Source organism: Pseudoalteromonas tunicata, from assembly GCF_002310815.1.
In the GTDB taxonomy this organism is placed as follows: Bacteria; Pseudomonadota; Gammaproteobacteria; order Enterobacterales; family Alteromonadaceae; genus Pseudoalteromonas; species Pseudoalteromonas tunicata.
The window spans coordinates 57,672-980,417 of record NZ_CP011033.1 but is presented as its reverse complement, the minus strand read 5'-3'; the positions used below and the strand labels follow the sequence as shown (position 1 = coordinate 980,417).

672 protein-coding genes, 21 pseudogenes and 1 riboswitch are annotated in these 922,746 nt (G+C 39.6%); of the genes and pseudogenes, 291 read left to right on the top strand and 402 right to left on the bottom strand.

All coding sequences use genetic code 11. From position 1 onward, the window contains the following. Positions 1 to 604: 604 nt before the first annotated feature. Entirely contained in the window at positions 605 to 1,819 is a 1,215-nt protein-coding gene (locus PTUN_RS21690; protein WP_009836542.1) for a hypothetical protein, read from the top strand. Positions 1,820 to 1,878: 59 nt separating this feature from the next. Here the strand turns inward: PTUN_RS21690 and PTUN_RS21685 are convergent, their stop codons facing one another. Then, a complete protein-coding gene (locus tag PTUN_RS21685; RefSeq protein ID WP_009836543.1) occupies positions 1,879 to 2,754 on the bottom strand; it encodes a DNA replication terminus site-binding protein in 876 nt (291 codons plus the stop codon). 189 nt (positions 2,755 to 2,943) lie between these two features. Here PTUN_RS21685 and PTUN_RS21680 point away from each other — a divergent pair, with 189 nt between their 5' ends. From PTUN_RS21680 to PTUN_RS21670, 3 genes are all read left to right on the top strand, one after another. Next, positions 2,944 to 3,927 carry a FecCD family ABC transporter permease gene (locus PTUN_RS21680; RefSeq protein ID WP_119081703.1) on the top strand — a complete coding sequence of 328 codons (984 nt, stop codon included), beginning with the start codon at positions 2,944 to 2,946 and terminating at the stop codon, positions 3,925 to 3,927. After that, on the top strand, positions 3,927 to 4,673 hold the full coding sequence (locus PTUN_RS21675) for an ATP-binding cassette domain-containing protein (RefSeq protein ID WP_009836545.1): 747 nt from the start codon (positions 3,927 to 3,929) through the stop codon (positions 4,671 to 4,673). Before PTUN_RS21680 ends, PTUN_RS21675 begins: the two co-directional genes overlap by 1 nt. A gap of 75 nt (positions 4,674 to 4,748) precedes the next feature. Continuing rightward, positions 4,749 to 6,104, top strand: coding sequence for a class II 3-deoxy-7-phosphoheptulonate synthase (locus PTUN_RS21670; RefSeq protein WP_009836546.1), 1,356 nt, complete (start codon positions 4,749 to 4,751; stop codon positions 6,102 to 6,104). A 31-nt stretch (positions 6,105 to 6,135) separates the two neighbouring features. Here the strand turns inward: PTUN_RS21670 and ppsR are convergent, their stop codons facing one another. Then, positions 6,136 to 6,945 (bottom strand): posphoenolpyruvate synthetase regulatory kinase/phosphorylase PpsR, encoded by an 810-nt coding sequence (gene ppsR, locus PTUN_RS21665; protein WP_009836547.1) that lies wholly within the window; start codon positions 6,943 to 6,945, stop codon positions 6,136 to 6,138. A gap of 273 nt (positions 6,946 to 7,218) precedes the next feature. Between ppsR and ppsA the strand changes: the two genes are divergently transcribed. Continuing rightward, positions 7,219 to 9,618: a phosphoenolpyruvate synthase gene (ppsA, locus tag PTUN_RS21660; RefSeq protein WP_009836548.1), complete on the top strand. Its 2,400-nt coding sequence runs from the start codon at positions 7,219 to 7,221 to the stop codon at positions 9,616 to 9,618. Positions 9,619 to 9,664: 46 nt separating this feature from the next. Here ppsA and PTUN_RS21655 read toward each other — a convergent pair whose 3' ends face one another. Beyond that, complete coding sequence (locus tag PTUN_RS21655) at positions 9,665 to 9,874, bottom strand: PGPGW domain-containing protein (protein WP_009836549.1); 210 nt, start codon at positions 9,872 to 9,874, stop codon at positions 9,665 to 9,667. 143 nt (positions 9,875 to 10,017) lie between these two features. Between PTUN_RS21655 and ydiJ the strand changes: the two genes are divergently transcribed. Continuing rightward, positions 10,018 to 13,062, top strand: coding sequence for a D-2-hydroxyglutarate dehydrogenase YdiJ (ydiJ, locus tag PTUN_RS21650; protein WP_009836550.1), 3,045 nt, complete (start codon positions 10,018 to 10,020; stop codon positions 13,060 to 13,062). Between the two features lie 25 nt (positions 13,063 to 13,087). On the opposite strand, the gene PTUN_RS21645 is transcribed toward ydiJ, so the two are convergent. Both PTUN_RS21645 and PTUN_RS21640 read right to left on the bottom strand, forming a co-directional pair. After that, a complete protein-coding gene (locus PTUN_RS21645) occupies positions 13,088 to 14,281 on the bottom strand; it encodes a cation:proton antiporter (RefSeq protein WP_009836551.1) in 1,194 nt (397 codons plus the stop codon). 1 nt (position 14,282) lies between these two features. Beyond that, complete coding sequence (locus PTUN_RS21640; protein ID WP_009836552.1) at positions 14,283 to 15,494, bottom strand: tyrosine-type recombinase/integrase; 1,212 nt, start codon at positions 15,492 to 15,494, stop codon at positions 14,283 to 14,285. Positions 15,495 to 15,925: 431 nt separating this feature from the next. Here PTUN_RS21640 and PTUN_RS21635 point away from each other — a divergent pair, with 431 nt between their 5' ends. Beyond that, complete coding sequence (locus tag PTUN_RS21635; RefSeq protein ID WP_040643425.1) at positions 15,926 to 17,143, top strand: RsmB/NOP family class I SAM-dependent RNA methyltransferase; 1,218 nt, start codon at positions 15,926 to 15,928, stop codon at positions 17,141 to 17,143. Positions 17,144 to 17,187: 44 nt separating this feature from the next. On the opposite strand, the gene PTUN_RS21630 is transcribed toward PTUN_RS21635, so the two are convergent. Then, positions 17,188 to 17,637: a hypothetical protein gene (locus tag PTUN_RS21630; protein ID WP_009836554.1), complete on the bottom strand. Its 450-nt coding sequence runs from the start codon at positions 17,635 to 17,637 to the stop codon at positions 17,188 to 17,190. A 622-nt stretch (positions 17,638 to 18,259) separates the two neighbouring features. Here PTUN_RS21630 and PTUN_RS21625 point away from each other — a divergent pair. Next, positions 18,260 to 20,134, top strand: coding sequence for a DEAD/DEAH box helicase (locus tag PTUN_RS21625; protein WP_009836555.1), 1,875 nt, complete (start codon positions 18,260 to 18,262; stop codon positions 20,132 to 20,134). A gap of 103 nt (positions 20,135 to 20,237) precedes the next feature. Here the strand turns inward: PTUN_RS21625 and PTUN_RS21620 are convergent, their stop codons facing one another. Then, complete coding sequence (locus PTUN_RS21620) at positions 20,238 to 20,735, bottom strand: YehS family protein (RefSeq protein ID WP_009836556.1); 498 nt, start codon at positions 20,733 to 20,735, stop codon at positions 20,238 to 20,240. A 212-nt stretch (positions 20,736 to 20,947) separates the two neighbouring features. Between PTUN_RS21620 and PTUN_RS21615 the strand changes: the two genes are divergently transcribed. The 5 genes from PTUN_RS21615 (at position 20,948) to PTUN_RS21595 (ending at position 24,257) form a co-directional block, all read left to right on the top strand. Next, positions 20,948 to 22,321, top strand: a complete 1,374-nt coding sequence (locus PTUN_RS21615; protein WP_009836557.1) for a COG3014 family protein — start codon at positions 20,948 to 20,950, stop codon at positions 22,319 to 22,321. 10 nt (positions 22,322 to 22,331) lie between these two features. Beyond that, positions 22,332 to 22,793: a YcfL family putative periplasmic lipoprotein gene (locus PTUN_RS21610; protein ID WP_009836558.1), complete on the top strand. Its 462-nt coding sequence runs from the start codon at positions 22,332 to 22,334 to the stop codon at positions 22,791 to 22,793. Positions 22,794 to 22,814: 21 nt separating this feature from the next. Further along, a complete protein-coding gene (lpoB, locus tag PTUN_RS21605; RefSeq protein ID WP_009836559.1) occupies positions 22,815 to 23,417 on the top strand; it encodes a penicillin-binding protein activator LpoB in 603 nt (200 codons plus the stop codon). Between the two features lie 18 nt (positions 23,418 to 23,435). After that, the gene (locus PTUN_RS21600) at positions 23,436 to 23,909 is read left to right on the top strand and encodes an outer membrane lipoprotein (protein ID WP_009836560.1); all 474 of its coding nucleotides are present in this window, start codon (positions 23,436 to 23,438) and stop codon (positions 23,907 to 23,909) included. A gap of 99 nt (positions 23,910 to 24,008) precedes the next feature. Continuing rightward, positions 24,009 to 24,257 carry an RNA recognition motif domain-containing protein gene (locus PTUN_RS21595; RefSeq protein WP_009836561.1) on the top strand — a complete coding sequence of 83 codons (249 nt, stop codon included), beginning with the start codon at positions 24,009 to 24,011 and terminating at the stop codon, positions 24,255 to 24,257. A gap of 14 nt (positions 24,258 to 24,271) precedes the next feature. Here PTUN_RS21595 and PTUN_RS21590 read toward each other — a convergent pair whose 3' ends face one another. After that, positions 24,272 to 24,940 (bottom strand): Crp/Fnr family transcriptional regulator, encoded by a 669-nt coding sequence (locus tag PTUN_RS21590; RefSeq protein WP_009836562.1) that lies wholly within the window; start codon positions 24,938 to 24,940, stop codon positions 24,272 to 24,274. Positions 24,941 to 25,289: 349 nt separating this feature from the next. On the opposite strand from PTUN_RS21590, the gene PTUN_RS21585 reads away from it, so the two are divergent. Next, positions 25,290 to 25,607, top strand: a complete 318-nt coding sequence (locus tag PTUN_RS21585; RefSeq protein ID WP_009836563.1) for an Mpo1-like protein — start codon at positions 25,290 to 25,292, stop codon at positions 25,605 to 25,607. 1 nt (position 25,608) lies between these two features. Here the strand turns inward: PTUN_RS21585 and PTUN_RS21580 are convergent, their stop codons facing one another. The 11 genes from PTUN_RS21580 to PTUN_RS21530 all read right to left on the bottom strand — a co-directional run bounded on the left by PTUN_RS21580 (position 25,609) and on the right by PTUN_RS21530 (position 38,746). Beyond that, positions 25,609 to 26,112 (bottom strand): Mpo1 family 2-hydroxy fatty acid dioxygenase, encoded by a 504-nt coding sequence (locus PTUN_RS21580; protein WP_009836564.1) that lies wholly within the window; start codon positions 26,110 to 26,112, stop codon positions 25,609 to 25,611. Between the two features lie 74 nt (positions 26,113 to 26,186). After that, complete coding sequence (locus tag PTUN_RS21575; protein WP_009836565.1) at positions 26,187 to 26,879, bottom strand: Crp/Fnr family transcriptional regulator; 693 nt, start codon at positions 26,877 to 26,879, stop codon at positions 26,187 to 26,189. Between the two features lie 133 nt (positions 26,880 to 27,012). Beyond that, positions 27,013 to 28,152: an aspartate-semialdehyde dehydrogenase gene (gene asd / locus PTUN_RS21570; protein ID WP_040643426.1), complete on the bottom strand. Its 1,140-nt coding sequence runs from the start codon at positions 28,150 to 28,152 to the stop codon at positions 27,013 to 27,015. Between the two features lie 798 nt (positions 28,153 to 28,950). After that, entirely contained in the window at positions 28,951 to 31,674 is a 2,724-nt protein-coding gene (locus tag PTUN_RS21565) for a TonB-dependent receptor plug domain-containing protein (RefSeq protein ID WP_009836568.1), read from the bottom strand. A gap of 72 nt (positions 31,675 to 31,746) precedes the next feature. Continuing rightward, entirely contained in the window at positions 31,747 to 33,351 is a 1,605-nt protein-coding gene (locus PTUN_RS21560) for a hypothetical protein (protein WP_009836569.1), read from the bottom strand. Between the two features lie 289 nt (positions 33,352 to 33,640). Further along, positions 33,641 to 34,948 carry a tetratricopeptide repeat protein gene (locus PTUN_RS21555; protein WP_009836570.1) on the bottom strand — a complete coding sequence of 436 codons (1,308 nt, stop codon included), beginning with the start codon at positions 34,946 to 34,948 and terminating at the stop codon, positions 33,641 to 33,643. A gap of 47 nt (positions 34,949 to 34,995) precedes the next feature. Beyond that, entirely contained in the window at positions 34,996 to 35,601 is a 606-nt protein-coding gene (locus PTUN_RS21550) for an energy transducer TonB (protein ID WP_009836571.1), read from the bottom strand. 11 nt (positions 35,602 to 35,612) lie between these two features. Further along, complete coding sequence (locus PTUN_RS21545) at positions 35,613 to 36,023, bottom strand: ExbD/TolR family protein (protein WP_009836572.1); 411 nt, start codon at positions 36,021 to 36,023, stop codon at positions 35,613 to 35,615. A 63-nt stretch (positions 36,024 to 36,086) separates the two neighbouring features. After that, entirely contained in the window at positions 36,087 to 36,614 is a 528-nt protein-coding gene (locus tag PTUN_RS21540; RefSeq protein WP_009836573.1) for a MotA/TolQ/ExbB proton channel family protein, read from the bottom strand. A gap of 2 nt (positions 36,615 to 36,616) precedes the next feature. Beyond that, positions 36,617 to 37,984, bottom strand: coding sequence for a MotA/TolQ/ExbB proton channel family protein (locus PTUN_RS21535; RefSeq protein ID WP_009836574.1), 1,368 nt, complete (start codon positions 37,982 to 37,984; stop codon positions 36,617 to 36,619). A 9-nt stretch (positions 37,985 to 37,993) separates the two neighbouring features. After that, positions 37,994 to 38,746 carry a DUF3450 domain-containing protein gene (locus PTUN_RS21530; protein WP_009836575.1) on the bottom strand — a complete coding sequence of 251 codons (753 nt, stop codon included), beginning with the start codon at positions 38,744 to 38,746 and terminating at the stop codon, positions 37,994 to 37,996. 324 nt (positions 38,747 to 39,070) lie between these two features. On the opposite strand from PTUN_RS21530, the gene PTUN_RS21520 reads away from it, so the two are divergent. Continuing rightward, a complete protein-coding gene (locus PTUN_RS21520) occupies positions 39,071 to 39,313 on the top strand; it encodes a hypothetical protein (RefSeq protein ID WP_040643427.1) in 243 nt (80 codons plus the stop codon). 296 nt (positions 39,314 to 39,609) lie between these two features. Here the strand turns inward: PTUN_RS21520 and PTUN_RS21515 are convergent, their stop codons facing one another. Continuing rightward, a complete protein-coding gene (locus PTUN_RS21515) occupies positions 39,610 to 41,499 on the bottom strand; it encodes a methyl-accepting chemotaxis protein (protein WP_009836578.1) in 1,890 nt (629 codons plus the stop codon). 327 nt (positions 41,500 to 41,826) lie between these two features. Here PTUN_RS21515 and speA point away from each other — a divergent pair, with 327 nt between their 5' ends. From speA to PTUN_RS21495, 4 genes and pseudogenes are all read left to right on the top strand, one after another. Beyond that, positions 41,827 to 43,740: a biosynthetic arginine decarboxylase gene (gene speA, locus PTUN_RS21510; RefSeq protein ID WP_009836579.1), complete on the top strand. Its 1,914-nt coding sequence runs from the start codon at positions 41,827 to 41,829 to the stop codon at positions 43,738 to 43,740. Between the two features lie 22 nt (positions 43,741 to 43,762). After that, positions 43,763 to 44,692, top strand: coding sequence for an agmatinase (speB, locus tag PTUN_RS21505; RefSeq protein ID WP_009836580.1), 930 nt, complete (start codon positions 43,763 to 43,765; stop codon positions 44,690 to 44,692). A 153-nt stretch (positions 44,693 to 44,845) separates the two neighbouring features. After that, positions 44,846 to 45,394, top strand: a complete 549-nt coding sequence (locus PTUN_RS21500) for a DUF924 family protein (RefSeq protein WP_009836581.1) — start codon at positions 44,846 to 44,848, stop codon at positions 45,392 to 45,394. A gap of 44 nt (positions 45,395 to 45,438) precedes the next feature. Continuing rightward, a pseudogene (locus tag PTUN_RS21495) lies at positions 45,439 to 45,780 on the top strand (transposase); the annotation flags it as partial. Here PTUN_RS21495 and PTUN_RS22070 read toward each other — a convergent pair. The 3 genes from PTUN_RS22070 to PTUN_RS21485 form a co-directional block, all read right to left on the bottom strand. Beyond that, complete coding sequence (locus PTUN_RS22070) at positions 45,685 to 45,924, bottom strand: hypothetical protein (RefSeq protein ID WP_162892554.1); 240 nt, start codon at positions 45,922 to 45,924, stop codon at positions 45,685 to 45,687. The pseudogene PTUN_RS21495 and the gene PTUN_RS22070 sit on opposite strands and share 96 nt — an antisense overlap. Positions 45,925 to 46,104: 180 nt before the next feature. Beyond that, a complete protein-coding gene (locus PTUN_RS21490; RefSeq protein ID WP_009836584.1) occupies positions 46,105 to 46,368 on the bottom strand; it encodes a Txe/YoeB family addiction module toxin in 264 nt (87 codons plus the stop codon). Beyond that, entirely contained in the window at positions 46,361 to 46,615 is a 255-nt protein-coding gene (locus PTUN_RS21485; protein WP_009836585.1) for a type II toxin-antitoxin system Phd/YefM family antitoxin, read from the bottom strand. Before PTUN_RS21485 ends, PTUN_RS21490 begins: the two co-directional genes overlap by 8 nt. A 1,046-nt stretch (positions 46,616 to 47,661) precedes the next feature. On the opposite strand from PTUN_RS21485, the gene PTUN_RS22065 reads away from it, so the two are divergent. Continuing rightward, on the top strand, positions 47,662 to 48,003 hold the full coding sequence (locus PTUN_RS22065) for a group II intron maturase-specific domain-containing protein (protein ID WP_009836586.1): 342 nt from the start codon (positions 47,662 to 47,664) through the stop codon (positions 48,001 to 48,003). Positions 48,004 to 48,284: 281 nt separating this feature from the next. On the opposite strand, the gene PTUN_RS21475 is transcribed toward PTUN_RS22065, so the two are convergent. From PTUN_RS21475 to PTUN_RS21465, 3 genes are all read right to left on the bottom strand, one after another. Beyond that, positions 48,285 to 49,484 (bottom strand): metallophosphoesterase, encoded by a 1,200-nt coding sequence (locus tag PTUN_RS21475; RefSeq protein ID WP_040643428.1) that lies wholly within the window; start codon positions 49,482 to 49,484, stop codon positions 48,285 to 48,287. Between the two features lie 744 nt (positions 49,485 to 50,228). Continuing rightward, the gene (locus tag PTUN_RS21470; protein ID WP_009836588.1) at positions 50,229 to 50,834 is read right to left on the bottom strand and encodes a DUF998 domain-containing protein; all 606 of its coding nucleotides are present in this window, start codon (positions 50,832 to 50,834) and stop codon (positions 50,229 to 50,231) included. A 335-nt stretch (positions 50,835 to 51,169) separates the two neighbouring features. Further along, on the bottom strand, positions 51,170 to 51,631 hold the full coding sequence (locus tag PTUN_RS21465) for a hypothetical protein (protein WP_009836589.1): 462 nt from the start codon (positions 51,629 to 51,631) through the stop codon (positions 51,170 to 51,172). Between the two features lie 293 nt (positions 51,632 to 51,924). Here PTUN_RS21465 and PTUN_RS21460 point away from each other — a divergent pair. Continuing rightward, positions 51,925 to 52,590: pseudogene (locus PTUN_RS21460) on the top strand (IS110 family RNA-guided transposase); the annotation flags it as partial. A 34-nt stretch (positions 52,591 to 52,624) separates the two neighbouring features. Here the strand turns inward: PTUN_RS21460 and PTUN_RS21455 are convergent. The 13 genes and pseudogenes from PTUN_RS21455 to PTUN_RS21390 all read right to left on the bottom strand — a co-directional run bounded on the left by PTUN_RS21455 (position 52,625) and on the right by PTUN_RS21390 (position 64,115). Continuing rightward, complete coding sequence (locus PTUN_RS21455; RefSeq protein ID WP_009836591.1) at positions 52,625 to 53,101, bottom strand: GNAT family N-acetyltransferase; 477 nt, start codon at positions 53,099 to 53,101, stop codon at positions 52,625 to 52,627. 265 nt (positions 53,102 to 53,366) lie between these two features. After that, a complete protein-coding gene (locus PTUN_RS21450; protein ID WP_009836592.1) occupies positions 53,367 to 53,945 on the bottom strand; it encodes a DJ-1/PfpI family protein in 579 nt (192 codons plus the stop codon). Positions 53,946 to 54,543: 598 nt separating this feature from the next. Further along, complete coding sequence (locus PTUN_RS22370) at positions 54,544 to 55,380, bottom strand: reverse transcriptase domain-containing protein (RefSeq protein WP_009839314.1); 837 nt, start codon at positions 55,378 to 55,380, stop codon at positions 54,544 to 54,546. Positions 55,381 to 55,847: 467 nt separating this feature from the next. Next, positions 55,848 to 55,997 carry a hypothetical protein gene (locus tag PTUN_RS22055; RefSeq protein WP_009836596.1) on the bottom strand — a complete coding sequence of 50 codons (150 nt, stop codon included), beginning with the start codon at positions 55,995 to 55,997 and terminating at the stop codon, positions 55,848 to 55,850. Between the two features lie 144 nt (positions 55,998 to 56,141). After that, positions 56,142 to 56,762 (bottom strand): rhomboid family intramembrane serine protease, encoded by a 621-nt coding sequence (locus PTUN_RS21440; RefSeq protein ID WP_009836597.1) that lies wholly within the window; start codon positions 56,760 to 56,762, stop codon positions 56,142 to 56,144. Between the two features lie 118 nt (positions 56,763 to 56,880). Further along, on the bottom strand, positions 56,881 to 57,333 hold the full coding sequence (locus PTUN_RS21435) for a hypothetical protein (protein ID WP_009836598.1): 453 nt from the start codon (positions 57,331 to 57,333) through the stop codon (positions 56,881 to 56,883). 91 nt (positions 57,334 to 57,424) lie between these two features. Continuing rightward, complete coding sequence (locus PTUN_RS21430; protein WP_157579369.1) at positions 57,425 to 57,667, bottom strand: hypothetical protein; 243 nt, start codon at positions 57,665 to 57,667, stop codon at positions 57,425 to 57,427. 77 nt (positions 57,668 to 57,744) lie between these two features. Then, the gene (locus tag PTUN_RS21425) at positions 57,745 to 57,924 is read right to left on the bottom strand and encodes a hypothetical protein (protein ID WP_009836600.1); all 180 of its coding nucleotides are present in this window, start codon (positions 57,922 to 57,924) and stop codon (positions 57,745 to 57,747) included. Positions 57,925 to 58,122: 198 nt separating this feature from the next. Continuing rightward, positions 58,123 to 59,675 (bottom strand): annotated as a pseudogene (locus tag PTUN_RS22680) (transposase). A 185-nt stretch (positions 59,676 to 59,860) separates the two neighbouring features. Further along, positions 59,861 to 60,820, bottom strand: a complete 960-nt coding sequence (locus tag PTUN_RS21410) for a DUF4350 domain-containing protein (RefSeq protein ID WP_009836491.1) — start codon at positions 60,818 to 60,820, stop codon at positions 59,861 to 59,863. A 291-nt stretch (positions 60,821 to 61,111) separates the two neighbouring features. Then, a complete protein-coding gene (locus PTUN_RS21405) occupies positions 61,112 to 61,633 on the bottom strand; it encodes an isochorismatase family protein (RefSeq protein ID WP_009836603.1) in 522 nt (173 codons plus the stop codon). A gap of 207 nt (positions 61,634 to 61,840) precedes the next feature. Beyond that, positions 61,841 to 63,408 (bottom strand): annotated as a pseudogene (locus PTUN_RS22495) (transposase). Between the two features lie 212 nt (positions 63,409 to 63,620). Beyond that, entirely contained in the window at positions 63,621 to 64,115 is a 495-nt protein-coding gene (locus PTUN_RS21390) for an arsinothricin resistance N-acetyltransferase ArsN1 family B (protein WP_009836607.1), read from the bottom strand. Positions 64,116 to 64,597: 482 nt separating this feature from the next. On the opposite strand from PTUN_RS21390, the pseudogene PTUN_RS21385 reads away from it, so the two are divergent. Beyond that, positions 64,598 to 65,547, top strand: a pseudogene (locus PTUN_RS21385) (IS110-like element ISPtu2 family transposase). Positions 65,548 to 65,583: 36 nt separating this feature from the next. Here PTUN_RS21385 and PTUN_RS21380 read toward each other — a convergent pair. Further along, entirely contained in the window at positions 65,584 to 66,600 is a 1,017-nt protein-coding gene (locus PTUN_RS21380; RefSeq protein WP_009836610.1) for a hypothetical protein, read from the bottom strand. A 92-nt stretch (positions 66,601 to 66,692) separates the two neighbouring features. Further along, positions 66,693 to 67,313 carry a DUF4145 domain-containing protein gene (locus PTUN_RS21375; protein ID WP_040643430.1) on the bottom strand — a complete coding sequence of 207 codons (621 nt, stop codon included), beginning with the start codon at positions 67,311 to 67,313 and terminating at the stop codon, positions 66,693 to 66,695. 238 nt (positions 67,314 to 67,551) lie between these two features. Between PTUN_RS21375 and PTUN_RS21370 the strand changes: the two are divergent. Beyond that, a pseudogene (locus PTUN_RS21370) lies at positions 67,552 to 68,513 on the top strand (integron integrase). Positions 68,514 to 69,385: 872 nt separating this feature from the next. Here PTUN_RS21370 and PTUN_RS21360 read toward each other — a convergent pair. The 7 genes from PTUN_RS21360 to PTUN_RS21330 all read right to left on the bottom strand — a co-directional run bounded on the left by PTUN_RS21360 (position 69,386) and on the right by PTUN_RS21330 (position 77,751). Then, complete coding sequence (locus PTUN_RS21360; RefSeq protein WP_009836616.1) at positions 69,386 to 70,711, bottom strand: sensor histidine kinase; 1,326 nt, start codon at positions 70,709 to 70,711, stop codon at positions 69,386 to 69,388. Next, a complete protein-coding gene (locus PTUN_RS21355) occupies positions 70,711 to 72,045 on the bottom strand; it encodes a sigma-54-dependent transcriptional regulator (RefSeq protein WP_009836617.1) in 1,335 nt (444 codons plus the stop codon). Before PTUN_RS21355 ends, PTUN_RS21360 begins: the two co-directional genes overlap by 1 nt. An 80-nt stretch (positions 72,046 to 72,125) precedes the next feature. Further along, positions 72,126 to 73,331, bottom strand: a complete 1,206-nt coding sequence (locus tag PTUN_RS21350) for an ABC transporter permease (protein ID WP_009836618.1) — start codon at positions 73,329 to 73,331, stop codon at positions 72,126 to 72,128. Between the two features lie 10 nt (positions 73,332 to 73,341). Next, positions 73,342 to 74,655, bottom strand: a complete 1,314-nt coding sequence (locus PTUN_RS21345; protein ID WP_009836619.1) for an ABC transporter permease — start codon at positions 74,653 to 74,655, stop codon at positions 73,342 to 73,344. Position 74,656: 1 nt separating this feature from the next. Then, entirely contained in the window at positions 74,657 to 75,379 is a 723-nt protein-coding gene (locus tag PTUN_RS21340) for an ABC transporter ATP-binding protein (protein ID WP_009836620.1), read from the bottom strand. Positions 75,380 to 75,430: 51 nt separating this feature from the next. After that, entirely contained in the window at positions 75,431 to 76,687 is a 1,257-nt protein-coding gene (locus tag PTUN_RS21335; RefSeq protein ID WP_009836621.1) for an efflux RND transporter periplasmic adaptor subunit, read from the bottom strand. Positions 76,688 to 76,998: 311 nt separating this feature from the next. Continuing rightward, complete coding sequence (locus tag PTUN_RS21330) at positions 76,999 to 77,751, bottom strand: substrate-binding periplasmic protein (RefSeq protein ID WP_232284961.1); 753 nt, start codon at positions 77,749 to 77,751, stop codon at positions 76,999 to 77,001. A 473-nt stretch (positions 77,752 to 78,224) separates the two neighbouring features. On the opposite strand from PTUN_RS21330, the gene PTUN_RS21325 reads away from it, so the two are divergent. Continuing rightward, entirely contained in the window at positions 78,225 to 78,431 is a 207-nt protein-coding gene (locus PTUN_RS21325; RefSeq protein WP_009836624.1) for a hypothetical protein, read from the top strand. 91 nt (positions 78,432 to 78,522) lie between these two features. Here the strand turns inward: PTUN_RS21325 and PTUN_RS21320 are convergent, their stop codons facing one another. Then, complete coding sequence (locus tag PTUN_RS21320) at positions 78,523 to 83,325, bottom strand: Ig-like domain-containing protein (protein ID WP_009836625.1); 4,803 nt, start codon at positions 83,323 to 83,325, stop codon at positions 78,523 to 78,525. Positions 83,326 to 83,822: 497 nt separating this feature from the next. Continuing rightward, entirely contained in the window at positions 83,823 to 86,468 is a 2,646-nt protein-coding gene (locus PTUN_RS21315) for a DUF2339 domain-containing protein (RefSeq protein ID WP_009836626.1), read from the bottom strand. Between the two features lie 341 nt (positions 86,469 to 86,809). Between PTUN_RS21315 and PTUN_RS21310 the strand changes: the two genes are divergently transcribed. Continuing rightward, positions 86,810 to 88,303, top strand: a complete 1,494-nt coding sequence (locus PTUN_RS21310) for an alanine/glycine:cation symporter family protein (RefSeq protein ID WP_009836627.1) — start codon at positions 86,810 to 86,812, stop codon at positions 88,301 to 88,303. Between the two features lie 328 nt (positions 88,304 to 88,631). Here the strand turns inward: PTUN_RS21310 and PTUN_RS21305 are convergent, their stop codons facing one another. Further along, positions 88,632 to 89,324 carry a pirin family protein gene (locus tag PTUN_RS21305; protein WP_009836628.1) on the bottom strand — a complete coding sequence of 231 codons (693 nt, stop codon included), beginning with the start codon at positions 89,322 to 89,324 and terminating at the stop codon, positions 88,632 to 88,634. Between the two features lie 227 nt (positions 89,325 to 89,551). Here PTUN_RS21305 and PTUN_RS21300 point away from each other — a divergent pair, with 227 nt between their 5' ends. After that, positions 89,552 to 90,157, top strand: coding sequence for an FMN-dependent NADH-azoreductase (locus PTUN_RS21300; RefSeq protein ID WP_009836629.1), 606 nt, complete (start codon positions 89,552 to 89,554; stop codon positions 90,155 to 90,157). 138 nt (positions 90,158 to 90,295) lie between these two features. Here the strand turns inward: PTUN_RS21300 and PTUN_RS21295 are convergent, their stop codons facing one another. From PTUN_RS21295 to PTUN_RS21275, 5 genes are all read right to left on the bottom strand, one after another. Next, positions 90,296 to 90,781, bottom strand: coding sequence for a GNAT family N-acetyltransferase (locus PTUN_RS21295; protein ID WP_009836630.1), 486 nt, complete (start codon positions 90,779 to 90,781; stop codon positions 90,296 to 90,298). A 115-nt stretch (positions 90,782 to 90,896) separates the two neighbouring features. After that, on the bottom strand, positions 90,897 to 91,607 hold the full coding sequence (locus PTUN_RS21290) for a substrate-binding periplasmic protein (RefSeq protein ID WP_157742144.1): 711 nt from the start codon (positions 91,605 to 91,607) through the stop codon (positions 90,897 to 90,899). A gap of 221 nt (positions 91,608 to 91,828) precedes the next feature. Continuing rightward, positions 91,829 to 92,584, bottom strand: a complete 756-nt coding sequence (locus tag PTUN_RS21285) for a basic secretory protein-like protein (protein ID WP_009836632.1) — start codon at positions 92,582 to 92,584, stop codon at positions 91,829 to 91,831. A gap of 3 nt (positions 92,585 to 92,587) precedes the next feature. Beyond that, positions 92,588 to 94,918, bottom strand: a complete 2,331-nt coding sequence (locus PTUN_RS21280) for a GH92 family glycosyl hydrolase (protein WP_050760008.1) — start codon at positions 94,916 to 94,918, stop codon at positions 92,588 to 92,590. A gap of 265 nt (positions 94,919 to 95,183) precedes the next feature. After that, a complete protein-coding gene (locus tag PTUN_RS21275) occupies positions 95,184 to 96,446 on the bottom strand; it encodes a sugar MFS transporter (RefSeq protein WP_040643536.1) in 1,263 nt (420 codons plus the stop codon). Positions 96,447 to 96,579: 133 nt separating this feature from the next. On the opposite strand from PTUN_RS21275, the gene PTUN_RS21270 reads away from it, so the two are divergent. Together PTUN_RS21270 and PTUN_RS21265 are read left to right on the top strand one after the other, a co-directional pair. Further along, positions 96,580 to 97,767, top strand: a complete 1,188-nt coding sequence (locus PTUN_RS21270; RefSeq protein WP_009836635.1) for an AGE family epimerase/isomerase — start codon at positions 96,580 to 96,582, stop codon at positions 97,765 to 97,767. After that, a complete protein-coding gene (locus PTUN_RS21265; protein ID WP_009836636.1) occupies positions 97,764 to 98,702 on the top strand; it encodes a carbohydrate kinase family protein in 939 nt (312 codons plus the stop codon). Before PTUN_RS21270 ends, PTUN_RS21265 begins: the two co-directional genes overlap by 4 nt. A 60-nt stretch (positions 98,703 to 98,762) precedes the next feature. Here PTUN_RS21265 and PTUN_RS21260 read toward each other — a convergent pair whose 3' ends face one another. From PTUN_RS21260 to PTUN_RS21245, 4 genes are all read right to left on the bottom strand, one after another. Next, positions 98,763 to 99,278 carry an RNA methyltransferase gene (locus PTUN_RS21260; protein WP_086009664.1) on the bottom strand — a complete coding sequence of 172 codons (516 nt, stop codon included), beginning with the start codon at positions 99,276 to 99,278 and terminating at the stop codon, positions 98,763 to 98,765. Positions 99,279 to 99,289: 11 nt separating this feature from the next. Further along, complete coding sequence (locus PTUN_RS21255) at positions 99,290 to 99,787, bottom strand: YcgN family cysteine cluster protein (protein ID WP_009836638.1); 498 nt, start codon at positions 99,785 to 99,787, stop codon at positions 99,290 to 99,292. Between the two features lie 82 nt (positions 99,788 to 99,869). After that, positions 99,870 to 100,898 (bottom strand): lytic murein transglycosylase, encoded by a 1,029-nt coding sequence (locus PTUN_RS21250; RefSeq protein WP_040643434.1) that lies wholly within the window; start codon positions 100,896 to 100,898, stop codon positions 99,870 to 99,872. Continuing rightward, the gene (locus tag PTUN_RS21245; protein WP_009836640.1) at positions 100,895 to 101,176 is read right to left on the bottom strand and encodes a YcgL domain-containing protein; all 282 of its coding nucleotides are present in this window, start codon (positions 101,174 to 101,176) and stop codon (positions 100,895 to 100,897) included. The genes PTUN_RS21250 and PTUN_RS21245 overlap by 4 nt, the downstream gene beginning before the upstream one ends. Before the next feature lie 133 nt (positions 101,177 to 101,309). On the opposite strand from PTUN_RS21245, the gene minC reads away from it, so the two are divergent. The 3 genes from minC to minE are packed head-to-tail and all read left to right on the top strand — an operon-like array spanning position 101,310 to position 103,091. After that, complete coding sequence (gene minC, locus PTUN_RS21240) at positions 101,310 to 102,011, top strand: septum site-determining protein MinC (RefSeq protein ID WP_009836641.1); 702 nt, start codon at positions 101,310 to 101,312, stop codon at positions 102,009 to 102,011. A gap of 5 nt (positions 102,012 to 102,016) precedes the next feature. Next, positions 102,017 to 102,826, top strand: a complete 810-nt coding sequence (gene minD, locus PTUN_RS21235) for a septum site-determining protein MinD (protein WP_009836642.1) — start codon at positions 102,017 to 102,019, stop codon at positions 102,824 to 102,826. 1 nt (position 102,827) lies between these two features. Beyond that, positions 102,828 to 103,091, top strand: coding sequence for a cell division topological specificity factor MinE (gene minE, locus PTUN_RS21230; protein ID WP_009836643.1), 264 nt, complete (start codon positions 102,828 to 102,830; stop codon positions 103,089 to 103,091). 40 nt (positions 103,092 to 103,131) lie between these two features. Here the strand turns inward: minE and rnd are convergent, their stop codons facing one another. The 3 genes from rnd to PTUN_RS21215 all read right to left on the bottom strand — a co-directional run bounded on the left by rnd (position 103,132) and on the right by PTUN_RS21215 (position 106,939). Beyond that, positions 103,132 to 104,259 carry a ribonuclease D gene (gene rnd / locus PTUN_RS21225; protein ID WP_009836644.1) on the bottom strand — a complete coding sequence of 376 codons (1,128 nt, stop codon included), beginning with the start codon at positions 104,257 to 104,259 and terminating at the stop codon, positions 103,132 to 103,134. A 43-nt stretch (positions 104,260 to 104,302) separates the two neighbouring features. Next, positions 104,303 to 105,964 carry a long-chain-fatty-acid--CoA ligase FadD gene (gene fadD, locus PTUN_RS21220; RefSeq protein WP_040643435.1) on the bottom strand — a complete coding sequence of 554 codons (1,662 nt, stop codon included), beginning with the start codon at positions 105,962 to 105,964 and terminating at the stop codon, positions 104,303 to 104,305. A gap of 123 nt (positions 105,965 to 106,087) precedes the next feature. Then, positions 106,088 to 106,939 carry an alpha/beta fold hydrolase gene (locus PTUN_RS21215; protein ID WP_009836646.1) on the bottom strand — a complete coding sequence of 284 codons (852 nt, stop codon included), beginning with the start codon at positions 106,937 to 106,939 and terminating at the stop codon, positions 106,088 to 106,090. 112 nt (positions 106,940 to 107,051) lie between these two features. Between PTUN_RS21215 and PTUN_RS21210 the strand changes: the two genes are divergently transcribed. Continuing rightward, positions 107,052 to 108,338: an alkaline phosphatase gene (locus tag PTUN_RS21210; protein WP_009836647.1), complete on the top strand. Its 1,287-nt coding sequence runs from the start codon at positions 107,052 to 107,054 to the stop codon at positions 108,336 to 108,338. Between the two features lie 143 nt (positions 108,339 to 108,481). Here PTUN_RS21210 and PTUN_RS21205 read toward each other — a convergent pair whose 3' ends face one another. From PTUN_RS21205 to PTUN_RS21190, 4 genes are all read right to left on the bottom strand, one after another. After that, complete coding sequence (locus tag PTUN_RS21205) at positions 108,482 to 108,796, bottom strand: hypothetical protein (protein WP_009836648.1); 315 nt, start codon at positions 108,794 to 108,796, stop codon at positions 108,482 to 108,484. Between the two features lie 81 nt (positions 108,797 to 108,877). After that, on the bottom strand, positions 108,878 to 109,561 hold the full coding sequence (gene tsaB, locus PTUN_RS21200; RefSeq protein WP_009836649.1) for a tRNA (adenosine(37)-N6)-threonylcarbamoyltransferase complex dimerization subunit type 1 TsaB: 684 nt from the start codon (positions 109,559 to 109,561) through the stop codon (positions 108,878 to 108,880). Between the two features lies 1 nt (position 109,562). After that, positions 109,563 to 111,476: an ATP-dependent DNA helicase gene (locus PTUN_RS21195; RefSeq protein ID WP_009836650.1), complete on the bottom strand. Its 1,914-nt coding sequence runs from the start codon at positions 111,474 to 111,476 to the stop codon at positions 109,563 to 109,565. A 126-nt stretch (positions 111,477 to 111,602) separates the two neighbouring features. Then, positions 111,603 to 111,815, bottom strand: coding sequence for a hypothetical protein (locus PTUN_RS21190; protein ID WP_009836651.1), 213 nt, complete (start codon positions 111,813 to 111,815; stop codon positions 111,603 to 111,605). A gap of 335 nt (positions 111,816 to 112,150) precedes the next feature. Here PTUN_RS21190 and hisG point away from each other — a divergent pair, with 335 nt between their 5' ends. The 10 genes from hisG to PTUN_RS21140 all read left to right on the top strand — a co-directional run bounded on the left by hisG (position 112,151) and on the right by PTUN_RS21140 (position 120,136). Beyond that, positions 112,151 to 113,050, top strand: coding sequence for an ATP phosphoribosyltransferase (gene hisG / locus PTUN_RS21185; protein ID WP_009836652.1), 900 nt, complete (start codon positions 112,151 to 112,153; stop codon positions 113,048 to 113,050). A 4-nt stretch (positions 113,051 to 113,054) separates the two neighbouring features. Beyond that, on the top strand, positions 113,055 to 114,353 hold the full coding sequence (hisD, locus tag PTUN_RS21180) for a histidinol dehydrogenase (protein WP_009836653.1): 1,299 nt from the start codon (positions 113,055 to 113,057) through the stop codon (positions 114,351 to 114,353). After that, complete coding sequence (hisC, locus tag PTUN_RS21175) at positions 114,346 to 115,410, top strand: histidinol-phosphate transaminase (protein WP_009836654.1); 1,065 nt, start codon at positions 114,346 to 114,348, stop codon at positions 115,408 to 115,410. Before hisD ends, hisC begins: the two co-directional genes overlap by 8 nt. Positions 115,411 to 115,422: 12 nt before the next feature. Next, positions 115,423 to 116,484 (top strand): bifunctional histidinol-phosphatase/imidazoleglycerol-phosphate dehydratase HisB, encoded by a 1,062-nt coding sequence (gene hisB, locus PTUN_RS21170; RefSeq protein ID WP_009836655.1) that lies wholly within the window; start codon positions 115,423 to 115,425, stop codon positions 116,482 to 116,484. After that, complete coding sequence (gene hisH / locus PTUN_RS21165; RefSeq protein WP_009836656.1) at positions 116,481 to 117,071, top strand: imidazole glycerol phosphate synthase subunit HisH; 591 nt, start codon at positions 116,481 to 116,483, stop codon at positions 117,069 to 117,071. Before hisB ends, hisH begins: the two co-directional genes overlap by 4 nt. Before the next feature lie 27 nt (positions 117,072 to 117,098). After that, complete coding sequence (locus PTUN_RS21160; RefSeq protein WP_009836657.1) at positions 117,099 to 117,833, top strand: 1-(5-phosphoribosyl)-5-[(5-phosphoribosylamino)methylideneamino] imidazole-4-carboxamide isomerase; 735 nt, start codon at positions 117,099 to 117,101, stop codon at positions 117,831 to 117,833. After that, positions 117,815 to 118,588 (top strand): imidazole glycerol phosphate synthase subunit HisF, encoded by a 774-nt coding sequence (gene hisF, locus PTUN_RS21155; protein WP_009836658.1) that lies wholly within the window; start codon positions 117,815 to 117,817, stop codon positions 118,586 to 118,588. The genes PTUN_RS21160 and hisF overlap by 19 nt, the downstream gene beginning before the upstream one ends. Then, the gene (gene hisIE / locus PTUN_RS21150; RefSeq protein WP_009836659.1) at positions 118,585 to 119,196 is read left to right on the top strand and encodes a bifunctional phosphoribosyl-AMP cyclohydrolase/phosphoribosyl-ATP diphosphatase HisIE; all 612 of its coding nucleotides are present in this window, start codon (positions 118,585 to 118,587) and stop codon (positions 119,194 to 119,196) included. Before hisF ends, hisIE begins: the two co-directional genes overlap by 4 nt. 114 nt (positions 119,197 to 119,310) lie before the next feature. Continuing rightward, positions 119,311 to 119,820: a hypothetical protein gene (locus PTUN_RS21145; RefSeq protein WP_009836660.1), complete on the top strand. Its 510-nt coding sequence runs from the start codon at positions 119,311 to 119,313 to the stop codon at positions 119,818 to 119,820. Between the two features lie 118 nt (positions 119,821 to 119,938). Further along, entirely contained in the window at positions 119,939 to 120,136 is a 198-nt protein-coding gene (locus PTUN_RS21140; RefSeq protein ID WP_009836661.1) for a DUF1289 domain-containing protein, read from the top strand. Between the two features lie 13 nt (positions 120,137 to 120,149). Here PTUN_RS21140 and PTUN_RS21135 read toward each other — a convergent pair whose 3' ends face one another. After that, a complete protein-coding gene (locus PTUN_RS21135; RefSeq protein WP_009836662.1) occupies positions 120,150 to 121,562 on the bottom strand; it encodes an MFS transporter in 1,413 nt (470 codons plus the stop codon). Between the two features lie 172 nt (positions 121,563 to 121,734). Continuing rightward, the gene (locus PTUN_RS21130) at positions 121,735 to 123,516 is read right to left on the bottom strand and encodes a M61 family metallopeptidase (protein ID WP_009836663.1); all 1,782 of its coding nucleotides are present in this window, start codon (positions 123,514 to 123,516) and stop codon (positions 121,735 to 121,737) included. 198 nt (positions 123,517 to 123,714) lie between these two features. On the opposite strand from PTUN_RS21130, the gene PTUN_RS21125 reads away from it, so the two are divergent. The 8 genes from PTUN_RS21125 to ilvN all read left to right on the top strand — a co-directional run bounded on the left by PTUN_RS21125 (position 123,715) and on the right by ilvN (position 133,443). Next, a complete protein-coding gene (locus tag PTUN_RS21125; RefSeq protein ID WP_009836664.1) occupies positions 123,715 to 125,256 on the top strand; it encodes a GGDEF domain-containing protein in 1,542 nt (513 codons plus the stop codon). 67 nt (positions 125,257 to 125,323) lie between these two features. After that, positions 125,324 to 126,676, top strand: a complete 1,353-nt coding sequence (ppnN, locus tag PTUN_RS21120; protein WP_009836665.1) for a nucleotide 5'-monophosphate nucleosidase PpnN — start codon at positions 125,324 to 125,326, stop codon at positions 126,674 to 126,676. After that, on the top strand, positions 126,676 to 127,452 hold the full coding sequence (gene xni, locus PTUN_RS21115; RefSeq protein ID WP_009836666.1) for a flap endonuclease Xni: 777 nt from the start codon (positions 126,676 to 126,678) through the stop codon (positions 127,450 to 127,452). Before ppnN ends, xni begins: the two co-directional genes overlap by 1 nt. Before the next feature lie 74 nt (positions 127,453 to 127,526). Then, the gene (locus PTUN_RS21110) at positions 127,527 to 127,913 is read left to right on the top strand and encodes a DUF3192 domain-containing protein (protein WP_040643437.1); all 387 of its coding nucleotides are present in this window, start codon (positions 127,527 to 127,529) and stop codon (positions 127,911 to 127,913) included. Further along, positions 127,910 to 129,637 carry a hypothetical protein gene (locus PTUN_RS21105; RefSeq protein WP_009836668.1) on the top strand — a complete coding sequence of 576 codons (1,728 nt, stop codon included), beginning with the start codon at positions 127,910 to 127,912 and terminating at the stop codon, positions 129,635 to 129,637. The genes PTUN_RS21110 and PTUN_RS21105 overlap by 4 nt, the downstream gene beginning before the upstream one ends. Before the next feature lie 146 nt (positions 129,638 to 129,783). Further along, positions 129,784 to 130,791 (top strand): isocitrate dehydrogenase, encoded by a 1,008-nt coding sequence (locus PTUN_RS21100; RefSeq protein ID WP_009836669.1) that lies wholly within the window; start codon positions 129,784 to 129,786, stop codon positions 130,789 to 130,791. A gap of 430 nt (positions 130,792 to 131,221) precedes the next feature. Then, positions 131,222 to 132,946: an acetolactate synthase 3 large subunit gene (locus tag PTUN_RS21095; protein WP_009836670.1), complete on the top strand. Its 1,725-nt coding sequence runs from the start codon at positions 131,222 to 131,224 to the stop codon at positions 132,944 to 132,946. Then, positions 132,946 to 133,443 carry an acetolactate synthase small subunit gene (gene ilvN / locus PTUN_RS21090; RefSeq protein WP_009836671.1) on the top strand — a complete coding sequence of 166 codons (498 nt, stop codon included), beginning with the start codon at positions 132,946 to 132,948 and terminating at the stop codon, positions 133,441 to 133,443. Before PTUN_RS21095 ends, ilvN begins: the two co-directional genes overlap by 1 nt. Positions 133,444 to 133,507: 64 nt before the next feature. Here the strand turns inward: ilvN and PTUN_RS21085 are convergent, their stop codons facing one another. From PTUN_RS21085 to PTUN_RS21060, 6 genes are all read right to left on the bottom strand, one after another. Continuing rightward, positions 133,508 to 133,783: an HU family DNA-binding protein gene (locus PTUN_RS21085; protein WP_009836672.1), complete on the bottom strand. Its 276-nt coding sequence runs from the start codon at positions 133,781 to 133,783 to the stop codon at positions 133,508 to 133,510. A 420-nt stretch (positions 133,784 to 134,203) separates the two neighbouring features. Further along, positions 134,204 to 134,536 (bottom strand): MGMT family protein, encoded by a 333-nt coding sequence (locus PTUN_RS21080; RefSeq protein WP_009836673.1) that lies wholly within the window; start codon positions 134,534 to 134,536, stop codon positions 134,204 to 134,206. Further along, a complete protein-coding gene (locus PTUN_RS21075; protein ID WP_083781227.1) occupies positions 134,511 to 136,580 on the bottom strand; it encodes a GumC family protein in 2,070 nt (689 codons plus the stop codon). The genes PTUN_RS21080 and PTUN_RS21075 overlap by 26 nt, the downstream gene beginning before the upstream one ends. A 3-nt stretch (positions 136,581 to 136,583) precedes the next feature. Beyond that, complete coding sequence (locus PTUN_RS21070; RefSeq protein WP_009836675.1) at positions 136,584 to 137,105, bottom strand: polysaccharide biosynthesis/export family protein; 522 nt, start codon at positions 137,103 to 137,105, stop codon at positions 136,584 to 136,586. Then, positions 137,099 to 138,187, bottom strand: a complete 1,089-nt coding sequence (locus PTUN_RS21065; protein WP_009836676.1) for a hypothetical protein — start codon at positions 138,185 to 138,187, stop codon at positions 137,099 to 137,101. The genes PTUN_RS21070 and PTUN_RS21065 overlap by 7 nt, the downstream gene beginning before the upstream one ends. 288 nt (positions 138,188 to 138,475) lie before the next feature. Then, a complete protein-coding gene (locus PTUN_RS21060; protein ID WP_009836677.1) occupies positions 138,476 to 139,378 on the bottom strand; it encodes a LysR family transcriptional regulator in 903 nt (300 codons plus the stop codon). Between the two features lie 140 nt (positions 139,379 to 139,518). Here PTUN_RS21060 and PTUN_RS21055 point away from each other — a divergent pair, with 140 nt between their 5' ends. The 3 genes from PTUN_RS21055 to PTUN_RS21045 all read left to right on the top strand — a co-directional run bounded on the left by PTUN_RS21055 (position 139,519) and on the right by PTUN_RS21045 (position 146,830). After that, positions 139,519 to 140,604, top strand: coding sequence for an efflux RND transporter periplasmic adaptor subunit (locus PTUN_RS21055; RefSeq protein ID WP_009836678.1), 1,086 nt, complete (start codon positions 139,519 to 139,521; stop codon positions 140,602 to 140,604). 2 nt (positions 140,605 to 140,606) lie between these two features. Continuing rightward, positions 140,607 to 143,651 carry an efflux RND transporter permease subunit gene (locus PTUN_RS21050; protein ID WP_009836679.1) on the top strand — a complete coding sequence of 1,015 codons (3,045 nt, stop codon included), beginning with the start codon at positions 140,607 to 140,609 and terminating at the stop codon, positions 143,649 to 143,651. A gap of 467 nt (positions 143,652 to 144,118) precedes the next feature. Then, positions 144,119 to 146,830 carry a TonB-dependent receptor plug domain-containing protein gene (locus tag PTUN_RS21045; protein WP_009836680.1) on the top strand — a complete coding sequence of 904 codons (2,712 nt, stop codon included), beginning with the start codon at positions 144,119 to 144,121 and terminating at the stop codon, positions 146,828 to 146,830. A gap of 250 nt (positions 146,831 to 147,080) precedes the next feature. Here PTUN_RS21045 and rimO read toward each other — a convergent pair whose 3' ends face one another. Beyond that, entirely contained in the window at positions 147,081 to 148,484 is a 1,404-nt protein-coding gene (gene rimO, locus PTUN_RS21040; protein ID WP_009836681.1) for a 30S ribosomal protein S12 methylthiotransferase RimO, read from the bottom strand. Positions 148,485 to 148,734: 250 nt separating this feature from the next. Between rimO and PTUN_RS21035 the strand changes: the two genes are divergently transcribed. From PTUN_RS21035 to PTUN_RS20975, 13 genes are all read left to right on the top strand, one after another. Then, positions 148,735 to 149,295: an LON peptidase substrate-binding domain-containing protein gene (locus PTUN_RS21035; RefSeq protein WP_009836682.1), complete on the top strand. Its 561-nt coding sequence runs from the start codon at positions 148,735 to 148,737 to the stop codon at positions 149,293 to 149,295. A gap of 69 nt (positions 149,296 to 149,364) precedes the next feature. Continuing rightward, the gene (locus PTUN_RS21030) at positions 149,365 to 149,985 is read left to right on the top strand and encodes a sigma-70 family RNA polymerase sigma factor (RefSeq protein WP_009836683.1); all 621 of its coding nucleotides are present in this window, start codon (positions 149,365 to 149,367) and stop codon (positions 149,983 to 149,985) included. Next, positions 149,985 to 150,653, top strand: coding sequence for a ChrR family anti-sigma-E factor (locus PTUN_RS21025; RefSeq protein ID WP_009836684.1), 669 nt, complete (start codon positions 149,985 to 149,987; stop codon positions 150,651 to 150,653). Before PTUN_RS21030 ends, PTUN_RS21025 begins: the two co-directional genes overlap by 1 nt. Positions 150,654 to 150,678: 25 nt before the next feature. Beyond that, complete coding sequence (locus PTUN_RS21020; RefSeq protein WP_009836685.1) at positions 150,679 to 151,632, top strand: YbgA family protein; 954 nt, start codon at positions 150,679 to 150,681, stop codon at positions 151,630 to 151,632. After that, positions 151,633 to 153,060, top strand: a complete 1,428-nt coding sequence (gene phrB, locus PTUN_RS21015) for a deoxyribodipyrimidine photo-lyase (RefSeq protein WP_009836686.1) — start codon at positions 151,633 to 151,635, stop codon at positions 153,058 to 153,060. Next, entirely contained in the window at positions 153,038 to 153,502 is a 465-nt protein-coding gene (locus PTUN_RS21010; RefSeq protein ID WP_009836687.1) for a nuclear transport factor 2 family protein, read from the top strand. Before phrB ends, PTUN_RS21010 begins: the two co-directional genes overlap by 23 nt. Continuing rightward, positions 153,499 to 154,218: an SDR family NAD(P)-dependent oxidoreductase gene (locus tag PTUN_RS21005; RefSeq protein ID WP_009836688.1), complete on the top strand. Its 720-nt coding sequence runs from the start codon at positions 153,499 to 153,501 to the stop codon at positions 154,216 to 154,218. The genes PTUN_RS21010 and PTUN_RS21005 overlap by 4 nt, the downstream gene beginning before the upstream one ends. 2 nt (positions 154,219 to 154,220) lie before the next feature. Next, a complete protein-coding gene (locus PTUN_RS21000; protein ID WP_009836689.1) occupies positions 154,221 to 155,474 on the top strand; it encodes an NAD(P)/FAD-dependent oxidoreductase in 1,254 nt (417 codons plus the stop codon). Continuing rightward, positions 155,471 to 156,208 (top strand): DUF1365 domain-containing protein, encoded by a 738-nt coding sequence (locus tag PTUN_RS20995; RefSeq protein ID WP_009836690.1) that lies wholly within the window; start codon positions 155,471 to 155,473, stop codon positions 156,206 to 156,208. Before PTUN_RS21000 ends, PTUN_RS20995 begins: the two co-directional genes overlap by 4 nt. A gap of 7 nt (positions 156,209 to 156,215) precedes the next feature. After that, positions 156,216 to 157,478 (top strand): SAM-dependent methyltransferase, encoded by a 1,263-nt coding sequence (locus PTUN_RS20990; protein ID WP_119081700.1) that lies wholly within the window; start codon positions 156,216 to 156,218, stop codon positions 157,476 to 157,478. Then, on the top strand, positions 157,456 to 157,968 hold the full coding sequence (locus PTUN_RS20985) for a DUF2878 domain-containing protein (protein WP_009836692.1): 513 nt from the start codon (positions 157,456 to 157,458) through the stop codon (positions 157,966 to 157,968). The genes PTUN_RS20990 and PTUN_RS20985 overlap by 23 nt, the downstream gene beginning before the upstream one ends. Next, on the top strand, positions 157,965 to 158,459 hold the full coding sequence (locus PTUN_RS20980) for a chalcone isomerase family protein (RefSeq protein ID WP_009836693.1): 495 nt from the start codon (positions 157,965 to 157,967) through the stop codon (positions 158,457 to 158,459). The genes PTUN_RS20985 and PTUN_RS20980 overlap by 4 nt, the downstream gene beginning before the upstream one ends. Then, positions 158,459 to 158,986, top strand: coding sequence for a DUF3833 domain-containing protein (locus tag PTUN_RS20975; RefSeq protein WP_009836694.1), 528 nt, complete (start codon positions 158,459 to 158,461; stop codon positions 158,984 to 158,986). The genes PTUN_RS20980 and PTUN_RS20975 overlap by 1 nt, the downstream gene beginning before the upstream one ends. A gap of 9 nt (positions 158,987 to 158,995) precedes the next feature. Here the strand turns inward: PTUN_RS20975 and PTUN_RS20970 are convergent, their stop codons facing one another. After that, positions 158,996 to 159,238, bottom strand: coding sequence for a DUF2164 domain-containing protein (locus PTUN_RS20970; RefSeq protein WP_009836695.1), 243 nt, complete (start codon positions 159,236 to 159,238; stop codon positions 158,996 to 158,998). A 110-nt stretch (positions 159,239 to 159,348) separates the two neighbouring features. Between PTUN_RS20970 and PTUN_RS20965 the strand changes: the two genes are divergently transcribed. Beyond that, positions 159,349 to 159,903 (top strand): GNAT family N-acetyltransferase, encoded by a 555-nt coding sequence (locus tag PTUN_RS20965; RefSeq protein WP_040643439.1) that lies wholly within the window; start codon positions 159,349 to 159,351, stop codon positions 159,901 to 159,903. 66 nt (positions 159,904 to 159,969) lie between these two features. Here PTUN_RS20965 and rluF read toward each other — a convergent pair whose 3' ends face one another. After that, entirely contained in the window at positions 159,970 to 160,827 is an 858-nt protein-coding gene (gene rluF, locus PTUN_RS20960; protein WP_009836697.1) for a 23S rRNA pseudouridine(2604) synthase RluF, read from the bottom strand. A 244-nt stretch (positions 160,828 to 161,071) separates the two neighbouring features. Here rluF and PTUN_RS20955 point away from each other — a divergent pair, with 244 nt between their 5' ends. Continuing rightward, positions 161,072 to 161,920 carry an HDOD domain-containing protein gene (locus tag PTUN_RS20955; RefSeq protein WP_009836698.1) on the top strand — a complete coding sequence of 283 codons (849 nt, stop codon included), beginning with the start codon at positions 161,072 to 161,074 and terminating at the stop codon, positions 161,918 to 161,920. Between the two features lie 74 nt (positions 161,921 to 161,994). Here the strand turns inward: PTUN_RS20955 and PTUN_RS20950 are convergent, their stop codons facing one another. After that, entirely contained in the window at positions 161,995 to 163,041 is a 1,047-nt protein-coding gene (locus PTUN_RS20950) for an alkene reductase (protein ID WP_009836699.1), read from the bottom strand. A 132-nt stretch (positions 163,042 to 163,173) separates the two neighbouring features. On the opposite strand from PTUN_RS20950, the gene PTUN_RS20945 reads away from it, so the two are divergent. The 3 genes from PTUN_RS20945 (at position 163,174) to PTUN_RS20935 (ending at position 166,006) form a co-directional block, all read left to right on the top strand. Further along, entirely contained in the window at positions 163,174 to 163,758 is a 585-nt protein-coding gene (locus tag PTUN_RS20945; protein WP_040643543.1) for a TetR/AcrR family transcriptional regulator, read from the top strand. 87 nt (positions 163,759 to 163,845) lie between these two features. Beyond that, a complete protein-coding gene (locus PTUN_RS20940; RefSeq protein WP_009836701.1) occupies positions 163,846 to 165,297 on the top strand; it encodes a hypothetical protein in 1,452 nt (483 codons plus the stop codon). Between the two features lie 211 nt (positions 165,298 to 165,508). Then, complete coding sequence (locus PTUN_RS20935; RefSeq protein WP_009836702.1) at positions 165,509 to 166,006, top strand: hypothetical protein; 498 nt, start codon at positions 165,509 to 165,511, stop codon at positions 166,004 to 166,006. A gap of 46 nt (positions 166,007 to 166,052) precedes the next feature. On the opposite strand, the gene PTUN_RS20930 is transcribed toward PTUN_RS20935, so the two are convergent. The 10 genes from PTUN_RS20930 to PTUN_RS20885 all read right to left on the bottom strand — a co-directional run bounded on the left by PTUN_RS20930 (position 166,053) and on the right by PTUN_RS20885 (position 181,316). After that, positions 166,053 to 167,036: a glutathione S-transferase family protein gene (locus PTUN_RS20930; RefSeq protein WP_009836703.1), complete on the bottom strand. Its 984-nt coding sequence runs from the start codon at positions 167,034 to 167,036 to the stop codon at positions 166,053 to 166,055. Between the two features lie 11 nt (positions 167,037 to 167,047). Continuing rightward, complete coding sequence (locus PTUN_RS20925) at positions 167,048 to 167,881, bottom strand: pirin family protein (RefSeq protein WP_009836704.1); 834 nt, start codon at positions 167,879 to 167,881, stop codon at positions 167,048 to 167,050. A gap of 515 nt (positions 167,882 to 168,396) precedes the next feature. Further along, a complete protein-coding gene (locus PTUN_RS20920) occupies positions 168,397 to 169,941 on the bottom strand; it encodes a glycogen synthase (RefSeq protein WP_009836705.1) in 1,545 nt (514 codons plus the stop codon). Positions 169,942 to 169,960: 19 nt separating this feature from the next. Beyond that, entirely contained in the window at positions 169,961 to 171,268 is a 1,308-nt protein-coding gene (glgC, locus tag PTUN_RS20915; RefSeq protein WP_009836706.1) for a glucose-1-phosphate adenylyltransferase, read from the bottom strand. Positions 171,269 to 171,304: 36 nt separating this feature from the next. Continuing rightward, the gene (locus PTUN_RS20910; RefSeq protein ID WP_009836707.1) at positions 171,305 to 173,782 is read right to left on the bottom strand and encodes a glycogen/starch/alpha-glucan phosphorylase; all 2,478 of its coding nucleotides are present in this window, start codon (positions 173,780 to 173,782) and stop codon (positions 171,305 to 171,307) included. After that, a complete protein-coding gene (gene glgX / locus PTUN_RS20905) occupies positions 173,769 to 175,868 on the bottom strand; it encodes a glycogen debranching protein GlgX (RefSeq protein WP_009836708.1) in 2,100 nt (699 codons plus the stop codon). The genes PTUN_RS20910 and glgX overlap by 14 nt, the downstream gene beginning before the upstream one ends. Continuing rightward, entirely contained in the window at positions 175,865 to 178,081 is a 2,217-nt protein-coding gene (glgB, locus tag PTUN_RS20900; RefSeq protein WP_009836709.1) for a 1,4-alpha-glucan branching protein GlgB, read from the bottom strand. Before glgB ends, glgX begins: the two co-directional genes overlap by 4 nt. Positions 178,082 to 178,096: 15 nt before the next feature. After that, a complete protein-coding gene (gene malQ, locus PTUN_RS20895) occupies positions 178,097 to 180,154 on the bottom strand; it encodes a 4-alpha-glucanotransferase (RefSeq protein WP_009836710.1) in 2,058 nt (685 codons plus the stop codon). A gap of 19 nt (positions 180,155 to 180,173) precedes the next feature. Continuing rightward, on the bottom strand, positions 180,174 to 180,473 hold the full coding sequence (locus PTUN_RS20890; protein ID WP_009836711.1) for an isoamylase early set domain-containing protein: 300 nt from the start codon (positions 180,471 to 180,473) through the stop codon (positions 180,174 to 180,176). Between the two features lie 402 nt (positions 180,474 to 180,875). Then, complete coding sequence (locus PTUN_RS20885; RefSeq protein ID WP_438942531.1) at positions 180,876 to 181,316, bottom strand: Lrp/AsnC family transcriptional regulator; 441 nt, start codon at positions 181,314 to 181,316, stop codon at positions 180,876 to 180,878. A gap of 233 nt (positions 181,317 to 181,549) precedes the next feature. Here PTUN_RS20885 and PTUN_RS20880 point away from each other — a divergent pair, with 233 nt between their 5' ends. The 4 genes from PTUN_RS20880 (at position 181,550) to PTUN_RS20865 (ending at position 186,178) form a co-directional block, all read left to right on the top strand. Further along, positions 181,550 to 182,755 (top strand): aspartate aminotransferase family protein, encoded by a 1,206-nt coding sequence (locus tag PTUN_RS20880; protein WP_009836713.1) that lies wholly within the window; start codon positions 181,550 to 181,552, stop codon positions 182,753 to 182,755. A gap of 47 nt (positions 182,756 to 182,802) precedes the next feature. Beyond that, a complete protein-coding gene (astA, locus tag PTUN_RS20875) occupies positions 182,803 to 183,822 on the top strand; it encodes an arginine N-succinyltransferase (RefSeq protein ID WP_009836714.1) in 1,020 nt (339 codons plus the stop codon). A 12-nt stretch (positions 183,823 to 183,834) separates the two neighbouring features. Further along, positions 183,835 to 185,310, top strand: a complete 1,476-nt coding sequence (gene astD / locus PTUN_RS20870; RefSeq protein ID WP_009836715.1) for a succinylglutamate-semialdehyde dehydrogenase — start codon at positions 183,835 to 183,837, stop codon at positions 185,308 to 185,310. Positions 185,311 to 185,374: 64 nt separating this feature from the next. After that, positions 185,375 to 186,178 carry a DUF1338 domain-containing protein gene (locus PTUN_RS20865; protein WP_009836716.1) on the top strand — a complete coding sequence of 268 codons (804 nt, stop codon included), beginning with the start codon at positions 185,375 to 185,377 and terminating at the stop codon, positions 186,176 to 186,178. Between the two features lie 226 nt (positions 186,179 to 186,404). On the opposite strand, the gene PTUN_RS20860 is transcribed toward PTUN_RS20865, so the two are convergent. The 4 genes and pseudogenes from PTUN_RS20860 to PTUN_RS20845 all read right to left on the bottom strand — a co-directional run bounded on the left by PTUN_RS20860 (position 186,405) and on the right by PTUN_RS20845 (position 191,468). Further along, on the bottom strand, positions 186,405 to 186,785 hold the full coding sequence (locus tag PTUN_RS20860; RefSeq protein WP_009836717.1) for a DUF3192 domain-containing protein: 381 nt from the start codon (positions 186,783 to 186,785) through the stop codon (positions 186,405 to 186,407). A 165-nt stretch (positions 186,786 to 186,950) separates the two neighbouring features. Further along, a pseudogene (locus PTUN_RS20855) lies at positions 186,951 to 187,996 on the bottom strand (alkaline phosphatase D family protein). Beyond that, on the bottom strand, positions 187,996 to 189,123 hold the full coding sequence (locus PTUN_RS20850) for an alkaline phosphatase family protein (protein ID WP_009836720.1): 1,128 nt from the start codon (positions 189,121 to 189,123) through the stop codon (positions 187,996 to 187,998). Before PTUN_RS20850 ends, PTUN_RS20855 begins: the two are co-directional and overlap by 1 nt. Positions 189,124 to 189,191: 68 nt before the next feature. Then, positions 189,192 to 191,468 (bottom strand): TonB-dependent receptor domain-containing protein, encoded by a 2,277-nt coding sequence (locus PTUN_RS20845; RefSeq protein ID WP_009836721.1) that lies wholly within the window; start codon positions 191,466 to 191,468, stop codon positions 189,192 to 189,194. Positions 191,469 to 191,694: 226 nt separating this feature from the next. Here PTUN_RS20845 and PTUN_RS20840 point away from each other — a divergent pair, with 226 nt between their 5' ends. Continuing rightward, positions 191,695 to 192,426 carry a TrmH family RNA methyltransferase gene (locus PTUN_RS20840; RefSeq protein ID WP_040643545.1) on the top strand — a complete coding sequence of 244 codons (732 nt, stop codon included), beginning with the start codon at positions 191,695 to 191,697 and terminating at the stop codon, positions 192,424 to 192,426. A gap of 110 nt (positions 192,427 to 192,536) precedes the next feature. Here PTUN_RS20840 and fdxA read toward each other — a convergent pair whose 3' ends face one another. Then, positions 192,537 to 192,860, bottom strand: a complete 324-nt coding sequence (gene fdxA, locus PTUN_RS20835; RefSeq protein WP_040643546.1) for a ferredoxin FdxA — start codon at positions 192,858 to 192,860, stop codon at positions 192,537 to 192,539. Between the two features lie 220 nt (positions 192,861 to 193,080). On the opposite strand from fdxA, the gene PTUN_RS20830 reads away from it, so the two are divergent. Together PTUN_RS20830 and PTUN_RS20825 are read left to right on the top strand one after the other, a co-directional pair. After that, positions 193,081 to 194,682, top strand: coding sequence for an NAD(P)/FAD-dependent oxidoreductase (locus tag PTUN_RS20830; protein ID WP_009836724.1), 1,602 nt, complete (start codon positions 193,081 to 193,083; stop codon positions 194,680 to 194,682). Positions 194,683 to 194,854: 172 nt separating this feature from the next. Beyond that, a complete protein-coding gene (locus PTUN_RS20825; protein WP_009836725.1) occupies positions 194,855 to 196,867 on the top strand; it encodes a methyl-accepting chemotaxis protein in 2,013 nt (670 codons plus the stop codon). Between the two features lie 327 nt (positions 196,868 to 197,194). Here PTUN_RS20825 and PTUN_RS20820 read toward each other — a convergent pair whose 3' ends face one another. Beyond that, positions 197,195 to 197,512 (bottom strand): hypothetical protein, encoded by a 318-nt coding sequence (locus PTUN_RS20820; RefSeq protein ID WP_009836726.1) that lies wholly within the window; start codon positions 197,510 to 197,512, stop codon positions 197,195 to 197,197. A gap of 873 nt (positions 197,513 to 198,385) precedes the next feature. Here PTUN_RS20820 and PTUN_RS20815 point away from each other — a divergent pair. The 3 genes and pseudogenes from PTUN_RS20815 to PTUN_RS20805 form a co-directional block, all read left to right on the top strand. After that, complete coding sequence (locus PTUN_RS20815; RefSeq protein ID WP_009836728.1) at positions 198,386 to 198,694, top strand: hypothetical protein; 309 nt, start codon at positions 198,386 to 198,388, stop codon at positions 198,692 to 198,694. 18 nt (positions 198,695 to 198,712) lie between these two features. After that, complete coding sequence (locus tag PTUN_RS20810) at positions 198,713 to 199,360, top strand: outer membrane beta-barrel protein (protein WP_040643442.1); 648 nt, start codon at positions 198,713 to 198,715, stop codon at positions 199,358 to 199,360. A gap of 14 nt (positions 199,361 to 199,374) precedes the next feature. Continuing rightward, positions 199,375 to 199,653, top strand: a pseudogene (locus PTUN_RS20805) (IS4-like element ISPtu1 family transposase); the annotation flags it as partial. A gap of 172 nt (positions 199,654 to 199,825) precedes the next feature. Here the strand turns inward: PTUN_RS20805 and PTUN_RS20800 are convergent. The 19 genes from PTUN_RS20800 to tssB are packed head-to-tail and all read right to left on the bottom strand — an operon-like array spanning position 199,826 to position 224,162. Next, a complete protein-coding gene (locus PTUN_RS20800; RefSeq protein ID WP_009836730.1) occupies positions 199,826 to 200,194 on the bottom strand; it encodes a hypothetical protein in 369 nt (122 codons plus the stop codon). Next, complete coding sequence (locus PTUN_RS20795) at positions 200,191 to 202,002, bottom strand: HAMP domain-containing protein (RefSeq protein ID WP_009836731.1); 1,812 nt, start codon at positions 202,000 to 202,002, stop codon at positions 200,191 to 200,193. Before PTUN_RS20795 ends, PTUN_RS20800 begins: the two co-directional genes overlap by 4 nt. 24 nt (positions 202,003 to 202,026) lie before the next feature. Next, positions 202,027 to 202,437: a DUF4150 domain-containing protein gene (locus PTUN_RS20790; protein WP_009836732.1), complete on the bottom strand. Its 411-nt coding sequence runs from the start codon at positions 202,435 to 202,437 to the stop codon at positions 202,027 to 202,029. A gap of 3 nt (positions 202,438 to 202,440) precedes the next feature. Beyond that, positions 202,441 to 203,082, bottom strand: a complete 642-nt coding sequence (locus PTUN_RS20785; RefSeq protein WP_009836733.1) for a DUF3540 domain-containing protein — start codon at positions 203,080 to 203,082, stop codon at positions 202,441 to 202,443. Positions 203,083 to 203,100: 18 nt separating this feature from the next. Beyond that, positions 203,101 to 204,162: a pentapeptide repeat-containing protein gene (locus tag PTUN_RS20780; RefSeq protein WP_009836734.1), complete on the bottom strand. Its 1,062-nt coding sequence runs from the start codon at positions 204,160 to 204,162 to the stop codon at positions 203,101 to 203,103. Then, positions 204,155 to 207,055: a DUF2169 domain-containing protein gene (locus PTUN_RS20775; RefSeq protein WP_009836735.1), complete on the bottom strand. Its 2,901-nt coding sequence runs from the start codon at positions 207,053 to 207,055 to the stop codon at positions 204,155 to 204,157. The genes PTUN_RS20780 and PTUN_RS20775 overlap by 8 nt, the downstream gene beginning before the upstream one ends. Before the next feature lie 4 nt (positions 207,056 to 207,059). After that, positions 207,060 to 210,089 (bottom strand): type VI secretion system tip protein TssI/VgrG, encoded by a 3,030-nt coding sequence (gene tssI / locus PTUN_RS20770; RefSeq protein ID WP_009836736.1) that lies wholly within the window; start codon positions 210,087 to 210,089, stop codon positions 207,060 to 207,062. A 19-nt stretch (positions 210,090 to 210,108) separates the two neighbouring features. After that, positions 210,109 to 211,101, bottom strand: coding sequence for a type VI secretion system baseplate subunit TssG (tssG, locus tag PTUN_RS20765; protein ID WP_009836737.1), 993 nt, complete (start codon positions 211,099 to 211,101; stop codon positions 210,109 to 210,111). Further along, the gene (gene tssF / locus PTUN_RS20760) at positions 211,074 to 212,831 is read right to left on the bottom strand and encodes a type VI secretion system baseplate subunit TssF (protein WP_009836738.1); all 1,758 of its coding nucleotides are present in this window, start codon (positions 212,829 to 212,831) and stop codon (positions 211,074 to 211,076) included. The genes tssG and tssF overlap by 28 nt, the downstream gene beginning before the upstream one ends. Further along, a complete protein-coding gene (locus PTUN_RS20755; protein WP_009836739.1) occupies positions 212,828 to 213,217 on the bottom strand; it encodes a GPW/gp25 family protein in 390 nt (129 codons plus the stop codon). The genes tssF and PTUN_RS20755 overlap by 4 nt, the downstream gene beginning before the upstream one ends. After that, positions 213,217 to 213,702, bottom strand: a complete 486-nt coding sequence (gene tssD / locus PTUN_RS20750; RefSeq protein WP_009836740.1) for a type VI secretion system tube protein TssD — start codon at positions 213,700 to 213,702, stop codon at positions 213,217 to 213,219. The genes PTUN_RS20755 and tssD (PTUN_RS20750) overlap by 1 nt, the downstream gene beginning before the upstream one ends. Continuing rightward, a complete protein-coding gene (tssC, locus tag PTUN_RS20745) occupies positions 213,702 to 215,396 on the bottom strand; it encodes a type VI secretion system contractile sheath large subunit (protein ID WP_009836741.1) in 1,695 nt (564 codons plus the stop codon). Before tssC (PTUN_RS20745) ends, tssD (PTUN_RS20750) begins: the two co-directional genes overlap by 1 nt. Beyond that, positions 215,389 to 218,817 (bottom strand): type VI secretion protein IcmF/TssM N-terminal domain-containing protein, encoded by a 3,429-nt coding sequence (locus tag PTUN_RS20740; RefSeq protein WP_009836742.1) that lies wholly within the window; start codon positions 218,815 to 218,817, stop codon positions 215,389 to 215,391. The genes tssC (PTUN_RS20745) and PTUN_RS20740 overlap by 8 nt, the downstream gene beginning before the upstream one ends. Positions 218,818 to 218,832: 15 nt before the next feature. After that, entirely contained in the window at positions 218,833 to 219,492 is a 660-nt protein-coding gene (gene icmH / locus PTUN_RS20735) for a type IVB secretion system protein IcmH/DotU (RefSeq protein WP_009836743.1), read from the bottom strand. A 2-nt stretch (positions 219,493 to 219,494) separates the two neighbouring features. Next, entirely contained in the window at positions 219,495 to 220,865 is a 1,371-nt protein-coding gene (gene tssK / locus PTUN_RS20730; RefSeq protein WP_009836744.1) for a type VI secretion system baseplate subunit TssK, read from the bottom strand. 18 nt (positions 220,866 to 220,883) lie between these two features. Further along, the gene (locus PTUN_RS20725; protein WP_009836745.1) at positions 220,884 to 221,615 is read right to left on the bottom strand and encodes a type VI secretion lipoprotein TssJ; all 732 of its coding nucleotides are present in this window, start codon (positions 221,613 to 221,615) and stop codon (positions 220,884 to 220,886) included. A gap of 12 nt (positions 221,616 to 221,627) precedes the next feature. After that, positions 221,628 to 222,146, bottom strand: coding sequence for a type VI secretion system tube protein TssD (gene tssD, locus PTUN_RS20720; RefSeq protein WP_040643443.1), 519 nt, complete (start codon positions 222,144 to 222,146; stop codon positions 221,628 to 221,630). Positions 222,147 to 222,194: 48 nt separating this feature from the next. After that, the gene (tssC, locus tag PTUN_RS20715; protein WP_009836747.1) at positions 222,195 to 223,652 is read right to left on the bottom strand and encodes a type VI secretion system contractile sheath large subunit; all 1,458 of its coding nucleotides are present in this window, start codon (positions 223,650 to 223,652) and stop codon (positions 222,195 to 222,197) included. 42 nt (positions 223,653 to 223,694) lie between these two features. Further along, complete coding sequence (gene tssB, locus PTUN_RS20710) at positions 223,695 to 224,162, bottom strand: type VI secretion system contractile sheath small subunit (RefSeq protein ID WP_232284962.1); 468 nt, start codon at positions 224,160 to 224,162, stop codon at positions 223,695 to 223,697. A 261-nt stretch (positions 224,163 to 224,423) separates the two neighbouring features. Here tssB and PTUN_RS20705 point away from each other — a divergent pair, with 261 nt between their 5' ends. The 6 genes from PTUN_RS20705 (at position 224,424) to PTUN_RS20680 (ending at position 230,479) form a co-directional block, all read left to right on the top strand. Then, a complete protein-coding gene (locus PTUN_RS20705) occupies positions 224,424 to 225,062 on the top strand; it encodes a response regulator transcription factor (RefSeq protein WP_009836749.1) in 639 nt (212 codons plus the stop codon). A 17-nt stretch (positions 225,063 to 225,079) separates the two neighbouring features. Next, positions 225,080 to 225,343 carry a hypothetical protein gene (locus PTUN_RS20700; protein WP_009836750.1) on the top strand — a complete coding sequence of 88 codons (264 nt, stop codon included), beginning with the start codon at positions 225,080 to 225,082 and terminating at the stop codon, positions 225,341 to 225,343. Positions 225,344 to 225,458: 115 nt separating this feature from the next. After that, positions 225,459 to 226,250: a PDC sensor domain-containing protein gene (locus PTUN_RS20695; protein WP_009836751.1), complete on the top strand. Its 792-nt coding sequence runs from the start codon at positions 225,459 to 225,461 to the stop codon at positions 226,248 to 226,250. A gap of 39 nt (positions 226,251 to 226,289) precedes the next feature. Continuing rightward, the gene (locus PTUN_RS20690; RefSeq protein ID WP_009836752.1) at positions 226,290 to 227,450 is read left to right on the top strand and encodes a type III PLP-dependent enzyme; all 1,161 of its coding nucleotides are present in this window, start codon (positions 226,290 to 226,292) and stop codon (positions 227,448 to 227,450) included. A 12-nt stretch (positions 227,451 to 227,462) separates the two neighbouring features. Next, entirely contained in the window at positions 227,463 to 228,719 is a 1,257-nt protein-coding gene (locus tag PTUN_RS20685) for an MFS transporter (RefSeq protein WP_009836753.1), read from the top strand. 176 nt (positions 228,720 to 228,895) lie between these two features. Then, complete coding sequence (locus PTUN_RS20680) at positions 228,896 to 230,479, top strand: AbgT family transporter (protein WP_040643444.1); 1,584 nt, start codon at positions 228,896 to 228,898, stop codon at positions 230,477 to 230,479. A gap of 53 nt (positions 230,480 to 230,532) precedes the next feature. Here PTUN_RS20680 and PTUN_RS20675 read toward each other — a convergent pair whose 3' ends face one another. The 3 genes from PTUN_RS20675 to dapA form a co-directional block, all read right to left on the bottom strand. Beyond that, complete coding sequence (locus PTUN_RS20675) at positions 230,533 to 232,764, bottom strand: carbohydrate binding family 9 domain-containing protein (protein ID WP_040643445.1); 2,232 nt, start codon at positions 232,762 to 232,764, stop codon at positions 230,533 to 230,535. Between the two features lie 212 nt (positions 232,765 to 232,976). Next, a complete protein-coding gene (locus PTUN_RS20670; RefSeq protein ID WP_009836756.1) occupies positions 232,977 to 234,284 on the bottom strand; it encodes a DEAD/DEAH box helicase in 1,308 nt (435 codons plus the stop codon). Between the two features lie 179 nt (positions 234,285 to 234,463). Beyond that, on the bottom strand, positions 234,464 to 235,381 hold the full coding sequence (gene dapA / locus PTUN_RS20665) for a 4-hydroxy-tetrahydrodipicolinate synthase (protein ID WP_009836757.1): 918 nt from the start codon (positions 235,379 to 235,381) through the stop codon (positions 234,464 to 234,466). A 188-nt stretch (positions 235,382 to 235,569) separates the two neighbouring features. Between dapA and PTUN_RS20660 the strand changes: the two genes are divergently transcribed. Continuing rightward, positions 235,570 to 236,220 carry a DUF6058 family natural product biosynthesis protein gene (locus PTUN_RS20660; protein WP_009836758.1) on the top strand — a complete coding sequence of 217 codons (651 nt, stop codon included), beginning with the start codon at positions 235,570 to 235,572 and terminating at the stop codon, positions 236,218 to 236,220. On the opposite strand, the gene PTUN_RS20655 is transcribed toward PTUN_RS20660, so the two are convergent. Then, positions 236,217 to 236,480 carry a hypothetical protein gene (locus PTUN_RS20655; RefSeq protein WP_009836759.1) on the bottom strand — a complete coding sequence of 88 codons (264 nt, stop codon included), beginning with the start codon at positions 236,478 to 236,480 and terminating at the stop codon, positions 236,217 to 236,219. The genes PTUN_RS20660 and PTUN_RS20655 overlap by 4 nt on opposite strands. Before the next feature lie 243 nt (positions 236,481 to 236,723). Here PTUN_RS20655 and PTUN_RS20650 point away from each other — a divergent pair, with 243 nt between their 5' ends. Together PTUN_RS20650 and ykgO are read left to right on the top strand one after the other, a co-directional pair. Continuing rightward, positions 236,724 to 236,978 (top strand): type B 50S ribosomal protein L31, encoded by a 255-nt coding sequence (locus PTUN_RS20650; protein WP_009836760.1) that lies wholly within the window; start codon positions 236,724 to 236,726, stop codon positions 236,976 to 236,978. Next, complete coding sequence (gene ykgO, locus PTUN_RS20645) at positions 236,975 to 237,100, top strand: type B 50S ribosomal protein L36 (protein ID WP_009836761.1); 126 nt, start codon at positions 236,975 to 236,977, stop codon at positions 237,098 to 237,100. Before PTUN_RS20650 ends, ykgO begins: the two co-directional genes overlap by 4 nt. A 51-nt stretch (positions 237,101 to 237,151) precedes the next feature. On the opposite strand, the gene PTUN_RS20640 is transcribed toward ykgO, so the two are convergent. Both PTUN_RS20640 and PTUN_RS20635 read right to left on the bottom strand, forming a co-directional pair. After that, positions 237,152 to 237,538 carry a cytochrome b562 gene (locus tag PTUN_RS20640; protein ID WP_009836762.1) on the bottom strand — a complete coding sequence of 129 codons (387 nt, stop codon included), beginning with the start codon at positions 237,536 to 237,538 and terminating at the stop codon, positions 237,152 to 237,154. 179 nt (positions 237,539 to 237,717) lie between these two features. Next, on the bottom strand, positions 237,718 to 239,958 hold the full coding sequence (locus PTUN_RS20635; RefSeq protein ID WP_009836763.1) for an acyl-CoA dehydrogenase: 2,241 nt from the start codon (positions 239,956 to 239,958) through the stop codon (positions 237,718 to 237,720). Between the two features lie 314 nt (positions 239,959 to 240,272). On the opposite strand from PTUN_RS20635, the gene PTUN_RS20630 reads away from it, so the two are divergent. Next, positions 240,273 to 240,605 (top strand): YybH family protein, encoded by a 333-nt coding sequence (locus PTUN_RS20630; RefSeq protein ID WP_119081695.1) that lies wholly within the window; start codon positions 240,273 to 240,275, stop codon positions 240,603 to 240,605. Between the two features lie 36 nt (positions 240,606 to 240,641). Here the strand turns inward: PTUN_RS20630 and bfr (PTUN_RS20625) are convergent, their stop codons facing one another. The 9 genes from bfr (PTUN_RS20625) to dnaK all read right to left on the bottom strand — a co-directional run bounded on the left by bfr (PTUN_RS20625) (position 240,642) and on the right by dnaK (position 250,365). Continuing rightward, complete coding sequence (bfr, locus tag PTUN_RS20625) at positions 240,642 to 241,121, bottom strand: bacterioferritin (protein WP_009836765.1); 480 nt, start codon at positions 241,119 to 241,121, stop codon at positions 240,642 to 240,644. Between the two features lies 1 nt (position 241,122). After that, complete coding sequence (gene bfr, locus PTUN_RS20620) at positions 241,123 to 241,593, bottom strand: bacterioferritin (protein ID WP_009836766.1); 471 nt, start codon at positions 241,591 to 241,593, stop codon at positions 241,123 to 241,125. A 198-nt stretch (positions 241,594 to 241,791) separates the two neighbouring features. After that, positions 241,792 to 242,274 carry an MgtC/SapB family protein gene (locus PTUN_RS20615; protein WP_009836767.1) on the bottom strand — a complete coding sequence of 161 codons (483 nt, stop codon included), beginning with the start codon at positions 242,272 to 242,274 and terminating at the stop codon, positions 241,792 to 241,794. 16 nt (positions 242,275 to 242,290) lie between these two features. After that, positions 242,291 to 244,603, bottom strand: a complete 2,313-nt coding sequence (feoB, locus tag PTUN_RS20610) for a Fe(2+) transporter permease subunit FeoB (RefSeq protein ID WP_009836768.1) — start codon at positions 244,601 to 244,603, stop codon at positions 242,291 to 242,293. Then, entirely contained in the window at positions 244,603 to 244,833 is a 231-nt protein-coding gene (locus PTUN_RS20605) for a FeoA family protein (RefSeq protein ID WP_009836769.1), read from the bottom strand. Before PTUN_RS20605 ends, feoB begins: the two co-directional genes overlap by 1 nt. Before the next feature lie 145 nt (positions 244,834 to 244,978). Continuing rightward, the gene (locus tag PTUN_RS20600) at positions 244,979 to 245,203 is read right to left on the bottom strand and encodes a hypothetical protein (RefSeq protein WP_009836771.1); all 225 of its coding nucleotides are present in this window, start codon (positions 245,201 to 245,203) and stop codon (positions 244,979 to 244,981) included. Positions 245,204 to 245,979: 776 nt separating this feature from the next. Further along, positions 245,980 to 246,675, bottom strand: a complete 696-nt coding sequence (locus PTUN_RS20595; RefSeq protein WP_009836773.1) for a diguanylate cyclase domain-containing protein — start codon at positions 246,673 to 246,675, stop codon at positions 245,980 to 245,982. Positions 246,676 to 247,154: 479 nt separating this feature from the next. Continuing rightward, positions 247,155 to 248,285: a molecular chaperone DnaJ gene (dnaJ, locus tag PTUN_RS20590; protein ID WP_009836774.1), complete on the bottom strand. Its 1,131-nt coding sequence runs from the start codon at positions 248,283 to 248,285 to the stop codon at positions 247,155 to 247,157. A gap of 157 nt (positions 248,286 to 248,442) precedes the next feature. Beyond that, complete coding sequence (gene dnaK / locus PTUN_RS20585) at positions 248,443 to 250,365, bottom strand: molecular chaperone DnaK (RefSeq protein WP_009836775.1); 1,923 nt, start codon at positions 250,363 to 250,365, stop codon at positions 248,443 to 248,445. A 253-nt stretch (positions 250,366 to 250,618) separates the two neighbouring features. On the opposite strand from dnaK, the gene PTUN_RS20580 reads away from it, so the two are divergent. Further along, positions 250,619 to 251,413, top strand: a complete 795-nt coding sequence (locus tag PTUN_RS20580) for a thioesterase family protein (protein WP_009836777.1) — start codon at positions 250,619 to 250,621, stop codon at positions 251,411 to 251,413. Positions 251,414 to 251,462: 49 nt separating this feature from the next. Here PTUN_RS20580 and PTUN_RS20575 read toward each other — a convergent pair whose 3' ends face one another. The 15 genes from PTUN_RS20575 to PTUN_RS20505 form a co-directional block, all read right to left on the bottom strand. After that, the gene (locus PTUN_RS20575; protein ID WP_009836778.1) at positions 251,463 to 254,504 is read right to left on the bottom strand and encodes a M6 family metalloprotease domain-containing protein; all 3,042 of its coding nucleotides are present in this window, start codon (positions 254,502 to 254,504) and stop codon (positions 251,463 to 251,465) included. A 97-nt stretch (positions 254,505 to 254,601) separates the two neighbouring features. Continuing rightward, positions 254,602 to 255,345 carry a substrate-binding periplasmic protein gene (locus tag PTUN_RS20570; RefSeq protein ID WP_009836779.1) on the bottom strand — a complete coding sequence of 248 codons (744 nt, stop codon included), beginning with the start codon at positions 255,343 to 255,345 and terminating at the stop codon, positions 254,602 to 254,604. Positions 255,346 to 255,478: 133 nt separating this feature from the next. After that, the gene (locus PTUN_RS20565; protein ID WP_009836780.1) at positions 255,479 to 257,008 is read right to left on the bottom strand and encodes a methyl-accepting chemotaxis protein; all 1,530 of its coding nucleotides are present in this window, start codon (positions 257,006 to 257,008) and stop codon (positions 255,479 to 255,481) included. Positions 257,009 to 257,236: 228 nt separating this feature from the next. Further along, positions 257,237 to 257,698 carry an arginine repressor gene (locus PTUN_RS20560; RefSeq protein ID WP_009836781.1) on the bottom strand — a complete coding sequence of 154 codons (462 nt, stop codon included), beginning with the start codon at positions 257,696 to 257,698 and terminating at the stop codon, positions 257,237 to 257,239. A 2-nt stretch (positions 257,699 to 257,700) separates the two neighbouring features. Continuing rightward, positions 257,701 to 258,810, bottom strand: coding sequence for an arginase family protein (locus PTUN_RS20555; protein WP_009836782.1), 1,110 nt, complete (start codon positions 258,808 to 258,810; stop codon positions 257,701 to 257,703). A 772-nt stretch (positions 258,811 to 259,582) separates the two neighbouring features. Further along, complete coding sequence (locus PTUN_RS20550) at positions 259,583 to 260,284, bottom strand: hypothetical protein (RefSeq protein ID WP_009836783.1); 702 nt, start codon at positions 260,282 to 260,284, stop codon at positions 259,583 to 259,585. Further along, positions 260,281 to 261,087, bottom strand: a complete 807-nt coding sequence (locus PTUN_RS20545) for an FTR1 family protein (protein WP_009836784.1) — start codon at positions 261,085 to 261,087, stop codon at positions 260,281 to 260,283. Before PTUN_RS20545 ends, PTUN_RS20550 begins: the two co-directional genes overlap by 4 nt. Further along, entirely contained in the window at positions 261,087 to 261,422 is a 336-nt protein-coding gene (locus PTUN_RS20540) for a cupredoxin domain-containing protein (RefSeq protein ID WP_370530622.1), read from the bottom strand. The genes PTUN_RS20545 and PTUN_RS20540 overlap by 1 nt, the downstream gene beginning before the upstream one ends. 4 nt (positions 261,423 to 261,426) lie before the next feature. Then, positions 261,427 to 262,764 carry an ATP-binding protein gene (locus tag PTUN_RS20535; protein WP_009836786.1) on the bottom strand — a complete coding sequence of 446 codons (1,338 nt, stop codon included), beginning with the start codon at positions 262,762 to 262,764 and terminating at the stop codon, positions 261,427 to 261,429. Continuing rightward, a complete protein-coding gene (locus tag PTUN_RS20530) occupies positions 262,764 to 263,423 on the bottom strand; it encodes a response regulator (protein WP_009836787.1) in 660 nt (219 codons plus the stop codon). The genes PTUN_RS20535 and PTUN_RS20530 overlap by 1 nt, the downstream gene beginning before the upstream one ends. Then, positions 263,420 to 264,076, bottom strand: a complete 657-nt coding sequence (locus tag PTUN_RS20525; RefSeq protein WP_009836788.1) for a tetratricopeptide repeat protein — start codon at positions 264,074 to 264,076, stop codon at positions 263,420 to 263,422. Before PTUN_RS20525 ends, PTUN_RS20530 begins: the two co-directional genes overlap by 4 nt. Beyond that, positions 264,063 to 264,875: an SDR family oxidoreductase gene (locus tag PTUN_RS20520; RefSeq protein WP_009836789.1), complete on the bottom strand. Its 813-nt coding sequence runs from the start codon at positions 264,873 to 264,875 to the stop codon at positions 264,063 to 264,065. The genes PTUN_RS20525 and PTUN_RS20520 overlap by 14 nt, the downstream gene beginning before the upstream one ends. Continuing rightward, positions 264,875 to 265,576: a TenA family transcriptional regulator gene (locus PTUN_RS20515; RefSeq protein WP_009836790.1), complete on the bottom strand. Its 702-nt coding sequence runs from the start codon at positions 265,574 to 265,576 to the stop codon at positions 264,875 to 264,877. Before PTUN_RS20515 ends, PTUN_RS20520 begins: the two co-directional genes overlap by 1 nt. Continuing rightward, a complete protein-coding gene (locus PTUN_RS20510; protein ID WP_009836791.1) occupies positions 265,573 to 267,066 on the bottom strand; it encodes an AMP-binding protein in 1,494 nt (497 codons plus the stop codon). Before PTUN_RS20510 ends, PTUN_RS20515 begins: the two co-directional genes overlap by 4 nt. Continuing rightward, positions 267,063 to 267,737: a thermostable hemolysin gene (locus PTUN_RS20505; protein WP_009836792.1), complete on the bottom strand. Its 675-nt coding sequence runs from the start codon at positions 267,735 to 267,737 to the stop codon at positions 267,063 to 267,065. The genes PTUN_RS20510 and PTUN_RS20505 overlap by 4 nt, the downstream gene beginning before the upstream one ends. Before the next feature lie 361 nt (positions 267,738 to 268,098). On the opposite strand from PTUN_RS20505, the gene udp reads away from it, so the two are divergent. Then, positions 268,099 to 268,860, top strand: coding sequence for a uridine phosphorylase (udp, locus tag PTUN_RS20500; RefSeq protein ID WP_009836794.1), 762 nt, complete (start codon positions 268,099 to 268,101; stop codon positions 268,858 to 268,860). Positions 268,861 to 268,917: 57 nt separating this feature from the next. Next, positions 268,918 to 269,760, top strand: coding sequence for a GGDEF domain-containing protein (locus PTUN_RS20495; RefSeq protein ID WP_009836795.1), 843 nt, complete (start codon positions 268,918 to 268,920; stop codon positions 269,758 to 269,760). Here PTUN_RS20495 and cdd read toward each other — a convergent pair. The 4 genes and pseudogenes from cdd to ppc form a co-directional block, all read right to left on the bottom strand. Continuing rightward, entirely contained in the window at positions 269,744 to 270,673 is a 930-nt protein-coding gene (gene cdd, locus PTUN_RS20490) for a cytidine deaminase (protein WP_009836796.1), read from the bottom strand. The genes PTUN_RS20495 and cdd overlap by 17 nt on opposite strands. 63 nt (positions 270,674 to 270,736) lie before the next feature. Continuing rightward, complete coding sequence (locus tag PTUN_RS20485) at positions 270,737 to 271,108, bottom strand: hypothetical protein (RefSeq protein WP_009836797.1); 372 nt, start codon at positions 271,106 to 271,108, stop codon at positions 270,737 to 270,739. Between the two features lie 69 nt (positions 271,109 to 271,177). Next, positions 271,178 to 271,261: riboswitch (cyclic di-GMP riboswitch) on the bottom strand. A 278-nt stretch (positions 271,262 to 271,539) separates the two neighbouring features. After that, a pseudogene (locus tag PTUN_RS20480) lies at positions 271,540 to 271,902 on the bottom strand (methionine-R-sulfoxide reductase); the annotation flags it as partial. Between the two features lie 90 nt (positions 271,903 to 271,992). After that, positions 271,993 to 274,614: a phosphoenolpyruvate carboxylase gene (gene ppc, locus PTUN_RS20475; RefSeq protein WP_009836799.1), complete on the bottom strand. Its 2,622-nt coding sequence runs from the start codon at positions 274,612 to 274,614 to the stop codon at positions 271,993 to 271,995. Positions 274,615 to 274,763: 149 nt separating this feature from the next. On the opposite strand from ppc, the gene PTUN_RS20470 reads away from it, so the two are divergent. The 4 genes from PTUN_RS20470 to ybaK all read left to right on the top strand — a co-directional run bounded on the left by PTUN_RS20470 (position 274,764) and on the right by ybaK (position 277,151). Next, positions 274,764 to 275,198, top strand: a complete 435-nt coding sequence (locus PTUN_RS20470) for a thiol-disulfide oxidoreductase DCC family protein (protein ID WP_009836801.1) — start codon at positions 274,764 to 274,766, stop codon at positions 275,196 to 275,198. Next, positions 275,191 to 275,931 carry an SDR family NAD(P)-dependent oxidoreductase gene (locus tag PTUN_RS20465; protein ID WP_009836802.1) on the top strand — a complete coding sequence of 247 codons (741 nt, stop codon included), beginning with the start codon at positions 275,191 to 275,193 and terminating at the stop codon, positions 275,929 to 275,931. The genes PTUN_RS20470 and PTUN_RS20465 overlap by 8 nt, the downstream gene beginning before the upstream one ends. A gap of 16 nt (positions 275,932 to 275,947) precedes the next feature. Then, the gene (locus PTUN_RS20460; protein ID WP_009836803.1) at positions 275,948 to 276,598 is read left to right on the top strand and encodes a flavin reductase family protein; all 651 of its coding nucleotides are present in this window, start codon (positions 275,948 to 275,950) and stop codon (positions 276,596 to 276,598) included. A gap of 85 nt (positions 276,599 to 276,683) precedes the next feature. Then, positions 276,684 to 277,151, top strand: coding sequence for a Cys-tRNA(Pro) deacylase (gene ybaK, locus PTUN_RS20455; RefSeq protein ID WP_009836804.1), 468 nt, complete (start codon positions 276,684 to 276,686; stop codon positions 277,149 to 277,151). A gap of 10 nt (positions 277,152 to 277,161) precedes the next feature. Here ybaK and PTUN_RS20450 read toward each other — a convergent pair whose 3' ends face one another. Next, positions 277,162 to 277,986, bottom strand: a complete 825-nt coding sequence (locus PTUN_RS20450) for a hypothetical protein (protein ID WP_009836805.1) — start codon at positions 277,984 to 277,986, stop codon at positions 277,162 to 277,164. 197 nt (positions 277,987 to 278,183) lie between these two features. On the opposite strand from PTUN_RS20450, the gene PTUN_RS20445 reads away from it, so the two are divergent. Then, positions 278,184 to 279,473 (top strand): alpha/beta fold hydrolase, encoded by a 1,290-nt coding sequence (locus PTUN_RS20445; protein WP_009836806.1) that lies wholly within the window; start codon positions 278,184 to 278,186, stop codon positions 279,471 to 279,473. 33 nt (positions 279,474 to 279,506) lie between these two features. Here PTUN_RS20445 and PTUN_RS20440 read toward each other — a convergent pair whose 3' ends face one another. The 3 genes from PTUN_RS20440 to PTUN_RS20430 are packed head-to-tail and all read right to left on the bottom strand — an operon-like array spanning position 279,507 to position 281,005. Beyond that, the gene (locus tag PTUN_RS20440; protein ID WP_009836807.1) at positions 279,507 to 279,902 is read right to left on the bottom strand and encodes a GFA family protein; all 396 of its coding nucleotides are present in this window, start codon (positions 279,900 to 279,902) and stop codon (positions 279,507 to 279,509) included. Between the two features lie 26 nt (positions 279,903 to 279,928). Further along, positions 279,929 to 280,369, bottom strand: coding sequence for a GNAT family N-acetyltransferase (locus PTUN_RS20435; RefSeq protein ID WP_009836808.1), 441 nt, complete (start codon positions 280,367 to 280,369; stop codon positions 279,929 to 279,931). A gap of 33 nt (positions 280,370 to 280,402) precedes the next feature. Then, positions 280,403 to 281,005 (bottom strand): LysE family translocator, encoded by a 603-nt coding sequence (locus tag PTUN_RS20430; RefSeq protein ID WP_009836809.1) that lies wholly within the window; start codon positions 281,003 to 281,005, stop codon positions 280,403 to 280,405. 102 nt (positions 281,006 to 281,107) lie between these two features. On the opposite strand from PTUN_RS20430, the gene PTUN_RS20425 reads away from it, so the two are divergent. Then, complete coding sequence (locus PTUN_RS20425) at positions 281,108 to 282,490, top strand: aminotransferase-like domain-containing protein (RefSeq protein WP_040643446.1); 1,383 nt, start codon at positions 281,108 to 281,110, stop codon at positions 282,488 to 282,490. 131 nt (positions 282,491 to 282,621) lie between these two features. Here PTUN_RS20425 and PTUN_RS20420 read toward each other — a convergent pair whose 3' ends face one another. Both PTUN_RS20420 and PTUN_RS20415 read right to left on the bottom strand, forming a co-directional pair. Continuing rightward, positions 282,622 to 283,170: a cytochrome b gene (locus PTUN_RS20420; protein WP_009836811.1), complete on the bottom strand. Its 549-nt coding sequence runs from the start codon at positions 283,168 to 283,170 to the stop codon at positions 282,622 to 282,624. Positions 283,171 to 283,310: 140 nt separating this feature from the next. Then, positions 283,311 to 284,321, bottom strand: coding sequence for an AraC family transcriptional regulator (locus PTUN_RS20415; RefSeq protein WP_009836812.1), 1,011 nt, complete (start codon positions 284,319 to 284,321; stop codon positions 283,311 to 283,313). 106 nt (positions 284,322 to 284,427) lie between these two features. On the opposite strand from PTUN_RS20415, the gene PTUN_RS20410 reads away from it, so the two are divergent. Together PTUN_RS20410 and PTUN_RS20405 are read left to right on the top strand one after the other, a co-directional pair. Then, positions 284,428 to 284,835 (top strand): SRPBCC family protein, encoded by a 408-nt coding sequence (locus tag PTUN_RS20410; protein ID WP_050760000.1) that lies wholly within the window; start codon positions 284,428 to 284,430, stop codon positions 284,833 to 284,835. Further along, positions 284,825 to 285,661, top strand: a complete 837-nt coding sequence (locus PTUN_RS20405) for a sterol desaturase family protein (protein WP_009836814.1) — start codon at positions 284,825 to 284,827, stop codon at positions 285,659 to 285,661. The genes PTUN_RS20410 and PTUN_RS20405 overlap by 11 nt, the downstream gene beginning before the upstream one ends. Before the next feature lie 18 nt (positions 285,662 to 285,679). Here the strand turns inward: PTUN_RS20405 and PTUN_RS20400 are convergent, their stop codons facing one another. Then, the gene (locus PTUN_RS20400) at positions 285,680 to 286,138 is read right to left on the bottom strand and encodes a methyltransferase family protein (protein WP_009836815.1); all 459 of its coding nucleotides are present in this window, start codon (positions 286,136 to 286,138) and stop codon (positions 285,680 to 285,682) included. A gap of 80 nt (positions 286,139 to 286,218) precedes the next feature. Here PTUN_RS20400 and PTUN_RS20395 point away from each other — a divergent pair, with 80 nt between their 5' ends. Next, entirely contained in the window at positions 286,219 to 287,061 is an 843-nt protein-coding gene (locus PTUN_RS20395; protein ID WP_040643447.1) for a hypothetical protein, read from the top strand. Here the strand turns inward: PTUN_RS20395 and PTUN_RS20390 are convergent. From PTUN_RS20390 to PTUN_RS20380, 3 genes are all read right to left on the bottom strand, one after another. After that, positions 287,054 to 288,622, bottom strand: coding sequence for a tetratricopeptide repeat-containing sulfotransferase family protein (locus tag PTUN_RS20390; RefSeq protein WP_009836817.1), 1,569 nt, complete (start codon positions 288,620 to 288,622; stop codon positions 287,054 to 287,056). The two genes, PTUN_RS20395 and PTUN_RS20390, sit on opposite strands and share 8 nt — an antisense overlap. A gap of 69 nt (positions 288,623 to 288,691) precedes the next feature. Further along, the gene (locus tag PTUN_RS20385; RefSeq protein WP_009836818.1) at positions 288,692 to 291,094 is read right to left on the bottom strand and encodes a TonB-dependent receptor; all 2,403 of its coding nucleotides are present in this window, start codon (positions 291,092 to 291,094) and stop codon (positions 288,692 to 288,694) included. Between the two features lie 852 nt (positions 291,095 to 291,946). After that, the gene (locus PTUN_RS20380) at positions 291,947 to 292,630 is read right to left on the bottom strand and encodes a TorF family putative porin (protein WP_009836820.1); all 684 of its coding nucleotides are present in this window, start codon (positions 292,628 to 292,630) and stop codon (positions 291,947 to 291,949) included. Positions 292,631 to 292,928: 298 nt separating this feature from the next. Here PTUN_RS20380 and PTUN_RS20375 point away from each other — a divergent pair, with 298 nt between their 5' ends. From PTUN_RS20375 to PTUN_RS20350, 5 genes are all read left to right on the top strand, one after another. Continuing rightward, entirely contained in the window at positions 292,929 to 294,815 is a 1,887-nt protein-coding gene (locus tag PTUN_RS20375) for a putative bifunctional diguanylate cyclase/phosphodiesterase (RefSeq protein ID WP_009836821.1), read from the top strand. Between the two features lie 117 nt (positions 294,816 to 294,932). Further along, positions 294,933 to 295,217, top strand: coding sequence for an ABC transporter substrate-binding protein (locus tag PTUN_RS20370; RefSeq protein WP_040643448.1), 285 nt, complete (start codon positions 294,933 to 294,935; stop codon positions 295,215 to 295,217). Then, entirely contained in the window at positions 295,218 to 295,886 is a 669-nt protein-coding gene (locus tag PTUN_RS20365) for an ABC transporter substrate-binding protein (RefSeq protein WP_083781228.1), read from the top strand. Between the two features lie 235 nt (positions 295,887 to 296,121). After that, positions 296,122 to 298,281, top strand: coding sequence for a putative bifunctional diguanylate cyclase/phosphodiesterase (locus tag PTUN_RS20355; RefSeq protein ID WP_009836825.1), 2,160 nt, complete (start codon positions 296,122 to 296,124; stop codon positions 298,279 to 298,281). Between the two features lie 107 nt (positions 298,282 to 298,388). Then, positions 298,389 to 299,108, top strand: a complete 720-nt coding sequence (locus PTUN_RS20350) for a tetratricopeptide repeat protein (RefSeq protein WP_119081733.1) — start codon at positions 298,389 to 298,391, stop codon at positions 299,106 to 299,108. An 83-nt stretch (positions 299,109 to 299,191) separates the two neighbouring features. On the opposite strand, the gene PTUN_RS20345 is transcribed toward PTUN_RS20350, so the two are convergent. From PTUN_RS20345 to PTUN_RS20330, 4 genes are all read right to left on the bottom strand, one after another. After that, positions 299,192 to 300,604: a coniferyl aldehyde dehydrogenase gene (locus PTUN_RS20345; protein WP_009836827.1), complete on the bottom strand. Its 1,413-nt coding sequence runs from the start codon at positions 300,602 to 300,604 to the stop codon at positions 299,192 to 299,194. A 101-nt stretch (positions 300,605 to 300,705) separates the two neighbouring features. Then, positions 300,706 to 301,404 (bottom strand): substrate-binding periplasmic protein, encoded by a 699-nt coding sequence (locus PTUN_RS20340; protein WP_083781229.1) that lies wholly within the window; start codon positions 301,402 to 301,404, stop codon positions 300,706 to 300,708. Next, positions 301,397 to 304,123 carry an EAL domain-containing protein gene (locus PTUN_RS20335; RefSeq protein ID WP_009836829.1) on the bottom strand — a complete coding sequence of 909 codons (2,727 nt, stop codon included), beginning with the start codon at positions 304,121 to 304,123 and terminating at the stop codon, positions 301,397 to 301,399. The genes PTUN_RS20340 and PTUN_RS20335 overlap by 8 nt, the downstream gene beginning before the upstream one ends. Positions 304,124 to 304,492: 369 nt before the next feature. Continuing rightward, positions 304,493 to 306,103 carry a phosphoethanolamine transferase gene (locus PTUN_RS20330; RefSeq protein ID WP_232284979.1) on the bottom strand — a complete coding sequence of 537 codons (1,611 nt, stop codon included), beginning with the start codon at positions 306,101 to 306,103 and terminating at the stop codon, positions 304,493 to 304,495. A gap of 365 nt (positions 306,104 to 306,468) precedes the next feature. On the opposite strand from PTUN_RS20330, the gene PTUN_RS20325 reads away from it, so the two are divergent. After that, the gene (locus PTUN_RS20325; RefSeq protein WP_009836831.1) at positions 306,469 to 310,131 is read left to right on the top strand and encodes a pilus assembly protein; all 3,663 of its coding nucleotides are present in this window, start codon (positions 306,469 to 306,471) and stop codon (positions 310,129 to 310,131) included. A gap of 9 nt (positions 310,132 to 310,140) precedes the next feature. Then, positions 310,141 to 310,431, top strand: coding sequence for a TapY2 family type IVa secretion system protein (locus PTUN_RS20320; RefSeq protein WP_009836832.1), 291 nt, complete (start codon positions 310,141 to 310,143; stop codon positions 310,429 to 310,431). 126 nt (positions 310,432 to 310,557) lie between these two features. On the opposite strand, the gene PTUN_RS20315 is transcribed toward PTUN_RS20320, so the two are convergent. After that, the gene (locus PTUN_RS20315) at positions 310,558 to 311,469 is read right to left on the bottom strand and encodes a cation diffusion facilitator family transporter (RefSeq protein ID WP_009836833.1); all 912 of its coding nucleotides are present in this window, start codon (positions 311,467 to 311,469) and stop codon (positions 310,558 to 310,560) included. 222 nt (positions 311,470 to 311,691) lie between these two features. Here PTUN_RS20315 and PTUN_RS20310 point away from each other — a divergent pair, with 222 nt between their 5' ends. Both PTUN_RS20310 and PTUN_RS20305 read left to right on the top strand, forming a co-directional pair. After that, positions 311,692 to 312,909 (top strand): M24 family metallopeptidase, encoded by a 1,218-nt coding sequence (locus tag PTUN_RS20310; protein ID WP_009836835.1) that lies wholly within the window; start codon positions 311,692 to 311,694, stop codon positions 312,907 to 312,909. A gap of 185 nt (positions 312,910 to 313,094) precedes the next feature. Continuing rightward, complete coding sequence (locus tag PTUN_RS20305) at positions 313,095 to 314,615, top strand: leucyl aminopeptidase (RefSeq protein ID WP_040643450.1); 1,521 nt, start codon at positions 313,095 to 313,097, stop codon at positions 314,613 to 314,615. An 8-nt stretch (positions 314,616 to 314,623) separates the two neighbouring features. Here the strand turns inward: PTUN_RS20305 and PTUN_RS20300 are convergent, their stop codons facing one another. Further along, entirely contained in the window at positions 314,624 to 315,322 is a 699-nt protein-coding gene (locus PTUN_RS20300; RefSeq protein ID WP_009836837.1) for a type 2 periplasmic-binding domain-containing protein, read from the bottom strand. Between the two features lie 187 nt (positions 315,323 to 315,509). Here PTUN_RS20300 and PTUN_RS20295 point away from each other — a divergent pair, with 187 nt between their 5' ends. From PTUN_RS20295 to PTUN_RS20235, 13 genes are all read left to right on the top strand, one after another. Next, positions 315,510 to 316,196, top strand: coding sequence for a tRNA (adenine(22)-N(1))-methyltransferase (locus PTUN_RS20295; RefSeq protein WP_009836838.1), 687 nt, complete (start codon positions 315,510 to 315,512; stop codon positions 316,194 to 316,196). A 21-nt stretch (positions 316,197 to 316,217) separates the two neighbouring features. Continuing rightward, on the top strand, positions 316,218 to 316,739 hold the full coding sequence (locus PTUN_RS20290) for an NUDIX hydrolase (RefSeq protein ID WP_009836839.1): 522 nt from the start codon (positions 316,218 to 316,220) through the stop codon (positions 316,737 to 316,739). 9 nt (positions 316,740 to 316,748) lie between these two features. Beyond that, positions 316,749 to 317,510, top strand: a complete 762-nt coding sequence (locus PTUN_RS20285; protein WP_009836840.1) for a ribonuclease H family protein — start codon at positions 316,749 to 316,751, stop codon at positions 317,508 to 317,510. Positions 317,511 to 317,676: 166 nt separating this feature from the next. Next, positions 317,677 to 318,273: a hypothetical protein gene (locus PTUN_RS20280; protein ID WP_009836841.1), complete on the top strand. Its 597-nt coding sequence runs from the start codon at positions 317,677 to 317,679 to the stop codon at positions 318,271 to 318,273. 66 nt (positions 318,274 to 318,339) lie between these two features. Next, complete coding sequence (locus PTUN_RS20275; RefSeq protein WP_009836842.1) at positions 318,340 to 318,723, top strand: hypothetical protein; 384 nt, start codon at positions 318,340 to 318,342, stop codon at positions 318,721 to 318,723. Positions 318,724 to 318,737: 14 nt separating this feature from the next. Then, complete coding sequence (locus PTUN_RS20270; protein WP_009836843.1) at positions 318,738 to 319,997, top strand: TMEM143 family protein; 1,260 nt, start codon at positions 318,738 to 318,740, stop codon at positions 319,995 to 319,997. A gap of 46 nt (positions 319,998 to 320,043) precedes the next feature. Then, positions 320,044 to 321,057 carry a LacI family DNA-binding transcriptional regulator gene (locus PTUN_RS20265; RefSeq protein ID WP_009836844.1) on the top strand — a complete coding sequence of 338 codons (1,014 nt, stop codon included), beginning with the start codon at positions 320,044 to 320,046 and terminating at the stop codon, positions 321,055 to 321,057. Positions 321,058 to 321,105: 48 nt separating this feature from the next. Then, entirely contained in the window at positions 321,106 to 322,329 is a 1,224-nt protein-coding gene (locus PTUN_RS20260) for a glycosyltransferase (protein WP_009836845.1), read from the top strand. Positions 322,330 to 322,484: 155 nt separating this feature from the next. Then, on the top strand, positions 322,485 to 323,711 hold the full coding sequence (locus PTUN_RS20255) for a threonine/serine exporter family protein (protein WP_083781230.1): 1,227 nt from the start codon (positions 322,485 to 322,487) through the stop codon (positions 323,709 to 323,711). Between the two features lie 224 nt (positions 323,712 to 323,935). Continuing rightward, positions 323,936 to 325,282: a tetratricopeptide repeat protein gene (locus PTUN_RS20250; protein ID WP_009836847.1), complete on the top strand. Its 1,347-nt coding sequence runs from the start codon at positions 323,936 to 323,938 to the stop codon at positions 325,280 to 325,282. A gap of 11 nt (positions 325,283 to 325,293) precedes the next feature. Next, positions 325,294 to 326,943: a FecR family protein gene (locus PTUN_RS20245; protein WP_009836848.1), complete on the top strand. Its 1,650-nt coding sequence runs from the start codon at positions 325,294 to 325,296 to the stop codon at positions 326,941 to 326,943. A 6-nt stretch (positions 326,944 to 326,949) separates the two neighbouring features. Beyond that, complete coding sequence (locus tag PTUN_RS20240) at positions 326,950 to 331,191, top strand: PKD domain-containing protein (protein WP_040643452.1); 4,242 nt, start codon at positions 326,950 to 326,952, stop codon at positions 331,189 to 331,191. A 70-nt stretch (positions 331,192 to 331,261) separates the two neighbouring features. After that, positions 331,262 to 333,409, top strand: a complete 2,148-nt coding sequence (locus tag PTUN_RS20235) for a CHASE2 domain-containing protein (RefSeq protein WP_009836850.1) — start codon at positions 331,262 to 331,264, stop codon at positions 333,407 to 333,409. 160 nt (positions 333,410 to 333,569) lie between these two features. Here PTUN_RS20235 and PTUN_RS20230 read toward each other — a convergent pair whose 3' ends face one another. Next, positions 333,570 to 334,766, bottom strand: coding sequence for an iron-containing alcohol dehydrogenase (locus PTUN_RS20230; protein WP_009836851.1), 1,197 nt, complete (start codon positions 334,764 to 334,766; stop codon positions 333,570 to 333,572). Positions 334,767 to 334,951: 185 nt separating this feature from the next. Here PTUN_RS20230 and PTUN_RS20225 point away from each other — a divergent pair, with 185 nt between their 5' ends. From PTUN_RS20225 to PTUN_RS20205, 5 genes are all read left to right on the top strand, one after another. Beyond that, positions 334,952 to 335,431: a hypothetical protein gene (locus PTUN_RS20225; protein ID WP_009836852.1), complete on the top strand. Its 480-nt coding sequence runs from the start codon at positions 334,952 to 334,954 to the stop codon at positions 335,429 to 335,431. Positions 335,432 to 335,502: 71 nt separating this feature from the next. Beyond that, entirely contained in the window at positions 335,503 to 336,738 is a 1,236-nt protein-coding gene (locus tag PTUN_RS20220; RefSeq protein WP_009836853.1) for a paraquat-inducible protein A, read from the top strand. Continuing rightward, positions 336,722 to 338,386, top strand: coding sequence for an intermembrane transport protein PqiB (gene pqiB, locus PTUN_RS20215; protein WP_009836854.1), 1,665 nt, complete (start codon positions 336,722 to 336,724; stop codon positions 338,384 to 338,386). Before PTUN_RS20220 ends, pqiB begins: the two co-directional genes overlap by 17 nt. Further along, on the top strand, positions 338,379 to 338,990 hold the full coding sequence (locus tag PTUN_RS20210) for a PqiC family protein (protein ID WP_009836855.1): 612 nt from the start codon (positions 338,379 to 338,381) through the stop codon (positions 338,988 to 338,990). The genes pqiB and PTUN_RS20210 overlap by 8 nt, the downstream gene beginning before the upstream one ends. A gap of 326 nt (positions 338,991 to 339,316) precedes the next feature. Further along, complete coding sequence (locus PTUN_RS20205) at positions 339,317 to 340,918, top strand: cytochrome-c peroxidase (protein WP_083781231.1); 1,602 nt, start codon at positions 339,317 to 339,319, stop codon at positions 340,916 to 340,918. Between the two features lie 76 nt (positions 340,919 to 340,994). On the opposite strand, the gene PTUN_RS20200 is transcribed toward PTUN_RS20205, so the two are convergent. After that, positions 340,995 to 342,203 (bottom strand): aromatic amino acid transport family protein, encoded by a 1,209-nt coding sequence (locus tag PTUN_RS20200; RefSeq protein ID WP_009836857.1) that lies wholly within the window; start codon positions 342,201 to 342,203, stop codon positions 340,995 to 340,997. A gap of 150 nt (positions 342,204 to 342,353) precedes the next feature. Then, positions 342,354 to 343,736, bottom strand: a complete 1,383-nt coding sequence (locus PTUN_RS20195) for an MATE family efflux transporter (RefSeq protein ID WP_009836858.1) — start codon at positions 343,734 to 343,736, stop codon at positions 342,354 to 342,356. Positions 343,737 to 343,964: 228 nt separating this feature from the next. Between PTUN_RS20195 and PTUN_RS20190 the strand changes: the two genes are divergently transcribed. The 4 genes from PTUN_RS20190 to PTUN_RS20175 all read left to right on the top strand — a co-directional run bounded on the left by PTUN_RS20190 (position 343,965) and on the right by PTUN_RS20175 (position 347,609). Further along, positions 343,965 to 344,240, top strand: coding sequence for a hypothetical protein (locus PTUN_RS20190; protein WP_009836859.1), 276 nt, complete (start codon positions 343,965 to 343,967; stop codon positions 344,238 to 344,240). Positions 344,241 to 344,271: 31 nt separating this feature from the next. Beyond that, a complete protein-coding gene (locus PTUN_RS20185) occupies positions 344,272 to 344,955 on the top strand; it encodes a response regulator (RefSeq protein WP_009836860.1) in 684 nt (227 codons plus the stop codon). A 12-nt stretch (positions 344,956 to 344,967) separates the two neighbouring features. Next, entirely contained in the window at positions 344,968 to 347,121 is a 2,154-nt protein-coding gene (locus PTUN_RS20180; protein WP_050760002.1) for an ATP-binding protein, read from the top strand. 155 nt (positions 347,122 to 347,276) lie between these two features. Continuing rightward, positions 347,277 to 347,609: a PBPRA1643 family SWIM/SEC-C metal-binding motif protein gene (locus tag PTUN_RS20175; protein WP_009836863.1), complete on the top strand. Its 333-nt coding sequence runs from the start codon at positions 347,277 to 347,279 to the stop codon at positions 347,607 to 347,609. Positions 347,610 to 347,627: 18 nt separating this feature from the next. Here PTUN_RS20175 and PTUN_RS20170 read toward each other — a convergent pair whose 3' ends face one another. From PTUN_RS20170 to PTUN_RS20150, 5 genes are all read right to left on the bottom strand, one after another. Then, positions 347,628 to 348,833 carry a sensor histidine kinase gene (locus PTUN_RS20170; protein WP_157742143.1) on the bottom strand — a complete coding sequence of 402 codons (1,206 nt, stop codon included), beginning with the start codon at positions 348,831 to 348,833 and terminating at the stop codon, positions 347,628 to 347,630. Between the two features lie 112 nt (positions 348,834 to 348,945). Beyond that, positions 348,946 to 350,337 (bottom strand): sigma-54-dependent transcriptional regulator, encoded by a 1,392-nt coding sequence (locus PTUN_RS20165; protein WP_009836865.1) that lies wholly within the window; start codon positions 350,335 to 350,337, stop codon positions 348,946 to 348,948. 93 nt (positions 350,338 to 350,430) lie between these two features. Next, positions 350,431 to 352,860: an ABC transporter permease gene (locus PTUN_RS20160; RefSeq protein ID WP_009836866.1), complete on the bottom strand. Its 2,430-nt coding sequence runs from the start codon at positions 352,858 to 352,860 to the stop codon at positions 350,431 to 350,433. Continuing rightward, positions 352,860 to 353,582, bottom strand: coding sequence for an ABC transporter ATP-binding protein (locus tag PTUN_RS20155; RefSeq protein WP_009836867.1), 723 nt, complete (start codon positions 353,580 to 353,582; stop codon positions 352,860 to 352,862). The genes PTUN_RS20160 and PTUN_RS20155 overlap by 1 nt, the downstream gene beginning before the upstream one ends. A 12-nt stretch (positions 353,583 to 353,594) precedes the next feature. Further along, the gene (locus tag PTUN_RS20150; RefSeq protein WP_009836868.1) at positions 353,595 to 354,854 is read right to left on the bottom strand and encodes an efflux RND transporter periplasmic adaptor subunit; all 1,260 of its coding nucleotides are present in this window, start codon (positions 354,852 to 354,854) and stop codon (positions 353,595 to 353,597) included. Positions 354,855 to 355,107: 253 nt separating this feature from the next. Here PTUN_RS20150 and PTUN_RS20145 point away from each other — a divergent pair, with 253 nt between their 5' ends. The 3 genes from PTUN_RS20145 (at position 355,108) to PTUN_RS20135 (ending at position 357,584) form a co-directional block, all read left to right on the top strand. Then, positions 355,108 to 356,484: a DNA-3-methyladenine glycosylase 2 family protein gene (locus PTUN_RS20145; RefSeq protein WP_009836869.1), complete on the top strand. Its 1,377-nt coding sequence runs from the start codon at positions 355,108 to 355,110 to the stop codon at positions 356,482 to 356,484. Beyond that, positions 356,484 to 357,023, top strand: a complete 540-nt coding sequence (locus PTUN_RS20140; RefSeq protein WP_009836870.1) for a methylated-DNA--[protein]-cysteine S-methyltransferase — start codon at positions 356,484 to 356,486, stop codon at positions 357,021 to 357,023. The genes PTUN_RS20145 and PTUN_RS20140 overlap by 1 nt, the downstream gene beginning before the upstream one ends. Before the next feature lie 63 nt (positions 357,024 to 357,086). Next, complete coding sequence (locus PTUN_RS20135) at positions 357,087 to 357,584, top strand: peptidylprolyl isomerase (protein ID WP_009836871.1); 498 nt, start codon at positions 357,087 to 357,089, stop codon at positions 357,582 to 357,584. 53 nt (positions 357,585 to 357,637) lie between these two features. Here the strand turns inward: PTUN_RS20135 and PTUN_RS20130 are convergent, their stop codons facing one another. Then, the gene (locus PTUN_RS20130) at positions 357,638 to 358,171 is read right to left on the bottom strand and encodes a GNAT family N-acetyltransferase (protein ID WP_009836872.1); all 534 of its coding nucleotides are present in this window, start codon (positions 358,169 to 358,171) and stop codon (positions 357,638 to 357,640) included. A 411-nt stretch (positions 358,172 to 358,582) separates the two neighbouring features. After that, positions 358,583 to 361,453 (bottom strand): insulinase family protein, encoded by a 2,871-nt coding sequence (locus PTUN_RS20125; RefSeq protein WP_009836873.1) that lies wholly within the window; start codon positions 361,451 to 361,453, stop codon positions 358,583 to 358,585. Positions 361,454 to 361,844: 391 nt separating this feature from the next. Between PTUN_RS20125 and PTUN_RS20120 the strand changes: the two genes are divergently transcribed. Beyond that, positions 361,845 to 362,264 (top strand): MAPEG family protein, encoded by a 420-nt coding sequence (locus PTUN_RS20120; protein ID WP_040643456.1) that lies wholly within the window; start codon positions 361,845 to 361,847, stop codon positions 362,262 to 362,264. A gap of 50 nt (positions 362,265 to 362,314) precedes the next feature. Here PTUN_RS20120 and PTUN_RS20115 read toward each other — a convergent pair whose 3' ends face one another. Further along, positions 362,315 to 363,091, bottom strand: coding sequence for a peptidylprolyl isomerase (locus PTUN_RS20115; protein WP_009836875.1), 777 nt, complete (start codon positions 363,089 to 363,091; stop codon positions 362,315 to 362,317). Positions 363,092 to 363,308: 217 nt separating this feature from the next. Here PTUN_RS20115 and PTUN_RS22040 point away from each other — a divergent pair, with 217 nt between their 5' ends. Continuing rightward, entirely contained in the window at positions 363,309 to 363,482 is a 174-nt protein-coding gene (locus tag PTUN_RS22040; RefSeq protein ID WP_009836876.1) for a hypothetical protein, read from the top strand. A 159-nt stretch (positions 363,483 to 363,641) separates the two neighbouring features. After that, positions 363,642 to 365,306, top strand: a complete 1,665-nt coding sequence (ushA, locus tag PTUN_RS20110) for a bifunctional UDP-sugar hydrolase/5'-nucleotidase UshA (RefSeq protein ID WP_040643457.1) — start codon at positions 363,642 to 363,644, stop codon at positions 365,304 to 365,306. A gap of 338 nt (positions 365,307 to 365,644) precedes the next feature. On the opposite strand, the gene PTUN_RS20105 is transcribed toward ushA, so the two are convergent. Together PTUN_RS20105 and PTUN_RS20100 are read right to left on the bottom strand one after the other, a co-directional pair. After that, entirely contained in the window at positions 365,645 to 366,583 is a 939-nt protein-coding gene (locus PTUN_RS20105; protein WP_009836879.1) for a hypothetical protein, read from the bottom strand. Beyond that, positions 366,573 to 367,418 carry a substrate-binding domain-containing protein gene (locus PTUN_RS20100; protein ID WP_232284963.1) on the bottom strand — a complete coding sequence of 282 codons (846 nt, stop codon included), beginning with the start codon at positions 367,416 to 367,418 and terminating at the stop codon, positions 366,573 to 366,575. Before PTUN_RS20100 ends, PTUN_RS20105 begins: the two co-directional genes overlap by 11 nt. 254 nt (positions 367,419 to 367,672) lie before the next feature. Between PTUN_RS20100 and PTUN_RS20095 the strand changes: the two genes are divergently transcribed. Both PTUN_RS20095 and PTUN_RS20090 read left to right on the top strand, forming a co-directional pair. Then, complete coding sequence (locus PTUN_RS20095; protein WP_009836881.1) at positions 367,673 to 368,545, top strand: S1/P1 nuclease; 873 nt, start codon at positions 367,673 to 367,675, stop codon at positions 368,543 to 368,545. Positions 368,546 to 368,591: 46 nt separating this feature from the next. After that, on the top strand, positions 368,592 to 371,738 hold the full coding sequence (locus PTUN_RS20090; RefSeq protein WP_009836882.1) for a TonB-dependent receptor: 3,147 nt from the start codon (positions 368,592 to 368,594) through the stop codon (positions 371,736 to 371,738). Between the two features lie 69 nt (positions 371,739 to 371,807). Here the strand turns inward: PTUN_RS20090 and PTUN_RS20085 are convergent, their stop codons facing one another. Continuing rightward, positions 371,808 to 372,272 (bottom strand): MarR family winged helix-turn-helix transcriptional regulator, encoded by a 465-nt coding sequence (locus tag PTUN_RS20085; RefSeq protein ID WP_009836883.1) that lies wholly within the window; start codon positions 372,270 to 372,272, stop codon positions 371,808 to 371,810. 213 nt (positions 372,273 to 372,485) lie between these two features. On the opposite strand from PTUN_RS20085, the gene hmgA reads away from it, so the two are divergent. The 3 genes from hmgA to PTUN_RS22350 all read left to right on the top strand — a co-directional run bounded on the left by hmgA (position 372,486) and on the right by PTUN_RS22350 (position 375,649). After that, entirely contained in the window at positions 372,486 to 373,781 is a 1,296-nt protein-coding gene (gene hmgA, locus PTUN_RS20080) for a homogentisate 1,2-dioxygenase (protein ID WP_009836884.1), read from the top strand. Between the two features lie 10 nt (positions 373,782 to 373,791). Then, positions 373,792 to 374,421 (top strand): maleylacetoacetate isomerase, encoded by a 630-nt coding sequence (maiA, locus tag PTUN_RS20075; protein WP_009836885.1) that lies wholly within the window; start codon positions 373,792 to 373,794, stop codon positions 374,419 to 374,421. Positions 374,422 to 375,274: 853 nt separating this feature from the next. Continuing rightward, positions 375,275 to 375,649: a hypothetical protein gene (locus PTUN_RS22350; protein ID WP_232284964.1), complete on the top strand. Its 375-nt coding sequence runs from the start codon at positions 375,275 to 375,277 to the stop codon at positions 375,647 to 375,649. Positions 375,650 to 376,051: 402 nt separating this feature from the next. Here the strand turns inward: PTUN_RS22350 and PTUN_RS20055 are convergent, their stop codons facing one another. From PTUN_RS20055 to PTUN_RS22345, 3 genes are all read right to left on the bottom strand, one after another. Further along, positions 376,052 to 377,635: an RHS repeat-associated core domain-containing protein gene (locus tag PTUN_RS20055; RefSeq protein ID WP_009836889.1), complete on the bottom strand. Its 1,584-nt coding sequence runs from the start codon at positions 377,633 to 377,635 to the stop codon at positions 376,052 to 376,054. A gap of 410 nt (positions 377,636 to 378,045) precedes the next feature. After that, complete coding sequence (locus PTUN_RS20050) at positions 378,046 to 379,065, bottom strand: IS110 family RNA-guided transposase (protein WP_009836890.1); 1,020 nt, start codon at positions 379,063 to 379,065, stop codon at positions 378,046 to 378,048. A gap of 315 nt (positions 379,066 to 379,380) precedes the next feature. After that, entirely contained in the window at positions 379,381 to 379,659 is a 279-nt protein-coding gene (locus PTUN_RS22345; protein WP_009836891.1) for a hypothetical protein, read from the bottom strand. Positions 379,660 to 380,582: 923 nt separating this feature from the next. On the opposite strand from PTUN_RS22345, the gene PTUN_RS20035 reads away from it, so the two are divergent. Continuing rightward, positions 380,583 to 381,440: a hypothetical protein gene (locus PTUN_RS20035; protein ID WP_009836892.1), complete on the top strand. Its 858-nt coding sequence runs from the start codon at positions 380,583 to 380,585 to the stop codon at positions 381,438 to 381,440. Between the two features lie 548 nt (positions 381,441 to 381,988). Here PTUN_RS20035 and PTUN_RS22340 read toward each other — a convergent pair. From PTUN_RS22340 to PTUN_RS19995, 9 genes and pseudogenes are all read right to left on the bottom strand, one after another. After that, a complete protein-coding gene (locus PTUN_RS22340) occupies positions 381,989 to 382,792 on the bottom strand; it encodes a hypothetical protein (protein ID WP_232521797.1) in 804 nt (267 codons plus the stop codon). Between the two features lie 454 nt (positions 382,793 to 383,246). Beyond that, a pseudogene (locus PTUN_RS20025) lies at positions 383,247 to 383,543 on the bottom strand (ISAs1 family transposase); the annotation flags it as partial. A gap of 466 nt (positions 383,544 to 384,009) precedes the next feature. Continuing rightward, complete coding sequence (locus PTUN_RS22615) at positions 384,010 to 384,210, bottom strand: hypothetical protein (RefSeq protein WP_232521795.1); 201 nt, start codon at positions 384,208 to 384,210, stop codon at positions 384,010 to 384,012. 138 nt (positions 384,211 to 384,348) lie between these two features. Continuing rightward, positions 384,349 to 384,642 carry a hypothetical protein gene (locus PTUN_RS20015; protein WP_009836901.1) on the bottom strand — a complete coding sequence of 98 codons (294 nt, stop codon included), beginning with the start codon at positions 384,640 to 384,642 and terminating at the stop codon, positions 384,349 to 384,351. Next, positions 384,635 to 384,835, bottom strand: coding sequence for a hypothetical protein (locus PTUN_RS20010; protein WP_009836902.1), 201 nt, complete (start codon positions 384,833 to 384,835; stop codon positions 384,635 to 384,637). The genes PTUN_RS20015 and PTUN_RS20010 overlap by 8 nt, the downstream gene beginning before the upstream one ends. A gap of 37 nt (positions 384,836 to 384,872) precedes the next feature. Continuing rightward, on the bottom strand, positions 384,873 to 385,754 hold the full coding sequence (locus tag PTUN_RS20005) for an OmpA family protein (RefSeq protein WP_009836903.1): 882 nt from the start codon (positions 385,752 to 385,754) through the stop codon (positions 384,873 to 384,875). Continuing rightward, on the bottom strand, positions 385,741 to 386,157 hold the full coding sequence (locus tag PTUN_RS20000) for a DUF4398 domain-containing protein (protein ID WP_009836904.1): 417 nt from the start codon (positions 386,155 to 386,157) through the stop codon (positions 385,741 to 385,743). The genes PTUN_RS20005 and PTUN_RS20000 overlap by 14 nt, the downstream gene beginning before the upstream one ends. 35 nt (positions 386,158 to 386,192) lie before the next feature. Further along, complete coding sequence (locus tag PTUN_RS21890; RefSeq protein WP_119081679.1) at positions 386,193 to 386,339, bottom strand: lmo0937 family membrane protein; 147 nt, start codon at positions 386,337 to 386,339, stop codon at positions 386,193 to 386,195. 199 nt (positions 386,340 to 386,538) lie between these two features. Further along, positions 386,539 to 387,402, bottom strand: a complete 864-nt coding sequence (locus PTUN_RS19995) for a BON domain-containing protein (protein ID WP_040643461.1) — start codon at positions 387,400 to 387,402, stop codon at positions 386,539 to 386,541. Between the two features lie 631 nt (positions 387,403 to 388,033). Between PTUN_RS19995 and PTUN_RS19990 the strand changes: the two genes are divergently transcribed. Together PTUN_RS19990 and PTUN_RS19985 are read left to right on the top strand one after the other, a co-directional pair. Continuing rightward, positions 388,034 to 390,073: a bifunctional 2',3'-cyclic-nucleotide 2'-phosphodiesterase/3'-nucleotidase gene (locus tag PTUN_RS19990; RefSeq protein WP_009836907.1), complete on the top strand. Its 2,040-nt coding sequence runs from the start codon at positions 388,034 to 388,036 to the stop codon at positions 390,071 to 390,073. 118 nt (positions 390,074 to 390,191) lie between these two features. Next, a complete protein-coding gene (locus tag PTUN_RS19985) occupies positions 390,192 to 392,366 on the top strand; it encodes a DUF6359 domain-containing protein (protein ID WP_009836908.1) in 2,175 nt (724 codons plus the stop codon). 299 nt (positions 392,367 to 392,665) lie between these two features. Here PTUN_RS19985 and PTUN_RS19980 read toward each other — a convergent pair whose 3' ends face one another. From PTUN_RS19980 to PTUN_RS19970, 3 genes are all read right to left on the bottom strand, one after another. Then, positions 392,666 to 393,598, bottom strand: a complete 933-nt coding sequence (locus tag PTUN_RS19980) for a hypothetical protein (protein ID WP_069358428.1) — start codon at positions 393,596 to 393,598, stop codon at positions 392,666 to 392,668. 27 nt (positions 393,599 to 393,625) lie between these two features. Next, positions 393,626 to 394,333 carry a hypothetical protein gene (locus PTUN_RS19975; protein ID WP_009836910.1) on the bottom strand — a complete coding sequence of 236 codons (708 nt, stop codon included), beginning with the start codon at positions 394,331 to 394,333 and terminating at the stop codon, positions 393,626 to 393,628. A gap of 666 nt (positions 394,334 to 394,999) precedes the next feature. After that, positions 395,000 to 396,469 (bottom strand): serine hydrolase domain-containing protein, encoded by a 1,470-nt coding sequence (locus PTUN_RS19970; protein WP_040643462.1) that lies wholly within the window; start codon positions 396,467 to 396,469, stop codon positions 395,000 to 395,002. Between the two features lie 456 nt (positions 396,470 to 396,925). Between PTUN_RS19970 and PTUN_RS19965 the strand changes: the two genes are divergently transcribed. Beyond that, the gene (locus PTUN_RS19965; protein ID WP_009836913.1) at positions 396,926 to 397,912 is read left to right on the top strand and encodes a hypothetical protein; all 987 of its coding nucleotides are present in this window, start codon (positions 396,926 to 396,928) and stop codon (positions 397,910 to 397,912) included. Between the two features lie 114 nt (positions 397,913 to 398,026). On the opposite strand, the gene PTUN_RS19960 is transcribed toward PTUN_RS19965, so the two are convergent. Then, positions 398,027 to 401,350, bottom strand: coding sequence for an NPCBM/NEW2 domain-containing protein (locus PTUN_RS19960; protein ID WP_009836914.1), 3,324 nt, complete (start codon positions 401,348 to 401,350; stop codon positions 398,027 to 398,029). Between the two features lie 246 nt (positions 401,351 to 401,596). After that, the gene (locus PTUN_RS19955) at positions 401,597 to 401,866 is read right to left on the bottom strand and encodes a hypothetical protein (RefSeq protein ID WP_009836915.1); all 270 of its coding nucleotides are present in this window, start codon (positions 401,864 to 401,866) and stop codon (positions 401,597 to 401,599) included. Positions 401,867 to 402,031: 165 nt separating this feature from the next. Here PTUN_RS19955 and PTUN_RS19950 point away from each other — a divergent pair, with 165 nt between their 5' ends. After that, positions 402,032 to 402,280, top strand: a complete 249-nt coding sequence (locus PTUN_RS19950) for a VF530 family protein (RefSeq protein ID WP_009836916.1) — start codon at positions 402,032 to 402,034, stop codon at positions 402,278 to 402,280. Positions 402,281 to 402,319: 39 nt separating this feature from the next. Here PTUN_RS19950 and PTUN_RS19945 read toward each other — a convergent pair whose 3' ends face one another. After that, complete coding sequence (locus PTUN_RS19945) at positions 402,320 to 402,556, bottom strand: TIGR02647 family protein (protein WP_009836917.1); 237 nt, start codon at positions 402,554 to 402,556, stop codon at positions 402,320 to 402,322. Between the two features lie 180 nt (positions 402,557 to 402,736). On the opposite strand from PTUN_RS19945, the gene PTUN_RS19940 reads away from it, so the two are divergent. Further along, positions 402,737 to 403,942: an EAL domain-containing response regulator gene (locus tag PTUN_RS19940; protein WP_009836918.1), complete on the top strand. Its 1,206-nt coding sequence runs from the start codon at positions 402,737 to 402,739 to the stop codon at positions 403,940 to 403,942. Between the two features lie 8 nt (positions 403,943 to 403,950). On the opposite strand, the gene PTUN_RS19935 is transcribed toward PTUN_RS19940, so the two are convergent. Together PTUN_RS19935 and PTUN_RS19930 are read right to left on the bottom strand one after the other, a co-directional pair. Next, the gene (locus tag PTUN_RS19935) at positions 403,951 to 404,691 is read right to left on the bottom strand and encodes a ferredoxin--NADP reductase (RefSeq protein ID WP_040643463.1); all 741 of its coding nucleotides are present in this window, start codon (positions 404,689 to 404,691) and stop codon (positions 403,951 to 403,953) included. Between the two features lie 243 nt (positions 404,692 to 404,934). Further along, positions 404,935 to 407,160: a M4 family metallopeptidase gene (locus PTUN_RS19930; RefSeq protein WP_009836920.1), complete on the bottom strand. Its 2,226-nt coding sequence runs from the start codon at positions 407,158 to 407,160 to the stop codon at positions 404,935 to 404,937. A 380-nt stretch (positions 407,161 to 407,540) separates the two neighbouring features. On the opposite strand from PTUN_RS19930, the gene PTUN_RS19925 reads away from it, so the two are divergent. Next, a complete protein-coding gene (locus PTUN_RS19925) occupies positions 407,541 to 408,164 on the top strand; it encodes a hypothetical protein (RefSeq protein WP_009836921.1) in 624 nt (207 codons plus the stop codon). A gap of 5 nt (positions 408,165 to 408,169) precedes the next feature. On the opposite strand, the gene PTUN_RS19920 is transcribed toward PTUN_RS19925, so the two are convergent. From PTUN_RS19920 to udk, 4 genes are all read right to left on the bottom strand, one after another. Further along, on the bottom strand, positions 408,170 to 408,973 hold the full coding sequence (locus tag PTUN_RS19920) for a substrate-binding periplasmic protein (protein WP_009836922.1): 804 nt from the start codon (positions 408,971 to 408,973) through the stop codon (positions 408,170 to 408,172). A 191-nt stretch (positions 408,974 to 409,164) separates the two neighbouring features. After that, the gene (locus PTUN_RS19915; protein WP_009836923.1) at positions 409,165 to 410,106 is read right to left on the bottom strand and encodes an isopenicillin N synthase family dioxygenase; all 942 of its coding nucleotides are present in this window, start codon (positions 410,104 to 410,106) and stop codon (positions 409,165 to 409,167) included. A 24-nt stretch (positions 410,107 to 410,130) separates the two neighbouring features. Next, positions 410,131 to 411,354, bottom strand: coding sequence for a NupC/NupG family nucleoside CNT transporter (locus tag PTUN_RS19910; protein ID WP_009836924.1), 1,224 nt, complete (start codon positions 411,352 to 411,354; stop codon positions 410,131 to 410,133). Positions 411,355 to 411,370: 16 nt separating this feature from the next. Continuing rightward, the gene (gene udk, locus PTUN_RS19905) at positions 411,371 to 412,000 is read right to left on the bottom strand and encodes a uridine kinase (RefSeq protein ID WP_009836925.1); all 630 of its coding nucleotides are present in this window, start codon (positions 411,998 to 412,000) and stop codon (positions 411,371 to 411,373) included. 319 nt (positions 412,001 to 412,319) lie between these two features. Between udk and PTUN_RS19900 the strand changes: the two genes are divergently transcribed. Both PTUN_RS19900 and deoD read left to right on the top strand, forming a co-directional pair. Next, positions 412,320 to 413,537: a phosphopentomutase gene (locus tag PTUN_RS19900; protein ID WP_009836926.1), complete on the top strand. Its 1,218-nt coding sequence runs from the start codon at positions 412,320 to 412,322 to the stop codon at positions 413,535 to 413,537. A 13-nt stretch (positions 413,538 to 413,550) separates the two neighbouring features. Beyond that, on the top strand, positions 413,551 to 414,252 hold the full coding sequence (gene deoD, locus PTUN_RS19895; RefSeq protein WP_009836927.1) for a purine-nucleoside phosphorylase: 702 nt from the start codon (positions 413,551 to 413,553) through the stop codon (positions 414,250 to 414,252). 69 nt (positions 414,253 to 414,321) lie between these two features. Here deoD and PTUN_RS19890 read toward each other — a convergent pair whose 3' ends face one another. The 3 genes from PTUN_RS19890 to PTUN_RS19880 form a co-directional block, all read right to left on the bottom strand. After that, positions 414,322 to 417,105 carry an ATP-binding protein gene (locus PTUN_RS19890; protein ID WP_009836928.1) on the bottom strand — a complete coding sequence of 928 codons (2,784 nt, stop codon included), beginning with the start codon at positions 417,103 to 417,105 and terminating at the stop codon, positions 414,322 to 414,324. A gap of 126 nt (positions 417,106 to 417,231) precedes the next feature. Further along, positions 417,232 to 417,645: an alternative ribosome rescue aminoacyl-tRNA hydrolase ArfB gene (gene arfB / locus PTUN_RS19885; RefSeq protein WP_009836929.1), complete on the bottom strand. Its 414-nt coding sequence runs from the start codon at positions 417,643 to 417,645 to the stop codon at positions 417,232 to 417,234. 110 nt (positions 417,646 to 417,755) lie between these two features. Further along, on the bottom strand, positions 417,756 to 417,965 hold the full coding sequence (locus PTUN_RS19880) for a cold-shock protein (RefSeq protein ID WP_009836930.1): 210 nt from the start codon (positions 417,963 to 417,965) through the stop codon (positions 417,756 to 417,758). 404 nt (positions 417,966 to 418,369) lie between these two features. On the opposite strand from PTUN_RS19880, the gene PTUN_RS19875 reads away from it, so the two are divergent. The 5 genes from PTUN_RS19875 to hflX all read left to right on the top strand — a co-directional run bounded on the left by PTUN_RS19875 (position 418,370) and on the right by hflX (position 423,471). Then, on the top strand, positions 418,370 to 418,822 hold the full coding sequence (locus PTUN_RS19875) for a YaiI/YqxD family protein (RefSeq protein WP_009836931.1): 453 nt from the start codon (positions 418,370 to 418,372) through the stop codon (positions 418,820 to 418,822). 161 nt (positions 418,823 to 418,983) lie between these two features. Continuing rightward, positions 418,984 to 420,165: a glycerol-3-phosphate dehydrogenase/oxidase gene (locus tag PTUN_RS19870; protein ID WP_040643464.1), complete on the top strand. Its 1,182-nt coding sequence runs from the start codon at positions 418,984 to 418,986 to the stop codon at positions 420,163 to 420,165. A gap of 29 nt (positions 420,166 to 420,194) precedes the next feature. After that, positions 420,195 to 421,283, top strand: a complete 1,089-nt coding sequence (locus PTUN_RS19865; protein ID WP_009836933.1) for an NADH:flavin oxidoreductase/NADH oxidase — start codon at positions 420,195 to 420,197, stop codon at positions 421,281 to 421,283. A gap of 64 nt (positions 421,284 to 421,347) precedes the next feature. Next, positions 421,348 to 421,821 (top strand): FKBP-type peptidyl-prolyl cis-trans isomerase, encoded by a 474-nt coding sequence (locus PTUN_RS19860; protein ID WP_040643578.1) that lies wholly within the window; start codon positions 421,348 to 421,350, stop codon positions 421,819 to 421,821. 288 nt (positions 421,822 to 422,109) lie between these two features. Continuing rightward, a complete protein-coding gene (gene hflX, locus PTUN_RS19855; RefSeq protein WP_009836935.1) occupies positions 422,110 to 423,471 on the top strand; it encodes a GTPase HflX in 1,362 nt (453 codons plus the stop codon). Positions 423,472 to 423,693: 222 nt separating this feature from the next. Here the strand turns inward: hflX and PTUN_RS19850 are convergent, their stop codons facing one another. The 9 genes from PTUN_RS19850 to PTUN_RS19810 all read right to left on the bottom strand — a co-directional run bounded on the left by PTUN_RS19850 (position 423,694) and on the right by PTUN_RS19810 (position 483,036). Then, positions 423,694 to 425,181, bottom strand: a complete 1,488-nt coding sequence (locus PTUN_RS19850) for a hypothetical protein (RefSeq protein ID WP_009836936.1) — start codon at positions 425,179 to 425,181, stop codon at positions 423,694 to 423,696. A gap of 250 nt (positions 425,182 to 425,431) precedes the next feature. Next, on the bottom strand, positions 425,432 to 427,474 hold the full coding sequence (locus PTUN_RS19845) for a PQQ-binding-like beta-propeller repeat protein (protein ID WP_009836937.1): 2,043 nt from the start codon (positions 427,472 to 427,474) through the stop codon (positions 425,432 to 425,434). A gap of 2 nt (positions 427,475 to 427,476) precedes the next feature. After that, positions 427,477 to 433,908 carry a hypothetical protein gene (locus PTUN_RS19840; protein ID WP_009836938.1) on the bottom strand — a complete coding sequence of 2,144 codons (6,432 nt, stop codon included), beginning with the start codon at positions 433,906 to 433,908 and terminating at the stop codon, positions 427,477 to 427,479. 9 nt (positions 433,909 to 433,917) lie between these two features. Next, positions 433,918 to 439,953, bottom strand: coding sequence for a thrombospondin type 3 repeat-containing protein (locus tag PTUN_RS19835; protein WP_232284965.1), 6,036 nt, complete (start codon positions 439,951 to 439,953; stop codon positions 433,918 to 433,920). 40 nt (positions 439,954 to 439,993) lie between these two features. Beyond that, complete coding sequence (locus tag PTUN_RS19830) at positions 439,994 to 440,845, bottom strand: peptidylprolyl isomerase (RefSeq protein ID WP_009836940.1); 852 nt, start codon at positions 440,843 to 440,845, stop codon at positions 439,994 to 439,996. Positions 440,846 to 440,853: 8 nt separating this feature from the next. Continuing rightward, entirely contained in the window at positions 440,854 to 441,678 is an 825-nt protein-coding gene (locus PTUN_RS19825) for a peptidylprolyl isomerase (protein ID WP_009836941.1), read from the bottom strand. A 65-nt stretch (positions 441,679 to 441,743) separates the two neighbouring features. Next, positions 441,744 to 479,684: an Ig-like domain-containing protein gene (locus PTUN_RS19820; protein ID WP_040643465.1), complete on the bottom strand. Its 37,941-nt coding sequence runs from the start codon at positions 479,682 to 479,684 to the stop codon at positions 441,744 to 441,746. Between the two features lie 468 nt (positions 479,685 to 480,152). Beyond that, positions 480,153 to 482,030: a hypothetical protein gene (locus PTUN_RS19815; protein ID WP_009836943.1), complete on the bottom strand. Its 1,878-nt coding sequence runs from the start codon at positions 482,028 to 482,030 to the stop codon at positions 480,153 to 480,155. Positions 482,031 to 482,493: 463 nt separating this feature from the next. After that, on the bottom strand, positions 482,494 to 483,036 hold the full coding sequence (locus PTUN_RS19810) for a GNAT family N-acetyltransferase (protein WP_009836944.1): 543 nt from the start codon (positions 483,034 to 483,036) through the stop codon (positions 482,494 to 482,496). Positions 483,037 to 483,419: 383 nt separating this feature from the next. Here PTUN_RS19810 and PTUN_RS19805 point away from each other — a divergent pair, with 383 nt between their 5' ends. The 13 genes from PTUN_RS19805 to PTUN_RS19745 all read left to right on the top strand — a co-directional run bounded on the left by PTUN_RS19805 (position 483,420) and on the right by PTUN_RS19745 (position 496,145). After that, positions 483,420 to 484,259, top strand: coding sequence for a MipA/OmpV family protein (locus tag PTUN_RS19805; RefSeq protein WP_009836945.1), 840 nt, complete (start codon positions 483,420 to 483,422; stop codon positions 484,257 to 484,259). Continuing rightward, positions 484,249 to 484,683 (top strand): DUF3019 domain-containing protein, encoded by a 435-nt coding sequence (locus PTUN_RS19800; protein ID WP_009836946.1) that lies wholly within the window; start codon positions 484,249 to 484,251, stop codon positions 484,681 to 484,683. The genes PTUN_RS19805 and PTUN_RS19800 overlap by 11 nt, the downstream gene beginning before the upstream one ends. 26 nt (positions 484,684 to 484,709) lie before the next feature. Then, positions 484,710 to 485,408, top strand: coding sequence for a winged helix-turn-helix domain-containing protein (locus tag PTUN_RS19795; RefSeq protein WP_040643584.1), 699 nt, complete (start codon positions 484,710 to 484,712; stop codon positions 485,406 to 485,408). Further along, a complete protein-coding gene (locus PTUN_RS19790; protein ID WP_232284966.1) occupies positions 485,386 to 486,693 on the top strand; it encodes an ATP-binding protein in 1,308 nt (435 codons plus the stop codon). The genes PTUN_RS19795 and PTUN_RS19790 overlap by 23 nt, the downstream gene beginning before the upstream one ends. Positions 486,694 to 486,921: 228 nt before the next feature. Further along, complete coding sequence (locus tag PTUN_RS19785; protein WP_009836949.1) at positions 486,922 to 488,598, top strand: phosphoethanolamine transferase; 1,677 nt, start codon at positions 486,922 to 486,924, stop codon at positions 488,596 to 488,598. 1 nt (position 488,599) lies between these two features. Then, positions 488,600 to 490,297: a ShlB/FhaC/HecB family hemolysin secretion/activation protein gene (locus PTUN_RS19780; RefSeq protein WP_009836950.1), complete on the top strand. Its 1,698-nt coding sequence runs from the start codon at positions 488,600 to 488,602 to the stop codon at positions 490,295 to 490,297. A 24-nt stretch (positions 490,298 to 490,321) separates the two neighbouring features. After that, a complete protein-coding gene (locus tag PTUN_RS19775) occupies positions 490,322 to 490,738 on the top strand; it encodes a diacylglycerol kinase (RefSeq protein WP_009836951.1) in 417 nt (138 codons plus the stop codon). 248 nt (positions 490,739 to 490,986) lie between these two features. Beyond that, the gene (locus PTUN_RS19770; protein WP_009836952.1) at positions 490,987 to 491,211 is read left to right on the top strand and encodes a hypothetical protein; all 225 of its coding nucleotides are present in this window, start codon (positions 490,987 to 490,989) and stop codon (positions 491,209 to 491,211) included. A gap of 237 nt (positions 491,212 to 491,448) precedes the next feature. Beyond that, positions 491,449 to 492,135 (top strand): VC0807 family protein, encoded by a 687-nt coding sequence (locus PTUN_RS19765; protein WP_009836953.1) that lies wholly within the window; start codon positions 491,449 to 491,451, stop codon positions 492,133 to 492,135. 366 nt (positions 492,136 to 492,501) lie between these two features. After that, on the top strand, positions 492,502 to 493,050 hold the full coding sequence (locus tag PTUN_RS19760; RefSeq protein ID WP_009836954.1) for a GbsR/MarR family transcriptional regulator: 549 nt from the start codon (positions 492,502 to 492,504) through the stop codon (positions 493,048 to 493,050). A gap of 49 nt (positions 493,051 to 493,099) precedes the next feature. Next, positions 493,100 to 494,473: a cytochrome ubiquinol oxidase subunit I gene (locus PTUN_RS19755; protein WP_009836955.1), complete on the top strand. Its 1,374-nt coding sequence runs from the start codon at positions 493,100 to 493,102 to the stop codon at positions 494,471 to 494,473. Then, a complete protein-coding gene (gene cydB / locus PTUN_RS19750; protein ID WP_009836956.1) occupies positions 494,466 to 495,464 on the top strand; it encodes a cytochrome d ubiquinol oxidase subunit II in 999 nt (332 codons plus the stop codon). The genes PTUN_RS19755 and cydB overlap by 8 nt, the downstream gene beginning before the upstream one ends. Positions 495,465 to 495,593: 129 nt before the next feature. Continuing rightward, positions 495,594 to 496,145: a DUF6942 family protein gene (locus PTUN_RS19745; RefSeq protein WP_009836957.1), complete on the top strand. Its 552-nt coding sequence runs from the start codon at positions 495,594 to 495,596 to the stop codon at positions 496,143 to 496,145. 2 nt (positions 496,146 to 496,147) lie between these two features. On the opposite strand, the gene PTUN_RS19740 is transcribed toward PTUN_RS19745, so the two are convergent. From PTUN_RS19740 to PTUN_RS19730, 3 genes are read right to left on the bottom strand one after another with little or no spacing between them, the layout of a single operon-like run. After that, positions 496,148 to 498,094 (bottom strand): ATP-binding protein, encoded by a 1,947-nt coding sequence (locus PTUN_RS19740; RefSeq protein ID WP_009836958.1) that lies wholly within the window; start codon positions 498,092 to 498,094, stop codon positions 496,148 to 496,150. Between the two features lie 2 nt (positions 498,095 to 498,096). Continuing rightward, positions 498,097 to 498,702 carry a chemotaxis protein CheC gene (locus PTUN_RS19735; protein WP_009836959.1) on the bottom strand — a complete coding sequence of 202 codons (606 nt, stop codon included), beginning with the start codon at positions 498,700 to 498,702 and terminating at the stop codon, positions 498,097 to 498,099. Then, entirely contained in the window at positions 498,695 to 499,063 is a 369-nt protein-coding gene (locus tag PTUN_RS19730; RefSeq protein ID WP_157579370.1) for a response regulator transcription factor, read from the bottom strand. Before PTUN_RS19730 ends, PTUN_RS19735 begins: the two co-directional genes overlap by 8 nt. A gap of 125 nt (positions 499,064 to 499,188) precedes the next feature. Here PTUN_RS19730 and PTUN_RS19725 point away from each other — a divergent pair, with 125 nt between their 5' ends. Further along, positions 499,189 to 501,366: a bifunctional diguanylate cyclase/phosphodiesterase gene (locus PTUN_RS19725; protein ID WP_009836961.1), complete on the top strand. Its 2,178-nt coding sequence runs from the start codon at positions 499,189 to 499,191 to the stop codon at positions 501,364 to 501,366. Between the two features lie 33 nt (positions 501,367 to 501,399). On the opposite strand, the gene PTUN_RS19720 is transcribed toward PTUN_RS19725, so the two are convergent. The 8 genes from PTUN_RS19720 to PTUN_RS19685 form a co-directional block, all read right to left on the bottom strand. Beyond that, positions 501,400 to 501,879, bottom strand: coding sequence for a hypothetical protein (locus PTUN_RS19720; protein ID WP_009836962.1), 480 nt, complete (start codon positions 501,877 to 501,879; stop codon positions 501,400 to 501,402). 15 nt (positions 501,880 to 501,894) lie between these two features. Continuing rightward, a complete protein-coding gene (locus tag PTUN_RS19715; protein WP_009836963.1) occupies positions 501,895 to 503,706 on the bottom strand; it encodes a S8 family peptidase in 1,812 nt (603 codons plus the stop codon). A 739-nt stretch (positions 503,707 to 504,445) separates the two neighbouring features. After that, on the bottom strand, positions 504,446 to 505,018 hold the full coding sequence (locus PTUN_RS19710) for a MiaE family protein (protein WP_009836964.1): 573 nt from the start codon (positions 505,016 to 505,018) through the stop codon (positions 504,446 to 504,448). Positions 505,019 to 505,101: 83 nt separating this feature from the next. Then, a complete protein-coding gene (locus tag PTUN_RS19705; RefSeq protein ID WP_009836965.1) occupies positions 505,102 to 505,788 on the bottom strand; it encodes a sulfotransferase in 687 nt (228 codons plus the stop codon). 1 nt (position 505,789) lies between these two features. Next, a complete protein-coding gene (locus PTUN_RS19700) occupies positions 505,790 to 509,488 on the bottom strand; it encodes an AAA family ATPase (RefSeq protein WP_009836966.1) in 3,699 nt (1,232 codons plus the stop codon). Beyond that, positions 509,488 to 510,714, bottom strand: a complete 1,227-nt coding sequence (gene sbcD / locus PTUN_RS19695) for an exonuclease subunit SbcD (protein ID WP_009836967.1) — start codon at positions 510,712 to 510,714, stop codon at positions 509,488 to 509,490. The genes PTUN_RS19700 and sbcD overlap by 1 nt, the downstream gene beginning before the upstream one ends. A gap of 254 nt (positions 510,715 to 510,968) precedes the next feature. Then, positions 510,969 to 511,880, bottom strand: coding sequence for a substrate-binding periplasmic protein (locus tag PTUN_RS19690; protein ID WP_009836968.1), 912 nt, complete (start codon positions 511,878 to 511,880; stop codon positions 510,969 to 510,971). Positions 511,881 to 511,958: 78 nt separating this feature from the next. Further along, the gene (locus PTUN_RS19685; RefSeq protein ID WP_040643593.1) at positions 511,959 to 512,966 is read right to left on the bottom strand and encodes a GlxA family transcriptional regulator; all 1,008 of its coding nucleotides are present in this window, start codon (positions 512,964 to 512,966) and stop codon (positions 511,959 to 511,961) included. A gap of 136 nt (positions 512,967 to 513,102) precedes the next feature. On the opposite strand from PTUN_RS19685, the gene PTUN_RS19680 reads away from it, so the two are divergent. The 5 genes from PTUN_RS19680 (at position 513,103) to PTUN_RS19660 (ending at position 518,055) form a co-directional block, all read left to right on the top strand. Next, positions 513,103 to 514,998 carry a beta-ketoacyl synthase gene (locus tag PTUN_RS19680; RefSeq protein WP_009836970.1) on the top strand — a complete coding sequence of 632 codons (1,896 nt, stop codon included), beginning with the start codon at positions 513,103 to 513,105 and terminating at the stop codon, positions 514,996 to 514,998. A 94-nt stretch (positions 514,999 to 515,092) separates the two neighbouring features. Beyond that, the gene (locus PTUN_RS19675) at positions 515,093 to 515,755 is read left to right on the top strand and encodes a type 2 periplasmic-binding domain-containing protein (RefSeq protein WP_096035277.1); all 663 of its coding nucleotides are present in this window, start codon (positions 515,093 to 515,095) and stop codon (positions 515,753 to 515,755) included. 70 nt (positions 515,756 to 515,825) lie between these two features. Beyond that, positions 515,826 to 516,437 carry a lytic transglycosylase domain-containing protein gene (locus tag PTUN_RS19670; protein WP_009836972.1) on the top strand — a complete coding sequence of 204 codons (612 nt, stop codon included), beginning with the start codon at positions 515,826 to 515,828 and terminating at the stop codon, positions 516,435 to 516,437. Between the two features lie 238 nt (positions 516,438 to 516,675). Then, positions 516,676 to 517,419, top strand: a complete 744-nt coding sequence (locus tag PTUN_RS19665; RefSeq protein WP_009836973.1) for an SDR family oxidoreductase — start codon at positions 516,676 to 516,678, stop codon at positions 517,417 to 517,419. 36 nt (positions 517,420 to 517,455) lie between these two features. Beyond that, positions 517,456 to 518,055 carry a LysE family translocator gene (locus PTUN_RS19660; protein ID WP_009836974.1) on the top strand — a complete coding sequence of 200 codons (600 nt, stop codon included), beginning with the start codon at positions 517,456 to 517,458 and terminating at the stop codon, positions 518,053 to 518,055. Between the two features lie 71 nt (positions 518,056 to 518,126). Here the strand turns inward: PTUN_RS19660 and PTUN_RS19655 are convergent, their stop codons facing one another. Further along, on the bottom strand, positions 518,127 to 519,848 hold the full coding sequence (locus PTUN_RS19655) for an amidohydrolase (RefSeq protein WP_009836975.1): 1,722 nt from the start codon (positions 519,846 to 519,848) through the stop codon (positions 518,127 to 518,129). A gap of 126 nt (positions 519,849 to 519,974) precedes the next feature. Between PTUN_RS19655 and PTUN_RS19650 the strand changes: the two genes are divergently transcribed. Further along, complete coding sequence (locus tag PTUN_RS19650; protein ID WP_096035276.1) at positions 519,975 to 520,637, top strand: response regulator transcription factor; 663 nt, start codon at positions 519,975 to 519,977, stop codon at positions 520,635 to 520,637. Next, positions 520,634 to 521,866, top strand: coding sequence for a sensor histidine kinase family protein (locus tag PTUN_RS19645; RefSeq protein ID WP_009836977.1), 1,233 nt, complete (start codon positions 520,634 to 520,636; stop codon positions 521,864 to 521,866). The genes PTUN_RS19650 and PTUN_RS19645 overlap by 4 nt, the downstream gene beginning before the upstream one ends. Before the next feature lie 69 nt (positions 521,867 to 521,935). On the opposite strand, the gene PTUN_RS19640 is transcribed toward PTUN_RS19645, so the two are convergent. Then, on the bottom strand, positions 521,936 to 522,364 hold the full coding sequence (locus PTUN_RS19640; protein ID WP_040643466.1) for an organic hydroperoxide resistance protein: 429 nt from the start codon (positions 522,362 to 522,364) through the stop codon (positions 521,936 to 521,938). A 121-nt stretch (positions 522,365 to 522,485) separates the two neighbouring features. Between PTUN_RS19640 and PTUN_RS19635 the strand changes: the two genes are divergently transcribed. After that, positions 522,486 to 522,923, top strand: coding sequence for a MarR family winged helix-turn-helix transcriptional regulator (locus PTUN_RS19635; RefSeq protein WP_009836979.1), 438 nt, complete (start codon positions 522,486 to 522,488; stop codon positions 522,921 to 522,923). Positions 522,924 to 522,977: 54 nt separating this feature from the next. Here the strand turns inward: PTUN_RS19635 and PTUN_RS19630 are convergent, their stop codons facing one another. Then, a complete protein-coding gene (locus PTUN_RS19630; RefSeq protein ID WP_009836980.1) occupies positions 522,978 to 523,964 on the bottom strand; it encodes a catalase family peroxidase in 987 nt (328 codons plus the stop codon). A gap of 354 nt (positions 523,965 to 524,318) precedes the next feature. Then, entirely contained in the window at positions 524,319 to 525,089 is a 771-nt protein-coding gene (locus tag PTUN_RS19625) for a MipA/OmpV family protein (RefSeq protein WP_009836981.1), read from the bottom strand. A gap of 199 nt (positions 525,090 to 525,288) precedes the next feature. Between PTUN_RS19625 and PTUN_RS19620 the strand changes: the two genes are divergently transcribed. The 3 genes from PTUN_RS19620 (at position 525,289) to PTUN_RS19610 (ending at position 528,094) form a co-directional block, all read left to right on the top strand. After that, positions 525,289 to 526,299 (top strand): phospholipase C/P1 nuclease family protein, encoded by a 1,011-nt coding sequence (locus PTUN_RS19620; protein ID WP_009836982.1) that lies wholly within the window; start codon positions 525,289 to 525,291, stop codon positions 526,297 to 526,299. Then, a complete protein-coding gene (locus PTUN_RS19615) occupies positions 526,300 to 527,463 on the top strand; it encodes a peptidylprolyl isomerase (protein WP_009836983.1) in 1,164 nt (387 codons plus the stop codon). It abuts the gene before it with no gap. Between the two features lie 106 nt (positions 527,464 to 527,569). Then, positions 527,570 to 528,094: a hypothetical protein gene (locus PTUN_RS19610; RefSeq protein ID WP_157579371.1), complete on the top strand. Its 525-nt coding sequence runs from the start codon at positions 527,570 to 527,572 to the stop codon at positions 528,092 to 528,094. Positions 528,095 to 528,189: 95 nt separating this feature from the next. Here PTUN_RS19610 and PTUN_RS19605 read toward each other — a convergent pair whose 3' ends face one another. Further along, a complete protein-coding gene (locus PTUN_RS19605) occupies positions 528,190 to 529,821 on the bottom strand; it encodes a hypothetical protein (RefSeq protein ID WP_009836985.1) in 1,632 nt (543 codons plus the stop codon). Next, positions 529,821 to 530,597 carry a DUF2278 family protein gene (locus tag PTUN_RS19600; RefSeq protein ID WP_009836986.1) on the bottom strand — a complete coding sequence of 259 codons (777 nt, stop codon included), beginning with the start codon at positions 530,595 to 530,597 and terminating at the stop codon, positions 529,821 to 529,823. The genes PTUN_RS19605 and PTUN_RS19600 overlap by 1 nt, the downstream gene beginning before the upstream one ends. Before the next feature lie 506 nt (positions 530,598 to 531,103). Between PTUN_RS19600 and PTUN_RS19595 the strand changes: the two genes are divergently transcribed. After that, positions 531,104 to 533,485 carry a hypothetical protein gene (locus PTUN_RS19595; protein ID WP_009836987.1) on the top strand — a complete coding sequence of 794 codons (2,382 nt, stop codon included), beginning with the start codon at positions 531,104 to 531,106 and terminating at the stop codon, positions 533,483 to 533,485. A gap of 59 nt (positions 533,486 to 533,544) precedes the next feature. Here PTUN_RS19595 and PTUN_RS19590 read toward each other — a convergent pair whose 3' ends face one another. The 4 genes from PTUN_RS19590 to PTUN_RS19575 all read right to left on the bottom strand — a co-directional run bounded on the left by PTUN_RS19590 (position 533,545) and on the right by PTUN_RS19575 (position 538,881). Continuing rightward, positions 533,545 to 534,432: a DUF4097 family beta strand repeat-containing protein gene (locus PTUN_RS19590; RefSeq protein ID WP_009836988.1), complete on the bottom strand. Its 888-nt coding sequence runs from the start codon at positions 534,430 to 534,432 to the stop codon at positions 533,545 to 533,547. Between the two features lie 172 nt (positions 534,433 to 534,604). Continuing rightward, positions 534,605 to 534,883, bottom strand: a complete 279-nt coding sequence (ppiC, locus tag PTUN_RS19585) for a peptidylprolyl isomerase PpiC (protein ID WP_009836989.1) — start codon at positions 534,881 to 534,883, stop codon at positions 534,605 to 534,607. Between the two features lie 136 nt (positions 534,884 to 535,019). Then, positions 535,020 to 537,584 carry a glycoside hydrolase family 3 protein gene (locus PTUN_RS19580; RefSeq protein WP_009836990.1) on the bottom strand — a complete coding sequence of 855 codons (2,565 nt, stop codon included), beginning with the start codon at positions 537,582 to 537,584 and terminating at the stop codon, positions 535,020 to 535,022. 19 nt (positions 537,585 to 537,603) lie between these two features. Then, a complete protein-coding gene (locus tag PTUN_RS19575; protein ID WP_009836991.1) occupies positions 537,604 to 538,881 on the bottom strand; it encodes a sugar MFS transporter in 1,278 nt (425 codons plus the stop codon). A 215-nt stretch (positions 538,882 to 539,096) separates the two neighbouring features. Between PTUN_RS19575 and PTUN_RS19570 the strand changes: the two genes are divergently transcribed. The 8 genes and pseudogenes from PTUN_RS19570 to PTUN_RS19535 all read left to right on the top strand — a co-directional run bounded on the left by PTUN_RS19570 (position 539,097) and on the right by PTUN_RS19535 (position 546,394). Beyond that, positions 539,097 to 540,440, top strand: coding sequence for a GH1 family beta-glucosidase (locus PTUN_RS19570; RefSeq protein ID WP_009836992.1), 1,344 nt, complete (start codon positions 539,097 to 539,099; stop codon positions 540,438 to 540,440). A 58-nt stretch (positions 540,441 to 540,498) separates the two neighbouring features. Further along, positions 540,499 to 541,863, top strand: coding sequence for a glycoside-pentoside-hexuronide (GPH):cation symporter (locus PTUN_RS19565; protein ID WP_050760011.1), 1,365 nt, complete (start codon positions 540,499 to 540,501; stop codon positions 541,861 to 541,863). A 35-nt stretch (positions 541,864 to 541,898) separates the two neighbouring features. Continuing rightward, positions 541,899 to 542,912, top strand: a complete 1,014-nt coding sequence (locus PTUN_RS19560; RefSeq protein ID WP_009836994.1) for a LacI family DNA-binding transcriptional regulator — start codon at positions 541,899 to 541,901, stop codon at positions 542,910 to 542,912. Positions 542,913 to 543,166: 254 nt separating this feature from the next. After that, positions 543,167 to 543,733, top strand: a complete 567-nt coding sequence (locus PTUN_RS19555) for a DUF6151 family protein (protein ID WP_040643597.1) — start codon at positions 543,167 to 543,169, stop codon at positions 543,731 to 543,733. Positions 543,734 to 543,907: 174 nt separating this feature from the next. Continuing rightward, a pseudogene (locus PTUN_RS19550) lies at positions 543,908 to 544,192 on the top strand (transposase); the annotation flags it as partial. Positions 544,193 to 544,539: 347 nt separating this feature from the next. Beyond that, entirely contained in the window at positions 544,540 to 545,166 is a 627-nt protein-coding gene (locus PTUN_RS19545; protein ID WP_040643468.1) for a LysE family translocator, read from the top strand. Positions 545,167 to 545,437: 271 nt separating this feature from the next. Next, positions 545,438 to 546,010 (top strand): DUF413 domain-containing protein, encoded by a 573-nt coding sequence (gene maoP, locus PTUN_RS19540; protein ID WP_009836998.1) that lies wholly within the window; start codon positions 545,438 to 545,440, stop codon positions 546,008 to 546,010. Between the two features lie 198 nt (positions 546,011 to 546,208). Beyond that, positions 546,209 to 546,394, top strand: a complete 186-nt coding sequence (locus PTUN_RS19535; protein ID WP_119081675.1) for a hypothetical protein — start codon at positions 546,209 to 546,211, stop codon at positions 546,392 to 546,394. A 408-nt stretch (positions 546,395 to 546,802) separates the two neighbouring features. On the opposite strand, the gene PTUN_RS19530 is transcribed toward PTUN_RS19535, so the two are convergent. Next, positions 546,803 to 547,165 carry a hypothetical protein gene (locus PTUN_RS19530; protein WP_009837001.1) on the bottom strand — a complete coding sequence of 121 codons (363 nt, stop codon included), beginning with the start codon at positions 547,163 to 547,165 and terminating at the stop codon, positions 546,803 to 546,805. 239 nt (positions 547,166 to 547,404) lie between these two features. On the opposite strand from PTUN_RS19530, the gene PTUN_RS19525 reads away from it, so the two are divergent. Beyond that, complete coding sequence (locus tag PTUN_RS19525; RefSeq protein ID WP_009837002.1) at positions 547,405 to 548,406, top strand: fatty acid desaturase; 1,002 nt, start codon at positions 547,405 to 547,407, stop codon at positions 548,404 to 548,406. A gap of 51 nt (positions 548,407 to 548,457) precedes the next feature. Here the strand turns inward: PTUN_RS19525 and PTUN_RS19520 are convergent, their stop codons facing one another. The 3 genes from PTUN_RS19520 to PTUN_RS19510 all read right to left on the bottom strand — a co-directional run bounded on the left by PTUN_RS19520 (position 548,458) and on the right by PTUN_RS19510 (position 553,512). Beyond that, positions 548,458 to 551,136, bottom strand: a complete 2,679-nt coding sequence (locus PTUN_RS19520; RefSeq protein ID WP_009837003.1) for a M14 family zinc carboxypeptidase — start codon at positions 551,134 to 551,136, stop codon at positions 548,458 to 548,460. Between the two features lie 72 nt (positions 551,137 to 551,208). Further along, positions 551,209 to 552,588, bottom strand: coding sequence for an ATP-grasp domain-containing protein (locus PTUN_RS19515; protein ID WP_009837004.1), 1,380 nt, complete (start codon positions 552,586 to 552,588; stop codon positions 551,209 to 551,211). Then, a complete protein-coding gene (locus PTUN_RS19510) occupies positions 552,589 to 553,512 on the bottom strand; it encodes an ATP-grasp domain-containing protein (RefSeq protein WP_009837005.1) in 924 nt (307 codons plus the stop codon). A gap of 200 nt (positions 553,513 to 553,712) precedes the next feature. On the opposite strand from PTUN_RS19510, the gene PTUN_RS19505 reads away from it, so the two are divergent. Further along, positions 553,713 to 554,861, top strand: a complete 1,149-nt coding sequence (locus PTUN_RS19505; protein ID WP_009837006.1) for a M20 family metallopeptidase — start codon at positions 553,713 to 553,715, stop codon at positions 554,859 to 554,861. Positions 554,862 to 554,895: 34 nt separating this feature from the next. On the opposite strand, the gene PTUN_RS19500 is transcribed toward PTUN_RS19505, so the two are convergent. The 7 genes from PTUN_RS19500 to PTUN_RS19475 all read right to left on the bottom strand — a co-directional run bounded on the left by PTUN_RS19500 (position 554,896) and on the right by PTUN_RS19475 (position 560,328). Beyond that, on the bottom strand, positions 554,896 to 555,120 hold the full coding sequence (locus PTUN_RS19500; RefSeq protein WP_009837007.1) for a hypothetical protein: 225 nt from the start codon (positions 555,118 to 555,120) through the stop codon (positions 554,896 to 554,898). A gap of 170 nt (positions 555,121 to 555,290) precedes the next feature. After that, a complete protein-coding gene (locus PTUN_RS19495) occupies positions 555,291 to 557,057 on the bottom strand; it encodes a flotillin family protein (RefSeq protein ID WP_009837008.1) in 1,767 nt (588 codons plus the stop codon). 11 nt (positions 557,058 to 557,068) lie between these two features. Next, entirely contained in the window at positions 557,069 to 557,713 is a 645-nt protein-coding gene (locus PTUN_RS19490) for an OB-fold-containig protein (protein WP_040643469.1), read from the bottom strand. A 578-nt stretch (positions 557,714 to 558,291) separates the two neighbouring features. Next, the gene (locus PTUN_RS19485) at positions 558,292 to 558,579 is read right to left on the bottom strand and encodes a LytR/AlgR family response regulator transcription factor (protein WP_009837010.1); all 288 of its coding nucleotides are present in this window, start codon (positions 558,577 to 558,579) and stop codon (positions 558,292 to 558,294) included. A 120-nt stretch (positions 558,580 to 558,699) separates the two neighbouring features. Further along, a complete protein-coding gene (locus PTUN_RS21885) occupies positions 558,700 to 558,873 on the bottom strand; it encodes an alpha/beta fold hydrolase (protein ID WP_119081672.1) in 174 nt (57 codons plus the stop codon). 17 nt (positions 558,874 to 558,890) lie between these two features. After that, the gene (locus tag PTUN_RS19480) at positions 558,891 to 559,244 is read right to left on the bottom strand and encodes a hypothetical protein (RefSeq protein ID WP_040643470.1); all 354 of its coding nucleotides are present in this window, start codon (positions 559,242 to 559,244) and stop codon (positions 558,891 to 558,893) included. 331 nt (positions 559,245 to 559,575) lie between these two features. Continuing rightward, on the bottom strand, positions 559,576 to 560,328 hold the full coding sequence (locus PTUN_RS19475; protein WP_009837014.1) for a lipoprotein intramolecular transacylase Lit: 753 nt from the start codon (positions 560,326 to 560,328) through the stop codon (positions 559,576 to 559,578). 274 nt (positions 560,329 to 560,602) lie between these two features. Between PTUN_RS19475 and PTUN_RS19470 the strand changes: the two genes are divergently transcribed. Continuing rightward, the gene (locus PTUN_RS19470) at positions 560,603 to 561,301 is read left to right on the top strand and encodes a substrate-binding periplasmic protein (protein ID WP_040643471.1); all 699 of its coding nucleotides are present in this window, start codon (positions 560,603 to 560,605) and stop codon (positions 561,299 to 561,301) included. A 5-nt stretch (positions 561,302 to 561,306) separates the two neighbouring features. Here PTUN_RS19470 and PTUN_RS19465 read toward each other — a convergent pair whose 3' ends face one another. From PTUN_RS19465 to PTUN_RS19425, 9 genes are all read right to left on the bottom strand, one after another. Further along, on the bottom strand, positions 561,307 to 562,278 hold the full coding sequence (locus PTUN_RS19465; RefSeq protein ID WP_040643472.1) for an efflux RND transporter permease subunit: 972 nt from the start codon (positions 562,276 to 562,278) through the stop codon (positions 561,307 to 561,309). Between the two features lie 152 nt (positions 562,279 to 562,430). Further along, positions 562,431 to 563,411 carry a hypothetical protein gene (locus PTUN_RS19460; RefSeq protein ID WP_009837017.1) on the bottom strand — a complete coding sequence of 327 codons (981 nt, stop codon included), beginning with the start codon at positions 563,409 to 563,411 and terminating at the stop codon, positions 562,431 to 562,433. Positions 563,412 to 563,433: 22 nt separating this feature from the next. Next, the gene (locus PTUN_RS19455) at positions 563,434 to 563,691 is read right to left on the bottom strand and encodes a CBU_0592 family membrane protein (protein ID WP_009837018.1); all 258 of its coding nucleotides are present in this window, start codon (positions 563,689 to 563,691) and stop codon (positions 563,434 to 563,436) included. 373 nt (positions 563,692 to 564,064) lie between these two features. Further along, on the bottom strand, positions 564,065 to 564,316 hold the full coding sequence (locus PTUN_RS22330) for a hypothetical protein (RefSeq protein WP_009837019.1): 252 nt from the start codon (positions 564,314 to 564,316) through the stop codon (positions 564,065 to 564,067). A 42-nt stretch (positions 564,317 to 564,358) separates the two neighbouring features. Beyond that, complete coding sequence (locus PTUN_RS19445) at positions 564,359 to 564,769, bottom strand: DUF1761 domain-containing protein (protein ID WP_232284969.1); 411 nt, start codon at positions 564,767 to 564,769, stop codon at positions 564,359 to 564,361. 123 nt (positions 564,770 to 564,892) lie between these two features. Continuing rightward, on the bottom strand, positions 564,893 to 565,411 hold the full coding sequence (locus PTUN_RS19440) for a response regulator transcription factor (RefSeq protein ID WP_040643602.1): 519 nt from the start codon (positions 565,409 to 565,411) through the stop codon (positions 564,893 to 564,895). An 11-nt stretch (positions 565,412 to 565,422) separates the two neighbouring features. Continuing rightward, a complete protein-coding gene (locus tag PTUN_RS19435; RefSeq protein WP_009837022.1) occupies positions 565,423 to 566,643 on the bottom strand; it encodes an ATP-binding protein in 1,221 nt (406 codons plus the stop codon). 41 nt (positions 566,644 to 566,684) lie between these two features. After that, positions 566,685 to 567,089: a nuclear transport factor 2 family protein gene (locus PTUN_RS19430; protein WP_009837023.1), complete on the bottom strand. Its 405-nt coding sequence runs from the start codon at positions 567,087 to 567,089 to the stop codon at positions 566,685 to 566,687. Next, positions 567,079 to 568,395 carry a metal-dependent hydrolase family protein gene (locus tag PTUN_RS19425; protein ID WP_009837024.1) on the bottom strand — a complete coding sequence of 439 codons (1,317 nt, stop codon included), beginning with the start codon at positions 568,393 to 568,395 and terminating at the stop codon, positions 567,079 to 567,081. Before PTUN_RS19425 ends, PTUN_RS19430 begins: the two co-directional genes overlap by 11 nt. A gap of 279 nt (positions 568,396 to 568,674) precedes the next feature. Between PTUN_RS19425 and PTUN_RS19420 the strand changes: the two genes are divergently transcribed. The 4 genes from PTUN_RS19420 (at position 568,675) to PTUN_RS19405 (ending at position 571,260) form a co-directional block, all read left to right on the top strand. Beyond that, positions 568,675 to 569,748, top strand: a complete 1,074-nt coding sequence (locus PTUN_RS19420; RefSeq protein WP_009837025.1) for a ketoacyl-ACP synthase III — start codon at positions 568,675 to 568,677, stop codon at positions 569,746 to 569,748. 161 nt (positions 569,749 to 569,909) lie between these two features. Next, positions 569,910 to 570,215, top strand: coding sequence for a PilZ domain-containing protein (locus tag PTUN_RS19415; protein ID WP_040643474.1), 306 nt, complete (start codon positions 569,910 to 569,912; stop codon positions 570,213 to 570,215). A gap of 33 nt (positions 570,216 to 570,248) precedes the next feature. Continuing rightward, the gene (locus PTUN_RS19410) at positions 570,249 to 570,917 is read left to right on the top strand and encodes an AAA family ATPase (protein WP_009837028.1); all 669 of its coding nucleotides are present in this window, start codon (positions 570,249 to 570,251) and stop codon (positions 570,915 to 570,917) included. Next, complete coding sequence (locus PTUN_RS19405; protein WP_009837029.1) at positions 570,904 to 571,260, top strand: hypothetical protein; 357 nt, start codon at positions 570,904 to 570,906, stop codon at positions 571,258 to 571,260. The genes PTUN_RS19410 and PTUN_RS19405 overlap by 14 nt, the downstream gene beginning before the upstream one ends. 114 nt (positions 571,261 to 571,374) lie before the next feature. Here PTUN_RS19405 and efp read toward each other — a convergent pair whose 3' ends face one another. Both efp and earP read right to left on the bottom strand, forming a co-directional pair. Further along, positions 571,375 to 571,947 (bottom strand): elongation factor P, encoded by a 573-nt coding sequence (efp, locus tag PTUN_RS19400; RefSeq protein WP_009837030.1) that lies wholly within the window; start codon positions 571,945 to 571,947, stop codon positions 571,375 to 571,377. A 46-nt stretch (positions 571,948 to 571,993) separates the two neighbouring features. Then, positions 571,994 to 573,127 (bottom strand): elongation factor P maturation arginine rhamnosyltransferase EarP, encoded by a 1,134-nt coding sequence (earP, locus tag PTUN_RS19395; RefSeq protein ID WP_009837031.1) that lies wholly within the window; start codon positions 573,125 to 573,127, stop codon positions 571,994 to 571,996. Positions 573,128 to 573,336: 209 nt separating this feature from the next. On the opposite strand from earP, the gene PTUN_RS19390 reads away from it, so the two are divergent. Continuing rightward, positions 573,337 to 573,822 carry a hotdog fold domain-containing protein gene (locus PTUN_RS19390; RefSeq protein ID WP_009837032.1) on the top strand — a complete coding sequence of 162 codons (486 nt, stop codon included), beginning with the start codon at positions 573,337 to 573,339 and terminating at the stop codon, positions 573,820 to 573,822. A gap of 46 nt (positions 573,823 to 573,868) precedes the next feature. Here the strand turns inward: PTUN_RS19390 and efpL are convergent, their stop codons facing one another. The 7 genes from efpL to PTUN_RS19355 form a co-directional block, all read right to left on the bottom strand. Further along, positions 573,869 to 574,444, bottom strand: a complete 576-nt coding sequence (gene efpL / locus PTUN_RS19385) for an elongation factor P-like protein EfpL (protein ID WP_009837033.1) — start codon at positions 574,442 to 574,444, stop codon at positions 573,869 to 573,871. 135 nt (positions 574,445 to 574,579) lie between these two features. Beyond that, entirely contained in the window at positions 574,580 to 574,930 is a 351-nt protein-coding gene (locus tag PTUN_RS19380; protein WP_009837034.1) for a RidA family protein, read from the bottom strand. Between the two features lie 306 nt (positions 574,931 to 575,236). Next, positions 575,237 to 577,264, bottom strand: a complete 2,028-nt coding sequence (locus PTUN_RS19375; RefSeq protein ID WP_009837035.1) for an EAL domain-containing protein — start codon at positions 577,262 to 577,264, stop codon at positions 575,237 to 575,239. 143 nt (positions 577,265 to 577,407) lie between these two features. Then, entirely contained in the window at positions 577,408 to 578,556 is a 1,149-nt protein-coding gene (locus PTUN_RS19370; RefSeq protein WP_157579372.1) for a hypothetical protein, read from the bottom strand. Between the two features lie 47 nt (positions 578,557 to 578,603). Continuing rightward, positions 578,604 to 579,377 carry an outer membrane lipoprotein-sorting protein gene (locus tag PTUN_RS19365; RefSeq protein ID WP_009837037.1) on the bottom strand — a complete coding sequence of 258 codons (774 nt, stop codon included), beginning with the start codon at positions 579,375 to 579,377 and terminating at the stop codon, positions 578,604 to 578,606. Beyond that, complete coding sequence (locus PTUN_RS19360) at positions 579,346 to 581,676, bottom strand: efflux RND transporter permease subunit (RefSeq protein WP_009837038.1); 2,331 nt, start codon at positions 581,674 to 581,676, stop codon at positions 579,346 to 579,348. Before PTUN_RS19360 ends, PTUN_RS19365 begins: the two co-directional genes overlap by 32 nt. 43 nt (positions 581,677 to 581,719) lie before the next feature. Continuing rightward, complete coding sequence (locus PTUN_RS19355; RefSeq protein WP_009837039.1) at positions 581,720 to 582,505, bottom strand: TetR/AcrR family transcriptional regulator; 786 nt, start codon at positions 582,503 to 582,505, stop codon at positions 581,720 to 581,722. 316 nt (positions 582,506 to 582,821) lie between these two features. On the opposite strand from PTUN_RS19355, the gene PTUN_RS19350 reads away from it, so the two are divergent. Then, positions 582,822 to 583,232, top strand: coding sequence for a hypothetical protein (locus tag PTUN_RS19350; RefSeq protein ID WP_009837040.1), 411 nt, complete (start codon positions 582,822 to 582,824; stop codon positions 583,230 to 583,232). On the opposite strand, the gene PTUN_RS19345 is transcribed toward PTUN_RS19350, so the two are convergent. Beyond that, positions 583,229 to 584,116, bottom strand: a complete 888-nt coding sequence (locus tag PTUN_RS19345) for a LysR family transcriptional regulator (RefSeq protein WP_009837041.1) — start codon at positions 584,114 to 584,116, stop codon at positions 583,229 to 583,231. The genes PTUN_RS19350 and PTUN_RS19345 overlap by 4 nt on opposite strands. Positions 584,117 to 584,234: 118 nt before the next feature. On the opposite strand from PTUN_RS19345, the gene PTUN_RS19340 reads away from it, so the two are divergent. The 3 genes from PTUN_RS19340 to PTUN_RS19330 are packed head-to-tail and all read left to right on the top strand — an operon-like array spanning position 584,235 to position 587,393. Beyond that, positions 584,235 to 585,323 carry an FAD-dependent monooxygenase gene (locus PTUN_RS19340; protein WP_009837042.1) on the top strand — a complete coding sequence of 363 codons (1,089 nt, stop codon included), beginning with the start codon at positions 584,235 to 584,237 and terminating at the stop codon, positions 585,321 to 585,323. Between the two features lie 20 nt (positions 585,324 to 585,343). Next, positions 585,344 to 586,540: an aminotransferase class I/II-fold pyridoxal phosphate-dependent enzyme gene (locus PTUN_RS19335; RefSeq protein WP_009837043.1), complete on the top strand. Its 1,197-nt coding sequence runs from the start codon at positions 585,344 to 585,346 to the stop codon at positions 586,538 to 586,540. Next, positions 586,530 to 587,393, top strand: a complete 864-nt coding sequence (locus tag PTUN_RS19330) for a DsbA family protein (protein ID WP_009837044.1) — start codon at positions 586,530 to 586,532, stop codon at positions 587,391 to 587,393. The genes PTUN_RS19335 and PTUN_RS19330 overlap by 11 nt, the downstream gene beginning before the upstream one ends. Positions 587,394 to 587,537: 144 nt before the next feature. Here PTUN_RS19330 and PTUN_RS19325 read toward each other — a convergent pair whose 3' ends face one another. The 14 genes from PTUN_RS19325 to PTUN_RS19260 form a co-directional block, all read right to left on the bottom strand. Next, positions 587,538 to 588,077 carry a manganese efflux pump MntP gene (locus PTUN_RS19325; RefSeq protein WP_009837045.1) on the bottom strand — a complete coding sequence of 180 codons (540 nt, stop codon included), beginning with the start codon at positions 588,075 to 588,077 and terminating at the stop codon, positions 587,538 to 587,540. A 145-nt stretch (positions 588,078 to 588,222) separates the two neighbouring features. Continuing rightward, complete coding sequence (locus PTUN_RS19320; RefSeq protein ID WP_009837046.1) at positions 588,223 to 588,642, bottom strand: hypothetical protein; 420 nt, start codon at positions 588,640 to 588,642, stop codon at positions 588,223 to 588,225. A 48-nt stretch (positions 588,643 to 588,690) separates the two neighbouring features. Beyond that, positions 588,691 to 589,215, bottom strand: a complete 525-nt coding sequence (locus PTUN_RS19315) for a lipocalin family protein (RefSeq protein ID WP_040643475.1) — start codon at positions 589,213 to 589,215, stop codon at positions 588,691 to 588,693. 154 nt (positions 589,216 to 589,369) lie between these two features. Continuing rightward, positions 589,370 to 591,628 (bottom strand): arginine/lysine/ornithine decarboxylase, encoded by a 2,259-nt coding sequence (locus PTUN_RS19310; protein WP_009837048.1) that lies wholly within the window; start codon positions 591,626 to 591,628, stop codon positions 589,370 to 589,372. Positions 591,629 to 591,901: 273 nt separating this feature from the next. Beyond that, positions 591,902 to 592,180 carry a hypothetical protein gene (locus PTUN_RS19305; protein ID WP_009837049.1) on the bottom strand — a complete coding sequence of 93 codons (279 nt, stop codon included), beginning with the start codon at positions 592,178 to 592,180 and terminating at the stop codon, positions 591,902 to 591,904. A 42-nt stretch (positions 592,181 to 592,222) separates the two neighbouring features. Continuing rightward, positions 592,223 to 592,570, bottom strand: coding sequence for a DUF5329 family protein (locus tag PTUN_RS19300; protein ID WP_009837050.1), 348 nt, complete (start codon positions 592,568 to 592,570; stop codon positions 592,223 to 592,225). Between the two features lie 102 nt (positions 592,571 to 592,672). Then, positions 592,673 to 593,326, bottom strand: a complete 654-nt coding sequence (gene lepB, locus PTUN_RS19295) for a signal peptidase I (RefSeq protein ID WP_009837051.1) — start codon at positions 593,324 to 593,326, stop codon at positions 592,673 to 592,675. 234 nt (positions 593,327 to 593,560) lie between these two features. Then, entirely contained in the window at positions 593,561 to 594,118 is a 558-nt protein-coding gene (locus tag PTUN_RS19290; protein ID WP_009837052.1) for a YbhB/YbcL family Raf kinase inhibitor-like protein, read from the bottom strand. Positions 594,119 to 594,189: 71 nt separating this feature from the next. After that, positions 594,190 to 595,017, bottom strand: a complete 828-nt coding sequence (locus tag PTUN_RS19285) for a helix-turn-helix transcriptional regulator (RefSeq protein ID WP_009837053.1) — start codon at positions 595,015 to 595,017, stop codon at positions 594,190 to 594,192. A 118-nt stretch (positions 595,018 to 595,135) separates the two neighbouring features. Further along, the gene (locus tag PTUN_RS19280; protein ID WP_009837054.1) at positions 595,136 to 598,183 is read right to left on the bottom strand and encodes a TonB-dependent receptor; all 3,048 of its coding nucleotides are present in this window, start codon (positions 598,181 to 598,183) and stop codon (positions 595,136 to 595,138) included. A 390-nt stretch (positions 598,184 to 598,573) separates the two neighbouring features. Beyond that, the gene (locus PTUN_RS19275) at positions 598,574 to 600,559 is read right to left on the bottom strand and encodes a pre-peptidase C-terminal domain-containing protein (RefSeq protein ID WP_009837055.1); all 1,986 of its coding nucleotides are present in this window, start codon (positions 600,557 to 600,559) and stop codon (positions 598,574 to 598,576) included. Between the two features lie 32 nt (positions 600,560 to 600,591). Continuing rightward, complete coding sequence (locus PTUN_RS19270; RefSeq protein WP_198138420.1) at positions 600,592 to 601,245, bottom strand: Lcl C-terminal domain-containing protein; 654 nt, start codon at positions 601,243 to 601,245, stop codon at positions 600,592 to 600,594. Positions 601,246 to 601,253: 8 nt separating this feature from the next. Further along, the gene (locus tag PTUN_RS19265; protein ID WP_232284970.1) at positions 601,254 to 602,756 is read right to left on the bottom strand and encodes an ethylbenzene dehydrogenase-related protein; all 1,503 of its coding nucleotides are present in this window, start codon (positions 602,754 to 602,756) and stop codon (positions 601,254 to 601,256) included. Positions 602,757 to 603,193: 437 nt separating this feature from the next. After that, positions 603,194 to 603,613 (bottom strand): nucleotide triphosphate diphosphatase NUDT15, encoded by a 420-nt coding sequence (locus tag PTUN_RS19260; RefSeq protein WP_009837058.1) that lies wholly within the window; start codon positions 603,611 to 603,613, stop codon positions 603,194 to 603,196. Positions 603,614 to 603,885: 272 nt separating this feature from the next. Here PTUN_RS19260 and PTUN_RS19255 point away from each other — a divergent pair, with 272 nt between their 5' ends. From PTUN_RS19255 to PTUN_RS19240, 4 genes are all read left to right on the top strand, one after another. Continuing rightward, on the top strand, positions 603,886 to 606,036 hold the full coding sequence (locus PTUN_RS19255) for a TonB-dependent siderophore receptor (protein ID WP_009837059.1): 2,151 nt from the start codon (positions 603,886 to 603,888) through the stop codon (positions 606,034 to 606,036). A gap of 54 nt (positions 606,037 to 606,090) precedes the next feature. Continuing rightward, the gene (locus PTUN_RS19250; protein WP_009837060.1) at positions 606,091 to 607,245 is read left to right on the top strand and encodes a PepSY-associated TM helix domain-containing protein; all 1,155 of its coding nucleotides are present in this window, start codon (positions 606,091 to 606,093) and stop codon (positions 607,243 to 607,245) included. A gap of 432 nt (positions 607,246 to 607,677) precedes the next feature. After that, positions 607,678 to 608,118 (top strand): type 2 periplasmic-binding domain-containing protein, encoded by a 441-nt coding sequence (locus tag PTUN_RS19245; protein ID WP_009837061.1) that lies wholly within the window; start codon positions 607,678 to 607,680, stop codon positions 608,116 to 608,118. Between the two features lie 10 nt (positions 608,119 to 608,128). Then, positions 608,129 to 609,277: a hypothetical protein gene (locus tag PTUN_RS19240; RefSeq protein ID WP_009837062.1), complete on the top strand. Its 1,149-nt coding sequence runs from the start codon at positions 608,129 to 608,131 to the stop codon at positions 609,275 to 609,277. A gap of 242 nt (positions 609,278 to 609,519) precedes the next feature. Here the strand turns inward: PTUN_RS19240 and PTUN_RS19235 are convergent, their stop codons facing one another. Then, positions 609,520 to 610,056, bottom strand: coding sequence for a hypothetical protein (locus PTUN_RS19235; RefSeq protein WP_009837063.1), 537 nt, complete (start codon positions 610,054 to 610,056; stop codon positions 609,520 to 609,522). 196 nt (positions 610,057 to 610,252) lie between these two features. On the opposite strand from PTUN_RS19235, the gene katG reads away from it, so the two are divergent. After that, entirely contained in the window at positions 610,253 to 612,466 is a 2,214-nt protein-coding gene (katG, locus tag PTUN_RS19230; protein ID WP_009837064.1) for a catalase/peroxidase HPI, read from the top strand. 124 nt (positions 612,467 to 612,590) lie between these two features. On the opposite strand, the gene PTUN_RS19225 is transcribed toward katG, so the two are convergent. Continuing rightward, the gene (locus PTUN_RS19225; RefSeq protein ID WP_009837065.1) at positions 612,591 to 613,190 is read right to left on the bottom strand and encodes a hypothetical protein; all 600 of its coding nucleotides are present in this window, start codon (positions 613,188 to 613,190) and stop codon (positions 612,591 to 612,593) included. Then, positions 613,180 to 613,704: an RNA polymerase sigma factor gene (locus PTUN_RS19220; protein ID WP_232284971.1), complete on the bottom strand. Its 525-nt coding sequence runs from the start codon at positions 613,702 to 613,704 to the stop codon at positions 613,180 to 613,182. The genes PTUN_RS19225 and PTUN_RS19220 overlap by 11 nt, the downstream gene beginning before the upstream one ends. 185 nt (positions 613,705 to 613,889) lie before the next feature. Between PTUN_RS19220 and PTUN_RS19215 the strand changes: the two genes are divergently transcribed. Continuing rightward, positions 613,890 to 615,365: an amidohydrolase family protein gene (locus tag PTUN_RS19215; RefSeq protein ID WP_009837067.1), complete on the top strand. Its 1,476-nt coding sequence runs from the start codon at positions 613,890 to 613,892 to the stop codon at positions 615,363 to 615,365. 57 nt (positions 615,366 to 615,422) lie between these two features. Continuing rightward, on the top strand, positions 615,423 to 615,692 hold the full coding sequence (locus PTUN_RS19210) for a superinfection immunity protein (RefSeq protein WP_009837068.1): 270 nt from the start codon (positions 615,423 to 615,425) through the stop codon (positions 615,690 to 615,692). 85 nt (positions 615,693 to 615,777) lie between these two features. Here PTUN_RS19210 and PTUN_RS19205 read toward each other — a convergent pair. From PTUN_RS19205 to PTUN_RS19190, 4 genes and pseudogenes are all read right to left on the bottom strand, one after another. After that, positions 615,778 to 615,897 (bottom strand): annotated as a pseudogene (locus PTUN_RS19205) (transposase); the annotation flags it as partial. A 231-nt stretch (positions 615,898 to 616,128) separates the two neighbouring features. Further along, positions 616,129 to 616,530, bottom strand: coding sequence for a response regulator (locus PTUN_RS22325; RefSeq protein WP_009837070.1), 402 nt, complete (start codon positions 616,528 to 616,530; stop codon positions 616,129 to 616,131). A 62-nt stretch (positions 616,531 to 616,592) separates the two neighbouring features. Then, the gene (locus PTUN_RS19195; protein WP_009837071.1) at positions 616,593 to 618,545 is read right to left on the bottom strand and encodes a PAS domain-containing sensor histidine kinase; all 1,953 of its coding nucleotides are present in this window, start codon (positions 618,543 to 618,545) and stop codon (positions 616,593 to 616,595) included. Positions 618,546 to 619,104: 559 nt separating this feature from the next. Beyond that, entirely contained in the window at positions 619,105 to 620,298 is a 1,194-nt protein-coding gene (locus tag PTUN_RS19190; protein ID WP_096035274.1) for an IS4-like element ISPtu1 family transposase, read from the bottom strand. A gap of 154 nt (positions 620,299 to 620,452) precedes the next feature. Between PTUN_RS19190 and PTUN_RS19180 the strand changes: the two are divergent. From PTUN_RS19180 to PTUN_RS19170, 3 genes and pseudogenes are all read left to right on the top strand, one after another. Beyond that, positions 620,453 to 621,546, top strand: a pseudogene (locus PTUN_RS19180) (IS3 family transposase); the annotation flags it as partial. Positions 621,547 to 621,657: 111 nt separating this feature from the next. Further along, positions 621,658 to 622,713 carry an AraC family transcriptional regulator gene (locus PTUN_RS19175; protein ID WP_083781241.1) on the top strand — a complete coding sequence of 352 codons (1,056 nt, stop codon included), beginning with the start codon at positions 621,658 to 621,660 and terminating at the stop codon, positions 622,711 to 622,713. An 89-nt stretch (positions 622,714 to 622,802) separates the two neighbouring features. After that, positions 622,803 to 623,960 carry a nuclear transport factor 2 family protein gene (locus PTUN_RS19170; protein ID WP_198138421.1) on the top strand — a complete coding sequence of 386 codons (1,158 nt, stop codon included), beginning with the start codon at positions 622,803 to 622,805 and terminating at the stop codon, positions 623,958 to 623,960. A gap of 487 nt (positions 623,961 to 624,447) precedes the next feature. Here the strand turns inward: PTUN_RS19170 and PTUN_RS22535 are convergent, their stop codons facing one another. Together PTUN_RS22535 and PTUN_RS22530 are read right to left on the bottom strand one after the other, a co-directional pair. Then, positions 624,448 to 624,882 (bottom strand): hypothetical protein, encoded by a 435-nt coding sequence (locus PTUN_RS22535; protein ID WP_332468341.1) that lies wholly within the window; start codon positions 624,880 to 624,882, stop codon positions 624,448 to 624,450. A 119-nt stretch (positions 624,883 to 625,001) separates the two neighbouring features. Then, positions 625,002 to 625,145, bottom strand: a complete 144-nt coding sequence (locus tag PTUN_RS22530) for a hypothetical protein (protein WP_332306583.1) — start codon at positions 625,143 to 625,145, stop codon at positions 625,002 to 625,004. A gap of 474 nt (positions 625,146 to 625,619) precedes the next feature. Between PTUN_RS22530 and PTUN_RS19155 the strand changes: the two genes are divergently transcribed. The 3 genes and pseudogenes from PTUN_RS19155 (at position 625,620) to PTUN_RS19150 (ending at position 628,462) form a co-directional block, all read left to right on the top strand. Further along, positions 625,620 to 626,639, top strand: a complete 1,020-nt coding sequence (locus PTUN_RS19155; RefSeq protein WP_096035273.1) for an IS110 family RNA-guided transposase — start codon at positions 625,620 to 625,622, stop codon at positions 626,637 to 626,639. Between the two features lie 427 nt (positions 626,640 to 627,066). Then, a pseudogene (locus PTUN_RS21880) lies at positions 627,067 to 627,183 on the top strand (IS110 family transposase); the annotation flags it as partial. 355 nt (positions 627,184 to 627,538) lie between these two features. Next, on the top strand, positions 627,539 to 628,462 hold the full coding sequence (locus PTUN_RS19150) for a hypothetical protein (RefSeq protein WP_009837078.1): 924 nt from the start codon (positions 627,539 to 627,541) through the stop codon (positions 628,460 to 628,462). A 302-nt stretch (positions 628,463 to 628,764) separates the two neighbouring features. Here the strand turns inward: PTUN_RS19150 and PTUN_RS22675 are convergent, their stop codons facing one another. Then, positions 628,765 to 628,983, bottom strand: a complete 219-nt coding sequence (locus tag PTUN_RS22675; protein WP_009837079.1) for a DUF7661 family protein — start codon at positions 628,981 to 628,983, stop codon at positions 628,765 to 628,767. A gap of 639 nt (positions 628,984 to 629,622) precedes the next feature. Here PTUN_RS22675 and PTUN_RS19140 point away from each other — a divergent pair. Then, positions 629,623 to 630,572: pseudogene (locus tag PTUN_RS19140) on the top strand (IS110-like element ISPtu2 family transposase). Between the two features lie 39 nt (positions 630,573 to 630,611). Here PTUN_RS19140 and PTUN_RS19135 read toward each other — a convergent pair. From PTUN_RS19135 to PTUN_RS19105, 7 genes and pseudogenes are all read right to left on the bottom strand, one after another. Continuing rightward, positions 630,612 to 631,928 carry a hypothetical protein gene (locus PTUN_RS19135; RefSeq protein WP_009837081.1) on the bottom strand — a complete coding sequence of 439 codons (1,317 nt, stop codon included), beginning with the start codon at positions 631,926 to 631,928 and terminating at the stop codon, positions 630,612 to 630,614. Between the two features lie 341 nt (positions 631,929 to 632,269). Continuing rightward, a pseudogene (locus PTUN_RS22035) lies at positions 632,270 to 632,548 on the bottom strand (transposase); the annotation flags it as partial. A gap of 687 nt (positions 632,549 to 633,235) precedes the next feature. Continuing rightward, positions 633,236 to 637,348, bottom strand: a complete 4,113-nt coding sequence (locus PTUN_RS19125) for a collagenase (protein ID WP_232284972.1) — start codon at positions 637,346 to 637,348, stop codon at positions 633,236 to 633,238. Between the two features lie 397 nt (positions 637,349 to 637,745). After that, positions 637,746 to 638,456, bottom strand: a complete 711-nt coding sequence (locus PTUN_RS19120; RefSeq protein ID WP_009837085.1) for a DUF4397 domain-containing protein — start codon at positions 638,454 to 638,456, stop codon at positions 637,746 to 637,748. Positions 638,457 to 638,789: 333 nt separating this feature from the next. After that, positions 638,790 to 639,239, bottom strand: a complete 450-nt coding sequence (locus PTUN_RS19115; protein WP_050760013.1) for a hypothetical protein — start codon at positions 639,237 to 639,239, stop codon at positions 638,790 to 638,792. A 125-nt stretch (positions 639,240 to 639,364) separates the two neighbouring features. After that, positions 639,365 to 640,381 (bottom strand): helix-turn-helix domain-containing protein, encoded by a 1,017-nt coding sequence (locus tag PTUN_RS19110; RefSeq protein WP_009837087.1) that lies wholly within the window; start codon positions 640,379 to 640,381, stop codon positions 639,365 to 639,367. Then, positions 640,381 to 641,289: a GGDEF domain-containing protein gene (locus tag PTUN_RS19105; RefSeq protein ID WP_009837088.1), complete on the bottom strand. Its 909-nt coding sequence runs from the start codon at positions 641,287 to 641,289 to the stop codon at positions 640,381 to 640,383. The genes PTUN_RS19110 and PTUN_RS19105 overlap by 1 nt, the downstream gene beginning before the upstream one ends. 536 nt (positions 641,290 to 641,825) lie before the next feature. Here PTUN_RS19105 and PTUN_RS19100 point away from each other — a divergent pair. The 3 genes from PTUN_RS19100 to PTUN_RS19090 all read left to right on the top strand — a co-directional run bounded on the left by PTUN_RS19100 (position 641,826) and on the right by PTUN_RS19090 (position 646,584). After that, positions 641,826 to 644,615, top strand: a complete 2,790-nt coding sequence (locus tag PTUN_RS19100; protein WP_040643477.1) for a TonB-dependent receptor — start codon at positions 641,826 to 641,828, stop codon at positions 644,613 to 644,615. A 38-nt stretch (positions 644,616 to 644,653) separates the two neighbouring features. Continuing rightward, positions 644,654 to 645,952, top strand: a complete 1,299-nt coding sequence (locus PTUN_RS19095) for a metallophosphoesterase (protein WP_009837090.1) — start codon at positions 644,654 to 644,656, stop codon at positions 645,950 to 645,952. Between the two features lie 164 nt (positions 645,953 to 646,116). After that, positions 646,117 to 646,584, top strand: coding sequence for a hypothetical protein (locus PTUN_RS19090; protein WP_009837091.1), 468 nt, complete (start codon positions 646,117 to 646,119; stop codon positions 646,582 to 646,584). Positions 646,585 to 646,716: 132 nt separating this feature from the next. Here the strand turns inward: PTUN_RS19090 and PTUN_RS19085 are convergent, their stop codons facing one another. From PTUN_RS19085 to PTUN_RS19045, 9 genes are all read right to left on the bottom strand, one after another. Then, on the bottom strand, positions 646,717 to 647,784 hold the full coding sequence (locus PTUN_RS19085; RefSeq protein ID WP_009837092.1) for a DUF3083 family protein: 1,068 nt from the start codon (positions 647,782 to 647,784) through the stop codon (positions 646,717 to 646,719). A gap of 594 nt (positions 647,785 to 648,378) precedes the next feature. Further along, positions 648,379 to 648,531: a hypothetical protein gene (locus PTUN_RS21870; RefSeq protein WP_269725426.1), complete on the bottom strand. Its 153-nt coding sequence runs from the start codon at positions 648,529 to 648,531 to the stop codon at positions 648,379 to 648,381. Positions 648,532 to 648,611: 80 nt separating this feature from the next. Then, positions 648,612 to 649,034 (bottom strand): thioredoxin TrxC, encoded by a 423-nt coding sequence (gene trxC, locus PTUN_RS19075; protein WP_009837095.1) that lies wholly within the window; start codon positions 649,032 to 649,034, stop codon positions 648,612 to 648,614. Positions 649,035 to 649,088: 54 nt separating this feature from the next. Further along, positions 649,089 to 649,538 (bottom strand): GNAT family N-acetyltransferase, encoded by a 450-nt coding sequence (locus PTUN_RS19070; RefSeq protein ID WP_009837096.1) that lies wholly within the window; start codon positions 649,536 to 649,538, stop codon positions 649,089 to 649,091. 528 nt (positions 649,539 to 650,066) lie between these two features. After that, on the bottom strand, positions 650,067 to 651,251 hold the full coding sequence (locus tag PTUN_RS19065; protein WP_009837098.1) for a DUF547 domain-containing protein: 1,185 nt from the start codon (positions 651,249 to 651,251) through the stop codon (positions 650,067 to 650,069). 396 nt (positions 651,252 to 651,647) lie between these two features. Next, on the bottom strand, positions 651,648 to 653,225 hold the full coding sequence (locus tag PTUN_RS19060; protein WP_009837099.1) for a peptide MFS transporter: 1,578 nt from the start codon (positions 653,223 to 653,225) through the stop codon (positions 651,648 to 651,650). Positions 653,226 to 653,402: 177 nt separating this feature from the next. After that, complete coding sequence (locus PTUN_RS19055) at positions 653,403 to 654,161, bottom strand: hypothetical protein (RefSeq protein ID WP_009837100.1); 759 nt, start codon at positions 654,159 to 654,161, stop codon at positions 653,403 to 653,405. Beyond that, positions 654,154 to 654,741 (bottom strand): sigma-70 family RNA polymerase sigma factor, encoded by a 588-nt coding sequence (locus tag PTUN_RS19050; protein ID WP_009837101.1) that lies wholly within the window; start codon positions 654,739 to 654,741, stop codon positions 654,154 to 654,156. Before PTUN_RS19050 ends, PTUN_RS19055 begins: the two co-directional genes overlap by 8 nt. A gap of 43 nt (positions 654,742 to 654,784) precedes the next feature. Next, positions 654,785 to 656,611, bottom strand: coding sequence for a vWA domain-containing protein (locus tag PTUN_RS19045; RefSeq protein WP_009837102.1), 1,827 nt, complete (start codon positions 656,609 to 656,611; stop codon positions 654,785 to 654,787). A 285-nt stretch (positions 656,612 to 656,896) separates the two neighbouring features. Here PTUN_RS19045 and PTUN_RS19040 point away from each other — a divergent pair, with 285 nt between their 5' ends. From PTUN_RS19040 to PTUN_RS19030, 3 genes are all read left to right on the top strand, one after another. Beyond that, positions 656,897 to 660,604: a response regulator gene (locus tag PTUN_RS19040; protein WP_009837103.1), complete on the top strand. Its 3,708-nt coding sequence runs from the start codon at positions 656,897 to 656,899 to the stop codon at positions 660,602 to 660,604. A gap of 14 nt (positions 660,605 to 660,618) precedes the next feature. Continuing rightward, positions 660,619 to 661,638, top strand: coding sequence for a GGDEF domain-containing response regulator (locus PTUN_RS19035; RefSeq protein ID WP_009837104.1), 1,020 nt, complete (start codon positions 660,619 to 660,621; stop codon positions 661,636 to 661,638). 269 nt (positions 661,639 to 661,907) lie between these two features. Beyond that, on the top strand, positions 661,908 to 662,684 hold the full coding sequence (locus PTUN_RS19030; protein WP_040643479.1) for a thioesterase II family protein: 777 nt from the start codon (positions 661,908 to 661,910) through the stop codon (positions 662,682 to 662,684). Positions 662,685 to 662,861: 177 nt separating this feature from the next. Here PTUN_RS19030 and PTUN_RS19025 read toward each other — a convergent pair whose 3' ends face one another. From PTUN_RS19025 to PTUN_RS18960, 14 genes are all read right to left on the bottom strand, one after another. Further along, complete coding sequence (locus PTUN_RS19025) at positions 662,862 to 663,926, bottom strand: hypothetical protein (RefSeq protein ID WP_009837106.1); 1,065 nt, start codon at positions 663,924 to 663,926, stop codon at positions 662,862 to 662,864. Positions 663,927 to 664,555: 629 nt separating this feature from the next. Next, a complete protein-coding gene (locus tag PTUN_RS19020; RefSeq protein ID WP_040643480.1) occupies positions 664,556 to 665,227 on the bottom strand; it encodes a hypothetical protein in 672 nt (223 codons plus the stop codon). A gap of 570 nt (positions 665,228 to 665,797) precedes the next feature. Continuing rightward, positions 665,798 to 675,838: a non-ribosomal peptide synthetase gene (locus PTUN_RS19015; RefSeq protein WP_096035272.1), complete on the bottom strand. Its 10,041-nt coding sequence runs from the start codon at positions 675,836 to 675,838 to the stop codon at positions 665,798 to 665,800. Next, on the bottom strand, positions 675,838 to 685,875 hold the full coding sequence (locus tag PTUN_RS19010; RefSeq protein WP_096035271.1) for a non-ribosomal peptide synthetase: 10,038 nt from the start codon (positions 685,873 to 685,875) through the stop codon (positions 675,838 to 675,840). The genes PTUN_RS19015 and PTUN_RS19010 overlap by 1 nt, the downstream gene beginning before the upstream one ends. Continuing rightward, on the bottom strand, positions 685,875 to 689,378 hold the full coding sequence (locus PTUN_RS19005) for a non-ribosomal peptide synthetase (RefSeq protein WP_009836313.1): 3,504 nt from the start codon (positions 689,376 to 689,378) through the stop codon (positions 685,875 to 685,877). Before PTUN_RS19005 ends, PTUN_RS19010 begins: the two co-directional genes overlap by 1 nt. Continuing rightward, the gene (locus tag PTUN_RS19000; protein ID WP_096035270.1) at positions 689,378 to 702,421 is read right to left on the bottom strand and encodes a non-ribosomal peptide synthetase; all 13,044 of its coding nucleotides are present in this window, start codon (positions 702,419 to 702,421) and stop codon (positions 689,378 to 689,380) included. Before PTUN_RS19000 ends, PTUN_RS19005 begins: the two co-directional genes overlap by 1 nt. Before the next feature lie 111 nt (positions 702,422 to 702,532). Further along, on the bottom strand, positions 702,533 to 704,200 hold the full coding sequence (locus PTUN_RS18995) for a cyclic peptide export ABC transporter (RefSeq protein WP_009836316.1): 1,668 nt from the start codon (positions 704,198 to 704,200) through the stop codon (positions 702,533 to 702,535). Between the two features lie 168 nt (positions 704,201 to 704,368). Continuing rightward, positions 704,369 to 711,871: a non-ribosomal peptide synthetase gene (locus PTUN_RS18990; protein ID WP_096035269.1), complete on the bottom strand. Its 7,503-nt coding sequence runs from the start codon at positions 711,869 to 711,871 to the stop codon at positions 704,369 to 704,371. After that, the gene (locus PTUN_RS18985; protein ID WP_009836318.1) at positions 711,868 to 718,623 is read right to left on the bottom strand and encodes a non-ribosomal peptide synthetase; all 6,756 of its coding nucleotides are present in this window, start codon (positions 718,621 to 718,623) and stop codon (positions 711,868 to 711,870) included. Before PTUN_RS18985 ends, PTUN_RS18990 begins: the two co-directional genes overlap by 4 nt. A 167-nt stretch (positions 718,624 to 718,790) precedes the next feature. Further along, entirely contained in the window at positions 718,791 to 725,459 is a 6,669-nt protein-coding gene (locus PTUN_RS18980) for a non-ribosomal peptide synthetase (protein ID WP_009836319.1), read from the bottom strand. Between the two features lie 840 nt (positions 725,460 to 726,299). Beyond that, positions 726,300 to 726,515, bottom strand: coding sequence for a hypothetical protein (locus PTUN_RS18975; RefSeq protein WP_119081659.1), 216 nt, complete (start codon positions 726,513 to 726,515; stop codon positions 726,300 to 726,302). A 575-nt stretch (positions 726,516 to 727,090) separates the two neighbouring features. Continuing rightward, positions 727,091 to 728,854, bottom strand: a complete 1,764-nt coding sequence (locus tag PTUN_RS18970) for a pyridoxal-dependent decarboxylase (RefSeq protein ID WP_009836321.1) — start codon at positions 728,852 to 728,854, stop codon at positions 727,091 to 727,093. Positions 728,855 to 729,173: 319 nt separating this feature from the next. Continuing rightward, entirely contained in the window at positions 729,174 to 729,839 is a 666-nt protein-coding gene (locus PTUN_RS18965; RefSeq protein WP_009836322.1) for a YoaK family protein, read from the bottom strand. A 432-nt stretch (positions 729,840 to 730,271) separates the two neighbouring features. After that, positions 730,272 to 732,323 carry a TonB-dependent receptor plug domain-containing protein gene (locus PTUN_RS18960; RefSeq protein WP_009836324.1) on the bottom strand — a complete coding sequence of 684 codons (2,052 nt, stop codon included), beginning with the start codon at positions 732,321 to 732,323 and terminating at the stop codon, positions 730,272 to 730,274. 147 nt (positions 732,324 to 732,470) lie between these two features. Between PTUN_RS18960 and PTUN_RS18955 the strand changes: the two genes are divergently transcribed. Continuing rightward, on the top strand, positions 732,471 to 733,322 hold the full coding sequence (locus PTUN_RS18955) for a LytTR family DNA-binding domain-containing protein (RefSeq protein ID WP_009836325.1): 852 nt from the start codon (positions 732,471 to 732,473) through the stop codon (positions 733,320 to 733,322). Between the two features lie 150 nt (positions 733,323 to 733,472). Here the strand turns inward: PTUN_RS18955 and PTUN_RS18950 are convergent, their stop codons facing one another. The 4 genes from PTUN_RS18950 to trpS form a co-directional block, all read right to left on the bottom strand. Continuing rightward, on the bottom strand, positions 733,473 to 734,012 hold the full coding sequence (locus PTUN_RS18950) for an isochorismatase family protein (RefSeq protein WP_009836326.1): 540 nt from the start codon (positions 734,010 to 734,012) through the stop codon (positions 733,473 to 733,475). Between the two features lie 23 nt (positions 734,013 to 734,035). Continuing rightward, positions 734,036 to 734,170 carry a hypothetical protein gene (locus tag PTUN_RS22490; protein WP_269725351.1) on the bottom strand — a complete coding sequence of 45 codons (135 nt, stop codon included), beginning with the start codon at positions 734,168 to 734,170 and terminating at the stop codon, positions 734,036 to 734,038. 314 nt (positions 734,171 to 734,484) lie between these two features. After that, complete coding sequence (locus PTUN_RS18945; protein ID WP_009836328.1) at positions 734,485 to 734,898, bottom strand: GFA family protein; 414 nt, start codon at positions 734,896 to 734,898, stop codon at positions 734,485 to 734,487. Between the two features lie 139 nt (positions 734,899 to 735,037). Next, the gene (trpS, locus tag PTUN_RS18940; protein ID WP_009836329.1) at positions 735,038 to 736,093 is read right to left on the bottom strand and encodes a tryptophan--tRNA ligase; all 1,056 of its coding nucleotides are present in this window, start codon (positions 736,091 to 736,093) and stop codon (positions 735,038 to 735,040) included. A gap of 323 nt (positions 736,094 to 736,416) precedes the next feature. On the opposite strand from trpS, the gene gshB reads away from it, so the two are divergent. From gshB to PTUN_RS18925, 3 genes are all read left to right on the top strand, one after another. Next, positions 736,417 to 737,451, top strand: a complete 1,035-nt coding sequence (gshB, locus tag PTUN_RS18935; protein WP_009836330.1) for a glutathione synthase — start codon at positions 736,417 to 736,419, stop codon at positions 737,449 to 737,451. Then, positions 737,381 to 739,420 carry a flavohemoglobin expression-modulating QEGLA motif protein gene (locus PTUN_RS18930; RefSeq protein WP_232284958.1) on the top strand — a complete coding sequence of 680 codons (2,040 nt, stop codon included), beginning with the start codon at positions 737,381 to 737,383 and terminating at the stop codon, positions 739,418 to 739,420. The genes gshB and PTUN_RS18930 overlap by 71 nt, the downstream gene beginning before the upstream one ends. Positions 739,421 to 739,587: 167 nt before the next feature. After that, positions 739,588 to 741,936 (top strand): TonB-dependent receptor plug domain-containing protein, encoded by a 2,349-nt coding sequence (locus PTUN_RS18925; RefSeq protein ID WP_009836332.1) that lies wholly within the window; start codon positions 739,588 to 739,590, stop codon positions 741,934 to 741,936. Here PTUN_RS18925 and PTUN_RS18920 read toward each other — a convergent pair. Beyond that, entirely contained in the window at positions 741,933 to 742,886 is a 954-nt protein-coding gene (locus PTUN_RS18920; RefSeq protein WP_009836333.1) for a ribonuclease Z, read from the bottom strand. The two genes, PTUN_RS18925 and PTUN_RS18920, sit on opposite strands and share 4 nt — an antisense overlap. 143 nt (positions 742,887 to 743,029) lie before the next feature. On the opposite strand from PTUN_RS18920, the gene iscX reads away from it, so the two are divergent. From iscX to PTUN_RS18895, 5 genes are all read left to right on the top strand, one after another. Then, entirely contained in the window at positions 743,030 to 743,230 is a 201-nt protein-coding gene (iscX, locus tag PTUN_RS18915) for a Fe-S cluster assembly protein IscX (RefSeq protein ID WP_009836334.1), read from the top strand. A gap of 131 nt (positions 743,231 to 743,361) precedes the next feature. Then, complete coding sequence (locus tag PTUN_RS18910) at positions 743,362 to 744,114, top strand: class I SAM-dependent methyltransferase (RefSeq protein ID WP_009836335.1); 753 nt, start codon at positions 743,362 to 743,364, stop codon at positions 744,112 to 744,114. Positions 744,115 to 744,502: 388 nt separating this feature from the next. Next, positions 744,503 to 744,928, top strand: coding sequence for a hypothetical protein (locus PTUN_RS18905; RefSeq protein WP_009836336.1), 426 nt, complete (start codon positions 744,503 to 744,505; stop codon positions 744,926 to 744,928). A 311-nt stretch (positions 744,929 to 745,239) separates the two neighbouring features. Further along, positions 745,240 to 752,292: an outer membrane protein assembly factor BamB family protein gene (locus tag PTUN_RS18900; protein WP_009836337.1), complete on the top strand. Its 7,053-nt coding sequence runs from the start codon at positions 745,240 to 745,242 to the stop codon at positions 752,290 to 752,292. Then, the gene (locus tag PTUN_RS18895; RefSeq protein WP_009836338.1) at positions 752,246 to 752,683 is read left to right on the top strand and encodes a hypothetical protein; all 438 of its coding nucleotides are present in this window, start codon (positions 752,246 to 752,248) and stop codon (positions 752,681 to 752,683) included. Before PTUN_RS18900 ends, PTUN_RS18895 begins: the two co-directional genes overlap by 47 nt. Before the next feature lie 111 nt (positions 752,684 to 752,794). On the opposite strand, the gene PTUN_RS21865 is transcribed toward PTUN_RS18895, so the two are convergent. From PTUN_RS21865 to PTUN_RS18885, 3 genes are all read right to left on the bottom strand, one after another. After that, positions 752,795 to 752,932 carry a hypothetical protein gene (locus PTUN_RS21865; protein ID WP_009836339.1) on the bottom strand — a complete coding sequence of 46 codons (138 nt, stop codon included), beginning with the start codon at positions 752,930 to 752,932 and terminating at the stop codon, positions 752,795 to 752,797. 45 nt (positions 752,933 to 752,977) lie between these two features. After that, a complete protein-coding gene (phnW, locus tag PTUN_RS18890) occupies positions 752,978 to 754,072 on the bottom strand; it encodes a 2-aminoethylphosphonate--pyruvate transaminase (RefSeq protein ID WP_009836341.1) in 1,095 nt (364 codons plus the stop codon). A gap of 89 nt (positions 754,073 to 754,161) precedes the next feature. Next, positions 754,162 to 754,518 (bottom strand): VOC family protein, encoded by a 357-nt coding sequence (locus tag PTUN_RS18885; protein WP_009836342.1) that lies wholly within the window; start codon positions 754,516 to 754,518, stop codon positions 754,162 to 754,164. Between the two features lie 282 nt (positions 754,519 to 754,800). On the opposite strand from PTUN_RS18885, the gene PTUN_RS18880 reads away from it, so the two are divergent. Next, positions 754,801 to 755,007, top strand: a complete 207-nt coding sequence (locus PTUN_RS18880; RefSeq protein ID WP_009836343.1) for a hypothetical protein — start codon at positions 754,801 to 754,803, stop codon at positions 755,005 to 755,007. 218 nt (positions 755,008 to 755,225) lie between these two features. Then, positions 755,226 to 755,879, top strand: coding sequence for a DUF1826 domain-containing protein (locus PTUN_RS18875; RefSeq protein ID WP_009836344.1), 654 nt, complete (start codon positions 755,226 to 755,228; stop codon positions 755,877 to 755,879). 186 nt (positions 755,880 to 756,065) lie between these two features. On the opposite strand, the gene PTUN_RS18870 is transcribed toward PTUN_RS18875, so the two are convergent. After that, positions 756,066 to 758,123, bottom strand: a complete 2,058-nt coding sequence (locus tag PTUN_RS18870; protein ID WP_009836345.1) for a TonB-dependent receptor — start codon at positions 758,121 to 758,123, stop codon at positions 756,066 to 756,068. Between the two features lie 564 nt (positions 758,124 to 758,687). Here PTUN_RS18870 and PTUN_RS18860 point away from each other — a divergent pair. Continuing rightward, the gene (locus tag PTUN_RS18860; protein ID WP_009836347.1) at positions 758,688 to 758,978 is read left to right on the top strand and encodes a hypothetical protein; all 291 of its coding nucleotides are present in this window, start codon (positions 758,688 to 758,690) and stop codon (positions 758,976 to 758,978) included. After that, positions 758,975 to 760,597, top strand: a complete 1,623-nt coding sequence (locus PTUN_RS18855; RefSeq protein ID WP_009836348.1) for a PepSY-associated TM helix domain-containing protein — start codon at positions 758,975 to 758,977, stop codon at positions 760,595 to 760,597. Before PTUN_RS18860 ends, PTUN_RS18855 begins: the two co-directional genes overlap by 4 nt. Positions 760,598 to 761,128: 531 nt before the next feature. On the opposite strand, the gene PTUN_RS18850 is transcribed toward PTUN_RS18855, so the two are convergent. After that, complete coding sequence (locus PTUN_RS18850; RefSeq protein WP_119081656.1) at positions 761,129 to 763,174, bottom strand: TonB-dependent receptor domain-containing protein; 2,046 nt, start codon at positions 763,172 to 763,174, stop codon at positions 761,129 to 761,131. 159 nt (positions 763,175 to 763,333) lie between these two features. Between PTUN_RS18850 and PTUN_RS18845 the strand changes: the two genes are divergently transcribed. Continuing rightward, complete coding sequence (locus PTUN_RS18845) at positions 763,334 to 764,236, top strand: LysR substrate-binding domain-containing protein (RefSeq protein WP_009836351.1); 903 nt, start codon at positions 763,334 to 763,336, stop codon at positions 764,234 to 764,236. Positions 764,237 to 764,596: 360 nt separating this feature from the next. Beyond that, a complete protein-coding gene (locus PTUN_RS18840; RefSeq protein WP_009836352.1) occupies positions 764,597 to 766,285 on the top strand; it encodes a hypothetical protein in 1,689 nt (562 codons plus the stop codon). 325 nt (positions 766,286 to 766,610) lie between these two features. Here PTUN_RS18840 and PTUN_RS18835 read toward each other — a convergent pair whose 3' ends face one another. The 26 genes and pseudogenes from PTUN_RS18835 to PTUN_RS18710 all read right to left on the bottom strand — a co-directional run bounded on the left by PTUN_RS18835 (position 766,611) and on the right by PTUN_RS18710 (position 792,332). Further along, entirely contained in the window at positions 766,611 to 766,976 is a 366-nt protein-coding gene (locus PTUN_RS18835) for a 2OG-Fe(II) oxygenase family protein (RefSeq protein WP_009836353.1), read from the bottom strand. Positions 766,977 to 767,422: 446 nt separating this feature from the next. Next, entirely contained in the window at positions 767,423 to 768,508 is a 1,086-nt protein-coding gene (locus tag PTUN_RS18830; RefSeq protein WP_009836354.1) for a beta propeller repeat protein, read from the bottom strand. Between the two features lie 436 nt (positions 768,509 to 768,944). After that, positions 768,945 to 769,325: a VOC family protein gene (locus tag PTUN_RS18825; RefSeq protein ID WP_009836356.1), complete on the bottom strand. Its 381-nt coding sequence runs from the start codon at positions 769,323 to 769,325 to the stop codon at positions 768,945 to 768,947. A 974-nt stretch (positions 769,326 to 770,299) separates the two neighbouring features. Further along, complete coding sequence (locus PTUN_RS18820; RefSeq protein WP_009836357.1) at positions 770,300 to 771,622, bottom strand: sensor histidine kinase; 1,323 nt, start codon at positions 771,620 to 771,622, stop codon at positions 770,300 to 770,302. Between the two features lie 11 nt (positions 771,623 to 771,633). After that, positions 771,634 to 773,004 carry a sigma-54-dependent transcriptional regulator gene (locus PTUN_RS18815; protein WP_009836358.1) on the bottom strand — a complete coding sequence of 457 codons (1,371 nt, stop codon included), beginning with the start codon at positions 773,002 to 773,004 and terminating at the stop codon, positions 771,634 to 771,636. 112 nt (positions 773,005 to 773,116) lie between these two features. Next, positions 773,117 to 775,525: an ABC transporter permease gene (locus PTUN_RS18810; protein ID WP_009836359.1), complete on the bottom strand. Its 2,409-nt coding sequence runs from the start codon at positions 775,523 to 775,525 to the stop codon at positions 773,117 to 773,119. Beyond that, positions 775,522 to 776,229 carry an ABC transporter ATP-binding protein gene (locus PTUN_RS18805; protein WP_009836360.1) on the bottom strand — a complete coding sequence of 236 codons (708 nt, stop codon included), beginning with the start codon at positions 776,227 to 776,229 and terminating at the stop codon, positions 775,522 to 775,524. Before PTUN_RS18805 ends, PTUN_RS18810 begins: the two co-directional genes overlap by 4 nt. A 33-nt stretch (positions 776,230 to 776,262) precedes the next feature. Continuing rightward, positions 776,263 to 777,504, bottom strand: a complete 1,242-nt coding sequence (locus PTUN_RS18800; RefSeq protein WP_009836361.1) for an HlyD family secretion protein — start codon at positions 777,502 to 777,504, stop codon at positions 776,263 to 776,265. A 309-nt stretch (positions 777,505 to 777,813) separates the two neighbouring features. After that, complete coding sequence (locus PTUN_RS18795) at positions 777,814 to 778,386, bottom strand: hypothetical protein (protein WP_009836362.1); 573 nt, start codon at positions 778,384 to 778,386, stop codon at positions 777,814 to 777,816. 386 nt (positions 778,387 to 778,772) lie between these two features. Next, entirely contained in the window at positions 778,773 to 779,171 is a 399-nt protein-coding gene (locus PTUN_RS18790) for a DUF3224 domain-containing protein (protein WP_009836363.1), read from the bottom strand. A 682-nt stretch (positions 779,172 to 779,853) separates the two neighbouring features. Further along, the gene (locus tag PTUN_RS18785; RefSeq protein ID WP_009836364.1) at positions 779,854 to 780,267 is read right to left on the bottom strand and encodes an SRPBCC family protein; all 414 of its coding nucleotides are present in this window, start codon (positions 780,265 to 780,267) and stop codon (positions 779,854 to 779,856) included. A gap of 667 nt (positions 780,268 to 780,934) precedes the next feature. Then, positions 780,935 to 781,267 carry a quaternary ammonium compound efflux SMR transporter QacE gene (qacE, locus tag PTUN_RS18775; RefSeq protein WP_009836365.1) on the bottom strand — a complete coding sequence of 111 codons (333 nt, stop codon included), beginning with the start codon at positions 781,265 to 781,267 and terminating at the stop codon, positions 780,935 to 780,937. Positions 781,268 to 781,616: 349 nt separating this feature from the next. Next, on the bottom strand, positions 781,617 to 782,012 hold the full coding sequence (locus PTUN_RS18770) for a hypothetical protein (RefSeq protein ID WP_198138416.1): 396 nt from the start codon (positions 782,010 to 782,012) through the stop codon (positions 781,617 to 781,619). Between the two features lie 418 nt (positions 782,013 to 782,430). Continuing rightward, positions 782,431 to 782,865, bottom strand: a complete 435-nt coding sequence (locus tag PTUN_RS22525) for a hypothetical protein (RefSeq protein ID WP_162892557.1) — start codon at positions 782,863 to 782,865, stop codon at positions 782,431 to 782,433. Between the two features lie 119 nt (positions 782,866 to 782,984). Beyond that, on the bottom strand, positions 782,985 to 783,251 hold the full coding sequence (locus tag PTUN_RS22520) for a hypothetical protein (protein WP_009836369.1): 267 nt from the start codon (positions 783,249 to 783,251) through the stop codon (positions 782,985 to 782,987). A gap of 289 nt (positions 783,252 to 783,540) precedes the next feature. After that, positions 783,541 to 783,687: pseudogene (locus PTUN_RS21860) on the bottom strand (GNAT family N-acetyltransferase); the annotation flags it as partial. A gap of 76 nt (positions 783,688 to 783,763) precedes the next feature. Further along, positions 783,764 to 783,892, bottom strand: a complete 129-nt coding sequence (locus tag PTUN_RS22310) for a DUF695 domain-containing protein (RefSeq protein WP_162892552.1) — start codon at positions 783,890 to 783,892, stop codon at positions 783,764 to 783,766. A 259-nt stretch (positions 783,893 to 784,151) separates the two neighbouring features. Further along, on the bottom strand, positions 784,152 to 785,126 hold the full coding sequence (locus PTUN_RS18750; RefSeq protein WP_009836371.1) for a hypothetical protein: 975 nt from the start codon (positions 785,124 to 785,126) through the stop codon (positions 784,152 to 784,154). Positions 785,127 to 785,239: 113 nt separating this feature from the next. Next, positions 785,240 to 785,584, bottom strand: coding sequence for a hypothetical protein (locus PTUN_RS21850; protein ID WP_040643411.1), 345 nt, complete (start codon positions 785,582 to 785,584; stop codon positions 785,240 to 785,242). A gap of 434 nt (positions 785,585 to 786,018) precedes the next feature. Further along, complete coding sequence (locus PTUN_RS18735; RefSeq protein ID WP_009836373.1) at positions 786,019 to 786,909, bottom strand: hypothetical protein; 891 nt, start codon at positions 786,907 to 786,909, stop codon at positions 786,019 to 786,021. Between the two features lie 170 nt (positions 786,910 to 787,079). Beyond that, positions 787,080 to 788,369 (bottom strand): group II intron reverse transcriptase/maturase, encoded by a 1,290-nt coding sequence (gene ltrA / locus PTUN_RS18730; RefSeq protein ID WP_009836374.1) that lies wholly within the window; start codon positions 788,367 to 788,369, stop codon positions 787,080 to 787,082. A gap of 613 nt (positions 788,370 to 788,982) precedes the next feature. Further along, positions 788,983 to 789,591 carry a hypothetical protein gene (locus tag PTUN_RS18725; RefSeq protein ID WP_009836376.1) on the bottom strand — a complete coding sequence of 203 codons (609 nt, stop codon included), beginning with the start codon at positions 789,589 to 789,591 and terminating at the stop codon, positions 788,983 to 788,985. 210 nt (positions 789,592 to 789,801) lie between these two features. Further along, positions 789,802 to 789,891: pseudogene (locus PTUN_RS22670) on the bottom strand (transposase); the annotation flags it as partial. Then, positions 789,880 to 790,659 (bottom strand): annotated as a pseudogene (locus PTUN_RS22025) (transposase); the annotation flags it as partial. The pseudogenes PTUN_RS22670 and PTUN_RS22025, both read right to left, overlap by 12 nt. A 391-nt stretch (positions 790,660 to 791,050) precedes the next feature. After that, complete coding sequence (locus PTUN_RS18715; protein ID WP_009836378.1) at positions 791,051 to 791,431, bottom strand: transposase; 381 nt, start codon at positions 791,429 to 791,431, stop codon at positions 791,051 to 791,053. 295 nt (positions 791,432 to 791,726) lie between these two features. Further along, positions 791,727 to 792,332 (bottom strand): hypothetical protein, encoded by a 606-nt coding sequence (locus tag PTUN_RS18710; protein ID WP_009836379.1) that lies wholly within the window; start codon positions 792,330 to 792,332, stop codon positions 791,727 to 791,729. 783 nt (positions 792,333 to 793,115) lie between these two features. On the opposite strand from PTUN_RS18710, the gene PTUN_RS18705 reads away from it, so the two are divergent. Further along, a complete protein-coding gene (locus PTUN_RS18705) occupies positions 793,116 to 797,324 on the top strand; it encodes a DEAD/DEAH box helicase (RefSeq protein WP_009836380.1) in 4,209 nt (1,402 codons plus the stop codon). Between the two features lie 249 nt (positions 797,325 to 797,573). Beyond that, a complete protein-coding gene (locus tag PTUN_RS18700; RefSeq protein ID WP_009836381.1) occupies positions 797,574 to 798,068 on the top strand; it encodes a GNAT family N-acetyltransferase in 495 nt (164 codons plus the stop codon). A 25-nt stretch (positions 798,069 to 798,093) separates the two neighbouring features. Here PTUN_RS18700 and PTUN_RS18695 read toward each other — a convergent pair whose 3' ends face one another. Together PTUN_RS18695 and PTUN_RS18690 are read right to left on the bottom strand one after the other, a co-directional pair. Further along, positions 798,094 to 799,248, bottom strand: coding sequence for a methanobactin export MATE transporter MbnM (locus PTUN_RS18695; protein ID WP_009836382.1), 1,155 nt, complete (start codon positions 799,246 to 799,248; stop codon positions 798,094 to 798,096). Then, a complete protein-coding gene (locus PTUN_RS18690; RefSeq protein ID WP_009836383.1) occupies positions 799,245 to 799,997 on the bottom strand; it encodes an MbnP family copper-binding protein in 753 nt (250 codons plus the stop codon). Before PTUN_RS18690 ends, PTUN_RS18695 begins: the two co-directional genes overlap by 4 nt. A 75-nt stretch (positions 799,998 to 800,072) precedes the next feature. Here PTUN_RS18690 and PTUN_RS18685 point away from each other — a divergent pair, with 75 nt between their 5' ends. After that, positions 800,073 to 802,826: a choice-of-anchor B family protein gene (locus tag PTUN_RS18685; RefSeq protein WP_009836384.1), complete on the top strand. Its 2,754-nt coding sequence runs from the start codon at positions 800,073 to 800,075 to the stop codon at positions 802,824 to 802,826. Positions 802,827 to 802,905: 79 nt separating this feature from the next. On the opposite strand, the gene PTUN_RS18680 is transcribed toward PTUN_RS18685, so the two are convergent. From PTUN_RS18680 to PTUN_RS18670, 3 genes are all read right to left on the bottom strand, one after another. Next, positions 802,906 to 803,223 (bottom strand): heavy metal-binding domain-containing protein, encoded by a 318-nt coding sequence (locus PTUN_RS18680; protein WP_009836385.1) that lies wholly within the window; start codon positions 803,221 to 803,223, stop codon positions 802,906 to 802,908. Between the two features lie 34 nt (positions 803,224 to 803,257). Next, complete coding sequence (locus PTUN_RS18675) at positions 803,258 to 804,619, bottom strand: leucyl aminopeptidase family protein (RefSeq protein ID WP_009836386.1); 1,362 nt, start codon at positions 804,617 to 804,619, stop codon at positions 803,258 to 803,260. A 139-nt stretch (positions 804,620 to 804,758) separates the two neighbouring features. After that, complete coding sequence (locus tag PTUN_RS18670; protein ID WP_009836387.1) at positions 804,759 to 805,148, bottom strand: hypothetical protein; 390 nt, start codon at positions 805,146 to 805,148, stop codon at positions 804,759 to 804,761. Between the two features lie 161 nt (positions 805,149 to 805,309). Between PTUN_RS18670 and PTUN_RS18665 the strand changes: the two genes are divergently transcribed. The 3 genes from PTUN_RS18665 (at position 805,310) to PTUN_RS18655 (ending at position 809,945) form a co-directional block, all read left to right on the top strand. Further along, positions 805,310 to 805,465 (top strand): oxidoreductase-like domain-containing protein, encoded by a 156-nt coding sequence (locus PTUN_RS18665; RefSeq protein WP_009836388.1) that lies wholly within the window; start codon positions 805,310 to 805,312, stop codon positions 805,463 to 805,465. Between the two features lie 303 nt (positions 805,466 to 805,768). Next, positions 805,769 to 808,420 carry a TonB-dependent receptor plug domain-containing protein gene (locus tag PTUN_RS18660; protein WP_009836389.1) on the top strand — a complete coding sequence of 884 codons (2,652 nt, stop codon included), beginning with the start codon at positions 805,769 to 805,771 and terminating at the stop codon, positions 808,418 to 808,420. A gap of 88 nt (positions 808,421 to 808,508) precedes the next feature. After that, complete coding sequence (locus PTUN_RS18655; protein ID WP_009836390.1) at positions 808,509 to 809,945, top strand: tetratricopeptide repeat-containing sulfotransferase family protein; 1,437 nt, start codon at positions 808,509 to 808,511, stop codon at positions 809,943 to 809,945. Here PTUN_RS18655 and PTUN_RS18650 read toward each other — a convergent pair. Further along, entirely contained in the window at positions 809,942 to 810,847 is a 906-nt protein-coding gene (locus PTUN_RS18650) for an alpha/beta fold hydrolase (protein WP_009836391.1), read from the bottom strand. The two genes, PTUN_RS18655 and PTUN_RS18650, sit on opposite strands and share 4 nt — an antisense overlap. Before the next feature lie 276 nt (positions 810,848 to 811,123). Between PTUN_RS18650 and rlmF the strand changes: the two genes are divergently transcribed. Then, positions 811,124 to 812,059, top strand: coding sequence for a 23S rRNA (adenine(1618)-N(6))-methyltransferase RlmF (rlmF, locus tag PTUN_RS18645; protein WP_009836392.1), 936 nt, complete (start codon positions 811,124 to 811,126; stop codon positions 812,057 to 812,059). Positions 812,060 to 812,062: 3 nt separating this feature from the next. After that, complete coding sequence (gloA2, locus tag PTUN_RS18640; RefSeq protein WP_009836393.1) at positions 812,063 to 812,446, top strand: SMU1112c/YaeR family gloxylase I-like metalloprotein; 384 nt, start codon at positions 812,063 to 812,065, stop codon at positions 812,444 to 812,446. Between the two features lie 177 nt (positions 812,447 to 812,623). On the opposite strand, the gene PTUN_RS18635 is transcribed toward gloA2, so the two are convergent. From PTUN_RS18635 to PTUN_RS18620, 4 genes are all read right to left on the bottom strand, one after another. Beyond that, positions 812,624 to 813,784, bottom strand: coding sequence for a carboxylesterase family protein (locus PTUN_RS18635; protein ID WP_096035267.1), 1,161 nt, complete (start codon positions 813,782 to 813,784; stop codon positions 812,624 to 812,626). Continuing rightward, positions 813,784 to 814,467: a substrate-binding periplasmic protein gene (locus PTUN_RS18630; RefSeq protein WP_009836395.1), complete on the bottom strand. Its 684-nt coding sequence runs from the start codon at positions 814,465 to 814,467 to the stop codon at positions 813,784 to 813,786. The genes PTUN_RS18635 and PTUN_RS18630 overlap by 1 nt, the downstream gene beginning before the upstream one ends. A 67-nt stretch (positions 814,468 to 814,534) precedes the next feature. Continuing rightward, a complete protein-coding gene (locus PTUN_RS18625; RefSeq protein WP_040643412.1) occupies positions 814,535 to 815,131 on the bottom strand; it encodes a thymidine kinase in 597 nt (198 codons plus the stop codon). Between the two features lie 110 nt (positions 815,132 to 815,241). Next, positions 815,242 to 816,609: a DUF4397 domain-containing protein gene (locus PTUN_RS18620; RefSeq protein ID WP_009836397.1), complete on the bottom strand. Its 1,368-nt coding sequence runs from the start codon at positions 816,607 to 816,609 to the stop codon at positions 815,242 to 815,244. A 277-nt stretch (positions 816,610 to 816,886) separates the two neighbouring features. Here PTUN_RS18620 and PTUN_RS18615 point away from each other — a divergent pair, with 277 nt between their 5' ends. From PTUN_RS18615 to PTUN_RS18580, 8 genes are all read left to right on the top strand, one after another. After that, positions 816,887 to 817,372, top strand: a complete 486-nt coding sequence (locus tag PTUN_RS18615; RefSeq protein WP_009836398.1) for a TlpA disulfide reductase family protein — start codon at positions 816,887 to 816,889, stop codon at positions 817,370 to 817,372. A gap of 11 nt (positions 817,373 to 817,383) precedes the next feature. After that, positions 817,384 to 817,605, top strand: coding sequence for a DUF4266 domain-containing protein (locus PTUN_RS18610; protein ID WP_009836399.1), 222 nt, complete (start codon positions 817,384 to 817,386; stop codon positions 817,603 to 817,605). Further along, complete coding sequence (locus tag PTUN_RS18605) at positions 817,596 to 818,912, top strand: DUF3570 domain-containing protein (protein WP_009836400.1); 1,317 nt, start codon at positions 817,596 to 817,598, stop codon at positions 818,910 to 818,912. The genes PTUN_RS18610 and PTUN_RS18605 overlap by 10 nt, the downstream gene beginning before the upstream one ends. A 12-nt stretch (positions 818,913 to 818,924) precedes the next feature. Further along, positions 818,925 to 819,836: an FAD:protein FMN transferase gene (locus PTUN_RS18600; RefSeq protein WP_009836401.1), complete on the top strand. Its 912-nt coding sequence runs from the start codon at positions 818,925 to 818,927 to the stop codon at positions 819,834 to 819,836. 141 nt (positions 819,837 to 819,977) lie between these two features. Next, positions 819,978 to 820,526, top strand: coding sequence for a two-component sensor histidine kinase (locus PTUN_RS18595; RefSeq protein ID WP_009836402.1), 549 nt, complete (start codon positions 819,978 to 819,980; stop codon positions 820,524 to 820,526). Positions 820,527 to 820,641: 115 nt separating this feature from the next. Continuing rightward, positions 820,642 to 820,956: a hypothetical protein gene (locus PTUN_RS18590; protein WP_009836403.1), complete on the top strand. Its 315-nt coding sequence runs from the start codon at positions 820,642 to 820,644 to the stop codon at positions 820,954 to 820,956. A gap of 52 nt (positions 820,957 to 821,008) precedes the next feature. Further along, positions 821,009 to 821,704, top strand: a complete 696-nt coding sequence (locus PTUN_RS18585; RefSeq protein WP_009836404.1) for a helix-turn-helix transcriptional regulator — start codon at positions 821,009 to 821,011, stop codon at positions 821,702 to 821,704. A 115-nt stretch (positions 821,705 to 821,819) separates the two neighbouring features. Next, complete coding sequence (locus PTUN_RS18580) at positions 821,820 to 822,899, top strand: DUF418 domain-containing protein (protein ID WP_009836405.1); 1,080 nt, start codon at positions 821,820 to 821,822, stop codon at positions 822,897 to 822,899. On the opposite strand, the gene PTUN_RS18575 is transcribed toward PTUN_RS18580, so the two are convergent. Continuing rightward, the gene (locus tag PTUN_RS18575) at positions 822,900 to 823,346 is read right to left on the bottom strand and encodes a GNAT family N-acetyltransferase (protein WP_009836406.1); all 447 of its coding nucleotides are present in this window, start codon (positions 823,344 to 823,346) and stop codon (positions 822,900 to 822,902) included. 128 nt (positions 823,347 to 823,474) lie between these two features. Here PTUN_RS18575 and PTUN_RS18570 point away from each other — a divergent pair, with 128 nt between their 5' ends. From PTUN_RS18570 to PTUN_RS18550, 5 genes are all read left to right on the top strand, one after another. Beyond that, entirely contained in the window at positions 823,475 to 824,794 is a 1,320-nt protein-coding gene (locus PTUN_RS18570; RefSeq protein WP_009836407.1) for a hypothetical protein, read from the top strand. A gap of 531 nt (positions 824,795 to 825,325) precedes the next feature. Continuing rightward, the gene (locus tag PTUN_RS18565) at positions 825,326 to 826,777 is read left to right on the top strand and encodes a chitinase (protein WP_009836408.1); all 1,452 of its coding nucleotides are present in this window, start codon (positions 825,326 to 825,328) and stop codon (positions 826,775 to 826,777) included. Positions 826,778 to 827,474: 697 nt separating this feature from the next. Further along, positions 827,475 to 829,133 carry a trypsin-like serine protease gene (locus PTUN_RS22485; RefSeq protein WP_009836410.1) on the top strand — a complete coding sequence of 553 codons (1,659 nt, stop codon included), beginning with the start codon at positions 827,475 to 827,477 and terminating at the stop codon, positions 829,131 to 829,133. 115 nt (positions 829,134 to 829,248) lie between these two features. Beyond that, complete coding sequence (locus tag PTUN_RS18555) at positions 829,249 to 830,463, top strand: hypothetical protein (protein WP_009836411.1); 1,215 nt, start codon at positions 829,249 to 829,251, stop codon at positions 830,461 to 830,463. 274 nt (positions 830,464 to 830,737) lie between these two features. Then, the gene (locus tag PTUN_RS18550) at positions 830,738 to 832,249 is read left to right on the top strand and encodes a polysaccharide deacetylase family protein (protein ID WP_009836412.1); all 1,512 of its coding nucleotides are present in this window, start codon (positions 830,738 to 830,740) and stop codon (positions 832,247 to 832,249) included. 427 nt (positions 832,250 to 832,676) lie between these two features. Here PTUN_RS18550 and PTUN_RS18545 read toward each other — a convergent pair whose 3' ends face one another. Next, positions 832,677 to 833,123: a hypothetical protein gene (locus tag PTUN_RS18545; protein ID WP_009836413.1), complete on the bottom strand. Its 447-nt coding sequence runs from the start codon at positions 833,121 to 833,123 to the stop codon at positions 832,677 to 832,679. Next, positions 833,095 to 833,601 (bottom strand): hypothetical protein, encoded by a 507-nt coding sequence (locus PTUN_RS18540; RefSeq protein WP_009836414.1) that lies wholly within the window; start codon positions 833,599 to 833,601, stop codon positions 833,095 to 833,097. The genes PTUN_RS18545 and PTUN_RS18540 overlap by 29 nt, the downstream gene beginning before the upstream one ends. 604 nt (positions 833,602 to 834,205) lie before the next feature. Here PTUN_RS18540 and PTUN_RS22020 point away from each other — a divergent pair. Both PTUN_RS22020 and PTUN_RS18535 read left to right on the top strand, forming a co-directional pair. Continuing rightward, positions 834,206 to 834,538 (top strand): hypothetical protein, encoded by a 333-nt coding sequence (locus PTUN_RS22020; RefSeq protein ID WP_009836416.1) that lies wholly within the window; start codon positions 834,206 to 834,208, stop codon positions 834,536 to 834,538. Continuing rightward, the gene (locus PTUN_RS18535; RefSeq protein WP_157742139.1) at positions 834,465 to 834,860 is read left to right on the top strand and encodes a polysaccharide deacetylase family protein; all 396 of its coding nucleotides are present in this window, start codon (positions 834,465 to 834,467) and stop codon (positions 834,858 to 834,860) included. The genes PTUN_RS22020 and PTUN_RS18535 overlap by 74 nt, the downstream gene beginning before the upstream one ends. Before the next feature lie 567 nt (positions 834,861 to 835,427). On the opposite strand, the gene PTUN_RS18525 is transcribed toward PTUN_RS18535, so the two are convergent. Next, positions 835,428 to 836,123 carry a hypothetical protein gene (locus PTUN_RS18525; RefSeq protein WP_096035266.1) on the bottom strand — a complete coding sequence of 232 codons (696 nt, stop codon included), beginning with the start codon at positions 836,121 to 836,123 and terminating at the stop codon, positions 835,428 to 835,430. 556 nt (positions 836,124 to 836,679) lie between these two features. Between PTUN_RS18525 and PTUN_RS18520 the strand changes: the two genes are divergently transcribed. The 3 genes from PTUN_RS18520 (at position 836,680) to PTUN_RS18510 (ending at position 839,831) form a co-directional block, all read left to right on the top strand. Continuing rightward, entirely contained in the window at positions 836,680 to 838,701 is a 2,022-nt protein-coding gene (locus PTUN_RS18520) for a S9 family peptidase (protein ID WP_009836420.1), read from the top strand. 160 nt (positions 838,702 to 838,861) lie between these two features. Next, complete coding sequence (locus PTUN_RS18515) at positions 838,862 to 839,353, top strand: rod shape-determining protein (RefSeq protein WP_232284959.1); 492 nt, start codon at positions 838,862 to 838,864, stop codon at positions 839,351 to 839,353. Positions 839,354 to 839,372: 19 nt separating this feature from the next. Then, complete coding sequence (locus PTUN_RS18510; protein WP_009836422.1) at positions 839,373 to 839,831, top strand: GNAT family N-acetyltransferase; 459 nt, start codon at positions 839,373 to 839,375, stop codon at positions 839,829 to 839,831. Between the two features lie 143 nt (positions 839,832 to 839,974). Here PTUN_RS18510 and PTUN_RS18505 read toward each other — a convergent pair whose 3' ends face one another. From PTUN_RS18505 to PTUN_RS18485, 5 genes are all read right to left on the bottom strand, one after another. Next, positions 839,975 to 841,828: a S8 family peptidase gene (locus tag PTUN_RS18505; protein WP_009836424.1), complete on the bottom strand. Its 1,854-nt coding sequence runs from the start codon at positions 841,826 to 841,828 to the stop codon at positions 839,975 to 839,977. A 586-nt stretch (positions 841,829 to 842,414) separates the two neighbouring features. Further along, positions 842,415 to 844,646, bottom strand: coding sequence for a ribonuclease R (gene rnr, locus PTUN_RS18500; protein ID WP_009836425.1), 2,232 nt, complete (start codon positions 844,644 to 844,646; stop codon positions 842,415 to 842,417). 239 nt (positions 844,647 to 844,885) lie between these two features. After that, the gene (locus PTUN_RS18495; protein ID WP_009836426.1) at positions 844,886 to 845,095 is read right to left on the bottom strand and encodes a cold-shock protein; all 210 of its coding nucleotides are present in this window, start codon (positions 845,093 to 845,095) and stop codon (positions 844,886 to 844,888) included. A gap of 206 nt (positions 845,096 to 845,301) precedes the next feature. After that, positions 845,302 to 845,511 (bottom strand): cold-shock protein, encoded by a 210-nt coding sequence (locus tag PTUN_RS18490; protein ID WP_009836427.1) that lies wholly within the window; start codon positions 845,509 to 845,511, stop codon positions 845,302 to 845,304. A gap of 393 nt (positions 845,512 to 845,904) precedes the next feature. Further along, entirely contained in the window at positions 845,905 to 846,552 is a 648-nt protein-coding gene (locus PTUN_RS18485; RefSeq protein WP_009836428.1) for a DsbA family oxidoreductase, read from the bottom strand. 202 nt (positions 846,553 to 846,754) lie between these two features. Here PTUN_RS18485 and PTUN_RS18480 point away from each other — a divergent pair, with 202 nt between their 5' ends. The 3 genes from PTUN_RS18480 (at position 846,755) to PTUN_RS18470 (ending at position 855,654) form a co-directional block, all read left to right on the top strand. Then, the gene (locus PTUN_RS18480; protein WP_009836429.1) at positions 846,755 to 847,414 is read left to right on the top strand and encodes a hypothetical protein; all 660 of its coding nucleotides are present in this window, start codon (positions 846,755 to 846,757) and stop codon (positions 847,412 to 847,414) included. A gap of 225 nt (positions 847,415 to 847,639) precedes the next feature. After that, a complete protein-coding gene (locus PTUN_RS18475; RefSeq protein WP_009836430.1) occupies positions 847,640 to 849,715 on the top strand; it encodes a GSCFA domain-containing protein in 2,076 nt (691 codons plus the stop codon). A gap of 230 nt (positions 849,716 to 849,945) precedes the next feature. Then, positions 849,946 to 855,654 (top strand): Ig-like domain-containing protein, encoded by a 5,709-nt coding sequence (locus PTUN_RS18470; RefSeq protein WP_096035265.1) that lies wholly within the window; start codon positions 849,946 to 849,948, stop codon positions 855,652 to 855,654. A gap of 109 nt (positions 855,655 to 855,763) precedes the next feature. Here the strand turns inward: PTUN_RS18470 and PTUN_RS18465 are convergent, their stop codons facing one another. Together PTUN_RS18465 and PTUN_RS18460 are read right to left on the bottom strand one after the other, a co-directional pair. Next, on the bottom strand, positions 855,764 to 856,300 hold the full coding sequence (locus tag PTUN_RS18465; protein WP_009836432.1) for a CIA30 family protein: 537 nt from the start codon (positions 856,298 to 856,300) through the stop codon (positions 855,764 to 855,766). A 144-nt stretch (positions 856,301 to 856,444) separates the two neighbouring features. Beyond that, positions 856,445 to 856,936: a MarR family winged helix-turn-helix transcriptional regulator gene (locus PTUN_RS18460; protein ID WP_009836433.1), complete on the bottom strand. Its 492-nt coding sequence runs from the start codon at positions 856,934 to 856,936 to the stop codon at positions 856,445 to 856,447. 541 nt (positions 856,937 to 857,477) lie between these two features. On the opposite strand from PTUN_RS18460, the gene proB reads away from it, so the two are divergent. Both proB and PTUN_RS18445 read left to right on the top strand, forming a co-directional pair. Further along, complete coding sequence (gene proB, locus PTUN_RS18450; RefSeq protein ID WP_009836436.1) at positions 857,478 to 858,581, top strand: glutamate 5-kinase; 1,104 nt, start codon at positions 857,478 to 857,480, stop codon at positions 858,579 to 858,581. Then, positions 858,578 to 859,825, top strand: coding sequence for a glutamate-5-semialdehyde dehydrogenase (locus PTUN_RS18445; RefSeq protein WP_009836437.1), 1,248 nt, complete (start codon positions 858,578 to 858,580; stop codon positions 859,823 to 859,825). The genes proB and PTUN_RS18445 overlap by 4 nt, the downstream gene beginning before the upstream one ends. A 182-nt stretch (positions 859,826 to 860,007) precedes the next feature. On the opposite strand, the gene PTUN_RS18440 is transcribed toward PTUN_RS18445, so the two are convergent. Both PTUN_RS18440 and PTUN_RS18435 read right to left on the bottom strand, forming a co-directional pair. Then, positions 860,008 to 860,229: a hypothetical protein gene (locus PTUN_RS18440; protein ID WP_009836438.1), complete on the bottom strand. Its 222-nt coding sequence runs from the start codon at positions 860,227 to 860,229 to the stop codon at positions 860,008 to 860,010. Positions 860,230 to 860,451: 222 nt separating this feature from the next. Next, on the bottom strand, positions 860,452 to 861,030 hold the full coding sequence (locus PTUN_RS18435) for a YceB family lipoprotein (protein WP_009836439.1): 579 nt from the start codon (positions 861,028 to 861,030) through the stop codon (positions 860,452 to 860,454). Between the two features lie 221 nt (positions 861,031 to 861,251). Here PTUN_RS18435 and PTUN_RS18430 point away from each other — a divergent pair, with 221 nt between their 5' ends. The 5 genes from PTUN_RS18430 to PTUN_RS18410 all read left to right on the top strand — a co-directional run bounded on the left by PTUN_RS18430 (position 861,252) and on the right by PTUN_RS18410 (position 865,848). Then, on the top strand, positions 861,252 to 861,698 hold the full coding sequence (locus PTUN_RS18430; protein ID WP_009836441.1) for an SRPBCC family protein: 447 nt from the start codon (positions 861,252 to 861,254) through the stop codon (positions 861,696 to 861,698). Between the two features lie 249 nt (positions 861,699 to 861,947). After that, positions 861,948 to 863,537 carry a Na/Pi cotransporter family protein gene (locus tag PTUN_RS18425; protein WP_009836442.1) on the top strand — a complete coding sequence of 530 codons (1,590 nt, stop codon included), beginning with the start codon at positions 861,948 to 861,950 and terminating at the stop codon, positions 863,535 to 863,537. 83 nt (positions 863,538 to 863,620) lie between these two features. Next, a complete protein-coding gene (locus tag PTUN_RS18420) occupies positions 863,621 to 864,010 on the top strand; it encodes an MbcA/ParS/Xre antitoxin family protein (protein ID WP_009836443.1) in 390 nt (129 codons plus the stop codon). After that, a complete protein-coding gene (locus tag PTUN_RS18415; protein ID WP_009836444.1) occupies positions 863,994 to 864,677 on the top strand; it encodes an RES family NAD+ phosphorylase in 684 nt (227 codons plus the stop codon). The genes PTUN_RS18420 and PTUN_RS18415 overlap by 17 nt, the downstream gene beginning before the upstream one ends. A gap of 82 nt (positions 864,678 to 864,759) precedes the next feature. Continuing rightward, positions 864,760 to 865,848: an MBL fold metallo-hydrolase gene (locus PTUN_RS18410; RefSeq protein ID WP_009836445.1), complete on the top strand. Its 1,089-nt coding sequence runs from the start codon at positions 864,760 to 864,762 to the stop codon at positions 865,846 to 865,848. A gap of 124 nt (positions 865,849 to 865,972) precedes the next feature. On the opposite strand, the gene PTUN_RS18405 is transcribed toward PTUN_RS18410, so the two are convergent. The 6 genes from PTUN_RS18405 to PTUN_RS18380 form a co-directional block, all read right to left on the bottom strand. Next, positions 865,973 to 868,297, bottom strand: coding sequence for a TonB-dependent receptor domain-containing protein (locus PTUN_RS18405; RefSeq protein WP_040643511.1), 2,325 nt, complete (start codon positions 868,295 to 868,297; stop codon positions 865,973 to 865,975). A 580-nt stretch (positions 868,298 to 868,877) separates the two neighbouring features. After that, positions 868,878 to 869,282 (bottom strand): hypothetical protein, encoded by a 405-nt coding sequence (locus tag PTUN_RS18400; RefSeq protein WP_009836447.1) that lies wholly within the window; start codon positions 869,280 to 869,282, stop codon positions 868,878 to 868,880. Position 869,283: 1 nt separating this feature from the next. Continuing rightward, complete coding sequence (locus PTUN_RS18395) at positions 869,284 to 870,198, bottom strand: zinc dependent phospholipase C family protein (RefSeq protein ID WP_009836448.1); 915 nt, start codon at positions 870,196 to 870,198, stop codon at positions 869,284 to 869,286. A gap of 107 nt (positions 870,199 to 870,305) precedes the next feature. Continuing rightward, entirely contained in the window at positions 870,306 to 870,893 is a 588-nt protein-coding gene (locus tag PTUN_RS18390; RefSeq protein ID WP_009836449.1) for a hypothetical protein, read from the bottom strand. A gap of 332 nt (positions 870,894 to 871,225) precedes the next feature. Next, a complete protein-coding gene (locus PTUN_RS18385; protein WP_009836450.1) occupies positions 871,226 to 871,786 on the bottom strand; it encodes a dihydrofolate reductase family protein in 561 nt (186 codons plus the stop codon). A gap of 589 nt (positions 871,787 to 872,375) precedes the next feature. Continuing rightward, positions 872,376 to 872,840 carry an energy transducer TonB gene (locus PTUN_RS18380; protein WP_040643416.1) on the bottom strand — a complete coding sequence of 155 codons (465 nt, stop codon included), beginning with the start codon at positions 872,838 to 872,840 and terminating at the stop codon, positions 872,376 to 872,378. A 429-nt stretch (positions 872,841 to 873,269) separates the two neighbouring features. On the opposite strand from PTUN_RS18380, the pseudogene PTUN_RS18375 reads away from it, so the two are divergent. From PTUN_RS18375 to PTUN_RS22015, 3 genes and pseudogenes are all read left to right on the top strand, one after another. Then, positions 873,270 to 873,614, top strand: a pseudogene (locus PTUN_RS18375) (transposase); the annotation flags it as partial. A 209-nt stretch (positions 873,615 to 873,823) separates the two neighbouring features. Beyond that, positions 873,824 to 874,729 carry an ankyrin repeat domain-containing protein gene (locus PTUN_RS18370; protein ID WP_009836453.1) on the top strand — a complete coding sequence of 302 codons (906 nt, stop codon included), beginning with the start codon at positions 873,824 to 873,826 and terminating at the stop codon, positions 874,727 to 874,729. A gap of 899 nt (positions 874,730 to 875,628) precedes the next feature. Further along, the gene (locus PTUN_RS22015; protein WP_009836456.1) at positions 875,629 to 875,784 is read left to right on the top strand and encodes a hypothetical protein; all 156 of its coding nucleotides are present in this window, start codon (positions 875,629 to 875,631) and stop codon (positions 875,782 to 875,784) included. A gap of 137 nt (positions 875,785 to 875,921) precedes the next feature. On the opposite strand, the gene PTUN_RS18360 is transcribed toward PTUN_RS22015, so the two are convergent. The 4 genes from PTUN_RS18360 to PTUN_RS18345 form a co-directional block, all read right to left on the bottom strand. Further along, complete coding sequence (locus PTUN_RS18360) at positions 875,922 to 876,530, bottom strand: glutathione S-transferase family protein (RefSeq protein ID WP_009836458.1); 609 nt, start codon at positions 876,528 to 876,530, stop codon at positions 875,922 to 875,924. A gap of 94 nt (positions 876,531 to 876,624) precedes the next feature. Further along, a complete protein-coding gene (locus PTUN_RS18355; protein WP_009836459.1) occupies positions 876,625 to 877,677 on the bottom strand; it encodes an NADP-dependent oxidoreductase in 1,053 nt (350 codons plus the stop codon). A gap of 25 nt (positions 877,678 to 877,702) precedes the next feature. Continuing rightward, complete coding sequence (locus PTUN_RS18350; protein ID WP_009836460.1) at positions 877,703 to 878,860, bottom strand: iron-containing alcohol dehydrogenase; 1,158 nt, start codon at positions 878,858 to 878,860, stop codon at positions 877,703 to 877,705. Positions 878,861 to 878,880: 20 nt separating this feature from the next. Then, positions 878,881 to 879,576, bottom strand: a complete 696-nt coding sequence (locus PTUN_RS18345) for a type 1 glutamine amidotransferase domain-containing protein (RefSeq protein WP_009836461.1) — start codon at positions 879,574 to 879,576, stop codon at positions 878,881 to 878,883. 131 nt (positions 879,577 to 879,707) lie between these two features. Here PTUN_RS18345 and PTUN_RS18340 point away from each other — a divergent pair, with 131 nt between their 5' ends. The 4 genes from PTUN_RS18340 to PTUN_RS18325 all read left to right on the top strand — a co-directional run bounded on the left by PTUN_RS18340 (position 879,708) and on the right by PTUN_RS18325 (position 885,887). Beyond that, on the top strand, positions 879,708 to 880,655 hold the full coding sequence (locus PTUN_RS18340) for a LysR family transcriptional regulator (protein ID WP_009836462.1): 948 nt from the start codon (positions 879,708 to 879,710) through the stop codon (positions 880,653 to 880,655). A 117-nt stretch (positions 880,656 to 880,772) separates the two neighbouring features. Then, positions 880,773 to 881,501 (top strand): hypothetical protein, encoded by a 729-nt coding sequence (locus PTUN_RS18335; RefSeq protein WP_009836463.1) that lies wholly within the window; start codon positions 880,773 to 880,775, stop codon positions 881,499 to 881,501. 54 nt (positions 881,502 to 881,555) lie between these two features. Then, complete coding sequence (locus PTUN_RS18330; RefSeq protein WP_009836464.1) at positions 881,556 to 883,499, top strand: methyl-accepting chemotaxis protein; 1,944 nt, start codon at positions 881,556 to 881,558, stop codon at positions 883,497 to 883,499. A gap of 42 nt (positions 883,500 to 883,541) precedes the next feature. Next, on the top strand, positions 883,542 to 885,887 hold the full coding sequence (locus PTUN_RS18325) for an MASE1 domain-containing protein (RefSeq protein WP_040643417.1): 2,346 nt from the start codon (positions 883,542 to 883,544) through the stop codon (positions 885,885 to 885,887). Positions 885,888 to 886,008: 121 nt separating this feature from the next. Here the strand turns inward: PTUN_RS18325 and PTUN_RS18320 are convergent, their stop codons facing one another. Both PTUN_RS18320 and PTUN_RS18315 read right to left on the bottom strand, forming a co-directional pair. Next, a complete protein-coding gene (locus tag PTUN_RS18320; protein ID WP_009836466.1) occupies positions 886,009 to 886,470 on the bottom strand; it encodes a hypothetical protein in 462 nt (153 codons plus the stop codon). A gap of 228 nt (positions 886,471 to 886,698) precedes the next feature. Then, positions 886,699 to 887,364, bottom strand: coding sequence for a pseudouridine synthase (locus PTUN_RS18315; protein WP_009836467.1), 666 nt, complete (start codon positions 887,362 to 887,364; stop codon positions 886,699 to 886,701). Positions 887,365 to 887,865: 501 nt separating this feature from the next. Between PTUN_RS18315 and PTUN_RS18310 the strand changes: the two genes are divergently transcribed. Further along, positions 887,866 to 890,784 carry a choice-of-anchor Q domain-containing protein gene (locus PTUN_RS18310; protein WP_009836469.1) on the top strand — a complete coding sequence of 973 codons (2,919 nt, stop codon included), beginning with the start codon at positions 887,866 to 887,868 and terminating at the stop codon, positions 890,782 to 890,784. Between the two features lie 505 nt (positions 890,785 to 891,289). Here PTUN_RS18310 and PTUN_RS18305 read toward each other — a convergent pair. Further along, complete coding sequence (locus tag PTUN_RS18305) at positions 891,290 to 892,861, bottom strand: ATP-binding cassette domain-containing protein (RefSeq protein ID WP_040643418.1); 1,572 nt, start codon at positions 892,859 to 892,861, stop codon at positions 891,290 to 891,292. Between the two features lie 494 nt (positions 892,862 to 893,355). Here PTUN_RS18305 and PTUN_RS18300 point away from each other — a divergent pair, with 494 nt between their 5' ends. The 7 genes from PTUN_RS18300 (at position 893,356) to PTUN_RS18270 (ending at position 908,337) form a co-directional block, all read left to right on the top strand. Continuing rightward, complete coding sequence (locus PTUN_RS18300; protein ID WP_009836475.1) at positions 893,356 to 895,701, top strand: ATP-binding protein; 2,346 nt, start codon at positions 893,356 to 893,358, stop codon at positions 895,699 to 895,701. 411 nt (positions 895,702 to 896,112) lie between these two features. Beyond that, entirely contained in the window at positions 896,113 to 898,878 is a 2,766-nt protein-coding gene (locus tag PTUN_RS18295; protein WP_009836476.1) for a family 20 glycosylhydrolase, read from the top strand. Positions 898,879 to 898,945: 67 nt separating this feature from the next. Then, entirely contained in the window at positions 898,946 to 899,482 is a 537-nt protein-coding gene (locus tag PTUN_RS18290; protein ID WP_009836477.1) for an RNA polymerase sigma factor, read from the top strand. 12 nt (positions 899,483 to 899,494) lie between these two features. Beyond that, positions 899,495 to 900,541, top strand: a complete 1,047-nt coding sequence (locus PTUN_RS18285; RefSeq protein ID WP_009836478.1) for a FecR family protein — start codon at positions 899,495 to 899,497, stop codon at positions 900,539 to 900,541. 83 nt (positions 900,542 to 900,624) lie between these two features. Then, positions 900,625 to 903,321: a TonB-dependent receptor domain-containing protein gene (locus PTUN_RS18280; protein ID WP_009836479.1), complete on the top strand. Its 2,697-nt coding sequence runs from the start codon at positions 900,625 to 900,627 to the stop codon at positions 903,319 to 903,321. A 117-nt stretch (positions 903,322 to 903,438) separates the two neighbouring features. Beyond that, entirely contained in the window at positions 903,439 to 905,961 is a 2,523-nt protein-coding gene (locus PTUN_RS18275; RefSeq protein WP_009836480.1) for a TonB-dependent receptor, read from the top strand. 96 nt (positions 905,962 to 906,057) lie between these two features. Next, a complete protein-coding gene (locus tag PTUN_RS18270; protein ID WP_009836481.1) occupies positions 906,058 to 908,337 on the top strand; it encodes a beta-N-acetylhexosaminidase in 2,280 nt (759 codons plus the stop codon). Between the two features lie 139 nt (positions 908,338 to 908,476). Here PTUN_RS18270 and PTUN_RS18265 read toward each other — a convergent pair whose 3' ends face one another. The 11 genes and pseudogenes from PTUN_RS18265 to PTUN_RS18215 all read right to left on the bottom strand — a co-directional run. Then, positions 908,477 to 910,567: an Ig-like domain-containing protein gene (locus tag PTUN_RS18265; RefSeq protein ID WP_009836482.1), complete on the bottom strand. Its 2,091-nt coding sequence runs from the start codon at positions 910,565 to 910,567 to the stop codon at positions 908,477 to 908,479. A gap of 259 nt (positions 910,568 to 910,826) precedes the next feature. Then, positions 910,827 to 912,113 carry a S41 family peptidase gene (locus PTUN_RS18260; protein WP_040643419.1) on the bottom strand — a complete coding sequence of 429 codons (1,287 nt, stop codon included), beginning with the start codon at positions 912,111 to 912,113 and terminating at the stop codon, positions 910,827 to 910,829. Positions 912,114 to 912,845: 732 nt separating this feature from the next. Beyond that, positions 912,846 to 913,340, bottom strand: a complete 495-nt coding sequence (locus PTUN_RS18255; RefSeq protein WP_009836484.1) for a nuclear transport factor 2-like protein — start codon at positions 913,338 to 913,340, stop codon at positions 912,846 to 912,848. A gap of 272 nt (positions 913,341 to 913,612) precedes the next feature. After that, a complete protein-coding gene (locus PTUN_RS18250; RefSeq protein WP_040643420.1) occupies positions 913,613 to 914,083 on the bottom strand; it encodes a hypothetical protein in 471 nt (156 codons plus the stop codon). Beyond that, positions 914,059 to 914,199, bottom strand: coding sequence for a hypothetical protein (locus tag PTUN_RS22010; RefSeq protein ID WP_198138418.1), 141 nt, complete (start codon positions 914,197 to 914,199; stop codon positions 914,059 to 914,061). Before PTUN_RS22010 ends, PTUN_RS18250 begins: the two co-directional genes overlap by 25 nt. 113 nt (positions 914,200 to 914,312) lie before the next feature. After that, complete coding sequence (locus PTUN_RS18245; RefSeq protein WP_040643421.1) at positions 914,313 to 915,197, bottom strand: TolB-like translocation protein; 885 nt, start codon at positions 915,195 to 915,197, stop codon at positions 914,313 to 914,315. 422 nt (positions 915,198 to 915,619) lie between these two features. Beyond that, positions 915,620 to 917,896 (bottom strand): AAA family ATPase, encoded by a 2,277-nt coding sequence (locus tag PTUN_RS18240; RefSeq protein ID WP_009836487.1) that lies wholly within the window; start codon positions 917,894 to 917,896, stop codon positions 915,620 to 915,622. A gap of 131 nt (positions 917,897 to 918,027) precedes the next feature. After that, on the bottom strand, positions 918,028 to 918,240 hold the full coding sequence (locus PTUN_RS18235) for a hypothetical protein (RefSeq protein ID WP_009836488.1): 213 nt from the start codon (positions 918,238 to 918,240) through the stop codon (positions 918,028 to 918,030). 602 nt (positions 918,241 to 918,842) lie between these two features. After that, positions 918,843 to 920,132, bottom strand: coding sequence for a group II intron reverse transcriptase/maturase (gene ltrA / locus PTUN_RS18225; RefSeq protein ID WP_009836374.1), 1,290 nt, complete (start codon positions 920,130 to 920,132; stop codon positions 918,843 to 918,845). A 584-nt stretch (positions 920,133 to 920,716) separates the two neighbouring features. Continuing rightward, entirely contained in the window at positions 920,717 to 921,676 is a 960-nt protein-coding gene (locus tag PTUN_RS18220; RefSeq protein ID WP_009836491.1) for a DUF4350 domain-containing protein, read from the bottom strand. A 363-nt stretch (positions 921,677 to 922,039) separates the two neighbouring features. Further along, positions 922,040 to 922,309: pseudogene (locus PTUN_RS18215) on the bottom strand (transposase); the annotation flags it as partial. Positions 922,310 to 922,746: the final 437 nt, after the last annotated feature.

Sequence of the window (922,746 nt, the reverse complement as noted above, 5' to 3'; positions counted from 1 at the left end):
TAACAGATCACTATTTTACTTGGTTAAGATCTGATTTATTAGTACTTGCAGATCACGATTATATCTACTTGTATTTTTATCAACAGAATAAGCACAGTTAATTAACATAGTTATGTACAGAAAAATACGGTTAGATCATGCCATTACTAACTCAGATGTAACATTAAGATTCGTTATTGCCGTTTTATATGTATTTAAGTTACTAAAGATCTGATCTTAACTTACTTTAGATCAGATCTTTACTAAGCATTTATGTACTTATACACAAATGCAGGTTGCCTGGAGTTAAAAATAGATTTTTGGATCGCTTTTATACTAAGTAAGAAGCGCTTTTTAGAGATTTGTACCGATTAAAACCTTTAAATTACATTTTTTTTGGCAAAAAGAGCGATTTAGTTAGTAAAAAGGTGATCTCAAAACGCTTGGTTAGTTAAAATATGATCTCAAAAGCTGTTTTTTTACTACATAGAAAATATACGTTAGTAAAAAAATGATCTGCTAGAGATATTTGATGACGGATCAATTTTTTACTAACATAAGTAATTAACTTTTTTTGAATTATGTGTTGTTATACAACGTCAGCTAAAACTATACGGAAAAAACAATGTCGAGCAAGGTAAAGATTTCTGTTGAAAACCTACCAGATACACTGAGAGGCCAAATACATGGAGTCGAAAGTGCTAATGATAATGAGAGTTTAGCCCTTTTTACCGATAACAAAGATGTTCGAGTTCCTGTTGAAAACTCAAGTCATGCATTAAGAGCTTATTCAAATACCTTTAATCATTATGATTTATGGGGTCGCTTTGTTCGTTCTGGTCACAAAAAGTTGCCGGTTGAAGAAGCCCCAAAAAGAACAATAGTGACGCGAAGAATTTCTGAAAAAATTGATGGAATTCAATACAACGGAGAAATTAAGATCACACCTGCGGTAGTAAGTTCTCGTGAAGAAGGCGAAGAAAGGGAATATCTTGTTTGGCCTTCAGATAGAGAAGAAAAAGTAGAACGTGCTCTAATCAGACTTGCATCAAAAGGTAAAATTGTGAAAATCAATTTTAAGTCTGGTATTCAATATGCCGTTGTTTTTTCGATGAATGAATTAGCGCAAGAATTAAAAGGTGTTGGTCAATCAATGCCTTTTCCGCAAATAAAAGAGTCACTTGAAGCGTTACAAGGATCAAAACTTTCTTTTAAATACACAGCTATAGATACAAAGAATACCAATGTTGATGACTCATTTTATGAGTCAAATATGAACTTTTTATCTTCATTACATTTTAGTGGAAAAAAAGGGCAGGGTGGAAATGTAAAGTGTGTTGCATGCCTAAATGCATTTGTCCATAACATGATTGATAATTTAGATTATAAAGGTTACTACTTTAATCGTGCTCAAGAACTAAAGCGTGGTTTAAGTCGCTGGATGATGTTAAGGCTTTATCATTTATGGCGTTATGCTGCACCTGGTAAAACGCACCATTTTAGATTGTTATCAATTATGGAAAAATACGGTTCTATTTATGCTAATGATGTCATTACTGAAAATAAATTAAAAGCATTACGACGTGATATGACGACTACAATGAAAGATTTAATTAATAAATCCGTTATTTCAGATTATACGATTGTAAATGTGAAAGATGATAAAACTGGAAATATTGTTGATTACACTTATGAGATGCACCCATCAGAACAATTTTGTGAAGAAATTCTTACTTTGAATAAACAAAATAAAAGATTAGAAATTCAAAGTGGTAAACGAATTGTTGAAGAAGCTTTAACGATTGATGGTGATCAACTCGAAGAAATAGTATCAAAGTAAACTTATAATCCAACAAAATATAGAAAGGGCTTAATTTAACATAATTAAGCCCTTTTTTATTAGCGATTTACAGTCTCCAAGTATAGCCTTTCTACTAAAAAATCTTTTTCAAGTTTTCTAGGGTGCTGTAAAGGTTTGTTGTAATCGGGTAAGGTGCCGAGTTTAAGTTCAGGGTCTGGATTGATTACAATAAAAGGCAATGCGGCACTAACATGATAACGATTAGTCGCACTAAAGCGGATATTTACCTGCGGACTTACAGGAGTCGGTCTTCTAATTCGAAGTAGTTGTTTGTCAGGTAAAGCAGCAACCCTAAGTTGTTCTTGATTAACTAAAGCCCGCCATGCATCTTCGTTTATTTTATTAATACAACCAAAATGTTCTGAATTATTTAATAGTTCAAGCGCTTGTTGTTTGGAGAAAGTTTTTACAGAATGTTTATGCATCCATGTAAAACGGATGGAATAAGGGGAGTTTTTCTCATAGTGAATTTGTCGATAGACAGCTAAAGTAATGACATTAGGTATTGCTTCATGCACAGCATTAAAGCGGGCGTCGTTATTACCTAAACCTAATATTAAATTTTTAAAATCAACTTTGGCTTTATTAATTTGATTAATGCGTTCTATCAATGCATCGGGATTATCAGTATTTACCGCTAAAATCCCAGGATGACGTGTTAGGACACGGCCGCTGATATCGTGATTTTTAAACACATCTAAATAAGCTTTTTGTATAAAAGGTATAGCATTCTCGTCAGAAAATACCATAACCGGAATGTAGTTTCGAGATTCATTTTCATCTTGAGCTAAAACCGGAGGTAATTGAAAATAACTTGCATGGCTAATAGAAAGTTGCTGAATTTCTTCAATCAAATAGTTTGTTAATTCAAGAATAAAATCAAACTGACTACGAATAGATAATTTAATACTCATAAGAACACATCATACAAAAAGAAGCTTAATTATCACACTTAAGCCTTTTGTTTGTAAATTAAATTTTTAAATTTAACTCTGTTCATCAGATTAATTTAATATATTGGTAAGTATGATGTGTTCTTTAATTCTAACTTACCTTTGCTATTTTTATTGATACAATAGTGGATTCTTTAAAGGAGAATTTAATTGGTTAGTAGGAAAGTTATAATCAATATCTTATTTTTAGCTATAGCTTCATTGATATCATTAACTTACGGCGGCATGCAAAGTGAAAGTTTGAATATCTTTAATTTATCTCATATAGATAAAATTGTCGCTTTAGAACTAAGATTACCAAAAATAATTACGGCTATTGTCGTAGGTTTATCTTTGTCTATTGCAGGGCATTTGTACCAAGTGATGCTATCAAACTCATTAGCCGAACCTAGCCTATTAGGCGTGAGTGGCTTTTGTTCTTTGTTTATAGTTTCAGGCGCTGCGATATATTCATATTACGCAATAAGGTATGATGTGTTCTCCATTGTTGGCTTCGGTATTGTGGGTGCATGTATTGCTATTTATATTGTATTTACTTTAGCCAAAAGAATAGGTAGCCATTCAAGTGCATCATTAATATTAACCGGAATTTGCCTGACTACCATCACATCAGCTATCACTAGCTGGTTAATCTATTACACTAATAATGATCAATTAAGAGGATTTAGTTTATGGATGTTAGGAAGTTTTGAGCATGTAACATATCAACAGTTACTTATTATTTCAGCCTTGGTAATTCCTCTAATAGCTTATGTACTTTCAAAAACGAAGCAGCTTAACTTTTTATATCTTGGTGAAAAAAATGCACAACTCTATGGTGTAAATGTCATTGATTTGAGAAGAAAAATGCTTATTACAGCAAGTATATTAACAGCAGCAGCGGTAACATTAGGCGGGATTTTAACTTTTGTAGGATTATTAATTCCACATGCTACACGGTTTTTAGTTGGCCATAATAATAATACACTACTGCCAAACCTGATAATCAACGGCGCTTTGTGTATGGTTTTTGTTGAATGGATATCCCGTACAATGACACCCTTACAATTACCATTGAGTTTAGTAACAACAAGCATAGGCGGGCCTTTGTTCTTATTCGTACTATATCGACACTTTAAAGATCAAGGGTTGTAATGCTTAAAATTACTAATTTAGTGAAAAAAACAAGTGATGATTTTAGTGTTCAAATCCAGCAGTTACACCTTAATTCGGGAATCCATCATCTTATAGGCCCCAATGGTGCTGGAAAATCTACACTATTGGATTTAGTAAGTGGTATTTCAACAACAACTAATCAAGCAATAACCTTGTTAGACATTCCAATTACACCATTTAACTTTCAACAATTGGTTGATATCCGACGATATTTAATGCAAAAACAACATATGCACTTTTCATTAACCGTACTTGAAATGCTCGGTATTGCACATCCGACTTTAAACTTAGATCTAACACTTAATAAAGAAATAATCGAAGGACTCGATTTAGAAAATCTAATGCAGCGCTCGGTCAATCAGCTATCAGGTGGAGAAGTCCAAAGAGCACAATTAGCACGAGTATTCATCAACCTAAGTTCTGATAAAAAGTATATTATTTTACTTGATGAACCATACACAGGATTAGATATAAAACATAGGTTTTGGTTAAACAAATTTCTTACAACAATACAAAGTTTTTGTTGTATTTTAATCAGTCATCATGAGATTAATTTTGCTTTACGTTCAAAACAAGCTTGCATACTTTTAAATAAAGGCCGGCTTCATGCGCTCTATCAACACGCGACAGATATTAGTGCTACTGAATTAATGACTGTTTTTGGTATACCTCAAGAAGCAATAATTATAGAAAATCAGGGCTTTAAACAAATAAATGGTATTTAAGGTGTTTTTTACCTTGAATTTTACCGCAAGACCTGTAAATTCAAGGCCTAGGTTATAGGAATGAGGAAAAATAACGTGGAAAACTGGAACCCCAACAGTTGGAGACAAAAACCAATTGTACAGCAGCCAGAATACCCTGATGCTGCCAAATTAACAGAAATCGAAAAACAGCTAAATAGTGCACCTCCTTTAGTGTTCGCAGAAGAAACGCGTAGTTTATACAAACAACTTGCCGCCGTTTGTGAAGGAAAGTCATTTTTATTGCAAGGTGGTGATTGCGCAGAATCTTTTTCTGATTTTAACGCTGCCAATATACGTGACACTTTTAAAACAATCATGCAAATGGCTGTAGTTTTAACTTATGGCGGTAAATGCCCAGTAGTTAAAATTGCAAGGATGGCTGGGCAATATGCTAAGCCTCGCTCTACAGACTACGAAACTATCGATGGTATTAGCCTACCTTCTTATCGTGGCGATATAGTTAATAACTTTGACTTTACGCCTGAGGCTCGTATTCCAGATCCTCAACGTTTAATGACGGCATATCATCATAGTGCAGCAACTCTAAATCTTTTACGTGCATTTGCTCAAGGTGGCTTGGCTGATTTACATCAGGTTAGTCGCTGGAATATGAGTTTTGTGGCTGCAAATCCACTGAAAGAAAAGTATCAACGTTTAGCAGACCGTATTCAAGATTCTCTTGAGTTTATGGAAGTATGCGGCATTAACTCAACCAATGCACCATGCATTAAAGAAACTGATTTATATACTTCACATGAAGCTCTACTACTTGGTTACGAAGAAGCATTAACACGACGAGACCATTTATCTGGTGATTGGTATGATTGTTCAGCGCACTTTGTTTGGATTGGTGAACGTACGCGTCAACTTGATCATGCGCACATTGAATTCTTTAAAGGAATTCAAAATCCAATTGGCGTAAAAATTGGTCCAGGTATGAAGCCTGATGAACTTATAAAGCTTATCGACGCTTTGAACCCTAACAATATTCCAGGTCGCTTAACTTTAATCACTCGTATGGGTGCCGATGTATTACCTGAAAAATTGCCAGCTCTTGTAAGAAAAGTACAAGAAGAAGGCCGCAAGGTTGTGTGGAGCTCAGATCCAATGCACGGTAATACAGAAAAAGCGAATAATGGTTACAAAACGCGTAGTTTTAACAATATCTTACGTGAAATAAGCCAGTTCTTTGCAGTTCATAAATCCGAAGGATCGTACCCTGGTGGTATTCATCTTGAAATGACAGGACAGCATGTCACAGAATGCACAGGTGGAGCCTATGGCTTGTCGGAGCATGATTTAGCACAGCGTTATCGTACGCAATGTGACCCAAGGTTAAATGCCGATCAGGTACTTGAACTTGGATTCTTAGTCGCAGATTTACTCAAAGACGCAAGAAATAATCGCTAGTTAAGAAGGCACTTTAAAAGTGCCTTTTTTATTAATATTTTCGACGTTCTAAACCTGTCTCAGCAATAATTTTAGCTGATATTTCTTCAACAGAATAATGGGTTGAACTTAAGTAAGGGATTTTGTGATTTTTATACAACATTTCAACTTCTCTAATTTCAATCCTGCACTGACGAAGCGAAGCATACCGAGAATTGGCCATCCGCTCATGTCGTATCGCCGCTAAGCGTTCAGGATCAATCGTTAATCCAAAGAGCTTTTTGCGATAGGGGACTAGAGCTCGTGGTAATTTCAGTTCATCCATATCATCTTCGGTAAAAGGATAATTGGCTGCTTTAATGCCATATTGCAACGCAAGGTATAAACTTGTTGGGGTTTTACCACATCGACTCACACCAATTAAAATGATGTCAGCTTCAGCATAATCTTTTAAGTTTGCCCCATCATCATTTGCTAATGCATAGTTAACTGCGTCAATTCTAAAATCGTAATTTTTTTCGTGAATGCTATGAGTACGGTGAGTTCGAGGAACCGGTGATACATTTAATTCAGCTTGCACTTGACCGCTAATCGTATTTAAAAAATCATAACATTTTGCGTCGGAGGTATTTATGATATCGGACAATTCTGGATTTACGAAGGTAAAAAAAACCAATGGTTTTTCACCAGCACCACGGCAGCACGCATTTATTTGCGCTTTCACTTCAAGTGCTTTTTCGATTGTCTCAACAAAAGGGATGGTAATATGTTTAAAATCAACCGGAAATAAAGAAAGAGTAGCATGGCCAAAAACTTCTGCTGTTATTGCAGTACCATCAGAAATATAAAAAGCAGTACGCACGAGTTCTCCTTAAACATGCAAAAAAGCCGCATGGATATTAAATAACAATGAGTTAAATTTAATACGTGTGTTTACGTATGTATGCAGCACAGTGTAGAATTAGGGTGCGCTTTATGGAAGGTTTATTTAAACTTTACTAAAGTTACATATTGTTGTTCTGTAACTTAGAAGTGCTAAAGCTGTATTAACCCCGTTCAAATCTAGGGATTGATTAAAATAGTTATACAAGAATGTAAATTATTTTAACCCTTTAACTATATAGTGAAATATTAAATGATTTCAAATAGTACTACACTCTCTCAAGAATACATTCTCTGGTATCAAGATTTAGGCATGCATGATGTTCCTCGCGTAGGAGGTAAAAATGCATCTCTAGGTGAAATGATTTCTAACTTAGCAAACGCAGGTGTCCAAGTCCCTGGTGGTTTTGCTACAACATCGGTAGCATTTAATGACTTTTTAGAGCAATCTGGTTTAAATGCCCGGATCTATGATGTATTAGACCAATTAGATGTAGACGATGTTAATAAGCTCGCACAAGTGGGTTCAAATATTCGTCAATGGATCATCGACACACCGTTTCAACCTCAATTAAATCAAGCAATTGAACAAGCTTATAATCAGTTACATGGTGATTCACACGCTGATGTTTCTTTTGCAGTTCGCTCATCGGCAACAGCAGAAGACATGCCAGATGCTTCGTTCGCTGGACAGCAAGAAACCTTCTTAAATGTCCGTGGCTTAGATGCTGTTATGATAGCTATCAAGCATGTATTTGCCTCATTATTTAATGACAGAGCTATTTCGTATCGCGTGCATCAAGGTTATGACCACCGCGGTGTTGCTTTATCTGCGGGTATTCAACGCATGGTTCGTTCTGATAAAGCAGCCTCAGGCGTAATGTTCAGTATTGATACTGAATCTGGTTTTGAGGATGTTGTATTTATCACCTCTAGCTATGGCTTAGGCGAAATGGTGGTGCAGGGTGCTGTTAATCCAGATGAATTTTATGTTCATAAACCAACTTTAGCCAAAAATGTACCTGCAGTTGTTCGTAGAAACATTGGTTCAAAAGCAATTGAAATGATTTACTCAACTGATTTAAGCCATGGCAAACAAGTTGAAATCGTTAATATTGAAGCTGCAAGAAGCAACAAGTTCTCAATAACTGATGCCGAAGTAATGGAACTTGCAAAACAAGCTGTCATTATCGAAAAACATTATGGCCGTCCAATGGATATAGAATGGGCCAAAGATGGTAACGACGGTAAATTATATATCGTACAAGCTAGACCTGAAACGGTTCGCTCTAACGAAGATACTAATGTGATGGAACGTTATCAACTTAACGAAACATCAAATGTAATCGTTGAAGGCCGTGCAATTGGTCACAAAATTGGTTCGGGTGTGGTACGAGTACTTAATTCAATTAGTGAAATGGATAAAGTACAAGTCGGTGATGTTCTTGTTACAGATATGACTGATCCTGATTGGGAACCAATCATGAAACGTGCCGCAGCTATCGTTACAAATCGTGGCGGTCGTACATGTCATGCCGCTATCATTGCTCGTGAACTTGGGATCCCAGCGGTAGTTGGTTGTGGTAATGCAACTGATTTAATCAAAAATGGTCAACTTGTCACAGTTTCTTGCGCAGAAGGTGATACAGGTTTCATTTATGAAGGCCAGCTTAAACACGAAGTGATCACATCTCGTGTTGATGAAATGCCTAAATTACCTATGAAAATAATGATGAATGTCGGAAACCCAGAGCGCGCGTTTGATTTCGCTCGTTTACCGCATGCTGGCGTCGGTTTGGCTCGCTTAGAATTCATTATTAATCGCATGATTGGTGTTCATCCAAAAGCACTTATTAATTTTGATAAACAACCTGATGCTATTAAAGCTGAAATCAATGACATGATTGCAGGTTATGAATCACCAGTTGAATTTTACATCGCTAAATTAGTTGAAGGTATTGCGACTCTTGGTTGCGCCTTTGCACCAGAGCGCGTTATTGTCCGTATGTCTGATTTCAAATCTAACGAATATGCAAATTTAGTCGGTGGTCGTCAATACGAGCCAGAAGAAGAAAACCCTATGATCGGTTTTCGCGGTGCTGCACGTTATATTTCGGATGATTTCCGCGAATGTTTTGCACTTGAATGCGAAGCAATTAAACGTGTACGTAACCAGATGGACATGCAAAATGTTGAAATTATGATCCCATTTGTTCGCACATTGGAAGAAGGTAAACGTGTTATCGAGTTACTCGAAGAACATGGTCTAAAACGTGGCGAAAATGGTTTAAAAGTGATCATGATGTGTGAGTTACCATCAAATGCATTATTGGCAGACGAGTTTTTAGAATATTTCGATGGTTTTTCAATCGGTTCTAACGATTTAACCCAATTAACCTTAGGCTTAGATCGAGATTCAGGTTTAATCGCCCATTTATTTGATGAACGTAATCCAGCCATAAAAAAATTACTTTCAATGGCTATTCAAAGTGCTAAAGCAAAAGGCAAATATGTAGGTATTTGTGGCCAAGGTCCATCTGATCACGCAGATTTTGCGGCATGGTTAGTTGAACAAGGTATTGATTCAGTATCATTAAATCCTGATACTGTTTTAGAAACTTGGTTATACCTAGCTAAACAACTTAAGCACTAATCATTTTTTTAATCAAAGATTGATAAAAAGGGAGCTTTGCTCCCTTTTATTTTTTGAGTGCTTTATCAATTGCATAGCACGATTTTTGCAGTAGGGATTGACAACGTTTTAGATAATAACGCGCTTTTGGATAGTAAAAAGATAACAAAAATAAACCTAACATTATAAAAATTAAAGAAGGTCCAGGCACAATAAAGAAAATAGCCCCAAGCACAAAAAACAAAATCGCAAAAAATGTAAAAAAAGTTTTTTTCATAATTATTCACTCCTTAGTCGCTTAAGTATAACCAGTTATAAATTACAAAGTATTAAATGATGTTACAAAACATCAATGGCTTAATTTTCAAAGTAAAATCACGTGTTATAATGCCAATCAAGCAGTCACTATAATTCGCCGTCATGATAGCAATAATCGATCAACAAAAAACCGTACCTGATTTAATCAATAATTATATCGAATACTTAACCAACAATGGATTTTCTGGTGATTGTGATATTAGCTATAGCACCCGCTTAATCTCATCGACAGATAACAGTATTTACCAAGAACTTCCTCAAGCCGTTATTTTCCCAAAAAATAAAGATGATATTAATTTAGCACTCAAGGTCGCGAGCCAAGATAAATTTTCAAGTTTGACTTTTGGACCTAGAGGCGGAGGGACTGGCACAAATGGCCAATCGTTGACCCCCGGTATCGTAGTTGATTTATCTCGCTACATGCGTGAAATTATAGAAATTAATGTTGAAGAAAAGTGGGTACGTGTAGAGGCTGGTGTAATAAAAGATCAATTAAACGATTACCTAAAACCTTTTGGCTTTTTCTTTGCACCTGACTTATCAACGAGTAACCGAGCAACAATAGGTGGCATGATAAATACGGATGCATCTGGCCAAGGTTCTTTAGTTTACGGTAAAACCAGTGATCATGTTTTAAGTTTAACAACATCATTAATTTCCGGTGTTGAGATTCTTACCTCACAAATAGCTATTGAAACTGCAAAAAAGATAGCAGAAAAACATGACTTAGAAGGGCTGATTTATAAAACTGTACTTAACATTGGCCTTGAGAAAAGAGAATCGATTTTATCTAAATTCCCGCGACTAAACCGGTTTTTAACTGGGTATGACCTCGAACACATCTTTAATGAAGACTTAACTAAATTTGATTTATCAAGAATCATTACTGGTTCTGAAGGTTCATTGGGAATTGTTACTGAAGCAAAATTAAATATTACACCCATTGCTACTTATAAAACGCTGATCAATATAAAGTATGACAGCTTTGATTCCGCCTTAAGAAACTCACCATTTTTAGTAGCAGCAAACGCAACTTCAGTTGAAACTGTTGATAGTAAAGTTTTAAATCTTGCACGTGAAGATATCGTTTGGCATTCAGTATCGGACTTAATAAAAGATGTGCCAAACAAAACCATGCTTGGCCTCAATATGGTTGAGTTTAATGCTGAACAACAAACTGAGATGGATGAAAAAGTTAAATCTTTATGTCTGCAGTTAGATGAAAAGATTAACCAACAACAAGAAGGGATTATAGGTTACCAAGTCCTTACTAATAAAGCTGATATACTTAAAATTTATACCATGCGAAAAAAATCGGTTGGTCTATTGGGCAATACTAAAGGTCAACAAAAACCGCTCGCGTTTGCTGAAGATACAGCCGTACCCCCTGAAAACCTCGCTGATTTTATCGTGGAATTTAGATCGTTGCTCGACAGCCATAATTTACACTATGGTATGTTTGGCCATGTTGATGCTGGTGTTTTACATGTACGACCCGCCTTAGACATGTGTGATCCCATTCAAGAAAAATTATTGCGAACTGTTTCAGATCAAGTTGTAAAACTGACGGCTAAATATGGTGGCCTGATGTGGGGCGAGCATGGTAAGGGTTACCGAAGCGAATACGGCCCAGAATTTTTTGGTGAAGACTTATTTTTACAACTTCGGAAAATAAAAACGGTGTTCGATCCAACGAATCGTTTTAATCCTGGCAAAATTTGTACGCCTCTTGATTCAAAGGATCAACTCGTCAGTGTTAATGGACAGAAAAGGGCATGGTTCGACCGTGAGATTCCAACAGTAGTTAAAACAAGTTTTGAAAATGCGATGAACTGTAATGGCAATGGTTTGTGCTTTAATTATGATGAAGCATCACCTATGTGTCCATCCTACAAAGTAACGGGAGATCGTAGATATTCACCAAAAGGTCGCGCAAGTTTGATGCGAGAATGGTTACGTTTACAAAACGAACAAAACATTGATGTCTTAGCAGTTGAAAATCAACTTATCGCAGGTAAAAAAACGAGCTGGTTGACTCGCCGTGAAAATGATAAAAATAAAGCCAAACAACTCTATGATTTTAATCATGAAGTAAAACAATCTATGGATGAATGTTTAGCTTGTAAAGCATGCACAACTGCATGCCCAATCAAAGTTGATGTTCCCACTTTTCGGTCTCGATTTTTAAATTATTATCACAGTATTTATAACCGCCCATTCAAAGATTACATTGTCAGCAATATAGAAATGACTGCGCCTCTGATGTCAAAAGCAGCATGGCTAATTAATCCATTTTTGAAAAACAGTGCGATACAATCTTTAATTAAAAAGACGGTTGGGTATGTCGATACTCCAATTTTAAGCCAACCTACTTTAGCCCAGCAATTAAATCAAAATCAAAATCACAAATTTGATTTTGATTTTGTTTCAAAATTATCAGAGCAAGAAAAACAAAATACGGTTTTGATTGTTCAAGACCCTTTTACCAGTTTTTATGAAGCAGAATTAGTAACTAGTTTTGTGCAACTAATTGAAAAATTAAACAAACGCGTTTTTGTTTTACCATTTAAACCAAATGGTAAGGCTCAACATGTAAAAGGATTTCTAAATGAATTTCAAAGTACAGCTAAAAATAGTGCTGAGTTTTTAAATCAAATAACTAAATTAGGTATCCCACTTGTTGGACTCGATGCATCACTAGTCATGTGTTACCGCGATGAGTATAAATCAATTTTGAAAAATGAGCGGGGAGATTTTTCAGTATTACTTGCTCATGAATGGTTAGCTGATCAAGAATTTCCTCAACTAAATAATAAAGTTGAACTGCCATTAACTTTATTAAGTCACTGCACTGAAACCACTGCGCTGCCTCAATCAGTTAATGTATGGAAAAATATTTTTCAACAACTTGGTTATCAATTAAAAACGCCGGCAACTGGTTGCTGTGGTATGGCGGGGACTTATGGTCATGAAGTTCAAAATCAAGAAAACTCTAAAAAGTTATATCAAATGAGCTGGAAACCAGAAATAGATGCAGCGCCAATTGAAACAATTTTAGCAACTGGTTTTTCTTGTCGAAGCCAAGTGAAACGTTTTGAAAAACAAAAACCAAAACATCCGATCGAGTTTTTAGCAAACATCTTATAATTTAATAAAAAGGCTTAGTTAAAAGCTAAGCCTTTTTAAACAGATTGATTAATGGCCGTGTTGAAATACCATGTAACAACACACTCAAAAGAATGACACTGAAACTCACTTCAACAATTTCATTTTTGTATGGAATGTCACTTTGGTAGACCATTAAAGTAAATACTATAGATGCCATTCCTCTTGGTCCAAACCACGCTAAAATAATTCGATCTTTAATACTTAGCGCAGTAACATTTAGCACAATAAAAACAGGTAACATGCGAACTAATGTTAAAGCTAACACACTGAAGAAAATGATTTTAAAATTCAAATGAGTGAATAATAAAATACCGGCTAAAAAGCCAAACACACACCAAATTAATGACGACATAAAATCTGATAATTGCTCAGAGTCAGATAATAATTTTTGTTTTACATTGCCTTTATAAAACCAATCAAAAAATAGTCCAGCCACAAATGCGGCAATAAATCCACTACCGCCAAAATATTGAGTCAGTGCATAAATACAAATTGCTAAAGACGTCATTAGGAATGGACTGGTAGTTTTAGCAAATAAGTGTCGTTGTTCACAGTAAGAAATTATTTTTAACGTTATGAACATCGATACGGTTGCAAGGCTGACAGCAATTCCAATTTGATGCAAAAATAAATGCAAGACTAGACCAATATTTTTAGATTCCTGCGGTTGGTTAATCATTAACATAATCAGTAAAAAAATCGGCACACATAAACCATCATTAAGCCCACTTTCAAAATTAATTCCTTCTCGCAATTTCTCAGGAACAAATTTATTCACAATAAAGCCTTTGCATAAAGCCGCATCTGTAGGTGTTACTATTATCGCGATTAATGCAGCATACATAATTGGTAAACTTGGAAAAATAAATTGGGCAATAACCGCAGCGAGTAAAAATGTTAAGGGTAGGGCAACAAGCAATAATAATGTGGGTATGAGCCAATTAGTTCGTAATGTTTTTAAGTTTGAATTTGATGCATCAATAAAAATAACGGATGCCAAAGTCAATTCAACAAAAATTTGAAATATCGGCTGCACGTTACTTAAATCAACAGATGTTTCGAAAACAAAATAATGGATAGCGAGTCCAACAAAAACAAAGAACATCGGCCCGGTGATCTCTGCATGAGCAAACTGCCTAACAGCAACAGAATAAATAAAGGCTGAGCAGGCAACAAAAAATAAAACCTGATATTCCATGTTAAATTTTCCTATTAATGCCTGACTTAGCGCGGTCTTTTACATTTGTTTGAATATAAATTTGGTCCGTTGTAGCAAGTTTTGCATGACCTAAATCCTCTGATAAATGCTTTAAAGGTCGCGTTTGGGCATCATGTGTTGCACCTGTATGTCTGAGCCAATGTGCAGTTGCACAACTAAGTTGCTCCGCATCATCAATAAATCCATCTTTTCTTAAAGAATGCTCTGCAAGATCAAAACTTTGTTTTACTAAGCGCCGAATTTGCCTCACTTCCATACCCCCTTGGCCTCGAATTTTATGAATAATCGGGAAGGGCTCATCAGCAGTTGGTAAACTAGGAAGGCCTCGATATATACGGTAACGTTTAAGATAATGAGTAAAATCATCGGATAAAGTCACATCACGTAACTTATTGCCTTTTCCCATAACACGTAAAAACCAAAAGCCATCATTATCTTGCCAAAAATGAGACATAACAGGTGACCATTGTGGACGTTCAGACAATTCAGATATTCGTAAATATAAACCTTTTAAACATGCCAAGGTAAATAGATTACGCTCAAAATCAGGCTCTGTAGCGCATACGTCTTTTGTCACGCCAAAAACATACTCCCATTGAATATCACTAAGAGTATCTGGTTGATTTATTTGAGATTGAACAATCAAAAAAGGGCTATTTTTTTTAACTACAGGCACATAATTAGCGAACGTTTTTTCTTCTAAAATTGCAAATTTATAAAAAACATTAAGCGCGGTAAACATAGACGAGATTGTTTGCTGACTAATAGCGCTTTTTTTTACCATAAAAGGGCGCCAATTTTTGTTAAATATTCTCTGTCCTTCTTTATCTTTATAACGCCATTGCACAGAATCACTTGACCAAGAGCCTAAAGGTTCCATAACAAATTCAACATAGGCTTCAATGTCATCACGTCTTAGATCAAAAATTGATTTATGCTGAATACACCAAGACCATAAATAGAAACGTTCTATTTCATTTCTAAAACGACTATAAGTTGCTTCAGATTTGCGGCCATAAACATATAGAAATAAGTAAAGAAATTTCAGATCGGTTTTAACTTGTGGAACATCTAAGAATATGGTTTTGATGAATTGATTTAATTCAGGATATTCAGTAGCAAGCGTATCATCTTCTAAATGAGCAATTTGATAACGTAATTGTTTTAAAGTATCAACTAAGGCAACAAGCATAAAGTAAAATCATTTTCTTATTTTTTGTTATTATAAACTTAAGTCCGATACTGTCTAGTATTGGACTTAAATTATTTCACCGTTAATCGCTTAATAAACAAGCAAAATAAGGTGAGTTAATTTTTATTAATCTTAACTCATGTGATGATAAAAGATAAACACATACAATTTAACATAATCTTAATTATTGGCTGTTAGGTTTGTATTTGTACTTAATTAAGCACGCGGTAAAACATAAATTGTAAAGTACTTAGTTGTATTAGGTATTTTTTTAATTAAATTATTAATGCGTATTTTTTTATTGTAAATAGATATAAATAAGATTACTGCTTCAATGTTATTATAAATATTTTAAAAATAATGCATTATTAATTTGCCTAAAAGCGCCAGAACTCCTATCATCTCGGCGATTTTAAAAAATGGTAAAGCCTATGTCACAACTAATTGTTACACCCCGAGTTTATGAAGCAGTGCTCACTATCTTAAATAATGTAGCCCAAGCGCAATGCCCATTAGATAAGGCCTATGCTCAGCATTTTTTTAATTTTGATTATGCCAGTCAAGATCATGCTGTTATCACCCAGATCACAGGTGATATGGTACGCAAATTAAACCTCTATAGTTTCATTACTGGCAATACCATTACGCATATTACTTCAAATCCAGCTGTACTCTTCTATGCTTGGTCAAAGATAGAGCAACAGACTATCCCAAGTTTTATCGAGTTAACACAACAAGAAATTGATAATGTTGAACAACTAATAGATACGGCAAAACATAATCAATCTCTTATGGATGGCTGCCCTGCTTGGCTCAATACATTAGGTGAAAATGAACTTGCCGATTCATGGCCACAAGAACGCAGCGCACTCGCTCTTGCAGCAAAACGTTTTATTAGAGCAAATCTATTAAAAACAAACACAGTTGAATTACAAAAAACGTTAGAAAAAGAACACATTACAACGCGCTTAATAAGCGATTGTGTAACCGCGCTTGAAATCACCTCAAACAGTTCATTATTCAAAAGTTTAGCCTTTAAAAATGGATTATTTGAGCAACAAGATGTGGGGTCGCAGCTTATTATTGAAGCTCTAGATGTAAAACCAGGTATGCGAGTGATTGATGCATGTTCTGGTGCAGGTGGTAAAACCTTAGGCCTGGCAGCTTACATGAAAGGTAAAGGTCGCTTACTTGCTATGGATATCGAAGAACATAAATTAGCAGCTTTAAAGCAACGGGCTAAACGGGCTGGCGCTGACAATATTGAAACCCGTTTAATTACGTCAAGTAAAACAATTAAACGTCTAAAAGAAAGTGCCGATCGTTTATTACTTGATGTACCTTGTAGTGGTCTTGGGGTGTTAAAACGTAATCCCGATGCAAAATGGCACTCTGATATGAGTGAGTCATTACCTACTTTGCGTCATCTTCAGCAAGATATATTAACCCGTTATAGTAAAATGCTAAAGGTAGACGGAATCATGGTTTATGCAACCTGCTCTATTTTGCCTAGCGAGAATGAACTGCAGGTGAGTGCTTTTTTAAAAGCTAATCCAAATTATAAATTAATAAATGAAACAACTATCAGCCCTGCTCAAAGTGGATTCGATGGGTTTTATTTTGCTTCCTTACAACGTATTAGTGCATAAAAAAACCGACGAAAGTCGGTTTTTTCATCTCAAACAAATAGCAATTAGATTGCAACTTTGTCGCTGTTACGCTTAATGAATTGTTCAATCTTAACACCATTACACTGTAATGACTTCAACTGGCGATTTGTTTTTAAACTATTGATCCCTTCGTGTAATGCTTTAACACATAAATTAGATTCAACTTTAGAATCAGCTGCATAAAATGCTACTTTAGCATTATTAACTACAGCAACCGACTTTGCTTTAGCAAATTTTGCAGCAAACTTGTCGATTGGTTGACCATTACAATAGAAATTTGTATCAAAACGGCTGATATAGAGTCCATTTGTATTAGCAAATTTACGCGCTGCAGAAAAACCTTGCTCTGCTGCAGTTAAACAAATTTGGCTATCGATAGAGCTATCTGCTGCATAAAATTTATCTGTATTTGCTTGCGCTAATACATTTGAAGATGCCGCAACTAAACCAACAACTAATAGAGACTTTAACATTTATAACAACCTTTTTTTGAACGGATGAACGAATTTTGCGCAGATTATAACGAGCAATTTTTAATCGTCAATTAAATAAATTAACCAATGATTAAAAAATAATTGCATTAAAAATTCATTTTCAATTTACATACAAAATGAACAATTTGCTTACAAACCAAACATCTCTATCACCTTCGATATTAATCTAGTTTTTACACTTTTATTAATGTTTTACTGTAAGCTTTAATCCTATAAATGAACTACACCGCTTTATTTAATCAATTTGCAATGTGATAGTACTTGCTTTAAAAATTTAAACCTGTATAGTGCGCACCTACTCCGACAGGTGCTTGTTTATTTATTAAACACATTTAAGCCAAGGTCGGTTTTACTCGCTGAATCACTTGGTTCACAGTAAAAATATTAGCCGAGGTTTAAAGAGCCCATGTGCACAAGCTACCTAGTTTGTTGCAATATCAAGACTGAGATTACGCGTTTATAGAAATTATTCTTTATTGAATAAATTCATGGTGAGAAATGCGACTGTTGAAAGGTCAAGGGGATGTCTTTTAAGGTTTTTTGACCTCGTTCAAAAATACTGAAAATCAATTTTGATTTTCACTTTATATAAGAGACATACATGACAGATACTACACAAGTCCGTTTTGACCAATTAAACCTTCTTGCGCCTGTTCTTCAAGCTATAAACGAAATGGGTTATATCACCCCAACTCCAATCCAATCACAAGCTATTCCTTCATTATTAGCAGGTAAAGATGTATTGGGTGAAGCGCAAACTGGTACTGGTAAAACTGCGGCTTTTGGTCTGCCTTTGTTATCACGTTTAGACGCCGATTTAAAACAACCACAAATGCTGGTTGTGTGCCCTACTCGTGAATTAGCAATTCAAGTTGCTGAAGCCCTAACTGATTTTGCAAAACATATCCGTGGTTTATTTGTTGCTACCGTTTACGGTGGCCAATCATACACACCACAACTTCGTGATTTAGCCCGTGGCCCACAAATTGTTGTTGGTACACCAGGTCGAATGATGGATCACATCAAAAAAGGTCGTTTAAAATTAGACAATCTTAAAGCATGTGTTCTTGATGAAGCTGATGAAATGTTAAACATGGGTTTCTTAGAAGACATCGAGTGGATCTTGAATCAAATTCCTGATCAAACTCAAATGGCGTTCTTCTCTGCAACTATGCCAGCACCAATTAAGAAAATTACTAATCAATTCTTAACTGATCCTATACACGTAAAAATTGCGGTACAAAAATCAGATAAGCCAAAAATAACTCAAAAATCATGGACTGTAGGCCGTATAGGCAAAACAGTTGGTTTAGAGCGTATTGCTGAAGTTGTTGATTACGATGCAATGATTGTTTTCGTTCGTACACGTAACGATACGTTAGTACTTGCTGAGCACTTAGTAAGCAAGGGCTTTAAAGCTTCAGCATTAAACGGTGACATGCAACAACAAGATCGCGAGCGTATTGTTGAGCAATTAAAAAATGGTCGCATCAATATTCTAATTGCAACTGACGTTGTAGCCCGTGGATTAGATGTACCACGTATTACACACGTTATTAACTACGATTTACCGCATGATTCTGAGTCTTATGTTCACCGTATTGGTCGTACAGGCCGTGCTGGTCGTGAAGGCGAAGCTATTTTGTTTGCTTCACACCGTGAAGTGCGTAGCTTAAGCCGTTTAGAGCGTATTACTGAAGGTAAGATTGAAGTATTTGATATGCCTACAGCTGAGCAACTAGGTCAAGCACGTATTGAACGTACTCAGGCTGCTTTAGTAAAAGCAATGGAAGTAAACGACTTAGCGAATTTCCAAGCAATCGTTAGTCAAATGGCTGAGCAAAGCAATACGACACCACTTGAGCTTGCTGCTGCATTATTATTTGATCGTCAAATTGCACTTCCTTTCCACCCTAAGGCGGATCCGGTAGAGCGTGAGTTTGCTGCTCGTTCAGATCGCGGTGGTCGTGACCGTAATGATCGTTTTGACCGTAATGATCGTAGCGAGCGAGCTCCACGCGAACGTTCAGAGCGTCCACGTCGTGATAACGGTGAGTTTGATACATATCGCTTTAACGTTGGCCGTACGCATGGTGTGCGTCCAGGTGATATCGTTGGTGCTGTTGCAAATGAAATCAAAATTGATTCAAATGATATCGGTCAAATTCGTTTATTTGATGGTTTCACACATGTTGATTTACCTAAAAACATGCCAAAACCAGCATTTGAAAAATTACAGCAAGTTTTAATACGTAAACATAAGATTTCACCAAGTTTGGTTACTGCTGAACAAGCTGCTGCAGCTGATTCACAGCGTGAAGAACGTGCTCCACGTTCAGATCGTAATGATCGTGCACCACGTGAGTTCCAACCTCGTCGTCGTAACGAGCGTAATAATGACCGTGGCGATAAAAAGCCAGTGCGTAGTTTTAAAGCTAGCGGTGAAGGTCGTAGCCGTCCAAGTTTTGAAGGTTAATCAAAACTAAATATAAAAAAGGTAGCTTAGCTACCTTTTTTATTGCCTAAATTTCGATACAAAAAAACCGGATACTATCCGGTTTTTTTATCTAACGTAATAACTAAGCTTTTTTATCATTCGGACGATATTTTAAACACAAGCCTGTTAAAAAGTTTCGCATAAATTGGTCACCACATGGTTTAAAATTACGGGTACCACGTTTACGAAAGAATGCACCTAATTCAGCTTTAGTAACACGGAAATCCGCTTTTACCATAATATCAAGTAAATCTTCTTCACGAAGCTCTAAAGCAACACGGATTTTTTTCAAAATAATATTATTATTAAGACGAACTCGCTCAGTACTTGGTACTGATGTTGCTGGATCTGTGGCTGTTTCTTCTTTGACACCACGATTTTGAATAATCAATCCATCTAGAAACTTTTCAAGTACCACATCAGTACATTCGATATAACCCTCTTCTTCTTCTTTTTTGAGTAAACAGCTAACAGAAAAAGGTTTAATTTTGTGATCTGCAAGTAAGAAAATTGCTTGCATACTTTCTTCACGAAGATTAAGGGCATAGCGTAAACGACGTAGGACTAAATTATTGATCATAGGGTGCTCCAAATTTGGTGCAACAAAATACCACAAAACAAGCTTAAAACACAGAAATAATCAACAATGTATGCCAATCTAACCATTAGAATTGCTTAAGTAATAAGCGTTATTTTACTACTACGTTTTTTTACAATTTAACTACAATTGCTGACGGTAAAAAAAAGTGAATAGGTTAGAATGAACTTAACTTGTCTTTTTGTATTGTTAAGATGTTTAAACGCCCTTTTATTGTTTTGCTTTCATTAGTGCTTAGTGGCTGTGCCAACTTAAGTCTATCAAACATGTTTAATACCTATAGCGATCAGTATCAACAAACGCGTATTGCTCTCAATTCAAATAATTTAGAAGCAGCACAACTGTCAATTAATTTGAATACGCCCTCAGATACTAACTATCAACTTGATTTAGTTGAAAAAGGTAAAATTGCCCAGTTAGCGCAAAACTATAAACAAAGTCTAGAATATTTTAATTTGGCGATTGAAAAGCAAAAAAGTGAACAATTAAAAGCACAAATTCAAATCAGTAAATCAGGCGAACAAATAGGTGCTTTGCTGAGTAACGATAATGCGCTCGCTTACAATTTGCCACTGCATGAACAAGTCTTAGTGCATACATATCAAGCTATCAATTATTTGTCTGATAAAAATAATGAAGCGGCTATGGTTGAAATAAGACAAGCGCATATTGTACAAAGTCAGTTGCTACAACAGCAAAATCTAGATTTATCAGCACGCGCTTTATCTGATGAACAAAATTTTGGTGTTGACTGGCACAGTGTCAATCAAGCGTATCCGAAAATGGACAATGTGATAGGTTCTAAACTCAACGGCGTTCAAAATGGTTTTATGCTAGTACTGTCTGCTTTAATGTATGAAAGTGCAGGACAAATAGACGATGCATTGATTGATTTAAAAGCGGCATTGGTGCTTTATCCAAATAATCCCTATTTGCGTACTGAAGTGGAGCGTTTAAGTGCAAGGCAAACCGGAGGCAAAGCATCGTACAATTCCAATACCCATGGTCGATTAGTGATCCTCTATGAGCAGGATTTAATTACGCCTAAAGATGAGTTAATGCTGCGTTTACCTATTTATACCTCAAGTGGTGATATGCGTTTTTACAGTGTTGCACTACCAACTTATCAGTATATTACCCCTACTCGCCCGCTGTCAGTTCAGTTTAAAGATAAAATGTTGCAAGGCAGTGAAATAGCAAAATTCAACGCACAAGCCGCAGCCAATTTAAAAGATAATATTTCCCTGCTCATCACAAGGCAATTGGGTAGATTAATCGCTAAAGAACAAGTTAGACGTACCATGGCAAAAGAAGGCGGTGATGTGGGAAATGTAATCGCCGCTTTATATAACTTAGCATCAGAACGCGCTGATACCCGCAGTTGGTTAAGTTTGCCTAACAATGCGCAAATAGTCAGTAGCATTGAACCTATTGGTACAGCTAATTTGGCACTGTTAATTGATGGACATCAGCATCCTGTCAGTATTGAAATCAAACCAAATTCCACCTTGTTACTGTTAGTTAAATCAAACGGCCAAATGGTACAAAACAACATTTATTATTTATAAAGGAGTCACGATGAAACAATTTACCTTAGTGAAATTATCCAGTGTAATCATATTTGCAATTGCGTTAAGTGGCTGTGTCCATAACCCAATTACGACCGGCATTGGTACCAAAACCATTTCTGTAAATCAAAAAATGTTAGATGAGACTAGCTTACAAAACTATATTGAGGTTGATAATAGTCGCCTGGCAGGCCGTTTACACATAAGCCAGATATTAACGCGTAAACAAAATGATTATTTAAATGTAGCAGTGCAAATTAAAAGCGATTATCACAAATCTCAGAAATTACAGTACCGGATCAGCTGGTTCGATCAACAAGGGTTCGAAATAGAGCCAAACAGCCAAAATTGGCAACCCATCGACCTACATGGGGGGCAAAATAAAGAATTACTTGGTCTTGCTCAGAATACGCAAGCCAACAGCTTTAAATTTTATATTCGTGAAGTTGCAACCCAGCTACAACGTTTTTAATTAAACCAATCAGGAAAACTTATGAAAAAATTATTTATCACCTCAGCCATTACCTGTACTTTATTGACTGTTTCGGGTTGTGCAAATCGCGCAGTTGTAAGTTATGGTGACGCACAAGCCGTAGAAACCACCGATATTAATTTTGGCTCCACTGATTTGCAAAAAGTGGCTACAGAAATGACCAACTCTTTATTACTGTCTCCTGTCGTGGGTACTTTGACACAAAATAATCGCCCTGTTGTTTTTGTTGAACGCTTAAAGAATAAAACCAGTGAGCATATTGATACTGAATCAGTGACAGACTCAATTTCGACTCAGCTATTACGCTCGGGCAAGTTCCGATTTATTGATATGACTCGTGTTGAAGCAGTTAAAGATCAACTTACTTTTCAAAATGAAGCTGGCGTGGTTGATCCGAAAAAGGCTCTAGCGTTTGGTAAACAAACAGGCGCTCAGTACATGTTATACGGTAATTTATCAAGCATAGTAAAATCGAATAAAGATACCGCAGATGTGTATTATAAATTCACCATGAAATTACTTGATTTAGAAAGTGGCCTTATTGAATGGGCAGACGAAACTGAAATTCGTAAAACCCGCCAAAAAGCTAAAATTGGTTGGTAACAACTGGAGTGATATCAAATGCCTAAATATTTAGTTTATGTTTCACTTATACTTTTAGCTTTTTTTTCAACATCGAGCAAAGCCCATTATGAGCGCAACAAAGCAGTACCGGTTGAAAAAGTACTGTTTGGCCAAATTACGTCTAAACGTGAAATCACTGAAACTGAAATAGTGACTGATAGACGCAATGGTTGGAACCATTTTGGTGGTGCGTTAATTGGTGGTGCCATTGGTAATCAATTTGGCGATGGCAGTGGTCGGGTAGCTGCAACAATATTAGGGGCATTAATTGGCGCCAATGCATCATCAAATCGCCAACCTCGACAGCACATCTACCAGCAGCAGCTTGTTGAGTTGATGATCCGCACCGAGCACGATGGTGAATTTATGGTTATCCAAGATAATGATCCAAAAATGCAATTCAACGCTAAAGACAAAGTAAGAATGGTGTATTTAGCCAATGGCAACGTCAGAGTCGATCGTGATTACTAAATTTAAAGGCTATCAGTCAATTATTAATATAGTGGACGAGCAATAACTGATATCATGGCATGTCAGTGCCTCTGCACGTCCTTAAATGATAAGATTTAAATGAAACTATTAATTCGTAATTTAGCCAAAACACTTACCGAAGTTGAGCTTCGCAACAAACTTGAACAATTTGGTACCGTGCAATCATGTACCATAGTGCTTGATGCTGTAACTCAACAATCTAAAGGTTTTGCTATTGCTCACATGCCTAAAGTTGGCGAAGCCAAATTAGCAATTAAATCACTAAATGGTGAGAATCTCTGTGGTTCAGTGTTACGCGTGAAAAAATACGAAGAGAAAACCGAATAAGTAAATTGTTCGGTTTAATCTTGCCGTAGTTTTTTTGCTAAATCCTGCGTGATCATTGCCTCTAAAGCATTTTTCATTGCAGGATTTCGTTTTAGTAGTTGCTGTAATTCTGCTTGTGGCCAATATAAAATACGTGTCGGTTGGTTAACTATTACGTCAGCATTGGCAGCTTGATCGAGTGTAAAACTGAGTTCCCCAATAAAATAACCATCACGTAAACTTAATTTTTTACAATTATCGACAATAATATCGACCTCTCCGTTATAAATAAAATACAACGCGGGTACTTTTTTTCCTTGCTTAGTTAATACATCACCCGCTTCAAATGTTTGCCAATGCCCAACATGGATTAACTTATAAAACTCAAACGCACTGAAGCGCGCAAAAACAGTCGCGTATAATTCCTTTTCTTCTTCTGTAAATTGAATCGACTTTTGTCGATACCACAGTAATGTCAACATCACAGCGTTAACTAATACTAAAAGTGACTCTGAGGTAATATCAAGCCAAAGAGGTTCAGTCCCAATAGTTGCATAATAGATAACAAAACAAGAGGATGAAATAATGGTGAGTAGTCTAAGCCAAAAGATAGAATTACAACCAAAAGCAGAGAGTGCTGATACGTAGGCAATAAAATAAATAAGGTAGTTCGGCCAGTTATCTAAAAATAATTCGAGACTCATCTATATCCACCCATTAAGTAGCGTCAATATCGCCACAGCAAGTTTGGTATGCAAGCGCAAGTTATGCCAATTTAATTAAGCTCAATACTGAACAATAAATCTATCACAAGCGGCTAGTTTCAATGCTAAATCGTTGGATTAAGAGGGGAATAGGCTTGTTATTAACGTTTAAATCGGCCTTGTAAGCTTTAAAAATCAATGGCTAGAGTTAATTAACAGCGATATTTATATTTATTTCAGTATGTTAGTAAAACTCTTATTCAATATTGATGTTAATAAACAAGATCATACTATTTTGTTTTAGTTGTACTTATGGCATATATTACTGAAGTTAATATAAGGATAAATTATGAAGCAATCGCCAACACCACAACAGTTTTCATGTTTTAGTGCATTTTACCCTTATTATCTCAACGAACATAAAAATCGTACCTGCCGATGGTTACATTTTATCGGTACTTTCTTAGTGATTATGCTGAGTTTACTCACTGTGTATTGGTCAGAGCCAAAAATATTATTATTTGTACCTGTGGTCGGTTATGGCTTTGCTTGGATTGGGCATTTTATATTTGAAAAAAATCGGCCTGCGACATTTAAAGCTCCCTTTTATAGTCTATTAGCCGACTTTCGTTTATTTGCTGATATGTTAATGGGTAAATATCACTAAGTTAGTTTGTATGGCGTTTAAGTGGGCCCACCTCGGCTTCTATCGTGGCCTTTAAAGCAGCAAAGAAACCAAAATGAAATAACCATTCAACCACTACAAACAAGGGTCCAATAATTAAACCACTTATATCATCAACAAAGGCTGGTTTTTTACCCTCATAATAATGGCCAATAAACTGTAAAACCCAGCCAACTACAAATAAAGGAACGCCTAGCAGCCAAGAGTAATGAGCGGCCAAAATATCAGCAACAACCAACAATGGCAGCAACAAAACAAGCATAATCAGGCCAATTATTCTATTTAAGCTGAGATAAAAAGCAGACAAGAAAAGCACAACAATTAGCGATAAATTGATTGTAACTTCAGCAATCTGCCAACTTGTTTGCGCCATTAGCACTAAAATACTCAGAACAATGAGCGGAATACCAAAAAAGTGGGTCGTTAAATTTCGTGGATCACGATGATAAGCGGCATAACTTGTTAAATATTGTTCAATTTTTTTCATAAGGTTACCTACATTAAATTAGTAAATTGATGTTAGCAGTTTTATTATTGCTATGATGTCAGCTAGCCGACATCTTATTGTTCAATCATCAGCTGTAACTTCAATTTAGTTAAATTAATAATTTCAATCTTTAAGGTACTCAGTTTTAAAATATCATCCGCTACTAATTCGTTTAGTACTTGGTTACATGTTTGTCTTGAAGTTGCTGCTAAAGCAGACAAGTGAGATTGATTAAGCGAAAAAGTTAAGTTTGGCTGTTCACTAAACGTATAATTTTCAGCCAATAAACACAGCTGTTTGATGATCCTTTTTTTTGCACTTAATAACCGTAAATCCTCATAAGCAACAAACATCATGCGTAATTTATGACTCATTAACTTGGCAAAGTAGCGCCAACACGTTGGATTTAAAGCTAAAAAGGAAGTGATTTTTTGTTGTTTTATGAAAAATAATTGTGTCTGTTCAAGTGTCATTGCATCATGAGTGCGAGGTGCAGCATCAATTAGCGATATTTCACCAAACCAACTAATGGAAGTTAACAAAGCAAGCATTGCCTGGTTGCCAAATTGATCAAGCCCTAAGATATTGACAGAGCCAGACAATATTGCATAAAAACCATTTGGCTCATCGTCACGATAAAAAATAGCCTGCTGTTCACCAAAGGCAATCACCTGTCCTTCGTTAACTAAAAAATCTTGTAAATTTATTGGTAACTGACTAAACCAAGCATCACTTTGCAGTAGATGTTTTAATTGTAATTTTGTCACTCACGATCACTTTTAGCGAACAGATATTTTTTAGTTTACGTAAAATTATGTAATAGTCACTGGTTGCTTTGGTTTATTTTAAGCGATAAAAAACCCTGAACAAAATCAGGGTTTAGAAATAAGTAGTAATGAATTAAGCGTATTGTTCAATTATTTTAAGCATACGACGAAGTGGTTCTGCTGCACCCCATAATAATTGATCGCCTACCGTAAATGCACTGATATATTCTGGACCCATATTTAATTTACGAATACGGCCTACAGGAATAGTGAGTGTACCGGTTACTTTTACTGGTGTTAGGTCTTGGGTAGTCAATGCTCGGTCATTTGGAATAACCTTAACCCATTCATTGTGACTAGCCAAAATAGCTTCAATTTCTGCGACCGAAATATCTTTACGTAACTTAATTGTCATTGCTTGTGAATGGCAGCGCATTGCGCCAATACGGACGCATAAACCATCAACTGGAATAGGTGCCGCTTGGGTGCCTAATATTTTATTTGCCTCAACCTGAGCTTTCCATTCTTCCTTAGATTGACCTGAAGGCATTGGCACATCAATCCATGGAATTAAACTACCTGCTAGAGCAACACCAAACTGTGCAGTGGGTAAGTCATCGCTTGCGATTTTTTCGCTAACAATTTTATCAATTTCCAAAATGGCAGCACGTTCGTCATCAACAAGCCCTGCAACAGACTGATGTATGGTGCCCATCTGAGCAATAAGCTCTTTCATATTACGAGCCCCAGCGCCTGATGCAGCTTGATACGTCATAGGGCTGACCCATTCAATTAAATCACGCTCAAATAAACCACCGAGCGCTAATAACATCAGCGATACAGTACAGTTTCCACCAACAAAGGTTTTAACTCCAGATGCTAAACCGTGTTTGATCACATCAAGATTAACCGGGTCGAGCACTATAATGCTGTCATCTTTCATGCGAAGTGCCGATGCAGCATCAATCCAGTAACCATCCCAACCCGATGCACGAAGCGCTGGATACACATCATTGGTATAATCACCACCTTGGCAAGAAATGATGATGTCCATTTTTGCCAATGCTTGGCAGTCATTAGCATCAAGTAATGGCTTGGCAGGGCCAGCTAAATCAGGGCCAAGTTGGCCTGCTTGCGAGGTGGTAAAAAAAGTAGTGTCGATATGAGCAAAATCATTTTCTTGTTGCATACGCTCCAATAATACAGAGCCAACCATACCCCGCCATCCGACTAATCCTACTTTTTTCATTGTTTGTTCCACTGTTTGAGTCATAAGAAATACCTAATTCATTAAAAATTAAAATTCATTGCGTGAGATTTAATTTTTAGACGGATTAATCTAGCACTGTGATTGAGGCAACACCAGTATTACTCATAGAACATAAAATTTTTTCATATTCAATCAATAGGCATATTTTTGGTAGCTAGATTATTGAACGTCATCGAAAACGCAGGTATTTTTAACGACTAACTATCTCCTAATTTAGCCTTTATTAGAATGTAACAACCAATTGTTTGTAACTAAACTGGTCAATGCAAATGCAATAAGCACTTATGATAGTCTGGAACTTTATTGAGGAATATATTGCGTATTTCTTTATACTTTAAAGTGATTCAAGCCATTTAAAAAAAGACGCTTTTATCAACTTCTTATCTTTAAATCAACTTTACAAACAGCGAGGTCATAAGGAAGAACTAACAGGGAGTATTGAAAAAATGTGATGTGGATGAGGATTAATATACTAAATATGATGGTAGCTCATGGGTTTCAAAAGGTACTGGTAGCGAAATCAATGTTATCTGTTATGTGCAAACATTAAGTGCGGTCACTAAAGTAAACAATGAGCTCAGTAAAGAATGGACTCTTACTTCATTGTAAAACTCCCGACATTGCTATCAGTCATAACTCTACTCAGCAATAATCTGCTTTAAAAATTAATACTGATGCTTGATACCAATTTATCATTAAATTATTGGTTTTTAATTGGTGTTAAAAAACATAATAAAAAGCCCTACACTTCGTAGGGCTAGGATAATAAAGGTTAATGATAACAGCCTTTATTAGATAACTTTAAAACCCATAACTAAAGCTAAGACTGACTTCACTAGGTGTTTCTTGAGAACGAATTAGCACATCGTTTTGCTCTACTTCAAAGTTTTGTCCCAACATATTTTTCACTTTAAGTGTTAATGTAGTATTAAACGTTGGGTAATAACTATAAACCATGTCTAACGAGTTTAAAGGTTGTTCGTAAGCATCATCAAAGTTATTAACACCCGCAGCTAAAATACGATCACCAAATACATTATAGATAACAGATGCTTGATGCATGCCATCATGTGAATCGTAATTCAATTGTAAGTTTGCAACATACTTTGAATGCCCCGTCATACGTCGCTTAAGGTTAGTGAGATCGCCGCGTTGTTCTTCAGCAATTTCAACTTCTGAATCACTGATAGTTAAATTACCAGAAGTAAAAAAAGCACCTCCTAATAAATCACTGTGTAACTCAGTTAACCATTCAGCCTCAATACCGTAAACATAAGCTGTATCAGCATTATCAAACTGTAAGGTAAAACGACCATCACTTTCTGTTAATAAAGCTTCGATTGGCTTATCAATATCTTTATAGAAAGCACCCACTGAGTAATTATCGCCATTTTCCATGTAAAATTCGATGCGCGCATCAAAGTTATCTAGGTAACTAGATTCTAAGAATGGATTACCAAGAGTTCGATAACCAGTAAGCGGATCTTGGAATTGTACAGGGCTTAGTTCTCGTAAATCAGGGCGTACAACCGTGTTGCCATAACCAAAACGAACCTGGTACGATTTCTGATTATATGTCATAGATAGCGAAGTAAAATACTCATCTTCCATCACACTCGCTTGTTCTATCGCATCGGCACTTAATTTATCAGCCAGTAAAGCAGGATCAAATGCTGAGCGAGAAAAAGCAAGCGCAACTTGGCGGAAGTCCTCGTAACGCACACCACCACTTAAACGCCAATCTTGAGCAAACGTTACGTCAAAAGAGCCGTAATATGCGTCAATCATTTGCGCTGCTAAGTAATCATCGGCTGTCGGCTCTTGGAACAATAACTCGACATCCGTTGAATCAATCACAGCATCGTTAGCAAAATAACTGCCGATTGAAAGTGCATCGTCTTCACTTTGGGCCAATTCTAAAGATTGAGTTTGGCTAAAGCGATAGTTAAAAAAGTCTGTACGGTAATCACGTGTTTTTTCAACAAAATAACCACCACCAGCAATTTCAACTTCGGCGTTATCAAAGTAAAAAACTTTGTTTACATTAACGCCCCAGTTTTCGACATCATCTTCTAGGTCGACAAATCGATATAAATAGGGGTTACCACCTAAGCTACCATTGTAAAAAGTACGTTGATATTTACCATCTAAGTACTCATCACGAACCGTTACTTTAAGCTCACCTGGGATACTTGTTGTCGCCGTTGAGTCTGTATATTGCCAATCAACGCCAACACCTTCAAGAAAACCCCAATCTAAATTGTGCATTCCACGAAGTTGAAGTATTTCAAGTTCACGTTGCTCAAAAGAGGTTAAGTGACTGCGTTGTAATTGCCCAGCATCAATACTTAACGATTTTGACGGCTCTTGGTAAAGCGCAACAGAGGCCTCATCTTCAGTATCTCGTAACATCATATAGGTTGCTGTTAAATCATGACCGCCAATTTTATAACCTAAATTTAGAGAGCTATTTAACTTTATATTATGTGTTGTTGACACTTCTTTCTCTGTTGCAGAGTAGCAAGTAAAGTCATCTTTTGAACATGCCGACTCAGAAGCGTCTACAGAAGACAGTACTGCACTAAACTTCTCAGCATTAGACCATTCATTTTCATAGGCAACTGACGCTAAGAAACCAAAAGATCCGTCTAAGCCGAATAAGTTATCAAAACGGTCGCCATAGACAACTTTAATACCAGCATCAGGATTCAAACTTTCTTTTTCTAAACCAAAATCTCTTGGTAATGCTTTGGCTAAACTTTTATTTAAGTCTATCGCTGCTGCTTGACCAATATCAACACCCTGACGTTTTGACTCTACATCTCTAATATTTCTATATGAAATATCTGATAAGCCATTGATATAGGTATTGAGTGCTGTCTTAACTGAACCAGATAATGCACGAGTGCCATCATCTTTGCCTAGCCAATCATCACCGCCACCATTATAGGTATAGCCTTCGTCGTTTGTATCTTTATAACTAGCCCCAATTTCTACTTTAAATAAAGTTTCATTTGGAATGCTCTTGGTTCTGATATTAACGTCACCCCCACCAAAAGCTGCTGGCATGTTAGGTGAGTAGGCTTTTTGCACAGCCAAGGATTCGATGATACTTGATGGGAAGATATCAAGTGGAATTACATTTCGTGTAAGATCCGGGCTTGGAACTATCGCGCCATTTAAACGAACGCTTGAGTAACGCTCACCTAATCCGCGTACATAGATAAACTTATCATTTACTAAAGATAGGCCCGTGACACGGCGAAGTGCCGAAGCTGCATCGCTATCACCCGTTCTCGATATTTGCTCTGAACCCATAATATCAGCAACGAAAGCTTGATTTTTACGTTCATCAATTACCGCACTAGCACTGCCTTTAAGACGAGTACCTGTTGCGACAACTTCTTCAATCGCTTCTTCATTTACTATTTCTTGTGCTTGATCAGCGAAAGAATTAAATGAAGAAAAAAGGGAGAGCAGAGATAAAGTTATTAGGTTGGTTTTAAACTGCTTTTGATGTTTCATATTTATGTCCTCTAAACCTAAAATTCCCTTAAAAAAGGCGCCATAGCGCCTTATAATTAGAGCCGGTCTAGATTAATTACTAGCGCGTTGTAAAGATGCGGCTACAAAAGCAGCCCACTCACTTGATTCACCCTCTTTAAGTGCACCAATATAGCCTGGGTTAGTAAAGAAAGAGTTAACTGCACTCATGTCTTTCGCTGTTGTAGCTACAGCAGTACCTTGAGAATCAGTGATAGTTGAAGCTGTTGAAACACCATCAGCAGCAAGTACATTTGAAAAATCAGCAAAGCCAATTATCTGGTTGTTCTCACCACCAGTAAACCAAGTAGTTATATCAAAATTGGCTAACGCACCAGTTAAAGGTGTATTTACATCTTCAAAATTCTTACCACACGCAAATATTGAGCTCATAAATGCGATATCACCATTTTTTGCATTAGCATGAACACCTGCATCACCTGATTTATCTTTTTCATTGTATAAATCAAGACAACCAGCACCATCAACAGATGATGAGTTTACAAACAGGATATTAGCTAATTTTGCTTTACCCCATTCTTTCATTTCCATACCAGCACCCGTACGACGCCCTTCAGCACCTTGGTCGCCAGTCGTTACAACCGTTGCATTTGCAATTATTGGGTTAGACACAGTTGTTACTAAATCTTGTGCATCTGCTGATAATGGATCTACCTTTGCGCCATCTGTTTCAAAGCCGTGGTTACCATACTCATTTGAACGCACAAGAATAAATTGTCCATTACCTTTCCAGCCCTCATCCCAGTCAATACCGTCATCACCTGTATCTGTAACAACTATATGTTTCAGATTAACGCTACCACCAAAAAGCTCAATACCATCATCAAAACCATTATGAACATGTACATAATCAATGGTAGTACCAGAACCAACAGCATTAAGTGTTAAACCATTTAGCTCATCACCTTCAACACCAAAACCGGCATATTTAATAACAACATGCTTCAGGATACCGCTGCTGTCTTGCGGATCATTACCGCCATAATACGAGACAATACCTTCGGCTGCGTGGTTACACATATCTTGTTCAGCAGCTGCTTTTGTACAACGGATAGAATGGCCACGACCATTTATCTGAACGCCACCCCAATCACCAATTTGTGCTGTTGTTGATGCATCACCATCAACTTCTTTGATACTTGTGAAAATAATTGGTTTATCAACTTCACCAATTGCTTCAATATTTGCACCACGTGCAATACGAATAAAACTCTCAGGCTTAGTAAAAGCAATTGTCACGCCAGCTTCAATAGACAATGTAGGACCATTGCCATCAATTGTAGCGCCTGTCGATGTATCTACATCATCACCAATAAATAAGGCACCTTCAAATACATGTGCACCGCCATTGGCCAAAGCAGAGATAACAAAAGAGCTAGTAATTTCTTTAGCATTACTTGCAAATGCTTGGCTATAAACACAGTTAGCGCCTTTAGCTTCACCTGTAAATGTAGCTCCATCTAATGTGTATGTAGCGCAACTAAATTTGTCACCATTATCACCACCTGGGTTAGTCACTGAATTGTCTACACTGTTATCTATTGTTGTTGGTGTAACATTAATATCACCACCACCACAACCAGCGAGCGTAATTGCTGTAGCCACTAGGCTGACTCTAAATAAACCAGATAATTTCATTGTTCACTCCGTTAAAGTATTTAATTATTTTGTTAGCGCATTAAGTAAAAACTCAAGTCACTTTAAAACACGAAAGCCATGCTTTAATGTCACTTGAGCTTTAGAACGAGCACTACAATACGGGAGACGTATGACAAATAAGTTACACTTTCATAAACATAAAATGACAATTCAATTTATTAAAAAACAATGGGTTAAATTATTTTAATAAAAGAGTAAATAAAAAAAACCACCCGAAGGTGGCTTTTGGTTACGATTGTTGTAAGCTGGTTTGATCCATTAAAAAAACTTATAGATAAGCGGTTTTTAATAGTTCAGAATTTTGTTTTTCACGTTTAACGTATTTGATCCACTGCTTAGCCAAGCTTTCTGACTTTTTATATTTTTCAGCTCGTTCAAAAGCCAAAATAGAGGCATCAAAATTAGTTAAATTATATTGCGCCATGCCTAAAGCAATATAGGCATTGGATTCAAAGTCGAGTCCACCTTTATTGAGTGCAGCACGGGCAGCATCAGCGGCTTCATCAAACATTTCAATGTTAATGTAAAGCTCTGCAAGGCGTTGCTCATATTTTCCGTGGCGTTCCATTTTCGCTGCAGCAATAAAATGAGGGATAGCTTTACGGTCTTCTTTTGCTTGTAAATAGGATTCAGCAATAAACGCACGATTGGCGGCTGTATCATCAATCACTTGTTTACTCAACCCTTTATTCATGAGCTCTGCGGCTTTAAACGCTAAACCATTAAGTAAATAAACTTGTGCAAAATTACGAATATCATTTTTTGATGTAATAAAACCACGTTGATAGGCTGTTTCTAATACGGCCAGTTGCTTTTTCTCTTCGCCCACTTCGCCATACATACCGCCTAATTGCACCCAGTAACTTGGTTTATCAAAGTAAGTGATCATTTTCTCAAGTACTTTAACCACTTCAATCGGTTGGTTAAGCGAATAATAAAGCGCACGTTGTAATACTAACCAGTTCTCTTTTGGAATTTGGTTGTCTTTTTCGGCTAGAGCAATCGCAACATTGATGTTTTCAAGTGCACCTTGGTACTGTTTATCCTGATAAAGCGCTTGTGATTTTAAAACATAATAACTGTCTTTTCTTGGCGCAGTATTTAGACCATCCCAACGATCAAGATAGGTAATGACCTGAGCATAATCACCATTTGCCATGGCAAGTTGCGCTAAGCTAAACAAAGTATTTAACTTTAATGACTCTGGGATGGCAGTTTGCTTAACAACATTTTCGAAGGCGCTGATCGCTTGTGGTAAATCATTTTTGTTGTAATAAATGAAACCATAAAAATTATACATCATGGCAATTTCGTAATCGTTCATACTCGAACTGCGCTCTTTGATGGCATCAAGGGCTGCAAGTCCTGCAACTGTATCGCCATCATCTGCAAGTTTTTGAGCGCGCGCAAGTTGACTATATACTTTTTCACGCAATGCTGGCACGCGTTTAGTGGCCACTTCTTCAGCTTGAGCCACTGAGATATTAATGCCAGGCACCATACTAAGCAGGCTTGGTAACGTGACAGCACTGAGAACTGCTGCGCAATAAAATGCCGATAATTTAAATGCTTTCATTTGTTTAATCCTAACTCAATCGTCGTTTATTAAAGTGGTTGATTCAATCAACCACTAATCTCAAAGGTTATTTTGTTTTGTACACCGGCTACTTCAACCGCTTCGCCATTTACAACTCGAGGTTTATATTTGAACTTTAAGACTGCATCTTTTGCAGCTTGATCGAACAAACTCTCTGGCTCCGCTTTTACAACAACAGGCTCTCGCACGGTGCCGCTTTTAGTTACGATGAACTCAACAATCACATATCCTTCAATCCCGCGAGATAAGGCTCTTCGCGGATACACAGGCGCTACTTTTACAATCGGTAAATACTCGCCATCACTGGAATCTAAAGACAAGCCACCAGCAAGAGAGACATCTGCATCGACATTGGCACTAAAATCAAATCCAGCAGAATCACTGTTTGCCTGGGAGCTATCCATTTGTGGTGACTCCATTGGCGGTGGTGGCTCTTTTGGCGCAGGTGGTTTTTCAGGTTTACGTTCTTTTTTCTGTACAGACTCTTCTTTCTTGAGGCGGACAAAATCAAGCACATTCCCTTTGATTGGCTCGCTCATTGCCCCTTCACCCGTTTGAATGAGCGCTTGCATTGTGAAAAACAACGCGAAGGTAATAACAGCAGCAACCAGTAACGCAATTAAATATCGCATCGTACTCTCCGCTAACCTTCTTGTGCCGCGATTGACACATCAAAGACACCTGCCGCTCTTGACGCATCCATCACCTTAATTAAGGTATCGGTAGTCGCTTTTTTATCCGCTTGAATAACAACACTACCTTGTGGATTTTCGGCTTTTAAACGCTCAATATTTGCCTGTACTGCACGGACATCGACCTGGCGTTTATTGATCCAAATTTCACCTTTATCCGAGATTGCCACTAAAATGTTAGCGCGCTCTTTTTTCACTGCCGTAGCAGCTTCTGGGCGGTTTACATCAATACCGGCTTCTTTAACAAAAGAGGCCGTCACAATGAAGAAAATCAACATGATGAATACCACATCAAGCATCGGTGTCATGTTTATTTCTTCTGCTTCTTCTTCTTGAAAAATTTGTGCTAAAGGTGCTCTCATTTCTAACTCCTGTGGGTAAAGCCCCAATTCATTCAACAATCATAATGTGCGACGAGCGCAGTCTTAGTGATCTAATACCATTTGATCTTCTAGTAACTCAGCTTCACGTTTGGTTTTGCGTTGTAAATACGTTGATGCAAATACGCCAGATAACGCGCCAACCATGCCAGCCATTGTTGGGATAGTCGCTTTACTGACTCCCGATGCCATCGAACGCGCACTGCCTGTGCCTGTAATGGCCATAACATCAAACACTTCTATCATCCCAGTTACGGTGCCAAGTAGACCGAGCAGCGGACATACTGCAACCATCACATTAATAAAAGGTAAGTTTTGGCTTAAACGTTGTTTTGCTCTTGATACTAAAGCTTGGCGAATTTGCTCTGCATTCCAGCTATTACGTTCTTTACGATCAAACCATGTTTTTTTAACGAGCTTCTTGTACTGACGATATCCACCAAAGATGTACAATAAGCGCTCTAAGATCAGTAACCACATCGCGAAGATGAGGACACCGATGACCAATAAAACTTGGCCACCTGTGTCGAGGAACTCACGGATGGCATTGATTGCATCAATCAATAGCACCATGATTACGCTCCTTTTTCGCTGCGTTCTGCGATAATACCAGCGCTTTGCTCTTGTAAAATTAATAACAAGTTTTTAGAGCGAGTATTTAAAATGGTGTAAACGAACACGGTTGGAATGGCCACAACTAAACCAAGTACTGTTGTAACAAGTGCTTGCGAGATACCACCTGCCATCAGTTTTGGGTCACCAGTACCAAAGAGCGTGATTGCTTGGAAAGTATTAATCATACCGGTTACCGTACCGAGTAAGCCCAGTAAAGGCGCAACCACTGAAATGATTTTGATAAAGGTCAAGTTACGGGTGATTTTTGGCATTTCACGTAAAATAGCTTCTGATAATTTCAGCTCTAACGTGTCATAAGCAACATTTGGGAATTGATCTTTGACTTTCATCACACGGCCAAGCGGATTGTCATCACGGGCAACATCCGATTTAAGCTGGCGACGCATTTTGCCACCAATGATAAATAGGGCAATAAAACGCTCAATAGAAATCAGTAAGCCCACTAAACCAACCGCTAAAATCACATAACCGACTGTTCCACCTTGGTGTACTTGCTCAGTAGTATCAGGTGCTTGAACTAACAAACCTAAAATTGAACCACCTGTAGGGTCTAGTGCAAAGTTAACAAAACCCGATTTAGTCTCTTGTAGTTCAGCAGCTGTACTTAAAAAACGGTCAACCGGTTGGCGTGATAATTCTGATAATGTATCTGTGTATGAGTTGTACTCTAGGTATTTACCATTTGAAATTAAGTTAAACGCGCCAACACGAACCACTTCTTGTTTTACTTTGTTGCCACCAGCAACAATCACTTCGGTATCAAAACGTTTTACTTTACCTTGCTCAGTCATTTCACGTTGTAATTCGAACCATACTGTTTCAATGTCTTCAATTGATGCAAGTTTAGAGCTTGAACCCATTTTTTGTGCCAACTGATCCATAAACTCACCACGACCTGGCAGCTCAGCAGAGACAATTGAGGTTGCGAATTTATTTTTTGTATCACCAGAGACTTGTTGCAGAACACCAAATAACTCTTTAAGTGACCCCATGCGTTTTGATAGCAAGTCAGTCGCGTTGGCTAATTCGATTTCATTTTTCTCAAATTGGCCTTCTAAATTTTGTGATTGTGCAATCATACCGTCACGTTTGGCTTTCGCCTGTGAAAGCATGGCAGCTTGCTCATTTTGACGTGCGATAAAATCAGCTTCACGCTGCTTATTTTGTGCTGTTTGAACTGTTTGACCGTTAGCAAGTGTTTTCAGTAATGCGTCTAAATCAAGTGCTTGCTCGGCACTAAAAACAGAAACCGAAGTTGTTAACGCGACAGAAGCTAAAGCGGTTGCTAATACTTTTTTAATAAACATTTTAATTCCTTATTCTGCAGCTTGAACTGGAAGAGTTAACATATCAGGGGCAAGTTGTTTGCGAGCAATGCGCAGCGCTTTATTGATTTGGCTAATGTTTGAATCAGGAAGTGGGTCAAACGCTTTTGTTTGGTTATTCCAAATACCCGCTAATTTGCCATCACGTGTTAAATAAATAAGGTCTAAGCGACCAACACGAAGGAAATCTACTTCACGCTCAACACCGTTGACATCAAGCAAACTAGTGTAGGCTTCAATGGTACGGCCGTAATCTACTTCAACTTGGTAAGCTTCAAGTACACGACGGAACTTTTCACTTGATGCGATATCAGCACGATCCATCATGCTTTTTAATGAGGCAACTCTATCACTTCGCTCTTTAGCTAAAAAAGGCACATCTAATTGCACAAACTGCTCAAGGCCGTTGATCATTCGCAGCATAAGAGGGGTAATTTGACGTTCGATAACGGCTACTTGATCCATTGATTGAGCAAGTGAATCAAGTTCAGCTAATTGATTATTGACTTGTTTGTTTAGCTGAGAATTATAAATCTCTAAACCGTCGATTTCTTTATTGAGCGTTTTGTATTGCTGTAATCGGGTTTGCATAGAATCAACCATGCCATCGATTTTTTTTTGTGAGCCAGTTGCAAGTTGATTGATTTTGTCACTCGACTGGATCACTTTGTTTAATTCGTCAGCTTGAACACATACACATGCAGCGATGGCACTAGCGAGAAGGAGTGGCTTTACGCACTTCATAATATCTACCCTATAATTTAGCAACGAGTTTGCAAAAAATAATTTCTGGTGCGGATATTAAAGTGATTTAATTACATTGATGTTGCGGTAAAGCTACAGTTTAATTACAGCTGTCATATTTAAGCCATGAGTTGGTCACTAAAGTGCCACTAAATTGCCAAATTTCATTTAACAGACTCAAAAGAAACAAAAATAAAACAAACTTCACTCCATATTTACAATAAAAACAAAAAGCAGACTGTAATTCTTCATCAAACTGTAAACCAGACGAAAAAATAAAGTCTACACTGAGATTTGTTTTGATCAGTTTAGGTGGAGAAAAAAATGATAAAACCGCTAAAGTGTGGCGCTGTGTTATTTGTTTTAATTTTAACAGCTTGTTCAAAAGCTCAATCTGTTCCTGTAAGTAGTTGCGATAAAGTAGTGAGTCATGCCAAAAGTATCTTAGGGGACAAAGCACCCGCAACGGCTAAAATGCTCGAACAATGTAAAGCTGCCAGTGATGAAGCAAGGGGCTGTGTGATGGCTGCCGATAAACCCATAAAAATGCTAAAGTGTGATATGTAGTATTGGCTTTAATTACAACCAAATAATGGCCTTTTGAACATTCACCTGTGCTCTGGTTAAGAGATTTACCAGCATCTTAAATTAAAAGTAACTATTTAGTTTTTCATTTCTAGCGATGGATTTTTAACGGTAACAAGGCGCGGGTTAAGGTATCAATCGAAGGTCTATTGCAAGCTAATCGCGCGAAGTGAGCATTGAAATAGCTGGATTTGATAGATTAATTAGCCAGTGGTGTAGTTAATGGGCTTTAAATCAAATGCCAACCTAATGTTGGCATTTGATTTAAAAGGTAAAAGCTAAACCTTAAACCTGAGCACCATTTTCTCTAATTGATCAAATTGGTGTTTTAAATTAGTGCATTCTTGCAAAGTACTATTGAGATTACTCTGCCCTTGAGAATTAAGCTCACTAATATAATGAATGTCTTTATCTAAGGATTGAATAACGTGATTTTGTTCAACTGTGGCATTGGCAACTGAATGATTCGCCTCGTCTATTTGTTTAATTAAATCACCGACACCTTGTACTTGTTTACCAGCCTGCTGAGCCATAACCACACTAGACTGAGAATCGGCCTGGCTTTGAGTCATAATTTCTACGGTCTCTTTTGAACCCTGTTGTAACTGTACAATGGTATTTTCAATTTCTTGAGCTGACTGTTGCGTGCGTTGAGCCAACTGTCTTACTTCATCGGCGACCACCGCAAAACCACGACCCGCATCACCGGCACGCGCAGCTTCTATTGCAGCGTTCAGTGCTAATAAGTTTGTTTGCTCACTGACACCTTTAATTACAGCCAAGATTTGACCAATATTTACGGTGTGGGTATTGAGCGAATCAATCGCTTGTTGGGCATTTTGCATTTTAGTAGAGAGTTGCTCGATAGCCTGAATGTTACCATCAAGGGTGGCGTAGCTTTCGATTGCTTCTTGATTAGCATTAGATGCCAATTTAGATGCGTTGTCGGCACTCCCTGCAATTTCAATCGCACTGGACGATAACTCATTAATTGCCGTTGCGACATTGTCAGTCGATTTGGTTTGCTCGCCATACATATTAAGGGTGGACTCAGTAGAGCCGATTAACATCTCAACAGAATGCTCAAGTGCAACCGTCGTATCGCGTACTTGAATAATCGAAGTGTGTATTTTGTCTATAAACAAATTAAAATAACGAGACAACTCACCAAATTCATCATTACTTTCGACCAACAAACGCTGGGTTAAGTCCCCTTCACCTTCTGCAATATCCTTAATTGCTAAAGTAACATTGTTCATTGGGCGCATTAAGTAGCGTAATAAATACTGCAACATCACGACAATAGCGATGACTCCTACCAACATGTAAACAGCCGCCATGTTACGAAATGAATCGACCGATGAATAAGCGATATCTTTATCAATCACGACACCTAAATACCAATTTACATTATTGATACCGTTGATTTTGACAAACGAGATGAGCTTATCTGCATCTTCAACTGCATGCTCTACAAACTGATTATTTAAAGGAATATTTTCACCTAATAAGTCAGCCAACGCTTTATTATTAAATTTAGTATTAGGATGGATAAGAATATTGTTTTGATCATTGACTAAAAAGGCATAGCCGAAACCTAAGAAATCGACATTATTGACAATTTTAGTGATCGTATTGAGTGCAATGTCACCGCCTGCGACGCCAACAAACTGATTGTTTTTAAATGTAGGTACCACGGCAGAAATAATTAAATCGTTAGTTGTTACATCTATATAAGGAGCAGTAAACGCGGTGTTTCTTTGATTAGCAACTAATTGATACCACGGGCGTTGTCTTGCATCAAAATCCGCAGGTAGTTTAATTGAAGGATCATCTAAAATAAATTGGCCTTGCGTGGTACCGACATAACTATTTTTAAAATCCCCCGCTACATTTGCCTGCTTAAGTTGTGACACAGTTAAAGCTAAATCATCAGAGGGCTGATACGCATTAGAAATAGATTCAACTATTTGTAACTTACCATTGAGCCAACTGGCGATATTGTTCGTAACAGACTGGGAAATTTCTTGCAGCACTTTTTCGAGTTGTTGTTCGGTTTGCGCTCGCATCGAAATAAAATTGTTGAGGGTGAATAAACCTAGGATCAACATCAAGACAAGTGATGCGGCAGCAGTGATTTTGGTGGTGAATTTTAAATGTTGAAACATAGGCACCCTAATTATTATAAATTTTTTTGCAAGCTAAGCTTTTATGTTAGACTAACCTAAAACTTAGAAAAGATAAATTCTCCATTAACACTGATTATTGCTCAGTATTAAAGCAGTTTTTATATTAATAACCATCTGATTTTAAATAACTAATATAGCATTACTTTTTTTGCAACTAAGATTAATTACTTTTATCTTAAGTATGAATATATCTTGTTGGACTCGATTTGTACGATTGATTCTAATGCGCAAAAATTTCTCAGCCAATATTGGTTTTATTACTATTGCTACGCTCTTGGGTTTAGCAATACATTGATAAGGATTGAAATGAACAAAACGACTGAAATTGAACAAGTTCGTGCAAGCTACAATGTACGCCATTGGAGTCAAGGTTACTTTGGTATTAATGATGAAGGTGAAGTGTATGTAGCCCCAAAAGCTGACGCACCTGAACAAACAGTATCGTTGTCATCAATTGCAGAACAAATTCAACAGCAAGGTTTGTCTTTACCTGCATTGGTCCGTTTTCCTCAAATTCTACATAATCGTGTTCATAATTTATGTGCTGCGTTTAATGAAGCAATTGCGAATTACAACTACCCAGAAAAATACTTATTGGTTTACCCAATTAAAGTAAATCAGCAACGTGAAGTTGTTGAAGAAATTGTCGCAAGCCAAGCTAACAATGAAGTTAAGCAACTTGGCTTAGAAGCGGGTAGTAAAGCTGAGCTACTTGCTGTTCTTGCTATGGCTCAAAAAGCAAGTTCAGTGATCGTGTGTAATGGCTATAAAGACGTTGAATACATCCGTTTAGCGTTAATTGGCGAAAAATTAGGTCACAAAGTTAATATCGTACTTGAGAAGCTTTCTGAGCTTGATATGGTATTAGCAGAAGCTGAAAAATTAAACGTCTCTCCACGTTTGGGTTTACGTGTGCGTTTGGCCTCACAAGGTAAAGGCAAATGGCAAGCAAGCGGTGGTGAAAAATCAAAGTTTGGTTTATCTGCTTCACAAGTACTTACCGTACTTAAGAAACTAAAAGATTTAGGTAAAAGTGATACCCTTCAATTAGTTCACTTTCACTTAGGCTCACAAATGGCCAACATTCGTGACGTAAGAACAGGTGTAAGCGAAGCTGCACGTTTTTACTGTGAATTACGTCGTTTAGGTGCCGAGCTTGTATGTATGGACGTAGGTGGTGGTTTGGCTATCGATTACGACGGTACACGCAGCCAATCGCACAACTCAATGAACTACAGCCTTGCTGAGTACGCCAATAACATCGTTTATACCATTGGTGATATTTGTAAGCAGTACAATCAGCCAATGCCAACCATCATTTCAGAGTCTGGCCGTGCTCTTACTGCACACCACGCTGTATTAATCTCAAATGTAATTGGTACAGAATCATACAACCCAGAAGAAGTGCCAGCACTTGCTGAAGATGCACCTATTTTATTAAAAAATATGTGGCATTCTTGGGTGCAATTAAATAAACGTATTGATGATCGTGCATTAATTGAAATCTTCCACGACTGTTTAAGCGATTTAGCCGAAGTACATAGCCAATTTGGTATGGGTTTATTAAACCTAGAACAACGTGCATGGGCTGAGCAAATCAGCTTACGTGTGAGCTATGAATTGAGCAAATTAATGGATAGCAAAAACCGCTTCCATCGCCCAATTATTGATGAATTAAATGAAAAGCTAGCAGACAAATTCTTTGTTAACTTCTCATTATTCCAATCGTTACCAGATGCATGGGGTATTGACCAAGTTTTCCCTGTTTTACCATTAACCGGTTTAACAGAAATGCCACAACGTCGTGCGGTTTTACTTGATATTACCTGTGACTCAGATGGTACGGTTGATCAATACGTAGACGGCCAAGGTATTGAAACAACGTTACCAGTACCTGAGTGGTCTGCCGATTCGCCATATTTACTTGGCTTTTTCTTAGTCGGTGCTTACCAAGAAATTCTAGGTGACATGCACAATCTATTTGGTGATACGCACAGCGCGGTTATCAACATGGATGAAAACGGCAAAGTACATATCGATGAAATCAACGAAGGTGATACTGTTGAAGACATGCTACGTTATGTTCACTTAGATCCAGATTCATTCCGTGCAGCATACGCAGAACTGGCGCAAAGCAAGTTACCAGAGCACGAACGCGCTTCAATTTTAGAAGAACTAGATTTAGGCCTAACAGGCTACACTTACTTAGAAGATGTATAAACGCTTAGGAGCGTGATGTTAAATGAGTAACATATTTCAACGTGAAGAAACGTCATTATTCAGTAATCCAATGACGTTTTTACGTCAACCATTACAGCAAAACCCGCTGGCTGTTGACGCTGACATTGTCGTTTTAGGCTTGCCGTTTGATATGGCGACATCAGGCCGTTCAGGTGCGCGTATGGGCCCTGACGCCATTCGTCGTGCATCAGTAAATTTAGCGTGGGAACATAAACGTTTCCCGTGGAATTTTGCCTTAACTGATCATACAAAAATCATTGACGCGGGTGATTTAATTTACCCACCAGGTGATGCCGAAGGTTTTACTGCTATCGTTGAAGAAGCGGCAACTCAGTTGATTAATCAAGGTAAAACCTTACTTAGCTTAGGTGGCGATCACTTTGTAACATTACCGCTATTACGTGCTCATGCTAAAAAGCATGGCAAAATGGCGCTAATTCACTTTGATGCCCATACCGATACATACAGTAATGGTAGTCGTTATGACCACGGCACTATGTTTTTCCATGCGCCTAATGAAGGCATCATAGATAAACATAAGTCGGTGCAAATTGGTATTCGTACTGAATATACACAAGACAATCATGGTTTTAATGTTATTAATGCCATGCAAGCAAATGACTTAACACCAGAGCAAATTGTTGAACAAATCAAAGCAACTATCGGTGATTTACCTGTGTATTTCACGTTCGATATCGATGCAATTGACCCGGCATTTGCTCCAGGTACTGGCACGCCAGTGTGTGGTGGTTTAACAACTGATAAAGTATTAAAAATCATTCGTTTATTAGATGGTATTAATATTGTTGGTATGGATGTTGTTGAAGTAGCTCCTGCGTACGATCATGCTGAATTAACAGCCCTTGCAGGTGCATCAATTGCACTTGAAATGATGTACATGTGGACCAAGCACAACAAAAAAATTGGTTAGTGTTTAATTTAAACATTAATTGAGTTGAATAAAAAGCCGAGTTTTTTCTCGGCTTTTTTGTGGCTGTTGCATACACTAAACATTCTGTATTATCAAAATAACAAACGAGTAATCCTATAAACTCGTTATATTTCATAGCGTTTAGGGTCAAACATGAGCACTTTCCTCTATCAAGAAATCATCGACTTTTGGTTTACAGAGCTTGAACCTGAAAAGTGGTGGCAAAAAGACAGCGCGTTGGATTTAATGATCCAAACACGCTTTGGTGAACTTCATACTCAGGCAACCGCTGGTGAGTTATTCAATTGGCGTGACACTGCGTTAGGAAGCCTTGCTGAAATTATTTTGCTTGATCAATTTTCACGGAATATTTATCGCGATACACCCCAATCATTTGCTTATGACGCTATGGCATTAGCGCTTTCGCAATCTGCAATAGCAAAAAAATTCGACAACGATTTAACCCCTGTACAGCGGGTATTTCTTTATATTCCATTTATGCACAGTGAATCAAAGCTTATTCATACTCATGCCGTAACACTATTTCGGTCTGTTGGTATTCAAAGTAACTTAGATTTTGAGTTTCAACATAAAGCTATTATTGATAAGTTTGGCCGTTACCCACATCGTAATCACATTTTAGGGCGTCAATCGACTGCTGAAGAAATAGCGTTTTTACAGCAACCAAACTCAGGGTTTTGAGTTTGGTTTATCGGCTTGAATTCAGATAAGGCTTATCACCTACCTATGGCGGCGTGCTGCCCGACAAAGACATCATTAACATCACCAAGGATAACGTTACCTTCCGTTATCGCGACGGGCAAACCCAACACTGGAAGCAGCGCACGCTGCCAACACTGAAGTTCTTGATGCTGATGTTGCAACACGTACTGCCCAAGGGATTACAACGGGCCCGCAACTATGGTTTTTTACGCGGTAATGCCAAAGGATTACTGCATCAAATTCAGTGCTTATTACTGCCACTGCTGCAATTACTGCTGGGGATTGAGCCACCGAGCCAATCGACGCGCACTTGCCCGTGTTGCCACCACAGCATGCACTGCATTGGTATCAGCCGACCGAGATAAACCCGCAAGGACGCAATAAGGATAATGACCTTCACCACGCCAAAGGCGACAACAAGAGGAATACGAATAAAGAAACAACACACAGGCAAGTCGTAACAAACTGATAAGGCTGGCGTTAATAACATGATCGCCCCTTGCATCCACCCCGCTCGCCTTGAGAAAGGCTCTCAGGCTCAGCGCGGCCAAGGCACTACAGCGTAATTTACTTAATAAGGCAGGAAATCGAGCTCATCGAGGCTCCGGGCTTGTCCAACACCCGAATATAGGGTGTCGGCTTCGCGACACCTATTTTTATTTGTATGCTGCCTGACGATAAATCCTAAATTAATAGTGATAACGGCAAGAAATAATCGTGATAGCACTATCATCAACCGCATAAACTAACCTATTCGCATCGTCTATTCGTCGCGACCAAAAACCAGATAAGTTTTCTTTTAGTGGCTCAGGTTTACCTATGCCCTCGAAAGGAGAACGCTTAGCATCCGTGATGAGTTTATTTATACGTTTAAGTGTTTTCTTGTCTTGCGTCTGCCAATAAACATAATCATTCCAAGATTCATCAGTCCAAGATAATAAACGACTACTCATCGATTAAATCTCTTTGGCTCACCTTACCCGCTTTAAATTGAGCAATTGAACGATGTAAGTGCTCAGCATTTGCCGGAGAACGAAGTAAATGAACCGTTTCCATTAAGCTATTGTAATAATCCAGTGACATAACAACGGCATCTTCAGAATCACGACGTGTGATCACGGTTGTATCTGCGTCATTAACAACAGCATCCAAAACGCTCTTCAAGCTATTTCTAGCTTCGGTAAAAGATACAATTCTCATAAAACCTCCACATGTACATTTAATGAGACAAGTATATGACTAAAAAACCAACTTGTACAGCTAATGGAACATGCGAACTTGTAAGCAGCTAACGAGACTGTAGAATTTCTATTTTTATAAATTTGGCCATTTTTTATGGCCTCCTGTATCGCTTACTAAGCTATTATCTCGCACTAAGCAATGCATTTGAGACCCCTTAAATCACCTAAAAACTTGACCAAATTAGTAATTCTACAGCCTCAACTCCACGTTAAGCGGCAAAAAATTGTTGGCTAAAATAGTGAACGGAGTGAAACAGCCAACTGTTTTTTGTCCGTTTGAACGCCTTGTGTACGCCCAGCATGGGCATGAACTAATGAGGTGAAAGTCCTCTGTAGGAAGACCACCGTTCAAGTAACATACTGTTATTAAAAGATAACTACTAGTGAATGGCAAGGGCTAAATCGCGAGAGATAGTCTGGAGGAAGCCGCTAGCAAATCTGCGAGCTGATGAACAAAAACATCATATGAGGCGTAGGCTGGAGACGAGCTAGCACAAGATAGCGAAGTCATGTGATCTAACGGCCACCGTAAATGATGCAGTTGTGCAGAGAAAGTCAATGCACCTTATTCGGGGAGATCTGATAAACACGCATCCGCGCTAACGCTTGGAGATTACCAGTTAGGGGCTGGTTGATCAACCCTTGGCGCTTTGGTTACTGCGACCTATAGCGAGCGAAATAGCAGTAAACAAGCATTAGTTTAGACGCGCTTTACCGAGTAATCGATAAAGTGATTTATCAGAAGTCAGCAGACGGCATAGTAGCCAAACGCCCATCGTAATGGAGGGGACACGGTGAAGGCGTGAACATCTTAACCAGAGGAGATACTACAAATGAACTTGAATTCACATAGATCACCGTGTTGTGATAGTGATGAACAGCGTTCTGCTGTGAATAATACCTCGAATGAATATAACCAAACAGAACATGACCTGATGGCAAGGGTACTAAGACATAATCATTTTAGTAAAAACGAAAAGCGAAGGACTCCTAGTCCAACAGGAAATGACCGAATTCATCACTAAGCGATTAAAGCTTAAAGTGAATGAATCGAAAAGCCGAGTCGGTTCGGTATCTGGCTCGAAATTCCTCGGGTTTACCTTCCGTTACGGCCAAGTGCAGATCCACGAACAGGCGCTAAAGAAATTTAAGGCAAACGTCAGAGAACTCACAAACCGTAATTGGGGGATCGCAATGACCTTACAAATTCATAAGCTCACACAGTATTTACGCGGCTGGGGACACTACTACCTCATCGCCAACGCTTATCAGCTAACTGTAGATTTAGATCACTGGATCCGCCGTAGGATAAGGATGTGTTATTGGCGACAGTGGCGCCATTTATAAGGAATAGCACGCACCAAAGTACGCAGTTTAATGAAATTGGGGGTCAGTGATCGACTTGCCATAGCATGTGGTATCACCAGTAAAGGCCCTTGTAGAAGCTCAAAAACAAAAGGAATTAATATTGCGCTAAGCAATGACTACTTGGCTTCACAAGGATTAGTGTCATTGAGAGATAGTTGGATCAATATTCATTACAGGAGATGAACCGCCCATTGCGGACCCGCATGATGGGTGGTGTGGGGGCTGGAGGTTAGAGACCTCCGGCTACCCGATTAGCTGCTTTATAACTTGCCTAAAGGTGATTTTTTTCCTTTGTTATTTACCACCCAAAATGAAGAGTTTTCCATTAACAAAGCTTCACTTGTACCCTCTGAGTGAGGTACATCAACACGTATAACTTTACCACCATAATCGTAGCCAATATTACGTACTAAAGTATGTCCAATCGCTAATCTATTGACTTTAAATTCTGAAAGTACTTTATCTACATGATCAACACCAACTTTATCGCCGAGTTCATATTTACTCATGTCTTTTGCTAAGTTTCGATAGAACAAAAGGCCATCAGAGCCATGAATAATACTGTTATCAATATTTCGCCTAACTGTATCGCCAATGACAAAGTTACGCTCCGCCTCTGCATCTATATCTTCCAACGACAAGTTGTAGGTCAAAGCTCTTGGCGAAACACCACCGTGTACAAATAATGTACTACCCACCTTTAACATAACAGGCTTACTCCGCAGCCATTTCCCTAGCTCGGAATCTTCAGACCACAATTCCCGAGGAGACATTCCTGTAGTTCGAAATGTTCCATAATATTTTTTAGCTGCTGATTTAACTCTACCATCTAATAAATAACGCTCATGATTTCCCAAAATGTAATGAACATAGCCTCCGGCTGACTTAGCTTCTGCTTCCAGCTTGTAAATTAACCATAATAAAGGAACTACGTTTTTTCCTCGGTCGACCATATCACCAATAAGCACTAAATGGCTTGAACCAAAGCTCCACTCTAACGAATCATTTATAACACCGTTTGATTTTAGAAGGTTTATCATTGCATCAAAATTACCTTCCATATCCGAAATTGCTAAATATCTAGCAGGGCTTGGAATGTCTAATTCTGAGCGAGGATAGCTATTTCTGAGATTAACAGTGAAGTTAGTATTGAACTGATTATCTACAGTCACCGAAACGGTATTTTTAATATCAACACGAGAGAGTTTGGCAGATGAGTTGTTATCTCCAGTAATGTAGTTGGCAAATCGTTTGCCATTGTTTCGAAATACGTATGGGCCATCATGAAAAACGGGGATGTTTTGGTATTCAAACATAAGCCATTCATTAGTTTTTGCAGAATAGCCTAAATATCTTCCATCTGAAATTCTAATTCCCGAGCCTGTGTACCAACTCAAAAAGCATAAAGATAATATAGTTAGCAACAATAAATTAAAGAGGTAAATAGATAATTTTTTCAAGAGAGAAACTTCCTTTTATTATTTTATCACGTAGAGAAAACTAGCATATTCGCTGCAGCTAACGAGCCTGTAGATTTACTCGTTTTTAATTTGTTTTTATTAATCAACGAACCATAACTGAGTTCCTATTTTGACTCAATCATTTAGTCGGTTTTGCTTTGAGATTTAAAGGCTATTTCCACCACAAAGTTACAGAGGCACTGCGCTTCACCGAGGATGAGAAGCTTGTTTATAGGGGGAATTATCAACACAGGCAAGATACCAGTCCCTGTTGGCTGTACTATGCCAAATGCTATTTAAGTTAGATTACCCATTCTTGATTTTCAAAAGTGATACCTAGCACACATTAATATAATCAACAAAGCCGTTTCCAGTAAAAATGAGCCCGAAACTAATTGTGCAAAAAGCACCTATGACTTGAATAGTGCCATCTTAGGGTTAACCGATAAATGTCTCGGCTTTGGCTTCCTGCGTCGCTCTACCTCCTAAATCCATTAAGTCGTAGTGCCCTAACATTTCAATGGATTAAAAAACGTTAGGCAGCATTTTTTTTGTTAAAGATTTCGCACTCACAAAGCCACTATATGTGTTTGCATACTTTTATTAACAGCACGACGATTTAACAGCTAACCGACAGACGAAGTAGATGAGTTTGTTGATTGATTTGGCTTTGACCGCTTGCGCGGTCAGAAAGATAAGTAATGCCTATTGACGGGAAATCGGCTCATATGTGTTAGTTTACAACTACGCTAACACTAATGAAAAGGCACTTAACCAAATTAGCTGAATGCCATAAGAAATACGTTGTTGAATACCCGGGTTACTTTGAGATTTTACGGCTTTAACCATAGCAAATAGATAATAAACAGCAGCGATAACAGAAACAACTGAAAAAATACGGAAATATAGAGGGATAGCTTCTGTTGTTGGACTTATGGATACTAATATTGGCGCTACAACTAGCGAAAGTAACATAATAAATCCAGCCCAAGAATGTATCTTACAATTAAAAGTAGGATTCTTAGTAAATGGATCAGCGTCCATAGGAAAATAACCAGCTACCCATGTACCGATGCCATGAGCTATAACCAACCAACCCGCAATATTTACTAAAATTGAAACACTTGATAACTGCGCCAAATACCAACCGAAAAAGCAAAAGAGAAAGCCTAGCGGGTAATTATTAATTAAGGGTGACAATTTTTCTGTCGGGCTGCCTGTTGCACCTAATTCACTACAAAATTGTTTAGAATGGCTGTAACCATTATAAAATCGACTCGCAACATAAACACCAATAAAGATCCAGATTGTTGCAATTAACCCAGAATAGATCGCAATACTTTCAAACACTAGCAAAATCCTTTTTGTATATTAACGAGCCTGTAGATTTACTCGTTTTTAAACTTATTTTTATTAGTCTATAAACGATAACTGAGTTCCTATTATGATTCAATCATTTAGTCGGTATTACTTTAGTATTTAAAATTATGAACTTATGGGGGTTTAGCGGAGTTTATAAGCTTAAAAAGTACATCCTGATTTCGACCTTTTTTATGAAAAACCGATTTATCATCACCGAGGTCACCGATAACAAAGAATACATCACACTCGTAAACAGCTTTGCGAAACGCACAGCAAAATTGCCACGCGTTACGATCCACTCTTAAATTGTTTGTTTGGCATTTTCACCACAACTCTTTGATTAATGATATCTTGCCATCTTTAAAGCCAAATAAAACAAGTAAAGACTCTGTTTGCTGCCAAGTACCATCCTGTTGAATAACACCATTAGAATATTCAATTGCTGTATGATTTTTTCCAAAGATAGTATTTATAATACGCATCTCATTATTAGCACTGTTTTGGTACGCTCCACGCTCAAGGTTCCTTAAAAATGCCTTGCGCCATGATTCTTTAGTAAAGTTAGCCTCATATTCTACATGAATATATTTGACGTCATCATGAGTTAAATCCAACAATGAATCGATATCATTGAGGGTTGAACCTTTACGGTTAATTTTATCTAAAGCTGTAAAATATGAGTTAATCTGGTTTAACTGGCAGGTTGAATCACAACTTGCAGCAAACGTTGTCTTTGAAAGAATTAAGAACGCTAATAATAATCCAATTTTTAAAATAAACTTCATTACAACTCCATTGCTTTAAAAATACCTAACGAGCCTGTAGATTTACTCATTTTAAAGTTATTTTTATTAGTCTATAAACGATAACTGAGTTCCTATTGTGATTCAATCATTTAGTCGGGTTGATATAGATATTTAAAATAGAGATCTAATGTGGGTTTTGCGGCTTTTCTGTAGTATAAAAAGCAACTTTTCACCACACAGAGCACCAAGGTTAAACGCATTATAACCACTATTAATAATCCAATTACTTCATAAAATGAGCAGTAAAAACTAAATTTTAGGTTTTGATTGATCGCGCTAAAACTGACAAGCTAGATGCACAGTTAATCGTCCATTATAGTGAAGCGATTAAACCTCGCCTATCGACACTAAAGCCAGAGATAATGCAGGCTATGAGCAATTTAGTCGCAAGACGAAATCAGCTATTGGTGATGCAAACTATGGAGAAAAACAGGCTTCAAATTCTTCCCAAAGAACTTGCGATGACTATCAAACCTATTCTGACTGTGTTTAAAAATCAGATTGAAAAAATTGAAAATAAAATTCTAACACTCATTGAATCATGCCCTGAATATTCAGCCAAAAACACGATTCTGCAAAGCATGAAAGGCATTGGTAAAATTGCCGCTGCTTCCATCATCAGCAACTTACCTGAGCTTGGCTATATGTCGAATAAAGAAGCCGGTGCATTGGTTGGCGTTGCACCTATGAATCGCGAAAGTGGCCGCTATAAAGGGCTGCGAAAAATTCAGGGTGGTCGACATCAAGTACGCACCGTTTTATACATGGCGATGATGTCAGCCATCCAATCAAACCCTGTTTTTAAATCAACTTATCAGCGATTAGTTGCTGCTGGGAAACCGAAAAAAGTAGCGCTTATTGCGTGTGTCAGGAAGATGATTGTGATCTTAAATTCGATGCTCAGAGACGGGGTAATGTGGGAAGCGCCAAAAGTTTAAAATTAGCTATTGACGCCATAGTTTCTTGTTAGGCCTAGAGTTTTCGCCACATCAATTGCGCATCAGCACCATAACTTTTGCACACTTTTTCTGGCAACGGTTTAAAACCTTGCCTTTGCCAAAACATCTCTGAGTTCTGGACTGAAACCAACCTAATTTCTTTGAAACCCAAACCAGTTGCAATCCCAACCAGATGCTTCATCAGTTTGGAACCAATACCTTGGCAAAATGATGAGCTTGCAATTGCCAAGTCATGAAGAAACAAGATGTCCCCTTCAGTATTTTTAGGTAAGGCGTTAAACAACTTCGGAGGCTGCTCTTTATTCCAAGAGTGCGCTAACAAATAACCCTTTAGTTCTTCACAGTCTCGATAGATAAAGCAGCATTTGGGGGTTCTGCTCCATTTGTCCTTTAACACCTCAAGACTTTCGGGGTCGACAAGCTGATAGACCTCTGATTGTAGTTTTAGTATTTCAGGCCATGCTGCTTCCTTGATTATTTCTATCGACATACTCTGCTCTTAAATACTCTTGGCCTAACGAGGCTGTAGAATTTCTATTTTTATAAATTTAGCCATTTTTTGACCTCCCGTATCGCTTTCTAAGCGACTATCACGTACTAAGCAATGCATTTGAGAACCCTTAAATCACCTAAAAACTTGACAAAATGAGTAATTCTACAACCTCAACGCCCCAATAATGGGCTGATAAAAATTTGCTAAAATGTGAAGCGAAGCGGAACGTAGCCAACTGTTTTAGTTCCGTTTAAAGTGCTTGTTATGTGCATTTTTGCCACTGATATTCCATTTGGTTTGCAGTACTCTCAGCTAAATCTAGGTTAGCAAGCTCTGTTACCAAATGCAGACTCATGTCTATTCCAGCTGAGATTCCACCTGAGGTGATATATTTTCCATCCGAAACCCAACGACGGTCAGTAACAACGTTTAGTGCTGGATAGTCTGCTTTAAGATCCGCAATATCTTCCCAGTGAGTAGTTACCGTTAAACCATTTAACAAATTAGCTTCCGCTAAAATAAAAGCACCAGTGCAAACTGATAGCACCCTTTGAGATTTACTTGCAACCTGTGAAACCCAAGATACTACATTTGAATTTTTCACTTCTTCTGTATGAACGCCACCAACCACAATTAGAATATCAATGTCAGGATGTGAATCAAAAGTAAAATGAGGTTGAACTGGAAACCCTCCTCGTGCTTGGATAATACGACATTCTTCTGCAACCAAGAATATATTCCAGTTATTATCTTCCAATCGCTTTGCAGTACTTAATACTTCAAATGGTCCTGAAAAATCAAGAACCTCTGCATTATCGTATATATATATTCCAATATTCATATTTCGTACACTCCTTGCACAATCGTGGTAGAGCGACCCATTACTGGGCCGACCCCACACAGATCCGGACGTGCGGAATTACCGCATCCGGCTCTTCAGTTATATATTCACGCGTGTAAATCAACACGCTCCTAGTACCAATCTACGTGAATAAATCGCTTACTCACTCTTGGTCGCTCAATTGCATAATACATTAGCATCTTCTTGAAATTACTCCAATTGTAACTGCGTCTGCCACTGCGCCTATTCAGCCATTTGTATAAACTGTGCAACACATAACTGTACAATCTATCAAGGCTGCAGCTGTTGTCTGGCAGGCCAAAGTAATTTCGGTATCCCATCAGTTTGCGTTTCAGTTGCGGCATCCAAGTGTTGAGCTTGTTTGACCGCTTGGCTTTGATGTATTGGTAAAACTCGCTCATGCTGGCGCGGTGCTTTTCCGCCCCTGTTCGCCGCCTGAGTCGAGGTTTTCCCTGTGCATCTTTTGCCCAGTAAAAGGCAAAACCAAGAAACACAAATTGCCGTTTTCGACTCGGGTGAAATCGACTAAATCGTAGCAGTGAGCTTTTCTCCTCTGCCACTTCTAAATTGCTTATGTTTAAATAAAAGTCTTCAGTCGTTTTGGCAGCACCTCGTAAAATCGCTCAGCATCGTTGGCGTACTGGAACGCACACACAAAATCATCGGCGTACCGGATGAGCATCGCGCGGCCACGCATTCGGGGTTTTACTTTCTTTTCAAACCATAAGTCGAGTGCGTAATGCAGGTAGATGTTCGCCAGTACCGGGCTAATGATCCCCCCTTGCGGCGTACCGCTTTTCGGGTATTCAAATACCCCTTCAGGTGATTTTATGCGGGCTTTAAGCCATTGGCTGATTAAACTCAGCATGGCTTTGTCATCAATGCGTTGTTTGAGCATCTTCATCAGCCAGTTGTGATCAAGGTTGTTGAAGAAGCCTTTAATGTCAGCCTCCACAATGTAACCGTATCCTTTAAACTGAAGATTCAACGCTAAACTGTGCACCGCTTGATGGGCGCTTTTATTCGGTCGGTAGCCATAGCTATTGGGCAGAAAATCCGCTTCCCAGATACTTTGCAATATCTGGCTCACGCCTTGTTGCACCAATTTATCATCCACCGTGGGCAAGCCCAGCGGTCTCTGTTTGCCATTTGCTTTGGGAATAAAGACACGTTTGATGTCATTGGCTCGAAAGCGCTTATGCTTCAGGGCATCGCTCAGTCGAGTAATGTTGCCAACAAGTTGCTGCTGATAAGCAGGCATGGTGATGCCATCAATACCAGCGGCTGCTTGTTTATTGAGCTGACCCCAACTTTGATACAGGAAATCTTCCCTTAGTAATCCGTATAAGTTCTGAAACCTGTGTTTGGGGTGGCGCTGTGATTTAAATGTGATCGCGTTTAGTTCGGTTATCATAGTGAGTCCAGCCCTACATTGTCCGGCCTATGTGTCTGCTAAACACGTGATATAACTGCCAGCCCCTTCGCCATGTGATCGGCTTTCCCGTCTCAAACTACTACGAACTGGTCTGACTGCCAAAGGGTCATCGTTGGCCTTGCTTTTGACTTAGCTTCCCTACCGCGTCCTTGCGGAACACCTTTGGCTCTCTCAAGTTCCTGATGCATCTCTTTAAACATGCCACGGCTTAATAACTCCGCTGACTCGCCACAACCTCACTCATTACGGTTGCTTTGCTTGGACTTCAGTGGCGTTACAAACCTCGTCAGTCAGACTGTATTTATCGGAGCGATCTCAGCACTTCAGGGACACGGATCCCCTGTGGCCTACTTAATTCTCTGTGTACGCTTCACCTATCTTGTTCGCTGAAAAAAAAAACAGCTCCGCCATAGGCGCAACACTCGATACGGGTGGTGAGTTAAACCTTACCCGACAGGGACTTGCACCCTGCAAGATGCATCAAGCTTCGCTTGACGCACTAACGAGGCTGTAGAATTTCTATTTTTATAAATTTGGCCATTTTTTTGACCTCCTTTATCGCTTTCTAAGCGACAATCTCGTACTAAGCAATGCATTTGAGACCCCTTAAAGCACCTAAAAACTTGACCAAATGAGTAATTCTACAGCCTCAACGCATTACTAATGGGCTGCCGCAGCGCAGCGTAGGCAGTCCCGTGGAGGCCACGCTGTTTGTGGCCGGAACGAAATTTAGTAACTTGTTAGCTTTGTTCATACTTTGTAACCGCTTCTTTCTTTTCCGATTTATATAAATACCAAACTGCTATAACAGAACCAATAATGAAACTTAATGAATGTCCGGGTTTAGGGTATCCTGCGGTTTTGAGATCTAAATACAGTGCTGGCAAAACAGCAAAGAGGATAGCAGCTAAAAGTATGTATTCCCGCCTAAACTTAACTGTATAAAAAACTAGCGCAAAACCGGCAAAGCCTAATGCGGCTTGCGAAGCACCTGTGCCGGTATTCCAAGGAGGCGATCCAAATTGTGTTGTAAATAGAGTTCCTATAGCTCCCGCAAATAACCAAATGGATAGCGTATATCTGAATCCAATTTTACGTTCCAGAAGAACGCCTAAGAACAATATAGATAAAACGTTATACATCATATGCTTCTGATGGACATGAACAAACTGCGAAGTTATAAATCGCCATATCTCAAACTCTTTGATGCTTTCAACTGTTAGACCGCCATAATCAGCAAGATAAATAATTCGGGATTTACCGAGTATTGAGCCTGATATTTGGTAAGCCACAAAGAAAGAAACGCACACCGTTAAAATACATATAGCAATAGTAAAAAATGGTTTGTAATTAGAATTCATACTTCTTCCTGAAGCTAACGCTCGCCTAACCGGCGAAAAATACTTGGCTAAAATTAGCGACGAAGGAGCTCAAGCCAAGCATTTTGAGTCCTTGGTTTAGGCGCTTGTTATACACAAATTACACTCCGTTGTTAACTTCTCTAGGTGGTGGCGGTGGAGGTATAACCATTTTTGGTTGTTTTGCATCCAACAACTCTCTTAAATTCAACGGTACCCGCTCTCCACACATGACCATACCTTTTTTGTCTTTTGTCGTGGAGTAACTAAGGGTTATGCTTAGAGCATCTAGTTTTTCAGGTTTAACTTGCAAAATAACTGAGTAGTATCCTTTGTACCCAAAAGCTTCTGAGAAATCTAAACTTGCAGCTATAGAGTCTTTAACTCCTAAATAGAATGACGTCAAATAGTACCCTTTAAACATTTCAGGAACAAATACCTGATAACCTATTAGGTTTTCGAAATTATAATCTTGCTCCATTTTAGCGAATGGTTCTATTTCAACTGTTTCATCTTCTCCACAAGCTAACAATGAATTAGCCCATAAAAAGCACAGAGCAAGAATAATTCTCATAACTTTCCTTTGTGTATAACTTCGAAATTTAGCGCGGAAAGCCGCGCAGCGGGTTGACGTCGCAGCCAGCGATTTTTGCTGGCGATAAAATTTACTTGTTAGGCTTTAGCCAACGATACAGCAAAACATTTAAACCAGCCGCTGCTAACAAACCAAACAACGCAACCCACACCAGCAAGCTTGATGCATGATTTCTATCAAAAAAAGTGGATGATGGTTTTTGAGCAGGACCAAATTTTGAAATCAGCACATCCTTCATAAAAGGGCATCGATGAAATTGATAACGATAAGTCGACTCCAACAAGTTAGGCTCTATCGGTTTTCCGAAGAACACTGGAACCGCCTCATTTGTTGACAAATAAACATACTCACCAACTTCACCTTTCCAGACGCCTAACACGCTGTACTTACTTATATTTTCAGCGACTTTTCGATTTCAGGCCCCAGCTCTATAACTATTTCAGCATCCTTGTAGAGACCAGATACATAGCTTGCCTCTGTTCCATTGGAAAAGGCAATCTCACAATAAGTGATAGAGGCAAACACCTTTTGGCTCATAAAAAATGTTGCTAGTAATAAAAGAATCTTCATTGATGCCTAACGAGCCTGTAGATTTACTCGTTTTAAATTTGTTTTTATTAATCAGCAAACCATAACTTAGTTCCTATTCTGATTCAATCGTTTCGTCAGTTTCGAGTGGATATTTTAAACCTATGTTTTAGGTGGTTTTTTTTGCGGTATCTGTGAGGTTTTAGAGGTGTTTTTAAGGGTAAAAAGGGGTTCCCCTGCTTAATGCACTCTGTTTTGCAGCTTTTCTATATTATGAACCAAGCAATACAGTTGCCACTGGGTATTCACTTTCGTTTGACCCCGTAAGGTCAGTTTATTCATGCCTTTATTGACGGTGATATTCCCGAATACAGGCTCAATAGAACCAAGCCTTTTACTGTACTGCCGTCGCCCCTTTGGGCTGTCTATTTTTACTTTCATTTTGTCGATGTAACTGACTTTTTTGCGGGATTCATCATTCTTAAACTGCACTTGCCGTCCTGTTTTTATCGGTGGCTTTCGCATACATTGTTGTTGCAGTGGGCAAATTTTACAGTCTTTTAAGTAACCGCAGAATCGGGTGTATTGTTGATGATGGCTGTTGACATTGATGCCGCTTCGCCACATGTCATTGCCTGCAGGGCAGAGGCAGGTTTGTGTCGTTTCATCATAATGAAAGTCCTCTGAGGTAAATAAGCGAGGCTTGCCATTACGCCTTTTTAGTCGGCGTTTTTCTTGCTCTGTTTCATACGTTTCACTGTCTTTAAACAGCGGGTTTCGTTTTCTAAATTGGTTATCGGCAATGTAAGTATCAAAGCCACTTTGCGCCATAAATTCAAGATTCACTTCACTGTTAAACCCACTGTCTGCGGTGAATTTGATGGCCTGCTCCTTTGACGTTCGGTTTGCGTTGAGTTTATTAAGCTGTTGTTTTAATTGCTCAACGGCTGGCTGTAAGGTTTGTTGCTCTCCCACTGAGCCACACGTTTGTGCTTGCCCTCTTTACCCAAAGAACGTATTTGGTGCTTGTCGTCATTTATTGCTATGCCGTTATAACCTTGGATTGTGCCTTTTGAGGTGGTCATTTTCGCGCTATCAGGGTCGGTAATATTACTTTTAACAGGCTTCCCTTTACTGCCTATTTTTTCCTCATGTGTCGCTAAAAAATCAGTGATTTTCTCTGCGCTTTTATCCAGTTTTTCTTTTTGATTTAAGTCCTGTGTGACCAGCTCTTCACTTAGGCCATCTTGGGCTTGATGGCGTTCAATGATGCGTTTACTTGCGCGTTCTAGTTTTGCTTTTTTACGGCCGAGTTCATCGAACGTACCGCTCCATTCTTTGCTCGCATTTGATTTTAATTTACAGCCATCAATAGCAAACATATTACGGCCAATTAAGCCTTCTTCATCACATATCATCAGCACTTGAGTAAACAGTGGTTCAATCTGTTCGTGCATTTTAGCCACAAAACTCGCTATTGATGTGTAATGCGGCTGAATATCGCCCGACACACTCATGAACAAGATATTGTTCTCACACGCCTTAGCAATCCGGCGGCTACTGATTAAACCATGTGCATAGCCAAGTAAAATTATCTTTAGCATTACTGAAGGCGGATACGCAGCCGCACCTGTTTTATCGTTGTTATACCATGCATCAAACCCCGTTAAATCGAGTTTATTTTCAACAATATAACAAAGGGCATACTCAAAGGTGCCTGGCAGAATTTGCTCTGAAAAATTGATAGGAATGAATTTATTTTGGCAGGATAAGTCAGGCTTATAGTTGGCCATAACACGTTACCATGGGTGAATAATATCTATTAGATCACAGTTACTCGGTGGGTTCAAGGTTAAAAATCGAGCAAAGAAAGAAGTGTAGAATCAGTTCCTAATATAAGTAATTCTACAGCCTCAACGCCGCATTCACCGGCTTGTCCGGTGCAATGCTTTGTTAGTATACTTTTCGACTCGCACTGTTAAATGGCACCTGCAAGCCAACCCATAACATTTAATAGAAACTCTTCATTTTGTTCAGCACCTTTAGACGCTAATCCAAATGTTTTCCCTGTTTTAGTATCTAGTTGAGATGAAAACATCATACCCTCAGCAAATACAGCTATTCGACCTTTACCGACCTCCAGTACAGCACCTTGACTCCAACCTTGCACAGGCACCCTTGCAGTATCAGCATTCACTTGAAAAGGCACATCAGGAACTATAGAAACAGCCCCTTCACCAAGATTTAAAAGTGAAGTAGCCTCAGGCGGAGTTTTGAAAGCTGAGCCGCCAAAGGTTTTAACCTGCTCTATACGATTAGGTTGCATAGTTATTTCTGGCATTTCAGGTGCAGCGGTAGCTGGATAAAAATTTTGCTCTAGCTGCCGGGTTTTAGACGTAATGGGATGTTCAGCGAGCGTCTTGTCCCTAGCGCGAAACATCGCATTACCGACATGACCGTTACTAAATTCAAAGCCAAATTCACGCGCTAAATTTTCAATAACACGGGGAAAAGGTGCATGGTCTGCGATTAATAAAAGCGCTCCACCTTCCAAGACCCACTTTTTAATACTTAAAACTTCTTCATTGTTTAATGCTTCAGTAAAAGGTGGATTCCAGTCTTTTCTATTTCTATCTAACGCATTGGCAATAACCAATAAATCAGCATCATGTAGTGTGGCTAATGAAAAGCGGCTGCTATTCGGCCGAACGGTATAACCATCGCTTTCAAGAACCTGCACAAATGGGCTATATCGTCCACTTGCTGTTAGGAAATTATTGTGTGCTTCATCTACAACTACAACAGGGCTATTGTTTTGAGAAAAAGTTTTGTGGGTATTTTTAGGTATAAAGTTTGGATCAGCTTGTTGAGGGCTATCGGTACAAGCTAACAGCACAGTCAAAAATACCCCAAGAAAACTTAACTTAAAAAATCTCATTTATTATTTCCATATAGTATTACAGCCCGAAACTACAATAAGTATGCTAACGAGGCTGTAGAATAACTCCTACAGCCAAATTCAATTAAAAAACGAGTTCCTGTAACCAATCCTAAGCGCTTTTAAGGCATTAGGTAATGCATTTGGAACCCAGAAAACAGCCTGTTTTTCTTAAAAAAGAGAAATTCTACATCCTCAACGCCTGCCTCATGGGCAAAGTGCAGTTGGCGGCTTTTGTGCGTCTTTTTGCACAAAAAGTGACTACTGTACTTTGTCCTATGCAAGCACTTGTTAGCCCGTGGTCAATGTTTCCGTGGATACTAAAGATATACTGGGATGCTTTGATAACGTAAAGCTATGGTGAGCAATAATTGAAGATGCATCCAAATGAGGTTTGCTATGTGTTGTATGGGCATCATCTACTAAGGTAACTTTATAGCCTCGACTAGCTGCACTAAATGCTGTTCTATCAATACAGAAATCCGTCGAATATCCACAAATAATGACATGTTCAACTTCACTGCCTTCTAAATACTCACCCAGACTAGTACCTTGAAACGAATCTGGAGACTTTTTTCGAATTTTGATACCAGACTCTACAAGTGTCAAACCGGAAAATAGTTGCCAAGAATCACTTCCAGCTTCAAGCATTCCAGGTATTTCATGCTGTATGAAAACCGTTTTAAGTTTGCTTATGTCCGCATAACTTACGAGTTTATTGATATTTCCAACCACGTCTTCAGAGAGGTACGGTGGATTACTTGAACCAAAAATTCCATTCTGTACATCTACAACTAAAAGTGCTGATTTCATACATCCTCCTTGAGGGCTAACGAGCCTGTAGATTTACTCGTTTTTAATTTGTTTTTATTAATCAGCAAACCATAACTTAGTTCCTATTTTGATTCAATCGTTTAGGCTGTTTTGAGGTGAGATTTTAAATCGGGGTTTTAGATGGGTTTTCTTGCGGTTTATGTGGGGGTTTTAAGGCTTTTTAAGTGTAAAAAGGGTTTCCCCTGCTTAATGCATCCTGTTTTGCAGCTTTTCTATATTATGAACCAAGCAATACAGTTGCCACTGGGCATTCACTTTCGTTTGACCACGCAAGGTCAATTTATTCATGCCTTTATTGACGGTGATATTCCGCCTTTTATTTAAAGGAAAGCAGGTTCGATACAGCCGAGTCGTTTGCTATTCCATGAATAAAAAGATGTCGTCGTCCCATTGGGCTGTCTATTTTTACTTTCATTTTGTCGATGTAACTGACTTTTTTGCGGGATTCATCATTCTTAAACTGCACTTGCCGTCCTGTTTTTATCGGTGGCTTTCGCATACATTGTTGTTGCAGTGGGCAGATTTTACAGTCTTTTAAGTAACCGCAGAATCGGGTGTATTGTTGATGATGGCTGTTGACATTGATACCACTTCGCCACATCTCATTGCCTGCGGGGCAGCGGCAGGTTTGGGTTACTTCATCATAGTGGAAGTCATCCGAGGTAAATAACCGCGGCTTACCTTTACTGCGTTTTAATCGGCGCTTTTCTTGCTCTGTTTCGTAGGTTTCGCTCTCTTTAAACAGTGGGTTGCGTTTTCTAAATTGGTTATCGGCTATGTAAGTATCAAAGCCACTTTTCGCCATAAATTCGAGGTTCGCTTCGCTATTAAAGCCACTGTCTGCGGTGAATTTGATGGCGTGTTTGTCTGTTTGTTTTTCAGTTTGGAGTTTATCGAGCTGCTGCTTTAATTGCTTAACAGCGGGTTGCAGTGTTTGTTGCTCGCCCACCGAACCCCACGCTTGTGCTTGCAGGATAATCTGATGTTTATCATCATTAATCGCAATGCCGTTGTAGCCTTGGATGGTGCCTTTTGAGGTGGTCATTTTAGCGCTGTCTGGGTCTGTGATATTACTTTTAACCGGCTTACCTTTACTGCCTGTTTTTTCTTGATGAGTGGCGAGAAATTCAGTGATTTTAGCGGCACTTTTATCGAGTTTTTCTTTTTGCTTTAAGTCCTGAGTTATCAGTTCTTCACTTAGGCCATCTTGCGCTTGATGACGCTCAATAATGCGTTTGCTTGCCCGTTCTAGCTTTGCTTTTTTGCGGCTTAATTCATCGAATGTACCACTCCACTCCTTACTCGCATTCGATTTTAATTTACAGCCATCAATAGCAAACATATTACGGTCAATTAACCCTTCTTCATCACAAATCATCAGCACTTGGGTAAACAGCGGTTCAATTTGCTGGTGCATTTTAGCCACGAAAGCAGCTATCGAGGTGTAATGTGGCTGAACATCGCCCGCTATTTCTTGCAAAAGAGTCTCATGAACAAAATATTGTTTTCATACGCCGACTGCTAATAAAACCATGTGCATAACCGAGTAAAATAATTTTGAGCATCACTGCAGGTGAATACGCCGCAGCACCCGTTTTATCATTGTGATACCACGCATCAAACCCCGACAAATCGAGTTTATTTTCGACAATATAACAAAGGGCATATTCAAATGTGCCAGGCAAAATTTGCTCAGCGAAATTGATTGGAATGAATTTATTTTGGCAGGATAAGTCAGGCTTGTAGTTGGCCATAACAGGTTACCGTGGGTGAATAATATCTATTAGATCACAGACACCCAGTGGGTTCAAGGTTAAAATTTGAGCAATTAAAGAAGTGTAGAATTAGTTCCTAATATAAGTAATTCTACAGCCTCAACGCCTAATTAACAGGCAAAAAATAGTTGGTTAAAATAAGCGACGAAGGAGCAAAAACCAACTGTTTTTTGTCCTTGTTTAATTTCTTGTTAGGCTTTTAATACACCTTGCCAGTAACCAACATCTTTCCATTGCTCAAATTTAAAACCAACCTGTTTAAAATGTGCAACTTTTTCTAAGCCAAATTTCTCATGGAGAGCGACGCTAGCTGGATTAGGCAATGTAATGCCACCAATCACAGAATGGATAGAACGAGATTTTAACTCTGAGAATAAAGCATCATAGAGTTGTGAACCTACGCCGTTACCGATACATTTTGGCGATAAATAAACAGTAACCTCGACTGAAAAACGATAAGCAAAACGCTCTCTCCATTTGGTAGCATAAGCATAACCAATTAAGGCACCCGAAGAATCTTCGGCAATTAACCACGGTAAATCATCTGATTGAACTTTAGATATACGATTAAGAATATCTTCAGCAGATATCATTTCTGTTTCGAATGTAACAACAGTATCTGAAATATAATGATTATATATTTCAGCAATTGAAGTAGCATCCTTACTCACTGCATTACGAATCACAATGCCTCCTGAAAGCCTAACGAGGCTGTAGAATTTCTATTTTTATAAATTTGGCCATTTTTTTGACCTCCTGTATCGCTTTCTAAGCGATAATCTCGTACTAAGCAATGCATTTGAGACCCCTTAAAGCACCTAAAAACTTGACCAAATGAGTAATTCTAAAGCCTCAACGCCCGCTTAACGAGCAAATAACGCTTGGCTATACTTTGGCGCAACGCGACAAGCCAAGCGTTATTTGTCACGTTGAAGCGTTTGTATGGATAATAAACCCATCAAATTATTCTTTTAAACCGAGTTCGGGTAATGTGAGACCCAGGCTTTAGCTGCAACTAAAGCTCTCTTTTGTGGTAGTTCGATTGAGCGATGGATCCTCTGTTGAGAGACCGATAACAAGAATGACCGCCACAAAAGACTCCAAGCATCACACTCGAATAGTCTACTGGGTCTCGAACCCGCATTATGCAAGCAAGAGTTAGCTTATTATGAAAACAAATACTAATCAAAACATTAATGTCGGTGTCGATACCGGCAAATTTCAACTCGATATTTATATTCGCCCTCTTGATATCTATTTCACCGTTAAGAACGATGAAAAAGGGATTGCTGAGGCAATTAAAAAATCAAAATTCACTCTCCAAACCGCATCATTATTGAAGCCACTGGCCGCCTTGAAATGCCCTTTATTATTGCATGTGCAAAGGCCAATTTACCTTTTGTCATTGCCAACCCAATACACATAAAACGCTTTGCTGGTGCCATTGGTCAACGCGCTAAAACCGATATGCTGGATGCACAGTTAATTGCACATTATGGCGAAGCAATTAAACCCACACTCTCCACCCTAAAGCCTGACATTATGCAGACTATGAGTGATTTGGTTGCCAGAAGAAATCAGCTGTTAGTCATGCAAACGATGGAAAAAAACCGCCTGCAAATTTTACCAAAAGAGCTGATTTCAACCATCAAACCTATTTTAACGGCCTTTAAAAATCAGATTGAAAAAATTGAAAATAAAATTCTAACACTCATTGAATCATGCCCTGAATATTCAGCCAAAAACACGATTCTGCAAAGCATGAAAGGCATTGGTAAAATTGCCGCTGCCTCCATCATCAGTAACTTACCTGAGCTTGGCTATATGTCGAATAAAGAAGCCGGTGCATTGGTTGGCGTTGCGCCTATGAATCGCGAAAGTGGCCGCTATAAAGGGCTGCGCAAAATTCAGGGTGGTCGACATCAAGTACGCACCGTTTTATACATGGCGATGATGTCAGCCATCCAATCAAATCCTGTTTTTAAATCAACTTATCAGCGATAGGTTGCTGCTGGGAAACCGAAAAAAGTAGCGCTTATTGCGTGTGTCAGGAAGATGATTGTGATCTTAAATTCGATGCTCAGAGACAGGGTAATGTGGGAAGCGCCAAAAGTTTAAAATTAGCTATTGACGCCATAGTCTCTTGTTAGAGCACTATACTTCGATGCCGAACCCAGTCATAACTTCTTTTGCTTTTGTAAATAGTTCAGAGCCTTTATCTGCATACTTTAAAATACCCGTGGCTTTATTTAACCACTTACCAATAGTACCTTCATCCGGCTCAGCCTCATCCGTCAACTCTTCTTTGGCATTTTCTAAGTGACGTAACGCTTTATCTTTTTCTTGAATATCACCTTGCTTTAGTAAGGCAATAAGCTCTTCTAAACCTTGAACTCTTTCATTTTTTTCAGCGAATGTAGAGCCAATATTAATATTGTTGCCTTCAACTAAATTAGAGTGGTTATCCCCCTGCATTACATTTGCTGAGTTATTTGCGATATATTTTCTTTGATCCATTTCATGTCCTCCATTGTAAATATGTATCGGTTGAGTATGACTTACACTTTGGGTAGGTAATTGTGCAAAGAAAGACTTATAGTAATCATTAATGTTTGACTGCACTTCATATTGACCTTGAAGCATACTAATTCTATTTTTTAGGGCCATTAGCAATCCAGAATGCACCAAATCCCCTGAAACCGATTCAAGATCATCGAGAGGCTCACCTTTTTGAATCTTGGTAATGAATTCGTTTAAATCCTTTTTTACGCTATCTCTGTTACCAACAATTCCAAAATCATTTACAACTATCTTGAATGATATTTTACCATTTAAAGAAGAATCAATTGAAACGTTGACCTTATATCCTTTAAGAGCAGCGTAATCTTCAAAACCTTTTAATAAGTCATGGAAAAGTGATTTTCGTTCTTCTGGCATATCTACAGTTATATAGCCACCTAAGTCAGTATCCGAACCATTCGCATTTTCTATATTTATCGAGTTCTTTCCTGTTTCAATTTCGACCTGTCGCAAATGAAGCTCTTCTTTTCTGAATGCAAAATCTCTATCACGTGACTTTCTCCACTCTCTAAAAAACATAAGCGCTAACATCACACCAACACTAATCCCAATAGTAGGTGTAATAAAGCTAATCAGTTCAATTTCGTTCATGCTGCTCCCTGAGTTATATGCTGGTGCTCTAACGCCTTGCTCACCGGAAAATTGGGAGCGCAGCGAGTAATTTTTCCGAGTGCAGCAACTTGTTATGCATCACGCCTCTCTATAGCTTCTCTAGCTCCCTCAGGCAAGGAGCCGTAGAGCTCTTCTACTTCTCTGGGTCGAGTTATTCGATCCTGAACAATTAGATTTACAAGCCGGAAAAGATGATTTGCTATTTCTGGGGAATCATTTAAATCTATTTCTCCCGGATGTACTGCGTTGTTGCCAACAACACGACAGATATCTAGAGACTTCTGGACCAAAGGAGGAAGGCCCGCTTCAACTAAAGAGGCAATATCATTATTGATATTATTGCCTGGCAGCCCTAAATGAACCATTAGCTTCTGAATGCATAATCGAAGCAAGGCCGCAGCCCCTTTAGGAGATCTTGCCACAATATCTCGCGCTTCTTCATAATCCTGCAGGCAGTTTTCTGGAAGGTCAGGGCTTGGAAGTTCTACTGTTCCTGTTGATGGATAAATCATTCGACCATCTAGCCAGTAAGACAGTTTTTCACAATGTGAGCATGTTGCAACAGTCATGGCATTTTGGCGGTAATTCCCCCACAGGTCATGATAACCATTCCCCCAATGTTGCTTTGCATAAACCCCACACAAAGGGCAATGAAAGTCCTCTTTTCGATGTTCTGGTGGATAATGTTGCATTATTTCTCCCTATGCATAACGCTTATTCGACGGAACTTTCCGTATTTAAAAACGGACTTTTCCGTAGTTGTAAATTTATTTGGCAATACATTAACCAAAAAACTCACTACAGACAACACGTTATAAAATTAATTTTATAACGTTAAGTGAAAATACGTAAACATCCGTCTAACAAGAGCGGCTTGACATTTTTTGAATAACTGTACACTTAAACAGTAGTTATTAGTGGAGTATAAAAATGCCAACGCAATCACCTTTTTTAGACTTCGTAACTGAAGAGATGTACAAACGCCGCTATGCTAAGCGCACGGTGGAAACGTATTTACATTGGATCCGTTTTTATATTTTATTTCATAAAAAGCAGCACCCTAAAGACTTAGCGGAGCAACATGTAGAGCAGTTTTTAACCTACCTTGCAGTCAATCGGCATGTTGCAGTGCAAACACAAGCATTGGCACTAAATGCACTCAGTTTTTTGTATAAAGAGATTTTACAGCGGCCGTTATCACTTAACCTTAATTTTAATCAATCAAGTAAGCCGAGAAAACTGCCTGTTGTATTAACCAAAGACGAAATCAAACGTCTGTTAAGAGAAATTGATCCTGGCTATTTGCTACTGGCGCAATTGTTATATGGTAGCGGTTTGCGGTTAATGGAGGCGGTGCGGTTACGGGTTGCGGCCATTGATTTTGATTACCTATCCATCATGGTAAAGGTGGTAAGCACCGTCGGGTGACCTTAGCGCCTGAGCTGGTGCCGGCATTAAAACGCCAAACTTCCTTGGTCGAGGCTTATTATCAGCAAGATCTGGAAACTGCAGATTATGCTGGGGTTTGGTTACCTTTTGCTTTAGCCCGAAAATATCCCAGTGCGCCAAAAGAGCTTGGCTGGCAGTATTTATTTCCATCCGGCAAACTAAGCATTGATCCTGATTCTACATTGCTGCGTCGCCATCATATTGATGAGTCAGGTTTGCAAAAGGCAGTCAAGAGTGCCTCCCGCAAAGCGGCTATCGGCAAGCATGTTAGCTGCCACACTTTACGCCACTCTTTCGCCACCCACTTGTTACAAGCGGGTATGGATATCCGCACTGTGCAAGAGCAGCTAGGGCATTCCGATGTAAAAACCACGCAAATTTATACTCATGTGCTAAAGCAAGGAGGCAATGCCGTGCAAAGCCCACTATCGCAACTACTGTAAGCTAACCTAAAGCTTGTAACAGACTCGCTAAGTAAGGAGTTTTAGTCATTCATAGTAAGTGAGAAGCGCAAACAACATGATCTTTACGTTGTACACATACTTAAGGACTGTCAATCTTAATGAATTTAAAACAACAACTTAAATAATACGGTTTTTACCAAAATTAGTCTGTTCTGGTCTTTTTTTGCCTTTGATCATAAAAAGTAACACTTAACTTCAACCTCTATTTCACATTTTTAAATGCAATAATTAGCAAGGTTACTGATAAACTTCATAATAGACAATAAGATACAAATCTGATTTTCTTACAACTTATTACAAGCACACTATTTTATACCGATGAAAAAGCGGCCGAGCTTTGCTCGCCTTCGCAAGCAGGCTTGCACCTACAAAAATACCAAAGCTCACGCCGATGCCAATTTGAAAAGCGGTTTTTAATGCTAAACACATCTGTTAATTTAAAACTTATGCTCGAAACCACAGCAAGTTTCATTTTAGCTAAAGATAAAATTAAGAAGTAAATCATTATTTAAATACTAAAAAGACGTATCTGGTGATACGTCTTTTTAGTATTTAAAGCGTGTTTTATTCATTAAACGTAATAAGTTACTACTTTGGCCCTTGTTTAGGCTTTTTATATTGAGGGTGGTTGGCTGTCGTTGGCGTTTGAGCTTCTTCGGGCTTTTTGTCGGTACTTCTTTTATTGTGAGCAGTGTTTTGCATAATAACCTCTGAACGTTTTTCGCCGACAACACCCATGTCATCAGCACACATCGAAGTTTATCTAATTTAAATTACATGCTCTGTACGCTAGTGCACCTAAAAAGCAAACACTTCAAACTTCTATTGTGTTCAATCAATCGTAATGAAACTTAGCGATAACTCATCAAAGGTAACCACACCTTAATGCTAACACCGCCTTCGTTGCGATTAAATATACTAATTTTACCTTGATGGGCCTCAGCAATTTCACGGCACAATGCCAATCCTAAGCCTGTACCACTGCTTTTAGTGGAATAAAATGGCAGTAGCGCATTGTTCATTACGGTTTCGCTCATACCTTTTCCACCATCGTTGACGCTTATTAAATGGCCTTGTTGTGAACCTTCATTGGCCGTTTCAACCTGTAATTGAATGTCACTGGGTGCTGAGCCTGATTCATGGGCATTTTTTAATAAATTTATCAGTAGTTGTTCGAGTTGCGCGCGGTCGGCATAGCCATTTTGCTGTGGCAAAGCACCTTGCAAATCAAACGACCATTGGCTTTGTAAACTGATGAGTAACTCTTGCCAATTAATGCTAACAGGCTGTGGAGTCGGTAATTTGGCAAACTTGCCATACCCTTGAATAAACTCACTGAGGTGACTAATGCGATCGCCAATCGTTTTAAAAACTCGGTCTAAACGCGGTTCATCGAGATTTTTAGCTAGTAATTGCCCGCTGTGGAGCATAGACGAAATGGGGGCCAATGAATTATTGAGTTCATGACTTATCACCCTGATAACTTTTTTCCATACTGCCACTTCTTGGCGGCTAAGCTCACGGGTTAAGTGTTTAAATAAATATAAGTAATGATACTGATTGTTGAGTAAAAAACGCCCTGTTGATAAATGCCAGGTTTGCGCCTCATTCTCGGCTACTTCAAAGCTAAATAGGCCATCGCGGCCTTGCTCTATTGCGGTTGCTAAGCTCGCAGGTGCAGCGGCTAAAATATCACTTAACAGTGAGCCTTCAAGACGCTGTCCTTTTAAGAATAACTCACGTGCTGTGTGGTTTGAATAAACTAAATGTTGACTGTCATCGACAAGTAATAAGGCCTGTGGTGAACTTTGTAATACTTTATCAAGCATCAGTTCGCGCTGGTAAATCCATTGTTTTTCTTTGCGCAGTTTTTGCGCGGTTTCATTGTATAAACTACATAGCACGCCAAGCTCATCGGTTGCACGGTAACCCAGCAAGGTCGAAAACTCGCCATCTTTAAAGTTAAGTAAACCTGATTCTAATGCGCTCAAGCCTTTATCTAGCGGGCGATAGAGCATATGAGTCAGTATCAAAATTATAAACATACTCCCTATCACTGCGAAGACACTTAAAGCAAACGACCAGTCTTGCTGGCAAACCAGTAATATTATGGGCAAGGCTGTAACAAAAACCACAATCGCTTGTAATTTAGACTTGATGGAATGAAAGGCGCGCATTAATACTCAATCTCAAATTTTTGTAAACGGCGGTAAAGCGCTTGGCGACTTAAACCAAAATGACGCGCGACTTTGGCAATGACACCTTGGTATTCGCGCATAGCTTGCTCAAGCTCTGCTTTTTCTGGCTCTTGCACTGATTTTTGTCCAATATCGGTGCTTGTTAAGCGCTGAAGTGCAAAGTCTTCGGCTTCTAGTGTGCCCGATTGTTTAAGCACCGCAGCACGTTTGCAGGCGTTTTCGAGTTCTCGCACATTGCCAGGCCATGAATGGGACAGTAAGGCCTGCTCGGCCATCACACTTAACTCACGCTCAGGTAAAAAGTGCTGTGCCAGTGCTAAAATATCGTCTTTACGCTGTGCTAAAGCGGGCAATTGCAGTTCAATTACATTTAAGCGGTAATATAAATCTTCGCGAAAACGTCCGGCTTTTATATCGTCATTCAGTGCTGCGTTAGTTGCTGAAATGACCCGCACATTAACTTTTTGTGTTTCAACCGAGCCTAAGCGTTCAAACTCCCCGCTTTGTAATACCCGCAGCAATTTCATTTGCCCTGCCAGAGGCAAATTACCAATTTCATCTAAAAATAGGGTGCCACCATCGGCGGCTTCAAAACGACCAATACGACGGCCATTACTGCCAGTATATGCGCCTGCTTCAGCACCAAATAACTCAGCTTCAATCAAATCTTGTGGTAATGCCCCAGCATTAACCTTAATAAAAGGTTTATTTGCTAATGCTGAGTTCACTTGAATAATTTCAGCAATACGTTCTTTACCGCTGCCATTTGGACCTGTGATAAGCACCGAGACATCGGATTTAGCCAATTGCAGTGCCATATCCACAATGCGCTGCATCGCCGTGCTGGCATAAACTAAGCCAGCTAAATTATGTTGTTGATGATTTTGTTCGCGTTCTTGTTGCTGGCGCGTGAGCGTACTGTTTTGATTTTTAGCATCGCCCAACGCAATTAAATTAGCCACACTGACTAAAAGCTTATGATCGTCCCATGGCTTGGCTAAATAATCTGCCGCGCCCGCTTTGACCAGTTCAATCGCGGTTTCAAGTTCTGTCCAAGCAGTAATTAAAATAATAGGCAAATGTGGATTTATGGCGCGAAGTGCATGAAACAAATCAACCCCCTCTTTGCCTGAGGTGGTATCGGCACTGAAATTCATGTCTTGTAATACCAAGCTAATGCGTTGGTAACGAACAATTTGTTCTGCTTCAAACGGGGTTTGGGCACACACCACATGATAATCGTGAATTTCAAGCAGTAGCGCGAGCGACTCTAAAATGGCCGGATTATCATCAACAATTAAAATTTTGCTCATTATTATTTTTATATCCTTGAATACCGACTTTGCTTAAACCCCTGAATTGGTGTAAAAAACAAAGCCGATAATGTATCCAATTACACTGAACGAGTTGCAATACTTGGCGAAATATTCGCGGCGCGTTTTGCCGGGCCATACACCGCAATTAAACTCATCACAAATATACCGAATGCAGTTACAACCACATATTTAAAGTTTAATTGTGGTAACGAGTACAGTGTCATCAATTTATTGCCCAATAAGATAGCGAAAATAGCTCCTATCACCAAGCCCACAGCACTAATTAAACCATTTTCGATAATAAAGTATTTCACAATATCGGACTTTTTCGCCCCAAGCGCACGGCGGGTACCAATTTGTTTGGTTCGCTTACTGATATTAAACAAGGTCAAGCCAAAAATACCAAGCGCAGTAACGACCACTAAGATTGAAATCAGCGCGATTAACATGCGCATCATTAACCTATCTTGTGCAACATATTCGGCTTTTTTATCGTCCATTGTTGTTAAGTCAGTAATCACTCGCTGCGACTCTAAACCCAGCATCAATGATTCAATTTGATGCATTACTTCATCGCGCATGCCAGGCTCAGTCCGCACCAAAAATTTACGAATTGTTTGGCCTAGCGCAAAGGGAAATATCACCACATTATTTGGTCTTGAGTCACTCAACCAAGGCCCAGTCATGTGATCGAGCACCCCAACAACTGTAAACGGGTTATCACCATAATAAATGATTTGACCTAGTGGATCTGAATCTGGAAACATATCTTTAGCAAATTGTTTGCTAACAAGCGCAACGGTTGGCACGGTATCGAACTTATTACTCATTACCACTTCATCGGGTCTAATATTGCGACCACTGATGATTTTAACACCAGCTGCATCGGCAAAGTTTTCATCAGCAATAAAATAGGCCGCTCGGATTGATGGACCTGGCTCTGAGCGTGGTTTTAGTGCAAACCCCGTTGAGTCACCACTACCTGAAATGGGAATTTGATTTATCATCACCGCATTAATCACACCAGGGATTGCACGAACCGCATCTTCATCTAGCTCAAATTGTTTCGATAAATCAATATCTTTACCAAATGAAGTGACGTTAAATTTAAAAATATCTTGTTCTGGGTATCCCGTTGGCTGATTTAAATAAGCGATACGGTCGTGGATCATAAATGCGGCATTACTTACAATCGCTAAGGTTAAAGCGATTTGTACGATTAACAGTACAGCGCCAACACGAGAACGTAATAATGAATTAAAAATAGGTTTTAGTTCTGACATGATGCGTTCCTTATTGGCTTTTTAGATAAATTGCAGGATTAGTTTTGCACACCAACCAAGCAGGATAAAGACCAGCCAAAATACAGGCTGAGATTGCGATCATCGGGGCACTCAATAACATAGTTGGGTCCATTACGGCCAACATCTCATAATCACGGTCTGCTTGACGAATTCCGATTAAGCCTATTTGTGCAATGACAATACCGAGTACACCACCTAGTAATCCAAGTACAGAAACTTCTACCATATGCTGGGCGAATACTTGTGTTTTGCTTGCTCCTAATGCTCGACGCACACCAATTTCTGGTGCTCGTCGCATAAATTTAGCCAATAACAATCCTAATATATTGGCTAAGCATACCGCCAAAAACATAAAACTAAGTCCGACCAAAATTTTATTATCTTCACTCACCACTTCGTTGTACTCAAGCCATTGCTTTACATTTCGTATTATTGATCTGGGTTCATTACGATTAAACCGCCCTACTTTTTGTTGTTCTGCAATATAGTTTTTAAGAAACGTTTTATACATTGCTACACTGGATGCGTCTGGTAATTCAACCCAAAATTGCAACCAAAGAATTTCTGAATCGAGTTTATTTTGATGCGTTTGTATATCCTCGTGTTTCCATCCGTTATTATTCCCCCAACTTTCAAGGTGTTTAATTCGAACTAATGAGAAAGGGATATAAACCTGTTCGGTATCACGAAATGAACCATTATTTAAATCGTAAAATTTACTAGCTAGTTTCCAAGGCGCTAAAATCCCCACTATTTCGTATGTATCATCATCTAAATAAATGGTTTTACCAACATTGTTACCACCACCAAATAATTGTTGATTTAGTTCATCACCAATTACCACGACAGGCGCGCCATCTTGTGCTAATTGTTCTGACCATGCACTCCCATATAAAAATGGCACATTAAACATTTCAAAGAAATCTCGGCCTGTTGCTCGGGTTGGTCGTAATAAAGGTTTAAAATCAGGGTTATTCAAATGCACTGCAAAACCTGTTTTGACCATTGCAGCTTGACGTAAACCTTGCTTAGCAAATTGTAAGTTTTCACTGTCTTTAAAGGTTAATTGCCTAGGCATGGTGTCAGAAGTCCACCAATCTTCGCCTTCATCCATCGTTTCAAGCTGTACCATAAATAACTTATCACTTTTGCTTGGAATGGGATCCATCGACATCATGTGATAAACCGACAAACTTGTCATGGTGACACCTATGCCAATTGCAATGGCTAAAATCATTAAAAAACTCACCAGTGGCGTGCGCTTTAGGCTGCGCCAACTTAAATCTAAATAATGAATAAACATGTTAGGCTCCTACCACTTGGCCGCTATGGGTAATGATTTCGGGCGCACCTTGGTACAAGCTGAAATCAGCTAGTTGCCCATCAACCACTTGAATATTGCGTGGCGCGCGGCGGGCTAAATCGGGGTCGTGTGTCACCATAATAATTGTTGCGCCATCGCGATTAATTTGTTCTAGCAACTCCATCACTTGGCGCGCCATTAAGCTATCGAGATTACCCGTTGGTTCATCAGCCAGTAAAAATCGAGGTTTACCTGCAAGCGCTCGGGCAATGGCCACCCGTTGCTGTTGCCCACCCGATAATTGCTGTGGCAAATGTTTGGCACGTGCAGCTAAACCTACTTGCTCTAAACATTCTTCAATTCTACGTTTACGCTCATTCGATTTAATACCGCGGTAGCGTAATGGTACTTCGATATTTTCGTACAAATTAAGATCTGGGATTAAATTAAATCCTTGGAAGATAAAGCCAATTTTTTGATTTCGCAGCTCTGCTAATGCGTTATCGTTCAATTTGCCAACATCTGTGCCATCAAGTAAATATTGACCGCCCGTATAAGGTTCAAGCATCCCGGCAATATTTAAAAATGTTGTTTTACCTGATCCGGAAGGGCCAGTGACAGCAATAAACTCCCCCTCATTCACGCTTAAGTTAAACTCACGTAATGCATGAGTTTGAACCATATCTGATTGATATACTTTGCTGATATTATTCATTTCTAACATGATGTTAATCCTATTTAAATTCTATTTTTTGGTTATGATTTAGTAAACTGATCAGTGCAATAAAATATTGTCAGCATTGGCAAATTGCTCATAACTGGAGACGATTAACGTATCGCCTTCTTTTACACCCGCACTCAGCTCTACAGCTGCGATGCTGGTTGCGCCAGTGGCTATTTCAATGCGAGTTGCAACATTGTTCTCAACTTTATAAGCGATAAATCCCCCTTGCTGCATAAATGCACCGCGTTTTACCATTAATACGTTCTCTCGATTTTCGAGTAAGATTCGTGCTGAAACACGCTGATTTTGGCGTAAATTTAAATCAATCTGATCGTTAAACCGCACTCGTGTTGTGACTTCTCGACCGCTTACCTCAGGAGAAATAGCTGATAGTTTACCAACAATATGCTCAGCACCAATTTGCAGCTCAACATCCATCCCTAAACCCAATTCATTGGCATAACTTTCAGGGACTTGTAGTTCAGCTTCAAACGCGGTCAAATCAACAAGTGTCATTAAAGCTTGGCTTGGCGCAACGGCAGATTTTTGCTGCACTAAATGATTACCGACAATGCCATTAACAGATGCTTTAATATCTAGATTCATCACTTGACGCGAAAGCTCATCAACTACGAGTTGCTGACGTTCAACTTCACTTTGGGCAGCTTTTAGTTCAAAAGCGAGAGTATCTTTAGCTAGCAGCACTTCTTGCTCTGCATGAGTAAAACTCAACTTTGCACGTGCTAAATTATCATCAGCCGCTTCTAAATCGATTTGGCTGATCAGGCTTTTAGCAATCGATAAATGGGCGCGACGACTTTCGCGATCGGCTGCGGTCAATTCCACTTGTGCTAAATCGAGGGTTTTAGTTAATGCCAACGATTGACGACGGGCATCAAGCTTTTGACGCTCAAGCTCACCACTTAGACGCTGTAAAACAGACTCTTGTTGTTTAAGTTTGTTATTAAGCTCTGGGCTTGACACCTGTGCAATGACTTGCCCAAGCGACACTTTATCACCCGGTTGAACCAATAAATCTACATAACCTTGTTCAGGGCTATACACTTGCGGTGCATTGGCTGCAACAATTCGTCCATTAGCAGCAACATCGCGGGTTAAGTCTCCTCGTAAGACCGTCGCAAGTTGTACTTTACTGGTTTGAATTGACAGCGCATTACTACTATTTTGTTCAATGTTCATCGAAACAGCAAAAACACCGCCAACAATGGCAAGCGCAATCAGGCTATTGCGTAATGTTTGTTTTGGTTTTTTAACCATCACATCTTGTGCACTGGTATTTTTAATCATATTTTGCTGCCTCCAAATACAGCTAACAATTGGCTTTTTTGTTCTATCAAAGCAATCAATAGTGCAATGCTTATAACTATTACTGGAGTTGCAAAAAACAAAGTGGTTAATAACATGTCCATTCCTTGAATGACTTAATTAACCAGGAGTATTCGAGATATGTGCCAACATTCAAAAAGAAGATAACAGATTGAATTTAAATATATTTCAATTTCAAGTAAGGTAAATAAAACTGACCGCGGACATGAAAAAGTGTCCGTTTCGGACACTTTTTCGCGCGTTAAAAGTGAAAAAAAGAGCTGCGTTCTTCTTTAAAACGAGGATTGAGGACAGTCAGGATTAGAAATAAGCTGAGGTTTAATGGTTGAATAACTTTCTTTTAATTGCTCAATTAAGGCTTGAGAAGTATGTATGTTTGCTGCTAAATACATGGTTTTACTTAACTTGGGTTCGGTGTAAACTTTTTGCCAAAGTGTATCCATCTGAAAGATATGCTGCACATTTTCAATAAATAAATCGGCACCAAATATAAGATCGATTCTATCTTTAGGAAGCATTCCTGCCGATTGTTCATGACTTGCGACCACGACTAAATTATTTTCTACATTGAACCCATGATTTATTAAAAAGGCCTCTGATGGCTGGCCTGCAGCAACAGCTGTTACATAAGTTTTTGCATCTTCTAAGCTATTAATCTCAATATCATTACGTGATTTTAAACGATAAAAAGAAACTTCTAAGTGGCAAAGTGGTGCGATCCAGATAAATTTATTTTCTCGTTCATTCGTCCTCGCCATCGAATAAATAAATGTATCTGGTGTTTTTTCAACAGTATGAACAGCTCTAAACCAAGGATAAATTTCAATTTGATGCTCAATATTTGCATGATTAAAAATATTAGTAACGATATCAGTCGCTAAACCTGAGACATCCCCTTGTTTGTTGCTAATTTGAAAAGGTGAGAACTCTTCGGTATAAATTTGTATAGGCGCAGCAAATAACGATGCAGTAAACACACTAAGCATGATAGATAATATGAACCAAGTACGAGCGCAAATAATCATCCTGTTCACCTTTGAAATTTACATCAGCTAAGTTTAGCAGTTGAATAAATGTTGTCGAATGATGCAAAAGAGAACTCGCAGATACAAAAAAAGCCAACCTAATAATTAGGTTGGCTAAATAAAACAATCAACAATGTTTCATAAGGGAAGTGTTCAAATGAACAACTGCAGTATCACATTATGAAACTGAACTAAGCCTTAATTTCTCAGTTTTATTATAGGGTTAGTTTTTTATCAGAAAAACTCAAAATTGCTAGCTGTAATAGATTTATTATCGAGTATTAAGGTTAATTACCTTCAAGCTAATAATTTTTAATGTAATGGTTAACGCTTTTACTGCAAATATAAAAACGAACATTACAGAGATTAGGATAACGGCTTTAATAATCGAGCCTTTGGTTAAACAATTATCGTCTTAACATTTTTTATTATTAATGCCATAGTAAAAAATCGATTACAAAGTGGGTTAGGTCATGGATACAACAGCTCAGTTGCTGTGGGGCATCTTATTTGGAGGGATTGGCTTAGGCTATTTTATTTATGGTAAGAAACAACGCGCGGTCGTCCCATTACTCGCGGGAATTGGCTTATTGATAGTACCATATTTTATTGTGAATATTTTTATACTGGTAATTACAGGAGTTGCTTTAATCATTCTCCCTTACTTTATTAAGATATAAACAAACTCAAGGATAAGTAAAAAATAAAAAAGCCAGTTTAATAACTGGCTTTTAATAGTAGTAGTCTGGCTCTAACAGACTAGATTAACGCTTATTTACAACCATACGATACTTTGGCGGTTGTAACATTAACTACAAAATCATTGTAATCCGCATCACCTCTGTATGTATCTTCCCAGCGTTGATCAGTTCCATTCCATTTGAAATCTGTAGTTAAATCATTTGACTTACCATCACGAGCAAGTACATAGGTGATATTTTTTCCAAGAGGGACATCAAAAGAACCTGAAGCACCACGCTCGTCTAGCAATTTAGTGTATTTACCATCGACTTTAATACCCCAATCGTTATCCCAACCTGCCGACTCACTGATGAAGCGGTAGTTTATACGGGTATATTCAGCTGGCAAACAATCGTCATCAACAATCACAGCTTTTAATTGTGCAGTACCCGTTGCGTTAGATTTAGCGATAATTTTCACATTATAATCTTCAAGCTCTTCATGGGTTGAGTCTTCAATGGTAACCACATTAAATTCAACTGACGTTTGACCTGCTGGAACTGTCATTGTGGTATTGGTGAAACTAAAGTCACTACCTTTAAACGCTGTGCCATTAGTGACTTGCACTTCAATAGTGGCATCATTTGAAATCGCTTGATTAAGTACAATACGATATGTTGCCGTTTGGCCCTCTTCTCGGCTTGCGCCATTGACTGCAATTAATGAAATAGTTGCGTTTACAGGCTTGATAGTTACTTCAACATAGCCTTGAGCACTACCCCCTTTGCCATCACTGACAGTGTAAGTGATTTCATCAGCGCCAGAATAACTAGCTTGCGGTGTATATACTAGTTGGCCATTTTGAAGCGTTACAGTACCGTGCTGGGCAGAAATGTTAGTTACTGTTAATACATCATTATCAGCATCTTCTAATACGTCTGCTAATGTGATGATATTATTTTGACTATTCTCGTTAACTTCGACAGCCTTAGGTTTAGCGACAGGTGCATCATTGACATTTTTAACTGTCATTGTAATCACACCTTGTGCTGTACCACCTTTACCATCACTTACTGTATAGGTAATAGTATCTGAGCCGACAAAACCAGGCTTTGGTGTATAAGTTAACTTACCGTTATCAACTACCGTCACTACCCCGTTATTAGCTGCAGGACTTGATAAAGTTAAAGTATCGTTGTCGTTATCGGCTAGATAAGCAGATACATCAATGACATTATTTAGGCTATCTTCATCAACAATTGCTGTAAATGGTGCAGCTGTTGGCGCATCGTTTTGGTTATCAACTGTAACTGTCACTGTACTTGAAGCACTACCACCCTTACCATCAGAAACACTGTAGCTAATGGTATCAGTGCCAGTAAAATTAGCATTTGGCGTATAAGTAACTGTTCCATCAATATTAATAATGACTGTGCCATTATTAGCCGAGGCACTCGTTACTGATAAAGTATCTTTATCAATATCTTCATCATTCGATAAAACTACAATAATATTGTCTTGGCTATCTTCAGAAACTTTAGCTAAATCTGGTCTAGCAATTGGCGCATCATTAACAGGTATTACATTTACTGAAACATAAGCGGTATCTTCACCACCAAATTCATCTACGACTACATAAGTGATCGTTGCAATACCATTAAAATTTGTATCTGGCTGGAAGTTCAATGTGCCATTGATGTTAATTTGAACAACACCCTCGTTTGATGTTGCACTAGCGACTGTCAACTTGTCATTTTCAGGATCGCTGTCATTACCGAGCACATCAATATTGTTAGCTAAACTATCTTCATTAACTTCAGCTGAATCATCAGTTGCTATTGGCGCGCCGTTATCTGTAATAGTGCCCGACGCCTGAGCGATGTCAGATGCATTAGAAGTAGTCCAAGCTTTTAACGAAAACTCTTCTGTAGACTCACGTTCAGTGTCACGAATTGTGGTGACCTTAACAATGAACTCTGATACTTGAGCGGGTACTTCAACCGTGTTTGGCAACGTTGTTGAAGACCAAGTAACGCCATTATCAAAGCTTACATTGACGATTGAAGCAAAATCATCACCAGCTTTTGCTGAATCATCTGTTAGGCTTAAACTTACTAACGTTGGAGCATTTAGAGCATGGGTTAACGAAACAGCAAAACTCGCTTCATCGCCTTCTTTAACTGAAGTAGCTAAAGCACGAACTTGGTCCATGGTTGGAGTTTGCTCATTATCATTAATGAATACACGTAACGTTTGTGAACCAGATACATTTACCAGGCCAGTCACTTGTACATCAAAATATTCAATATCTTCTAAATCAAGATCGTCAGTAGTGTTAATAAATATACTGTAATCTGTTTTTCCTGCCTCTAACGTGATCGTATAGTTATAAGCTGAAAAATCTTGACCAACTTTAGCTGTGCCATCATAGGGAGCAAAATAAATTGTAGCATCTTCATTTAATGCTTGATTAAGTCGAAGTAATAATTCGACTTGTTGGCCTTCAACTACATTACCAGTTACGCTGCTTAAAGATATCGAAGCGGTTGTCATATCTGTGATAGTTAACTTACGGGTTTTAAAATCACTTTGATCATCTTGACCCCAAGCAGAAAACATTGTGCTTTCACTGGTTTCAAACTCGTCATCAGTCTTTGTAGCAACATCGATTAATACTGTCTGTGTTCCTATTGGCAATAACAAAGCAGCTTGAGATTTTAAATCAACACTTTGCCATGTTGCACCAACATCAAAACTAACAGCAGCAATATTGTTATAATCTTCAGTGCTAATAGCTTCAACATCATTAAATTTTACATTTAGGACGCTATCTATAACTGTGGTCGCTTTTTCAAGTGAAACCGTAATACGAGCGGTTTGACCTTCAGCCGCAGGATTAGGATTAATCGACAACAGAGATACATTTGGTGACGTTGATGGTGTGATATTATCACCATCTAAAATTGTAATATCTTTAAAGAATAAATCTGATTGGTCTGGTGATGCCCAAGCATTAATTGAAAACTCTTCAGGGCCTTCAATAATATCATCTGGTTTACCATACACACGAACTACAAAACCAGCAGAACCTTTAGGTACATCAATTGTTACTACGCCACTTGCATCAACAGCAAATTGCTCAAACTCACGAGAGTTAATGTCTTTTATATCAACTAGAGTACTAAAATCGACACCTTTCTTTGCTTTATCAACATAAGAAATACTGGTTTCTACTAATTCAAATTTGTACTGACCATCACATTTTGCTTCTGAACGGTAGCCAACCTCAAAGTCCATATAACCATCTTCGCTAAATGGGTTTGGTAAGGCGATAGTGTACATGACCTTAGGTAGACAACTTTTTACTGCGTCATTTATAGTAAATGGACGTTCAATAGCAAATAGGCCATCGCTAGAAGCTGAAATTGAAATTGCTGCAGTTTCAGCTCCTTCTGTAACACCGTCTGAATAGACTTTTGCACGCAGTTTATACTCAGAAACACCTTCATAAATGCGAGCTTTAATTAACTCACCAACCAAACCTATACTTTGCCATGAAATACCACGGTTAAAACTGATTTCTAGTTGGCCAGTAAAATCTTCATTTAGAGCACTATAAGCAGGGTTTTCACTGTTAGTGACTAATTGAATGTAATGATCAAATTCTGAGGTTGTCGCTTGTGACAAAACAACGTCAGCCACCATGAAAACGCCTTCAGGTACATTTTCAGAAGTAAGTGTTACTGAGGTTACATCAGGAGAAGAGCTGTCTTGATCAACAATAGTGAAAATACGTGACTTTTTATCTGCTTGACCTTCATTCCATGCTTCTAGCACAAAATTTTCGTTGCCTTCAATATCACCATCTTTGAAAGAATGTATACGCACATCAAAGTGGCTTAACCCTTTGAATGCATCCGTAGTGGCGATGGTTGAAATGTTTTTAACGCTGGTCCAAGTCATGCCATTATCAAATGATAATTCAACAAAACGGTCAAAATCGGCATTTTTTTGAGCCGATGCGTTTTCAATATTTAAATAAGTAACTGTATCGGTTGAAATCGGTTGCTCAAAATGCACTCGAGCATGCAGAACTTGCCCTTCAACCGAATTGTTTTTTATTGCTTCAACAGACGATACGTTATCTTGCAATTGTGTGCATGCTGGTTGTACATAAGTACGCGTTGCAAGGTCATTGATACGATAGTTAATTGAGCTTAATAATGATGGTTTAGCTGTTGCAGGATCTAAGGTATAGAGGTCGGTTTTATTATTACCAGCATTGCTCGATACTAATAATTGACCCAGTGAGTCAATCGTTGAGCCTGTTACACTTAAGTTATGCATGCCCACTTCGCGTACAGTGCCAGCGGCTAAATCAACAGCAAATAACTTTTTATTAGTTACTATGTGTAATGTATCGTTAATAAATACAATATCACCCCACAGTTTGTCTGCATCAGTTGCAAATCCTGTTAGAGTTACTTTGTTGCTTACTGTGCCGTCGTTAGTATTTATATTAAATACGGTATCTTCTGAAGAACCCCAAAGTGTTTGACCATCTGGAGAAAATGCTAAACGATAAGTACCTGTTGTTGCTGCAACATCAACATGTTGCTCTGTTGCCATGTCAACATAGACTAAACGCGGCTTACCATTTACTGGCTTGGTAACATAATAAAGGCGATCCGTTGATTCTTGATACGCCAGTGCATCTGAATATTGCAACACAGATGAATGCAACGCAAATTGACCCGTTGTAGGGGTAATTTTTACGATGCTCGAGCCGGCATTAAGATTAACCCCATACACTTCACTACTACAAACTTCATTGGCTTGAACTTGGCCGCCTAGAGCCAACAAAACGCCACAAGTTAATCTTTTTAATTTCATGCCGAGCTCCGTAAATCGTGCTTAATTTGGTGAGAGTACATTTATTTTCATAAATATGGCTAAATCTTACACTTTATTCGTAGATATTGATAGTACTCTGATATTTTTCGTTAACACATTTTTATAATAACAGTGTTATTTTTCGACACTAATAAAACGGGCACCCTTAACATTCACTCATGCTTTCAAGATTGAAAAAATAAACATAAAATCAACTAAAACAAAAAGTTACTAAACTTTAAAACACTCTAAAGTTAAAGTGTTAAAGCCTAAAAAGTAAATTCCAGCAAGAATGCTTTGCTTAGTTTTATGAAATTATCGTCAATTTTTATGTAATAGGATGTAATAAATATAGCGATGCTTTTCACTAACAAAAAACAACAAAAGACACGCGTTTCAATTAAAGAAACATATAATTTTACGACTTAGTTGCCTCAAATATCTATAAAGGGTTCGAAATCGCAAATTTAATCAAAAAAAAACCATAAATCATACGCTCAGTTAGAAACAGTATAATTACGTTTGCGCAACCATTGAAATAAGCCACTCAATCCAACCAATGATAAACCAAGACCTACAAACGAAGCCGCTCGCAATAATCCGGTCAAATTGGCCATATCAACCAAAAATACTTTACCAATTACAATCGCAAGTAAGGCCAGGCCCACTTTTTGAATCATTAAGTTCGTTTTAAAATGCCCCATAATCACAGTAATACAAGCGATAAAAAGCCAAAAGAGTGAGTAACTGATCATTTCTCCATCAGATGTAGCGTTTGATAAATCGATATATTCACCTTGCCAGCATTGGCGAATAAGTGCATTGACGGATAAAACAGCAAAACATGCAGCTATAAAGTGACACGCTTTTTTTAATCTTGTGTTTATAGGGGTCAATAAATGTGCGATTACCATAAATAATATCGCAGGTGCTCCCCACCATAATAAAAGCCAATTAAATATTGGCATTGAACCAATATTAATCTGCTCAAAAAGCGGATTTTGTTCGAGAAACAACTCAAACTGATATGCAAATGAACCAAATATCAAAATACCCGCCGCGATTTGATACAACTGACATAATTTATTAGCAAATTTGCTACGATAAAGGTAAGCACCTGCAAGTAATAACCAGTTTATACTCAGCACTATGTGTTCATGCAGCGAAAGATGCCCAAAATCAGGCATATTACCAACTAACAAAAGACTGGTTTGGGTGGTTATAAATAAAGCGATACAATGAAGGGCTGCACCTTGTAACCAAGCTTTTAAAGTGCTTGACTGCCAACATTTAGCAGCCATAACAAATAATGCAATAACCAATGGATAAATAACGCTAGTCCAATGCATTCCTATTAGTTCGAATTGTTGATAATCAGCCTGCCAAGGCGCCATGGTTAAACGAATCGTAACCAAAAAAGTAAGCACTTTTAATGGCCAGTGAGGCATGTCAACGTGAGTACGTTTCACCAAGATACTAATCAAAAATACTTGTATTGCTAAAGCAAGCGTAAGTCCTGTTTTATCAAGTAACATAGTCATAGCGAGTGTAATATTGGCATTCACTCCGCACCACCAAATAAAGCGCTGCCAAGTACTTAGGTGCCGTTTTGATGCCCAAACCATCGCAGCAGCACTTAACAACAAAAATGTTGACCACAAGCCATACACTTGCGGTAGCCATTTATCTGCAATTTGTACATAGGTACTTGCCAATAAACAAAAAGGCGATAAAACAGCGATTAAGCTAAAACTTAACCTGGTTGGAAAACGAAACGAAAAATAGCAGCCGTAGCTCAAAATAATTGCACTTGCTGCAAGAGCAATTAAAAAAGTACCGCTAAATGCTAATAAACCATCTTGATCACTGCTTGGCAGTACTTGGCTTACTATTAATATAAGTAATATTAATAAACCAAAAAACAACCAACTATCCCAACCATTAAATCGTTGCGGTGCTAAAAATAACAAACTAGTAATACTGATAGCCAATAGAGAATTACTTACAAAATCACCTGTGCCAAGTAGCGCAATGGAGACACAAAGCAACACGATTACTAATAGAATATTGTCTGGGCGCAATGTCATTAATTGCTTAAATTGCAGGTTGGGGATTGAAACAGAGATGAGTCGCCATGTGAGCCTTGGTACAACAATGAGAAGAATAATGCTAAAGACTGAAAAAATGCCAATAGCCAGATGGAAGTGCTCATCCGTGTGGACAAAAGAGGCAACTAAAAGCCAAAGTAATTGACCAGACCAAATCAAATACCAAAGCCAAACGCGCTTTACTTTGCTTGCTACTAAAGTTGCTGAAATTGTCACCATCGCAATATAACTCAGAACAAACAACAGCATACTTTGACCGCTTGAAACCCAAAGCGGCACACTGTAACTTGCGACAATACCAAGTACAGCAAGGAGTGGACCAAAACGAAGTGCGAACCAGCTGGCACTTACTGCAATAAATGCTAAAAGAACAAAGGCTGTAGTTGCCGATATAAGTTGATAATTGATTAACGAAAATAAAGTCAATGCAAACAAACTAATAAAGCCACCTCCCGCCAACGCTGCAGGGATATAATTAGTAAAACGTTCAAAGACAATTTCTCGACGATGAAGGTACTGTGCAGCACAAATACTGGCAATGCCAAATAAGGCACCTAACATCACTCGCATTGTAGGCGACAATAAACCGGCCTCTAATGCGTAGTTTACAAAAAACACCCCACCAAACGCTAAAGCAAGTCCCCCAATCCAAACCATCCAATTGAATTCAAGTTGGTTTTTAACCTCTTTAAAAAAATCCTTTAGAATACTTGGCGTAGGTTCTAATTGTTTAGTCGTTGCACTTGGATGGTGCGGTGCTGATGTTTTAAGATCCGGTCTTTCAAGGGGCATGTCTGAAAACGTAGCATGAAGATGAGAAGTTGATTCAAGGCTTATCTGAGACTGAGCATCAAGTGCTTGATTATCAGCGAATGAAACGTCTAAATTATCGCCGCCATCTTTAGATAAACGAGACACTTGCTGTTTTAAGAGGTTCATTTGTTCTTTTAAGCCTTGGATCTGGATAAAAGCGGCCAGCCCACATAACGAACCAATAAAAATGATTAAACCAATTAACCCAATGCTAAGTTCCATTTACACCTTACCTTACAATAACTTGTATAAGCTCACTATAAATGGAACACCATTATTGAAGCAATCAATTTAATGCTAATGCCCTTTTACAGACCTACTATTGAGGTCCTCAAGTTGACCCGTTGAACTAATTAAGTAAGAAATATAAGCAAATGATTTTACACCCTAGCGGGAAAGTTAAGTAATTTTAGTAATTCACAGCTATCAACATTAACATCGCTAATTAAGGTCTCCTTAGCTGCAATCTAAAACAACAAAGGTAAAATTTAGGCTATTTAATTGTTTCCTAACTGTTAATATGAATTCCACTTTTCTAAAAAATTCATAATTACGGTGATCGCATGTCAAAATTGGTTTTTGTTGCCTTGTTAATGTTTAGTTCTTTCGCTTTTGCTGATGTACCGAGCAATGGCATTGACAATACACTTGACCACTATCTTGCTCCTATTGCGACTGTGTTTACTCAAATTATTTTTTATGCGATTCCTTTTGCAGGCACTCAGGTACCCTTAATCGTAATTTGGCTAATTATTGCGGCCAGTGTTTTTACCGCTTATTTTGGTTTTTTGAATTTTAAAGGCTTTAACCATGCTGTAAAAGTTATAAAAGGTGATTATTCAAATCCAAATGACCCAGGCGAAGTGTCACATTTTCAGGCTCTGACGACTGCACTTTCGGGTACTGTTGGGCTTGGCAATATCGCTGGCGTCGCAATTGCAGTCTCAATTGGTGGGCCAGGAGCAACTTTTTGGATGATAGTCGCAGGTTTACTCGGCATGTCGACAAAATTTTTAGAGTGCACACTTGGGGTAAAATACCGCCAAATTAGTCCATCAGGTCAAGTACATGGTGGTCCAATGTATTACTTACGTGATGGTTTAGCAGGTCTTGGGTATCACAAAGCAGGTAAGTTTTTAGCGGTTTTTTTTGCAATTTGCTGCGTGATTGCATCCTTATGTGGCAGTAATATGCTGCAATCTAATCAAGCTTTTATGCAGTTTTCGATTGCTTTAGGTTCTGAACCTCACTTTTTTAGTGACAAAGGGTGGCTCTTTGGTTTTATCCTCGCCCTGATTATTGGCTTTGTGATCATTGGCGGTATAAAGAGCATCGCAAAAGTGACTGAGAAAGTAGTGCCATTGATGGCTGGTGTCTATTTGGCAGCTGCTTTATTTGTTTTACTGTGGCACTTTGAGCAGCTCCCTGCTGCTATCTCACTTATTTTTAAAAGCGCCTTTCTGCCCGAAGGTGTCGTCGGCGGCATGGTAGGTGTCATTATTCAAGGATTTAAACGGGCCACTTTTTCTTGTGAAGCGGGCGTTGGCGCTGCATCTATTGCACATGCGACTGCGTCAACAAAAGAGCCTATCCGTGAAGGGTACGTTGCTTTACTTGAGCCTTTTATTGATACTGTGGTGATTTGTACCATCACAGCGTTAGTTATTGTTATTACAGGTGCTTACACCTCGGTAGATGGCATAGATGGTGTCGCCCTCACCTCTCGAGCTTTTGCGAGTGTAATTTGGTGGTTTCCGTATTTACTCAGTCTTGCTGTGCTCTTGTTTGCGATTTCTACCATGATTTCGTGGGCCTATTATGGCTCAATAGCATGGGGCTTTTTAGTGGGAAACAGTCGTTTAAAAGATTTAAGTTATAAATTAATTTTTTGTATTTTTACTGCTATTGGTGCATCAGTGAGTTTAGAGTCGGTAATCGCAATATCAGATTCAATGTTTTTCTCAATGGCAATTGCCAACATCATAGGGTTATATTTACTAGCCCCCCAAGTTAAACAAGATTTAAAGCGCTATCAAATGAAGTACTTAGATAATTAATTTATAACCACGATTTTAAATTCAAGGACGAGAGCAACAAAGTCTGATTATATTTAAAATATTAAATTGTTTTCTTTAGTTAAATGCTTTTAGAAGGAGTTAAAAGTTTTTGTATAAATAATAAAAATGCCTACTAAACCTTTTAACCAAGCAAGCTTAATTTCAAACAATCGCGCACAAAAGTGCTGATATCTTTTTGCTATTGACTTGGAATGGAACGTTGAAAATTCCACTCCAAGTACCCACTGTTGTTAACATTGAATAAGCTACAAAATTAATTCAAACAGCTGTTTATTATACTCATCAAAGTAATCTTAAGTGCTTTGGATCACTCAAGAGGCAAATCAAACCAAAGCGCTTCTAAAGTACCGGTTGCCAAAATATTGATAGATTGATTTGGATTAAATCCAATAGCATCGCCTGCTACAAATTGGTTAGTATCAATATTGAGTGAACCACTAATAATATGCAGATAACCCAAACGGTTAGCTGTATTTAATTCAATCTCTTCTTTATCAACCAATACCAAGCGCGATAAAGTCATATCTTGCTTTATCATTAAACTATTATCCTGCCCAGATGGTGATACTAATAGCGTCAGTGCACCCTTCTGTATAACTTGTTGCTGCTGATAACTAGGTACTTGACCAAGTACATTAGGTTTAATCCAAATTTGTAAAAAACTCACAGGTTCAGTATGTGAAGCATTATATTCAGAATGTTGGATCCCACTTCCTGCACTCATCAATTGAATTTCACCATGAGCAACAATATGCTCATTACCACGACTATCTTTATGCTTAAGTGCCCCTGATGTCACATACGATATAATTTCCATATCTCTATGACCATGCGTATCAAACCCTTGTGCAGGAGCAACAAAATCATCATTAATTACCCGTAAAACAGAAATTCCCATGTGAGACGCATCGTAATAACGCCCAAATGAAAAGCTATGTAAACTTTGTAACCAACCAAAATTTGCTTTACCCCGTTGTTCTGACTTTCGAATATAAAACATATGCTGTTGCTCCAATGAACTGTTAGCCAAAGTATCACACTCTATTTACTGAAATGAAATTAGTAATAAACTGACTATTCATTCGATTATTGAGAATGTTTTACTGCGAGTAGAGTCATTTAAACAATCTTTTTTATAGAATGATTCATGCTATTTTTACTAATTTTAACTAGAAAGAAAAGAATGAATAATTAAAACCAATGACTAATAACAGTTCGGGTTTCAACATGAATTCTATTCTTTTTATACAAACATCATTAAGCGGTGCACAAAGCCAATCAAATTTACTTGCACAAGAATTGATAAGCAAAATAGGACAATCGAGCGACATTGCGGTTACTGTTCGGGATTTAACAACCACCGAATTACCTCATTTAACAGCATCTGAAATGCAAAGTTGGCAAATACCCGTTCAAGAGCGGACAAGCGAGCAAATACAGTTAGCAGAACTTTCTGATAATTTAATTAGCGAATTAGAACAACATCAAACACTCGTTATTGCGTTGCCAATGTATAACTTTGGCGTACCTTCACATTTTAAAGCATGGATCGACCGCATTGCACGTGCAGGGATCACGTTTGAATATACTGAACAAGGCCCAAAAGGCCTAATAAACAACAAAAAAGTGATTGTTGTTGCAAGTCGCGGTGGCGTATATGCTGGTACAGAAAAAGACTCTCAAACTCAGTATTTAAAAGATGTTTTAGCTTTTTTAGGCATGGATGATGTAACGTTTATTTATGCAGAAGGACTGAACATGCCTATTCGTGAACAAGGCCTAGCACAAGCCCGTAGCAGTATTAATAACTTGCTTAGCGCAGATTTGGTGTAAACAACGCCAAAAGTAACGCAAATGAAACCATCTATTTAAATTGTTTTGTATAAGCGTAAAAATCCCTCAAAGATATTTCGTTGAGGGACTACTGCTGTTTAATTTTTAAAGTCTTTAAATGCCATTGCCACACACCAATTAATCGTCTTTGGCAAATTGATGCAATGTGTTACCTGCCATGCGATAACCAATCCATTGCGTTTGGGCTACTGCCCCTATCGAGTGGTAAAAATCACGGGCAGGTGTATTCCAATCTAAACAACTCCATTCAAATCGGCCACAGCCTTGCTCTAGAGCAATTTGTGCTAAGCGCTTAAGTAATAATTTACCTGCCCCTTGACCACGCTGAGTCTCAGTAACATACAAATCTTCTAAATACAGTCCAGGTTTGGCAAGCCAAGTAGAATAGTTAAAAAAGTAAATCGCCATCCCAATTGGTGTGCCATTTGATTCACAGATCAATGCATTTACATGACCTGATGGTGCAAAAATTGTCTCTTTAATTGTTTGTTCATTTGCAAGCACTTCGTGCTCGGCTTTTTCATAAATAGCCAATTCAGTAATAAATTTTAAAATAGTACTTGAGTCATCGACGACTGCAGGGCGGATTGAGAGTAAGCTCATTTAAGGTATTCTTATTTATTATAAAATTCAGTTATTTCAGAATATTATAATAAGCTCGAAATAAATACCACTTTCCCTATTTTGGTCTATTTGAATAACCTCTATATAAGATAAGTTAAAGATTGCTATCGGGCTCTGGCATAGTTTTAATAATTGTTTGTAATTTGCTTAATAAATCAGGTGCAATATTTTTCCCAGCAGCTAAATATAAATTTTGTTTCACATCTGATTTTAAGATTTGAACAAATTGCGGCTCTGAAGGATTAATTTGGTTTAAGATATTCTTGGCATGAAAGTCACTGGCATAGGTCACGTCAACCCGCCCAAGACGCACTAAATCCCACGCTTCTTTATATGTCACAGTCAATACTAGGTTTTTGCTTTCAATAAAACCACTTGCGACCAAACGATTGGCTTCAAAACTGCCACGCACTGCTGAGACAGTAACATCGAGCAGTTTTGCTTTATTCAAAGTAACTAAACTAGCGTTATCTTTGAGCCCGTAATAACAATACCCGATACTGTCTATTTTGTATAACCAATGAAAATTATTGGCTCTTTCAACCGTCTTTACTAAGGTAAAAATTAATACATTTTCATCATGCAGTGCCGTCTCATATGCCCGAGCCCATGGCAAAATTTCAATCGTGGTATTTAATCCTGCACGCTCTAAAATTTGTTTCACTAAAAAATACGAAGTCCCCCCCACCACTTTATTATTTTCGACAACTTGAAATGGAGGTAAATCTTCTGTCACTACTCGTAAAGGCTTGGAATACGCGAGTTGGGTAACGAGTAACAGCGTTAAACAAAACAAACGAATCAAGATCAATGCCTTCATGTAACTAATCGGAATGTATTGAGTATAGTGTTGCTTGTATGCACAACAAGTTATTGGTCATTAAAAACCTAACGAAACGATTCACAACGCAGCTCATCTGGCATCAATAAAATAAGTGAATTGCACTAATCATTTAGAGACATAAAAAAACCGCCCGAAGGCGGTTTAGCTTATCACAGAGAACACTAAGCACTCTTGTAGGATTTTTATAAACTGTTTTGGTATAGCTGCCAACTTTGGCTAAGATCTAACTCGTTTAATAACGCAAATGTTTGCCAAGACCATTTTATTTCATCATGAGGATTAAGGTGCGCATTAATAGTTGAAAGCGTTACCTCGGGTTTATTTTTTATCAGCCAATCTAAATAAAATGCGGTCGTTTTATAACCGCTATCAAAATTACCGCCAGCTTTGCGATGACTGAAATCAACATAACCTGCTTGCATACGCACTACGTCAGCAATACCTTCTATCACCGGACCTATTTCGCCATAGTTGTGATCGTCAAGTTGATAAGCATGTGCAATTTCATGATATAAAATGCCGACTAACTCTTGCTCTAATGCTTGTTTGTCATTATTTTTGGCATACTTATTAAGGTAATCAACACTAACTTTTATGGTGGCGCCATTAAAGTCACCATCTTTAAACGCAACACCATCAAACGAGCTTAAAATAATCTCTAAGCTGGGTAACTTTGGTGCATTAACTTGCTGTTGATAAAGTAACCTCGCGACATTAAAGCAAATTTGCTTAATTAACGGGACATTCAGTGCTTGCCAAATCTCGTGACTGACTTCACCTTCTGTTTTAATTTGCACATTAGGCAAAGTAAAATCAAGCCACGCTATATCTGACTCAAATGACATAGGTTTAACGCTTAATGGCGCTTGCGCATGGCTCACACATGCAAACATAAGCCCGCTGACTAATAATAATTTTAGAGTTAATTTTAAAAGCATGTGTTAGTTACTCAATGAAGGAGGACGGTCTGCGTTTGCTTCGCCCCATTGTTTATTCGGTTTATCACTCATTTCAAATAAAAGTGTTCCACCTGCCATGATCTGCTGATGAGTAATAAAGCTCAGCTTAAGAACCTGACCATTTAACTTTGCAGACTTAATATATTTATTGCTATGACTGAGTTTATTAGCTTCTACTTTAAATACGTTGCCATTAGACAAGTTCAGGGCAATGCTTGGCAATTGTGGGGCACCAAAGGCATAGCTTAAATCTCCAGGAGCTACTGGATAAAACCCCATTGCAGAAAAAATATACCAAGCAGACATCTGGCCAACATCATCATTGCCCGCTAATCCATCAGGTTTGTCTGATGACAAGGTATCCATAATTTGACGAATGCGCTCCTGAGTACGCCAAGGTTTACCAGCGTAGTTGTATAAATAAGCGATATGATGGCTTGGCTCGTTCCCATGAGCATAGTTACCGATTAAACCCGCAATATCTTCATGCTCTTTGATCATTTCATCCGATAAATGAGTATCAAATAAGGCATCTAGACGTTGCTCAAACTTTTTATCGCCGCCAATTAAGTCAATCAAACCTTTCACATCATGCGGTACATAGAAAGTATATTGATTGGAATTACCCTCGGTGAAAGGGCCCATGTATTTGGCTTCTTCAGGGTTAAATTCAGGATCCCAATTGCCTTTGCTGTCACGACCTCGCATGTAACCGACACTGTGGTCAAATACATTTTTGTAAGACATAGCGCGTTGGAAATAGGCTTTGGCATCATTTGGTTTACCCATCGCCTCTAGCAAACGGGCTATGGTAAAATCATCATAGGCATACTCTAACGTTATTGATACCGATTCAGGCAATACATCCATTGGTACATAACCAAATTCTTTATATTCATTGATAGCATCATAAATTGGGCTATTAGATGTAGCCAAAACAGCTTCTAGGGCTAGTTTAGTATCAAAGTTTCGAATCCCTTTGAGGTAGGCGTCTGCGATTACAGACACAGCATGGTAACCTATCATGGTCCACGTTTCATGACCATGAAACGACCAAATTGGCAGCATTTTATCGTAACTTTGTTGGTAGTGATCAAGCATAGATTGAACCATGTCACCAACGCGATCAGGAGCAATATAAGTCAGTAGTGGGTGGAGCGCACGATAGGTATCCCAAAGAGAAAACAAGGTATAATGGATGTGATCTTTTCCTTGATGTATTTCGCCATCAATTCCGCGATATTCACCATTCACGTCTTGATAAATCGATGGCGCTTGTAGTGCATGGTATAAAGAAGTATAGAACTGACGCTTTTGAGCAGTTGTGCCTTGCGCTTCAAATTTACTTAAGTAGCCATCCCATTTTTGCTCAGCTTGTTTGCGAACGTGAGCAAAGTTCCAATCGGGAATTTCTGCTTTTAAATTTTCAAGCGCATTCGATTTACTGACCGCTGATAATGCAACCTTCACTTTAATAGGTTTTGCGGTTGGATTGTTAAAACTGGCCACAAACTTAATCGCTTTACCTGCAGCTTCTTTCACCTGTTTGTTTTCAATAGTGGAATGTTTTTCTTTGCCTAAACATCCCATACAACGGTAACGGTTATCATCAAGATTTATAAACTCATAGCTATCGATTGGTTGTGAAAACTCAATTGCAAAATACATTTGACGGTTATTAGCCCAGCCGTTTGTAGCGCGATAGGCAACAAGCGTATGATCGTTAATTTTACGGATATCACTCCAAATAACTTTATTTTCAAAATTATAAATGGCGGTGGTTAAATCGAGAATAATGTGCGCTTCTTCGCCTTTTCTAAAAGTGTACTGGTGCATACCAGCGCGCTCTGTGGTCGTCAGTTCTGCTTTGATATTACTGTCAAGTAATTCTACCCCGTAATACCCAGGACTTGCCCACTCTTGATCATGAGAAAAGCGCGAGCGGTAACCTGAATCAGGGTCGGCTGCCGTTCCCGGCTCAATTAGCACTTGATCAACCATAGGCATTATCAATAAATCGCCTAAATCAGAGTGACCTGTACCGCTAAAATGGGTATGAGAAAAACCAACAATAGTATGGTCATCATAATGATAACCAGCACATCGCTTGTAGATTTCAGGCTGAGGATCAACACCTCGCATTACAGTATCTGTGTCTGGGCTCAATTGCATCATACCAAACGGCACCACAGCACCTGGGAATGTGTGGCCATCACCACCAGTTCCAATGAAAGGATCAACCCACTGAAGATTGGTGACCTGTTCTTTTTTAGCTAAAAGTTTTTGAGTTGTAGCAAAGAGGTTAAAACTCATTGCTACACCCGAGATTAGGGTAAGTAGTACTATTTTTTTCATTTTCTACCTATTAATTGGATCGTTCCAAGCAATTGAACTATACCTTTTTTATGAATACGTATTCAATAGCTAAGCTACAAATTATCTAAAATAAAACGTTGAGATATATTAATCTTTTAAAACAAGCAGATAAGTAAAAGGAGAATCACCTAAGACTTTTACAATGATAAAAAAAGCGCCCTAAGGCGCTTATAGTAATAATCACTAAAAAATGATTATCGAATTAACTCTTTTCCCATACTTGTTTTAGTTTTGTTACATTAAATGCAAACCATAAAATAAACACGTAACACAGCGCCGGAATTAAGAAACTGATTTGAATATTAGCCGCATCAGCAATTACACCTTGGAGAACCGGTACTATTGCCCCACCGACAATGGCAAGACACAACCAGCCAGAGCCTTTAGAAGTTTGAGCACCTAAGCCTTCTATTGAAAGTGTAAAAATAGTAGGAAACATAATCGAATTGAATAAACCTATAGCAAGAACTGAATACATTGCAATAGAACCGCTACTATTGATCGTGACCAGTAACAAGCTAATTACCATCACAGAGTTAAAAAATAAAACTTTCCATGGTGCGACATGACGCATTACCGCAGCCCCGACAAAACGACCAACCATAGCACCACCCCAATAATAACTGATCAGTTTTGCCGCTTGATGTTCTTCAAGACCCGCGATATGGGTTTCACCAAAGTAATTAACTAAAAAACTACCGATTGAAACTTCGGCGCCGACATAACAAAATATAGCTAATACCCCCATCACTAAGTGGCGAGCATTGATCAGCGGCTTTTCTATCTCTGAACTATTTTCATCACTATGATGCTGATGTAATTCAGGTAATTTTAAAAATGCAAATACAATTGCAATTGTTAGTAACGCACCTGCTATTAACAAATATGGAATCTTAACTGAATCTGCACGCGCGGCTTCATCGACTAGTGCACCTGCGGTCCCAAAAAATAATGCAGCACCAACCATTGGACCAATTGTTGTGCCTAATGAGTTTAGTGCTTGAGCGAGGTTCAATCGACTTGATGCTGTTTCAACAGGGCCAAGTGCAGCAACATACGGATTTGCCGAAACTTGAAGTACAGTAATGCCACTGGCTAAAATAAATAACGCACCTAAAAATAGCCAGTATGCATGCATAAGTGCTGCTGGGTAGAATAAACAACAGCCAACCGCAGCAATGCATAACCCAGCTATCACCCCTTTTCGGTAACCAATTTTACGGACTAACATCCCAGCTGGGAGTGATACGATAAAATAAGCACCAAAAAAGCAAAATTGGATCAACATAGCTTCGGTATAACTAAGATCAAACACATCTTTTAAACGCGGGATCAGTACATCATTGAGTACCGTTATAAAACCCCATAAAAAAAACAAAGTTGTCATAGCTGTTAAGGGTAATAGATAATTTTTATTATTGTGATCAGTCGCTGTATAAGACTGACCTAAATTCACTTCACTCACATTTAACGCTCCATTAACGATTTTATCTGATTGTACACAGCCTGTAGTGAAGATCACAATAAATTTATTGGAGCGTTCCAAAAGCATTTAAACTAAGTTACAGTACTAACAATAAGAAAAAGAGACCTAACAAATGCAAGATTTCAGATCAATTGAATTTTTAAGTAACCACATTGAAGCAACAATGGCCTTTTATCATCCTAGATGTATTGATCCACAAGGCGGTTTTTTTCATTTTTTTAAAGATGATGGCAAAATTTATAATCATCAAACTCGGCACTTAGTATCAAGTACTCGATTTGTTTTTAACTATGCAATGGCATATCTCGAGTTTAAACAATCTAGTTACTTACCTCTTATCCAGCATGGTTTGGATTTTATCAATCAAGTACATAAACAAAACCAAGGCTATGCGTGGTTACTTGAAGATAAAAATAGTCAAGATAGTACCAACCATTGTTATGGCTTAGCATTTATTTTATTGGCTAATGCGATGGCGATTAAAGCGGGATTAAGCCATGCAGATAATGAACTTTGCACAACGTGGGATTTACTTGAAACATACTTTTGGCAACCAGAATTTAACTTATATCGCGATGAAATAAGCGCTGACTTTGCAACAGTGAGTACTTATCGCGGACAAAATGCAAACATGCATATGTGTGAAGCATTATTAATGTGTTTTGAAGCAACAAATAATCTTCGCTATTTAGAGCGAGCTAACACCTTAGCCCATAGCATTACGCAAGTTCAAGCCAGCCAAGCCAATGGATTGATTTGGGAGCATTATGATCAAAACTGGCAGATTGATTGGGAGTATAACCGAGATAACCCAAAACATTTATTTAGACCTTGGGGATTTCAGCCTGGGCATTTGACTGAGTGGACAAAACTCTTGTTGATCCTCAACCGCCATAAACCCCAACCATGGTTAGTTGATCGAGCACAAGAACTCTTTAACAGCGCACTCACTAATGCTTGGGATCATCAATATGGTGGGATTTGCTACGGTTTTGGACCAGATAAAACAATTTGTGATTCAGACAAATATTTTTGGGTGCAAGCTGAGTCTTTTGCCGCAGCAGCATTACTTGCAATAGAAACCGGCAAAGCAGAATACTGGCAATGGTATGATAAAATTTGGCAATACTCGTGGCAACATATGATTGATCATCAACATGGGGCATGGTTTCGTATTTTGAGAAACAATAACCAGCCTTATAGTGATGAAAAAAGTCCAGCAGGTAAAACTGATTATCATACCATGGGTGCATGTTATGAGGTGATAAGGGCATTAAGGTTAAAAGGAGCACAAAAATGAGTGTGATCTGTTTTGGCGAAGTCTTAATTGATTTCTTGTCTGATGGTAAAATACCTGAATCATTTACTAAATATGCAGGTGGCGCGCCTGCCAATGTGGCTGTTGCAATAAGTAAACTTCAAGGTGAAAGTTTTTTTTGTGGTATGGTCGGCAATGACATGTTCGGCCATTTCCTACTTGAGCAGCTTCAATGCTATGGGGTAAATACTCAATGGGTAAAAGTAACTTCAGTTGCTAAAACGGCTTTGGCCTTTGTCTCTTTAGATGAGCAAGGTGAACGCACATTTAGCTTTTATCGTCCTCCTGCGGCTGATTTACTTTTTCGTAATACAGACTTTAGTCCAGAGCTTTTTAAGCAAGCTAAAGTCTTTCACTTGTGCAGCAATAGTTTGACGGAAAAAAGCATCTATCACGCCTCGTTAGCTGGTGTAAAAATGGCGAAAAATGCAGGATTAACCATTAGCTTTGATATAAATTTAAGGCTCAATCTTTGGCCTAGTACCCGCTATACTGCGGAGCGTATTTGGCACATCATTGGTAATGCGGATATCGTTAAATTCGCCCAAGAAGAACTTGAGTTTCTTTGTAATAACAGCAATAAACCTTCAACCCTAGAACAGACTATTGCTCGATGTTTTGAGCAAGGCGTGAAGCTGGTCATTGTTACTAATGGGGCAAAACCAATTTCGGTTTATACCGACAATCAAATGTCAGAAGTCGCAATAAAACCTATGCCTGCTTCAGATACTACCGCAGCAGGTGATTCGTTTATTGCAGGAGTATTATTTGATTTAGTAAAAAGGCAGATAGCCATTGACGGCGCTCAGTTAAATGATTATTTGCCAAGCATTGCCTTTGGCGCACAGTGCGCGGCCATCACGGTGACTCGCTTTGGTTCTTTTACTGCATTACCAACAGCACAAGATCTTAACTAAAAAAACACTAAAATGGGCTAAAGTCTCAGCCCATTTTAATTGTGTCAAAACAACAGAGTATTACTTTATATCTTTTAAGTTTACTTTGTTATTGGCATCGCGACTTTTGCGAATAAGTTCATCACCTTCGATGGTATAAGGCGATTTTGCTAACCGATCATATAAAACAACATTAACGGTCGCTGCAAGGTTCATACAACCTATAGTCGGAATATACACCACATCATCACACCACTTCAGAATGTCTTTGCCTAATGATCCATCTTCAGGGCCAAACACATAAAACGCATTATCTGGATGTTGGTAACGTGTTAGCGCAGTTGCGCCTTCAATCAGTTCAACCGCGATTACTTTGGCGCCCTCAGGTACAGCTTGCTTAAGATCAGCTATGCCAATTAACGGAATATGCTCAGATACGTTTTTAGTATCAGTAGCAAATTTACGCGCACGATCGAAGCGCACTCCCGAATAGAACACCGAATCTACGTCATAACAACCTGCTGCGCGCATAACTGCACCTACATTTGTTGGGCTTTTAGGATTAACCAAGCCGATGCTCGCAGAGATATTTTTCAACATAAAAACCATTAATCTTTATCTAAAGTGGGCCAAGTGGCGATGTAATCTTGAAAGTCATCTAAATCAACTTCGTTATCTTTCACAACCTTATCTTGAACACTAATACCCGCTTGGTGCATCGCAGTTTTGTCGCCATCATGGCGAAGTGGGTGCCAAGATGCTAAGCCTCGGCCTTCGTGCATACGACGATAGCTACAGCTTTGTGGCATAAAGAAGATATCTTTGAGGTTTTCTTTGGTCAGTTTAACGCAGCTAGGGACTAACGTTTGACGATTGGCATAATCTGTACATTGGCACGCATGTGCATCAAGGTATTGGCAAGCAATATTGGTGAAAATAAGCTCCTCACCGTCGCGTAATACGTCTGTAGGTGCAAAATCATCGTCATCATCACTATCAATAAATGAATTTAAACAACATTTACCGCAGCCATCACAAATCGCTTCCCACTCGTTTTGATCCATTTGGTCTAGCGTTTTGTGCTGCCAAAAATTCGCCTCTAACATTTTTAAGTCTCTACATCGCCCCAATAAGGCGGGCATTCTAGCCCAAAGCCTGATGGGGCGCAAAGTTCAAACCTAAAAAAGGTTAGATTTTTGGATAAGCAATTCTGTCAGAGAGATAACCAACTGAGGTAGCAAAATAATATGATCGATTCCAATGCATTAATGCTTTGTAATTATCGTATGCTAAATAAACGCGACCTTTTGCATCATCGGGCATCACTAATGCTGCGGTTAAAGGTACGTCGGGTAAAGGAGATCCATCAGCACGGCGTAAACCAAGTTCATTCCATGCTTTTAAATCTCGCTGCGATGCTTGCCATTGTTCTAACCATTCTTTACGTGACTTAGTGCCACGTTTGATAAAGTAGTCAGAATTAAAGTCTGTTGGTAGTTTTACCTGACGACCCCAAGTTAAATTGTTATTCCAGCCAGCCTGTTTTAAGTAGTTTGCTATCGAAGCAAACGCATCTTTTTGATTTTGCCAAATGTCTTTTTTGCCATCTTTATCGTAATCAACTGCATAAGCAACAAAAGAAGTTGGCATAAATTGAGTTTGCCCCATAGCGCCGGCCCAAGACCCTTTAAAGTGATCAATATCGATATGACCATCTTTTAAAATATCAAGTGCAGCCCAAAGTTGGTTTTTATACATTTCCTCTCGGCGACCGTCAAATGCAAGTGTTACCAGAGAAGAAACGACAGGGAAGCTGCCTTGAATTTTACCAAAGTTACTTTCAAGTCCCCAAAGCGCAACAATAAAACGTGCTTGAACGCCATATTCTTTTGCGATGTCATCAAGGAGTGGTTTATTTTCTTGGTATAAGCGTCTTGCTTTATCAATTTTCCACTGCGGAACACGTTTGGGTAAATAAGTTTCAAGGGTTTCTTTTACTTCAGGTTGATTTTTATCAGCACTGATCACTTTCTCTTTAAATTGAACTGTCGCAAAAGCCTGTTCAATTAAATCATTACTGTAACCTTTTAATGCTGCTTCTTGCTTTAATGCAGCAACATAATGATTAAACTTATCATGTTGTTCTGTTGCGTGAACTGCACTTGTCAAACATAAACCTGCAGCACTAAAAACGACTAACGCAATTTTTTTCATCACAAACTATTTGCTCCGTTTTGATTTCGTAACTGTTCTAATAAGTTCTCATTTGGTGGTGGAATTTGCAAATAAAAACCTTGCTGTGCAAGTTGATTGCGCACTTTTTCAATATCGGCACCACCTAGTACTTTTCTATCGCGCATGTTAATTAACATTACAAACTGAGGTTTGCCAAAAGTTGCCATTAAAGGCTCTGGAATACTTGAAAAATCGTCGCGACGTTCTACATATAGATAAGTGTCGGCTTTTTTACTACTTTTATATACAGCAGCTAACATTGATAGCCTTTTCGTCTTGCTTATGGGTGATTCACACTATAACATGGAAGAATTAAAAAGTGAGAGATTTTGCGGCCAAGCCGAGTGTTTTTGAAAAAATATAATAACAGGTACGCAATCCAATAGAGCAGCTATGTCAGAACAAATATTCGAATTAAAAGGCAATCTATTTACGCTTTCAGTGCTTCATGTTTATCAAAATGATATTCAGATGCTAGCAAAGCAACTTGATGAGAAAATTTCTCAAGCACCTAAATTTTTTTATGGTGCCCCGATCGTTATTAATCTGCAATCGGTTGCTGAACAACAAATTGATTTTATCAAGCTTAAACAAGTCTTAATTGATTTAAAACTCAACCCTGTTGGTGTCTGTAATGGCACTGAAAGTCAAAATACAGCAGCAAAAGAGCAAATGTTATCTGTACTTAATTATTCGCAAGATACTAAACCTGCTGCCAAAGTTCAGACCAATACCACGGTCATTGAAAAAGAAGTGTATCTTCCTCCGCAAGTCATCAATGGCACTGTGCGAGGTGGTCAACAAGTTTATGCAAAAAACCGTGACTTAATTGTACACGGTGCAGTTAGTCACGGAGCTGAAGTTATTGCTGATGGTAACGTGCATATTTATGGCCCTCTGAGAGGCCGAGCAATTGCTGGCGCACAAGGATACAGTGACGCGCAAATATTTTGCCAAAAGTTAGAGGCAGAATTGGTTTCAGTCAATGGAAATTACTGGTTAAGTGAATCACTCCAAGGTGAATTTTGGGGTCAACCAGCCTGTGTGCAATTAAAACAAGAATCATTAGAAATTACCGCATTGGTTAAAGGATAACATTCATGGCAAAAGTTATTGTCGTTACTTCAGGTAAAGGCGGTGTAGGCAAAACTACATCAAGTGCAGCAATTGGCACTGGCCTGGCACTTAAAGGGTATAAAACGGTTATTATCGATTTCGATATCGGACTACGTAATCTCGACTTAATCATGGGTTGTGAGCGCCGTGTTGTTTATGATTTTGTTAATGTAATTAATCATGAAGCCAACTTAAACCAAGCGTTAATTAAAGATAAACGTGTCGATAAACTCTTTTTGTTACCGGCATCACAAACCCGTGATAAAGATGCTTTAACAAAAGAAGGTGTCGAGCGCGTCTTAAACGAATTAAAAGAAACATTCGATTTTATTGTGTGTGATTCACCTGCAGGTATTGAAGCCGGTGCCATGATGGCCTTATATTTTGCAGATGAAGCGATTGTAACAACAAATCCAGAAGTATCATCGGTGCGAGATTCAGACCGTATTCTTGGTATATTACAAAGTAAATCAAAGCGTGCTGAAGAAGGTCGTGAGAACATTAAAGAACATTTATTGTTAACGCGTTACAATCCAGAACGTGTCGAGAAAGGCGAAATGCTATCGGTTGAAGATGTTCAAGACATTCTTGCAATCGACTTGTTAGGTGTTATTCCTGAATCTCAGGCAGTACTTAATGCCTCTAACTCAGGTCAGCCTGTTATTTTAGATACTCAATCGGATGCAGGCCAAGCATACCAAGATGCAATTAATCGTCTGTTGGGCGAAAAAGTTGATTTCCGCTTTCTAAATGTTGAGAAAAAAGGCATCTTTAAACGGATTTTCGGAGGATAATGTGGCATTACTTGACTATTTTCGTTCACCTAAAAAAGCAACTGCATCGGTAGCTAAAGAAAGGTTACAAATCATAGTTGCACATGAACGTTCGCAACGTGGTACACCTGATTATTTACCACAATTAAAGCAAGATATCCTTGATGTGATCCGCAAATATGTTCACATTAGTGCTGATCAAGTACAGGTACAGTTTGAGCAAAATGAAGATGACTTATCAGTTTTAGAATTGAATGTAACACTTCCTGACGATAATCGGCGTTAATTTAAAAAGGGTTGCTACTAGCAACCCTTTTTAATCATCACTAGTCGTGCCACTCTTTTAAAGTTTCACCCAGTAATTCACTTCGCCAGCCAGTCATCAAATCTGGTATCAAAACGTGCGAGCGATTTTGTTCGTTAAGTTTCCAATGCCAACTCAACAATTGATTGATCTGTTTTTTGCTTGCAAACACATCAACTGGTACACCGACCTTTTCTGCTACTTTAGTGATCTTTTGTTTGATTAACTTAGCTGACTTTTTATAGTCAGGATAATCAATTAAACGCGTTACCTTCAAAGGATGTGTTTCAACTGGTGCAGCTAAACCAGCTTCAACACACTGTAAAATTTGCTTACCCGATTTATTGATTTCCATCGGTTCAATGCCCGCAATTGTTCGTAATTGATTCATTGACTGCGGTTGGCGTCTGGCGATTTCAAAAAGAGTTGGCTCTTTTAAAATAAAACCAAGCGCTAAGTTTTTTTCTCTTGCTTTATCGCGTCGCCAAACAGCCAATTGATTCAGTACGGCCAATTGAGCAGGCTGCAGCTGCCAAGAGTTATTGATATCAATATGAAGCATTTCATCAGGTGTTTGATAAGCGCGTTTGGTAACGAGTAAATCACCTTCACCAATAACGATATTCATAAATCCAAGAGCTTCAATTTCAGCGCGAATTTTTTCAAAACAAGGTAGCAGATAAAATACATCCCCTGCCGCATATTCGAGTTGGCTAGCGCTGAGTGGTCGTTGCAACCAATTTGTTCTTGATTCACTTTTATCAATGGTTAAGCCTAAGAAACGCTCAACCATAATGGCAAACCCTAGACAATTGGCACCACCGAGCAAACTTAGAGCAAATTGAGTATCAAAAATTGGACTTGGAATACAGCCATGCTTTAAAAATACTTCAACATCTTCAGAGGGAGAATGTAGTACTTTCAGAATTGCAGCATCAGACATAATCTGCCAAAAACGGCTTAAATCGAGATCGCAACATGGATCGATTAAACCTAAGTGTTGACCATCAAACACTTGGATAAGGGCTATTTCAGGATAAAGTGTACGTCTGCGCATAAACTCAGTATCAATTGCTAATACTGATTGAGTCGAAATGGCTTGTAAAAATTCATCAAGTTGTGATTGTTCTTGGATATATTGATAGTGCAAGTGTGAGCCCCTTTAATAAAAAAGCCGGCTGAGCCGGCTTTTCTTAACTTGCTTCTTTTAAGGCGCGCCTTAAAATTTTACCTACATTAGTCTTAGGAAGTTCCTCTCTAAATTCAACGAATTTAGGGACCTTGTAGTTAGTTAGATTCTTACGACAATGAGCTATTATATCTTTTTCTGTTAAAGAAGGGTCTTTTTTAACAACAAAAATCTTAACTTGTTCACCACTGACCTCATGAGGTACACCAATTGCTGCCACTTCAAGCACGCCTGAATTCATCATGCATACTTCTTCGATTTCATTTGGAAATACATTAAAACCAGAGACAATGATCATATCTTTTTTACGATCGACGATATAAAAGAACCCTTCATCATCGTAGGTCGCAATGTCGCCAGTTGCAAACCAACCATCATGCATACATTCAGCTGTCGCTTCTGGTCGTTTGTAATAACCAAGCATTACTTGTGGGCCTTTAACCCAAAGCTCACCCGCTTCACCTTTTGCAACTTCTTGGCCATCTTCACCCATAATTTTAATATCAGTGCTAGGTGCTGGTAAACCAATTGAGCCATTATAACCAGCTAAATCGTACGGGCTGATAGTAACAAGTGGCGCACATTCGGTTAAACCGTAGCCTTCAACTAAACGTGTTTTAGTTACTTCTTGCCAGCGCTCAGCAACAGGACGCTGCACAGCCATACCACCACCTAAAGATAACTTTAGGTTCGAAAAATCAAGTTCATCAAAACCTGGAGTATTAAGCAATCCGTTAAAAAGCGTATTCACACCTGTGATTGCAGTAAAACGGTTATTACTTAGCTCTTTTACAAAGCCTTTCATATCACGAGGATTTGTGATTAATAAATTTAAACCACCATATTTCATGAAGGTTAAGCAGTTAGCCGTTAACGCAAAAATATGATAAAGCGGTAACGCAGTGACTACAATTTCTTTACCGCGATCAAGTACAGTATCTAAACAGCCTGATACTTGTTCAAGATTAGCAACCATATTGCCATGACTTAACATTGCGCCTTTAGAAACACCCGTTGTACCACCGGTATATTGTAAAAAGGCTAAATCTAAATGAGTAAGCTCTGGTCGTGAATAATGCTTCGCATCAGCATCAGCCATCAAACGTGCATATGGAATTACATTTGGTAATGAAAAAGCAGGTACCATTTTTTTAATATGTTTAACAACAAAATTCACTAGGTGTTTTTTCAGCCCGCCACACATATCACCAATTTCACTTAGGATTATGTGTTTCACACCCGTTTTGCCAAGCACTTCTTCAAGTGTATGGGCAAAATTGGCTAAAATAACAATAGCGGTAGTTTCTGAGTCATTAAGCTGATGTTCAAGCTCACGCGCTGTGTACAGAGGATTGACGTTCACAACCGTACAGCCGGCTCGTAAAATACCTAAAATTGCAATTGGAGTTTGCAATAGATTAGGCATCATAACAGCCACTTTATCACCTTTTTTAAGACCTAAATCATGTTGTAAATACGCAGCAAACTTTTTAGTTGCAACGTCTAGCTCTTGATAGCTCAACGCCCTACCCATGTTAGAAAATGCTGGTAATTGGGCATACTCCGCAAAACTTATTTCAAATAGGTCTAGCAGGGAGTTGTAGTGTCTTGGATCTATTTCTTCAGGCATGCCTTCTGGAAACCTGTTTAGCCAGATTTTATCCACCGTTAGCTCCTCTTATTTTTATTCATTATAGTTACCTTAATTTAACTAAGGCGATTTAACAATTGAGTAATTACTCTAAATGGCCGCATATAATCACACATTTATTCTTAACATACAATTCCCTCAACTTGCCAAAGCGACAATCTGACGCAAAATGGCGGCAAGCCGTTGTGGTTGCTCCATATGACAATGATGGCAACCGTCTAAATCATAGCGGGTAATTGCGTTAAAATCCTTCACATACTCTGCATATTTTTCACTAAAACCAGCACTATTGGAGCTGGCAAGTACTACATGCACATTATGTGGAATACTCTTACAAATTTCATGGGCTTGCTCATCACAAAAACGAAATGCAGATGCAAGTTTCAGTTTTGGGTCAATGGATAGTTTTACGCCATTATTAATAGGAATACAATTTCTCTGCATAATTAATTCACTGTTTTCTTTATTTAAATCAGAAACCTGCATTCTCATCAGAATTAATGATTCTAAATCTTGAAAAATTTTAGCTGGTTTATTATGAAGTCGAGAACGATTTTCGAGCGCTTGGCGTAGCTGTTGTGATGATTTATTTGCCGCGGTGGTCACAAATCCAATACCGTCGATCAACGTTAGGCTTTTCACTTTTTCAGGAAAGCATGCCGTAAATAATGTCGCGACCATTGCCCCCATTGAATGCCCGACCAAATGAATAGGTTCTTTAATTTCGTTTTTGATCATGTTTAGCACATCATCAACATATTCAGTTAAATAATAATGTGCTGACGAATGGCGCCAGTCAGAGAGTCCATGCCCAGGAAAATCAAAAGCATAACATTGATATTCAGTTAAAAAATTAAATAAAGGAATAAAACTATGGCAATTATCTTGCCAGCCATGCAGTGCTAAAATTGTTTGCTGAGTTTTGTCTCCATGCTTAATACCGCGTAAAGTTAAATCATTGCTTTTTACAATTATTGAATCGAACGTCACAGTTTTCTCACTTACAATTGGTTACTGTTATCTAACGGTTACGCACATAAATTTGTTTTTATTATACAATGATGCACGTAAAATAAAGCTTCCCAGACAATAAGAACATACTATGAAAAAAATATTTACCCTAACCGCATTAGGTTTACTTTCATCATCCGTTTATGCCAGTGCGCCAAAAAATATTATTTACATGATTGGTGACGGTATGGGCCCAGCCTATACCACTGCTTATCGCTATTACTCCGATGACCTAACAACAAAAGACGTCGAGACAACCGTATTCGATTCTATTTTGACCGGTATGGCACGTACTTTTCCTGATGATCATACTTATGTTACCGATAGCGCTGCAGGTGCGACAGCCCTAAGTACAGGCCATAAAAGTTACAATGGTGCTATTGCTGTCGATACGGCAAAAAAACCGCTTGAAACCATGCTAGAAATCGCAAAAAAACGCGGCATGTTGACAGCTCTTGTTGCAACATCTCAAATTAACCATGCCACACCTGCAAGCTTTGCTGCACACAATGTTCATCGTAAAAACTACAACGAAATCGCAAATGACTACATAGATAACAAAATTAATGGTCGCCTACCTGTTGATTTACTGTTAGGCGGTGGTACTGACTATTTCAAACGTAACGATCGTGATTTAGTGGCTGAATTCATCCAGTCAGGTTATCAGTACAGTGATGATTTATCTTCAATTAATTCCATTACCTCAATCCCAGCTCTTGGGTTATTTGCTAAAATAGGAATGGATTTTGCGATTGATTCAACACCCGATCGCCTTACTCAAATGACAAATAAAGCGTTATCACTGCTTGAAAAACAAAATAAAGATGGTTTTTTTGTCATGATTGAAGGCAGTCAAATCGATTGGTGTGGACACGCCAATGACATTCGATGTGCAATGGGTGAAATGGATGATTTCGCTCATTCAATTCAAGCAGCAAAAAACTATGTTGATAAACATCCTGATACCTTACTAGTTATCACGGCAGATCACTCTACAGGTGGACTTACACTTGGTGCAAATGGCGAGTATAAATGGGATACTGAGGTCATCAAAGGGGTCAAAGTAACCGCTGAACGTCTCGCAAAAAAAATATTAAAACACCAAGATATTAACGCAACGTGGCAAAAATACGTTTCATGGCCGATTGATAAAACGCAACTGCAAGCTCTTTCTCAAGCAAAAGAACAAGGTAAAGATGCATTATTTGATGCTGTTAAAGCAATTATTAATTCTAAAAGCTATACCGGCTGGACAACAGGTGGTCACACAGCTATTGATGTTCAAGTATTTGCTTATGGGCAAGGTTCTGAAGCGTTTAGAGGTCATTTAAACAATACTGATATTGCTGCAAAAATGATTGAATATATTAAGCAGTAAATAATAAAACTGAATTTTGGTTCATAAGGGAAGCGAGGCTTCCCTTTTTTAAGCGAGTAAACGTGCAGTTTAAATAATAATTCGGCTGAAATTGTTATATTCACCTACAACAATGCCTAATTAGCTTTAATAGATTCGCTTAGTTAAACAAAAATATCTACACCAACAAGCTGCTGTACTTCTTCTCGTCGTTGCATATTAGCAAAACTTTTATAAGCCGAAATTGCTAAACTCGCTTTATGATCGGGCTTGTCGTAAATCGTCGAAGAAACTGAGCTAGCAAATGGGTTATCGCGGGCAAGACCCGCTAATGCATTAACATCATTTCGAATATAAGAAGCTGACGGTGATTTTGCTTCTAAAGTGTGTTCAGGCTGTTTTTTAACAAAAGCAGATTTGCCCGACGTTACACTGTAAAGTCGTCCACCATCCGTTGTTGATAAAAGTGTTACAGCCATCGTCGATTCATAAACCAATGTAGATTACCGAAGTATAAATGAGCCAATCAATTTGTAAATATAAGCCAAACTTAATATAACTTATTCACGTCCTGGTAGTTTTTGCCAAGTGACAGTATCGCGAACATAAACTGGTTGAGCATTAGCTGCATCGGTTGCTTCACCAGCATTAAACTTTGCCTCTGCTAAGGGCAACATGTACAAGCTATTAGGTAAGATGATTGTCGAGTCAACAGAGATGTTGTCTCTTGCTACTGAGTCGGGATAAGTTTGCCACCCCGTGCCGACTGCAACAGCTGAGCATAAGGGTAATGACACTTTTTCAGGGTGTATCACCATTTCCTCTCCCACTAATTGAGCAAGGCCATCCGCATTTTTTTGATAATGAGCAAAATAAATTTCACTCATTCTGGCATCAATGGCAACAAAAACATCATCACAGTGATGTTTTGCTATCGCTTCTTGCGCCATGATTTGAAGAGTTGACACACCCACCACAGGTAAATTCGCTGCATAAGCAAGACCTTGGGCAATCGACACACCAATTCTGACCCCTGTAAAACTACCGGGTCCTTGGCCAAAGGCTATCAAATCAAGGGCTGCTAGTTCACAATTTCCTTGAGCAAGAACCTGCTCAATGGTTGGTAATATTTTTTGACTGTGCTCTTGCGGACAAACTTCAAAATGGTTTGAAATTGTTTCATGCTTTAATGCTATAGATAATGCTTCAGTTGATGCATCAAAGGCTAAAATTATTTGGCTCATATTATTCTATCAAAGTTAAAAAATCGGCTGCTCTGTCTAAGTCTCGAGTACGTTGCATCGCAGGTAAACTGGCTAAAAATAACCCACCATATTGGCGAGTGACTAGGCGGTTATCACAAATAACGAGTACGCCTTTATCATTCTGATCGCGAATTAATCGCCCAACACCTTGCTTTAAAGTTATAACGGCTTGTGGTAGTTGGATTAACGCAAAAGGATCACCCCCTTGCATTTTACAATCTTGCATTTTAGCTTGTAATAACGGGTCATCAGGTGCCACAAAAGGCAGTTTATCAATAATTACGCAGCTTAAGCTACTGCCACGTACATCAACCCCTTCCCAAAATGATGCAGTACCAAGCAAAATTGCATTACCGTGACGAATGTATTTCTCAAGTAAAATACGTTTTGAGGTTTGGCCTTGGACAAAAACAGGGTATTGAACGAGTTTACTGAGTCCTTCAGCTACTAAATTCATCATTCGATAACTGGTAAATAAAATAAAACAGCGACCTTTTGCGGCTGCAATCATCTTAAGTGCTATTTTGACTAGGCTATGTGCCATATCAGGCGAATTCACCTCAGGTAAATAGCGTGGTAAACAAAGTAACGCTTGATTATGGTAATCAAAAGGGCTCTCGACAATAAAGCTCTTTGAAGGCTTTAGCCCTAACGCTAAATTAAAATGCGTTAAATCATCCTTGACCGATAAAGTAGCAGAGGTAAACACCCAGGCAGCATCAGACTTTTCAATCAATGCAGCGAACTTGTCCGAAATATTTAACGGAGTGATATTAAAGGTAACATTACGTTTTGTGGTTTCATACCAATAACTAAAACCATGAGCTTTGGTATCAAACATTAAATCGAGTAGCTTTCGCAATTCCACACACCGGTCAAACAAATGGGCAATGTTATCACTACGCGCTAACGCTAACTTTGTGACTTGATACAAAAATGTGATGTCATTAATAATACGTTCAACAGCCCGCTTCACATTTTCATTTTTATGGGTTTCACGCCAATCCCCTCGGCTACTTTCAAGTGGGAACTGTAATCGAAAATCACCCACACTACTTTGAAGTTTATCAAGTGACTTACCCAGTTGGATCATATCAAACAGCTCAGTTCGATAAACCAATCTTAAGTCATTAATTAAATCAAACAGCGATTTTGTACTGACCGATTGACCAAAATATTGGCTGGCAATTTCAGATAACTGATGAGCTTCATCAAAAATATATGCACTAGCAGTGGGAATAAGTTCACCAAAACCACCCTCTTTTACCGCCATATCGGCAAAAAACAAATGGTGGTTTACCACCACTAACTCTGCATCAATCGCTTTTAATCGCGCTTTTTTAATATAACAATTGTCAAATTCAGGGCATTCTTTGCCCAAGCAGTTTTCCGCAGTAGAGGTAACATAAGGTAACACTTTTGCATCTTCTTCAATGCCTATGCAATCTGCCATATCGCCAGTTTTTGTCTGCGTTGCAAATTTAGCGACCATTGCCAACTCATGCATCACATCAATATCATCTGTCGGTACATGACTGACATGTTGGTTTAAACGGTACGGACATAAATAATTGGCTCGCCCTTTTAAAAGGGCGGTTTTTTTTCCAATTGTGAGAACTTTTAAGAGCTTAGGTAAATCGCGATGGTAAAGTTGTTCTTGCAGTGCTTTTGAACCTGTAGAAATAATCACTTTTTTGTCACTCAGCAAAGCAGGTGCCAAATAAGCAAATGTTTTACCTGTACCCGTACCTGCTTCAACCACCAACTGTTGCTGCTTTTTTATTGTTTCTTCAACAGCTAAAGCCATATCGATTTGAGCTTGGCGAGGCTGATAGCCATCGATTTGTAATGCAAGCGGTCCTGTTGCACTAAAAATATCTGAAATTAATGGCATAGGTAGATTTGACTTCACTTCTTTGGAGCAGCAATTTGAACCGATATGGTACGTGACCAAGCAGAAGCTGACTAGTTAAATTATTGAAAAAATGATTACATTAAGCTCGCAAATAAATGAGGTATATTACACCCAAATGTCTAAATGAGAGTCTGACTCGTCTTCATCCTCTGTGGGTTTCTCTGATTTTTCACCACTGAGCTTTTGTTCTTCCAACCTTTTTAACTCTTTGTTTATCTTTCTTATTTTTGCATCTTTCACACCTGCCACATATATCGAACGTCGCTCTGATGGGGTAATGTGTGCTATACGGGGCAGAAAGGGTAAAATCGCGTCCATTTCAAATCCTTTTATTGTTTGTTGCCATAACTATATTATCGTCAGTTATAAGATATTCTAAAGTTTTCATCTCTTTTATATTGCACGATTTAAAAATCCATGTTTTTCTATAGGGGTATTCAACACTCTAGCAACATTAAATAAACAAGAGCATTAAACAATGATTTTTAACCTGAACACTATTCATCATCACCATCATTCATCGGAATAGCCTTTCAGGTCTTTCGCTGAGGGGTTATTCCTTAAAAGGAGCCTCTAGCGAATTTAAATAGTTTTCATTTTCGCCCCGAGGTCTCCCCTCGGGGTTTTTAGTTTTACTAATTAGGAAAAAGAAAATGACAGATTCAACACGCTTACGCATCGCAATACAAAAATCAGGCCGTTTATCTACAGACTGCCAAGACTTACTGAAACAACTAGGCATTAAACTTGAACTTCGTGAACAACGTTTAATCGCACACTCAACCAACATGCCAATTGATGTATTACGTGTTCGTGACGATGATATCCCAGGTCTTGTTATGGATGGCGTATGCGATTTAGGTATTGTAGGTGAAAACGTATTAGTTGAGGCATCAGCCGACCGCGCACGCCAATCATTGCCAAGTGAAGTTACAAAATTAGCCCAACTTGATTTTGGTTATTGCCGTCTTGCCCTTGCTTGGCCACAAGAGTTAGGCCCAAAAGACAAGCAATGGTTTCAAGGTAAGCGCATTGCAACAACCTACCCTGAAATTTTAAGCCAATATTTAAAGCGTGAAAATATTTCTGCAAGTGTCGTAATGTTAACTGGTTCAGTCGAAGTGGCACCTCGCGCAGGTCTTGCGGATGCAATTTGTGACTTAGTATCTACTGGTGCAACCTTAGAAGCGAACGGTTTAATTCAAGGTGAAACAATTTTAGAGTCTAACGCCTGTTTAATTCAAAACCCCGCCTTAAAAGATGATGCAAAACTGTCTCTGATAAACAAGTTATTACCGCGTTTACGTGGTGTGAAACAAGCCAAAGAAAGTAAATACATCATGCTACACGCGCCAAAATCTCGTTTAAATGAAATATGCGCATTATTACCAGGCACAGGTCAACCGACGGTTCTTGCATTAGCTGCATCTGATGAATTAGTCGCACTGCACATGGTGAGCTCAGAAACATTATTTTGGGAAACAATGGAATCACTCAAAGCACTCGGTGCAAGCTCGATTCTTGTTATGCCAATTGAAAAAATGATGGAGTAATTCAATGATCCTGTGGAATGAGGCTACCGCAATTGAGAAACAAAAGGCGTTATTGCGCCCTGCGGTAAAACAAAGTCAATCGGTTCAAACAGCAACTGCCGCTATTTTAGAGCAAGTAAAAGAGCAAGGCGATAAAGCGTTACTGAATTTAGCTCAGCAGTTTGATAAGCGCAGCAATGCCCGTTTATTAGTGCCACACGCTGAAATTGCGCAAGCATCAAGTTTATTAACAACTGAGCTTAAAACAGCGATTGATATTGCCTATAACAACATCAAGCAATTTCATCAGGCGCAGCAACCCAAAGCGTTAAAAATTGAAACTACGCCAGGTGTAGTGTGTGAGTTGAAATATCAAGCCATTGCTGCAGTAGGTATTTATGTGCCAGGCGGAAGCGCCCCGCTACCTTCTTCGGTTTTAATGCAAGGGGTGCTGGCACAACTTGCAGGGGCACAAACAATTGTATTGGCAACGCCAGTAAAAGGCAGTGAAACAATTAATCCAGCTATTTTATATGCTGCACAACTTTGTGGCATAACAACGATTGTTGAAGCGGGTGGCGCTGGGGCTATTGCTGCAATGGCCTTTGGTACAGAGTCGGTTCCTAAAGTATTTAAAATCTTTGGCCCTGGAAATAGTTTTGTCACTATGGCTAAACAGTTAGTGGCGCAGCAAGTCCCAGGTCTTGCGATTGATATGCCAGCAGGTCCTTCGGAAGTGTTAGTTATTGCCGATGAACGTGCAAATCCTGAGTTTATTGCGGCAGATTTACTCTCTCAAGCAGAGCACGGTGAAGATTCGCAAGTGGTATTAGTTACAAACAGTGCCAATATCATTGAAGCCGCTCAGGTTGCATTATCTAAACAGTTAAATAACCTTAGCCGAAAAGACATTGCTGGTGCAGCGCTTGAAAACTCGTCGTTCATTTTAGTTGATTCAATTGAGCAAGCGTTTGAGGTTTCGGCCCAATACGGTCCAGAGCACTTGATTTTACAACTTGGTGATGCCACGCCCTACCTTGATTTAGTTAAAAATGCAGGCTCAGTATTTGTTGGCGACTTTACTCCAGAATCGGCAGGTGATTATGCTTCTGGCACCAATCATGTATTACCGACCTATGGTTATAGCCAAGTGTATTCAAGTTTAAACCTACTTGATTTCTATCGTACTTATACCATACAAACTATTTCAAAAAGTGGCTTAACTGAACTTGCCAAAGCCATTTTACCTTTAGCTGCTGCTGAAGGACTTGATGCCCATGGCAAAGCCGTATCGATCCGATTAGAGAGTATCGTAAATGATTAATTTTATTGAACAGTTGTTACCAAAAAACATTGCGAACTTAACAGCATATAGTTCGGCAAAAAGTGAAAAAATCACTGGTTCTACATGGCTAAATGCTAACGAAAGCCCTTTTTCACAACAAATTAGTATTACACTTGATGATTTGAATCGTTACCCAGAGCCTCAACCTGAGGCTGTGATCAACGCCTATGCGCAATATTCTAACCTTAATAATAATCAGGTTTTAATGACGCGTGGCGCTGATGAAGGTATTGAACTATTAATTCGTACTTTTTGTATTCCACAACAAGACAGCATTGCGTTGTTTTTGCCAACGTATGGCATGTATAAAGTAACTGCAGAAAGTCACAATGTGGCTCTTAACGCGCTAACACAAGCTGAATTACAAACAGGCTCCATTGCATCATTGATTAAAGAAATTGGCACTAGCAAGTTAGTTTTTATTTGCAATCCAAATAATCCAACAGGGGCAATGGTGTCTGTTGATAGGATCCGAGAAATCAGCGTACAAGTTGGCAGTAAAACATTGATTGTGGTTGACGAGGCTTACATTGAATTTTGCCCTGAGCAGTCGGCTTTATCTTTACTTGAGCAATGTAATAATATCGTTATTTTGCGTACGCTTTCTAAAGCATTTGGTCTGGCGGGTTTACGCACTGGGTTTATGTTGTCGCGCCCAGAAATACTGGCACCGGTTCGAAAAGTCATTGCACCTTATCCAGTTTCAACTGTAGTTGCACGGATTGCTGAAAATGCACTCACCCCAAGCTCAATCACCACAATGCAGCAGCAAGTAACCGACCTAAACCAATTTAAGCAACAATTAATCAAAGAATGTAAGCAATCAAGTGCCATAAAATCGGTATTAACTGGTGAAGGTAATTTTGTCACCGTTGAACTCAATAGTGTCAGTGTGCTCGACATCGCAAAAGAAATGGGATTAATAATGCGCCCGTTTACCCTTTTTGGTTCAAATGCTTGGCTTAGAATCAGCATTGGTAATCAACAAGAACTTAAACAAGTATCCATTTGGCTTGATGCCATCAATCAACAATAAGAGTAAGCAGTAATGAGTTTTCCCTATTTATTTATTGACCGTGATGGCACCCTGATTTATGAGCCAATCGAAGACAAACAAGTCGACAGTGTTGCCAAAGTAAAATTAGAACCGGGCGTTATCCCTGCTCTATTACAATTACAAGCTGCGGGATATCGCTTAGTGATTGTTTCTAATCAAGATGGTTTAGGCACTGATTCATTCCCTGAAGCAAATTACCATGTGGCACAAAACCACATGATGGATATTTTCACCAGCCAAGGGGTTAAATTTGAAGACGTATTAATTTGCCCACACTTTAGCGAAGATAACTGCGCCTGCCGCAAGCCTAAAACAGGGCTTATGACTGGTTATTTGCGTTCAGGCAAGGTCGATTTATCACGCTCTTTTGTGATTGGCGATCGCCAAACTGATATCGGCTTGGCCGAAAACATTGGTTGCGAAGGCATTTTATACCAAGGCGATTGGCAAAGTATTACAACGCGTTTATTAACGCCTAACCGCTGCGCCCTAATTGAACGTAATACCAAAGAAACTCAAATTGCACTCAGGCTTAATCTAGATAGCCCAGCAAAAGGCAGTATTGAAACAGGGCTTGGATTCTTTGATCACATGCTAGATCAAATTCGCACTCACGCCAATATTGAGCTCGATATCAAAGCCTCGGGTGATTTATACATCGATGAACACCACCTCGTTGAAGACATTGGCATTGCGCTCGGTCAAGCAATCAAAACCGCTCTTGGCACAAAATCACAAATCGCACGTTATGGGTTTGCCTTGCCAATGGACGAATGCAAAGCTGAAGCCCAGATTGACTTGTCGGGTCGTGCATCGTTGGTATTAAACGCCAACTTCAGCCGAGAAAAAGTAGGCGATATGGATGTCCAAATGGTCGAACACTTTTTTAAAAGCCTGACCGATAACTCAGCATTAAGCTTAATTTTGTCAATTAGTGATGGCAATTGTCACCACCAAGTTGAAGGATTGTTTAAAGCGTTTTCACGCGCACTTAGAATGGCCATAGCTAAAGACGCCACTCAAGTATTGGCCAGCTCAAAGGGAATGTTATGATTGCTATCATCAATACCGGTTGTGCCAATATAAATTCTGTACGATTTGCCTTTGAGCGATTAAATTGCCCAACACAAGTGATTAGCCAACCAGAGCAACTGGCTCATTTTGACCGCGCGGTACTGCCTGGTGTTGGCCATGCAAGTGTTGCGATGAAACGCTTAATTGATGGTGGCTGGCAATCCGCCATTACTGAGTATCAAAAGCCATTGATGGGCATTTGTTTAGGAATGCAATTGCTGTGCGAATCGACTGAAGAAGGTCATATCGATACCTTAGGCTTGATCCCTGGCAAAGTATCGTTACTTGAGACCGGGCAACTGACATCACCCCACATGGGCTGGAATAATTTGCACGTTGAGTCAGCTCATGCTCTTACTCAGGGCTTATTAGCATCTGACCAAGTGTACTTTGTACACAGTTTTGCCCATAGCGTTAATAGTGCAACCTTAGTAAGTGGTGAATATGGCGAGCGATTTTCTGCCATTGTGGCCAAAGATAATTTTGCAGGTATGCAATTTCATCCTGAACGTTCAGCCAAAGTTGGCGCTCGATTATTAACAAACTTTATTGAATGGCGCATTTAGGCGACCAAAAACAGAGAGACTTAAACTGTGATCATTCCAGCATTAGATGTTTTACAAAACCGTATTGTTCGTCTATACCAAGGCAAGTACGATACTGCGCAATTTTACCCATATGAGTTAGGTGCTCGCTTAGCCGAGTACGCAGGAAGCGGCGCGTCTAAATTACATTTAGTAGACTTAGAGGGCGCTCGAGATCCGAGCAAAAAACAATGGCAACACATTCAAAAAGCATTAGAAGGGCTCAAAGTACCCTTTCAAATCGGCGGCGGCATTCGAAGCGAGTCAGACATCAGCACTTGGCTAGCAGCAGGCGCGAAGCAAGTAGTGATTGGTTCGATGGCTGTGGAGAAGAGCGAGACAGTGAAAGCTTGGATAAGCCAATTTGGCCCAGAGAAATTTGTCATCGCTTTGGACGTGAACAAGACTGAAAACGGCTGGCTTCCGGCAACCCATGGTTGGCTTAACAATGCAGAACTTGGATTATTTGAGTTAGTTGCTTTTTACAAATCGCTCGGCGTCAATGAGTTCTTATGCACGGACATCAGTAAAGATGGCACCATGACTGGCCCATCTTTTCCTTTGTATCAAGACTTACTAACTCAATTCCCTGATATCCAAGTCCAAGCCTCTGGTGGCGTAAGCTCCCTTGATGATATTGCTAAATTAAAAACGCTTGGTGTCAGCGGCATTATTTTGGGTAAGTCACTATTAGATGGCGCCTTTAGTGTTGAGGAGGCCATTACATGTTGTCCAAACGCATAATTCCTTGTTTAGACGTTAAAAATGGCCAAGTTGTTAAAGGTGTGAAATTCAAAGAACACGAAATAATTGGTGATATTTTACCCCTTGCCCAAGCTTACAGCGACGCAGGTGCTGATGAACTGGTGTTTTACGAGATCAGTGCCAGTGTTGAAAAAAGACTGCTTGATTTAACTTGGGTCGAAACGATTGCACGCCACATTGATATTCCGTTTTGTGTTGCCGGTGGCATTAAATCAGTAAGCGATGCCGGTCGAGTACTCGAACAAGGCGCAGATAAAATCAGCATTAACAGCCCCGCTATCGCAAATCCACAGTTAATCAAACAGTTACATGATGAGTTTGGTAAACAATGTGTGGTTGTCGGTATCGACAGTTTTTATGACCAAGAAACAAATCAATATTTAGTTTACCAGCTGACAGGTGATCCCAATGCCTCTTCGCGCACCCGTTACACCACCCTAGATTGGGTTAAGCATGTACAAGATTTAGGTGCAGGTGAAATTGTTTTAAACTGCATGAACCAAGATGGTGTGCGTAATGGTTACGATATCGAACAACTCAATTTAATTCGTGAACACTGCCATGTACCGCTCATAGCATCTGGCGGAGCCGGTACAATGCAAGACTTTGTTGATGTTTTTCATCAAGCAAATGTGGATGGTGCACTGGCTGCAAGTGTGTTTCATAAAAACATCATTGATATTCCACAACTTAAACAATTTTTAGCCAAAAATCAGGTGGCAACTCGACTATGAAGTTAGATTTAAGCAATTATCAAAACCTAGACTTTGCAAAAAGTGAACTGATCCCTGCGATTGTTCAAGATATCGCAACTGGCACAATATTAATGCAAGGCTTTATGAATAAGGCTGCGCTGGAGCAAACTTTAACCACCGAAAAAGTGACTTTTTATAGTCGTTCAAAAGAGCGTCTTTGGACAAAAGGTGAAAGCTCTAAAAATTACTTGCATGTAATTGATATTCATACTGATTGTGATCATGACTCCATTTTGATTTTAGCAACGCCTGACGGCCCTACCTGCCATTTGGGCACTCAAAGTTGCTTTCCTGGCGCAACACCGGATTGGGCATTTTTAGGTCAGCTTAATCGCGTAATTGAATCACGTAAAACAGCGTCACCAGAAAGCAGTTACACTGCTTCATTGTTTGCTAAAGACATCAGTCGCAGTGCACAAAAAGTTGGGGAAGAAGGCGTGGAAGTTGCACTTGCAGCTGTTAAACAAGACCGTGAAGAACTGATTAATGAATCTGCGGATTTATTATTTCATCTGCTGGTTTTATTACAAAAAGCAGATGTACCAGTAACAGAAGTAATTGCTAATTTAGAAAAACGCCACAAATAAGGACTCCAAACAGAGTTAAGTCGGTTTAGACTGATTTAACTCTAATTGCCTTAAATCATAGCTTTTGACTGCTTGGTTAGTTATCATTTTGCAAAATTGATTTGGACTGTGACTATGAAACTTCCCCTAGCCTTTTTCTCAACTGTCTGTGTACTTAGCGGCTGCACCACGGCCAACCCAGTCATACAACAACAAATTGACGACCTTACTGCATGTCAAAAAGTAGAGGGGTTATTACAAAGTTATCCAAGTCAATTTAACGCACTTAAAATGGCCAAGGTAAGTAATAAGTTCATGGACGTATGGCAAGCTAAGTACCATTTAGTTGGCGATGCATGTCAGATAAGCCAAGTTACCACAGGCAGTAATTATCAATGCCAAAAAGTCTATTCTCAAGCTACTGAAGCTGTATCTAGTTATCAACAGGCCGTTAGTATTATTGCTTCATGCCTCGATATGAAGCAATGGCATAAAACAGAGTCACTGATTAATGGGGTTCATCGTGCAACCTTTAGTGCGCCGCTGCAACCTGAAATTACGGTGTTATCTGCAAGTACCTTGGCCAAAGTGTCTCAAAGCTGGCAAACAAGTGTCACTGTTGGCACTGCACAACCATCAAAATAACTTTTATCATATTATTTATATCCGTTGATGACTTTCAGATGCGCTGTGCTAAGTCATTTATAACCTTGATAATGTTATTAACTGAACCATGCGCCAAAAACGAAGTAAGTAGTAAAAAATGAAAAAATTAAAACCGAGCCAATTAAAAACTGCCTGTATTGGCCAATGCCATCGTTTAAGTGGCTATTGTACGGGCTGCGGTCGCACTGAAGATGAAATTTATGATTGGATTTTATTAACCCAGCGCGAGCGTGATGTTATTTTAGCCACCCCTCGCGCTGATGCTCATCTTAGCAAAAAAGATACCGCAAAATAATTAGGCTTTCTTTTTAGCCATCGTTACTTTTATCTTCACGTTTTTTTATAATCGTTAACCAATCGAAGCTGACACCTGAAATAGCATTAAATCGGGCGACTCTAAACATAACATTAAGCAATTTAGGACGAGGACGAATATTCGGTTCTACTGAACGCGGGATAAACCATAACGTGACCATTGCCCGCAGAATACTCGACACCACAAAAACTAACAGCAAGGGATGAGCTTGCCAGCTGCTAATCGCAAAATAACTCACGACTTCTGGCGCATGTGAGGCAATTTGTCCACCAACCATTGCACCAACAAATACCATTGCTGCACCTAACGCTGCTTGCAATGCTGCATAGGTAGCAAAGTCAGAGCGAAACGGGCGAATATCATATAGATAGTTTGCGGTACTGAGCGTAAAGCCACTCCACGCAAAACCCGAAAATGCTTGGATTAATAAGATGTAATAAAAATCAGCAGAAACAAGCCACATCATTGGTAATGTCGGAATGAGGCTACTGGTAATGATCATCACTAAACGATTTCCAAACTGGTCACTATAACGACCCCAAAACTTCAACGTTAAAAACTGAGTAAGGATTGACGCCACGCTGGTCATCACAAATTCAAAATAGCTTAATTTAAGATCTTCGAGCATATACACAGCAAAAAATGGCGCCGAGATTGCTACCATCGCTTGCATTAAGCCTACAAATAAACTGTAGTGACGAAAAGTTTGATCTTTCCAAGCAGATTTAAAATTTGCAAACGTATTAAAAAATACTGCTGTTTCAGCCTCAATCTTTTGCACTGGATCGTGCATTTTCAATAGTAAAAAAGCCGATATGAAACGCCCCATGGCAGCGATAGAAAATAGCAATGTAAATCCAAGCCAAGTCATCGCCAATGAATCTGTTAAAGATAAAATACCACCACCGATAAAAAACATGCTTAAAGAAGAAATCATGGTTAAACGTGTACGGGAAGCGAAAAAAGCACCTCGTCGCCGTTTTGGCACTATTGTTCCCATCCAAGCACGCCAATGTGGTTGGATAAGATTTAAACAGCCATGATAACACACGGCAAATGCGATAAAATAATAGACAGCATGATCAGGAGTTAAGGTCGCAAGTGCGGCTATTGCAGCCACAATACATGCCTGTACTAAAGCGCAAGTAACAATAAATGTACGACGCTTAAAATGACTTGCCAACCAAACAGACAATAACTGAGCTGCTGCACCAAATAGCTGTGGCAAACCCGTTACCAACCCCATTTGGGCCATCGAAGCTCCCAAAGAAATAGCATACGCATTAAAGAAGTTATCGCTGGTCGCTGTCATAGTAGAAGAAGCGACCGCTTCTTTTTGAGAGCTTTTCAGAGTATTGCGCAACCAAGCGCGTCTTTTTGGTTTACTCACCGTATTTAATTGCATCGCGATTACTAATTTACCCGTAAAAAGAACTAATGATCAATAACCTACAGAATATAGCTAGTATGACCTAGCAAAAGTCAGAACACTAGCCAGCATTATCAATTTGTGTTTAATAAATAAAAAAGCACCTCATTTTGAAGTGCCTTTATTGATTTATAATAAATAAGTTGAATTATTTAGTTTCTAAATCTAAACCAATCCATGCTTTATATAATAATTTTTGTTGTTCTGTTGGCTCACTAACAACTTGAATTACTTTATCTTTATCAGACTTTTGGGCTAAGACTAAATCAGTTTTGAGTAAGGTATCACGTCTAAAAAAATCTACCGCTATTTTTTCACCAATTTTAAATTGTTCAAAGTAACCTTTTAAATCAGCCGGTACTTTGTGGCCATTAACAGCAACGATTACATCACCTGATGTTAAACCCGCTTGCCAAGCTGCACCATTTCGTTTTACCGCTGTAAGAGTTGGAAGTTCACTACCACTGCGTGCAGAAAATTCAGCATCAGCAACAAATTTACTCTCTTTAGGATAAACCAATTCAAGACCTATAACGCCAAGCAGACGATCAAAGTCTAAATTGGCTGGCGAATCAACGTTTTGTGCCCACCAAGTTGCATAATCAATACCTGTTAACTGTTGTAAAATGTTTTTAACATCTTGTTCTGTAAATCCTTTGGGTAAGGCAAAATCTTGGTATAGCGCATTATGTACATCACGGTAGCTTTTTTTACCTTGAGTTTTCTCAAGCATATCGATATCAAGTGCCAATGAAATCAATGACCCTTCAGAATAGATATTGGTACTAAAGTTGCGACCATGATCGCCCCCTTGGTTAATCCATTTATCAAAACTAGTATCGGCTGCAGACTGCACTTCTCTTCCAGGTGTTTCAAGATGACGATTAATCGATTTGGCTAAGCCCTTGTAAAGCTCCTTGGTTGTTTTAATACCGCTACGTAATAATAAATGATCTTCTAAATAACTGGTTGAACCTTCAGAAATCCATAACATGCGGCTGTAATTTGGATTGATATAATCATAAGGAACTAAGCCTTGAGGTCGATATGCTTTAACATTCCAAGTATGAATAAACTCATGAGCTGCTGTTGAGATAAACTCCAGATAATCGTCACGTTTGTGAAAACTTTCACGGTATCGTTGGATAATAGTTGAATTTAAATGCTCAGTTGCACCACGTGCACCCGAAGTTGCGTGTACCATAAAAACATAACGCTCAAATGGATAACCTTGCCAGATCGCATCGCCCGTTTTAACTAACTTTTTTAAATCAGTGAGCATTAAATCAACATCATAGTTACCGTGGCCCCAGATAACTAATTCATATTGTCGGCCATCCACTTCAAACTCAAACCACTGATTAATACCGGTTTCGATTGGAGAATCAATAAGAACATCGACATTAGGCGCTACAAATGAATGTTTATTTTTACCCGATTTTAAACCAGAGACACTTCGCCACTTTTTAGGCACTTCCAATTGCACCGTGACGGGCTCATCCCTAAAGCTCTCGCTGTACATAAAAAAACCTGAAGCATCAATATAGGCATGGCTATCGTCAATATGACGCGAACGATTACCAAGCTCATTAGCATAAACTTGATAGTTGACGGTAATACTCGCAGGCTCAGGTAATTCAACCCGCCACGTGCTTTTTTCAATTTTATGCCACTTCAGTGCTTGACCACTGGCATCTTTAGCTTCAAAAAAACGTACACCATTGGCTAAATTAAGTTCTTCGTATCGACCAGTTCGCCAAGAAGGTAACTTTACATCTAGATAAGATTGTGCCGTTTTAGGAAATTGCACAGCAACATTAGAAAGGTGGTGTTCTGGCTGATTAATTTCGAGCTTATAATTAACATCAGCGAAGACTGTTCCTGACGATAAAAGCAGTAAAAAAGAGGCTAATGGTGATAGTTTGTTCACTCGTTGTTCCTTATCAATTATTATTTTTGCAGAGTAACAAGCTCAAACGCTATTTTCTAGCCTTTGCGATAAGTAACTGAATCGATTTATATACACCTTTTGAAAAGGAAATTTAACTTAAAGCATGGAGTTATTGAACGATTTGCATATAATCAACTAAGTCTTCAAAGTTAAGTTGTAGAAGGAAAAAGAACATCTGTGTCGAATAATAAGGAAATAGAGTCTCTAGAAAAGAAACTCGCATCAACTATTCAAAGTCGTAATGTCATTGAACAAGCTCGTCATGCCCAAATCGCGACTTTAGTGCAGTTTGTTTCTAAACTTTCTTTAACGTGTAAAGGAATCGATATCGAGCTCGATAATCGTTTAGCTAATTTTCGTTCTTCGATTAGTAAAGGAATCGATTTTGAACGGTTAAAGCCATTGATTGACGACATCAGTATTCTCCTACAACAACAAGAAAGTCGCCAAGATGCTAACATTCGTGAATTACATCAAACCGTTAACGATGCAGGTAAACGGTTACAGCAATCTAAAGGTGTACCTGATGATTTGCGCCGCAGTTTGCGAAACTTATTAACTAATGAACTCAATGATATTAAAGCTACTCAAGATTTTGTCCCGGTATTATCAAATTTGGTCGAGATCTACCATCAAGTTCTCAATAATAAACATGGCGATTTAAGCTCTGAGCCAGAACAGTTATCACCTGATTTAGCAAATGAATTACTTAATCTAACCAGTGAACTTGCATTTGAAGGCGAAAGCGCCAAGAAAATAGACTACATAAAACAACGTATCTCAACGAATCATCAGCTTAATGTCTTGTTAGATAGTTGTATTAATATCATCCGTCTGATTGTTGCAACTATTTCTCAAGAAAGACAAACCGCACAAAGTTTCTTATTTGCCATTAACGAAACACTTTCTTTATTGCACCAAACACTACTTGATTCAGTTAATCGCTCTAAAGATGTTGGCCATCGAATGGCACAATTGAATCAGCAAATTGAAGATAAAATCTACCAACTAAATGATCAAAGCCAACAAGCTAATTCTATTACTGAATTGAAACTTATTGTTGGCAAAAAACTCGAAGCCCTAACTTTAGATATAAAATACAAAGAAGAACTCGAAATCCAAGAACGAGAATGCATTACTGAGTCATTAAAAGTAATGCAAACAAGAATTGACTCCCTTGAAAAAGAGACCTCAATTTATCGCGAACGTCTTGCCGAACAAAAATTTAAAAGCTTACAAGACAGCCTAACCAAATTGCCTAATAGAGCAGCATTTGATGAGCGTTTTCAACTCGAGTTCAATAGTTTTAAACGTAATAATAAAAACTTATGTCTTGTTGTAATTGATGTTGACCATTTTAAGAGAATAAATGACAGTTTTGGTCATAGTGCGGGAGACAAAACGCTGCAAGTGATTGCCAGTGCCCTGAAGAAAACCGTACGAAATACCGATTTTATAGCACGATTTGGTGGTGAAGAATTTATCATCATCATGCCTGATACTGATTTAAAACAGATCATTCAACCACTTGAAAAAATTAGGAAAGCAATAAAAGCTATTCCATTTAAATTTAAAGATACCAGTGTGCAAATCACAATATCAATTGGTGCAACCCAATTTATGTCTGTTGATACGACACAAGAAGTCTTTGATCGTGCCGATGATGCACTATACGAAGCCAAAAGAACCGGACGAGATCGCTTAGTTATCAAAAAATAAATATTGCCTTCTATCTTAAAAAAACTATATTTAATAAATAGTTATTGAGCGATAGAAGGAAATATCAATGCTAGTACAGCTTAATCCGATTGGCAGTTTAGATTTACTCTCTCAGGTAGAAGTGGATTCCCTAAAACAGTCTTCCACCTCAGAATTATACCGATTGTTCCGCAATTGTTCCCTTGCCGTTTTAAATGTTGGCAGTCATACCGATTCCAGTGATGAAATTTATAATAAGTACCATGACTTTGAAATTAACTTATTGAGCCGTGAACGTGGGATCAAAATTGAGTTGCTCAATCCTCCGCAAACCGCCTTTGTTGATGGTCAGATTATTCGCGGGATCCACGAACATTTATTTTCAGTGATCCGTGATATTTTATTCATTAATAGTAAATATGATTCGCCCCACCCAACCATTACTGATTCAGCACACACTACTCATGTAGTATTTGACATGCTACGAAATGCCAATGCACTACCAGTTAATACCGATCCAAATATGATTGTATGCTGGGGGGGTCATTCGATTAACGAAATTGAATATTGTTATACCAAAGAAGTCGGTTATCAATTAGGTCTTCGAGGGCTTAATATTTGTACTGGTTGTGGACCAGGTGCCATGAAAGGTCCGATGAAAGGCGCTACCATTGGCCACGCAAAACAACGGATTAAGAACAACCGTTATTTAGGCTTAACTGAACCAAGCATCATTGCGGCAGAGCCACCAAACCCAATCGTTAATGAACTGGTTATTTTCCCTGATATTGAAAAACGCTTAGAAGCCTTTATTCGTGTTGCTCATGGCATCATTATTTTTCCTGGCGGCGCAGGCACAGCCGAAGAGTTACTTTATCTTCTGGGTATTTTGCTTCACCCTGATAATGCAAAACAACACTTACCCGTTATCCTTACTGGTCCTGTAGAAAGTCGCGCTTATTTTGATGAAATTTGTCAATTTGTTGAGAAAACACTCGGTAAACAAGCGCTTGATAAATTCGAAGTGATTGTTGGTGATCCACAAACAGTTGCAATGCGCCTAAAAGATAATATGCAACAAGTTCGAGACTATCGAAAATCACAAGGGGATGCCTATCACTTTAACTGGACGTTGAAAATAGATGATGACTTCCAGAATCCTTTTGCGCCTACCCACCAAAATATGGCAAATTTAGATTTACATTTAAATCAACCCGCTCAGCAATTGGCGGCTAATTTAAGGCGAGCTTTTTCAGGGATCGTTGCTGGGAATGTAAAAGATGAAGGGATCCGCGAAATAAAACAACATGGCCCGTTTTCGTTATCAGGAGACTTAAGCTTAATGCAAGATATGGATTTATTACTGCAAGCGTTTGTTAAACAAGGTAGAATGAAATTACCTGGGACAAAGTATGTGCCTTGCTACAAAATAAAGACCTAATGAATAAACACCTTTTGATCATAGATGCGTTGAACCTTATTCGACGCATCTATGCTGTCGATAGTAATCAGTCAAATCAAGAAGAGCTCGCAATCAAAAATGCGATTAATCGTGTCGAACGTGCTGTGAGTAAACTTTTGAAACAAACAATACCCAGTCATGCAATTGCAGTCTTTGATGGTGAAAATAGTTGGCGCTATCAGTTTTATCCCGATTACAAATTAAATCGAAAACCGATGCCCGAAGTATTACAAACCAATCTAACTCACTTCGCTAAACAGCTCACAAACCTAGGAGTAATTAGCTATTTCCCGCAAGAAGATGAAGCGGATGATGTCATTGCAACCCTTGCAGACAAAGCGGCAAAACAACACATCAACTCAACAATTGTCTCAACCGATAAAGGTTTTTTACCACTGTTGAACCAGCATATTCAAGTTTATGATTATTTCACAGCGCAATACGTTAGTGATAAAACAATTTTCGACAAATTTTCAGTAAATAAAAATCAACTGACCGAATTTTGGGCGCTTGCTGGTGATCCGACAAACGATATTCCTGGTGTTAAAGGGATTGGAAAAAAAACAGCACAAACATTATTAGCGCAATATCCTTCAGTCACACATGCGTTAGCGAGTACTGAGCTAAATGAAAAAATTCGTCTCAAAATAGAAAGTGAACTCAACCAATATGTTATCTCAAAAACACTCGCAACTTTGCGAGTTGACCTACCGCTTGGCTTTTCACTGAAAGATTTACGCTTAAAAAGAGCTTAAACATATTAATGCGAATAGGGTATGATAAATAAAATAAAAATTCACATTGGCCAATGTCTGTAAAGGTTAAATTAATGACGAAAAAAATTATTCGTTATATTTTGTTAGGGATCGGTCTCTACGCGGTGTTGGCCTCGTTAGTCATTATTTTTTATCAAGATGATCCAACAACGATGAATTGGCAAGACAGAGAAGCTTTTAACAATCGCTTTATTGATAAATTAAAACCTGCTCAAAAACTTTCTAGTGAGAGTGTACTTGAGCAATTGGGCTCGCCTGATTTAACGTTCGCCAAAAATAGTAATAATCATGTCTATCAGCTTTTCTTTTATCGTACGCAGCATGTCAAATCCGACGGTATCACCACACAAGATGAATGTACCGGTATCCTTTTTAAAGACGGGATCTTGATTGCTTGGGGACTAGGCGCATTATCTGCATACCATAGCGAAGCAATATGAGTGATTTTTCAGCCAAGCAGCTGCAAGAGTTGGTTAATGCAACGCATACGTTACAACGGCTCTATTATCATAAAGAAAAATGGCCAAAACTATTCCCACTTATCAGTCTGCTCGCTGAACAATATGACAATGCTTATCTTGATCATCCCAGAGCAATGCAAGCTCAACTCATGTTTTACATTTCAAAACAGGGCTTTACAACCAACCTTGTCATAAACCAAACGATATTATGTTGCATTATCAGCCATGCACTCTGTATCCCGATAACAATGAGGCAAGGGTTAATTGCATGCTGCTTAATTCATTTGATTTGTGCACAAAAAGAATCTAATCAGTTAGCCAATAACGAACCTTTAACAGCACAAGGTAAAAAGCTTTGGGCACAACGTAATTTATTGGCTGCTAAACTTATGCAAACAGGTCGAGTTAAAGCACCTATTATTTATCAGGTACTCAAATATTTACCTGATGCTCATCGACATTTAGCTGGTCATACGGCTCAATATGCCCTCGACCAACCAACTTGTATCGTGGCATTATCAGAAGCGTTATCTCGTAAAATCACGCTATCTAAATCAGCTCAAGCGATGAGTTTACATGAGGCGATTAAATGCATTTATGTCAGTACTAAAAATAGCTATCTCTGTAGCCTACTTAAAAAATTAACAGAGGTTTTACCCACGATTTTACCGGCAAGTTGTTATCAGCAAAATCAACAGCTTTACTTGTTCATTGACCATATTCATGAAGATAGATATCTTAGTTTTATGCTCAGTGAACAAAAATTAACTGCCAAAGGTCATTGGAATGAAACCAATACCCTGCCATCACAAACCAAGTTTATTCAAAAAGCCTGTCTTGATGATAATTTAATTTATAGTTTATGGTTTAAACCATTAAATAAACGTTTAGAACATCAAAAACCAATCACCATTGACGTTATGCAAGAACAACCATTGGACGATTTATTAGCTGTTCTAGCACGTTTCAAACATATTTCGCTTGAACAACTTATTTTGTCTTGTGAACCCCACAGCAAAATGTCGCAATTGCTTTGCCACTATGCAACAGTCCGTGCAGGACAAACAATCAGCGAATTAAAACATGCCATTTTATTGCTTGGACCAGCTAGAGTTCCAGAAATAATAAAAAAAGTAGCCTTACAACAACAACTACACTCGCTTAACTACCCAAATCAAGTGTATCTTGAAGCACGTTTATTCATTGCTAGTGAATTACTTGAGCACTTAACGAAAGACCATCATCACAATTTTGCTGAGCAAGCAAGCTGCGCATTGCTCAAATATGTGCTTGCTGTGCTCCAATCGAGTCCTGACTTACTGATCAGTCCATGCCCTCAGTACTTGTCTTTAAAAGGCATAACTCAATTAAGTGCAAACTCGTTTTTATTATTGCCCACTACAACAGAGTTTAAACTAACCAAAGACAATTATCTTTCCCCTAGTTGGTACAAAGCCTTAGTCGAATTACCGCAAATAGAACAATTAGGCAATAACACCTTGTCAATTGAACTGTCATGTTTGATTATCACTTTTGCAACTCTCAATCGTATTTATGCCAATGACATCAATCCTTGCTCATTAAGTAACAGCATTCTAGAGCGAGCTTTTCGAGTATTAAATCTTTCAGACTGTCGCCCGAGTACCGCTTTTCATATTTATCTGTGTGATAAATATAATCTGCATCCGTTTAATTTACTCTAAGACGCTTCATTTATAAGCAATTAGTGGTATTTATGCAGTTAAATCTGGAAAGATCACAGCGAAGTTGCTATAAAGCACGATTGAATATTAATTCTTTCATTACGTATATCAATTCTGATAGAACACTATTGTTAAAGGAAGCTTAAATGGCCAAGCAAATTATCACAGTAATTAAAGGTGACGGGATCGGTCCTAGCATCATAGATTCAGCTTTAGAAATTTTGAATGCGGCAGGCTGTGATTTTGAATATGAGTTTGTTGATGCTGGTCTAACTGCGTTAGAAAATACAGGCGAATTATTACCACAAGCAACAATTGATGCAATTGCTAAAAATAAAATCACCCTTAAAGGGCCACTTACTACACCGGTAGGTGAAGGTTTTACATCAATTAATGTTACCTTGCGTAAAAAGTTTAATTTATATGCAAATGTACGCCCGGTTGTATCTTTTGAAGGTACTAAAGCACGCTATGAAGATATCGATATCATCACCGTTCGTGAAAATACCCAAGGTATGTATTCAGGATTAGGACAAGTTGTTTCTGAAGATGGCTCAGAAGCAGAAGCAATGTCTAAAATCACACGTGAAGGCGCGCAAAAAATAGCCGTATTTGCTTATGAATTAGCTCGTCGTGAAAATCGTAAAAAAGTGACCATAGTTCATAAGGCGAATATTTTAAAATCAACATCTGGCTTATTCTTAAAAGTTGCTCGTGAAGTAGCAGCCCTTTACCCAGATATTGAAACAGCAGAAATGATAGTTGACGCCGCGTGTATGAAATTAGTAATGACGCCTGAAGAGTTTGATGTAATTGTTACAACAAACTTATTTGGTGATATCTTATCTGATTTATGTGCAGGATTGGTGGGCGGTTTAGGAATGGCTCCAGGTGCAAATATTGGCGAAGATGCTGCCATTTTTGAAGCTGTGCACGGCAGTGCTCCAGACATAGCGGGTAAAAATTTAGCAAATCCAACATCGGTTATTCTAGCATCAATTCAAATGCTAGAACATTTAGGTATGGGTGATACTGCTGAGCGTATTCGTAATGCTGTTGCTGATGTGATCAAAACAGGTGACCGTACCACACGCGACTTAGGTGGAAATCATGGTACAACTGATTTCACACAAGCAGTAATCGAACGTCTATAAGGTATAGATAAGTTTGTAAGCCCACTTTATGTGGGCTTTTTTTATCCGTTAAAATAAACAACAAAAAACTTCGTGCTCTCAAGTAGGTTTGATTTCACAGACTTTCGCTAATAAGTAACCCTTCTTTCACTTAATCAATCTCAAATATAAATAGTTAATGCAAAAAATCAGTTTTAACATCAAATAAAAGAACATTTAATCCAAAAGCAATCTCTTTATTGACTTGACATTAATCGCTAAAACTTATAAAAATGAACTTGTTAATAATTAATTAAAATTTTTATATGAATTTAAACCGTGTTGTTTTAGTTGTGCTCGTGGTACTGGTCACTGTTGTGATACCAGCGGGTTAACTTGAGCAACAAACAGCACTCAAAAAAACCCCGCACTTAAGACGGGGTTTTTTTTTGACTTAGAATAAGGAATGAGGATGGAACAAGAAATAATGTCAGGAGCCGCACTTGTTGTGCGAGCGCTGAAGGAGCTTGAGGTAAAATATGTTTTTGGTTACCCCGGTGGCTCAGTATTGGATATTTATGATGCATTGTACGTACAAAACGATGTTGAACATATTCTAGTAAGACATGAACAAGCTGCGACCCACATGGCCGATGGTTTTTCACGTGCAACTGGGCAGGTGGGTGTCGTATTAGCAACGTCAGGACCCGGTGCGACCAACTGCGTAACAGGGATTGCTACTGCTTATATGGACTCAATTCCAATGGTGGTACTGGCAGGTCAAGTTCCGAGTAATTTAATCGGTGATGACGCCTTTCAAGAAACTGATATCGTCGGGTGTTCAAGACCGATAGTGAAACATAGTTTCAACTGTCGCAGCGCCGTTGAAATTCCTGAGATTTTAGCTAAAGCTTTTTACATTGCTAAAACGGGTCGTCCCGGTCCTGTCGTAGTCGAACTGCCAAAAGATATTCTAAACCCTGCGCTTGAGTTTCCATTTATCATGCCTAAAGACATTTCTTTGCGTTCATACAACCCGAGTAAAAAAGGTCATTCGAAACAAATTCGCAAAGCTGTGCAGGCAATTTTAAATGCTAAACGTCTCGTTGTTTATTCTGGCGGCGGTATTATTTTATCTGATACATCAGAGCAACTGACTCAGCTTGTAGAGTCACTGAACGCCCCTATCACTAATACCTTAATGGGATTAGGAGGTATTTCTGGTACTCATCCGAACTTTATCGGGATGTTGGGGATGCATGGTAATTTGGAAGCAAATAAAGCCATGGCCAACGCCGATGTAATCTTAGCACTCGGTGCACGCTTTGATGACCGTGTAACCAATAACGTGAAAAAGTTTTGTCCAAACGCAACGATTGTTCATGTTGATGTAGACCCAACATCTATCTCAAAAACTATTTCAGCCCACATTCCAGTAGTCGGTGATTTAGCAACGGTATTTGAGCAACTTCAAATTGAAATTGATAAAAGTGAGCTGCAAATTGACCGTGCAGCACAAGAGGATTGGTGGCGTACCATTAATAATTGGCGTGAGCAAAAATGTCTAAGCTACACCAAAGTCGAAGGTAAAATTAAACCACAAACAGTGATTGAAACGCTATACAAAGTAACTCAAGGCAAAGCCTATATAAGCTCCGATGTTGGTCAACATCAGATGTTTGCAGCGCAATACTACCCTTTTGATAAACCTCGCCAATGGATCAATAGTGGCGGCTTAGGGACTATGGGTTTTGGTCTACCGGCGGCAATGGGAGTAAAACTTGCTTTTCCTGATAAAGAATCTGTCTGTGTTACAGGCGATGGTTCGATTCAAATGAATATTCAAGAGCTCTCAACCTGTATGCAATATGGATTAGCCGTTAAGATTATTTCCCTTAACAATCGATCACTAGGTATGGTTCGACAATGGCAAGACATGATTTATTCGGGTCGCCATTCATCATCGTACATGGATTCTTTACCTGACTTTGTCAAACTAGCAGAAAGCTATGGTCATGTTGGGATCAGAGTTGATTATCCTGAACAATTAGAAGATGCCCTAGCAACAGCGATGGCGATTACTGACAGATTAGTCTTTGTTGATGTCTGTATTGATGAATCAGAGCATGTGTATCCGATGCAAATTCGTTTAGGAGCAATTGATGAGATGTGGCTTAAAAAAGGAGTAAAAGCATAATGAAACGAATTTTAGCTATCTTACTTGAAAACGAACCTGGGGCTTTATCGCGCATTGTCGGGCTCTTTTCTCAACGTGCGTACAATATCGATAGCCTGACTGTTGGTACCACGGATGACAGCTCATTATCACGAATTACAATAACCACCCAAGGTGATGATCGCATTATTGAACAAATCACTAAACAAGTTAATAAACTAGTTGATGTACTTAAGGTTATCGATTTAACCGATACCAACCATATTGAGCGCGAACTGGTATTAATAAAAGTACGCGCAGCTGATGAGCAAGCTCGAGCTGCTGTAACGCGTGTTAGTGATGTGTTTGGTGGTTCAATCATTGATATGGGCAAAACCACCTACTCGCTTCAACTTGTTGGCAGCACAGATAAACTAGCTTCGTTTATTGATACACTACGTAATGAAACAGAAATTGTTGAAGTGGTGCGCTCTGGCGCGGTTGGATTTATTAGAGGTGATAAAGCGCTAAGAGTTTAACAACCTTTAAAAATAAATAAGGGACCAGCTGGTCCCTTATTTAAATCATCTGCTTAAGCGCGTATTAAACGTTTACGCTGTCTTTTAAGCCTTTACCCGCTTTGAAAGAAGGGATATTTGCAGCTGAAATTTGAATTTCTTCACCAGTCTGTGGGTTACGGCCAGTACGTGCTGCACGAGCTTTAACTGAAAAAGTACCAAAACCAACTAACGCAACTGAATTACCCTCTTTTAGTGAGTTTGATACTGCACCAGTGAATGCATCAAGTGCACGGCTTGCTGCCGCTTTTGAAATCTCTGCATCTGTGGCAATTTTTTCAACTAATTGAGCTTTGTTCATTTCTAGATTCCTATTCTTTATTATTGTGCCTTCGCAGACCTTATAGTTATGCATTTTTATTGGCTTGGCAACTGCTATTTTCATTTTTTTAGCCAAATTACTTTCTTTTTTTAATGAAATGTAAATTTTTTTTTCTTACAGCGTAAATGTAACTATTTAAGGGGCAAACTTTGCTGAACAAGCTGATATCTATAACGAAAGCTTAATCTCTATTAGAAGTTAACAAGTGAGTTTATTTTGCTCGAAACCATGGTTCACGTCTGAGCAAGGCAAAACAATTAACAATAATATAACAAAGGTACAGGCTGAGTATTGGAGATAATAACAAAATAAATAAGGTTAATTGATCCATCATAGCGACGCCAAAATTAAAAAAGTTTAATACTTAGTCGCAGCTAAAACGCAAAAGGTTGTAATTATTTACACATTCCATTGATATTTTTTTAATGAAACTCGCCCATTACTCACCAAAACATGTTCTTTCTCTAATAATTCTTTCTGACGGAAGAAACGAGCACTATCGAGGGGGAAACTAATCTTTCCTTGGCTATTAATAATTCTATGCCAAGGCAATAATGTATCTTTAGGTAAGTTTTTTAGGCAAGAACCAACAAAACGAGCGTAATTAGGTAACCCTGCCATTGTTGCAATTTGTCCGTAGCTTGCTACACAGCCATAAGGTATGGCACTAACAACCGTCCAAATCTGTTGTTTTTTAAATTCAATATCACGTGCGTTTTTTTGTAGAACCATAATAGTAGTTTTGATTATCGTATTTAATTCGATTTAATATTACACCACTGATAGTTGTTTCTGCATGACTAAGTAGCTCAATATCATGATTAAATTTCGCCAAAGATGTTTTCTGTACATCGACAACTAAGGTTAAACCACTAACATGTTTGCTCACCATTAATGCATCACTCACGGATAAAATAGGCGGACACTCAAGAATGATCCGATCGTATTTTTTCTGTAATACATTGAGCATGCTTTCAAAGCGTTGCATTGATAGAAACAAAAGCGGATTCATTGGTCTAAGACCCGAGGGTAAGACATCTGCATTGATTTGCTCATCATGGAATATACATTCTTCAAAAGTATGCGTTTGAGCCAAAAAATTAGTAAGACCAGGCCGGTGCCGAGATTCGCCAAGCGCAACCGCAATTGATGGATCTCGTAAATCAGCATCAATAATAATCACTCGTTCAAGCTCTGAAAACGATTTGGCCATCTGTAAACAGGTACTCGACTTCCCCTCGTTTGGAGTTAATGACGTCACAGCGATAATTTTTTGATCACCAAGTTCCTTATCGAGCATTACTTTGGTGCGAATTGAACGGATTGATTCTTGGTATATTTCAAACTGCTTACCACTACCGAGTAAAATAGGTTGGCTCTTGTCTTTATTTTTATTACGAATACGAGGGAGTTCTCCCAATACTTTATAACCATAATGATGTGCTATTTGGCGATAGCGTCGATGAGCATCAGCAAAAAAATGCAATAAGATAACCAGCACAATTGATAAGATAAAACCCATGACACAGGACACAGCAGCAATTAATGCTTTTTTGGGTCTTATTGGGCTAATTGGTGTAATTGCAGGGTCAACAACGATGATATCCGATGAATCTGTGATGTCTTTGAGCAACTCGGTTTCTTTTTGTTTAGCACTTAACGACTCGAGTAGTTTAATGTTTGCATCAACTGAGCGTTGTATTTTTTTAAACTCTTGCTCCTGAATTATCGCACTTTCAAGTAAATCATTGGCGTTTTGTTGTTTTAATTCCAATTCACTGATCTGAAGCTCAACTTCTTGTTTGTTTTTTGTCATGGCAACAATAAAGGCTTCCACTTCTTTTTCTAATTGTTGCTCAGTATCAGCTATTTTTAATGCCATGGACTTAAACGTTGGATGCTTATCTAAATAACGCAGTTTAATTTGAGATAGCTGGGCTTGCTGCGACGCTTTTTGTTGCACAAGTTCTCTAATAATCGGCGCATTGGTGATTTCGTTTATGACAAGTAATGCGTTTAAATCGTTATTAGCCAAAGAGACTTTTTGAGAGAAACGTTTAAGTAAGTCAAACTGGAGGTTTAACTCCCTTAACTCTCGATATAACAAACTAATTTCTTGTTTTGCAATTGTCACATTACTGGCGATATCGACTACATTTTGGCTTTGCCTAAACGCCATCAGTTTTGCTTCTTCAACCTCTAATGAGTCTTTAACACCCTGTATTTTTGAGTTAATCCAATCATCGCTTTTGTTACTATGTGGCTGCATTAAGTCGGTTTGATATTGCATAAATGCTTGTGCTATCTGATTGGCAACTACAGCCGAGAACTTCGCATCTTGGCTTTCAAAGCTAATTTCTAATAAATTGGTTTTAGAAACAATATTAATTGATAAATGAGTCAGTAAGTCATCTCCCGACCATGTAAAGTCCGATGCGTATTGATTAAGTGTGGCAGGAATACTGAGTGAATCTACGATTGTCTGGGCGAATTGGCTCGACTTTAACAATTTAATCGTTGTATCTAAGTCATCATTAGCAGATCCCATGCCTGGCACTAACGATTGCAACGGATTGTTCGCTTTACTACCTTTAACCATAACCGTTGTTGTTGCTTTATAGATGTTGGGCATTCGGTCAACAATACTAAGACCAATCGCAAAAACAATGCCCGTAACAACAAGAATAAACCATTTCTTAATCCAAAAAAGAGATAATAAATCAGCAAGATCTATTTCATCTTCTGCAGGTTTAAACGCACCGTTCATCTGGGTCATAAATTAAAAGAAACTCTTTTCAATTTTAATGACATCGCCAGGTAAAATAACGGTATCTGATTTAGCTAAAAAAAGAGATTTATTTTGACCACGCTGTATTTGCCATTGCGTGCGTGATGCTCGGTCTTTTAGGCCTCCAGATAATGCAATAACTTGCTCTAGTGTGATGTCGGGCTGATAAGTATAGCTGCCAGGGCTTCGAACTTCGCCATAAATGAAAAAAGGTCGATAACTCGAAACGCGAATTGAAACACTCGGCGCGACCAAATACCCATCTTTTAATAAAAGTTCTAAATGCGCTTTGGCTTGCTGTTGGGTAAAACCTGATAAATCAATACTACCAAGTAATGGAAAATCAACTTTACCCTGCTGACTAATTTGCCCAGAAAAAGCTAAATCAGGTTCTTGATAAACAGATATTTGAATACTATCCCCTGCACCTAGCTGATACGCTTGATTAAACTCAGATGCATTTATGCTAAAACTAAAAGTTAGGATCAGCACTAAGCTTAAGTACTTTACCATAGGTATTCTACCGCCATATTAATCAAATTCTGAGCACTTTCATCCTCAATTAAAGTGTCTTTTGCTGTGGTATGCCCAAACGAAAAGGCTGTTGTTAATCTATCAATAACCGACCAACGCCATAATAAAAAACCAGCCCAGCTATCATGAGTCCGATTTAATTCATCTAACGCCAATGAATTATATTCAAGAGAAAAGCTAAGTTGATGATCTGCAGACATTGTTATCTGATAAAGTACCGCAGCTTGAGTACGCAATTGGGTTAATGCATTTAATGTAGTGGATACCTCAGAGCGCTGCGAGGTAAGTAACCGCAATTGATGATCTGCGTTGATTTGCCAACTGTCTGATACCTGCCAGTATTGACCTCGACGTTTGCTGTCACCTGAGCGCTCGAAAATCCCTGTAATCACACTAAGTTGATGTTCCGATGCAAATTGCGTTTTAAATCCAAGTCCAAATTCTATTAGCTCACTTTGTTGCGTGCCGCTTTGCTCAGACTGCAGATTGAGATGAGATAACCAATAACTATCTTCTGTGAACCGATGGCCATATAAAGCATCAAGTTGAAGCGTATCGATTTGGTTTAAGGATTGATTTTTAAGACGCTGCTCTTTAGCGGCCAAATTTAAATTAAAATGTAGATACTGTAACTCGGGTGCTCGACCAAGCAAAAGTGCTAATTCAACACTTTTACTTAATTGTTCAATTGACTGATTTTGTAAAAACTCAGCCCCACTATCGCCACCTAATTTGTTTGAGCGCTCATAACTAAACGCAGCGTTTAATTCGACTTGATCTTGAACAAAAAAATGGACTTCAGGGCGAAGAAAAACCTCTGATGCATCAAATTCAGCATTAATATCAGCAGCGCGATACTTGATGGTAGTTGGAAAATACACTCCAAAACCATCGTACAACGCTAACCAGCGGATATCTCCAAGCACCCGTACAAAACGTTCATGCAAAGAGTCAGTGGTGGAGTTGAACAAGTTGTCATTATGCTCTAATGCTACAGATGTTCTAAATTCACTGATTTCCTTATCCCAAACGACATTGGCTTGGCAAAAACGTGTAGACATTACAAGCAAAAAACTAAGGGCAAATAAATACTTCAAAAATTACTCGCGAAAATAGCTCGGTGCTAAAAATGTATCTTGTAATAAAAGTGTAACAACACTTCGTTTAAGGTTCACATTATGCGTTTAAACACAATGACAAAACAAGGCAAACTTACCTTATTCCTTCAAATAATCAAGGCCATATATAAACGTTTGTAAATGGAAATATTGCCAACTTCTCAAAGTAGATAATAAACAACAAGTTAACAATCAATACTATTTCATTATCTACTAAAGTCTTATGTGTGATTAAGAATCAAACGACTGAGCTTGATTTAAATTTTGTAATAAAGCCCATATTTTATTTGCTACAGGGCCATGCTCCCGCTGTTTTTTACGAAAAACTCTTATCTCGACTTTAATTGTTTCAACATAATCGTTTAAATTAATTTCAAATACACGGCCTGAGTCAATCAGGTGTTGGCAAGAGTTGCGACTCATCATCGCCCAGCCCGCACCTGAAATCACTAGGCGCGAGAGCATCGCTAAATCGTCGGTCTTAATTAATTGCGAGCCTTGGACAATGTTGAGTTGTTCGCTATCAAACTCGAAGTTACTCTCTTTAAGCGTAATACAACTGTATTTTTTTAAATCAGCTGAATAATTGACCTTATCTGGCTGAAATAATGCTTCTGAAGCCACTAAAACCAGGGCCAATTCACCGATAGGAAAACTTTCATACTGTCCTGTCGCTTGGAAAATATGAAACCAAGGCCCAATACCAAGCTCAACAGATTGTTCTTTCACTTGATTGATGGCATTAAATCGACTACCACTATTGATCAAAAATTCAGTAGAAGGGTAATGATTAAACAAGGTACTCAGGCAAGCATCAACCTCGGTATTGACACACCCCTCATCGTAACAAATACGGTATTTAGCCTCATATCCCTTAGCAAGACTTTTACCTAATACCTGAAGTTGATTTGCTTCTGTCAGCAGTGTGCGAGCTTGGCGAAAAAAAATAGCGCCGTGAGGCGTTAAACTTAAACGATAGTGCTGTCGGTCTAGCAATAAAAACCCCAGTTCAGCTTCTAGTTTTTGCATTGCCATACTTAAGGCCGGCTGGGTTTTGTGTAGCTGCTCTGCCGCTTTTTTTAAGCTGCCACATTCAACTACTGCTGCCAGAATTCTAATTTGCTCAAGAGTCATCAATTTTACTTATATAGTTATTAAGTTTATATAAATTTTATTTTAAACCAGAACCTCGTATTCTTAACATAAATTTATGTTCTTCTGTTTATTATCTATAGTTCAGTAAGAATTTCTCTATAAGTCGCAAGGAATTAACAATGCATCTGGCAAAAATCGCATTAGCACTTTTTCTCACAACAGCCTTAATAGGGTGTAACAAAAAAACCGATGACACCCCTGCTCCAATCATTCGTCCAGTTAAGCTTTATCAGGTTGATGATCAAACCCAGACAAATCTGAGAAGTTTTCCTGCCGAAGTAGAAGCAAACCAAGGCTCTTATCTTGGTTTTAGAGTAAATGGCGAATTAAAAAGCTTTGCGGTATTAGCAGGTCAACATGTTGAAAAAGGTCAATTGTTAGCTCAACTCGATCCAACCGATTTTAAATTGCAAGTTGAAGACAAAAAAGCACGCTTTGAACTTGCGCAGTCTCAACTTGAAAGAACACAGTCTTTATTAGGTAAAGGGATCACCACAGAATCTGAATTTGACCAAGCCAAAGCAAACAAGCAAGTGGCTGAATCAGCATATAAAAAAGCACTCACAGATCTTGATTACACTGAATTAAGAGCACCATTTAGCGGCACGGTATCAAAAGTATTTGTCAAAAACTTTGAAAATATCCAAGCTAAACAAAATATATTACGTCTTGAAACTCGTGATTTAATGGATGTAACCATTCAAGTGCCTGAAAAAGTGGTTGCTCGGGTTAATAAAAATATCAATTATCAACCGAAAGTAGTTTTTGATGGTTTTTCTGAACAAGCATACTCACTGACAGTAAAAGAATGGGATACCCAAGCCGATCCTAATACCTTGACATACCGCGTGGTATTTAGTTTACCCGTACCAAACGATTTTAATTTGCTAGCCGGCATGACTGGTAATGTGCTTATTGATCTCACCCAAATTACCAAAACCAGTCCAGATCAATTTATGGTGCCAGTTGAAGCTGTTTTTTCACAATTAGCTGAAGATAAACAAACCAATCAGCACTTTGTATGGCGTTATAATGAGCAAGACCATACGGTTAGCAAAGTCGCCGTCACAATTGGTGAATTACATCAAGTGGGTATTGAAGTATTGTCGGGTTTAAAAGCAGGTGATTTCATTGTAAGCGCGGGTGTTCACTCGTTAAGTGATAACCTTGTTGTTCGCCCTTGGCAACGTGAAAAAGGGCTATAAACATGAGTTTGGCACAATTATCAATTGAGAAAAAAGTCATCTCTTGGATGGTGACCTTACTTTTGCTGATCGGGGGCACGTTTTCTTATTTAGGCCTCGGTCAGTTAGAAGACCCTGAATTTACCTTAAAAAAAGCCATGGTGATCACTTCCTACCCAGGGGCTTCACCTGAACAAGTTGAAGAAGAAGTCACCTATCCCATTGAAAACGTAATACAACAATTACCATATGTTGATTATGTCAGTTCGATTTCATCGCCAGGTATGTCACAAATTTCGATCGAAATGAAAAGTACCTATCGTAAAGAAGAACTTAGACAAATGTGGGATGAGCTTCGACGTAAAATCAATGACTTAGCTCCAAAGCTACCCAGTGGCGTCATGCCATCTAAAATAATGGATGATTTTGGTGATGTGTACGGAGTGATGTTTGCTGTTACTGGCGATGGCTACTCATACGATGAACTTAAAGATTATGTTGATTACTTACGCCGTGAACTCGTACTGGTTGATGGCATTGGTAAAGTAGTCGTTGCGGGTGAACAACAGCCCCAAGTCATGGTTGAAATTTCAACTCACAAACTGGCTAGTTTAGGCATTTCTGCTCAACAAATTTTTCAACTACTGCAAAATCAAAACACAGTATCAAATGCTGGCAAAATTAAAGTTGGCAGCGAGTCAATTCGCTTGCACCCTACAGGTGAATTTAAAGATGTAAAAGAATTAGAAAACTTACTTATCTCAAGTCCTGGTGCCTCTGAGCTGATTTACCTCGGTGATGTTGCGACAGTGACGCGTGGTTATGCCGAAGTGCCACAAAATATTATCCATTTTGCAGGTCAACAAGCGCTGTTACTTGGCGTCTCGTTTAGTTCTGGGGTAAATGTAGTCGATATCGGTAAAAAACTCACCAGCCATTTGGCTGAACTTGATTATCAGCGCCCTCATGGAATTACTGTTCAATCAGTTTATAACCAACCGCAGGAAGTCGAAAAGTCAGTTGATGACTTTATCATTTCATTATTAGAAGCGGTTGCTATCGTTATTTTAGTACTTTTAGTTTTCATGGGGTTTAAAAGCGGTGTATTGATTGGTTTAATTTTACTGATCACTGTGCTAGGTACGTTTATTTTTATGAAGCTTTTTGCCATCGATCTACAGCGTATTTCGCTCGGCGCACTGATTATTGCCTTAGGGATGTTGGTAGATAACGCGATTGTGATCACTGAAGGCATTTTAATTGGCTTACAAAAAGGCCGAACCAAGGTTCAAGCTGCCGTTGATATCGTTGAACAAACCAAATGGCCTTTATTGGGCGCGACGGTTATCGCCATTACTGCTTTTGCACCAATTGGATTAAGTGCCGATGCAACAGGTGAATTTGCTGGCAGTTTATTTTCAGTACTTTTGATTTCATTATTACTCAGCTGGGTTACTGCGATTACCCTTACCCCATTTTTTGCTGACCTAATGTTTAAACAAAGCACCACAACCGATCAATCAGATGATCCTTACAAGGGAATTATTTTTACAGTGTATCGCAGCGCATTAAGCTGGTGTTTAACTTATCGCAAAACCACGATGGGCTTGATGATGCTAGCATTAATCTTGTCTATTGTGGGTTTTGGTCAAGTAAAACAATCGTTTTTTCCTGCATCCAATACTCCGATGTTTTATCTCGATTATTGGCGCTATCAAGGAACGGATATTCGTCAAACTCAAGACGATATCAAAAAAATAGAGCAGTATTTACTCACTAAAGAGTCGGTGCTTGATATTACCAGTACCATAGGACAAGGTGCACCACGCTTTATGCTCACCTATGCGCCAGAAAAAGCGTACCCAGCTTATGCGCAAATGATTATTCGTGTCACAGATCGCGACGCACTCGACCCTATCATTGCCGATTTAAGGCAATACAGTGCTGAACATTTACTTGATGCCCAAGTTAAACTAAAACGCATGGAGATTGGCCCTTCAACCGATGCAAAAATTGAAGCGCGTTTTTCAGGCCCTGATCCACTGGTGCTGCGAGATTTAGCAAACCAAGCTAAAACTATACTAAAAGATGATCCTAAGGCATTTAATATCAAAGATGATTGGCGCGAACGCACTAAACTCATTCGTCCAAAATTTAATGAGCAAAAGGCACGCCGTTTAGGGATCAGCAAAGCCGACCTCGATAGTTTGTTATTAACAAGTTTATCTGGCAAACAAGTGGGTGTTTATCGTGAAGGTACACAAACCTTGCCTATTATTGCACGCTCACCCGCTAATGAGCGCTTGCAAGTAGATAGTTTAAATGACCTACAAATCTATAGCCCTGCGCTTCGCGTTTATATTCCGATAAACCAAGTTGTTGATGGTTTTGATACAGAATTTGAAGATAGTTTGCTAATGCGTCGAGACCGGAAACGTACCATTACCGTAATGGCCGATCACGATATCTTAGGTGATGAAACGGCTGCAAAACTATTCGCCCGTGTCAAAGCACCAATCGAATCAATTGAACTCCCTCATGGTTATGAACTCCATTGGGGTGGTGAATTTGAATCTTCATCTAAAGCTAAAAAAGCAATTTTCGGTTCACTGCCAATTGGCTATTTAGCGATGTTTGCTATAACCGTATTACTCTTTAACTCTGTTAAGCAACCCTTAGTTATTTGGGCCACCGTACCTTTAGCTATTATTGGTGTCAGTGCTGGATTGTATTTTACCGGCAGTCCGTTTAGCTTTATGGCACTGCTAGGTTTATTAAGCTTATCTGGTATGTTGATTAAAAATGGCATTGTATTAGTGGATCAAATCAATTTGGAATTGTCCGAAGGCAAAGAGCCTTACTTTGCTGTTTTCGATTCGGCGGTTTCTCGTGTCAGACCGGTTGCTATGGCCGCAATTACGACTATTTTAGGTATGATCCCACTGTTATTTGATGTGTTTTTTAAATCTATGGCGGTTACCATCATGTTTGGTTTAGGTTTTGCGACTATTTTAACCTTAATCGTGGTGCCCGTGCTGTACGCAATGATTTTTAAAATTAAGCGTTAATATGTAATGAGCCTTAATATTAATTAAGGCTCATTTTCCTTGTTCGTATTCAAAGACTCCTCCCGCTAAATAATTTTATATCTCCCCTGTGCTAAAAATCGATTAACCAACATATTGAATTAAAGATGAAAATCTAAGTTGCTCATCTCAAGTCAACAATTTTAAAGCTAACAAGACAGATTAGCCCGTCAAGAGTGAGTCTATTCGCATTAAGCCAACGATGATAGCGTTGAAAATAGTGCCCTGAGATAGATTTACTTTTCAGCATTAAGGTCATTTAACTCATTGTTTTATCGTTTATAGCGTCAGTTTTGTTTCTAATTAAATACACCGTTCATCACATTTATTTCTAAGTTTATAAAAAAATTTTGCAATTAACGTCTTCCTAACATATTATCTCGAACCATTGATATATTGTATACAATATATCAATGTGGGTTTTGGGGGTTTCATCAATGAGGTTAACAATGAATAATATTAATAAAAATAAAACAATCACGTTCAATCGTACAATGCTAACGAGCTGTATTTTGGCATGTTTGGCAAATCAAACTGTTTATGCGGCAGAAAATACAGAGCAAGTAGAACGCATAGAAGTAACAGGTTCTCGTATTAAACGAGTTGATTTAGAAGGTGCAGTGCCCGTTACTATTTTGAAAGCCGAAGATCTTGCCAATGCCGGTTTTGCAACGGTAGGTGATGCATTACGTAACTCTAATCTAAATGCATTTGGATCGTGGGGCGGTGGTGCAAATAATAGCTGGAGTTCACAATCAACAGTCCAGTTAAAGGGAGCATCGGCACAACATACCTTAACCTTACTTGACGGTAAGCGAATGGCAAAATCACCCGTATTAGATGGCGGCGCCAGTAACTTAAATACAATCCCAATGGCGGCGGTCGAGCGTATTGAAATCTTAACTGATGGTGCTTCCGCAATTTATGGTACTGATGCGATTGCCGGTGTTATCAACGTTATTTTGAAAAAAGATTTTCAAGGTATTCAATTTGATGGACGCGCCGATCGTCCATCAGCGAAAGGTGGTGATTCAAGCAATTTTTCCTTCACAGGAGGACTGAGCTCAGATAAAGGCAGCTTAGTCTTTACCATAGAGCATTATGAAGAAGACCCAATAATGCAAGCTGATAGGCCGTATACGCGCCCTTCAGTGATCCCAGGTGGTGACGCAGGAGATGCAAATGATTGGGCAAACGTTTCATGGACTGGACGTGCTTTAACGCAAGGTAATGCAGGCGGATGGGCATGGCAACACCCTTTTGAAGGCGATGCATCGTGCGCTGATATTTATGGCGCTGACTTCAAAGGGCCATTAACCGACCGTAACTACGATGGTGATACATTATGTGGTTATGATTATACCAATGCAGCAGCGAGCTCTTCTCGTTCGCGCCGTGATAATACGCTCATTCATTACACCTATAATGTGACCGATGACATTCGCTTAACTGCACGTGCTTATTGGGCCAAAAACGAAACTCTCGATGTTTCCGCCCCTGTACCTGCCAGTATTTCAATTCCGAATGGTCTGCCCGCTTACACCACTACACAAGGAATTCGTTTAAAAGAACTGTATCCCGATCCGGATGCAGGGATGAAATTTCGCTTTGATAATGCCGGTAACCGTGTTGCAGAAATGCATGATAATGTCTTTGACTATATGTTAGCGCTTGATGGATCTACTTCTGCATTTGATTGGGATGCCTCAATTTCTTATAACAAATATACTAACTTTGTGTGGGGAACTGGATATTTACTTGATGGCGCACAAAATGATTTAGTTGGCCACTGGGATGAGCAAGCAAATAAGTTTGTTGGTTGGGATCCGCGCGATCCAAATTCACCGTTACCAGGCGGTATTGCAGCTAACTATGATAAACGTATGGTCGCCGATTACCTTGAAGCCGCAGGCGGTCTAAGTTTTGATTTATACCAGTTTGATGCAGGCACTGCAGCCATGTATGTTGGTGCATCTTACCGAGAAGAGTCGCTAGATTCTAAAGTCGATGCACTCGCTGAAGCGGGATTAATCGTTGGCGGTAATGGTGGCTCAGGTGGCGCAGGCGAGCGTGATGTTGTTTCAACCTATGCTGAACTAGTACTACCAATTATTGATAAATTAGAAATCAACTTAGCGGGTCGCTATGATAAGTATTCGGATTTTGGCAGTACCTTTAATCCACAAATTTCAATACGCTATAACCCACTTGATAACGTTCTATTACGGAGCTCTTGGGGAACAGGTTTTCGAGCTCCGACACTGTCAGATTTAAATAAAGCGCAAACAGAAGGGTTTAGTAAACTGACTAACTACATTGCCTGTCATGAAGCTGGTACAGATATCGATTCGTGCGGATTAAAACAAGAAGCGGCGACTCGCACCGGTGGTAATAAAACCCTTGATGCCGAAGAGTCAGATACTTATAACATTGGCATGTCGTGGGATATTAATGACAATTTTAGTATCACAATGGATTATTGGGCACTTGAAACTGAAGGATTAATTGATTCGATTGATTCATCAGAAATATTACAAACCCAAGCAAAACTTAATCAAGCAGCTGATCTGGCCGGTACTGCAAGACAAGATATTTCAACTATTTATCCAGGTGCAGAAATCTCGTTATTACCTAATGGGCGTCTCAATTATGTGGTTGCTCCGGTACTTAATATTGGTAAAAGCGAACGCCAAGGTTTAGATGTTTCCTTTACTGGTAACTTTGAGACTGAGTTTGGCGATTTCTCTGCCAAAGTGAATGTTTCTAAATACTTAAAATATAAATATTCTTATGTTGAAGATGGTGAAACAAATATTTCAGAAGATATTGCTGGGCGTAAAAATACGCCTGATGTGCGCATAAACTTCAGCCTAGACTACACCTTGGGTGAACACAGTGTGCACTACTTTGCAAACTACATTGGGGCGCAAGAAACCTGGGATTATACTGATGAAACAAATACAAAATTGTTTGAAATCGACGCGTATACCTCACATAACCTCAATTACAACCTAAATCTGCCTTGGCAGAATAGTGTATCTCTAGGTGTCACAAACTTGACCGATGAAGAGCCTAAATTTGATAAATTTAACGCTTTTTCAACAAGTTTATATAGTATCCGAGGTCGTACATTTTATATGTCTTTTCAGCAACGTTTTTAAGTTAACACTCAGGTTTACTGTCTTATTTAGTCTAGTATCGTTTTATAACCATAAGCACGTTGTAACGATATAAGTAAGGTAGTAAACCTGACTCTAACGTGCACGAGCTAAAGTGGGTTGCTGGATATGCAGCCTACTTTGTCGCTTGCATTTTTAGGCGCTGAGATATTCCCTGTTAGCCGACGAAAGTCGGCTTTTTTACATAAAAAAACGCCTCAAGATGAAGCGTTTTTTCCAGACTCAGGGCAAACTAGCGTTGAACAGAACCCCATAAATCATATTCATCAGAATGTTCAACCAGCACTTTAACAACATCACCTGGTTTTAGATCAGTTTCACCGTTTAAGTAGATCACACCATCAATTTCAGGGGCATCTGCAAACGTACGGCCAATGGCACCTTCTTCGTCCACTTCATCAACTAATACTTCCATGACTTGACCAATACGCAGTGCTAAACGGTTTTTACTGATCGCTTGTTGTTTTAACATGAAACGCTCAAAACGGTCTTGCATTATTTCTTCAGGCACAGGCTCTGCTAATTCATTCGCTTTAGCGCCTTCAATAGGTGAGTATTTAAAACAGCCTACGCGGTCTAATTGCGCTTCTTCTAACCAATCGAGTAATATTTGGAAGTCTTCTTCTGTTTCACCAGGGAAACCAACAATAAAGGTAGAGCGAATGACCAGCTCTGGGCATAATTGACGCCATTTTTTAATACGATCTAAAGTACGTTCGGCTTGACCTGGGCGCTTCATCATTTTTAAGATGCGAGGGCTTGCATGCTGAAAAGGAATATCTAAATAAGGGAGTAACTTACCTTCAGCCATTAGTGGAATGATGTCATCAACATGTGGGTACGGATACACATAATGCAGACGCACCCAAATACCTAGTTTATTTAGTGCCTGGCACAAGTTAAGCATATCTGTTTTAACTGGCATTCCATTCCAAAAACCAGTTTTACTCTTAACATCAACGCCATATGCACTTGTATCTTGGCTGATCACTAAAAGTTCTTTTACGCCAGCTTGTTTTAAACGCTCAGCTTCTTGTAAAACATCACCTATTGGACGCGAGACTAAATCACCACGCATTGATGGAATGATACAAAAAGTACATCTGTGATTACAGCCTTCAGATATTTTTAAATAAGCATAATGTTTTGGAGTCAGTTTTACACCTTGGTCGGGAATAAGGCTCATGAATGGGTTTAGCACAGGTTTTGGTGCGAACTCATGAACATGCTCCATCACGTTTTCATAGGCATGTGGACCGGTGATGCCAAGCACATTTGGATGCACTTCGCGAATTTCATCTTCGCGCGCACCTAAACAGCCAGTCACAATAACCTTGCCATTTTCTTTTAGTGCTTCGCCAATGGTATCTAAAGACTCTTGTACTGCACTGTCGATAAAGCCACAGGTATTAACAATCACCACATCTGAATCATGGTAGCTGCTGACGACTTCGTAACCTTCTGTTCGAAGTTGCGTTAAAATTCGTTCAGAATCAACGAGATTTTTAGGACAACCTAAGCTTACAAAACCGACCTTAGAACCAGTACCTTTTGCTGTTGGCGCTTGGCTGGCTAGCGTTTTAGCTGGGGTATCTAATGTGGTGGTTTGTTTTGGATTGAAGGTTTCTACTGTCATGGTTTACCTGTAAAGAGTGACGCGCAAATGCTGGTGGCGGATTATAGCCTAATCATCCTATAAAGTAAGTATGGACACCATTTTGCTGTCGATATTTATTAATTCTGTTGCTGATAACACTCAATAAGCTTTTCAAATAACAATTATTCTTATTAAATGGATTTGTTTTTGCCAATAAAAACAGTTCGACTGAACTATTTAATCTCAATTGGCGTATTAGTTAGCACGATTCATCTTAAATGGTTTTGTTATGCAACTGGGCGTTTTCCCTTTACCTATTGTTCTATTTCCGGGCGGTATAACACGCCTACGAATTTTTGAACCTCGCTACATCAGATTAGTGAAAGAAAGCATAGCAGGGACAGGATTTGCACTTAGTTGTTATGATAAAGATCATCCATTTAACAGTTCAACAATTGCAGCTTGGGTTGAAATTGTTGATTTTTCGACCTTGGATGATGGTTTTTTGTCGATTGATATTCAAGCAAAATCATTAGTCAATCTTACTGAGTTCTCGATTGAGTCTGATCAATTGCGCAAAGCCAAAGCGACAATTATCCCTCATTGGCCAGAGCAGCAAAACAGCCAACAATCACAACTACTCGCCAAAGAACTAAAGCTAATATTTGATGTAAATCCACACTTTGCTGCTATGTACAAACAAACAGATTTTGATAACCCAAATTGGTGCTGCGGTCGGTTTGTTGAATTATTGCCTATTGATATTTCGGATAAAAAACAATTTCTTAGTGAACAAAGTTTTGGCGTTTGTCTTAACTTCCTCCATACTCTGATTTGTGGCGAAAAATAATTTTTATTAAGTGATCGTTATTTTTGTTCGCGACGTACAAATGGGCATGTTTATAAAAGTGTAATAACTATGCAAATTCAACAATCGCATGTACCTCAGGGTTCAGCCTCTTTGACTAGAAAACCAAAAATGAGTCCAGAAGAGTCACAACAATTAAAAAATTGGCTAACGGATATCGCGGTAGACCGTGACCGTCAAGCGTTTGCTCAGATATTTAAATGGTTTGCACCGAAAATTATTCGCTTTGGTATCAAACAGCTTGGTAGTGAAGCAGCAGCAAATGAGTTATTACAAGATACAATGAGTAATGTGTGGCGCAAATCTCACTTATTTGATTTTGACAAAGGCGCCGCAACAACTTGGATTTATACCATAATGCGTAATGTCTCTTTTGACATGTTACGTAAAATTCGTTCACAAAGAGAGGATTATCTCAGCGACGATATGTGGCCAATTGTCGAAGCTCAAAACGTTCAAGAAGTTGAATTTGCAGATCATTTAATGCAAAGCCACATTGCACAATACATCGAATTATTGCCTCAAGCACAGCAACAAGTTATCAGAGGTGTTTATTTTCAAGAATTATCCCAAGAACAACTCGCAGAGCAACTCAACATTCCACTTGGAACCGTTAAATCTCGCCTACGCCTTGCACTTAACAAGCTCAAAGAACAACTAGGAGAGCTATAATGATTAAATTCCATCCTAAATTAGAACTCCTACAAAGTTACGTGTTAGGTGAGTTGCCAGCTTCGTTGACTGCGGCAATATCGATGCATGCAGATTTTTGTCAAGAGTGCGCAAAACAAATTACACAGCTTACTTGTGAATCAGCAGACACATTTGATAGCCCATTAGCCGACTTTAGCACTAAAGCCATTGACATAAACGACGCTGAGCTCTCAGCGATGATGCACGCTATTTGCGATAATGATGATATTTATGAAGCACCTGTTATTCAGTCTCCAGAAATTGAATTAAAAGGTAACGTTTATTCTGTCCCACGCGCACTTCGTAGCCTCAATATGAGTGGTTGGTACAAAATGGGCAAACTAAGTCGCGCAAGAATTGATTTTAACGAAGGTGCGCTACACAGTAGTTTGCTTCACATAGACCAAGGTGGTTCAGTGCCAATGCACACACACAAAGGATTTGAACTAACATTACTACTTGATGGCAGTTTTAGTGATGATATGGGCCATTATGAAAAAGGCGATTTTATATTGCTAGATGGTAAACATACCCATAATCCAATGACTGAAACTGGTTGTCTGTGCTTTACCGTAGCTGATGATGCGCTACATTTTACTCAGGGTTTATCTAAATTATTAAATCCATTAGGCAGTTTCATTTATTAGCACAAATTGTTAAAAGGATGTCGCAATGAAAGTTCCTCAGTCTGACATTATTATCGGGATCAGCGCTTGTGTTGAAGGTCAACAAGTGCGTTTTGACCGCGGACACAAAAAGTCAGATTTTTGTGTCAATGAACTTGGTAAACACGTTAAATACCGCGGTTTTTGCCCTGAAGTGGCTATTGGTATGCCCATTCCTCGCCCAACAGTGCGTCAAATCAAAAAAGGAGACCTGATTATTGTTAGTCGCCCTGATGGTGAAGGTGACGTAACCGAGCAGCTTACCGCCTACGGTAAAAAAATCGCCGCTTCAGTGAGCGACTTAAGTGGCTTTATTTTTTGTCAAAAAAGCCCAAGTTGCGGAATGGAGCGGGTTAAAGTGTATTATGAACATGGTCAAAGCAGTGAACCAACGGGTATCGGTTTATTCGCCAAAGAAATTATGGCTGCAAACCCCCTGCTTCCTTGCGAAGAAAATGGCCGTCTAAATGATGCAGGACTACGTGAAAACTTTGTAATTCGTGTATTTACTTATCGCCATTGGCAAGATTTAGTCGCTTCAGGCCTGACAAAACATAAGCTCATTTCGTTCCACAGTGAGCATAAATATTTATTGATGAGTCATCATTTGCCAAGCTATAAAGCGCTGGGGCAATTGTTGGCCCGTGCTGATTTATCCATAGACGAAATGGCTGAGCAGTACATTAGTGGATTAATGGGTGGACTCAAGCATCTGGCTAATCGTAAGTCTCATTCAAATACGTTGCAGCACTTACAAGGTTATTTTAAAAAGAATATTGATAAAGCACAAAAACAAGAGCTTGCTGAGCATATCGAAGGCTTCCGCCAAGGATTAGTACCTTTACTTGTTCCCTTGACTCTAATCAATCATTACTTAAAACAGTACCCTAAAGCCTATCTTGCAGCGCAAGTTTACTTATCCCCGTATCCAACTGATTTAAAATTAAGGTATGGTTATTAAATGAATTTAATGTGGTTACGCCGCGATTTAAGGATTGATGATAATCCGGCATTAATCGCTGCTTTACAATCAGGGCCGACTCAGGCCCTTTTTATTGCAACACCCGAGCAATGGCAACAGCATGACATGGCCCCCATTCAAGTTGATTTTATCGAACGTCATCTTAATCTGCTCGCTGAGCAACTTGCTAAATATGGAATTCCTTTAACAGTCCTTACTGTACCCAATTACGCATCTTGCACTATTGCTTTAAAAGAGTTTTGCCATACCCAACAAATCTCACAGATTTTTGCTAATCAAGAGGTCGAACTCAACGAATGCATCCGCGATCGACAAATTTTAGCGGCTGGCCTGAATTTAACCTTATATGAAGCAGATGTGATTGTGCCAAAAGGCACAGTGAAAACCGGTAAAGGAGATATGTTTCACGTATTTACTCCATTTCGTAATGCATGGGTCAAACAACTTCAACAGCACAGTATAAAAACGTCCTCACATCCGAGCGAAGTATTAACCCATTATCAAAGCATTCGTGCTGAAAAAATAGTATTAGAAGCCACAAAAAAGTCCTCAGAAAAATGGCCTTTAGTCTCTGATATTAAAAAGCACGTTATGCCTGAATTTTTGCAAACTAAGCATGCAGATTATAAACAATACCGAGATTTCCCAGCTTTAAAAGGCACATCTGGCGTTTCACCCTACTTAGCCATTGGTGCTCTTAGCAGCAAAATGTTGGCATCCCAAGTTTTACAACATGTGCCCTTTATTTTAGATAATGCCAAAGCAGATATTTTTTGTTGGTTAAATGAACTCGCTTGGCGTGATTTTTATAAACATTTGCTCTTTGCCTACCCAAACTTAATTAAAGGGATCACCTTTTCAGAAAAATACAGCAATCTTAACTGGCCTAATTCAAACGAGTATTTTATTGCCTGGTGCGAAGGCAGAACGGGTTACCCGTTAGTTGATGCTGCTATGCGTCAGTTACGCCAAACCGGCTGGATGCATAATCGTTTACGTATGGTGGTTGCGAGTTTTTTAACTAAGCACTTGCTAGTTGATTGGCGTTTAGGTGAGCAATTTTTTATGCAACACCTCATTGATGGTGACTTTTCGGCTAATAATGGCGGTTGGCAATGGGCTGCTGGAACAGGCTGTGATGCCCAACCCTACTTTCGTATTTTCAATCCCATAACACAAAGTGAAAAGTTTGATCCTGACGGTTCATTCATCCGTAAGTATTTGCCAGAGCTAAGTAATGTGCCAGTTAAGTATATTCACCTTCCCCACAGTTATCTTGCTGCAACGGGTCAAAGTGAGTGCTACTGGCCAGCTATTGTCGAACACTCACAAGCAAGACAAATAGCGCTCGCTTTTTATAAACAGCAGCTTGGAGCGCCAGAAAATGACAGCAATGCCCGAAATTAAAATGCCTCACCCTGTTGACGCTGAATTAGTACACAAATTCATTGATGTATATCAGTCTCTAAATAAAAGTAATTTGTTTTTGCTAGCAGATATTTACCATAACAACATCACTTTTACCGATCCGGTCCATCAAGTGAAAGGGTTAAATGCGTTAAATGACTATTTTGTCCATTTATATGCCAATGTCAGTGAAATAAGTTTTAAGATCGACAATTTTTTTATTGCCGAACAAGAAGCTGCGCTTTACTGGCAGATGCATTATTGCCATAACAAACTTAACCGAGGCCAGCCTATTAGTGTTACAGGGCACAGTCATTTGCGTTTTCGCGATGGTAAAGTGATTTACCATCATGATTATTTCGATATTGGTGCCATGCTATACGAACAGATCCCATTTTTTGGTGGATTAGTACGGCTTATCAAACAGCGAGCTGGACAATGAAAACGGTTCTAATTACCGGGGCTTCATCAGGCATTGGCAAAGCCTTGGTTCAATACTATGCAAATGATAATTATCAGGTCTTTGCCTTTGGCCGTGATACAGCAAGGTTAGAGCAGTTAAAACAACTCAATACCAATATCACTGCTGTCTCATGCGATTTAACTGATTTAAGTCAGCTCCAACAGGTTTCGACAACATTGCCTATGTTTGATTTAATCATCCTTAACGCAGGTAATTGTGAATATATCGACGACCCAGTCAATTTTGATGCTGCTTTATTTCAACGAGTGATGGCGGCTAATGTGCAATCAGTTGCCAATTGCTTAAGCGTATGGCTAAAGAAAATAAAACCTTATGGCCGTGTTGCTATTAATAGCTCAAGTGCCCAATTTTTGCCGTTACCACGTGCAGAGGCCTATGGCGCATCAAAAGCGGCGCTAACTTACCTAGCTCGCACGTTGCGTATTGATTTGCAGCCACATAATATTTTTGTCTCGGTGATCCATCCAGGCTTTGTTGCCACTCCCCTGACAGCAAAAAACACCTTTGCCATGCCCTCTATTTTAACCACTGAGCAGGCAGCATTGGCCATTGTTAAAGGTCTTAATAAAGGCAAAGACGAAATTAATTTTCCACCAGTATTTATCGCAATTATGAAGTTTTTAGCTTTTTTACCCCGCCCTCTTTGGCGTAAATTAGCTTTAAGGATGTTATAACAATGAAAAAAATCGCCATTATTGGTTCGGGTATTTCAGGTTTAACTGCAGCGCATTTACTGCATACAAAGCATGATATTACGCTATTTGAATCGAATGATTATATCGGCGGACATACCGCAACAAAAGACATTGAGTATGGCGCTAAAACCTATGCCATAGATACTGGCTTTATCGTTTGTAATGATAAAACTTATCCTAACTTTTTAAAGCTGATGGATAAAATTGGGATCAAACGCCGCCCAACCGAAATGAGTTTCAGCGTTAAAAACATTCGTAATGGATTAGAATATAACGGTAACAATCTCAATAGCTTATTTGCACAGCGCCGCAACCTTTTGAAACCATCGTTTTGGCGTTTAATTAATGAAATCTTACGTTTTAATAAACAATGTAAAGAGCTATATAGCAAAAACCAAATAAATCCGGCACTGACATTAGGTGACTTTTTAGTGGCTGAAAAGTTTAGTCAGGCATTTTGTGAAAACTACATTTTACCTATGGGCGCTGCAATTTGGTCAACCAGCTTAACTGAAATGCGGGCCTTTCAATTACGGTTTTTTGTCCAGTTTTTTTATAATCATGGCTTGTTAAACATCAGTGACAGGCCCCAGTGGTATGTGATTGAGGGCGGCTCGAGAGAATACATTGCACCTCTGATTGCAGGTTTTAAAGATAAGATCAGGCTCAATAGCAAGATTTTAAAGGTTTCGCGCACTGATAACGCTGTGCAGTTGCATTTCGATGACGATTTAATCGAACAGTTTGATGAGGTGATCTTTGCCTGCCATTCAGACCAAGCCCTTGCCTTGCTTGGTGATGCCACCGAAGACGAAAAAACGATACTTGGCGCAATCAGCTATAGCGCCAATGATGTGGTATTGCATACCGACAAAACCTTATTGCCTAAACGTCCTCTTGCTTGGGCAAGTTGGAATTATCAATTAGACGATAATTTAGATAGACCTGCCTGCGTAACGTATAACATGAATATTTTGCAAGGTATTACAGCTCCAACCACTTTTTGTGTCACGTTAAACCAAACAGATTTAATTGATCCAACCAAAATTTTGGCGAAATTTGTCTACCATCATCCGGTATTTAATCAAAAAAGCTTAGCCGCTCAACAACAACGTTTAAATATTTGTGGTCAACAACATACTCATTTTGTTGGTGCCTATTGGCACAATGGTTTTCATGAAGATGGCGTGAAAAGTGCGCTGTGTGTTACAGAACGATTTGGTGTCTCTTTATGATAGTAAACAGTGGTATTTATCAAGGCCACATTCGTCATAGACGTTTTAGCCCTGTTAGCCATGTATTTAACTATCAACTGAGCACCTTTGGCATCGATTTAGATGAAGTTGATGAACTTTGTTCTAAACATCGTCTTTTTGGCCGCCAGTGGTACAAACTTATTCGCTTTTGTGAAAAAGATTATTTAAAAAATGAACCCGGCACGCTTAAACAACGTATTGCTTCAACAGTAAAACGTTTAGGTGGTACCTGGGATGGTGGTCGAGTCATGTTTGTTGGACAGTGCCGTTCATTGGGTATTTATTTTAGCCCAATTAATCTATTTTATTGTTTTAACAAAGATGATTCGTGTGTATGGATGCTAGCTGAAGTCAGCAATACTCCTTGGAATGAACGTCATTACTATTTAATTAATATAAACAGCGATGCAATGACAGCTAAAGATTTTCATGTTTCCCCTTTTATGGAAATGAATATGAAATACAAATGGCGCGTATCGCAACCACAGCAACGCCTATTGGTGCACATTGAAAATCACCCAATGCACACCCAAGGCGTCAAAGTATTTGATGCCACTATGGCAATGAAAAAACAGCCTTTTAGTAGTCTTGCCTACTTAAAGATGTGGCTAAGCCTGCCTTTCATGACCTTAAAAGTGATGAGTGGAATTTATTGGCAAGCACTGCTGCTGTTTATTAAACGTGTACCTTTTGTACCGTATGAACATCGTTGAGGTAACAATGGAACAAACACAATCACTGCAACTTAGCCAATCAATCAGTTGGTTTAATACAAAATGTCGTAATTTGGTTTTTAGTCTATTAGATCAAATTGACAACGCCTGTATTGAAATTCATGAAGGAGCACATTTTAAGACCTTTGGTAATCCAAATGCGGATCTTAAAGCTCAAATGCATATTCATGATTTAAGTTGCTATATCGATTTTGTTAAAGGCGGCAGTATTGCGGCGGCAGAAGCGTTTCTTGATAAAAAATGGACCACCCCAGATCTGACACACGTTATTCAGGTATTTGCTCGCAGCCAAAAACAACTTGATGCAATTGAGCAACAAGCAAGTTGGCTTTCAAAAATAAAACACAAGCTATTATCAATCCGTAATGCTAATACTGAGCAAGGCTCAAAAAAGAATATTCTTGCTCATTATGATTTAGGCAACGAACTCTACACTCGTTTTCTAGACTCTAGCATGATGTATTCTGCTGCAATTTATTATTCCCCTGAAGATACTTTAGCTCAGGCTCAGCAACAAAAACTAGCCTTAATCTGCGACAAGTTAGCGTTAAAACCTACTGACCATCTGATAGAAATTGGTACAGGCTGGGGGGCTTTAGCTATTTTTGCGGCCAGCCATTATGGCTGTAAAGTGACCACCACCACAATATCTGATGCCCAATATGAATGGGCTGCTGCCGAGGTTAAACGCTTAGGACTCAATGATAAAATCACCTTGTTGAAACAAGACTATCGTTTACTTAGCGGCCAATATGACAAGCTCGTATCCATTGAAATGATAGAGGCTGTTGGCCATGAATTTATGGCGGGCTTTTTTAATAAATGTAACAGTTTACTTAAAGATGACGGCACTATGCTTATCCAAGCAATTACAATTGCTGATCAGCGTTACCACCACTATCGGAAAAATGTCGATTTTATTCAAAAATATATTTTCCCAGGTGGTTGTCTGCCTTCAATAGCTGTCATGAGTGAGCACATTGCCCAACAAACAAATATGATGATTGACAATATTGAAGATATTGGCCTTCATTATGCGCGCACTTTGCATGATTGGCGGATGCAATTTGATAAAAATTGGCAACAAATTAGCCAGTTTGGTTATGACGAGCAGTTTAAACGCCTGTGGCATTATTACCTCAGCTATTGTGAGGGTGCATTTATAGAACGAGTGATCAGCACTCATCATATTGTGGCCCGTAAACCAAGCTATAAAAGTAGTCGTGATGAGTCGATTCTCAATTATTAATTTGGTTTTTTTCCAAGCCGCGTGGTTTCTTGCGGCTTGGTACACCGATGCCGCAGCTGCTTTTTTACTGTTATTACTCTGTTGTCATTTTGTTTTAAGCCCTACAAAACGAATTGATTTAAAAGTACTCTATGGAGCTGTTTTAGGTATTACGACCGATCAAGTTCTGATTTCAACTTCAGTTTTTGGTACTGACTCAAGCTTAATTCCGATATGGCTGATACTGCTTTGGGGATGTTTTGCGGTTTCACTCAATCATTCATTGGCTTGGCTGCAACAATTGTCGCTCACAAAAGTCGCTATTATTGGTGCATTTGCAGGCCCAAGTAGCTATTTTGCAGCACTTAAGCTTGAAGCTTTAACTACTACACTCAACCAAGGCCATTTTTTAATCTTACTTGCTTTGGTTTGGGCAGCTTTATTACCTGCTTTAGTCTCGATAAGTAAGCATTCAACTATGAATGAACAACATGTAAAGGTAACGCCATGATCATTCGTATAAGTTTTTTTTTCTCACTGTTCATATCTTTTAATGTTTATAGCAAGCCAATTGATGATTTAGAGAAAATTGGTGAAGGCGTCATGTCGGTTATGTTTTGGGATGTATATCGAGCACAACTTTATAGCAGTAAAAAGCCTTATGAATTGAGCATTCGGCCACAAGCATTAAACATCGTCTATTTTAGAGACATCGATAAAAAAGATTTAATTGATGCCACCGAAGATCAATGGAAAAAGATAGGTTTCTCTCATCAAAATATTGATAAGTGGTTGGTTAAGCTCGAAACAATCTGGCCCAATGTCACCAACAATAGTCAGCTTACTTTGCGAGTGGAAGCAGATAAAAGCTACTTTTATCACAATAATGAACTGATTGGCGAGCTAAATGATGCGGACTTTGGCCCGGCGTTTATTGCAATATGGTTATCAGAAAAAACAACCCGACCAGCACTTAGGCTGCAATTATTAGGATTAAAATAATGCGATTTTTATTAGTTATCTTCAGTTTATTAGTATTAACAGCGTGTTCAAATCCCACCATTAATGACTATCAAAATACCGAGCCAAAATTAGAGTTAGACCAATTTTTTAACGGTAAATTAAAAGCTTATGGTTTAGTTCTTGATCGTCAAGGTCTGGTAACGCGTCGTTTTGAAGTCGACTTAATAGGGTCATGGCACAACAATCAAGGCGAACTTAATGAATGGTTTTATTTCGATGATGGTGAAAAAAGCACGCGTAACTGGAAATTAACTAAATTAGCGGATGGCAACTACACTGGCACGGCAGGTGATGTGGTGGGTATAGCAAAAGGTAAAACAGCTGGTTCTGCACTTTATTGGAAGTACCAACTGCTAATCAAATACCAAGGTGATGATTACGAAATTACCTTAGACGATTGGATGTATCTTGTCGATGATAAGAGATTATTTAACAAAACCGAGCTGTCAAAATTTGGTTTTAAAGTCGGTGAAGTTATCTTGTATATCGAAAAAATTTCATCATAGTCTAAGCCTTTAAATTTCTTTTTCTATCTCATAAAGGGCTTCAGTTATATGCTCTAAGCGGCTTTCAATCAACGCTTTTGCATCATGAAGCCCCTGATTATAATAATGAGCTCCTAACTGCGCACTGATAAAGTCGAGTAAAAAATCGGCATCAAATTGAGCTAATTCAATATCTAATTCATTAATAAAGTAGTTTTGTAGTTTGTCGATTAACTGGTTTTTTTTGCTCGCACTGAATTCTATCTGGCTCACTGTTACCTCTATTTAGTTTTTATTACCTCAACATGAAAATTCACCATACCATAAAATGTATTGCTGTTTTATTATAACGGCTCAATTTATTGCCTGAAAAAGGATACCTTGTGACCACTCTCGCCCTTGCTAAAGTAACTGATATTGATGAAATTTTAGCACTCCATGCTCGATATCAAGTTGATACCATTTCTATTGAAGACAAAAAAGATGGATTTATCACCACCGCATTCAATCGTGAGCAATTAACGCATCTAATTGAACAAGAACAAGGCCTATTTATTGCAAAAAAAGATGAGTGTATTGTTGCCTATGTTATGGCGGCTTCATGGCACTTTTGGTCCGCATGGCCAATGTTTGCATTTATGATTAAAAGTCTACATGAGCTGAGTTATCAAGGGATCAGTTTAACCATTGATAATTCATATCAATATGGCCCGGTGTGTGTCGATAAATCAGTGCGTGGTCAAGGGGTATTTGAACAACTGTTTGAATTTTCCCTAGCTCAAATGGCTGGACGCTTTGATGTATTAGTTACATTTATAAATAAAGTTAATCCACGCTCTTTTGCCGCCCATACAAAGAAAGTGAAGTTGGACGTTTTGCAAGAGTTTGAATATAACAATAATCAGTATTATGAGCTGGTGTGTTTAACTAAACGTTAAACGATAAAAATGAATTGATAAAACAGTCGCTCGGAGTGTAATGCTAATAACACTCCGAGCTACCACTTACTTTTTACGATTAAGAGAAAGAGTGCCTTTTTTAATTACCCTAACGGCTTGCGTTTTCATCGTCTGCTCGGGTTCGTCAAACTGCTTTTTCACAGGTTTTTTGAAGTTTTTATTTTTATTAGGATCAACTGACAGCTCCTCGGTTTTACCAGACCCTTCAATCGAACGATTAATAATGGCCATTTCTTTATCGGTTAAATTTCGCCATTGGCCGCTGCGTAATCCGGTTAAATCGATATTCATGATGCGCACGCGTTTTAGAGTAACCACTTCGTACCCTAAAAATTCACACATACGACGAATTTGACGGTTGAGTCCTTGAGTTAAAACAATATTGAAACCATGAGAGGATACTTGTGTGACCTTACATTGTTTAGTTACAGTGCCAAGAATAGGTACCCCTGCGCCCATCTTTTTTATAAACTGGGGCGATATCGCTTTATCTACAGTCACTAAATACTCTTTTTCGTGATTATTACCTGCACGAAGGATTTTATTAACAATATCGCCTTCATTGGTTAAAAAGATTAGGCCTTCAGAGGGGCGATCGAGACGACCAATTGGGAAAATGCGCTCAGGATGGTTGATGGCGCTAATAATATTGCTACGAATATTCAGTTCAGTGGTACATGTCACCCCAACCGGTTTATTGTAGGCAATAAAAACGGCTTTCGGTTTGGCTTTAAGCGGTTTACCGTCAATTTCAACCACATCACTATCGGTCACCTTGGTGCCCACTTCAGGAATTTTGCCGTTGAGTGTCACCCGACCATCAGCAATGTATTTATCAGCTTCACGACGTGAACAAAATCCGGTATCACTGATATATTTATTTAGACGGGTTGACTCACTCATAATACACTCTCAAAGGCTTCAAATTAAAAACGGCTTATTGTAAACGAGGGTACTGTAAAAGGCTTTCTTTATGGTTATTTTTTTCGATAATGAAGCAACTTTTGCACCATAGAGCAATTAATAGGCTAATATCAATACGTTATTCTGATGGAAGTTATAGCCTGACTCTATCTTGATAAATAATGCATATGATTAATACTCGTGTCAGTTACTTTGGCACCAGTTTAAATAGTAAGGTGTTTTCATGATTGATATAGATGATAAAGTGCTTGCCGATGTGCGCAAAGGCTTTAATTTACCACCTAGACCTGAATTACTACAAAGGCTACAACAAGAATTAACCCAAGAGTCACCTGAACTTAATACTATTGCTCAGATAGTTGCTGATGATGTTGCCATTGCCGCTGCGGTCATCAAAGTCATTAATTCCCCTTTTTACGGCTTAGCTCGCACCATTACTGACGTTAAACAAGCCGTTATGTTTCTAGGCCTTGACAGTATTACTCACTTGGTAACCGGTTTTTTACTAAAACAAGCATTTAAACAACAAGAGTGTTGTATTTCGCTAGAGCGTTTTTGGGATACTGCGACCGATATCGCAACTGTCGCAACACTGATAGGTAAAAAAGTAAAATCGAAAGTGCCGGTCGAAAATTTACACTTAATAGGGTTATTTCATGATGCCGGAATTCCCGCTATGGCAATGAAATACCCAAATTATATCAAAGTACTCAGTGCAGCTAATCGCAATTACCACCAGTCATTGGTTGATTTTGAGATGGAGGCATACGGTACGAACCATGCCATTATTGGCTATTTTATTGCGAGCTCTTGGAACTTACCAAAAGATATCTGCCAAATTATTTTGCGCCATCATGAGCAAGATTATTTAGATGGTAATTTTAACGATATAAATCAACTCACCTTTGCAACGTTAAAAATGGCTGAAAACATTGTGCATATACAAAAACGATTTGTCGCGTCACCTGATTGGCCTTTCGTAAAAGAAGCTGTTTTACGAACACTTGAAATTGATGAAAATGATTATTTAGATATTAAAGATGATGCTGAGGAATACTTTATCTCTGTTTAGCCTATTAATGAATTGTGGTACTAACATGCCATATTGAGGTGCACTAAGAAAGTACACCTTAACTAAGGTCAAATTTAAATTAATGACGCCAGCATGTCTTCTGAATATTCTACCAAAGGTAGAGTATTGCGTACTCGCTCAACATAATCAGGATTGGCGATAAATGGGCGACCAATCGCAATTAGATCAAATTGATTGTTAGCTATCGCTTGACTTGCGGTCTGTGCGCTATAACCACCCACTCCTACTAACGTTCCTTGGTAATGACTACGTAAATACTGAGAAATTGAACCATCCAAGTAATCAAATGTCATGGCATCATCAAAAATACCACCATGTAAATATGCAAGCTTACGCTTTTGTAGCTCAGGCAATAAATAGTCAAATATTGCGCGATCGCGCGGATCTGCTGCCATATTAAAATATGCGCCCGGTGATACACGTAATGCAGTACGATTTGCACCAATAACACTCATTACGGCATCAACGACTTCAAGGGCAAAACGACTCATATTCTCTGGTGTTTGACCGTAATTGTCTGTGCGTACATTACTTGCGTGATGTAAAAACTGATCGATTAAATAGCCATTTGCTCCGTGGATCTCGACACCATCAAACCCTGCTTCTATCGCATTTTCAGCCGCTTTAGCATAATCAGACACAAGTTGATTAATTTCATCTTGGCTTACAGCTTTGGGAATTTGATAAGTTAATTCACGCATTCTAGGCACTGAGCCTTCGACACCTAATGCAGATGGCGCTAAAACGTCACCTTCACCAAAGAAATGTGGATGGGCAACACGGCCAACATGCCACAACTGAGCAAAAATTTTACCACCACCTTGATGTACTGCGTCGGTCACTTTACGCCAACCTTGTACTTGCTCTGCACTAAATAGCCCTGGAGTATTTGGGTAACCTTGGCCATCTGGGCGAATAATCGTTGCTTCAGAAATAATTAAACCTGCAGCTGCACGACGAGCATAATATTGCACCATAGCATCAGTTGGCACTAAATTTTCATCAGCCATACAGCGTGTAAGTGGCGCCATTAAAATACGATTGTTAAGTTCAATATCATCATTGAGTTTTACTGAGGTAAATAAATTTTGCGTTGTCATAGTCATAATCGGACCTTTATCTTGAATAGACGTTCAAGATAAACTTTCTTGAACGTCTATTCAAGTATTATTTTTGAATGCTAATTCAAGATAAGGTAAGATGTTCACTATTGCCATGTTGAGAGCTAAATGATGAGAAACGCCGAATTTGATAAAGAAACAGTACTGCGCAGTGCTATGGCCTGTTTTATCGAACACGGTTATGTCAAAACCAGTATGCAAAAACTGACGTTAAGTACTGGGTTACATCCAGGCTCTATCTACTGTGCATTTGGCAATAAACGCGGTCTTTTATTGGCTGCCATTGGGCAATATCATTTAGATCGTACCGCTCAATTTTTGGCGTTTTTTGCCAATGATGCAGCTGTAATGGTTAATCTTCGCCAATACCTCAATACAATAGTTACTGAATGTTTAAGTTGTGATGGTACTAAAGCCTGCTTACTGACTCGCACCTTAAGCGAAATTTTAGGCCATGATCCAGAGGTCTGTGGTGTATTAGCAAATCACTTAATGGCGTATCAACAAGCTTTGACTAATCAGTTTGCTTTGGCACAAAAACGTAATGAGATTTCCACTAAACGTACACCCGAACAACTGGCCCGTTTTTTTGTAATGGGAATATATGGTTTGCGCACCTATTCACAAAGTCATCCAGATGCTGTAACGTTAAATCAATTGGCTGATGATTTACTGCTTAGTGTTTCAAACCAATAATATCGTTTAAAAACAAATACACTCTCGAAATACTCATTGTTTTAAACTAGGCTTTAAACGTAACTTAACCCTTAAAAGGATTTTAAAATGAACAATAAGATTTTTAGTGACTCTGCATTTATCAAAACACTAAAAGTCTTTTTAACTACGGTTCATCACAGTGGTCCGATACAAGATTCAATTTACCACGAAGCTATCCATTATTTTCAAAATGAACCATTGCAAACTGAACAGCTTCATAATTTGCAGCAAGATCGAAATACTGCATTACATGAGCTTGAAAACAATGACAAAGATTCTCTCAATACCAAGCTTAAAAACAAGTTAGCTCAAGCAGATCAACTGCTAAAGAAATTTAAATTACAGATCCGCGAAGAGCGACTCGCGCGTTTACAAAAAATCAAAATGTTAGCAAACGAAATAATTGATTTTTGTTATGGTGACAATTTAGAAGAAACAAATATTCGCTTTGCTAAAGTTTTAGGTTGCCAGTTATTGTTAGTACCTACATCTGCGAAGGCTGCGGTAAGATATAATCACTGTAATAAGCACCTTTATAGAGCAGTATTGAGTTTAAAATTATTTGATCAATTACTAGCCGAAGGACTGATTAAAAATAAATTTGTCTCTGAAAGTTATGCACTTAGCTTAAATAATGGTAGTGATGAAATAAAACAACGTATTCATATTCCTTTGGTGATTGTCTCGCTATTACTCGATATAGGTAATTTCCATCCCGATGCCCAAGCAATTTTAACTGGACCCGAAGGTAAATTAGATGAATTAAGAGCGCTGGATAACGATGAACGGATTGCGCTATTAAAAATAAATTATCAACAAACCATTAATTACATAACCGAAGGACTCGGCCTTGACCAGTACATAGGTAATTCAAAAGCCGAAAAAGCCGAATTTGATCAGTTAGAAATTCAGAAAATAAGTTTTATAAAAGACTTATTACTCAAGTCGGTTAATCCGCAGCAGGGCATTGGCAACGTAATTAAAGTGCCCCAAATTTATACCTCGATTGTCATGTCGAGCAAATTAAACTTTGCTTATAATACTGTGCCAAAAGCGTTCCTTATTTTAGATAAAGGGGTTGAACGTAACAGTCATAGCCAAATTGCAGTTGATACCTTATTAAAAATTACCGGACTCTATCCGCAGGGCTTTGGCATTACCTATATTCCAAAAGATGACAATGGAGATGATTTACCTCGTTATGAGTACGCGATTGTTAATCGCCTCTATCCTGATGACCCTCATGCCCCACTTTGCCGTATTGTGACGAAAAACCTTACGTTTGTTAGCAATGGCGATGATGTAACGCTCAATACCAGTCAAAATCTTTATTACCCCGCAAATCGCAAAAAACTTGAGCAAATCTCGCCCGAACGTTTAAAAGAGATTTTAAGTAAACTTTGGTCTAATTTCGAACAGCGCCAACAAGAAACCTCCTTAATTCCATCTTGCTGGCAACCCCAAGAGTATTTTAGTTACGCGAAACATCAAAATCTGTGGAATAAAACGGTGATATAAACGATAAAATGCAGTTTTTACTTTTTTCACTCACTCAGTTTAAACTGCGAACGGGTAAATTCTCTTTCAATTAACCACACAAAAACAATAAGTAACATTAAAAACCAAGCTCTATTGTAGCCTCGACATACTAAGGGTTAGTCTTTTTTAGAAAAGTATCCTAAGTTTATTGTTAACGCTGTTTAGTTAACATCATTTGAAAGGACTCAATATGTTTGATATTCGCGCAACCATAGGTGTCATGATTGGTTTTATAGGTTTATTGTACATTTGTGCAGTAACATTTTTGTCTCCAGACCCAGTTTATCTGATAAAATTCTATATCCTTGTGCCATTTCTGATTATTACAGCATCACTTAGTTTTATCACCTTTGGACTAGAGACAAGCCTAAAAGTGCTAAAACACGCTTTGCTGGTAATTTTTTCTAATCAAGCCTCATTAAATTCAAGCTTTAACCCTTACTTGCAAGCCCTATCACGCTTTGGCTATATCTCCGCTATTTTATGGATTGCCTATGGGGCAATTTCGGTTTTATCTTCGCATTCGACCGCATTTAAGGAGCTAATAGCGTCTGCCTGCGCAGCATTACTTTATGCGTTTATATTAAGTGAGTTTTTTATACGCTTGGCGCTGACAAAAAATACGTATTTACTCAATGTGATGAAACAAAACACATCCATTAAACCCAAGCCAAATAAGTTAAAATAAAAAACGAAGCATTAAATTGATGCTTCGTTTTTAGATAAAATTATAATTAACCAATTAACTCATCTCTATGATGCGCTTTAAAATAATCAATTTCGGGACCTTTTGGCACAACTTGTGTCGGATTAATGTGCGCATGGCTGAAATAATAGTGGCGCTTTATATGATAAAAGTCGACGGTCTCGGCCACGCCATCGATCTGAAAAAGCTCACGTGTATAAGCAGATAAATGTGGGTAGCTTTCAATGGTTCGCAAATTACATTTAAAGTGACCAACATAAACAGCATCAAAACGAATTAAAGTAGTGAAGAGCCGCCAATCAGCCTCCGTTATAACATTCCCACATAAATAACGTTGTGAACTTAACCTCTCTTCAACTTTATCGAGTGCATTAAATAGGGCATCAAATGCTTGCTCGTAAGCCTGTTGAGTCGTTGCAAAACCACAGCGGTATACGCCATTATTAATGTTGTGATAAATGAACTCATTAATTGTATCTATCTCACTGGTAAGATTATCAGGATAAAAATTAAGCTTATTTCCTGTTAAGTGATCAAAGGCACTATTAAACATCCGGATAATTTCTGAAGATTCATTAGAAACGATGCAATTTTTTACTTTATCCCATAATACCGGTACGGTAACTCGCCCACTGTGGGCGGGGTTATTCTTACAATACAATTGAAACAAATTGTCGAACTGAAATAAAGCATCGCCACTGCTGTGGTTATCCGTAGCAAAACTCCAGCCCTTTTCTAACATATCAGGACTGACAACCGACACGCTAATTAAATCAGTTAACCCTTTAAGCTGCCTAAAAATCAGGGTGCGGTGCGCCCAAGGACAGGCTAGCGAAACATATAAGTGATAACGGCCGGCTTGCGCTTCAAAGCCTGCATTGCCACTAGGCCCTGCGCTACCATCATGCGTGACCCAGTGACGTAATTTCGCCTCTTCACGTTTAAATTCACCTTGATGAGATGCAGTATCGTACCATTTATCATGCCATTGACCGTTTATTAATAAGCCCATTTGGTTGCTCCTTAATTTATTTTACCAAAAAAACCATTTTGATAGTCACGAACAGCTTGTTTTAACTCATCTTGTGTATTCATCACAAATGGGCCTAAGTGAGCAACAGGCTCATTAATTTTACGACCGCATAACAGTAAAATACCCGCGCCTTGTTGATCAGCCAGCAGTGATACGTCTTGCTTAGCATCAATCAATAATAAATATCCTGCGCTATAACCGGCTAAACTCCCTGTGTGAATATAAATCGCCACAGTATCAAACTCACCAAGACTAAGCTCAGCACTACCATTAGGAGCAAAAGTGAAATCAGCCAGTGCAGCACCAGTACTTAAATCATTTAACGGCGATTCGATTGCCTGATCAGCGAAATGCCAACTTCCGGCTAAAGCTTTTAACTGAGCGCCAGTTTCGTTTTCAACCGAGGGTAAAGGCGCAAGCGTACTGTCACCATAACGCGAATCGCGCATCTTATCTTTTGCAGCCATATTGAGCCAAATTTGAAAACCGTGCATACCAAGTTTTGCATCAGCCAATGGCATTTCACTATGTAATACACCGCTGCCGGTGCTCATCCATTGTACATCGCCGGCACGAATGGCTTTTTTATTACCCATTTGATCTTGATGCTCAAAGCCACCTTTTATAATGTAGGTGAACGTTTCAATTCCACGATGTGGATGAGGCGGAAAGCCCCCCATAAAATCTTGACTGTCATCTGATTTTAATTCGTCAATCATGAGGTATGGGTCGAGTAATCGGCCATCAAAAGCCGCGATGCGATTAATTTTAACACCATCACCATCTTGGCTAGGCTGACTTTTAATCACTTTTAAAATCTTCATCTTATGTTTCCTCTATCGCTGATTGAACAAAAATAGCAAACAAACTGAAAGATTAAAATTAGCTAAATACTGACTATTCGTTCGTTTTTGTCGAATGTTAATAGACTAAATCACGATAGAATAAAAACTTAAAATACTATTGATTAAGCTGAACAAAGTTAGCGCTGAAACCAAAATTATTAACACATAGCTCAACCAAAATGAGTACAACAAAATTATTTAAGCTCAGGTAAGGTTTAGATATTTTCGAGGGTAACAAGACGGATAAGTGCGGCAATAGCGGTTCTATTTAATGTTACTAAAGCTGTTAGGCTTTAAAATAGCTGCCTGAAAGAGCTTTTTGTCTAGTCTTAGGTTTATTTAACTGCTCTCTTTTTTCGTCCGTTCAAATTGAAAACATTTAGATTTTTAAATAAAATTTGCGAAGATTAGATTATAAAGAAGAAAAAACAAGAAGAAGCATCACATCAGGCTAAATTATTTAAATAGCCATAAAAAAGGCGCTTTCGCGCCATTTAATTTTGATAAAGCGCTTGAATATATTGCTCTGCACTTTGATGCCAACCAAAGCGAGCTTGTTTCGCATTCGTTATCAATTGCTGCCAATGTGTCTGATCATGCTGATAACACTCAATTGCTTGAGATACTTTTTCTAACAAGCCATCAATCTGGCTATTGAGATTATCACCAAAAAAAACAAAGCCAGTTTCATTATCAATAATAGTATCTTTTAGTCCACCTACACCGTGCACTAAACAAGGTTGTCCAGCTCTTAATGCTAACATTTGGCTGATCCCACAAGGCTCAAACGAACTTGGCATTAAAAACAAATCACCCAAACCATATAGCTCATCACTTAAGTCTTGCCCATAACCGTTTAAAAATAAAAAATTATTATGCTTTGCCATCAGCTGCATAAATTCAAATTCTATTTGACTATCACCACTGCCTAAAATAACTAAGCGACCATCCGCTTGGGCTAACAAACTAAGGATTGTGCTAAGTACTGGCACATGATCTCTTGTTTGGCGCAATAACAATACTTTTTGATCAGTCAGTCGGCCAATTGAAGTAAAAATTGGGCCGGTAACCGATGTATTTGCCAGCCATTCATTTATTCGTTCATTAGCGAGATATTGAACCGTTTTAAGCTCTACAGACTTTGCCATCCAATTAAATACATTGTATTTGGCACGACGTAAAAAAGCGTCAAAGTCAGCGTGTACTTCATCGTGTTCTGGGTATTCACAGCCATTAATTATCCCGACCAACTTGCCATGGACTTTGGCATTGATAAGGTCTTGCTCAAGCCCTTCCCCACCAAAGAAACCGCGTTCAGGTTGACTTGGTAACAATACTTCATCGGCATAAGTTTTTGATACAACATGTACTTTATCTGCCAAGTTAATTGCAGCGCGCATTGGATTAAAACAATGTGGGTAGCGCGGATCACAAATCACTTGGCCATCATAGCTCAATGCAGGAAACCAGGCTTCTAAACTTGAGCTATCATAACGAAAAGGTCGGATCCCTTGCAGGGCAATATTATGCACCGTAAAGACTTGTTTAATAGCAGTAAGTGGCTGATAACGTTCGCTGTATTTAGCAAGTACTACAAATACTGCGCTGTGCCAATCATGAAGATGTACGACATCAATGGGGGCAAATAAATCAAGCGTGATCGCTTCGGCAATCGCGGCACAAAAAAATGCATATTTAGTCGCATCACGGGCAAACGGTCGATTATCAATGTCATTAAGATAAACCGAGCCTGTGATAAAGCTAGGATGGCTGATGACATATTGCTGTACGTTATGGTGCTCATCACCCAGTTTTTTTAATATCACTTCTTCCATTTGACCTGCAAAAGCGACATAAAAATGTGCTTCAGTACAATGGCCAAATTGCTCTGCATAGTTGGCGTAATCTGGAATAATCACTGAAACATGGTGATTAAAATTGGCTAACGCACGAGGAGCGTCGCGCACAACGTCCGCCACTCCTCCCACTTTAGCACCTTTAATAGCGTCATTTTCAGACGCTATCATCAAAATGTGCATTGTTACATCACCCTTTTAGTTATACGACTTCAGATTCTTCTAAAGCTTGCTCACGCTTTGCTTGTTTTGCAACGTAGGCAATGAGCATATCACGAGTAACCAGAACAATGCCTTTATTAGAGACACGAAATCCATTCGCTTGGTCTTGTTCGCGGTCAAAACCAATTACTGTATTTTCAGGCACTTCACAACTTCTATCGATAATGGCACGGCGAATTTTACAATGTCGACCAATCACCACGCCCGGTAACAATACCGCTTCTTCGATTAAACAATAAGAATGGATATGTACTTTTGAAAAAAGTAGAGATTTACGCACTGTAGAACCAGATATAATACACCCGCCTGATACCGTAGAATCAACAGCCATACCACGGCGATCATCATCATCAAAGATAAATTTAGCAGGTGGGAGTTGCTCTTGATATGTCCAAATTGGCCAACGCGCATCATATAAATCAAGCTGAGGCTCTGGCGTAACCAATTCCATATTCGCTTCCCAGAAAGAATCAAGTGTGCCTACATCACGCCAATAAGGTTGGCTGTCGTGACTTGGATCACTAAATGGAAAGGCAAATACATTATGTTCTTCAATAATCGCAGGAATAATATCGTGGCCAAAATCACGACCGGAACCAGCACGCTCAGAATCTTTTTTCAGCTGTTCAAACAAAAATTCGGTATTAAAAACATAATTACCCATTGAAGCCAAACACTGGCCAGCTTTACCTGGAATTTCAGACGGATCAGCTGGTTTTTCATCAAAACGCATCACACGCTTGTCGTTATCAACTGTCATAACTCCAAAGGTGCCCGCCGCTTCTTCGCAAGGAACCTCAATGCAGCACACTGTCATGTCTGCACCGGTTTCAACGTGCTTGGCCAATAACGCGCCATAGTCCATACGATAAACGTGGTCACCCGACAAAATCATTACGTATTTTGGTAACTCGTGACGAATAATATCCATATTTTGAAATACCGCATCGGCGGTGCCACAGTACCACTCATCACCGTAACGTTGTGATGCAGGTAAAATCTCTACCGATTCACCTAATTCTTTTTTAAAGTGGCCCCATGCACGGTTCACATGGCGAATTAAAGAATGCGATTTATATTGGGTCGCAATACCCACTCGGCGAATTCCCGAATTGATACAATTTGAGAGAGGAAAATCAATGATGCGGAATTTCCCACCAAAATAAACCGCCGGCTTGGCACGCCAATCGGTTAATTCATGTAATCGTGAACCACGGCCACCAGCTAAAATTAACGCATATGTCTCGCGCGTTAAATTACTTATATAACGATTGGCATAACTAGGCATATAAACTTCTCCATAAGTGGTGTTGCTGTGTCATAACTATTGATCTAATTGCCAGATGTCCTGGCTGTATTGTTTGATTGTACGATCGCTTGAGAAACCACCACTTGCAGCGGTATTTAAAATACTCAAACGTGTCCAATATTCTTTATCTTGATAAGCGAGTTCTACTTGTTGCTGCGCTTTGATGTAACTATCAAAGTCATACGCAACCAGCCATTGATCATTGCTGTCGCGGATTGAATCGATAATGGGTTGGAACAAGCCAGGCTCAAACAAATTAAAATGACCACTTTCGAGTAAGCTCATTACTTCATTAAGCGCCTGATTTTCAGCAATAATTTTGTTTGGATTATAATTAGCGCGGATCTGGGTCAACTCTTCACTTTTTGCCCCAAATAAGAAGAAATTATCAGCACCAACTGCATCACGTATTTCGATATTTGCACCATCTAAAGTACCAATAGTAATGGCACCATTCATCATAAACTTCATATTACCTGTGCCTGAAGCTTCTTTACCAGCAGTTGATATTTGCTCAGATAAATCCGTTGCAGGACAAATTGTTTCCATGGCGGTCACATTATAATTGGGTAGAAATGCAACGCGTAAATAAGGTTTAGCGAGCGGATCACTGTTAATCGCATCGGCAACATTATTAAATAATTTAATAATGAGTTTTGCCATAAAATAACCCGGTGCCGCTTTACCACCCAAGAGCACACAACGAGGCGTCAAGTTAGCAGTATCACCTTTGCGGATACGCTCATATAAATAGATAACATGTAAAATATTCAGTAACTGACGTTTATATTCATGGATACGTTTCACTTGCACATCAAACATCATGCTTGCATCAAACTCGACACCACATTGCACCCTTACTAAATCAATAAGTTCTTGTTTATTGTGCTCTTTCACTTCTCGCCATTGCTGACCAAAAGTCGGGTTATCGTAATAACGACGAATTTTTTCGATTTGGCCAAAATCAGCCACCCAATCAGTGCCTATTTTTTCGCTAATTAAATCAGCAAGCAGTGGATTACAATGAGATAACCAACGTCTTGGTGTAACGCCATTGGTTTTATTGTTAAATTTTTCCGGCCAAAGCTGATAAAAATCATTAAATAACCCTTGCGTTAATAACTCAGTATGAAGCGCTGCAACCCCATTAACCGAAAAGCTGCCTACTATGGCTAAATACGCCATACGAATTTGAGGATGACTGCCCTCTTCAATTAATGACATTGCACATTGTTTGTCGGTATCGCCTGGCCAACGACAGGCCACCTCCATTAAGAAACGCGCATTAATCTCATAAATTATTTCAAGTAAACGTGGTAATAAGCGCGCAAACAAGGTCACTGACCATTTTTCGAGTGCTTCAGGTAATAAAGTGTGATTGGTATACGCCATGGTTGAGGTGGTAATGGCCCATGCGCTATCCCACTCTAAATCATAATCATCAATTAATAAGCGCATCAGCTCAGCCACAGCAATACTAGGATGAGTATCATTGAGTTGAAAAACATTAAATTTTGCAAAATTAGTGAAGTCTTTATCATAACGACTCACCCAGCTTGCCAAAATATCTTGTAAACTAGCTGATGATAAAAAGTACTGCTGCCTTAAGCGTAACTCTTTACCATTTTCACTCGAATCATTTGGATAAAGCACCATGGTGATTTGTTCAGCTAAATTTTTACGCGCCACAGCTTCGGTATAACTGCCCGCATTAAATTCTGATAAATTAAATTCATCTGTCGCTTCAGATTTCCATAACCTGAGGGTATTAACTACATCGTTACGATAGCCCGGCACGGGCACATCATATGCAACCGCCAAAACATCTTGTGTACCCACCCATTGATGATGCTTACGGCCTTGTTTATCTTGATAAATCTCAACATGACCAAAAAATTTAACCCGGCGGCTATGATCCGGTGCTGTGATTTCCCAAGGATGGCCTTCACGTAGCCAATTATCTGGGTGTTCAACCTGATTACCTTGCTCTATTGATTGATTAAACATGCCATATTCATAACGAATACCATAGCCAGTTACCGGTAAGCCTAACGTGGCACAGCTATCTAAAAAACAAGCTGCAAGTCGGCCAAGACCACCGTTTCCAAGGCCAGCATCGTGCTCAGCTTCGGCAACACTTTCAAATGTAGAACAATAATCAGCTAATGCTTTTCGTACATTATCTTCAAGATCAAGATTAAGCACCGCATTGCCAAGTGCTCGTCCCATTAAAAACTCAAGCGATAAATAAGCGACTTGTCGGGTTGGATTTGCTTTTTGCATTTGTCGCGTCGAACGACAAAGAGCAACCAGTCTATCGCGTATGGTTAATGCTAAAGCATGGTAAAGATATAAGCGCGATTCACCAACGACGTCGCGGCCTAAGGTGTAGTAAAAGTGTCTATCTAAATCTTCTTGCAGACTTATTTCATCAATAAGCGGCGCATCATGCGCTGTTTTCAATTTACAAACGTCATTCTTAGAGTGTGCCATGAGGTGTTTCCTGTATAACGGCAGACAAAATCCAACAGCTCTTAGCTGCAACCGCGATGATATCTGATGATGAATAATGGGTATGGCTTTCATTTACGGCAAGTGTGGTTAAACACAACTGCCATTGCTTGATATTTTGCCGAGTAGGCAAGGTAAAAAACTGTGTTTTATCACTGGCATTAAATAAAACCAGCAAGACTTCTTGTGATTTAATATGGGCACGCGGCTCAATAAAATAACCCAGTTGTTGGTTTTGATGATTGGTCCAATCTTCCGCGGTCATTGCAATGCCGCTAGTACTGAGCCAAGTTAAATGAAAATCAACATCATTGTGATGTAAATAGTTCAGTTTTTTATAAACAAAAAACCTATCTCTAAGCTCAATTAACTTACGAATAAATGGTGACAACTCATTACAAACAGTTGACTCTTTAAAGTTAAGCCAGTTTATTTCGTTGTCTTGACAGTAAGCATTATTATTACCTTGCTGCGTGTGTCCAAGCTCACTGCCTGCCGCAAACATTGGCACACCCTGCGAGAGAATAAGCGTTAATAAAAAGTTTTTTTGTTGGCGTAATCGTAAGGCATTAATTTGCACATCTTCACTTGGCCCCTCAACACCATAATTTGCCGATAGGTTTTCGCTGTGACCATCTTGATTATTTTCACCATTTTGTAAATTGTGCTTATCTTGATACATCACTAAATCAGCAAGGGTGAAACCATCATGTGCGGTAATAAAATTAATGCTGGCAAGCGGCCCACGGCCGTTATGCTCAAATAAATCATTTGAGCCATGTAAACGCTGAGCAAATTCAGGTAATAATCCTAGATCACCACGCCAAAATCGGCGCATGGTATCGCGATATTTATCGTTCCACTCTCGCCATGCAATTGGAAAACCACCTAACTGATAACCACCTGGGCCTATGTCCCACGGCTCTGCAATTAATTTTACTTGGCTTAAAATAGGATCTTGATTAATCGACTGAAAAAATGCGTGGCGAGATTTAAAGCCTGAATATTGACGCCCTAATATGGGTGCCAAATCAAACCTAAAACCATCAACACCCATTACTTCAACCCAGTAACGCAAACTATCGAGTATGAGTTGCAATACCCTTGGGTGATTAATATTTATGGTATTTCCACAACCGGTATCATTAATGTAATGACGTGGATTGGCGGTATCGAGTCGATAGTAGGTTAAATTGTCTAATCCACGCCAACTTAGCGTTGGGCCTAAATGATTTCCCTCCGCGGTATGGTTATAAACCACATCTAAAATCACCTCAATGCCCGCTTGGTGAAAACGCGATACCATGGTTTGAAATTCAGCAATATTATCGTTAACCAAATAATCAGAATGAGGTGCAAAAAATGATAAGGTATTGTATCCCCAATAATTTTTAAGCCCTTTATCTGTTAAAAAACGTTCACTGATAAAATGATGGCAAGGCAGTAATTCTATGGTTGTTACGCCAAGGCTTTTTAAATGTGTAATAAACGCAGGCTCTGACAAACCTAAAAAAGTACCTTGTTTTTGCGGTGTAATGCCTGGATGTCTCGCCGTGGCTCCCTTAACATGGCATTCATAAATAACGGTTTTTGACCATGGAATGTGTGGTTTTTGTCCGGTGTATTTAGCAAGCGATACAACTTTAGATTTTGGCGTATCACTGGCGCTGTCTGAATTATTAATAAAATTAGCATTAAGAAGCGGTTCGCTGAGCTCAACACTGTGTAAATTTGACCAACGAAATTCACCATGAAGTGCTTTACTATAGGGATCTATCAATAGCTTATTGGCATTAAACCGCTGACCAAGCTCTGGCATATACGGGCCATGGGCGCGAAACCCATAAAGCATGCCCGCTTTGGCACCTTTTATAAAACCATGCCACACATGCTCTTCGCCTTTTAGCATTGCAAGACGCGCAATCTCGCTGTGGCCGCTGGCATCAAATAAACATAATTCTATTTTTGTAGCATGCGCTGAAAAAACGGCGAAATTAACCCCTTCATTTTGCAATGTCGCCCCAAGTGGATAAGGTTTCCCTGCTAAAAATTCTAAGGTTACACTCATGCGCCATCCTTAACTAAATAGATACTGGCCAAAGGAGGCAACGCGATTTCAATGCTAAACGCCTGCCCTTGCCAAGGTTCATCCTCACTTTTATAACGCGTCGTTTTTGCAAAGCCTGAACCACCAAATTCGGTGGCGTCGGTATCGAGTATTACACGATAAAGCCCTTGATGCGGCACTCCCACACGAAATGTTTGATAACTATTTGGTGTCATATTGCTAAGAATTAAAACTACATCAGTTGCTAATTTGCCAAATCGCATAAAGCTAAAAATACTTTGTTCGCTATTGTGTCCATCAATCCAAGTAAAACCTGATGGATGATTGTCTTTTTCGTACAAGGCAGGTGTCGAACAATACACATTATTAAGCTTTGTAATCAGCGCTTGCATGCCTTGATGTGGGGCATGCTCAAGTAAATGCCAGTCAAGAGAGTGATTGTGATCCCACTCACGATATTGGGCAAATTCGCCGCCCATAAAAAGTAATTTTTTACCCGGATGAGCCCACATAAAACCAAAAAACGCACGTAAATTAGCAAATTTTTGCCAGTCATCGCCGGGCATTTTATTAATTAACGAGCCTTTACCATGCACTACTTCATCATGGCTAAGGGGTAAAATATAATTTTCGCTAAAGGCATAAACTAATGAAAAGGTCATTTCATTGTGATGATGTTGACGATAAAGAGGGTCACGTTGCATATAATGCAGCGAATCATTCATCCATCCCATATTCCATTTATAACCAAAACCCAGGCCACCATGTTCGGTAAATTGGGTCACACCTGGCCACGCGGTTGATTCCTCCGCGACCATCATGATCCCCGGATGACGTTGATAACAACGCTGATTAACTTGACGCAGAAGCTCAATGGCACCTAAATTTTCGCGGCCACCATGCTGATTAGCGACCCATTCACCTTCTTTGCGGCTATAATCGAGATAAAGCATTGACGCAACTGCATCGACTCTTAATCCGTCTATCGCAAATTGATCAAACCAATACATCGCGTTGGCAAGTAAAAAAGTTTGCACCTCAGCACGGTCATAATTATAGATATGAGTATGCCAATCTGGATGGTACCCTTGGCGTTTATCCGCATGTTCAAATAAGTGGCTACCATCAAATTTGGCAAGACCATGCGCATCACTTGGAAAATGACCCGGCACCCAATCGATAAGTAAACCAATATTAGCCGCATGACATGCATCGACTAAATGTTGAAAATCTGCGAGGGTTCCAAAACGGCTACTTGGTGCAAATAAGCCAACAGGTTGGTAGCCCCAAGAGCCATCAAATGGAAATTCACTGATCGGCATCAGTTGAATATGAGTAAAACCCAGCCCTTTTACATAAGGCACAAGTTGATCTGCCAACTCTTGATAACTTAAATAACGGTTTTGCTCATCGGGAACACGTTTCCACGAGCCAGCATGGACTTCATAAATACTGATTGGCGCATCAATAGCATTACGCTGTATTTTTTTTGCCGTTTCACGTTTCAATGCTTCGTTAGTTTTTTGGGTATCAAAGATATTTTTTGCAGCAATAATCGATGCGGTTGCAGGTGGGTGTTGCATGGCAAATGCAAACGGATCTGCCTTTTCAAGGCGCTCGCCTTGCGCTGTTAATAACGAAAACTTGTAATGCGTGCCTTCCGTAAGGTGAGGAATAAAAATCTCCCACACCCCTGAGGCTGGATGTTTGCGCATAAAATGGCGGTTATTTTGCCAATGATTAAAATCGCCAATTACGCTAACACTTTGAGCGTTAGGCGCCCACACTGTAAAACGTACGCCATCGATGCCCTCAACTGAGCGCCAATGAGCACCTAAATGTCGATATGCTTGCTCAAGCGACCCTTCATTAAATAAATACATCGCTTGTTCGTCTATGGTAGAACCAAAACGATATACGTCTTCTTCAATCACACTTTGTAAAGGATAATCGATATGCAGTTTGTAGTCAGTTTGAAACTGTTTAGCCGAAAGGGTTAAAATAAACAAAGCACTTTTTTCAACTTGCTCAAACAAAATACTCTGTTTACCCACATAAGAAACTGCGGTAGCACCGGGTAAAAATACTTTTAATTGGTAGGTGTTTTTAGTTACTTGATGTGGGCCTAAAAATGCAAAGGGATCTTGAAATATACCCTGCTCTAACGCATTTATTTCTTGTGTATATTTTAATTTTTCAACAACTTGATCCATTAATTTGTTCCTCACTTATGCTTTTTCCCGAACTAAACGCAACGTGGCTAAAAAAGGATGTCGCCTGAGTAATTCAAAGACATCATGGTTCAAACGCCGACACCAATTGGGGTATTCTTTATCTGTACCAGGTATATTCACTGGTATCTCGTTATCATCTAAATCGTCAAGTTGAATCGTTATCATAGCCACGTGTGAGCCGGCTAGCGTTAAAAGTAACTGTTGATAGACAATCATAAAATCGCTTTCAATACTTAAATGACCACACTCACTGTGCTGCTGTAACCAACTGAGCATTTTGTGCTTATCATGGTGACGTTCGATTTGGGCTTGCTCTAAAATATGTGGTTGCTCAAATAGATTAAGTTGATTACGTAACAACAAGTCGGAACCATGCCACCATGCCTTAAATGTCGGAACATCATGATTTGCGACCATTAATAGTGCATGTGGTTTTAACTCTGAAAGCGCTCTAAATTGCCCAGCAGTATCTTTTTCAAAATAAAACAAAATATTTGAATAAATTTGCGCATCACGTAACGAGAGCGAAATTTCAGGTGGTACTATGCCTAAATCCTCACCAATCACTGCACATTGATTAAGCTGACTTTCAAGATTTAATAATGCTAATAACTCTTTAAATGGATAGTAAACATAGCAACCATGCTGCTTCAAAGGTCCTTCTAATAAGCACCACCATAAACGTAATAAGCTCATAACATGATCAATACGTAACGCACCGCAATGTTTCATATTAAAACGAATTAAATCGATAAAGTGCGCATAACCGGATGCTTTTAATGCATGCGGATTGAGTGGTGGTAAACCCCAGTTTTGGCCATGAGATGCCCAAGGATCTGGCGGCGCGCCAATGCTAGCTTTGGTAATAAAAATAGCTTCATTAGCCTCAAACTCATTGCCATCTCCAGCGCAGCCGACGGCAAGATCGCACACTAAGCCAATTTTCATACCACTGTGCTTAGCCAATTGCTGGCACTGCTCAAACTGAAGTGTAGCCAGCCACTGCAGGTAATATGAAAAGTGATTGTCTTGATAGATTGGATCACAAGTAACGTGCATCTGCTGCCAATTAACAAAGTCAGTCACACGAGGTGACGTTGTACAATAGGTTAAAAATTGTTTCGCTCTATCTGATGTTTTGGCTTGTAGATGCTGCTGATAAAACTGGCGATACATAAGCTTAAATAGCGTCAATTTCAGTGAAAAAATAACTTTATAATCAATATAAGTTTGCGATTTTTCTGTGCCAAGTTTTGTTTGAAATTCGTCACTGTTAAATAAAGATTGGGCTTCGGTACTGTATTTAAAATCATCACAACCAAGTACATCGATGTACAAAGGATTTAAACACAGACGATCGTTTGGGCTATAGGGACTGGCGCGTTCAGGCTCATTATCAAATAAGGCATGCAAAGGGTTAAGTAAAATATAATCTGCCCCTTGAAGCGCTGCCTCCTTAATTAGAATTTGCAAGTCAGCAAAATCACCAATTCCCAAATTAGTTTGACTGCGGACACTGTAGAGCTGTAGCGATAAGCCCCAATATTTTTGATCTGCTTGATGATAACCAGTTTTTGGGTAAACAACTAATGGTCGTGTAACCTGCTGATCTGCGACTTTAATACTTAAGCAATAGTATCCAAGCGCCAAAACAGACGTTGGAATAGTATGCTCAGTTAAACGCTCACCTTGATAAAAATAATCACCAACAAGATTACTTTCATCCATACGACATTGCCCTTGTGCAATCAGGGTTTGCCCTGCAAGGTCATAAACAGCCCACTCTAACGTATGCTGCCAGTATGCTGCGCTCAGTTTTACCTCAAACGACTGCAACCAGCTGGCACTAAATACCGTCTCGGGTAATAAATTAAACCAAGGTGCAACATCTAACTGATAGTTTTGTTCTAAAATATGAGCAGGATTAAGCTCAGTCATTGTACTTAAAATTGCGGCTCTGATTGACTCAGAAAAAACAACTTTTTCGCCGGTATATCCGGTGTATTCTAGGCCAATCCCATGTAAATAAAATGCTTGTTCAAGCTCTGTCATAGGTTATCTCGACTCGCAATTAACATTGCATGGTCGAGACAACGCTATTATCTGTACCAAATGAATTACAAATATAGGCATCAGCTTGGTGATCATTTTCCCATTTAGAATCGTCGATTAAATAACGAAAATGGAATTGCTGTTCAATGGGTAAGCGTACTTTAGTGCGGTAAACATTGTCTTTTTTTACATATTTCATCGGCATAGGTTGCCAATCAGTAAATTCTGCAACGAGTGCGACGTTATCCGCTTCGCTGACACTGATCTCAAATGTCACTTCAGCCTCAGCTTTAGTTTTAAAAAAACGTTTTGTTAACATTGTTGAGCTCCTCATTAAACTAGTTCAGCTGGTTTCCTTGCTTCATAACCCTTTTTTTAGACCGTATTACTGCTGGGAGAGATCAGAAAACCCACTCTTCATAATTGTCTGATATCTAACCATAGTTATATTTACGGATCATGACAGTGCATTTTTTTTACAATTGCACCAACATAATGCAACACACGGTTAAAAGGGCTAAAAATCAATACCTAATTGGCTATTGAGCAATTTTTGCACCAAGAATGTAATTTAGATAAAAAATATTAATGTATAAATAGCATTATTGCTCTTTGCAAACCGAATAAATTAACAAAATTAATACCTTACAGTATTAGAGCCTGAGCAATTACTCTACTACTGTAATGGCTTAAAAATGACTTTTTCAATTCTCCAAGCCCATCAACGGTTAAACTTGGTTTCTAAAATCACCGAAGAGTTAGTTCGTTCAACACCATCTAAATTACCAATGTCATCGAGTATTTTACTCAACTGTTCGAGCGATTGAGCTTGCACCACAGCAATTAAATCATGCTCACCACTGATAGCATATAACGCACTAATTTGACTCATTTGTTTTAGCTCAACATTGGTTTTCGTGGTTAATTTTTGTTTCACTTTAATCGAAACATGCGCTGAGACTTGCTCATTTAAAAACTCATTTCCATATTGCAGGACATAGCCTTTAATCACCCCAGTTTGTTCTAAACGGGATATACGATTTTGCACCGTTGAGCGCGATAAATTCAGTGCGCGGGCTAAATCAGAAATACTTGCTCGGGCATTTGTTCTTAGCAAACTCAGTAACTTTTGATCTTGTTCAGTTATCATATTGGCAATCAATTTGGTTATTTTGATAAATATTACTATCAATTAGTTTAAATTGGCACTGCACTTTTACAGTAATAGTGATGATAATGAATAAATAACAATAATATAGTCAAGAGAGGCATTCTTTTGGTAACAAATCATCTGTCTTTGTGCCCTCTTTTATCAGTTAAATCTTTAGCCCTGTCTATTTTTTTACCTAGATAAACCGACTTCTTTTAACTCATAAATTAAATAAGGCCAGTATCATGCAAGTAACTAGAGCGCTTTTCGACGAAGTAATGGTGCCAAATTATGCACCTTCAAGTGTCATCCCAGTCAAAGGACAAGGTTCTCGTGTTTGGGATCAAAATGGTAAAGAATTTATCGATTTTGCTGGCGGTATTGCCGTTAACTGTTTAGGTCATTGCCACCCTGTGTTAGTTAAAGCATTACAAGATCAAAGTGAAAAGTTATGGCATTTATCAAATGTTATGACTAACGAGCCCGCTTTACGTTTAGCAAAAAAATTAACTGATGCAACATTTGCTGAAAAAGTGTATTTCGCAAATTCTGGTGCAGAATCAAATGAAGCGGCACTAAAATTAGCACGTCGTTATGCGCTTGAAGTCTTCGGTGCAGAGAAAACACACATTATTGCCTTTAATAAAGGTTTCCATGGTCGTACTTTCTTTACGGTAACAGTTGGTGGTCAAGCTGCTTACTCTGATGGTTTTGGTCCAAAACCGGCAGATATCCAACACTGTAATTATAACGATCTTGCGGCATTCGAAGCCTTAATTTCTGATAAAACATGTGCTGTTATGATGGAACCACTTCAAGGTGAAGGTGGGATCATCTCTCCTACAGCTGAATTTGTTCAAGCTGTTCGTGCATTATGTGATAAGCACAACGCATTACTTATTTTTGATGAAGTGCAAACAGGTGTAGGTCGTACAGGTCATTTATATGCCTACCAAGGTTTAGGGGTGACACCAGACATTTTAACAACAGCCAAAGCGCTTGGTGGTGGCTTTCCAATTGGTGCCATGCTAACCACGACTGCGATTGCAGCCCATTTAAAAGTAGGTACTCACGGTTCGACTTATGGCGGTAACCCATTAGCGTGTGCTGTTGCAGAAGCTGCATTTGATGTAGTTAATACGCCAGATGTACTTAATGGTGTAAAAGAGCGTGAGCAGCTATTTCGTGAAGGCCTAACAGCAATAAACGAAAAATATAACGTATTTAGTGAAGTGCGTGGTGAAGGCTTGTTATTAGGTGCCGTTTTAAACGCTGACTTTGCAGGACGTTCACGTGACTTTTTACTCGCATCTGCTGATCATGGCTTAATGAGCTTAGTGGCAGGAACTGATGTAGTGCGTTTTGCACCCTCACTTATTATTCCAAAAGAAGACATTGTTGAAGGCTTAGCGCGTTTTGAAAAAGCAGTTTCACAAGTCGTAAATGGCTAAATAAAATGGGTGGCTTAGTGCCACCCATTTGTAAGTGAGTCACTATTATGCAAGTTATTCGTCCCATCAAAAGCAGCGATTTTGCTGCACTAAAACAAATAGCAATTGATTCTGGTCATGGGTTTACTTCTTTGCCCGTCAATGATGAGCTATTAATTAGCAAAATAACCCGCTCAGAACATAGTTTTGCGCAAGCGGTGCAAACGCACGGCGATCAAGGTTATTTATTTGTTTTAGAAGATACCCATAGCGGCAAAATAATTGGTACTACAGCAATTGAAGCAACTGTAGGTATGAACGTGCCGCTTTATCATTACCATCGCGGTAAAATGGTTCACCACTCGCCAACTCTTGATGTTTACAACACAGTAGAAACACTGACTATGTGTAACGACTACACAGGTTCGAGCGAGATTTGTACTTTGTTTTTAAATGAAGCCTACCGTAAAGGCAGTGCGGGTCGGTTATTATCTCGGGTGCGTTTTTTGTTTATGGCAGAGCATCCTGAGCGTTTTGCCGATACCGTTATTGCAGAAATGCGTGGTGTGTCTGATGAAGAAGGTCATTCACCTTTTTGGCAATGGTTACAAGATCACTTTTTTACCATTGATTTTCCAACTGCCGACCATCTAATAGGCATAGGCAACAAAGTATTTATTTCTGAATTGATGCCAAAACATCCAATTTATGCCAATTTACTGGGTGAAGAAGCACAAGCTGTAATCGGACAAGTCCACGAAAAAACAAAACCCGCTTTAAAATTACTTGAAAAAGAAGGGTTTGAACACCGTGGTTATGTTGATTTGTTTGATGCAGGCCCAACCGTTGAAGCAAAACTAAAATCAATTAAAACGGTACAACAAAGCCTGTCTTGGCCATGTAAAATCACAGAAGTTCAAGGCAATCAACAGGTTGCTGTTTGCAACCAAGAAATTGAAGGCTTTCGTGCTTTAGTGAGCGACCAAATACACATCGATGAGCTTCAGAATCTCCTCTTAATCAGCCCTGCGGTTGCTGATGCGCTGCACGTTACCGATGGTGACTGCGTTCGTTTTATTCAATTTTAATCGGGATCACCCATGAGCTTAAATGTACAATTTATTAATGATCAATGGCTTGAAGGTCAGGGTCCAGTTTTTCAATCTATCAATCCGGCCAATGGCGAAGTCATATGGCAAGGCGCTGGTGCAAACGCTGAACAAGTGAATCACGCAATTGTTGCTGCCAGAGCCGCTTTTTATCAGTGGAGCGACAAAAGTGTTGAAGAGCGTATTGTTGTTTTACAAAAATTTGCCGAGCTACTAAAAACCAATACCGAAGCGCTTGCAACTGTCATCGCCAAAGAAACGGGTAAACCCATTTGGGAAACGCGCACCGAAGTGGGTGCGATGATTGGTAAAATTGCCATTTCAATTAAAGCAAATCAAGAACGTACTGGCACAGTTGAAAACCCAATGCCGGGTGCAAAAGCCTTTATTCGCCATAAACCACATGGGGTTGTTGCAGTCTTTGGTCCTTATAATTTCCCAGGCCATTTACCTAATGGGCATATTGTGCCTGCGTTACTTGCTGGTAATACCGTGGTATTTAAGCCATCAGAAATGACCCCGATGGTTGCTGAATTTACCGTACAATTATGGCAACAAGCGGGTTTACCTGCCGGTGTGCTTAATTTAGTGCAAGGCGAACTTGAAACTGGTAAAGCCCTTGCTGGTAATTCACAAATCGATGGTTTATTTTTCACCGGTAGCTCTGGCACTGGCCATTTATTACATCGCCAATTTGCAGGTAATCCAGGTAAAATTTTAGCCCTTGAAATGGGTGGTAATAATCCTTTAATTATAAAAGATGTAGCAAACATTGATGCTGCTGTGCACGATATTATTCAGTCGGCCTTTATTACTTCAGGCCAACGTTGTACCTGTTCACGTCGTCTATTTATTGCAAACACTGACAATGGCGATGCCATTTTAGCCAAGCTGATTTCGGCCACCCAACAGTTAGTCATTGGTGATGCATTTGCACAGCCGCAGCCGTTTATGGGTGCGATGATTTCAGAAAAAGCAGCGCTTGGAATGATTAAAGCACAACAAGATATCCAAGCCATTGGAGGTAAATCGCTACTTGAAATGCGTCATTTACAAGCCGGGACTGGCTTTGTCACACCAGGGATCATTGATGTTACGCATGCCAGCGCTTTACCTGATGAAGAGCATTTTGGCCCATTGTTAAAAGTGTATCGTTATGATGATTTTGACAGTGCAATCAATGAAGCTAATAACACTTCTTTTGGTCTTTCTGCAGGTATTTTAGCGGACGCGCAAGCAGATTATGATCACTTTTTTAAACGTATTCGAGCCGGTATTGTTAACTGGAACCGACCTATCACTGGTGCATCAAGTGCAGCACCTTTTGGTGGTATTGGGGCAAGCGGCAATCACAGAGCGAGTGCGTTTTATGCAGCCGATTACTGTGCTTATCCTGTGGCTTCGGTCGAGGCAAGTGCGGTTACGTTGCCAGAAATCCTTGCGCCGGGTTTAACAATTAGCGAGTAGCCTAGCTACTTATTTTATTTATTGTTAGCAGCCTATTAGGCTGCTTCTTATAAGGTTCAATACCATGCATAACGATGTAAACGCTTTATTTGCTAACTTATGGGATAACTATTTATCAGTGACACCATCTGCGGTTGAAGTTCACAAATTATTAGGCACAACACAACAAGACGATATTATTAACGATCACATAGCACTGCGTACGTTTAATATCGAAAAAGTAAGCCTTGAAAAATTAGCGGCTCACTTTTTAGCTGTCGGTTATAAAGAATGTGGCGAATACCACTTCGAAGCCAAAAAACTATACGCCAAACATTTTGAACATTCAGATCCGAAACAACCTAAAGTATTTATTTCTGAATTACTGATTGATCAGTGTTCTGAGCAATTACAAAAAATTGTCACCGACTTAGTTGATCAAATTGACCCAGATGCAGTGACTGCCGATAACTTTTTATACTCGGGCACACATTGGTCTGTCGATAGCCAAACCTATAAAGCATTATTAGCTGAGAGCGAATATGCTGCATGGATGGCTGCATGGGGTTATCGTGCGAACCACTTTACTGTAAATATCAACGAATTAAAAAACTTCGAGACCATTGAAAGTGTAAATGACGCACTCAAAAAAGCGGGTTTTGCCCTCAATACCTCAGGCGGCGAAATTAAAGGCTCAGCTGAAGTATTACTTGAGCAGTCCTCAACCCTAGCGGATGATTACACTGTGCAGTTTAGTGATGGCGAGATGACAGTACCAAGCTGCTTTTATGAGTTTGCACTGCGTTATCCGATGGCCAATGGTGAGCTATATACTGGTTTTGTCGCAGCATCTGCCGACAAAATCTTTGAAAGCACCAATGCTCGTTAATTGAAGCACTAATTAACCTCAAAAAGCGCCACATTTGGCGCTTTTTTTATGCGTATTTTTTAGTATCTACCCAATGGCTTTCAAGGTGCACGTAGGCTGGCCTTTGGTAAGAGTCAGGAATGGCTCTCAAAATCCTCCTAGAGCATAGATGCACTATGTAATTGAGGTGAAGGCGCGTGGCCAACACCCGAGCATCTTGAAAGACGACAGGTATAAATCCAGCAATCTAGAGCAATGGATTATAAGCCGCATCGCCCCAACCCACTAGCTGACCATTTTTAAATACCAGCGGTGTACATTCATCTTTAGTCATTTTACCATCAGAGTGAATGCTGTGAGTCGCGTAAAATAAAACTTGGTAATTTTCAGCGTTCTTAGTCACAAACTCCGAAAAGTTAGGGGTACCTAGGGTATTTAACACGGTTTGGTAAGTTTGAGAAAGTTGTAGGTTAGCAATTTTATTACGATTGTTTTCATGCTGTTTTTCCCACGAGCTTGTATTTGATGACGCCCAATGACTATCAACCTCACCATCGGATACCGCAACAACACAACCCGTTAACAAAGGCACTGCGCAGGCCGCAACAACTAATAGACGTAGATTCATTATTATTTTTCCTTTTGCACTTAATATAAGTTTCAGCCAATAAAGCAAATTCAAGGCCAATATTATTTTTTGTTTTATATCATACAGTTAATTAAATAAAAATGAAAATGGCATTTTTTCAAAGGTTAAATAAACGAAATTTTCGTTTATTTAACCTAAAAGTAGCTATTTTTTATAAGGGCTAATCGATGATAGCGTTAACGATTGTTTAATTATTTGCGAGCCATCTTGACGTTTTAATAAAAACTCAATGGTTGGATCAGCTTGCTGCCAATCTATCTCAAGTTGTCCGTAGTTTAATTCGGAAGTTGGCGCACCTACTCGATGTTGATTTGGGCTGATTGCTTTCCATTCTTGGGTAATACCTGAGCTTGTCATTTCATAAAGGGGATAATCTAAGTTTTTGCTAAAACGACTGAGTTCGCCCCAATGCGTATCACCACTGATGATCATCACGCCATTCACCTGATAGTGTTTAATCAGCTTCAATAAACGGTCGCGATCATTGGGGTAATTAGCCCATGACTCCCAGCCGGTAAATTCAGGTAATAACTGTAGACTTGACGCAATGATTTTCAACTTAGCCGGTTTTTGCAATTCAAGTTCTAGCATTGCCACTGATTTTCACCTAACATCGATGCCTTTGGATCAGTTGTTGGGCTATAAGGACCCATTTTATTTGGTTCACGCTTATTTTTATAATCTTGCGCGCTAACCTGTGCCAATGGACTGCGATTAAAACGTAAATCAGGCAAAATAATATGGACTTTATTGGCTTCGTCACCATAAAAATAACTGGTATAGATCCCATCTTTTTGGGTATAACGGGCTGAATCCTTTGGCTCTTGCCAAAAATCGAGCATCAGCTTACGGCTTTGCTCTTTCATCGGGTATTGGGCGCCGGCATCATTTTGACCAAAATCATGGTCATCCCACACAGCAATAAGCGGGGTACTTTGCTTGAGGGTTTTAAAGTCTGGATTATTGGCTAATTGTTGATATTTTGCGGCCATTAAGTTCATATCTTCGGTATCACCATAAATATTATCCCCTAAGAAAATGAACACATCGCCCTGCTCTTTGGCCACTTGGCCCAAGATTGGCATTGGTTTATCTTGATGTGCACACGAGCCAAATAGAATTTTTTGACTGGCGGCATGACCGTTTAAACTCAGTAAACTGGCAGCAATAATGGCTATTACTTTTTTCATTATTTGTCCTGCATTAGCATTTCGTTAATCACGCTACCCATATTCGGGTTAAACTGAGCGGGATCCTCACCTAATAACGTCAGCACGGTTGCTGCGATTTGTTTTTGTTTTAACTCGACTTTTGTTGTTTTTTCGCCTGCACTCACACCATCAAGACCAAGCGCCACCAGCCAAATATGCTCCGAACCTTCAATACCATTTTCAAAATTCTTTAAATCTTTCATGTAACCTTGTACCGCTGTTTTTGATGCATGATGCTGCCAATCACTCGCATGACTGCCTCGGCCATGATCGGTGGTCACAATCAAAACGGTATTATCTTTATAATGGGGATGATTCTGTAAGGTCTGCCAAAGATCGGCAATAAAAGCATCAGAACGTTTAGCAGCATCAAGATATTGATCGTAGTGGCCATCGTGCGCAAAATCATCCGTTTCACCTAATGAAATCACCATCGTTTTTGGCTGTTTATCGAGTAAATACGCTTTAGCAAAACGATAAGTAAAACTATCCAGTCGTACATTATGCCAAGGGCTTGGAATTTCAGTTTGCAATTGATTCAACAAGGTTATTTCTGGCGTTGTCACTTGTGTTTCAGGCATAAAACCTGCATTGACATAAACACCACTTCGCTCACTATTAATAATATATGGAAATACATCCCAGCCACCAAAGAGAGCGACTTTGTGCTGATATTTTGCTTTTGCATTCAACCATTCAAGATAGGTTTGATTTGGATTTTGGATTTTTTTGTTACTGTTGATACTGTCATCAACGATACCGGTAAAAATTTCACTGTATCCTGGATATGAAAAATGCCAATTGTTTGCAATTGACATATAAGAACCATAATCTCGATTACCTAGCATCACGCCTTGTTTAGCAACGTATTGCCAAAAAAAAGGCATTAACTTTTCTCGCCTGACTGTTAAGTTTTCATCCCAATATTGCGCAGTTGTTTTATCAATATCTTGCACAAAATCTTTGTTGTTCATTAACGTTGCATCCGCGCCCTTAAATACCTCTTGCCAGCGGACGCCATCGAGCGTGATGACAATCACATTTTTTTCTGCATGTACTTTGCTTATCGCTAGTAATGCGCTGATCCAAATTAGGTGTTTTAACATACTAAAGTCCTAAAACCTGCCAAACTTAATTGGCAGGTTGATATGTGATAAATGAAAGATTGCAGAAATTAAAAGTGTGCAGTAAAGGTTAATGTTGCAGTACGTGGGCCACCAATAAAGAAAGTATCACCGGTGCCAGTACCTGTTGATAAATAACGCTTATCAAGTATGTTATTTACTACAAAGGCAATATCAATTTCGTTAAAGACACCATCATTTAGTGCTTTGTTGTAACCAATATTCAGATCAACAAGGGTATAAGCATCCGCTTCACTGCGCTCGCCAGTATATTTAGCAGATAGACCAAAACGGACATCACCCTTGCTGTAATCACTTGATACCACAAACATATTATCAACAGAGTCGATCACTTTATCGCCTGATTCGAAGCCTGGCGCATTACCTACATAGGTTGAATCATTATTGGTGTAAGACGAGTAAACACTTAAGTTATCGTTATATTGGTAACGTGCACTTAGCTCAAACCCTTTTGAGTCAATCCCACCGACATTGATGTAACGACCTTTGGTGCCTGCAGTGTAATCAATACCACCGATATCACTGCCAGGCGCAATTAATGTAATATGGTTATCAAATTCAATGCTGTAAATTGTTGCTGATATTTGCCAGATGTCATTATTAAAACGCAGCCCTAAATCAATATTTTGCGCTGTTTCTGCTTCAATATTAGTAAATGCAGAGGCTTCTCTTTCTAAGACTTCATTCTTAATCGCTGCAAAGTTTTCGCTAAAGCCTGCAAAAATCTCGATTTCTTGATTAAGCTGATAAAGACCACCTAAACTCCACAGTAAATCAGAATCACTGTTTACTTTTCCAGCCAGAGTATTCGTAAATTTATCTTCTTTTTCTAAATCAACAAGATACTTTTGAGCCCCGATGTTTAAAGTCACAGCATCGAAGTTAATGCTATCTTGTGCATATAACTTTAATGTTTCTGTATTAAATACATTGCTATATTGTGTCCAATAAGGAGTGTGATCGAAATGATAATATACACGCGCATCAATCACTTTATGCCAATCAAGCGATTCAGTGCGCTCATCATCTTCATACCAAAAACCAACTTTAATATCATGATTATCAAGCGTTACTTGGTAATCTGCTAATAAACCAACACGCTCTTTTTTATAATGGGTATGACGATATGACATAACAGGCACCGCGTCATCGGCATAACAATCTGGATGTAATAAAGAACCTGAACTCGATGGCCAGCTGTATTCTGAACTGCAGCCTTCATTTGGTACTAAAGGCGTACCAGCTGGATCGGTAAAGCCATATTTAGTAAAAGTGCCACCTTTTGAGGTTGGGTTGCCATTGTCATCAACAGCGCTCACTAAATAAGGCGGGATCCAATCACCACGGCCTTTATTTTTATGAAAGTACGGTGTGATATTAAGGCTGCTGCCATTTGCAAGAGCGAACTCAAACTTTAAGTAACCTAAGGTGTTTTCACGTAATGTAGACCAACCTTCAGCAAACATTTGGTCAAAGTGAGGAATACCAGTCCAATTCCAAGTCAGTTGATCCCAATCTGGCGTTTGTTTAAATTGCGCAATTGAAACTGAGTTATAGTTATCTTCTGCCACATCATCGTAAGATAAACGACCTGTCAGAGTGAATGTAGAAAAATCAGAAACAAACTTTGCTTCAGCATGCTGTTTATCGCTACCGCCGTTGCTACCATCACCAATCCAGCGATTTGTTTCCGTTTGTGAATAACTAAAATAAGCTCGGGTATTACCCATAATTTCGCCCGTTTCTTGACGAACAAAATAACGCGTTGCATTGTGGTCGCCATGAGTATAGGCAAGCGTGGTAGCTGCTTGATCGGATGGATCTTTACTGACAAAATTAAATGTACCGCCTAATGCTTCAAGAGAAGCTGACGCTAAATCAGATGTGCCTTGGCCCACTTCGACCGTTGCCATGTTTTCACTTTCAAGATAGCGGTTTGCTTTTGCGCCGCCACCATAATTTGAACCACCATTTGGAATACTATCAACCGTCATACCTAATTGTTGCTGGTAACCATCAATTGCAAAACCACGCATTGTGATTGAGGTAGACCAATCATCACCGCCAAACGCATCCCCTTCGTTAATACTGATCCCTGGTAAATTATCGATCACCGATAATATGCTATTAATCGAGTTTTGCTGTGCTTTCATAGCAGGGTCGATAACATGATTAGCATAGGTGATTTTTTTAGCCACAACCGAGACTTCTTCAATTTCTTGAGTTTGCTCTGCCAAAGCAGCAGAAGAGCTCAATATCATTGATACAACAAGCGCAAGACGTTTTGGGATTGGCGAACGAGCCATTTGAAATTTCCTTTTGAAAGTTAGAGTTTTAAGTATTTGTTTTTATGGGCGCAAAGAGTATGAGGAGCCAATGACTTTTAGATGACGCTTATTTTACAATTAGATTAATGACTCTATTTTTTCACAAACTTACTAATCACCCAGGTAAAGCAAACAATCACGCTTGGCTATTATGCTGCTTAGTTTTTATTGCTATAATGCGGGCGCATTTATTTGGAAACCAACCATGATCTCAAAAAACCAACTCAAACTAATCCGTGCCCTAAACCAAAAAAAATACCGTAAACAACATCAACTCTTTTTAGTGCAAGGTGAAAAGAACGTGGTTGAATTACTCGGAAGCGACTTTGAGGTTGACCAGATTTTTGCGACCCATTCGTTTATTGCCGAACATAGCGACGCACTTAGAAATCAGCATGTAATTGAAACCGATGAAGAACAACTTGAAAAAGCAAGCACACTCATTAGCAACAATGCCGCATTAGCCATAGTAAAAATGAAGCAAAAAGCAGTCCCTGAACCAAAAGGGATGATGCTTGCGTTAGATGGGGTCTCTGATCCGGGTAATTTAGGCACTATTATCCGTGTGGCCGACTGGTATGGCATCACACATATCATTGCCAGTGACGATTGCGCCGACCCTTATAATCCAAAAACCATTAGTGCCACTATGGGATCATTTAGCAGAGTACATGTCAGCCAAGTTGACTTACCTAGCTACTTAAACAATGCCGCACTTCCTATTTATGGTGCGTATCTGGGAGGCGAAAATGTGCATCAGGTTAGCTTTGCTAAAGAAGGCATTATTTTAATGGGCAGCGAATCACATGGCATTCGCCCATTGGCAGGTCAACATGTTACCCAAAAAATCACCATTCCCGCCTTCGGTCAGGCGGAATCGCTCAATGTCGCCATGGCAACAGGTATTATTTTAGATAACGTACGCCGAGGCCAGTAGCATAATTTACAAAGCGAACCATAAAAAAAGCGCCCAGGCGCTTTTTTTATTTCTGTATTCTGTATTAAGGGTGAATAGCATTTCATTTTGCTTAGATTTATGTACCATATTTACGTTTCAATATACTTGAGTTTATCTTTTACCCCATTCCAGCTATCCGCATCGGCTGGTGGTGTTTTTACTTGGGTAATGTTAGGCCAAATTTCAGCCAATTCAGCATTAAGTTCAAGATATTGGTGTTGCTCAGCAGGTAAGGCATCTTCTTGAAAAATTGCCTCTGCCGGACACTCGGGTTCACATAAACCACAGTCAATACAAATTATCGGGCTAATCGCTAAAAAGTTCGGACCTTCAAAAAACGCGTCTACAGGACACACTGCAACACAATCGGTGTACTTACACTTAATACAATTGTCGCCCACTACAAATGCCATGTTTTCTTTGCCTTTACTGAAATTCGAACAGCGGCCGATCATACTGATCCAAGCCAAAAATACAATATTAAGACACGATTAAAATCACGTATAGGTATCAAATAACAATAACCGACTATAAAAGTGAGTTTGCAGTGTGACACCATCTCTGACATCACGTAAAATAGCCCTATTGTGAGCTAAATACGTCATTTGGCTAAGACACCTAAAAAGAGACATTATGTTACGTTTAACTGAAATAAAGCTGCCCTTAGATCATGATGAGGCGGCTTTAACCCAAGCGATTTTATCAAAGCTGGCCATTTCCTCATCACAACTTATCGATTTTACCGTGTTTAAACGTGGCTATGATGCCCGCAAAAAAACCAATATTTTACTCATTTATACCCTAGATATTAACGTCACGGGAGAAGCGCAACTATTACAGCAATTTGCCAAAGACCCACATGTCAAACCAGCGCCTGATACCAGCTACAAATTTGTCGCAACAGCGCCTAAAAACTTAACCGAGCGCCCGGTAGTGATTGGATTTGGCCCATGCGGATTATTTGCCGGTTTATTACTTGCTCAAATGGGATTTAACCCGATTATTTTAGAGCGCGGTAAAGCGGTACGTGAGCGTACCAAAGACACCTTTGGTTTTTGGCGTAAAGGCACCTTAGATACTGAATCCAATGTACAATTTGGTGAAGGCGGCGCTGGTACATTTTCTGATGGTAAGCTTTATAGTCAAGTTAAAGACCCGAATCATTATGGCCGTAAGGTTATTAATGAGTTTGTTGCCGCAGGTGCACCTGAGGAAATTTTATACGTCAGTAAACCGCACATCGGGACATTTAAACTGGTTAATATGATTGAAAAAATGCGGGCTGAAATTATTGCCTTAGGCGGGGAAATCCGTTTTAGCACCCGCGTTGATGACATCGTCATTACCGATGGTCAAATCACCGCACTACAATTATCAAACGGCGAAACCTTACACAGTAAACATGTGGTATTAGCGGTTGGACACAGTGCCCGCGATACCTTTGAAATGCTCTATAACCGTGATGTTTATATTGAAGCTAAACCTTTTTCAGTTGGATTTCGCATTGAGCATAAACAATCAATGATTGATGAGTGCCGTTTTGGTGATAATGCGGGGAATCCAATTCTAGGCGCAGCTGATTATAAACTAGTACATCATTGTGATAATGGTCGTACTGTATATAGTTTTTGTATGTGTCCAGGTGGTACTGTCGTTGCAGCAACCTCAGAGCTTGGCCAAGTTGTTACTAACGGCATGAGCCAGTACTCACGTAATGAACGTAATGCAAACAGTGCTATTGTGGTAGGTATTTCACCCGAGGAAGACTATCCAGGTCACCCTCTTGCCGGTATTGAATTACAACGTAAGCTTGAAAAACAAGCGTTTGCTCTCGGTGGCAGTGATTACAATGCCCCTGCACAGCTAATTGGTGATTTCTTAAAGGGTCAATCATCTGCGCAATTAGGTGATGTGCAGCCATCTTATACCCCTGGCATTACCTTAACTGATTTATCGAATGTGTTACCTGCCTATGCAATTGCGGCCATCCGTGAAGCTATTCCCGCTTTTAATAAACAAATTAAAGGCTTTTCAACAAACGATGGCTTATTAACGGGTGTTGAAACGCGTACTTCATCACCCATTTGTATCAAACGTGATAAAGAGTATCAAAGTATTAATGTTAAAGGTTTATTCCCTGCAGGTGAAGGTGCGGGCTATGCTGGCGGTATTTTATCGGCTGGTATTGATGGCATTAAAGTGGCCGAAGCTGTCGCCCTATCGATGACTAAATAATACTTACCGCTTTTAGTAAAAAGAGTCACTTTTATAGTGGCTCTTTTTATTTCTATTTTAATAAAAACCAAGCATTTACCATAAAAGGTTTTACAGTTTTAAAATTGTAAATACACAATTTATAGCCATACTCTTTGAAGTGCCACCTGAAACACATTCAGAGAATTCATTTATGAACTTGAAACTTTCACAATCCCTCTATCTTGGATTTAGTTCCATTGTTTTAATTACCTTGGTATTCACTTTTCTTATTTGGCTAATTGTTAATGAATCAGAAAAAATAGCACATGAGGTAGCAATCGATGACATGCCAGGCGTATTAGCCTATCTCAGTGTCTCTGACAATGTAAATAAAATACATACTAATGCGCTCAAATATCTTAATGGTGATCAAAGTGAAATTAACGACTTTAAACAAAACACTCAAGGCTTTAAAACCACATTTTCTGAACTGGTACCACTAGAGTCAGCCAAGCAATCCGATCGCGATAAAATGGCTAAAATAGAGCAACTGACTCTCGACTATATTCAAGCCCTTAACGCTAACGTTTTCGGAAAATATTCACCAAAACAAGAACAAGATGCAGTTAAAAAAATCTATGCATTAACTAAAAATGTAGGAAACCCGCTAGAAAGCCTACTTAATAAGCTCAAAGAAGAAGAGTTTAGTGACGCCTTCAAAAGTACCAATTTAGAAGAGTCTTTAAACGATGACTTACCCGGAGTCAGGTATTATCTAGAACTCGTAGATGAAGCCGGAGATATGATAGCATCACTTAACGCCTATATATCAGGCGATCCCGAAGCAAAAGATGCATTTAAAAGTGATTCAGCATCGTTTCAAGAGTACCTAAATTTAATTAAACCACTTGAACAAAATCCGGCAGAACTACAATCTATGGTAGAAATAGAGCAGTATTATTCTGAAATAAAAAATACAGCCGACTATGTTTTTAATAGCTATAACCCCAAAGATAAATTAGATGCAATTGCTCTGGTGGAACGCCTTGAAATCGAGTTAGTCTTACCTATTCAAAAGATATTACAAGACTCAACCCATGAAGAAGAACTTGATGCAAACTCTGCATTAAAAACACTCAATACCAATCTCGATAACGTTATTCTTTGGTTGCTGATAAATGCCGTGGTTGTATTACTGGTCGGCAGTGCTATTGCTTGGAAAATCTCCAATATGATTAAAACGCGTTTAGATGTTATTTCGCTAAAAGCTAAATCAATTGCAGATGGTGACTTAAGATCAGATTTAATTCATGACTTACGTGAAGATGAATTAGGCCGCCTATCGAACTCAGTAAATGAAATGCAGCGCTCATTAAAAGAGTTAATAAAGCAAATATCTAATGTTGCTAGCGAAGTTGCCGCCAGCACCATTAAAGTAGAGCAAGCGAGCGCCAATGTCGTACAAGGCAGTCAAGAACAAGCCGACAAAGCACATTTGATAGCCGCTGCGGTTGAACAAATGAGTATTACAGTAAAAGAAGTTGCCTCACAAAGTGCAGAAGCAGCTAAAACGTCACAACAAGCAGGTGAAGAGGCGCAAGAAGGTGGCCGTATTATGCAAGAGACGGTCAATGGCATCAATCGCATTGCTTCTGTTGTTAATGAAACCGCTGCCACAGTAGATAGTCTTGGCCGTCGCGGTGAAGAAATTGGTGATGTTATCAAAGTAATTAATGATATTGCAGAACAAACCAATCTATTAGCGCTTAATGCTGCGATTGAAGCAGCCCGAGCCGGTGATCTTGGCCGAGGATTCGCGGTGGTGGCAGATGAAGTGAGAGGACTTGCAGAGCGCACATCAAAAGCGACCAAAGAAGTTGGTAGTTTAATTAGCTCTATTCAAAATGAAACGCGTCAGGCAGTTTCTCGCATGGGTGATGGCACTGAGTTGGTTTCGGCTGGTGTAAAACTCGCTAACAGTGCAGGCGCCGCATTAGATAAAATAGTACAACGCACTGTTGATGCTAATACCATGATCCATGCCATAGCTACCGCGAGTGATGAACAATCGCATGCCACACAAGAAATATCTCGTGATATTACTGCCATTAGCGATATTGCTAATGATTCAGTCACACAAACTAAAATTGGTTCAGACTCAGCGAAAGAGCTCGACGCCAAAGTAACCGAACTTGAACAACTCGTATCGCGTTTTAAACTCTAATTACTTTAAGTCGCAGCAGTCTTATAAACAAATAGCACACATAAAAAGTACGCAGTGGAATTAAACTGAGTGACAGGAAACGGCTCGCCATTGCATTTGGTAACAAAAGTAACAAAAGTAGGCCCTTGAAAACGAAGATCCTTTAAAAGATCCAAAACAAAAGGAATTAGCATTGCTCTTGGCAGTGAACATTTTGCGCAACTAAGTATAGTGCCACTAAAAGATGTTCGGATACATATTCATCACGGGAGATGACCACCCATTAAACTTGCTAGCGCATAATGGGTGTATGGGGCCAGAAGCCAACGGCTACCCGATTATATTTTTTTAACGAATTAACTCACATTTCCCTTCTACACCATGTTTATCTAGTCTCGATTGACACGCTTCAAGAGCCACTTTTTTTGCTTTGTGTGTCGAGTTGTATCCTTCACCATAACCATAAAACTCCCAACCATCGGATGTTTGACCTAGAGCAAAAGCTTTGTTTGATTTTCGAGATTCAAACTCCTCTAGTGCTTGATCAGTAGTATACTGGTAAGTTTTTTGATTACATAAATTAGAATCAGGCTCTCGTTCACAGAAAGTGGGGGTAGACTGGCATCCAGCCAGAAAAATTATTGATATCAATCCTAGGTATTTCATCGATAGTCCTTTAAAAATACAATACTCCGAGGCGCCAGCTTCGCTGGTGTGCTGCTGACTTGACTTGTGTACGCCCTACATGGGCATTCACTTATGAAGTGAAAGTCCTTTGTAGAAAAATCACCGTTTAAATAACACATTGTTATTTAACGATAACTACTCGCAAATTGCAAGGGTTAAATCGCAAGAGATAGTCTGGAGAAAGCCGCTAGCATTCTTCATAAAAGTAATTGCGAACTGATGAACAAAAACATCGTATGTAGTACTCAAGTAAAATTGGCCACAGTTTTAGAGCCATTCCAATATTAGTGCATCCTGTCTGTCGTTTTTAGATAAGAGAAACAAACCGATTTTCACCACCGAGCGCCCCGAGACGCTGCACGACACCGAGGTTAAAATCCATTGCAACATCCAACTTTTAGGTCGTGATTTATCGCGGCAAAGCACTGATACCTGCAAATAAAGCAGCACAAACTCTTGCTAAGGTTCAAAGTAAAAAAATAAAAATCATAATTTTAATGATTTAAAAATGATGTTTATAAATTTATTTAAGTGGAAGGCAAAAAGAAAGACTTGACCCTGGCGAACCCTCATCAGGACCCCATCATATCTTGTATTAATGAACTGTACCAACCAGCGTAAGATATCAACAGCCTGTTACCCTAGAATGTAAAAAGTAGGTGTGATTTGCTAGACGTTTACATTTATTCTTTTATAGATGTCTAGTATTCTTATGCAGTATGCTCCATTATTGGGTACTACATTATTCAATTAGTTAAACTAAATAGAAAATTACAAATTAGAGTGCGCGTTTCTACTTATGTACTGCAAAGCGGCTTTATGTGATTTATGAGAAGTAATGAAAGGAAATTCATGAAATATTTATCTCTTTTACTAGGCGGATTATTTGCTACAACAAGTGGTTTCTCGTCAGCAGCAAACCTAACTATATATTCAAGCGATGATAGCAGTGTTGTTGATAAGCCTGTTGTGTTGGTTGAGGGTTATGATCCTAAAAATCAATTTTCTGCTAGTGATTATTATCACAATTTACCCCTTGAATTTAGAAAGTGGTTATTAAACACAGGACGTGATGTGATTGTTATGACGTACGCTGATCAATTTGGCTATCCTGACTTTACTACCGCAATGTGGAAGTCACCTGAATTTGACCCAAACTAATTTAGTTAAGGAATTATAATGAAATTAATAAAGTTCTTGAGTTGCACGACCTTTATCTTTGGTAGTTCTTTTGTTATGGCAAATAACTCTGCATCTGAGTTTACCCCTTATTTTTCTATTGAAACGGGTTTAGTATGGAGTTCCCTTAATAAGTTTGAGTTAGATAGCTTTAATGTTGAATCTGAGGACTTGCCGCTAAAATTAGCTGCTTCTTACCAATTTACTCCTCAATGGAGTGCTAAAGTTGGGACTACACAAAGTATTATTGAAAGTAGTGGTGTCGAACTGCGAATCGATGAAAATGCCGATTTAATTACCACAGAAGCTCTTTATGAAACAACCTTGTTTTCAATTGAAGGCGGCTACACCATTTTATTTAACGAATCTTGGCAGTTAGATTTTGATGCTGGTGTTATTATAGGGAAGGAAAAAAATGAAATTAGCATTTGTCCTACAGCCAATTACAGCTTTAGGATAGGCCCTAGTTGTAATTCAAGTAACGCAACTTCTACATCGTCTAATAAATCAACTGAAACGTCATTTATATTTGGAACTTCAGTTATGTATAATTTCTCTGATAATTGGGGGATTAAATTAGGATATAACTTCAGTGGTTATAGAGAAGGCTTAACTAAAAGAGAATTTTTAGTCCAATATAGGTTTTAATCTTATGTGTAGATATGAGCTCACGTCATTGTCGTAGCTATTAAAAGGCAGCTTAAGTGTCGCATTATTGATTACATTAATTGCTAATTTTATCTTTTGTCTAGCAGTTTTAACGGTAACAAATATTGATTGTACATCGACGATATCAAGTGAATATGATAAAAAATCGGAACGTACTGCCTGAATTTATTTTGAGTACTAAATATTTCGAAAAATTTGGTTATAAAATAAAACTGAAAATTTTTTCAGAAGCACTCAAGCAATTAAATAAGGATTGCAGTGAGTGCTTGTAGCTTGGATAAAAAATGTGGGGATCCCTCAGGACTTGACCCTTTAGTTTATTCCTGTTGATTTAGCAATCCCTTTTGAGCTTGCACCTACAACCAATCTCAAAACTCACGCCGATGCCAACAATTTCCCCGTTATCACCCCCTGAAAATAACGAATTGATGAGTAATTGGCATGCTAAATTGCGCTCAACTCGGGATTAATTAAAAATTCAATTTTCAGTTCTGAGTTAATTTTAAGAATATTAGCGATTAACATACGTAGCTGATATTTTTGATCATTCGTTTTTATCAGTAACGAAGCTATTTTGTTTTTACTCATTTGTTTAATGACAAGATAAATAAATAATTCAGTATTTAAATCAAAAAACTCTAACTGTGCCAACTGAATTTCTAATACTGATACCGATTCACGCTGCAAATAATCAAGTAATGATTTAACAAATTTTTGTCCTTTCGCATTCGCGAGTCGACATTCAGTATCAAATACTAGTCGGTTATTATTTTTATCAAAAAAAACACCGAGATCATTGATTTGAAGGCTCATACGTTAATCCGTTTAATTTGAATAAAACTGATGTCACTTGGGAAATCATTAAACCAAATCTCACTTCTAAATTTCTCTAATAACTCTTGTGAGCTGTGCTGCTGTAACCCAGATGCAGCAATTAAGTCTGAACAGGTTGCAAAGTCTTGCTTATGATTGCTTAATTTTAACAATGCTTGTCTAAATCCTGAAGAATAGACCAACAGCACATCGTCTAACTGAGGTGTGCAGTCTATCGCTTTTAAATCTAAGTGATGATTTAACCCTAAAACAAAATTATCTTGAGTAATGCTAATTTCAGTACAACGTTTTTTATTAAATAAAATAGGGTCTTGGCATTGGCCAACAATTTTTAAATTGTGGTTATCAAATTCAATCGCCAGCATTTTAACTAAAAAATCACAGTTTAAGATTTTTGATTGTTGTAACACCATATGATTCGAAGCGGCCAATTTATCTTGAGTATCGCCAATCTGATATTGTAGTAAACTTTGCAGTTGTAACGTTAACGAGGCTGTTTCTAAACCACCACCTGATACTTGACCAAAATAAAGCGCAGGCTGCAGCTGACCTTGGGGTAAAATTTGCCAAAAATCGCCAGCTATATTTCTTGAAGGTAAATAATTTAAACTGAGCTCAAATTCTCCAATTTTTACCCGACTATTAATGTAAGGCATATATTTTTTTCTAAGTTCGAGTAAATTATCAACCTCAGCCCCTAGGTATTCATTCTCCTCACTTAAACGTTTATTTAATTCAATTACTTTTTCGTTTGCTTTAGTTAATTGCGCTGTGCGCTCATCCACTATGGCTTCTAAATTACTAGTAAATTGGCCTAACTTCTCACTCACTTGATTAAAGGTATTTGCCAAAACACCAAATTCATCGTGACTCTTAATCCTAACTCTATAAGCAAAGTCTTGTCTTGAAAGCTGCTCGGCACCGGATCTTAATTTACTTAAAGGTAGGGATATCCAACCCGCAATAACTAAAGCAATAGTGAGGGCAACAATTAAAGAAACCCCAAATACACTCCAACTAATTTGTTTTTGTTTTTCAATACGATTTTGAAAAGATGCCACATCATAATCAATGCCAAGCACTGCAATCACTTCACCATTCTCAGCTTTGATTGGCACTAAAGCTGTCATCACAGTACCAAATTCGTCGGTATACCAATTATCCGCAATGCCCATTACTCCTTGAGTAAACGGAGCAGTAAAAAAGGCTGGCGGGCGATACATATTACCAATTGGGTTTCCTTCGGTCGAAAAATCATCTTTTTGATAATTAGAATCAGCCAAAAACATCAGTGCATCTTTTGCTTGAGTATTTGGCACTCGAACCAATAAATATGCCCAGGCAGCGCGCGATGCATTCGTGGCTAAAATATTTGTTTGCGGTAATAAACCCAGGGCATTGACTCGATTTCGGCTGCCCTCTTGAATGCGCCGTAACAGCTGAACTAGATATTGAAAATCAAGGGTTCCCTCTAACGCTTTTGATTGCTCTTGAGAAAGTAATAATTCGGTTGATCCTTCTTCAAGTTGTGAAAAAGATCTCACTTTTAATGCAAAGTCATCACTTAAAGTACTATTAAGCTTATTGCGTAACTGCATAATTTGCTCACGTTCTTCTTCTTTAAATACAAAGCTTGCCGTGCGTGTTACATCACCAATTGCCTGTTTTAAATCATTATTAAGCGTCGCGACCGAGTATTGATAAAAGTAAATAAGAATACTGCCAACTAATGCAGTCATTAACACTATCATTAAGACACCGAGCTTTACTGCAAAAGAAATTCTCATGTTAAGTCCCTAGTAAATGATTCATTAAGCCATGATTAATAATTTAATTTGGCTTGGCGCTAAACTCATACCAAACGCACCTGGGCTCACCCCATTTTGCCCTGAAGGGCTCAACATTTTTGTCGCTGGTAATCCACCTATCAGGGTTTTTACGCTCCCAAATAAATTGCGCTGCGGCCCCATGACCATGCCAGAAAGCGGATTCATAAATAACCCTGCATTATCACCATTACTCATAGGCGTAATAGTCATTAAATTATGATTTGGCATACACATAGTTAAGACCTTAAATTGGCTTGGAATTGCCATCATAGGGATTGCAATATTTGGATAAGGAATAGGTGTTGGAATTGGGCCGACCGGGCTTGGAATTGGTGTTAAGCACACATCAGGAAACGCAAAATCCATTCCACCCATTTGAGTTTTAGCAAACATCAGTTACCCCATATGTATTCGTTGCGCATCGACTTTTACATCTTGCTTAGCAGTGATCACGGTATTATTACTGCGGGCATTCCATGTTTGCCTGACAGATTGCACTAAGTTGCCTATTTGCGCAGTCTCAATGGTTTCAACCCAGCGCATAACTTGATCTGCTCGTTGATAAACGCGGTTAATAAATGAGTGGCATTGCTCGGCATGAATTTGTGCCTGCTCGGTAGTTAATTTACTTTGCTGGCTATGAACATTGAGATCGGTGGTAGTGACGATGTGCTGCGTACTGACTTGCTGTAACTCAGAACAAAGCTGACTAAGCTTGCCTTGAGTGTGTAAATCGAGCCCTTTGGCCGCATGAATGGAAAGCGCACCTGCGGTTGATAAATTAATATCACCGGTCAGATTAATTGATGTTGTAGGCTGAGCTTGTTGTAAAATTGCAATGATGTACGACACGTCACCTGTTTTACACAGCATCACAACATCGCCGACTTGGGGCTCTATCAGGCAACTTGCAGCTTTTTGGCTTTGATGTAACCCATTGCTCGCGTGCACAATACAATATTCGACATGCTTAAATTTAATCACTCCAGTGCATAATTCAGTATTACTTTGCGGTAGTGGAATAATATTTTGCTGCATGATGTCATCCTAATAATGTTATTGGCTAAAGGCTTCTGCTTTGGCTTTTTTGGGATCAGTTGCTAAAGCAATACTGCGATCGGCATTGTCCCAGCATGTCTGCTCTTCAATAATTTGGTGTAAATTACAGCGAAATAATGTTGCGCCATTAAAATTAGCTGATGTGACATTTGCATGTGACAAATCGGCATAAGTTAAGTCTGCATTTACAAAATTACACTGACTTAAATCCGCTTTTGTAAACTGAGCTTGTTGCAACTGTGCATTATTTAATTGGCTGCCACAAAGCGAGGCTTCATTAAATAAAGCTTGGCCAAGCTGAGTATTTTTAAAGTCACAGTTTTTCAAATTTGCTTTGATAAACATTGCATTGTTTAAATTAGCCTTTGTAAAGATAGCAGACTCTAGCTCGGCTTCCATAAAACCACATTGGTGTAAATCACACTGACTAAAATCACAACGCTGCAATTTACTTTCTCTAAATTGGCAAATTTTAAACTGCACAACTTGGAATTTATAATCGGTAAAGACAGCATTTTGAAAAAATACGAGTTCGAGTAATGCCCTATCTAATTGCACATCGGCAAAATCAACATTTATAAAGTTAGTGCGAAAATGTACTGTGTCGCAGAGGTTAGCCCCCTTCAAGGAGCTATCAAGCAGACTGGTTTCTTTAAACTGTGCACCACTTAAATTGGTTTGATTTAATTGGCTATTAACACAATTTATTTGGGTAAAATGAGTATGGCTGAAATTGGCATGTGACAAATCGCATTCGATAAAATTAACGTTTCGCAAATCAAGATGGGGTAACTGAGTTTCAATAAACTTGCAGCGCATAAAATTAGCTTCGTTCAAATGTGCCCCGGCAAAGTTTACCAGGCTTAAATCACAATCAACAAAGGTTGCTTGTACCAGATTAGTCCGTTGTAAATTAGCCCCACGAAACACAGTTTTACTAAACGCACCGCCAGATAAATCAATATCAGATAAATCCTGTTGATTTAAATTTTCATCATTTAAAACCGGAGCACTTGAAGTGAGCCCTTTGATGTGGTCTTGTAGTTGCTGTTTATTCAAAAATAGGCCTCCAATCTTGCAATAGCGTGTTGTCTAAGTTTGCACCCGAGAAATCTGTTTTCCCGATAGTCGCATTTAAAAAACTGACACTATATAAGTTCGCCCCTTTAAACTGACCACTGCGTAAATCTGCATTCATCAAATTAGCTTCAAATAAATCGGCTTTTAAAAAGAGTGCATTTCTTAACTTAGCTTCAATGAATTGAGTGTGTTGTGCTATCGAATGACTAAAATCAGCATTGTTGAGTAAAGAGCTGCCAAAATCAGACCCTGATATATCCGCTTGATTAAAACTCGCTTGGCTTAAATCACAATCGCGTAAGTTACTAGCATGAATCATTGCTTGGTCAAAACAAGTATGTTGCATCTGGCATCCACCGACAAAACGCGCATTCTCTAATTTAGATTGCTTAAAACTCACATGCGGTAATTGGGCCATCACAAAATTGGTGCCCTTGAATGTGCACGCAACAAATGCACTGTGGGTCAAATTTGGTTTTATAAAATTACATTCGCTTAAATCACATTGATTAAACTGTGTATAGGTCAGCTGTAGTTCAATAAAATTGAGTTTTGGTAATTGACAGCGAGTGAAGGAGCACTGGGTTAACTCAGTTTCAAGCCACGCATCTTGGCGCTCACCAAACAAACAATCGCTAAAAGTACACTCAATAAAGGTCGATTTAGCAAACGTTACCTCATTAAAATCAAGCCCTTTAAAATGACATTGCTTAAACTTCCCAGCACCAAAGTTCACCGTATTAACAATGCATGCTTCAAATACTGTGTGTGATACCGTGGCATGGGCAAAATTAACAAACCTTAAATCTGTATTTTTGAAGATAAGATAACTGAGCTGAGTAAATTCAAAATAAGCCGTAGCAAGCGAGCAACCTGAAAAATCGAGATTTTTTAAAGTACAAAATGCAAAGTCTAGCGTGGAAAAATTCAGCTGCTGAGTTAACTCTTTTTTGAGCGTTTCACTGATCTGCTCTTCACGACCAGCATGAGGCGAGCGCGCATGTTCGATAAAATGTGCGCCTTTTAAATAACTATCTTTGATAAACTCAAAAGCGGTATCGAGTTTTTTGTCATTTTCAGCTGAAGACACTTTATTTTGCAGCAGTATTAATTGCTTTTGTTGTTCATCATTTAATGGAATAAGACTAGCAACTTCGACTGCCATCGATTCATTCAAAAAGTTATCGGCTTGTTTTAATGATGTTCTGATTTGCTTTAAAGCTTCATTAGAAGGTCTAGGCAAAATAAGTGGTAAGGTTAATTGTTCAAGCATGAATGCTAACTTTTCAATCGATGCATTAACGCCTTGCACATAAGCAGATTCTTTTTTTAAGCGTGTAATTTGTGTTTTAATTTCATCTATGGTTTGTTGTTTTTTACTTTGCGCCATCTCTTTCATGGCCTCTTGCATCTGTTGCATCGCCTCAAGATTGAGTGTTGATAAATCGATATTCTGCGCAGTTAATTTGCCATCTTTTGCGCCGGGCAAGATTTTATCGGCCAATTCATTGAGTTGTTTTGCTTCATCTGACACCGGCAAACTTGTCATCTTTTGCTTTGTTGCAGCCAATAACTTATCTGCGTCATCATTTTTACCGAGCAATTTCAGTTCAGCTATTTGTTGCTCAATTGCTTGGTCTACTTGTTGTTGTGCACTCTCTTTTTGCCCACCAGCAAAAGATGACATGTTATCCACCATGGCGTTTTGATTGGGGATGCTTTGCTGCAATGCCAAAAAGCCACAATTGATATGATTGGGCAATAATGAACGTGAATCGAGTAAATATTTATAACTTTGCGCTGGATCGCAGCGTTTACAATACTCCGCGAAATAAAAGGCTAATGGTTTTTGCTCTTCACCTAAGCCTTGATGAGCCAGCAATAAACCTTCAAGATCTTGGGCTTGAGGATGATGTATTTGTGCTGTTGCACGGTGGATCACCACACCTAAATTGCAGTTAGGGAAAAATAAAACAGTATCTAAGTTAAATGTTAATTCTTCAAACTGCTCGACATTGGGTGTTTGATATTGATCAATGAGTGCTATTTTTTCAATGCTAGATAACTGTTTTCGTACAATAAAGCCTCTTGGTTTGATACTTGGTAAAACACCTTGAATGACTTCTTTATCTAAATGCATACCTCGAATAGAGAACCCCTCATCACCGATTAAATATCGTTCGAATCGTTGATCTTGCGCCGCGACATTAAAATAAGACCAATCAATATCAGCTGCAAGTCCAGGCATATGATTTTGTAGATATTCATCATCATACGTACCAACAAGTGCTTGTTGCATGGGCCATGATTGATTTAAAGGTAAAAATGAAACGGGTGAGTAATCGATTGATTTGGTGGTCACGGGATAGCTAGCATTTTCGATATTAGCCAACCAGTGCAGTGCTAAGCCATTTTTCTCTATTTCACCACAGCCAAACCCAGATGTATTGTAATGACCAGATCCTGCGCCAAAGGTATTCTGATAATTAAGCGCCATGGAGGTAAAACGGGTTGGTTCAGAAGGGTAGCTAAGCGGTCCTACTCCTTTCCAATATCGGTCTCCATATACCACTAAGTGTTTTCTTAATCCTGCAAATTCAATAATTACATCAAGTTGCGGTACTGGTTTTTTATTTACCGAGATAGCTGCTCCAAATGCTAAAAATTCAGCCTGATCTTTGGGCATCGCTTCATCGAGTAAAGTTTCTTTGCCTATTGATTCGCCAATTGTTTGCCAAAGATCTTGTTCAAGCACGGCGTCACCTGAATCTAAACGAAAGCCCCATAACGATGAAAACACAAAAAAATGTTTATGATTGTATTGAAACGTTTTAGTCAGTAATGATGCTTGTAACGACTTGATTATTTTCATGCTTTTAACTAATTAAGGTTATTAATGAGTTAGCTAAACGCACTTGGCTGTTTGTTAATTGAGCATTTGTTGAAGCGAGCTGAAGTTGATTTGAAATTATTTCTAATGTTTTAGTTTTTAGCTCCAATGCTTGTTTAGTCTCAAGCTCAAGGGCCCGTGTTTCCATAATCGTTTTTAAAGGCCCAATCCAAGCCTTTATTTCTAACCCATCATCGCCTGTTTTTATTTCGGTTTCTAATGGGCAACCTGAAAGCTCGATGGTATTGGACATAATTGCGCCAGAAATTGTGATTTCATTTTTCATGCCTAACGCTTCCATCTCAACTTTGTTGCTCATGCCCCCTATATGCGTAGCTATCTCCGTGGCTCCAACATCGATTTCCATTTTCATTTCAATCGTAGGTAATCCATCCCCTTTAAAACTAAAAGTAGAACCTGGTGCAGGCTCTCGTACAATTTCATAAGAAACAGGTGCACCATAAGCATAGACATTCGTTGTGGTCACTTTACCGACACCTGACACATCAGAAATAGTCTCTTCTTTAAAATCCCCATCAGGGGTTTGCTCTATTTCGGTGCATACACCATTTTTTTTATGCTCAGAACCTACCAGCTTACCCTCTTTAGTGTAAGTCGCTTCGTATTTTTCTCCGCCATAACTGTGTTCTTCTTCATCACAGGCATAACTCACCGCAAGACTATTACCATGGCTATATTCATAAGCATTGCCAATGCTTTTCTCGACTCCGGTATTGCCACCATCAAGCTTGACGTAGACACCGTTAATTGCACCTACCGCCACTAAATGTGGATTTTCATCACTCACTTGCGGTATGGCTAAATCAAATGGCCAGTCTTTTTTGTTTAACGGATTAACAGGACTACCGTCATCATTGGTATCCACATGGCTTTCTGCATAGCCATTGCCAAACTCATAATCACAAGTATCGCCCCAAGTATAATTGTTGCCATTTTGATATGAGAAAGTATCTGACCATACTTTTTCTATTTGATGATTACCGGGATCAAACCGAATTGCGCCATCAATTTTTTTCTGATAATCACGAGAGTATTGGCCATCTTCTTCAACAAAAACTTCGCCATCATCCCCTAATATTTTAAATACCTCATCAGGATGAACGCCTCCATCATCCGCTTCTCGCCAATGGGACTCTTCATAGCCATTACCAAAACCATACACATCACCGCCACCATAAACGTGCTCATTACCATCGGTGAATAAATATTTAGGCCCACAACGACGTTCAACTAAATAACTCCCTTCAATTTCCATATCAGTTGTCATTGTTTCAACCACCATACCGGCATGATCGAGTACTTTAAATTCTTGAATGTCTGAATAATCAGTAGCTGTACTTTGGTCAGATTCAGAGAAAGTATGAGTCGGATTTTCACTTAAAACTTGAATTGTGAGGCGCTGACCCCCTTGAATATCTTTGCGTTCAATACCTTCGGTAATGAGCACATACCCTGACCCATCATGATTGGGCGCCCCTAAGTGCATGTAAGTATTATTGGTTGGACATTCAAACTTAATACGGTTGCGACCTTCTTTATCTTCAATCTCAATTTTATTACCGGCAGCGGTGCGGATCATAGAATTTGTTGCGTTTTGAGAGTTCACTAATGAGCTTTGCTCACCTAAGTCGGTAATTGTCCCAGCAATCACAGGCTTATCTGGATCACCGCCAATAAAGCTCAGTAAGACCCGAGTCCCTTTACGCAGAGGGAAATGCATACCTTCTTTTGTTCCTCCATAGGGTTGCATCATTCGGATCCAATGGGATGCCTTGCCGCCATCTCGGTTACGTCGATCGAAAGGAAGTTTAATTTTATATCGACCAAATTCGTCTAATTCGGCATATTCTCCGTCGGTTTCAGAATCAATAATGCCATTTAATGTCCCATTGATTTCGGGTTTTTTAGTGGTTCGTTGTGGTGCATATTCATGTATCGATGAATAAGCAATTAAACTGTTTTCATACGCAGCAGTACTTAAGTTTGTTTCGTTGTTGCCTTCATCTACGCTGACATTGACACCTGAGTGAGAAATACTTTCTAAAATATAAGTATGCTGGTTATAGCTTGCTTTTGGATGATCTTGTAACTTAAAACTAACGCCTGGGGCCATCAAGGCCAATTCTGAAGCAGCAATAAATTGTTCTTGGCGACACAAATAGCTATTGGCATGCACCTGACATAAAGCCTCCCCCTCTTCGGGAGTTAAAATATTTAAGCCATAAAGATTAATTTCGCCCATCCCCATCGAATCTACCTCAATTTCCCCACGCACATCTAAAGAAGGTAAAGACTCGTTAAAATCACGCAAGACTATTTTTTGTGGCAGGCTTTGTTGTTTACAAATAAAACTCGAAATAAATCCAACATCGTCAGACACTTTCACTGAACTCAGAGGTTGAAATAACAACGGGGTTGTTTGGGCTGGCTGAATACTAGCAATATTATCGGTAAACACTAAAACATCATTCTCTTTAGTGCTATCAAAATAGTAATAAATACCTTCTCGTTCGATTAAGCGTTGCAAAAAGTTAAAATGCGACTCGCTATATTGCAAACGAAAAGGCCATTTTCTATATTCTTTATTAAAATCAAATCTATATTGAGTTGAAGACAGGCCTATTTCATCCAAAATGCAACTGAGCGTTTCTGAAATTGTTTGATCTAAATACACTTCGTTCGATTCAAACTTTGTTAATGCCCACGCGTGCGGGACAAGGCGCGCTTTATACAAAACAGCATTCGAATAATAATAGGTATCTTCAAATAAATTAATAATGCCTTTAACAGTACGAATTGCTTTTTGATTCAAAAAAATGGTGAGTTTTGCCGATTTATTAAGGAGTTGCTTTGATTCTAAGTTTAAATCAAGGCACTTTAGTTCAACGTCAAAGTAAAATAAGCAAGACAAGGCTTCATTGCCATTAAATCGCTGTAATGTGAATAAATTTTCATCAAAACCATCAACTTCAAAACTAAACGAATACGTACTCATGGTTCATGACCTTAATTAATTATAATAATCGCATTTGGCTCTGCACGGTGTGGTGTTGTCTATCTGGATGCAACCAAGTATTTAAGCCCAACTTTGCAGGTTGGGCATTATCGAGCGATAAGGTGAGTAAATCGCCATGCTCTATCTCTAACTTGATATCAATTAGCAACGGCTGCACCACAAAATAGCGGATCAGTTGCTTTAAACTCAGCCAATTTTGAGGAGTATTAATCCAAAAGTTAAATTCTTGCTCTGATATTGGATTTATCGCGATCAGTATTTTTGATTGGCTATCTTTAATTTTATGACCCAGTAAAGTTGAAACCCCTAAACAATCTCCTTGTTGTGCTAGAGTAAAGCGCTGAGACTTTGGCATCACTAAATCACGTGTTTCGTATTGGCTCACCTCAACAGATGAATGGGTAAATAAGCGGGAGACTAATTGTTTGAGGCCACTTGCCGTGCCTTTTTGATGGCGAAACAAATTAATGTTCCGTAATAAAAAACTTGGATCTGGAAAGTCATTAAGCCAAACTTTGTCACGAAATCCAATTAAGCTGAACATAAAATCATAGATTTGGTTTTTACCATTGGGATTAATATGAGGCAGATTGCGCGTTTGCGCCTCAAATAACAGCTGGTAAAGCCGTTGGTGAATTAAATCTAAGAATAACCGTGCGGCGTCACTTTCTTTGGCATGCGCTTGCATGATTTCTTCAGTGAAGAATTTAGGCAAAGGTGAACTTTGTCCATAAAGCCCCATTAAATTCACTTCAAGAAAATACAATTCGTTTTTTTCATCAACAAAAACTTTCTCAATTGAAACAACTTCAGAGCGCATTAAAGACAAGGTAAGTGCGGGTCTTATTCTGATCACTTTCAAAGGCTCGGCTTTTTTAGCGAGCACTAATTGGCATAACAGTTTATAAGCCTGAATAAATGAATATTGAGTTGCGTTTGTGATTAAGTCTTGCTCAAGTTCAGCTAGTTTTTGCCCACGAGTATCGGCCATTCAAGTGACTCTCCTGTTCTTAAATCAATCGTTTTTAGCTGACTAAAACTATTGATGGGTGTTGATAATGCCAATAACTTATTAATAATAGAGCAAAATAAGAACATATCACCCACATTGGTAAAATTATCGCCATTTATACTGAGCTTAAATTCTTTCCCCCGTGACAGTGCGCCATTATTAAAATGATCCTTTTCAATTACCACTAGCTTTTCGAGCGCTTCAATGCGAAACAAATTAGTTTTTTGTTTTGCAGATAGCTTAGTTTGATTTGGAATATGATGTTTGAGAATTTGTTTTAGCTGTTCTACATCCTTTATCGACGTAATACTGAGTGCTTGATCAGAAATAACGTGCCAAGCGGATTCCGATGCGATTTGTGGATATTGATATTCAGTGCACAGAGTAATATTTTCGAAGGTCATTAGTTCAGAACTAGTACTGGTTGGTTTATTGATATCACCCAAGGCTAAATGCTGAGCGATTGCGCCATGGCAACAAATCACTTTAGCTCGAAGCACTTCATGACTCACCAGCGGTTTGTGCGCAGGAAACTCAAGAGCTAACCAATTACTTACTTCACCGTCAATGGTTCCATGCTTACGAAAAAAATAAAAACTAGATTTACGCTTAATTAGGCTGTTTGGTTTGAGTATATTTTCAAACTTACGATTAATCTCTCGACCTTGCAAAATACTTTCAACACTTTTGATATCGATAATACTTAACGCTTGCGCATTGGCTGTAGGATCAGACTTTGCAACCAAAGCAATATGATGATCTTTATTAGTAATTGCGGTCGGCTCGCAGAAGTGCTCAAACTGATTTACGATAGGCATTGCAAAAAGGTGCAGATGCGAGAGCAACAACTCAGGTAAAGGCCAATTTGGCTGAGTAAAACGACAAGTCAAACTAAAATTCTCACCCATGCGACTTTGCCATGCTGATACATCTATTTCTATAAATAAAAACTTATCAGGTTGAATAAAATACTCTTGTAAGACGCGATGTGACTGAGCAACACTGTCAAAATCAAACAGTGCAAACTCTTCCTCAAAGCCAATGAGCTTAATCGCTTTAGTATTTAAGGCAATGGTTGAGTTTTTATCTTTTAATTCTAGATTGACCAACTGTTTGGCAAACATGAACAACCATAAACTCGCATCAGACAAGGGTTGATTGATAAATAATCTTATTTTATCAAATGAAAAGTTGGCTAAATCATTCCTTGATGAATCAAATTCTAGTTTTAATTCGATTAAACGTGATGTAATACCACTGACTTGTTGCTCATTATAATTTTGACTGATCTGATTTAAAGTGATGGGTAATACCTCAGTATCCCAACTTCCTTTAAAACGACATGGATGACTCCCTCCTTTATGTGTCACTGCTTTAGAGTCAAAATAAGCATCCGCTTTAACGGTGATCGGTTTTAATAAACCAACCTTTGGTTTGAATGAAAGAATTGCGGATGCGGGGATCGGCTGCATTAACGCTGGAGCTAAAACTTGAGATAACGATTGCAGGGCTTGCGAGAAAGGCTCTTCTAATTCTTGCTTAAATTTTGCAGTTAAATAAGCAACCCCCTGCATAATCATTTCAACATCAGGATCATTACTTTCTTTAACCAAATGCTCAGTTAACGCTGGATGCTGCTCATTAAAAACACGGGCTGAATCTTTTAATAATTTGAGTTCATCTTGATATAACTTATCTAAGGAGGTCATACTAAATTTACCTCAATTGTATTATCCATTTTTAATTCTATCGCACACTTAAAGCTAGTTTGGTCGTAACAAAGACACGAAAATATGACCGCTAATAAAATGTTAGGATTGCTTGTTTTATTTATCATTTGATTAAGCTCAACAATACGCGGTTCACCATGTAATATTTGTTTTTTAAGATAATTAATCAGTTCATCAGGTGATTCGACCCCTGTACTTAGGTCCACTATTGGCATACCTAACGAAGGAGATATTGCAACGCTGCCAATGCGAGTATTGAGCAATTGATTGAGATATTTTACGATGGAATCAGCAATACTTTGGCGCCTGCCACTGTCTTGTTGCTCATCATTGAGTAAGGCTAAGCGCTCAGTTAAACGTAACATTATCGCTCACCTCGCCAATTTGTTTGATAGGCGATATCACCAAATGGCCCCCAGCTCCACGTAATCTCACTGTAAGCAATGATAATAGATTCCATTAATCTGAGTTGTTCTGAACGTTTATCGCCAATCTCTGGCATCATTTGGTTAATTGAAAGTAATTGTGCATCTTTAAGCTCAATTTTAAAGTAACGCTCTTCTTTGCCGTTGACATTAAAACGAAACCATTCAAGTTCAATATTTAGTACTTCCTTTTCGACCATAGCTTGAAATAATTTGGGCGTACTTCGGTCTATTTCCTTTGTTATCGAGATGGGTGCATGGATAATTTCGCCATTACTGATGTGGCTATGAGCTTGCCATGAAGCACTAACTTGATGATTAAACGAATATAAGTTAATTAAATTTTCACGGTTTTTACGTAAAGAAGATCCCGCTATTGTGCCTTGCTTTGATGCATTGACTTGCATATATCCAGCAGATTCCATTACGCCTCTCCTTCAGCCAAAGTGAGGCTTGCATCAAAAGTCATTGCATTACCTAAAAATTTAAAATGTGGCGTCAAAGCAACACTAATGTCATACCACCCTTGTAAGGATGCCTCGGTGACAATAATTTTCCCATCACGAAGTGGTCGTTGAGCTCGAATAGCTTTACTTGGAAATTCAACATCAGAAACGAATTGCCTTAACCACACATTGAGGTAATCGGTTAATTCTTGCATTGTTTCTATTGAGCCAATTTTTTCTCGAAATAAAATTTTTATGCAGTGCAAAGTACGCAATACAATAAAACGATATTGTAATTGTGCCGCTGCCATTTGACTGGTGTTATAAGCTTTCAAATGTTGGTTGATATAACCCCATTGCACAGAATTTGCCGATTGAAACAATAGTTGTTTGGCATGCACTCGACTGCAAACCGGATTAAAACCCAAGCGAATTAATTCAGCTTCGCAGATTTCTGAAAGCGTCACTTCAACAGGTAATGCATCATTAAACGCATGTAATTGCTCAATATTAAGTTGCCCTCCCTCTTGGCCAAAAATCAAATTACAAAAACCATTTTCCATAAAGCTTTTGATTAAATTATGGGTAAATCCATAGGCGGCATTCAGCCATAAACAATTTTCAGAGCTACGTCCAATCTGCTCATGATACCAACTGAGCGAGCTGTTTTCTGGGTTATAAGCTGACCGAATTAATAATCGAGGTAAGGTAAGTGCGACATAATTAGCCTGCTCTTGCTCACAAAAATTACGCCATTTGATATAGCGCGAAGAAGCAAAAACATCTATTAAACTGCCAAGCTCAACCAGTCTGCTAAAATCACTGGTAGTGAACATCTGCGGGCTAACACCACTGATTAAGGGCACATGTAAATGAGCACACAGTTGCGCCATGCGACCAAGAAATTGTAGATCTGGTAATTGATTCGAAAATGCGTAATCGAGCAAAATACTGCCATAAGGAATACCACCATAAAGCCCTAAATGGTTTGAATACAAATGGTGATATAAATCGCTATCAAGTACATCCGAGGTATGACAGACATCCTCTTTAAAATACGATGGCACATAATCCAAACATTCAACAATACAGCGGCTTTCTTGTGTGACATCTTGGCATAACCACCAAAGACCTCGCCATGATGATTCAATTTGCTGCCATTGTGGATGATGTAAAATCGCATCAAGCACATCAGAGATCACAGATTCTAATTCACAAACGGCCCATTCAAGATCCGCACGTTTAACAGGTAAACACTCAAAAATAGCTAAATTAAGACCATGAAATGAAAATTGCTCTTGGTCAAACGTAAAGGTAGCACGCTGTAAACATGCCCGAAGTTGAACAATAATATCGGCAATAATGTTTAGATTAGGTTCATATTCTAAAATGGCTTCTGGATGAAACGATGCAAGTGAGTTTATTGGGTAATTAATTGTAAAATATTGCTTCTCGACATTAAAAATGTCGCATAAACGATCATTTTCAAGTTCTAAGCGTAAACTAATGTCATAACTTTTCATCACATCAGAAAAGTTCTCACGATTAATTTCTTTCGCTTTGTAGGGTAAATGTTCATCATCAATACCTGTCAGTTGAGCAATAACTAATACCTTAAATGGTAAGTTTTCAGCATGCTCAGGGATGAACGAAACCGTTGCAAAATCATTCATAACGCGACCAACACATCGCCAGATTTTTAGGCGGTGAAGGAGGCAGTTGATTTAAAGCTGATAACAACTTAGCACCACCTTCAATTTCAAATGTAACGTCTAAATATCTAATTTTAAATTGATCTAACACATAGAAATGTTCAGCAAATTCTTCTGTTTCAAAGCGTTTTTTACCCGCTTTAAAATCATTAAGAAAATGCTTCAACCCATCTTGCCCTGGATAAGATTTAACAATTGTTTTATTACCAATTTGAAAACTTAACGAGACAGGGCCACAACTTTGCTCCCAAGTAAAATGCTGACTAGTAATATAATTATTATTTTCAATTTTTTGTTCACCAGATGCACATTGCAAAGCCAATTGCGTTTTACTGACATATAATAAGGCGCTGTTATTTAAACTGGTTGGCTTAGAAGTTATATCTAAACTAAACGATTCAAATTTTTGTCTTTTACTGAAATCTTTAACCGTGCTTAGGTAACTTAGATAGTCAGGTAAAAAAGGAAGACCTAACTCATTGACTCGCTTATTAGTATAAATTCCCGCCTTTTTAGTATAGATAAATGGCTGAATATAGGAGTCAATAAATCCCCATAAAATCCCTCCTTCACCATAAGCAAAACTTTCAACTTTAGCACTTGGCACACCTTGAAGTTCAAACAAGAATTTCTCTTGCCAAAAATCATCAAGTTTACACGCGGCTTCTTTGACCATAAATTGTTCTAACAACGACACAGGCCCAGTGTAAATCTGCCAAAATGGCACAGTAGATATGCCTGACTTACCAACCAAACCTTGCAGTTTTTGAATACTGCCTTGCGCTGCAGCAAGCGACGTACCTGCAGCAGCTGGATTATCTGGGTTAGAAAAATAACCAACCGCATTTTTATACGATTCTGATTTTTGCTCTACTTTAAAGACTAAATCAGCGAGTGTACTTTTATAGTTATCAAGCTCTGCGGCAGCTTGTTGAAGGTTAAGCTCTCGCTCTGTAGGTCCTGGGCCTGAACCTGATGCTTTGTCTAATTTCTTCTGCGTTTTGAGTCCACTTTTTGCTGATCCTGCGATAGCTTTACCCACTGCCCCAGTACTGCCAATAAGCTTAAGTGCCAACTTAGTTAATACCGCATTCTTTTTCTTATTACTGTTCACCTTATCTTCGCCAAGCGCGAGCATATCTTGATAATACAAGGCAAACTCTAGCCATTGAGGCACATTTTCGCTGTCTTTGAAGGGGGCTAATTGAAAATCTAACTCGTTTAATAATTTAAAATAGATATTTCGACCTGTTGTTAAATTATTAATAACATTTAGCCACTGATCTCGTGTCGCTAATGTTTTTTCGCCTAAGTTAAAGGAAGTTAAAAATGCTCCCCAACTCGCGAGGTAATTAATTTGATATTGCTCGATAAATTTCGGCTGATAGACTGCTAAAAACTGATTATCTTCGCCCAAGGCTAATCGCAGGTCGCTAAAAAAACTATCGATCACTGCTTTTCCAGCTACGGTATAGACCCTAGGAACCTTAATATCATCAGCATCCAATACGGTGCCTTGCCAGTAACTAGCTAACGTGATGTCTTTGATGCTTTGATTCTGATTAACCCAGTTTGTTAGCCATTCCAAGTTGTCGTTATTACTCGATAATAAACTAATAATACTATTTTGAAATTGTGTTTTTTCTTTTGATAATAATGTATTGAGTTTTTCTCTTCCTGATTGCTGAAGTAAATCGATTCGTTGTAAGTAAACTGTATTGATTTCTTCAATTAATTGGGCTGGCATAGTGCGAATAAAACTTGCATCATACGGTTGTGGCATTAGCGCTAAATCATTTATACCCGTACCGTTAATCGCTGAGTTAATTAGATTAATCCGACGAGACAATACAGTAATATAATCGACCTTTCGATTAATACTCATTTCATCAAATTTGTTAATATCACTTAGAAATACTTCATCAAGCGGGTTTAGTATATTTTTTTGAATTTTATCAATTGTTTTAGCGCGTAATACATTTAACTTTAATGGGTCGTTTCCTTGCGCAAACCAATGCGCCACATTCAATGTTTGTAAGTCGTTAATAAGTTCATGTCGAGCACTAATGCTCTCAAGTAAGCCAGATTGGTTATTTAAATTAAACTCTTTACTTTGATACTTATCCATTAATTGATCTAACGAAGCCATGCTCTGCCCATAAATCAAATAAATCATCCCAAACAACGAAGAGCATCCTGCTAGATAAAGTAGTTTTCGTTTTCTTTTTTCTTTATCACTTAAAGTGACCACATTTGTTTTAACAGCATATGGCCAAGATAAGCTTGGTTGCTCTAGTAATCCTTCAACAAAACAGAAGTTAGACTCTTGCTCCATCACTAAAAATAAGCCACTACAATTAGGCGCATTTTGAAAAGAATTATTTGAAAATAAACGTGTTAAACATTTAGTGAGTGCATCTTCAATTTCACTCGCTTTAAAGGGAAGTTCCGCTGCGGTTTGTTCATAACCATATTTGACCAGATAAGAAAGCGATCCTTGGCTAAATACAGCACCGAGTTCAGAAAATGTTTGCTGTACTAGTTGCTCTGCGCTTGAAGTACCACTATTGATGACTCCAAATGCTTTTTGCTTTAAAATTGGATCTAAATTTGATAGCCAAGTATCAATGCCATTTAGTTTATCCATCCCAATCAGAACAATATTTATATTTACTTCGACACCACAGAAGGTGCGAATATCTTCATAATGACGTCTTAACTGATCAGCAAGTTTTTGTTGCTCTAAAGCCGTTTCGATAGTGTTAACATTAACTGAAAAAACAATCGAATCAACAGGCATCACCTTGTCACTCGCAGCTAAGCCATTTAATAATTGATACCATTCAAGTTGTGCGGCACCATTATTTTCAGATAATAAATATTCATCAACATCAAGTAAAACAAACTCATTAAACACTAACCAATTAATAAATGGATGCTCATTAAAAACGGGTTCTGTTACTTTTGGTCGATTTACGCTTTTACTATATAACCACTGACCGTCAGTATTATTAACCTTAAAATGCATGACCCATTTCGTTGGTGCTGAATTGCTTTTACTGCCAATTCTATTAATGGCTTTAATGACCTTGCTAATATGTTTATCAATATCTCTTTTTATGAAAAACTGAAGGAGTGATATTTTTTTTGTACCTGTAGAGTCTTTATCATGATTTATTAACTTTTCGACCCGGTTTTTTGCATTGATCCTTTTAACAATAAAAATTAAAAATTTTATAAAGTACCATGTAAATAAAATACCTAAGAAAATCATAACACCAAGCTGAAGTTCCTGTTCAAGTAAAATACAGACTCCTAAGCATAAACCCAATACCACAAGCCAGATAAAAAACACCAGTAGAAACTTAAAGAAACTTTTCATATTTTTTCCTATGACTTAAATACTACTGATGAATGTGTACAAAACACTCAAAAAATCATTTCTAAAATAAAAGAAACTCGCCACTAAAAATACAATTGGCCCCCAAGTAAAGAGCTTTCTTTTGTAATATTCATGCATTTGTTGATCTACGAGTGTTACTTGATTACTTGGTATTTTTGGATTAAATAATTTGATTTCTTGATAGTTGTTAAGCAATTTATAATTAGCTTGGATAATATCGTTAAGCTGACTTTTTTGACCAATATCAAAATAACACCCCGTAAATCCGAATGTTAAGCAGTAAAAATACACTTCTCGTATATCTTGATCTTTTGTATTTAATTCTTTTAGGTTGTCTAATTTTTCAAAAAACTCGACACCCGCAGAGTTAGTTTCAAAGAATTGTTTTTGCAGCGGATTTTTCAACCAGTTGTCTTTATATTTCCATTCAGAAATTAATACCGCCTCATCAATCAAAGCGCAAATAGCAAACAAGGCAGTTTCAAATTGTTCACTCGAATAGCCATTATTGAGTAAGGTTTCTTTATACTTAATCAGTTGAGGCATTAACTGCTGCTGCAATTGTTCTTGATCTAATTCTGACGATTCGGTGAGCAGTCCAGTAATACTTTTGAGATAAGACAATACTGGGATAAACGCATTGATTAACTTCATGTTTACCCCCTTACCGCAATGATTTCAACCTGTAAGTCTTCTGGAGCATCGGGCCAAATAAGTCCTAATCTGCCCGATTCGAGTGCTTTATGCCATTCAAAAGAAGTGGTATCAAAACTGAAGTAATAACTGTTTGGTGAACTCGCTACCCCTAGTGGTTTTCTTGATAAATAGCTTAATTTGATGCCTGGTAATGCGCGTTTGATGTAGACATCCACTTGTCCATCCGCCCCAAGCTTTGCAAACTGTAAAATGTCACTCACTCTTAGCTCAAGATTTTCTTTAGAGCGTAATCTAAAATAATAGCGATTATTTTTTGCTAAAAAGTCTGCAGTTAATGTTGCGACAAATTTGGCTTCATTTTGGGCTATAAAATGAATCAGCATTTCTGGCTCAATAGTCAATTCATTGAGTAATAATCGGGTTAATGAAAATGCTCGATGAAAACATTCCGTTTGGTTTTCGTGATTAAAAGGAAGTAAAGATTCTGATACTTGGGTGCTGTAACCTAACACAGAAATGGTTCTTGAGAATAAGCTGAGCTGGCCTATGAGCTGGCGTAAACACAGATATAATTGTTCTGTTTTTAAATGCAAACACTCCTCAAAGTGTGCCAATTGCGGAATGGCATTAGCAAGCACATTTAAAGCCATAATTGTTGATAAACTTGCACTGGAAATATCACTACTTTGCTGGCCTTTGAGCGAACTAAAACTTTCAAGCTGCTCATATCTTGCCATTAAACTTTGTTTAAGTGATTGAATATTTGTTTGTAAGACTAATGAAGAAGCAATGGTGATAATTGAAGGAATAAAATCACTGCTTAAAGTAAATTTACCAGCTTGTGAGAATAATTTAGCAATTTGAATACAAATTGATTCTTTGTGGTGTTCAAGCTCTTTTTCTGTAATTAATCTACATTTTATATTAACCGTATTGAGCTGAGTTTGCTCTTCAAAATCATACATATCGACAACAGTAGCGGGCTCGTTATGAATATAACGAACTTGCTCATTTACATTATTAGAAACATTATTTTCATCGATTAATACCGGTGCAACAGCGAGATAAATATCAATTGTGCTGTCTTTGTCTGTACTCATATTTGCAATTGAAAGTGGCGCAATAGAACAATTCCCAGGAAAAACTAATAATGTTTTATCGGGTAAAATGGCTTCAAATGTCTCGATTTGAAATAAACCCGCTTCTAACGCACTGCTGTTAATTGATAATGAAGCTATGCCCTGCTCAACACCTGTTGTTATTTTTGTAAACGCATAGCTTTGGGCTAGGGTTTGAAGTGATAAATGTTGAAAGTGTTGAGGTTTTAGAAACAACCCTTGATTCCAAAAAATTGACTTTAATGGATCCATATTTATTCACTCCTAGTGTCAGAAAGCCTGAGCATCGAATTTAGAAATGGCAGTATCACCAAACTGGCCTTGAATTTTAATTGTGGCAGGACGAATAATGTCTGGAATTTGCTCAGCTTCATCACTAAATAAACCAAAGGTTAAGGTATCAAACCAAGACTTGTCTGCTTGAGGTGCTTTAATCGTAATAATGGGTATGGATAATATCTTGACTGAATTAGTCGGTTTTAATTCTGCAAAACCACTTACTACAGCAATAAACTTAGCATCCTGCTGCCGGGCTAAATTAAGGGTTAAGGTTTGATTTGGTGCAAGAGTGACGATTTCTTCAGACACAGCATTTGGGATCATCTCTATTGATTCAGACAAAATAGTACGAACCCCAGCTGGCGTTTTTATTAATGTATTCAACCCTGTTATATCAGTTAGTTGAATCACCTTAATGTGTAAAATATGTGGTAAATTATTGAAACTATTAAGTTCACCACTGGCTTGCAGGTGAACACTCAGGGCATTGTCTTCAAATTGCCATTGTGCTAATGCGTTATTAGGGCCATTAATATCCCAATTACGCCAAGCAGAAGCATTATCAAGCCAATGATCTAGTTGCTTTGGGTTGGTATAACTTGCGTTATTTTCTGAGGTTTTGTTATCAGAATCATCACTAAAAAAGTTAAATGAACTGCAAGCCGTTAGAAAAAAAATAGCAAATGTTAGCAAACTGAGCCGAAACAAACTTAATAGTCTCATAAGTACTCTTATTTATTCGCCTTCACCAGACCAATCATCAATCGCTGTCGTACCACATACCACATGATCAGCTTGAATTTGGCCATACGTAAATACCACATTCTCAAACGGCATTAACCCATCGTTTTCAGGAATTAATATGTTAGGAGAAATTGTATTTATGCTGACAATCTTTGCGCGTTGCAATGTAATGTTGTAGTACTCAACCGGCTCGCCCGCACTGGTTTCATCTGGTGTGCGAAAGAAGCGTAAAATCACTTCCAGCTCAGAAGGTGAAGTGACGGAATTGAGTAATAATGGTGAACTCTTGTCAATAAACTTGGTTACTTCAAGATACTCATGCTTTCGAGTACCAGTTACTTGACCTGTCAAAGAGTTGGTCGGCACACTCACCTTATGGTTATACGCTAAGACTAATGTTTCTTCCTCATGATCAGATTTGAAAAATGAACCAATACTTTCTTTTGAACAGGATTCTTCAGTTAAGCAACCCTCTGGGTCATTTATTGTCATGTATATTTCTGTAGGCATATCTAAATCCTTCTACTTTTATGCTTTAAATTAAGCACTTAAATTCTATTAACCACGCTCTAACATACTTGTAAGTGATAAAGTAAAATTAGCGCCCATAAACTTAAAGTGAGGTGTTACTTCTAATGCAACTTCATACCAACCAGCCTCTGTATCAACTTCATTTACTCGAAGCATCGCCTTACGCAGAGGCCTTTGACTACGAGTTGCTGCTGAAGGACTATCTTGATCAGCTACGTATTGTCTAATCCATTTATTAAGTTCCATTTCTAAATCACCACGACTTTTCCAGCTTCCTAGGTTTTCACGTTGCAATACTTTGATGTAATGTGCGAGGCGATTAACAATGAATAAGTACGGTAATTGTGTACCTAGTTTATAATTAAGCTCAGCTTGACGACCTTCATCATCATTGGTAAATTTACGCGGCATTTGAACTGAGTTTGATGAAAAGAATACCGCACTGTCTGAATCTTTACGCAGAGTCAGCGGAATAAACCCTAATTCAGACAATTCATATTCTTTACGATCTGACAATTGCACTTCTGTTGGACCAACGACTTTAGTGGTACCACTGTCATCAACTAAGTTAATCGACAGATCTTTTACTTCACCACCAGATTGTGGGCCTATAATATTTGGGCACCAGCGGTATCTAGCAAAACTATCGGTTAACTTTGTGGCATAAGCAAAAGAAGCATTTCCCCATAAGTACTGTGATTGATTCGTAATGCCTTCAATATAATTAAAACTACGAACGGGTATGTTTTCACCATACGTTGGACGAAGCATAAAGCGAGGCAGTGCTAAACCAACATTTCGCGCATCGTCTGAGTCTCTAAATTGTCGCCATTTAATATATTGCGGACCTTCGAACATCGCTTCGATTTGTTTTAAATCTGGAATTTCAGCAAATTCGTTTAAGGAGAAAAATTCTGGTGAAGCTGCGGCTATAAAGGGTGCATGGTTCATTGCTGCAAGGCTAGACATGTGGCTAAGAAGCTCTACGTCTTGATTACTGTGAGATAAGCTATAGTCCCCAATAATGACGCCGTAGGGATTACCACCAAATTGGCCAAACGCATCTGTATAAACTTTACGATATAAACCACTTTCAGTTATTTCAGGTGAATCTTGAAAGTCATTAAGTAATTCTTCTTTATCGACAGATAAAATTTCAACTTTGATGTTTTCACCAAATTCAGTTCTATCAACTAAAAACTTTAAACTTCGCCATGGTGCTTCTAAAGATTGGAAAGTTGGATGATGGAGTACCTCATCCATTTGTAAACTTAACTTGCGGTCTAATTCTTCAATTAATTGTTCAACATAGCGCTTATCGACTCTTAATTCACTTGCATCTGCCTCTTGCTCAAATATGCGAGTAAATAAAGAATGCATGCCAACTGAGGCAATCGAATAACTCAAATCATCTTCGGGGATCTTACTAAGGGCTAGTAGGCCATCAATAAGAGATTCATTCACTGTTGTAGTTGCTGTAGCCATAACTTTTTCCTAAACTAAGCCTTGGGCAAAACCCATTCGACCCTATTGCAGTAATCCAATTTCTTTTTTCAACTCATTTCGTGATGCTTCATCAGAGAGTAATCGCTGAATTTGACGACGCATTTGTGGCGAGTTTCCCAAAGGCCCTTTTAATGATTTTAATGCTTCTCGTAACTGCAGAATTTTTTTCAATTCATCAATCTGCTCAATGATTTGATCTGGTTCAAAATCAGACAGTTTTGAAATATCAAGCGATATATCAATTGTCTCTTCAGAATCACCCATCATTTTGTTTGGAACACTAAAATTTAATTTCAAATCAAGGTCATCCATAACTTCATCAAAATTACTTTTATTAACATTGATTAGTTTTCTGGCTTCGGTATTGAGTGCATCCTTGGTTTGTGTGAAGTCCCCTAATACCAATACTTTAAAAGGCAGTTCAATTCCCTCTTTTGCAGCACCGGTAGCAGGTCGATATGAAATGTTAATTCTTTCTTTTGGGGCCACTGAACCGACCCCTTTTGAGCGTGATGCCATAAAAACCTCCACAATTTGCTTGGTTAATAAAACCTTTAAAAAACAATAGACATAACAAAATGGAAACTATCAGTTAATACGGCAATAGCTTCTCTCTATAGTTGACCTACTTAGAAATATAAACTAACTATATGTAACAATATTTTTAACTATTTAAGTTAGCCTAAGCATAGAGTGTGTTTTTATATTTACCTTCCCTAATTTTAGGGGGAACGAGTTAGTGGAAATAAGATGAAAGAGATACTAATTATAGATGATGACGAAGTTCATATATCTAAAATAAGGGATGCATTAAAATTTGCTTATAGGGATGTAAAAATAACCAACAAAAAAGGTACTAAAAATATTTTTAATACTATATTACCTACAGACTTTAACATGATTATCGTTTCATATAAAAATGACATAAAATTGGCAAATTTAATTATTAATGAAGCAATTAATCTGGATAAAAATCTTAAAGTCATCATTTATTCTTATTTTGATGATCAAAACAGTATTTTAAATTTATTACACTTACCTGCTGCTGCAATTGTCCTCAAACAAGATAGTTATAACTGTCTGGTTCGCGCTTTTAAAGGACTCGATATTGAGACGCCACAACTGTCAAACAAGGTAATAAAAACCCTGATCCAACTGCATCATCAGGCTTTTGCTATGCACTTTGAACCGATAAAATCACTCACAAAAAGAGAAAATGATGTTTTAATTGAATTAGTTAAAGGCTCATCAAACAAGGAGATAGCGCGAGATTTAAATATTTCAAGCTTCACAGTAGCGGATCATATCAAATCAATGTTTAGCAAACTAAATGTGTCTTCTCGTGGTGCAGTAATAGCGTATGGTTTAAACCAAAGGCAAATGCACTGAATTTACAAGGTATAAAAATGAACACTTCAGCTAGCGATTTTGAAACTGAGACTACGGTTGGTAAAAGCGCTTTTATTGATAAAAATGGCCAAGTAAACATTAATGCTATACCCAGGCCTAATGGTGTTGGCTGGAAATTAATTCAGGTAATTAATCTAGCACCCAAAGAGAATATTCTGCAATTTTTTTGGCAAAAAGAGAAAGTAGATGAACCTAAAAATGGTGAAAAAAAACATTTAAAATTAACTATAAATTCAACCACATTAAAACATCAGCAATAGTTTATTTATTTAGCAAGCTTGCTATTAATTAGCTGTTACCTATATTTAAATCCAACTGCAAACTTCTTTATCTCATTATAATCATTGTTATAAATAATAAGGTTTTAAACACTTTATGGGTACAGAAAACTTTCAAGGTAAAAACTATAAAATATACCCACTATACGAAGCTATATTCATTGGTATTTCGGTATTTTTGGCTATTTTCATTACTACTTACTTTATTTATCAACATGCTATAAATGCCCAAAAAGGGGAAATAAAAGAAGGGTTAATTCGAACGGCGCAAGTGGTTGCCGTTTTTATTGATGGGGATGAACATAAAAAATTTATTAGTTCTGAACAAGAAAAAAGCGACAGCTATTTACATTCAATTCAACCATTTGAAGCGGTATTAAACGCAGATAAATCAATCAAATATCTCTATACAACCATATTAAAGGACGACAAGGTTTACTTCATCTTAGATCCCACGCCTTCTGGTGATGCTGATGGTGACGGTGTTGATGATAAAGCACACATTATGGATGAATACACCGAAGCAAGTTCTGAAATTAAGCAGGCACTCAGAAATCAAGAGATTGTTGTTTCTGAGCAACCTTACTCTGATAGATGGGGATCGTTTGTCAGTGGTTATATCCCTTTTTATGACAAATCCGGAAATTTTTCTGGGGTGCTTGGAATTGATATTGAAGCAAAAAACTATTTTGAACGACTAGCTCCTATCAAGCGAGCCACAACAAGAACCATGGTTGCAGGCTTTTTTATTGCTTTTTTGATTGCTTCGTTAGTATGGTTTACCCGCAACTTTGGATTAGTTGTCAACCAAAAACGATTAGATGCCTATGAACGGATCATTGCCAAACAGTCAGCACAGATAAAAGAATCCCATCTTGATGGGGATTAAACATAATCGTTCAAATTTTAGCTCTTTTAGGAATCAATCATGCAGCTGACTGAAAAACTCAATTCATTTTTGAATAAACCAATTTCAACCCCTTTTTTGGTTGTTGATTTAGATGTTTTAGCCCATCAGTACAGACGTTTGGTGACAGCTATGCCTAATGTTGTCTGTCACTATTCAGTAAAATCAAATAGTGCCCGTGCTGTGTTGGAAAAACTATTCGCCTTGGGCAGTTGTTTTGAAGCTGCGAGTATTAATGAAATCCATGCTTGCTTTGCCGCTGGGGCCAAAGCAAATCAAATTCACTTTGGCAATACCATCAAAAAAATCTCTGATATTGAAACTGCTTATCAGCTTGGAGTGCAAAGTTATGCATTTGACTGTTATGAAGAGCTGGTAAAATTAGCACAATATGCCCCAGGGTGTCGGGTCGTATGTCGCCTAAAAAATGATGGCAAAGGTGCCCATTGGGGTTTATGTCATAAATTTGGTTGTAGTCTCACCGAAGCGGTTGATTTTTTATCGCGATCTGTTTTGTTAGGTTTAGAACCTTATGGTTTATCTTTTCATGTTGGCTCACAACAACAATCTCCTGATGCATGGCATAGAGCTTTAGTAGATGCGAGATGGGTCGCTGATGAACTTGTAAAACAAGATATAAAAATTGGCCTTATCAATTTAGGTGGTGGTTATCCTGCATCTGGTTATCTAAATGATTCAGATAATGAAGTTGATTACTCAATGGAGTTTTTTGGTAAATGTATTAGTGAAAGTTTAACGGCTATCTTTGGTTCTTGGTCTGGGGATTTGAAATTTATTTGTGAACCTGGTCGGTATTTACTTGCTGAAGCTGGTGTTGTGAAAACCACCGTAATATTGGCATGTGAACGAATGTTATCTGACCAAATTCATCGCTGGTTATATTTAGACGTAGGGAAGTTTAATGGGCTATATGAAGCATCTGATATCAAATATCCAGTTTTACATCACGCAGATCAGCGTTCAGATAAAACATCAACCATTTTAACCGGGCCTACTTGTGATAGTAGTGACATGCTAAGTTATAAAAATCACCTTCATCACTTACCATTTACTATTGCAGTGGGTGATCCACTCATGTTTTGCTGTGCAGGAGCTTACAGTAATAGTTATTCATGCAAAGGATTTAACGGCTTCGAACCACTAGCTGAATATTATATTTAGAGATCCATTCGTATGACATCCAATGAAATTAGTGTTAACAAATCAACTAATATGCCGCAGTCTTTTGGCTTAAGCTTATTTTCCAATGTGCTCAGTTCGTTTATTGCTAGCTGTTCGATGGGGATGCTCGCTATTTTAGTTCCAGTGCAATTAGCAGACCTTGCTTTTAATGATTCAACAATTGGTAACGCACTGGCATTTGAAACTATTGCCTCTTTACTTATATGTTTGTTACTGCCAAATATTTTACGTAAGTTAGGTTTAACTATTGGTATTTTACTTTCTGCTGTATTGCGTGTACCAACTGTATTCGTTTTTCCCTATTTCAGTGGATTAGATGTACTGATCCCGGCGATTTTTATTCATGGTGCGGGTTGTTATGCGCTGCTCATTTTGCTCCAAACTTGGGTCAATTCAATCCCATTTGCAAAAAATAAAGGCCTAATGATTGCAATTTACAGTACTTCTATTTCTGTAGGTTTTGCAATCGGTCCTATTTTAGTCAATTTTCTCAAAGCACGGCCTGAATTTGCAGCGAGTATGAGTGATTCGGTACTTGCAACGACCACAGCAATAATAGGACATGCTCCAGTGGTCAGCAACGCGCCTGAATTTGTCTTTGCGGCATTTTTGAGTGCCCTGGCTCTTTTGCCCACCATCTTATTATTTCAAGTCATTCCAAAAGTCGGTTTTACTGGTACAGCTAAAATCTGGCAAACCATAGTCAATTGTAAAGGAGCTATGTTCTCGATTGCGATGGCTGGTGTATCTCAATTTGGCGCAGGTGCATTTTTAGCAATTTATGGCATGAAAAATGGGTTAACTCTTCACGATGCTAGCTTATTACTGACCTCATTTATGATTGGATCTCTTATCTTAGAAGTACCTATTGCATGGTTATCTGACTATTTTGACCGACGCTATTTTATCGTTTGGTGCTCTTTTGCCAGTATGGTGTGTGCTGTTTACTTGCCAATTGCGATTTATACCCCGGTGCAAGCATGGATATTAGCCTTTATTTGGGGAGGTGTCATCGCTGGAATTTATTCGGTTTCACTTGCACTCGTAGGTGAGCGTTACCCCGATGATGATGAATCGGTTGCCGCCAATGCAGGTTATTCTCTGATGGAAAGTATAGGTGGTACACTCGGGATTATTGCTATTGGGTTTTCAATGGAAAAGTTAGGTACTGATGGAATGCCCTATGTCATTATGTTTGCCAGTATTTTATATTTTTCATTTGCGCTGACACGTTATCGCATTGAATAAATAACTCAATTGTTACGACTTAACAGCAAAGCATGTTCAGAATCAAAGCGATGAAACTAAAATTTACTTAAAACTTGATTTTTCATCGCTTTGCTTTGTTATCTTATCGAAATAAATATGACCGACTAAGTTGCTAAATGTTAGTTTTCGACAATTTTGTGTTAATCGGTCATTCTATGTCACAGTCGCAATCGTTCAATAACAACAAGTCCAATTGGTTTAATCGTTTTTTATCAACTATTGAATTTATGGGCAACTTACTGCCCCATCCCATCACCTTATTTGCTTTGTTCAGTTTAGCAATCATTCTGTTTAGCGGCATTGCTTCTTGGTTTGGTTTAACGGCGATAGATCCTAGACCAATTGGTACAGCCGGCCGTGAAGCCGATGGCATCATCGAAGTGGTTAGTTTACTCAGTGCTGAAGGTTTACAAAAAATAGTGACTGGTCTTGTCACTAATTTTACTAATTTTGCACCGCTAGGGACCGTACTTGTCGCTTTATTAGGGGTAAGTGTTGCTGAGCACTCAGGGCTTTTGTCTGCTGCGATGCGTGGTATGGTTATGGGGGCTTCAAAACGCTTAGTCACTTTTATGGTTGTATTTGCTGCTATTTTGTCAAATACCGCCTCAGAGCTTGGTTACGTGGTATTAATTCCTCTTGCAGCTATGATATTTCATAGTTTAGGTCGTCATCCTCTTGCAGGTTTAGCGGCAGCATTTGCGGGCGTTTCAGGTGGTTATTCTGCTAATTTATTATTAGGAACAATCGACCCTTTACTGGCTGGGATCACAACTCCTGCTGCACAAATGATTGATCCAAGTTACGTTGTTGGTCCTGAAGCTAATTGGTACTTTATGATTATTTCAACATTTGTCATTGCCATTTTAGGTACGTTAGTAACGGACAAAATTGTAGAGCCTCGTCTTGGTGTTTATAACCCTAAAGATGCGTCGGTGGATTTAGATGATAACCAAATAACACACTTAACAGATATTGAGCGTAAAGGTTTAAAGTATGCAGGTTTTGCCTTATTCATAATGCTTGGACTCTTAGCGTTAACCATAGTGCCAGAAAATGGCATTTTGCGTCATCCAGTTGAGGGGACAGTTGCTAATTCTCCCTTTTTACAGGGCATTGTAGTGTTTATTTTTGTTACGTTTGCGATCCCTGGATTTGTTTACGGTAAAATTGTTGGCACTATGCAAAATGACGTAGATGTTATAAATGCTATGAGCAAAAGTATGAGTGCGATGGGCGTTTATATTGTATTAGTGTTTTTTGCCGCTCAATTTGTAGCTTTTTTTAAATGGACAAATTTAGGTACCATTCTCGCGGTTAATGGCGCAGCACTTTTACAAACGTTGCAACTAACAGGCCCCGAAGTATTTGTTTTATTTATTTTAATGTGCGCAGTTGTTAACTTGAGTCTTGGCTCATCTTCTGCGCAATGGGCGATCACAGCCCCGATTTTTGTACCCATGCTAATGCTCATTGGCTATTCGCCTGAAATCATTCAAGCGGCTTACCGTATTGGTGATTCTGTTACTAACTTAATCACCCCTATGATGAGTTATTTCGGTCTCATATTAGCTGTAGCTACTAAGTACAAGAAAGATATGGGGATAGGCACGTTAATTGCGACCATGCTGCCGTACAGTATTGTCTTTTTTATTGGTTGGGTGAGCCTTTTCTACATTTGGGTATTTGTATTTAATTTACCTGTAGGGCCAAATTCCCCCATTTATTATCAACCTTAGTTCACCACTTAGTAAAAAGGGCTCTTTGAGCCCTTTTTACTTTTCATATGTCTTTATAGTTGCCATGCGTAACTAAACTTAGTAAAGAAGGTGCGTTGATTTCTTTGCAACGATTTCAAATCATCATCTTGATAACCCGTATCAGAGTACCCTAAATAAAATAAGGTTTGCGCATTAAGCTTATAAGAATAAACCAATTGGGTCCCGTAATCTTTATTCACTTCACTGATCTCACGCTGATAAAGCTGTTGATCCTTATCAATATTTTCATACTGTAAAATCAGCTTAAGCATGCTTTGCATGTTAAATTTATAATACAAACGCAAGTCTGTGACATTAGCAGTGAACAAACGCTCACCATCAAGCTCTAAATAGTTGAATTTGTGGCTTAGTACTATTTGAAGATGATTATTCACATCCCATGTAAGGTCTGGTTCAAAAGTAAACGAATCACCTAATCTGGCATGATGATAGTCAATTTCACTGCCATATTCAGTAAACAAAGTTAACTTTATATTTTGGCTCGGATAAAAACCAGCTTGGATATAAGCTGAATTTTGTTTAAAAAAATCATCAAAATAAAATTCGTCAGTATGAGTTAAACCCAACCTAGCATAAGAACGCATTTGCCCTTTAACTAAAAAAATCAACTCGAACTCTTCTTCTAATAGATCACCATTTTGCGCAAAGGTCTTATCCCATTCGGTTTCATATTCCCACGAGGTTAATATGTCTTGATTATCACCGTACCACGTTTGGCCACCACCCAAGGTTATATTTTTATAATCAACTTCTGGTTCATAGCCCAAATCAGCTCTAAAATCCGTGGCAACATTCTCTAAACTGCCATAAAGATGATAATCACGATTTTCACGGCTAAGTTCGAGTTTATAAGCTGCACCTTGCTGGTGTTTATCTAACGAAAAATACTGTTGTAACTCATTAGAGTTTTCGGTATCGCTATAAGACACTTGGTATTGCAACGAATCTGAAGGATTAAACCAATAACCACCACCGATGGATAAAACGGTATTGTGATAACTTTGAGTTTCGCGGTGCGTAGACATTATTGCGAGATTATTTTGCTCACCAATATCGAGTTGATAACTAAGCGCTGCTACTTTCGACTTTTCATCTAAATTAGCCAAAGAAGAGCCTTGATTACTTGGAATAATCAAATTGGTATTTTCATCATCAGTTAACAATATGCCATAACTGTGATTGTCTGACTTACCAGTCAATTTCACTCCATAATCAGGCGCCGCAATATTTCGGGTATAGAGTAAATTAAAATGGTTAGTCTTGAAAAAAGATGCTCCATCCAAAAAGAAGGGCCTTTTTTCATCATAATATAAAGAATCGTTGCTATTAATATCGAGTTGTATTGTATCTGCTTCAACCGTAGAAAAATCAGGATTGATGGTTGCATTTATCACTGCATCTTGTGTAAACCCCCAACGCAGGTCAACGCCTAATTCCTTATCAACCTCTCCTGCTTGCCAAGCGCTTGGTAAAATTGGTTTCTCATCATGACGTAAAGCTGTTAAAGAAGGGACAATTTGAATGTTTTTTGTCTCTGGAATATTGGATAAACCAACTAGCTTATCAAATTGGCATAGACTACAAGCAACATCAAGATCAAAACCAACATTAGCCATTTGATACAAAACTTCGCGCGGATAATTTCGCCATACCGCAATACTCCATGTTTGCTGCGCTCCACCTTTTGGAAAACGTAGTGCGCTAAAAGGAATGCGCATTTCAACCACATAACCTTCAGTGGTAATTTTTGCAGCGCTGTCCCAAATCGCGTTCCATGACGCATCCTCAGCCCAGCCGTTAACATCGCTCATAGCCATGTCACCTTGAGCACCAAAAGGATTAACGTAAAACTCATAGCCTGTTCGCTCATCATTAAACGTATCTATCATTAAGGCAACGTTATCATCGGCCCATAAATCATCACGATCACGCAATGCAGCACGAATCTTTGTTGGATCCGGATCATGAGCGATAAATGCAACATACAAACTCTCGCCATCTTCAAATATATACGCATCGGTCTTAACTGGCGGAGTCAAATCACCAACCGGTTCATTACGGTAGATTAACGGAATATGAGTTGCCTGTTGCCAAGCTGCTTCAGTTAATTCACCATCTATTTCAATAGCTGCACTTTGGTGCACTAAATTGAACTGTTGCTTAGTCATTTGGGCTGAAGATAGTGGGATAAAACAAAAGTAGAGACTTGCTAACGCGGCAATATATTTCTTAGAGTCGAACATGAATATCCATATAAATTAATAATATAAACCCGTTGATTTTAAAGATAATTATACGAAAAAGATAGTTGACTACCTAACAAAAATGCCTTCAATTCACTTTATGATTCTTTGTTAAGTGAATTTTGGCAATAAAAAAAGCCACCTAAGTGACTTTTTAAATCTAACGACTGTTGCCTTGTCCTGAAATGTGTTTACACAATTAGGACTTAACTTTATTTTTTTAAAGTAGGCTTTGTGTTTTTTATCGCATTACGTACATTTGCAATTTTTGAGCGATTTTTGATGCGCGCTTCACCTTGCTCTTGACCACCGACACTATTAACTCGTGCTTTACGGCGACGATGGCTAGGTGTGCTGTGAATTGTTTTAATTAAATTATCACGGCTACTGACTTCAAAGCCTGGATAATAAATTCGACGAATTGATGTACCAATCAAGGCTTCAATGTTTGCAAGGGTATGCTCTTCTTCACGACTAACAAATGATACCGCCTGACCAATATTACCAGCTCGACCTGTACGTCCAATACGATGAACATAATCTTCCGCTAGAAAAGGTAAATCAACGTTAATAACGCGTTCTAAACCAACGATATCAAGGCCACGAGCTGCAACTTCGGTTGCCACTAATACACGAACTTTACCTTCTTTAAACTCACGTAAAGCTCGACGGCGTGCACCTTGAGTTTTGTCACCATGACACACAGCAGCAGAAATACCAAACTGGTTGAGCTCCTCAACCACACTGCTCGCTGTTTCTTTCATGTTTACAAATACGAGTACCTGATGCCAATTTTTACGGCCAATCAACTCTGACAATAATTCATTTTTTCTGCGCTCTTCAACTGGATAAACAACGTGTTGCACTGTTTCTGCTGTTGAATTGTCTTTTGTAGCTTGGACGATTTTAGGCTGCTTTAAAACGGAAGCCGAAAACTGTTTCATTGAGCTTGGGTAAGTTGCCGAAAATAATAAAGTTTGTCTTTCATCATTCACTGCGGCCATTAACATTTTGATATCGTTAATAAACCCCATATCTAACATGCGGTCAGCTTCATCAAGCACTAGAAAACTAACATTAGATAAAGACACGTTACACATTTGGATATGTTCAAGTAAACGACCCGGCGTTGCAACGATAATGTCTGCCCCCGCTTTAAGCTTAATCGCTTGGCCTTTATGACTTACACCACCAAATATTGCAGCCACGCTAATATCTAAATACTTACCATATCTTTCAAAGCTGTTTGCTATTTGCTCTGCAAGTTCACGTGTAGGTGCAAGTACAAGCGCTTTGGCATTTGAAGCAACTCTTGGCGTTGGAGTATCAATGAGTTTTTGTAAAATAGGTAAGGCAAACGCAGCCGTTTTACCGGTCCCTGTTTGCGCATTAGCTAGCACGTCATGGCCTCTGCGAACATGAGGGATAGCTAAACGTTGAACCGGACTTAGTTCGGTATAACCGCATTCATCAATCGCTCGTAATATTTCAGGGGCAAAACTAAAAGACTTAAAATTCATTGTGTATTCCTAACGCTATTTCCAGCCAAAAAGCCGAAATTTTGGCCGCAAATTATACTTGATTTGATCAGCACTGTCGCCAGTTATTCACATTCTTATGATGAATAAATAGATTATGATTAAAAAGACATGGTATGGCTAAATCAAGGAGGAAAATCCCCCCTTGATAAGATTTTAGTTTAAGCAGTTAGAATAAAGGCGTCATCAGAAAGATGATTTGCTTTACCACCAACTAATTCGTTTACATCAAACTCACTCATTAATGACAGGCCAATTTCACGCTGTGAATGAGTTAATGGGACATAAGGAAGACGAAAAACCGGTTTTACCGCACCTGTCATCATTAATGCGGTGTTGATAGCGATTGGATTTGGCTCGCAAAAAAGCCAATTCATGAGTGGCTGAGTGTGCGTATTTAAGGCTGGATTAGATTTATCCATTAGTTGGCGCATAATGTTTGGAACCAGATTTGATGTAACTGAAATGACACCATGTGAGCCAAATAAATGCCTAGCATCATGGGCCTCATCATCATTTCCCGACCAACAGGCTATACCCTGACGCTCATAATCAGCAATACGTTCGTTACCCGCACACTCTTTAATGCCGATAAAATTAGGGTGTGACGCAAAGGGAATGAGTATTTCAGGCGTTAAGTCTTGTCCAGTACGACCCGGCACATTATAAATAAACGCAGGCCCCAGCGCTAAGACTCGACTCAAATGCTCTTTCACACCAGCAATGGATGAGCGACCATAATAAGGATTGATTTGCAGTGCAGCATCCATTCCTGTGGCAAAACCATATTGGGTAGCTTTTATCGCTTCACGGGTATTATTACTTCCTGTATTACCAACGATGATGAGTTTATCTGAAAATTTGGCAACACTATGAGCAATTAACATTAAATGCTCTTCCCAATTCATGAGCTGACCTTCGCCCGTTGTGCCACCAACAACGATGCCATCTACGTCTGCATCAATTTGAGCAAGCACAAGTTGATCGTAAGCATTTAAGTCAATTTCACCATTGGCTTGATAAGGTGTTTTGATTGCAGTGATAAGAGAAGCGTTTTTTAGTTGTTCAATTGAGCGCATAGTCTGTGAATTATCCTGTTAAAAACTTTGGTCTTTGTATCATATTTAAGAAAATTTGCCGAGCAGAGAAAGTCTAATAGCCCTTAAAATCTGAAAAATATATTTTTTGATTAGATGATTGTTTTTGTAAAAAACATTTGCCACAATAAACACTGTATATAAAAACAGTGTTTATTATCGAGCCCACTATGACGTTATTTGAATATCTATCAAATCATTATTATGACCAAACACAACTATTACAAAGTTGCCAAGTAGATGAAGAAACGCTACTACAATGGCAAGAAAAAGGATTATTCCCAAAACCAGCATATCGACTTAATAGTGAAATTGAATGCAGCTCGTATTATGGTTTGCATAAGTGTACTGAATATTGGGATTATTTTGCTCGCGGCTACGATAAATGGGCTAAATTGTTACTCAGTCAAACCGAGATTTCAGCGTCCAAAGCGTATGAAATTTTTTACCACAAATATTGCAATCATTTAAGTTTACTGGCGCAGCAAGGCTTGTATAGTCAAGATGAATGTTTTAATGATGATTTACACGAACATGTACAGAACCAATGGCAGCATTTTCTGAATGGCAAATTTGGCTTAATAACTCAAAATGGCTTAATAGAAGAAATTGTAGAGGTTGAACTGGCCATAAATATTATCAGCACCGTCACTGAACTAAATACAAAAAAAGAGCTTGATGACGAAGAACGTCAAACAGTGCGCCTAGCCATCAAAAAACTAAGTAAATCATTAAGCCACTTCGCTCCCCATGAGCGAAAACAAAGTTACCGGACGCGATTTATCGACAATACAATTAAACTATATAATTTAAAAGCCTAATGGCTGTTTTCAAAACGTCCACGACTAATTTCAAATGCTTGGAGAATTTTTCTTTCTAATTCAGTAAGGTTATCAATCCAAGCATCTACTTTTTCATCATCATCGTTTTCACTCATTGATTGGTAATGAGCTAATAAATTAATTAATGTTTCTGCTGAAATGTTTGCATTATCAATTTGAGTGAATATATCAAGTTTTTTGTCATGAGCTTTTATTGCAGTTAAACAATTTAAATTTAATTCGGCTATTTGTTTATCCATTTTTTATACTCCTAATCGTTCTTACACTCTTTGTTATACCAGTGTTTATTGATTTAGCCAGTCAATTTTAATCGCTCAAATACTGTTTGCTGATTATGTAAACACTTTTCAATCATTATCGCCATTCAACAGCGTATTAGACACACTAAATGCACTTTTAAAATAATTAAATACAAATAAGATTGATTCCACTCTAAAACAAATATAAAGTTATGATATACTATCACATAATGGAGTTTCATCATGAAACCAAATATCCACCCTTCTTACCAACAAGTGGTTTTTCACGATACCGCAGCAGATAAATTTTTTATCATCGGCTCAACATTATCAACCTCTAGAACTATTGAATTAAAAGGCATCACTTATCCTTACGTGCCTATTGATGTATCGAGTGAATCTCACCCATTCTATACAGGCAAACAAAAAGTAAATAAATCTGATGGCCGTGTAGCAAAGTTCAATCAACGATTTGGTGTATTAGGAAGTAAAAAATGAAGGTGCTGAGTTCACTAAAATCAGCTAAAACAAGGCACAAAGACTGTAAAATCGTGAAAAGAAAAGGCAGACTTTACGTTATTTGTAAGAGTAATCCGAAATTTAAAGCTGTACAAAAATAATATAAAACCCAGTATGCGATAATACTGGGTTTGCTTATCATTTAAAACGTATTAACCAAATATCAATTGCCAAAGACTTGGCTCATGATACTTATGATATTCTTTACGAAGTCCATCAACTGATTTCAATATTGATTGCGCTTCAAGTAGTTGACCATTCTTTGCAAGTACTTCGGCTTTATTTATTAGCACAAGTACTTTATCAATCCCTTCAATTGATACGACACTTTTTTCTGGCGGGAATCCAAGCTCTTTGCTTTTGAGTACCAACGATTTAAATTCATTTAAATGGTTGATTAATGAGTCAACATTTTGGGCTTGCATGGTATTTTTATAACTGAGTGCCATATTTTTCATGGTCACCTCTAAGTCATTTTGAGCTAAAACAGTATGAGAAAAGAAAAAAAGTGTAAAGCTAAAAGCAATCAGAATCTTCATAGTAAACCTTAAACAAAAATGTATAAGGATTATAAAGCATTCACTGATGAGCACAAAATGTAAAGCCCCTTTACAGAAATAAAAAACGCCCCACGTTGCTAGACATGGGGCGTATAAATATAAAATGTTATGCAAACTGAATTGACAACCATAACATTTAGCATTGTTGAACGTTTAACTTAAGAGTTAGCTACTTTTAACTCACTTTGAGCTGCTACTAACTCTAAATCATAATCGTACTCATCGACACGAATTGCTCTTTCGCGTTTTAGGTTGTAATCAATTAATTGCTTGTACTCATCAGCAGTGACAACTTTAGCATTAAGCGCATTCTCTAGAGTTTCAGCAAATCTTACACCTGCTTTAATTTGTTTACTTCTAAGAGCTTGCTTCACTTTTTTCAGTAAATCTAAACATGCTAGTTTGGCGAGATATGCTTGCTCATTAATATAGTGACCATCACCTGGTACTGAGCGAACTAAATGTGTTAGCTTTTTCTTGAACGATGTATTTAATTGCGCCTGCTCTGCTAATTCGCGAATTAAGTTATCAGAAATTTTCGGCATTTTAGCGCTGTAGGTTACAGTGATTAAGCGCATGAATTTCCGTGTTGCACCCGATGGGAAGTTATCCAAGAACGCTAATAACGCATTTTCAGCATTCATTAATGCCCAACGTGTTGCATAATGAAAGTATGGAGCCGCTTGATTACGCTCATCTACAGTCACTTTTTGCTCATAGAAACGGATACATGCCATTGCTGCATATAAATAGCTCATCACATCACCTAAACGAGCAGATAACAACTCAGCTTGTTTTAGTTTACCACCTAGCACTAATAACGAAAAATCGGCATAAACGGCTAGTTTAGATGCTAACTTTTGTACTGATTTCTCATATTGTTTTACTTCTGCAAGTTCTGAAGAAGCACTTGCAGTGAAAGGTAATAAACCTAAACGGAATGAGCGTAAACTGTTTGCTACACTGTAACCAACCGTTTTTCTGAATATTTTGTTAAATTCTTTATCCGCATTTTTGTCATCGCTATGAATTGCTTCAACCATAGACTGCAGGTATGGATGACAACGCATTACACCTTGACCAAAAATCATTAAATTACGCGTTAAGATATTGGCCCCCTCAACCGTAATAGCAATTGGTTGAGCAACATAACCTTTTGCTAACGTATTTTGTGGGCCGCACTGAATTGCTTTACCTGCTTGAATATCCATTGCTGAATTTAACGTATCACGGCCAATTTCAGTCATATGATACTTAGCAATAGCAGTTACAACTGATGGTTTTAAACCTAATCCTAGGCCCTCAGTTGTTAATACGCGCATCGCTTCTTGCAAAAATGTTTTACCTGCAATATCGGCAAGCTTTTCTTGAATACCTTCAAACTGACCAATTGATAAACCAAACTGCTCACGAACTGCGGCATACTCACTCGCAGATTTCAAAGCAACTTGACTTGTAGAACAACCTAGAGCAGGTAAAGAAATACCACGGCCTGCACCTAAGCAGCTAACAAGCATCTGCCAGCCACGACCAATATTTTTTTGTCCACCGATAATGAAATCCATTGGAATAAACACTTTTTCACCACGGGTTGTACCATTATAAAAACGGATCCCCATAGGGTCATGGCGATTACCAAGTTCTACGCCTGGATGTTCACGTGGAATAAGTGCACAAGTAATACCTAAATCTTCTTTCGCACCCAATAACCCTTCAGGATCACGTACTTTAAATGCAAGACCTAACACTGTCGCTATTGGTGCTAATGTAATATAACGTTTGTCCCAAGTAATACTTAAACCAAGTACTTCTTTGCCTTGATATAAACCTTTAGTCACAATGCCTTGATCTGGAATTCCGCCAGCATCAGAGCCAGCTTCAGGGCTTGTTAGTGCAAAACAAGGAATATCTGTACCATTTGACAAGCGTGGTAACCAAAAAGAACGTTGCTCTTCTGTACCATAATGCATCAATAATTCACCTGGTCCTAATGAGTTAGGCACCATTACAGTTACTGCAACACCTGAACTTTTTGTAGCAATTGTTGCTACGATAGTTGAATTAGCATATGGACTAAACTCGCGACCACCGTATGCTTTAGGAATGATTAAAGAGAAGAAACGCTCTTTTTTAAGAAAATCTAAGATGTAATCTGGTAAATGCTTACCATTTTGAATCTCTGTATCATCAATAAGTTCAAGTAACTCCATTACTGGGCCGTCAAGAAAGGCTTGTTCTTCAGCCGTTAATTGACCGTTTGGCACAGCACGTAATGCAGAAAAATCTGGTTTGCCTCGATAAATCGAGCCCTCTAACCATACATCGCCTGCGTCAAGCGCCTCTTGTTCGGTAATAGAAATACTAGGTAATACTTTTTTTAATGTTGTTCGTAAGCTCATTTTAACTCATCCGACCAGATTCAATTACCTTCTATTACGTCATAAAAATCGATTTAGATCAATTACTCTAATCTCATTTTTTCACATTTTATTTAAATTTCTTTTTTTCATTTATTAAAATCAATTAATATCAATAAGATATGTAATCAATAAAATTAGCCTGCTATAGTGTTTTTTACTTAATACTTACAATTAAATAGAGAGATCTCATACTAAACCGCTTTAAAATAGCCTTATCCTTACTTTGTTTAGTGCTATACCTTACTCCTTTTACTAGTAAGGCGCAGAACGATAAAGACCAAATAATCTCAATTATGAAAGCCCAAGAAAATGCTTGGAATGAGGGAAATCTTACAGCGTACATGGCCGGCTACTGGCATTCAGAACAACTTAGATTTGTTGGCAAAAACGGTATTAAGTTTGGTTGGCAAGCGACATTGGATAATTATAAAAAAAGTTATTCAACTAAAGAGAAGATGGGCACACTTAAGTTTAATAATATCGATATAGAAGTCACAGAAAGTACTGCTTTTGTACTTGGAAAGTGGCAAATTACACTCAAAGAAGACGTTGTAAGTGGCTATAACAGCTTATTTTGGAAAAAAATAGACAACAAATGGCGTATAGTCATTGATCATTCAAGTTAAAAATTTTGATGGGTCATTAAAGCCCATCAAACATGTTTACTTAGTTGCAGACATTTGTGACTGAATGTAATTAGCGATTCCGATACGTTCAATCAGGCCTAAGTGTTGTTCTAGCCAATAGATATGGTCAGTTTCAGTATCATTTAGCAACTCTTGTAACAAATTACGCGTCACGTAATCTTGTTGTTGCTCACAAAAAGTAATGATACTTCGTAAACTTTCAGCCACCTTATATTCGGCTTGTAAATCATTTTTTAGCATTTGTTCAACAGTATCACCAACGTTAATAGCAACTCTTGAAGCTGTGTCAGCTGTCCCTTCCAAAAACAGGATTCTGTCTATTAATTTTTGTGCATGTTCAAGCTCTTCTTCATATTCATGACTTAGCTGTTGATGGAGTTTATTAATGCCCCAGTCTTGATAAAGCTTACTGTGCGCTAAATACTGATCCATAGAACTTAGCTCTAGAGTAAGTTGCTGATTGAGGCGATTTATAATTGCTTGTGAACCTTTCATCTTAATCCTCCAACATCGATTGCAAGTAATTTTGAATACCAATATTTTTAATTAATGATTGCTGAGTTTCTATCCAATCAACATGCTCTTCTTCATAATCTAAAATGGCATTGAATAGTTCTCGGCTAACATAATCTTGCTCTTGCTCTGCTGTTGCGATAGCTTGGCGTAACAGTTTTATTTGTTCAGCTTGAAATGTAAGATCGCATTGCAGCATTTCTGCTGTCTCTTCACCAATTAATAATTTACCTAATTGCTGTAAATTAGGTAAACCTTCAAGAAACAAAATTCGTTCAATGAGTTCATCGGCTTGTTTCATATCTTTTATTGATTTTTTATATGACTTTTCATTTAACTCCTCTAATCCCCAATTTTTATACATGCGAGCATGCAAAAAATATTGATTAATTGAAGTTAGCTCAGCTGTAAGCACCTGATTTAAAACTGCAAGCATGGTGACAGAACCTTTCATATTCACTCCCTAAAAACGAATCAATTTCGTGCATAACAAACTACCACAAATATAGTTTTTTTATTTGATTCCATTAGATTTTTTTGAAGTAAAAACGAAAAAGCGTTTTAAAAAAAAGATAAGCAACTAAAGATAAGAATAACAATTATTGTTATTTTAAAGCAAAATGAGCCTGCAAAATCAGGCTCACTGTTAAAGTTAACGGCGATTTTTCCAAGTATTAAATTTACTGTGGACACCACGCGTAAGAGAAGCAAAATAAGCCTCCATCACATCAACGCCATATAATATGCCAACCACTAAAACAGAAAGTTTAATCGCAGCAAATTCACCTGCAACGCATATAGCGACACCAATACCCGCAAGTACCCAGATTGTTGCTGCAGATGTTACACCAACAACAATTCCATCTTTGGCGAGCATTACCCCGGCACCTAAAAAACCAACTCCGGTAATCACTTGACCGATAATACGAGATGTATCAGTCACATCATTTATCATCGAATTAGAAGCCGCAACAAACAAATAAGTACCAAGCACTATAAGCGCTGATGTACGAATACCTACCGGCTTACCACGAAGTTGACGCTCTAAACCAACAATAAAACCACATAAAATAGCGGTAAAAATATCAGACCATTGAAATGGATCAATAGCAAAAAAAAGACGTAATTCTTCCATCTATTTGAGTTAACCTTTAAATAATATTAACAACGGGGATTAAAAGGCTATTTTTTTGAGCGTAATAACCATATATTTTCATTGTTAAAATAGCAGCAAATGTAATAACTGCACATCCAGCTAACCAAAAAGATGCAAAAACAGGCTGACTCGCAAAAGTACCTATCTGATATGTTACGGACGCAGTGATATATGCAAGACCCGTAGACCAACCAGCAACAAACAGCATCCACTTTAATCCAGCTTCCCGATAAACTGCACCCATCACTGCAACACAAGGGGTATAAAGCAAAATAAACAGTAAGTAACTAAATGCTGCTATTTTACTCGAAAATAAACTAGCCATTGCATCATACGTAGAGATGTTGACCGCTTGATCTGATGCAGCCTGTGTTTTATCCGTGATCATGGTTTGCGACAAACCTAATGGATCAAGTAAGTTTTCCATTACATTAGACAAATTGGTACCAATTGATGAGACTGCATTCATTAATTGCTGCACGATTGTCTCTTTGACTTCATCTGTTTTAGCTTGGTTTAAACTGCTGTAAAGGCTGTCGAGGGTGCCAACTACCGCTTCTTTGGCAAAAACACCAGTAAAAACCCCAACTGTAGCAGGCCAATTATCTTGCTCTATACCAATTGGATGAAAGACCGGAGTCACGGCCTTACTAATCACACTTAACATCGATTTATCAGTATTATCATTACCAAAACTGCCATCTGTCCCTAACGAACTCAGCACTTTTAGTACAACAAAAACAATAATGATTGTTTTACCGGCACGCATACAAAAGCCACTTAATCGCTCCCATGCCTTAAATACAACACCACGTAATGTTGGTAAATGATAGGCAGGTAACTCCATGATAAAAGGTGTTAAATTGGGTGAGAATAACGTTTTCTTAAGCACTAGGCCCGTTAAGATAGCCATGACAATGCCAATTAAATAAAGTGCAAATACAATGTTTTGACCATTGCTCTCAAAAAATGCAGCAACAAATAACGCATAAACAGATAAACGCGCACCACAAGACATAAATGGTGCCATGGCTATCGTTAATAGCCTATCTTTGTGTGTTTCGAGGGTGCGACTTGCCATTACAGCGGGAACATTACAGCCAAAACCAACAATTAAGGGAACAAATGACTTACCAGGTAACCCGATTGTTCGCATTAATCTATCCATAATAAAGGCCGCTCTGGCCATGTAACCAGAATCTTCAATGAATGCTAAACAAAGATATAAAAAACCAATCACAGGAATAAAAGTCGCAACTAATTGGATCCCTCCACCTAAGCCATCTGCAAGCAGGGTTATCAACCAAGCAGGGGTATTAATTGAAGCTAAAATTTGGCCAAAACCATCAACCAATAATGCGCCTGTCGCAATATCAAAAAAATCAATAAAGGCACCACCAACATTGACCGCGACCGTAAACATTAAATACATAATTGCTAAAAAAATTGGAATACCAAAAATGCGATTTAATACAACTTTATCAATCATTTCACTTAATGTTTCTGATGCGTGTAAACTGCTTTTTTGACAGAACTTAGCAAGTTTCTCAGCTAACTGATAACGCGCATCGGCAAGATTTACAGCCATATTAAAACTGTTATCTTTGTTAAACTCGGACGCTATTGCATCATAATAATCGTTGTTTGAAGCAGCTCTAAAATCTTTATCGCCTATTACGCGCTCTAAAACACCAATTTGTTCAGCACGAGAATAAGTTGAAAAACGAGGTTCGAACTTACTTATTTCACCAAGGGCTTGTTCAACTTGACTAGAATAGGTAGGTAAGCAACTAGAAATGTGTTTTTTGGTCAATTGGGTGCTTATAGCATGCTTAAGCTCAAGAAGACCGGTTTTATCTGATGCAATAATTGCGATCACTGGACAACCGAGTTGCTCACTGAGTGCTGCAGGTTCAATTTCAATGCCATTACGTTTAGCTACATCCATCATATTCAATACAACCAACATAGGTTGTTGCATTTCAAGCAATTGAGCAGTTAAAAATAAGTTACGTTCTAAATTCGAAGCATCGAGAATATTAATAACAAGGTCGGCTTGTTTTGAAACGATATAATCGCGAGCTATTTTTTCATCAAGGGAGGTTTTATCATCATAAACATCGATTGAATAAGTACCAGGGAGGTCAATTAAAGATAAAGTTTCTTCGTGACAAACAAACTGCCCCTCTTTTTTTTCAACCGTTACACCAGGCCAGTTGCCTACTTTTTGTTTTGAACCAGTTAACGCATTAAATAAAGTAGTTTTACCACAATTTGGATTACCAATAACTGCAATCGTTTTAGACATTACACTAACTCCACAAAAATAGAGTCAGCTTCAGCTTTACGTAAACTTAATGAAGAACCACGCACTTTTAACACCATAGGATCACCTAATGGTGCAAAACGAATTACTTCAACTAACGAACCTGGGATTAAGCCCATCGCTAATAATTTTTTTTGAAGTTCGTTATTATTATTATCAAAACTGACTATTCGAGCAGCAGCACCTAGAGAAATTTGATTTAAGCGTGTCATAAGGGTATCAATATAGCTGTTATTGCGCTTAATTTTACTCCTAGCAACGCATCATGCAAGTGATAGTTATTTACATTCTAATTTAAATCTAAATAACCATCACTTTTGCTTAAAAATCGTTCTAACATTGCATATCCTAAATGAATTAGCATTGACTCACTTGTAAAACTTGAAGTTGCTGTTGGAGGGTTTGTATTTTTATTTGTAATTGATTTAAGCGATTTTGGTTCGGCTTTTGCTGCGCTTTCACCAAAATGTATAAAGTCCGTTTTGCTATTTTAAAGTCTGTGGCAACATCCGAAATCAACTTTTTATTAATCAAGACTTCATTAATAGCAGCTTGATATTCTAAAGGGGTTAACATAGCCATTACTTGCACTCCTTTTCATTCGTTTTGATATCGTATTCTGTATCAATAGGCCATTGACTAATCTCAACGTTAAATATCGTGTAAAAATAGTCCCATACACCATTAATTTGTAAATAAAATAATTTCATCGTTAAGTCTCCTTGGTAAAGATGTTATCTATCAAACTCTATGCCAAAACAATAAAATTATAACCCATTGAATTTTAACAATTAAAAACAATCGCATTTTAGTGTTTGAATAATATTCACTAAAGTAGTGCATATTTGTTTCATTATGGGACAAAGACACTGGCTTTTATTCGTGCCGAGTAAAATGATGCAGATAAATTTTATATCTTGGCTAAAAATACAATTGTAGGGGCTACTGGTTTTTGAATCATAATTGTCATTAGGGTGTTGCCAGCAAATTAATAGTAACAAATCTCTGTTCTGGTGTTTTGGATAAAGGATTTTGAAGAGTGAGAAAAACGGTTGATTTGCCAATACTGAGTTTCTTACACGTTAAGCAATTTCATTTAACGATGTAACTAGCTGCCCTAAATAGACTGATTAACTCGATTTCAGGCTATTTTATATTTCAAGTTAGATGCTATTTGCTCTGACATCATTTTTACCAATACGATTTATTCTGAAAAGATGAATCCAACTCGCATATATGCCACATCAGATCCATCCAATAACAATTTAAATTCAGCGACTTTTTAACCTAGCCGAACTATATCGCTAGTTTAATTAGTTTATATTGCTAAATATGAGCTTGGTAAACTAAGAGTAAAGTTATAACTGTAATAATTTTTCATCTAGGGCTTCGAAGATTGTTTGAAGCTCGACAAAATGCAGTAATACGATAGCAACACATTCTATTTTTACGGCTTGAAGGGAATTAAATCGACTCGATAATTCAATGTTTTTGATTTGTTCAATCAAAAACGCATTACTCTGTGCTGTCCCTTCAGGACAAAAGATCATGTACTGACTGGTATTACGATTTATTAAAAGTTGATCTGTGCCAAGTTTAAGTGAGATTTGATACAAGAGTTCAATTGTAACTTGCTCAGATACATCTAATCCTAATGTATTTTTAATATTTTCAAGGCCATTTATGTCAACCAATAAAAATGAACATGGATAGCTTTGCCCTTGTTTTAATTGTAATAATAAACGCTCTAAAGCTCGTTGGTTAGGTAATTGCGTAAATGGGTCAAGCATCGATAACTCTTCGCAAAATAACGATAATATTTTTACATCTTGCCAACGTCGATAGGCAAAAAGGCCAAATATTGCGGTCATCAGGATAAGCGCAGTAAAAATTTCATCCACTTCATACGTTTCATGAGCACGAGAAAAGTTATGGATAACTTCAAGTACATCTAAACGTGAGCACAGTAAGAAAATAACTAAAAATGAACCAGTTAAAACAATAAAATCTGTTTTACTTCTTTTTTTAACTTTAGTTTTAAGTAAATCTATCAATTAGACCTCTATGACAGCGCTGGCAAAATAGCATCCTATCAGATTTAAATATAGAATGAGAATACTTATTATTTCAAACACCTAAAACGCTGTTTAATATCAAGTTTGTTAAAATAATCACTAAAACAATATTTAATCTGACTTTAGAAAAGAGATTGACCAACATCTTAATTTACACTTATGTCTTGCTACTCCCAAGCTTCAGATTTTCACCAATCTCCAGACGGATAAATACATCACTAGCGAGTCAATCAAATGCAATAACGTTAAAAATAGTAACTTGAAATAAATTCTTAATCTAAAGTTCAGATTCATTTATTTATCCAGATCAGCGCAAGTTTGTTAATGAAAATACAAAATAAACTTTCAAACTCAAGCTAAGTAATATTTTATTTATTTGTTAGCACTAAGCAGACTGATACTATTTTATAGTCATAAAAAAAGCGCCTTCAAGGCGCTTTTTTAGTGAAAAATAGTAGTTACTTAGTTAAGTCATCAAAAAACTTTTTCACACCATCAAAAAAACCTTGTTCTTTAGGTCTATTTTTACTGGTATTGCTTCCCATGCTTTCTTCGAGTTCACGTAATAATTCTTTTTGACGTTCATTCAAATTCACAGGCGTTTCAATCACAACTTTACAAATTAAGTCACCAATTGCACCACTTCGTACAGATTTAACACCTTTTGCACGTAAGCGGAACATTTTATCAGTTTGGCACTCTGACGGGATTTTTAACTTGGCACGACCATCAAGTGTCGGCACTTCAACATCCCCACCTAATGCTGCTGTGGTAAAACTAATTGGCACTTCACAGTACAAGTTATTACCATCACGCACAAAAATAGCGTGTTCACGAACAGAAACCTGAACATATAAATCACCTGCTGGTGCACCATTGAGTCCGGCTTCACCCTCGCCTGATAAACGAATGCGATCACCCGTATCAACGCCAGCTGGAATTTTCACAGACAAGGTTTTAGTTTTCTCAACTCGGCCTTGACCATGACACTTATTACATGGGTCTGAAATGATTTGGCCACGACCACTACAGGTTGGACATGTTTGCTGAACAGCAAAAAATCCTTGGCGCATTTGCACCTGACCCGAGCCATGACATGTACCACACGTAGTTGGTTTAGAGCCTGCTTTTGCACCACTACCATCACATGGATCACATGAAACCCAAGTCGGTACTTTTATTTCAACACTTTTGCCACGAACCGCTTCTTCTAAGCTTAAATCCATGTTGTAACGTAAATCGGCACCACGTTGCTGACGAGATTGACGACGACCACCGCCACCGAAAATATCACCGAATACATCACCAAAAATATCGCCGAAATCACCTTGGCCACCACCAAAACCACCATGTCCGCCACCTTGTTCAAATGCAGCGTGACCATATTGGTCATAGGTTTTGCGTTTTTGGCTATCGGTTAAAATCTCATACGCTTCTTTTACTTCTTTGAATTTAGCTTCAAGATCTTTATCACCTGCGGTGCGATCAGGATGGTATTTCATCGCTAAACGTTTATAGGCTTTTTTGATGTCACGTTCGCTGGCATCGCGCTCAACACCAAGTACTTCGTAATAATCGCGTTTTGACATAGTTTACAACTCTACCCTAGTTCGTCCCGAAGGCATTTGGCTTATTCTAGCCTCATTACCCAAGCTTAGATGTGGGTAAAACAGCCTTTTGTTCATATTTTAAATAGACTAAGGGCGCATTAGACTTTACAGCCTACGCGCCCTGAATAAAAAACGATTATTTATCGTCTTTTACTTCTTCAAACTCAGCATCTACAACATCATCATCTTGTTTGGCTGAAGATTTTTGTTGTTGCTCAGCACCGCCAGCTTGCTGACCTTGTGCTTTAGCTTGAGCAATTTCCATCAGCTTTTGCGATTTTTCCATTAAAGCTTGAGTTTTTGCTTCAATTTCTTCTTTGTTATCGCTCTTAATTGCTGTTTCAAGCTCAACAACTGCTGCTTCAATTACTTCTTTATCTGCTGCAGGTAAGTCATCACCAGCTTCTTCAACTTGTTTACGTGTACCGTGAACAAGTGCATCAGCTTGGTTACGAATGCCCACTAACTCAGCAAACTTTTTATCAGCTTCAGCATTGGCTTCTGCATCACGGATCATCGCTTCAACTTCATCATCTGATAAACCTGAGTTTGCTTGAATGGTAATTTTTTGCTCTTTACCCGTATCTTTATCTTTTGCAGATACATGTAAGATACCATCAGCATCAACATCAAATGTTACTTCAATTTGTGGAGCACCACGTTGCGCAGGACGAATACCTTCAAGGTTGAACTGACCTAGTGATTTGTTATCGCTAGAACGTTTACGTTCACCTTGTAGTACATGGATCGTTACCGCTGATTGATTATCTTCCGCAGTAGAGAAAGTTTGTGACTTTTTCGTTGGGATAGTAGTATTTTTCTCAATCAGAGCAGTCATTACTTGACCCATAGTCTCAATACCAAGTGATAATGGACATACGTCTAGTAATAATACGTCTTTAACCTCACCCGCAAGTACACCACCTTGAACAGCTGCACCCATAGCTACCGCTTCATCAGGGTTAACGTCTTTGCGTGGTTCTTTACCAAAGAAGTCAGCAACTGCTTTTTGCACCATAGGCATACGTGTTTGACCACCCACAAGGATAATGTCATTCACTTCACTTACTGAAAGATCTGCATCTGCAAGTGCTTTTTTAAGTGGCTCAAGTGATTTTAATACTAAATCTTCAACTAAAGACTCAAGCTTAGCGCGTGATAATTTCACGTTCATATGCTTAGGACCTGTTGCATCAGCAGTTACATACGGAAGATTTACTTCTGTAGATTGAGCTGATGACAATTCAATTTTAGCTTTTTCAGCAGCTTCTTTAACACGTTGCATTGCAAGTGGATCATTTTTAAGGTCAATGCCTTGATCTTTCTTGAATTCAGTTACTAAGTAATTGATAACACGGTTATCGAAATCTTCACCACCTAAGTGTGTATCACCGTTTGTAGCAAGTACTTCAAACGTTTGCTCGCCTTCAACATCATCAATTTCAATGATTGAAATATCGAACGTACCACCACCTAAGTCATAAACAGCAACAACATTATCACCTTGCTTACGCTCAATACCATAAGCAAGTGCAGCCGCTGTAGGCTCATTGATAATACGTTTAACTTCAAGACCCGCGATACGACCTGCATCTTTTGTTGCTTGACGTTGTGAATCGTTGAAATAAGCAGGCACTGTGATTACTGCTTCAGTAACCGGCTCACCTAAATAATCTTCTGCTGTTTTCTTCATTTTTTTCAAAACTTCAGCAGAAATTTGTGGCGCGGCACGTTTTTCACCACGCGCTTCTACCCATGCATCACCATTGTCTGCTTTAACAATTTTGAATGGCATGATAGCGATATCACGTTGTACTTCTTCGTCTTCAAAACGACGGCCAATTAAACGTTTAATCGCAAATAATGTATTTTGTGGGTTTGTAACCGCTTGGCGTTTTGCCGGTTGACCTACTAACGTTTCACCATCAGCTGTATATGCGATGATTGATGGAGTTGTACGGTCGCCTTCCGAATTCTCGATTACGCGTGGCTTACCACCTTCTAAAACTGATACACACGAATTCGTCGTACCTAAATCGATTCCAATAATTTTACCCATGAATCTTCTCCTACATCAAAAAACTTTGTTAATTCGGTTGTTGACTAGTTAATAGGGGTGCGTGGGGTTGAATTCAATAGCAGATACTAAATTTTTTTTAAAAAAAGTGCTTTTTTTGCAATTTAATACATTTAAAGTTAAAAAAGGCCCATAAACGATGTTTTATTAAGCTTAATTAGCCCCCTTAAACTGGTCTGACCTTTTTATTTTGTGCTATAACAACACATCTTTTTAGCGTCATAGTGAGAACAACATGCTTTTTGACCAACTTTTATCCCAAGTCGATACTGCCAACGAAAAAACAGCGCTGCAATTTCCTAGTAACTGGTGCCAAGGTCGTACTGCTTTTGGTGGGCTTTCGGCAGCTTTATTATTGCAAGCAGCGAAAAAAAAATTAACCGATAACTTTCGTCTACTCTCTATGAGTACCAATTTTGTTGGCCCTTTGCTGGCTGAACAGGATTTTACAATCGAAATTGAGGTTTTACGCCTAGGAAAAAATTCATGCCAAATCCTAGCTAAAGCGATTCAAAATGAACAAGTGTGTGTTATTGCTCAACTTTGTTTTGCAAAAAATCGAGCCTCGAATTTAGCAGTCAACAATAGCGACATTATATCGCTTGGTAAACCAAATAAAGATCATGTTATTGGTCATCAAACAGGGATCACTCCTGAGTTTTTTCAACACATTGATCTAAACCCGCAGCAAGGTGCAATGCCATTTTCTGGGGCAACAAGTCACAATCTTGGTGGTTGGATGAAATTTAAACATGCTCCCGCTCATTTGTCGCCAAGCCATATCTTAGCACTGACAGATTCATGGCCACCTACCATGCTGCAGATGTTCAAGATGCCCGCTCCAGCCAGTTCTATGTCTTGGTATATTGAATTTTTGGTCGAACCTAAGCTTAATAATGATGCTTGGATTGGTTTTGAAGCCATAACGCATCATAGTTCTGATGGTTATGCGATTGAGGATGCTAAAATTTGGTCTGAAGATGGCCAGTTACTTGCGCTCTCAAGGCAAACCGTCGCTATTTTTGCTTAATGAAAAAAAGGCCCATCTCATTGATGGGCCTTTTATTAATCTTTTATTTTCAGTTTTGCTTTCTGACCAAGTTAAAGCCTAATAAAACTAGCAACATAAGCCATAATGAGCCACCTGATGAACCTTTTTCATTCGTCGGTGGAACAACAACAGGGGGGGCAACATCATCATTACTAATAGTAATTTCTAACTGCTGGTTCTCACCCATTAAATAATCGCTAAACAGCTCTAATTTAAACTTACGATCACTATCCACCACCGTATTATCTTTAATTGATACAGTAATAATTTTAGTCTCTTCACCGGCACTAAATTTTACCACTTGGCTCAGACTTTCAAAATCGGTACCGGCAACAGCGGTGCCATTTAAAGATTCAATTAAAAAAAGCAGTTCATCATCGCTACCATTAAGCCTTTGCACCACAATATCAAAAGTGCCACTGTTTTCAGCTACAGTAAGGTTGCTTTTCTCGAATCTCACCACACCACGGTTTTCATTATCAACCAGCGTCACTTTCACTCGGTTTTGACTAGAAGTATTTTCACCAGACATAACAATATTAAAGTGTCTATCGCCATCTGCCTGCTGATTATCATTAATCGTAATTGCCACCACTTGTTCAAGAGAACCAGCCGCAAATGTAACACTTGATTGAGTTAATGGTTGGAAATCGACCCCCTCTGTAGCACTGATTGACTCAAGTGCTAGTAATACTTCACTGTTGGTACCATCATCAAAGTTTCTTTTTAAGATTACACTCAGCGTAGCGTCTTGTTCATTATGAGCAATCTCAGGTGAGTCAAAACGGACTTTGGCATTAAGTGTATTTGCATCACCGGTAAAATAATCAAGGTAATTGCTCATTACAACTTGTTGTAAACTAGCTGGTATTTCACTAAAACGAGCCGATGATGCAATAATTTTACCCGCACCAATACTGCTTGCAACAGCCACATCCCAACCTAATCCATCAACTTGCCAGATTGACTGTGCATCACTGGCCGTGCTTGCTAAACCAACATATAAAATATAATCATTGGTATATTCAGGTTCGTATTCTAAGCCAAAAACAACACTATTTTCAGCTCCCACTAATTTAGCAGCATCTTGTGACCATTGGCCAGTTCTGCTTATTTTAACATTATTGGTGAATTGTTCAAATCCGCTGCCATTTGCCCGATAAAAATCAAAGTTCTCATAAAACAAATGGCCACCTGCGTTAATATAATCATTAATACGCTGAGCTTGCTCCTCGCTTAATGCATCATTTACTGCAGTATTATCAACAAATACCACCGGCACTTGGCTCGGATTAATAACAGGGAAGTCTTTAACAGAAAAAACCGTTTTGCCATTCTTCACTAAATTTTCAGCCATTAAACTTGCTGAATTACCTTGATTGAGGCTGACAACTAAATGTACTTCAGATGCAGGCAGATTGATCACTTGCATTGCAGTCGCATTTTTAAGGTTATTTTGCGTTAATACCGAAGCGGAAATTTTCAGCTCGCCAAATTCAAGCTGATTACTTTTAATCAATAATTCGTATGGAGCAGAGCTGTCCTCTACCATTAATTGGTCATTAATATAAAACGAAACGGAAGTAATAACTGAGTTTGAAGCTATTTGAGCAGTTAATGTTTGTTCGCTATTTAACACTGAAAAAGGTTCTATTCCAGTTAAGTTAATACTCGGAATATCAGCGATACCGGCTGAAAAACTGACATTTTTACCGGATTTAGTAATTTGTTTAATCTCAACACCAGAGCCTGCTAAGTAACCTTGGCTATTTGGTATTGACGTGGTCGTAAACTCTTTGCCTGGCTGGTAATAATCACCACTATCTGCACCGAAGTTCTTTTCTATTTGCTCCAAACCATCGGCTTCCATTAAACGAATAAGCTTGGTATCAGTAAAACTATTGTCTTTAACAAAACCAAAATCATTAATATCAGCATCCACATGCCAAATAAGCACACCTGATGTTGGCAGAGGTTTATCATTTAAGAGCTGGTCGCGGTTTTGCACTACAAAATATTCTGAAAAAGGCTTATCTATAGTGAGCTCTGGCATAATAATTAATGCATCTTCAGAGCTGCTACTTGGTTGTAAGGTGACCTGTTTTTGCCCTGCGCCTACAACCTGAGGTGTAATCCAACCTAATACAAACTTTGAAAATGCACCATGGTCGCCCCATGTGCCATCCATCATGTCCATACCACCAGTGCCGCCATCAGGCCCAATATCAGGATCGTAATCATAAAAATCAGGTAGGCCTAACCCATGACCTGTTTCATGAATTAAGGTCAATGGATCAAAATCATCTGTTGCATTGTTTGAACTTAACCATTGCCAAGAAAATGCACTTAATTGTTTATTTGACAGTAAAAAATCTGGATCGTACATCGAACTTTGCCAGCCCCACCAAAGTGTTGCCCATTCACCAATCTCTCCGGTCCATACAACCGAAAAATAATCGATATAACCATCATTATCGTTATCATACTGACTAAAATCATGACCTTGATCAGCGTAATAACGCAAAGCTTCTTTAATCATTTCATCCGCATCAGGTCTTTCACTATAACTTGAGCGAGGTTTACTGATGCGATACCAACCAATTACATCACCAGTAATATTGAGCTTATTGTAAGAAGAGCGCTGATAAAACTTGGTTAAGCTTTCATTTGGGTAACGCTCTGCTAAGCCTTCGCCATAAATATGGTTCGTTATTACTTCTTTTGTTTGGTGGTCGGGTGCTGGAGCGTCTGAAAAGTCTAATAAAAGAGTAAAGGTTTTAACTGTGCCCTCTGCTGGTAAACCGCGATGCCAAGGCAAGCGAGTGGTGCTTTGTGCTGAATCAGTGGTCACACCATTCATTTGATTTTTCAGTCTTTGATTACTTTCAATCAGTAAATGAGGCGAAATTTTGAAGTTACCAAACTTTTGCGCATCAGTAATTCGCTGCTCAAGCTGGCCATTTAAACGATATTTTTCAATTTGTTGCTTGGTAGGTGGCTGCATTGCATTAGCAAAAAAACTCAAACTTGCAAATAAACATAAGCCATATTGAATAGCGCGCATTTTCATCCAGATAACTCCTAAAATAGTTATTCAATCATTGCTAATAAAGCTTTGCGATGCAACAAATTTGCAGTTTTACTATTAACTTATATAAATGAACTAGTTACAAATTTGTTGGACTATCAAGCATTGCGCTGTATTCTAATGACTGTTTAAATTGAAGCAAAAAAACATTAAATTTATCTCTGAGTATTTTATCTCTAAACGCCATTGGCCTCGGTGCTTGACCAAAAATAGTGAAAATTGATACTTCGTCTACTCGATGTGTTTTTTTATATTCTTCTAAATAAAAGTTAAACACTCTTTTTTCGATCACAATAACATCAACCCAGCCTTTCATCAGATGGTCAATCTGGGCCATTTGATTAACTACTTCATCGTAGCTCTTCATTTTATTAATTGATAAAGAGAAATCTTTACCCAAAAAACTAGCCGCATTTTGAAAGGCAAAGACACTTAAACCATTAAAGTTAGCAGAAGAACGTAGGTCTAGATTCTTATTTTTTAGTGCTACAGCTACATTTTCGTAATAAAGCACAGGTTCGCTATAATAAATACCTTCAATATTATCTGGCGCGTTAATTGTCATATCCACTTCGCCATTGAGCAATGAGGCAACCATTCGTTTATTCGACATAAATTCAACTTTAAAAGCGCCTAACTGTCCTAAATCAAAAGCACCGCGAATAATTGATAATTGAATGCCTCTTTCATTTGATTCAATTACATAGGGGGGAATATATGCTGTGGTAGCAAGTATAAGTGGCTTTTCAAGCCGTTCAGATGAAGGTTGTTCCGCATATGAACTCAAAGCAAAAACAATAAAAAATCCCAGAATAAAAGGCATAACCTGACTGTCTCATCCGTTGCAATCAGGTTTAAGTACCTGATAATTAATATCGATAAAGTATAGCTTGAGTAAACAGATATACTCCATCGATTCATAAAATCATCAGGATTGATTTAATAAAACAGTGTCATTATGCCTCAAATGAGCGTCTAATTCGTTCAAACTCACGTGCTTGTGATTCAATTTTACTATTTTCAGCTAACAATAATTCTGCTTGTACTAAATTATTTTGTGATAAATCACTAATATTTAAGATATTTTGGCTTATTTCACCTGCAACCATACTTTGTTCTTCTGATGCGGTTGAAATTTGAATCGCTAAATCAGAAATATCGCTGATCGCATCGTACACTGAGTCAATAACTATCTGAGTCTGCTTAGTATCTTCGACACAACTTTCTGCAGATTGCTTTCCTTCAGCCATTACCTTAGACCAAGCAATTAACGTATTTTGGATTTCGGTGATCGAGCTATGTATTTGCTCCGTTGCACTTCGTGTCCGACTCGAAAGAGCGCGTACTTCGTCTGCTACCACTGAAAAACCTCGACCATGATCGCCTGCTCGTGCTGCTTCTATTGCAGCATTAAGAGCAAGTAAATTTGTTTGGTCTGCAATTCCTTGGATTTCTTGCATTATTCCACCAATTTTCTCAGCTTCCTCAGAAAGTTGCTGAGCTGAATTTGCAGACTTTGCAACTTCAACAGCGAGTGCCGATACTTGGCTCATGGTTTTTGTCATCGAGAGCTTTGCGGTATTACAAGACGCTTGTGCAGATTTAGACTTTTCGGCTGTAGTTACCGTATTGCTGGCGACTTCTGTAATTGTGGCGACCATTTCTTCAACCGCACTTGATACTTGATGCAACTGATCCGATTCATCTTGTACCCCTGCAATAGTCGAATTTGCCGCATTGTTTAATAACTCTGTTGCGCTGCGCAATTTAGCGGCATTATCTTCTAATCGACCCAAAATGGTATTTACTTTCGCTTCATTAATTTTGATGTGAAAATCAGCAAAGCTATGGGCGCTGTCACCGCTAAAAATAAATCGAGATACACTGTCATAGCGATGCGCTAATTGATTAAAATAATGCGGGGTTTTAAAAACCTCTTGTTGATAAATGAGATAAAAAATTACAGGTAAGCACAGCATAAGCCAGGGGAGGTGAAAGGCGCTATACACAACTAATGCACTGAGTAATACACACAAGGTATGTTTTTGCATTAAGGTTAATTTAGGTAAACCACTTTTATCTGCCTGCAGATTTGCATACATCTGGGTTGCTGCACGCTTAAAATCTGGCTTTAGTACCGTTCTAACAGATTGAAAACCTGTCAATTTGTTGTTTTCATACATAGGGGTCACAAACGCATCAACCCAGTAGTAACGGCCATCTTTACAACGATTTTTTACCGCACCTCGCCAAGGTTTTTCAGCTTTTAAACAATCCCATAAATCTTTAAAAGCGGCTTTAGGCATATCGGGATGGCGGACAATATTATGATTTTTTCCAATTAATTCATCCGCGGTATAACCTGCTACGCGACAAAAGCCTTCATTGGCATAGGTGATCACACCCCGAGGATCCGTGATTGAAATTAATTGTTCATTGGCATTAAAAACAACTTCTTCATTGATGGTTGTTTGATTACGACGCATAGTAAGCCCTGAAATATGAGAAAAAAGCTAAGCCCCTAAAATAAACTTGTCGTGAAAAACCGTTAATTACGATTATTTGACACGATAATCACTAAAAATGGGCACAACTTGTTGTTAAACAGACGAGTATTCAAGTATGGAAGAGTATTGTGAAAAAAACAATAAGACAAAGGAATGAACCAACCTTCTAACAGATTGATTTATATTTTAAATATCTCTCAGTGTATTTTAGAGGTTAACAGCAAAAATCTGCCTAATTTTTTTAACTAACAAGTCAATACCGTCTATTTTATTTGGCAAAATCATTACGCTGTCATCACCTGCAATCGCGGCTAAAATGTGGAGTTTTTTACTTTGTTTTTCGAGCACTCTAGAGATAATATCTGCAGCACCAGGCAGAGTTTGCACCACAACTAATGCTTCATTGTGGTGCACTTCAATGACAAGCTCCCCCACTTCGGTATCAAGTGTTGGCATCATTAATTCTCGCTGTAAGACATAAACAGCCTGCCCTTGTGCATTTTTAATACTCACGGCGCCTAATTGATTTAGGATCCGTGATATTTGCGGTTGGCTTACATTATCAAAGCCACGTTCAGCCAAATAATAGGAAAGCTCATAATGGCTTCTAACTTGCTCATTTTTGAGTAATTCTTTAATTGTTTGTATTAACGGACTTTGCTTTTTCATAGTTATTTATTCATTGCATCGATTAAAAAGGCTGAAATTTTTGCGCCTTCACGTAGCGTATTATCTGAACTGACTTTTCCTTGTAATGAACTGTCTGTAAATGGTGCAATTTCCATCATATCAGCACCTGTAATTGGAAACTCCTTAGCCAGTTCAGCTAAAATCAGTAATGCTTCGTCTGGTGTCATACCATCGTATTCAGGTGTACCAGTCGCAGAAGCAAAAGAGGCATCGAGTGCATCAATATCAAAACTCACATAAAGCTCATCGACCTTGTCAGCTTTTAGTTGTGTAATCACTTGTGCAACAATTGCGGCAGCACCGCGCTCACGAATTTCATTTGCCCAGTGCTGTTTAATGCCAAATGTCGATTCCCAATGCGCTTTTGGCTTTCCGCTTGAACGAATACCAAATTGAATTAAATACTGTGGTGCAGGTAAATACTCAAGTATGTGAGTGCACCAAGAACCAAAACACAAATCTATTCCCAAGCGTTCTACCAGTAAATCGGTATGCGCATCAAAATGAATAATAGCAGTACGAATGCCGCGCTCACGTTTTGCTTTTAAATATGCTTTAGTTAACGGGTAGCTAATAGAGTGATCGCCACCAATACCAAATATCCCTTTTTCTGGGAATTGATCATAAAAATCATCGCAGATATCTTCGGTGATAGAAAGTGGACTCACTGGATATGCAGCGTCAGTACTCTGATAAAGCGCTTTTTGACAATTTTCAATCGTGGCATCATTTAGATACTTATCGTGCAATAAATGAGGAATGACTCGAATATCGCCCAAATCAAAACTCACCGAATTAGGCTGTTGCTCCATTAGGGTACTGCGCAAAAATAGCGGCCCCCAGTTTGCACCACGTAAAATACCCCCGCCACAATCGGAGCTAATGCCGAGCATCACGGCTTTGTGAGTGCTTTGTGGTAATGTGTCTAAAGAATCAAGCCATAGCGCTTGAATATTGTCAGTTTGGCCAAATAAAGTTTGATGCAAAGCAGCTTTTCGCTCTTGTGCTGTATTGACAGTAAAGACACCATTACCTGGTGGACATAAACATTGTGAAAACTTTGTTTTAACTTCTTGCCAATTACGCTTCATACTTTTCTCCAAATATGCGCATCATTTAAAAATAACGAAACAATTTAATCTGCTCTTCACGACTAATTATGCAAACATAAAACAAATTAATTTTATGCCATGAAAGTTACAAACGGGCTAAACAAGCTTTGTTTATTAATACTTTTAAATAATGCGTTTTAAATTTAAAAATAACTAATTTAATTTAAATCAATTAGTTAATAAAAAGTTTAGACTGAAATTTATCGATTTTATCTTCGACTAAAAACGTCTCTTTTTCGCTAGACCAAGCAATATCGCTTATCACCAGTGAAGTCAAATATGACTTGAACCAATTTTTATTAAAAAGTGGTTTTCTATTCGTAATGCTTGCATAAACTTCTAACTATCCGTTTATTAAAGCAAAAAATATTTATGTTGCAGCTAAAATAACAGTATCGAACACCTATCAATAAACCATGACTCAAATCTGACAAATGACAAAATCCTAGCAATAAGTACACACAAGTTATGTGAAGAGGAAAAAAAAAGACTTGTTTAAACTACATCTAAATAACCTCAATACAGGATAATAAATCTATCTCAGGAACGAGATAAATCACTTAAATATTCCTTTAATTCAATGCGTTGGAAAATATTTTATTAATAATGAGGTTAAATATAAAAAAACACCGTAAGTTCGGTGTTTTTTTATTAAGACGATACGCTTATAACTTATGCAAAACGCAGAGCTACTGTTTTGAACAACCTTAAAATACTGAACAATAAATCTCTTATTCAGAACTTAAACTTATTAAAACTCGTATTCCAATGCAATTCTAAAACTGTGATCTTTACCTTGATGGCCAAGCTCACTGATAAACCCAGCTTCCCACTTTAATTGCTTTAATCCGCTAAAACGTTGTAATCCCATAAAACCAGGCCCAATGCCGATAAAATCCTCCCCCATATAGAGTTCAATTGAGGGTTGAAATTGCGGTAACCAACGATAACGGTATTGCGCTCTAAATTCGGTTTCTATTTCTTCTTGAATGGTTTCACCCCATTCATAAATCAAGAATAAATTCATCGTCAGACTGGTTTGATAAATCTCTTTTTCAAACAATAAACCTGAGGACAACTCCCAGTTATCAACTTGGTGTTGTTTTTCTAATTCAAATAAAGCCCCCCAATCTGCCCAATACTGCCCTTGTTCAACCAATTGCCAACGAACCTCCAATTCATAAGCATGAAGACCATAATCATCACCATGATCCCTTTGGCCGATTAAATAGCCTTCAATTGCAACATTATCGGTTACCGCATAACCATAACCGAGGCGCTGAAATAAAAAATTTGCCTCATCGTTTTGTCTTGATAACAAACGCCATTCGACTTCTTGCTCGTTAGGCATTACATAAGGGTGATAAACTTTATCAACCACCATTCCGTCTGCTAAAGCGATTGAGCTTATATTTAATAGCAAAAGCGAGTAGCACCACCTCAGCACTTTCATTGCAACACCTCTGGACGGGGATCCATTGTTTTTCGCCATAACATCATTACCGGAGTTAAACTAAAGAGTAAATAACACACCACTTCCATTTGCGAAGGGCGCGCTTCATAACCTATCAATGCTTTGAATAGTCGGCCAACCTCTGAATCTTCTTCAATAAATTGGCTCCAATCCCACATAATTTCGGTCGCATTAAAAATATCGATTTGAACAAGTAAATTCATCGCTGGCAGTGCTTGGCCGCTTAAATGCAAACACAGCATAATTAAAATGATTGGTGTCGATTTTCGAGTAACATGGCGTAATAAAAAATAAAATAAAATACTAAAGCTGATGCAAACACCTAAGCCCAAAACGGCACCAATCACCAGCGACTGTAATGCATCTACCTGTGACCAATAACCCACCATATAAATAAAGAAATTACTGCCATTAAGTGCTATCGCAAAAATCCATGACAGGTTTAATAAAACCAAAGCATACAAAGCACCATTACCATGTATCGGCCGAACACTCAGTGCAGCTATACCACAGCTGTAAATTAGCAAACGCAGCACTATCGCACTAAGCTCCAAGCCTGTGTTATCAAATAACTCGCTCAAATCCACACTAAAATAAACATAAACGCCTCCAGCAATAATGCCAAGCAAGGCACTCATGTATACAAACCAAAGGTAAGTGTAAGTAAAACGTTGGGCTAATTGCGTTGTCAAATACCGTTCTGCATAAACCAAATTTATCACTAACAATATAAAAATTGGTAACGCGTCACTCAAGGCGATAATCACAGTATTAAGTAGCATCAAGGTTGCTCCAGTTCAACAGCAACTACAGTACCTTGCGCTGTATTTGGCGCATACTCGCCAAAAAAGTGGTATTCACCCGGTTGCAGCGGGCCGATAAAAATAACCACTTTACGTTTGGCAAAAATAACTTTTTCGCGGTTCAAATCAAAACTATCAAATTCTTCTGGCGTATCATCTTGGTTATGAATAATAAGTTTTACTTTTTTAAATGCAGGAACCTCAATGCGACTTGGATAAAACAAATGGTCTTTTAGGGTTATCTCTACACTATTTTCAGCAAATACAAAGGAGCACATCAATAGTGCTGCCGCCCAAGATAAATATCTGCACAAAAACCTAAACAAACGTTTTTTCCTTAAATTGTATGTCCTGTGTAAATCGTAACGAAATTGCCAAACCACCCCATTCACTTTGGGCTAATGCTATTTTGGCCTGATATAAATCAGCAATATGTTTTACAATGCTGAGCCCTAAGCCACAGCCTATCACTTGTGATTGATGTTGATCACCACCAACACGATAAAATCTATCAAAAATTCGGTCTCGCTCACTGGGTGCGATCCCAGGACCTGAATCTGATACGGTCAACACAATATCATGGGCATCATACTGTAATGTAACACTTATTTTGCCTTGATCAGGAGTATATTTAATCGCATTCCCAATCAGGTTCTGTAATAACGTTTTAAAGGTAAAGGCATCCGCTCGCATTTTGAGGTCTTCACCACTAAAGCTAATTTCATGATCTTTTTCAAGTATCTGCGGATAAAGATCACTCACTACCTCTTGCACTAGCGGTGTCAAAGCAAGCACTGTAAAACTGCGTTTGAATTGATCAGGGTGAGTCCGATTTAATAATAATATTTGCTCAACAATATGAGACATTCGCTCAATACCTGCATCAAGTGCAGCTAAATTATCAGATGAGGGGCCTGTTTGAGCCATCAAATTATGCAATGAAACTTTTAAAATACTGAGCGGTGTGCGCAGTTCATGCGCCGCATCGGACGCAAAATGTTTTTCCCGTAAATACGCGCCCTCTACTCGCTCTAATAAGTGATTTAATGTGTTAACTACTGGGATCAGCTCAATACTTTGGCGGGGTACTTCTATCGCGCACAAGTCATCTGCTTGTTTTGCGTTTAATGTTTCGGTTAATTGCTTTAACGGCTTTAAGCTTTGTTTAACAGTAAAACTTATCAGTAACGCTAAAAAAGGCATGCTAACAATAAGAGGTGTCACGGCTGCTAATGTCATGCTTTCAGCTAATTCAAAACGGTATTTTTGCGGCTGAGCGACTAAAATCCAGCCAAACTCGCTTGGATAACTGTAAGTTCGCCAGCGTTGCCCCGCAAAATTGGCATAATCAAAACCAGCAATAAATTTTGCAATCGGTGTGGTGGCCTGATAAGGGGATAAATTAAGTTTAAGTTGTTCTTGTTGCCACACTTGAATCGCATAATTTGTAAATATACTTGGGTCAATAGCGTTTTGCTCAGCAGCGAGGCTCTTTGAACCTAGTTGAACCATGACAGTTGCAATAGACTCAAGCTCTTGATCAAACAAGGCATCAGCCTGCTTCATACTTGATTTATAACCTTCTATCGCAGCACCAAAACACACTAGTACAATGCTTGATAGAATGATCATCAACAAGTAATTACGAATTGACATTATGCTTTGCCAACAATGTATCCGATACCTCTTACCGTTTTAATAAATCCTTCAGGCAGTTTTTTTCGCAAATGGTGGATATGAACTTCGACCGCGTTACTACTGACCTCTTCACCCCATTGATACAACTTAGTTTCAAGTTGCTCTCGCGATTGTATTCGACCTGGATGCTCCATTAACGCCTTTAGTACCATGTATTCTTTACGGGGCAATTCAAGTCCAGTACCCGCTGAAACAACCGTGTTCGCAGCTAAATTAAGTGCAACATCACCCACTTCTAACGTAGAGCTTGCAAATTTGCCGATGCGCCGCGTCATTACCCGCAAACGAGCGAGCAATTCCGTCACTTCAAAGGGTTTAGCTAAATAATCATCGGCTCCTAAATCAAGCCCTTTTATTTTATCATCGGTGCCATCACGTGCAGTTAATACCAGCACAGGCAGTGTTGCATATTTTTTTCTAACTTGTTTGAGTAATGCCAAACCATCCATATCAGGCAAGCCTAAATCTAAGATGATCAAATCAGCTTCTGCCATATCAATAGCAAACAAGGCTGATTTAGCTGTAGCACAGTGATCAGCACTGTACCCTTCATGGCGCAAAGTGTGTAATAAGCCTTGCGCAAGTAATTGATCATCTTCGACTATCAGTACTCTCATTTTTTCTTCTTAAGTTTTTTCTCTACTTTATCTAACAATTGAGCAATTTCATGTTGACGATATTGGTCCGCTAACGGACGATCAACCCGAGGAGCTGCATTATGAGCAATTTCAAGATATTTTTTAGCATCTGAGTATTGTTTATCATCATAAAGGTATTGTCCATAAAAGTAATTAGGATCAATGCCTTTTGGATTTATCGTCAGTGCTTTTTTGAGTAGATCCTCGGCTTTTTTATCATCACCGAAACCAAGAGGCCAACCAGGGACCTTACTGTATAACGTACCTAAACTAGTGTAAGCAGAGCCATCAAGCGCATTTGGATTAATACTAAGTGCAGTTTCGAGTGCTGATTTTGCCTCTTTTGCTAAACCGAGTGCACTAATACCACCCTTTGCTCCCGCAAAACTTGATTTAATAATGCCAAGCCAAATATACCCTTCAGCTTTATCGGCATAAGTCTTTTGATATTGTTCGATGTCGCTTATCAGCCCCTCAAACGCTTGCTCTTGTGCTTTATCTGCTAATTGATAATTCACTTTTGCCCATTGATGCTGTAATGCTAACAACTCATCCTCCATCGCTGCGTGTGAATTTGATGCAAACAAAACAAGCAGACAACCGGCTAATGTTAATTTTTTATAGAATTTCATGTTGGGCACCTTTATTTGTTTGTTTCATTACTTGTTTCATAATGACTAGTTTTTTTGAAATAGCGTTATCAACTAAGCTTGGAAAAATACCATTAAGCTTGGCAAAAAATCGCTCAGGAAAACCAATAACAGTGCGTGCAATTCTGCTATTGAGTTGTTTTACTAGTTGTTTTGCCACTAGCTCAGGGCTATCCATGTGATTGCCAAGAGCAGTATTCATAGCCCGTTCCAGCACACCATTAATTTGGGTATCGGTTGCCCTTGGCGCAAGATAAAGCACATCAATCGGTTTATCACTGAGTTCTCTTTTAAGCGCTTCAGTAAACCCACGTAGACCAAACTTACTCGCGCAATAACTCGCATAATATGGAAAACCAATACTGCCAAACGCACTGCCAACATTAACAATTGTTGCACTGTCTTTTTGTGATAATTGTGCCAAAAACGCTTGAGTTAATAACATCGGTACCAATAGATTCATTTCAAGAGTTTTTGAGATATCAACCGCACTTTGATGATCAAAACTGGCCATTTGATTCACGCCGGCATTGTTAATAAGTACCGAAGCACCACCTAACTTTTGCGCTTTATGTACCAAAGCATCTCGCCCTTCTATCGTTGCTAAATCGGCCGTAATATAGCTATGTTGATTACCCAAACTTTTAGAAAGTTGTGCCAGTTTTAGTTCATTGCGGCCCACCAATAACAAACGATAACCTTGATCATGAAGTGCTGCAGCCATTGCTTGGCCAATGCCACCGCTTGCGCCAGTCAATACACATAAAGGTGATTTTGACATCATAATGACACCTCACAATCAGCATTGACCTGTTTAGTTGCAGTTAAACCGTGAAGCGGGTCTAAGCTTCGAAACATATCACCATATAAATGATAAAAGGCATTTGCACTTTTAATGATCAGTTGTTGCTCAGATGGGTCTGTAATTTTATCCATTAAACTAATAAAGAACTTAACGTGATCTTGATCTAATGCACCATGGGAACGTAAATAGCTAAATGCTTTATTTGGAAGCTGAAGACGGTTTTGCACCTGCGCAGCGGCGTTATCGGCTAATGCGATACTGGTGCCTTCAAGCACATGCACCATGCCAAAAAAGCACAGCGGATTAATTCTGCTCACACAATCATACGCATACGATACCATTAATTCGGTCGCAAATAATGGCGTTGACTTACGTGCTTGTTCTTTATCATAACCACAAGCTGCAATATCGTTTAATACCCATTCTTGATGGCCAAGTTCTTCTTCAATATATTCTGCAACTTCATTTCGCAGCCATTCTTTGGATTCTGGTAATCGACTTCCAACAGCCATTAATAAAGGTGTTGTATGCTTAACATGATGATAAGCCTGCTGTAAAAAGGCGACATAATCATCAATGCTAAATTGACCTGCAAAACAACGTTGAATAATCGGTGCTTGTAGAAGATATTGCTGCGACTGCTGTGTTTTTTGTACTAGTGTTTGATAAAAACTCATAATGACTCCAAAGCAGAACCAACAGGTTCAGCACATTGTGATTTAGATGCATAAAGGGCGTTAACTTGGGCCGCAAAATGCGTAGCAATTTCTGTTCTTTTTGGTCGGTTGTTTGCGGTATAAAGATTATCGATTTGACTCATTGGTGCATTGAGTACTTCATACGCCCGTACTTTTGCGTAATCGGGTAATTGTGCATTAACTTTATTGATGGCAGCACTCAGATTGGCCTCATCCATTGGTTTAATTGGTACAAGCAAAGCAATACAGAATGGTCTTTCTTCACCTAATACAACCGCTTGGTAAAAAAGGCCGGTCGCTTGCAATAAGCTTTCAGGCCATTCGGGGGCGATATTGCGACCAAAGCTTGAAATAATCAGATTTTTTTTACGACCATTGATAATTAAAAAGTCGTCGTTAATAACAGCTAAATCTCCCGTTTTGAACTCTCGCGCAAACCAAGAATCGGGATCGTTTTGGTATCCCAAGTGGCAATTGCCACAGACAACTAATTCACCATCAACTTCATATACTTGACAATGAGGCAGCACTTTACCTGCACTGGCATGATTACAATCCAAAGGCGTATTTAGGCTCACCACCGAGCCACACTCCGAAAGTCCATAGCCTTGATAAACAGGTAAACCTAATCTGTGGGCTTCTTCTAATAAATCACACGCGACTTTTGCACCACCAACAGCGATAAATTTCAACGATGTCGGTGTAGTCCAACCTGCCTTGATTGCATTGACCAATAACAGCAACAGTTCAGGTACTAAAATTAAAGAGTTCGGTTCAGCACGGCTAATATTCATCAAGAGTTTATTTGGCTCAACCAGCTTAGTACCGTTAAAACCTAATGCTTCAAGGGATACAAGCGTCACAGTGCCACCAGCCAATAAGGGCGCATACACCCCTGCGATATTTTCTAACAAAACCGAAAGGGGTAATAAACAAAGGTGTTTTGGCGCTTTTAAAGCGATAGCATCAACTAATGAGTGAGCCACTACTGTCTGATTTTCAACAGATAAGCACACCCCTTTTGGTAAACCGGTAGAGCCAGAAGTAAAGGTGACTTTTTGGGTACCATTAGGTCGCATGCCAAAGTCTGATTGCATTAATTGTGCGATAAATAAAGTGCGGCCAAAGCCAACAAACACCTCACTACCGACAGCCGAAATATCATTATTAATCTGCTCACTGATAAAACAATCGACCGCTGAGCTCTCAATTAAATGTTTAATTTGGCTTTCAGTAAAAAATAAAGGCACTGAGATAATTGTGATATTCGCTTGTTGCGCAGCTAAATCAAACAAAATCCATTCAATGCAATTATCGATATGTAGTGCCAGAGTTTGCACGTTTAAATGAGTTAATAAGCGGCTCCTTACATGTACGGCTTCTATCAGTTGTTCGTAACTTAATTGACATTCACCATCGTCTAACGCAATGCGAGTTTCAAATTGGCTTATCGAATCTATCAAGCTCATAATTGAGTCACCTCTGGCAATAACTGAGCAATTTCATCGGTATATTTTTGCATCATTTTGTAATGGAATGGATTGACCTCAATTAACTGCACTACTTTTTGCAAATCTAATACACACACTTGTGGTTTATGTTGATAATAACTGCCCCATAATGCTGCTTTTTCACCTAAAGCATCTGATGTCGCATCACCAAGAACCAAAAATGGTACTGTGTATTTAGTCAATATTGCTCGTACTTTTTCAGTGCCGCTAAAACATAAATAACGAAATTTTGCTTGATATAAGGCGACCGCCACAACCATAAACAGTGGGACTGTGGCATGGTGACTTAACGAAAATAAGTTGCCAAGCTCAGCAATATGCGAACGGCTCACGACTTCGTCATTGCCAAGCGCAAGTTCTATAGGCTGCGTTAAATATTGTTCAATAAAAAGCGCTTTACTTGCCTTACCAAGCCCTAATGCCGCGCCTTTATTATTGCCAGCATCAAAATGCAGTAATAAAGGTAAAAATGATTCAAGCGTGGCACCATAGGCATCAAAAAAACCACCCTCTATAAACTTCTCGATTGCAGTGCGTGGCATTTGATCACCAAACGCAGATACGAGCCGAGTCGCCAAAGGGCTTGAAACAGCAAAAGATAATGAAGATTGAGCAATGAGTGAGTTCATAATAAGTACCTCTTTTTCTATAACAAAAGAGTATTCAGAACAGCTTAAGTGAAACTTAAGCAAATAAAAATTTGTTTGATAAAAGCAAAAATTAAATTTAATACATTGAAAAATATGTATTTATTTATTAAAAATAAATTTTTAATTTTTTAAGGCGGACAAAGGTCCTGTACTCAATACGAGCTTGCTTTTAAAAGTAAGGGTCTAATAGGAACGTTGTTTATCATTTTTATTTAACGAGCCTAAAATATAATCAAACACACTGTTTTTGTTTTTACAGCAGGCCTTATAGGCTGCTTTGTCTTTTAAAAAATAGTGTTACACAATCAATCAACCCCATGACAACCATTAAGGGCTTAGAATGAAAACGGTTTTTCACTTAGGTTTAACCCAACACGATATTGAAGGCGCAACCCTTGCCATTATTCCTGGTTGCCCAGATCGCGCAGGACGCATCGCAGCACAACTTGAGCATTCGCGCTGCTTAGTGAAAACTCGCGAGTTTCACGCCTATATTGGTGTATTGGCATCAAAACCTATTATTGTCTGCTCAACAGGCATTGGTGGGCCATCAACTTCGATAGCAGTTGAAGAACTAGCGCAACTTGGGATCCGTACTTTTTTGCGTATTGGTACAACGGGTGCAATTCAGCCTCATATCAATGAGGGTGATATCTTAATCAGCCAAGCATCAGTCAGACTCGATGGCGCAAGCCAGCATTTTGCGCCGCTATCTTTTCCTGCGGTATCTGACTTTTTTACCACTCAAGCAATGGTAAAAGCGTGTGAGTCACTCAATATTGCTTATCACATAGGGATCACCGCTTCATCTGATACCTTTTATCCTGGTCAAGAGCGTTACGACACTTTTTCAGGTTATGTGCCAAAGAACTTCCAAGGAAGCTGCGAAGAGTGGCAAAAATTGGGCGTAATGAATTATGAAATGGAATCGGCAACATTATTTACTATGTGCGCAGCTCTTGGATTAAAAGCGGCATGTGTCGCAGGTGTATTGGTCAATCGTACTCGCCAAGAAATTCCAAATGTTGATCATCATGAAATTGAAGTAAAAAGTGTCGCGGTTGTTATTGAGGCAGCTAAGATACTTTTAAACAATCAATAATTAACACTTAAATTGCCGCTATACTCATTACACTTTCAAAAAGTTTAAGTTGAGCTAATGAGTAAGTGGCATTTACATACCTTAGTATGGCTAAGTTTATTAATCGCAATATTTCTATCAGTGCAACAAAAGGTGAACTGGGCCCAATACGAAGAAATCATTTGGTTTGGCATTTACCTATCATTTTTTATCGAAATTTGTGCCTGCGTTAAAAAACCATTCTTTATATTTTCATTTTCAGTCTTTAGCTTTGGCTTAATCCTTGATATTTTAGACTCATTTTTATTAGATATGAGTCCTTTATTTAATTTACTTGATACCCCCATTAAACATGTCGGTTTAATATTACTGTGCTATTGCCTGCTTAAGATTGCTAAAAGTAGGTTAAATAAAATTAAACAATTACATAGCGAAATTAACCAACGAATTAAACTTGAAAAAGAGCTGCGCTTTTTAGCCTACCATGATGAGTTAACCGGTTTATTTAACCGAAGAGCTTTTTTTGAGCACTACGAACTTAAGCAATTTAACCAAGCTTTTTTATATTACTTTGATTTAAATAACTTTAAGCATGCTAATGATAAATATGGCCACAATATCGGTGATGAAATATTAGTGTTATTTTCCAGCTCCCTTAATACACTTTACCCGAATGACTCAGCCTATCGCCTTGGTGGCGATGAATTTGTTTTAATTACAGATATTGCGATTGAAGATATGTCGGTTTTTAAAACCTTGCTTGATAAACCACTATTAAAATATATGGTTTCGGTGAGTGTCGGATGCCATCAAATTCAAGAAGATGATGACCCCGATCACGCATTACATTTAGCCGATCAACACATGTATTTAGATAAAGAAGAACATAGAAATAGCTTTATTGTTAAGCTACTTGATTAACGTCATTCTTTTGGGCTGTTTCTAATGCCACAAAGTAAAGTGGTACGTTAAAATCAAAGCTATCAAGTACAGCTTTTGCAACACCCGTTTGATTTTCAGCCCCTTTCATTTGGGCAAGATATACAGCTTTAATGGTCTCACTATCAAAACTCTGACCCGATAAAATCAATTGGCTTATTGCACTTTGTAAAGGCGATAAACTTGGACTATAAGCTGCATTTTCAGCATAGCGGCCATAGTATTTACTCCCGTCTTGGCAAACAATCATGCAACTGGCGTAATTTTTAGTATAAGGCACATAACTTTGCTCAGCATGGCTGACCAATTGCGGTACTTTAAATTCGGTGTCAACCACACAAAGGCGTGCAACTCGACTGTTTAAAAAAGATTCGTGATTACCTAAATCAGTTGGGCCAAACGAGCGCGGTAAAAACTCAGTAAAAGCAATTAGTTCGCCACCTAATAAAATGGTGATGTCACTCGATTGATTTAACTCATTAATAAACTGACGGCAGTAACCACATGGCGCATCGGTAATGGCCAATACGCTAATTGTTTTTTCACCGTTAAGCCACGCCGTATTAAGGGCAGCTTGCTCGGCATGAACAACCAAACTTAATGCCTGATGGTTAAACTCCAAATTTGCACCAAAATACAATGCCCCAAAACCATTGATCTGCTCGCCAACTGCAATAGCACCGACATAAAATTCAGATATGGGAGGTTTCGCAAATGTTGCAGCTATCGGAAGTAACGCTTCAAGTAATTGAAGAAAAGTACATTGGTATTGCTGCATTAAACGTTCAACATCAACTCGCGGTAAAACACCGCGCTGCTGCGTGATAGTTGAGATCAGTTCATCTTGTTGTTCTAAGATTGCCACCGTCAAAGACTGTGAATTGAGTTGGCTCATAAGTTGTTGTCATTTTTTTTATGGCCGCACAGTGTATGTAATTTTTTGACGAAATTAAACCTCTTATGCGGCTTTTTCTAACCAAATTTTTGCTTGTTCAAAACATTCAAAGTTTTCGGCGTTTAACGCGAATCGTTTCGCATTTTGAATCAATAAATCGTGCAAATAACCATCAAATCCAACCACACGGGCTAACTTAAAATCTTTTAATACATGTTTTATCGCTAAAATAACATCAATGACTTCAACTGCGGCATAACGATGACGCAATTCAGTCACATCTACTAGCAACTTTCGACAATGACGTTCGTTAGCATAATTAATAATTAAATGATAATTGTTGATTACATCTGTGGAAGTGGCGCTGCCAGTTAGTTTTACTAACACTAAATCAAGTGATGAGTCGTAACTAATGCTGGTAATAATCTCGGACATCTTTGCTCAACCTTTTTAACTACAAAATCTGGGAATTGGCAAATACAAAGAAATTTCAAATACGTATGCTTTGGTAGTTCAGCCATCATAGGTTTCCCCTTAGATCTGTAACTTTGCGTGACTACTTTTTCAAGTGGCTTGCCTTTGACTTGCGCGGTTATAATACCGACAAAAGAATTAGAGTCAATACTCTAAACAGTAAAAAAGAGTGAGTTAATAAATCAATAACAAACCACTGCGTTAAAAATTACAGTATTGTCACACCGGGTGAGCTGTATATGCATATAAAGCTTATTTTAACTAAAATAGAATTCTTTAGAGCATAAGTTACACATTTATAACCCTTAACTTGAATGCTATAAACGTGTAACAGTTAAGATAATAAATTATCCGATCGGTCTTTACTCTGAAAGTATATCGGGGCTTTGTATATCAGCGCTAATAAAGGTCATCGAAACTGAATTAACACAATGGCGAATATTTTTTTCAGTCAAAAGTTCGCCCTCAAATACATGGCCTAAATGACCTTGGCAGTTAGCACACACAATTTCAACTCTGCGGCCATCGGCATCAGGCACTCGTGCGACTGCCCCTTCGATTTCATCATCAAAACTTGGCCAACCACAATGGGATGAAAACTTATGTTCTGAACGATAAAGCGGTGCATTACAGCGTTTACAGCAATAATGTCCTTGTACAAAAAAATCATTGTATTGTCCGCTAAAAGGGCGCTCAGTCCCTTTTTCTTCAATAACATATCTCTCGAATTCATCTAGCGTATTAAATTTACTCATTAAGCCCCCAAATAATTACTCGAAAGTGGCAAACATAATTAATCCAAATACTGAAAAACGACTTTATAGCTGCCACTAAAATAAAAATACTTAACCGGTATTGCGCATCCCCGCTGCAATGCCTGCCATAGTGATCATTAATGCTTGATTCACTTCGCAGCCTTCAGCTAACGATTCACGCCTTGCGCGGCGCAATAACTCTACTTGCAATACATTTAATGGGTCAGTATACGGATTTCGCAGCTCAATGGATTGCTGCACCCAAGGTTGAGCAGCTAATAAAACGCCATTTTGGCAATATCCACGCACCAGCTCTACCGCTGCGGTTAATTCGCTGCGCAATGTTTCACCCAATGGTTGCAATTCTTTAGGCACTAAGTGATGGTCGTAATGCTCACTCAACCAAGTATCGGCTTTACAAAATACCATTTCGAGCATTTCAATTCGAGTACGGAAAAATGGCCATTGTTTGTTCATTTGCGCGAGTACATCTGGGCCAAATTGTTTTTCAGCAGCCACTAAGCCCGCGGCCGCGCCTAACCACGCAGGCAACATTAAGCGGTTTTGACTCCAAGCAAAAATCCACGGAATAGCGCGTAAACTTTCAACTCCACCATTGGCTTTGCGTTTGGCAGGGCGCGAGCCAAGTGGTAATTGAGCAAGCTCTTGCTCTGGCGTTGCAGCTCTAAAATAAGGCACAAAATCTTGGTGTTCACGCACTATCGCCCGATAATGCTCGCACGATACGGCGCTTATAACGGCCATGACTTCTTGCCATTTTGCTTGTGGCTCTGGCGGCGGCAGCAGGTTATTTTCAAGCACAGCGCCGGCATATAAGCTTAAGCTTTGCTGCGCAACTTGCGGCAAACCAAATGTAAAGCGGATCATTTCGCCTTGCTCTGTAACACGTAAGCCTGATTTTAAAGAACCCGGTGGTTGCGAGCGAAGCGCTTGCGCTGCAGGTGCACCACCACGACCCACTGTACCGCCACGGCCATGAAATAAAATAAGTTCAATGTCTTGCTGCTCACTAAACTGAACCAGTTTATCCATCGCTTCATACTGTGCCCAACCGGCAGCCATCATACCTGCATCTTTAGCTGAATCAGAATAACCAATCATCACATACTGTTGGTTTTTAACATGATTTTTATACCAAGGTTCATTAAAGAGTGTTTCGATGACCGCAGGTCCCGCATTTAAGTCATCTAACGTTTCAAACAAGGGCGCCACAGGTAAAACATAAGGGCAGCCTGCTTCTTTTAACAATAAATGGACAGCGAGTACATCTGATGCTTTTCGGGCCATCGAAATAATATAAATACCAAAGCGTTCTTGTGATGTCTCAGCAATCACTTTACACGTATCAATTACCTCTTGAACATCGCTGCTAGGTTGCCAATTGCGCGGAATAAGAGGTCGCTTCGATTGCAGTTCGGTTAATAAAAACGTTTGTTTTTGTTGCTCAGACCAAGCGTTGTAATCGCCAATTGCCAAATAGTCTGTTAGCTCAGCAAAGACTTGACTGTGTCTGTCTGAGTCTTGACGAATATCAAGCTTAGTTAAATACAAGCCAAAACAATGTATTCGACGCAATACATCCAGCAGTAGTCCATCAGCAATGACCCCCATTTTTGAATGGTGCAACGAACGATAACATGCTTCAAGCGGTTGTTTTAATTGGTCAATACTTGTAATAATATCTTTTGCATCGCTGCTATGACCTTTAATTTTTGCGGTTAAGTGATGCTCTGTTTCTCTTAGTTGGTCGCGTAGCTGACTAATCACAAAACGATAAGGTTCATGGGCATGCCCCGTCAATTCACCAAGTTCACTATCGCATTGATTCATCGAAAGTTCAGCGCTCAATTTGTCTATATCGCGTAAATATAAGTTAATCGCCATCCAACGACCCAAATCAAGCACTTCTTTGGTGACTTTAGCCGTTACAAATGGGTTTCCATCTCGGTCACCGCCCATCCAAGAAGTAAATACAATCGGGTTGTAATCAAGTGGTAATGAAAACTTAAATTTATGATCGACTAAGTCTGTAAATTCTCTTAAAAAGTCTGGCACAGCTTGCCACAGGCTATTTTCAATCACAGCAAATCCCCACTTGGCTTCATCTACTGGAGTTGGGCGTTGCTGGCGAATTTCATTGGTATGCCACGCTTGGCAAATGAGTTGCTCAATGCGATTTAATAAAATAGCTTGTTCACTTGGCAACAAACTATCAAGCTCAAGAGCAACCAAGCAATCGTTTAATTCTCGATGTTTATTTACCAAAGTACGGCGCGTAATCTCAGTTGGGTGCGCTGTTAGTACTAAATCTACTTTTAAATTAACTATGGCTTGCTGTACTGCATCAGCACTGACATTGCTGGCTGCTATAGTATTGAGTGAATCAAGTAATGGATGGTTATTGGCTTCATTTTGCCGTGAAATAGTATGAAATTGTTCGGCTACATTAGCGAGATTTAAAAATTGATTAAAGGCACGGGCAACTGGAAGTAACTCAGCATCGGTTAGTTGATGTAGCAAATCAATCAATTCATGGCGACTTTGGCCATCACCACTGCGAGAGGCTTTAGACAATGCTCGAATTTGCTCCACTTTAGCTAAAATAGCGTCACCCTGTGCAGCTTTGATTGTTTGACCTAATAATTGTCCTAATAAATTTACATTTGATTTTAACGCGCTGTAATTACTCATGGAAATTCCTAAACTTGCCAATGATAAACTGCAACCAAACTACCTAGCTATGGACCAATCTACAAGGGGGATGAAAAAATATCACGTTAAAGTGAATTTTTTTGTCTACTGCGTCGTATAGTGAAGCATGCTTCTTCTGTTGATTTTTTATGACTCAATTAACCGTATTTTATGATGGTACTTGCCCACTGTGTGTTGCTGAAATGGATCGCCTGCGTGAGCTTAATGGGCAAAATAAATTACACTTTGCCGACATCTACATGCCTGATTTTGAAAAACAGTACCCTTCAATTGATGTTGTAGCCGCAAATTTAATTTTGCATGCGCAATGGCAAGATGGCTCAATGATTTATGGCTTAGATGTTACTGTTGCTGCATGGCAACAAGTTAACAAGCATAAGTGGCTAAAAATACTTCGGTTTCCTGTGATAAAGCCACTTGCTGATTGGGTTTATTTGTTTTTTGCCAAAAACAGGTATTCAATTTCAAAATTAATACTCGGGCAATCTCGCTGTACTTCTAATAGCTGTGAATTACCAAAAAATAACGTGGCAGCAAACAATAAGAGGCCCTCAGATGACTGAGCAAAGTAGAAATAACCTTGCTGTATTAATCATTGGTGCAAGCAGTGCTATTGGACAAGCCATGATTGAGAAATATCAATCAAACCTACAGATAAGCACTATCATCAGCATTAGCCAGTGCGCAATCAATTACGCAAACACAGACAAGATAAGCCATTTTGTCAGCGATTATTCGGAGCGGTCAGTGTGTGACATAATTGATGAACTCAATGACTGGCAAGGAAAAATTTCTGAAGTCATTATTTGTAATGGTCAATTACACTCTAATAACATTCAACCAGAAAAACGCTTGGAAGATATTGATTTTGCCGCAATGGCAGCACTGTTCGAAATTAATACGTTGGTCCCACTTCGCTGGATTAAGCATTTACTCACCCTATGCCAAGGTACAGCTCCTTGCAAAATTGTGTGTTTAAGTGCGCGAGTTGGTAGCATAGGCGATAACCAACTCGGTGGCTGGTATAGTTATAGGGCATCAAAAGCCGCCTTGAATATGGCACTTAAAACGGCAGCGGTTGAATACCAGCGCCGCGCTAAAAATATAAAGTTAATCGCCTTTCATCCAGGTACGACCGACACGCCACTGTCAAAGCCGTTTCAAAAAAACGTTAAACCTGAACAATTATTTACTCCACTCCAAGTCGCAGATTATCTTTGCACCATTTTGCAAAATTGTGAACTTGATGGCCAACTTGATTACCTAGATTGGGCGGGAAAACCCATTGCTTGGTAACGTATTTGAGAAAAATATGGAATTTTCACAACACGACTTACAACAACTCGATAAATCATTTCGCGCTCAACTCGTTAATAGCTTGTCGGGTTTTAAAAGTGCGAATTTATTAGGTAGCCAAAATAAGCTAGGGCAAACCAATTTAGCGATTATCAGTTCGGTATTTCATTTAGGTGCCGACCCCGCTTTGGTGGGTTTCATCATGCGGCCCCATTCAGTACCACGTCACAGCCTTGAAAATATTTTGGCTACCGGTTTTTACACCTTAAATCAGGTCAATAATGCTATTTGGCAGGCTGCCCACCAAACATCAGCCCGCTATGAAAGCGATGAGTCTGAATTTGATATGGTGGGTTTAACACCACAATACCTCAATGGTTTTGAAGCGCCCTTTGTTGAGCAGTGCCACATTAAATATGGGGTAGAGCTGCAAAGCACTCAAACTTTAGTTAATCAGACTGAACTTGTGATTGGTGAAATTAAACATATCTATTTACCCAACAATGCACTGATGGCTGATGGCTTTATCGATTTAGCCAGTGTCGGCACTGTTACGGTATCTGGGCTTGATTGTTATTCAACCACAACCCCTCTTTCACGCCTAAGTTATGCAAAGCCACATCAAGCAGTAAAACCGCTTGATGTTTCAGGCGATATTATAAAGTAATAACACGGCACCAATAATTAGGCCTTGACCTTCAAGATTAAAACACGTTTATTATCGTTAATTCTGAACAATAAGGCCTAAGTTTGTGACTCCTGCGGTACTGTTTGCGAAAAAAAACAACATTGAATTCACTCTTCATCAATATGAGCATGACCCACATCATCAATCATTTGGACTTGAAGCGGCTGAAAAACTAAACCTCGCTGCTTGCGAAGTCTTTAAAACCTTAGTGATTGAGCTCGATAATCACCAATTAGCTGTGGCTATTTTACCCGTAACCCATCAACTAAATTTAAAATTAGTAGCAAAAGCCCTTGGTATGAAAAAAGCCCAGATGGCCGAACCACAAAAAGTTGAACGAACAACCGGTTATGTGCTTGGTGGAGTTAGCCCTTTGGGACAAAAAAAACGCCTTTCAACTGTAATTGATAGCTCAGCACAGCAACTTGAAAGTCTGTACATCAGTGGCGGGCGCCGAGGATTAGAAATTCAACTCGCACCAAATGACCTGCAGCAGGTATTAAACGCTCAATTTGCTCCGCTATGCCAGTAAATCGCTATTTTTAGCGCAGCTCACTTAAAAACTGTTGATAAATTTCGCCAAAGGTTGCTTCTAAGGTTGAATCAATAAATTGAAGGTGAGTAAGATAAAATTGTTTATTTTCATAACTTTGGCTCAAAATTAAATTGATTTTTTCAATCAATTTAAGAGCCTCAGGACTCTTTTTGCACGCAATGTGCCCAGTAACAAAAGCATGGGCACCATCAACAGCAAAACTTTTTAATTGATGTTGTTCATTTAGCTTAATTTTATAATCGTTAAGCACTGTTTGGTATTCAAGCCAAAGATCGATCCGATTGGCGAATAACATTTTAGCCATGCGCTCCTCACTTTCTAAACCCTCTTTAACATATTTATTCTGTGGTGCAAGTTTACTGATCTCAAGATCAATTTGAGCACCATATGAACGCTCTTTATCAATGCCGATTATAAGGCGATTATTGGTGACGAATTCTGCCAGTGATATAGGTGATTGTGGGCTTTGGCTAAATAGCGAGCTTGCTCGGGGACTTAAATAAGCTTTTAACCCTAAAAAAAGTGTTTGTGGTTTTGAAAAGTAAAATTCAGTTTCACGCCAAGGATTACTCACTAAATTACGAATACAGACATTTTGCTCGAGATTGGCTAATTTTAAACTGCGCTCGACCCCGGCAAAACGCTGTACCAGATCGTAGTCCGGCAAAGCTGATGCAACAAGTGCAAACATACTTTGCTCCACCGACTTAGGGTCGTTTTCAGCAGCAGATGAATACACCACAAACTCTGTATTAGCTTGCAATGAAATGCTAGCTATTAATAAAACGACTGACAGAATCCCCTGTACCATTGTTGACCTTTGTTAAATAGTTAGAATCATCAAAGATTATAGTAGCGACTCTGATACAGAGTGCGAGCCTCTTTCGATAAAAACTTATTTTAATCAGTTAAATGGAAATTTTTACTTAACAATCTTGCATACAATATCAGGGAAATGCTTTACGATCTGTGCAATACAGCCTTAAATTATCAACCTGTAGGTACGTTATGACACTCCACTATTCATTAGCTGGCATTGATGTGATCAAACATCACTTTTCGCTAGCGCTTAATTACAATGAACCAAAGGCAGAGCAGATCACTGTGTTTGCCCGCGAATTAGTTGCAAAAGAACACCGTAATGCCAATTTACCTTTTTTAGTTTATTTTCAAGGCGGTCCCGGATTTGCAGCGCAACGTCCTATCGACAATAGTGGCTGGATTAAACGTGCGTTAACACAATTTAGGGTGTTATTACTCGACCAACGTGGCACCGGACTTTCGACCCCAGTTAATTATTTGAGCTTGGCACATTTAACCCCACGCGAACAAGCCGATTATTTAAGTCATTTTCGGGCAGACAATATCATCAATGATGCGATTGCGATTAAAAAAAAGTTGAGCCCTCTGCAACCGTGGAGTATTTTGGGCCAATCGTTTGGTGGTTTTTGTGTATTCCATTATTTGTGCCGAGCCCCAGAAGATTTAGCACAAGCGTTTATCACCGGCGGGATCCCACCTATAAATTCAAGCCCTTTAGAAGTGTATCAGCACACCTTTGCCCGTGTTAAAAGCAAAAATGAGGCTTTTTTCAAACGTTTTGCTGATGCGCAAACTCTGATCAGCGAATTAACCGCTTATATCAGTGAAAATCCAGTTATTTTAGCCAGCGGTGAACAATTAAGTATTGAGATGTTACAAAGTTTAGGTATTCATTTGGGCATGGAAAATGGCCCCGAAGAAGTGTATTACCTACTAGAGCAAGCCCTGATCAACACGGCGTCAGGGAAACAGATAAATCCTTTATTTTTAACTCAATTTAGCCACATGCTGGATTACAATACCAATCCGTTATTTGCTATTTTGCATGAAGCGATTTACTGCCAGCAGCTTTCTTCAAACTGGGCAGCAGAACAAATTAGAAGCAATTTAGATGAATTTCAATACCAGCCAGATAAACCTTTTTTATTTACTGGTGAAATGATTTTCCCTTGGTTTTTTGAGCAATTTAATAACCTAATGCCTCTTAAAGATTGTGCTGGTTTATTAGCAACTAAAACCGACTGGCCTATGTTATATGATTTATCAGTACTCAATAACAATAAAGTGCCTGTTGCAGCTGCGATTTACAGCGAAGATATGTATGTTGATATGAATTTGAGTTTAAACACTGCAAAACAAGTGGCAAATTTACAATATTGGCTAACATCACAATATGAACATAATGGGATCCGAATTGATGGTGAAGTCATTTTAGATAAGCTGATTGCACTTAATGCTGGTACTTGCTTACGCTAAAATGTGACACTTACTAACAAAAAAGCCTTACATTTAAGGCTTTTTTGTTTTGTGCGATAAGGTATGTGCGTGCTGCTCCCAATTTTGCCCATCAAAGGGCACGACTTGCATAGTGCTGACTGGATACTCATCTAAACAACGTACATTAACATCGATCCCGTCAGGATTAGAGCGGGGAATATAAAACGGTTTGATCCCACATGTTTTACAAAAATAATGTTGAGCAACGCCGGTATTAAAGGTGTAGGTGCTCAGCAGCTCTTTATCTGTTTGCAGTTCAAACTGTGCGTTGGGCACAATTAAATGCAAAAAACCACTTTTAGTGCAGATTGAACAATTGCAATCTTCAATTTGCGCATCAACAGCAGCTGACACCACAAAACGAATAGCACCGCAATGACAACCACCTTTAAACTGATTTAATAACATCTGTTTATCTCAAAAATGAATAAAGGTTAACTATAAATAGTTGTGCGATGCAGAGCCATTAAATTTTGTGGTTGCTCGGCTTGTGTAAAACCAAACTGCTGATAAAGCCCATGTGCATCAGAGGTACATAACATAAACCGTCTTAATCCTTGTAGATTCTTATGCCGAAGTATATTTGCTATCAACTGCTTACTGATCCCCAACCCGCGATAACCCTCCAGCACAAATACATCAGCTAAATAAGCAAAAGTACTGAAATCAGAAATCACACGCGCAAACGCAATTTGTTGCTGCCCAATAAATGCACCAAAACACAATGAATGCTTTAGTGATTGCTCAACCAAAGAATCGCTTATTCCCAAAGCCCAATAAGAGCGGGTTAAATAGCCATGAATAACAGCTAACTGCATATCATTAGGGTTATCGCTGTACCAAATGGTATCGGTTTGATTTACTTCACAATTCATAATACCTCCTTCTTAAATTTAGACTCAAAATGCTTAAACAAAAATCAAGCCAATGGTTATGAATGTACAAGCCGCCAAAAAACAATTGAATCTATGTTTGGCAACCGGTGTAGCCAGTAAGCGACTTACTGCCACGCCAAAGAGTGTCCAGCCAATATTTGTTAGCAACCCCACCACACTAAACACTGCACACGCTTGTAAAACGGAGTACCAATACAAATGATTGGGTAAACTGAACGCACTGATACAGGAAAGCACCATTAAAATCGATTTAGGATTTATAAATTGCACAGCCATACCATGAACAAAACCGAGTGGGTTTACAGGTAACTTAGCATCTAATTGGGAGGTGGTTTTAATTAATTTAATTGCTAACCAAAATAAATAAACAGCTCCAATACATTTAAGTACCTGCAAGCTATGAGGAAACAATTCAACCAAACCAGCCACCCCCATACTCATTAAGGCAAACAGTAATACAATGCCCATTCGGATCCCGGCAATAAACCCCAAAGCACTTTTTAACCCATACTCAGAACCGAGTAAGGTCAGCATCACATTATTGGGTCCAGGGGTTGCTGTGGCTGAAATACTAAAGAGCATCAGCGGCAATAATAAAGCGATAAGTTCGTTCATAAGCACCAAATTGTACGCATACAATTTAAAATAAAAGATACAATTACACTAAAATTGATGCTATATAAGCGAGTAAATTACCGCAACAGTTTTATTGTACTCATGACAATTTTGGATTTGGACTTTTTAACAGCGAAGGGCGCAAAATATTTACAAGTGGCCAACGCGATTAGCAATGCAATTACCCACGGTCAACTTAAGAGTGAGGCAAAGTTGCCGCCACAACGGATATTAGCGTATAAGCTCAAGGTTACTGTTGGGACAATTACCAGAGCCTACAAAGAGCTAGAACGACGCGGTTGTGTGATCACAAAAGTAGGCAGTGGCACATTTGTAAAACCGATGACACCTCACCCTGCTCTCTTAAGCACAGTTAACCATGCTCAATTTGATTTGCGCAGTGCCAATGCCCCTAACATTAATCAACTCACTTTGTTGCAACAAGGCTTAATCGATATTGCGAATGATCCAACAACATTGCTGCAGTGTTTAAACTATCAACCCGAAATTGCATTTTCATCACAGCGTCAGCGGCTTGCCTGTTGGCTTGAGCTACAAAAAATCCACTGCCAAGAGCAACAGGTACTATTCACTTATGGTGGCCAACATGCGGTTACCTTAACGCTGCAAACCCTTTGTCGTGCGGGCGATACGGTATTGTGTGAAGGATTAACCTTTGCAGGTTTCAGTGCCACTTGCCAAATACTTCAGCTTAAAGTAATTGGTTTAGCAATGGATCATGAAGGGGTCACCATCGATGCACTCACCAGTGCAATTAAACAAAGCCATCCCAGAGTGCTTTACCTCACACCTCAAGTGCAAAACCCAACCTGCAGCCAGCTAACTTTCGAACGACGCCTGCAAATAGTAGCTTTGTGCCAACGTCACAACATTACGATTATTGAAGACGATGTGCAGTTTTTGCCTGCAAAATTAAAACAACCTCCCTTTTATCAACTTGCGCCAGAACTGACGGTGTATATTAGTAGCTTTTCAAAGTCCTTTAGTGGTGGATTACGCATTGGTTTTTTAGTGACCACACCAGAGCTGAGAGAGAAAATGCGCCTCACCTTAAAAGCCAATTGCTGGACACTGCCCCCGCTTCAAATCGAGTTATTTTGTCGATGGCTTGAGCAAGGCAAAATTGATGAATTAGCTAACTCCATTGAGCAAGAAATGACGGTTCGCCATCAGATAGCCAAAGAGATTCTGGCCGATTACCAAATAACGACACAAATAGGGGGGTATAATCTGTGGCTGACTTTACCCACACATTGGCGAGCGGTTGATTTTGAACGCTTTGCTGAAAAAAATCATGTGCTAGTGCGCGCCGCTGAATCCTTTGCCATAGGCCGTTTTAATGCACCTCAAGCAATTCGTATTAGTTTATGTGCCGCGCAAAATCATGATGTCTTACGCCAATCACTCAATGCATTAAAAGCCTGCTTGAGCAGTTCTATAAGTCATCAAGATGTTGTTATTTAAGTTAAAACTATTATGAGATAGCCGAACAATTCAAAGTTTAAGCTATTTAACCTCAGTACTTGAAATAGATTTATTAACCCATATTGAGGTTATTTGTCGCTTGGTATTATCCAAGCGACGGGTACTCTTTGCTAGTCGCGTTGAGGCAGCATGCGAGCTAAGGTATTGTCTTTAAAGAAGTAATGGTGCGCTAATGCCGCAAATGCATGTAAAGCAATTAAACCATAGCCAATTTGGCCGAAAGTCTGATGAATGTCTTCAATATCATGTGCAAGCGCTTTATCTGGGGCAATAAGAGCTGGCAATTCCAAACCAAAAAATGGAATAACCTTACCTTCGCCACTTAAAATCAGCCAACCGCCAATTGGCATCAAAATCATTAATAGATATAACAATCCATGGACGACTTTACTTAACAACATTTGATAACGTGGTAACTCTGGTGCAATAGCAGGTGTGGTTTGAGTGACCTTGAGCGCGAGTCGTAACCACATTAAAAAGAAGACCGACAATCCCAGCATAAAATGCCAGTGTTTAAATGCATTTCGCAGCTCCGTCCCTCGCTCAAATAACTCTCGTAACTCGATTGAGGCATATACCGCAACCATAAGTAATGCCATGAGCCAATGTAAGCCAATTGATAAGGCACCAAAGCGTGTGGAATTATTTTTATATTGCATATCTAACCTTAATTATCGTGTTCAAACTTTATCCGTTACTCAGCTTAACGCGTTAAATCAACATTATCCTAGCGCCAAATCAAAGAAATCGTATTTAATGGTATCTAAGTACTAAAATAGCCGTTTCTTAACATATAACGTCAGTAACTTATTTGTGATTGCGCTTGTAGCTGCTTTTTGTAAATTGAAGGTTTACAGCCATACCAACGTAAAAAAGCACGATTAAATGAACTTTGCTCATTAAAACCAAGTTCGGCTGCCACAGCGCCCAATTTATATTTTTGCATTAATTGCTCACAACGCCGCTTGCGCTCTTGATCAAGTAATAGCGCATAACTGGTATTTTCTTGCTGAAGGCGTCTTTGTAAAGTGCGAGGCGTAAAATTTAAAGCGGCTGCAATTCGCTCTTGATTAAGGCCTAATAAATCGGTTTTACTCATCAAAATACTGAGTAATCGCTGAGCAACGGTTTGTTTACTATGAAGTTGATTTAGCTGTTCAAGGGATAATTGCTTGAGCACCTGATGCATCATCGGATTATCACTTGCAAAATGTAAATCAAGATACGCCAATGGAAAGTCTATTTGATTAAATTCACAATTGGTTTTTACAGGACACTTAAACCAAGCGGCAAGCTGCGCGCAATCGGGTTCACTCAGAGTATGTACCAGCTGTAATTGCAATGGTGTTAATGATGGATTTATCAGTTTGCGCACCACAGCAACCCAAGCAGTCATATTGCGAAGTACCGTTTGTTTACAGAGCTGATTATAAGGCGTCCAGCGAATACTCGCTTTGTGATGATCCTGTAAATACTGCGCTTTACCAATATCTGCAACCAAGCTGTCGTATTGTAATAAAGCAGTAATGGCATTTTGCAAAGTATCACTTGATTCAACAAGATAACCAAGTACTCCATAATCTGCAGTGCGGATTTCTTGGCCTAAATAAAAACCAAATAAGCTTTGTCCTGTAAGTGATTCGCCAAGCTGCAGTAATGCTTGATAATGTGCTACCGAGACACGACTGCCTTTGGCTAATGTATCAAACTCGCTAAAATTGATAGCAGCCAAACATTCGTGTTTATCTACATTATTCAGAGCGAGATAACTGAGCACACTACTAAAATAAAGATCAGAGGTCGTCGTCATACATTGTCGCCTAAAGACAAAATTTTGTCGTTTCCCCCCAAGTCTGCCAGTTATCAATCCAGTATGCTAGTCAATAATCAGCGAAAATAGGATGCAGTGGGTTCGAATGATTAACATTTTTATAACTATGCCATTTGCTTGCCAAGCAATAGTTGTCATCGATACATTAAAAGATCACGCACAGTTGGGCCGTTTTTTTAATGCCAAATTTAAGTGCCTTACATCACCGAATCAAGAAATACGCAGGCAAGTGACCTTAAGAGGCCATACTTTTATTGAAAAAATCGATTTTTCTGACGCACATACTATTGAATATCACATTGAAGGCCAAGGCCCGGTTAAAAATCACCAAGCGCGTATTTGGGCAACGCCTTTGACAACAGGCTGCCAGCTTCATTATTCAATCCAATGTCAGGCATTAAATTGGCAACCAAGTTGGTTAGTTAAGCTCATTATAAAACACGATATCAGCCGTGCTTTAGCTAAATTAAGAGCGTACTGCGATGGCCGTTGAACTAATTTTATTGGCGCTAAGCCCCATTTTTTTACTGTTTATTGGACTGGAAATCTTAAAATATAAGCACTTTTACGATTTAAAAGATTCTGTTGCCAATATTGTACTTGCCCTGACGCATCAAGCCACTGATGCACTGGCATTGTTGTTATTAATGCCTGTTTTTTATTGGCTCCATCAATATGCGTTTTTTGAAATTAGCTTCTCGTTTATCAACTTAGTTATTGCCTTTGTGATCCAGGATTTTTTATATTATTGGTTTCATCGCGCTTCCCATCACATTCAGTGGTTTTGGGCTGCGCATGTCGTTCATCACAGTTCAAAAAAAATGAATTTCACTACCGCATTTAGGCAAAGTTTTTTTTATCCGTTAGTGGGTATGTGGTTATTTTGGCTACCGATGATCTTAATTGGCTATGACCCAAAATTAGTGTTTGCTGTTGTTGCTATAAACCTTGGGTTTCAGTTTTTTGTTCATACACAAGTTGTCAATAAATTAGGTTGGCTGGAACTCATTTTTAATACTCCTTCTCATCACCGTGTTCATCACGCGGTTAATCAAGGTTATATCGATAAAAATTTTGCAGGAGTATTAATCATTTGGGATAAGTTATTTGGTACTTATGCCCAAGAACAAGCCAATGTCACCATTCGCTATGGCATTATAGGCGCATGCGACAGCACCAACCCTTGGGCCATCTGCATGCAACAATGGCGGCTCATTGGGCAACAACTGCAGCAAGAAAAGGGTGTGCATAATAAATTGAAGGTTTTTATCCGTTATCCACGCCATGAAATCAAAGAAACGAGCACTGACGCATCATAATTTTGACCATGAATTGCTTTAAATCCATGGTCTAACACGTTGCATATAATCGCTATACACTTGGCCAAAATGATTCAGTAACATTCGTTGTTCTGGAATAATTTGAAAACGATGGATATAAACCACAAAAATCACGGTACCAATTAAGGTATAAAGGTTGGTTAAGAAACAGCTTTGCGCCAACAATATGAGCGCAAAACCTAAATACATGGGGTTACGGGTAAAACGATAAATGCCAAACGTAACCAGCTCTGTGGTTTGACTGGGATCGTTAGGCTGCATTGTAGTTTGAGCTTGCTTAAACTGCCATGCACCAACAAGGGGTAACCCAAGGCCGCAAAGCAATAAACCTGGCCACATAAAATAAAGCACAGTGGTAAAATGGGTAGCTGGAAAATAATAGGCAAGAACACCATTGATAAACGCACAGCATAATAATACTAGCAAAGGGTAAATTTTTAACTCAAGTACAGCCATTTATCTTCCTTTAATCGCAGGCACAGCGCCGTTTTTAGACCTACACTTTAAATGCCTTTGACTGTAAGATGAAGTGTTTTATGCATTACTTTTTCCTGCTCACTATTTTAATTGTCATGGAGACATTTTCTACCCACGCAAGAAGCGCTGACCTTGACCCGATTGAGATCAAAATTGTGTCTGATGTGCTTCGTATCGAGCCACATGTTAAGCCTGAGATGAATTTTTCTACCTTGTTATTTTTAAATCAACAAATGCATCCACAATTTAACATTAGTTTTATCCCTGCGAGCCGTTTACGTGAGTGGCGTGAATTAGAAACACAGCCGGATGTCTGTTTATACAACAAAGTGAAAAACCCAGCACGCGAGCCCTTTGCATATTTTAGCCAATTACCTATGACTGCTTTTCCTCCGCAGCGCCTTGTAACATCACCATCGTTTAATTTGCCTTTAACGGTCAATTTAGAACAAGCGATTAATGATTATGGTTTACTTATTGGTGTAATTGAGGGGCGCTCTTATGGTAAGCACATTGATGATTTTTTAATGACGCATAAAGAGCAATTTTTATGGCTTGCAGGTAAGGACTCTGCTTCGCGTTTACGCGAAATGCTTCGTAAACACAAGGTGGATGCTGTGATTGAATATTCTGCGACATTTATCGATGAAAATAGTAAAGATAAAACCAACTTTAGCTTTCATCAGCTGTATGAAGCGCAAGAAAGTGTGCTTGGTTTTATTGCTTGCGCCAAATCGCCCATCGGTAAAAAAGCCATCACAGCATACAACCGCTTACTTACACAGCCCCAAAATCAACAATATATTATTGATGCACATAAAAATGCGTCTTTTGGTAATGAGGCGCAGTTTATCGCTGCGGCACTAACTGGGCTTTATCGGGCAAAACCGGCTATTAAATAAGAGAGTGCTCATTAAAAAATGCTTCAAGCTCATCGGTATAGGGCTTAAATTTTTTCCAACGCCCAATCGATTTATCGTTAATGGGTTCTCGTACTTGCATTTTACTCGCTGTAGAAACTGGCGCCTGATTTAAGTGAAAATTTAAACAGGAGTCTTGCCAAGGTAAATTACAGTACGCCAGCAAATCCCGTGTTACTTTCTCAGGTTCGGCCACCAGCGATTCATAACGCACTATTTTTACCGCATCACTGTGCACCGTTTGCCAATGGCATATTAGCTGATGAAACTGCTGGTAAAACCGTGCAGTGGTCATTAAATCAAGGGAATAAGCATAATACGGGTTATTAATGGTAAACAATTGGCGAAAATTACCAATACAGGTATCGAGTGGATCACGTAATAAACAAATAATTTTAGCGTTTGGTAGTGCTTTACGAATTAAATCAACGTAATAGAAGTTAAAGGGTAGTTTATCAATAAAATGAGCGCTGTCGCCTGTTACAACACGCGTTGCAGCTAAATACCTCTCGCCCATTTGTTTAAAATCGGCCAAATAAGCCTGACTTATCGTATCACAATCAAGTACCGAGCTACTTGGAGTATTGGCAAGTTGTTTCACAATTAAACCAAAATCTTGGCGCTCTCCAGCTGAAGTAACCTCTGAGTGACTCGATAAAATCCGTTCAACTAAGGTGGTGCCTGAGCGAGGCATGCCCAAAATAAAAATAGGCTCATGGCTTTCACATCCAATGTGAGATGTTTGCTGGTTCAAGCCACTCAGTTGTTTAATGTGCGCAAACAAAGCATTTGCGCTTTTTTCATCAAAAGGTTGCTGTTGCCATTTCGCTTGTTTTGCATCGTACAAGGCTTTAAAAGCTGCGTGATAATGACCAATATCTTGGTATTCTTTTGCCAGCGCATGACCTAAATGTAATTGTGCATCAGGATGAATCGCCGCTATAAAAGCACTTGTTAAACGCTCAATATGATTATTTTTTGCTGTGACTTTAATTAAATCAGCGAGGGCAAAATGGGTTTGATGATGCTTAGGGTTAAGGCTCAGCGCTTGCTCAAATACGAGTTCAGCCAGACTAAAATCACCCATAAATTTTGCACACACCCCAAGGTTATAATAAAACTGTGCATTGCTTGATTGCAGCGTCACTGCTTTTTTAAAAAAAGGCATCGCTGCTTGATAAAGTCCTATTTGTGTCAACGTCACCCCAAGAGTATCGGCAATGATCCCCGTCGGCACGTTATCGATAGTAATTGATAGCGCTATTTTTTTAGCCTCGATAGTTTGACCATTCAAAGCATAACATTTTGCTAAATGTGCTAAATATTCAATCGTTTGATTAAAGCCGAGTGCTTTTTCAATCAAGCTAATGGCTTTTTTTATTTGCCCAACCTGCACATTCACCATCGCTAATAAAAAATAGCCATCCGCGTGCTTTGGGTCGAGGGTAACTAAATTAACCAGTAAAGTGTGAGCTTGGCGAATATCACCCGCTTGTAACGCTTTTAGTGCATGTTGATGAAGTATTGCAGCAGAGTGTGGCATATAACATCTTATTTAATTTATAAAAAAGCCCAAACTCAGTTTGGGCTTTTAGCTTAACGCATGATGGGATTAAAGTTCAAATTGATAATTAAACTTAATACCCACAGTTAAAGGTCGGTTGATATAATGACCATAGTTACGTTGGATTTCAGCACCATTTGCAGTGGTTATATCAGCCACATCACGGCGCACAGATGTATAAGTATATTTATCAAACAAATTATTAACGTAAACCGTTGCCGACCAAACATCAGCAGTTACTTTCGCTGAAATATTGCTCAAGCCATATCCTGGTAACGTTTCTCCGTTGGCATGCAAACCCAATTTAGAAATTGAATCACTTTGCGCAGTAAACCCATAGTTGATATCAAGGGTTTTATCTTCATATAAATCGGTTTGATAATTCACCCCTAATGAAAACTGGTTTTCTGGCGAACCCGGCAATCTGTCACCATCCACACCGCCATCGGTGCCGTCAGTATTAAACAAATATGGCGCATCAGATGTTAATTGAACTTTAGTGTAAGCGTAGGTCGCATACGCAGTGATTGAGTCAGTAAGCATCGCACGTGATGAAATTTCTATGCCTTTGGCATTGGCTGTACCGGCATTTGATGTATAGGGTAACTGCCCTACCACGGTCGCGCCAGCAATTTGCGCATCATCCCAATCCACGTTAAACAAGGCCGCATTAAAGTGAACTCGATTTTTTAACCATGTACTTTTAAAACCAACTTCATAATTTGTGGTGGTATCGGCGGTATAAAGCATTTCAGCGGGTTGACCACAGCCAATTTGTTTATCTGGTAGTGGGTCTGGACATGGCGCTAAACCATTTGACCCCCCAATTCGAAAACCTTCACTGACAGTCAAATACGCCATTACCGTATCACTTAATTGATAATTAGCGTTAAATTTGAATAAATTTCCGTTATCTGAGGCACTTATCTCTTTAAAGTTGAGTGAAATGTCATTGACCCCCGCTCCTGAAAAAAGCGTATTGGCCAGAGGGAAATCAACAGCAGACTCTGAATTTACTTCGTATTCATACAAACGGGCACCGACTGTAACGGTAAGCTCTTCAGTGAAAGCATACGAGACTTCCCCGAAAATGGCTTGTTCTGTCACATCGCTGCGATCTACCGAGTAATATTCTAGATTATCAGGGCGAGCTTGCTCACCATCAAAGTTTTCAACAGCAAACTCACCAAACCCAGGGGTAAACTCTTTACTGGTTGAATCACTTTCAAAGCTGTTATAAAAACCACCCACAATCCAACTGAGTGGCGAATCACCTTGTGACACTAAACGGATTTCTTGCGTAAACGTCTCTTCTTCTTGCTCTTCACGGGTAAAAGCAGAAAATGAAGGAAATTCTTCGTAGCCATAATCAAGACGAATTAATAAGTCTGTTTGATCTCGTTGCCCAACCGCCTCGAAACTTGAAAAACCAGTGGCCGAAACAAGTTCAGCAAACCCTAAATCGGCTTTTAGTTCAAGGCTTAATAGCGAATCTTCTTTATCGCGCGGTTCATCATAGCGATAAGCCGATTCATATTTTCCAATCACTGAATTAAGGCCATTGCTTGGGTTAAGTGCATTGTGGTGCACAATTGACCGCCCTTCAGTGTCTTGTTTTTGATAAAAATAATTTAAAGTCGCATCGAGCCAATCTGTTGCTTTCCAACGCACAGATACCCGTCCTGTAGTTGTCGTTTCACCATTAGCGTCTGCCATTTTTTTGAAGTTATTAGCAAGGGCACTGCTGTCTGTCCAATCGATGTCTGGTTGCGATATGCCAGGCTCACGGACCACGTAATTGTAATCAACAAAGCCTGGGTCTTCATAAAAATTAAGGCTGGCGCGAATAGCAAGTTTTTCTTCAATTAGCGGTAAATTTACAATAAAACCTGTTTCACCACCTAAATTATTACTTTCTTTACCTTGGAATAAATCGCCATATACTTCTGCTGTCGTTAGGTCTAAATCCGGTGATTTAAGCATGTAGCGGATAGCACCGCCTAAGGTACCTGCGCCATATAACGTACCTTGTGGGCCAATAAGTACCTCAACTCGCTCTACATCAACCAAACGCATATCGATTGAAACCGGAATTTCACCAATATAAGTGGCTACTGTGCCGCCATCAGAACCTGGACCGGAAGAATTAGTATTTAAACCTCGCACGATAATTGGTGATCCTGAGCGCCCACCTTGGTCTGTAATTGTTAAACCAGGTACCCAACGAGCAATATCCGCAAGCTCACTGATATTTTGATCTTTCATCAAATCGGCATCTAAAGCTGTAATATTGAGCGGCGCTTCTTGTACTGAGCCACTTCTGCGCGTTGCGGTAATTTCAATGACTTCTAACGATTTCTCTTTATTAGCTCCAACCTCATCAGCCAATACTGATAAAGGTGAAGTAAGTGCAGCTGCAATCGCTAAAGTTAGCAAGCTAGGTTTGAACATAGTTTAAGCATCCCCGATGATACAATTGTTGTGTTTATGTAAACACAGAAAAACATGAATAAAAATGAATAACAAGCCAATGAAATTGGGACAAGAATCAGCATTCATTATAATTGAAATTATATTCATCTTTACAGCGAAATTATGGGGTACATAATGAATAGGTTTGCAATAAACAATTTATAACTCGTTATGAAATACAATTGAGCAGATTTAACATATGTAAACAATTCGTATTCGCGAGATTATACTAAGGTTTTATTTCGAGCTGATTTAAAGGAGAAATAATGCAAAAAATAACTAAGATTCTTCTGCTCATTTTGCTAGGCATACAATTACTCTAATTGCTCTTCCTCGGCGCCTCTTTATTCTCAGTATTAGATCGTCGATTTATTAGTAAGGGTTCAAATATTCTTTTCATTAAGCGCTTTAATATTCATTTCGAACATCGCGCGTCACTAAAACATAACAAATACAAAACCAACTGATCGAAAATCATCAAGGCTAGTTTAACCAACCGCAATAATTAATATGGAAAAGTGCAGACCTTAAAACCAAGATTTAGTCCATAAATTACCATAGATTTAATGGCTTATAGTTTTAAATTGTTTTGGATAGTTTATATGTTAACCTGCCTAATAAAACTTTGTTTGGTTGAGTCTCAACGTGAGGGTGCTCATTGGCCATTATTTTTAGGTGAAGGTTTTCATTGACTAGCTTTTGCAGCCAAATAATTGCCCAGCAGCAATCATTTTGCGCTCGTCTATACAATATCCATCAAAGAATAATTGGTTTTACACGAGAAAAACCAGAAATGGACAGCGCTTGCTCCCCATCTCTGGCAAGTTAAGGTTAAAAAGCAAAAGTGCGTGCGACCATTAATTGAACACTAGTATCGTCGTAGGCATCTAGATTGGTTTGATGTATCCCTAAGGTAAAATCAAATCCTGAATAAGCGTAATTGGCTGAAACTTGGTAATGGAGGTAATTATCTTTTCCTGCTTGCCACTCGTATTTTTTATCATCAAGGCTTTTTGAGTAATCGATACCCGCTTGTATATTTAATTCATCACTAATAGGAAAGTTATAATTAAACATCGCAATAAAATGCCCAGCATCAGAGCCAACAAAATCTGGACTATACCAAAAATTAACTTCTGCATTGCCTAACGCAAATTTTGAATAAAGTTCGGTATAATTAATATCAGAACTGTCATCACCACCATGATAAGTGTAATGAGCAAAACCTAAATCAACAGACATTTCGCTATTAAGTTCAAATGCATAACCACCATAAAAATCAACTTCTATGTCAGTATCATCACCAAAATCAACATTTGAAGCCCAAGTTCCTAAATACCAGCCCTCATCATTGGCCCAATCTAAGGAGACTTGTAATGCAGGATCTTTATCTGTCTGCGTAATACCATTAAATAAGTAATTATTTGTAAGAGCAACGGTGCTCGATACATCTGCAAAACTAAACTGAGAAAAGCTGAGCAAACCGATTGTAGCTATTTTTGTTACATGATTCATGTGATACGCCCCGAGAATTTGATTTCTCGCCCAGTATAGTTGTAAATTAGAACAAACACATATTTACAAATAAATTAACAATCAATTATATAGAGATAAAAAAAAGCGACTTAATTATAAAACAGCTAGATGGTTTGACTTATTATGTGCTTTTATAATAAACCCTAGATAATCGTCTAAAATATTGTTTAGTAAATTAAATGTATAAAAAGGGCTATGGGACGTGAAGACAAAATACAACATCTTAAAATCATGTCTTGTCCTACTCTGTAGCCTCATTATTGCCTATATCGTTTTTATGCTCTCTTTTGCACAAGGCATTGGTGTATTACATAAAGATATGTTTCCAGCCTATATTCAAACCCTAAATGAAAATGAAACACAACTCCAAAAGCACCCTCTACTCTCGGCATTTTTTTGGAATTCAGATATCGTTTCCCACGCAGATGAATTGTATTTGGTGATAAATAAAACTAACGATGTGCTTAAAGTGATCGAATTTAAAACGATGTTTAGCAAGGTCATGTTTTTTACTAATATTCCTTTACTATTGATTATTTTGAGCGCGTTTTGTCTACCTTTATATCTCTCGCTAAGACGAAAGGTAAAACAAGTAAAAACCATCACTCACCTCAATCAGCAAACTGAGGTTTTATTAGCTGTATTTAAAATTTCAACTTCGTCACACCATCAAAATAGCAGTAGTTTAAACCAACTAAGCCATTCCTTAACTTTGCTTAACGAACGAGTATTAAATTATCAACAAGAAACTCAAACTCATATTTGCCAAGATAAACTTACCGGCTTAGCTGACCGTCATGCATATCTTGCTCATCTTCAAGAGCAACTCAATGATGCAGAAAAAAATCAAGCCAAAAAAGCACTGTTGTTTATAGACCTTGATGGCTTTAAACAAGTAAATGATTCTTTTGGCCATAGTTTTGGTGATGAAGTACTTATTCAAGTATCAGAACGCCTAAGATCGGTGATCCGAAATCATAATTTAAGCCACCAGCATCCAACCACCATGATAGAACTCAATTTAGCTCGTTTGGGTGGTGATGAATTTTCAATTTTTATTGAAAGTGACACCCTTGCTGAACACGCTGTTGAAGTTGCACAAAGTGTCTTATTCGAAGTCGAACGTGACTTTGTATTAGGCAATAAAATTATTAAAATTGGTGCCAGTATTGGCATCGCCATTTTTCCCGACAGTGCCTCATCAGCCTATGCTTTATTGCAAATGGCTGATGTCGCTATGTACCGAGCCAAAACCGATGGCCGGGGCATATTTAGAGTGTACTCCCCAGAAATGGGCAGTAATATGCGCAGATACCATTACCTACTAGAAGAATTACGTTTGGCGCTAGCAAGCCAAAATTTCACTCTATCTTTTCAACCTATTGTTCATGTTGAAGATTGCAGTATTGACTATTTTGAAGCCTTAGTGCGTTGGTCACATCCAATTGAAGGAAATATCAGTCCCGCCGAATTTATCCCTATTGCAGAAGAGTCTAACTTAATTTTAGAGCTAGGCGATTGGATATTGCATGAAGCTTGTCGACAAATGTCAGCATGGTATAACGCAGGAATGCGTAAAGTAAGGATCTCTGTCAACGTATCTGCTGTACAGTTAAAACATCGCCCTATTTTTAACTGGGTGATGGCAACTATTGATAAAGTAGGTTTACCTGCCCATGCTCTGATGCTTGAAATTACCGAATCTTGTTTTATTGAAGCATCAGATGTGGTGATCCAAGAGCTCGAAAAACTACGTCAAGCCGGTGTACTCATCGCAATTGATGATTTTGGCACCGGGTTTAGCTCTTTAAGTACTTTAGCTGAATTGCCCATTGATATTATCAAAATTGATAAGCTTTTTATTGACCAAGCCAACGACAATCCTAAGTACAATAAAATTCTAAATTCTATTAGTGAGCTTGGTAAAGAGCTTGATTTAAAAGTAGTTGCGGAAGGAATTGAGCATGCCAACCAATTTGAATTAGTTAAAAAGTTAGGCATTCAATGTGTGCAAGGCTATTTAGTCAGTCGCCCTGAAACCTCTCGAAATGTCGGCAATAAAGTATTGTCCGGTAATCTTAACCATATTGCAGCAACAGGTACTGGTGTATGGCTGCCCGAAACACATAAACCTTTTGATTTACCTTCTAAACGGCCCCTTTAAAAACCAAATAAAACATCTCCATTAACTTATTAAAAGTGTTTTTTTCATTGTGTTATTGTTTTTCCTATCACAATGAACAGTCTGGACTATGCTTTATTAGAAAAGCGAGGATACACTTTGCGGCACAGCATTTTAATCTTATTAATAATTATTTTAGCCTCCTGTGAACAACCTAACTTAACTAAAATCACTATTGGCACCAACTTATGGCCAGGCTATGAACCCTTATATGTTGCTAACGAGAAAGGTGCTTTTAAAGACTTAAATGTCAGCTTTATTGAATATCGCTCAACAAGTCAGGTTCTTAATGGCATAAGACAAGGCACACTTGACTTAGCAGCTGTAACTCTCGATGAAGCTGTGAGACTTAAAAGCCAACACGTTGATATTGAAATAATATGAATTTTCGATTTCTCTAATGGGGCCGATGCGTTAGTTTCTGCATCAAATATTACAGATATCAGTCAACTAAAAGGCAAACGAATTGGAGTGGAACAAGGCGCGTTAGGCGCTTACTTTTATGGACGCTTTTTAGAGGAAAATCAATTCAAACAAGAAGATTTTATCACTCTATCACTTGAGGTAAATAATCACTCACAATATTTACTCAACGGCATGGTTGAAGCAGTCATTACATTTGAACCAGAAAAATCAATGATTTTAAATACCGGAGGCCATGTTTTGTTTGATAGTAAACAACTCCCATTTGAAATTATTGCTGTTCTTATTATCAACAAGAAAAGCAATTTATATCAAGATAAACAACGTATTGCGGCTTTTTTAAGACGTTATAATGAAGAATTTAATCTTATTCAACTCAACCTAGCCGGATACCTTCCTTTATTAAATGCGCGCTTAAAACTCTCAGAAGTAGATTTGCGAACAAGTTTCGACGAACTAATCCTGCCTTCGGTTAAACAACAGCTCGCTTTTTTTAATAATAAAACTCAACTAGATGAATCGATTAAGAAATACGAAAGTATATTATTAAAACTCGGTGTCATTTCATCGCCATGTGAGTGTGATGATTTATTTAATAACCTGTATTTGAATGCCATAAATGAAAATTAAAATAAGCGTAATTCCAATCGCAGTCGTATTTATAACGTCTATGTTTGCATTGTTGCTATTTATTATCGTACACAATACGGTTACAAAACCTTTGATTATTGATAACGCTAAACGCTTCTACCAACATATACTTACAGAGCAACGAAATCTGTTACTGTCAGCGATACAACATCAGGATTGGGCATTAATTAGAAACTGGGTCACCATCGAATCTGAATAAGAGCATACTGAGAATGTGCTTTTTGTTTCATCTGACTACAAAATAATTGCCTCAACTAAGTTAAGATATGAAGGTAAAACCTTAGGTGAGTACAACTTAGAATTACTTGATCGCCTTCAATTACAGACCCAAAAACCTTATACAATTGAGTTTTATCAACAAAAAAATGATGCGCTACTGGATATCTTTGTTCCGATTGATGAGTTTGAATTGCACAGCCAAAATCAATATTGGTTGATTTTAACTATCAATATCAAAGATGAACTTTTTTTAGCCTCAAACATATTTTGGCGAAATATTTTACTTTACCTATTAAGCATGACCTTCACTGCATTATGCTTGTTTTATTTAATCAAAATTAAATTAACTCATCGCTTAAGTTATTTAGAACAAGCCTTACAATGCTATCTTGATGGTGACCATAAAATGCGTTTACCTGAGTATCAGCATCATGAATTTAACCGTTTAGAAACCTTAATCAACGATACCTTCAATTTAATCGAAAATGAGATAGAGCATACACAAACTGAGCAAAAATACTCTCACCTGATTATAGAAAGCTCCAATGACGGTATTATCAGTATCAATCAACAAGGTCAGATAATTAATACAAATCAACGGGCTGCAACCATCTTTGGTTATAAAAAAATTGAAGAGCTCGTTGGTAGTAATATCATGATCCTTATCCCAGCGCATTTTCAAAAAATGCATAATGAAAGTCTTTATCATGCAAATAATAAAAAAGCACACCAAGGTATATTAAATAAAATTAGAGAAGTCGAGGGACGTAAAAAAGATGGCTCATGCGTCCCTATTGAACTGACAATTACCGAATCGAGTAACAACGATGAAAAGTTTTATGTCGCATTTATTAAAGATGTTACCGAAGCAGTTGCTTATAAAAATTCGATAGAAAAACTGGCATTTATCGACCAACTCACAGGCTTATTGAACGTTAATGGTTTGAAACGAAAAATAGCTTCGGTTTCATTACCTTGTACTATGAATCTCATTGATTTTGATAGTCTCAAACTATTAAACGATAGTTTTGGCGTGCAGTTTGGCGATAAAATTATTCAATCATTTGCCAAAAACCTTGCAACTTTAAGCTGCGAAAATTTATTAATCATTAGAATAAAAGCAGGCCGTTTCATTTTGCTCACCCAATCAGATAAACTCAGCACCCAAATAGAGCTCAATTCATTACTCAATAAAGAAGTGCTGATTGATAAAATAGCGGTGCGAATTTCATTTTGCTGTTGTCAGTCAGAACTTAATCATAGTGATGAAATTAACGAAAAAATTCAGCAAAGTGAAGTTGCACTACGAGATGCAAAACAACATGGCAGAGGCAGTTTTATCGATGTTAATTTAGCATGGGTTGAGATGGTAAAACAGCGTGCTCAGCTTTGCCAACAACTTGAACATGCAATTGAACAACATGAGTTATTTTTTTATTTTCAGCCAAAATATAATGCCTTAACCCATCAACCCGCATCTGCCGAAGCGTTGATCCGCTGGAAACTAAATAATGAGTTTATCCCCCCAAGCACTTTTATTCCTTTAGCCGAACAAAGCCATTTAATGCCTGAAATTGACCGGTTTGTAATAGAAAAATCCTGCGAAACGATACGTTTTTGGCTCAATCAAGGTCTAACTGTATTACCTATTTCAATTAATTTATCTTCACGTTATTTATTTGATGATAAGACAATCTCATACATTTTTGAAAAAGTCGGCGAATATGACGTACCAGCTCATTTATTAGAAATTGAAGTAACAGAATATGGCTTAATTGAAGATTTTGAAAGCACAGCACTTAATATGCGTAAACTGCAAAAAGCAGGAATTAAAGTTGCCATTGATGATTATGGTACTGGGCATTCAAATTTACAGACCATCTTAATATTACCCATTGAGCATCTTAAAATAGATCAAAGTTTTATTCGCTTGGGAATGACAGACAAAAAAGGTCAGTTAGTGTTAGAAAACATTCTACAATTAGCAAAATCGTTAGAAGTTGAAATAACAGCTGAAGGGGTAGAAACAGCCGAGCAACTGGCTTTTTTAGCCAAGGCAGGCTGCCATTATATTCAAGGTTATTATTTTTCAAAGCCCCTTAGTCAACTTGATTTTGAACAATTACTAGCGCAACTGCCTCAAGTTGGCGTTTAAAAAATTCAATAAATTACATTTACTGACAAATAAACCGATTCATCACTGGCTATGCACTATTGAGCAAGCTAAAATTAATTCATACCCTACTAATGGTTGATATAAATATGAGAATCAAATATTTAAGTACTTTTTTTATAAGCGCAATGTTGTTCAGTACCACTACTTTTGCAGACTTACAAAAAGGTATTGATGCGGCCAATATTGGTGATTTTGAAACAGCAAAAGCTGAATTTGAATATCTAGCACAAAATAATTACGCGCCAGGCATTTATTACTTGGCAGATCTTTACGCCAATGGCCATGGTGTCGCTCGCGATTATAATCAAGCAGTGCTTTTATACGAACAAGCCGTGAAACTTGGTTATGAAGATGCCATGTTTGCACTCGCTGTATTGTACCAAGATGGAAAAGGTGTCAAAGTTGATAGTTCAAAAGCTGCTGAATTATTCACGCAAGCGGCAAAAAAAGGTGTTGTAGCGGCCCAGTTTAATTTAGGTGTGCTTTATACCAATGGTATTGGTGTTGCAAAAGATTATGAATTAGCCATTGATTGGTACACCAAAGCGGCGGCGCAAAACTATACTCTGGCACAATTTAATCTGGCTCTGATGCACTTTGAAGGTTTAGGGACCCCAAAGAGTATTTCCAAATCATACATTTGGAATACAATCGCAGAGTTTAATGGTAACAAAGACGCAAGCCAAAGTCGTAAACTTGACGAACGTAAACTATCGCCAAGTGAAATTAAACTAGCTAAAGAAAAAGCAGAAGAAATTTACCAACAAATTGTGGCCGGTAAATACGTTGATGGCCGCAGGATCTAATTGATTAAGTGACAAAAACGCTTGCCCATTTTTGTCACTTGCCACTCACGACTAATAGGGTGTTTACTCACAGATAAACACCTTTACTTTACAAATAACTGTTTAATCACTTTCATCATCATGTTTTTGGCGTTCATAATTAACCAGGTTCTTGGATTAAAAGCATAACTTTTAAAAATTGTGCGACTTTTACTAAACGTTAGAAAACCCTCTTTACCATGGTACTGACCCATTCCAGATGCACCAACACCACCAAACGGAGCATCATCAACCGCTACATGCATTACAGTGTCATTAATAATCACGGCTCCACTTCGCGTTTGGGTGCGGATTTGATGCTGGAGTTGCTTATCAAACGACATAATATAAAGTGCAAGTGGATGTGGTTTACTGTTGATATAGCTGATTGCTTCTTCAATTGTGTTATAAAATACAATTGGCAGTAAAGGACCAAAAATTTCATCATTCAACAATGCGCTATTCGTGTCAATATTATAAATAATATGTGGTGCTAAGCGGTGTAACTCATCATCAAATGCAGGCTCCGCAATGGAGCTAATAATGGCTTCTGTCTGTTCGGCTTGACTTAATAAGTTCTTAAGCCTTTGATATTGAGCATGATTAATAATAGAACTGTAATCAGAGTCTGCTAAACCTTGTTTATACATGCGCTTAAACGCTGCACGAAACTGTGCAATAAACGCTAACTCTTTACCTTTAGGAAGTAATACATAATCTGGTGCCACACAAATTTGCCCTGCATTTAAACACTTACCAAAAATAAGGCGCTCCACAGCGACCTTAATTGGCATATCAGGCGTAATAACTACCGGTGATTTACCGCCAAGTTCAAGCGTCACTGGCGTTAAGTTTTTCGCCGCAGCTGCCATGACCATACGCCCAACAGCTGTTGAACCGGTAAAAAATAAATGATCAAAAGGCAGGCTTGAAAATTGTTCACTGATTTCACGTTCGCCTTCAACAACTTCAATTAAATCAGCTATAAATGGTGAGCAAATTTTTCGGATCACTTGATTCGTATGCGGGGTAAATTCACTCAGCTTCAACATCACTCTATTTCCGGCCGCAATAGCTGTAATCAAAGGCGCAAACGCTAAATTAATCGGGAAATTCCAAGGAACGATAATCCCTACAACCCCCAGAGGAAAAGCTTCGACTACCACTTTTGAGGGCAATAATAACAACCCCGTATGCCTACGCTCGGGTTTCATCCATTTTGATAGGTGTTTAAGGGTATAATTGAGATGTTGTATGGAAGGTAAAAGATCAGCCATAAAAGAGTCAAAATCACTGCGCTGACCATAATCAGTACTTAATGCTTGGAGTAACTCATTTTGATGTGCTAAAAGTGCAGCTTTGAGTTGTTTAAGTTGCTCAACCCGCGCTGCAGTTGATGAAGGTGCCATCGTGATAGTTGCATTCTTTAACTGCTCAAATTGCACCATCAAATCATCAGATATTTTATTATTATTCATCGACTTCATCATCTGTTAGTTTCTAATAAATTAACTTGAACGGCATGATAACTCAACCGACTTTTGTTTCTTTAGAGTAATTAAACTAAAAGTGAAATTATTTACTTCAAAAACAAATCATCTAATTTACCTTGTTGTTTTAACCGTAAGATAGCTTCATTCACTTGGTTACAGACAGCGCCTAATTGCGAGTCTTGTTGAAACATAAAAAAGACATCAAGTTCATTAATTGGCTGTGCCAGATTATAATGTACCTCATTATCTAGCTGTAACATTTTGATTGCGTTGATACTTGAGCTTAAATCGCCAACAAATGCATCAATTCTTCGCGCTTGTAACTTTTTTAAATTCACTTCGTCGTTACTTACCCATTCAATCGTTAAATCTGGATTATGAGTAATATTTTTACCGTAAGAAAAACCACGAACCGCGCCAACTCGCTTACCTTTTAATTGTTTAATATCCGTGATCATGGGTTCAGATAAACGATTAAATACTACAATTTTTTTCTCCATAAATGCAGCCGTGCGACAAGATGGAAAACTACGTTGCGCTTCGAGTTCAGGAAAATAAGCCGATAACTGCCCTTGCTGAAACATCAACTGCACACGTTTAGTTGGATAAAGCTTAACCTCAAACTCAAGATGTGTGATCTGTTCAATGTCTTTGAGTAACTCAATTAAGCGCCCAGTTGAAGTACTCTCAATTAAACCTGGAATCAAATAACTGCCAATGACTATCGGTTTACTAACAGCCGAACAGGTCACGCATAACAATAAAAACAAACAGATTCTAGTCACTTACACTCCTAGTAATTTCCTCTAATAACGTCGCTACACGTTTAGGTTTAGAAAAGTAATAACCTTGATAATAGGTAGCGCCCAATTCTGAGATAAAATCAAGTTGGGCTTGTGTTTCTATGCCTTCAATTACGGTTTCCAAATCAAGGCCTTCGGCGAGCTTTAAAATGGTGTCAATTAAGCGTCTAGCCGATGGATCTGTTTCAATATTTGCGATAAAACTGCGGTCTATTTTCAACATATCGACCGGGAATTTAGATAAATAACTCAAAGAGCTGTAACCAGTACCAAAATCATCGATAGCAATTTTGACTCCCATGTCTCGTAATAAAAATATTTCGTGATTGTTGGTAAGTTGCTCAATCATTAACACACTTTCAGTTAACTCTAAAATAACCCAACTGGGAGGGACATTGCTTTGTTTTATTAACTCAGACAAAGGCATAACTTGAGTTGAACTAAATTCTTTAATCGAGCGATTAATGGCTACTTGAGCCACTTGATGCGTTGCGGTATTAATTTTTTCTATTGCAATTAAGGCCTTTTGCGCTACCAAAAAACCAATTTGATCAATTAAGCCAAAATATTCCGCAGCCGCAATAAATTCTATGGGGGCCACCTGTCCCAAGGTTTTAGAATTCCAACGAGCGAGTGACTCATATTTGGTCACTTTATTGCTTGCAACACAGACAATTGGCTGCAACTGCACATAGAATTCATCTTGCTCTAAGCCGTATAACATCGCTTCTTTAACCAATTGACGACGTTTTGCCGCTTGTTGCATAGTATCGGTATAAAAGTGGGATTTTTGCCGACCTAATTCTTTGGCTTGATACATAGCTTGCTCAGATTTTAACAGCAAAGTACCGGCTTCTATGCCATCAAATGGATATAACGCAATACCTAAACTACTTGAGGTATGCAAACGCTCATTACCAATCATAAAAGGTACTTTGAGTACCGCTTGAAGTTTATCTGCAACTAATTCTGCGCTGTATTCTGGGGTAATTGCATTAGCAATAATGACAAACTCATCGCCCCCTACTCGTGCCAAAATATCACTAGAACGAATGACACTTTTAAAACGATCTGCAACTTGCTTTATTAACTCATCGCCTACCAAATGACCTTTACTATCATTGATCAATTTGAACATATCTAAATCGATATATAAAACGGCCATTTCTTGATTGGCACGTTTGGCTAATTTGACTGAATTAGTCAAGCGTTCAAACACTAAAGTACGGTTAGGTAAACCGGTTAAATGATCAAAGTTAGCCTGGAAACGCATTAATTCTTGAGTGCGCTTTTTTTCGCTGATATCTGAAAAAATAGAGTAATAATAAAGAACTTTATTATTCTCATCACAAATGGTGGCTATTTTTAACCATTCAGGAAACACTTCGCCATTTTTACGCCGATTCCACATTTCACCGTGCCAGTGTCCTTGTTCTTGAATGGACGCCCACATTTTTTCATAAAACTCAGCATTTTGGCGACCAGAGTTTAAAATACTGGGAGTACTTCCGTGTAAGTCAGACAATTCGTATCCCGTAATATCAGTAAAAGCGCGGTTTATTTTAACAATTTTTTGCTGACCATCAGTGATCAGTACCGCTTCATTCATATTCTCAAAGACCCGTAAAACCAGCTCAAGCTGCTGATTATTACGTTTACGTAGCGTAATATCCTGAATTGTCCCAATAAAGAAATACCCATCTTCGTGATGGCTTACTTGTGCGACATGATGCAGCCAAATTTCTTCGCCAGTTGCTAACCTCACTCGGTGCTCAAGATTAAACGATTGATGTTGCTGAAAAAGCGTGTCAAATGCCACAGATATTTGCTCAGCATCTTCATCAATAATGAGATCCATAAAGGCTTGATGACTAGCAGTTGCTTTGGCAGACATTGAGAGAATTTTATGCCACTCTTTTGACCAAAATACCGTGTTATCAGTAGGATCTAATCGCCACCAACCTAGCTGAGCCAATTGCTCTGCGTTTTTAAGCTGTGCAATGTTGTTGTATAACTTAGTTTGCTGCTGCTCAATGGTTAATAAATCGCGCCTAAAACGTTGCTGCATGGTATTGAGTGTTTGAACTAATCGGTCAATCTCATCGTTGCAACTTCGATTTCTATCTAAGCTCAAGGTGTCGTTTGGAGCGCTAAAATTTTGACGTTCGGCAAAGTCAGTGATTTTAACTACATGACGTGTTATCAGCTGATTAACTAACCAGTAAATCACTAAGCCAATTAATACTGTTTGAGCGAGTTGCATCAATAAAATCAAAATAGCTTTGCTCACTAAATCACTATAAATACTCCCCATATTTGCGATAACCGTTAACGTCGCGACTTGCTCGTCATCGTGAAATAATTCAAATTGCTTTTTTTCTTGATAGGTAAGACTCAATTCTCCCGCGTACCAGGTAGTCCCTAAGTTTGATTGCAAACGTGCATACTGAATATCAGGTAAATGAATGATCCCATTCAATTGATGATTGATAAGTTGGTCATCAAAATCCCACACACTGTTACCAAGTGCAGGCAAATAGCTTTTTTGAACAATATCAAACCGTGCATTAAGTTGCTTAATGTTTTGTTTATAGTCATGGCATATCAACAAAAAAGAGCTTATTAAAGCAAATACGCCACTGAATAATAATATTGCATACAGTAGCTTTCGACCGAGCGGACTACTTGGAAAAATATTCAAAATGACTCCAAAATCATGTAATAGGATTAACTAGCAGGAACATCAGTGAGAAAACTAAATTTGTGAATGTTTATATCTAGCGGGCTTGCCTTGGCCAAACCATCTATAAACATGGAGACAAGCTTTTGTAATCTAGCTTATTTAAACTACCAAAATATTGATCTTAATCAGGCAATTAGCAATTAATTTATCTATTTGGATAAATAGTTAGTGACTTACAGATTGTTATCGAAAGTTAGCTAGCTAACTTTTATGGGCGTAATGTGAACTGAGCATTGCGAGTTTTAAAAAGTGATAGGTTGTGGCGTTTTAAATACAAAAAAGGAGCTATTACAAATAGCCCCTAATTAAAAATCCGAGTACTAAATATTAACTTGGCTTGATACATATATTAAACATATCTAGCTGTTGGTTATAAGCCTTTGTATTAACACCCATAATGCCCAGCATACTATGAAAAAGATTATCATGACTAAATTCAACGGTATCAGCCAAATTATTTTGACAAACTGGGTCAATATCACTTTGCTTAAACCAAGTAAGCAATGGGACATGTGTTTGCTGAGAAGGCGCTAAACTATAAGGGAATCCATGTAAATATGCTCCCATTTCACCTAATGACTCACCATGATCTGATACATAAAGCAGGCCTGTTGATATCTCTTCGGGTAACTTATTCAGTTCAGCAATACTTTGAGCTAAAACAAAGTCGGTATAAGCGATAGTATTATCATAAGTATTAATTAATTGCTCTTTAGTACAGTTTTGAATATCACTGCGAGGGCAATCAGGGGTAAATAACTGATGTGCCTTTGGATAACGGCGATAATAAGTCGGCCCATGAGAGCCCATCATATGCATAACAATCAGCACGTTATCACTTTTAACTTTATTTATTTTATTTCGCAGCTCGCCAATTAATGCTTCATCAAAGCAATACTCTCCATCACACATATCATTATGTTGAGTATGATCAATTTTTTCATGCTGAACGCGCTCGCATACACCTTTACAGCCCGAGTTATTGTCAATCCAAATCACTTCTACCCCAGCTTGTTGAATAATATCAAGAACGTTTTGCTCATTTTCCGCCGTTTTATTATCAAAATCTTCACGATTTAAGACCGAAAACATACATGGAACAGAGACCGCAGTTGCAGTACCACAAGACGAAACATGCTGATAGGCCGTCATATTGAGTGGCTCTGTATAGCGATTTGTCGAACGTTCATAGCCATTACTCGAAAAGCTTTCGGCTCGCGCTGTTTCACCCACAACAAGCACAAACACTTGCTTTTTCGTTTTATCGATAAGTGTTGGTTTAGCATCGAGCACCTCAAATGCAGGTGGAGTCTGTAAATAAGTCCTTGCGACGTATTTAATACTGCTATCTAAAAACTGACTAGGAACAAGGAATTTTTTTAATTCTTTGTTATTACGACCAACAGAAGCAAAATTTGAATAAAAAGAAACTGCAATCACAACAATGCCAATAAAAGCGATTAACAATAACATCGCCCTATTTTTAAGCTCCACAACAAAACCTTTGTGTTGCAGCTGGACACGATAAACTAAAAACGCGGGTAATAAGCCTGACAGTAAAAAACTTAAAACCGCGCTTTGATTTAAATACGTATGCGCTTCACTGGTATCAGTTTCAAATATGTTTTGCATCATGCCGTAATCAAAGACCACACCATAATTTTGACCTGCGTAGAAAACCATTGAAGATAATAGTATCAGCACTATTGATAAGGGTTTAAAGAACCATTTATTTGAAATTAATGTAAAAAAGATCAACAGTAGTAAAAAAACAAACACTGGAATTGTAATCAAAAAAAGAACGTTGTAGTCAGGTAATGCAGTCACCGCACCCATAATACGTTTCAAAAAAGGAAAATTAAAAACAAACGTAAAATACACGCTAATAAGGATGATTAGCGATTTAAAAGTAGATTGAAATCGAGGGAATACAAGCATTAACATAACTCTAGTCTATTTTTATGATTTTATTTTAACTAGCGAGTCTTAAGACAAACTTAAGTTACTGATCTTGTTTTAATCAAATGCAGTGCTTTCTAAAGTATTAAAAGTATTTTTAATACTTAGAGTTAAAATCTAATCAGCAAAATAAACGCTATCAAACATGCCCAAGCTAAATATTTTTAGTGTTAGATGCCACCTACCCGCCAGTGACACAGCTGATTTCGATCTAAAATAATCCTTTTTAATCAAGATAATAGCTAACTTTCAATCGAGCCACCTAATTATTGCTTAAATCACAATATTTCCTACACTTAAGAAGGTCGTGTGGATTGTATATAGAGTCATTTGCAGGGGTATCTATGAAACGGATTAAATATTTTATATTCGCAACCACGGTATTGGTTTCATTTTTTACCGCAAGCGAAGATATTGAACTTTACGTAGGTGACAAAAAGGTTCAATTTGATACAAAACCGCAAGTACTGATAATTTTTGATAACTCAGCGAGTATGAATCAAAAAATAACCACGGTTGAAGGGTACAAATCAGATATTATCTATCCGGTGGTTTCTTCTTTTGATAACTCTCTTAACGAAGACTTTGTATATTTTACAATTGGAAGTGGGGTTGATGATGAACTTCCTCGTACTGACAAAAATAGTGATACAAAACGCTTCAACTCTCCTGTCAATGGTTGTGATGCAGCCAGAAAGTCACTTGAAACTTACGGTTTTTATACTGGTTTTATTAGAGAGCATCAATTTAAAGGCAGCACAGGTTCATGGGTTGAATTACAAGAAAACTCAGGGGCAAGTACCATAGCAGCCCTTGACTGCTTAGATGACGTGATTGCAAAAGATGGTAAAAATAGCCAAATGTCTCTCAAAATAGGCGGTAAAACCTATACTTCTCCCGACTCAATTTTGCAAGGCGTACCAAAAAATGGGGCGACTAAAAGCAAGAATGATTTTTACTCAGGATCTGCAACCCTAACCGAGGCGCAACTCGATTCAGCAGCCAATGTGTTTAGTGGTGGTCAGGTTGTGACACTTTATCATCCAAATTACCTGCGTTGGTATCATGCTGAAAATAAAAAAACAGTAGAATTGGCTCGTCTTGAGGTAGCACAAGAAGCAATTACCACCGTTTTAAATGCAACCCCTATTGTCGATTTTGGCTTAATGATCTTCAATTTAGATTTTCCTTATGAAGGCGATCGGGATGGCGGTAGGATCATTGCGAATTTTGGCCAAGTCAATACCGATATAATCTCAAAAGTTGCATCCATTGAAGCAGAAACTAATACCCCATTGTGTGAAACCTTAACTGAGGCTTTTAGATTTTTTTCAGGCCGTTCTGTTAAATATGCCTTTGAAGATACCAATTGTTATCAAAGGGAGTGTGGTAGCTTTTCTTATACTGGCAATACCCCCCCTTATGATGCGTCAACCATGTCCGGCTCAAGCTATGTTTCCCCATTTAAGGAAGGATGCGGCAGTAATGCATACATTATTTTAATCACTGATGGGGTACCTACGGTTGATAGTGACGCAAATAGTTACATAGCCACGTTAATCGCTACAAAAACAGATCCTAATAATCAGACTACCAGTTCATCTCCCTTTTATTTTAAAGTTGGCAATAAAACTAACAGTAGTTATTTACCTAACTTAGCTCACTGGATGAATAATAATGATGTAAATACCAATGTCAGCGGCAATCAAAATGTCAGCTTGTACACGATTGGATTTGGTGAAGGAGCAGAAGATGCCGAAGAACTCTTACTTGAGGCTGCAACTAAAGGAGGAGGTAAATATTTTGGCGCCAGCTCTTCGATTGAATTATCACAGGCTTTTAGTAAAGCATTGAGTAAAATACTTGAAGTTAATACCACATTTACCTCCCCTTCTGTTGCAAGCAATAATTTTGACCGTACCCGTAGTCTGGATTCTGTCTACTATGCGATGTTTTTACCTCAAGAGGGAGCTCGTTGGTTAGGCAATCTAAAAAAATTAAAAGTATCCGGTACATCTGTGGTCGATCAAGATGGAAAAAATGCCATCAATAACGATGGCAACATCAAAGAAAATGTCCGCAGCTTTTGGTTACCGAGTGACCAAGCTGATGATGGCAATCTAGTAACAGCCGGTGGCACTAACTTAATTTTGACACAGACCTTTAATAGAAAAGTGTATACCGATGTCGGTGCTGGTTCACCCATGCCTTTGTTTAACAAAGCAAATGCTGTCAGCTATGCAGGCAGTGAAGCCGCTTTAGCTACCTACATGAAAACCACAGAAGGCCAATTAGATAATCTATTTAAATGGGCGATTGGTTATGATGTAGATGATGATAATGGCAATCAAAACACCAATGAAAAACGTAATGATATTATGGCAGATCCTCTGCACTCAAAACCTTTAGCCATTAATTATGGTGATGGTACGGTACGCATTTTAGTGGGTACCAATGGTGGCTTTGTCCATATGTTCCAAGATAGTGGAAATACTGTGACCGAAGATTGGGCGTTCATACCCTACGAGCTTTACAGCCAACTAAGTACATTACGTGACAATACCGCAGCAACAAAAATTTATGGCATGGATGGCTCCCCCGTCATTTATTTTGATGACAAAAACGATAATGGTATTGTTGAAAGTGGTGATAAAGTTTGGGCGTTTATTGGAATGAGACGCGGAGGTTCAAGCTATTACGCGATTGATATATCGAACCCAGATTCCCCAAGCTTACTTTGGACCAGCCCTTTAACGCCCTCAGATACAGGCTTAAGTGAATTAGGTCAAACATGGTCGCGTCCGAAAGTGAGTTTTATCGATGTCAAAGGCTACAGTAGTTCGCCACTACTCATTTTTGGTGCTGGTTACGATACTAATAAGGACAATGATTCAATAACCAGTGATAGCAGCGGCCGGGGGATTTTTGTTGTTGATGCGCAAACGAAAACACTCGTTTGGAGCACGACCCCAACTGCAACAGGTGGCACCAATACCTATTTCCCAGGATCACATAGTATCCCAAGTGATGTGGCAATTTTGGATTCGGATTATGACGGCTATATCGATAGAATGTACTCTGTTGATTCTGGCGGTGACGTATGGCGTATCGATTTACCAAGCGATGATCCTCAAGATACCGAAGAACCTTGGACTGTGATTAAACTTGCCACATTAAGCAGTAGTACAGCCCCAAATGATCGCCGTTTTTTCTATCAGCCAGAAGTCGCAAGAACATTTTTTAGCAAAGTAACTAAAAATACTGTGACAGAAAATGGTGATACAACCATATCATTTACACGTAAATCTCAGCCTTATGAGGCAATACTTATTGGTAGCGGAAACCGCTCTCACCCTACATACAATACCACTAATGACGCTTTATTTATGATTAGAGATGAAAATACCATCACTAAGTCATTTATAAAAAGTGAGGATATTCCGAAGGTTGTTACCATAGATAAATTAATGGATATTACTAATGATCCCTTTGCATCAGCCCTTTCCAACCCTGATGGGTTTAGAACATTAGAAACTGAATTATCCTCTTTTAACGGATGGAAATACCTCTTAGGGACTGGTGAAAAATCATTATCAAAATCAACTGTTGTCGGAGGTATTGCTTATTACACTAGCTTTTTACCATCTGAAAAAAATGATTTAGCTCAATGTATTTTAGATGGTGGTGGTGGCTCCTTATATGCATTCCATCTTCATTATGGGACCAAGGTATATCAGAATTTAACTATCGATGTAGGAAATCGAGTGCCCGATACCCCTCAATTATTTTTTGGTGAGAATAAGGATGGCGAAAGTCAATTCTTGCTCATAGGTGTCGGTGCAGGTGAAGATGCAAGTGGCGTAGTACAAGCTAAATCAATCTTATCAAATTTAGTGCCTACTGATATTGATGGCGATGGTAAAATTGACTTAATAAAACCTGGAGCCGGTTTTTTTGGTCTTAAAACTCACCGTACTTATATCTATCGCCAAGAAAATACACAGTAGGAGATTCACATGAAAAAGTTACTTATTTTTTGTTTACTGTGCTCTTATCATCTTGATGCAAAAGTTGCTCTATTTAATTATAAATGTCATGTGCTCTTGGACGGTAAAACAGAAGCAATTGTTGATGTACGAACAAAAATAGATAGCAGTATTGCTGCAGAAAAAGCTGCGCTTAAAACTAAAGCATCATTTCCTCAGCAATCTAAAAAAAATATTATTGAAGTATATCAATGTGTTCAAATAGATAGTGAATTTGGTAGTTTTAGCGCAAATAAACTCGATGAAAAGACACTTAGGTAAGGCATCACTAACTCTAATAATCCGCTGGATTGACTAGAAACAACTCAGAACCTAGTCAATCCAAGACAATATGGCTTAAAAAAATCACTGTTAGGGTAAAATTTATTGTGCAAAATCCATATCAAGTTAATTAAGCTTCGGTGTAGACTTTTGATGATGACAAATTCCCGCTTCAACTTGTAATACGCATTGATTGATATTGAATTGTTTTTTGAGTATTTTTTCAACTTCAAAGCGACATACTTCATCATGTTTTTCTAAAGTACAGCTGTGTTTTAGCACTATATGTGCACCAACAACCCAATTTTCATCATCAGCTTTAATGGTTAAATTATGAATGTTTTCAATATGTTCAATACTCAGCAAAGCTTTCTCTATTGATTTTAACGAAGGTAAACGAGGCTTATAGAAAAATAAACCACGTACACATTGGTAGAGCAACCGAATCCCAGTAAATAATACAAACACAGTTATCAACATACTTGAGATAAGATCAACCACCACCCAGCCGGTGAAATGGATTACCATACTCGCGACAAAGGTAGAAACCGTAGAGAGTAAATCAAAAAAGGTATGTAAAAAAACCGCATAAACGTTGATGCTATCTTTACGACCTTTATAAAGCACAAACGCTGCGGCTGCATGAAACAAGAAGCCAATCGCAGCAACACTACTCATTAAGAATGTATTGATGGCTAGCTCTTCACCATGATGATGCTCAAAAAAACGCTCGCCACCTTTAAATAAAATATAAGAGCTAATAATTAAATATAACAAGCCATTAATTAGTCCACCGCCAAGCTCAGCTTTACGATAACCATCATTATAGGTAGTCGCAAGTTTGATAGCCAAAGTCGACGCGAGGATCGCAATAAATAGTGAACTGTTATGAATAAATAAATGTCCTGCATCAGCCAATACAGCTAACGAGTTTGCAAAATACGCTGCAAACACTTGAATTATCATGAAGGTACAGGTGATTGAAAGTGCGATGAGTAAACGGCGACGTGACGATTTATGGGTGGTGATATCTGTCATTAGTTAAATTGAGCACCTATGCCTAACAAATTAAAAACGTAATTAAATTGCAAAGTGGTCATCACCGACAAATTAATTATGTTATACAGTCTCAATTGTATAATTTAGTCATCACAAAAGCACTGTTAATTTCTGTTTTTCTTGCCTGCAGATGCTTGCTCGCTTCTTTTTTAATCCCTTGCATGATACATTTGGGATATTGCATACAATTTGGAGTAAGTTATGACGATTGGTGTCGGTGGCTCAACACCCGAGATAGAACTAGCAAAATTATCAGATATGACAAAAGATATCGTTCCTATTTCTGAGCTTGAATATCAAACTAGGATCCATAAAGCCCAACGCTTAATGAAAAAGCAAAATATTGCTGCGATTTATTTAGATGCGGGTACAAATCTGTATTATTTCACTGGCTTAAAATGGTACAAAAGTGAACGTATGGTTGGCGCAATTTTGCCAGTAACGGGCGACCTTATTTTTATTGCCCCTCAATTCGAAGAAGGCTCTCTGCGCGACCATATGCTAATCCAAGGTAAATTTTATGGCTGGCACGAGCATGAAAGTCCTTATCAATTATTTGCGAATATTCTTAATGAGTTGGCAATTACTGGTGGTCAAATAGCCATTGATGAATCAGCCGCATTTTTTATTTTTGATGGGCTAAGAACGGCTGCTCCTCACTATCAATATGTTAATGCCAGCGCTATTACCGCAACCTGTCGTCAACATAAATCAGCCAATGAAATTGCCTTGTTACAACAAGCCAAAGACATGACTTTAAAAGTGCATCAGGCAGCTGCCGCAATATTAAAACCGGGTATATCAACCGTTGAAGTGAGTCAATTTATTCAACAAGCTCATAAGAAAGTTGGTGCAAAAGGAGGCTCGTCATTCTGTATTGTTCTTTTTGGTGTTGCAACCTCATTTCCACATGGTGTTAAAGAACCACAAATATTAAAAGAAAATGATTGGGTATTAATCGATACAGGTTGTTTAGTTGAAGGTTATAACTCCGACATCACACGCACATATGCATTTGGTGAAGCGACACACGAACAGCGCATCGCATGGCAAGTTGAAAAAGACGCCCAAGTTGCGGCATTTAACGCTGCGCAATTAGGTATTGCATGCGGTAAAGTCGATGATGCAGCCAGAGCGATACTAATACAAAACGAGTTTGGTCCTGACTATAACTTACCCGGTTTACCGCATCGTACTGGGCATGGCTGTGGTTTAGATATTCATGAATGGCCGTATTTAGTGAGAAATAATCCAACTAAGCTTGAAGTTGGGATGGTATTTAGTAATGAACCTATGTTAGTGATTCCAACAAAATTTGGCGTACGGTTAGAGGATCATTTTTATATGTCCGAAAATGGCCCCGTTTGGTTTACAGAGCCTTCATCGAGCCTTGACGATCCCTTTGGATTACAACAATAAAACAGTTATTCAGCCAACCTTTTAAACATGCGGCTAGTATAAAGTGAGTTTTTAAATTTAGATTAAAAGTTAAATAAACCTACTTTATCAGCCGCATTATTTTGTCTTTTCATCTGATCCTATTTACTTTTTTTTATTAATTAACGTACTAATGCATGTACTTAGTATTTAAAACTGTATCGTTTATGACATTTAAACCAACTTTATTTTCTTTGGCATTCGCGGCTACCGCATTTAGCTCTCAAGCAGAATACATTAACTTTGTTGATAACTTTGCCAAGTCTGCAGACACATTAGTCGTTTTCTCATCAGCAAATCGCACTAACAACGATTTCTCTCATTATGACAAATTAACTTCAGGTCAATTGAGCAAAGCGTTAGAAATCAATAGTTTTAAAAGTGAATTTGGCGAAAAAGTTGAAATCATTGCACCTAATCAGCTGAACTATAAACGAGTATTAGTGATAGGAATTGGTGATGAGTCAAACCTCAACAGTGCTAAATTGACCCGTTTAGGCGGTAATTTATCAGCCCATCTAGAGCATAAATCAATTTCAAATATTGATATTGCTTTAGAAGATCTAACCCAAAAAACCACCCTATTACATCCAAGTGCTGATATTGCTCATGGGATTAACTTACGCGCGTATCGATTTGAACGTTACCACAGTGAAAAGCGTGTAGAGAAAAGCTATCAATTTGATGTACCCGTCCCGAAAGACGTTTTAACTCATTACAATACGCTGGCCAATATTGAAAAAGCGGTTTTCTTGGCACGCGACTTAACCAATGAAACAGCCACCGAAATGACGCCAGCAGCGTTTGCAAAAGCAGCGTTAGAGTTAAAAAAATACGGTGTAGAAATTAAAGTGTTAACTCCAAAAGAGATTAAGAAACTTAATATGGGGGCGCTTGAAGCTGTAGGTCGAGGAAGTAAAGAAGGCTCTCGTTTAATTGTGGCGCATTATAAAGGCAGTAATGAGCAACCGATTGCGTTAATTGGCAAAGGGATCACTTTTGACTCAGGTGGCTATAGTTTAAAAACCGGCGAATCAATTGCCCGTATGAAATCAGATATGGCAGGAGCAGCAACCGTGCTTGCAACGGTCAAAGCACTTGCTCTCAATAAAAGTAAACATAACGTTGTAGCTGTCATGGGCATGGCAGCGAATATGGTTTCTGAAGATGCACTTGCCCCTGGTGATGTGGTTACAACTGCACAAGGATTGACCGTAGAAGTGGTCAATACCGATGCTGAAGGTCGTTTAGTTTTAAGTGATGCAATGTGGTATGCAAGAGAATATTTCAAACCGAAAATCATGGTTGATGTTGCAACATTAACAGGCTCGAAAGTTCGTGCTTTAGGGGATGAATATGCTGCTATTTTCTCTGATGATGAAACGTTAGTCTCTGAGTTAACTCTTGCTGGTCAACAGGTTAATGAGCAACTTTGGCGTTTACCGCTGGGCTACAAAGATGCATTAAAAACAGATATTGCAGATCTAAAAAATATTGGTTCTTATGGCCCTGGGGCGACCACCGCAGCAAGTTTTTTACAGCATTTTGCTGGCGACGTTCGCTGGGCTCATTTAGACATTGCGGGTAACGCACTTGGCAGTAAAGCCAAAAACGAAAATCCAGTTGGCGCAACCGGCTACGGTGTCAGACTACTCTCTCAGTGGATTATGTCGCAACCAACACATTAATTATATGGTTACTCAGAGCGCTTAAATGCTTGTTTAAGCGCCTCTATTGTGTCGTTGGCCATGTCTTTATGACAGGCAAAATATAACTCTTGTCCAATGCTATCAATTTGAAAAATCGGCTTTAATTTAGATAACGTTTTATTATGTTTTAAACTGTAGTTAAATTGTTCATCATTGAGCACAAGTAGCTCTAATAACTCTCTTCGAGTTTCTAACAAATCATAAATTTTTTCAAAATGATCGATCACAATTAAATTTTTATCTTCAGTAAAACCCTTGGATTTTAAATAATGATGACTGAAATTATCTCGCAGCACGGCTATTTTATATTGTTTGGCATCTTCAACACTGCCAATACTGATATGACTAGTTTTTAAACTATAAAAAGAGACATTGGCATGATGAAGCTTGGCAATCCACTGAAATTTATCTTCTCGAGGCGCAATTCTTGCCAGAGAAAAAATACAGGTTTGTGGGTCGCGTAAGGCCGCGCTGTAAGCGACTGACCACGGATAAACTAGCAAAGAGTACTCTATATTGCCTTGCGTTAATGCTTTAATCACACGCTCAGTTGATATACCAATAAGCTGATTATCATCGTTATAATATTGATAATTAGGTAAGACCTCCGTGACTATGTTTAATTTAGCCCAACAGAGGCTCGGAAAAACCACGAGCATAAAAAGCGTAAATAATTTTTTAATCATTAATAAGTGGTTTTTAAACTGGATAAAATTAGCATAGTCGAAAAATAGTCATTTCAACTTACACAGTGACAAAATGAGTAAAATTAACAATAAATACCGAGTAAACTTTCGCTCTAATCACAATTAGGATTGTATTTTTGCTTTTCATGCTTAAAATGTCCGCCTCTTTTTAAATCGGCATGCGCCTTTGAAACTAAGTAAAAGACTTGAGCTTATTAATCAAAATATCAGTGATAATTACGATCATATTTGGGATTGTTGCTGTGATCATGGCTTACTCGGAGCTAAATTACTCACTCGTAACGTCTCAGCTCATATTCACTTTGTTGATCTTGTTCCAACAATACTTGATAAGCTCACACAACAGCTAATCCAGTTTTTCCCTCCGACCGATGGCAAAACTCAGTGGTCAGTTCATTGTCTAGATGCCGCGTTGTTACCTCTTAGCCAATTTCAAGCAAAAAAGCATTTAGTCATTATTGCTGGAGTCGGTGGAGAATTGACTGCAAAGCTCATACAACAAATTACAACAGCAAACCCAACACATGATATTGAGTTCTTACTTTGTCCTGTACATCATACATATCAATTGCGTACCCAACTTATTAAGCTTGGGCTAAATCTGATTCATGAGCAAATAGTCACAGAAAACAAACGTTTTTATGAACTTATTCATGTTAGTCACCGTGCTTTAGCCCCCTTATCTCACACAGGTGCAAGTATGTGGCACGCGACTAAAAACGAGCATCTCTCATATTTAAAAAAATTGATTCTTCATTATCAAAAAACAGCATCGACCCACTCACAAAACACTGAGCTTCTAGCCTATCGGGCACTATTATCAAGTTTGCTTGAATATGAGAATAAAAATTAAAACAACAAAACAGAGCGTTAAATGCGACTATTAAAACAAACCCAACACCCTGATATTATAAATAATACTGCAGAGACACTGTTGCGTAATGCCGCAAGAGCCATTGTTTTACGCGGAAATGATATTTTATTGATGTACACCCATCGTTATGATGATTACTCTTTACCTGGCGGGGGTGTTAATCAGGGCGAAAGCATTATTGATGCCTTAAAAAGAGAATTACACGAAGAAACAGGTGCACAACAAATAGAAGTTATGAGTGAATTTGGCGCTTATTTTGAGTTGCGTCCTTGGAACAAAGCGCCATTTGAGTTAGTTCAAATGAATTCGTATTGTTTCGTTTGCAACATAGCGGATGAGTTACATACACCACAATTTGAGCAACATGAAATAAACAACGGCATGCGCCCCGTTTGGATTAATATTCACTGCGCAATCAAACATAACTTACACACCTTAGCGACCAGCGAAAAAAAAGGCATTTCAATTGAAAGAGAAACGTTTTTATTACAAACCATCGTCGCGGAATTAATAAAAAAATAGGGGATCGTTATGGCGAAGAAATTTTATGTTGTTTGGCAAGGTGTAAAACCAGGTATTTATACTTCTTGGGCTCAAGCAAAAGCACAAATAGACGGTCAAAAAGCTGCACAATACATGGGATTTGATAGTGAAGCAGCAGCTAAAAAAGCCTTTGCAGCTCCTTATACTTTGGCCCTTAAACAACGAAATCAAAAAGCGACAGTAAAACCTGCCCAAGTTAACCAAGTAACAAGTAGTACTCCAAAAAGTCAGCACCCGATTGCAATTTATTGTGATGGCGCATGCTCACCCAATCCGGGTAAAGCAGGCACAGGCATTGCAATTTATCAGCAGCAACAATTGAGTGATTTATGGTATGGCCTTTATGATGAGCATGGCACAAATAATAGTGCTGAGTTATTAGGACTATTAATGGCCTTTCGTATTGCCAAAACATTTGTTGACCGTAACCTCACGGTTGAAGTGTTATCTGATTCGCGATATTCAATAGACTGCATTACAAAATGGGCTGAAGGTTGGCAAAAGAAAGGCTGGACTAGAGGCAAAGGAGAAGAAATTAAAAATTTAGCGTTAATCAAAGAATGTTTTAATAGTTATAAAAGTTTAAAACACGCTATCGCTATTTCCTATGTCAAAGGCCATGCAAATATTGAGGGTAATGAATTGGCTGACCGAATGGCAGTACTTGCTCGTAATAGCAAACAAATAGAACTTGTGCCCTACAAAGATAGTCTTGATATTCAGACCATTTTAGCAATGCACTCGGGTTAAACAAGCATATTAGCTATTATCCTAAGCGCCTCTTTTTATTTAAGAAATAAGAGGCGTAGATCAATTAAATAAAAAAATCAACTCAATATAGCATAAATAATAGACTATTCGTCCCGTTTCTTTATAATTGATTTAAATCAAATAATAATAATAAAGTTTTTTCAAAATGGAATTTACAGCAGAAGAACTCAGTTTTTTTAAAAATGTTTTTCGTCAAGATGATCATCATGCTGAACTTGATAATCATAAGCTTACTGTTCAAACACATGTACCTTCTAATTTGTCTGCCATCCTCGAAAATGCCAAGCTCACCTTATTAGCTGAAATTGGCCACTACCAATTATGGTTTCCTTTGTCGCTTGAAATCGATGATTTTGGTGAATTCAAAACCAAACTCGGCACTCCTGAAGTAGTTGATGTCAATGGACTAGAGCGAAGCTGGCGGATTGAAGCCCCAGAAAACGTTACACTGTATGATGAAAGTAGCCAACAAAAGTATGAGGTATTATCTCTTTCAAGCACAGGCCTGACCTTAAGGCCCAAAAATGATAATGTTTTTGAGCACCATTTATCTGATCAATCATTACAGATTAACCTGCCAGATTTAGGGTCGATAAAACTAAGCCTTGAACCAGTTCGCACACAAAACAATATAATCAGTGCGCGTTTTCAACAATTTGATGATGGCAGAGATAAACTGAGAAAATTTTTATTTAACTTACACCGTACCAAATACTCGCATTTATATGGCAACTTAAAGTAAACCACCCCAAATCTGGCCTTTATTAATGCCATGAGTTAAACTCATGCGCCAAAAATAGAGGCTGTTATGATAGATCAATTACGCAATCACCTTGAGTTACTCAACGAAAATTTTGTTGAGAAAAATGCTGTATTTAAAATAAAGGTGATCCCTTTTTTTTGCGCAGTCACCATCAAAAAAGATCATAAGCAAGAAGGTAAACTTAATTTTTATTCAAACCAATTGATCGAAATTTTAATGATCATTTTGTTTATTTTATTTGGATTGGGTATTTATGATGTACAAGCAGGGATCACTCATGGCCCAGTGCACATCGCCATTGCGGTTTTTATCAGTTTAAACTTAATTATCAAGCAGATAGCGATTGAGTCACTTAAAAATAGACTTTTTTATTGCCGTTTAAAAGACAATCGCAGCGATGAAATGACTCATACTGAAGATAATAAATAATTGTTAGTAAAACGATGATGATGCAAAACAATAACGGTGAAAATAAGCGTGAGAACTTTATACCGCTTAGCAAACAAGATGTTATTAAACAATGCCACGCTTTAATCACGCAAGAGCAGCAAGTATCGTTCAGTGATTTTTGCTCATTACTCGACCATTATGTGCATCAACAGCATCATCAATTACTCAATCGTTTAAAAAACAACTACGCCTATTTTGACCCCAACAGAGATACTTTACAGGTAGATAGCCTGAATAAAACTCAGTATGAGGCGGCGCACGCTGAGTTTCATAACAGCTTTTTAGAGGTATTAAAAAAAGCTAATTTTGAACAAATTACCGAACATGACTTACAGCAAGCATTAGCCGAAGAAAGTTTGTTTAAAGTCAGACTTGAAGTTGATTTTAGTGATTTTGCTCAGGTTATTTTTTATCGTAGAGGTGAGCAAACTCGCACTGAACAACTACAAAAATGGTTTGGCCTAAAGAAATATTCAATCACTTTTACAAACTATGAGCGCATTGCTATTTATATTCAATTCAAAGATGCTCAATACTTTAAGACGATTAATAAGCAACCCGTGAATTTTATTCCAGGTTCAACCATTATTAAATTATTTCAAAATGTGCCAAAAGCTGATTTAGAAATGCTATTTCCTAATTCAGAAGTAAGAATGCGACAAATTGACAAGTTCATTATCGCAAGCTCTGCGGTGGTTGGCGGCACAGCAGTCCTTATCACAAAACTCGGCGCCTCATTAATTTTATTGTTTACTCTTTTTTCATACTGGTTTGGTCTGAGTCAACAAGAAGTGGTGATCAACCAACAACAACTTATTGCCTTAGGTTTAGGAATGGCGATTTTTGGCAGCTTTATTTTTAAAGAATGGACTAAATTCAAAAATCGCAAAATAAAATTTATGAAAACTCTTGCTGACAATTTGTACTTTAAAAATTTAGATAACAATGCAGGTGTATTTCATCATTTACTTGATAATGCAGAAGATGAAGAATTTAAAGAAACGTTATTAGGTTACGTCTTTTTACTCAATCATCCACAAGGGTTAACAGCGACAGAACTCGATTCTCACATTGAAAACTGGTTAAGTAGCCAATACTCTCTCCATATTGATTTTGAAATAGAAGATTCTTTAACTAAGCTACTGAATTATAAATTAATTAATAAAGTTAATTCACTCTATTATGCAGTTGAGTTAAATCAAGCAAAAAAAATACTTGATGAGCGTTGGGATAAGTTATTTGAATTCAACTAAGTATATCCGTTACTATCGCTTTTTAAGTCACCAATTCCGCTGAAGCATGACTGAAGTTAATAATAAACAGAAAATCACTATTTTTGATGTAGCCCGAGAAGCGGGAGTATCTAAATCAACTGTCTCACTTGTACTGACAGATAGTGATAAAACATCTGAAAAAACCAAGCAAAAAGTACTCGAAACCATCTCTCGTTTAGGTTATGTCTACAATCGTGACGCAGCCTCATTACGCAGTAAACGCTCAAAAATGGTTGCTGTACTTATCAACGATTTAACTAACCCATATTCAGCCCAGCTAGCCGTAGGCTTAGAGCGACACTTATATCAGCTTGGTATGTTACCTATGCTAATTAACAGTGATGAAAATTATGCCAGACAGCAAAATATTGTGAGTACTTTACGAGAATATAATGTTGCAGCGATTATTATGTGCCCAGCACCCGGCACTGAAATAAGCTGGATTGATGGTTTAATTCAATCAGGCCTACCGGTGATCAATATTATGCGAGAAGTCCCTTTTTGTAATGCGCCAACGGTATTACCAGATAATCAAAAAGGCACCCACATAGCAACCAAACATCTGTTAAATCAAGGTTTCACAAAACTTGCATTTTTAGGTGGCACGGATGATATTTCTGATTTTCACGAACGTTTAAGAGGATTCCAACTCGCTCTTGCAAGTCAAAATATTGATATTGCATCGTGCCCAATTGTACAAGCCAAAACCAACCGCCAAGGTGGTCGCGAGGCCATGCTGCAACTACTTAAAGAAACACCCAACATACAAGGTGTTATTTGTTTCAGTGATGTCATTGCTTATGGTGCAATTGAAAGTTTAAAGTCAATGAACTTAGTAGCAGGTAAAGACATTAAAATAATTGGCTTTGATGATTTGGCTGATTCAAGTTTGATGAGCCCCGCGCTCACCACTGTGCGAATCGATGCTGATGACATAGGTAAACGGACTTGCCAAGTACTCAGTGAACTTTTAAATGGCACTCAACCACCGGTTCGCACCCTAGTTGATGTCAGTTTTAAAATTAGAGCTTCCGCTTAATCTAAGTGCAAGCTAACTGTCTATCACTTTATTTACATTAAGAAATTCATGAAACAAGTTCTTGTTATTGGTTATGTATGGCCTGAGCCAAATTCATCTGCTGCTGGCTATCACATGATGTCTTTGCTGCGTCTTTTTAAAACGCAAGGTTGGCAAGTCGAATTTGCAACCCCTGCACAACCAACCGAACACATGGTGGATTTAGCAGACTTTGGTATTACAAGCCAAAGTATTACGCTCAATTGTGATAGTTTTAACGACTATATTTCGCAATTAAAACCTGACTTAGTGATGTTTGACCGCTTTATGATGGAAGAGCAATTTGGCTGGCGCGTAGATAAATATTGTCCCACAGCCATGAAGCTACTTGATACTGAGGATTTGCAGTCTTTACGTGATGCACGTTTGCAAGCGCACAAACAAAACCGCCCATGCACCACTGCTGATTTACAATCTGATTTAGCCAAACGTGAAATTGCAGCTATTTTACGATGTGATTTATCTTTAATTATCTCAAGTTATGAAATCGCCCTCTTAACTGATAGCTTTATGATCAGCCCACATTTGCTTCACCATTTACCTTTTATGGTTGAAAACACACAGTTAAAGTCTGAGCTTAAACCATTTGCTGAGCGCCAGCATTTTATGACTATCGGCAATTTTCGCCATGCCCCAAACTGGGATGCGGTACTTTATTTACAACAGATTTGGCCCTTGATCCGAAAACAGCTTCCTGATGCACAGCTACATATCTATGGCTCTTACCCACCACCTAAAGCCACTGCCTTACACAATCCTAAAACAGGATTTTTAATTAAAGGCTGGGCTGATGATGCGTTCACAGTAATAGAAAATGCCAAGGTTTGTTTAGCACCCCTTCGCTTTGGAGCGGGTATTAAAGGTAAGTTACTTGATGCAATGATCACTGGCACTCCGAGCGTTACAACGTCAATTGGCGCCGAAGGTATGCATGAACAAGCCCCTTGGCCTGGTAACGTTGCCGATGAACTTGCTGAGTTTGTGCAAAGTGCCGTTTCGCTTTATGTGGACGAAGCACAGTGGTTAACCGCCCAACAAAATAGTCAAAAATTATTAAAGCAGTGTTATCAGGCTGATAAATTAGCACCGATTTTAATCGATAAAATTAATTCTGTTAGCAAAAATTTATTGCAACATCGCCAAAGCAATTTTTTAGGAGAAATGTTAAAGCATCATACTTTAGCAAGTACAAAATACATGTCACAGTGGATTGCTGAAAAGAACAAAAAATAAATTCCAATGATGGTAGAAATAAATAGACACACGTCGATTTCACTCTACAATCCGCAGGCGAAATCATGAGACAACACAATCGTCAATAATTGCCTAATTGCTTAAAATTACATATAAATTGAGCAGTATTAAAAATAAATTTGCTGGAATAAACGTTGAAAACAGCCACATTTACTGAAAAAAGAAAATTCATCGTCAAGCTTGGGAAAATGCTACATAAATATGGTACCCCAGCCTATCGCCTTGAAGCACATTTAATGGATGTTACGAGCTTTTTAGGCTTAAAAGCATCATTTATCATCATTCCTACGGCCCTCACTTTTGTGATCTGGACCGAAGGCCATGAGGATGAATATACCCATGCTGCACGCGTAAACCCAGGTGACCTTGATTTAGGCTCGTTAGCACGGACCGACGAATTGGTCGATCAACTATCAAAAGGCTTGCTGACGTTAAAAGAAGCCGATGGATTATTGGACGAAATCTATAACATGCCAAATCCTCATGGCCGCTTAGCTATAGGCGCAGCTTTTGGCATGTCATCAGGTGCATTTGCAATGTTGATGGGCACTAGCTGGAATGATGTCGCTTGGTCTGCGTTGCTTGGACTGTTAGTTTATGTCTTTGTGGTTTGGTCAGAGCGTTCCCGACGTGTTTCACACATGTTAGAACCCCTAGTCGCAATAGTCTCTGCATTTACTGCTTGCAGTATTGCCTATTATTTTGATCCAAGTATTAATATCCGCTTAGTAGTCTTGTCATCAATCATTGTATTTATTCCAGGGCTTGCTTTGACCTTAGGGCTAGCTGAATTAGCCGCAAGGCATTTAGTTTCAGGCACAGCTCGGGTTATGGATGCACTTATGCTACTGTTTAAACTCTATTTTGGTGCTTTTTTAGGAGTTGCGTTTGGAGTAACTGCGTTTGGCGAAATTGACTTTATTCAACCTGAGCCTATCCCTAAATGGACAGCCTGGTTAGCAATTGCAATTTTATGTTCAAGTCTAATCATCATATTTAGAACAAAAGCAAAACACATTATCTGGTCATTAGCAGCTGGTTTTATCGCTTATGGCGCGAGTTTATGGGGTGCGTTGTACTTTGATTATGCATTAGGCGTATTTGTTGGTGCCTTTGCCGTAGGCGTTTACAGTAATTTATTTACCCGTTTGGCAAATGCGCCTGCGGTTATTGTTGCGATGCAAGGGCTCATAGTTTTGGTACCCGGTAGTAAAATTTATATTGGATTAAACTCAATCATTTCAGGTCAAAACTTTGTAGCTGCCGATCACATTGGTCAGCAAACATTTTTGATATTAATGTCCCTAGTGGCTGGTTTAATCTTTGCAAACGTTGCTCTGCCGCCAAAGAAAATTCTCTAGCTTATTATTGAGCTTTATTGCCCGTTTCGACTCAATCGTTACGGGCTGTTATTTAACATTTACTTCACTACCACCTTGTACCCATTTATGAATCTAAACGTTCGTTTTAATTCATAAAATGCCTAACGAACTTTTCTGCAAAATATCTCATTTTCAAAATTTTGGACTAGCATTTAATCAATAAACTCAGTTTGATAATAAGTTTACTTTTTAAAGGCAAAAGCATGACCAATAATAACATTGCAGTGTGGTTTTCTCCTTGTCGGTATTTTATTTTTAGCTTAGCTTTTTTATTTATATCTCCTATAGTTGCAAGCCCAACCACTCCTAATTACATTCAAATTCTGAATAATGCCGATCCTTTTCTAAAAGACAAAAACTTTCAGGGTTTATTCGATTATTTAATTAGTTACGAATTCGATTTTGCAGGACAAGCTGAGTATGACTATGTACTTGGACTTGCAGCGTTAGAGTCGAATCAACCCAATCTAGCGGTGCAAATTTTACAACGAGCAGTGGACGTCGATGCTCTTTTTTCTGGGGCTAGAATGGCCTTAGCACGCGCTTATTTTTCTACCGGAGATTTAGAGCGGGCAAAATTTCATTTCACTTTATTGCTTGAGCAAAATCCGCCCGCTAAGGCACAGCCTGTTATCAAACAATATTTAGCGAACATAGAACAGTTATCAAAAAACTATAGTGCCAGTTTGCACACTTATCTTGAATTAGGCATGGGCTTTGATAGTAATGCAAATGCATCTACCGACTTAGATTTATTTTATGGCTTTCAATTAGATCCAAAAAATATAGAAACTCAATCTGTTTTTAGTACTTTATTAGGTGCATTAAAATATAACTATCCCATTGATGCTTATCAAAAACTAACCGCTAATATGATGCTTGGTAACAGAACCAATGCAAGCGCACATTATGTCGACATGAATATGCTAAGCATGGATTTAAAATATAGTTATGTATTCTCGTCTTTTAGTGCCTATGGATTAGTTCGTGAATATCACAATCAAATCGAAGATAAATTCAATCAAAATGCGCTAGAAACTCACATGGGATTAGACTTTAACCAAAGTGATAATTCCTTTTTTAATATTGATTTAAGTGCTGCCAAACAACGTTTTAATAATCAGCTGAGTATTCAAGATGCTACAAGTTACTCCGCTTGGCTGACATCAACATCTCGGTTGGAAAATAATTGGTTAATCGGAGCGTCTTTTGGCGTCGCTAAAGATGATGCAAGCGAAGCATTAAGCCCTTATTCGAACAATAAAATAAGTGCGAGACTCTTTTCATTTACACCAGTCACAGACAATCTCACATTTAATATGCAGCTTGGGGCATATAAAACAGATTACAGTAAAGAGCAGCTATTTTTTGGTGAACAACGTAAAGATAAACGCTATAACCTAATGACAAGCTTAAGTTACAACAACTTCTTAGCAAAAAGTTGGCAATTAACGGGTCGGCTTATCCTGACAAAACACCAATCTAACATCTCTATTTATCAATTTGACCGCGGTGAAATTGGCATTTATTTACGTAAAACATTTGATTAAAGGAACCTAACATGAATATTAACTTTTTCAAATGGTCTGTATTTGCATTACTTACTAGCGCAAGTCAACTATGCCTTGCAGAAGCTGGTAAGGTTATTTTCGCCATTGGTGATGTGGTTGTGCAAAATCAACAACGCGTAGCAGTAAAAAAAGGCGACAGTATCGAAGTCGGTGATACAGTGATCACCGGCGATAAATCGCGGGCGCAGTTGATTATGTCTGATGGCGCGCGAATTTCTATTCGTGCAAATTCAGAGTTATTAATTGAACAATATGCATATAACGCCAACGAAGCAAACCAAGTATCAGCCACCCAATCAAAAAGCAGTATGAGTTTATTAAAGGGCGGCTTTAGAACCATCACGGGTGCCGTTGCTTCAGGTCAAGATAAGTCTGGTTACGAAGTCAAAACTGCGGTAGCCACAATAGGGATCCGTGGTACCGATTACACAATTTTATTATGTAATGACGATTGTATTAGTTTAGGCGTTGACTCAAATGAGAACATCAAAAATGGTCTTTATGCAGGTGTGAGTAAAGGGGCTATCGTGCTTAAAAATAGTGCTGGTGAGCTTTTTCTAAACCCTGCAGAGTCAGGATTTGTTAAAAATATCAGCTCATTTCCAGTTAAACTGTTAGGTCCACCAAGTTCATTATTTGGGGAAACAACCGCGACTAAAAAATCACAGGAACAGGAACAGGAAAGCGCAGACACGTCAGACGTTGCAGCTGTTGAGGAAATTGTCGCAAGTTCTCTTGAGACACAAATTGAACAAATTACATCACAACCAATACAAACAGAGCTCAAAACCGACATTACAATCACTCAAAATGATGCTGAGGTAGCGATTACACAACCAGAAATTACCACACCTAAGGTGATACAAGGCAATGATGGTACAGATATTCCGATCACAGATGGACAACCCCCTAGTATTCCACCTTCAAGCCAAACGGCTTTTAGCTTAGCAAGTATGAATAATACATTTGGTATTACTCAACAAATTGAAGATACGACTAAAAACATACTTGACTCTGATAATAATCTAGTCGGCTTTAGCGCACTCAACAATGGTCGTTTTCAACAACTTGCTATTGGTACCGCCAGTCAAAAAAATCTAGGTTTTGATCAACGTTCAGGTTTCCGTTGGGGACGCTGGAGTAATGGCATCGCACTTATTGATAACACTGCATTTGATTTAAATCAGCAAAGTCTCCATTGGCTTAACAACACAGATTTTGATCCGAGCATCGCGTTACCTAAATCTGGTTTAGTTAGCTACAGCCTTATAGGAAATACCGACCCTACCAATAATCACGGTGCCCGAGGTATTTTAGGAAATGCCACGTTTACGGCAGACTTCACCAATCAACAAGTTCAAAGTCAATTATTAATTGGGATCAGTGGATTAGTCTGGCGAGCATCTGGAACAGGGTCTATCGCTAATGGATTTAATTCGTTTTCGGGGCTCTATAACAGTGTCAATATTGATGCTAAAGATGGCGGTACAGGACAATTTTCAGGCTTTTTTAGTAGTAAGCAAAATGAGCTGCAACTACCGAATGCGGCTGGCTTAGTCTATAGTTTATCTAATTTAACTGGTGACGATATTGTATCAGGCGCTGTCGTTTTTTCACATCCTAAATATCAAAACAGGTAACTGCAAATGCACACTCATATTGCGTTTAGAATCCTATTTTTTTGCGGCGTGTTACAGCTAATCGGGTGTGGTGATGGAACCGAAAAATCCGAAAGCATTCCTCAACCATCTAAAAGTAATACTTACACCCTTTCTGGTGGAGTCGCAAAAGGAGCGCTGATTAATGCAACTATCAAAATTTTTTTACTAGACGAAGGTGGAAATATTAGTGATCCCACACCGGTATTAATAACTCAAACTGATGAGCTTGGACAATTTGTTAGCCAAATCCCTGTCAGTGATAAACCAAGATTAATTCAATCATTTGGGGGTAGTTACATTGATGAAGCAGACCAAGAACCAGACGTAGCCCTTAAACGTCGCATTAACTTCGAGTCAGAGCAAGGTTTAAGTTCTATTATTTTTCCAAATCAAACCTCGGTAGCATTAACAATTGCCTCGACCGCCATAATAAAAAAAACCAAAGCCGAAAGTACAAGCAATAACTTCTTCTCAACTCTTGCTTTAAACCAACAAAATGCTGTTAGAGCATTTGGTTTTGACGTGATTAACGTTGTTCCAGCTGATACCTTATCCCCAGCCGCAACGGCATCAACGAGCCAGTTACAATACGCTTTGGTCTTAGGAGGCTTAGCAAACTTGGTTAACCGTATTGCTTTAGAACTTGGTTTTGCCGAACCCAACTTCGACACGATTTTAGCAATCATTGACGATTTATCTGATGGGATTATTGATGGTCAATATCAAGGGGTTCCATTAAGTTACACTAATAAATATGGTGTTCAACAGACGCTTCCTCAAGATATTGATTTTAACGAGCAAATTAGTCGTTTTAAAAACAATAATACAGATAATTTTTCGACAACTCCTACTTTCGAAGTAAATGAAGAGGTTTTAAAAGAACCGCAAATTACAAATATTGCACCAGAAATCTCTGTTAGTAGCTCAGTGAGCCTAACAGGACAGCAAAGTTTAAATATCACAGCAAGCATAACTGACCCTGATGGCTCAATTACAGACTTCTCTTGGCAGCAAACTGCTGGACCAACCTTAGCATTAACCGGCACAAACTCACTGACTTTGGGTATCACTGCACCTGACGTAGTGCTTGATAGCCAAGCAACGTTAACTTTGAGTGCAACCGATAACCTAGGCGCGGTATCAGTCAAACAAATTACGGTAGAAATTATCGCGCGAAATCGTGCCCCCGAAATAGCTCTAACAACGAGCATAAAAGCCAATGAACAAGAGCTAGTGAGTATAGATGCGACAATCACAGATTCTGATGGCACAATAACCGATATTACCTGGACTCAAACAAGTGGGCCAAGCGTTAACCTCAATGGTTCTTCGACCTCCTCCATTCGCTTTACAGCACCGATTGTTTTAATTCAAACAGATATAGTGCTGAAAGTTCAAGCCACCGATGATGAAGGCGAAAGCACCACTGCCACTACGACTATTACAATAGTGCCTATCAATAGCCCACCAGCGGTCTTTGCTGGCAACTCTCAAGTTATTTTCTCAGAAAAATCAGCAACCTTAATTGGTCAAGCCAGTGATGAAGATGGAACCATTGTAAGCATAAATTGGCAACAAATTAGCGGCCCAAGCGCGCTAATTAGCAATGCTACGAGCCTAGAAACTTTAATAACAGCACCAAAAGTAACTTTAATCAGTGACCTACTTTTCTCACTAACTGCTACAGATAATGAAGGAGCATCAAGTACAGCTCAAGTATCAGTTATCGTTAAGCCACTTATTCCACCTGTTGTTTTTGCTGGCGAAGATCAAATCGTTGAATCTAATACCTCAGTATCGTTAACAGGTCTTGCCACTGATAGCGATGGCATTATCGCAAGCTATCAATGGGTTCAATTAAGCGGACCCACAGTAAACCTGTCAAATACTTCCACTGCAAATACCACATTTTTGGCACCAACCGTTACAACAAAACAACTATTAGTTTTCTCCCTGACTGCTACCGATGATTCTGGTGCCAGTGGTTCAGATTCAATTCAAATTACTGTCGAGCCACCAAACCAAATACCTACAATTAATGCTGGTACAGATCAAACCATTCATTCTGCTCTCATGGTTACCTTAAGTGGCACAGCCTCAGATACTGATGGCAGCATTGCTAGCTATGCTTGGTCTCAAACCGCAGGCCCTGCTGTCACACTCAGCACGCCCAATGCCGCTGTAACAAACTTCACCGCACCAACGGTTTCAAGCGATACAATCTTAACATTCACCCTCACCGTGACAGATGATGATGGCGCAACGGCCTCCGACAGCGTGCAAGTTACCGTTCAACCACCAAACATTGCACCTGTCATAACTTTAAATAGCTCTCAAAGTGTTGAGAGAAATCAATCAATTTCTATTACAGCTTCTGCAAGCGACTCAGATGGCACGATTAAAAGTTATGCATGGCAGCAAACGAGCGGCCAGACAGTTTCAGTTTCAGGTAAGACAACATCAACTATTAGTTTTATAGCTCCCAATATCAGTACCGATACAACGCTTACGTTTAGTTTAACGGTCACCGATGACGATAATGCCAGCTCGAGTGCTAATACATCTGTGCTCGTATTTGTGCCAAATACTCCACCTACAGTGAATGCAGGTGCAGATCAAACCTTACATACTGGGCGTACTGTGACACTTTCAGGAAGCGCAAGTGATGATGGGTCTATTGCAAGCTATTTATGGACTTTAGTTTCAGGCAATTTGTCCGTGACTTTAGCAAATCCAAACAGTGCCATAACCACTTTTTACGCAGCTGGTGTGGAAGTTGATGAAACCCTAATATTTAGATTAACTGTCACTGATAATTCAGGATTAACCGGCTCTGATACGGTCTCGATTACTATTCAACCACCTAATAATAACCCTTCAGTTAATGCAGGAGCGGATACCACGGCAATTAGCAATCAAACAATAACATTAAACGGCACAGCTTCTGACTCTGATGGTACTATCGCAAGTTATACTTGGACAAAAATTGTTAATGGCAGTCCCGAAGCTCTAAGCAATGCCAACAACGCAAACCTGACAATAACAACTCCTGATCCAAGTAATGGTGAGACTCTGACCTATAAGTTAACCGTTACTGATGATGATGGGGCTACAGCCGAAGATTCTATTGATGTTGTTGTCTACAGCCCAAGGTTCAATTGGAGTTTTGCAACTGCTGCCGCTATCAATTCATCACCTGCAATTGATAGTAGTGGTAATGTTATTTTTGGTAGTGATGATAATAAATTGTATGCTCTGGACAGTAGTGGTAATAAGTTATGGGAGTTTGCTACTGCGAACAAAATAACCGCTTCACCTTTAATTGATGATACTGACAATATTTATATTGGCTCTCAAGATAAAAAGTTTTATAAAATCGATAACACTGGCACACAGTTATGGCAACAAACAACTGCAAACCCAATACTGGTAGAGGCCGCCCTTTTAGCATCTGACAACTTATTATTTGTGTCTGATTCAACTATCAATGTCGTTGATAGCTCAGGATCTGCGGTTTGGAATTTTACACATCCAAGTACAAATAGCTACAGTGCTGCAATTTCGAGTTCTTCTGATAATGTATTAATCATTTCTTCTGATAAGTATTTATATGAGTTTTCTTATTCAAATGGAAGCTCAGGCCCACAGGATTCAGAGTTAACTCCAGCAATAACGAATAGCTCGCCAATCGCTGATAACACATACGTATATTTTGGCGCCAGTGACTCTAACGTTCATACCTATGGATATAATGAGGGGTTTTACTCATATTGGCAGTCTCCGTTTACAACAACGGCAGCTGTGTACAGCCCAGCAATATTAAGTACAAACTCAGATGTCTATATAGGTTCTACTGATAATATCTTCTATGCCATTGATTCTAGTGGTAGTGAACTTTGGCGCTTTACTACAAATGGGGCTATTTATGGTTCAGCGCTTTTACTAAATGATGGCTCTACGAATAACCTGGTGATTTTTGGTTCTTCTGATGGTTATCTTTATGCTTTAAATGCAGCCGATGGGGTGCTTGTTTGGAAATTTAAGTCTGGTGGCGCTATAAAATCTTCACCTAATTTTAAAGGAAATAATATTTATGTTACCTCTACCGATGGGAAAATCTATTGCATTACAATATCAGGTTATACATTAGCAACCTCTTCTTGGCCGATGTTCCGCCGCGACCCAAAACATCAAGCTAAACTTAGTTCACAAGCTTTGGGAGGCTAATATACTGCTGCAATTTGATAATATAAAAAAATACCTCATCCGATTACTTATCTCCGGTGGGGTATTTTTTATGCTTGCAGTGCATACAAGCGGACATGTTAATTGGTCAATCATCAGCAAGGTCGAAAACTATCTTTATGATTTACGTTTATTAATGACCATGGAGCAAAGTATCGATGACAAAATAATCATTATTGACATTGATGAGAAAAGTCTTGCTAATGAGGGGCAATGGCCTTGGCCTCGTGATAAGTTAGCCCAATTAATAAATCGCTTATTTGACGACTATCAGATCCGAAGCATAGGATTTGATGCTGTATTTGCCGAAGCACAAGCAAACAATTCGCTTAATACTCTGAGTTATCTATTTAAAAAAGGTCTTTTTGATGAAACACAATATCAAAATTTACGTTTAGAGCTTGATCATGACCAACGTTTTAGCGAAGCCTTGATTGCACGAGATGCTGTGCTTGGGATTGTATTTAAACACAGTATTTACGACCAACAAACCAATGGAGAGTTACCAGCTCCCCTCGCCTCCCTTGAGATACTCAACGAAGTTAAAAACGATTTGTACTACGGTACGGGATACGCAGCCAATTTAGCCATTTTGCAACAAGCCTCTGGTTTTGGTGGTTTTTTTGATTATATTCGCGATGATGAAACCCTCAGAAAAGTCCCACTGATTCAATATTACAACAACCAAATATACCCATCACTCGCTTTTGAACTTGCTCGTATTAGCCTTAATCAACCCGCTATCGAATTTCAGCTTTCAGGTAATCAACAAAGTACTTTACGTTCACTTGAATTTATAAAGCTAGGGGATTATAAAATTCCGGTAGATCAAACGGGTTCTGTTTATGTTCCATTTCGAGGTAAACAAGGTAGCTTTACTTATATTTCAGCCACCGACGTGCTAAACCAAGCATTACCAATAGACGCTCTTAGCGGCAAAATTGCTTTGTTAGGTACCAGTGCATCAGGGTTACTTGATTTACGAGCAACCCCTGTTGGCAAAAGTTATATCGGAGTTGAAGTGCATGCCAACATTGTATCTGCAATTTTAGAGCAAAGATTTAAACATGCCCCAGGATATCGTTTAGGAATAGAGCTTTTTAGTTTATTTATTTTAGCTATGCTAATGAGTTTTATTTTTCCTTTTTTACAATCAATTGGTGCCGCTGTCTTTATCATTAGCCTGACCAGTGTTTATTGTGCGCTTAACCTGTATTTTTGGCATTGGCAGAATATGATTTTCACCTTAGCCACACCGTTATTTTTTATCTTCATCAGTGGTTTTTTGCACCTCAATTACAACTTTTTTGTCGAACAAAAGAAAAAGCGCCGTTTATCAAAAGTATTTAGTCAATATATACCCCATGAGCTCGTTACCGACTTCGACTCTAACCAAGCAGAAATGTCGCTGGCGGGAGAAAATAGGATCATGAGTGTACTTTTTACTGACGTACGAAATTTTACCAATATGTCAGAAAAAATGACGCCCACAGAACTAACTGTACTAATGAATGAGTTTTTAACTCCCATCACTCATTGCATTCACCAACAGCAAGGCACTATCGATAAATACATGGGAGATGCGGTAATGGCTTTTTGGGGGGCGCCCATTAATGATGAGCAGCATGCGAGTCATGCTATTAGCGCGGCGTTAAATATTATTATTCAAATGGATAAACTAACTCGCGCCTTTAAAGCCAAAAATTGGCCCGAAATAAAGGTAGGCATTGGTATTGCAAGTGGTGAAATGAGTGTTGGCAACATGGGCAGCGAGTTTCGTATCGCCTACACCGTAATGGGTGACACCGTAAATTTAGGATCCCGCCTTGAAGGGATCACTAAAATGTATGGGGTCGATATTATTGTGAGCGAAAATACCAAAATATTAGCTTCAGAATTTATCTACCGCACCGTCGATAAAGTAAAAGTAAAAGGAAAAGACTTACCTGTAACCATTTTTGAACCTTTAGGATTATTTGAGCAGCTCAATGAAACAACTTTAGCTAATCTTGCTGCTTATGAAGCGGCGCTGCAATTGTATTGGCAAAGTGAGTTTGCTGCAGCACTTGAACAATTTGAAACTCTAAATAGTACATCGCCATGTTTATTATTTACTATTTATATAGAACGTTGCACTCTTTACAGAATAACCCCACCAGCACTCCCCTGGGATGGCTCTTTCACACATACCAGCAAATAACCTTGAAAGTTAATAGCCTTGGATTAACGTGCAATAGACTCACTATTGATGTGACAATTAATCTTCTTCGCTTTAAAAGTATCTGGTTTGAGAAGTACAACCTTGATATGCATTTTTAACTAATAATGTTGATAAACCTCTGATCCAAAGTTTGAGTTAATTAAACCGACAGTTGCCTTAATAACTGCTCACACTCTTTGTTATTCATAAATCTTGGTACCGGATAATCAGGATGCGCTTCTTGTAAAATTGCATGGGCAAGCGCTGTAAAATCACTCGATTTTAATTGAGCATACTCAATGGGGATATCCATTGATTGATTTAATTGTTCAATAAATGAAATAAGCGCTTTAGCTTTTGTTTTTTGACACGCTGCGCCCAATTCCAATTGGCAATAGTCATATAAGGTCGCCATTTTACTTTCAATGCTTTCACCATACCAAGTCAGCACATGAGGCAATGCAATAGCATTTGCCAAACCATGAGCAATGCCATATTTAGCACCAAGATTATGTGCAATAGCATGTACATAACCGACAGATGTTCGGGTAAAGGCTTCACCTGCATAAAATGAGGCCAATTGCAGCTGTTCGCGATAATCTAAATTAGTCGGCTCTGCCAGACATTTTGGCAAATAAGTCAAAATCAACTTGGCACTCAGCAATGCTTTTTGATCGCTAAACGCGAGACCGTTGATACCAATAAATGCTTCAATTGCATGAGTGAGTGCATCCATTGCGGTTGTTGCGGTTAAAGAAGATGGCAAATTAACGGTTAATGGTGGATACAATAACGCCGCTTTAGGCATTAAAACTAAGTCTGTCACAGCGTACTTTTGATGACTCGTTGTGTCCGATACCACAGCGGCAACTGTAGTTTCAGATCCTGTTCCAGCAGTAGTAGGAATAGCATAAAGCGGTGGCAATTTTTTTAAGATTTTGAATAAGCCTTTAAGCTGCTTGAGTGTTTTATTTGGTTTGACTGCTCGCGCTCCAATTAACTTGGCGCAATCAATCACCGACCCCCCACCAATAGCCATAATGGCATCACACTGATGACTTTGATAAAAAACTAAACCTTGCTCAACATTGTGAATTGTTGGATTAGGACTGACATCGGCAAACACTACATATTCAAGTGCCATGTTATCAAGTGCGTCAGTTATTTGATTAATTACAAGAAGCTGTTTTAAAACCTGATCAGTGACGATCAGTATTTTTTTATGTTTAGCGTGAGATAACGCAAACATAAAGTCCTTAAATCCTTGTTCACCGACATATAAGTCTGGTTTAGGAAAAGGATACAGAGCAACAAACATTTTTAAAATAAACTGATAAATCCGATAAAAAAACGTCATAAATGAGCAGCTCTTGTTATTTGAACGAGATAATTAGACCTAACATACTGGTATTTATAGATTAAAGAAAGAATTAATGAATGGACAAAATAAAAACAATTTCGACCAGATTGTCATACAATTGCAACATGCATAATTGACAATAATAACCTTGAACTCATTCACTCATTAAACAAGGTATTACCGTGACGCACGTTGTTAGTTTGTCGAAACAAACATTGGCTAGTTTAGCTCCCTATCAAGGTAAAACATTCGATTGTCAAACTGACGATCCCTTTTTGTTGACCTTAGATTATCAACGTAAGTCCTTTAATGTTACTCACAATAACAGTTTTACCTTTCCCTTTGCACTAAGTGAAGAGATGCAATTGGGTGACTTGGTCACTATTAGCGCAGGTGCGGTGAATCATCGCGCTTCTGAATACAGTGGTGAAAAGAAAATTACCATTGCAGATTTAGCCTTAGGATATGTTGATATCGAATTAAAGGGCCTAGGCCCTTCTGATGAATACGTAGTGCAACAAATTTGTCGTCGCCAAAATAAAATTGTGCAATTAAAAAATATGACCGTATTACTCTCAGCTCCCCATGTAACTCAATCACACGCTAAAGCTGAATCACCTTCGTTACGCTTATGGCAAAAGATCAGTAAATTATTGAGATAATACTAGGTACTTAATTGATAAAATTGAAAAACTAACGCAAAATTATCGTTTTAACCTAGCGATAAATTTTAATGCCAGAGTTAGTTGCATGCCCACATTGTGATTTTCTGGTTGATTTGCCAGCTTTAGCGGCAAATCAACGAGCACTGTGCCCTAATTGTGGTCATCAACTTTCACGTGGTAACTTTCATACCCAAGCCACTGTCATTTCAATGGCACTGAGTGCATTAATCATGTTACTCAGCTCGCTTTTTTACCCTTTTATTTCCTTTAGTAATCAAGGGATGACACAAACAATAACCCTGCTAGATGCCGCTAAAATTTTATTTAATTACCAAACGCCTATTCTTGGTGCATTACTGGATTTATGTATTATTTTGCTGCCCTTTTTATTACTTGTATCGCATATCTTAATGCAACTGGGCATCTTATCGGCATTACCTCAGCGCGCCGCTCGCACCTTATTAAAATTTACTATTTCTCTCACGCCATGGGTGATGTCAGAAATATTTTTAATTGGTGTATTGATCAGTATGGTTAAAATTATGGCGATGGCTGATATTGCGTTTGGTTTGAGCTTTTGGTCATTTTGCTTGTTTGTTTTACTCTACATAGGCTGTCTGTATCGGATTAACGTTGCTAATTTATGGCAACAAATTAGTGATGAGCAGATAACTGACTCTCAATATCACACGACCAGAGCCATTGAGCATGAATTAAAAGCCTGCCATATGTGTAATTGTTTAAGCCAAGATGACTTTTGCCCGCGTTGCCACAGCCCATTACATTTACGAAATCCACAATCAACCCAACGGGTATGGGCATTTTTAGTCACCGCAATCATTTTATATATTCCAGCAAATTTATATCCAATTATGCACACTGTTGTTTTATCACAAGATGAGCCCTCGACAATAGTAGGAGGAATTTTGATCCTCTGGAAAATGGGATCCTACCCTATCGCACTTATTATTTTTTTCGCAAGTGTGGTTGTGCCCATTGCTAAAATTGCAGTGCTCGCCACGTTATGTATCAATGTCAGCTCAACGCGAAACTTCGATCAACAACAAGCGACACAACTATATAAAATAACTGAATTTATTGGTAAGTGGTCTATGCTTGATGTCTTTGTTGTTATTATACTTGTGGCCTTAGTACAACTTGGAAACATTATGTCTGTATTACCAGGAAAAGGTGCGCTCTTTTTTGCTGCGATGGTGGTCACTTCAATGCTCGCAGCCCATGCCTTTGATCCACGTTTGATCTGGGATAAAAAACCTAAGGAAAGTAATGTCTTCACCCGCTGAAATAAAACAAAAAAATAAACTTTCTCTGATTTGGTTTTTACCAATTATGTCTTTGCTAGTTGCTTGCTGGATGCTGTACAAATATCAGATGGAACAAGGTGAAGTGATTTATATCAAAATGCCCTCTGCTGAAGGAATTATTAATGGTAAAACCGAGATTAAAGTACGCAGTGTCAAAATTGGAATTATCAGCCATACACGCCTCTCGGACGATCAAAAAAGCGTCATTGCTCGAGCTGAAATCGACAACCATTATGTGCATCTATTAACGCAAGATGCAAAATTATGGGTGGTAAAACCACGGATTGACGAAACAGGGATCACCGGTATGACTACCTTGTTATCTGGTGTGTATATTGAGTTTTTACCAGGTACGGATAAAGATACCATTCACCAATTTCAGTTATTAACCGATCCACCACTTATTCCTAATGATATCGAAGGGGGCCGAGTAAAATTATTAAGCCGTGATGCCGAAGTAATTGATGTTGGCACAGGGGTATTTTATAAAGGTTTTAAAGTCGGGCAAGTTGAAACCGCGACTTTTGATTGGCAAGAGCAAACTATGCGTTATGGCTTATTTATTCAAGCGCCTTATCAAAATCTTATTACCTTAAACAGCGTCTTTTGGGTTCATTCAGGCATTGAAGTTGACCTCAATGCAGATGGCATTAGTATCAAAACCGGCTCGCTTAGCAAAATACTCAAAGGCGGCATTTCGTTTACGGTGCCAGAGCGGGAAAAACCTGGCGAAATTGCCCAAGATGGCCATATTTTTTCATTAAGTGATGATTACAAAACCGCACTTGAGCAACGCTATTACGAACATGATTATTACGTCATTGAGTTTGAACAATCAATTCGCGGATTACGAGTCGGTGCGCCTGTCGAGTATCGGGGCACTCGAGTCGGTACCGTGGTCGAAGCACCCGCTATTTTAGTGGTCGACGGAAAACCGGCCCATTTTATGTCTGACAATACTGCAGTGCCGGTGATGATAAAAATAGAATACCGCCGTTTATACCATGAAGCGAAAGTCGCCAAAGAATTTTGGCAAAGTAATAGTCAAAAATGGATTGATAACGGCCTAAGAGCGTCACTTAAACCTGGAAATTTACTCACAGGTGCTGTCTACGTTGATTTAGACTTTTACCCAGACGCAGAACAAAAGCAACCAAAAATGCTCGCCAATTATCGGGTCTTTCCAAGTATCTCAAGCGGGTTTTCGGTGCTCACCAATCAACTGTCAGAAGTCATGGCTAAAATAAACAAACTTGATGTCGAAAAAACCTTGGTACAATTAAATAGCACAGTCGCCGAGTATGAAAAACTCGCCGCCGATTTACGTGTATTTGTAAATCAAAGCAAAACCCAGCAAATTCCAGCCGAGTTGTCGCAAAGTTTAGATAAAATTACCTCATCAATGAGTCAGTTTGACCGAACAATGAAACAATTTGCTAAAACCATGGCCGATTACCAACAGGGTTCGCCGGTTTACCACGATATGAACCGCGCGGTAGAAGAAATGAAAAAACTGGCAGAACAACTTCAACCGCTTGGAAAATCACTAAACGAGCAGCCTAATATGCTGATTTTTGATAAAAAAACAATTGAAGATTTACAACCTCGGAGCAAACAAAATGATTAAAAAGCTATGGTTGTTTTGTTTTGTGATGCTAACCGCAGGCTGCACGTCTGCGCCCGCTAGCATTAATTATTATCATTTTTCAACCTCCAACTCGAACCACAGTATCACTCTAAGTGCCCAAACAATCCCGTTGGTTTTAGCTGATCCTGTACTTTACGGAGCAATTAGTAACCGTGGTATCGCGATGAAAAGCACAGCAACTCAAATGCGAAATGCCAGCCACCATCTTTGGGATCAACCGATTGAGACCATGTTGCTCAATAATGCGGAGCAACAACTCACCCTAGCACTGCCTTCAATGTTTATCAGCAAAAAGCGTGCGGCACTGCCTTTTTCCAATCAATCGCATTATTACGAATTACAGTGGGAAATTAATGAATTTAATGGTGGACTCAACAATAATGCAGAAATTAGTGGCCTGTGGCGTATTGTTAAATATCAAAAAGGCTTAGCTCAATCGGTTGAGTTAAGTCGCTATTTTAGTGTTTCAGTTGATTTAAGCCAAGATGGATACTCAGGTTTAGTAATGGCACTTGAGGCCGCTTGGCAGCAAGTTAATCAACAAAGTGCCTCAACACTGCTTGAAGTGTTTGCGCCACATTAATGCAGTTTAGAATGTGTTAATTAACCCGAAAGCTGAATAATAAATCTATCTCAAGCAGTTATTTTTATCGCGAACAGTGTTGAAAATATCTGATTAGAGATGAAAAACTTAGACATTAACCTTTAATTCAATGCATTGGTAAATCTCTTATCCATAACTGAGGTTAGTTACGTCGCAACGCTAACATCAATCGCATCGCTGTAAAACCTCAATTTGCATCCTTCTCTTTGCTCAAAACCACGTTTTATTCACTGTAACTGCACATTTTCTGCACATTAGCTGTGTACTGTTAAGTTGTTACTTTTTCTGCTCACAAGGGTTGTATCATGAGAACGAGAATAAAAATAAGCATTGCATCATTGGCATTGAGCTGTCTGTTCATTGCTGAGCAAGGCATGGCGGTTGAACCTGCAAGAAGGATCCCACCCCCTCCTCCCCCAAGGTTTGATAATCTTGATCAACAATTACAAAATTTAATTGTGCAACGAAACTTAACTGTACCCAATCTTGCTGCGCTTAATATACCCAGTATTTCAGACCCAATAGCCCAACTAGGTAAAAAGCTTTTTTTTACTAAAAATCTCGGTGGCAACCAAACGGCTGCGTGTGCCAGCTGTCACCATCCTCTGCTTGCGGGAGCTGATACTCTTTCACTGCCAGTAGGCGTTAATGCAATTGATGAAACAAATCAAGCTGCACATGATTTATTAGGTAGTGGTCGTTTTAGTAATACAGCAGACAATACGCCGCTAGTGCCTCGCAATTCACCGACTATTTTTAATATCGCATTGTACGTGCGCGGTTTATTTTGGGACAGTCGAGTCGAACGTGACCGCAACGGGGCTATTTTAACGCCAGATTCCATGATTGATCAGCAAGGAAGACGCCGAGCCGATAGTAATTTCACCCCCAATGATTCATTAGCCACTGCACAAGCGGGCTTTCCTGTCACGTCAGTAGAAGAAATGCGCGCTGAATTTATTCCAGGGATTGATAATAACGCCTTACGTGAGGCGCTTAATTCTCGTTTCAATAACAGCATGGCGCAGTTTATTAACCAATGGCCCGCCCAGTTTTCGACTGTTTTTAATGATGAAACCATCACTTTTAAGCATATTGCCCGTGCGATTGGGGAATATGAACGCTCAATGGTCTTTATCAATAATCCTTGGTTTAATTATTTAAAAGGGGATTTACAGGCACTTAATAATGATCAAAAAGCGGGGGCTTTACTGTTTTTCACCCCACCACAAAACGGCGGTGCCGGTTGTGCTGCTTGTCACAATGGCCCAAGTTTTAGTGATGAGCGCCACCATTTGGTTGCTTTTCCACAAATAGGCGTAGGAAAAGACAATGCCAGCAATACCGCCACAAACACGGATTTTGGCCGTGAAAATGTGACCAATAATAATGCCGATCGCTACCATTTTCGCACGCCATCTTTACTCAATATTGCTCATACTGCACCATATGGTCATTCAGGGGCTTACCAAACACTTGAGCAAGTTGTGCGTCATTACAGTAATCCTCGAGGTGCAATTAACCAATTATTTGGCAGCAATGTAGCCGCTGACATTAATGAAAATTCCGCTTATTGTCAGCTTGAGCAAATTCAAGGATTAATGCTTAAAAACAGCCAAAGTTGCGCCAGTATTTTTAACGATGCCCATCAAAACTCAATTTTAGTTGCAAGCCATTTAGAGCAAGCACAACGTAATGAAGTGCCAGCACGCGCAGTACTTGCGCCACAACGAGGGCTTAATCCAACCCAAAGTGCACAGTTAGTCGCATTTTTACACGCGTTAAGTGACCCATGTTTGACAGATAAAAGTTGCTTAGCACCGTGGTTATTAAGCCCAGAAGAGCAAGATAACTTCCCTGATCAGTTCCTACTTAAGGCCGTTGATCAAGATGGAAACACGCTTTAGTGAGCAACTTATAATAAAAAAGGCGCTTCACCGCCTTTTTGTTCATTAAAGCAAAATCTAATATCTAAGCGGGTTGTTAGCCCACAGCAGGAATAACGCCAAACATTTGTAACCCCTGGGCACTGATAATTAATACACCTAGTAGTGCAACAAATACCAAAGCAAACTGACCACCTGCCACTTGATAGCCTGCAGGTAAACTATCTTGCTTACGTCGTTGCTGCCACACCATCGCTACAGGTAAAAATATCGCCAATACCACTAATGCGATGGCCGCATAGCCCAGCGCCATAATAAACCCCTGCGGATAAAAAAGTGCAAAACCAAGGGGAGGCGTAAAGGTTACAATCGCGGTAATTAAACGGTCTTGTTTAGTATTGGACTTTTTTAAGGTATCGCTGAAAAAATCAAACAAACCTAAACTCACGCCTAAAAAAGAGGTGGCGAGCGCTAAATCTGCAAAAATGGTCACTGCTTTACTAATTGCAGGATTATTTAACAAGGTGGCAATCGATGCGATAAAACCAGGTAACCCTTCACTTTGCAGTAAACTTTGCTGGCTCATCATGCCTTGGCTTATCACTTGCCAAAACAAATAAATAACCAACGGCAGCGATGCACCAACAATCATTACTTTACGCAGTACCTTAATGTCTTTACCGACGTATTTAACAATAGAAGGGATAGAGCCATGAAAACCAAAAGAGGTAAATACCACTGGAATAGCCGATAAAATAAGGCCTTGCTGTAATGGCATTTCAAGTAAATGCTGCATTTGTACATAAGGGGTCAACATATAAAACATCGCGCCCAGTACTAGTATTTTTGTGATAAATAAAACACGGTTCACTTTATCAACCGTGCCAGTACCTAAGGTGATAATAAAACCAAATAATAACGCAAAAATAATTGCGCCCACTTGCGGGGCTAATTGCCAATCAAACCAATTATTAAGGTTGGTTTGTAACTGCGAACCACCACCGGTAATGTAGGCTGCACACAACGCATAGAATAAAAAAATCATCGAGAAATTGGCGATGACTTGCCCTCTTCGGCCTAATAATCCTTTGGCTAATGTATTGAGTGTTGCGTCGACATCCGCATGTTGGTGAACTTCAAGCATGAGTAAAGCGGTATAAGTCATTAATAACCAAGTTGCCAAAATCACTACTATTGAGGTTGAAAAGCCTAACCCGGCTGATGCAATGGGCAGTGCCAACATACCAGCACCGATAGTAGTACCGGCAATAATTAACATACTGCCAAAGGTTTTATTTTTACTCACACAACACGCCTTATGATGGTAGAAACGACAAAGTCAGTTAACGTAAACGTAAAGCAGATAAAAGGGAAGTAAAACGCGGCAAACACCACGTTTTTACTGTAATAATTGATTTACACAATCAGTGTGTATCAAAGGAAAACATGGTTTACTTTACTGGCTCACTTCAAGCTTCACCGCCACGGGGTCATCAACATAGCCGCGAGGTAAACGCAGTTTAAACTCTCGTTTGAGCAACAAGAAACTGACCACAGCTTGAATACACACACTGATTGCTGACAAATACCACACTTGCGTGAGGGTAAAGTCAGGCTGATGGCTTAACCAGACGGCTACCACAGTAAAAATCAGAACCCGTGTCGCTGTGCTATACAGGCCTGGTAGGGTATTTCCCAAAGACTGAAAAAGTCCTGAGCAGGTAAACACCACACCAGATGGAATAAAATTAATACAAATTATTTGTAAAAAGGTAGCTGCAATTAACACAACTTCAGGGTCGCCAGAAAAACCACCGACCAGCACTGAGGGAATTAAAAAACTCACCAGCGTTAATACCGCCATTAAACTACACGTCAATAACGCCGACCAAAAGAAGGTTTCACGTACCCGATCAAACCGCTTTGCGCCAAAGTTTTGCCCCGCCACAGCAGGTGCTGCAAAGGCAATCGCCATCGCTGGCAAAAACAAGGACTGCATAATACGAGAGCCGAGACCAAAACCTGCTTGAGCATCAGGGCCAAAATGTTGAATTAACCAATAGATCAGTGCCATATAGGCAAACATTAAAAAGAATTCCCCTCCTGCTGGTAATCCAATACCAAGCAAACGCTTTATAATCTGAGTATCAAAGCGCCATAAATTTGGCTTAAGCGAAATATATTTTTCAGCTTTAACAAAATAAACGCAGAGTAATAATACCGCAGCAAATACCGAAATCGAACTTGCTAACCCGGCTCCTGCAACCCCCATTGCAACAGAAGTACCCCAACCAGCAATTAAAATTGGCGATAAAATAATATTAACAATAATCGACAAGGTTTGTACCAGCATGGTGGGTTTGACAATTCCTGTGCCACGCAAACCAGCACTCACCGCTACCAATGGAAATTGCAACGCCATACCAGGCAAAAACCAATATAAATAATCGCGCCCTGCAGCTATGGTTGCCGCATCTGATGAAATGCTGGCTAAATAGCTTGGCGCACCAAAATAGCCAATAACCACTACAACTAGCGCCATTAGGCAAGCAAGCAACATACTTTGGTTAAACACGGCGTTTGCATCCGCTTCATCTTTGCGCCCAACAGCATGAGAAATCAGTGCCGTGGTACCGACATTAAGAATTTGGGTTAATGCAAAAATTAAAAACATCGCATTGCCCGCAAGGCTGAGGCCAGCTAAAGCGGTATCACCAAGTTGACCCACAAAATACAAATCAACTAAAAAATACAAAGTTTGGATCAGCATTCCAATCATCATAGGCACAGCCATATTAATGAGTAATTTAGGAATAGATCCTTGAGTTAAGTCTTTCATTTATATTGTCTTAAAGCACATCCAGGGAAACCGATAATAACAAGATAATTTTGTTTGCCCATAGCTCAAATTGCTATTTTAAAAACTGCAATCATATTGCTGCAAAAAACAGACTTACCCTTGCATCTTAGCCCCACGCAATTAATAACTCATTTTTTAATCCTGATCCATATTTGATGCACAATTATGGCATCTAATTACGCTATTGTTTTTTAGGAGAAAACCGCGATGGGATCAGTAGGATTAGCAATTAATCAAAAAATCATTTCCACTTTAGATGCTTTAGGATTCCCAATCCTTTGTAATGAGCTTTATAAAAACAATGAGTTGGAGCAATTGGAAAGCTTATTCAACTTATTAGAAATGATGTTATTTGATCAAAGCCTTGATAACTCAATTAAACATAAAATCGAAATTGCACTGGCGACATCAAATAATGGTATTTTGATCCGCCAGCAGCTTAAATCGAGAAAAAATGATTCCATCTGTTCTATAAATAGCTAAAATACCGCGTTCAAATTTTAGGAAAATCACTGTGCAGAAAATTTTAATTGTTGAAGATGATCTCAGCATAGCGCAAGGAATTGAGCTTTTTTTCCGAGCTAATCAGTTTGATACGTTGCACATTGACGACGGAGATTTGGTGGTAAATGCAGTAAAACACTATCAACCAGATTTGATTTTACTTGATTTAATGTTACCAAATAAAGATGGTATGGCTTGTTGTCAGGCAATTCGCTTATTTTCCGATGTGCCAATTGTGATGCTCACCGCCATTGTTGAACAGCAAAAAAAATTGCAAGGATTACAACTCGGCATTGATGATTATATCTGCAAACCCTTTGATGCCATGGAAGTGGTATTACGTGCTAAAGCGATATTAAAGCGCAGTATTGGCCAAGTACAATATAACACCTTAGCCCTTAATGCAGATGCGCTAGAAATAAAAACCCCTCTTGGGGTAGTATCACTGTCCCATTCGGAATTTAGCTTATTTGAGTTACTTTTTATTAATCACGAGCGCATTTTTTCACGGGACAAAATTATCGAACTAGCCTACCCCGAGCTGCATGATATCAACGATCGCACAATCGACAGTCATATCAAAAACATCCGTAAAAAGTTCAAGGTAACTCTCAACGCAGTTGCACCTATTGAATCCGTTTATGGTGCAGGTTATCGCATCAATATAGCTCTTTTTGGCAGTATTCCTAATTAAAAGGTGTTTCTTTTGCTTTATTTTCGTCGTTATATCGCTTTTTTTTTATTACTGTGTTGTTTGACTCAAGCCAAAGCGCAAACCTATGACCTAACCAATTTTAATTTCGCCGCTTCAGATGCCTTAGCACAGCTGACTAAAATTCAAAACAATACCACCGGCGAACAACAAGCTGATGCCACCATCAGTATAGCCACCTTACATTGGCATCGAGGACGCTATGATCAAGCGCTTGCTATTTTAGCGCCTCTAAAACAAAGCCAATGGCCAAAAATAACGATTATGGCCTGGTTTGAAGAAAGCTTGATAGCACAAAATAGAAACCACTATGCCGAAGCTGAACGTATTATGCTTGAGCATGTACACCCACTTGTAAACCTTAACTTGACTCTATTTACTACTAATGAACAAGCAAATTTCTACCGTATGACGGGTATCTATCAACGCAACCTTAGTAAATACGATTTAGCAAAACAAAACTATCAAATTTCGCTTGAACTTTATAGCCAGAGTAATCGTCCCTCGGGTATGGCACGGATTTATAATGCACTCGGTGTACTTGCGGAAACGGAGCTCGATTATGATCAAGCCCTCATGTATCAACTCAATGCCATGCATGCGCTATCAAACAGTAAGGATTTAATGACCATTTCGGCTAATTTTTACAATCTTGGTAATTTATACATGAAAACCAATGATTTAACTCAAGCTGAACATTTTTACCAAAAAGCTTTAAAAATAGATTTAGCCCGTAAAAACAGTAAAGATTGCGCGTTTGATTACAGCCAACTTGCCAAATTGGCCCATAAAAAAGGGCAACTCAAGGTGGCCGTCGAATATAATGAAAAAGCCATTGAGCTATTTTTAAAAGCCGATGCTCCTGCTGCAACCACACAAACCTACTTGCAACTAGCCGATATTTATAAAGATTTAGCAAATCCTACTGCGCGATTTGCTAATTTAAACCATGCCCAAAATTCAGCAATGCTTACCAATGATACCTTTGCACAGGGTCGGGTACATAGCCATTTTTTTGATTATTATCTTGAAAATAAAGCTCTTAACCAAGCACTTAGCCATGCAGAGCAGTATTTAGCCATTACACAATCATTAAATAACATTTCCTTAGTGCGCCCTGCTCACGAAAAGCTCGCGGATGTACTGGCGCTAAAACAAGACTTTTCAGCTGCTTATTCCCATCTAAAACTTGCTTACCAACAATACCAAGAGGATGTTTCAAGCGAACGTATTAAAGAACAAGAAAAAAGCAAAAAGGACGTTAATTTATTACAAGAACAGCTCAAAGTCAGTCAGTTACAGCAAAATGAAAAAGCACAGCAGCAAATTATTGCCACCGAACAAGCCACTAAAAAATGGTTAGTTACGCTGTTTTTTTTAAGCTTGCTGTTATTTAGCGTCATTATTTTCAATATTTGGCAACGTCGTAAAATGGCATTACTACGTAATGAGCTGAGTGAACAACTTCTAAAACAAAAAGATCAACTGCTAGCTGATATTTCCCATGAGCTGCGAACGCCGCTTACCTCGATGAAATTACAAGTGAATGCTTTGCAACATAACTTGATTAGTGACGTGCAATCGAGCTATTCGCAAATGAATCAAAAGGTGATAGATATTAACCGTTTAATTTCAGATATTTATGAATTAGCGCAATCCGATAGCGGCCATTTGGTTTTAAACCAGCAAAGCCATGTTGCTGCTGCTTTATTTGAAAGCTGGCAACATGAGTTTGCCAATTACGTCAAAGATCATGACTTTAATTGGCAATGTGAAATCAATTTACAACAGCAAACGGTGTTATGGGATTGCGACCGTATCAAACAAGTACTGACCAACCTCATAGCCAACAGCTGCCTATATACCGATAAACCCGGCACCATTACATTGTCGGTTTACGCAAAAAACCACTTTATTATTATTTCAATCAACGACACGGCACCTGGTGTACCAAGCGACCAATTTGAACAAATATTTGAACGCTTATACCGCGTAGAAAAATCTCGCTCGCGTCAATTAGGCGGTTCCGGCTTAGGATTAGCAATTTGCAAAAATTTAATCCACGCACATCAAGGGCAAATTCGCGCGACGGCAAGTCCATTAGGCGGTTTAAAAATATCGATTAAACTCCCTGTATGTAATAAATAGCCTGTGCGCTAGATAATAAATCCTAACAAATGATTGAATCTTGCAGTGACATTGCAAAAAAAGTGATTGTTTTTAGCCAAAAAGTGCTTTAGCTGTTAGCATGCGTGCTCATTTTTAAGCGCAGCGAATGTCCTGTGCCCTAATTAGGATCAGCAATGTCTAAATGTTTCTACCGTGGTCGCCCTATTGTGATGGGTAAACACAACCTCGGCACGTATCAACCAAAACCGAATGTGAAATTAGGCAGTCAAAACAATCCTTTGATTTTGCAAGTGCAAACTCAAGCCCGCCAACATGAAATTGAAGCCATGCTCGAGCAGCACCAATTGTTTGCTGACATCAGTATTAACGCTGAAGAGGCCGAAGATATTAAAGCCCTTGATGTTGCGTTAAACAAACCTGCCCCACAAGTCTTTGCTAAAACCCCTGAGCGTAACGATCCTTGCTCATGCGGGAGTGGTAAAAAATACAAAAAGTGTTGCGCTTAGCCAAGTACGGCCGCATTATTATTGGCTTGGTAAGGTAATGGTTGCCACTGCCCCGCCACTTGGGCCGTTGTCTATGCTTAAGCGACCAAAGTGATTGGTAATAATTTGTCGGCTTAGCATCAGGCCAATGCCTGAACCGTGTGGTTTGGTGCTGTAAAATGGCACAAATAAATTATCTGGATTATCAATACCCAGGCCGTGATCATAAATGCTGATCTGTAGATTTTTATCATGTAACTGACAGATAATCTCAATACCTAAGTCTTGCCGATTAGCACTTTGATTTGCTTCAACTGCATTTTTTATGAGGTTAATTAATACTTGCTGGCACTGGTTTGAATCGATAAAACCGGTTAAATCATCAGCACAACTTAGCGTTATCTTTTGTTGATTGAATAACTGACAAATTCCCTGTAAGTACAAAGCCATAAGCAGTGGTTTTTTATCAGGCGGAGGCAGTTTAGCCATTTCAGAATAACTACGAGTAAAACTGGCAAGGTATTCACTGCGCTCTTTGATGACAGCCAAGCCCTCTTTCATCATTAACGCTGGTTTTCCTTGTTCAAGCTGGCGTATTAAACTGCGGCTAATCGTACCAATTGGTGTCAGTGAATTATTAAGTTCATGGCTAATTACTCTTACCAATTTTTGCCAAGCTTGATTTTGTTGTTCAAGTAAAATCGACCCCAGCTCTTTAAACAAAAATAAATCATGTTGTTGCCCAGCTTGTATAAACCGTTCGCGAAATACCAATACCGGTTGCGGCTGATTATCAAGCTGTAAGGTATTGTTTTGACCATAGGGTAACGCATGCAATTGCGCTATTAATGCTCGGTTCAACGCTACTGAATCGAGATCTAACTTTAATAAGCTCACAGCTGCTTGATTTTGGAAAATAACCGAACCATTTTTATTCAACGCAATCAGAGCTGCATCCATTTGCGCCATAATTTGTTCGCTTAATTGTTGGCTTTCAATCGCATGGCGGTGGTGCTGCTGCAAAGTATCCGCTAACTGATTAATTAAGCTAAGCAATTCATTGTAATGAATCTGTTTACTATCGTGGCCACGTAAACTGTAATCTTGCTGTAATAAGGCAGCAATTAAGTTGCTAATGCTATCAAAACGACGGTTTTGCTCACGCAAAAAACGATACATCAACAATGCTTGAATGCTGATGCAGCTAAAGAAAATAAAGCCAATTAAGTACCAGGATAATTTCATTATTATCAGTAACCCAATGCAGGCAAGCCACAGGGCACTAAAACTAATCAGTAACCAAGTAAAGGTACTAAAAGGTTGCTTTATGACGCTGCTAATTAAATACAATGGGTTTTTAAAGTTCAAATTTATCGACCCTGCGATACCAGCCACTGCGGCTAAGGCCCAAGGATTTTGCAGCTTGACCAACATTACCTTTAAAATAAGCCAGTCGAGTGCTAAGGGTGCTTTTTTCAATCTCATCTAATGTCATCAACTTATCGGCTGCTTGATTAGCTAAGGTTGATTCAGTTATCTGAGAAGGTGATGTTGCCTCTTGCAGTTGTAGTTGATCAGCGCTAATGTTGTGATGTTGGCAAGTGAAAATGAGTCTTTCCATACAATGGCGTAACTCGCGAATATTGCCAGGCCAAGAATAGTGCAACAATTGGTGTTTTGCCTCAATCGAAAGCGTCAGCAGTGGTTTTTGATACTTGGCACAAAACTGCGCTAAAAAACCTTCAGCCAGCGCGATAATATCTTCTTGGCGCTCACGCAGTGCTGGAATGTGAATGGCTACTGTATTTAGGCGGTAGAATAAATCTTGGCGAAAATGCCCCTCTTGAATAGCGTGCTGCAAATTGGCATTTGTTGCAGAAATAATACGCACATCGGCAAATTGCGTTTTACTTGAACCTACTTTTTCAAATTGCTGCGCTTCGAGTACTCGTAATAGTTTTGCTTGTTGGCTCAAAGGTATATTGGCAATTTCATCTAAAAATAAACTCCCGCCTTGCGCCATTTCAAACCGACCAATGCGTTGCTCTTTCGCATCAGTAAACGCACCTTTTACATGGCCAAACATTTCACTTTCAAACAGGCTCTCACTGATAGCGCCCATGTTAACACTGACTAATGAAGCCGCAGATCTTGCCGATTGCTGATGGATCAACTCAGCCAACATGCTTTTACCTGTGCCATTTTCGCCAGTGAGTAAAATATTCATATCACTTTGCGCCAATTGGTTTAGTTCAGCCAAACACTGCTGCATGGCTTTAGACTGACTCGAGAAATCAGTATTATTAGCACTGAGCTGATGTTTTAGAATTTTATTTTCTTGAGTTACTTTTTGCAACTGTAACTGGGTTCTTGAAAGCTGAATTTGTGTCGCCACCGCATTAAGCAGTCTGTCATCGTCCCACGGCTTTTGTAAAAAATCGTTAGCACCAGTTGTTAATGCTTGAACGGCTAAATCAACCGTTGCCCAACCTGTCATCATAATAATCGGGATTAACGGGTCAATCGTACGAATAGCGTGAATAAGAGCTAAACCTTCTTTACCTGATGTGGTATCGCGTTGAAAATTCATATCAAGCAATACACAATCAAGCTGTTGTTTTTTCAACTGATCTAATAACGCTTCAGGCGTCGTGACTGATGTCAGCTGATACTGCTCAGCCTCTAATAAAAACTTCAAACTAATAATGATATTTAGGTCATCATCAGCCACTAATACTTTAAATGTCACACCCGCTCCTTAGCAAAAAACGTTAGGGTAATGTCATACCCTAACGTTGGCTCATAGTAACTATTTTTTAAACTAATCAACAGACATCAAAAGTTAATCGACTCTGAGTGATTGAGCAGGCTCTTGCATCACTGCTTTTTTACACGGCAAATAAACCGCCAAGGCGATAACACTGAGCAACGTAATGCTAGTCACTAAACCCGCCATAATAAACATGCTGCCATCAATCAAATCATTACTGATAGTATTTATAACCCAGGATAACGCGATATAAATCACCAAAGCACTGCCCATGCCCCAAAAAACGGGCTTGGCATTTTTGCTCATAAACAAGCGAATAATCGCCGTATCTTTTGCCCCAATGGCGCGTCTTAAACCTATCTCATGGCAGCCTAAACTGACTTGATTAGCTGTCATGCCATAAATACCAATTAAAGCAAGAACCAAGGCAAAGCTTCCAACCGCTAAAATCACTTCACTTATTTTGGTGAGCGACCGCAGGGCTACATTACTGTTCTCATTATAATCAAACACTTCTGGTAGAGGTAATTGTGGATCAATCTGATAAAGCAAATCATAAAACGCATCAATAGCGGCTGTTAGTTCGGCTTTATTGACAAACAAAGTATCAAACACTGTCTCTAATTGCTCATTAGATAATTGCCAAAATGATAAATACACTTCGTGAAATTGATCGGCTGGAGCAAATAATCCTTGGCTATTTTGCCCCTTATTAGTCACGACCCCAATAATTTGATAACGCTTAGCAAACTCATCCCCCACTTCAATAAATTGGCCGAGCGCAGCGTCTTCATCAATAAAATATTGCTTGGCAAATGATTGGCTTACCACTGCAACTTGCTGACTACTCTGATCATCATTTAAAGCAATATCTCGCCCTTTAATAATCGGATAGCCTAAATTATCCATCTGACCAGAAATAAAACTGACGTCGACTTGTTCCTCTTTTGCATCAACTTGAATCTTCACATTACCAAGGCGTTGTCGTAACTGAAATAATAACCATGAAGGGTCTGCTTGAGTTTTTTGCACTGTAGCAGCTAATACTGAACGAATTTTATCGTGATCATTGTGATAAAACTCAGCCAAACTAAATTGTGAGCGATATAAATTATCAAGCGCCAATTCATTTACAATTTCTTTAGTATTAGTAATGATATGCGTTGTCAGGCCGCCCACTAACATCAGCGTGGTGATCAAACCAATTTGCATCATCACCAAAATACGACCATTGCGGGCTGCTTTTTTGCCAAGTGCACCGCGAGTACCATCGCGCAGTACATCATTTAAATCTAATCGAGTGGCTTTTAACGCTGGCAAAATACAGGCAAAAACTAAGGTAAATACCAGAAAAAACAAGCCTGCGCACAGGGTTTGAGCATCCATTTGCCATTGCCACCAAAAGGGCAGTTTATCGCCAAATGCGCTGTGCATCATGGTATTGACAAAATCAATCAAAAAGCCAGCAAGTAAGGTAGCAAGTACACTGCCGATTAAAATGATGAGAGTGCCCTCACACACTAGTTGGCGAAAAATACGCCATTGTCTGGCACCTAAAGCGGCGCGAATAGCGGTTTCTTTACGTCGCTCCATAGCACGGGCTAACAATAAGTTGCCGGTATTAATACAGGCCATACTGAGGATCATCAGTGCCACTAGGTTCATAAAATGCATCAGCCAAGCCATACCATCAGTATTTTGCTCTGGTAGGGAGATTAGCGCTGCAGTTATTTCACTAAACTGCTCGCGGTCAATTTCTGACAAGCGACGACTAAAACGCTCGTTTAAAAATGCAGCAACAAATGTTTCGTATTGCACCCCAGTTACAGTTGGCTTTAAACGCAGATACAAGTCGGTTCGTAACGTCTCTTTTTGTACCTGTTGCGATAATGATTTATCTGCGAGCCACACTTGCGCCCAAGAAGGAAAGCGAAAACCCAGTGGTGCAACGCCAATTACTTCATGAGGCATTTTATTAAGCGTGATGGTTTGGCCAATCACAGCGGGATCACCACCAAATACGGTTTGCCACGTTTTATAAGAGAGCACCACCACATCACTGGCGCCTTTTTCTAAATCTTGAGCATGGATATATCGGCCAAGTACTGGAGCACTGCGAGCAAAATCAAAGAATTGGCTACCAACGGCAAAGCCATTTAAACTTTGCGATCCTTTGGCTGTTGGGCTGCTGTACCATGCGTCCATTGAACGAGAAGTAGCAAATTCTTGCACTAATTGGCTAAACTCTGTTTCTGCTATCAGGTTTTGAAAATCAGCCATCCATAGCCCTGCCCCCGGCTGACCACCCTTTATTTTTAACGTAGTAACTGTCTCGCCATCAGGAATATTAATTGCTTTTGCTGTAATAGTATTCACATAATTAAACGCTAATAAACTAATGCTTAAGCTACCAACCAAAATAAAACTCACCAACAAAGTAAATTTGGGCGACTTTGCCAGTAACCGCAGTGCATAACGAATATCAAGTAATAAGCCCATCATCACACCTCTAGCGCCGCAGCAGCAAACGATTTACTTTGCACAGTCCGATCACTGACAATCGTGCCATCAAATAATTCTATTTGCCGACTGGCCGACTCAGCAGAGCGCGGGTCGTGAGTCACCATACAAATAGTTTTACCTTGCTGATTGAGCTTTTTAAATAAATCCAAGACCAGTTGGGCATTTTTTGAATCTAAATTTCCGGTTGGTTCATCGGCTAAAATTAAGTCTGGTGCATTAATTAACGCCCGAGCAATCGCAACACGCTGTTGTTGTCCGCCAGACAATTGAGATGGGAAGTGATTCATCCGGTGCTGCATATCGACATCTTCAAGCGCCTGCTTGGCTTGGAGCATAGCGGTTTTTTTCTCAAAGTTCGGTTGGTAAGTGAGTGGTAGTAATACATTTTCAAGCACAGTTAAGTCACTGATTAAATTAAATGATTGAAAAACAAATCCTAAATGCTGCGCCCGAATATCAGCGCGCTGATCGCGCCCTAAATTAGCCACATTATTACCACTGAGCCAGTATTCACCCTCTGTTGGCACATCTAATAGGCCCAATATTGATAATAAGGTCGACTTACCACAACCAGATGGCCCTGTAATGGCTAAATATTCGCCTTTTGCCACCGTTAAATTAATACCTTGTAGGGCATGTGTTTGAATTTCATCGGAAATAAATGCTTTAGCAATATTGTTTAATTGAATGACGTGTTTCATATCCTGTTATCCTTATTGATGGATCAAAATTTGTTGGTGTGCCGTAAATGGCGCAATATCTGAAATAATGAGTTTTTGCCCAGCACTTAAACCGCTTTTAATTTCGATGTGATTGACCGACATGCGACCAAACTCAACCTCAGTCGCACTGGCTAAATGGCCGTTGGGTTCAACTAAAAATTGCATGCTGGTTTTATTAGCGCGTGCATCTCGCGGGGTGCGAATAAACAAGCTATTTGCCACACTAACTATGCTTATCACCCCCTCCACAGATAAATCAGGGCGAGCTTCACTTGGTAAGGCTTCATCAGGTAAAACATCGATAGTGACTTGGCCATTAATCACCCGAGGATCAATACGACTTACACTCCCTTTAAATTGCGATTGGCGGGTATCAAGGGTTACGTGTTGGCCTAATTCAATTAAACCGGCTTGTAATTCATCAACTTGTATCTCGGCTAATAAACGTGTGCTATCGGCAATTTTGGCAATTTCATCACTTTGCATTAATGCTTGACCAAGCGCCAGTGGCATAGCTTGCACTATGCCTGCAACCGGCGCTTTAACCACTAGGTTATTAATATTCTGCTGATGGCGGATCACATCAGCCTGCAGCGCATCAATATTTGCGTGTTGCGCTGCTGCTTGGGCGTCAATTTTTTCTTGATGTTTAATTAAGCGTTTTTGCTGAATTAGCCAGTTGTTTTTACTGCGTTTTACTGCAAATTCAGTGCGTTGATAATCAATTTTGGATACCGTGCTATTACCCGTACTGATAAGCTTTGTTTGTGCATCAAGCTCAAGTTGATTGGCTTGGTAATCAAGTTCTGCTGCAACAATACTGGCCTCAACATCGAGTAACTGGGCGCCTAACTGAGCCAAATCAGCTTTATTTTGCGCATTGGTTTTCGCTAATAAACTTTGAGCTTGTATTAAGGCTTCGTTTAATTGCGGATTAGTTAATACCGCAATAATATCCCCCTCTTGCACTATGTTTCCGGCTTTACGTAAAATTTGGCTCACTTTGCCTTGCACAGGGGTCGAAACAAAATAAATCTGATCGGTCTTCAATTTCCCCAAACCGCGCACATTAATTGCAAACGTTCCTTGCTCAACCGTTGCGATACGAATTTTATCTTGTGCCACCCAACTACTAGCATCTGATAAATAGTGTTTTGCACCATAAGCACTGGCCACCACAACACAACCAATAAAGACAACTGCAATTTTTTTAAAATTAATTGATGATTTTTTTGCTAATTGAATATCCATACTAAACCATTCATTTACTCTCATAAGTTGAATAGAGCAAACATCAAGCCAATTATAACTAATTGTTTTTTAAAGTTATAAATAAATACAGCCTGCCTAAGTACCGAATGTGACACATCCAGATTGCTACGAGTGTATCGAAATCGGCATATCCGTTATAAAACGCAGCGCAAAGCTTCACTGCCGTTTCTGGCTAGTGTTTCGCAGTAGCTGGTTTATAGTGGGGCTAGAACCTAGATGATTAATTCGAGCTATGATAGTTAAACACTTAGATCCCGATACTTGCCAAAAAGCGCGTTTTGCCCGCGATCCACGTTTTGATGGGCAATTTTTTATCGCTGTGACTACCACAAAAATTTATTGCCGCCCTATTTGCCCAGTTGCACCGCCAAAAGAGCACAATGTCCGTTATTATCAAAGTGCAGTGCAAGCCGCACAAGCCGGTTTTCGGCCTTGTTTGCGCTGCAGACCCGATAGTGCGCCAGGCTCAAGTGCGTGGCGAGGTGTTAATACCACACTCAATCGCGCCATTAAGTTAATCCAACAAGGCGCTTTACAACAAGGGTCAATGGTACAATTGGCAGAGCGCTTAGGTATTAGCGATCGTTATTTACGGCTGTTGTTTGAGCAGCATTTTGGCCTTTCGCCTAAAAAATATGCGTTATATCATCAATGTTTATTCGCCAAACAATTGCTGCATCAAACACACTTAAGTATCACTCATATCGCATTAGCCAGTGGCTTTAATAGCATTCGGCGCTTTAATGATTGTTTTATTAATGAACTTAAATTAACACCGAGCCAAATGAGAACTAAACAATCAAATAATAGTAATGGACTGCAGCTTCATTTATCGTATCGCCCGCCTTTTGATGTTGATAAAATGCTCAGCTTCTATCGCGCCCGCTTAATTGAAGGCCTTGAATGGGCTGATGAGCAAAGTTACGGTCGCACCTTTGAATGGCTTGGTGCGAAAGGTCATTTTACCCTTTTGCATTTACCACAAAAGCACCAGTTTGCTCTCAATATCGAAATTGATGATCTGACATACTTAAGTGCAGTGGTTGATAATATACGCCGTTTATTTGATCTTGATGCAGATTTAACCGCTATTGAAACCGATTTAGTTTCAGCCCTTAATGGCGTCGTTGCGATTCAATCGGGCATTCGATTACCCGGAATTTGGACCATGTTTGAAGCGGGTATTCGTGCCGTATTGGGCCAACAAATATCAGTGACAGCCGCAAAAAAATTAGTGCAACAATTAGTACACGAACTCGGCGACCCCTTAGGTGATAAACGCTTGTTTCCAAGCCCTGCCGCAATTGCGAGCAGTGAACTCACCTTTTTAAAAATACCGGGCTCTCGTAAACAAACACTACGCAACTTAGCAGATCATTATTTAACTCATCTAAACCCCGATCAGGGTGAGCACTGGCTAGCGCTAAAAGGAATTGGCCCTTGGACCACAGATTATGCCAAAATGCGTGGCTTAAGCGACCCTGATATTTTTTTAGGGGGCGATTTAGGTGTTAAAAAAGCGCTCATTCAATCAGGTAGCAACATCACCCCACAAGCAGCCTCACCTTGGCAAAGCTATTTAACGTTTCAACTTTGGAGTCGCTTATAATGACAACCACTCTCGCGCGTGATTACTTCGAGAGCCCCCTTGGCTTAATGGAAATTGCTGCCAATCAGCAGGGGCTGCAACATGTTATTTTTTGTGGGCCAGAACGCCAAACACTTAACGCCAACCACTTCACCCAAAACTGTAAAAACCAATTAAGTGAATATTTTTCGCTAAAGCGTACCGTGTTTGATTTACCGCTTGCACCGATTGGCACTGTGTTTCAACGCACTGTATGGCAACAACTAAGCCAAATTGGCTTTGGTGAAAGTTGCAGTTATGGTGAGCTGGCACACAAACTCAACAACCCCAAAGCGGTTCGCGCCGTCGGGGGGGCCAATGGTCGAAATCCCCTTACCATAATTGTACCGTGCCATCGTGTGATTGGGGCAAATGGAAAATTAACCGGATATGCAGGAGGCATTGAACGAAAATTGTGGTTACTACAACACGAAGGGCTCTTAATCCATGCCGCGCAAAATAAACAACAACTTGAAGCGACCATACGGCAACGTCAAACAAAAACCCAGTTTTTAAAATAAAACTGGTTGTCTGATCAAGTCACGGTATACTTGGCGCCATTCAATCTTGAACAGAGTAACCAGATGATTATTTTTACTACAAACTTAGGTGATATCGAATTCAAACTTGATTTTGAAACCACGCCAGTTACTGCCAAAAACTTTTTACAATATTGCCAAGATGGCTTTTATGAAGGTACTATTTTCCATCGTGTGATCAAAGGGTTTATGATCCAAGGTGGTGGCTTTACCGCCAAAATGAAAGAAAAACCAACCCAAGCTCCTATTGTGAATGAAGCAAATAAAGGCTTAAAAAATAAACTCGGCACAATTGCCATGGCGCGTACCGACGCTCCGCACTCAGCAACGGCACAATTTTTTATTAATGTAGCTGATAACGACTTTTTAGATCACAGCAAAACCACCAATGCAGGTTGGGGTTACTGTGTTTTTGGTGAAGTTATTGCGGGCATGGACATCATCAAACAAATTGAAAAAGTAAGAACCGCACGAGTTGCAGGCCATGAAGATGTGCCATTTGAGCCAATTATCGTCGAAAAAGTAACGATAAAAAGCGAATAAGCTTAAGTAATAAAATAAAACTACCGCTCAGTTAAATGGTAGTTTTATTGATACTATTTGTTTAATAACGTATGTGAACATTCTTCAAAATAACAACTTGCACCATGATAACCCGGTAAATAAACCTGTTTTTTAAATTCAAGCCCGAGCTTTACTAATACCCGTTGTGAAGCTGTATTATCAGTTGCAGTAATCGCGACGATTTTTTTAATTCCTAACTGATTTTTTGCATACTTCATAACCGCAAGTCCGGCTTCAGTGGCATAGCCATTACCTGCAGCCTCATCTAAAAATGCATAACCAATATCAGGGCTAGTCAGCGCATCGCGTTTAACCAGACCACATACGCCAATAGGCTGCTGATTTGATTTAAGCTCCACCACCCACAAACCAAAGCCAAGTTTTTCATACTGATTTAGATAACTACTATGAATATGCTCTCGTGCAGAGAATAAATCTCGTACACCTTTGTCGCCAATGTTATTAATAAACGAGCTTTGATTAACTAAGCGAAGCACAAACGCATCATCATCAAGGCGCATCAAACGCATGTTTAAGCGAGCTGTGCTAATTACAATGGCCGACATAAAATACCTAAACAAAATCATTGTGATGGCAGATCAGCATACTAAAAATCAAATGTATAATTCAAGAAAAAATACCGAATCGCTCTAATCCAAATACATAGAGGTAAATTACGCTCACACAATGGCAGCTAGTTATTAAACCTCAATTTTGGATAAGAGATTCACTAATCAATTGAATTAAAATATATATTTAAATTATTTATCTCTAGCCAGAGAGTTGTAAGGCTGAAAGGCGGATTGGGGCTCAATAGCTGATCTCTTGCACGCTAATCCAACACCGTTAGCGTTGAAAATAGCTGCCTAAGATAGATTATCTTCAAGTATTGAGCTTATTTAACATAACTGAAATTTAAATAAAATACAGGCAGCTAAATTGGCTGCCTGTATCGAGATTAAAACAATGCTAACCGATTATTGGTATTGCATTTTACTTTTGGCATCCGCCAAATCTTTGATGTTAATTTCACCAGCTATTGCTGCAAAGTCAGTGTCTTTAAACTTAGTACCACGCAATTGAATATTAATACGGGCAGCGTTTGTATTCCCCATAGTTTGGGCATAAAACGTCTTGATATCAGCAAGCGTTACTTTTTCAACTTCTGCTATCAGTTTTGCACGGCTATCAAAGGCAAAATTTTCGCGATACCAATCACCTAACAATGGCGATAATTCATCACTTAGGTTTTTTGGTTGCTCTTTTAAGCCGACCAAGGTCGAATTTTTTAACTGTTGGAATGTCTCTTCCGTGACTTTGTTAAGCTCGCTGACGTATTCTTTTTTGAATGCATCAAAACGTGCTTGCATTTCTTTTGGCCCTTTTACTGGTGTTTGAATAAACAAACCTAAGCTCGCAAACTCATCAACTGGACGAGCAAAACCACCTACCGCATACGCTAGCTGCTCTTCGGTACGCAATTTATCAAATGCCACGGTACGGAAATGGTTTTGTAAAATACTGGCGCGGGCTTTTTGTTTATAACCTGGCTCTGGGTGTACAACCACATCAACAATCGCGACATCGGCAACATCAATGTCTTTTTTCATCACGTAGACTTCACCCGCTTTTGGTAACCATGTTTTATCACGACTATAAGCGGTCGTTTTATGATCGCTTGGCATAATTGCTTTTAGCTGCGCCGCGATATGATTGATATCGTTTTGATCATAATTACCAAAAACAAAACTACGGATTTGATTTTGTTGCAGCGTTTGAGCCATAAATGCGTTCAAATCAGCAGCAGTTAACGATTTTGCCGCATTTAACAGTGCATCATTTGAATAACTACCGTTAGAAATAACCTTGCTAAATTCACCAAAGGCTTGATAGTAAGGGAATTGTTTACCTTCATTTGCTATATCACGGCTAAAACGGTCGATCGCTTGAGCAAATCCTTGCTCATCCACAGCAACTTGAAGCGTTTTTAGACCTTGCTCTAATAACAAGGCTTGTTTATCGGTAAAACCATTTAAGGTGAAGGTTAAGCCATTAGCAGCAGCGACACCTAAATTCATGCCTGCAATACTTGCCTCAGTACTTAACGCACTTTGTTGTAAGTTATATAAATCGGCCCATACCGAATATAATACTTGAGCTTTAGCATCTCGTTCTGCTAACTCACTGTTAATATAAACTTTTAACAGGCCTTTAGGTTGGTGGCCAAAGTTTGTACTCGCGACTTGCCAAATTTTAATTCCCGCTTCATCAAGCACTAATTTCGGCTCAGTGGCCGTATCAGCATTTGTTTTAATCGCAAAATTTTCTGGTAATAAGCGATTAACCGCAGGTAAAGTTAATGCAACTTGGGTGGGCTGTTGCCAAGCCGCAATTTCTTGCGCTGTAAAGTCTGCTAAACGATATTCGCCATCATAGAAATGTAATTTACTATCAGTTTGCTCTTGTTGGCTGATATACCACACTTTTAAAGCAGCAGGAGTCAGTTGCTCAAGTACGGCATTAACCGAATTTTTATCGAATTTTGCATAATAAAAACCAGCATTAATAACATTATTAAGTGGATATTTTTGCATGCTGTCGGCTAGGTTTGATACATAACCAAACTCATCACCCTTTTCTAAGAATTGGAATTGATTATTTAATGAGGTACGAATTTCATTAAAATATTTATCGTTCACACCTTCTTTTTTAATTAAATCAATATACTGCATAATGATGGCTACAATTTCATCACGATGTTGCATACCTAAATCGGTAAGCTCAGCGTCAATCGATAAACTACCATAATTGCCATACATATCAGGCGAAGCGCTTGACGTGAGTTGAGATACCCAGCCTTTATCACGTAAAATTTGTGCTGGCGTGCCTGGCATTTCAGAGCTTAATAAGTATGAAATAAAGCTATTAGGTTTAACGGCATAATCGGTGATGTTATTTTTAATGGTAAAATCAAGCTTGAGTTGTTTTACATCTTCATTTGGTTTGTAATAAACCTTTTTACCAGCAACTTTAGTTAAATCGAGTGATTGTGTTACTTCAGGCTTTGCAATATTTTTATTTTTAATACTTGAAAAATGTTTAGTTGCTAAAACTTCCATTTCGCTAAGGGGCAAGTTTGAGATCATCGCTACTTTCATAATGTTTGATGAATAGTATTTATTATAAAAATCAACCGTTTCTTTATGTAAGTTACTATTTTCTTTATCACCTAAGGTTTCTAAGTTACCAATCAAAAAACGGTTTGCTGGGTGTTCACCCATTAAATTGCGGCTCAGTTTGAACTGACCAAAAAAGTCCATTTCACGACGCATTGACCATTCGGCATTAACGGCATTTTTTTCTTTATCAGTATATTCAGGGTACAGTTTTGGTGCTTTAAAGAAATCGGCAAAACGGTCTAATGCATTATCGTAAGCATCATTATTAACTTTAAACATATAGTTAGTGATGTCTAGCCAAGTATAAGCATTATGTGCGCCGCCGTTTTTGGTCATAAACTCAGAGTATTCTTTAGTGTCTGGATAACGCTCCGTACCTAAAAAAAGCATATGTTCTAAATAATGCGCCATGCCTTGTTGAGTCATTGGATCGTGTAATAAACCCACACCTACACTGAGTGCGGCTGCTGATTTTTCAACCGAAGGGTCTGAAACAAGTACTACTTCAATTTCGTTATTGAGTTTTAGCGTTTTATAAGCACGTTTATCGTTTGGGCTTACCACTAATGAGTCAGGTACCAGCGATGCCGATGAGGTTGATGAAGGTGTCGCTGTACAACCCGCTAAAACTGCTAATGCGATGGCGCTAAACGCCAATACTTTTTTCATGTCAGTGTCCAAATAGATTTATTATTGAATGGATGTTAACAAATCATAAAAAAGCTTTGCTTGTTTGCCTATCGATAATTACATCGCTTTGTAACAGATTGTGAAAAACGCTTAAACATCAAGCTAATTAGCCCAAGAACAGGATGATAAACCTATCTCATGCAGCTCTTTTAAACGTTAACAGCGTTTTATGAACGTGTAATAGCTCGTTATTGACCCATTCGCCTTGTTACCCTTAAAAATCTTTGGCGAGAGGTGAATAACGTAGGTTTTTACTTCTAACACAATTTATAAATAAATATCTTATCCAAAACTCAGGCTATTTAACTAGAAAAGCATTAACATAACACTTACTTTGTTCAATCAACCAATAAAAATAAGAGAGAAAATGATGGGGAAATGGTTATTTCTTACGGTATTTATTCAAGTATTACTGACATTCTCAGTGATGTACATTATGGGAAAGCGCCGTTTTGCAGCAGCTAAAAATAAACAAATTGAGATGGCCGCCTTTAAAACCATGGCATTAGACAACGCACCTGAACATGTGATTGCAGCGGGCCGTAATTTTTTAACTCAATTTGAGTTGCCTGTGCTTTTTTATGTTGCGGTATTAATGTCTTTACAATTGAATTTAACGGGTTGGTTTTCAGTTGCTTGCGCAGGGCTATTTGTACTAAGCAGAGTTATCCATAGCGTCATACATTTAGGCAGTAATGATGTATTTAAACGTTATAAAAGCTTTGTTTTAGGAGCGGCGATTTTATTAATCTGGTGGCTTGGAATGCTTGTTCAACTATTTGTTTTATAATATGCATTAACAGATATAACAGAGCGCATAGCGCTCTGTTTTCATTCATTTTATTTTAATCGGCGCATACCCACAAAGCCAATTAAGCCTAATAATAGTGCAGATAAACTCCCTGAGCTTGAATCTGATTTATCCGCAGGAGCCGCTTTAATTAAGGTGTTTTCAACGGGAACAATACCCGCATTGGTGGCACTTGCCGGATCAGTATCTAAAATATTCACGTTCATTATTTTTACAAAGTTTTCGCCAGCAATAACCGTATTTGCAGTACATTGGGCTGCGGTATAGTTAATCAGTGGCGCTTCTTTACAAATTGTTAAATTCATTATGCCTTCGACGACCGCCATATCCCCTTCAACCACTTGACCGAATACCGTATAACCACCATTTTGCACATCTAGATTCAGAGGGTTTGAAGCATTATTATTATTTGTTAAGTTAATAAACCATTGATTAGTAGCACTATTCGGATTATTTTCTAATTTTGCCATCGCTATAGTGCCTTTAACATTAGAATGCTTTGGCTCGTTGATCACTGCAGCATCGGTTGCAACTGGCGATAACCGCAGTTTTCCATCATAAATAAAGCCGCCACCTTGTAATACAAATCCTTTTACTGCACGGTGAAAAACCGTTTCGTCAAAAGCGTCTTTATTTACATAACTTAAAAAGTTCGCCACAGTTGCTGGGGTTGTTTGGTCAAATAAATTTATTTTGATATTACCCTGATTCGTTTGTAGCTCAACAATTGTTGCGTTGGCAGCGCTTGATAGAAGTCCTGCCGCTAAAAAAGACATCGCTAATAAATGTTTATTGCGGTTATGCATGGTTAATTTCCTTGTTGTTTTTATTTCTATGGACGCAGCATAACGACTTGAAATTCATGTGACTAGCAAGATTACACTAAGTAACAATCTTTTTTGTACACCTTCCTCCTTTGTAAAGTCACTTTTACATCACAACTTAACATTAAAAAATATACACCTTTAATTCCAAGTTAATATTCATTACTATTTTTTAACAATAATAAAAATAGAGTCTTTCATGCATTATTTAACTACACCAATCGCAATCTGTGATTTTGGCTTACATAAAGGCCAACCTTACCGCAAGCTTCCTGTCTCATTTTTAAATTGGATGGTAATGAACAAACACCAGCATGCCTCACTGGCGCAGCAAGAACTTGATCGCAGACGACAAGCCGCGTTGACAAGATAAATCGCAGGTTAAGTAAATTTACTTTCTTTGAGTAAAGCTAATTTTGTGGTTTGTCATCTGTTTTACCTACATTGTGCAGTATGATCCTGTAACGACTTGTTTTGATTGATAAGCAAACCTTGCTGCATTAATCAATATTTACATCCAAAGGTTTTACACATGCATCTTTCACGCTTAGCTTTAATAACCCTGTTTGGAATAAGCACCCTCGGCGGCTGCTCTTTAATCTCGAGCAATAGTCACACTTCATCCTCTGAAGTGCAGCATTTCACTTTACTTCATACTAACGACAATCATGGTCGCTTTTGGCAAAATGAAAAAGGTGAATATGGCATGGCGGCCCGCAAAACCTTAATCGATCGCTTAAGAGCGCAAGCTGAGGCTAAAAATAGTACGGTTTTATTATTATCAGGTGGTGATATTAATACTGGCGTACCAGAGTCTGATATGCAATTTGCAGAACCTGATTTTAAGGGAATGTCATTACTTGGTTATGATGCCATGGCGCTTGGTAACCATGAATTTGATAACCCATTAAATATATTAGAAAAACAACAAAGTTGGGCTAACTTTCCATTTTTATCGGCCAATATTCTTGATGCAAAAACCGGTAAAACAGTCTTTCAGCCTTATAAAATATTTAATAAAAAAGGATTGAAAATAGCGGTTGTTGGCTTAACAACCACAGATACTGCAAAAATTGGTAATCCCGAATACATAGGTCATCTCAAATTTGCTGAACCTGTTGATGTCACTAATAACCTTATCACTGAACTAGAAGCCACAGAGCAGCCCGATATCACTATCGCTGTTACACACATGGGGCATTATGTTGATGCTAATTTTGGTATTAATGCACCGGGTGATGTGACCTTGGCCCGCAGTTTAAAACCAGGCTTACTCGATATTATTGTTGGTGGACACTCACAAGAGCCTGTATGTATGAATGCAGTAAATGTTGCAGATACAGACTTTTTGCCCGGTGATGCATGTAAACCCGACCAACAAAATGGTACTTGGATTGTACAAGCCCATGAATGGGGAAAATATGTTGGTAAAGCTGAATTTGAATATCAAAACCAGCAGCTACGTTTAGTCAGCTATGAGCTTATCCCTGTCAATATGCAGCGAGTTGAAATTGATACCTCAGGTAAAAAGACCAGTCAATTAGCCCAAGCTAAAATAACACCCGATCCATCAATGCTTGCTTTTTTACAGCCTTTTCAAGCTAAAGGTGATGCCAAATTATCAGTTTCAATCGCAACGTTAAACGGTCGTTTAGAAGGTGATCGTCAATTTGCTCGTTTTGAACAAACTAACCTTGGTCGTTTAATTGCTTCTGCCCAAATGGAACGCGTTCAAGGTGACTTTGGTATTATCAGTGGCGGCGGAATTCGCAGCTCAATTGAAGGTGGCGAAGTAAGCTATAAAGATATTCTGTCTGTGCACCCATTTAAAAATCGTATTAGCTACGTTGATATGAAAGGCGAAGAACTTGTTGGTTACCTATCTACGGTTGCCAGCTTCCCGCCTGATTCTGGCGCATATTGCCAATTTTATGGTGTAGAATTAACGTTAGAAAACGGCCTAGCACAGAATATAAAAATTCAAGGTAAACCAATAGATAAAGAAAAAACCTATCGCTTTAGTATCAACAGCTACAATGCTGCTGGCGGTGATGGCTATCCGACACTGAAAAATCACCCTGGTTTTGTGGCAACGGATGCAACCGATGCTGAAGTGTTAAAAGAATTTTTCTTAAAACATAACAATATCAATGCAGCGGATTTTAATCCAAATTCAGAAATCACTATTATCAAATAACATTAATATTGATCTTTAATTCAAGATGCGAGTTAATCTCTAAAATAGGATTAAAGTTAAATATAAAAACAGGCGCTGAGTAGTTTTTACTGCCAAGCGCCTTTTTCATCGCCATAAATATGGGTTAATCCAGCAACTGACCTCAGTTCTAGAGCAAAGATTTACCAATACAGTGAGTTAAAAGTAAATAGCTAAGCTTTTCATCTCTAACCTACGATAAGCTTATTATCCGGTATTGAGGTTAGCGAGTAAAAAGTAAACCCTGTAGCTTGCGCAGTTCAATGCACTACTTTGTTTACTTAAATAACTAAAAAAAGCGTTAAATGACAAAAAATAGCTTACTTACCAATCACTTCGAAATGAATTTTATCTATTTTATTTAAACCGTAATGATGCAACTTCGAGCGAGAACCCTCACCATGTGCCTTTGGTGGATAGTAAATCTCTTTCTCTTCAGGATGCTCAGCAAATACTTCGTCAAGTGCTGCACGAATTTCGCTTAATGTTTTTTCAAGACTATTGGTAAAGTTTGGCCGTTTACGTACGATGTGCCCTAAATCAATAAGGCGGTAAAAATACTTATTGGCTAATTCAACCAATTCTTCAGGCACGTCTTTATTTTGATTAAGCGTAATATCTTTATTATTTTGACAAAACTCCATCAGGGCAATGTAAAAACATAACGGCTTATTAGCAAGTGGCACTTCATGTTGCGTTACACTATTAATCACCATTTTATTCTGCAAATTAATTAATATTTTAAGTGGCTCTTGCTCAATTAATACTTCAGGCTCTGCGGGTTCTGGATTACGCCATGACTTGATGTGGTCTTTACTTAAATAAACACCCACAATGCTCAGCAGCAAAGGCCAAACAGACAATAACGCAATAAAGGGTAAAGGTTGCTCGATTAACTTAATCTCAACTTGATTATCGGGAGTAAGTAGTTGGTAACGTTTACTGTCAGCACGACTTACATTAGACTTTTTAGCTGAAATCGCCTGTAAAGACACAACTTGCACCGGTAACTCTTGGAGCAATAGCTGCTGATTGATCTTGTCTAAATAGGCTGTCACCGCAAAGGGATTACCCACAATATGGAGTTTATCATTAGGTAATGATAACCGTGGCAAATCTAACGCAATACGAGTTTGAACACTTGCAACCGATTGCTCAACCAGCGTTTGATGCTGAAAATAAGTGGTTAACGAAAAACACAGCTGTAGTGGCAATAAAAACAATAATAAAGCACAGGCTATTTTTAGTTTATTGCTCATCTTTAAGCTCCATGATTAAGCCATTCTCACCACAGTGTTGATATTTTTCAGCTTGATGGAAATAAGTCGACATTTGTTCTTGCGCTAAACTCACTAAACTTGCTTGTACAGCACAGTACAGATCTGTATTTTCTAAATTCATTTTTAAATACCACTTACTGCCGCTTATATTGTCACTTATTGGCGTAATATAATTATGCGAAAACCGCTTCACATCATCCTCTTTCCAGTAGGAAGAAATAATATCTACTTCACCTTTCGCTAACAGATCACGTAAGTCAGCGTGAGAATTAGCATACCGAATATTTAAACTATCGGTATTTAAATCAAGCTTTTTCAGCTGAGCCTTTGGCAGAATATGACCTGAGCGACTTGTGGGATACTCTATTAATCCCAAGGTTTTATCTAAAAAATACGCTTTATCTAAGCGGGGTTTTTCTTTTAGTGAGATAAAAAAGGCTGTGTAGCTTGGGTAGCCCAACACCGCTTGGTAGTTATAAGTAGATTCTGCCATAAAGGCTTCAACAATGTTCTCTTTTGCCAAGATTAAATCGGCAAATCCTTTGCCTAAAAACTCAATTGAATCACTGAGTTTATAACCCCAAAAAACTTCAACACCGCCAAACTGCCGGCCAACCACCTCGTCGTTGCACAACTTCAGCGATACTTGCTTAGCAAGCTCTTCAGAGGGCACATAAACAACTAACTGATCCAATCGAGATTGACTTGCAAAACCACACTGCACCGAGACATCAACAATTAATGGAAGATCTGTCGTTTCGGGGTGTTTTTGTAATTTAGCGATAAAATAAATTACAATAAGACTTAGAAACAAAAATGTAACAATTGTAATTTTTGAGGTTAAAACGTTATAAAGGCGCACTCGCTTTACCAACTTCTGACTAACTTAAGCTTATTTGAACAATTATTCTTACTTATATCAATAGGTAATTTTACTAGTAACAAATAAATCATTGTTTTTTAAGATATATTAACAAGTAATTATGAATATCATTGAGTCCTTTCTATTTGGTTTCAAATAAGGACAATTTAACACATCGGATAACTTCAAATATTGAACAAATCAGCATGAATATCAGCGCAAAAATAAAATCGATTGTCATAATTTCGACATTTTTAACCTTCAGTATTATAAATAAATCTCATGCATGGGCTCAAAACGGTCATCGTGTTGTAGGTCAGATAGCAGAAAACCATTTAACCGACAAAACTAAAATGGCAATTGCACATTTGCTCGAAGGTGACAAATTGCCAGAAGTGACAACTTGGGCTGATGAAATGCGTTCAGATCCAAGTAAGTTTTGGAAAAAAGAATCAGTGATTTGGCATTATATTAATATCAATGAAGCCGAAGACTTTAAACCAAATCGTTACCGTATAACGGCGACAAAAGGTGAAGTGACTGATGCATATTCTGCAATTTTAAAAAGTATTGCGGTATTACAAAGCGAGCAGACATCATTAGATAAAAAACGTTTCTACTTTCGTTTTTTAACGCACGTAGTCGGTGACATTCACCAGCCAATGCATGTTGGTCGTAAAGATGACCGAGGTGGTAACGATGTTAAAGTGAAGTATTTTAATAAAGATACCAACTTACACTCACTTTGGGACAAAGATTTATTAGAAGGTGAAAACCTTTCTTTTAGTGAATACGCTTATTTTATTGATACAACCAATAAAGAGTTGATCAGTCAATATTTAGCCAGTGAGCCAAAAGATTGGGTACTTGAATCATTTCATATCGCTAAAAAGTTATACGAAGTAGACGATGGTAACTTTTCATACAGTTATGTATATGAACAGAAAAACACGATGAATACCCGCTTATTACAAGGCGGAATTAGATTAGCAGGCTTGTTAAATGCAATATTTGACCCGTCTGCAATACCTTTGGTGCAAGCATTAAAGCTAAGCCAAACCAATGAAGTTAATAATTAATATAAAGCTAACTTTTAAAACTATAGTTACACGGGAAACTAACTAGATGAAAACTCAACTACGCAAAAAGGCGCTAACACTAGCTGTTGCCGCTTGTTTAGGTGTCAGTGGTGCAGCAATGGCGAACGAAACGTCTTCAGCTGTTAAAGGTCAGATTATGGGACCAAACGGCAATCCTGCCGCTGGTACTAAAATCACTATTATTCACGTACCATCAGGTTCAACTAAAATTGTTGAAGTCAATGACGCTGGTTACTTCAGTGTAAAAGGTTTACGTGTTGGTGGTCCATACCAAGTAATCGTTGATTCAGATACTTTCGAAGACACTTTAGTTGAAAATATTTACCTAAGCCTTGGTAATGATTACCCAGTTAATGTTGCTTTAAATGCTAAGACAAATATGGAGCAAATCGTAGTTACTGGTAGTGCAATCAGTACTATGTCTGGTGGTACAGGCCCTGCTTCAACATTTACATTATCAGATCTTGAATCTGCACCAGCAATCAACCGTGATTTAAAAGATATTGTACGTGCTGACCCTCGTGTTTATGTTGATGATAGCCGAGGTGCTATTCAATGTGGTGGTGGCAATCCTCGTTACAACAGCTTGACCCTTGATGGCGTACGTATGAACGATAACTTCGGTTTAAGTTCAAATGGTTACCCAACAATTCGTGCTCCATTCTCGTTTGATGCAATCGAACAAGTTGCTGTTGAACTTGCACCATTTGATGTTCAATACGGTGGTTTTACCTCGTGTAATATTAACGCTGTAACAAAGTCTGGTACAAATGAAGTACATGGTGGATTCTTCTATGACTTCACGAGTGACTCGTTAAAAGGCGACGAAATCAAAGACGAAGATGTTGATAACGGTAATTACACTGAAAAACGATATGGCTTCAATGTAGGTCTTCCTTTAATCCAAGATACTTTATTCTTATTCACTTCTTATGAAAAATTAGATGGTATTAAACAGCTTCAGTATGATGGTTTAAGCACCGGTAGTGTGTCTCAAGCTGACTTAGATCGTATTATTAATATCACTCGCGATACTTATGGCTACGATGCAGGCTCTATGCCTGGAAGCATGCCTGTTGGTGATGAAAAAATACTAGTAAAACTAGATTGGAATATCAACTCAGACCATCGCGCAAGCTTGGTATACAACTGGAATGATGGTTATAACTTGTCTCAGTCAGATACTGGTAGTGATTACGTCTCTCTAGACAGTCACTTCTTCGAGCAAGGCGCTGAATTTACCTCAATTGTCGGTTCGTTATATTCAGACTGGAACTCAAACTTCTCAACTGAAATCCGTATTGGTAAATCAAAACTTGATGCACGTGTTGAATCTCTTGATGCTGCAAGTGGTTTTGGTGAGTTCAGAATCGATACTACTGATGGTGGACGTGTTTATATTGGTCCTGATGACTCACGTCAATCAAACGATTTAAACTATGACACAACTACATTTAAAGTAGCTGGTACTTATTACTTAGATCAACACACCCTAACAGCAGGTTATGAGTTTGAAGAGCTAGACGTATTCAACTTATTTATGCAACATTCACAAGGTGAGTTTGTATTTGATTCTGTTGATGATTATGCAGCTGGTTTAGCTGGTGATGTTTATTATAATAATGCCGCTGGCACTAATAACCCTGATGACGTTGCAGCCTCATTCGCTTATGCACAGCACACTTTTTATATCCAAGATGAATACAGCTTCGATAATATCGATGCAACCTTGTCATTTGGTTTACGCTATGACAAATACACCAGCGATGACAAACCAAACTACAACAAACAGTTTGAAGATCGTTATAACTTCAGCAATCAAAAGAACATGGATGGTATTGACTTATTACAACCACGCGTTGGTTTTAACTGGTCTGCATCAGAAGACTTAGAAGTACGTGCGGGTGTTGGTCTCTATTCTGGTGGTAACCCAAATGTTTGGGTATCAAATGCTTACTCGAATGACGGTATTACACAAATTGGTCGTTATGCTGGGAACATCAACTTGTTTGATATACCAATGACTAATGGTGGTAAACCAGGTTATGAAATTCCACAGTTCATGTACGACGACATCCAGAATACACCTATCGGTCAAGGTGATGGTACTGTTAACGCAATTGCACCAGACTTCGAAATTCCATCAGAGTGGAAATATGCTGTAGGTGCAACATATGTACTTGAAGACGATTACACCGTATCTGTTGATTTACTTCATACACAAAAACGTAACTCAGCAATTCTAACGGATATCGCACTACGTGATTCTGGTAAAAATGCGTTTGATGGTCGCCCAATTTATGAATCAATTGAAGGCCGTAGTGGTGAATTATTACTTGATAACGTATCAGGTGATGATGGCGAATCAACTATCCTTTCAGCTGCATTGAGCAAAGAATATGATAGCGGTATTAATTTTACTGTGTCTTATGCTTTTACCGACTCAAAAGATGTAAATCCTATGACTAGCTCAACGGCTAGCTCTAACTACGGTAACTTAGCAACCACAAATCCTGGTAACCCTGGTGTTGCTACTTCTGATTATGAAGTGCCACATCGCTTTACCCTTCAACTAGGCTATAAAGTCGAGTTAATTGAAGGTTATACCACTCGCATTAACCTATTTGGTCAAGCCAGCCAAGGTCAGCCATACAGCTTCACGTTTGATGGCGCTGATAGCCAGTTTGGTGATGCCAATTCAAATCGCTCTCGTCAATTAGTGTACATTCCATTAGTAGACGATCCGAATGTTGTTTACACGCCATACTCAAAAGACCCAGTTACCGGTAAAGAAACTGGTTTTGATAAAGCGCTATTTGATCAATTCATTGAATCTGAAGGCTTAACACGTGGCGCTATTGCAGGTCGTAATAGTAACAACGCTGATTGGTTCACTAAAGTTGATTTACGTGTATCGCAACAAATCCCAGGTTTTATGGATGGTCATAAAGGCGAAGTATTCTTTGTTATTAATAACTTAACAAACTTACTTAACAGTGATTGGGGCACAATGGAAAAAGGTGGCTTTGTTGGTAACCGTATGGTGAAGGCAAAAGTTAATGCTGAAGGTAAATACGAATATAATACGTTTAATGCCAGAAATGCTAACTTATCTGTCCAACGCGATGCCTCTTTATGGGAAATGCGCCTTGGTGTGAACTACCGTTTCTAATTTAAATACGCAATTTAAATACCAAAGACCTAAGCTTGCTTAGGTCTTTTTTTATTGCTGTAACTCTGTTTAAATCCCGTCTTTTAAACGTAATAGCTGTTGCTCTAATTTATCGATACTACTCATTAAATCGCGATATTCAGGCGCCGATAACACGGCTAACAATTGAGCCTCCCAAGCAAGTGCTTTAGGTACCAACTCCTGATAAAGCGCGTTTCCCTGCCTACTTAGTGTTAGTAAGCTGGCACGTTTATCATTTTCGTCGGTAATTTTTTCGACATAATTTTTTTGTTGTAATAACTTTATAGTGCGTGACACCGTCGACTTATCCATCACGGCACACTCACCTAGTTCTTTTGCATTGCTTGATTTTTTTTCGGCTAAATTCACCAAAATACGCCATTCAGGAATACTCAATTGATATTCGTCTTGATAGACCTTGGCAAAGGTTTCACTGACATGAGCAGTGAGTTGACTCAAACGATAAGGCAAAAAATGCTGCAAGTGCAGTGATTGAATGGCATTAAGAGTCATAATTACTCAGTAAGATAATTGATTTATAAGGCAAGATAACACTGCTCAACAATAAATTAAATACTCTCATTAAAGAGTAATATTTTTGACTCACTGATTTTTAATGGCCAAATTTGCGCCTAAAACTAATTGTATTTGTTATCTTCACCTTGAATATAGTCTCACGTGAGAGTATATTTATTTCATCCTCACTTAAAACAGAAGAATAAAACGATGACCGAACTCAATTACATGACCGGATTTGGTAACGAATTCGAAACCGAAGCCTTACCGGGCGCACTGCCCATTGGCCAGTTCAGCCCACAAAAAGTAAAATACGATTTATATGCTGAACAGTTCAACGTTACCGCATTTACTGCACCGCGCGCTGAAAATCGTCGTAATTGGTTTTACCGCATTCGCCCTTCTGTTATTCAAGGTGATTACCAAGCAATGGATAATGGCTTAATTCGCACTGCGCCCATTACCGAAGCCATTGCGCCACCAACCATGTTTCGCTGGAGCCCGGTTGAAATTCCAGCCAAGCCAACTGACTTTATTGATGGCTTAAAAACCATGGCCGCCAATGGCAGCGCAGAGGGCCAAGCAGGTATTGGTATTCATGTCTATGTTGCCAACCAATCAATGCAAGGGCGTTATTTTTACAATGCCGATGGCGAATTACTGTTTGTTCCTCAGCAAGGGGCTTTAGTGCTTCACACTGAGTGTGGCAAGCTGGCAATTAAACCAGGTGAAATTGCTGTGATCCCACGCGGGATCAAGTTCAACGTCGAGCTGCTTGATGAGAGCGCCCGTGGCTATATTTGTGAAAACTATGGTCATCCGTATATTTTGGCTGAGCGTGGTCCCGTAGGTGCTAACGGTTATGCAAACGACCGTGATTTCCAATACCCTGTGGCTGCATTTGAGGACCTTGAAGGTAACTTTGAGCTAGTTGCTAAATTTAACGGCAACTTATTCCGTTGCGATATTGGTCATTCGCCTCTTGATGTAGTCGCATGGACGGGCAACAGCGCACCGTATAAATATGATCTGAGCCGTTTTTGTACCATGAATACGGTAAGCTTTGATCACCCCGATCCGTCTATTTTCACCGTGCTCACCTCACCATCAGGCACTCCCGGTGTGGCAAACATTGATTTTGTGGTTTTCCCACCACGTTGGATGGTAGCCGAGCATACCTTCAGACCACCGTATTACCATAGAAACATCATGAGTGAATTCATGGGCTTAATTGAAGGTGTCTATGATGCAAAAGAGCATGGTTTTGTACCAGGTGGCATGAGTTTACACAATTGTATGTCTCCACATGGCCCAGAAGCTGAAGTATTTGAAAAAGCATCAAATGCTGAGCTTAAACCACAACGCTACGAAAACACCATGGCCTTTATGTTTGAATCACGTTATGTTATTTCGCCAACTAAGTTCGCATTAGAAGGCGATCACTTACAAAAAGATTACACTAAGTGCTGGCAAAAAATTGAAAAAAAATTCACCGGTAAAGCATAAGGATTAATACATGAAACTTTACAGCTATTTTCGCTCATCTGCCGCCTATCGTGTGCGTATTGCGTTAAATTTAAAAAATATTGAACACGAGTTAATACCGGTTAATTTATTAAAATCAGAGCAACAAGGTGACGATTACGTGGGTAAAAACCCACAAGGATTATTGCCAGCCCTTGAAACCGAACAAGGTGTACTGGCACAATCTTTGGCTATTTTAGAATGGCTAGAAGAAACACAGCCTAATACTCCGGTACTACTTCCTGCCGATCCGTGGCAAAAAGCACAAGTGCGTAACCTGTGTTATGCCATTGCATGTGATATCCACCCGATAGACAACCTACGAATACTAAAGTATTTAAGCAGTGAACTTGGCGCAGACGACGACACTAAAAATACCTGGTATCGTCATTGGATTGAAGTGGGCTTTGCAAAAATTGAAACCATGCTTGGCAATGGGCCATTTTGTTTTGGCGATGCGCCAACGCTTGCGGATTTATGCTTAGTACCCCAAGTATTCAATGCCCATCGCTTTAAGGTCGATATGAGTCAATTTCCAAAAATTGAAGCGATTTATCAGCATTGTAATACCATACAAGCTTTTATTGACGCCGCACCAGAAAACCAAATCGACGCAGCTTAAAGTTAAAGGTTTAAAACCCAACTAAAAACGCCTCATATGAGGCGTTTTGCGTATCTAAAGGGACAAAAGGGAATCGGAGACCACTCTTGCTGAATTGTCAGTTAACCTGAAATGACCAACAAACCTGAAATTAATAATGCCGACCAACATAAAGTGAAACATGCAGATATAACCATTGATTGAGTGAACACCGATTTCCCAAAGGTGCACCGAATGAGATCAATAACACTTAAAACACCAATGATTGGGAATGTTATTAAAGTGAGCAATAACCTAGGCTGCGAATCTAAAAAATATAATTGCCAAAACGCAGACGTGTTACTTATTTTATTTGATGTATAACATACATAGGCAGGTGCACTAAATACAATTAAGATCAGTGCCGAAATTAAAAATAAAGTTGCCAATTACTTGTATCCTCCATAAAAGCTAACAGCTTCACATATCCCAAAATTGGATGCTTAAACAGACCATGTTGATTTTTTAACCCGTCCCAATCATGCCAACGAACTTTAATCGTGTAAACAGTTACTTAGCAGGCTATTTTAAAAGCTAAGCAGACATAGCCCACTACTTTAAAAAACGGGATATTTTGGATAAATAGTACAAAATCAATACGACCGTATTTATGGATATTCAGGTTCAGCAGGTAATAACAGCAAGCAACTCTCATTATGATTTGAAGGGTAGCGGCAAACGGGCCATTATCGACTTGGATGATTTTGAACTCTTACGCAACGGATTTAGCCCTGAGCAAATTAAAACATTAAACAGCTTATCGCCTCTTTTAGCCCATTAGCTTTGGCACCAAGCAGATTTTCATCGTTCAACCACTACTAAGTTGGAGCAAATAATGCCGACAAGCAAAATTGATTTTCACAATGCCGAATGCTCGGCCTGCTGCAAAAAGCATGTCGATATTAGAACTGAGATAATTGCACCATCACCAGATAGACCAAACGCTATTCGCAAGAAAATTATCTTTCGATGCGAAGATCACCTCGATTCCGATATCGATGAGATTGAAAAACTTGCGTTAGTCAAAAACCGTTTTCAAAATCTAGACGAAAATGACCTTGTTGATGGTGATGATTTTTTGAACATGATTTTGAAGAAACTAAAGCTTAGACAAACCACCCCAACATGCAAATTGGAGTGGGTGTCCATCATTTCTGTCTTTATCATTAATTCCTTCTTTCTATATCGACTTTTGTTGGCTTCGAACTAAAAACCTTGTCTAAAGACTTATTGTGGTAATGCACTGTAATATACACAGAGCTATCTTTTTTAAGTTTAAGCATCATTGATAGCTTATCTTTTGAAAGTGAAACCCCTGTAATTTTGCTAGGCCTTAATTCAAAACGATCTCCAAAAGATACATCGAATCGCTTTGGACTATAATGCACTGGCATGTTATCTCCGGATAGTGTTTTCGCCTCAATACATAAATTACCTACGAATGAGCAGTCCCAGAAAATCAGTTTACTTTCTATCAAAACATTGTCCAAAGAGCTGTTTGACAATAGGACCTTAATATCGCTATTCGTTTCAAATAATAACACTTCTAGCTCACTGGCTTTACACGTAAACAAAAACTGTACAATTAGAAATAATAAAATTTGTATTTTAGTTAACATGATATTCCAAACTCCCCACGAGTCGCAGATGAAATAGACATACAGTGGGCACTTCGTCTCCCTCTAATATCCAAAAGCTCACTTCCCGATAACCCAAATCGGTTAGAGTTTTGTAATTCTGCATCATAGGCACGAACTTCCATATTACTTAATGTTTCGCCTTGAAACTCATCCCCAGTGACGCTACCCATTCTTATATGCTGCATTTCATGATAAATCGTCGAAGCTAAAAATCCGACACTTCTAAATGCTCCATCCCCTATTAATATTCCATTATTTATTTGCCCATCAGAATCTAACGTAGGGTCATATGTCGGATAATTGAATTTTCCTTTGTGCCCCAAGTCTATACCAAAGTGGGTTACAGTTAAATTGATAGCTTGTTGCTTACTAGCTGAGTCCCCCCTATCAATTAAAATCTCTATATATTTATGAGTGGCTTTTCGATGATTGTTTGTCTCATTATTAAACATCTGTGTAAACGCACCAGTTACAGCTCCGTTTGCAAATTTGCCACCCGAAACTACTGAAGCAGTTCCTCCTATAGCACCAGCAGCAATAGCCCTGTGTACCTTATATAAATTGAGCGCTGCAGTATCCCCTCGAGCAACAGCTGAGTTAGCACTATTTTCACCACCAATATTGTTTATCGAAGGCTTAAACGCCGCATTTATACCTGCACTGAAGAAACCGTGTCCAAATTTACCTCCTTGTAATTCCGTCGAAATACCACCAATCATTGCATTTGCGGCAACGTTTTGAATACTTCCAGCGTCTCCCCAATACTCGCTACCACCGACACCTTGAAGAGCTTGCGCACTCAGATAACTTATTGCACCTGCTTTTAATGCCCCTGTAAGATTTCCTGTTACAGCATATGTACTAGCTGCTGTATAAACTGCTGAACACCAACCTTGGCACCCCGGAATAAAATTCAATCCGACTGTTATAATTGAGTTTAATATTGGAACTTTTGCAATTGCTCTAAGCACAGTCCCGGTTGTTGTTTGCCATAGTTTTTTTAAGAAATACCCACTTGGATCTGTATAACTCAACGGATTATTCAATACATACGAATATCGGTTATAGCTCTGACTATTACCCGGAGCCTGAATAAACGGATCAGCTTGTAGGAATCGACCCAAGGTTGGATCGTAGATCCGACCGTTCATATGGATAATATCCAAGGCGCTGAGCATTTTATGCCCCGTATAACCTCTATCTGTGGGCTGACTGTAGGTAAATACATCAAACTTAGCAGCCAGATACACTGAAGTACGTTTGCCAAACGGATCATACATAGCTTGTGATACCACCTCGGCTTGATCTTGCTGATTAGTGGTCGTGGTCGCAATCACTGAGCCTTGATGATCTTTATGCAGGTAGAATGTATCGGTGGTGTTATCACTGCGCTGCGTAACAATAATATCGCCGATATAGTATTTATGCTCTATCACGGTTTTATCATCCGTGATGTGTTCATTTTTTTCGTAATTACCTAAATACGTCGTTTTATCAATCGTGACTTTACCGGCCACTTCACTGCAATCTTCTTTGTAGAGAAAGAAAAAAGACATATATGGACACGACCGACTTTGCAAGCATGAGCTGTTTTTATCTTGTAAAAAATACAAAATAAATAGTGTGTTCTTTTTGTTTGTTAACATATGTTCATATGGTTTTCTGATAAATAGATATTAAAAATATCAGCACTGACATATATACAGGCTCTGTTCTTTCCTCTGATTCTGAGGAGAAGAGTGGCGGGAGTTGACTCCCGCCGGCCTCTGATGAATTCCGTACTTGAAATACCTAAACACCCACACGGATTTTAAACCCTTGTCTCACCCAGGTTATTTTCAAGCGGGAAAACCGTTTACTCATCAACATGTGTTAGCTAACAGTGGTGTGAACAACCCGTTGCTATTTAGGTAATGGCTTAATTAGTAACCATTTACAAATAACGTTATGGTGTGAAATCTTCATGTTAGGCCTTTATATGTTGAGGTTGGTACATCACATCTTTTTGCAACAAGTGCCAAACAATTCGCGCAAGTTTATGAGCAATTGCAACCACCGCTTTATTAAAACCACGTCGATGTGCGACCGATTCACCCCACACCTTGAGCGCATCGTTTTCATTTTTATAGCGATTAAGGACGGCTCTGGCGCCATGAATGAGTTGCTTGCGTAAATAACGATGGCCTCGCTTTGATATTTTGCCCATATAACTATGTGAACCTGATGCATATTGGCGCGGTGTTATTCCCAACCAAACAGCAAAATCTTTTGCGCTTTTAAATGCTTGCCCTTTATCAATGCAGGCAATTAACGCGGAAGCGATGATGTAACCAACTCCTGGCACACTAAGCAGTATTTCTGCTTGTGGAAACTGGGTTAAGTTTTGTTTTAATTTGGCTTCGATTACTTTTAACTTGGCTTTAAGCCCTAAAAACTCTTCATGCAACATGGCAACAAGAGATTTTATATTTTCGCTCACGTGTGAGCTTGCCGCGACGATATGGGCCATGACAGAAAAGCAGCGCTCTCCTTGGCTAAAAATAATCCCAAAGTCACTCAATAAACCATGTGCTTGGTTTGTTAAGGCCGTTTTGTTTTTGATTAACCGTTCACGAATACGATGTAATGCCATGACTTCTTGTTGCGCTTCACTTTTTATCGGCACAAATCGAATGTTAGGTCGTTGACTTGCTTCAACAATGGCTAGAGCATCATTGCGGTCATTTTTATTCCCTCGAACAAAGGGCGTAACATGTTGAGCGGGGATTAGGCAGACAGTATGCCCTAATTGGGTTAATTCTCGACCCCAATAATGGGATGAATAACAGGCTTCCATCACCACTTGCGTGGGCGGTTGCTCTGCCATAAAAGCATAAAAATCACGCCTAGCTAATCGTTGATTAAAAACAGGTTTTAGATGTTGATTCACTCCACACGCTTGGAAAACAGATTTTGCTAAATCAATGCCAATAGTTCTACACTTCATGATGGATGCTCCTAGAATAACTGAGTTTCACTTCCAGTTTGGCGCATAGACGCCGTTTTGGGAGTGTCCATCTCATCAGCCATAAATATCTCATTGATTTTAAATAACTTGCATCAAATAGCAACTTGAAAATCGCCATCAAATGTACTGATGTGCTAAATGGCTTCAGTGTGGAAGTAATTGATTTAGGGAATTTTCACCATCAAAACTGATGATGCGCATAAATTGGCTTGAGCTATAAGAATTGTCCGATTTTCAGGCATTACAAAATTAAGCGGATGCCTAGTTTGCTTGTATGAAGGTTAAAACTGCGAGTTAACCGACCCCGCGATACCAACTTTGTTGATGTTGATGGACGCATTGTCTAAGCGTATTTTGCTGGCCTGTGAAATTGCTATATTGCCGCCTGAAGTTTTGTAAAGTTTCAAGCCAGACTGCAGTTTCAATCCCTAGCTCAACTAATATCTTGGGTTGGGTTTTGCTGATAGCACCACGCTTTTTTGGGTCAATGTGACCCCCGCTCCAATCGGCGAGTTCTAGCTGTGAGTAGAAAAGAACCCAGTAACTTAAAGGGAATGGTTTGGTTGTTTGCATTACTGCCAAACGCCATAAGTTGCTTGGGTTGCTGAGTAACTTGTTCGGTTTTTTCTAACGTGGACTGTTTTTATAATACTCAATACGTTTTTGAATCGATGTAAAGTCGCTGTCATGCAGGTTTGTAGCCAATTTGGCTCTAATGGGGTTTAAATCGACGTACATCATGCAACTGAGTACAGCTTGCTCGTCTAATAGCGCTTGCGATTACTCTTAATTTAAAAGGGATCGCCCTCCCAAAAATTCATCAGGAATGAATTTTAATGCCCCTAGGCAGCCCGAAGGGTGAGCGCCTTGGATGGCAGCGAATAAAATCGGCCTGTGCAGTTATCTTCTTTATTCGCTTTTCTGGCAATAAACTCGTTTACTTATTTTAAAACGAAAGTCGCATGTACCAACTGATGTCGTAAAGTCGATTACGCCACACTTCGACCGTTTTATCAACGTTGTACATATATGTCTTATATGTCTTTCAATTAATTAGAAAACCACATGAACAGATGTTAACAAACAAAAAGAATAAACGATTTTTTTTGTATTTTTTACAAGATAAAAACCGCTCAAACTTGCAAAGTGGGCCGTGTCCATATTTGTCTAGTATTCTGTTCCACTGATGTTGCAACACCATGACATTTTATTACAGCCAGGCTTGAACCGACGGCTTTATCTTCAGCACTTTTTCAAAATGGTCCAGTTTCAGAAGTAGCTGCTTAGTTTGCACAATGCCTGAATGGCCGTAGGTATATCGAAAGTTATATTAGTTATGCGTCACTTCTAATCCCCGTCTACTAAATGTTAAATTTTTATTATGAAAAACCAATGATCGTTTACATAAAAAGTCAGGTAGGTTACATTTGTACCCATAAATAGTTCAGATATGAATATTCTCAGGATAAACACTTGTATTAAACTTTAAGGAAAAAATGATGCTATTTAAAAAACTACCTATTGCGATTTGCTTCGGATTAACGTTAAGCTTTAGTTCTGGAAGTGCATTTGCTGGCGAAGAAAATGATGCAGCTTCGTTTGGTGAGCAGATATTAGACAAAGCAAAGGACAAATTTATCAGTTTTGCGGGAGGGCAATTATCCTCTCTTCTTATTGATGCTATTTTTGGCTCTTCAGCCCCAAGTTATGTCAATCTCAGCCAGGAAAGTTTACAAGCAATTCAGGACAGAGTTCGCATTGAACTGGTGGATACCGCCGAATTTGAATACTTTGCAGAGCTAGAGTCTATCCAATTGAGTATGCAGTATTTCAACGATACCGCAGCAAATGGAACCCCTGATATTGCAGTCCTGGGGAGTTTATTAACTGACTCAGACGGCCTCATTACTCATCATGCGCTGAATAGCCAATTTAACGATAAATATTATTACATGGCCGACACGCTTGCTTTGGCGGCATCGTTAAACCTGTCTATCTATGTTGAACGACACCTGCAGGGATTTATCACTCAAAACGCCGTGCGCGCCAGAGCTAACCTACTTGCTAATCGTCTTGAGTCACTATTAACGGCAAAGAAACAAGCTGATTTACCGCTGAGAGAAAATTGCGACATGATTACCTCTCCTTATGACCAATATTATGAAGAAGCGTGCCAATTAGTCGACCCGCACGGCAACATACAAGCCGCGGTTACTCTTGGGCACACCAACAACCCTTGGATTGCCCAAGATATGGAAGAGTGGGAAATTGACAAGGAACTAGCCGAAAGGCGATACTATGCTGATAAATTTTCGGAGATAGAAGGCGTAATTACAAAACTAAGAAATTTCTAGTAAGCGTCTGACTATCAGCATTATTTCATAGCTGCTATAAGTTAAATATAGAGCTATCCGCAAAACCCCTGCCTTGCACAGGGGTTTCTTTGTTTGCAAAAAATATCCGACATTCATAAATATCTTGTTGATTTTAAATAGTTTGTATTAAAAAAACACAAAATCGATATCAAAGGGAGTAATGGATTTAAATAAAGGCTGCTTGAGAGAAATTTATATTGCGGCTTTTTACATCAAAACCACTGGTGAGCATAAATTGGCATGAAATATCGGATTTTTGGGCATGATAAAACTAGGCTGTGCCTTGTTTACCCGCAAAAACAGGTAAATGTGATAGTTAACCGACCCCGCGATACCAACTTTGTTGATGTTGATGGGCGCATTGTCTAAGCGTATTTTGTTGGCCTGCGAAATTGCTATATTGCCGCCTGAAGTTTTGTAAAGTTTCAAGCCAGACCGCAGTTTCAATCCCTAGCTCAACTAATATCTTGGGTTGGGTTTTGCTGATAGCACCACGCTTTTTTGGGTCAATGTGACGCCCGCTCCAATCAGCGAGTTCTAGCTGTGAGTAGAAAAGAACCCAGTAACTTAAAGGGAATGGTTTGGTTGTTTGCATTACTGCCAAACGCCATAAGTTGCTTGGGTTGCTGAGTAACTTGTTCGGTGTTTTCTAACGTAGACTGTTTTTTATAATACCCAATACGTTTTTGAATCGACGTAAAGTCGCTATCTACGGTCATTTCTGCCGATGTGCCATCATTGAACATAACCCTTATTTGACTTGATAAGTTTAAGGAGGTACCAATAAATGGTAATGATATAGATAAGTTGGCTTGCAATTGCTGCATTTGCGCATCAATAATATCAAATTGTTGTTTGATATGAGAATCATTCATAATCCTATCACTCATTTGACCAGAAAACTGTTTATGAAAACTGGCAATTTGAAAAGCACTTTGAAACTCATCATCTGCTGGTAATTGTATATGGGATATGCTTTCGTCTATGCTAATCATCGCATTACGCATGGCAATAATGGCATTACTGACTGCTTTAGATAGCGCTGAACTTTTATGGTGCGTAGAAATCAATTCAACATAAAAGTCATCTACTTGACTAATATCGCCAGAGGATTGCTGAACAGCACGGTACTCTTCGATAATAAAATCAGTACCTTGCTGGTCTATTACCCAAATTTTTTGACCATTCATAAATGCTGAACTTAAGGCATTAACTTCCTTACCTTGGGCACTACAGTAATCACAATAAATTGCAGTTGTTGGTTGAGAAGCTTGTGTGTAAGTTGATATAAATATATTTGAAATGATAGTGAGTAGAATGAAATACTTCATAAAGGTTCCTTTTAAAAAACGCAACACTATTTAATCCATTTAAATAGCTTAAAATAAGTGTATTGCATAAAGTAAAGTAAAGTGAAGTAAATAATGAACAAAAAACTCGCCGAAGCGAGTTTTTTGTAGCGAAATTAAGATGGAGCACAGATAACATATTGCTGTCTTGTACCAATTTCATTAAAGATTAAATCACGTTTATCCAATCTCTAGAATAGAAATATCTGACATATATGGACACGACCCACTTTGCAAGCATGAGCGGTTTTTATCTTGTAAAAAATACAAAATAAATCGTTTATTCTTTTTGTTCGTTAACATCTGTTCATGTGGCTTTCTGAAAAAGCCAATATATGCCACTCATAGATATCTCGTTGATTTAAAATAATTTGTATTAATAAACAATACAATATCTATTTCAAAGACAGGGCGCGAGCACACTTTATTAACGATGTTAACCGAACAACAATTCCTCTCTAAAAGCATCGTCATAACAAGCTCTTACGCACTTACTTCTTATTGAACTATTACTTTTCGTATGCTGTTTTACCATGTTTCTAACCACTCGACGAAATAACGCCATATGTTGTGCACTTAACGGATCGTAAATTTGAGATGCATCATCTTTAAACACGACATCCAATATCCAGTGTTGTTGGTTTTATATCAACCAATGGTGCCTAATCGCTTTACTAATTAGCGCGTTATCTGTGACTGATGTCAGGTAATAATGAGTGTCTATACTCGTTCTAAAACAAAATATAAGACAGACAAAAATATATCTTTGATTTTAAATAACTTGCATCAAATAGCAACTTGAAAATCGCCATCAAATGTACTGATGTGCTAAATGGCTTCAGTGTGGAAGTAATTGATTTAGGGAATTTTCACCATCAAAACTGATGATGCGCATAAATTGGCTTGAGCTATAAGAATTGTCCGATTTTCAGGCATTACAAAATTAGGCGGATACCTAGTTTGCTTGTATGAAGGTTAAAACTGCGAGTTAACCGACCCCGCGATACCAACTTTGTTGATGTTGATGGGCGCATTGTCTAAGCGTATTTTGTTGGCCTGCGAAATTGCTATATTGCCGCCTGAAGTTTTGTAAAGTTTCAAGCCAGACCGCAGTTTCAATCCCTAGCTCAACTAATATCTTGGGTTGGGTTTTGCTGATAGCACCACGCTTTTTTGGGTCAATGTGACGCCCGCTCCAATCAGCGAGTTCTAGCTGTCAGTAGAAAAGAACCCAGTAACTTAAAGGGAATGGTTTGGTTGTTTGCATTACTGCCAAACGCCCTAAGTTGCTTGGGTTGCTGAGTAACTTGTTCGGTGTTTTCTAACGTAGACTGTTTTTTATAATACCCAATACGTTTTTGAATCGATGTAAAGTCGCTGTTATGCAGGTTTGTAGCCATTTTGGCTCTGATGGGGGTTTAAATCAACGTACATCATGCTACTGAGTACTGCTTGCTCGTCTAATAGCGCTTGCGATTACTCTTAATTTAAAAGGGATCGCCCTCCCAAAAATTCATCTGGAATGAATTTTAATGCCCCTAGGCAGCCCGAAGGGTGAGCGCCATGGATGGCAGCGAATAAAATCGGCCTGTGCAGTTATCTTCTTTATTCGCTTCTCTAGCTATAAATTCATTTAGATTGCGCATGTACCAACTGATGTCGTAAAGTCGATTTCGCCACACTTCCACTGTTTTATCGACGCTATACATGTATGCTTTATCAAGCTGCTCACCTTTTCTGTAGCGGTCAACCAAAACTGTGCGGTTATACAACTGATACCAGCGCTCAATCACCTCCTCTTTTGACCAATTTAATGCCCAACTTCTATCCACTCTCAGCACCAAGTGGTAATATTTCAGGCTCCTGCCTTACATCTGTCGACCAGCTTCGCTGTTGTAAAATGCTCCCGGCATTTTGCTGATTCGACATCACTGCATACGCGGCAATATCGATGTCAAATACTTCATTCGTTGGGTATAAATAGAAGCTTAAACCGCTCAACAGGCCACTCGCGTCGGTGCTCAAAGTTTTAACGAATCATTTAAAGATCAATTAAGCCGCTTTAAGTCACAGGCTCGCTAATAATCACTTCTACCCGCCTATTTTGTTCCCTGTGGTCGGCGGTCGTATTATCAATTACGGGAAGTGATATCCCTTTTCCTGAGGTTTGTATGCGCCCACGCGCAACGCCTTGGCCAATGAGGTAGTCCTTTATAGAATCAGCTCGGCGCTGAGATAATAATAAATTGAATTTTTTACTGCCGATATTATCGGTATGTCCTTCAATTGTGATATTACGGTCGATGTTGGTATTTAAAAATGTCGCAAGTTTTGCCAGATGTGAAATCGCGGCAGGCTTAATATCAGACTTGTTAAAATCAAATAATACATCACCAAGGGTGATCACCGACCCGCGTGCGGAATTACGCGCATCGAGTTGGTCAAGTTGATGTTGTATATCCTTAACTTTCTGTTTGGCACCTGCGGTTTCTTGTTTTGCATAATATAGATTTTGCTGCGCTTGAGCGGCTTCGTCTTTCGCTTGAGTTGCTGATAATTTAGCTAATTCAGACTCTTTGATACGCGCCTCTAATTGCATATTGTCACGCTCAGCGATAAATTCACTGCGCTGTTGTTCTAAATACCGTCGTTGTGACTCTGCTTGTGCAATATCAACTTTACGTTCAGCAATGAATACTAAGTGATCGGCAAGTTCAGGATCCTTGCTTGGTTGTTCTGCATTAAATACCGCGGTACGTGCATCTCTGACAGCCATCGGAGCCATGTTGGCAAGATTTTGGTTACCTTCCAGTGAATTGAGTCGCGCTCGAACGGGATCTGCCCGGTGTATTTTGGCGGCATAGTTGTACACGAAATGATTAACAGGCCGCTTGAGGCAATCAATAACGGTTTTATGTGAGTATATATTTTCATAAGTTAGCATCTCGATTACGTTGCATTTCTTGTTTCAATTGTTCAATGCTCTGCTTTATTTCAGTATTAATTTGCTCAGCTTTGATAAGTTCAGCATGAGCAAATGCCAGTTGAGCCGTGACTTGTGATTGCTGCGCTAAACGGTTAGCGTTTATCAAATCTTTTTTGGTAAGCGCCACTTTGGCAAGGCCAAGAATCTCTCTCGCCTGCATAAGCTCTGCGGCTGCATATTGGCTCACTCTTGCTCGTTCTGCATTGTCAATTGCTTGCTCCGCAGCTAATAAAGATTCGGTAGAAACTCTCTGGTTGCTTGCGCATCCTACAGTGAGCAGTAACCCGCAGCCTATAGTGGCGATAAGTCGAATTGACTTAACTCGGCCATCATTGATGGCCTTATTTATTGATAATTTCATAGAAAATTCCTTGTTAGATACCATGACAAAATAAGTTAAAGCCGCTTCCCTCTAATAACTCGCACTAGAATTACAACGATGGCGATGACCATTAGGATATGAATAAATCCACCCATTGAATAAGACGTAATTAAGCCTAAGAGCCACAAAATAATGAGTACAATGGCAATTGTCTCAAGCATGATAATCTCCAGATTAGACATGAGTAATGTAAACTATATTGGGTGCAAAGTAGGTGCTTGTATGTGCGCTTGCGAGCATTGGCAGAAAAATAAATTTGTGCTAATTATTTGGTAAAAAAGCCGCATCCTAGTATTAACGGGTAGCGGCTTTGCGTAGTTGCTATTGTTGGAAACATTAAAGCTGGGTGCGTTCACTTAGCTACAAAAGCAATAGTTTGCTCGATGTGACACTTTTTACACCACGAATATTTTTTGCCAACTCAATGGCCAAAGCTCGCTCTGAACCACTTTTGACTTTGCCTTCAAGTAAAACAACGCCATCAAGTGTACTGACAGATATATCGTCACTATCAACATTAGACGAATACATGTAGGTTGATTTAACCTTAGTAGTTATCCAGCTGTCAGCTAACAAGGTGCCTTCTTTTTCTTCATTTTCATCTTCTTTTTCTTCATCTTCTTTATATTTATTTGTCTCTTTATCCATTGGCGCATCGGCAATCATCAGCCGGCTATCTACAGATAAAACACCCTGGGTATTTTTAGCCATAGCTGTCATGGAATTGATACTTGCTTGGTTTGATACATCGCCACTAAGAGTTACTTTTCCCTGATAGGTATCCACATTTATCGTTACAACATCAGAGAATTTACTCCATAGCAATTTAGATTTTATCGCCGTAGTAATACCAGCATCGTCAACAATCGCAGCATAACTTCGCTCTTGAGAAGGTTTTGCATTCTTATAATTTTTGTCTACTTCAATTTGGTTATCAACAGAATTCACGCCCTTAACACCAGCTGCAATGGCTTTAGCTAATTCCTTATTTACATCTTCTGTTACCGTGCCTTTGAGTGTTACTTTGCCATCTTTAACAAAGACCGAAATATCACTTCCTCTAAGAAAAGGGCTAATTTGATACGTAGTCCAAATTTGCATTTCCTGTCTCACACTGTTCATGTTTGCAACTGGGGTTAACTCAGCAGCGCTGAGTTGTGTTGTTGGAAAATATAATGCACCAATAATACTCACCATTATTAATTTTCTTGATTTAATACTCATAAGTTCCTTCCTCAGAGAAGATCACAGCAAAACGATTCATTAGCGAAGTGCTAATGACAAAAGTCGTGCCTAGTAAACGACGAAATTGCCGCTACGTTATTACGTATTTTAATAAACGCATTTGTTAATATCGGTACGTTGGCACACTTAAACTTTAAATAAAGAGCAGTACCTCACATGAAAGTTTCGCAACCCACTGCTATAAAATTTGCAGTCAATAAGCTCGTTAGCCGCTGATGTTTTAATACTGAGAATGCCAATATCTAAGCTATAAAAATTGGGCTAGCTAAAAACGCAATCACAGCTTTGGTAATTGATAAAAAGGAGTGTAAACACTGGCTAAAACTGAATTGGCATTAGAGCTAAATCAAGATTAAGAAAACCAACTAACTAATTTTATTGGCCTTTTTAGTACGATTGGTTTTTAAAATATCTTTGTCTGTCTAGCGCGTTAATGAACCAAAATAAATCTACGATGAAGTCTGAATATAGATTGTGCGTAATTAAACAAATAACAAGTACCTAAAAAGTCATAATTCTGGCATCAATTTGCCATCAATAATTAGCCTAATTGTCTTTTTTGACCTCTATAGTAGTCGCTCTATTTTAAATAAAACAAAGAGCAAGGATTATGAAAATAAAGTTATTACCTTTGGCAATATTGTGTGGCTCAAGCGCATTATTTGCTGGCTGTTCAGATTCAGACAAAAAACCAGCTAAACAAGTTGAGGTGCCAAAAGAGCAAGGCGTGACTGAAGGAACAAAAATAGCCGTTCGTTTGTTAGAAACAACTGACTTACACGCTAACTTGTTGAACTTCAATTACTTTGCTGACAAACAAGATGATAAAGTGGGTTTAGTAAAAACGGCCGCATTAATTCGTCAAGCACGTGATGAAGCTGCTAACTCACTATTGGTTGATAACGGTGACTTAATTCAAGGTAGTCCGCTTGGTGATTATATGGCTAAGGTAAAAAACTTAGCTGATGGTGAAGTGCACCCTGTTTATGCGGCAATGAATACGCTTAATTATGATGTTGCTAACATTGGTAACCATGAGTTTAACTTTGGTTTAGAGTTTTTAAATGAAGCAATTGATGATGCTAACTTTCCATATATTTCGGCTAATGTATTCAAATATGATGGTGATGCTGATGCCAGCAATGATGAGCCTTTGTTTGCTCCTTATGTGATCCAAGAAAAAGAATTTAAAGATACAAACGGTAAAGTGCATACCATTAAAGTTGGTTTTATAGGGTTTGTGCCACCACAAATTATGCAGTGGGATAAAGCAAATCTTGAAGGTAAAGCTATTGCCAAAGATATTGTTGAGATGGCCAATCTATACGTCCCAAAAATGAAAAAAGAAGGGGCTGACTTAATCGTCGCTATTCCGCATTCTGGTTTAGAAGTTAGTGCTAAAAAACCAATGGCTGAAAATGCCAGCTACTACTTGTCTGAGGTTGAGGGTATTGATGCCATCATGTTTGGACATTCACATGCAAATTTCCCAAGTGCAAGCTTTGAAGGATTCACTGAGCACGGTGTAAATGTAGAAAAAGGCACCATTAATGGCGTAGCAGCTGTTATGCCTGGTTTTTGGGGTAACCATTTAGGTGTGATTGACTTAACGCTTGAATATAAAGCCGGCAGCTGGCAGGTCAGCGATAGCCAATCATCATTACAGCCAATTTACACAACAGATGAAAATCGCGTGACAACCGCTACAGTAGAAAACGATGCACAGGTTGAATCTGCTGTGATACAAGCCCACCAAGAAACACGTGACTGGGTCAATGCACCATTTGCTAAAATCACCAGCCCAGTAAACAGCTATTTTGCCTTAGTTAATGATGACCCATCAATTCAAATAGTCACTGATGCACAAACGTGGTACACGCAAAAAATTGTTAAGGGTACTGAACTTGATGGATTACCCATTCTTTCGGCAGGTGCCCCATTTAGAGCCGGCCGCGGTGGTGCAGATGACTACACATCTATTGCTATCGGTGATATTGCGTATCGTAATGTAGCTGATCTATATATTTACCCTAATGTATTGAAAGTATTGAAACTTAACGGTTCACAAGTTAAAGAGTGGCTTGAAATGTCTGCCGGTCAATTTATGCAAATTGATACCAACAATACTGACGTTCAAATGCTGATTAATCCCGATTTCCCTTCTTACAATTTTGACGTACTTGATGGTGTGACATATCAAGTAGATGTGACTCAACCTGCAAGATACAACGCCAAAGGAGAGAAAGTCTCTGATGGCCAACGTATCGTGGCACTAAAGTATCAAGGACAAGCTGTCAGTGCTGAACAGCAATTTTTGGTAGCAACGAATAATTATCGGGCGTCTGGTGGCGGTAACTTCCCAGCAATTACTGCAGATAAGATTGTCGTTGATTCGCCAGATGAAAACCGTCAGGTCGTAGCTGATTACATTACATACCAAAGTAGCAAAAACAACGGCCAAGGCTTAAATCCTGCAGCTGATATGAACTGGTCATTTGCACCCGTTGCTAATGTACAAATTCACTTTACCAGTGCAAATACAGATGATGCAAAAGCCTACAGTGAGCAGTTTAGCCACATTTTACCTACCTCTAAAATAAATGAAGCTGGCTTTGCAATATATCAGCTTGATTTAACTCAACCGCAGTAACTTGTGCTTATGAGCATATAAAAGCAGCCCCATTTTGGGGCTGTTTAATATTAACCCTAGCTGTAGTCTTTGCCACGCAAAGTGATAGGGATTTCAACACAATGAAGGGAACTAAAAAATGAAATTTATCTATAGAAATAGCGCGATCGCCTTGCTTTTAGGTGCAAGCATTGCCAGTGGTTCAGCGTTTGCCGCTGAGCCATATAGTTGGGATAATGTTGCACCAGTAAAACAACCCGCTGTTAGTAATAATAATGGTAAAACAGTTTACTTTGATGTATCGCACGGTGGTGTGGAAGGCAATGCAGATTGGGTAATTGATGGTGCATTTTCTGATTTTGCCGATGCCTTGGTGCAACAAGGTTATACGGTAAAAGAATATCGTGGCGTTGACTTAAATAACGATGGTCGTATCCGCTTTTTTGATGATCGCATTAACGGCACAACTCAAAATGAAGCAATCATTACCTATAACGCGATTAAAGAAGCCGATGTATTAGTATTAGCTGAAACAAATCGCCCATTTACGCTAAGCGAGCAAGCAGCGCTTGAGCAGTTTGTTGCTAGCGGTAAAGGTATCTTCTTTATAGCTGATCATTATGATGCTGACCGTAATTTAAACACCTGGGATGCAACTGAAGTGTTTAACGGCTACAACCGTTCAGACTTAAGCAAATACAATATTGGTGGAGCCTACGGTGACTGGCGTAATCCTAAAAATGCCAATGAAGGTTGGCTTGTTGAAAACTTTGGGATTCGATTTCGTTTTAACGCTGTTGATTACAAACAAGGCGTAAGTGGTGTTGTTGCCAGCAATAAAACCGAAGGCATCACACAAGGTGTAAAGCCAATTTTAATGGCTGCCGGCGCGACCTTAGCAGTAGTTGATCCTACAAAAGCAAAAGGCTTAGTCTATTTTGCAAGCTCAGATAATCCGGTAAAATGGAATCACGCAAAAGATCAAGGTTTGTACTTTGGTGGTGCGGCTGAAGGCCCTTATGCGGCGATTGCAAAATCCGGTGCTGGTAAGGCTGCATTTATCGGTGACTCATCGCCGATTGAAGATGCTACACCTAAATATCGTCGTCAAGATAACGGTAACACTAAAAAAACTTACCCTGGTTGGACTGACTCAGGCAATGCAGCGGTGCTTGCGGTCAATATTATTAACTGGCTAGCAACTCCTGAAAGCTATCAGTATTTTGACGGCACGAATGGCCGCATTAGCGGTGTCGCAACACCGACACCTATGGCTGTTCAAGAATTTACTGATCCTAACAATGGTCAACCTTGGGGAAGCCCAGCGAGTGGCTATAATTCATGGAATACCGACACCTATAAAAATAACTCGTTTAATGCTCCATTTGGCGATGGACAAACTAACCCAGATCCGGACCCTACACCTGGCAATACTGTTTCTGTAACGCAAGCTTTAGCCGCGTCTCAAGGCACTCCATTGGTTGTAATTGGTAAAGTAACTGCTGCGGTAAATGGCATTTATGGGCTTGATTTAACTGATTTAAATAATCCTGCAAGCCACATATATGTGAAGCTAGAAAGCGCACAACGCAATAACTTTAACCCGCAATTAAATCCAAGTATTTTAAATCAAAACATCATTGTAACGGGTAAACGTAACAGCTACTTGGGTGCGCCGGGTATTCGTTATGTGAGTGATATTCAAATAGCGCCAACGGCACTGTCTGTAACGCAAGCTTTAGCCACTGCACAAGGTGAAACGATTGAATTAACTGGACGCGTTAAATCTGCGCTCAATGATATTTATGCCTTAGTACTTGAAGATATTAACGATGCAAGTTTTACCATTAATGTAAAACTAGAGCTGTCGCAACGTAATGAATTTAGCCCCGCGCTAAACCCATCAATTTTAGATGCGCAGTTAATAATTAAAGGTGTTCGTGACAACTACATGAGTGCGCCGGGCGTGCGTCAAGTCAATTCTATTGAAGTGGTAAGCAGTGATACAACACAGCCAAATCCAAGTGGTGACTTGTCTGTTAGTGATGTTCTAGCACTGAATAATGGCCAACCGGTCGTGGTAGCAGGTATTATTACATCAGCTATCAATGGTCAGTATGCGTTAGCGCTTGGCGACGACAATAATGGTTCTGCTACGCTTTATATTAAGCTTGGATCATCACAACGTGATGCATTTAGCCCACAGTTAAACCCAAATTTATTAGGTAAACGATTGCGTGTTGAAGGCATTAAAAATAATTATATGAGCCATGCAGGTTTACTTAATGTCACTAAGTTAACCTTGCTTGATTAATTCGAATGGTTAAATGAACTAAGGGCCAACAGGCCCTTTTTTACGTTATATAGTGGTTAAATCATCGTGCTATAGAACCATAAGCTGGCCTTCATTTAGATTTTAATTTCCAAGGTAATCAATTCGCCCTATAACTTCACCATGAGTTTCTCCAATACGGTTGATATTTTAGTCAATACAACTGCTTCGAAAAACTTGGGCTACTTTCATAATAAATATCGATCGGGTCTAGATTTTTGCTTTAAAGCAAAAGGCAAAAAGAAAGTCACAACCCCAATATGTTCGAATCCACTATGTTTCTATTGTGATTGCTCTATCGGTCGACAAATAAGCCCATTTTGTGTCGTCGTAGGCACAATAACTGGAACGTCACTGTTTGGCAAATACAAAGACTGTAATGAAATAATGGTATTTTCCAAGTCTTGTTGACTTGATGTACCAAACCAAATCAGTTGCTCACCTTTTCCCTGAATAAGTGCGTTTGTGCGCTGAGGTTGTTCACCCGATATTGGCATTTGCAGTAAATACTGCTTCCCTTCTTGCACTGTTCCAAGCGCCAAAAGGTTGATATTTGGCTGTGCAATGGGATTAACCACAAAAATGATCAACTGTTGTTGTGACATCTGAATAACAACGGATTGAGTTTGTTTATTAATGACTGTCAGTTGGTACCAGCCACTATTCATCACCGAGTGGTAAATTAGCTCTTTAGGCATCTGGTAATTAGCACCATCTGCAGCTAGTTCTTTACTATTTAACCCTTGTAAATTTGTTGGCATACTGGTGCTGACCAACCAACATTCAAGTTTGCCACCATTGCCTTGAGTGATAGCGATAGAAATGGTTGAAGTATCATTACCAGATACGAGAATCAAAGAAGCATTCCCTTCATTTGCCGTTGTACCGGGAACGATAAGTGTCGCTGGGGATTGTTGATTGCTCCAAGTTGCCTTCAGTTCAATATTTCTGTCGTGTTGAGATACGTTGTAAACGACTAAGCAATACATTTGCCCATAAACCAGTGATGTACAAATCGCTGTTTGCCCTTCTTCCAATTGAATTAACCTACCATCATCCCAATTGATGTAGGAACCAGAAACTGGAGTGGCATGAGCCGATGAGGGCGACACTAGATGTAATACGCCCAGACAAGCGATCCCTACTGATGAACGTAAGAAACGCCTTCTGGGCAATGACGAGACCAGCGGTACTAACTGGCTTGTTATCGCCATTTTTAGGTCACCGTAACTCTTAACTATTTAGAGATACTGAGCCGCGATGGTTGAATCAGAAGAGTTTTGCTGACTATCCGCGTTCATCCACACTTTTTGTTGGCCATTACCTTGATCTTGATAAGTTATGACTTGTGGTACACCTTGTGGCTTAATCACCTCATAGTTAGCACCTAACGCCACTGTACCTGTTGGAATAATTACGTTCGCAGGATCACCGACAGGGTTGTTAATAAATACTTTTGCTTTATTTTCAGTGAACTGAACTGAAATAAACTGAGTCTGAGGACTTCTAACGCTCAGTTGATACCAACGACTTTCAGGTACAGCATAATACCTATCGCGCGTACCATATGAGTGAGTTTCACCATTAAAGGGTAATTGCATGTTTTCAATACCCGATGTGTTTGTCGGCATCCCTACACTGCCGATCCACGCATCAACTTTACCAGAAGACTGTTGATTAGAAATAGAGATAGATACGGTCTGAGTATCAGTGCCAGATACCAAAGCTAATGCTGCAATACCTTTATTTCCGGTAGTTCCAGGCACTGTCACTGTTTTAGGTGGAAAGCCGTTGCCAATGTTAACATTCACCGGAATATCTTGATCCTCTCCCGATGCATTATACAAAAAAATAGCATATAACTGCCCTGCTTTGAGTGCTTCACAAGTTGCAGTATCACCTTTTGTTAGTGCAATGCTACGTCCATCGTTCCAAATTGTAGTACTCATTGTAATTCCTTAAAATAAGTGAAAAATTAATTTGAACACCTTTTTGAACCTTTTCGGATCGATAAAAGGTACAAAAACTCTAGTTTAGTTTTCTATATCTGCAAGCACTTTCAATGCAAAAAGTATGAACTGTTTGTTATATAAGAAAATTTAAGTGTTATTTATAAAGTGCGTCATCATTAATCAATTTTACATATGTCTGTAAACACTGATAGGAACTGTTCGGATTCTATAACACTTAGCAATATCCAATTGATTTTTCATGGTAATATGGGAGTAATTAGGTTTTTTGGATAAACGATTGCGTGTTGAAGGCATTAAAAATAATTATATGAGCCATGCAGGTTTACTTAATGTCACTAAGTTAACCTTGCTTGATTAATTCGAATGGTTAAATGAACTAAGGGCCCAAAGGCCCTTTTTACGTTATATAGTGGTTAAATCATCACAGTTTAGGGCCATCAGATGACCTTCATCTAGCTTTTAAATTCCAAGGTAATCAATTCCCCCTATAACTTCACCATGAGTTTCTCCAATACGGTTGATATTTTAGTCAATACAACTGCTTCGGAAAACTTGGGCTACTTTCTGAATAAAGATCAGGTCTAGATTTTTGCTTTTTAAAGCAAAAGGAGAAAAACAACCCCTGATTCTCTCGGCCTTTATCTATAATAAAGTTTTTAATTTCTTCAGCTGATTAACTGCATTTTGATTATTTGGCAACAGTTCAAGTACTTTTTGATAGTTTTTGATGGCTTCACCTATTTTGCCTAGTGATGCGTAGGTTTCACCTAAACTATCATAGGCATTAGCGTTTTCTGGGAATAAATAAACATTTAATTTGAAAATTTCCAAGGCTTTGTCGAGTTTCCCATTAGTGACATATTGATAGCCCAAAAGGTTAATTTCTTGCACCTCAAATTGGGCGTTTGATCTCATTTTTTCAGCAAGAGCAATTGCTTGCTCAAAGCCATGTGTTTTCATTCCTTGGAAAAGCTTGAATAAGTCTTTTGATAATCCCCAACCGTTTTCAGCCCTCATTTCTGGAAAGTAAAAGCCAGCAATTTCATCAATAAAAAAAATCGGTAAACTACCCAATTTATTGGTTAATACAATGATGGCTAAGTTATCTTCAGGATAAATCACCGTAGAATTGGAATCCCCGCCACTGGCACTAACCGCTGGATGTTGTTCTCGTAAAATGGTTTGCCAACCAAGTGCATAGCCGTTTTCTAATTCACTAAACCCCGCGGTTTTACCATTATTTAAACGAGTAGGAGTCCAAAGCTCTTTTAGGTATTTCTTATCAAGCAGTTTTTCCTGCTCAAGAGCAATGGCGTATTGTGCAAGCTCTGTCGCAGTTGCACTCATCCCTGCCGCCGTTCTAAAAAAGGGGTCGAAGTTGATTTGCAGTGTATCTAGTATGCCTTTGCCGTTTGAGTAATACGGACGGGCTTGATGCGGAACGACCGCTTGAGTATGAGCAAATCCCGCAGCTAGGGTAATTGGCATGTTTACTTTCTTAAGCTGATTTTGCTGAATAAAGTCAACAAATGGCTGTCCAGATAATTTGTCGATAATTTTGCCCAGTAAAATATAACCCGTTTGGTTATATTCAAAACGAGTATTAGTTTCATAACGCATCGGAAGAGTTTGCACTTCTTGCCATGCTGGCTCTGGTTGACCGTTGGCAATTAAATCGACGCCATGGCCATTAAGTATTTTTGGAAGGCCTGAGGTGTGGCTGAGTAATTGTCGAATTGTTAACGACTGCCACGCTTTTGGCAAGTTGTCTAAATGCTTTGATATTTTATCTGAAGGACTTAATTTTCCTTGTGCTGCGAGTTGCATTATTGCGACACCGGTAAAGGCTTTGGTCATTGAAAATATCGGAAATGGCGTATATGGTTTTACACTGACGCCATCTTGTATATTTGAGAGGCCATAAGCACCGGTTTTTACAATTTTATTATCTTTAACAATCGCCAATTGTAAGCCAGGGATGTTCTTTTTATCCATCAAATCGAGGAGATAATCATCTATTTCATCGGCAAATACAGATGACATAGATGTTAACAATCCCATTGAGGCCAGCAAAATAAGGAGAGTAATTATCGAGGTTATCTTTTTATACATAGGTGTTTTAATCCTTGTTTCGCATACCACAAGCTATAATTGAATGCGCTTTTTTTATAATTTTTATTGCTAAAGAAAAGCGCATCTTATCAATATATTTAACCAATGCAATAGGTTAGTGTTGTGGAGATGGGCCGTGTGAATTGAAGAGCAACCTGTTGGTCTTGTTTATTTTTTCGTTTTAACTTTAAAAGGATGCTCCAGCATTGTTTATGGATAAACAATCGATCAACTGTAGATTAAATTTACCGAGTCCCCAGCATGTTATTTAGCCTCTCAATAACTACAGTATATCTTCCTTTGGTGCTGATGATTAATCTAACTAAATGAAAGCGACTACAGTGCTGAGTATCGTTTCTCCCTTAGTAAGCACTCGTTTTTACCTTTAATAAAAACACTTTTGCTATTTAAACTACCCTGTTATTATAGAAATACCATTATATAACAGGATGTTGTATGTTTTTATCGCTTAAACATTATCCCGAAATAGCGCGCCATGCTAATAGTGAGCGAATGCTGAATATCACGCGCAAACATCTACAAAAACCCAGTGGTTTTTGGTTAATTGATATCAGTGTATTTTTGCTGCTGGTTTACACATGCTTTTTCATTGAATTAAGCCAAAGTTTGCCTTTTTTAACTCAGTTAGCGGCACTGGTTATGAGCTTTATAGTGATAAATCAATGTATCAGGCTGTGGTCAATCAATACATGGCAGCGGCAGCAATTTTTAGCCTTGTTACCTACACTTACCAAACACGCTAATCAATCAGACATCGCTTTTCAACAAGTGAACTTCAATCAGCTTTGGCGTGATAGTAACGTGACTAAACGCTATCGCGTGCGTTTTGATCTGCCTATCACCCAGCCTTTATTTGAGTTTGGCTATATTGCTTTAATTGCTAGCGATGAAAAAGCGATTATTCGCTGGTTTGATAAAAACGAAAGTGGCGTGCCAACAGAACGAGAAATTATGATTCAAATTCTCAATGAAGCGGTCATTCCTGCCCATTTTAATACCGGTTTAGCTGTAACGTTAACGTTAAACGAGAAGCCTATCACGGCGAATATTACTGAAGTACTTAATGGTCCAAGCAAAAATACGCCATCTTGTTTACTTGAGCCGACCTCAATATTTGATGATCAAGCAATAAAGATCCCCTATGGCCAACTCATGCATATTGTCCGCTTTGCTAATGCACCAGGAGTGCTGCCCCTGCTTGGTAAAATTAAAGCAACACAGCACAAAGACACTTATCAAGCTGAGCTTATTCACTGTTTTGAACCGCAACTTGTTGCACTGAAAATCGCGATTACGCCAGAACAACGGCAATTGTTATGTGGTGACCAACTGCAACTAACTTTTGGTGATACCGTGTTAACAGAGCTTGAAATAGTATCGATTTGTGCGCCTTTTATTAAACCCAGGTATTCAGAGTACTAAACACTGCGCATCTTTAATAACCGTTATGGTGCAAAACGATTAGTTCGCTGTTTTAGCTAAAAAAGCCCTTGCTCAGTGTTGAACAAGGGCTTTTTATATATTCAATCAGCTGATTTACTGCCCGACTTTATCACCTTTAAAACCAATTACCTGCGCATTAGCCCAGTTGGCACATGTTACCTGCTCTTTAGGCTCTTGGCTGTAGGTTCGAAGGCTTAGCAGTTTCACGCCGCGAATATCAAGTTCAGGTTTGACCACTGCTGGCGGGGTAATTTCACCACTATCAAATAGCAGTGTGTTATCTGCATAGACTTGAAAGTTCACTTTAGCACCAGCTTCGCAGCTATCATCAATCCCAACATCGGCTCTAAAGGTTTGCCAGTGGCCTGACAGGGTATAATCAATTTGGCTTGCACCATCGACCCCAAGCCCTTTGTTAAAAACCAGGCCATTCATTTTCATTGAATTGGTTTTACTTGGATGCCAAGCCGTGTCTTTTTGCACGCCTTTTTTACTCTCGGTTGTTGCGGTATCCCATGAAGCTGCAGATAAATACACCCGTTGTTTTTCACGTTTTGGTAGCGGTTGTTCAAGCAGTTTAAATTCACCAATCGCAATCGGGGTGACTTGCATCGGAATAAAGGCGTTAAATGCCTCACCACTTGGTTTGTTATCTTTATTGGCCGTGACAAAGGTGCCTTGGTCGTGGGTGCTGACGATTCTAAAACGTAATAAGCTGCCCGGTTTGGCATCAAAGGTAACTTTTTGGCTTTCTTGTACACGGGCTAAACTACCCGTTGCAATAGGCTCGCCCCATTTGCCGTTGACATCACTTAAATACACTTCAAAGTCTTTCACTTGTGAGTATTTCCAATGTTTGTCATTTCGCGGCGCAATTTCAAAACCTTCAATCATACGGCGCTCGCCCAAGGCCAAAACAAACTCATGAGGCCCTGTTTTTAAGCTTTGATCGCGAATGGTTCTAAACCAAGTATCAGGGTTATTATCAAAGGCATTTTCCATTGGGTGACCCGGCTCTTCTAATGGGCGATTTAAAATCAGTAAGCTATCGGCCGAAATCGCGTTGCCGTAATCTGGCATCGCTGGATAAGCCGGTGTTGCAGCAAGTGTTAACCCATCGTTCACTCGAAGTGTCACGTTATACTGCTGATTAACGGCCACTTTTTTTGTCTTAACATGCACCACTCCAAATTGGGTCTGTGCATCGTAAAACCAGACATTTTGACCTTGTTCAAAGGCCGTTTGCGTGGAAACCTGTGTTAGGGGCTTGCCGTCTAATTCAACGTTGTCTGGCAAGACACGGGTATGCAGTTGTAACTGATAGACCCGCTCAGTTTCCATGCCTTGGTATTGCCCTTGAACAGCGCCAATGTTGACCGTGATATCACCCGCTTTATTTTGAGGTGCAGCCACCTTAATCAGCTGTTTACTAAACGCCCCTTGTTGATACTGGCGGGTATTACCATCATCTTCATAAATTTCGAACGATGACTGACCAAATGGGTAGATGTCGAGTGTTAAGGTATCTTTTGCTACTTGACCATCATATAAAGCTTCTGGATACATAGGCAAAATGGCCCCCGCTTTGACTAAAATTGGCAGTTTATCCAGCGTGACTGGGTAATCCATTTCTAGCCCTTCTTTAGGGGCGTCAGTAACCGTGCCATCCCAATAGTCAATCCACTGCCCTTGCGGTAAGTAAACATCTTCACGCCAGCCATTGCTACCGGCTTGCGAACGAAAAACTGGCGCAACCAATAAGTTTTCACCCAAAAAAAACTGATTTTTATATTGTTCGCTAAACGCATGAGGATCATTAGGATGGTCCCACATCAAACCGCGCACAATCGGGGCTGCGCTTTGTTCTGCCTGATGGGCTAAGGTGTACATATACGGGGTTAAGCGCATTTTAAGCTTAAGGTATTTGCGGTTTATCGAGCGATACGGTTCGTCAAACCACCACGGATGTTTACGCGCCGCTTTTGACCAACCCGACATCCCCATTAATACCGGCGTAAAGGCTTTCCATTGTAAATCACGCATATAGGTTTCTGGGCTGCCGCCAAAAATACCATCAACATCGCCCGTTGCATAAACCTGCCCCGATAATCCCGAACCAATTAAGGTCGAGACATGCCAGCGGATGTAATCCCAGCTACCCGATTGATCGCCCGTCCAGGTTACCGCATAACGTTGAATACCTGCCCAGCCCATCACAGTCCACAAAAATGGCCGTGAATCAGAATTATCTAAAATCCCCTGCGCCGCACTTTGATTGGCATCGAGTGCAAATTGATAGCCTTCACCTGTCCATGCAACATCGAGTTTTTGCGCACGGCTACCCGCTTCGCCGACTTCCCACGCAATTTTATCAACTCCATCTTCTGTCCAAAGGCCGGTGCGAAAACCAAGCGCTTTCAAGCCTGCGACCACTTCAGGTAAGTTAGTGTAACCACAGCCATAGCCATCATTAGGTAAAATCCAACCACCTGGCATATCGTATTCACGGTATTTTTTTGCTACCGACTCAATTACGTCAGGTGTGGTGCCTGTTGGGCCATCGCTCCAACCATCGGGCACTGTGCCTGGCTTTTTCACATTATCGCCATCGTTATAACAATCGGCGTCACCGTATTCAAACGCCCAACGCGGAATAAGCGGTGCTTTACCTGAGACATCAGTGTATGCATCCAGTACATCAGCAATAGTGTCACCTACAAAATAATAGGCATCAAAACGATTTTCTTGATGCTCTGCAGTTAGGTATTCATCAGAGCGAAAATCATATTGGCCATTGCTCCACGTATTGCGCAGTACCCCATAACCTTCACTGCTCATATAAAATGGCGCAGGACTGGGTCTGTCGCCTTCTTCCCAACCACCTGAGTAGGAAATATCAAGGATGTCACCTTTAAACTGAATCGAACCATTTTGCTGGCCGCCCCCCATAAAGTACTCATTCTTATGGGTGGTCAGTGTTTGGTAACTTGATTTTTCGGTTAACTCGATTGGTTTGACTTCTTGCCAAATGGCCGTTTTATTATCGGGACGATATAACTCAAAACGTAATGGCTGATGATAGACTCTCAATGCCATTTTAGACGTGGAAAGTAAGGTATAATCAGAAAAATCTGATTGTTTAACAGCTAGTTGACCAAAGTCACTTTGTACTACAATAGAAGCGGCTTTATTGTTTACAGGAAGTAACTTTTCTTGTCCTGCCCAAATTCTAACAATGTCATCACGCAAAAAATCGATTTGAACTCGCTCTTTATCTTTGGTTTGAAGATCAAATTGATTTTTTTGTTGGGTAATTGCATGGATTTGACCCAAAGGTTTTGCTTGAACGCAAACACTATACACAGCGGGTAAAAGCGCCAGCATCAGGGTGCTTTTTCGCAATAAAAAATGATTCATAGATGACCTAACCAGCTCAGAGTAATTATTAATTTTTATTCGTTTCAGATCCTATAGCAATATTGGACTATAAAAAATAAGACGTTAGCTTTAATTGGAACGAACTAATAGTGCACAGACTCAGGGTCAGAGTCAAAAGAATGAGGCCAAACACTCACAGATCAGACCATTGTGTGTTCAGCCCAAGTAATGAAGATTTTTAAATGATGATTAGCTAAAACAAAACAGATTCGTTTTTAGCTACTGCTAATTTTTGGCAACTAATAGCTGCGCTTTTTCACTTTCATTAATGTCTGCTGGTTTTGCTAAAGTGGTAAAAGTTGGGGCCTTAAATTCATAACGTTTGAGGTCATCAGCAATCGATGAATGTAATTGAGCTAAACTCACTTGCAAGTCAGATCTGAACTCAGTGACAAATATTGGTTCAACAGGAGCTAAAACAGTAGAAGAGTCCGTTTGCGCAGCATGAACTAAATTAAAACTCAGTACTGATAGGCTTAAAAATGCAATTTTCATTTGTTTACTCAACCCGAAGTTTAAAATCAGCCTTAGAGTAAGCGTGAACTGTGACAACAAAAGTACATTTAAATTGCAACAGCATGAAAGTGCTATTAGCTGTTCATTCATTTATTAACCGAGCGATGGTACAATTAAACTTTAGTTACTGAAGAACACATATTCATGAGTCAAACACAAGCAAACAACCCATTACACGGCATTACCCTAGAAAAAATTGTTTCTACGTTAGAGCAACAAATTGGCTGGGCAGAAATGGCAAAAGAAGTGAACATTAATTGTTTTCGCAATGATCCAAGCGTTAAATCAAGCTTAAAATTTTTACGCAAAACACCTTGGGCGCGGACCGCTGTTGAACAGCTTTATTTAGATCGCTGCCAATCAACATTTGTTTGGCCAACGCTTAAAAAATAAATGCTCAACAAGCTGAGCATTTATTTTAGCTAATTACTGCTATTTTTCACTGAGCGCTAATTTTAATACTTGCGCATGTTCAGCCAAATCTAACCCTAAATCAGTTAAATAACCACCATCGGCTTTATCAATAATGCCTTTTGCAAAAAGGCGTTGTGCTGCTTCAATTACGCAAGGCTCTGCATCAGCATGCACCTTAATTCCTTGCATCATGCTATTGTCTGGAAAAGTTAAAATTAAATTTAATTCATCAACCATTTTTTTATTAAATAACATATTACTAGCGCCTAATCCATTCTTATTGTTGCTTATAAGGTAGACCTTTTGAATCCAAAATAAAAGTTAAAAATTGCTCTCAAGTACTTAAAAAATTAATTTAACTTCAAATTCTGTTAGCAAAAAAGTTTTGCAATACTAGAATTCTATAAAGTGGACTTAATTTTGTAAGGTTTCAATATGGAAATTATAAAAAAACCAATCGTACTTATCGATGACTCTCCTGCATTACTCCTTATTTTACATGCACAATTAAGCCAGCTTGGTTTTAAATATATTGATACCTTCACCAATGCCGAAGCGGCGCTAAAAAAAATCCAATCTAATATTCATTTTTATGCAGCTGTTTTTACTGATCTTAATATGCCAAAAATGGATGGTATGGAGTTCATTCGCCACCTTGGGAAAAGTCAGTTTAATGGTGGTGTTATTATTGTTTCAGAAATGGACCCAAAAGTTATTTCTTTAGCGTCAGAATTGGCAAAAGAAAATAATTGCCATTTAATTGGTAATATTCCAAAACCTATTGAGCAACATAAGTTAAAAATGCTGTTGGTGAAATTAAACGATTTTGTGACAAAAAAAGAAAATATTATTAATCAAATGACTGAATCTGATTTGATTAATGCTATAAAAAATGGCCGCTTACTTCCTTACTACCAACCAAAAATTAGCAACTTAGATAATAAAGTTTATAGTGTCGAGGTATTAGCACGGATCAGCTCAGATAACACTAATCAAGTAATTCAGCCTAGTATGTTTATCCCTACTGCCGAAAAATACAATCTAACCGATGCATTTTCGTTTCAACTGTTTAATAAAGCGATGGCCGATTTCAAAAGTTTAAGTAACAGTTTTGGGCCCGATCTAAAAATGGCAATTAATATTTCGCCAAATCAATTAACGGACTTTTTAATTCCCGAAAAAATTGATGCACTGAGGGAGCAACATGCAATAGAGGCAAAAAATATCATTCTTGAAATAACTGAAGAATATGCCCTTAAATCTAATGCACAACTTGAAACCCTCAATCGTTTAAGAATGCGTGGTTATTCAATCTCTTTAGATGATTTTGGCACTGGCTTTACCAATTTAACCCAGCTTAGAACCTTACCCTTTACCGAAATAAAAATAGACCGAAGTCTTATTCGAGACATTCATATCGATAATTTTTCGCAAGTTGTGGTCAATTCCCTAGCTCAAATAGCGATAGAGCAACATTTCACATTGGTTGCTGAAGGCATTGAAAACTTTAATGAATTGGAATATTTACAAAGACATTTTAAACTTGAAGTACTCTTACAAGGCTATTTAATTTGCCGACCAAAGCCGTGCAAAGAACTCATCACATGGCATCAAAACTGGGTCAGCCATGTTTTATCTTAACCAAACGCTTACCAATATTGTTCCACCGTTATTTGCCCAGGCTCACTTCGCCTATTTCGCCTAAAACCTTGGTTTAGCAGGATTTGGCAACTTTCTTTGACCATGGCAGGGTTGCCACAAATCATAAATTGACTATTATTGGGTGTTGCTTGAACCGCAAAGTACTGTTCTAGCGATTTCTGCTCTAGAGCAGTTGTTATACGGCCATTTAAGCCATCTAAGTTTTTTTCTTGGCTGAGTAAACTTACATACTTTAATTGGCTATGACGCTCCATAAGCTGGTTAATCAAATCTCGATAACTTAAATCTTCTTTTTTACGTACGCCATGCACTAAATGAATTGTTTTAAACTTGTCCCATACCTCTTCATTTTGCAAAATCGATAAAAATGGACCAATTGCAGTACCAGTAGCAAGTAACCACAGCTGCTCTGCTGCTGGTACTTCATCAAGAGTAAAAAAACCACTGGCTTGACTGGCAATTTGTAACTGATCTCCCGCTTTAAGTTGACCTAATGGTGGGCTTAATAACCCATCTTCGACATTAATAAGATAAAACTCTAAATCTGCATGACTTGGAGGATTCACAAAGGAATAAGCACGCGCAATCCGATTCCCTTCATTTACTAATGCCAATTTAGTAAATTGCCCCGCTTTAAAAGGCTCAATCTGAGCTTGCACAATTAAACTAAATAGCCGTTTATTCCACCAAACAATTTCTTTTACTGTTGCCGTTTTCCAATTCGCCATGATCCACTCCATTTTAATTACTTAAAATTAATCATAGACGAACCTAGCTAAGCTGAATACCGATAATAAAACTCTATGGCTAGAGATGCATAACTTAGATATTTAACTTATAGCTAATATGTTGGTAAATCGCTTATCCAGAATTGGGTTTAACTAAATACTTTGTTTAATTACCTATTTCATTGATAAAAAAAAGGATGGCTTTGGCCATCCTTGATTATTGTAACAACTTAAAAGGGTCTCTTATGGATTTGCTTTTAATGTTAGCGTTACACCTGACGCTGTTGCGTAGCCACTTAAATCAATATACCAAGTACCTGCTTTTGGTGCTGAAAAGCTACATGATTCTGTATTACCGTTTTTAAATGGACGACAATCATACTGACTAGTAGTTGATTGCGCACCAAAACGTACATACATGTCTGCATCACCTGTACCACCAGATATAGCTATGGTCATATTGGCGTAACCTGCAGGTAAATCATAGGTGTAACGTGTCCAAGCACCTTGAGCAACGCTAACATTATTAACCGTTTCGCTAATAGGTTGTACTGAGCCAGTGCCACCAGAAGTATAACTTCCTGTTAATGTTACACCAGAAAACGCTGCATAAGCTTTTAAACGAACATAGTAAGTTCCACCAGTTGAGGTTAATGTACAACTTTCAGCATTACCATTTTCATATGGACGACAATCGAAGCTGCCATCATTAGCTGCTGAGCCAAATTTTACATATAAATCTGAATCACCGGTTCCGCCAGACGTTGCAACTTTAATGTTGGTTGCGCCAGCAGGAACTTCAAAAGTAAATAAAAGCTCTGCATTCGTTGCGGCTGATAAGCCAGTTTTTGGCGTACCGTTCACTAATACTGTTGTACCGGTTGGTGGCGGAGTTGTACCACCTGTTGGACAACTTCCGACACCAACAGCGCACCATGCCGTTTCAACCGCGGTTTTTTCTGCTGTGCCATATAAGTCTTGCGCTGCTTGCGCTGTGCCAGTTCTTGCTGCAGCAAAGTCGGTAGATTGTGTAAAATACGTTGTTAAAGCACGATAAAAAATCTTTTCAGCTTTTGCTAATCCAATTGCAGGTACTGTTGCTGTGGTTTTATTACGAGGGTGTTTTCCACCATCAACTAACAATGTATAAGCTAAATTTGCAATGCCTGAATTACCATGAACACCACCACGATCATTTTGATCTGTTGGATTATTTGTAAACGGAATACGCTCAGGATAATAATCTGTTGAATAACCATCTTGCGTTGGATTATTCATATAACGTAAGCCATCGCCCGGCGTACCTGGTGTATAAGAGCCTTGGCCTAACTTCCAAATTGGTTGTGAAGAACCTCGTTTATAGGCATCAGCTGAGACACCTAAAATATCAGACCAGGCTTCATTTAATGCACCTGACGCATTTTGGTAAATTAAGCCTGCTGTATATTCAGTCACACCATGAGTCAGCTCGTGACCAATAATGTCGAATGATAATGTGAAATCAGTGAATTGGCTGCCGTCTCCTTCACCGTAAAACATTTGGTTATTGTACCAAACTGCATTATTCCAGTTACTCCCAACATGAACGTTTGAGTTCATCACCAAGTCACTATTGTTAATTCCGTTACGGTTATGCTTATTCTTATAATAATCATATACAACCGAAGCCCCAGTATGCGCACGCTGCGCCGCAGCATCAGCACACGATTGCGACGTTGAACATAATAGCTGACGTTGTGAGCTATCATTGTAAGGACGATTATTATGGGTATAAGTATTGTATTGCTTAGCAGAATGCACTTTAGCATGGCGTGCAATCTCACTTAACGTACTAAAATCAAAGAAAACACTATCGTGCTCAAAACCGTTTATCCCTTGATATTTAACATCAATTTTCCAAGCAAGTTTTGTTTCTTTGCTCAGTGGTAAGTAGACATAAACGAGCTCAGCACTTGATGTTACTTCCCCCATTTCAGCTACTAATTGATTAATGCGTGCAGTACTTTGCACCTGACTCATGCTTTGCAATGATAATACTGACTGCTCCGCTGCGACAGCAAGTGTGCCACTTAATGCAAAAAGTTGTGAACCAGCGTTAGCAACTGACGCCGTTGACGAAGCTGTAGGTACTGTTGCGTGTGCAATCAAACTTGTACCATAGACTTTTAAGCCGTTAATTGTTTGATTTAAATGAGTATGAAGTTTTCCTAACTCATCAACCCACTGTCTTTTAATTGAAAAGTCTTCATTACCATTTGCAGCATAACTTGCTTCAGATGCAATGACTTGTTTTACTGCTGTAATTGTTTTACCTGCATTAACCAATCCGAGCTCACCTGCTAAAAATGTCACTTCACCTTTTTCATTGATTGTTTTGTCAGTGATTGTGATGTCTTGGGCAAATGCAGCGTAACTTTGACCCATAAGCATCAAAGAAAGTAATGTTGTTATTTTATTTATTTTTACCATGAGATATTCCTGTTATGTAATTACCCTTTAAAGGGAACGTAACTGTAACACCAACAGGGAATATGAAACAAATATTTAACAAACATGTCATTAACAATTTTACCTCTTCCAGATAAATAAAAATCACAAGTATAATCATAAGGTTAAAGAGTAAAAATCTGTTTTGTAGTAATAATCAAGAAAAATAAAAGTAAGATTTTATTCGAATATCGTTATATCGAATCGAAATATTCAATAATCGGTTCAAGTCTTTAAAAATCATAAACGTGATCTTTTTTATAAAAAATACCTAAAAATGAAATAAATCCTGATCGATATCAAAACTTTCCCCAAGCCAATACCCTAAAGTCTTCGCACAATTTCAAAAACGTGTGGTTAAAATGGAACTTCAAACTCAAGAACACTCTTTAGAAGCTGATTTATTGGAAAGCAATCAACAAATGCAATTTAATATTGAGCAAGCATTTGAACGCCTACTTGATGACAAAAACAACCAAATCAATGCATTAAATAATCAAATAGCTCAGCTTAACAAGCGCAATAAAATGCAGCTGGCGCATATTGAGATCGTTGAAAAACAGTGGCAACTTAGTAATCAACAGCTCGAAAGTGTATTGGCAAGTCAATCTGAACAATTATCAGCAAATCAAGTTCCAAAACATAATGAGCAAGAATTTAACGAACTAAGTGCACAAGTCGAAGAGCTACAAATGAGTCAAAAAGTACTCAATCACCATTGCAGAGATTTAAATGAACGTAATCAACAATTGAATCATGCACTCAAATTAAGTGATGAAAAATTACAAAAAATAAATACGCTATTCAATAAACAAACCGCTGAATTCCTTCATATGCAAAACGATTTTAATGTTAATAAACAAGAAAATACGTTACTTAAATCTGAATTAAGGCGCTATCAGGAGGAGCTTAAACTTCTGATGGGAACGTATTATGATGGCGTGATTAATAAAAAGAAAAAAATCAGTACTAATTTACCAAGTTAATCGCATTACTGAGGGGCTATCAGTGGTTGAGTGTCATAGCCAAGAGTTATTAAATGTTTTTGATACACAGCTTCATAACCACCACTACTGATAAATTGATCAATTGCATCATTGACTTGGACACATAAAGATGGACGACTAAACCCCATAGACGTATATCCGGCAGGAAATATATAATGAAAATCGAACTCGTTTACGCTAGTTGCTTTTTTACTTAGCTGCTTCAAGCTATACAAAAAAATGTATTTATCCCCAATACTTACATCCACTAATCCTTGTGACAACAATAAAGCTTGTTGCTCTGGTCGAGAAACTTCTTGATAACGTTGATTATGGCTCACAATATTGCGGTATTCATCACCAAGCAAGGTTGTTGCATTTTGATAACTGACCACAGAATAATTAGCCAGTTGTGATACTTGTTTCATCGATATTACTTTATCTTTTTTACTCACAGCAACATCGGTAAAACGAAAAAAAGGTTTGGTTAAGCAGGTACTTGCTGTTGGACTTCTAAAAATATTTGCAGCCCCATCGAGCTGTTTTTCTGCAAGCGCCTGTTCTAACCGACCATTTGACAGCATATAGCGATAGCTTAGCTGGTACTGCGGCAAATAGCTGAACACACCATCAATTAAATCTTTAAATAAAGATGCTTTATCAGGTTCAGAAAAAAGTGGTTCAAAATTACCAAGGCCAATAATCAGTTCTGTTTTTTCAGTTGAAGCTGCTAAGACATTGCCGATTGAAAAATACGTGATTAAAAAGCAAAAAATAACTCTAAACATCTGAATAAATGAAGTTTTCATTCACTAATTATAACCAAATTAAATACCTGCTTAACTATGCCTATACTGCCTCTAACAAACAAGGACTAACTACCCAATTACGACTAAAGTTACGCAGGATCAAAAAAAGGGCCTTGCGGCCCTTTGCTCTAGTATCGTTCAAATTTTGTGTCGGTCTTAACCCCTTAAGACTTAGACATTCCCTTTCGGGATCACTTAATTAAACCAATCTCAATTAAGCGTTCAGTCAAATAATCATTTGACGAAATCGACTCCGGATAACGATTAGGGTTATCTTCGGTCACACACGTTGCCAAAGTTTCAATCATAAACTCTGGATTCGGGTGTAAGAAAAACGGAACTGAGAATCGGCTGTGTTTGGCGCCATCACCCGGTGGATTAACCACACGATGGGTTGTTGACGGTAGCACATTATTCGTCAACCTTTGCAGCATATCCCCGATATTAACAACAATCGTGCCTGGAATTGTTGTCACAGGAATATACTCACCATCACGAGTGAGGACTTCCAAACCAGCCTCCTCAGAACCGACAAGCAGTGTTATAAAATTAATATCTTCATGTGCACCCGCTCGAACAGCCGGTGTTTCTCCCTGTAAAATAGGAGGATAATGAAGCGGACGCAAAATTGAATTACCATGGTCAATTTTATCGTCAAAATAGTGTTCATCTTGCCCCAAAAATAACGCCAGTGCAGACAAAACTTGGCGACCAAGATCATCAAGCGCCTGATAAAGCGGATAAACATCAGCTTTAAATTGCGGTACTTCAGTAGGCCAAACATTTGGGAATAAACCTTCAACCAACTGTTCTGGTGCAAGTTCACGCCCTACATGCCAGAACTCTTTTAAGTCTGGATGTGGATTATCTTTGGCTTTCTCAACACCCATACCGGTGTAACCACGGGCACCGCCGATATTAGCAGCACTATATTGCTGCTTCACATCGGTTGGTAGAGCAAAAAAAGTACGAATTGCATCATACGCCTTTGCAACCAATTCGGTATCAATACCGTGACCAACAATGCCACAGAAACCAAACTCACGGTATCCTTTGCCTAGTTCTGCAACAAAGTTCGCTTTATCTGAGTTAAAACGCGAAATATCTAATGTTGGAATTGTTCTAATTGTCATTAAATGTCCTTAACATAGCTGACCTTATCCTAGCGATAGGAAAAAGCCGGCGATGGCGGCACTCATCAGATTGGCCATAGAACCTGCCATGACCGCTCTGAGCCCTAGGCGGGCGATATCCTTGCGACGACTAGGTGCCATGCCACCTAATCCGCCTAGTAGTATTGCAATCGACGATAAGTTAGCAAAACCACACAGCGCAAACGTAATAATTGCTTGTGTATGCGCGCTTAACGTATCGCGATAATTAATGAAGTCTAAATAAGCAACAAACTCATTGACCACTAATTTTTGTCCAATGAAACTACCAGCAATCACTGCTTCATTCCACGGTACACCTAATAACCATGCTACTGGTGCAAATACATAACCTAAAATTTCTTGCAATGTCAGGGTTGGGTGATCAAACCAACCACCAATGCCACCTAATAAACCGTTCAGTAATGCGATTAAAGCAACAAAGGCTAATAACATAGCACCAACATTGAGCGCTAACTGCATACCATTTGCCGCACCCGATGCCGCAGCATCAATTACATTAACAGGTTTGTCTTCAGTATTATCAATGTCTGCCAAGGTATCTTTTGGTGTTTCAGTTTCTGGCACCATCATTTTGGCCATCAAGAAACCACCCGGTGCTGCCATAAAGCTGGCTGCAATTAAATACTTTAGTTCAACCCCAATAATCACATAACCGGCCATCACCGAGCCTGCAACTGTCGCCAAACCACCAACCATTACCGCAAAAAGCTCTGATTTTGTCATCGTGGCAATAAATGGTTTTACAATTAAAGGCGCTTCAGTTTGGCCAACAAAAATATTCGCAGTTGCCGACAATGACTCTGTGCGTGATGTTTTAAGGAGCTTTTGTAGCGCACCACCCAAAATCTTAATGATCCAATCCATGATACCGATATGATAAAGCACGGCGACTAACGCAGAGAAAAACACAATCACAGGCAATACTTGAATCGCAAAAATAAACCCTAAGGTGTCTTGCTGCGCTAATGAACCAAATAAAAATGAAATACCATTATTGGCATAACCAATCACGGAAGAAACGGCTGAGGAAACCGAAACTAGCGTATTTTTTCCAGCTTCAGAAAATAATACAAATCCGCCAATTATAAATTGCATTAAAAATGCAATCCCTACGGTTCTTAGGCTAATCGCCTTGCGGTTTGTCGACGCTAAAAAGGCCACCAAAAGCAGTGATGCCATGCCGACTAAACTCATGATCGTTGTCATCAATTTGTTCCCATTATTATTGTTGTAATAGCTGTTTTATTTTGCTTTTAATGATATCGATCGCGACACGATTTTTACCACCACGGGTGACCACAAGGTCAGAGTTATGTTTTGACGGCTCAATAAATTGATAAAACATTGGTCTTACCGTCGATGTATATTGTTCAATCACAGATTGCAAAGAACGACCACGCTCTTCCATATCCCGTTTCATTCTGCGCATTAGACAAATATCAAGTGGTGTATCAATAAACACTTTAATATTAAATTCATCACATAATTTTTTATCACACAGTAATAAAATACCTTCAACAATTAAAATTTTTGCTGGCAGTACTTTTCTGGTTTTATCACTGCGCGTATGTTGTGCATAATCATAAATTGGTACATCAACCGACTCGCCTTGACGTAATTGATTCAAATGTGACAGCATCAGTTCATGCTCAAACGCATCAGGATGATCGTAATTTGTTTGCGTACGATGAGCAAAAGGCAAATGAGATTGGTCGCGGTAATATGCATCTTCTTCAATGATAGCAATTGCACCTGGTTCGAGCTCATTGACCAATTCACTATATATTGTCTGGCTAAACAAAGACTTACCTGAAGCTGAAGCACCAGCAATGGCTATAATAGTTCGGGTCACAAGTATTCACACCTAAAGAATTAAACTCAAAGAGCCTAACAATACCAAAAAAGAAAAAAAGAATCTCAATTGACGCTTTCAAAGCCGCAAATTTATCGTTTTTGCCAAAGAGCAAACAGGACAATTGTCCTGTACGACAAAATCAACAAAATCATAAAGTGTAATGACTGATGAGACTTTCAGACGGTTTCAGCAATTTTTTTAAAAAGTATGCCCAACTTGATATTGCTTGCAATCGATAAGCAACATAGTTTAGCTATACTAGAAGCAATTTTTGAGGTCTAGGTTAATCTAAAATTAACCTATTGTGAGGAATCCAATGGCAAGAGCAATTATTTTAATGGCCGATAGTTTAGGCATAGGTGCGACACCTGACGCCCATACTTTTGGTGATACCGGAGCCAATACGTTGGCCCATCTGCTTGCAGCCTATCATGGTGAAACAGGTCAAAAATTAGCATTACCTAATTTATCCAAACTAGGTTTAATCGAAGCTTGCCAACAAGCAAGTGGTACAATCTGCCAAATAGCACAAAGCTTTGCTCCTATTGCCGCTTATGGCTATGCCAAAGAATTATCAACCGGTAAAGATACTCCCTCAGGACACTGGGAAATGGCGGGCGTACCTGTTTTATTTGACTGGGGATATTTCCCTCAGACAGTGCCTTGTTTTGATGATGAATTTATTAATGAATTAGTTAAACGAACTGGTATTGCTGGCATACTCGGTAATTGCCATGCATCAGGCACTACAATTTTAGAGCAACTTGGCGAGGAACACATTCAAACCGGAAAACCGATTTGTTATACCTCGACTGACTCAGTATTTCAAATTGCAGCCCATGAAGCTCACTTCGGCTTAGAAAAACTCTATCAAATATGTGAAGTTGCCCGTGAATTACTCGATGATATGAATATCGGTCGCGTCATTGCTCGCCCATTTTTAGGCGAAACGGCCGCGGAATTTGCCCGCACAGGTAATCGTCGTGATTACGCCGTGCTTCCCCCCGCGCCAACTGTGCTTGATAAATTAGCCCAAGCAGATGGTCAAGTGATAAGCATAGGGAAAATTTCAGATATCTATGCCCATCAAGGGATCACGCAAAAATTTAAAGCATCAGGGCTAAATAACTTACTCGACAAAACAGCCGAAGTCATGAGTACTGCACCTGAAAAAAGCATCATTTTTACCAACTTAGTTGATTTTGATGAAAAGTTTGGCCACCGTCGTAATGCGGTAGGTTATGCCCAAGCTCTAGCCGAGTTCGACGCATATTTACCAAAACTGATAGCATTATTACGCCCTGATGATGTAATGATAATCACAGCTGATCATGGCTGCGATCCGACATGGCCAGGCACAGATCATACTCGTGAATATGTTCCGGTCCTTGCTTATCAACCGAATATGACTCCTATCAATTTAGGAGAACGAAATAGTTTTGCAGACATAGGTCAAACACTTGCAAAGTGGTTTGATTTACCTGCAATGGAATACGGCGAAAGTTTCGCTCAATCACTTAATAAAGCTAATTAACAGGATAGTTTTTATGAGCACTCCTCACATCAACGCAACTTTAGGCGATTTTGCCGAAACAGTTCTAATGCCAGGCGATCCTCTTCGCGCTCAATATATTGCAGAGAACTTTTTAGACGATGCGCGTCAAGTCACTGGCGTGCGCAATATGTTCGGCTTTACAGGAACTTACAAAGGTAAACCTGTCAGCATTATGGCATCTGGTATGGGGATCCCATCAATGTCTATTTATGCTCGCGAACTAATTTGTAGCTACAACGTAAAAAATCTTATCCGTATTGGCACTTGTGGCGGTATTGGATCAGAAATAAAAATTCGTGACGTTATTTTCGCTCAAGGCGCAAGCACAGACTCAAATGTTAATCGTGCCCGTGTTCGTGGTTATGATTTTGCAGCGATTGCGGATTTTGGTTTACTCGAAAATGGCGTTAACGCAGCTCGTAACTTAGGCGTCAATGTAAAAGTGGGTAATGTATTCACCACAGATACATTCTACCAAGCAGACCCGACTTTTTATGCTGACTTAGATAAATTAGGCGTATTGGCAGTTGATATGGAAACAGCCGGTTTATACGGCGTAGCGGCTGAGTACGGCGTTAAAGCTATGGCACTATTTACAGTGAGTGATCATGTGATCACGGGTGAAGCAACACCAGCTGAAGAGCGTCAAAACACATTCAATGAAATGGTTAAAATTGCCCTAGAATCAATTTGATAATTTATTATTGTACCTTCTAACAGTTGTAACCAAAGCCGCAGGACGCGGCTTTTTTATTGCGCTGATTTAATCTTGCACGCTCCACTTTGTGAGTACTTTCATTAAATACTGTTCATCAATCGGCTTACTAATAAAATCATTCATACCAGCGCCATAACATGCTGCTTTATCTTCCATAAACGCATTGGCGGTTAATGCGATAATAATTGGCTTACCATAAACATCTGGCTCTAATCGTATCGTTTGAGTTGCAGTATAACCATCCATAATCGGCATCTGACAGTCCATTAGGATTATTTTAAATTGATGCTGAACTTGCATATCAAGTGCAACCTGACCATTTTCGGCAACTGATACATCAAATCCAAAAGCACGTAACATAGTTTGCGCAACAAGCTGATTAATCGGGTTATCTTCAACCAGTAATATTGAATGACCTGTAAAATCAAGCGACTTATTTAAAGGTTCATCATGCTCTTTTAATTCTTCGGGGGCTTTCATAGGCAATGAAACAGTAAAGCAACTTCCCTTTCCTTCTTCGCTTTGTAACTCAATATTGCCTTCCAATAAAGTCACCAAACGTGAACAAATTGCAAGCCCTAACCCTGTGCCACCATATTTTCGCGTTGTAGATACATCCGCTTGACTAAACTCATTAAAAAGAAGGGCTTGTTTCTCTTTTGCGATACCAATTCCAGTATCAGCAACGCTAAATCTTAGGTACTCTTCATCATAACTAACCAAGACTTTAATGTGGCCACAAGGTGTGAACTTTCCTGCATTGGTGAGTAAATTAACAATGATTTGACGTAACCTTAGCGCATCACAGAGTAACTGATCAGGCAGATTTTCTATGCCTTCGAGACGGAATTCGACATTTGGTTTAATTGAGGACATCAAAAAAATATCACACGATTCTTTAAATACAGCTTTTAAATCAACAGGAGCTTGTTCAATCGTCAGTTGCCCCGCTTCAATTTTAGAAAAATCTAAAATATCATTTAAAATTTGCATTAAGGTTTGCGCACTACTTTGAATTAGTTGCAGTTTATCTACTACATCAGGGTTAAGTGAGGGCTGTTTTAATACAATACTTAACATCCCCATCATCCCATTCATAGGAGTACGGATTTCATGACTCATATTGGCCAAAAAGATAGATTTAGCTTTGTTTGCCTGCTCTGCAATGTGTACACTTTGTGTTAGCTCAAATGTTTTTCGCTCTACCTCTATCGCAAGTTCATGGTTGAACTCACTGAGCTTATTATTTAACTCTTCATTTTTTTGGTTCGATGCAGCTAATGCTTGAAAGTTAACATTTAAACTGTTTGCTAACTCAATAAATTGCTGATGTAAGGTATCAACTTCAAACCAGCTTCTTTCAATTAACGTTGACTGCTTAGCATTATTTTCAGGTTTAAAATCCTGCATTTTTTGAGTCAATAACTCAATGGGTGCCACTAACCAACGACTTAAGCGTGCGATAAAAATAAAAACTAATAATGTCACCAACATTAATATCGACATTGCTTTTAACCATGATTTGGCAGCAAGCACATCAATATGGGATCTATCGAGCAATAACACTACATGCCATTGATAATGTGAAGATTTTTTTATGCCACTAAAATATGAGTTTTGCGCTTTATCGATAAATGCGGGAGTAGTTTCAGTATTAATAAATGCAGTAATTTGTTGTGGTGTTAACTTTTCAAGTACCTGATAGGTCAAATTTTTTGAGCTAAAAACAACTTTTTGAGCACCATCTAAAATTAATAACTCAACATTGTGATCAAATAATTGTGGTCTAAACGCTGAAAAAGCTTCTAAATTAAGAGAACCTTCAATAATTCCTTTAAATTCAGTGTCTTTAAAAATACCATGAGCAACGGCCACTATCGGATCATTGCCAAACCCTCGTCCTTCAAATGTCGGTGAAATATAAGTTTCTGTATTTTGTTTGCTTTGTAAAAAATAATCTCGATCAGCGACTGATACGTGCCCATCTCGGAGTTTATCTAATAAATCGGTAGGAGTAGCGGCAACCACATTACCTTTTTCATCTGTCGCTAACGTTGTAATAAAAGCAGGATAACGTTCGGAAATTATGTTTAAGGCACTGTCTAGTTTGAGCCCTACACTAACAGCATCAGCTTGTGCCGCAATAATTTTTCCATGCTCGTTTAAATACTGATCAACGGCAATTGCGATATCATTTGCTTTTTCATTGAGTTGAGCATGAACATAATTTTCAACATTTTGATGATTATAATTAATTAAAATTAAAGTAATAATGAGCGATGCAAGCCCAACTAATAAACTCACGCTATAACGCAATAATTTTATTAACGGCAATTGAGTTTCACCGCTTGAAAAATACTGCTTTGAATAAAAACCAATAATATCAACAACAGCCAGGCAAACCAGCGCATTGAGTAAATACTTGACCAGTGCAGTCATTAATGCCAACTGAGGTAACTGCATGATAAAAAAGCCAATTACAGCTAAAATGGGTAAACCAATCAAACACCAATAAACAATTCCCCAGCCAAGTAAGGGATGTTTTCGTTGTAGACAGAAATGTGCCAACCAGAAAATTTCAAGTAAAAATGCAATACTAGGCCAAGCGTGGCCCCATTTTATCCATAAAAAACTTGCAGCAATCGCACTTGTTAGCAATGCATAACGACGACCATAAAAAATAAGTGCATACAGCGCAAACGCTTGACCAAAAAGGAATTCCGTCATCGACAAGAAATAGAGCGGAACCAAATTAATTCCACCACCTAACAGGCCTAATAAAATGGCTTTTAAAAAGAAGGGACTACGAATAAAGATGTTTAATTGCACAAGGGCGATACTCTTATTTTCTTAGCTGCTAATAATGTAAAATTCAGCACAAATTTACAAAAAGTTTATAATTTTTATGAACTAAGAGTAACAGAGTTATTAATTTTTGCCTCCATTTAGCTTTATTTAAAAGCGCACTGCGCCGCGCATAGATTTAGTTTGACTTTTTTGTGTTTTTTTATCCATCCGCTTTTTTTGAGAACTGCGTGTTGGGCGTGTTTCCCTGCGCGCTTTTTCAACTTTTGTTGCAAGTTTTATTAATTCAGCCAATCGTTCCAGTGCATCTTGTTTATTTTGAGCTTGATCACGATATTGCTGAGCTTTAATGATCACTACGCCCTCTTTTGTGATCCGGCTATCTGAATACGCTAATAATCGTTCTTTATAAAATGCAGGTAAACTTGAATTGGTAATATCGAATCGCAAGTGAATCGCACTAGACACTTTATTAACATTTTGGCCACCCGCGCCCTGTGCTCTGATGGCACTAAATTCAAGTTCCCACTCAGCGATAGTGACATTATTGGAAATAACTAACATAAAAACCTTAATTTAAAACAAACAAAAAAGGCCATACTTTTCAGTATCGCCTTTTTTAGTTCAAGCGCTAAGCCTGAAGGTCTAAACCAATTGGTTTAGTCGAGTACTAATTAAAGTACTACGATTTCCTCAGCTTGAGGACCTTTTTGACCTTGAGTTACTTTGAACTGTACTTTTTGGCCTTCAACAAGTGTTTTGAAACCAGTACCAGTGATAGCACGGAAATGTGCGAAAACGTCTGGACCGTTTTCTTGCTCGATGAAACCAAAGCCTTTAGACTCGTTGAACCATTTAACTGTACCAGTAGTAGTTGTAGACATAATTCTATCCTATTAAATCAAAAATAATAAAGTCTCAAAATTGAGACAATTCGGCTGGAAGTGCTGCCATTACTTTTTTAAAAACAGGACATCGGTACTGTAAATAAAACATCAAAATGGTGTGCATAAATACTAGACTTACTTTCAGACAAGATCATTATATATAAGTTTTAACAACAGTCAAAGGGTATCCTCAATTAAATCAAGCCTGTTTACTATCTTTTTTTTAGTTGCTTTACCACTGATTAATTTACGTTTTTTTATTCAAAGGTAAAAAGACTTTTGAGTAATTACTCAAATCAACCAGCATTCCACACTTTTTGAAGGCCTGAGTCTTTACAAAAACCCTGATGCATCCGATCATGTTGTTCTCTATCTAAAATGATTAAATGTGAAGTGAAAAGATGAATATTTGGGTTGATGCCGATGCCTGTCCAATCGTAATTAAAGATATTTTATACCGCGCCGCTGAGCGGACCAAAATAGTCGCTCTATTTGTTGCCAATCAACCTTTAAAAGTCCCCCCTTCTCTTTATATTAAAACATTACAGGTCAGTGCAGGATTTGATGTCGCAGACAATGAAATCGTACGGCGCTGTAATCCAAATGATTTAGTCATTACTAGCGACATTCCTTTAGCGGACGAAATCATAACAAAAGGGGGACAAGCACTGAGTCATCGTGGAGAATTGTTTACGAAAGAAAATATAAAATCTCGCCTAAATGTGCGCGACTTTATGGATACCTTACGCGCCAGTGGCATTCACACGGGAGGCCCAGCCGCACTCAGTCAGGCCGATAGACAAAACTTCGCAAACCATCTAGATAAAATCTTACATCAGGCTCAAATGAAATAATGATACGGCGATTATTTCGCCAACTACTAATTTAAAAACGAATATCCATTAGCCATACCGTATCTAGGTTTGCAGCATAACGAAATAAAATTATTTTAAGCTGCTGAGTTAACTGTTTATTTTTATGCTATGTTAGTCTGATGATTATCAATGGGGTTGCTATGAAAAATTTAGCAGTGGATGTTGTAATTATTGGTGGTGGCATCACTGGCGTTGGCATTGCACAATTTGCAAGCGCTCAAGGATATCGGGTACAACTACTCGAACAAGGTGTAATAGGCCAACAAACTTCCGCCAATTCAAGTAAGCTGATCCACGGTGGTTTGCGTTATCTTGAAACCGCGCAGTTTCATTTAGTCCACAAGGCACTGCATGAACGCAGAGCCTTACTGACGCTCGCACCAACCTTAGTCAAACCAATTCCTTTTTATATTCCTATTTATCAAACAAGTCAGCGACCAAGTTGGCAAATTCGCATTGGTTTATCACTTTATGCACTTTTAAGTGGATTTGACTCTTTAGGTCGTTTTAAAACATTAACCAATGAACAAGTTAAGACCCTCAAAGGCCTTAAACACGATGGGTTAAAAACCGTATTTCAATATTGGGATGCACAAACTGACGATGCATTACTCACGCAAGCGGTTGCTCGCAGCGCCTCACAATTAGGCGCAGCCATCACTTCACGCGCATCATGCAATAAAATTGAGAAGAATTATCAAGGTTACCTTGTACATTACCTAAAAGATAATCAAGCCAATACCACACAAGCCAAAATGGTGATAAATGCAGCTGGCCCTTGGGTCAATCAGGTGTTGGCAAAAGTATCTCCTGCAGCGCAAAGTGAAGCAATTGAATGGGTGCAAGGCAGCCATTTAGTACTTGATATCCCGGCACAAGATGGCATTGTTTATCTTGAGTCATGCTTCGATAATCGAGTTGTTTTTGTTATTCCTTGGTATGGTAAAACCTTACTAGGCACCACAGAACTTGAAATCACATCACTTGAACAAAAGCCCATTCCCAGCCAACAAGAACAAGATTATTTACTCGGTATTTATCACCACTACTTTCCTGCTCATGGCAATCTAGAGCAACTTACAGCAAAAATTAGTGCGACATTTTGTGGCGTTCGCGTCTTACCAAAACAAACAGGCAATGCGTTTGCAAAACCACGTGATACCTTATTTCACAGCCCGGATGGTCACCCTAACCTGCTTAATGTCTATGGTGGAAAACTAACAACTTTTAGAAGTACTGCCAAAAGTTCGCTCGATTGGTTAATGGAGCAACTAGGGCCACGCCAGCCTATTGCAGATGTAGACGACCTCCCATTACAATAAACTCTCTTTTATTGATCACAGGTTACATCATGAGTTTATTGTTTTCTTCACTTAAATTAGGTGCTTGTCAGCTAAGTAACCGGATAATTATTGCACCTATGTGCCAATACAGTGCCCATAATGGTCAAGCAACACACTGGCATACTGCTCACTGGAGTCAGCTATTACATTCTGGCGCTGGAGCACTGATTTTAGAAGCAACCGCGGTGTCCCCACAAGGGCGCATTAGCCATCTAGATTTAGGTCTTTGGGATGATGATTGCCAGCAGGCTTTAGCCCAATCGCTGAGCATTGCCCGAGCTCACAGCGACATGCCCATCCTTATTCAACTCGCTCATGCTGGTCGCAAAGCATCGGCCTATACACCTTGGCAAAAACAAGGGGCAAGAGCTGCCGATGACTTACACGGCTGGCAAGTTGAATCATGTTCAGCACAGGCGTATAACGAAGATTTTCAAACACCTACAGAATTAACGCAACAGCAAATAACTCTGCTAATCGACCAATTTGTTATGGCTGCCAAACGTTCCCAAGCTCTTGGATTAAACGGCATTGAACTTCATGCTGCCCATGGCTATTTAATCCATCAATTTTTATCGCCACTGTCAAATAGCCGAACCGATCAATACGGTGGTAATTTTACCAATCGTTGCCGTTTTTTAATTGAAATATTCACAGCAATACGAGCGGCTGTGGGTGAAAAATTCACTTTAGGAGTGCGGGTTTCAGCCACGGATTGGGTTGATGGTGGCTGGGATTTAGTCCAAACAGAGCAACTAGCGGTAAACTTAGCTCAACTGGGCTGTGATTTTATCCATGTCTCAACAGGCGGCTTAAGTCCTGCGCAGCACATTCCAGCAGCACCGGGATTTCAAGTGCCTTTTGCACAAGCCATTAAAGCCAAAGTAGCTATTCCTGTGATTGCAGTAGGCCTTATTACCGAGCCGCAACAAGCTGAAGATATCATCAATGCACAGCAAGCTGATGCCATCGGTCTTGCACGAGCCATTATTTACCAACCGCATTGGCCTTGGCATGCCGCAAAACAGCTTGGTGCTAAAATTGCTATCCCAAACCAATATTTACGTTGTGTACCAAATGAAATTAAGCAGCAATAGCTACATGACGTTTTTGATCAATTCCCTTAAACTAGAGCCAAATTAATTTATGCCTAAATCTAATATGACTAATATCATTTTATTTATCCTCATCGCTGTGACATGTGTTTTCCTCTATCGAAACGCACAAGCAACCAAAGCTCAAGCTGCAAACAACATTGCTGCCGAGCAAACCTTTTTAGCCGCCAACCGCCAAGTTGAAAACGTGATGGAAACACCGTCTGGTTTACAGTATTTATTATTAAGCGAAGGCAATGGCACAACTCATCCTGCAGCGACTAGCACAGTTAATGTGCATTATCATGGTACCCTCATCGATGGCACAACATTTGATAGTTCAGTTAAGCGCGGTGAGCCGATTAGCTTTGGGCTTAATCAAGTGATCCCCGGTTGGACTGAAGGCCTACAACTGATGAAAGAAGGCGATAAAATGCGCTTTTTCATCCCGCACAAATTAGCCTACGGTAATCGCAGCGTTGGCAAAATCCCACCGGCTTCATTACTGATTTTTGATGTCGAATTATTAGCAATAAACTAAACGTATAATTAACGGGATAAACGCCAAAATGGTTTTATCCCGTATTTCAACTCCCTCTTTATAACTTCTTATTTTTAACTTCTGAAACTAAAATATTTTTATTTATTTTCAAATATATAGCTTTCTGATCCACATCTGTAAATCAACGCTTAAAAGCGCTCAATTTCTAGCAACCACATTTTTAAAAGTCAATGCAAAAAGATGATATAAAATCAGTTAATTTCATAGGCAAGTACCAATAAAAAGCTTAGGATCACGCCATCATTTGCACCTATGAGGTTTGCTATTATGCCCTTTAGTCAAAACGCTTTGCAGCATCGCGCGCTGCTTATTTCTATTCGCACTCCTCAACAAAAAGAGCATGAAGCCGAAGAATCGCTAGCCGAACTGGCACGTCTAGTTACAACCCTTGGTTTTGATGTGGTTGGCAGCCAAACACAGCGACAAGCATCGACCAAACGCATCACAGTATTAGGCAGCGGTAAACTATCTGAGCTGGCAAAATTAACCGCGAGCCAAGCCGCAGAGTTCGATGAAGAAGAACCAACAAGCGATACATTTAGCACTGATGTCGATGATGAAACTCTCGAGGAACTCGCACACAGCGCACTGCCAGTAAAAACGGCCGATGTGGTTGTATTTGACTGTGATTTAAGCCCTTCGCAGCTACGTAATGTTGAAACTCAGCTTGGCGTTGAAGTATTTGATCGCACCGGTATTATCATTGAGATTTTTAGCCGTCATGCACGCACCCGCACAGCACGCTTACAAGTTGAAATCGCACGTTTAAAATACCTCACACCGCGCCTACGCGAGTCACATATTGGCACAAAAGAGCGCCAAATGGGCAAAGGCGCAGGTGAAAGTGCGCTTGAACTCGACCGTCGTCGTGTGCGCGACCAACTTGCCGAGCTGCGCCGGGAACTCATCAGCGTGCAAGGTCAAATGCAAGGACGCCGTGAAAAACGTTCCGAGCATTTTTGTGTGGCACTCGTTGGTTATACCAATGCGGGGAAATCATCCATGATGCGCGCCTTAACAGGCAGTGAAGTACTGGTAGAAAACAAATTATTTGCCACACTTGATACCACAGTACGCGCATTACAACCCGAAACACAACCACGTATTTTAATTTCAGATACCGTTGGCTTTATTAAAAAGCTGCCACATGATTTAGTCGCATCGTTTCATTCGACCCTTGAAGAAGCACACGATGCCTCATTATTGCTGTATGTGGTTGATGCCTCCGACCCGAGCTTTCGCTCACAGTTGGCGGTTGTTAATGAGGTTATGCAGGAAGTGGGCGTCGATGAGACACCTAAAATACTTATTCTTAATAAATCCGATAACTTAACTTTGCAACAACAAGGCGAGTTACTTGAGCAATATCCTGATAGCATCATGATGTCGACTCATAACCCTTTACATATCAGTGCATTGCATCAAAAAATCGTCACTATCTCCGAAAAAGACATGCAGGATGAGCAAATTTTAGTACCATACACAGCCAATGGCATCGTCGGAGAAATTCGCAGTAATATGAAAGTATTAGCCGAAGAATACGGCGCAGATGGTATTGCAATTACGGTACGCGCCAGCACCATTGCCCTTGAGCGGTTACATAAATTAATGCAACAAAAAACAAAATAAAAACCAACGAGTTTAATACCCAACTTACTTAATACTACATCTGAAAAAGGCAACTTATGTTGCCTTTATACTGAGGTGTATGTATTTACACAGATTCTGGTATTAAATATTACTATAAAGTCAATAATTCTATTAATAGACTGGTCAAAAGCCAAACCGAAAAAACAGCTTTGGTGTTTTTAAAAACGGCTCTGTTTACCGCTAGCTCATGCACACACTTTTTTAATCCAGATAAAGGTAATCGTCTTGCGCATCAAGTAAAAAAGCCGACGTACTGCGTTTTAATGGCGAATAATCAACATTAAAAAATGCAAACGCAGATTCTCGTAAATACCTAGAATAAGTACCTGGACATGGCGGAATGGTTAATCCTGCTTTAGCCGTATAGGTATAACCAAAATAGCGTAATAGCTGGTAGCCTGTTTCGCTCTTCACCTCATCTATCATGAACTGACGGTGGGCACAGTACCTTCTCGATAAATCTGGCAGATAGTGATCTGTTGAGCGCTCTAAAATAATTAACCGTGGTATAGCTTCAGCTGTCAACTTGGGTAAGTCCACTATACTGATTATGTCGAGGTTAAACGTGACATTAGGTGTACCCATATACTCTGGAGTCAAGGTGACTCGAGTTAAATCACCTTTAATTCCAGTCGTTTTCACATCGTTCGGAAATTCGTTAATAAATTCAGGTGTCAATATATGCGTCAGCTCAATGCGGCGCTTTTTATGTGTGTCATTTACTGTACCAAAATTATTTTTATTGAAAAGCTCAATGAGCTTTTCATGTAATCCCTCAGAGTCTTCATTAATTCTGATGACGAGTGGTGTGAAAGGTCCTTCATACCAGCTATCCCAGACTTCTGGATCAGTGTGGAAATCGCATGGGTAGATCTTTTTCTCCCACTCTTGCTCCGTATTAAGCGCGGCTTGTTGCCATTGCTCAATCAAGTAGGGTTTGATTAACCCTTTTTCTTCTACAAAGCGTTTGAAGTTAGCGACAAACTCTATTTTTTGCTGAGCTGCTGGGTTAGAAAGGTGCTCTGGAATGTAATGCTGGATCAGGGTGCAAAATTCAAAAAACCAAGCTGGGGTGAGATTCTCATTCCCTTCTTGCCAACTTAAATACTCAAGGCCCGAAAACCAATGAGGCATAAAATAAGTAAAGCCCGTGTGGTTTTGATTCCAAGGCTCTTTTAGCCACTTCGTCGCTTCTCGAATATAATACATAAAAAAAACATTGGGGTGTCCTTTATCTATAGGACTAGGGAAACGACGATAACTCAGACCATCAATCTCAATTTCTTCATCACTATATTCCTGTAAATGATCAACACTCACTTGATATAACGATTTGAGCAGGGCCGGTGAGAATTTCGTAATTGTTGTGAGTTTTCCAGTCAGTAAAATACTGAACACATCATTTCGGAATTCTCTTTTTCCTTCATCCCAAGGCACTTCCTTTAATACCTGAAAATACAAGTCAACACTGGGCTCAGGCAGTAAGAAAAACTTTGAGCAAAAGCCAATGTCGTATTGACTGTGCAAGTTCCATTCACCTTTAGTGATGTATTTACGCAGTGTGGCAGCACTCGCTTTATTATGGTGACCAAATCTAGTGTTCACCTTGTCAAATAAAGCCTCACGCTCAGCCAACCATCGTGCATCCTTGGGCTTAAATTGTTGCTTATGAAATGAAAATTTTGTCATACTATTACCTTGTGTATCGTGATTATTCCCTGTTGAGCGGACGATATTCTGCCATCAGTTTTGGAAGGAAACGTATCACTCTTGTTTACTATTTCATTGATTTTTCAATACTATACTGGATACACCTTGCACGCAATCAGGAACGAAAAGTAACAATTGGTCAGCTTCCTCGCCGTGATAAAAAAGCCCCACTACTGTGAGGTTCTAAAAATTAACTGGCGGGGCTGACTTTTGTCTCCTCATTCAGTCACTAAAAAATCCAATACGGTGTTTTTTGCTCGCTGTCCCACTGTTGTTGTATTTCTTGGGCGTGTGTATCGATGCGTGAGCGGGTGGCGGCATCTTGTTTTTCCAAGCAACTCTCTACGTCTGCTTGGATATTCCAAAATTCGGTGCCCTGTTGATTATACACTTGCGCGAGGGCGAGTAAGTCGATGTGCCATTCTTGGTAAGGGGTGGCAAATAAGGACTCTATCATCGCATTGGTATTGCCACATTGTGCGGCCTCTTTTAAGGCTTTACGGCGTTGTTCGCCCTCTTCTTTCGCTAAGTAATATAAGGCTTGTAAAAAGTACGCGCTGCCAATGAGCTTAGTTGAATACGCCCCCGTAATCACCTGATTGGAGACTGCCAAGGCCTCAGCTAAATAATCGGTATCATCCGTTGAAAACTCGCCGTTTTCATAATCGGTGAGGTAATCCATTAATGCGTCTTCAACCGGTATTTTAGGCGCCTGAGGGAGGTCATTTTTAGGCTGTGGTTGTAATGAGGTTAAGGTGCCGAGCTCTTGTTCACTCACTGATTGGGCGTACAAAGTCGCCAAATACACTTTGCCTTGTGCATTTTTAGCATGGCCGTATAAACAGGTGTGAAAACCTTGATTCCATGTCGCAAAGCGCTGCGCCATAATCGCGAGGCGTTCGTTGATGAGACTGGGATCAGCTTGACAGCCCACCACTTGCAAACGAATGGTGCCGTTAAAGCGTTTATCGGGATAGCGCTCAAATTGACGAATATACATGTCGGGAGCGCTTTTTGAGCGGCCATGTTGCAACGCTAAATCGCGGGTGATGATTTCACCAAACCGTAAGGCATCGTCTAAACGTGGGGTGTACAAGGTGATCACTAAGTCACAATTGTTTGCCTCGCCATTAACCGGTGCAAACGCCACTTCGGTGCGTGGTTTGGTTTCAAACTCAATCGGCGCCAAGAGATTGCTTGGGTCTAATTCAAACAAGTAGCTACGATCAACATACTTGGTAAAGTCCGAGAGGTAAAAATAATGCTTGCCTGAATTGTTATCAGTGAAAATATGCCGCCACGGCACACAATGCTCAGGCAACTGTAAGATGGTGAGCTGTTGATAGCTGTGTTTATCATAGACATACCAACGGCCCAATTCACTGTAACAAAAATAAATATAAGACTTATCAACAAAGACAGAACACAGAAAACGTGGGTGGTTTTTAGGTTCAGGGAGGCCTGATGCAATAAACTGCAAGAGCTCACCAGTGTCTGGGTCTAAAATACGTACTCCATCGTGAGCCCCGTAATATAAGCGCCCCTGATCTAGCTGATAGTTATCGAGGTAAGTCTCACATTCGAACTGCCACTTTAATTGCCCGGTGTCAGTATCAAGGGCAATCAAAGCCCCGCCGCGATATTGTTCAAATACATCCCTATCGGTACGTTCAAAGGTTTCTTCACGGGCACCAATAAAGTTGATTAATGTCTGATTATGAAACAAAGCATCTTTGGCGGTGCCATAGTCTGATTTATACTCCAACTCATAAGACCAGAGGGTGTCTAAGTTACTGTCTGTTTTGAGTATGTTACGTCGTTGCCTGTCTAAGCCATATATAGAATTGCTGGTTACTTTGTAAATTATAGAAAATAACAAAGGTTTCACTGCTAGCTTCCCCTCTTTGAGGGTTACCGACACGTCTTTTTGACCATTATATTCTGATAATCTTACATACAATAATGTGTTACATGGCGATGTTTTTGTTAAAGCTGGTTGGCTATTAAATGGCTCAGGCACAGCGTTATATACCTCACCATTTTTAGTCATTAATTCACCCTGCTTGGTATTTTTATCTATCACATATAACAGAGGCTCACTCGCAAGGTTGAGAAAATTATGATAATTTTTATCGGTACTGTAGCCTAAATAATCTATCTGACCTTGATTTAAACACGTCATCAGCCCTTCATTAAAAAACAGGTAAACGTTTTCTGGTTCAAAACCCTGATGAGATAACCAATCAAGCTCCGGGGTGTAATAAATTCGCATAATTAATCGCTCTTTATAATCTGTTCAAATTTGGTAATACTGATAAATGGCATATCAGACTTTTGTAATTCTTTTAACTGCTCTACCAACCCATCTTTAAATGCCAATCGTTTATCAGGATCCTTGATTGGCCCAACTTTATCTAGATTTTGCTTTTGCATAATCGTAGTCAATACATTGTCATCAATTAAGCTAATAATATGTTCTAGTATTTCATCTTGCTGTTTTATTAATACCGCATCTGTTGGGGCTTTAGTCAGCGTACGGGAGTCCGGTAATACATCTGGAGTAAATACCCATTGGTACCCCTTATATTTATTGGCCGCTAAATTAGCTAAGTCTTCGGCTAATTGCCCCGCAACTTCTGCTGCAAAGTCTTCGCCTCCTTCCTGCCCGGCTTTAGTAGGTTTGTTTTTCATACCATTGCCTAAATTTTTTGCCCAAGTATCAGCAAAGTAATTTTTAAATTCAACTTTAATCAGCTGCCCGTTAATCCTAACTACCAAGTCGGTAAAGCGAGTCGTACTCGCTGCCCTATCAAGGATTTCAATGTTTTCAATCTCAACATCACTGCGTTTGAGCATATCCGCAATAAAAAAGGCATGGGCTATGGGACCTTTGGCAATGCCTAATTTATTTCCAGCCCCTCCATTATTTTGAAATTTATTGAGGATACCTCTTAAGCCTTGCAGACTTTGCGGATTAAGCTTATCTAGTGGCAGTTCAGCAAATGCTTTTACATACTCATCCCCAGAAAAGAGATTTTTACCATAGCCTAAAGTGTAAGGAGCATGTAACGCAAACCGTTTAACCGTATCGTCGCCACCTATTTTTTTAACGTTAATAAACGCATTTAAAATTAAGAAATCTTGTACTTTTCCTTTGGTTAAGCTCGATATAAAGTTCGGGTCTTTACTCAGTCGTAAAAATTGCTCTAGTGCACCAATAAAGGTATCTGCAATGACTTCGGAAGTCGCTTCTGGGTTTATTCTTTTCACTTGCGCAATGAGAGTTGTTAATTCTTTAAGAAATTTTCTCTGTAAGTCTGATGAGATATCTGCATAAGCAGAAGACATTAAATATTTAAACGGGTTAAAGGGTTTGTTTATTTCAGCTCTTAGTAACTCTGACTCTAATCGTTCGAAATAATCCCCAATCCACTCTATAATCGCATCTTGCCCGTCATCAGTACTAATTGCATTGATCATCACATCAAAGATTTCTGGGTTATCATCTTTAATTAAAACAATAGCTGCGGTCATTTCGATAAAAGGAAGTAAAGCTTGAAAAGCCTCACCTTTTTGCTCTAATGATTTATCTGACTGAACAATACGAGCTATTCGTTTAGCTAGTGCCCTTCCTGCACCTTTACCTGCTTTATTAGAGCGTTTAATTACTTTAACAATAATTTTTACAGATGATAACGCCGCACTAATTACAACCCCTGCTGTTTGCCCTGCCCCAGGAATTAGCTGAGCAGCAGATGCTAGAAGTCCTAAAGCAGCTAGATTAGCTTCAAGTTCATCATAATCATCAGGACTAATATGATAGTTCCAGGTCTGCTTTATTAAATCCCGTACATCACCGACAGCCAACATACTGGTGATAAAGTCACAACCTATACCAACAGCGGAGTCGTTGCCTCCCGTAGCTGCACCATCTAAACAGTTGGTAATTACGATAGATGCATCTTTTAATCCTCTCAAAGTAGAATAAGTGGTCTCCAGTAATCCTACTTGGACAAGAGCAGCTGAAGCATCAAAAATCCCTTCTGCTTTTTGATAAGTAATCTTTGCTTGTTTTATTTTTTCTTTGAAAAAACAATCTAATACTAATGTGGTGAATTGTTCAACAAATTTAATCTGTGCATCAGTATCATTAGGGTCGACTACAGGTAAGTCGAAACATTGACTAAAGGTTTGATCCGCATACGCTTTTGAGACTATCAAATTTGCAAGTAATGTGCGTTGTGCACTTGATTGATATAGCCGTTTGTAAGCGGTGACTGGTTGATGAGCTGTGACTTTAATCGCTGCTTTACCGGTATTGTCAGCAATTAGATCAGCATTAAAAGTGCCATCATCAAATGTAAGCGTTGCTTCACTCAACCAATCAAAGAGCTTTATTTCTGTTAATTGAAAGCTAGTTAATTGATTAGAGCTTGATGTAAACCTTAGTGCATAACTCTTGGTATTCTTTGCTTGTATTGAGGATGCTAGCTTAAGCTCTACTATAGATCCGGATACACCTAGTTTAACTTTATCACCAATGATATGCATCGCAACATTATGCCATTGGCCTTGTTGAAGAACCTGTGAGTGTATGAGCGATTCAGTACCATCAACTGTATCGATATAAAGAGCTAAAGTCTGGTCTGTATTAAGTTTAAGTCTTAAGCCAAAGTTATCCCAATCAACGATTTCAACTTCTTCAGATAAAGAGCTGGTATCGTTCAAGTTAATTGAAAAATTAATACCTGCTGATGTTAATCCAGTAAGTTTATCATGCTCAGGTATATCAATATAAGTTTGTTTATATTGAGTTTTATTAAACTGAAAAGCGTTGATGGTATTTTTTTTATTCGATTGTACTAAAGAAATATTTTTGGTTATAGCATCAATACCATTTGAATAATCTGTTAATATATTGTGCTGTAAGATGCCAAAATCGCTGCTGTAATCAATCAGCGGATAAAGAGGGGGTTCAAAAATACTACCGATTTCTAAAGACACATTATCATTTGGTATTGTATTCACATGTAAACGAGTGCTACTTCCAAATGTCCTCGTTTTACCATCTGTCAAATCGATCGTCGTTTCACCACCTAATGTCAAAATACTTGATTCAAGGTAATCCTCTTTTGGGATAACCTTAAATGATTGTGTTGCAATTTTATCTGTCCCTGCAATTTTTGCAGAGAACTGGGCTATTCCGGGGAAATTACCACTATAAAATAAAGGATTGTGGATACCTGTACTAGTTAGAGAAGCTGCGTATTTATCTAACTTTCCTCTATGTACAGCCAAATCAATATTGAGCCCTTCAAGGTTACCGTATGTACTTTTTGCTTTTACACTAAAATTTAACTCAGTTTTAATTTCGACTTCTGTAGGTACATTGACTTCTATATTGATATCATGAACATATTGCTTGAATGGATAGGAAATTCCTTCAGCAACTATAACATCAAACTCATTATCACCTGATTCTCTTATTCCTTTTAATTTTACAGTAGTCACGCCATTGATAGTTGGACTCACTGACTCAACATTCAAGCTGAAGGATGAAACTCGGATGTTTGTTCCGTCTTTAACTAGATTGCCGAACTTATCTTTAACAATAAACTGCCATTGAGCTTCCCCTAAACCAGCGATAGCCGTTTCACCACTACTCGTTTTTTTTTCTACACTAAATGGCGATCCAGCTATTGTCTCAACTGACAAACTATAAAAGCGGTTATTTTCCTCACCAGAATAAGCATATAATGTGGTTTTATCTCCAGCTTTAGTTGATAGGTCTGCTTTTGCGACATGAAGCCCATTGTTCCCCATCGTTTCTTTTGTAAGTAATGATCCTTGGCCTTCTATCCCCCAATTCAACTTCTCTGGTTTTTCTGAAGCCGGAGTTATTTTAGCTGAAACTGCATGATATGAATTTGCTGCTACATCAGCAGTAATAGTGATTGTATTAGCATTATTATCAAGCTTAGTATTTCTTTGTGGTGTTAAGGACACGGTTCTAAAAGCATAATCCCATAACACATTGGTGGGGTCGGTATTGTTATAAAGACTTAAAGTAACAAAATCCTCCACATCAAGACTGGCGATATGATCTAGACGATCGAAGATAATTTGTCCATCTTCGCCAATGGTGGCTTTGATTTCGTCGGCACCAAGTGCAAAAACCAATTCTTGACCTTGCCCTAAAAACTCCAAGGCTTCATGTTGTGATGCGATTAAATCATACATAAGTTTAACCATGCTATCACTTGAACCAATCAATGGACGCTTTTTGCCTTGTAAGTGAATAACATCTCCACTATTTGTATGGCGAGATAGCTTTTTAAGGTTCAATTGGTAGGTACTAAATTGATACTCAGGGCGATAAAGATAATGATAAATCGGTTTAGGGGCATCTAAGTTGTTTGCTAAGCCATCTTTTTTTGCTTTTTTGTATAATAAGGTCGATAGCGTGGTCTGAATTTCATCAAACACAGGAACTTTAAATGGAACATAATTTTTTGGTCTGTGTGCTAATGGCCCGCTGCTTGCTGCACCAATGTCGGCAAATGACGGGTTTTCACTAATAGGCGCACCACTGACATTAACGTAAAAGTGTTCATTGGTATTTCCATCACCAGGGAGCTTAATTTGGACTATATTTCTGCCTGGTATGATGGCAAAGTTTGCCATCATACCACCCGCTGTCACCAGAGTATTTGCGCCGCCGACTTTAGCTAAACGACCAGTATAACCATAGTCTTCGAGCCCTTTAGGTAAAGGTGTACCATCATGGTCAAGCCACTCGGTAGTCAGGACTATCATTTCATCTTTACTAGAAGCAGAGCCTTCATAGCTGATGATGTTTTTATTATCACCTGGTTTACTTGACATTTCATCAGCTGTATAAAAACGCTCTGCGGTAATCGATAAATTTGGCGGGCCCATATTTATACGAGACATTAAATCTTTAACAGTATTCCACTTTCCAATATCAGAATAGCTTTTTAAAGAAGTACCTATATACCCAGTTTTCCTATTAATTAATACTATCCGAATTAGTTCATTGGGCCGTAAATGGTTTGCATCACGGCGATGTAAATCGGGGTTCATATGAGAGCGAGATTGATAACTGGCAAAACCTGACTCAAATCTTTCATCGAAACTCCCAAAGGCAGCTGCTGCTGGACCACGCATAAGGATACCGTACATAAAGGTATCATCTTCAGTTCCGTAATGACTCACACCATCACGTAAGTCGACTCCTTTTCGTTGAGTAATGAGCATACCTGTTGATTCGCGGAAAATAAAAATATCAGTGTCTTGTAAATCATCGCTGGAAATTTCTCCCAATAACCCCTGGTGAGATAAATCAGGATTGATATCAATCACTCGCATCACATCAGGTTGAATTAAGTCCGCCTTAGCATCATTACAATCAGTCAAAGGCAAACCTGAATACTTGGAAGAAAAATACACACCATAATAACTAGCAGCACTTTTATCGAGAGTGCATGAGAATTGACCTGTACTATCTAGATTACCGAACAAGGTCCGTTCGGGAATTAAATCACCATCAAAATCATACAACGGCTGAGCTATTGGTTCTAAATCTGGGGCTTGGTAAACATATTGAGTTTGGGCACCAATAGAAACACTTTTGCCTAAGCTAGTTAATTTAGCGCCACCAGTTGCGACTGTGGAATCTACATAAAAAGTATAAGGTAAGTCCTTTACTGATATGTTGCTCAAAATTCCAATTATTGCTATCTTGACCATTAACCCAACAAGGTCAGTAGGCTGCATTGCGTCATAGCCAATACACGCATCATAACCTGGCTTCCACTGGTATTCATATGGACTCCAATTTCTTGGGTTATATGCAGCATAATAATACTTCATCCAAACGTTGGTATTATATTCAAAAAAGAACATTGGACATGGGATCAGACCATATTGCGACACCCAACGACCATCCTCTCCTGTAGATGTAAGCCCACCATAAGGTGCGAGGACTTCTACAAATGCATTTTTAAATGGTGCATATGTTTCAACATCCCGCAGGTCTTTAAAGGTAGGCGGCAATGCTTGCTCACCTTCATCTCCTTCAAAGAAGGCAGATTTAAAGCTAATGGTGTTGTCAGATGCATAAACCAATGCACCGTACTTATCAATTAACAGTGATTTGGCAGTGGTTTGACGTCCAATACTATTTAAATCAAACCGCGCTAACATTAAAACATGGGGCTGAAAATCAGAGATGAGTGTTTTAGTGTCACGAATAACTACAGTTTTGTAATAATTGGACACCTCTACTTTTTTAACAGATTTGTTTAAGCCATTGAGTAAAGTGGCACTGTTATAATTGTCAACACTCATGATCTGCAAACTACCACCATATTGCTGTTGGTTGTCCTCTAAAATATCATAGGTTGCATTGACATAATCAGCTGAAATTACGGTACCGCCTGGAAGGTCAGTCGCAAGTTTGTGCAACCCCCCTACAACTTTTCCCTTGTCATCGTATTCGACATAAATAGGTGAATCATTTTCTAATACAAGCCCGCGAGCTAAGACCCAACCATGACGAAAACGGTGAACATCAAGCCAGCCATATCCGTACGATTGATTAATCTCTGCAAAAAAACCGATAAATAAAACTGAGAGCCATATTAATGGCTTAATCCATTGCGCTGCTGTGTTATTATTTTTCATTTTAGTCCTTTAATTTAGCAGAGCTTGCAGCTGTTTTAAGCTGAGTTCACCTAGTGCATATTGCTGTAAAAGAGGCTGTTTTTCAGGGTGCAATCGGCCAAAACCAATATAATCAAGTATTTCTAAATGCACTGGACCTTGTGACTGCAAGATGTAGTTATTGAGCTTTGCCACTCCAACTACAATAAGCTTGTTAGTGCGGTGCTTACGAGCGAGTAACGGTACATATTCACCATTGGGCGGTAAATAGTTATAGTTGCCCATAAAACTAGCCGGTGTTATAGACAGTGACACATCGCCTGATACTGTAATACCTTGCGGCTGGCCCGCCATTAAATAAAATACTGGAATATCGACACCAAAACTCAAGCCACTACTGGTCAGGTTTTGAGTGGTAAACTGCATCATTAAACTGCTGCGGCCTTTGTGATTGATTTGAGCTTGGCTTAAATCAAAAATTATATCGCCAGCAGCCTGTTCGCTTTTTGGTAAAAAACTAGCGATTGGTGCAAAAGGAACATTTTTGGCAATAAAGGGGAGTTGCGTTACGCTTAAATTGTGCTCAGAACCTTGAGTTAACTCTACCTGCTTAATGAAATTCCCAAAATCTGCTTGCGCCTTAAGACCATTAAATTCAATGGTATACGTACCCGTTTCTAAATTTTTTAACTCCGGTGTGCCATAACCGAAGCTGTATATGCCATTGTCATCAGTTGTAGTAATAATACCCAATTCTTTAATTTCTACAGAGACGTTTGCGACATTAACAAACAATTGATCTTTTATATTTCCTTGGATAAGTGTTGGTAATGGCTCAACTTTAAACGCAAAACGTGCCATCTGTTGATCTTTAACCTTAATATTGACCTGAACAGACGCGCCATAACCAAACTCGCGATCAGGATAAAACGCATAACTGTGGTCTCCAGGTAAACTCGATAATGCCCCTGTTATGAGTTCATTATCTCGATTCACATCTTGTAATTTATAACCTGGTTGATCCAAATACGTATCTGTTATATCGCTGGTATCAATATAAGTCTTACCATGTAAGGTTTCATAAACTTCAACTGAAATATCTGACTGTGCTACAGCCTTATTAAAATAAAAAGCTATAAAACCATTGGCTTCGGCTTGCTTATCGTCGGTCTGTGGCGCTGTTGCGATAATTTGCAAAGGAATGCTCTCTTTGGTTTTAACCGTAAATTGCACACTACTTTGACCACTTAACGTGCCATCTTTATCATACACCTGCACTATGAGGGTATGTGCAGAATCACTTACAGCAACAGGCAATGACGTATTTATATAACCAGCTACAATAGGTACGTCAACACTAGTTTGATTATCTATACTGACTTTAGCGATATTGTTTGTATCACTATTTTCGATTGATGCTACAAGTTGTAAACTCAAAGATTGATCATCAATTACAAATTCTTGCTGCTCTCGTGGTGCAATAATATTGATTTTAGCAGTGGACTTATTAACAACTGTGGTACTAAATTCTGTACTATTTCCCGCAAAGTCTCTTGCAACTAAATCTATTTTAAGCGATTCATTTTTTGGCAAACTGACATCAGTTTTAAATTCGTACTGATTACTTTGGCTACCTGGGGTTAAATTAATCACGGCATCATTGATAGTCAACGTCACGGCTTGCTGATCGCTAATCAAACCACTTATAGTCACTGGGTTATTGACTAACTCTACCACCGAATCTTTAGGCCAATTTTGAGTTAATTGCAGCTGCGGCGCTTGTGTATCAAATAAATAGTTCACTTCTTGCTCTGTATCGCCGGCATTATTGCTTGCTATAAATATCCAAGTTTGTTCTGCTTGTTCAGCAGCATAACTAAAACGATAGCGCTGTAATGACTCTTGATATACCGACACATTTTTTCCATTAACCTTTAATATTGGGGGCACTTCAGATGCTATGATCCCAGTAATAAAAAAACTTGATTGATTAAGCCAAGAGCCTGGAGTGGGTGAACTAAATTGGAGCGAAGGAGGGTTCATAGTTGCCAATGGCAAATATATCAGCTTGATTGTTTCAATACTTGTCCCTTGGACAGATTTAACCATAGCTTCAACGTTATTATCACCTTCTGTAAGTTGGAGCGTTGCAAAATTTAAACGATAGTGGCCCTCTTTAACAAAACTAAGTTGACCATTTTGATTGCCATTAAGCCAAGAAGTTAATCCATCTATAGGTAATTGAGTAAATATATCGGCCACTAAATTGACTGTTGAGGAACTTAATATTTGCTGATCAGTATGACTAATCAGTTTAATAATCGGCTTTTGTGATGCGCTTTGTATAACCTTAACTTGGACTTGTGCTTGTTGCTCAAGTCTATCAACTGCTACTAAGGTAAATAAGTTGAGTCCCTCTTTTAGAGGTACATGTGCCTGATAATCCCCCTGTGCACTTGTCATTAAATTAAATGAACTTGATGGGAACCTATCAGAGAATGCATACATTTGCTTCAAAGAAGCCTCGCTTTTTACCGTTCCGTGCAAACTTATAGTATCTGTCGCCGCAGTCAGCTCTAATGCATCAGGGGTGATAATAGGCTTGGTTGAATTATGATTAAATACTAACGTCAAATCTTGTTGCCATTTTGGATTATTGTCGACCGCAAGTTGCCATTCTTTACCTTGGGTTAAATCGAGACTTATCGAGAATGGGCGTGCATTTTGAACAGTTAATTTTGTGGAAAAAACTCCACTTGTTAATATCAGCTGATTACTCGCATCACCATTATTTAACTGCCCTTCGATGGTTATTTCTGAAGTCGCCTTACTAATAAACCAGCTGATCTGATTACCTTGGCGCTGGTGTGCATTAAAAAAATCAATGCTGAGCGCTTTTTTTAATAAAACTTGTTCAGATTCAAACCATTCACCCATTGCTTGATAAGGCATTTTATCAAATGGATTGATGATAGTTTTAACTGCACGAACCCGGTATTGATAATCGATATCATATTGAAGATTACTATCTCTAAACTGTGCTGTGGTCAGAGTATTTAGTAATTGCCACGAATTATTTTGTTTACGAGCTACTTGATAATTCACACCAGACTGCTCATTCCAAGATAAATCAATAGTATTACCATCATGTGTTAATACTAAATTGCTCAATGCAGCAGGTGCTGTCAGGTTTAAAACATAAATTGTGGCACTTTGCCCTAACGTATTATCATTACTGACTGATTTGAGCATATAACGATAGGCTCTATCGGCAATCAAACTAGAGTCTTGATGACTAAATTGCGTAGCGGGCAATTGGGCTATTGCAGCAAATTCACCGCTGTAGTCAGCTCGATACAGTATAAAGCCCGTCACGTTATCAGAATCTGAGGCAAACCAATTAAGCATGACACCCTGAGAGTTAATTTCACTAACTAAACGAACATCCACGGCTTTGAGCCAACGAGTAGGATCGTTAGGAAAAGCGTCATCATTATTATCAAAACCATCGCCATCACGGTCTAAATCACTATTATCACCAATGCCATCACCATCTAGATCTGCCCATTCATTTTTATTATCAGGAAAAATATCTTGCGAGTTATCGATACCATCGCCATCACGATCGATGTCTTGATTATTACCAATGCCATCACCATCTAAATCAGCCCACTCTAATGGATCATTTGGAAAAGCATCAAGTTCATTGTTGAAACTATCACCATCACGATCAATATCTGAGTTATCGCCAATGCCATCGGCGTCTATATCTGAGGTTTCTGAGCTATCTAATGGAAATGCATCATTTTCGTTGATAACTCCATCACCATCTATATCGGGATCACTATTGTTACCAATACCATCTTTATCTGTATCGGCCCATTCAGAGGGATCATCTGGAAATACATCTTGTGAATTTGGAATACCATCACCATCTCGGTCTTCAAGTTCAGGGTTATCACTCCATTTACTCGGATCATCAGGGTATTGATCAAACTCGTTTAATACCCCATCACCATCCCTATCTAAATCGCTATTATCTCCAATACCATCTCCGTCTAAATCAGATGTTTCATTGGCATTATCAGGAAAAGCATCATCGTTATTAGCAACACCATCACCATCTCGATCAGTATCACTATTATCTCCGATACCATCGCCATCGAGATCACTCCACTCAGAGTTATCCAGAGGAAACGCATCTAGTTCATTGGGAATACCATCATTGTCTCTATCAGGATCAGCATTATCGCCGACACTGTCACCATCAGTATCTAAAGTTTCTGTGGCATCATAAGGAAAGTCATCCTGTTCATTGATAACACCATCACCATCAATGTCAGGATCGGAATTATCACCAATGCCATCGTTATCTAAATCTGATTGCTCATTGGGATCATCAGGCAAAGCATCATCATCATTCTCAACACCGTCGCCATCACGATCGTTATCACTATTATCACCACGTCCATCACCATCACTGTCTTTACTTTCGGTTGGATCTTCTGGAAAAGCATCGTCAGCATCACGAACACCATCTCCATCTAGATCGGTATCCGGCTCAACTATCGGGGCTAAAAAACCGAAATATTCAAGTAAGCGCGCTAAAAAGTTAGGCAAAGCAATTTTAATTGTAGGTACCAGACCATCAACTCCTACACGATATAAAATAACTATTTTGTATCGCCCTTTTTTTACAAAATATGACTTTTGTATTTTTGGAGCCTTTACAATTGACTCTGGCACTTGATTAAGAGGTTTTAGTGCTATTTCAGATGTTAAGCTTGAAAAGATTGTTTTACCGGCTAATTGCACATCAATATCTTTATAATCTTCAAAATAAAAAGTCACTATGCCATCTTCTGTTACATCTAATTCAGCCTGATAGAAAATACTATACGGTTTAGCCCATTGTGGATTAGCTTGCATTGAATCGAGACGCCCAGCTCTATTGGGCATATGATTGAGTGCCTGTTCAATTGTATTAGGTGTTGATGTTGTAAAGTATCGGAAATTGACACCTGGCTCTGTGTGTTCATCCGGTTCAGAAGGTTCCAAGACTTCTACAACCACTCGTTCACTTTCGATAAATTGGTCACTAAGGGGCTCGAACACAACCATATCAGACTGAATTTTGGCCCAAGAAAGTGATAAATAAGGGATTGAAGTTAAATCGTGTTGATTGACCACTTGACTCAAAGTGACTTGATGACGCCCAGCAGATAACCAGATGGATTGTGTTACAGAGCCTGACAATGAATGAGGACCGATAACTATTTCATTGTCGATCTGTAGTTGCGTAGTAAAATTACTGTTCAATAGAAAGCTAACGAGTGTCGCTTGCTCTAAATCCATCATGCCAGAGAATGTTAAGCCATAATCAACATTTCTATTGCGAACATTAGCCGTAACTTTCTCTACATTTGCAGTTTCAGTTATTTCATAACTATGTAAAGTATCTAAAGTGAGGTTTGTTGCTTCTACATATTGGTATGCAAAGCCGCTGTGAGGGTCATTTAACTGAGGCGCATTACTTAAAGAAACGGCGATCATGGATTGAGGCAAAAATAATTGTTGTTGGGCTAAATCAATAACTGTATTTGAAGCCTGATTTGTCAATAAAATCCGTGGTTGAATTTGTTCATCAGGACGAACTAAATACACTTCAAAAAGATGATAACCCTTTGCTAAGTGGATCTGCTGATTTTGTTCTACCAACCGCTGATTAACTATCAGCTGATACGATGCAGCTAAACCTGTTTCAAGCAAAAAGCTGCTATTTGTATCTATATAAAAATACCCACTAAAATAAAACCCTTGTGTCTGTTTTGTTTGAGTAAGTTGATAAGAAAGATAAGGCATTACACCCTTAAATATTGGTGTTTGACTCATTAGATCTTGAGGTTGAAGTTCTTGTTCTTCAACAAAAGAATAGGCTTTGTATGCGAGCGAAACGTGAGGATCTTCAAGTTCAATACCTTGCTGATACACCACTGCATCAACCGGAGGTTCTATTGTATCGGTTTGATTATCGGACTTAGAACAGCCTACTATTAAACCACTCAATATTAGTAAATGACATAGGTGTTTTAGATTTTTAATTGGGCTAGTCCATAGCATAATGGGTTATTTTGGCTTGTTTTTTCAACAGAGCCGCATCCTCTTGAATGGCTTTTTTAAGTTGTAATGGAGCGAGTGACTTCTTAATTTTAGTGCGGACCTGACTGAAGGGTAAAGCATTATTAACTTGTTCAGATACAACTTTGAGTTTAATTAACGACCCTTTCAGACTAAAACTGTCAGATGCTTCATTCACTGCAAGCTTAGCAATAATATTTTGATAAAATGGATCAAGTCCCTTTTCAGCTTGATGACCAGTAAAAAACTGTACAGTTTGACCATCAAAGACTGTGTTTATACTCAAGCTTTGCCAATCTGCAGTATCAGAAAACTGCTCAAGTACTGTTTGTGCCGCATCAGGTGATTGCCCTTTGCTGATATTTAAACGAACTAAATGATATTTTCGTGTAGTTTTTTGGCCAAAATCTGCCAAGTTTTTTTCATAATAACTCAGTGCCATTTCATCTGAGACAGGTTCAGGACTAATATTCTTTTGGATATAACGCTTACTTAATAACTCATCACGATGAATACGCATAGCGAGTTCAAGTTCATAAATTTCATCCGTTGACATTAAAGCCAGCTGTGATTGTGCCATTAGCTTTTTAATAATGATGCTTTCAAGAACTTTCTTTTGTCCCAACTCGCCCAACTGTAACGAGGCATAACTACCGAATGTTTGCTCCATAACAACATCAAGCTCAGAAGTTGTTATGATCTCATTATTTACTTTAACAAGTTGTTCTTTTAGTTCAGTGGAGGAATTTATTTGTGAAGGCTTATCAGACAGATCACACCCACTCAATAGCCCCAGAGCTATGAAGATTAAATAGCGCATGAATTAGCCTATAGAGTAATTGAAACTGTCGATTGTAATCGTGCAAGCTCAGCATCTTTAGCTGCTTTTCGTAACGAACGCTTGATATTACCTTGTACTGATTCGAATGAACGTTTAACAGTTTTAGGCTCTTGCTCGAGCAAAATAACATGATAACCAAAGTCTGTAAGAATTGGTTCAGAGACTTGACCAGCCTTCAACTGATTGAAAACTGTATCTGAAAAAGTTGCACCTATAGCTCCAGCTTTAATCCAACCTAATTGACCACCTTTTTTTGCTGAAACTCGGTCTTCGGATAAACTTTGCGCGACAACTGAAAAATCAGATCCCGTATTAATTTTACTATACGCTTCAACCGCTTTGCTGTATTTGGCTTGACGAGTTGTTTCATCATCAGCAGGATTAACTCGTAATAAAATATGGGACACTTTTGCCTGTTGTGACTGATATTGCTCTTGATTTTGTGCATAATAATTACGCATGTCAGTTTCAGTTACGACTTGTTCTAAATATTGGTTGAAATAGCGATTAAGCAGTAAATCCTTTTTAATTTCAAATAATTCAAATGCTAATTTTTCATCGCTATATTCTGTTTGTGATTCAATCGCTTGTACTAGTGCTAAATTATTCAAGTATTGCTTTTTAGCAGATTCAACTAAAGCAGTATTTTTAGCATCTAAACGTTTAAACTCAAAATAGTTGGCAAGCTCTTGTGCTGTAACAACCTTCTCCCCCACTTTAGCAACTTCATTAGATGGTTCAGAGCAGCCAAGAGTTAGTACACTACCAATTAAAACGGTTACTAAACTGATTTTTTTTATTATTATTTTCATTCCATGACCTTAACTACTTAGATGTAACTAAATATTAACTTTGACATTATCCACTAAAAAGGGGACTAATGCCAAATAATATTTGCGCCAGAATTATTAAGCTTTTCAATCAACTTACTATTTGCTGCTCCAAGTTTGATAATGACATCGCGGGTGATCTCTGTGTCATTTATATCACTCACTTCAACGCGGTTATTACCAAAATCAACATGAGCACTATTAAGAATTTTCAATCCTTTTAAGCGATGGATGCCTTGTAAAGTAGCGCCAGTATAACTAGATAGATCTTGATTTGTTTCAACGACTAAACTGTTCTTATCGTTGCTAATTATTTTTACGATTTCATCGGCATCGTTATTAATATCTAAATCGACCTCACGCCCAATTAAACTCCGCTTTTCATCCTCACTTGAGTCGACCCAATGAATAGTGTCATTGGACGAACAATCTGTATCAATACGCCACAGGTTTTGGCCTAAATTTGTAACACAGTCAATTTGATGAGTCCCCGCTCCACGGATTGGAGTCGATTTACCATTAAAAATAGATGAATTAGAATGGGTATTATCAATAACCAATACTCCGTTTTCACCAATGTCATTTGCGATAAATTGCGTACCTGCTGGTGCTAGTTTTTGAGTAACATCAGAGTCAACAGTACGTAATACGCCTTCAAAACTAGAAGTATCGCTACTATATATTGATATACGACCACCACTTCCAGCTATATAACTACGATATGTGTGATCACTGAATGCTTCCAGTGAACCATGTCCCAGTAATTTAGCTGTATTTAAATGTATTGAGCCTCCAGAGCCCCCAATATAGTTTCCATAATTGTTAATACCATTTGCTTTAATAGCACCATTAAGGGTCATTTCAAGCGCAGTGATCTGCACAAAACCACCACTTTCTTGTGAAGCGCCACCATCAGTGCCTGCTAGATTAGCTAATTTAAAATATCCGTAATGACAGTCACTATTTGAATTAGCATTACCAGCATAACAACCTGTATCACTAGTACCTGAGCGACTGACTCCAGATACATTTATTTCAGCATTCTGCATTACAAAAAGGGTAGCGACATTTAAATTAATGCCCTTGCTCTGATTTCTATTTGAGGTCAACTTCGTTTGCTCAGAAATTAACATATGACCACTAACCTTGGTAGTTCCCGCCACCATTAAACTAAGAACTGTACCGCTCTGTGACAACTCAAAATCTTTATCAATATACCAATCATTCGCTATTTTCAACCAACTCTGATCATTACCAGTTGATACCCTTACACTGCCTTTCACTTCAAAAGAATCTAATGACCATTTAATATTTGCACCACTATTAACGATAAAGTCATTCGATATAATGAGCTTACCAATATTTAATATTTGTTCTGATGAATTCACATTATAGTTGCCATTTACTGTGACGCTCTTAGGTTTAGTTTCGAAACCATAAAAACCATCACTCGACACATTACCTTCTATCACTATGTCTACATCAGTAAAACCACCTAAAATCTTAGCTCCCGACTTGAGTATTAAGTCTCCCTTGATCAGGATACTTTTATCAACATTCAATGTTAGCTGCGCGTTACTTTCTAAATCCAAATCACCATTAATAATAAGATGTTCACCCTCCAAAGACTGCCTTTCATTGGTTTCAAGCCTCAAACTTGGTATTTCAAGGACAGACTTTAACTGGTTAACATTATACTGTGATAGCCAAGATAAAATTTCAGGTGATTGTAAGCCCATTTTCATAGTCGTATTTACTCCAATTGCTGAGTTAACTAAATCCATGATTGCGAGTTTATCCTCACCTATATCAAAGCGTGTATTGTTGCCTAAGTTCAGAGTTTCAAAAGCGTGAACTCCGACAAGAGTTTTGCCAACATAATGATTTAATGAAGTCGAGGACTCAACAACAAAAGTATTTGCGGTATGAGAGATTATTTCCAAATAACTATGGTCTGTATCGTCTTTATCTAAATCGACATATTCACCACTGATACTAAAACCTAAATAGTCTTGTTTTAGTGACCAATTAGCATTATTAACTGTCACTTGCCACTGATTGCTGGCTTTGCTCTCTATTTGAGTAATAATATGTTGACCCACAATAGGCAACGAGACCATAGGATAAAATATTGGGTCTTCACTGCTACCATTATCAATGGTTAAATGGCCCAGCTCCTCATTGCTTTTTTGTAAAAATATGGTCCCATTAACCCAACTATTAAATTGTGAATTCGACTCTTCAACATTAAAAATGACTTGATCTGCACCTACTATTTGACCCGAGCCAGTTAATTGGCCAACAGTTGTAACAATGTTGCCATGAAGCCGACCATTTAGCGTCATTGATTGGGCATTTATTTCATACTGTTTGATTGATTTTAAAGGGCATTCGACCCCTACACATTGTGTTAAGTCGATTTTTTCGAGCCCATGCTTATAACTTATTAAACCTTTAAAATCAGCCGAGCTATCATTTTGAATAAATTGAATGCTTCCATCAGTACCCACAGTTATTTCCCCTGCAACAGTAAGTTCACTAATAGCTCGGTTTGAACCACTGATATCGGTTATATTAAATGAATCATTATCTTGTATTAATAAATTCCCTTTAATAAAGACTCCTTCTTCAACAGCAAAATTAAGATAACCTCCATTACGACTTGAATCGAATTTCAAATCGCCAGCAATCTCAACTCGTTTCGCACCTTTAATTCGAATCCCATCATGGCTATTTACATCACGACCAAATTCAACTCCATCACTACACATAATCTGTGTATATGTGCCTTTCGTTTCAGTCACATCATCACCAAAACGGCAAGTATTATCACTATTTATGTCTATGTACTGATTAAACGTTGTTTTACCTTGTATTTCAAATTCATCAACATTACTAAACCTTGTAAAATCACCCGTCTGATAATCACCTTGCACAAAGAATTTCCCTATATTTTCCGTTTGAAAGTGATTATCAACCTTAAAATCACCAAATATTTGGATTGAAGAAACTTTCTCTACATTGTTATAAAAAAACAGATACCCTTCACTAATAAAATTGCCATTAACTATAAAATTTTGTTGTCCTTGCAGCCTAAAGTCTGCCGAGTAAGCGAGTACGTCTCCGTTTACCGTAATATTGCCATTTCCACTTATCCAAAAGTTGCCAGTTGATTCCGTCATTACATCACCCAAAACTAAGTTTGCTTCAAATGTAATATTTGAGTCAGTTTGAATTTCGGTCTGCTCTGCAATTAAAGATGCCTTATTAACAAAAATACCCTTGGGTGCATTAAACTTTATATGAGTAGAACTATCAATAAATTGCCAACCCTCATTAAAATGAATTGCTTCTTCTGCATGCCAATGGCTACCATAACCCAACTCCATAGCTACATTGACGTTTATATTCTTACCAAAGAATTTATTATCACTGACGTTCTCAATTGGCTGGTTAATGACTAAGGTATCACCCGCAAAAAGAGAAAGCTGATATCCATCACTCATTTTTGTATCGAATATTAAGTTTTCACTTGCCGCAAAATGGTTATACACCCCGTCTGGTATTCCATCTTTTAGCGTTAAATTTTTTGCATAAATATTTATTTTATATGATTGTCCAATTTGGTTAAAAGATTCGATTGTGAGATCTTGATTAACAAAAAGGCTAATACGGTTAAGTTCATATTCAGTAAAAAAATCTTTGATGGCTTGCTCAGTAATTTGCTCCGTTACAAGCTCCGCTTCAAACATATTTAAAGATTGAGCTTCAATAATCTCTTTTTGGAAATTTGCAGATGTATTTTCTAACGATAGGAGTTCAAAAGTATGAAGGCCTGAAAGGCTAGATATACTTTGTATGTCATCGGATAGATTTAATGGCGTAACGATCACACTATTTGAGCTGTTACGCACCACTTTGGCATCGATAATACTGCTATCGAAACTGAATAAACGCACTTTTCGTCCACTTAGCTCTTTTGCTAACTCTGCGGTATTTAATTGCCAAGGATCGCCCTCAACAGTGATCAAGTATTGATGCTCACCCAATGATTCAACCTCTGTTACCTTCTGCTTCGCTATCGCTGAGTAATTAACAAATCCAGATAGATTGTTTAATTGTTCAAGCTGTCTTGGCTGAGCAAGATCGTCGTTGTCTAGCTCAACCTTACTATTAACGACTTGATTTAGGCTCTGATCTTGTCTATTCGATAATTGGGGACGATCTTTAGCTTGCTCTATAGGTCTGCCAACTAATACAAATTCTTGTAGCGTTTTTTTATCGCGTACATACAACGAATGCAAATTCCTATCTTCAGAATATAAATATCTATCGTAGTCAATACTTAAAAGTAAATGAAGCTTTTCAATCGAGCTTAACGGCTCTCCCGTCCCTATTTTTGGAGTAAAAACATTCTCCGATTGTGGTCCCTGTGGTGGCTCACTCAAATCAAGATTTACTTCTAGACTGTCATACCAAAACGCAATTCGGCCATTAGAATACGTTGGAGTTTCTTGAGTTTCCGCTTGCTTAAGATTTACTTCTAGATGTTGCTGTGCTCTTGGACATTCGCCATCACACTCAGAATTAATCTTGTCATAAGATAAATCGGAGTAAACTAGCTGCCTTGTTTGTTCACTTGTCACTAATTGGCCTGTATTAACAAATACACTACCACCAGCGCCAGGGAAGAAGTTACCTTCAAACTCTTCATTTAGACCATATGGTTCAGGGTAATCTGGTGATGAAACATATTCATTCCCTATTACGAGCCAAGGCTGAATGAGATCGACCTCTATTCGATTTGCATTGATAGTAATCAAACCGCCTCCTGCACTGGTTTGACCGCCAGAACCCGCAAATTGAGGTTGCTGATAAAAACCATATGTACACTCTGGTGTTGCTGCAACTGCGTGTGCACCAAGACAATGGTCTTGAATAAAGTTAACCCCATATCCAACAGGATAACCAGCACCTTCAACGACTAAAGACTGAGTGCTGGTTAGTTTTTGCCCTATCACTAAATTAATTGGGTGAAGTTCAAAAGTCTCTAGGTTAGCTGGTTCGGCTATTAGCAACCCGTGCTGACTCATATTACCAGTGACTTTAATTTCACCTGTAATTGCTAACTTAACAAATCCATAGCTAATAGTTAGATCTCTTCGAACTAACAGATTAGCAGCAGCAATACGACTTTGACCAGAGACAAAAACATTTTGACTGATATCTATGTTATTTTTCAAGTTAACTAACTCACCGTTAGCTAATATTAATTCACCCTCAACAATTAAACCTTCTGGGCTATCGAGGATTAATGATGATGGTAGAATAGGCTCTGCATCATCTGTTAAATAAACTAAACCACCTTTAACATAAGTTGGCCATTCGCCATAACTTAGTTCTGCGCGATAAATGCCAGCTGTTGCAAATTCACATTCAATTTCATACTCATACTCTGAGTTGTTAGATTCTAATCCACTATTAAGTCTATTAATGCTTTGTGGTCTCTCTGATTCGGATTCAGGATGGTAATAATCTGTGCATATCCATTCCCAATCGCCATTTTCATGCTGTTTATACAACTGGAATGATAAAGAACCATTCATGTATGTAAGTGCTAACCGTGGATTTAGATCGCTCCCTTTTACATCAATAAGGAATTCGTCCCATTGCTCAAACTCTTGTTCGACATACGGTGTTAGGTAACCTTCCCTTAGTTCAGTGCTCTCTCCAATATTTAAGTTGCCTTTAACCGTTAACTGCTCAGTAGCAAGGTTAAGTTCAGCACCTGCATTAAGCTTCATATTCTCATTGACGGTTAGAGGTCCATTGACTGTGACAGACACATCCCCAATTACAGTAATTGAATCAGCAAAGTATGGTTGATCTAATATCACGGTTTCATTTTGCCATATGACATGGCCTAAATTCGCGACTTCACTAACCTTAAGCTTGGATGTATCACTATGGGCACCAAAATGTACGGTTAAAACAGCTTCTCCATTACCAAGTGGAGTGAAACCTTGATACGACGCAATAGCGACTGCTTCATCACTAGATGAAAAAATTAAATCAAAGAAGCCAGCATCGCTAACATCCACAAGATAACTGCGGCCATTGACCATGATAGAAGCCATAATAGTAAGGCGAATATCATCTGTTTGGCTGTTTAAGTTATAACTAACCTCTTTTGGTGTCACTTGTACACTGGTAACAAATTCAGGTTTAATAGCGCGATCATTAGCGTCTGTTGGGTTAGAGCCTGAGGCAATTTCAATCGCATCTTCAATTCCATCATTATCTGAATCAGCACTTAATAAATCTGACCCCCATTGGTATTCAACACCATCAGTTACACCATCATCATCAGAGTCTGGGTTGCGTATATCTGAACCTAACAATAACTCTGTTAAGTTATCCAGGCCGTCGTTATCGTAATCCTCCTGACCATCCGATAAACCATTATCATCACTATCTACTTTTAATGGGTGATAGCCTAACAGATGCTCAAGTTCATTGTTTAAACCATCCCCATCGAAATCACCACTTAAAGTTAACAGTGTAAATGTACGGCGATTGGCTACTGTCAATTCAGTACTTGAGGCTGTGTATAACTCACTTTGAAGAGATGGTATCTCTAAAGCTATAAACTCGAGTGAAACAACAACTTGTTGCCCTTCTTGCTCAGATGTGACGAGCGGAGCATTGAATGTGCTATTTTCTAAATTATATTCATATACATTATTATCTAGCCTTACTTGAGCTACTAAATAAGGATGAATTGATACTCCTTCTCCTGCTATATATTCAACACTGGTTAGACCTTCTGATAAAATATAACCCATGCTTTGCTCTGGAAGTGCAATATCAGCGCTATGTTGCAGTAAGGTCTGAGGTAACAGATTATCTTCGTTATCCTTACCATAGAGTCCAGAATTTAGAGTAGTAATTTGATATTGCTTAGCCAATATTAGAGCATCATTTGGAGTAAACTTAACCTGAGTATCAGAGCTAAGTTCAAATTCTCCCATGACTGGCTGCCCATCTAATGTAATTGTCAACCAATCATTATTGATCCCCATTGCAATCGCTTCATTAAAGTCGATGAGCATAGGAGTAATATCATTATCTGTAACTTGCTCAAAATAGACTTCTGTTATTGCTGGTAAACGTTTTTCAAACGTTAGAAACAGCTCAGATGAGGTATCTATTAGCCATGATTTTTCCAAAGAACTAATTGAAACTATGACTTCTTCAACCTTATTAGTGCTCACTGTCACATTCGCTTGACCTAAAACAAGTCCTATTTGTTCAAAGGCTGATGCGTTATTCAATATACCACTACCTGATGTCACTAAATTCAGATAACTATTTGCCGGTACAAGTTCGTCATTTTCAATTAAATGAGTGACTCCATTTCCATAAGCGTCGGTAAGGCGAACATCAAATTGGACTTGCTCATCAACTTCTAGTATTTCGACTCGACCTTGGGGGTGATTTATAATGTCTGTGATAGCAAACGCAAGTTTCTGAGGTGTATTTGCACCAACCATCACCGGAATGGATGTCGTAACTTGATAGACACCGTCCACTTGATTTTGGTATTTAAGGGTAAAAGCTTCTGCTGGTTGCGCCAAGTACTCCATATAATATTGCCCAGCTTTTTCTGAGGCCTCTACCATAATTTCGGCTACACCATTTCGTAATATTACACGAGCTAACTCTCCTTGATAGAGACCATTGGCATCTAATCGTGAGCTAATTCTGATATTGTCTGAAAATGCGAAATGGAAATCACTATCACTGAAAGCTAAAGACACCGTTTGTTCTACAACTTGTGTAGTTATATTTCCAGCACTATCAACTAGTGTCAATGTTACAGCGAATGCTTCATTAGCCTTTGTCGGCGCAATATGATTTACCTGTATTGTCTGCGGCTCACCAGGTAGAACTTCAAAATTAAAATATAAAGGAGTTATTGCAGGATAATCAACTAACTTAGCTGACACAGTATAATTCTCCGCCAACAATTGCTCGGTACTCATAGTAAAGTGAGCGATTCCATCGACGTCTGTTACCTGAATAATAGAACTAAGCACATCACTTCGACCCTGTTGCATCAGTGTCAATTCAACTCTTTGTAAAGCGACATTGCGATTTGCAATATCTTTAACCCTCAAAGCAAACTCTGCAGCAATACCAGTATTAATCATTGATAAATTAGCATTATCAAAGTCATTACTTAACACTATTGCATTTGGCTGTTGGGTTAAAGCAATGGCTAATTTATCACTCACATTACTCTGGCCTAATCTATCGGTCAATTTAAGCGCTAAATATAAGGTATCTTGCTCAATAGACTGGCTTGGTATTTTAATACTTGTTCGCTCAAAACTATAACAACTACGCCAATTGTTTGGATGACAAATTGCCTTTGTTTGCGCTAACTTATCATTATGATAAACCAATAGATCAACTGATAACCCATCCAAACCCGCATCATCTACAACATTTAAATTATTAACAGATATGTTAATTTGACGACCATAAATCGCACTAATTGGTGCTTCTAATAAAGATAAAGAGGATTCTGGAGCTCTATCTGGCGTGACAGAAATTGATACTGAATATTCAGTAACTTGCTGCTGATCATCGTAAACACGAACAATAATGGGTTGGTTAATTTGCCCAGTTAAACGCTTCATGCGGTAATCAAAAATCGTAAACGTATGCTCTGCAGAACGGTTATTAACTGGCTGGATTTTTGTAAAATCTGGCCACTGTACTTCAATAGCACTCAATTGAATATCATCTTGTGCTTTAACCGTAATACTAAAGTGAGACTGCTCTAATATAGTATTGGGTTTAATTACTTGACTAATAACAGGTGCCGAATCTTCAACAACTTTAACTAATAATGAAGCCTCTGACTTATTATTAGCATGATCGGTCACTTCTAATGTGTATTGATAATTATCTCCAGTACTAAAGGCGTTCTGATCTATACGAACTATTTGACTCTCGAAACCAGCCCAGATCACTTTGCTATCACGTTTTAATAAAGCCAATGCAACATCACTACCTAAATCACTGATGTTTATCTCAACTTGGTATGGGTGAGTGGTTGTTACCCGTTCATTATGTTGCAAAGGTGATAGTAAATTTAGGCCTAAGATGGGTTTTTGATTATCAAGTAAACGTTCTATTGACGAAGGTGTTGATTCAGTAACATTACCAAAAGTATCAATTGCGCGAGCTTTTATAAACTGACCACTTTGTGCCAAATCAAAATTATTGCGAACAATAAACTCCGGACCATAATGCTTCCGAATTAGCTTATAAGGGCCATCAATCTGATCTGCGAGGAAAAACTCAACTTGTTTAATATCTTCAGATGAATCTGTAACATTTGCTTGAATCTTTAGTGCTTGTGGCACATAACTCGGATTTTTAAAGTCTAAAGAAACTTTAAATGGATTAGCTGGCAATGTTTTACTTTGTAATAACATACCGCGACTTTGACCAATAATACGCTGTCCAAAATGATCAATAGTCTCAGCTGTGATACTAAAAGGCTGACCATTTTTAAGCCCACTTGGAAGCGGTACTTGGGCTTCAAATGGAGGACGTTGCGAGCGGGCGACAACGATATCATTAATACGATACGTAACACTATCCACCCATTGAGTATTGGCTAAACTTAAATCAATAGATTGACCATGTTCAAACCGTGTTTGGCTAAATGGTCTCGCTAAATCTGCAATTGAGGTTTTATTTACACTATGGCCCCATAAAAGTTCGACCCCTTGTGTACCGAGTGCTAAAGCGACTTGATTCTGCCATACATCCAGAGCAACAAGTTCTGCCATCGAAGTATAAATTAAGTTAATCTGACTTTGTTGTAACAATAAAGACGTCGTAAACAATTGATTATTTTTTATAAACCAAATTAAGCCGTGCTGTATTTTCACATCATCAATAGCACCTGTAATTTTAAGTGCTAATGCTTGAGTATTGACATTAAACTGATGTAATCCCTCATGAGAGCTTAATAGAAGGATGTCACCCGCCGATTTGATGTCAGTATAATAGGTATCTCCACTTAACACTGGTTTGATAATAATGCTGAATTCATCAATCGGCGCTTCACCATGTTGAACAAAATACAACTTACCTTCAAGCGTGGCAACATAGAGTCCATTGTGGGCGTTGTGCATTGCAGTGATTGTTTCACCAGCAGCAATCTGAAGACGATATACAAACGCTCCTTCGCGGGTGATAATTGTAACGCGGTCAACTGAAGCAATATATAAATACTGTTCAGAGACTGTAATCGCTGTGACATCACTAAATTTACCTAATTTTTTACTGTGCGAAAGCCGCCCAGTCTTAATTTGATATAAATGTCCGTTGGTTTTATCTATACTAAAAAGCTCATCTTCAAAACGTATAAGCTCGCGAAAATCACCCGCATACTCACCAGGAAATGCTTCGCGCTCAAGCTTATGAGGTAATCCTATATCACGAGTTAGAGCATAACCCTGATTAGCTGAAATCAAAGCCCCATTAACCAAAGCAACATCTTGGCTGCTTCCTTTAAATGACGAAGAACGATAAATTGAACTATATTCTGTCAATAAGGGATGGTTAATAGCCCAACGCGCCCCCGTTGCTGATAGTAATGTATTTTTATCTATCGTGAAATTTTCAATCGGTGCATTTAAGTTAAACCGAGCAATAATATAAGGCTCACTTTGATCAAAACTTATTACTATTAATTGATTGGTTTGTGCATTGATAGCCCAAAGCTCATCACCAAACACTGATAACTGTGTTAACGACATACCCAAGAAAACCGACTCTGACACGCCGGAGTTGTTTGCAACATAGATTGTTCCGTCAGCACTGGTTGTAACAATACGTTGCCCGACCAACGCAATATCAAGCAATTCGCCTTTAGCTGAATGATTTTGTACGATACTCATAGATGCTAAATCGACTTGTGAAAGACTATCTTGATTTATTAACCACAATGACTTCCCATCAAATACCATATCAATTACTACAGTATTTGATGAAATTTGCTCTTCTGAAATTACTAGACTATTCGCTTTAATATCAAAGCTTTTTAACTGGTCATGTTCTGTGATAGCCATCAATTTTTCGCCGATAACCATTGTTTTAACAATATTATCCTGAGTTAAATAATACCCAAGTACATCAAAATCGTTTTCAGATTCAACAAACGCAAGACCGGTATCTTTCAATGATAAAATCCACCGATCGTGTAACGGCTCAGCACTTAATACTTCGCCATCGAATCGGTTTAGTAAATCCCCTCCCTGATACAAACTATTGCCTGATAATAGATAATTTTCTATTGGGTGTTTTAATAAATGATTAAAACTGGTACTTGCATTAATTGAAGTGACTGAATAAGGAGCATCTACGAGGACCGTTTTAGTCAATTGCGCTTGATTACCTAAACCATCCTCAAGATAGGCATTCACTAAAAGTTTATCTGTGGTCGGCACTATTAATGTCAATGGTGCAATACCACTTGCAATTAATGCCCCGGAGCTATTTTTAACATCGATATTTGCAGTCAACTGCCCCGATGTGGCCAGTACAACTTGACTACCCACATAGGCTTTATCGGCAATCCCTATGATAGAAGCAGCTATTTTCTGGCGTAACGGAACCACCTTAATCCCTGATGTACGCTCTACGAAGTTATAACTATCGCCAAAGTAAGAACGAACTCGGATAATGTATGTATCGAGTCGATCTACTTTTGGCAATTTAAAGGATTGATCTACTTCAACAGTGTTACTGAGTAAATTGAGTAATTCATTACCATTAAAATCAAGAAGAGTAATACGTGAGTACTTAAACCGGTCAAGCTGATAACCACTAGCTAACATACGAACATGAACAAGTTCACCCTCAGTATATTGACTATTATTTTGTGGCGATGAGAGAACAAAACTTCCCTCTGGTTGCTTATTAGTTTGAGATTGAATTAAGCGATTAAATAAGCTTGTCTCGCCTTGTTTAACAACCAGTTGAGTATTTTTTGGCGATACAGTTAACCACCCTGCATACCCTGTAGGGGTAATTATATGGTCAGTAACTGGACTAATTTCAATTTGTTCTGCTACTTGAGCATTCGCATTTAACTGTAAATTAACTGCTGCTTGTTCAGCAATAACGGAGTTTAAATTTACGCTCATGCTATTACTAAGAGGTTCATCTTTTAAGGATAAATTGAATATTACTGAAGTACTCTCATCAGCACCTGTCAAAATGATTGATTCAGATTGAGACAACTCTGCCGCAGTAATAAATAAACTATCCTTATTAAGCCAATACCCTGTCAATTGTTCATCATTCTGGTTTGTAATTTGTAACTCAGAACCTGTAATTTCAGCTGATATATTGCTTAAAATAACTCCTGTATTAACCATTGTTAATTCAATAACAGCCAAATCTAAATTAGTCTTAACGGTAGCAAACTTAATCAACTCATTATGATTAAACTGATAAACATACTCACCATGAATTGCTAAAGAACTAGGCCAATCTAGCACCCCCATGGCATTTCCTTGCCGTAACGCTAACCAAAACCGTTTTAATTGCGGATCTTGAAGTTGCACCCACACATAATGTTTGTCGATCACTGTCTCTGTTATTGTTGCATCAAGCTGTATATTAGCTGTCACTTCTACCAGTTCATTTTGTAAAGTAACTTCATAATAACTAAATGAGGATGATTGAAAGATGTAAATACCATTGGCATCGACTGCTAAACCTTCCCCGTTTGCCATGGCATAACTTGATACTCTCTCAAGCGCCAAAGTTTCCCGATTCAACTTAAATGAAACAAGTGAATCGCTGGTTAATAACCATAAAAGATCGCGGTAAATTGACACATCCTTAATCTCAGAATCAGTTTGATAACCAATTACCGGAACACCGAGCCCCTGCAATAAGGTAACTGATATTGCTTTTCCTTGATGTGTGACAACATAATCGTCACCCAATGCTAAAATCTCACCATAAACCGGAATTGGATCTGAAATGCTCTGGTGATCTAATAATAATTGACTCACTTGGACTTGATTATTGTTTTCGATAATCAAATGGATACGATTAGCTATCTTTTCCATAGTAATCAGTCGGCCTTGTAACTGCTGATAAATAAGCTCATCAGCATTAAATATACTAAAGCCTCCCGTTTGGTTTCCTATCGCTCGGACAATATTCTCTTTAATCGATACAACATCGATTAAATAACCAGATTCGGAAGCGTAATTCGCAATTACTTCTTTATCACTTATACGATATGGTACTTTAACAAGTTGTTCTGTCTGTAACTTCTCATTACCAGACAAGTCTTGTAATTTAGCAAAAATCGTTATTAGACCAGGTTTGGTGTTGGTTTCAACAATCGTGTCTTGTGGTGCTAACGGGATCTCATTTTCAAGCCCTATCTCATTGATCAGCAACGTTGAATTCTGACTAAAATCAGTCATTAACTCTGGAATATGACTACTTATACGTAATCCAGTGCCTGCTAGTAATTGCTTACTTGGCCAGATAGTTAAAGCAATATCTTCATTAATTTCGTTATCTTCAATTACATTAATGAAACTACGTGCAATATAATCATCACTCGTTAACTCAAGTAAGACGACTACATTTTCATCAACATGTGGCAATTCAATACTGTATTTAAATCGACTACTCTGATCTGAACTACGGATAATATCAACAGGCTGAGGGTTACTAACATCACTTGGATCTGCTCCGATATACATAGCTAAAGAAGCCTTATCAATATGACGCATTAATACCTCTAATTCGATTTGCTGACCTTCTCGAAATTGTTCGCCATTAGAAGGAGATAAAATCGCTAATTCAGGCTCGCCTTGTGAAGGATCAAAACTGGTAATCGTAATTTTTTGTGAATAACCGATATTACCATTTGGATCATTTGCTCTTGCTTGTAAGGTGACTGTTTGAGCAGCATCAGGAGTAAACCTATAGGTATTAGGTATCACAACTTCTTGATAAGGTGCGCCATCAATTGACACTTCAACATGCTCTATTCCATATTTATCAAATGATTGGATTACGACCTCTGCCTGCTCGCCTAAAGGTAATTTATCACCATCTTTAGGTGTCACAATCTCCACTGTCGGAGCTGTAGCATCTTTATAAAGCGCATAAGAACGCGTAACTTCTTTCACTCCCTGATAGCCATAATAAATCCGTGCAACGACAGTAATATCATTTGATGGGGCAATAGCTTTTAAGCTTGGATTTTGATAATTGAGAGTAACCCACCCCTCTTTTGCTGTCTGATCATATTGGCTTCGATACCATTTATTATTCACATTCAAATCAACTGAAGTGACTAAATCAAAATCACCCATGATTGATAAACTAATTATGGCAGCACTTATTTCTTCAACTTTATCAGGTGTCGTTACTAAGTCTGATACATCAATTGTCGGCTCAACAATAGCAGCGTGCACCGTTTTGAAACTACGGTTGCTCTGCGAGTCACTTACTGTAACTTTCAGTGCTAATTGATTGAACTTTTGATCGATAGGCACCTGAACAAACGAGACTAGCCCCTCTTTCTTGAGCGCTAAATAATCGGAAAAGTTAACACCATCATAGCTAATCTGTACTTCATAGTTGAGCTGAGTAGATAAATTATCTATCGCAGTTATATCAAATCGGTATTGACGTCCTCGAGTCAGATTCATAGCCAGATTAACTTCCTGGCTATCAATGTGGCGAACTACTGATATCTCTTGTGGAGCAAGAGAATCATGTGTTTCTAAAGTCTGAGAGTAAACCCCAGGTTCTGAACCTGTTCCCACTGCAAGGTTATTATCTGTATCTCGGATATTGGTTAATTCAATGAAATAGCGGCTATTATCTTGTAACTGATTAGATGGTTTTAACTTAAGTTCTAGTTCTCTACCAATAATATTAAGGTCAAATTGGTTCGTTACATCAACAGATTTTAGAGTTCTATAATCATGGTTTTCACGTATAACTTTTACTTTCGGAACTGCCAGTTCATCATCTAATATTAAAGTTAAAGCGTTTGCATAACTTAATTGCGTCTGTGAAATGAGTTTTGGAGCCGTATCATCTATGGCTTCAAGTTGGATCGGCGCTGTATAACTCTCTTTGGTACTCGGTTTAACAATAACCAATTCATAAAGCACATCAGGATAAACAGAAGGCGAAATGAATGAGAATCCTTGCCCTAGTTGTAAATAATCGACTCTCGTCGATAAAGATGGGGCTTCGGCTAAACTAGGGGCAACTAAGTATACCTGCAGATCACCGGATAAGCCTTTACCTTGAACCTGTACTTTATTACCACCGCTATCAGATAACTTAGAGTTTCCTCTAATGTTATCTGTCGTTAAATGTGTCACTGAAATTGCATCTGAGACATTAATTGCAGCTAATAAAGTATCTGTATGCTGATTATGCCCAATTGTAACACTTAAAGGGCCCGCATTAGCAAAAATGGTCGAAAAATAAACTTCGGTTCCATGTTCATTAACTGTAAATTGAGAAGGATCTAACGATAAATCACCGATTTGAATAGATGTGATTGCATCTAAGTATTCACCAAACATAGTGAAATCTGTCGGTCTTGTTGTAATCGTGGTATTTGGGTAAATAAAATCTAATTTTGCCGGCTGAATATCAAAAATAGGATGAGTTACAAAGTAATATGGCAAATCAAAGTTAACATAACCACCATCTATACTCTGCTCAGGAAAAGCATGAAGTCTAGCTATGAGTTTATCTCCGAAGACAAAACCAGGACTATACGGCGTAAATGTAAGGCGATTATCGAATACTTCACTGTACCCAGCTACTGAGTTACCACCTTGCTTTAATGATAATGATGCCTTTTGCCATGCTGCTTCATCCATTACTAAATCAAAGTAAATGCTTTGTTGGCTAGCTGTAATAACAGAAGTAGGCGAGCCAGTAATATTAAGTAGGGGTACCGCGGTACAACTTAACGTATTTAGCTGATTCAAAGCACAGAGATTTTCTTCGGAAAACATTAATTGTGTTACTTTGTTATCAAAAATGACCTTAGAAAGAGTATTTAGTACCAGCTCTTGCCCAACTAAATCCACATCGGATAAAACAACTTTATCACCATTAAACCAAGTACTTAACTCACCATTTAATTGCACTAAGTTATCTGAACCAACACTCGTGGTTTGCGCAATTTCTAATAAGTTATTTTGATAGATGTCGGCCATATCAACTAAGCTAAGCTGACTCGATGACTTGATATACAAACGATTATTATTTGCCTCCAAATCTGTAAACCCTGTGCGATCTAATTGCAAAGGTTCGCCAACAATTTGAAGTGTCTTTTGAGAATAAAGAGTTAGCGTTTGGCCATTAGTAAGAACGACTAACCGATCTGCATAAGCAATCGCATCTTGTACGTCAACACCTAATTTAATAGCATTTTGACCGCGCACAGAGGCTAACAAATATCCAGTATCAGATTCAATAATAATAGTTTTTTCAGCTAAAGTAATCGAGCGAATATCAAGAGTAGTTTCTAAATTTATACGGTTGACTTCAGTAAATATATTATGATTATTAGCTTGGTATGTAACTAAACTATTATCTTGATTAAGAATAATAATATATTGCTGTTTGATAGCAACGGCTTTAACTGCTTGTATAAGTTCGACCTCAGAGATAGGCGTTAACTTCGCATCCTTGAGCGCAGCAATTTGCAAACGTTTGTTTCGATTACTAACAGTCACTAAATGATGGTTATCCAAAGCGAAATGATCAATATTACTCAAAACATCTTTCGCTATCAGCACAATTGATAACTCGGTATTACGAGTTTGAGCGTCAATATTATCCGAATTTGTAATATCAATCGTGAGTTGTCCTAAGGTGTTTTGAGGTAAATCAAATGTCACCAAAGTACGATTAATGAAGGTTACATTTTGAGCTGGTTGGTCGTTTATTAATATTATTGACTCTTGACTAAGCCCTTGCCCTTCAATCGCAAGTCTTACGGCTGTATTAAAACCAAATTCTACCGTCTGTGTATCCACAGATTGCGTGCTGGCATTAAAAGCACCTATTTTCTCGATTGTCGGATCCGTAATATAAGTGAATGCGCCATCTTGATAGCTTCGTTGATTTCCTTGCTGAGCTGTCAAACCAACCAAACGATTTTGTAATGGCATTTGATTTAAACCAGGGGCAATCACCACCACTTTGTTTTGGCTGTAAAATTGAGTCTTATCAGGTGAAATTAGTGTATCACCTAATAAGAATTCAGTATCTACATTGAAATTATCACCAAATATCACTATCTCTTGACCACCTTGCCATGTTCCAAATCGAGGTGAAATACTTTCAATTTTGGGCTGTTCATACTCAGAGGTTACAAACAAGAAGCGATAATCTGCTCCTAATGCAATTTGACCAATATCAATTAAACTACCATCAATTGTAACTTCATAGCGCTTATTAATAATGAAATTTTGATCCGGTACAAAGCTTACTAATGAGCCTAGATTTGTTGTATCCAAATGCCATATACCTGACACTGGTACTCTATCCAAAGTAATTCTAAATAATTGCTGCGCAAAATCATTAAAGGCTTGATGATCAATAATATGATTGAACTGGAGCCTAATTACCTCGTCAGGACCCAGTATTTGTCCAGTCTCTGGATAATGTGACAGAAGTGCAAAGTCTTGTTTAGCGAAACTATATACTCCTCCGCCAATCCGAGAAAAGGTTGAGTTTAGAGGCACTGGGCTCTCTATTGCTTGACCGGAATGATCCCTTAAGTAAGCTGCAGAAGCAAACAACACATCACCAGAGTATGCGATATCTGTCACAGAGCCCATCACTGCGTAGTAATTATCCAACTCGATGTTTGTATTAAATTGACCGGCAAACCATGGGGCAATATTAAATTGCTGAACATCTCCATGACCTGCCGCAACACTTAACAACGAACCTTTGAGTAAGAGTTTATCTGCTGAAATATCACCATTGCGGATAAGGTAAGCTAAATTCAAATTGACAATACTTTCACCTGATTGCTGGTCAACTAATTCAACTGTGGCATTTTTACCGGTTGCCACCAATACAAACTCATCAAGCACCACTATATCTGAAATTGGCAAGCGTCGATTACTCTTATCAACCAAACTAATTTCTCTAACTACTTGGTACATCCCTGAAGATAATTCAATCTCGACTAGTTTCCGACTAGAAGACACAACTACCCATAAACGATCATGCTGAATTTTTAGCCCTGAAGCGACTCCTTTAAGTTGACTACTAGAAACGAAGTTAAGTTCTTCAAGTAATTGCTGTTCATTAATAGTGTAGATAGAAATACCAGCTTGAGTCGCAATGTAGATCAGCTTATCACTCGTTACGATTGCCGTTGCTTTGCCTCGTAATTGAGTTTTATTAATAAACTGTGGTGTAGCTGGCTGTATTCTATTGAATAAATAAACTTCATCAGCACCCACACCTAATAAGAACTGCTTTATAACTGCTAAGGCTTTAAACCCATCAGGTTTTATGGTTGTGCTAAAATGATATGGTTGTTCATCGTTGCCAACACGTTTATTTATAGTCGATAGCATCACTGGATCAGAACTATCAATTAAGGTTAATTGGGCTTGATTAGAAATTAATTTTGTCTGCTTTTTTCCATCCAAGTCATAAGGCTGATATTCCCCACCGGTTAAGGCTAAAACAATGTTGTCGTTAACATGAATTGCTTTTATAGGATTGTTTTGATCTTGATCTACATCTAATTTAGCTGTTTCTTTGGCTGCATAAAAATAAGATACAGGAGAAACACTTTCACTGCCTTTCATATTAGCGTTTGTTGCTCTAACCGCAGCAAAACCAAAATCATTACTTGGTACTCGAACTTGTGCTTCGTTAGCTGAAATAACCTTAGTCTGATTTACTGGTTTACCGGCAATATCAAACTGTGTATTAGCATTAAAACCAAAGCCTCTTAGAGTAATAAAGTTCCCTCCTTCCGGTGGACCCGAAGCAGGATAAATATCCTGAAGCAATAACTTCGGTAGCACAATAGCACCACCAAGTAAGCTAGCTTGTCGATCAACAACTGCTACTGTTATTGTAAGTGGTATCAATTGACCAGTTAGGTATAGCTTTGGTACTTTTATATCAATAGCTGTGTTTGTCACACTAATAAGCGAATCATTATCTAGTAGTTGATTACCAAACCAAACCGCTAATAAATCCTTATCTTGTCCAAAACCATTACCAGTTAATCGAGCAAACTCTGTCCCATCAGCATAGAAATAATGACTACCTAGCTCGCCTGATACAGAAACTCGTTGAACAGCATCTATCGAAACTGCCATCTGATTATGGTAAATAAAATTATAATCAGCCTGAGTAGCTAAGATTTCGCCATTGATATTTTGCAAATTTGCTAAGATACTTAAAGTTAAATCAGTATTATTAGCTAAACCTAAATCAGCGATAGGGATATTAATCACCCCACCAGAAATAGTATTAATGGCTTGAAATTCGGCTAAGTCGATTTGATTACCATCAGCATAAAGTTGGATCACCTTCATTAAATGATCTGTTTGGGTATTAATTAGGTTGTTAAGCTTTATGGTGATAATGTCACCCGGTCCAGCATATTTCCCACTAGTTGATAAAACTTCAGACACACTGAGCCCAATAGGTAAAATTTGCTCTAAACCTTGTTCGGTTGATTGATATTGACTACCTGAGTTTTCAAGTAAAACGGTATCTGAAGTTAACGACTCTTTATGAACAACTTGATATTCACCATCAGCTTGTTTTTCTAGCATAATTAAATTGTTATCTACCGACATCATAATACTGTCAGATGTGACAAACATACTGACTGTTCCACCGAGATAATCCATTAATGCTAGTTTATTTATAGTGTAACTTAACGAGTCACCCAATTTATCAAATTGGACCAAATACAAACCGTCTTGCTTTTGCAATAAAACAATTAAATTATTACCTTGCCAAGAAAGCTGCAGAGGCTTACCAAGTAAATCGCCTTGGCTAAGTGGGATAGTGTTAAAACCTAATGGAGGGGCAAAATCTTGGTTTTTTAAATTAACAAAACGTATATATCCATCATTTAAGTCACTGGCTGCAGCAATCGCCAACACACTTGTTTGATGTTTAAGAGCAACATCGTTAGCACTGTAACCACCTAAAGCTAACTCCTTTAAAATCAATGGCTGAGTTTGATCACGGACATCAACAATCACCACACCTTGCTTAGCAGCTGCCGCAATCAATAAATTATCCTTTTGAACTAATCCCCTAACTTTGTCATGCAAAGGGAGCTGACTAACTCGTCTGGGAGTTAAAGGCAAGCGCATATCATATATCTCAAGACCAAATGGCATTAAATAAGGATTGCCTGCTGTTGGCTCCGCACCTTGTGCGATACCAACAAACAATGCGTCGTCTGCTGTTAACATGGCGCCAATAGTCATTGGTGGGTAATTCGGTAAATCAATAGAAGTACCACGAGCAAGTTGATAATTAAATTGTCCTAATAAGATTTCTTCACCATCACTCAGAAGAACAACTTGATATTGGTCTGGTGCTACAACTTTAGGGATCCTAAAACGTAGCTTTTGACTCGTTATGACGTCTTCTTCTAAATTAAGGATATAATTACCTTGGTCAACTTTCTCTGTGAATAGCTCTCTACCTAAACTATCACGTAATAAAATTTTGTCCCCGGGTAAGAATACTTCACTATTTGATTGAACAGTTAACAAATAGCGTCCTTCAACAGGCCCAGACGCTAAGCTAAAATCAAAACTGGTTTCACTATTTATCTCATCTCCTAATACCAATGCGCCAAACAAAGTATCGGAGAATCCACCGTCAACAACCCTAACGGCATATTGACCTGGTTTAGCATCATAGAAACTCAACCCAGATAGGTCGACGATTAAGTGACCATTTTCATAACTTGACTCTAATTGATATTGGCCAATTGAAACTTGAGATTCATTAGTAAACCCTTGCCCAAATATCGAGATCTCCTGTAACTCGCCTAACCTTAATATTGAATCCGATGTTGACTCAATGTTAATTCTTTCTTGAGGTAACAGAGTAAATGTTTGGGCAAAAGGTGCAAATAATTCACCACCTCTAATATCATTAGCCTGAGTGATTTTGATTCTGTAGCGTGTATTAGCCAAAATATTTGCTATCACATTGAATTGCTTGCTCGCTCCAGCCTCTTCATTGACTGCATGTAATGTGGCATCGATTCGCTCTTGGCTATTGAGTACTTCGATCTCTAAAGAGATAGATTTTGTCGCTACAGCTTCATTAAACTCAACCTGAAGAATCTCTCCACTAGCTAAAAAACCATTTTTATCAATATTGGTTAGAGAAACTAGCGGACCCGGTAACGAATAAGCATGAACTCCAGCTTTACCTTGAGCACTGATAATGCTGCTATTAATCAATGCAGTATCATAAATCGTTGCGTCTGTTCCAGCAGACAATAAACGAGGCGCTTCAATATTTTCAATATCGTAAATCAATACCCCGCCATCTTGCTGAGCAACAAACAACGTTGAGCCATGAATTGTCAATTTGAAAGCAGCACCCACTGAACTTTGTATGTGCTCGTCTATCTTAATATGATGCAGTACTTGAGTAAGTTGTTTATCAACAACGATCACCCCTTCATTACCCAACGCAACTAACAGAACCTGTTGATATGGGACAATATCGAGTACATTCCCAGATACGCTCAATTGCTTAATACGATGTGGAGAATTCAAGTTTATTGCTTGTAATACAGAGCGATCTAAGTGTGTCGATGCAGGACTTAATGTTTGTGTATCATAAAGAGGACAATCTTCACCGGGTTGCCAGATTTTAGAACCTATTTCACCGCCAATATATATCCAACCATCTTGCTCTAGATACAAGCGGTAATCGGCTTCAATTAAATGGGTTTGTGACATGAACACAGGGTCACTAGGGTCTAAATAATTGATACTTCCAAGTATTCTTTGATCAGTTTCCCCACCAACAAACTCACATTCTAAAGGTGGTTTTACGCCATCAGGCAATCTATTTGTTATAGTGCTAGTAAAAATACTAAAATCTTGAGCTGCAACTGCTACAGCAAGTGTACCTACACCTTTATTTTCTAATGACTCTTTATGCAATACTGGAATATTAGCAATATCATCAAGACTACTTAAAATAATGCCCATTGACCCTGCCGCGGATGCTGTTTGCTCGTTTGAATGCGGGGATTGTTTGAGTGGTAAGCGATAAGGTGTAACAGAATGATTATCTAAAGTAAAACTCTGTTTCTTAGGTTGATGATAACGAATAAACGCAGCCTCTTTTGGCGATAACTCAATCGGAAGACCTAATATTTCAGCATTGAATCGCTTACTTTCTATTGCTTTGTAAGTAATATATTCGTCAATCTCATATAATCCAAAAGAATCCTGAGGTAATACAGTACTCCCGCCTGCAATCATCAATTGATTAGGGGAATTTGCATCTACAGAGATATTCAATAATGGAGCTGGTAAAGAAATACCGGATACACTTGCTTTTGGTGTCAACGAATTAAAATAACCCGTTGCTGAAATAACCATGTTTTGTTCTAGTAATGATAGCAAACTATAGCTTTGGACACCCTGAGCTGAAATTTCACTCTCTTGGGTTAAACCGTAACCTAACCAAACATTGGTCGATTTTCCAACTTTGTTGTTACGATCGAATAATGTAAGACTGTGGCGACCTGACAAATTATGTGGTGCTAAGAATTTAAGTTCCTTGCTCGATAAAACAAGTACTTGTGATGCAAACGTGTTACCAACTTTGATACGAGTTCCATCACTGATACTCGAACCAGGTTCAAATCCTTGTCCGTAAAGAGTAATCCACTCCCCACCTTTAACATCCGTCCAACGTGGCACAAGATTAACAGCGGTTAGTACTTGATCAACTGCAATTGCTCCTTTTAAGTGAGCACTTGTACTGAAGCCTTGTTGTTTAACTTCAAGGCTTAAATCGTAAAGACCAGCTTCTGTAAACTGAGGAGTTGTGAAAGCTAAAATTGAAACATTTTCGTTAGTCTGGTCTTCTTCGATACTCACAGCTGGGACTTGAACTCCCCCAATAGTAAGAAACAATTCAGTATTATCGGTAATCTTGCCCAAAACAGTTAGTTTATGATGTTTCCTTTCACCAATAATTACGCGGCGAGGTGCCAAGTCTAACAACTGATATTGTTCAATTAATCCCAATAAATAAGTGAATGAATACTGTTCGCCACTTTTTTTGACTGCCAGAGTAATTGTATTTCCATTGTTAGTTGGTTTTACACTTCGCATTCCGGAGGCAATTTTAACATTTAGCGTATCATTAAAATCAAGTTGAGACAGGTCAGGTAAAATCAAAATATCATTATTTACGATTGAGATATCACTACTAATTCGACCTCCAAACTGGTCCTCCACACGAATCAAATCTAAGTTTGGCGCATAGTGGTCAATAGCTTTATTAAACCGGATCTGTACTTTTTTGCTATTAAGTGTATTTAAATAATTCGGTGAAGGATTAACACCTATAACTCTTAAATCGTTATCTATATATCGGTTAATAACATATTGTGGCTTAGTGGTTAAAAGTGAATTTGCGACTGTAATCATAGAATAAGGCGTATCAACAAGGTTGTGAACTGCAAAACGACTTGTAATAAACCCTGTATCTTGGGTAACTTTATTTGGATCCGTGATATCTAAAACAACTACACCTAGCTCACCTAAAGCTAAAAAAAGCTGATGGCCTTTAACTGCTATATCAAAAACATTACCAAAGTCAGTTAACCTTGTTATCACCCTTGGTTTTGTTGGATCGGTAAGATCAACGATTGCAGCACCTAATGCCCCCATAGCCAAATAAACATAATTACCTTGCGTAGCTACTTTAGCTGCAGGTAAATTAACTTGGCTTATGGTTGATAAGCCACTAAATGCATTATTTTGAACAACATATGTATGCCCTCGGCCAATATCATTAGTCTTTAATGTATTTTTGGTAAAATCAAATTCACCGGAAGTTACAACAAAATAACTATTGCCGTTGGTATGATTTAGACTAGCAACATCAAGAACATCATACGGAGTTGAAACCACATCATTAATATAGAGTTTAGTATGTAAATAACTGTCAGCTAGGGCAAAGCCATATTGCCCTGCAGCTAAAGCGACTTGATTATTATTCGCTAAAATTCCTTTTACAAAGTTACTCTCTATCGGCATTGATTTTACTAACTGAGCCTGTGAAATATTTTGACCATTGATAGCATAAACAAATACGTTCGCTGAATTATCTAACAGTTCACCATTTGAGGTCATTTTGGCTGCACTGACAAAAAGACGATCATTATTACGTTCAAAAAAGCCAGTTACGCCAAAAGCATAGTAACCTTCGGGTAATTTATATTGGGCTACCAAACTCTTCTCATTTTTCTCTGCAAGGCTTAAATCCTGAATTAAAACCCCCTTAATACCCGCAGCTAAAAATAAATAGTTTCCAGAAGGATCGACTTGACTGTCATAAATAAAACCTTGCCCTTGTACCTCAAATTGACTAGGTGTGCGGTATTCAAAGTGATTTACTAAATCAGCATAACGTCCATCTTGATAACTCATAGTGATAGTTGCATGGCCTAAACGACCTGCTGGAGAAACGAACTCTAGAGTATTAGAGTCAATAATTTTGATATGACTATTGGGAACTAAATTATCACCTATTTGTAAAAATAAATTTTCTGTTCCGACCTCAAATCCTGAACCAGTTAGGCGCAATGTATCACCACCATTGGCTGAGCCTACTTGTGGCATAATCGACTTTAGATTGAGCTCGCTGACAAAGTTAATAGCCGCCAACTGTGATACTGTCTGTTGTTCTGCTTTGACTGAAAGACTCGCCAACCCAGAAACACCACCTAATATTTCCAGTTGGTAAGTATTAGCCTGTTGATCAATGACTTTAGCTAGGCGATCAGCGACTTTGAATGTAGGGCTAGTAATAGCCCTATCCAACTTAACCCATGTTGTCCCACCTGTTGTGCTGATTGATCTTGGCTCAATACTCTCAATATTAAATGGCAAGGTTGGTTTTTCAAACGTAGTAAATTGGATTTGATAAGAAGGTAAACCAATTGCTCTATAACTGGCAGGATCACCTAGTAATCTCAACTCATATTGCTGATTAGGAAGCAATATAGTATGTGGTCGGATGATTAATTGAGTATCATTTTTCATATACTCAAAGTTAAAACTAGTAGGCTCACCTTGTTCTGAACCATCTGATTTTACAAGTTTAACGTACCGTTTGGTGAACTCATCCGCAGAGAGCCCATTAAATAATACTGAACGATTAAAAGTGACTTTTAGAAAATCATCAATATTTATGGATTGTTTTACTTTAGGGTAAGTTGCCACTACATCCAAGGTTTTTGTATCAACAATACTCAATTTACTCACTGCATCTGTTGTATTTTGTGCCACAACAAATGCAACCCCATGCTGACTGACTTCAATATCGGTTAATTGGCAAGTAAAATTACATAAATTAATCGCATCAACAAAGCGTACACCATGTGCCTTTTCTGTATTTAAAATACCTAACGTGGCTACATTATCTTTGTCTGCTTTTTCTCTTGGAGGATTATATAATTGATAACCTAAGGTTTCGGTTACTTTTTGTTTTAATAATTCTTGATAAGGCATTTGAATATTAAAGCCATTATTAACATAACGACTTTGCTTTTGCGCTGAGCCTTGACTTATTGCCCAACGAGTCAGCTGACTTTCATTATCGGCGACGTAAGTCGCAAGTGGAGAAACGGATAACTGTTCATCTAAAGAGTAATTAGCTATGACGGGTAAATCAGGCTTTGTTAAGTCTATTTGCTCAGTGACAGTACCACTATTGTTAACTTGATAATTAATCAATAATGAATCTTCTAACAAATCAACTTTATTAATTAGTTTATTTGAAGGCACTACTTTACTGATCACTGGGTTTAGAGGCTCTGCAATATCAATTAATACCAATTGATTTGAATTGACAAGAATAAGTAAATTATCTTTCACTAAACTGGTTAGTACTTGCCCCATATTTGGTAAACGAATACTGTTTTTGATTGTTCTATCTTGCTGAGCACTATCTTGATCGATATCAACTTCATCAAATACCAGTAAATAATTATCATCTTCATATGGATAATCTACATAAGGAAAGCTTGCTCCTTTAGCACTTACATACAGCTGGCCATTGTAGCGAATTAAATCAGTTGCAACTAAAGATTGCGGTAAATCATAGTAGCCTAAGCCATGCATAGGAGTTGCATCTTCTAGACGTGAGACATCAAACTTTACCACTGATAACCAGCTTGGAGCATAATAAGTATCGATATATTCTTTATCATCGATACGCTCAGGTGAGTTAACGCCTGAAGCATTAATCCCTCGGCCAAGTACATATACAATGCTTTGCTGATCATCAATGTTTATATCAGTAATCTTACCTGGTGGTAACCTTAAGGGATCAATTAAACGCGATCCACTTTGAGGATTATTGTATTTAGTAATTTCTTCCATGCTCAATGGATCACTCGTCATTATCTGACGGTTTTGAGCAAGTTCACCATAAAAAATTGCTTGAGGCAACGAGCTTACTCGGCCCTGTTTGTCTGTTAAAATAATATCAACAAAGCCTCTAAAATCCTCACCAAAGCTTGGGATAAGCACATTTAATTTTTGTGCACTATATAATCGAACAACATCGCCATCTACCTCAAAACGATGAGTTTCCCCAAAGCCATCATGACGCTTAAATTCAAGCTGAATATGAGGATTAAAGCCATGACCAATTAAATCAACTCGGTTCGATACCCCCAACTGACTAGATTTTACTATCGCAGGATTTGCATAAGATAATTTGAGTAAATCAACGTAAGTAAATGCACCTGGGTATGTTTGCTTAATAAATTTATCATTAATTAATGTAAGACCTGCAGGGCCTGCATAATTTGGCTGAGTAGTAATTTTAAACGAAGCTTGCTTTGTTCCCTCATCAATCATCCTAAATTCAGAAATTTGATGAGATTGACCAGCTAATTCGACAGTGGTTTTATCAGTGATACCCGAAGCTATAATGGTGACTTGTGTATTTCCCCTAATTGAACCAAATTGTGGTGACAGAGTTACTAATTGAGGAAGTTCTCCTTGGACGGTTAAACCAGTTGTAAAGGTAAACACATAATCATTTGTCATAGCGTACCCGGATACTGCAGGTAACGATTCTTTAATTTTAACAAAATAAGTCGTATTTTGTGCAAGAGATGAACCTTGTAACAACGAAAGCTCCACACCACTATAATCAGTGGCATCGTCTAATTGAATAAAACTTAAAACAAATTGATCTGTGACGTTTTCACCAATATCAGGATGACCTCGGGTTATCTCAATATATTGGGCTAAATCAGTCTGAGGTAATATTGCATTTGAGAACTTAATCTGACCGAGTAGGTTTTGTGTTCTAACAAAAGATTGTTGATTTTCTGGATAGTGAGACAATACAGCTAAAGTTGGAAAACTAACTTCTGCCAAACCTCGCTTACCCGCTGCTATGACGATTTTTCCATCAACTAAGTTAATGTCATTAGCCATAAAGTCATCCGTTTTAGTCGGTCTATGACTTAATATGGGTTGCGTAATATCAGGCAGATTATTTAAAAGCTTTGAAATATCAACTATTTCTACCACACCTTCAATAGGTGTATTTTCCTGATCAACTGAGAATGTACTAACATATGCTTTATCTCCAAATACTTTGACATTAAACGCACCTGCTGTTTGTAAATTAATTTGCTCTGCTGATATTAAATGAGAAGCCAATATTTGCGGATTTCGTGGGTCATTCACTGAGATTAAATGTAAAGCGCCAGAGCCATTCCAGCTACCAGAATCAGCTACATAAACGGTCGAACCTTTAATATCTAGACCAACAGCAACACCTGCTGTATCTAACTTAGCAATAATCGGTAAGTCAGGTTTACTTAGATCTGCGATTACTAAACCTTGGACTCCCGCTGCAATAATTGCATACTGTTGATAAACAACAACATCACTGACAAATCCTTCTGGCTTTATATAACCTACATGATAGGGATTTTCGATATCAACAATATTGATTACTTGCACTCCACCAAAACCATTTGCAACCAGCGCTAAGCTGCCACTTTGAGTTACTCTGTAAGTTTCTTTAAATGGCAACGAAATTGATCCACTTAACAAATAAGGGACACCGAATTGACTATCTTGATTGGCTTTTGTAAACAGGAGTAACTCTCCATCTTCTGATGAATAGTCAGTTGGTAAATTCTGTGGGTTTCTCTGATCTTTTAATGCATAAACAAAATCTGTTTCATACTTACAGCCAAGGCATTCAATACCAGTTTTAGTTGCTAATATTAGTCCATCAGCAGCATATAAATCAGAAATCACACCATCAAATAATTCAATATTTTCATTAATCAATGGAGAATATATTGCGCGTTCACCATTAACAGTAGGTGTTTGATAATCAATATAGTCAGTTAAAAATAGACCTGTTTTAGGATAGTATTCTTCATTTTTATCATTTACTGATAAGAGATTATAACTTTGATATAATGATTGGACAGTTTGCAACGAATGTGTAGACCATGCAGATACTGAACTTTGTTTAACATGCTGAGTTTCATAGCGCGCAAGTGCATTATAAAAAATAGTTTTACCCAAAGATATATCATCTTCATTAGCAGCCAGATAACTTCGACTCTGGATAGGGTAAGCAACTTGGTGTGTACTTTGCTCTGTTACCGTATGATTTGGACTCTCTATATTTGTAATTAAACGAACGCGTTCTTGTGTAAATTGTTGATCAGTTAAAATATTGCCATCACTAAATTCTGTCCAATAGACATACTGATTATGAGAAGGTTCACTAACCCTATAACCCATATTACCTAACGTTAAATCATCACGAATTAATTCTCGCGTAATTCGAGCTAACTCCAGCCAATTTCCAACCTCATCTCGATACTCTCGTATCCAAGTTTGTAACACTTTACGCTGACTCGCGCTCCCTAAATCTTTAAACTCCACTCGAGAGATCAGGGGCTTTTCACCCGACAGTATTTGCCCATCAATTGGGAAAATCGATAATAATTGAGGTTCAACAGTATCTGTGAGAATTCCAACCTGTATTGGCTGCGATAGTCCTTGTTGATTTAATTTATCATAGGCGATCGCTTGAATAACCAGACCTTCTGCATCTAAAGGCGGAAAAATAGTCCCTTTAAAGATGTTAGAGTTTTCCTCTGAAGTACGAATAATGGCCGATGGTTTGTCATTGACCAATATAACTACTCGATCGATACCTTCAATACCTAAATCATCTTTTGCGCGAACAAACACTTCTATTGCTTCGCCAGATATCGCAAAGCTCTGTTGCTGACTAGGCTGAATAATTTCTGCTGTTGGAGCCTTATCTGCGACCACTATAAAACTATAAGCTTGTGACATTGAAGAAGAAATACCATGCGTATCTGTTGCCGTTGCACGGAAATAAATAATATCTCCAACTGAGAGATCTTCACTGCTCTGTTCAAAATGAAATGGCGCCAGTTCATCATGACCTACGAGGCTAAAATCTGAGTCTTCTGAACTATTTATTGAACGATAAAGTGTTAATGAATCAATTCCGGTTTCCAAATCTTGGGCTAACACATTCACAATATAGTTGCGCCCAACAGTTAACTCAGTTTTGTTTGGAAAAGCTAAGCCATTAATATCCAATAACCTCAAGTCATTGACTTGAGGTGCTGAATTAACTCGGAATTTAAGTGAATTACGCTGATTTGCAGTATTGCCTGCTCCATCTTTAGCCACAGCTTCAAAGACTAAATTCAACTCATCAGTTACCGTTGGGTCTATGCCTAATGAAACAAAATTTGGTAAATTAATAGTCCCACTATATGGGTTAACTGTACTATAGCTTTGGCCAACTAATTCATTAATTTCTAGGTTACCATTGTTATTTTTATCAAAATATAAACGGATATTGACACTTGAAACAGCAACATTATCGATTGCATCAACACTATAAAGCAATGAAGTACCTTCTGTTACAGTAGCTCCCATCAATGGGCGGGTTATGTTCACAACAGGAGTTGATACATCTTTTTCAACGACTAAATCAATCGGGGCTGAACTGACCGTTCGTGGGCCGTTTGATTTTTGCTCAACGACATTGGCAACTAATGACAATGGTTTACCTTGTTGGCCATAAGGTATTGTAAAAAGAAAATCATAAGGAGCTCTAACATCTGAAAGTGTTCGATCCCCACCAGTTAACCCCTTGATATTTAAGCTAACGCTTGCAATTCCAACATCATCTGCAGCGATTGCTTGGACTAGTAATGTCTGTCCTTCAATCACTTGACTATTTGTTAATGGTGTAGTTATTGAAACAACAGGCGCCTCATCTCCTTTAATAGCTAGAGTTAATTTTTCTTTAGCAGTATGACGATCAAGGTCATTAAACTTCACGCCATAAGTATCTATAGCTTCAACCTCAATCTCTACTTGATTATCTTGTATATTGTTTGTTAATTCAGGAGCTTCAAAAACAAAAGTGTATGGGCCTTGAACAAAGCGTCTTGTTTCTAATACATGTCCTTTATGTTTAACAATAGCTCGGACATGATCAATCGCAACGTCATCACTTGCATGAATATTAACTGCAACATTCGCTCCTTCTACAACTCTACTTCCTAATGTTGGTGCAACAATGTCAATTACAGGTCGTTGATCAATATTTATTTTAAAAGCGTTCTCTATGTTCTCCTCATTACCCACAGCATCAAAAGCACTAACCATGAACCATAAGTAAAACTCTGCATCCGTATGATTGTTTAACTCAGGAAATAATTCATAAAGCTGTGTATAAGTTGGTAGTGAGTAATCATGATGATAGATAGGAGTATCGATATTATTAGTCGTGACTGTATTTGCATCACGACTTGGGATCTCTGAAATAACTCTAATGGCGTTTCCATATTCTTTACTAAAAGTATCCGTTCCTAATTTAGCAGATAGTTTAGTAAACAACCTAAGCTCTGATACTTTCACATTATCGAATCCTACAAATTCAACATTTGCAATACTGCTCTCAACTAAGCCAAGTTGAATCTTCGGATTTAAAATCGCTACACTAGGTTTAATGTTATCTTTTACACCTACAATAACAACTTCATCACTTCCCAATGCATTATCTTCATCTTTAACTGAAGCATTGAGAACAATAGATTGATTATCTTTGACTAAAGATGTAGGTAAATTATAAATAAACTCGATAACTTGAAGGTTTTCAGAATCTTTATCAGCATATAGTTTTGCTAACTCTTCACCATATTGTGCTTCATAATCATTATAGATATGAGCTAGTTGTTCTAAATCATTTTCATTAGGTTTAATTGGCTTTGAACTCAAAGGCGCTAAAGCGGTTCCATTTGCAAAAAATGTTAACTTCTTAACATCTAAGGCTCTATCATCCGTCATAATGGTACGAACGACTAAGTTAAATGTCCCAGCTACAATTTGCTGTTGTTCCGCAGGAGAAACAATGCGCACCCCAGGTACTAAATTAGCTAAAGGGTGAACATAAAATTGGCGCTTGCTTTGTTGGCCTAAGTTATCTGTAACAACTACCTCGTAGAGTTGGGTATCGGCATGATTAAATAGCACTCTTGGATGTATTTGGGTATGAGTTGTCGGTAAATCTGCGCAACTAGTAACAAACTCTTTAGAGAACTCTACCACTCGGCCACCATCAGATAGGACTCGTTCAATTTTAACTTCAGTCAATTCAACATCGTCATTCAAGTCCATCTCAAAGGTATATTCTGCACCTTGTCTGACCCAAAATTCAGCATAATTTAGTCTAGTTTTTTTAGTGATTTCAACATGAGAAATAAATTTATTGTATTCAATGATTGGTGGTTCATTCTCTGCAATGGCATAGCTCTGAAATTTTGTATTTAAATTGCCCTGAGGATCAAATGCGTCAACCCGTAAATTAAGGTCTTGTTGCGCTGTAATTACAGTAGGTAATTTAGTTATGAGTTCAAAGCTTCTGCCAAAAATACCGTTGCCTTTTTGTGCAACAAGCTGATCATTAATATAAAAATCTACATGGGAAAAATGTTTACTATTATCATCTAAGCTTATTATCCAAGGAAATGTTTGACCTGCCTTCAAAATACTTAACTCAGTTGGAGCAGTCACCATCACATCAGGTGATTGAGTATCTGTAGCTAGCTCAATGCGGGTATTTTTTTGCCACGTCACTCTCTCAGCTTTAGGCGTGTTTCTGTCGGCGGCAAGCGTATAAATGTCCACTGCTTCTGTATTGTCTAAATAAGGAAATACTGCTAGTTGATCTAAAGAAGTATTAACTTTTTTAGTTTCATCTCCAGAAAGCTTTAGTAATGGGCTTGGGTTAAACCAAGCTGTTTTCCCATCAGGAAGATTTAATTTTATTACTGTATCAATCCTGTCGGGATGAAGCGTAATTATCTGAGTATTAGCGGGATATTCGTTTACTTGGCTAACTTTGCTTAAATTTAGTTGGAGTTGATTAAAATAGCTAAAATCACCGTTCTGGGACTCTATAGTCAATGCTAATTCAGTTTCATTTTGAGTGAACAATGATAAATCAATTTCTTCATCGGCTAAATACTGCTGGCTTAATGCAATATCCATACACGCATTTTGATTCATTGGTTTTAGGTTGATTTTTAAGTCATTGTCCGATAACGATGATAAAGTTAATTTACTAGTATTGTTTATTTTTTGCGGATATATCTTACTGTAACCATTTTGAAATACTAGCCAAGTCTTTCCATCAACTTTGATTGTTAATTCGTTTTGAGCTTGAGGAAAATCAAATTGATATTCAAACTCAAGGTTATTAGTATCTTCAGAAATTTGATAATTCAGTTCTTTATCAATTAGTAAATTAGAAGAGGTTAGTAATGTTGTCACTAATATTGGCGTCTGATCATCAGAGTAATCATCTTGTATTTGCGCACTAACAAATAAATGGTCGCCTTGTAACGGTACCTCAGGTGCGATCGTCGTTAAACTAAACTGTGCAGGTAAATCTGGTACAATCTTAAACTGATGATTAACTGTGGTTTCATTACCTGCAATATCTGTTGATTTAACGACTAACCGCATATCTTGTTGAGTGTTACTAATTAAAGGGTAATTCTCAAGATCGATTTCAATATTGCTTAAATCACTTAGTTTAAATTCTTCACGACCAATACCCTCTTTTTTAAATAAAGGTGTATGGACTTCATCATCTAGATAAATCTCTAAGGTATCAACAGTTCCAGAGTCTTTAACTAATACATCGAGTAATATCTGTTGGCGCTCAACAACTTCACCCACTGGAGATTGAACAAATATTTCAGGTCCAATTTGATCAGGCATTAGCGTGATATCAATACCTTCAGTTATGCTTTGGTTGCCTCCGCCATCGACTACTTTTAAATGATATCGAAATTTAACAGGCTCAATCTTCCATAAAGTAGCTGGGATCTCAACTTGACCAGTAATACTTGCTACAACTTGCTCTTTTACAATACTTGTTCCTATTGTAATAGGATTATCAATCTCAATTCGTTCAATCGTATCTTTTCGGATCAGGTTAAGCCAATCCAGTGGATATTCAGTCCCATCTTCTGAAACAAATATAGGATTAATAGTATCAATAAAAATGTCATCAGTTATTTTTGCTGAGGTTTCTAGATTTTGGGCTATGGTCAATGACTTTGGCTGATTAGGTATTAAAATATTAACTTGAGCTGGGTTCGTATCCTCTAATACACCGATTAAAATATCTTTTGCGGTGCTAGGACCTTTATCCCCATAGGCCATAATACGTAAGGTTAGTTCATTTTCAGCCACATTAGGCAACCTTAATACTTGGCTATATTCAGAAGAGGTCCTTTTTTTATTCAATACCTTAGATATAATCACACCTGTTGAGTTTATTAGTTCAACTCTTGCTGAGATTGCATTATTATCAGTGATAAATGCATTTACATTAAATTCTTCCCCTTCAAAAAAGCGACTGCCAGAAATAGGCTGAGAAATTACAATTTCCGGCTTAGGATTTTCAACCACAGCAAAAGTCCATGTTTTTTCGCTAATTTGGCCAAAATTATCAATTCCTCGCAACTTCAATTCTATGTTTGATGCACTGCTGATTTGTAAAAGGTATGTTTGTTTAATTGTTTTTGCTGGCTTATCTGTTAATTGAACTTGCTGACCGTCGACTGTTAACTCTAAAGATTTAATTAAAGAACGATCTGAACCACTGTAATTAATTGTATAAGATTGCCCGACGTATAACTGTTCACCGGCATCAATACCGGACAACTCTAATTGGGGACCTTGGTCATCTTTTTGTAAATCTAACTGCTGATTTACTATGTCAGATAATTGACCTTGAGTATCTTTAGCTGTGATTGAGACAGTTAATAACTGATTTTCATTGGATAGGTTTAATTCATTTAAATCGAGGTTGAATTGACCCTGAACTTTAGAACTTTGAGCTAAACCATCTGTTTTATTAAATGTGTACTCTTTTAATAATGCTCCTTGACTATCATTCAATTTAGCTTGTAATTGCGTAACAGCTACATCATCTTGTGCGTTGACAGTTAATGCTATTGTGTCAACAACTGTATATTTGCTTTGATTGGTTTGAAATGCAGTAACAACTGGTTTTTGGTCTTTGACAACGGCGACAGTGAGTGTGGAATCTGTTTGATTACCTGCATTATCAAATATTTGAGCTGCCACGAAATAAGGTTGTAGGTCAACATTAAGTGAGTCATCGAATAAAGGGATATCTACTAAAGCAGCAATTGAGAATGAATTACCTTCTCCAGGTAATTGCTGCAAAGCGAGTGATTGTTCTGTAACAATATCTTGCGGATTACCCGTTAAAACGTAACGCCCACCAACTTTTTTCAATCCACTGATTTTAAAACGCTTTACACCGACATTATCATAACCAGTGAGCTTTATCATGGTGCTTGTATTGCCAACCACTTTAGCCACACTTTGATCACCAAGAACACCATTCAGACGAGGAGATACAAATTGAACAACCGCACTTTGATTGTCAATACCAACGGTCACACCTACTTCTTGGCTTTTGGCTACCTGTCCTTTATTGTCATAGGCCAGTGCATACACAAAATAGTGTTGAGCAACATTATTTAACTGCGGTACGTCGTATACAACACTGTAAGGAGGCGTAGCGTCTGCGCCAATTTTTTTATTATTGATAAAAAACTCAACTTGAGTGACACCTTTGTCATCACTTGCGTTAGCAAGTAATTCAATTGGTAAACCTGCAACCCAGTAGCTTCCATTTACAGGGTTGGTTAAATTAATTGTGGGGGCTTGATCCTCTTTAACTGTAAGAAGAATTGTTTCAGATTTATTTTCTTCTCCATGGAAGTCTTTTACAACTGCATATAATTCAACACTTTCACCCAGCAATTCAGAGTCAACAGCAACTTCGTGAGTGACCAAAGTCGATTGAGATGTAATCGATAAATTATCAATATTTTCAAAATCTTTTATTTCTTTAAATCCAGCTGATTTATCTTGCAAATAGAAACTAACATCAGTACCTAAATTTAGTGTATCATCAGTGACTTGCACTCGCACTTTTACCGGCTCTCCAGCGATAATATCACTATTGTGACTCGGTAACTGAATAGCTAATTGTGGCTTTTTATTAGCCATAAAGCGGATTAGTTTTACCTCTGACTTTACAGTTTTCTCACCTCTAGATATTTCTGCATGAATAGGTGTAGCCTTTTGAGCTCTGACAGTACTTGGTGTTGAGTAGACAAATGGCCAAGTTTCATAAAAAAACTCTTTTTCTCCTTCAGGTGTATTCATTTTACGAACTTCAAAACGAGGAAAATCAACTGTTCCTATAGGATTGCCGTCAAAAAAATACGTCACTTTTTCAATCCCTGACGTCTTGTTGTAAGAAGTTTCAACCGGACCCAAAAAGTGGCTTATCGAATATGTTAGGGGCGTGCTTTCAACAACCTGCTGCTGACTCACTGGTTTTTCAAATTCATACCTTGGGATTGTTATAGCATCAAGATCAATAATTTGAAGTTGTTTAGTTACTAACTCAGAACGTTTTCCTGCACTATCGTAAGCTATGGCTGCAACCTTAACTACGTCAGTCGTGTAGTACTCTGATATATTGAGTTGCAACTCATAAGGTGGAGTAGTGACAATTGATGCGATCACATTATCAACTAAAAACTCAACTTTAATAATACCAACATCATCTGTAGGGATAGCGACTATTTTAGCCATTTTCCCTTTAATAACTTCTTTTGGAGTATCAAGTTCAACGCTAGGGGATGCATCAAGTGCCACAACAGGTATGACGCCACTAATTGATTCCACACCACTCACTTGTATTTTCAACTCAATCGGTGCTGACACATCGATTGATTGAGTAGCTAAAATAGCTCCATTCTCAACTTCTATTATGCCTGTTGCAATATCTGGAATAATAATGTCTATAGGAAATTGATCTGCTATCGTAATTTGACTACCGTCATCAAACTCAGCTATCACATTCGGTAAATTAAATGAAGTATTTAATGCATGTAATGTTAAATATTCGCTCACACCTTCAAGTTTTAAGCTACTGATAGTTCTCGTAAAATCTACTTTTACTTCAATTGAGATTTCAGCCTGTCCAGGATAAGAAGCGTAAATAAAACCATTACTTTGATTTGCGTCCTGAGCAACAAAAACAACACCTTCATTTGTAACTTTTATTTTATCTGGGTCTGAAGAGCGATAGCTTATACCATGACCACTTCCGGGCAATGGTGTATTACCTCTAAATTCAAAATTCACACTTGGTACTAAAGTCACAGATTGAATTGGGTCTGTTATCATTACTCGTTCAGGGTAGACTGACCAACCACTAATATTTTCTTCAAGGCTATCACCTGTTTTTTTAATAACATTGATAGCTGCTTGATTGCCAAATGCATCGACTACAAATGCATTAATTAGAACTAACCCATCAGAGTAAATTTGTTGTTGTGTTAGCTGTGAATTAACAGGGATAGTTAGTCTAAAAATTGATTGGTGATCATCTTTAGGATAAACACGGCGGTAACCATTGGTAGTAGCAAAGGCCTGCTTTAATGCTTGATCAACTACTCCACCTACTTGCCTCAAACCTGACGCTGTAACGCCATTTATATCAAAAGCGACAAATGAAATATCAGTATCATCGTCAGCACTTAGTTCAACAATTAAATACTGTCCTGTTTCATTATTTTCAATACTTAAATTGCTAAATGAAAGCGTTGGACTATTTTTTTCAATGCTAAATTGCTCTGAATAGCTTTGAGTTTGGCCATCTTTAAAAGATATCTTTATATTAGGTGAAAGAGAGCCATATACAGAAAACCCGTATTCGCAATCACTTTTGACTTCAGCTAAAACAAATTCACCTGATTGATCTTGGTATTCGACCTTGGAAATAGTGCCGCAATGATTTGTGCTGAATACAAAGCGATTCTCTGAGTTTTCCTTTAACTGGCTTGCAGCTCGAAGATTAAATTCAACTGCGTTGGATGATAGACTAAAAAAAACAATAAAGATTAAGAGAAAAGCTTGAATGTATCCATTAAGGAAGGGCATGTAATTCATCCTGAAACATTTTATTTTTATTTTTGAAATGTTTTGTAACAACATTTTAATGCTGAGATGATTATATAGTTCCGAAATTAGATATTCAATTTTTTTTCTTTAAATAACAGCGAGGTAATAATTACAGATCAGAGGAATACCAACTAAATCAAGGGTTACAAGCCAATAGGGAAATTTAAATTAAATCAGCTATTTCTGTTATTTGTATGTTTTTACCAATTCAAATGGAATACTTTTGCTCTACATCTTCGATTATAGCTTACGGGTTCACAATACAGATTTACCTGACTATAGTCTTTTTATTAAATTTAGAGAGTGATTTGGCTAGTTAATAGTTAGAGAGAATGTTTATTACGACAGTTATAATTGTTAAACTCTTACTAGAGATTTAGAAAATAAATACAAAAGATTAAAACGTTCGAAAAATCAAACGTTTTAATCTTTATGTTTTAATTAGATTTATTGATTAAATATCCAGCGTTCGTTTTCTGCTGTTACAACAATAAAACTATCTGCGGTATAAGTAAGTTGATAAGTTAAAAATTGGCTTTGTGTTAGGCCACTTTTTACCTCGTTCAATTGAATACCGTCACTTAACCAAATTGTACCAAGTTCACTGTTTTGCTCATCCGCTTGCCATAACAATACCCAACCTAATTCACTTTCTTTGGGTAATAACTCCTCTATTGAAGGTGACGATGCAAAATTAAATCGAGCTTTAAACTGTGTATCTTTGCCACTTTTAGCCTGCAACGAAGCTAATAACGTTTGATCTTTATTTAGAATATTCTCTACGGTAAGTAGTTGGTTTTCTTGAAAGTCTCCAAGCCATACCCTATCTTTTAACCCAACAAGATTACGCGCTTTGGTCGCTCCTTTATCTATCCATGCAAACTTTCTGATGTCATAAGACTCAAAGCTCTCAAAATGGCCATTGTGCACACGAACCAAACGATGTTCATTAGGCGTTTTCTGCCATACACTAACAGACTTTGGCGCTTCTATATAATCAACCAATGGTGCACTTGTCTGTAACGCCAGTTGATAACCTAAGCGACCCGCATCATCCCAAAAAGTCATAATGCTGATATCGTCACTGAATATAATGCCTAAACCTGTTGATTTATCGGCCTCAGTCGATAAGGTGAATGAACCTGCTGGGTTACCGTTCACTCTTTTAAATACATGAAAACGCTTTGCCTCATCAAGCGTCACAAAAGATAAAACCAAATCTGAGCGATGTAAAAAAGGCAGTACGTTATCAGTCAAAGGTTGTTTTAATGCCCATTGGTCATTTTCAAAACCATACAGACCTTGAGGTAATAAGGCTTGAGGGATTAAATTGAGACTCGGTTGGTAATCAAATGCTAAGGCCTTCGCAAGTTCTAATTGAGAATCGGTTACAATACCGTTATCAGTATTGAGCAATTCAATCCCCTCGGAACTCAAATAACGCAATTGCCCCAAATGCTCTACCACAACGGAGAGTGGCGTTTTTCCTTCACCATTAACCACTTGGCGACTGCTACTATCTTGATAAACCAATGCCACCGCGCCTTGTTCTTCAATTACCGTAAATTCTTTACACAACAAGCTAAATTGCTGAGTATTATCGGTTTGTGATATGGCACATTCGGCTGGACCCACGACCTGTTCAATATTAAAACTCGATAAAGTAAGCGCTTCATTAAAGCTAAAACTACCCATTTCTTGATAGTTTGCCACCAGCCCATTTACCGAGACGCTAACAGCATAAGGTAATGACTCTGGCACTAACAACACTGTATCGTTACTTTGGCAACGCACATTTACAGTATAATTCGCCTCGGTATTGCTCGATAACAGCTCACACCCATGATTATCTGCAAAATTAAAATTACTTGGCGCTTGATACGCTAAAGCCCAATGAGATAATTCTAACGTGTTTTGTAATTCAAATTGCTGTTCGAACCATTCAAACTTCACCGCAGAGATTAAATTCTCACCTTTAATGGTTAATTGCCATTGAGTTTCAACGTCACAATTAACTTTCAGTAAATAATTTAGGTCATCTTGCTTAGTATGCTGGCTTTGGCAGTGGTGATGCAGCGGAAAACTCAATCCTGTTGGTTCTGAATAATTAAGCGCTTTGCGGGATAAAGACGTACTAGCGGTAATCTTATGACCGCTACCGAGCCAATTCAAATTGACAGCATCGGTGGCACCATTAATCTCAACGTTAAGGGTGAAAGTTTTAAGTGGTTCTGGGACATCAGGTTTGTCAGAACCTCCTCCTCCGCTACATCCAAAGAGGCTTAATACAAAAAAGGGAAAACTTATTTTAATCAGGCTTTTCATTTTTAATCCTTTAAAATTTACTAACTAACCTCAATTCTTGATATTTACTTAAGCCTTAAGCCTAAGACTTTGACTCTCTTTAAATTCTTAATTTTGAGTTTAGAAATTAACATAACGTACAGTTCCTGTAATGAAAACAAAAAACAAATGATTTTTAATTATTACTGATTGATATGATTAAGGCGTGTTGACATTTTTTGACAGAATTAAGTGGCTATTTAAGCAAGACAAAGGCTGCTTAGCATCGTAACTCAATGTAAGCCAGTCGATAATCCTAAATCCCCAATTATTATTTGTGGCTGGGTATTAGGGTTAAGCCATCATTAAAATCAGAGTCAACACAGCAAACGACCTTGTTATTCATTACTTAACCTGAGCTTCTTCATATAGCAGCAAGTTCATCTAACGCTGTTAACCTTACAATCGCTGTCTGAGAGTGATTTATTATCCGTATTGAGATTACTTAGCTAAAGCTATATTCAGACTGTAACAGGGCATAAAGGTATTCATCTCCCCATGCGCCTTTAAATAAAATATTTTGTACAAAATGCGCTTCACGACGAAACCCTAACTTCTCAAGTAACCTAAATGAAGCACTATTTTTACTATCTGTTATTGCTATCACACGGTGGATATTCAAATCAGCAAATGCATAATTTAAAAACCGCGATACCGCTTGGAATGCAACATGCTGACCTTGGTAAGCGGGTGCAACCGTAAAGCCAATTTCAAGCTGCTCATTATCAATAAAATGAATTGCTAAATCGCCAACTAATTCATCTGTCTCACTTAATGTGATTGCAAGTTGATACCAGTTGCCCGGTGAACCAAACGTTGCATAATCCATGCTTTGAAAAAGTTCAATTGCATCTTGGTAGGTATAATGAGTCCAACTTTGATACTGCGCCACGCTTTGCTCTGCGCGGTACTGGGCAAATAATGCTAAATCCTTTGTTTCGAAGGCTCTAAGCACTAACTTTTTTGTTTCTAATACTGGGGGGTTCATCCTATATCCTAATGAAAATAAATAAATTTTAAAGTTAACGTTTATCATCAGCTCCATAAAAATAACGGTACTCACAATAACGAAAGTCTCTAAGTTTTATCGCGTTTAAACTCATAAATGTAACTAAAAAGCTGTTTTTTACGCTCTTTTTATTAAAAGATAAACTTTTTGAATACGAGTTAAATACCTAAGCACTTAGTGAGTCAAGTAAATTCTTTGATTAACAATGCGTTATCTATTACTATGGCGTACCTAAAAATTGATTTACGATACCTACGCTCTTTGTGCAAGCTACATTTTGTTACAAACGCTACATCTTAATACGTATTTTCGAATTACCAAAAAATATACTGCTTCAGTGTTTAATCAATAAGGAAGTTTAAGTGATTTATTCACTTGTTAAAAAAACCATCGGTGCGACTTTTTTGTTTGCTCTTTTTACGTCTTGTGCTTACGCTGCAGATTTGGCTCGTTCGTTAATTTCAAATACCGATGAAAATAGTACACCTGAAAACTTTTTTGAATTAGGTGTCGGCACAACGGCTTATGTTGGCTCATTGTTTAATGATCAAGATGGCAAGGAGTATGAGGCCGGCATTACCTTCACTGGCAGTTACAATTGGCAAAATTTTTTCTTTGATATCGCAAACAAAGCGTCCGACCCTGTCTTACTAGGGTACACCGTTTACAATCAACACAATTGGTCGTTTGATGTCATTTTTACTGGACCTGGTTCTGGCTTAAGAAGAGATGAAAACGATATTAATGTTGAAGGCATCAACGACAGAGATAATAACTCAATGTTAGGTGGCAGATTAACCGGCTATGTTGGTGAAAACATCGTGCAGTTGATGTTAAAACACGACGTTTCTAGAAAAAATGATGGCACCATTGCGAGCGCACTAATAGGCCAAAACTGGCAAGTGCGAAACATCAACTTTCATGGCCTAATCGGACTTTCGTTTCGAGATGCCAAGCACAACGATTATTACTACGGTGTGACAGAGCAAGAAGCAACTGACTCCGGTTTTAGCCCATATAGAGGTAAATCTTCTTTAAACTTAGATTCTTCAGTGGGTTTGACCTACCCAATATCGCAAAATTGGGTTTTACGAGCTGAAGCATTTGCAGGGTCAAATTTTGGCAATACTAAAAGTCCATTATTTAGTAAGGCAAGACACTTTTATACTGTGATTGGTTGTAGCATTCGTTATGTCTTTTAATTGTAGCCAAACAGTACTACAGCTCACCCCTACTCATGTAATGATGGTTTTATTATGTCTGCTGCCACTTGTGAGCACGCATACTCAAGCCAACATGGCTGAAAAAGTAAGTAATTTGCATGTCACTCCTAACCGATGTGTTGCGCTGCGCCAAGGTCAAACCTGTTTTCAGGATATAACATTTAAATGGCAACAAGCAGAAGTCGCAAACTATTGCTTAATTGAGTTGTCAACCTCACAGCCTTTAAAATGCTGGCAACATGCAACAAGAGGTGAGTATAGCATCGATTTTAAGTCAGAAAAATCATTAACTTATGTATTACGTAAAGATAAAGAGTCAACCAATCTCGCCTCATCAACCGTCACCGTCTCATGGGTCTATAAATCCTCTAAACGCCCAAAATCTAGTTGGAAACTATTTTGATTGAAGCTATCCCCAAGCAACATATTATGCTGGTTGAAGACGATATGTCTTTGGCCGAATGGTTTGGTGATTATCTCACCGAACATGGCTATTTAGTGACCTTAGTTAATCGGGGTGATGCCGCAGTTGAGCTCATTAGAACGGATCTGCCAGAGTTAGTCGTGCTCGATATTATGCTACCTGTCAAAGATGGTTTTGATGTTTGCAAAGAAGCACGCGCGTTTTATCAAGGCCCCATTTTGATGATGACTGCCCGTGATGATGAAATGGACGAAATATTAGGGCTTGAATTAGGGGCTGATGATTACGTCACCAAGCCAGTAAAACCGCGCGTTTTATTATCAAGAATAAAAGCCTTATTGCGCCGCTCAAACACCCCCAACCAACCGAATGCTGAAACTAATTTAAATGAAGGGCTTATTGAGCTTGGCTCACTCTATATTGATGCACCTTCCCGCGCCGTCAAGTTACATGGCCAAACCATCGCCATTTCATCAAATGAATTTGACCTTTTATGGTATTTAGCACAATCAGCGGGTCAAGTTGTGAGTCGAACAGAGCTTTTCAATCAACTGCGCGGCAGTGAATACGATGGTTTTGATCGCAGTATCGATATATTTATTTCTCGGTTACGCAAAAAATTAGGCGATGACGCCAATCATCCTTATCGCATAAAAACGGTCTGGGGTAAGGGCTATTTACTTGCCGCTGACGCTTGGTCTTGATGTGAAAAAACTCACCCTGACCTTGGTTACTGCAATGCTGACCGCCATCATTTTTTTAGGATGGGGAATAGATAACTTGTTCAATGAATATCAACGAAAAGAAGGTACTGATGAGTTTGCGCTCCACAAACAGCTCATTACCTCATTAGCCTTCACCTTAGATAAAATTGAAAACGTTGAACAATTTATCAGTATTTGGCAAAGCCAAAACCAGCAACAATTATCCTTGACTCCTTTAGCCGAGTTTCCCTTGCCTGCAAGCCTGCAACAAAATTTCAGCCAAGGCCAACCTTTAATACTTGAGTCGGAAGATTTTATCACTGTGAATCAGTTGTTGCCGTCAAAACAAGGTGTGCTATCGCTTAGCGTTGCGCAAACAACCAAACAGCACGATATCTTAACCATACAAATTATTTTAACGACCGCATTTTATTCGGGGATTCTTTTGTGTGCCTTTATATGGATTTATCCATTGATTAAACGATTGCAGCTATTACAAAAAACAGCTAAAGCCTTTGGTGAAGGGGATTTATCGCAGCGAATTCATCTAGTAAATACTTCTTATATTGTTGATATTGAGAATGAATTTAATAATATGGCAGAAAAAATAGCTATCTTACTAGAAGATAATAAGCTCTTATGTAATGCAGTTTCCCACGATTTACGCACCCCTTTAGCTCGGTTACGCTTTGGAATTGAAGCTCTAAGTGAAACCAACAGTCCGCAAAATAAAGAAAAGTATGTTAAACATTTGAGCCGAGATATTGAAGAAATGGAAACTTTGGTAGGTGTCTTGCTCAATTATGCGCGTCTTGAACAAAAGATGGTCAAAGTACAACGAATACCATTGAAGGTAAATAAACTGCTCCACAGTGCGGTAGCGAGTTTCGCTTCAAGTGAGCAATCTCTGGTCGCAATCGATACCTCTGGCTTAACAGATAGTAATCTCTCGATACTGGGTGATGAAAACTATCTATCAATGCTAATCAATAACTTACTTACTAATGCCCAGCAATACGCAGCTAAAAAAATAACAATATCCACGCAATCCACTGATAAGGGTGTGATGCTGTGCGTGTGTGACGATGGACCAGGCATTGCGCCTAACAAACGCGATGAACTATTTAAACCATTCACTCGTGGTGATATTCAATTAAGCCATAAAGGCTATGGCATGGGACTGGCAATTGTACACCGAGTGGCATTATGGCACGGCGCACAGGTCAGTATAAGTCAATCTGACGAATTAGGAGGCGCCCAATTTACTGTGTTATTTCCCCAATAAGCACTTAGTTAAGCTAAGTACTAAATAAAAAATTTACCAAAATTTTGAATCAAAAATAGATTTATTATCAAGTATTGAGGTTGATTAAGTCATTGCTACATATTGCTACAAAATAAAACATTATGATGTACTTAAGCTACATTCTCTGAACTATTCCAACATCTTACTACGTCTTTAATTTTCTCATCTCATTAAGCTGTTCCTATAAAATAACTTAGGCAACAGACCATGGAAAAACTAGAAACTTATTCTTTATTCTCAAGATATGATGCAATAAACATAGCGCTTAAGAGGCTCAAAAAACAGCTTGTGATTTCACCCTTGTCACTTTTTATACTGACTGCTGTCTTCATTATTTTAGTAGCCAATAGCGTCTTTTTTACCAAGCTAACTGCGGTCTATCCTTGGCAAGAACACATCACTTTTATTGTCTCCTTGAGTTTATTAACGATTGCGCTCACATGTTTATTAATGCTTTTACTGAATGTCATTTTACCTGCAAAAGTCGTCGTCATAACGCTTTTATTGATCAGTGCGCTAGTCGATTATTATGCCGTTGCTTTTGGCGTTTTGATTGATAAAACCATGCTGCAAAATATTGCCGAAACCGATATTGCTGAAGCCAAAGATATCATCACCCTCAGTTTAGGCGCAAAAGTACTTTTACTTGCGATCTTACCCTCGGTGATACTTTGCCAATTTCAGTTAAAAAGCATCTCGCGGTTACAGAGTTTACGTCAGCAAGCGCTTAGTATTTTAGCCATTATTATCATCATTCCTTTATTAATAGCGCCATTTAGCGCGCAATACAGTAGCTTTTTTCGACTGCACAAAGAACTCCGCTATTATACGAATCCGCTGTTTCCGATTTATTCTACTTTTAGTTATGCGGCAAATACCCTCTCAAGCGCACATAAAAAAGAGTTTGTCAGGCTCACCCAGTATATTGAAAAAAACAGTACCACCAAACAGCCTAAGTTAATGATTTTGGTGGTTGGCGAAACAGTACGAGCCGATCATTTCGCCTTAAATGGCTATCAACGTGATACCACTCCCAATTTATCACAGCAGCCAGATCTTATTAATTTTAGCAACGTAAGTTCATGTGGTACCTCCACCGCGGTATCGGTCCCTTGCATGTTTTCATTTAGTGGCCGAGAGGATTTTGATATCAACAGTGCTAAAACCACCGAAAATGTGCTTGATGTATTAGCCACTAGCGGAGTAAGCGTTATTTGGCGTGATAATAACTCAAGTTCAAAAGGGGTCGCAGATAGACTGACTTACCAAAGTTATCGCAGCTCTGACGTCAATACTGAGTGTGATGTCGAGTGTCGCGACTTAGGTATGCTGGTTGGTTTGCAGCAGTACATCAATCAGCAAAACCAAGATACGCTCATTGTATTACACCAAATGGGCAACCACGGACCAGCCTATTACAAACGCTATCCAGCATCGTTTGAATTTTTCACCCCAGCTTGCCAATCAGCAGAGCTGTCAGATTGCAGCAAGGACGAGATTATCAACGCCTATGATAATGCAATCAGATACACCGACCACTTTTTGGCTGAGGTGATTGGGCTACTTAAGGCAAATTCAGCGCAATACAATACGGTTATGCTCTATGTCAGTGATCACGGAGAATCGCTTGGCGAAAATGGCCTTTATTTACATGGTATGCCTTATTCGTTTGCTCCAAAGGCACAAACTCATATTCCCATGGTGGCTTGGTTTTCGGCACCTTATATCGACGCAGAAAAAACAAAAACCCATCAACGTCATCCTTATTCCCACGATGCTTTGTCAAGCACCTTGCTGTCGCTGTTTGAAGTAAGTACAGATCTTGATCTGCCCAAAGATATCAGCAGTACTCTTTTTTATTTTAAGACCGATGTAGGCCATTAACATGAGCAATACAACGACACATCAACCACCAGTTACAAGTACTCAAACTGAAGCTCGAGTGAATTGTATTGCCGCTCTTCACTTGAACCGACGCAAATCCGCTTTGATTTTTTTATGCTTAAGCAGTTTTACTGCTGCGAGTGATGAACTTGAATGTAATCAAGGCGCTGAAAACCAAGCGCTATTTACAATCGAATCCATGCAACTGATTAGCCATCCAGTGTTTGAGGAAAATAAAGCCAACAGTCTCTACCTTCATAGCGTAGCAAATTGGTTACATATCAATACTCAAGAACAGGTTATTAAAGATTTACTGCCCTTTACAGAGCATGACGAAATATCAACTATGGAACTTACGCAAGCTGAACGGCTCCTCAATGACCATTCTTTTTTGCGTAAAAGTCAGATAAGCCTCATCGATGCGTGTAATGACAGCGATAAAAAGCAGCTCAAAGTAGAAACCTGGGACACTTGGTCATTGCTGCCAAGTATTAGTTTTGGTCGTCGTGCTGGCAATAATAAATTTGGCTTTGGTTTCAAAGAAGATAACTTTTTAGGCCTCGGTATTCACGCCGGGATCCAATATAAAAAAGACCATTTACGGTCAGGCTATCAATTGGATTTTCGCATTCCTTTAAACATTGCCAAACTATCCACTCTTGCACTTGAGTTCACTGATAATGACGATGGCCGAAAAACCTATTTGTCTTACAGCAAACCGTTTTACCAACAGTCGTCTAAGCAGCAATATTTAATTTCAACATTAACTGACAAGCGCTTAGACAGTATTCATCAAAATGGTGAGCTTGCATGGCAATTTTCTCATAAAACTGAGCAAACAGAGTTCGCGTACGGGCACTTAATGGCATATACGAGCGCTGGCGTCATTCGAGCACACTTTGGGATCACCAAAGAACAACATCTGTTTACTCATTTAACAAGCGACGTATTGTCAACTCTACCTACGGATAGATCCTTTACTTTCCCTTGGTTCGGACTCGAGTTTAACCAAGCAGATTACAAAACCTTCTCAAATATTCGTTTTATCAATCATCGAGAAGATATTAATTTAGGTTGGCAATTTATCAGCAAAATAGGCAAAGATCTTAATACCGCTGGCGATAATAATAACGCGGGTTATCACTTTGAAAATAACCTAACTAAAGGGGTGCAGTGGCACGATACTCTAATGATTTTTTCTGCCAGCAACACAATCCACTGGCAAAAACAACAACCAAACCACCATAAATATGCTGCCGAATTTGAACTGCATCAATACCTCACACCACAGTGGGCAGGATATTTAAAAACAAACTGGATAAGTGAAAAAAATCAATATCTTGATAACCCATTAACCCTAGGTGGCGATACAGGAGTTAGGGGCTATTCAAATCAATTTCAACATGGGGAACACCGTTGGTCAGCCAGCGCAGAGCTGCGTTATAACCCCCATTGGGAACTGTATCAGCTCGTTAATGTGGCCTGGGCGGGATTTGTCGATCATGGTAAAGCATGGGGGCAAACTAATACCGAGAACCTAACAGATTCAAGCTTAAAAAGTATTGGCCTTGGACTGAGATTATTCTCATCACATTCAAGCGAAGGCAACGTGGTGCATATGGACCTTATAAAACCCTTAACAACAGGGGTCAATGTCGATAGTTGGCAATGGGCCGTACAAGTAAAACACAGCCTTTAATTTAACGCGGAACAAGGAAATAAAGTGAATACCATTAAACAACAAAATAGTGTCAATAAACCCAATGGTGCCGGTATTGGACGAATATTTAAAGCCACGCACTGCTCATTTAAGGGTCTAAGTGCGGCATGGCAATACGAATCTGCATTTAGGCAGGAGCTCACACTAGCAATCATATTGTTGCCCTTTGCCTTTATTCTCGCATCCTCTAACCATCATTTATTAATGTTAATTAGTTGCTTAACACTGATTTTATTTGCCGAAATTATAAACTCTGCACTCGAAGCTTTAGCTGATGCCATCACGCTTGAGCATCACACGCTGATAGGTCGAGCAAAAGATATGGGCTCTGCGGCGGTTTTTATAGCCTTGAGCTTAACAGCAATTGTGTGGGGACAGGCTATTTATCAATATTTTTTTGATATTTTTGTTTTGATATGACTGAAAAAAGTTTTCTACTGCAATAACTGCATTAAAAATATCAATAAATCCACTTTCTGGCGATTAAATATCAAGATGTTAGGTATTTTATCGCCTGTCAAACTAAACAACTGACCACTAAAACGTGACTGCTTTTACCATTTATCATTATTTATGACCGCTTATAACTTAATACTCTCTCCTTCTGAAATTACTTTTATTCTATTGCCAAACACCTAAAAATAAACAATTAGAACAAGGATATATCTATGAATAAATTAGCCGTTATCGCTGCGCTTGCTACCACGACATTTCTCACTGGTTGTAATGTTACTGTCGAAACAAACACAGAGCAGTATGACCCTGAAATTATTGCCACAGGAGCATCTGATTGGGTGTTCAATCCAAAAACGGGTGAATATGAACGAAAAAAACCAGCCTTTTCTACCACAATTAAATCTCGTACTTATGAGTTACCTGAAGTACTTAAATAATAAAAAGCACAGTTAAAAGCACAATTGTTGCTAAATATGTGCTTATAACCATTAAAGTGAACTTAATGTAACAAGAGGAAATCTATGCCGTCATAATTACCGCTAACGAATGTAACTTGTGCCTTACTGCAACATGTATTTCATTACTCGCGAATTTACTATCATTTAACGCCTAACTCTTTACTCTGGCAATAAAGCACAGCACAATCATAACGTTCCATCACTTAATGGGTCACTATGCCAGCTAAGAAAAACAACCTATTGCTCGATATTATTTTTAGTGTCGTCGCTCCTTCTGTCATTTTAATGAAGCTCAGTTCACCTGAACAACTGGGTCCCTTGTATGCGTTACTCATTGCCTTGGCATTTCCTTTAGGTTGGGGTGCCTACGATTTAGCTAAAAGTAAAACGGTAAATTTTATTGCTGCACTGGGCTTAGTAAGCGTACTCCTAACCGGGGGCATAGGTTTATTTGAACTTGATACTAAATGGCTAGCAGTTAAAGAAGCATTAGTGCCTGCGGTATTTGGTCTAATTGTGTTTGCATCAGGATTTGGTAAAAGCCCACTGGTGCGCAAGTTTTTACTCGACACCGGTGTGATGAATACCAATCTTATTAACCAACGTTTAGAAGAGACAGGAACGACGCAAGAGTTTAATGCCCGCATTAGACAAGCCAACTTTTACTTATCATTGACCTTTGTTTTTTCATCTGTGATGAACTTTGTGCTCGCTACTTGGCTAGTAACAGCTCCAACGGGCAGTGAAGCATTTAACGAACAACTAGGCGAGCTCACATTATTAAGTTACCCAATGATTGCTATCCCTGCTTGGCTCATGATGGTAGCTATTTTGTTTTATATCTGGCGTACTCTGACGCGCTTAACAGGGTTAAGCATGGAGCAGTTATTAGAAGGCGACTAATCACAGTTTTAAATGTTTGAAACCAGCCCTATAGTATGTTTGCAACTCAAACTTGATTGGGGCTTTTTTGCCAAGTAAGGCTTAAGATAAACACGTTCTTGGAGCTTCAAATTTCGCTAATAAACAAAAAGTTACTACCCAGAAAGAAATAACCTAAGTTTGATAGTAAATACATGTCCCGATAAAAAGCCTAACCTTAAAAAACTATAGCGATTAACTTTCTTTGATTTTTGCCTTTGGTTGTTATCCTACGCTATTGCCTTCGTTTTATTACTCAAAAACTAATCACAAAATCCTTGACCTAAATCAATAACAGTTTAAACTTTCAGAAAATACTGAAACTTCAGAAATAAAACTATGTTGATAATGTCACCAAAAATTGAGTCATTTGTGATGCACTGCGGAGAAATGGGCAGTCGCTGGGGGTTTAACCGCACTGTGGGCCAAATGTACGGCTTAATATTAATCAGTGAAGAAGCGCTTAGTGCGGTTGATATTGCCGAGGCACTTAATATTTCGCGTGGCAACGTCAGCATGGGAATAAAAGAGCTACAGTCTTGGCGATTGGTTAACTTGCAACATAAAGCTGGCGATCGCAAAGATTATTACGTACCAGCAGGCAGTATTTGGGAAATGGCTAATCGGGTATTTGAAGAGCGCCGTAAACGTGAAATGGACCCTACATTGTCATTATTACGTGATAACTTGCTTGATGAACCCGCTAACCAACAAGAAGTGTATGCCCAACAAAAAATGCATGAAATTCATGACTTACTCGAAACCATTACCCAATGGGCCAGTGAGTTACAACGTATGAGCCCAGAAAAACTCAATACCTTAATGAAATTAGGGTCCGGTGTGGGCAAAGTATTAGACCTAAAAGATAGAATTTTGAAAAGCGGCTCTGTTAAATAACAGCGCCGTTTTTTTTACCGTCGTGTAATGTGTTGGCTGGAGGTTTGCCATGTTAGATACCTTGATGTTGTCGCGAATTCAGTTTGCTACAAATATCAGTTTTCATATTTTGTTTCCGACTATCACCATCGCCTTGTGTTGGTTTTTGTTTTATTTCAAACTGCGCTTTGATTTAAGCCAAGACCCGATTTGGATGCGTGCTTATCGATTTTGGGTTAAGATTTTTGCCCTCACCTTTGCCATTGGCGTTGTAAGTGGTATTACCATGTCATTTCAATTTGGTACCAATTGGCCAGGTTTTATGGAAAAAGTCGGTAATATTGCAGGGCCATTGCTTGGTTACGAAGTGTTAACGGCATTCTTTTTAGAAGCAACTTTTTTAGGCATTATGCTGTTTGGTTTAACCCGCGTACCATCTAAAGTACATACCTTTGCGGCCTTAGTGGTTGCTGTGGGTACTAGTTTATCGGCGTTTTGGATTTTATCTCTTAACTCTTGGATGCAAACACCAACCGGATTTGAAATGCGCGATGGCGTGGCCTTTCCTACCGATTGGCTGGCGATTATTTTTAATCCGTCATTTCCTTATCGCTTAAGTCATATGTTAATCGCCTCAGGGATCACAGCCTCGTTTTTAATTATTGGTATTAGCAGTTATCGTTTACTGCGCGGTGATACTAAACGCGCACCAAAATTAACCTTAAAAATTGCCCTGATTGTTGCAGCAGTGCTGACACCACTGCAGGTCTTTGTCGGTGATTTACATGGCCTCAATACGCTTAAACACCAGCCACAGAAAATAGCGGCTATGGAAGGCGTCTGGCACACCGAGAAAGGCGCTCCGCTCTTGTTGTTTGCCATCCCAGACGAAAAAGAGCAAAAAAATCATTTTGAAATTGCGATCCCAAAAATGGCGAGCCTCATTTTAACTCATGAACTTGACGGTGAAATCAAAGGCTTAAACGAATTTGAAGGTAAGCACCCACCCGTTAAACCTGTCTTTTTTGCTTTTCGCATCATGGTGGGCATGGGCATGTTGATGATTGCCATTGCATGGTTGGGCTGTTTTTACTTGTTTAAAAAAGGTCAACTGCCAAATTGGCTACTAAAAGTAGCAGTTGCGATGAGCTTTTCGGGTTGGGTTGCGACACTGGCAGGCTGGTATGTGACCGAAATTGGTCGCCAACCTTATTTAGTGTCAGGCGTACTGACTGTTAAAGATGCTGCAACCGATATTGCGCCAGTTAATGTCGGTATTTCACTGACGCTTTATTTACTGACCTATGTAATTTTAATGGCTGCGTATTTACATACCATTTTTAACATGGCGCGCCATGCGGTTGAAATTGAAGAAATTAGTGATGCTGAAGACAGACGTTTAAATCCACAACGTTTAACAGCTAAGGAGACTGCCAATGCTTGATCAATCTCTGCTGGCCATTATTTTTGTCGGCTTGATGGGGCTATCTATTTTATTGTATGCCATTTTAGATGGTTACGACTTGGGTGTTGGTATGCTCATTCCCCTCGATGATGATAAAGAATCCGATACCATGATTGCCTCTATTGGCCCATTTTGGGACGCCAATGAAACCTGGTTGGTACTGGCTGTTGGCTTAATGCTGATTGCTTTTCCGGCAGCGCACAGCATGGTACTTAAAGCGCTGTATTTACCTGCCGTGGTCCTACTGATTGGTTTGATTATGCGCGGTGTGGCCTTTGATTTTCGTGCCAAAGCGGTGTTTAGTCATAAGCCTACCTGGAACAAGGTGTTTAAGTTTGGCTCTCTTATCGCTTCATTAAGCCAAGGTTATATGTTGGGTTTATACATCATGGCGTTTGAGCAAACATGGCAAGCTTATGCTTTTGCGTGTTTAAGTGCGTTTGGTGTTTCAGCCGCGTATTGTTTTATTGGTGCCACTTGGTTAGTAATGAAAACAGAGCACCAATTACAGCAGCGTGCAATTGGCTGGGCTAAAAAAGCCAGCTTGATTTCTTTGGTCGGTATTTTAGCGGTATCGTTTGTAAATTTAGCACTTAAACCTGAGATTTTTGCCAAATGGTTTAATTGGCCTAATGGGCTTTGGTTGCTGCCACTGCCTATTATTTGTGGTTTACTTTTTATACTTTGTTATTTGCATTTAACTCGTTTAGCTCTCGACCCTGAAAAAAGTTGTTGGCAGCCTTTTGTTGCGGTTGTGGCTATTTTTTGCATCAGTTTTTTTGCTCTTGGTTTTAGCTTTTTCCCTGACATAGTGCCGAGTAAACTAACTATTTGGCAAGCGGTGGCAGCACCTGAGTCACTGAGTTTCTTATTCTGGGGCGCAATTGTCGTTATTCCTACCATCTTACTTTATACCGCATATTCCTATCGGGTATTTTGGGGTAAAGTACAAGACCTTAAATATTACTAAATAACATTAAGCCTTTTAAAAACGAGTAGCCTTGCTGCTCGTTTTTATAACTATTACACGTAAATCCAACACCACCAGATTTAAAATAGCTGGTTGATAGATTTATTATTAATAGTGAGATTACTTATTATGAAGAAACACACTATTGGCCTTGGTTGCCCAAACTTCGACATTGCGGTGTACATCGCTAACCGCCCGTTGATTGAACCCTACCCATTTTTAGCATCACTGCATAGTTTAAGTCACGACGAAATTGCCCATATTGGTAAACATTGTGGTAATGGCTGGCGTAAAGTCTTTAATGTCTATGCCAAACTTTTATACAGCCTCGATAATAAACACTTTGCACATTTTCAAACTGAGCCTACTTGGCAGGCGTATCGTGATAAAACACTTTTACAAACTGGCAGTGGCACCGCATTGTTATTTTCAGCTCCAATTTTAAAACCACATCGTAATACTATTCATATTATTTGCGGCCGAACCTATGCAAATGAATTACAGCGCACCGCACAAATAAATAGCAGCTGGGTGTGGCTTAATGATGAATTTGCTATCGATAAAAATAATAAAGTAATTGTGTGCCCCTATTTTGATTATCGACAATTGTCGAATATTAAAATTGAGTTTTTAGCGCAGCAATTGCTTGTACTTACACAAACACTAAAAGGCTCTGCTTAGGTTTAATTAACCTGTTGAATTTTAGCCATTAGCCATTTATCAAGTAATGAGGCGAGAATATCTAAACTTATCGGTTTAGCTAAAAAATCATTCATCCCTATTTGTAAACAACGTTCGCGTTCACTCTCAATAACATTGGCTGTTAACGCTAAAATAGGAATGTGTTGATAAAACTCAGTGGCTTCTCCTGCCCTAATTTTTGCGGTAGCGGTAAATCCATCCATTATCGGCATTTGACAGTCCATAAGGATTAGATTGATTTGCGGCGTTGGGTGAGTATTTAAATAATCAAGCGCTGCTTGGCCATGTTCAACCACTGCATATTGGTAACCTAATTTTTTAAGGCATTCTTTAGCTACTATTTGATTAATTGGATTATCTTCAACCACTAAAATGCACTGATGATTGCGTGAGGTATTAGCTGTTTGTTTTGCGGATGCTGTTTTTGGCAAAGATACTGTGTTACGTGGACGATGTTTATGCAATACGGATAATATTTGAGTTTTAAAAAGGGGCTTTGTGAGGTGCCAAGTATTGTATTTATCTAACGATTCTTGCCAATGATCTTGCAAAACAATAACCTGACCTTGTTGTTCTTTTTGCCATGTATTAATAAATATCTTGTTTGCAAGGAACAATTTTTCTGCAATAAATAAGTGATCAAATCTTGGATTTGCTGCTAATGCTAATCCAGTTTGAGTACTATCAAAAGTCCGAATAACTGTTGCTCCCCAAGTTTCTAATTGTTTTTGTAACAAAGCACTTTGCGTGCGATTAGATTCAGCAATTAAACAACGACTAGTGTGCAAAAATTGTTGGGATGATGGAATATTTTCAGTCACGAGTAATATTTCAAATTCAAAACAGCTCCCTTTGCCAACTTTGCTTGATAAAGTGAGCTCCCCTCCCATCAAGTGACAAAGCTGTTTAGCAATTGCAAGGCCTAAACCCGTTCCGCCAAACCGACGAGAAATAGAGCTATCTGATTGCTGAAAAGGCTCAAACAATTTAGCTATAACATGCGCTTCAATTCCGATTCCGGTATCGAGTACCTTACATACTAGTTGAGCCGTCTGGCTGTCAATTTTTTGTAGGTAAACCTCAACGACGACTTCTCCTTGCTCAGTAAACTTAATCGCATTACTCAATAAATTAACTAATATTTGCCTCACTCTTTGTTTATCAGCTCGAACCAAAGTGGTTTCTAAATGTGAACTATCAAAAATTAAACTAATCGCTTTTTTATTCGCTGCGGGAATAAAACTGGCTATGATATCTTCAAAAAAAGTAAGTAACTCAAATTCCACCGGATCAATGTCTACTTTGCCCGCTTCAATCTTAGAAAAATCGAGTATATCATTGATTATAAAGAGTAATGATTCAGCGCTATTGCTCGCTATTTGTAAAAACTGCTGCAATTTATCTGACAAAGGTTCATCGGCAACTAATTCAAGCATGCCAATCACCCCGTTAAGTGGAGTACGAATTTCATGACTCATGTTGGCCAAAAAAGCACTTTTGGCAGCCTCAGCACGTTGACGTTCAAGGACTTGTTTTTCAAGTGCCTTTTCTCGAGCGACTGCATTACTCACATCAATAACTTGGATAATAGAGCATGATTCACACATGCTTGCTGGTTTTACGGTAATACTTTGTTTAATTAATTGTTTTGCTTGGTTAAATAAAGGCAATGGGCTGGCATTAAAAACACGCGATAAAACCGAAGGTAACTTTTGCTCTTTAGAGGCAATCAGAGCATGATTTAAGCGGCTATTGATTAATTGTGGGTAAAGATTAAATAAAGACTGTCCCACCACATTTTCGGCACTGAGCTGACTACTATTAGCCATCCAAGTATTCCAAAACTGAATGTTAAACTCGGCATCAACAATAAATACACCGATGCTTAGTTGATCAAGTACAGCATATTGAGGAATGATGCTATTCACGATTAAATTAGCCCATTAATTATTTTCTGCATCACATTTTTTAGTTTTTCAAACGAAAAATGCTCTAACAAAAAGACTAAATAACCTTCAACATGACTGGTACTGAGTAACAAATTAATACGAATAAACAACACTTGATTAAGATTTCCTGCTGCAATTACATCCTGCGCAGTCCCCATACTATACACAGGCAAACTGACATCAAACACTTCTTCTATCGATTCGCCAAAAGCTCCTATACACGCGTTTAATACAATATTACCTATTTCTGAAAAGCCTTCTTGATGTAGCTCTGCTAATGTTTCTGCTGAGACGCCCTCACCCAACATTTTACTCACCACCTCCATGCTGCTATGTTGAGGGAAAAGCAATATGGTATTGGCTTCAAAACTGCCTTTCATATATTGGGAAACACTGCAAATCTCTTGTCCATTACCTAATTTTATTGCTAACTGATTAACCGAAATATGCTCAATATCAGGCACAGAAAGCTTAATTTCTTGATTAACAATTTGACTAAGAGAATCGGCGGCACGTCCAACGCCTATATTAAATAGTTCAACTAATAAGTCATGTTCTAACTCGTCCAAGAGTACCTGTTTAGGCATGAAAAAAGTCCAAAATAGTCGATATGCTGGTTTCAGTTATAGGTTTATTAACACATTTAATGCATAGAGCCTCAGCCTTGTCGTGGGTAGCTTGCTGAATATTGGCCGTTAACAGTACAAATTTACTGGCTGGAAATTGTGGTTTTAATTGCTCAATTAAGCTCAGCCCATCGATTCCTGGCATGTTTAAGTCAACAGTAAAATAATCGACATCTAAATTGGCAATTTTAGTTAAGGTATCTTGCCCATCCTGAGCTTCAAATATTTGCCAATCTGGATGTTTTGCCAGCAAATTAGCTTTTATCATCATACGAGAAACTCGACTATCATCAACGATCATTATTTTTTTTATATCAGACAATGTATTCCCCTAGCTAAATGACTGATGTCTCAGAGTTCAACTTGATACTAAATGCCATATCACTGTTTTTATTTGTTAAACATAGTTGTTTATTTAAAAAAATAAAACTTGTACTAAGATAATTAATGAGTTGGACAGTAAAAAAATTAAAAATCGTTTTTTCCTTAACGGTAATCATTATAAAGCGACATCAAGGGGATATCGTGCCAAACCAACGGCCAAATAATTTAACTCTAATCACTGATTATCAACACCTCGCTGAGCATGTGCCTACGGGAATTTTTGAAGTTGATTTGGCTGGCCATTGTACTTTTAGTAATGCCACATTTAAGCAACTCTTAGGGTTAGATGACCAACTAAGCCTTGGTTTTTCATACACCCGCCATTTTCATCCCGATGATAAAATGGCAGTTGTTAAACATTGGTGTCGCTGCATCAAAAAAGAACAAGCTTTTAATTATACATTTCGAGTCCATTTACCTGAGCAAGTTGAACTTTATCTGACCATAAATGCTGTGCCTGTGTTTAAAGATCAGCAACTTATTGCCTTTATTGGCTGTGTTGAGGATGTCACTGAGCTGTGCTTGTCTCAGCAACAACTCAAAGACAACCAACAAAGGTATGAATTAGCACTTAAGAGTTCAGGTGCTGGGATTTGGGACTGGGATATCCTCAACGATGTCGTCCATTATTCAGCTAAGTTTTCCGATTTATTGGGTTTTGATAACTTATTATTTGGTACAAGCTGGTCTTCGTGGACAGATCAAATTCATCCAGATGACCTCGATATATTTGAAACTCAACTTCAAAACCACCTAGATGATGCTGATAAACCATTTAATATTGAATGCCGCTTAATTTCGCAAAAAAAGAAAGTATTATGGTTTACGGTTGTTGGTGAAGCATTGCGTGATGAGCATGGCTACCCTACTCGCATGGTGGGCTCGATGGTCGACATCACCTTAAAACATCAATCACAACAAATGATATGGCAACAAGCTAACTTTGATCACTTAACCGGCTTACCAAATCGGAATATGTTCACAGAAAGGCTGAAACAAGAAATTAGCGAAAGTAAGCGGTATCAACAAAAATTTGCATTATTTTTTATAGATTTAGACCATTTCAAAGAAGTGAACGATACCCTTGGGCATGGCGCTGGTGATCAACTTCTCATTGAAGTTGCTGAGCGACTGCAGCTTATTCTTCGCGAGTCCGATACCATTGGTCGTATTGGCGGTGATGAATTTACCGCCTTGATCCCGCATATAAATCAAACCTGTGATATCGATTCTCTTGCCCAAAAGCTAATCCAAACCATAGAGTTACCATTTTACATTGATGGAGAATCAATTTTTATCTCCGCAAGTATCGGAATTACGCTATTTCCTGATCACAGCGAAAAAATTGATGAACTGCTAAAATTTGCCGATCAAGCGATGTACCGCTCAAAAGAAAATGGTCGAAAACGTTTTAGTTATTTTACCTTTGCGATGCAAGAGCAAGCCGACCACACACGCAATCTTACCCAAGAGCTGCATTTAGCGATTATTGAGCAGCATTTTCATGTCGTTTATCAGCCAATTATGGCTCTACCCAGCAGGAAAATTACCAAAGCTGAAGCATTAGTCCGTTGGGATCATCCAGAACTTGGTTTAATTAGTCCTGCAGATTTTATCCCTTTAGCTGAACGTTCTGGAGTGATTATCGAAATCGGTAATTGGGTCTTTTACAACGCAGCCAAGCAAGCACTTAAATGGCAGCAAGAAATAGATCCTAGTTTTGAAATAAGCATTAACCGCTCGCCAGTTCAATTTCAAAACCCTGATCCTAATGCCGATCAAAAATGGGTGGAATTACTTAAAAACCTTGGCCTTATTAAGGGGATCTGTATTGAAATTACCGAAGGATTATTACTTGATGATACTCAAGGTATAAAAGACAAACTACTTTACTTTCAAAATAATGGGATGGATATTTCCCTTGATGATTTTGGCACTGGTTATTCATCACTATCGTATTTAACCAAATTTGATATTAATTTTTTAAAAATTGACCGAGCCTTTATTAATGATTTAGAACACAACCAAAATAATCAAGCATTGTGTGAGGCCATCATTGTTATGGCGCATAAATTAGGACTTAAAGTTATCGCTGAAGGTGTTGAAAGCCAACGGCAACTTGATTTCTTAGCGCAAGCGCAATGTGATTTTGTCCAAGGATATTTTATTTCAAAGCCTATCAGTGCCGCCGCATTTGAGCATCAACTAAAAAGCCCAGCGCCATTTGGCAATGCAAAATGACCCTGGGCTTGCGCTACTCAGGTAGGAGAGTAATTAGTGTGTAGTAATGGTTAAATCCGCTAAATCGATAGTTGCAGATTCAACATTTTCAAGCGTAGTTAATTGATTTACCAGCGTTAACAAGTTGCTTTTATCTGCTGCTTTTAGCACATAATATTCTTGATATGCTTGTTTAATCGTTAGATTATTTTTCTGATTAAACGCGGTAAAATCAACATTTCCTTTGAGCTTAACAATGATTTCCCCCGTCACTTGGTATGACGTAAAACCATCATCTGACGATACAACTTCACCAATCACAACGCTTTTTGGTAAATCAATTTCTTGTGTTAATGCCTGCATTTTAGGTGTTGCTTTACGGGTATACACTTTGCCATTGATTTGGACATTTTCTTGCATTTGTGCAACTTGGGCGGCCGAAACAATCTTAAATTTTGCTAATTCTGCTGGCGTTGGCTCAGAAGCCATCACACCTGCACTCATTAAACTTGCTGCAATTAATAATACTTTCATGGTGTTAACTCCTAATTAATGACCAAAGATACGGATTGACCAGTCTTTTAATACACCAGCAATCTCATTGTTACGGCTATTAAAACCAATTAAGCCTAAAGCAGGGTTAAAACCTAAGGTGTAACTTGTGCCTTTATCGGTATCAATCACATTAAGTGTCCATTCACCTTGCGCTTGCTCACCATAAAAGTGATTATTGAGCATAACTGCATCAGTATAACCTCCATCATTACCACCTAAAAAGCCAGTACGCGCGCTCATTAATACGCTGCGGGTACCCGATGGGGACACCAATTCAATGGCTAGATCGCGTAAGCGGCTATGATCAATATTTAGTTTTACTTGAACAGATTCAACGGTTAAAGCTTGCTCAACATTAATTGCACTTTGCGCACCAACTAACGATGCATCAGGAATTTCAACATTGGCTTGTGTGCTAACCCAATCAGTGATCTGTAGTTTTGGCAACGATACACCGGTAAATAAGGCTTTATAGACCGCGGCATCAACATCAATCGCACCTAAACCATAAAAATGATGAAAGTTATAGCCAGCCGCATTTGTTTGCCACCCAGGTACTGCGTTGTACGTTACAACTTCGCCTTGCGCATTTTCAAAAGTAAGGTCAACACCTTGGTTTGTTGGGTCTGTTTTGCGCGCAGTTTGCGCTAATAAATGACGTACAGTGCGCGCATCAAGTGCATGATTTGCAGACATAATAGTGGCTATCGCACCAGAAGTGTTTGGCGCAGCTGATGACGTACCATTCATCGTACCGTTGTAATCACAATTAGGATCTAGTTCAGTGCCACCATGAAGTGCATTTGGGTGATCACCCGCAACATTCATCCCTTTATCACAACCGGTTAAATCGATGGTCACCATTGCCGGCGAGTCTGTACCATATTCCCCCCCTGGTGCCGATAAAAATACACTTGAACCGACAGACGAATACGAAGATAACTTACCCTCTGCATTTATCGCTGATACCACTAAGTTCCAGTAATTATTGTTGTCAGTACTGATGTTGGCACTGTGGAATGGCAGGCCGTTATTGTTATAAAATTGTCCGCCTTCATAAGGAAGCACTTGAATTAGTTGACCACGATAGGCTGTTGTATATGAACCAAATGAGTTACCGGCAGATTTAACATACACTGCACCACGACCCCAGTGACTGTTTAATGAAATATCAGCTTGAACTTGATCAGTTAATTCTAAAAATGGATTGGTCACGTAATCATAAGCGCGAGGAGTTGCTGGTGTACTGCCATAACTTTGATTAAATACACGTGGATCGGTAAAACGATCTAACGCACGAAAATCCTCAGATAAACCATGGGATACTAACCAGCTCGCCACCGTTTGATTAGCTAAAAAGTTAAAACCGACCAAGCTTGCAAGTGGTGCAACACCCCGCCCACCAATACCATTGCCTTCAACTGCCGCAATTAAACCTGCCACAGATGTACCGTGACCATTTAAGTCTGTTGGAAAGTCAGAACCATCAGCTACATTTAACGAACCGGCAACAACATTCGCTTTTAGATCTGGATGAGAAATTTCGACACCGCTGTCAATTACGGCAACAGTAATGCCGCGGCCTTTAATACCCATCAAATGGGCAAAATCTAAATCGAGATCATTACCTGCAATCCCATTTGATAATGAAAAGCCTGATTGACCGGTGTTTTGTAAATGCCACTGTTGCGGAGTAAGCGGATCTCCCCCTGCCAATGCAAAAGTTGAATTTGTAATATCTGCAACTGCATTTGCACTGATAAGTAGTGCTATCGAGCTTGCAAGTAAGGATTTTCTTAAAATCATACTATCCCCTGAACTTATTATTTTATTATAAATGTTATATGTCCCTAAATAAGACCAAAGCATTTAACCTTGCTTGCTATGTAAAGTAAACGTGAACCGGAAATACAAACAAACGCCGCAATGTAAAATAATAGTTACAAAAAAAGTTTTTTTATTACATTCACAAAAGTAACTAAGGCCATTGATTTTTATATAGTTTTAATCAAAGTAGGTAAGACATCGCTGTCATTTTCATATTTAAGATGAATATCAGCTGGTTGACAGAGAACTTTTAACCAATTGTTTTTAATAGTAAAAATAGAAAGTAATTTCTGATATAACTTTTTAATATAATCAAAAACATAACTGTAAAAAAGTTAAGTATGCGAAAAGTACATCAATAATGTTTGCAGGCTGAAAAAAGCTGATAACAATACAATGATGGATTGAGATAAAAGCATGTAGCTAACTATCGCTGAGCGATATCTGCTGAGAAACTGAAATCTGGAGAGTAAATCGAGTCAGGTAACTATTATCAACATTAACAGCGTTAAATTAACGCCAATAGTCCTGCTATTGACGCGTCAATCCGCTTTATTGCCTTTAAAATCCCTGCTTAAAAAGAATAACTTTTGGGTGGAGTATTATTGTAAGATGTTAGTAAATCTCATATCCAACATGCAGATTAATTGAGATCAATGGCTTATGAATTTTATTGATCTCAAAACGAGACATCTAAAAAAGTTTATCTCTACACGCCCTAGTGTAAAGCGGCTCTAAAAGGAAGTTGGGCGCAAATTTCAGCCTCGGCGCTAAGGATTTCCTCTAAACGTAGATCAACAACTGCTTTATCAAAGTAGTCATAGGCAAGTTCAACAAACAAATCTTTATGTTTAGCTTCTGATTTTGCAATGGCTTCATAAAACGTTTTCTCTTTTCCTGCTGGCAGCGCTTGTGCAACTAATGAAAAACGCTCATAACCGCGCGCTTCGATTACGCCTGCGACAAGTAAGCGGTCTAATAAAAACTCATCTCGGCCACGACGAAATAGTTTACGTATTTCACTGATGTATAAGTCTTTTTTATCATCACCTAAAATCGCACCACGAGCATAAATAATTTTGATGACTTGCTTAAAATGAATTAATTCTTCTAATGCTAAATCGGTCATAGCACGAACTAATTTTTCACGATCGGGGTAATGTGACAACATTGAGACCGCCATGCCTGATGCTTTTTTTTCAGCGGCAGCATGATCTTGTAAAAATGCATCAAAATCAGCGAGCACTGCTTCGGTCCAAGAAAATGGCGTGTGGTATTTTAGTTCAAACATACAACCTCAAATCTATCTCAAAATACCCAAAAACGTGGGTATATACGCAGCTCATGGCTACAAAAACGCGCATTTTACCTGCCTTACGGCCTTGGCAAAAGCATTAAATCTAACTTATCTATTTTGCCCCCTCGGGTGGAGGCGATTTTTAAAGGATGCTTAATTTCGTTCCATGCAGTCACTTTGCCCGCGATATTGATTTTTTCAAATCCCGAGATTGGCAATTGTTCGCCATCACGCTGTAAAAATTCGCTTAAAAGCGTAAAACTATTTGGCTCAGTGACATTTATAGATAAGAAATCAGCCGGGCGGTGATTAAAATAGCGTTTCGCTTCGTTAAAATGACGCTGATAACAAGCAGCTAAAAATGCATCACTACTAATATTTTCAGTGGTAAAAGGCGAAAACGTGGTTTTAAAACAACGTTTAATGATGGGATTAAAGCCACCTTTATGACTTAATAAGTTATCTGACATACGCAGTAATAATTGCTTAATTGAGGGCAACCAGTTTACCAACTCTCGCTCAAGATAAATAAATTTAGCCCCCGGATAAAGACGGTCTAGCGCTTGATAATCACAAAAAATCGGGGTGTCGGCCATCACTTGCGCCTGCTCAAAGGCAGATTTAACATAAGCGGTATGCGCTGTGCGATAGCCCAGTTGTAACATCGCGACGCACACACTGGTTGTGGCAGTACGAGGTAACCCAATGATAAAAATTTTTGGTTCATCAATAATTTCTTGTGGCGCTTGGATGTCGAACTGCATTTTACGCTTCCTCGCCACTGAATGCATACTGAGGTGCTAAGCGGCTATAACCTAAGCCATTTTGTTTTTTCACTTCAATTTGCACTGCTATTCGCTCTTTCATTGCATCAATGTGGCTGATCACCCCAATAGTTTTGCCACTGGCATGTAAATTATCAAGCGCGTCTAACGCCATATCGAGCGTTTCTCTGTCTAAGGTGCCAAACCCTTCATCTAAAAACAGTGAATCAATACTAGTTTTATGGCTCACTAAATCCGACAACGCCAGTGCCAATGCCAAGCTGACTAAAAAGCTTTCGCCACCAGAAAGGGTTTTGGTATCGCGTACGCTATCGCCTTGCCATGTATCAAGTACTTGTAATTCAAGCGCTTCAGATGGTTTACGTTCAAGTAAATAACGTCCATGTAACCGCGCCAACTGTTTATTGGCCAAATACACCAGATGATCAAGTGTCAGTCCTTGGGCAAACTTTCTAAATTTATCGCCTTTTTGGGATCCAATTAAACCGTGTAAATAAGCTAAATCATCATATTCAATTTGGCAGAGGGCTATTTTTTCAAATAAATGGGTTTGATTTAATCGACGCTTTTGATCATCCTGCAAGGCTTGTTTTATTTGCCCTGTTTGCTCCACCAGCTCTCGCTCTTTTTGCTGAATATGGTGTAGTTGCTCGCTCAGCTGTTGCCAATCAAGGTCACACCAAGTTGGTGACTGGGCATCTAGCAAATGCTGCTCAAAGGTATTGTTAGCTTGCGTTAATAACGCAACCGCTTTGGTTTGCTCGGTCTGTAAATCCTGTTTTAATTGCTGCAGCTGTTGTTTTTGATCTTGTGGTAATAATGCAGCTAAAAAGCTATCTAAATCAGCAAATACGCTGTTACTTAGCACTTCATTCCAATAGGTTTGATGCGCTAATGTATCTGATTGCAGCTGTAAAAGTTGTTGTTGTAGCCCTTTTTGCTCACCTTGTGCGCTTTGCCATTGCTGAGTTAATTGATTGAGCGCGTTGACTTGCTCATCAAAAAGTTGTTGACTTTGCTGCACATGTTGCGTCATTGCACTGCGTGCCGTTTCTACTTTTTGCTCACCAAATAATGCTTGTCTTTTGTGCTGTAATTGCGCTTGGCTCGCCATTTGCTGCGCTATCTTACTGCTGTAATCATCGAGCAACTTTGTTAACTGGTGTAACTGGGTTGTTTTTTCGGTTACTTGCAACTGTATTTTTTGCTGATTGTCTGTCAGCGTTTTTTTCTGCATTTGCTGCTGTTGCCACTGTGCTACTTTAGCGTGCTGATGGTTATACCAGGTTTCAATCTCGGCTAAATCAGGCAGAACCAAACCCAATTTATCAAGCTCACTGCTTAGCTGTGTCGATTGTTTGTGCAATAATTGTTGGTTTTTTTCAATCTCAGTACCTTGCTGTGTAATAGCGGCGTGTTGTTGGGTGATGGTTTGCTCGAGTAGCGCGTGCTGATGTTTTATATCTTTTACTTTCTCAAAAGAAGCTTGGGTATTTAATAAGCTTTGTTTAAGCGCACTTTCAAATTGCTGTGCTTGAGTGATCAGCGTTTTTGAGCTCATTAATGCTTGTTGTTGCTGCGCTAGGTACTCAGTTAACTGAACTTCATCATCCCATAACAGATTAAGCGCCAATGATTGATTAATTTGATGCCAGTTTTGTTGCAACTGCTCAATGTCAGTAATTAATTGCGTGTATTGCTCAGCGTGTTGCAGATGCATTGCCACCGCGACGGCTTTTTGCTCTTTGATTTGATTTGCTTGTTGTTCTATTTCTGCCAACTGCTGTTTGGCTTGATTTAATTTACTTTGATTAATATTTACATCAAGTGCTCGATATTCATTAATTAAAGGATGTTCACATGAGCCGCATAGTGGGCAGGCTTGATCAGGCTGTAACTGTAAACGCGCCTGAGTAAAGTCGGCAATTTGCTGTTCCTGACGCTGTAATTGTTCTAATAAATTAATCTGTTCACGCTGCAACTTATAGGTTGTTCTCAGCTGTTGTAGTTGTTGATCACACTGTGCAGTTTGAGCGGTTGCCTGCTCAATACTAATGCTCAACTGTTGCTTTTGCGCTAAACAGCGTTTGAGTCGCTGAAGTATCGGTGGCAATTGCTGCGATAAAATTTGCTGTTGCTGCATATTTTGCACACTGTCTTGCAACGAAGCTACCGTATGCTGACCAAGTAAATGCTCAAGCGCTTGTTGCTGTGAAAGCTGTTTTTGCTCGTTTTGGCTATGAGTCTGTGTCGCTATTGTCAGTTCAGTGGCGGCCTGCTTTGCTTGCTCAACTACTTTATTCAGTTGCAGTTGCTGTTCATTGATTCGGGCCGATTTATCTGCGAGTAACTCATGATTAGCAACCACCTGTTGTAACTGATCTTGCCAGCGCGGTAGTAAACTTGCCAATTGCTCATCAGCATGATGCAAAGCAAGGTATTTATCACATTGTGCTAGTTTTTCTACTATGTTTTGCTGCTGGGCTTGAAGAGCCTCAGTATCGGTATTTAGCTGATTATGTTGCTTGATATATTGCTCAAGATCTGTCTGGTTTTGTGTTAAATCAGACACAATACTTTTGAGCTCAAGATCAAGCGGTATCACTTCTTCATTGAGTAATTTATCTTGTTGTTGTTGCTGTTGCTGTAGCTCTAATAAACGTATTTTTGCCTCATCATGCTGCGTTTGTTGTAGCTGCACGGCCAGTTGCTGCTTGGCAGTTACACTCTCTAGACTCGCCAATTGCGCGATAAGTTTATCAGCTTGATTTTTATGGTCTTGGTACACTTGATAGGCAGGTCGGAGTAATTCAGCTGGTTCGCTGTTTGACAAACGCGTTAATTGGCTCTGGTGCTCAAGCAAAGCCTGCTCAGCTTTTGTCACTTGCAGTTGCAAGTCCGTTAATACCGATTGGGCTTGTTGATATTGTTTTAGCCAAGTGAGCTGAGTTTGCAGCGTAGTTTGTTCTGCTTCTGCATTTTGTAAGGTAAGAGTGAGCTCACTTTGCTGGCTTTTATATGTCGCCAATGCTTCTTCACTCAGAAGCTCAACCCCTTGAGCCTGCGCTTTAAGTTCAGCAAGAGCTTGTTTTGCCTGTGAAAATTCGATGTGTACTTGCTCTGAAATCAAACCATAAATTTCAGTCCCGGTCAGTTCTTCAAGTAATTCAGCGCGCTCGTTAGGATCAGCATTTAAAAACGCCGCAAATTGTCCTTGAGACAACATCATAGATTTAGTAAAACGCGCAAAATCGAGACCAGTAATAGATTCTATTTGCTGATTTTTTTGTTTAATTTGCGAGGCTAAAATGCTGCCATCACTGATTTTTGCAAGCTCCACTTTTGCTTCTTGTAAATTGCCTTCGCTACTGCCTCGTGAGCGACGTTGGCTCCAAAATGCACGATACCCTTGGCCTTTTACTTCAAACTCCACTTCCGCTAAAGACTCCGCAGTACCGCGAGTCATCAACTCATTACTGGTTTTTGAAATGGCGTTAAGCCTTGGTGTACGGTGGTACAAGGCCATGCAAATAGCATCGAGTAAAGTGGTTTTTCCGGCACCTGTTGGCCCCGTGATGGCAAACAAGCCATTATTAGCAAATGGAGGCTGGGTAAAATCAATTTTCCATTCACCTTTAAGTGAATTAATATTTTTAAACCGTAAACTCAGTATACGCATTAGTTATGCTCTCCTTGCGCAACTTTGGCGACAATTGTGGCAAATTGCTGACGAATTCGATTTAAACGCAGTTGTTGCGCCTCATTTTGCACTGGCTCTTCGGCCAAACGACGCTCAAATACATCTGTTGGGCTAAGCTCGGTGAGTACTTCTTGTTGCTCTTGGTTTAAAGCAGTTTGCCTTGCATTACGAGCCCGTCGCAATTGCAATACCTCGACGGGTAAATCCTGACAGAGTTCTGCAATGCGTTGTTGTAAATCTGAGAGATAATCATCAGTTTGAACTTCAATGCATAGCCAAGTCTGTTCTGTGTTGGCTTTAAATTCATTAAGGGCTTGTTCTATCTGTTGTAAATTACCTTTTATCACCGCCATAGCCTGAAAGCTAGGCACTAAAATCGGGGATACGCTCAGCAATTTATCGAGCTCAAATTCAGCTACCAGCACTTGTTTCTCACTGCCAAGCTCATCAAAGCTCAAAGCAATCGGCGAGCCGCAATAACGAATATGTTCTGATTTTGCGACAAATTGTGGCCGATGAATATGACCTAACGCGATGTAGTCAGCAGCGGGAAACTCGCTGGCAGCAAAGCCATCTAAGGTACCAATATAAATCTCTCGGACTGATTCAGAACTTTTTACGCCCATTGCGGTTAAATGGCCTGTGGCAATAATTGGAAGTGCTAATCCTAGCTCGGCTTTTTTTGTCAGTGCAGCTTGATAAACTTGTTGATAATGTGCAGCAATCGCTTGACCAAGTGCTTGTTGTTTATCACCTGCTGACTCACCTGCCTGGCTTTTTAAGACATCTTTGGGGCGAATAAACGGAATTGCACAAACCAGTGCGCCAGGTTCACCTTGACGATTATTAACCGTTAATACTTGCTGTGAGCAATCCTCATCGGGCGCAGCAATCACATGAGTATTTAAATAAGCGAGCAACCCTTTTGACTCATTTAAGGTAGCAACTGAATCGTGGTTGCCAGCCAAAATTATCAGCGGGCACTTAAGTTGGTTCATCGCCACGATAAAACGATTATAAAGTTCACGCGCATAACTCGGCGGGGCACCGGTATCAAAGACATCTCCTGCAATAATCACTGCATCAATCGCGTGTGTTTTTACCGTATTGAGTAACCAATCAATAAAAGCGGCATGTTCATTTTGACGGCTTTTGCCCATAAAGTGCTGGCCTAAATGCCAATCGGAGGTATGCAGGATTTTCATAGTGATCTCAACAACAAACAGGCGCCTATTATTACAAGCTAGTCACAGAAGTGAAGCGATTAGACCAATTTAAACTGCTTTTTGTTGCAAAATACTCTTAGTTACTCATTTCGCTTGCAGATATTCGACATAGCAGTCCAATAAATCATGACTCGATTGAATTAGCTTAAGTTTTTACTAGCCAATCAGAACTCAAAAGGTGGGGGCTTATTTTTCAAGTTACTCTAATTTAATTAATAACCAATGGCAGCTTTTTAACCACCCATACAGGTGAGCGATGCTGCATTTTTAATCCGGGTAGTTTCGCCGCTATTATAAAATTCATAGAGAGCGGTATTGATATCAACTAATAATCTCGACCAATTCGGATTTTTATTACTTAGTGCAAAATAGAGCGGATTATATTTTAAGGCAGGCTCAACATCTTCAATACTTGTGACAAGTTCTGTTTTTTCTTTATGACTTAAATCAGAGTAATTGATGATAAAACGCAGCACTTTAGGATCGCCAATCACTAAATTGACTCTTTTTGCCACTAAAATTCGCAGCAGCTGTAAATCATCTACAGCTTTAACCACATTAAATTCATTGTTGTCCATCATGGCATCAAACTCAGGGGTATTTTGATATCCTCGGACGACACCAATATTTTCTCCTTCTAAATGACTTAAGTTACCTGCAAAGTTGTCTTTTTCACCTTTGCGTTTGATGAAACCAATTTCGCCACCTGGAAACTCATTTGATAAGGCTAATAATTCACGACGTTTTTTTCCTTTAACGTTATCTGATGGTGCCGCATCTTCAATGTAATATTCAGGAAATAAAATATCAGCCTGACCCAGTTCAACCTCATGTACCGCACGCGCCCAAGGCAAAAACTCAATCTGAACTTGGTAACCTTTGCTAGTTAATAATGCGACTGCGAATTGAAATACCCAACCTTTATTACATAAATGCTCACCGATATAAGGCGGCCAGTCCAGCGTCACTAAATGAACAATACGATTTGATTCTTGATTAAAAATATATCGATTGGCTTTTTTATAACCCGTGATGAATTTGTGCTCCCCATTTAAAGAATAACCAACACCCACACTCTCTGCCTCTTTAGCAGATGAAAAAGTGGTTATTATAAGTAAGCAACAACATACAAGGTGTTTAATCATAAGAGAGATATTTAATTCACACGTTAAAACAAGTGTAGAAGAGCCTCCTAAAACCACCAATTTTGGCCTAAAAATTTGTTAGCTAAACAGTTTTTTACGCACCATAGCGCGATATTCCGTTGGAGTAGAGCCAAGGGCGTGTTTAAAGAGTCGAGTTAAATGCCCTTGATCTTGATAACCCACCATATCTGCAATTTCTTGTATCGTTAAGTTTGATGAGCTCAACAACTCTTTGGCCGCATTAATTTTTAACTGCTGCCAAAACTCAGTGGCTCGGGTACCTGTTGCGGCTTTAAAACGCCGCGTAAAGGTACGCTGGCTAATGCCAAATTGCTCTGCAACATCAGCTAAGGTGGCACTAGAGGCTAAATTAGTACGCATCCAAAATTGAATTTGCGCAATTAATTCATCAGGATGGCGATCGACTGCGCCTTCTAAATAACGTTGTTCTTCATAAGGTTTACGAATCTCATGAGAGAAATTGCGCTCTACATGCTGCGCGGCACTTCGACCATATTGCTGATGAATTAAATGCACCACAATATCCGCTAAGGCATTTAAACTTGCAGCACAGTAAATCCGCTCTGATTGGGTAATAAAGAAGTCAGGTTTTAATAATACTTTTGGGTAATCACGTTGAAATTGTTCAACATAATGCCAATGGGTCGTAGCCGAATGGTTATCGAGCAAACCCGATTCTGCTAAAAAACAAATACCTGTGCCCACGCCAATCAAAGTTGAACCTTGTTGCCAACGCTCAGCCAACCACGCTATTAACTGCGGATTTTGTCTTAGCACAGGCCGAGGATTACGCCATAAACTGGGTACAATGACAATATCTGGTACATCAGCGTGTTCAACTGTCACATCAGGATAAATAGCTAAGCCCGCTCGAGATGCTATTTTTTTATTACTTTCACCCACCAATTGAATCGACAAATTAGCAGCTAAATTACTGTGACGCAGGGCAAATGCCTCGCCAGCTCGCAGCATTTCAAGTGGTAATGTTAAGCTCGTTGCAAGCATATGTTGATATACCAACAGCGCTACTTTGACTGTTTTTCTTTCTAAATTTTGACTTTGCATGACACTTAAATGACCAACCTCCACTAATGCGGCCATTATGACACAAATTTTGGCCAAATTACCCCATCATTTGACGCGAAATAAGCATACACTGTCGCAATACTCGATTTTAACTAATTTTCTGTAGAGGATCTTCATGACTGTATTACCTCTGGTTGTTGGAATGGGCGGCATTAACGCTGCTGGGCGTACCTCATTTCATCAAGGTTTTCGCCGAATTGTGATCGACAAACTAACTGCCGAAGCGCGCCAAGAAACCTTTTTAGGTCTCGCTACCCTAATGAATTTAGTTCATTTGGAAAACGACCAGCTGTTTGATAACCAAAATAACCCTGTAGCGGTTAGTGATATTGAAACTCGTTTTGGTGAGCAAATTTTAGCTGGCACGCTAATTCGCAAAATTGAAAAAAATCATTTTGATCCTGATGCAACTCATTGCCACCAAAAACTGACCTTAACTCCAAGCAATGGTCAGATTGAATTTGAAGTGCGTACTCGTGATTTACCTAACCCTGTTCCTTCGAGCTGGCAAGTCACTGAAATTGAAAAAGGCCGAGTAAAAGTAGCTATCAGTGATAATTTAGTCATCACACATGACAGTTTTCGAGATAACCCGATTAAAGCCGCTGGCCAATTCCCAACAGGGTTTGAACCAGCAAACTTATACAATAGCCGCTACCAGCCGCGCGGATTACAAGCCACAATTTTTGCAGCCAGTGATGCGATTCACTCGGTTGGCATAGATTGGCAAGACATAATGCAACACATCACACCTGATCAAGTTGGTACTTATTCGGCTTCTATTGCGGGTCAAATGCAAAATGAAGCGTTTGGTGGCTTAATGAAAAGCCGCTTGTTAGGTGATCGTGTCAGCACTAAAAATCTGGCCCTTGGCTTAAACTCTATGTCGACTGACTTTATCAACGCCTATGTTACAGGTAATGTTGGTACCACATTTACCGTTACAGGTGCATGTGCCACTTTTTTATATAACTTAAGTGCTGCGATAAACGACATTCAAGCTGGGCGAACCCGAGTTGCTATTGTAGGCAGTGCAGAAACCGCCATTACCCCAGAAATGGTTGAAGGCTTTGGTAATATGAGTGCACTTGCTAATGAAGAGGGGCTCAAACGCCTTGATGGAACAGATACAGCAGATCATCGTCGTACGAGTCGCCCTTTTGGTGAAAACTGTGGTTTTACCATTGGTGAAGGTGCCCATTTTGTTGTATTAATGGATGATAAATTAGCCATAACAACGGGTGCAAAAGTAATGGCTGCAGTACCTGATGTCTTTATAAATGCTGACGGTATCAAAAAATCAATTACAGCACCGGGTCCTGGTAATTATATCACTATGGCAAAATCAGTCGCTTTAGCCCAAAGTATTTTAGGCGCTGAAGCAGTACAAAAACGTAGTTTTATTTTGGCTCATGGTTCAAGCACTCCGCAAAATCGCGTGACAGAATCATTAATTTATGACCGTGTAGCAAAAGCCTTTGATATTCATAATTGGAAATTAGCTGCGCCAAAAGCTTTTGTTGGCCATACCATTGGGCCTGCAAGTGGCGATCAAATGGCAATGGCTCTGGGGATTTTTAGCCACAATATCATGCCAGGGATCACTACGATTGATAAAGTAGCCGATGATGTTTATGCCGATCATCTTGATATCCGTACTGAACATTATCATTGCGAGCCTATGGATGTTGCCTTTATAAACTCTAAAGGTTTTGGCGGTAACAATGCTACAGCGGCTGTTTTTTCCCCGGCTATCACCATGGCGATGTTACAAAAGCGTTATGGCGATACCTTAATGGCGCAGTATCAAGCAAAACTGATCACGGTTGAAGCGAAACAAGCCCAGTACCAACAACGAGCAGATTTTGGTCAATTTGATTTAATTTATAAATTTGGTGACGGCCAAATTGATGATAATGAAATTACAATCTCATCAGACTCAATCCAATTACCAGGTTTTGAGAATTCAATCCCACTTAGCAAACATAATCCATTTGCCGATATGATGTAATGAAGCAAAATTAAAAAAGCCACTTTGTGGCTTTTTTAAACACATCGTTTTACACTGATTGACTGGTAGGAGCGAAATTGTGTAGGAAATCCACGTGGTTGCTAGAATTTTTTATGTCTTTCTAATACTTGTATCTAATCAGATAGCAGCAAAATGCTTGCTCACTTTTGCAGCCCCCGATGATGTTGAAATTCTTTACAAAGAAATCCAACTTTTACATCAAGCTTATCAAGCGATTGGTTGTGACTTTACCGTTCTGACCATGCCTGCCGGACGTGCCATAATCGAAGATATAAGAGATGATTCTATTGATGGTGAAGTGGTACGTGGTCGTAATTTCTCAAATCTAGTTACCGATTTTATCGCCATTCCTACCCCGATTATGACTATGGAGGTATTTGCTTTTAGTAAAACAAAAAAAATAGAGTATGCCACTTGGAATGCACTTAAGCCCTATCGAATAGCCACAGTCCGAGGGTTTACTGTTATCGAAAAACAACTGCAAAAACATCAACAAATAACCTTACTAAATGCTGCAACACAAGCATTTGAATTACTTGAAAAAGATAGAGTCGACATAGTGATTTTACCCGCCCCTTTACGACAACTCGCGACCTTTAACATTGAGACGCTTCAACCGGCCTTGCTCGAGCAGCCTTTGTATCACTTTTTGCATAAACGCCACCAACATTTAATTACGCCACTTAACCTTGAGATACAGCAGCTTTTGACCGAATCCAAAGTTGACCCTAAGTAAGTGTAAAGCCCCTTTACAATTACTTAACCTGACGTAAAATTACCTTATCTCGTTTTATTAGTTTACTTAAATGCTGCGTATTTTTTGCCTGACTATTTTACTGTTCAACTGCCTATCCATTTATGCCAAAGATAAAGTGGTTTATCAGTATATTCAAGCCAATGGCACCATTGCCTTTACCGACCAAAAACCCATGGCGCACAAATATAATGTGCTTAAATACGATTGTTTTGCATGTCGTGTTGATTCAAGCATTGATTGGTATCACACCAAACTATTTAAAAACGATTTTAATGCTGAAATTACTCAAGCGAGCTTAGATCACAATATTCCTGCCGCTTTAATCCGCGCAGTGATCCACGCAGAATCTGCTTTTAAATATGATGCGTTATCGAAAAAAGGCGCTGTAGGCTTGATGCAATTAATGCCAACAACCGCTAAGGAACTTGGGGTTAAAAACCTGAGGCAACCCAGACAAAATATTGATGGCGGCACTAAATATTTTGCTCAACTACTCGATACGTTTAAAGGTAATGTCAAACTTGCCGCAGCCGCTTATAATGCAGGGCCGAATGCCGTTAAAAAATACAGTGGTATTCCTCCTTTTGAAGAAACTCAAGCGTATGTAAAACGAGTGAGTATTTTACATCAACGCTACCAACAAGCGCTATTATTACCTTAACGTTTAAAATTAAGCAGCTGTTCAGTTAAGTTTTGCCATACTGTGCCCGTTAATTGATTTATCCCTTGTAGTATTCGTAATCCGTTTTATTACTTATACGCCAAAAGCCAGCCGCCCCCGACTGGCTTTTTTTAATACTATTCCATTGATTTATAACCAATATCACTTTTGCCTACTTGCACGTTTTAAGCCATTAAGGGACACTCAATGTTACTGTAATCAAGGCACTTGATCCCTTATGAATAAAGTTGTTCTCATCACAGGTGCAAGCCGTGGCATCGGTAAAGCCTGTGCATTATTGTTAGCCGAGCAAGGCTTCGATATTGCAATTAATTACCATCAACAGAAAGAACAAGCGCAGCAGCTTTGTAATACAATTGAAGCGATGGGCCGAAAAGCTGAAATTTTTCAGGCTGATGTATCGCAAGAATTAGAAGTCGATACCTTGTTTGCCAACATTAAAACAACCCTTGGCCCTGTTAGCCATTTAGTCAATAACGTCGGGATTTTGTTACCCCAAATGCCAGTGACTCAAATGAGCGCGGCACGTATAAATCGCATCTTAAGTGTAAATGTCACGAGTGCTTTTTTATGTGCTAAAGCAGCCATTGCTCACATGCAGCATCATCCAACCCAAAGCTGCGCCATTGTTAATATATCGTCTGCCGCGTCACGATTAGGCGCACCTCATGAATATGTTGATTACGCAGCTTCAAAAGGTGCAATGGATTCATTTACAACCGGCCTCTCGTTAGAACTTGCCAGTCAAGGGATAAGAGTCAATGCAGTACGTCCAGGTTTTATAGCCACTGATATTCATCAAGATGGTGGTGAACCTGAACGGTTAAAACGGGTCGCCCCGATGATCCCATTAGGTCGAGCTGGTCAACCTTATGAAGTTGCCAGTGCAGTGGCATGGTTACTGAGCAATCATGCATCTTATGTCACGGGTGCTTTTATCGATTTGGCGGGTGGTAAATAACATGCAGCATAGTTTCTTGATAACTGGAGGCTCACAATGTTGAGCCAACTGCTGCTGTTAGTCGGCACAACCGCATTACTGCTAGGCTCACCCGGCCCCACCCCTTTGGCCTTAGCTGGTTGCGGGGCTACTTTTGGTATTAAACACAGCCTTCGCTTTTTGGCTGGTATTTTATCGGGTTTAGTGTTGGTGATTATTGTGACCAGTGTTGGGGTAATTGCACTTTTAATACACTACCCAATTGTAAAGTGGTTACTTCAGCTGCTCAGTGCTGCATACGTAATTTGGATTGCTATCAAAATTGCTAAAGCACCTCTTGGCAATTGGGCTTTAGCAACAGTAAATACACCTAGCTTTAGCGATGGTTTTTTGCTAAATAGTCTCAATCCTAAGGCTTATGCGGCCTTTATTGCCTTGTTTAGCCAGTTTTTATTGCCTTTTGACAACGCTTTTTTAAGCCATGTTGCAACAGGGTTAGTCTGTCTAAAAGTTGCTATCTTGGTTGACGTTTTATGGCTCTTGTTTGGTGCATTGTTAAGTGAAATTTTTAACCATAACAAGTGGGCTCGCCCAATTCGAATTGGCTTTGCTAGTTTAATGGTCGTTACGGTATTACTCGCCTTTTCGAACATATAAATAGCCTTATTAAATGAGTACTAAATAGTCTGGGGCGGATTTCATGCTTACCACACAATGGCTCAGCTTTGTTATCGTTGATAAATCACTTCACCATCGAAAACAGTGATATCAATTTTAGTTTGCTTTATTTGACTGATTGGGGTTGTACGAATATCGCGATCTAACACAACAAAATCCGCTAATTTACCAACTTCTATCGAACCAACTAACTGTTCTTGACGCATGGTATAAGCGCCATTGATGGTATAAGCACGTATAGCTTGATCGAGTGTAATTGCTTCAGGAGCTCGATTAAGCGCATTATGCAACCCTAAAAACGGGTTGAAATGACTGACACTCCAGTCACTACTGAGTGTTAATCTTGCACCAGCATCGCTTAGTGACTTAATCGGTACTAAATGATCTGAACGCTCATCACCAATCAATTCACTATTTTCTGACCAATACTCTGGATTGGTAAATTCGCCTGCAACTTGCGCATCGGCAGTGACATTAAGCGTGAGAAAACGTTTATAATCTTCTGGGTCGACCACTTCAACATGAGTGATCCGATGACGAGCCAGCCCTTTTGATGCCATCTCAACTGCATTGAGCGCTTCGCTAATGGCTCTGTCGCCAATGCCATGCATATGAAAATCAAAACCTATAGGTTCTAAGGCTTTAATATATTTAGCAATACGCTCTTGGCTAAAATAATTCAATCCTTTGTTGCCATAAAGTCCAAGCAAATCAATTTGGTAAGGCTCATGCATTGCTGCGGTAGTATTTGTTAAAATACCATCGCTATAGAGTTTGATTTGATTTATTTTCACTAACTTTGTCGGGTCGTTTTGATATAGAGCAGCTAATTGTTTTAGCTGTTTTTCATCACTCAACTCAGGATAAGCCCAAAGCCCTAAGTTAGCACGCACGGTTAACTTATGTTCTTGTTCGGCGCGAAGCCACACCTTTTGTTGATCACGTTGCCAATAACTTCGTGCATCACTAATTGAGGTAATACCATATTTGGCAAATTCAGGAAGCGTGTATTCCACTAACCCCAAATACTCATTTTGGGCACTATTTCCTAGGGCCGCTAAGGCTTGTTGCATCACTAGGTTACCGGCATTATCATATAAAACTCCATTTAAATGCCCTAATTGGTCACGCCCTAGTACCCCACCAATCGGATCGGCACTGTCGTCATTTAATTGTGCCAACTGCAATGCTTTAGAATTAACCCACATAGAATGCGAAGTTTGCTCCATTATAATCACCGGACGATTTGACTCAGCTTCATCTAAAATGTCTAAAGGCGAGCGAGTCGTATTTAATATCGTATTAATTGTATGGCCATAACCAATTAACCATGGTGTATTGGCAAAATTAGCACTGGCATTCGCTATGTCAGCAATAAAATATTCAGGATCAGATTGTTGCTCATCTAAAGTAAATTGTGTACTAGCAGATGCAGACTCCAAAGGATGAATATGCACATCATGAAAGCCGGGCATTAAAGTACGCCCTTGCAAATCGACCACCTGAGTATTTTTACCAATATACTGGTTTACATGCTCAGTAGTGCCAACAAATACGATTTTGTTTCCCTGCACTGCAATTGCTTGCGCACTGGGTTGTGCCGTATTGACGGTATAAACAGCACCATTGATATAAACACTATCTGCGAGACTTTCAGCAGCAACAGTTTCGTCAATTAGCGTTGACTCTGGCTGATTTTTTAAACAGCCCGCAAGTGCAAGACTTGACGCACTTAACAGCAACATAACCAAAAGTTGTTTGGTTTTTTTCATCGAACAATCCTCAATTAATTCATTGAAGTAAACCTTAACAAACAGCAGGTAACCAAAAGGTAACTATGGTAATTTTATCAATGCTAAACTCCTATTCATTACATAGAATTCAACCGAGGTTTCATAATGATAGTGCTGTTAGCTGAGGATGAAAGAAACCTTGCGGCGTTAATAATTGATTATCTTGCGGCAGAAGGTATTGAATGTGACTATGCCGACAATGGGAAAATGGCCCTGCACTTAGTCGAAGTGAATCATTATGATGCCCTAATTTTAGACATTGAAATGCCCTACTTAGATGGTTTTGCCGTCTGCTCAAAACTGTCAGCGTTAGCGCATCCGCCTGCAGTTATGTTTATTTCAGCACGGACGCATTTAGACGATAAACTAACTGCTTTTTCGCTCGGTGCACTTGATTACCTCACTAAACCCTTTGAATTAGCGGAACTAGTAGCGCGTTTAAGGATATTAACTCACTCTTTAATCCCTCAAACACCTCGTATATTTGAGCTTGATTCGCTGCATATAGATTTCAACTTACGTTTGGTGATGCGTGGTCATCGTTCATTAACTCTCTCACCAAAACAATGGCAACTGCTTACTTTGTTAGCACATAACAGCCCTGAGATAGTCAAAAAACAGGTTATTTTGGCTCACTTATGGCCCGACCAAGATGCCAATCCTGATATGTACAAAACCCTATTAAACCGCTTAAGAAAAAATATTGACCACCCTGATGAAAAAGCGCTATTTAAAACAATTCGCGGGATTGGAGTTGCTTTAAGATGAACAAGCCTAAAACCTTGATCAATTATTTGAAAATTAAGTTGAGTATTGTATTTGTTGCCATCACTTTGTTAGTAATTACATTATTAATTCATAACCATTACTTGGCACTAGATGATGCGACCGAGTATTACATGCACTACGATGGCGAAGTACTTAGCAAGGCTTATAAACCAGGGGATAACATTATTGAATTTGACCAAGGTGTTAAAGAATATTATTTTTCAGTGACCGAATTACCTGCTAGTTTACAAACAAAACGGTCTTTTCCAGTTAATACCCTCACCATTGTTGAACATCAACAACAGGTGATTTATATCTATCCTTATCAAGCGATACCAACTGCAACACCGTTTTATGTCTTGCATTATTTTATAGCCGATGACCTAAATTCGCTTACCGTATGGGTCATTGTCGGATGCTTACTGGGGTTAGTTGCCTTGCTAACTTTTTTACAACACATCAGTAATTTTATTGCTCACCAGCTTTGTCTAACCACACCATGGATTTCACAATTGGCAGAGAGTGCAAAGCCCATTGCATTGCCAAATAACCTTATTTTTAATGAGATTATCGAGCCACTTAATGCGCTCAATCACATCAAGCAATACAATGCCGACTTAGTTCAACAACAGCAAACGTCACTCCATCACCAACAGACCTTAGTTCAATTTTTAGCTCATGAATTACGCACCCCAATTGCAGTACAACAGGCGGCGTTTTCAAGACTTGCACAACTAGATGATATTACTGAGCCAGTTTTAAATGCAATCGCAAAGGCACATTGTGCCAATAATCAAATGCAACAATTAAGTCAAGGCTTACTGCTACTTTGGCAAACTGAATCGTTATCAACAACTAGGTTTAATCTGGTACCGTTACTTAATCAAAGCCAAATGCAACTGGCAGAAGCGGGCTATTCTATTGCACTGAATATAAAACCCACCGCAGAGCCTTGCTATATCAATAGCAATCAACAACTTTGGTTATTATTAATAAATAATGTTTTACAAAATGCTGCAAAATATAGCGCATTACAATCAGCCGATGTGAACCTCACATCGGATAGCATTTGTTTTACTAATACCCCCGAAATAAATAACAATTTACCACAGGGGCATGGTGTTGGACTCTTCATTATTCAGCAAATAGCAAACAGGCTAGATCTGACGCTAACAATAAAACAACAGAGCGACCAATTTTCGCTCACAGTAAATTGGGCAAAAAAATAAGCGCGTTATGCGCTTATTTTTTATCAATAATTGATTGTATTGCTCAAACCAATACACTTTTTTGCATTATTAAATAACTGATAATTCAACTGCAATATTACCACGCGTTGCATTTGAATATGGGCATACAGCATGAGCTTGTTCAACAAGTGTTTGCGCTTGCTCTTTATCCATTTCACCCAGTGATACCGCTAATTTTACCGCAATACCAAAACCTGCTGGAATTGGCCCAATAGACACTTCAGCATTTATATGGGTTTCTTTTGGTAATGCAATTTTAGCTTGACCTGCAACAAATTTAAGTGCGCCGATAAAACACGCCGCGTAACCCGCTGCAAACAATTGCTCAGGATTTGTGCCGGCACCATCATCTCCACCTAACCCTTTTGGTGTTGATAAATTAACATCCAAACGGCCATCGTCAGATTTAGCGCTGCCTTCACGGCCGCCTGTTGCTGTTGCTTTTGCTGTATAAAGTACGGTGTCTAACACGTTCATAATCATTCCTATTTAAAAAATAAAACGCAAATTAGTTTGCATGCAAAATAATATACAGCAATTTTTATTGATTGCAAATACTTTGCACACAAAATAAAATAAACTTCTTTTTGGAGTACTTATGCCCTATTCACAACTACAGCTTGATAAACAACTTTGCCACCGCCTTTACATGGCATCAAATGGAGTTATCCGCGCCTATCGCCCTTTACTTGAAGCGCTTGATTTAACCTATCCGCAATATGTCGTCATGATGGCCCTTTGGCAGCAAGACGATATTACAATTCAAACCTTATTAGCCAAAACAGCCATTGATGGCGGCGCAATGACGTTAATATTAAAGAAAATGCAAACCAAACAATTACTTAGCATTAGTGCAAATGAAGATGATAAACGTAAAAAACTGATACGCTTGACTCAAACTGGTCATGCATTAAAACACAAAGCCGCTTCTGTTCCGGCGCAAATTCAATGTGCCTTTCCAACCATCAGCCAACAAGATGTCCATACTCTTATAAGCCTACTTGATAAAGTGTGTGGTGATTTAAACCAAGCATAAAAAAGCCCTGATAAAATCAGAGCTTATAAAGTATTATCTGGTAACACAGGGGCATTATTGCCCAGTTAAGCGCTTACCAAACGAAATAGCGTAAGCACTTGAACGCAGTTTTAATACCGCATCATCGCTTGGTGCAAAACCTGGCGCTAACAAATTAGGGTCAAAGTTAGTTGGGTCACATTGATTTTTGCCACTAGCAGTCAGGGTTAATCGGCCTAAAGCGATTACTTCACGATCTGCTGGCCACTGCACTGAAGGATCATTGACTGGGTCACCGGCTTGACCAATTACCGCTTGCAGTTGCAGATGAATAGGCGCTTGCGCTAGATCTTGTTCAAGTTGCTTGGCCAAAAATGATGATTCAAGTGATGTCATTTGCTCATCAGTCAACTGCTTTTGCGCTGTTTCAGGTACTAATTGCCATCTAAAAGGGGTGTGTTTCCCTTCATCGTTGACCATATAAAAAGTATGAATACCAAAGTAGGTGGTATGCGCATAAGAGCTTGGCGGATTATGCGCCTGCAACCAGTTAAACTGCCCTAAGGTGCTTGGATTTTGTTTGCGGTACTCGGCAACTTTTTTGAAATCAACTTTTCCTTGTTCATTAGGTACTAAGGTATTAAGTAATCCTAAAAAAACCTCTGGTGATTTTCCCGGAAATACTGGAGTTGTTAACCCTGCAATATTATGAACTTCACCTTTTTCAGTAATAAATTGCACCCCAATACCTCTTGGAGTGCGTGCGCGCTCATCGGCATTTGGATTGCCACCGGCCATCGAAAAACGAATGTTCGCTTGGCTTTTGCCGCTTCGAAGTAAGGGGCTATTTGAATAGTGTAAGGCTTGCTCACTGGGCTCAAACTCCCCAGTTGCACACACCCCTTTAGCATGACCTTTACGCACACCTGCTTGTTTACCGGATAGTGTTTCAAATACGTTAATAAAATCGTTGCCCGTTGCCTTCGTTGGCGCAGGGGTTTGTGCGACAGTTGCAAAACTTGTTGCACTCAGTGCGATAAATAAAATGGGTTTAATCAACATGTAATACCTTTTATTGCAAATATTTCCAGATACTGAATAGACCCAGCTAACACACTTTAACTTTCAATTTAATTTATAAAATTCAAATAATTAACCTCAGTTCTAGATAAGAGGTTTACTAACTTATTGAATTAAAATTAAATATGTAAGTTGCTCCTCTCTAGCCATTGATTTTAAAGGGTAACAAGGCAGATTTTTGCGTAAACAGCGAGCCTATCGCACCTTAATCCAACGCTATTAGCATTAAAAATAGCTGCCTGAGCTAGATTTATTATCCTGTATTGAGGTTAGTTAATATACCGGGGGATAATTCAGAGCATACACAAGCTTTAGTATGCTCTATTAAAGTGCAGCTTAAAAAAACCGAGAGTACAGTAAAATGAGTGACAAATTAGTATCTCGTTCAACCAAGGGACTTTCTGAAATACTCGAATCATTCCAGGTGTAATCAATGCCTAAACGGGTAAAACCACCAAAAAATATCGGGGTGCCGATGGATAAACCAACAGAAGTATTAACCGCACTTTTTCCTTCGTACATTGGCCTTGCAAATGTCGCTTCATGGGCTGCCACCCCATAATAATAATCAACATGATTTGCATCGAGATAGCTGACCGATAACGTCGGCTCAATAAAAAGTGGGCCTTGTTTGAATGCCCGCCCTATCGATGTTTTAAGTTCATACCCATTTGATTTGTTGAGTACATCAAACATTGAAGATACATCAAAACTCCAATCATCACGTTGATATTTTATTCCAAGCCCGGCATCAAACGAAAACTTACGTTTATCCATGCCGATAAACACATCGCTATCAGAGCTATCGTATCCTTGAAATCGAGGCGCAGCTTGCACAGCAAAACGAACCCCATCTAACTGCAAAAAATCGTAGCTGACAAAAGGCCCTAAAACTGACAATCGTTTACCACGATAACCTAAAATCGGTAGTGGGATCACTCGTTTGTCATACCCTTTATACAATTCTTGATTGATACCTAAACCTATGCCGTACAAAAAGCCTTCAGGTTCTAAACGCTCCCTTGCTTCGCCACGACTTTGCTCTGCAATAGCAGAAAAACTCAGTAACAGCGCAGCACACAAAACAGATCCATACATTGCATTCATTGTCATCATCCATCCTTATTTTAGATATCAGCGAAATTACAGTACGAAGATGACACTAATTTGGATTTATTATTTAGCAAGGAGAAATAAGTTAAAAATTGTACAGCTTAAAATTAAAGCTTCATGTTTTTGTAAAGTTAGTGTCATTACTCTACCGATACACTCAAGTACCTAATTAAAAAACAAAGAGACTGGTACTATGAACAAAACACTATTTGCTGCAACGTTGCTGCTCTGTACAACCCAATCGTATGGATTTAGCCAAGAAACACATAAACGCATTGTTGAAGATGCGGTGAGTTATATGGCACAAAATCCAAATACAACACACTATCAAAAACTTTATGCTTGGAGTCAAAAACTAGGTTTAACCCCTACTCAACTTGGTCAACTGATGGGGCAAGCAGCCTATGATGTTGATGATTTTGAAGATACGTTTTTATGCGGTGCCATTACAGGTAACTGCGTACAAGCTCCTATTTGGGGCATGGCTGAAAGCATTGTGAAATATACCAGTTATTGGCATTTTCAAAATCATACCCAAGGTGCAGATGCGCATGGTAACGACTTTGGTGGCTATAACTACGATAAACTGACCGTTTGGGGCACCATTGATACCTTAGCGGCAACTTGGCTTAAAGGTGATCATCTTGATGATGGGCAAGGTGGACAAACGGGTTGGTTTGGTGCTGATAACAGTAAATATAATAGCTATCAAATCACTGAGAAAAACTATCGAATTGGCAGCCAATCGCAATATGGTATGTACAAAAATTTTGAAAAAATTCCATTTCAACCCATAGATAACTTAGGTCAATATTGGTATCAAAGTTTTCTTAGCCATAAAAATCCACAATTATTAGGCTTTGTATTTCACACCACCGACTTATTGCAACCTCACCATACTTGGACAACCTCAGATTTAAATCACAGTGGCTGGGAAAACTGGATTAAAGACTATTACGACCAAGAAAAACTAAATGATTTTACGCTAGTCAGCGATGTTATGGGCTCATTTGCTCCCCTAGATAGCCAAAGCCAAGATATTCGTCCTATTTTGACTCAAGGTGGTGCATTTTCTTATGCTCAAGGCGGCATCGTACTAAACTCCAAAGATCATTACGACCGAGTCGCCACAGCCAAACAAGTTATTCCTCATGCCATCGCCATGGTGGTCCATTTGCTCAATCATGCTATGGAACAAGAGTAAATGAGAGCAATGTTATTTTTGGTAGGCTTTTTGAGCCTACCTGTTTGGTCTATCACCACTCAATTTACAGCCGAAGAACTGGCTTTATTAACTAAACGTTATCAGCAATATTCACCCAACATTTCATCCAGAGAAGTAAAACAAAAGCTATTAGAAGAACAATTCTTACTCGCACAAGCAAATCAATACCAACCCCAGTTAGTCGTTCGATTATCAGATGTTGGGTTTAGTACGGACTATCACGCCAAACGTTATCTTATTGATTTATTGATAAATGAAATAACAATTTCTGAGCCGACTCTATCGGCTAAAGTGATAAAGACCTATAACAGCCTTTGGCTTAAAAATATGCTCGGAACCTATCCCAATACTGGAGAGCTCCAAACTGCAACGCGAGATAAACTCAAAGCGCTCAATATTAAGTTAGGCTCATTTAACTTTAATTTTGATGAGTTTTACCACAGCTTGTCGATGCAAAGCCGTTTTAAACTTCATCAAGGAGACCATAATTATCTGCTTGCAGAAATGAAAAATTGGCTACGTTATCAATACCTGCTCACACAAAAAACAGCCTTAGCAAAACAGGGTTATCAACTTGACCACTTAACCGATATTGCCACTGCAACCATAGTAAGCCCTGCAATGCGCTCGTATTTTGGTATTAGTGATATGATGCATAGCCAAAGCGCACTGCTGCAAGAACTGGAGCAGACTCTTTCTGAATCACAGCTCAACCAATTTTATATCACCCATAAAGAACAGTTTCGTTATAGCTCTGAGGTCTTTGCAACAGGAGCCATATTTGTTGATAAACAAAGCGCCGATGATTTTTATCAACTAGTGCAAAAAATTGGTTTTGCTAATGCGCTTAAGAAAATGAATTACCAAGATATTTTCGCCCAATATCACAATCGCCTCACTCGCAACCACAGCCGGACCAATTGGTTGATTCAAAGTGCCTTTAATTTAGCAGCCAATAGCCTATCAACTGTGATCAGAAGCCCCGACGACCAATGGGTATTAATCGAAACTGGCGAGAAAAAACAAGATTATTATTCATCTGATAGCGAAACAGTTCGCTATTTAGCGAAAAAATCATTGGCAAAACAACAGGCTTTAGCTCGTTATCAACAAGCAAAACAACAATGGTTAAAGGCGCTTTGATATGCAAAGCAAAAACGTTCAAAAACAATACTTTTTAGGCTCGAAGCCAATGATAATTTTAGTGCTTATAATAATCTTGCTTAGTGTCATTGTGTGGCAGCTAACAATGAGTGCATCACATCAGCCACATCAAGCTGATGAGACAATACAAAAACCAAGCCTCCCACTTGGCAATAAAGTCCATGGGCCTCATTTAACAGCGCAAATAAAACACAGCAAAAGCATCGAACAAATGTCGGTACTTTCAGAACCTGACGTTGAAGTTGAAATCGAGCCTGAAATTATCCCCGCCACCGAAAAAGACATACCGATCACTAACAAGTTTCCTGCACAATATATTCCTCCTATTAACAATCAAGCCAAATCACCAAAGAGTTACCAAGGTGATTTAAATGATTTTGATGCCTATCAAAATTATGAAAATCAACAAGATGAGCAACTAAAGTTCGCCTTTATCAACGCCAGTAAAGCAAAAGTCAGTGAACTAAAAAAATGGTTAGCAAGAGGAGAAAAAGCCAAACTCTCGCCCGAACAGCTCGCCTTTGCCAAAGAGAAAATCGCTGCTCTTGAAGCACTTAGCACAACACTTACTAACGAGCTCAATCTACAAAGCGCAGGGCAAAACCCTTAAAGTAGCTTTTGTCTGTCATTGTGGCAAAAAGGGAAGGATAGATATCTTAGGGAATATATCCCTAAGATATCGTGAGGTTTGTTTGTGCGCCCACCTTAGTTTCGGCGTAACTCTTTATCAACGATACGTAATTGCTGTTTAGTTGTTTGATGCATTTGCCATTGCATCCACTGCTTTAAAGCAATCGAACTTTGTAATGAATAATCTAATGAGATCCATTGTTTTTGGCCATTGGGATAATTTGGTGCATCATTAGCCATTACATTTTTTGGCCCAGATGGCGTTTGTACTGTCATATTAAATGACTGCCCGGCGCCAACATTAGTAAAATATAAACCATCAATATCACTAAAGCTTATCCCGTTATTAACCGTCGCAGGATCCCCAGCTCTATCCATGCCAACCGACATATTATTAAGCAGCGCAGCCACACATTCTTTGGTTTGGCCTGAAAATTGCGAAATCATTGGCGGTGTTTCAAAGTTTTTATCTGGTACCGACGCGGTGCCATGACACGACATACATGATGAATTTGCATTGTCGGCAGGGCCATTTAAACGAAAGTTACAGCCTAAATGTCCCATTTGGCGCATTTGTGCCGAACCACTATAGGCATTTAACCGCTCAACCGTATCCCAAATAATCACTTCTTCCATAAAGCCATTTTTACGCGGATCGGTGGGATTATTATAGGCAAGCTGTCCTTTTGGTGGTGTATCATTGCCCCACATTAAACCCAATAAACTAATGCGTTTCCATGGCTCTTTTTCTTTGGCTTTTTTAACGCCATCGGCAACAAAAGTACCATATACCCAACCCGTTTTAGGTGCTCGACTGTCTTTAATTGCAATATCAAATTGCATCAGACGCACATCACCCCATTGCGCATAACTACGTGGACACTGCTGACTTTCTTCCACCAAAGTGCATTCGCTGCCTGCACTTGGTTTACATTCACAAAAACTAGGATCTGAGATATTGGCATTCCACGCTGGCATATTGGCTAAAATTGGCAGCTGGTCAACCGTCGAGGTATTAAAAAGAGGCTTCGCAATCACGGCGCCTTCATCAAAATGTAAGTTAGTCTTTGGAATATTAACTGTGCCCTCTTTTTGCCAAATGGTTCCTAAAGTATAAGCTGCTGTAGCGTTATAGATTGCAACGGCCCACATAGTCGATTTATCAGTCCCTGTACCTTTAATCGTTGAGAAAGTGACCGGTGCTTCACGGGTTAAACCATGGGTGAACTCTCGACCACTCATAGCATCGTAAGTTTGAAATGGAATATGGTACCAAGGTCTCACTGGGTTTTCACACACACCAAAATCGAGTTGCTTAGGCTGATTGATGTTCCCCTCTTGCACATACTTCATCACTAACCATGCGTATTCTGAGGCCAACTTTGTTTTATCTTTTTGTGAGGTTGACGGGTTAAATAAGGCATCAAACTTTTTGTCTCGCCATTTTTGATGCGCTTTATCATCCACCGGCATTGTTGGGTATTTATCAGATAATTTAAACACAGGCTGAGTCCAATCTGCAGTCGGCGCATTACTGACGGTTTGCCCACTCCACATCTCGCTAAATTTAGGATCTACATCTTGCCAATAAGCAGGCCAGGTGCCTGTACAGGTATTTTCAACCACCGCTTTTTGATCTTTGGCACTCACTGAGTGGCAAATTAATAAACTTAAGCCCGTAAGCAACATAGTTAGTTTGGTTTTCATTAAACTTGTCCTTTTATTTCAGTATCACCCATTGTGCTGCTTTGCTTTAAGCTACTTTGGGCATCACAATTGCCTTGTTGATTGGTATCAAAACATTGCCCTGCAAACGCGAAAAAACAAGCGGTATAATGACCATCGGGATTACGGATAAACAGCGCACCATCTTGATAAACTCCATTGTCTTTACTTTGAAACTGAATTGAAGGCGTACCTTGGTTCAAATGCACATCATCAACACCGCGCGAAGGGCGTTGTTGCTCTCGATGACGGCGTACCCCATACATATGATGGTCGCGATAACTTTCATCCTCCGTTATAAATTGCTGGTGATACTGATGATCACTATCATCATAATAAGTGCCAAACACCACCAACTGTGTACCGACTTGGATAAATTCGTTTAATCCTGCAGCAATCTTGGCTGCATTTTGTGGATGGCTGTCTTTGAGTTGATTAACTGTAAAAATCGGTTGATGAATAAGATCTAACGCTAAGCCACCAGGCTGACAAGGTAAGGGGGTAAATCCTGGAGTGATAGTTTCAAACGCGCTAGGTAATTGAGTTTTAGTATCAAAATCTTTCAATATCAGCATTTTCACATTTGCCGACACTTCGCTTTGAATATCAATATTAATTTGATAATCCAAACCGCTGACGGAATCATTACAAATCAAATTATAATGACTCATGCCTGACTTATGAGAAGTAAACTCTCCTTCTACTTGTGTGACCCTTGCTTTTAGCACACCGTATTTTTTGGATGTTGGAAATGGCATAAGCGTTCCTATTTACTAGCTACTGTTAAATGAGTCCTTTGCGACCTGCGGCGGAACCATTAATCGAACCATGGCACTACCAGCTAGGCGAAGGATACCCACTGAATTGTTAAATTATTGTTAATAGAAGATAGCGGATATTTTACCCATTTCAACAACAAAATATTACCAAGTATTACCTGTTAAAAAAAGGGAGATAAAAACCAAAAAGTCCCACGATAACACCTTATAAATTAATGTTTTTAAACAATTAAAAACAACACCGAGCTAAATTACTTTTTCAGATGTCACGTGATTTCAAAAAATGTGATTATTGCCTTATCAGCAATAAAATTATGAGGATTTAGTTAGGGAATACGCTAAATAGCATCTGAGTATTTGACCTTCTTCCAAGGTACTCTATCTATTGATAACTATTAGCCTATGTATGAAAGTTTAAAAACCTTTAATAGGTACTTAATTTGTGTTAGGGTGCAAAGTTAATTAATCTATCAAAAGGAATTGATATGCGTACGCTTATTCTCTTTATTTTTTGTTTTTTATTAACAGCCTGCAGTGGCGGTGGCTCAAAAGATGCGCCAACACCACCTCCAATTAAGGTCGTCAAACAGCCACCCACTCTCACCATTACAGTGCCTGATAATGCGCAAAGTGGTGCAATTATTCAGATTACAACCTCAATTAGCGATCCTGATTCAACACAGTTTACCCTCGATTGGCAAGCAAACCATGATGGAGTCATTTTTACATCGGTCAGTCAAACGCAAACCCAAGTTCAACTGCCACAAAGCTCAGAAGAACTCAATATCGAATTGAGCTTAACCGTGAAAGATGAAAGTAATTTATCAGCCAAACAAAGTGCTAATTTGCGCTTAATGCCAAGCGAGCCGATTCAAAAAGACATCGTTATTACTCTGCCAAGCACCTACACCGTTGCTACCAATCAGTATGTAACCTTAGCTGTTTCTGCGCAAAGTGATGAACCTATTCGCGATATTAAATGGCAACTCCCACAAGCACTTGAAATTGATACCGAGTCTCAAAATGATTTTAACGACACTAATGCGCAATCAACTCTGACCTTACTTGCCCCAGACCTACAGCAAACCACGGCCTTTACCATTAAGGTCACGGTTAGCACCGATTCTGGTTATAAAACAGTACAAACCCAATTATCTGTTAAGGTTGAAGACTCTGAAACGCCTTACCTAACCGTAAATACTCCACCATCAGTCACGGCCGATGAAGGAACAAGCGTGCACATTAACGCAACAATCCAGAGCTCAGCTCAAACACCCACTATAAAATGGCAATGGCTAAGTGATACCAACATAGCGTTATCTAACGCTAACACTGCGCAAGTGATGTTTGAAGCCCCACAAGTCAATCAAGACACTCAACTGCAATTAGGTCTCACCGTCACCGCAGGTGAACTCAGTGAAACACGCACAATTGATATACTCATTAAAAAGAGCGTAATTGATTTTGACCTAAGCCTGCAGTCTAATCGTAGTTCAGCAGTAAAAGGCCAAACTGTTACCTTCTTGGCACAAACGACTCAAGCAGACTTAATTAACAGCGATAATTGGCATGTTACTGAACTCGATGCTAGCCAATATCAAGTTATTGATAATAAGCTTATCATCACAGCGCCTGAAGTAAGCCAAAGTGCCTATCAAGATATTGTCGTCACTTATACTGCAAGCTTAAATAATAACCAAGACGTTAGCCGCAGCGCATCGGTTCGCTTTTTAAACGGCAGCCAACTTTTCACCCAACTTGGATTTACCGTACCCGAACAAGCAATTGCAATATATAACAATGAACAGATTAATTTTAATGTCCCTGTGACAGGCAATATAGCACTAATCGATACTCTAACTGTTGATATGTCATTATCTATTTTTGGGTTTTCACAAAGCGAAGCGAAACTGGAACAAGATCAAGCCAGCATCACGTTATTAAGTGATAAGATCATCGAAGAAAAACAAACATATGCCGAAATTATTGCCCATGCCGGAGATTACTCAGTCAGTGCGATGATCCCTATACATGTACATCCATCACATTACAAAGTGTATGCAGGAATTAAAGAAAGCTATATCGCAGGCAGTACCATCTCATTATTTGGCCTTATTTTTCATAACAACGTCCCTGTCACCAATCTTGCAGGCCACCAATTTGCTTGGCTTGATAATGGCAGAGGCAGCTTCACAGAACGTGACAACCTAATAACCAATTACACTTCGTCAAAATACATCAATACTGCAACTGACTTGACCTTAACACACCAAAAAGATGCAATCACAACCGAGAGCATAGTGACTCATGATTGGACAATATTCACATCACAAAACCAAGGTAATATGAATTGTTTTAAAGGATCGCAAAGCATTAAGTGTTTATTTAATGGCCTTGAAGTGCCGTTTTCAATCGATACAACCACACCCAAACAATTTGTGATTAGCGATAACTTTGCCTGTTTAATCAATAACCAAGAAGAGTTTGATTGTGTGGGTGACTCAACTCACACTGTGATCCAACAAACTGCGGTTGCCAACAATATCGCACGGGTAAATTTAATAGATAAAAACGCTGTTTGTATCCAGAACGTTACGGGGCAATGGCAGTGTAGCGGAAATAATAAAAACCATTTTATGAGTCTGATAGGCCAATTCAACCAGGTCTACCACATTGCTAGCAAAAATAATGCAACGTGTTTGGTCGCGGATGGCTTTATGCGCTGTTTTAATAATGATGCCAATTTAATATTTGAAGATAAGACCGATACTGTAGCAGAAGTTAAAATCGTGGCGGGATCTATGTGTTATTACCGTAGCAGTAATTCAACAACCAGTTTGCAATGTCCAACGCTCACAACCTATTAAGGTAAATAATAACTTGGCTAATCACATCATTGATTAGCCAAGTACTTTTTTATCGAGTTTTAATCAAGCTTTACCGGGCCGTTAATATTATCGACACTCACATTTCCACTGCCCGATTCTAAAATGGTTAGCCCTTTGGTATTAGTGACACGAATATTACCCGAACCATCCGTGATAGTGACCACACCTTCAACCTGATCAACCGTTAAATCCCCAGAACCATCGTTAATTACCACAGCCTGAGCCACATTATTTAGTTCAATATTGCCTGAGTCATCATCAATCGACACTGTGCCTTGCACCTGATTAATGTCAATATCACCAGAGCCATCTTCAAGTACTAACTTACCTGATACTTGTTTAAACGTAATATTACCTGAACCATCAATCAGTTTTACATCGCCACTCACCGAATACGCACTGATATTACCCGAGCCATCTTCAATATCGAGTGCCCCCACATTAGAGAGTTCAATATTACCAGAGCCATCGTCAATGCGAATATTTCCGCTGATATTATTGATTTCTAAATCACCTGAACCATCAGTGATGTCTAATAATAAACGACTTGGTACCGTCACCACTAAATCAATACTGGGAGATTGGCCGTTATAAAACTGCATGCCAGATGAATCTTGGTTTTTCGCAACCAATACGGCTCGTTGTTGGCGTCGCTCTAAAGTAAGCGTATAGGGGTCATCACTTTTTACCGTGAAAATCTTCGCATCTAAGCGAATGTCGGTTGCTGTATCATCGCCCTTAATGATGAGCTGCCCGGCCTCAGCCTCGATAGTCAGTTGTGTTAATTCGCTTGCGGATAAGCTCAATTGCTGTTGGCGCTCAATCGTGGCATTACTTGGAGAGATATGGATCACACACCCACCTAATACAAATAAACTAGTTGCTAGCGTGCTTTTGGTAAATGAAGCCAGTGAAAATTGGGACATTGGTATAATTCTCATTAATGAACTGTTAACACTATTATCCAGAAAACCAGATAATGAGACAGCGATTAATTGTAACGCTAGGTGTCGAATGACATAATTTTGAAAAGGTAAGGAAAAAATTGGTTGCAGCTTAGAGCAAACAGCCCACTCTAAGCACAGACAAACACTGCTATTAGGTACGATACAAGACCTTTATAACATGCCAACCAAAGCGGGTTTTCACCAATTGTGGTTCAAGCACTTCGCAACTAAACACCACTTTATCAAACTGAGGCACCATTTGGCCGCGTTTAAACTCGCCCAAATCACCGCCATTTTTACCCGATGGACAGCTTGAGAATTTTTTTGCTAAAGTCTGAAATTTTGCGCCCTTTTTTAATTGCGCAATAATATCATCGGCTTGTTCTTTGTGTTTTACTAAAATGTGTAATGCATGGGCGGTATTTGCCATCTTGCTCGACCCTCTTCATAACTAAGCCGCGCATTTTATCATAGCTTAGGCCGTGACTGCATCTGCAATCACGGCGCTTTTTAGTACTTGCAGCTTAAGCACACACCTGGCGCGATAACTTAAACTCTCTTTCACACTAATGGCAGCTAATAGTTGCTTGACTGCCCAGATTTGGTACTACCGCAATGCGTTTAAATTCAAATGCCATCGCTTGAGAGGCTTTAAACATAAACGGCGCATAAATTTTATCCATCGTAGCACCTTGTTGTTTAAAACAAGCTAAGTCGACACTCACATCATGCCACTCATTACCAACAATGTTATTTAATGCTTGGCTGATTTCGATAGCCACATCACATTGATTTTCGCAGCGCATACTTAATGCTACTGGAGAAGCCACCGCAGCCGGTACTTTCACTGTCATCACCAAGGCACTGCTTGCCTCATCAAGCCCTCTTAAATCAAAAGGGAAGTTGTCATTAATTTCTAATGCGCCTGCTTGAGTACCATTAAATTGCACTAAACGAGCATCTTCTTGGATATCAACATCAATCGATTTAATTTTAAGTGCACTATTTTGCTCAATACTGCTAGCTACAGCGGTCATACCTTGTTGATCAACTAAACTCATACGCCAAGGCGCTTTAACCGCTCGTTCAAATAAGACTAGTTCTTGAATTTGATTAGCAGTATGTTGGCTTTTCTCATTTAAATCATTCGCTAACGTGCTTTTATCGCCATAACGTAAACCAAAACCAAATGGTAATAATGGCGTTTGTCCATCACCTTGATTAACCGCTGTTTGCATTGCATCGTTAGGCCAAGAAAACGAGAGCTTACCTTTAAAATCGTGCTGAATTTCACCTTGTGCACTTTGCAGCAGCACATCTGCCACCGCATCCCCTTCGCTGCCAAGTAACCACGCTGCCACAAACGCATCAGAGGCATTAAGCTCAGCATTAACCCACATCGGGCGGCCACTAATAAAGACAGATACCACTGGTATACCCGCAACTTTTAAGCGTTTGAGTAAGGCTAAATCACTTTTAAGCCCTCGTTGATACTCAAGATTGTCTAAATCCCCATTGCCTTCAGCATAGGGTTCTTCACCAAACACCACCACAGCGACATCGGGACGAGTATGATAATCACCACTGACGCTCAACTCAAGGCGGCCACCAGCTTGTTCAATTTGTTGTTTAAATCCATCATAAATCGAGCTGCCCCCTGGAAAATCCTCGTTGGTATTGCCTGTGCCTTGCCATGAAATTGTCCAACCACCCGATTGTTTACCAATATTATCAGCGCCATCACCGGCTAATAAAATGTGTTGTTTGGGATTGAGTGGCAATAATTGCTGATTATTTTTCAGTAATACTAACGACTCTCGCACCGCTTGTTTTGCAATTTCTCGATGTGCAGCAGATCCAATAAGTTCTGTTTTACCCGAGTACATACGTTTTGCTGGGCTGGGTTTATCAAATAAGCCTGCTCTAAATTTCACCCGTAAGATCCGGCGCACCGCATCATCAACCCTAGATTGTGCAATCTGACCTGATTTGACCTGTGCAATGGTATTTTCAAGTAGTGGTTTCCACGCAGTGGTCGGCACCATAAAAATATCGAGCCCGGCATTGATTGCTTGCGGGCAACTTTCGTTGCTACAACCTGCAACTTGACCGTGACCATTCCAATCCCCGACTACAAAGCCATCAAAACCCATCTTATTTTTAAGCACTTGGGTTAATAAATATTCATTACCGTGGTTTTTTTTACCATGCCAGCTATTAAAGGATGCCATCACAGATTGTGCACCAGCACTAAGGCCACCGACATAACCTTGGGCATGAATATCAAATAAGGTTTGCTCATCAGCAATGTTATCACCTTGGTCATCCCCTCCTTGTGTACCACCATCACCAATAAAATGTTTAACCGTACTTATCACGCGTTTATCAGATAAAAAATCCCCCTTGGCGTGACCTTGCAAACCATTCACTATGGCTTTGGCATACTCGCGCACAATGGCTGGGTCTTCTGAATAACCTTCATAGGTGCGACCCCATCTATCATCTCTTACCACTGCAACGGTTGGCGCAAACACCCAATCAATGCCCGTTACCATCACCTCAGTTGCGGTGACTTCGGCAATTTTTTCAATTAACGCAGGATTATTTGCAGCACCTAAGCCAATGTTATGAGGAAACAACGTTGCACCAATAACATTATTATGGCCGTGTACCGCATCGGTGCCCCACATGGTTGGAATGGTGCTGCCATCAAGGGAGTCATCAATCGATGCTTGATAAAGTGCATCGGCTAACGCAATCCAATCTTGTGCAGTGGCATGTTTGTTATTGTTGGGAAATGCACCACCGCCATTTAGGTATGAACCAAAGCCATATTTACGCATATCTTCAACGGTAATATCGCGAATTTCAGGTTGGATCATCTGGGCAATTTTTTGCTCTAACGTCATGGTGCCTAAAAGTGTGTTCACTTTCGTTTCAATTGCGTCATCTTGTTTAACAGCAATGTCTAACTTGGGCCAAATATCGATATTGGTTGCCATGTTGGGTGCTGTTTTTGCTATTGATGCTTGGGTTTTAGTCTCATCGGCTGGTTGGCAGCCCAATAATAAAAAGCCTGTGCTTAACAGTAGTGCAATAGGTTTGAGTACAAATAACCGGTTGTTTTTCATATTTTCTCTCTGATCCTTATTATTCTTGTTGTGCAGCTGCAAGTGGAGTCATCACACGAGCACCAAAAAAACCGTAATAAGCAATAAAGCCATAACAAAATACAGGTAGAATAAAGGCCAATTGCACCCCTATTTCATCAGCTAACATCCCTTGTAATAAAGGAATAATCGCCCCACCAACAATCGCTAAACAAAGTAAACCTGAGCCTTGGCTGGTTAATTCTTTAAGTTGATTTATCGCCAAACTAAAAATCGTTGGAAACATAATCGAGTTACACAAACCAACAAATAAAATAGCCCACATCGCAATACTGCCAGTACTGACAATAGCAATACAAATCAAGATCATGGCCATCACCGCGTTAAAACACAGTAATTTCCCAGCATCAATTTTATGTAACAAACCGGCTCCAATAAAACGCCCGACCATAGCGCCACCCCAATAATAAGCGATGTAATGTGCAGCAGTCTGCTCAGTGAGCCCGGCAATATCTGGCAAGCTTAAAAAGCTCACTAAAAAGCTACCAATCGCTACTTCTGCACCAACATAAACAAAAATAGCAATCACCCCTAATACTAAATGACGGTATTGCCAAATAGATGCGTCTGGATTTACAACTACGATATCTGGCGCATGGTCAATTTTTAAATCAGGTAATTTTAGCCACGCAAACACTGCGGCTAAAATTAGCAAGGCACTGGCAAGCAATAAGTAAGGCAATTTAACACTGTCGGCTGATTCTGCCGCCGATAAAGCCGTTGCAGTATGATCTAAAATCAGTAACGCACCAAAAAAAGGCGCAACCGTAGTACCTAATGCATTAAATGCTTGCGTTAGATTAAGGCGTGCTGAGGCTGTTTTGGCTGGGCCTAAATTACTGACATACGGGTTAGCCGACACTTGCAACACCGTGATCCCTGACGCTAAAACAAATAATGCCAATAAAAAGACCGGATAACTCATTAAACTTGCTGCAGGATAAAACATCGCACAACCAAGAGCGGCAATCACCAGCCCAATCACGATACCTTTTTGATAACCAATGCGCTTAACTAAAAAACCCGCAGGTACCGACACTAAAAAATAAGCACCAAAAAAACAAAATTGTACCAGCATAGCTTGGCTATAGCTGAGGTCAAAAATACCTTTCAAATGCGGAATTAAAATATCATTTAAGCAGGTAATAAACCCCCACATAAAAAAGAGTGTCGTTAAAGCCCGCAGTGCAAACGTATAATTTGTATCTAAATTATCTGATTGCAACTTACCTGATTGCCCGGCAGTCATGCTTGCCATCTGATGATCCTCGTTTATTGGTTGTATCAACTTCTTTGTCACTTTTGCTTAAAATTGTATTTGTACAAGATCAGTTGATATTTGGTTTATAAAGCACTAACCTAAAATGTAAGCGCTTTCACATCTCTACAATCTAAAACCAAATTGGTCATTTTACAAGTTTAATTGTAAGCGCTTACAAAAATGATAAATCTTAAAATAGGTAATCGAGCACAATGAATAAATTGACCCTAGCGCCCACATCAAAAATGAATTCACCGGACTTTATTTTTGGCGTTGCTACGGCAGCCTTTCAAATTGAAGGCGCGGCCAATACCCGTTTACCCAATATTTGGGATACCTTTTGTAGCATTAAAGGCAATATTTCAGATGGATCGAACGGCGATATTGCCTGCGATCATGTTAATTTATGGCAACAGGATTTAGCTTTAATTGCATCCTTGGGCGTCGATGCTTATCGGTTATCGATTGCATGGCCAAGAGTGATGACCAAAGAGGGCACGTTAAATCAAGCTGGTGTCGATTTTTACATTAGGCTGTTAGATCAATTAAAAACCTATAACATCAAGGCATTTGTCACACTTTATCACTGGGATTTGCCCCAGTACCTAGAAGATCAAGGCGGATGGCTTAACCGTAATACCGCCTATGAGTTTGCCCACTATGCCGATTTAATTAGCCAAGCTTTTGGTGAGCGGGTTTATGCCTACGCCACGCTTAATGAGCCTTTTTGTAGCGCATATTTAGGCTACGAAGCAGGCATTCATGCCCCTGGTTTAAAGGGCAAACAATATGGTAAAAAAGCAGCGCATCATTTATTGCTTGGTCACGGTTTAGCCATGCTTGCACTACAAAAAAACAGCCCAAAAAGTCAAAATGGTATTGTATTAAATTTTACCCCCGCCTACCCTGCCAGTGATAGCAAAGCAGACATCAACGCAGCACGCTATGCCGATGATTATTTTAACCAATGGTATATAAAACCGATTTTTAATGGCTGCTACCCTGACCTTATTAACACGCTACCAAAAGAGCAACAACCGGATATTTTACCCGGAGATATGACCATTATTAGCCAAAAACTCGATTATATTGGCGTCAATTATTACACTCGTGCAGTGTATCAAGCAGACGCTACCCATATTTTTAAAGAACTACCGCCACAAGCACCAAAAACGGATATTGGCTGGCAAATTTATCCGCAAGCTTTTAGTCAATTACTTACACACTTGCACCAAACCTATCCCCTACCACCTATGTATATTACTGAAAATGGTGCCGCCATGGCCGATAAGCTCGAACATGGCCATGTGCATGATCAAAATAGAATCGACTATTATCAATCACATCTTGATGCTGTAAATGATGCCATCGACATCGGCGTTGATATTCGAGGCTATTTTGCTTGGAGCTTGATGGATAATTTTGAATGGGCCGAAGGATATTCAAAACGTTTTGGCATCGTCTATGTTGATTACCAGACACAACAACGTACTATAAAAGCAAGCGGTCTTGCTTATCGCAATCTTATTTTGCAGCGTAATCAGGATAAAAAATAGCGTAAAAGCAAGATATTACCTATCCAATAGGTCATTAACCCACTTACGAGAAACAATGATGCTCACTATAAAAGAAAAAATAGCCTATGGGCTCGGTGACACAGCAAGTAATATTATTTTTCAAACAGTGATGATGTTTTTACTGCTGTTTTATACCGATGTAGTTGGACTCTCGCCCGCAGTCGTAGGGGTTTTATTTTTAGTGGTGCGGATTTTTGATGCCATCACAGATCCATTAATGGGTGCGTTGGCCGATAAAACCACCAGCAAATGGGGGCAGTTTCGCCCTTATCTTTTATGGTTAGCCTTGCCGTTTGCACTCATCAGTATTTTAGCCTTTAGCACGCCACAATTATCTGGCTCAAGCAAAATCATTTATGCCTTTGTTACTTATACCTTATTAATGCTCGCTTACACCGCCATTAACATTCCTTATTGCGCCCTTGGTGGCGTCCTTAGTGCCGACACGAAAGAGCGTGTCAGCGTACAATCTTATCGATTTGTATTTGGCATGCTCGGTGGTGTTATTGTTGCCAGCTGCACCATGCCATTAGTTGAGTATTTTGGCCAAGGCGATAGCGCAAAAGGCTATCAAATGACCATGATAGCAATGAGCAGTTTAGGGTTTATCTTATTTTTATTGTGTTTTTTGGGCACCAAAGAGCGCATTAGCCCCCCGATCGAATCAAGTAGTTTTAAAGACAGCATGGCGTCGCTTTGGCGCAATGATCAATGGCGCATTTTATGTATTGCAGCTTTCTTTTTACTTACTGGTCAGGTACTTAAATTCAGTCTTGCAGTGTATTATGTAAAATACTTTTTAGGCCGTGAAGATTTAATTACCGCCTTTATGACAGCAGGCGTTATTGCCAGCATGGTCGGTTGTGCCTTGGCTCAACCACTTGCTAAACGCGTGTGTAAAATCAAAGCCTATATTTGGCTACAAACTATTTCAGCTGTGGTGTGCGCGCTCGGTTATTTTATTGGCTCCGAGCAAATTGAACTGGCCTTTGCCGCGTTTATTATTTGGAAATTCTTTTTAGATATGGCCACGCCGTTGCTCTGGGCCAAAATGGCCGACACCATAGATTATGGCCATCACAAAACTGGCATTAGGATCACCGGATTAGTCTATTCTGGCGTGATCTTTTTTATTAAATTTGGTGTTGCCATTGGCGGGGCACTTGCTGGATGGTTATTGGCTTTTTATGGTTATCAAGCTGATACGGCGCAAACTGAGGCCACAAAAAATGGAATTTTGTTATCCTTTACCCTCTTTCCAGCCATTGGCTCACTCATGGTAGCCATCATCATGACTCGTTACACCTTAACCACTGAAAAACTAGATGAACTACAGCTAAAAATTCGCCTTAACAGTGACGAACAACCCCAACATGATACACTGCAACCCTGTACTAAATAATGACTAGCAACTCCCTGTAATAATAAAGGACTCCCATGGCAACAATTTACGATGTATCACTTTTGGCTGGCGTTTCATTAGCAACCGTATCACGAGTAATGAATAACACTGGTCGCGTAAGTGATAAAACCCGTAAAAAAGTCGAAGACGCTATGAGCTCCCTTGGCTATCGCCCTAATATGGTGGCACAATCATTGGCCTCTAATCGCTCTAACAGCGTAGGTATTTTGGTTTCTGAATTATCAGGTCCCTATTTTGGCCAAATGATGAGTGGCATTGAATCTGAGGTGCGCGCCGCAGGCAAGCATGTCATCATCACCACTGGTCACTCACAAGAAGACAAAGAAATCGAAGGCATTGAGTTTTTAGTTAGTCGCAAATGTGATGCCTTGATTTTACACGTTGAAGCAGTCAGTGATGACTACCTTATTGCGCTGAGCAAACAGAGTATTCCTATCTATTTAGTCGGTCGGTTAGTGCCCGAACTAGCCGAGCAGTGCATTAGTTTAGACAACGTATTAGGCGGTTATTTAGCCACTAAAACCTTGCTTGAGCACGGTCATCGCGACATTGCCTATATTGCAGGGCCCTTATTCAAACCCGATGCCCGTAACCGCTTAATTGGCCATCAACAAGCACTGGCCGAATTTGGTATTCGCTTTGAAGACACCTTATTTTATGAAGGTAATTTTAATGAGTCTGGTGGCGAACAAGGCTTTGAATACTTTGTTGCATCTAAGCGCCCTTTTACTGCCATTGCCTGTGCCAATGACGAAACAGCGGCAGGTGCGATGGAACTCGCCCGTGAAGTTAACTATCAACTGCCGCAAGACTTATCTATCATTGGTTTTGATAACATTATTTTTGCCAAATACCTCTATCCACGCCTCACCACCATCGAAAACCCAGTGATGCAAATGAGCCAAATGGCTGCACGTTTGGCGCTAAAACAAGTATTTAACGAGAAAAAACATCAAATTCAGCACATATTTGAACCAAAAGTGATTATGCGAGATTCACTTCTACAACAGCCTAATGCGAAAAACTAAGTTAAAAACATTACAACATCCGTTCCAGATACTGAAACACATTATTACAGATTAACCTCTCACTCTTTATAAACGAGTGTTTACATTGACAAAACATGGATGCATTATTGGTGCAAGCAACCCAAAAATGCCTCATTTCATGAGCCTTAATTCAGGGTTTTACGCCAAAAAGTGTTTTAGTATCAGAAACCATCTCAGCGTGATCTCAATTACGCCAAATAACAATACGGTTAACCAACATGGAGCGCTATCTCATGCCACAAGTACAATTGAAATGCTTATGTGGAAAAGTAACGGGTGAAACAGCTGATATTAATGAGCATTCAGGCACAAGAATTCACTGTTGTTGTGATGACTGCCAAGCATTTGCTCAATACTTAAATCATGAAAAAAGCATCGTCGATTATTTTGGTGGTACAGATATCTTTCAAATGCCTCTATCCCATTTAAAAATTAATCAAGGGCATGAGCAAATCGCCTGTGTAAAACTGAGTGCTAAAGGCATGCATCGCTGGTATACAACATGCTGTAATACACCTATTGGCAATACTATGGGCCCTAAGATGCCATTTATCGGTGTTATTCACAATTTTATGGCTAATGCTGAACACAGAGATGTAGCACTTGGCAAAAGCCGAGGTTATGTTCATATCAAATTCGCTAACGAGAAAGTACCCGAAAACTTACAAGCCAAACCGTTTAACATTACCCTACGCATTATTCTCAAACTTTTGCTGTGGAAGATAAAAGGACTAAACAACCCCAATGCTTTTTTTAATCAAGATCAACAGCCGATTGTTAAACCTAAAATACTCAAATAATGGTTAATGGTTAATGGTTAATGGTTAATGGTTAATGGTTAAAAAGTAGATTCTTAAGGCTGAAGTCAGCCATCTCTAAAATTAAGTCTTCTTTTTTGTTTGGTAGGTGCAAGCCTGCTTGCGAAGACGAGCGAAGCTTGTCCGCTTTTTGTAGGTTGGGCTTTAGCCCGAGGCTCTTGTTATGAATTTTTACGGCGCTACTTACAGCATGTATTGCCCAAAGGGTTTATGCGCATTCGCCACTATGGATTTTTAGCCAATGCGTGTCGAAAGCGAAAGTTAGCACTGATAAGGTCACAGGCACCACAGACAGATAAACCGCTGAAACCAAAGACAGCAAAAGAAACACAGCTACCTCATTGGCCGTGGCCGTGCCAAAAATGTAAAACAGGCACACTGCGATTTATTGGCATCATCACTGTTGATGAAGTGATGAATAAAGCAGAGCGAACGAGCTAACGGCCACGCTTGCTTGGTAAAATCAGAGGGTTAACCTGTTTAAGTGTTCAGGTAAGGTGACGCTGTGCCCACGAAAAATAAGATTGCCTCAGCGCTAAAAATTAGGTGTAATGGAGACGTAAAAATGGCTGAGCCATGCAGGGAAGGCTAAGAAAACACCGTTAATCCGATAAAGTAAGCGTGATGTAGCCTACATCACGAAAAGCAAATTCCCATATCATAAACAATGCCCACTCAAACACCGAGCAGGTAGCGCCTCAGTCCAACAAGCGATTATGCAACACAAACAGTGTGTCGCATAAATACTAAATTGTTATGCCACAGCCAGAAAATATGGAGAAAAGGAAATGGATCTTAATTCACTACTACTATTTATAGTCGCTTGTCTTGCTATCAATATGATACCAGGGCCAGACGTTATCTATATTGTTTCAAACACAATGAAAGGTAAGTTGGTCACTGGGTTCAAAGCTGCAATGGGACTTGGTGTAGGTTATTTTGTTCATACTTTAGCAGCTTCATTAGGATTATCTGCAATTATCCTCAGCTCAGCGGTAGCTTTTAGCGCAGTCAAATGGTTGGGTGCCGCTTATCTAGTCTATTTGGGTGTTCAGTCGTTACTTTCAATGTGGCGTGGGGATAGCACATTGAAAGTAAGTGAAAGCGTTGAAAGTGACAAAAATGTATTTGTACAAGGCGTAATTGTTAGTGTATTAAACCCGAAAGTTGCACTGTTCTTCCTTTCGTTCCTACCTCAGTTTATTGACACATCATCAGGTTCGGCTTCGATGCAATTATTGTGGCTTGGTTTGTTATTTAGCGTACTGGCTACAATGTGTAATATCCTGTATGCGTCAGTAGGTAGTTGGGTCTTTAGTCGCCCGAATTCTCAGCGCTACTCACGAGGGCTAGAGGGCGTCTCTGGTGTTTTACTTATTGGGCTAGCAAGCAAAGTTGCGATCAGCGATCGCTAGTGGCATAACAAAGCATTTAAGAGTGATTCGCAACGCTTGGCAGTTTCGCTTCGCTCAAGTATAGCCAAGCGCCGATCACACCTTAATGCGGCGATGAGGTTGTAGAATTACTCATTTGGTCAAGTTTTTAGGTGATTTAAGGGTTCTCAAATGCATTGCTTAGTCCGAGATAGTCGCTTAGAAAGCGATACGGGAGCTCAAAAAATGGCCAAATTTATAAAAATAGAAATTCTACAGCCTCGTTATGTTCATTTGAAGGTTTTGAGGGTGTATGAAAGATATATTTCGTCTAATTCGAAATTTCATATTAGGCCAAGCAGTATTGGCTCTGATGGCACTTTTTTTTGCAATTCCAATAATCCTTTATGTTACTGTGTTTTCCTTATTTATCCCTGATTGGGCTGCTGGAATTACAATTATTCTGCTCATAATAGGGTTCACGGTAACCTTAGAAAAGATTGGAAATTTTAAGTCGCGCACAAAATCTAAGCCACAAAATATTCCAGACTTTGGTGTTTCCTCTATGGAAGAGGCTCATAAAAATCTAATCAAAAAGGGATTTCAAGTAGACCCACAAATAGCAAAGTCTCTCAATCGCGCAAACATTGCTCACTTAGAAAAATATGGAGCATGGTTGAGTGCGTTAGAGACTGGCCAAATAGCTCCTATTACCGAAGAGCAGAATCGATTTTTAGATGTATGTCGAGGTTTTCAGAATCCCATAAACGCTACTGAAATAGCTTGGTATAATTACAAGAAAGTTGCTTCTCGGTTAGCTGGAGGTGACTTTGGCTATCACAAAAATAGCTTTAAAATTGAAAAGGTTGGCGTTAAAAAAATGTAAAGCTTGTGGTAGAAACATTGATTTTTGCGTGTGTGGTAAATGAACATAACAAGAGCTTAGCAAACAATTATATGACCATAAATATCTCGTTGAAAAATAATAGGACTAATTTTGGTTGATATATTTTTGGCTGTTTTTAAATTCTTTTTTTAAATAAATGCCTAGCAATACATAAATATTTCTCATATGGAGTTGCCAATGAATACCGAAAAAAATAACTCTCGCATTCGAGAAGGCGTTGAGCTAAGAGACCTAATTAAAATGCAAACTGAAGTCGGTTTAATTGAATCAATGTTTCAGTCTAAAACGCTCACAGCTATAGTAATCATTATAATTATTTTGCTGGGTGGCTTTTTCATGTTTTTATCCAAGGTGGCAGGTTAGCTGCGTTAGAATATAGTGAAATTTTGCTGATATTAGAAAAAGCAAAAAAGTTTGATAGTGAAATAAATCAAAATTAATACAATATTTAAACCTAACAAATAAGAATAATAGTAAAATGAAGAACATTAAATTTGCGGCAATTGTTGCACTTGGAACCGCTTAAAATACTGGAATTTATCAACAACTAGCCCACCCATTAAGCATTTTTGAAGTTTATAAACCCGTTTTTGTTAGCGTTTTTACCTTCGTCATTACTGTAATCTGGTCTATGTTAACTCAAAAAAAATAATTAAGCGCACATACAAATACGAGCTTCTCTCGTCAATTGGCATTACTTATCTTTTTGACCGCGCAAGCGGTCGAATAAAAATCACGTAAACCAAGTAATTGCAGCTAAACCTTTACGGGCTAAACGCTCATAAAACAGGTACATGCAATGGCAAAAAAGAACAACCAAGACAAGTGTTTACCCCGTGCCACAATTAAAGAGACGAGGCCGCTACAGGTAAATACCCATGCAATGCTCAACAAAATATCAACTTTAAGCTGTGCGCTCGGGCTATGTAAAAAATATAAAATGGCAGCAAAACCCCACCATGCCAAGGTTGTAATGTGCCAAGCAAAGCGTAATACACGCTTAGTGAACCAATCGCTACCGAGTAATTTTGGTAAGTTATCACGTTTAAATAAACGAATAAGTAGGTATTTTTCACCTAAGTAGGAGTGAACAAAACCAATAATAATAAGTAATGCAGCAGCAAAAAGTAACATCTATTGATCCTTAATTTACGGGTTTTAATCCGTTTGTTATGCCCTTTTTAAGACAACGTACCATAGCATTATTAAAAACTGTTTGAAATGTGAAAACATCAGCGGGCTAGGTAGTTTAAAGCTCTGTAATAATTTGATTTTAATAAGGTTATTTTTCTTGTTTACCGTTAAACGCTTTTTGTTGATATGAGGAGCTAAAACCGTATTATGGGCGCAAATTTTGCTGTTAAAAACGAACCATGAATTCTTCATCAAGCAATCAACGCATTCAAACTATCGTCAAAGCGATAAAAAAAGAAGAACAACTGCTGCGAGCACGTCATCCTCTTTTGGCCCATCAAAATACCATTGCACTGACCTTATTGGTGGTGTCTTTATCTGCGATGGTGGGCGTTGGTTTTTTATATTCTCTGGCACTTATTCCGGCGTGGCTCACCATTGTATTAGCGGCTTTTTTCGCCTCGATTTCTCATGAGCTTGAGCACGACTTAATTCATAAACAATATTTTAATAAACAACCAATCATGCATAACCTGATGATGTTGGTTGTATGGCTAATGCGCCCCAATACCATTAATCCGTGGGCACGGCGCGTGATGCATTTAAACCATCACAAAGTATCGGGTACCCATCAAGACTTAGAAGAGCGATTAGTCGGCAATGGCATTAAAAACCCGCTGCTGCGTTTTATTGTGATTGTTGATGGCTTGCTGGGTTTGTTGATTTTTCAAAAGCGCTTTAGCGCTGAAATTAAAGGCTTTCACTTTTTAAAGGTGTTTAATGCGGGCTTTCCTATTACCACCAGTTACTTTGTCGTGCTCTACAGTTTTATTGTTTTTCATGCAGTTGATTTTGTCACCGCGGGACAACTTGTTTACCCTACCTATTTGCTTGGCATAATGGATTGGGTTAATTTTTTAATGGTGGTCTTGATTGCACCTAATATTGTTCGCTCTGCCTGCTTAAATTTTGTGACCTCTTCCATGCATTACTATGGTGGTGTGACTAACGTATTACAACAAACCTATGTGCTTAATCACTGGCTTTTTGCGCCTTTTCAATGGTTTTGCTTTAATTTTGGTCATACCCATACCATTCACCATTTTATTCCAAACCAGCCGTTTTATATTCGCCAATGGATCAGTAACAAAATTATTCCGGTGATGCTCAAAAACGGCGTGCATCACAACGATTTGGCAAGCCTTAAACAAGCCAATTATTACCACCATACGTCTAATTAAGCCGCTCTTAATTTTGACCACAGTCCACTCATTATGGCTGTGGTCTATCGCTTAATCGTCCCCTAAAAACATATCTTCGTCTTCAATCTCGGAGGGTAAATCATCATTTAATTCATCCATGCTGATCACTTGGTTATTTGAGTAATATAACGAGGTCGGAGCTGAATAATTTGGTACATCATCATAACTAAATACCGAATAATATTTAGCGATATGCTCATGACCAAAGCGATCATAGGTATATTCATCTTTTCCTGCATAAAGTTTTACCCCATCAAAAGGTGACTTTGGAGGATGAAAGCGATTACGCACCACAAATGTGCCTACAAAATCAGCATGATCTGGGTTTTTCCAACTCAGTTTTAGCTGCTTGGCCTCATTGGTAAGGGTAAAATCAGTAGGTGTCGCAAGGGGATATTTACGCCGTGAAATGGTATGGATCACTAATTTTGCTTGTAATGCATGGCCTGCAGGATACCAATCAATCAGTAAGTTATTGGCTTTTGAGGCTGCGGTGGCACGAATAATAAAATAAAACGGTTTGTTTTCACTATGAAGGCGCTCGAGAGCTTGGCGCGAATAACTATCGAAAATAAAATGCTGACTATTTTTATCGGCCAGTTGCTCATGGCTAATTTCATAGCCTATGTATTCGATTTTCTCTCGCTGTTTAACACTGACATAGTTAACATCGTTAAGCTCAACCAACTCAATCGTAAAACGTATATCTTTGTTAGTCGTTAATTTATTACTATTATTAAGCTGCAAATACGCTTGAGTGATCACTGTTGTATCAGGTGCTGGCAAACTTTGGCTCGAAAAGGCCATCTGACCATACACAATTAAGCCATGCTCATCAAACCCCGACGCCAACTTGTTTGCCACCACATGTTCAGGATAAATAGTATGTAAGACTTCGGGCACTAAAGTTAACATCTGCTCTGATTTTGTGTAAATAAGCTCAAGGGAGGGACGATAATGCAAACCACTGCCAAATGGGCCATACCCAATATCAAACTGCATCATTTGAGAATCACTGCCAAGGGGTAAAGTTGTTGGCCCTTTTAAACGTAAAATAAGCCACGATTTACCGCTTTGTTTTTGCCGGTTCAAATACGCTTGCAGCCCTGTACGCTCAACACCATTAAAGCGCCATTTACTCCAAATACCTTGGGTCATTTTATCTGATTCTATGGTGTAACCTAGGCTGAATAAGCTTTTAGCATTTTTCACTTTTTGATAATCATAAATATCATCAAGCGCATCATTATCGATAATATCAATTGACCAATGGCCATATTTTTCGACCTTAGCCCCCACACGATTCATCGGATAAAGCGAAAAACTGGCACTGCGCAGCGCTGCGTTAGATGGCAGCTGAGTTAAATCAAAACGCACCAAGCCATAACAAATACCACGCTTGATATTTACACCAATAAACATTGAGTTATAACCAAAATGTTCTTTATTTTTGGCTGTGTAGTTTTCACCGAGATACCCGACATCGGTTTTGCTAGCAAATACAGTCAGTGAAAATTCATCGTTGGCCAACTGAGTTTTTAAGCGAATTTCCGGACTAAACGGTGACTTGATTTTCGTCACTTTATCAACCGCACGAATGTTATAAAAGTAGTGCTGGCCACTTTTAAGTTGCACATCAGTAAAAAAAGTCGACTTGGTAATGGCCACTAACGTTTGTTCATTACAGGTATTTTTATTACGTTCACTGCGATAAATTTCAAAATAAACATCAACATTAGCCTGATAACGCCATTCAAGGCTGACACTATGCATCGCAATCGACGAAATGGTAAACCCCTCAACCCGTTTAGGCGCAAGGCTCGAATAGTTAATAGCTTCGCCTAAAGCATAAATTAGTGCGGGAATATTTTCGGCCACGCTTTGCGCCATATTTTGCATATAATCGGGAATATTCTGTGTGCCGACCTCAACCACCACAGCTAAAATTCCTTTGGCATAATAGTATTCGCGGCCACTGCCACGAATTAAATTAGCCGGTGGCTTGCCACGATGAATACCATATTGCCGACCCGTTACTTTTTTAATTTCGGCATTCATATTGGCGCACAATACATTTAAGTCTGTGCCTTCAATTTCGACTTCATGATTAAATTTATGCGCAGGAAAAAACACGTTACCTTGTGAGTGGTAATCTAGTGAAACAGTAATATTAGGATGCAGCTCAACAAACGCTTTTATTGCTTGTGTTTCGGGCTCCGAAAAAGGAGCGGGTCCTGGATACGTATTGCTGTTAGTGTCGGGGTTTTTACGAAAATTCGAATCAAAATTACGGTTAAGGTCAACACCAAAGGTACCATCGCCGTTGTCTCTGCGGTTTTTTCGCCAAAACGAAAAATGATTGCGTGAATATTCAAATCCATCAGGATTTAAACACGGTACTATGTACAAGGTATTGCGAGTGAGTGCGTTCATCAGCTTTGGATTAAAGCGATAATTTTCAATAATATATTTTACAAACTTAATGGCTAACTCATTGCCAATCCATTCGCGAGCATGAATGGTGCCGGTATAAAGTAAGGCCGGTTTTTGATCCGCATAAGCGACATCAAGGGATACCGTGGCTAACATAATAGGCCTTTTTTCCCATGTATCACCAATGCTTTGCAGCCGAATTAGGTGGGGGTGTTCGCTCATCGCTTGTTGTAAAAAAGATAACGTTTCTTGATAAGATGCGTACTGGATTTTCATCGATGGTGCCTTTTTATTGAGCTAAAAAAGCAGCAGACCAAAGTAACATGCGCGCTTTGGCCCACAACAAATTTATAACGTTTGACTAAATTGCTGCCAATGACTGGTAATTAACGCCAATTTTTTTGCTTTCACATTTTTTACTTCACACAGTTTTTCAGGCTGATGCGTCAACGCCTCTACAACACCTTTAATACCCAGCGTTTGAATAATTTCATGCGCCATTTTTTCACCTATGCCTTTAATACCGGTAAAAAAACTCATCAAACTTAAATGGGTGAGCGCGGTTTTATCATCACTTTTAATGGGTACTAACGCAGAGCTTATTGGCACACTTTCATCTTGGCCAACTTGTTCTATTACGGCTGGGCGAGCAAAATTATCTTGAAAATTCCAGACATCACTTGGCCATTCTTCTTGACTATTTTGGGTAAAAGACACAAGTGGATAACCCTGCTCATCACATTGGTTAAACAACTCGTTACTGTCATTACTTGGGCTATAGTGGCCAAAACTGATATGGCGCATTGTGCGCAATAACAAAGGGTTAATTTTGCCAAGCTCTTCCCAATTCCACATCGGAATGTGCGGTTTTTTAAACAGACCAGCTGAGTATTTCCACATTAAATATTGGCCAATCCAATCTCGAATATACGGAAAAGCTGCAAACGCGGTGGCACATTCCAAAATATACACTTGGCCATTTTTACCCAGTGCAATATCACACGCCCAATACTCAGCCTTGGCAGCTTTTGATGTTTTTACCGCTAAATCAAGCACACGTTTTGGCACATTTTGATAATCCATACTGCCACCTTGGCTGGTATTGGTCAGCCATTCGCCCTCTGGTGGGCGGCGCCAAAAAGCACAAACGGGTTTGTGGCCAATCAGCATTACGCGAATATCCGCTTCCATTGGCACAAAATCTTGCACATAAACCGGATAATATTTGCGTTTATTAAGTAATGCGCTCGCCTGCGCATAGCTATCGACTTTATGGACAAAATAGCCGCCATAATTAGATGGGCCAAACGAGCGTTTAATAATTTTTGGATACTGAGCGCTTTTTAAATAATGCTCGGCGCGTTGTGGCACATAAAAAATGCTGGTTGCTGGGGTCGGTAAATCATATTTATTGCAAAAATGGGTGACATTTTCTTTCGATTTATTGGCAAACTGCGCATCAAGTGAAGGCACAAATTCGACATTCGGCAGCGCTTTTGCGATTTCACGAAATGTTTCGTACGCCGTTGCTGGAATATTGCCGATCAGCACCTCTATTTTTTTTGCTTTGATTTCATTAATAAAACGCTGTTTATCTTTCCCCCAACGGTAGGTAACTTGCTCTATTTTGTCGGGCCAGCCTTTAAAATTCGATTTATCGAAAAACCGCATAACGTGATTTAAATATAAAAAACCCAACTTAGGGAGCGCTCTATTGCTACTGTTCACTTAGGCCACCTTAGCGTGTGCAAGATGCACGGTGCGATCAATCAAGTTAACAATGGCATCTATTTTTTTCTGATTAAAATTAAGCCCCATTTGCTCTTGCTCTGGGGTGGCAAAGGCTGGAATACCGTTAATTTCAAGCACTACAAATTGCTCTTTTTCGCGATCATAAATGATATCGACACCTGCAATTTCAAGCCCACTAACCGCAGCCGCTTTAATGGCAAGCTGCACCACTTCATCACACGGTTCACGTAAAAATACACTCCCACCACTGGTAATATTGGTTTTCCAATCATCTTTAGGGGCTTTGCGGCCATAACAGCCAATATACTGACCATCAACAATATCAACGCGATAATCGGTATTGTCATAATCAATAAAACGTTCGAGATAAAAATAACGCAGATCAGTGCGGCTCAAAAACGGCACCAGCATATCGAGGGCATGTTCGCCTTCAATTTTAACAATGCCTGCACCACCCCAGCCATCGGTGGGTTTATAAATCACCCGCCCACCCCATTCTCGCATCGCAAGTTTAAGGCCTTCCATATCGTTTTTATGGCAAAGACGATAATCAGCAGTTGCAATACCATGATTATTAAGTAAATAAGAGGTTTTAAATTTATCTTCAGATAACGCAAATGCAGGGTAATTATTAATAGTAGGAATACTGCGGCTAATGGCTTCATACAAATACACTTGAAATTGAGACTGCTGTCCTGCGTTGTAACTCAAGAATAAATCTAACTCTTCCATCACCATCCCATTACAGATAATTTTGCCATCTCGGGCATAGGCATCTCGTAAATTTAGGTTGTTAAAACACATGATATTGCGCTCTTTAAGTGCGTTTATCATCTTAGCTTCAATTTGTGCACCGCCGCTATTTTCATATAACCACAGGCCAACATTTGCTGTTGTCATTCCTCATTCCCTTTATCTGTGTTCAATTCATTAACTGCTTAGGCCTTCTATTAAAGGACAGGATTGTGACAGTAGATTGACGAAAATATGTACAACAAAAGACTTAATAAAACGGTCACGAAACTGCAACTCGCCGTTTAAATAGTTGTACTTAACTATGCAAGCACACTGCAATAACATCCCCTAAGGAAGGCTATAAAATGAGTAATGGTATCGATTTTTCTGAACTGGCAAAAATGGTTAATTGTAACTCTCACAGTAAAAACAAAACCGGTATTGATGAAAACGCTGAAATTTTTAAAGCATGGATGCAACCGCTTGGTTTTAGCTGCCAAACGTTTGCGCGTGAGCACATTGGCAACCACCTATTATTTAGTTCACCAAAACGTTTGGGCAAAAAAATCTTATTATTAGGTCATCTTGATACCGTTTTCCCGCAAGGAACATTCTGCCACTTTAGTGAAGATGCACAGTGGGTCTATGGCCCAGGAGTGTGTGATATGAAAGGTGGTAACTTTGTTGCCTTAAACGCACTTCGTAAAGTCAAAACCTTGCTTGGTGACATTATTAATATCGATATGCTACTTGTAAGCGATGAAGAAACGGGCAGCGATGACAGCAAACAACTATCGAGTAAACTCGCTAAAAACTATGATTATTGTTTTGTTTTTGAAGCCGCAGGTAAAAATCATGAAATTGTCACCGCCCGCAAAGGGGTTGCCACCTTTACTATAGATATCACCGGCAAAGCCGCCCATGCAGGTAATCATTATCAAGCGGGAATTAATGCTAATTTAGCGGCAGCTAAGATGCTAATTGAACTGACCGAATTGACTGATTTAAGCCAAAATACTACTGTTAACGTGGGCAAAATGAGTGGTGGGATTGGCGCCAATACCATCTCACCGAGTGCGCAGTTAATTGTTGAAGCCCGTTTTACTTGTGCATACGAAAAACTGCGCTTGCTCGAAAGCATTGCTCACCTTGTTGATAACCCGCTTATAGAAGGCATCGAAGTGGCCATTTCTGGTGGGGTACAACGTGATGTTATGGCGCCAACCAAAGGGCAAACCGAGTTAGTTACCTTGATTGGCGATATCATTGGTTATCCGTTTCAGACCGAAGCACGCGGTGGTGTCAGTGACGCCAATACCATGGCCGCAGCCGGATTAGTCACACTTGATGGATTTGGCCCTTATGGCGATGGCGATCACACCATTAATGAGCGTGCTGAAAAAGCGAGTTTTGCACGTCGTATCCATGAAATGAGCCAAATTCTATTGCACTTTTGCCCTGTCACGCGTCCTCATAGCCAAACATTGCTCGGATCAGAGGCCAATATTGCTTAAATTTTAAAGATAATGCTGCAGCCTATGGCAAAATCTAGGCTGCTTTTTCATCAAGCTTTAATACTGAGGCTTTTAACACTGATAGCTCTGCGTTCCCACTGTTGCTTTTGATTGCTTGGCTAAACGCAATAGCGGCTTGCTCTTGATTGCCTAACTTTTCATGCAGTAGCCCAATTCGAACATAGGTAAAACAAAGCGTATTAGGACCCACTTCTGATAATAAAACACCTGTGCTATCTGACTCGATATGGTGTGCCACAGGCAAAAGCTGAGGATCTATCTAATTTACTGTCAGGAATTAGTTGACCACTACAGTTGTTTTATTTGAGGACCTGTTTTTTTTTGAGTGTAATCTGGTGATTTTTTAAAATGTTACTGGATAAAAGTAGTAAAGCATGACGCTTGCTTTACTACTTCAAATAAGGCTAGTTATACGTGCTCTTTTAGATCAGCCTGAACGTGCTTTTCAACGTCGTCTGACACGTCATTAGACAGTAGCTCAGGCTGCTGTGTGGCCTTATTAAACTGTTGGGCTAGGGTATGATCGCCATTGAGTAAATCGACCAAAGTCCCTTTATTATTATCAACTAAACCAAGCTCGCGCAGCATTGAATCAATCAGTGGCGCGTTAGCACGATAATTTAATGCCGCATTGGTCACTTGTTCAGCAATGCCTGATGAATTGGCGGCAGCACTGTGGCCATTGCCAGTTTGACCCGCACCATAACCTTGCAAAATTTTAATGCTGTCGATATTTTCAAGCGGTTTCACAGCCTTTGCAATAATCTCAGGGAGGGCTTTTAACATGGCTAAGGTTTTTTGTAATTCAATTTGCTCTGAGCTTAAGCAATTCTCAGCTTGATAGAGTGCTTCTTTACCAGCTGCTTCTACCGCATATATTTTTTCATCCGCTTCAGCGCGAAGAACTTTCGCATTAGCATCGGCACGGGCTTGAATTAATACCGCACTCGCGCGGTCTTCTGCAGCACTTTTTTCAGATGCCGCTTGCACCGTAATACTTACCGCATCACGTTCTGCTTCTTTTTTCGCATCAATGACTTCAATTTCTTTTTGACGATTTGCTTGGGCCACAGAACGGGCAGTGATCACTTCCTCTTCTTTTTCAACACGAATTTTTTCAGCTTGCGCTGCTTTTGCACGTGCCGCAGACTCTTCTTCAGACTTGATAGCAATTGCGATGTGTTTTTCTTGTTCTGCGACTTCAATGTCACGTTTTTGTTTAATTGAGGCTTGGTCTAGCGCATTTTTCTTTGCAATTTCAAGTAATTCAATACCTTGAGCTTTACCAATTTGTGCCGCTTCAATGGCTTGTTCTTTCGCAATTTCCGCTTCGCGTTCTTCTTTTGCGCGTTGTTCACGGGTCACGGCAATCTCAGCTTTTTGCTGGGCACGTCTAAATTCAACTACTTGTTCTTGAGACAAACGAGCTTCTTCTGCTTCTTTTTTAATTTCGAGTGATTGCTGTTCAGCTTCTAGATTTCTACGCTCAATTTTAACGCGATTTTCTTGCTCAATATCATTGGTTTCTTTACGTTTTTCTTCAATTATCTTGGCAAGTCTTGCACGACCTTCAGCATCAAAGGCATTATTTTCATTAAAAAATTCAAGATCAGTCTGATCAAAACCCGTCAACGATACTGACTCAAGTTGTAAACCATTTTTTTCAAGATCATTAGCAACGTTTTGCTGTACCTTTTGCACAAATTCAGCACGTTGCTCATGCATTTCAATCATGGTCATTTCGGCGGCAACAGCACGAAGCACGTCGACAAATTTTGATTCCATTAATTTCTTTAATTCATCCACACGCATGGTACGCGTACCAAGGGTTTGTGCTGCCATCGAAATACCTTCGATATGCGGTGCAACACGCAAATAGAAATCGGCTTTCACATCAACACGCATTCTATCTTTGGTGATTAGTGCATTTTTTTGCATTTTTTCAACTTCAATACGAAGTGTATTCATATTAACTGGGATAGTCTCATGCAAAACCGGCAAACAAATTGCGCCACCATCTTTAACTACTTTTTCACCGCCTAAACCAGTACGAACGAAAGCGACTTCTTTACTGGCTCTGACATATAATTTTGCAAATATAAAACCGATTGTGAGCAAGGCGACTAAACCGATCCCCGTCACAGTTAAAATAAAAGTGAGGTTATTTAAATCCATATTTTTCTTCCCTATTTTAGATTTTGATTAAAGGCTATACCAAGCCAATAGTTTTCATTTTTTTCTACTAAAACAACTTCAGTTCCTTCAATAAAAATTTCGTCTTTGCTTTGTGGCGCCACTAATAAATAGTGTTTTTGATGGTATTCATCTTGAAGTACAGCCTCGGTTGGATTTTGAAAGCTGGCTTTACCTTGAGTAATTTTTGCCAGTTTCCCGACAAAACTATGATTTGAAATTGCAGAGCTTTCATTTTTTGGCAATATCTTCGTTAAGGGTGCCGCAACTAGTTTTATAAAATAAACAGTTATGATCAACGCACTACTCACAACCAAATAACTTGCAAGAGACGTTTCAAAAATAAGGGTACTAAAATAATTGATGCTGTAACCAAAAATACCAAAACTACTGAGAAAAAGTACTAACCAAATAAGCATTGGTAAGCGGTTTAAACATAACCAGCCTAATAATGAGGTCAATCCGCCAGCGGTTAAGTCAATATCTGCGTCTAAATCAAATCCAGTTAACTGATCTAACGCATTCATTAAACTAAAACCAATAATTAACCCTAAGCCTTCGATAAGTAACAATATAAAAACAAAGAAAATTGCGCAGCTAAAAAGCAGATTAAAATCTGCCAGCATAAATTCCATCATACACATCACATCCTTTTTATAATTTTTATTAATATGTATTAAAAACACTCAACAATAACTGCGATTTAACCTTGCGTTTTTTATAACGTGACAGGCAAGCTGATTAAAGATAAAAACCTGACTGCTACATCGCATTAATTTGTATTTTACAATAAACCAAGACTTAAAAGCTCTATAAAAAGGAACAAAAAATTAAATTTATACATTTCCGCTGTGCTTTATCTCTGACAACCACACATTAAAAATATCAATTTAAGATATAAACGCCTCATAAACTGTTAATAGCCCATGAACATTTAGTCAAAAAATAGCTGTTTAAACTCGCTATTTTAATGATGCTTTAATTGACATATTGGTTGGGTAAACTTGCTGATATTAGCACCTGAATACTCTCGAAATTAACTCACTATACGTAACGTTAATTGAGTGTATTTTGACCAATTAGCGTTGGATAATAAACTGTTTTAGGGAGGGGTTTAACGGAAATCAGATTATACTTATCATGCAAAGTAGTTTTACATTAGCAATTAAAAGAATTACTTATAAGCCAATCGTCAGTAATTTAAATTGGTAGGCCTTTATAAATTTAAAAGCTGTTTAAAGTGATTAGTCTGACGCCTTGAAACTTCAAGTTCAGTGCCGCATGTTAGGGTGATTTTAAAGCCGCCCGTGATCCAAGATTCAATTGCTGTCACATAATGAAGATTGACTAACTGCTGACGATTAATCCTAAAAAATTGTGTTGCATCAAATCGCTGTTCTATTTTTTGCAATGAACTGTAATTCATTGGTGAATGAGTAGAGAAGTAAATTCGACTGTAATTGCCAATAGCTGCAATGTAACGCACCTCGTTAATTTTTATCAACCAGCATTTTTGACTGAAATAACACACGCATTTGGATATTGTTTACTCGTTTCATTCATAATCGTAATCTGCAGTATCGCGGGTGCCGCAGATTGGCTAAAGCCATGCTGTATTGCGTTTTCAACCAGCAACTTCATTAGCTGGGTCGACAAACACCAATCCAGCAACCGCGCTTGGATGCTGCGCTGCATCGGTGCGAATAATATGACCACCATAAGAATGTCCAACCAAAATAAAATGCGGTTTTAACTCGGCTACGGTTATTAATTGGCTCAATTCATTACTGGTTGCAATTAAGGTTCTCGCCCTTGTTACTGGATCTGATTTACCATATCCGGCACGGAGTAAACAACCACTTTAGCTTGCTTGCTAATTGCGGGTGCAACTTTTCGCAAATGTGTTAGATCGCTACCAAAACCAGACTCAAAAATCACCGTAAATTCAACTTCGCCCAGGCTGATAGGATGTAAAGCGTGGTCGCTTATCGAGATCATTTTATCTTGTGGGGTCTCAATATTTGCCACTGCGCCTTGGATAAAACAAAAGCCACCTAAAAGGGTTATCGCAAAGAATTTCAACCCTTTTTGCAACTGATGTCCCAGCTTGATTGTTTTCATAGACTGTAGACTAAGGTTTGATTTTATAAGCTGTTTGCGTAACTTCATTTGCTGACTCCAATAAGTGAGTTCAATATTACAGAGCTAGAGGTAAATTACGCTAAGACTCATTGTTAATGAAGTGACTATAAACAGCCTTGTGCAAAGGTGGGTGAGTTTTATGGTAAGTGGTCAAATGATCTGTTGAGCAGTTTTTCGATTCAAAATCGGATCTAAATAACCCTTTAAATTGCTCTCTTACCGTTGGACATAAAATTGTGAAGTGAGTATTTAACCTAAGTTCCCGATAAGAGATTTAGCAACATATTGAATTAAAGGTAGATTTATTATTCTACCTTGCGGTTATTTAACTCAAGCAAAAATAGCGCGGAATATATTATTAAATGTTGCTGTTTATTTTCATAACACCTTTTATCAACAGTACGAACAAACCGCCAATCACCATGACATAAAAGACTAAAGCAATCGCTATTGCGCCAAATAAATCTGGCGCCTTCATCAACGTCGTCATTAAAGAGTCTTGATAATAAAAAAACCATTGATGGCCGTCAGGAAAAACAAGGGTATGAAACCAGTAAAACACGGCTTTTGGTCCGATCAAGATCAAAAAAAGGCCTAATGTAAACAAGGTGATAAGGTAAAAACGGCACACAGCTTTAAAGTAAAAATGGGGGTAACTGCGTTTTAATAAACGCGGATAACCCATAAGTACAATTAAAAAAAACATGCTGCCATAAGCAACTGCTGTTGCAACATCAATGAGATTTGCAACGTCTTGTAAATGGGTTATTTCTGCTGGAGTTAATAATGGTTGTAGCATTGCCCCATTATAAAAGGTAATTTCTGCTAAGCCTTGGCCATGCTGATGTATCGCCGCGACAATTTGACCAAACAATGCCACGTGCTGCGATGTTGTTAGCAGCTCTAATCCTAAATAATGCCGATTTTGAGGGCCATAAAGTACGATGTGTTGCTTGATTTCAAGCCAATCGTACCAAAATGAATAATGAAAATCAGACAGCGTGAGAGATTGCCAACTTAGCCAAGCCAGCACAATCAATAAAAAAACACTCATCGCAAACCAATACAAATTAGCCGCAAAGCGGTCAAACTTTAATAACAAAAAACGCATTATACCTCTGCACATTAATTCAACTTAAATCAAGTAACGTTATTGCTACAATTACGAATAGATTGATTGACACTTGTACCATTTATCAACAGCCTACTATCATGATGGGCAGTAAAATATGCATTTATCATTGTTGAATAGTTTTTATACTGTTTTTTTACGTTATAATCACGCCTGATTTTAACCCATCCATAAATCTAACAGTCCTTACATGATTAAACACTTTATTATTGTTTTGTTTTATTGTTCATTTTGTTTGAGTCTGGTGCTCAGCATGCCAAGTGCTGCAAAATCGCAAAGTTTAACTGTAGCCATTGATCATTCACCACCTTACTCATATTTTGATGATAAAGGTAGGCCTAGTGGTTTAATTGTTGATGTATTTCAAGAGATTAGTCGCTCATTTAATTATGACTTTAAATTTGTAGAATGCCCTTGGGCACGCTGCGTAAAATTAGTCAGTGAAGGTCAAATCGATTTATTAGCAGGGATCACCAAAACAGCTGAGCGCGAGCAAATTTTTGCTTTTATTGAACCGGCTTTTTTTAAGCGTGAAAACCATTTTAAGTTTTACTATACCGATAAAAATTTAACCATTGATAACGTTGCAGACTTAGCCCCACTGACTGTGGGTATGCTCCGTGGTGCATTGCATACCAAAGCCTTTGATAACGACCAAACGTTGAGCAAAGAAACCTTTGTTGATGTGCAGTCATTGTTTAACGCATTACAAAAAGGCAGGGTCGATGCGATTATTCATTCTGATCAAGTGATCCAACCGTATTTAGCCCAATACGATCATGCCCATACGATTTATAGTTCAACCCTGAGTCTTCCAGCTAAATCGGAGGGGTTTATTGCACTGTCCAAAAAATCACCGCATATTGCGCTTCAAGCTCAGCTTAGCGAGGTACTCGCTGAGCTTGAAAATAAAGGGACTCTTGCCACTTTATTAAGCCGATATAAATTTTAACCCTGTTAGTTCGTTGTTTTTACAATCGGCTCACTTGTTAGATGATGCTTTGAGGTCAACGATAAATCGTTAAGCAAAACATAAAATGCCGGCAATACTAATAAAATCAATAGTGTTGATACTATCATGCCAAAAATAATACTCACGACCAACGGCTGTACAACCTGTGCTTGTAGACTACTTTCCAACAGTAGTGGCACGGTGCCAGCAATAGTGGTTGCAGAGGTAATAAAAATTGCACGAAAACGCTCTTTGGCTGCCATCACAGCACTTTGGTGAATATCCATACCTTGCTGCTGATGTTCTTTGATGTATGCAACAAGTAAAATTGAATCATTTACGACAATCCCAGCTAACGAAACAAACCCTATCATGCTTGGCATCGAAATGTCATAACCTAGTAACCAGTGCCCCCAAAGTACGCCTATTAATGCCAGCGGGATTGCTATCATCACCATAATAGGTTCGAAATAGCTGCGAAACTGAAAACTTAAGATGACAAAAATACCAATTAGCCCTAATAGAAATTTACCGCCTATCGATTTACCCGTTTGACCACCATTTTTAATTTCACCTTCATAACTAACTAAAATATCTTGCCATTGAGCCATGATATCGACCATAACGGTACGCTGTAATTGCGTTACTATTTCATTGGTATTTCCAAGGTTGGTATCAACATCTGCGGTAATTGTTAAAGTTCTTTCTCCATCAACTCGGTTTAACCTAGTAACACCGCGTATTGCGGTAAGTTCAGCTAAGGCAGATAACGGATGTTGGCTTCCATCAGCAAGAATGATAGGGTAATTTTTCAACTGTGCCAGGCGCTCTTTATCTTGTGCTTGGAGCTGTACAAAAATCTCAACCGTATCGGTATTTCGCTGTATCTCATCGGCCACTTCACCAAAAAAAGCACTCCGTAGCTGCGCACTGACCATCTGGCCATCAACGCCGTATGCCAGTGCTCCCGGTAGCAAGCGAATATTCCACTCTTCTTTTCCAATCCTTAAATCATCAAGATATTGTTAACATCATCATAATGTTAACGCGGTAAATTTCGAGCAGAATAATTAATCAAAAATACGCTTTTGATTAATTGATTAAGGTTAGTGTAGGCTGTTAAAAAGCACTATTGACCATAATAGCCGATAAAACGCAGTGCAATCCCTACTTCATCATTATATTGGCGTAACTCTCGGTATTCTAAAAAAGGTTCAATTTCATAATAAAGCCAGCTATGCAAAAACTGCTCGCGATAACGATACGATAAAGTATAACTTCGCAGCCCGTTAAACGCGTCTTTTCCATTAATACCGACAATCATGGCACGTTTTTGATCAGGTAAATAACTGAAATAAAGGCCACTGCGCACTTCACTGTCGGGTTCACTTTGTAAGTGACGCAAATTCGCAGACCAATTTAAGCTCATAGTAGGTGAGAGTTCTTTATCGTAAGCTAATTTAATAAACTGGCCAAAGCCATCGGAGTAATAATATTCAAGACCTGCGGTTGCAGCGAGCAGATGAGTATCTATTTTTTTTTCCCATACGGCGGAGCTGCGAGCATAGAGCTGAGTACGTGAAATCCCAATTCGATGATCGATATTCAAATTGTCATTTTTTTCAACTAAGTATTGCAGCGAAGCGTTAATTTCATTGCCTTGGTGATTATTACCAGCAGCTTGATTTTCAGTTTCAAATGGTAGGCGAGCAAATTCATCTGCATCATTATCAACAATGAGCTTTAGGCGTTTTTTCCAATTCGGTAAACTCAACGATACAGTAAAGCGAACTTCAGTTTCGCTCCAATCGTTATTGCGGGGTAACCATCCTAAGCGCAAGTAACCTTTGGCAGCCGCTTTTTTGTCACTTGGCACTTCGGCCATTAAATCATCAAGCCACTGGGCACTGTTTTGCATTTGCCGATTAATTTGCTCACGAAATGCGAGTAAATTACTCGTTTCATCAGCGGGAGTACTTATGTCGGTTGTAGCAGCTTGAGCGGCAGTTTCAAGCGGTGTGGGGCTCGTCTGTGTATCTTGATTTGCGAAGGCATCACTGAGTGTGATTAGGATTAAGAAATAACAGAGGGAGTAAAAAATTCGTTGCATTGTTCACTCCCTTAATGCCGAGCTACGCGGCTACGGCGGGTTTAGTAAAGTATTTATACAACCCAATCAATGAGGCTGCAATCCAAAATAGTTCAATTACAAAGCTTGCTAAATTAAAGTTATAACAAAGGCTTATCAATAACAAGATTGCACCTGATAAATTCATCAGGTTGTACTTTAACCCCGTTGGATTCACTTTACCTAATTGTAGTAGAAAAAAAGCACCTACTACCAAACACGTACCCGACATACCGATAATATCAAAAATTAAATCAGTCATTACACAACTCCAAGCTAAAAATTCGTCCAGATCTGCTGGCCCTATCCGTGGGGAGGACGTTTTTCATTCCATGAAACAGCTTGTAGTTAGATACTTAATACCAATTGTATTAATTCAGTAGTCATTTTTTGTGACAATATGACCAATGATCATGTCATAAAAATTTCTGATGCAATTGTTTTACAAAGAAATTTCAACCATGCTTACGTACAAGTCTGTTTCACAAACATGTCAGTTATTAAATGCACTTGGTATATAGAGTATCCGACAAAGGGCTGCCATTTTAGGTAAGCAAAAACACAGAAGCAAGGACAAAAATCCTTATCACTCCTTTTTCTGGCTTATTTGTCGCTACCATTTTATTTAACTTTGATTATTTACTGTGGACCTTGCCACCGATAATTTTTAACGCAGGGACTCCGCGTATAAGGCACTGGCGAGCAAAAAATTGCTGACAATTGGGGCATTGGCCAGCATTTATCGTGAAATCTTGAGTAATCCGTTCAACAAAACACTTCACTAAAGCGCCCTTGCCTCCTTTTTGGTATTTATACAACTTTGCTTGGCAAGCTTTACAAAAAATATCGACTGTGCGAGTGGGTGCGTTTTTATTTGGGCGGGCCATCTGCTTTTACTTTAATTACATATACTGCTTAGTGTAACCCATTTAGTAAGGCCATAAACCAAACACGAGACCAATTAAGGTAAACTGTGCAGTGTGATAACCCGCGTTAATTAAAAACAATTTTAATGGCTTTTGCTCAAATACATAATTAATTGCCAATACACTTGAAACCCAACATAAACCAACAATAAAACCTAAGGAAGTAGAAAAAACAACGCCAGGATGCGTACCAACCAAAAAGCCAAACAGCATACTAATTAAAAATGTAGCTATAAATGCAATACCGATTACTTTTAGTGGATCGGCCTTTTTAATATCAAAAGGAGTTAAACCGGAAGTTTCTAGCCACGCTAGCTCAAATAACCAAGGTGAATACCAAATCCCCCACAATAAAAATGAAGAGCAGGTAGCAACTAAAATTGCGCCTAAATTGAGCGTACTTAAATCAAACATTAGCAACTGCATGTTTCAACTGTATATAAACAAAAGCTAGCCAGAATTAATTAATAACTCAAGTTTATTGCAATAAACACAATAAAATTATTTTTTATATGCATTTATAAAGCGTTAATGAAGCTAACGCTGCACAGGTTTTTTCTGTAGTTTTCGTTGTAAGGTGCGACGGTGCATATCCAATTGCCGTGCCGTTGCAGAGACATTACCATTATTGGCGTTTAGTGTTTGCTGAATATGCTCCCACTCTAATCGTTCAGCAGACATAGGCGCTTCTTCTATAGTACATTCGGCTTTATCGCCTGTGAGTGCTTTGAGAATGGTCAATGTATCGGCCGGTTTAGCTAAATAATCATTAGCACCAAAACGCATGGCCTCAACTGCGGTAGCAATGCTTGCAAAGCCAGTAAGCAGTACCATATGGCAACTTGGGTATGCAGCTCTAAGTGGCTTAATTAAATGTAAGCCATTGTCATTATTAAGCTTCATATCTAATAAGACATGAGAAGGGTTAAACTGTTGTGCTTTTGAAAGTGCATCACAGCTGTGATTTACCAGCTCACAACTAAAGCCATGCTGTGATAAACGACGTGCCAATACAGTGGCATAGGCAACATCATCTTCAATGATCAGCAGTCGCATTTGAGCGCCACTCACGAACTTACCTGCTGCGGATCAGAACAAAGTGGTAGCTCAACAATAGCTTGCATCCCTTTTTCTGGATGATTAATTAAACTCAATTTACCGCTAAAACGCTCAATTGTGGCATTAGATAATAACAATGCCATGCCTAAACCTTGCTCGCTTTCAATTAACTGCTCACCAAGCTTTATTGCTTGATGGTCACTTACGCCTGAGCCAAAATCACGAATGGTGATGTGTAATCTGGTATCGCTTTGAATGGTGTGCACTTTAAAGTCTATATTCACTTGATGTTGACCTTGGTTTTGATTTGCTTGTACCGCATTTTGCAATAAATTAAACAAAGCAGGTAACAACAATGCATCTGCTTCAATGTAGCCATCAGGTACAGGATTTACATGTAGTTGTTGCAATGGAAATTGTAATTGAAACTGCTCTTGCAGTTGTGCAACCAGCGCGGAAACAACCAAGCGCTGTGGTTTTTTATCGCGCACAGCACTGGCTAATTCTCTAAAAGAAGCCAGTTGCGTAGCACAAGTGCGAAGGGGCCCTGCCATATCTTGTACCGCAGGATTAGTAGGATCGGTTTCAAGCAGTTCATCGTACAAAAGTTGTATTGTGGCAAGCGGCGTTGCTAATTGATGGGTAACCTGAGTTGACGCCATACCTAATGCAAGCAACTGCTCACTTCGAAGTTGTTCTTCTCGCTGTTTAGCTATTGCTTGCTCTCGTTCGATGATCATCCGAGCCAATGCCCCAACAACTAACGTCACCACCAGTGCTGACAAAATAAAATTAGCCCACATGGCAATAAAATGTTTTGTCATATCCATATGATGCATGCTGTGGCTGGGCATTTTTAACAACATAATACTGTAGGCGGCCATCGCAGTAACTGAGACTAAAACCAACCAACGTGTTGGTAACGTTACGGCAGCTATCACAATAGGCAGCAGGAGCAGCGAGACAAATGCATTGGTTGCACCACCGCTTAACGACAACAAAAGCGTTAAAAAAACCACATCGGCCAACAATTGTAAAACTAAATCATGTTGGCGAATATGGCGCTTACGATAAAATAAAATACTGGCTAAATGAAAAATAGTTTCGCCACAAATAACCACAATTAATGGCATTAATGAGATATCTAACGCCATTAGAAAGTACACTGCAAACACGGTGATTAATTGTATAACAATTGCACCACTGCGCAGTAATAGCAGCTTATCCATAGGCCGGCTGCTACCAAAAGACCATTTTACCACTGCATGCCTTATTTTTTATCAATAGTGAACTCGGCACATGGTGTGCCTTGATGGAAGACCATTTGCCAGCCATCGGTCGTTTTACGCCAAATTGAACTTCGATTTGAAAACTGCGGACGAGGTTCTTTATCACGCACCAATCGCGCACGATACGTCACTTGTGCAATTTCAGCACTGATCAAACGCACATCAAAATCTTGATTATGAAAATCAGGCATCATCTCTGACGGTAAACGCGATAATACATGCTGTTTATCAAAGCATTTTCCCGTTGCAGAAAACTCAACAAAATCATCTGCAAGTAAATTATCAAGCATCTGAGATGAAGCTCGAACATTGGGTTTTAATAACGAAAGCTCTAACATCACTAAATGTTGCGATAGTGACAGGTCTACAGGTAAATTACTTTTCATTTTTATAAATCACCGCATTTTTCATCACAAATGATACTCGAGATAACTCGCTGATATCTTGTTCTGGATCACCTTTAAGAGCAATAATATCGGCAAATTTACCTACTTCTAAACTGCCAAGCTGCTGTTGCATGCCAAGCAAGGTTGCAGCACTGAGTGTAGCACTGACAATCGCATCTTTGGGTGACATGCCATATTTAACCATTAAAGCAAATTCTTTGGCATTTTGGCCATGCTGTGACACCCCAGAATCCGTGCCAAAAGCAATATTAACGTTATTTTTTAATGCAGTGCGAAACGCTTGCTCCATCACTGGCGCAACTTGTTTTACTTTAGCGACAATCGCAGCGGGCATATTTGGATTCGTTAGGGCTTCTTCTGATACCGTTGCGCCTGCTAATAATGTTGGCACTAAATAGGTTTGATGCTTATTAAACAAACGAATGGATTCTTTATCAAGATAAGAGCCATGCTCAATTGAATCAACTCCAGCGCGGATTGCTGCATTAATGCCATCGGTGCCATGGGCATGAGCCGTCACTTTACGTCCTAAATTATGCGCAGTGCTAACAATAGCTTCGAGCTCTTGGTCGGTAAATTGTTGTTTTACTCCAGCCGCAGTATTACTTAACACGCCGCCAGTTGCAGTAATTTTAATGACATCGGCGCCACTTTTAATCACTTCTCGCACCGCTCTTCGGCAATCGTCAGCACCATCACAAATGCCCAGACCACCAGTAACAAGCTCTGTAACATCATGACGATAACCATGTAAATCGCCATGGCCTCCAGTTGCAGAAATAAAATCGCCAGCTGCAAAAATGCGCGGCCCAACAATTGTTTGGTTATTAACAGCTCGTTTTAAGGGAAAAATAACTTTATAAGAACCGCCTAAATCACGCACGGTAGTGAAGCCAGCATTGAGCGTTTTTTCAAGATAAGGAACTGACGCCAAAGCAAAATCTGCATCATATTGTGTTAACCACACATGAGGATTCGCTGTCGGGTCGCGCTCAAACGTCAAATGGACATGCATATCTATCAGCCCTGGCATGACATAACTATCTTTTAGGTCAATCACAGGTACATCGGTTAATTTCAGCTGTGCTAAAGTGCGATAACCATTGTGTATCGCACTAATTTTTCCGTCTTCCAAAATTAAGGTTTGCTCTTTGAGAGGTGATTTCCCGGGAACGGTTAGCACAGTACCACCATAAATTACAGCATCTACTTGTGCAAAAAGGGCTGGGCTAATCGCGAGCATCACAGTACTTAATACGCCTAAGGAGAATTTTGACATGGTCATTTACCTTTTCTTATTATTGTGCTGCTATTCATACCACAAACAACATCAAAATCTCTAATTTTGCGTTTATTGCTAACAAGTGTTGAGTTTTGATTTGAACACAAATCATACCTAAAAGGCCAACATACCTCAGTAAATAGGCTAATTAATGCCCCTAAAACAGCAATTTATTAAATTTGCTAGAGTTCATTTCTAGATTTTGTTATAACTCCTCTGACCACACCCGATCCGCGTGATATCCACTACACTGGATGCAAGCATAAACACTTTGGAACACACATGTTATACGGCAAAATTACTGGCTGGGGTAAATGTTTACCCCCTGCAATTCTCACAAATCAAGCAATTAGTGACGTAGTTGATACTAACGATGAATGGATCACGTCGCGTACCGGCATTTCTGAACGTCGGGTCAGTCATGTCTCCACCGCAGAATTAGCAACTGCTGCGGCAAAAAATGCACTTGCGTGTGCAGGCATTGATGGCAGTGATATTGATTTAGTGCTGCTTGCAACCTGCAGTCCATCAACAATGGTGGCCAATACCGCTTCATTGGTACAAAAAAATATTGGTGCCGTTGGTGCCGCAGCCTGTGATGTTAATGCTGCATGTTCTGGTTTTTTATATGCATTACAAAATGCCACAGCGCAAATTCAGGCTGGAATGATCAAAAAAGCGGTGGTGATTGGTGCAGAACGCATGACTTGGTACGTTAACTGGGCAAGACGCGACAGCGCCGTATTATTTGGTGATGGCGCAGGTGCAGTGGTCATTGAAGCCTGTGATGAGCCATGTGGCCTAATGGCAACCAAAACAGGTTGTGATAGCACCGACAGAGACATATTACATATCACCAATTTTGGTACCGACATCAATAAATACGATGCCCCTGTAGGGCCTTCTGATTTATTATTTGAAGGACGTGAAATATTCAAACGTGCCGTTAAAGGCATGAGCGACGCCTGTGATGATGTATTGCAAAAGGCTGATTTAGCGTTAACAGATATTGATGTGCTTATTCCGCATCAAGCAAATTTACGGATCATCCAAGCGATTGCTCAACGTCTTGATGTTTCAGATGACAAAATCATGGTCAATATCAACAAATATGGCAATACCTCGGCAGCAACTGTGCCTATTGCATTGTGTGAAGCTGTTGAACAAGGGCTTATTCAACCTGATTCGAATATTATGTCTGCCGCATTTGGTGCAGGCTTAACCTGGGCTGCCTCTTATATCAAATGGGGTGAGCGTATTACCCCTATCAACCAGCCAACAGCAAAGCTACCTCAAAACACTAAAACAGCGCTCGAACTGCTTGATGGCGCAATCAAAGCCTGCCAATCAGCGTAATTTACTGCAGTATCCAGAACACACAGGGCGCGCACTGCGCGCCCTTAACCACAAGCTCTATTTTTGCAAAATACTCATTAAACTCGTTTTTTTATAAACATCAGCTACATTTTTAAATACACCTCATTAGATGTTTTTAAATTAAAAATGGAGCAGTAGATATGACTGATGAGCCTAGCTTTCATGATAGACGGTCCTCACTTCGCCTTGATATGGAAAAAGAACTCATTTCTATCCATTGGCTTGATGCCAAAGGCATACAACAAAACCGTGATGTAATGTGTGTTGATGTCTCAAGCGGTGGCCTGCGCTTTAGCTTAGAGCAAAGCATTCCAATTGACGCTCAAATAGAAGTACATTTCAAACCTCGCCAACCTTTAACTACAAAACGTTTAGCAACAGTCATTCGCTCAGAGCAGCAAGATCATGGCTGGTTTGATATTGGTCTTATCTTTTCTAAAAAATAATGAGTTTACCTCAGTACGTATTAAGGATTTGTAATGATTATTTTAGTTGGTGGTGAAAAAGGTGGTAGTGGTAAAAGTTGTTTAGCCCAAAACATAGCGGTTTACTTAGCAAAACATAAACAATCGACAGTGTTGATGGTCGACTGTGATCCACAGCGTACTTCCTCAGATTGGATCCAAGCGCGCTCGGCCAATCCAAAACTACCGATGATTAATTGCGTGCAATTATACGGTAAGATCCGCAACGATCTTATCAGCCTTGAAAACCATTATGATTATTTAGTCATCGATTGTGGTGGGCAAGATAATTTAGCGCTACGTGCAGCCATGTCTGTTGCAGATCATGTCTTAATTCCACTTAGACCAAAACGCCGTGATTTAAAAACCGTGCCTCATATGGAAGATATTTTATCGACCTGTAAAATGGTCAATCCTAAAATGAATGCTTCATTTGTGATGACACAATGCCCATCATTACCAAATCAATCCAGCCGGATCATAGAAGCCAAAGAGGTCTGTGATTCTTTTGGCATTAATGTACTTAATGCTATTACTTACAGTCGTAATATTTATGACGATAGTGAAGAAAACGGCGAATCCGTGATTGAAATTGATCCGTCAGGCAAAGCAGCTGAAGAAATTATTGCCATTGCTGAAGAAATGCTGGCTATAAAACCAGGAACAAGCCATGAGTTTAGCTGATCTGAAAAAAAAGGTGGCAGGCAAAAACCTCAAAAAATTGGATGTAGATGAATTTATAGAAGATGCGACTGCCTACGCACAAGGCCATTCAATTTTAACTCAACCTACTTTGCCAGCTAAAAAACGAAAGCAAAACGCACGAGCGCGCAACTTCAAAAATGCGACCTTTACACTCAGCCACGAGCATATAGAACAACTTAATCATTTAGCTGAGCACACAGGTTTTGCAAAATCTCGTATTTTACGGCTTTTAATTGAACAACTTGCAGATCATAATGATGAGGATATTGACGCTTTACTTACAACGCTAAAAAAAACATCGTCAAATAAAACGGATAACTAATCGAGCATTGCTTTTGATAAGTAAAAACAAAATTAAATGATAGATTTTGGCAGTAGCGAGAAAGGATAATAAATAGAACAGCGGGTAGTATTACCACCCGCCGATAAACACCAGTTAAACGGGTGCTTTAGCGCGAGATTTGTACTCACCAGTACGAGTATCGATTTCGATCCAATCGTCGATGTTACAAAAATCAGGTACTTTAATTTCTGTACCATTGCTTAATTTAGCAGGCTTCATTACTTTACCTGTTGTATCACCACGTGCTGAACCTTCAGTGTACGTTACTTGACGGATGATAGTGGTTGGTAAATCAACAGTGATTACTTTGCCTTCGAAGAAAACCGCAGTACAAATGTCTTCCATGCCATCAACAATGTATGGTAATACGCTTTCTAAATCTTCAGCATTGATTTCATACTGGTTGTAATCCGCATCCATGAATACATAAAGATCATCAGCAGTATAAGAGTAAGTAACTTCGATACGATCAAGAATTACTGGCTCCATTTTATCGTCAACTTTGTAAACTGTTTCTGTTGAAGAACCAGTTAATAAGTTCTTCAATTTCATTTTAACGATAGCACTAGAGCGACCAGATTTAGTGAACTCAGCTTTTTGAATTAGCCATGGTTGACCGTCGATAAGCGCAACGCTGTTAGGCTTCATTTCTTGTGCAGTTTTCATATTAATTTCCGAAAAAGGATGAATACATAAAATAATTGAACGAGCATTATAACCAATTTAAATAAAACAGTGCCAGAGCTTGGGCAATATTTGTTTGTTTTGCCTGATGTTCGCACCAATTATTGCTATGTTTTGACACTTGTGGCCAATTTTCCCGTAATGTAAGCCAATTATTGCTTATATCTTCACCAATATTCCACTGACGCCACATGTCGTTTAACGCCATTTGGTGTGACAATGCTAAGTTTGGACAATAAAGTGCCAAAAAAGCGTCTAATTTTGGGATGTGTGCCTCTTCTTCTTGCGGATAAATATGCCACATAAAAGGTTTACCAGCCCATTGAGCACGCAAAAATGAATCTTCACCTCGTACAGCATTGAAGTCACAGCTCCAAAGCAATTGGTCATATTGCTCTTGGCTCATAAACGCAATCATTTGAACAGTTAATTGCCCTCGTTGATAAATGCCGCCAACTCGGAGTTCCTCGAGCCCTAAAAATGCTTTTATTTGCGGAATGACACGTCCTTCAGGCACTAATAAATGCACCGATTCATCGCCATTGGCTAAACAGTTTAGCCAACTGGCTAAGCTGTCATTTTCATAAGCAAAGAGCGAGATTAACAACGTATCATCTTTAACCTCGACACCTAATTGCTGTAAAAACTGCGCACGATAATCAGGGTGACTCAAAAACCGATCGCGCTGTAAAATTAAATCTTGCTCTTTAAAAAGACCGCCTGTCTTAGGCGTAAATCCTGGAAAGAAAAAATATTTTTGTAAACCATTTGATTGCAAAGATGGCAGACCATGGCAACCTTCAACCCAAGGCTCTGCACTTAAATATTCTAAATTAAGCCATAACGATGGTTTTTCTCGCAGCGCCATCGCTTGGATATAGTCTTTTGGTAATTCACACGCAAAAGCTTCAATCACCACATCGGCCGCATCACACGCTTGCCAGTTCGCAGGCCACTTGCGAATCGTCACACCTTGCTGTACTTGCATTGTTAAATGAGCATTGGCCTGCGGGCAAATACGGGCAAAAGCATCTAATTCATCAACCCATAAACACACATCAACATTTTGCTCTGCCACTAATTGTTTTGCTAAACGCCACGTCACACCAATGTCGCCAAAGTTATCAACAACACAACAAAAAATATCCCACTTTGTTCGCATTTTTATCTCTTTTGTAAGCACCTATCGCATTTCTATCTATTATTATGCCTTAAAACGGTGATGTTCCTGAACCAGAATATGACAAAGATGGCCACGTTTAACAAAAATAAGCACTCGATAAAATAGGCTAAATTCGAGCATGGCTTTTTGTTCACTTTGGATGCTAAACTCATCAGACCAGATTAAATATAAAATAATAAGGGGACACTATGAGCCAGCAACACATCAATAAACCAAATAAAGTGATGGCTTTATATACAAAACTTCAATCTTGGCCGTTTGGGCAGAAAATGTTTTCGCTTTTAGTCGCCAGAATGGCGCCTTATTTTGGCACCATCAATCCACTCATCACCGAGCTTAGAGTCAATTACTGTGAATGTTTAATTCGAAAACGTCGGGCTGTGCACAATCACATCAAAACCGTGCATGTCATTGCAATTTGTAATGGGTTAGAAATGGCAATGGGCGTGATGGCTGAAGCATCAGTACCAAAACATTTACGCTGGATCCCAAAAGGCATGAGTTTAGATTACACAGCAAAAGCAGGCAGTGATATTCGTTGTGTGGCCGAAGTAACACCGCAACAATGGGTAGTTGGTGATATGTTCGTGCCCGTCACCGCTTACGATGAACAAGGTACTATTGTGGTCAAAGGCCACATTAAATTGTGGATTTCAGAAAAGCCAAAAGCATAAGTTAAACCTGAGCCAGCAAAGCTCAGGTCTAATGAGCTCGTTACGCTTATTTGATTTCGGCACGGCTCATAAAACGTTGCTCGGCAGTATTAATTCTCAATCGATCACCCACAGCAATGTACTCAGGAACTTGAACCGTTAAACCGGTACTTAAACGTGCTGGTTTAGTTCGCGCACTCGCTGATGCACCTTTTACCGAAGGATCGGTTTCTTCAACTACTAGCTCAACACTTGGCGGTAAATCAATACCAACTGGTTTTCCGCCAATCAAAATGACATATAAGCCTTGGGTTTCATCGTTAAAAAAAGGCACTTCATCTGCAACCATTTCTTTATCAAGACTGTAAGGCGTGTAGTCTTCAATATCCATAAACACATATTCTGTGCCATCAACATAAGAGAACATCACTTCTTTACGCAACAAATCCGCTAATTTGAGCATATCAACGTCTTTAAACGTTTCGTCTACTTTCGCTCCAGTGACGACATCATAAAGGCGCATACGATATAAACTACCACCAGCTCGTCCTTGTGGGACTGAACGGGTAATATCTTTAATCATCAGTACACGACCATTGTGTTCAATTGCGGTACTTTTTTTAACTTCACTTGCCTTTGGCATAAAGGAATTCCTTATAAGATTTTTTGCGCCATGAAACATACCATGATTTTATATTTGGGCAAGTATTGAGGGCTTAAAAGAGCGCTAAGGTAGCGCATCAATTGAGCATAAGCTGATTTCCTACCCTAGATAACATTAAGGTAAAATTGCAGCCACCACAGTAATTTCAACTAACAGGCTAGGATCGGCCAATTGCGCATTGATACAGGCACGGCTTGGCGCTTTTCCCTCAGGTAACCATGCTTCCCAAAGTTGATTAAATAAACCAAGGTGGGCCAAATCGGTAAGATAAATAGTGACCGACAGCAAACTTGATAGATCACTACCAACCGATGCCAAAGAACGCTCTGTTTGTTGAAAAACTTGTTTGATTTGGCTTTCAATATCAGCCGTTGAGTCATCAGCCACTTCAACAAAATAGGCTGTGTGATTAAAAACGGTGATATCAGACCAACGTGGCGTAGGGTTAATACGTTTAATATCCATTTAACTTCCTAAAATCTAGACTTAAAAACCTATCATACCTAAAACATGGCTCAAACGATTCAAACTTTAAGTGAGTGCACTCGGTTGTAAATGATAGTAAAAGTTTGCTTCAATTTAATTAATTTGAGTTCTGGATAAGAGATTCAACAACATATTGAATTAAAAGTAGATTTATTAGTTATATTTTTCTAACTAGCACTTTTCAAAAATAACAAAGTGGATTGGCGCGTCAATAGCAAGCTTGTTGCACATTAATCCAATCCGATTAACGTTAAAAATAGAAGCCTGAGATAGAGTTATTATCCACTATTGGGCTTGATTCAGCTTAAACTCCATAATATCTTTTGCGGGTAACGCCTTGGCATAGTACCAACCTTGGGCAACTTGCACGCCTAAGCTTTTAATCCAATTGAGTTCTTGCTCAGTTTCAATCCCTTCTGCCACTATGGTATAACCCATTTGAATAAAAATATTCACCACATGCTGATACAGCAGTTTGCCTTTATCAGTTTGCGCTTGCACTAAAAATTGGCGGTCTAATTTAACCTGATTAACCGGCAAATTCGCCAGCATAAACAAGCTCGAATAACCCGTGCCAAAATCATCAATCACAGTATCAATTCCATATGTTTTAAGCTTGCTGATGTGCTCACACACTAAAGCTTGGTCGTTTAAATAGCTAGATTCTACTATTTCCACTTTTACCTGATTAGGAAACTCAGTAAATAATTGACATAACTTTTCAACCAATTCGGCTTGTGTGAGTACATTAGGATTAAGATTAATACTGACAATGGGCACAAAACCTTGTTTACGCCAATGGAGTAAATCTCTTGCTGTTTGCTCCATCACCCATAAATCAATCAGTTCTGTTTGTTGATGCGCCACTAAGGTATCAAGAAAATAAGGGCCAATTAATTTACCTTGGGCTGTTTTTAACCGTAATAACGCTTCAAAGCCCTGTACTTTTCCCGTTAATAAACACACTTGAGGCTGGTAATGCAACTGTAATTGTCCTTGGGCAATTTCATTGAGTACCGAATTTAATGCCTTAGTCGATTGTTTCGAAACCCGCTGCTGATTTAAAAAGCGTCGCTCACTGGTCGCTGCATATTGCTCTGACAAGTGTAATTGTTCGGTTAAACGTTGTAAGGCTAAATGATAGTTCGTTTTTTCTGCGCTCCACTTTAAAAAAGGGTAATAAATCAACGTATTAATTAAAATTAAGCACAGCTGTAAAATAATGGCCCCTAAATCGGTGCCCACTTGATAGCCATTAATCAATGTGGGCGTCATCCAACTGATTTCGGCTTGTTCAAACCCGACCCAGCCAGAAGATAAAAACAGATAAGCCAATAAAAAATTGATGCAAGGTGCGATTATAAAAGGCAGTAATAGAATTGGGTTCAAAAATACTGGCAAAGCAAATAATAAGATTTCACAAAAGTTGAATATAGTGAATGGGATAGATAACTTTGCGATATTTCGTTCATGCGTATATTTTGGCAATGCGAGCGCCGCTAAAATAAGTCCAACAAAACAACCTGTGCCACCAAGCAAAACAAAGGTATCGTAAAATGTTTTGGCATTTAAACCAGGAATAATATCTTGTTCAAGAAAGGACTGCTCAAATAACATGGTAAACATATTGTCACCATGTACGCCAAAAAACCAAAACATATGAGTGGTTATCATGCGCTCAAACATCAGCTCTGCGACACTCGACGTAGGGTCTGGCGTCAGCACTAACATAATTTGAATACCCAACCAATCAAAAATAGGTATTAAAAAAAATAAACCAAAAAACACTAAACTAAAGGGTAATACGAGCAATAGTTTTTCTTTTAAAAATTCACTTACCCCAAATAAATAACGACTATTTTTCGGCAAAAATATTGAGATATAATGCAGCAATGCACTGGTTAATGAGGGAATGACCACCGCATAAGCACTTGAACCTGTAGGGTTTAAACTAATTTCCCCTTGATTGAAGACTAAAAAATGACTATGCACGGCAAAACTCAGTAGCGCCAAAATAGCGCCGACAATACCGCTATGGCCTAAATTCTTTGAATAATGAAACCCAACCGAAAGCGTTACCATCAGCGGAAATAGCAACAAAATTAGCTGCGCACTTTGCTCTACCGTTTGGTTAATTCGACTATCACTGTCCGTCAGGCTAAAGTTAATGGCACCATTAATGAGTAAAATAGCCAGTGCAGAGCTGACAAAATAAGGTAATAAAGCAATAAATGACTCTCGCAAAGAGAGTAGATACCGAGAATGGATCCAGCTTTGAAAAATAGCGGTGAAATCAAGTGATTTGGCTTTCAAATTTCAGCTCTTCTTGAGATGGTTTGACTGATTATAGCCTTAAAAACCATGACTATACCTACACAAAATTTATTAATTTCATTTTACAATATGAACGAATAAACAAGGCTGTTTTCTACAGCCTTGTTTTACTGCTGTCAGCGTTAATGGCTAAAATACCAAAATAGATTGATCTCAAGTAAATCTTGTTTATTGAGTTGCTTGAGCCAATTATCTCCTTTGCCATTAAAATGGTATGCAGCCACCTCCAGTTTAGTCGATTGCCCTAAGCGCATACTCGCTTCTAATCGAATACTTTGGCTTGCATCGGTTAAATCATGCAGTACACCAAGGATCATTTCGGAGCTATCACTATCATTAAACGCCAAGCGCGTACCAATAAATAAATCATTTTGACCAAGCACTTGAGTTTTATCTCGATTATCACTCTGATATTCAATTAAATAACCAAGATCATACACAGTGGAAAAAATACCAACTTGCGTATATTCAGCGCCTAGCACCACAGCGGAAATACGACTTTTTTGATCTTGATTGAGAACATGTGCGCGATTTTTCCGCAACATCAACTCCGCTTTATAAATCCAAGCATCTTGAATATATTGTGCTGTGATCCCCAATTGCTGCATCTGCCCATAAAAAGCCTGACCAGTTTCACCCTTAAGTTGCACAATCGGCTCTCGGTTTGTGCCACTAAACGCCATCACACTCCAATCGAAAGCACCATAATGCTGAGTTAAGCGTACTGCACTATCAAGATGTCGCTGTAAAGCGCCAGAATCATACAGAGCTTTTTTATCCATGTTCATCGGTGGGGCAAATCGATTACCAACATCATAAAATTTTTGCGGGCGAAAATAAGGCAATAAAAACCATTCCACTTGACCATTATCAATTTGCTTTGTGTAATGGATCATAGCTTGGCCTAGTTTGTCTTCGCCATCTAAGCCCTCAAGTTGGTCTGTTTGGTTAATCACATCAACTAAATGAGCAGATTCGGTCACGCCCCAAAAAACTCGTGCCACCCCTATTTGCCATTCATAATCCTCACCATAGTTAAGCCAATAAAACTCTCGTAAATCTAAATGATTACGTTCGCTATTTTCTTTATCTAATCTTAACCACAATTCTCCATTCCACTGTTCCTCTCCTTGAGCATAGCTATAAAAACTATTGATGCTCAGTGCTGAGTTTGAATAAGCTTGGTTAGCATTACTAGCAGCACTAAATTGACGATGCTGCACACCAAACTCATGATAAATATCATAAGCTTGGCATGAACTTATGCTCATTAACGCCATCAGAAAAACGAGAAAAAAACCACTGATGACTTTGACCATTATCGCGCCCTTCTTAGACTTGCTTCAGTAAAGTCACTTTGAACTAAGCCTATATCAAAGTTCATTTGATGAGTTTGCAAAATGGTTTGTTTTTTTGTTTGATGATTGTCCATCTTTAGCAGATGTGCTCGCCAAAATTTATCTTGATAAAGATGATAATCAGTCAGGATCAGCGTTTTTAATAAGCTGTTTTTACGGTCATAATAATCCACTTTTAATGGTCGATAATGCGTTTTATCCAACCAAACTCTTTGTTTACTATATCCGGAGTATTTATCAACAGGACGCTGCTCTAGAATATAAACCGCTTGCTGCTCAAACTCTGACTCTTCAATAAAATCAAAATGATACTTTCCCAACTCAAAAGAGCTTAAATCTTCATAGGAAAACTCGCTGCCCATAAAAGGACCTGACTTATTTTGAGATGCGATCCGTTTTACTCGTTTTAAAGCTGGCAACCATAACCATTGATCGTCAGCTCCCTCAACATGACTGTGATTTAAAAATGCAGTGCCCTTCACATCAAGTGGCTGATCAAATATGGTTAAACCTTTATCACCATCGCCTTCAACTTCAAGACTTTTAATCCTCAACGCTCGTTCACTTTTATCGCCTTGAGCATTACTTAAAATCATAGTCATCTGGGCATCAGAGTTGCCCCAACCGCTATCACGAATTTTACGCTCTTTAGCGATAGCTGAGCCTTGTTCATCAGCATTAGCACCAAACATTAACCCTGTACTAAGCAGTAGTAGTGCGAACCAAATTTTCATTGTGTGCCTCCGATGTATATTGATGATCAAATAGAATTAAAAATGCAGGTAATAAGAAAAAATCTACCAGTAAAGCAATACTGATAATGAGAGCGGTTAGCTGGCCCATGTCTGAATTAAGCCTAAAATCCGACAATGCCAGAATGCTAAATCCCGCAACAAGGACAACTGTGGTGATCCAAAGTGCTTTACCGACTGTGACAAAAGCGTATCGCACTGACTCAGCAGCATTATTACCTTGACGCTTAGCATATTGATATTTAGCTAAAAAATGCACGGTATCATCAACTATGATGCCTAGTGTCATTGAAGCCACAATCGATAAACCTAAATTTATTTCTCCACTGATGAGACCCCAGAGTCCAAATCCAGCTAACGCAGGCAGGATATTTGGTAATAAACTCATCGTACCCAAACGCCAATCTCGCAGAGCAAAAATTAATAACGCCGAAATTAAAATCAAAGCTAACGGCAAGGAAGTGAGCATACTTTTCATATTGCGCTCACCAATGTGGGCAAACATCAAACTCGGACTCGAAGCAAGATAATGATATTGACTTGCATGCTGTGCTAACCAAGTATTCATTCGTTGTTCAAATGCTAACATTTCTGTACTACCCAAGTTTTCCAGCACCACCATAACGCGGCTTTGAGACTTACTAATATTGATTTGATTATTAAGATCAAGACCGTAAGGCAAACTCATTTCATACATTAATAAGTATTGCGCACCGAGAGTCCGCTCTGGTGCAAGGCGATAAAAGGCTTGATCATCACCGTGCATACTTTTGTTTAAGCGTTTTAATACGTCACTTAAACTCACGACATTATTGACTTCTGGCTGAGCACGTAACCAAGTACTAAATTGGTCAAGTACAGCTAAATAAGTGGGTTCATTTATTCCACCAGGCGCACCACTATCTAGAGCAATGCTCAAGGTCGCCATCCCTGAAATTCGCTCAGCCATAAAATCTGCGGCTTGACGAAATTCATTATCAACACTGAAGTATTTCACCGCTTCATCATTAATTTTATTTTGACCAATAAAACCAGTTGCAAAGGCAATTAAGATTACACTTATCCACAGTACTGGCTTAGCACGCGATGTAATAAATTCGGCAAAACGCGCCATCCCTTGCTGTTCAAGCTGCCTAGCTGATTGTTGAGTTACTTTTTGTGGTAAAAAATACAGCATTGCGGGTAATAAACTTATCGATAATAACCAAGCAAATATCACTCCGATGGCGGTTAAATTTCCAAACTCCCTAATTGCAGGTACATCTGAAAAATTCATGGTTAAAAAACCAATCGCTGTGGTAATGCTGGTAATAAATACAGGCTTATTATTGATCCGCACTGCAAATGCAAGTGCTTGAAGTTTATTATTTCCTTGGCTTAAGCCATGCCGCATCGAGGCAATGATATGCACACAATCTGCCACCGCTAACGTCATTACTATGGTAGGTACATTCACTGAAGCAGTATTGATAGCCATGCCAAGCCATCCTGCAATCCCTAACGTGCTCGTAATTGCCACAATTAAAACCACAAAAGTTGTGATTACTGCGGTGATTGAACGCAACATGAGCCCAAGTACAATCAATACAATTAGAAACATTAAAGGAACTAACGTGCTGCTATCTTGCTGCGCCGAACTGAAGAAGCTGTAGTTCATCATGATAATACCACTGCGATAGAATGTAACTTCAGGGTATTGTTCTTGAAATTCAGCTATTAATTTTTTGCTAAATGCTTCAATTTCATTTGCTTGTGCGGTTTTTTCGGCATCATCTAATGCTATTGTGACATTCACAACCGCCACCTTGCCATCAAAGGAAACTAAACGATTTACCAATTCTGGACGAGTTAACGCAACCGCTTTTGCTTGCTGAACTTGTTCTTGCGTCACGCTATCAAATTTATCGATTAAATCAGCAACGAGTAAGTCATCTTGTTGAGCTTGGGTATGTTGATAATTAGAAATCGAATCAACCCGAGTTGAATAAGGGATTTGCCAAGCGGCCTCAGTAATATCTCGCACTAGGGTTAAGTATTGGCGACTAAATAACTCATCACTTGGCGGTGCAATCACCAAGCTTAAATTATCATTTTTATTAAATGTGCGCTCAATTGCATCAAAAGCTTGTAACTGCGGATTATCTTCAGCAAAAAAAATCCGATAATCACCACGAAAGCTCAAGTTCTGCATCCCTGCAGCAATAATCGTTATTAAGATGGATAGTAATATTAATAAAATACCAGGCTTGGTTAACCAAGCTGGCAATGTGTCCGTTTTCATTTTAACTCCAAAAAGTGACGAAACGTCACTTAAGTGCAAAAAATTACAATTCGTTTAGCATTTTTAATTCCTCAGCAAAAATTTCTTGTTCGACCCGTTGCCATGTGCGCTGATAATCCCACGCAGTAGAAAGCGGCTGCCAATTAAGGCCATCTAATAAGCAATTAATGCCAAATAAAAATACATTGTGATCACGCACGCGCGCAATACTATGACAATCTATCGTACTAGATAATAAAGCAATACTGCCATACGATACCGCCCAGTTAGCAAATGCCACACAATCTAACCCGCTAGATGAACTAATTTTCAGCTCACCTGTAGCCAGTGCACCATGTAATACTTCATCAATTAATTCAGAACATTGCTGCTCTAAATCCGCTTGCAACTTCAAACGTTCCGCCGATGATTTTCCTATCACCCAAGGTGTTTTTGCGGTCATCAAACAGTTAAATAAGACAGGCTCAACCTTGGCAGACATCACATAGGCTACATGTAATGCAATTACACGCTCACGCGAAGTGCCATTAAACTTTTGAGCTCGTCGAAAAAAGCTGATTTCATGACGAAGTGCAGCGCTACATAGGGCTGTGATCACGTCTTCTTTACTTGAAAAATGATTGTAAATAGTTCCTTTGGAGTACGGGCTTGCTGCTGTGAGTTTATCCATAGTAAAGTTATTAAATCCCTCTTGCTCTACTATCGACTTGGCAATATGGAGAAGTTCATGCTCACGATCAGCAATGGCTTGTTGTTTCGGGGTATACGCCCGTTGAAATAAACAGCCATCGGTTTGACTCTCATCAATTTTGCACAAAAACTTAAACATATTCTTCACTTTCACATTTTCCCGCCCTCTAGTTACCATAATGTGTGTATTTTTACCAGTAATTCAACGCTAAACATTCCAACGACTTCGTCAGTACATTAGTTTATGACGAACCGTCATTTGTGACGCTTCGTCATGATAGTTCATTTATTCTACGATACAATAGTTTTATGAATATTTTTTTTATTTTGACTCTTAAGTCCTAATACGAGTAAAAAATACCTTAATCTAACAATAAATCACGATTGCTTGGCCAAGGCCAAATGATAACGTATTATGCTAAAGGTTAGCGTGGCTGTATTAAAAAGGAAAAGGCATGTTCGTTGGTCATGGTAAGTATCATTTTGCTATTGATCCCCCATTTTTGTATCTGGAGTTATTTGAAGGATTTAATAAAGAAGGGGTGATCCAATTTCGCAATGCCATGTTTTTGGAATATCAAAAGTATCCGGAAAATGCGATTCATTATGCAATTGTCAATTTAACTCATTGGCAATTAGGAACCGCAGATAGCATGGAGCAAGGCCGTAAAATGTTTGAAAATATGGCAATGCGCGGTTATACCAATGTCGATTACCTCGCCAATGGTAATTCAATTGCAACGTTTTACCTTAAAAAGCTCTGGCAAGATTTACCCGTTAAAGTTAATTTTTTTGACTCAACGGAGCAATACCTTTCGCAATATCCTGAACGGAGATCCTTGATCAAGCAATTTAGCGAAAATTAACCCTCCAGCCCATTAAAGTCTTGTTTAATTAATTTTGCGACGGCTTGTACTTTAACGTCATCCCTTAAATCTTTATGATAAACAAACCATAAAAAATTTTCATTTTTGCATATTATAGTGTTAACCCTTTGCAAACCACTGCCCTTAATTACTTTGGCATCATCAATCGGCCCTATGCCTATGCCATGTTCAATTGCCGATTGAATATCAAAAAAATGATTACTTTGATAACTAATACTTTGAGTCGCTAAAAGCGGATAAATATCCCTCACAAAAGACAAACTTTGCTTGCGTCCACTTGGCATCACCCAAGTATGCTCATTAAACTGCGCTTCACTTTCTGGCAATCCTCGGCGAGTAATATAACTTTCTGCGGCATAATACGAATAGGTTAAAGGGCAAATTGCATTGGCGATTAAATCAGCTTGAATATCAGTGCCTTTACCAGCTCGAATTGAAATATGTGCACCACCACTTTCTAACTTTACGATATCGTTACTGACATCTACCAATAAACGCAGTTTAGGATATAGCTGCTGACACTTTAATAAAATAGCATGTAAAAAAGAGGAGTACTCTGGCAGTGTGGTAATTTTCAAGGTGCCGTTAATTTCGCTTTTATGCTGAGTTAATGAGCTTTGAAAATGATGAAATCGAGTTTCGATATCTGGCATAAAAGCCAGTAATTGTCGCCCTGCATCCGTTAACTGATAGCCTCTTTGATGACGTAAAAATAACTTACATTCAAGTGCCTTTTCGAGCTGTTCAATACGTCGCAGTACTGTTGAATAGTTAATACCATAAAATTCTGCCGCTTTACTGAGCGAACCTAGTTTTGCTGCTTGATGAGCGATTTTGATATCGTCCCAACTAAAATGACTCATTTAATCCCTTCGGTTTTGATTATGCAAATTTGCATAACTATTATGTACGTACCCATATTACACACAAAGTTACCAACTGTTAACATAGTATCTGCGTTTGTTTATTCGGAGTAACGCTATGCAGCAGCGTATTGCAATTATTGGTGGTGGAATAGCAGGTTTAGCATTTGCTGTTTATTATAAAAAGCTCGGTGGCCGAGTCGACATTTATGAGCGCAGTGCGCTTTCAGGCCGCGAAGGGTTAGGCTTTATTATGCTCGAAAATGGCCTTAATGCACTCAACCAGCTTGGCATGTTAGATAAAACCCGCAATTGTGGCTATACGCTAAGTGGTTGCAATATCCGCGACCAGCATAATACAAATTTACAATCACACGCGTTACCAAACAGTTTTGCAACTACCCGAAAAGCCTTTATTGATTGCTTGCTAAGCCAAATCCCAGCACAGTGGTTGCATTTCAATTATCAATTTAGCCACTTTGAATTTGAGCCTGATGGTCATGCGAGTACCGCAGTGTTTGAAGGTAACAAACGCATTCAAGCCGATATTTTTTTAGGCTGTGATGGCGGACGCTCTAAAGTGCGCCAACAGATATTTCCAACGGCCCAAACATCACACGGCAAAGTAAATGAACTCGTATCGATTATTGATGATGTTAATTTAGTTAAAGACTTAAATCGACATTTTGTGAAATATAAACTGCAAGAAGGCGGGCTTGCAGTGGGTATGGTACCAGCAAGTTCAGAGCGTATTGTCTGGTTTATTCAATTTGATAACCAAAAATATCAGCTCACAGGTCAAAGCCAAAGCGACATGTGGCAATTTGCCCAGCAAACCGTAGGTCATTTTCCAAAACCTGTGCAACACCTAATTAAATATACTGATTTTAATTGCTCCCATTTATGGCAAACCCGTTATTTAGAACCCATAGCGCAGTATTTTCACCGCAATATTGTTTTACTTGGGGATGCTGCCCACGCTTTATTGCCTTTCACCAGTCAAGGGGTGAACTCTGCAATGGTCGACGCCATTGAGCTGGCAAGTAGCTTAATTGATATTAGTGCCGAGCTTGTCCCTTTGGCTTTGGCTCAATACAGTAAAAAACGCAAACTACTAGCAGATTGCTATTTATCTCAAGGTATTGTCTTACAAGATGAATTTTTGCAGTGCCACCATCATGAACAAAAAATACCGTTTGCTTTTTAATCACTTTGCCTAGGATTTGTATGAAGAACTTATTTGATGCCGAAAATGTACCGTTACTATTATTAAAAGAGCGCGCATTTAATTTTCGCTGGGCTGAAACCGCACCTGATGTCATCCCTCTTACGGCTGCCGATCCTGATTTTCGTGCTGCGCCTGAGATCAGTCGTGCCATTGCCGAATATGCATTAGACGGGGTATTTTCATATGGCCCACATCAAGGACTTAATAGTTTTAAACAGGCGCTCGCGACCGGGTTATTGAAACGCAAAAACTATCATCTGTTTCCAGAGTTAATTCTACCGATTGACAGTGTCGCCAGTGCAATGTACGCAGTCGCTCGATGTTATTTACAACCAGGTGATGAAGCTATTATTTTTGATCCCGTTGATTTTTTATTTGAACAAGCCGCCCTTGCAGCTGGTGCGTCAGTAAAACGCTGCCCGTTTGATGAGCAAAGAGGCGCATTCTGTTTCGAACAACTGCCAAAACTCATTAATAACCGTACTAAGTTAATTGGGGTATGTAATCCACACAATCCGCTTGGCCTTATTATGAGCAAAGCTGAACTTGAGCAGCTCGCTCTACTGGCACAAAAACATAACTTAATAATTTTAAATGATGAGATCTGGTCAGATATTGTCTACCCCGATCAACAAATGACCAGCTTTCATCATTTATCCAACGCTCTACAACAGCAGGTTGTGACTGTGTATGGTTTTTCTAAATCATTTGCACTAGCGGGGCTTAGAGTCGGGGCTATTTTTGCGCCTAATCAAGCACATTATCAAGCGTTGGTGAACGCTGCTAATGTGATGACCACCGCAGGAGGTGTGTCTACTTTATCGCAAATTGCCGCCACTGAAGCCATTTTAAATTGCTGGTATTGGGTTGATGCGTTTATTGCTCACCTAACGCACTTGCGCGATTACGCAGTAACGCGTTTAAACCAAATGCCAGGCATACAATGTCGTATCCCTGCAGCTACTTATTTATTATTTCCAGATATCCGTGCAACAGGACTTTGCGCCGATGAATTTGTTAAAGAGTGCCTAAAAGATAAACTGGCAATTGTACCTGGTAATGAACGCTTTTTTGGCCCTGCGGCAAAGGGGCACGTTCGAATTTGTTTTGCGACCAGTTTTAGCATTTTGCAACAGGGATTAGATCGCATGGAAACCACATTAATACGTTTAGGAGTAACCTCAAATGCAGTGTGATAGTGAACAAGGATGTGTTTTACCTAAAAGCCAGCAACCTCACAGTGCAAAGCCAAGCCATTTAAATGCAGCTGATGTTGTTTTTGTTACCGACCCAATTTGTTCACATTGTTGGGCGATAGAGCCAGCTTGGCGACGCTTAAATTGTAATTTTAGCTTTACTACGCGTTATATTCACGGTGGTTTGTTACCTAGTTGGCAAGGATTTGGCGATGCTGGCAACGGCATAAGCGGCCCACTTGACGTTATTCCTCATTGGCAACAAGTAGCAGCTCATTATCAGCAACCCATTGACCCCAGTGTTTGGCGTACCGATCCCATCACAAATTCCTATATTTTATGTAAAGCAGCCTTGGTTGCCCGTCAATTACAGCCTCACAGAGAAAGTGATTTTGTGCGTTTTATGCGAGAGAAAATATTTCTTTTAGCGATAAATCTATCAGATGAGCAAAAGCTATTAGCCTGTGTGGCCGAATTTGGCTTCGATGTCGATACGTTCCAAAGCCTATTACACAGTGCATCCATTAGCAGTTTATTTTTACGTGAACAACAAGAAATGCTAGCACTTGGTGCCAGAGGTTTTCCTTCGATTATATTTTTATCTCAATTTCCAGAACGAGTGGTCGGTTCGGCCAGTTACGTTGCATTAGAAAGAGCGCTACTGCTACAAAATAATCACAAAGTAAAACCGCTTCAATTAACTGATGAGCAAAAATTGTTACGTTACCCTAGTTGGACACTCAAAGAAGCCACTGAAGTATTGCAATGTGCCAACCAACAAGCACGTGAGCTGTTAAACGCGCTTAACTTTAATCACAGCATTATTGCCCAAGGAGATTTTTGGCAAAAATAGGTTTGTTCCCCAAGGGGCTAATCCTCATTGTACTGATTTGCGATGAGGACAATCCCCCTTTTTCAGCCGCTTTGCTCAATGAGCATACGAAGCCCCTTTTTGGCTGAGAGGTGAGTACCTTATGTACTCACCTTTTTTTTATTCTCAAAACAACAATATTTTAAAACCAATTAAAATTAATACGATGCCGCCTAATCGCTCAGCATGACTTTCTAAATAAGTGCCACTTTTATTGCCTATCAGTACCCCTAACCAACTAAAGCCAAAGGTAATAACGCCAATTAATGCACATGCCACAAATGGATTCACTGCTAATAAAGTCAATGTAAAACCGGCCGCCATCGCATCCACACTGGTAGCAATCGCTAAAACCAACATCACTCTGTGGGTAATTTTGGCTATATCTTCTTCAATGCCTTCGGAAAAAGATTCGTAAATCATTTTGCCACCAATCAGCACCAATAAAATAAATGCGACCCAGCTAGCATAAGCCTGCATCCAACCTAACAACCCTTTTCCACCTAAATAACCAATGAGTGGCATCACCCCTTGAAAAAAGCCAAAATAGCCTGCCGCCATTACAGCGAGGACACTGGTTTTTTTCTGATGTTTTGACCCAAGGCCAATGGCAACGGCAAATGCATCCATACTTAACGCAATTGCAAGAATAATCACTTCGACCACTTATTACCCCTTTAGCCTGCTCAATGCAGCAAAAATAAGGCAGTATAATATCAAGGAATAAAGAAGATTAGATAGACAATAATCTTAATTGTCTATTGAAAGAGTGGCTAAAATGCAGCCTTAAAGACTTAAACTACAAGCAGGTTTAAATTTTAGACATTTTAAAAAAAACACCGTCCCATAAACTGTAACTAAATTGATGATTAGCTTGAATAAGTACAGCTCCCTTGGCTGAGATTTCAAATGGGCATTTAATATCAAGTATCGTGACTGTATCCGTTTGAATATCCAGCATCTCAAAACTGACTCGATAGTCTGAATAAAATTGCGCTTCGGTTAAATCAACTTCAAGGTAACGGGGTTTTTCGCATTGCCAAGTACGAAAAAAAGCTTTTTCACTGCGTAAAGTCGCTTTTCTGCCAACCCAATTTTGCGCTTCGTTTATATCCATAGCTGTGATCCCAGCAAAGACCATATCAACGACTCGCCATTGCCCTAAGTACCACGACTGCGCGCTAGCATCACTACAAAAAACGAGTGCCAAGCAAATAATTCGTTTAACCATTTGTTTATCCTGATAGAAAGACTCGGTGTCCTTTTACAGTATTAGCGATTATTGGTGATTTACGAATATTAATTTATCAGTTTCGAAACCGAGTGCCTGGGCTTGGTCAGTAAATTGAGTTATCACTTCAGGTGACAGTGTTTTTGTCCGAGCCAACAGCCATAAATAATCAAGATCGGGGCCTGAAACAAACGCATATTGATAATTAGATTTATCCAGGCCAAAAATAACGTATGAGCCATAAAAAGGGCCAAAAAACGATACTTTTAAATAACCAAGATCAGAAGACTCAACAAAATAAGCCCGGCTATTAGCCTCTTGCCATTGCTGTTTTTTCAACGAAAAACCTCGATTAATTACATTGACGCTGCCATCGTCTTGCAAAACATATTCAGCAGTGACTTGATCTAAGCCGCGTTCAAAAGAATGGTCGAGCCTTGCCACTTCATACCAAGTCCCTAAATATTTATTTAGCTCAAAATCATCAACAGGCTTCACACCTTGAGGCATCCCCACGCATCCACTGAGCATTATTATTAAAAACAGCAAGAGGTAATGGTTAATTTTTATCATTTATGTCAAATCCTTAGCGTTAATTAAGTCGTCATTACTGATTCTATTGATAAGCAGATCACCACTAAAACCATACTATTTCACTGTAAAAAAAAACCAGCCTCACTCGGCTGGTTTTTAATATTTATCATTATTCATTAATTTCAATATTTAATTATTGACCAACTACATCAACAAAATAATGGTTAGTGCCATCAATTTTTTCGCGCACCAGACCATGAACATCTGTCTCAAACCCTGGGAAACGCTCGTTAAATTCACGAGTGAACTTTAAATAATTGATAATCGTTGTATTGAAACGCTCACCTGGCACCATCAATGGGATCCCCGGTGGATACGGTGTCACTAACATCGCGGTAATGCGCCCTTCTAGCTCATCAATACTGACACGCTCAATTTCACGGTGAGCCATTTTAGTCCATGCATCGGCTGGTAACATCGCAGGCTCAATACTGGAAAGGTACATATTTGTTGTCACTTTAGAAATATCAAACTGCTGATAAATCGCGTGGATCTGCTGACACAAATCTTTTAAACCTACTTTTTCATATTGAGGATTGCGCTCTACAAACTCAGGTAAAATACGCCAAAGAGGTAAGTTTTGGTCATAATCATCTTTAAACTGTTGTAATTCAGTGACCATTGAATTCCAACGACCTTTAGTAATACCAATGGTAAACATAATAAAGAATGAATACAGGCCTGTTTTTTCAACCACAATACCGTGTTCAGCCAAATATTTAGTTAAAATTGTAGCCGGAATACCTGTGGCCTCAAAGCTGCCATCAGCACCAAGTCCAGGGGTAATAATGGTCGCTTTAATCGGATCGAGCATATTAAAGCCAGCTTCAATATCACCAAATTGATGCCAATCATCTTGTGCTTTTACTAACCAATCTTCACGGCCACCAATGCCACTTTCTGGCAGATTTTTTGGTCCCCAAACGCTGAACCACCAATCATCGTCACCAAATTCAGCAGCGACTTTGCGCATCGCTCGGCGAAAATCAATCGCTTCAGATAACGATTCTTCAACCAAAGCTCGGCCACCAGGTTGCTCCATCATGGCAGCTGCAATATCACACGAAGCAATAATTGAATATTGCGGGCTCGTTGATGAATGCATTAAGTATGATTCATTAAATCTATGGGTATCAAGTGGACGATTTTTAGCATTTTGCACCAAAATTTGTGATGCCTGAGAAATACCAGCTAGTAGCTTATGGGTTGATTGCGTTGCAAATACCACCGCATCATCAGAACGCGGGCGTTCATCGCCACCAATGGCATGCATATCTTGATAAAACTCATGAAACGTCGCATGGGGTAGCCACGCCTCATCAAAATGCAGCGTATCAACATACGAACCAAGCTCTGCTTTAATTTGTTCCACATTATAAAGTACGCCATCGTAGGTACTTTGGGTAATGGTTAAAATACGTGGATTTTTATTTTTAGCTTTAGACGCAAACGGATGGGCATCAATTTTAGCTTTGATAGACTCCGGTGAAAACTCATGTTTTGGAATAGGCCCAATAATGCCGTAATGGTTACGTGTTGGCATTAAAAACACCGGAATAGCACCGGTCATGATGATCGAATGTAAAATCGATTTATGACAGTTACGGTCAACTACGACAATATCACCCGGCGCAACGGTAGAATGCCAAACAATTTTATTCGATGTTGAAGTGCCGTTAGTAACAAAAAACAAATGGTCGGCTTTAAAAATTCGCGCCGCATTTTGCTCACTTTTAGCAACTGGGCCTGTGTGATCAAGCAATTGGCCTAACTCATCAACCGAGTTACAGACATCGGCGCGCAGCATGTTTTCGCCAAAAAACTGGTGGAACATTTGTCCAACGGGGCTTTTCAAAAATGCCACGCCACCTGAGTGACCCGGACAATGCCAAGAGTAAGAACCATCGCTGGCATAATTCATTAGGGCTTTAAAAAACGGCGGTGCTAAAGAATCTAAATATTTTTTTGCTTCACGGATAATATACTTGGCCACAAAATCAGCGGTATCTTCAAACATATTAATAAAGCCGTGTAGTTGGCGCAGTACATCATTTGGAATATGTTCTGCGGTACGCGTTTCACCATAAAGAAAAATAGGGATATCGCTATTGCGACGGCGCACTTGCACAATAAATTCACGCAGTGCGACTAATGCGTGCTCAACTTCTTCAGCAGTACCGGTTCCAAACTCTTCATCATCGATAGATAAAATAAAACACGAGGCACGACTAGCTTGCTGTGCAAACGCACTTAAATCGCCATAGCTAGTAAAACCAACAATTTCATAACCTTGCTCGCCAATCGCGTGGGCTAAATCGCGAATGCCAGATCCTGAAATATTTTCAGAGCGAAAATCTTCATCGATAATTACTACGGGAAAACGAAACTTCATTCTTGATTCCTTGAAGTGAGTAGCTGAATTATTCATGCTCTGAATTAAAAAAGAGACAAGCATGGACTTACATTGGGCTTAATAATTGTTTTCACAATTAATACACTATAAGCCCATTCTTTTTATGATGTGCAGTATATACCGAACCAAATACAATGCACGAATAGTTATCTAAAAAAATTTAATAACCATGCATTAGTTTTACAGTTAAAAGCTGATTGCGCATAATCTGCACATTTTATTAGCATAACTCGGTGGAAATGTTCCAAAGTACTATTTTAAGCGTTTAACCCCTGAAAACTTGCCATCATTAATCGCATTGAGCAGATCAGTAACTGCTTGACGCTCAAATGGACTAAGCGGTGTCTGATTTAAAACTGGTGCCTGCTCGATAAACATCATTTGCCCTGAAAGTTGTTGGCTAAGTGCCAAGGTCTTTGCCTGTTGGCATTTAAATTTATTCATTAACTCGAGGACGTCACTGTCTTGTGCTGGAAGCAATTCACTAGGAGTTGTACTCAGTGGCGCTATTGTTTTGTTGATTTTTTTCATCTAAAAATCAGGCCTAGCAAGATATTAAAAAACGATCATACATTACTGCGCAGCCTTAAGAGAACGAAAAGCCTTAAGCTCCATTAAAAGCCAGGTTTTGCTTGGAATAACAGTTTGATTTGGGCAATGCACTAAGTACTCCCGACCCGACATGCTACTTTTGGTTGCACTTAGGGCAATAAAATCCTCTGCGGTTTTTATCTCTTTTTTATAATAGGCATATTTTTTTTCGATGTGGGCAAGCGCTTTTGGCCCCAAATGATATTCCCCATTGCGTTCATATTGGCAATGGGTACTTGCAACAAAACCCAATAAATGATTAATTTCGTCTTGCACAGCTGCCAATGAAACTTGGCTATAAAACAGTAAACTGACTATTCCCAAGCTCATTTGATACAAGTGATGACTCCATTTTTGTGTTATTAAGCAGTGAACCAACAGTAATTTGTTCAATGAGTGTTGGTTCACTTACGATTGTCTCAATTATAGCGCTTAAATCAACTGATGCAGCAAGCGCTCTGCACGCGGTAAATAATAATTATCAGCATCTAACGATACAATAACGTTAAGTGCTTTACCTTGAATTTGCGCTTTAGGAACAAAACCATAGACCCGCGAGTCTGCACTGTTATTTCGATTATCACCAAGCACTAAATATTGACCTTCTGGCACTGTAATGGTCGAAAAATGATCCATCGAAGTGTTTTGTCCAACCCATTGCAGCGCATGAGCTTTTGTTGGTAGTTGTTCAATTGCCAAAGCAGGATCCGCGCTTTGCAGATAATGGATGACTTTGCCGTTGATCACCAGTTGATTATTCATCATCGCAATTTTGTCACCTGGTAAACCAATCACTCGCTTTACCAGTCTGGTATCGGCGGCAATCGAATTAATGATCACAATATCGCCACGTTCAGGATTTGCTATTTTTACAATTGGAATATCAGTGAAAGGTAATTCAAGTTGATAGGCCATTTTATTTACAAAAATCCGGTCACCTTCAACTATGGTCGGTTTCATTGAGCCTGTCGGCACTACATACCAATCGGCCACACTGCTGCGCGATATACATAACACCACCACAAAAACCACAAAACCAAGATTAGCTTTAAACCAGGCTCGCAAACTAGATTTCTTATTTATCATGCAACACTCCTTATCAAATTAAGTATTGAATCTGACAGGCTGTCAAATAGATAGTTCAGTCTTGTAATATGTTTAATTGATTATTTAAGTTGTTTAATTGTAAGGATATATTACAAGTTTATCCGTTATCTTTTTACAAAAAAGCCCAGCCAAAGCTGGGATTGTGTCACAGCCTGAAATAGATTTATTATCAAGTAGTGAGGTTCATTTAAATACTATTGAGGCCTAAAGGCTTTAATCTCGCTGATACAGGGCTTCGATAGTGCTTGATGCAATTGTATTGGCATTGATCATATAGCCTGCTAGTGCACCCGATGCATCAGATGGTAAATCAAGCTTTTCAACAGACAGCGCATGGATGGTAAAGCGATAATGATGCACACCATGGCCAATAGGTGGGCACGCACCGCCAAACGCTTTTACGCCATAATCATTACCCACTTGATGTGCATTTTCGCCAAGCAAGGTGCTTTTTACGCTACCCGCACCACGGGGTAATGCTCGTACGTCTTTTGCAATATTAACCACTTGCCAATGCCACCAGCCACTGCCTGTTGGCGCATCTGGATCATAGGCAGTGATAGCAAAACTTTTGGTGCCCTCTGGCACATTTGACCACGTCAAATGGGGGGATAAATCATCACCACTACAACCAAAACCATTAAACTCATGAGTTTTAGCCATCAACTTGCCCGTTGCAATGTCTTGGCTGCTCAGAGTAAACACATCAGCCATCGCAGGCAGCGATAAACTTAACGATACAAGTACAGTGGAAATAAATGATGTACGCATAAAAAATTCCTTCTAACTATCAATAAAGTAAGTATCAATAGTCTAGCCTGTCGCTAAAGAATAACTAGTCTTTAAACCGTCAAGTTTTCGCCCGAAACCGCCATTTGGGTTTTACGCAATTGAGAAGGGGTTAAGCCAAATCGATATTTAAATCGCTCGCTAAAACGCGATTGTGATTGATAACCACACACGTTTGCAATCATGCCTATTGATTTACGGGTACTTTGTAATAAATGTAACCCTTGACCAAGACGCACTTGGTCTTTTATGTCCTGCAATGTGATACCTTCGGCTTTTAATTTACGTCTTAAAGTTGATTCGCTCATGGCAAATCGTTGGCATAATGATTCGATTGTTACATCAAGCTCTTGGTCATTAGCAATAACGAGATGAATTTGATTGCTAAGACTATGACTGTGAACTAACCCTGCAATGTTGCTATGGCCTAATTGAAATAGTAAATGCACAATTTCTTTGCGCCTCATTGCCCACATTGCTGGCGGGGCAATATGCGCCCATTCGACAAATTGCGCTAAACACGCCGATAAACGCGAGCAAATCTCGCCAAAACAAAGCCCATAACTTTGTGTTTGGTTTAGTTTTATCCCTTCAAAATCACTTATTTCGAATTCGATTAACAGCGCACAGTACTGTGAGCCTATTGGAATATTACGCATACTCGTTGTCGGACTATTCGATAAGAAAACAAACTGACCTGCACTACAGGTTAACTGCTGTTCACCATCTAACTGTTTATCGCCACTTAATACGGCAATCAACATAGGTTTTACAATAGGCACATTTAATAAACGTTGTTCAAATACTGACGAATAAACCGCATAAGGCAAAGGCTCAACATCACTTTTATGGATTTTTATACTATTGAGCAGCTTGTTCATATGTGTCCTTCTTCTACATGGAAGCTAAATAACTCCTGCTATTGAAAAACACTCACAATAAAAAAGCCACTCAAATTAAATACCTTGAGTGGCTTTATGCTATTACAAATTTTAGAAATTAAAATTTATACGAAAGTGATAAATACAATCTTCTTGGAGTTTGGAAATTCAACGGCACTAAGAAATCTGGATTTTTCGCTGTTGAATCACGGCCAAAGTCACCTTGAGGCTCAACACTTACCGTTTTCTGTGCATTAAATACATTTAATAAACGAGCGCGTAACGACAATTTATCATCTGCCCATGTCGGTGTGTATTTGAACGATAAGTCAGTATTAAATGTCCATGGTGTACGACCATACTGTCCTTTTGTAGTTAACTCACGTTCACCAGCCTCATTACGACAATAAAACGAAGACGCTGAATAACGCGCCAAACGATCATAAGTGATATCTTCTGGTGAATTTGATGGGAAGTTTTCAAATTGCTCATATGGCACGAAACCTAAACAATTTTTTGCTTGCCCTGATGTTGCATTAAAGCTTAACGAAACAATGATTTCTTGCGTTAACTCATAAGAACCATAGGCTTTAAACGCATGACGACGATCGTTTGGTGTATAGCCATAAGTATTTTCTTGGAATAAACGATGATCGAAATCTTGTGTAATGCCTGGATCATCTTGGCCTAAACCAGAGTTAACATAGCCTTCAACATTACCTTGTGACTTAGACCAAACATATGAGCCACCCAGATTCCAACCATCGACAAAACCGCGGTTAAATGACAACTCTATCGCTTTATAATCACGTTGGTATTCAGGTAATCCTAAATAACTATTTGGCACGGTTACATCTTCAACAGTACCATCGTCATTGGTATCAACTTGGAAATTCAAATCCTCACCCGGATTGAGTACGATACAACTTGGGATGTCATGCCAATCCATCTGATTGTAACCTTGATCGAGTGCCCATTTATAAATATCACCTGGGCTACAGAAATCATCCATACCATTTTTAATTTTACGATAAATGCCCTTTATACCGACGGTCCAATTTTCGAAAATCTCTTGTTGATAGCCCAAAATAAATTCATCTTGAAACATAGGACGAAGATCTTGCGACACAATTGAAGCCGGGTTTGGTGCTTGTTTATTTTCAATATTAGCGTCGCCTATATCACCGGTAATATTAGGCACCCAAGTACGTTCATCATAACCATCATAATAATGGTAAGATACATCACGATATTCTACCCCTGATAATCGCTCATTAGTATTACCAGGGACTGGGATAAAATAACGCCCTAAACTAGCAAACAGTTTTTTCTCTGAATTGCCATCAACATCCCACGAAAAACCAAAACGAGGCGCTAACTCATTTTTTGCATCCACAAAAGCGGCGCCTTCTGAGTTTTCATTTTTAAAACTTTCCCAGCGCAAACCTGCGTATAACAATAAATCGTCACTCACTTGCCAACTATCTTCGATATATATAGCTGAATTGACTGATTTATATTCTGCTGAAAGCTTAGCGCCATCCCAAATACGTACATACTTAGTGCCTGGTTCGAGTTCAACACCATTGACTTTAGTAAATGCATGATTTAACGAACCCACTTCAAAATAACGATAATATTTACGGTCATCACCCACATATACCCAACCACGGTCAACGTTGGTTAAACGCTCTTCATCAAAACCAAAACGAATTGAATGATCGCCTAATTGGTATTCACCATCAATTCGGATAGCAGTTCTTGCTGAATATTCTTCTGGTGTATCTGGATCTAAAATATCCACCGTCCCTTCATTCCAACAGCCACGATGCACTAAACCTCGCGCATTTTCACTTGAATCCCAAATACGGTTACAACTAGTATCAACACCATCTGGTACTTCAGGACTGTCTTTATCATTAACGGATTTCAAATCACCCAACATTACTGATAAAGAAAGATTATCGGTCAATATCCCGGTATATTTAGCAATAGCAATGTGGCCACCACTTTCACGGTCAAATGTTGAACGGTGCTCACCATGCTCACCGGTATAAGGCACACGGTATTCAGGGTCAACTGCTGACTTTGGATTATCATAAATAGTGCGTTTTTCTGTTTTTTTGTTGTACACACCGGTAAATTCAAAAATATGCTCATCCGATAAATACCAATCTACTTTAACCAATCCTTGTGGTGAGGTGCGTTTTATATTACGACTTTCATTTTGAAAATAATCGTCGTACTGATTATAAAATCCTTCTAATGCCGCAAAAACAAAAAGCTTATCTTCAATCAGCGGTCCACCTGCTGTTAATACATAGCTAGTTGCATCTTGGGTATTCGCTTTACGATATTTTAAATAATGGGCACCATAAGGATCGGACAGTGTATCTTGATTTAACGTTTTAACATCTTTAGGTTCAGCACGTAACGCATCTAAATTGGTATGGACTGATGCAGAAAACTGCCATTCATTAGTCCCTGACTTTGTAACTTGGTTAACCACACCACCTAAAGAGCGCCCATATTCGGCACCATACCCACCGGTTTTTACTTGTTGTGAAGCAATGGCATCAAATGGGATATTAGCAAACGATAATAATTTACGGCTATCGGTAATATCAAAGCCATTTAAGTAATAACCATTTTCAGCTACTGATGAGCCACCAAAAGATGCAAGATTGCCAAAACCTGAATCACCTTGCACTGTACCTGGCGCTAACAATGCAACCGAGGTTAAATCACGTCCAACAGGCAACAGCTCAAAATCACTGGCCGAAAACACGCTAGTAGACTCAACCGATGTTGTATCAATTGACGATACTCGTGCACCGACCACGGTAATGCGTTCTGTGCCCTCAAGGTTAATAATTGAGCCAGTTCCTACATTAATAATGACTGAATCGGTATTACCTAAGCTATCTATAACGGTATATTGTCCAACCGGTAGGTTTTTGATATCAAAACGGCCATCTTCACCAACGCTTACTTTGCGTGATAACCCTGTATTGTCATTTTTAATCGTTACCACAACACCAGCTTGCGCCTTACCATACGCAGATCCAAATGCGTTATTGGCGTATGCATTTGGTAAACTCAATAGACAGGATGCAACTGCTAGCGCTGTCATTGAACGTTTAAATTTCCAAGTATTATTTTTCATAGTTAAATTGTCCCTAATAGATTTTATTATTTTTTTACCTTCTTTATGTTTTTATGCCCATCAAAAGTAACTATCCACACCCTCAAGAAACAATAAAAGTATGTCTAAGCATTACTGAATGTAACAAAATACAACCAAAGGAAACAAAATAATAACATTGAGGATTAAAAAAGGAACAGATGAAACAATATTTTAGTTGTTTATTTCAATAAAGTTATATTCATAACCATCAAGTTAAAGGCAAAAAAACAACGTCTGATATAGCTTTTTAGCTGTAATATGCAAATACATAAATAAAATCAGGTAACAGCATGGTTTTAATACCATAATTTAAAAAAAATGACCTCCTTAACTTCACAGCATTTGAGAGGCCATTTACACCTATTTCGGTTACTCGTAACGGTAACTGAGCGTTACACCGGTAAATGTTTTATACGCAAAGATGCCAAAAAACCAGTCTGTGGCCGCAGGATTATTAATAGTACAGGTTTCGCTATTACCATTTTTATAAGGTCGGCATTGATAGTTGCTGCTTGTGGGTTGAGCATCACTTTGGACATATAAGTCTGCGTCACCGCTGCCACCTGACATGGTTACGGTTAATTTACTCACACCACTTGGTACTGAGATACTTTTATATAGCCAATTATCGGCTGTGGCAGATAAATCATTAAATAAATCACTGCCTCCTGGCTCCCCACCTGAATCACTGTTGTCGTATTTGGCCACCAAACTCACACCACTAAAGGTGCTGTAGGCATTGAGCATCACATGATAGGTACCTGTTTGGATATTACTAACGACACAGCTTTCTGCATTACCATGTTCATAAGGACGACAATCGTAATTATTAGTAGTGGCTGGAACATTAAATTTTATATATAAATCAACATCTCCACTGCCACCTCGGGTACTAAAGCTGAGATTTTGTGCGCCCGCTGGCACTTTGAAGGTAAACGCCAATTGCTGGCCTTTATTGGCTGTAAGATTAGTGACTGCTTGATTATTGATAAGCTCAGAGCTCGGAGGATCAACAGGATCAGTCGGATCGGTTGGCGCTGTATCAATAATGGTTTTACCAGACGCAGTCTGGATAAGTGGCAATACCTCACCAATACCGTTTGCAAGCCACCAATCGACATTATCAGGCAAAACCAGTGAGTCTTGCGCACGCTGCTCACGACTCAGGGTTTGTGCACCAGAACCAAATTGGGCAGTGCGTACCGCAAGGGCATCACTAGTCACGCTTATCACTTTAAATTGTTGAATACTGGCTAAATCAAGCGTCCATGAACGTGGGTTATTTGCAGAGCGTGCAGGTGCGCCCCAACTGCCCTCACCAACGAACACAGTGCCGCCCGATGTAGTTTCTACAAAGCCACTGCCGCTGGGCTTAATTGCTTTGGTGAGTTTGTTAATATGAGTATCGGATTCAACCACCAAATTCATGCCATAAGTATAAAAGTGATTCGCCCACCAATTATAGAGGGTGGTATTGTCTGATTTACCAGTGTAGTGCGGATACATAGGTTTATGGTACTGCGCAAAACGCCATTTAACACTACTACCATTAGCCGCTAAATCTTGCTGCAACCAAGTATTCATCGCTGAAGCATAACTCGCCCAACCGCTATTTTGAAATTGGCTATTGAGAGTGTACACCTTAAGTAACGGCGAAACCTTAACCGCACCAAAGGTGTCATTAGCATTACATTGGCCATTGTTATCGTAATCAACACCAAACACTTCACATAAAGTATTAAAGTTATTGTCTTCATGATTACCATGAGTGGCAATAAATGGATAAATCCGTTTATAACTTGTACCTGCAATGTTGTCATTGGAAAACGTCAACTGCCAATCATCCAAATAGCTGTTCATTTCAGAGGCTGAATTTGCATTGGTATAATCGCCCCCATGCATAATAAAAAGCGGACGAATTTTAGCAATTAAGCTATTACCTTGACGCCGAGTTGTCCAACCAGTGCGGGTGTCTCCACCTGCGACCATCACAAATGGGCTGTTATCAGTTGGGGCCGTTTTAAACCACAAACGCTCTCCACAACCACTATCATCACAAATTCGATAATAAACCGAACTGTTGCTTGGCAAATTAGTTAATTTAACAAAGTGGCTCACTAAACTACCTGCAAACGTACGACTCATAGTAACTGGCTTTGTTGACCAATTTTGCTCATTGGTATCAAAACCATATTTTAGCTGATGATTTTGACTGCCCGAGGGACTAAAACCAATAGTGGCTTGGCTGCTTGGGTTGGTATCCCAAATCAACCTATGTTGCTTACTGCCTGCATAAACATTGCCTGCTAACGCAAGTAACGCTATGGCAAGCACGGACTTATGGCGCAATGTCATTGTGTGCTCCTTTTAAATCAAAACAGCCATTTTTAGTGGACTCTGTTTTGTGGTGAATGAACTGTTGTATTAATTCCTTTTGGGTTCACATCACTGACCAGCATCACAAAAGCAGCATTACGATAAGGTAAGGTAACAACACTTCCTTGACTCATATTGATGGCAATAGCGCCTTGTTTCAAATGTTGGTAAATACCCGATAAAGGTTGATTTGCATTAGATGTCCAATAATCGCCATGTTTAAGATGCAAAAAATAATCAGTAGCAACATGCACTTGACCTACTCTGTCATGGTGTTGCAACAAAGCTGTTAACTCTGCTTGCGTAGGCAACCGCCATCCTTGCACCCCACACAATTGAGTTTGATTACTGCGATTAATTAAGTCTGTGGTATCACATCGCGCTTGTTCAAAATAGCAATCGCCACTGTTAGCTTGACCTTGCTGGGCAATAAACCACGAGTACGTCCAATCACCATCATGAATCGATTCATCATTGGTTTTAACTTCCCAAAGTAGATGTTGTTCTAGGTCATAAACACAGCTCCAAGGTCCTTGCCAAGCCGATAACTTTACGCCCGCACGGTTAATTTTTTGCCAGCGGCTATCTTGCGTTTGTAAAGGGAGCGAATGATCGCGATAACTCAAAAAACCAATCAGTCCTAGCAGCATAAGTGAAAGTAACATGCGATTTTTCATAGCGAGCTAAATACCAATTGCACAGGACGGTCGTGGCGAGTATGGGCAATTTGTGAAGCATCAAATGCCGAAACCCACATACAAGTGCCTTGTACTAATGGCACATCATTAGGTGAACGAATCTCGCGTTTACGTACCATTTCAAGTGTCCAAAAACCATCAAGCCACTCACCCCGAGCCCTGACATCAGCACGATCACCTTCAAAACGATTGGAGCGATACAGCACCGAAGGCAAAACACTGCCTACAGGGTATGAATCTAACGATGCCTGATAGGGTTGATAATCAAACCAAGGGGCGACCGACGCAGCTAAAGCCAGGTTGAGAGATAGGTTTGAGTCTTTAGGTAAACGTTTAGGCGTAATACCCTTAGGGGAATACCACTGCCAATTCATCACATAAGCGCCGCTTTCTTTGCTATCAACAAAGTACCCAGCACTATAACGACGACTGCCACTTTGCGCTAATAAAGGGGCGCCAATATGGTTATCATCGGCCAAAAACATATCATTGGTGCGCAATGCCTTCCAATGCCACAGATCTCGGGGTTTTCCATCTAAACTGGCATGATAACCTTTGCCATGAAAATTTTTAGGTTTACCCGCTAAAGGTTCAGGCCCTAAATGCGTAGTGCCATCACCACCATGCTCACAACTTGGCGAGAGCATGACCGCAAACTTATCTTCATAGAATTTCGTTTCATTAAATTGATAAAAACCATGCTCTTTGACCTGCCAACCATCAAGTGTTTTTTCAAGCGGCAAGTGTAATAAGCTTGCACTCGGATCAGCCCAGCGAAATAAAAAATAGACCTCCTCTGAATTAGACAGCGCTTTAATTTCGACCTTGGTTTGACCATTGACAAAATTGGCCCCACCATGAGTCTGTATTATTATCGCAGGGGCGTATTGCCAGCTCGCTTCATTTCCTTGGCCATCAATATCTATCACGGTCGCTAAAGGGATCGGTTGAACAACAAGTGCTTTTGTTTTTAAGGGGCTTACAACCAAGGCATAAACCAGCAAAGCGAAACCAAAACTACAAGACAAACTCAACCAAACAACTGGTTGATAAATAAGCCTTCTTGGGAAAACTCGTTTGAAAATACCGACACCACATTCAAGCCAATACACATAACCATGCAATACCAAATACAGTAAAATAGTGAAGACACTCAAATAATGCCAATTACCATTAAACCAAGCTAAATCCAGTGCCAGCCAATGCAACCAGCCAGTCAACAAAGTTAACGTTAATCCAAGATAGCCAATACGATTAATAAAGCGATGATAACGCTGCTTAGTATTAAGAAGTTGACGAACAGGCCGGATTTTTTTTACGCGAAGTAAATAAAACACTGCGACACAACTGAGTATTACGCCGCTATAAAAATGCCACTGATGGACACGGCCTTGCGGTAAAATGGCTGATAAAAACGCAAAAGTATCATGGCTGACTAAACTAATCCGTAAGCCTGTTAAAAGACTGGTAAAAAGCAATACAATTGCCAATAGATGCAAAATTGCAAATTGATAAGATAACGTTTTGATAAGTAAATCACAGCAAATATTAATTTAACATATTAATAACATAGTGCTGTGACAGTGAAATTACACATTTTAGGAACAAAATGATGCTATTTTTTGTTATAGCTTATAATTTAATTTATTTTTTAGGTACGCGGTAATTCCAGTCACTGAAATACAAAGCCATTAAGATATTTTAGAGTGATATACTTTTGAGTCACAGTATCTGTGATTTTTTTTCAATTACACTACAGCCTGTACATAACAATAAGCCTATGAAAAATAATTGTTTAAATTTCAATCTCAACATCTTTATGAGTATTTTTTTTATTTATCCATAAGTCTGAGTGAAGTACTTTGATCTAAAAAAATATAAATCAATCTGATATAAACTCAATTACAGACTTTACTTACTCAACATCGCTAAATACTAAATCAGGCTGCTCTGCTAAAAAGTTAGCTAACGATAAAAAGAGTGGTTCTGGTAAAGTGTTTTGCGCAAACCATTGCCATTGCACACATTTGTTAGGCTCTAAAACCTGCGCCTCACCCTCTTCGCACTCAGCAAGCATAAATAAAGTGACATAATGTTTGCCGTCTTTTACAAAAATATCATTAGTAAAACCGAGTTTTTGCAACGCTGAAACAACCAACCCTGTTTCTTCAAACACTTCGCGCTTGGCGCATTGCTCAATGCTTTCACCAAACTCTAAATGGCCACCGGGTGTTGCCCAAGTATGAGCGCCATGTGCACCAAGCCGCTCCCCCAATAAAATACGGTTGCCACGTTTAATGATCACAGCAATACCCACTCGCACAACGTGTTTCATATTAACCCCTTTAAATGATTAAACCTGATGATACAAAATTGTAAGAGAACTGGCTCGAATAAAATACTGCGCCGTTGATTCATCTTCTATTGCGGTTAAACACCCGAGTCAATGTTCCCATTAATGATACAAATAAAACAGTAACTCTATAATCAAGTACCATGATTTTTTCTTACCAAAGCAGAGTACTTAACGAACAATAAAGCAATTGATAATAATTATCATTTGAATTACTATAATTAAAAATTGTTGTTCTTAATTACAGGATAATCATGCCGTTTTCGCATTTATCACTTATTGCTTTGGCCGTTTCATCAATTCTTACGCAACCCACTTACGCAAATACAATTGCAGACGATTCGATTGAAAAAATTACTGTTTCGGGTGACCAATATAATCAGTACAAACCAAGCTCAACCAATGTTGCAAGTAAACTAGGGATCTTGGCAAAAGAAACCCCGCAGGCAATCTCTGTTGTTGGGCAACAGCAAATAAAAGATTTTGCTTTATCAAATATGAATGATGTGCTTAACAATACTGCTGCTATTAATGTTGAACAAATAGAAACTGATCGCACTTATTACAATGCCCGAGGTTTTGCGGTCAATAACATTCAAATCGACGGGCTAGGTTTACCGCTGATTAATGACAATACGCATGGCCAAATGGACATGGCGCTGTATGATCAAGTCGAAATAGTGCGCGGTGCCAATGGCATTATGACAGGGGCAGGTAGCCCATCGGCCACCATTAGCTTAAAACGTAAACGCCCCACCACTGATTTGATGGTAAATTTCAGCACCACTTTTGGCTCTTGGGATAAACAACGATTTGAAAGCGATATTTCAGGTGCCATAACAGACTCATTACGTGCGCGCGCAGTGCTCAGCCAAGATAAATCAGAGTCTTATTTAGATCGCTATTCAACAAATAGCCAACTTGTTTATGGTGTGCTTGATTATGCGTTTAATGCAGATACGCTCATTACTTTTGGCCACAGTGAGCACAGCAATCAATCTAAAGGCAATTTATGGGGCGCATTGACGCTGTATTATGGCGATGGAACGGCCACTGACTATGCAATAAACACCAATACATCTGCCAACTGGTCGCGATGGGATGTCAATGAAAGCCGCAGTTTTATTGATTTTAGCCATAACATCTCTCCTGATTGGCAACTTCGTTTAATGTACAACCGCGTGCGTACCGATGAAGACTCTGAATTATTTTATACCTATCTAACCGACAGCGCAGTGGGTCTAGACCCAAAAACTGGTTTAGGCCTCACAGGTTATGCCAGCGAGTACGATATAAATGATAAACAAGATATGTTTGATGCTTATGTCAGTGGTAGTTTTAATGCGTTTGGCCGCGCTCATGAACTGGTGGCTGGAGCCAGTTATGCACGCTTAGATTATATTGATGTTTCTTTATATGATTTTCATACTGGCAATGGCTTCCCTACTATGCCACGCATTGAAGACTTTACTGGAAATACCCCTTATCCAGAATTCATTGATGGTTTGACCGGTGGCCAAGTTGAAAATACGCAAACATCAGCGTACCTTTCTGCACGTTTTAATCTTGCAGATGGCCTGCACTTACTCACAGGAATGCGTTATAACCGCTGGCAAACGCAAGGTGAATCCTACAACAAACCGCAATTGCGTGACGATGATAAGGTCGTCCCTTACCTTGGCCTAACATACGTACTCACTGATGCGATTACTGCATACAGCAGCTATACCGAAACCTTTATGTCGCAAAAAGAACGCGATGCCAATTGGGACCTTATCGCTCCACTCACGGGCCAAGCAACCGAAGTTGGTATTAAAGCCGACTTATTTGACGGTGATGCCCTGCTTACGGCGGCTTGGTTTGACATCAAACAAGTCAATTTAGCGGTCCCTGCGGCAAAAGCGCCCAATCCCGTTACTGGTATTGAAGAAGATGTTTACAAAGCTGCAGACGGCATTTCAAGCAAAGGAATTGAGTTTGAAGTCGCGGGCAAACTGAGTGACACACTCAATGGGGTAGTGGGTCTAACTGATTTTGCTATTGATGGCGATGAACAAGTCAGTGCTTATACTGTCAAACGTTCTGTCGATATATCGCTCACCTGGTCTCCTACATTACTAGATGGTCTGCGTTTTGGCGTTAATGCCAAATGGCAGGAGGCTATTTGGCGTAATCAAGGGGTTGTTTCTGCACTTTACGCCAATGCTGGTCAAGAGATAATAACTCACCAACCTGCAGTCACTCGCATTAATTTAATGGCGTCTTACGACATTAATAAACACCTTGCATTGGCCTTCAATGCTAACAACATTACGAATAAAAAATACCTTAATAGCTTGCAATGGGCACAAGGATTTTATGCACCACCACAGCATTATAGTGTGAGCCTCAATTGGGCATTTTAATTTAACTAAAAAGCACGGCATTTGCCGTGCTTTAACCGTTTTAATGGTATAAGAATGACTAAAAAACAACTTTACAAAATGCATGGCTGGGCGGGATTATTCTGCTTAATCCCCTTTATGTTAATTTGTCTTACCGGCAGTATTTTAGTATTTAAAACAGAAATCGATATGTGGCTAATGCCAGATATCGCTGCTGTGGTTGAAGGCGAGCAACGCCTTAATGCTAATCGATTATTGCAACAAATCCATCAGCACTATCCAGATTATGAGCTCGGCAGTTGGGAGTTACTCGGTAATAATGGCCAAGCAGACCGGATATATCTTATAAAACAGGGCACAGATATTTGGTATAAAGCGCATATCAACCCATTTACGGGTGACAAGCTCAGTGAACCGACCCTGATGAGTCATTATCTCACCGATTGGTTACTTGAGTTACACTACACTTTATTATTAAATGATATTAGAGGGTTAGATGAGCATTTAGGAACGGCTTTTACTAGTATTTTTGCCTTACTTTTAATTTTTTTAGGGATCTCAGGTCTGATTATTTATCGACACTTTTGGCGTCGTATATTTACCTTACGGTGGGATCAGCGCTTGTTAGTGGTCTTTAGTGATCTCCATAAAATGGTTGGCACCCTTGCGTCACCTATTTTATTAGTACTTGGCATCACCGGAGGTTATTACAATATCGCTATTTATGTTCATGAGTGGCAAGAACACCAAGATGGGCAAGAGCATCATAAAATAAGCGCTCGTTTATACAATAGTGATCTCAATTTTGAACAGCTGTTCACCCAAACAGAACAATACCTAACAGGGTTTGAAACAACCTATGTATTAATGCCAACTGAGCCCAAATATCCAATCACCTTGTTTGGCAAAGTCAGCAGTAATAATCCCCTTTTAAGTGATTATGGCAGCACCTTAACGTTTGATGCCCAAACAGGTAATCTGCTTAATAGTTACGATATCCGACAACAATCTTTTGTGATGGTCATGGTCGATACCTTCAGAAAGCTTCATTTTGGCAATTTCGCCGGACTCACAAGCAAAGTAATTTATACCATCGTTGGCTTAACACCTTTATTATTAGGGATTACAGGTGCTTATTTATGGATTTCAAGACGAAACAAACGCGCTAGAAAATCTCACTCGATTAATGCAGATTCAGCGGTACTAAACTCAAAAAGATGCCAAAATTAAGGGCCGCTTAACCACTAAAATGCTTACGCTAAGCTCAGTGAATTAATAATTATTATTCTATTTTAATCACTTTGGTTCTAAACCATAAAGCCCCATTTATATTAATTTAAGGGGCTTTTATTCATTCCACTCAATGTGATTTTCTCTAATATAAAACTTGTATCTAGAAACCTTGCGGCCCTTAGATATCATAGATACAAATCATCAGATTCAATTATTGTGATATGTAATCTTAACGCTAGTTAGCAGCTATTTTTTATTGGGCGCTAAAATAGCTATTTTAAACTTCATGGCATATCAATAGCGCAAAAACTGCACTTATCCTCCCTAATTAACTCAAAAATTGGCGAATTTACAGACTAATTCTATAGTTATCTTGCTACAAACAATCTGGTAGATATTACTGCCAGAGTTAATATCGGGGATTTAATAATGCATAAACCATGTAACGTAAATCGACTAAGTATATTAGCCGCCATCATGCTCTCAGGGTTATCCACCACTTTTGGAGCCTCAGCCGAAATTGCCGTAATTGTTAACACCGCCAACAATACCACTCTTGAAAAAGCAGATATCGAAAAAATATTTACCGGTCGGATGAAGTCTTATCCCGACGGAAATGTTGCGATACCTATGAATGCCGCAAAAAACATGAGCACAAGGGATGAATTCAATCAAAGCGTGCTTGGGCGAACCAGCAGCCAAGTAAACGCTTACTGGTCTAAGTTGGTATTCACAGGTAAAGGTAATATGCCGATGGAACTTGCATCCGATGCCGAAATTATTTCAACAATATCATCAAATAAAGGAGCGATTGGCTATGTTAGCGTTTCGTCCGTAACTGATGATGTCAAAGTAATTGCTAAATTTTAGGTGGGACGGTATGAAGCATTTTAACAAAACACTCTTAGCATTAATTATTTCTGGAAGTTGTGTATCACATATTGCACAAGCAGAAGTCAGTATTTCCGGTTTTGGTTCTATCGTAGCAGGTAAAACCTTAGGCACGGTTGAAGACCCGCTAAAACCCGGCACTAAACGAGACGAGATTTTTACCGCTGATTTTTATGATGTAGGCCAATACAGTAATGATTTTACTTTTGAACCTGAAACGGTGTTTGCCCTGCAAATATCAGCCGATATGGGCGATAAACTAAAAGTAACAGGCCAATTAGTGGCCAAAGGTACCGATGACTTTAGACCTGAGCTTGATTGGTATTACCTCACCTATCAAGCTACCAATGAGCTAACGCTGATGGTCGGTCGTCGTAATATTCCGATGTATTATTTTTCAGAGTTTTCTGAAGTGGGCTATGCCTATCCGTGGATGAGACCACCTTCAAATTTATATTGGTGGCAAGTCACGCAGTTTAATGGCTTTACCGCGATGTACGATTTTGATATGGGGGGATATTCTAATACCGTCAGTTTCTTCTATGGCAATGAGTATTCTAACGAAAACAAAGAAATGAATTACTATGATAAGCTCTATGGCGGCAATGCAAGGGCTGTGAACGAGTTTTGGACCGATATTGTTGGTATGAACTGGAACTTATCGGGTGATTTCTTTAATGTTCGATTTGTTTATTTCCAAAATGACCGAGATAGAGAAACCATTGCACAAGATGGCAGTATCGCCGACTACACCCCATTTTCTCAACAATTTTTGGGCCTTGGGGGAAATGTTGACTTAGCCAATTTCACTGTTTTATTCGATATGAATATGGTGAAATACGATGATATCTATGGTACTGAATTTCCAACTTATTTAGTATCGCTAGTCTATCATATGGATCAGTTTCATCCCTATATCAGCTACTCAAAAGCCGATCAAAAACGCACCAAACGAGCTAATGAGGAAGATTACGAAGAGCATTATTTATTAAGCTATGGAGTACGCTACGATTTCCATCAAAGCGCGTCATTAAAGTTACAATATGATAAGTTTGTTGATCAAGGTGATAAAGCAACCGGTTGGGCGTACCACGGTGACTCCGATACCATCACTGTCGGTGTCGATTTTATTTTTTAACCACACTTAAAACACAAAGGCAAGGTTGAACCTCAACCTTGCCTTTTTATTTCAATGTTACTAAACCTCAATGCTGGATAAGAGATTTACCAACGCATTGAAAAGTAAATATCTAAGTTATTCAACTCTAGACAGAAATTTTCAAGGCTAACAAAACGAATGGTCGCGTCAATGGCAGGCCTAGTGCACGTAAGTCCAACGTTGAATACGTTGAGAATGGCTACCAGGGATTAGCTTATTATCTAAAATTGAAGCGAGTTAGCCAACACCAATTTGAGCTCATTAAGGGCGCCAACTGAAAAGCCTCTATCGTAAAAATAGATAATTACTCCTGCCTGATTTATGAGCACTACGCGGGCGTTATTCGGATTTTCATTGCCGGTGAATTGCTGCACTGTATCGCCGTCTTTATAAATGGTTATTACCCCACCCCACAGCTCTTTAGGGATCCCTTTGCGCATCCCGCTATCAATAAAAGTACTGAACATCCTTGGCGCCATTCCTTGAATTGTTGGCAATTCATAAGTCGGCAGCACTGTATCTGTCATATCAAGACCAATTAGCCAGCGGTCAATGTCAAATTGGCTATCTTGCTTGTAACCAATAAGGAGCAAAGTATGTTGATTATTAAAGTCGCGAGGGATCACAACTTGATTTTTTTCTAAACTTTCGCCCGATACGGTCGGAAACTGTTTTCCGACCAATTGCTGATTAGGATACTTACTCGAACACCCCGCGAGTACCAACAATACGACTGCGCTAAACATCACCTTAAACATTACATCCCCTTTAATGACTAAATTTAACCAATATCTATACCTTATTACGTAATACTTTCTAAAATAGATTCGTTTATATTATTTCTAGCGAAAATACCTCTGTCGATTTTTCCGATTTGTTCAATCTGTTTATCCCCTTAGTAAATTTTGACATTGATACCTATAGTCTCACCTGCTAACTCAAAGGAGAGTCATCATGTTAAAACAACCTACCGCGACAATTTCAAAACTAGCGATTGCCGTGTCAATGCTAATAAGTGCCAATGCCCAAGCCACTAATGATATTAAAACCAATCAATTTTGGTGGCCTGAACAGCTCAACCTAAGCCCACTTCGCGCCCATGGTGAAGAATCTAACCCAATGGGTGAAAATTTTAATTATAAAGCAGCTTTTCTCAGTCTTGATTTAAACCAAGTCAAAGCTGACATTGAGCAAGTCCTCACACAATCACAAGATTGGTGGCCTGCCGATTACGGTCATTATGGTCCATTTTTTATTCGTATGGCCTGGCATGCAGCTGGGACCTATCGTGTTCATGACGGCCGAGGTGGTGCTGGTGGCGGTCAACAACGTTTCGATCCACTCAATAGCTGGCCAGATAACGCCAACCTTGATAAAGCGCGCCGTTTGCTTTGGCCAATTAAACAAAAATATGGCCACAACCTTTCTTGGGCTGACTTAATCGCGTTAACAGGTAACGTGGCACTTGAATCAATGGGCTTCAAAACCTTTGGTTATGCTGGTGGCCGTGAAGATGATTGGGAGCCAGACTACGTTTATTGGGGCCCAGAAAGCAAATTTTTAGCTGACGAGCGCCGCGACAAAAAAGGCAAATTGAAAGGGCCTTTAGCTGCGGTTGAAATGGGGCTAATTTACGTAAACCCAGAAGGACCACATGGCAACCCTGATCCAATTGCATCAGCTAACGACATTCGCATGTCATTTGGTCGTATGGCAATGAATGATGAAGAAATTGTTGCACTTATTGCAGGCGGACATTCTTTTGGTAAAGCCCATGGCGCTAAAAAAGCCGGCTGCCTTGATGTTGCACCCGCAGCCGCGGCCATTGAAGAGCAAGGATTTGGCTGGAAAAATAAATGCGGCAAAGGTAATGCTGAAGATACCATCACCAGTGGTTTAGAAGGTGCATGGACTGTGACTCCTACCCGTTGGTCAATCAACTACTTACAAAACTTGTTTGCTTACAACTGGGTACAAACTAAAAGCCCAGCAGGCGCAACGCAGTGGATCCCTGAAAACAACCAAGCGGCCAACTTAGTACCAGATGCGCATATTGAAGGTAAACGTCATGCACCAATTATGTTTACAACCGATATCGCGTTAAAAGAAGATCCTGAATTTAATAAGATTTCACAGCGTTTTCTTAACGATCCAAAAGAGTTTGAGCTCGCCTTTGCCAAAGCATGGTTTAAACTCAATCACCGTGATATGGGACCAAGAGCCCGCTATTTAGGCAGCGAAGTACCGAAAGAAATCTTATTATGGCAAGACTACATTCCAGAGGTGAACCACCCTTTAGTGAATGAAAAGGACATTACATCCCTTAAAAACGCCATTTTAAGCTCAGGTTTAACGGTGCCAGAATTAGTACGTGTTGCATGGGGGTCGGCTGCAAGTTATCGTGATACCGATATGCGCGGTGGTGCAAATGGTGCACGTATTCGTTTAGCGCCACAAAACGAATGGGCGGTTAATAACCCTGCAGAAGTCAGTAAAGTATTAGCTAAACTCGAAGCAATCCAAACGCAATTTAACAAAAAGTCGAGTAAAAGAAAAATATCTCTGGCAGATATAATTGTTTTAGCAGGCGCAAGTGCCATTGAACAAGCAGCAAAAGAAGCGGGCCACACAGTTAAAGTACCATTTACTCCAGGGCGAATGGATGCCTCGCAAGAAATGACTGATGTCGAATCATTCAAAGTGCTTGAACCGAAAGCCGATGCATTTCGTAACTTTTACAGCGAACAAAGCTACTTTTCACCGGCTGAAATGCTGATTGAACGGGCAGACTTACTCAATCTAACCGTGCCAGAAATGACCGTATTACTCGGTGGTATGCGCGCCCTAAATGCCAATACCAATGGCGCACAACATGGGGTGTTGACCGCAAAACCGGGCACGTTAAACAATGACTTTTTTGTTAACTTACTCGATATGTCAACCAAGTGGACAAAATCAGGTACCGAAGGTGTCTACGAAGGCCATGATCGCAAAACAAATCAGCTTAAATGGACAGCAACACCAGTTGATTTAATTTTTGGTTCTAATTCAGAACTACGCTCAATGGCCGAAGTATATGCAGCCCAAGGTGCTGAGAAAAAATTTGTTGAAGACTTTGTTTCCGCATGGAGCAAGGTAATGAAACTAGACCGTTTTGATTTACGTTAATACCTTTTTTTTAAAACAATCGATTAAAACATGAGTTTACAACCCAGAGTTTAAAAATTAAAAAAGCGGCCTCGGCCGCTTTTTTATCTCAGTTCACCAATATTCGTTCTCACCACCTAACATCCTAGTTTTGTGCGCTGTGCTCAAAGTCAGCAACTAAAACCTTAAGATGCCCAAGTTCTGTGGTTTTCTGACGTATTTTTTGCTGTAGCTTATAAATAGCAAGCAAACAAAGCGGTGAAACGATAAACGTATAAAACCCTAATAATTGTTCGGTTGCGTGATCTAATTGCAACCAATGCAACAGCCAAAGTACGCCACTAAACACCATTAAAGCAATACAAGAGCACTGAGTATAACGCAGGTATTGCACACTTAACTGACACGCCCGATAGCGAAATTGCACTAAGCCATCACAGCTCCAATTGTCGTACGCTAAAATAGGACGATGCACCTGCCAACTAATATAAAATGTACTGAGCGCACCGAAAACCAAAAATGCACAAGACACTCCACCAAGCCAGCCTGGAATGGTAAATACTATCCAACACGCTGCCATCGCCATCACTAACGCACCTAGCCATTCGCCATACATTAGAGTTCGCTGGCGACGCTGGCGCTTACTTGCTTGCGCTAAATCATCAACACTTGGAGCGTGCTCTTTTGGGGTTTGCTGTTGTTGCCAGCTTTTTGCCAGCGCTTTAAAGTCAAAATCATCGGTCATGTTGCATCAACTCCATCAATTCTATTTTGGCACGATTCAGTCGCACCCTCACCGCACCATGGCTTACCTGCAAAATATCTGCAATTTCAGGTGCATCTAAATCTTCCATGGCTAACAGGATCACCTGCCTATTAGCCGGCGATAAACGACGAACAGCATTCATTAACTGTTGATTTTGCTGGCGTTCATCTACCTCTGCAGAGGGGCATTCTTGCAGCATCACATGATGAATATCGTCTTCGAGTGGCTGCCATTTAAAGCGCTGCGCCCGAGCAATGTGATCAACCGTTACATTGTGAACAATCCTAAACAAATAAGCGCGAGGGTTTTGCGCCTCCTGCAAACGCGAAACTGACTGATGTAAAGCCAAAAAGACATCCTGTTTTAAATCTTGCCGAGCGGCCGGATCTGCCTCACAAGCAAGCAAGGTTCGACTAATTGCTCCCTGATTTTGCTGCCATAAGTGCAGTAAAAACTGCTCAGGCGTCATTAAACTCGAATCGAATGTGGTCAAACAAAACCTCGTCGCTAAATTTATTTTTGATAAACACAAATACTCACTCCTGCGCTTACCCTACCATCCTATTAGTCTGCCCTGCTTGGCAAAGTGTTACATAAAAAAAATAAAAAATTTTATGTAACACAATACAAAAATACCACGACTTAAAAAACAAACACATCACACAGCAGAGAGTAACAATGAAAAAACGTTCACTTATTTACCTTATTAGCAGCCTAACAGTGGGGCACGTTTGGGCTAATACACCATCAAACCTTTTAGATGCAGAACAAACAGGCACAGTGCTGTACCACAACGCAACGTTACTCGATCCCGCAAGCGAGCAGCAACTTAAAGACGGTTGGTTATTAACCAATGCAGGTCGCATTATCGCAATGGGTCAACAACACAGCGCACAGCCTACTTTGCCTATTGCAGAGCAACATATTGACTTAAATGACCAATTTGTCTTACCCGGTTTAATCGACGTGCATCTGCACCTTACAGCAGGGCCACATCGGGTTGAAATGCAAGGTGACACGCCTATTTTGTCAATGAAAGGACATAGCCAAATAACTCGCTATCATGCGCTGACGACGCTTGCGTCGGGGATCACTACCGCATTTAGCCCTGCCGGTGAACCTGCCGCCAATTTTGACTATGCGCAAAAGCAAAACTCAGGCCAGTGGATAGGCCCTGCACTGATTTATGCAGGTTATATTTTTGAACCAACACCTATTTTAGGTGGCGCAGTTTACCCAAAAGATGAAGCAAGCTGGCAAGCTGAAATTGCTAGCCAAAAAGCACAAGGCGTACAATACATCAAGCTTTATACGGGCCTCAATAAAGACGAAGTGGCCATGGGCGTGCACTTAGCAAAATCAGCTGGCTTAAAAACCGTTGCTCATCTTGATAATGTCAGCTGGCAATATGCAGCAGAGTTAGGCGTTGATGCCTTAACCCATGCTTTACCAACCAGCGCAGAACTCCTGACAGGCGAACATAAAACAAGCTATCAAGAAGAACGACAAGACCCTTATAACCAACGATTTATTTACCGCTGGTTCCAACATGTCGATTATGACAGTGAGCCGATGCAACAATTGTTTAAAACCTTGGCCAAGCAGCAAACCAATATTGATTTAACCATGGTAGTGAATGAACTATTTTACTTTGCTAAGGAGCTTGAAACCCGCTACCCCGAGCAAGATATGTGGGTATTTCATCCACAATTACGCCAGCATTGGCGCGCGACCATGGCTGCGCCTAGTTATAACTGGACAGCAGAGGACTTTACCTTAGCTCAACAACAAATGTCCAAAGTGCAGCAATTATTTAAGCGCCTTTACGATGCCGGTGTACCACTGGCAATTGGCACCGACAGCTTTACCAGTGGCCCATTTTATCTGCGCGAATTGCAACTGAGCCAAGCTGCTGGGCTTAGCAATTGGCAGGTTTTGCAACTTGCGACCATCAATGGTGCCCGTCATCTTGGTTTAACCGATACCGGAAAATTGGCGGTCGGGTTTAACGCTGACTTTATTGTTATGGCAGCTAACCCGCTAAAGAGCCTTGATGCACTCAAAACAATTAACACCGTAGTGCAACGCGGCAATGTCACACAAGTGGCAGACCTTAAAGCACAATTATCAACCTTGACCGATGCTGTGCTGTAAACAACGCACTAATCACTTTTTTATCACTGACGAACAAACTAAAACGAGGAATCTCCCATGGAAACAATACAAAATTACCTAACAGTATTAGAACAAGCCAATACCCTAACGTTAATCCTATTTGGCGTATTTTTTCTGGTTGTGTGGTTTTTACCAAGCCTATTAGCGTTACTATTTAATCGCCAACATGCTTTAAAAATCGCGCTACTTAATGTCCCGGCAGGCCTATCATGGATCGCATGGATAGCTTTATGTGTGTGGGCTGTTACTGGCAAACTGAGCGATAAACTCGCAGCAAAAGCACGTTTAAAACCAATCAGTCATTAGCAATTGTGCGCAACTGGCACCGTGTTAATCAAAATCAGCAGTGGCATTCATTTGTAGCCACTGCTGCATCTTCTGATCAACACCAACCCGACGCACTCATAAACAGAATATTACTCTCGCACGCTTTGACAAGATGACGGCTACTGATTAAACCATTCCCATAACCAAGCAAAATAGTTTTGAGCATCACCGAAGGGGGCTTCGCCACCGAGGCAGAAAATGTATCTAAACAACGTCACAGCTCACTATTTGAAGGTCGTGATTTATCGCGACAAAACACTAATTACCTGCAAATAAAAAAGCGCCAATACTGGCTGGGGCTGAATACTTACAATTCAATAAGCATAGTAATTTTAATTAGGTAAACAAGAACTTATAGGTTTATTTAATTGAAAGACAAAAAGATAGAGCTGCCCCAGTTTGTTTCGGTAACTCATTAAAAATACTGCTTAAGCACGCCATATAAACTCTTCATATCAATAGGTTTGGCAATATGCGCAGCAAATCCCTGCGCTAAATACGCTTTAACGTCATTGGCCATCACATTAGCTGTTAACGCAATCACCGGTATTTGTTTATTCACCTCTCGAATTTTTTGTTGCGCCTCAATACCATCCATCTCAGGCATGTGAATATCCATCAGCACTAAATCAAAGCCTTGTTTTGCAAATAGTTCGACTGCTAACAGCCCATTTTCGACCATTGTTAATTGAGCGTGAGTGGCCTTTAACATCGTTTGGATCACGATTTGATTAATCTTATTATCTTCAGCGATGAGTATTTTTTTCCCTGTTAGATTAGGTGCTAACAACGATTGAGCGTTATTTTTCTTAACCATCAGAGTGGTTTTTTCCAAAGGCAAGACAACGCTAACCCGAGTTCCCTTTCCAAGCTCACTAGTCAGCTCAATATGGCCCCCATTAATGCCACCAAATTACTCGTTATCGACATCCCTAGCCCCGTGCCCCCATATTGACGGGTTGTCGAAGTATCGGCCTGCGAAAAGCGCTCAAATATTTTTTGCTGCGCCTCTTCATTCATGCCAATACCCGAATCAATCACGTTAATACATACTGCCTGCTGGTCGTGATAGCGCGTGTAATCAATCGTTAGCTCAACATGCCCGTTATGCGTAAATTTAACCGCATTAGAGACAAGATTTAACAAGATTTGTTTTACTCGAACAAAATCCCCCACCCAACCATCAACAAAACGCTCATCGATGGTCACTACAAAATCGAGACCCTTATTACTTATCTGCGCATCAAGATCATATTTGACCGAATCTACCACATCAACCAGAGAGAAAGGCGCTTGTTCTAGCTCAAGTTTGTTCGATTCAATTTTTGAATAATCTAAAATATCATTAATGATGGTAAGTAAACTTTGTGCCGAATAAGTGGCGTTATCGAGTATGATGCGCAAGTTATCTTCTAGCTGAGCACTTTGTAACAATTGCAACCCGCCTAAAATGGCATTCATCGGAGTACGAATTTCATGGCTCATGTTAGCTAAAAAATCACTTTTAGCCTTAGCAGCATTTTCAGCGGCTAATTTAGCTTTGGCTAACGTATTCATCGCAATGACTTTCTCAGTTACATCGTAATTTACACCAACGACTTTGATTGGCTGTCCGCACTCGTCTTTTAAAATTTCCGCACTGGCCTTGAGCGTTCTTACACATCCATCAGGATGCACCACTCTAAATTCAGGGTTATATTCTCCAAGGCCAGCCACTGCAGACTCTAACTCCGCTTTTGCCCCTTCAATATCATCAGGATGAACGCTGTTTGTCCATGCTTCAAAGGCACCCGTAAACGTTTTTGCTGAAATGCCATACAATTTGTACATCCAGTCATCCCACACTAACGCATTGGTCGTTAAATCCCATTCCCATACACCAATTCCTGCAGAATCATTCGCTAACTGCATGGTACGATTGCTAGCATCAGCTTGTTTTTTAGCTTCAATTAATTGGTCTTCAATTGTCTTTTGCTGAGAAATATCCTGTACCACAGACCAGATAACATTATTACCATGCTCGTCAGTTATTTTTATACCCGATAATAAAACGGGGTAAGTGTGACCATTTTTATGAGTGTATTCTTTTTTATATGGACCGTAACGTCCTGTATCAGATAGTAAATTTAACTGTTCTTGCTCTTGAGCTTGATAAGATTGTGGTGTGAGTTCCCAGTAATCCATCTCATTAAGTTCATCAACGTTATAGCCCGTAAAACGACTAAATTCGCGATTTACATAATTAAAAGCGCCATTATCAAACGCGTTTATCGCAATGCCCACAGGGGCCAAATCTACAAATGTTTCAAATTTTTGCTTCTCTTTTAAGTATGCGTGTTCATAACGTTTAATTTCGGTTAATGCCGCGCTTAATTTGTCTTGCGTTTCAATCAGTGCAGTAATATCTCTGCCAATTACCAATACTAAGCAGGTTTCGTTGAAATGGATTGCTGTCAGTGATACTAAACAAGGAAAGATGGATCCATCTAAGCGCGTGTGCGTCCACTGAAATAATTGAGCTCCGTCGTGCAATGCTTTTTCTAAGTACGCTTTGCCCATATCTTCAGAAGGGCGGCCACATGGCTGAAATAGAGGCGATAAATCAGAAGGTATTAAGGTTAAAAAGTCCGCTTTACTAGCAATACCATGCATCTCAACCGCAGCTTGATTACACTCTACAAACTTGCCTGAATTTAAATCGATGATCGATAATGCATCGGCTGACGCATCAAACAGCATTTTATATTTATCTCTTTCGAACGTAATTTGCTCAAGTTCTAACTTAAGCCGCTTGTTTTCATCTTCCAAAAAATTGTAACTTCTTTCTGGCATCAATTAATCTCAATCAGTGATTCTAATAGATAAGCGAAGTGTAGGTTAAAACCACCAAAACAGATTGAAATATAAAACATTCAATACATAAATTACCAAAACACTGACTCCCTAGGTCGTGATTTATCACAACAAGTCTTATCTTTGGGAACAATTGTGATAAAAAAACATTCCACCACCGAGCGCCCCAAGGCGCTGTGCTACAACAAGGTTAAAGCACATCATAATCGCTCACATTTCAACCAAAACAACCCAACCCAACCGATTAAAAACATGTTGAAGTAAACACCCAGATTGTAGGTCGTGATTTATCGCGACACCACTTAGCTTTTGGCGTCATTGTGAGATACAAACGTTTTCACCACCGAGAACCCCGAGGTGCTGCGCTACACCGAGGTTAAACGATTATTTTACGAGCACTAAATTTTAAAAATCATTTTATTTCAAGAAGATATTTATGGGTGATGAGATGGACACTCCCAAAACGGCGTCTATGCGCCAAACTGGAAGGAGATTCGTCAGGGTCAAGTCCTGAGGGATCCCCACAATTTTATCCAAGCTACAAGCACTCACGGCAATCCTTATTTAATTGCTTGAGTGCTTCTAAAAACGTTTTCAGTTTTATTTTATAACCAAATTTTTCGAAGTATTGCGTCCCCAAACTAAAGCTAGACAGCACGTTTCTATTCTTTATCGTATTCGCCTGAAAGCTTCTATGCACATTTAATATTTTTGCCGTTAAACCTGCTAGCCAAAGGATAAAATTAGCAATTAATGCAATCAATAATGCGACATTTAAACGGCCTTTTTCATAGCTACGACAATGACGTAAGTTCAAACCATTACTCGTGTTTTTTAAGTCTCGAAAGGACTCTTCTATCTGCATTCGCTGGCTGTAAATTTTAACCATATCTTGCGCTGAATAATTAATATTGCACAGTGAGGTAAATAATAACCATGGCTCCGTGGCGCCTTTAGCATGTTTCAAGCTTACGCTGCAGCGAATCGTTTTTCCTCGAAGATTTTTCTTTTTTCTTTGTTTAGGCTTTGATTTAAACAAGTAAAAGTGACCACTCAATGAATTGGCTTTAGCGAGTTGTGTTTCAAATAGATAAACGGGTTTTGCTGTCGCTTTAGAATAAAGTGTTTTTACTGGTAACCAACACGTATCATCTTCTGGCTTTTGATATTGTGTTTGATGCCTCACTCTACCTACAAAATCCCAACCAAATTTAAGCACTAACTTAAACCAAGGGTTGCGAAATCCTGCATCGGTAACAATGATCGGCTTGCAATCAGAAGGTAATATTGATTTAAGTGTTTTGATGAAATCCTTATGTACGCTTTGCTTCATGTATTCACATTCACGAAAACTTTGCTCATAGATTGTCATTGCTCGACCTTTAACTGGCACCGCTGCCCGTAATAAATGAAACTCGCCACAGGGTGTTAACCCAGACCAATCAATCGTCACGCATGGGCGTCTAATTTGACCAATCACGCGGTGAGTGATTTCTTGGTAATAGTGATAGCGGGCGAACTGGACGCGAGGGTTGCCAAATAACCTATCTATTCGTTTAATATTGTGTTTAACCTTCGCATTGCTCTTTAGCTTTCTTCCCAAAGCAGCAATGGATATGAACGTATGTTGGCAGAGTGTTGCTGCTGCTTTCATTAATGTGCAGTGGTTACGCTTATCAATAACACCTACTGTATTAGAAAATGTTTTATGTAATAATTTATTTAAGTGCATAGTCGATTTAGTATGTAATTTCTTTGGTCGGAAAAAGCATATAAGATCAAAATTAGCTATGCACTTCACTTCAACTATTTTTTTTATATTATCTTATTGATTTATATTATCAAATTGTGGGGATTCGTCAGGACCTGACCCCATCTATTACGACCTGACCCCATCTATTACAGTTGTTGAAGCGGCCGCTTCGCTAAATATTACTGACAAGCTACTTTATAACTGGGTAGCGAAGTTTAAACAACAAAATGAAGATTCAGAGTTATCCAAGGATGATCGGGCTGAACTCGTTCAGCTCAGAAAAGACAATAAGCGTTTGCTGATGGAGCGCGAAATATTAAAAAAGGCTTCAGCGTTTTTCGCAAAAGAAATGAAATAAAATATTCATTTATAACAAGTTTAGGTAAACAGTACCCAGTTGCAATGTCGTGTAAAGTGATGCGAGTTAGCAAATCTGCATACTATGCTTGGCGAAAGCGCCCCGCGATAATTATCAGTGCACAAACACTGAATTTACATCGAAGAGCGAAGAGGCTTTTTGAAGTAAGTCGAGACAGTCTGGGTAGTCGAGAGCTTGGGAAAAAGCTTCGTAAAGAAGGCTTCGATGTTAGCCGTCATCGGGTCATTAACTTGATGAAACGATTGGGTTTAGTGGTTAAGCAGCGCATCGCTTACAAAGTCACGACAAAGCGCAAATACAGTGATGCTGTGGCGGATAATTTATTGAATATGAATTTTAATCCGCCAGGCCCCAACCAAGTGTGGGCAGGCGATGTGAGTTATTTAAAAACCGGCGAAGGCTGGCTATACCTTGCAATTGTAATGGACTTATTTGGTCGTCGCATTGTGGGTTGGCATACGTCAAAACGTATGACGACGGGCTTGATTGAACAAGCGTTTTTGAAAGCCCATCGCTTACGACAGCCTCCAAAAGGTTTAGTGTTTCATAGTGATAGAGGCTCTCAATACACGAGTAAACGCTTTAGAGACTTATTAAAGCGACTTCATTGTCGCGCTAGTATGGGAGACGTCGGTGCTTGTTGGGATAACGCCGTAGTTGAAAGGTTTTTCGGTAGTTTAAAACATGATTGGTTGTTCAAGGTAGCGCAACCAACAAGAGAGCATATGACGCAAGATGTTGCAGCGTATGTGAAATATTACAATCTGGATCGGTTGCATTCGTCGAACGGCGACCAATCACCCATTGAGTATGAACATTCCTTTAGAAAAGTGTCCGGTTGGAGTTGACCAGAACAACTTGGTTAACTCTACAAAATAGGCGTTAAGCTAAATCATTTTTTTTACTAATCATCGGAATAAACACTGAGTAGCTCAAATGTAGTAAGATCCTGATTTAGAATGGTTAACGTAGAGCAAAGGATTCTAGTTTTTATGACTGCTACATCTTATTTATTATTTTTCTTTTCAACTTTAGGTGTATTCAATGGTGTGGTTTTAGCTTCATGGATGCTAATCTGGGGGAATAAAAATACAGGAGATACTTGGTTTGCCATACTGTTGTTGTTGATAAGTGTGCGAATAGGAAAGTCAGTCGCGTTTTATTTTGCACCAGATCTAGATAAAAACATTTTACAGCTTGGTCTTACTGCCTGCTTTCTGATTGGGCCATGTTTGGTAGCATATATTTCCAAACAGGTTAAAGCTCACGCAGTGTATTTTTCGGTTAAATGGATTTTCATTACGCTTATTTCAACCATTGTTATTGTAGGGATTGTATTTCCTTATAGCTCTTATGTAGATTTATGGCAGTATTGGATATACCGTGGTTCCAGTTATTTGTGGCTAGTGTGTTTGCTGTTAGCCTTTTATTTTTACAGAGTTCAAATACGTGACTTAAAAGGCCAATGGCAAAAGCTTTTTGCTGATAAAGCTTTTGCAACTTTAGTAGGTAGTACTTTAATTTGGGTTGCTTATTTTACAGCTTCATATACTTCATACATTATCGGGGCATTAAGCTTCTCCCTGATTCTCTATTTGTCATTACTCGTAATGCTTAAGTTTAAACAAAATAAAACAGAAGAAGTAGACAAGTATGCCAATAATAAACTTACCGAATCACAAATACGGCAATATTCATTAATGCTTGAAAAACTTATGGATAAAGAGCAGGTTTTCATTGATCCACAGCTTACTCTACCTCGTTTAGCAAAGCGTTTGAGTACATCACACACGGTGTTATCACAGCTATTAAATGAACACTATCAAATGAACTTTAAACAATACATCAATAGGCAAAGAGTAGGGCTTGCTCAAAAACTTTTGCTTGAGCAACCTAACGCAAGTATTGACGATATTGCTGAACAAAGTGGCTTTGGCGCTTCATCAACATTTTACAATGCGTTTAAACAGCAAACAGGATTAACACCAAATCGATTTCGCACTATGAATTTATAATTTCAGACTACTGAAATATAACTTAGCTTATTGTTTTTATTTTATTTAAGTTAAATTAATTCCAATCTACATACAGAGAGTTTAATTTAATGAAAATAATGTATAAAGCCTTAGCGTTACTGCTTTTAGTAGTACAATTTTCATCATTTGCGAATGATAAGACACAAGATCAGCTCGAGGTTGAAGCGGTAGTTCAACAATATATTGATGGCACTAGTAAAGGTAACCCCAGCCTAATTGAAGATGCATTTCATTCAGAAGCTTCCTTGATCCTTAGCCACCCCAAGAAGCCTTTTTGGCAGGTTTCAGTAAAAGAATTTGCACGTTGGTTTGAATCTTCCAAAACTACCCGTTCAGGCTATATTCTATCGGTTACTCTTGATGGTGATATAGCGACTGCTCGCGCATTAATTACCGTCGCAAAGCCTGTTAAAAAATATGTTGATCAGTTTTTACTTAAACGATTTGCAAAAGGCTGGCAGATTATTAGTAAATCAGCGACACAAATAGATACACAACAAAAGCAAGCTCAGCTAGAAAGTGCGATGAATAAAAGAGTGCTATTTATTGCTTCAAGTGCCGATCAACACGGTAAGTCAACACTGCCTACGGGTACTAGTTTTTCAGAGTTGGTTGAAGCCTATGAAGTTTTCATAGATTCGGGCTATCAGGTAGATGTAGTTAGTACACAAGGTGGTAAATTACCTCTTGCTTATATCAACACTTCTGATTTAAAACACAAACAATACATCTATAACCAAGATTTTATGTATTTATTAGCAAACACGCTATCACCCGAACAAGTTGATGCCAGCCAGTATCTAGCGGTGCATTATGTCGGAGGTGGCAATGCTATGTATCAAGTAGCAGAAAATAAAACTCTTCAAGCTATTGCCATGCAGGTATATGAGAAAAATCATGGTATTGTATCTTCTGTATGTCATGGCACCGCTGGCATCGTTAATTTAAAGCTTAGTAATGGCAAATATTTAGTTTCAGGACGAAAAATAAGTGGTTACCCGACGGAATTTGAAAAGACCGACGCCAACTATTATCAGCAATTTCCATTCGACATTGAAGAAACGATTAAACAACGTGGTGGTAAGTTCTTTTACGGTGAACGTAACCAGCCTTATGTGCAAATCGACGGCAGACTAATCACGGGAACAAACTATCAATCGTCGAAGGGGGTTGCTTTGGCAATGGTAGCCGAAATGAACAAAATGAAACGTTTAGGTACGTTGTAAAATGTATATGTTAGGTGAATTTTTCTGACGTTATTTCAGGCTTTTAAAGGGCTATAAGAGTTAGAATCGAATGGTCTGTAATTACACAAAGTCCTTGCTCAAGAGGTGATGTTGTCTAGGCTGCTCAATAGGATTCAGCTATGGAGATTACGGTGGCTGCTTGATTAGCGTCACTTTATCAAATGACTGGACGGTATCGAAAGCGTGCCACCAAGCACTGTCGATAATCACAACTGCCAAAAAATACAAAATACATGCCACTCATAAATATCTCGTTGATTTTAAATAATTTGTATTAAAAATCAATACAAAATCGATATCAAAGGGTGTGGTGGATTGAACGAATGTTGCTTGAGAGGGATTTATATTGCGGCTTTTTACCATCAAAACCGCTGATGCTCATAAATAGACATGAAATATCGGATTTTTAGGCATGATAAAACTAGGCTGTGCCTAGTTTGTTTTAATTCAGGTTAACAGGTGCGAGTTAACCTACCCCGCGATACCAACTTTGTTGATGTTGATGGGCACATTGTCGAAGGGCACTGGGTTGACCTGCAAAGTTACTATATTGTCGCCTGAAGTTTTGTACAGCTTCAAGCCACACGGCGGTTTCTATTCCCAATTCGACCAGTATTTTAGGTTGAGCTTTACTGATTGCTCCGCGTTTTTTTGGGTCAAAATGCCGACCACTCCAATCAGCAAGTTCTAAATAATCTAATAACTTAAAGGGAATAGTTTGATTATTTTGGTTACTGCCAAACGCCATCAGTTGCTTTGGTTGATATGTAGCTAGCTTGGTATTTTCTGACGTGGACTGCTTTTTGTAATGGTTAATACGCTCTTGAATTGACGTAAAGTCGCTATCTTGCAGGTTTTTCGCCATTTTGGCTCTGATTGGGTTTAAATCGACGTACATCATGCAACTGAGTACAGCTTGCTCGTCCAGTAGCGCTTGAGATTTAAAGCGTCCCTCCCAAAATCGGCCTGTGCAGTTATCTTCTTTAATGGCTTCTATGGCAATAAACTCGTTTACTTATTTTAAAACGAAAGTCGCATGTACCAACTGATGTCGTAAAGCCTGTTGCGCCACACTTCTACTGTTTTATCAACGCTGTACATATAGGCTTCATCAAGCTGCTCACCCTTGCGGTAGCGGTCAACCAAAATTGTACCGTGATACAACTAATACCAGCGCTCTATCACTTCATCCTTTGACCAGTTTAATGCCCTACTTCTATCGACCCTAAGCACCAAATGGTAATGATTCGACATCACCGCATAGGCCGCAATATCAATGGCAAACACTTGCGATAGCCGTTTAAATCGCTCAACTAACCAAGCCCGTCTGTGTTCAAAATTTTGACCGGAATACTTATCAAAACCCGCTAAAAAAGCCCTACGAACACAACGACTGATGCAGTGCTTATTTATTAAAGGAAAGAAGGAGTGGAATCTAAATCAATTAACGACCGTCTTGCTTGTGCCCCTTTGTTATTGCAAAAAGTAGCCACCAAAACATGAAGTGATTAAGTAAAAAATAGACCCACTATTGTGATTTTTCAACGAGATATTTATGGATGATGAGATGGACACTCCCAAAACGGCGTCTATGCGCCAAACTGGAAGTGAAACTCAGTTATTCTAGGAGCATCCATCATGAAGTGTAGAACTATTGGCATTGATTTAGCAAAATCTGTTTTCCAAGCGTGTGGAGTGAATCAACATCTAAAACCTGTTTTTAATCAACGATTAGCTAGGCGTGATTTTTATGCTTTTATGGCAGAGCAACCGCCCACGCAAGTGGTGATGGAAGCCTGTTATTCATCCCATTATTGGGGTCGAGAATTAACCCAATTAGGGCATACTGTCTGCCTAATCCCCGCTCAACATGTTACGCCCTTTGTTCGAGGGAATAAAAATGACCGCAATGATGCTCTAGCCATTGTTGAAGCAAGTCAACGACCTAACATTCGATTTGTGCCGATAAAAAGTGAAGCGCAACAAGAAGTCATGGCATTGCATCGTATTCGTGAACGGTTAATTAAAAACAAAACCGCATTAACAAACCAAGCACATGGTTTATTGAGTGACTTTGGGATTATTTTCAGTCAAGGAGAGCGCTGCTTTTCTGTCATGGCCCATATCGTCGCGGCAAGCTCACACGTGAGCGAAAATATAAAATCTCTGGTTGCCATGTTGCATGAAGAGTTTTTAGGGCTTAAAGCCAAGTTAAAAGTAATCGAAGCCAAATTAAAACAAAACTTAACCCAGTTTCCACAAGCAGAAATACTGCTTAGTGTGCCAGGAGTTGGTTACATCATCGCTTCCGCGTTAATTGCCTGCATTGATAAAGGGCAAGCATTTAAAAGCGCAAAATATTTTGCTGTTTGGTTGGGAATAACACCTCGCCAATATGCATCAGGTTCACATAGTTATATGGGCAAAATATCAAAGCGAGGCCATCGTTATTTACGCAAGCAACTCATTCATGGCGCCAGAGCCGTCCTTAATCGCTATAAAAATGAAAACGATGCGCTCAAGGTGTGGGGTGAATCGGTCGCACATCGACGTGGTTTTAATAAAGCGGTGGTTGCCATTGCCCATAAACTTGCACGGATTGTTTGGCACTTGTTGCAAAAAGATGTGATGTACCAACCCCAACATATAAAGGCCTAACATGAAGATTTCATACCATAACGTTATTTATAAATGGTTGCTTATTCAACCATTACCTAAATAGTAACGGGTTGTTCACACCACTGTTAGCTAACACATGTTGATGAGTAAACGGTTTTCCCGCTTGAAAATAACCTGGTTGAGACAAGGGTTTAAAATCCGTGTGGGTGTTAAGGTATTTCAAGTACGGAATTCATCAGAGGCCGGCGGGAGTCAACTCCCGCCACTCTTTTCTTGATAATCTGAGGAAAGAACAGAGCCTGTATATATGTCAGTGCTGATATTTTTAATATCTATTTATCAGAAAACCACATGAACATATGTTAACGAACAAAAAGAATAAACGATTTATTTTGTATTTTTTACAAGATAAAAACTGCTCATGCTTGCAAAGTGGGTCGTGTCCATATATGTCTTATTTTTTTAATTAGTTGCTGCTGGGAAACCGAAAAAAGTAGCGCTTATTGCGTGTGTCAGGAAGATGATTGTGATCTTAAATTCGATGCTCAGAGACGGAGTAATGTGGGAAGCGCCAAAAGTTTAAAATTAGCTATTGACGCCATAGTCTCTTGTTATGTGTATAAGGCACGAGCCCGTACTATTTTTACTTGTGATAAAGACACAAAAAATAAACTGCTCAAAAAACTCTTCTTACTATAAAACAAAAACGCCTTCGCACTTATTATATTGAACAAAAAAGTATACTTCCAATATTTTAATTGAGAATTTACATCAGGTTACATTTACCTAAATGCATAATTTTACTGGAATGGTATATTTAACACAGGTTTAACAAGCTTATAATCTGCACCGTTTATACGCTACTATCCTTTAGCTTAAATCTGCCACCTTTTAGATAGCGTAAGTAATAGTTCTCTTTGGTAATTTAAGGATCAAACATGAAAAAAATAATGTCAATGTGCTTTATGTTAATCGCCATTATCCCTATGGTGAGCAATGCAAATGAAACTGTATCGTTTCCTAATTTGAAGGGACCTTGGTTTGGCCAAGAAATACCTGGTTTAATAGCAGAACCCTTTGCACTTGGTACTGTCTCAATCGAAGGGCGTTATGAGTTTGGTGTTTCATTTTCAACAAATTTAACAGAAATGTACTTTACAACGCTAGAGATTATCGAAGGCGTTGATACAGACCCACAAATTTACTATTCAAAGGTAGAAAACAACCAATGGACAAAGCCCCAAAGAGCTAATTTTACGAAAGGTAAAATGACATATGAATTAACCCCCCATGCAAGCCTAAATGAAAACAGAGTATACTTTACAGGGCGAAAGCCAGATTCCAAAGATTCTGGAGTCTGGTATGTAACTCCCACTAAAAGCGGATTTAGTGAAGCCAAAAGGTATGAATCACCCTACAACAATGGGCGATTATCCGATATGAATCAAGGGCAAAATGGAGACCTTATTTTTACTAATATGTCAGAGCGTAAAATGTATTATGCTAAAAATAAGAATGGTGAATTTCAACTACCAAAGCCTATAGATATTGAATTCGGTATTCACGGGTTTATTTCACCAAATGAAGATTATTTATTGGTGAATGCCCGTAATAAAGACAACAAAGATAGAAAAGACCATGACATATTTGTTTATTTTAAAGAAAAAAATGGCTCATGGTCAAAGCCTATTAACCTAGGCCCAGCCGTTAACACGCAGCACACAGAATCGGTTGCTAGAATTACGCCTGATGGTAAGTTTTTATTCTTTGGCCGTTACAATGAACCTAGCGGAGCATCGAATATTTATTGGGTAAGTACACAGGTGGTTCACGAACTAAAGAAGCAGTATTTTAACAAATAACTGTTCTTGCATTTTGGACAATGCATAGAGTCAAGCTCAATACACATAACGAGGCTGTAGAATTTCTATTTTTATAAATTTGGCCATTTTTTTGACCTCCTGTATCGCTTTCTAAGCGACAATCTCGTACTAAGCAATGCATTTGAGACCCCTTAAATCACCTAAAAACTTGACCAAATGAGTAATTCTACAGCCTCAACGCCCATTTAATGGGTAAATAATTGTTGGCTAAAATAGTGAGGAACGAACGACAGCCAACTGTTATTTGTCCCTGTTTAAATGCTTGTTATGTGGCTATTACTCTAACCTAGTTCTATAACATTTGGATGCTTTTCAGATGAATATTCATGATATATATCATCGAGGTATGTTCCAAGTTCAGTAGACTCTAAATCAGATGGGATAACAACGTCGTAGACTCGTGAACGAATACCTGTATCTGATTCATTAAATAGTTGCCATTCTTCATTTTTTTTAAGAACGGACATTTGTTTGCCAAATACATTGAACTTGATAATCACAACCGAAATCTCCTAGACACATAACGAGGCTGTAGAATTTCTATTTTTATAAATTTGGCCATTTTTTTGACCTCCTGTATCGCTTTCTAAGCGATAATCTCGTACTAAGCAATGCATTTGAGACCCCTTAAAGCACCTAAAAACTTGACCAAATGAGTAATTCTACAGCCTCAACGAGACTGTAGAATTTCTATTTTTATAAATTTGGCCATTTTTTTGACCTCCTGTATCGCTTTCTAAGCGATTATCTCGTACTAAGCAATGCATTTGAGACCCCTTAAATCACCTAAAAACTTGACCAAATTAGTAATTCTACAGCCTCAACGCCTCGTTAAGAGGCAATAAAATAGTTGGCTAAAATTAGCGACGAAGGAGCAAAAGCCAACTGTTTTTTGTCCTTTTAAACGACTTGTATGGATAATAAACCCATCAAATTATTCTTTTAAACCGAGTTCGGGTAATGTGAGACCCAGGCTTTAGCTGCAACTAAAGCTCTCTTTTGTGGTAGTTCGATTGAGCGATGGATCCTCTGTTGAGAGACCGATAACAAGAATGAACGCCACAAAAGACTCCAAGCATCACACTCGAATAGTCTACTGGGTCTCGAACCCGCATTATGCAAGCAAGAGTTAGCTTATTATGAAAACAAATACTAATCAAAACATTAATGTCGGTGTCGATACCGGCAAATTTCAACTCGATATTTATATTCGCCCTCTTGATATCTATTTCACCGTTAAGAACGATGAAAAAGGGATTGCTGAGGCAATTAAAAAATCAAAATTCACTCTCCAAACCGCATCATTATTGAAGCCACTGGCCGCCTTGAAATGCCCTTTATTATTGCATGTGCAAAGGCCAATTTACCTTTTGTCATTGCCAACCCAATACACATAAAACGCTTTGCTGGTGCCATTGGTCAACGCGCTAAAACCGATAAGCTGGATGCACAGTTAATTGCACATTATGGCGAAGCAATTAAACCCACACTCTCCACCCTAAAGCCTGACATTATGCAGACTATGAGTGATTTGGTTGCCAGAAGAAATCAGCTGTTAGTCATGCAAACGATGGAAAAAAACCGCCTGCAAATTTTACCAAAAGAGCTGATTTCAACCATCAAACCTATTTTAACGGCCTTTAAAAATCAGATTGAAAAAATTGAAAATAAAATTCTAAAACTCATTGAATCATGCCCTGAATATTCAGCCAAAAACACGATCCTACAAAGCATGAAAGGCATTGGTAAAATTGCCGCTGCCTCCATCATCAGTAACTTACCTGAGCTTGGCTATATGTCGAATAAAGAAGCCGGTGCATTGGTTGGCGTTGCACCTATGAATCGCGAAAGTGGCCGCTATAAAGGGCTGCGCAAAATTCAGGGTGGCCGACATCAAGTACGCACCGTTTTATACATGGCGATGATGTCAGCCATCCAATCAAATCCTGTTTTTAAATCAACTTATCAGCGATTAGTTGCTGCTGGGAAACCGAAAAAAGTAGCGCTTATTGCGTGTGTCAGGAAGATGATTGTGATCTTAAATTCGATGCTCAGAGACGGGGTAATGTGGAAAGCGCCAAAAGTTTAAAATTAGCTATTGACGCCATAGTCTCTTGTTAACTGCCAACTACTCATCGACTTCTTCTTTTGAAGACTCGTCAAATCTTCGGTAAGGGCTGTAGTCAAAATCAGTCCCTAGCACCTTATCAAAATGGCTACGAACCTTAGGGTGATCTCTGTAAGCTCGACCCCGCGCCCAAACTTGGTTATTAGGTTCTATCTTCTCAAGTAGATAAATCGCACTAGCAACATTGAAAAGCTTCAAATTAGGTAAAATCACTTGCGAGAACCTTAAGTCTGCAGTGTCAAAGCTCCTACTAGCACAATAATAAGAAGCTACCATTTTACAATAGCATTGCTCCCACTCATCAGAATCTGACAGGTCTAGAAGATACTCCCATTGATTGTCACTAAACTTAGGATGATCATCACCCTCAATCCACTTAACTATGTTTTCAAAATGATTTTCAAGATCACCATTTATGAACCAACCACAGATTTTACCAACATCTGTAGTTTCAACCGCATGTTGGATTTTTAATTTAGAGTCCTCGGCTAGGACTGGATAAACTTCAGGATACAGAGATAAAAAAAACGTTAACGCTTCAATTGGCGTTCCACTTGGAGATATATTATTGAAGTAATCTGGTTCACTAGCCACTGTGTCTGTAAGTAATCCTTTATTTCTGTCAGCGATTACACGCATGGCTTTTAAGTTAACAAACCTATTCTCAGCACACTTTTCATCATCAAGCTTAAAAGTTAACTTCCAAAGCGTCTTAAAAAGTGCCATTTCTAAATCAGGTGAAAGCCTATCCAAATAACGGCTTTCAATATATTTCTTTAACTTTTTAAAAGAATTTAATGCGTCTTTTGCTTCATCTAGATCTTCTAGAAACTCTTGAGTCACTTTTTGTGTGTAGAAAGGTGGCTTTATCAAAACCCCTTCCAAAGTATTTCTAATTAGAGACCTGACAGTTTCTTTATTAGGAGTGTAGAGTTCGAGATTTTCTTTCAATACAGGGTGTGCAGATAAGTGACGTTGCTTTTGCAAATAACGTAAGTTTTCATATTCAGAGCTATCAATCAGATTGGTTTTATTGAAAACGTCATCCAATATTTGAAGCTCCCAACTAGCAGACTTCGGGTCTGCTTGTTGAGAGCTTTTTACATTGTCTAAAATATTTTTTGCCACTTTATCGTCATATTGGTCTACTAAAACTTGAAGTTTATAAACCAGATCGCAAATAGACACTGACCACAGCATCACTACTGAAGATCGGTAACATTTGTTTTGATATGAATTTATAACTTCAGAGAAATAACTCTTAGTTTTGCCAAAGTGAATTTTTTCAGCCAATGATTCCAATTCAAATTCTTTCATGTACACCTTTACTATGAATGGCAGCTAACAATTTAGTATTTATGCGACACGCTGTTTGTGTTGCATAATCGCTTGTTGGACTGAGGCGCTACCTGCTCGGTGTTTGAGTGGGTATTGTTTATGCTATGGGAATTTGCTTTTCGTGATGTAGGCTACATCACGCTTACTTTATCGGATTAACGGTGTTTTCTTAGCCTTCCCTGCATGACTCAGCCATTTTTACGTCCCCATTACACCTAATTTTTAGCGCTGAGGCAATCTTATTTTTCCTGGGCACAGCGTCACCTTACCTGAATACTTAAACAGGTTAACCCTCTGATTTAACGAAGCAAGCGTGGCCGCTAGCTCGTTCGCTCTCCTTTATTCATCACTTCATCAATAGTGACGATGCCAATAAATCGCAGTGTGCCTGTTTTACATTTTTGGCACGGCCAATGAGGTAGCTGTGTTTCTTTTGCTGTCTTTGGTTTCAGCGGTTTATCTGTCTGTGGCGCGTGTGCTCTTATTAGTGCGAGTGTTCGTTTTCGACATGCATTGGCTAAAAATTCATAGTGGCGAATGCGCATAAACCCTTTGGGTAATACATGCTGTAAGTATCCCCGTAAAAATTCATCCCAAGAGCCTCGGGCAAAGCCCGACACACAAAAGCGGGCAAGCTTCGCAAGCAGGCTTGCACCTACGCAAAACCCAAAGCTCACGCCGATGCCAACAAATTACCCCTTAAATCAAACCTGAAAAAATAGATTTGATGAATAATGCACGGCAGGAACTCGAGCAAATTGCCCCAACTATTAAAGGTAAAAAAGCCATCCTTAGCCATTAGCTCCAACATTCGTCCTAAACGGTCGCACAGCCTGTGCGCTCTTGTATATTTGGACTTTAGCTCTTTACTCTATGATTCTTTACTTTAAATAAAGTACAGGTAGAGCAAAAAGAAAAAGAACAAAAAAGAGTCCTGCTCGCTTATCAATAGCACTTCACTACATCACGTAATCCGTTGATGGTTCTAAGCTTAATCCTTTAATATTGGTTACTAGAGCCCAGTCGGGGGCAAACCTTGCAAACGCCGTAATTCTAGCAAGTGACTAATTTTTCTAATATTACAGCGCATTACAAGTTTAATTGAATAAATGATGAGCGAATACAATTGAAATGCCTAAGGGCTGCCCAGCTTCGCTCGCCTTGGCAAGCAAGTTTGTACCTACAAAAAAAGCAGCACTGGGGCTGTGCTGCTTTGCATTGTTACATAGGAAAATGTGCGGCGTGTTTTAGCACGCCAAGGTCTAAAGGTTAATTGTAAAATAGGGCTATTTTACATCCACTTGCAATGCAACATTACTGCCTGTGGTATCGGCGGTGATGTAATACCAGCCAACACTCGGATTATTGACTGTAATACTTTGTACCGTGGTGCCTGCGGTGGTTGACTTATGCTGATATTGATTGGCATTTGCCCAATTCACATCTGAGTACAATTTCACTTCGCCTGCTCCATGCGCCGTTTGAATGGTCACTTCACTTTCGTTACCAGTAAAATAAATATAGTAACTGTTATGACCTTGGCCCGTACAAATTGCTTTACCCGACTCAACAGCGCCATAGGTAAATAGGCTTTGTGAGGCACACGCATTGCTGATGGCTGAATCGACCGGAGGCTCAGTTCCGCCGCCATTATTACCGCCGTCAGCCTGACCTTCAGTGACAGTCAAACTGACCCCTTGGTACTGGCCGCTGGTATCAAGGCTGATATAACGCCAACCACGATTAGCGATGACTGCCAATGTTTTCGTCGTGCCGCTGCCACCCGACTGCGCTTGTGCATTACTTTGTGTCGCCCAGGTATCAGCATTAAAATAAATGCCTACATCGCCTTCGCCACCCGCTGTCGTAATGACTAAGCCAGTATTGTCGTTTTCAATCCAGACATAAAATGACCCGCGACCACCTGTGACACACTCAGTATCGCCCAAAGTTAAACGACCTGAGCTAATCGTTGCTTGGCCACAATTGCTCACTGTGCCGCCGCCATTGTCTGGGTCATTTGGATATGGATCACTGTTGTCACCTTGACCATCGCCATCTGAGTCGAGCCATTCTGACGCATCATTTGGAAAGGCGTCGCTGTTATCGCCATAACCGTCACCATCACTGTCTTTGCTTTCGCTGGCATCAAATGGGAAGGCATCGCCATTATCACCAACGCCGTCACCATCACTGTCTTTTGTTTCAGTTGGATCAAACGGAAAAGCATCTTGCGCATCAATTACACCATCGCCATCACTATCAAGTGGCGAAGTGCCGCCAACAATCTCGTTACTGATCTCATAACGATTAACGCTATTTTCTTCACTCATCACCGCCACAGCTAAACATTGACCTGTTTCTGTGGTGACTGCGGCGCGACGATTACCAAACCATTTCCAGCTGGTTGCACTATCGTAAGTATCTCCTTTGTTTAAAGTTTTAAAACCAAAGCTTTCACTGAGTTCTCCAGTTTCATTATCAACTCGGTAAACACGCACCGCTGTATCACTGGTATTGATAAAAGCAAAATCGGCTTCAAATGGGCCCGTTAAGTGCTTTTGCATCAAGTCACAACTACCTAACGTATTGGCTGCTGGAATGATTTCCGCCGGCTCTGCAGTGGCGACCATGTTTTGATCAATCGTAAAGTTTGCAGTTTCATTGTTAAGCACACCGACACTTAAGCAGTTTAAGCGCGCATCGGTCACCATAATACGGCGATTGCCATACCAAATATCTGAGCTGTAGGTTTCGCCTTGAGCTAATGTGCCGTAGCCAAAATCAAACCCTGTTGCTGCACTGGCATACATAGGTTTGCCGGTCAAATTATCGATCCGAAATAAACGCACCGCAGTGTCACTAGTATTGGTAATGCTAAAGCCGTGGGAAGTGTCTTTAATCACATGCGGTTGCACAAGCGCGCAACTACCCATTTGATCTTGCGCAGGGAGCGTTTCTGGCACCACATCCTTCACTAAATTTTCATCAACGGTAAAAGTATTGTTTTGCGACCCCATCACCGCTATACCAATACAATTTAAATTACCATCTGTCAGCATTAATCGATCTGCTTCGCTCCAGTTAGTGCCGATATAACTGTCGCCCTGATTAAGGGTTTTATAGTTTTTAGCAAAATTCGCTTTCCCAGTATTATTGTTTAACCAAAACAGTGAAATAGGCGTATTGGTGGTATTGCTAATACTAAAGTTGGTCTTGGCCGCATCAACTTTGCGTACATATTGCTGCGCTAAATCACAGCTACCAATACTATCGGGCGCAGGTAGGGTTTCAGCCTTCGCTGCCACTGCTTGGGAATTAGCCAAAACAAATGCTTCAAAGCCTGCCTGCGTGCGCTCTGCTACCGCTTTTAGCATGCTGACATAATTGGCTTGATTACCTGCGCGCATTGCTGCGGTGAGTAAATGAATGTCGTCATTATGCTCCTCTGCAAGGTAACGCATAGCGAAGTAACTCCACGGATACAACTCGTCGTAACCATACGCCATAAATAACAAATTATATAAAGGTGGGATCACTTGGCCTTTTAACGAAGCAAGTGTGCGTGGGTGGTCATCCCCATTAGCCATGTATTCGGCCATCCCTTCAGACCAAGAGACGTTGTAATCAAAATAACCAAATGAACCCGTTTTGATATAACGGCCATCCAAGTAATGCACATACTCATGGCGCAAGTTATAAATTTGGTCTTCATATTGGCACGAACCACCAACCCAATCATCTGGGCATTGCATAGCAATAAATCGTGCTTGATTGCCTTCGTTTTCGGGTGTGCCTTCTAAATACATGCCACCATTATCGGTATCGATGCCATAAAACTCTGGCGCATATTTCTTATATTCGTCTGGGCTGGCAAAGGCGATGACTTCAAGATGCGCATTTTTATCCCCTGTTACTGGGCTGCCTTGAGTATTAAAAAAACTATGAAAGATAGATTCTTGTGTCGCCATATCAGTGCACGATTGCGCCAATGTCGCTTGGCTAATGCTGCTTTGCGCACGAATAGTTATAAACTCGTTGCACTGATGGCTCACTGTTAAAATATCGCTTTCTTTGGGCGGCACAATACAATGGCCAAACAATGCATCGCCCTCGGCACACTGGCGCCCAGCAGACTCGAGATAATTTTTTGTAGTAATGGTTTCAATAGTTTCAAGGCTGAGTGAGTTTTGTAGCGTAGTTTGCGCTTCGCGTACTGTGCTATCAAATCGCGCTTTGGCTTCATCGCTTGCAATGCTGGCAATTTTACCCAGTGCAATAAAGCTATGAGGCACAATCCATTTGCGATCCGCTTCGGTAGTCCAGCGTAAATCAACCGCAGTTTCACCTAAATGGGCAAACGATCGCAATACCGAGAGCACATCGAGCATACGATTATTAAATGCTGTTTTAGTTGCGGCATCACCATAATAGGCTGCAGAGCCCAGCGCACTGAGCAGTGCCATGGTCGCATCACCTGCATTGTTTGCAGCAAACGGATTACGTTGTAATGAGTGGTACTGAAGTGCAGCTAAGGCATGAGGCAGTAAATCTTGATAATGCTTTGCCCCTGCACCACGCTCAAAGTTATTCAGCGCTTTGGCAAACCCTTCTTGAATGACGCCGCCTTTGTCGGTTAAAAAGTCGCTCATTTTGGCAACAGCAATAAAAGCATTACTAAGCGCTTGCGCTTCATCAGCGGTCATTGCTGAGGCATGAAATTTATAGGAGCCTAAAAAATACAACAACTGGTTTAAATCAGGATCGCTAATGTTATCGGCGCTCGCCAAATAATGAACTGCGTTAGTAACATCGCTCAGCGGATCATTCGCAGCACTAGCAAGGCCTTTAAAGTCGGCATACACCGCAGTCAAAATAGTGGGAATAATCGCGCCATATTGACTTTTTGAGCTAATAGCTGGGCTAGTGATCGTAGCATTAATATTAGTATCAAACACAATATAATCGCCCATCGGCGGTGGCACATCGCCACCACTGATTGTCACTAACAGTGAGGTTTGTGCAATGTTACCGTTGATGGCGAAATGACGTTTACCCGCATGAGAGACAAAACTGATTGTTTCATCATTGGTACCGGCATTGGCACTGCGAAGTTGCTCATCACCACTCCAGCCATCACCATCATATAAAATAATGGTTGCATCCGATCCGGTAAACGTACCGCCACTGGTAGCAATCGTGACATCACTATTGTCATAAGGCACGGTGACATAAAAATAATGACCGTAGTCGGTAATACACTGTGTTTGATTGGCTGGCACCTCGCCCTGACGAGGCAGTGTTTTTTCACCACATAACTGAGCGGCATTCACAGCCCCTATGTTCAGCGACACAAAAATGGCACTGGCGAGGAATGATTTTCTGGTTGTTAGTATCATATTCATCAACTTTGTTAAAGTTTCCAAGGGTTTAATTAACACTGCACCATGCTGGTTAAGTCCTTCACTGCCTGAGGTATGTCCTCAATTTGGCAGTCCCTCTCAAATCCATTACCTACCCCAAATATTGTTTACATTTAATTATCATTTGAGATACAAACGTTATACATTAAAATGTATACAATATTCAATAAGATTTGAATTGTTGATACCAACTATTTTCAGCAAAGTACCATTTGCGGTAACTTAAAGCTCAAAATACGCCAATAGGCTATTCACTAAGATTAAAATCGACATAAAAAAGGCCAAGTTGCAACGCAACTTGGCCTGAATAACGCCCTTCAAGGCATTACTTGAGACTGGAAATCAAAATATTTTAACCTCAAAACGACCTAAGTTAGTCTGTTACAACAAAGGCTTTGGCCGAAAAGTAAGCTTGATCAAATTCCTTAGGTGCAATAAATACCAGTTGTAATTTGTCATTTTGCGCCGATAAGGTGGTACGCAAAATTGGGTTAGGCCCTGTGCTTGGATAATTGGCTTTTACAATCAGCAGTTCATTTTTGTCCGTTGAAACGGTAAAAAATCCTGAATCGTGACCATATTTAAGATTTTCTTTAATAAGCTTACCATTCAAATACACATCTAAATCCGTCATCAATGGAAAATAAGTATGGATGATATTAAAACGATAGTTATCGGGCCCAATGGCATCTTTATATAAATACACCGCACCGAGCTGCGCTTTTTGCTCGCCATTACTTGTAGAGTCACCATAAGCAAATAAATAGTAAGACTCATTTTCGCCAAATACAAAATGGGTGGTATCGACGATTGGCTTAGATACATAATCTTTGACATCAAAGCGATAAGTATTACTTTGTGCTTTTTGATTTGTAAGGACAAACCTATCGCTGCTTTGGCCGTAAAGCAGCGAATTGCCATTGTAGGTTAACTGCACTTTTTTATTATTGTTATCGTCATGCCAACGGATCACCGCTTCGTTACTGACTAAATTCAGTGCACGCACATTGGCTTGTGCATTTTGCTCATCACAGGCACTGAGTAACGCACACACAACAATAAGAACTAAAACTTGGATTTTCATTTGATTGCATCATTGAGAAATTATGCATTGAGCGTACCAGTGAAAATTTCAACAAGTTGCTGCCATTTGTAATCAGATGATAGAAAAATGTAATTAAGCCCAATGCTCAATAATAACTCGACCCCAAGCGGCTATTTTCAACGTTAACAGCGTTTTATCAACGTTCGGACTCAATTTTCTCTGGCTAGAGATAAATAAACTAGGTATTTACTTTTAATTCAATATGTTGGTAAACCCTTAGCCAAAACTCAGATGAATAATACAAAACCAATAAAAACCGCTGATCGTCACACCCCGCTGTGGGTTTTTATTTGTTAGTTGAGCTAAATACAACTAAGCCAAAAACGTCTCTTTAAACCAGCTCCAGATCCCAAATGAAAAGTGAGGGAAAATATCAATGCCCAGTGCAGATTTGATGATATACAGCACAAAAATGCCAAATAAGGCACTAAACGTTAAAAATGTGGTTACCATCATGGCCTGCATCATAAGGGCAAATTGTTTTTCTTTGCGGCTCAGCTCCCGACGATTTCGCCCTGCAACAAATACATAATAATAACGATATTTAAATAGCTTAAACGTACTGCGCACATCAACTTTATGATTGCCCCAACTGCGTGCCCCTAAAGCAACCCGCAAGTGCGACAGTTGCGATTCAGTAAAACTGTCTTGCACCTCTTTTGGCATGCGTGCAAGCAAATTTTGAATGGCGCTATCACTGCGAATATCCAAGCGAGCTTGCTGATTTTCATTATCGAGTTGCTGTTGATCAAACTTTGTCATGCCACTTTGCCTTTTATACTCATTATCATCGCCCATATTGAGCGGGCTGCATTTTAACAAACTATGTTAGCTTGTGATAATTTCAAATAAAAAAGAGCCAACACCCAAAAGACATTATCTAATTGTTAGCAGCCAAACTGGTTGCGCAATTGGCTTGGCGTCATGCCCGTCCAACGCTTAAAGGTACGTCTAAAATTAGTTAAATCGGAAAACTGCAATGCAAAAGCGACTTTTTCGTTGGAATAACCTTGCTCTAACATGGCAAAAATAGCTTTTTGCTGTCGAACCTGATCTTTAAGCTCGCTAAATTGACAACCATGCTGCTTTAACTTTCGCTTCAATGTGGCAGGGCTGATGCACAATTGCTCAGCGACCTCTTCAAGTCCAAGCTGACTTTGATGCTCAAGCAATTGCACAATATATTGGATCAAACCCACCAGCCGAGCCGATTTCAATTTTCCAAGTTGCGCTAAAGCAAAACGCTTTTGCGTTAAACTAGTATTAATAAAAGGCATGGTTAACAAAGATTTTGGCACTGAAATCATAAAAAATGGAAAATCAAACTCACACAAAACAGCAAGATGCGTTTGATATTGCTCTAAATAATCAGGCTCTGGATAAGGAAACTTAATTGTAATAGCAGGTGTATAACCTAACTGGCGCTTAAAATTGGCGATCAGTGACGAGGCTAAAAATTCGCACCAAAAACGCAGCCCTTGTTGCTTGGGTTGCCCTAATGCAAAATTAATGATCAAATGTCGCTGATCTTGTTGATCTCTCGGCTGAAAAAATAACATAGGACAGAGCTGAAATTGAAAACACTGGCTCAAGCGCAGCTGCGATGCAAAATTTTGGCAATGATTTAACGCTTGAGGCAATAAACCATGAGGGGCCAAGTTAACATGTCGCCCATATAAAAAGCTGACATCATCACCTGGAATATACTTTAAACTATTGTGAATAAGCTGATCCAGCTGGTTGATGCTTATCAATACATCGCGCTTAATAATATCTTGATAAAACAGTTGAGTGCCTTTAAGCAACTTATCAACATGCACCCCACGGGACATAGCAATATCAATCAATTGGGCCGCAAATTGCTGACTACTGAATAATTTTTGCTGTTGCTCAAAATAGCGCATCAAGCTGCAACACTGTTAGGCAGTTTTTGCACCGCTAATTGCTGGCACAATTGCTCAATCAGTTGCTCGCCAGTGTGACCTTCTTGCCACGTTACATGGCTACAATAAGCTGATAACTGAGTCTCATTTGGTGTTTTAAACCGGGTATGAGTTAAACTGCACTGTAAATGATGCATCATCACAGTTGCTGTACATGCGGGGGTTGCAGGTAAAAAGACAATAAATCGATCACTGGCAAAGCGACAAATCAAATCTGTTGGCCGGCAATTGAGCTGCATGCATTCTGCCACTTGGCGTAATATATCATCGGCGTGACGTGTGCCATATTGGTTATTTAATTGATCAAACTTTTTCAAATCAAACATTAACAAGCTAAATGGCTGAGCATGTTGCTCACTTAACTGCACTTCCCGGTTAAGCTGCTGTTTCATATATGCTGCGCTGTATAAACCAGTCACAAAATCTGTCAAGCTATGGTCGCGATAAAACCGCTCTCGCTGTTGTAATTTATCATTAATGCTAATTTGCTCATGATGCCAATGATAAAGCGCCACGCTCATTACCATCATACCTAAAGTCGCAGGTATTGATTCAAAGGTCGTGATCCAACCACTATTCGGATAAGTCCAAAACTCATCGAGTAAATCCAGTAGCATCGACAAATGCATTGCCAACAAACCAATAAATAACAAATTAGTCACTCGGCCTTTTAAACGACTAAATAAAGTCGCCAATAACCAAAATAAGGTCACAAGTGTCATGCCCCCTTCACCGAGCACATCAATCCAATCGAAACTCGAAAACGGCTTGGCCACCCCTAAATAAGAGGTGAGTGATAATGTAACGCTGATACAAAGCGCCATAATCACAAATAAAGGCCGGTGTAGTAGCGCAAATCGGCTATTCATATTCAATCCAAAAAAAGGTCGTAAAAACATCGTTATCATAAATCGACCTATGCAGCATAAAAGGGTCACAATAGCTCAGCTAAGTGACACTTTTTTTAATTTTCTTCTCCTTTTTATACTTAACCTCAGTTTTGGATCAGAGATTTGCTAACCAATTAAATTAACAGTAAGCAGCTAAGTTACTCATCGCTAGTCAAAAATCGTCAAGGGAACCGAGGCGGATGGATACGTTAATAGCGGGTCTACTCCACATTAATCCAATGCTGTTAGCGTTAAAAATAACTGCCTGAGATAGAGTGATTATCCGATTTTGAGGGTACTTATATCTGCGCCAAAAATAACAAATATTGATTTATATGAGGGGTCAAATTAGCTCACTTACATTCTTTTTAGAAACAAAACAACTCAAAAAAGCTATTAAAAATAAGTTGTTATAATCTCTGACATAAATTGTTCACTTTTTAACGTTAGCGTGTGGCCACCGTCTGGCGCAGCAATGCGTTACTTTCAATAATGCCTAAAAGAGAACAAACAAAATGAAGTTATTGCTCCCCTCAATGACCTGTAAAAAAACGCCACTGGCTTTATGTATTGCCAGCTTGCTAATGACACCTACTTTAAGTGCTAATACCTTAGTGGGCACCATTAGTGATCAGCAACAAAAAGCGCGTTTTGAAGGTGCAAAACTTGAGTTGCTTGAACTTAGAAAATCAACCATTAGTGGTCGTGATGGTGCGTATCGTTTTAACCAATTGCCTGCTGGCACCTATACCTTGAAGGTCAGCTATTTAGGTGCAGCTCCTTTTACGACGCAGATTACCATCTCAGATAATCAGGTCACGCAACAACCCATTACTTTACAAAATAAATCCAATACCATGGATGATATTTTGGTATTAGGTCAACGGGCTGGCCAAATGGGTGCCCTAAACCGTCAAAAAAATGCAGCGAATATCAAGGCTATTGTCAGCAGTGACAGTATTGGCCAGCTGCCAGATAAAAATGCAGCTGAAGCGCTACAACGTTTACCTGGAATGTTTATTGCCCGCGACCAAGGTGAAGGCCGCTTTGTTGGGATCAGAGGCATCGATCCGAACCTCAATAATGTGAGTATAAACGGCGTCAATGTGCCTTCTCCTGAAGCTGGAGTACGCAGCGTAGCCATGGATGTGCTCCCAAGTGAACTCATTCAAAGTTTAGAAGTCAGTAAAACCGTCACAGCCGATATGGACGCCAGTGCAGTGGGTGGTTCAATTGAAGTAAAAAGTTTATCTGCCTTCGATCGCCAAGCTCAAAGCTATAGCTTAACCGTACAAGGCTCACACAATCAGCAAGTTGATAAAACCAGCCCTAAACTATCTGCCAGTTTTAGTGATATATATGAGCTCAATAATCACTATACCTTAGGACTTGCAACCGCAGTGTCGTGGTTTAAACGTGACTTTGGCTCCTTAAATATGGAAACTGATGGCGGTTGGGGTGAGTTCGAAGCCGAAGATAGCCTAAGTGGTGATGATATTGCGTACTTTGGCGCAGAAGAAATAGAGCAGCGCCATTATCTGATCACTCGAGAGCGTTTAGGTGCAGCGCTCAATCTTGATTTACATTCAGCCACTAACGATAAGTATTATTTACGTACCCTTTGGAGTGATTTTTCCGATGATGAATATCGCTTACGAAATGAATACAAATTTGCCAAAGGGACTATCGTCAGTTCAGGTTTAACCGATATGTCGGCCCAGTTTATTGATGCGAAAATGGACCGTGATACCAAAGATAGATACGAAGTACAGCAGATTTTGTCGGTAGTTGGCGGAGCTGAAATTCAGTTAACTGATTGGTTTTTAGAATATAACCTTGGATATTCAAAATCGAATGAAAAAGAAGATAATCGCTTAGATGTCAGCTTTGCAGGTAAAGGACTTGATTTAGGCTACCAAGTTGGCACTTTACCTCGCTTAAACCAATCTGCATCCGCTGGAGAACTTAAAAACTTTGAACTTGATGAAGTTCTATTGGCCAATAATTTAAGCGAAGATAAAGCCCTCAGTACTCAAATTGATTTAAGCAAAGAGTTTGTATGGCAAGGTTATAACAGCCAACTAAAATTTGGTGCCAAATACAGCCGCCGTGAAAAAATTAACAAGGTAGATACCGTTATTTATGATGGCGGCTTTGACGATATCACCGCTGCACAATTTAGTGCTGCAGTGCCAAATTACAGCTTAGGTGCATTTGGACCTGGACTCAATCGCCAACAATTACGTGACTATGTCAAAGCCAACAGCACCCAATTTGATATTAATCAAAACGATACCGATATCGAAAGTTTGGGCCAAAGTTATCGCTCTGAAGAAGATATTTTAGCGGCTTACATCATGCTAAGCCTTGATATTGACCAACTCGATATCATTACTGGAATGCGTTATGAAGGCACACAATTTAGCACCAAAGGCCATAAGGTCGAGTTAGTTGTTGATGACGTCAATGACTCACAAACTGTTAATATCACTCCTTGGCAAGTCAATAAAGATTACAACTACTTATTGCCAAGCCTCAATCTACGTTATCAACATTCGGATAAGTTAATTAGCCGTTTTGCTGCCACACAAACTATCGCCAGACCGACGTTTTCAGATTCAGCCGCATATGCGCTGATTGAAACACAAAGCATTGAAAAAAATGGCAAAATTACGACAGTGCGACAAGCTGAAGTGGGTAATCCAGAACTGGACCCATATAAATCGATTAATCTTGACCTATCACTTGAGTATTATCCAAGCAAAGTGGGTGTCTTATCTGCCGGGCTCTTTTATAAAGATATCGACAATTTTATTAGCCAACAAGAAGTACAAGATAACGGCCAATGGCAAGGATTCAAACAGGTGATGCAAGCTGTTAATGGCGGCAGTGCCGCATTAACAGGTCTTGAGCTTGCGTGGCATAAACAATTTGATTCTGGCTTTATGTTTGCCAGCAACGCAACCTTAATTGATGCCGATGCAGCCTTGCCCAACCAGTCTGATACCGTCGCCAACCTCATGCTAGGATTTGAAAATAGCGCAGTGAGTACACGGTTAAGCGTATCGTATCAAAGTGAAAGCTATCAATTTACCGAAAACAGCCGCCGCGTAATGCAAGCAAGCCATACCCAACTTGATTTTAGTGCTAAATACTACTTTAACGAGCGCGCTCAAGTTTATTTTAATGCGACCAACCTCACAGATGAGCCGTTTTATCTTTATCACGGTACAGCCTCAAACAACTATCAATACGAAGAATACGGCCGCTCATTTGAGTTGGGACTGACCATTACTTCTCTTTAATATTAAGGACCTAGCAATGAAAATTGCTAGGTATATTTATGAATAAAAAAACAATTTTTATCTCTATAAGTTTACTTGCTTTAGCTTTAAGTGCATGCAGCCATCAAGTGACACATTTAGCACCGCAAGCGAGCAACAATCTTGCCTTTTTAGCTTTTGGTGATGGTGGTTATCATGTGGATTACCCAAAGACAAAACATATCGAAAAACCACTTGCACCCGATAAATTTATTGCCAAAGCGCTACGCGACTGGCTTGAAGATCATCGTCCAATAGCTGAGTTTGACCATGCCCCTTTGTATGTTTATCCAGGTACTAATATCACCACAGAGCAAGGTGGCGCAGAAGCGGTAGGTTTAGCGATGACGACATTGTGTCAACAAAAACCCTGCGATTTTGCCATTCAACTAGGCGATAACATTTATCCTGATGGTGCCGATGCCAACGATGGCAAAGACGATACCAAGCGCATGAATGATTTAATATTAGCTCCGCTGAGCCCTTTGTTTGCAGCTCAACCAGCGCTTAAGGTTTACTCGGCACTTGGGAATCACGATTGGAAAACATCTCGTGTCGGCGTTGCTAAACAAATTGCTTGGATGGAACAGCAACCCCATTTTCAACTTGATAAACAAGGCTACTACAGCTATCGCCAAGGCACACCAGGCAATGAGGTTGAGTTTTTTGTCCTTGATACCAACTTACTATTGTCAGGGCAGCACTTTTACAACCTTCCCCTTTTACCTGATGGTCGTGAACAAAGTTTGGCACAAGCAAAGGCAAATAATTTAGCTGAAGTAGAAACACATGAAAAGCATGAGGTTCCTTTAGCTGGTGAGGATATTAAACAGCTAAATTGGCTCAAAGAAGGCTTAAAAAACTCTACCGCAAAATGGAAAATTGTTTACGGTCATCATATTTTATGGTCGATTGGAGGCTCAAAATACGCAGAGGGACATGTACTAAAAGAGTTGTTATTACCTAGTTTATGCCAATATGCTGATGCGTATATTGCCGGACATGAACATGATTTAGAGTTATTAACCGATGATTGTTCAGTGGCAGTACCCGATAAAAAACTGGCTAAACTTCCCCTTATCATTAGTGGCGCGGCGGCCAAAATGCGGGGTAAACACACCCCATTTGCAAAACAACAAGCGCTACGCTACCCACAATACAACTTACTTTGGTCTAAAAGTTTTACTTGGGGATTTGCTCATATCGAAGTTGATAATCAAACCGATGAATTAATCGTTAATTTCTATTCAACACCAAAAGATGCGTCAGGTGAGTTAATAACTGAACCGAGCTTTCGCTTTCCACATCGCTCTTTTTAAAACGATAACCCCCTTTATGCTCCGACTGCAACAAGGGGGAAATGCCTTGGTAATTAATGTGATAATTATCAGCAAAATAACAACCGAATAAAGAAAATGATTCTCATTTAAATAAAAGTACGTTATGGTTAACTTAATTGAGAATCATTATCAACTGGTGTTTTATGCAATCACAGCTTTCGAGTTCACTTCAAGTCCACCAGCAGCTGTTACTTGATTGGCAAGAATTAGTTCAAAGCGCAAATCATGCTTTTATCGCTTGCCAATACGATGTTGCACTAGCAAGTTATCAAGCCGCAGAATTAACCTGCGCCAATCAAATGAGCATGTTATTGAGTAATAAACTCGATGATGTCAGTATTAATCACTTCGCCCAGTGTGCTGCAGCTTGGGTTGTTACTATGCACAATATAGCCGATTGTCTAACAGCAAAAAATCTATTAGCACAAGCATCGCTTCAGCTTTATCATGCTTATGAAGCAATGACTCGTCTTACGCTACATCGTAATAGTGATATCGCCAAAATTGCCACCCGACAAAGCCATCGCTGTTATCAACAATGGCTACAACATGGCGTAACCAGTGAGGCCGCTTTATCCGATTCTCCATTAGCTAGCCGTGTTTTACATTAGTTTTGGCTTCTTAACTGGCAAAACTAATTTATAGCTATGATGTATTTTATCCCCAATCCTGCTTAGCTTTACCCTTGAAACTAAACGCAAATAGGCAGCCAAGCTGCCTATTTTTATCAAAGCGTTTTACAGTTAAGCACGATAGCTTACATGTTGATAAAAACGAATGGTCACATTTTGTTGATCTGCAGGGATTTGAAACTTATCAGCCACACTTCGCATCGCAGCTTCTACACTGTTCATAAACTTACCAAAACCAATGTCATTTTTATCTTCATCGCCTGCGGCAAGAATAAAATAAACCGTTTGGACTAATTTATCCTCTTGCCAAAAACCGTAATACTGAGTGTCATGATTAGCAGGATCAAAGCTAATTTTTTGCAGTTCGCTATTTTGCGCATTGTTATCAACTTGGCTATTACGCACCAAAGGAATGCGATCATTGGCAACCATAGCAATGCGCTGTAATTTCCTTGTGCCACAGGCCGTTAAAAATGTATCTTCTAAATAACGGTATAAATTGGCATACCCTTGCTCACCTTGCGGTAAAAATTGCGTTTTAATCGCCCGAGTTAATGGAATGCTTACTGTGGCATAGGTCATTTCACTGTGCTCTGCAGGCAATGGACACTCTCGAGTCTGATAACGCGGTGTTAAGCTTCGTAATTTGTAACCATAACTCTCTTTATTGCCTTTGGCATTAGCAAATAAATCGTAGGTTAAATGTTGGTGATCACGCACTTTAATCGATTGAATTGATTCAGGTAACGTAGTTTTAAATTCTTTAATCACCGCCGCAACACGACGATGAAATTGCGCTGCGTTGGCCCGAAGTTCATCACCGGTAGCCAAAAAGACGATACGAATTTTTTTAGCCACATAGTCGGCATCTTCAATACACATGTGAGATTCATGATATTTTGGATTATAAAAAAACATCACTTGTTTTTTAGTTTGCAAACAATACGACTCTTCATGAAAACGCACGATTGGCAGTTTATCGTTAGCGATTAAATGTACGTTATGGAGTTCACGTTCTTCACAAAGAGTAAATAAATGTTCACTAATTTTTTGGTATGCTTGTGCAGGGCTTAAAAATTGCTGATAAAACAGATCATCCAATTTAAACTCAGCCAAAATATATTGATTTGAACGCGCATTACTTGGGATATAAACACGATGCTGACTTTGTGAGGCCATTTACTTATTCCTTTAATCTAGAACTAATGAAGTACAGTTAAGTTGCGGGCAGTGTAAAAGGAATTGGTGACGCATTTATTGCGCTAGAACAAACTTCGGGCCAAAAACATGAAATGATTGCTGCAGCACTAACGATTAGAAATTTGTTTCAGCGTAGAATAAATACAACCACAAAACACGCTAACAAAACAAAGCAACAAGGTTCCCGTATGTGCGCTTGGTAAGTAGGTGGCGATGTTAGCACCAAGGTGATACGAAAAGCTGTTTACACTTTCAAGTTGTGCGTAGGTTGCTTTAGTGTACAAAAAAGTATCAACAAAAGAGTAAATGACGAACGCCAAAGGTAACAATACAAACAATAATAGTGGGAGTTTACTCACACTCCATTTAAACACATTCAGCATATTCTGGGACCTATCAGGCACGTTCAATTGGCTTTAATATCACCCATCTAAACGAGGGAGATAACATGCACCCGATCCTAACAAAATTTTGCTGTACCATAAATAAAAACTCTATTCTGTAACCCTTATTATGGCGCAATACCTAAATCATCTAAACGGACTAAAATGGCCATTTTTTGTGCCCGTTTAATTACTTGCCAATGGCAACCTTGTTATGCACTAGCATGGCATACAGTAAATTTAAGCTCACAGTATGACCTGCTGATTTTAATTGTTCGTACAACAAAAAAGGGTCGACCTGGATAAATTCGGCCACAGAACTGATGCCAATTTGCACCAGCAGCAGCTCGCTTTTATCGTCTAGCCCAGCTTATATCAGCTTTGCCATCTGGTACATCTGTTACAAAATTACAGCAAAAGCCTTTATTGATGCGCATTAAGCCATTGCTCAAAGGCTGATTGGGGCAATGCACCCGCCTGCTCGGCAACAATTTTCCCTTGTTTAATAATCTTCAAGGTTGGAATTGAACGGATATTAAACTGCGCCGCTAATGTTTGCTGTTGTTCGGTATTAATTTTACCAAAACGAAACTGAGTGTGTTTACGACTCGCAACTTGATTAAAAATAGGTGCAAACTGTTGGCATGGGCCGCACCAGCTGGCCCAAAAATCAACCACCAAAGGCAGTTCAGATTTTTGACTGTGTACAATAAAGTTATCGCTCGTTAATTCAAGTACCTGCCCTGATAATAAAAGCGTTTTACATTTGCCACATTTAGGCTGTTCAGTCAGCTTTTCATCTGGTACTCGGTTTAACCCATTACACTGTGGGCACGCAATAATCATAAAACCTCCAAAGGTCGTTTTAACACGCTAAAAGCCAAAGCTAGGCTAAATTTATCACAAGGTTAACCCTAAAATTGAGCGGCAATCACCAGGCTCAAAATAATCATATTCTTGCTCAATTTCAGTAAAACCAAATTGTTGATATAACGCTAATGCAGCTAAATTATCTGGGCTCACGGTCAGTAATAAACGCTGAAAGTCTGTTGCATGATCAATAGCATGCTGAATCAATTGTTTCGCTAATCCTTGCCCTCTGGCGTGCTCACTTACAGCCAAGGATAAAATCCAACCATCACCTTTAGTTTCACTTGAGGGTACCAGTAATAAATACGCAATAACGTCATCCTCTTGTTTTATCACCCAAAAATGATTACGCCAACAATCAAAGGCTTGACGCAAAAAAAAAGCAGGATACCCCTCGCCTGTAAACGAGACTTGGTCGAGCTGATAAATAAACGGAAGGTCAGCTTTAACAGCGGGTGAAATTACAATATTGCTTGTCATTAGTTCCTCCTGACAATTCAAAATAACCCAAATAATTAAGGCCTTGTTGACCTTTAGTATAGGTTTTTGTTTTAGTATTTAGCCAAAGCGCAGCCGACCTAGTGTCGTGCTCAACATAAATCGGTATCAACGCAGTAGAAATGCCAAACAGCCACAGTACTTCGGGTTCACCTATACGCTTGTTGCTCTTTGTTGCCTACACAGCGGTAGATAAGGAGCGAGAGCAAGAGGCGGTAGCTTTGCTCAATATTGATTTAGAATGACTAAATTACATACCGAGCAAAGCTAGCAAAAGACGTAAAGATGAGCCCGCCTTAAACTAATGCGATAAAGATACAACCCATCTACTGTGACTTTAACCCTACAAATAAGCAATTTAATAAAGCAACCAAATCACCTTGTTAATATTGGCGCGAACATAACAAAGTTGGCAATTGGATTCAATCTAACCGAAACAAATAATTGATAAATATAAATAAAAACGGCAGAGAACTCTCTGCCGTTTTTATTTAACTGGACCAAGCTAATCTAATTATCGTTTTTGTCATCGCTTGATAAATCGGTCACTGTTACTGAGCTACCTGTTTGAGTTTTCTTATCTTGAATTTTGCGAAGCATGTCAGCTTGTTCTGCACTAAAACGGCCAAATGAAATAGTTCGAGAAGCAACTTGATCAGATATCAAAGCCAAATTAAACGCAGATACCCCACCACCTGAGCCATCTCGTGAGCTATCGGTTGAGTTTGCTGACGCAGAATCGAGGATTGCTGCGCTATTATTGTTAGCAGAAGTACCATAACTGCGCATTGAGCCATAGACATCAGTAATGCTCCAATCCTCCATATCTGCCGTAATACGTTTAGCGCTCAACAGATAGGTTTTCATTTCACCTTTTAAATACAGTGATAAATGCTTCACTAAATCTTCTTTAAAGTTTGGGAAATATTTAGCGTGTTGTTCATAAAACTGGCTAACACGTACCTTATTTTTTCCATGGCGAAACACGCCTCGGTTGGAATTAATAAATTCGGTGGCATTTCGTTCTAATTGAAGGTCAACTTTGTCGCCAGTATAAGCTTCGGTACGAATATTTGGACTGCCGATATTACCTTGATATAAGCCATAAATAACAGTTGGTTTATCACCGAATTTTTCAAATAAAATTTCATCTTGAATTTGTTTCAGTGATAATTTATGGCCCGCAACCGTCAATAATTTCTCGTTCAAAAATGAATCTTCATCGGTTAATTCATCTTCTAGCTTGGCAATCGGATACCGATTAATTAGCTGTTCAAGCACAGTTACATTATAGAGGTTTAACCAATAAGCTAGTTGCTCTTTGCGTTTTAGCTCTTTTAACGGTAACTCGGTTGGCAATTGCTCAAGAGATTGCCTGATTTTTGTAAATACACTTTTTAGCTCATCGGTTTTAAAAGCTTCAAAATAAAAGCGATTCGCTTCTAAACCAGTGTGTTTATTACGGCTGGCTTTTAACTTTGTGCCAATGTTCGCTCGGTTAGTGCTCATGCTATCGCGATTTGATAAGCCCGTATCAAGCACCATAAGATCTAATACATTGTTAAGGTCATCATAAGAAATTTTGTATTTTGAATTCCAAGTTTCACCTTGGAATTCTGGTGCTAGTTTAGTTTCATCAGCTAACACTAAAGTAGGTGTAAGGAATAAGGTGGCAAGCAGGATATATTTTTTCATTTTAATTCGTCCATGGTTATACACCTGAATCAAAGTACAACCCGCTCATTTAACAGTCAAGTGTTAATTGAATGTTTACAGCCGCTTAACCCACGCACAAATTACATATAACCACATGAAATATATTTAAATAAAATGATATGTTACTTTTTAGTTATTAAATTATTGCCATTTAATCCCTCAAAAAAATAACTCATGTCAGTCGACAACTTTTTTGCATTGTGTAAATTATCCGAGTTAATGAGCATATGAATTTACAGTGACCCTCAATTAAATAATGCTTGTTGTCACAAAATCGATTGCTTTCAGAGCTCCTCAGATGAACTAACAGCTTTGAAAAACAAGGCGCAGACAGCGCCTTTGTTATTTCGTTATCCCACCAATTTACGCTAAGGCTTAAGCCACACCATGCATCATTTTTTTCAAGAGCGGTGTCAGTAGCAAATAGACCAAAGCAAGTCCTATCCCAATTTGCGCCGAAAACCAAAAAAGGTCTTGGTATTTAGCTAAGGCAGCAGCAGAGTCAGTTATAACTCCGGCATCAGTTTCAATCGCTGCGAGTTTATTAAGTTCGGCTGATAAAATTTCAGCATACGAAGTGCCTAAAAACCACGCTCCCATCATCACACTCACCACTTTACTCACCGATAATTGTGTCACGGCAGCCAAGCTTATCGGTGATAAAATTAACTCGCCTATCTCAAGCACCAAATACGCCAGTACTAAATACCAAACACTAATTAAACCATTAGGCATAGGTGAATTGGTCGCCCAAACTAATACTAAAAATGACAAACCAGCAAATAATAAACCCAGAGCCATTTTTAACGGTTTACTTGGGTTTAAGTTTCGTTTTGCTAAAAATGGCCACAGCCAGGCAAAAAATGGTGAGAGTAACAAAATAAACATCGCACCAATGGCCGTAAGCTGACCTGCGGTCCACTCTACGCCTAATAACGTACGATCCATCACTCTATCAGATAACGATACCCACGAGCCATAGGTTTGCTCATAAAGACTAAAAAACAGCAATCCTGCAATAATAAAGGCGATGAGTGCCCCCATTTGGTGGCGCTCAACGGTGGTACAGCGCTTGGCCATAAACCAAAAAATCCCACTTAATAAAATGATAGTAGTGAGATGTAAAAACCAAATCACAGGTGAAACCGCAGGGAGCCAACTGACTAATTGAGTTGAAATAGAGTGAGTTTGAATTAAGCCCCAAACAACAAATAAACCACAAAATGCGCCAAAGTAAATCCACTGTTCAATAGACAAAATAAATACTTGTTGTTTTAACTTCGCAGGAACCGGTGGTTCACCATGTCCTTGTAAATGTTTTTGCCCCGTAATGAAAATAACCAATCCAGCCAACATACCAATACCCGCCAAACCAAAACCATATTTCCAACCATATGTTTCGCCAAGGTAAGCACAGATCAATGGCGCTAAAAATGCGCCTGCATTAATTCCCATATAAAACAACGTAAAACCAGAATCGCGGCGCGGATCATTCTCAGGATACAAGCGCCCGACTATGGTTGAAATATTCGGTTTTAAAAACCCAACTCCCATAATGATGAGCGAGAGTGAAAAATAAAAATATTGCAAGGCGGTTTCATCTCGCATGATGTTACCGTCTACCAACGCAGCTTGATGCCCTTCAAACGCCATACCCGCATGACCAAGCACTAATAAAGTCGCGCCAAAAATAACCGCTTTTCGAGTACCAAGGTAACGGTCTGCCAATAATCCTCCAATCACCGGAATGGCGTATACCATAGCACCATAGGCACCCAATAAGTTATAGCCATGTTCATCGGTAAATAAATGATATTTAACAAGATATAAAAATAGGAGCGCTTTCATTCCATAAAAAGAAAAACGCTCCCACATTTCGGTAAAAAAGCACACATAGAGTCCTTTGGGATGTCCCAAAAATTCAGCGTGCTGTTGCTGTGTTATTACGGCCATCTGTGTTCCTGCATTAGGCTGTTATTATTATGATTCTCCATGCTATCGCGTTGATTAATAATTGACTACTGCTGATTACGACCATTAACATATCTAATGTACTAAATAATCTTAATATATAAAAAAACAGCAGCGTTAATCTGCTGTTTTGATTTAAAATTTTCCTCGTAGTCTCGATTAATGATTAGCTAATAACGCCTGCTGACGTTCGCTAAGGTGCGCTTTAAGTCCTGGATGTTCTGTAAGTAGCAGTGTTAGCACTACTTTTGCCTGCTTTATCTCTCCTTTATCAAGTAATTCATCGACCTCAATTAAACGCGATTCAAATATTGGAGTTGCAAGCATTTTCGGCGTTGTTGGCTGCGCACCTTGACGCTCGGCAAGGCTTCCTTTGGCTTGCTCCTTGCGCTGTTGAATATCAACGCTATGTAATGGACTCATTACTTGAGCTGCATTTTTTATCGCCGCTGCACTAGGCTGTATGCTATCGGCTTCAAATTCTTTTGCCCGAAGTAAAACAGGAGTTTGTTGTTCGAACTCTCTCGAGGGTTTACCTTCAATGCTTATTGATTGTGATTGAACAGGTGAGATCTCAAGTTGTTGCTGGATACTACTTTGCGACTCAAAATGATATTGATCACTATTTTGCCAATAGATCAATGCCACTAAACAAACCGATGCTGCGGTTGAAAGCGACCACAACCAATGCGTGCCTCGACGATTCGCTTGATGAGTAATGGAAACTACATTTTTACTTTGCAGCTCAGTAACGCCAGCGTTCATAACATTTAAATTGTTTGATATTGCTGTATCAGATGTTTCACAACTTTGTTTTGCTCGCAATAAAATAGCTGCATCTAGGGTTTTATTTGGCATTTCATCCGCACCACGGTGATATAGTGCCACTAACTCATCTTCAGTTAATTTATTAGCCATGGTTGTCTCCTAATTTGGCCTGCATGCAATATTTGAGTTTATTTAATGCATAACGCAGCCTACTTTTAATGCTTTGCTCTTGCTCACCCACCACCTCTGCAATGGCATATAAACTCAGTCCAGCTTCATGTTTGAGTAAAAAAGCTTCTTGCTGGGGCTGCGGTAATTGCTGCAAACAGTGTTTTAACAGCATGAGCTGTTTTGTTGTATCGATGGCTTGCTCATTATCAACCAAATCACTCTCTGCATGGTTGTGTGATCCGTCATCCTCTACCACATATTTATGAGCTGTAGCGCTTCGACGAAAATGATCGATGAGTGCATTACGAGCCAGGTGATACAACCAAGTATTAAATTGTGCACTTGCTTGATAGGTGAGGCGCGCAGCAATGACCTTGTGCCATACATCCTGATAAATCTCTTCTGCTATCTGTGGCTCAGTGCTCTGGCGCAGCAAATAACGGTATAAACTATTTTTATGGCGTAAATACAATTGCTCAAAGGCACTGGCATCACCTGAGCCATATTTTTGCATTAAATGCTCATCACTTAATTCGTCCATCACACCCTGTTTTAACATTACCTACCCTAAGCTAACTGCTAGATATTCAAACCAAAATGGTTTATTCAAGCTCAGCTGCTGTTCTGAGCAATTGAATAAACTCATTTCGATAACCAAATGGGTCGTCCCCTTTATTCGCCACAGCAACATCAATTAGCTGTTGATACTGCCAAAGCCCTGTGTATTTTTCACCTTTAAGTTTATCGGCAAAACCTGCCACCGTTGCCGCAAATTGAAAATCTTGACTGGCTTGAGCAAATTGCGATTGTGTTTCACTGGCAAAAATTGCTTGGCTCATTAACTTGCTGACATCACTGTTTGGCGCTTTATAACGTAATTTCACGTAGGCTAGTTCATCTTGCGCGCTTGAGAAATTAGAGTTTGTCGGCATTTGCTGAGGCGTTTGATAACGTAAGTCGTCAATCTGCTTAGCTGGTGAATTCGCAAGTGTAATTTCATACAGCGCCGTCACCGTATGACCGGCTCCAAGCTCACCAGCGTCAACCGTATCATTATTAAAATCTTCTTGTTTTAAAAGGCGATTTTGGTAACCAATCAGGCGATACTCAGCCACTTGTGCAGGATTAAACTCTACTTGAATTTTGACATCTTTAGCAATAATTTGCATTGTGCTGCTCAGCTCATCAACCAAGACTTTACGCGCTTCATTAATGGTATCAATGTAAGCATGCTGACCATTGCCTATATTTGCTAATTGCTCCATTAAACCATCATTGTAATTACCTTGACCAAACCCCAAAGTGGTCAAGGCTATGCCTGTTTTACGTTTATTGGCAATGAGCTTTTTTAGCGCGTCAACCGAGCTCATGCCAACATTAAAATCACCATCGGTGGCTAAAATAACACGATTAATCCCTTCTTTTTTGAAGTTTTGGCTAGCAATTTGATAAGCAAGCTCAATCCCTTGAGCGCCGTTTGTTGAGCCTCCTGCTGATAAATTATTCAGCGCATTGCTAATTACTTGATATTCATTTCCTTTTGTTGCGGGTAATACTAAACCTGCAGCGCCAGCATAAACCACAATGGCAACCGAGTCGTTTTCATCTAACTGTTTGGTTAACATGGTTAAACTACTTTTGAGCAGCGGTAATTTATCGGGTGCATTCATCGAGCCTGACACATCTAGCAAAAAAACTAAATTAGCCGCTTTTAACTCTGCTTTTTCAATGTCGAACCCCTTAATGCCTATTTTCAGTAATTGGCGCTGGTTATTCCAAGGTGCCGGAGCGACTTCAGTATGCACATTAAATGGTGTCTCTAAAGACTTTGGTGCACTGTAATGGTAATCAAAGTAGTTAATAAAGGCTTCTTCGCGCACTGCGTCTGCTGGCGGTCGCTTTCCCATTTTTATCATCCGTCGGCTATTACTGTAACTGCCAGTATCAACATCGATTGAAAACGTAGAAACAGGTTCAAGCATGACTTGTTTTACTGGGTTTTGTTCATTTTTAAGGTAGTTTTCTCGCGCTTGTTCATTTTCAAACTGTGGGGGCATGGGTTTAGGTGGCAAAATAGGTGGCATTGGCATCGGTGGATAAACCGCACCAATCCGATGGCGCACTTGCTGCATTTGTGCAGGCGCGAGGCTTTCATGGTTTAATCCCGCGACATTCTCAATACGAGGATGATTAAACCTAATCTCATTCTCTTGTGACGATTTGCTTTTTGTTTGCACTTCTGCGGAAGTATTTGTCTGTGTTTGTGCTTCTCTTTGTGTGTTTTTTTGCTCTATAACAGCAGCCTGCTCATCACTTTGAGCCGAAGTATTTTGCTGCTGCCCCTGACAGCCAGCTAATAAGCTGATGATAGTCAGCGTTAGAATTGACCCATGCATTTTTTCGCTGTTATAACTTGTAAGTTGAATCATTTTTTTGACCTTTTAATGAGATAATAAGCATTTCTAACTCTATAAACGCACGTCTTGCCAAAATGGGGTTAAAATTTTTCAATTAACTAAAATACACAGCTTAATACTTTATTTTGTAGCAATACCTTTCTAATTTAGTCTTTGTTCCTTTTTTTTATCTTACAGCTTATTACCTAAACTTGAATTAAAATCGAGCTACGCTAGGCTTGCTGTAGGAATGAAATTCATTCATATCGATTAGTTTAGTTGGGCCAAAATAAAAACGATGCTCACATAAGGATAGCGATGCAAGGAAGCCTCAAACCCAAACTGCCAATCGGCGAATTTGACGCAATCAAATTTAAAGATAAGCTCACCACCGCAATGTTGTTACAAATGGCATTGCGCCTTACCTTAATTGTCGTATTAGTTTCAGGCGCGACTTATTGGCACATCACCACTATTTACGAAAACCAAGTGGTAGAAACCCTTAATAAATACATCAAAGAACGCAGTGAAAAAGAAAGTGTTATTTTTGAACTTGCCTATGATAATCATCAAGTATTTAAACAACACTTCATCGAAGCCTATAACAGCGGTATTAATATTTCAGATGACGAGTTTGGGCAACGTTTTATTAGCCATGATGATGGCACCACACGTTTACAGCCAGAAGTTTTTTATGGTTTAGCGACACCTCAAGGCGATATTATTAAGAATATTTCAGGCTTTATAGCCCCCAAAGCACCAATCAACAATCAAGCTTTTCGCAATAAACTCAATATTTCTTACCATTTACTTGCCCAATATGGTCCTGCTTGGACTAATAGATTTGCCAGTGTTTATGTCACTATGCCCGAAAATGTCGCCATCCTCTATTGGCCAGATTTACCTTGGGGGCTTGATGCCGCAGCGGATCTAGACTTTAGCAAGGAACCTTGGTTTGATGTGGTGATCCCAAAAAATAATCCTGAACGAGTACCCGTTTGGACCGATTTATATTATGACCAAACAGCGCAAGATTGGATGGTCTCACTGGAAACTCCGGTTGATATTAATGGTGAAAATATTCTTAATATTGGCCACGATATTTTACTGTTAGATCTAATTGATAGGATTATTAACGACAAACTCGAAGGCACCTATAATTTTATTGTTAGTTCCCAAGGCCAATTAATTGTCCACCCAGAAATAGAAGATGCCTTAAAAAACAAACCCCATCCTGTTGCTAAAAAATTAAAAAATAACACCATACCGAGCCAAACAATTAATCTAATCACTCAACGAAATACCAACGAAACCGCTATTTTATTTGATGAGTTACAACAAGCTTGGCTCGCTGTTGCACCAATAAAAGGCCCTGATTGGTTGCTTGTGACCGTGTATCCTAAAGCATTGGTCAATGAGGCTGCACAATCAACGGCACGTTTTGTCTTAATTATTGGTTTATTGTCGTTAATTGTTGAAATGCTGATGCTCTACGTTGTCACACTGAATAAAGTTGTTAACCCGCTAAAAATGCTTGGTAAAGCATCAAGCGAAATCGGCAAAGCAAACTATCAACTGGTTGCCAGTGGTGCAATAGAGCTACCTAGCAACCGCAAAGATGAAGTGGGCATTTTAGCTAACGCATTTAAATCAATGGCGACTCGCATATTTGATTACAATACCAATCTTGAGCAAAAAGTATCTGAGCGCACATCTGAACTAGTTGAAGCTCGCAAAAAAGCTGAATCGGCCAGCAAAGCAAAATCTAATTTCCTTGCCCATATGAGCCATGAAGTACGCACGCCAATGAATGCGATTATTGGACTCAGTCAACTCATGCTTAAAACGCAGCTCAATAAACGACAGCGCGATTTTATGGAAAAGGTACTTTCCTCTTCTGATGTGCTACTCAATACATTAAACGACGTATTAGATTATTCAAAAATCGAGGCAAACAAACTTACTTTAGATTACACCCCTTTTGATATTCGAGATGTACTGCGCCGTGTCACCAACATTAGCGCTTATAAAGCACAATATAAAGGCGTTGAATTGTTGCTCGACATAGATCAGAAAGTGCCTTTTCAATGGATAGGTGATCCTATTCGATTAGGGCAAATTTTGATTAATCTTGCCAGCAATGCAGTTAAATTCACCGAACAAGGAGAAGTAATTATTCGAGTTAAGCTTCTTGAACAACACAACCAACAATCAACTCTTCGCTTTAGTGTTATCGATACGGGTATTGGAATTGAACAAGAGAGAATTAATCTTTTATTTACCCCATTTATGCAAATGGATTCGAGTATTACCCGAAAATATGGCGGCACCGGACTTGGTTTGGCTATCAGTCGCCAATTGACTGAACTGATGGGCGGGCGAATTTGGGTCGAGAGTCAACTCAATGTAGGTAGTCAATTCCATTTCACTTGTAAACTCACCCTTAATGACTCAGAAAAAACGCCGCTAATGCCATTTCATAATAGGCTCAAAGGAATGCGCGCATTAGTGGTTGACGATAATGCGATGGCCCGAGAAGTCTTAGCTGATATTTTAACTTCTTTAGGACTTGAGGTAACAACCGTGGCTGACGGCTATGCCGGTATTGATGAACTTGAAAAGGCTTGCTCAAAGCAAACACCTTATGATGTCGTATTCCTTGACTGGAATATTCCAGGCATCAATGGTGTTGAAACCGCCAGTAAAATTGAACGAAATGTCCATATTACCAAACCGGCCGCCATGCTGATGGTTACGGCTTATGATGTCGATAAGTTCGAATCTGATGCCCATAACGTCAATATCAAAAAAATCATTTCCAAACCCGTCGATGCTTCCTGTATCCATGACAACTTAGTCGAAATATTTTTTCAAGAAAAAACCTCAAGAACTTGCGCGCAAAAAAGAGAGCTTAATTTAAATAACTCACTTGATTTATCGGCGCTGCGAGATAAAAAAGTACTGATAGTAGATGACAGTATTTTAAATCGCGAAGTTGCTTCTGAATTTTTATTAGATGTTGGCATTCAAGTCTCTACCGCGAATAACGGACAACAAGCACTCGATATGATCAATCAATACCACTATGATTTAGTACTTATGGATGTACAAATGCCAGTTATGGATGGGTTAACAGCGACTAAACAATTACGTAAAAATCCATTACACAAACAACTGCCTATCATTGCGATGACCGCACATGCATCTGCCGATGATTATCGTCGCAGTTTAGATGCTGGCATGAATGATCATTTAAATAAACCAATTGACCATCAATTACTCTACCTCACTGTCACTCGATGGATTGATGCAAGTGCCACCATTAATCAATTTTCCGCAGACGCAACAATCGAATTTTCAGCTTTTGGTGACTCACAAAATAGCAATATACAAACAAAAGTAAGACAGAGCTGTCCGATCCAACTCTCTGGATTCGATACCCAAACGGGTTTAGAAAATCACCAAAACAAAATAGAGCTTTATTTAAAAATGCTACATATGTTTTTAACTGAATACAGTGATTATGAAATTGAAATACGCGCTATGTTAGCTAACCAAGATTGTGAAGCGCTAAACCGTTTTTTCCATACCATCAAATCATCGGCTGCAAGTTTAGGTGAATCAATCCTTAGCACTCAGGCAGCGCATCTTGAACAATTTACCGGTAACTTAAACTCGCAAAATCTAGCCGCTAATTTAGTCGTATTAGATGAATATTTACAGCCTTTTAAACAACAGTTTAACCATGCGCTGGCCACTCTCAATAGTTTGCCACCGAGCCGTAAACAACTCACAACGAGTATTACCGACAATGACAACGCTGAAATCCAAAAGCTCATTGAACAACTCAACCTATTTTTGGCCGATGACAATGCGGCAGCCGAACTCTTAATTTACGAATTACAAAGCACTAGTCTTAGCAATCAATACCCAGACGAAATAGATAGTATTTTATCGAGCATCCAAGATGTGGATTACCCAAGGGCAAGTAACCATTTAAAAATACTTGCAGAAAAGCTCAATTAACAAGGAGTGGGAATATGGAAGATAATCAAATAATTAACCAAAGAAACAGCACATCACATTGTTTTGACAGTTCATTAGAAAATGAACCTTTTATTATGATTGATGATACTAAAGATCCTTTCTCACTCATTGGGAGTGAACCCGAAAAAATCCTCATTGTTGATGACGCTAAAGATAACCGAACCATGCTTTGTGAGTTGCTAATGTCACAACGCAAAGTGATTTTAGCTAAAGATGGCGCCCAAGGTTTAGCTCTTGCGACAAAACATTTGCCCGATTTAATTTTACTCGATGTTATGATGCCAGGAATTACAGGTCATCAAGTGATCCGTTCGTTAAAAAGCGATGAATCAACGATGCATATTCCGGTTATTTTCATCTCATCAAAAATTTCTGCTGACGATGAAAAATATGGTCTCGATTTGGGCGCTGTTGATTATATTTCAAAGCCATTTCATCCGGCTATTGTGCAAGCTAGAGTAAAAAATGTGCTGCGAGAGCAACGTAATAAAAAGCTACTTGAAAAATTAGCCCTCGTAGATAGCTTAACCGAAATTTATAACCGTCGTTTTTATGAGCTTGATATCCGAAAAGTCTGGAATGGCTGTAAACGTGAAAACAAAGCGATTTCTTTAGCCTTGTTAGATATTGATTACTTTAAAAGCTATAACGATGAATACGGTCATCTTAGTGGCGATGAAGCTTTGCGTTTAGTTGCTAAACACATAAAAAATCAATTAAAACGGCCCCATGATATTATTGCTCGTTATGGCGGAGAAGAATTTGTGATTGTACTACCCGATACCAATGCCGATGATGCCAAACGTATTTTGACTGATATCTGCCAATCTATTGAACAGCTGAAAATTCCTCATGAATCATCTGTAATATCACATTACGTAACCATTAGCATTGGTGGTGCAACTATGATCCCAAAACACGAAGCATCACATGAAGAGCTCGTTAAAATTGTTGACGAGTATTTATATCAAGCTAAAGCACAAGGTCGCAACCGCGTTTGTTGGCAACCTTAAAGAAAAAAACTATTGATATATAAAGACTATTACATTTTTTTATCATTCTTAATTGAGCATTTTAGTTTTTTTGTTCTGTTAACCTAAACGTCAAAAAAACTAAAATTTAATACACTGGCGAGCTTTATTACATCCTTTATACTTTTGCGATATAAAAGTGTTTATTATTCATTTTAATTTTAAACAATACTGAGAAGTTTATATTTACACACCGTTCCTATATAAGTAACATGAATCAACTAAACCAATAATTAATAAGGTTTTTATTCATGATTTATTCATCAAAAAGTAATAAACTCTTCGTAATACCTAAGCCCAGACCTTACCCTAAAATGAGGCTATTTTGTTTCCCTTTTGCCGGCGGAGGTGTTAGTACCTATATTTCATGGGCTGATAGTTTTCCCGATGATATTGAGCTTGTCATTATTCAGCCACCAGGTCGGGGATCTCGTCTTGCAGAAGATCCTCACGATAATATGACATCGTTGATCGATGAATTGATGAGACATGCTGATTTTATTACCCAACAACCTTATTTATTATTTGGTCATAGTTTAGGAAGCAGGGTAGCTTATGAACTCTGTTATAGACTTAAACAAAATGAAATGCCCTTGCCACAATATTTTATTGCTTCAGGTAGCCGGGCACCACACGTCTCAAAAGATAAAGAGATGATCCATAACCTACCAAAAAATGAATTTATCCAAGCATTAGAAAAACTAAATGGCACCCCTAAGGAACTATTAGAAAATAGAGAACTAATGGATTTATTTATGTCTCTTCTACGGGCTGACTTTAAAATCGCCGAAACTTATTTAGCCCAAAAATGCAAAATGCCGTTTTCAATTCTCGTGTTACATGGCCAAGATGATATTGACATCGAAGAGCATCAATTGAGCGCTTGGGGAGAATTATCTGATTTAGGACATCATTTAGTACAATTGCCTGGCGATCATTTTTTTATAAATCAATCTAGAAATGAAGTGATCCATCAAGTTTCGCAACGTGTAGGAACCGCGCTTGCCGCGAGTTATAGCACATTATAAATTTTGAATAACTAGTAGGCATTTTAATTTTGGTCATTGAGGTTTTTAGGCCTTTCACCACTATAAAATGCCACTAGATTAAATAGAACAACAATAACGATACTCTCTAACAACTCAACTACAGTATGTGTTAATACAGCTCCATGCAAATCACCATCAAATTGATAGAGCAAGGGTCTATTGGAGTTGATTCAGATGCTCTACTAGCTTATTTAACGCACCGGTGACCATTTTTTTATCGTTCCAATCGAGTTCATTCCACTCAATTTGAATGTCAAGTTTGGTCACATCCTGAGTTAATAATACTTTTAAGGCATTTGCAGAATTAAGTGATTGAATACTAAAAGACGGAACCGTTTTTTGTGGCTGCTTTTTGATACCCAATATCTGCTGTTCGATCTGCTCTGAAATTTCTTTCTTATCTTGTACATTCAAATGTGGTTTGGGATGTTTCTGTTTATAGTCAGCTTCAACAGATAAAATTAGCTTTTTCATTTTAATAAATGAATAACTACAGCCATTTTCGTAAGCTTTTATCACAATAGGATAACGAACGAGTACATTATAATTGTCATAAGCTCCCATCGAAATACTTAAAGTGGAAACTATCTCTCTAACGGTCAATCGCGACATCCCAGACAACATTCTAGCTTTATTCAGTTGCTCAATTTCAGTGCTTGCATTCACAAATGCTTGTAATTTCCCGTACTTAGGTAAATCTTCACGACTCGCATTTTCCTGAAACTGCTTCACTTTTATCAGTAAAGGTTTACTATCATAAACCTTAAATTGAGCGGCAGCCCCATAACCTTTGGCGTATATAAGTGCAAAAAAACGGCGATGACCGGTTAATATTTGATACGTTCCATCATGCAGAGGAAAAAGCGTTGGCACCTGGATCATTTCGGAAACAGAGATATTTGCACCTAATTCAATAATTGACTCTATGGTATGTGCAGCTCGTTTCCAATCATCTGTATCACGTGTCAGGCAATTAATAATAATCGACTTTCCAATTAAGACGTGTTCCTCACCATGATATAGCTTAATCAATTGCGCTTTACTGAGCTTACGGGCAACAAATAACCTTGCATGCTCATCATCAACAAAAATAGATGGTAGAAATCGTCCATTAGTTGGATCTGGCACTACAGAGCTAAAAAACACACTCTTATATTCGAATGACTCATCATTAAATTGTTCTTTATTATTTAGATTGTTTAGTAGCATTTGCTCTAACATTACTTTTACTCATTTAAACGTGCTGACTTTACTAATTACGAGTGACCTAATACTTATAAAGTGTGGCTATTATTAGTGATCTTAAAAAGTATAATGACATATTTTGAAGTGTGCTGATTGTCGGTTATGCAACCTAAAACGTTACTACATAAGAGATACACACTGGAAATATTTTAAATTGATCAATTGAGCGAACTTATTTATTTAGTTGACTCGTATCTCGCTACAACCCAATAAATGTCTAAACTATGCTCATTTTACGCAAAATCACTGAACTTGGCTAAATACTAGCGAAATATTGCTCATTTGCCTACTCAAAATATGACATGAAAATTACAATAAAAATTTAAGAGGATCCAAACTTATGTTTGAAGCCTGTTTCACTATGAGTGAAAAAATTCAGCGCTTTATTAACATTCACTTTCTGCTGCTCGTTTCTTAAATATAAATCCATTTTTTAACTTCCTTCATTTAGCAAAATAGCTTTTTTTGTGGTCTTATTCATCAATAAAATGATGTTTATTGACTAATTACATAACCATCCATGGTACAAGGTTATTTAACAAAAAGAACACTTCCTATCCCTGTAATGTGAGGCCATAACTTTTACCGCAGCTCAAAAGTTAAAACTATTCCTCAGCCATAACGCGTTTACCGCTATTATCAACAACGAGTAAATAGGACTTTGCGAAATCACCGGTACATAAATCAATCGCTTTATCTGCTACTTTGAGCCCATTAGCACAGTTAGCGACTTTTAGATAAGTGGTTACTTTCCCTTTTTCGGTATTCAAAACGTGATTCCCATCTACGGATACTGCATAATTACCATTTGCAAACAAACGCACATTAAATACATCTGCATTATTACTTTGTTTCTTATCAACAACTGAAAGTTCTCTGTCTCCAGATGCTTCCCAAGCAATCACCCAAAGGTTATCATTTTTGCTCAATGTAGTTGTCATTCGGTCTTCTTTATCTGCATTAATACTATCTCTAACACCGAAATTAACCATATTATTAGTTACTTTGTAACTATAGTTATAAGTATTAGCAACGCTATTTGAAGGGATGTCTTTTGACGCTATTTTATCACTATCAAATAAACCGCTATATCCTGTGCTGATACTTCTTTTTTTAACATGGAAGTCCACCATGTAATCCAAAGAGTTCACTAAAGTAATTTTTACATCATGATTTAATTTATCATCTAACTCATCTGAACTCTCGCCACAACCTGTCAGCACAGCAGTTAAACCAAACATAAATGCAATACCAAATCCTTTTTTAATGTTATGCATAGTCATCTCCATAATATGTGTATTTTAAGGTATAAACTTCTCAATAAGTTTTCCTTAAACAAGGACCTTTCAGGAAATATTCTCGAATTACGAAAGTTATAATTAAAAGGTTAACACAACCTAAAAAAGGTACAAGATTGAGAATTGTTCGGATTTGTACCCAATTGTTTAAATATGTAATATCTATTAACAAGCAAATAGAAAACAAAACAAATTTACTAAAAATAAATAGCCATGCCGATCATCTCTAGATCGGATTTTAAAGAGTAACCAGGTGGATTGGCACGTCAAAAGCGAGTCGATTGCAAGCTAATCCAACGCTGTTGGTGTTGAAAATAGCTGCGTGAGTTAGATTCATTATCCTGAATTGAGATTATTTAATATCTTCGCATTTTTAAAACGAGTAGGGATCAATACTCTAATATCTGGTCTGAGTGATTAAATAACTGAGTTTTGATTCACTATAAAGATAAAATTGGAAAGTGTTGGGGTGACAGGGATCTGACTTGTTTTCTTACTCTTACGATTAACAAGAGAAACAATAGCTCAGATCCCTAATTGTCAGGATGCTTAAAACTCTAATACCTCCTCATCATCTTTAATTTCGGTATTATCAAAAGTTGTTAGCAGTTTTATTTCTGTTATCAGCAGCTCAGCAAGATTGGCCAAACACTGACAATCAAATACTTCACTAATGGCCAGCTCCACCATCCACTTTTCTTTAATTTCTGTTAACAGCCTCATTAACATCAAGGAATGTCCACCTAAGTCAAAGAAATTAGCCGACATGCTCACTTTGGATACAGGCATACCTATCAAGCGAGCGATAATCTCGACTAATTGAAGCTCAAGTTCACTTTCAGGAGCAATATAATCACTTTCTGCGATATTGAAGTTAGGTAGTGGCAATGCCTTTTTATCTATTTTACCGTTTGGTGTAAGGGGCCATTGTTCAACTATAATAAATGCTGATGGCTGCATATAAGTAGGCAACTTATCAGCCAGAGATAATTTAACCGATGCTTTGCATGCCAAAAACGATTCATCCTTCAACTCAAAACTTGGCTGAATATAAGCAACAATACTGGCATTATCGCTCTGATCTTTACGGCACACCACCAAAGACTGTTCGACATCATCCAACGCATTGATCCTGTTTTGGATTTCACCTAATTCAACCCGAAATCCGCGGATTTTAATTTGGTCGTCTACTCGCCCCACATATTCGATTAAACCATCTGTCGTATAACGGACTAAATCACCCGTTTTGTACAATCGCTCTGCCCGACCCAAAATACGACTATATGGATTTGCGACAAATTGCTGCTGCGTCTGCGCCTGTTGATTGAGGTAACCTAGTGCCAGACCATCACCGCCGACACATAATTCGCCTATCACGCCTGCGGGTACTAAGCTGCCTTGTGCTGATAAAATTAGCACCACATCCCCTTGTACGCCTTGCCCTATCGGAACACCTGCGGATAAATCCTGGCCACGTGGTATCGGGTAACAACACGTAAAGGTGGTATTTTCTGTCGGCCCATACCCGTTGATAACGCTCACATCTGGCAACGCCTGTTGTACGGCTTTAACTGCTTGCGGATTGAGTACATCGCCTCCAGCAAGCACATACTCCAATGCAAGCCCCGGTTGACAGGCTGTACTCCACTGCGTAAATAAGCCCGATGTTAACCACATCGCCGTCACCTGCTGCGCTGCCAGTACCGCGTTCAGGCGCTCTAGCGTGATTAATTCGTCTGGGAACAAGACACAGCGCCCGCCATTTAACAATGGCCCCCAGATTTCTAATGTGGCAGCATCAAAGGCAATGGTGGCACATTGTAAAAAAACCGTCTCTTTGTCTAACGTCATGAAATTCGGTGAGCAGACTAAACGATTAACCGCCCGATGAGGGGTCATGACGCCTTTAGGATGCCCTGTAGAACCCGAGGTATAAATCACATAGGCAAGTGACTCGCTACTGAGCCCAGTTGCTCGGCTGAGGTTATTGCTGCTTTGCTGCGATATGAGCGCATCATGTTGGTCTAAACAAATTTGCGGCACATCACTAAAGTGCAGTGCTGTTGCCTGTGATTCCGCTGTCAGTATCACACTCACTGCGGTGTCTTCAAGCATGTAGGCTAAACGTGATTGGGGCGCCTGTGGGTCGAGCGGCACATAAGCGGCCCCTGCTTTTAAAATCGCTAACGTACCAATAATCATCTCAACTGAGCGCCCAATACATAAACCCACACGGCTATTGGCGCCAATTTGATGCCTATCTTGAAGGTAATGTGCGACTTGATTCGCTCGCTCGTTTAATTGCCGGTAGCTCAAGACTTGCTCATTACAACTGAGCGCTATGGCATCGGGGGTGTCAGCGACCCGTTGTTCAAAGACCTCATGAATACAAGCCTTTTTCGGATAGATCGCAGACGCCGCTTGCCAATCAATCAATTGTTGTGTTCGTTCTGCATGTGGCAACACCGTTAATTCGGTCACTGGACTATTAGAGTCATTTAACAGTGCCGTGACTAAGCTATTGAGCGCTGTCTGCATATAAACCGCGATGCGCTTTGCCTCAATACGGCGTTCAATCTGAAAGTCCAGTGTAAAACAATGCCCTTCTCCTTGGTCATTCACTGAAAGCTCAAAGGGATAATTCGTCCGCTCTCGTGTGCTCAGCAGCCTCGCACTTGCTTGCTCGGGCATTGAGCTTGATTGCGCTGGCGCTTGCGCCTGATGACGGTAGTTTAAGATGGCACTAAACAGCGGTGTATTGCCGCCAATTCCACTGTAACTTTGCGCTTGAGCCAACGAGACTTGCTCATAAGGCAGCAATGCTTGCAGTTCCTGATTCACCAGCCGTAACGCGTCTGTCACCTGAAGGTTTTTTAACGGTAAACGCAGCGGTAAGGTATTAATCAACATCCCCATCATGCGCTCAATACCTGGCATGCCATTCATACGACCCGACATCACAGTACCAAAAACCACATCATCACGACCACAGCAGGCACTTAATACCTGCGCCCAAGCAAGATGAAACAACGCTGCGGGGCTACATTGATGGCGTTTTGCTAGGCGGCGAATATCCTCAGATTGAGTGAGTGCCACTTCATCACCATACTCAACAACATCATTACCATCTGATGCTACGTGTGCTAAATCAAATGGTAAGGTAGGTGTATCAATGTCACCGAGTTTTTCACTAAAGAACTCAGCTACATTCAAGTTCGCGGTGTTATGCAATGAGCGGGCGATGAATTCACGATAAGGTAAAGGAGGAGGCAACTGCGTCAAATCCGGTGCACTGAGTTCAGACATCAGAATATCCAACGAAACGTGGTCAGTAATCAGATGGTGGAATTTTAACAAGGCAAAAATCCGCCCCTGCTCATCCGTGGGTGTCACAACGAGCTCAATTAACGGGGCTGTTTCAAGCTCAAAACCGTGCGCCCCTTGTGCAACATAGGTTTCAAATGCCGATTTTATATCAGAGCCCGATAAATCTAATCTTGTCACTGGCAAGTATGCTCGACGCTGCACGACCTGCAGCGCTTGAGCACGACCACGCCATAAAATCGCGGTTCTCAGAACATCATGACGTTCGATTACAAAAGTTAAGTCCGCTCGTAATCGCATCAACAATTGTTCATTAGCCAACTCAAAAGCCATGGTACTTACATATGGATCATGCTCTTTATTAATAGTATGAATAAAGAGCACTCCTTCTTGCAAAGGTGCTAATGGGTAAATATCCTGAATATTTGACGCACCGCCAGGTACTTTTGCTACAATTTCGTCCAGTTTATCTTGTTCCAGCTGAACTAAAGGAAACATATCTGGGCTAAGTTGTAAGACATTTTCTGGTATAACGTAATCTGGCACAATAAAGTCGCATATCGGATCGGTATTTGAATCCAATTGATCGGCCATTGCTTGTAAATTTACAGCTTTAAACATTGCCTGAGCATGACATTGATAACCCTGCTGTTTGAGGCTGGTAATCAACTGCATTATCAGAAGCGAATGCCCGCCAAGTTCAAAGAAATTAGCGTTACGGCTTATTCGTGCAACATCAAGTTTTAATACATGAGCCCATACTTCTGCTAGCATCACTTCTGTCTCACCATGTGGCGCGACATACGCTGTGCTATCGATACTCTCATCCACCGAGGGCAGTCCTCTGCGGTCTATTTTACCATTTGGCGTCAATGGCCATTCTGAGACCAAAATAACGTTCGCTGGCACCATGTATTCTGGTAATACCGCCGCTAACTCAGCTTTTAATGAGGTAATAACATCCTCTTTTGGGGCGTCTGCTTGCACGGTTTTGCCATAGGCTATCAGCCGTTGATTGCCTGCTTTATCCGCTTGGGCAACAACCAGCGCTGAGTCTATTTGCTTATGTTGTGCGACCTGATATTCTATTTCGCCCAACTCTATGCGAAAGCCTCTTATCTTCACTTGATGGTCTAAACGCCCCATGTATTCTATGTTGCCATCCTCTTTGTAGCGCACCAAATCTCCTGTTTTATATAAGCGCTCACTGCTGTTGGCTTCTTCTGCTTGATAAAATGGGTTGGCGATAAACCGCTCTTGTGTCAGCTCTGGCCGATTTAAATAGCCGCGGGCTAAGCCGTCTCCACCAATATGTAACTCGCCACAGGCTCCTTGTGGTAATAGATTTAATTCGTCATCCAATATATGGAGCTGGATGTTTTGTATTGGTTTTCCTATCGGCACACTGCTGCCCAGTGGCTGCGAGCAATCCCAGTAGCTCACATCAATAGCTGCCTCTGTTGGGCCATATAAGTTATGTAATCCAACCTCTGGTAACTGATGTCTAAATTGTTCAACATGGCTGATTTGTAACGCTTCACCACTACAAAAAACCTGTTTCAGTGACTGACATCGACGCAAGTCGCCATGGGCTAACATCACGCCTAACATGGAAGGCACAAAATGCAGTTTGGTCACGCCGGTGGCAACTATCAGTTCGGTTAGGTAACTTGGGTCTTTGTGTCCTTGCGGTTTGGCTACCACTAGTTTTGCGCCCTTTAGCATGGGCCAAATAAATTCCCAGACCGACACATCAAAACTGTACGGGGTCTTTTGTAAAATAACATCTAGGTTGTCACAGCCATATTCTCGGTCCATCCAATCAATACGGTTGTGCAAGGCTTGATGGGCCAACAATACGCCTTTTGGTTGGCCTGTAGATCCTGAGGTGTAAATCATGTAGGCAAGGTGCTGTGACGTTAACCCTATTTCCTTTAGATTAATATTCTCTTCGCTATACTCGCTAAACGAATGTGTAACCTGACTCCCCAAGCCATCAAGATAGACCACTTGTGCTTCGCCTAACGTGATGTGCTCTTTAAGGGCTTGGGTACTTAATACCACATTGGCCTGGGTATCACTGACCAAATACTGCAATCGAGCAGACGGTAACTCGGGGTCCAATGGTACATAAGCGCCGCCGGCTTTTAAAATCCCCCAAATCCCGATGACCATTTCCAATGAGCGCTCAGTGCATAAGCCCACTAAACTGTCAGGCCCAACACCATGCTCAGCGCGTAAATAATGTGCCAACTGGTTGGCTTTGGCATTAAGTTCGCCATAACTTAAACACTGCTCTTCAAACCATACCGCGGTGCGCTCTGGCGCGTGTTGCACTTGCGCTTCAAATAATTCATGAATGCACAATTCTTTAGGGTAGCTCAGCGCAGTATTGTTCCAATCTACCAGCTGCTGCTGGCGCTCGGCCTCTGATAATACACACACACTGTGCACGGATTGTATTGAGTCTTTTGCTAATAAATCGAGTACGTTTGTCAGTGTAACCTGTACATACGCCGCTATCTGCTGCGCTGGGACCCGTGTATCTATTTGCACTTCAAATGCAAAGCCATCACCAAAATCATCCACTAATAAGTTAAACGGGTAGTTGGTTCGCTCTTGGCTTTCAAGGACCCGAAATCCCGCCTGTGCTTCTGCGCCTTGCTCTGCTATTGCTGAGTGACGGTAATTTAACATCGCGCTGAATAACGGCAGTTGTCCACTGACGCCGCTGTAACGTTGTGCTTCTGCTAATGAAACTTGCTCATACGGTACTAAGTCTTGTAAGTCGCTGTTCAGTTGGCTTAATAACGTTGCGGCTCTGTGACTGCCTAAGTCCACTTTTAATGGCAAGGTGTTGATTAACATCCCCATCATGCGTTCTATGCCGGGGAGCCCATTCATGCGTCCTGATAAAACCGTGCCAAACACCACTTGTGACTGACCGCTGCACACCGATAACACTTTGGCCCATACTAAGTGAAACAACGCTGCTGGGCTGCTGTTGTGCTCACGCATTAACTGCCGTACCTGTTGCGCTTGGGCTTTGTCCAATCTGACTTTGACACTCGTGACCGCTTTACCATCATTCAGTACATCGCTTAACCCATAAGGCAGGGTCGGCTCACTCACCTCACCAAGTTGTTGGCTGAAAAACGCGGCGGTATCGAGTTCGCCACTGCGCTGTAAGGTACGTCCTACAAACTCGCGATAAGGAACGGGCGGTGCAAGCTCTGCGTGTGGAGTATGTAACAGTACGCTCAGCTCTTCGACTAAAACCTCTAACGATACATGGTCTGATATCAGGTGATGCTCGCTCAAGAGTGCATAATGCTTGCCTCGTACCGTATCTTCACATACCGACAGCTGCAGTAACGGCGCAGTTTCTAAATCAATCCAATAATCGGCCTGCGCTACAAAGTCTATAAATGCTTGGTACACATCCTCACTGTCGTTAAACGCTAGTTGACTCACTGCTAGTTGGGCTTCTCGCTGAACCACTTGCAGCGCGGTTGTCCGGTTACGCCACACGATGGCGGTACGCAGTACATCATGTCTGGCAATCAGTTGTTGCAACGCGGCTAAAAAGCTCGCCAAACTCGCGTCATCATCAAACTCAAACGTGCTGCTGGTGACATATGGGTCGTATTGCTCGCTCATGGTGTGAATGAATAAGACCCCTTCTTGCAGTGGTGCTAGGGGGTAAATATCTTGAATATTGGCCATTCCTCCGGGAATAACTGCCGCAATATCCGCAATCTCTGCCTCACTGAGCTGCGTTAAGGTGAGCATCTCGGGTGTGATGTGTTGGCAATCTGCTGGGATCCCATTGGCGGGCACATTGATAAATTCAGCTGTGTTCAATGGCTGTATCTGCCGTGCCATGTCTTGCAACGAATGCGCTTTGAATAACGCTTGGACGTCTGCTTGAAGCTCACTTTTTCTCAGCTGACTCACCAATTGCATTATCAATAATGAGTGCCCTCCCAACGCAAAAAAGTTCGCGGTGACACTAATTTGGTTGGTTGGTAACGCTAAATGCTGACTACAAAATTCAACCAGCCAGTGCTCCTGCGCGCTTTGCGGCGCTTGATATTCCTGCAATAAAACGACTGCTGGCAGTGCGAGCAAGGCCTGTTTATCTACTTTACCATTGGTGGTGACCGGCCATTGCACCACCACGCTGAAGGTGGCTGGCACCATATAATTGGGTAAGCTCGCGCTTAATGATTGTTGCAACGATTGCAGCCACTGGCTGTGCTGTGCTTCATCAAGGCTCTGCTGTGGTTGAACATAAGCTCGTAACGTTTTACCTCCATCATGCCCAGGCTCAGCAAGCACCACCGCAAGCTCGACGGTTTCGTCAGCCATTAACTGATTAACAATTTCACCTAATTCAACCCGAAAACCGCGTATTTTTACTTGGTCATCGATGCGCCCCATAAAGACTAACTCACCATCGCCAGACAAACGGACCCAATCGCCGGTTTTATACAAGCGCTCACTGAGTGCGAGGTTGCTCTTGTCATAATAAGGGTTATCGATAAAACGCTCTGCGGTGAGTGCCGGTTGATTCAAATACCCTTTGGCCAACCCCTGACCACTGATGTAAAGCTCGCCCATTACGCCCGGCGGACACAGTGTCAGTTGCTCTGATAAAACCAAACAAGCAGTATTGGCATTCGCACGACCAATTGGCACCGCACGAGACTCGGCGTAATCACTGTCAATCGCAAAGCCTGAGGCGGTGACAGTGGTTTCAGTTGGGCCATAGGAATTGAGCAAACAAAAACCTGGTTTTAAACTTGCCACCGATTTTTTATCCAACGCTTCGCCGCCAACAATCACCAAGCGCAGTGACAGACGGGCCAACTCTTCTTCACTGAGTGCCAACTGATGCCAAAATGCGGTTGGCAAATTGGCCACACTGATGGCATGCTGCTGACAAAAATCAATAAAGGCTTCGCGACTCAACGAGACCGCTTCGTGACGCAGTACCAAACTCGCACCGCGGCTTAGGGACGCCAGCCATTCTTCAACAAAAATGTCAAAGTTCATCGTTGAAAATTGCAAGACATTATCAGCCTCGGTGATGTCGTAACGCAGCTCACAGTTGGCGGCAAAATTAACTAAGTTACGATGCGTAACCATCACTCCTTTTGGCGTACCCGTTGAGCCAGAGGTGTACATCACATACGCCAAATTCGCAGGAGTCAGTCCCGGTACATCGGGGGCATCAGTCGCGTAATCATTAAAATGCTGTAGGGTACAAATAGGCACCGCAGTCACGTTAAAACCATCCAGTAACGTGGCCACTTTTTGTTGTGTCAGCACCACAGTCAGGCCCGTATCCTGCACCATAAACGCCAGACGCTCTTTAGGATAAGCAGGGTCTAGCGGCACATAAGCCCCACCTGCCTTTAAGATAGCCAGCACCCCCACCATCATCTCAAGCGAGCGCTCAACACACAGACCAACCAAGGTATCGGGGCCAACGTTATGGTGCTCGCGCAGATAATGGGCCAGCTGATTAGCACGTTCGTCTAACATACGATAACTTAGGAATTGCTCACCATTGGTCACTGCCACCCGTCCGAGTGATTTTTTAACCTGCTGCGCTATCAGATGATGCGCGCAGCACCAGGCCAGTTCTCGTTTCGGCCCACACTGCATCGCCAGTAAAGCATCTTGCTCTGCTTGAGTGAGTAATGACAGTTGACTAAGTTTAGTCTCAGGTGCGGCAGAATAAAGCATAAACTCTTGTAATAAATGACAAAAGTTTTGATTTAGCGTTTCAATATAGTTATGTTCAAAAAGCGATGTATCGTAAGTCCATTTCAGCTCAATTTCTGAATCACTATAATTAATATCAATATCAATATCGAATTTAAGAGAAACCACCTCACGGTCGTATTTTTTAAACGATAATCCAGCTAGTTGGGCGTCTTGTTGTTGTGAAACACCAAAATCCGTGTTCATTGATAACATGATCTGAAAGATCGGATCATGGGATAAATTGCGCTCAACATTCAGACGTTCAACGAGTTGCTCAAACGGTATATCTTGATTAGCTTGAGCATCCCGATGTACTATTGCGACGTGAGTCAAATAATCGCCAATCGTTGCATGTTGAGTATCAACTCGCAGTACTAAATTATTAACAAAAAAGCCAATTAAAGGCTCAAGTTCTTGCTGGAGTCTATTTGCTACCGGTGTGCCCACTACAATATCATGACTATTACTATGGCGTGATAATAGTAATCCCAACACCGCATGAAAAAACATAAAGGCCGATAACTTATATTGCTGGGCAGTGAACGTTATTTGTGAACTGACTGTTTCAGGCAAACGATAAGACAAAAAGTCTGCATCACTTTGTTTTTCAATCGCTCTAGCTTGTTTGAGTGGCAAACTATGAACAGTAGGAATACCTTTGAGCTGATGCTGCCAATACGTCATTTGTTCTTCAAGTAAATTATCCTGTAGCCACTCTTTTTGCCAAACAGCATAGTCTGCATATTGAATGCTAAGATCAGGCAGTGGAGTCACGCTATTATCACTGAATGCTTGATATAAAAGCATAAACTCTCGACTGAGCAATTCGATTGACCAACCGTCAGATGCAATATGATGCATATTAAACAGTAAGACACCACGCTGTGACCCCATTGCACTTTGCTCTAATAAAACATAACTGACTCGGATCATCAGATCTTTGGATAAATTAAAAGGTGTATTCAGTTCATCAACAATAAGAGTTTCAAGCTGCTCTAATTGCTGCTCAGCTTTAACCATACTGAGATCAATTCGGCGTAAAGAAAAATTGAAATCGGCACAAATATGCTGCTGCGCCTCGAACTCACCTTCGATAATAACTGTACGTAATATTTCATGACGTCGAATAATCTCGCGGCATACACGTTCAACTAAATCCAAATCAAGCAATCCATTAACTTCAAGAAATGCTGGCATGTTATATTCTGCCGACTCTTTTCGAAGCTGGGCAATAAACCACAATCGCCGCTGTGAGAAAGACAGCGGGGCGGTGTCATTATACTCAGCCGCTCTTTTTGTGACCGTTTGACGCTTTGGCTCTTCTTTGCTTTCACTCAAATAAGTAACTAATTGATCTTTATTACTTCTAATGAGTTGTGCGATTTCTGCCGTAACCGCCCCACTTTCAGCTTCGACAACAAGCGAACCATCCGAGACGCTCACTAAGATAAATTTATCTTGTAGTTGCTTTATTATTTGTTCCGCTTTCATTAAAACACGATCCTTTCTACATTGTCTGATTGCTTTAATTTTGCTTTCAATTCCTGTTTTGCCAACATGAAATCTATCTGCTTTGCTAGGTCTGAAACTGAAGTATATTTAAACAAGTCTTTGATATTTAACTGAATAGAGAATCGTAAATCGATTTCTTTCATCGCCTTGATCACTAATAATGAATGCCCGCCAAGTTCAAAGAAATTGGCGTTACGGCTTATTCGTGCAACATCAAGTTTTAATACATGAGCCCATACTTCTGCTAGCATCACTTCTGTCTCACCGTGTGGCGCGACATACGCTGTGCTATCGATACTCTCATCCACCGAGGGCAGTCCTCTGCGGTCTATTTTACCATTTGGCGTCAATGGCCATTCTGAGACCAAAATAACGTTCGCTGGCACCATGTATTCTGGTAATACCGCAGCTAACTCAGCTTTTAATGAGGCAATAACGTCCTCTTTTGACGCTTCTGCTTGCACGGTTTTGCCATAGGCTATCAGCCGTTGATTGCCTGCTTTATCCGCTTGGGCAACAACCAGCGCTGAGTCTATTTGCTTATGTTGTGCGACCTGATATTCTATTTCGCCCAACTCTATGCGAAAGCCTCTTATCTTCACTTGATGGTCTAAACGCCCCATGTATTCTATGTTGCCATCCTCTTTGTAGCGCACCAAATCTCCTGTTTTATATAAGCGCTCACTGCTGTTGGCTTCTTCTGCTTGATAAAATGGGTTGGCGATAAACCGCTCTTGTGTCAGCTCTGGCCGATTTAAATAGCCGCGGGCTAAGCCGTCTCCACCAATATGTAACTCGCCACAGGCTCCTTGTGGTAATAGATTTAATTCGTCATCCAATATATAGAGCTGGATGTTTTGTATTGGTTTTCCTATCGGCACACTGCTGCCCAGTGGCTGCGAGCAATCCCAGTAGCTCACATCAATGGCTGCCTCTGTTGGGCCATATAAGTTATGTAATCCAACCTCTGGTAACTGATGTCTAAATTGTTCAACATGGCTGATTTGTAACGCTTCACCACTACAAAAAACCTGTTTCAGTGACTGACATCGACGCAAGTCACCATGGGCTAACATCACGCCTAACATGGAAGGCACAAAATGCAATTTGGTCACGCCGGTGGCAACTATCAGTTCGGTGAGGTAACTTGGGTCTTTGTGTCCTTGCGGTTTGGCTACCACTAGTTTTGCGCCCTTTAGCATGGGCCAAATAAATTCCCAGACCGACACATCAAAACTGTACGGGGTCTTTTGTAAAATAACATCTAGGCTGTCACAGCCATATTCTCGGTCCATCCAATCAATACGGTTGTGCAAGGCTTGATGGGCCAACAATACGCCTTTGGGTTGGCCTGTAGACCCTGAGGTGTAAATCATGTAGGCAAGGTGCTGTGACGTTAACCCTATTTCCTTTAGATTAATATTCTCTTCGCTATACTCGCTAAACGGATGCGTAACCTGACTCCCCAAGCCATCAAGATAGACCACTTGTGCTTCGCCTAACGTGATGTGCTCTTTAAGGGCTTGGGTACTTAATACCACATTGGCCTGGGTATCACTGACCAAATACTGCAATCGAGCAGACGGTAACTCGGGGTCCAATGGCACATAAGCGCCGCCGGCTTTTAAAATCCCCCAAATCCCGATGACCATTTCCAATGAGCGCTCAGTGCATAAGCCCACTAAACTGTCGGGCCCAACACCATGCTCAGCGCGTAAATAATGCGCCAACTGGTTGGCTTTGGCATTGAGTTCGCCATAACTTAAACACTGCTCTTCAAACCATACCGCGGTGCGCTCTGGTGCGTGTTGCACTTGCGCTTCAAATAATTCATGAATGCACAATTCTTTAGGGTAGCTCAGCGCAGTATTGTTCCAATCTACCAGCTGCTGCTGGCGCTCGGCGTCATTAAGCATAGGTAAAGCGCTTAAACTCTGCGATAAATGCTGCGGTGATAACTGAGCCATGTGCTGTAAAACAGCTTGTAGATGCTGGGCAAACATGGCGACATGTGTCTCATTAAATAACACTTTGTCGTAGGTCCAAGTTACATTTACTCCTACGTCGCTCAGCTCAATATTAACCTCAAGATCAAATTTGGTTGTAGTCGTTTCAGGAGTTCGAGCTGTGAACTGTAATCCAGCTAACTCGCATACTCGTTTATCTGTAAGAGCAAAATCAGAGTTCATAGTTAGCATAATCTGGAAAATCGGACTGTAAGCTGTCGAACGAGGCGTTTTGAGGGCATCAACTAGTTGCTCAAATGGCACATCTTGGTTCGACTGCGCACCAATATGAACTGACTTAACATGATTGAGATACTCTTGAAGCTCAGCATGACGAGTATTGACCCTCAAGACTAATGTATTGGCAAAATATCCCACCAAAGCAGCTACTTCAGCTTGTGCGCGATTAGCGACCGGAGTTCCAATCACAACATCGTGATTATTACTATGTTTTGATAAAACATAAGCAAGCGCACTATGCACTAACATAAAAGGTGTTACGTTCGCGATTTCAGCCAGTTGTTGTAACTGCGCACTCACCTCTTTTGGTAATCGGCTGCGATAAGATGCCGCGTTATATTGCTTTTCTTCGGGCCTTAACTTATCAAGCCGTAAGCTATGAACTGGTGGTACATCGGCCAGTTGCTCACGCCAATAATCAAGCTGAGCGGTTAATAATTCATCACTTAACCACTCTCTTTGCCATGCGGCGTAGTCAGCGTATTGAATCGTGATCGGGGCTAACGGTTCTGGGTTTTCAGTAGTAATAGACTGATATAACCTTAAAAATTCATTAGACATCAACTCTAAAGACCAACCATCGCAAGCAATATGATGCATATTAAACATCAGCACTCCATGCTGCTGAGCGTTATCGCTGGCGTAATCAAGAAGTACATAAGATGCTCTTAACATCAAATCACACTCTAAATTAAAGGGTTGAAGAGCCTCTTTTTTCAGCGTATCGCTTAACAGCTGTTGTTTTTTTATACCTTCTACTTCACTTAAATCGAATAAAGTGAGTTTAAAGCTAAAGTGATCTATAACTTGCTGTTTTGGGCCTTCACTTTGATTAAGGAAAACTGTCCTTAAAACTTCATGGCGTTCAAGCAGCTGATTGATTGCCTCTTCTACAACGTCTAAATCTAGATGCCCCACAATATCAAATGCCACTGGCATGTTATATTCTGGGCTCTCGCCATTAAGTTGATCGATAAACCATAATCTTTGCTGGGCATAAGATAATGGTAATAACTCACCTTTATTTCGTACCTGAGGCATAATTTGAGGGCGAAGATTAGCATGTATTTGCTGGTCAATTTTCGCGGCTTGCTGTTTAACCGTGGCAGCAGAAAAGATATCTTTAACTGTTAACTCTCGATTTAAACGCTTTCGAATACCAGCCAGTAACTTCATCAACAATAAAGAATGTCCACCTAACTCAAAAAAGTTAGTATTAATTCCTATTCTATCAACCGCTATATTAAGTAGTTCACTCCAAATCTCAGTTACTGTCTGCTCAGTAGCTGTGGTGGGAGCTTCAAAATTAGTGTGATCAGTACCCGTTTCAATTGCAGGTAAGGCCTTTTTATCTACTTTACCATTATTAGTTAATGGCCATTGTGTGATTGGAACAATCACACTAGGTAACATATAAGCCTGTAATTGCTGACTAAGGGTCTGTTTTAATTGGGCCTGCCAATCACCCTCTTTGAAGGTATCAATTACTTTTACATAAGCAACCAATTGCAACTGAGCATCTACGCCAGGTAATGCCAGCACTAATGCAGAATCGACCATCTCTAATTGCGTTATGCGACTTTCAACTTCTCCCAACTCAATTCGGTGGCCTCTGATTTTAACTTGATCATCTAAACGCCCTAAATAATGCAATTCACCTTCAGCATCATATCGAGCTAAATCACCGGCTTTATAAAGGCGCTCGCCTAACCATGCACCAGCCTCATGATAATAAGGATTTGCGATAAAGCGCTCTGCACTAAGTGCTTCGCGATTAAGATAACCTCGCGCTAAACCAGCTCCAGCAACATAAATCTCCCCTGCACATCCCTTAGGGACTAAATTCAGTGATTCATCTAACAATAAGATATGTTGATCCCGTAATGGCTTACCAATGGTAATCCTGCTACCTTGGCCAAGGACCTTGTAGGTTACATGCACTGTGGTTTCTGTAATACCATACATATTAATAAGTTCAGCCGAATGATCCGCAAAATTTTGCCACCATAATGCTAAATGACTCTCAACTAGACCTTCACCACCAAACACTATTGTGCGTAAAGTGGGCAAAGCTTGGCCAATGCTCACTAGGTACTCGGTTAGTTGTTTAAACGCACTTGGCGTTTGATTAAGGATAGTCAGCTTTTCTTTGTGACATAGTTCAATAAACAACCGGGTATCTTTTACTTCATCCAGGGTAGGTACTAGTAACTTGCCACCATAAAAAAGTGCTCCCCACATCTCCCAAACACTGAAGTCAAAGGCGTAAGAGTGAAATACACACCAGCAATCTTGTGCTGTAAAATTAAAATCAGGTTGAGTAACATAAAATAATCTACGTACATTTTCGTGGCTCTGAAGTACACCTTTAGGTTGTCCTGTAGAACCTGAGGTGTAAATGACATACGCTAAATGAGCCGCGGTTAAAGCTAATGAATCTTTACTGATATTCGAAGTTGGATAACAAACTAATGCTGACTCCAATTGAGCACTATCTAAACAAAGTAGTTTGTTATCATCCAAAGTTAATGTGTTACACAAGCATGATTGCGTCAAAACCAAATCAAGCGAAGCATCATCGAAAATGAAGTTCAAACGCTCTTGCGGATAAGTAGGATCAAGTGGCACATACGCTCCACCGGCTTTAAGAATAGCTAAAATTCCTACCATCATGTTTACGCTACGATTAAGACATAAACCGATTAAAGTGTCTGGTTTAATATCATAATTTTGCACTAAATAATGTGCCAAACGGTTAGCCTGTTCATTAAGTGTTTGATAACTAATTGCTTGGTTTTGAAATACAACGGCCGTGTTATTTGGAACTAGCTCAACTTGCAGCTCAAACAACTCATGAATACATAACTGGCTATTGTCAGCAACATAGTCATTGCACACCGGTGCAAGTAAAGCTTGTTGCTCCTTTATTGGCAAGACAGACAAATGCGCTACAGGCGCAGCGCTATTACTACTCAATGCATCCAATAGTTGATTAATTGCGCAAGAAACATACTCTGCCACAGCTTCAATTGAGACAGAGTGATCAATTTGTAAGTTGCACGAGAATAATTGCCCCCAGTCATCTACACACAGATTAAAAGGATAATTGGTTCTTTCTTTTGCTGAAATAGCCTGCGCCTCTCCCTCGGCGCCTTTAGTGCCTAGCCTAGAGTGACGATAATTAAAAATGGCACTAAATAATGACGTTTGCCCAGACACACCACTACACGCTTGAGCTTGAGTGAGCGAAACTTGCTCAAATGGCATCAACTCAAGCAACTCCTGATTCACTTGCCTAATCAAATCGGCAGCACAATAATCACCTAAGTTGATTCTTAATGGCAGCGTATTGATCATCATCCCCATCATTTGCTCGATACCATCTAGGTCGCTCATGCGCCCAGATAAAACAGTACCAAAAACAACATCACGTGTTTGGCTACATGCCGCTATCACCATCGCCCACGCAAGATGAAAAAACGCTGCGGGGCTTGAACCTTGCTGTTTCATCAAGGCTCTAATGCTTTGTGATTGTGATGCTGTTAACTCCAGATTTAACTCATTAATTTGGCTGTGGGCATTTGTTTGATTAGTTAGACCAAAAGGCTGACATGGCGTATCGATATCACCTAATTTTTCACTAAAAAAATCACTAATATTTAATTGTGAACTACGTGCTAATGTTTGGGCGATAAAGTTACGGTAAGGTAATGTCGATGGTAGCTGCGCATATTCATGCTCTTGTAGAGCCATCTCATGCATGATCATCTCAACCGAAGTGTGATCTAATAATATATGATGCTCTTTTAATACCGCAAAGTACTTATTCGCTGCGGCATCGTACGCCAACTCAAGTTGCAATAAAGGTGCCTGCTCCAAATCCATTCGATGCTCACCATGCTCAACATAATCACTGAGCAATTGATCGATATTCTTCTCGCCTGAAAACGGTAACCAGCTTGGTATTAATGTAACATCACGTAAAACTACTTGCAGCGGCTGTGGACAACCACGCCAACTTATCATTGTTCTTAAGATGTCATGGCGTTTAATCACTTTATTTAAGCGCACAACAAATTGCTCAATTGCAGCTTCGGTAGCAAATTCTAACGTAATAATTGTCACATAAGGATCTGTTCCTTCTGTGGCACAATGGATCAAAAAGATGCTTTCTTGTAACGGCGCCAACGGATAAATATCTTGAATGTTTTGTGCCCCGCCAGGTACTAAAGTACTAATCTTATCAAGCTCTTGTTGAGACACTGAAGCAAGGTTGACCATCTGAGGTGTTAAATATGTACACGCTGCAGGGATTAAATTTTCAGGTAGTAATGCGTCACTCTGGATCTCTTTATTAGGCACTAGCTCTAGGGTCATCTCTTTTAATACTTTTGCCGCAAATAAAGACTGAACTGATGTACTAAAACCGCGTTTTTTTAGGCGGCTAACTAAATCCATAATCATCAAAGAGTGGCCACCCAACTCAAAGAAATTAGCCATAATACTAATTTCTAATTTATTGATTCTTAAAAGTTCAGCACAAATCTCAACCAGCATCAATTCTGTCTCACCGTGTGGCGCGACATACGCTGTGCTATCGATACTCTCATCCACCGAGGGCAGTCCTCTGCGGTCTATTTTACCATTTGGCGTCAATGGCCATTCTGAGACCAAAATAACGTTCGCTGGCACCATGTATTCTGGTAATACCGCCGCTAACTCAGCTTTTAATGAGGCAATAACGTCCTCTTTTGACGCGTCTGCTTGCACGGTTTTGGCATAGGCTATCAGCCGTTGATTGCCTGCTTTATCCGCTTGGGCAACAACCAGCGCTGAGTCTATTTGCTTATGTTGTGCGACCTGATATTCTATTTCGCCCAACTCTATGCGAAAGCCTCTTATCTTCACTTGATGGTCTAAACGCCCCATGTATTCTATGTTGCCATCTTCTTTGTAGCGCACCAAATCTCCTGTTTTATACAAGCGCTCACTGCTGTTGCCTTCTTCTGCTTGATAAAATGGGTTGGCGATAAACCGCTCTTGTGTCAGCTCTGGCCGATTTAAATAGCCGCGGGCTAAGCCGTCTCCACCAATATGTAACTCGCCACAGGCTCCTTGTGGTAATAGATTTAATTCGTCATCCAATATATAGAGCTGGATGTTTTGTATTGGTTTTCCTATCGGCACACTGCTGCCCAGTGGCTGCGAGCAATCCCAGTAGCTCACATCAATAGCGGCCTCTGTTGGGCCATATAAGTTATGTAATCCAACCTCTGGTAACTGATGTCTAAATTGTTCAACATGGCTGATTTGTAACGCTTCACCACTACAAAAAACCTGTTTCAGTGACTGACATCGACGCAAGTCACCATGGGCTAACATCACGCCTAACATGGAAGGCACAAAATGCAATTTGGTCACGCCGGTGGCAACTATCAGTTCGGTGAGGTAACTTGGGTCTTTGTGTCCTTGCGGTTTGGCTACCACTAGTTTTGCGCCCTTTAGCATGGGCCAAATAAATTCCCAGACCGACACATCAAAACTGTACGGGGTCTTTTGTAAAATAACATCTAGGCTGTCACAGCCATATTCTCGGTCCATCCAATCAATACGGTTGTGCAAGGCTTGATGGGCCAACAATACGCCTTTTGGTTGACCTGTAGACCCTGAGGTGTAAATCATGTAGGCAAGGTGCTGTGACGTTAACCCTATTTCCTTTAGATTAATATTCTCTTCGCTATACTCGCTAAACGGATGCGTAACCTGACTCCCCAAGCCATCAAGATAGACCACTTGTGCTTCGCCTAACGTGATGTGCTCTTTAAGGGCTTGGGTACTTAATACCACATTGGCCTGGGTATCACTGACCAAATACTGCAATCGAGCAGACGGTAACTCCGGGTCCAATGGCACATAAGCGCCGCCGGCTTTTAAAATCCCCCAAATCCCGATGACCATTTCCAATGAGCGCTCAGTGCATAAGCCCACTAAACTGTCAGGCCCAACACCATGCTCAGCGCGTAAATAATGTGCCAACTGGTTGGCTTTGGCATTAAGTTCGCCATAACTTAAACACTGCTCTTCAAACCATACCGCGGTGCGCTCTGGCGCGTGTTGCACTTGCGCTTCAAATAATTCATGAATGCACAATTCTTTAGGGTAGCTCAGCGCAGTATTGTTCCAATCTACCAGCTGCTGCTGGCGCTCGGCGTCATTAAGCATAGGTAAAGCGCTTAAACTCTGCGATAGATGCTGCGGTGATAACTGAGCCATGTGCTGTAAAACAGCTTGTAGATGCTGGGTAAATAACGAAATACGAGATGCCTTAAATAAAGCACAATCGTAATTCCACTCAATTTTTACACCTTGATCGCTAATAACAACTTCAATTTCGAGGTCAAACTTAGTAATAACGGTATTCACTTGGCGTTGATTAATTGTCAGACCGTCAAACCCAATACGGGTATCTCGCACACCATAATCTGAATTAGTTGTCAGCATAATTTGGAATATTGGGGAGTGCGCGCTACTTCGAGGAACATTCAGTCTTTCTACCAGTTGCTCAAACGGTACATCTTGATGTGCTTGAGCCTGTTGATTGACCTTTTTAATGTGTTGTAAATACTGGCTAATATCGGTTTGTTTAGTATCTACACGTAATATCAAAGTATTGGCGAAATAACCTATCAGCGCTTCAAGCTCAGGTAAGTTTCGATTAGCTATCGGTGTACCAATGACAATATCGTGGCAATTACTATGGCGAGCAAGGACCAAGGCCAAGGCAGCATGGACCAACATAAACGGTGTCAGCTGCATATTTTTTGCTAAATCTAATAAACTTTGTGCCACCGATGGAGGCAAACTAGCCCCAATAGTATCGCCTTGTAAACATTTCTCATTTGGTCGGTCAAAATCGGGGGTAATTCCATGCAGCGCAGGTACATCAGCAAGTACCTGCTGCCAATGGTCAATTTGTTCAGCCAGTGATTGCTGGGTTAAAGTGGTGCGTTGCCAATGAGCGTAATCCGTATATTGTAATTTAAGGTCAGGTAATTCAAAGGCTTCTCCTTGGAGCAACGCCCGATAAGCTGTTACAAATTCACCTATAAGCACCTCCATAGACCAGCCGTCTGAAACAATATGATGCATATTGAGAAGCAGTACTGCGTGACTTTCTGATCCGGCTTCGCTCTTTTTTACTTGGATATAAGTGACTCTAAACAATAAGTCTTCGCTCAAATTAAATGCCGTGCTTGCATCCTGTGCGATGTATTGCTCTAATCGTGCATCTTTATTTTGACTATCAATCAGGTCAATTACTTCAACCTTAAACTCGACCTGCTCTCTAGTTCTTTGGCGGACCCCATCCTCAGCTTCAAAATAACATGACCGAAGAATGGCATGTCGATTAATAATGTAATTGAATGCTGCTTCTACCACCGAGATATCTAAGCTGCCCTGCACATCTAATGCAAGGGGGATATTATATTCAGCTGAAGGTCCACGGAGTTGTTCCAAAAACCATAATCGTTGTTGAGAAAAGGACAACTCAGCTTCAACTAGATTCAGTTTCGGAATACTTTTTGAGGTATTTGGTATTACGTGTTGATTACTAAGCAGCTCAATAAGTTGTTCTTTATTTTGTTGGAGCGCACTTTTTAGTATATCGGACATGCTTCCCTTGGCTGCTTTAAATTTGAGTTTTCCTTCTTCAACATACAGGTAAACGCCCTGTGATACCGCTAACTCAAATGCCTGATGTACATTCATTAAATCTCACCTTCCTCAACTAAATTTTGGTCACAGATATTGTCCACAACTTGTCTGTTAGCCTGTTTTAGGCGCATGAAATCAATTTTCTCTGCCAGTTCGACAAGTGACTGAGCTGAAAAAATATCACTCATCTCAATGTGTTCTATATTTATCTTACTATCCGATGTAATTGCTCGAACCAATCGACTCACGAGTAAAGAGTGCCCTCCAAGTGTAAAAAAGTTTGCTTTTACACTAATTTTTTCTTCAGGCAGATTCAGAAGTTCAGCCCAAATGGTCACTAATCTATGTTCTGTATCAGTCGTAGCCGCAACGTACTCTTCTTCACCACTTAAATCGACAGCAGGCAATGCACGTTTATCTATTTTTCCGTTACTGGTTAATGGCCATTGTTCAACTTCAACAAAATTACTCGGCATCATATAATCGGGTAACTGAGCTGCTACTTGCTTTTTGATATTAATGATTGCTTGTGCAGTATTATTTTCATCTGCGCTTTTATCATACAATTGAACATAAGCGAGTAGATGCTTAGAACCTGTGGCACTACTGATCACAGTTACAACCACGGCATTAACTTCAGGACAAGCAACGATAACACCTTCGATCTCACTAATTTCGATTCTAAAACCTCGAATTTTAACTTGCTCGTCGATACGCCCTAGATATTCGAGTTCACCTTCAGGTAAATAACGTACTAAGTCCCCTGTTTTATACAGGTATTGCGTGACACATTTATTTTTATCCTCAATAAAATAAGGATTTAAAACAAAACGTTCCGCTGTTTGTCTTGGTAGTTGATGATAGCCGCGGGCTAAGCCGACACCACTAATATATAACTCTCCCACTACACCTGGTGATAATAATGCCAATGAATTATCTAATATAAAAGCGCTGGTATTTTTAAGTGGTTTTCCAATCGTCACTTTACTGTTAGGTTTTAATTCAGCCCAAGTCGCGCAAATTGATATTTCTGTTGGCCCATACGCATTGATCATCCGATATTGCCGCACCCAAAGATTAACAAGTTCCTGATCACAAGCTTCGCCACCCACAATTAACGCTTTTAGTGCTAAATCATCGCGATATTCCATCATAGCCAAAAATGCAGGTGGCAAGGTGACATGGGTAATTGCTTCTGCATACAATAATTGACTGATGCTCTCGGGTGATAGCCGCTCAATACTATCTGCAATAATTAATGTTGCACCATTTAACAACGCCATAATGTATTCCCAAGTACCGGCGTCAAAACTCATTGATGCAAAATGAAGTACTTTGCTCGTGTGATCCACTTCAAGGTAATCACGATGGTTAAATGCAACATTCACGATCCCTTTATGTTCCAACAACACACCTTTAGGTTGACCTGTTGAGCCAGAGGTATAGATAGCATACGCGAGGTGATTAGATGACAACCCAGAGACTAAATCGCCTAAATTATGTTTAGGGTAGTTGGCAAATGTTTTAACCGTTTGTGCATAACTCAAACCATCAATGCATACACTACTGTAATCAGTTAAATCGAGCTGTTTAATGATAAAGTGCGTCGATAAAATAATTTTAACACCCGAGTTTGACATCATATAAGTGAGCCGCTGTCGAGGATACGCAGGGTCTAGAGGAACATATGCGGCACCCGCTTTGAGTATAGCCAACGTCCCTATTACCATTTCCAGTGAGCGCTCAACACATAAGCCAATAAAAGTATCTGGGGTTATCTGATATTCCCGAATTAAAAAATGCGCTAACTGATTGGCTCTTTCATTCAGCTCTTTATAAGTCAGACTATTCTTACCCAATTTTACCGCTATATTATCGGGGGTCCGTAATACCTGTTGTTCAAATATTTGTTGAATACACAGGTGATTAGGATAATCCTGACTATGGTTATTGAGACCATTAACTAAATACTCTTCTAGTTTTTCACCCAATATCGATAAGCGATTTAATGGCATAGCTTCTAATTGTTCATCCGCAATCTGCGTCAAAGCAAGCAGCGCATTATTAAAATGTTCACTTAACTGTTCAACAAAACCTTGCTCAAATAAAGCGACATCATAACTCCAACTAGTTTCGAGACCTTGTTCGGTTATATTGAGTGCAATTTCCAAATCGAACTTAACAGCGGGATGCCCTCCTTCTAGCGGTGTTAAACTTAAATTCGGCAAATCTAAGAGTGAGTGTTGTTCATGTTGTACGGCAAATTTGTCATTGGTCGTCAGCATAATTTGCACTAATGGTGTATATGCAGAACTTCTGGGTAAATTAAGCGCATCTATCAGTTGCTCAAATGGAATATCCTGATTAACTTGAGCATTTAGATGTACTTGACGAACATGGGCTAAATAATCACCGATCGTTGCCTGACAGGTATTTAATCGCAGTGCTAAGGTATTAACAAAACAACCTATCATGCTATTAAAAGCAGCTTCTACACGATTAGCCACAGGGGTACCAATAACAATATCTGATTGATTACTATGGCGACTTAGTACAATAGCTAAAACCGCATGCAAAAGCATAAACGGACTTAAATTAAACTGTTTTGCTATTTCGCTTAGTCGCTCAGAAATTGCCGTATTTAGATTACCTTTGATGCTAGCACCAATAGTTTGTTTTATTGTTGGTCGAGAGTGCTGTAACGGCAGTCCTTGTAAAATAGGCGCAGCATCTAGAGTACGCATCCAATATTCTTTTTGCTTTTCGAGCTCTGCACCTTGTAGCTCTTTTCTTTGCCAAACAGCAAAATCAGCATATTGCAGGTCTAACTCAGGCAGAGGATTAGCCTGATTTAAAGTGTAAGCACGATATAAAGTGACAAACTCATTCACTAATACTTCCATCGACCATCCATCTGAGGCGATATGATGAAGTGTCAGTAATAACACTCCTCGCTGAGGATCTTGCTCAGATTCGCTAAGTTGCAAATATTTTGCGCGAATCGCCAAATCTTTGCTTAAATCAAACGAGCGACTTGCTTCTGCAAGCAAGCACTGTGACAGCTCAGCTTCTCGCTGCGGTTTAGCAATCCGACTCAGATCTTCATACCCTAAAGCGAATTCAACATCATCTTTCACTAGCTGTAACACTTGGTCGTCACTTTGCAAATAAATCGTGCGAAGGATCTGGTGGCGTGAAATGATTGTGGTTAGCACTTTTTCTACTAAATTCAGTTCTAGCGTACCCACTACATTTAAGGCAACAGGCATATTATATTGACTGCTCCCAGACTGCATTTGTTCAAGTAACCAAAACCTTTGCTGGGTAAATGACAACTGGCAACCTTGTGGATAATGCCCTCGGATTGGTTGTATTTTATTGTCCAAGTTCGCAACGAACTGCGATAGAAAATCTATGATCTCTGCTTTGTGGTCAACAATTTGCTGTTTTAACTGTAGTGGAAACTCCGCTACAGTTAAATCAAAATGCAATGTATTCTCTTTGACATACAGATATACACCTTGATCTGCTGCCGACTGTATTAATTGTGCGATCATTATAAAGTTCCACTCATAATTACCGATTCATTGGCTTTTTTAGTAATAAGATATTTTTGCGCCTTTTTACTTTCAATGACTTGTGAAAGTAATGCTAATTCAGGGGCTTCAAAAATCTCCCGTAAGCTCAGCTCAATATCAAATGTTGCTTTAATATTGCCTGAGAGCTTAATTAGATAAAGTGAATGACCACCCAATTCAAAAAAGTTGGCCGTTGCACTTATTTGTTCTGCTTCCAACCCAAGTAAGGATGACCAAATAAGCGCCAGTGTTTGCTCTATTTCCGTTTCAGGCGCTACATACTGCTGCCCAGCCGACAATACTGTTGGTGCTGGTAATGCTTTTTTATCTATCTTGCCATTAGGTGTTAAAGGCCACTTGTTCATAATGACAAATAAGCTTGGAACCATATAACTTGGCAAAACAACAACTAATGCTGCTTTAACATCTGCTAACCAATCTTGTTGCCGTTCTTCACTCCAGATTGTCTCACACGTGAGACAAGGTTCTATATAGGCGACTAAGTACTGAGTCCCATCGGTTTGAGTACAAGGTATCACCTGTGAAGTAACAATATCTTGCAGACTATTTAAGCGATGCTCAATTTCTCCTAACTCAATTCTAAAACCACGAATTTTAACCTGATGATCGATTCGACCGATAAATTCTATTCTGCCATCCTCACGATAACGCACCAAATCACCAGTGCGATAGATTCGAGGGCTAGAATTAACAGTATTAGGTTCAAAATACGGATTATCTATAAAGCGTTCAATTGTCAAATCAGGGCGATTTAAATAACCGCGAGCAAGGCCTGCCCCCCCGATATAGAGCTCACCAACACTGCCTAATGGTAATAACTCTTGCGCGCCGCCCAATATATACCCTTGACTATTTGAAATCAACCTACCTATATCGGGTACTGAGGTTAACGGTTCATTAAACCGAGCATAGGTTGAATAAGTTGTATCTTCTGATGGGCCATAAAGATTACATACTGCAACACCTGGTAGTGCCTCTAAAATCTGATTCACAAGCTGTGCAGTGAGGGGTTCTCCTGCAAGATTGATGACCTTCACTCCACGTGGAATCGCATTAACTTCCAGTAAAGCTTTCATTGCAGAAGGCACTGTATTAATCATGCTGATGTGCAATTTCTGCTCGGTCAGGGCAAGCGCGTTTTTCACAATCACACTTTGATAACCAAAACATAATGGTAAAAAGAGTTCATAGACAGATAAATCAAAATTTAATGAGGTTGATGCCAGTACGCGATCTAATTCTAAATCACAATAAGCTTGTTTAGCCCATTGCAGCATCGCTACTGTATTACGGTGCTCAATCATGACTCCCTTAGGATTACCTGTTGAACCTGAGGTATAAATTAAATATGCCAAGTTTGATTCACAGACACCTGTTTCCTCTGTACTTAAATCATATTCAGGGTATTGTAAAAATTGACTATCAGACTTATCAATCAATCCATCAAGTAATACTGTCGATGATTGACCTAAATTTATACGTTTGGATACGTCATACTGAGTTAGTACCACAGATAAAGCGGCATCTTCAATCAAGTAGGCAAGTCTAGCCTGAGGATAATCAGGGTCCAATGGCACATAAGCGCCGCCGGCTTTTAAAATCCCCCAAATCCCGATGACCATTTCCAATGAGCGCTCAGTGCATAAGCCCACTAAACTGTCGGGCCCAACACCATGCTCAGCGCGTAAATAATGTGCCAACTGGTTGGCTTTGGCATTAAGTTCGCCATAACTTAAACACTGCTCTTCAAACCATACCGCGGTGCGCTCTGGTGCGTGTTGCACTTGCGCTTCAAATAATTCATGAATGCACAATTCTTTAGGGTAGCTCAGCGCAGTATTGTTCCAATCTATCAGCTGCTGCTGGCGCTCGGCGTCTGATAATACACACACACTGTGCACGGATTGTATTGAGTCTTTTGCTAATAAATCGAGTACGTTTGTCAGTGTAACCTGTACATACGCCGCTATCTGCTGCGCTGGGACCCGTGTATCTATTTGCACTTCAAATGCAAAGCCATCACCAAAATCATCCACTAATAAGTTAAACGGGTAGTTGGTTCGCTCTTGGCTCTCAAGGACCCGAAATCCCGCCTGTGCTTCTGCGCCTTGCTCTGCTATTGCTGAGTGACGGTAATTTAACATCGCGCTGAATAACGGCAGTTGTCCACTGACGCCGCTGTAACGTTGTGCTTCTGCTAATGAAACTTGCTCATACGGTACTAAGTCTTGTAAGTCGCTGTTCAGTTGGCTTAATAACGTTGCGGCTCTGTGACTGCCTAAGTCCACTTTTAATGGCAAGGTGTTGATTAACATCCCCATCATGCGTTCTATGCCGGGGAGCCCATTCATGCGTCCTGATAAAACCGTGCCAAACACCACTTGTGACTGACCGCTGCACACCGATAACACTTTGGCCCATACTAAGTGAAACAACGCTGCTGGGCTGCTGTTGTGCTCACGCATTAACTGCCGTACCTGTTGCGCTTGGGCTTTGTCCAATCGGACTTTGACACTCGTGACCGCTTTACCATCATTCAGTACATCGCTTAACCCATAAGGCAGGGTCGGCTCACTCACCTCACCAAGTTGTTGGCTGAAAAACGCGGCGGTATCGAGTTCGCCACTGCGCTGTAAGGTACGTCCTACAAACTCGCGATAAGGAACGGGCGGTGCAAGCTCTGCGTGTGGAGTATGTAACAGTACGCTCAGCTCTTCGACTAAAACCTCTAACGATACATGGTCTGATATCAGGTGATGCTCGCTCAAGAGTGCATAATGCTTGCCTCGTACCGTATCTTCACATACCGACAGCTGCAGTAACGGCGCAGTTTCTAAATCAATCCAATAATCGGCCTGCGCTACAAAGTCTATAAATGCTTGGTACACATCCTCACTGTCGTTAAACGCTAGTTGACTCACTGCTAGTTGGGCTTCTCGCTGAACCACTTGCAGCGCGGTTGTCCGGTTACGCCACACGATGGCGGTACGCAGTACATCATGTCTGGCAATCAGTTGTTGCAACGCGGCTAAAAAGCTCGCCAAACTCGCGTCATCATCAAACTCAAACGTGCTGCTGGTGACATATGGGTCGTATTGCTCGCTCATGGTGTGAATGAATAAGACCCCTTCTTGCAGTGGTGCTAGGGGGTAAATATCTTGAATATTGGCCATTCCTCCGGGAATAACTGCCGCAATATCCGCAATCTCTGCCTCACTGAGCTGCGTTAAGGTGAGCATCTCGGGTGTGATGTGTTGGCAATCTGCTGGGATCCCATTGGCGGGCACATTGATGAATTCAGCTGTGTTCAATGGCTGTATCTGCCGTGCCATGTCTTGCAACGAATGCGCTTTGAATAACGCTTGGACGTCTGCTTGAAGCTCACTTTTTCTCAGCTGACTCACCAATTGCATTATCAATAATGAGTGCCCTCCCAACGCAAAAAAGTTCGCGGTGACACTAATTTGGTTAGTTGGTAACGCTAAATGCTGACTACAAAATTCAACCAGCCAGTGCTCCTGCGCGCTTTGCGGCGCTTGATATTCCTGCAATAAAACGACTGCTGGCAGTGCGAGCAAGGCCTGTTTATCTACTTTACCATTGGTGGTGACCGGCCATTGCACCACCACGCTGAAGGTGGCTGGCACCATATAATTGGGTAAGCTCGCGCTTAATGATTGTTGCAACGATTGCAGCCACTGGCTGTGCTGTGCTTCATCAAGGCTCTGCTGTGGTTGAACATAAGCTCGTAACGTTTTACCTCCATCATGCCCAGGCTCAGCAAGCACCACCGCAAGCTCGACGGTTTCGTCAGCCATTAACTGATTAACAATTTCACCTAATTCAACCCGAAAACCGCGTATTTTTACTTGGTCATCGATGCGCCCCATAAAGACTAACTCACCATCGCCAGACAAACGGACCCAATCGCCGGTTTTATACAAGCGCTCACTGAGTGCGAGGTTGCTCTTGTCATAATAAGGGTTATCGATAAAACGCTCTGCGGTGAGTGCCGGTTGATTCAAATACCCTTTGGCCAACCCCTGACCACTGATGTAAAGCTCGCCCATTACGCCCGGCGGACACAGTGTCAGTTGCTCTGATAAAACCAAACAAGCAGTATTGGCATTCGCACGACCAATTGGCACCGCACGAGACTCGGCGTAATCACTGTCAATCGCAAAGCCTGAGGCGGTGACAGTGGTTTCAGTTGGGCCATAGGAATTGAGCAAACAAAAACCTGGTTTTAAACTTGCCACCGATTTTTTATCCAACGCTTCGCCGCCAACAATCACCAAGCGCAGTGACAGACGGGCCAACTCTTCTTCACTGAGTGCCAACTGATGCCAAAATGCGGTTGGCAAACTGGCCACACTGATGGCATGCTGCTGACAAAAATCAATAAAGGCTTCGCGACTCAACGAGACCGCTTCGTGACGCAGTACCAAACTCGCACCGCGGCTTAGGGACGCCAGCCATTCTTCAACAAAAATGTCAAAGTTCATCGTTGAAAATTGCAAGACATTATCAGCCTCGGTGATGTCGTAACGCAGCTCACAGTTGGCGGCAAAATTAACTAAGTTACGATGCGTAACCATCACTCCTTTTGGCGTACCCGTTGAGCCAGAGGTGTACATCACATACGCCAAATTCGCAGGAGTCAGTCCCGGTACATCGGGGGCATCAGTCGCGTAATCATTAAAATGCTGTAGGGTACAAATAGGCACCGTAGTCACGTTAAAACCATCCAGTAACGTGGCCACTTTTTGTTGTGTCAGCACCACAGTCAGGCCCGTATCCTGCACCATAAACGCCAGACGCTCTTTAGGATAAGCAGGGTCTAGCGGCACATAAGCCCCACCTGCCTTTAAGATAGCCAGCACCCCCACCATCATCTCAAGCGAGCGCTCAACACACAGACCAACCAAGGTATCGGGGCCAACGTTATGGTGCTCGCGCAGATAATGGGCCAGCTGATTAGCACGTTCATCTAACATACGATAACTTAGGAATTGCTCACCATTGGTCACCGCCACCCGTCCGAGTGATTTTTTAACCTGCTGCGCTATCAGATGATGCGCGCAGCACCAGGCCAGTTCTCGTTTCGGCCCACACTGCATCGCCAGTAAAGCCTGCTCTCGCTCTGAAGGATAAACAGCAAGCTGAGCTACTTGCGTTGCAGCTAGCTGTTGCATATCTGTAACCAAGCTCGTCAATGCGGTAGTCATCAAGTCAGACACTAAATCTAGTGGTACACGGACATCGGCTTGAAAATCGAGAGTAAACTCATCGCCATAGTCATTTACCGATAAATCCAATGGATAATTACTACGTTCATGTACCGCATCAATCTGATACAGCGGTTCAAAGTCGCTTTTAGCCATCTTCTGAGAATGACGAAAATTTAATGTTGTGCTAAACAAGGGTGTACTTGGCGCTACTTGACTATGGCGCTGAGCATCGGCCAAAGAGATTTGCTCATAGGGGATCAGAGCTTGTAATTGATGGCGAATTTGCTCTAAAAACGCTGATGTTGTTACGTTAGCCAAGTTGAGTTTGATAGGCAAAGTATTAATCAGCATACCTAACATCTGATCAACGCCCTCTTCACCACTCATTCGTCCAGAAAAAACAGTACCAAAAACAACTTCGCTCATATTGCAACAATGAGACAATACCATAGCCCAAGCGCCATGAAATAATACCGCGGGGCTAATATGTTGCTGTTTTGCAAGAGTACGGAGCTGTTGGCTTAATATAGAATTTAATGGATAACTAAGCTCTTTTGAATTAGAGCCATCACCTAATATATTGGCAAAACCAAAAGGTAAAGTTGGCTCTTCTACATTGCCAAGTTGTGACTTAAAAAAAGCATCACTGTCTAGTACTTTTGATTTATGTAAAGACTTAGCCACAAATTCCCGATACGGAACTGACGGTAAGAGCTCAGTTGTACGTCCCTCAATGATTTTGGACAATTCTTCAAGGATTAATTCAACAGAGACGTGATCTGTAATAATGTGATGATGTTTAAACAACGCAAACACCTGACCACTACTTTTATCCTCAACTACCTGCAAACGCAGTAATGGTGCTTGTTCAATATCAATCTTATGATTACCGCTTACAACAAATTGTGTAAACGCAGTGTAGATATCTGCTTCTGCAGCAAACTCGAGATATTCGACCAAAGATCCCACATTTCGCTGTACTACCTGAACCGCTTTTTCAAGGCCACGCCACAGTATCAGACTACGTAAAATGTCATGTCGAGCAACCACCTCAGTAAGCGCATCAACAAATCGCGTAAATTGCAATCGATCATTAAACGTTAAAGAAGCCGAAATAACATAAGGGTCAAATTCTTGCTCTAAAGTATGAGCAAATAAAATACCTTGTTGCAATGAAGCAAGTGGATAAATATCCTGAATATTTTTTGCACCGCCAGGGACTCGTTGACAAACTTTTTCTAATTCATGTTGTGTTAGTTCAATGAGTGGCAGCATTTGTGGAGTGATTGAGTCTGCATCAACTGGAATAATATTTGCTGGGACTTGATAAGCAACGGTCTCACCGGATGCTCTTAATGCCAAGGCCATATCGGCTAAAGTCTGAGCCTTAAAAATCGCTTGAGTTTCTCCCTCAAATCCTGCTTTTTTTAATTGCGCATGAATTTTCATCATCAATAATGAGTGACCCCCTAGTTCAAAAAAGTTTGCTTCACTGCTGATTTTACTGGCATCTATGCCCAGTAATTCAGACCAGATTTTCGTAAGCAACAACTGCTTTAATCCTGACGGTGCAACATAGCTTTGTAGTCTAAAACTGAGGTCAGGTTCAGGGAGCGCTCGTTTGTCTATCTTCCCATTTGATGTCAATGGCCATTCTTGAACAAAAACAAAAGTGCTGGGCACCATATAAGCAGGTAATGCACTTTGTAACTCGCTAGCAATTTGGTTTGCGTCAGTTGCATGCTGATCGCTCGGTGTTGCCTGTTTCAGTTCAACGTAAGCAACAATACTGGCATTATCGCTCTGATCTTTACGGCACACCACCAAAGACTGTTCGACATCATCCAACGCATTGATCCTGTTTTGGATTTCACCTAATTCAACCCGAAATCCGCGGATTTTAATTTGGTCGTCTACTCGCCCCACATATTCGATTAAACCATCTGTCGTATAACGGACTAAATCGCCCGTTTTGTACAATCGCTCTGCCCGACCCAAAATACGACTATACAGATTTGCGACAAATTGCTGCTGCGTCTGCGCCTGTTGATTGAGGTAACCTAGTGCCAGACCATCACCGCCGACACATAATTCGCCTATCACGCCTGCGGGTACTAAGCTGCCTTGTGCTGATAAAATTAGCACCACATCCCCTTGTACGCCTTGCCCTATCGGAACACCTGCGGATAAATCCTGGCCACGTGGTATCGGGTAACAACACGTAAAGGTGGTATTTTCTGTCGGCCCATACCCGTTGATAACGCTCACATCTGGCAACGCCTGTTGTACGGCTTTAACTGCTTGCGGATTGAGTACATCGCCTCCAGCAAGCACATACTCCAATGCAAGCCCCGGTTGACAGGCTGTACTCCACTGCGTAAATAAGCCCGATGTTAACCACATCGCCGTCACCTGCTGCGCTGCCAGTACCGCGTTCAGGCGCTCTAGCGTGATTAATTCGTCTGGGAACAAGACACAGCGCCCGCCATTTAACAATGGCCCCCAGATTTCTAATGTGGCAGCATCAAAGGCAATGGTGGCACATTGTAAAAAAACCGTCTCTTTGTCTAACGTCATGAAATTCGGTGAGCAGACTAAGCGATTAACCGCCCGATGAGGGGTCATGACGCCTTTAGGATGCCCTGTAGAACCCGAGGTATAAATCACATAGGCAAGTGACTCGCTACTGAGCCCAGTTGCTCGGCTGAGGTTATTGCTGCTTTGCTGCGATATGAGCGCATCATGTTGGTCTAAACAAATTTGCGGCACATCACTAAAGTGCAGTGCTGTTGCCTGTGATTCCGCTGTCAGTATCACACTCACTGCGGTGTCTTCAAGCATGTAGGCTAAACGTGATTGAGGCGCCTGTGGGTCGAGCGGCACATAAGCTGCTCCTGCTTTTAAAATCGCTAACGTACCAATAATCATCTCAACTGAGCGCCCAATACATAAACCAACACGGCTATTGGCGCCAATTTGATGCCTATTTTGAAGGTAATGTGCGACTTGATTCGCTCGCTCGTTTAGTTGCCGGTAGCTCAGGACTTGCTCATTACAACTGAGCGCTATGGCATCGGGGGTGTCAGCGACCCGTTGTTCAAAGACCTCATGAATACAAGCCTTTTTCGGATAGGTCGCAGGCGCCGCTTGCCAATCAATCAATTGTTGTTTGAGTTCGTTTTCTGACAGCACACAGTTCGAAAGCTCACAGTTATCAGAACGACCTAATAATTGAGCTACAAGATTTTGTAGGGCAGTTTGCATATAAGCGGCTATCGATTGCGCACCAACGGCTTTGTCAATTTGGAACTCGAGCGAGAAATCATGACCAAAATCATTCACCGACACCCCAAATGGATAATTGGTTCTTTCTTTAGCGCTGAGCAGAGTCCATTGCCTGTGACCATTTTGTGCCAAGATGTTATCTTGCTCTGCAACAGAATGGCGATAGTTCAATATCGCGCTAAACAGCGTCCCATTTCCATCAATACCACTGAACCTTTGCGCTTGAGCCAATGAAACTTGCTCATACGGTATTAACGCTTTTATTTCAAAATCAACCTGTTGAAGTTGCTGTAATAGGCTTCCTTGTTGCATATTCACTCTAAGCGGCAGCGTATTAATCATCATTCCCATCATCTTCTCGATACCTAGCATACCGCTCATACGACCGGATAATACAGTACCAAAAACAACATCATCGCTGGCACAACAAGTAGCAATCACCTTAGCCCAAGCAAGATGAAATAACGCAGCGGGACTGAGCTGATGCTGACGAGAAATTGCACGAATATCAGCACTTAATTGTGGTGCTAAGCTAAGATGCAAATCATCAATAGCACCACCGTTCCCTGTCACTTCAGTTAATTGAAAAGGTAATGTTGGCGTCTCGATATCACCCAACTTATCCTTAAAAAACGCAGCAATATCTAGTTCATCCTTATGCGCTAAAGTACGCGCAATAAACTCGCGATAGAGTTGTGGGGTCTCAATTTCAAAATCAGCCATTGTGCATTTTTGCTGCAATTGCGTCACTAAAATATCTAGCGAGACATGATCTGTAATTAGATGATGGAAGGTCAATAATGCATAACATTGACCTTCAGCATCAGACTCTGTTACTTCTAGTTTCATCAGCGGTGCCGCTTCTAAATCTAAACTTGGCTGGTGCTCCTCAACATAAGACATAAACGCTTGTTTAAGCGTATTTTTGCTATTTAAAACAAGGGGTAAAACGGGCAATGACACTGTTCGTAATACAACTTGTAGTGGATTTTCTCTGCCCTGCCAAAAAATTGCAGTTCTGAGTACATCGTGTCTTGCGATAACAGCATCTAACGCATGTTTAAATTGGTCAAACTGTGAAACATCGGCAAATTCAAAGGCCGCAGTTGTTACATAAGGGTCTTGATGAGGGTTTAATGTGTGAACAAACAAAACACCTTCTTGCAATGGAGCCAGTGGATAAATATCTTGAATATTACGGTAGCTATCCGGTACTTTATCTGCGATAGCATCAATTTCTAACTGAGATAACTCAATTAAGGGCAACATATGTGGCGTAATATAATCACAATTATGGGCGATACCATTTTTTGGCACCTTAAATTCCGGTTCCTCATGGGTGTATGAATCAAGGTAACTAGCCATTTCTCTGAGTATCGGGATAGTAAATAAGGTATGCACCTTTACCCCTTTACCAATACTTTGCAATTTACTCGCTAGCTGCATCAACAACAGTGAGTGTCCTCCTAATTGAAAGAAGTTTGCAGCGGCACTAATTTGCTCAACACCGAGTATTTCAGACCACATTTGCGCTAAATAGCGCTCAGTTTCTGTCTCTGGAGCAATATATTCGCCTTGTAAAGTAATAATGTTTTGTGTCAATAATGCCTTTTTATCTATTTTTCCATTTGGTGTGACTGGCCACTTATCTATTAAAGAAAAACTGCCAGGCACCATATGTGCTGGTAAATGTTTTTCAAGCTCACTTTGCAGTGAAAAAACAAATTCCGCAGCTTGTTGCTCAGATACTATTTGCTCAGGAATAACATATGCGATCAGTTGATTTGTACCACTTTGACGCTTTGTCAGTACCACGGACGAATGTACTGCTTCCAATTGATTTAAAGCATGCTCAATCTCGCCTAGTTCAACCCTAAATCCTCTGACTTTAACCTGATCATCAGCACGACCAACAAACTTCAGTTCTCCCGAGGGTAAATAACGTACTAAGTCGCCGCTGCGATACAAACGCTCACCACTACTTGGATTGGCAGCAAAAAAAGGATTGCTAATGAATTTTTCTGCCGTTAACTCAGGTTTATTAAGGTACCCATGAGCAAGACCCACACCTCCAATATACAATTGACCAATAGAACCTATTGGTAACATTTTTTGATATTCATCCAGTACAAAAACCGACACATTACCCAAAGGCCTACCTATATGAACTTCAGAATCGGACGATAATTTACATACCGTTGCACATACCGATGCTTCTGAAGGACCATAAGCATTATAAAAACCATATTTTTCTGCCCATAACGCCATCAAGTCTTGTTCACAAGCTTCTCCTGCGACAATCAAACATTGCAACGCATAGTCATCAGTACACGCAATATTGGCAAGAAAAGCTGGAGGCAGAGTTACATGTGTGATTTGCTGAATTTTAAACAGTTGCTCAATTCTTTTGGGGTCTATACGTTCACTTTCACTACTAACTACCAAGGTCGCGCCATTAAGCAGTGCCATGACCCAATCCCATGTGCCCGCATCAAAACTGATTGACGCATAATGCAAGACTTTACTCGTCGCACTGATATTAAAGAGTAAGCGCTGATTGTGCGCTAAATTAACTATGCCCCGATGAGTACACATTACACCTTTAGGCTGCCCAGTTGAGCCTGAGGTATAAATCAAATAAGCAAGTTCATCAGATTGCTGTGATAACAGATCTGTCAAATTACTAGCGGTATAGTTTAGCCAAGGCGCATCAGATGACTCTATCATTACATCATTTAATTCAATGACTTGGTATTTTGAAAAATTAAGTGATTGTCGACATGCAGAATTTGATAATAGTAATGAAACACCGGAATCTTCCATCATGTATGCCAACCGGTCGCTAGGATAATTTGGATCCAAAGCAACATAGATACCGCCAGCCTTTAAAGTCGCTAAAATGGCTATCATCATTTCAATTGAACGGTTTAAACAAATACCAATATAGTTTCCAGACTTAACACCGTGTTGCTCAATTAAGTAATGCGCTAATTTATTAGCATGCGCGTTCAATTGTGCATATGACATTGATTGAGAGCCAAATACAACCGCTGTTTGATCAGGGCTTTGCTCAACATAATGCTCAAATATCTGATGGATCATTGCCTCTGCGTCATATTCGCTCTGGCAATCATTCCAATTAAATAGCTGTTGTTTTATTTCGGCTTCTGTCGCTAATGTGTAATCACCAATCAGCATAGTTGGCGTCTCAACGACTGTTGCTATCATGGTGGTTAAACGGCTTACATGAAGAGAAACCTCTTCGTTATCAAAATAATTACGGTCAAAATTAAATTCAATTTGAACATTATTTACTTTTTCTTGGTTACGGACATAAATTGATAATGGATGAGAACCATAACCACTATTAAGCGGCATCTTGCGGCTTGGAACATTACAAAACAGGTTATCGGATGGATAATTTTCAACTGATAGTTGAATATCGAACAGTTGGTTTTTCCCTTCATTTAACGGCCGAAGCTGACGAATAATTTCATGTAATGGATATTTTTGATGTTTATAAGCACGTTTTAACTCTGCCGCCACCGCAATAAAAGTATCAGCAAAGCTATTGTTGCGTTCAAATTCAACGGCAACTGGAATAACAGATGCCATCATGCCAATTGTTTTACGCAATTGTGCAGAACCGCGGTTATGTACTGGCATGCCAATATTAACTAAATTTCGGCCATCGTTCATCAGCGAAAAATAGACAGCAATTAAAGTGGTAAAAAAATGGGTCGGTGAACATTCAAATTGTGACGCCACCGTCTGGATCTGGTCAAATTGTTGCTGAGTTAGCTCAAATTCTCGTTTAATAAAAGGCTGGTCATTATATTGATTCGTCTTTTTCAGTAATACAGGGTCTGGTAACGACTTAAATTTAGTTTGCCAGTACAGCTGATCTGTTTCAAATTTGGCTGAATTTCTATAAGAAATATCTTTGTCGACAAAATTTAAATAGGAAGGTCGCACAGGCATTTCATCAATAAAATTGCCATTTTCATCCATTTTGGTATACGTCTCGCTGAGGAACTCTAAGAATAAACTTCCTCCAGTTCCATCAACAATCAAATGATGAAAAACCACACACAACGCACTTTCATTGGGTGATATTTTTAACCAATGTAGCCGCCATAAACAATCGCTCATCACATCAAAGGGTATCGCCATTTGAGTCTGACAATAGTCAATAGCTCGCTCTTTGGCATCGTTATAAGCAGAAAAGTCTATGCATGGTAATTTGTATTTAAGCTCATGATTAATGTATTGGTTTGTTTGTAGGCCTTGACTCGTTATATTGATTTTTAGTGCATCGGTATGAGCAATCACGTAATCCAACGCATATTGTAATCGCTTAAGATTAATAGGCCCATGCAATTCATATCGACCGCCGATATTATACAAAGGAGATTCAGGCTTGAAGACTTGCTCCATCCAAACAGGCTGCTGGGAAGATGTCAAAGGGTAGTGTAATTTATTCATTATTGGTCAATCCATACTCACTGGCCGCAGATAGCGCGGGGTATATAACTTTCAAGCCCATATTAAGGCGAATATTTATTTGGCTGCGAGGCAGCCATCATCAGATTGTTGCTATACTAACGCTGCCAGATCAGTAGCTGCTTTGGCTGGCAACTTTCGAGGTAATTCTTCCATCTCACCACTATCAAATTTCAAAATGCGATCTGAAAAAGTAAAATAGTGCTCATCATGACTGATCACGAACACCGTTTTCCCAAGTGCTTTAAGCTGCGCTAATAATTCGCAATAGAAGAAGTTTCTAAAGTAAGGGTCTTGATCTGCCGCCCATTCGTCAAAAATATATATTGGCGCATCTTCCATGTAAGACAGCAACAGCCCTAATCTTTTACGTTGGCCATGAGATAATTCTGTTGTCGACAGGATGCCATTATTCACTGTCACTTTTTTATCCAGTTTAAGCTTAACGAGATACTCAACAATCTTATGGTCATCAGCTAACATTCCCTGGGCATCAATAACCTGATCGAACAAATAAAAATCTGAAAAAATGGTACTAAAATGACAGCGATACCTATCCATATCTGCGGTCGCTAGCTTACCATCTAAACGAATCTCACCACTGGTAGGCGTATAAAGCCCACACAATACTTTGGCAAAAGTTGACTTACCACAACCATTACCACCAATGAGGAAAATGACTTCACCTCGCGATACGCTCAAGTTAATAGGCCCAATGGAGAATTTATACTCATCACTGCCATCTCGGATATATTCATAAGCAACTGACTTAATTTCAAGGTGCTGCCAATCATGTGAAGGCGTTAAGGTATGGTCTAATCGCTCAAAAAGAACATCCTCAGAAAGTTGTAAATTCTCAATTTTTTGACTCGATACAATCCCTTCAGCGACCACCGAAAAGGTATTAAACAATACCGTCATTGGGCCAATCAGATAGACCAAAGTCAGTACAAAGCTCACCACCACTTCAGTAGCAATACCGGCTAAAAATAACTGTGAAGCAAAAACGACCGAACCAAGTGCCAGAAATAAAACGAGATTAGTCCAGTTACTCAGTACAATAAAAATTAGGTGAGCTGAAATGGTCGATTTTTTTATTTGTTCAATATTTGGTGTAATCACATCTTTATAAAAAAAGCGTTTTCGATTGAAATTAATATTAAGCTCTTTGCCGCCATCGATTAAAGCACGAAAATTTTTAAATAAACTGTCATCTAATTCACGTACCGCTTTAAACCGCCCTATACCAATATTCATCAGTAATTGCGCCACCACCATAGCAAAGATCAGCACCCCTCCTACCCATAAAAATAACTGCCAAGACTGATAGCCCATATAAGCAAAACAGAGTAGTACCGTGGATAAATTATAGGCTACATGAGGTACCGCACTTAATGTGGCGGTAAGTGCTTCGATATCTTTAGTTAAGGTAGCAAAGATTCGATGCCCTCCCACTTTCTCAATCTGCTCATAGCTGGTAGATAGAATTCGTTGCACCATATTTTCTCTGATACTGACCATTATCTGTACCGACAACTTGGTCAACATGTATTGAGAGATCACACTGAAAGTAAGAAACGCAGTCAAAGCAGCAAAAAAGAATAATAACCCTTCAATTACATTCGATGATGAGTCACTAACATGCTCAATTTCTGAATTGACCAACGAAATGATGCCAATACCAAATAACGCACTAACAACACTCAACAGTGTTGCAATAATAAGTAGTTTCTTATGTAATAGAACTAACCTGTATAACATAAAACAGCCTTGTAATAGTTATGAGAAACGGCGTTTAAACCGCTTCTTTTGATAACGGTCTGAGATCAAAAACGCAATAAACGAAAGGTAAGCGTTGATGATTTCAAATAATTATCCCTAAGTAGTCGCCTTTTATTGAGCTTAAATCACCTAGGGACGTCAATTAATTCATGCAGACAACATTCGATTTAACATTGTCGCTAAGTTCATTGCATAAGGACTTTTTATCATAGTCACATGCTTTCCTTGGGCCTGCACCATCTTGACTGGTAACCTGACATGCGGCGCTAATTGCATTTGCTTATTTTCCCAATACTCCATGCCTAATTCAGGAGTCACTATCATAGTAAGTAGGCCCTGTAACTGTTGTTGTGGTCTATAACATCGAGCCCAATCAACTTGACGGAAATACATACCAAACAAACGCTGGGTCATAGGTAAATTAAGCCATGATAAGAGCTTGTCATCAGAGTCCTCCGGCTTAAGTTGTCGAGCATAAGACAACATCAATTCCTGTTTATCCTCATTACTAATCTGAAATTCGGCCTCATCATCTGTCGCAACTAAACATTCACACAATAGCACTTCTACTTTACAACCTAATGACTCAAGCCTCAGAGCTGTATCAAATGCCACAGCCCCACCTGAGCTATGTCCCATCAAGTAAATCTTATCAGGACAATGGTGCAATGTTTGACGATGGCAGACAATTGCCTCCACATAACATGTTAAAAGCGCATCCCAATCCTGAATTTGCGGATCATTCTGATTCATACCAACCGGTTCAAGGCTCATAAACTGGACCTGTGGCATTGCTCTGGCTAAATCCATATAACCACCACTTGTCATTCCGGCACCAGGCGCTAAATAAATAACAGCCGATGATGAAATACTCGAATCAAGGATTGGCCTCACAGCTTGCCACTCATAGGCATTATGAGTCTCGATAGCAGTTGCCATAGCTGCGAGAGATGGCATCTGAGCGACTTTGTTAATTTCCATACCGCGCGTTTTAAATACTTGATCGATAGATTGCACCAACTTCATGACTAATAGTGAATGCCCGCCAAGTTCAAAGAAATTGGCGTTACGGCTTATTCGTGCAACATCAAGTTTTAATACATGAGCCCATACTTCTGCTAGCATCACTTCTGTCTCACCGTGTGGCGCGACATACGCTGTGCTATCGATACTCTCATCCACCGAGGGCAGTCCTCTGCGGTCTATTTTACCATTTGGCGTCAATGGCCATTCTGAGACCAAAATAACGTTCGCTGGCACCATGTATTCTGGTAATACTGCCGCTAACTCAGCTTTTAATGAGGTAATAACGTCCTCTTTTGGGGCGTCTGCTTGCACGGTTTTGCCATAGGCTATCAGCCGTTGATTACCTGCTTTATCCGCTTGGGCAACAACCAGCGCTGAGTCTATTTGCTTATGTTGTGCGACCTGATATTCTATTTCACCCAGCTCTATGCGAAAGCCTCTTATCTTCACTTGATGGTCTAAACGCCCCATGTATTCTATGTTGCCATCTTCTTTGTAGCGCACCAAATCTCCTGTTTTATATAAGCGCTCACTGCTGTTGGCTTCTTCTGCTTGATAAAATGGGTTGGCGATAAACCGCTCTTGTGTCAGCTCTGGCCGATTTAAATAGCCGCGGGCTAAGCCGTCTCCACCAATATGTAACTCGCCACAGGCTCCTTGTGGTAATAGATTTAATTCGTCATCCAATATATAGAGCTGGATGTTTTGTATTGGTTTTCCTATCGGCACACTGCTGCCCAGTGGCTGCGAGCAATCCCAGTAGCTCACATCAATGGCTGCCTCTGTTGGGCCATATAAGTTATGTAATCCAACCTCTGGTAACTGATATCTAAATTGTTCAACATGGCTGATTTGTAACGCTTCACCACTACAAAAAACCTGTTTCAGTGACTGACATCGACGCAAGTCACCATGGGCTAACATCACGCCTAACATGGAAGGCACAAAATGCAATTTGGTCACGCCGGTGGCAACTATCAGTTCGGTGAGGTAACTTGGGTCTTTGTGTCCTTGCGGTTTGGCTACCACTAGTTTTGCGCCCTTTAGCATGGGCCAAATAAATTCCCAGACCGACACATCAAAACTGTACGGGGTCTTTTGTAAAATAACATCTAGGCTGTCACAGCCATATTCTCGGTCCATCCAATCAATACGGTTGTGCAAGGCTTGATGGGCCAACAATACGCCTTTTGGTTGACCTGTAGACCCTGAGGTGTAAATCATGTAGGCAAGGTGCTGTGACGTTAACCCTATTTCCTTTAGATTAATATTCTCTTCGCTATACTCGCTAAACGGATGCGTAACCTGACTCCCCAAGCCATCAAGATAGACCACTTGTGCTTCGCCTAACGTGATGTGCTCTTTAAGGGCTTGGGTACTTAATACCACATTGGCCAGGGTATCACTGACCAAATACTGCAATCGAGCAGACGGTAACTCGGGGTCCAATGGCACATAAGCGCCGCCGGCTTTTAAAATCCCCCAAATCCCGATGACCATTTCCAATGAGCGCTCAGTGCATAAGCCCACTAAACTATCGGGCCCAACACCATGCTCAGCGCGTAAATAATGTGCCAACTGGTTGGCTTTGGCATTGAGTTCGCCATAACTTAAACATTGTTCTTCAAACCATACCGCGGTGCGCTCTGGTGCGTGTTGCACTTGCGCTTCAAATAATTCATGAATGCACAATTCTTTAGGGTAGCTCAGCGCAGTATTGTTCCAATCTACCAGCTGCTGCTGGCGCTCGGCGTCATTAACCACAGACCAGCTAGCCACTGATGCATCATTATTTTGAGCTAAAGCAATCAAAAGTTGATCTAATGCCTTCATGGTATAAGCCATAATGCTATGAGGGCGAATTTTAGCATTAACTTGTAAAGTAAGAGTAAATCCCAAGCCTAAATCATCCACCGACAATACAAATGGATAATTCGTACGCTCTTTGACCCCGAGTAACTTTAAATCTGCCTGTTCATCAATCGTTGTGACGTCATGGGAGTGGCGATAATTAAGCACTGCACTAAAAAGAGGCACATTCCCCTCTAGACCACTTTCTCTCATTGCTTCAGATAAAGAGGCTTGTTCATACGTAAGCAGAGATTGCAGTGCCTCATTAACCAAATTAAGCAGGGCAAGCGCACTTTTATTACCTAGAGTGACTCGAATAGGCAAGGTATTAATCATCATACCTAACATTCGCTCTATCCCTGGCCCTCCTTGCATACGCCCCGATAAAACAGTACCAAAAACAACATCTTTTTGCCCTGAACATGCGGCGACAACCATAGCCCAGGCCAAATGAAATAACGCTGCCGGACTCATGTTGTTTGCCTGTGTTAGGCTGCGGATCTGCTTAGATTGATCGGTTGATAATCTTGCCTTGTATTCCCGTATCTGTGAACCATCGCCATTAATTTCGCTTAAGCCAAACGGATAAGAAGGTTGGATATAACTGCTAAGCATGTCACGAAAATAAACAGAGCTCGCCAGCGATTGATTATTATTTAATATTCGAGCTATAAAATGCCTATAAGGTGTTACATCAGGTAACTGATGATGAGCGTCTGCATCAATCAATGCCAACTCTTCCATTAAAATATCTAAAGATACATGATCAATCAGCAAATGATGGACTTTCAGTACAACATAAATACGCCCATTACCTTGATCATCCATTGCCTGCAATTGCATCAAAGGAGCTGATTCAAGCTCAATTCGATGAGCGCCATATTCAACATAATTGGTAAATAAGTCTTTCACTTGTTCATTTTTAGTCACGGGAAGCCATTCAAGTTCGACATAAGCATTGCGCAAGACAACTTGAACAGCTTCATTTCGACCACGCCAGTAAACACCAGTGCGAAGAACATCATGACGGGCGATCATGGTATTGAGTTGATTAAGTAAAATATCTAACAATGGTCTTTGACTAAATTCAAAGGCGACGGTAGTAACATATGGATCACGACCATCTGTCAAGGTATGCATTGCCAACATACCTTGCTGCAGTGGAGCAAGTGGATACATGTCCTGAATATTGCTCACGCCACCAGGAACTTGAGCGATTATTTCATCGATTTCCTCTTGAGATAAATCAATCAAGTTCAACATCTCAGGATTAATGTATTCACATTTAGTTGGGATTAAGTTATCTGGAACCAAAAAGACTTCATCTGCATGGCTATCAAATTGAAGTAACTGAGCCATTGTTTGTAAACTTTCGCTGGCAAATATTGCTTGAGTATTAACGCCATAACCGCGCCTCTTTAGCTGAGCAATTAACTGAATGACCAATAAAGAATGACCGCCTAAAGCAAAAAAGTTAGCTGAAGTACTGAGTGTTTTCGGCTCAATAGTTAGTAAGTCTGACCAAATGTCGACTAATACTTGTTCTTCTTGATTGCGAGGCGCAATGTAACAATCTTGAAGGACTGAAAAATCAGCTTGAGGTAATGCTCTTCGGTCAATCTTTCCATTATTCGTAAGTGGCCAAGCATCGATAATCACAAAAGCTGAAGGCACCATATAGTCAGGCAAACGCTGCTTAAGTTCATCTGCCAATTGTGCTAGGTCATAGCTTCGGTCCGAAACCCCTTGTTGAGCGAAGGAGCTCAATTCAACATACGCGACTAAACGTTTAATGTGTTTATCCTCGCAGACCATCACTAACGCACTGGATACTTCGTTGAGTTGTGAAATCTGCTGTTCAATTTCGCCAAGTTCAACTCTAAAGCCACGTATTTTGATTTGATCATCAATGCGGCCAACATATTCAATAACTCCTTGTGCATTGTAGCGAGCTAAGTCTCCGGTGCGATATAGTTTTTGATAGCGTATTGAACCAGAGTCTAAATAAAAAGGATTTAACGCAAACTTCTGCTCTGTTAGCTCGGCCTGATTCAGATAACCCTGAGCCAAGCCAGCGCCACTGACACACAATTCACCCACACAACCATAAGGTACCAGCTCATTATCAGAAAGCAACATGACTTGATCACCTTGCAGGGGGTAACCAATCGGTACACTTTTACTCGAATCAAAATTTGCAGGAACAGGATAACAGCAAGTAAAGGTTGTATTTTCAGTTGGCCCATAACCATTAATAACTTGTACTTTAGGTAATCTCTGCTGAACACGGCAAACAGCAGCAGGGTCAAGTACGTCGCCACCGGCAAGGACATACTGAAGCGGGAGTTCCACCGGACACTCTTTACTCCACTCACTGAACAAACCTGCAGTTAACCATAGTGCATTCACTTTATGACGAACAATGATTTGATTCAATTGTTCGAGCTCAATGTAACGCTCTGGATAAATCACACATTGCCCGCCATTAAGTAACGGTCCCCAAATTTCTAATGTCGCTGCATCAAACGCGACATTAGCCGCTTGTAAAAATACCGTATCTTGGTTAAGCGTCATAAAATTAGGCTCTGTCACCAAGCGGATCACTGCCCGATGTGGCACTACCACACCTTTGGGTTGCCCTGTTGAACCAGAAGTATATATTACATAAGCAGGCTCACTAACGACTGACGGCTCAAATTCTAAACCTTCGCTCTCGTTCTGACTTACATCTTCCCCTGCTAAAAGCTTAACCGACAGTTCATCATTTAATATAACTGTTGAAATACCTACTTTGGTCAGCAATAAAGTTAAGCTATCCGTAGTAATGACAAGCTCAACATTGGCATCTTCAAGAATATAATTCAATCTAGCTTCTGGGTAGTCAGGATTAAGTGGTACATAAGTACAACCTGCTTTTAACACAGCCAACATAGCAACTATCATCTGCGTCGAGCGAGGAAGTAATAAGCCAATATTTTTGTTTATACGCAGGTGCTTTTGCGCTCTTAGATATCGAGCTAAATTATTAGAAGCAGCATCAAGCTCAGCATAACTAAGCTTTTGCTGCGCACAGATCAAAGCAATTTTTTCTGGTGTGGCACTCACACATGATGCGAATAATTCAGTGATTGTGGCATTATCCGAAAAAGCCGTGGGTGTTGGTTGCAATAAAGACTGTAAGTGTGCCTCTTCATCTGGATGTAGCGCCGTAACTTGGCTCAGTGCAAGGTAAGTTGCTTTGCCAGCACTTTGCGCCATGCGCTCCAATACAATATTTAACTGGTTATTAAAACGTGAAATAAGCTGCTCGCTGAATAAGGCTTTATCATAAATCCAACTGATTTCTATGCCATCATTGTGAATGCTGAGATTCAATTCAAGATCGAATTTACAAATCGGTGTATCACAAACAACAGGCTCCATAGTCAACTCATTGAGCTCAACAGCTAGCTCTTTATTTGTATCGAGACCATAATCAGAATTGGTTGTTAATACTATCTGGAATAAAGGACTATAGGAGGCATTACGAGGCGCATTAAGTGCTTCGACAATCTGCTCAAATGGCACATCCTGATTTGATTGAGCCTGCTGATGAACGCTACGAATATGGCTAAGATAATCATCAAGTGAATGATGTTTTGTATTAACCCGAAGCACTAAAGAGTTAACAAAAAAACCAATCACGTTCTGAAGGTCTGCTTCACTGCGATTGGCAATAGGAGTACCTATCACAATATCGTTATTGGTAGAAAAACGAGAAAGCGTCAACGCCAGTGCAGCATGTAAAACCATAAAGTCAGTCAACTGATATTGCTGCGCCAATTGATGGAGTTGTTGCGCCACATTACTTGTCAAAGACGTTGATAATAACCCCCCCTCATACTGTTTTTGTTTAGGGCGGTGATAACTTAAGGGTAAACTATGCAATACAGGTAAATCCGACAACTGAGTCCGCCAGTAATCCAATTGCGAGTTTAATACATCTGCCGATAACCACTTTCTTTGCCACTGTGCATAATCACGATACTGTATTGGTAATTCAGGTAATAATGCTAACTCCCCTGCTCCTTGTGATAAAGCAGCGTATAGAGAGAAAAATTCTTGGCTGAGTATGCTCATTGACCAGCCATCTGAAGCGATATGATGCATGTTAAATAGCAAATATCCACGTTGCGGTGAACCTGTGGTGCGCTTATTAAGTGCGACATAGGTAACACGCAACATTAAATCATTACTTAAATCAAACGGGGTTTGTGCATCCTTTTGCATCAGCGAATCGAGTGCTTGGGCTTGTTGATGTTCACTGACCGCAGTTAAATCATAACGACTCAAAGAAAAGTTAACGTCCTGCTGTACCTTTTGAATTACCTGAGTGCCACTTTGAAGATAAATAGTTCTTAAGATCTCATGACGTTTAATGATCTCAGTGAATGCTTGTTCAACTAGTTTAAGATCCAGCTCACCACGGACCTGATAGGTTTGTGGCATATTATATTCAGCAGACGAACCCTGAAGTTGATCGATTAGCCACAGTCTTTGCTGCGCAAAAGAAAGGCTATCTTGTCCATCTGCTGCACGGCATAATCGTGGCTTTTTATTACCCCGCTGGTATAGCTGCTGTAAAAAGTTTCTTAGCGCGTCTTTATTAGATGCCAATGATTTTTTGAGATCACCGTCTAATTCCTTTGGGAGCTTTAGGGTGATTTTATCATTTTCGGCTTTAAAAATAACGCCCGCTTGTTGCAGCTGTTGAAAAAGCGACTCAACACTCATAGCTCAAAGTCCTCAAATTCAATGTTTTCTTGCTCACGTTTTTCAAGTTCTACATCCTGAGTGTGAATTGCCAAAATAGATTCAATAAATCCGGCTATTTGTTGAATATTCTCACAACGGTAGAGATCGGATATTTGTAACTCAATATCAAATTCATTATTAATTCGCTGTAATAGTTTCATAACCAAAAGTGAATGGCCGCCGAGTTCAAAGAAATTAGTGGTTGTCCCAATGACAGATGAGTCTATTTGTAATAACTCACTCCAAATTACAACTAACCGACTTTCGAACTCATTCAGTGGTGCCACATAACAAGCCTGCATCAAACTGAAATCCGGTTCTGGTAGTGCTTTTCTATTAACTTTACCATTGGTGGTTAATGGCCACTGTTGAACAAAAACAAAAACAGCAGGGATCATGTAAGTTGGTAACTCAGTTAACAGCTGTTCGGCTAAACTCAGCGCTTTACCTCGTTCTTGACTCGGCTCTAATGGCTGTTTTAACTCAACATAAGCGACTAATTTTTTGTCATTGCTTTCATTTGCTTTCACGATTATCAAAGAGCTAGCAACGTTTTCACAACCATCTAATTTGCGTTGGATTTCACCTAATTCAACCCGAAATCCGCGGATTTTAATTTGGTCGTCTACTCGCCCCACATATTCGATTAAACCATCTGTCGTATAACGGACTAAATCACCCGTTTTGTACAATCGCTCTGCCCGACCCAAAATACGACTATACGGATTTGCGACAAATTGCTGCTGCGTCTGCGCCTGTTGATTGAGGTAACCTAGTGCCAGACCATCACCGCCGACACATAATTCGCCTATCACGCCTGCGGGTACTAAGCTGCCTTGTGCTGATAAAATTAGCACCACATCCCCTTGTACGCCTTGCCCTATCGGAACACCTGCGGATAAATCCTGGCCACGTGGTATCGGGTAACAACACGTAAAGGTGGTATTTTCTGTCGGCCCATACCCGTTGATAACGCTCACATCTGGCAACGCCTGTTGTACGGCTTTAACTGCTTGCGGATTGAGTACATCGCCTCCAGCAAGCACATACTCCAATGCAAGCCCCGGTTGACAGGCTGTACTCCACTGCGTAAATAAGCCCGATGTTAACCACATCGCCGTCACCTGCTGCGCTGCCAGTACCGCGTTCAGGCGCTCTAGCGTGATTAATTCGTCTGGGAACAAGACACAGCGCCCGCCATTTAACAATGGCCCCCAGATTTCTAATGTGGCAGCATCAAAGGCAATGGTGGCACATTGTAAAAAAACCGTCTCTTTGTCTAACGTCATGAAATTCGGTGAGCAGACTAAACGATTAACCGCCCGATGAGGGGTCATGACGCCTTTAGGATGCCCTGTAGAACCCGAGGTATAAATCACATAGGCAAGTGACTCGCTACTGAGCCCAGTTGCTCGGCTGAGGTTATTGCTGCTTTGCTGCGATATGAGCGCATCATGTTGGTCTAAACAAATTTGCGGCACATCACTAAAGTGCAGTGCTGTTGCCTGTGATTCCGCTGTCAGTATCACACTCACTGCGGTGTCTTCAAGCATGTAGGCTAAACGTGATTGGGGCGCCTGTGGGTCGAGCGGCACATAAGCGGCCCCTGCTTTTAAAATCGCTAACGTACCAATAATCATCTCAACTGAGCGCCCAATACATAAACCCACACGGCTATTGGCGCCAATTTGATGCCTATCTTGAAGGTAATGTGCGACTTGATTCGCTCGCTCGTTTAATTGCCGGTAGCTCAAGACTTGCTCATTACAACTGAGCGCTATGGCATCGGGGGTGTCAGCGACCCGTTGTTCAAAGACCTCATGAATACAAGCCTTTTTCGGATAGATCGCAGACGCCGCTTGCCAATCAATCAATTGTTGTGTTCGTTCTGCATGTGGCAACACCGTTAATTCGGTCACTGGACTATTAGAGTCATTTAACAGTGCCGTGACTAAGCTATTGAGCGCTGTCTGCATATAAACCGCGATGCGCTTTGCCTCAATACGGCGTTCAATCTGAAAGTCCAGTGTAAAACAATGCCCTTCTCCTTGGTCATTCACTGAAAGCTCAAAGGGATAATTCGTCCGCTCTCGTGTGCTCAGCAGCCTCGCACTTGCTTGCTCGGGCATTGAGCTTGATTGCGCTGGCGCTTGCGCCTGATGACGGTAGTTTAAGATGGCACTAAACAGCGGTGTATTGCCGCCAATTCCACTGTAACTTTGCGCTTGAGCCAACGAGACTTGCTCATAAGGCAGCAATGCTTGCAGTTCCTGATTCACCAGCCGTAACGCGTCTGTCACCTGAAGGTTTTTTAACGGTAAACGCAGCGGTAAGGTATTAATCAACATCCCCATCATGCGCTCAATACCTGGCATGCCATTCATACGACCCGACATCACAGTACCAAAAACCACATCATCACGGCCACAGCAGGCACTTAATACCTGCGCCCAAGCAAGGTGAAACAACGCTGCGGGGCTACATTGATGGCGTTTTGCTAGGCGGCGAATATCCTCAGATTGAGTGAGTGCCACTTCATCACCATACTCAACAACATCATTACCATCTGATGCTACGTGTGCTAAATCAAATGGTAAGGTAGGTGTATCAATGTCACCGAGTTTTTCACTAAAGAACTCGGCTACATTCAAGTTGGCGGTGTTATGCAATGAGCGGGCGATGAATTCACGATAAGGTAAAGGAGGAGGCAACTGCGTCAAATCCGGTGCACTGAGTTCAGACATCAAAATATCCAACGAAACGTGGTCAGTAATCAGATGGTGGAATTTTAACAAGGCAAAAATCCGCCCCTGCTCATCCGTGGGTGTCACAACGAGCTCAATTAACGGGGCTGTTTCAAGCTCAAAACCGTGCGCCCCTTGTGCAACATAGGTTTCAAATGCCGATTTTAAATCAGAGCCCGATAAATCTAACCTTGTCACTGGCAAGTATGCTCGACGCTGCACGACCTGCAGCGCTTGTGCACGACCACGCCATAAAATCGCGGTTCTCAGAACATCATGACGTTCGATTAACCATTCAAGTTGTTGAACAAACTCAGTCAAGGCCATATCACTATCAAATTCAAAGCTTGCTGTGGTCACATAAGGATCATGTTTTGAATTCATAGTATGAACAAACAGTACTCCCTCCTGAAGTGGTGCTAACGGGTAAATATCTTGAATATTTTCCATGTTACCGCTAACAGTATTAGCTATTTGTTCTATTTCCTCTTGCGATAACTCAACTAAAGGAAGCATAGCCGGTGTAATATAATTACATTCTTTTGGGATCAGATTGTCAGGTACTTCAAAAGTATCGAGTGCATGAGGGGCTATTGAAATGTGTTGCGCCATCGCCGCTAAGCTCCCAGCCTGAAACAATTGCTGAGCGGAACAAACTAACTTATGGTGCTGAAGTTTTGCGAGTAATTGCATGATAAGTAAAGAATGACCACCTAGTTCAAAAAAGTTAGCTGTGGTACTTATCTGCTCAGCCTGAAGGCCTAACAACTCTCCCCATATTTCAGTAAGCAAAAACTCAATATCACTGTTAGGTGCAACATACTCTTGTCCAACCAATATTCCATTTGGGGCTGGCAAAGCGTTTTTATCTATCTTACCGTTTGGTGTCAATGGCCATTGGGTTAAAAAAACATACTGACTAGGCATCATATAACTTGGGATCGTCGCACTAAGTGCATCCTTTATTGCTGACAACAAGGTATTTTGGTCTGAATTTGTTACTGTCTCACACGTGAGACAAGGTTGGATATATGCTACGAGTTGTTGTGCACCATCAGGAAGTTTACGCGCAATGACTAACGAAGTTGCAATTTCCGACAATTGATTAAGAGCGTGTTCTATTTCTCCTAATTCAATTCTAAAACCCCGAACTTTAACTTGATCATCAATACGACCAATAAATTCGATACTACCGTCATTACGATAACGTACCAAATCACCCGTTCGATATAATCGAGGACTTGAGTTTACGCCGTTGGGTTCAAAATAAGGATTATTAATAAAACGTTCAGCAGTCAATTCTGGGAGATTCAAATAACCACGAGCCACACCCGAACCTCCCAGATACAATTCACCTACCGTGCCGATTGGCAGTAATTGTTGTGCATTACCAAGAATATATGCCTGACTATTCGCTATCACTTTACCAATATCTGGTACCCGATTTAGATGTGAAGTGAATCGAGCATAGGTTGAATATGTTGTGTCTTCTGAGGGACCGTAGAGGTTGCAAACCGCAACATCAGGGAGAATAGCGAAAATTTGATTAACTTGTTGCGCCGTTAATGGTTCACCAGCCAAATTAACCACTTTAAGACTCTCGGGCAGTGCTCCCACCTCAAGCAGTGCTTTCATAGCTGAAGGAACTGTATTAATCATACTGACATCCAATGAATGCTCAGTCAAAGCCAATGCATTTTTCACTATCACGCACTGAAAACCAAAACAGATTGGCAAGAAAATCTCAAAGACTGAAAGATCAAAGTTCAACGACGTTGAAGCTAATACTTTTTCCAACTCATGGTCATTAAAGGCTTGTTTCGCCCAATGCAGCATTGCAACTGTATTACGGTGCTCAATCATGACACCTTTTGGGTTACCTGTTGAACCTGATGTATAAATAAGATAGGCCAAATTTGTTTCATTGATACCTGTTTCGGCTCGGTTCAAATTACTGTTTGGATAAAGTGAAAAGGGACTGTTTGATTCATCAAGTAAGCCATTAAGTAATACTAGTGTAGCTTGAGATAACGGAACTTTTTCTACCACATCTTGCTGGCTTAAAACCACAGACAAACGAGCATCATTTATTAAGTAGGCTAAACGTGTCGCTGGGTAATTGGGGTCTAGAGGTACATAAGCGCCACCAGCTTTCAAAATTGCCAGCATAGCGATAATCATATCAAGTGAGCGCTCGACACATAAACCAACTGAACTCTCGGGCCCAATATTGTGCTCAGATCGCAAATAATGGGCAAGCTGGTTCGCCTTAGTATTTAGCGCTTCATACGTTAAAACTTGTCCTGCACACTCTAGTGCAATGCGTTCGGGGTGCGCGCTGGCTTGAGTTTCAAATAACTCATGAATACATAAAGATTTTTCATAGTGCAATTGATGTGCATTATAAGTATTAAGTTGAGTACATTCTTTATCCGTAAGCATTGGAATAGAAGTTGTAGTACAGTGTTGATTTTCATCCCAATCAGCTAAAAAACTCAATACAGTCTGTAAATGGTCAGCCAATAATTCGATATGCGTTTGAGAAAATAACGCCAAGTCATACGTCCATTCAATTATCCCACCCTGCATACTGAGAGTCGCATTAATATCCAGGTCGAACTTCGTAAGTATTTTTTCATTATAAAGTGGTGAAATTGTTACTCCAGCAAGTTCGGTAGCTAAATTGCGAGTGCCATATTCAGAATTAGTGGTTAGCATAATTTGGAATAGCGGACTATAAGCCGTACTGCGAGGCACTTTTAACACCTCTACAAGCTTTTCAAATGGTAAATCCTGATGTGATTGTGCATCCAAATGAACCTGTCTAAGCTGTGCAAAAAAATGGCTTAACGGCTGGTTTTCAGTATTAAGTCTCAACAATAACGTATTAACAAAGAAACCAATAAGCGACTCAAGTTCCAATTGTCTTCGATTCGCAACAGGCGTACCAATGACGATATCATGCTGATTACTGTTGCGTGAGAGAACTAATGCCAAAGCACCATGTACCAACATAAACGGAGTCAAAGATAACTTTTGAGCAAGCACTAGTAATTTAGCGCACATATCCGACGATAATTGACGACTAACTAATGCTCCATCGTATGCTTTAATTTCAGCTCTTGGATAATCCAGTGGCAGACTATGTACTGCGGGTAAATCATTCAACTGCTGTTGCCAATAGGTAAGTTGCGACTCAAGTACCTCATCCTTTAGCCAATCTCTTTGCCACTTTGCAAAATCACTGTATTGAATTGGTAATTCACCTAGCGGATTACTCTTATCATTACTATAAGCTTGATATAAAGCAAAAAACTCCCGTAACAGTATCTCCATTGACCAGCCATCTGTCGCAATGTGGTGCAAATTGATAAACAAGACCCCTTGTTTTGTTGTTCCCTGAGGCAAAGTGAGATAACTCACCTTGATCATAAAGTCCTGTTCCAAGTCAAATATCTGCTCTGATTCTTGCGCAATAAAGTTGGCTATTTGTAGCGTCTGCTGTTGTTCGTCACATGTATCAAGCTGATCATACTTAATGGTAAAATCCTGCGCATCAAGTAAATGCTGTACTAATTGCGCTTCGCTCAAATGAAATACGGATCGCAGAACTTGGTGCCGGGTAATGATCTCGCAAAAGACTCGTTCCAAGATGGAAAACTCAATATCACCAGACATCTTAAATGCCATTGGCATATGGTACTCAGCCGACCCACCTTTAAGTTTATCTAAAGTAAACAATCGTTGCTGGGCAAAAGAAATTGGATAACTTGTTTGATCGGCTCTTGGTATTACTTGACTGACAGTATGTACCTGAGTGAGCTGCGCGAGTGTATCTACGATGGCTGCTTTATTTTTTTTGATTTTCGCAGCAATCTCGGCTGTAATAGCGCCACTTTTCGCCTTAGATTTTAACGTCCCGCTATCGAGGTATAGCCTGATCCCCGCTCGTTCAAGCTCAACCAGTAGTTGTTTGATATTTTCCATAATGAATGACTAACTCTGACTTATGTTTGTTAAATACTCTTAATTTTGAAAGTCGGTGCCTGTAACACAGGCTAAGCGACTTTCCCCTGAGAAATGCCCCACTGTTTGCCCCTACCAAATGAGGAAGGATTTCTAACATAACCATATAAATAAAAGGACTCAGTTAATCACCAGTCCATTTCTTCAAGCTCTTCCTCGGTATCTGCTATCATGCTAACTGAACGACTAAGCAAATAATCAATATGCAATGCTTGATCCTTTAACATTGTTAGGGAAAATAAGTCTTTAATAGCAAAATCAACCGAAAATGTACTGCGGATCAAAGTTTCGAGTCTGGTTACGAGAATTGAATTGCCACCCATTTCAAAGAATTTGGCATGACAACCAATATCCTCGTATGCCAAATCCAATAACCTAGACCACAACTCAATCAAGGTATGTTCAGTAGCTGTTTGTGGCGCGATATAAACCGTCTGTGCCAAACTTTGAGCTAAATCTGGTAGCGCTTTCTTGTCCACCTTACCATTTGGTGTCAATGGCCAACGTTCAACCACCACAAAAGAAGTCGGTATCATATAATCAGGTAGATTACCAAAGAGCTGCGTCTGTAATGCCGTGGTTAATTCAAAATGACTATGTGATAAATCTTTTGGATGGACATAAGCCACCAAAAATTTAGTGCCATTTTTAGCCTCTTTAACTAATACCAGCGCAGAATCCAGTTCAACACATTGATTAAGTTGCGCTTCGATTTCACTGAGTTCGATTCTAAAACCACGTATTTTTACTTGTGCATCAAGACGTCCGACAAACTCAATACTGCCATCTGGTAATACTTTGGCTAAATCACCAGTTTTATAAAGCAACTCACTGTCAAGATGATCAAACAAATCATAAAATGGGTTAGGAATAAATTTTTCAGCGGTCAATTCAGGCTGAAGATGGTATCCACGGGCAAGACCATCACCACCAATATGGAGTTCACCGATTACGCCTGGAGGTACTAACGCCATAAATTTATCCAATACATACAAACTCACATTATGCAAAGGCTTACCGATACTGAGCTGTGCACGTGGATACAGTTTTTGGTATGAAGCACATACCGAGGCCTCTGTCGGGCCATAAGCATTATAAAAGTTGTATTGTGCCGACCAAAGATCAACTAACTCTTGCTCACACGCTTCTCCAGCAACAATCAGTGCTTGCAGTGATAAGTCGTCTCTAAAAGACATCATCGCAAGAAAAGCGGGCGGTAAAGTGATATGACTAATTTGTGCATCATAAAGTAACTGTTCAATGGCTTTTGTCGAAATTCGCTGATCTTTATCTGCAATAACCAAAGTTGCTCCATTGAGTAATGCCATAGCATATTCCCAAGTACCCGCATCAAAACTCATTGAAGCAAAGTGCAATATTTTAGAGCTAGACTCAATATTAAAAGCATCAAATTGATTTTTAGCTAAATTGACTATGCCTTGATGTTCAAGTAATACACCTTTGGGCTGCCCTGTTGAGCCAGAAGTATAAATCTCATAGGCTAAGCTCTTTGCTGATAATCCTAATGATTCTGTGGCGATATTCTTATCGCTATACTGGCTAAATAAGGGATCTTCAGCGCAAATCAAACCATCGATGTTGATCACGTGATAAGCAGATATATCAACTCCTAGAATACTCATTTTACTAGCAAGAATTGTGACTATAGCTGAATCTTCTAGCATGTATTTCAATCGAGCTTCTGGATAACTAGGATCTAACGGTACATAAGCTCCTCCCGCTTTTAGTACCGCAAGGGTCGCAATAATCATTTCCAAGGAGCGATCTAAACAAATACCCACTAGAGTGTCAGGCTTTATAATACAATGCTCTAGTAAATAATGAGCTAACTGATTGGCCTTACTGTTTAATTGCTCATAACTCAATTGCTGCTGCTGATACACCAAAGCAATGTGCTTTGGATTCAAGCGTACTTGTAATTCAAATACTTCATGAATACATAAAGTACGGTCATATTCACTACGGTTATCATTAAGCGTATTAACTAAGTAGTTAATAAGCTCATTTGGCAGTGCATTAATCACTCCAGGTAACTGCTGAGCGACATCGGAGTCAATCAAACGCTCCAGTAATAAGTTAAGGTGCTGGCTTAACTCCTCAATATGCGAGTCTGTAAATAAGGATTGATCATATATCCAGTTTATTTGTAATCCATAATCAGACAGGGAAAATTCGACTTCAAGGTCAAATTTGGCGACACAGGCATCAGTCATCAAAGGTGTCAGTTCTAGATTTGGTAAAGTACTTGCAATGTTATCTTGGTTAGCAAGTTCGCTATTGAATGAGACCATCAGCTGACATAATGGTGCAATACCACTCGCTCTAGATATTTTTAATGCATCCACTAACTGCTCAAATGGTAAGTCTTGATGGTTTTGTGCGTCTAAATGTGTCGCTCTAACATGTGCCAAATAAGCTAAGAGTGAGGGCTGTTCGGTATTAACTCGCAGCGCAAGAATATTAACAAAAAATCCTATCAAAGGTTCAACTTCGCTCTGCATTCGGTTAGCAACTGGCGTACCAATCACAATATCACTGGTATTACTGTAACGACTCAATGTCAACGCCAGTGCACCATGCAAAAGCATAAAAGGGGTCATCTGATTATCAGTCGCTAATTGACACAGCTGTTGAGTTATCGGTGAAGACACTCGACTCATCACCATAGCACCTAAATATTGCTTTTCTGCTGGTCTTACAGAGTCTAATGGTAGCGCATGAACACTCGGCACATCATGAAGTTGTCTTTGCCAATAATCCAACTGTTGTTCTAATACAGCACCTTGCAACCAGTTTCTCTGCCACTGTGCAAAGTCAGCGTACTGAATTTCCAGTTGAGCAAGAGGATTTGGTTTTCCTTCAATAAACGCATGATATAGAGTAAAAAATTCATATTTCAATCGGGTTATTGACCAGCCATCTGATGCAATATGATGCATGTTCAACATCAGCACTGCATGAGTATCTGATAAAGAAAGATAAGTTGATCTGAGCATCAAATCAGTAGAAAGCTCAAAAGGAGTCTGCGCATCTTCAAGTAGTTGTTGTTCAACTATTTGCTGAAACTGCGCTGCACAAAGGTGACCCAAATCGAGTCGTTTAATTTTAAAAGGCTGTGCTGGCAAGATACATTGTTTTGGACCGTCGACATCTTCTCGATAAATAGTTCTGAGCACTTCGTGTCGAGCAACAATAACGCTTAACGCTTGCTCTGCGATAGCGAGGTCAAATACTCCATCTATCGTAAAAGCCATCGGCATATTGTATTGCGCAGAGCCGCCTTGAAAGTGGTCGATAAACCACAATCGTTGTTGGGCAAAAGATAAATCAAATTGGCTTTGGTCACGACTTATAGGCAAAATTTTAGGTCGCACCATAGTGCAATCGCTTTGCTCAATCACGCTAGCTAATTGTTTAATCGTACTCGATGTAAAAATGTCCTTTACAGCTATTTCGATATTTAACCGACTACGTATCTCAGATACTAACCTTACCGACAAGAGCGAATGCCCACCTAACTCAAAAAAGTCAGCCTGAGTCGATATTTTACCCTGTTCAATATTTAACAGATGTGACCAAATTTCGACAAGCTGATGTTCAACTTTGGTTTCAGGAGCAAGAAAATCTCCATTTTGCTGACAAAAAGTACTTGGCGGTAAAGCCCGTCTATCTATCTTACCATTGTGCGTTAATGGCCATTCATCCATTACGATAAAAGCACTTGGGATCATATAACTTGCAAGCGTATCTGTAAGTTGGACTTTAATCGTTGCTATCAGAATTTGCTTAGATTCTTCTGTCTCACATGTGAGACAAGGTCGAACATAAGCAACTAATTGTTTATTGCCTGCTAATTCGTTGACCACTACAACCGCTGAGTCGATGTCTGGTTGCGCCTCAATTGCGAAGGTAACTTCACCCAGTTCAATTCTAAAGCCTCGAATTTTAATTTGGTTATCAGCTCGGCCAATAAAGTGAAGTGTGCCATCTCGGTTGTAACGAACAAGATCACCAGTCTTATAAATTACTTCGTTATATAATTCATGATGTATAAAACTTTCAGCGGTCAATTCAGAGTTATTGACATAACCTAAAGCAACACCGGGGCCTGAAACAAATAATTCTCCTACGCAGCCAATTGGCACAGGGAGTAATCGAGTATCTAGCACATAACATGCAGTATTAGCGATAGCACGCCCAATACTCATATCTCCTAACTGCTCAGGGAATACTCGGTAGGTTGTTGCAACATGAGTTTCTGTCGGGCCGTAATGATTATAAAGTGCACATTGCGGGTGAGAAGCCATAAATCGCTGAATATTAGTTGTCATTTTTAACACATCACCTGCAACAAATACTTCCCTTAAACAGGGTAATTTACTCGTTGAGGTATTCACATGTTCTGCGATTAAATCAAACACAGCTGGAGGGACAAATAAGCGCTCGATATTTAACTGATATAACAACTGAGCCAGTTTTTCTAACTGATCTTTTTGTTTTTGGGAAATTAACGTTAAACAACTTCCTGTCAACCAGCTGGTTGCCAACTCCTGTGCCGATACATCAAAAGTTAATGGCGTAAATTGCAGTGTATTATATGCTTGCGTAATTCCGTCAATTTTCGCCTGATGACTTACTAAATTCACTAAGGTACCGTGTTTTTGACAGACTCCTTTTGGACGTCCAGTCGACCCTGACGTATATAAGATATAAGCAGCATCGTCCTCTCCAATGTCTGGTCGCACAGGGCTCCCAATCTCTACCTTATCATTGGTGAGTTCATCTAGGCTCACTACAGTCAAACTCGAAAAACTCGAAGGGATATCAATTTGCTGATTACATAATACGAGTGACAAATTTAACTCGGCAATAATGTGGTTTAATCTATCCGATGGCGCATTTACATCCATAGCCACATAGACAGCTCCCGCTTTTAATATCGCGATGACCCCACAAATCATTGCCTGCGAACGTTCGCCATACAAACCAATTGGCTGACCTTTAGTCACTTTATAACGAGCAATCAAAATATCAGCGATAATATCCGCTTTTTCATTTAACGCCTGAAATGTTAACTCATTATTTTCAAATTTTAATGCGACATGATGTGGATTAATACTTGCCTGATACTCAAACATGGCGTGCATTGATGAGAAATCACTGATAATTTTTGGTCCCTTAGCAAGCGCATTTGCTAACGTTTCTTCTTGTGAACTAAACATGTTTACTGTTGAAAGAGATGTTTCTTCTGGGATATCAAACATCGAATCAGCCATATCAGCTAACGACTTCAAAACATTTAATAAATGTTGATTCAATTGTTCTATGTGTGCTTTGTTAAACAAAGAAACATCATATGTCCACGCCGTCGAAACACCTTCATCATTTAATGCCATATGAATATCAAGATCGAACTTCGTCGTCAGAGATGTTTCATGCATTGGCTGTAAACTAGCACTACCCAATTTAAGCTCTTCTATAGAATTGTTATCGACATCAAACTCATTATTAGTTGTTAATAAAATTTGGAACAGTGGGCTGTGAGTATTACTTCTTGGTACATTCAATGCTTCAACTAACTGTTCAAATGGTACATCCTGATTGCTTTGTGCCTCTAAATGCACTTGCCTAATATGCTTAAAATAATCGTTCAAAGTGCAATGGTCAGTATTTACTCTCAAAACAAGAGTATTTACAAAAAAGCCAATCAATGACTCCAATACTGCTTCTTGACGATTTGCGACCGGACTACCAATCACAATATCATCACTCCCACTATGGCGGCTCAGTACCAATGCCAATGCACCGTGAAGCAGCATAAAGGGCGTTAGCTGATATTTTTTTGCGATTTGAAGTAGTTTTTCCGCAGTGTATTTATCAAGTATTGTCGTAACTAAATCACCTTGAAACTGCTTTTCCATTGGCCTTTCGTGATCTAGCGGTATTTGATGTAGCGTAGGTATTTGATGCAATTGACGCTGCCAATATGTAATCTGATCTTGCAGTCCATACTCGATGAATTTCTTTTGTTGCCAATCAGCAAAGTCCATATATTGTACTGGTAAATCCGCAAGAGGAGACGGATGGCCTTGTTCAAAGGCTTGATAAAGAGCTAAAAATTCTCGAGTTAATACATCCATCGACCAGCCATCAGCGGCGATATGATGCACATTAAAAATCAAAATACCGTTATCTGCTTGATCACATTCTAGCTGAAGATAACTAGCACGCAGCATAACATCTTTACTCAAATCAAATAGTTTGACAGTTTCTTGTTGCAACGCTTGATATTGTGCCTCAGCGCTTTTAAAGATTTTACAGGAAATGGTTACGTTCGTATCCATCAACACTTCTTGCTGTGGCTCACCTAAGTACTCTTTGTAAACCGTGCGCAAAACGTTGTGGCGCTTAACTATTTCATTTAATGTTTTTTCAACTAGCGCAATATTAAGGCTGCCCTTAACATGGTAAGTAACAGGAATGTTATATTCGCTTGAACCTTGTTGTAATTTGTCAATAAACCATAAGCGTCGCTGAGAAAATGATAATACAGATGAACGTGAACCTAGATTACAAGAAACTATAGATGACTGTTTATTGGAACTTGCGCGCAGATTATTTTTAATAGCAGTAATGATTTTTGGTTTGTTATTAATTAAAAAATCCTTATCGTCTTGGGTTAATAACTTAACCTGGCCCCTTACTAATAACTTACCTTGATCATCTACAGTAAGCTTTATTCCTTTCTCACTGAGTTTTAAAAAGAACTGTTTCATATTTTCGCTTTTGCTATCAAATTTATAAAAAAGATAAAATGTACAGATACAAACAAGTCTTTAAACGACGCAAACCTGCAATTGCACTATTTTCATCTACCTAAGACCTTAACGTTTTTTAATCTTTATAATCAACATCCTTAATCTGAGCTCAAGTTAATCTAGGTTAGTTTTTTGTTTTTATGGACCTTTAACACCCTCTCTCGACATTGTCATTTTTATAAAAATAAATATCCCTTTTCGTGCAGCCGAGGGAAAACTAACTTATTATTTATCAATCAGTAACACCTGATTAATTGACTAAACAAGTGGTCTTAAACAATATTAAAATTGAACTACACACTAGTATGTTAATATGTCAGGGGTATTACATGTTCGCGACTTTAAAATAAATCCCGTAGTGAAAAATAAACCATTGATATAAGTGAGATTAATGAAACTAAACTTAGAATAATAAATCCATTTAAAATAATTATATTCGCATTTTTCAGGTGAACTGAACTCAATAAATATCTAGTTCAATAATTTAGAAAGGTATCTTAATTAAAGTTAATAAACATTATTTATAGCAAAGATCCAGTATGTTTATTATGTTCACTACTAAGCAAACAGCTGATAATTAAACATCGCAATCCCCCTCTAAATAAGTATCACTAAACATACCCTAGGTACTGATACACTATAAATGCCTTCGATTAAATGGATATTGTTGTAATCCAAAAATCAGACTAATTATTTTCTAGCAACCATAATTTTTTAAGCTTGCTATTGTTTTACTCGATATCCAGTCATACGGAAAATACTTTATCAACGACTTAATAAAGCCGCTATATAGGCTATTTACAGCGTTACTTCTTTACCTGTGACAACGTCATATCCACTCAACAACATAAAAGAAGAAGAAGGGCAAACATAAACACCACTACAGCCATCTGTATGACCGAAATCATAGGCAAGCTTAAAAATATGTTGCACCAACTGTACATCGATACTCTCAGGCCCCATTTCTTTAATGTTCAGACTTTTGCTTAACTCAGTTAATGCGTCATTTTTCATTTTATCTGTCCATATTAAAAGCATTACAACAGTTTGTTTCTTGTACGCGCATCATTATTATATAATCTGAAGTTATTTTCTACATTTTTGTTAAAAATAAAGGTACAAGAAAAATTTAAACTAAATCAATATGATGAAGTAATTCACCTCAAAAAATCAACAAAACTCCAGCACCTTAAAGATTGCTTGCGATGCTAAATAGGCCCTTTGTGTTCTGATGTATTGCATAATTTAACGCTCGTCTTTTGCTAGTTTTATTTTATGGCCCTACCATGACACTTAGTTGACTAAATTCGAGTTAATAAACTTAAACTATGAATAATTAACTGATTTTAAATGCTAACATCAAGAAACTTGTACACTGAACCCTTGTAGTAATAGAGCTCTCATCATTCAATTGACCAATGAGAAAGTTAAACTTTGACTATATCTACTTAAATCTATGAACAAAGTACCCATTACAACTCCATACTTCATCGATTCTCACATTCCTATCTCTGAGGGTCAATTATTTTTAGTCAGCTCGATACATGCTTTAAACTATTTCCCTCTTTGACTTAGAAAACTGCATTTAGTTAACCAAGAGCACTATTACTCAAGATGATCTCTGCAGTTTTATCAAAAGCGCCGGGCTGGGCAAGGTCAATCATTAAACTGTCAAGGGTTGTCTGTTTACGATCCCACATACAATATAAATGTACATAATGTCGATTGTATTTAACCCCATCAATACTCACCGCTTCTTGTGCTTCACATAATGAATATTTGAATGTAATGGCGGGATTAGTGCGGCGAAACAAAATACACAGTGAAAATGCAGAACGATGCAGCCAAATATCAATGCCATCACGCTGCTTGATCATTTTAGCTAACGCACTAAAACGTTGGTACAGGGTCTGCGTCATAGTCAATGAATGAATGGCCCTTGCTTGTAACTCTGCATAGCCTGTTTTACCTAACATTGACCATAAAGTCAGTGCTGCTAAGCCATTTCGCGATCCTGCTAAGGTTGAATCTGGCGCTCCAACGTATTGTGGATTATTCATCGTTGCGAGATATTTTTGTTTGCTCATATAAATGCCACAGGGAGTGGGTGCCCCTAAGAACTTGTGGCCACTGGTGACAATTGAATGAATATAAGGCAAACTAAAATCAAATTCGGGAAAAGCTAAATCATGCTCAAAAAAATTATCTGCATTAAGTTTTCCTGTTTTCATCGCCATGTTAATAAATGGCATAAATGACGCCCCCAATGCACCATCAACATGGATCCAATACCCTTGGCGAATATCCACATCTGAATCCTTATCCCCAAAACAGACTTCACGATTAACTAACCCATATTGAATAAAAATATCCTTGAGTGCTTTGTAAACTCCAGGAATATCATCGTAAGCACCTTTAAATGTTGTGCCATAATTGAGTATTATTAAAATCGGATGCCCTTTTTTTGCAAAAAACTCGACCAATAATTGCAGCTTGCCAATATCAATACAGCCCGAACCTAATTTTCCAGCATATAGCTCTTCTTTGCTGGCTTGCTCTGAAGGGACTTGCCTTGGCCAATCCCCACCTAAAGGGCATTCATTAGGATAAAACTCACTGCCAATATCATAAAAAGAAGGAATGCCCATAGCATGAATCGCTTTTGATATTGAGTAATGCGTATCTTCAGAAAAAAAAGCGATGGGTTTATAATAATTAGGATTACTGTTGCGACGTTTAGGTTTAACTAAATGATGATCATTTTGGTCAACGACTAAACGATGACCCGATAAATAATCTCGCGCACTTAGCATTGCATACATGTTGCCTTCTGTGCTGCCCATACTAAGCACATAACCCCAGTAACTATCGGGATTTCCAGTCCGCTGCGCGGGCCAATTAGCCCGCCATACTGAAGCATAAAAATCCAAAACAGCTCGCTCAGCAGGCTTAGAGTTAACTGTACAAAAGCCATTAGTAAAGGGATCGCCTAAATTATTAATCATAGTATTCATGGCTGAAAATAGTTCACTGTAATCCGTATTCACCACTACTTGATAACCTAGAAAATGTTCTTTTTGTTGTAGTAAATAATGGTGTAGTTTTTCTTGGTTTTCTGCTTGTTTTTGTTGTTGGCCTGCGGCTGGCAACTGTAAATCTTTTTCATTTATATGTTGTTGCTGAGCGATAAAATACGTGTTGTGCGCTTCATACACTTTAGCTGGATCGGCTGAGGGTGGCGTAATCAGTAATTCCCCAAATTGACCATAGGCTAAATCTGGAATTTGACTGATCCAAGGATGAGAATCGGGCCCAAAAGGGATAGTAAACTGAGTTTTTTTATCAACATACATAGTTCTGACTTTCCTTGTTAACTAAACCGAGCAACTAAATAGCGCATTGGTTAAAAAATCCTGCGTTAAACGTAGTTAACAAGCTCGTTTTTTTCAATGAAAATCAAGAAAACTAATAAATATTTCATATAAATATTAATTAGTTAAATGAGATAAAATCAAATTAAATCACACTGAAACCATGCTTTTTATTACAACCAATAAGTCAATTTTCTGATGTCGATGAGGGATAAGTCACAGAGTTAAAAACTAAGTGACTTATGGTTTATATGATGAATAAATAATGTGGTCAGGTAAGATAAAAACTCAAAAAATAAAACTAAACTGACTCAATTCGGGCGTTATAAAGTCGATAAGCAAGTGCCAGCAGTAAACAAATAGTTGCAGGCACAGCCAGCGCCATAAAAAGCCAGTAAGCATAAAGCCACGCGCCAAGTACGCCCCCTAAAATGAAACCAATAATAATCAACAAAAACAAAATTGCTTTACGCTTATCAAACGGTTCACCACGAAGTTTGGCCCCAAACATTAAACCTAAATCAGTAAATATACCGGTTACATGTGTCGTTCTAACAATGGCACCACTATATGTCGTCGCTAATGCATTTTGTAAACCACATGCCGCGGATGCACTAAAATGTCCCCATGACAAATCTGCACTGAGCAAATAAATTGAAAGCGCTAATAGTCCCGCCTCTATCACCAATAACGAATCATAGTGACGACCTAGCTTTAACGAATGACCCGATAACATCAGACCTGATAGTGCAGCACCGAGCATAAAACTCAATAAAACACCAAGTAAATGAATCACTTGCTCTAGTGACGCATTAACTAAACCAATGCCAAGTAAAGTTGCAGATCCCGATAAGTGAGAAATAGATTGATGCTGAAATCCAATTAGCCCTATTGCGTTCACATTGCCCGCGACTAAGGCCAAAATAAAAGCACCATATTCAACCCAACGAGGTAATTTTGTGATCATAATGCCCTTAAATGTACTGCTTTAATCAGTACCAGTGTAATGCAAAAAAGCTATTAAGCGGACTCTACTGTAGATTTATTTTGTCGCCAGAATAAGTCAACACTGTCGCAGCTCTTAAACCTAAAGTTAACTCACCAAGTCTTCGAATTTCAATACCAGCCTGCCCATTAGTAGTCGCCTGTTCAAGTTGATGCATTAAAACGATAGAGGCTTATCCCAATCAGCATGTGGGGATGTGGAGATGTAAAAAGGAGTTAACTACATTAGGACTACCTTAATCTTTTTTCTTTCGCTTTGATCACTGCTTCATTTATAACCTGCTAGTACACCGTCTTGACGAAAGCTTCTTCATGCTAAACATTGCGTCATTAAACACAAATGAGTGAAGTGATAAACCAAAATAAGGTATATCACTTCACTCATTGTGAGACATCAAAAATTTAGGGTCATCCCCACCGACGGCAAGGGCATATCAGGAAATTGATAATCTTTTTCATAACTAGAGTAATCTTTGTTGTATTCAAATTCTTGAATCGCTTTAAAAGCATATACATTCATTAATTCGAAGTAAATGCTACTATCGAGTCCCATTAATTGTGTTTTGTAATCAATTCGAAGATCTAATCTATGGTAATTTTTGACACTCGATGCATTAAAACTGTCATATTCTGGGATATAAAATAAAGGGTCTTGTTGGTCTTGCTCATAATATGGCGTGGCAGAATTGACAGCTGTATAGCGCCGACCTGATTGAAAACGCCATTTAAACCCTGCACTCCACTGCTGATTGATTTGGTAATTAAGTACAAGATTTACTACCCAAGGTAAATCAAACTCACTATTAAATTTTTTATCTATTAATGGGTTATCTCGCTCTGTTTTGCTAAACGCAATACTTAGCCATCCTAGCCAATCTTCACTAAATGACTTATTCAACATCAATTCAGCACCATAAGAATCTCCACTTGCAACATTAAGATAGGTCTCAATACTAGGATTAATAATTTGATGTGGATTTCTTTTCTGTGCCAATGGGTTGGCAATAACCAAGTCACTAAAATCTTTGTAATAAAGCTCGGTGGTTAATTGCCAATTTTTGCTAAGAGTTGTATTTAAACCAATCACTATTTGGTTCGATTTACTGGCGTGTAACTTTTTATTACCCAGAGTGTTGGCTAACAAACGATAGTCGTTGACCCAAGTATGATGTACACCGTAAGCAAAATGTAATTGATGATTGTTATACAATTGCCACAATACTCTAATGCGGGGCTCTAAATATTGTTCATCGTTCAAATCTGAACCAATAAATGCTGCACCCAATTGGGAGCTAATTGTCGGTGTTAGATCGCTTTCTATATTGCTATAGAATGAATAGTCCACTATCGAAAGATCACCTTGATCACTAAATTTATCGCTAAAATAAGTGACTGGGCATATTTCAAACTCTGTATTACAGGGCAACAAACGACCTGAGTTGAAGTAATCAATTTTCGTACTTTTAATCAAACCACCAACAGCAAAGGTAAAATTATCCGCGTAATAGCGCGTATCGGATCGGATAATAATATTGGCAATATCTGCTTGCCAGCTAAAGATATCTCCCTCTCTTTCTTGCTGTTTTTGTTGCAAAAAGTTTATGCTATTGCTCGAATCATACTCTTGATTATATCGCTGCCAGCTAATGGCTTGGCTATGGTAATAATTTTCATATCGTTCACCTGATTTTAAATCAGGATTTTTATTAATGTCACGCCCGTTTTCATCAAATGCAATTTCAATGTAGTCTTTTGCACCATTGGCAGCAAAAATAAGACTATCTTGATCACTCAACTGCCAATTAAACTTTGCTTGATAATCACGGTTACGAGGTGGGACTGCAAAACTGAACTCCTCATCTTCAATAAAGTTATCGACATAAATATGAACTAAGCTTTCACGATATGAGAGATAGTATGCAAAACTTTCACTAAGTACTTTTTCATATAAAAATCCACTACGATATAACCCTAAATCTAATACAGTTTGATTGCCTAAACTACCTGCATCACGCAGTTGAGTTAAGATAACGCCACCATTAGCATTGGTTAAATTTGGCTGCCAAGCCGCAGTTTTGAGCTCAAAGCTTTCTATTAGCAATGGATTGTAAACGCTTGCTCCATCATTATGGAAAACATAACCCATATCTAAGCCATCAGTTAAATACAGGTTATCTTGCGATGAGCTTCCTCTAATAGCAGGCTCCGCAATGGGGCCTCCGCTATTAGATGGGGCTAAAATAACGCCGGGCAATGCTTCAAGCCCCTTGATAGGGTCATTAGCTGTTCCTGGTAAATTAACAACCGCTGTTGATGAAATTTTAATCCCATTTCCTTTAATTGCGACCACAGTAATAGTTTCTAGCTCTTGTTGCGTTATGTTTTCATTTGCTGATGCGCAACAAGAATACGCCATACATAATGCCAATGGAGCGATGCTTTTCATGGTTATTTCCTAATAGGTTGTTTATCTAAATCGCGCCAATTAAACACTATTAATTTGAATTTAGTTTTGCTAGCTTATTGTTTTTGAACGAATGGGCAGTTTATTGTACCAATAGACAACCTATTGAATGAGTGGACTTCAGCCCTAATGAACAGACATTTTCCGTTAGGTGATATCAAACCGTTTACCTACTTCTGGTTTCTTTCTTTTATCTTTGGTTTGATTTTTTCTTTACTAAAGCCTCATGAGCAATTTTCTTATTTTGCGAACTTTGGAATTTGGCAATTACAAACTCATTTAAGTATGTTGATTTTTGTGGGTTGCCACGCTTTGTTGGTTGGGAAGTTGGGTCAACTTGCACCCGTCTATAAACTGTTAATTTCATCTTGCATTGCATCGGTTTTGTTTACACCTGTCTCCTTGTTATTTGATGTGTATTTATTACAAGATGAGCAATTTAATATGGATGCTTTACTTAATGAGTGGCTCAATATGGCACCTAGTGCCATGCTAAGTTGGTTATTAATTAATGTACCATGGCTAATGGGATTTTCATTTCATAAACCAAACTTGAGTAAAGATGCTGTTAATCATGGTGGGCAAAAAGTTGATGACGTCAATGATGGCGAGCTTTTACACACTGCAGTGAATGTTGACAATACATCAACAGAAGAGGGGATCCCGCACTTCTTTAGTTTAGCTAATCTAGAATCTGTTCAAGACCTTTTAATGTTAAAGGCTGAGCTTCATTACTTAAATGTGATCTCAACTAATGGTAAAAAATTAATTTTATACAACCTTAAAGATGCGATTGAAGAACTAGCAAAAATTGATAACAGCTACTTAGATTGGCAAGTACATCGCTCTTATTGGGTTAATAAACCCTATATCCAGGCTTTAAATAGAAGTGGTCGTGAAGGAGAGCTTATTATGCCGCTTGGCAACAAAGCATTAGTAAGTCGCAGTCATATGGCAAAAGTTCGACGTTGGCTAGAATAGGAGCAGTCGGGTAAAAAACGCTGATATAAAACAAGTAATGGCACATCATCAAAACGACTAAAATTCGTAAAAACGCGCACGTTTAGTCACAGTTCGGTTATTATCACGTACAAAAACACAACCTTACAACCCGCTAAACATCCTCCTGACTTATTTTATTAATTGTAAAATAGCCTTAAATTCAGGTGCTTTACAATCGGCCACAAGTTCAAATAAACACATTTCAACTGAGGTTAAATGAGCACCCAAACCAAGCAATTTATTTAATGCTAATTGTTTATTAAATTCACTACGAGAAGAGACACAATCGGCAACAATTTCAACCTGATGGCCTACTTGCAATAACCCTATCGCGGTTTGATAAACACAAATATGGGCTTCAATTCCACATATCAACCACTGTTTAATACCGGATTGTTGCACTGCGTGGTTAAATAACTCAGTGCCAGTTGCATCAAAGCTATACTTTTCAATCACCTGATTAGGCGTTAAACATTCAGCCAAACAAGGAGTGGTTGGACCGAGTTTTGTTGGGTTTTGTTCTAACCATAAAATTGGCAAAGATAATTGGTGAGCACCAATAATGAGTTTTTTGGTTTGGCTGATAAGAGCATCGCTATTGTGCACTAAGGTTGCTAACTTACCTTGAATATCGACCACAATGAGCCCTGTTGTTGATTTATGCAACATCTGATGCTTCATATTCAAGTGAGCTAAAACCAAGTATTAAATAATTGAACCCCAAAATATCCAATCGCAATTCCGAGCAAAGTACCCAGTGCAATACCAATGTATTTCAGGGTTTTTTCTGTGTTGTCGATGAGTTCTTCAGCATCATGCTTTGGCATTGTCATTATCCTTATGAGTACGTATCAATGTGCATATTGATACAATATTAAATCTATCAAACTAGACTAAGATTGTATAATCTTTCTTACCTATTTTAGCAACTATTTTTATATCTAGATGATTACCTTAGGGTTCAGTCTATTAATTACCACAATTGCCCATATTGTAGGCTCTATGAGTATCACTACTTTGATTATGGTTTAAACACATGATTTAAAGCACAGCAGATAATTTCGAAAACTTAAAACCAATGCTAAGCAAGGTATTAAGTGTTCTTATTGTAATTGAAATTACCTCATTTAAAAAGCCAAGACTAAGGCTGTTCATCGTATACGCGCATATTCGATGGAATAACATACCATTTTTGTTTTTGACTCACCCAAACATGAGCCGTTGGTTCAAACACTTTATCGTCAGCAAGTCCAACTGGTTTTAGCTTTAGTTTAATTGTTGATAAATCATCAGGATTGAAATGATAGATTCTATTTCCACAATCAGGGCAAAATTTAGCACTGTTTTTGTTGCCACTTTGCGCTATTCGAGTCCACTCTTTTAGCTCTCCACTAAACTCAATATCACTGGTCGCAACTAATGCTGTAATACTGAAAGGCGCTGTCGCCAGCTTTTGACACTCATAACAGTGACACGCCAGCACCATTTTAGGTGGCTGATGTAGTCGATAACTCACCTGGCCACACTGACACTGGCCTACAATCGGATATTCCATTTTCTGTTTTCCTGTTATTACTACTTCGCATAAAACGTGTGTGTCGCTTAAATCTAAACAGCACACATTGAACTCAAACGTCATTAAAACGTATCATATTGTTATGTTAATTAACTAGCTAAAAGTGGTGAAACGCATCTTAAAAAAGACTTAAACCAAATACATTTTTAACTTGCTTGACGACTATTTCAGTTTCTTGTTGGGCAAGCTCTGTACCTGCCTTTAATATATCCAATAACTGTTGCTTATCTGATAGATAAAGCTCTCGTTTTGCCCTGATGGGAGCGAGTAATTGTTGTAAACACTCTTCGAGTTGCTTTTTAACTTGCCCATCACCTAAGCCACCTTGCCGATAGTGTATTTTAAGTTTCGCAACCGTATCAGGCTCAGGATGAAACGCATCTAAATAACTAAACACGACATTTCCCTCAATACGACCAGGGTCGCTAATGTTAAGATGATTAGGATCTGTGTACATCGACTGGACCGCTTTACGAATAGCCAGTGGATCTGATCCTAAATAAATACAATTCCCCATTGATTTAGACATTTTATTTTTACCATCAGGTGCTACCAATCTTGGGGTTTGACTCAATAATGGCTTGCACTCCACTAAAATTGTTTGCCCTGCAATGTGATTAACTTTACGAACAATTTCATTTGTTTGCTCTATCATTGGCAGCTGATCATCACCAACTGGGACCAATGTCCCCATAAATCCAGTAATATCGGCAGCTTGACTAATTGGGTAAGTCAAAAAGCCTGCGGGAACAGATTGGCCAAATGCTTTATTCGCAATCTCATTTTTTACCGTTGGATTACGCTCTAAGCGGGCCACAGTGACTAAATTTGAATAATACATTGTCAGCTCAGCCAAAGCAGGCAAAGCGGACTGTAAACAGATGGTAGTTTTACTTGGCTCAATCCCTACCGCTAAATAGTCAGCCACTAGATTTAGAATATTCGCCGCAACCAGAGTGGGTTTAAAACCGTTATCAGTTAAACCTTGCATATCCGCAACTAAAATAGTTTGTTGATATTGCTGTTGTAATAATACGCGCTGCTTAAGCGAACCAACAAAGTGCCCTAGGTGTAAACTGCCCGTTGGTCTATCGCCGGTCAACACTTTTTCAGTCGCCAAGCGTGCGTTGCATGCACCAGCATGAGTCTGTGTGGTTGAATTAAGATTGTGCATTTTTTGTCTCCTAAGTGGACCGTCGAAGACAAAATGCTTAATTCATAAGGTGTCTTTCGACGGCTTATGAACAGATGTGATCAAGCGCCGCGCTAAAAAAGAGCGCGCCACCATAAATTTGAACGAAAACTAACGATTGAAATAAGTCTCATGGCAGAAAACTAACATGAGCACATGCAAAATACAACGCGTAAACGACAGTTTTTAATACCTAAAAAAAGCAAATCAGACTACAATTTCGCTCAATCTCTGCAAATGTGATTTAACAAAAAACTAAGTTAATTAAATCAGTATTTTGCATCTTCATTTAAGGCTAAATTAGCATGAATATTCTTTTTTTAATGTATCCTTGGGAACGTGTTGAACCTGAAACCGACTCAACACTGCGCCTCATCCACGAGTGTGTTAACCGTGGTCATACCGTTGCGTTAGCAACAACCAGTAACCTGACCATGCGAGACTCCGTTGCCAGCGCATTTTGCCAAGTATTTAAAAAAGAACCGGTGCCAAGTAACATCGTTACCTTTTATAAAAAAGCACAATTTAGTCAAGCACGTCTGCCTTTGGCTGGATTTGATAGCATTATAATGCGTACCAATCCGCCGTTAGATGTGGTGGCATTAAATTTTTTAGATTCTGTACGCGAAGAAGTGTTTATTTTTAATGATATTGATGGACTTCGTGTTGCCAATAATAAGCTCTATACCGCATCGTTTAATGATGTATCTAATACCTTTATTCCTGTCACCCATGTATCAAAATCCCCCGCTTATTTGGAAGAAGTGTTGCGTGAATCACCCACTGATAAAATGATCATGAAACCGCTTGATGGCTATGGTGGTCAAGGAGTTATTTTAGTTGAGAAACAAGCACAAAAAAGCTTTCACTCCTTGCTTGAGTTTTATATCAACAGTGGCGATGGCGGCAATTATGTGATTTTGCAAGAATACGTTGAAGGCGCAGAACAAGGTGATGTCCGTATCTTAATGCTCAACGGCGAACCTATTGGTGCGATGAAGCGCATTCCAGCGGAAGGCGAAGTGCGCTCAAATGTGCACGCTGGCGGCTCAGTGGTTAAACACGTATTAAGTAAACAAGAAAAAGCACTGTGTAAACACATTGGTCCTAAACTAGTGCGTGATGGCCTCTACTTTGTTGGGATTGATGTAATTAACGAAAAGCTGATTGAAGTAAACGTTCAAAGCCCCGGCGGAATAGTACGCATTAACAAACTCAATAATGTGAAATTACAAAAGAAAGTCATCGACTTTGTCGAAAGTGTGATCAATGCCAAAGAAGCGCTATCACAACGTAAAACCGAATTTAGACAAGCGATCACTGATGCTCATATTATCTGAACAAGACTGCATAAAACTGATTAACCAAGGGCAATGTTTTCATGCCAGCGTAGCTGATGGCGCCTTTACGCTAAAAATTGATGAATACAGCCCATTAGTTTGTGCCGCGTTGGCAAGCGGTCAGACGCTGCGTGATGAATTATCGGCTATTTCAACACTCAGTCAAGATGAACGCACAGCGTTAAGCAGCCAATATTGTGATGAATTATTATCGTCGTTTCCCATTACACTTATTGCCAACGACAGCAGCCTTGAATACGATTTAAGCCAAGTCAAAGCCCATGCAATAAAAGTGGTAGACTCAAGCAATCAAGCTCTTTGGACTAAAACTTGGAGCAGCAAACAGCGCGCGATTAGTCTGCAAAAACACGATAGCTTTTATTTAGTCCTCAAAGCACTACTGGCTAAACTTGAGCAAAAATTTAAGCATGCCATGGTATTTTCACTGCAAAGTGCGCCAAGTGAGCAGCAGCAAAATACCTTTGCCATTGATATTAGCCAACTTGACCAAGCGCGGTTTAAAAATATTAGTCAGCATTTTTTACGCCAGCTAAACCTAATTAATTTACCCAATATTGAAGTGAACAGTGCAGTCGGTTTAATAAAACATAGCCACAATTATCTCACCACTCATATTTATGCTCATTTTGATAACACAGTTGCACTGCCACTTTGTGTACAAAAAGTATTTATGAATGAAGCCAATAGCGAGCTTTATCACCTAGTACTTGATGAATTAAAAGTGGGCCTTAAACAAGCTGTGTCTGAAACCGCCGCCTTTTTTATGCGCCGTTTTAGCCACAGTCGTAAAACCCGACGCGAAGACATTTTATCATCGGCCATAGCTAAAGAAGTGATTGAGCTTGATAAAAAGCTCTATGCCTTGTGTAAAAATGTCGGCACGCTTAACTTTATAAATCCGGTTAATTTAGCCAGCGAACGCAAAAAATTCTTTGCGCAAAAAACAGCTTACACACCGCAATTTAAATACAAACAGCTTAATATTAATCCACATCAATTTCGCGAGCAGCTTTATAAACTGCCCGTTGAAGAGATCCTGGATGCCGATATTCAGCAATTTTATCGCCGCTTTATCGACCATCTTGCCACCAAAATTGAGCTACTAACTTCGATTGGCAGCGATGAATTTATTTATAACTCGCTAAAATATTACGGCGAGCCCGATAACAACGACATTGCGAATGCAGAATTTTTGCTGCGAGCACCTGCAATTGCCAATCAAGAAGGTCCGCTTGAGCACGATGCCGATGCAGCCGTTGACTATTTTCAACAGCGCGCCAAAGAATGGGGCCTAGTCTGTAAAGTCGAAAAATCCGCCAAGCTGGTCGCCAAAGCCATGGTCAATAATGAAAAGCATATTTTGTATATCAATAAAGATACGCTGTTCTCTGATCAAGAACTTAATGCCTTTGCCCATCATGAACTCGGCATTCATATGGTGACGACCTTAAATGCAAAAAAACAGCCGCTTAAAGTCATGTCTTTGGGTTTAATTGGCGATACACATACCCAAGAAGGTTTAGCTATTTTAAGTGAATACAGCTCTGGCAGTTTAACACTTAGGCGATTGCAAACGCTGGCCATGCGCGTTATTGCGGTAAAATTAATGCTCACTCAACGGGATTTTTCGCAGACCTTTAATACGCTACAACAGCGCTTTATTCTGACCGATAACGATGCCTTTACACTAACCACCCGAGTTTATCGAGGCGGTGGTTTTACCAAAGATTACCTTTATCTTAAAGGCTTTCGCGACATGCTTAATTTAAGTGATGAGCAAGACTTATCAGTACTGTTAGTTGGGAAAACAGGGATCAGTGATATCACATTACTTAATGAAATGGTCGAACGGGGGTTTTTACCCAAACCCGAAAGCCTATTTCCACTGAAAATTGTGCAGTCAAACCCACCGAGCATTATGGATTATTTAGTATCTGCTATTTATTAAAACCTTTAAAAGCCTGAATTATCAGGCTTTCATTTTTTAATAAAACTAAGCCTTATATTCATATCAAACAATCACATAAAAAAAGCAGAAAAAACAAGACTCTTTTTGCTCCTTTGCATGCTATTCACTATAGTTAACTCACAATCTAATCAAGCTATTGAGCCTGAATGACTTTACCCTCTCAAAATCCTCGTGCGCTTGGCATTTTTTCCCTTGGATTAATGGCTATTAGCTCTATTGCCTATGCTAAAAACAACCACGCCGAGCTTGATTTATTCGCTGATATTAATATTGAAGAGTTACTCAATATCACAGTCTCCTCAGCTTCAGGGTTAAACGAAACCTTACGTAATGCTCCTGCCGCTATGGTTATTGTTAGCGCAAAAGATATCTCGCAGCGGGGCTATCGCAGCATTGAAGATGTACTGATGAATTTACCTGGATTTGATAACTCAATCACTTATGGCAATAGTAACTTCACCAGCTATCAACGAGGATACCGAACCCCCTTTACTCAACGTACTTTAGTATTATTAAATGGCATAGTGGATAATCACCTTTGGACACAAGAAGCGTCATTAACCAGTACCTACCCAATAAGCAACATCGAGCGAATTGAAATTCTTTATGGCCCAGCGAGTGCGGTTTATGGCGCAAATGCTTTTTCAGGTGTGATTAATATTATTACCAAGCAAGCCGCTCAAACACTCAAAAACGAACATATTCAAACAGTCAAAGTGAGTAAAGGCAGTTTTAATAGCGACAGTATTGAACTTTCACTCGCCGGGGCATCGCAGGCTTGGCAATATAATCTCAGTGCCAATCTTTTGCAAAGTGACGAGCCTGATATCGACGATTTTGCCCCTTGGGGGTATTTAAGTAATGAGATGCTGAGTAATCGCGCAATTTGGGGGCCGATTGTGGCAGATCAATCCCTTGCGCAACAATGTGCATCCGATGCATGCCCGCAACGAGGTTATAAACATAACTATGGTCAATACCACGATTCGAGCCGAAACTGGGGCTTACTCGCTGATGCATCTTACAATAACTTTACTGCGGGACTTATTCTGTGGCAGCTCAATAATGGCTATGGCGTATATTATCCAAGTGATCGCGCTCAACCAGGTAGTGCCTGGCAACGAAACTCGAAGCAATATTATCTGAAACATTACGGACAATTAACGAGCCAATTAAAAACAAAAACCTTAGCCTTATACCGTGAAAATCGTCTCTGGGGTGACTGGGCAGAAGCCTATCCAGTCAATCCAGATTTAAATACCCAAAACGTCTTATCTGCGGTCAGCCTCTCAAAATGGAATTCCATCAGTAATAGCTGGTTAGTACAACAAGACTACGAATGGCAACGCAGTGAACAACTTACCTTCAGTGCAGGCCTCAAATACCAAGAAAAAAGCCTCACCAAAGCGTATGAAGTCTGTGGATATTGGGAGGGTTCATTTTGCTCAACCTCCACTTTGTCAGGTGTAGTACTAAGTACTGAAACATCAATCAGTAAACCAAGTAATCCCGCATACAAGATGCCTGCTGACAATTTAATTAAAATAAAAGATAAAGGGTTATATTTACAAGGAATTTGGCAATTGGCCCAGTGGCGACTTAATGCCGGTGCGCGCTACGATCACAACAGCATTTACGGCAGCACCGTCAATCCAAGACTGTCCGCAATTCACTTTTTATCCGACAAAAGTACCCTTAAACTCATTTATGGTGAAGCATTTCAGGAGCCCTCTGCCGCTCAATTGTGGGGCGGTTGGAATGGCCGTGCCGCGAATGAAAATTTAAAACCTGAACAAGTAAAAAACCTTGAACTCATTTACATGTTTCAACAACCAAATTGGCTGCACGATTTTTCGCTTTTTAGTGCTCGATATGACGATGTGATTAAAGAAGAAGCCGAAAATGCAGGGCATCGCCAAAACTATGGCTTTGAATACCGCGGGCAATTCAAGTTTGATAATCCGTGGTACCGGCATTCTGCTATCAGTGGCCATATTTATTATACTTATACTAAAGCGCTAAGCAGTGTCAGTTACGATCACAACATTGCCGCTTGGGTTGGCGAGGGAGTTGAACAATGTGCTTTACTGACACCAACAACATATAACCCTTGCCAAGATCAAAATATCGATGTTGGCGACATAGCGCCACATAAAATCAACGCTAATCTGAATATTCCGCTTCACGAGCGGTTAAATTTAAACATTGGCGCCAATTGGGTCTCAAGTAAAAAACTGTATCTACGTAATCCCCTTCGCGACCAACAGCAAGATAATGCCAGTTATTTAACCCTAGATACCAATCTGAACTACCAAATTGATAACCTATTAGTGGGTGTTAGAATTAAAAATCTACTTGATAAACAGCATTATCATTCAGGTGTTGAAGCCGCCAGCTCTGGCAATGATTTTAGCCAACGCTCACAAGGATGGCACAACTCGCTCATCCCTCAAGTTGGAAGAAATTTTGTCCTAAGTATCACAATTACTTTTTAAATAAAATTTAAATTCAAATGCTTGGAGATTGAGAGCGTTAAACCATCTTCAGCCAATATTAACTGTCCGTGATAATATTGTTGCGCTTCTTGCGCTAAAGGCTCGAGCATACCGGGTCCATGGTAACGACTTGAAAAATGAATAAGCGCTAATTTGGGAATTTTGCATTGCTCGGCAAATTGTGCCACCCGTTTTGCATCACTATGACCTGTGTGTTCGCCTACTCGTAATAAATCTGCACTGGTAAACGTGGCTTCATGTACCAATAAGTCGACATCTTGGCATACACTCGCTAATAAACTTGGTTTTTCATTATCGCCACAAATTAACACTTTGCGAGGCTGCCAACTAGGGTAAGTGAAATCAGCACTTTTAAGCAGTTGATGGTTGTAAATAACATCTTGTCCGCGCTGTAACTGATTGTAGTGTGGGCCACTACCAATACCTGCAGCGTTTAATTCGTCAATTCTAAGTTTATTAGGTACGCCCTTTTCAATAATTTTAAAACCGACACAGGGTACTCGATGCTGTAGTGGATGAATTGTGACCAAACAGCTTGAAAACTCTAACACTTGCTGATTATCAAGCGTTTCCCATGCAGTAAAAATAAGCGAAAAAGCAGTTTCCATTTCGGTTAATTCAAGCGTCGCCTCCACAAACTCAATGACCTTTTTGGGAGCCACTAAGTGCACCGGCTCTTTTCGACCCGCCATGCTGATTGACGCTAATAACCCAGGCAAACCGTAACAATGATCACCATGTAAATGGGTAATCAAAATCACACCAAGGTGGTAAGCAGCGAGCGGGCTTTTCATTATTTGATGCTGAGTGCCCTCACCACAGTCAACCAATAACCAAGTCTTTGTATGTTCAAATTCAACGGCCGTGGCGGCTACATTTCGACTCAGTGATGGACAGCCTGATGACGTGCCAAGAAAATGGATCTGCATAATGAATTCTATTTATCTTTAGGAACCTTGCGAAAGTGTAACCGCTTAGAAACACACGCAACACTGTTTTATACCTAAGAGCCATATTTTAACGCGCAGCTTCTATACTCTGTTCTATTCACTTATTATCAAAGAGGCATACCATGGCACTTAAATGGACAGATTCACAAGAAATCGCGCTTTGTTTATTGGAGCACTACCCTGCCGTCAACCCAAAAAACATTAATTTTGTTGATTTACGCAATTGGATTTTGAGTTTGGACGAGTTTGAAGATGACCCCAAACACTGCGGCGAACGCATTTTAGAAGCAGTGCAAATGGCTTGGATAGATGAGTTCGAATAAAAACGTTAGCAAACACAATTGCAACGCAACCAGCCAATACATTGTAAATACCTTGTTACAAAGAAACATTCAGCGCTGCCAACAAGCTGCAGTATGATAAATCAACATCAACGCGGTTTTGGAATATTACAATGATAAAAAAAGTCCTTCCGGCAATCTTGTGTGCAACCTTATGTACAAGCTTCAACGCCAGTGCAGATGTTTATAGCGATGCAGTCGCTAATCCAGCGCGCAGCGACAAAGACAAAGAAGTCGATACTCGGCGAAAACCCGCCCAAGTAATGGCGTTTTTTGAGATTAAGCCTGGCATGAAAGTGCTTGATGTCTTTGCCGGTGGCGGTTATTACAGCGAACTACTCAGTTATGTTGTTGGCAAACAAGGTTCCGTTACTCTCTATAACAACGAACCTTGGCAGAAATTTGTCCAGCAAGGAGTCGATAATCGTTTAAAAGACAATCGGTTGCCTAATGTAGTACTACTTGTTGCATCGCCAGAGTCTTTAATTGAACGCAAAGAGCAATACGATGCAGCACTGTTTATTTTAGGCATGCACGATATCTATTACGCCGATGTCACTAACGGTTGGGTTGCAATAGACAAAGCTAAATTCTTAAACGGAATTTATCAGCGCCTAAATAAAGGTGCGGTTTTTGGTGTCATTGATGCCAATGCTCAAGCGGGCGCTAATAACGAAATAATTGGTGAAAAGTTACATCGTGTTGACCCACAAGCCATGATTAAAGATATCACCGCTGCAGGGTTTGAATTTGTCGGCGAAGCTGACTTTTTACGCCGCCCTACTGATGATTTAACCACCTCGGTATTTTTACCTGAAAATCGATACAATACCGACCGCAGCATTTTAAAATTTCGCAAACCATAAGTGAATAACTTAGCCTCTGTTCTGGATAAGTGATTTGCTAGCAGATTGAATTAAAAGAAAACAGCTAATTTTTCATCGCTAGCCAGAGATTGTCAAAGGCAACAAGGCGGATTGGCGCGTCAATAGAGGGTCTATTGCACGTTAATCCAGCACTGTTAGCCTTTAAAACAGCTGCCTGTATTGGAGGGACTTACCCACTCCAAATTTAAAAAAGTCTCTGCCTAGCAGAGACTTTTTGATCAATTCCCCCCTTAAAACCCATCGCATACGTTTTTTATCTCAGAAAGTTTAGAGTTTTAACTTTAAATCAGTATTTAAATAGAAGATGATTGAATTTTAAACACTTTTACTCTAATGTACCTGAATAACTATAAAACTGGACACTACAATGAAAAAAACAGGGATAGTAATCTTGCTTGCTTTAACAGCGGCATCATTTCAAACCTTCGCTGCAAATGATGTTTATGGCACAGTTAGTGAAATCAATCATCGCTCAAATTCAGCACAAAACGATCACTCGGTTTATATTCGTTTAGCTTTATCGGAGGCTGCAACAAGTACCGCACAATGTGCACAGTCAGCAGCAAACCTAATTTGGCATTTAGACTTAACATCGCCAGTCGCCAACTATCAATATGAGTTATTAAAAACATCTTATAAAGAACAGTTACCGGTGCGAATTATTGGCCAAGCTGATGTCTGCGCCAACGGCCCAACCGACTATGATACGATAATTGAAATCAGCCCTTGGTCTTGGCCTTCAATTATCGAACAGCGCAACCTTACGCCACAAGTAACCGGTAATTTTCTATAAAAGTAAACACGGCTAAATAGTTTAAAATATTAGCCGTTTTTTATAATGCTCTTTGCGGATGAGAGCGGCAAGTTTCTGACTTATGAGCAATAAATATATGCCCATACTCTTATAAATATTACGCAATGAACAATTGAATATGGAGCAGGAACTCAGTTATACACTGACCTCACATCTAAATTTCAAAAATCTATTGTATAAACAAAAAAATACTTAGGTAGATTTATTTTATAAATTATAACCTTACGATTACCATATCAATCTATTAAATGTAAATTTAGTACCTATTATTACTTTTCAAGGAAGAATCAATGGCATCGGCCAAGTTAATCTCACCATTATTATTGTCTTTATTAACACTCACCGCGTGTGGTGGTGGAGGGTCTGATACCAAAAAACCAATAATTCCCCCCATCGTAAAACAAAGCTATAAATTACAGGGTATGGCGATTAAAGGTCCAATTGCGAATGCTCAAGTGTCTGTTTACCAAATCGACACGACTAAAGCTGATTTAAAAGGGCCGCTAGTTGTCACCGGGAGCTCAAATAACAAAGCGTTATTTGAAAATATCGCCATTACTGAGCCTTTTGCAGAGCATTATTTGGTTGAAGTGACCACAACCTCTCAAACACTTGATTTACTTACGTCTCAAGCCCCCATTTTAAGCTCTATGTTGTCAGTTGTTTCAAGTGAGCAACTTAAAAATAACACACCAATTAATACCTCTGCGCTTACCACTCTTATAGTAAATGCTGTTACTGAAAACATCTCGACTACTAGCAACTTCTCACAAGCACTGCTGCAAGCTACAACAAAAACCTTAGCGCTGTTTAATTTTGGTGGTTCACAAGATTATGACCCGTTTACTTTCTCGGCATTATTAACGTCTGATACATCAAAAACCCAGCAAATTTTAGAACATCGAACGCAGCTCGAAGCCATCGCAGTATTAGTTGAAGCTCTCGCGAATAAATTAGCAATTGATAACAACGCTGCGTTTAAACTCTTAGCTCAAGATTTGACCGATGGTGTGATTGATGGCGAAGGCATTGCCAATAACAATCGCTACCTTGAAGCGGTATTAGGCGCTCCTATCGCTCATATGACGTTGACCAATACAGGCACAGAAACACCGTTTAACTTGGCCCAAATAGCTCAACTGCTTATTAGTGAGCAAAGTATTTTAAATACTAGTATTAATACCGACCAATTAGCATCCGGTGAGGTCACTTTTAAGCCGCAGCCTCTTTCACTTGATACCGACTTTGATGGTTACCCAAATTTAACCGATATCGATGATGATAATGATGGCGTTCCTGATGAAAAGGATGCCTTTCCACTCGATGCCACTGAATCCGTTGATACTGATTTAGATGGCATTGGTAACAATACCGATACTGATGACGATAATGACGGCATTCCTGACGAAAACGATGCTTTCCCACTCGATGCCACTGAATCTAACGATACCGATTTAGACGGAATTGGTAACAATGCAGATACCGATGACGATAATGACGGCATTCCTGACGAAAACGATGCTTTCCCACTCGATGCCACTGAATCTACCGATACCGATTTAGATGGTATTGGCAACAATGCAGATAATGATGATGACAACGATGGGGTGCTAGATGAAAGCGATGCTTTCCCTCTTGATGCCACGGAGTCTGTTGATAGTGATTTGGACGGTATTGGTAACAACGCCGATACCGATGATGATAATGATGGGATTGATGATGATGCCGACTTTTATCCAAATGATGCACAATGCGCTATTGAGTCAGATGGTAACGGCAGCCAATGTTATTTAACCTGGATGGCCTCAGAATCCATTACTGTAAAATCAATACAGGCCATACCTAACGACCGTATAATTTATCATTTAATAACTAAAGAGAAATCTTCTCATATTTTGGTTCAAAATCTCCAAAACATGCATTTTGAAAGAAAGATTAAATCTGAGTTACTAACCGATGTACTTTACCATGTTAAGCACCAACGTATTTATGCGATTTCGGGCAATCAAATTGTTTACTTTAACGATCAAGATCATGAAATTGAGTACCCACCTTTTTCATGGGGGAATAAACTTTTAGATACTGGTAACTTTTTTCTTTCTTTAGGATCTTCTGAACTAACAACATATGACCTTCAAAAGGAGGTTGATACTCATAGAATATGGTCTAGCGATCAATATTATGGAATGGCTTTTAATGATAAAAATAACTATGCCTATTTCTATTCTGATTCTGATTCTGATTCTGAAGTTAAATCGCTAAAGATAGATCAAACAACTGGACAAATAAGCCATACAGCAGCACCTTATTATAAAACTGGTTGGTGGTACAAGATAATAAAAGTCTCTCCTGATGGGCTGTCTCTCATTTTGGATCGTGGCGATATTTTAGACGCGAACACATTAGCATTTAAAGGAACTCTGCAGTCCACCTTTGATTTTGCAATCTGGTCTGAAAACAATGAATTTATTACAGTAAAAAACAATACTAATAGTTCTGCAACCTCTGAACTAAAACGCTTTAATGCTGATAATCAAAAAAGTGAACAGTTTTCAATCCAAGGGAAGGTCTTAGCCCTACTTACATTAAATAACAACCCCTTATTGGTGATTAATAATGGTCAGCACATCGAGTTCAAACCATATATAGCTAATGATGATAGAGACAATGATGGTGTCAAGAACATTGATGACGCTTTTCCTGAGGATGCCGCTGCTTCAATCGATACAGATCGCGATGGCTACCCAAACACATGGAACGAGGGATATAGTCAAGCTGATAGTACGACAGGTTTAAACCTTGATGTATTTCCGAATGATACAACCTGTTGGTTAGTGAGCCACGGTAACAATGGTGTATGTGATTATAACCGCACCATGCCCAATTTTTATCTTCAAAAAACAATAATAGATGCCAACGGCATCGTTTATTTACTTAATGCTCACGACAATAAAATTTATCGTTGGTCCGCTCAAACTCAATCATTTTTAAATGCCCTTATACTGCCAAATGCAAGCCCAGTATATAAAATGGAGTATGTAAAACAACAGAACAAAATTTACATACTCACCAGGCTAAATAACATCTATACCATTGATTTAGATGACCTAAATGCCGAAATAAAACTAATACGAACACTCAATGAGCCAATAGAAACACTTGCATCAGCAGGAAACTATTTGCTTGTTAAAAGCGAAAAAAACGTATCACTCATTAACCAAAATGGCGATATTACCGACTCAATAATTATCCATACGTCTAACTTTATATGGAATCAAAAAAATAACACCCTTTATTCTCAATCTGTCTATGGTGTATTTAGTCATGTTATAGACCAATTGACAGGTAAGTTTTCTGAGGGCGAAAAAATTTCAACCACCTTATCTCGAAGTGATAGATTCAGTATCAGTGACAATGGTGAGTCTTTATTTGTATCCGATTTATATTCGAAAAAAGCGGTAATAATCCGCACTGATGACCCAACTCAAATCACTTCTTTTAATTGGTTTTCAGAAGCTTGGCCACTTTTGTTATCTGATACAATTGTTAACTTTTCTTCTCCTACTAAAAATGAAGCTTATCTAGAGTTTTTTTGGGCAAGTTCGTCACCTTCTAAAGGCGCTCATATAAATTTAAGTGGTGCATCACGGGCTGTATTTCCCTATTTAGGGGATATAATAATCCTCAGGCAAACAAACGATGGGTTTACCTTTGACTTACATGAGGTTGCTGATACTGACCAAGATGGTTTATTAGGATGGTGGGAAAACGCTTTTGGTTTGGACGATAACAATCCAAATGACGCACTGTTAGATGCCGACAACGATGGTCTCAGTAACTTAACTGAATTCGCACTTCGCACAAACCCTACCTTAACCGATAGTGATGGTGACGGCTTGTCAGATAGCCAAGAAGTTAACGATTATCACACTAACCCTCTGAAAGCCGACACTGATGGTGATGGCTTAAATGATGCTGAAGAGGTGAATACTTATTTTACCAACCCCAACTTAACCGATTCTGACGAAGATAATATAAGTGACTTTGATGAAGTAAATAAATATCAAACTAACCCATTAAGTAACGATTCTGATAATGATGGCATGACCGACTTTTGGGAGATTCATTATTATCTAAATCCAAACTTTAACGATGCATTATGGGATGCAGACAACGATTCACTTACTAACATTGATGAATTTAAATATCAAACCCACCCCAATATTGCAGACACTGACTTAGATGGTTTATCGGATGGTGATGAAGTGCATGTCCATAATACGCTGCCTACCAATAAAGATACTGACAACGATCGCATGTACGATGCTTTTGAAGTGCAATTTGCGCTCAACCCATTATCAGCCAGTGATGCAGACATCGATAATGATGGCGATACATTTAAGAATGTTGAAGAGTTTTATCTTGATACCGACCCAATTGATCAAAATTCTACACCGATTGTACAGCCTTGGGCCACCTCTCAGGGCAGCAATAGCCGCTCCGGTTTTATTGCCACATTAATTGACCCGGCAAATATTTCTGAACGCTGGCGCTTCAAAACAAACGGTAATACTCAACAAGTAACCACGTCTGCTGGTCAAGTTTTTATCAGCGACAAGCATACGATATCTGTTTTGAAGGCACATAATGGTCTCCTAAGCTGGCAAAAACAAATTGAGAATCGCAAAGCAATCTCTTTACCAGTTATTGATGATACCAATGTCTACCTTAATACAAAAAACGACCTATATGCGTTTAATCGCCTATCAGGGGCACCGATATATCAAGTCGCTCGAGAAGATGCTTCTGAAACAAACAACCTGATGAGCCTAAATGACGATCTCATTATCGACAGGGCGACTTACTTTCTTAGAGCTTATAACAAACAAAGCGGTGAAATCGCGTGGAAGACTCCTTTACTGACCGACAGTTCTAGTCCAAAGGCATTCAATATTGCATCAGATACTGATCATATCTATATCTATCATGGTGATACTAGAATTATGCTTTTAAATTTACATGATGGTAGCTATAGCAAGTCTATAATGGGTGGTATAGATGAAAAGGGAACAAAGAACCTATATCACCCTCCTGTACTAGGGACTGACGACAATGTTGTGTTTTTGAGTCGGACCAGCCTCGCCAGTGGAAAACTATCAGGCACAAACACAAATTGGATAACAAACGTTAAATCCGACCCCTTGTTTCAAATCTCAGTGGGTTACGGTCGCATTTATATGCTCGCCGATGGGGTGTTAAATGTTTACGATGAACAAGATGGCCAATTATTGTGGCATTGGAAACCATCAGACAACACGCTGCTTTCAAGTAACATTGTTATTACACGTAATCATGTTTTTGTTGGCTCATTAACCAACACTTACGCTCTTGATATCTCGACTCAACAAGTCGTTTGGCAAACTGAGGTTGGTGGCAAGCTATCGGTTAGCAACGAAGGAGCGTTATTTATAGCCGCTGACAATGAAGTGGTTGCTTTTTCACTCTCTGGTGACTCAGATGCTGATGGTATACCTGATTGGTGGGAGCAATCTTTTGGGTTAAATCCAAACGATGCCACCGATGCCTATCTAGATAACGATGGCGATGGTTTAAATAACTTAAATGAATATCTCTCAAGTAGCGATCCATCCTTAACAGATACCGACGCAGATGGTCTGAGCGATGGCGATGAGGTCAATACTTATCAAACCAGCCCGATTAAAATAGATACAGACAAAGATGGTCTCAGTGATAGTGATGAGGTTCGCTTATATTTAACACAACCGAACAATTCTGACTCTGATAACGATGGCATAACGGATGGCTGGGAAATCACCTATCGCTTGTCTCCTTTAGATAACAGCGATGCCAACCAAGACAGTGACAATGATTCATTTTCAAACCTTGAAGAGTTTTATTTACACACAGATCCAAACAATTCAGCTGACTTTAAGAAAGCCCAGCCCTGGGTCACCTACCAAGCTAACGCAAAGCACGATGGTTTTGTTTTACAACTTATTGCCGATGCAAACATCAAGGAACTTTGGCGAAGAGAACTCTCCTCGGCTGTAGTAGGCTCGCTGACAGCTGCAAATGGAAAGGCTTTTGTTAGCACTGGCAATACAGAACTGTATTCTATCAATGGGTTTGATGCATTCTCAGGTGTATTACTTTGGAGCAAAGAGGCCAGCGATAATTCAAAGAGCCCACCCAGAATCGCTGATTCAATTAGTTCACTGGCATACAGTAATGGCTATGTCTATTATCAAACAGCTCATAAAAACAGCTCTTTGTTAAGAAGCCTTAATCCACAAACGGGTGAGCTAGTCTTTAAAGAATATTTGGGAGTTTTTAAACCTGAAGAGCCTAATCCCTTTTTAGCACCAACTCCTTATGATAGTCATATGTACACTATAGGGGGGGGAGTTTATGGGTTTTCTGGTTCTGAATTTAAATTTTATAGTTCAGTTGCACAAGAAAATCGTTGGACGCCAACAGTGGATGAACAATACTTATATGTCTGTTTAAATAATCCAGCTACGCCAATCCTCAACCGTTATAATGGCCAGGAAATCGAGACTATAAAGGATGACAACTGGCATGGCTGCGCGCCAAACACAGCAGGGGTTTTATCAAACAATGCCTTGATTGCGACAAACAATCAGTTGACTTACCATTACGACATAGCTAGCAAAGCGGTAACTTGGTCAATCCCTAGCGATAATCAACAAGCTTCTGTCGGCTTTGGCAAAGTATTTGTACTCGAGTCTGGAGTGCTAAAAGCGGTTAATGAACGCTCAGGTGAGCTACTTTGGTCATTCGAGGTGTCTGAGAGCATAACCTCAAATATTGTAGTTACACGTAATAAAGTAATCGTCGCCAGCGCTCAAAACACCTATGTTCTCAACATCGCAACACAAAATGTGATGACATTAAATGTTGGGGGTAAATTGAGCCTTAGTGAAGGGATTTTATATGTAACTCAAGGCGCAACCATTGTCGCATTTAATGTCGACGGGGATGACGATTACGATGGCATACCCAATTCTTGGGAAAGACTGTACGGATTAGATTCACTTAATGCATTAGATGCACAGCAAGATAGTGATAATGATGGGCTAACGAACTTACAAGAGTTTGATCATAAAACCCAACCCAATAACATCGATACTGATGCAGATGGTCTTTCTGATGGTGATGAAGTCAATACTTATGCCACATTACCCCTGGTAGTCGATACTGATAATGATGGCTTTAGTGATGGCGATGAAGTCAATCGTTATCAAACAGACCCCAATGACAGCAATTCAAAACCAGAAGCAATCACTGAACGAACTGTTTGAAACCAATGAAGTGCCCGCCATGTTTAAACACCCTGCAACGTCACATGCTAATTGGGCACTGTCTACTGAGTTTGCATCTCAAGGCAATCAAAGCATTCGCTCTGGTGAAATCGGAGATTCACAACAAAGTGAACTCTCACTGTCAGGACTATTTACCAGCGGCACGCTCAACTTTGATGCCATGGTGATTAGCGAAAGCTGCTGCGATGCATTAGTCGTTGAAGTGAATAATGAACACAGATTAACCATAGTAGGTAACCAGTGGCAAACCTTCTCTATTATTCTACAAACTGGAGAAAATACGATTACTTGGCGTTATCGTAAAGATGGTAGTGTTTCAGAAGGTGAAGACGCGGCGTGGATTGATAATATTCAATTTTCCAGCCCTTAATTTCTAACTCTCATCCAAAGCAAAAATGCCATCTTTTGATGGCATTTTTGCTTAACAAACCAAGCTGCGAGATCACTTTTTACCACCTCTAAGGTTTAAAAATGTAAACCTTTAAGGTAACAGATCAACACCGAATGGTTTGGCTAACCATGCAAAAATAAAAAAGACCAAAATTGTGCCAACCGCACTGATCCCTAAAGCAGGCCAAAAGCCACACTTTGTCAGCAACCAAGGAAAAACTAAAAACATGGGAAATGTTGGAACCACCTACCAATGGCAACTCAACGCTGCGAGTTATAACCAGAAGCAACTTCGCTCAACCGCATCAAGAAAATCGGCAATGTCTTTTAAATATACTTCGCCAATATTAGCGATTTGAACAACATCGGCAGTAGTGACTGTACTGGGATAAATCACAAAGCCTTGTTCTTTAAGCGCCTCATAAAAATCATGGAAATTATACTCAGGTGCTTGTGAACAATGAAATGCAGTGACAATGGGTGAATGCAGTTCTTCGGGCAACAGGGGTTCAAAACCCAATGCTTTCATCCCCAGCACCAGTCCTTGTTGATTAACCAGATAACGCGTATAACGAGCAGCAATTCCACCTTCACGTTCGAGCTCAATTAACGCTTGGTAAAATGCACGCACTACGTGAGTGGGCGAGCTAAAACGCCATTTACCTTGGAGCGTGTGCATGGTATGCCATTGTTCATACAAATCTAAAGACAGCGCACGGGCTTGGCCTTTACTTTGTTCAAGCAAGGTTTGTTTGCATACTACAAAGCCAACTCCTGGCACTCCTTGAATACAATGACTTGCGGTACTTATCATCACATCAACATACCAATCGGCTAAGTCAAATGGGATCCCACCAAAAGTATTCATGGCATCTAAAAAATACACCTTACCAAACTCGTGTGCCAAATTGCCTACTTGCTGCGCGGGATTAAGCATACCTGTAGCGGTTTCACAATGGACCATCGCAATGTGGGTAATTTGAGGGTCATCTTGCAATCTTTTACTAATAGCAGCGAGATCGAGAAACGTTGTTTCGACACTTTCTATTACCGTATGTGCTATTTTTAAGCTTTGTGCGATCTGCACCATGCGTTTGCCATCCGCACCATTATTGATGATCAACAATTTATCGGTCTTATTGATTAAAGTACCAAAACACGCCTCAAGACTAGCTGTATCACTTCCTTGCATCAATACACTGGTATAACCTTCACCCATGGTTGCAAGAGAAACAAGCTTTGAGCGGATCACTTCAACTATTTCCTGATGATAATTATCATCCGAAGCGCACCAATCAGACAGCATCGCCTGTTTAACAAGTTTTGAGGTCGAAACTGGACCAGGTGTAAGCAGTAAATAGGGATTCATGATGAGCTAATATCCAAAACTAAAATGTAACTGATTTATATCAAAATTAACTGGCATCATATCAGCTAAACGCGACTAAAAATAAACGTTTAGTTATCTGACCACACCGCAAGCTCATTCCCACTTGGCTCAATAAAATGAAAACGACGCCCACCCGGAAAACTAAAAATAGCTTGTTTAATTTTGCCACCTGCAGTTTCAACTGCTGCTAGGGTTTGCTCTAAATCCGAACTATAAAGCACCACAAGCGCAGCACCGTTATCTGTATTGCTGGTTTTATCTGATTGAAAAAATCCGCCCAAAACACCGCTATTGCTAAAGGCCGCATAATCTGGACCATAATCGGTAAAGTGCCATGCAAACACCTGGCTAAAAAAAGCTTTGGTCTGAGCTAAATTGCGGGCGGGTAATTCAAGGTAGTTTACATGGTGATGATGTTGTTGCATAACGTGCTCCTAGATAAATAAAAAATAAAGGCAAGTAACCTAAATACATGTTGAATCACACAGGTTAATCTAACCTGTAATTGTGTAAAGTAGCATAAATTTACTACCCGTTATCTCTTTATGTAACTGAGTAAATAAGTTGTTCTTATATTTAGATTACACAGTTAAAAGCTAATAGCGTTCATAATGTAACAACACAAATAGTATTTACCTTTACCTTACATTAAATAATACTAACAGCCTGTACCCATATTTTTTAAATATATTTATAAGGATATAAACATGAATATTAACGCCACATTACTCGGTGAACTACTTGCAGTATTTGCCATTATTAATGTGTTGTTGTGCTTTTCTTTGGGTAAACGTAAAACAGACTCGCCCTACTTATGTGGTTTAATTGGCTTTGTCAGTGCGTTACTTTTTCCATTAGGCTTGATTTTTCTTGCAGTATTAGTATCAAAATCAAACAAACCTGTCATAGCGTAAATAACACTTATTGACGCTATAAAACTGCCATTTTTCGATTCGCGAGCGTTATTTTTAATAGCGTCTCGCTTTTGAACTATAGATACATGCCAATTGTCTTTTCTGAGCTTAGCCACTTAATCTATTTCTTTTAACGTAAATACAGATAAACACTTTGAACTAGCTAAAATAAAATGATACTTTTGATATATTATCACATAACAATAAGTGTCGTTTTTATGTTTGCCCCACAATTAAATCAATCATTTACACAAGCATGTTACCCAATTGATAATCACGCTCATATCTTAAGTGAAATTTACCAAACCAATGCCGCCCTTGCCTGTTATTGTAGTGCGGCAAATTGGGCGCTGTCACAGGCAGCAAAAAAATTTGCAAGCCAACAGCATGGCGAAGTGTTGCGCTATCAAGGGGCAGTTAATAATGACTTAGCCAGTAACATTGATAGCATTTTTCAAACCAGCACCCATGGTAATTTGATTACCAATCATGTGATGCTGATGCTCGATATGTTTGTCACTTTATTTGAACCTAAAGAAATTGGCCTGCGTATCATCAGTTGTGATCATGCTCATAGCCCCGCGTTTCATCAAAATCAAATGATTGTGCGTATGGCTTGTGCCCTTGGTGGCACGGGCGAGCAATGGATCACCCATCAAGATGCCGAGTTTTTACCCATGCAAGCCACAGATACACGTCATCGTATTAAGCAACCAGACCCCGCAGTGATCAATCACTTTTGTGACGGTGACATTGCGGTATATAAAGGCACAAATTGGATAGATCACGAAGTGCACGCTTTAATCTCTGCATCACCTGAATTTAAAGGTAACGATGCGAGGCTGTGTATTTATATCGATTTTTTAGCTTAATATAATGTTTTTACGCATTAAGTAACCTAAATACTGAATAATAACGCTATCCTAGGCAGCTATTTTCAACGTTAACTGCGTTGGATTGACGAGCAATAGAATAGGCCTGCGATTGACACATTAAAAATAAAAAAGACCAGCAATCTCAAGGGTGCTGGTCTTTCATTTACGGGATAATACTTAATTTTAAAAATAGTAAGTGATTGACATACCTAAGGTGCGTGGGTCAACCACGGAGGCATAGCCTTGTGGATACCAACCTGGTGGTTCGTTTACGGTTAACGCTTTTTTATCAAATACATTATTGATATACGCACTCACTCGCCAATGCTCATTTTCATAATCGACATTGATACGGGTCAGCATATAATCGCCCGCGATGCGTTCTTTAGTATTTTCAAAATCAGCATAATAATCATCAACATAATTGCTGCTAAGTGCAAGACTAAACTCATCGTTTAACCAATACGTAGCGCCAATATTTGCTGTAATCGAGGGTGCACTATTGAGCTCGTTACCAATAATATCGCCAAATGTAACATCTGCCGCTTTTATGTCTGAAGTTAATAAACCTAAGCCACCTTTTAATTGCAGATCAGAGCCTAGCATAGTGTAAATTTCAAGCTCAACGCCTTGCGTTATTACTTTATCAATATTGGTAATACGGCGTTGTTTATTTGAAGACTGATAACCATCATAATTGTTATAAAATGCATTAGCGCTAATATTCACGTTACCATTATTTAAACTACTTCTAAGCGTTAATTCATAGGTATTCACCGACTCTTCATCGTAATAATAATATTCATTATCACGAGAGAGTGCACCGCCAGCAGAGTTATAACCTCGGCGCGCACTGGCCGAAATAGTCGTATTATCAGAGTATAAATATTGCAGCACTAATTTAGGTAGTACGATGGTTTTATCGGTATTGAGTTTATCACCTACAACACCTGTTCGTGACTGCATCGCAAAATTACGACGTTGTTTTTCTTTTTCTACGCGACCACCAGCAATAACACGATATTGCACGCCTACATCCACACTCACCTCACCATAAATGGCATCAGAGTCACTGCGGTCATCACCCGAATATACGTTGGCACCTTTGCTGCCAAAATCTTGGCTGCGCTGGTAATGAGCAAAACCAATAAAACCTTTAAGGTGCGGTGTATCTAAACCAAAACTGTATTTTGCATCAATCATGGTGCTGTCATCGTCCATTCTGACACTCGATTGATGTTCAGGCAGGGGTTCATAACTGTCAAAGCCCCAGTCATAATCCATGATTGCTACAATTAAGTCGACTGAACTGCTGTTATCTAATTGATAATCGACCTTAACTGAGTGTGTGCCCGATTCTGTCGTCATATCGCGCTGGAAGACCGGAATATAGGCCCAAGGATCTTGCCCCTCAAAATATTTACGCCCCGTATCACCTGTTTCTTTATTAAAGGCATAACTATACATGATCTGTAAGTCATCATTTTGATTTGGCTGCCATAAAAACTTGCTTCTAAAACGCTGGGTTTTAAGCTCATTTAAATCATAAGTCGCAGGGTTCGCCTCATGATTGAGGCCTTTATTGTAGGTATCGCCGTCAACATTTTGCGCCGTAATACGAAAAGCCAGTTGATCGTTTAAAATCGGCCCTGTCAACATGATAGCGCTATCAACAAAGTTAGTTTGATTACGATAACCTAAACGTGCAGCGCCATCCCAATCAAAACTTGGGTCATTGGTTTTAATAAATAGCGAGCCGGCAATACTGTTACGCCCATTACTGGTCGATTGAGGACCACGAAATACTTCGATTTGCGCGATATCCCACAGACCTGTATCACCAGTTAAATCTGCAACAAACGGTTCAATTACGCCATCAACAATGGTTGAAACACGCGCTTTTGCACCGCCAGTAAACGAGTTAAAACCTGTTGCCGCACCATTACCAGACACACCGCGAATATCAGGTACTGACCCACTAAGCACCACCACATTCGATACTTGCGCAATGGCATTAGACACGGATAAATACTGCCCATTAGCCAACTGCTCGGCACTAATAACTGACACTGATGAGGTGGTATCTTTTAAAGACCGCTCGGTTTTTTCACCCATTACGGTGATTTTTTCAATCGATGTAATAGCATCTGCGGCCACATCATCTGCTAATGCACTTGCGCTTGATAAAACTGACACGATAGACAATGCTAAGGCACTAAATCGAAATACATTCGTCGTCATACATTCCTCTGTAAAAACAAATAAGAAACCAAATAAAAAAAGCGTATGGTTAAACTGAGATAAGAATAAAAACCGGCGTAAATGTACCAAAACAACTACGATAACTCAAATGGTAATTGTTATCATTTATATTTGAACTTTTTATTTAATTTCATCATAATGCACTGCTTTTTATCGATTGAATGACCCAAAACGCTTGTTTGCTCATCATTAAAGCCAGTCTTGGTGATGGTTCCATAGCCATTAGGATTAAAAAATCGATAGGTTAATGATTTTTAACTGTATTTTTTCAAGGAGTGGAAACAATTGTGTTTGAAGTACTTGCTATTTTCTTTGCGTTAACTGCTATTTATCTGTTCTATTTAACCTCTAAATATCAAAATTTTAGGCGAAAACCTCTCGCTAAAAAATACCGAGGTTGGGCCTGTGCTTTAGTGATGTTGTCATTTTTAAGCTTATTAGTAGTAAAGAGTGCTGTTGCCAGTGTGTTTTCTTTATTAGTTCTATTGATGTTGCTTAGCGCCATTTTACCGTTTTGCTCTTTCATATTTAAAGGAACTGATAATGGGCACTAACAACCAATTTAAAGCTCACTGGTGGAGCAAAACCCTCATAGGTACAGTGCTGGGCTTATCACTTGCGTATGGATTAGTGGCACTTTTTGCTTGGTTTGGCCCTCAAGGCATAACAGCAAAAGACAAGGTGCAATTTAATATGTGGATGATTTCGCCAATTTGGTTAACAACTTTAAGCCTAGTGTACTTATTTCCTCATCGTCGAAGTGCTTTGCTCTATCTAGGTGGCGCTAACCTTGTCGTTTTTACCAGCTATTTTTTGCTAAAGAGTCTGTTATGAAAATACCAAGCCCTATTTTAAGAACCTACCAAAACTTGCACTCGTGGACCGGAATTATTGCGGGATTATTTTTATTTATCGGCTTTTTTGCTGGTGCATTAACCATGTTTAAGGAGCCTATCGATAGTTGGTCATCGCCGCCAGAATTGACATTAAGCCACCCACAAACAACCAATTATGATCATTTAATTGACCTAGCAACCTCACAATTTCCAGCTGTTATTAAAGGTTTTACACTTGATTTAAACCCAAGTCATAGCCCACTTACATGGTACGAATCGGGTAATGCGCGTGAGCTAGGTCTTAATGACAGCATCCGCCACGCAAGCCTAGACCCCCAAGGTCAGCTTATCAGCGTGCTTGAAACCCCAAACGAGCTCGCTAACTTAATTGATTACTTACATCAAAGTGCAGGGATCCCAGGTGAACTTGGCCATCATCTAGTTGGCGGTTATATTGTTGGCTTTGCCGCCTTAATCTATTTTTTAGCCCTGGTGTCTGGCTTTATTTTCTTACTGCCAACCTTAACTAAAAGTTTTTTTGCGCTGCGAAAAAATAAAGGGCCCAGCCGTTTTTGGCTCGATAGCCATAACTTACTTGGGATCACAAGCTTTCCTTTTCATATCATTATTGCCCTCACTGCGGTCGTATTTGCTTTTCATGATTTTTTTTACGCCGGTTTAAGCCTTATTTATGGCGAGGTTGCACTGTTTGAACGCTCATCAGCCGCCGCTGTTGCATACCAAATAGACGCCTTACCCAACATCAGTGAACACATCAATGCAGCACAAGCCTATGTCAGTGGCTATCAAGTGCAGACTATCAGTTTTTTTGGCCTCAATACCACCACCCCCTTTGCCACTTTAACCTTATTGAATGAACACGAAATGATGCGAGGCCCACTCTATGATTACCTGTATATGAATCCTTATACTTTAGAAATAACCGGCTCAACCTTGACCCCTGGGAATGAGGGAATTTGGAGCAGGATTGTTGCAAGCTTTTTTGCACTGCATTTTGGCAGTTATGGCGGGCAATGGGTTCGCTGGGTTTATTTTATTTTAGGACTTGGTGGTGCAGCACTGTTTTATACCGGTAATTTATTGTGGCTTGAAAAAAGACGTAACAAGCACAGTATTGAACAAAGTAAAAGCTATACTCGAATGGCCGCTCTCACCGTAGGTGTTTGTTTAGGTTGTATCGCTGGTGTAATGGCTGCGATATTAATCACCAAATGGGCGACTAGCAGTGCATTAAAGGTCAATGAAATTTATGTCTGGGTCTATTACACGACCTTTTTAGGCGCATTAGGCTATGCATTTTGGCAAGGTGCAGCCAAAGCAGCCATTCACTTATTAAACCTTATCATTTTGTTGTGTCTATTAATCCCAATCACCAGCTTAGGTACCGCACTATTATTGCCAACACCTTGGTTTAACACTCATGACCAAGCTTGGTATGTTGAATTAATTGCTGTTTTATTTGCTGGTATCGCCTATTTTGGTCAGCAAAAAGTCAAACAACGGGCGCATCATGGCGAGCAAAACAGTATTTGGTTTATTGCAAGCCCAGCGGTTAAACAGCGCATCAGCGCACAAAACCTAGAAGCAAATTCTTAGCCAATTATAAGTTAAGGGAGCAAAGCTTCCTTAACTTAACGCCCTCGATATACACACATATTTTGCACCTTAAACAACCTAAAATGTTAAATTAAATCAAACCGTAGAAGCAAAAATCGTATTTTCACACCAAGCACCTTGCTATGAAAAGGAATGATTTCGAGGATAATTAGATTTGTTACCTCACGTTCTTACCCAGCTTTAATAAGTGGTATTTTCAACGATGGATTTACCGCTTTTATCGGTTTTGAACTCACATCTAGAAACGGCCCAGCAGTACTTAATTGTTATAGAATTTGATGGCTATGGTACGAATAAAAAAGCCCCATGTGGTTATGGGGCTGAGTGTTTACAATAGCATAAATATTGCTTTAAAAATCGAAAACTGATGTCGTTCATGGATTTCTAAAACCTTGGATTGAGCATCAGTACAAGTAAAATTTCAAGGATCACCACGCACATTTTCAGCACCAAGCGACACCTTTTGTATTCAATTTAAAAAGCAGCAACAACAATGTTGCTGCTTTTTACTTAAAAGTTGTAACTAACGGCGGCTTTAATGTTACGGCCCACTTCATTATCGTTATATTCCGCATTGCCCCAATACATACCAAAGCTCTTATGGTTTTGATAGGCTTTATCAAACACGTTGTCGACGGCGAGGTTAACTCTCAGTCCAGCAACTGCTTTAGGTTCAAACGATAACCAAATATTTGCCACGCCATAACCCACTTTTTCAATTGGATCAGAGACTAACTCACCTTGACGATTAACATAGGTATCACTCAAGGACACGTTACTCACTAAAGTATTATACCAACCGAATACCCATTCATCGCTCGCTTGATAGGTTAAGCCAACATTTACTTCATGACTTCCCGAATACAAATCATCTGTTTTGTACTCATTATAATCTCGCTCACCATCGTTATAACTGTAATTAATATAACCGCTTAATTGCTGATGATTAAAACGAAAACCAGCTTCTACCCCATTGTTTTTCATATCAAAACGCCCGTTGGCCAATGAGGTGTTTTTTGTCGGGTGAAAACTATCATCAATCGTGAACTGATAGACATTGGCATATGCCGCAGCACTTTGTAAGCCAAGTATATTGCTTAAATCGTAGTTAATATCAAACTCAAGATGCGCTCCCTTTTCAGCCTCAACATTATCGGCTTGGCTGATAGTATTGTTAATCATCAGCACTTCAGGTAAGCCTGGTCCTTTAAAGATTTTGCCATAGCCTAATCTTAAGTTCAGATCACGACTAGCCTGCCATGCGGCTGTGAACTTAGGCGAAAATTCATTAAATGATAAATCGTACACACCACCGAGTTTATAACTATCATAACGAACTCCCGGAATAAAGGTTACACCACCCACACCAAACTCAGTTTGTACATAAGCGCTCATTAAGCGTGCATTTGGGCCATTATTGACCGACATATCACGAGTAGTTACATCACCATTAGCTTTAGTGGTTTTTTGCAACGCTGCGGCTTCAATTCGCTGCTCTGATTTAAACGATTCGATGCCATAGGTCCAGGCTAACCCATTAATATGCGAGGTATTACGAATATCTAAGCCAGTGGTTTTATAAAAGTAATCACGCTCAGGATAAAAAATAGTACCATCAACTTGCCATTGTCCTTTGGCATCTCTGACCTCATTTTTGCCTGTTGATTGTTCACGGTTCATTGATTTTTCATTCAAATACACATTCACATATAGATCAATGAGCGGATCAATGCTGTCATTGATGTACACCATGCTGTAAGTATCGCGATTATGACCATTGTAAAGCTCTTCTTTTTCAAGCTCACTCATACCCGGTTTTTCACCAGAGAATGCTCGGTTACCACCATCTTCAACCGACTGTATATTCAATGTTAATTTTTGTGCGCTATCAATATCGTATACTGCTTTCACTAAACCACTTTTTAGTTCGCTATGCTTATTAACGATTGGATCTGCATTAGGGGTTTTAATATCGCCGCTTTGATTAGCAGTCAGCATCGCAAGTAGGCTAAATTGCTGATTGACTCGGCCATAAACGCTGAAGTTAAACTGTTTAAATTCAGTTGCACTGTCCATACCAATAGAGGTACTACCAGCAAAGGCTTCATTTGCCGCAAGTAAATCAGTAGGATCTTTTGTTTGATACGAGATTGCACCGGTATTAGCGCCATAACCACTTAAAACCGATGTGGCACCTAACTCAACCGACACAGCTTTAAACATACTGGTATCAACCACTTGATTGCCAGAATGGTGAAATAATTGACCATCTTGACGCACACCATCAATCGTAATATTGGCTGAATGCTCTTCAACCCCACGTAAATAGGTTTTTTGGCCATAACGTGTGCTATTACCAACCGACACACCAGCTACAACATTGAGTGCTCCTTTTAAGTCATTAACTTGCTTTAGTTCGAGCTCTTTTCCTGCAACTTCACTGGCAATTTCTTTATCTGTTTTCACCTTCGTCAGTTCCAGCTCAGTCACCTCATTTGCAACAGCACTCTTAGCAGACAAAAAGGCTATAACTATCGCAGAGTATTTAAATTTCATTTCACTATCCATTAAAAAATTAACATGCAATTACAAATGATATCAATTATCATTTACATAGTTGAAGTGCGCGCATGGTATAGACTTTGGTTCTGTTTGAATAGACATGTATTACTTACAACACTTTTAAGCTGTACTTAACAATTACAAAGGATATGAATGGACGGGCAATTTTTAGCACGATTAAAACTCAATGGAATTTTTTGTCAGGTAGTCGATTGCGGTTCGATGGGAAAAGCAGCTCAATCTTTAGGCATGACAACCTCTGCAATAAGCCAACACATCACCAGACTCGAGATGGAACTTGGCATCAGACTTCTTAATCGCACCACCCGTAAAATAAACCTCTCTGAAGCGGGCGAACGTTATTATGCTCAAGGTAAAAAAGCGCTCGAAGCAGCACAAGCCGCCGAAAATTCCGTGCATGAAATTAAAAGCGCTTTAACCGGTAAATTACGTATTGCGTTGCCCGTTGGCCTTTCGACACAACCAATCGCTCAAGCTCTATCTTCAGTGGTAATAGAAAACCCAGCATTAAAAATATCGATTTACGCTAAAGACGGTACCATAGACCCAATTGCTAAAGGCATAGATATTATTATTGATGTCGGCACACCCAAAGATTCACAGTTGTATTTTTACCCTTTAGGCCAATGTGGCAAACATATTTACGCCAGCCCCAGTTACCTTGCACGACGCGGCTACCCCTCAACGCCTGCTGAACTACTAGAACACTCTTGGTTAGGGCTCAGTTATAATGGCGTGCTAAGTGATATTCATTTGTCAGCCAAACACCATCCCAGTACCGATATCAAACCAGAATCACAAATGGAGTTTAATGATTTAAACTCCCTCATCAGTCATGTATGCCATGGTTTAGGCATTGCTATGCTGCCAGAATTAGAAATCCAAGAACAACTATCTCGCGGTGAGCTGGTTAAGTTATTACCCAGCTGGCATATTGCACCTCATCAAATTTATGCCCTGACCACGAGCAACAACGCACCCTATAAAGTCAAAAAAGTGCTGGAAGTTTTAAAAGCGTATTTTTCGAAAAATTGACCCTATATTAACTTCGCTAAAAGCAGTGAACCTATTGGCATAAGCTTTCTGGCAAGTTATGAGGTGAGTCAAAAAACAAACTCTGGCTGCACTGAATAATAATGTTCGTTACAGGGCATGAAGACGGATAGACACCGAGCCTGATATGATTAAAATAAAAATTAATACTTAGATATCAAAATCTTAAAATAAAATCAGTGCTATATTAAATCGGTTTATAGGTGTAATAACGTTCTAAAATCATGCACATAAAAATACGAATAATCGACTATTAAACACAAAACCCATTTTAGGTACTATTAGTCACTTACTTTTGTTACCATGACTATCTGAGCATTTTAAGGCAATTAGGAAGCTAATATGAAAATACAACTATGGAAGTTAAGCGTCATCTCTTTTTTGAGCCTAGCAAACATTGCATGCTCTGGTGGGGGAGGAAGTTCAAGTAATCCCACTAACCCGCCAGCGCCTACAGATTCACAATTCGAATTAAATGTAAAATTATCAGGGCTAAATAATGAAAGTGTCTCTTTTGATTGGTTAGGAAAAAAATATAGTATTAATTCGGGTCGCCAAATAACCGCTACAGCAGCGAAATACTCAAATCCCACTGACATTGTATTTCCAGATACTCATCAATGTAGTTCTGAAATCAATAAGTTAACGGACTCTAACTATGAACTACTTGTTGTCTGTGAAAGTAAAGTCGTCGATAACTTCTCTTCAATTTTAATTGACGCTGCTTTACCTTATGCCGTTAGGGTAAAACTAGACGATCAAATCTTTACGATTAAAGATCACAGTATTGAAACACAAATAAATACATCTTCTACGCCAATAGTCTTGTCTTCTGATGGCCCTTTATTATGTGACTTTACTCAATCCCCCCAGCAGAGCACTGACTGGAGACTTGCCTGTGAAGAGTTTGTCATTACCAGTGAGCAAACTACAGATAATTCAGGATTCGAAGCTATGCTTATAAGTCAAAATAAGCGCATTCCTTTGGGTCTGACCGCCACTACGCAGCCACAAAATATTGCAATACATACTGTATCTAGTCAGTCGTTCTTTATATTCAACAATTCCATTTATTCATTAAAGATCGATAATGGGTCTTCAGTCACTCCCAACCTATTTAGTGGCAGCTTTTTTAGTTTAGTGTCACATAACGACACCCTATATAGTCTTGCAAGTGATGGCTTATATAAATTTATCAAAACCGATGGAACGTGGCTCAGAGTCAGGCCCATTTCGCAAACAGTTGCCTCACCGCTATTTAGCTCTAACAACACACTCTCGTGGATAACACGCAGAGAAGGGGCATTGGTACTCGACCGATTTGTCTCAGATAGCAATAAGCCATCAACCAACGTAGCCCAACAGGCCACTGAGGTGTCGGACCACGGTGCAATGTCAATTCAAAATGGTGTTTTTTGGCTTGCAAGAGACGCCGCCAATCAATGGATTTTCACCGCCATTGAAGTGATGAATAACCCAGTGAATCAAGTAATTCAAACCCTTAATAAGCAACAGCAATTTGCATTGTGGCAGGTCAATCAATCTAACAATAAATTACTGATGATTGAAGGTGATAACATTTTATCATTTGACGTCGAAAACCAGTCGATGACATGGCAACCCTATAAAACGACCAGCGCAAATTTAATTGCTTCACACCAGGATTTATTAGTTACAGCCTCACAACTGTCACAATCACAAGCTGAAATTACTGCACTTTATAAAGGTGACAACACGCTTGATAACAACCAGCTCATTGAGCATTTCAATTTAGCGTCCTCCCCTATTATTGCGTTAAGACAAGAAAGCACCGCATTTTCAAATATCACGCTTGAGCAAGGCTTTCTGCTTTTTTATATCGAAGGCGAAGGTGATGTGTGGATAACCGATGGTACGATAGAAAATAGTAAAAAAATATTCTCAAATAAGAGTTGGCAAGAATTTACTGCGCTAAAAATCGTCGCCTCTGGCGCATCTATTTTATTATTAAACAACAGCCAAAGCCAACAAGATACCCTGATTTATCTTTAAGTTACGACGAAATAAAGATGTGTTTGATTGAACAATTAAACACATCTTTATTAATTAGTTAAATCATAGTGCTACTGCTTAGTGACCTAAGTCAGACAGTAATCAATTTTCAGCCGACACTTTAAATTCCAAACATAAGGTTCTTGTATTTATTAATCGATGAACGCTTTGATTTATCAGTGAGATACCTATGATTATGATAGGTTTAACAAACAGTCTTGTGGCGTTTGTCAGTCCAGTTTTTCTGGCGCGATATTTTGAACGCCTTATTTTTCATGACTGAGATGAGTCATTAAAGAACACAAATTTATCGTCTTACCATCTTTTATGCGCTTGTGAAATGTTCTTTGAACCAGCCAATACTCAGTAAATACCTCTCACCCTTTACGACTTTTGATACTTGGTGCTCACTGATATCAGGCCGAAATAACTTAATGCGCTTTGTTTCAAAAATTGGATTTTCACAAATAAACTCTCCACCCAGATCTGCGTTTTTTAGCACTATATTTAGTCGATAGTGTTTACCTGAATCAACTTGGTCAGTGTGTGGCGCTATTTCACTTCCTTGTGGAAATTTTAGCAGGTAAGTATCAAATTTTATTGGCCATTTAGCCCAACAAAGTAGCATTTTATCGTAGCCTGACTTTTGTTTGCCGCGTTCCCAACGAAATAATTTACTCAGATAAGACATATAAACTCTAGAAATACCAACGAGTATCAAGCATTACTCGTTTTAAATTTTAATAAGACAACGGTATCTGAGTTACTATTTTGATTCAATCACTTAATAAGTTTTACATTGAAACTGATTATAATGATTAATTATATTAATCATCGAATTGTTTAGACATAATCGAATTTAAAAACGTGAGCGGGCATTAAAAAGAATAAAATCACTGCGTCACCTAAGACATTCTCTCCACCGAGCGAACCGAGGCACTTTGCGACACCGGGATAATGAGGTGATTTTAACTAACGCATAAGGTGTGATTTAGCACGGCATAATTTAGCCGCGCACATTGACGATAAAAAAGCCTCGTAATAATGAGGCTGAGTGTTTTTATATCAAGACGATATTGTTGAATGCTAAAGCTTTTTGATATTAGTTTTTTGGTATTAAGCAATTTAATGCTGAATCTATTCAAAACTCACTTTAACGACACCATTTTTATACAATCCGATGTAAAGCACTGTTTTACTTGATTCTTCAACTGCTAATAGGCTTCTTACACCACCTTCAAGTCCATCCTTTTCATAGGTATAGGCTTGCCAATTCTGACCATTATCCTGACTTACTTCTAAAATAAGCGGTTGAATATCAGCGCCTTTACTCCAACCTGCGGTAAAGAGCCTATTATGATCTTTGGGATCAAATACTGGCGAAAAATGAAAGCGATAGTTTTGCTCATTTAACAATGGTTGCCAAGTATCGCCATAATTAATTGTGTGGACTATCCCACCTTCACCACTGGCAATAATGCGTTCACTGTTTTTTGGATCAACTAAAATCTGATAAATCACGCTTGGACTAGGTAAATGATCGCCAATAGCCTGACCATGCATGGTAAGTGAATATGTCTCGGTATTAAATTGCTCTAAGATTGGATTTTCGATGGCATTTTGTCCGCCATACCAAACATCTTGCTTTTCTTGATGTAATAAAATTGAGCCTAGACCACTTCCCATTGACCCCCACAGCCCCTCTTCCACAGTCCAAGAACGCGCAAAGTCCGATGAACTCGCCAGCACATTAGTTCCCGTAGCATACAATTGTTCCTTTTTAGGGTCATAAACAAGTGTTCTTGCTACTTCATTCATTGATCCATCAGTGCCAGAATCTTCACCGCCAAAATCATCATCGAACAATTGCCAAGATGCTCCAGCATCCCCACTCTCAATAAAAAATGCACGCTCTGCTTGCTTTACGCTTGCTATCCAATGAGTATCACTAATTATAGCCATATCTAAAAGGTGATAAGTGGTATCAGTCAATGCATGCCATTGAGTGTCATAACGATACAGACCTTGGTCGGTCAATGCGATTAGCTGGTCATTAACTTTCAGCAGCTTTTCTACTTTGTGACGTTCCAACCCAAACTCAATAAATTTAGGAGCTACGGCTTCTGGTATTAGGCCACCTTTATCGTTAGAGCCCGAGTTACAACCGATAAGTAATAAACTTACAAAGGTAAGCACTAGAAGAAAATAATTGTTGTTATACATAATCAACCCTGATTTTTTTACTTTTATTATTAATTAACAAGATTAGCCAAGGTTAAATTAAAAACTGTAATTCGATGTAATCAAAGTAAGTTATTATGTTGTTAAGCAAATACATTTTCACCGCGAGCAAACCGAGAGGCTACGCTGAAAGTGACTCAATTTATTACTACAGCGTAATAATCCAACATTAATAAACTACATATTGAATTAATCGCCCGTAAGTTGTGATGAAACAGGCACAATTCAAAACCACAAAAGCAGAAAAAAAAGCCCCATGTGATCATGAGGCTGAATGTTTAAAAACGTAAAACAGTTTTATATAGATTTCCACTAAGCAAAACCATAACACCAACAATATAAAACCCACCCTATCACTCAAGATGCCAAATGTGAGGGTCATTTTTAAATGCTTTATCTAGCGGCCTATTTACGTAATTTAAGGCAATAAATGCGTTACACACAATTTATTACCAAATGGATCGCGTAAATAACCCAAATACAAACTCCTTTGGGCAACAGTTCGAACGCCTGGCGGCTCTTCGCACGTTGTACCACCATGGGTAACACCCGCAGCATGCCATGCCTCTACTAATTCGGGGCTACTCGCTCTCAAACCTATTGTCATTCCGTTACCATGGGTGGCAGACTCACCATTAACTGGCGTGGTAATGCCCAAAATGCCCTCTTTGCTCATATAAATACAACGCCCTTTGGTATCAATCACCCCTTCTGGGTAGCCTAACACCTTCATAATCGCATCGTAAAAGATCTTAGACTTCTCGATATCGTTTGAACCAATCATAATATGACTAAACATACTTATTCCCTTTATTTCATAACGTTGTACACACTCTGCAACATCTAATCATGGCTGTCTAGGGCGCGATAAAAAAACGAGCAAAATAAAAAGACATATAAAAGCATTTTCAACTATCCCCTTGATTTTAAATATTAAATCTGAAATGCAAAAATGAGTAAGAAATTGAATAATGAATTGAATGATATAAATTGGTAACTGGCTGTTAGCACAGATTTTATTGCGTCAATGTGTGAGCTGTAATGCATTTTGTATCGCTTTTAAAAATATGTATTAAACACATTTTCACCACTGAGGCGCTGCGCAGAAGATTAGAAAGTTTATTACCTCGCTTCATGATTCAATAAGCTACTGAGAGCACCGAGACGCTACGCGACACAGAGGGCTAAAACCTATTACAACACCTAATTTGTAGGTCGTGATTTATCGCGACAATACTATGCTTTTGGGGTAATTGTGAGATAAAAACATTTCACCACCGAGCGCCCCGAGGCTAAAACACATTACAACACTCAATTTTTAGGTCGTGATTTATCGCGACAAAACACTGGTTACCTGCAAATCAAAAAGCCCCAACACTGGCTGAGGCTGAATATTTATAATGAAATAAGCATAATTATACCAATTAGGTAAACATGGACTTTATAGATTTATTTAAGTGAAAGGCAAAAAAAAGACTCTACCCTGCTGCGCAGCGGCTCGGTGTTCTCTGTTGTAAAAAATCACAATTTAACACGTTTGAGTCTGGCTAAATCTCAACAAAAACCTGTCGAGCTTCCTCTCACAGCCCTTAATCATTGACTGCTACCGATAACGATTAGTTCAGGTAAAAACACGTACTTGAATAATTTAACATCTTGTTTTGTTTTAACTTTGTGCAAAACTGAGTCATTGTAATGCTTTTTAATTCAAAGATACGGATATCAAAACCCCTCTTACCTGTAAGCGTCGCGCCTACTTCAAAGCATTTATTATTACGCGTTCGCAGCTTCTAGTAACACAGTGGCTTTCACTCCAGTTACATCTTTGCGATTACTGACACTCAATTTGCCACCTTGTTGTTCAATCATATTACGGCATAAGGTTAAGCCTATACCTTTACCTTGAGATTTAGTGGTGTAAAACGGCACAAATAGGTTATCTGGGTTGGCAATTCCGCAACCGTTATCAAGCACGGTTATTTCAACCCATGGCCCTTTGGGCACAACCGATATGATTATTTTTGCATTGCCTTTACTGGCTTCAATGGCATTTTTAAGGAGGTTGACCATTACTTGCTCTAATAACACTTTGTCAGCACTGACAAACTCTGCGTTTAGTTGGGTGTCGATGGGATAATCAAATAACGTCGTCACCGTTTCAAGGCATTCAACCAAATTGACAGGCGCTAAATGGACATCGTAATCTGTGGCTAGACTGGCATAACGATTAACAAATTTCATTAGGCTTTCACTGCGCTCGCCAATCACGCACAATGCCTGCAGTACATCTGCTTCTTGATGTTGCGCGGCCAACATGTGCTCAAGTGATTGTGCGAGCGATTTAATGGGGGCTAGCGAGTTATTGATTTCATGGCTCAGCACTTTAGTCATTTTATGCCAAGCGGTTTGCTCGGTTTGGTACACCACTTGTTCAATATTCGTCAGTACCACCAACTGATATTGCTGCCCTTGCATCACAAATTGGCTGTGGCGTAACTGCCATTTGGCAGACAAAGTGACATCGGCAAAACGCCAATCTGCGAGATACTCATTACCTACTTGTTTTGCCGTAAAAAACAAACCAAATAACTCAGCTTGTGAGCGCTTCATGCTGCGCCAGGGTTTATGGCACCACTTAGAAAACGCTTCATTAGCATGTTGTAACCGCCCTTCGGCGTCAAATAAACCAATGGGGGTAGCCAGTTGCTCTATCAGTCGTAGCACTAAAACAGCTTGTTGATCATACTGGTTTTTTCGGGTCTGTAAGTCTTGTGCCATCAAGGCAATTTCATTATTGAGCAAGCTCACTGCGCCTTGGATGAATCTGGGGTTAGCACGCTGGCTGTAATCTTCTTGTCGCATCGCTTCAATCATGACAGATAAATTATAAAAAGGTGAAAGCGCGGCACGGGTGCAATACCAGCAGGCAAAAGCAAACGGCACACTTGTCAGTACCATACTGGTCACTATCACTAAGGCGGAGGCTTGAGCGAAATAAAAAACCATGCATAACAAGCTGAGCACTAATAGACTGATGCCAACTAAAAAATGCCTTAAGAGCTGCTCAAGTGACGTTACTTGCCCTACAAACTTCATTTAAATCGCCTTTATTTGGTTTTAATATTGAATTTTTCGAGGCGTCGGTAAATCGCGCTTTTACTGATCCCAAGCAATAACGCGGCGTCTTCAACCTGATTATTACATTGAGCCATCGCCATTTTGAGCAATTTTAGTTCCGCTTCTTCTAAGGTCATCAAGCTCAACGCAGGTATTGGGTTAGCTTGTTCAACCTCATTGTGACTGCGCTTAAGCGACAAATCACTTGGCCCAATGTTGCCATTTTCCGTCATCAAAACAGCACGTGCCATCATGTGGCTAAGTTCACGAATATTGCCAGGCCAAGAGTAAGTTTGCATTACAGCGAGTGCTGCTGGTGTTAAAGTAGGTGGGTTGAGCTGATATTTTTTACTGTGAAGTGCAATAAAATGCTCTGCCAATACGGTTATATCTTCAATCCGCTCGCGCAGCGGTGGGATCTCAAGTTCAATGGTATTGAGCCTAAAATAAAGGTCGGTTCTAAACTCAGCGCTTGCGATAAGTTGCTCAAAATCTGCATTTGATGCACACAAAATCCGACAATCAGCGATATGGGTATGGTTATCGCCTATGCGTTCAAACTCGTGCGACTCCAAAACTCGTAATAATTTGGCTTGCTGGCCAAGCGTTAGCGTACCAATTTCATCTAAAAATAATGTGCCTGCCGCTGCAGTGGTAAAACGTCCCTCTCTATCTTGTTTGGCATCAGTAAACGCCCCTTTTTTATGACCAAACAATTCGCTTTCAAACAAATTTTCGGGAATAGCCGCGACATTCACGCCAACAAAAGCACCGCTTCTGAGCGATTGTTGATGAATATACTGGGCAATACAGGTTTTTCCGGTGCCATTTTCACCGCGTAAAAACACCGTAGCGTCAGTTTTAGCAATGCGGTCGATTTGGCGCTTAAGCTGCTGCATGGCGGGGCTATGCCATAATAATGATGCTGATGAAGATGACTGTACTTTGGCCCGATTAATCGGCGTGGATACTCTTTCAATATCTGCAAGGGCTAAATGTTTTTTCGCCATCATCAGTACTGCGTGATTATCCCAAGGTTTGGCAAAAAAGTCCTTGGCCCCAAACCGCATAGCCTCAACCGCTAAATTGATACTCGACCAAGCAGTCATGGCAATAATGGGTGGCGCTGATACACCTTGCATTTGTTTTAAGAACTTAAGCCCTTCATCACCCGAAGTAGTATCGAATTCATAGTTCATATCCAGCAAAACTAAATCGATGGAGTTACCTTGTATTTGTAAATGGGCCTTGGCTAAATCACTGGCCTCAAGCACAGTAAAACCATTATTTTTAAATAGAAATTTTAGGCTTAAGCGCACATCGGCTTTGTCGTCGACAATTAATACTGTGTGGATCGTCATGGTGAGTGGCCTTCTGTAATTCCTTAAAATTATTGGTTTTCCTTGATAATGCGAAACGAGTATAACGAAAAAGTGCACGCATACTAAGGTGCACTTTTTTGTTTTTCAGTTATTACTCAATACGAAGTGCTTGTAGAGGATCACCCGCAACCACTTTTTTTACCGGTAAATAACAGGCCAGTGATGCAATCAGCAGCATCACTGGTAAGGTGATAAATACCATTATTATTTGCCCTTCAAACGCCACACCTGCGATTCGAGTTAACAACAAATAAGCCATTACAGCAAATAATACACCTGCAATAAGCCCTGCTATTACAGGTCTCATGCTTTGTTTTAGCACCATGTTAATAACGGTATGCGTATGGGCACCAAGCGATAAATGAATACCAAGTTCATAACGGCGCATTTGCACACTGTAGCTAAGGACACCATAAATCCCCGCAGCCGCTAAACTTAATGCTAATGCAATCAGACTAATAGTTAAAATGGCCACCAACTTGGTTTCACGTAATCGGTTCTCAAGCGATTGCGCCAAAGGCGTAAACTGGCCTACAGTTAAATGTGCGTCAATTTGTTTTAGCTGCGCCTGCAAAACATCAATCGCTAGCGACCCTTTTACTTTAACCGAAAAGCGTAAATTATTACCACGATAAGGCACATAATAGCGCTCTTTGGCATACTCGCGTCGACCATCTGGCACATAAATATCACTCACCACGCCAACCACAGTCAAAGGGTTTTCAGGCTGAACTTGCAGCGTTTTGCCTATTGCCGATTGTTGGCCAAACAGGCGCTGGGCTAATGATTGGCTAATAATAATTTCAGTCGGAATGCTGTGCGACGACGTAAACTCGACAAACGTGCGCCCAGCTAAAATAGGATGTTCAAACAAGGCAAAGTGGCCTGAATCAACATAACCAGTGCTGACAATACCTTGCATTTTCGCTTGATCATCATATAAATAATTTTCCCACCCCATTGCCAATGCCGATGCTTCGGTACTGGCAACATCACTAATCTGTGGCAACCTAATCAGGCTTTGTTTAATTTGTTGCGATAAAGCAAAACGGTCGGCTGGTGCTAACTGCCCTTCATCAACACTAAGATAATACACATTATCAGTATTGAGCCCGGTTGGTTTTTGCAAGCGCTCAATGGCAGGGCTCAGCAGTGAAGTGGCACCAAAAAGTAATACTGTTGCCAGTCCAACTTGAGTTGCCACCAGAACATGGCGCGTTGTGGTCGATATTTGTGCGCCAGTCCCTTTACCACTGCCTTGTAGCTGACAATTGAGTGCCACATAATTTATTCGGGCACACGAAAGCGTCGCCATAACCAGTGCCAACCCAATACTAACCAAAAAGCTCACAACCACAGTGACAACATCAAGCTGTACCTGCTGCAACCGTGCAAACATATAATGTAAATCTTGCTCAAGCCATAACATCACCCAGCCTGCCATAATCAAACCAATAACACAGGCTGCTAAACACAAAATTAAAGCCTCGGCAAACATGCTACTCAATAAATGTTTTGGCAACGCGCCCAGCGCGGCTTGGATTGCCATAACCCGCTGTTTTTGAGCCGCGCGCGATAAAAACAAATTAGTCATATTGGTGATTGCAATAAACAGCAAGGTAATAACTCCTGCCAGTAACATCAGCGCCATAGCACTGCTATCGGCAATAATTTTAGCTTTGAGTGGTACAAAATGTGCGCCTATGGCGGTATTGGCAGCAACGGCTTCTCGACCTTGATATAACGCATTAATTTGCTCCCCCAGTACACTGCTTGCTTGAGCTAATGTCACACCAGGTTTTAAGCGAGCAATGCCATTAACACCGCCTGTTATGGCATTCCAATGTGAGGTGAGCGATACCTCCTCATTAAAACTCAACCATAAATCAACTGGAAAATTACCAAACACCTCAGGCGGAATAAACGAAGCAGCACTAACGCCTATAATTTGATAATTATCATTACCAATGCGCGTATATTGGCCAATCACTGAAGGATCACTGGCAAAATGTTTTTGCCAAATCGGGTAGCTTAATACCACCACTTGTTGCTTGGCATTAAGCCCTTGGGCAGCTGTGAAGTAGCGCCCTAAATGCATAGGCACATCTAGCAAGGTAAAATATTCAGGTGTTACTTTAACCCCTTCGACATATGGACTGCCCGCTACATCATTGAGCTTGTCGCCATGTAATGACATCAGCGCCATTTTATCGATATGCGTGGTATTGGTATAAATTTTAAATTGTGCAGATAAAATCTGAAAACCATATTGAGTCTCGCCATTAATGGTTTCACTTTGATCAGTAGTGATCAATGAATCACTATCAGGATATGGCAGCGCTTTACCAAGTACTAAATAGTTAATATTAAGTACCACAGCCAAAGCAGCTAAGGTGATCGCTAGCGTTGAAATTACCGTGAGGCTAAACCCAGGCAACTTCATTAAACTCATCATGGCAAGTTTTACGTCATGCTTAAAAAAGTGTTGCAACCATTTCATACTGCAAGCTCCAAACTAAGCTCATCAGCCATTACACCATCGAGTAAATACAGCTTTCGTTTGGCCATATCGGCATAACGCGGGTCATGTGTCACCATACAAATAGTGGTGCCATTTTTGTTAAGTTCACCCAGCATTTGCATCACGGCATCGCCATTTTTCGAGTCTAAGTTTCCCGTTGGTTCATCAACGAGTAATACAGCTGGGTCGTTTACCAGGGCGCGCGCAATAGCAATACGTTGCTGCTGCCCACCGGATAATTGATTCGGTTTATGTTTAGCCCGATGACTCATTTGCACTTTTTCAAGGCAGGCACTGACCTTTTCTGCCACAGCTTTATCTGACAGCGGTACATGGCGATACCTAAGTGGCAAGGCGATATTATCAAATACACTTAACTCATCGATTAAGTTAAACGATTGAAAAACAAACCCAATATGCTCATTACGAACCGAAGCGCGCTGATTAATACTCAAGTTACTCACATCCAGATCGCCAATAAAATACTGCCCCGATGACGCAGTATCGAGCAACCCTAAAATAGCGAGCAAAGTCGATTTACCACAGCCAGACGGGCCTGAAATCGATACGTAGTCACCAGCAAAAATCTCTAAGTCTATGCCTTGTAACGCATGGGTTTCCATTTCGCTGGTAACAAATTTCTTAGTGATATTGCACAGTTTAATTTTGCTTACTTGGCTCATAATGTGTCCTTAATTTTTATTTTATGCAGCGGGTTAAATAACGGTGAGTGTTGAAAAAGCCAGCCAGCGGGACATATCCGATAGGATAAACTGGTCCGCAAGCTTGGCACCAGCAACAATTTCTATTTTGTCGTTGGTTTGCTCGCCAAACTGAACGTGAGTGGCCATGGCACTGTCTTTTTCTTCATTGAGTAAAAACAAAGTCGCCTCGCTAAAAGGGCTGACGTTGACCGGTTTGTCGATGAAAAGCACATTACGCCGCACCCCAGTTTCAATGATCCCTTCAATATTAAGTTCTGGGCGCGCATTAGCGGTTAGCAGTGAGGTGAGCGCCACTTCAACTTGCACACTGCCGTTATTGATCACTGGATCAATGCGGCTCACAGCACCTGAAATAACCCCCGCTCGGGTATTAATAGTCACCACTTGACCAAGCTCAACTTGTTGCATCGTAGCTTGCGGCACATTAAGTAATGCATACAAATCTGTGGTGCTACCAACAAGCACCAGTTGCTGACCAAAACTGACGGTTTGCCCTAAATCAACATGCAGCGATTGCACCACTCCAGTGATCCCTGCGGTAACCGTTAAGCGCTCTTGCTGTGTTTGTGCTTGAGCAAGCACCGCCTGTTGTGCCTCGGTATTTGATTGTGCAATGGCTAAATTAGCCTGATGCAACTGCGCCAATTGAGCAATACGTTGTTGCTCAATCTCTAAGCGACGGGTTAATTGACGCTGCTCCAATAAAGAGCGTTGAAACTCAATGTTTGAGACTATGCCATTGGCGATGAGCTGACTTTGTGCATTAACTTGTAAATCGGCACTTTCGAGTGCCGAACGTAGCGTTTCCAATTGCGCCTGCTGCGCCAATAATTCTCGCTGCTGATTGATTTTTAACTGTAAAAATTGATTATTACTTTGATTAAGTAGCCTTTTGGCTTCAATCAGTGCTTGGCTGACAAGAGGATCTGATAGGCGTAAAATCACGCTATCAGGTGTCACTAGCGCACCAGGCTTTAGCACTATTTCTTCAACCGTCGCATTGCTTTGTGCGGTTAATAAACGTGGTGTTTTTGACTTTAAGCGCCCATAACCTGACACCTGTAATTGTAAATCACCTTGTTGTACTTGACCGCTCCAAAAATCGCTACTGGCAATACGCTGCTGTGCATTGGGTTGCATCATTAACCATACAAAAGCCCCCATGAGCACAGCCGCTAAAACCAATACTTTTAAATAAGGGGTGTGTTTTTTATTACTGACTAAGATATCCATTTAGCACCTCTTGTTACCATTGCTTGTTATGGTAATTCAAAGGCCGTGCCAAACTTTATTCTTTTGTTTTTAAAGCGTTTTTAATTTATAAAAGTGCTTTATAGGGTATTTAATTTATGATTTCGCCACAGATTTTTTCGAAATCATAAAAAAGCCAGCATCAATGCTCTGGCTTGGTAAAGAGGCAATATGTGCGATTAAGTTGATAGATCACGGTGACGTTTGCATTAGGCTCGTCCGTTAATGTGTCACCGTATAACGCAGGTTAAAGGCTTGTTTTGTGGCTTTAAGCCGCAACTATATGAATTGTTATTTCCAGCTCATTACACTATCGTAGCTTTCACAACTATGCACAGCATCAGCAGCATCGGTAATAAACACTTGCTGCTGCTTCGAAACTGGATAACTGAGATACTCAGAACATTGGGCGCTTTGACCATTGCCCACCACAACTTTGGTTCCTGGCTTTAATGTGCATTTCACCAACTTATCTAGGGGTGACCATTGATAACAAATTTCATAGTTTTCTCTATATTGCGCGGTATTGCCTGAAGGCAATTGAAATGACCACCACTGACCAAACTGGCTATTGGGGTTTGTGCTATTCCATGCTCGGTAGATTGTCACCTCATCAATACTTTGATACACCGCGCCCTGACATAACTTACCTTTTAAAGGCTCTCCGATTGCCTCTGCAAGAAGCTCTGAATCTTGAATCAACTTAAATCGATCACTTAGTTCAGCTACAATCCCAGTATTACCGACACATGACTGCGCTGAAGATTGAACTGATGGCAGCTCTGATGATTGCCCATCAGCCCAAGGGTTAGTTGCACAACCCTGAACTGCAACAAGCAATACGCAGATTAAAATCCTTTTCATTTAATTCACCTATATTTTATTCGTAATCGCAGCGACATAACGAGTCTATATAAATGCTCGTTTATAATTTTTTCAATCATAAACGAACAATATATCAGTACCCATATTGGGTCAATCTTGAATTGAATTATAAGATTCTGATTTATCGTTTTTTTGATTTGTTTGTATAGATCTATATGTTTTTCAGATAAATTTTGACAATAAAATTCAAGATCATCTTGCCCACCCTTAACCTATAAATCAGTAAGGCAAAAACAATAAAAAGAAGTCACTGATACTAAAATTGAAAGGGAAAATCTCACTCAGTATTACTTTAGACTTTTAACGCTAAAAACCGACTTGTTGAGGCGAAGCAGGAACGTGCTGCAACGCCTAGCTAGACGCTTTTAATTGGCACTAAGCTCATAATCGAGCTCATATAAGTGCTGACCATTTTCTATTTTTATCGACATTTTACCTGAAATACCACTTAACTCCCCTGAGCCAGAATCAGGTACTACCTCAAGTACTAAATGATCTTTTCCTCGATGCATAGTGCCGAAATGTTGCAATACAAAACAACCTTGCTTACCTGATAAAGTACCTATAACTTGCTCAATAGCAACATAACCAGCCGAACCTTTTGTTGTAGTCATTGCGCTAAGCATTTCGCCTTTACTTATAGCTTCTAAAGCGCCCGTAAATATTTTATCAATAGACATACGGCCTAAATTCACACCGTTGTTACCTTTTGCGTAGAAATCCATCGGTTGTAATTTGACTTCAAACTCACCTGAAACTTTCATTTTATTTCCCTTTTTTAAAAAGCAATTTTAAGATGTTTAGATAATAAGCTGTAGCAAATCAGCACGCCACAAACGTTAATCGTTGGCTAACATGTGTCTTGAAACAAAACCGAGCTAATTGTTTTTGTTCCGTTTAAAGTACTTCTTAGCAGTTTACTATACTGAAGCTAGATTTTTAGCCATATCCGCACAAGACTTGGCAAATTTTGAAATTAAACTTTCGAACCAAAAATCATCTTTAACCTGAGCTTTGGTTAAGAGATTGACTAACGTATTGATATTGAATTGGTAAATGTTTTTTCAAGTCTGCGCCGGAAACTTTTAAGGATAACAAGGCGAATTTACGCGTCAATAGCTGGCCTATTGCAAGTAAATTCAACGCAGTTAGCGTTGAAAGTAGCCGCTGAAGATAAATTTATTATCCAGAGCTCAGGTTCTTTAGTTATGTGGATTACCAGAGTTTTTGTGCTCCAGTTCCACTAATTGGATTTGTTTAATTATGCTACAGAGTTCCAATTTTTACCCAGTGTATTGAGAACTTCATCTAACTCATAAACAACAATATTTTCAAACAGCTAACCGACTGACGAAGTAGATGAGTTTGTTGATTGATTTGGATTTGACCGCTTGCGCGGTCAAAAAGATTAGTAATGCCTATTGACGAGAGATCGGCTCATATGTGTTAGTTGCTTTTACTTTCAACATGCTTCTTGAAGTTATTGAGAATACATTGCCAGCCTTGCTTCTGTTGCTCAGTAGAATTTTCATCCTCTGCATCAAATGCTTCAATAACCCGCACACCATTAGAGGTTTCGACGAACTGAACCGTCACAACTCGGTTATCCTCTAGCTCGAAATGAATAGAATCCTTCGGTGAGACTTTGGTAAACCTACCCTCAAAATCAAACCCCATTGAACCGTCTTTTGCTTCCATTCGATAATTAAATTTGCCACCTACCTTCAACTCTATTTCTGCTCTAGGACAGCACCACTCTTCGGTAGCAAAGTTCCACTCAGTTATATCTTCGGGTGTTACCCATCCGCTCCACACAATATCTAGTGAAGCGTTTACTTCTGTTTCAATGCTGATTTTCATTTTTATCTCCTGACATCGCAGATTGTGGCAACTAACGCCGCAATAGAGGCGTATTAAGCTTGGCTAAAATTAGCGAAGAATGAGCGCCAGCCAAGCTTTATACGTCCAATCCATAATTGCCTGGTGTACACCCGACATGGGCATTGACATATGAGGTGAAAGTCCTCTGTAGGAAGATCACCGTTTAAATAACATACTGTTATTAAAAGATAGACACTAGCGAATGGTAAGGGCTAAATCGTGAGAGATAACCCGGAAAAAGCCGCGAAAATTCTTTATAATAAATAGATGAACAAAAACATCATATTAGGCGTAGGCTGAAGACGAGCTAGTACAAGATAGCGAAGTCATGGGATCTAACGGCCACCGAAAATGATGCAGTTGTGCAATGAAAGTTAATGCTCTTATTCGGGGAGAGCTGGATAACATGCGGTATCACCAGTAAAGGCCCTTGTAGAAGTTCAAAAACAAATGGAATTAACATGGCGCTAGGCAATGACTATTTAGTTTCACAAGGTTTAGTGTCATTGAGAAATATTTGGATCAATATTCATTACGGAAGACCAACCGCCCATTGCACTTCCTGTTAATAAAAAGCGCATGATGGGTGGTGTGGGAGCTGGAGGTTAGAGACCTCCGGCTACCTGATTAGATGACTGACTTTTTATTAGTGAGCACTTGCTTTGGAAAGCAAGTTTAAAACTACTACACCACTAACTATGAGCCCCATACCTACAAAGCCCCATGCATCAAGCTTTTGCCCATAAAGCAGCCAGGCAATGGCAGTAATTATGACGACGCCGAGTCCCGACCATACTGCATAAGCAACACCTACAGGGATGGATTTCAGAACCAGAGAAAGAAAATAAAATGCGATGCCATAACCGATTATGACAACGGCGGATGGGGCAAGCTTAGTAAAGCCCTCGCTCGATTTTAATGCGGATGTTGCGACTACTTCGCCAACTATTGCGATAGCAAGAAAAAGCCAGCCTTTCATGATATATCTCCCAATTTGTGTAGGGCTTATAATACACGCTTAAAAATAATAAAAGCAGACTTGACCTGATAGTTTGGCTGTGAGCAATTATGTGCTTAGTGCATATAACGAGGCTGTAGAATTTCTATTTTATAAATTTGGCCATTTTTTTGACCTCCTGTATCGCTTTCTAAGCGACAATCTCGTACTAAGCAATGCATTTGAGCCCCCTTAAATCACCTAAAAACTTGACAAAATGAGTAATTCTACAGCCTCAACGCCGTTGTAACCGGCTAAAAATAGTTGGTTAAAATTAGCTACGAAGGAGCAAAAACCAACTGTATTTTGTCCTTGTTTAACAGCTTATGTTTTATTTATCCATATAAGCTTGAACTGTAATTGTATTTACATGGCAAATATTAGAAGTAACAACAGTATCGTATTGAATCCAATCTACATAACCTTCTTTGATTACAGTAATATCATATTTTCCTTCTCTTTCCCCTGCGATAGAAAAAGTAAAATCTTCATTACAACTATCACCAGATTCATTTGATAGTTCTTCAGTAAAGTCACCATCTTGAACTGTAACAGTTACCCCACATGCATTAGGAAATCCGGTTTCTTTATCAAAAACATCAACCCTAAGGGCGGGAACATATACCGCAGTACAAAAGACAATATCTCCATCTTCGGTTGTTTTTTCATTACAGCCAACTAAAGCAAACAACCCTAAAAGAGATAACATAACCAGCTTTGAATTCACGCACAAATATCCTTATAAAACATAGACATAACTACTCCAACACGGTGCTAGCCTCCGCATTTTCGTGGGTTAGCTTAAAGCCAGAGCCATAATTAGTTTGTCAATTAACTAAACAGCAGAGGCTAGCATGAACAAATGGAAAAACTCGGAAAAACTCCGGAAAAACTGGGAAAAACTCGACACTCATAAATATCTCATTGATTTTATGTTGTTTGTATTAAAAAACAAGACAAAATTCAATACCAAAGGAGGTGGTAAATTGAATAACTGCGGCTTGAGAGAATGTGATGCTGGTTTTTTACTATCGACACCGTTCAGGAGCATAGATTGACTTAAACTTTCCGAATTATCGGTATTCCAGACATCACAAAACTAGGCTGGTGCCTAGCTTACTTACATAAAGGTTAAAAGCTGCGAGTTAACCAACCCCGCGATACCAACTTTGTTGATGTTGATGGGCACATTGTCGAAGGGCACTGGGTTGACCTGCAAAGTTACTATATTGTCGCCTGAAGTTTTGTACAGCTTCAAGCCACACGGCGGTTTCTATTCCCAATTCGACCAGTATTTTAGGTTGAGCTTTACTGATTGCTCCGCGTTTTTTTGGGTCAATGTGACGCCCGCTCCAATCGGCGAGTTCTAGGTAATCGAGTAACTTAAATGGAATGGTTTGGGTGTTTGCATTACTGCCAAACGCCATAAGTTGCTTCGGTTGCTGGGTAACTTGTTCGGTGTTTTCTAACGTGGACTGTTTTTTGTAATACTCAATACGCTCTTGAATTGACGTAAAATCGCTGTCTTGCAGGTTTTTCGCCATTTTGGCTCTGATTGGGTTTAAATCGACGTACATCATGCAACTGAGTACAGCTTGCTCGTCAAGTAGCGCTTGCGACTTAAAGCGCCCCTCCCAAAATCGGCCTGTGCAGTTATCTTCTTTATTCGCTTCTCTAGCAATAAACTCGTTTACTTATTTTAAAACGAAAGTCGCATATACCAACTGATGTCATATAAACGATTTCGCCAAACTTCTACCGTTTTATCAACGCTGTACATATAGGCTTCATCGAGCTTTTCACCTTTACGATAGCGGTCAACCAAAATTGTGCCGTGATACAACTGATACCAGCGCTCAATCACTTCATCCTTTGACCAGTTTAATGCCCTACTTCTATCGACCCTAAGCACCAAATGGTAATGATTCGACATCACCGCATAGGCCGCAATATCAATGGCAAACACTTGCGATAGCCGTTTAAATCGCTCAACTAACCAAGCCCGTCTGTGTTCAAAATTTTGACCGGAATACTTATCAAAACCCGCTAAAAAAGCCCTGCGTACACATCGACTGATGCAGTGCTTATTTATTAAAGGAAAGAAGGAGTGGAGTCTAAATCAATTAACGACCATCTTGCTTGTGCCCCTTTTTTTTGCAAAAAGTAGCCACCAAAACAGGAAGTGATTAATTAAAATTAGACCCACTATTGTGATTTTTCAACAAGATATTTATGGGTGTCTAGTATTTTTTTTAAACGGCGTCAAAATACTGCTCCAAGATTAACGGCTTTAACTCTTGTAGATCTTCTTCAGCCAGAAAATCATGAGTTGCTCGGACTGATGATTCCCAGATTTCTATTAGCTTAAGGTGATCTGCTTTTTTTACGATCTCAATATTCATGACTAAACCCGATTGAAAATTTAACGCTTAGCTCACCGGAAAAATATGAGCGCAGCGAGTATTTTTTCCGGTGCAGCTACTTGTTAGCGGCATTGTTGAAATCCGCGAGTAATTTAGACAAATCAGACCAATCTGGGTCTTCATAAAAATTAATTTCCAGAGGGTATCTTGGATGGCCAGATAGTGCTTCATTAAAATTAGTCATGAATACATCTCGGTCAGCAAAAATACATGCCACTCATAAATATCTCGTTGATTTTAAATAATTTGTATTAAAAATCAATACAAAATCGATATCAAAGGGTGTGGTGGATTGAACGAATGTTGCTTGAGAGGGATTTATATTGCGGCTTTTTACCATCAAAACCGCTGATGCTCATAAATAGACATGAAATATCGGATTTTTAGGCATGATAAAACTAGGCTGTGCCTAGTTTGTTTTAATTCAGGTTAACAGGTGCGAGTTAACCGACCCCGCGATACCAACTTTGTTGATGTTGATGGGCACATTGTCGAAGGGCACTGGGTTGACCTGCAAAGTTACTATATTGTCGCCTGAAGTTTTGTACAGCTTCAAGCCACACGGCGGTTTCTATTCCCAATTCGACCAGTATTTTAGGTTGAGCTTTACTGATTGCTCCGCGTTTTTTTGGGTCAATGTGACGCCCGCTCCAATCGGCGAGTTCTAGGTAATCGAGTAACTTAAATGGAATGGTTTGGGTGTTTGCATTACTGCCAAACGCCATAAGTTGCTTCGGTTGCTGGGTAACTTGTTCGGTGTTTTCTAACGTGGACTGTTTTTTGTAATACTCAATACGCTCTTGAATTGACGTAAAATCGCTGTCTTGCAGGTTTTTCGCCATTTTGGCTCTGATTGGGTTTAAATCGACGTACATCATGCAACTGAGTACAGCTTGCTCGTCCAGTAGCGCTTGAGATTTAAAGCGTCCCTCCCAAAATCGGCCTGTGCAGTTATCTTCTTTAATGGCTTCTATGGCAATAAACTCGTTAAGGTTACGCATATACCAACTGATGTCATAAAGCCTGTTGCGCCACACTTCTACTGTTTTATCAACGCTGTACATATAGGCTTCATCAAGCTGCTCACCCTTGCGGTAGCGGTCAACCAAAATTGTGCCGTGATACAACTGATACCAGCGCTCTATCACTTCATCCTTTGACCAGTTTAATGCCCTACTTCTATCGACCCTAAGCACCAAATGGTAATGATTCGACATCACCGCATAGGCCGCAATATCAATGGCAAACACTTGCGATAGCCGTTTAAATCGCTCAACTAACCAAGCCCGTCTGTGTTCAAAGTTTTGACCGGAATACTTATCAAAACCCGCTAAAAAAGCCCTACGAACACAACGACTGATGCAGTGATAATAAGGAGTGGAGTCTAAATCAATTAACGAACGTCTTGCTTGTGCCATGTGAGCCACCAAAACATGAAGTGATTAAGTAAAAAATAGACCCACTATTGTGATTTTTCAACGAGATATTTTTGGCTGTCTCATCTTTTTTTTCGTTCCGCTGATTGTGTTTGTTAGGCATTTAATTTTTTCACCTTATTAGATGAAACCACAAACATAATAGGGAATGCCCACAAGGAGACTGCCACCAGCGCTGACTTTAAATTGAACATCATAAATAGCGGTGAGAACAGCATTAATAATGGAAGATTAGCTAGTAAACTCACTACACTAGCACCTGGAAAACCGGTACATTCAAAACCAACCAGCATTGCATCATATACATAGCAACCAGAATAGTCCTCACCCTGAAGACCATATTCAGTGGCTAGTACAATGGTAATACCAAGCACAACAGCGATCACTAATACCACTAAGTATATCGTGCAGACAGATTTCGTAAGTTTCCAGAGATTCATCCGTGATGCCTAACGAGGCTGTAGAATTTCTATTTTTATAAATTTGGCCATTTTTTTGACCTCCTGTATCGCTCTCTAAGCGACAATCTCGTACTAAGCAATGCATTTGAGACCCCTTAAAGCACCTAAAAACTTGACCAAATGAGTAATTCTACAGCCTCAACGAGGCTGTAGAATTTCTATTTTTATAAATTTGGCCATTTTTTTGACCTCCTGTATCGCTTTCTAAGCGATAATCTCGTACTAAGCAATGCATTTGAGACCCCTTAAAGCACCTAAAAACTTGACCAAATGAGTAATTCTACAGCCTCAACGCCCAATTAAGGGGTGAACAACGCCACCACCCAACCTACCGCATTGTACCGTAAACACTAAATTTGAAGTAGAAGCAAAAGTGCCAAGCGTTGTGAATCCCTCTTAAATTGCTTGTTATATTAATTTCCTTTGTAATCCTTCACAGTACAAGCCACCCGGTAAAATTGTTTTGGCACCTCGATAGGAGATTCAAAAAACCATTCTACGGTAGGTACTTCCGGCTTAGATAAATCAGCTAATACAGTAGACTGAGAATTACCAATAAAAATAACAGGAATATTACTCTTTAAGTTTCCACACTCATGCTTTGAGTTGAAATCTAGCTTGTGTGCCAATAAGTAAGCCTTCTTTGGCAGTTCTTCTTGGCTAAAATTATCGCTAGACCAAGAATAACCAAAGTACACAACGACAGCAGATAGCCCAGCAAAGAACACTGAATTTAATGGAGGGAAATATTCCGATTTATCTTTGTCATAGAACCTACTTTTACACCACGCCATAACAATCAATAAATGACCTAAGCCAACAACTCCCAGCACAAATATAAATGGAACAAGGTAACTAAAAATTATTAGGGCTGTTGTAAATGTAAGCGTAAATGGAAGAGCTGCAGCATCAACACCAAAAATACCATTTATTATCCCTGCAGCCTTGCCAGTACAAAAAACGACTAACAAGGAAAGCGCAACGGAAGCAGATAGCTTTGTAACAGTAAACTCCCAAAGTGGTTTAAAAAAGGTCATCCTTTCAATGGACATACATAGGTATATAGTCGCAAGCGACACTCCCCACAACTTCAACGCAAATTTGTTATTGTCTATCCATGAAAAATCTGGGTTATCTTGAGAGCCATTTGACAATAAAACAATGGAAACAAAAGCTACAACACCAAATAAGTAGTTCAAGTTAAATTGCTTTTGAGATTCCTTTTTTTCTTCGGCTTTTTCTATTCTTTTCAATGAAAGTAAGATATCCGTTAAATAATCAGACAGGGCTTTACGTTTACGCATTTATCTTTTACACCTTCTACTTTAAAACTATCTATTCTATCGCCAATTCAATAATTAATAATCGTGGTAGAGCGACCCATTACTGGGCCGACCCCACACAGATCCGGACGTGCGGAATTACCGCATCCGGCTCTTCAGTTATATATTCACGCGTGTAAATCAACACGCTCCTAGTACCAATCTACGTGAATAAATCGCTTACTCACTCTTGGTCGCTCAATTGCATAATACATTAGCATCTTCTTGAAATTACTCCAATTGTAACTGCGTCTGCCACTGCGCCTATTCAGCCATTTGTATAAACTGTGCAACACATAACTGTACAATCTATCAAGGCTGCAGCTGTTGTCTGGCAGGCCAAAGTAATTTCGGTATCCCATCAGTTTGCGTTTCAGTTGCGGCATCCAAGTGTTGAGCTTGTTTGACCGCTTGGCTTTGATGTATTGGTAAAACTCGCTCATGCTGGCGCGGTGCTTTTCCGCCCCTGTTCGCCGCCTGAGTCGAGGTTTTCCCTGTGCATCTTTTGCCCAGTAAAAGGCAAAACCAAGAAACACAAATTGCCGTTTTCGACTCGGGTGAAATCGACTAAATCGTAGCAGTGAGGTTTTCTCCTCTGCCACTTCTAAATTGAATTTCTTAAGTCGTTTTGGCAGCACCTCGTAAAATCGCTCAGCATCGTTGGCGTACTGGAACGCACACACAAAATCATCGGCGTACCGGATGAGCATCGCGCGGCCACGCATTCGGGGTTTTACTTTCTTTTCAAACCATAAGTCGAGTGCGTAATGCAGGTAGATGTTCGCCAGTACCGGGCTAATGATCCCCCCTTGCGGCGTACCGCTTTTCGGGTATTCAAATACCCCTTCAGGTGATTTTATGCGGGCTTTAAGCCATTGGCTGATTAAACTCAGCATGGCTTTGTCATCAATGCGTTGTTTGAGCATCTTCATCAGCCAGTTGTGATCAAGGTTGTTGAAGAAGCCTTTAATGTCAGCCTCCACAATGTAACCGTATCCTTTAAACTGAAGATTCAACGCTAAACTGTGCACCGCTTGATGGGCGCTTTTATTCGGTCGGTAGCCATAGCTATTGGGCAGAAAATCCGCTTCCCAGATACTTTGCAATATCTGGCTCACGCCTTGTTGCACCAATTTATCATCCACCGTGGGCAAGCCCAGCGGTCTCTGTTTGCCATTTGCTTTGGGAATAAAGACACGTTTGATGTCATTGGCTCGAAAGCGCTTATGCTTCAGGGCATCGCTCAGTCGAGTAATGTTGCCAACAAGTTGCTGCTGATAAGCAGGCATGGTGATGCCATCAATACCAGCGGCTGCTTGTTTATTGAGCTGACCCCAACTTTGATACAGGAAATCTTCCCTTAGTAATCCGTATAAGTTCTGAAACCTGTGTTTGGGGTGGCGCTGTGATTTAAATGTGATCGCGTTTAGTTCGGTTATCATAGTGAGTCCAGCCCTACATTGTCCGGCCTATGTGTCTGCTAAACACGTGATATAACTGCCAGCCCCTTCGCCATGTGATCGGCTTTCCCGTCTCAAACTACTACGAACTGGTCTGACTGCCAAAGGGTCATCGTTGGCCTTGCTTTTGACTTAGCTTCCCTACCGCGTCCTTGCGGAACACCTTTGGCTCTCTCAAGTTCCTGATGCATCTCTTTAAAACATGCCACGGCTTAATAACTCCGCTGACTCGCCACAACCTCACTCATTACGGTTGCTTTGCTTGGACTTCAGTGGCGTTACAAACCTCGTCAGTCAGACTGTATTTATCGGAGCGATCTCAGCACTTCAGGGACACGGATCCCCTGTGGCCTACTTAATTCTCTGTGTACGCTTCACCTATCTTGTTCGCTGAAAAAAAACAGCTCCGCCATAGGCGCAACACTCGATACGGGTGGTGAGTTAAACCTTACCCGACAGGGACTTGCACCCTGCAAGATGCATCAAGCTTCGCTTGACGCACTAACGCCCTCGTTAATGGGCAAATAATTGTTGGCTAAAATAAGCGACGCAGGAGCAAATAGCCAACTGTTATTTGTCCTGATTTAACAGCTTGTTAAGTGCCCGTTTTCCATAAACTGTATTGTTTATTTCTATCAGTTAATTTTGCCATTGCCTCAAGTCTGGACTCAATTTCAGCCAGAGTTGGGATGCCACACAATTTTCTTTGTTCATCAGGACGAGCATTTTTATTGAAATTTTCCAAATAGTAAATTTCATGTGTTCCATCAGCATTCATTTTTCTATTTAATTGAGTTCCCCATACTTGAGATTTACCAATTTTAAGAAGATATCTATCCTCAGCAGCACACGATAACCAGTTAGCGCTTTTATTATTTGGGTCAAGCGAAGCTGATTTTTTTGAAAGCTCCATTGCCATTTTGTAATGCTTTGGTTCTGAACCATGCTGCATTATCATAGCCGCCGCAAAGTATTCTTCAGAGGATAAACTATCCGTGCTATTTAATAAGCTTTCAACCTGCGAAAGTCTAGCTTTATCTCCTGGGAGCATAACCTCAGTTATATATTTTCTAACTTCATTTTTAGGAAGCGACCGCAAGTGAGTACGAACTGTTTGATCTTCTTTATATAAAGCAATCACATCAATAGCATTTACTTGAGATACAAAAAATGCTGTCGCAATAAAAATCCATTTAAAATTCACCAAAACCTCCTAGGGCATTTAACGAGCCTGTAGATTTACTCGTTTTTAATTTGTTTTTATTAATCAGCAAACCATAACTTAGTTCCTATTTTGATTCAATCGTTTAGGCTGTTTTGAGGTGAGATTTTAAATCGGGGTTTTAGATGGGTTTTCTTGCGGTTTATGTGGGGGTTTTGAGCCCTTTTTAAGTGTAAAAAGGGGTTCCCCTGCTTAATGCACTCTGTTTTGCAGCTTTTCTATATTATGAACCAAGCAATACAGTTGCCACTGGGCATTCACTTTCGTTTGACCACGCAAGGTCAATTTATTCATGCCTTTATTGACGGTGATATTCCGCCTTTTATTTAAAGGAAAGCAGGTTCGATACAGCCTAGTCGTTTGCCATTCCTTGAATAAAAAGGTGTCGTCGTCCCATTGGGCTGTCTATTTTTACTTCATTTTGTCGATGTAACTGACTTTTTTGCGGGATTCATCATTCTTAAACTGCACTTGCCGTCCTGTTTTTATCGGTGGCTTTCGCATACATTGTTGTTGCAGTGGGCAGATTTTACAGTCTTTTAAGTAACCGCAGAATCGGGTGTATTGTTGATGATGGCTGTTGACATTGATACCACTTCGCCACATCTCATTGCCTGCGGGGCAGCGGCAGGTTTGGGTTACTTCATCATAGTGGAAGTCATCTGAGGTAAATAACCGTGGCTTGCCTTTACTGCGTTTTAATCGGCGCTTTTCTTGCTCTGTTTCGTAGGTTTCGCTCTCTTTAAACAGCGGATTGCGTTTTCTAAATTGGTTATCGGCTATGTAACTATCAAAGCCACTTTGCGCCATAAATTCGAGGTTCGCTTCGCTGTTAAAGCCACTGTCTGCGGTGAATTTGATGGCCTGCTCCTTTGACGTTCGGTTTGCGTTGAGTTTATTAAGCTGTTGTTTTAATTGCTCAACGGCTGGCTGTAAGGTTTGTTGCTCTCCCACTGAGCCACACGTTTGTGCTTGTAAAATAATTTGATGTTTATCATCGTTTATCGCAATACCATTGTAGCCTTGTATGGTGCCTTTTGAGGTGGTCATTTTCGCGCACTACTAGCCCTATCCATGGACTCGCCTTTCAGGCCAGCTTCGCTATTAAAATTCATTCCTGATGAATTTTTCAGGGTCGGTGATATTACTTTTAACCGGCTTGTCTTTACTGCCTGTTTTTTCTTCGTGAGTGGCTAAAAACGCGCTTATTTTACCTGCACTTTTATCGAGTTTTTCTTTTTGCTTTAAGTCCTGATTTATCAGTTCTTCACTTAGGCCATCTTGGGCTTGATGACGCTCAATAATGCGTTTGCTTGCCCGTTCTAGCTTTGCTTTTTTGCGGCTTAATTCATCGAATGTACCACTCCATTATTCGTATCGTCCTGATACTCACCTTTCAGGCCAGCTTCGCTGTTCAAATTTATTCCCGCTAAATTTGTCTTTACTTGCATTCGACTTCTTTCGTTAAAATAAAGTGCCAGCCATCAATGGCAAACATGTTGCGGCCTATCAAGTCTTCCTCATCACATATCATCAGCACTTGCGTAAAAAGTGGCTCAATCTGTTCATGCATTTTAGCCACAAAGGCCGCGATTGAGGTGTAATGTGGCTGGATATCACCCGACACACTCATAAATAAAATATTATGCTCGCAAGCCTTTGCAATCCGATGGCTACTGATAAAACCATGTGCATAGCCCAGTAAAATAATTTTTAACGCAGCAGCGCCCGTTTTGTCGTTGTTATACCACGCGTCAAACCCCGACAAGTCGAGTTTATTTCCGACAATATAACAAAGGGCATATTCAAATGTGCCAGGCAAAATTTGCTCAGCGAAATTGATAGGAATGAATTTATTTTGGCAGGATAAGTCAGGCTTGGCTCCTAACCCAACGAAAGAGCCATAACACGTTACCGTGGGTGAATAATATCTATTAGATCACAGTCACCCGGTGGGTTCAAGGTTAAAAATCGAGCAAAGAAAGAAGTGTAGAATCAGTCCCTAAAACAAGTAATTCTACAGCCTCAACGCCGCAATCAACGGTAGCTAAAAGTTGGCAGTAAATTTGCGAAAGCAAATTTGGTGACGACTTTTAGATATCCGCTGCATTGCTTTGTTAGGCTTTTTCCTCTTCGGACGTAGATATTTTTTCACTTTCTACAATCTTTCTGTTTCTGTTAAGTAGCAAGCGAATTGCTAACGCACCAATAATTACATATAAAGGGAATAATAATCCTTTAGCTCTTTCAACATGTGTCTTTGCTTTATATGTTGAATCCAATACAAATACTTTGCCACCAAATTTGTATTTCTTATTGAACTCCGAAAGCATATCAGAAGATAAGCTTGCCCCATCTTCAAGCAGACCAGTCATATCGACCTCATTTACCATATCACTAATAGTTGGCTCTAACGACCGCTTTAATATGTAGCTAGCAACGCCATCGCTATTAACCACAGGAATATAAAAAAATGAACTTAATTTAGCCTTCGCCTTTTTGGTGGTAAGGCTCTCCTCATATGCATTGGTAATATCAAGCCTTCCACCCTGAATCCTCACATAGCTATTTGGCTCAACACCACTATTTAGAGAACTAGACTTAAGCTCTATTGGGGATGAATTAACATCCCACTTTTCCTTAATATCCCATGCACGCACACCAAATAGCAAAAGCCCTAGAACCAAGCCATATCCTGTGATTTTTAAAATGATATTTTTCATTACGCCGTCCCTATTTTAGTTATAAAATCTTACTTATAGCCTAACGAGCCTGTAGATTTACTCGTTTTTAATTTGTTTTTATTAATCAGCAAACCATAACTTAGTTCCTATTTTGATTCAATCGTTTAGGCTGTTTTGAGGTGAGATTTTAAATCGGGGTTTTAGATGGGTTTTCTTGCGGTTTATGTGGGGGTTTTGAGCCCTTTTTAAGTGTAAAAAGGGTTTCCCCTGCTTAATGCATCCTGTTTTGCAGCTTTTCTATATTATGAACCAAGCAATACAGGGCTCTTAATACTCGGCGGTGGTGAAACAATTTTAACAACTGAGTTTTCGGTGGTGAAAAAGAAGGTTAACCACCGAGGTTAAGAGAAACACAGAGGAAAGAAAAAGCTATTTATTAGTTGGCTTTACTCACTTAGTTTTTCTCGGTGAGCGAAGCTTCGGTGTACTCTGTGGTAAAAAAATACTCGGTGGTAAAATCACAATTCAACAAAGTAGCGTCAGGTTAATGCCCAACCATAAAAACCTGCCGAGCTGCGCTCGCCTTCGCAAGCAGGCTTGCACCGACCCCTTAACGCTACAATGGGCATTTGCTGCTTTTTAATTCAGGCGCTCGGATATCATATTTATGATTAAGATATAAAAACGCACCGCGTTGTTACCAAAGTATCTCGAAGGGTCGAATTCATTAAGTTCGAGCAAGTAATTCTGTGTGTTTTTGTATCCCGACTCGCGTTATAGTAGCCGCACTGCACTTTTACTAACAAAAACACAGCTTTTCTTATGATTATCAATGCCCAAACGTCGCAAAAAACAGCAGCGCTTTATCACGCTTATTTAGCCCTTAATCTGCCCGAGCAGTGGCTGCTCAAAATTCTTGCGGTTATTTATAAGCCGGTATCAAGTGGCAACATAAATCGGCTTTTGCGTTTGTATCAACAACATTTTTTGTTTGAGTGGCCTGAAGGGTTTATCAGCTTAAAACCTGAAATGAAAAAGCAATTGATAGCAGAGGGCTTTATCAGCTCAAGTCATAAAGGCATGCACATTTCACCTTATTTGGCAGCGCGACTGACCCGCGAGAGCTTGGCAGACAATCATTTTTTAACTATTTTAGACATCGCCGAACAGGTTGTGCCGGTGCTTAATATGTACGAATGGGAACGCACCGAAGAAGATGAACAGCGTTTGGCACGCGACTTTTATTTTATCGGCAACTTTAAACATCTTGAAAAAATACTGGCGTTTCATAAAAACCCGCAAACAGTCAATCATGTTCGCAATCAGGTATTAGTTGAGTGTTGTTTTATCGAATTTGATTTAAACCACTTTGTTACGCTGCCCCCCGATATCCAATATCAAGCATTTGCCAGCTGGTTTTATCTCATTCGCCAACATGGTGAACCGGCGCACTTTGCACTGGATTTATTAAACAATGTACAGCGATTGCAGCCCGAGCATGAACTCTTAGCGCTATTGTTGGCAGAGCAATATCTGTATGCGGGTCAATTAACACAAAGTGCCGCGTTACTCGCACCATTAAAAAGTACTTGTTATCATCTTGCACTGCAAGCAAGCCTTGCCTTAATGAACAATCAACCAGAGCAAGCGCAGCAGCTATTTAGCCAAGCGCTGGCTGCAAAGCAGAAATACGGTAAACGAAAACAGCCTCATTTATCGGGGCCGCTCGGTATCTTGCATACTTTGACCTTACTCATCAGAGGAAATACGGTCGATGCCAGCATTTTTGAGCAAGCTCGTGCTCACATTGAAGGGGAGTTACAAGAGAAAAAACCATTCGATAACAGCCTTTATGTTGCTCAATTTCTGTTAGGCACTTTGCGCAGCCTAAGCCACGCTTGTCAGTATTTTTCTCATGCTCACACTTTGGACTTTTTAAACGAACAGCACCCTTTTTACGCGCATATTGTCAATTGGCTCGATGCCTTATCACAACATTGGATTAACCATCAAATAAGCGCTCCTAGCCAAGTATTGTTAATGCAAGCGATTGATTTTTTTAAGCAAGCCGAGCTATTTTTATTCGCACGCCTTGCTCAACAATTACTGGCCACCCCAGCTATCGATAGCCAAGACGTGGACGAGCCACTCTTATTTAATATCGCAGGTATTATCGAACCTAAACACAGCTGGGACATTGCGCTTGAGCAACTACTTGCACTGAACCCAGAAGCCATTGATAACGTTGTAGAAAAACCAACACGCCTCATTTGGGAAATAACTCTCAACCCTTATGAGGTGTCGTTTAGTGCACGTGAACAAAAACAAAGCGCCAGTGGCTGGAGTAAAGGGCGGACTGTTTCTTTAAAGCGATTGCGCGAAAACCCACAGCAAATTAGTTATTTAACAGAACAAGACCGCGCCTTGTGCCATGCTATTTCGGTGGCACAAGGTTGGTATTCGAATCAAAAAGAGTATTACCTAAGCGGTGCCAAAGCCCTATTAGCCGCCAAAAATGCACCTAATTTATATCTAGAAAATGCTTTGGCTGCGCCGATTTCGTTAAGCCAAAAAGAGCCTGAATTATTAGTCACCCAGCAAGGCAGCCATTACATACTCAGCATTGCCAACGTACCGAGTATCGATGACAGTCAAAGCGCACAACCTTTTTCAATTTACGAAAGTGCTGCTGGGCACTATGAATTTACCCTTTTTGACGCCCAACATTTAAAAATCGCCAAAATTATTGGCGAAGAAGGCTTGGCCATTCCTATTGCTGCCAAAGACAAAGTGCTGGCCAGTGTTAATGCGATTGCGCCGCTGCTTAATATTCACTCAGACTTGGCCGAACTCGATACCGGCTTAGCTACTGTTTTAGCTGATGAGCATTTATACATTAATGTGCAGCCTTTTCACGAGGGCCTTGAGTTTAATTGCTATACCATGCCTTTTGGTGAGCAAGGCCCCGCATTTAAACCCAGCATCGGCAGTGCAAAAATCACCACCGAAATCAATCAGACTCGTATTGCCACCACCCGAGATTTAATGAAGGAGCAACAGCAATTAGATCAGCTTGATACCCTCTGCCCTGCTTTTTTAAACATGCATGATAATCAGTTAGCGCTGCCGGACTTACAAAGCGCCCTTGAAGCACTTGAGCAACTAGAGCTGACTTGCACTGATCCTAACAGCCCGCTTGCCATTAAACTGCGCTGGCCAAAAGGTAAAAAATTTCATTTAAGTAAACCCCTGCAAAGCCAACATATGCAATTGGCAATGACCAAAAAGAACCAGTGGTTTAACTTAAACGGATCATTACAAGTCAATGATGAAAAAGTCATTGAGTTAAAAGCCCTGCTGGCCCTCATCGATAATCAACAAGGCCGATTTATTGCCTTAGATAATCAACAAATTCTTGCGCTGTCAGATGAATTAAAACAACGGCTAGTGAGCTTAAATCAAGCCACCGACCAAGGGCAATTTCATCCTCTTGCCAGCCTGCAAGTGCAAGAAGCCATCACACCCATGCGTATGAAAACCCTTGATGCATGGGATGAACAAACCAAAAAAATGCACCAAGCAAATGCAATTACCCCAACCATTCCCAGTACCTTACAAGCCAGTTTGCGTGAGTACCAGCTCCAAGGCTTTGATTGGGCAAGCCGCCTTGCCCATTGGGGCGCCGGCGCTTGTTTAGCTGACGATATGGGATTGGGCAAAACACTGCAAGCACTGGCCTTATTACTAGCCCGGGCAAAAGATGGCCCAAGTTTAGTCATCGCGCCGACATCGGTGTGCTTTAACTGGCAACAAGAAGCGAAAAAGTTTGCTCCCACGCTTAATTTACATTTATTTTCAGACACCGCCGCAGGCGAGGCGCGCCAAGCGCTCTTAAGCGGTTTAGGGCCCTTTGACTGCATGATAATCAGCTATGGTTTACTGCAAAGAGAAAGTGAATTATTACAACAATTTACTTGGCATACCATTGTTGCCGATGAAGCCCAAGCATTAAAAAACCCGCTGGCAAAACGTACCCAAGCCGCCTGCGCACTTAAAGCGCCCTTTAAAATCATTACCACCGGGACGCCAATCGAAAATAACCTCACGGAACTGTGGAGCTTATTTCGGTTTATAAATCCTGGATTACTCGGTAATTTAAAACGCTTTAACCAGCGGTTTTCAATTCCTATTGATAACGCCAAACAAGATCCAACCGCTGCTCATAAAGCGAGAGCTGGCCTTAAAACACTGATAAAACCCTTTATGCTCAGACGCATGAAACACCAAGTATTGACCGAGCTGCCACCGCGCACCGACATTAATCTCACCGTGACGTTAAGTGAAGATGAACACGCATTTTATGAGGCGCTCAGACAAACGGCCATTACAAAATTAACCGAGGCTAGCAACCACAGTAATGCCGCAGAGCAGCGCATTCGCATGTTGGCAGAACTAACAAAACTGCGCCAAGCATGTTGCCACCCTGCACTCATCATGCCCGATACCACATTAACTAGCTCAAAATTAGCCGCTTTAAATACCTTGCTTATTGAGCTGCAACAAAATAACCACAAAGCTCTGATTTTTAGCCAATTTGTTGGGCATTTAGCCTTAATAAAACAGCATTTAGACGCTCAAGATATTAGTTATCAGTATCTTGATGGCAGCACCCCGACTAAAGAGCGCCAACAGCGCGTCAATGCCTTCCAACGTGGCGAAGGTGATGTATTTTTAATTAGTTTAAAAGCCGGTGGCTCGGGGCTTAATCTTACCGCCGCTGACTATGTCATTCATATGGATCCATGGTGGAATCCTGCGGTGGAAGAACAAGCATCCGACCGCGCCCATCGCATGGGTCAACAACGCCCTGTCACTGTTTATCGGCTTATCGCCAAAGGCACCATCGAAGAGCAAATTGTCGCGATGCATCAGCATAAACGCGACTTAGCCGACACCTTGCTAGCCGGTAATGAAATGGCCACCAAGTTATCGGTTGATGACATGTTAGGATTATTAAAAGACACCTTTTAAGGCACAACGCTGCGTTACTTGTTTAGCCAACGCTTGGCAAAATACGTGGATTATAATTAACAATTTATGCTAATTTTAATTAACTGTTTTATTTACAAATATTGCCTTTGTGGCACTATTTGTACAGCTGAATAATCTTATTGATTATTTTAAATAATGACTGGATGTCATCATGGCAAACCATGTGAAAATGACTCTCGGTTTTAATACTACTTGGTTAATGTTTGGTTTTTAGTTGTATAAAACCATATGATAAAAAAACAAGATAATCAAAAAACCCAAGCAGAGGTAACAATGAAGATTGAGCTCAGAAAAGCAATACCAGCAGACTCTGCCTTTTTACTAGAATTACGAGGGCAAACCATGGGCCCGCATATTGCGGCGATGGGCCTACCAACAAGCAAAGAAGACTATCTTGAGCGGGTTAATTATCGCTTTGACGATGCCAAAATAATCATGGTCGATAACCACCCCGCGGGGTTATTCAAAACCTGCTTTTTAGCCGATAAAAACCAATGGTTTTTAGTGCAAATTCAGGTGCATCCTGATTTTCAAAACCGCAGAATCGGCTACACCCTTGTTAACCAATTGCTTGAGCAAGCTGCGCACGATCACGCTGATGTCTATTTAACGGTATTTAAATCAAATCCCGCGCAGCACCTATATTTGCGTTTAGGATTTAAACAAGTAGGCGAAACAGAACATGAATATGAAATGCTCTGGACACCCAAAAGCGCTTTGTAAACCAAGTACTTTATAATCAAAATCACTATTTTAATGCTTGGTGATTTTGGGAAGATACAAACGGATTACTAAACGCGGCATTGGTTAAAAACGCTTGGTCGGTTAGCGAGTTTAAAAAGGCCAGTAAATCGTTTTTTTCACTTTCGCTTAATTCAAACCCCTTCACAAAAGGGCTTTTATGGCTATTTTGGCGGCCGTCGCCGATATAATCACCTTGAGTAACATTGCGTCCACCTGCGGCGTAAATATCAACAACATCAGCTAATGTGGCGACACTGCCATCGTGCATATAGGGCGCACTTTTTGCGATATTTCGCAGGGTTGGCGCTCGAAATGCGCCGTTATCGCGCTGCTCTAAGGTCATTTCAGCCAAGCCTATATCCTTGTTTGGATAAGAATTTTCCTGATTGTATAACCCCGTATTATGAAAAGGGCGACGGTCAAGCAGCTGCTTTTCATGACTGGTCGATTGAGTAAAGTTAAAGCCGCCATGGCAATGATGGCACTCTAAACGCTCTGAAAAAAACAAGTTCATACCACGCAATTGGCTTTCGTTGAGCGCATTATCATCAAGGCCATAAGCGTATTGATCAAATGGGCTGGTAAAAGATACTAAACTGCGAACAAAACTGGCAATCGCCTGATTAATCTTATTAAAACTCACTTCGGTTGAACCAAATGCGGCCACAAATAACGTTTGATAGTGGCCATTATTAAAACGTGCTAGTACTGTTTGTTCATGACCTGTAATGCCCATTTCCACAGGCGTCTCACCAAACAGTGGCAGCAACATTTGCAGCTCGATTGAATCTAAACTCGGATGCGCCCAAGTGAGGGTTTTATTATAAGCAATATTGACCAAAGCTTGGGCATTGCGACGATGGCGCTCTCCAGTAGAACCTACCGATACCTTTAAAGGCTCTGCAAATGCATGGGGTTGCTGATGGCATGAGGCACAACTTTGTGTTTGATTAGCTGACAAATTAGTGTCGTAAAACAAAAACCGCCCTAGGGCGACTTTTTCGTCGCTCATTGGGTTATCACTGGGTACCTGTGGTTTTGGAAATCCTTCAGGGATAGCCCATTGATATGCTGGCGCTGACGTTTTTTGTTCGCAGCCAAACAAGTTTAAAAAAATCAGACTTAAAAAAATCAGGCTTAAAAAGAAGTGTCGGTTCACTGATAAAAGACCTTATCGCGCTGTAATTGGCCAAATAAACGCAAGCAAACGGGGTTGTTTTGCTCGCTCATACAACGGTTATCTTGATTAAGCGTCACGTCTTTGAGCAATACGGCTAAATCAAGATAAATTGGCTGATTTACTTTAAAGTCTTTGAGTGTAATGGTAACTAAATTTGGATGCTGGCAGGGCGTTTTTGGCGCGCGTAAACTTGATACTGCATCACAGCCCGTTGAGCCTAAATGATAGGAAAACGAACGGGCATCAGATGGATTCGCCACATCTAGCCGTAAAAATTTATGGCCCATTTGCCAACTCCAAAACATATCGGCTTGATCTAAAGGCGCAGGGGCGCGAAGCGGATTATTATGATTAAGCTCAAACGGGACTCCTAAATCAAAGCTTAACGTTCCCTCTTCAAAATCTGGCGCTGATAACGCACTAAGCTGCCAATAATCGCTTTGTTGGCACTGCCCGCCCACTAAACCTATTGTAGGATTACTATTGACGGTAGTTTGCAAACTAAACTCTTGTTTTTGCATGTCATTTTCTAAAGTCAGGTTAGTAACAAAAAATTGCAAGGTACGAATTTGCCAACCGGTCTGCTGTTGATGCTGCCAAGTTTTTTCACATTCAATTGGCGCACCATTATAAACAGGTATAAATTTGAACGTGACGGGCGTTTCTGGCTGACACGCTACTAATAATAAGCATCCAACTGCACAGGCCAATCGTTTATAAAAATACACTTGTACCTCAACTCATAAAACGTTATTTTGTTAAAAAACTGTAAGTAAAACAGATTATAAACACAGGAACGCACAATGAACCAGCACTCATTTCTCATCCCACTTGGACTCAGTTTACTGTGCTCAAGCCAGCTTGTTTTAGCACATGCTGAGCATGATAAAGCCCGATACGTCGCCCAAAGCGGTAAAGATGCAGGTAAATGTGACAACCCTGTGCGCCCTTGTCAAAGTATTCATTATGCGGTGCAACAAGCTAATAAAGGCGACAAAGTGCTGGTTGCCAGTGGCCACTATGCCATGAGCAACGAATCTGATTTATTTTATTTACAAAGCCAGCTGGTGCCCGTTAAAGGGGGCTTTAATAAATTTGACCATTTCCAAGTACAAAGCCCTGATGTCAACCAAACGGTGCTCACTGGCGTACCAGAAGTACTGCGCGAAACCCTAAGTGACGCAGGCTTTAAAGTCATGGCCGATACCAAAGGGGCATATATTTCAGCCGATTTAACTAAACGTTTGGCCAATTTTGAAATGCTGAGCCAAACCCAACAAAATTTAAGCTGTAACAATGGCCAAGCTGGTAACTTCGCCTGTAATAAGGTTGATTTAGTATCACATACGCCAATGGCGACCGGTGTTTCGGGCTCTGATGTCTGGGGGCACGTAGATTTAAACTCAGGCATTGAATACGCCATTATGGGTTACAGCAATGGCACAAAAGTATTTAGCTTGGCCAACCCCGAAAACCCTGTTGAAGTGGGTCATATTAGCGGTTCAAGAACCAGTTGGCGCGATATTAAAGTATATCAATACTTTGACACAGACTTTGCCAGCTATCGGGCTTATGCGTATGTCACTTCTGAGGGCAGTGATGGTATTCAAATCATCGATTTAAATAACTTACCGCAATCGGTTACCCTTGCCAAACGAGATAGTTCAGTCGGATCTGCTCATAATATTTATATCAGCAATGTCGATTACACCTTAAACAGCAAGCTCACCAATGCTGAACCTGCGGTACAAATTGTCGGAGCAAAAACCTTTGGCGGGGCATTTATTAGTTATTTACTAAGCGATGCTAAAAATATTACTCGCGTTTATACGCCGGCTGTTTCATCTCGCAGTAATTACACCCACGATGCCACCTCAATCCAAATCGAGGATGAACGTAACCAGCGCGATTGTATCAACGGTTCTGCATTTGGCTGTACTTTAATGGTCGATTTTAACGAAAATGAAGTGCGTTTTTGGGATGTCACTAATCCACAAAAGACCCAAGAACTCAGCAGCATTGGTTACGATGATGTTGCGAAAGAATATCAATATGTCCATTCAGGTTGGTTCAGTGACGATAAACAATATGTATTTGTTCATGATGAGTGGGATGAAAACTACGGTGGCCTCAATACCACTGTACGAGTATTAAATATTGAAGATTTAAATACTCCAACACTGGCAGGTATGTGGCAGGGGCCAACTAAAGCCATTGATCATAATGGTTTTGTGCGCGGCAATCGTTATTATATGTCGAACTACGAGCGCGGTTTAACCATTTTAGATATCACCGACCCCACCACCCCTCATGAAGTAGGTTTTTTCGACTCATTTCCAAGCTCCGATAACAACGCTTATCATGGCGCATGGGGCGTTTACCCTTATTTACCTTCGGGTTTAATTCTTTTGAGCGACATCAACAGCGGTTTATATGTTTTAAAAGAGCACACCCGTGATGTTGCAAAAGGCAGCCTTTCGTTCCAAAGTGCAACCATTGCAAGTGCACGCGACACCACTCTGAGCATTGCTGTAAGTCGCAATAAAACCGATGGCACAGCAACAAAAGTGGGCTATGAAACCATTCCTGGTAGTGCGCAGCACAATGTTGATTATCAAGGGGTTAAAGGTGTACTTGAATGGGATGGCAATGACATTGCTGATAAAACGTTTAATATTGCCATTATGGCAGCAAACCCAAATGCATTAAAACAATCGTTTTTTGTTCGCTTATTTGATCCTAAAAATGGTGCCACACTTGGCGAGCATCATTATTTGCGTATTAACCTTGCGGGTAAACTCAACTCGGGCAAAGTAAGCTTTAGTCCAAGTAAAAACACCATTGCAGAAAACCAAGGCAATTACGCCGCAACAGTGATCAGAACCGGTGGCAGCGAAGGTGAGCTCAACATCAATTATAAAGTTGTACCGACTTCAGCGTCGCAACAAGATATTGAAACAATACAAGGCACATTGACATGGGCCGATGGCGATATTAGTAATAAAACAATTCGCTTTAATATCATTGATGATACCGAGTCAGAACAAAATGAAATAGTAGAAATTCAACTTAGCCATGACAGTGATCCAAGCCTAATTGAACAAAATACCTATCAAGTCACTATTTTAGATGATGAAAATAACCAAGCGCCAAGTGTCGATGCAGGCCCTGATTTTGAAGAATCGACCAATATCAGTTTTGATTATACCGGTGCTTCGGTAAACGATGCTGAAAACGATTTACTGACTTATAGCTGGAAGCAACTCTCTGGCCCGACCGTGACATTAACGCAAGTGGTTGATCATGTTTTAAATATTAAAACTGGCAGCGAAGCCGGTGATTGTGTCATTGAGCTTACCGTCACAGATGAGCGCGGAGCCAGCACTCGCGATAGCGTTACCTTAAAAATTGTTGGTGCTGAAGTTGTAACCCCGCCACCCCCTCCGCCAGTGGTTATTCCAGAAGAACCAAAGAAAAGTTCATCGGGCGGTGCGTTATCAATATTTTCGCTATTAGCCATGTTTATTGGTATTCGAAGAATTAAAAAACGCGTTTAATTGATTTAACAAAGCAATAAAAAAAGCCCGCAATGTAATGCAACACTGCGGGCTTTTTAACAACGTCTATTCTCGATAATTAACGACTAAAACGTACTGCGGTTCCAAAGACCAATAACTCCGAAGCACCGTCAACAATGGCACTGGTAGTATAACGCACACCGACAATGGCATCTGCGCCAAGCATAGTCGCTTGTTCAATCATACGGTCAGTCGCAATGTTACGTGCTTCTGTCAGCATTTCGGTATAGCCGCGGATCTCGCCGCCTACGATACTTTTAAGCCCAGCCATAATATCGCGCCCTATGTGTTTAGATTGCACCACATTGCCCGTTACCACCCCAAGCACGGCGCCAATTTCTTTCCCTGCAACTGTGTCTGTTGTGACATATAACATATAAAAATCCTTCTGTTAGCTGATTAGAATACCTTTATTGGTAGCGAGTAGCTAAAAACTCAAATGCCGCCCGTACACCAAATGCTTCGCCACCAATTGGGCGACCCGGTAATTTACGGTTATTCCACGCCATAATGTCAAAATGTACCCAAGGTGTGCTTGGCTCAACAAAGGCTTGTAAATAAAGCGCGGCAGTAATAGCGCCGCCAAATGGGCTTGGCGCGCAATTAGATAAATCGGCAATATCGCTTTTGATCAAATCTTTGTATGGTTTGTATAAAGGCAAGTGCCATACCGCATCATCTACTTTTTGACCCGCGGCAATTAGCCCTGTTGCAATATCATAATGATCGGTAAAAAACCCCGGTAACTCAGTACCTAGCGCAATACGACACGCACCGGTTAATGTTGCAAAATCAACAATTAAATCGGGATTTTGGCTTTGTGCTTCGGCCAATGCATCACATAAAACTAAACGCCCTTCGGCATCGGTATTATCAATTTCAACGGTTAACCCTTTACGAGTTTGCACCACATCACCTGGGCGAAATGCATTACTAGACACTGCATTTTCAACCGCAGGTACTAACACTCTTAAACGCACTGGTAATTTGAACGCCATGACTAAATAGGCAAGACCAATAACATGCGCCGCGCCGCCCATGTCTTTTTTCATGTAGCGCATACCTGCGCCTGGTTTTAAATCTAAGCCACCTGAATCAAAACACACGCCTTTGCCAACAAGGGTTAACTTAGGTGCAGATTCTAAACCCCAATTGAGTTCAATCAGACGTGGTTTATTTTCGCTTGCACGACCAACCATGTGGATTGTTGGATAGTTTTGTTCTAATAATTCATCGCCGACAATTTCACTAAACTGACCATCAAATTGCTGTGCTAAGTCTTGCATCACCTCAGCCAAATGCTGCGGCATCATATCTGCTGCTGGGGTATTGACTAAATCTCGTACTAACGACGTACCTTTTACTAAATGCTGATATTGCTGTAGTTCATCTTGGTTATTAATCACCAATTGAGCTTTGTCTTTAACGACTGTTTTATAATTATCAAAGCTGTAATGACCCAGCGCCCAACTAAAGGCGATTTGTTTACGAAGGGCGGCATCGGTATTGGTCAGCAAGTATTGACCAACTGGAAGCTGACTCACTAAATCACCACATAACCAATAAGAATTAAGGTCTTTAACAAAATAAACAACTTGCTGTAACTGGCCCGTTGTTTGTGGCACCAATACGACACCTTCACCACTAAAGCCCGTTGCATTTAACCAGTTTTGTACATAACTCGATTGCTGACTTTGCCATTGTTGGTAATCAGCAGACGCTAAAATTTCAAGAGGTGTGCCGTTTTGGCCAAAAATTAATGCTTGTTTCATATTTAACTCAAATTGTTACTCAACTCGTTTGAGCATACCAATTTCATTGCCACAAAGGTATAGCTTGTCAGTTAAATCTAGCAATGCGTCGAATTTGAAAATAAAGACAGGAATGATTTACAGCAAAACGCAATAGACGCTAGTTCACATCATTGTTAAATGGTGGTTGTTCAGGTTTTGGCAATGGTTTATTAAATGAGCTTGGTAAAACATCCACCCCAACAAGCTTGCCAAGCTTCACTAAGATAGGAATGGTTATCGGGGCAAAGGGTAAAACAGCAAAGACACTTAAACCTAAACCTTTTAATAAATCAAATAGTTGGCTATTAGCAAATTTAATTTCTTCAACGGTTGCTTGGCGTTTAGTGTACTTTTTATAAATGACCAGCATTTGTTTTGTTTCTGCTTTTTCTTGCGATAAAGCCTGTTTTAATTGCAGCATACTACGACGCAGTTTTAATTTACTTCGTACAATTGTAATTTTAGTGACCCGAACTGGGGCGCGATGAAACAGTAGGATAATTCGCATACGTCATTGTCACATAGAGTCAAATAAAGCACTAAGATTAAATAGTAATTTTCTGTAAATATCAGTAAACAGCGACCAAAGTCTAACAAGACTTTTTTAATAGGCACTGAACGAATTTTGTAAGACAATATGTATATCTAAAGCACGCTGAGACTTGGACAATGAACTTAATTATTCCGATTTTAAATGCCCCCGAAAAACCAAAACCAGGCGATTGCTGTGGCGGAGGAAGTTGCTGCCCTTGTGTCTGGGATGAATATCGTCAAGCGTTAAAAGAATGGAAAAACAAAGAATTGGAAAACTCACCACCTCAATAGCCACCTCCTCTGTTTACTCTTAGTCCCCATGGTAATTAGATCAACTCAAATCAGACTGCGCAAAAGCAAAACTCGCCATTAAAAATTTAATAATGAAAAGGTTAGCGTTTTCCAAAAAAGTTCAAAATATCTTCTATACTAATTCGGAACATTTATATAACAGCTAAACATATTTGTTATTTACATATTGCAACCAATGTTAACTGTATGTATAAACTAGGTTAAGCCAAATATAACGGCTAATCCTTTTTACTGATTTATCATGCAAAAAGGATCTTATTATAATTCTGATTGGGGATTGGAATGAAAAAATATAACGCGCTACATAGAGCAGTAAAACTAGCTCTAACATCAACAGCAACAGCTGGTCTTTTACTTTCACAAGGTGTGTATGCTGAAGAAGCAGAAAAAACCGTAGTGGATAAAAACGTAGAAAAAATTGCCGTAGTTGGTTCTCGTGCTGCACCACGTTCGATTGGTGAATCACCAGTACCGATTGATATCATCGGTGGCGAAGAATTAGGTAAGTCAGGTAATACTGACATGCTAGAAATTTTAAAAGGCTCAGTGCCTTCTCTTAACGTACATACTAACCCGATTAGTGATGCCGCTTCTTTAGTTCGTCCGGCTAACTTACGTGGTTTACCTTCTGACAGTACGCTTATTTTATTAAATGGTAAGCGCCGTCATCGTGCATCTGTTATCGCATTCTTAGGCGGTGGTATTAATGATGGTGCACAAGGTCCAGATATTTCTGTTATTCCAAGCATTGCAATGAAACAAGTTGAAGTACTTCGTGATGGTGCTGCAGCGCAATACGGTTCTGATGCGATTGCCGGTGTAATGAACTTTGTTTTAAAAGATGCCTCTGAAGGCGGCTCTTTAATTGTTCGCCATGGCGAATACTATGAAGGCGATGGCACTTCAACTGAAGTGGCTGGTAACATTGGTTTACCTTTCACTGATGATGGCTTTGTCAATTTAAGTTTTCAATACAAAAATGCTGATGCGACAAGCAGAAGTACACAACGTCCTGATGCACAAGCATTTATTGATGCAGGTGTTACAGGTGTAGGTGATCCTGCACAAGTTTGGGGCTCACCAGAAATAAATGACGATATCAGTTTATTTGGTAATGTTGGTTTAGATTTAACTTCCGATTCTGAATTTTATATGTTTGGTAACTATTCTGAGCGTGATGTGCGTGGTGGCTTCTACTATCGTAATCCTAATACACGTCCAGGCGTATACGGTGGAAATATCCGTAATGTAAATGGTACTAACACGTATCGTCCTAATGATGATGACCCTGCAGGTCAAGCCGCATGGGATGCTGCAACACCAACAATTTTAGTTGGCTCTTTAGATGGATATGATCAACAGTTAAATTGTCCATTAGTTGAAATACAAAACGGTATTCCAGATCAAAGTGCATTGAACTCTCTGACAGCTGCTAATTGCTTTGCATTCAATCAAGCTATCCCTGGTGGTTTCACGCCAAATTTTGGCGGTAACATTACCGATACTTCATTGACCATTGGTACCAAAGGTGAAATTACTGATGGAACCTTTAAAGGCGTTTACTACGATTTAAGTGGTAATGTGGGTCGCAGTGAATCGCGTTTCTTCATTTACAACACACTGAATGCTTCTCTTGGTCCTGATTCGCCTCGTGATTTTAGCCCAGGTAAATACATTCAACTTGAGAAAAATTTCAATGTTGATTTATCTAAAGGCTTTGATGCAGGTTACTACAGCGATGTAAATGTTGCAGGTGGTCTAGAGTGGCATGAAGAAACATTTGAAGTTATCGCTGGTGACGAAGCATCATTCAAGGCTGGTCCATTGACTGACCAAGGTTTTGGTATTGGTTCAAATGGTTTTCCAGGTTTCCAACCATCAGCAGCAGGTGAGTACACTCGTCGTAACTACGCGGCTTATGTTGATATTGAAGCACCATTTACTGAAGACTTCTTAATGGGCTTTGCGCTTCGTTTTGAAGATTACGATACATTTGGTTCAACAACTAATTACAAAATCACAGCGCAGTACAATGCAACTGAAGACTTATCACTTCGAGGTTCTGTCAGTACAGGTTTCCGTGCGCCAACAGTAGGCCAAGCCAATGTTAGTAATGTACAAACTAACTTAAGCAGCGGTGTACTCGTTGACTCTGCATTATTACCACCTACCAACCCAATTTCAGTGCAATTAGGCGGTAAAGAGTTACAACCTGAAGAATCAAGCAGCTACACCTTTGGTGCAGTTTATAGCTTCGACAACTTCTTCTTTACAGCAGATTACTACCACATTGAAGTTGATGACCGTATTAGCCAATCGGATAAAATTGAATTATCTGATGCAGATAAAGCGACCTTAAAAGCCGCAGGTGTTCCAAACGTAGATGGCCTTGCGCAAGTAAGTTTCTTTACCAATGACTTTAATACCACGACTGAAGGTGTTGATATTGTTGCGAACTACACTGATGAATTATTAGGTGGTAGCTCAACATTTAGCTTGGCATACAACTGGAACGAAACTACGGTAACTAAATGGTCTGATATCACAGGTGATTTTAAAGTTGCTCGTTTAGAAAATGATTTACCAAAACACCGTGCAACACTGACCTGGGCACAAGATTGGGAAAAATTTGCCATGTTTACCCGTGTTAACTACTACGGTGAATACCAAGGTGTGCACGTAGATTATGATGCAACGGCTATCATGGCTGATACCACTGTGACAGTCGATGCTGAAGTGAGCTACTTTGTGACTGAATCAATCACCTTATCACTGGGTGCTCAAAATATCTTCGATCAAGAAGCTGAAAAACTGAACTTCACGCAGCAATCGGGTGGTATTCCAAATAACAACTGGGGTGGTAAATACTACGAAACCTCACCATATGGCTTTAACGGTGGTTTCTACTACTTAAAAGCAACGTATAACTTCTAAACCAAGTTATCGTTAAAAAAGAGCCTACTTAGGCTCTTTTTTATTGCATAATCATTTCTTTACGTATAACCAATTATGAATTTAATGTATGTTAGATAGCCTTATAAAACGCGCATTTGAACTGATGCAGCAACACCAATTTCAGACCGCCAGCACTTTATATCAGCAAGTATTACAACAACAACCCTCACATTCTGGTGCACTTTATGGTTTAGCGACCATCGCCCTAGCACAGCATCAGTATGATGATGCGATTTCGCTGCTGCAACACGTCTGTCAGCAATGCCCGAATGAGCTTCAGCCATTATTAGATCTCGGTCAGGCTTTTAGTGCTGTGGGCTCTGATGTTGACCATAAAACAGTACTCAATTATGCACTTAAGCGCTTTAATCAACCACCCGAAGTACTTTACGAATTGGCGCGCTATAATCTTGTTACTGGTGATATAGCTCAAGCCATCCCTCTTTTTGAAACCTTATTAACGCAAGGCAATATGAGTCTTAAACTCTATGCTCTGTTTGAGTTAGCTAAAATACAAAGCCATAAATCAAACAATTACCTTAGTTTAGCTTTTGAATTACAGCCAGATATTCAAAATCAAGAACAAGCTTGTGTGCTGGAATACACCTTAGCGCAGTGTTATTTTAACCTCGACAAGATGAAAGAATTTGCAATGCATTTAGCCCAAGCAAATCAGTTGCAATTGCAAACTTGTGAATTTAAAACCCAAGATCTAGCTCCCTTTTTTAATACTTTATCAGAGTTAAAACCCGCAGCAATGGCTCCAAGAGACGACTCTCGCGATAGCCTAAAACCAATTTTTATTGTCGGATTACCACGCACAGGCTCAAGCTTATTGGCTCAAATGTTGGCAAGTCATAGCCAGATTGCCAATGCAGGTGAGCAGCCCTTTTTAGCCCAAACCGTTACACGCTTGTGTCAGCGTACCACTAAACCGTATCCAGAATGTTTAGCTTCTTTAACACCAAAACTGATTGAGCAAGGAGCAGCTTATTACCTTGCTAATATGCAGCGCTTTAGTCATAAAAAAAACTATGTGATTGATAAACTTCCCGCTAATTTTCAATCAATTGCAGCAATTAAGCTATTGTTCCCAACTGCGCTCATTATTGATTTACGCCGAAACAACTGTGACGTTGCTTTGTCGATTTACCAAAACTATTTCGCCCAAAGTGAACCGTATTTTTGTGATTTAGATGAGTTAGCGCATTATATTGGCTTTTATCAGCGCACTATGACACATTTTACCAAGCTCTATGACCAAGGCATTGTGCAAGTGCATTACGAGGCTCTAGTGACAAACGCAAAAGTACAACTTAGTACAATATTGCAACAACTAAACTTAAGCTTTGAAGAAAATTGTTTAGCGTTTTACCAACAAAAGTTAACGGTGCATACATTAAGCGCCACACAAGTTCGCTCGCAATTGCACCATAAATCAATTGATCGCGCATTGGCTCTGGCGCCCTTTTTACCTAAATTGGCACAATTTTCGGCTCTTTAAGCGTAGCGCTCAAACCAAGAGAGTAAATCAGCAAACTGGTCGTGCTGTGCTTTAGGATGAGTCAGCATATTAATGTGATCATAATCATGATGATGACCATGGCGCTTGCCGTACATATTTAGCTGCTGGATCCCTAAACCTGACTCTTGCATAAATTTTTCAATATCAATCGCTTGGGCCAGTGCTTTATCTTTCACTGCACCAATATGCAAAATCGGTGGTAAGGCAATCTCACTGAGCGTAGTGGCATAATCAAATTGATCATCACTATCAATCCAAGGCGATACTTTTGCCCATTGCATGCTTTGCCAATGAGATTTAATACTTTCATTATCAGATCCCCATCCCAAACGTTTGGCAGGTAAATAGCCATTTCGCTTGGCAATCCATGGGGCTAAGCCATACCACAATAAGTTGGCTTGCAATAACTTGCTTGGGTGTTTGTTATATAACGAACGTTTTGAACCAAAGTACGCACATGCTTTTACCTTGTTGATCATTGCAGGCTGCCTTGCAAAATAGCTATTCATTAATACCCCGCCCCACGAATGTGCAACCCAATATTCAGCAGACTGTCCACAATGACGTTCAATCTGAGCTAAAAATGCAGGTATATCTTCTAAAATAGCCTCAGTTTGGCCATAACGAGCGCCTTTACTAATTGCCGGAAGGCTTTCTCCACGACCACGTAAATCTGCGACATAACATTGATAGCCATGAGAAGCCAAAAAAGGAGCTAACCCTTTGTTTGAGTGGGTATAAAAAATTTTGCCATTTTCCACAGCACCATGCATAAAAAAAACGGCTGGGCCACGCTTGTTAGGATTATAAATATAGCGAAGATGCAATTGCTGCTTTTCACCAAGTTCGATAAAAAGTGATTGTTGTTGAACGTTTTCCATGCTGATTATCTTTATTTTTTAAACACATCGTACCAGCCAACATTAAAAATGCTAACTATTTTTTTGTTCCCAATTAAAATAAATCACTCAACGAATACAATGCTAAGTTTTTTAAAAAATGATTAAGCTGAACAAATAATTAGGGTGCGCTTATTTATGCCGCACGTTTCCAATACTCACACATCCTGACACCATGGCGTAATGTTTACCTACTTTTATCGAAATAACCCAACCTTGCGTGTATAATTGGCCAACTTGTTTGCAATACAGTTTATTATGTCTAAATCTCAACCATTAAAAGCCAACTTACATCCACGCAATCTGCATAATAATGGCTATGATTTCCCAGCATTGGTGCAAACTTTAGGGCCGTTAAGTGCCTTTGTGAGCAAAAATCCTCACCAACAAGATACCATTGACTTTAGTGATCCTCAGGCAGTAAAAATGCTTAATAAAGCACTCTTAATGCATCACTATGGTATTGAATTTTGGGATATTCCTGAGACCTATTTATGCCCTCCGATCCCCGGACGTGTTGATTATCTGCATTATTTGGCCGACTTATTGGCACTCGACAATAACGGTATTATTCCCACAGGTAAAAAGGTCTCTGTACTGGATATTGGCACTGGGGCAAACTTAGTGTATCCCCTCACCGGCCAAAGTGAATATGGCTGGCAATTTATCGGCTCAGATATCGACCCCGTATCACTCAAGGTTGCCAAACAAATTAGCCAATTTAATAAGTTACCCATTAAGTTACGGGCGCAAAAAAGTGCTAATAATATTTTTCACTCGGTGATAAACGAAAAAGATTTATTTTGCTTAACCTTGTGTAATCCTCCGTTTCATTCATCACCCGTGCAAGCCCTACAAGGTACACAGCGAAAATGGCAAAACTTAGGGCATACAGCTAAAAACAACTTAAATTTTGGTGGCCAGAATGCCGAATTATGGTGCGAAGGGGGCGAATTAGCCTTTATCAAAACCATGATGTCGGAAAGTGCCGATTACCAAGACCAAGTTGTATGGTTTAGCTCACTCGTATCAAAAAAAGAGCATGTGGCACCATTGCAAAAACATTTAGCACGCTACCCTGTAGCTGAAGTTAAAGTTGTTGAAATGGCACAAGGGCAAAAAGTGAGTCGTTTTATTGCCTGGAGTTATTTTAATAGCGAAGAGCGCAACGACATACTGACAGAGATGGCTTAAACCATGTTACAAGCCATTCACCATGCTGCGATTATTTGCAGTGATTATGCGAAATCGAAATATTTTTACTGCGAAATTTTACAGTTAAACGTCATCGCAGAGCATTTTCGCAGTAACAGGCAATCGTATAAGTTAGATTTAGCGCTCCCAAACGGCAGCCAAATTGAGCTTTTTTCATTTGCCAATCCGCCAAAACGACCAAGTTACCCAGAAGCATGTGGTTTACGTCACTTGGCTTTTTTAGTCGATGATATTGATGAGGTTGTTGCACATTTAACACGTCATCAGGTAGCGGTTGAGCCAATTCGCATCGATGAATATACCGCTAAACGCTTTACTTTTTTTGCCGATCCGGATGGCCTGCCATTAGAACTATACGAAAAATAACAAAGACTTAAACTAAGCTCAGTTCTGGATAATCGATTTACCAACATATTAAATTAACAGTGACTATCTAAGTTGTTTATCCTAGCCTGGGATTTTCAAAGGCAACAAGGCGGGTTTGCCCATCAATAACAGGTCTATTGCAAACAAATCCAAACTGTTAGCGTTGAAAATAGCTACCTAGTGCAAATTCAGCTGAAGTTGAGCGCCATACAACTGAGCAATATCATGATCAACTTGATACCACTTGTTTAAAATCGCGTTATCAAATCTCACTTTACCTTTAAAAATCAATTCGTTGTTATTTTCAATGCTGATCTCTTGGCTAAAATCAAACTGCTCTGGCGAAAGCAACAAAGTCAACTTACTAATATGCTGACTATTTATTGTAATGCTATTGCCCTGTTGTAATAGCGATACAAACTTTGGGTCTTCGGTAGGCAAAACGTCATCGATAACAAGCCAATGGTAGCGTGGGTAGCTCAATTGTGCATCGACTTCCCAATATAGTCGTTCTGGATAAGGATTTCGCTGATTACTATTAACAAAATCAATAATGTTTTGACGGTAATTTTCATACCATGCCACGCTATGTTTGGCTCCTTCTATTGAAATGAACTCAACCGTCGCCCCCGCTTTGCGTAAATGCGACACGAACGGCGCAATATTTTTGCTCGGGTAAAGTTGGTCGCGCGATGTGTTGATGATAAGCCAAGGTTTATTAATCAAATTACTTAAAAAAGTGGGGTGTTCTGCACCATTTTGCGGCGCAAGCACAAAAGGAGAAGCAATGATTGGAATAAATCCAGCAAATGGGGTTGGAGTATGTGCGCCTAGATAATAAACACCGTGGCCGCCATCTGACACACCGTGTAAAAAAACCCGATTGGTATCAATATGGTACTGTGTTTTTAAGTCCTCGATAATCTGATGAATATTATCAACTTGCGTTGATGTCCACCACATTGCTTGTTTCCAACCCATTGGAAAAACATTAATGCTATCGGGCAAAGAAAAATCAGCCAAAGAGGCGTCGAGGGCTTGTTTTTTTCGCCCTTTGGCCCGACTGACCAGCCCATGTAAGAAGATATGAAGTGGATAAGCTTTTTTAATTTGATAGTCTTTGGGGACATCAAGGGCATAATAAAATTTAACGCCCACCTCATTAATACGAGTATGGTAGCTTCGCCCTACTGGTTGTTCAGACTTAAATTGAAGTGATTGAATAAGGGATTGCTTTTGCACTTGAAATAACGACATATCCTCTGGCACTGACGCAGCTCTCAAATAGGGAGAAAACAGTAAAACAATTAATAGAAAAATAACATAACGGTAGGACACTAAAATAACCCTAATTGACCATCCGCTTTCATTTTTATGAAAATATCATTTAATTGTTCAGCAATGTGATGGTGTTCTTTTTTCAACCAAAGATAAAACTTCACCTCCCCGAGCTCAAGTGATTTCTCTTCTAAATTTGCAATATTATGCTTTTTCATCAGCAATGCGGCGTAGTGTGGAGTCGAGAGCGCTACGTCTACTTTTCGTTTAGAAACTAAAATAAAACATTTTTCCCAACTAAGCAGCTCAACTGTTTTAAACGGATAAATTTTTTGTAAATCAGCCACTAATTTAGCTCCTCGCACCGTTGCTACAGTAGACTCAATTAACTCTTCATAGGTATCAAGCTTTTTAGATTTAAGCGTATAGGCTTTTATTTTTATCGCACCGAGGGGTTCTAAGACTGGCATATAGTTCGGAACATAATCTTGATATTCATCGGTGCGTAATAAATCGCCATCAACTCTTCCCGAGTTGGCTTCTCGTGTTGCGCGAGCTGTTGGTATTTCTAAAAATGAGACTTCAATGTCGAGCTCTTTAAACGCTTGGGCGACATTAGTTTCAAGCATTGGGAAAATGTGTTTTATTTCGGGCGCAACACTTAGTATTAAGGTTGTTTGACTCATACAAGCCGAACTCCACATTAAGCCTAACACCATTACACCCAGTTTAAACAATGCCACACCTATTTCCTTTTCTATCGAATAGCAGAAGTATGGAATGTTTATTTAAAAGCGCAACTTAGCTAAATTAACCTTTTACTGGTATGGCATGCTCGAGCGCTTCTTTATAATGGGTGCGGCAAACCGAGACATACCGCTCATTGCCACCAATTTCAACTTGCTCACCATCGGCAATCGCGATGCCATGTTCATCGGTACGCAGCACCATATTGGCTTTACGACCGCAATGGCAAACAGTTTTAAGTTCAATGAGTTTATCAGCCCATGCCAGCAGGTATTGTGCACCAACAAAAAGCTCGCCTCTAAAGTCAGTGCGCAGGCCATAACATAAAACAGGAATATTAAGCTTATCAACCACATCAGTGAGTTCGTTCACTTGTGCTTTGGTTAAAAACTGGCTTTCATCAATTAAAACACAGTCTATTTTTCGAGTATTATGCAGTGTTTCTATCGCCAAAAACATATTCGTTTGTGGCGCAAATAACTGCGCTTTTGCACTTAAGCCGATGCGAGAACTAACTTGGCCTTGACCATAGCGGGTATCAATCGCAGCAGTATAAATGAGTGGATTCATACCCCGTTCTTGATAATTAAATGAAGATTGTAATAAAGTCGTCGATTTTCCTGCGTTCATCGCAGAATAATAAAAATACAGCTGGGCCAAGGTGAATGCTCAATTTATTCAAAGTGCCACGATGCTACAGAATAACGCAGATAAATAAAAGCAGGTGATCAGACTCCGCTGCACCACCTGCCTTTAAAAGGGATTAAAACTTAAAAATCATCCATTGTTATCAAGCTAAGCGGTAAGCCACCGCCCACAGATTCAACGGCTGCGGCACTGTAAATTTTACCGCCTTCGAATGTTAGCATTACCGGGCCAATCGCGGCATCTTTTGTACCTGCAACTGTGGCTGTTACATAATAGGTACCAGGCTTCAAGCTAACATAACCAGTCTCAGCTTTAAAAGGCACATTGCTAAAGGCTGCGGTATCGTCGCTGATATCGTTGTCGGATGTAACGTATAAATCAACTTGCGGTGCATTAGGGGCCGCATGAAAAATACGTACTTTTGCTTCAGTTGCAACCCGTCTTGGCATATCAACCACCGGCCAAGACGCTTGGCTATTGTCAGCTAATTGCCCAGCAACAAAAACCGAATAATGCACACTTTTATCTAATGTAACATCAGCATCAACCACATAAGTACCGACTGCTGCACTTGGCTCTACTTTAAAATTATGACTTGTCGGGCTAAGTGGTAGATAGTCACTGACCGCTTTAAATGGCACATCAGTCAAAGCAGTAATAGTATCATCCACCACTAAATTAACCGCGGGTGCATCTGCGACAGCATGAATGGCTCGGACATGACTTGGCGCATTTTTATCAGCAATAACATTGGTCGATTCTTTACCTTGGGCAAGCAACATCACCGGAGATGTGCCTGTTTTGGTATTAGGCACTGCAACCACCAATAAATCAGTTCCTTCACCTAATGCTAAAGTACCCGAATCATAAACCACGTCTTTTTGACCGGTTAAGGTAATACGAACTTGGTAATCACCTACAGGTACATCAAGTGCATCGCTGTAGGTTTTATAAGCAACATTACTAAGCAGTGGGTTTTCATTACTTAAAGCAACATCAGGGGGAGTAACGTAAACATCCACTTGTGGCACATCTGGCGCACCATGAAGCACTTGCAATCGAACATTACCGCTGGCAAGCTCTGTTACATCACGGCTGATAATCAAAGGCTCAAGTGTTGATTTGGCAACCGTACCAAGCGCAACAACCGAGTATTGCTTATTGCCCATTAAATCTAGATCGACCGGTCCTATTACTGTCGCAGTTTCATCTGGCAAGATTGCATCAACAGCCACACTATAGCTTGCGGCATCCAGCTCAAAAAATGTTGAACCAACACTGTAATCGGCACCTTCAACCACAATATTGTTGTTAACTTTTACATTGACCAGAGGTGCATCTGCAGAAGCATGCAAAACCCGTAAATAAGTTTTAACAACCGGCGCGGGAGGAGGTGTTTCTATTTCAACCTTTTTATCGTCATCATCATTACATGCAACTAACGTTGTTGCTAAAGCGATCAGGCTGAGAGTTCTAACTATCTTTTTCATTTTTTTGCCTATCCATTATGTAAAAAAATCATTAATAGATACGCCGTTTTCTTGGTTGAGATCAGTTTAGCTTGTTTGTTTTTTATTCTAAAAATGAATAACCACTATACTTCTAGCTATTAAAATGAACGTTATAAAGTCAATTAATTCATTAAAACAGCCATTATGTGGGGTCTAGTAGCGACAATAGGGTTCTTTTTTCTATGATTTAATTTTCTTAAGCAAACCTTAAGAAAGCCTTGTTAACATTTCATTATCAGCATCACTTGAGTCCATTATGTTAAAAAAAATAATCTTTACTACCTGTTTGTTATTAAGCCTAACGTATGCAATGAACAGTGTTGCAAGTACAAATGATCCTTCGGAGCAGCTCAATACACTGTTACAAGAGCACCAGGGCAAAGTGATATACCTCGATTTTTGGGCATCGTGGTGCGGGCCGTGTAAAAAGTCTTTTCCTTGGATGAATGAGATGCAAACTCGATATGCGCCCGATGGTTTTACCGTCATCACAGTCAATCTTGATAAAGAGGCACTGCTTGCTAATGAATTTTTAGCGACTCACCCAGCTAACTTTCCTGTTGTATACGACCCTGAGGGCATATTAGCCAAGCAGTATAAATTAGTCGGTATGCCAAGCAGCTATCTCATTGGCAAAGATGGCGAAATTAAACGTAGCCACGCTGGTTTTATCAATAAACAAATACCCACTTATGAGCAAGAAATTCAATTATTGCTGCAACAATCAGTCATTAAACACTAGAAGGTAATGTCATGAAAAATTTAGCTAAACCCTTGGCACTGCTAGTGCTGCTCACAACATTAGGTGGTTGCGCTTCGCTCGGTGTTGAGCCGTGGGAGCGGGACTTATTAGCAAAAAAAGAAATGGCTTTGGTTGATGGCATTGATGCCTCAGTTGATGACCATGTTTATTTTAGTAAAGAGGCCTCAAGTGGCGGCCGTAGTTTTGGCGGCGGAGGTTGCGGATGCAATTAACTCAAACAAAAGATACCTTAGTCAATCAGCAAAAAGCCGACAATAAAAAAAATATAGCGGGTGCACTTGCGCTTGCAACGTGTGCCCTGCTTGGCACCGATGTCAATGCAACTGAGCAAGACTGGCAATTTGACTCTGCCTTTTTATTCTATGGTGAGATCGAGCGGGTTATGGCTGCCGAAGCCATGGTTAATGCAAAAAAAGAATTTGCCGACGAGCAAGTACTTAATGTAAGACTCACACTCGATACCTTAACGGGTGCGTCAGCCAATGGGGCCGTTGCCCAGCCTTATGTACAAACATTTACGCGCCCATCAGGCAAAGGTCAGTATCAAATCAATGCCAATGATACGCCTCTTGATAATACCTTTCATGATACCCGCGTGCAGCTCAATGCGCAGTGGACACAACCGCTAGCCCCAAATTACACCGCAAGTGCTGGGGTTCATTTATCAAAAGAGTATGATTATTTATCGCTTGGGATAAACGGTAATTTAGCAATCGATTTTAACCAAAAAAATACCACCCTATCGTTAGGATTAAGTCACTTTCAAGATACCTTCACCCCAGAAGGTGGCTTACCTAAACCTTACGCAGCAATGCTAATTGGCGACAGTGAAAGCCCAACATGGGATCAGTCATTTGCAAATACCCGTATTGGTGATTCAGAAACAAAAACGACAACCGACTTTTTGATTGGCTTAACGCAAGTCATTAATCGCAGAATGTTGATGCAACTTAATTATTCTCATTCAGTTGTTGATGGCTATTTAACCGACCCATTTAAAGTGCTGAGTTTAGTCGACGAGCAAGGGTTAAGCCAAGCGCAGCTATATGAAAATAGACCCGATCAGCGCACCAAACAAAGCGTTTATTGGCAATCAAAATACCATTTTGATAACAGCATTATGGATTTATCGTACCGTTATATGTGGGACGATTGGAACATTAAGTCACATACGGTTGATACACGGTACCGCTTTTTATTTAGCGATAATAGCTACTTAGAGCCGCACGTTCGTTATTATCAACAATCGGCTGCTGAATTTTATCAACCGTTTTTAAACCAAAACCAAGCTCTGCCTGAATTTGCCAGTGCCGATTACCGCATTGGTGAAATGAACGCTTACACCTTGGGGCTAAAATACGGCCTACGCTTAAGCGACGGTAATGATTTTGCAGTGAGAGTCGAGTACTATAGCCAAAACCCAACCGATGCAGGCTTTAGTGCACCAGGTGCTTTGGCCAACCAAGACTTATACCCAAGTATCGATGCATTAATTTTGCAATTTAGTTATTCATTTTAAAGGGCTCGTTTAGTGACCAAGCGTGATTATCGAATTAATTCAACTGGAGATGGCCTAAGCATTACGTTTGATGCAATGGCAAGTCCTTGTGAAATATTACTCGATAGTCACGATGTTACTTTGGCACAAAAAATAGCCACACTTGCGTGTCAGGAAGTGTGGCGTATCGAAGATAAATTTAGTCGCTACAACAATCACGGACTCTGCGCTCAAATTAATCAAAGCCAAGGCCTATCGGTTGACATTGACCTCGAAACCTTTCAACTTTTGCAGTTTGCCAATCAATGTTACCAACTCAGTGATGGCTTATTTGACTTAACCGCAGGTGTGCTTCGCCGGGCATGGCGTTTTGATGGCAGTGACCATATTGCCAAGCAAAGCCAAATTGATGCACTACTCCCCTTAGTTGATTGGCAAAAAGTATCATTTGATGCCAACTCGATTACGCTGCCAAGTGGTATGGAGCTTGATTTTGGTGGTATTGGAAAAGAATATGCCGTCGACCGTGTCATTTTATTAATAAAACACCTCACCCCTACCGCTACGTTAGTGAATTTAGGGGGGGATTTAGCCGCCACGGGACCACGTCAGCATCAGCAAAATTGGCTAGTAGGCATTGAACACCCAGGTCTTGATGCATTTAACAATCAATTAATTGTCTCACTGCAACAAGGTGCGCTTGCCACAAGTGGTGATGCAAAACGCTTTTTATTACGCGATGGGATCCGTTATAGTCATATTTTAAATGCCAAAACTGGCAGGCCAATGACTAATGCGGCACGCTCTGTCACCGTTGCTGCACCACAATGTACCCAAGCGGGATTACTGGCTACCCTAGCCTTATTACAGGGCAGTGACACCGAATCCTTTTTAGCCGAACAAACCATAGCCAATCAACCACTTAAATATTGGCTTATTCGTTAATAAAGTAACCTGATAATCCTCATGATTAACATTCCCATTTAGCTGTATTAGTTACTAAATTTGGATTTTTTTACATTTAATTTGTAGAGTGTTCTAAGCTTATTTTAAAAATATTTTTTATAAAAATGAGAACAAGACAATATGGATAATATTGCCACTTTGACTATAAAACTCAGTAACCCAAATTTATCAATCAGTGATAAATTAAAAGCCATTTGTCGCACCATCAAATACGTTGTACCCAATGCTAATCGTGTCAGTTTATGGGCGTTTAATGATTCTTTTGATAAGATTTTTTGTTTAATGAGTCAAGACAACAGCTTAAAATTTCAATTTGGCCAGCAACTTCACAAAACTGATTTTGCACCTTATTTTAATTTTATCTTAAATGATCGCGTGCTCAATGCCAGCGATGCACGTAACCATCCGGTGACATCTTGCTTTACCACTCGCTATTTTGAACCGCTGAATATTTACTCTTTACTCGATTTAATCTTTCACCATAATTTTGCCCCTGTCGGCATTATTTGTTGCGAACACCTCGATGAGCCAATTGAATGGCAAGAACAAGATATTGTTGCTTTACAACGCATTGCCAGTATTACTACGCTTTTTTTTGCTAAAGAAATAAAATGCGTCAGTTGTAACGAAGACGAAATCATCGCCACCCTCACCAATGAATGCTCCTAAGTTTTTATTTACCTAATCCTGTTTCTCTACTGACACCATGCTGTCAGTAGCCCTGTTTTATAGTCTGTTTTGTTCTCACCACCCCTTTGGTGAGCTTTTAATAAGGAAATAAAACATGACTACAACACTTGAATTAGTAAGCTACACCTTAAAAAACCAAGTTTTACCAACCGATCTTGCCACTGTAAACAATGCCGTAAACGACTTTTTATTACAGCAACCTGGCTTTATCTATCGCTCATGCAGTGCAGATGATAAAGCGGTTATTTTTGACGTGGTATATTGGCAAGATGAACAAAGTGCAAAACGTGCTGGTGATGCCTTTATTGCTCACCCAGCCGGCCAAGCATTAATTGCATTATGTGACGAACACAGTGTAGAAATGCGCCAGATGGCGCTATTATCAAGTTCATGTAGCCAATCGGCTTAACATCACGCCCCCGAAATCGTTTTTGTTTGGGGGCTTTTTCGAGAATTTAACTATGAGAAAAGCCGAGCGCTTATTTCAAATTATTACCTTGCTGCGTGGGCGGCGTACGGTGATTACCGCCAAACAAATTGCGCAACAACTTGAAGTTTCTGAACGTACGGTATATCGCGATATTCAAGCATTGATATTAAGTGGCATGCCGATAGAATCGGAAGCGGGTATTGGCTATCGATTGCAGCCAAAATTTGATGTGCCTGCATTAATGTTTAATCCCGATGAACTCGACGCCCTATTACTGGGCGCACGTATGGTGCAGGGTTTTGGCAGTGAACAACTGGCCAAAAGTGCAGCATCGGCATTAAATAAGATTCACAGCGTATTACCCGAGCAATTACATCGCCAAATCGTACAACAAGACGAACGTTTACTAGTACCTAATTGGCATTTAAAAGAAGCAACGCAATATTCTGATCTCATTCGTTTGGCAATAAAACAACACCTTAAACTGGCATTAATTTATCAAGATGAAAAACTCAACCTCAGCGAGCGCACCGTATTACCATTGGGATTGATTTTTTGGGGCCGCGCATGGACTTTAGTCGCTTGGTGTGAAAAACGCAGTGATTATCGCTTATTTCGTCTTGATCGCATCACGCAACTAACCACCTTAACCTGTACTTTTTCGCTCCATCAACATTGTAGTTTGCAACATTACATGCAGCTGCAAACCGAGCAATGCCATCAATAATGCCGTTCTAGCAAAACGGGAATAGCAAGTCATTCATATCAAACATTTCCTTACATTTTGTGGTTAATATTTCTGCTATTCTTTTTGCGATTTTTGACCAAATAAGGAACATTTTATGTCAGCTCAGACACGCGTTATTGGTTTTGATATCGCTCGTTCGCTCGCTATTTTTGGCATGGTTATTGTTAATTTCAAAATAGCAATGGCGGCAGAGACTGGTTCAGCATTTTGGTTAGGCTTTGCTAGCTTATTTGAAGGGCGCGCTTCTGCTTTATTTGTCATACTGGCCGGCATCGGGATTAGCTTAATGAGTGCCCATACCCGACTTGCACCGACTTCAGAAGCAATAACATCAACCCGCATACGCTTACTCAAACGCGCGGCGCTTTTATTTATTGTTGGTATTGCCTACACCCCGATTTGGCCTGCCGATATTTTACATTTTTACGGGGTCTATTTTGTGATTGCCACAGCCCTGTGTTTTAGCTCAAATCGCACATTACTTTTTGCGAGCCTCAGCTTTATTGTTGGTTTTTTCGGGCTACTGCTCACGCTCGATTACGACAAAGGCTGGCAGTGGAGTACCCTAACCTATACCGATTTATGGACATGGCAAGGTATGATGCGTCATTTGGTCTTTAACGGCTTTCATCCGGTATTTCCTTGGTGTGCATTTTTACTGTTTGGTATGTGGTTAGGTCGCCAGCCGCTCACCCAACCGAGCATGCAAAAACAACTAGCAAAAACAGCTTTTATTGTGCTTGTTGGTGTTGAAACTGGCCTTTTTTTAATGCGTTACCTTGCTGTTGAGCATTTACATATATCACCAGAAGTCACCCAGCAACTCCTCACCAGCAGTATTATTCCACCTTTGCCGCAATATATGGTGTCTGCTGCAAGCTCTGCGGTCTTAATTTTAATGGCATGTTTATGGTTTGGGCAGCACTGCCAACAACTTTGGTTAGCACAATGGCTGTATCGCACGGGGCAAGTATCTCTGACTTTATATATTGCCCATGTCTTGATTGGCATGGGTACGTTAGAAGCCTTTAATTTATTAAACGCTCAAGCAATAGAAACGGCCCTATTAAGTGCGCTTATTTATTGTGTTAGCGCGACCGTGTTTAGTGTCGTGTGGCTACACTTTTTCAAATTAGGGCCATGCGAATGGCTGTTTAAAAAAGTAGCGAATTAGTTAACCCAATTGCTTACGAAATCGAATTTTAACCTCAGTACTTTGCTGCGCAGGTTTACAGCTAATAATGTGATAATCATGGGCAATTAACATTTGCAACATGGTTTTAAAGCGATTCATTGATTTAACTTCAATTGCCATAAATCCCTGCGCTTTAACCCATGATTCTTGTGCTAATAATAATTGTTTAGCAATACCCTGACCTCGAAATTCCGGCAATACAGCCCCAAGCCAGCTATAAAAGGTATTCTCATTAAGTTGATAGCCCAATTTATAAGCTACAGGTTTTGCTTGATCATATGCAATTAATAACAAACTTTGCCTATTGTTTAATTTTCGAGCGAGGTCGTTCGCTGTTTTTGGCGCTGTGAACTCCGGGATAGCCAGCTCAATTTCAAGCATGTGTGTAATGCTACCTTCTAATATAGTAATACTGTTACTGTTCATAACGCTCGCTGTATTCGTTGAAATTTTTTATGTGTTTATGCCAAGATGCTAACAAAAACAACATCTTTTACCGCTATAATTTTACCTAAGTATGTAAGAAAGTACCGCTTTAAATTGATGGCTATTGTATGCAAAATTACGATACGTATAATGAGTTTTATTTATTAAAGCAAAGAAGCACCATGCCACTGAACCAACTTGCCACAGCCTATGTTCAACTCACACTTAATATAAATGAGCATCATACAGGCTATGTTGATGCCTATTATGGGCCAAAAGAATGGCAACAAGGGCTCACAAAATTACCACTGACTAAACTTGCAATTGAAGCCGAGCGGCTTTATCAACAAATCACTGAACTTGCCGCCAAAAACCACACAACCAGCCAAACATGGCAACTGCGACTCCACTCACTTGAAGCTAACTTGCGTGCGGCCAAAACCTTTATTGCTCATTTACAAGGCCATACGCTTAGCTTTGATCAAGAATCACTGGCTCTTTACGACGCCGTTTCACCTCATTATGGCGAAGCCGATTTTGATACCCTACTTGGCCAGCTCGATACCTTGTTACCGAGCAGTGTTACCTTTGGAAGTTCTGCAACTTTAAACCAACGCCTTAACGATTTTCGCAGCCAATTTATTATTCCTAAACAACACATTGCTAAGGTGTTTAACGCAGCAATTGAAAAAGCACGCGAACTGACCGCCAAGCATATTTCCTTACCTGTCCACGAGAACTTTAATGTGGCACTCGTCACCAACCAAGTGTGGAGCGCCTATAACTGGTTTAAAGGAAATAGCTACAGTTTAATAGAAGTAAACACTGACTTCCCAATCTATATTGACCGCGCTGTTGACCTAGCTTGCCACGAAGGCTATCCCGGCCATCATGTATTTAACAGCCTGATTGAAGAAAACTTGTACTTTAAAAATGGCTGGGTCGAGTATTGTGTTTATCCGCTTTTTTCGCCGTTATCATTACTGGCCGAAGGCAGCGCCAATTATGGGATTGAAGTTGTATTTGATAAAAAAGACCGCATGACATTCGAACAAAATGTCTTATTTCCGCTGGCAGAACTAGATAGCTCACAAGTTGAGCTTTATTACCAAGTATTAGCCGTGCTGCACAAGCTAAGCTATGTTGATAACATGGTGGCACGCCGTTATCTTGATGCTGAAATCACTCATGCACAAGCCATTGAGTTATTGATGAAATACGCCTTAAGTGACGAAAAAAAATCCCAACAGCGCCTTAAATTTATTGAGCAAAATCGCAGCTACGTGCTCAATTACAACTTAGGCCAAGATCTGACCAAAGCCTATGTTGAAAACCAGCTGGCACAGGTACTCCCAGCTAACGCCACACCTTTGCAGGTAATTGGTTTACGTTGGCAAATATTGACAGATCTTCTTCGCAATCCACGCTGTGCTAGCATGCTAAAGTGACAAAAAAACGCGCTACCAATCTAAAATTTTAAAACTTTTTTGCTCCCAGAGACATAGTTTTACGCCCTCGAACCCAGTATTTTCTGAGCGAATTTTATGACTAAATGCGCTCAATAAAGAGAAAGCTAACCAGCCAAAACACAGAGATAAACAGAGGTAAACGATCAAATGCAGCGAAAAGCGATTTACCAGCGCATTGGATTAAACGTAAATACCTAAGTTACTTATCTCTAGCCAGAGATTCTCATGGTGAACAAGCTCGATTGGCTCGTTAATAGCGAGCTTAGATCACGTGGTTCCATCGCTGTTAACGTTAAAATAGCAACCTTAGATAGATTTATTATCCAGTCTTAAAGTTACTTATCACCAGCACGTTCTCACCTATAAATAATTCCAAAGCAGCAAGCAATCCCTAAAACAGGTATTGACAGCGATGTCAAAAGTAAACATTATATTTACAAGTTACACAAAATATAAACTTAGCTGGGTATATTTTTGTTTATTGCAATGGTAATCATAAGGAAAAGCGTCATGTTTAAACTCAAGCTTGTTAGCGTACTTATCGGCTCTTTGGTTTCAGCCAATTGTTTAGCCATGACAGCTCAAATCGACCCTGATAATCCCAATGGTTATATTGTTTCCCGTGGCCAAATAAATGCTGCGCAAGACGCAAAAACCCCAAATCCAATGTATGACATTTGGGCCAAAGCCCTTGAAACACGTGCAAATAACATAGTTGAAGCCATTTCGCCAGGTGCAACCACAAACCCAGCTAACGTTCAGCGTGTTGAGCGTGTTTTTCCACAATCAGAGTGGAACTTTTTAACCCAAATGGCGGCGCCTGAATATACATACACTCGTTTTTTACAAGCTATTGGTAAGTTTTCGGCCTTTTGTGGTGATTATACCGATGGCCGCAACGCCGATGCCATTTGTAAAAAATCAATTGTCACCGCGTTTGCACACTTCTCGCAAGAAACCGGTGGCCACATTGCAAAAACTAATACATCCGATAATCCAAATGGCTTAGAAGAGTGGCAGCAAGCACTGGTGCATGTGCGTGAAATGGGCTGGTCTGAAGGGCAACCAGGCTACACCACTGGCTGTGGCCAAAACGATTGGCAAAATAAACGTTGGCCTTGTGCGCAAAATCAGGGTTATTTTGGCCGCGGGGCAAAACAGCTTTCGTATCATTTCAACTACGGCATGTTTTCAGAAGTCATGTTTGATGGCGATGCCACAGTGTTATTAAACAACCCGGGTCTTGTTGCCGATTCATGGCTCAATTTAGCGTCTGCAATTTGGTTTTTCTTAACCCCACAAGCGCCGAAACCGGCCATGCTCCATGTGATAGATCGCACTTGGGTGCCTTCACAACGTGAACAAGATGCAGGCATTGGTTACGGCTTTGGTACCACAATTAATGTCATTAATGGTGGCATTGAGTGTGGTGCACAAAATAAAACGAAAGGTCAACCAGTTAATCGTATTCGTTACTGGGAAGGGCTGGCACACTTTTATAATGTGCCCGTTGAAACAGATGAAGAAAACACCTGTTGGCAACAAACTCCTTATGGCAGTCTCAATTTAAATGGCGCTACCGACGTGCTTTACACCAACTGGGATGGCAACTGGAAATACTATGCCGATCGCCCAGGCGGTTTCTCATTTGAATGTGAATTAGTGGGTTTTCAAACTGCCTATTCTGCTTTAGTGCCAGGCGACTACGGAAAATGTGTCACCAACTTTTACGGCTCACACGCCAGTTGGCCAACCATTCGTGTGGTTGATGAAGATTTAACCCCACCCCCAGTTGAAACACCTCCTGTCGGGGGTATTGCACCATGGATTGCGACCAAAGTGTATGTAAAAGGTGATAAAGCCAGTGTGACAGTTAATGGCACGACTACTCACTTCGAAGCAAAATGGTGGACCCAAGGTGATGCACCAGCCAATGGCGGCCCATGGAAGCAAATCCCGTAAAAATTTCATCCCTAAGATGAGTTGAGCCAAAACCGCAGCCTCGCTGCGGTTTTTTTATTTTTAAGGAACACAAAACAATTATTAATTGCCAGAAGTACCGTAAGACTAAATATGTCAGACCTAAGAGCAGCCACTGTAACTCTGATTTAAAATGCAACAATATGGCTTTGATCACCTTGTTAAAAAATCGCTAACAAAATAAACAAGTACCACACAAAAAATCATTTAAAACAGTATATTAATAAATACCCTCTGGCGTTTAAGCATTGCTTTTAACTGTATATTCAAATTTACACTATTATTTAGTTTCTAAAAAAAACAACAAGCTTAACTCACCAATAAATAATCGCTTTTTGGGGTTTTTTGGCCTGAAAAAAAACAATCATCTCACTGGGCCGCAGCTCAATGACGCTAAGCGTTAGCTTGTTTTTTAAGCACGAAATATCATGCAAACTTCTCTTTTTTGTCATCTCAATATCATTATTAAGTCAAGGTTGGGCGAGCATAAAACGTTCAATTGTAATTATTATGTTACTAATCATTGTTGTTTAAATTCAACCAATTATAAAAATTAGGCTATTTTCACCTGACAGGTCAGATGAGTTTATATATTTGCTTGTTATTTGACCATTGAAATATCTGAGAGTAGATCTTAGAAACCAATATTGGTGTATCTAAAAACAACAGGTATTTAAAAATGAAAACAACAACAAAACAGCTCAATCTATTAGTCGCAGGTCTTTTAGCAACACCCTTGCTCTATAGCGGTGCCGCAATTAGTCAAGATTTTGATGTCACGCCACAAATAGTCGGCGGCAAAGAAAGCCAACCTTATTCTCGCCTTTATCAAGTGGCGCTATTAATGAATGGTCAACAAGGTTGTGGGGGAACATTAATCAGCGACAGATGGGTATTAACAGCGGCACATTGTTTAGACAATGCCTCAACAAACTCACTTAGCGTAAGAGTGGGTGCACATAGCTTGAGCCAAAATGATGGGCAAACCCTAGCGGTGTCTCAAATTATTACTCATGAAAATTGGCGTGGAGCTAATGGTATTCGCTCAGGGTACGACATTGGTTTATTGCGCTTAGCAAGCCCTGCGAGTGGTGAGTACACCCCAGCGAAACTTCCGACTCAGCAAATAGAACAAACGTATGCCAGTATTGGCAGAAATGTTACTGTATCGGGTTGGGGGTTGACATCAAACCAAGGACGCCCGAGCGATCGCTTACGTGAAGTCGATTTACCCGTTATTTCAAATCAAAGCTGTAGTAGTGAACTCAACTTTAACCTTCCTGGCTCAGTAATTTGTGGTGGTGGAGCCGGTGGCGTATCGGCCTGTAATGGCGATAGCGGTGGCCCTTTTGCAATTGAAGCCAATGGCCAATTTTATAGCATCGGAACTGTTAGTTGGGGTCAAGGCTGTCGGGGCGCGACCGCATTTACTCGCACCACAAGCTACCTAAACTGGATCCAACAAAAAACAGGCATAGGTACAGATGTTCCTACCGACGAAAAACCAATGGCGAATTTCAGTTATACCGTTAATGATAGTGTGGTGACGTTTTCAAGTACCTCAACCGACGATAAAGGTATTGTTAGTCATTACTGGCAATTTGGCGATGGCCAACAGAGCAATGAAACCAATCCAAGCCATAGTTATTCTCCAGGTAGCTACACCGCAGTTTTAACTGTCACCGACACAGCTCAGCAACAAACTTCAATCTCCAAAACGGTTACGGTCAATGACGATACCACTCCTCCAGGGTGTGATGGACTTAATGCTTGGAGTGCCAGTATCAGTTATGCGCTGGGCGATCAAGTTAGCTATCAAGGCAATAAATATGAAGCAATTTGGTGGTCAACTGGGGCAATTCCATCGATTTATAATAATGTCTGGGCAAACAAAGGAACATGCTCAGGTGGCGATAGCAACCAGCCACCAAAAGCCAGCTTTAGTATTAGCAAAAATGGGCTGAGCGTTAATTTTAGTAATAGCTCTACAGATGACAAAGCCGTAACGTCTTCTAGCTGGGACTTCGGTGATGGCACATACTCTAATGCCAACTCACCTACGCATACATTTGTCGCGGCCGGCAGTTATCAAGTGACCTTAACGGTTTCAGATGCTCAAGGTTTAACCTCGCAAACGAGCCAACAAGTCAGTGTTTCATCAGGTGATACCGGTGGTTGTAGCGGTATTGCAACATGGGATCCGACAAAAATTTACCTAAGTGGCTCAAAAGTACAACTAAACAACAAAGTTTATCAAGCCAATTGGTGGGTGCAGGGACTAAACCCTGAAAGCTCAGGCCAATGGGGCCCGTGGTCTATGGTCGGTCAATGTAACTAAGCACCAATAACCAATATTTTAAGTAATCTAAGGGAGCGCAGCTCCCTTTCTTATGCGCTACTCTTTTGACTATCCCCATGATATCTTAACGATAACTTAACTATATTTGCATGCCATGGTTTTATCAGAACACGCCTTAGAAGCCTTATCTCGCACTGGAGATGAGTTAAAATACGTCTATAGCAATATTATTCAGGCTTTGCCACACTCAGCACAAACGCTCAGTGGCCTAACACACTTTTTAGGCTATAACCGCTCAAACGCTCAGCGTATTCTTAATGCGGTCAATAAAAGTGATAATGGCCATCAAGTTATTATTCAGATGCCCGGTTGCAGTGGCTTAAAAGATTTTAATCTATGCATTAAAAAGCATAATGTCGCCCAACAATGGTTTGTTCAAGCTCAACAGATCACCTTGCAATTTGAGTCAGTGATTAAGCAATTTTCAAAAAGCCATGCTCAACTTAAACGGGCGCTAAGTGATACTCTAGCCTGTGGCCACACTGCTGAAAAAAACGATATCCGCAAACTCCACTATACCACCTCAAAAAGTATTATGGGTTCATCGGTCAATACATTATTTAGTGCCTATGTACTCAGTGAGAGCAAAAAAAACGCAGAGTTCTTACAAGAAGTCGCAATCATTGCCAAACACGGAATTCATCGAGCACCCAATGCGCCGCCGTTTGTACAATTTTATACCCACCCTCACCCTGAGGGTTTTACGCAACCACTGGCGATTGATGGCAAAAGCCGCATTGATCATCAGCAATTTCAAATAGGCGTGATCGAATCATTTTCAACACCCGGCTTACTCGATGCCTATCAAAGTTACTCCGCCAGCAACTCCGGTATTGTTTTTAACGCCTTGGCCGACCCAGCACCGTTTGATGCCACTTTTTTATTTAGTAACCCAGACGAACTCGCCAACCCACTGCATCATAATAACCATTGCAGTTCCACCAGTATTTCGATTAAAAACCCAACCGAAAAATTGGTGATGATGGTCTTTTTAGATAAAAAAATAGATATAAAAAGCTCAGTTAATGTTGGCTGTTATCAAGGTAATCAAAAGGTCGAAGAGGGTAAACTCAGTGCCAAAGACATGTGGACAGAAAAACTGCCCGACTACCCAGAGTTGCGGATTGTTAATTTAAATGCCCCTAGTTTACAAGCAATTGCGGGGATCAACATTCAGCAATACGTGGACTTTATCTTTACATTTTCACAGCTGAATAAAGAGCAGTTTGTCTGTTATTTAATGGAGGTTGATTATCCCATTTGGTCATCGACTTACCGCATTTATTTCGAACACCAAACAATAAATTAGCATGCAGGCACACTCCCTTAGGTTAAAAACGAATCTTTCTGTGATGATGTCTGCTATTTAATGGCGATAATTCTCAAGCGCCATCATTACAATGTCACTAAAAATCGTTTAGCTAACTGTTCAAATCCTTGCCTATTTCACATCATAAAAAGTGTATTAAAAGCGACCACTTTGCCGCGAGTTAATCGCACGCTCAATATTAGAATTTTTCATATGCTAAACAAGGCAATAACCAGTAAGGTTAGTGCAAAGGACTCATAATCAAGGATTGACCATGGCGCTCATGACTAAACCCCACGCCCGTTTTTATTTAACCACATTATTCATCACTTTTTTGCTTACCGGTTGCGGTGGATCTGGTTCAAGCGACACCCCCATTGATAACCCCCCCATTATCAATGAGCCTGCGCCATTCGTAATCGATGACATTACCTATAGCACTTGGTCACATAGCGAGTTAACTGTTTATATCTCTGATCAAAGTCTCGCGCCTGCCGACAACCCTGTAATGCAGGCTTTAATAAGCGATATTAAAGCACTGAGTGAACCTTTTGCAGTACACCTGCAACCTTGGCTTATTCACTTAAGCGAAAACAGCCCAACGATTACCACCAAAGACGGTTATCTGTATTTACCAATCAACAGCAATACTAATGACAGCGAACGTCAAACCCAGCTCTTAAGCCAATTAATGTTAACCAAGCGCCAACAGCTGCAAACTAGCAATACACCATTGCAATTAAGTGATGTACTAATAAGCCAAGCGCTCGCCCATTTAATTGCCGAACAATACTTTGACCTTGATAATCAATACCAAAGCTTCTCAACCACGCAAGACCATTTTACCGATTTAAAGGCAGAACTAACCGAGCCATCAAGCACCGCTTTTAATCCAGACTCGCGTTGGTTAATCGGCGATACAACGCTCGCCCAAGGCTCAGGCATTGCTTTGATGCAACACGCATTGTTACATACCATTAAAAATTACCCTGGCAGTGACTTGGTCAGTATATCCACCTTACCACTTGATTCTTTTTTACCGTTTTTAACAAAAGAGCCCAATCTACTACCGCAAGTTAGCGATGTGCGCCTGCGCACACCCGATATCAGTGAATACGACCAAGTCCCCGCGAGCGAAATGCACCAACTACAGCAAGCCCACAGCAGTTACTATTTACATGGCTTACATACTAAAAAAGAAGTCGCACTGAGTTTTGACGATGGCCCATCGGCCTACACAGCTCAGGTGCTAGAAGTGTTGGCAAAACACCAAATACACGCCACCTTTTTTGTACTTGGGCAAAATATTCAAAACCGTAATGCCGACTTAATCGCCATTGACCAACAAGGCCACCTTATTGGTAACCACAGCTACCGCCATACCGACAGCAGTACAATTAGCGACAACGCCCTGTTATGGCAAAACGAAATCGCCAATACCAACGACATCATTTACAACCTCATTGGCTATGCGCCAAGGCTGTTTCGCCCGCCTTATGGCCGCATTCGGGGCGATCAAATCGACTACTTAACCAAGCGGGGTATGCGCACTATAAATTGGTCAATTGATACCCGCGATTGGCACACCCAAGTCGTGAATCAACAAGATATTGAATTTGCCGCCAGCCACTACAGCCACCCCGAAGCGGTGATTTTAATGCACGATGGCGGCGGCAATCGCAGCAATAGCGTCGCTGCGCTTGATAAAATCATCAGCCATTATCAAAACGAAGGGTATCGTTTTGTTACTTTAGATGTATTGTTTGGCATTGGAAGAGCAAGGTAGTGTGGCTTTGTTTGCCAACAAGTCAGCCATTAGCCCGACAGCAGATTTCAAAGTAAAAACGGTTTTTTGTAGGTGCAAGCCTGCTTGCGAAGGCGAGCGCAGCTCGGCCGCCTTGTAGGTCGGGCTTTAGGAGCTACATTTTCGAAACCAATGCCCTAATCGCATTTGATTACATCATGGCTTGTCTTAGTGAGTTGTGCCAACCAGAACCCGATATCGACAGCCTGTTACCCAGGAATGTTAAAAAGTAGGTGTGGTTTTTTGCTAGTCGGTTAAAAAATTAGGCTAAAAAATAAAGTTGAAACTCTTTTCAGAAGTACTTTGGCAATTAAACAAGCTTGTCGTGAGTGCTTTTAGCTTGGATAAAATTGTGGTGATGACTAGAACCGGCCCCTGACGAATCACTTCTGCGCAATATACTCGGAGACTAATGTAGAAGTTGTTGCACGGCTTTTATCTCCAAAGCTGCTAGCGCTACCGGAAAATGCAGTGCTGCATGATGGCACATCACGTCTCGCTTCCAATGCCAATTAAATTCAGCGTGCTCCGTAATTTTCACCGTTTTGCCATCCGGCTGCAATAAAGTAGCACTCAAATCCCAAGCAGGCCGAAAACCTGAATCTAATTTAATGTTTTCCAGACGTAAAACGCCCACTGATGACGTATTGTTATCACCTGATCGGACTTTTAGTTGCTCTAAGTGCACAGAATGTATTAACCGACAGGACAACACAGGAAGTGGCTCTGCTACCTGCAGTTTCAAGGCCGGCGTATAAGCCGATATATTCTCAGGCAAAGCAACATGATAACTACAGCTGCTCAGGAAAAACAGTAGAAACAGTGCCTTAAAGAAGGGTATATTGTAAAACTGCATTTTTTAGTTCCTTATCTATCTTCTGTTTTAATCGAGGCATTTGATAAGCCACATTCCGACAGATGTAATCCACTATTGCAGACGAACGAAACTGATGCGTAACCTTAGAGTGGTGAACTTTCCCAGCAACAGCAAGCTCAATGTCTGCAACCATCTCAAATTGGTGATTTAGCGACAACCAAAACCCTTCACTTTCCCTATCTTCCGTTCTTTGAAATGTGATGTCGGTAATTTTGGCTTGCCCCATGCATTCTTGCGGGCTACAGTTTTTAAGCGCAAAATAATCTGCGCCGTTGCCTCCTATGGTAATAGTGTATTGATGAAGGAGATCTTTTGGACCACAAGCTATCTGCGCAGGTGCTTCAATTATCTCTACCGAAGCTGACGCTGAAATTGGAATGACCGCTGCAGGCAATGTTTGACAACCTGTAAAAAGCGCTACTAAAAATACAATAAAGGACTTTTGTATGTGTTTCATAAGACCTCTTTTTTAAGTCTTTCAATTTGTTGATGGATAAATCCTTGCCGCATTTTTGTTGGGCGACCGACATGTTCGACTACTCGTCTAGAATCTAGATCCACTTTTATCTGACGCTTTTCTGTTGGTGGATACATTATATTTAAGCTAAGACTTAGATGCTCAGGGGGATATTGTAAATGAAGATCCTTACCTGCTCTGAAATATACAACCTTACCAGGCGCTAACTAAAATCTCTCCAAAATTCCCCCCCAGCAATTGGGTTTGTGCCATTAAACTCAACGATGTCTCTCGTTTATTTTTGTATTTCTCAAGCAGCTCTCTGAGTAATTTCTGGACTGTGTAAAACATTTCGAGGCCTCCAAGTTCAAGCTTTCTAAAGACTCACTAACAACTGGTAATAAATCCTTTGATAATCTCCTTTAAAGTAAGTTAAGAGTACCAATCAAGTGGTACTAATTAGTTAATTTGGGACAATTGAAAACCCGAATGTACCCAATTAAGGTTTTAAGCTAGTGGCAATAAACACAAAAAGCAAACTAAATTTACATTATATTTCTTTCGATACTTTAACCTTGCAACCACGTAAAACAATTTTACCGACTTGGCGGCAGAGCTAAATAAACCATCGAGTGCCCCCTTTGACCCGCAATCTCGCCGGTTAATCGGCGATACAACGCTCGCCCAAGGCTCAGGCATTGCTTTGATGCAACACGCATTATTACATACCATTAAAAATTACCCTGGCAGTGACTTGGTCAGTATATCAACTTTACCACTTGATTCTTTTTTACCGTTTTTAACAAAAGAGCCCAATCTACTACCGCAAGTTAGCGATGTGCGCCTGCGCGCACCCGATATCAGTGAATACGACCAAGTCCCTGCGAGCGAAATGCACCAACCACAGCTACCGCCATACCGACAGCAGTACCATTAGCGACAACGCCCTGTTATGGCAAAACGAAATAGCCAATACCAACGACATCATTCACAACCTCATTGGCTATGTGCCAAGGCTGTTTCGCCCGCCTTATGGCCGCATTCGGGGCGATCAAATCGACTACTTAACCAAGCGGGGTATGCGCATTATAAATTGGTCAATTGATACCCGTGATTGGCACACTCAAGTGGTGAATCAACAAGATATTGAATTTGACGCCAGCCACTACAGCCACCCCGAAGCGGTGATTTTAATGCACGATGGCGGCGGAAACCGCAGCAATAGCGTCGCCGCGCTGGATAAAATCATCAGCCATTAGCCCGACAGCAGATTTCAAAGTAAAAACGGTTTTTTGTAGGTGCAAGCCTGCTTGCGAAGGCGAGCGCAGCTCGGCCGCCTTGTAGGTCGGGCTTTAGGAGCTACATTGTTGAATTGTGATTTTTCACCACAGAGAACTCCGAGGCGCTGCGCTACACCGAGCTTTTGAGTTAAAGGCTGGGTTTTTGTCGTAAAAATTGATTTAAAATTAATGTTCATTTTCAGGGCGTGATAACGGGGGAGTTGTTGGTATCGACGTATGTTTTGAGATTGGCGTAGCTGCAAGCCTGCTTGCGAAGGCAAGCAACGCTTTTTCATCGGTATAAAATAGCTTGCTTGTAATAAGTTGTAAGGAAAATAAACTTGTATCTTATTGTCTATTATGAAGTTTATCAGTAACCTTGCTGATTATTGCATTTAAAAATGTGAAATAGGGGTTGAAGTTAAGTTTTACTTTTTATGATCAAAGGCAAAAAAGAAAGACGACCCCATTGGTTCAGTTTGCCTAAGCGCACTCGGTTGGCCTGCGAAGTTACTATATTGTAGGGTAAAGAATTTTGAACGCTGGCTAAAAAATCCTATTATCCATTTCAGTGATTTTCACATCTCCACAAGCGGTTGATTTACTATAGATATAAACTGGATCCTGACAGAACTTCTGCCAATCTTTTTGTCGTAGGTGAAACATAGAGCGCATCAACTCACCTACTGTTTTAGGTCCATACTCGGGTAATATTCCATATTCAACACTTATAGTATTGGTTTTAATCTGATCAGAACGAAAATATGGCTGCAAATAATGAACATCTATTGGAGAAACTTGATAAGAAAAACGCCGAGTTAAGTAATTACTATAAAACCCATCCGTTTCATTGCCAAACTGATAAGTATAGCGATAGCCTTTGTGTTCATCATCAGGGAGTTGTGTTTGTACAAGATACAATGGAAACTCATGCACCTTGGTTTCTTTTCCTTCTCGGTAGCGAATTTCTGCATAGGCCAAGTGAGCAATATCGTTTAAGGTTTCGTCACTTAAGACATAGAGCTGCCAACTTTTTATCTCTGATGTTTGCATTTCAGCGGTAAGATACACGCTTTGAAACCACTCAGGATAAGATTGCCGAACCGCTAATGGTTGTATTTTCCAGCTGGCGGCCCCTGCACTCACGATTGATTCATTAAATTTTCCCGTAAAACTGCAGCCGCTCAATGTACTTAGTATTATCACTACATAGAGAAATCTAAATCTTAAAGAGGATTTCATTGACAAACTCCTTTGCTGTGTCATTGCTACTCAAAAAAATATTTGAACATCAAAATCGCCTAATGTAGAGATCGCTTCGTATACAATATTCATATGAAATTTCCTTATTTTTTAAAAATTTCTAAATGTTACTGTTCAACTGTAAAACACCATACCCGATAAAGGTACGGCAAATACATCTTATACTGAGTGGACTTTTAATGCGATGTAAAAAAAGTAACTAAGACGTTGCTTTAACGTGTCGAAATGATGAAAAAACATATGGCATATATGGACACAACCCACTTTGCAAGCATGAGCGGTTTTTATCTCAAAATGCATTTCAATCGGTTGAGCTATTCACGGTTATAACCACACATGTTTTAACCTCGGTGAAGCGTAGCGCCTCGATGCGCTCGGTGGTGCAATTTTTTCCGCAACGCGCTTAAAATTTAGCAACCTTTTGAATAACCTGTCATTCCCCTCTTTAAGCTGTACGTTTATCGCCAAACAGGTGACGGCCACAATTTACTGGTCAACAATCACATTCTACTTTTATTTTTGATTCGGAAACCTTATGTCAATCAACCTCAAACGGACGTTAGTTGCCTGCTTGTGCTTCCCAACTGTCGCACTGGCAAACACCCTATTTTCTGCTAATGATATTTTTTCGCTTGAATATGCCTCAGACGTGCAACTGTCACCGTCTGGTCAACAGGTCGTTTATATTCGTAATAGCAACGACGTAATGAAGGACAGCACTCGCCGCAACTTGTGGTTGGTCGATACTAAAACAGGTGTGCAATCACCGCTATTTTCTGATGAAAACCAATATATGAGCCCGCGCTGGTCACCTGATGGTTCAAAGGTGGCATTTTTAAGCAATGCATCGGGCAGCACGCAAATTCATGTGCATTATTTAACAGAAAATCGCACAGCGTTGTTATCGCAATTAGAGTCTGGCGTCAGCGGGTTAACCTGGTCGCCCGATGGTAAATGGCTTGCTTTTAGCCAGTTAGTGGCAGAAAAACCAGCCGTAATTGCAAAAATGCCCGCTAAACCAAAAGGCGCAAAATGGTCTGAGCCTGCAATTGTTATTGATAAGGCGTATTATCAAGCCGATGGTCAAGGGCTCGTAAAACCAGGCTATCGACATGTGTTTGTGATGCCAAGCGAAGGCGGCACACCGCGCCAACTAACTTATGGCAATTATCACCACAGTGGCAAACTTGCTTGGCGCAGCGACTCAAAAGCGCTGGTATTTTCAGCCAATCGCTTCGACGATTGGGAATACAAGCGCCTTGAAAGCGACTTATTTGAAATCGATTTTAGCGGTAAACTTACGCAGTTAACCGACGCCCCGGGGAGCGAACATTCTCCTGAGTTTTCTAAAGATGGCAAACAACTGGCCTATTTGAGTGCATCAAATGAACTTAACCCATACCGTAACCATAAGCTCGCCATCATGGCGTGGTCGAGTAAAGAATCAAAGTTGATTGCTGCGGATTTTGACCGCTCTATTGCAGATCCGACATGGCTTTCAAGCAATACATTGGCCATCAGTTATGATGACTTTGGTAAACGCAAACTTGCGACCATCACCACCAAAGGTAAAATTACCGATTTAACCGATACGTTGTCGGGCACAACGCTTGGGCGTCCTTATATCAGTGGTGAATTTAGCGCTAATTACTCGGGTAACATTGCTTTTACTCATGGTACGGCGCTTCGCCCGTCAGATGTTGCAGTGGCAACAACCAGCGGTAAAGTGAAACAACTCACTCACCTTAATGATGATTTACTCGACCATAAAACACTTGGCCAAGTACATGAAATTAGCTATCAATCGTCGTTTGATGGCGAAACAATTCAAGGTTGGTATATCACGCCACCTAACTTCGATCCCAACAAAAAATATCCATTATTGTTAGAAATTCATGGGGGTCCACATTTAGCCTATGGCCCACATTTTTCTGCTGAGTTACAACGATATGCAGCCGAAGGTTACGTGGTATTTTACGATAACCATCGCGGTAGCAGCTCATACGGTGAGCGTTTTGCGATGCTATTGAAGTACAAGTACAGCTCTAAAGAAGATTTTGCCGACCACAATTCAGGCATCGATGCGGTGATAGCAAAAGGCTTTATCGACGAGAAAAACCTCTTTATTGCCGGCGGTTCGGCAGGCGGTATTGCAACGGCGTATGCAATCGGCTTAACAGATAGATTTAACGCCGCGGTGGTGGTAAAACCGGTTATCAACTGGTTGAGTAAAGTACTTACGGCTGACAGCGGTTTAACGCAAATTCCAACTCAATTCCCTGGTATGCCATGGGAGCATGTTGATCACTACTGGCAGCGCTCACCGCTTTCATTGGTGGGTAATGTAACAACACCGACCATGCTGATGACGGGTGAAGAAGATAAGCGTACACCAATGGCTGAAACTGAACAGTTTTATCAAGCGCTTAAACTACGAAAAATAGATGCCGTATTGGTTAAAATTCCAGGTGCACCACACGGTATTGCAGGAAGACCCTCTCGGATGATCAGCAAAATTGAACATTCGATTGCATGGTTTGAAAAATACAAGAAATAGTCAGCTCATCTTCAACAGGCCACCAAATTTTAGGTGGCCTTTAAGAGCCAATTCGATACTCTGTAAAAAGTAATAGAATAGGTCGCCTTTTGCCTTTGACGTTAAAAAGAAAAAATAGGCCTGTTCCTTCACCTTCACAAATGTGGCTAGGAGGCCTGTATTGTTAACCTTTCTGAGAGGTCTTTTCTCAAACGATTTACTTGTTGAGTTAAGCCAAAATAAAATATCAATCCAGGTTTTTTCTTCAGATATTAAATATGAAGATGAGCCTTATATTGCAATAGAAAAAACTAAAAAAGGTGAAGTTGTTAAAGCAATAGGGAAGATTGCAAAACAAGAAACCTCTGGCAATATTGCAGTGACAAACCCATTTCAACATACACGATCTTTTGTCGGAGATTTTCTTCTCGCTGAAAAAATTATTCAGCATGGCGTATTTGAAATCCATAAATCTAGGATTAGACCTGCACCTAGAATTATCATGCATCAACTTGAAAAAACTGAAGGCGGCTTAACGAGCATAGAGGATCGTATTTTACGTGAGCTTGCTCTTGGTGCTGGAGCAAGGGAAGTCGTCATCTATTTGGGTGATAAAATCAATCCTAAAGTTGATAGTTTTGACGCTATTAAGTTTAGGGTTTCAGTCTGTTAACTAAAAAGGAATAACCTAGATGATCCGCTTAGCCACTTTATCCGATCGCGTGGCCGTGCAAGCCCTTTATCAAGAATTGCGACCTCATGATCCGATTTTAAGCCAAAAGCATGCAGAAAAAGCCTGGGCTGACTTAATTAACGACTCAAGTAGCTTTATTGTAGTGGCTGAACGTGACGGCCAACTAGCAGCAACCTGCGCCCTGACAATGAACAAAAGCATAGCCAATGGCGCTCGGCCTTTTGGCATTATTGAACATGTCATTACCGCGGCTAAATTTCGCCAACAAGGGCTTAGTCAGCAAGTTTTAACTTATGCAATTGAGCTTGCGTGGCAACAACAATGCTACAAAGTAATGTTGTTATCGGGTGAACAGTTAATTGGCGCGCATCGAGTATATGAAAAAGTAGGCTTTAAAAGTGGCATTGAAAAAGGCTTTGTGATTAAACCTCCAGGTAGCAACGACACTAAACAATAAATAATACTGCTTATGTTAAAAATAAAGCTCCTAATCATGTGGGATGTTCAAATCAGCATCACCACACACCTTGGAGCTCTATATTATTATGCCCAAATCAGTTTAATGTGGGCTTATTCTGCTGTTAACCCAACAGGGATTAATTAATATGACGCTACAACACTCACTCCAGAAAATGAGTTGTAACCTCTAAGCGTAATGTAATATTTACCACCTTGGCCTGAATTAACGTTACAGCTTTCATTATTACCATTTAAGAAGGGACGACAATCGTACGTACTGGTCGTGGCTTTAGCCCCTCGGCGAACATATAAGTCAGCATCACCTGAACCACCAGACATAGCTACATTTAAAGCAACATTGGCAGGTACATCAATGGTATAAACAACCTCTTGGCCACTTGCACCTGCAATATTTGTTGCAGGCACACCATTTGTTAAGCAGTTGCTACCACAGCCCCCGTCAGCTTCATAATTACCGACTAAATTAACGCCATTGTATTGGCTGTAACCGTTGAGCATTACCCACCAATCTCCAGCTTGTGGATTATTAAAGGTGCAACTTTCGACATTACCATTTTGGAAAGGTCGGCAGTTATAATTATTTATTGATGGTTTTTGCCCCACTTGTACATACAAATCAACATCACCAGAGCCACCGCTGGTATTAAAAGATAAAGATGAAGAGCCTGCAGGCACAACTAATTTATAAAAAGTATTTGAACCTTGTGTACCAGATGCTGTAACACCTTGACCATTAATGAGTTCTTTATCTTTTGGTGGCGGCACTATAATACCTTCTAATGTGTGTAATAACTCATTAGGCGAGCCTGATTTAGCATCCGATACTTTATTTTTTGAACTACGTTGGCTTAATAAACTTTCAATTTGTGAAGTACTAAGCGATGGATTTTGATCAAGGTATAACGCAACGGCGCCAGCCACATGAGGAGATGCCATCGACGTACCACTGATACTATTTGTTGCAGAATCTGAGTTATACCAAGCCGATTTAATGTTCGAACCTGGTGCATAAATATCTAAACAATTGCCATAGTTTGAAAAGCTAGAACGGCCATCGTTACTGGTTGTAGACCCTACTGTAATCGCATTTGCTGCGCGCGCTGGTGAATAATTACACGCATTGCTGTTGTCGTTGCCAGCTGCAACAATAAAATTGACCCCAGAAGCAACCGCATTATTTACCGCATCATCAGTTGCTTGCGATACTCCTCCGCCTAAACTCATGTTGGCAACAGACGGACCCGATGCATTATTTTTAACCCAGTTAATCCCAGCTATCACACCTGAGTTTGAACCCGAACCACTACAACCCAATACTCGCACACCCACAATATTAACGTTTTTAGCAACACCATATGTGCCACCGCCTATGGTGCCCGCAACGTGTGTACCATGGCCGTTACAATCTGTTGCATCATTGTCATTATCAATAAAGTCATACCCATGTGAAGCTCGATTGCCAAATTCATTATGAGTAACCCTTACCCCTGTATCGATAACATAAGCGGTTACTCCAGAGCCATCATATTCATAACTGTAATTACCGTTTAAAGGCAGGTCTTGCTGGTCAATTCGGTCTAATCCCCAAACCGCATTTGCTTGATTTTCATTCGTACTTGCTAATGGGCTAATCGACATGATTTGATCTTGTTCAATGTATTCTATATTTGGGTCGCTCAACATTTGCTTTATTTGTTTACTTGAGGCGTTAACCAAAACCCCATTTAATACATTGCCAAATTCTTGTGCAATTTCAATATTGTAAAGATTTACCAAACTTTTGGCTTGTAAGCTTGCAAAGTTTGAAATGGCATCATGACTATGAATATCTAAAACAGAAGGCGTTTTAAATACAACGATATATTTACCTTCAATGGCACGACTATCATCAACAGACATAAGTTGTGCCGCACTAACATATTGAGCTGACAAACCGGCAATTACAGCAAATGTTAGAGTACTTAATTTACGCATTGTTTAATCCTTTTTAATAAATTTAAGAGAAAATGCATTCCAAAAACTGCACCTAAGTCAGGTGCACAATCCCAAAAGCAATACTCCCTAACCTCACTCGAAGGATTAAAATACATCTGTATCTGTTTTGGGTTTTTGAAACACCATAAAAAGGTAGTACCTAAAATGGATATTCCAAATCGCAATTAACATAAATTTAACTTAAATGTAAACATTATTGCACGAATGGTGTTAATCAGAGGTTTTTGATGCAGTATTAATGAATAACCAAAAATAGTTATGGATAATGGAGTCTCGTAGAGTGGTGCACAATATTGCGTAGGCCGATTACAGCATCAAGAGCGAGTACACTGCTAGCAGCAAAAACAGCTGCCAGAGAGTGATTTATTATTCAGTATTGAAATTAGTTAGCCTCAAGACTGAATAAGAGAGATTTATCAATACATTGAATTAAAAGGAAATATCAAGTTATTCATCGCTAACCCGATATTTTCAAGGCTAGCAAGGGGGATGTAGGCGTTGATAGCGAGCCGCTGTTAGCGTTGAAAATAGCCGCTTAAGAGTGATTTACGATTCAGTCTTGAGCTTAATTAGCCTTTGCGACAGTAAATTGCATTTTGCGCTCGCGTATATCCACACTGTGTAAAATCACTTTTATAGCATCACCGACTGAAAAGCATTGTGTTTTAGCGCGCCAGTGTTGTTTTGTTTTATCATATAAAAAATCGCCTTGACCAAAGTGGCTCTCTGGCACTAAACCTTCAATCGCGGTGTTATCTAGTTCAATAAAAAAGCCATATTGAGCCGTGCCCGAAATTGTTGCCTCAAATGATTGACCAATAAACTGCGTCATATATTGACACTTCAACGCACTAGTCGCTTCTCGGCTAATGTCGTCCGCTTGGCGTGACATTATCGAGCAATGGCTGCTTAACGTATTAATATCTGCGCCAAGATACGGGTATGATTTTTTCGACAATGGAATATGAATCACTTTATCCAAGCGCAATACGCTTAAACATTTGTGCAATACACTGGTTTGTTGGTGGCGAATTTTCGCTTTGATGGCACGGTGTGTCATCAAATCAGGATAACGGCGTATTGGCGAAGTAAAGTGGGCATAGGCATCATAAGCCAAACCAAAATGACCTTGGTTAGTTGCTGAATACTCTGCCTGGCTTTGTGAGCGAAGCAATAAAGTTCGAATCGCGCTAGCATCGGCTCTATCACCAATACTGTTTAATAACGCATTATAATCATGCGTTGTTGGCGTATCGCCTCCACCTAAGGTTAAGCCTTTTTCTAATAACAAGCTGCGCAAAGCGTTTAGTTTTTTTTGCGTAGGTCCACTGTGAATACGAAACAATCCGGCAATTTTATGACGCTTTAAAAAATCAGCGGTCGCTACATTGGCACACAGCATAAATTCTTCAATCATGCGATGTGCATCATGGCGAATGATTGGTTCAATGCTCTCAATTTTCTGTTCCAAATTGAGTTTTAGCCCATATTCTTGCGCATCAAATTCGATTGCACCACGTTGCTGCCTTGCTGCTATTAACGCTGAATATAAAATATGTAAGTTATTAAGATGAACAGCAATATCAGCCGTATTAGCAATTACCTTTTTAGCTTTGGCAGAATCAGGATTTGCAACAACCGCATAAGCGTCGTCGTAAGTAAGGCGAGCATGGGAGTGGATCACCCCTTCATTAAAGGTTGCATTGAGTACTTTGCCTTTGCTGTTTATTGTCATGTCGCATACTAAAACCAAACGGTCTTGCAGAGGATTTAACGAGCATAATCCATTTGATAATGTTTCAGGTAGCATTGGAATGACCTGATCAGGACAATAAATTGACGTGCCTCTTTGCTTTGCTTCAAGGTCTAATGCATCGCCAGGTGTTACATAATGTGATACATCCGCAATGGCGACCAATAAACGCCACTCACCTAAGGGCATCTGTTCACAATAAACTGCGTCATCAAAGTCTTTTGCATCGGCACCATCAATGGTCACAAAAGGAAGTGTGCGATAATCAACGCGATCAACTTTATCGCTTTCACTCACCGTATCACCTAACAAACTAGCCTGTTTAAGTAACGCACGAGGCCAGGTTTCACTGATCCCATAACGACGTAACGCAAGTTTGGTTTCAATGCCGGCTGCATTTGGCTTGCCCAACACTTCACTCACTGTGACCACAAGGCTTTGACGAAAACTCGGATAATGAGTGATTTGAGCATTTACATATTGCCCGATACAGGCATCGGTCACGCTATTGCTTTGAATGGGTATAGCGTGTGGCATCTTGCTGCAATTTGGCGTTAATAGATATTCATTACCTTCACGATGTACTATGCCAGTAATGTGAGTTGTGCGGCGCTCAATAATTTTAATTAACTTATGTACAGCGCGTTTATGGTTATTTGGCTCAAGTAATATTTGCACCTCATCACCATCAAGCACATGATTTAATTGATTTTTAGGTAAAAACAAATCTTTTTCGGTGGCGCTGAATTTTACAAACCCAAAGCCATCATGATGTAAACGGCAGACACCTTGTACAAGCAAGGTTTGATCAATTATTTGATAACCTTTGCGTTGATTAAACAACAGTTGCCCGTCGCGTTCCATCGCGCGCAAGCGTCGTCTAAGCGCTTCTTTTTGTGCAGCATTATTTAATTTTAACGCATAAGCAATTTGCTCACGGTTAAGGGTTTGTTTCATTTGACCAAACAAACTGAGGATAAATTCACGACCAGGAATGGGATTATCATAAAGGGCTGATGGTGATGCGGTTGAGTTTAAGTTCATAATTTTCTCTTAAAAATCGCCCAGCGCTTTTCGGTGTATCTTCAAATTCAGGATCGGATTACTCTCAATATTGGCAAAGATAAAATGAAATAAAGCATAAGGCGAGACAGACTCAGTAATGAGTCCTATACATTGAGCCACTAACAGAGCGACTCAAATGGGGATGTGCGCGGTGCACCTCACTCATCATAGGTAGATGAGCAAGTGGTTAATCGATTATTAAAACCGATTAATACAAATTAAATGCAAACGATGTTATCAGCTTGCGGGCCTTTTTGGCCTTGTGATACAGAAAACTGTACACGTTGACCTTCAGCTAAAGTTTTAAAACCATCACCTGAAATGGCACTGAAATGTGCAAATACGTCAGGGCCTGACGCTTGTTCAATAAAACCAAAACCTTTTGCTTCGTTGAACCATTTAACTGAACCAGTTGTTGTAGTAGACATAATCAATATCCTAAAAATAATAAAAGTGTGCCTGAGTTAGGCAATTGAGCTGGAAAAATGAATATTTAGCTGAGGATAACGCGAAGGATTATTACTAAAACAACGTGGTACGAACAAATAAACAGAACTTCTTTCAAACTTTACACCTAAGTGCTTAATCGCACTTAGGTATTTTATGATGGGTTATAATACCCATCACATCAAACTTAGATGCAAACGATGTTATCAGCTTGCGGGCCTTTTTGGCCTTGCGATACAGTAAACTGTACACGTTGACCTTCAGCTAAAGTTTTAAAACCATCACCTGAAATGGCACTGAAATGTGCAAATACGTCAGGGCCTGACGCTTGTTCAATAAAACCAAAACCTTTTGCTTCGTTGAACCATTTAACTGAACCAGTTGTTGTAGTAGACATAATCAATATCCTAAAAATAATAAAAGTGTGCCAAAAATAAGGCAATTGAGCCGGGGGGAGAACAAATATTTAACTGAGGATATCGCGAAGGATTATTACTAAAACAACGTGGTACTTACAAATAAACAAGGCTTGCTATCAGCCGACATGAGCAATGTAACAGTAAGCTCATCACAACAGCAAGCTTTATTTATAAATATACGAAAATAAATTTGTAGCGTGATGTTCGGCTATGTTGCACTGTGTAAAACGTGCTTGCAAACAACGTTACACCACACAAAAATACTACAAATCAATAATTTAAGCTGAACGTTTTAAAATCCAATTTAAGTTTTGTTTCTTAACTTTTTGATTACCCTCAAGAGCACTCAAGCTGTTGCGCGTAAAAAGTGCTTAGGCCTCTTGCTCACTAATTTGTTTTAAGGCTTGCACAAAGGCATCGCTTGGCTGACCGCCAGTAATGGCGTATTGCTCGTTGATAATAAACGTAGGTACCGAAGTTATCCCCATTTGCTGTAATGCGTGTTGCTCACTGCGTACTTGTTGAAAAAACTCACCACCCGCTAAAATCGCTTTAGCTCGCTCAATATCAAGGCCAACACTTGCTACCACGTCAAGTAAAGCTTCCTGTTGGTTTAAATACACACCATCAGTAAAGTGGGCTTTAAACATTGCCAATTTCAGCTCAGTTTGTTTACCCTCAGTGGCCGCCCAAGTCAGTAATCGGTGGCAATCTAAACTGTTGATCATGATACGTTTACCACTAAAATTAAAGCTAAAGCCTGCACGTTCGCCCATGTCTAAAATACGGTTACGATTTTCAATCCCTTGCGCTTCGCTCAGACCATATTTTTGCGCCAAATGCTCAGCCAAATCTTGCCCTTCGACCGGCATATTGGGATTAAGTTCAAATGGTTTCCAGCTAATCTCAGCTTCGATTTCACCCTCTAATTGATCAAGGGCCGCAGCTAAGTTTTTATATCCGATGATGCACCAAGGGCACATGATATCTGACACTATTTCAATTTTGAGCTTTTTCATGGTTTACGCTTTATCTAATCAGGTTAGGGTATCGATATGCAGGTGATGCTATTAAAAATCAAGTAAGGCACAAGTTTCCTATCACAAAAATAACATCGAATTTATTCAAGCTCGCTATTTTTGCACATATTGTATTTAAAATACTCTTAACGGTGAGCAATGTTATAGTGCTCATAAAATCAATAAACATGGCGGACAAACCATGAAGCATTCCTTTTATTCGCTTTCGAATACCGAGCAAGCGGCGTTTGTTTTAAAGCTCGCAGCCCTGTTTATTTTACTAAATTTAGTGCTTGGCACCTTGCTGTATTTTTGCGGCTTAGTATTTTTAAGCTTGTTTATTTTTGCGATTTCGCTGTCGGTATTTGCCCCCTTTGTCGATGTGCCAAGTGGGGTAAAAAGTGGTAGCTTGCGCTATTACTCCACCCTACTGATTGGCGAAAAAATCAAAAATAATCGTTTAGTACTCCACGGTGGCAGCTTGTTTGATTACTATTTTACCCTCGATTTTAATCAGACAGCGCCTGAGCGAAAAAAGCAGGTATTAAGTGCCCTTATTGACGGCTTATTAATACTGATTGCTGAGCATGAACATGGCAAACCAACTGCAATTCGAATTCATGCTACCAGTTATATTTTAAATCCCCGCACAGCCAAAAAACTTGGTTTACATGTTTGCCAAACTGATGTTATTCAGCAATTAATTTTGTATTTTAATTTCGTGAATTTAACCTGTTCGTTGTCATTTTTAACCGGTCGGCTGACGTTGCCAAACATGAAAAAAATCTATAGCTTTGAAGGCGAACTGAACGCTCTCATAGCCAATAAAGCTTATTTGCAACGCTTACACGCACGCCTTTAATTGATTAATTTTGTGCGCCTACCCTGCAAAAGAGAAGTAACTTTACTCCTTAAAATACTCTGTAACTAACGCATGCCTTAACTAAAAAATGCTCTATTAAAAAAGCGGACTATTTCTTGCTTAGTTTGTTTTTTACGCGCTTTGTGCCAATAAATTGTACAAAACATAATAAAAAACAATCACTATAAAAATTAGATCAACAGCATTAAATAACTGGGGAATTAAATGGACTTTAAACACATTGATGATTTAGCTGAAATAACACTCAAAAATGGTAAAACAATTAGCTTAAGGGCCAAAAAATACCTCTACGATGATTATCATTTTGAACACAAATTAAGTTTAGGCATAGTGTACAGTGTGGCGAGAAAATTATACTCAGGTAGGCAGCAAGCATTACCTTATGAACCATCGATTTTAAAAGGGCTTGATCAGCAGCTACTTGCGCAAACCACTCCTTTTTTAGTCAAAGATGCTGATAACCATGCTATTTCTTTTCAAACGCTTGAGAGTTTATTACAGCCATTTTTAGTTAATATCATTGAGGCGCATTTTGGCAGTCGTTTTTTTGTTGCTGGTTTTAGGTATATCACCCAACAAAGTGCACAAGACCAGCTGTGGAGCAATCAATCTTTACCGCAAAATTCACTCAATTTATATTTAAAAATTCCTCACCAAACCAGTAACAATCAAGACGATGTTAACCCGACACTCCTCAGCTATTTAGATCGCGATAATGTCGACTTATTAAAATATCATGGCTATTTATTCGATAACGACATTAATAACAAAGTTGACGATATTTGTGAGGTACTCAATTACTATGATAAAAAACCGACTATCACCAAGCTTGAATTATGCTTTGGTGAGATGATTGCACTCAATATTCATGATGCCTGTATTAAGTTTTCACTCAACCAATCGGATACCATTTTATGCTTGTCTTTATTACCTTCACCAATCCAATGGCATGAAATATATCAACTTTGTAAACCACCGATAAATCAAATACTCGTTAATGGGCTATATGATTTTGTCGCAAGCCAATATTCGCATCTTATTCATCAGCCAGAAGTGTGTTTAATAGATAAAACCAATGCCATTCAAACAACTGCACAACTTGATTTTGAATTGCATGAGATTTTTTCAGATCCAAAAGTAATCAGTTATTTAGCAAAAAATTTATCAACCTTATTAGCTAAAAATCAGATCCCAGACCAATTTCAGTTTCTTGGTTTTATTGATGATTTATTAAAATTAGAAATCAACAATACGCAGTTTCAAAGCTCAATTTATAAAGCGTTGTGGGAATTGGCGCAATTTAAAGAAGCCAGTCAAATCTCGACTCAAAAATATCGCATCGATAATACAAAAATATTTTGGCCTAATCCCGGTCACGCTAAATACCCCAGAGATATTTATGGTACTTTTCCTTTTGTAACCAGTCATAAATTCATTACCCCTCAGACGGCTGTTGGCAGTGCAGGCAGTTGCTTTGCAGTAGAGATAGCTAAATATTTTCAAAAAAATAACTTTAACTATGTGGTTACTGAATGGATCCCTCAAGAATATACAGGGGTGATGTATGATATTTTTTCAGCGTTTGATCCATTTTCAGCGTATTCGGCGCAATACGGTATTTTATTTAATACCCCAAGCTTTACACAATTAGCCCAAAAGGCATTTAATAAGCGTGTGTTTAAAAAACGATTAATTTGGAATCCTGAACTGAACCGCCTGTATGATCCCTATCGTGAAGGAGTTGATTTTAGCTCACCTGAAGCATTTTATGATGACTATCCAAAACATGTTGAAGCTGTACGCCAGGCATTTTTACAAACCGAAGTATTTATTATCACATTAGGCTTAAACGAGGCGTGGCAATTTAGAGATGGTACCTTTGCCTCGCGCAATCCCAAGGCGAACTCCTATCATTTATTGCAGCACAGAGTATTAACGGTAGACGAAAATGTTCAATATTTAGAAACCTTCTACGCCATTTTGAAAGAATATAATCCCAATATAAAAATTATTGTCAGCGTCTCTCCCGTGCCATTTTTAGCAACTGGCCGAGGCGAAACTCACCATGTAATTTCAGCCAATACCCATTCAAAAGCAGTACTGCGTGTCGCTGCTGAGCAGTTCACTTCATCACATGCTGATGCTTATTATTTCCCAAGTTTTGAAATGGTCACTGAGTGTATCCAAGATCCGTGGTTAAGTGATTTACGTCATGTAAAACCTGAGGCCGTGAGCCAAGTGATGAACTTATTTGAAAAGATGTTTGTGGTGGGTAAGTAACAATTGGAATTTAAAGCCCATCAGCGCTAAGGGGCTTTAAAGCTTCAATCGAACACGTCATTTATTTAATTATCAATAAACTTTTTTCAAGCCTAAACACACCAAACACCTTATGTAATACAGTGTAATAGTATTTCTGATCTTTGTACCTACCTTAAATCTAGGGACAGTGTATCCTTGGCAACCCAAAGTTATTTATTTTCAAAAACTTATATATTACAAGAGCATTCATGAAACAACTATTCATACTTGCACACCTATTCTTATTGGTGCTTATTAATCGCGCTGAAGCAGAAACATTTTATTTACAAGCTTATTTACATCAACTAGTCACTGCCAGTGGCACACCTATTGACGATGTTGCTGAGAACATTAGAACGCCTATTGGTTTTGACTTTCAGTTTTTTGGTAAAACCGTCGACCATTTCACCCTAACCTCAAACGGGGTAATAGGCCTTAGAAAAGGAGCGATAGGCGCACCAGGGGCCGATATTGCAATGGTGAACGACTATTATGATAACGTACCTTTATCGCAATTAAGTCTTACTGGAAGTGGTCAAGATAGTTACAATCTTTACGTTTTTTGGGATGATTTAGTATCAAAAGATGCCAAGCAACACGTAACCTCATTACTTGTGCCACATGATGACCCAAGTAATGTATTTGGTACTGATATTTTAACCATTCAATATTCTAATTATGGTTTTTTTGGACAAACATTAGGCTTAGGGACCATCCAAGTGGTGCTTGTGAGCCAAACTAACGAAATATATTACAACTATGTCGACTTGCCTAATGAGCGCAGTAAAGCAAGCCAAGCAACGATAGGTATGACGGGGGGCACTGAGTTTGTGCAAACATCTCACAACTCATCTATTTTAAATCGCTTACAGAACATTAAGTACACCCCAAATGGCAACAATTACGATGCTGTCGGCCCAAACCCAGGTATTATTTATAATGGTGTTTTATATGTGAGTTCGCCTCCTCCAGGCCCTTTTTCACTCACCGCTCCAGCTGCAGATGCTACAGCGCAAGCAATACTACCTACATTTTCTTGGAGCGCTTCAGAGAATGTCGCCACCTATAAGTTAGTGGTCGCATCAGATATAAACTTAAATACGATTGTGTATCAAAACAACGCAATTGATGGCGCACTAACCAGCTTTACTTTACCCTCGGGCAATACACTTCAAGCAAACCAAACTTATCATTGGAACCTCCAAGCCATAAATGCTGAAGGCGAACTTTGGAGCGTCACGCGTCAGTTTACAACGACTCAAGTAAATCAACCCCCTGTGATTCAAAATACACCAGCAACTTCGGTGCTACAAAATAACGCTTATTCTTACCAAACCACAATTACAGACCCAGATGCAGGTGATACCCATACGTTTTCAATCACAAATAAACCAAGTTGGGCGACCTTTTCAAATACGGGCTTACTCAGTGGCACTCCAGCAAATGCTCATGTAGGAAGTTACAATAATATCGAAATTACCGTTACCGATAATAATGGCGCTTCAACCAGCACGGGAGGGTTTACTATTACTGTCGTCAATGTTAACGACGCCCCAGCTATTTCTGGCACACCAGTTACCAGTATTTTAGAAGATAATAACTACCAGTTTATTCCTGATGCGAGTGATGTGGATTCGGGCGATACTTTGACATTTAGTATTTCAAATAAGCCTGCATGGGCAACATTTAATACTGCAAATGGCCAGTTAAGTGGCACACCGATAAATAATCATGTTGGCTTTACCGACAATATTATTATTGCTGTAACAGACGGGCAACTCTCCGATCAACTGCCTGCATTTAGTATAACGGTAAGCAATACTAATGATGCGCCAAGTATTTTTGGCCAGCCAAGCACACAAATAAACGAAGATAGCTATTATCAATTTACGCCTTCAGCTTTTGATGAAGATGTGGGCGATTCATTAACGTTTTCAATTACCAATAAACCAAATTGGGCTAGTTTTAATTCATTAACAGGTGAGTTATACGGCACGCCTCTTAATAAAGACGTTGGAACTTATAACAACATCATTATTTCAGCCAATGACGCAAGCTCATCTGCATCCTTACCGGTATTTGCCATTACGGTTAGCAATGTTAACGATGCGCCAACGATTTCTGGCACGCCGAGTACTTCGGTAAATGAAGATAGTGGCTATCAATTTATCCCTTCAGCTTTTGATGAAGATGCGGGCGATTCATTAACGTTTTCAATTACCAATAAACCAAATTGGGCTAGTTTTAATTCATTAACAGGTGAGTTATACGGCACGCCTCTTAATAAAGACGTTGGAACTTATAACAACATCATTATTTCAGCCAATGACGCAAGCTCATCTGCATCCTTACCGGTATTTGCCATTACGGTTAGCAATATTAACGATGCGCCAACGATTTCGGGCACGCCGAGTACTTCGGTAAATGAAGATAGTGGCTATCAATTTACCCCCTCTGCATACGATGACGATATTGGCGATGTGCTCACCTTTTCAATTACCAACAAACCAAACTGGGCGCAGTTTGATAGTAAAACTGGCCAACTGTTTGGTACACCAACGAATGAAGATGTTGCGACCACGATCGATATTGCTATTAGCGTAAGTGATAGTATTGAAACCGCGCGTTTACCTTTATTTTCGCTGACCGTAAACAATGTGAATGACAAACCGACTTCTGAAGATTTATCGATAACCGTTGATGAAGATCAAAGTGTCACATTTACACCTATAGGAAATGACGTCGATAAAGACTCACTGACTTTTGAGGTCATTCAACAACCTTTGTATGGCACCTTGATTCATACAGCCCAGCAGTGGATTTATACTCCAAACAAAGACTTTCATGGCCTTGATAGTATTATTTACCACGCATTAGATAACGAAACTGCATCTGATGATTCAACTATCACCATTAAGGTTAATCCGATTAACGATGCACCAATTGCAACTGACGACACTATTTCTATGCAATCAAACGCGTTAGCCCGTTACGAATTAGATGTCGTGCCAAACGATATCGATGTGGATGGCGATTTGCTAACCCTCGCAAGTGTTATCAGTGATATTGGTAATGTATCTATAGAAGAGAACAAAATCATCTATCGTGCATTAACGGGCACTCCAAATCAAATTAACATTAAATACAGTATTACAGATACCGAAAAACAAATTTCAATGGCTAACGTTTTACTCACAATTGAAGATGAGCAAAATAATACTTCCCCTATTTTGTCCGCCCCTGCCGATGTAATTGTGAATGCAACTGGACTCTTAACCAAAGTTGACTTAGGCGTTGCAACTGCTACTGATAGCGAAGGTAACCCTATCGCGGTATCACTGATTAAAGGTAATACCCATTTCAAGCCAGGGATACATTCCGCTTTTTGGCAAGCAATAGATAGTCAAAATAGACAAACAATTGTTGAGCAGAAAATCACGGTTAATCCTCTGATCTCTATTGATAAAGATATTACAATCACCGAAGGTACTTCTCATCAAATAGCGCTGCATTTAAACGGCAAGCCCTCTAGTTACCCATTCTCGGTTTCATACAAAATCGGCGGCACTGCATCAAGTTCCGATCACACTTTATTTGATGGTGAGGTATTGTTTAACCAAAGTCCTACGGCTTATTTAACATTAGAGACTTTTGAAGATGCCATCGCAGAAGAAAGCGAAACGGTCATAATCACTCTTGATGATAATCAAAATGTAAGCAGTAACTATCAACAAACCATAACTATTGTTGAACAAAATCTGCCTCCTCATATTGATTTTAAGGTAACGCAAGCAAATCAGCAGCGTAATCTAATCGTGAACAACAATGATATTGTCAACATTGATAGCCACGTTACAGACCTCAACCCGTTTGATATTGTAACACTTCGCTGGCAGGCCAATTCAACTGAGATTATCAACACCTCCGAACAAGGGGATGTGTTTACATTTAACCCAGAGAATTTATTACCAGGGATTTACTCAATCGAATTAATCGCCACCGACAATGCAGATTCTCCTTTAACCAGTAAAAAGACTATTTATCTTGAAGTTACCACTGAGCTCGCCGTACTGACTCAACGCGATAGTGATGGTGATTTAATTCCAGATAATTTAGAAGGTTTTAAAGACTCAGACCAAGATGGCGTACCTGATTACCTTGATGCCATAAGTGAATGTAATGTCATGCAAGAGCAAGCGTTGCAGGCAAATTCATATCTGGTAGAAAGTGAGCCAGGCATATGCATGCGAAAAGGCTCAACCATTGCCAATAGTAAAACCGGAGGCATTGAACTATTAAGTAATGAGTTACCTGCCGATATGGCAGCTGATAATTTAGGCGGGATCTTTGACTTCATTCTTGAGGGATTACCAAAACCAGGCGGCTCCTATCGCCTTGTATTACCACAAATAAATGCGATCCCAGCCAATGCTACCTATAGAAAACTAATCAACAGTCAGTGGACTGATTTTGTTATTGATGAGTTCAATAGCATTCACTCAACAGCCGGCGAACCAGGTTATTGCCCAACACCAGGAGACTCTGAATGGCAAGAAGGGTTAATAGAAGGGGCTTGGTGCGTTCAGCTAACAATACAAGATGGCGGAAAAAATGATGCTGACGGTATTGTTAATGGAACAATAGTCGACCCAAGTGGCGTGGCTGTTTATCATAGCGATAATAAACAACCTATCGCCAGTCCTGATAAAATAGAAATCAATTGGAATAGTAATGTCATGATTGATGTGCTCGCCAATGATACAGACGAAAATGACGATCCTTTAATCCTCAGTGCCGCCAGCGCTGATTTTGGCCAAGTCACCATTGTTGATAATTGGCTTTATTATCAAGCAGCCAAAGATTTTTATGGTACTGCAACCATTCAATATAGTATCTCTGATAGTAATGGCGGCACCAGTTCCACCACTGTTTTGGTAGGAATTAACGCCAATTTTGCCCCAATAGCACACCCTGACGTGGCCAATACGGATGATAAAACCGTCATCACAATTTACGTTTTAGATAATGATGTCGATCCTGAAAACCAGACACTTAGCATCACTTCAGTAAGTACCCAACAAGGAACTGCTGTGATAAATTCAGATCAAAGTATCCGCTATACACCTAAGCGCGGGTTTGATGGTATCGATGCCATTTCTTATACCATCTCAGATGGTCAGCTAGCCGCAACAAGTACCGTATCTATTACAATTAAAGCGTATAAAGACGTCATTGTTACGAATAAATCTGGAGGTGGATTGAGTGCTTTATTCATTGTTTTGTTAACATCGATTATCGCCATACGACAAAAAGCGAAATGGCTAGCCGTACCATTACTGCTAGCTGCTTTTATTAACCCAATAAACGCTTTTGCAAACAGTGCTCCTTGGTTGATTGCACTGAGCATTGGTCAATCAAAAGTAGAAACAAACCTCAATACCGATACAGACAATAGCACTGAGCTAAAAAGTGATAATACAGGTACTCAAACAGGACTTAATCTTAGCTACAAGTTTGCTAATAACTGGGCGTTTTCTTTAGGTTATTTAGATTTAGGCCAAAGCACGACCATCATTACCAGTGAGCAGTTAGAACCCGAACCCTATATAAAATTAATGAGTACATCGATGCCTTTATTTACGCAAGGCATCACGCTATCGAGTTCATATATCATGGATGTGCACCAAGACTGGCAACTTAATTACACTGTTGGCGCGTACATTTGGCAAAGTGAATTAAAAAGCCAAAGCGCAACCAAAACAATCACACATACTGAAAAAGCGGTAGATCCTTTTCTCTCATTTGGGATTAGTTACCTGATAACCCCTGATTGGCAAACTGGTTTAAGTGTCTCTCGGTATTTCATTAATGCTAATAATACCAATAGCTTGTCGTTAAGTTTAGGCTATAGGTTTTAAAGTCTCATCCGTTATAAGGTAAAACAATAAAGCGCCCAATGGCGCTTTTCATTTGCAAAACGCTGTATAACAAGACTTAAAGTATCTTAGCTACCCGATTTAATCGCCTTTACGTTGCGTTCATCATTAAAAGTTCATGAATTGCCAATTTAAATTCACCCGCTTGTTTGGCGCTAATTAAAAAGCCCAGCGCCCGTACATCCGAAAACTGTAATTGGTAGCGCGATTCAATCATACGGCCACGATATTGTAAGCTAAAATCGTGCGGCGAAAGGGTGAAGGTTTGTTGCTGATTGGCTTTTGTTTGAAACTGATATACAAATGCTGGCCCGTCAAGATACTGGTCAACTCGCAAACGCAATTGATACAACTTGCCATCGCCCATAACCGATAAATATAGTTTATTAGGAGCGCTATTGCTCATCGAATATGGCGCTCGCACCGAAGCAAAACCACCATTATTAGCTAAAGTCAGCTCACCACTAAAGGTTACAATGTTATCAACTAAACGTATTGTGCTACCTGAACGTCCGCCCATCACAGTATCGTTAACTACGCTCCATTCAAGCTTTGCTAAATCAATCCCATAGGATGGTGCAGCAGCCAATAACAATGCGCTGCACAGTGAACGTTGTTGCTTAGTCATGAGATAAACTCCGATGTTTACCCTGCATTACGAAGCAAGTCCCTCATTAGATTGGAATGCTTTAAGTTTTAGCTAAAAAAGCATGTCTATTGCAAGCAATCAAAACGAGTAAAGACCACCACTGTAGGCTAATTAGTTTGAACTCTAATTATTTTCTATAGGAGCTGTTTTTTGTATTTGCCCCACTTCGAGCAGAGGTGAGGCATCAAGATCTTCTGCGTCCATCATGCTTACAATGCGCTGCATAGTAGCGAGCATTTGTGATTGCTCCCACTCTTGCATCGATTCAAAGCGGGCAATGAAGTGCTCTTGCAACGGTGTAGGAGAGTCTTTAATAATATCAAACCCTTTATCTGTCAGCGAAATACCGACTCTGCGTTTATCTGTGGTTGAGCGCTCTCTTATTACTAATTCTCTTATTTCGAGGCGATCTAAAATACTGGTAATGGTGGCTGAACTTAAATTAATTTGTTCGGCAATTTCTTTTACCATCACACCGTCTTGCTGTGAAATAGCTTGCAATACCAACAGCTGAGGGCTGGTGAGGCCCGTCTCTTTGCTTAGTTTTTTTGAATATAAATCGATTGCACGGATCACTTGCCTTATCGATACCAAAAGCTCTTGATACTTTTTCATTTCCCAACTCAATACAACTCAAATTAATTCAATTCTAACAAAATTACTTTTAATTTAGAAACGCTAAATTAAAAGTAATAAAAAACAATAAGATAAAACTTAAATCGTATTGTGGGGTTGATCTTTGAGCGATTTACCTTCAATATAATAGTTAGAACACTAATTATTAGTGATGAATTAAGTTTTATATAAAAGCTTAATCAATAAAACAACCACTAAAATAGTAATCAACTGTTTTTTATCACTTTTTAGATTTGGTGATTTTTTAAAGAAATTTTTGATTAGCATTTTATAAGTTGAATACTATTAAAACAGGAATGAAATGAACCTCTTCAAAAGTAGATTGGCTGTGAATTACCTCTCACAACCAGTAACTACTCTTTACCAAGCCCTCATTGGCAAGCGAAGCCTCTTTGCCAATCAGCACTCCCATTTTACTACTCTCAATATTTACTGGTTATCTTTTGGCCAAACGCAATTGGCCAAAGTATCAGCGGCACCAACCGCTCAATTATCACTAACAATTAAATAAAGAGGACGTATGTCAATTACACAAAAACAACGTTTAGTCATTAAAGTCGGCAGCGCTCTTATTGCACCCACCGCCTGTGGTTGCAGTGAAAAATACCTTAAAAACATTGCTGATTTTATTCATCGCATTCGCCAACAAGGTCAGCAGGTCGTTTTAGTATCATCAGGCTCAGTCGCTGCAGGACGTTATTTATTTAACAATCAACAACCGAATTTGGCACTTAAAAAAGCAATGGCTGCTGCGGGCCAAACTGAAATGATGGCAATGTGGGATAAGCTATTGGGTTTACCGGTGGCGCAAATTTTATTGACCCATGCTGATTTATGTAATCGTGAACGTTATATCAGCGTAAAAGATACCATCGAATCTTTACTCGACAACGGCATTATGCCGATAGTAAACGAAAACGATACCGTGACATCAGAAGAACTTAAAGTAGGTGACAACGACAACTTAGCTGCAATGACAGCAGCGGCGGTTGATGCAGATGCCTTATTAATTTGCACTGATGTTGATGGTCTCTATGATAAAAACCCGCATAAGTTTAGTGACGCACAATTACTTAAAGATGTAACGCGCATCACGCCTGACATTTTTGCGATGGCGGGTGGAGCCATTAGTGCAACCGGCACCGGTGGTATGCAAACTAAAATTGAAGCTGCCCAAAAGGCAACCGCACAAGGTATCGATACCTATATTATTAATGGCTTCAAAGCCCAATCTTTTCATTATTTACTTGAGGGCCAAAATCCAGGTACTCATTTTGTCGCCTGCGAAAGCCCACTCTCACCGAGTCAACATTGGATGACACACACCACAAAAGAATGTGGTGAAGTGATTATCGATGAACATAAAGACCATTTTGCACAAAACAGCCCAGTTATTACCAGTGATGACATTGTTGAGGTCAAAGGTGAGTTTTCGGTTGGTGATACCATTTTACTTAGAAGTTGTGATGGCACGCGCATGGCCAAAGCCACTGCCAATTACAGCAGTTGCTTACTCAATTATGTTAAACAGCAACCCAGCATCCCGGAACTCGTGGGCTCATTGCATCCACAACATAATTCAATTATTTCTAAAAAACATTTTGCCCTATTGGAGAACGTATGAATCTTATCAAAAACTTATCGCAACAAGCGTCTCAAGCAGCTCGTACGTTATTAACCTTAAAAGAAGAAAGCAAAAATACTATTTTACGCACTATGGCTGCGAGTTTACGAGAGCATTGCGCGCCTATCTTGGCAGCCAATCATTTAGATTTAAACCAAGCAAGAGCCGATAATTTACCTGATGCGATGCTCGACCGCTTAATGCTCAACGAAGAACGCATTGAAGCCATGGCAACAGGCATTGAAACGATTGCCACCCTACCCGATCCAGTAGGTAAATTACGTGATTTAGGCACACAACCTAATGGCTTAAAAATCAGTAAAATGCGCATGCCACTTGGGGTTATTTGCATGATTTTTGAGGCTCGTCCAAATGTCACAGCCGACGCAGCAGCACTGTGTTTTAAATCCGGCAATGCCGTTATTTTACGTGGCGGTAAAGAAGCACTTAATTCAAGTAAAGCGATTGCTGAGGTATTACAGGCTGTACTGCGCTCATTTGAATTGCCCGAAGCGCTAATCACCGTAGTGCCTACAGCAGAGCGTGCATTACTAATGGATTTAATGCAGCAGCGAGATCACATTGACGTGATCATTCCTCGCGGCGGTGAAGGCTTAATTAACTTTGTGACTGATAACAGTAAAATACCCGTTATTCAGCACTTTAAAGGTGTTTGCCATTTATACATTGATAAAGAAGCTGATCTTGAAAAAGCACTTAATCTTCTTCTTAACGGCAAAACCCAACGCACCGGCGTCTGCAACGCCCTTGAAGGTCTGATTGTGCATCGCGATATTATGGCGCAATTTTTACCGTTAGTGTCATATGCGCTCAAAATACATAAGGTTAAAGTGAATGCCTGTAAAACCGCGTTTGCCTTTTTTGAAGACGCAACCTTACTTGCAGATGACCAGTTTGGTGAAGAATATTTAAGCCTTGAGATTGCAATCAAAGTGGTCGACAACATGTCACAAGCCTTAGATCATATTCATCAATTTGGCAGCCATCATACTGAAGTAATTTGTACTGAAGACCGAATGCGCGCTGCGTTATTTCAACGTTTAGTTGATGCTTCTGTGGTCATGATCAACGCTTCATCACGATTTTCTGATGGCGGTGAACTGGGTTTAGGGGCTGAGATAGGCATTGCCACGACAAAACTTCATGCGTATGGCCCTATGGGTCTTGAATCGCTCACCACCGAAAAATATTTAGTCTCTGGTGATGGCCAAATTCGCGCTTAATTCATTTTGTTTTAGGTGCTTAAAAGACCTAAATTCAAAATAAAAAACAAAACGGTCGTTAAAGTAACTTTACTCTAACGACCGTTTTAGTTTTAAACGATTAAAAAGCTACCATGTAGCGCGTAACATCAATACGGAATCACAAATTTATCTTGGGCAATAACCATACTATTAAAACAATATTAACTTGCACGGCAAAAAGCGGCTTTTGCCCTGCTAATAATCCGCGCTCTAACCTCAGGCTTTAAGCCAAATGCAATTAAACTTGATGACAACAGTAGAATAAACAAAATACTTTTGGCTATTTTAAGACCCGTAAAAGCCACTAAGACTAACAGCATCACCACATAGGCAAGTCCTACTAATCCTAAAAATAAACATAGTCCTTTAAAATCGTTATTCATTTTCCACTCTTCGTTGCCTTACTCTGATAATAAAGTAACAAATTTATAACAAAACACCAGTTATTGATCGTAAACAAATGTGTATAGTAATAAAAACAATCAAAAGAATAATATTTAAGCATTTGATTTTTAAACCTTTAACTTTATTCAAAAACACAATAACGACTATAACTTGACTTGTTTTTATGGCTTAGGAAGCTTTCTAAGCCATCAAAACAAGTCCTAATTTAGTTTAGGCGTTAATTCTATTGCACCACTTTTAATTCGTAAATTTAATGGCACTGCCATTAATAACCGCTCAGTTGGGTTAGCTTCGTTTAAGCGATAAACAGGGTTGTTAGCCAAAAAATCATTTAACAAACTTTGAAAACGCTGATCGATTGGTTTTAAATTTCCTTTATAGCCTGGGGCACTAATAGATGAGTTTAAAATCTGTAACGAATTCAAATACACACTATGGTCTTGACTACGATACTCGGGCGAAGCCTCAAGCGCAGTATTGAGTGTGACCGGATAACTCAAACCAAACACACTGACAGCAGCTTGAGCTTTTACCGTCACGTTCAAAACATCTCGCCCTTCAGGGCCAATTTTAAACGTAGCTTGCTTGACCGATAGCGTGACGGGTAATCCCATTATTTGTTCATTTCGGCTCAATTGTGCCAATTGCCCAGCCACTTGGCTGTTAAGTTTGGCTTCACTCACTTGATATAAAGCCACTGAATTTAACGTACTACAAGCACTTAAATAGGCAGCGCAGCTAAGCCCTAACAAGGTTTTTCCGATTTTTAATAACGACATATTTCTCTCTAGCTTAGTATGAGCAATGAATTGGCGCTCAATCTACCGTGCTTGATTGTTAATACTCAAGCCTTTTATATCAAGTTAGGCGATAAGTATAAGGCAACCACCTTGGCCACACCTGTACCCGTACAAAAATTAACCTATCCGTAATGACTCTGCTATAACTGAAAAGTCCAATTAAAAACAACTCTACCAATTATCCTAACAAAGGAGTTTTTATGCCTACATCAACCATTGAGTTACACCGCGTGCTGCGTGCGCCAGCTAACCGCGTTTACCGTGCTTTTATTGAGGGCACGGCCTTGTGTAAATGGTTACCACCAAACGGGTTTACTTGCAGCGTTGATCATATTAATGCCATTGAGGGCGGCACCTTTGCGCTTACTTTTCATAACTTTGCTACCGGGGAAGCCCATTCTTTTGGTGGCACCTATCTAGAGCTGATTGCCAATCAACGTATCCGTTATACCGACCAATTTGATGATCCGAATTTAAGCGGCGAAATACTAGTCACCATCAGCTTAAAAGAATTAATGTGCGGCACCGATATCAAAATTGTCCAAGCGGGTATTCCAGAAATAATTTTGCCAGAAGCATGTTATTTAGGCTGGCAAGAATCACTACAATTGTTAGCGCTATTAGTAGAAACCAGTGTAAAGAATTAGTGGCTCAGTCCACTAATCAACATTGACACAGCCCAAACATTTGTTGGCTGTGCCACCCTTAACTTCGCCTTTAAGCGTTATAAAAAACAATCTGTTAGCACAATTACTGCAAAATTCAACTTAATTGGCGCTTCATTGATCAATATCATATTCAATACTTCTCTAAAGTAACTCAAGCCAAGTAAGATGCTAAAGTGATAATCGGCTTAACTAAACGCAAATCAACCGCTATTTATAGCAAGGATCATTATGCTGCAACTGCTTGGCGCTCTAGGATTATTTTTACTTGGCATGTGGTTACTCACTGAAGGGCTAAAACTCGCAGGCGGTAAAGCGCTTGAACATTTACTCGGCACATGGACCAAAAGTCGCTCGCGTGGCTTTGCAGCTGGGGTATTAGTGACCGCGTTAGTGCAATCATCCAGTGCTGTAACCGTCGCCACCATTGGCTTTGTTAATGCCAGTTTAATGACCTTTCGCCAATCAGTTTGGGTGATTTTTGGCAGTAATGTGGGCACCACACTCACCGCATGGCTTGTCACGCTATTTGGTTTTACCGTTAAACTCGATGCTTATACATTTGCTTTAATTGGCGTAGGCGCATTTTTAAAGGTCTTTGGTTGGAGTGACCGCGCACGCTCTTTTGGCATGGCGCTCGCAGGCTTTGGCCTACTCTTTATGGGTATTGGGGCACTACAGCAAACCTTTTCAGAACTCACGGGGCAAATCGATTTAGCCGCCTTTAGTGCATGGATTGGCAATGCCTATATTGCAGGATTATTATTAGGCACACTGCTCACCGTATTAACCCAATCATCAAGCGCGGCCATTGCGCTGATTTTAACCGCTGTAGCCACTCAATTGGCAAGCTTAGAACTTGCGGCTGCGGCAGTAGTTGGCGCAAATATTGGCACTACGTCTACCGCTTTATTAGCAACTTTAGGGGCGACAGCAAATGCAAAGCGCCTCGCTTATGCCCATGTTTTATTCAACTGTGTAACGGCGGTTGTTGCTTTATTGCTGATTAGCCCATTGCTATTTGGCATTGCCTGGCTTGAACAAACATTACAATTTACTTCGGCTGCAACCTTAACAGTCACTATTTTTCATAGTGTTTTTAATTTGTTAGGGGTGATGTTAATGCTGCCGCTAGAGCCTCGAATGTCAGCATATTTATTACGGTGTTTTAATCAAAAGCTAACAGGCACTACAAGCCAGCTCGATAACAATATCAGCCAAATCCCAGATTTAGCAACACGCGCAGCACAAACCGAATTAAAACAACTGCACTTACAGATTTTAAGTATTGATTTACAAAGCTTGGTACAGCCACAACAAAAACCTGCCGCCATGGCTCAAATTGAACAAGGATTAAATCAATTGAACTTGTTTGTGCAAAATTGCGCGCAACAACAATTGACCGAAGAACATGCGCATAGTTTCACGCAAGTACTGATTGCGAGTCATTACTTACATAACGCAAATAACGCGCTTAAACAAATTTCGAGTCTTGATTTAGCCAGCACTAAACACGATGCATCACCCCGTTTAGCCCTTACACAATGGTTAAAACAAGCTCAAGATGTATGCCAAAACGCAGATCAACAAGCCTGGACACAAGCACTGATTGATTATCAGCACTTAAAAATGGCGATTTTAGCCAATGCCTTACAACAAGGTCTGCCCGAAATTGATAACTTATTGCAGTGTGCAAGCTTAGCAAAACGTTTTACCGAACAAATGCTGCAATTAAACACCTTTGAGCAGCTCGATTCACCCTTAAGTGAAAACAATACCCGTACGGTTACAGCCGATGCGCTTGAATCTACGCCACAATAAAACACCAATTTTACAGTATAATTTGAATTTACTACAAAAGCAGAGTAATATTAAACTATTAAGGCAAGGTGTTAAGGCATAACATGTCAGCAAATACAGAGCAGGTATTACATACCCATCCAGAAAAAACAGCGCAGGTCGCACTTGGCGTATTTTTTAACATCATGGATGCATGGCATGTAAAAGGAAAAGATCAAATTATCTTACTCGGCAAACCTGCCGAATCAACCTTTTACAACTGGAAAAAAGGCAAAGTATCGGCGTTATCGCTCGATACCCTTGAGCGGATTTCTTACATTATGGGGATTTATAAAGCGCTGGGAATTTTATTTCCTACTCGCGTCCAAGCCGATGCGTGGCCACATAAACCCAATCAAGCCTTTAATGGCCAAACCGCCCTTGAATTTATGCTCAAAGGTAGCTTGATCCAACTTAGCGATTTAAGAAGGTATCTTGATGCTCAACGAGGTTAATAGTTGCTTACCAGACTGGGAAAACGTCTATCGCCTTGTCCCGAGTCACTTTCCGCCTATCGATTTATTTGAAAATGTCGCCGACCCGCAGGATTTAGAGATAGTCTTTGCCATAGAAGCGCTAACCAACGATAGGCTGCGCGAACAAACAGGCTGCCTTGCTTTAGTACCGAGTGAGGAGCGAATTTGTGGGGTTGGTTCAACGCCGGTGATGGCAGCATTTACCCATATTGGCATTGCAACACGCTTTACCGATGGCCGTGAATATGGGGTATATTACGGTGCAAAAGAGCTTAATACCGCCTTTAGTGAAACCATTTATCACCGCGAAAAATTTTTAGCAGCCACCGCAGAGCCCGATACCGAACTCACCATGCGTTGCTATATCAATAAAGTAGCACTGCCGCTGCATGATATTCGAGCAGATACGTATGCACATTTGCATCAAGATGATTATGCTGCGCCCCAGCAATTTGCCAAACAGCTACGCAGCCTTGGCAGCAATGGCTTAATTTATAACAGTGTTAGAGAACAAGGCGGGCAATGCATTGCAGCCTTTAAACCCAAAGCGGTAACCATTCCAATTCAGGCTGGCCATTATAAATACGTGTGGAATGGTAAAAAACAACAGATTGAGCATGTGCTTGCAGTGAGTATGGTAAAATAATCTCTTTAGATTTTGCTACTGAAATCTTCTGTTAAACGGGTTACTATCGCTTTAGCGTTAATTTTGAGCACTTGAAAACTCGATGAAACACCCTATTCAAATCCTATTAGTTGGCACTATCACCTTACTCACTGGCTGCAGTACAGCCAATCATGTTAACCAAATTATTCAACCACAAAGTAAAGTATTTAAAGGTGATGATGGCCGCTATGTAAACCAATACAGCGGTGAAAAAACCTATCCGCTCACCTGTACAGAAAACTGTTATCAGCCTCGCCCTGAATTGCAATGTGAAACAGATCAACCCGCTGAGCGTTGCAAATATATTGGCCCAAAGCCAACACTTGCCTTAAACAGTGGTTTTAAAGTCAAATGGCTTGGCCATGCCAGTTTTCAAGTCACCACCGACAACGGCCAGCAATTTTTGTTTGACCCCGTTACTGCACAATTTGATTGGCCGGTTGATTTAGCCTTTCGACTCGATAGCGGCTTTTATCGTAATTTACCTGCAAAGTTAACTGAGCAAGAACTTACTCACGCCAATGCAATTATGTATTCACACGTTCACTACGATCATTTTAATAAGCAAGACATTGCTGACATCGGAGTCAATACGCCTTTTTATGTGCCGCTTGGTTTAGGCGATCATTTTCCTAACGACGGTTATCAGATTAATGAAATGGCGTGGTACAGCAAGCAACAAGTGGGTGATACCACTATTCATAGCGTGCCTGCACATCATTTTAGTAATCGAATTTGGGTGCCTTTTTTATATGAAGATTGGGCTAAAGCCAGCTGGAATGGCTGGGTACTTGAATCAAAAGGTAAAAAACTATTTTTTGCCGGCGATACCGGTTATTCGGCGCATTTTGCCGATATTAAACAACAACTAGGCGACATAGATATCTGTTTATTACCGATTGCTTCTTATCATCACCCAGAGGATGCAAACTGGTATCGCTATGTGCACATGACACCCGAAGATGCGTTAACTGCCGCTCAAGACTTAGGCTGTAAAGTGATGATCCCATGGGGTTATGGCAATGCTAGTTGGAAAATGGGTGATATCAGTTCACATTCCGCCTTAGTAAGGCTGTTAAATATGAAAGAGCAAATGGGCTCAACCATGCCCATTTTAGTGCTTAATGAAGGTGACGCCATTTCATTGTAGCACCTAGAGCACATACAAAAAACAAACCCGCTTTACCTTATGGTAAGCGGGTTAGTTTATTCAGTTAGCTATAAGTGCAAGCTTAATTACTCACACTTAATCACTCTTACTTAATTGCGAGAAGTTAGAAATTGTAACTTAGCGATACCCAGTAGCTACGTGCTTTTTGCGTTGTATTGTAATCAGAAGTACATTCATATTCTTCTTCAGAGGCGGCTAACAAACACGTTCTGCTTGATAAATCATCATCTAATATATTGTTAATACGCGCATTAATTGCAAGATTGTTGCTCAATTTATAACTCGCGGCTAAATGATATAAATCGTAGGCTTTGTAATATAACTTTTGTGTTTCTGGACCTTGTGGACCCGATATATTAGCAGTACCACGAAAACGATCACTTCGAATTTCAGCTAACAAAGACACACTTAATTGCTCCATTGGCTGCCATGCCAGCGTCACGTTATACATATTTTTTGGTGTATTCACTAGCGGCAAACCACTGTCGCGCCCACTTTTAACTTCACTGTCAGTATACGTAAAATTACCACTGAGGGCTAAAGTTTCAATAAATTGATAACGTGCCGATACTTCCACACCGCGAGTTTGAGATTCATCAACATTGGCTGCTTGAGTAAAACTAGTGCTGCCAACGCCTGCCCAACCTTTGCCAATTTCAACACATGGCGTATTAGCGGGAGCCACTTCACAGTTGGGTAAATTATCTTGGTTAATGATTTTGTCTTTAAAATCATTATAAAAAACTGTGATATTACCGCTTAATGCATCGCTGCCATTAAAATAAGCGGCAACTTCATAGTTAACACTGGTTTCGGGTTGTAAGTCTGGCGTGCCAACAAACGGCTTAGTGCCTTGACCACCAAAACCGGTAATGCCCGGAAATAACTGATTCGGCTCTGGTGTTTTATAACCTGTGCTCACTCCGCCTTTTACCGTCCATTCATTGGTTGGCGAATACGCCAAATAAGCACGCGGACTTACTTGGGAGCCAAAAATATTATGGTGATCATAACGGGCACCAAACGTTGCTGTTAATTGGCGGCTTAATTCCCAATTATCTTCAGCAAAAATAGCGCTTTGGCGATGATCTTGCGTAGTCCCGGAGCGAAATCCATCGCCATACATACCAAATACGCCATCTTCCATCGAAGCATCAAAATACTGGGCGCCCACCACAAAATAGTGGTTATCGATATTCGATTCGAGTTTACTATTAAGTATTAAATTCTCTATTTGTAAAGTACGCACTGGACGTGGCAAAAATTGCGCTTCAAGTTGCTGATAAATAGCATCGGTTAATTTAGGTTTACTGGTGCCTTGCTCGGCCACTGCGTTATCCCAAATAGCCTGAACACCTAAACGCTCTTGCACATTAAGGGGTAAAGAGCGGCCAAAATTTTCACTGCGACTTTGGGTTAAACTCGTTGAAAGCGTACCAAAGTCATAACGACCCACATGGGCAAATACAAATTGCTCACGTTCTACACGTTGATAAGGCGTATAACCTACACGTGGTTGCACTATGCCTTTGCTGACACGCCATAAACTAACAGGACTATCTAATGTGCCTGTTTGACCTTGGGTATTGTCGTAGCGTTGTTTAGCAATATCATATTCAAACGCAAAGTCATTTTTGCTATCAAATTGATAATTAAGACTTAAGCCTGCATTCCAGTTATGAGCCGCAACAATTTTTTTATCGCCAAAACTGCCATCATCGACCCACATTGACCCATTAGGCAGCGGTAAACTGTCGCTATAAGTCGGTGCACTTTCATCGCGGTCATAAAAACTGCCTCGCACGCCATACGTTAATCCGTCAATGCCACTTGGGCCTGTTAGGTATAAATCGATTTTATTATCGTTACCATACTGACTATCTGCTTGCACATTACTGCTAAGCGTCATGCTGCCATGGGTGCTATTCATGTTTTTACGAGTAATAATGTTGATCACACCACCAATTGCATCAGCACCGTATAGGGTCGACATTGGGCCACGCACCACTTCAATACGTTCAATCGCTTCAAGTGGTGGCATGTACATAAATTGGCTATTACCAAAATTGTTTGGGCCAATATTTCCGACATCACTCTGACGGCGGCCATCAATCAATACCAAGGTATAATTGGCCGGTAAACCACGCATAGTAATGCTGATATTACCGTTTTTATCTTGCCCAGCGCCAACATCAATACCTTCAATATCACGCAGTGCATCAGCCAAACTAGTAAACGGTTTATTTTGTAAATCCGCACGACTCACCACCGAAACGCTGGCGGGTGCATCAATTAATTTTTGCTCATAACCGGAGGCGGTTACCACCATGACTTCCATATTTTGCGCGCTATCATCCTCAGCAAAAACGGAACCTGATGAGAGTAATACACTGATAATTGAGGCTAAATAAAGCGGGCGAGGTTTCATGGTACTTCCTTGAAAAGCAATTAAATAACATTTATTGATATGAAAGGCGCGCATGATAACTGTTATCATTTGCATATGCAATTGTATTATTTAACTTTAGAGCAAATTACGGCTAAAAAAATAAAGCCCCAAAAAGATGAGAGAATAAATTGTTAAGATTGATTAAATTTATATCAATGAGGGAGTTATGGGTGTCATAGATTGCTATTTTTCACAAAGTGAAATGATAGACACCAACAAAAATGACCGATTAACTCATACAATCTGCGAGTGATTTTCACATTAAAACGCCCTATAAAGTGATGAGGCTGAATGTTTTAACGTGAGTCAATATTTTAATCTTAATACTGCTTATCAGTTTTACTTAACCTAAATTCTGAATAGGAAATTTAATAACATATTGAATTAAAGATAAATAAGTAGGCTCCAGATCTCTTGTCAGGGATTTTTAAGGAGAGCGAGCCTATTGCAAGTTACTACAACGCTGTTAAGGTTAAAAATAGCTGGCTGAAATAGATTTATTATCCAGCATTGGGTTACTTCAAGACCTCGTTAGGTATAGACACGTGCTGTTTTATGTTCAAAAACTACAAACTTGGCTTGCATTTAGCGTCACTTCACACGCTTTATTAGCGGTTGACTGCCAATGTTGAACATCAGACTGAGCGGTACATCCAGCATCTTCAATTAATACAACGTCATGCTCACAAAGCAATAAAATGGCATGATTATCTTGAATTTCAATTTTAAGCTCATAACCTTTAAATGGTTCAAGCTTAGTTTCATCATTATTGATAGCAGCTAACAGCAGCGCTTGTGAAGTTACATATTGTTGCGCACTAAACTTTAACGTGCCATCCACCGCGGCAGCGATGTCTTTTAATTGTGAGGCAAGATCAATAATTTTCTCTGGATCATGAGCATTGGCTAACTTGTTACAACCGACAGATAAAAAAATAGTGAGTACTAAAATAATGTATTTCATCTTAAATATTCCACGCGGTTAAGCTTCCAGTTTCATCTCGGCCATTATCTAGATTCCAATTGCAGATTTGGCTGCATTCGCCATCGTCAAAAACAGCATTAGCGATAATTGTGATAAAAAACTGAATATTTTTAATCGCTAAATCAAAAATATCATTGTAATGCATGCGGCCATTAGGTGTCTCAAGATTGGTTATAAAGCTATCATCAATTTCATTTTTACGGGGGTAAAGCAGGCCATTATTTGCTGCAACATGCCTTGCCCAAGGAAACAGCCTATAACCTTCTTCGGCATGATTAACAACCAATTGAAACCCTGTATGCCAAGCATTAAAGTCTGGTGCAGCTAATTGAGCGTAATCGGAATGTATATCCGTTAAAATAGCTTGCCAAACTCCTGTAATATCATCATCAAGACAACCATTTTGGCTAGTGCAAGATCCAATATTAAGCTCTACTCTATCTGCCAGACCTATTTCACCAAGATTTAATCTCGGCCAGATATACGCATCTTGATTCATTTCACAGGTACGGTGTTGTGTTTTATTTTGTTCATAAGGACCCACTTTAAGCTCAACCACAGGATGGATGGTGATATCAGCAGCAACATGTGACATATAACCACAAAGCCAGGCAAAGCACTTTTCTTGCGCCAGCCCTTCTAGCTTTTTGCAATAGTGTACAGCTGCCTTAATGACATCTCCTGTTTTCTCATAATGCATTAAATCCGCCCATTTATTTTGCTCTGAATGACCAACAGCTAAATAAGGGTAGTCAGGAGATACGCAGCCAAGTTCAAGATAGTTTTGATTTTTACTTAAGATTAATTTTGCTTTCACAGGAATATTCATTCCACAAAGGGCATTATTATCAGTCGCTATATTAACTGCTGTTATATGAGCAAATGCACCAGGCATACCTAAATCCTTATACTTAATTGATTAATACTGTTAAAAAGATAGACCTAAAATTTCAAAGAAAAGGTTAAACAGCAAAAAATTGCCTACATAAAAAAATATCCAAACTAGCCAGTGTGCTTAGTTGCTAACTTTTTATGCATAACCACCCAATTGATTGCACTACATTTCGACCCTGCTTGAGGTTGCCCTAATGGGGAAAAGCCATGCGCTTTCATTTTGCTCACTCTAGACCCAGGGCAATCAAATACGATACAGCTAGCCCCTAGCTTTAAAGACATATTGATCCGTTCTGTGACTAAAAAAGTAGATAACTGTAAACCTCGATGGTTTTCACATACCACGAGCCGATTAAATGATGCTATGGGATAGCTAATCTGATCGAAAAACTGGGTATATAACGAAGATTCTGGCAACGTTTCAATTGAGGTATGCATACTTAAGCGGGCCGATGCTATTAATTTATTCTCAAAATAAACTCCCCATATATAAGCATGATAGTCTTCTTTTTCTACCCATGAGTTAGCCACCAGAGAATTAGACATATCCATGCCTCTAGCAGCCCAAACTCGATGCCGCAAGGCTCCTACTTCTTTAACAACATGGTTTTTTATTAAACTTTCAGGGTTAATCAATGCAACATAATAACCCTCAGGTAACTGAACATGAGTAACTCTCTCGGCGACAAATTCCATTATTTATAGCTCCAAATCTTAAATATCGAAGTGCTAGTGCGTCCATCATCCATAACGACCTTTACAATTAATTGATCTTTCATCACCTTTTGGGTTACATCACAACATTAAGGTACTTAACGGGACGTTAAAATGACCGGTGTAACAATAATACGTATAAACAATAACCGAGTCCCTATTTTGATACAATGTATTACAAGTTTCCACTTTGCTGCTAAGCTAATTTGTCTGCAGCCAGAGCCACAGTCCAACTTTAAATCTAAGGTATTGATATATTTTAATTTTTCATATTTAACAGCCAAATATTATCGCTTCGACTTCACAGCTTTTTATCAGTAACTGACCGAATACTTAATTTGAATAAAATCATTTGGAAACGCGGTTGCATTTGCCTCTAACAACTTGATAGGTTTTTCAATTTTGCCAAAAAGTGGAATCCCCTCACCTAGAATAATCGGGGCTTTAGTGATGATCATTTCATTTATCAATTGCTGATTTATAAACGCGGTAATGGTCTTGCCACCATCAATATAGGCGTGTTGATAACCATCGCTTGCTAACTTGTTTATCAGCGCTAATATATCACCCGAGTACATCTCAACTTTATTTCGCAAATTCTCAGGGGCGACGCTAACTGAATGACTCAGTACATAAATCTTAATATCGCCATACGGCCACTGCTCTGGCGCCAAATTAAAATCTGCTAGGGTCTGCATACACTTGCGCCCCATAATCATACAATCAACTGATGCAATAAAATGATGAAACCCCATATCAGGGTTTGCACTCATATCTGCATCTTGGTTACCCGATGTATGAAGCCAATCTACAGCCCCCTCTGATGTGGCGATATAGCCATCAGCACTAGTTGCAATAAATACCGAACATTTCATGATTAATGTGACCTCAAATTTAAAATTACAGTGACACAGCTAATTTGCAGAATAAAAAGGCGCTGCGCTACACCGAGGGGTAAAAGCACATGACAACACCCGCTTTTATTGCAACCAAAATAGCGTAAGCGATTAAAAATATGTTGAAATAAACAGCCAATTTGTAGGTCGTGATTTATCGCGACACGTCTTGGCTTTGGGACCATTGTGAGATAAAAAACTTTTACCACCGAGAGCCCCGAGGCGCTGCGCTACACCGAGGGTAAAGCACATTACAACCGCTCACATTTCAACCAAAGTAACCTAAGCGATTAAAAACATCCTGAAATAAACAGCCAGATTGTAGGTCGTGATTTATCGCGACAGGTCTTGGCCTTTGGGGCCATTATGAGATAAAAAACTTTTACCACCGAGGGCCCCGAGGCGCTGCGCTACACCGAGATTTAAAAGGTTATTTTCATGAGTATATGAATTTAAAAACCTATTTATTCAATAAGATAAACCATAGATAGATGCGAATGGGCATCATAAATTTACCAGCCAGTGTCTCGGTGCACCGATATGACACTGTCTCGGAGTTTTACAGCGCTTAAGATGAAAGACTTTTGCTAACATCGCGTTTAGGGCAGTTTTCAAGATACCCAGCATCCGTAGGGTTTCTGCTAGTCATAAAATCCATTTGAATAGACGTTAAAATAGGTGTATTGCCCTTGTTTTTTTCTGTCGCTTGCCACTGCCACTTAACTAAAGCCGCTGCCGCATTTTTATCAAATAAACCTTCAGGGTAAGATGAACGCACTTTATATCCGCGCGCTTTACCTGATTGATCAATGCCGACAATTAAATCAACACAACCAGAGATATTATTTTTTGCTGCTGAGATTGGATACTGTGGTTCAACTCTTTTTGTAACCGTCCAGTACGCATCAACAAGGTTGGCTTGCTCTTTAGCAGACAAATCTAAGTAATCTATTTTAGTTTTTTCAACTGGGGTGGTTGAAGCACACGAAACCACAAGAAGGGTTAATGGTAATAAACAATATACCTTATTCAACGCTTTCTCCTTTAGCTTTAACGAGTAACATTACTCGTTGAATAATTAATTTTTAAGGTGTGAACCTTATCTGAGTACCTATTTTGAGTCAATCGTTTAGTCTGTTTTTGTATTTTTCAGATATAAAACGTTTTCACCACCGAGCTCCCGAAGCACTACGAAGCAACGAGGGTAAAAACACATTACAACCGCTCACATTTCAACCAAAGCAACCCAACCGAATAAAAACATGTTGAAGTAAACAGCCAGATTGTAGGTCGTGATTTATCGCGACACGTCTTGGCTTTTGGGGCCATTGTGAGATACAGACGTTTTCACCACCGAGAACCCCGAGGCGCTGCGCTACAACGAGGTTAAACGATTGTTTTACGAGCACTAAATTTTAAAAGTCTTTTTATTTCAAGAAGATACTCATGAGTGTCTTGTTTTTTTTCCCGATTCTGCGGTTACTTAAAAGACTGTAAAATCTGCCCGCTGAAACAGCAATGTATGCGAAAGCCACCGATAAAAACAGGACGGCAAGTGCAGTTTAAGAATGATGAATCCCGCAAAAAAGTCAGTTACATCGACAAAATGAAAGTAAAAATAGACAGCCCAATGGGACGACGACAATACAGCAAACGACTCGGCTGTATAGAGCCCGTGTTCGGTAATATCACCGTCAATAAAGGCATGAATAAATTGACCTTGCGTGGTCAAACGAAAGTGAATGCCCAGTGGCAACTGTATTGCTTGGTTCATAATATAGAAAAGCTGCAAAACAGAGTGCATTAAGCAGGGGAAACCCTTTTTACACTTAAAAAGGGCTCAAAACCCCCACAAAAACCACAAGAAAACCCATCTAAAACCCCGATTTAAAATCTCACCTCAAAACAGCCTAAACGATTGAATCAAAATAGGAACTAAGTTATGGTTTGCTGATTAATAAAAACAAATTAAAAACGAGTAAATCTACAGGCTCGTTATGTTTTAAAGGATATCAAATGAATTCAGAGTCACTTTTTGAAGCTATCGAGGCTGAAGATTACAATCAAGTTATTGAGTGCTTAAAACAAGGGGGGGATCCAAATGGGCTTTGTAAAGATGGATATTACACTCCATTTAGAAGTGTTAGCGGATCTAGAAAAATCCAAAACAGTATAGAAGAAAATAGAAAAATAGCTGAAACTCTGATTGAGCTAATTAGATATGGCGCGAAAGTAACATCGAGAGATTTTTGTGATACATTTTTTTTGGGGAATTACCCTATTGATGCAATTGAAGAGGCTTTTAAGGTTTCAAAAAAACAAGTTATTAAAAAGTTTAATCTTAGTAGGATTTTGCACATAAGTAGTAATGCAATGGCTCACGAATCAGACTATGTTATTGCACTATTCGAACTATACGAACGTTTAACAAGTCCATTGGACAGCAACGCGTTAGGTTTAGCGCTAGCAGATTCGTTTTGGGATACTCAGTCTGGGCATGGCTCTTCAGAATATGGATGTTTATATAGAGAATCGTTTACTCCAGTCGTGGAGTATTTGATTGGACGAGGTGCTAACTTAAACGTTAAATCACGTTATAAAGAGCATACTAGTCTTATGCGGGCTGCTATGAATGAATACCCCGAAGTTTGCGAATTATTGCTAAAGCATGGGGCAGGAGTTAATGAAGTAAATGAAAAGGGCTTTACCGCATTAATGTTTGTTTCGGGGAAGATATATAGCACCCATATGTGGGAACCTAATCAAGAGCAATTTGAAATAGCTAAAATGTTGTTGAAAAATAATGCAGATATAAGTCTTAAAGCAAACAATAAAAGAACTGCTTTGTCATATGCTAAGTCATCTAATAATTTGAAAGTACTTGAAATTATTGAATTAGCAAAAGTAGCAATTAAAACATAACAATCCGTTAAAGTGCGACAAAATACAGTTGGCTATTTCGCTTCGCTCAAGTTTAGCCAACAACATTTTGCGCCTTAACAGGGGCGTTAGCTGTAGGAGGTAGATTAGTGCCATTACAAAATAGAGTCGATCCTTTTGGGAATTTGACTACCGTCAGCTCGCGAGGTGAGTTCCTCGGAAATAGAGGGATTCTGCATGATGAGAGTAGGAAAATAGTTAAGCCTTGGGCGCACAAAAATTGGGTGATTTGTGAACTTAGCTTTAAGGGAATAAAGCGAGAATTGTTTTCTCCGGGTAGCTACTCTGAGCTGTTTTTTTTGGACGAAGCTACAGCATTATCCGCAGGCAACAAAAAAAGTGGACACTCATAAATATCTCACTGATTTTAATTGTTATTTATAAAAATACAAATCAAAAATTGAGCTCATTGTAGAAGTGAGTTGAAGTAAACAGAGCTTGATGAAATTGATACGGCGGATTTGAACTATCCAAAACGATCTGGTAAATATTTTGACGTGAAATTGATGAGTATCTAGTTTTTTGTGAAAAGCAGTTTTTAAAACGAAACACTGTTGTTGATTTGAAAACGAACATAAATTTTAAATCAATTTTTCGGGCTAAAACCCGACAATTCACCAACAATCGAACCCTAAAAAGCTCTGCGCGCGCAGCGCCTCGAAGGCCTCTTTGGTGAAAAATCACCATACAACAAAAAGCATCGGGCAAAGCCCGACCTACAACAGCGGCCGAGCTGCACTCGCCTTCGCAAGCAGGCTTGCACCTACGCAAAACCCAAAGCTCACGCCGATGCCAACAATTCCCCCTTAAATCAAACCTGAAAAAATAGATTTGATGAATAATGCGCGACAGGAAGTCGAGCAAGCCATGCTAAGGCATGGATGCCGCTTCATGGCGGTTATATTCACATCAAATGTATTTTTGAAGATCAGTTTGCCTATTTTTTGAAAATCTGGGGCGCCGAGGGGTTCCAAGGGGAGATCGGCGATAGCCTCCCCTTGGCTGCCCATGCCCGCGCGACAACAATGTTAATTTAAAAAGCGGTTTTTAATTTAAAAGCAGTTGTTGATATGAAAACGAGTAATGCTGTTAAATAGCTGTCGGCCAAAGCCCGACCCACAAAAAGCGGCCGAGCTGCGCTCGCCTTCGCAAGCAGGCTTGCACCTACCAATAATTAACCGATTTGGGCGGCGGTTTGATAGGCTGGACGCTGCTGCATGGTTTTTAGGTATGCAAGTGTGTGCGGGTAGTCGGCTAATAAACCTAAGTTGGCGGCAAACTCGAGCATTACGGCCATCATAATATCGGCGGCAGTAAAGTTATCACCAGCAAAATAAGGGCGAGAGGTGAGTGTTGCTTCGATATAGCTAAAATCAACCTGTTTTTCTTTGCCGATATAGCCATCTAGCGGTTGCGTGCCGCTGCGTGATTCCATCGTCAGCAATAAACTGGTGATCACGGGCAATGCCAATGAGCCTTCGGCAAAATGAGACCATTCTAAATAACGATAATAATCGGCGCTGCCGCGTGCTGGGCGAAGGGCTGAGTCGCCCGCTTGATCAAGAATATACTCAAGCACTGCGCCCGATTCGCACAAAGTGATGTCGCCATCAACAATCACTGGGGCTTTGCCTAGTGGGTGAATGGCTTTTAAGCTCGCTGGCGCTAGGCGCGAATTGGCATCACGCTGATGATCAACGCGCTGATAAGCCATGCCGAGTTCTTCGAGTAACCATAAAACGCGCTTTGAACGAGATTGATTTAAATGATGCACTGTTAACATAGTGTGTTTCCTATACAGATAAAAACCTCATACCGATTAAGGTACAAGGTTAAATAAGCTAACTACTGGATAATAAAGTGACTATCGCGCTCAATTAAAGCGCGTCGGGCCCAACACGCACCACGAGTTTGCCAAAATTTTGCCCCGTTAATAAGCCAATAAATGCGGCGGCGGTTTGCTCAAACCCCTCTACCCTATCTTCACGATAATGAATTTTACCTTCGGCTAACCATGCTTGCATGGCTTGGCTGAATTCTTGATAACGATGACCATAATCATCAAAAACAATAAAACCCTGCATTTTGATGCGCTTGATCAGTAAATTACCCATCAATAGCGATAATCTATCTGGCCCATCAGGTAATTGCGTGGCATTGTACTGCGAAATTAAACCACATAACGGAATACGCGCTTTGCTATTGAGTAATGGCAATACGGCATCAAAAACTTTGCCGCCTACGTTTTCAAAATATACGTTGATCCCGGCATCGCACACTTGGGCTAATTGCGCGGCTAAATCATCACGGGTGTGATCTAGGCAGGCATCAAAACCCAGCGTTTGCACCGCAAACTCACATTTTTCTGCGCCACCGGCAATGCCCACTACTTTACACCCTTGTAGTTTGGCAATTTGGCCCACTAAACTGCCAACGGCGCCCGTAGCTGCGCCAACCACAACGGTTTCGCCTGCTTGGGGTTGGCCAATATCTAACAGCCCCATGTAAGCGGTTAAACCCGGCATACCAAGGACGCCTAACGCATACGATGGCATGGTCGGATTTTTGCCTAATTTTAATAAGTTAGTGCCATCTGATACTGAATAATCTTGCCAACCGGCAAACGCAACCACCCATTCGCCTTCGCTATAATCGCTATGGTGTGATTTTTCGACCACACACACCGCACCGCCCACCATCACATCGTTAATGGCAACGGGTTCTGCATAGGATTTTGCATCACTCATGCGGCCACGCATGTACGGGTCAAGCGACAGATAAACCGTGCGCAGTAATACTTCACCTTCTTTTGGTGTGGGTATGTCAGTGGCAACAAAATTAAAATCACTGATTGTTGGTGCGCCAACAGGACGCGATGCCAGTAACCATTGCCGGTTTTTTGTCGCAGTTTGGCTTACAGGTGTTGTCATTTTGCTTTCCTTACCAAGCAGCGATTTACAGCGCTGCCACTAAAATTTCACGGCTTACATCAAGCGTTACCGCGCCTTTTTCGCCTAACTTCACCATGCCATGCGCAGCAAGTTGATTCACTAAGCCATCAATCGCATCGTCTGCAAGTTCAACATGCGACAAACGTGTTGGCACTTGCATGGTGGTAAAGAAGTCTTCAGTTAAGGCTATCGCACGGGCAATACGCGATGCGTCATCACCCTCGTTCAGTTGCCAAATGCGCGATGCATATTGTAATAATTTTTCACGTTTTGCGTCGCTGCATACTTTCATAACCGCAGGCAATACAATTGATAACGTACGTGCGTGGTCAATGCCATAAGACGCCGTTAATTCATGGCCAATCATGTGCGTGGTCCAATCTTGTGGAACACCAGCACCAATTAAACCATTTAATGCCATGGTGGCTGCCCACATAATGTTGCCACGCACCGCTAAATCGTGTTTGGTTGCATCTGCAAGGGCTTTGGGACCTTCTTCGATTAAGGTCAGTAATAAACCCTCAGCAAAACGGTCTTGTACTTTGCCATTAACGTCATAAGTCAGGTATTGCTCCATGGTATGAACAAATGCATCTACCACGCCGTTACTAATTTGGCGGTCGGAGAGCGATAACGTCACCGCAGGGTCTAATACCGCAAATACAGGGCGAACTAATGGGTTTAAAAACGCCAGCTTGTTACCATCGCGAGTGATCACAGCGCCAGTATTACTTTCAGAACCAGTGGCAGGTAACGTCAGTACACAACCTATTGGGAGTGCTGCGGTGATAGGCTGTTGTTTTGCAACCAGATCCCATGGATCGTCACCTTCATAAAGTGCTGCAGCGGCAATAAATTTAGTGCCATCGACCACAGAACCACCGCCAACAGCCAGTAAATAGTCAATATTATGAACGCGAATTAATTTCATCGATTTCATTAAGGTATCGTAACTTGGGTTTGGCTCAATGCCTGAAAATTCAAACCAAGTATGATCCCTAAGTGCCGTTGCCACTTGGTCGTACACACCGTTACTTTTAATTGAACCGCCACCATAGGTCACTAAAATGCGTGCCGATTTAGGAATGGCATCGGTAATGGCTGCAATTTGACCTTCGCCAAAATGAATGTGAGTACTGTTTTCAAAGCTAAAATTAAACATTTTTTATTCCTAATTAATTGTTAAGCCATTGCTGCTAATAGTTTTTCTGCAGTTAATTCTGAACTAGCTGGATTTTGACCACTGATCACTAATCCATCTTGTACGGCAAAAGCATGCCAATCGGCCACTTTTTGATAATCTGCGCCCCGTTTTTTTAGTTCATCTTCAAGTAAAAACGGTACCACGTCGGTTAATTGCACCGCATCTTCTTCGGTATTACTAAAACCAGTCACTGCTTTGCCTTTTACAACAAATTCACCTGCGGCAGTTTTAATGTTCAGTAACGCAGCTGTTGCATGGCATACCGCAGCCACTGGTTTATTGGCGGCTAAAAATGCTTCTATCAGAGCGATAGACGCTGCGTTATCGGTTAAATCCCAAAGAGGGCCGTGGCCGCCTGGATAGAATACGCCGTCGTAATCGCCTGCGTTTAAATCGGCTAGTACCAATGTATTGGCTAATTGATTTTTTGCCGCGTCGTCGTTATCAAAACGGTTTGTTGCTGCGGTTTTAAAATCAGCTAATTCACTTTTAGGATCAATAGGTGGTTGGCCGCCTAGCGGTGAGGCAAGCGTGACCTTCACGCCCGCATCAATAAATGCATAATAAGGTGCGGCAAATTCTTCAACCCAAAAGCCGGTTTTTTCGTCAAGGTTGCCTAATTTGTCATGAGAAGTAAGGACCATTAATACCTGTTTGTTTGCTAAATTATTCATTGTGACGCCTCGTTATTGGGTTAGACGATTAAATTACCTTTAATCAGTGAAACCAGTGTAGACCTACTAGCTAAATCTAACAATATGGATAAAATGAACTTCACTGTTAGAATTATTGATACAATAAAGCAATGAATGTTTCATTTGAACAACTCAAAAGCATGGTGGTATTTGCTCAAGTAGTGGAGCAAGGCAACTTAACTGCGGCAGCTAAACACATAGGTTTATCTCGCGCGGTAGTAAGTTATCATCTTAAAAAGCTTGAATCACAATTGGGGGTAAAATTACTTAATCGCTCAACACGATCACTCTCTTTGACTCAAGCGGGCAATGAGTATTATCAGTCGTGCCGCATCATTGCCGAGCAAGCCACCCTTGCCAATCAGCAAATGGAAAACCTAAAACATGAGCCCGAAGGCTTACTTAAAATTACCTGCCCGGTGAATGTAGGGTTACAAATGGTGGTCCCGGCACTCAATGAATTTCGCCGCCTTTATCCTAAAATTGAGCTTGATGTGATGCTGACCGATGAGGTAGTTAACATTATGCAAGAGGGGATTGATTTAGCCATTCGGGGGGCGCCACTGGTTGATTCAAGCTTACAAGCGAGCAAACTGTCAACCCTTGCCACTTGCCTATGTGGTGCACCAGACTATTTTAAAAAACGCGGTCGTCCCACGACCCCGACCGATCTTGAGCAACACGATTGGGTCATTTACAAACTCACCTCAGGGGCAATTAAACTCAGTAAAGGTAGCCGCTCTTACAGCGTGGCCGTTAAAGGCACTATCAGCACCAATAACGCCGCCGCCCGCACCGCCTTTATTGAAGGAGGGCACGGTTTAGGGCGCATTCCAGTGTACGATGCTTGGCCTAAAATTCAAGCGGGGACCCTAGAAACCATCTTAGATGACTATCAACTGAGTAATATTGATATTTATGGCGTGTTTCCGCCAGGCAGTGCCAGCTCTAAAAAGCTCAGGCTATTAATTGATTATTTAAAAGAATACTTTATTCGAGTCGACCGCCAAGCGCTGCAAAATAACCTGCTATTAGCTAATAAAGGTGCTTACTCTTAATTAAAGTGCCATTAAAAAACTTATTTTTAATAATGACTGAAAAAATCTATATCGAATAAATAAGTCACTCTTTATTCTGAATTTGGACAATTTATGAGTTTAAAACTAAGTTAGTTTATGAGCGATTTAAAAGATGAACTGTCACCTATGCTAAAAATTAAATATTTTGTTATTTTAAGCCTTCCTCTATCTTGTTCCGTTTTATCAGAGACTTTATGGTCTGACTTTAGTGCCACTTATTTAAAAGGAAATAACTATGAGGTTGGAGATAATAACCGTCAAGTCCTCACTTTAGAATACGCTTCTGGTACAAGCTGGGGCGATATCTTTACCTTTGTTGATAGACTCGATTCAAGTAACGGAGACCTTGAAACATATTTAGAATTTTCACCACGATTTAATCTAACGCAGCTTAGCAATGACAGTCTGCTTAAGGATGTACTGCTGGCCACAACCGTAGAGATAGGTGAAGCAAGTACTAATTATCTTTATGGCATAGGCACTAATTTATCGATCCCTCATTTTCAATTTTTCCAACTTAACTTCTATTACCGAAACAACGAGCTTCAAAGCAATAACTGGCAGCTCACACCTGCTTGGTCTGTTCCTTTTTCATTAGGTAACAGTCAATGGCGATACAATGGCTTTATCGATTGGGTTTCAAGCACCGATACATCGGCGTCAGGTTATAACTTTACTTCACAGCTTGCATGGAATGCTGGCGAATATTTTCAACTTAAAGATGCACTTTATTTGGGGGTTGAATATGTTTATTGGCACAACAAATTTGGTATTGCAGGTATTGATGAACGTAATGCAAACATTTTAGTTAAATGGCATTTTTAAACGTTAATACATCAATCATTTAACACTTACTTCGTTAACTCATTGGAGTTCAAAATGTTTGGTTTTTGGTCCCATTTATCAATTAAAAAGAAACTCGTTTTTGCGATGGCCTCAGCATTAGTTTTATCCTTAGGTGCATTAGCAATTTTTAATAATTTATTCACTTCAAGCATTATTAAGTCACGCTTGGGTAAGGAAGAACTGCCTTTTGTGATGTCGAGTATTCGGCTAAACATAGAGAAAGAAATTGCAATGGCGATTAATGGCTCAATGCAAATCGCCGAAAACCAATATATTATCGATTGGCTAAAACAAGGTGAAAACAAAGCAGGAATTGACGCGATACAAAGTTATCTCCAACGTATCAATGACGTCAATAATTCAGGTGAAACCTTTGTTGGTTCGTGGAAAACAAAAGATTATTTTACTCAAAACGGATTTGTAAAAACCATGTCTTCTTCTGTGCCAACTGATGGCTGGTTTTTTAGTTTTTTTAACAGTAAAGCCCTTTACGATACTGGTATCGGTCCAAATAAAGATACTGGCGAGCTCACGCTTTTTATCAATTATTTAGTAAAAGATTCCAACAATGTGCTCGGTGTTGCAGGTATGGGAGTTGGAATTGGTCAACTTGTAACGTTTATCAACAACTTTAAAATTGCACAAAGTGGTTCAGTGTTTGTTGTCGCCAGCGATGGCACCATAAAAATACATAAAAATAATCAGCTACTTGATAAAAGTAATATCAATCAACTACCCGGTTTAACAGAGTTAAAAGACCAAGTATTAAGTAAAAAATCTTTTGTACTTACCGAAATAGAAATCGATGGTACGCCATATTTTTTAGCCTCCGACTACATCAAAGAGCTTGATTGGTATGTATTAGCACAAGTTCCACAAAGTGAAATTTACGAAGAGCTCAACAGCATGACCCGTGACAGCGCTTTAGTAGCAATAACAATTATGTTTGTCTTTTTATTGTTATCTGTTGGCGTTGCAAAGGGGATCAGCGCACCTATCGTTCATATTTCAGAATTACTGAAACAAATCGCCGAAGGTGAGGCTGATTTGAGAAAGCGGCTCCCTGTTGAATCACAAGACGAACTTGGTCATTTAGCACAAAACTACAATGTTTTTATTGGTCAATTACAGTCACTAATCCAACAAGTATTAAACAGTTGTCAGCAATTACTTAACTCGGTGGAGGAAGTAAATCAATTAAATAAAAGTACTTCGGTTGAATTGGCTGAACAAAGAGATCAAACCATGCAAGTGGCCACTGCAGTGACTCAAATGGGCGCAACCATCGAAGAAATTGCTAAAAATGCAGTTGAAACCGCCAACGCAGCAGAAACTGCAACAGGGAAAGTACACGAAGGTATGGGTGTAGTTGATGACACCATTCGTTATATTCAAACCCTGTCAGGAGAAATGAAAGTATCGGGCAAAGTCATTTACGAACTTGCTGAACACACCGAGTCTATAGGTTCTATTTTGAGTGTTATTCGCGGTATCTCAGAGCAAACAAACTTATTGGCACTGAACGCAGCCATAGAAGCAGCAAGGGCTGGAGAACAAGGCCGAGGCTTTGCCGTTGTTGCTGATGAAGTGCGAAGTTTAGCAATGCGCACCCAAACTTCCACAGAAGAAATTCAAAACATGATTGCTAAATTGCAAGAAGGTTCAAAAAATGCCGTAGGCACCATCGAATCAGGCCAAATACAAGTTGATAAAAGTGTCAGTGCTTCAAATAAAGCCGGTAATGCATTGCGCTCGATAGATGAGTCGGTCGATACAATTAAAAGCATGAGTATTCAAATGGCAACTGCGACAGAGCAACAAAACGTCGTTGTTCACGATATTAATCGTAATATCGTAAACATTAGTGATGTTACTCTCTCAACCAGTGAGTCAGCCATTCGCAGCTCTGAATCATGCGATAAACTCAGAACATTAACTGAGGAACTAAACCAACTGGTGAGTCGATTTAAGGTTTAGTAAATTAAGAGCGCCATCCTATGTTTTTTAGGGGGGAATTGCATGATAACAATGCACACTTTGCGGCTTAATATATTCTTTACGCTCGCCTATTTTGCTGCTGCTTGGTTAACGCTATCACTGAGCCAACATGGCGGTTACATCAGCCCTATTTGGCCTGCATCGGGTGTGGCTCTGACAGCAGTATTACTATATGGCTATCGGCTACTACCTAGCGTCTGGTTCGCATCAAGCTTGGTCAATTCAATACTGACTGACTTTCAATTTCCAATGTTAAATCTTGTTTTTATTGCCACTGCTGTAACGCTACAAGCTTGGGGAGGATGCTATTTATTATCATTAAAGAAGCCGTTTAACCTAGATTTGATTAATCGTAATGATATTGCTTGGTTTGCATTATGTGCTTTTTTAAGTACTTTAATTGCGTCGAGTTTAGCCAGCCTAAGTTTGTATTTAACTGGTAATATTCCGCTTACTCAATTGCCATATGATTGGCTAACGTGGTGGATAGGTGACAGTTTTGGCATTATTTTGTTCTGCCCTATGTTGCTTGGCATCTTGCTAAAAGACAAAGCGCAATGGCAAAGCCGACGCTATATAATTAACATTTCGTTTTCTTTGATGTTAGTTTTTACATTTACTATTTATTCATTTTCTCGGGATTATGAATTTCAACGTTTAGATAACCTTATTCAGCAGCAATCAACGAGTGTCAGCCAAGCGCTTGAGCAACATATAACATCTCACATTAACGCACTGTATAATATTCGCTCTTTACAGCCAAAAACGAACCCAATCGCTGACCCAGACTACGCCCTTTATATGCAAGATCTGTTAACCCGAAACGAGGCATTTGTTGCTATTTCCCGCAATCGCTTGATTAACAGCTCAACTGATTTATCGGGCAATCTTACAACACCGTACAATCGCCAAGTTATTGTTGAATCTATCTATCCCTATCAGCAGAACAAACAAGTGATTGGGATCGACATTTATCAAGAAACCTTTAAACGAAATGCAATTGATCTTGCTATCAAAAACAAAAGTTTAGTTGCCACCCAGGAAGTTTCTATATTACAAAATAATAAAAATGAGCTCGCTATTTTATTATTACTGCCTTATCTCGTTAATAATGAGATAGCAGGATTTATTACCGGAGTGCTTGATATTGGCAAATTTACTCAACTTGCTTTTACATCTTTAAATTTCGATGATTTAGATGTGAAATTATTGCGAGTTAATGAGCAAAATAAACCTCAAGCAGTATTGTTCGATTCCACGAATAACTCTAATAGCACGCTCAAAAACTCTGTCACCGAATTAACCACCGAAGAACTACTGAAAAAAACAAGATTTAAAGTTGGTGATCAGGCAATTTCATTATTGATAAAACCAACCGAACAATGGCTTAAAGATACCCAAGTTAAACAATACTGGCTCATCCTAATACCTTGTTTAATACTAATTTCGATTATAGGTAATCATATTTTAATTATGACTGGGGACCATTTTACAATTAAGAAATTAGTCGCGATAAAAGAGCATACAAATCAGGCCCTATTAAACACCAATACCGAACTTGAAACTGTGCTCAATAGCTTAAAAGTGACGCAGAAAAAACTAATTGAACGAGAAAAGTTTGCAGAACTTGGGCATTTAGTCGCAGGTGTCGCCCATGAAATCAACACCCCACTTGGCATTAGTATTACAGGTTCAACACTCTTGACAGAGCAAGTCGATGATCTATTAAAACTGACCCATAATAATCAATTAAAAAAGAATGACTTAATAGATAAGCTCACCGCTATTTTAACTGCTGCAGAGTTGGTAAATAAAAATAATCATCGTGCAGCAATATTAGTAAGCCGATTTAAAGAATTAGCAGTAAATAAAGATAGCGAATTACGCAGTGTATTTGCCGTTAAACCATTTTTACAACAATTAATGGATTCTTTTGAGCCCAAAACTCGGCAACATACAGTGTTATTACAATGCCCTACTTTCTCTATTGATAGTTTTAAAACTATTTTTCATTACATCTTTAGTTATCTCATCAATGGTTCGATTGAACATGGCTTTGTTGACGTTGAGCATGGCGAAATTTCGATTAATATCACGCTTAATAAACACGAGATACGCATTGACTATTGCGATAATGGGGTTGGAATTGCACGCAATTTAGTAAAAAACATCTTTGTCCCCTTCTACACCACTAAACGAAATCTTGGCGCCACAGGGCTCGGTGGTGCCATCTTTTTTAATATCGTAACTCAAATTTTAAATGGCACAGTTGATTGTGATAGCGATACCGGCAAAGGAGTCACCATAACCGTGACTTTACCCATCCCAAATGATTCGATTCAAATTGTGACTCTCGAGATAGATTGATTGATGCTCAAACGTGATCAAATAAAACAACCGAGTCTCTGCCGATATAAATCATTTATAATACTCAGTCACATTGTTTTATAAATAAAATCGCTTAATTTAAAACTGTTTAATCTATTGATTAAAAAGACAGTTGTGGATATTTACCACTAGTTTCTGCATTCTGCTCAAATTTGTATTCAAGCAAAGCAATGTATCGATCAACCAGTAACAAGGCTTCGCGAAAACCATCCTCTTTAACTAACTGAGTTAAATGATGCAAAGAAAGCCAATGACTTAAAAAACTGAAAGGTGTTAAAAAACCAATTTGAGCAATTTTAGGGTACCTAACCAACAGTTCATTCCAATGATACATAGGAGCAATAATTAGGTTTTTTTCGCCAATATCAAGTAACTTACATTGCACTTGCTTACAAAGTTCAAGAATGAGCTCTTTTCTCATTTTTGCTTCTACGAGCTCATTCCTGCCTGCAAACGTACAATGGTGTTCAAGAAACTTATCTAAATCGCAATCAACATAACTAAACAACTCTTTTTGATAAGGTTGCCATACGTCTAAAAACTGCTTAAGACACTTATCCATAGTGATCCCTTTTTAAATCTATTTTCGTTTTATGATTAAAAGCTAAACATGATGTTATCTAGGACTAAGCCAAAAAAGCTCTCCTTCATAACGATGGCGCTAGCATAAAAGTGAAATGAGGATAAAAAATGGAAACAGCTAATAAAATTAAAAAACTACGGCTGCCATTTCAGTGTTGATAAGGTGTTATCTCACAAGGATCCGCTCAATCTACATTGGCTTAAATAATTAAAAGGGGCTTGGGCACACGCCCTCAAAGCGCTGTAACGTGATGGGATGTGTAAAAGTTAACGAGGTTGCATGCAACATCAAACGCGGCGCTTGGGATAAACTGTGCACTGTGCCATACAAATCGCACCCTAAAATTGGGTGCCCAATCGCTTGGCTATGAATGCGCAATTGGTGGGTGCGCCCAGTCACCGGCAAATAAGTCACTTTAGTGCTATCGGTACTTTTGCAATAAGCATGCACTTGATAATCACTTTGTGCGTGTTTACCACGTTGCAAACATACCGCATGGCGCGGAAATTCAGCTTTTGCAATCGGTAAATTAATTGAGCCATTTAGCGGCGTTAACTGCCCAGCTAAAATCGCGGTATAACTTTTTTTAATCGTGCGTTGCTGAAATTGACTCATCAATACCGCATTAATGGTTTTATTTAACGCCACCAACATAATGCCCGAAGTGCCAAAATCAAGACGGTGTAATAACGTGGCCGCTGGAAAATCTTGGCATAAACGATAATGTACTGAGTCTAAATTAGCCGGATTTTTACCCGACAAACTCAATAAACCACTGGGTTTGTTGATAAGTAAAATCGCCTCATCTTGATATAAAATCTCGATGGCTTGCTCGCACTTAGGCGCAATAAATGAGTCAGGTAAAGGCTGCAAAAAACGTACTCGTAAACAATAAAGTCAGCCGCTAGTCTAACGGCTTGAGGAGCAACTACAAGTAATAATGGTTTTAGAATAGAGAACACGATACACCAAGTAACACTATTTATAACCCAGAAAAAGGCTCTGTGTTTGTGCATAAAGACTCACGTTGAAAGTGCAACTGCATGAAAAATCGAGTAAAGATTGCCGCTTTTTTGTAAGTCGAGATAAATCATAATACCATTTAGCAGTAACGCGATTGGCTGATAACAAGCCCCATAAAATAATGAGGTAAGCATTGAAGTGAAAAAATTTATTGAATTTTAATGATATAAGTATATTTCGTTTTTTAAATGGCTACCGCATAAATGTTCAAAGCAACAATTTAGCAGTCTCTAGATTGAATACATTAAAACAGTAAGTTATTATCTAGGCTCACAAAAAGGCCCAGAGACTTATTTATTTTCAATTCAATAAGCGCTCCAATCACAATAATAATAAAAGGACGTTTATTATATGAATCGTATAATACTAATCTGCTGTTTTAGCTTACTTACAGCCTGTGGAGGCGGTTCTGATAGTACTCCTGACTTACCTCCTCAGCCAAGCCCCCCCCCAACAGACCCATTGAGTCAATACATCAATGTGAAAGAAGCTTATACTGGAAACGCATCACCCGCGGCGTTAAATAATGCAACATTAGGACAAGTATATGTATACATTGCCTTACTTGCACCAGAACTACTTCCCGATTATAACGATGACCCTGGTAGTGTAGGAGCAAGTTGTAGCGGTGGAGGCAGTTTAAACATTACAAATGGTAGTTCTGACAACGAAAAATACGTTAGCTTTGATAACTGCTCTGAAGATGGCATGGTCACAAATGGTAAAGCAACTGTCAGAGCTAATAAATTTTCAGCAAATGGCGAACTTATTGATAGCACCATTATCTTTGAAAATATTCAAGTTAAAAGCTTATTAGATACAGATTTAATCAGTGAAAGAGTGCTCAGTGGTACATCACAGTTCAAAGAGCTGGGTGAGGATTGTTCAAAAACTGAAGAGATCCATAACTTGTTATTTACCGACCCGCAAACTAAGCATCAACTCCTCTATTCTGATTTTAAAACCCATCGCGTTGGAAGCCCTAACGGACTGTGTAGCAATAATAATAATAGTTTTTATGTTAAAGGCGATATATTCGACTCTGATTTGGGGTACTGGCAAGTTCGTACTACCAAGCTTTTTATGCTTAAAACCCTGGGCTCGGCATTTGAAGAACAAGGCAGTCTTACCATTAAAGGCGCGAACGACAGCTCTTCAACACTTGCGGTAGAGTTTTATAGTGAACAACGAGGTAATCTAACCTCAAACTACCCTTATTATCGAATAGCGCTTTTAAATGCAGCTAACACCACAACAACGCAAACAGAGTACATTTTTTTACAAGAATACTTTAATGCTTCAATGTTGTTTGACTTCGCTGATGACGATGGTGACGGGATGACAAATGGCTGGGAAGTCGCATTTGGATTTAACCCCTTAGATGCCACCGATGCTGCACTCGATTTTGATGGTGATGGTTATAGCAACTTAGATGAGTATCATTATTGGGGTCACCCGACTAATATTAAAATTCTCCCTAAGATTGCAGATATCAGTATATCGCTTACTCATGAGCCTAAAAACTATGGGGCGACTATTGAAGTAGATGCCTTAATATCAAGCAATGCGGATTCTAGCCAAACTGCGATTGTAGATGTTACCTACACAACTCAAGCACCAACCCAATTTGATAGCAAAACATACCAATCACATCGCCTTTGTACCGTATCAGAGGACCTTTTACAGCTATCTTGTCAAATTAATCATTTAAAACCGGGAAATTACCAAAACCATAAAGTGTATTTAACCGCAGACAAAAATAATACTTCAGCAGTTACCAGCTCGCTTTTAGCTAAAGTCGCCTACTTAGGGCATGATTTTGATACCACAAATGATAATGCCACAATCGAGATAGCCAGGCTTCCCATTGATGCTCAATTTGGTTTTAGCGTCCCTCATGATCAACTTAATATAATAATGTTAGTGGGTGAACAAGAAGAAGCTGAATTTAGCTTTATACAAAAAGAGACCGCTTCAGGAACTATTGATCCGTTGAATCATTTTAAAGTTCAACTTCAACTGCCTGAATTTGCAACCTTATTATCAGCCCAGTGTTATGAACAAACTACCTATACGTGGTATAACTGCTTGGAAAAAAACCAGCTGATTTTTACTGACAATGGCGGGTATAGGAATGCATACAATAAATTTAAATTAACCATTTCTGGTCATACTCAAGGTCAAGGGCATATCAGTTTTACAGCCAAAAGTGATAGCACTAATGAGCAAGCGATTGGGTTTGCAACGTTTCCGCTAGTCGTAGGGCAGCCAACTCAAGTGATCCAGCAACAGATAGACACAGCCCCAAACATGAGCACAATCACAGTACCAAATGGGATTTATTTAGGGCCTCTCGACTTAAGTAATAAGCAAATACAACTTCAAGCACAATCACAAAACGCCACACTGTACTTCAATGGCGCTGACTACCCTTTATTTAACGAAGCCACAATTAAGCTTGGCCAAAGTAGCCAACTCATTGGTTTTACGTTGGCAAGCCACTACATTACGGTTGACGAAGGCCATTCGCAAATAAACAATAACCTGTTCGACGGAACACAATACCATTTACCTTCGACGACTATCATGAACAATAGCACACTGACTTTAGCGCAAAATCGCTTCGTAGGTTCAGCTTTAGATACAGGGTATCTTTATGATTATATTCGCGAACAGTACCATTGCCCCTACATTGAAACTGGCACTTATTATAAAGATGAGAATGCAACAACAATTAATGCAATAAATAATGTGTATTCAGGCAACTTACTAACCCACCCCGATATTTACTTCGCTTGTGATTTTATTCGTGCTTATCCTGAAGCAAAAATAACCATGAATAATAATACTTTTCAAGGTATTGGCAGAGTATTAGAGTTAGTCTATAGATCTGGTGTAACACCTCATTATGAGGTCAATATGACCAATAATATTATATCTAACTCACGGTTTATTATAGAAAATGGCTCTTACGGTAGTACCTTAAAAGACTTCTCTGCCGCATCTACTTTTAACCTCATTAACAACCTTATTTTTGAAGTTGAGACTCCTTTTTTCAACATGCTGAATAAGCAAAAAGAGACCGGCAGTGTGCTTGCGGATCCACTCATTAATTATTTAGGTTATCAACAAGCTAACTCACCGAGTATCGATACCGGTGCCGATATAACACTTTCTATTGATATAAATGGCACTGAAAGACCTTTAGATGGTGATAATAATGGCTCTAAATTGATTGATATTGGTGCGATCGAGTTTCAAATAAACTAACTAAGTTTAATTAATATAATCACATCCGAGCCAACAGGGTCTTTCTCTTTTCCTTTAGCTTAAAAAAGAAAGACCTCTATTAGCACCCTAAAAGTGGGTGCCCAATCGCTTGGCAATGAATGCTCAATTGGTGGGTGCGCCCAGTAATTGTCGTAATATCACCACATTTAAGTGTCTGTAATACGGCTTCTAACTGTTTGATGCCCTCCATAAAAATCGTATTGACGCCTTTATTTACCACGATGATACCGTAGTACCATTGCTTAAACAGTTTGATCCCCTTAACCAAATTACAGAGTCGACTCTGGGCTTATCTGCCAAGCAAAACGGTTATATTGTAATGTCTAAAAAGTCGATACATCTTGCGCAACTTCCCGCTATAAATAACCAATTAAAAGCACTGATAGTAGAAGGTGAAATTAGCCTCATTTTCAGGCGTCATGGCTTGTATCAATGAGATAAAATAGTAATAATCCTCAGTAATTCATATCAGCGTAAACCCCCTTTACAAATTAATAACCTGCATCGTACCGGCCTTCGCAGCAAAGTGTTCATCATGGCTGATCAATAAAAACGTGCCTTGATACATATTTAATGCCTGAGCCAATTGCGCTTTAGACGTTAAATCTAAGTGGTTATCGGGTTCATCAAGTAATAACATTGGCTGACTTTGTTGATGGCTGACAATCAGCATCGCCAGTTTCATTTTTTGCCCACCACTTAGTGTCTCGATATGTTGCTTTACGGTATCGCCACGTAGGCCAATGCCCGCCAGTAAAGTACGGCCATCACTATGACTAATGTGTGGGCAATACCTGTTTAGCTCATCAATAACGCTCTGTGTTGTTTTAAATATGCTGGCATGTTGATCTAAACAAAAAACTGGCGCATTACACACCAAAGACCCTGATTGCACTTGCAGCTGACCTTGAATCACCTTAAAAAGAGTCGATTTTCCTGCGCCATTGGTACCTGTAACATGCCACTTTTGCCCAGTCAGAACTTGAAACGTTAAAGGGGAACTCTGGCCAAAAGGTAGAACACATTGATTGGCACGTAATTGGGTTTTCAGGCCACTGGTTTGACTGACCGTTTGTAAATAGACCTGCTGCGTCACTGAGTCTGCTTGGCGTTGTTGCAACTGACTAATACGCTGCTGTAAATCAGTTTTTCGCTCATGCGCAATGCTAACCGCCCGCGCTAATTGAGCTGAGGCCCTGCCCTTTTTAAAATCTTGTAATATTTTAGGCTGACTGCCTTGGCGTGATAACTTACGCCCTTGCTGCGCTCGCTGCTGAGCCTTTTCTTGGTTTTGTTGCACAGTGCATACAACGCGTTGTTGTTCGCGTTTTACTTGCATTAATTGACGCTCAACAGCCTGTTGTTCAGCGTGTTTTTGCGTTACATAACTTGAATAATTGCCCGCGTAATGGTGTAAACCAATACTATCTAGCTCATAAATATGCTCAATATTTTCAAGTAATAAACGATCGTGGCTAATCAATAATATCGCGCCCTTAAAGTGCTGCATCTGTTCCAGCAACCAGATCTTTCCCTCATGATCGAGATGATTTGACGGCTCATCTAAAATAAGTAATTCATGAGGCTCGTTAAACAAACGCCACAAGGTCAAGGTTGCTTGCTGCCCACCACTTAGCCTCGCAACGGGCAAGTTTAAATCGGTTGGTAATCTGAGCTTCCTCATTAAAACAGTTAGCTCATTATGTATCTGCCAGCACTCACCAATGGTATCAAACCAATGCTGCTCAATCTGGCCCTTCGCCACTTGTTCAAGTGCATAAAGCACGCTATCGACCGCTAAAAATTGGGCTATGGTTTGTTTTGAATGCGCTAAAACATGGCTTTGAGCAAAGTACCCCACTGATTGTGGCACGCTCACATCGCCAGAAGTCGGCTTGAGTTCACCAATCAGTAATTGCGCCAAAAGTGACTTTCCTACTCCGTTTTGGCCAATCAAGGCAGACCTATGATGGTGGTGATGCCAATTAAGGTCGTTAAAAAGAATGCGGCCGCAATTGAGCTGCAAATGAAGATGATTAAGATGAAAAGATGGCATAAATAGCCTCCTGCAGGTAAATAAAACAGGGGCCGTGGCTGAGCAAAATAGTGATTTTTTTCGCTATAACTGAAACTAGCTAAATAGAGTACACCATGAAAAATCATGCCATTACATGAACAGTGCAAATAATCGAGTAGTTAAACAAACAACGAAAATATAAAAGGTATTGAGCTGCGCCCACTCACCCTGTTGATCCAAATAAATAAAAAACATTGGGTAACAGGAGTTAGTTGTTCATGGCGGCGTCAATCTCAAAAAATGAAGTGATTGTATTAAAACAAATCTACCCCATCACTTCAAGTAATAGCTATTTAACTGAGTGAGCTTATAAATAAACTCCACACCTTCAGATGACAAAACCAACACAGAAATCGCTAACGCTTTAGTTAACTTTATGTTGGGATTGAATGAATTAAAAACCCATTAATATACCCTAGCACTTCTGATTTTTAGACTAAACTAAGCAAATAATTTATAGATATATGATTTAAATGCCCCCATCTATTACTCGTCATACGCGCAACGCGATTATTATCGTTATTTTTTTCAGTGCATTGTTTCATGTCAGTACATTCTTTTTAGCGCAAACGTATCTTTCATTGTGGCGTTGGCAACATATCCCTGTCCATACCGCGATTGAAGTAGCCGGTGCCGTAATAGCGATGATTGTCGCTTATACTTTAGTTCGTTTAGAACATAATCATGCCGGCACGAGTTTTAATTATCCCATTGCCACGGCTTTAGCCGTAATGGGATGCCTTGATTTTGCTCATGCCTTAATCCAACCGGGGCAACTTTTTGTTTGGCTACATTCATGGGCCACTTTTATCGGCGGAGTGTTATTTTTTATACTTGTTTTACCCGTTGCGATTGTCTCTAAACTACAAATAAAATGGGTATTAGCATCGATTATATGCGCGTTGTTTTTTATTTTTTGCTCGTTTTTATTTGCTGAACACATTCCGACGATGGTCATAAATGGGCAGTTCACTTCCTTTGCAACCTTTTTAAATATTGGCGGTGGAATTTTATTACTATGTACATCAGTAAAGTTGATTTATACCTATTACCGTGTCAGAAAAACAGATGATTTACTGTTTATTTTACATTGCACCATGTTTGGCTTTGCAGCAATTATGTTCGAACAATCAGCACTTTGGGATCTTTCATGGTGGGGTTGGCATCTATTACGGTTTTTTGCTTACGGCGTCGCATTATGGTTTGCCATCAACAGTGAACAACTAGCGAATATTGCAATAAAAAACAATCGAGATGAGCTCGAAAATGTTGCAAAACATACTGTTAAACAACTAAAAATGACACAAGCAGAACAAAATGCAATCTTAGCGTGTTTAACAGACGCTATTATCATTTGTGATGCCAAAGGCAACATACTTTTTTTCTCTGAACAAGCGACTGAAATGTTTGGCTACTCAGCCAAAGAGATGATCGGCGTAAATGTCACAAAATTAATGATTAACGACCACGCAAAGCACCATCACGACTACATTAAGGGCTATCAAGCATCAGGGACTTCAAAAGTCATAGGTAAAAATCGCGACTTAATTGCGGTGAAAAAAAGTGGCGATGAATTTCCAATTAGCCTAGTGATAAAAGAACTTGCGAACATATCAAAACTCACTTTTGTTGGTATTATCTCTGATATTAGCCATATAAAGCAGCGTGAAAAAGAGTTGCAAGATGCAAAAAACTCAGCAGAATCTGCAGCGTTAGCAAAAAGTGCTTTTTTAGCCAATACCAGTCATGAAATTAGAACGCCCATGAATGGCATATATGGCATTTTACAGTTATTAGAGTGCGAGCCGCTCACTCAAAATGGCCAAAATTTACTTAAGCAAGCAACGTACTCAACTCAAGCATTAATGACCATAGTGAATGACATTTTAGATTTTTCTAAAATCGAAGCCGGTAAGCTAAATCTCGAACACACACATTTTAAAGTATCAGCATTGCTTGCACATCTTGAGTCTGATATGTCATTACAAACCAAAGATAAAAACATCACGCTAAAAATTCACAATACGATTACACACGATGATTGGTATGGTGATGCCCTTCGGATCCGCCAAATATTAATCAATATTATTTCAAATGCGATTAAATTCACTCAGCAAGGGGGAATTGTGATTTCCTGCTACTGTAATCAAGCTAATAACGCCTCTATAAATCAAGTCACATTTGAAATCACAGATACCGGTATTGGTATGTCCAAAATGGCGCTAGATAAATTATTTGAGCGCTTCGAGCAAGCTGACAACTCGACCACCCGCAGGTTTGGCGGCACAGGATTAGGGATGTCAATCGTGCATTCTCTAACTACGCTAATGGAGGGTAAAATAAACGTACAAAGTGAAGAAGGTGTAGGTACAAAGTTTCAAATCATGCTGCCTCTAAAAAGAGCAGAAGCCAGCAACCATATTCACCAAGAAAAGCTGATAGCTAAAATTAACCTGCAAGGGGTAAAAGCGTTAATTGCCGAAGATAACAAAGTAAATCAAATTGTGGTACTCGCCATGTTACATAGCCAAGGCGTTGAAACACAGATTGCCAATAATGGCAAAGAAGTTGTTCAATTTGCTCAGCAAAATGATTACGACCTGATCTTAATGGACATTCAAATGCCCGAAATGGACGGCATGACAGCATGTAGGCTCATCAAACAGTCACACCCCCAACTTCCTATTATCGCACTGACAGCAAATGTAATGACCGAAGACATACAAAAGTACTTACAAGCCGGATTTGATAGTGTTATAGGCAAGCCAATTGAACAACAGATCTTACTAAATACAATTAATGAAGTGATCAATAAATAGCCTCCGGCAAGTGAATAAAACAGAAGCCGTGGCCAAGTAAAATAGTGATCTTTCACTATCGCTAAGAACCAATTGAATAAATTTCATGATGCAAAAGTATGTCATCAGCATTACCGATTAAAACTACCTAGCAGTTAATAAATGAAAATATAAGGGATTGATCTGCGCCCAGCCAATTGAACCAAATACAAACACATTGATTAACAGAAGTTATTTGTTCATGGTGGCGTCAATCTCAAAAATGGAAGTAATGCGATTAAAACGGCTGCTCGTATGCAGACCAAAGATGACATTTTTCACTTTTCAAATTTAATCTGTTTTTTATCTCACTCTTTTATTCCCAAATTAGCGCCATAAAACGTTTCCTTTAATAGCAATTCATAATAATTAAACCAACAGGAAACAACCGAAATGATTAAATCTACAGTAAAGCCTATTTCGCTTGCGATTGGCTTAGTATGCGCAGCTGTCGCACCGAATGCGTTTGCGGCACTCTCTGGCAGTGATATTAAACTTGATTGGCATGTAATAGACCATGGCATTGGCGAGAATATATTTTTAGGCAGCCTTACAATTCATAATAATGGCATTGAACCTTTAACCGATTCAGGTTGGGCGTTGTATTTTAATTCGGTGCGACCACCGGCGTCGGTCTTACCTGCCAGTGATGCTAATGGCGAGCGTGCAAGAGCGGCGCTGGCACTACAAAATGTATCGATAGACAATGCAGATAGCGCTAAAAGTGGCGATTATTTTGTACTCAAACCAACCGCCGGATTTAACGCCATTAGCCCAGGTGAAAGCCGTAAAATCGAGATTATTGCGCAATATTGGCAAATGCTAAAAAATGATTCACCCGGTGGGTTTCACTTGGTTGTAGGTAATCAAGCCCCGCAAGCGGTATTGATTGATGTGCACATGGACCCGAATGACCCAAAACAAACCACCCAAACCGCAACTGATATAAAACCGGTGCAAACACCCCAAATTCGCTACCTCGAAAATCAACAGCAATTTGAAGCGTTAGCGGTTAAAAATCGTTTAGTACCCCAACCTCTGACTGTGCAAACGAGTGATGCACACTTAAATTTATTAAGTCATCAAGTACAAATTGTCAGCGAAAATGACCTTTTACAAGAAGCCCAATATTTACAAGCGGCTTTAAAAGACTTAATGCCTGGCCAGTTTGCCATTCATCAACAAACAACCACAGCTTCATCAAATCAAATTCGCTTGCAACTCGACCCTAGTCTTAACGTTGATAGCGACAGTGCACCAGACAATGAAGGGTACATGCTGATCATTGACCCTTTTAATGGCATTACCATTACAGGTAAAGATGCCGCAGGGGTGTTTTATGGTATTCAAACTCTGCGCCAGCTTATTCCAAAAGAGGTGTACGCGGCATCTGTGACTGCGACGCCTTATCAACATGCGACTTTACCCGCGACCATTATTAAAGATGCACCGCGTTTTGAATATCGCGGCATGATGCTTGATGTGGCACGTAACTTTCAAAGTAAAGAAACCGTACTCAAACTCATCGACTTATTAGCGCTGTATAAAATTAATCAATTTGAAATGAATGTGGCCAATGATGAAGGCTGGCGTTTAGAAATCCCCGGTATTCCTGAGCTGACTGAGTTTGGTGCAAAGCGGGGGTTTGATCTGAACGAACACACTATGCTGCATGCATTTATGGGGGCATCAAATGGCTTTTTACCTGGGGATGGCATTGAAAACAAACCAGCCAACAGCACCGAGGCTAACTTAGGAAAAATACCTAATTTCCAAGGTTTCGAGGTTGCACAACAAAACTTCTTAGGTCAAGGATGGGGCTATTATACCGTTGACGACTTTAAAGAAATTTTGCAATACGCCGCCGATCGTCATATTAACGTAATTTTAGAATATGATTTTCCAGCCCATGCACGTGCAGCCATTAAAGCGATGGAATATCGTTATAACAAATACAAAGATACCGATTTAACCGAAGCGCAGCGCTATCGCTTAATCGACCCACTTGATACCTCAAAATATTATACGCCTCAGTTTTATACCGATAACTTTATTAATCCGGCGTTACCCAGTGCGTTTGCTTTCTTAGATAAAATCATTTCAGAAACCAAAGCGATGTACGATGCTGTGCCCAATGCACAGGTAACCCGATTACATGGCGGTGGCGATGAGCTGCCTCATTTAGGACCTAATGAATGGTGGGCGCAATCGCCAGCTGTGCAACAAAACCCTGAAACTGCAGGGAAAACCGATGCGCAGCTATTTGATTTCTTTTTTATGAAATGGAAAACCATAGTCAACAAACATGGTTTTGAGATGGCGACTTGGGGCGACGTATTATCGCATAATGGCACCGGCAACATCGATTACGGCCAAATTTACCCTATTTTTTGGAATAACGTATGGGGCTGGGGTAATGAACACCAAGCCTATAAGTTTGCTAATCAGGGTTATAAAGTAGTGTTATCTCATGCTACAAACTTGTATTTAGATTTAGCTTATAACAAGCATCCAGATGAAATTGGCTATCATTGGGCGGGTTATACCGATACTAAAAAGGCATTTGAATACCGCCCATTTAATATTTATGCCAACGCAGATCTCGATAAACTAGGTAACCCGATCCCATGGAACCCTAATTGGGTCGATTTAAATGACACAGGTAAAAAAAACGTGGTTGGGATCCAAGCGCAACTTTTTGCCGAGAATCAAAAATCGCCCGAAATTTTAGATTACATGGTTTTTCCTAAATTGTTAGGCGCTGCCGAACGGGCTTGGGTGCAAGATATGCCCGCTTTAACGCCATTAAATCAAGATGGCGTCTCACCAATTGACGCTGCGTGGCATACCTTTACCAATACGCTTGGTCAGTATGCCTTGCCGTTACTCAATTATGTGAAACCCGTTGATATACAAAACCAAATTACCGATGTCGCCGGTGTCAATTTTAGGATCCCATTGGCTGGAGCCAAAATTGAGCAAGGTAAACTATTTGCTAATACGCGTTTTATCGGGATGCAAGTAGAGTACTCACTCGATGAAGGTCTGACTTGGCTGCCTTATTATCAACCCGTTGATATTGCACCAACAGATAAAGCAATGGTGAGAACAAAAAACCACGCAGGGAAAACCAGCCGCGCTGATTATGTTATGCCGTAATCATTTTTAGTTATGGGGAAAGTACTTCCCCATTCATGCGCGTCGATTATCAAGACAGGAGTCTTAGGTGCAACTTAATTTTAACGATCCCCTTGAGCAGGTTTCACAAAATGAACAAGTGCGGCAGCTTTATCAGCAGCATCACCAAAAACTTATTCATCACATAATGAAAAAAGGCTTAGTACAAAGAGAAGCCGAAGACATAGCTCAAGAAGCCTTTATTAAGTTATTGGGTTTAGATAAACCAGAGATCGAAAGCTATATAGCAGCCTATTTATATAAAATTGCCAATAATCTAACCATAGATAGATTACGCAGTCAGGCTCGCAGCCCCATTGAATTTGATGAACAGCTGCAAATCAATTCAATTGATACCTTAGCCAATCCAGAGCAATCAAATCAGCATCAACAGGTGCTGAGCCAGATGGCAGTATTAATTAAGCAATTACCAATAAAGTGCCAACAAGCCTTTATTTTATATAAAGTAAAAGAATGTAGTTATGAGCAAATTAGCGAACAACTCGACATTTCACAAAGCATGGTTCGCAAATATGTGTTACGTGCTATTCGTCATTGCTATGACCATTTGCAACATGAACTTTGATACGAGCAGTCAATGAATAAGATAACAATCCCCGAACGCAATCGCATTGCAGATGAAGCTGCAAACTGGTTATTAATATTGGATGAAGATAATAGTAAACAAACTCAGCAGGCTTTTCAGGTATGGCTTGAACAAGATGCACACCATCAACAGGCATTTAGTAAACTACAAATTATGTGGGGCTTAGCAGTAGACCTACCAACCGATTGCCTTACCGAATTACCACAGCCAATCACTAGAACCTGGTGGCAAACACTGCGTCACACAATTAAAAATCGTTTGGCACTTACACCATTAATATGGCCTGTGGGCAGTGCCGCTTTCGCTTTATTGGTAGCCACATTTAGTTTTATAGCAATAAACCAACCACAGCAAATAGACAATACTTTAACAACTCAAATCGTAGCGATTGAGGACCCTATTATTTATCAAACCACGACTGCAAGCCATCAAAGCTGGTTATTAGCTGATGGTAGTCAAATCACTCTTGGCGCAGACAGCAAAATCAGTGTTGTATTTAAACCTAAAAAACGCGCAATTGAATTACTGCAAGGTATTGCAGTGTTTAAAGTAGCCAAAGATCCTAAGCGACCTTTTGTCGTGAGTCATCATGGCCATAGTGCCACCGCAATTGGCACCGAATTTGTGGTAAAAGCGCATTTAAGTCATGTTAGTGTGGCGGTATTAGAAGGAAAAGTAGCAGTAATGGCAGCAAATAACCCAAATGGTTTAACTCTTGAATTGGGCGAGCAAGCGGAACTTGACCAACATTCTCCCCTAACAAAACAGCCTTATAATCTTCAACAAGAGCTTGAATGGCAAAGCCCTTTATTAGAGTACCATGATGTCCCGCTTGGTGAGGTATTGCATGACATTAGACGCTTTACCACGCTCAATATTTATTTAGCCGATAATGACATTGCCGCTTATAAATACTCAGGCCAAATTCATCACGATAAAGTAGAACAATGGCTGAGCGCTTTGCCCCATCTCTATCAAATTAACTTAGTAAAAGTCGACAATACCCGTATTTTACAAAAGCAGGAAATGCAAAAATGAGACTTAGGTTGAATAGATCAAACACATAAACTAAGTCACTGTGAGCAATAAGGGATAGCGCTCTATAGCTCTAAAAAGGGATCATGACCAAGCAACCTACTCGTTCTTATGTCAGCCATTTATTAATTTACTGCTGTGCGCTTTGTTTAAGCGCATGGCACCTCTGTGCCTTTGCCACAACTCAGTTCTCCCTCACCGACGCGTTATTTAAAGTCGCTAAAAAGCATAATTGGCAACTCAGTATGACACCGCTTAACAATGAGCCTATGGTTAGTTTACTTGAAGAGCCTGCCAATCTAAATGCACAACTGGAGCATCTATTAAACCATACACCATGGACCTACACTTTATACCCAACACTTAATACGGTCGTAATCACTGCGCGTGTATTAGCTAAAAATAACAATAATCATGACGAGGCAGCCAATGCTCTTGAACGTATTTTGGTTTCAGGTCAAGGCAGCCACAATCGTTCAATTTTAAGTTCATCTTTATCTATTACTCATTTAAATTCAGCTCAACTTTACAACCAAGTACCTTTCAGTACCGCCGATACATTCAATAACGCACCTGGATTTTGGGTCGAAAATTCAGGCGGAGAAACCAATAATAATGTCGCACCACGAGGCTTGCGCGGCGGTGAGGGATTTCGCTTTATTAGCTTACTTGAAGATGATTTACCAGTTGTCTACGACGGTGTGTGGCCCGATTTTTTCTTACGCCAAGACTTTACCACTGCTGCAATTCAAATTGTGCGAGGGGGTAGCAGCGGTATTTTTAGCGTTAATGGTCCAGCCGCCAATGTTAATTTTATTGGCCAAACCGGTGACAATGCGCAGCGAAAATTAAAATTCACCAATGCAATTAACTATGGCTACCAACGCCTAGATGGGGTGTATAGTCATCAACTCAGTGACAACTGGTATCTGCTAAGCGGTGGATTTTATCGCCAATCAACGGGCATAAGGGAGCCGGGATTTAATACTGATCAAGGGGGCCAATTGAGTATCCGTATAAATCAAATAACGCCCACCTACTCTCAACAATGGGTAGTTAAATATTTAGAAGATAAAACCAGCTTCTTTGCCCCTATTCCAATGCAGAATCAAAAAAAACCGAGAGCAATTAATTCTCTAAATGCCGGAACCAGCACCTTATTAAGTAACCAATTACGTTATTTTTTTGCACCCCATGGTGGGAAAATACGCCGTTATGATTTAGCTGACGGACAACAAACCCGCGCCATTAGTCTGACTTACTTAATTGATTTTTCGCTAACTGATTCGCTGCTGCTAAGTAACAAAAGTCGACTATCAGATTTATCCACCACCTTATATACCCTAATGAACCAAGGTAATGAAACATTACTGCCAGCCAAAGATTGGTTAAGCAGTGCGCCTGTGAAGCAATTTTTAACCCACTATCTTGGCTCAACAGCGGCACTTTATTCTCCTATAACACAACAATATCTTGACCCAACACAACTAAATAACAATGGCTTAGTGACATTTTCTTACCCTCTGTATGCTGAATATCAGCAGATTCAATGGATCAATCGCCTAAGCCTTAACTGGCAAATGAATGAGCAAACCGAACTCATGTTCGGCTCTTTATATGCCAATAATGATTTTTCACAGTTGCCTCACGACCGCTGGTTGGGCAGTATTTTAACCGATGTGACCCATCAACCCAGCCCAATTGAAACTGTTGCATTAGATCCGTTTGGCCAAAAGATTGCGACGCTCAATCCTTTGGGTGTATTGTCATTTTCAGGCCCTACCTACATTACAGGCTATGGGGAAGCGAAGTCCCACTCGCTTTATGGTAATGTCCGCTACTCAATTACTGATGCACTTACCTTTGATATTGGCGCACGAACTGAATGGCTCCAACTAACCGCAGTAGCTAATACAGATCAGCAAAACCAATACTCACAGCATCAAACGATTACTCAAAGTAGCCCTTATCGCTTTAAAAAATCAGAGCAATTTACTAAAACAGCCCTCAGCACTGGGCTAAACTGGCAATTTGCTGATGCCGCCGCCACCTTTATTCGTATTGCCAATGCGTTTGAAATGCCCAAATTGCTCAATTTTGGCAATACCTTAGGGTATAGCTCTTACCTTGCAACGATCCCTGACACCGTGGGGTTTGGCCGACCGGTTGAACTGAGCTTTATTGAATGGGGTACGCGCATTGCTGATACATCTGGATTTATAAGCGCCAGCTTGTTTGAAACACAATTCGATCCTTTACCTTTTACTGTTTATCAAGGGAATCAAAATACCCAACTGGGTATTTTAATTAGCACGCAAACCTATGGCATGGAGCTAGAATTTGCTAAAACTTTATCAGCACATTGGTCAATTAGTGGTGTGGCGGTGTGGCAAAATGGGCGCTTTAAAGGCATTCCCTCCCAGCTTGCAGAAAGCAAATATAACAATAACCAAATTACCCGCACCCCCAATGCTCAATTGCGGATCACACAAAAATATCGTTTTTCACAAGGTGAGCTGGCGCTCACAGCATCCTATATTGGCACACGCTATTCTGATGTGGCCAACCAATTTGCATTGCCTGCCTACTATGTTGTTGATGCGAGCGCACAATGGGCACTTAATGAAAAACTCACCTTAGGTCTGAGCATTAATAACCTTTTAGATACCATAGGCTTAACCGAAGGAAACCCCCGAAGTGGCTTAATTCATCAACAAAATCAATATTATGCCAGACCCATTTTTGGGCGCGCATTAAACTTAAGTTTGCATTATCAGTTTTAAGCACAATACCTTTTGCAGATAAACCAATTTTCTATTCCCATTTTCAATTGTTCAAACGTTTAACAAATAACCGAGTTAAAAAATCGGGGTTTTATTATCGTCAACTAGGGAAATAAAATGTCTTATCAACAAAAAAAACAACCACGTTTTAATCGTTCATGTCTTTGCTTGGCTATTAGCAGCGCGTTACTTTGCTTTGCGGCGGCGGCTGAACAAAATGCACCAGCCGAGCAAGGTAAAAAACTGCTCGATCTTGAAAAAATTATCGTTACAGGTACCACACGTCGCGGCCAAACCAAACTTGAGTCTTCAGTGTCAATTACCACCTTAGATGCAAAACAACTTGAACGAGAGCAACCCCTTGGTACTGCCGATTTACTTGAAGTCGTGCCTGGTTTTTGGGTTGAAGATTCGGGCGGTGAAACTAATAACAATGTTGCTCCACGTGGTCTTCGTGGCGGCGAAGGGTTTCGTTATATTGGCGTAGAAGAAGATGGCTTACCTGTTGTATACGATGGTGTGTGGGTTGATTTTTATCAGCGTCAAGATCTTAGCATTCAAAACATGGAAGCGGTACGTGGTGGTACTTCTGGTTTACTCACCGTCAATGGCCCTGCGGCATTAGTGAATTTTATTACCCGCAAACCCGATGATATCGAAGAAGGCACCATTCGTGTATCGACTGCCGATTACGGCATGCTCAAAACCGAACTGTTTTACGGCACGCCAATTAGCGACAATTGGAAAATGGCGGTCGGTGGTTTTTATCGTCATTCTGAAGGCGTTCGAGACACTGAGTTTAGTGCTGATCACGGTGGCCAAGTGCGCCTAACGTTAGTTCGCGAATTTGAAAAAGGCCAGCTAACGCTATCTGCCAAGCACCTCAATGATCACACTACTTTTTATGTACCAATTCCATTACAAGACCAACAAAATCCAACCGGGATCCCAGGGGTTGACCCACAAAGTGGCACCTTGATTGGCAACGACCAACGTTTATTAAGCTATCGCAAAGCCGATGGAAATTACGTTACGCGCGACCTTAAAGATGGCCAGCATACCCAATTTTCAACCCTTGGCTTTAATTTAGATTGGGAGCTTAGTGATAACTGGCTCATGAAATTGGCAGGACGTTATTCAAAATTCGATAACGACATGTATATTTTACTTAACTTTGATAACTCGACTTTAATGAATGCAAACGATCGCTTAGCACAACAAGATGTACAGGGAATGCTCAGCCATTTTGCAGATGATGGCGCTGTGCGAGCCATGTATCGGTATGTGGGAGACGATCACATAATTAACGACCCAAGCCAACTTAATGGCAATGGCTTAGTCACCACTAGTTACCCTTTGTTTTCAAGCTACCAAGCTGAGCAATTTGTAAATAAAGCCTCGTTCACTTACGAAGGCGAGCAAAACAATCTCACCCTTGGCTGGTTATATGCTTATGTTGATGCCGATACCCTACCCGTTGATAAATGGGAATCACAATTTTTAACGGAAGTACGCTCTAATGCCCGTCGCCTCGATATAGTTGCAGTCAATAACAGCGGTGATGTTGTGGGCCAGCTAACCGATAACGGTTCAACAGGTTATGCGCCAGGCTGGGGCCAAGCCACGGCTTTTGGTACTTCAAGCTCACACTCATTTTTTATTAATGATGAATTTCAAGCCACCGATGATTTACGCCTTGATGCGGGTATTCGTATTGAATGGCTCAAGTTAGATAGCACTGCATCGGGTACGCAATTCGCTGTGCCAATTTTGGGCGCCTTTAACGCCAATGGCGATGACAGCGATAACATTATGGCCAATAACTATGCCGATATGCCATCGAGTAAATTTTATAACCAAACCCGTAACGAAACCGAAGCCGCGTGGACAGTAGGGTTTAATTACACTTTTAATAAAGATATGGCGATGTTTGGCCGCTATGCCGACGCTTTTGAAATGCCACGCTTATTAAGCCATGGCCAAGGGATCCACAGCGGTAAAAGCGCTGACTTTAACGACGTGGTTAATTTAACCTTTAGCGAATTAGGCTTACGTTATTCGGGTGAATCAATTGGTACCTCTGCCACATTATTTCGTACCAAGTTTAATGATTTAACCGAGCGTAATTTCACCTCAAGTAACGGCGCAGTCGCCAATCAGACCATAGATACCATTACCGATGGCGTCGAGTTTGAAGCGGCGTGGCAAGCAACCGATGATTTAAAAATTGAGCTTACAGGTGTGGTCCAAGAGCCTAAAATGTCGGGCTTTGAAGGTGATTTTAAACATTGGGAAAACAACCAAGTTAAACGTACTCCAAAAATGCAATTACGCATTACTCCTACCTATTATTTTAATAATGGCGATGTGTATTTAACCATGCACCATTTAGGCGATCGTTTTTCAGATGGTGAGAATAAATTTGAATTACCCGCCTATACCACATGGGATGCAGGAGTGAACTATCAATTCACTTCAAGCCTGCGCTTACATGTCAAAGCCGCTAACCTGACCGATGAAATTGGTTTAACCGAGGGTAATCCACGTGCCATTAATGACCAACAAGCGGGTTATGAATACTACTATGCTCGCCCGATTTTAGGGCGCACCATTAGTGCCTCGCTCACCTTTGATTTTTAAGCTTTATTTTTAATATTTGTTCAACTTCCCCCTTGAACTTACCCAAAACCCAACGTCTGCCAACGCTTGGGTTTTATTTTTCTGTTGGAGTTATCGATGTATTATAAAATTTTGACCAGTATTAGCGTATTGGTATTTTCAGCTTGGCTTTGGGCTGCGCCGTCAACAATCTCTATTGTGCCTGAACCGAAACAAACGATTGTTTCAAAAGGTGTATTTTCCCTAAACAATCAAACAAAAATAAGTTACGACAGCGACAAAAGCAAGCCGACAGCAACCATGTTTTGGCAAACTATTGCGCCCGTTACCGGTTATCAACAGCCAATAACACAGCGCTCGGTTGTTGGAAAAAACCACATTCATTTTCAGCTTGATAGCACACTGACCACGCCAGAAAGTTATCAGTTGAGTGTCTCTGTAGAGCAGGTTCGTATTCGTGCTGCGGACGTAGCCGGGTTATTTTATGGCATGCAATCATTGTTGCAATTACTCCCGCCAGATATTTATGCCAATCATCCCATCAACCAATTAAGTTGGGATATTCCAGCCGTCGAAATTAATGACCAACCACGTTTTAGTTATCGCGGCATGCACCTTGATGTCAGCCGCCACTTTTTTAATGTGGATTTTATTAAAAGCTATATTGATTGGCTGGCCTTTCACAAACTAAATGTATTTCAATGGCATCTAACCGATGATCAAGGCTGGAGGATAGAAATTAAGACCTATCCCAAGCTCACTGAAGTTGGATCAATACGTAATCAAACGGTATTGGGCCACACCTATGACTACCAACCACTTTTTGATACGACCGCTGTAAAGGGGTTTTACACTCAAGCACAAATCAAGGACGTCGTGGCCTACGCGGCAGCAAGACATGTGATGGTCATTCCTGAAATCGACATCCCGGGCCACAGCACCGCTATTTTAGCGGCTTATCCAGAATTAGGTTGCAGCGGTAAGCGCCCCGTAGTTGAAGACAACTTTGGCATTTTTGAAGCGGTTTTATGCCCCACCGAGCAAACGTTTGCCTTCTTACAACAGGTTTATCAAGAAGTCGCTACGCTTTTTCCTGCCCCTTATATTCATGTTGGTGGTGATGAAGTGATCAAAAAACAATGGCTCGCAAGCCCTTTTGTGCAGCAACTAATGCAAGAGCTTCAGCTTACTAGCACAGAACAAGTACAAAGTTATTTTATTGGCAGAGTCAGTAATATAGTCACCGCGCTTGGCAAAAAAATGATCGGCTGGGATGAAATATTAGAAGGTGGCTTAGCCCCTAATGCCTTAGTTACCAGCTGGCGCGGCGAAGATGGCGGTGTTGCTGCAGCAACACTGGGTCATCAAGTAATAATGAGCCCTTATCAATTTGTTTATTTTGATGCCTATCAATCCCTGTCACAGCGCGAACCTAAAGCAATTCATGGTTTAACCACCCTCAAAGACGTGTATTTATATGAGCCTATACCTGCGCAGCTGCCCGCTTCACAACATCATTTAGTCCTAGGCGCACAAGGGGCTTTGTGGACGGAATACATAAAAACCCCGCAACAAGCTCAATACATGCTTTTTCCACGTATTGCTGCTTTTGCTGAAGGGGTTTGGAGCCAACCTGCGCAGCGCAACTGGTCTTTGTTCACGCAAAAATTGCCGCTATTATTTGCACGCTACCAAGCGCAAAACATCCATTATGCACTCAGCCATTTAGTGCCTGATATTGCCATTAAGCAAGTCAACTCGGGGCAATCACAATTAACTATTGCCAACCAATTAGATGGCCAAATTCAGGTTAAACTGACAAATGAAACACTGGATCATATCTACAGTGAACCGCTTTTAGTCGATAGTAATAAACAAGTGGTGAGTGTCAGTGCTCGTTTATTTGCGCCCAAATTAGGCCTCTATTCTTTGCCCGTACAAGTCAGTTTTGCCCACCACAAAGCGGTAGGTAAACCTATTACCTTAAAATACCCGGCGCAATCTGATGGGCTACAAAAACTCAATGATGGTATTTTTGCTTTTGACCAGTTTTACCGTGCAGATAATTTCGCTATTTTTTATGATAGCGACTTAGAGGCCGTTATCGACCTTGAAAACAAAACGTCATTTCATCAAATAGTCATGGGTATTGATGCCGGCCGACATCGCCAATTACATCCACCCATTGCAATATCAGTGTGGGTATCGAATGACAAGCAAAATTGGCAGCGAGTAACACAATTAAATGCAAGTGAAATAAACGGACCACTCCTTAGCTTTGCGGTAGGTAAACAGATAGCACGTTATGTGAAAGTACACGCAGTTAATGCCAAAAATAGTACCGATCCACAAATCCCAAAATTGCCGCTTTACATCGATGAAATTGCGATTTTTTAATGATGATTACAGATAAAACTAAGTATGGCTGAGTTCAAAAACACTCACATCGCTAGATAGTTTATTTTTAATTAACAAGGCAAATAAGCAATAAAAAAAGGGCTCTGTGAGCCCTTTAAATCAGTTTTATAGTTATTAATTATTGCGGGATATATTGGTAAATGGCTTTACCATAATAATTGGTATAAGCGCCACCAACCGACAGCAGAGTATTACCATAGGCAACCGTTTTAAAGTCACGTAAATAATAGCTAGTGGTATCTTGCACCTCAACCGCAAACGGATTAGCGCTAAGCGTTTTCCATTGCATTAAATCAAAATCAAATTGCACAAAGTTTTTTGCACTTAACAGGTATAACTTATTGCCTGTAAGTGTAGTGTCATAATAAACACCGGCTGCAAAATCAGGAATTAACTCTGAATTTAAAACACTTTGTGTTGTAGTATCAAATTGACTTAACAGTAATTGCTCATCTTGACGTTGGATAACAAAAAGCGCATCACCTTTGCTAAAACAATGTTGTATTTCATTCAAACTCTCAGGTAATTCTGTTGCTTGCCAGCTGTTGTCCACTGTATTTAAACGATTAAGGCGTTGCTGTTGACCATTTTTAGAAAACGCAATGACCTCACCGTTAAATGAACAACTCGCTTGTAGCGGATTACTAAATGGCGCAAAAGTCGGCGCTGCAAACGTTAGCCAGGTTTTTTCTTGTGTATCATACACTTCCATATTAGCTTGCGCATTTGCCCCACTTGAACACGCCTCGGTGCCACCAAAGAGATAAAGCTTTTTATCAACAAGTTCTGCTTGATAATAATAACGACTCGATTGCGGAGAGCTCAGTTCTTGCCAATTATTTTGTGCAATATCCCAATATGACAACCTTGGAGCGCTCGGTTCGGCACTTGCACACAACATCGCAGAGGCAATCGCAAAGTTATGTGTCACTGCATACAGATCATCACCGGTTGACTGGACACTTAAATGCGAACCTTCAAAACCCGGTAAATCACCGAGTTTAACCCAAGATACTGCAATCACTTCAATATCAAATGCAGGTAAAGCAGCTTCAAATTCACCATCTGAGACACGAATAACAATGCCACTGGTTTTACCTGCATGCTGATTTGAAGGCATACCACTCAATACCCCAGTTACAGTATCAAACGTCGCCCAATCAGGTTTATTGTCAATACTAAAACTCAATTGCTGCGAATCAATATCTGAAGCCGCGGCAGCAAAATGATACGTTTCATTCGCTTGCACAGTAGCTGCTGGAGTTCCTGTAATTACTGGCGCATCGTTAACAGCCGCAAGGGTAATATTAACTTTTACCGTGCTACTTTCTTTAGAGCCTTTTTTTAGTTTAAAGCTAAAGGTATCGTCACCAAATTGGTTAATTGCTGGAGAGTAAGTTAAAGCAGGATACACACCCGTCACTTGTCCAAGCGTCGGTTGATTTAACAGTTCAACAACTACAGCTTCATCACCATCAGGGACTTGATTAGCACTAATACCTATCGTTAATGGGTTATCTTCAGTACCATTAACCGTGATTTCAGGTTCGACTTCAAAAATGCTTTGGGCAATCACATCAACATTAAAGGCGGGTAAAGCAGCTTCTAATTCACCGTCAGAGACACGAATAACAATGCCACTGGTTGTACCTGCATGCTGATTTGAAGGCATACCACTTAATACCCCAGTTACGGTATCAAACGTCGCCCAATCAGGTTTATTGTCAATACTAAAACTTAATTGCTCAGAATCAATATCTGAAGCCGCGGCAGCAAAATGATACGTTTCATTCGCTTGCACAGCAGCAGCTGGAGTTCCTGTAATTACTGGCGCATCGTTAACAGCCGCAAGGGTAATATTAACTTTTACCGTGCTACTTTCTTTAGTGCCTTTTTTTAGTTTAAAGCTAAAGGTATCGTCACCAAATTGGTCTGCTACCGGCACATAGCTTAGATTTGGATATACGCCCGATATCTCACCAAGCGTAGGTTGATCTACTAATTCTAAAACTATAGCCTCAGTACCAGCGGGGACTTTATTGGCATTAATGACTACAGCTGATGGGCTATCTTCCTTGCCTGTAACCGTCATTACTGGCTGGATCTCAAATACACTTTGCACTAGGGTCGGTGTGCTTTTTTTATCAGAACCCCCACAGCCGGTTAACAATACAGCAGATATAGCTAAACTTAAAATTTTGATCTTCATAATAAAACCACTTCCGATGTGAACAGAAATTTAATGTGCCTTGCGCTTCTCATCTTTACCATGCAATTGACGAGCTATGAGCAACAAAAGGATAGAACTTCATTAAATACTAAAGCTTTTTCAGGTACAAGAATTCATGCTAATTCATTGTAAATAAATGTATAAAAAAACTGCAACACCAGCAATTGTCTAAATTTATGTTTGTCACCTTTACCATCACCAACCAACTTTTTTACAGCTAATTTTATAATGAACTCAATTACACCACACCGCAGCTTTTCATCTTTATAGCTTCAAACGACTTAAACCCTATGGTGATGGCGCTTTTTATGTCGGTTTTATCGGCAAAATTGGCTTGCTGCGTCATTTGCTCTATCCCATTACCTAAGGTGTAACGCATTTTAGCGCTGCCATGACCGTAATATCTCAGCTGATAAGCAAACTGATATTTTTTAGTATTGGCATTATACATCGGCTCTGATATCCGGTATTCGAGCGCGCAATCATTGCCGAAAAACCGCCAAGCGGAATAATTGATTTGCGCTTTATTTTGCGAAAAGGTTTCTTGTGGTGTGCCGCGCCCTTGTAAAACACGGTATTCAATCGCTGATTGCGTAGCCAAAGGTTGGGTTTCTTGAAAGGCTAAAAACGATGTAACCAGTAAATCGGGCTGAAGACCTAGTGTCTGACTTTGTTGGGGGTTGACGCCATTATGAAGCACAAACTTGCCAACTGGCAGTGTTACTTTGAGCTTATGGTGCAGACTCACTTGCTCATAGATATCGACTTGCCCAGCAGTAGGTTCACCCACAACATAAGCCCGTTTAAGGTGCTGTAAAGCACTAACAAAACGCTCAGCCACCACCCCTGTTTGCTCGCTGGTTAGCACATACACCGGCACATGAGCTCGTTTTTTACCGGCCACTCTTTTAAGTGTTGTAATGATGTCGGCCTTTTTTTTACCAACTTTATCAATACGATATAACTCAGTAGGTTGTTCAAATAAATAACTTGCGGTGTACAACAAGACATCAGAATCCGCATTTTGGGGGCTGCGGCTGTGGCGCAAATCAAAAACAAATACCTCAGCATCCGCCACTTGGCTAAAAAGGGTATCAATTTGTGTTTGAGTGCTGTGTAAATCAAGTTCAATCAGTGCTATTTCATCATTTACGAATGTGATTTGATTCGAGGCCGTGGTGGCAGCTACAGCATGTGAAAGGTCGGGCTCATTCGCCGATACGACAATGGAGGGATCTTGTAACACCGCTTGCACATCTTGGGTCAGTTTGGCAGCAAAGTCAGCGGGCTGATCAAAGCCTAAATACTTATAAGATTGATATTGTTTGCTGAGGTGCGCTGCAATTCGTTTGCCTACTTGTGGGTCACTGCTGCGCTGTTCAATCTGTAACGCTAAAGTATTGATAATTTCTAGCTGGGCTTCTTCGCTTAGTAATAACGATGCTTGCGAGTCCTCGGAATAGGCCAACGTTGCTACACAAGCTAACATCCCAACAACGAGTCCTTTACCCATCTTTGCAGCCATCCATCGCACTCCTTTATTCGCCATTTGTTCCTATTACACATCGGTAAACTAGAACATTAATGCAGCAGGCTGTCAGCAAAAAAAGCACGTTAATTTGTAAGAGGATATTACCATTAGTTGCCGATAGAAAATCTAACAACCTTGTATTCATTACCTGTATAAGATTGATCTAAAACGCGATGCTCAAAGGTGATGTTTCAAAGCAAGCGCCAAAGCTGAAATTAAAATCTAGCAGCCACAACCCTACGTGACTTCTCAACAGATCCAAAAATGCCCTATGATATTAACTCAGGGGGCAATCCCTGCTTAATACATCCTGTTTATCGTTTTTCGACAAGGGAAACAAACTGATTTTCACCACCGGCCGCACCGAGACACTGCGCGCCACCGAGGTTAAAAATGTATCTACACAACTCCACAGTTCATAATTAAATCGATTGCGAAATGTTGTGAAATATTGGAAATACAAACCAAATTTGTAGTTTAGCTCTTGATTTATGACGTAAAAACTAAAGTCAGCAACAAATAAAAATGCCTTAATAATTTCTGAAGTCAATTTTTTGAAACTGAATAACGCTAATTATATCAATGTAATATGTAGAGGTGATTACTTTCTTTTCAACTTTATCGAAAAATCAATGCATCTTAAATATGATTAAAAGGTCTAGTTTTTGTGTTTTTTAACATCAGAGCCAAAAAGAAAGACCTAACCCTAATGGTTCGTAGCTATAACTATTTCTTAATTAGTTCATCATTCATATTTTTACCCCCGAGGAAATCTTCTCTAGGAGTGTAATTAATCCAATCTGTTTGCTTTATAATTTTATTCTGGGAATTAAACTCTTGATCAATTATAAACAACCACGGACCCATTTTTTGACCGTTATAGATAAACTCATGAAAAAAACCTTGTGTTACAACCGTATTTCCTTCTTGAATTTGTTTTGTAATGGTTAAAATCCGATCACCCGAAAGAACCGTAAATTCGCCTTTATCCCAAGCTAAGAATTCTTTAATCTCTCTTTTCGTTTTAAAACTATTTCCATAGATAATATCTTCAAATTGAGCGTTATTATCATAGAAAGACATTAAGCGTTCAAAATCATTACGGTGAGAATAAACACTAAAATAATCACCGACAATTTTAGACAAATCATTGTGATTATCGCTTGTAGAAGCGCAGCCACTCAATAAAGAAACGATTAATATAGTCAAAATAGTACGCATAGTAGGATAATTCACCAATAGTTATAACGAGACTCTAGAATTACTCCAACAGCCAAATTCAACTAACAATCGAGCGCCTAAAATCAATCCTAAGCGTTTTTAAAGCATTAAATAATGCATTTTGAACCTATAAAACAAGCTTTTTTTATTAACAATAAGAGTATATATAGTATCAAGGCCCCAATAAGGGCCTAAAAATTGTTTGTTAAAATGTTGAAAAACGACACAGCAAACTGTTTTTAGTCCCGTTTTTATTGGCTCGTTAGGCAAATTTAATAGCGCTTTACCTCTAAGTCTTTTATTTTTAATTCCCATTCATTTGCATTAGAGACAATTGGCACCTTTACTGTGAGGAAAGACTCTGAGTTTGGTTGTATTACCCAACTAAAATCACTAACAGAATTGGTCGCTAAGAGCTCGCCATCGTGCTTACTAATTATTTCATAACTAATATCACGCCACTTGTATCGGGTATTATTTTTAACTTTATAGGTAATTAATATAGTGTTGGGTTTATTAGCATCAATAATTTTTTCTAGATTAAAAGAGAACTCACTTTCGAAGTCACTAAATTCTTTTTTATTAAATAAACCTGTATTCCAAAACATAAATACTAAAAAGGGGAGCATAATGATTAAACTATAGTGCTGAGGGTTTTTATACCAAACCTGATACGACTGACAGTATGAACACTTTGTAGCACTCGTTTCTATTTCTTTTAAACATGATTTACACGTTTGCATATTGCAATACTCCATTTGCCTAACGAGGCTGTAGAATTTCTATTTTTATAAATTTGGCCATTTTTTTGACCTCCTGTATCGCTTTCTAAGCGACAATCTCGTACTAAGCAATGCATTTTAAACCCCTTAAAGCACCTAAAAACTTGACCAAATGAGTAATTCTACAGCCTCAACGCCCGAAGAAGGCGCGCCGCTTTTGGCGTCGCTCTTACTTCGATTGTTATATGGATTATTGTTTGGGCCTGAGCATTTCTATAACCTGCGAATCCACCCAGTAGATATCACCTTCAGGATCGCTACCATCGTTTGTTTGAATTGGGGTCCGATTAAAAAAAAGATACTTGCCATCGGGCGATACATACGCGCCAGATTCAACCCCATTAGTATTTACCTTCTCTCCTAAGTTTATCGCCGCCCCCCATGAACCATCTTGTTCGCGAAAGCTGATATACAGGTCTTGATCGCCATATCCATCGTTCTTTTCACTATCCCAGATTAAGTAAGACTCATCTGGTGCAATAAAGGGGTGGGCAGTCCATTTTCCAGAGTTTATCTGCGATCCCATCAATTTTGGTGGTTGGCGTTTGCCATCTTTAATTGTTGAAATGCGGATTACATCATTGTTTTTGTAGTCATCAAATACATAAGTGCCTTTGGCCGATGCAGACAGGCGCATAATGCCCCAATCTTCCCTCTCAAACATAGGCCCCAGACTTTTTATCTCTGACCAGCCATTACTGGTGCGCTCCATATATTTATTGCCCAGATGCATGATCTTACCATCTGGCGCAAGTATAGGACGTCCCACTCTGGCTCCTACAACTGATTCTTGCCACTGGTTATTTTCTAACTTAAAACGTATTAACCACCATTTTTTAGTGTAAACATCCTTTCTCGTAAAATAGAACTCTTTCATATCAGGGGTGAAGGAACCGCTATAGTCACGATGCTTAGTCGCGACATACCCAGGAGCAAATGTTTTTGGGGTTAAGCCAGGTGGCTTTTGCCCAAGGTATGGCCCCTCTAAGACTGGAAATTCATCTTGGCTATAACTTTTGCTACTGATAATTAGAATAGAAAGCAGCAGAATAATTGAATTAAAAATATGCTTCACAATTTTTCCTTGTTTTAAAATCAACGAATAATTTAACTTCGCTTCAATGTGATTGAACAAACGGTCAATTTATGCAAATCGACTTTAAAATACCTGACGTCCTTATGACTTTTTGATGATGTTTTCTGACAGCAATAAACAACTTATTAGGTGCATATAACGAGGCTGTAGAATTTCTATTTTTATAAATTTAGCCATTTTTTTGACCTCCCGTATCGCTTTCTAAGCGACTATCTCGTACTAAGCAATGCATTTGAGAACCCTTAAATCACCTAAAAACTTGACCAAATGAGTAATTCTACAACCTCAACGCCGCCATAAGCGGTGAGTAACAGTTGGCTAAAATGTGTAGCGAAGCGGAACCGAGCCAACTGTTACGAATCCGACTTTATGGCCTTGTTATGTGCTGATTACTAATGTGTTTATCCAGCATAAATCACAGCTAGCGACCTTTCTACAAAGCTTAAAAGCTCACCATCTGTAATTTGAACTTGGTCTGCCGCTGGATTAGTATCGTGATGAAACTGTCCGGCGTAACGATTTATCTCATTAAGTTCGTTAGTAATGTTTTGAGCATTAACTAAAGGACTTGGTGGTTGCGCATTACTTATCAAGTCAATAACTTGCCCAAACAAAAGGCCGCCATTTATCAAGTTGGGAAAACGTCTATGTAGATACCCTTCAAGCATTGGCCGAATTGATCTAGCTATTTCCATATTGCTCTGAGCATTCCCAACTAAATATTCATCAAGCATGCGGTGGCATTTGAAATATGCACTTTCACATTCTTGATCAAGATTTATTACATCAAAGTCACTATAGCGATTAATGACTGATTTTAACTTTAAACATTTAATTTCGTTCGGGTTTCCTGTTCGCAACACATCATCACGAAGATTACGAAGGAAATGAACATCATGTGCAAGAACAATTATTTGCTTGCAGCTGTCATGCAACCTCTTCAAAACAGTACGTGTTTGCTGCTTTCTGTTAAGGTCTAAGCTACACATTGGGTCATCTATTACAATGACCTTGTTGGCTAAATCAGGATCAGATTCAGCAGAGGCTATGAAGAAAGCAAAAGCTAATGTGCGTTTATCACCCTCACTCAGAGAAGTCTTAAAATCTGGTACACCACCACTTAAAGCAATGTTCGCACCGCGCATTTGCAATACATAATCACTTCTCAATCCACCCCGATAATTAAAATCAATATTCGGAATCAGAAATTGAGCACCAAAACCGCGCAAAAGCTCATTAATACGATCTTTATAGCTTTCTAGAGTTGCCTGCATGATTTGATTCAAGGCATCTTTTTTTGTTTGTTTTTCAGATTTTGCAGTTTCGTCCTGAATTTTTTCCAAAGCGAGCTGTGAAAATAAATCTACAACATCTTGCCTGTAACGTATTTTAGCCCACTCTAAATCACGAATTTGGTTTTTCAAATTCTCAATACTTAGAGCTGCCAAACTGTTTTTGTAGTTTGTTATAACAGCTGTAGCATTTGAAATTGAATTGTTACATGCAACAACAACCTCTATAACTTCCTGCCAGATTCTAGCAACTTCGTTTTTATTATCTTCAGAGCCAACAGCGTCGAGCAAATTAACTTCTTTGCTCTCTCTCAAAGCGTTTAACAGAGTTTCAATATTAGAAAGAGCATCTCTTGCGGAATTTTCATCGAATGTTGGAGGTATTACCTCAACATGCTCCTGCCAACCATCAATGACTGCACTAGCAGTTTCAAACCGTGACTTTAATCTGTCAATGATCTCATTAGAGCAGCTCGCGTTAATGAGGCCTGTCAACCGAGAAACATCCGACTTAAGCTGATTATAATCTTGATTAAAATAACTGCGATATGCTTGTATTAATTCGACACCATCGAGAGGTTGGTTGCAATACAAGCAATTACCTTCTTCACCGTATGCATGCCCATCACTTATCCATTTCTCTAAACGATTTTTGTTGTGAGTATTTAAGTGTTCTTTAACTTGCTGCTCTGCTGCTAGATCAATATTTTCGAGGGATGTACCCAAAACATTAAAAATATCATCCACATTAAGTGTCGGCAATGCTAACTGCTGAGGCAATGCCTTAGCTTGAATAAGACCTATATTTTGGGCTTCAACGATTTTGCCGTTAAGAGCGGATATTTGATCATCTGCATCTACAACTTCGGCGATTCTTTGAAATTGAGTTTGCGTCAAACCTCTATGCAGCACTTCTAATTGATTACTTGTTTCTCGTATAGAATTGGCTGCTGCTCTCGCATTATCATCTGCGAGATCATATTCTTGTTGCGCCACAACAGCATTTTCGCCAAGTGCAAATTGTAATAAGTTTTTTCGTTGGTCGGCTGTAACTTGTCCACCTGCATAAACATTTTGTTCAACGAAATCGGCATCAAATACTAAAAGCTCTGGGCGCTCAACATCCCAACTACCATTTTGAAAGGTAGAACGCTGCCCATTAGAAAATTGAAGAATTGCTTCTGGTTCGTTATTACCATCAATAGTTCGGCGGTTTACGAGGAGTTCAGGTTTATTCGTCGAACAAGAACGGAATAATGAAGCTAGTGTTGATTTACCTCGTCCATTATCTGCATAGATAAAGCTGGCTTTCTGTAGTCCATGAGCTCTTGCATCAGCATCATGTAAAAGCCCTATACCTTTTATTCTATGTATTCTTTCTAACATTTAAATCCCTTTCGTCATTCGTCAATTAAAGATGCCAGTGCTCCGAAGCACATAACGCCCGCAGCTGCGGACGACTTGTAGCGACGAAGGAGCGGAAAGGCGTTCCGACAGCCTGCGCTTGTTAAGTGTTTTTAGCTCGATGTCCATTTGCTGCTCGCTGAAATATGATTTGGAAGAGTAGAAACGATTTCGTCTGGGCCTTCAATATCCCAACCCATGACACAACAACCACATGCGTTTTGTTCAGATACAAAGCACAATACTTTCCGATTAGCTTCAAGCCAGCTTTCAGTTAGTTCTACCTCACCCGGATTATCGATTAATGCGCAAATAGTTGCTTTCATAGTTTGGACACTTAACGCTTTAAACAGCGGAAAACGCGAGCGTTTTGGCGCAGGCAGCGAGTGGTTTTCCGCTGCTTTAACTTGTTATAACCCATTTTTACGCCGAAGCCTAAGCCAATTGAATAGCTCATAGCCAGCCAAAATTGAAAAGCTAACCAGAATGACGCTACCCATCTCTAGTAGCTCGGGTCTCCCACACGCTCCGCCAGGTCCAGCTATACCTTCTATGAAAAGGAAATACATAACAGCCGGTATGTAGCCCAGAGAAAGCCCAAATACAGCAGGCACCCAAAGCCGCGACTTTTGGCTGAAATATCGACATAATAACGCAAACAAAAACAGTACAATCCCAACCCCAACATTTCCAGCAAAGGTGAGTTTATGCTCGTCGCTCAGTCCTTCTGGCGGAACAAAACAAGCATAACAATCGCTTGCGAATATGATTAGAAAAAATGAAATTAAAATTCTCAAACTAACGTCCGTGATGGGTTAATCGTGGTAGAGCGACCCATTACTGGGCCGACCCCACACAGATCCGGACGTGCGGAATTACCGCATCCGGCTCTTCAGTTATATATTCACGCGTGTAAATCAACACGCTCCTAGTACCAATCTACGTGAATAAATCGCTTACTCACTCTTGGTCGCTCAATTGCATAATACATTAGCATCTTCTTGAAATTACTCCAATTGTAACTGCGTCTGCCACTGCGCCTATTCAGCCATTTGTATAAACTGTGCAACACATAACTGTACAATCTATCAAGGCTGCAGCTGTTGTCTGGCAGGCCAAAGTAATTTCGGTATCCCATCAGTTTGCGTTTCAGTTGCGGCATCCAAGTGTTGAGCTTGTTTGACCGCTTGGCTTTGATGTATTGGTAAAACTCGCTCATGCTGGCGCGGTGCTTTTCCGCCCCTGTTCGCCGCCTGAGTCGAGGTTTTCCCTGTGCATCTTTTGCCCAGTAAAAGGCAAAACCAAGAAACACAAATTGCCGTTTTCGACTCGGGTGAAATCGACTAAATCGTAGCAGTGAGGTTTTCTCCTCTGCCACTTCTAAATTGAATTTCTTAAGTCGTTTTGGCAGCACCTCGTAAAATCGCTCAGCATCGTTGGCGTACTGAAACGCACACACAAAATCATCGGCGTACCGGATGAGCATCGCGCGGCCACGCATTCGGGGTTTTACTTTCTTTTCAAACCATAAGTCGAGTGCGTAATGCAGGTAGATGTTCGCCAGTACCGGGCTAATGATCCCCCCTTGCGGCGTACCGCTTTTCGGGTATTCAAATACCCCTTCAGGTGATTTTATGCGGGCTTTAAGCCATTGGCTGATTAAACTCAGCATGGCTTTGTCATCAATGCGTTGTTTGAGCATCTTCATCAGCCAGTTGTGATCAAGGTTGTTGAAGAAGCCTTTAATGTCAGCCTCCACAATGTAACCGTATCCTTTAAACTGAAGATTCAACGCTAAACTGTGCACCGCTTGATGGGCGCTTTTATTCGGTCGGTAGCCATAGCTATTGGGCAGAAAATCCGCTTCCCAGATACTTTGCAATATCTGGCTCACGCCTTGTTGCACCAATTTATCATCCACCGTGGGCAAGCCCAGCGGTCTCTGTTTGCCATTTGCTTTGGGAATAAAGACACGTTTGATGTCATTGGCTCGAAAGCGCTTATGCTTCAGGGCATCGCTCAGTCGAGTAATGTTGCCAACAAGTTGCTGCTGATAAGCAGGCATGGTGATGCCATCAATACCAGCGGCTGCTTGTTTATTGAGCTGACCCCAACTTTGATACAGGAAATCTTCCCTTAGTAATCCGTATAAGTTCTGAAACCTGTGTTTGGGGTGGCGCTGTGATTTAAATGTGATCGCGTTTAGTTCGGTTATCATAGTGAGTCCAGCCCTACATTGTCCGGCCTATGTGTCTGCTAAACACGTGATATAACTGCCAGCCCCTTCGCCATGTGATCGGCTTTCCCGTCTCAAACTACTACGAACTGGTCTGACTGCCAAAGGGTCATCGTTGGCCTTGCTTTTGACTTAGCTTCCCTACCGCGTCCTTGCGGAACACCTTTGGCTCTCTCAAGTTCCTGATGCATCTCTTTAAACATGCCACGGCTTAATAACTCCGCTGACTCGCCACAACCTCACTCATTACGGTTGCTTTGCTTGGACTTCAGTGGCGTTACAAACCTCGTCAGTCAGACTGTATTTATCGGAGCGATCTCAGCACTTCAGGGACACGGATCCCCTGTGGCCTACTTAATTCTCTGTGTACGCTTCACCTATCTTGTTCGCTGAAAAAAAAACAGCTCCGCCATAGGCGCAACACTCGATACGGGTGGTGAGTTAAACCTTACCCGACAGGGACTTGCACCCTGCAAGATGCATCAAGCTTCGCTTGACGCACTAACGCCGCATTCACCGGCTTGTCCGGTGCAATGCTTTGTTAGCATACTTTTCGACTCGCACTGTTAAATGGCACCTGCAAGCCAACCCATAACATTTAATAGAAACTCTTCATTTTGTTCAGCACCTTTAGACGCTAATCCAAATGTTTTCCCTGTTTTAGTATCTAGTTGAGATGAAAACATCATACCCTCAGCAAATACAGCTATTCGACCTTTACCGACCTCCAGTACAGCACCTTGACTCCAACCTTGCACAGGCACCCTTGCAGTATCAGCATTCACTTGAAAAGGCACATCAGGAACTATAGAAACAGCCCCTTCACCAAGATTTAAAAGTGAAGTAGCCTCAGGCGGAGTTTTGAAAGCTGAGCCGCCAAAGGTTTTAACCTGCTCTATACGATTAGGTTGCATAGTTATTTCTGGCATTTCAGGTGCAGCGGTAGCTGGATAAAAATTTTGCTCTAGCTGCCGGGTTTTAGACGTAATGGGATGTTCAGCGAGCGTCTTGTCCCTAGCGCGAAACATCGCATTACCGACATGACCGTTACTAAATTCAAAGCCAAATTCACGCGCTAAATTTTCAATAACACGGGGAAAAGGTGCATGGTCTGCGATTAATAAAAGCGCTCCACCTTCCAAGACCCACTTTTTAATACTTAAAACTTCTTCATTGTTTAATGCTTCAGTAAAAGGTGGATTCCAGTCTTTTCTATTTCTATCTAACGCATTGGCAATAACCAATAAATCAGCATCATGTAGTGTGGCTAATGAAAAGCGGCTGCTATTCGGCCGAACGGTATAACCATCGCTTTCAAGAACCTGCACAAATGGGCTATATCGTCCACTTGCTGTTAGGAAATTATTGTGTGCTTCATCTACAACTACAACAGGACTATTGTTTTGAGAAAAAGTTTTGTGGGTATTTTTAGGTATAAAGTTTGGATCAGCTTGTTGAGGGCTATCGGTACAAGCTAACAGCACAGTCAAAAATACCCCAAGAAAACTTAACTTAAAAAATCTCATTTATTATTTCCATATAGTATTACAGCCCGAAACTACAATAAGTATGCTAACAATTTAGTATTTATGCGACACGCTGTTTGTGTTGCATAATCGCTTGTTGGACTGAGGCGCTACCTGCTCGGTGTTTGAGTGGGTATTGTTTATGCTATGGGAATTTGCTTTTCGTGATGTAGGCTACATTACGCTTACTTTATCGGATTAACGGTGTTTTCTTAGCCTTCCCTGCATGGCTCAGCCATTTTTACGTCCCCATTACACCTAATTTTTAGCGCTGAGGCAATCTTATTTTTCCTGGGCACAGCGTCACCTTACCTGAACACTTAAACAGGTTAACCCTCTGATTTGACGAAGCAAGCGTGGCCGCTAGCTCGTTCGCTCTGCTTTATTCATCACTTCATCAACAGTGACGATGCCAATAAATCGCAGTGTGCCTGTTTTACATTTTTGGCACCGCCAATGAGGTAGCTGTGTTTCTTTTGCTCTCTTTGGTTTCAGCGGTTTATCTGTCTGTGACGCGAGTGCTCTTATTAGTGCGAGTGTTCGCTTTCGACACGCATTCGCTAAAAATCCATAGTGGCGAATGCGCATAAACCCTTTGGGTAATACATGCTGTAAGTAGCGCCGTAAAAATTCACCACTTCGGGCTAAAGCCCAACCTACAACAGCGGCCGAGCTGCGCTCGCCTTCGCAAGCAGGCTTGCACCTACGTAAAACTCAAAGCTCACGCCGATGCTAACAAATTCCCCCCTAAATCAAACCTGAAAAAATAGATTTGATGAATAATGCGCGACAGGAAGTCGAGCAAGCCATGCTAAGGCATTGATAGCGGTTATGGTTCACATCAAATGTATTTTTGAAGATCAGTTTGCCTATTTTTTGAAAATCTGGGGCGCCGAGGGGTTCTAAGGGGAGATCGGCGATAGCCTCCCCTTGGCTGCCGTCGCCCGCGCGACAACAATGTTAATTTAAAAAGCGGTTTTTAAAACTAAACACAGTTATTGATTTGAAAACGGCTTTTAAAAAGCTGTCGGGCTAAAGCCTTACCTACAACAGCGGCCAAGCTACGCTCG

Coding starts and splice junctions, on each gene's coding strand:
- PTUN_RS21690 (WP_009836542.1), top strand. CDS start 605: ATGTCGAGCAAGGTAAAGATTTCTGTTGAAAACCTACCAGATACACTG.
- PTUN_RS21685 (WP_009836543.1), bottom strand. CDS start 2,754: ATGAGTATTAAATTATCTATTCGTAGTCAGTTTGATTTTATTCTTGAA.
- PTUN_RS21675 (WP_009836545.1), top strand. CDS start 3,927: ATGCTTAAAATTACTAATTTAGTGAAAAAAACAAGTGATGATTTTAGT.
- ppsA (WP_009836548.1), top strand. CDS start 7,219: ATGATTTCAAATAGTACTACACTCTCTCAAGAATACATTCTCTGGTAT.
- PTUN_RS21655 (WP_009836549.1), bottom strand. CDS start 9,874: ATGAAAAAAACTTTTTTTACATTTTTTGCGATTTTGTTTTTTGTGCTT.
- ydiJ (WP_009836550.1), top strand. CDS start 10,018: ATGATAGCAATAATCGATCAACAAAAAACCGTACCTGATTTAATCAAT.
- PTUN_RS21645 (WP_009836551.1), bottom strand. CDS start 14,281: ATGGAATATCAGGTTTTATTTTTTGTTGCCTGCTCAGCCTTTATTTAT.
- PTUN_RS21640 (WP_009836552.1), bottom strand. CDS start 15,494: ATGCTTGTTGCCTTAGTTGATACTTTAAAACAATTACGTTATCAAATT.
- PTUN_RS21635 (WP_040643425.1), top strand. CDS start 15,926: ATGTCACAACTAATTGTTACACCCCGAGTTTATGAAGCAGTGCTCACT.
- PTUN_RS21630 (WP_009836554.1), bottom strand. CDS start 17,637: ATGTTAAAGTCTCTATTAGTTGTTGGTTTAGTTGCGGCATCTTCAAAT.
- PTUN_RS21625 (WP_009836555.1), top strand. CDS start 18,260: ATGACAGATACTACACAAGTCCGTTTTGACCAATTAAACCTTCTTGCG.
- PTUN_RS21620 (WP_009836556.1), bottom strand. CDS start 20,735: ATGATCAATAATTTAGTCCTACGTCGTTTACGCTATGCCCTTAATCTT.
- PTUN_RS21615 (WP_009836557.1), top strand. CDS start 20,948: ATGTTTAAACGCCCTTTTATTGTTTTGCTTTCATTAGTGCTTAGTGGC.
- PTUN_RS21610 (WP_009836558.1), top strand. CDS start 22,332: ATGAAACAATTTACCTTAGTGAAATTATCCAGTGTAATCATATTTGCA.
- lpoB (WP_009836559.1), top strand. CDS start 22,815: ATGAAAAAATTATTTATCACCTCAGCCATTACCTGTACTTTATTGACT.
- PTUN_RS21600 (WP_009836560.1), top strand. CDS start 23,436: ATGCCTAAATATTTAGTTTATGTTTCACTTATACTTTTAGCTTTTTTT.
- PTUN_RS21595 (WP_009836561.1), top strand. CDS start 24,009: ATGAAACTATTAATTCGTAATTTAGCCAAAACACTTACCGAAGTTGAG.
- PTUN_RS21590 (WP_009836562.1), bottom strand. CDS start 24,940: ATGAGTCTCGAATTATTTTTAGATAACTGGCCGAACTACCTTATTTAT.
- PTUN_RS21585 (WP_009836563.1), top strand. CDS start 25,290: ATGAAGCAATCGCCAACACCACAACAGTTTTCATGTTTTAGTGCATTT.
- PTUN_RS21580 (WP_009836564.1), bottom strand. CDS start 26,112: ATGAAAAAAATTGAACAATATTTAACAAGTTATGCCGCTTATCATCGT.
- asd (WP_040643426.1), bottom strand. CDS start 28,152: ATGACTCAAACAGTGGAACAAACAATGAAAAAAGTAGGATTAGTCGGA.
- PTUN_RS21565 (WP_009836568.1), bottom strand. CDS start 31,674: ATGAAACATCAAAAGCAGTTTAAAACCAACCTAATAACTTTATCTCTG.
- PTUN_RS21560 (WP_009836569.1), bottom strand. CDS start 33,351: ATGAAATTATCTGGTTTATTTAGAGTCAGCCTAGTGGCTACAGCAATT.
- PTUN_RS21555 (WP_009836570.1), bottom strand. CDS start 34,948: ATGAAAGCATTTAAATTATCGGCATTTTATTGCGCAGCAGTTCTCAGT.
- PTUN_RS21550 (WP_009836571.1), bottom strand. CDS start 35,601: ATGCGATATTTAATTGCGTTACTGGTTGCTGCTGTTATTACCTTCGCG.
- PTUN_RS21545 (WP_009836572.1), bottom strand. CDS start 36,023: ATGAGAGCACCTTTAGCACAAATTTTTCAAGAAGAAGAAGCAGAAGAA.
- PTUN_RS21540 (WP_009836573.1), bottom strand. CDS start 36,614: ATGGTGCTATTGATTGATGCAATCAATGCCATCCGTGAGTTCCTCGAC.
- PTUN_RS21535 (WP_009836574.1), bottom strand. CDS start 37,984: ATGTTTATTAAAAAAGTATTAGCAACCGCTTTAGCTTCTGTCGCGTTA.
- PTUN_RS21530 (WP_009836575.1), bottom strand. CDS start 38,746: ATGAAGTGCGTAAAGCCACTCCTTCTCGCTAGTGCCATCGCTGCATGT.
- PTUN_RS21520 (WP_040643427.1), top strand. CDS start 39,071: ATGATAAAACCGCTAAAGTGTGGCGCTGTGTTATTTGTTTTAATTTTA.
- PTUN_RS21515 (WP_009836578.1), bottom strand. CDS start 41,499: ATGTTTCAACATTTAAAATTCACCACCAAAATCACTGCTGCCGCATCA.
- speA (WP_009836579.1), top strand. CDS start 41,827: ATGAACAAAACGACTGAAATTGAACAAGTTCGTGCAAGCTACAATGTA.
- speB (WP_009836580.1), top strand. CDS start 43,763: ATGAGTAACATATTTCAACGTGAAGAAACGTCATTATTCAGTAATCCA.
- PTUN_RS21500 (WP_009836581.1), top strand. CDS start 44,846: ATGAGCACTTTCCTCTATCAAGAAATCATCGACTTTTGGTTTACAGAG.
- PTUN_RS21490 (WP_009836584.1), bottom strand. CDS start 46,368: ATGAGTAGTCGTTTATTATCTTGGACTGATGAATCTTGGAATGATTAT.
- PTUN_RS21485 (WP_009836585.1), bottom strand. CDS start 46,615: ATGAGAATTGTATCTTTTACCGAAGCTAGAAATAGCTTGAAGAGCGTT.
- PTUN_RS22065 (WP_009836586.1), top strand. CDS start 47,662: ATGACCGAATTCATCACTAAGCGATTAAAGCTTAAAGTGAATGAATCG.
- PTUN_RS21465 (WP_009836589.1), bottom strand. CDS start 51,631: ATGAAGTTTATTTTAAAAATTGGATTATTATTAGCGTTCTTAATTCTT.
- PTUN_RS21455 (WP_009836591.1), bottom strand. CDS start 53,101: ATGTCGATAGAAATAATCAAGGAAGCAGCATGGCCTGAAATACTAAAA.
- PTUN_RS21450 (WP_009836592.1), bottom strand. CDS start 53,945: ATGAATATTGGAATATATATATACGATAATGCAGAGGTTCTTGATTTT.
- PTUN_RS22370 (WP_009839314.1), bottom strand. CDS start 55,380: ATGATAACCGAACTAAACGCGATCACATTTAAATCACAGCGCCACCCC.
- PTUN_RS22055 (WP_009836596.1), bottom strand. CDS start 55,997: ATGCATTGCTTAGTACGAGATTGTCGCTTAGAAAGCGATAAAGGAGGT.
- PTUN_RS21440 (WP_009836597.1), bottom strand. CDS start 56,762: ATGAATTCTAATTACAAACCATTTTTTACTATTGCTATATGTATTTTA.
- PTUN_RS21435 (WP_009836598.1), bottom strand. CDS start 57,333: ATGAGAATTATTCTTGCTCTGTGCTTTTTATGGGCTAATTCATTGTTA.
- PTUN_RS21425 (WP_009836600.1), bottom strand. CDS start 57,924: ATGAAGATTCTTTTATTACTAGCAACATTTTTTATGAGCCAAAAGGTG.
- PTUN_RS21410 (WP_009836491.1), bottom strand. CDS start 60,820: ATGAGATTTTTTAAGTTAAGTTTTCTTGGGGTATTTTTGACTGTGCTG.
- PTUN_RS21405 (WP_009836603.1), bottom strand. CDS start 61,633: ATGAAATCAGCACTTTTAGTTGTAGATGTACAGAATGGAATTTTTGGT.
- PTUN_RS21380 (WP_009836610.1), bottom strand. CDS start 66,600: ATGAACGAAATTGAACTGATTAGCTTTATTACACCTACTATTGGGATT.
- PTUN_RS21375 (WP_040643430.1), bottom strand. CDS start 67,313: ATGCAACATTATCCACCAGAACATCGAAAAGAGGACTTTCATTGCCCT.
- PTUN_RS21360 (WP_009836616.1), bottom strand. CDS start 70,711: ATGCGCGCCTTTCATTCCATCAAGTCTAAATTACAAGCGATTGTGGTT.
- PTUN_RS21355 (WP_009836617.1), bottom strand. CDS start 72,045: ATGAGCAAAATTTTAATTGTTGATGATAATCCGGCCATTTTAGAGTCG.
- PTUN_RS21350 (WP_009836618.1), bottom strand. CDS start 73,331: ATGTCAGAACTAAAACCTATTTTTAATTCATTATTACGTTCTCGTGTT.
- PTUN_RS21345 (WP_009836619.1), bottom strand. CDS start 74,655: ATGTTTATTCATTATTTAGATTTAAGTTGGCGCAGCCTAAAGCGCACG.
- PTUN_RS21340 (WP_009836620.1), bottom strand. CDS start 75,379: ATGTTAGAAATGAATAATATCAGCAAAGTATATCAATCAGATATGGTT.
- PTUN_RS21335 (WP_009836621.1), bottom strand. CDS start 76,687: ATGATTAAAAATACCAGTGCACAAGATGTGATGGTTAAAAAACCAAAA.
- PTUN_RS21330 (WP_232284961.1), bottom strand. CDS start 77,751: ATGATTATTTGCGCTCGTACTTGGTTCATATTATCTATCATGCTTAGT.
- PTUN_RS21325 (WP_009836624.1), top strand. CDS start 78,225: ATGGATACAACAGCTCAGTTGCTGTGGGGCATCTTATTTGGAGGGATT.
- PTUN_RS21320 (WP_009836625.1), bottom strand. CDS start 83,325: ATGAAATTAAAAAGATTAACTTGTGGCGTTTTGTTGGCTCTAGGCGGC.
- PTUN_RS21315 (WP_009836626.1), bottom strand. CDS start 86,468: ATGGAACTTAGCATTGGGTTAATTGGTTTAATCATTTTTATTGGTTCG.
- PTUN_RS21310 (WP_009836627.1), top strand. CDS start 86,810: ATGTCAAAATTGGTTTTTGTTGCCTTGTTAATGTTTAGTTCTTTCGCT.
- PTUN_RS21305 (WP_009836628.1), bottom strand. CDS start 89,324: ATGTTTTATATTCGAAAGTCAGAACAACGGGGTAAAGCAAATTTTGGT.
- PTUN_RS21300 (WP_009836629.1), top strand. CDS start 89,552: ATGAATTCTATTCTTTTTATACAAACATCATTAAGCGGTGCACAAAGC.
- PTUN_RS21295 (WP_009836630.1), bottom strand. CDS start 90,781: ATGAGCTTACTCTCAATCCGCCCTGCAGTCGTCGATGACTCAAGTACT.
- PTUN_RS21285 (WP_009836632.1), bottom strand. CDS start 92,584: ATGCTTTTAAAATTAACTCTAAAATTATTATTAGTCAGCGGGCTTATG.
- PTUN_RS21280 (WP_050760008.1), bottom strand. CDS start 94,918: ATGAGTTTTAACCTCTTTGCTACAACTCAAAAACTTTTAGCTAAAAAA.
- PTUN_RS21270 (WP_009836635.1), top strand. CDS start 96,580: ATGCAAGATTTCAGATCAATTGAATTTTTAAGTAACCACATTGAAGCA.
- PTUN_RS21265 (WP_009836636.1), top strand. CDS start 97,764: ATGAGTGTGATCTGTTTTGGCGAAGTCTTAATTGATTTCTTGTCTGAT.
- PTUN_RS21255 (WP_009836638.1), bottom strand. CDS start 99,787: ATGTTAGAGGCGAATTTTTGGCAGCACAAAACGCTAGACCAAATGGAT.
- PTUN_RS21245 (WP_009836640.1), bottom strand. CDS start 101,176: ATGTTAGCTGCTGTATATAAAAGTAGTAAAAAAGCCGACACTTATCTA.
- minC (WP_009836641.1), top strand. CDS start 101,310: ATGTCAGAACAAATATTCGAATTAAAAGGCAATCTATTTACGCTTTCA.
- minD (WP_009836642.1), top strand. CDS start 102,017: ATGGCAAAAGTTATTGTCGTTACTTCAGGTAAAGGCGGTGTAGGCAAA.
- PTUN_RS21210 (WP_009836647.1), top strand. CDS start 107,052: ATGAAAAAAATATTTACCCTAACCGCATTAGGTTTACTTTCATCATCC.
- PTUN_RS21205 (WP_009836648.1), bottom strand. CDS start 108,796: ATGGCTGTAACACTTTTATCAACAACGGATGGTGGACGACTTTACAGT.
- tsaB (WP_009836649.1), bottom strand. CDS start 109,561: ATGAGCCAAATAATTTTAGCCTTTGATGCATCAACTGAAGCATTATCT.
- PTUN_RS21195 (WP_009836650.1), bottom strand. CDS start 111,476: ATGCCATTAATTTCAGATATTTTTAGTGCAACAGGACCGCTTGCATTA.
- PTUN_RS21190 (WP_009836651.1), bottom strand. CDS start 111,815: ATGGACGCGATTTTACCCTTTCTGCCCCGTATAGCACACATTACCCCA.
- hisG (WP_009836652.1), top strand. CDS start 112,151: ATGACAGATTCAACACGCTTACGCATCGCAATACAAAAATCAGGCCGT.
- hisD (WP_009836653.1), top strand. CDS start 113,055: ATGATCCTGTGGAATGAGGCTACCGCAATTGAGAAACAAAAGGCGTTA.
- hisC (WP_009836654.1), top strand. CDS start 114,346: ATGATTAATTTTATTGAACAGTTGTTACCAAAAAACATTGCGAACTTA.
- hisB (WP_009836655.1), top strand. CDS start 115,423: ATGAGTTTTCCCTATTTATTTATTGACCGTGATGGCACCCTGATTTAT.
- hisH (WP_009836656.1), top strand. CDS start 116,481: ATGATTGCTATCATCAATACCGGTTGTGCCAATATAAATTCTGTACGA.
- hisF (WP_009836658.1), top strand. CDS start 117,815: ATGTTGTCCAAACGCATAATTCCTTGTTTAGACGTTAAAAATGGCCAA.
- hisIE (WP_009836659.1), top strand. CDS start 118,585: ATGAAGTTAGATTTAAGCAATTATCAAAACCTAGACTTTGCAAAAAGT.
- PTUN_RS21145 (WP_009836660.1), top strand. CDS start 119,311: ATGAAACTTCCCCTAGCCTTTTTCTCAACTGTCTGTGTACTTAGCGGC.
- PTUN_RS21140 (WP_009836661.1), top strand. CDS start 119,939: ATGAAAAAATTAAAACCGAGCCAATTAAAAACTGCCTGTATTGGCCAA.
- PTUN_RS21135 (WP_009836662.1), bottom strand. CDS start 121,562: ATGCAATTAAATACGGTGAGTAAACCAAAAAGACGCGCTTGGTTGCGC.
- ppnN (WP_009836665.1), top strand. CDS start 125,324: ATGCTAGTACAGCTTAATCCGATTGGCAGTTTAGATTTACTCTCTCAG.
- xni (WP_009836666.1), top strand. CDS start 126,676: ATGAATAAACACCTTTTGATCATAGATGCGTTGAACCTTATTCGACGC.
- PTUN_RS21110 (WP_040643437.1), top strand. CDS start 127,527: ATGACGAAAAAAATTATTCGTTATATTTTGTTAGGGATCGGTCTCTAC.
- PTUN_RS21105 (WP_009836668.1), top strand. CDS start 127,910: ATGAGTGATTTTTCAGCCAAGCAGCTGCAAGAGTTGGTTAATGCAACG.
- PTUN_RS21100 (WP_009836669.1), top strand. CDS start 129,784: ATGGCCAAGCAAATTATCACAGTAATTAAAGGTGACGGGATCGGTCCT.
- PTUN_RS21095 (WP_009836670.1), top strand. CDS start 131,222: ATGGAACAAGAAATAATGTCAGGAGCCGCACTTGTTGTGCGAGCGCTG.
- ilvN (WP_009836671.1), top strand. CDS start 132,946: ATGAAACGAATTTTAGCTATCTTACTTGAAAACGAACCTGGGGCTTTA.
- PTUN_RS21085 (WP_009836672.1), bottom strand. CDS start 133,783: ATGAACAAAGCTCAATTAGTTGAAAAAATTGCCACAGATGCAGAGATT.
- PTUN_RS21080 (WP_009836673.1), bottom strand. CDS start 134,536: ATGGTTCTACAAAAAAACGCACGTGATATTGAATTTAAAAAACAACAG.
- PTUN_RS21075 (WP_083781227.1), bottom strand. CDS start 136,580: ATGACCCAGATGAACGGTGCGTTTAAACCTGCAGAAGATGAAATAGAT.
- PTUN_RS21070 (WP_009836675.1), bottom strand. CDS start 137,105: ATGGTAAAGTACTTAAGCTTAGTGCTGATCCTAACTTTTAGTTTTAGC.
- PTUN_RS21065 (WP_009836676.1), bottom strand. CDS start 138,187: ATGTCTACACGTTTTTGCCAAGCCAATGTCGTTTGGGATAAGGAAATC.
- PTUN_RS21060 (WP_009836677.1), bottom strand. CDS start 139,378: ATGACTCTTGAGCAAATTAGAATTCTGGCAGCAGTAGTTGAATGTGGC.
- PTUN_RS21055 (WP_009836678.1), top strand. CDS start 139,519: ATGCATCTGGCAAAAATCGCATTAGCACTTTTTCTCACAACAGCCTTA.
- PTUN_RS21050 (WP_009836679.1), top strand. CDS start 140,607: ATGAGTTTGGCACAATTATCAATTGAGAAAAAAGTCATCTCTTGGATG.
- PTUN_RS21045 (WP_009836680.1), top strand. CDS start 144,119: ATGAATAATATTAATAAAAATAAAACAATCACGTTCAATCGTACAATG.
- rimO (WP_009836681.1), bottom strand. CDS start 148,484: ATGACAGTAGAAACCTTCAATCCAAAACAAACCACCACATTAGATACC.
- PTUN_RS21035 (WP_009836682.1), top strand. CDS start 148,735: ATGCAACTGGGCGTTTTCCCTTTACCTATTGTTCTATTTCCGGGCGGT.
- PTUN_RS21030 (WP_009836683.1), top strand. CDS start 149,365: ATGCAAATTCAACAATCGCATGTACCTCAGGGTTCAGCCTCTTTGACT.
- PTUN_RS21025 (WP_009836684.1), top strand. CDS start 149,985: ATGATTAAATTCCATCCTAAATTAGAACTCCTACAAAGTTACGTGTTA.
- PTUN_RS21020 (WP_009836685.1), top strand. CDS start 150,679: ATGAAAGTTCCTCAGTCTGACATTATTATCGGGATCAGCGCTTGTGTT.
- phrB (WP_009836686.1), top strand. CDS start 151,633: ATGAATTTAATGTGGTTACGCCGCGATTTAAGGATTGATGATAATCCG.
- PTUN_RS21010 (WP_009836687.1), top strand. CDS start 153,038: ATGACAGCAATGCCCGAAATTAAAATGCCTCACCCTGTTGACGCTGAA.
- PTUN_RS21005 (WP_009836688.1), top strand. CDS start 153,499: ATGAAAACGGTTCTAATTACCGGGGCTTCATCAGGCATTGGCAAAGCC.
- PTUN_RS21000 (WP_009836689.1), top strand. CDS start 154,221: ATGAAAAAAATCGCCATTATTGGTTCGGGTATTTCAGGTTTAACTGCA.
- PTUN_RS20995 (WP_009836690.1), top strand. CDS start 155,471: ATGATAGTAAACAGTGGTATTTATCAAGGCCACATTCGTCATAGACGT.
- PTUN_RS20990 (WP_119081700.1), top strand. CDS start 156,216: ATGGAACAAACACAATCACTGCAACTTAGCCAATCAATCAGTTGGTTT.
- PTUN_RS20985 (WP_009836692.1), top strand. CDS start 157,456: ATGAGTCGATTCTCAATTATTAATTTGGTTTTTTTCCAAGCCGCGTGG.
- PTUN_RS20980 (WP_009836693.1), top strand. CDS start 157,965: ATGATCATTCGTATAAGTTTTTTTTTCTCACTGTTCATATCTTTTAAT.
- PTUN_RS20975 (WP_009836694.1), top strand. CDS start 158,459: ATGCGATTTTTATTAGTTATCTTCAGTTTATTAGTATTAACAGCGTGT.
- rluF (WP_009836697.1), bottom strand. CDS start 160,827: ATGAGTGAGTCAACCCGTCTAAATAAATATATCAGTGATACCGGATTT.
- PTUN_RS20955 (WP_009836698.1), top strand. CDS start 161,072: ATGATTGATATAGATGATAAAGTGCTTGCCGATGTGCGCAAAGGCTTT.
- PTUN_RS20950 (WP_009836699.1), bottom strand. CDS start 163,041: ATGACAACGCAAAATTTATTTACCTCAGTAAAACTCAATGATGATATT.
- PTUN_RS20945 (WP_040643543.1), top strand. CDS start 163,174: ATGAGAAACGCCGAATTTGATAAAGAAACAGTACTGCGCAGTGCTATG.
- PTUN_RS20940 (WP_009836701.1), top strand. CDS start 163,846: ATGAACAATAAGATTTTTAGTGACTCTGCATTTATCAAAACACTAAAA.
- PTUN_RS20935 (WP_009836702.1), top strand. CDS start 165,509: ATGTTTGATATTCGCGCAACCATAGGTGTCATGATTGGTTTTATAGGT.
- PTUN_RS20930 (WP_009836703.1), bottom strand. CDS start 167,036: ATGGGCTTATTAATAAACGGTCAATGGCATGATAAATGGTACGATACT.
- PTUN_RS20925 (WP_009836704.1), bottom strand. CDS start 167,881: ATGAAGATTTTAAAAGTGATTAAAAGTCAGCCTAGCCAAGATGGTGAT.
- PTUN_RS20920 (WP_009836705.1), bottom strand. CDS start 169,941: ATGCACATTTTGATGATAGCGTCTGAAAATGACGCTATTAAAGGTGCT.
- glgC (WP_009836706.1), bottom strand. CDS start 171,268: ATGCCTAGTTATGCCAATCGTTATATAAGTAATTTAACGCGCGAGACA.
- PTUN_RS20910 (WP_009836707.1), bottom strand. CDS start 173,782: ATGGCACACTCTAAGAATGACGTTTGTAAATTGAAAACAGCGCATGAT.
- glgX (WP_009836708.1), bottom strand. CDS start 175,868: ATGAGTGTAACCTTAGAATTTTTAGCAGGGAAACCTTATCCACTTGGG.
- glgB (WP_009836709.1), bottom strand. CDS start 178,081: ATGGATCAAGTTGTTGAAAAATTAAAATATACACAAGAAATAAATGCG.
- malQ (WP_009836710.1), bottom strand. CDS start 180,154: ATGACAGAGCTTGAACAAGCATTTTATTTACATGGGATTGGCCTAGAA.
- PTUN_RS20890 (WP_009836711.1), bottom strand. CDS start 180,473: ATGTTAACAAAACGTTTTTTTAAAACTAAAGCTGAGGCTGAAGTGACA.
- PTUN_RS20880 (WP_009836713.1), top strand. CDS start 181,550: ATGCAAGTAACTAGAGCGCTTTTCGACGAAGTAATGGTGCCAAATTAT.
- astA (WP_009836714.1), top strand. CDS start 182,803: ATGCAAGTTATTCGTCCCATCAAAAGCAGCGATTTTGCTGCACTAAAA.
- astD (WP_009836715.1), top strand. CDS start 183,835: ATGAGCTTAAATGTACAATTTATTAATGATCAATGGCTTGAAGGTCAG.
- PTUN_RS20865 (WP_009836716.1), top strand. CDS start 185,375: ATGCATAACGATGTAAACGCTTTATTTGCTAACTTATGGGATAACTAT.
- PTUN_RS20860 (WP_009836717.1), bottom strand. CDS start 186,785: ATGAATCTACGTCTATTAGTTGTTGCGGCCTGCGCAGTGCCTTTGTTA.
- PTUN_RS20850 (WP_009836720.1), bottom strand. CDS start 189,123: ATGTTAAAACACCTAATTTGGATCAGCGCATTACTAGCGATAAGCAAA.
- PTUN_RS20845 (WP_009836721.1), bottom strand. CDS start 191,468: ATGGCTCGTTCGCCAATCCCAAAACGTCTTGCGCTTGTTGTATCAATG.
- PTUN_RS20840 (WP_040643545.1), top strand. CDS start 191,695: ATGATCTCAAAAAACCAACTCAAACTAATCCGTGCCCTAAACCAAAAA.
- fdxA (WP_040643546.1), bottom strand. CDS start 192,860: ATGGCATTTGTAGTGGGCGACAATTGTATTAAGTGTAAGTACACCGAT.
- PTUN_RS20830 (WP_009836724.1), top strand. CDS start 193,081: ATGTTACGTTTAACTGAAATAAAGCTGCCCTTAGATCATGATGAGGCG.
- PTUN_RS20825 (WP_009836725.1), top strand. CDS start 194,855: ATGAACTTGAAACTTTCACAATCCCTCTATCTTGGATTTAGTTCCATT.
- PTUN_RS20820 (WP_009836726.1), bottom strand. CDS start 197,512: ATGAAATACCTAGGATTGATATCAATAATTTTTCTGGCTGGATGCCAG.
- PTUN_RS20815 (WP_009836728.1), top strand. CDS start 198,386: ATGAAATATTTATCTCTTTTACTAGGCGGATTATTTGCTACAACAAGT.
- PTUN_RS20810 (WP_040643442.1), top strand. CDS start 198,713: ATGAAATTAATAAAGTTCTTGAGTTGCACGACCTTTATCTTTGGTAGT.
- PTUN_RS20800 (WP_009836730.1), bottom strand. CDS start 200,194: ATGAGCCTTCAAATCAATGATCTCGGTGTTTTTTTTGATAAAAATAAT.
- PTUN_RS20795 (WP_009836731.1), bottom strand. CDS start 202,002: ATGAGAATTTCTTTTGCAGTAAAGCTCGGTGTCTTAATGATAGTGTTA.
- PTUN_RS20790 (WP_009836732.1), bottom strand. CDS start 202,437: ATGTTTGCTAAAACTCAAATGGGTGGAATGGATTTTGCGTTTCCTGAT.
- PTUN_RS20785 (WP_009836733.1), bottom strand. CDS start 203,082: ATGCAGCAAAATATTATTCCACTACCGCAAAGTAATACTGAATTATGC.
- PTUN_RS20775 (WP_009836735.1), bottom strand. CDS start 207,055: ATGAAAATAATCAAGTCGTTACAAGCATCATTACTGACTAAAACGTTT.
- tssI (WP_009836736.1), bottom strand. CDS start 210,089: ATGAGTACGTATTCGTTTAGTTTTGAAGTTGATGGTTTTGATGAAAAT.
- tssG (WP_009836737.1), bottom strand. CDS start 211,101: ATGGCCGATACTCGTGGGCAAAAACTAGCTGAACTTGAGCAAGACTTA.
- tssF (WP_009836738.1), bottom strand. CDS start 212,831: ATGACCTCCTTAGATAAGTTATATCAAGATGAACTCAAATTATTAAAA.
- PTUN_RS20755 (WP_009836739.1), bottom strand. CDS start 213,217: ATGTTACGTTTAACTGAGCGCTTAGCCTTACTCAATGATGAGCAACAA.
- tssD (WP_009836740.1), bottom strand. CDS start 213,702: ATGGAATCTGCTGGATATATGCAAGTCAATGCATCAAAGCAAGGCACA.
- tssC (WP_009836741.1), bottom strand. CDS start 215,396: ATGAATGATTTTGCAACGGTTTCGTTCATCCCTGAGCATGCTGAAAAC.
- PTUN_RS20740 (WP_009836742.1), bottom strand. CDS start 218,817: ATGAAAAGTTTCTTTAAGTTTCTACTGGTGTTTTTTATCTGGCTTGTG.
- icmH (WP_009836743.1), bottom strand. CDS start 219,492: ATGAAGTTAATCAATGCGTTTATCCCAGTATTGTCTTATCTCAAAAGT.
- tssK (WP_009836744.1), bottom strand. CDS start 220,865: ATGGATCCATTAAAGTCAATTTTTTGGAATCAAGGGTTGTTTCTAAAA.
- PTUN_RS20725 (WP_009836745.1), bottom strand. CDS start 221,615: ATGAGACTATTAAGTTTGTTTCGGCTCAGTTTGCTAACATTTGCTATT.
- tssD (WP_040643443.1), bottom strand. CDS start 222,146: ATGCCTACAGAAATATACATGACAATAAATGACCCAGAGGGTTGCTTA.
- tssC (WP_009836747.1), bottom strand. CDS start 223,652: ATGGCTACAGCAACTACAACAGTGAATGAATCTCTTATTGATGGCCTA.
- PTUN_RS20705 (WP_009836749.1), top strand. CDS start 224,424: ATGAAAGAGATACTAATTATAGATGATGACGAAGTTCATATATCTAAA.
- PTUN_RS20700 (WP_009836750.1), top strand. CDS start 225,080: ATGAACACTTCAGCTAGCGATTTTGAAACTGAGACTACGGTTGGTAAA.
- PTUN_RS20695 (WP_009836751.1), top strand. CDS start 225,459: ATGGGTACAGAAAACTTTCAAGGTAAAAACTATAAAATATACCCACTA.
- PTUN_RS20690 (WP_009836752.1), top strand. CDS start 226,290: ATGCAGCTGACTGAAAAACTCAATTCATTTTTGAATAAACCAATTTCA.
- PTUN_RS20685 (WP_009836753.1), top strand. CDS start 227,463: ATGACATCCAATGAAATTAGTGTTAACAAATCAACTAATATGCCGCAG.
- PTUN_RS20680 (WP_040643444.1), top strand. CDS start 228,896: ATGTCACAGTCGCAATCGTTCAATAACAACAAGTCCAATTGGTTTAAT.
- PTUN_RS20675 (WP_040643445.1), bottom strand. CDS start 232,764: ATGTTCGACTCTAAGAAATATATTGCCGCGTTAGCAAGTCTCTACTTT.
- PTUN_RS20670 (WP_009836756.1), bottom strand. CDS start 234,284: ATGAATTTTAAGTCTTTTAGTTTTGCCCCTGAAATATTACGAGCGATT.
- dapA (WP_009836757.1), bottom strand. CDS start 235,381: ATGCGCTCAATTGAACAACTAAAAAACGCTTCTCTTATCACTGCAATC.
- PTUN_RS20660 (WP_009836758.1), top strand. CDS start 235,570: ATGACGTTATTTGAATATCTATCAAATCATTATTATGACCAAACACAA.
- PTUN_RS20655 (WP_009836759.1), bottom strand. CDS start 236,480: ATGGATAAACAAATAGCCGAATTAAATTTAAATTGTTTAACTGCAATA.
- PTUN_RS20650 (WP_009836760.1), top strand. CDS start 236,724: ATGAAACCAAATATCCACCCTTCTTACCAACAAGTGGTTTTTCACGAT.
- ykgO (WP_009836761.1), top strand. CDS start 236,975: ATGAAGGTGCTGAGTTCACTAAAATCAGCTAAAACAAGGCACAAAGAC.
- PTUN_RS20640 (WP_009836762.1), bottom strand. CDS start 237,538: ATGAAGATTCTGATTGCTTTTAGCTTTACACTTTTTTTCTTTTCTCAT.
- PTUN_RS20635 (WP_009836763.1), bottom strand. CDS start 239,958: ATGAGCTTACGAACAACATTAAAAAAAGTATTACCTAGTATTTCTATT.
- PTUN_RS20630 (WP_119081695.1), top strand. CDS start 240,273: ATGAAAGCCCAAGAAAATGCTTGGAATGAGGGAAATCTTACAGCGTAC.
- bfr (WP_009836765.1), bottom strand. CDS start 241,121: ATGAAAGGTTCACAAGCAATTATAAATCGCCTCAATCAGCAACTTACT.
- bfr (WP_009836766.1), bottom strand. CDS start 241,593: ATGAAAGGTTCTGTCACCATGCTTGCAGTTTTAAATCAGGTGCTTACA.
- PTUN_RS20615 (WP_009836767.1), bottom strand. CDS start 242,274: ATGGAAGAATTACGTCTTTTTTTTGCTATTGATCCATTTCAATGGTCT.
- feoB (WP_009836768.1), bottom strand. CDS start 244,603: ATGTCTAAAACGATTGCAGTTATTGGTAATCCAAATTGTGGTAAAACT.
- PTUN_RS20605 (WP_009836769.1), bottom strand. CDS start 244,833: ATGACACGCTTAAATCAAATTTCTCTAGGTGCTGCTGCTCGAATAGTC.
- PTUN_RS20600 (WP_009836771.1), bottom strand. CDS start 245,203: ATGGCTATGTTAACCCCTTTAGAATATCAAGCTGCTATTAATGAAGTC.
- dnaJ (WP_009836774.1), bottom strand. CDS start 248,285: ATGTCAAAACGCGATTATTACGAAGTACTTGGTGTTGAGCGCGATGCC.
- dnaK (WP_009836775.1), bottom strand. CDS start 250,365: ATGGGTAAAATTATTGGAATCGATTTAGGTACGACGAATTCGTGTGTA.
- PTUN_RS20580 (WP_009836777.1), top strand. CDS start 250,619: ATGCTTTTTGACCAACTTTTATCCCAAGTCGATACTGCCAACGAAAAA.
- PTUN_RS20575 (WP_009836778.1), bottom strand. CDS start 254,504: ATGAAAATGCGCGCTATTCAATATGGCTTATGTTTATTTGCAAGTTTG.
- PTUN_RS20570 (WP_009836779.1), bottom strand. CDS start 255,345: ATGCCTTTTATTCTGGGATTTTTTATTGTTTTTGCTTTGAGTTCATAT.
- PTUN_RS20565 (WP_009836780.1), bottom strand. CDS start 257,008: ATGCGTCGTAATCAAACAACCATCAATGAAGAAGTTGTTTTTAATGCC.
- PTUN_RS20560 (WP_009836781.1), bottom strand. CDS start 257,698: ATGAAAAAGCAAAGTCCGTTAATACAAACAATTAAAGAATTACTCAAA.
- PTUN_RS20555 (WP_009836782.1), bottom strand. CDS start 258,810: ATGAAGCGTAATTGGCAAGAAGTTAAAACAAAGTTTTCACAATGTTTA.
- PTUN_RS20550 (WP_009836783.1), bottom strand. CDS start 260,284: ATGAAAGTGCTGAGGTGGTGCTACTCGCTTTTGCTATTAAATATAAGC.
- PTUN_RS20545 (WP_009836784.1), bottom strand. CDS start 261,087: ATGCTACTTAATACTGTGATTATCGCCTTGAGTGACGCGTTACCAATT.
- PTUN_RS20535 (WP_009836786.1), bottom strand. CDS start 262,764: ATGTCAATTCGTAATTACTTGTTGATGATCATTCTATCAAGCATTGTA.
- PTUN_RS20530 (WP_009836787.1), bottom strand. CDS start 263,423: ATGAGAGTACTGATAGTCGAAGATGATCAATTACTTGCGCAAGGCTTA.
- PTUN_RS20525 (WP_009836788.1), bottom strand. CDS start 264,076: ATGAAATTCTATAAAAAATTAACATTAGCCGGTTGTCTGCTTGTTTTG.
- PTUN_RS20520 (WP_009836789.1), bottom strand. CDS start 264,875: ATGTCAAAATCACCTTTATGTGTATTGACTGGCGCAAGCGGTGGCATT.
- PTUN_RS20515 (WP_009836790.1), bottom strand. CDS start 265,576: ATGAGTTTTTATCAAACACTAGTACAAAAAACACAGCAGTCGCAGCAA.
- PTUN_RS20510 (WP_009836791.1), bottom strand. CDS start 267,066: ATGAGCTTGATAGATTCGATAAGCCAATTTGAAACTCGCATTGCGTTA.
- PTUN_RS20505 (WP_009836792.1), bottom strand. CDS start 267,737: ATGAACTCACTCATTGCTCAATCTTCATTATCTTTTGCTGTTTCAAGC.
- udp (WP_009836794.1), top strand. CDS start 268,099: ATGAAAACGGTTTTTCACTTAGGTTTAACCCAACACGATATTGAAGGC.
- PTUN_RS20495 (WP_009836795.1), top strand. CDS start 268,918: ATGAGTAAGTGGCATTTACATACCTTAGTATGGCTAAGTTTATTAATC.
- cdd (WP_009836796.1), bottom strand. CDS start 270,673: ATGAGCCAACTCAATTCACAGTCTTTGACGGTGGCAATCTTAGAACAA.
- PTUN_RS20485 (WP_009836797.1), bottom strand. CDS start 271,108: ATGTCCGAGATTATTACCAGCATTAGTTACGACTCATCACTTGATTTA.
- ppc (WP_009836799.1), bottom strand. CDS start 274,614: ATGAGTAATTACAGCGCGTTAAAATCAAATGTAAATTTATTAGGACAA.
- PTUN_RS20470 (WP_009836801.1), top strand. CDS start 274,764: ATGACTCAATTAACCGTATTTTATGATGGTACTTGCCCACTGTGTGTT.
- PTUN_RS20465 (WP_009836802.1), top strand. CDS start 275,191: ATGACTGAGCAAAGTAGAAATAACCTTGCTGTATTAATCATTGGTGCA.
- PTUN_RS20460 (WP_009836803.1), top strand. CDS start 275,948: ATGGAATTTTCACAACACGACTTACAACAACTCGATAAATCATTTCGC.
- PTUN_RS20450 (WP_009836805.1), bottom strand. CDS start 277,986: ATGGTACAGGGGATTCTGTCAGTCGTTTTATTAATAGCTAGCATTTCA.
- PTUN_RS20445 (WP_009836806.1), top strand. CDS start 278,184: ATGACACTCCACTATTCATTAGCTGGCATTGATGTGATCAAACATCAC.
- PTUN_RS20440 (WP_009836807.1), bottom strand. CDS start 279,902: ATGTTATTAAATCAGTTTAAAGGTGGTTGTCATTGCGGTGCTATTCGT.
- PTUN_RS20435 (WP_009836808.1), bottom strand. CDS start 280,369: ATGAATTGTGAAGTAAATCAAACCGATACCATTTGGTACAGCGATAAC.
- PTUN_RS20430 (WP_009836809.1), bottom strand. CDS start 281,005: ATGAACGAACTTATCGCTTTATTATTGCCGCTGATGCTCTTTAGTATT.
- PTUN_RS20425 (WP_040643446.1), top strand. CDS start 281,108: ATGACAATTTTGGATTTGGACTTTTTAACAGCGAAGGGCGCAAAATAT.
- PTUN_RS20420 (WP_009836811.1), bottom strand. CDS start 283,170: ATGCAATATAAAAATAATTCCACACGCTTTGGTGCCTTATCAATTGGC.
- PTUN_RS20415 (WP_009836812.1), bottom strand. CDS start 284,321: ATGACGACGACCTCTGATCTTTATTTTAGTAGTGTGCTCAGTTATCTC.
- PTUN_RS20410 (WP_050760000.1), top strand. CDS start 284,428: ATGATTAACATTTTTATAACTATGCCATTTGCTTGCCAAGCAATAGTT.
- PTUN_RS20405 (WP_009836814.1), top strand. CDS start 284,825: ATGGCCGTTGAACTAATTTTATTGGCGCTAAGCCCCATTTTTTTACTG.
- PTUN_RS20400 (WP_009836815.1), bottom strand. CDS start 286,138: ATGGCTGTACTTGAGTTAAAAATTTACCCTTTGCTAGTATTATTATGC.
- PTUN_RS20395 (WP_040643447.1), top strand. CDS start 286,219: ATGCATTACTTTTTCCTGCTCACTATTTTAATTGTCATGGAGACATTT.
- PTUN_RS20390 (WP_009836817.1), bottom strand. CDS start 288,622: ATGCCACACTCTGCTGCAATACTTCATCAACATGCACTAAAAGCGTTA.
- PTUN_RS20385 (WP_009836818.1), bottom strand. CDS start 291,094: ATGTTCAAACCTAGCTTGCTAACTTTAGCGATTGCAGCTGCACTTACT.
- PTUN_RS20380 (WP_009836820.1), bottom strand. CDS start 292,630: ATGAATCATGTAACAAAAATAGCTACAATCGGTTTGCTCAGCTTTTCT.
- PTUN_RS20375 (WP_009836821.1), top strand. CDS start 292,929: ATGCTCTCTTTTGCACAAGGCATTGGTGTATTACATAAAGATATGTTT.
- PTUN_RS20350 (WP_119081733.1), top strand. CDS start 298,389: ATGAGAATCAAATATTTAAGTACTTTTTTTATAAGCGCAATGTTGTTC.
- PTUN_RS20345 (WP_009836827.1), bottom strand. CDS start 300,604: ATGAATAATAATAAAATATCTGATGATTTGATGGTGCAATTTGAGCAG.
- PTUN_RS20330 (WP_232284979.1), bottom strand. CDS start 306,103: ATGCTTGTATTCCCTCGATTTCAATCTACTTTTAAATCGCTAATCATC.
- PTUN_RS20325 (WP_009836831.1), top strand. CDS start 306,469: ATGAAACGGATTAAATATTTTATATTCGCAACCACGGTATTGGTTTCA.
- PTUN_RS20320 (WP_009836832.1), top strand. CDS start 310,141: ATGAAAAAGTTACTTATTTTTTGTTTACTGTGCTCTTATCATCTTGAT.
- PTUN_RS20315 (WP_009836833.1), bottom strand. CDS start 311,469: ATGACAGATATCACCACCCATAAATCGTCACGTCGCCGTTTACTCATC.
- PTUN_RS20310 (WP_009836835.1), top strand. CDS start 311,692: ATGACGATTGGTGTCGGTGGCTCAACACCCGAGATAGAACTAGCAAAA.
- PTUN_RS20305 (WP_040643450.1), top strand. CDS start 313,095: ATGACATTTAAACCAACTTTATTTTCTTTGGCATTCGCGGCTACCGCA.
- PTUN_RS20300 (WP_009836837.1), bottom strand. CDS start 315,322: ATGATTAAAAAATTATTTACGCTTTTTATGCTCGTGGTTTTTCCGAGC.
- PTUN_RS20290 (WP_009836839.1), top strand. CDS start 316,218: ATGCGACTATTAAAACAAACCCAACACCCTGATATTATAAATAATACT.
- PTUN_RS20285 (WP_009836840.1), top strand. CDS start 316,749: ATGGCGAAGAAATTTTATGTTGTTTGGCAAGGTGTAAAACCAGGTATT.
- PTUN_RS20280 (WP_009836841.1), top strand. CDS start 317,677: ATGGAATTTACAGCAGAAGAACTCAGTTTTTTTAAAAATGTTTTTCGT.
- PTUN_RS20275 (WP_009836842.1), top strand. CDS start 318,340: ATGATAGATCAATTACGCAATCACCTTGAGTTACTCAACGAAAATTTT.
- PTUN_RS20270 (WP_009836843.1), top strand. CDS start 318,738: ATGATGATGCAAAACAATAACGGTGAAAATAAGCGTGAGAACTTTATA.
- PTUN_RS20265 (WP_009836844.1), top strand. CDS start 320,044: ATGACTGAAGTTAATAATAAACAGAAAATCACTATTTTTGATGTAGCC.
- PTUN_RS20260 (WP_009836845.1), top strand. CDS start 321,106: ATGAAACAAGTTCTTGTTATTGGTTATGTATGGCCTGAGCCAAATTCA.
- PTUN_RS20250 (WP_009836847.1), top strand. CDS start 323,936: ATGACCAATAATAACATTGCAGTGTGGTTTTCTCCTTGTCGGTATTTT.
- PTUN_RS20245 (WP_009836848.1), top strand. CDS start 325,294: ATGAATATTAACTTTTTCAAATGGTCTGTATTTGCATTACTTACTAGC.
- PTUN_RS20240 (WP_040643452.1), top strand. CDS start 326,950: ATGCACACTCATATTGCGTTTAGAATCCTATTTTTTTGCGGCGTGTTA.
- PTUN_RS20235 (WP_009836850.1), top strand. CDS start 331,262: ATGCTTGCAGTGCATACAAGCGGACATGTTAATTGGTCAATCATCAGC.
- PTUN_RS20230 (WP_009836851.1), bottom strand. CDS start 334,766: ATGACGTTTTTTTATCGGATTTATCAGTTTATTTTAAAAATGTTTGTT.
- PTUN_RS20220 (WP_009836853.1), top strand. CDS start 335,503: ATGCCAGAGTTAGTTGCATGCCCACATTGTGATTTTCTGGTTGATTTG.
- pqiB (WP_009836854.1), top strand. CDS start 336,722: ATGTCTTCACCCGCTGAAATAAAACAAAAAAATAAACTTTCTCTGATT.
- PTUN_RS20210 (WP_009836855.1), top strand. CDS start 338,379: ATGATTAAAAAGCTATGGTTGTTTTGTTTTGTGATGCTAACCGCAGGC.
- PTUN_RS20205 (WP_083781231.1), top strand. CDS start 339,317: ATGAGAACGAGAATAAAAATAAGCATTGCATCATTGGCATTGAGCTGT.
- PTUN_RS20195 (WP_009836858.1), bottom strand. CDS start 343,736: ATGAAAGACTTAACTCAAGGATCTATTCCTAAATTACTCATTAATATG.
- PTUN_RS20190 (WP_009836859.1), top strand. CDS start 343,965: ATGGGATCAGTAGGATTAGCAATTAATCAAAAAATCATTTCCACTTTA.
- PTUN_RS20175 (WP_009836863.1), top strand. CDS start 347,277: ATGTCTAAATGTTTCTACCGTGGTCGCCCTATTGTGATGGGTAAACAC.
- PTUN_RS20170 (WP_157742143.1), bottom strand. CDS start 348,833: ATGAAATTATCCTGGTACTTAATTGGCTTTATTTTCTTTAGCTGCATC.
- PTUN_RS20160 (WP_009836866.1), bottom strand. CDS start 352,860: ATGATGGGCTTATTACTTGATATTCGTTATGCACTGCGGTTACTGGCA.
- PTUN_RS20155 (WP_009836867.1), bottom strand. CDS start 353,582: ATGAAACACGTCATTCAATTAAACAATATTGCTAAAGCATTTATTTCC.
- PTUN_RS20150 (WP_009836868.1), bottom strand. CDS start 354,854: ATGGATATTCAATTAGCAAAAAAATCATCAATTAATTTTAAAAAAATT.
- PTUN_RS20145 (WP_009836869.1), top strand. CDS start 355,108: ATGATAGTTAAACACTTAGATCCCGATACTTGCCAAAAAGCGCGTTTT.
- PTUN_RS20140 (WP_009836870.1), top strand. CDS start 356,484: ATGACAACCACTCTCGCGCGTGATTACTTCGAGAGCCCCCTTGGCTTA.
- PTUN_RS20135 (WP_009836871.1), top strand. CDS start 357,087: ATGATTATTTTTACTACAAACTTAGGTGATATCGAATTCAAACTTGAT.
- PTUN_RS20130 (WP_009836872.1), bottom strand. CDS start 358,171: ATGTCGGCCATTGTAATTAGCACAGCTCGCTTAAACATGCGTTTGATG.
- PTUN_RS20125 (WP_009836873.1), bottom strand. CDS start 361,453: ATGAAAAAAGTATTGGCGTTTAGCGCCATCGCATTAGCAGTTTTAGCG.
- PTUN_RS20120 (WP_040643456.1), top strand. CDS start 361,845: ATGGGGAAATGGTTATTTCTTACGGTATTTATTCAAGTATTACTGACA.
- PTUN_RS20115 (WP_009836875.1), bottom strand. CDS start 363,091: ATGCATAACCGCAATAAACATTTATTAGCGATGTCTTTTTTAGCGGCA.
- PTUN_RS22040 (WP_009836876.1), top strand. CDS start 363,309: ATGCATTATTTAACTACACCAATCGCAATCTGTGATTTTGGCTTACAT.
- ushA (WP_040643457.1), top strand. CDS start 363,642: ATGCATCTTTCACGCTTAGCTTTAATAACCCTGTTTGGAATAAGCACC.
- PTUN_RS20105 (WP_009836879.1), bottom strand. CDS start 366,583: ATGAGCAATAAACTAAAAATAGCCTGTGCTTTATTATTGTTTTTATTG.
- PTUN_RS20095 (WP_009836881.1), top strand. CDS start 367,673: ATGAATATCAGCGCAAAAATAAAATCGATTGTCATAATTTCGACATTT.
- PTUN_RS20090 (WP_009836882.1), top strand. CDS start 368,592: ATGAAAACTCAACTACGCAAAAAGGCGCTAACACTAGCTGTTGCCGCT.
- PTUN_RS20085 (WP_009836883.1), bottom strand. CDS start 372,272: ATGACTCTTAATGCCATTCAATCACTGCACTTGCAGCATTTTTTGCCT.
- hmgA (WP_009836884.1), top strand. CDS start 372,486: ATGACCGAACTCAATTACATGACCGGATTTGGTAACGAATTCGAAACC.
- maiA (WP_009836885.1), top strand. CDS start 373,792: ATGAAACTTTACAGCTATTTTCGCTCATCTGCCGCCTATCGTGTGCGT.
- PTUN_RS22350 (WP_232284964.1), top strand. CDS start 375,275: ATGCCGACAAGCAAAATTGATTTTCACAATGCCGAATGCTCGGCCTGC.
- PTUN_RS20055 (WP_009836889.1), bottom strand. CDS start 377,635: ATGTCTTTTTTCTTTCTCTACAAAGAAGATTGCAGTGAAGTGGCCGGT.
- PTUN_RS20050 (WP_009836890.1), bottom strand. CDS start 379,065: ATGAAGTGTAGAACTATTGGCATTGATTTAGCAAAATCTGTTTTCCAA.
- PTUN_RS22345 (WP_009836891.1), bottom strand. CDS start 379,659: ATGCAAACAACCAAACCATTCCCTTTAAGTTACTGGGTTCTTTTCTAC.
- PTUN_RS20035 (WP_009836892.1), top strand. CDS start 380,583: ATGATGCTATTTAAAAAACTACCTATTGCGATTTGCTTCGGATTAACG.
- PTUN_RS22340 (WP_232521797.1), bottom strand. CDS start 382,792: ATGAAGTATTTCATTCTACTCACTATCATTTCAAATATATTTATATCA.
- PTUN_RS22615 (WP_232521795.1), bottom strand. CDS start 384,210: ATGGCTACAAACCTGCATAACAGCGACTTTACATCGATTCAAAAACGT.
- PTUN_RS20005 (WP_009836903.1), bottom strand. CDS start 385,754: ATGCTAACTTATGAAAATATATACTCACATAAAACCGTTATTGATTGC.
- PTUN_RS20000 (WP_009836904.1), bottom strand. CDS start 386,157: ATGAAATTATCAATAAATAAGGCCATCAATGATGGCCGAGTTAAGTCA.
- PTUN_RS21890 (WP_119081679.1), bottom strand. CDS start 386,339: ATGCTTGAGACAATTGCCATTGTACTCATTATTTTGTGGCTCTTAGGC.
- PTUN_RS19995 (WP_040643461.1), bottom strand. CDS start 387,402: ATGAGTATTAAATCAAGAAAATTAATAATGGTGAGTATTATTGGTGCA.
- PTUN_RS19990 (WP_009836907.1), top strand. CDS start 388,034: ATGAAAATAAAGTTATTACCTTTGGCAATATTGTGTGGCTCAAGCGCA.
- PTUN_RS19985 (WP_009836908.1), top strand. CDS start 390,192: ATGAAATTTATCTATAGAAATAGCGCGATCGCCTTGCTTTTAGGTGCA.
- PTUN_RS19980 (WP_069358428.1), bottom strand. CDS start 393,598: ATGGCGATAACAAGCCAGTTAGTACCGCTGGTCTCGTCATTGCCCAGA.
- PTUN_RS19975 (WP_009836910.1), bottom strand. CDS start 394,333: ATGAGTACTACAATTTGGAACGATGGACGTAGCATTGCACTAACAAAA.
- PTUN_RS19970 (WP_040643462.1), bottom strand. CDS start 396,469: ATGTATAAAAAGATAACCTCGATAATTACTCTCCTTATTTTGCTGGCC.
- PTUN_RS19965 (WP_009836913.1), top strand. CDS start 396,926: ATGTTTTTATCGCTTAAACATTATCCCGAAATAGCGCGCCATGCTAAT.
- PTUN_RS19960 (WP_009836914.1), bottom strand. CDS start 401,350: ATGAATCATTTTTTATTGCGAAAAAGCACCCTGATGCTGGCGCTTTTA.
- PTUN_RS19955 (WP_009836915.1), bottom strand. CDS start 401,866: ATGAAAATTGCATTTTTAAGCCTATCAGTACTGAGTTTTAATTTAGTT.
- PTUN_RS19950 (WP_009836916.1), top strand. CDS start 402,032: ATGAGTCAAACACAAGCAAACAACCCATTACACGGCATTACCCTAGAA.
- PTUN_RS19945 (WP_009836917.1), bottom strand. CDS start 402,556: ATGTTATTTAATAAAAAAATGGTTGATGAATTAAATTTAATTTTAACT.
- PTUN_RS19940 (WP_009836918.1), top strand. CDS start 402,737: ATGGAAATTATAAAAAAACCAATCGTACTTATCGATGACTCTCCTGCA.
- PTUN_RS19935 (WP_040643463.1), bottom strand. CDS start 404,691: ATGGCGAATTGGAAAACGGCAACAGTAAAAGAAATTGTTTGGTGGAAT.
- PTUN_RS19930 (WP_009836920.1), bottom strand. CDS start 407,160: ATGGTAAAAATAAATAAAATAACAACATTACTTTCTTTGATGCTTATG.
- PTUN_RS19925 (WP_009836921.1), top strand. CDS start 407,541: ATGGAACTTCAAACTCAAGAACACTCTTTAGAAGCTGATTTATTGGAA.
- PTUN_RS19920 (WP_009836922.1), bottom strand. CDS start 408,973: ATGAAAACTTCATTTATTCAGATGTTTAGAGTTATTTTTTGCTTTTTA.
- PTUN_RS19915 (WP_009836923.1), bottom strand. CDS start 410,106: ATGACAATTAGAACAATTCCAACATTAGATATTTCGCGTTTTAACTCA.
- PTUN_RS19910 (WP_009836924.1), bottom strand. CDS start 411,354: ATGACAACGATCATGAGTTTAGTCGGCATGGCATCACTGCTTTTGGTG.
- PTUN_RS19900 (WP_009836926.1), top strand. CDS start 412,320: ATGGCAAGAGCAATTATTTTAATGGCCGATAGTTTAGGCATAGGTGCG.
- deoD (WP_009836927.1), top strand. CDS start 413,551: ATGAGCACTCCTCACATCAACGCAACTTTAGGCGATTTTGCCGAAACA.
- arfB (WP_009836929.1), bottom strand. CDS start 417,645: ATGTTAGTTATTTCCAATAATGTCACTATCGCTGAGTGGGAACTTGAA.
- PTUN_RS19880 (WP_009836930.1), bottom strand. CDS start 417,965: ATGTCTACAACTACTACTGGTACAGTTAAATGGTTCAACGAGTCTAAA.
- PTUN_RS19875 (WP_009836931.1), top strand. CDS start 418,370: ATGAATATTTGGGTTGATGCCGATGCCTGTCCAATCGTAATTAAAGAT.
- PTUN_RS19870 (WP_040643464.1), top strand. CDS start 418,984: ATGAAAAATTTAGCAGTGGATGTTGTAATTATTGGTGGTGGCATCACT.
- PTUN_RS19865 (WP_009836933.1), top strand. CDS start 420,195: ATGAGTTTATTGTTTTCTTCACTTAAATTAGGTGCTTGTCAGCTAAGT.
- PTUN_RS19860 (WP_040643578.1), top strand. CDS start 421,348: ATGACTAATATCATTTTATTTATCCTCATCGCTGTGACATGTGTTTTC.
- hflX (WP_009836935.1), top strand. CDS start 422,110: ATGCCCTTTAGTCAAAACGCTTTGCAGCATCGCGCGCTGCTTATTTCT.
- PTUN_RS19850 (WP_009836936.1), bottom strand. CDS start 425,181: ATGACAAAATTTTCATTTCATAAGCAACAATTTAAGCCCAAGGATGCA.
- PTUN_RS19845 (WP_009836937.1), bottom strand. CDS start 427,474: ATGCGAATTTATTACACCCCGGAGCTTGATTGGTTATCTCATCAGGGT.
- PTUN_RS19840 (WP_009836938.1), bottom strand. CDS start 433,908: ATGAAAAATAATAACACAGCAGCGCAATGGATTAAGCCATTAATATGG.
- PTUN_RS19830 (WP_009836940.1), bottom strand. CDS start 440,845: ATGCGCTATTTAATCTTCATAGCTCTGGGGCTATTGAGTGGGTGTGAT.
- PTUN_RS19825 (WP_009836941.1), bottom strand. CDS start 441,678: ATGAAAATAATAATAAAAAAAATCAGTTTAGTAACCGTTTTAATTGGT.
- PTUN_RS19820 (WP_040643465.1), bottom strand. CDS start 479,684: ATGCCCTTCCTTAATGGATACATTCAAGCTTTTCTCTTAATCTTTATT.
- PTUN_RS19815 (WP_009836943.1), bottom strand. CDS start 482,030: ATGAAAAGCCTGATTAAAATAAGTTTTCCCTTTTTTGTATTAAGCCTC.
- PTUN_RS19810 (WP_009836944.1), bottom strand. CDS start 483,036: ATGAACCCCCCAGTATTAGAAACAAAAAAGTTAGTGCTTAGAGCCTTC.
- PTUN_RS19800 (WP_009836946.1), top strand. CDS start 484,249: ATGTCTTTTAATTGTAGCCAAACAGTACTACAGCTCACCCCTACTCAT.
- PTUN_RS19795 (WP_040643584.1), top strand. CDS start 484,710: ATGCTGGTTGAAGACGATATGTCTTTGGCCGAATGGTTTGGTGATTAT.
- PTUN_RS19785 (WP_009836949.1), top strand. CDS start 486,922: ATGGAAAAACTAGAAACTTATTCTTTATTCTCAAGATATGATGCAATA.
- PTUN_RS19780 (WP_009836950.1), top strand. CDS start 488,600: ATGAGCAATACAACGACACATCAACCACCAGTTACAAGTACTCAAACT.
- PTUN_RS19770 (WP_009836952.1), top strand. CDS start 490,987: ATGAATAAATTAGCCGTTATCGCTGCGCTTGCTACCACGACATTTCTC.
- PTUN_RS19765 (WP_009836953.1), top strand. CDS start 491,449: ATGCCAGCTAAGAAAAACAACCTATTGCTCGATATTATTTTTAGTGTC.
- PTUN_RS19760 (WP_009836954.1), top strand. CDS start 492,502: ATGTCACCAAAAATTGAGTCATTTGTGATGCACTGCGGAGAAATGGGC.
- PTUN_RS19755 (WP_009836955.1), top strand. CDS start 493,100: ATGTTAGATACCTTGATGTTGTCGCGAATTCAGTTTGCTACAAATATC.
- cydB (WP_009836956.1), top strand. CDS start 494,466: ATGCTTGATCAATCTCTGCTGGCCATTATTTTTGTCGGCTTGATGGGG.
- PTUN_RS19745 (WP_009836957.1), top strand. CDS start 495,594: ATGAAGAAACACACTATTGGCCTTGGTTGCCCAAACTTCGACATTGCG.
- PTUN_RS19735 (WP_009836959.1), bottom strand. CDS start 498,702: ATGCCTAAACAGGTACTCTTGGACGAGTTAGAACATGACTTATTAGTT.
- PTUN_RS19725 (WP_009836961.1), top strand. CDS start 499,189: ATGAGTTGGACAGTAAAAAAATTAAAAATCGTTTTTTCCTTAACGGTA.
- PTUN_RS19720 (WP_009836962.1), bottom strand. CDS start 501,879: ATGAAAGTATTATTAATTGCAGCAAGTTTAATGAGTGCAGGTGTGATG.
- PTUN_RS19715 (WP_009836963.1), bottom strand. CDS start 503,706: ATGATTTTAAGAAAATCCTTACTTGCAAGCTCGATAGCACTACTTATC.
- PTUN_RS19710 (WP_009836964.1), bottom strand. CDS start 505,018: ATGTTTGAACTAAAATACCACACGCCATTTTCTTGGACCGAAGCAGTG.
- PTUN_RS19705 (WP_009836965.1), bottom strand. CDS start 505,788: ATGCAGTTCGACATCCAAGCGCCACAAGAAATTATTGATGAACCAAAA.
- PTUN_RS19700 (WP_009836966.1), bottom strand. CDS start 509,488: ATGCGTATACTGAGTTTACGGTTTAAAAATATTAATTCACTTAAAGGT.
- sbcD (WP_009836967.1), bottom strand. CDS start 510,714: ATGAAAATCCTGCATACCTCCGATTGGCATTTAGGCCAGCACTTTATG.
- PTUN_RS19690 (WP_009836968.1), bottom strand. CDS start 511,880: ATGATTAAACACCTTGTATGTTGTTGCTTACTTATAATAACCACTTTT.
- PTUN_RS19685 (WP_040643593.1), bottom strand. CDS start 512,966: ATGCAAAGTCAAAATTTAGAAAGAAAAACAGTCAAAGTAGCGCTGTTG.
- PTUN_RS19680 (WP_009836970.1), top strand. CDS start 513,103: ATGACTGTATTACCTCTGGTTGTTGGAATGGGCGGCATTAACGCTGCT.
- PTUN_RS19670 (WP_009836972.1), top strand. CDS start 515,826: ATGCTGCGTATTTTTTGCCTGACTATTTTACTGTTCAACTGCCTATCC.
- PTUN_RS19665 (WP_009836973.1), top strand. CDS start 516,676: ATGAATAAAGTTGTTCTCATCACAGGTGCAAGCCGTGGCATCGGTAAA.
- PTUN_RS19660 (WP_009836974.1), top strand. CDS start 517,456: ATGTTGAGCCAACTGCTGCTGTTAGTCGGCACAACCGCATTACTGCTA.
- PTUN_RS19655 (WP_009836975.1), bottom strand. CDS start 519,848: ATGAAAAAAACCAAACAACTTTTGGTTATGTTGCTGTTAAGTGCGTCA.
- PTUN_RS19650 (WP_096035276.1), top strand. CDS start 519,975: ATGATAGTGCTGTTAGCTGAGGATGAAAGAAACCTTGCGGCGTTAATA.
- PTUN_RS19645 (WP_009836977.1), top strand. CDS start 520,634: ATGAACAAGCCTAAAACCTTGATCAATTATTTGAAAATTAAGTTGAGT.
- PTUN_RS19640 (WP_040643466.1), bottom strand. CDS start 522,364: ATGAACGTGTTAGACACCGTACTTTATACAGCAAAAGCAACAGCAACA.
- PTUN_RS19635 (WP_009836979.1), top strand. CDS start 522,486: ATGCCCTATTCACAACTACAGCTTGATAAACAACTTTGCCACCGCCTT.
- PTUN_RS19630 (WP_009836980.1), bottom strand. CDS start 523,964: ATGTTGATTAAACCCATTTTATTTATCGCACTGAGTGCAACAAGTTTT.
- PTUN_RS19625 (WP_009836981.1), bottom strand. CDS start 525,089: ATGAATGCAATGTATGGATCTGTTTTGTGTGCTGCGCTGTTACTGAGT.
- PTUN_RS19620 (WP_009836982.1), top strand. CDS start 525,289: ATGAACAAAACACTATTTGCTGCAACGTTGCTGCTCTGTACAACCCAA.
- PTUN_RS19615 (WP_009836983.1), top strand. CDS start 526,300: ATGAGAGCAATGTTATTTTTGGTAGGCTTTTTGAGCCTACCTGTTTGG.
- PTUN_RS19610 (WP_157579371.1), top strand. CDS start 527,570: ATGAGTGCATCACATCAGCCACATCAAGCTGATGAGACAATACAAAAA.
- PTUN_RS19605 (WP_009836985.1), bottom strand. CDS start 529,821: ATGAAAACCAAACTAACTATGTTGCTTACGGGCTTAAGTTTATTAATT.
- PTUN_RS19600 (WP_009836986.1), bottom strand. CDS start 530,597: ATGCCATTTCCAACATCCAAAAAATACGGTGTGCTAAAAGCAAGGGTC.
- PTUN_RS19595 (WP_009836987.1), top strand. CDS start 531,104: ATGCGTACGCTTATTCTCTTTATTTTTTGTTTTTTATTAACAGCCTGC.
- PTUN_RS19590 (WP_009836988.1), bottom strand. CDS start 534,432: ATGTCCCAATTTTCACTGGCTTCATTTACCAAAAGCACGCTAGCAACT.
- ppiC (WP_009836989.1), bottom strand. CDS start 534,883: ATGGCAAATACCGCCCATGCATTACACATTTTAGTAAAACACAAAGAA.
- PTUN_RS19580 (WP_009836990.1), bottom strand. CDS start 537,584: ATGAAAAACAACCGGTTATTTGTACTCAAACCTATTGCACTACTGTTA.
- PTUN_RS19575 (WP_009836991.1), bottom strand. CDS start 538,881: ATGGCAAGCATGACTGCCGGGCAATCAGGTAAGTTGCAATCAGATAAT.
- PTUN_RS19570 (WP_009836992.1), top strand. CDS start 539,097: ATGAATAAATTGACCCTAGCGCCCACATCAAAAATGAATTCACCGGAC.
- PTUN_RS19565 (WP_050760011.1), top strand. CDS start 540,499: ATGCTCACTATAAAAGAAAAAATAGCCTATGGGCTCGGTGACACAGCA.
- PTUN_RS19560 (WP_009836994.1), top strand. CDS start 541,899: ATGGCAACAATTTACGATGTATCACTTTTGGCTGGCGTTTCATTAGCA.
- PTUN_RS19555 (WP_040643597.1), top strand. CDS start 543,167: ATGCCACAAGTACAATTGAAATGCTTATGTGGAAAAGTAACGGGTGAA.
- PTUN_RS19545 (WP_040643468.1), top strand. CDS start 544,540: ATGGATCTTAATTCACTACTACTATTTATAGTCGCTTGTCTTGCTATC.
- maoP (WP_009836998.1), top strand. CDS start 545,438: ATGAAAGATATATTTCGTCTAATTCGAAATTTCATATTAGGCCAAGCA.
- PTUN_RS19535 (WP_119081675.1), top strand. CDS start 546,209: ATGAATACCGAAAAAAATAACTCTCGCATTCGAGAAGGCGTTGAGCTA.
- PTUN_RS19530 (WP_009837001.1), bottom strand. CDS start 547,165: ATGTTACTTTTTGCTGCTGCATTACTTATTATTATTGGTTTTGTTCAC.
- PTUN_RS19525 (WP_009837002.1), top strand. CDS start 547,405: ATGAATTCTTCATCAAGCAATCAACGCATTCAAACTATCGTCAAAGCG.
- PTUN_RS19520 (WP_009837003.1), bottom strand. CDS start 551,136: ATGAAAATCCAGTACGCATCTTATCAAGAAACGTTATCTTTTTTACAA.
- PTUN_RS19510 (WP_009837005.1), bottom strand. CDS start 553,512: ATGACAACAGCAAATGTTGGCCTGTGGTTATATGAAAATAGCGGCGGT.
- PTUN_RS19505 (WP_009837006.1), top strand. CDS start 553,713: ATGAGTAATGGTATCGATTTTTCTGAACTGGCAAAAATGGTTAATTGT.
- PTUN_RS19495 (WP_009837008.1), bottom strand. CDS start 557,057: ATGGATTTAAATAACCTCACTTTTATTTTAACTGTGACGGGGATCGGT.
- PTUN_RS19490 (WP_040643469.1), bottom strand. CDS start 557,713: ATGATGGAATTTATGCTGGCAGATTTTAATCTGCTTTTTAGCTGCGCA.
- PTUN_RS19480 (WP_040643470.1), bottom strand. CDS start 559,244: ATGAAGTTACGCAAACAGCTTATAAAATCAAACCTTAGTCTACAGTCT.
- PTUN_RS19475 (WP_009837014.1), bottom strand. CDS start 560,328: ATGCGTTTTTTGTTATTAAAGTTTGACCGCTTTGCGGCTAATTTGTAT.
- PTUN_RS19470 (WP_040643471.1), top strand. CDS start 560,603: ATGCCAAGTGCTGCAAAATCGCAAAGTTTAACTGTAGCCATTGATCAT.
- PTUN_RS19460 (WP_009837017.1), bottom strand. CDS start 563,411: ATGCAACGAATTTTTTACTCCCTCTGTTATTTCTTAATCCTAATCACA.
- PTUN_RS19455 (WP_009837018.1), bottom strand. CDS start 563,691: ATGACTGATTTAATTTTTGATATTATCGGTATGTCGGGTACGTGTTTG.
- PTUN_RS22330 (WP_009837019.1), bottom strand. CDS start 564,316: ATGGCCCGCCCAAATAAAAACGCACCCACTCGCACAGTCGATATTTTT.
- PTUN_RS19445 (WP_232284969.1), bottom strand. CDS start 564,769: ATGTTTGATTTAAGTACGCTCAATTTAGGCGCAATTTTAGTTGCTACC.
- PTUN_RS19440 (WP_040643602.1), bottom strand. CDS start 565,411: ATGCGACTGCTGATCATTGAAGATGATGTTGCCTATGCCACTGTATTG.
- PTUN_RS19435 (WP_009837022.1), bottom strand. CDS start 566,643: ATGGATAAGCTGCTATTACTGCGCAGTGGTGCAATTGTTATACAATTA.
- PTUN_RS19430 (WP_009837023.1), bottom strand. CDS start 567,089: ATGAAAAGTAATTTACCTGTAGACCTGTCACTATCGCAACATTTAGTG.
- PTUN_RS19425 (WP_009837024.1), bottom strand. CDS start 568,395: ATGACCATGTCAAAATTCTCCTTAGGCGTATTAAGTACTGTGATGCTC.
- PTUN_RS19420 (WP_009837025.1), top strand. CDS start 568,675: ATGTTATACGGCAAAATTACTGGCTGGGGTAAATGTTTACCCCCTGCA.
- PTUN_RS19415 (WP_040643474.1), top strand. CDS start 569,910: ATGACTGATGAGCCTAGCTTTCATGATAGACGGTCCTCACTTCGCCTT.
- PTUN_RS19410 (WP_009837028.1), top strand. CDS start 570,249: ATGATTATTTTAGTTGGTGGTGAAAAAGGTGGTAGTGGTAAAAGTTGT.
- PTUN_RS19405 (WP_009837029.1), top strand. CDS start 570,904: ATGAGTTTAGCTGATCTGAAAAAAAAGGTGGCAGGCAAAAACCTCAAA.
- efp (WP_009837030.1), bottom strand. CDS start 571,947: ATGAAAACTGCACAAGAAATGAAGCCTAACAGCGTTGCGCTTATCGAC.
- earP (WP_009837031.1), bottom strand. CDS start 573,127: ATGCGAACAAAGTGGGATATTTTTTGTTGTGTTGTTGATAACTTTGGC.
- PTUN_RS19390 (WP_009837032.1), top strand. CDS start 573,337: ATGAGCCAGCAACACATCAATAAACCAAATAAAGTGATGGCTTTATAT.
- efpL (WP_009837033.1), bottom strand. CDS start 574,444: ATGCCAAAGGCAAGTGAAGTTAAAAAAAGTACCGCAATTGAACACAAT.
- PTUN_RS19380 (WP_009837034.1), bottom strand. CDS start 574,930: ATGGATATTAAACGTATTAACCCTACGCCACGTTGGTCTGATATCACC.
- PTUN_RS19370 (WP_157579372.1), bottom strand. CDS start 578,556: ATGAGCATAAGTTCATGCCAAGCTTATGATATTTATCATGAGTTTGGT.
- PTUN_RS19365 (WP_009837037.1), bottom strand. CDS start 579,377: ATGAAAATTTGGTTCGCACTACTACTGCTTAGTACAGGGTTAATGTTT.
- PTUN_RS19360 (WP_009837038.1), bottom strand. CDS start 581,676: ATGAAAACGGACACATTGCCAGCTTGGTTAACCAAGCCTGGTATTTTA.
- PTUN_RS19355 (WP_009837039.1), bottom strand. CDS start 582,505: ATGTTTAAGTTTTTGTGCAAAATTGATGAGAGTCAAACCGATGGCTGT.
- PTUN_RS19350 (WP_009837040.1), top strand. CDS start 582,822: ATGTTCGTTGGTCATGGTAAGTATCATTTTGCTATTGATCCCCCATTT.
- PTUN_RS19345 (WP_009837041.1), bottom strand. CDS start 584,116: ATGAGTCATTTTAGTTGGGACGATATCAAAATCGCTCATCAAGCAGCA.
- PTUN_RS19340 (WP_009837042.1), top strand. CDS start 584,235: ATGCAGCAGCGTATTGCAATTATTGGTGGTGGAATAGCAGGTTTAGCA.
- PTUN_RS19335 (WP_009837043.1), top strand. CDS start 585,344: ATGAAGAACTTATTTGATGCCGAAAATGTACCGTTACTATTATTAAAA.
- PTUN_RS19330 (WP_009837044.1), top strand. CDS start 586,530: ATGCAGTGTGATAGTGAACAAGGATGTGTTTTACCTAAAAGCCAGCAA.
- PTUN_RS19320 (WP_009837046.1), bottom strand. CDS start 588,642: ATGGTTAAACGAATTATTTGCTTGGCACTCGTTTTTTGTAGTGATGCT.
- PTUN_RS19315 (WP_040643475.1), bottom strand. CDS start 589,215: ATGATAAAAATTAACCATTACCTCTTGCTGTTTTTAATAATAATGCTC.
- PTUN_RS19310 (WP_009837048.1), bottom strand. CDS start 591,628: ATGAAGTTTCGTTTTCCCGTAGTAATTATCGATGAAGATTTTCGCTCT.
- PTUN_RS19305 (WP_009837049.1), bottom strand. CDS start 592,180: ATGAAAAAAATCAACAAAACAATAGCGCCACTGAGTACAACTCCTAGT.
- PTUN_RS19300 (WP_009837050.1), bottom strand. CDS start 592,570: ATGAGCTTGGGAATAGTCAGTTTACTGTTTTATAGCCAAGTTTCATTG.
- lepB (WP_009837051.1), bottom strand. CDS start 593,326: ATGATAAATAAGAAATCTAGTTTGCGAGCCTGGTTTAAAGCTAATCTT.
- PTUN_RS19290 (WP_009837052.1), bottom strand. CDS start 594,118: ATGCGTACATCATTTATTTCCACTGTACTTGTATCGTTAAGTTTATCG.
- PTUN_RS19285 (WP_009837053.1), bottom strand. CDS start 595,017: ATGAACAAGCTGCTCAATAGTATAAAAATCCATAAAAGTGATGTTGAG.
- PTUN_RS19280 (WP_009837054.1), bottom strand. CDS start 598,183: ATGAAAAATAATACTTGGAAATTTAAACGTTCAATGACAGCGCTAGCA.
- PTUN_RS19275 (WP_009837055.1), bottom strand. CDS start 600,559: ATGACATTGCGCCATAAGTCCGTGCTTGCCATAGCGTTACTTGCGTTA.
- PTUN_RS19270 (WP_198138420.1), bottom strand. CDS start 601,245: ATGTTACTTTCACTTATGCTGCTAGGACTGATTGGTTTTTTGAGTTAT.
- PTUN_RS19260 (WP_009837058.1), bottom strand. CDS start 603,613: ATGAAACACGTTGTGCGAGTGGGTATTGCTGTGATCATTAAACGTGGC.
- PTUN_RS19255 (WP_009837059.1), top strand. CDS start 603,886: ATGCCGTTTTCGCATTTATCACTTATTGCTTTGGCCGTTTCATCAATT.
- PTUN_RS19250 (WP_009837060.1), top strand. CDS start 606,091: ATGACTAAAAAACAACTTTACAAAATGCATGGCTGGGCGGGATTATTC.
- PTUN_RS19245 (WP_009837061.1), top strand. CDS start 607,678: ATGCATAAACCATGTAACGTAAATCGACTAAGTATATTAGCCGCCATC.
- PTUN_RS19240 (WP_009837062.1), top strand. CDS start 608,129: ATGAAGCATTTTAACAAAACACTCTTAGCATTAATTATTTCTGGAAGT.
- PTUN_RS19235 (WP_009837063.1), bottom strand. CDS start 610,056: ATGTTTAAGGTGATGTTTAGCGCAGTCGTATTGTTGGTACTCGCGGGG.
- katG (WP_009837064.1), top strand. CDS start 610,253: ATGTTAAAACAACCTACCGCGACAATTTCAAAACTAGCGATTGCCGTG.
- PTUN_RS19225 (WP_009837065.1), bottom strand. CDS start 613,190: ATGACCGATGATTTTGACTTTAAAGCGCTGGCAAAAAGCTGGCAACAA.
- PTUN_RS19215 (WP_009837067.1), top strand. CDS start 613,890: ATGAAAAAACGTTCACTTATTTACCTTATTAGCAGCCTAACAGTGGGG.
- PTUN_RS19210 (WP_009837068.1), top strand. CDS start 615,423: ATGGAAACAATACAAAATTACCTAACAGTATTAGAACAAGCCAATACC.
- PTUN_RS22325 (WP_009837070.1), bottom strand. CDS start 616,530: ATGGTTAAGAAAAATAACGCTCAATCGTTGTTAGCACCTAATCTAACA.
- PTUN_RS19195 (WP_009837071.1), bottom strand. CDS start 618,545: ATGCCAGAAAGAAGTTACAATTTTTTGGAAGATGAAAACAAGCGGCTT.
- PTUN_RS19190 (WP_096035274.1), bottom strand. CDS start 620,298: ATGCACTTAAATAAATTATTACATAAAACATTTTCTAATACAGTAGGT.
- PTUN_RS19175 (WP_083781241.1), top strand. CDS start 621,658: ATGGTTAACGTAGAGCAAAGGATTCTAGTTTTTATGACTGCTACATCT.
- PTUN_RS19170 (WP_198138421.1), top strand. CDS start 622,803: ATGAAAATAATGTATAAAGCCTTAGCGTTACTGCTTTTAGTAGTACAA.
- PTUN_RS22535 (WP_332468341.1), bottom strand. CDS start 624,882: ATGATGTACGTCGATTTAAACCCAATCAGAGCCAAAATGGCGAAAAAC.
- PTUN_RS19155 (WP_096035273.1), top strand. CDS start 625,620: ATGAAGTGTAGAACTATTGGCATTGATTTAGCAAAATCTGTTTTCCAA.
- PTUN_RS19150 (WP_009837078.1), top strand. CDS start 627,539: ATGAAAAAAATAATGTCAATGTGCTTTATGTTAATCGCCATTATCCCT.
- PTUN_RS19135 (WP_009837081.1), bottom strand. CDS start 631,928: ATGAAAGAATTTGAATTGGAATCATTGGCTGAAAAAATTCACTTTGGC.
- PTUN_RS19125 (WP_232284972.1), bottom strand. CDS start 637,348: ATGATACTAACAACCAGAAAATCATTCCTCGCCAGTGCCATTTTTGTG.
- PTUN_RS19120 (WP_009837085.1), bottom strand. CDS start 638,456: ATGAAAATCCAAGTTTTAGTTCTTATTGTTGTGTGTGCGTTACTCAGT.
- PTUN_RS19115 (WP_050760013.1), bottom strand. CDS start 639,239: ATGACAAAGTTTGATCAACAGCAACTCGATAATGAAAATCAGCAAGCT.
- PTUN_RS19110 (WP_009837087.1), bottom strand. CDS start 640,381: ATGCGCTATTTTGAGCAACAGCAAAAATTATTCAGTAGTCAGCAATTT.
- PTUN_RS19105 (WP_009837088.1), bottom strand. CDS start 641,289: ATGAATAGCCGATTTGCGCTACTACACCGGCCTTTATTTGTGATTATG.
- PTUN_RS19100 (WP_040643477.1), top strand. CDS start 641,826: ATGAAGTTATTGCTCCCCTCAATGACCTGTAAAAAAACGCCACTGGCT.
- PTUN_RS19095 (WP_009837090.1), top strand. CDS start 644,654: ATGAATAAAAAAACAATTTTTATCTCTATAAGTTTACTTGCTTTAGCT.
- PTUN_RS19090 (WP_009837091.1), top strand. CDS start 646,117: ATGCAATCACAGCTTTCGAGTTCACTTCAAGTCCACCAGCAGCTGTTA.
- PTUN_RS19085 (WP_009837092.1), bottom strand. CDS start 647,784: ATGGCCTCACAAAGTCAGCATCGTGTTTATATCCCAAGTAATGCGCGT.
- trxC (WP_009837095.1), bottom strand. CDS start 649,034: ATGATTATTGCGTGCCCACAGTGTAATGGGTTAAACCGAGTACCAGAT.
- PTUN_RS19070 (WP_009837096.1), bottom strand. CDS start 649,538: ATGACAAGCAATATTGTAATTTCACCCGCTGTTAAAGCTGACCTTCCG.
- PTUN_RS19065 (WP_009837098.1), bottom strand. CDS start 651,251: ATGAAAAAATATATCCTGCTTGCCACCTTATTCCTTACACCTACTTTA.
- PTUN_RS19060 (WP_009837099.1), bottom strand. CDS start 653,225: ATGGCCGTAATAACACAGCAACAGCACGCTGAATTTTTGGGACATCCC.
- PTUN_RS19055 (WP_009837100.1), bottom strand. CDS start 654,161: ATGGCTAATAAATTAACTGAAGATGAGTTAGTGGCACTATATCACCGT.
- PTUN_RS19050 (WP_009837101.1), bottom strand. CDS start 654,741: ATGTTAAAACAGGGTGTGATGGACGAATTAAGTGATGAGCATTTAATG.
- PTUN_RS19045 (WP_009837102.1), bottom strand. CDS start 656,611: ATGATTCAACTTACAAGTTATAACAGCGAAAAAATGCATGGGTCAATT.
- PTUN_RS19040 (WP_009837103.1), top strand. CDS start 656,897: ATGCAAGGAAGCCTCAAACCCAAACTGCCAATCGGCGAATTTGACGCA.
- PTUN_RS19035 (WP_009837104.1), top strand. CDS start 660,619: ATGGAAGATAATCAAATAATTAACCAAAGAAACAGCACATCACATTGT.
- PTUN_RS19030 (WP_040643479.1), top strand. CDS start 661,908: ATGATTTATTCATCAAAAAGTAATAAACTCTTCGTAATACCTAAGCCC.
- PTUN_RS19025 (WP_009837106.1), bottom strand. CDS start 663,926: ATGTTAGAGCAAATGCTACTAAACAATCTAAATAATAAAGAACAATTT.
- PTUN_RS19020 (WP_040643480.1), bottom strand. CDS start 665,227: ATGCATAACATTAAAAAAGGATTTGGTATTGCATTTATGTTTGGTTTA.
- PTUN_RS19015 (WP_096035272.1), bottom strand. CDS start 675,838: ATGAAAGCGGAACAAATAATAAAGCAACTACAAGATAAATTTATCTTA.
- PTUN_RS19010 (WP_096035271.1), bottom strand. CDS start 685,875: ATGAATGTACATCAGGCATTTGAGTTAGCGGTATCACAGGGCGTTTAC.
- PTUN_RS19005 (WP_009836313.1), bottom strand. CDS start 689,378: ATGATCGCACAATTAATACAGTCGGCAGCAGATCAAGGTGTATATCTG.
- PTUN_RS19000 (WP_096035270.1), bottom strand. CDS start 702,421: ATGAATAAATTACACTACCCTTTGACATCTTCCCAGCAGCCTGTTTGG.
- PTUN_RS18995 (WP_009836316.1), bottom strand. CDS start 704,200: ATGTTATACAGGTTAGTTCTATTACATAAGAAACTACTTATTATTGCA.
- PTUN_RS18990 (WP_096035269.1), bottom strand. CDS start 711,871: ATGAGTGTTGAGTCGCTTTTTCAACAGCTGCAACAAGCGGGCGTTATT.
- PTUN_RS18985 (WP_009836318.1), bottom strand. CDS start 718,623: ATGGAAAATATCAAACAACTACTGGTTGAGCTTGAACGAGCGGGGATC.
- PTUN_RS18980 (WP_009836319.1), bottom strand. CDS start 725,459: ATGAAACAGTTCTTTTTAAAACTCAGTGAGAAAGGAATAAAGCTTACT.
- PTUN_RS18975 (WP_119081659.1), bottom strand. CDS start 726,515: ATGAAAAATGACGCATTAACTGAGTTAAGCAAAAGTCTGAACATTAAA.
- PTUN_RS18970 (WP_009836321.1), bottom strand. CDS start 728,854: ATGTATGTTGATAAAAAAACTCAGTTTACTATCCCTTTTGGGCCCGAT.
- PTUN_RS18965 (WP_009836322.1), bottom strand. CDS start 729,839: ATGATCACAAAATTACCTCGTTGGGTTGAATATGGTGCTTTTATTTTG.
- PTUN_RS18960 (WP_009836324.1), bottom strand. CDS start 732,323: ATGAAAAGCATCGCTCCATTGGCATTATGTATGGCGTATTCTTGTTGC.
- PTUN_RS18955 (WP_009836325.1), top strand. CDS start 732,471: ATGAACAGACATTTTCCGTTAGGTGATATCAAACCGTTTACCTACTTC.
- PTUN_RS18950 (WP_009836326.1), bottom strand. CDS start 734,012: ATGTTGCATAAATCAACAACAGGGCTCATTGTGGTCGATATTCAAGGT.
- PTUN_RS22490 (WP_269725351.1), bottom strand. CDS start 734,170: ATGCCAAAGCATGATGCTGAAGAACTCATCGACAACACAGAAAAAACC.
- PTUN_RS18945 (WP_009836328.1), bottom strand. CDS start 734,898: ATGGAATATCCGATTGTAGGCCAGTGTCAGTGTGGCCAGGTGAGTTAT.
- trpS (WP_009836329.1), bottom strand. CDS start 736,093: ATGCACAATCTTAATTCAACCACACAGACTCATGCTGGTGCATGCAAC.
- gshB (WP_009836330.1), top strand. CDS start 736,417: ATGAATATTCTTTTTTTAATGTATCCTTGGGAACGTGTTGAACCTGAA.
- PTUN_RS18930 (WP_232284958.1), top strand. CDS start 737,381: ATGCCAAAGAAGCGCTATCACAACGTAAAACCGAATTTAGACAAGCGA.
- PTUN_RS18925 (WP_009836332.1), top strand. CDS start 739,588: ATGACTTTACCCTCTCAAAATCCTCGTGCGCTTGGCATTTTTTCCCTT.
- PTUN_RS18920 (WP_009836333.1), bottom strand. CDS start 742,886: ATGCAGATCCATTTTCTTGGCACGTCATCAGGCTGTCCATCACTGAGT.
- iscX (WP_009836334.1), top strand. CDS start 743,030: ATGGCACTTAAATGGACAGATTCACAAGAAATCGCGCTTTGTTTATTG.
- PTUN_RS18910 (WP_009836335.1), top strand. CDS start 743,362: ATGATAAAAAAAGTCCTTCCGGCAATCTTGTGTGCAACCTTATGTACA.
- PTUN_RS18905 (WP_009836336.1), top strand. CDS start 744,503: ATGAAAAAAACAGGGATAGTAATCTTGCTTGCTTTAACAGCGGCATCA.
- PTUN_RS18900 (WP_009836337.1), top strand. CDS start 745,240: ATGGCATCGGCCAAGTTAATCTCACCATTATTATTGTCTTTATTAACA.
- PTUN_RS18895 (WP_009836338.1), top strand. CDS start 752,246: ATGACAGCAATTCAAAACCAGAAGCAATCACTGAACGAACTGTTTGAA.
- PTUN_RS21865 (WP_009836339.1), bottom strand. CDS start 752,932: ATGTTTTTAGTTTTTCCTTGGTTGCTGACAAAGTGTGGCTTTTGGCCT.
- phnW (WP_009836341.1), bottom strand. CDS start 754,072: ATGAATCCCTATTTACTGCTTACACCTGGTCCAGTTTCGACCTCAAAA.
- PTUN_RS18885 (WP_009836342.1), bottom strand. CDS start 754,518: ATGCAACAACATCATCACCATGTAAACTACCTTGAATTACCCGCCCGC.
- PTUN_RS18880 (WP_009836343.1), top strand. CDS start 754,801: ATGAATATTAACGCCACATTACTCGGTGAACTACTTGCAGTATTTGCC.
- PTUN_RS18875 (WP_009836344.1), top strand. CDS start 755,226: ATGTTTGCCCCACAATTAAATCAATCATTTACACAAGCATGTTACCCA.
- PTUN_RS18870 (WP_009836345.1), bottom strand. CDS start 758,123: ATGACGACGAATGTATTTCGATTTAGTGCCTTAGCATTGTCTATCGTG.
- PTUN_RS18860 (WP_009836347.1), top strand. CDS start 758,688: ATGGGCACTAACAACCAATTTAAAGCTCACTGGTGGAGCAAAACCCTC.
- PTUN_RS18855 (WP_009836348.1), top strand. CDS start 758,975: ATGAAAATACCAAGCCCTATTTTAAGAACCTACCAAAACTTGCACTCG.
- PTUN_RS18850 (WP_119081656.1), bottom strand. CDS start 763,174: ATGAAATTTAAATACTCTGCGATAGTTATAGCCTTTTTGTCTGCTAAG.
- PTUN_RS18845 (WP_009836351.1), top strand. CDS start 763,334: ATGGACGGGCAATTTTTAGCACGATTAAAACTCAATGGAATTTTTTGT.
- PTUN_RS18840 (WP_009836352.1), top strand. CDS start 764,597: ATGAAAATACAACTATGGAAGTTAAGCGTCATCTCTTTTTTGAGCCTA.
- PTUN_RS18835 (WP_009836353.1), bottom strand. CDS start 766,976: ATGTCTTATCTGAGTAAATTATTTCGTTGGGAACGCGGCAAACAAAAG.
- PTUN_RS18830 (WP_009836354.1), bottom strand. CDS start 768,508: ATGTATAACAACAATTATTTTCTTCTAGTGCTTACCTTTGTAAGTTTA.
- PTUN_RS18825 (WP_009836356.1), bottom strand. CDS start 769,325: ATGTTTAGTCATATTATGATTGGTTCAAACGATATCGAGAAGTCTAAG.
- PTUN_RS18820 (WP_009836357.1), bottom strand. CDS start 771,622: ATGAAGTTTGTAGGGCAAGTAACGTCACTTGAGCAGCTCTTAAGGCAT.
- PTUN_RS18815 (WP_009836358.1), bottom strand. CDS start 773,004: ATGACGATCCACACAGTATTAATTGTCGACGACAAAGCCGATGTGCGC.
- PTUN_RS18810 (WP_009836359.1), bottom strand. CDS start 775,525: ATGAAATGGTTGCAACACTTTTTTAAGCATGACGTAAAACTTGCCATG.
- PTUN_RS18805 (WP_009836360.1), bottom strand. CDS start 776,229: ATGAGCCAAGTAAGCAAAATTAAACTGTGCAATATCACTAAGAAATTT.
- PTUN_RS18800 (WP_009836361.1), bottom strand. CDS start 777,504: ATGGATATCTTAGTCAGTAATAAAAAACACACCCCTTATTTAAAAGTA.
- PTUN_RS18795 (WP_009836362.1), bottom strand. CDS start 778,386: ATGAAAAGGATTTTAATCTGCGTATTGCTTGTTGCAGTTCAGGGTTGT.
- PTUN_RS18790 (WP_009836363.1), bottom strand. CDS start 779,171: ATGAAAGTTTCAGGTGAGTTTGAAGTCAAATTACAACCGATGGATTTC.
- PTUN_RS18785 (WP_009836364.1), bottom strand. CDS start 780,267: ATGAAAATCAGCATTGAAACAGAAGTAAACGCTTCACTAGATATTGTG.
- qacE (WP_009836365.1), bottom strand. CDS start 781,267: ATGAAAGGCTGGCTTTTTCTTGCTATCGCAATAGTTGGCGAAGTAGTC.
- PTUN_RS22525 (WP_162892557.1), bottom strand. CDS start 782,865: ATGATGTACGTCGATTTAAACCCAATCAGAGCCAAAATGGCGAAAAAC.
- PTUN_RS22310 (WP_162892552.1), bottom strand. CDS start 783,892: ATGACTAATTTTAATGAAGCACTATCTGGCCATCCAAGATACCCTCTG.
- PTUN_RS18750 (WP_009836371.1), bottom strand. CDS start 785,126: ATGGCACAAGCAAGACGTTCGTTAATTGATTTAGACTCCACTCCTTAT.
- PTUN_RS21850 (WP_040643411.1), bottom strand. CDS start 785,584: ATGAATCTCTGGAAACTTACGAAATCTGTCTGCACGATATACTTAGTG.
- PTUN_RS18735 (WP_009836373.1), bottom strand. CDS start 786,909: ATGCGTAAACGTAAAGCCCTGTCTGATTATTTAACGGATATCTTACTT.
- ltrA (WP_009836374.1), bottom strand. CDS start 788,369: ATGATAACCGAACTAAACGCGATCACATTTAAATCACAGCGCCACCCC.
- PTUN_RS18710 (WP_009836379.1), bottom strand. CDS start 792,332: ATGAAAAATATCATTTTAAAAATCACAGGATATGGCTTGGTTCTAGGG.
- PTUN_RS18705 (WP_009836380.1), top strand. CDS start 793,116: ATGATTATCAATGCCCAAACGTCGCAAAAAACAGCAGCGCTTTATCAC.
- PTUN_RS18700 (WP_009836381.1), top strand. CDS start 797,574: ATGATAAAAAAACAAGATAATCAAAAAACCCAAGCAGAGGTAACAATG.
- PTUN_RS18685 (WP_009836384.1), top strand. CDS start 800,073: ATGAACCAGCACTCATTTCTCATCCCACTTGGACTCAGTTTACTGTGC.
- PTUN_RS18680 (WP_009836385.1), bottom strand. CDS start 803,223: ATGTTATATGTCACAACAGACACAGTTGCAGGGAAAGAAATTGGCGCC.
- PTUN_RS18675 (WP_009836386.1), bottom strand. CDS start 804,619: ATGAAACAAGCATTAATTTTTGGCCAAAACGGCACACCTCTTGAAATT.
- PTUN_RS18670 (WP_009836387.1), bottom strand. CDS start 805,148: ATGCGAATTATCCTACTGTTTCATCGCGCCCCAGTTCGGGTCACTAAA.
- PTUN_RS18665 (WP_009836388.1), top strand. CDS start 805,310: ATGAACTTAATTATTCCGATTTTAAATGCCCCCGAAAAACCAAAACCA.
- PTUN_RS18660 (WP_009836389.1), top strand. CDS start 805,769: ATGAAAAAATATAACGCGCTACATAGAGCAGTAAAACTAGCTCTAACA.
- PTUN_RS18655 (WP_009836390.1), top strand. CDS start 808,509: ATGTTAGATAGCCTTATAAAACGCGCATTTGAACTGATGCAGCAACAC.
- PTUN_RS18650 (WP_009836391.1), bottom strand. CDS start 810,847: ATGGAAAACGTTCAACAACAATCACTTTTTATCGAACTTGGTGAAAAG.
- rlmF (WP_009836392.1), top strand. CDS start 811,124: ATGTCTAAATCTCAACCATTAAAAGCCAACTTACATCCACGCAATCTG.
- gloA2 (WP_009836393.1), top strand. CDS start 812,063: ATGTTACAAGCCATTCACCATGCTGCGATTATTTGCAGTGATTATGCG.
- PTUN_RS18620 (WP_009836397.1), bottom strand. CDS start 816,609: ATGAAAAAGATAGTTAGAACTCTCAGCCTGATCGCTTTAGCAACAACG.
- PTUN_RS18615 (WP_009836398.1), top strand. CDS start 816,887: ATGTTAAAAAAAATAATCTTTACTACCTGTTTGTTATTAAGCCTAACG.
- PTUN_RS18610 (WP_009836399.1), top strand. CDS start 817,384: ATGAAAAATTTAGCTAAACCCTTGGCACTGCTAGTGCTGCTCACAACA.
- PTUN_RS18605 (WP_009836400.1), top strand. CDS start 817,596: ATGCAATTAACTCAAACAAAAGATACCTTAGTCAATCAGCAAAAAGCC.
- PTUN_RS18595 (WP_009836402.1), top strand. CDS start 819,978: ATGGATAATATTGCCACTTTGACTATAAAACTCAGTAACCCAAATTTA.
- PTUN_RS18590 (WP_009836403.1), top strand. CDS start 820,642: ATGACTACAACACTTGAATTAGTAAGCTACACCTTAAAAAACCAAGTT.
- PTUN_RS18585 (WP_009836404.1), top strand. CDS start 821,009: ATGAGAAAAGCCGAGCGCTTATTTCAAATTATTACCTTGCTGCGTGGG.
- PTUN_RS18580 (WP_009836405.1), top strand. CDS start 821,820: ATGTCAGCTCAGACACGCGTTATTGGTTTTGATATCGCTCGTTCGCTC.
- PTUN_RS18575 (WP_009836406.1), bottom strand. CDS start 823,346: ATGAACAGTAACAGTATTACTATATTAGAAGGTAGCATTACACACATG.
- PTUN_RS18570 (WP_009836407.1), top strand. CDS start 823,475: ATGCAAAATTACGATACGTATAATGAGTTTTATTTATTAAAGCAAAGA.
- PTUN_RS18565 (WP_009836408.1), top strand. CDS start 825,326: ATGTTTAAACTCAAGCTTGTTAGCGTACTTATCGGCTCTTTGGTTTCA.
- PTUN_RS22485 (WP_009836410.1), top strand. CDS start 827,475: ATGAAAACAACAACAAAACAGCTCAATCTATTAGTCGCAGGTCTTTTA.
- PTUN_RS18555 (WP_009836411.1), top strand. CDS start 829,249: ATGGTTTTATCAGAACACGCCTTAGAAGCCTTATCTCGCACTGGAGAT.
- PTUN_RS18550 (WP_009836412.1), top strand. CDS start 830,738: ATGGCGCTCATGACTAAACCCCACGCCCGTTTTTATTTAACCACATTA.
- PTUN_RS18545 (WP_009836413.1), bottom strand. CDS start 833,123: ATGCAGTTTTACAATATACCCTTCTTTAAGGCACTGTTTCTACTGTTT.
- PTUN_RS18540 (WP_009836414.1), bottom strand. CDS start 833,601: ATGAAACACATACAAAAGTCCTTTATTGTATTTTTAGTAGCGCTTTTT.
- PTUN_RS18525 (WP_096035266.1), bottom strand. CDS start 836,123: ATGAAATCCTCTTTAAGATTTAGATTTCTCTATGTAGTGATAATACTA.
- PTUN_RS18520 (WP_009836420.1), top strand. CDS start 836,680: ATGTCAATCAACCTCAAACGGACGTTAGTTGCCTGCTTGTGCTTCCCA.
- PTUN_RS18510 (WP_009836422.1), top strand. CDS start 839,373: ATGATCCGCTTAGCCACTTTATCCGATCGCGTGGCCGTGCAAGCCCTT.
- PTUN_RS18505 (WP_009836424.1), bottom strand. CDS start 841,828: ATGCGTAAATTAAGTACTCTAACATTTGCTGTAATTGCCGGTTTGTCA.
- rnr (WP_009836425.1), bottom strand. CDS start 844,646: ATGAACTTAAACTCAACCGCATCACCATCAGCCCTTTATGATAATCCC.
- PTUN_RS18495 (WP_009836426.1), bottom strand. CDS start 845,095: ATGTCTACTACAACAACTGGTTCAGTTAAATGGTTCAACGAAGCAAAA.
- PTUN_RS18490 (WP_009836427.1), bottom strand. CDS start 845,511: ATGTCTACTACAACAACTGGTTCAGTTAAATGGTTCAACGAAGCAAAA.
- PTUN_RS18485 (WP_009836428.1), bottom strand. CDS start 846,552: ATGAAAAAGCTCAAAATTGAAATAGTGTCAGATATCATGTGCCCTTGG.
- PTUN_RS18480 (WP_009836429.1), top strand. CDS start 846,755: ATGAAGCATTCCTTTTATTCGCTTTCGAATACCGAGCAAGCGGCGTTT.
- PTUN_RS18475 (WP_009836430.1), top strand. CDS start 847,640: ATGGACTTTAAACACATTGATGATTTAGCTGAAATAACACTCAAAAAT.
- PTUN_RS18470 (WP_096035265.1), top strand. CDS start 849,946: ATGAAACAACTATTCATACTTGCACACCTATTCTTATTGGTGCTTATT.
- PTUN_RS18465 (WP_009836432.1), bottom strand. CDS start 856,300: ATGACTAAGCAACAACGTTCACTGTGCAGCGCATTGTTATTGGCTGCT.
- PTUN_RS18460 (WP_009836433.1), bottom strand. CDS start 856,936: ATGAAAAAGTATCAAGAGCTTTTGGTATCGATAAGGCAAGTGATCCGT.
- proB (WP_009836436.1), top strand. CDS start 857,478: ATGTCAATTACACAAAAACAACGTTTAGTCATTAAAGTCGGCAGCGCT.
- PTUN_RS18445 (WP_009836437.1), top strand. CDS start 858,578: ATGAATCTTATCAAAAACTTATCGCAACAAGCGTCTCAAGCAGCTCGT.
- PTUN_RS18440 (WP_009836438.1), bottom strand. CDS start 860,229: ATGAATAACGATTTTAAAGGACTATGTTTATTTTTAGGATTAGTAGGA.
- PTUN_RS18435 (WP_009836439.1), bottom strand. CDS start 861,030: ATGTCGTTATTAAAAATCGGAAAAACCTTGTTAGGGCTTAGCTGCGCT.
- PTUN_RS18430 (WP_009836441.1), top strand. CDS start 861,252: ATGCCTACATCAACCATTGAGTTACACCGCGTGCTGCGTGCGCCAGCT.
- PTUN_RS18425 (WP_009836442.1), top strand. CDS start 861,948: ATGCTGCAACTGCTTGGCGCTCTAGGATTATTTTTACTTGGCATGTGG.
- PTUN_RS18420 (WP_009836443.1), top strand. CDS start 863,621: ATGTCAGCAAATACAGAGCAGGTATTACATACCCATCCAGAAAAAACA.
- PTUN_RS18415 (WP_009836444.1), top strand. CDS start 863,994: ATGCTCAACGAGGTTAATAGTTGCTTACCAGACTGGGAAAACGTCTAT.
- PTUN_RS18410 (WP_009836445.1), top strand. CDS start 864,760: ATGAAACACCCTATTCAAATCCTATTAGTTGGCACTATCACCTTACTC.
- PTUN_RS18405 (WP_040643511.1), bottom strand. CDS start 868,297: ATGAAACCTCGCCCGCTTTATTTAGCCTCAATTATCAGTGTATTACTC.
- PTUN_RS18400 (WP_009836447.1), bottom strand. CDS start 869,282: ATGAAATACATTATTTTAGTACTCACTATTTTTTTATCTGTCGGTTGT.
- PTUN_RS18395 (WP_009836448.1), bottom strand. CDS start 870,198: ATGCCTGGTGCATTTGCTCATATAACAGCAGTTAATATAGCGACTGAT.
- PTUN_RS18390 (WP_009836449.1), bottom strand. CDS start 870,893: ATGGAATTTGTCGCCGAGAGAGTTACTCATGTTCAGTTACCTGAGGGT.
- PTUN_RS18385 (WP_009836450.1), bottom strand. CDS start 871,786: ATGAAATGTTCGGTATTTATTGCAACTAGTGCTGATGGCTATATCGCC.
- PTUN_RS18370 (WP_009836453.1), top strand. CDS start 873,824: ATGAATTCAGAGTCACTTTTTGAAGCTATCGAGGCTGAAGATTACAAT.
- PTUN_RS22015 (WP_009836456.1), top strand. CDS start 875,629: ATGCCGCTTCATGGCGGTTATATTCACATCAAATGTATTTTTGAAGAT.
- PTUN_RS18360 (WP_009836458.1), bottom strand. CDS start 876,530: ATGTTAACAGTGCATCATTTAAATCAATCTCGTTCAAAGCGCGTTTTA.
- PTUN_RS18355 (WP_009836459.1), bottom strand. CDS start 877,677: ATGACAACACCTGTAAGCCAAACTGCGACAAAAAACCGGCAATGGTTA.
- PTUN_RS18350 (WP_009836460.1), bottom strand. CDS start 878,860: ATGTTTAATTTTAGCTTTGAAAACAGTACTCACATTCATTTTGGCGAA.
- PTUN_RS18345 (WP_009836461.1), bottom strand. CDS start 879,576: ATGAATAATTTAGCAAACAAACAGGTATTAATGGTCCTTACTTCTCAT.
- PTUN_RS18340 (WP_009836462.1), top strand. CDS start 879,708: ATGAATGTTTCATTTGAACAACTCAAAAGCATGGTGGTATTTGCTCAA.
- PTUN_RS18335 (WP_009836463.1), top strand. CDS start 880,773: ATGAGCGATTTAAAAGATGAACTGTCACCTATGCTAAAAATTAAATAT.
- PTUN_RS18330 (WP_009836464.1), top strand. CDS start 881,556: ATGTTTGGTTTTTGGTCCCATTTATCAATTAAAAAGAAACTCGTTTTT.
- PTUN_RS18325 (WP_040643417.1), top strand. CDS start 883,542: ATGATAACAATGCACACTTTGCGGCTTAATATATTCTTTACGCTCGCC.
- PTUN_RS18320 (WP_009836466.1), bottom strand. CDS start 886,470: ATGGATAAGTGTCTTAAGCAGTTTTTAGACGTATGGCAACCTTATCAA.
- PTUN_RS18310 (WP_009836469.1), top strand. CDS start 887,866: ATGAATCGTATAATACTAATCTGCTGTTTTAGCTTACTTACAGCCTGT.
- PTUN_RS18305 (WP_040643418.1), bottom strand. CDS start 892,861: ATGCCATCTTTTCATCTTAATCATCTTCATTTGCAGCTCAATTGCGGC.
- PTUN_RS18300 (WP_009836475.1), top strand. CDS start 893,356: ATGCCCCCATCTATTACTCGTCATACGCGCAACGCGATTATTATCGTT.
- PTUN_RS18295 (WP_009836476.1), top strand. CDS start 896,113: ATGATTAAATCTACAGTAAAGCCTATTTCGCTTGCGATTGGCTTAGTA.
- PTUN_RS18285 (WP_009836478.1), top strand. CDS start 899,495: ATGAATAAGATAACAATCCCCGAACGCAATCGCATTGCAGATGAAGCT.
- PTUN_RS18280 (WP_009836479.1), top strand. CDS start 900,625: ATGACCAAGCAACCTACTCGTTCTTATGTCAGCCATTTATTAATTTAC.
- PTUN_RS18275 (WP_009836480.1), top strand. CDS start 903,439: ATGTCTTATCAACAAAAAAAACAACCACGTTTTAATCGTTCATGTCTT.
- PTUN_RS18270 (WP_009836481.1), top strand. CDS start 906,058: ATGTATTATAAAATTTTGACCAGTATTAGCGTATTGGTATTTTCAGCT.
- PTUN_RS18265 (WP_009836482.1), bottom strand. CDS start 910,567: ATGAAGATCAAAATTTTAAGTTTAGCTATATCTGCTGTATTGTTAACC.
- PTUN_RS18260 (WP_040643419.1), bottom strand. CDS start 912,113: ATGGCTGCAAAGATGGGTAAAGGACTCGTTGTTGGGATGTTAGCTTGT.
- PTUN_RS18255 (WP_009836484.1), bottom strand. CDS start 913,340: ATGCGTACTATTTTGACTATATTAATCGTTTCTTTATTGAGTGGCTGC.
- PTUN_RS18250 (WP_040643420.1), bottom strand. CDS start 914,083: ATGCAAACGTGTAAATCATGTTTAAAAGAAATAGAAACGAGTGCTACA.
- PTUN_RS22010 (WP_198138418.1), bottom strand. CDS start 914,199: ATGCATTGCTTAGTACGAGATTGTCGCTTAGAAAGCGATACAGGAGGT.
- PTUN_RS18240 (WP_009836487.1), bottom strand. CDS start 917,896: ATGTTAGAAAGAATACATAGAATAAAAGGTATAGGGCTTTTACATGAT.
- PTUN_RS18235 (WP_009836488.1), bottom strand. CDS start 918,240: ATGAAAGCAACTATTTGCGCATTAATCGATAATCCGGGTGAGGTAGAA.
- ltrA (WP_009836374.1), bottom strand. CDS start 920,132: ATGATAACCGAACTAAACGCGATCACATTTAAATCACAGCGCCACCCC.
- PTUN_RS18220 (WP_009836491.1), bottom strand. CDS start 921,676: ATGAGATTTTTTAAGTTAAGTTTTCTTGGGGTATTTTTGACTGTGCTG.